Raw genomic sequence first — 922,746 nt, 5'->3', positions numbered from 1 at the left:
ACCTCACCAGTGCCGCCCGCTACGCCGAAGGGCATATCCCCGGCGCGCACTTTGTTGACCCCAAGCGCACCCAATTGGGCCAGGCGCCTGCTCCAGGCTTGCTGCCCAACAAGGTTGACCTGGAAAACCTCTTCGGTGCACTGGGCCACACCCCGGACGCGACCTACGTGGTCTACGACGACGAAGGCGGGGGCTGGGCCGGGCGCTTCATCTGGCTGCTCGACGTGATCGGCCACCAGAAATACCACTACCTGGACGGCGGCCTGCTGGCCTGGCTGGCAGAAAAACATCCTGTGTCCACCGATGTGCCTGCGCCCGTCGGCGGCCCGGTCAGCCTCACGCTGCACGACGGCCCCACCGCCACCCGCGAATACCTGCAAAGCCGCCTGGGCGCGGCCGACCTGGGAATCTGGGATGCGCGGGGTCCGCTGGAGTATTGCGGTGAAAAGGTACTCGCCGCCAAAGGTGGGCACATTCCCGGCGCCGTGAATTTCGAATGGACCGCCGGCATGGACCAGGCGCGCAACCTGCGTATCCGCCGCGACATGCCGCAGATCCTCCAAGACCTGGGGCTGACCAAAGACAAAGAAATCATCACCCATTGCCAGACTCACCACCGCTCTGGCTTCACCTACCTGGTGGCCAAGGCGCTCGGTTATCCGCGAGTCAAAGGTTATGCCGGTTCCTGGGGCGAATGGGGCAACCACCCCGACACCCCCGTCGAGATTTAAGGTTTAAGGACAGTTATGAAAAAGCAGTTGTTTATCCTCAGCCAGTACTTGCTGCCGCACCACTTGCTGTCGCGCCTGGCCGGCTGCATTGCCGAGTGCCGCGTGCGCTGGTTCAAGAACGCCTTCACCACCTGGTTCGCCAAGCGTTATCAAGTGGACATGTCCCAGGCTCTGGTTGAAGACGTGACCGCCTATGAGCACTTCAACGCCTTCTTCACGCGAGCCCTCAAGGACGGCGCTCGCCCGCTGGATCAAACCCCAGGCGCAGTCTTGAGCCCAGCCGATGGCGCGGTCAGCCAGCTCGGTCCGATCGAGCATGGTCGGGTGTTCCAGGCCAAAGGCCACAGCTTCAGCGTGCTGGAATTGCTCGGCGGCGATGCAGCCGTAGCAGCGCCGTTCATGGGCGGCGACTTCGCCACCATCTACCTGTCGCCCAAGGACTACCATCGCGTGCACATGCCGCTGGCCGGCACCCTGCGCGAGATGGTCTACGTGCCCGGCCGGATCTTCTCGGTGAACCAGACCACCGCCGAAAACGTGCCGGAACTGTTTGCGCGTAACGAGCGGGTTGTCTGCCTGTTCGACACCGAGCGCGGCCCGATGGCTGTGGTGTTGGTGGGCGCGATGATTGTGGCGTCGATCGAAACCGTGTGGGCCGGTCTGGTAACGCCGCCCAAGCGTGAACTGAAGACTTTCCGTTATGACGAAGCGGCGCGTGCGCCGATTCATCTGGAGAAAGGTGCGGAACTGGGCCGCTTCAAGCTGGGTTCGACGGCGATCGTGCTGTTCGGGCCGGACCAGGTGAAGTGGGCTGAAGAACTGGTGGCGGGTTCGCCAGTGCAGATGGGCCAAGGCATCGCTCTACCTAAAGCCTGATCCCCAGCAGATTTTAAGCTGTAGCCCAATTAATGTGGGAGCTGGCTTGCCTGCGATGACCCTAGGTATCTACACATTTTTGTAGTGAGCGGGCTTGTCCCGCGCTGGGCCGCGGCGGCCCCAAACCAGGCGAATTGGGTTTTTCTGAAACTGCGCGGTGTCTTTATTGGGGCGGCTTCGCCACCCAGCGCGGGACAAGCCCGCTCACTACAGGGAGATTTCTCAGCCTTTGAACGTTGTGTAGATACCTATGCTGCGATGACGGTGGTGAATCCAACACCGCTATCGCAGGCAAGCCAGCTCCCACAGTTGATCCCATTCCTGCAGTGGTATCGGGGTTTAGAGCTGCCCGTCGCGGTCGCGCAAGCCCAGCAGATACAACACACCATCAAGCCCCAACGTCGAAATCGCCTGCTTGGCCGACTGCTTCACCAACGGCTTGGCGCGGAACGCAACGCCCAGCCCGGCAATCGCCAGCATCGGCAAGTCATTGGCGCCGTCGCCGACCGCAATGGTCTGTTCCAGACGCAAACCTTCCTTGTGCGCCAGCTCCTTGAGCAAATCCGCCTTGCGCTGTGCGTCGACAATTGGCTCCACGGCCACGCCGGTGACCTTGCCGTCCACCACTTCCAGCTCGTTGGCGAATACATAGTCGATGCCCAGCTTGGCTTGCAACTGCTTGGCGAAATAGGTGAAGCCACCGGACAGGATCGCGGTCTTGTAGCCCAGGCGCTTGAGCTCGGCGAACAAGGTTTCGGCGCCTTCGGTCAGGCGCAGCGACGCGCCGATGGAGTCCAGCACGCTCACGTCCAGACCTTTAAGCAGCGCCAGGCGCTCTTTAAAGCTCGCACGGAAATCCAATTCGCCGGCCATGGCACGCTCGGTAATCGCCGAAACCTGCTCGCCTACACCTGCGGCCTTGGCCAATTCGTCGATGACTTCGGCTTCGATCAGCGTCGAATCCATATCGAACACCGCCAGGCGGCGGTTGCGGCGGAAGAGCGAGTCTTCCTGGAAGGCAATATCGACGTTCAGCTCCTGGGCCACGCTGAGAAACTCGGCGCGCAGGGCTTGCGGATCGGCCGGTTCACCGCGCACGGAAAACTCGATGCAGCCCTTGCCCTTGTCGGCTGGCGTGTCCAGCGGCATGCGACCCGACAGACGGTCAATGTGGTCGATATTCAAGCCATACTGCGCGGTGATCGAACTGACGCGCTGCAACTGTTCGGCGGTGACCTTGCGGGTCAGCAGCGTCACGATGTGGCGTTTCTTGCCCTGGCCGGCGACCCATTGCTGGTAATCGGTTTCGGACACCGGCGTGAAACGCACCTGCTGGTCCAGTTTGTACGCCGTAAACAGGATGTCCTTGAGCACCGAAGACGCCTGTTCAGTGCTTGGGATCTCTACCAGAATGCCGAACGACAGCGTGTCGTGAATCACCGCCTGGCCGATGTCGAGAATGTTTACACCACCCTGGGCCAGAACACCGGTAATGGCTGCGGTGAGACCCGGTCGGTCAACACCCGTGATGTTTATCAGGACAATTTCGCGCAAGGCGCACCCCCAGGCTGGAAAAAAACCGCATTCTACCCATTTTCAGTGACCATCGGGCACAGCCAGCGCTTTGCCGGTCTTGGGCCTGTCGCTATACTGCGCGTCAACTTCACGGACCAAGAGCCGAGCTCAAGTGAACCGGCCTACGCCAGTAAAAACCGACAACTTCTTCCTGCTGATCTTCCGGGCGCTGCGCCACCGCCGTGTACCGATCGCATTACGCATTGCCAGCCATAACGTGATCCTGGTCGCCCTGGCTCTGGTGATCTACGCCTGCGTGATGGGTTTGCAGTTCAAGCAGGCCATGCACGAACAAGCCGACGCCCTGGGTGAAAGCTTGACCACCCAGACCGCCACTTCGGCGACCGAGCTGCTGGTGTCCAACGACATCCTCAGCCTTAACGTGCTGCTCAACAACCTGACCAAGAACCCGCTGGTGGCCCACGCCGCTATCTATAGTGTGGACAACCGGATCATGGCCGAAGCCGGCCAGCGCCCGAAAAACGGCCTGCTGGGCGAAGCCGAAGGCTTGTACCAGAGCAATATCACGTTTCAGGATGTGAAGGCCGGCCAACTGCGCATCAGCCTGGATATGCAGCAATTCCAGCAGCCGATGACCATCAGCCTGCAAAGCATGGGCATTCTCAGCGCGATTCTGCTGGCATTGGCCCTGGCCTTGAGTTTGCGCCTGGGCCGCCATATTTCCACGCCTTTGATGCAACTGCGCATTTGGCTACGGGATATCGACGAACACACCCCGGCCACCGACCGCCAGGATGAAATCGGCGACCTCGCCCGCCAACTGCACGCCAGCTTCGCACCGGAGCCGGTGGTGCACGAAGCCGAGCCCGAGCCTGAGTTCGACGACACCGACTACGACGACGAACCCGAATTTGAGGTGCAAGAAGCACCGGTGGCGGGCTTGAAGCCGGCTACCCGCAAGGCGTTCATCGCCGAAGAAGACGAACTGGACGACGAAGATCCGTTCGCCGATCTGCGCGATACCTCGGCCGGCACCCCGGCAGTCGCCCCCAAGCCGGTCCCGGTGAAAAACGCTGAACCCCAGTACAGCGCCGTACTCGCGGTGCAACTCGGCGCCCAGGACCAACTGCGTCGCCTGCCCCGCGCGCGCCTGACCGAGTTGCTGGAACGCTATCGTGACTGCCTGGACCAGGCCGCTTCGCTGTACCAGAGTGAACTGCACACCCTGAACGATGGCAGCACACTGATGTTGTTCCACAGCGAAGACAGCGGTGAAGACTACCTGACCAATGCGATCTGCTGTGGCGAGTTGCTGCGCGCCCTGGGCCATGAATTGCAGATCGAAGTGGCCGACAGCGGCATCACCCTGCAATTGCAGCTGGGCCTGACGGTAGGCGACGATCTGTTTGGCATGAGCCAGATCGACCTGTTGCTGACCGAGATCGCCCAGGATGCGTTGGCCCTGTCCCAACACAGCCGCAACCTGCTGTTGGTGGAGCGCAAGATCAGCGAAGACACGCTGATCCGCCAGCGCGCACGTATCCGCCCGATTGCCAGCCCAGAGGGCGCCAGTTGCGTGGAGCGCTTGATGGAGCCGTACCCGTCGATGCTGGAGCGCCAGTTGGCGCGGATGCACGAGACCCGCGCCAAGCCCTGATAGATGATGCATGACCCTGTGGGAGCGGGCTTGCCCGCGATGGCGCCGGCTCAGTCAATGATGTGTCGACTGATACACCGCAATCGCGGGTAAGCCCGCTCCCACAGGGGATCTTCAGTGTCCTTCAAATTGCGTACAAACAAAAAGGCCCGCTGAGTCAGCGGGCCTTTTGTTTGCGTGCCGTTCAGATCAGAACCTGAACACTTCCATATCCGTGCGGATCGGCGTCGCCATCGGCATCTTTGGCTTCTGCGGCTCGGTCGGCTTGGCCTGCACCGGGGCGCTTTGCTTGCGTGGTGCTTCGGCAATCGGCGGTTGGTTGGCCAATGGCTTGAGGGCCACCGACAACTGTTGCGCCAGGTGCTGCAACAACACGCCCTGGGCCTGGACCTGGGACGCGGTGGTGCCGGCGTGCTCTTCCTGCAGGTGCACGATGCGGTTATCGCGCACCTGGCCACGACGGTCGATCAAGCGCCACTGCGCATCGAGGATCGCCGGTTGCGACTTACCCGAATCGAGCCGGGTGATGGTCAACAACACCTGCACATCCGGGGTAAAGCCGGTGGGTGCGGGTGCGAGCACTACGCGCTGGCTGTCCAGATGACCCGCCACCTGGCGCAACATCAACTGGTTGATGTCCGAGGACAAGCTGCCCGCCCAACGACCATCGGTGGAACCTTGCAGGCTGCCGTCGTTCTGACGTTGCAGCAGGGTTTCGCGTTGCAGGTAGTCGGCTACGACCACCGGGCCCAGCAAGACCGCCATGCCAGCGGTCTGAGCGGGTTGAGCCGGACTTCCGCTGTCCAGCTGGTACAGCGACACCGGTTGATGCGTGCTGCAACCCGCCAGCCCCAAAAGGCCAGCGAGCATGAAAATAAAAGGAAGGCGTGGAGCAGTCATCATCCCATCCAGGTGGCTGCCACAAGGCAAACCACAATGTAATACTTAAAAACAACCTAAACACGCTCGGCCACGCCGGCGCTGGAAAGGCCATATCATCCGTGAATATGCGCCATGACTCCAGCGCCAAAGCGTCGATCTACGCGTTAAATCGTAGATCGAGGGCTCTAAAACGCTTAAGCGGGCGTTTCGACCAACAAAGCATCCACCCGCTGGAAGCCCCGAGGCAGTTTGTTACCGCGTCGACCACGCTCGCCCTTGTAGTGTTCAAGGTCGTCAGGGCGCAATGACAACGTGCGCTTGCCGGCCTGGAGCACCAGGGTAGAACCTTCCGGGATCACCGCAATGTCGGTCACGTACTCTTCGCGACTGGCCACGCGCTCCCCTGGAATACCGATAATCTTGTTGCCCTTGCCTTTGCCCAACTGCGGCAGATCGCTGATCTTGAACACCAGCAAGCGCCCTTCGGTGGTCACCGACGCCAGCCAGTTGCTCTCACGGTCGTCCACCGGCCGCGGCAGGATCACCTTGGCGTTGTTCGGCAGGCTCAGCAGCGCTTTGCCCGCCTTGTTCTTGGCCTGCAGGTCTTCACCCTTGACCACGAAACCGTAACCCGCGTCGGAAGCGATCACATACAGCGCGTCGTCGTCCGGCAGCAGCACACACTCGAAATTCGCACCCGGCGGCGGTGTAAGGCGCCCCGTCAACGGCTCGCCCTGCCCCCGTGCGGACGGCAAGGTGTGGGCCGGTACCGAATAACTGCGCCCGGTGGAATCGATAAACACCGCAAACTGGTTGGAACGCCCGGCCGCGGCGGTCTTGAACCCGTCGCCAGCCTTGTACGACAACCCGGTTGCATCAATATCATGCCCTTTGGCGGAGCGAACCCAACCCTTTTCCGACAAAACGACGGTAATTTTCTCATTTGGCAGCAGCTCTGTTTCTGTCAGAGCTTTCGCTTCGGCACGCTGGACGATCGGCGAACGGCGGTCGTCGCCATAGGTTTCAGCGTCCTTGATCAGCTCAGTGCGTACGAGCTTCTTCAGCTTGGCTTCGCTGCCCAGCAGGGCTTGCAGCTTGGCTTGTTCCTTGAGCAGCGCGTCCTGTTCGTCGCGCAGCTTCATTTCTTCCAGACGCGCCAACTGGCGCAAGCGGGTGTCCAGGATGTAGTCAGCCTGGATCTCGCTCAGCTCGAAACGCGCGATCAGCTCGGCTTTGGGGTGCTCCGCGGTGCGGATGATATGGATCACTTCATCCAGGTTGAGGTAGGCAATCAGCAAGCCGTCCAACAGGTGCAGGCGGCGCTCGACCTTATCCAGACGGAATTGCAGGCGGCGGCGCACGGTGTTCACCCGGAACTCCAGCCACTCCACCAGCAGGTTGCGCAGGTTTTTCAGCTGCGGCTTGCCGTCCAGGCCGATGATATTAATGTTGACCCGGTAGCTGGACTCCAGCTCGGTGCTGGCAAACAGGTGCTGCATCAGCACTTCGTGGTCGACCCGGCTGTTGGTCGGGATAATCACGATGCGGCATGGGTTTTCGTGGTCGGACTCATCACGCAGGTCGGCCACTTGCGGCAATTTCGACGGCTTGGCCTGCATCAGCGCAGCGATCTGCTCCAGCACCTTGGCGCCGGACACCTGGTGCGGCAGCGCCGTGACGATAATGTCGCCATCCTCGATGTGGTACACGGCGCGCATGCGCACCGAGCCCTTGCCGGTTTCGTACATCTTCAGCAGATCGGCGCGCGGCGTGATGATTTCCGCTTCGGTCGGGTAATCCGGGCCCTGGATATGCTCGCAGAGCTGCTCGACCGTGGCTTTGGGCTCATCCAGCAAACGCACACAGGCCGTGGCGACTTCGCGCAGGTTGTGCGGCGGCACGTCGGTGGCCATGCCGACCGCAATGCCCGTGGTGCCGTTAAGCAGGATATTCGGCAAACGTGCCGGCAACACCAGCGGCTCGTCGAGAGTGCCGTCGAAGTTCGGCCCCCAGTCCGCCGTGCCCTGCCCCAGCTCACTCAGCAGTACTTCGGAGTAACGCGACAGGCGCGCCTCGGTGTATCGCATGGCGGCGAAGGACTTGGGATCATCCGGCGCACCCCAGTTACCCTGGCCGTCGACCAGTGTGTAGCGATAGCTGAACGGCTGGGCCATCAGCACCATGGCTTCGTAGCACGCCGAGTCACCGTGGGGGTGGAACTTGCCGAGCACGTCACCGACGGTACGCGCCGACTTCTTGTGCTTGGAATCGGCATCCAGGCCCAACTCACTCATGGCGTAGATGATGCGCCGTTGCACGGGCTTCAGGCCGTCGCCGATATGCGGCAAGGCACGGTCCATGATCACGTACATGGAGTAGTTGAGGTAGGCATTTTCGGTGAAGTCAGCCAGCGACCGGCGCTCTACGCCGTCTAAGCTGTCTGCGAGGATGTCACTCATGCGGGCCTCATCATGGTCGGGTAAGGCGCAGCGGAATTGCCGCCGCACCGGGTCAAGTCAAAAAAACAGGGGCTCATGGGCGGGCGCTCCAACCACCGGCAGGGGCGGCGAAACGATAGACCATGGGGCGCTTTTCACCATCGGCACGCGGGCCGAAATTGTTATCGATGCCCAGCCAGGCGCCTTCCACGTCCACCACCAGGGCTTCAGCCAGGCCGTAGGGCTGGGGGTAACGTCGCTCGGGCGTCAGGGTTTCGTCGGCAAACGACCAGCACAACTCGACACTGGCCGTGACGGGATCGCGTCGGCAAATCTGAAACGCATTGCGCTCCAGGGTAAACAGCTTGCCGTCGAACAGCGCCAGGTCGGCGAAATCCTTGGACACGGCCTTGCCATCGGTGAACTTGGCCGGCTGCACTTGCCGGCCCGCCTCGCTCATCAGCACGCAGGGCCCATCACAGTTCCACAGGCCCTGCACAGGCCTGATCGAAATCAGCCCGCGCCGCTCACGCTCGGCTGCCAGCCAGATCCGATCGCCCTCGGGGTTGATCGCCAACCCTTCAAACAACGCGTTGAAGTGCAGCAACATGCCGCTGGCCCGCGCCTCTTGCACCATTGCCGGAGCAATGTTCAACCACTGCGGCGCGCCAGCCGGCGGCACTTGCAGCACCGCGGCATGGGCTTCACTGACGATGTAGCGGTTGCCGGCGGCATCGCAGGTGATGCCTTCAAAATCCAGGTCGCCGCCGCGAATGAACGAGGCAGCCTTGGTGCGCGAACGCAGCCCCCACGGCAGCCCGGATTCGGGTACCGGCGGCACGTCGATCTCGACCGCCTCGGCCTGCCAGGTCGGCGCGCGTGTGTCCAGGCGGTAGATCTGGTCATCATCGCGGTCGGAAACCGTCCACAACGCGTTACCGCACACCGCCAGGCCCGACAGGTTACCGCCGCGCATGCCGTCCACCGGGTGCTCGGACATCAGCTTGAGCTCAGCCACGGGCGCGGCAGCCACCTGGGTGGCCGTCAGCCCGCACAACATCAGGATCGCCAGGGCGAAACCTGTGCGCATCAGCCCAGTACCTCGGCCAGGTTGCCTTTGGACTCCAACCAGGACTTGCGATCCGGCGCACGTTTCTTCGCCAGCAGCATGTCCATCATTTCCGAGGTGGCGGCGTAGTCTTCCAGGGTCAACTGCACCAGGCGCCGAGTGTTCGGGTCCATGGTGGTTTCGCGCAGTTGCGGCGGGTTCATTTCACCCAAACCCTTGAATCGCGTGACCTGTGGCTTGCCGCGCTTCTTCTCGGCCACCAGGCGGTCGAGGATGCCATCGCGCTCGGCTTCGTCCAGGGCGTAGAAAATCTCCTTGCCCAGGTCGATTCGGTACAGCGGCGGCATGGCGACGTAGACGTGACCGGCGTCCACCAACGGACGGAAGTGCTGGACAAACAGCGCACACAGCAGCGTGGCGATGTGCAGGCCGTCGGAGTCGGCGTCGGCGAGGATGCAGATCTTGCCGTAGCGCAACTGGCTCATGTCCGCCGCGCCGGGGTCGACGCCGATGGCCACGGCGATATTGTGCACTTCCTGGCTGGCGAGGACTTCACTGCCATCGACTTCCCAGGTGTTGAGGATCTTGCCGCGCAACGGCAGGATCGCTTGGAACTCCTTGTCCCGAGCCTGTTTGGCTGACCCGCCCGCGGAGTCACCTTCGACCAGGAACAGTTCGGAACGCATCGGGTCCTGCCCGGCGCAGTCAGCCAGCTTGCCGGGCAGTGCCGGGCCCTGAGTAATGCGCTTGCGCTCAACCTTCTTGCTGGCCTTCAAACGACGGCCGGCGTTGTTGATCGCCAACTCGGCCAGGGCCAGGCCCAGCTCGGGATGCTCGTTGAGCCACAGGCTGAAGGCGTCCTTGACCACGCCGGAGACGAATGCCGCCGCTTCGCGGGACGACAGGCGCTCTTTGGTCTGGCCGGAGAATTGCGGCTCCTGCATCTTCATCGACAGCACGAACGCAATGCGCTCCCACACGTCTTCCGGCGCCAGCTTGACGCCACGCGGCAGCAGGCTGCGGTATTCGCAGAATTCGCGCATGGCATCCAGCAAACCCTGGCGCAAACCATTGACGTGGGTGCCGCCCTGGGCCGTTGGGATCAGGTTGACGTAGCTTTCCTGCACGCTGTCGCCGCCTTCGGGCAACCACAGCAGCGCCCAGTCGACGGCTTCTTTGTTACCGGCCAGGCTGCCGCAGAACGGCTCGTTGGGCAGGCGTTCGAAGTCGCTGACGGAATCTTCCAGGTAGGAGCGCAAGCCGTCTTCGTAATGCCACTCGACCTTCTCGCCGGTGCCTTTGTCTTCAAAGGTCACCAACAGGCCCGGGCACAGCACGGCCTTGGCCTTGAGCACATGCTTGAGGCGGCTGATGGAGAATTTCGGCGAATCGAAGTATTTGGGGTCCGGCGCGAAATACACGCTGGTGCCGGTGTTGCGCTTGCCAACGGTGCCGATCACCTGCAGGTCGGTGGCTTTGTAGCCATCGGCGAAGGTCATCTCGTACTCGTTGCCGTCGCGCTTGACCTTGACCCGGACATGGTTCGACAGGGCGTTGACCACCGAAATACCCACACCGTGCAAACCGCCGGAGAACTGGTAGTTCTTGTTGGAGAACTTGCCGCCGGCGTGCAGCTTGGTGAGGATCAGCTCAACGCCCGATACGCCTTCTTCAGGATGGATGTCCACCGGCATGCCGCGTCCGTCGTCGGACACTTCAAGGGAATGGTCCGCATGAAGAATGACATGCACCGATTTGGCGTGCCCGGCCAAGGCTTCGTCGACGCTGTTGTCGATGACTTCCTGGGCAAGGTGGTTCGGCCGACTGGTGTCGGTGTACATGCCGGGGCGTTTGCGCACCGGGTCGAGGCCCGAGAGGACTTCGATGGCGTCGGCGTTATAAGAGCTAGCGCTGGGAGTGGCCATGGTGTCTCGTCGTGAGTCGTTCGATTAAAAAGTAACCTGCGATGTTTACAGTGCTGCAAAATCGAAGGATTGGTACTGATCTGCGCCAAAACCGGCAAAGCTCAACAACGCCGGCAGTTGGCGGGCAAAACCCTGGTAACCATGGTCGCCACCGGCCTGGATGCGCAAGGCACAGGCCCGGTAGTACTGCTGGGCGAGGCGATAATCCAGGGTTTCATCCCCGGTCTGCAACCACACCTGATAACGCGCGGCATCCTGGGGCGCCGGCACTTCCAGCTCGGCCAGCGCCGTGACGTGGTCGTGGGTCAGTTCCCAGGTTTCATCGGTGTAGAGGTTCTTCTGGGTGCCCAGGTAACCGTCGAACATCCGATGGGGGCTGACCGCCGGGTTCACCAGCAGCGCCTTGAGGCCATGGCGCTCGGCAAGGTGGGTTGCATAGTAGCCGCCGAGTGAGCTGCCGACCAGCAGTGGCCGACCCAGTTCTGCAATGGCCTCCTCGAGTTGAGGAATCGCCTGACGGGGATGGTGATGCAACGCCGGTACACGCAGTTGGTCGGACAAGCCGAGGTTGTCCATTACGCTGATCAGCTGGCTGGCCTTGTTGGACGCCGGCGCGCTGTTGAAACCGTGGATATACAGGATCGAAGCCGACATGCCGGGCTCTCCGTGACGCTGCCAAAGGGGCGCAGTTTACAGGGATCGGGGGCCTGTGTGAGTTCCCCGGACCACCAGACACTGAATAACTTGTGTGGGAGCTGGCTTGCCTGCGATGGCGGTGTTTCAGTCACACAGGTGTTAACTGACATACCGCCATCGCAGGCAAGCCAGCTCCCACCTTTTTTAATAGCCGCTGCTGCCGTAATCCGGCGTAAACACGAAGTCCTGCACCCGCTCCACACCCGTCTCCAACCGCCCGTCGGCATGTAACCGCAGCCAGCGATAACCCGGCGCCTGCCCGCTGACCATGAAATCCTCGCTGCCCGGCGCGAACTGGATGCAGGTGGATGGCGACGCCAGCAGGCGCACGCCGTTGCGTTCGCGGTCGATCTCCTGGTGCACGTGCCCCCAGAGCACCGCCTGCACCTGCGGGAAACGGTCAAGCACGGCAAACAAAGCGTCGGGGTTACGCAGGCCGATGGGCTCCATCCAGGCACAACCGATGGACACCGGATGGTGGTGCAAACACACCAGGTGGTGACGGTTCGGCGCTTCACTCAAAGCCTGGACGAGCAATTGCAATTGCTGGTCTTGCAGGTAACCCGGCACGGAACCGGGAACGGCGGAGTCCAGCAGGGTGACGCGCCAGTGGCCGATATCGACCACCGGCTCCAGCAGATCACTGTGCGCGGCGGCCTGGGCCATAATAGGCGGCTCGTCATGATTACCCGGAATCCAGCGTGTCGGAGCACCCAGCGGCGCAGTCATGTCGCGAAATTGCCGGTACGACTCAAGCGTGCCGTCCTGGGACAGATCACCCGTGGCCAGTATCAGGTCGATCCACGGCTGCTGCGCGCACACCAACTCAATCACCCGCTGCAGGCTTTCGCGGGTGTTCATGCCCAGCAGCGCGCCATCGGCCTCGGCAAACAAATGGCTGTCGGACAGTTGCACCAGCAATACCGGTGCATCGGGGCTCACGGCGGATACGCTCGGCAAGGCGCTCTCCCAAGGCAATCACAGGAATGGACGTTTGGCGTGATTATGCTGGGGCAGGACACAAAGAGGAAACCCGGGAACCCGACGCAGTTCACATCTACCGAACAGCTTCGAACTCGTGACCCAGGGCCAGGCAGTGGCTCAACCATTCGCCGAGGAACACATTGAGCTGTGCTTTCTCATCGGGCTGGTGCATGAACACGTTGGGGTAAGGATAGATGCTGCGAAAGCGTCGTGCATGTTCGGCGCTGATCACTTCGGCCATTCGCGCGTCGTGGTACACCTGCACTTCCAGTTGCGGCACCGGCAGCCAGGGCAGGCTGTGCTCCTGGCGCACACGCAAGGTGGTGGTGTACGGGCAGTTGACGATGACTTCCAGCGCCAGCACGCCGAGCATCTGGTCGCCATGGGTCACACCGATGCGCCGCGCCTCGGGGGCGTGACGCATGTCGGGCAGCAGGCGCATCAATCGCGCATAGTTGGCCTCACAGGCCGCTTGCAGCCCGATCAGGTCAACTCGATAACGTTCCCGTGCCTTTACTGCCATAACCCCCTCACTTCCGCGCGATTAAGCGCAAGCCATTGCAGGGCGATGATGCTGGCTGCGTTGGAAATCTTGCCGTCACGCACCGCTTGCAGGGCATCCTCGAACGCCCAGACGGTGACGCGGATATCTTCAGCTTCTTCTTCCAATCCATGGACGCCACCCACGCCGGCGCTGTCGCAACGGCCCAGGTACAAGTGCACGTATTCGGTACTGCCGCCGGGCGACGGGAAATACTTGGTGATCGGCCACAGCGCGGAGAATGTCAGCCCAGCTTCCTCTTCGGCTTCGCGGTGTGCAACCTCCTCGGGTTGCTCGTCCTTGTCGATCAGGCCGGCGACCATTTCGATCAGCCAGGGATTGTCAGCACGGCCCATGGCGCCCACGCGAAACTGTTCGTTCAACACCACTTCATCGCGCTGCGGATCGTAGGGCAGCACGCATACGGCATCATGACGTACAAAGACTTCGCGGTTGATCACCCGGCTCATGCCACCATCGAATTTTTCGTGGCGCAGTTGCACGCGATCCAGCTTGTAGAAGCCCGTATAGGCATTGTCGCGCTGCACAATTTCGATCTTGCCCGGCGTCGATTTTGCAAAGTCCGTCATATCCTGTCCTCGTTGAGCCTGCGCATTTCGCGCCATCCTAACGCGCTCATGCCCGTTAATGCAGCCTCTTTCCGGTTGCCGGGATAGACGGCGGACCTCAAACTCACTCTAATGAGCTTAGTGGCGAACTGACTGCCTTGCCGGTAGTCGAAGCTGCACAATTTCGCTCTCATCGTTAGACGAAGGACATCCATGTCGCTGTTAAAAATTGCCTCCGTGGCCTGCATCGCCTTGACCCTCGGTGCCTGCCAAAGCCTGTTCCAACCCAGCTGGCGCACACCGCTGGAAGCCACCCGCGATGCCACCGAGCAAAGCAAGCCGGGCTGTGCCAGCGCCGATTGCCCGCTGGTGAATATCGACACCGTGCACTTTGCCAAGGAACCCAAGCTGGACGCCTTGATCGAACAGCGCCTGCTGGAAATGACCCAGACCGCCCCGAGCGACCCGCTGCCGACCAGCCTTGCGAGCTACGGCGAGCAGTTCCTGCGCACCGCCGCGCCGCGTAACAGCATGTACTTGCAGGCCAAGGTACGCGAGCAGCATGACGGCTTGGTGATCATCGAACTGTCCAGTTACCTCGACCAGGGCGCCACCCACGGCGAACCGGGCCGCGCGTTCATCAACTATTCTCGCCAGCAGCAAAAAGCCTTGTCGCTGACCGACATGCTCTTGCCCGGCAAGGAAGACGCGTTCTGGAAAGCCGCCCAGGTGGCCCACAACAGCTGGCTGATCAGCACCCGCCTGAGCCTGGAGCCGGAATTCGTGAAAACCTACCCCTTCCAGAAAACCCCGAACGTGGCGCTGACCTACGGCGCAGTGATCCTCAAGTACCCCACCAGCACCATCGCGCCGTACGCCCTGGGCCATGTCGAATTGCAGATTCCCTACTCGCGCCTCGACGGCATCCTCAAGCCTGAGCTGGTGCCGGCGCGCCGCTGAAGACACGCCCGAGAATGAACTGCAGCAGCCCTGCCAGCACCAGTGCCGGCAGGGTTGCGCCGACATCCGGATACAAATTGGCCAACAGGTGATAGGTCGCGATGCCGCCCAGCCAGGCCAACAAGGCCGGCCAGCGCAGGTTGGCGACCACGCCCTGGCCACGGCGGCGCAGAATGAAGTGATCCACCAGTACCACGCCAAACAGCGGCGCAAACACCGAGCCGATCAACAACAGGAAGTTCTGGTACTGGGCCAACGGCGCAAAGCAGGCGATCAGGGTGCAGATCACGCCGATCGCCAATGCCAGGTGCTCGACCTTCAAGCGCAACAAAATTCCGCTGGAGACTGCCGCCGAGTGAATATCGGCAAAAGCGTTTTCCGACTCGTCCAGCAAAATCAATAGCAGCGGAATCCCCAGGCCAGCGCCGGCCAACGCCAGCAGCAGCGCGTTCACTTCACCACTCGGCGCGAACGCCAGGGTGTAGGCCACGCCCAGGCTCATCAGCCAGAAATTACCGATAAAGAACCCGAGCGCGGTGCCGCCGAACACGCTCTTGGCACGTTTGCCGAAGCGCGAGTAGTCCGCGATCAGCGGCAGCCACGAGAGCGGCATGGCGATGGCGATGTCAAAACCCACCGCAAACGGCATCGAACCGTCACCGGCCTGGGCCCAGAGTGCGGCAAGGTCTGCCTTGGCGAACAGGTTCCAGGTGAGCCACAGGCAGGCGGCGAGCAGCAGCCAGATACCCCATTTGCGCAGGATCTGGCGCACGAAGGTCAGTGGGCCGCTGACGGCAAGCAGGGTCGCCAGGCCGCCGAAGAACAGGGTCCACAGCAATGGGCTGGTCAGCAGGCTGCCGTCGCCGAACACCCGCGTGCCCAACAGGCTGGCGGCGTCGCGCATCACGATGATCTCGAATGAGCCCCAGCCGATCAATTGCAGCAGGTTCAACAACGCCGGCAGGCTCGCGCCTTTGGCGCCAAGGCTGAGCTTGAGGGCGGCCATGGCCGAAAGGCCGGTGTCGCTGCCGACCACGCCGACGGCGGCCAGCAGCAGTACGCCGACCAGGGTGCCGAGGAAGATTGCCAGCAATGAGCCGGACAGGCCCAGGCCGGGTGCGAGCAAAGCACCGGTTTGCAGGACCATCAGGCCGATGCCGAGTGAGAACCACAGGGAAAACAGATCGCGGGCGCCGAAGACGCGTTTGTCAGCAGGCACCGCGATATCAGGGGAATAAGTGCTGGGTTGAATGCTCAAGGGGGATATCTCTGAGGAACACGTGTTGTTGGGTAGATTGCTTTCGCGAGCAAGCCCGCTCCCACACTTGAAATGCATTTCAAATGTGGGAGCGGGCTTGCTCGCGAAGGGGCCGGTACAGGCGCCTGCAATCCCGGATCAAACTTTCTTGTACAACTGGCTCCCTTCCTGCTTGAACCGCTCCGCCTGCTCCGCCAGGCCCTTGGCCACGTCCACGTCCACTGCGTCAATCCGCTGGTTGGCCGCGTACTCGCGCACTTCCTGGGTAATCTTCATCGAGCAGAACTTCGGCCCGCACATCGAGCAGAAATGCGCGACCTTCGCTGAGTCCTTCGGCAAGGTTTCGTCGTGATACGAGCGCGCTGTGTCCGGGTCCAGGCCGAGGTTGAACTGGTCTTCCCAGCGGAACTCGAAACGCGCCTTGCTCAAGGCGTTGTCGCGGATCTGCGCGCCGGGATGGCCTTTGGCAAGGTCGGCGGCGTGCGCGGCGATCTTGTAGGTGATGATCCCGGTCTTAACGTCATCCTTATTCGGCAAGCCCAGATGTTCCTTGGGCGTGACATAGCACAACATCGCGCAACCGAACCAGCCGATCATCGCCGCGCCAATGCCGGAGGTGATGTGGTCGTAGCCCGGTGCAATGTCGGTGGTCAGCGGGCCAAGGGTGTAGAACGGCGCTTCGTCGCAGCATTCGAGCTGCTTGTCCATGTTTTCCTTGATCAACTGCATCGGCACGTGGCCGGGGCCTTCGATCATGGTTTGCACGTCGTGCTTCCAGGCGATCTTGGTCAGTTCGCCGAGGGTTTCCAGCTCGCCGAACTGTGCGGCGTCGTTGGCGTCGGCAATCGAACCCGGGCGCAGGCCATCGCCGAGGGAGAAGCTGACGTCGTAGGCCTTCATGATTTCGCAGATTTCGTCGAAATGCGTGTAGGTGAAGTTCTCTTTGTGGTGCGCCAGGCACCATTTGGCCATGATCGAGCCGCCACGGGACACGATGCCGGTTACACGCTTGGCGGTCAGCGGCACATAGCGCAGCAGCACGCCGGCGTGGATGGTGAAGTAGTCGACGCCCTGCTCGGCCTGTTCGATCAGGGTGTCACGGAACAATTCCCAGGTGAGGTCTTCGGCGGCGCCGCCGACTTTTTCCAGGGCCTGGTAGATCGGCACGGTGCCGATCGGCACGGGCGAGTTGCGGATGATCCATTCACGGGTTTCGTGAATGTGCTTGCCGGTGGACAGGTCCATCACCGTGTCCGAGCCCCAGCGAATGCCCCAGGTGAGTTTCGCCACTTCTTCTTCGATGGACGAACCCAGGGCGCTGTTGCCGATATTGCCGTTGATCTTCACCAGGAAGTTACGGCCGATGATCATCGGTTCCAGTTCGGTATGGTTGATGTTGGCCGGGATGATCGCGCGGCCACGGGCGATTTCTTCGCGCACGAATTCAGGGGTGATGATTTTCGGCACGCTGGCGCCGAAGCTGTGGCCTGCGTGTTGCTGGTCGAGCAGGCCGCTGGCGCGGGCTTCTTCAAGCTTCATGTTTTCGCGGATGGCGACGTATTCCATCTCGGCGGTGATGATGCCTTTGCGTGCGTAGTGCATCTGCGTGACGTTGGCACCGGCCTTGGCGCGGCGCGGGTTCTTCACGTGGGCAAAGCGCAGCGCGGTCAGTTCGGCGTCGCTCAGACGCTGTTGGCCGAAGTGCGAACTGAGGCCCGGCAGACGCTCGGTGTCGCCACGGGACTCGATCCACGGCGAGCGCACATCGCCCAGGCCTTTGCGCACATCGATGATTACGTTGGGGTCGGTGTACGGGCCGGAGGTGTCGTAGACCACCACGGGGGCGTTGATTTCACCGCCGAAATCGGTGGGCGTCACGTCCAGGCTGACTTCACGCATCGGCACGCGGATGTCCGGGCGAGTGCCCTGCACATAGATTTTCTGCGAACGGGTGAAGGGCTGCACGGAGCCTGCGTCGACCTTGGCCGATTCACTCAGGTGCACGGTGTTTTTCAGTTTTGTATTTTTTAGTTCTGTGCTCATCACGGGCTCTCCAACTATCCAGGCGGTGGATTTTTGTCGGAGCGAACCTGGGACGGATGGACGCACTGGAACCAGTGCTGTGCTCGGTGCACGAGGGCTGTTCGATGGTCGAACAGCATCCCGGACGAAGCACAAGAGGACTCGCCGGGTGACGAGAAATCTTGTTCCCTACGCAGGCGCTAACCTGATCAGGTTCAACGGGATCCGGTATTTACCGATCTCAGCCTTCCAACAAGGCACCCCGACAAGAACGTGGCCAGTCTAGACCATGGCACGGGCAAATTGCCAATAGCGGTGCATTCAGCGTGATGAATGGCTCTTTTGCAGATTGTTGTGCGGTGATCGCGCCACTACACTCGGGGACTGCTTCAAGGCTTGACGCCACACAGGGCCAGCTTTAGCCTTGGGATATAAATTACACCCGTAATATTCCAACTCATTATATTCATCAAGGGAACGCCTCATGCTGCGCAAACTCTCACTGGCGCTTGCCGTGTCTTGTGCGACCAATGGAATGGTCTGGGCAGCAGAAGCGCCCTTGTCCGCGAAAACTGACCTGGTCAGCGTCTACCAGGAAGCCGTGGATAACAATGCCGACCTGGCCGCCGCCCGGGCCCAGTATGGCGCGCAAAAAGAAGTGGTGCCCCAGGCCCGTGCCGGGCTGCTGCCAAACCTGTCGGGCGGTGCCGATATCAATAACGTGCGCACCCAGATCGACACGCCGGCAGCGACCGCCAACCGTGATGCCCACTCCTGGCGCGCGACCTTGAGCCAGCCGCTGTTCCGCGCCGACCGCTGGTTCCAGTTGCAGGCGGCCGAAGCCACCAGCGAGCAGGCCGCGCTGCAACTGTCGGCCACCGAACAGAACCTAATCCTGCAAAGCGCCGAAAGCTACTTCGCCGTGCTGCGCGCCCAGGACAACCTGGCCTCGACCAAGGCCGAAGAGAATGCCTTCAAGCGCCAACTGGACCAATCCAACGAGCGCTTCGACGTGGGCCTGTCGGACAAGACCGACGTGCTGCAATCCCAGGCCAGCTACGACACCGCCCGCGCCAACCGGATTCTGGCGCAGCGTCAGGTGGAAGACGCGTTCGAGGCGCTGATCACCCTGACCAACCGCCAGTACAACTCGATCCAGGGCATCGTGCACACGCTGCCCGTATTACCGCCATTGCCGAACGACGCCAAGGCCTGGGTTGAAACCGCCGGGCGCCAGAACCTCAACCTGCTCGCCAGCAACTACGCGGTCACCGCCGCCGAAGAAACCCTCAGGCAGCGCAAGGCCGGGCATGCGCCGACCCTGGACGCCGTGGCGCAGTACGAAAAAGGTGACAACGACGCCCTTGGCTTCAGCAACCCGAATGCCTTCGGCACGCCTTATCGGGGTGACGTGGAACAACGCACCATCGGCTTGCGCCTGAGCATCCCGATCTACAGCGGCGGGCTGACCAGCTCGCAGGTGCGTGAATCGTACTCGCGCCTGGGCCAGACCGAGCAGCAACGCGAAGGCCTGCGTCGCCAGGTGGTGGAAAACACGCGCAACCTGCACCGCGCGGTGAACACCGATGTGGAGCAGGTACAGGCTCGCCGTCAGTCGATCATCTCCAACCAGAGCGCGGTGGAGGCCACGGAAATCGGCTATCAGGTGGGTACGCGCAATATCGTCGACGTACTCGACTCACAGCGCCAGCTCTATGCGTCGGTGCGCAACTACAACAACAGCCGCTACGACTACATCCTCGACAACCTGCGCCTGAAGCAGGCGGCCGGCACCTTGAACCCGGGGGATTTGCAGGACCTGGCGCGTTACCTCAAGGCCGACTACAACCCGGACCGCGACTTCCTGCCGCCGGACTTGGCCAAGGCTGCCGCCGAGCAATTGAAGGCGCGGCCGAATAACTGAGTTCACCACAACTAATGTGGGAGCTGGCTTGCCTGCGATAGCATCACCTCGGTGCATCTGATGTACCGAGGTGCCTGCATCGCAGGCAAGCCAGCTCCCACATTTGATGTGTTAGTCAGTGGTTGAGGAGTTTGTCCAAACTATCCAGCAAGCGCTTCAACGCCCCCTGATTGGCCTGCATCACCTTCAGCCCCGCCTGCGCCATCCGGCGTGCATCCTGCGGCAGTTCGAACAACTGGCGCACGGCTTCGGCCAGCCCCTCGGCGTCATCGATCTGTCGCAACGCCCCGGCATCGCGCATCATCGCGGTGATCTCAAGGAAGTTGAACACATGCGGCCCCATGATCACCGGCAGGGCCAACGCCGCCGGCTCCAACGGGTTATGCCCACCCGTCGCGACCAGGCTGCCGCCGACAAAGGCGCTGTCGGCCAAGGCATAGAGAAACAACAACTCGCCCATGGTATCGCCGAGCAACACAGTGGCTTGCGCGGTGACGGGCTCGCCGCTGGAACGACGCACCGTGGCAAAGCCTTGCTGTTGGCACAGTTCGAACATCGGGCCGAAGCGCTCCTGATGGCGCGGCACCAGGATCAGCAGCGCGTTGGGATAGCTTTCGAGCAATTGGCGATGGGCCGCCAGCACCACTTCATCTTCGCCTTCGTGGGTGCTGGCGGCGATCCAGACCGGCCGCTCGCTGGCGCCCCACTGCGCACGCAACGCGGCGGCACGCATGGGCAGCTGAGGGTCGATGGTCAGGTCGAACTTGATCGAACCGGTGACCTCGACGGTTTCCGGCCGAGCCCCCAGGCTCAGGAAACGCTGGGCCTCGGTTTGCGTCTGTACGGCGAACAGGCCCATCTGCGCCAGCATCGGCGCGGTCAGCTTGGCGAAACGTGCGTAACCCTTGGCGGAGCGCGCCGACAATCGCGCATTGGCCAGCGCCACGGGAATCCCGCGCTGGGCGCAGGCGTGGATATGGTTGGGCCACAGCTCGGTCTCCATGATCACCGCCAGTTTCGGCTGCACGCGATCAAGGAAACACCTGGCCGCGCACGGTAAGTCATAGGGCAGATAGCAGTGCTGAATGCGCGATTCATGGGCGAACAAGGCCTGGATGCGCTCCGAACCGGTGGGCGTCATGCAGGTCACGGTAATTGGCAACTGCGGATAGCGCTCCAGCAGCGCGCGCACCATCGGCGCCGCAGCGATGCTTTCGCCCACGGACACCGCATGCACCCAGATTCCGCCTGGCTGCATCGGCGGCAAGCCATAGGAGAAGCGCTCGCCGATACGCTTGGCATAGGCCGGCGCCTTGCGCGCGCGCAACAACAGACGTAAAGCCACCAAGGGCAGCGCCAGGTAAAACAGACAGCTGTAGAGAGTTCTATTCATGGCGGCGGAGTTTATCGGCTTTTTCAGTCGATCGCCTGCAAGCACTCGGCAAATCGCTTGGCCAGGAACCGTGCGGCGGGCCCCAGGTGCTCGTCGCGCCGCCAGACCAGCTCGACCACAAGCGCCGGCGGCGTCCACTCACTGTGCAATTCGACCATCTGTTGCTGGTAGGTCGGGTACTGCACGATATGACGGGGCAGCCAGGCCCAGCCCAGGCCGCTCATCAGCCATTCGGCCAACACGTAGAAGCTGTCGGCGCGCCATACCAGCGGGCTGGCCGCTTCACTGCCGGGGTAGACACTGGTCTGGGTCGACATCAGCAACTGGCGAAACTGCGCCAGGTGCTGGCACGTCACGTAGGTTTCCTTGGCCAGCGGATGATTCACGCCGCATACCGTGACCATCTCCACGCTGCCGACTACCCGGCGTTCGAGGGCTTCGGGAATCTGGTCGTGATAGAACAACAGGCCCAGGTCAGCCTTGCGCTCCACCAGCTTGCGCGCCACATCGCCCTGGGCGGCGCTGGATAATTGCACTTCCAGCAGCGGGTATCGCACCGCCAGCGCCTCAAGGCTATCGAGTACCGGCTGGAACAGCATCGCTTCGTCCTGGGCCAGGCGCAGGCAAGCCTCCTCGCCGCGCGTCAGCGACAACGCCCGACCATTGAGCCGCTCACACTGGCGCAGCACTTCGCGTGCTTCTTCCAGCAACACGCTCCCGGCCTCTGTCAGCCGAGGCTGGCGGCCGCTGCTGCGCTGGAACAGGCTCACGCCCAGGTCTGCCTCCAGCAGGGCAATCGCATTGCTGACCGCCGATTGGGCCTTGCGCTGTTGGCGCGCCACCGCCGAAAACGAGCGCTGCTCGGCCACGCTGACAAACAGACGCATCTGTTCCAGATCCCACTGAACGCTCATGGTGCAACCCATCTCTAATTCGGATAGGTAATGACTTTACCGCATCTGAAAGAACTCTAGAATGCAGGCCTTATCTGACTGCTTTTACCCCGAGGATTGATCCATGAACGCCGCCTACTGCTACCTGGCCATCGCCATTTGCTCGGAAGTGATTGCCACCGTTTCCATGAAAGCCATCAAGGGCTGGAGCACGCCGATCCCTTTGTTGCTGGTGATTGTCGGCTACGGCATCGCGTTCTGGATGCTGACGCTGGTGGTGCGCACCGTGCCGGTCGGCGTGGCTTACGCCGTGTGGGCCGGGATGGGCATTGTGATGGTGAGCATCGCGGCGCTGTTTATCTATGGGCAGAAGCTGGATGTTCCGGCGATGCTGGGCATGGGCTTGATTGTGCTGGGCGTGGTGGTGATTCAGTTGTTCTCGAAAACCGCCGGGCACTGACCACCCGTCAACAGGCTGTATACTGCGCCTCTTGTCTTGAACGTTGAGGTCGCCAATGCCATCCGTTATTTCCACCGACGTTCTGATTGTCGGCGCCGGGGTTGCCGGCCTCTGGCTGAATGCGCGCCTGCGCCGCCAGGGGTTCTCCACGGTGCTGGTGGAAAGCGCCAGCCTGGGCGGCGGGCAAAGCGTGAAATCCCAGGGCATCATTCACGGCGGCGCGAAATACGCCCTGCACGGCGCGCTGACCGGCGCCTCCGAAGCCATCGCCGATATGCCGCGCCGCTGGCGTGAAGCGCTGGCGGGCCACGGCGAGCTGGATCTGTCGGGCGTACGTTTGTTGTCCGAGGCCCATTACCTGTGGTCGCCCGGCACCCTCGCCGGCAACCTCACCAGCTTCTTCGCCAGCAAGGCCGTGCGCGGCCGTGTCGATCAGGTCAAGGGCGATGACCTGCCTGCGGCGCTGCAAGACCGCCGCTTCAAGGGCAAGGTCTATCGCCTGGCGGAACTGGTCGTCGATGTGCCAAGCCTGATCGAACGCCTGGCGCAACTGGCCGGTGACGGCCTGCTCGCCGGGCAGCAGATCGAACCGCTGCGCGAGGGCGACGCGTTGGTGGGCTTGAGGGTGGACGGCCGCGAGATCCGCGCCCAGCGCATCGTGTTGAGTGCCGGCGCAGGCACGGCTGATCTGCTGAACGCGTTGGGCCTGAGCCAGCCGGCCATGCAAAAGCGCCCACTGCACATGATCCTCGCCAAAGGCCCCGGCCTGAAGCCGTTGTATGCCCACTGCCTGGGCGGCGGCACCAAGCCGCGCATCACCGTCACCACCCACCCGGCGGCCGATGGCAACTGGGTCTGGTACATGGGCGGCGACATCGCCGAAGCCGATGGCGTGGCGCGCACGCCGGAAGAACAGATCGCTACGGCCCAGAAAGAGCTCGCGCAATTGCTGCCGTGGATCGACATGAGCCAGACCCAATGGGCCACCTTGCGCGTGGACCGCGCCGAGCCCCTGCAATCGGGCCTCAGCCGCCCCGATAACGCGTTTATCGCCGAGCAGGGCCGCCTGTTGGTGGGTTGGCCGACCAAACTGGCGCTGGCGCCGGATTTCGCAGATCGGGTAATCAACAGCCTGGAACGTGACGGTATCCGCCCAAGCGCCAGCGGGCCACTGCCGGACTTGCCAAAACCCGCACTCGGCGTACCTGTCTGGGAGCAACTGTTGCCATGAGCCTGCCCACCCTGCACGACCTGCATCGCGATTTGGGCAGCACCGGCCTGCGCGTTTCGCCACTGGGCCTGGGCACTGTCAAGCTGGGCCGCGACCAAGGGGTGAAATACCCCAGCGGTTTCCAGATTCCCGGTGACGACGAGGCCCGCATGCTGCTGCGCCAGGCCCGCGAACTGGGCATCAACCTGATCGATACCGCGCCGGCCTATGGCATGAGCGAGGAGCGCCTGGGGCCACTGCTGCGCGACCAGCGCAAGGATTGGGTGATTGTCAGCAAGGTCGGTGAAGAATTCGAGAACGGCGTGTCCAGCCACGACTTCAGCGCCGCACACACCCGGCTGTCGATCGAACGCAGCTTGAAACGACTTGAAACTGATTTTATCGACTTGGTGCTGGTGCACTCCGACGGCAACGACTTGCATATCCTTGACGACTGCGAGGTCTACCAGACCCTGGCCGAGTTGAAACAGGAAGGCAAGATCCGCGGCTTCGGCTTTTCCGGCAAGACCGTCGAAGGCGGGCTGAAGGCCCTGGAACAAGGCGACTGCGCGATGGTTACCTACAATTTGAACGAACAGACCGAGAAAGCCGTCATTGATTATGCGGCGGCGCATGGCAAGGGCATCCTGGTGAAAAAGGCCCTGGCCAGCGGCCACGTTTGCCTTGAGCCGGGAGTGGATCCAATTCAGGCCAGTTTCATCTTGTTGTTTGCGCAAACGGGCGTCGCCAGTGCTATTGTCGGGACCATTAATCCGCTGCACTTGGCCCATAACGTGGCGACCGCTGCCAAGGTCATCCGTCAACTCTGATGCCGCCGACGCGGCCGACCCCGTCGCAAAAAGGAGCCGACATGCCGCGAACGCTCATAAGAAAGAACCCCAGCAACTTCAAGACACTGCCGCTGCACGTTGAAGCCACCCCCGAAGGCCTGAGTTACCAGAGCGTCGGCATGCCGCTCAACTTCGCCCAGACCCTGCAACGGCGCAAGCCGGTGGACGTGGCGGATCCCGAGCGTTTCGCCCTGGAATTGGCCAACCTCGGGGTGTCGGTACGACTGACCCTGCATTGGCAGAACCGTGATTATTGGGTGCTGGTCCGCCAACGCCGCCAGGACCGTGGCGATGTGGTGCTCAAGCTGATCTCCGGCTACGTGCCTGCCCATGAACTGAACCTGCCGCTGCACACCGCCATCCAGGAAATCGCCGAAGAATGCCTGCTGGAAACGCCGGAAGGCTGGCTCAGCGGGCGCTTCAACGACACTTGGCTACCGGCGCCCTACTCCGCTGCGCTGCATTACCGCGAAGCGCTGCCCTTTCGCCTGAGCCCCTTGTCGGGTGCGGCCCGCCCGGTGCGGTGCGCCACCACGCAGCTGATTGAACGCCCGCGCGCCTACGTGCACCTGCCCACTGCCTCGTTGCAATTGATCTACGACCTGCGCCTGGAAGTGCCCAAGGAAGCCAAATCCTTGAGCCTGTTTCATGTGGACGAGCGCCTGGAAGGCGATGAATTGGTCGCGCGCCTGGACCGCCAGCGCCCGGACCTGTACCTGATGCCGCTCAAAGACGGCCAACCCGTGGCCGAGCTGTACACCGTCAAGAAAGACCAGCTGTACCCGGCGAGCACACGGGGTTTGTACCTGGCGGAAAGCTTCGCCCAGCAGGACGGCTGGCTGGTGCGGGAGGAGCGGATTCGCTGGAAGGACTGGCTGCGCCAGCAAGGTTTGGCAGTGCCTGAGAAAGAATCGAAACTCAAGCGCCTGGCCCAGCGGGTGCTGCGCAAGATCGTGCCGAAGAAGAAAGCCAAGGCCTGACCTGAATCTGATGGCGAAGCTGGGTTATGTGGGAGCTGGCTTGCCTGCGATGCAGACACCTCACTGTATCAGGCACACCGAGGTGATTTTATCGCAGGCAAGCCAGCTCCCACAGTCGACCGCTTCAGCCGTTAAGCAAGCGTTCCAGACCGACTTTCAACGGGGTAGGCTCGGGCAGCGTAAAGCTGGCAAGCAACCGCTGGTTGTTCGCCCGCGAATGCCGGATATCCCCGGAGCGCGCGGGTCCGTAGGTCACCGCCGGCAAGGTGCCGACTATTTCTTCCAAAGCCTGCAGCACTTGCTTAAGCGTGGTGGTGCGGTTCCAGCCCACATTGATTGCGCCCAATGGCGCCGCTGGCGCTTCAATTGCCTGCACCAACACATCCACCAGGTCTTGCACGTACATGAAATCACGGGTTTGCTCGCCATCGCCAAACACGGCAATCGGCACGCCCTGCTGCGCGCGCTCGCTGAAGATACTGATCACGCCGGAGTACGGCGATGACGGGTCCTGGCGCGGCCCGAAGATGTTGAAGAAGCGGAAGATCACCGGCTCCAGGCCATGCTGGCGACGGTAGAAGTCGAAGTAGTATTCACCCGCCAGCTTGTCGGACGCATAAGGCGTCAACGGAGCCTTGGTCGTCTCTTCGTCAATCGAAGCCCCTTCGCCGTTGTTGCCGTATACCGCAGCGCTGGAGGCAAACACCACGCGCTTGACGCCGGCCTTGCGCATCGCTTCGCAGACATTCAAGGTGCCGACGAAATTGCTCTGGTGCGTGCCGACCGGATCATCCACCGAGGCCTGCACCGAAGCTACCGCCGCCAGGTGCACCACTGCCGTGGCACCGACAGCGGCGCTCGCAACCAATGCCGCATCGGCCACATCACCTTCCAGCAGCTCGAGGCGCGGATTGTCCAGCGCCAGGTTGCTGCGCTTGCCGGTGGACAGGTTATCCAGCACCCGCACCCCGTAGCCCTTGGCGAGCAGCGCATCGACCAGATGCGAGCCGATAAAGCCCGCGCCGCCAGTGACCAGCACCCATTTACTCATGGTTGCGGATCTTCTCGACAATGGCGGTAGTCGAGCTGTTCTCGACCAGACCCAGGACCTTGACCTTGCCGCCGTAGGCGCTGACGATGTCGGCGCCGACGACTTGGTCGACGGAATAATCGCCCCCCTTGACCAGCACGTCCGGCTTGACCTGGGCCAGCAGGTTTTCCGGGGTGGCTTCAGGGAAGCTGATCACCCAGTCCACTGCGCCCAGGCCCGCCAGCACCGCCATGCGCCGGTCGACACTGTTGATGGGGCGGCCGGGGCCTTTCAGGCGGCTGACCGAAGCGTCGTCGTTGACCGCCACGATCAGGCGATCGCCTTGGGCGCTCGCCTGCTCCAGGTACGTCACATGACCGGCGTGCAGGATGTCGAAACAGCCATTGGTGAACACAATGCTTTCACCATGGGCGCGGGCATCGTCAATCGCCAGCAGCAATTGCTCGATGGTCAGCACGCCGCGCTCCGAGCCTTCGGAGCGCTGGATCGCACGGCGCAACTCGGGCGCGCTGATGGCCGCGGTACCCAGCTTGCCAACCACGATGCCCGCCGCCAGGTTGGCCAGGGCCACGGCGTGGGGCAGTTCTTCGCCGGCCGCAATCGAAGCGGCCAGGGTGGAAATCACGGTGTCACCGGCACCGGTGACGTCGAACACTTCGCGCGCACGTGCCGGCAAGTGCATCGCCGGATGGCCAGGGCGCAGCAGGGTCATGCCGTGCTCGCCACGGGTCACCAGCAAGGCGCCGAGGTCGAGGTCAGCCATCAGCGCGGCGCCCTTGGTCACCAGGTCGTGCTCGTCGACGCAACCGCCGACGATGGCTTCGAACTCGCTGAGGTTCGGCGTGATCAGGCTGGCGCCACGATAAATCGAGAAGTCCTTGCCCTTGGGATCGGCCAACACCGGAATGTTGCGAGCCTTGGCGGCCTGGATCAGCATCTGGTGATTCTTCAAGGCGCCTTTGCCGTAGTCGGACAGCACCAGCACCTTGATGCCTTCGAGCAACTCGTCGACCTGGCCGCTCAGGGCCAGGGCGTCGGTGGCGAAGGGTTCTTCGAAATCGATACGCAGCAATTGCTGGTGACGGCTCATGACCCGCAGCTTGACGATGGTCGGCTGGTGGGCAATGCGCTGGAACAGCGCGCGCACGCCGGCACCGCGCAGGCTGTTGGCCAGGCTGTCGGCGGCTTCGTCGTCGCCGGTCACGCCGACCAGGGAGGCCGGGGCGCCGAGCGCGGCAATATTGAGGGCAACGTTGGCAGCGCCACCTGGACGGTCTTCGATTTGCTCGACCTTGACTACCGGTACCGGCGCCTCAGGGGAAATCCGTGAGGTACCACCATGCCAGTAACGGTCGAGCATGACATCGCCGACCACCAAGACAGGGGCTTGATCGAATCGCGGCATGGACAACTTCATGGAGCAACCCACATACAAAATGAACAGGGGCGCGATATTAGCACAGGGTGAGCGCCGCCTAGTTCGAGAGCTTTACCCGGGATGCATCAGCCAGGAAATCTGCTCATTTTTTGAACACCGGGGCGCATTGCGCGCCCCGGCACATCAGGTGATGTTGGCCGTTACCGGCTCATCCAGGCCCATGGCGTGCAGGCGCGAGTAATAGCCGCCCATGGCCAGCAGCTCCAGATGTGTACCACGCTCGACAATTTCACCGTGGTCCATCACCAGAATCATGTCGGCTTTCTCGATGGTCGACAGTCGGTGCGCGATCACCAGAGTGGTGCGGCCCTTCATGACTTTGTCCAGCGCGGCCTGGATGTGACGTTCGGACTCGGTGTCGAGCGCCGAAGTCGCTTCATCCAGGATCAGCAGCGGGGCATTCTTCAGCAGTGCACGGGCGATGGCCAAGCGCTGACGCTGGCCGCCGGACAGCAGCACGCCGTTTTCACCGACTTCAGTGTCCAGGCCATGCGGCAGCTCGGCGATGAAGTCCATGGCGTAGGCATCGGTGGCGGCTTTTTCGATGTCTGCGCGCGGGGCATCCGCCAGGTCGCCGTAGGCGATGTTGTTGGCCACGGTGTCGTTGAACAGCGTGACGTGCTGGGTGACCTGGGCCACATGCCGGCGCAGGTTGCGCAGGCGGTAGTCTTCGATCTCCACTTCGTCGAGCAGGATGTCGCCGGTTTCATGATGGTAGAAACGCGGGATCAGGCTGGCCAGCGTGGACTTGCCGCTGCCTGAGCGCCCGACCAGGGCGATCATCTGCCCAGGCTCGGCCGTGAAGCTGATGTTCTTCAGCACTTCGCGCTCGGTACCCGGGTAAGTGAAGCTCAGGTTGCGCACATCCAGGCGACCGCTGACGCGATCACGCTCCACGGTGCCGCTGTCGACTTCCGGCTCTTCGTCAAGCTGTTCGAAGATGCTCTCGGCACCGGCGACGCCTTTCTGGATCGTCGAGCTGACTTCCGACAACTGGCGGATCGGCTTGGGCAACAAGCCCGCAGCGGTGATGTAGGCCACCAGGTCGCCCGCCGTGGCATCGCCGCGCAGCAGCAGCACCAGGAACATCAGCGTAGCCATGGCGGTGTAGATCACCAGTTGCAGCATGGGCGTGTAGACCGCGCCGGTCTTGTTCATGCGCAGCTGCTTGTCGGTGTTGCTCTGGCTGGCGGCGGCGAAACGGCGTTCCTCATAGCTTTCGCCGCCGAAGCTGCGTACCACACGGTAACCCTGGATAGTCTCCGAGGCTACGTGGGTGACGTCGCCCATTGCCACCTGGATCTTCTTGCTCTGCTTGCGGAATTTCTTGCTGGTGCTGCCAACCATCACGGCGATCAGCGGCAGGATGGCCAGCATCACCAGGGTCAGCTTCCAGTTCATCCACAGCAGGTAGCCGAACAGGAACACCACCGTCAGGCCTTCGCGGATCACGACCTTGATCGCATCCGTAGCGGCGCCGGTGACCATGGTCACGTTGAAGGTGATACGGGAAATCAGGTGGCCGGAATTGTGCGTGTCGAAATAACGGTTGGGCAGTACCAGCAGTTTGTTGAACAACTGGACGCGCAGGTCATGCACCAGGCCCAGGGAAACCTTGGCCAGGTAGTAGTTGCCCAGGAACGAGCCGAGGCCCTGCCACGCGGCGATCAGGATGATCAGCAGCGGCACGGCCATCAGCAGTTTCAGGTCTTTGAACAACGGTATGTTGGGCAGGAACACCACGTCGGGGTTGCTCAAGCCATCCACGAAGTACTTGAGGATCCCGGCGAGCATCGGCTGGGTGGAAGCAAAGATCACGAAGCCCAAGATACTCAGCATGAACATGCCGATGTACGGTTTCACATAGCCCAGCAGCCTGAAATAAATTTTCAGGCTGGATTCCTGGTCCGCTTTGGGCGGTGCGTCACTCATGTGTCGAGCTCACTGATTGGGTAGGACGCGAACTTTATCACATGCGCCGGGGTTGACCCGAGCCCAGACCAAGACACTGGCCAACGCAATCGGCAGCCACGAGATAAACCACTCGGCCCGAGGGGTACCCGTGAGGCTGGCCGCATCGAACTGCATGGCCAGGAACGAAAACACCCACATGCCGATGACGCCCTTGCCATAGAGCGTGTCGCGCGCCTTCCAGGCTTGCCATAACACGCCGAACCACAGCCCGCACCACAGCAGCAGGCCGGGCAGGCCCAGTTCGATGGCGACGTGGGAGAACAGATTGTGCGCGTGATCGAAATAAATGTTGTCGGCGAACACCTTGTAATCCCCACCCAGGCCCAACCCGGCCCACGGGCGCTCGGAAATCATCTGGACGGCCGCCATGAAGATTTGCGGCCGGTACGAGACACCCCGGGACATCACCAGTGACTGCATGGCGAAGAACACCGCCAGCGCGGCAATCACCGCTCCGATCGCGATCACTGCGGTCCGTCGGTCGCGGCACCAGGCTGGCATTGCGACGACGGTCAGTAGCAAGGCCAGTGCGGCACCGCGACTTTGGCTCAGTACTACGAAGAGCCCGAGCAGTACGATGGACACCCCCCATGCTGCTTGCATCCAGCGCCCACGCGGCAGCCAGTGCAGCAGCCAGACGGCGGCCAGGCCGATCACATAGGCGCCAAGGATCGGATGGGACAACTGCCCCAAGCCCTCGAGGCGTGCGTACCAGGCGTTATGCTCAAGGCCATAGAACTTGACGATCGCCACCAGCGAAGACAGGGCCAGGCCGAAACCGCCCCACTGCATCACACGAATGACTTGCTCGGTGCGGCCGCAGGCGAACACCGGGAAAAACAGCAGGAACACGCCGATATACAGCAGGCGCTTGGCCTCGCGCGACGGGTCTTCGGCATTGGTCCACAGCAGGCTGATGGCGCCCCAGATGGACAGCGCCGCCACCATCGAACAGATCCAGCGCTGCTCACGCCAGACTTCCTTGAGGCGCTCACGGGCAGACCAGGCATACGCCATGGCCGGCAACCATAGAAACAGGGTCAAGCCTTGCTGATAAATTTTATTGGTCGGCGCGAAGGCAATCGCCAGCAAAAACCAAAGCAACCCGACATTCATCCATACCTGCGCCCAACGACTTGCTTGCATCACCCGCTCCTGAATAGGTCCAGCCTGCCAAACCGGCATGGTTAAAACCCAAAACTTTCGGCATTATTACCGACTACTGTGCCCGCGACTCCCCACAAGGCTTTCCGACGATGCAATGTTCCAGGCTTCCCGAAGCCGATTTAAACGCGATGATTGAAGGTGCCCGAATCCTCGAAAAGGACAGCTATGGCCCCAAAGTCTACCTGCTGGCCGACGGGAATATCCTCAAACTGTTTCGCCGCAAGCGCCTGTTTTCGTCGGCGCTGTTTCGCCCCTACTCCAAGCGCTTCATCGACAACGTGGCGCAGCTGCAACAGCGCGGCATCCCCACCTTGACCGTTCTTGCGTTCTTTCAACTGGCTGCGCCCGGTATGACCGCGGTGTTGTATCGCCCGCTGCCGGGCGAAACGCTGCGCCAGATTTCCAACAAAGAGGGCTTTGACTGGCAATCGAACCTCAGCCCGCTGGTCGCGCTGATCCGCCGCCTGCATGGCGCGGGAATTTACTTCCGCTCCCTGCACCTGGGCAATATCGTTGTCACACCTGATAACGAAATGGGACTGATTGATGTGGCGGACATGCGCTTTTTGCGCGCACCGCTTAATCCAGAACTCGCGAGACGCAACCTGCAGCATTTCGCACGTTATATTGCGCGCGAGAAGCTGAACGAACGCTTTCCAATGCAAGCACTGGAGCAAGCGCTGCTAGCGACATGAAAACAGGCGCTGGGAGGTTTCACTGAAATCCTTCCAGGCTTGCTCGGGTGCCAATGCGCGTGACTGGGCCTCAAGCACGCCCTCGGCAGACGTGGCGAACGCACGCTCCATCAGGCGACCCCAAGCCTGCGCATCATCGGAGGGGGCGTACCAGCCGGCGTCCGCCAACTGCTCGCGGAACACGGCCAATTCGCTGGTCAGCACCGGAACCCCGGCCATTACCGCCTCTTGCAGGATCAACCCCAAGCCTTCTTGCGTCGACGGAATGGCCACCCAATCAAAGGCCCGATAAAGCGTCGCCGCGTCCGGCAGATGGCCTGGCAGCGAGACCTTGTCCTGCAAGCCCATCTGCGCGATACATGCCTCAAGCGCCGGCCGCGCATCTCCTTCGCCGATAATGACCAGCCGCGCGTCCGGATGCACCGCCGATACACCGGAAAACGCGTCCAGCAGACAACCAAAGCCCTTACCGCCGACCAATCGGCCTACCGCACCGAGCACCGGCGAGGCTTCCAGTGGCAGCCCCAGGCGAGACCGCGCCTGCGCCCGCGATAGCGCGGCGGCGCGAAACGCCACCGGATCAAACGCACTGCGCAGCACCGTCACGGGCCGTTGCAGGAAACGCTCGATCGTGTGAGCCAGGGTTTGCGACACGGCCACCAGGGTCAGTTGCGCCGCGGGAAGCTGCGCAAACAACTTCTGGTCCGCGCGGCGCATGCGCGTGGCGCCATGAAACACAACCACGGCGCGTACGTGTGGCAAATCCTTGAGCACCGGCAACATCACCCGGGCCACGCCTACCCCGTCGAGCAATACAACCTCAAGATCGTCAGGCAACGCTTTCTGGAAACGCGCGCGCATCCAGGGCATCAACAGCTTCCAAAGATGCCTGCCCTTGAGCCGGGCGGAAGAGAGGTTCCACTCCACTGCCGGTTCGCTCTCGTGCGAGCGGCCCTGAAGCAACCAGGTCGTGATCGGCGCACGGCAAACGGCGTGGGAAAGAATCTGTTGATGAACCTTCTGCACTGAGGCGAATGCAGAACCACCGGCCCACATGATGTTGAGGATACTCATCTAAAAAATGACCTTTTGCGGCGTTGTGTGGTGGCTTGTCGTATTTACTTAATGGATCAGCCAACCGATACCGACACCCAGTACCAGCATGGCCGCCAGCTTGATCCGCTCTCGCCGCTTGCGCCGCGCCTTGGTCAAGCGCTCTTCCGCCGTCGCCACATGCAAACCGAAACCGGTATGCAAAACCGCATCGCCTTCCAGAGTCACGGCCGCCAGGTTCAGCTGCGCGTAACGCTTGGATAGCCCCTTCTCCCCTTCGAACCCGGCATAGGGCGCGCACAAGCGATATTCCTTGATGCGTCGCAACCCGGGGTTCAGCGAAAAACCCTGCCACTCAGGCTTGTCGGACAGCAGGGGATAACACGGCACCCCGCCAATCACTTCGCGCGGCCCCAAATGGATATAGGGGCTATGCACCTGCAAGTCGTAAACGAAGTTGCGCAGCCACACCTGCAAAATTTCGGGCCGCTGCTCCAATACCGTCTTGGAGTCTTCGACAAAACCCGGTCGATAAAACGCCCAGTCATCCTCGCAATGGAATATATAGGGGGTCTTGACCGACTCGTAAGCCAAATCGATGGACGCCAACTGCCCAAGCTTCGGGCGGTTGATCAGGAAGGTGCAATGACTGCGCCAGTGCTCGGGAACCGCATGGCTTACGGCGTCGTCGCCGGAGTCTTCGGTAATGAAGACTTCACGTATCGCCGCCGTATTGAACAGATCGAAGCTCTCGAGCGTGCGTTTCAACAAATCGAAGCGACCGCAACTGGTCACCACGAGTGTTACGTCGCTTTGATCGGAGAATTGCATTCATGTCTCGATAAGATCACATAGCTATCATTTGATAGCCATTTAGCCGATATCAAACGCCCAGCTTCAGGCGCAACCTTTCCAGCACACTCAAGGGAGCACGAGGCCGCAGCGGCGCCTCAAGGGCTTCGACAATACGCTGGCCGATACGCGCAAAGCGGTACTGGCTGACCGCCAGCGACTGCCCACGACGTGCAATATCTGCCGCCAGTTGCGGGTCGGACCGTAGCACGGCGAGTTTTTCCTGCAACTGCGGGATGTCCTTGTAGAACACCACATTGACCATATCTTCGAACCTCAGGGCCGCGTTTTCCTCGGCCCCTTGATCAAACGCCAGCAATACACAGCCACAGGCCATGGCTTCGAAGTTCTTGATCATGTACTCGCCCATGCCCACATCGGCACTGACGAAAAAACGAATCCGGTTGAGGGTCGCGCAATATTCCTCACCGGATTTGGTGCGCGTCACCACCAAAGGTTCAACCCGTGCCAGCTCATCGAGCAATGCCTTGCGACCACTATAGGCCACGCTGTTGGTACTGCCGACAAACGCCAGTTCGATATCCCGCTCACGGTCCTGGGACTGCAACAGTGCCTGGTCGTAGCCTTTGGGCACAAATACCGCATCAAAGCCTTCGGCGCGCAGGCGTTCGGTCACCATGAAGCCCGAGCTGATCACCCGCACCCACGGCAGCCGACGGTAATGAGCACTGAACTTGCCGGTGTATTTGCAGGGAATGTAGTTCTGATAAGCGTCGTGTTCGAGGATCACCAGGTTCGGGAGGGTGCGGATGAACCCGACCTGGCGGATCTCCTGCTTGAAGCGCAGGAAAAACACAATGCGGTCGTAACGGGTCACGTCGACTTCACGTCGGAAGTAAGCGCGCAGGTTGCGCTGCTCATCGCTGCTCAGCCAGCGAATATCACAGTCGCAATGCTCGGCCACCCCCTCGTACAAACGATCCAGGATGGCGCGCTGTTCTTTCTGGACCAGAAACAAGACTTTCATTACATTCCCTTTTTCACAAACGCCAGAACAACTCATGCCGTCGTACGGCCTTGCGGAAAAACTCGTTATCACCATAAGGCGACCGCGCACGCCCCGCCAACATTCGCTGCAGCCAACGCCGTACACGGCGCTTGAACGGCGCCGCCGGCTGCAGGTCATGCATCATGCCCAGGGCCATGGCCTTGTCGCGCTGCTGCGCCAAGGTCAGGGCAAGGCTGCACGGGAGCAGTTCTTCAGTGGCGTCGAACAGCGGCGGCAACGCAATGCCGGCACCGGCGTCGCCCATGGGCCAGCGGTCGTTGTCGTGAAGATGGTTGGCGTAGCCCAGTACGGTGGTCGGCTGCCACTCCAGGCCTTGCAAGGCTTGCAGCACCGCGTGGTGCGCACAGAGATGATCAGGGTGCGGGTCCAGCACCGGATGCGGCAGCACGATCACTTCCGGGCGCGCCATCAACAGCACGTGGCGCAGATCGGCCAGCAAATTGTTCCAGGTAGGCAGGCCGTCGCTGTCCGCCGGTAACGGGAACGGATTGAACTGGCGAAAGGGCCGAACGTCCGTCAGCTCTGCCTCACGGGAGGCAAACGGCAGGTCCGGCGCGGCCTGCATCGCCTGCAATTGCAGGCAGAAGTAGCCCAGTTGCACGCAATGGGCCTGCGGCACGCCGGCCCATTGCGGCACGGCGATGCTGTCCCAGGCACGCAGGCGGCCCTTGATGCGCGAAGCCTCGACCGCATCCAGGCCCATCCGCTCATAATGTTCGGCTTCGATCTCCCCTGCGGTCAGGGTGACGATCCAGGGTTTTTCAGCCTGGCTGTACAGGCCGAAGGCGGCCAATTCGGCGTCGTCGGCATGCGGGGCGATGACCATCACCCGTTGTGCGCTGTAATCCGGATGGGTCCAGGCCCACAGGCGAGGTGAGCCGAGCAATCGGCAATGCCGCCCGCGCAGACGCAATTCTCCCGCCGCCAACGCCGGCGCCAGGCCGCTGAGGTTCAGGTAGCGAACGCCGTTGACCCCGCGCTCAAAGGTTTGCCGGTCGTCTGCCAACTCAACGCCAGGGTCGAGAAAACGCCCCAACCACGTGCTCTTGACCTTGATCGCCAGCACCAGTGTCGCGCCTACCTCCAGCGTCACCGGCTGATCGAGCAGCAAGCGGTCACCGTCAAGATGCACACCTGTCAGCTCGGCATCCGCCGAGAAACGGTACTGGTAATCCTCGTTGGGCGCATAGAACAGGTGGTCGGCAAACCAGGCTTCATGAGCGATCCACGCCAATACGGCCAACAGCAACGGCAACCACCAGGCGACCAGGATGCCGACCAACACCAGCAGCAACACGCCGACCATCAACGCCGTGCGCTTGTTGCGCCGGTGACGCCTGAGTAATTGCTGCTTGCGGGTCATACGCTGAATACCTGCACGGGGTTGCACCAACGGTCCTTGTATTCGCGGTCGGCGCGGCCAAAGGAAAAACGCAGTGGCTTGCCAACTTCGCGTGCCTGCTCCCAGGCGCTTTGGGTGTTGATAAAACTCAGCACGCTGCCTGGGCTGAAGGCGCGAGTTTCGGGGTCAACCCCCCCGTTGACGTACTCCACGCTGATCCACTGCGGCGACTCGACCCGGTACACCAACTGGATGGCGATGGGCGCGTCGTTGAGAAAAATCACCGAACCGATCAACCACTCACGCAGCAGTTCGATCACGTCGGCCATGCGCTCGGCGCCCGTGGCGGTGAAGCCCCAGCGGCGCAGGAACAAGTCGCAGTAGATGGACGCCAACTCAACGCTGGAAAACTCACCGACAGGCCGCACCAGGCCGCCCGCCTCTTCCAGCAAACGCAATTCGCGGCGCTGGTTGTAGCGAAATTTCTTCGACAGTTCTTCGGGGGTACGCGCCATGGCCAACTGCTCGGCCTGAAGCTTCAGGCCACTGAAACGGCCCTCGTTCAATGCCGACAGGTAGCGCGCACGCTGGCGCAACGGCGCCTGCGCATCGGCGGCGGCCGGCAGGATCAGCTCGGCATTGCCGAGGTCGAACAGGCCTTTCTTGCCACTTCGCTTGAGCACATCCTTGGACAGCGCCAAGTCGCGCCCCCAGGTGGCGATGCACGCCTTGAGTTCACCGGCCTGCTCCCAGGCCAGGTAACGCACCGGAATCTGCGCCAGGCCGGCCAGGCGCTCGATCACCTGCGGATGCGTCGCGACGCTGCCGCCAAAACGTTGCCAGGCCTCGCTGTAGGTGGGCGCATCGACGACGGACCAGCCGCGCTCGCGCCAGCCTTGGAATCGATTGAGCATCAAGCCCTCGCGGTCAGTTCAATGACAGGCGGCAACTGCCAGAAAGCAGCGCGCACCGCCTGATCCGAGAATCGTGCATGCAGGCGCTCCAGCATCAACTCGGCACATTGGCGTCGCTGCTGCGGGTCCATCGCGGCCAGGTGTTCCAGCCCTTGGGCCAGGTGCTCGGCGTCGCCCAGGGGAAACAGGATGCCCACGCCTTCGACCACTTCCCGCGCGCCGCCACAGGCGGTGGCGAGCAAGGCGACGCCGGCCGCCATGGCTTCGAGCAGCACCATGCCGAAGGGCTCGTGGTCGGAGCTCAATGCAAACACATCAAACGCACGAAAATAGCGGCGCGCATCCGGCACCTGGCCGAGGAACAGCACCTTGTCGGCAATCCCCAGCTCGCGGGCCAGTGCCTTCAGGTCCCGCTCCAGGCGCCCGGTGCCGAGGATCGCCAAACGGCTTTCAGTCGGCAACTGCTTCAATGCCAGGGCGAAACCCTTGAGCAGCGTGGCCTGGTCCTTGTCCGGGTGCAGGCGGCCGACATTGCCGACCACCCATTCATCCGGCGATAGCCCGAGGGCGTCGCGCGCCTCTTCCCTGCAAACCTGCCGCGCCTGCAGGGCTTGGACATCGATGCGGTTGTACAAGGTCTGGATACGCGCCTGCGGCCATTTCGGCAGGCAGCGCCGGATGTCATCCCGCACGGCGTCGGACACCGCGAGCAAGCTCAGGCGCTTTCTGAAAATCGAGGCAAACAGCCGACGGCCGCGGCGCTGGTAGTCGCCAAAGGCGTGATGCACCCCAATCACCTGCAACCGCGTGGCGAGCAGCGCGATGTAGATCGGCTTGGCGCGGTGTGCGATGCAGAAACTGAAATGGCGCGAGGCGGCGATCTTGCGCATCTCGGCGATGGCACCCAGCTTGAGGCCACGAATGGCCTTCGAGCTGAACTCCATGAACAACACTTCGTCACTGGCGCAACCGGCCGCCACCTCGGGGTCGGCGACTCCGGTGAGGAACACCGTGGTCACCTTGTAGCCCGAGCCTGCGAACAAGCTGGCGTACTGCCTTGCGCAATCCAGGAACGGCCCGTCATAGCCGTGGCAGAACTGCAGGACGTGGCGGTCAGCCGAGCGCGTCATAAGGGTCCACGCCGTCTTTGACGACCAGGATGTCTTCCATGATCAGGTACTGCAGGTCGGAGCCGAAGAACATGTTCAACGCGTCGGTCGGCGAGCAGATCATCGCTTCGCCACGGCGGTTGAGCGAGGTGTTCAGGGCCACGCCGTTGCCGGTGAGCACTTCGAGTTCTTTCATCATGTCGTAGTAGCGCGGGTTGTATTCGCGCTTGAGCACCTGGGCGCGGGAGGTACCGTCTTCATGCACCACTTCCGGCACGCGGGTCTTCCACTCTTCGGACACTTCGAAGGTGAAGGTCATGAACGGCGCCGGGTGATCGACCTTGATCATCTGCGGGGCGACGGTATCGAGCATCGACGGGCAGAAAGGCCTCCAGCGCTCGCGGAACTTGATCTGGTGGTTGATGCGGTCCGCCACGCCGGTCGCACTTGGGCAACCGATGATCGAACGACCGCCCAGGGCACGCGGGCCAAACTCCATGCGGCCCTGGAACCAGGCCACCGGGTTGCCGTCGACCATGATTTTGGCGATGCGCTGGGGCATGTTTTCGATCTTGCGCCAGTTCGGCTTGCTCTCATGCTTGGCGCAGGCGGCGATCACGTCTTCGTTGCTGTAGGACGGGCCGAGGTAGACGTGCTCCATCTTCTCGACCGGCACTCCACGGGCGTGGGACACGTAGGCCGCCGCACCGACCGCGGTACCGGCATCGCCGGACGCCGGCTGCACGAACAGCTCCTTGACGTCGTCACGGGCAATGATCTTCTGGTTCAGCTTCACGTTCAGCGCGCAGCCGCCGGCGAAGGCCAGCTTGCCGGTGTCCTTGAGGATGTCGCCCAGGTAGTGGTCGATCATCTGCAGGGCCAACTTTTCGAACAGCGCCTGCATGCTGGCGGCGTAGTGGATGTACGGCTCGTCGGCGATGTCGCCTTCGCGCTTGGGCCCCAGCCACTCGATCAGTTTGGGCGAGAAGTAGAAACCCTTGCCCTTCTCCTTATAACGGCGCAGGCCGATCACGTTGGCGTAGTCGGTGTTGATCACCAACTCGCCGTTCTCGAAAGAGGCCAGGCGTGAGAAATCGTACTTGCTGGCATCGCCATACGGCGCCATGCCCATGACCTTGAACTCGCCGTCGAGCATCTCGAAACCGAGGAACTCGGTGATCGCGCCATACAGGCCGCCGAGGGAGTCCGGATCGTAGAATTCCTTGATTTTGTGGATCTTGCCGTTTTCGCCGTAGCCGAAGAACGTGGTGGCGTACTCACCTTTACCGTCGATACCGAGGATCGCGGTTTTCTCCTGGAAGCCGGAGCAGTGGTAGGCACTGGAGGCATGGGCCAGGTGGTGTTCAACCGGTTCGATCTTGATTTTCTTCGGATCGAAACCCAGTTGCTCCAGGCACCAGACGATCTTGTTGCGATAACGCTTGTAGCGACGGTTGCCCATCAGGATCGCGTCGAGGGCGCGGTCCGGGGCGTACCAGTAACGCTTGGCGTAGTGCCAGCGCGCCTCGCCGAACAGGCTGATCGGCGCGAAAGGGATAGCGACCACGTCAACGTCGGAAGGCTTGATGCCGGCCTGCTCCAGGCAGAATTTCGCCGATTCGTAGGGCATGCGGTTCTTTGCATGTTTGTCGCGTACGAAGCGCTCTTCTTCGGCGGCCGCGATCAGCTTGCCGTCGATATACAAGGCTGCGGAAGGATCATGGCTAAGGGCGCCGGACAGGCCAAGAATCGTCAATGCCACAGGGGTCTAGCCTCTTTTAGTCTGCATGCAGGCGGGTTACGCCTGAAAAAAGTGTGCTTCCCACCTGGGCAGGAAACAGCTAAAGGGCGGGATTATAGCTTAAAAGCAGGGAGGACCTGTTAGCGGCAAGTGGCAAGATGCGTTGGCCTGGTCAGCGGTAGATTCTGATGTTGCCGTCTTCGATTTGCCGATAGACCGTGTAGGGCAGCACCATCGTGTCCAACACGCCCGATGCGGCGATATCAGCCAGCGCAAGGGGGATGAGCACACCCGTGGGGTCGGGTGTGGCGTGCAGCAGGCAAAAATCGAACGCTAGGCCGCTGTAGATACGCGGAATGGCTTCGCAGTAGGTTTTTTGCTTGCGCAGTTCACGGGTGGCGGCGATGTCTTCGCGAAACACCGTATTGAGCGTGCCGCAGCCGCTGGCAGCCAACGAAACAATGCCCAGTACTGCAAGTGTTCTTATTGTCATGGCGAGTCTCCGATCAATCGTTCGCCACGCTAGCATCCGCCCGTCGTCGGTTCAGCTTCGGTACGCCGACAGGGCGCGTAAGAAGCTTCCGAGAATGGCAAAGATTCGCCGAACCATTAAACTTGCGTCCTTTTGCGCGTTTATTCCCCATTGCGCCATGGATGCCGGCTAACTCATGAATACCCTCACGCGCTGCACCCTGTTGCTTCCCGGCCTGCTGCTGAGTAATGCCGCTATGGCTGATGACGCACCGCTGGTCCTCGACCCCAGCGTGGTCACCGGCTCGCGCAGCGCCAGCCCGACCTTCGACCTGCCCTACTCGGTCGACGGCATCAGCCGCGAGCAGATCAGTGAGGGTCAATTGGGCATCAACGCTTCCGAAGTCCTGTCCCGTGTACCCGGGCTGGTGGTGCAGAACCGCCAGAACTATGCTCAGGACCTGCAGATTTCTTCCCGTGGCTTCGGTGCCCGCTCGGCCTTCGGCGTGCGCGGCATCAAATTGATCGCCGACGGCATCCCCGCCAGCACGCCCGACGGCCAGGGCCAGGCGGCCACCTTCAACCTCGACACCGCCGAGCGCATCGAAGTGTTGCGCGGCCCGGCCGCCACGCTGTATGGCAGCAATGCCGGCGGGGTGATCCAGATGTTCTCCCGCGACGGCGAAGGCCCGCCGCGCATCGGCGCCGAAACCCTGGTGGGCAGCGACGGTTTGAACAAGCACCACCTGACCGCCGAGGGCGCAGCGAATGGCACAGGCTTCGTACTCGACGCCTCACGCATAGACACCAACGGCTACCGCGACCACAGCAGCGCGCGCCGCGACCAGACCTTCGCCAAGCTCAACGTCCAGCCGGATGACGACAGCAAGCTGGCGCTGATCTACAGTAGCCTGGAGCAAAACGGCACGCAGGACCCGCTGGGACAGACCTGGGCGGCGTACAAGGCCGACCCACGCTCGGTGAGTGCAAATGCGCTGGCCTACAACACGCGCAAAAGCATCGATCATCAGCAAGTGGGCATGAACTACGAGCGCTACATCGGCGATGCGACGTTGCAGGTGAATGCGTACACGGGGCGGCGAAGTGTGATCCAGTATCTGTCGATACCCAAAGGCACACCCGCAAACGAACGTGGCGGCGGCGTGGTGCAATTCGACCGCAAGTTCTACGGCGCCAGCGTGCGCTGGATGCATCCCGTAGACAGCGCACCGGGCGAGCTGACGATCATCACCGGCCTGGACTTCGACCAGAGCGAAGACAGTCGCCACGGCTACCAGAACTACAGCGGCAACAGCCTTGGCGTAAAAGGCCAACTACGCCGTGATGAAATTGACACCGCGCGCAGCTTCGACCCTTACATCCAGGCCAACTGGGGCTTGGACCGCTGGACGCTGCAAGCCGGCATTCGCCACAGCACCATGGAGTTGGAGGTGGACGATCAATTCATCAGCAACGGCGACTCAAGCGGCAACAAAACCTATCAGAAAAACACCCCTTCAATGAGCGTGATGTATGCCTTCACGCCGCAGCTACATGGTTATTTCAGCGCCGGCAAAGGCTTCGAAACACCGACCCAGGCCGAACTGGCCTATGCGCCGGGCAGTGTCGAAGGGTTCAACTTTGGCCTGAAGCCCTCGCAGAGCACTCAGTACGAGTTGGGACTGAAGGCACAGCTCGACAACACGCGAATCAACGCCGCCGTTTTCCAGATCACCACTGAGGACGAATTGGTGGTCTATCAAGCCCTGGCCGGCCGCACCAGCTACCAAAACGCCGGCCGCACCCTGCGCCGCGGCTTCGAACTGGGCATTGAGAGCCAGCTCAGCGAACACTGGACCTCCAACCTCGCCTACACCCGCCTGCAAGCCACCTACGACAGTGACTTTGTCAGCGGCGGTGCAACCACCGTCGACAAGGGCAACTACTTGCCCGGCGTGCCGCAAACCACCGTGTTCGCCGAACTGAACTGGAAACCCCGCGACTGGGTCAGCACCGCCATCGAAGGCATTTACCGCAGCAAGGTCTACGTCGAGGACACCAACAACCAGCACGCCGCACCGGCCTACAGCGTGTTCAACTGGCGTGCGCGCTTCGAGCAGAACGTCGAGCACTGGACCTTTCACCAGACCTTGCGCCTGGACAACCTGCTGGATCGCCAGTACGTCGGCTCGGTCATCGTCGGCGACGGCAACAGCCGCTATTACGAAGCAGCGCCAGGGCGCTCCTGGTATGCGGGCGCAGGCGCGCAGTACGCATTCTGATCAGCGCGGCCGGCAAAAAACCTGATGCGGGCGGTCGAAAGGCCTGATCAAACTTCCAGTCTGCAAGGAACGCACATGAAACACACCGCATTGGGCATGCCCGTGGCAGCCAAGCCTCTGCGTCATCTTATGGAGAAGCGCGACTTGGGCTCTTCCAGCTTGCGCACTGACGTGTTCATCGAGCCCGGCGCTGCCAACGGTCCGCTTAAAATCCGCCGCGCCACCCACAGCTACCAGGCCACCAGCACGGTCATGTACCTGCAGGACTACGGGTATTTCTTTACCACCCAGGACGTCATCCAAGGCGAATACAAAACCCGTACGACGCTGGTCAACGCGCAATAGCCTCGACTAATAGCGCTCCAGCAGGCGCCGACTGGCAAAGCTGAAGGTCAACACGGCAAAGATCAGCACGCCGGTCGCCACCTGCTGCCAGTAGAAATTCCAGCCAATCAGCAGCAGCCCATTGGCGATGACGTTGATGAACAGCACGCCCAGCAGGGTCCCGGGAATATTCGCCCGGCCCTGTCGACTCAGCGTAGTACCGATGAAGACCGCGCCAATTGCGTTGAGCAAGAACGCATTGCCGGACAGCGGCACGTACGCGCTGACTGTCGAGCCGAGCAGCACGCCCGCCACACCGCAGGCCAGCGCGGTCGCCAGGGCAACCACGGTGACAATGCGTCGCACCGACAACCCTGAGTAATACGCCAGCAGCGGCTGGGTGCCCTGAGCCAGCAGTTCTCGGCCCAAGCGTCCGCGCGCGAGCGCCAGCCCGTAGAACAGCCCCAGCCCCAAGACAATCAGCAACGGCGTGAGGCCCGTGAGTTCAGGCTTCAAGCCTTGGACGATATAGATTGGCTGGCCGCCATCCGAAAGCAATTGCTGGGCGCTGGTGCCGATAAACAACGTGCCCAGGGTGGCAAGGAACGGGCTGATGCGCAGCCCGGCGATAAGGCCTGCATTCACCACGCCCACCAGTAGCGCCGCGATCAGCGCGCCTGTCGCAGCGAACGCCCAACCATGACCCGCATTGAGCAGCACCACAAAGCCGAAACTGGCGAAATCCAGCGACGTGCCCACCGACAGGTCGATACCGCCGGCCGCCACGGCGTACGTCATGCCGATGGCGACAATCGCCAGCAGCACAAAGTTATTCAGCAACAGGCTTTGCAGGTTGCCGACACTGAGAAAGCCCGGCGCCTGCAGCGCAAACACCACGACGATCAGCGTGAACACCAGTGGCAATGTCAGCGGCAATAATGCGCGCGCGCTCATGCCGTCGCCCCCCGATTCAATGCGCTGGACGCCGCGACGATCAGCAGGATCAAAACGCCCTGCACGCCGTTGACCCAAAAGCTCGAAACGTTAAGCAATTGAAAGCCATTGATCAAAAACCCGATCAACAGCGCCGCCAGCAAGGTGCCCGGAATGCTCGCCACCAGGCGCCGGGAAAACACCACACCGAGAAAGGCAATCGCCACCACCGACAACAGCATATCGCCTGAACCCGTGGTGCTGCCGCTGAAAAAAGCCGCCGAACACAGCGCGGCCACGGCGGCAGACAGCCCCGACAGTAGATAGCTCGACAACACATAGCGGGGCACACGAATGCCCGCCGCCTCGGCAGCCTGGGGGTACTCTCCGACCGCATGCAAGCGCAACCCGTATGGCGAATGCTGGATCAGCAAGGTCAGCAGCCCCGCCATCACCAGCAGCACCCATGCCAGGGCCGGCACGCCCAACCAGGTCCCGCCGCTGAGCAGATCCAGCAACGGCGAGTCAGTGGAGACCACTGTGTTTTCGGTCAGCACCAGTTCCAACCCGGCCAGCACGTTCATGCTCGCCAGGGTCGCCAACAACGGCGGCAAACGCAGCACCACCACGGCCAGCCCATTGAGCAGGCCGACCCCCAGGCCGCATGCCAGGGTCAGCAACAGCGATACCCACAGCTCCAGGCCGGCATTGTTGAGGCGGCTGAACACCGCCGCACACAACCCCAGGTTGGCCGCCAACGACAGATCGAGCCCACCGGCGACGACATTCGAACCACCGCCGATAATCACGCAGGTCAACCCAAAAGCCAGCACCCCCAGGATCGCCGACTGGCTGAACACATTGGCCAGGTTGCCCAGCGACAAGAAGTTCGGCGCCGCCACGGCGAACCCCAACAGGATCGCCAGAAATACGCCCACCGACCCACGCCGCAGCAGTGCTTCAAGCATGTTCAACCTCCCGCACCGACGTAGCGGCCGCCGGTACTGCCCCGGTGGCACACGCCAGCAACTGATCGCTGTCAGCCTCGCCAGCCCGAAACTCACCGGCGATTTCACCGCGATGCAGCACCAGGATTCGATCGCTGATGCCCAGCAGCTCAGGCAGATCCGAAGACAGCACCAACACCGCAGCGCCCTGCTCCACCAGGCGCCCGATCACGCGATAGATCTCGACCTTGGCCCCCACATCCACACCCACGCAGGGTTCATCGAGCAGGTACACAGCCGAACGGCGACTGAGCCACTTGCCCAAGGCGACTTTCTGCTGGTTGCCGCCGCTGAGTTGGCTGACCGCCGCCTGCGGACCAGGCGTCTTGATCGCCAGCTCATCGATCAGCCGCACGCTTTCCGCCCGCTCCCTGGCGCGACTCAACAGGCCCCAGCGAGTGAACCTGCCAAGGCTCGCCAGCGTGAGGTTTTCCAACACCGACAACAGCGGCGAAATCCCCTGGCTGCGCCGCTCTTCCGGCACCAGGGCAACCCCTGCGGCAACCGCCTGGCCCGGCGAATGCAGGCGCAGCAAACGCCCGTTCAGATGAATGCTGCCGCTGTCGGCCTGCTCGACGCCGAACAGGGTCTTGAGCAACTCCTTGGCGCCCGAACCCACCAATCCGGTGAGACCGACAATTTCACCGCGCCGCACGTGCAGGTCGATCTGCCGATAGCGCCGCGCCAGGCTCAACCGGCGCACTTGCAGCAAAGGCCCGCCCAGCTCGACCTTGGCCTTGGGGTACATGTCTTGCACTTCGCGATTGACCATCAGCCGCGCAATGTCAGCACTGGAGGTATGGCGTGGCTGCACCACCGCCACGTCCCGACCATTGCGCAACACGGTGACCTCATCGCACAGGCTGTCGATTTCCTGCAGGTAATGGGAGATGTACAGAATCGACAAACCTTGGTCGCGCAGGCGCTTGACGATGCGCAGCAACTGGTCGACTTCACGCTTGACCAACGCCACGCTGGGTTCGTCGAATACCAGAATCCTGGGCTGGCGGATCAAGGCCCGCGTGATCTGCAGCACCTGGCGCTCGGCGCTGTTCAATTCGCCGACCAGCGCGCCGGCCGGCAGCTGCAGGTCAAAGTACTCCCCCAGCAAACGCTGCGCCTCGCGCTGCTGCCGACGCCGGTCCACAAACGGACCTCGGCGTAATTCATGACCAAAAAACAGCGCCTCACCCACGGTAAAACTCGCCGGCAACAGGCGCTCCTGGTGGATGAACTGCACCCCCAATGCGTCGACCTGGCGCGGTGACAAGGCGCCATACGTTTGACCGCCGATACTCACTTGCCCGGCGTCCGCCTTGTGGATGCCGGCCAGCACCTTGATCAAGGTCGACTTACCGGCGCCGTTCTCGCCCACCAACCCATGGATGGTGCCACGCTCGACCTTGAGGCTCGCATCATTCAGCGCCAACGTGGCGCCAAAGCGCTTGTGCAGGTTCTGCAAGTGCAACGCCGTCATCAGTCACCCCGCAGTTGCTGGACCTGCGCCAGGTTGCCGGCGGTGGTCAGCAATGTGGCCACATGGGTTTCCCTGGGCAAGTCACGTTGCCCAGCCAAATAGCGCGCAACGTTCTGCACGGCGGTCTTGCCGATCAGTGCCGGCTGTTGCGCCACGACTGCACCGACCGGTGAGTTCGCCTGGCCGACCAGGGCCAGCACTTCAGGGGTGCCGTCAACGCCATAGGTCTTGATTTCGGTGCGTTTGGCATCGATCAATGCCTTGCTCGCGCCCAATTGCGGAATGTCCCACGCCGACCAGATCGCAGAGACGCTGCCCGCCGGGTATTTGTTGAGCAGTGCCGAGACCTGGGAGTAAGCGTCCTGCACGGTATTGGGGATCACGTCGCGCAGCTCGGGCTGGATGATTTCCAGCTGTGGGTAATCCTTGAGCGCCAGCTTCAACTGGTCATAACGGATCGCGCACACCGGCACGCCATAGAAACCGTTGAACACCAGGATCTTGCCCTTGCCGCCGGCATCCTTGATCAACTGATCGGCCAATGCCTTGCCGGTGGCGACGTTATCCGAGGTGGTGTTGTTGAGGCTGTATTGCGACGGGGCATCGATGGTGAACAACGGAATGCCGGCTTTGCTGATGCGCTTGAGCCAGGGGTCGATCACGCTGAGGGTGCCAAGGGTCTGGATCACCGCATCGGGCTTCTGGGTGACCACGGTTTGCAGCTGGGTGACCAGGTTCTTGTCATTGCGTCCGGCATCAAGCGTGATGGGTGTACCGCCCAGGCGCTTGATCTCATCGACCTGGGCCTGAAACGCCTTGATGTCGAAATAATGACTGGTACCGGTCATGCTCACAGCGATACGTTTGCCGGCCAGGGACGGCACGGCATCATCGCCGTCGGCGGCGTGGGCTGTGCCGCCCAGCAACAGAGCGCCGAGGCAGATCAAACGGGAAAGCGTGAAAAGGCTGGAAGGCATACAGGGCTCCTGAGCCACCGGTGAAAGGGTTCACCCAGTGGCAATGCAGCGCTCATGCCAGTTTTTTTATCCAGTTAAATCAGCAAGATGCAAACCACTGACGAAAACAGACTGTCGTTCCCAAGCACAACTGCCCAATCACTGTTGCCCACGCAACACTGTAGTGAGCGGGCTTGCCCCGCGCTGGGTGGCGAAGCCGCCCCAATAAAGACACCGCCGAGTTCCGCCCAGAACCGAGTAGCCTGGTTCAGGGGCCGCTTCGCGGCCCAGCGCGGGGCAAGCCCGCTCACTACATAATGTGCACGCCGGCAAGATTCAGGCGATCTGTCGGGGCAGGCGCTGATCGATCAGTTGGTACAACGCGCTGCTTTCAGGCCAGTTGCGCATGAACCGCGCCCGATCCTTGGCAAACGCCGGGGCGAAGCTGGCATCGGAGCTGTGCTGGCGCATGGCGTCGAGGTCGATCAGCGACCAGCGATCCTTGTCCCAGAACAGGTTGTGCCCCTTGAGATCACCATGACTGATGCGTTCGCGGATCAGTTCGGCAAACAAATGATCCAGGGCCAGCAGTTCGTTTTCCGGCGCGTCACCCTTGTCGACAAAGGGCGCGAAGCGCTCGATGATGTCCGGCCCGGTGATGAGTTCGGTCACCAAGTAGGCGCGGCCGCGTAGCCAGAAAAAGCGCTTTTCCAGCACCGCCAGCGGCTTGGGCGTGGCGATGCCAAGGAAACTCAGGCGATTGCCTTCGCGCCAGGAATGCCAGGCGCGGCTCGGACGCCAGAAGCGCTTGAGCCAATGGGCGATCCCCTTGATGTTGTAGCGTTTGAGCACCAATGAGCGCCCTGCCACTTCGGCCTTGGCCACCGTGGCGGCCCCACCGGTCTTGAACAGATGGCCCTGCTCGAGCAACGCATCAGCCTGATCAAGCACCGGCAGCATCGCGGCTTCTTCCTCGCGACGGATGGAACGCAGCGCAAACGGCCCGCGCTGCACGCTGAACAGGGTGCATTCACGGCCGACCTTGTTGAGAAAATCCTTCAGGCGCCAAGCACTGACTTTGCGCACCTGTTTTTCCAACGCTTGCAGCGGCAAGGCGTGTTCGCCGTTGCCGAGCAGGTAGTACACCAGCAACTCTTCGGTAAACGCTTCGAGGTTCTTCGGCAACTGGGCGAAAAACACTCCGAGGTTTTCCAATACGCGGTTGCGTGACAGGGGCTTGCCCGCCTCTTCCACACGAATCCCGGCGCCATCGATCAGGTACAGTTTGCCGTCCTGACGCAGCAGGTTGTCCAGGTGCAGGTCCTCCTGCCACAAGCCTTTGGTGTGCATCTGGGCGATCGCGCCCAGCGCTTGGGCGAGCACCGCCGTTTGCTCATCGGCCAGCGGCGGCAGGTTTTCGACGGCATGCCAGGCATCGGCCAGGCTTTCGGCGCCTTCGATAAATTCGAACAGCAGCCAGCCGCCCTCGCCTTCCTGCAAGCCATCGGCCAACAGCAACGGCGTGGTCAGGCCTTGCTCGGCGAGCAGCCGAACACCGCTGAGTTCACGCTGAAAATGTCGCGCAGCCTTGCCGCCTACCAGCAACTTGGCCAGCACCGGACGCCCGCGCCACACCGCTGCGCCCACGTAGCGCTCGCCCGGCAGTACGCGCAGCAGGCTCAGCAGTTGCAATTGACCCGGGCCCGCCGCATCGGCCAGCTCAAGGGTCAGGGGCAGATCCGGAGTGCGACCGGCGGTTTTCAGCTCAGACAAACGCATCAACGGTTCTCCTTGTGGCTACGACGGGCGTTCAGGCGCTGGAACCAGGTGTCGACCAGCGTACCGTCCGCAGGCTGCTGCAGATACGCCGCCAAGAGTTGGCGCACCTGCGCATCGGACCATTGGGGCGCGCGACGCAACAACGGCTCCAGATCCTTGACCCGATCCCGCCAGCCGAACAGCAGCGGGCGAGTTTTTTCCAGGTCGATCAACTGCGCGGCATAACCGTCGCCGGTCGCCTGCAGGAAAATATGCTTGGGGTAAAAACAGCCATGCACTTGGCCGACGCTGTGCAGCCGTTGCGCAAGTTGACCGCAGGCCAGCAGGATCGCACGGTGCTGGGCATCGCTCAGCGAAGGCCATTGCTCCAACAGCGAATCCAGGTCGTTCCAGCCGTCCAGCGCGCGCGTCAGCAGCATCGCGCGGTGTTCACCCGCGACTTTGCGCTTGCCGTAGAACGCCGCTTGCAACGCCGGGACACCGAGTTTGCGATAACGGCTGATGTTGCGAAATTCGCGGGAGAAGCTCGGCTCGCCAAAAGGACGGTGCAGGCTGCGCGTCAGGTAATTGCTCTGGCGCTTGAGGTAGTAACCGTGGCCGTCCAGCTCCAGGCGAAACACGCTGCTCCAGCCGCCGCGACTGGTATTGGGCTCATCCACCGCATCCAGTTGCTTGGCCCACAGGGCGTCGAACGTCGCCAGGCCGTTGCGCTCCAGCAGCGCACGGTCTTCAGACGCCAGGAAATCATCACTCATTCACGTCCCTCGAAAAACTTCACCACATGGCGAATACGCTGTTTGTCTGCGGCACTGAGGTGCCGGCGCTGACGGTACTGCATGTAGAAACGCAGGCGCTGGGTGGCGGACAAGTGATACTTGGCCACCTTGTCCAGGCAGGCCAGGTCTTTGGTGATGCGGTACTTGAGCCAGAAACCGCGCCAGAAATCGCCATTGGGGCAATCGATCAGGTACAGCGTCGCCTGATCGTCGATCAGCAGGTTGCGCCACTTCAAGTCGTTATGGGTAAAGCGATGATCGTGCATCGTGCGGGTATATTCGGCGAGCTGGCGGCTCACCGCATTGACCCACTTGGGGTCGCGCAGGCGTGCATCGTGACGCTCGGCCAGCACCGAAAGGTCCTCTGTTCTGGGCAATTCGCGGGTGATCATGGCGCCACGGTCGTAGGCCAGGCCCTTGCGCTCCAGGCCCCAGGCAACCACATCAGCCGTGGGAATGCCCCACTTGGCAAACCGCTTGAGGTTCTGCCATTCGGACTTGACCCGCGGCTTGCCCAGGTAACGCCGCAAGCCCTTGCCGGCGCCGACGTAGCGCTTGACGTAGTAATTGACCCCGCCGCGCTCCACGCGGATCACTTCCGACAGCGGGTCGCGGGTCAGCCGCTCGCCTTGCAGGGCGAACACCGCTTCAAGGCTGCCAAAATCATCCGCCAGGTTCGCGTACGCAGGTTCCAGGATCCAACCCGCCATCAGATCGCATCCCCGTAGCGTTGCTTGCGCGCATAGAGCTTGTCGGCCTTGCGTTGCATCAGGCTCAACGACGCCGACTGCTCGGCCAGGATCTGACGCAGCGGCTGGCGGAAGTAGCCCTTGAGAAAGCGCAGTTTGTCGCGACGGGTCACGCCGATATCCAGCGCCGAGTAATACAGCGCCGACAGGTCCTTGTCGCGCCAGCGCAGCGGCAAACGGGCGCGCAACTGGGCACGGTGCAAGTCAATCACCGACAGCTTGATGTCGCTGGCGTTGATGGGCTTGGCGATGTCCAGCAGGAAGTGGCACAGGTAGCAATCGCGGTGGTTCACGCCACCTCGGTGCATGTCGCCGACCATACGCGCCAACTCCGCGGTGAGCGCATGGCGCAGCGCGGGCGCAGGCGGTTCGGCCGCCCAGTTGACGGTCAGGTCTTCCAGGCTGATGGTCGGCGCCAGTTCTTCGGTGATGATGAACGAGTGCTGGTCCGCCGGGTTGCTGCCCTTTTCGCCGAAGGCCACGCCGGTCATGGTGGGCACGCCCAGTTCCTGCAAGCGGTGGATGGCATCCCACTCCAGGCCGGCACCCAGCACCGGCAACTTGGCGGTGACCAGGTTCTTGAAGATTTCCGCCCAACCGATGCCGCGGTGGATTTTCACGAAATACGGGCGGCCATCGACCTCGGTGCGCAATGTGCGACGCGCCGCCAGCTCACGGAATACCTGGCCTTGCAGTTTCTCGACTTCGGCAAAGGCATCAAGCCCGGCCCATAACGTCTTGAACGGTTCGGCAAGAATCAACTTCATCGTTTTGGCTCCGCCAGAATCACATCCGCCGCGTGCTGCGGCATGCTGTAGAGGTCGGCCGTCTCGGCGAAGGCCAACCCATTGCGGCTCCAGGCCGCGCGCTGTGCAGTGTCGGTGAGCATATTCGCCAGGTACGCGTTGAGCTGCGTTTGTTCGAACGGCTCATCCAGCACCAGGCCACTGTCGGCCTCGGCAATGTAATGGGCATAACCACACACGGCCGAGACCAGCACCGGCAAACCGGCCACCAGGGCCTCGAGCAATACGGTACCGGTGTTTTCGTTATACGCCGGGTGGATCAACAGGTCGGCGCCCAACAGGAAACGCGGGATATCGCTGCGGCCCTTAAGGAACTGCACGTTATCCCCCAGGCCCAGCGTGGCGCTTTGCAATTGGAATACCTTGGGGTCGTCCTGGCCGATTACAAACAGGCGTGTGCGTTTCTTGAGTTCCGCCGGTAATGCCGCCACGGCTTTCAGGCTGCGGTCGACGCCTTTGGTCTTGAAGCCGGAGCCGATTTGCACCAGCAGCAGGTCGTCATCGCCGAGGTTGAATTCCTTGCGGAAACCCTGGCGAATCTCGGCCGCATTCGGCGGCGCGCGACGGTCCTGGGCAATGCCTGGCGGGAGCAGGTGAAAGCGTTGCAGCGGTGTGTCGTAGTGCTTGATGAACAACGGCTGCTGCACTTGGGAGATCATCAGGATTTCGGTCTTGGCGTCCTTGGCGAACACCGCGCGCTCGTACTCGGCAAAGTGGCGATAGCGGCCAAAGCTTTTGTACAGCGAGTGGCGCAGGTTCTGGGCCTTGTCTTCAAAGCAACCGTCGGCGGCGTAGTACACGTCCAGGCCGGGCATTTTGTTGAAGCCGATCAGGCGGTCCACCGGGCGCTTGGCCAGGTCGGCTTGCATCCAGGCGCTGAGTTTCTCGTTGCGCCGGTGGTTGAAGAACGCCTTGACCGGCGCCACCAGCACTTCGAAGCCGGGCGGGATGTCGCCTTCCCAGATCAGCGTATAGACACGAATCCGGTGACCGCGCTGCTGGCACTCCAGGGCGATGCGCATGAAGTCACGCTGCAGGCCACCGAAGGGAAAGTATTTGTACAACACAAAAGCCAGTTGCATCAGTGCAGCTCCTCAGCCAGTAACAACGTGCTCAGTCGGCTTGCCACACGCTCAGGGTTCAGGCGCGTGAAGCACAGGGGCGACTCGCGCTTGACGTCGAACCGACGCAGGTCGTCGGCCGTCGGTTGATAGGTACAGTGTTTTTGCAGACACGGCGCGCAAGGCCAGTCGCTGGCCAGGTGGATCTGGCCCTTGCCGTAGGCGCCGGTGAGGCCGGGGTTGGTGGGGCCGAACAGGGAAATGGTCGGCACGTCCAGCGCCGCGGCCAAGTGGCCAAGACCGGTATCCACCGCCACGCAGGCGCGGGCGCCGGCCAATACACGGGCGACACCGGCCAGGTTCAGCTTGGGCAGCACTTCGGCATGCGGCAGGCCTTGGGCCAGGCGTTCGGCGCGGGCTTTTTCGTCGGCATTGCCCCACGGCAGTTTCACCTCCACGCCCAGGCGTCCCATGCGTTCGGCCAGCTCGCGCCAGTAGGCTTCGGGCCAATGTTTGGTGTCCCAGGTGGTGCCGTGCAGCAGCAGCACGAAGGGCTTTTTCGGCGGCAGGCCCAGCAGCTTGTCGACGCTCAGGCCGTAGTCGCCCAGGCCTTTGGGCAAGTCATAACCCAGCGCCACGGCGAACAATTGGCGCAAGCGCTCCACCGCATGCTGCCCGCGCGCCACGGCCAGGCGCCGCGAGTAGAAACGCGCGGCGATCGGTTCACGCGCCGACTGTTTGTCAAAACCGGCGACGGGGGCACGCACGTAACGGGTCAGCCAGGCGCTTTTGAGCAGGCCCTGGGCATCGATCACCAAGTCGTATTTGGTCGACTGGATGCGCTGCTTGAAGCGTCGCCACTCGCCGCTCTTGAGGGTTTGCCAGAGGTTTTTGCGCCAGCGCCGGATCGCCACCGGGATCACCTTGTCCACCGCCGGGTGCCAGGTGGGAATTTCGGCGAAGCCCTCTTCCACCACCCAGTCGAATTGAATGCCGGGGATCGCCCGGGCCGCGTCGGTCAGTGCCGGCAAGGCATGGATCACGTCGCCCAGGGATGAGGTCTTGATTACCAGGACGCGCAAACTAACGGACCTCGACCACAGAGCCCTGCAACCGCTGCAAGGCTTCGTTCACCGGCTGCGGCAACAACTGGCGCATGCAGTTGTAGTGACCGAACCGGCAGGTGCGATCGAAACACGGGCTGCAATCCAGGCCCAGGCGCACCACTTCGACCTGATCGGCCAATGGCGGCGTGAACCCAGGCGACGTCGAGCCATATACGGCAACCAATGGGCGGTTCAGCGCGGCGGCGACATGCATCAGGCCGGAGTCGTTGGACACCACCGAATCGGCACAGGACAGCAGGTCGATGGCCTCGGCGAGCGAGGTGTCGCCGCTGAGGTTGACCGCTTCTTCGCGCAGGCCGGGAATCAGGCGCTGGCGAATCTCTTCACCCACCGGATGGTCTTTTTTCGAACCAAACAACCACACCTGCCAGCCTTCGCGGATTCTGGCCTCGGCCACCAGGGCGTAGTGCTCCGCCGGCCAACGTTTGGACTCGCCAAACTCAGCCCCCGGGCACAGCGCCAGCACCGGACGATCCAGCGCCAGGCCAAACTTGGCCAGCGCGGCGTCGCGGCTGACCGGGTCGATCCGCAGGCTCGGGCGCGGATATGGCTTGGGCAACTCGGCGCCCGGCTCATAGGCCAGGGCCATGAAGCGCTCGATCATCAGTGGGTAACGGCTTTTGTCCAGCGTGCGCACGTCATTGAGCAGCACGTAGCGGAACTCGCCACGCCAGCCGGTGCGCTTGGGGATGCCGGCAAAATACGGCACCAGCGCCGACTTGAGGGAATTGGGCAACAGGATCGCCTGGTCGTACTGGCCGGCCAGGGATTTGCCGATGCGCCGGCGGGTCGCCAGCTCGAGGGCACCGTGGCCGAGCGGGAAGCTCAAGGCCTGGCGAACTTCGGGCATGCGCTCAAGGATCGGTCGGCTCCACTCGGGGGCGAGCACGTCGATCTGGCAATCCGGATAGCGCATGCGCAGGCACTGAAACAGTGTCTGCGCCATTACCATGTCACCGACCCAACTGGGCCCAACGATCAGAATATTCATGTAGTTTCCACAAACGATACGGGGAGGCTTATGCCTCCCCGCCTCGATGATTACTGTAGGTCGCGGTTGGCCCGGTAACAGCTTTGTGCGGGAGCGGGCTTGTGTGGGAGCCGGGCTTGCCCGCGATGCAGACGCCTCGGAGTATCTGTCATACCGAGGTGATGCAATCGCAGGCAAGCCAGCTCCCACACAAGCCCGCTCCCACATTTAATCGCGTTTCAATTTAAACCCAGTTCCTTCCAGATGCGCATCACCTGCCGCCGTTCATCGGCAAACTGATCCCCTGTCACCGTACCCGCCTCGTTCTGCAAGGCCTGGCGGTGCGCGGCGGACCGATAGGCCTTGTACACCTCGCGCAGCAGATGGGCATCGGCGGCAGGCATCAAGCCCACCTGCTCCAGGCCTTCCAGGATGCGGATATTGTCGGTGTAGCGCAGCAGCGATGGATGTTGCGCAGACCACGCCAAAGCCGCGTATTGCACCATAAATTCAATATCGACGATACCTCCGGCGTCCTGCTTGAGGTCGAACGCCGCCGTGGCTTCGAAGGCATTGGCGCCGGTGCCGGCCGCCGTGGCCTTGGTCCCCAGGTTGTCACGCATCTTGGCGCGCATCTCGCTGACCTCCTGGCGCAGCTTCGCCAGGGCCCGTTGCCGCCCCAGCACTTTGGCGCGGACGTGCTCAAACGCCCGGCCCACATCCTGGCTGCCCACCAGCACCCGGGCACGGACCAGGGCCTGATGTTCCCAGGTCCAGGCTTCATTGTGCTGATAGCGATCGAACGCGCCGAGCGAACTGACCAACAGCCCGGAGGCGCCGGAAGGTCGCAGGCGCATGTCGACTTCGTACAACTGACCCGAGTTGGTCTGGGTGGTCAGCAGGTGAATGATGCGCTGGCCCAGACGGGTGAAGAACTGCGCGCCGTCAATCGGCTTGGCGCCATCGGTTTCGGCCTGTGGGTCGCCGTCGTGGATAAATACCAGGTCCAGGTCCGAACCATGCCCCAGTTCGATCCCGCCGACTTTTCCGTAGCCGACAATGATGAACCCGGGATCACACAGGGTGCCGTCCAACCGTTGCGGCGCGCCATGCCGCGCAACGGTCTGGCGCCAGGCCAGGGCCAGCACTTGTTCGAGAATGGCTTCGGCAAGCCAGGTGAGGTAGTCGCTGACTTTCATCAGCGCCAGGCTGCCGGCGATTTCCGAAGCCGCCACGCGCAGGCGGTGGGCCAGCTTGAAATGACGCAAGGCTTCCATTTGCTGCTCGAGGTCGTCCTCGGGGATGCGCGTGAGGCGTTCGCGCAGCTCCGCCGCCAGCTCAGGCGCCAAGGGTGGCTTGAACAGACGACCTTCGTTGAGCAGCTCGTCGAGCAACAGCGGAAAGCGCGTGATCTGCTCGGCGATCCACGGGCTGGCGGCGCATAGGGTTAAAAGCCGGCGCAGAGCATCAGGGTTTTCCGTGAGCAGTACCAGGTAGGCGGACCGCCGGGCGACGGCTTCCACCAGCGGCAGCACGCGTTCCAGCACCAGATCGGGGTTGGCGTGTTCGACCGCCTGGGCGAGCAGACGCGGGATAAATGCGTCCAGGCGTTCGCGTCCCAGGCGCTGCATGGCACGCAGTTGCGGGCTGTTGCGCAGGCCGGCCAACGCCTTGAGGGCCTTAGTTGCGTCGGTGAACCCCCCTTCGGCCAGTTGGCGGCAGGCCGCCTCGTCATCCTGGGATTCTTCCCACAGCGGCAACCACTCACCGCCCACGACCAGTTCGCTTTCTTCGCCTTCTTCTTCATCCGGATCGGCGATCACCTGGCGGAAATGCCAGTCGACCCGGCCGCGCCAGTGCATCAGCCGTTCGTGGAACGCGGCCCAGTCGGCGAACCCGAGCATAAAGGCAATGCGCGCCTGGTCTTCCGGACTGTCCGGGAGCATTTGCGTCTGGCGGTCGGCAATCGCCTGGATCGCGTGCTCGGTGTAGCGCAGGAATTCATAACCGTTGCGCAGTTCGGCAATCACCGCCGGCGGCAGGTAGCCCTGGCCTTCCAGGGTGCCGAGCACCTTAAGCAGCGGCCGCTGCTGCAGGCTCAGGTCGCGGCCGCCGTGGATCAACTGGAACGCCTGGGCGATAAATTCCACTTCGCGGATGCCGCCCGAGCCCAGCTTGATATTGTCGGCCATGCCCTTGCGCCGCACTTCCTGCTGGATCAACTGCTTCATGGTGCGCAGCGCTTCGATGGCAGAGAAGTCCAGGTAACGGCGGTAGACGAACGGTCGCAGCATGTCGAGCAACTGCGCACCCGCCACTTGGTCGCCCGCCACCACGCGCGCCTTGATCATGGCGTAGCGTTCCCAGTCACGGCCCTGGTCCTGGTAATACTGCTCCAGCGCGTTGAAGCTGAGCACCAGCGCACCGGCCGAACCGTAGGGGCGCAGGCGCATGTCGACGCGGAACACGAAGCCGTCGACGGTCATCGGGTCAAGAGCCTTGATCAGTTTTTGACCAAGCCGGATAAAAAACTCCTGGTTGTCCAGGGACCGTTTCACGCCGACCGTCTCGCCGCCTTCGGGGTAAGCGAAGATCAGGTCGATATCCGACGACAGGTTCAGCTCCACCGCACCGAGCTTGCCCATGCCGAGGATCACCATGTGCTGCGCCTCGCCGCTGCGCCGGCCGGTAGGCGTGCCGAACTGCACGCAGTGGCGCTGGTACAGCCACTGGTAGGCCTGGTCGATGCTGGCATCGGCCATGTCGGACAGATCGCGGCAGGTTTGCACCAGGTCTGCCTGACGGGTCAGGTCGCGCCAGATAATCCGCACTTGCTGGCGGGTACGCTGGCGACGCAACACACGACCCAGTTCATCTTCTGTTTCGGCTTGTTGCACGGCGCCAGCCACCTGCCCGCACAGCTCGCCGGGTGCGAAGCCACGATCAAGCTCGCCCCGGGCCACCAGCTCAAGCAACATCAAAGGGTCACGAAGGCTCTGTTCAATGACGAAATCACTGGCGGCGCACACGCGGGCAAACTCGGCCCACCGTTGCGACGTCCACTTAGAAAGTCCATTATCTTCTTCCAGCGCGGCCACGGCGTCACGAAATGACTGCTCGGCCCGCTGGGCTTTTGGCAAGAGAATGGCTGGCAGTTCGGCCAGTGTTGGCAGGCTCATGGTCTATCCTTGATCGGCGCGTAAATGGCGTGTTGCTGTGCACGTGTTAACGGCGCTACAGGCAAGACTGTCGAACAAAGGTTATAAATAGCTGAAAAATCATGGTTGTTGGCAGTGAACATTAAACATCTACCTTTTCTTGTTCGCAAAAGATCAACAATAACGATTATGCTCACCAGCCAGACCGAGCCATACGCTCAGTCTTGTGTAGTTTTACTACTCGTATATACATTCGAAAGGCTGAAATGGCCGACGATTTGTAGTAAAACTACAGGACGCCGAAGCAACCTTCGGCCATCCAAGAATTTATGTCGTCTGCCCACAAGGCCAGTCGCAAACTTCAGGCAACCGATTCTGGTAGCCTTTCCGCCCTGGAGCAAGCCATGCAAGACCTCGATCCCGTCGAAACCCAGGAATGGCTGGACGCCCTGGAATCGGTTCTCGACAAAGAAGGCGAAGACCGTGCTCACTACCTGATGACCCGTATGGGCGAACTCGCGACCCGCAGCGGCTCGCAACTGCCCTACGCCATCACTACGCCATACCGCAACACCATCCCCGTTACCCACGAAGCACGCATGCCTGGCGACCTGTTCATGGAACGCCGCATTCGCTCGCTGGTACGCTGGAACGCCATGGCGATGGTAATGCGCACGAACTTGAAAGATTCTGACCTGGGCGGTCACATCTCCAGCTTCGCTTCCAGCGCAACCCTGTATGACATCGGTTTCAACTACTTCTTCCAGGCCCCGACCGACGAACACGGCGGCGACCTGATCTACTTCCAGGGCCACACCTCGCCAGGCGTCTACGCCCGTGCGTTCATGGAAGGCCGCATCACCGAAGACCAGATGAACAACTTCCGCCAGGAAGTCGACGGGGGCGGCCTGTCGTCTTACCCGCACCCTTGGCTGATGCCGGACTTCTGGCAGTTCCCGACCGTTTCCATGGGTCTGGGTCCAATTCAAGCGATCTATCAGGCACGCTTCATGAAGTACCTGGAGGCCCGCGGTTTCATCCCGGAAGGCAAGCAGAAAGTCTGGTGTTTCCTGGGCGACGGCGAGTGTGACGAGCCGGAATCCCTGGGCGCCATCTCCCTGGCCGGCCGCGAGAAACTGGACAACCTGATCTTCGTCATCAACTGCAACCTGCAGCGCCTCGACGGCCCGGTTCGCGGCAACGGCAAGATCATCCAGGAACTCGAAGGCGTGTTCCGTGGCGCTCACTGGAACGTGACCAAGGTCATCTGGGGCCGCTTCTGGGACCCACTGCTGGCCAAGGACGTCGACGGTATCCTGCAACGTCGCATGGACGAAGTCATCGACGGCGAATACCAGAACTACAAGGCCAAAGACGGCGCGTTCGTGCGTGAACACTTCTTCAACACGCCTGAACTCAAGGCGATGGTTGCCGACCTGTCCGACGACGAGATCTGGAAGCTCAACCGTGGCGGCCACGACCCGTACAAGGTCTACGCGGCATACCACGAAGCGGTCAACCACAAGGAACAACCGACTGTCATCCTGGCCAAGACCATCAAAGGTTATGGCACCGGTGCCGGCGAAGCGAAAAACACCGCGCACAACACCAAGAAAGTCGATGTCGACAGTTTGAAGTTGTTCCGCGACCGCTTCGACATCCCGGTCAAGGACGAAGAGCTGGAAAACCTGCCGTTCTTCAAGCCTGAGCCGAACAGCGCCGAGGCCCGTTACCTGGCCGAGCGCCGTAATGCACTGGGCGGTTTCGTGCCACAGCGCCGCGCCAAGAGCGTGAGCATTCCGACCCCGCCGCTCGATACCCTCAAGGCTATCCTGGACGGCTCCGGCGACCGTGAAATCTCCACCACCATGGCCTTCGTGCGGATCCTCGCGCAGCTGGTCAAGGACAAGGAAATCGGTTCGCGCATCGTGCCGATCATCCCGGACGAAGCCCGTACCTTCGGTATGGAAGGCATGTTCCGTCAGTTGGGCATCTACTCCTCCGTCGGTCAGCTCTACGACCCGGTCGATAAAGACCAGGTGATGTTCTACAAGGAAGACAAGAAGGGCCAGATCCTCGAAGAAGGCATCAACGAAGCGGGCGCCATGAGCTCCTTCATCGCTGCCGGTACGTCGTACTCCAGCCACAACCAGCCGATGCTGCCGTTCTACATCTTCTACTCGATGTTCGGTTTCCAGCGCATTGGCGACTTGGCATGGGCAGCAGGCGACAGCCGTACCCGTGGCTTCCTGATCGGCGGTACCGCCGGTCGCACCACGCTGAACGGCGAAGGCCTGCAACACGAAGACGGTCACAGCCACATCCTGGCCGCCACCATCCCGAACTGCCGCACCTTTGATCCAACCTACGGCTACGAGCTGGCGGTGATCATCCAGGACGGCATGAAGAAGATGACCGAAGAGCAGCAGGACGTTTTCTACTACATCACCGTGATGAACGAGTCCTACCAGCAGCCAGCCATGCCGGCCGGCGTGGAAGAAGGCATCATCAAGGGCATGTACCTGCTCGAAGAAGACACCAAGGAAGCGGCGCACCACGTACAGCTGATGGGCTCCGGCACCATCCTGCGTGAAGTGCGTGAAGCGGCGAAGATCCTGCGCGACGAGTTCAACGTCGGCGCCGACGTGTGGAGCGTCACCAGCTTCAACGAACTGCGTCGTGACGGCCTGGCCGTTGAGCGCAACAACCGCCTGCACCCAGGCCAGAAGCCACAACTGAGCTACGTCGAAGAGTGCCTGAACGGCCGTAAAGGTCCGGTCATTGCCTCCACCGACTACATGAAGCTGTTTGCTGAACAAATTCGCCAGTGGGTCCCGTCCAAGGAATTCAAAGTCCTGGGCACCGACGGTTTCGGCCGCAGTGACAGCCGCAAGAAGCTGCGTCACTTCTTTGAAGTCGACCGTCACTTCGTGGTGTTGGCAGCCCTGGAAGCCTTGGCTGACCGTGGTGAGATCGAACCCAAGGTGGTGGCCGATGCCATCGTCAAGTTCGGGATCAACCCGGAAAAACGCAACCCACTGGACTGCTGAGGAGACTTTTTGTGAGCGAACTCATTCGCGTACCTGACATCGGCAGCGGTGAAGGTGAAGTAATCGAGCTGTTTGTGAAGGTCGGCGACACCGTCGAAGCCGACCAGAGCATCCTGACCCTGGAATCGGACAAGGCGAGCATGGAAATCCCTGCTCCCAAGGCCGGCGTGGTCAAAAGCCTGAAAGTAAAGCTGGGCGACCGCCTGAAAGAAGGCGACGAACTGCTTGAGCTGGAAATCGAAGGTGCCGCCGATGCGGCACCCAAGGCGGCTCCCGCTGCCACTGAAGCGCCAGCGCCGGCGCCGGCGGCTGAAAAGCCTGCCGCTGCTGCCGAGGCTCCTGCAGCCCCGGCCGCCGCACCGGCCGCCGCCACCGTCCAGGACATTCACGTCCCAGACATCGGCTCGTCGGGCAAGGCCAAGATCATCGAGTTGCTGGTCAAGGTCGGCGACACCGTCGAAGCCGACCAGTCGCTGATTACCCTGGAGTCCGACAAGGCCTCCATGGAAATCCCATCGCCGGCTGCCGGCGTGGTGGAGAGCATCGCGGTCAAGCTGGAAGACGAAGTCGGCACCGGTGACTTCATCCTCAAGCTGAAAGTACAAGGCGCTGCACCAGCCGCCGCTCCAGCACCGGCCGCGGCGCCTGCCGCCAAGGCTGAAGCTGCTCCGGCCGCTGCCGCCCCTGCACCTGCCGCAAAAACCGAGGCCGCTGCGGCCCCTGCCGCTGCCGCCCCTGCGCCAAGCGGTGCCAAGGTTCACGCAGGTCCTGCAGTGCGCCAGCTGGCCCGTGAATTCGGCGTCGAGCTCAACGCTGTGTCGGCCACCGGCCCGCACGGTCGCGTGCTGAAGGAAGACGTGCAGGTCTACGTCAAGGCCATGATGCAGAAGGCCAAGGAAGCACCGGCCGGCGGCGCGGCTACCGGTGGTTCGGGCATTCCGCCGATCCCGGTCGTAGACTTCAGCCGCTTCGGCGAAACCGAAGAAGTGCCGATGACCCGCCTGATGCAAATCGGCGCGTCGAGCCTGCACCGCAGCTGGCTGAACATTCCGCACGTGACCCAGTTCGACCAGGCCGACATTACCGACCTGGAAGCTTTCCGCGTTGCGCAGAAAGCCGTGGCCGAGAAGGCCGGCGTGAAACTGACCGTGCTGCCACTGCTGCTCAAGGCCTGTGCGCACCTGCTCAAGGAACTGCCGGACTTCAACAGTTCGCTGGCGCCGAGCGGCAAGGCGATCATTCGCAAGAAATACGTACACATCGGCTTTGCCGTCGACACCCCGGATGGCCTGCTGGTACCGGTCATCAAGAACGTCGACCAGAAAAGCCTGCTGCAACTGGCTGCCGAAGCGGCTGCACTGGCTGCCAAAGCCCGTGACAAAAAGCTCACCGCAGACGATATGCAAGGTGCGTGCTTCACCATCTCCAGCCTCGGCCACATTGGCGGCACTGGCTTCACGCCAATCGTCAACGCGCCGGAAGTGGCGATACTGGGTGTGTCCAAGGCCACTATCCAGCCGGTGTGGGACGGTAAAGCGTTCCAACCGAAGCTGATGCTGCCGCTGTCGTTGTCCTACGACCACCGTGTGATCAACGGTGCCGCTGCCGCGCGCTTCACCCAGCGCCTGAGCCAGCTGCTGAACGACATCCGCACCATCCTGCTGTAAGCACCAACAGGCCTCCTTTTGACCGGGGAGGCCTGGTTGCACCGATTTCCGAGCGCCACGCTCGTACCTCAACCCGGCCACTTGGCCGGGCTTTTTTTGTCTGTTTTCGTGGACAAAGCTGGACACACAAGACAGGTTTGTACACCTTCCATCATCTCGACTATAGAAATCCCTTCCGCAGCCGATACCCCCCTTATAGCACTTAGCCTTCATCCTCTCTTGTCAGCCCGCGCCGCATGATGCAACCTTGCCGCAGGCAACAGAAAAGAGGGCGTGAGCCCGGCGCAGTGCGCGTAATTTCAAGTGAGTCTCCCCCATGAAAAGCCAACCCGATGTCGCCCGAATGGCGGCCGAGGTAGTGACGCAGTTACCGGTGCCTTCGCGCCTCGGTATGCTGCGTTTCGAGCGGCTTAATGAGGCAAGCTGGGCCCTGCTTTACCTCGACCCCAATTGCGAGCGCCAATTCGGCCTGCCGGCGGTCGAGCTGTGCGCCCTGCTCGGTACGCCCTACGCCAGCCTGATGGAACCCCAGGCGCGCCATCAACTGCACGACACCATCCAGCAGCAACTGACCCTGAGCCCTCACTACCTGGTGCGCTATACCCTGCACACCAGCGACGGCCCGCTGAGCCTGCTGGAAATGGGCGAAGCCTACAAACAACACAATCGCCACCTGTTGCGCGGCTACCTGATGGTGGTCGATGGCCTGTTCAGCGAGATCCCCGCCGCCGCGCCTACCGAAGAGCTGGAAAACCAGAACAGTCGCCTGCAAATCGCCCTGGAACTCAACCAGCGTGCGCAGCAGGAACAACTGCAGCACCTGGAGCGGGTGCGCGCCCAGCAGGAGCTGATCCTGCTGCTGGCCCGCCAGCGCTACACCATCAACAATTCGCTGCAGGAAGCCGCCGAGCTGATCACCCGTAGCGCCTGCGATGTCTACCAGATCGACTGCGCGAGCATCTGGAACCTTGAGGATCAGCGCCTGGTGCCAATCTCGGCCTATCACCGCGACGATCAGCAGCACCACCTGCCCGAGCCGATTGACGCCAGCTGCTTCCCCGATTACCTGGAAGCCTTGCACACCAGCCGAGCCATCGACGCCACCAACGCCTTGCGCGACCCGCGCACGCGCGAAATGGCCGAGAACAAAGACGTCCACGCCATGCTCGACGCGAGCATCCGTGTCGACGGCCAGGTCGTCGGCGTCCTGTGCCTGGAGCAAAGCGGCAGCACACGTGCCTGGCAGGCCGACGAAATTGCCTTTGCCGGCGAGCTGGCCGATCAGTTCGCACAGGTCATCAACAACCACAACCGGCGTACCGCCACCAGCGCCTTGCACCTGTTCCAGCGTGCCGTGGAACAAAGTGCCAACGCCTTTCTGCTGGTCAACTGCGACGGCGTGGTGGAGTACGTCAACCCGAGCTTTACCGCCATCACCCAGTACAGCGCCGAAGAAGTTCACGGTCACCGTCTGGCACAGCTGCCGGCCTTGGAGAACCTCAGCGAGCTGCTGTTCGACGCGCCTTCGGCACTGGCCAAAAGCAACAGCTGGCAAGGTGAGTTCAAGAGTCGGCGCAAAAACCTGGAACCCTACTGGGGCCAGTTGTCGATTTCCAAGGTGTATGGCGACAACCGCGAGCTGACGCACTACATCGGCATCTACGAAGACATCACCCAGGCCAAGCTGGCCCAACAGCGCATTGAGCGACTGGCCTACACCGACAACCTGACCAACCTGGGCAACCGACCGGCGTTCATCCGCAACCTCGATGAGCGCTTTGCCCGTGACAGTGACAGCCCTATCAGCTTGTTACTGGTGGACATCGACAACTTCAAGCGCATCAACGACAGCCTTGGCCACCAGACCGGCGACAAGCTGCTGATCAGCCTGGCCCGCCGCCTGCGTAACAGCCTGAGCACCGGGGGCAGCCTGGCGCGGTTTGCCAGTAACGAATTCGCGGTATTGCTCGATGACACCGACCTGGAAAGCGGCCAACAGGTGGCCAGCCAGTTGCTGGCGACCCTCGACAAACCGATGTTCGTCGACAACCAATTGATCAGCGTCACCGGCTCCGTGGGCCTGGCCTGCGCGCCATTGCATGGCCGCGACCCGCAGACCCTGATGCGTAACGCCGGCCTGGCCTTGCACAAGGCCAAGGCCAACGGCAAACACCAGGTACAGGTGTTCACCGAGGCGCTGAACGCCGAGGCCAGCTACAAGCTGTTCGTCGAGAACAACCTGCGCCGCGCCCTCACCCAGAACGAACTGGACGTGTTCTACCAGCCCAAGCTGTGCCTGCGCAGCGGCCGCCTGCTGGGCATGGAAGCACTGCTGCGCTGGAACCACCCGGAAAAGGGCATGATCCGCCCCGACCAGTTCATCAGCGTGGCTGAAGAAACCGGCCTGATCATCCCCATCGGCAAATGGATCGCGCGCCAGGCCTGCCGCATGAGCAAGCAACTGAGCGCCGGCGGCATGGGCAACTTGCAGGTGGCGATCAACCTGTCACCCAAGCAGTTCTCCGACCCGGACCTGGTGGCCTCGATTGCCACCATCCTCAAGGAAGAACAACTGCCCGCCAATCTGCTGGAGCTGGAGCTGACCGAAGGCTTGCTGCTGGAAGCCACCGAGGACACACGCCTGCAACTGGATCAACTGAAGAGCTTTGGCCTGACCCTGGCGATGGATGACTTCGGCACCGGTTACTCGTCGCTGAGCTATTTGAAAAAATTCCCCATCGACATCATCAAGATCGATCGCAGCTTCATCCACGAAATCCCGGACAACCAGGACGACATGGAAATCACCTCTGCCGTGATTGCCATGGCCCACAACCTCAAGCTCAAGGTCGTGGCCGAAGGCATCGAGACCGCCGAGCAACTGGCCTTCCTGCGCCGGCACCGTTGCGACGTGGGCCAGGGTTATCTGTTCGACCGGCCGATCCCCGGCGCAGAGCTGCTCGAGAAGCTTAAACGCTACCCGCGCGGGCCAATCGCCTGACAGCGCGGCAACACTCGGGCACACTGGCGGTCGGATTCCATACCTAACTCAACTCTGACTGGGAGGACTGATCATGGTCTTGCGCTCGGAAATTCTGGTGAACAAAAACGTGCTGCCTACTCAAGAACAAGCGTTGCCTGGCCGTGAAACCCCGATGGCATTGCCAGAGACTCACTTCGTCAACGGTAACCCGCTGCTCGGCCCTTTTACCGACGATGTCGGCTTCGCCATCTTCGGCCTGGGTTGCTTCTGGGGCGCGGAACGCAAGTTCTGGGAACGCGACGGCGTGGTCAGCACCGTGGTGGGTTATGCCGGCGGCTACACGCCGAACCCGACCTATGAAGAAGTCTGCTCGGGCCTGACCGGCCATAGCGAAGTGGTGCTGGTGGTGTATGACCAGGCCAAGGTGAAATACGAAGATTTGTTGAAGATGTTCTGGGAACTGCACAACCCGACCCAGGGCATGCGCCAGGGCAACGATATTGGCAGCCAGTACCGCTCGGTGATCTACGCGACCACGCCGGAGCAACTGGTAGCCGCCAGGGCCAGTGCCGACGCTTATCAGCAAGAACTGACCAAAGCCGGCCTGGGCGAGATCACCACTGAAATCGACGAAGCGCCGACGGTGTACTTCGCCGAGACATATCACCAGCAGTACCTGGCGAAGAATCCACAGGGCTACTGCGGGATCGGCGGAACAGGCGTGACCTGCCCGATCTGAAGGCCAGCACAATTCAACATGTGGGAGCGGGCTTGTGTGGGAGCTGGGCTTGCCCGCGATGCAGGCACCTCGGTGTATCAGTCACACCTCGGTGATGCTATCGCAGGCAAGCCAGCTCCCACATCTGGTTCTGTGCTTGGCTTGAGAGTTGACTACTCAGCGATCAACCAATCCATCTGCCACCCACCCTGGGTTTGCCCCAGTTTCTTGGACAGCCACGGCAACAGCTCGCGCAATTCCTCTTCCAGGCCCCACGGCGGGTTGGCGATCGCCAGGCCCGAGCCGGTCAGGGTGTTGGGCGTGTCCAGCGGGTGTACCAGCAATTCCACACGCAGCAACTTCGGCGCGCCGGTGCCGGCCAGGTCCTGGTAGAAACGGCGCAACAGGCGCTGATCCTTTACCGGGTACCAGATGGCCGCGACGGTCTGGCGCATCCGGCTGACCGCCTCTTTGAGGGACGCCGCACAGCGTTGCATTTCGTCGAGCTTCTCGAACGGTGGGTCGATCAGCATCAGCGCGCGCTTTTCCGGCACCGGCAGCAAGGCGCGCGGCACATGCCAGCCTTCGCCCAGGTGCACTTTGACGCGACGGTCGCCTTTCATGTTGTCCTTGAGCAGCACGCCGTCTTCCGGATGCTTTTCATTGAGCAGCACACGGTCCTGCGGGCGGGTAAGGCGTCGCGCCAACTCCGGCGAGCCGGGGTAGTAGCGCAACTCACCCTCCGGGTTCATCTCATGCAGCACACGCATGTAATCGGCGGTCAGCGGCGGTAGGTCGCTTTGCCCCCATAGCCGCGCGATGCCTTCCAGGTATTCACCGGTGCGGTTGGCCTGGTCGCCCTGCAGATCATACAGGCCGATGCCGGCGTGGGTGTCCAGGTAGGCGAACGGCTGCTCCTTGCGCGACATCAAGGCGATGAGACGGGTCAAGGTCAGGTGTTTGAAGACATCGGCGTGGTTGCCGGCGTGAAAGGCGTGACGATAATTCATGGTTGCTCCTGCGCAGGAGGCGAAGTTTACCTTCTACACGAGCAAAGGTGCATGGCGGCGTGCCGGGCGGTGTTTATGTGGATCCACCCAGCTCTGAAGCCAGGTAGTCGGCCAACGCCTGATGGCCGATCTCGCGGCTACGCACGAAGTAGGCGATCTTGTGCCGCAAGGTCGCCGACGTGAACGCCGTATACAGATCGGGGCGCTGCTCTTCGAGCCATTGCAGCAGGTTACCGACAAGGGTCTGTGGCGATTGCTCGGCCAGGTGCTCGAGTAACGCTGCAGGCACGCGCCACCATGGGCTTGCCTTGGCGGCGGTGAACGGGCCAGTCGCAACGGTCAACGTCTGGCCGTTGATCACATAACGCTGGAACACCGGCAACACCTCGCCCATGTCATCCCCCAACCGCCGGAGGATCGGCAGCATCTGGGCGCCGTCCCAGAAACGCAAAAACACTTCCTGGCCATCGGGCAAAATCACCTTGGTCAGGCTTTGCAGGTGTGCGACCACCACCTCCAACGGGCTGGTAGACATGCCCAGCCAACCCCAGTCCGTTGCTTCAGTGGAGGCGGCCCATTCCAGGAAAGGGCTGCCCGGCTCGACGATGCCCACATAGGGCATCACCTCATCCCATGTCGCATAAGACGTGCCGGCCCAGACAGGCTGCGGCGCGGCTGCGGCGGCAAGTGCCCGCCAAGCCTGCAAGGGCTTGGCGTCGCTGGCGGCGCCCAGTACCGCGAAGATCTGTTCACCAGGCATAGGTTGATGCATCGGCATAAGGCTCCTTCAAGGTTGGATCGCATGGCTGTGCCGGGGAAGATCGCACTGGCCGCTCCTGCAGCGCTCACACTCTTCGCAAAACGGTGCGCTGCGCTTCAGGCTGGCGACTTGCACGCGGCTCAGCGGTGCAGCAAGCACGGCCAGTAACGTCGTCTTCGCTCCAGGAAGCAACGGCGCGGACGCGGCAACGGGCGAGCTACCGAGCTGGATGGGCACACTGCTGAAAATACCGCCCGCAGACACTGTGATCGACTGCCCGCCGGCCTGAATCGTGACCGTCGCCCCCGCATCGATGACGACGCTTTGCCCTGCCCCAATCCGGATAGCTTGCCCGGCGCGCACGTGCTGCGAGCCGCCGACCGCAAGGTGATCGTCCTGCTTGAGATCAATCAGGCGATTGCCATGGGTGATGCGCTGTTCTTCGCCTTGCAGTTCGTGGTGCGATTCACCGCCCACTGTCACGCGGTGGTCATGCAGCACATGCTGCGTCCAATCCCGCTGGGCACGCAGGTAGATTTCCTCGGCGCCCTTGCGATCTTCGATGCGCAGTTCGTTGTAACCGCCACCACCGGGGCTGCTCTGGCTGCGCAAGATGCTGCGGGTCTTGTCCGCCGGAAGATCAAGGGGCACCTGTGTGGCGGCGTTGGCCAGGCAGCCCATTACCAGCGGCATGTCCATGTCGCCATTGACGAACCCCACCAGCACTTCCATGCCAACCCGTGGGATCAATACCGCACCATAGCGATCATGCGCCCAGGCACTGGCAACCCGCAGCCAACAGCTGGAATGTTCGTCATGTTGCCCAGTGCGATCCCACGCCAACTGCACTTTGACCCGGCCATATTCATCACAATGGATTTCGCTGTCGGCGGGGCCGGTGACCACTGCGTTCTGATAGCCGGCAATGGTCGGCCGAGGTTGCTCGGCCAAGGCAGGACGAAAGATCACATCCCAGGGCGTAGCGGTAAATTCGTTGCGATACCCCTGGCGAAAATCCCCGCCCGCCACGTCGGTGACAAGCTCTTCCAGCACCTGGGGCTGCTTGCCCTCATGGGTCACCTGCGTCACCAGCCACAGATCGTTCCAGTTTTCGCGTGGGTGACCGGCCAGTTTGAGGAATCGGCCGCTGGCCAAAGCAGGCTCATCCCCGTTGCCATGCGCGACGCGATAGTCACTGCGGCGACGCTCCAGGCCACGCTGCGCAAGGTATTTGCCATGGGCGCGATCGCTGAAGCGGCCGGGGTAATCCTGCACGTCGAGCTTGGGAAGCTGCTCGCCGGAGACCGCACTTTCCAGCGACAGGCGCGGTTTGCAAAAATCGTAATCGCGCAGGTTCAGCGCCGTGGTGCGGGCTTGCACCTGCACCGCAAACCGCTTGATCGCCGGGGTTTGCGCCACCATCCCGGAGCCTGGGGTATAGGGAGTCGGCTGATCCGCCTGGGCAAAGACCGTCTGGTCATCGCCGAATACCAGCCCATGCCCTTGGGCCGAATGCTGAAAGTGATAATGAATGCCCAGTTCTGCGCAAAGTCGCTGGATGAACGCCAGGTCCGTCTCGCCAAACTGCACGCAGTATTCACGCTCGGGGTAAGTGCCGCTCAGCCGGAACTCGAAGCGATCACTGTGAATGCCCTGCCCTTCCAGCACCTGCGCGATAATCTGCGGCACCGTCTGGTGTTGAAAGATTCGCTGGTGGCTGCTGTGCGCCAGATACGCCAGCTGCGGCACCAGGCTGATCTGATAGCGCGTCAGCCGCCGCCCGGAATCGCCCTGCGCTACCCGATAGACCAGACCATGGACGCCATGGCCGCGATCATCAAACCCAAGGTAGACCGGGCGATGCAGCAGGCTTTCCAGATCCAGGTCGGGCCGCTCGGCGACCAGCTCCAGATCAAAACGGTAGGGCTGACTGATGGATTCAATACCCGTGAACTCGAACACCTTGAGTTCACTGGGCTCCCCGTCAAGGGTCAGGGTAAAGGCACTTTGATTGGCAGGAGCGAACATCCGGTGTTTCTCTGCGAGGGTGGGTGGCAGATTCTGCATCAGCGTTGCGCCCTGCCGAGCACGCCTGCGGAAAAACAGTAAAGCCCTACAGGCACACGTCCGACTTTTCTTCAGACCGGCGCAAAGCACACACGCAAAAAAGGCCCGAAATCCGTAGGACGCGAGCCTTTTTTCAATTCGTGGGGCGCTTAACGCCCGCCGAATTACTTATTAAGGTTGTAGTCTTTTTCTGCCGCATCAAAGCGCTCGACCATACCCGCCGTCGGTGCGCCCATCTTGCTCACGAAGTAGATCGCCAGGCTGGCGAAGATGAAGCCTGGGATGATCTCGTACAAGCCCAACAGCTCGAAGTGTTTCCACACGATCACCGTGATCGCGCCGACCAGGATGCCGGCCAGCGCGCCGTTGCGGGTCATGTGTTTCCAGATCACCGAGATCAGCACCACAGGGCCGAACGCGGCGCCGAAACCGGCCCAGGCGTAGCTCACCAGGCCCAGTACGCGGTTTTCCGGGTTGGCGGCCATGGCGATGGCGATCAGGGCGACCAGTAGCACCATCAGGCGACCGACCCACACCAGCTCGAGCTGGGAGGCGTTTTTGCGCAGGAAGGTCTTGTAGAAGTCTTCGGTCAGCGCGCTGGAGCACACCAGCAGTTGGCAACTCAGGGTGCTCATGACGGCGGCAAGAATGGCCGACAGCAAGATGCCGGCAATCCATGGGTTGAACAGGATTTTTGCCAGTTCGATAAACACGCGCTCAGGGTTTTCGGTCACTGCACCGGCCACTTCAGGATGCGCCGAGAAGTAGGCGATACCAAAGAAGCCCACCGCCACGGTGCCGCCCAGGCACAGGATCATCCAGGTCATGGAGATGCGACGCGCCTTGGCGATCGACTTCACCGAATCGGCGGCCATGAAACGCGCGAGGATGTGCGGCTGGCCGAAGTAACCCAGGCCCCAGCCCATCAGTGAGATGATGCCGATGAAGGTGGTGTTCTTAAGCATGTCGAAGTTGGTCGGGTCCTTGGCTTCAATGGCCAGGAAGGTGGTGTCGACGCCACCGGTGGCCAGCAGCACGATGATCGGCGTGAGGATAAGCGCGAAGATCATCAGCGTGGCTTGTACGGTGTCTGTCCAGCTCACCGCCAGGAAACCACCCACGAAGGTGTAGGCAATGGTCGCTGCGGCACCGGCCCACAATGCCGTCTCGTAGGACATGCCGAAGGTGCTTTCGAACAGGCGGGCGCCGGCAACGATGCCGGAAGCGCAGTAGATGGTGAAGAACACCAGGATCACGACAGCGGAGATGATCCGCAGCAGGCCGCTTTTATCTTCGAAACGGCTGGAGAAGTAATCCGGCAGCGTCAGTGCGTCACCGTTGTGCTCGGTCTGTACCCGCAGGCGACCGGCGACGAACAGCCAGTTGAGGTAGGCACCGACGATCAGGCCGATGGCAATCCAGCTTTCCGACAAACCGGACATGTAGATCGCGCCGGGCAGGCCCATCAGCAACCAGCCACTCATATCGGAAGCGCCCGCCGACAAGGCTGTCACCACGCTACCGAGGCTGCGACCGCCCAGGATGTAATCGGAAAGGTTGTTGGTGGAGCGATAGGCCATGAAGCCGATCAGCACCATTGCTGCGATGTAGATCACGAACGTGATCAGGGTTGGATTACTAACGCTCATAAGAGTGACGCCCTGGCTTTGTTTTTATGTAGCGGCGGTGTGTCAGACGGCCACCTACTGCAAGTAGGAAGACGTAGCTGCATGCCGCGCATTTATGACTGACGTTTCCCCAGGAAAGCCGCCAGCCGATGAACCGGCTCGTCGAGCGGTTGCACCTTGGGCGCGAATGCTATTCAACAAAGCAAATAAGGTGCAACCAGTTTCGTGAGAATAAGTTGCACCTTGTTGTAAAACACGGAAAACGCCCCGTTTTTGCTCCTTTTCGGAGCAAGAACAGCTAAGGTCAGAAGCAAATGCACCAAGCGGAAGCGGAATCGACCTACGATGTATTTTTTTCCCGATCACGGTCGAAAAATTCCTGAAGAAAATGGGTTGCACCCGGTTGCACCTCTGCATGCGCAAAGCTAATCTTGGCGCCAGCTGATGCCACTCGGTAGTGGCACCCATGAGGATAACAAAATGGCTACGACCACCCTTGGGGTCAAACTTGACGACCCGACCCGCGAGCGCCTCAAGGCCGCCGCGACCTCCATTGATCGCACGCCGCACTGGCTGATCAAACAAGCGATCTTCAATTACCTGGAGAAACTGGAGGGTGGTGCAACCCTGACCGAACTCAATGGCCTGAGCAGCAATAGCGCTGACGACGCTGGCGAAGTCCAGACCGACCACGCCCACCAGTGCTTCCTCGAATTTGCCGAAAGTATCCTGCCGCAGTCCGTCTTGCGCGCCTCGATCACCGCCGCTTACCGCCGCCCCGAACCGGAAGTGGTGCCGATGCTGATCGAGCAGGCGCGCCTGCCGGCAGCGATGGCCGAAGCCACCAACAAGCTGGCGGCTTCGATAGCCGAAAAACTGCGTAACCAGAAGAGTGCCGGCGGCCGTGCCGGTATCGTTCAGGGCCTGCTGCAGGAATTTTCCTTGTCGTCCCAGGAAGGCGTGGCGCTGATGTGCCTGGCCGAAGCGCTGTTGCGCATCCCGGACAAAGGCACCCGCGACGCGCTGATCCGCGACAAGATCAGCACCGGCAACTGGCACCCGCACCTGGGCAACAGCCCGTCGCTGTTCGTCAACGCCGCCACCTGGGGCCTGCTGCTGACCGGCAAACTGGTCGCCACGCACAACGAAGCAGGCTTGACCTCGTCCCTGAGCCGCATCATCGGCAAAAGCGGCGAGCCGATGATCCGCAAGGGCGTCGACATGGCCATGCGCCTGATGGGCGAGCAGTTCGTCACCGGCGAAACCATCGCCGAAGCCCTGGCCAATGCGAGCAAGTTCGAAGCCAAGGGTTTCCGCTATTCCTACGACATGCTCGGGGAAGCGGCGCTGACTGAACACGATGCGCAGAAGTACCTGGCTTCGTACGAACAGGCCATTCACTCGATCGGCAAAGCCTCCCACGGCCGTGGGATCTATGAAGGCCCGGGTATCTCCATCAAGCTGTCGGCATTGCACCCGCGTTACAGCCGTGCGCAGTACGAGCGGGTAATGGATGAGTTGTATCCGCGCCTGTTGTCGCTGACCCTGCTGGCCAAGCACTACGACATTGGCCTGAACATCGACGCCGAAGAAGCCGACCGCCTGGAGCTGTCGCTGGACCTGCTCGAACGCCTGTGCTTCGAGCCGCAACTGACCGGCTGGAACGGTATCGGTTTCGTGATCCAGGCCTACCAGAAGCGTTGCCCGTATGTGATCGACTACGTGATCGACCTGGCACGCCGCAGCCGCCATCGCCTGATGATCCGCCTGGTGAAAGGCGCGTACTGGGACAGCGAAATCAAGCGCGCCCAAGTCGAAGGCCTGGAAGGCTACCCGGTGTATACCCGCAAGGTGTACACCGACGTTTCCTACATCGCTTGTGCACGCAAACTGCTGTCGGTGCCGGAAGCCATCTATCCGCAGTTCGCCACGCACAACGCCCACACGCTGTCAGCCATCTACCATATCGCCGGTCAAAACTATTACCCCGGCCAGTACGAATTCCAGTGCCTGCACGGCATGGGCGAACCGCTGTACGAGCAGGTTGTCGGCAAGGTTTCCGAGGGCAAGCTGAACCGTCCGTGCCGTGTGTACGCGCCGGTCGGCACCCACGAAACATTGCTGGCTTACCTGGTGCGTCGCCTGCTGGAAAACGGCGCGAACACCTCGTTCGTCAACCGCATCGCCGACCACACCATCTCGATTCAGGAGTTGGTGGCCGACCCAGTGGCCAACATCGAACAAATGGCCACGCAGGAAGGCGGCTTCGGCCTGCCGCACCCGCGTATTCCATTGCCGCGTGACCTATATGGCAGCGACCGCGCCAACTCGGCCGGTATCGACCTGGCCAACGAACACCGCCTGGCGTCGCTGTCCTGCGCCCTGCTGGCGACCGCGCACACCGACTGGAAGGCTGCACCGATGCTCGGTTGCGCCTCCAGCAATGAAACGGCGGCACCGGTACTGAACCCGTCCGATTTGCGTGATGTGGTCGGCCATGTGCAGGAAGCCACGGTCGAAGACGTCGACAACGCCATTCAATGCGCCATCAACGCTGGCCCGATCTGGCAGGCCACCCCGCCGGCCGAGCGCGCCGCGATCCTGGAGCGCGCCGCGGACCTGATGGAAGGCGAGATTCAGCCGCTGATGGGCCTGCTGGCTCGCGAGGCCGGCAAGACCTTCGCCAACGCCATCGCCGAAGTGCGCGAGGCTGTGGACTTCCTGCGCTACTACGCGGTTCAGGCTCGCAACGATTTCACCAATGACGCCCACCGCCCGCTGGGCCCGGTGGTGTGCATCAGCCCGTGGAACTTCCCGCTGGCGATTTTCAGCGGCCAAGTTGCCGCCGCGCTGGCCGCCGGTAACCCGGTACTGGCCAAGCCTGCCGAGCAGACCCCGCTGGTCGCCGCGCAAGCCGTGCGCATCCTGCTCGAAGCCGGCATTCCGGAAGGCGTGCTGCAATTGCTGCCGGGCCAGGGCGAAAGCGTCGGCGCGCGCCTGGTGGGTGATGAACGCGTCAAGGGCGTGATGTTCACCGGTTCCACCGAAGTGGCGCGCCTGCTGCAGCGCAATGTCGCCGGCCGCCTGGATGCTCAGGGCCGTCCGATCCCGCTGATCGCCGAAACCGGCGGCCAGAACGCGATGATCGTCGACTCCTCGGCGCTGACCGAACAAGTGGTCATCGACGTGGTGTCCTCGGCCTTCGACAGCGCCGGCCAGCGTTGCTCGGCGTTGCGCGTACTGTGCCTGCAGGAAGATTCCGCTGACCGCGTGATCGAAATGCTCAAGGGCGCCATGGCGGAATGCCGCCTGGGCAACCCCGAGCGCCTGTCGGTGGACATCGGCCCGGTAATCGACGCCGAAGCCAAAGCGGGCATCGAGAAGCACATTCAGGCCATGCGCGACAAAGGCCGCGCTGTTTATCAAGTGGCTATCGCTGATGGCGAAGAGATCAAGCGCGGCACCTTCGTGATGCCAACCCTGATCGAACTGGAAAGCTTCGACGAACTGCAACGCGAGATCTTTGGCCCGGTGCTGCACGTGGTGCGTTACAAGCGCAAGGAGATCGACCAGTTGATCGGCCAGATCAACGCGTCCGGCTACGGCCTGACCCTGGGCGTGCATACCCGCATCGACGAGACCATCGCCAAGGTGATCGACAATGTCAACGCCGGTAACGTCTATGTGAACCGCAACATTGTCGGTGCCGTGGTCGGCGTACAACCGTTCGGCGGCGAAGGCCTGTCGGGTACTGGCCCGAAAGCCGGTGGCCCGCTGTACTTGTACCGCCTGCTGTCGACTCGTCCTACCGATGCGATCGAGCAATCCTTCGTACGCGGCGACGCATTGGCCGCACCGGATGTGCGCCTGCGCGACGCCATGAGCCAACCGCTGACCGCCCTCAAAGCCTGGGCCGACAGCAATCAGTTCAGCGAACTGAGCGCCCTGTGCAGCCAGTTCGCCGCACAGTCCCAAAGCGGTATCACCCGCCAACTGGCCGGCCCGACCGGCGAGCGCAACAGCTACGCCATCCTGCCCCGCGAGCACGTGCTGTGCCTGGCGGAAGTGGAAGGTGATCTGCTGTCGCAACTGGCGGCGGTACTGGCGGTGGGCGGTTCGGCGGTATGGCCGGAAACCGAGCCGACCAAGGCCTTGTTCACACGCCTGCCGAAGGACATTCAGGCGAAGATCAAGCGCGTGGCCGACTGGACCAAGGACGAGGTGGTGTTCGACGCAGTCCTGCATCACGGTGATTCCGACCAACTGCGTGCGGTGTGCCAGCAAGTGGCCCAGCGTGGCGGCGCGATTGTCGGAGTGCATGGTTTGTCGCAGGGCGAGACGGCGATTGCGCTGGAGCGCCTGGTGATCGAGCGTGCGTTGAGCGTTAACACCGCTGCGGCGGGTGGCAACGCCAGCCTGATGACCATCGGTTAACTGACAAAACGCGGTAAACCCTGTGGGAGCTGGCTTGCCTGCGATAGCGGTGGGTCAGCGACAGAGATGTCGACTGACACGGCCTCATCGCAGCATGGGTATCTACACAACTTTCAGTTGACCAATCTCCCTGTGGGAGCTGTCGAGCTTTAGCGAGGCTGCGAAAGCGGTGGGTCAGGCGAAAAAAATGCCAGCAGTGCCGCCGCCTTCGCAGCCTCGCTGGGGCTCGACAGCTCCCACATTTTTGAACCGAGTTCAACATGAATACCGGTCGGCTCTAAGGCCGCCGCGCTTTGTTTTTGATCTTGATCTGGGGCGCCCCGTCAACCACGCTGGCCGTAATTCGATATTGATTTGGGGGGGTAAACCGGCAGGACGCCGGTTTAGCCGCCCCGCGCCATGGATGGCGCGTGGCGGCGCCCCCCCCCAAATCAATGTCGGATTACGGGCATGCCGAGCCTAGGCGAGGCACCGAGTGGTGGGGCGAAGCGTTTTGGGTTACTTTTTGCGCTCTTCAAAAAGTGACCCGCCGTAAGGGCGGAACCCTAAGCCGCCGTTACCGCAGCAACGGATATGTACTCGGTCAAACCCAAAAAAACGGTCGGCCCGAAGGCCGCCAAGCAAGCTCCTCGCCACACACCGTTGAAAGTTGTGTAGATACCCATGCCTATCGCAGGCAAGCCAGCTCCCACATGGACCGTGTTCGTTCTGCCTCTCCATCACCCAAATCAATCTTGCTATCCACTCCCCATTTGCGCACTTAGACTCGGCCCTATTCCCACATAGGTAAGCCGCCATGTCCGAGACGCTGCTCAGTTCCCGCAATCTGGCTTTCGAGCTGTACGAAGTCCTCGATGCCGAGGGCCTGACCCAGCGCGAGCGGTTTGCCGAACACAATCGCGAAACCTTCGATGCCGCCATCAGCACAGCGCGGAATATCGCCGAGAAGTACTTTGCGCCTCACAACCGCAAGAACGACGAAAACGAGCCGCGCTTTGAGGATGGCCAGGCCATCCTGATTCCCGAAGTGAAACCGGCCGTGGATGCCTTCCTCGAGGCCGGCTTCCTCAACGCAGCCCGTAGCTTTGAAGCCGGCGGCATGCAACTGCCGACGCTGCTGTCCCAAGCCTGCTTTGCCCACTTTCAATCCGCCAATGCCGCCTCCACGTCCTACCCGTTCCTGACCATGGGCGCCGCCAACCTCATTGAAAGTTTCGGCACAGAGGAGCAGAAACAACGCTTCCTGCAGCCGATGATCGACGGCCGCTTCTTCGGCACCATGGCCCTGACCGAACCCCATGCCGGCTCCTCGCTGTCGGATATTCGTACCCGCGCAGAGCCTGCGGCTGACGGCAGCTATCGACTCAAGGGCAACAAAATCTTTATCTCCGGCGGCGACCACCCGCTGTCGGAAAACATCGTGCACATGGTGCTGGCCAAGCTGCCGGATGCGCCGGCTGGGGTGAAGGGCATTTCGCTGTTTATCGTGCCCAAGTTCCTGGTCAATGACGATGGCAGCCTGGGCGACCGCAACGACGTGTTGCTGGCAGGCCTGTTCCACAAGATGGGCTGGCGCGGGACTACCTCCACCGCGCTCAATTTTGGCGATAACGGCCACTGCGTCGGCTACCTGGTGGGCAAGCCGCACCAGGGGTTGAGCTGCATGTTCCAGATGATGAACGAGGCGCGCATCGGCGTGGGGATGGGCGCGGTGATGCTCGGTTACGCCGGTTACCTTTACTCGCTGGCGTACGCCCGCGAACGCCCGCAAGGCCGCTTGCCCGACAGCAAAGACCCTGCAACGGCGCCGGTCTCGATCATCCAGCACGCTGACATCAAGCGCATGCTGCTGACGCAAAAAGCCTACGTCGAAGGCGCCTTCGACCTAGGCCTCTACGCCGCGCGGCTGTTCGACGACACCACCACGTTGCCCACCGAGGACGAGCGCAAGAACGCCCACGAACTGCTGGACCTGCTGACGCCCATCGTCAAATCCTGGCCGTCGGAGTTCTGCCTCAAGGCCAACGAACTGGCGATCCAGATTCTCGGCGGCCACGGCTATACCCGTGAATACCCGGTAGAGCAGTATTACCGCGATAACCGCTTGAACCCGATTCATGAAGGCACCCACGGCATCCAGTCCCTGGATTTGTTGGGGCGCAAACTGGGGCAGAACGGTGGTGCGGGCTTGAAGCAATTAATCAGACTGATGGCCGAAACCGGTGCCCGTGCGCAGACACACCCAAGCCTCACCCTGCTAAGGGAGCCGCTGGAACAGTTGGTCAACCGTCTGCAAAGCGTGACTATCGGCCTGCTGACGGACCTCGCCCAAGGCAAGGTCAACAGCAGCCTGGCGAATTCGGCGCTGTACCTGAAGGTGTTCGGGCACACGGTGATTGGCTGGCGCTGGCTGGAACAGGCGATCCGCGCCGAAGAAGGGCTGGCCGGCGGCAACGCGGCGGATGTGGCCTTCTATAAAGGCAAGCTCCAGGCCGCCCGGTACTTCCTGACCTGGGAAGTCCCGAGCTGCCATCATGAACTGGCCATTCTCGAAGCACGCGATGATACGTGCCTCGGTATGCAGGACGAGTGGTTCTAAGCCCTCAGGGCTGGCCAATCGCCTTGGAGATGACATCGACCGTGGCGCTGACTTGCTCTTGGTAACGGTCGAGTTCCTGCTGATGAGCCTGTTGCATTTCGATCTGCTCGGCGCACAGGTTCAGCGCCGCCAGCACCAGTAATTTGTCACCGATCAGGGTCGGGTACTTTTTCTTGGTGGTGGCAAGCGACGCCTTGAGCATTGTCACGGCGTGCATCAGGGTCTTGTCTTCCCCGGCCGGTGCCTTGATCGAGTAATCCTCCCCGAGAATCGAAACGACCTTTATCCCTTCGCTCATGCGCTGACAGGACCTGCACTTACGCGCTCAACCAGCGCCTGGATACGGGCGGCGGTGGCGCCGTGCTTTTCTTCCTGCTCCATCAGGTTCAGTTGCAGGCTGTCGTTCTCATCCTTGACGCGGGCCAGTTCTGCCTTGAGGGATTCGTTGGTGCCCAGTAGATCCTGGTTTTGCTGTACCAGATCGCTGACCAGTTGTTCCAGTTGGCTGAGAGATGCTTCTAACATTTTGATTTCTCGGGCTTTTCAAAGGGCGGTGACGATAAAGAAAATTCACCTCGGATGCCAGGGTTATCCCCGGCGCGCAGCCCGATTTTTAAGGGCCGGGCCGCACTTTCGAGCCTTAGTGACTGCATTTACCCGATCTGGTTCCTGAATCGGCCAGACCCCTCGTCAGATGCGACAAAAACGCACACCTCCCTTTAGACTTTAGTCGCAGGTCCGATAGAGAGGGACACCCTGTTTCATGGCCGCACGGATCGCGCTTCCCCTCAGGATTTCCCGCATGTCGCTTCGTAATATGAATATCGCTCCGAGGGCCTTCCTTGGCTTCGCGTTTATCGGCGCGTTGATGTTGTTTCTCGGCGTGTTCGCCCTGAACCAGATGAGCAAGATCCGTGCTGCCACCGAAGACATCACCCTGTCCAGTGTGCCGAGCATCCGCGCGCTTGATGAGTTCACCCAGCTGACCCTGCGCCTGCGGGTGCTGTCGTACCGCCTGCTGACCAACCGTGAGCCGCTGGTCCAGGAAAAAACCCTGGAAGCCTTTGAACTGCGCAACCAACAGATTCGTACCGCCCAAGGCATCTACGAAAAACTGATCGAGAGCCACGAAGAACGCTCGGCCTACGACGAATACGTGCGCCTGCTCGGCCAGTACCACCAGATCGAAGAGCGCATGAAGAGCCTGTCACGGGCCAACCAGGTGGACGAGCTGCGCAGCCTGCTCAACACCGAATTGCTCAGCAACTCCGAACAAGTCAACGCCGTGCTCACACGCCTGCTGGACATCAATAACGAGATGGCCCTGGCCACCAACAAGGAAGCCGAGGACCAATACGACATGGCCTTCAACATGGTCGTGAGCCTTTTGGTGATCGCCACGCTGCTGACCCTGCTGTTCGCCTGGCTGCTGACCCGCAGCATTACCTTGCCGATTTCCCAGGCACTGGAAGCTGCCGAAGAAGTGGCCGAAGGCAACCTGACGCGCCCGATCAAGGTCGACGGCAACGACGAAGCCGGGCGCCTGCTGGCCGCCATGGCCAAGATGCAGGACAAATTGCGTGACACCCTGCAGCGGATTGCCGGCTCGGCCACCCAGTTGGCGTCCGCGGCTGAAGAGCTCAACGCCGTCACCGACGAAAGCGCGCGTGGCCTGACCCAGCAAAACAACGAGATCGAACAAGCTGCCACGGCCGTCAACGAGATGACCAGTGCCGTCGAAGAAGTTGCACGTAATGCGGTCAGCACCTCTGAAGCCTCGCGCAACGCCACCACGTCCGCCGGTGATGGCCGCGACTTGGTGCAGGAGACCGTCAGCGCCATCGAACGCATGAGCGGCGACGTACAGGCTACCGCCACGCTGATTGGCGACCTGGCCAACGAGTCGCGCGATATCGGCAAGGTGCTGGACGTGATTCGCGGCCTGGCCGACCAGACTAACCTGCTGGCCCTGAACGCCGCGATCGAAGCGGCACGCGCCGGTGAAGCCGGCCGCGGCTTCGCCGTGGTCGCCGACGAAGTGCGGGCTCTGGCTCATCGCACCCAGCAGTCGACCAGCGAGATCGAGCGGATGATCGGCAGCATCCAGGCCGGGACCGAACATGCGGTGGATTCGATGCGCAACAGCACTGAACGCGCGGAATCGACGCTGAATATCGCCAAAGGCGCGGGGATGTCGCTGGACACGATCAATACGGCGATCGTCGAGATCAACGAGCGCAACCTGGTAATTGCCAGCGCGGCGGAAGAGCAGGCTCAGGTCGCGCGGGAAGTGGACCGCAACCTGGTGAATATCCGCGACCTGTCGGTGCAATCGGCCACTGGCGCCAGCCAGACCAGCGCGGCGAGCAGTGAACTGTCGCGCCTGGCGGTGGATTTGAATGGGATGGTCGGTCGCTTCCGCCTTTGAAATAAAGCCTGCCAAACCGACGCCGGCCCCCTGTGGGAGCTGGCTTGCCTGCGATGGCATCACCTCGGTCCACCTGGAAAACCGAGGTGATGCCATCGCAGGCAAGCCAGCTCCCACACAAGCCCGCTGCCACATTTAGTTATGCGCGAATCAGAAAAAGCTTTTTGACAGCGCAGCAATTCAACAGGTTAGAATCGCTGGCACGCAGACTGCATGGTCAGTTTGCGCCCCGTCTTGTTTGCCCATGGAGTACTGCCTTTGAATGCGACGACCATCAACAGCCTGTTCTTGATCGGCGCGTTGCTGGTGAGTGCGAGCATTCTGGTGAGTTCTCTTTCGTCCCGCTTAGGCATTCCGATTCTGGTGATCATCCTGGCCGTGGGCATGATCGCCGGCGTCGATGGCGGCGGCATCATCTTCGACAACTACCCGACCGCCTACCTGGTGGGCAACCTCGCCCTGGCGGTGATCCTGCTCGACGGCGGGTTGCGCACACGGGTGGCCAGTTTCCGCGTAGCGCTGTGGCCGGCGTTGTCGCTGGCCACGGTCGGGGTGCTGATCACCACCGGCCTCACTGGCATGGCCGCGGCCTGGCTGTTTGACCTCAATATCATCCAAGGCTTATTGATCGGCGCGATTGTCGGCTCGACGGACGCCGCGGCGGTGTTTTCGCTGCTCGGCGGCAAGGGCCTGAACGAACGGGTCTCCGCCAGCCTGGAAATCGAGTCCGGCAGCAACGACCCGATGGCGGTGTTTCTCACGGTCACCCTGATCGACATGCTCGCCAGCGGCGAGACCGGCCTGCACTGGAGCCTGCTGACCCATCTGATCCGCGAATTCGGCATCGGCGGTATCGTCGGCCTCGGCGGCGGCTGGCTGATGCTGCAGATGGTCAACCGGATCAACCTGGCGAACGGCCTGTACCCGATCCTGGTGATCGCCGGCGGCCTGTTCGTCTTCGCCCTGACCAACGCCCTGCACGGCAGCGGCTTCCTCGCCGTGTACCTGTGCGGCCTGGTGATCGGCAACCGCCCGGTGCGCAGCCGCCATGGCATCTTGCACATGCTCGACGGCATGGCCTGGCTGGCACAGATCGGCATGTTCCTGGTGCTGGGCCTGCTGGTCACGCCCCATGACTTGCTGCCGATCGCCCTGCCGGCCCTGGGCCTGGCGCTGTGGATGATCCTGTTCGCGCGGCCGCTGTCGGTGATGGTCGGCCTGCTGCCGTTCAAGGCGTTCCATGACCGCGAAAAGGCTTTTATCGCCTGGGTCGGCCTGCGCGGCGCGGTCCCGATCATCCTCGCGGTGTTCCCGCTGATGGCTGGCCTGCCCCACGCGCAGCTGTACTTCAACCTGGCGTTCTTTATCGTGCTGGTCTCGCTGCTGGTGCAGGGCACCAGCCTGCCGTGGGTGGCCAAGCTGCTCAAAGTCACCGTGCCGCCGGACCCGGCGCCGATCTCGCGCGCCGCCCTCGAAGTACACGTCACCAGTGAATGGGAGCTGTTCGTCTACCGCCTGGGCGCTGAAAAATGGTGCATCGGCGCCGCGCTGCGCGAGCTGAAAATGCCTGAGGGCACGCGGATCGCCGCCCTGTTCCGTGGCCAGCAACTGCTCCATCCGTCGGGTAGTACGGTGCTGGAAGTCGGTGATCTGCTCTGCGTGATCGGCCATGAACACAACCTGCCGGCCCTGGGTAAACTCTTCAGCCAGGCGCCGCAACGCGGTCTGGACCTGCGCTTCTTCGGCGACTTCGTGCTGGAAGGCGACGCCCAGCTGGGCGCGGTTTCCGCCCTGTATGGCCTCAAGCTCGATGGCATCGACCCGGACATGCCGCTGAGCAGTTTCATCACCCAGAAAGTCGGCGGCGCCCCTATCGTCGGCGACCAGGTGGAATGGAACAACACCATCTGGACCGTCGCGGTCATGGACGGGAACAAGATCGGCAAAGTCGGCGTCAGATTCCCCGAAGGAAGTCGCCCGGGCCCCGGACTCTTCCTCTAAACTGCGGGGCAACGATGCCCCGATTCTTCACCTTGCAAGACCGGTCTCTATGCCAACCCTGCGCACTTTTCTCGCCACTGCCCTGCTGGGCCTGACCCTTTGCATCGGCACCGTTCACGCCGCCGACCCGCCCAGCGCCGACGCCATCCAGCAAACCCTGGACAAGCTGCCCGACCGCAAGCTGCCCGACGCGGACATGAAGGCGCTGCAGGCCATCCTGCAACAGACCCTGACCTATCTGGGCAATAAGCAAGACTACGAACAGCGCCTGACCGACCTCAAGCGCCAACTGGAAGACGCCCCGCGCCAGACCACCGAAAACCAGCGCGAGTTGGTGCGGCTCAAGGCAACCAAAGTCATTCCGGTCGCCCAACGCTACGCCACCCTGCCAGTGCCGCAGCTCGAGCAACTGCTGGTGCAGCGCTCCACCCAGCAAGGCGACCTGCAAAAGGCACTGGCCGAAGCCAACAGCCTGACCATCGCCGCGCAGACTCGCCCCGAGCGCGCCCAGACCGAAATCAGCAGCAGCCAGACGCGCATCCTGCAGATCAACTCGACGCTCAAGGCTGGCAAGGACAATGGCAAAACCCTCAGCGTTGACCAACGCAACCAACTGAACGCCGAACTCGCGGCCCTGAACGCGCTGATACCGCTACGCCGCCAGGAACTGGCCGGCAACAGCCAACTGCAAGACCTCGGCAATAGCCAGCACGACCTGATCCAGGAAAAAACCGCGCGTCTGGAGCAAGAGATCCAGGACCTGCAAACCCTGATCAACCAGAAGCGCCTGGCCCAGTCCCAGCAGACCGTGACCCAGCAGTCCATCGAAGCGCAGAAAGCCGGGGGCAGCAGCCTGCTGGCCACGGAAAGCGCGGAAAACCTCAAGCTGTCCGATTACCTGCTCAAAAGCACCGACCGCCTCAACGACCTGACCCAGAAAAACCTGCAGACCAAGCAGCAACTGGACACCGTGACCCAGAGCGATTCGGCCCTGGACGAGCAAATCAACGTGCTCAAGGGCAGCCTGTTGCTGTCCAAGATCCTCTACAAACAGAAGCAGGCCTTGCCGCGCCTGACAGTGGACCGCGACCTGGCGGACGACATCGCCAACATTCGCCTGTACCAGTTCGAGGTCAACCAGCAGCGCGAGCTGATCAGCTCCCCCAGCGCCTATGTGGATAACCTGCTGGCAAACCAGGCGCCGGAAGACGTCACCCCGCAACTGCGCCGCACCTTGCTCGAACTTGCGATCACCCGCAGCGACTTGCTGGAGCGCCTGAGCCGTGAGCTGAGTGCGCTGCTTAACGAATCCATCACCTTGCAACTGAACCAGAAACAATTGCTCAGCACCGCCACGACCCTGCGCGCGACGCTGGATGAGCAGATGTTCTGGATCCCCAGTAACAAGCCGCTGGACACCGAGTGGCTGGAAACGGTCCCGGCGCACCTGAGCAAGCAGATCACCACCCTGCCCTGGGCCTCAAGCGTCAGCGAACTGTATGACGGCCTGACCCAGCGCCCGCTGCTGTTCCTGCCGCTGTTGCTGTTGATCGGCGCCCTGCTGTGGCGGCGCAAAGCCCTGTACCAGCGCTTGAACAAGGTCCACTTGGACATTGGCCATTTCAAGCGCGACAGCCAATGGCATACACCGCAGGCCATCCTGATCAATATCCTGCTGGCGATGCCGGTATCCCTGGCCTTGGCACTGTGCGGCTATGCACTGCAGATCGACGCCCGTGGGCAGAACGCCAACCTGGGCGCCGCCCTGTTGCAGATCGCCCAGGCCTGGCTGGTGTTCTACACCGCTTACCGCATCCTGGCGCCGGGTGGCGTGGCGGAGTTGCATTTCCGCTGGGAAAAACCCCAGGTCGAATTCCTGCAAGGCTGGGTGCGCAAGCTGGGGTTGGTCGTACTGGCCCTGGTGGCGGTAGTGGCCATCGCCGAGCATCAGCCGGCGGCACTGGCCGACGATGTGCTGGGGATTGGCGTTGTACTCACGTGCTACGCGCTGATGGCCTGGCTGCTGGGTCGTCTGCTGCTCAACAGCCCGACCCACGAAAAAGCCTCGCTGTTTCGCAAGGCGATAGGCCTGCTGTTTACTGCGCTGCCGATCGCGTTGTTTATCGCAGTGCTGTTTGGTTATTACTACACCGCGCTCAAGCTCAGCGACAGGCTGATCAACACGTTGTATCTGCTGATGTTCTGGCTGGTTATCGAAGCCACCTTCGTGCGCTGGCTGAGCGTCGCCGCGCGGCGCCTGGCCTATGCCCGGGCACTGGCCAAGCGCCAGGCCGCCAAGGAAGCCGGCGAAGGCGAAGCGGTGGTCGAAGAACCGACCCTGGACATCGAAAAGATCAACGAACAATCCTTGCGCCTGATCCGCCTGGCCTTGCTCGGCGGCTTCATCGCGGCGCTGTACTGGGTGTGGTCCGACCTGATCTCGGTATTTTCCTACCTGGATAACGTCACCCTGTACGAATACACCAGCGGTACCGGTGCAAACGTCAGCATGGTGCCGATCAGCATCGGCGATTTCCTCGGTGCGCTGATCATCATCGGCATTACCTTCGCGCTGGCGCGCAACCTGCCGGGCCTGCTCGAAGTGTTGGTGCTGTCCAAGCTGGAGCTGGCCCAGGGCAGCGCCTACGCAACCACCACGTTGCTGTCCTATGTGATCGCCGGCGTCGGCTTTGTCTCGACCCTGTCCACCCTCGGCGTGAGCTGGGACAAGTTGCAATGGCTGGTGGCGGCGCTGTCGGTGGGCCTGGGCTTCGGCATGCAGGAGATCTTCGCCAACTTTATCTCCGGCATCATGATCCTGTTCGAACGCCCGGTGCGTATCGGCGACACCATCACCATCGGCAACCTGTCGGGTACCGTGAGCAAGATCCGCATCCGTGCCACCACGATCACCGATTTTGATCGCAAGGACATCATCGTCCCGAACAAGACGTTCATTACCGGGCAACTGATCAACTGGTCGCTGACCGACACGGTCACCCGGGTCACCCTCAAGTTGGGCGTGGACTATGGCTCCGATCTGGATCTGGTGAAGGAATTGCTGCTCAAGGCTGCCAGGGAAAACCCTCGGGTATTGAAGGAACCCGAGCCACTGGTGTATTTCCTCAACTTCGGCGAAAGCACCCTCGACCACGAACTGCGCATGCACGTGCGCGACCTGGGCGACCGTAACCCGGTGCTGGACGAGGTCAACCGCTACATCAACCGTGAGTTCAAGAAGCAGCACATCAATATCTCGTTCCGACAGATGGAGGTGTACCTCAAGAACATGCACGGCCAGGAGTACAAGCTGGTGCCGGTGGAAGACGAGCGCAAGACCATCGTCGCCGCGCCCGCGCCCGAACAGGACGCGCCAGAGCCGCCTGCCGGTAAAGTCGAAGATGCGCCGGAACCCCCACCGAGCAAACTCGACTAACGCACTTACCCCCAGCAAAACGGCTGGGGGCATCCCGCTGGAGGTGGCCGGTGAAAGCCCTCGACGAACTGATTTTCGACAACCGCTTCGCCCGTTTGGGTGACGCGTTCTCAACCCACGTACTGCCAGAACCCCTCGACAATCCGCGCCTGGTGGTTGCCAGCAACGCCGCCATGGCGTTGCTCGACCTTGACCCGGCCGTGGCCGAAACACCGCTGTTTGCCGAAATATTCGGTGGCCACAAGCTGTGGGCCGAGGCAGAACCACGGGCGATGGTCTATTCCGGCCATCAATTCGGCGGCTACAACCCGCAATTGGGCGACGGCCGTGGGTTGTTGCTGGGTGAGGTGTATAACCAGGCCGGCGAACACTGGGACCTGCACCTCAAGGGCGCCGGGCAGACGCCTTATTCACGCATGGGCGATGGCCGCGCGGTGCTGCGCTCTTCGATCCGCGAATTTCTGGCCTCAGAAGCACTGCATGCGCTGGGCATCCCCAGCAGCCGCGCGTTGTGCGTCATCGGCTCCGACACCCCGGTGTGGCGCGAGAAGCAGGAACGCGGCGCAATGGTGTTGCGCATGGCCCACAGCCATATTCGCTTCGGGCATTTCGAGTATTTCTACTACACCAAGAAACCCGAGCAGCAGAAGGCGCTGGCTGAACACGTGCTTTCACTGCACTACCCCGAGTGCCAGGAACAGCCCGAGCCCTACCTGGCGATGTTCCGCGCAATCGTGGAGCGCAATGCCGAACTGATCGCCAAATGGCAGGCGTATGGCTTTTGCCACGGCGTGATGAACACCGACAACATGTCGATCCTGGGCATCACCTTCGACTTCGGGCCGTTTGCGTTTCTGGATGACTTTGACGCGCACTTCATCTGCAACCACTCGGACCATGAAGGGCGTTACTCCTTCAGCAACCAGGTGCCGATCGGGCAGTGGAACCTCAGCGCGCTGGCGCAGGCGCTGACGCCGTTTATCAGCGTTGAGGCCCTGACGGAAGCGCTGGGCCTGTACCTGCCGCTGTATCAGGCGAATTATCTGGATTTGATGCGCCGACGACTGGGGTTGACCAGCGCCGAGGACGACGACCAGAAGCTGGTGGAGCGGCTGTTGAAGCTGATGCAGAACAGCGGCGTGGATTACACATTGTTCTTCCGCCGCCTGGGGGATGAACCGGCGGCACTGGCAGTAGCGAAGCTGCGCGATGATTTTGTCGACCTGGCAGGCTTTGATACCTGGGCCGAGCTGTACAAGGCCCGCGTTGAACGGGACGGGGATTACAGCGAGGAACAGCGCAGTGAGCGGATGCACGCGGTGAACCCGCTGTATATCTTGCGCAACTACTTGGCGCAGAACGCCATCACTGCGGCTGAATCAGGGGATTACAGCGAAGTGCGGCGGCTGCATCAGGTGCTGAGCAAACCGTTCGAGGAACAAGCGGGGATGGAGCAATACGCGCAACGGCCGCCGGATTGGGGCAAGCATTTGGAGATTAGTTGTTCGTCGTAAGCCTCAGATAAAGGTCTCTACCGAAACGCCGAAGCGTTCAGCCAGCCACCGAATTTGCCGTATATTGAGTTGGCGCTTTCCGCTCAAAACCTCAGAGACGACCGATTGGGCACCAACGCCCGGCAGGTCGCTCTGAGTGAGATTATGTTCACGCATCATGTAGCGCAGCACATCGACACCACTGGCCACGGGCATGGGGCGATGCTCATGATCGTAGGCTTCGATCCAGTCACTGATAATGTCCACCAGGCTCATCAGCGGACTGTCCTCATCTTCACCCATCAGGCTTAACAACTCATCCAAACCACACACGAGAGCATCGTAGTCAGCCTCGTTCTCTGGCTTGCGCAGCACTGGCGAAACGAATTGCCAGTGTTCGGCAGCGACTCGCATAAGCGCGCTCATCTGATTTTTTCCTTCCATTTGTCTTTCTCATAATCGCGGTGGTCAAGCAGGTGCTTGATATAAACGCGCTGTGCCCGATACTCCACGTTAGCAATCAACCTCAGTTTATTGCCTCCGATATCGAATACGTGGAACTCCCCGACCTTATCCGTTGCGGGAAACATGGTTTTCATTGCGGCGAAGTCTTTGGGGTAGTTTCGCTTCATTACGCGATACCACTGGTCCAACGCTGTTGCCGAACGCGGCCACTTTTCCTTTGCTTCCCAGATCCTTTTCTCGCTGATCACTCGCATGCAACATCCTTATCGCATCTTGCTATGAAGGTTAAACCCGAATTCGAACTATCGCAATTTGCTATAGTCGTTAACAGACCGATGGCGCAAAACAAAACAAGCTCCAACAGCTTAGACAGACGACCTCGCTCCACCACAAGCCAAACTGTGAGGGGACGAGTCATGTCCGCCAAGCCTTGATAAACAGTAGGCCTGGCTCCAAATACACTCTATCTGAAACACCCCAGGAGTCCTCAATGTCCGGATCGCTCGTCATCCCCTGCCCACATTGCAACGGCCTCAACCGCATCCCCGGTGAACGGCTGGGTGACGCGCCCAAGTGTGGGCGCTGTAAACAAGCGGTTTTACTGAATAAGCCTTTTGAATTGAAACAGGGCGACTACGCCAGCCAGATCAAGGGCGACCTGCCGTTGCTGGTGGATGTGTGGGCCGATTGGTGCGGGCCGTGCAAATCGTTCGCGCCGGTGTTTGAGCAGGCGGCCGGGCAATTGGAAGGCAAGTGCCGGTTGGCCAAGCTGGACAGCGAGGCCAACCAGCCGTTGTCGGCGCAGTTGGGGATTCGCTCGATTCCCAGTTTGATTCTGTTCAAGAATGGCCGGGAAGTGGCGCGCCAGAGCGGGGCGTTTCCGCTGCCGCAGTTGATGAGTTGGTTGCGTGGCCAGGGTGTGTAACTCGGTCAAAATGTGGGAGCTGGCTTGCCTGCGATGCAGACACCTCGGTGTATCAGGCACACCGAGTTGATGCCATCGCAGGCAAGCCAGCTCCCACATTGATTGCATTTCAGATTGAGGTCAGGGGGGCTTCACGGTCCATCATCTGGCCGACCAGCAATACGCCGAGTTCGCTCAATTGGTGGATGGCCAAGGCCACGTCGCGGTGCTCGCCGGTGAGGTCGTTGGACAGGTTGAGTAGCAAGGTACGGACGGAAGAGAAGGTTTCGTAGCTGTTGAGGGCGAGGGTTTCGGTGGGGAGGTTGGGCGCAACAGTGAAAAGACTAATAGACATGCATTTGTTCTCTGATAGGGCTATCACCTTTTCGCTACTAAACGAAGGGTGGCAGCTGTACACAGGTTAGTAGACCGGAGAACAAAGCAAAGACCGGCGCACCCGGAGGTGCCCTGCGTACAGCCACCATAAGATAGGCAAGAAAACGCCATGCTTTGGAGCGGTGCACATGCTTTGGTCGGTAGGGCTACTAAACCCGACCACTGAACATTCAGCGGCCCGAGAACCTTAAGAGAAGCCCATCCAGACGCACAAGCCGGGCGATTCTGGCTTAGCTGTAGGCAACGTTACAAGGCACAAGGCTTATTGCCAGACCCGTCCTACAGCCTCTGTGGGACAAATCCATCTGCCAAAATGCAGAACAACCTGTGGGAGCTGGCTTGCCTGCGATGGCATCCACTCGGTGCGCCTGATACACCGAGGTGTCTGCATCGCAGGCAAGCCAGCTCCCACACTGGACTGCATTTCACATTCAGGTTTGTGGTGCCTGGCAGATCACGCGTTTTCCAGCAGGTTATGCAATTCCACAAACTGTTGCGTCAACTTATGCCGTGGGTCCAGATGAATCAGCGGTTTGTTCTCCTGATGCGACTCGCGCATGCGCACGGAGCTGGCCAGGTACACCGGCAATACCGGCAAGCCTTCGGCAATCAACTCATCAAGCATTTGCTGCGGCAAACTGGCCCGCGCCTGGAACTGGTTGACCACGATGCCTTCGACTTCCAGGCCTTCGTTGTGGTCTTCCTTGAGTTCTTCGATTTCAGCCAGCAGCCCATAGAGCGCCTGGCGCGAGAAGCTGTCGCAATCGAAAGGGATCAGCACACGATCAGCGGCAATCAGCGCCGAAACCGCATAAAAATTCAGCGCTGGCGGGGTATCCAGATAAATCCGATCGTAATCTTCGCTCAATTCATCCAGCAGTTTTCGCAGCTTGTTGATCTTGTGCTTGGCCTCGAGCTTGGGCTGCAGGTCCGCCAGCTCGGCGGTTGCGGTGATCACATGCAGGTTGTCGAACGGCGTTTCGTAGATATCCACCTTGTTCTTCTTGGAAAACGGCCCGGAAGACAGGGTCTGCTTGAAAAAATCCGCGATCCCCATGGGAATATCGTCGCCGGTCAGCCCGGTGAGGTACTGGGTTGAGTTGGCTTGTGCATCGAGGTCCACCAATAGGGTTCGATAGCCTTCGCTGGCGCTGACTGCCGCCAGGTTGCAGGCGATGCTGGACTTGCCGACGCCGCCTTTCTGATTGAACACCACACGCCGCATGGAAAAACCTCCGTGTATCAATGAATGTCCGAGTGTAGAGGGCAAAAGCGACTGTTAGCTACCTCGTTCGTCCATGCATTACAGCATCACGGAACCATTGACGACCTGAGTGTCATACGCAGCCTACAAGGTAAAAAGAACGGTCCGACACCCCATCCAGCGCGACGCAGAGGACAATCTGTAAATTCTTCCGACTATTTTGTAATCGGCCGTGCACAATTCATTACCAATGTTTGCTAGAACCCCACGGCACCGGGATAATGCGCGCCATTCGGCTATCGTTCCCTGTCCCTGTATCGGGGGCCAACGGCTGCACATGGAAGCCCGCAGGGGCGGGATACCTTCTCAGTGATCACTTTCAACATCGCGCAATGGCGCGCCTGGGCCCCAGGGCTCGATAGCGTGGACGACTGGCATGCATGGTGCCACGCCCCGGTGTTGCTGCCCGTAAGCCAGGCATGCCCCGACGTGTCTTTCCTGCCGGCCATGCAGCGCCGCCGCCTGAGCCGCCTGGCGCGCATGGCGTTCAGCGTAGGCTGGCCGCTGGCCGAGGGCCTTGAGAGCCTGCCTCTGGTGTTTGTGTCCCGGCACGGCGAAACCCCGCGCACCCTCGACATCCTCAGCGATCTGGCCAACAACCAGCCGCTCTCGCCGACCCAGTTCAGCCTGTCGGTGCACAACGCGGTGATTGGTTTGTGGTCGATCCTGCGCAATGAAACCAGCGAGATGACCGCCCTCGCGGCTGCTGGCGATGGACTGGAACACGGCATGCTTGAAGCCGCCGCGCTGCTTAGCGAAGGCGCCAAGGCGGTACTGCTGGTGATCACCGAAGAACAGGCACCCGATGCTTACGCCAGCTGGATCGTTGATGTGCCGTTCCCCTACGCTGTCGGCCTGCTGCTGACACCCGGCGACGAGTGGCAACTGGAACTAACCGGCGGTGCGGTCCAACTCACCCAAACACAGTGGCCTCACGCCCTGAATCTGCTGCGCGCCCTGCTCACCGAACAGGCCGCCTGCCAACATGCCTGGAAGAACCGCGTATGGAACTGGCAACGCAAGTCGTGACTGATAAACCACGGGATGCCTATTACTGGCGCCTGTTCGCCACTGCCGCCAGTTTCACGCTGTTCGGCGTCGGCGGGTTGTGCCTGCGCCTGCTGGTATTTCCGCTGCTCGGTTGCCTGCCGGGCAGTGCCGCAAAACACCAGCGCCGAGCCCGCCATACCATCAGTAAACTGTTCTGGTTCTTTATCCGCCTGATGCAGCGTGCCGGCGTGTTGACCTTCAGTGTCGAAGGCGCCGAAAAACTCGGCCGTCCCGGCCAGATGATCGTCGCCAACCACCCCTCGCTGATCGACGTGGTGTTCCTGATCGGCCTGATGCGCCAAACCAACTGCGTGGTCAAGCAGAGCCTGTTTCAAAACCCGTTCACCCGAGGCCCGGTACGGGATGCCGGCTACATCAGCAATGACGGCAGCGCAGACATGCTCGACGCCGCCGCCGACGCCCTGCGCGCGGGCCAGACCCTGATCATCTTTCCCGAAGGCACCCGCACCACGCCCGGCGCCGCTCCTGCCTTTCATCGCGGTGCCGCCGCCATTGCGCTGCGGGGTGCGACAATCATCACCCCCGTAGTGATCAAGGTCAGCCCCACCACGTTGACCAAGGCCGAACCCTGGTATCGCATTCCCAAACGCCGCTTTCACTTCAGTTTGCGCGTAGGTGCCGATATAGAACCACAGGCGTTCGCAACACTGGGCCCCGCGCCCCAAGCCTCACGCAAGCTCAACGATTACCTGCACCACTTTTTTATTAAGGAGCTCGCCGAAGATGAGCGACCAACACCGCCTTGAGCACGACATAAAGGCGCTGATCATCGAGGCCCTGGGCCTGGAAGACATCAGCGTCGACGACATCGGCAGCGAGCAAACCCTGTTCGGCGAAGGCCTGGGCCTGGATTCGGTCGACGCCCTGGAATTGGGCCTGGCGATCCAGAAAAAGTACGGCGTCAAGATCGATGCCGACGCCAAGGACACCCGCAATCACTTCACCAACGTGGCCAGCCTTGCGGCATTCGTCACAGCCAGACAGGCAGCTTGAGACCGGACCATGCAAACTCGTGACGATATTTTCAACACCCTGCGCGATGCTCTGGTGGAACTGTTTGAACTGGAGCCTGCCCGCGTCACCCTTGACGCCAACCTGTACCAGGACCTGGAAATCGACAGCATCGACGCCGTGGACTTGATCGACCATATCAAGCGCCAGACCGGCAAGAAGATCGCCGCCGAAGAATTCAAGGCGGTGCGTACCGTGAACGACGTGGTTGAGGCGGTGTACCGTCTGGTCCAACCGGCCGCATGAGCCGGCTGATTGCCCTTGGCCTGTTGCTGGCGGGGCTGCTGTACCCCTTTGCGGTGTATTTCGGCACCGAGCACTTTGCGCCGTGGCAATTCGGCCTGCTGTTGGGCGGCCTGTGGCTGTTACGGGCGCTGATCGGTGCGCGACGCCCCGGCACCCGCTGGATGGCAGGGGCGGTGATTGTGTTCTGCCTGGCGCTGGCCTGGTTCGACAGCCCGCACCTGCTGCGTTGGTACCCGAGCCTGGTCAGCGCATTCATGTTGTTGTTGTTTGGCTTGAGCCTCAGGTATGGCCCGCCGATGGTCGAGCGCCTGGCGCGCATGGCCGACCCCGTATTGCCGCCCCACGCTGTGCTGTATACCCGCCAGGTAACCGTGGTGTGGAGCGCGTTTTTTCTGTGTAATGGCCTGCTCGCCGCCGCCCTCACCCTGTGGGCGCCGCTGAGCTGGTGGACGTTGTACAACGGCTTGATCGCTTACGGGTTGATGGGGTTGTTGTTTGCCGTGGAATGGCTGGTACGACAAAGGGTTCGAGGCCGCGTATGAATGGGTTGAAACTTGAGCACTTGCTGCTTGAGCCGCTGCAACAGCGTTGGGTGACCACCGAACCTGAAATGAGCCACGCACAGCTGTGGGAGCACGCACTGAGCCTGGCGGCGGGGCTGCAGGCGCGGGGCATCCGGCACCTGGCCGTGCACCTGGAAGATGCAGGCCTGCTGGCGATTGCCCTGCTGGGCGCCTGGCGGGCCGGGGTCAGTGTGCTGCTGCCCGCCGATTTGCAACCGCAGACCCGCCAACGCTGGGACACTGTGGTCGATGCCTGGCTGACCGCAGCGGCCGACCTGGACGCGCTGTATCAAGCGCCATTGAGCGCTGCCGTGCTGGACCTGGATGCCTGCCAACTGAGCCTGTGCACCTCCGGTTCCAGTGGCGAACCCAAGCGCATCGACAAGACCCTGCGCCAGTTGGCCAACGAAGTCGAGGCCCTGGAGGCGCTGTGGGGCGCGGACCTTGAAAACGCCTGCATCATTGGCAGCGTCGCCACCCAGCATATCTACGGCTTGCTGTTCCGAGTGCTATGGCCGCTGTGCGCCGGTCGTACGTTTGTGCGCAAACAACTGGCCTTCCCCGAGGATTTGCAGCGCGCCAGCCGCGAGCACGCACACTTTGCCTGGGTCGCCAGCCCGGCGCTGCTCAAGCGCATGGGCGATAACCTCGATTGGCCCGCACTGAGCCAAGTGTCCCGGGTGTTTTCGTCCGGCGGCGCGTTGCCCGTGGAAGCCGCCGGCAGCCTGTACGACCGGTTGCAGCAATGGCCGACCGAGATCCTCGGCAGCTCGGAAACCGGTGGCATCGCCTGGCGTCAAGGCGCGCAGCCCTGGCAGCCGTTCGCCGATGTGCAACTGAGCCAGGACGCCGACGGCGCCCTGCGCATCGCTTCGCCCTACCTGCCCGCCGGGCATATCGAACACACCGCCGACGCCGCGCGTATCCATGCCGATGGCCGTTTCGAGCTGCTGGGCCGCCTGGATCGGATCGTCAAGCTGGAAGAAAAACGCATTTCCCTGCCCATGCTGGAAAACGCATTGATGGCCCACCCATGGGTCGCGGAAACCCGCCTGGGCGTGGTCCAGGAAAACCGCGCCTCCCTCGGCGCCCTGGTGGTGTTGAGCGCCGAAGGCTTGCATGCCCTGCGCAATCAGGGCCGGCGCATGCTCACCCAGAACCTGCGCCAACACTTGAGCCAACATTGCGAAGCCCTGGCGTTGCCGCGTCGCTGGCGTTTGCTGCGGCAACTGCCGCTGAACAGCCAGGGCAAGCTGCCCCAGGCCGACGTCGAGGCGCTGCTGCTGGCCCCGAGGCCGAAAGCGCCCGAAGTACTGGAACAAGCCGAAGCCGACGGCGAATGGACCTTGCAACTGAGCGTACCGCCGGACCTCGCCTACTTCAGCGGACACTTCCCGGTCACGCCGGTGCTGCCGGGCGTGGTGCAGGTGGAATGGGCGTTCAATCTGGGCCAACACCTGCTGGATTTGCCGGCGACGTTCGCCGGCATGGAAGTGCTCAAGTTCCAGCAATTGGTGCGCCCCGGTGACCACATCGAATTGCACCTGCGCTTTGACCCGGAGCGCAGCAAGTTGTATTTCGCCTATCGCAACGGGGTCGCAGCCTGCTCAAGCGGCCGGATAGTGCTGGAGAGTGTCAATGCGTAAGCCAGGTGAGCGCTTCGCGCTCAATCGCAGGCAAGCCAGCTCCCACACTGGACCTGCGCCAGCCACAAGTCTTATGTGCACAGCCGTTCAAATGTGGGAGCTGGCTTGCCTGCGATGCAGTCGACGCGGTGTATCAGGAGCCCTCCTCCATGCATAACCCCTGCGCCCTGATCCCGGTCTACAACCACGAAGCCGCCGTACCCGCCGTGGTCCGCCGCCTGTTGAGCAATGGCCTGCCCTGCCTGCTGGTCGACGACGGCAGCAGCCCGGCCTGCGCAGCGGTATTGGCGCAACTGGCGACGCTCGACAACGTTACCCTGCTGACCCTGCCCAACAACCAGGGCAAAGGCGGCGCGGTGATGGCCGGTTTCCGCGAAGCTGCACGCCTGGGCTACACCCATACCCTGCAAGTGGACGCCGACGGCCAGCACGACCTGCGCGAAGTCGAAACCTTCCTCGACCTCTCGCGCCGGCATCCCGATGCGGTGATCTGCGGCTACCCCGAATACGACGACAGCGTGCCCAAAGGCCGCCTGTACGCGCGCTACCTGACCCACGTGTGGGTGTGGATCAACACCCTGTCGCTGCAGATTCGCGACTCGATGTGCGGCTTTCGCGTGTACCCGCTGACGCCGGTGCTGTCGCTGATGGACTCGGCCTACATCGGCACGCGCATGGATTTCGACTCCGACATCCTGGTGCGCCTGGCCTGGCGCAACCAGCCGATGCGCTGGTTGCCGACCCAGGTGCACTACCCGGCCGACGGCCTGTCGCACTTTCGCCTGTTTCACGACAACGTGCGCATCTCGGCGATGCACACCCGCTTGTTCTTCGGCATGCTGGTGCGTGCGCCGATGATCCTGTGGCGACGGTGGCAGGCATGAGCGACAGCACCAAACATTGGGCCGACCGCGAGGAACGCGGCAGCTACCGGCTGATGAAACTCACCGCATTCGCCGCCAGGGTCCTCGGCCGCCGTGTGTTGAGCCCGGTGCTGTACGGCATTGTGTTGTACTTTTTCCTGTTCGGCCGCACCGCGCGCCAAAGCGCCTGGCAGTACCAACAGCGCCTGGCCGACTGGAGCGGGCGTGAGCACTTGCGCCCCACCCACCGCAAAGTCTTTGGCCAGTTCATGGCCTTTGCCGACTCGCTGCTCGACAAGCTCGACGTATGGAACGGCAAGCTGCGCCTGGAACAGATCGAGATCAACGACCCGGCGCAGTTGCGCGGGCAACTGCGTGGCGCACGCGGGCAGATGCTGGTGGGCGCGCATCTGGGCAACCTGGAAGTGTGCCGCGCGCTCGCCGAAATCGGTGAACAAGTCACCATGAACGTGCTGGTGCACACCAAGCATGCTGAACAATTCAACCGCCTGCTGGGCGAAGCCGGGGCGACCCACTTGCGCCTGATCCAAGTCAGCGAACTGGACCCGGCCACCATGCTGCTGCTCAGCCAGCGCCTGGACGATGGCGAGTGGCTGGCGATTGCCGGCGACCGCGTACCGCTGCACGGCGGGCGCACGGTGCGCGTAGACTTCCTCGGCCATGCCGCCGCTTTCCCGCAAGGTCCGTGGCTGCTGGCCGGCCTGCTCAAATGCCCGGTGAACCTGCTGATGTGCCTCAAGCACAAGCAGCGCTATCGCCTGAGCATTGAGCCTTTCGCCGAATTGATCGAATGGAAACGCAGCACCCGCGAGCAGGTCATCGCCCTGTGGACCGCGCGCTACGCCGCACGCCTGGGCCAGTTTTGCCTGGAAGCGCCCCAACAGTGGTTCAACTTTTACCCTTTCTGGAAGACCGATGACGACGCATCTTGAGCCGGTAACCTTTGGCGAACGCGCATTGCGCATCGAAGACGTGCTGGCGTTGGCCAACCGTCAGGCGCCGACCCAATTGCAGGGCGATGCCGCTTATCGCCAGCGCATCGCCAAGGGCGCACAGTTTCTCGATTCGCTGCTGGACAAGGAAGGCGTGATCTATGGCGTGACCACCGGTTATGGCGACTCCTGCGTGGTTGCCGTGCCATTGCAGCACGTCGAGGCCTTGCCGCGTCATCTGTACACCTTTCACGGGTGCGGCCTGGGCAAGTTGCTCGACGCCCAAGCCACCCGAGCAGTGCTGGCCGCGCGTTTGCAGTCGCTGTGCCACGGCGTTTCCGGGGTGCGTGTGGAGTTGCTCGAGCGCCTGCACGCGTTCCTCGAACACGACCTATTGCCGCTGATCCCCGAAGAAGGTTCGGTAGGCGCCAGCGGTGATCTGACGCCGCTGTCCTACGTGGCCGCAACGCTCTCCGGCGAGCGCGAAGTAATGTTCCGTGGCGAACGCCGCCAGGCCGCCGAGGTACACCGCGAACTGGGCTGGGCGCCGCTGGTGCTGCGCCCCAAGGAAGCCCTGGCGCTGATGAATGGCACCGCCGTGATGACCGGCCTGGCCTGCCTGGCTTTCGCCCGCGCCGACTACCTGCTGCAACTGGCCACGCGCATCACCGCGTTGAACGTGGTGGCGCTGCAAGGCAACCCGGAACATTTCGACGAGCGCCTGTTCGCCGCCAAGCCGCACCCGGGGCAGATGCAAGTCGCCGCGTGGCTGCGCAAGGACCTGGCGATCGACGCGCCGACCGCGCCGCTGCATCGCCTGCAGGACCGTTACTCGCTGCGTTGCGCGCCCCATGTGCTCGGCGTGCTGGCCGACAGCCTGAACTGGCTGCGCGCCTTCATTGAGATCGAACTGAACAGCGCCAACGACAACCCGATCATCGACGCCGAAGAAGAACGCGTGCTGCACGGCGGGCACTTCTACGGCGGGCACATCGCCTTCGCCATGGACAGCCTCAAGACCCTGGTGGCCAACGTCGCCGACCTGCTCGACCGCCAGCTCGCACTGCTGGTGGATGTGCGCTACAACCACGGCTTGCCGAGCAACCTGTCCGGCGCCCCGGCCGACCGCGCGATGATCAACCATGGCTTCAAGGCCGTGCAGATCGGCACCAGCGCCTGGACCGCCGAGGCGCTGAAAAACACCATGCCGGCCAGCGTGTTCTCGCGCTCCACCGAGTGCCATAACCAGGACAAGGTCAGCATGGGCACCATCGCTGCCCGCGATGCGATCCGCGTGCTGGAACTGACCGAACAAGTCGCCGCGGCGACCTTGCTTGCCGCCAACCAGGGCGTGTGGCTGCGCGCCCAGGCCGAGGATGCGCGGCCATTGCCGCCAGCGCTGGCGGCGATGCACGAAGCGCTCGCCAAAGACTTCCCGCCGGTCATCGAAGACCGCGCCCTGGAAGGCGAGCTGCGCCTGTGCCTGCAACGCATCGCCGAGCAACACTGGAGGCTGCATGCGTAGCCAGGGCGTGCTGCATTGCGACACTGAAATCCTCGTGCCGTTTTTTGACGTCGACACCATGAACGTCGTCTGGCACGGGCATTACGTGAAATACCTGGAAGTGGCGCGTTGCGCGCTGCTGGACAAGCTCGACCACAACTACACAGCGATGCTCGAGTCCGGCTATGCCTGGCCGGTGATCGACATGCAGCTGCGCTACGTGCGCGGCGCGGTGTTTGGCCAGACCATCAACGTACGCGCCAGCCTGGTGGAGTGGGAGAACCGCTTGAAGGTCAATTACCTGATTACCGACCTGGCCAGCGGCGAGCGCCTGACCCGCGCCAGCACCGTGCAAGTCGCGGTGGAAGTCGCGACCCGCGAGATGCAACTCGCTTCCCCCAAAATATTCACAGACGCCGTAGAGAGAGCCCTGAAATGAGATCCCCTGTGGGAGCGGGCTTGCTCGCGAAGGTCGTCAACGATATCGCTGGGTACCTGACACGCTGCGGCGCCCTCAGGTTCTTCGCGGGCAAGCCCGCTCCCACATTAGTCGCGTTTATCCTGTTGTTAAGCATTCCAGGCCTGGCACACGCCTTCGACCTGCAGCAACTCAGCGACCAACTCGCCAAACCCACCGTCATCCACGGCAGCTTCACCCAGGAAAAACACCTGCGCGCCCTGCCCCAGCCCCTCGTCAGCAAAGGCACCTTCGTCCTGGCCAAGGACCACGGCCTGCTATGGCTGCTCAAAACCCCGCTGCAACAGGACTACCGCATCAGCGCCCAGGGCATCGCCCGGCGTGATGCCAACGGCTGGCAACTGTTGCCGAACAAAAGCGCCGGCGCCGAACAGAACCGCCTGTTCCTCGCCGTGCTCCAGGGCGACAGCAGCGGCTTGCAACGTGACTTCGACCTGCAACTGCAAGGCGAGGCCAAACAGTGGACATTGACCCTGGTGCCGCGCTCGCTGCTGCTCAAGCAAGTCTTCACCCAGATCAATATCGACGGTGGCGAGCTGGTGCAGAGAATCCAATTGCTGGAAACCCAGGGCGACAGCACCGTACTGCGCATGCAGGACAGCACGGCGAGCCAACCCTTGACTGACTCGGAGCAACACGACTTTGCCCAGTGAGCGCCTGCTGCCGCGCCTGTTCCTGATCCTGCTGGTCGCCATGCTGGCCCTGGCCGGCTGGCAGTGGCGTCACGGCGCGCCGTTGTCGGCCAACCTGATGGAACTGGTGCCGGGCAGCACGCCGGATGCGCTGGAACAGCAAGCCGAACAACGCATGCAAGAACCGCTGAACCGCGAAGTGCTGGTGCTGGTCGGGCATGCCGACCGCCAGCAAGCCGTGGCCGTGGCCCAACAATTGGGCGAGCGCTGGCAGGCCAGCGGGTTGTTTGAAAGGGTGCAGTGGAACCTGCAGGCCGACTTGCCGGCACTGCGCGAGCAATTGCTGCGCGGACGCCTGGCCATGCTCTCGGCCAAGGACCGCGAGCAGCTGATCGAACAGCCTGATGCGTTTATCCAACAGCGCGTACAGGCGCTGTTCGACCCCTTTACCGGTTTCAGCCTGGTACCCAGCCAGGACGACTGGCTGGGCCTGACCGGGCGCATCCAGAACAGCCAGCCGCAGCGCGGCGCCGTCCAGCTGGATATCGGCAGCGGCGCGCTGATCGCCGATGCCGACGGCAAAAGCTGGGTGTTGCTGCGCGCGCGCACCACCGGCAATGCCTTCGATATGACATTGCCGCTGCAGGTGGCGGATCTGCTCCAGGCCAGCCGCGAAGAGGCCGCAGAACACGGCGCCCAGTTGCTCGCCGCCAGCGGCTTGCTCTACGCGGCCAATGGTCAGCAGCAGGCCACCCGGGAAATCACCTGGGTCGGCGGCGGCGCGACCGTCGGTATCCTGCTGCTGCTGTTGCTCGCGTTCCGTCGATGGCGCGTGCTGCTGGCCTTTGTGCCGGTGCTGGTGGGCATGCTGTTTGGCGCGGTGGCCTGTGTTGCGCTGTTTGACCATATGCATGTGATGACGCTGGTGCTGGGTTCCAGCCTGATCGGCGTGGCGGTGGACTACCCGCTGCATTACCTGTCGAAAAGTTGGAGCCTGCGCCCATGGCGCAGTTGGCCGGCGTTGCGCCTGACGCTGCCTGGCTTGAGCCTGAGCCTGGCGACCAGCTGCATCGGGTATCTGGCGCTGGCCTGGACGCCGTTCCCGGCGTTGACGCAAATCGCGGTGTTCTCTGCCGCGGGTTTGGTCGGCGCCTACTTGTGCGCCGTGTGCCTGCTGCCGGCACTGCTCAAAGGCGTAGAGCTGCGCCCGGCGCAATGGCCGTTGCGCATCGCCGAATGGATGTGGCGCGCGCGCGTATCGCTGCTCAAGCGCGTGCCGAGCCCGGTATTGCTGGGGGCGCTGCTGCTGTTTTGCGCAGGTGGCTTATGGCACTTGAACAGCAAAAACGATATTCGCCAGTGGATCGGCGCGCCGCCGCAATTGCTGCAGGAAGCCCAGGCCGTGGCGCGCATTACCGGGTTCCAGCCCACCAGCCAGTTCTTCCTGGTGCGCGCAGACACTCAGCAACAGTTGCTGGAGCGCCAGGCTGCGTTGGCGCAGCGCCTGGACCCACTGGTGCACAGGGACAAACTCAAGGGCTACCTGGCGCTCAATCAACTGGTCAGCCTGCCCGCCGAGCAGCAACAGCTGCGCGATGCCCTGGACCAACTGCCGCAACACTGGCAGCCGCTGCTTGACCTGGGCGTGCCTGCCGACGCGCTGCACGCCGAAGTTGCCCGGTTGCAGGCTCTGCCCATCGAAGACATCGACGCCGCGCTCATAGGCCCGCTGGCCGAACCTTGGCGCACCCTGTGGCTTGGCCCGATCGAAGGTGGCGTGGCGGCAATGGTCAGCCTGCAGGGCTTGAACGACCCGGCGCTGCTGCGGGTGCAAGCATTGGACTTACCGGGTGTGCAGTTGGTGGACCGCCTGGGCGACTTGAACCGGGTGTTCGCCGACACACAAATCAGCGCCGCCGAATTGAAACTGATGTCCTGTGTACTGATCGTACTGCTGCTGATCCTGCCGTTTGGCTTTGGTGGGGCCTTGCGCATCGTCGCCCTGCCGCTGCTGGCGGCGCTGTGCAGCCTGGCCAGCCTCGGCTGGCTGGGCCAGCCGCTGACACTGTTCAGCCTGTTCGGCTTGCTGTTGGTCACGGCTATCAGCGTCGATTATGCGATCCTGATGCGCGAGCAAATCGGCGGCCCCGCGGTCAGCCTGTTGGGAACCCTGCTGGCGGCGCTGACGACTTGGTTATCGTTTGGCCTGCTGGCGGTGTCCAGCACGCCGGCGGTGAGTAATTTCGGCTTATCGGTCAGCCTGGGCCTGGCATTCAGCTTTATGCTGGCGCCCTGGGCCGGACAACAGAAACACGCCTTATGAATGTGATTATCGCCAGAACGGCAAGGAGCCCTCGTGCCCACAGTTGAAATGGAACGTCGCCAGGTGGTGGTGATCGGTGCCGGTCCATCCGGGGCCATCGCCGCCGCGCTGCTCAAGCGCAAAGGGCATGATGTATTGATCATCGAGCGCCAGCATTTCCCACGGTTCTCGATTGGCGAAAGCCTGCTGTCCCACTGCATCGACTTTATCGAAGAAGCCGGCATGCTCGAGGCCGTGCAGGCCGCAGGTTTCCAACTGAAGACCGGTGCCGCGTTCGCTTGGGGCGAGCGCTACAGCGCGTTTGATTTCGGCGACACCTTCAGCAACGGCAAGCCCACCACCTTCCAGGTGCAGCGTGGCGAGTTCGACAAGTTGCTGGCCGATCAGGCCGCGCTGCAGGGCGTGGAGATTCGCTACGGCGAAACCATCGTCGGCGTGGATTTCAAGGGCGAGTGCCGCTACCTGCACGTTCGCCGCGAGAACGGCAGCGAGTACCACCTCAAGGCCACGTTCGTGCTCGACGCCAGCGGCTATGGCCGTGTGCTGCCGCGCCTGCTGGACCTGGACATGCCGTCGGACTTCCCGGTGCGCCAGGCCGTGTTCACCCACGTTGAAGACCGGATCGAACACCCAGGCTTCGACCGCACCAAAATTCTGGTCACGACTCACCCGACCCAGCGCGATATCTGGTTCTGGACCATCCCGTTCAGCAACGGCCGCTGCTCGGTCGGCGTGGTCGCGGCCAAGGCGCATTTCGAAGGCCGTGACACTGACCTTGACGCTTGCCTGCGCGGCTTTATCGACGAGACCCCGAGCCTCTCCGGCGTACTGAACAACGCCGTGTGGGATACGCCGGCGCGGAGCATCGGCGGCTACGCGGCCAATGTCAAAACCCTGCACGGCCCGGGTTTTGCACTGCTGGGCAACGCCGCGGAATTTCTCGACCCGGTGTTCTCGTCCGGCGTGACCATTGCCATGCGCTCGGCGAGCATGGCGGCCGGTGTGTTGCATCGTCAGCTCAAAGGCGAAACCGTGGACTGGCAAACCGAGTTCGCCGAACCCTTGAAGCGCGGCGTCGAAACCTTCCGCTGCTACGTCGAGGGCTGGTACGCCGGGACCTTCCAGGATGTGATTTTCCACCCGGGCAGCTCGCCGGAGATTCGGCGGATGATCAGCGCGATCCTTGCCGGGTACGCCTGGGATGAGCGCAACCCGTTCGTGAGCGAGCCCAAGCGACGGTTGCGGATGTTGTCGGAAATCTGTGCGAGTGAGCCGGTATGAGCAGTGCGCCGCTGGAAAAGACCTGTTTGAGCAGCAACTATGTCGAAGAAACCCGGTTCGGCTTCTGGTTCCTGCGCAGCCACACCTGGCAGCACCGCGTGTTGCGTGTGGCGATCAACGACTTGCGCAGCCTGTTTACCGAGTCGCCGCCACCGGCGCCGGTACTGCTGGACGCCGGTTGTGGCCAGGGCAAATCCTTCAAGCTGTTGCACCAGGTGTTCGCGCCTGGGCGGCTGATCGGCCTGGACGCCGACCTTCACAGCCTCGAGTTAAGCCGTGAAGAAGCCGCGCGCCAGGGCCTGGCCGTCGAGTTGATCGGCAGCGACTGCGCCACGTTGCAAGTGCCGGACGCCAGCGTCGATATCCTGTTCTGTCACCAGACCTTCCACCATCTGGTTGAACAGCATCGCGCACTCAACGAGTTCTACCGTGTGCTCAAGCCGGGCGGTTACTTGCTGTTTGCCGAGTCCACCGAAGCCTATATCGATACCTGGGTGATCCGTTGGCTGTTCCGCCACCCGATGCAGGTGCAGAAAAGCGCCGAGCAATACCTGCAAATGATCCGCGAGCAGGGCTTTGAATTCGGCCCGCAGAACGTCTCGTACCCGTATCTGTGGTGGAGCCGCTCCAGCGACTTCGGCCTGTTGGAACGCTGGGGCCTGCGCAAGGCGCCGCCGGTGGGCCAGCGCGAAGAGACCCTGGTCAACTGCGTGGCACGCAAACCCTTGGCGAGTGCCGCGCCATGATGCGCATGCTGTTGATCGGCTGCCTGTTGCTGCTCAGCGCCTGCGCCAGCCAGCCACCGCTGCCTGGGAAGCCCCCAGCCCTGGCGTTGCCGTTGCAACTGCACGTGCAACGCCTGGCCGACGGCCAGAGCCAGGACTGGTTGCTGGTGATCCAGCGCGAAGGCGGCGGCATTCGCTGGTCGATGATGGACCCGCTGGGCATCCCCCAGGCCCGGCAAAAACTGATCGATGGCCAGTGGCAGGCCGATGGCCTGCTGCCGCCCAACCCCCAGGCGCGCGAGCTGTTTGCCGCGTTGCTGTTTGCGTTGACCTCGGCCGATGACGTGCGCGCGCTGTACCCCAGCGCTCAGGCGAGGGACTTGACGCGCACCCTGCCGGGCCATTGGCAGATCGTGTATCAGTCTTCCGAAGTCTTCAGCGTGAACATGACCGGGCAGCCGTTGAGCTACCGCGTCACGCCGCTCGGAGCTGGCCGATGACCGCCTACCTCAACGCCCTGGGCATCATCTGCGCCCTTGGCCGTGGCCAGGCTGAAGTCAGCCGCCGCCTGTTTGCCGGTGACTGCTCGGGCATGCGCGTCGAGAGCGGCTGGGTGCCGGAGCGCGAGTTGCCGGTCGCCGGCGTGCGCGGCGAACTGGCGAGCATCCCCGCGCAATTGGGCCAGCAAAGCAGCCGCAATAACCAATTGTTGCTGGAAGCGGCGCTGCAGATCGAGGGCCAGATCCGCCGGGCAATCCAGACCCATGGCGCCTCACGGGTCGGCGTCGTGCTCGGTACCAGCACGTCGGGCATCGACGAAGCCAGTCGCGGGATGGCCCAGTACCTGCGAGAAAACCGGTTCCCGGGCGACTACGACTACCAGCAGCAGGAACTCAGCGCCCCAGCCAACTTCCTGGCTGACTGGCTGCAGCTGAGCGGCCCGGCCTATGTGATTTCCACCGCCTGCACCTCCAGCGCCCGCGCACTGATGAGCGCCCAGCGCCTGTTGGACCTGGGCCTGTGCGATGCGGTGATTTGCGGCGGTGTCGATAGCCTGTGCAAGCTCACGCTCAACGGCTTCAGCGCGTTGGAAGCCGTGTCGAACCAGCGCTGCAACCCGTTTTCGGTGAACCGCAACGGCATCAACATCGGTGAGGCGGCAGTGCTGTTCCTGATGAGCAAGGAACCCGCAGCCATCGCCCTGCTGGGCAGCGGCGCCAGCTGCGATGCGTACCATATCTCCGCGCCTGAACCCACCGGCAAAGGCGCGTTGCAGTCGATGCGCAAGGCACTTGCCAGTGCCAAACTGCTGCCCGAGGCGATCGGTTACCTGAACCTGCACGGCACCGCCACCCAGCATAACGACGCCATGGAAAGCCTGGCCGTCGCCAGCCTGTTCCCCGAGGGCGTTGTTTGCTCGTCGACCAAACCCATGAGCGGCCATACCCTGGGCGCAGCCGGCGCACTGGAGGCGGCATTCTGCTGGTTGAGCCTGGTTCACAACCGCGTGCCGCCGCATGTCTGGGACGGCCGGGCCGACCCGCTGCTGCCTGCCTTGCAGTGGGCACAGGCTGGAGCCGGCCTGGAAAAACGCTGCCTGATGAGCAACTCGTTTGCCTTCGGTGGCAACAATGTCAGCCTGATTATCGCAGAGGCCCCATGATCAATTGGCCACTCGCCGAACTGCTGCCCCATGCCGGCGACATGATCCTGATCGACCAGGTGCTGTCGTTTGACGAAGAGCAGATTCACACCCGTACCACCGTCCAGCACGGCGGCCTGTTCAATCGCGCGGACGGCAGCTTGCCCGCCTGGGTCGGCATCGAATTGATGGCGCAAAGCGTCGCCGCCTATGCCGGCTGCCGCGCGCGCCAGAAAGGCGAAGCTGTGGAACTGGGCTTTCTGCTCGGCACACGTAAGTTCGAGTGCAACGTGGAACACTTTCCCGCCGGCGCCGAACTGACGATCCACGGCCTGCGCTCCCTGGAAGACGACAACGGCATGGGTGTGTTCGAATGCCACCTGACCGGCGACGGTATCCAGGCCAGCGCCCGCTTGAATGTATTTCGACCGCCCCAGGCGGCCAACTATTTAGCTGAATCGAAGGACGAACGTCATGACTGAATCCGTACTGGTCACAGGCTCCAGCCGTGGCATCGGCCGCGCCATTGCGCTGCGCCTGGCCCAGGCCGGGCATGACATCGTGCTGCACTGCCGCAGTGGCCATGCCGAAGCCTGCGCGGTGCAGGCCGAGGTTCAAGCGCTGGGCCGCCAGGCGCGGGTGCTGCAATTCGACGTGGCGGATCGCGCCCTTTGCAGGCAAATCCTTGAGGCCGATGTGGAGCAACATGGCGCCTATTACGGCGTGGTGCTCAACGCCGGGCTGACCCGTGACGGCGCCTTCCCGGCCTTGTCCGAAGACGACTGGGACGTGGTGATGCGCACCAATCTCGACGGTTTCTACAACGTGCTGCACCCGGTGATGATGCCGATGATTCGCCGGCGCGCGGCCGGGCGTATCGTATGCATCACCTCGGTTTCCGGGTTGATCGGCAATCGCGGCCAGGTCAACTACAGCGCCTCGAAAGCCGGCCTGATCGGCGCGGCCAAGGCCCTGGCCATCGAGCTGGGCAAGCGCAAGATCACCGTCAACTGCGTCGCCCCCGGCCTGATCGACACCGCCATGCTGGATGAAAACGTGCCGGTCGACGAGTTAATGAAAATGATCCCGGCACAACGCATGGGCACGCCCGAAGAAGTGGCCGGCGCGGTGAACTTCCTGATGTCGGCCGAGGCGGGCTATATCACGCGCCAAGTCCTGGCGGTGAATGGGGGGTTGTGCTGATGAAACGCGTCGTCGTCACCGGCATGGCCGGCATGACCTCCCTGGGCGGTGACTGGGACACCATTTCGGCCAACTTTCGCGCCAACCGCAGTGGCATCCGGCGCATGGACGAGTGGGACCGCTTCACCGAATTGAACACGCGCCTGGCCGGGCCGATCGACGACTTTGTCGTGCCCGCCCATTGGACGCGCAAGCAACTGCGCAGCATGGGCCGCGTCTCGCGCCTGGCGGTATGGGCGGCGGAACAGGCGTTGCAGGACGCCGGTCTGCTCGGCGACGAATCGATCAAGGATGGACGCATGGGCGTGGCCTGTGGCTCGTCCACCGGCAGCACCGACGAGATCAAGGCGTTCGGCAACATGTTGCTCAATTCAGTGGCCGAGGGGCTGAACGCCAACTCCTATGTGCGCATGATGCCGCACACCACGGCGGCGAATATCAGCATCTTTTTCGGCCTCACCGGGCGGCTGATCCCCACGTCCAGCGCCTGCACCAGCGGTAGCCAGGGCATCGGCTATGCCTATGAAGCGATCAAGTTCGGCCGCCTGCCGTTGATGCTGGCCGGTGGCGCCGAAGAGCTGTGCCCTACCGAAGCCATGGTGTTCGACGCGCTGTACGCCACCAGCCTGAAGAACGATGCCCCGCAAACCAGCCCACGCCCCTATGACAGCGGGCGCGATGGCCTGGTGATCGGCGAAGGCGGCGGCATGCTGGTGCTCGAAGAACTGGAACACGCCCTGGCGCGCGGTGCGCATATCCACGCCGAGCTGGTCGGCTTCGGCAGCAACGCCGACGGCCAGCACACCACACGTCCGGAACAGAAAACCATGCGCCGCGCGATGGAGTTGGCCTTGGAAGATGCCGGGCTAGAGCCTTCCTCGATCGGCTACGTGAATGGTCATGGCACCGCCACTGACCAGGGCGATATCGCCGAAACGCTGGCCACCAGCAGCCTGTTCGGCAGCCGCATGCCCATCAGTTCGCAAAAGAGCTTTCTGGGCCATACCTTGGGCGCGTGCGGCGCGCTGGAGTCGTGGTTCAGCATCGAGATGATGAACCGCAACCAGTACGTGCATACCTTCAACCTGGATTCGGTCGATCCGCAATGCGGCGAACTGGATTACCTGCAAGGTGAGTTTCGCGAGATGCACCACGATTACGTGATGAACAATAACTTTGCCTTTGGCGGCGTCAACACCTCGCTGATCTTCCGCCGCTGGTCCTGACTTTTTTAATCGATTGGAGAATACGGAATGTCTTCCTTGCTACGCGCGACCCTGATCACCCTGGCCCTGCTGACGACAGCCGGCTGCACCAGCAAACCGATCCTCAATACCCAGCACGACCTGCCGGCCAACGCCCAGGTCAGTGAAGAAAAAATGAAAACGGTGATCGTCAACGCCCTGCAAAAACGCGAATGGACGGTACAACGCCTGAGCCCGCACCTGGTGCAGGCCGAGATTACCGTGCGTAATCAGTACTACGCGGCCATCGACATCCGCTACACCCGCAACAGCTACACCATCACCTACCGCGACAGCCGACAGCTGGGCTACAAGGACGGCAAGATCCATCGCAACTACAACCGCTGGGTGAACAACCTGGACAGCGACATCATGGCGGGCTTGCGCAGCAATGGTGTGAGTGGCGAGGCGGGGTCGGCGGCGCAGTTGTTTGAGCAGACCGGGACTACCAAGTAGAACTGAGGCACTCAGGCTTCAGAAACGACAAAGGGCGCCTCTCGGCGCCCTCTTCACAAACAGGTTGGCTTGTCATCGCCTCGTCCTGCCTGGCTCTGCGATGGCTGGTTGCCCAGGATCCTCAGAGTCTCACAAGCCCCTTTCGGGAACTTGGGCAGTATGCCTGAAAACAGCTTAACGGCAACCCGTGGCAAAATGCCGTTCATCCCTCAATGCAGCCCCAGCGCACTGCGCACCGCCGCCTTTATTGCTAAGAATTGATCATAGGTGAGTTCAGCGATTTTGTAAGTTCGTTTGCCGTGACGATCTTTGCTTTTGATCCGGTCGAGCCTGCCCAGGCTGACAGTCGCCACAATGTCACATTTTGCCCAGCAGACAGGGCTTGCTCCTTGAAGATGACTATCGAGCTGCAAGTGGTGCTCCAAGACCGTCTGCGGCGCAGTGGTGCTCAGTGGCACAACCGTCACCAGCAACTTATTGGTTCGGTGCTTGCGTACCACGATTACCGGTCGGATCTTTATGATTTCCGGGGCCTCATAGCCTCGAAAATCACACATCAACACGCTGCCCTCCTTGGGCTGATAGAGAAGTGCCATCCATATCACTCGCTTGAGAAAAAGCGATTCTGCGTAACTTTTCGGCGAATAACTAAGCCGGTTGCGTTACCTGATATGTGTCCGCGCTACAGCACTGCCTTACGCGTCAACAACTCCACAAACGCCTTCGCCATCGGCGTCTGCGCGCCCTTGCGTTGCACCAGCCACACCGCCGTCACCGCCTCGGGGTCGAGCAACGTGCGATACACCACGCCATCGATCCGTATGCGTTGGTATGACGCCGGCAACACCGACACGCCCAATCCCGCCGCCACCAGACCGATGATGGTCATCGCCTCCCCCGCCTCCTGGGCGATGTGGGGGCTGAAGCCGGCGTCACGGCACAGGCTGAGCAACTGCGCATACAGACCGCTGCCGTAGGCGCGCGGGAAAAACACGAACGGCTCCTGCGCCAGTTGCGCCAGGTGCACGCCCCGCTCGCTGCCCTCTGCCAGTGGGTGGTCGGCATTCAACACGGCCACCAGCGGCTCGCGCATCAGCTCGACCACGCTCAGCGAGTCCGGCAACGGCAGCGGTCGCATCAGCCCCACCTGGATCGACTCATCCACCAGCGACTCGGCCACTTCTGTGCTGCTCATCTCCTGCAGATTGAGGTGCACCGCCGGGAACGCTTGGCGAAACGCGAAGATCGCCTGGGGAATGCTGGAATTGAACGGCGCCGACGAGGTGAAGCCGATCTTCAATTCACCCAGCTCGCCCAACTGCGCACGACGCGCCACATCCGCCGCCTTGTCGACCTGTGCCAGCACCAATCGTGCCTCGTGCAGGAATAATCGGCCCGCTTCACTCAGCTCGACCCGGCGATTGGTCCGCTCGAATAACCGCGCGCCCACTTGCTGTTCCAGCGCCTGGATCTGCTGGCTCAGCGGCGGCTGCGAGATGCCCAGCACCTGCGCGGCGCGGCCAAAATGCAGTTCTTCGGCAACGGCGATGAAGTACCGCAAGTGACGCAATTCCATGCACACCTCATTAGGTCGTTAAAGCTATCAAACAGGTCGAACAATATATTGGAAAGAATCATTAGCCAGCTATATTCTTTTTCCATTGCCGCTCCTGGCACGCTCGTGCGCCCCGAGGTCCCCGTGAAAGCTGCTGTCGCTCCACTCGCTCAAGAACGCCCTTCCACCGCCCTGGATGAAGGGGTGGCCCAACTCAATGATGCGTACATCGAAAAAGGCACGCCGATGTTCATGCGTACGGTGCTGGCGTTGTTCTGCGGCGGTTTTGCCACCTTCGCCTTGCTGTATTGCGTGCAACCGATGATGCCGGCGCTGTCCCATGAGTTTTCCATCAATGCCGCGCAGAGCAGCCTGATCCTGTCTGTGGCTACCGCGATGCTGGCATTCGGCTTGCTGATCACCGGGCCGATCTCCGACCGACTGGGACGCAAGCCGGTGATGGTCTGCGCACTGTTCTGCGCGGCACTGGCGACCATTGCCAGCGGCTTGATGCCGAGCTGGGAAGGCATCCTGCTGATGCGCGCGCTGGTGGGCCTGTCACTGAGCGGCCTGGCCGCCGTAGCCATGACCTACCTGAGCGAAGAGATCCACCCGCAGCACATCGGCCTGGCCATGGGCCTGTACATCGGTGGCAACGCGATTGGCGGCATGAGTGGACGGCTGATCATCGGCGTGTTGATCGACTTCGTCAGTTGGCACACCGCAATGCTGATCATCGGCGCCCTGGCACTGATCGCCGCCATGGTATTCTGGAAAATCCTGCCCGAATCGCGCAACTTCCGCGCCACCAGCCTCAAGCCACGCAGCCTGATGGATGGCTTCGTCATGCACTTCAAGGACGCCGGCCTGCCGTGGTTGTTCCTCGAAGCCTTTCTGCTGATGGGTGCGTTCGTGACCCTGTTCAACTACATCGGTTACCGCCTGCTGGCAGACCCTTATGACCTCAGCCAGGCTGTGGTTGGCCTACTGTCGCTGGTGTACCTCTCGGGCATCTACAGCTCGGCGAAAATCGGCTCGCTGGCCGACCGCCTGGGCCGCCGCCGCGTGCTCTGGGCCACGATCGTGCTGATGCTCGCCGGCATGGCCATGACCCTGTTCACCCCACTCTGGCTGGTGGTGCCAGGCATGCTGGTCTTCACCTTCGGCTTCTTCGGCGCCCACTCGGTGGCCAGCAGCTGGATCGGCCGCCGCGCGGTGAAAGCCAAGGGGCAGGCATCGTCGCTGTACCTGTTCAGCTACTACGCAGGATCGAGCATTGCCGGGACGGCGGGCGGGTTCTTCTGGCACTTCGGCGGATGGAACGGGATTGGCGCGTTTATCGTGGCGTTGTTGATTGGCGCGTTGCTGGTGGCATTGAGGTTGGCGAAGTTGCCGCCGTTGGGGCGAACAGCGACCTGATGCGGGCTCAAAAAAAAACCGCTTTAAGTTACTGACCGTAGGCGTCGGGTTGTAGGGCATCACCAGCGACGCCTCGCGCTCGGCATCGGCGGATGAATAAGCGAACGAGAACTGCGAACCCTTTGACAGTTCGCCTGAATGTCCATGGGGGGGTGACGACGTTGAGTAATTTGACTCTACTCATCATGCTCCACCAGATCGGCCAGGGACTTGAGATCGATGCGTTTATCGACAACGTCCAGGGCCATTCCCAGCGCAGAAATTACCCGGAACACCGTGTACATCGCGACGTTTTCACCTGCTTCAAGATCCATTATGGTCTTGCGGTTGCACTTGGCCCGCTCCGCCAGTTGCGCCTGGCTATAGCCTTTGGCGCGACGCAGCTGTCGTATTCTGTCACCCAACTCGGGCGGATTGGCCAGCAACATAATGTCACCCATAACGGACTTTAATGACTAGCGACGTCAGTATGTCCGTAATAACGGACATTGCAAGCGCGTTATTTCTGCTGTATCAAAAAATACCCGGCACAAACCGGGCATTTTCTATTGCGCGCCGATCACTCGTGATACTGCGCCGACAATTCGTGCACCGCACGCAGGAACGCGCCAGCATGCTCCGGGTTCACTTCCGGGGTGATGCCATGGCCAAGGTTGAACACGTGCCCGGTGCCCTTGCCGTAGCTGGCGAGGATGCGCCCGACTTCGGTGCGGATCGCTTCCGGCTTGGCGTACAGCACGGTCGGGTCCATGTTGCCCTGCAGCGCAACGCGGTTGCCGACGCGCTGGCGGGCTTCGCCGATGTCGCAGGTCCAGTCCAGGCCCAGTGCGTCAGCACCGGCGTCGGCGATGCTTTCCAGCCACAGGCCGCCGCCCTTGGTGAACATGATCACCGGGACCTTGCGGCCTTCGTGTTCACGGATCAGGCCGCTGACGATCTTGCGCATGTAGGCCAGGGAGAATTCCTGGTACGCCGCCGCCGAGAGGTTGCCGCCCCAGGTGTCGAAGATCTGCACGGCTTGCGCGCCGGCCATGATCTGGCCGTTGAGGTACGAGGTGACCGACTGCGCCAGCTTGTCGAGCAGCAGGTGCATGGCGTGCGGGTTGTCGTAGAGCATGGCCTTGGTCTTGCGGAAGTCTTTCGACGAGCCGCCTTCGACCATGTAGGTGGCCAGGGTCCAGGGGCTGCCGGAGAAGCCGATCAGCGGCACGCGGCCGTTGAGTTCACGGCGGATGGTGCTCACGGCGTCCATCACATAACCGAGGTCTTTGTGCGGATCGGGAATCGGCAGGGCCTCGATATCGGCCAGGGTGCTGACGACTTTCCTGAAGCGCGGGCCTTCGCCGGTTTCGAAGTACAGGCCTTGGCCCATGGCGTCAGGGATGGTGAGGATGTCGGAGAAGAGGATGGCCGCATCCAGTTGCGGGTAGCGGTCCAGCGGTTGCATCGTGACTTCGCAGGCGAACGCAGGATTCATGCACAGGCTCATGAAGTCGCCGGCGTGGGCGCGGCTGGCGCGGTATTCCGGCAGGTAGCGACCAGCCTGGCGCATCATCCACACAGGGGTGACGTCCACGGGTTGCTTGAGCAGGGCACGCAGGAAACGGTCGTTCTTGAGGGCAGTCATGTCGGCATCCGCAAAAAAAGTGCGGGCATTTTCTCAGAGCGCGACGCAAAAGGCACGGAGTGAGCCGTGCCTTTTGTCTATCGGGTCAATTTGTCGCAAGGGCTGGTCTCACAAACCTCAATGTGGAATGAGGTTTATGTGGGAGCTGGCTTGCCTGCGATGGCGGTGGTCCAGTCGATACATCCATTTGACTGTTACACCGCTATCGCAGGCAAGCCAGCTCCCACAGTTGACCGTATTTCAAATCAGACTTGCAGGTAATCCAGGATCCCTTCAGCGGCGTTGCGCCCTTCGAAGATCGCCGTTACCACCAGGTCCGAGCCGCGCACCATATCGCCACCCGCGAAGATTTTCGGGTTGCTGGTCTGGTGCTTGTACTGACCTTGTTCCGGGGCCACGACGCGGCCCTGGCTGTCGGTCTGGATCTCGAATTGTTCGAACCACGGCGCCGGGCTTGGACGGAAGCCGAAGGCGATGACCACGGCGTCGGCCGGGATGATCTCTTCGGAACCCGGGATCGGCTCGGGGCTGCGACGGCCGCGGGCGTCCGGTTCGCCTAGACGGGTCTCGACCACCTTCACGCCTTCGACACGGTCTTCGCCGACGATGGCGATCGGCTGGCGGTTGTAGAGGAATTTCACGCCCTCTTCCTTGGCGTTCTTCACCTCTTTGCGCGAGCCGGGCATGTTGGCTTCGTCACGACGGTACGCACAGGTCACCGACTTGGCGCCCTGGCGGATCGACGTGCGGTTGCAGTCCATCGCGGTGTCGCCACCGCCGAGCACTACGACCTTCTTGCCTTTCATGTCGACGAAATCTTCCGGCGACTTTTCAAAGCCCAGGTTGCGGTTGACGTTGGCGATCAGGAAATCCAACGCGTCGTATACACCCGGCAGGTCCTCGCCGGCAAAGCCGCCCTTCATGTAGGTGTAGGTGCCCATGCCCATGAACACGGCGTCGTATTCGGCGAGCAGTTGCTCCATGGTGACGTCCTTGCCGATCTCGGTGTTCAGGCGGAACTCGATGCCCATGCCGGTGAACACTTCGCGGCGGTTGCTCAGGACGGTTTTTTCCAGCTTGAACTCAGGAATACCGAAGGTCAGCAGGCCACCGATTTCCGGGTTCTTGTCGAACACCACCGGGGTCACGCCGCCGCGCACCAGCACGTCGGCACAGCCCAGGCCGGCAGGGCCCGCGCCGATGATGGCGACACGCTTGCCGGTCGGCTTGACCTTGGACATGTCCGGGCGCCAGCCCATGGCGAACGCGGTGTCGGTGATGTATTTCTCGACCGAACCGATGGTCACCGCGCCGAAGCCGTCGTTAAGGGTGCACGCACCCTCGCACAGACGATCCTGCGGACACACCCGGCCGCAGACTTCCGGCAGGGTGTTGGTCTGGTGCGACAGTTCGGCGGCGGCGAGGATGTTGCCCTCGGCCACCAGCTTGAGCCAGTTGGGAATGAAGTTGTGCACAGGGCACTTCCATTCGCAATACGGGTTACCGCACCCCAGGCAGCGGTGGGCCTGATCGGCCGAGTGCTGGGGTTTGAAGGGTTCGTAGATTTCCACGAACTCTTTCTTGCGTTGACGCAACAGTTTCTTCTTCGGATCTTTGCGCCCGACATCGATGAACTGGAAGTCGTTATTCAGACGTTCAGCCATGTTAAAACCTCATCAAACTCTTCAGGCGCATATCACTGCGGGTTGGCACGGATGCTGGAAAGCAACGATTTCAGGTTGGCAGCCTTGGGCTTGACCAGCCAGAAACGACGCAGGTAATCGTCCAGGTTTTCGGCGAGGTTACGCCCCCATTCGCTGCCGGTTTCCTCGACGTATTCGTCCAGCACATGCTGCAAGTGGTTGCGGTAGGATTCCATGGCTTCGCCGCTGATCCGCTGGATCTCGACCAACTCGTGGTTGACCTTGTCGACGAAGGTGTTGTCCTGGTCGAGCACGTAGGCGAAACCGCCGGTCATGCCCGAGCCGAAGTTGTAACCGGTCTTGCCCAGTACCGCGACAAAACCACCGGTCATGTACTCGCAGCAGTGATCGCCGGTGCCTTCCACCACGGTGTGGGCACCGGAGTTACGCACGGCGAAGCGCTCACCGGCAGTGCCGGCGGCGAACAGCTTGCCGCCGGTGGCGCCGTACAAGCAGGTGTTGCCGATGATGGCGCTTTCCTGGGATTTGTAGACGCTGCCGGCAGGCGGAACGATCACCAGCTTGCCACCGGTCATGCCTTTGCCCACGTAGTCGTTGGCGTCGCCTTCGAGGTACATGTGCAGGCCGCCGGCGTTCCACACGCCAAAGCTCTGGCCTGCGGTGCCTTTGAAGCGGAAAGTGATCGGCGCTTTCGCCATGCCCTGGTTGCCGTGCTTGCGCGCGATTTCGCCAGAGACGCGGGCGCCGATGGAACGGTCGCAGTTGCAGATATCCAGGGCGAATTCGCCACCGCTGGCGTCGTTGATCGACGAGCCGGCCATGTCGACCATCTTCTCGGCCAGCAAGCCTTTGTCGAACGGCGGGTTGCGGTCCACCTGGCAGAACTGCGGCTTGTCGGCCGGGATGTGATCGCTGCCCAACAGTGGCGTCAGGTCCAGGTGTTGCTGCTTGGCGGTCTGGCCTTCGAGGATTTCCAGCAGATCGGTACGCCCGATCAGCTCTTCCAACGAACGCACACCCAACCTGGCCAGCCACTCACGGGTCTCTTCGGCGACGTAGGTGAAGAAATTCACCACCATGTCGACGGTGCCGATGTAGTGATCCTTACGGAGCTTTTCGTTCTGGGTGGCGACGCCGGTGGCGCAGTTGTTCAGGTGGCAGATGCGCAGGTATTTGCAGCCCAGGGCGATCATCGGCGCGGTGCCGAAGCCGAAGCTTTCGGCGCCGAGGATCGCGGCCTTGATCACGTCGAGGCCGGTTTTCAGGCCGCCGTCGGTCTGCACGCGGACCTTGCCGCGCAGGTCGTTGCCGCGCAGGGTCTGGTGCGTTTCGGCCAGGCCCAGTTCCCACGGTGCGCCGGCGTACTTGATCGAGGTCAGCGGCGAAGCGCCGGTACCGCCGTCGTAGCCGGAAATGGTGATCAGGTCGGCATAAGCCTTGGCCACACCGGCGGCGATGGTGCCCACGCCGGCTTCCGCCACCAGTTTCACCGAGACCAGAGCCTGCGGGTTGACTTGCTTGAGGTCGAAAATCAGCTGCGACAAGTCTTCGATCGAATAAATGTCGTGGTGCGGCGGCGGCGAAATCAGGGTCACGCCCGGCACCGCGTAACGCAGCTTGGCGATCAGGCCGTTGACCTTGCCGCCTGGCAGCTGGCCGCCTTCGCCGGGCTTGGCGCCCTGGGCCACCTTGATCTGCAGCACTTCGGCATTGACCAGGTATTCCGGCGTCACACCGAAACGGCCGGTGGCAACCTGCTTGATCTTCGAGCTCTTGAGCGTGCCGTAGCGCGCCGGGTCTTCGCCGCCTTCGCCGGAGTTGGAACGCGCACCGAGGCGGTTCATGGCTTCGGCGAGGGCTTCGTGCGCCTCTGGCGACAAGGCACCCAGGGAAATACCGGCGGAGTCAAAGCGCTTGAGGATCGATTCCAGCGGCTCGATTTCGCTGATGGCCAGTGGCGTGTCCAGGGTTTTCACCTTGAACAGGTCACGGATCATCGACACCGGGCGGTTATCCACCAACGCGGTGTAGACCTTGAACTTGGCATAGTCGCCTTGCTGCACGGCGGCTTGCAGGGTGCTGACCACGTCCGGGTTGTAGGCGTGATATTCGCCACCGTGCACAAACTTGAGCAGGCCGCCTTGCTGGATCGGCTTGCGCGCGCTCCAGGCTTCGGCCGCCAGGGCTTTCTGTTCGGCTTCGATGTCGACGAAACGCGCACCCTTGATACGGCTCGGCACGCCACGAAAGCTCAAATCGCAGACTTCTTCGGACAGGCCGATGGCTTCGAACAATTGAGCGCCGCGGTACGACGTAACCGTGGAGATGCCCATCTTCGACAGGATCTTGAGCAAGCCCTTGGTGATGCCCTTGCGGTAGTTCTTGAACACCTCGTAGAGGTCGCCCAGCACTTCACCGGTGCGGATCAGGTCGCCCAGCACTTCGTAGGCCAGGAACGGGTAGACCGCCGAGGCGCCGAAACCGATCAGCACCGCGAAGTGGTGCGGATCGCGGGCCGTGGCGGTTTCCACGAGGATGTTGGAATCGCAGCGCAGGCCTTTTTCGGTCAGGCGGTGGTGCACCGCGCCGGTGGCCAGCGAGGCGTGGATCGGCAACTTGCCCGGGGCAATGTGGCGGTCGGTCAGCACGATCTGGGTACGGCCGGCGCGCACGGCTTCTTCGGCCTGGTCGGCGACGTTGCGCACGGCGGCTTCCAGGCCGAGGCTCTCGTCGTAGTTCAGGTCGATGATCTGCCGCTCGAAACCTGGGCGTTCCAGGGTCATCAACGAACGCCACTTGGCCGGAGAAATGACCGGCGAGCTGAGGATTACGCGCGAAGCATGCTCCGGCGATTCCTGGAAAATGTTGCGCTCGGCACCGAGGCACACTTCCAGCGACATCACGATGGCTTCGCGCAGCGGGTCGATCGGTGGGTTGGTCACCTGGGCGAACTGCTGGCGGAAATAGTCGTACGGCGTGCGCACGCGCTGGGACAGCACGGCCATCGGCGTATCGTCGCCCATGGAGCCGACCGCCTCGTAGCCTTGCTCGCCGAGCGGACGCAGCACCTGGTCGCGCTCTTCGAACGTGACTTGGTACATCTTCATGTACTGCTTGAGCTGGTCGACGTCGTAGAAAGCCGAACCGTGGTCGTTGTCTTCCATGGTCGCCTGGATGCGCAGGGCGTTCTTGCGCAGCCATTGCTTGTACGGGTGACGCGACTTCAGGCGGTTGTCGATGGCGTCGGTGTCGAGGATCTGCCCGGTTTCGGTGTCCACGGCGAGGATCTGCCCAGGGCCCACACGGCCTTTGGCGATGACGTCTTCAGGCTGGTAGTTCCACACACCGATTTCCGACGCGAGGGTGATGAAACCGTTGGTGGTGGTGACCCAGCGCGCCGGGCGCAGACCGTTACGGTCGAGCAGGCAGACGGCGTAGCGACCGTCGGTCATGACCACGCCAGCCGGGCCGTCCCACGGTTCCATGTGCATCGAGTTGTACTCGTAGAACGCACGCAGATCCGGGTCCATGGTTTCGACGTTTTGCCACGCTGGCGGAATGATCATGCGCACGCCACGGAACAGGTCGATACCGCCGGTGACCATCAACTCGAGCATGTTGTCCATGCTTGAGGAGTCGGAGCCTACGCGGTTAACCAGCGGGCCGAGCTCTTCGAGGTCCATCAGGTCGTTGGCGAACTTGGTGCGACGGGCCACGGCCCAGTTGCGGTTGCCGGTGATGGTGTTGATCTCGCCGTTGTGGGCAAGGAAGCGGAACGGCTGGGCCAATGGCCATTTCGGCAGGGTGTTGGTGGAGAAGCGCTGGTGGAACACGCAGATTGCGGTCTGCAGGCGCTCATCGCTCAAGTCCGGATAGAAGGCGGTGAGGTCCGCCGGCATCATCAGGCCTTTGTAAATGATCGTCTTGTGGGAAAAGCTGCAGATGTAGTGTTCGGTGTCGGCGGCATTGGACACCGACGAACGACGACGGGAGGTGAACAGCTTGATCGCCATGTCCTGATCGCTCAGGCCGTCGCCAGCGATGAACACCTGTTCGATCTGCGGCAGGCGCTCCAGGGCCAGGCGGCCGAGCACACTGGTGTCGATCGGCACTTTGCGCCAGCCGACGAGTTGCAGGCCGGCGGCGACGATCTCGCGGTTCATGTGCTCGCGAGCGGCCTCGGCTTTTACCGGGTCCTGGTTGAAAAACACCATGCCCACGGCGTACTGCTTGGGCAGGTCAACCGCAAAGTGCTCTTTGGCGACAGCGCGCAGGAACTGGTCGGGCTTTTGAATCAGCAAGCCGCAACCGTCACCGGTCTTGCCGTCGGCGTTGATCCCACCGCGGTGGGTCATGCAGGTCAGGGCCTCGATGGCCGTTTGCAAAAGGGTATGACTGGGCTCGCCCTGCATGTGGGCTATCAGGCCGAAACCACAGTTATCCTTGAATTCATCGGGTTGGTACAGACCTGCTTTCATAGACACTTTCTCACCAGGCTGCCTCTTATATCGAGGCAAATTTCTTTTCAATTCAACCGGTTACCTTCCACGCCGAACGTACGCCGGCTTAGCGGGGGCAAAAGGGAGGTCATTGTACACACCGACACAGACGCTCACAAATTTAGCGACGAAATGTCGCAAATCTATGTCGCATTTATGAAAGGTTTAAAGCGATATGCTGTGCTAGTCAAAACTTTTTTAATTCTGACCGCTACGACTCAAAAGCTACTTTGACGCAGACACCGCAAGGCGCGCGGCTTCCAGGAAGCTGCACGCACTTGCGGTTTGTATTTTGAGGTGCCGGGAGGGCGGCCTGGGTAAGGCCGCCGGATCTTCAGCGAGTTGTTGCGAGTTCTTGTTGAACGCTGGCAACAGTGCGAGGCCAAGGTTTACCAGCCTGAACCTTCGCTGGCAAGGCCTTGATGGCGGAATCGGCTGCCGCGCGGCTGGGGAAGTTGCCGTAGGTGATCACGTAGAGAGGCTTGCCGTTGAGCACTTTCTTGAAATATCGGTACTCGCCGCCCTGCTCTTTCACGAACGCCTGAGCATTGGCTTCAGAGCTGGTGCCAAGGATCTGCACCACGAAGTTACCGGTTGGCTGGCTGGCATACCAGCTGCTACCGGCAGCGCCGGCCTTGGCAACGGTGGCGGCGGGTTTTTCAGCAGGCTTGGCGGCCGGAGCTGGCGCTGGCTTTGCCACGGGTGCAGCAGGCTTGGCAGTGGCGACCGTCGGAGCCGGAGTCGGAGTCGGCTTGACGACTGGCGCAACGGGTGCTGCTGGCGTACCGGCAGGGACGCCGGCAGGTGGCGCGGTGGTGGTCACGGTCGGCGGTGTAGCGCTGGAGCCTTCCACCGGCACGCCGTCGTCACCTTCGGAAATACCACCGGCCTCTTCGGCGAGCGGGCCGCGCATCACAGGCTGGCCGACCATCGGCAGATTGGTCGGTTGGCCGGAATTGGCGAATTCGACGTTTGGCGTGGGCTTGCCCAGTGGTAACTGCGCCTGTTCGGTTGGCGCGCCAGCGGTGGTCGGCGCCTTGCTGCGGCCGGGGATCAACCAGGCAGCGGCGACAGCCACCACCACGACGGCGGAAATGGCCAATACGTGTTTCTTAGGCATGGTGAACCCTATCTTTGGACGCTTGACCGCGGTGCGGCTGGCAATCATGGCTTCGATCATGGCATCGCGGGCAACCTGATTGATATTGCCAGGCCAGCCGCCTGCGCTTTCGTGAATATCAGAGATCTGTTGAGCGGAGAAAAGTTCGATACCCGCCCCTGCGCCTTCCAGGCGTTGAGCCAGGTATTCGCGGGTTTCTTCCTCCTCGTACGGCTGCAACTCAATGACATGGAACAACTCCTGGTCACCGCTGATCTGCTCCAGATCGGCGATCAACGATGACTCGCCAAACAGGAACACATGCGGACGGCCTTCCGGGGTGCCTGCCGCCAGCGCCAGCAGCGCTTCGAGGGCAGACTCGTCGAGCTGCTCGGCGTCATCCACCAGCAGGTAGACTTCCTGGCCGGTCAGGCCCAGTTGCACAACCTGCTTGAGGATCGCATTCGGCTCGGCAGTGGCCACGTCCAGCGCCTGTGCAACCTGGCGCAACACGCCCGCCGCATCACCGGCACCACGGGCCGACACCACCACGCTCTGTACCGACTGCTTGTTGGTACTGGCCACCAGAGCCTGGCGCAGCAGGGTCTTGCCGCTGCCCAACGGCCCGGTCACGACCAGCAGCAACTGGCTGTAGCGCGCAAGGTGGTGCAACTGGCCGAGCACCGGCTTGCGCTGGGCCGGGAAAAATTTGAAGCCAGGCACCCGTGGAGCAAAAGGGTCATGGCTTAACTGGTAATGGCCGAGGAACGCCTCGTCGGCATGCAAACTAGTCATCGGGTCTTGTTAACCTTTAAGCTGGGCCAGGGCGCGGTAATCCGCTCCCAGCGTGGCCTGTAAAATCTCTTTCGGATAATCGTCGGTCACTACCGCTTCGCCCATTTGGCGCAGCAGCACCAGTCGCAGTCGACCGTCGATCACTTTCTTGTCTATCGCCATATGTTCGAGGAAGTCCGACTCAGTCATCGCCTCCGGCGGGATGACCGGCAATCCGGCGCGCTGAAACAGGCGGATGCCGCGATCCCGCTCCTGGGCGCTGATCCAGCCCAGGCGCTGGGACATCTCCAGTGCCATCACCGTGCCAGCCGCTACGGCCTCTCCATGCAACCACACACCATAGCCCATATGGGTTTCGATCGCATGGCCGAAGGTGTGGCCCAGGTTCAACGTAGCCCGCACGCCGGACTCCCGCTCGTCGGCATTCACCACCAGCGCCTTGGCGGCGCAGGAGCGCGAAATCGCTTCAGTGAGTGCCACCTGGTCGAGATTGCGCAGCGCATCCACATGCTCTTCGAGCCAGGCCAGGAACGGCTCGTCGCAGATCAGCCCGTACTTGATGACCTCGGCCAGGCCCGCCGACAACTCACGCGGCGGCAGGGTGTTGAGGGTCGCGGTGTCGATCAGCACGGCTTGAGGCTGGTAGAACGCACCGACCATGTTCTTGCCCAGCGGGTGATTGATACCGGTCTTGCCGCCCACCGACGAATCAACCTGGGACAGCAAGGTGGTCGGCACCTGGATAAAGTCCACGCCGCGCTGGTAGCAGGCGGCTGCGAAGCCGGCCATGTCGCCGATCACACCGCCGCCAAGGGCGATCACGGTGGTGCGACGGTCATGGCGCGCGGTCAGCAGGCCATCAAAGATCAGTTGCAGGGTTTCCCAGTTCTTGTGGGCTTCGCCGTCCGGGAGGATCACAGAGATCACCGAGTAGGCCGCCAGGCTGCGGCTCAGACGCTCGAGATACAGCGGCGCGACCGTTTCATTGGAGATGATCGCCACTTGCCGACCGGCAATATGTGGGGCAAGCAACTCTGGCTGGTCCAGCAGGCCTTCGCCAATATGGATCGGGTAGCTGCGCTCGCCTAGATCGACCTTAAGTGTCTGCATGTGTCCCCGCGTTAGATGTATTGACGACCGGTAACGTCGGTTCCGACGCTGCCTGATGGCTCTACGCCACACCCCTTAGGGTGAAAGCGCGCCGCCGAGAATAGCGCATTTCGGGCCTGGCTTTAACGGGGTTGCAGCCGTTGCAGGCGCTCAAGAATGTCGAGAACCACCATCCGAGGTGGCCGCTCATCGGTTTCCACCACCAGATCGGCGATTTCCCGATACAGCGGATCACGCAGCGCAAGCAGATCCCGCAAGGTTTTCTCCGGGTTGGCCGTGCGCAGCAACGGACGATTGCGATCGCGGGCGGTGCGGCCTACCTGCTGCTCGACCGACGCATGCAGGTAGACTACGCGACCACCGGCATGCAGCGCGCGCCGATTCTCGTCACGCATCACTGCGCCACCGCCCGTGGCCAATACCACGCCATCGCAGCCGCACAGTTCAGCGATCATCGCCTGCTCGCGGTCACGAAAGCCCAGCTCGCCTTCCTTATCGAAGATCCATGGGATATTGGCACCCGTGCGCAATTCAATTTCCTTGTCGGAATCTTTGAATGGCAGGCGCAGCTCTTTGGCCAGCAAACGGCCGATGGTGCTTTTTCCAGCCCCCATCGGTCCTACAAGAATCAAATTTCGCACAGAATCAACGACTCACAGCAATCGCCTGGTTATTCATAATACGCGGAGTCAGGAATACCAGCAGCTCGGATTTTTTCTCCGCCAGCACATCGCGCCGGAAAAGGCGGCCAAGATACGGCACATCGCCTAAAAATGGCACTTTATCTACCACTTTGCTTTGGGTATTGGAGAAAACGCCACCGATGACGATGGTCTCGCCGTCCTTGACCAAGACCTTGGCGTTGACCTCGTTTTTCTTGATCGGCGGCACATCGTTGAGCTTGTTCAGGTAGTCGGGCTCATCCTTGGTAACCTTGACCTCCATGATCACGCGGTCGTCTGGTGTGATTTGCGGGGTCACCTCCAGGGACAAGGAGGCCTCCTTGAATGACACCGAGGTGGCGCCACTGGAGCTGGATTCCTGATAGGGAATCTCGGTGCCCTTGAGGATGCGCGCGGTTTCCTTGTCGGAAGTGACCACCTTGGGTTGCGAGACGATTTCACCGTTGCCGGTTTTTTCCATGGCGGTGAGTTCCAGGTCCAACAGCAGGTTGTCGGTGATGAAGGCGATGCCCAGCCCTGAGGTGCCGGTCAGCGAGCCCAGGTCGACAAAGGGTGAACTGGGTGGGCTCTGCGGCGGTTCAGCGCCCTCAGGCGTGGGCTTGGCGATGCCGCCCGCGCCCCAGTTGCCGCGGTTGAGCCGCCCACCCCAGCGGGCGCCCAGACTTTTGTCGTAATCCACATTGGCCTCGACGATCCGCGCCTCGATCATCACCTGGCGCACCGGAATATCCAGTTGTGCCACGATCCGACGCAGCTCCTCCAGCCGTTCCCCGGTCTGGTAGGCGATGATGTTGTTGGTGCGATCATCGACCGCCACCGAGCCGCGCTCATCGGTCACGCCTTCAAGGCCCGTGACCGACTGGAACAACTTGGCCAGGTCGGCCGCCTTGGCGTAATTGACTTGCAACAGCTCCCGACGCAGCGGCGCCAGTTCGGCCATTTGCTTGCGCGACTCCAGCGTCAGCAGCTCGCGCGCGGCCAGTTCCTCGGCAGGCGCTACCAGCAGCACGCCAGCCTTCAGGCGTTTATCCAGGCCTTTGGCCTGCAGCACAAGGTCCAGCGCCTGGTCCCAGGGCACGTCCTTGAGGCGCAGGGTGATCGAACCCTGCACATCGTCGCTCGCAACCAGGTTGAGGCCCGCCACATCGGCAATTTGCTGCAACGCAGCGCGCAGTTCGATGCTCTGGAAGTTGAGGTTGAGCTTGTCGCCTGTGTAGGCGTTTAACGTGGCGTTACCGGGGGGTGGCAACTGGATCAGATCCACGCGGTTGGGCACAGCAACAGCCATCGGTGCCATGAACGCTATCCATAGCGCCACACCGAAGGACGAAAAAGTCCTTTTCATTGTTTGATTCCGTTATGAGTTGACGTTTAACACCAGTGTGCGCGGACGTTCCCGCCACGCGCCCTGGCCATCGGGAAACAGCTCCACCAGTTCTATGGAGCGCTCATGGATGGCGGTGACGCGGCCATGGTCCGGCCCCAGGTAATCACCGATGGCCAGGCGATGCACCTTGGAGGATGCACGCAGCAAGGCGAACGCCTGCAGCCCGCGGGACAACGTGCCGACCATTTCGAACTGGTCCACTGCAAGGCGTTCCAGGATTCCCCGGGGCCGGGTGAGGTCCGGCGCACCGGCAGGCCGCCCCGGCAAGTGGTCGACCTGAACCGCAAGCAGTTGGAAGGGATCACGCAGCCCGGATGAGTCGTAGACAAAAGGCTGCCCTTGCGCGACCTGTCCGCCCCGCCCTCCCGCCTGCGCATGCCAATAGGTCTTGGCCAGCAGGTCAAGGCGCAACAGCTTGCCATCACGCCGCAGGGCGACATCATGCACGGTAGCGATTCGCGACAGACCGCCCAGGCTACTCAGGAACATGGCCAGATCGTGATAACCCCCCGTGACGCCAACCTGCACAGGCTGCTCGTAAAAGAACAGCCGAGGCTGCGCATCCAACGGGGTGACGCTCTCAACCAGCAATCCATTGGCGAGTGCCAGGCGCGAGATGTCTTCCAGCAAGCCTGGCATTTCGGACTTGCCCGGCAACGTATGCAAAAGCGCGTCAGCCTCCGCCTGCATAAGCTCAAGCTGACGGGTGCGCTTCTCCAGGCTGGCGGCCTGGGGGGCCTTGTGAGCGATTTGCTGCTGCAGAGCCACTTCCTGCGCCTGGACGTGTTGTAACCGCTGCCGCGACGGGCCCAGGTAAGCAAGGTCACCCACCACGAACACTAGGCCAGCCAGCGCGCAGCCCAACAGGGCCTTGCCGGGCAGTGGCCATTGTGCAGCGTTGTAAGTGAGCGCGGAAAAGTTGAGCCTTGGAAGCAGGCTCATGGTTGAGCCTCGGAAGCCTCTCCCTGACGCACCATCAACTGGAACTCATTATTGCCGCGCGCGCCTTCCGTCCGAACGTGCTGCAATCGTGTGGAATGAGGGCCTTGCGCGGCTTCCAGGCGGCGCATCAACTGAGCGATATCCTGGCTGGATTCAGCGCTGCCGCTGATACTTACCGTGTCGCCCTTCGCGACCACTTCGTGCAGGTGTACGCCGTCGGGGACCGCGCGTGCCAGCTGATCCAACAGTTGCGCACCGGACGAACGGGCATCGTGCAGGTCTTGCACGCCTTTCATGCGTTGCGCCAATTGCTGGCTTTGCTCCTGCAAGTCGTCGATGGTCCTGATGCGTGAGTCAAGGCCGCTGACGTCTTTGCCCAGATGATCATTGCGGGCCACCTGCCGGTCAATGGCCTGGTCGATCACCTGGTCCGCCAGCCACACAGCCGCGAGTGCCGCGCTGACGAATGCCAGCAAACACACCAGCAGGTACTTGCGCCGCCGCTCTGCCAGCGCCTGGCGCCAAGGCAATAGGTTGATTCGTGTCTTCAAGCGAAACTCCTCAGGGCCAGCCCGCAAGCAATTCCCATCCCTTGGGCATCCACGGCCCATTGTGCACCATCGACTCGATGGCTCGGCGTGAAGCTGGCGAAATCCTGACCGCAAGCGCGCGCCAATGCAAACGCTTCGACATCAACCACCTTCGGCACCAGCCCGGCCAGGGCCAGAACCGCCTCGCGGGCCTCCACCTGTTCTTTCAGGCACGCGGCGAGCAGTACCTCGACACGGCCTGGGTCGAGTGCCGCCGGCCCGCGCACTTGAAAGTCGAGGGCCACTTCATCGAGCGGATACGGAACGTATTGGTCTGCCTCCACCTGGATCATCCAGGCCATCTCTTCGTCAGTGAGACCCGCCTCCATCTCGATCATCCGCGTGATCACCGAGGGCCCGGCCACGGCAGCGGCAGCGCCACGGACCGATGTCGAAAACCGCTCCAAGGCACTGCGTAGCGTACGCCCAACGCTTTCGAGATCAAGGAATGTGCCGTCGACCACTGCGCGGCTGGGCAACGCCTGGGTGACATAACCCTGGATGTTATAACCAGAGCCTGAACGGCCCAGCTCGACGAGCCGGATAATCGTGTCATTGATGTCGACGCCCAGCAGGGTGTCGGCTTTTCGGGTGAAAAATCCCTTTCCCATAAAACTCCCTAAAACTTTGTCGGTCATACCGCCTGATTGCCGCTGCGTGCCATGCATTCGGTCGACTTGTTGAGCAGGCGCCCATGACGCCCGAAGTTGAAAAATGCTTTAATGCCCAGCGCTTTTTCCCGCTTTTAATCTGCAGCTCGGGTCGATCCATCGTTTGCCATGCACGCCCCGACGCCTAACCCATTCTTTTCTCTGGAAATCCAAAAGCCTTGATTCGTCTGCTGAAGTTTTTCGGGTACTCCATTGTCGCCATCGTTTGCGGGCTGCTGCTCGTGTTCAGCGGGGCCTACCTCTACCTTAGTCCGGGTTTGCCCTCCGTAGAGGCCCTTAGAAGTATCCAGTTGCAGATTCCTTTGCGGGTCTACAGCAGCGATGAAAAACTGATCGCGGAGTTCGGCGAAATGCGCCGCACACCGATCCGTTTTGCCGACATTCCACCCAATTTCATCAGCGCCCTGCTCTCGGCCGAAGACGATAATTTTGCCAACCACTATGGCGTCGATCCCAGCAGCCTGGTGCGTGCGGCCACACAATTGGTAAAAAGCGGACACATTCAATCCGGCGGCAGCACCATCACCATGCAGGTGGCGAAGAACTTCTTTCTCACCAGCGAGCGCAGTTTTTCACGCAAGGCCACCGAGATCCTCCTGGCGCTGCAGATCGAACGCCAGTTGACCAAGGACGAAATCCTCGAGCTGTACGTCAACAAGATCTACCTGGGCAACCGCGCCTACGGGATCGAAGCGGCGTCACAGGTCTACTATGGCAAGTCCATTCGCGACGCCAGCCTGGCGCAAATGGCCATGATTGCCGGCCTGCCCAAGGCCCCTTCACGCTTCAACCCGCTGGCCAACCCGGCACGCAGCAAAGAACGCCGCGACTGGATCCTGGGGCGCATGTACAAGCTGGGCAAGATCGACCAGGCCGCTTACGAAAGCGCCGTTGCCGAACCGCTGAACGCCAGCTACCACGTACCGACGCCGGAAGTGAACGCCCCCTACATCGCTGAAATGGCGCGCGCCGAGATGGTCGGCCGCTACGGCAGCGAGGCGTACACCGAGGGCTTTCGTGTCACCACCACCGTGCCCAGCGACCTGCAGGAAATCGCCAACGAGGCGGTGCATTCCGGCCTGATCACTTACGACCAGCGCCACGGCTACCGCGGCCCTGAATCGCGCCTGCCGGGCAAGACCCTGAGCGCCTGGACCACCGAGCTGGGCAAGCAACGCACGATCAGCGGCCTGGAGCCGGCCATCGTCACCCAGGTTCAGAAAGACGGCCTGCAGGTGCTGACCCGCACCGGTGAAGCCCATGTGGCGTGGGACAGCATGAAATGGGCACGCCCGTTCCTGAACACCAACAGCATGGGCCCGATGCCCAAGCAGCCATCGGACGTGGCGCAGGTGGGTGACTTGGTCCGCGTGCAACGCCAGAAGGATGACAGCCTCAAATTCAGCCAGGTACCGTTGGCTCAGGGCGCCCTGGTGTCCCTGGACCCGCAGAACGGTGCCATTCGCGCGTTGGTCGGCGGTTTCGCGTTCGAGCAAAGCAACTACAACCGTGCCATCCAGGCCAAGCGCCAGCCCGGGTCGAGCTTCAAGCCGTTCATTTACAGCGCCGCGCTGGATAACGGCTACACCGCCGCCAGCCTGGTCAACGATGCACCGATCGTGTTTGTCGACGAGTACCTGGACAAGGTCTGGCGTCCGAAGAACGACACCAATACCTTCCTCGGCCCGATCCGCATCCGCGAGGCGCTGTACAAGTCGCGCAACCTGGTGTCGATCCGCCTGCTGCAGGCGATGGGCGTGGGCAAGACCATCGATTACATGACGCGCTTTGGCTTCGCCAAGTCGGACCTGCCGCCAAACCTGTCCCTGGCGCTGGGCACCGCGACACTCACGCCGATGGAAATCGCCACCGGCTGGAGCACCTTTGCCAACGGCGGCTACAAGATCGCGCCGTACCTGATCGACAAGATCGAAAGCCGCAACGGCGACACCCTGTTCACCGCCAACCCGCCACGCGTGCCGGGTGACGTGGTCAACGGTGTGGCGGCAACCGACGGCCTGGCGGCACCGAGCAATGGCGGCATCACCATCGAGCCAAACCCGGGCGCTGCGCCGGCCGCCAACGCTGCCGCTACTGAATCACAGACGCCCGCCGTGGCCGAGCGCATCGTGGATGGCCGTACCACCTACATCCTCAACAGCATCCTTGAAGACGTGATCAAGAAGGGCACCGGTCGCCGCGCTATGGCCCTTGGCCGCGCGGATATCGCCGGCAAGACCGGTACCACCAACGAATCCAAGGATGCCTGGTTCTCTGGCTACAACGCCGACTATGTGACAACCGTATGGACCGGCTACGACCAACCGGAAAGCCTGGGCCGCCGCGAATTTGGTGGCACCGTCGCGCTGCCGATCTGGATGAGCTACATGGGCGCTGCCTTGAAGGACAAACCACTGCACACCCAACCGGAGCCGGAAGGCATCCTCAGCCTGCGCATCGACCCGATCAGTGGCCGCGCGGCCTCGCCCAGCACGCCGAATGCGTACTTCGAGCTGTTCAAGAGCGAAGACACACCGCCGTCGGTCAACGAGTTGGGCAATGGTGTTGCGCCGGGCAGCCCGCTGCCGGCGGATGAGGCGGCGCCGATCGACCTGTTCTGACGCAATCTGGGTCCCAACACAGACCCCATGTGGGAGCGGGCTTGCTCGCGAATGCGGGATATCAGTCAATAAATCTGGTGACTGTCCCACCGCATTCGCGAGCAAGCCCGCTCCCACATTTTGATCTTCACAAGCCCTGAATTAACAGCCAACAAAAAGCCCCGACTCGCGAGAGCCGGGGCTTTTTTGTGGGTGCGCTACGCAGGCTTAGCCGTTGAACACATCATCCACGCTTTGCAGCGGGTAGTTCTTCGGATACGGCAGGGTGGCCACGCCCGTCTCGATGGCGGCTTTGGCCACGGCATCGGAGATCAGGGTGATCAGGCGCTTATCCATCGGCTTGGGAATGATGTACTCACGACCAAATTCCAGCTTGGCACCACCGTAGGCATCGCACACGTCCTGTGGCACCGGCAGCTTGGCCAGTTCACGCAGGGCGTTGGCGGCCGCTACTTTCATCTCTTCGTTGATGCGCTTGGCGCGAACGTCCAGGGCGCCACGGAAGATGAACGGGAAGCCCAGCACATTGTTGACCTGGTTCGGGTAGTCCGAACGGCCAGTGGCCATGATCACGTCGTTGCGCGTGGCGTGCGCCAGTTCCGGCGAGATCTCCGGGTCCGGGTTGGAGCAGGCGAACACGATCGGGTTGGCCGCCATGGACTTGAGGCCTTCGGCGCTCAGCAGGTTCGGGCCGGACAGGCCGACGAACACGTCCGCACCGTCAAGTGCATCAGCCAGGGTGCGCTTGGACGACGGGTGGGCAAACATCGCCTTGTACTGGTTCAAGTCGGTACGCTCGGACTGGATCACGCCCTTGCTGTCGACCATGTAGATGTTTTCCAGCTTCGCGCCCATGCTCACGATCAGCTTCATGCAGGAGATGGCCGCGGCGCCAGCGCCCAGGCAGACGATCTTGGCGTCAGCCAGGGTCTTGCCGGCGATTTCCAGGGCGTTGATCATGCCGGCCGCGGTAACGATCGCGGTGCCGTGCTGGTCATCGTGGAATACCGGAATGTCGCACTGTTCGATCAGGGCCTTTTCGATCTCGAAGCACTCAGGTGCCTTGATGTCTTCCAGGTTGATGCCACCGAAGGTGATGGAAATGCGTTTGACCGTGTCGATGAAGGCCTGCGGGCTTTCGGAGTCGACTTCGATGTCGAAAACGTCGATGCCGGCGAAGCGCTTGAACAGCACGCCTTTACCTTCCATGACCGGCTTGGAGGCCAATGGACCGAGGTTACCCAGGCCCAGGATCGCGGTGCCATCGGAAATCACTGCAACCAGGTTGCCTTTGCCGGTGTACTTGTACGCCAGTTCGGGGTCGCGGGCGATTTCACGTACGGGCTCGGCAACACCAGGGCTGTAGGCCAGCGACAGGTCGCGGGCGGTGGCAGTGGCCTTGGTGAGCTCTACACTCAGCTTTCCTGGACGAGGATGGGCATGATATTCGAGAGCGGCAGTTTTCAAATCAGACATATCGGCATTCCGCTTTTACTGTTGGTCGACGGACCGCCGAGGATACGCGTGTCGCAAAGTCCCTACAAGACTGGGCAGTCACAGGTGTCAAGGCCCCAAAGAGCCGTACTTTGGTCTAAGGCCACGGGATACAAGGGCTCAACTGTTCACAATCAAATAAAAAAATGTCTACAATTTTTTATCAATCAGTCGATTTGAGCATGCCGGGGTCGGTCAACGGCAGCAACCAACGCGCCTGATCGCTTTTCCGGCCGCCACGCCGGGCGCGGTCCTGCACCCAGCCGCGTGCTTCGATTGTCTTGCCTGGCAGACCATTGAGCAGTGCGGAGTCGAATTGGCGGACGAGGTCGGGCGCAATGCGTAATACCAGTGCGCCCTGCAGTTGGATCCAGATGCCACCTCGGTTGCGTTCGATCTTGCTCACACGGCCGCTGACCAGGGCGAAGCCGGACTGGTTGAGTTGCGCCGCGTCCTGCACCGGGGATTGCCGCCAGAGGCCCAACCGTGCGTGCCGGGCGCTGTTTTCAGCGGCCTGCTGGCAGGCGACGAGGTCGACATTGGGCGCGACGCCCACCTGATAACCAAGGCCTTCAGCGAGCAGTTGCGCTTCGAGGTTTTCACCGTTGGCAGCGTAAAGGTGGGCCAGCGTGCGGCCGTAGCGGTCCTTGCTCTCGCGCCCAGGCACCAGGCCGACGCGACCATCGCTGGCATCCACCAATACCTGCAGACGCTGGCGGGCAGCGATGGCGTAGGGCTCGTCAGGACGGCCTCGCTTGCCGGTCTCCGGGGCGTTGAGGCCGATCATCCGCACACCGCGGCCATCCTTCAGGCGCAGCGTGTCGCCATCCACCACGCGCTGAACCTCGACGCGGGCCACGGACGCCGGCGCCGGGCAAAACACCTCGGCGTGGGCGGTCGCCAGCCAAATCCCAGGCATAAAAAAGGCGCCCGCAAGGGACGCCTTTTTCAACAGCTGGCAAAAGCCCATAAGGCTTTTGAGCCTTACTCTGCTGGAGTAGCAGCAGGCTTCTTGCCGAAAGCACCAAAGCGATCTGCGAAGCGCTGTACACGGCCGCCGGTGTCCAGAGTTTTCTGCTTACCGGTGTAGAACGGGTGGCACTCGTTGCATACGTCAGTACCCAGTGGCTTGCACAGGTTCGAACGGGTTTCGAACTTGTTGCCGCAGCTGCAGGTGACTTCGATGGTTTCGTACGCTGGATGGATATCGGCTTTCATGGCACTTCCTCGGGCTAGCGTGCCGCCACTCGACACTATTGTCGAATACCGCACGTAATTAGGCCGCGGATTCTACCAGACCTTTTTAAACGCGCAAGCGGCGGGGACGGCCCAAGACCTCCTTTCATCAGAAAATCTTGGCACACCATAGTTCCTGTGGGAGCGGGCTTGCCCGCGATGGCGGTGGGCCATCAACCTCTCTGGCGACTGATGCGCCGCCATCGCGCGCAAGCCCGGCTCCCACAGGAACTGCGCCGTATCCCGACAGCGTCATTCCCACACCACAGACAGGACACCCCCACCGCCGGTCTGCTAGGCTCGCGCCCCTGCACCACCGCCTGCCTTTATAGATGAGACTTCGTGTGCCCGACGCCATTTTGCGCCTAGCCCTGCCCTCGCCCCTGCGCCGCCTGTTCGACTACCGGGCCCCGGCCGGCGTGCTGCGCGCGCAGTTGCAGCCCGGCATGCGCGTGCGCGTGCCGTTCGGGCGCAGGGAAATGATCGGCATCCTGGTGGAAGTCGCCGACCATAGCGAAGTGCCCGCGGACAAACTCAAGCCCGCCCTGGCCATGCTCGATGCCACCCCGCCGCTGCCGCCCGCACTGTTCAAGCTGTGCCTGTGGACCGCGCAGTATTACCAGCACAGCCTGGGCGATACCTTGAGCTGGGCACTGCCGGTGCTGTTGCGCCAGGGCGAGCTGGCCGAGGCACGCCAGGAGCGCTTCTGGTCGACGGTGCCCGGCGCACGCCTCGACGACCCGCGCATCGCCCGTGCGCCGCGCCAGCGTGAAGCCCTGGCGACCTTGGCCCAACACCCGCACGGCGTGGCGCATCAGCTCTTGAGCAAGCTGATGCTGAGCAAAGACAGCCTTGACCTGCTGCTGGCCAAGGGCCTGGTGCAGGTGGAAATCCGCAAGCACGCCCCCGACCCACGCCACGAACATTGGCTGGCCCAGCCGGAATTGCCGCTGAACCCCGAACAACGCGCCGCCTATGAGGCGATTCGCGCCGGCTTCGACAGTTTCCACGCCTTCCTGCTGGCTGGCGTCACCGGCAGCGGCAAGACCGAAGTCTATTTGCAATTGATCCGCGAAACCCTGCAGGCCGGCAAACAAGCCCTGGTGCTGATCCCCGAGATCAACCTGGGCCCGCAAACCCTGGCGCGTTTCGAACAACGCTTCAACGCGCGCATCGCGTTGGTGCACTCGGCGGTCAACGACCGCGAACGCCTGGAATCCTGGCTGGCCGCGCGCGATGGCGAGGCCGACATTATTATCGGCACCCGCTCGGCACTGTTCACGCCGATGAAAAACCCCGGGCTGATCATCATCGACGAGGAGCACGACGGGTCCTACAAGCAACAGGAAGGCCTGCGCTACCACGCCCGCGACCTGGCGCTGGTGCGCGCACGCCAGGAAGACATTCCGATTGTGCTGGGCTCGGCCACGCCGTCCCTTGAGAGCTTGCACAACGCCTACACCGGCCGCTACGGCCTGCTGCGCCTCAACGAACGCGCTGGCGGCGCCAAGCAGCCACGCTTCCTGCGTCTGGACGTCAAGAGCCGCCCGCTGGACAGCGGTATTTCCGGCCCGATGCAGCAAGCCATCGGCCAGACCCTTGCCGCCGGCCAACAGGTCCTGGTGTTCCTCAACCGCAGGGGCTTTGCGCCGACCCTGCTGTGCCACGACTGCGGCTGGATGTCCGAGTGCGAGCGCTGTGACGCGCGCATGACCGTGCATCAGCGCCACGGCGAGCTGCGCTGCCATCACTGCGGCCATGTGGAGCGGGTACCACGCCACTGCCCGCAGTGCGGCAAAGTTGACCTGCGACCGGTCGGCGCAGGGACCGAACGCGCCGAAGAGCGCCTGGGCATTCTGTTCCCGGACTTCCCGGTGCTGCGGGTCGACCGCGACAGCACCTCGCGCAAGGACGCGATGAACCAGTTGTTCGCCACCATCCAGAAAGGCCAGCCGTGCATCTTGATCGGCACGCAGATGCTTGCCAAAGGGCATCACTTCCCACGAGTAACCCTGGTGTCGATCCTGGATGCCGACGGCGGGCTGTTCTCCGGGGACTTCCGCGCCAGCGAACGCATGGCGCAACTGATCGTGCAGGTCGCCGGCCGCGCGGGCCGCGCCGAGGAGCCAGGCAGAGTGATTATCCAGACGCACCTGGCCGACCACCCGCTGCTGATCCAGCTGACAGAGCAAGGCTACTTTGCCTTCGCCGAGCAGGCCCTGAGCGAACGCCGCGCCGCCGGCCTGCCGCCTTTTTCCCACCTGGCGCTGCTGCGCGCCGAAGCCCACAAACCAGGCCAGGCCGAAGGTTTCCTGGATGACGCGTGCAGCGCCGCCGAACGTTTGCTTGGCGAACTGGGTCTGACCGGCATCGAACTGCTAGGCCCGGTGCCCGCGCCTATGGAACGCCGCGCCGGGCGTTATCGTGCCCAGCTACTCTTGCAAGCCACCTCCCGCGCGCCGTTGCATCGGCTATTAAGCAGCTGGTTACTTGCTCTGGAGCAAATGCCCGGCGGCCGCCAGGTGCGATGGTCGCTGGATGTGGATCCGGTGGATTTGTACTGATAGATGGACCTATCGCAGGCAAGCCAGCTCCCACATTTGAAATGTGAACACCGTTAAATGTGGGAGCGGGCTTGCCCGCGATGGGGCCCACAGGTCCGCCACCCGCTCTGAACGGTTGGCAAGCCCGCCCTCGCCACGGATAATGCCCAGTTTTTCCACCTGCGCATCGCGCGCCGCCGCTTGCGGTCGAAAGAGAACACCATGAAAGACACCATTCGCCAGCTGATCCAACAAGCCATCACCCAACTCGTCAACGAAGGTGTGTTGCCTGAAGGCCTGTCGCCGGCGATCCAGGTGGAGAACACCCGCGACAAGACCCACGGCGACTTCGCCAGCAACATTGCGATGATGCTGTCCAAGCCCGCCGGTATGAAGCCGCGCGACCTGGCGGAGAAGATCATTGCCGCGCTGCCTGCCGACGAGAGTGTCACCAAAGCCGAAATCGCCGGTCCTGGCTTCATCAATTTCTTCCAGAACACCCAGGCCCTGGCCACTCGGCTCGACGCAGCCCTGGCTGACGCTCACGTGGGCGCGCGCAAAGCCGGCCCGACCCAGCGCACCGTGGTCGACCTGTCGGCCCCTAACCTGGCCAAGGAGATGCATGTCGGCCACCTGCGCTCGACCATCATCGGCGACGGCGTGGCCCGGGTCCTCGAGTTCCTGGGTGATGAAGTCATCCGTCAGAACCATGTCGGCGACTGGGGCACCCAGTTCGGCATGCTGATGGCCTACCTGCAGGAAAACCCGATCACCAGTGACGAACTGTCGGACCTGGAAAACTTCTACCGCGCGGCCAAGAAGCGCTTTGACGAATCCGCGGAATTCGCCGACCGCGCCCGTGGGCTGGTGGTCAAGCTGCAAGCCGGTGATGCCGAGTGCCTGGCCTTGTGGACCAAGTTCAAGGACATCTCGCTGTCGCACTGCCAGAAGATCTACGAGCTGCTCAACGTCAAGCTGACCATGGCCGACGTGATGGGCGAAAGCGCCTACAACGATGACCTGGTCAACGTGGTCAACGACTTGAAGGCCGCGGGCATGTTGGTCGAGAGCAACGGCGCGCAGTGTGTGTTCCTCGACGAATTCAAGAATGCCGAAGGCGAGCCGCTGCCGGTGATTATCGTCAAGGCCGATGGCGGCTACCTCTACGCCACCACCGACCTGGCCGCCGTACGCTATCGCAGCGGCACGCTCAAGGCCGACCGCGCCCTGTACTTCGTCGACCAGCGCCAGGCCCTGCACTTTCAGCAGGTGTTCGCGGTGGCGCGCAAGGCCGGCTTTGTCACCCACCCGATGCAGATGGAACACATGGGTTTCGGCACCATGAACGGCGCCGACGGCCGTCCGTTCAAGACCCGCGACGGCGGCACCGTGAAGCTGATCGACCTGCTGACCGAAGCCCAGGAACGTGCCTACAACCTGGTGAAGGAAAAGAACCCGGAGCTGGCCGAGGCCGACCTGCGCAACATCGCCCGTGTGGTGGGCATTGGCGCGGTGAAGTACGCCGACCTGTCCAAGCACCGCACCAGCGACTACAGCTTCAACTTCGAGCTGATGCTCAACTTTGAAGGCAACACCGCGCCCTACCTGCTGTACGCCTACACCCGTGTGGCGGGCGTGTTCCGCAAGCTGGGCAAGGATTTCAGCGAAGTCGAAGGCCGGATCGTGCTGCAGGCACCGCACGAACAGGAACTGGCCGCGAAACTGGCTCAATTCGGCGAAGTATTGAACAGCGTCGGCGAAAAAGGCACGCCGCACATTCTGTGCACCTACCTCTACGAAGTCGCGGGGCTGTTTTCCAGCTTCTACGAGAACTGCCCGATCCTGACTGCCGACGACGAAGCCCAAAAGCAGAGCCGCCTGCGCCTCGCCGCGCTGGCTGGACGCACCCTCAAGCAAGGCCTGGAACTGTTGGGCCTGGAAACCCTGGAGCGCATGTAAGTTGGCCGCCAAGAAAAAACCTGCACCCAAGCGCGGCGCCAGCCGCTACCAGGCCCCGGCGAAGAAACCGATCCCCGGCTGGTTGTGGATGGCAATCGGCCTCACGGTCGGCGCGTTTATCGTCTTCCTGATGAAGCTGGACCCCGGCCAGGGCGACGACGTCAAACGCGTCAAACAGGAACAACAGAAGGCCACGAAAATAGCCGAAGCCAACAAGACTGCGCCGAGCCCGACCGCCCCCGTGAAGCCTAAGTACGACTTCTACACGCTGCTGCCGGAATCGGAAGTGATCGTGCCGCCCGACGCCGTGCCGGAGAAAACCCTGCCGACGCCACAAGTGCCGACCACCCCGGTTACCCCGGCGGAAGCGGCGAAAATCGATACGGCGCGCGCCCAGGCTGCACTGGCCGGGATCACGCCGCCGCCGGCTCCGCCAGTGGCCGAGACCAAGGCCGCGCCGGTGACCAAGTTCTTCCTGCAAGCGGGCTCGTTTCCGAAACAGGCGGACGCGGATCGCGTGCGCGCGCAGATCATTCTGCTCGGCCAGACGGTGACGGTGGAGTCCGGCACGGTGAAAGACGCGACCTGGTATCGCGTGCTGGTGGGGCCGTTCAGCAACCGTGAACAGCTGACCGTGGCGCAGAAGCAATTGGCTGGCGCGGGCTTTAGCAACCTGTTGTTACAACAGCGCCAGAGCCGCTGATTCTGAAAACGCAGCGGTCCAAAATGTGGGAGCGGGCTTGCTCGCGAATGCGGTAGATCAGTCACTATTTCCGGCGACTGACATACCGCTTTCGCGAGCAAGCCCGCTCCCACATTTGATTTTCATCGATCTGAAGATCGAGTCCGACATATAAACGCCACTCGTCCGCCCCAACGCCCTACGGTTGAAATCCCCCCCACTACCCCCATATCAGTTTCCATCAGGGCATTTTCGCCCCGCTGCGTGGAGACTCTCCCCTTGACCACCATCGTTTCAGTACGTCGCCACGGCAAAGTTGTCATGGGCGGCGACGGCCAGGTTTCCCTGGGCAATACCGTGATGAAAGGCAACGCCAAGAAAGTGCGTCGCCTGTACCACGGCCAGGTTCTTGCGGGCTTTGCCGGCGCTACCGCCGACGCCTTCACCCTGTTCGAGCGCTTCGAAGGCCAGCTCGAAAAACACCAGGGCCACCTGGTGCGCGCCGCCGTCGAACTCGCCAAGGAATGGCGCACCGACCGCTCCCTCAGCCGCCTGGAAGCCATGTTGGCCGTCGCCAACAAAGACGCGTCCCTGATCATCACCGGCAACGGCGATGTGGTTGAGCCTGAACATGGCCTGATCGCCATGGGTTCCGGCGGTGGCTATGCCCAAGCGGCGGCCAGCGCACTGTTGAAAAAAACCGACCTGTCGGCCCGCGAAATCGTCGAGACCGCCCTGGGCATCGCCGGTGATATCTGCGTGTTCACCAACCACAACCAGACCATTGAGGAGCAGGACCTCGCCGAGTAAGCCGTAGGCTTATTCCGCTTGAGGCCGCCAAACACTATGTCCATGACTCCCCGTGAAATCGTCCATGAACTCAACCGCCATATCATCGGCCAGGACGATGCCAAGCGCGCCGTCGCCATCGCGCTGCGTAACCGCTGGCGCCGGATGCAACTGCCCGAGGAACTGCGCGTTGAAGTAACGCCCAAGAACATCTTGATGATCGGCCCGACCGGCGTCGGTAAAACCGAGATCGCCCGCCGCCTGGCCAAATTGGCCAATGCGCCTTTCATCAAGGTTGAAGCCACCAAGTTCACCGAAGTGGGCTACGTGGGCCGCGACGTCGAGTCGATCATCCGCGACCTGGCCGACGCCGCCCTGAAAATGCTGCGCGAACAGGAAGTGACCAAGGTCAGCCACCGCGCCGAAGATGCCGCCGAAGAGCGCATCCTCGACGCCCTGCTGCCACCGGCACGCATGGGTTTCAACGAAGACGCCGCACCGTCGTCCGATTCCAACACCCGTCAGCTGTTCCGCAAGCGCCTGCGTGAAGGCCAGCTGGATGACAAGGAAATCGAGATCGAAGTCGCCGAAGTCTCCGGGGTCGACATCTCCGCGCCGCCGGGCATGGAAGAAATGACCAGCCAGTTGCAAAACCTGTTCGCCAACATGGGCAAGGGCAAGAAGAAAAGCCGCAAGCTCAAGGTCAAGGACGCGCTCAAACTGGTGCGCGACGAAGAAGCCGGGCGCCTGGTCAACGAGGAAGAGCTCAAGGCCAAGGCGCTGGAAGCCGTCGAGCAGCACGGTATCGTGTTTATCGATGAGATCGACAAAGTGGCCAAGCGCGGCAACTCCGGCGGCGTCGATGTGTCCCGCGAAGGGGTGCAGCGCGACCTGCTGCCGCTGATCGAAGGCTGCACCGTGAACACCAAGCTGGGCATGGTCAAGACCGACCACATCCTGTTTATCGCCTCCGGCGCCTTCCACCTGAGCAAACCAAGCGACCTGGTGCCCGAACTGCAAGGCCGCCTGCCGATTCGCGTGGAACTCAAGGCGCTGACCCCGGGCGACTTCGAACGCATTCTCAGCGAACCGCACGCGTCGCTCACCGAGCAGTACCGTGAGCTGCTGAAAACCGAAGGCCTGGGGATCGAATTCCAGGCCGATGGCATCAAGCGCCTGGCGGAGATTGCGTGGCAGGTCAACGAGAAAACCGAGAACATCGGTGCGCGTCGCCTGCACACTTTGCTTGAGCGTTTGCTTGAGGAAGTGTCCTTCAGCGCCGGCGACATGGCCGGGTTGCAGAATGGCGAGGCGATCAAGATTGATGCGGAGTACGTCAACAGCCACCTGGGCGAATTGGCGCAGAACGAAGATCTGTCGCGTTATATCCTGTAAGCCTAAACGCAAAACCGCTTTGCTTTACTGTGGGAGCGGGCTTGCTCGCGAAAGCGGTGTATCAGTACTAGATGTACTGACTGACACTGCGCTTTCGCGAGCAAGCCCGCTCCCACATTTTTGAGCCGGTTTCTTCAGGATTATTACCAATGTCGAAATTTCCCACTGCTGTAAACCTGCATAAAACCTCCAACACCCTCGGCCTTACCTACGGCCCCGATGAAACCTACCAATTGCCCGCCGAATTCCTGCGGGTGCACTCGCCTTCCGCCGAGGTCCAGGGCCACGGCAAACCCATCCTCCAATTCGGCAAGCTCAACGTCCGGTTGACCAAGATCGAACCGGCCGGCCAGTACGCACTGAAACTGACCTTCGACGACGGGCATGACAGCGGACTGTTCACCTGGGATTACCTCTACCAGTTGGCCGTGCGTCAGGACGCGCTGTGGGCCGACTACCTCGCCGAACTCAAAGCCGCCGGCAAAACCCGCGATCCGAGTGAATCGGTCGTGCGGCTGATGCTCTAGCCCAGGCGTCTTGCTCTTTAGAGGGCATTTTCTAATTTCATCTGCTTGAATGCCCTGTCGCGTGACCAATGATGGGTCCGCTTGCGGAAAAAATTAAACTCGGGTAACCAATGGAGCTGGCAAGTTCCCTGCATTTGACGATGTGGTATCAACGGTCACCCGAGTCGCAGTACCTGGCGTGTGTTGTGGATCGCAATCTGGATGCAGCGCCACCGCCGGTACTCGTCTTTCGGACAATGGAGCGTCGTAGATGAGTAACAAGAATAACGATGACTTGAAACGCCAGGCCTCGGAAAACACCCTGGGGCTCAACCCGATCATCGCGTTACGCAAAAAGGACTTGCTCGCCTCGGCGAAGATGGTGCTGACCCAAGCCATCAAGCAACCGTTGCACAGCGTCAAGCACGTCGCGCATTTTGGCGTGGAACTCAAGAACGTGATGTTCGGCAAGTCGCAGCTGGTGCCCGAAAGCGACGACCGTCGTTTCCATGACCCTGCCTGGAGCCAGAACCCGCTCTACAAACGTTATTTGCAGACTTACCTGGCGTGGCGCAAGGAACTGCACGACTGGATCGGCGACAGCAACCTGTCCGAACAGGACATCAGCCGCGGCCATTTCGTGATCAACCTGATGACCGAAGCCATGGCCCCCACCAACAGCGCGGCCAACCCGGCGGCGGTCAAGCGCTTCTTTGAAACCGGCGGCAAAAGCCTGCTCGATGGCCTGTCCCACCTGGCCAAGGACATGGTGCACAACGGCGGCATGCCGAGCCAGGTCAACATGGGTGCCTTTGAAGTGGGCAAGAGCCTGGGCACCACCGAAGGCGCGGTGGTGTTTCGCAACGACGTGCTGGAGCTGATCCAGTACAAGCCGATCACCGAACAGGTGCACGAGCGTCCGCTGCTGGTGGTGCCGCCGCAGATCAACAAATTCTATGTATTCGACCTGAGCCCGGAAAAGAGCCTGGCGCGCTTCTGCCTGCGCAATAATCAGCAAACCTTTATCGTCAGTTGGCGCAACCCGACCAAGGCCCAGCGCGAGTGGGGCCTGTCGACCTATATCGAGGCGCTCAAGGAGGCGGTCGATGTGGTCACGGCGATTACCGGCAGCAAGGACATCAACATGCTCGGCGCCTGCTCCGGTGGCATCACCTGCACCGCGCTGCTCGGTCACTATGCGGCGCTGGGGGAGAAGAAGGTCAACGCCCTGACGCTGCTGGTAAGTGTGCTGGACACCACGCTGGACACCCAGGTGGCGCTGTTCGTCGATGAGCAGACCCTGGAAGCCGCCAAGCGCCATTCCTACCAGGCCGGCGTGCTGGAAGGCCGCGACATGGCCAAGGTGTTCGCCTGGATGCGCCCCAATGACCTGATCTGGAACTATTGGGTCAACAACTACCTGCTGGGCAACGAACCACCCGTATTCGACATCCTGTTCTGGAACAACGACACCACGCGCCTGCCGGCGGCCTTCCACGGCGACCTGATCGAACTGTTCAAGAACAACCCGCTGGTGCGCGCCAACGCCCTGGAGGTGTGCGGCACGCCCATCGACCTCAAGCAAATCACCGCCGATATTTACGCCCTGGCCGGCACCAACGACCACATCACACCGTGGCAGTCCTGCTACAAGTCGGCGCAACTGTTCGGCGGCAAGGTTGAGTTCGTGTTGTCCAGCAGCGGGCACATCCAGAGCATCCTCAACCCGCCGGGCAACCCCAAGGCGCGGTATCAGACCAGCGACAGCCTGGCGGGCAAACCCCTTGAGTGGCAGGAGAATGCAACCAAGCACACCGATTCGTGGTGGCTGCATTGGCAGGTATGGCAGGCGGAGCGGGCGGGAAAATTGAAGAAGGCGCCGGTGAGTTTGGGTAATAAAACCTATGCCGCCGCCGAAGCCGCGCCGGGTACTTATGTTCACGAACGCTAACCCACACACATTTTTGTGATTGAAATGAGATCCAAATGTGGGAGCGGGCTTGCTCGCGAATACGGTGTGTCAGGCAACACATCTGGTACTGACACACCGCATTCGCGAGCAAGCCCGCTCCCACATTCAGACCGCATTCCGGCTGTAACACTTCACAGGGCTTGAGCATGCCGCAACCGTTCATCTTCCGAACCATCGACCTGGATGGCCAAGCCATCCGCACGGCGGTGCGCCCGGGCAAGCCACACTTGACGCCGCTGCTGATCTTCAACGGCATCGGCGCCAACCTTGAGCTGGTGTTTCCGTTCGTCCAGGCGCTGGACCCGGACCTGGAAGTGATCGCCTTCGATGTGCCCGGCGTGGGCGGTTCGTCGACGCCCAATCGGCCGTACCGATTTCCCGGCTTGGCCAAGCTCACCGCGCGCATGCTCGATTACCTCGACTACGGCCAGGTGAATGCGGTGGGCGTGTCCTGGGGCGGGGCGCTGGCGCAGCAATTTGCCTACGACTACCCGGAGCGTTGCAAAAAATTGATCCTGGCGGCCACGGCGGCGGGTGCGGTGATGGTGCCGGGCAAACCCAAGGTGTTATGGCTGATGGCCAGCCCACGCCGTTACATCCAGCCGTCCCACGTGGTGCGCATCGCGCCGATGATTTACGGCGGCTCGTTCCGCCGCGATGCGAAACTGGCCGCCGAGCATGCGAGCAAAGTGCGCTCGGCCGGCAAGCTGGGCTATTACTGGCAACTGTTCGCGGGGCTGGGCTGGACCAGCATCCACTGGCTGCACAAGATCCGCCAACCCACCCTGGTGCTGGCGGGCGACGACGACCCGCTGATCCCGCTGATCAACATGCGCATGCTCGCCTGGCGCATTCCCAACGCGCAACTGCACATCATTGATGACGGCCACCTGTTCCTGATCACTCGAGCCGAAGCCGTGGCGCCGATCATAATGAAATTCCTCGAAGAGGAACGCATGCGCGCGGTGATTCATCCGCGACCGGCGGTGTAAGGACCACACCACCGCGCAACTTGCCAGGAACCGACTATGGTTCTGGATTGGCGTGCCTGTTTGATGGCTTGACGAAGGAGTGTTGGCTCATGCGAGAAAGACCCATGACGGACCCGGCACCCACCCCTGCTGCGTTCATCAATGCGCAAAATGCGATCACCGGGCTGCGCGGTCGCGACCTGCTGTCGACGCTGCGCAGCGTAGCCGCCCATGGCTTGCGCAACCCGCTGCATACGGCTCGTCATGCCTTGGCGCTGAGCGGTCAACTGGGCCGCGTGCTGCTGGGTGAAACCGTGCACAAGCCCAACCCCCATGACAGCCGCTTCACCGACCCCACCTGGGCCCTCAACCCGCTGTACCGACGCAGCCTGCAGGCGTACTTGAGCTGGCAGAAGCAGACGCGCCACTGGATCGACGACAGCACCCTGAGCGCCGATGATCGAGCGCGTGCGCACTTCGCTTTCTCGCTGCTCAATGATGCGGTTTCGCCCTCCAACACCCTGCTCAACCCACTGGCCATCAAGGAGCTGCTCAACTCCGGCGGGCACAGCGTGGTGCGCGGCGCGAGCCACCTGCTCGAAGACGTGCTGCACAACAATGGCCTGCCGCGCCAGGTGAGCAAGCATGCGTTCGAGGTGGGCAAGACGGTCGCCACCACGTCCGGCTCGGTGGTCTTTCGCAATGAGCTGCTGGAGCTGATCCAGTACAAGCCCATGAGTGAAAAACAGTACGCCAAACCGCTGCTGATCGTGCCGCCGCAAATCAACAAGTACTACATTTTCGACCTGAGCCCGGCCAACAGCTTTGTGCAGTACGCGTTGAAAAACGGCCTGCAGACGTTCATGGTCAGCTGGCGCAACCCGGATGTGCGCCATCGCGAATGGGGCCTATCCACCTACGTTGCCGCGCTGGAAGAGGCGCTCAACGTGTGCCGGGCGATTACCAAGGCGCGCGACGTCAACCTGATGGGCGCCTGTGCCGGTGGCCTGACCATCGCCGCGCTGCAAGGCCACCTGCAAGCCAAGCGCCAGTTGCGCCGCGTCTCCAGCGCGAGCTACCTGGTGAGCCTGCTGGACAGCCAGATCGACAGCCCCGCCACGCTGTTCGCCGACGAGCAAACCCTGGAAGCCGCCAAGCGCCGTTCCTATCAGCAAGGCGTGCTGGACGGACGTGACATGGCCAAGGTGTTTGCCTGGATGCGCCCCAATGATTTGATCTGGAACTATTGGATCAACAATTACTTGCTGGGCAAGGAGCCGCCGGCCTTCGACATCCTGTACTGGAACAACGACAACACGCGCCTGCCCGCCGCGCTGCACGGCGACCTGCTGGACTTCTTCAAGCACAACCCGCTCAGCCGCCCCGGTGGACTGCAAGTGTGCGGCACCCCCATCGATCTGCGGAAGGTCACCGTGGACAGCTTCAGCGTGGGCGGCATCAACGACCACATCACCCCGTGGGACGCGGTGTACCGCTCCACCCAGTTGTTGGGCGGCGATCGACGCTTCGTGCTGTCCAACAGCGGGCACATCCAGAGCATTCTCAACCCGCCGGGCAACCCCAAGGCCAACTACGTCGAGAACCCCAAGCTGAGCAGCGACCCCCGGGCCTGGTACTACGACGCCAACCACGTCGAAGGCAGCTGGTGGCCGCAGTGGCTGACATGGATCCAGCAACGCTCGGGCGTACAACGAGAAACCCTCACCGCCCTGGGCAACCAGAACTACCCACCGATGGAAGCGGCGCCAGGCACCTATGTGCGCGTGCGTTGAGTTCACCCGACACCGTTAAGAAGGCTGGATGAAGACCCGCGACCGTATCCTTGAATGTGCCTTGCAATTGTTCAACCAGAAGGGCGAACCCAATGTCTCGACCATGGAGGTGGCCAATGAAATGGGGATCAGCCCCGGCAACCTCTACTACCATTTTCATGGCAAGGAACCGCTGGTACTCGGTCTGTTCGAACGCTTTCAAGCTGAACTGGCACCGCTGCTCGACCCACCGGCAGATGCGCAATTAAAGCCCGAGGACTACTGGCTGTTCCTGCACCTGATCGTCGAGCGTATGGCCCATTACCGCTTCCTGTTCCAGGACCTGTCGAACCTCGCCGGGCGCCTGCCGAAGCTGGCCAAGGGCATTCGCAACCTGCTCACGTCGCTCAAGCGCACCCTGGCGGCTTTGCTGGCGCGTATGAAGGCGACGGAACAGTTGGTCAGCGATACACAGGCGCTCGGTCAACTGGTGGAACAGATCACCATGACGCTGCTGTTTTCCCTGGACTACCAGCGCATTCTCGACCGCAAGGGCGAGGTGCAAGTGGTGGTCTATCAGGTAATGATGCTGGTCGCGCCGCACCTCCTGTCGCCAGCGAGATTGGCGACCGAGCGCTTGGCCCTGAAATACCTGGATGACACGGACTGAACATGTAGCCCGCGCTCACACAAAAAAATGCCCGACCTTTGCAGGCCGGGCATTTTTTGTGTCCTGGGGGAAATCAGGACTGACTGGATGGCGTCGGGGTTGCCGGCGTTGCAGTCGGGGTCACAGCGGGGGCCGGTGCGGACACTGAGTTGGCTGTGGAGGCGGGAGACGCAGCAGGAGCAGGCTTGGCGGCGGCCGATTTTTTCGCTACCGCTGGCTTCTTCACGGCGGCTGGTTTTGCCGCTGGCTTGGCTGCAGCCGGCTTGGCAGCCGGTTTCGCGGCGGTCGGCTTGGCTGCGGGCTTTGCAGCTGCGGTTTTAGCGGCTGGTTTAGCGGCGGCCTTGGCGGCAGGTTTCGCGGCAGGCTTGGCAGCCGCTTTAGCGGCTACTGGTTTTGCAGCCGGCTTGGCGGCTGCGGTTTTCGCCGCAGGCTTCGCGGCAGGTTTTGCAGCCACCTTGGCTGGAGCCTTGGCCGCAGGTTTTGCGACCGCTTTTACCAGGGGCTTGGCTGCAGCTTTCGCCGCGGGTTTGGCCGCTGCGGTTTTAGCCACTGGCTTGGCGGCAGGTTTGGCAGCGACCGCTTTAACGGGAGCCACTTTAGCGCCGGTCAGTTTTTCGATTTGCTTGGTCAGGGTATCGACCTTGCTGTGCAACGTCTTCAGTTCTGCCTTGCTAGGCACGCCCAGTCGCGAAATGGCACTGTTGAGACGCTTGTCGAACGTTTCTTCCAACTTGCCCCACGTGTCAGAAATGCTCGACTTGGCGGAACCGGCAGTTACCTTGGCCGCTTCAACTTTTTTACCCACTGTGGTCTTGGTCAACTTCTCGGCCTTCTCGCCGTCCTTGACCAACGTCTCGAAGTATTTGCCACCGTCACTGCTAACCTTCGAGTACACGCCTAAACCAGCAAGCCAGATCTTACGGGAATATTTTTCAACTTCCCCGACCCACGAGCTGCCTTCTTTCTGAGTAGTCTTTTTAACAGCCATCCGGATGTCTCCTTAGTGTTTACGCGCGACACGTTCTAGCAATGTCGTCAGCTCTTCGAGCTTAGCAGAGAGTGTCTCAACGTCATGTCTAGATGCAATGCCGATTCGATTCAACGCACTTGCAACACGAGTATCAAAAGCTTTTTCAACTTTATCCAGCTGAACTTCTACCAGACCTTTGAGGCTTGAGACATTACTCTTTACTTGGTCCATCTGACTGTTGGCCGCCTCAAGTTGTTCAACTGCAACTTTTTTGCCTTTGCTTTCAACACGTTGACCGACTTTAACCCGCTCTTTGAAGTACTCGCCGCCCTCACTTCCGACCTTGGCGTAGGCACCAAGTCCTGCCAGCCAGATCCTGCGGGCGTAGGATTTAACGTCGCTTGGGGCAGCGCTCTGGGCGTCGATTTTTTTCTTCAGAATAACGTTGGCCATGGTTCGCCTCACACAGAATAGGGGGGGAGGAACGGCCCACAGGAGTTGAGGGCTTGGGCACAACGTAGGAGGAATAATTAGAATCGGCACCCTAACAACAGGTTGATCAAGCCAGCGCCTTGTCCAGGGCTTTCTCGATTTCGGATTTGAGGGTGCCACTCATGGCCGACATCAACAGGCCCAGTTGCACATCGATGCGCAACGAATCATCGGCGACTAACACAGTGCCCTTAACCCCCGAACGCTTCAGGTTCAAGGTATCACCGGACCACGACGACTCCAGGCCATAGCGTTCCTGAAGTTTGCTTGCCAACTGTTCGGCCTTTGCCCGTGCGGCTTCTTTACCCAGGTGATGTGTGCGCTCAACGGTAATACGGGCCATTGCCATGACTCCTGTTTATAGCCAGTGGTAAAACCTTCCGTGCGGCAAAAGGTCTCTGTGATGACCTATCTTACCTGCAGCCTTGCCAAGACAAAGCAGGCCTTGGGGATTATCATGTGCCGCATTCTCTTTTGGTGACAGCGATATGACTGATCAGCGCAAAGGCAGCGATGCCGAACCCACCACTCACTTCGGCTTCAAGAACGTACCGGAAAGCCAAAAAGCGGAAAAAGTCGCTGAGGTGTTCCACTCCGTAGCCGCCAAGTACGACCTGATGAACGACGTGCTGTCGGGCGGCATGCACCGCCTGTGGAAGCGCTTCACCATCGAGCTGTCCGGCGTGCGCACCGGTAACCGCGTGCTGGACATCGCCGGCGGCACGGGCGACCTGGCGGCCAAGTTCTCCAAGCTCGTGGGCCCGACCGGCCAGGTGGTATTGGCGGACATCAACGGTTCGATGCTCAAGGTTGGCCGCGACCGCCTGCTGGATAAGGGCGTGGCCGGCAATATCGAATTCGTCCAGGCCGACGCGGAAAAACTGCCGTTCCCCGACAACCATTTCGACTGCGTGACCATCGCCTTCGGCCTGCGCAACGTGACCCACAAGGAAGACGCGATCCGCTCGATGCTGCGCGTGCTCAAACCGGGCGGCCGCCTGTTGGTGCTGGAGTTCTCAAAGCCCACTAATGCGCTGATGTCCAAGGTCTACGACACCTACTCGTTCGCCTTCATGCCGTTGATGGGCAAGCTGATCACCAATGACGCCGAAAGCTATCGCTACCTGGCCGAATCGATCCGCATGCACCCCGACCAGGAAACCCTCAAGTCGATGATGGTAGAGGCCGGTTTCGACCGTGTGACCTACCACAACATGACCTCGGGTATCGTCGCCCTGCACCGCGGCATCAAGCCCTGATGTTGCTCAAAGGGCTTCTGGCAAGCGCGGAACACGGCCTCAACCGTGTGCTGCGCCTGGACAGCACCGCCCTGGCGCGGCTGGCGCATCTGAACGGCAAAATCATTGCCGTTGACTGCCGCAGCCCCGCGTTGCAGCTGTTTATCCTGCCCAGCGATGAAGGCCTGACGCTGGCGACCCAATGGGCCGCCGACGCCGACTGCACCCTGCGTGCGCCGGCCTCGAGCCTGGTGCACCTGGCCTTGAGCCGCAACAAAACCGCGATCCTGCACAGCGCCGAAGTGGAGCTGGAGGGCGACAGCGCGGTGCTGATGGACCTGGCGGCGGTGCTGCAAGACCTGGAACTGGATTGGGAGTACGAGCTGTCGCGCTGGATCGGCCCGGTGGCCACCCAGCTGCTCAGCGGGCACCTGCGCAGTCGGTCGCGCTGGTACCAGCAAGGGTTCGCCAGCCTCAGCCAGAACCTCGCCGAATACCTGAGCGAAGAATCGCGCACCCTGGTCGGAGAGCGGGAAGCGCAAGCGCGCTTTCGTGAACTCGACAAGGCCAAAATCGACCTGGAACGCCTTGAGGCCCGCTTCGAGCGCCTGAACCGTTCCCTTGATCCAAGCGATAACGCATGAAGCTGCTCGCCGTCCGCCGTTTGTTTCGTATCCAGCGCGTCGTAATCCGCTACCGCCTCGATGACTTGCTGTTCGCCCTGCCCCTGCCGTGGTTCCTGCTGGCGGTACGCTATGTGCTGCCGTGGCGCTGGCTGCCGCGCAAAAAGCTCGAGCTGAGCCGTGGCGCGCGCCTGCGCCTGGCCTTGCAGGATCTGGGGCCGATCTTCATCAAGTTCGGGCAGATCCTCTCGACCCGCCGCGATCTATTGCCCGAAGACATCGCCGACGAGCTGATGCTGCTGCAGGATCGCGTGCCGCCGTTCGATTCCCAGCAATCGATGAAACTTATCGAAGCGCAGCTGGGCAAGAAGATCAGCGAAGTGTTCAGCCGTTTCGACGTCGAACCGCTGGCCTCGGCCTCGGTCGCACAGGTGCACGCGGCGCAGCTCAAGACCGGCGAAGAAGTGGTGGTGAAGGTGATTCGCCCAGGCCTCAAACCGATAATCGGCCAGGACCTGGCGTGGCTGTTCATCCTGGCCCGCGCCGCCGAGCGGTTCTCGGCGGATGCGCGCCTGCTGCACCCGGTGGACGTGGTCGCCGACTACGAAAAAACCATCTACGACGAACTCGACCTGCTGCGCGAAGCCGCCAACGCCAGCCAGCTCAAGCGTAACTTCGAAGGCTCGCAACTGCTGTACGTGCCGCAAGTCTATTGGGACTGGTGCCGTCCGAAAGTGCTGGTGATGGAGCGCATCTACGGCGTGCAGGTCACTGACCTGGCGACTCTCGCCGACCAGCGCACCGACATGAAGATGCTCGCCGAGCGTGGCGTGGAGATCTTCTTCACCCAGGTGTTCCGTGACAGCTTCTTCCACGCCGACATGCACCCGGGCAACATCTTCGTCAGCACCGTCAACCCGTGGAGCCCGCAGTACATTGCGATCGACTGCGGCATCGTCGGCAGCCTGACCCCGGAAGACCAGGACTACTTGGCGCGCAACCTGTTCGCCTTCTTCAAGCGAGACTATCGCCGCGTGGCGCAGTTGCACATCGATTCAGGCTGGGTGCCGGCGGAAACCAAGCTCAACGAATTCGAAGCGGCGATCCGCACCGTGTGCGAGCCGATCTTTGAAAAACCGTTAAAGGATATTTCCTTCGGCCAGGTGCTGATGCGCCTGTTCCAGACCGCACGACGCTTCAACATGGAAGTGCAGCCGCAGTTGGTGCTGTTGCAAAAAACCCTGTTGAACATCGAGGGCCTGGGTCGCCAGTTGTACCCGGACCTCGACCTCTGGAGCACCGCCCAACCGTTCCTGGAACGTTGGATGCGTGAACGGATGAGCCCGAAAACCATGCTGGGCAACCTGCACAGCCAGATGGAACAACTGCCGCACTTGGCCAGCATGACCCGCGACCTGCTGGAACGTATGTCCCAGCCCCACGCCAAGGACCCCGAGCCACCGTGGCGCAAGCGCAAGGACGACTGGTTCCTGCGCCTGCTGGGCGCCGCGCACCTGGTGGGCGGCGTGATGCTGGCCCTCGGCGGCCCGCTGAACCAACTGGGTCACTGGCCGGCGGGCGTCATGGTTGCCGTGGGTGTTTATCTGATCGTGCGCCGATAGCCAATCCGGTTATACACTGTCGCAAATTGCCGGAGCCGAACATGAAAGACTGGCTGGACGAGATCAAATGGGACAGTGACGGCCTGGTGCCGGCCATTGCCCAGGACTACAAGACCGGGCGCGTGCTGATGATGGCCTGGATGAACCGCGAGGCCCTGAGCCTCACCGCCACTGAGCAGCGCGCCATTTACTGGTCACGTTCGCGTGGCAAACTGTGGCGCAAGGGCGAAGAGTCCGGGCATGTGCAGACCCTGCACGAAATGCGCCTGGACTGCGACGCCGACGTGGTGATCCTGATGGTCGAACAGATCGGCGGTATCGCTTGCCACACCGGCCGTCACAGCTGCTTCTATCGTGTGTTCGAGAACGGCGAATGGAAGGTTGTGGAGCCGGTGCTCAAAGACCCGCACGCCATCTATTCGGCAGGACACTGACATGAGCGATACCCTGAACCGCGTGGCCCAGGTGCTGGAAGACCGCAAAGGCGCGGACGCCGACAGCTCCTACGTCGCCAGCCTGTACCACAAGGGTTTGAACAAGATCCTGGAAAAACTCGGCGAAGAATCCGTCGAGACCATCATCGCCGCCAAGGACGCGCAAATCAGCGGAGACTGCAGCGATGTAATCTACGAAACCGCCGACCTGTGGTTCCACAGCCTGGTCATGCTCGCCCAGCTGGGGCAGCATCCGCAGGCCGTGCTCGATGAACTGGACCGTCGCTTCGGCTTGTCCGGGCATGCCGAGAAGGCATCACGCCCGTCCGCTTGAATAACTAAGACTCGAGGATTTGCAGCATGGGCATTTTTGACTGGAAACACTGGATCGTCATTCTGGTAGTGGTCGTACTGGTGTTCGGCACCAAGAAACTCAAGAATCTGGGCACTGACGTCGGCGAGTCGATCAAGGGCTTTCGCAAAGCCATGAATGACGACGAAAAGCCGGCTGACCCGGCCGCCAATCCAGTGCCGCCCGCACAGCCGGTGCACCCGCAGGCCGCCCAGCCGATCACCGAGCGTCGGACCTTCGACGTGCAGGCTGAGAAAGTCCAAGAGCCGACCCGCAAAGACTCGTGAGCACTGACTAATGTTTGGTATCAGCTTCTCTGAACTGCTGCTCGTCGGCCTCGTGGCCCTGCTGGTATTGGGGCCCGAACGCCTGCCCGGTGCCGCGCGCACGGCCGGCCTGTGGATCGGGCGCCTGAAACGCAGTTTCAATGCGATCAAACAGGAAGTTGAACGGGAAATCGGCGCCGACGAAATTCGCCGGCAGCTGCACAACGAGCATATTTTGTCGTTGGAACAGGAAACGCGGAAGATTCTTTCACCGGTGCAGGAGCCTGCCAAACCGGTTGAGCCCGTGGCCGAGCAACGTATCGCCCCTGCGCCCATCGCCGACGCGAAGCCCGCCGCACCCGCCCCCACCGAGCCTGCGCCGACGCCCGTTGCGTCGCCCGCGCCCCATGACCCCACATTGCCGCCGCGAGCCCCATGAGCGCTGATAAACCGGAAAACGACCAGCATATGCCGCTGGTCTCGCACCTCACCGAGTTGCGTACCCGCCTGCTGCGTTGCGTAGCGGCCATCTTCATCATCTTTGCCGGGTTGTTCGCCTTTACCCAGCAGATCTACACCTTCGTCTCGACGCCGCTGCGCCAGTACCTGCCGGCGGGTGCGACGATGATCGCCACCGATGTGTCGTCGCCGTTCCTCACCCCGTTGAAACTGACCATGATGGTCTCGCTGTTCCTGGCGATCCCGGTGATCCTGCACCAGATCTGGGGCTTTATCGCGCCGGGCCTGTACAAGCACGAGAAGCGCATCGCGGTGCCGCTGCTGGTGTCGAGCATCCTGCTGTTCTATACCGGCATGGCGTTCGCCTACTTCCTGGTGTTCCCGCTGATCTTCAAGTTCTTCGCCGCCGCCACCCCGGCCGGCGTGGAAATGATGACCGACATCACCAGCTACCTCGACTTCGTGATGACGCTGTTCTTCGCCTTTGGCGTGGCCTTCGAAATCCCGGTGGCCGTGGTGCTGCTGGTGTGGATCGGCGTGGTCAACGTGGCATACCTGAAGAAGATCCGCCCGTACGTGATCATCGGCTGCTTCGTGGTCGGCATGATCCTCACGCCGCCGGACATCTTCTCCCAGACGCTGCTGGCCGTGCCGATGTGGATGCTGTTCGAGATCGGCATCCTGTTCAGCGGCCTGATCAGCAAGCGTGGCGACCACCCGGATGATCAACCCGCCGACGACGACCAGCCGCCAGCGACACAGCCGTGAACCTGCTGCTGCTTGAAGAGGCCGATTTCATCGCGGCCGACCGCGTAGTGCTGCGTGATCGGCGCCTGGTGCATATGCAGGAAGTACACCGCGCCGCCGTAGGCGACAGCCTGCGCGTCGGTCGTATCGGCGGACTGATGGGCAATGCCCAACTGCTGCGCCTGGAGGCCGGTGAAGCCGAGCTGCAAGTCAACTTCGACCAGCCACCGCCGGCCAAACTGCCGCTGACCCTGCTGCTGGCCCTGCCGCGCCCGAAAATGCTGCGCCGGGTGTTGCAGACCGTGGCCGCCATGGGCGTGCCCAAGGTGGTGCTGGTGAACAGCTACCGCGTCGAAAAGAGCTTCTGGCAAACGCCGTTCCTGGAACCGGCGGCGATTCGCGAGCAATTGATTCTGGGCCTGGAGCAGGCGCGGGATACGGTGCTGCCCGAGGTCATCATCGAAAAACGCTTCAAGCCGTTCGTCGAAGACCGGCTGCCGGCGATGACCGAAGGCACCTTGGGGCTCATCGGCCACCCCGGCGATTACCCGGCCTGCCCGCGCGGGTTGGACGAGCCGGTCACCCTGGCGATCGGCCCGGAAGGCGGCTGGATTCCCTACGAAGTGGACCTGTTGGCCAAGGCCGGCCTGCAACCGGTACAACTCGGCGCACGTATCCTGCGGGTCGAAACCGCCGTCACCGCCCTGCTCGCCCGCCTTTTCTAACCCAATCTGAAAAACGACGATCTTGTAGTGAGCGGGCTTGTCCCGCGCTGGGTGGCGAAGCCGCCCCCATAAAGACCCCCGCCGAGTGCCAGAGAAACCAAGTCGCCTGGTTTGGGGCGGCTTCGCCACCCAGCGCGGGGCAAGCCCGCTCACTACGGGGATGTGTAGACTCTCGCAGGACAAGCATGTCGCTACAGAATGCCAGCCACGTGCCGATAACCCTTGAATAAGTCCAAGCCTTGTTCCAGGGGAGTTTGCAGCATGTATCGTTGGTTAGCCGAAAAGCTGGGGAATGTCAGCGTCAAAACCAAGCTGGGCGTGGGCTTTGGCCTGGTGTTGCTGCTCACGCTGATGATCACCTTCACCGGCTGGACCGGACTCTCCGGCGTGATCAGTCGGGGGGACAAGCTGGGGTATATCGCCAGCCTCAACGACCTGAGCAAGGACTTGAGCATCGCGCGTCTGGATTTCGAAATGCGCCGTGGCGAACAGGGTCCGTCAGCGGTCAATGAGTACCTCGGCAAGCTGGACAGCGGCCTGAAGACAGCCCGCACGCTGATTGAGCAACCCGCCGATATTGCCTTGGTCGACGATCAACTGGCCGCGGTCGACCAGTACAAGCGCGCGTTCGACGCCATGGTCCAGGCCGGGGCCAACCGAGAAAACGCCCGTAGCAAGTTGGGCGATACCGCCGACAACGCGGTGCAAAAAGTGGGCGAAGTCGAAAAGTCCCTGCTGCAGGGCGACAGCGTCAGCCAATTCAACAGCGTTGTCGATTTGAGCAAACTGATCCAGCAAGCCCGGTTCCAGGTGCGTGGTTATACCTACAGCGGCAAGGTCGAGGCCGAGCAGCCCGCGTTGGATGCCATCGATAACGCCCTTAAGAAAATCACCGGCCTCAACGGCCAACTTCCTGAACAGTATTCGACCAACCTGCAACAGGCCAGCGTGTCGCTGCAAGCCTATCGCGCGGCGGTCAGCCAATACCGCGACTCTCAGGTGGCCAGCGCCGCAGCGCTGAAGATCATGGGCACCCAAGGCGACATACTGCTGGACCGCAGTAACCAGCTGACCCTCTCGCAAACCGTGGTGCGTGATGCGGATGCTGCGAACGCCAGGCAACTGTTGCTGCTGGCTACCGTACTGGCGCTGATTTTCGGCCTGGTTGCCGCCTGGATCATCACTCGCCAGATCATCGTCCCGCTGGCGCAGACCCTCAACGTGGCCGAACGAGTTGCCTCGGGTGACCTGAGCCACAACCTGATCTCCGAGCGCCAGGACGAACTGGGCCAGTTGCAACGCGCCATGCAAAACATGACCGTCGGCCTGCGTGAGCTGATCGGCGGTATCAGCGAAGGCGTTACTCAGATCGCCAGCGCCGCCGAGCAATTGTCGGCCGTCACTGAGCAGACCAGCGCCGGGGTCAACAGCCAGAAGATCGAGACTGACCAAGTCGCTACCGCCATGAACGAAATGGCCGCCACCGTGCAGGAAGTGGCGCGCAACGCCGAGGAAGCCTCCGAAGCCGCCGTGGCTGCCGACCAGCAGGCTCGCGAGGGCGACAAGGTGGTCGGCGAAGCCATCGCCCAGATCGAGCGCCTGGCCACCGAAGTGGGCAACTCCACGGTTGCCATGGGCGACCTCAAGCGCGAAAGCGACAAGATCGGCAGCGTGCTCGACGTGATCAAGTCCGTGGCCCAGCAAACCAACCTGCTGGCCCTCAACGCCGCCATCGAAGCCGCGCGTGCCGGTGAAGCCGGGCGTGGTTTCGCGGTAGTGGCCGATGAAGTGCGCAGCCTGGCCCAGCGTACGCAGAAGTCCACCGAAGAGATCGAAGAGCTGATCGTCGGCCTGCAAAGCGGCACCCAGCAGGTCGCAACCATCATGGACAACAGCCGCGGCCTGACCGACAGCAGCGTCGAGCTGACTCGCCGTGCCGGCAGCGCCTTGGCGAACATCACCCGTACGGTCTCGACCATCCAGGCGATGAACTCGCAGATCGCCACCGCCGCCGAGCAGCAAAGCGCGGTGGCCGAAGAGATCAACCGCAGCGTGCTGAACGTGCGCGATGTGTCGGAGCAAACCTCGGCGGCCAGTGAAGAAACCGCCGCCTCCAGCGCCGAGCTGGCGCGCCTGGGCGTCTACCTGCAGACCCTGGTCGGGCGCTTCCGTATCTGACCGCTCCTACGCGGCGGCCACTCGAGGCCGCCGCAACTTGTGAAATTTCCTACGTAGTTATCAGCCCGCCATCACTCCGAATCGATTTAGCGTTGGTCGACACGCTTTTTTCAGATCTGGAGGTTCACCATGTTTCCTCGGCTGACCCGCTTGCTGGCCAACGCCAGCGTCCGTATCAAACTCGCCTTGGGCTTCGGCCAGGTGCTGGTCCTCAGTCTCATCATTGCCATGACTGGCTGGCAGGCCCTGAGCGAGGTGCTTTTCCGCTCAAGCAACCTGTCGGTCCTCGGCCAACTGGCGACGGTCGCAGAGGCCATGCGCGCCGACCGCATCGTGTACCGAACCCTGACGGACACCGCCAGCCTGGGCAAGATGACCCGGCAGATCGAAACCATCGGCCGGCATCTCGGTTATCTGGCGACCCACCTCAAGGACCCAGGCGACCTGCAGCGTATTCAAGCGGCAGAACGGCTTGTCGAGGATTTCAAAGCGGCGCTCGTCGAGTTGCCGCCATTGATCGAACGGCGTGACAGCATTCGCCCCCCGCTCCAGGCAAGCGCGCTGCAGGCCAGTGACAGCCTCGCACAACTGGCCAGCGAACTGCCTGACCAGCAAGACGAGCAGGCGTTGGACGCCATCGAAAGCCTGCGCCAAGCCATGGAGCAAGCCGAGGATAAGGCCCAAAGCCCCGCCTGGGGTGCCGAGTCGTTGCAAGCCTATGCCGAAGCGGTCGGCAATGCCCTCGACGCACTGGACGTCGCTCAGGCCGCCGTGACAAACCTGCCCGCCGACTCAACCCTGCTCAAAACCGACCTGGCGAACTATCGCACGCAACTGATCGCGCTCAAGCAAGCCCAACTCAACACCGAAACCGCACAGAATCGGTTTGAACAGCAGCTCAATCAGTTGCTCGAACACAACGAAGCCGTAAGCGAGAGCCAGACCCTAAAACGCGACAAGCAAGCAAGCCACACTCGAACGCTGCTGATCAGCGTCACGCTGGCAGCCCTGTTACTCGGCACGCTGGCTGCCTGGTGGATCGCCCGGCAGATCGCCGTGCCGCTGCGCCAAGTGCTGGCATCCGCCAACCGCATCGCGCAGGGCGATCTGAGCCACGAGATCCAGGTGGAACGTGGCGATGAGTTGGGCCAACTGCAGCAAACCATCGGCGACATGACCCGCAACCTGCGCCGGCTGATCAGCGGCATCGGTGACAGCGCCCGGCAGATCGCCAGCGCCGCCACACAGCTCTCGAGCGTGACCGAGCAGACTCGCGCGGGCATCAGTAACCAGAAGGATGAAACCGACCAGGTCGCGACCGCGATGAACGAAATGCTCGCCACCGCCCAGGAGGTCGCGCGGCATGCAGAAGAAGCCTCAAAAGCGGCAGATGAGGCCGACCAACAAGCCACCGCCGGCGACAAGGTCGTCGGGCAAGCCGTGGAGCAGATAGGTCATCTGGCCCACGAAATGGCGCGCGCCAGCCAGGCCATGATTGCCTTGCAGCGCGAGAGCCAGAAGATCGGCGGCGTGCTGGACGTAATCAAATCGGTGTCGCAACAGACCAACCTGCTGGCCCTTAATGCCGCCATTGAAGCCGCCCGTGCAGGGCCCGCAGGCGAAGGGTTTGCCGTGGTCGCCGATGAAGTGCGCAGTCTCGCCCGGCGCACCCAGGAATCGGCGGAAGAAATCGAGGGACTGATCAGCGGGCTCCACACCGGCACCCAGCAGGTGGCGGATATCATGGACGGCAGCCGCGCATTGACCGACTACAGCGTCGACCTGAGCCGCGATGTGGGCGATGCATTGGCAGCGATTATTCTCAGGGTCTCGGTCATCCAGGAAATGAACCCGCAGATCGCCGCGGCCGCCGAGCAACAATGTGCCGTGGCCGAGGAAATCAATCGCAGCGTCATGAAGGTGCGGGATGTGTCGCAAATGACCGCGACCGCCAGTGAGGAAACCGCGGCCGCCAGCGTTCAGTTGACGAAGTTGAGCCTGGACCTGCAGACCTTGGTCGGCAAGTTCCGCTTATAGGACCTGACGCAGAAAGGCCTGGGCCCGCGGGTCTTTCGGCGCCTCGAAGAACGCGGCCGGCGCCGCATCCTCAAGCAATTTGCCATGGTCGAAGAACAGCACGCGGTCGGCCACTTCACGGGCAAAGCCCATTTCGTGGGTGACGCAGACCATGGTCATGCCTTCCAGGGCCAGGGTCTTCATCACGTCCAGCACCTCGCCGACCATTTCCGGGTCCAGCGCCGAGGTGGGCTCGTCAAACAGCATCACCTTGGGCTCCATCGCCAAGGCACGGGCAATCGCGACACGCTGCTGCTGGCCGCCGGACAGGCGTGATGGAAATTCGTTGGCCTTCTGCGCAATGCCGACCTTCTCCAGCAGCGCCAGGGCCTTGGCTTCGCGCTCCTGCTTGCCGCGCTTGCGGACGACCTTTTGCGCCAGGCACAGGTTTTCCAGCACGGTCATGTGGGGGAACAGGTTGAAATGCTGGAACACCATGCCGACTTCACGGCGATAAGCGTTGACGTCGGTTTTCGGGTCAGCCAGTTGCAGGCCGTCGATGCTCACCGAGCCTGAGTCGAATTCCTCCAGGCCATTGAGGCAGCGCAGGAACGTGGACTTGCCGGAGCCGGAAGGGCCGATCACTACCAGTACCTCACCCTTGGCCACCTGGGTGGTGACGTGGTCGACCGCGCGGACCACATGGCCACGGGTATCGAAGACTTTTACCAGATCGCGGACTTCAATCACTTTGCGCGAGCCTCCGCTCAAGCCGGCTGGCCATTTTCGACAGCGGCAGGTTGATCAGCAGGTACAGGCCTGCCACACAGAACAGGATCTCAAACGGCGAAAAGGAGGTGGTGATCACTTCGCGGCCGCTTTTGAGCAGTTCGGTGATCGCAATCACCGAAACCAGCGAGGTGTCTTTCACCAGGCTGATGAATTGCCCGGCCAGCGGCGGCAGCACGCGCTTGAACGCCTGCGGCAATACCACATGGCGCATCGACTGGCTGGCGCTCAGGCCCAGGGACCGAGCGGCTTCGTTCTGGCCACGGGTGATGGACTGCACGCCGGCGCGCACGATTTCCGCCACATACGCGCCGGTGAACAGCGACAGCGCGGCGATCCCGGCGAACTCCCGGGACAGGTTGAGTACCGTGCCGATGAAGAAATAGAAAATGAATATCTGCACCAACAGCGGCGTGCCGCGCACCAGTTCGACGTAGATGGTCGACAGGTCGCGCAGGGTCGGGTTGCTGGACAACCGGCACAGGCCGGTCGCCAAGCCGATCGCCAGGCCAAGGATGCCAGACACTACCGACAGCCACAGCGTGGTCCACAAGCCCCACATCAGTGGGCCCAGCGCCCAATGGCGGTTGACGCCGATCACATCGCCCTCGGCCACGTCATCGCCGCGTGCCACTTGCAGGCTGTTGTCGGCGACCGTCACCGTTTGCTCGGCGCCCGCGTCGTTGCGCAGGGTGACTTCGGCGCTATCGCCTTTGCGCACCAGCTCAATCACGGTAGAGATATCCGCCGCCCGCTGGGCCTCTTCAGCCTGATAGGCGAAATATTGCGGGACGCGGTTCCAGCGCCACTCATAGGACATCAACGACGTGGCGTAATACAAGGCGCCCGCCAGGCCGACCAGCACGACCACGGTCAGCAGGTGCCAGGGCCATTGGGCTTTTTTCTGTTTCATTTACTCAGTATCCAAAAGAGTCGGGCGCGCGCCTCCGTGTAGTGAGCGGGCTTGCCCCGCGCTGGGTGGCGAAGCCGCCCCTAAATCCCGGCCCCGCAGTGCTTCAGAGAGACCGAGGCGTAAGGTTTTGGGGCGGCTTCGCCACCCAGCGCGGGGCAAGCCCGCTCACTACAAGCCAGCCTTTATTCCATATCCTTGAGCCACTCGGAGCTCTTGAACCACTTGTCATGGATACGATCGTAGGTGCCGTCGTTCTTGATCTGGTGCAGGAAGTTGTTGATGAAGTTGATGCTGTCGTAGTCGCCTTTCTTCAGGCCGAACGCCAATGGCTCGAAGGTGAAGGGCTCTTCCAGGAACACCAGCTTGCCGTTGCCGACTTTCTTCTCGGCCACCACGTTGTACGGCGCGTCGTACACAAAGGCATCGGCCTTGCCGTTGACCACGTCCAGCACGCCTTCCTGTTCGTTGTCGTAGCCGTGGTACTTGGCTTTGGAGATCAGCTTCTTGGCGACCATCTCACCGGTGGTGCCAAGCTTGGAGGTGAGGCGGTATTTCTCGTCGTTCAGGTCTTTGTAGGACTTGATGGTGCCTTCCAGTTCCTTGCGAATCAGCAGGGTCTGGCCGACCACGATGAAGGGTTCGCTGAAGTTCAGGCGCAGGTTGCGCTCCTGGGTCAGGGTCATGCCGCTGCCGATCATGTCGAACTTGCCCGTCAGGAAGGCCGGGATGATGCCGTCGTAGCCGGTGGACACCAGCTCCAGCTTGACGCCCATGGACTTGGCCATGGCCTTGAGGATGTCGACTTCAAAGCCGATGATTTCACCGCGCTTGTCGGTCATTTCGAACGGCATGTAGGTCGGGTCCATGCCGACCTTGAGCGTGCCGCGCTTGACCGCATCATCGATCGCACCGGCCTGGGCCGCGTTGGCTGCGACCAGCGCGGTGACGCCAAGCAGCAGCATCGAAAGATACTTTTTCATCATCAAGTCCCCTGAACGATTCTTGTAAGGTCGGCGCGCAAAAGGGCTGCACCATTTCGGGGTGGGATCCTAACCCACTCGCCTCTCGCCACAAAGGTTTCACGGCTATTTGTTATCAGTGTATGTCGGAAAAGCCCCACGACGGTGCGCCAGAGTGCAGGCGTAGACAGGTGCGCCAAAAACGGCGGCAACGGTTTGATGTGTAAGCAGTTATGACTCTCAATCGATTTCCGTCATCCAGGCAGTGTCCTTGAACCACTTGTCGTGCAGGTGATCGTAGGTTCCGTCCTGGGCAACCTGGTTGAGGAAATGGTTGATCCAGTTGAGGCTGTCGAAATCACCTTTCTTCACGCCGAAGGCCAGCGGCTCAAAGGTGAAGGGTTGCTCAAGCGCCAGCAGCGCGCTGTTTTCCGGGCGACTCAAGGCAATCAGGTTATAGGGCGCGTCATGAATAAAGGCATCGGCCTGGCCCAGCACCACTTGGCGCACGCCCTCCTCCGGCGTCGCAAACGTGCTGAGCCGGGCCGCCCCCAGAAACCGTCGCGCCGCTGACTCACCGGTGGTGCCTTCGGTGGTAGCGATCCGGTAGCTGGCGTCGTCCAGGTCTTCGACACTGGAGACCTTGCCCGCCAGGCGCGGGTGCAGCAACACCGACTGGCCGACCACGATGAACGAATCGCTGAAGTTCAGCTTGAGGTTGCGCTCTTGGGTGACGGTCATGCCGCTGCCGATCAGGTCGAAATTTTTCGCCAGCAACCCCGCCACCAATTCGGGGTAAGGCACCGCGACCAGCTCCAGCTCCACCCCCAGCGCTTGGCTCATGACCTTGAGCAGGTCGATTTCGAAGCCGATGATATGCCCCTGTTTATCCGTCATCTCGAAAGGCACGTAGGTGGGCGTGGTACCGACTTTGAGCACGCCACGCCGAACGGCGTCGTCAATCGCGCCCGCCTGCGCGAGGCCCAAGTGAATCAACGCGACAGCGCTTATCAACAGCGCCGAACAAAAGCCCTTGCTCATGAATATCCCCGTGGCCAAGTCAAATTCGGGGCGATGCTAACTCAGCCGCAGGCACAGCAATACACCTCGGGCAAGGGTCTTTTGTATCGAAATAACAAGAGGTTAGCGCGGCGCGGAAAGCGCGGGAGACGCTGTAGGACTGCCGCTTCGAACACCCCCGAGGTGAGCCCTCGGGGGTGTCTGAATCAGGCCGGTTGGGCCAGGGCCAATTGCGGCTGCAGTGGCAGCAACGGCGCGTGCGGGTCAGCCTTGATCGAGTCGCGCCAGGCGGCAAGCCACTCGGGGTGACCTTCGCTCCAGACCTGCTCGTGCAGGCGGGCCAGGGCGACCGGATCGCTGAGCAAGGCCACGCGCTCTGCATTGTTGAGGCCGGCAGGGCCGACTTTCAACGCATGGCGCACGCGCTCGGCACGCAGGTACTCGATCGGCTCGGCTTTGCCGTGACGCGAGGTTGCCAGGGCACAGGCCAGGGCGTTCTGCTGCGGGTCGACCACCGCACGCACAAAGCCGTCATGCAGCGCGTGCCAGCGGTTTTCGTGGGTGTACTTGTCGGTGGACAGCAACGCCTGCGGCGGATTGTATTCCTCAGGGATGAGGAACAGGCTCTCGTCACGGGACTTCAGGCCCAGGTTCACGCGGCTGGAAATCACCGACACCGGGATCGACAGCATCAGCGAGCCGACGATCGGCACCAGCCACCACAGGAAGCTCGGGTTCAACCACACCACCAGCAGCGCCCACAGGAAGCCAAGCAGAGTCTGGGTGCCGTGACGCTTGAAGGCTTCGCCCCAGGTTGTCGAGTCGTCGTCACGCTTGGGCGAGTTCCAGGTAGCGGCCCAGCCAAGAAACGCAGCGAGCACGAAGCGGGTGTGGAAAATCATCCGCACCGGCGCCAGCAGCATGGAGAACAGCATCTCTAGCAGCATCGACATCGTCACCTTGAACTTGCCGCCGAACTCTTTCGCGCCCTTGGCCCAGATCAGGATGATGCTCAACAGCTTCGGCAAGAACAGCAACACGATGGTGGTGGAGAACAGCGCCACCGCCTTGTCCGGATGCCATTGCGGCCACAGCGGGTACAACTGGCGCGGGGCCATGAAGTACTGCGGCTCCATCAGCGTGTTCACCGCCAGCAAGGCCGTGGACAGCACCAGGAACAGGAACCACAAGGGTGCCGACAGGTAAGACATCACGCCGGTCAGGAACACCGCGCGGTGCACCGGGTGCATGCCCTTGACCAGGAACAGGCGGAAGTTCATCAGGTTGCCGTGGCACCAGCGACGGTCACGCTTGAGTTCGTCCAGCAGGTTCGGCGGCAGTTCTTCGTAGCTGCCCGGCAGGTCGTAGGCAATCCACACGCCCCAGCCGGCGCGGCGCATCAGCGCGGCTTCAACGAAGTCGTGGGACAGGATGGAGCCGGCGAACGCGCCCTTACCCGGCAATGGCGCCAGGGCGCAGTGCTCGATAAACGGCTTCATGCGGATGATCGCGTTGTGACCCCAGTAGTGGGATTCACCCAACTGCCAGAAGTGCAGGCCGGCGGTGAACAGCGGGCCGTATACGCGCGTGGCGAACTGCTGCATGCGCGCATACAGGGTGTCCATGCCCGACGCACGTGGCGCGGTCTGGATAATCCCGGCGTCCGGCGTGGCTTCCATCAGGCGCACCAGGCTGGTCAGGCACTCGCCGCTCATGACGCTATCGGCGTCGAGCACGACCATGTATTTATAATCACCGCCCCAACGACGGCAGAAGTCGTCGAGGTTGCCGCTCTTGCGCTTTACGCGACGGCGGCGACGGCGATAAAAGATCTTGCCGAAACCACCGGCTTCACGGCACACGTCGAGCCAGGCTTGCTGTTCGGCGATGCAGATGTCGGCGTCATTACTGTCGCTGAGCACGAAGAAGTCGAAGCGATCCAGGTCACCGGTCGCGGCCACCGACTCGAACGTGGCGCGCAGACCGGCGAATACCCGAGGCACGTCTTCGTTACAGATCGGCATCACCAGCGCGGTGCGGGCGTCTTTCGGAATCGGCTCGTCGCCGGCACTTTTACCGGAAATCCGGTATTTATCGTGACCGGTGAGCAACTCCAGAAAGCCCATCAACGCGGTCCAGAAACCCGCCGACACCCAGCAGAACAGGATCCCGAACATGATCAGGATGCTGGTTTGCAGGGCGTAGGGCAGTACCTGGGTCGCGGTTTGCAGCAGCGTCTGGTTACGGATCTCGTCGAAGTCGACCAGCGACCAGCCCTGGTACGGCATGATGCCTTTCATGTACCAGCCGGCCACGATGGTCTGGCCCAGCATCAGCACCAGCAGAATGTAGCGGCGGATCGAACCGACGGTGCGCCAGCGCGCAGCCGGCAACACCCGTTCATCCTTCGGCGGTTTCGGCGGGTTGCTGCGCCCGGTAAGACGGCGCCAGCCGCGCACCAGGATATTGGTGCGCCACGGCTCCGGTACCACGCGGGTACGCCGAATCGGCGGCGTGGCCTTGAGGCACACACGGCCACTGGCGTCGAGCGCCAGCATTTCGGCGTCTTGCAGTTCTTCGGCGGTGTTGAGGGTCAAGCGGCGGCCCACCGAGGCCTGGGCAGCATCGGCAGGTGCGTCGAATGCCTTCGACGACAAGCGCTCGTGCAATTCGCTGAAGGATGAGCAGCCCGCCAGTTCGGCGCGCTGCTTAGCGGTCATCGGAAGATGCGCCAGATACTCGGACAGAGTCTCGGGCGTTACTTGAGAGTTACTCATCGGCAGGCAACTGATAGCTCCAGGTCTCGGTCAGGACTTGTTCGGTCTTGATCGGCTCCGGCGTGGCTGGGACAGCTTCTGGCTGCTTGGCTTCCTTGTCCTTGGCGTCTTTCTTGACCTGTTTCTCGTGCTGCTTGGCCAGGACTTTGTCGGCCTTGAGCACATGGGTCGAGACAGCTTCAGGCTCAGGCTGCGGAATATCCTGCACCAGCGCCGCACGCATCTCGGTCGGCTTGCCTGCGTCCTTGATTTTCATGCGCAGGGTCAGGCGCCAGCCTTTGGTGTGTTCGTTGTAACGCACGCTGTTTTCAACGAGTTCAGCATTGTCACCGACACTCACCTGGCTGCGCACCGGGGCGTCCGGCAGCAGTTTTTTCAGGGAAGGGCCTTCGAAGTCCACCAGGTACGCAACGCTGCCATCCGGCTGACGGATCAGGTTGGACTGCTTGACGTCACCCGTGGAGCGCAGGGTCTGTTTGACCCAGGCACTGTCCGGCGAATGGAACGCTGCGTCATCCAGGGTCCAGTGCAGGCGATAGGCTACGTCCAGTGGCTGGCCGACTTCCGGCAGTTTTTCCGGGCTCCAGAAGGCAACGATGTTGTCGTTGGTTTCATCGGCGGTCGGGATTTCGACGAGGTCGACGGAACCCTTGCCCCAATCGCCTTCAGGCTCGATCCAGGCGCTTGGGCGTTTGTCGTAGTTGTCGTCCAGGTCTTCGTAGTGGCTGAAGTTGCGGCCACGTTGCAGCAGGCCGAAACCACGCGGGTTCTCGACGGTGAAGTTGCTGACCGACAGGTGTTTAGGATTGTTCAGTGGGCGCCAGATCCACTCGCCGTTGCCGGCATGGATCGACAAGCCACTGGAGTCGTGCAGTTCGCGACGGTAGTTGAGGACCTTGGACGGCTGGTTGGCGCCGAACAGGAACATGCTGGTCAGCGGGGCAACGCCCAGCTTGCTGACCTTGTCGCGCAGGAACATCTGGGATTTCACATCGACGACCGTGTCGGTGCCCGGACGCAGGATCAGGCGATACGCACCGGTAGCGCGCGGCGAATCCAACAGGGCAAAGATCACCAGGTGCTTGTCACCCGGCTTTGGACGTTCGATCCAGAACTCGGTGAACCGCGGGAATTCTTCGCCGGACGGCAGCGCGGTATCGATCGCCATGCCACGGGCGGACAGGCCATAGACCTGGTCTTTGCCCACGACGCGGAAATAGCTGGCGCCGAGCATGGTCATGATTTCGTCTTGCTTGTCGCCCTTGTTGATCGGGAACAGCACACGGAAACCGGCATAACCCAGCTGTTCGGTGGCTTTGGGATCAAACTTCACGTCGCCAAAATCGAAACGCGACGGGTCGTATTTGATTTCCTGGACGCTGTCGGCGGTCACTTCGTTGATTTTCACCGGCGTATCGAAATGCATACCCTGGTGATAGAAGGACAGCTTGAACGGCGTGTTCTGATCGGCCCACTCGGCTTTTTCGTTGCGGAAACGAATCTTCTGGTAGTCCGCGAACTTCATTTCGCGGAATTCGTTCGGCAGATTGCTGCGCGGAGCTTCGTATTTCTGCCCGGCCAGCTCTTTTGCCTTGGCCGACACATCATCCAGACTGAATGCCCACAGTTGACCCGCGCCGAACAGGCAAAACAGGGCAGAGCCCGTCACCAGTGCGTTTCGTAACCGTTTGGCAGACAATTTTGGTGCATTACAGGGACTAACAATCACGAGCAACCCTCGCCGAAAACAGATCAAAAAACCAACGGCCAGCTATCTATATGCCAGGTTGGCGAGCATTGTTCCGACTCTTGTGGGGCAAAATGATTCCCCATCGGTCGTCGGACAAGTCTCTACCTAAGTCAAAAAAGGACCAAACAACGCTGATCACCGTAGCGCGCGATTATCTAGTAGCCCGCGAAACAACGCATCAGGGTTAACGAAGTATTTGTAGCGAAACCCTGCGTTTTTAGGCATTTAAAGTCGTTTTCAATACATTCACGTCTGTAGGAGGAAGGTGACAGGCCCGTCATTGACCAAATGCACCTGCATGTCGGCGCCAAAACGCCCCGACGCCACCTTCCCATGCAATTGTTGCGCTTGTAACAGCAAGTGATCAAAAAGCGCCGCTCCCAAGGCCGGCGGAGCCGCCGTGGAGAAGCTCGGCCGCAGCCCGCTCCTGGTGTCTGCCGCCAGGGTGAACTGCGATACCAGCAACAAACCGCCGTCAACGTCCTTTAATGACAGGTTCATCTTGCCTTCGCCGTCGCTGAACACCCTGTAGTTCAACAGCTTGTGCAACAGTTTATCGGCGCTCTCGGGCGTATCTGAAGGTTCGACGGCCACCAGCACCAGCAATCCCTGGTCGACCGCCCCGACGATTTCGCCCGCCACCTCGACACGGGCGCCTCGCACCCGTTGCAGCAGGCCCTTCATGCTTCTTCTGGCGGCAGGTCGAGCAAGCGCCGCGCCATCTGGCTAGTCGCACGCACCAGGGCATCGGTGATGCCGGGTTCGGACGCGGCATGGCCGGCTTCGCGAATCACCTGCAGCTCGCTGTTGGGCCAGGCCTGGTGCAATTCCCAGGCGTTGTCCAGCGGGCAGATCATGTCGTAGCGCCCATGAATGATGACGCCAGGCAGATGGGCGATCTTGTGCATGTCGCGAATCAGCTGGTTGGGCTCCAGGAAAGAGTTGTTGGTGAAGTAGTGGCACTCGATCCGCGCGATGGACAGGGCACGTTGCGGCTCGGAAAACCGCTCCACGTGCTGCGGGCTCGGGCACAGGCCGAGCATGCGCCCTTCCCAGCCCGACCAGGCCTTGGCCGCGTGCATCTGGGCGATCTGGTCGTTGCCGGTGAGGCGCTTGTGGTAGGCCGCGATCATGTCGTGGCGCTCCTCGACAGGGATCGGCGCGATGTAGTCCTGCCAGTAATCCGGGAACAGGCGGCTCGCGCCGGACTGGTAGAACCATTCGATATCCTGCGGGCGTGCCAGGAAAATGCCGCGCACGATCAGGCCGTGCACACGCTCCGGATGGGTTTGCGCGTAGGCCAGGGCCAGGGTCGAGCCCCAGGAGCCGCCGAACAGCACCCATTTTTCGATGCCCAGCTGCTCGCGGATGCGCTCAAGGTCGGCGACCAGGTCCCAGGTCGTGTTGTTTTCCAGGCTGGCGCGCGGAGTGGAGCGCCCGCAGCCACGCTGGTCGAACGTGACGATACGGTACAGGTTGGGGTCGAAATAGCAGCGGCTCTGGGCATCACAACCGGAGCCAGGACCACCATGGATGAATACGACGGGCAAGCCTTCGGGGGAGCCACTTTCATCGACGTACAGCGTGTGGGTGTCATCGACTGCCAGATCATGCCGGGCGTAGGGTTTGATCTGCGGGTACCAAGTCTGCATTGCGCGCTCCGTAGGGGGTCGGGTTCATCCCTGGGGGGACGTCTTTTATTCTGCCGTTTGGCACTATAAACCCGAATTGTGCAATGAGCATGTTCTTGAACGCTTAGACCTGTGTCAGCGCTTCGCTCATCAGGTACGCCAACAGGTCATCGTAGAGCCGATCCACCTCGGGCACCTGGCGCCGAGCCCGCAGGCAGCCGTGGACCAGGCCCTTGCCGGGATGCAGCACGGTGGCCACGCCGGCTGCTTGCAGCTGTTCGGCGTAGCGCATGCCTTCGTCGCGCAGCGGGTCGAACTGGGCCACGGCGATGAAGGCCTTGGGCAAGCCGCCGAAATCTTCGGCCAGCAATGGCATGGCGTAAGGCGACCGCTTGCCGCTATCCGCCAGGTACAGCGCCAGGTAAGCATCGGCGTCGGCGCTGCTGAGCAACGGCGCGTCCCTGCAGTCGCGCCGCGACGGCAAGTCGCAGGGGCCGCCCAACGCGGGATAAATCAAGACCTGGGCCCGAGGCAGCGGTTGCCCGTCGTCCCGCAAGCCCAGGCACAACGCCGCCGCCAGATTGCCGCCCGCGCTGTCGCCCGCCACCACCAGGCGCTGCAAGTCGATGGCATGCAGCCCATGCCCGGCCTGGATGGCCTGCCAAACGACGCGACAATCCTGATAGGCGGCCGGGAACCGGTGCTCGGGCGCCAGCCGGTAATCGATGGCGATGACCAGCACCTGCAAGGCACTGGCCAGCTCGAAACAGATGAAGTCGTGGGAGTCCAGGCCGCCAACAACCCAGCCACCGCCGTGTATATAGAGGAGGCATGGCCAGCCCTCCGTCGGGGCGGGGCCGTCGGGGAGATAACTACGCACATCCACGCCGGCAACTGAAAAGTCCGACACGCGCACGTCCCCAGGCACGGGCGGGGTGAACGCCTGGCACATGCGGTTGTAGTTCTGGCGCAGGCCGGCCGGCGAGGCGTCATCGCTGGTGAAGGACTCGGTTTGGGCGACGAAGGCGGCAAGTTGCGCAGAAATCGGGTACATGCACGAATCTCCTGAGCGCTGGGATTCAATGTGGGAGCTGGCTTGCCTGCGATAGCGGCCTTTCAGCCAAATGTCCGGTGACTGGCCCACCGCCATCGCGGGCAAGCCCGGTTCCCACAGGTGTCCGGTGTTGTTCTGACTGGAGTGTTCGACTCAGAGTTCGAGGCTGGCCAGTACGGCCGCCAAGCCATCCTCGCCGTTGAACGCCGTTACGCCTTTGAGCCAACGCTGCAAATCCTCCGGATGATCGCGCAGCCATTGCCTGGCCACATCCTGGGGCGATTCACGCTCCATGATCGGTACCATCAACTGGCTTTCCTGGGCGGCGGTGAAGGTGAGGTTTTCAAGCAAGCGGTTGGCATTGGGGCAGCGCTGCGCAAAGTCCGGCGCCGTGACGGTGGACACGGTGGCCCGGCCTTCGTCGGGGCCGAACACGCCTTCACTGCCGGTAAGGTAGGCCATTTTCATATTGATGTTCATCGGGTGCGGGGTCCAGCCAACGAACACCACGAACGCCTTGCGGTTCACCGCCCGCTGCACGGCGGCCAGCATCCCCGCTTCACCCGAGGCAACCAACTTGAAGCCGCCAAGGCCGAAGCGGTTGGTGTCGATCATGTTCTGGATATCGGTGTTGGCGCCGCTGCCAGGCTCGATGCCATAGAGCTTGCCGCCCAATTTGTCCTTGAAGCGGGCAATGTCGGCGAAGGTCTTCAGGCCCGCATCGGCCACGTACTGCGGAACGGCCAGGGTGGCCTGGGCGTCGGCGAGGCTGGGGGTGTCGAGCACCTTGACCTGCCTGGCGGCCAGGAATGGCGCGATGTTGTTGTCCATCGCCGGTTTCCAGTAGCCGAGGAAGATATCCAGGCGCTTGTCGCGGATGCCGGCAAAGATGATTTGCTGCACGGCGCTGGTCTGTTTGCTGTTGTAGCCCAGGCCATTGAGCAGCACGTCGGCCATGCCGGACGTGGCGACTACGTCAGTCCAGCTGACCACACCCATGCGGATGTTCTTGCAGGAAGCCGGCTCGGCGGCCATGGCATGCGCACTGAGCAGTGCGGCGCCGGTGAGGGTCAACAACAGTTTTTTCATGGGCGGGCTCACTCGGCTGTTTTTAGTTCACAACCTTACCCAGTGAGGCCTTGGGCAACACGACCTGTGGCGACCGGCAGTTGCACTGCGGCGACAGTGAGGCCGTCTTCGCGAGCAAGCCCGCTCCCACATTTGACCGCATTCTCATGGTTGAACGCGGTCAATGTGGGAGCGGGCTTGCTCGCGAAAGCTCTTGCAGCAGCACCAAAGACTACCGGTAGTGCTTCCGGCCCCAGGCTAACAACCCCTCCAGCAGTTGCTTCAACACCACCCGCGTCGGCTCGGCCAGATCCGGGCGATAGCGAAATGGCTCAACCTCTTCCATGTATGTGCTCTGGCACAACTCCAGCTGCACCGCGTGGATATCCTGCGCTGGATCACCATAGTGCCGGGTGATGTGGCCGCCCTTGAAGCGCCCGTTCAGCACATGGGTGTACTGCGGATGCGCGGCGCAGATGAATTCCAACTGGCTGGCCAGTTCAGGATCACACGCCGCACCATCAAAGGTACCGAGGTTGAAGTCCGGCAGCTTGCCGTCGAACAGGTGCGGGATTACCGAGCGGATCGAGTGCGCATCGAACAGCAACGCATAGCCGAACTCGGCCTTGAGGCGAGCGAGCTCGTCCTGCAGCGTGCGGTGATACGGGCCCCAGATCTTTTGCAGGTAACTGGCGCGCTCGGTCTCGCTCGGGGTCTGCCCCTCACGGAACAACGGCACGCCGTCGAACAGCGTCTGCGGGTACAGGCCGGTGGTGGCCCCCGCGTAGAGCGGCTTGTTATCGGACGGCCGGTTCAGGTCGATGACGAACCGCGAGTACTCCGCCGCCAGGGTGCTGGCGCCCAGCCCTTCGGCAAATTCATACAACGTGGGGATGTGCCAGTCGGTGTCCGGCAGGCTTTGCGCCTCGGCGATCAACCCGGCCTCGACCGCAGGCGTGAGGCGCAGGCCGGCGTGGGGCATGCTGATCAGCAGCGGCACACGGCCTTGTTTGAAGTTCAGAACCTTATCCACAACGGTCTCCTTGTTCACAGGCAGTTTAAACAGTGACGTCGACGCCATGACGCACGACGCGTTTATCCAGCTCGCCACCCAGCCAGTAGGCCAGGTCGGCGGGACGATCAATCTGCCAGGCGACAAAATCGGCGACCTTGCCTACCTCCAGCGAACCATGGGTATCGCCCATGCCCAGCGCGGTGGCCGCATGTTGCGTGGCGCCGGCCAGGGCCTCTTCCGGGGTCATACGGAACAGGGTGCAGGCCATGTTGAGCATCAGGCGCACCGACAGGGCCGGCGAGGTGCCAGGGTTGAGGTCGCTGGCGATGGCAATCTTCACCCCGTGCTTGCGCAAGGCATCCATCGGCGGCAACTGGGTTTCGCGCAGGAAGTAGAACGCGCCCGGCAGCAATACCGCGACGGTGCCGGCGGCTGCCATGGCGATGGCGTCTTCTTCGGTCATGAATTCCAGGTGATCCGCCGACAACGCGTGGTAGCGCGCGGCCAGGCTGGAGCCGTGCAGCGACGAAAGTTGCTCGGCGTGCAGCTTCACCGGCAGGCCCAGTTGCCGGGCCACGTTGAACACGCGCTCCACCTGCTCGGTGGAAAACGCCAGGTATTCGCAGAACGCATCCACCGCATCCACCAGGCCTTCCGCCGCAAGTGCGGGTAGCATCTCGGCGCAAATGTGGTCGATGTAGTCGTCGGCGCGGTCCTTGTACTCCGGCGGCAACGCGTGGGCCGCCAGGCACGTGGCGCGCACGCTGACCGGCAGCGCTTCGCCCAGACGCCGCGCCACCCGCAGCATCTTGCGCTCATTGACCAGGTCCAGGCCGTAGCCGGACTTGATCTCCACGGTAGTAACACCGTCGCGCAACAGGCTGCGCAAGCGTTTTTCAGCACTGACGAACAGCTCATCTTCAGTCGCGGCTCGGGTTGCACGCACGGTGCTGGCGATACCGCCGCCCTTGGCCGCGATCTCGGCATAGCTCACGCCTTGGAGACGCTGCTCGAATTCGCCGCTGCGATTACCGCCAAACACCGTGTGCGTGTGGCAGTCGATCAGCCCGGGCGTGACCCACGCGCCTTGCAAGTCATGCACTTGGGCGTAATCCGCCGCGGGTGCCTGGCTGCGGGGGCCGATCCACTCAATGAGCGAACCGGCAGTCACCATAGCGGCATCCTCGATGATCGAGTAGTTGCCCTGGGCCATGGTTGCGACGTGGCAGTGTTGCCAAAGGGTTTTCATCAACGCCTCCCAAAATTATCGATGAGACAAAGCCGAGTCGTAATGGACCTTGGCCCCTTGCCCGGCAGCGGGTTTGACCCACAGCAGATAGGCGACGACCAGCAGCACGATCCACACGGCACCGACCATCAACGCGGCCTGGGTATCCGGGAAATAACCCAGCACGCCAAACACGAACAGCATGAATACAATGGCGGCGGCAGGCGCATAGGGCCAGAACGGCACCGGGAATTTCAGCTCGGCCACCTGCTCCCTGGTCATGGAGCGGCGCATGGCAACCTGGGTAAACAGGATCATCAGCCACACCCACACCGTGGCGAAGGTGGCAATCGAGGCGATCAGCAGGAATACGTTTTCCGGGATCAGGTAGTTGAGCACCACGCCGCCCAGCAACGCCGCGCCCATCACCAGCACGGTCATCCACGGCACGCCATGCTTGGACAGCTGCGCAAAGCCCTTGGGCGCCTGCCCCTGCTGGGCCAGGCCGTACATCATGCGGCCGGCGCCGAAGATGTCGCTGTTGATGGCCGAGACCGCCGCCGAGATCACCACGATATTGAGAATGGTCGCCGCCGAACCGATGCCCAGGTTGCTGAAGATCTGTACGAACGGGCTGCCCTGGCTGCCGATCTGCGGCCACGGGTAGATAGCCATCAGCACAAACAGGGTCAGCACATAGAACAACAGGATGCGCAGCGGCACCGCGTTGATCGCCTTGGGGATCACGCGTTGCGGGTCCTTGGCTTCACCGGCGGTGATGCCGATGATCTCGATACCGCCAAATGCGAACATCACCACCGCAAACGAGGCGATCAGGCCGCCGATGCCGTTGGGCATGAAGCCGCCGTGGGCCCACAGGTTGCTCAGGCCACTGGCTTGGGTGTCACCCGCCGAATGAATGCCGAACAGCATGATGCCGAAGCCACCGAGGATCATCGCCACAATCGCGCCGACCTTGAGCAGCGACAGCCAGAACTCCATTTCGCCGAACACTTTGACGTTGCACAGGTTCAGGCCGCCGATCAGAAACACGATGCCGAGCACCCAGACCCAGCGCGCGACCTCGGGGAACCAGAAGCCCATGTAGATGCCGAAGGCGGTGACGTCCGCCAGGCAGACGATGATCATTTCAAAGGCGTAGGTCCAGCCGAGGATAAACCCCGCCATGGGCCCCAAGTAAGTACTGGCGTACTGGCCAAAGGAGCCGGCCACCGGGTTGTGCACGGCCATCTCGCCGAGGGCGCGCATGACCATGAACACCGCCGCGCCGCCGATCAGGTAGGCCAGCAGCACGGCGGGGCCGGCCATCTGGATGGCGGAGGCGGAGCCGTAGAACAGCCCGGTACCGATCGCGGAACCGAGGGCCATGAAGCGAATATGTCGGGCGCTCAGGCCGCGTTTCAAACCCTTTTCTTGCTGGTGCATTTCTCTTCCCTAGTTATTTTTATCCCGAGAAAATCTGAATCTGCAGAAGATCAAATGTGGGAACTGGCTTGCCTGCGATGGCGGTGTATCAGTCACACATGTTTCAACTGACAGATAGCTATCGCAGGCAAGCCAGCTCCCACAGGGGTTACAGGCTTGGCAACAACTTGGCCGGCACCAGTTCATTCAGGCAGCGGCTGGCGAGCAGTTCGCTGGCGGCGATGATGTCCGGGGCGAAGAAGCGGTCCTTGTCGTAGAACGCCACTTTGCCGCGCAGGATGCCGCGTGCCTTTTCAAGGGTGGGCGAGGTTTTCAGGCCGTCGCGCAGGTCCAGGCCCTGGCAGGCCGACAGCCATTCAACCGCCAGAACGCCACGGGTGTTCTCGGCCATTTCCCACAAGCGCTTGCCGGCCGCCGGGGCCATGGACACATGGTCTTCCTGGTTGGCCGACGTCGGCAGGCTATCCACGCTATGGGGATGGGCCAACGCCTTGTTCTCGCTGGCCAATGCGGCGGCGGTCACCTGGGCAATCATGAAACCGGAGTTGACCCCGCCATTGCCGACCAGGAACGGCGGCAGCTGCGACATGTGCTTGTCCATCATCAGCGAGATACGCCGCTCGCTCAGCGAACCGATCTCAGCGATCGCCAGCGCCATGTTATCGGCGGCCATGGCCACCGGTTCGGCGTGGAAGTTGCCGCCGGAGATCACATCACCTTCGGCCGCGAATACCAGTGGGTTGTCCGACACGGCGTTGGCTTCCACCACCAGCACCTCGGCGGCCTGGCGGAACTGGGTCAGGCAGGCGCCCATGACTTGGGGCTGGCAGCGCAAGGAGTAAGGGTCCTGCACCTTGTCGCAGTTCTGGTGCGACTGGGAGACCTGGCTGCTTTCGCCCAGCAGCTCGCGATAGGCCGCTGCAGAATCGATCTGCCCGCGCTGGCCGCGAGCGGCATGGATACGCGCATCGAACGGCGAGCGCGAACCCAGCACGGCTTCGACGGTGAGGCCGCCGCAGACCAGGGCGCCCGCGAACAAATCTTCGCCTTCAAACAGGCCACGCAAGGCATAGGCCGTGGACACCTGGGTGCCGTTGAGCAGCGCCAGGCCTTCCTTGGCGGCGAGGGTCAGCGGCGTGAGGCCGGCGACTTTCAGCGCTGCGGTCGCCTCCAGCCACTCGCCTTTGTAGCGCGCCTTGCCTTCGCCCAGCAGCACCAGGGACATGTGCGCCAACGGCGCCAGGTCGCCGGAGGCACCGACTGATCCCTTCAACGGAATGTGCGGGTACACCTCGGCGTTGATCAGCGCGATCAGCGCGTCGATCACCTGGCGGCGGATCCCGGAGAAACCACGGCTCAGGCTGTTGACCTTGAGCACCATGACCAGGCGCACCAGCGCGTCGCTGATCGGCTCACCGACGCCGGCGGCATGGGACAGCACCAGCGAACGCTGCAGGTTTTCCAGGTCTTCGCTGGCGATGCGGGTCGAGGCCAGCAGGCCGAACCCGGTGTTGATGCCGTAGGCGGTGCGGTTCTCGGCGAGAATCTGTTCCACGCAGGCAACACTGGCGTCGATCTGCGCCGTGGCGCTGTCATCCAGGCTGAGGGTTACCGGCTGCTGGTAGATGGCTCGCAGTTGGGCAAGGCTCAGTTGGCCTGGAATCAGGTTTAGCGCAGTCACATTCGTTCTCCTTGTGAATTGTTCTTGTGAATACTTCTTTTGAGTAAATCAGTGCTCAGTGCACAGTCGGCAATGCGGTGTTGTTGATCACGCCGGCGGCGCTGGCAATATCCGGCGCCAGCCAGCGGTCCTGTTCGTAAGCAGGGACCACTTCACGTAGCAAGCGCCAGGCGCGATCGGTGCCGGCGCCGAAGCGCTGGCCCTTGAGGAACTCGAACGCCTGGGCCGCCAGCAAGTACTCGATGGCGAGGATCTGCGTCACGTTGGCCAGCAGTTGGTGCAGCTTGAGCGCGGCATTGGTGCCCATGCTCAGGTGGTCTTCCTGCAGGCCCGAGGTGACGAAGTTGTCGAGCACCGCCGGTTGCGCCAACTGGCGGTTCTGCGCGCACAGGGACGCGGCGACGTACTGCAAGATCATCATCCCGGAGTTGACCCCAGGGTTGCTGACCAGGAACGCCGGCAAACCGCTGACGTGCGGGTTGATCAAACGGTCGAGGCGACGTTCGGCCACCGAGCCGATTTCGGCCATGGCAATCGCCAGCATATCCGCCGCCAGCGCCACGGACTGCCCGTGGGGGTTGGCCTGGGACACGACGCGGTAATGCTCCGGCGTGCCGAGCAGCAACGGGTTGTCGGTGGCACTGTTGAGTTCGGTCTCGATCTGGCGGGTCGCGTGTTCAACCTGATCGCGGGCCGCGCCGTGAATCTGCGGGATCGAGCGCAGGCTCAGGGCGTCCTGGGTGCGGATGCCTTTGCTGCTGGCGATCACTTCGCTGCCATCGAGCAAGGCGCGCAGATTGACACCCACTTGTTGCATGCCCGGGTGCGGCTTGAGCGCGATGATCTCTGCATCGAAGGCATCGATCTGACCGCGCAGGGCTTCGAAACTCATGGCGCCGATCACGTCAGCCCATTGCAGCAGGTGATGCGCGTCAGCCAGGGCCAGGCAGCTCAGGCCGGTCATGCACGGCGTGCCGTTGACCAGGCACAGGCCGTCCTTGGCGGCCAGGATCACCGGCTGCAAACCTTCAGCTGCCAATGCTTCTTGCGCTGTCACCACCTGGCCGCGATAGCTGACGTCGCCGACGCCAAGCAGCGCCACGCCGACATGGGCCATATGGGTCAGGTAACCCACCGACCCCTGGGACGGCACGTGCGGCGTGATGCCGTGATTGAGCAGCGCCAGCAGCGCGTGCACCACCTGCGGATGCAGGCCGGACTTGCCGTGGCTGTAGTTGATGATGGCGGCGCAGATGATTGCGCGGGTCTGCTCGTCAGTGAGCAGCGGCCCGACACCGCAGGCATGGCTGAGCAGGGTATTGCGCGACAGTTGGCTGAGTTGCTCGCCTTCGAGCGACACGTCGCACAGCGCGCCCAGGCCGGTGTTCACGCCATAGGCGCGCTCGCCGCTGGTGACGATGCGTTGCACGATGGCCTGGGCATTGTCGATGCGCGCCCAGGCCTGGCCCGAGAGCTCGAGCAATGCACCGTGGCGGGCGACGGCGACCACATCCTGCCAGCGTAGCGGGGTGTCGGCGATGATGATTGTTGGTGCCTGGGGCATCTTCATACCTTCTTCAATTTTCTTGCAGCTTTGCCGGCCTCTTCGCAGGCAAGCCAGCTCCCACATTTGATCGGGTTCACACAGCTCAAATGTGGGAGCCGGCTTGCCCGCGATGGCGCCAGCCGGTTCACCACGAAAACCGGGTTACACCACCGCCGCCCGCCGCTGGACGAACCGATCCACATACTCATCCGCCGGCGAATGCAGAATCTCGCGCGGCGTGCCGACCTGGATCAGCTTGCCGTCCTTGAGGATCGCAATGCGGTTGCCGATGCGCACCGCCTCGTCGAGGTCATGGGTGATGAACACGATGGTCTTGTGCAGGGTCTTTTGCAGCTCCAGCAACTGGTCCTGCATCTCGGCGCGAATCAGCGGGTCGAGGGCGCTGAAGGCTTCGTCCATCAGGATGATGTCGGTATCCGCCGCCAACGCGCGGGCCAGGCCGACGCGCTGGCGCATGCCGCCGGAGAGCTGGTGCGGGTACTTGTTTTCGTAGCCCTTGAGGCCCACGGTTTCGATCCAGTGCTGGGCGCGCTCGGCGCAGACCTGCCTGGTCTCGCCACGCACCTTGAGGCCGTAGGCGACGTTGTCGAGCACGCTCTTGTGGGGCAGCAGGCCGAAGCTTTGGAACACCATGCTGATCTTGTGCCGACGGAATTGGCGCAGGGCTTCCATGTCCAGTTGCAGGATATCTTCGCCGTCCACCAGGATCGCGCCACTGGTGGGATCGATCAGCCGGTTGAAGTGGCGCACCAGGGTCGACTTGCCCGAACCCGACAAGCCCATGATCACGAAGATCTCTCCGGTGGCGATACTCAGCGACAGGTCGTTGACGCCGACCACGCAACCGGTCTCGGCCAGTACCTGGTCCTTGCTCTTGCCCTGGCCGATCAGGGCCAGCGCATCCTTGGCGCGATTGCCGAAGATCTTGAAGACGTTCTTGACTTCGATTTTGCTGACAGTAGTCATTTGTTCGCCTCATGCCGTGGACGACCATAGGCCTGGGTAATGCGGTCGATGACCACGGCGAGAATCACGATCGCCAGCCCGGCTTCGAGGCCGCGGCCGACGTTGAGGGTCTGGATGCCGACGAGTACATCTTCGCCCAGGCCACGCGCGCCGATCATCGAGGCGATCACCACCATCGACAGCGCCATCATGGTGGTCTGGTTGATGCCGGCCATGATGCTTGGCAGCGCCAGCGGCAGTTGCACGCCGAACAGTTGTTGCCAGCGGTTGGCACCAAAGGCGTTGATGGCTTCCATGACTTCGCCGTCGACCTGGCGAATCCCCAGGTCGGTGAGGCGGATCAGCGGCGGCGCGGCGTAGATCACCGTGGCGAAGATCGCCGGGACCTTGCCCAGGCCGAACAGCATCAGCACCGGGATCAGGTACACGAAACTGGGCATGGTTTGCATGATGTCGAGCAGCGGCATCAGCACCGAACGCAGGCGGTTGCTGCGTGCCGACAGGATGCCCAGCGGAATGCCGATCAACACCGAGATCACCGTGGCCACCAGCATCAAGGCCAGGGTTTGCATCAGTTTGTCCCACAGGCCGACCGCGCCGACCAGGAACAGCAGACCGACGATCACCGCCGTGGTCACCACCTTGCGCGTGGCGTGCCAGGCGACGGCGCCGACGATGGCCAGCATCAGCCACCAGGGCGCTGCGCGCAGCAGGCCCTCCAGGTTGACGATGGCCCATAGCAGGGTGTCGGAGATGTGCCGGAACACATCGCCGTAATTGGTGACCAGCGAGTCCACCCAACCGTTGACCCAGTCGGCGATGGAAAACGTAAAACTCTCAGGAAACATAGCGTGCTCTCGATCCAGTGGGGTGCGGCCAGTCGCACGGCCACCCCTGAGGGTAGCCGGGCGCACTCGACCTACAAGGCCGCGTCGATTTTCCTGGCGGCGTCTTCACTGACCCAGGCGTGCCAGACTTCAGGATGTTCCTTGAGGAAGATCTTCGCCAGTTTCGGCGATTCGATGCGCTCCTTGGCCATGCGCCCCAGGTTCTGGTTGAGCAGGTCAATCGGCAGGTTGACCTTTTCCAGCACGGCCACCAGTTCCGGGGCCTGCTCGTGGAAGGTCTTGGACAGGCCGACCTTGATGCTCACGGTTTTATCCACGCCGGGTTTTTCTTCCAGCTTGACCAGGTCGACCTGGCCCATCAGCGGCGTGGGCGACCAGTAGTAGAACAGGATCGGCTCGCCGCGCTTGTAGCTCGACAGCACCGCCGCATCCAGCGCCGGGCCGGTGCCTGGGCGGAAATTGGTGTAAGTGCTTTCCAGACCGTAGCTTTTGAGCATTTCGCTGTTATCCAGCTCGCAGGTCCAGCCGGCCGGGCAGTTATAGAAGCGGCCCTTGGACGGCTCCTCCTGGTCCTTGAACACCGAAGCGTACTTGGCCAGGTCGGCGATATTTTTCAGGCCTGGGGCCTTGGCTTCCAACTTGCGCTTGGCGTCGCCTTCGATCACATAGCGCGGTACGTACCAGCCCTCGATAGCACCGACGACCGGGGCGCCGACGCCGACGACCTTGCCGGCCTTCTCGGCCTTGTTCCAGACTTCACTGCGACCGACCCATTCTTCGGCAAACACTTGGATGTCGTTACTGCTCAGGGCGTTTTCCATGGTGATGGAATTGCCTGGCAGGCTGTCGGTTTTGCAGTCGTAGCCTTTTTCCAGCACGGTCTGCAGGATGTCGGTGAGCAACATGCCGCTTTCCCAGTTCAGCCCGGCGAACTTCACCGGCTTGCCGGATTCGCACCAACCGGCCGCCTGGGCGCCCGCAGAGGCCAGCAAGCCTGTGGCGAACAGTGTGGCCATCAGGGTCTTAGTCATTTTCATTGTTGTGACGCTCCCAATCTTGAAATGGATTACGGCAGTCAGTAGGCATCCTGCCCTGTCCACGTCCCATCAGGCTTGTGCAAACAGCCCGGACTTAGTGGGTGTAGCGCCCTGCTCTGGCGGCAGGATCAGGTGATCGGGTACCGCGCTGTGCCATTTTTTCGCGCACAGGTAATACACGGCGGCGGGAAGCACCAGGCCGATGATCCAAGAGATATCCACGTCACCCAGCGCGGCCACCAGGGGGCCTGTGTAGAACTTGGTGGAGATGAACGGCAACTGCACCAGCACACCGAAGACGTACACGCCGATACCCAGCAGGTTCCAGCGGCCATAGCGACCGTTCGGGTCGGCCAGCGCCGGCACGTCATAGCGTTCACGGGTAATGCAGTAGTAGTCCACCAGGTTGATCGCGCTCCAGGGCGTGAAGAACGCCAGCAGGAACAGGATGAACGACTTGAACGCACCGAGGAACGAGTGCTGGCCGAGCAACGCGATCAGGGTCGCCGTACCGACGATGGCCAGCACGAACACCAGGCGCTGCAACCGTGTGACCTCCAACCGTCCGCGAAAGCCGCTGATGATGGTCGCGATGCACATGAAGCTGCCGTAGGAGTTCAGCGTCGAGATGGTGACCTTGCCGAACGCAATGCTGAAATACAGCAGCGCAGCGGTTGCCCCCGTGCCACTCAAGCCAACGATGTAAGCCACTTCATGACCGGCGAATTGGCCGTTGGACATGGCCGCGGCAAACACGCCGAGCACCATCGCCACCTGCGCGCCAATGACCGAACCTGCCCCCGCGGCCAGGAAGGTTTTCACCGAAGACGTAGCGCTCGGCAAGTAGCGTGAATAGTCCGCCACGTAAGGGCCGAAGGCGATTTGCCAGGAGGCCGCGAGCGATACCGCCAGCAGAAAGCTGCTCCAACTGAAGTGGCGGATTTGCAGAAGTGCGCCAACGTCGGTCTGGCTGATCAGACGGCTGAACAGATAAACAAAGGCAATCACGCCAATGATGCTGGCGACACGACCAATGAAATGGATCACCCGGTAACCGAGCACCGTGACCAGCACAATGACGCTGGCGAAAATCAGGATACCGACGCTGTCGCTGACCCCGAACAGCTGGCCCAGCGCCTGGCCGGACAGCACCGTGCCGGTGGCGGTGAAACCGAGATACATCAAGCACACCAGCACGATCGGGATGGCCGCGCCATACACACCAAACTGTACGCGGCTGGAGATCATCTGCGGCAGGCCAAGCTTGGGCCCTTGCGCCGCATGCAACGCCATGACCCCGCCGCCGATCAGTTGGCCGATCAACAGACCGATCAACGACCAGAACACATCACCGCCCAGCACCACGGCCAGGGCCCCGGTGACAATCGCGGTGATCTGCAGGTTGGCCCCCATCCATAGGGTGAACTGGCTCAAGAGACGACCGTGTCTTTCCGCTTCCGGGATGTAGTCGATCGAACGCCTTTCGATCAACGGGGTGGTGTCGTTTGCAGCCATGTGTGTTCAACCTCTGGTGGATTGTTTTCTGGTTCACAGCAGATCAAATGTGGGTTATTTGATCATCGGGAGATTGAGGCCCTGCTCCTTGGCGCAATCGATCGCGATCTGGTAACCAGCATCCGCATGACGCATCACGCCGGTGGCCGGATCGTTGTGCAGCACACGGGCAATCCGCTCGGCCGCCTCGTCCGTACCGTCGCAGACAATCACCATGCCCGAGTGCTGCGAGAAGCCCATGCCCACGCCGCCGCCGTGGTGCAGCGAAACCCAGGTCGCGCCGCTGGCGGTGTTGAGCAAGGCGTTGAGCAGCGGCCAGTCGGACACGGCGTCGGAGCCGTCCTGCATGGCTTCGGTTTCGCGGTTGGGGCTGGCGACCGAGCCGGAGTCGAGGTGGTCGCGGCCGATGACCACCGGTGCCGACAATTCGCCGTTGCGCACCATTTCGTTGAACGCCAGGCCCAGCTTGGCGCGCTGGCCCAGGCCAACCCAGCAGATCCGCGCCGGCAGGCCCTGGAAGCTGATGCGCTCGCGGGCCATGTCCAACCAATTGTGCAGGTGGGCGTCGTCCGGGATCAGCTCTTTGACTTTGGCGTCGGTCTTGTAGATGTCTTGCGGGTCGCCGGACAGCGCCGCCCAACGGAACGGGCCGATGCCACGGCAGAACAAGGGGCGGATGTAGGCCGGTACGAAGCCCGGGAAGTCGAAGGCGTTCTGCACGCCTTCTTCCTGGGCCATCTGGCGGATGTTGTTGCCGTAGTCGAAGGTCGGGATGCCTTGCTTCTGGAAGTCCAGCATGGCTTGGACGTGCACCGCCATCGATTGCTTGGCGGCCTTGATCACGGCCGCCGGTTCAGTCTTGGCGCGGGCGCGGTACTCGTCCCAGGTCCAGCCGGCCGGCAGGTAGCCGTTGAGGGGGTCGTGGGCGCTGGTCTGGTCGGTGACCATGTCCGGGCGCACGCCGCGCTTGACCAGTTCCGGCAGGATTTCAGCCGCGTTACCCAATAGGGCGATGGAGATGGCCTTGCCTTCCTGGGTGTACTTGGCGATGCGCGCCAGGGCGTCGTCGAGGTCGGTGGCTTGCTCGTCGACATAGCGGCTGTTCAAACGGAAATCGATGCTGACCTGCTGGCATTCGATGTTCAGCGAGCATGCGCCGGCCAGGGTCGCGGCCAATGGCTGTGCGCCGCCCATGCCGCCCAAGCCGGCGGTCAACACCCAGCGGCCTGTGAGGTTGCTGTCGTAATGTTGGCGGCCGGCCTCGACGAAGGTTTCATAGGTGCCTTGGACGATGCCCTGGCTGCCGATGTAGATCCAGCTGCCGGCGGTCATCTGGCCGTACATGGCCAGGCCCTTGGCATCCAGTTCGTTGAAGTGTTCCCAACTGGCCCAGTGCGGTACCAGGTTGGAGTTGGCGATCAGCACACGCGGGGCGTTGCTGTGGGTCTTGAACACGCCGACCGGTTTGCCGGATTGCACCAGCAGGGTTTCGTCCTCGTTCAGGTTGGTTAGGCTCTCGACGATCTGGTCGTAGCACTCCCAGTTGCGCGCGGCCCGGCCGATACCGCCGTAAACCACCAGTTCTTTGGGGTTCTCGGCCACTTGCGGGTCGAGGTTGTTCATCAGCATGCGCAGCGGCGCTTCGGTCAGCCAGCTTTTGGCGGTGAGCTTGTTACCGTGGGCCGCGCGGATTTCGACATCACGGTATTTAGTAGGCTTGGTCACAACAAAAACTCCTCGATCAATGCGCATGCTTGGGTGCGAAGACGACTCTTACGCACACACCTTTACTTGTACATACAAGCATATGCAATCAAGCGGCCAACTTTCTGCGTGCGCGAGTGGGATTTTTTTGGAAAATGCGTGGGGGCCTTGAAAGTCAGGGCTTTGAGGCTTGATGAAATTTCTTGTGGAGGAGTTTCGCTGGAGGGGAGGCTTGTCACATCAGCGCGGTTTTGCGCCACGCTGGGGCGTTCGGTAACAAAGTGGTGCGCCGCCTGGAAACAGACCTTACAAACACTACAAACCAATGTGGGAGCTGGCTTGCCTGCGATGGCGGTGTGTCAGTACCAGATGAGCTGACTGACACATCGCTATCGCAGCGGTGCGACGATTCGACAAGCCAGCTCCCACAGGTTTTAACCGCGTGCGGTCAGTTCGATGATGCAGCAGCGGCCGCTGACGGAGATATCGAGCAAGCCGGTGTTATCGTCAATTTGCAGGCAATCATGATGCCCCAACGTCTGGTCCAACACCGTCACCTCATCCGCCACACTGAACACCAGCACCGTCTGCGCCGTGCTGAAAAAACGCTGTACACCATCCACCCACTGCAAGCGCGCGTGGTATCGCTGTGGCGAATAGATCAGGTTGAAGTCGCGGATCGGCCCGGTGATCAGGCGGCAGGACACTTGGCTGTCACCCTTGAACGCAAAGGGCTGCAGCGGTAACAAGCCGCGCTGCTCTTCGCCATCCACGGTCAGGACCATGCCCGCGCCCTTGATCACGGTGATGACGCGCTGGTAACCGGCGAAGGTGGAGAAACCGCCCGACTCGGCGATGTCGGCGATCGACAGACGCCAGCCAAAGCCCTCAAGGCCCTCGCCGGCATCCCGAGCGATTTCTTCGGTACTGCCGCCGCCGTTTTTCCACGGCATGCGCACGTAGTCGGTGGCGCGCCGGATGTTTACCGTGCTCATTTACTGAACCGTCCTTCCAGGCTGTGACGGGAACCGGGGTGGATCAAACGCGCGGCGGTCACCGGCTGGCGGCCCGACCAGGTGCGGCGGCGGATCAACAGGCACGGCTCGCTGGGTTCGATCTGCAGCAGCTTGCACTCCGCCGCATCGGCAAGAATGGCTTCGACCACGTGCTCGCCTTCGGTCAGCGGTGCAACCTGGTTCAAATAGGCGTAAGGCGTTTGCTGGGTGAAATCCTGTTGCAGGTATTCCGGGGCGACCAGGGCGTTGACGAAACGGTCTTCGATTTGTACGGGGATATCGTTTTCGAAGTGCACGATCAACGAATGAAACACGCGCCCGCCTTCGCGCATTTCCAGGGCGACGGCGCGCTCGGAGCCGGCAGCCTCCTCGCACAGGTGGATGACCTGGCAGGTGTGGCGATGGCCGCGCGAGGCGATCTCATCGGCAATGTTATGCACTTCGAACAACGCCGACTGGCTCTTGGGCTCGGCGACAAAAGTACCGACGCCCTGCATGCGCACCAGCAAACCTTCGGCAGTGAGCTCGCGCAGGGCACGGTTGATGGTCATGCGGCTGAAACCGAGCTGGCTGACCAGTTCGCTCTCCGACGGGACGCGGTAATGGGGCGGCCAGTTGCCGCTCAGGATCTGCTGGCTGATCATCTGTTTGACGCGGGCATACAAGGGCGCCGGACTTTCGTCCATGTGGGCAGCCAGTGGAGACTTGGCGGGCGGAGTCGGCACAGGGAATCCTTGCAGGAGAAAAGATGCATAGATTGCCGGAGTTTACCGAGCAGGCAAACGTCTGTATATGTATATACAAATAAACACACGACCGGAGTGTTCTGATCATGTCCGCTTTTTTCGCCGAACGCGCACTGCTGCCTAGTGGATGGGCCAATGATGTACGCCTTGAGGTCAGTGCCGAAGGCGTGCTGACAAAGGTCGAGGCCAACGCCAGCTCTGATGCCGCCGAACGGCTGAGAGGCCCGGTGCTGGCGGGCATGCCGAACCTGCATTCCCATGCATTCCAGCGCGCCATGGCGGGATTGGCCGAAGTGGCCGGCAACCCCAATGACAGCTTCTGGACATGGCGCGACTTGATGTACCGCATGGTCGGCCAGATCAGCCCCGAGCAGCTGCAGGTCATCGCGCGTCAGCTGTACATCGAGATGCTCAAGGCCGGCTACACCTCGGTGGCCGAGTTCCACTACGTTCATCACGATGTCAGCGGCCAGGCGTATGCCGATCGCACCGAGCTGTCGCGGCAAATCAGCCAGGCGGCGGCCAGCAGCGGCATCGGTCTGACATTGCTGCCGGTGCTCTATACCCACTCGGGGTTTGGTGGCCAGGCGCCGAATGAAGGCCAGCGGCGGTTCATCAACAGCACTGAGCATTACCTGGACCTGCAAGCGCAGCTGAAGCCGATCCTCGCTGCACAGCCGGCTCAACAGTTGGGTCTGTGCTTCCACTCGTTGCGCGCGGTCACGCCCGAGCAGATCAATCATGTGCTGGCCGCCAGCGATAAAGCCTGCCCGGTGCATATCCACATTGCCGAGCAGCAGAAAGAAGTCGACGACTGCCTGGCCTGGAGCGGCAAGCGCCCGCTGCAATGGCTCTATGACAATGTCGACGTGGATGAACGCTGGTGCCTGGTGCATGCCACTCACGCCGATGCGGACGAAGTCACGCGTATGGCCAGGAGCCGTGCGATTGCCGGCTTGTGCCTGACCACCGAGGCCAATTTGGGTGACGGGATTTTCCCGGCGGTGGATTTTCTCGCACAGGGCGGACGCATGGGCATCGGGTCCGACAGCCATGTGTCATTGAGTGTGGTGGAAGAATTGCGCTGGCTCGAATATGGCCAGCGCCTGCGCGATCAACGGCGCAATCGTCTGTATCGCAATGATCAGCCGATGATTGGCCGTACGCTGTTTGATGCGGCGCTGGAGGGCGGAGCCCAGGCGTTAGGGCAGCCGGTGGGTCGATTGGAAGTGGGTAAACGTGCAGATTGGATTGTGCTGGACGGCAACGATCCGTACCTGGCGACGGCAACGGAAGACGGGATTCTCAACCGTTGGCTGTTTGCCGGCGGTGATCGGCAAGTACGTGATGTGCTGGTAAACGGCAAGTGGGTGGTGCGGGATGGGCGGCATGCCGGCGAGGAGGAAAGCAGCCGGGCGTTTACGCAGGTGTTGAAGGATTTATTGGGTTAAACAGACAACACATAACAACTGTGGGAGCTGGCTTGCCTGCGATAGCGGTGTATCAGTAACACATGTACTGATTGACACACCGCAATCGCAGGCAAGCCAGCTCCCACATTGGATCGGGGGCGTTCCTGGACTATTGCGAAGTCTTCGCCATCTGTTTGTCCGACGTACGCCAGATCAATCGTGTGGTGTCATAGCCCTGCTGCCGCGCCCTGCTCAGCAGGTCTTCGCGGGTGTCGGCGCTCACCGTCGGCGTGCGTGACAAGATCCACATGTAGCGTCGGCTCGGGCTGCCGACAATCGCGGTCTTGTAGTCATCGCTGACATACAGCACCCAATAATCGCCCTTGGCGACGCCCGGCAGCAACGCGGTAAACCAGTTGTTGAATTCCACCCAGAGCTTGTCGGTCTTGCCCGGCACTTGCGGCGTGGCGGTGCCCTTGGCTTCTTCCCACTGCCACTCAGTCGTCAGGCAACGGTTGAACACCGACATATCGCCATCGGGCAACAGGGTGTAGCGGGCTTCGGACTGCGCGCAGTTGCGCTGAAAGTACATCGGCAATCGTGCCAACTCATACCAGGTGCCCTGGTAACGCTTGAGGTTGACGTTGTTCGCGGTCTTGGGTTGCAGATCATCGCCAGAATGGCTGGCGCAGCCCGCCAAAAACAGGCTGGCGCAAAGGAACAAAACAAAACGCATCATTCTTCTTCTCCCGCAGGCTCTCGCCCCGGTTTACTTCAGGCCTTGCCCGGAAAACATCAGAACCTTGTCACCGGCATATTGAACGCTGATAAAGCTGTTTTTATCGCCCCAGGTGCAGCTGGACATGCCCAGTGCGCCGGAACAATCGGTCGGCTGGCCCAGCAGCGACTCCACCTCGGCCTTGGGCATCCCGGCCGACAGCTTTGCGTAATTCTCTTGATTGACCTTGCTGCAGGCGGCCAACAGCACGCAGAAAGTCAGCAGGGCAAGACGGCGTAACGACATGGAAAAACTCCTGGAGGGACGAAGCAGCATGGGTATCTGCCAGAAGCTTAGAAGGGAAAAGAGGTGTCTGGTTCCCGACGAGGGGTGGTATTTATTTTTTCCGTGAACGGGCCCTTTAAGCTGAGTTTTTGAACGAAAAAATATCAGCCTTTCATCAGACACGTTCTACACGAGACTGAATTAGGACTAAAATCAGACCCATCGTCGAACGAGGACAATCGCATGAAATTCTCATCCCAGATAAAACCGATCAGCTACCTGAAAAGTCATACCGCCGAGATCGTTAAAACGCTCACTGAAAGCCGCGAGCCACTGGTTATAACCCAAAATGGCGAAGCGAAGCTGGTGGTGATGGACGTGAAGAGTTTTGAAGAACAGGCAGAAACCATGGCCTTGTTAAAGCTATTGGCCTTGGGCAACAGGCAAATCGAATTGGGACAGTTTGAGGATATGGAGGACGTGTTCGCCGAATTGGACAAGGACGACGCCCAATGACGTTCAAGGTTGTGATTCTCCAATCGGCAAAAAACGGCCTTAAAGATATCAGGTCGTACCTGACCCGACAGTTCTCGGCATCGGCTTGGCAGCAGTCCTATGACGCATTGAAACAAACAATACGCCGTCTCGAAACCCAACCCTATGCAGGTTCGATACCGGAAGAAATCGAGAAGCTGAATCTCAGTCAATACCGACAGGTTATTAGTGGGATGAATCGGATCATCTACGAAATCCGAGACCAGATCATTTACGTTCACATCATCGCCGACACTCGAAAAAACCTGCAGGCGCTGCTGCTAAGGAATCTCGTCCAATAAAAAGCCCCGAAACGCATAGAGCATTTCGGGGCTATTTTGTTACCGCAGGATTTACGCCTTGTGGTAACCCGTCACACGCTCAACTTCTTCCTTGGAACCCAGGAACACCGCCACACGCTGGTGCAGGCCTTCAGGCTGAATGTCGAGGATACGCTGGTGGCCATCGGTGGACGCGCCACCCGCTTGCTCAACCAGGAAGGACATCGGGTTGGCTTCGTACATCAGGCGCAGCTTGCCCGGCTTGGAGGGCTCGCGGCTGTCGCGTGGGTACATGAACAAGCCACCACGGGTCAGGATGCGGTGCACGTCGGCCACCATCGCGGCGACCCAGCGCATGTTGAAGTTTTTCTTCAACGGGCCTTCTTCGCCGGCCATCAACTCGCCCACGTAGCGGGTGACGGGTTCTTCCCAGTGGCGCTGGTTGGACATGTTGATCGCGAATTCCTGGGTGGACGCAGGAATGGTGATGTCTTCGTGGGTCAACACGAAGCTGCCCATTTCACGGTCCAGGGTGAAGCCCTTGACGCCGTCGCCCAGGGTCAGCACCAGCATGGTCTGCGGGCCGTAGATCGCGTAGCCGGCAGCGACCTGCTCGGTGCCTGGCTGCAAAAAGGCCTTTTCGTTGAGGGCTTCGTTCTGGCTCAAGTATTCGTTGGGGCAACGCAGTACCGAGAAGATGGTGCCGACCGGGGCGTTGATGTCGATGTTGGACGAACCGTCCAGCGGGTCAAATACCAGCAGGTATGCGCCTTTGGGGTATTTGCCCGGGATCTGGTAGGCATTGTCCATTTCTTCGGACGCCATGCCGGCCAGGTGACCGCCCCATTCGTTGGCTTCGAGCAGGATCTCGTTGGAGATCACGTCGAGCTTCTTCTGCACTTCGCCCTGCACGTTTTCGGTGCCCATGCTGCCCAGGACACCACCCAGTGCGCCTTTGGACACGGCGTGGCTGATTTCCTTACAGGCACGCGCCACCACTTCGATAAGGAAGCGCAGATCGGCAGGCGTGTTGTTGCTGCGGGTCTGCTCGATCAAATAGCGACTCAAGGTAACGCGGGACATGTAAGGCTCCGGACAATGGGGGGCGTGAAAACCCGCGCAGTTTAGCGCGAGTCTGGGCGTATTTCCTCCTATCAGAGGATTTAAACCCAATAGAGTTCATGGACTTTATTCAACCTGCCGCCGGCGGCTTGCGCAGCAGACTGTAGGCCATCGCGCCCAGCGCGGCCACGCCCAGCAATAACACGGCCCAGAGGCCGAGTTTTTTCCAGTTCGTCCCGGCATCGGCGGCGATTGATACCGCAGGCGCCGTCACCGCGACTTCGCCGGCTATCCTGGCCTGCCCCAGTGTCGTGAGGCGTTCGGTGCTGTAGTCCGGGATCAGAGTCGAAAGCGCAAGGTTCGCCGCCTTGGCCGACGCATTACCCAGCGCCAGCGTAAACGGCGGTTCACCCCGGGCCAGGAACACCAACTGCGTGGCGCGTACCGCAAAACGCAACGCCGGCGCGTCAACGCCCAGGCCACCGCCGCGCTCATCCACTGCCAACTTGAGTTCGCTGACCGTCTGGCCCGGCAGCTGCAATTCATCCTGCACCACGTCCCGGCCATCCTGGGTCAGGCGATACAGCAACCCATTGCTCAAGGGCTGCCACGCCTGCTTGCTGTCCCGGCGCCCTGCCAACGTCACGGGCGCCAAGGTGTTGGGCTGGTTCAACTCGATGCGCAGCCGCTCGATACTCAGCCCCGTGGGCAACTGCCAACTGTATTCCCCGGCCTTGAGCCGAGTGCCCGCCAAGGGTTGCGACCACACCAACGGCATCGGCAGGCTGCTGCTGGTGGCGCTCACCAGCTTGGCCGAAGTCAGCAGCGGCGCCGCCTGGCCTTGCCAGACGAGGCGCAGGTAACGCGCCGATTGCCCAGGCAGGTTCACGTCATGCTGCTCAACCCGCTCGTCGGCAAACGACAAGCGCGCCACTTGCCCATCGCCCCAGGATTGCCAGTGCTGCAAGTCGTCGCTGGCTTCGATACTGAAGCGCTGGAAGCCATCTCGCTCGCGGCTCCAGTCCAGACTCAATTGCTGCAACGGCGCCTTGATCGCGCTGGCGTCCAGCACCCAGCCGCGCAGGACCTGTGTGCCGGCCTTCGCGGCCGTGCCCGGCTTGATTTCCACTAGGGTGCCTTCGCGGGTGGTTTTCATCACCACGCCGGGCAAAGCTTGCCGGGTGTCGGCGGCGTACAGCGGGAACCACTTCACGTCGGTGACGTTGCGGCTTTCGGTGCGCTGCGACGACTGGCGCGACAGCGCATACGCCTGGGGTTCCCCGGCAGCGTTGAAGACACGCACATCGCTCAAGTCGGCCTGACGCGCATTCAGTTGCACGTCCAACGGCAATTCCAGGCGATACCACGGGCCGTTGCCGCTGATGCTCAGTGGCACCTGGCTGGCGAAATCCGCCGGGCCTTCCTGGGCCCACGCCGACCACGCCGCACACAGGCCCAACACGGCCACACTCAACTTACCGATCAAGAGGCTGCTCCTTCAGTTTCCAGCACAGGTTCGGCACGCTTGGGCGGCAGCGGCGCGAAATAGCCCACCACCAGCAACAAGCCGCCGACGCCAATAAACGACACGATCCGCGCCAGGCCGCCACGATTGCTCAGTTCGACAAAGAACAACTTGGCCACCACCACCGCAATCAGCGCCGCGCCGATCAACCACACCTCGCGACGATGGCGCAGGTGGCCGCCGATCATCAGGCCCAAGGCAATCAAGGTCCATATGATCGACAGGCCGGCTTGCACCAGCATCGATTCGAGCAACGCGTCCAGCTCAAACGGCACGCCGCCCCAATGGTGCGCGGTGCGCATCACCAGCGCGGTGAAGAACGCAAACAGTGAAAGCCCCGCCACGCCTTGGGCAAGCAACTCGGCCCGTGGCCCGCGTTGCGGCGCCACGCTGCGCGACCACACGTACACCCCAAGCAACGCGAACAACAGGCCCAGGTCCAGTGGATTAAGCAATGGCACATAGGGCAACGGGTCGGCCGTGCCATCGCTGAAGCTGTTCGCCGCCCAGAACCAACCGAGCATCAGCACGGCCAATGGCAGTGCCGCGAGCACGCGATATTCGCGCGGATACGCCGACACCGGCCACGGCCAGTGGCGCGGCGCGGCGGCCAGTACCAGGTAGAGACTTGGCAGGATTGCCCAGCCCAACCAGCGCCAGGCGTTGTATTCGGCCGAGAAACGCAGCAGCCCGTAGCGCAATTCCAGCGCCAGCAGGCCGATCAATATCCAGCAGCCCAGCACATGGGCGATGCCCAGCGCCCTGCCCGGCACCACCATTGCCAAGCGCCGCAGCGAGACAAAATGCACCACGAACACGGCTGGCCACGCCAGCCAGCCGTAGTGCGCCGCCGGGTGATAATAGGTGTGCGCCGAGACCAGCAGCACCAAGCCCGCCGCTGGCATCAGCAAGGTGCAGAGCATGCCCAGCGATACCCAGCGCAGTCGTGCCGCCAACAGTGTCCAGACCGCCACGCTGGCGGCCGCGATGCCGAGCAGGAAGGCGCCGTGCAGTTCGCCGGGAACGAAACGCAGCACTTCGCCGGCCAGCGCCATCGTCCACCAGGCCGCGCCCCACACCAGCAGCAGGTCGGACAGGCGTTGCAGCTTCAACACGGCAAACACGGGCACCTGGGGTTCACGCTGCAAGCGCCAGGCACCGATCAATGCGGCCAGGCCCAGCACCATCGGCGTCCAGAAACCACTGTGGGCCAACGGGCGCAAGCCTTCGCCGGTCAACGGCCCGAGCAACTCCGGCATCGCCAGCAGGAATGAACCGCCGCCGATCAGTTGCAGCAGCAAGCCGAACACAAAGCTGACGCGCTGTTGCAGATAAAGGCTGAGCCAGATGATCAACAAACCGCTGGCCGCCCACACACCGCTGGCGCTTTGCCATGGCAGCACGAACAGCACAGCGAGATTGATCAGGACGAGGCCCGCGAGCAGCACCACCGACAAGCCGCGCAACAGGCGCACATCGCCGCGCACCTGGTCGTCGCGCGCCGCCATCAGCATGCCGCCGATCAAGGCCAGGCCGATCAGCGAGGCCGTGAGCAAGCCACTCCAGCCTGCATTGAACACGGCCGTCCCGTCGCCGCCCTGCAGGCGCAGCAGGAACAACGCACCGCCCAGCAACTGCACACCAAACGCCGTGAACAGGAAGGTACGCGAACCAATGCGCAGGCCGACGAACAGCGTCGCCAGGCCCGCGAGCGCCCAACTGACCGCCGTGCCCTGGGTATCGAGCAGCATGGGGGCAAGCAGGTACAAAAAGCTCAGGCCAAGGCTCGCCAATACCGGCAGGCCTTTGCGCTCCGACGCCGTCGCCTGTTCAGGGGACGCCTTGCGCAACTGATCAAAGCTGAACAGCAACGCCGCGCCCAGCATCAGCGCACCCAATGGCGCTCCATCGAGCAAAGTGTGCTCGCCGAGGCGCAGCTCGCTGAGAAACGCCAGCGCCGAGCCCACTTGCAGCAACACGCCGAAGGCCCGCGCCAGTGGCCGCTGTTGACGCAGGCCCAGCCAGAAAATCCCGGCGCCTTCCACCGCCCACGCCGCCGCGGTCCAGCGCGCATCGAGGCCCAGGGGAATCGCCAGGCTGGCAAAGATCACGCCCAGGGCCAGGCAGGTCTCGGCCAGCAGCAAGGCACGCCCGCCACTGAGCAACCGCGCCAGGCCCATGTAGATAATGCCCAGGCCCAACGCACTGAACGCGGCGGCGAACTCCAGGTGCTGCACTAATGCGAACTGCAAGCCGAAGCCCACCAGCGGCGGGCCGAACAGCATACTGCCGTCGACGTAATCGCCTTTGGCCGCCGACCAGCGCAGCAACGCATCGCGCCCCTCGGGGGCGTCGCCCATCTCCAGCAATTTGCGCCGGGCGAACAACAGGCCGATCGCCAGGTACATCAGGAAGAACAGGATCAGGAATGGCTCGGTGCTCCACAGCAGTTCCGGCGCGTAGGAGCGCATGCCCCAGGCGAAGCCGATGCCGAAAGTGCCGACAAAACCGATCAGGTTGAGCAATCGCCAGGCCTTGAACCAGGCGATGGCGAGGATGCCGGTATTGAGCAGGGCGAAATAACTGAACAGCGCCACATGGTTGCCGGCGCCGGTGGACGTCAGAATCGGCGCGGCAAAACCGCCCAGCGCCGCTGCGCAAGCCAACCCCAGCGCGTCCTGGGTAATCGCCAGGATCGCCGAAAACACGGTGACCGCCACCAGCAGGCCCAGGGCCGCACTCGGGTCGATCAGCGGATGCAAGCGCATCGCGGCGAATACCGTCAGGTACAACACCGCAATGCCGGTGCCTTGCAGCATCAAACCGTAGTTGCTATTGCGCAGCCGCAACCACCAGCCCAGGCCCAGCAGGGCGAGGGCGGCTGCGGCTACGCCGGCGTAACGCACCTCGATCGGCACCACCATGCCTTCGGTGGCGTAGCGCAGCAGGAAGGCCAGGCCAAGGAACAACAGCACCACGCCGACACGCAGCACCGTGTTGCCGCCGAACAGCCAACTGCGCGCGCCGCTGATGGCACGTTCAATCAGGTTGGGACCGCGCGGGATGGCAGGTTCTTGCGGCGGGTGGGGAGTTGGAGCAGGTGTCCAGACGTCGTCCGGTAACGGCTGGCTCGGTTCGGCGACCATCGCGACAGGCGCCAATGCGGCGGGCAGCTCCCAGACAAGGTCGGGCGCCTCAGCGACAGGTGCGGGTTCAGGGGTACGTTCAGGGATGGGTGCTTCGACAATGACGTTGCTCGACGGCGCGGGCACCTCCAGTTGTCGCAGACGCTCGCCCAGCGCGATCAGGGCCTTCTGGGTGGTTTCCAACGCAACCGCCTGCTGATCCGCCTGGGCCGACAGCTTGGCCAGGCGGATTGCCTGGCCGATGCCGAGCCCCAACAGCGCACCGATACCCGCATCGCTGAACGACTCGTCGAGCGTCCAGCCGAGCACCAGGCCCAGCAGCATGAAAATCCATTGCATGGTCGATATTCCCTGAGCAGCCCGAGGCGGGCAAACCGGGGCCTAGTATATCGACGCGCAACTAATGTGGGAGCGGGCTTGCCCGCGAATGCGGTGTGCCAGTCGACATATTTGTTAACTGACATACCGTATTCGCGAGCAAGCCCGCTCCCACAGGGGGTATTGCAGTGTTTTAGTCGAGGGCTTTCCAGATCTCGGTAGCGTATTCGCGAATCGTCCGGTCCGAACTGAACCAGCCCATCCGCGCCGTATTCAGCACCGCCGAGCGCCACCAGGCCTTGGAGTCATGCCAATGCGCTTCGACCTTGGCCTGGGCGTCCCAGTACGAATCGAAGTCGGCACACACCAGGAACCGGTCGTAGTCGATCAGCCCGTCGATCAGCCCCACATAGCGACCCGGATCATCCGGCGAGAACACCCCGCCACGGATCGCTTGCAGCACATCGTTGAGGCGATGCGACGCCGCGATATCCGGCCCGGCACTGAACTCGCCGGCGTGTTTGCGCGCCTCCACCTGCTGCGCGCTGAGGCCGAAGATAAACATGTGCTCGGCGCCGACACGCTCGTGCATTTCCACGTTGGCGCCGTCCATGGTACCGATGGTCAGCGCGCCGTTGAGGCCGAATTTCATGTTGCTGGTGCCCGACGCTTCAAAGCCGGCGGTGGAGATCTGCTCCGACAAGTCCGCCGCCGGAATGATGCTTTCCGCCAGGCTGACGTTGTAGTTGGGCAGGAACACCACCTTGAGCAAGCCGCGCACGGTCGGGTCGTTGTTGACGGTGCGCGCGATATCGTTGGTCAACTTGATGATCAGCTTGGCCTGGTGATAACTCGCCGCCGCCTTGCCGGCGAAGATCTTCACGCGCGGCACCCAGTCGACCTCAGGCTCGGCACGGATCGCCTGGTACAGCGCCACGGTGTGCAGCAGGTTGAGCAACTGGCGCTTGTATTCGTGGATCCGCTTGACCTGTACGTCGAACATCGCCGCCGGGTTCACCGAAATGCCCAGGCGCTCGTGGATGATCTCGGCCAGCGCGCGCTTGCTGTGCAGGCGTTGATCGGCGAAAGCTTTGCGGAACGTCTGCTTCTCGGCAAAGGTTTCCAGCTCGCCCAGGCGGGTTTCCATGGTGTCGAGAATGTCCGGGCCCAAAGCCTCCACCAGCATCGACGTGAGTTTGGGGTTAGCCTGATACAACCAGCGGCGGAAGGTGATGCCGTTGGTTTTGTTGTTGATGCGCTCCGGGTACAGCTTGTGCAGTTCGGAGAACACCGTGCTGCGCATCAGCTGGGTGTGCAGGCCGGACACGCCGTTGACGCTGTGGGAACCGAGGAACGCCAGGTTGCCCATGCGCACGCGACGGCCATTGTCTTCTTCGATCAGCGATACCGCGCGCAGTACGTCGAAATCGTGCACGCCCTTGGCGCGCAGCGAGTCGATGTGCTGGGCGTTGATCAGGTAAATGATCTGCATGTGGCGCGGCAGCATGCGCTCCATCAGCCCGACCGGCCAGGTTTCCAGGGCTTCGGGCAACAGGGTGTGGTTGGTGTAGGAAAGCGTTTCGACGGTGACGTCCCAGGCGGCTTCCCATGGAATGTCGTGCAGGTCAACCAATTGACGCATCAGCTCGGCCACCGCGATGGACGGGTGGGTGTCGTTGAGCTGGATCGCCGCGTGTTCGCCCAGGCTCAGCACCGAGCCGTGCATGTTCTTGTGGCGGCGCAGCAGGTCTTGCAGGGAGGCCGCGACGAAGAAGTATTCCTGGCGCAGGCGCAGTTCCTGCCCCGCTTCCGTGCTATCAGCCGGGTACAGCACGCGCGAGATGCTCTCGGCGCGCGCCACTTCGGCGACGGCGCCCAGGTGATCACCGGCGTTGAAGCGTTCCAGGTGCAGGTCTTCGACCGCCCGTGCGCGCCACAGGCGCAAGGTATTGACGCTGGCGCCACGCCAGCCGACCACCGGGGTGTCGTAAGCGACGGCACGTACCGTTTCGCTGGGCGTCCACACCTGGATCAGCTTGCCGGAAGCGTCCGGCAGGGTTTCGACGCTGCCGCCAAAGCCGATCGGGTAAATCACTTCGGCCCGCTCGAACTCCCACGGGTTGCCGAAATCCAGCCAGCGTTCGGTCTGCTCCTGTTGCCAGCCATCGACAATCGCCTGGCGGAACAAGCCGTGCTCATACCGAATGCCGTAGCCGTGACCGGCAATGCCCAGTGTCGACATGCTTTCCATAAAGCATGCCGCCAGGCGGCCCAGGCCACCGTTGCCAAGTGCCGCATCGGGCTCCAGCAGGCGGATGCGCTCAAGGTCCACACCCAGCTCGGACAACGCGTCGCGCGCGATCTCGAGCACGCCGAGATTGCTCAGGCTGTCATAGAGCAAGCGGCCAATGAGGAATTCCAGGGAAAGGTAATAAACCCGTTTCTGGCCTTTGCGGTAAATGCGCCGCGTGTGGTCCATCCAGTGGTCGACCATCTGGTCGCGGGCGGCCAGGGCAATGGCTTCAAACCAGTCGTGGTCGAAGGCGTGATCCGGGTCCTTGCCCACCGCATAGGTGAGTTTGGTCAAGACGGCATCGCGGAACGCGGCTACCTCTGCTTCTCGTGCAAGTGGTTCCTGAGACATCAAGTGCGACCTCGGGCGAGATAGAAGGAGTTGCTAGAGCCTAGACGCTCTGACACACGGCGTAGGCGCTGGTTCGTCAGTTTTTTAACTCATTCACTGTTGAAAGGATTAGATGCAGGGGTCGTGCCCGATCTTCGGCCGAAGATAAAATCTTGAAAATATTGTTCAAAAAATCACCAATCCCGGTATGATCGCGCGCCCGGATACAGCCCCACCTTTTTGGAACCCTGATGAAGCCTCAATTGATCGCCGCCGCGGAACTCGACCGTCTCGAGACCTGGCAGAAATATTCCGCCCACATGTGCGGCGGCTGCGTGTCCAGCTGCTGCACGCTGCCGGTCGAAGTGAAGATCAAGGACCTGATCCGCATTGGCATCGTCGACGAGTTCGAGCGCGGCGACCCGCCGAAAAACATCGCCAAGCGCTTGCAGAAGGAAGGCATCGTCGAGCGCTTCAATTCCAAGTCCGAAATTTTTACCCTGCAGCGCATGAGCAACAACGATTGCTTGTACCTGGATCGCAAGACGCGCTTCTGCACCATTTACGACAAGCGCCCGGATACGTGCCGCAATCACCCAAAAATCGGGCCGCGCCCGGGGTACTGTGCGTATAAGCCCAAGGAAGTGGTGCGCGAGACTAAGTTCAAGACGCTCGATAAGTTCTGATCCCCTGTAGTGAGCGGGCTTGCCCCGCGCTGGGTGGCGAAGCCGCCCCAAAATCTGATACCTCGTTTTAACTGGAGAAACTCTGTGCCTGGGTTGGGGCGGCTTCGCCACCCAGCGCGGGACAAGCCCGCTCACTACAAGAGCCCGCTCTGCACACAAACTGCAGGCATAAAAAAACGCCCCCGGCCTTTCGACCGGGGGCGTTTTTCATTCAGCCTGAGTTAACTCAGTTCTTGGCTTTCTTGGCAGCGCGGGTACGCTCGCCTTCGTCAAGAATCTTTTTACGCAGACGAATGGACTTCGGCGTCACTTCGCACAATTCATCGTCCTGGATGAATTCCAGGGCCTGTTCCAGGGTGAACTTCACCGGTGGAACCAGAGCGATGGTTTCGTCTTTGCCCGAAGCACGCATGTTGTCGAGCTTCTTGCCTTTGGTTGGGTTGACGCCCATGTCGTTGTCACGGCTGTTCAAGCCAACGATCTGACCGTTGTAGATCTCTTGACCGTGCTCAACGAACAGCTTGCCACGCGCCTGGAGGGTTTCCAGGGAGTAGGTCAGTGCCTTGCCGGTTTCAACCGAGACCAGAACACCGTTCTGACGGCCGGACATGTCGCCGGACTTCATGGTGTCGTAGCGATCAAAGATCGAGGTCAGGATGCCAGCACCGTTGGTCAGGGTCAGGAACTGGTTACGGAAACCGATCAGACCACGAGCAGGGATGTTGTATTCCAGACGTACACGGCCTTTGCCATCCGGCACCATGTTGGTCAGGTCGCCGCGACGCAGGCCCATCTCTTCCATGACCTTGCCCTGCGATTCTTCCGGGGTGTCGATGGTCACGTCTTCAAACGGTTCCTGCTTCACGCCGTCAACCTGACGGATGATCACTTCCGGACGACCAACGCCCATTTCGAAGCCTTCGCGACGCATGGTTTCGATCAGTACCGAGAGGTGCAGCTCACCACGGCCGGAGACCTTGAACTTGTCGGCCGAGTCGCCTTCTTCAACGCGCAGGGCAACGTTGTACAGCAGCTCTTTGTCCAGACGCTCCTTGATGTTACGGGAGGTCACGAACTTGCCTTCTTTACCGCAGAAAGGCGAGTCGTTTACCTGGAAGGTCATGGAAACGGTTGGCTCGTCGACGGTCAGAGGCTTCATCGCCTCGACGGTGTCCGGCTGGCACAGGGTGTCGGAGATGAACAGCGAGTCCATACCGCTCACGCACACGATGTCGCCGGCGAAAGCTTCTTCAACGTCGATACGGTGCAGACCGTGGTGACCCATCAGCTTCAGGATACGACCGTTACGCTTCTTGCCGTCGGCGCCGATAGCGACAACCGGGGTGTTCGGCTTGACGCTGCCGCGAGCGATACGGCCAACGCCGATAACACCCAGGAAGCTGTTGTAGTCCAGTGCCGAGATTTGCATCTGGAACGGGCCTTCACGGTCAACCTTCGGAGGTGGAACGTGGTCAACGATCGCCTGGTACAGCGGGGTCATGTCTTCGGCCATGGCGGTGTGTTCCAGACCGGCAATGCCGTTCAGGGCCGAGGCGTAGATCACTTGGAAATCGAGCTGCTCTTCAGTGGCACCGAGGTTGTCGAACAGGTCGAAGATCTGGTCCAGAACCCAGTCCGGACGCGCGCCTGGACGGTCAACCTTGTTGATGCACACGATCGGACGCAGGCCGGCTTCGAAAGCCTTCTTGGTCACGAAACGGGTTTGCGGCATAGGGCCGTCTTGAGCGTCAACCAGCAGCAGAACGGAGTCAACCATCGACATCACGCGTTCTACTTCGCCGCCGAAGTCGGCGTGGCCCGGGGTATCCACGATGTTGATGTGGTAGCCGTTCCAGTTGATAGCGGTGTTTTTTGCCAGGATGGTAATACCGCGCTCTTTTTCCTGGTCGTTGGAGTCCATCACGCGCTCGTCGTTGAGCTCGTTGCGCTCCAGGGTGCCGGATTGACGCAGGAGTTTGTCTACCAGGGTGGTTTTACCATGGTCAACGTGAGCAATGATGGCGATGTTACGTAGATTTTCGATCACTTGTGTATCTCGATCAGAGGATTCGGTGTGCTGACAGGTCGTGGCAGCGATTAACAGTAGAGTCAGGCCTTGCCGTTACAGCTTGACGGCAGAGTCGGGGGGCCGGTGACGCAGGCCACAGGCAAACAGCCCCGGGCTCTTAGCTCGGTCGATAAACGCGCACATTGGCATGCCCCTCACTGAGCAAATGGTGGGCATGCAGGCGACTCATCACGCCTTTGTCGCAATACAGCAGGTACTGACGGCTGTCATCCAGTTCCTTGAAACGCGCGTTCAATGCATAGAACGGCAGCGTTTGTACGTCGATGCCAGGAATTGCCAGCGGCTCATCTTCAGCGGCATCCGGGTGGCGGATGTCGATGATGATCTGGCCGGCCAGGGCTTCGCTGACTTCTTCGATCTGTACATCCTGGCCCAGCTCGTCGATGACACGATCGATCGGGACCAGCTTGGCGTTCTCGAGCGCACGCTCCAGAATCGCCATGTCAAACTGTTGTTCTTCATACTCCACGCGGTTGCGCTTGGCGTGGGTCTTGGGGTTCACCGAGATGACCCCGCAGTACTCAGGCATATGCTTGGCAAAGTCGGCGGTGCCGATTTCTTCTGCCAGGTCGATGATGTCCTGCTTGTGGCTGGCGATAAGCGGGCGCAGCACCAGCTTCTCGGTCACGCAATCGATCAGCGACAGGTTCGGCAGCGTCTGGCTGGACACCTGGGAGATCGCTTCACCGGTCACCAGCGCGTCGATCTGCAGTTGGTCGGCGATCCGGGAAGCGGCGCGCAACATCATACGCTTCAATACCACGCCCATATGACTGTTATCGACTTTGCCGAGAATTTCGCCCAGCACTTCTTCGAACGGTACGCTTACAAATAGCACGCGTTGGGAGCTGCCGTACTTCTTCCAGATAAAGTGCGCTACTTCCATCACGCCCAATTCGTGTGCACGCCCGCCCAGGTTAAAGAAGCAGAAGTGGCTCATCAGGCCGCGCCGCATGATCTGGTAGGCCGCGACCGTGGAATCGAAACCGCCGGACATCAAGACCAGCGTCTGTTCCAAGGCGCCCAGCGGGTAGCCGCCGATGCTGTTGTGCTGGCTGTGGATCACAAACAACCGTTGGTCGCGAATTTCCATGCGCACTTCAATTTGCGGTGCTTTCAAGGAAATTCCGGCGGCGCCGCACTCGCGACGCAGCTTGCTGCCAACGTATTTCTCCACATCCATGGAGCTGAACGGGTGCTTGCCGGCGCGCTTGCAGCGCACCGAAAAAATCTTGCCTTCCAGGCTGTCGCCGAAGTGCAATTTGCATTTTTCGGTGATGTCGTCGAAGTCGCCCAGCGCGTACTCGTCCACCTGCAGGAAATGCGCGATGCCCGGCATGCAGCTCAGGCGCTCGGTCATGTCCTTCAAGGCTTTGGCGTCGGTCAGGCGGGTTTCCAGCTCGAGGTTGTCCCACACGCCATTCACCACCACAGCCGGGTCCAGATCGCGGAGCACGGCACGGATGTTCTTGGCCAACTGACGGATGAAACGCATCCGTACCGGTCGGCTCTTGATGGTGATTTCGGGGAAGACTTTAACGATTAATTTCATGGAAACAGCGCGTGCCGGACCTGCCGAAAAAGGGGGGCGCGGATTATAGCGGAAATCGCTCAAGGTTTAACCAGTTAATATGCATAGCAGTTGCTGCGCACTAAAGCAGTGCATTTGCAGGTAACCTCGCCACATTGCGGTGCGCTATTTTTTGGCTTTTGTCGCAATGCACCTTTATAGGGTCGCTTTTGGAGCACAAAACCCATGTTGGCGCACTGGCATGCAATTTGCTCTCTTGTGAGGCAGGTTGCCATGGCGGACTATCCGCGCCGGCATCACCCACATTCTAAGGGCTAACTCCACTACCCAGCCCGAAGCCACCCGGAGGACACTATGTCGAAGTCGGTTCAACTCATCAAAGATCATGACGTCAAATGGATTGATCTGCGCTTCACGGACACCAAAGGCACTCAGCACCACGTGACCATGCCGGCTCGCGATGCGCTGGATGATGCGTTCTTCGAAGAAGGCAAAATGTTCGACGGTTCCTCCATTGCCGGCTGGAAAGGCATCGAAGCTTCCGACATGATCCTGATGCCGGACGACAGCACTGCCGTGCTGGACCCGTTCACCGAAGAGCCGACCCTGATCCTGGTCTGCGACGTTATCGAACCGTCGACCATGCAAGGCTACGACCGCGACCCACGTGCGATCGCCAAGCGTGCCGAGGAATACCTGAAGTCGACCGGTATCGGCGACACCGTATTCGTAGGCCCTGAGCCTGAGTTCTTCATCTTCGACCAAGTGAAATTCAAGTCCGATATCTCCGGCTCCATGTTCAAGATCTACTCTGAACAAGGTTCGTGGATGTCCGACCAGGACGTGGAAGGCGGCAACCATGGCCACCGTCCAGGCATCAAGGGCGGCTACTTCCCGGTTCCGCCATTCGACCACGACCACGAAATCCGTACCTCCATGTGCAACGCCATGGAAGACATGGGCCTGGTCATCGAAGTGCATCACCACGAAGTGGCGACTGCCGGCCAGAACGAAATCGGTGTGAAGTTCAACACCCTGGTCGCCAAGGCTGACGAAGTCCAGACCCTGAAGTACTGCGTACACAACACTGCCGTTGCCTACGGCCGTACCGCGACCTTCATGCCTAAGCCTTTGTACGGCGATAACGGTTCGGGGATGCACGTTCACCTGTCCATCGCCAAAGAAGGCAAGAACACCTTCGCTGGCGAAGGTTATGCCGGCCTGTCCGACACCGCCCTGTACTTCATCGGCGGCATCATCAAGCACGGTAAGGCCCTGAACGGCTTCACCAACCCGTCGACCAACTCCTACAAGCGTCTGGTCCCGGGTTTCGAAGCGCCGGTAATGCTGGCCTACTCGGCACGCAACCGTTCCGCCTCGATCCGTATTCCTTACGTGTCCAGCCCGCGCGCGCGCCGTATCGAAGCGCGCTTCCCGGACCCGGCTGCCAACCCGTACCTGGCCTTCGCGGCCCTGGTCATGGCTGGCCTGGACGGTATCCAGAACAAGATCCACCCTGGCGACGCCGCCGACAAAAACTTGTACGACCTGCCGCCTGAAGAGGCCAAAGAGATCCCACAAGTGTGCGGCAGCCTGAAAGAAGCCCTGGAAGAGCTGGACAAGGGCCGTGCGTTCCTGACCAAAGGCGGCGTGTTCAGCGACGACTTCATCGACGCTTACATCGAGCTCAAGAGCGCAGAAGAAATCAAGGTTCGCACCTTCGTACACCCACTGGAATACGAGCTGTACTACAGCTGCTGATCCGGTAGCGCTGCTTAACGTGGCGTGATGCAAAAAGACCTCCTTCGGGAGGTCTTTTTTTGCCTGCGGATTGTCAGATGGCCGCTTGGCGGTCGAGCATACGGCTGACCATCTGCGTGCCCAAGGCGCTCAGTTGGTGAATGGCCAGCGCGACATCGCGGTGCTTGCCGTCCAGGTCCTCGGACAGGTCCAGCAACAAGGTGCTGACCGAGGAGAAGGTTTCGAAACTGTTGATCATCAGCGCTTCGTCATCGATATCGGCGGCGATGGTGAAGATGGAGGGGGGTGGATTTGGGGTTGGTTTGAACATGTCTTAACTTCCTCGAATGAGGCCGCCATCGACTCGCTACTAAACGATTGGGTGGCAGCTGTGCGCAGGTTAGTAGACCGGGGAAGTTAAGCAAAAACCGGCGCACCCGAAGATGCCCTGCACACAGCCGCCATAAAAAGCGGCGCGGTACGCGCTTAACTTGATCCTCAGGCTACTAAACCTGATCGCTGATGAGCAGCGACCGAGCAACCTTAGAGACGACAAGCCAGCCGTACAAGCCGGCGGATTCTGGCGCACCTGTAGGCAGGCGCGCAAGTTAAGGTAGCCTCTGACTGACACACTGCCCAATCTGCAAACCCAATCAAAAATGTGGGAGCTGGCTTGCCTGCGATGGCATCAGCTGGGTATACCTGATGTACCGAGTTGCCCGCATCGCAGGCAAGCCAGCTCCCACAGGAGATCCGCTTTGAAACATCGACTTGTGTTCGCCTTGTTATTTTGCAGCGCCAGTGCGAGCGCTGCGCCGCCCACCCTTGAGCCTCTGCTCAACAGCATCGCCGAGCGCCTGGAGATCGCCGACCAAGTTGCCCTGAGCAAATGGGACAGCCACAAGCCCGTAGAGGACAAGAAGCGCGAGCAGGAGGTGATCGCCAGTGTCGTTGCCCAGGCACCGAGCTACAAACTGGACCCCGCCGCCGCCGAGCAGTTTTTCTCGGCGCAGATCGAAGCGAACAAACTGGTGCAGTACACCCATCTATCCGACTGGCAGTTCCAGGGCAAGGCGCCGGACGATCCACGGCCGGACCTGGTGAAGCAGATTCGTCCGCAACTGGACCAACTGCAAAAAAGGCTGCTGCAGCAACTGGCGGACTTCACCCCGCAGCGTACCGACCCGCAGTGTCCCCAGTGGCTGGCCGAAGCGGTGCATGAACCACTCAATGACCCGCTACGGCAGTTGGCGATGATCCGCGCCACGGCCGAGCTGTGCATCTTCAAAGGCTAAATCTGCAAACCCGATCAAACACTGTGGGAGCTGGCTTGCCTGCGATAGCGGCTTTGAATGTGCCGCCGCTATCGCAGGCAAGCCAGCTCCCACACTGACCGCAACCTTCCTGGCGATTCAATGCAATTCTTGCTTCCTGAACGCCTCCCACAAAAAAGCACTATATTGGTGCGCAAGCCTGCACCCTTCCCACCGACTCACACCATTTTGGTTCGAAACTTCCCGCCAAGGCTGGCAGAACGCCACAGTTTCGCGCTTAAAACCCCTATTTCAGCGCCTTTGCGCTTCTTTTCGGAGCCTTGGTTTGGTTTTTGCATTTTCCTTGTATCAGCGTGTGCCTCAAGCCCGCGCCTTGCTCCAAAAGAGGTCCTGATGACCATCAGCGATGCACTGCACCGTTTGTTACTCGACAACCTGACCACCGCGACCATCCTGCTCAACGACGACCTGCGTCTTGAGTACATGAACCCGGCGGCGGAGATGCTCCTGGCCATCAGCGGCCAGCGCAGCCATGGGCAGTTCATCAGCGAATTGTTCACCGAGTCGGCCGAGGCCTTGAGTTCCTTGCGCCAGGCCGTGGAGCAGGCCCATCCGTTCACCAAGCGCGAAGCGATGCTCACCGCCCTCACCGGCCAGACGCTGACGGTCGACTACGCCGTGACCCCGATCCTGAGCAACGGCGCGACCCTGCTGCTGCTCGAAGTCCACCCCCGCGACCGCCTGCTGCGCATCACCAAGGAAGAGGCGCAGCTGTCCAAGCAGGAAACCAGCAAGATGCTGGTGCGCGGCCTGGCCCATGAGATCAAGAACCCGCTGGGCGGTATTCGTGGCGCGGCGCAACTGCTGGCCCGCGAGCTGCCGGAAGAGCACCTCAAGGACTACACCAACGTCATCATCGAAGAGGCCGACCGCCTGCGTAACCTGGTGGACCGCATGCTCGGTTCCAACAAGCTGCCGTCCCTGGCGATGACCAACGTGCACGAAGTGCTGGAGCGCGTCTGCCAACTGGTCGAGGCTGAAAGCCAGGGCTGCATCACCCTGGTGCGCGATTACGACCCAAGCATTCCCGACGTGTTGATCGACCGCGAGCAGATGATCCAGGCGGTGCTCAATATCGTGCGCAACGCCATGCAGGCCATCAGCAGCCAGAACGAGTTGCGCCTGGGCCGCATCAGCCTGCGCACCCGCGCCCTGCGCCAGTTCACCATCGGCCATGTGCGCCATCGCCTGGTGACTAAGGTCGAGATCATCGACAACGGCCCCGGCATTCCCGCTGAACTGCAGGAAACCATTTTCTTTCCCATGGTCAGCGGCCGCCCGGATGGTACCGGGCTGGGCCTGGCCATTACCCAGAACATCATCAGCCAGCATCAGGGCCTGATCGAATGTGAGAGCCATCCCGGCCACACCACGTTCTCGATCTTCCTGCCATTGGAACAAGGAGCCCCCTCGACATGAGCCGTAGTGAAACTGTCTGGATCGTTGACGACGACCGTTCTATCCGCTGGGTCCTGGAGAAAGCCTTGCAACAGGAAGGCATGATCACCCAGAGCTTCGACAGCGCCGACGGCGTGATGAGCCGCCTGGCGCGCCAGCAGCCCGACGTGATCATCTCCGACATCCGCATGCCCGGCGCAAGCGGCCTGGACCTTTTGGCGCGGATTCGCGAGCAGCATCCGCGCCTGCCGGTGATCATCATGACCGCGCATTCGGACCTGGACAGCGCCGTGGCGTCCTATCAGGGCGGCGCGTTTGAATACCTGCCCAAGCCGTTCGACGTGGACGAAGCGGTGGCGCTGGTCAAGCGCGCCAACCAGCACGCCCAGGAACAGCAGAACCAGCAAGCCCCGCCCGCCCTGACCCGCACCCCGGAAATCATTGGCGAAGCGCCGGCGATGCAGGAAGTGTTTCGCGCCATCGGGCGTTTGAGCCATTCCAACATCACGGTGCTGATCAACGGCGAGTCAGGCACGGGTAAAGAACTGGTCGCTCACGCGCTGCACCGTCACAGCCCGCGGGCTGCTTCGCCGTTCATTGCGCTGAACATGGCGGCTATCCCCAAGGACCTGATGGAGTCAGAGCTGTTCGGCCATGAGAAAGGCGCGTTCACCGGCGCGGCCAACCTGCGTCGCGGGCGCTTTGAACAGGCCGACGGCGGCACGCTGTTCCTCGATGAAATCGGCGACATGCCGGCCGATACCCAGACCCGCCTGCTGCGGGTACTGGCGGACGGTGAGTTCTACCGCGTGGGCGGGCATACGCCGGTCAAGGTCGACGTGCGCATCATCGCGGCGACCCACCAGAACCTGGAAACCCTGGTACATGCGGGCAAGTTCCGTGAAGACCTGTTCCACCGCCTCAACGTGATCCGCATCCATATCCCGCGCATGTCGGACCGCCGCGAAGACATCCCGACCCTCGCCCGTCACTTCCTCAGCCGTGCCGCCCTGGAGCTGGCCGTGGAGCCGAAGTTGCTGAAAAGCGAGACCGAGGAATACCTGAAGAACCTGCCGTGGCCGGGTAACGTGCGCCAGCTGGAGAACACCTGCCGCTGGATCACGGTGATGGCGTCCGGGCGCGAAGTGCACATCAGCGACCTGCCGCCGGAGCTGTTGAGCCTGCCGCAGGACTCCGCACCGGTGACCAACTGGGAGCAGGCGCTGCGCCAATGGGCCGACCAGGCCCTGGCACGCGGCCAGTCGAGCCTTTTGGACAGCGCCGTGCCGGCTTTTGAGCGAATCATGATCGAGACGGCCCTCAAGCACACCGCCGGCCGCCGCCGCGATGCCGCCGTGTTGCTGGGTTGGGGGCGTAATACCCTGACGCGCAAGATCAAGGAGTTGGGGATGAAGGTTGATGGTGTGGATGATGATGAGGGGGATGAGGGCTGATCCCCAATTTTCCTTATCCACTGAAGATCCAATGTGGGAGCGGGCTTGCTCGCGAATGCGGAGTGTCAGTCACTGATATGTGACTGATCCACCGCATTCGCGAGCAAGCCCGCTCCCACATTTGGATCTCCACACGATTTCGGGACCGTGCACTGCTTCAATGCACCATGAACCGGCATTGGGCACGGGTCCAAGGCCTGAAACCTGAGCTTCGCCAAGAAAAATCTTAAAGCCAAAACCACCAAAGCCCCGTATTCCGGGGCTTTGCGCTATCTGTAGGCTTTTTTCACCACGATCCAACAACTCTGGCACGCACCCTGCAATAACCCTGATACAACCCAGTTTCGGGGACCTTGGTACAGGCAGGCCGAGAATCCCCTCTTTAACACCGAAGCCTTAAGGCTTCACCCCGTTTTGGGAGCCCTGGTACAGGCAGGCCGGGAACTCCCTCTTTTATTGCTCCTGGAGATGGACCTCCAACCGCCAGCGGTCATCGACCGCCTCCCCACTCCACACCCCACGCAACGGCCGAGCCGCCACCAGGTTCAGCAGCAGGCCAGCATCGGTCTTGCGCACGCGCCAGTTCACGTCCTTTGCGTTGACCTTGAGTTGCCCGCTGGCGGCCTGGCCTTGCGCGTCGAACAGCAGCGCCACGGTGCCGTCGATGTGCTCGCCGTGAAGCTTTGGCTCGCTGTTGAACCACACCACCACGCCGTCCGCTGCGGTTTCGACCTGTTGCAGCTCGACCGGGTCCGGGGTGGTCAGGCGGCCGATCATCAGGCCGACCATGAGGCCGACAATCGCCAATGAACCCATGACCCTCGGCAATAGCTTCGGTCTCGGGTCTTCTTCAGGGGTAGAATGCAGCGCATCTTTGCCTTCGGAGCCGTGCATGTTTCACGTCATCCTTTTTCAACCAGAAATTCCGCCGAACACCGGCAACGTTATCAGGCTGTGCGCCAACAGTGGCTGCCACCTGCATTTGATCGAACCGTTGGGCTTCGACATGGACGACAAGCGCCTGCGCCGAGCCGGGCTGGACTACCACGAGTACGCCACGCTCAAGCGCCATGCGGACCTGGCCAGTTGCCTGGAAAGCCTGGGGCACCCGCGCTTGTTCGCGTTCACCACGAAGGGTTCGCGGCCATTCCATGATGCCAGCTTTGCCGAGGGTGACGCGTTTCTGTTTGGCCCGGAAAGTCGCGGCCTGCCGGCCGAGGTGCTTGATGCATTGCCTGATGGTCATCGCCTGCGTTTGCCGATGCGCGAGGGCTGCCGCAGTTTGAACCTGTCCAACACTGTGGCCGTTGCCGTGTATGAAGGCTGGCGCCAACTCGGCTTCAAGTAATACACATAACAAATGTGGGAGGGGCCTTGTGTGGGAGCTGGCTTGCCTGCGATGCAAGCACCTCGGTGTGTCAGTCACACCACGGTGATGCTATCGCAGGCAAGCCAGCTCCCACACAAGCCCGCTCCCACATTTTGGGTCGGTGTCGTTCAAACAATCATTGAACGGTCGACGAACCTTCACCTTGCATACGCTGCAGCTCTTGCGCATACAGGGCATCGAAGTTCACCGGAGCCAGCATCAGCGCCGGGAACGAGCCACGGGTGACCAGGCTGTCCAGGGTCTCGCGGGCGTACGGGAACAGGATGTTCGGGCAGAACGCACCCAGGGTGTGGCTCATGGACGCTTCGTCCAGGCCCTGGATCAGGAAGATACCGGCCTGTTGCACTTCAGCGATGAAGGCCACTTCTTCGCCGTTTTTGACGGTGACCGACAGGGTCAGCACGACTTCGTGGAAGTCGCCTTCCAGGGCTTTCTGGCGGGTGTTCAGGTCCAGCGCAACGCTCGGGGTCCATTCCTGACGGAAGATGGCCGGACTTTTCGGCGCTTCGAACGACAGGTCACGCACGTAGATGCGTTGCAACGAGAATTGTGGGCCTTGGGCTTCTGCGGCTTCGGTGTTCTGTTGGTCAGTCATCTCAGATCCTTGATCTTGGGGTCTTTTAAGGGGTGGGCGTCAGGCGAGCAGCGCATCGAGCTTACCGGCGCGCTCCAAAGCAAACAGGTCATCGCAGCCACCAATATGCCTGTCGCCGATCCAGATTTGCGGGACCGATGTACGGCCGGCTTTCTGGGCCATTTCGGCGCGCACCTGAGGCTTGCCATCGACCTTGATTTCTTCGAAGGCGACCTTCTTGCTCTGGAGCAACTGCTTGGCTCGAATGCAATAAGGGCAATAATCGCTGGAATACACGACAACCTGACTCATATCACTTCACCAAAGGCAGGTTATCGGCGCGCCAGCTGCTGATACCACCGGACAGCTTGGCGGCGGTGAAGCCGGTCTTGAGCATTTCGCGGGCGTGAGTGCCGGCGTGCTGGCCCTGGGCGTCGACCAGGATGATGGTCTTGGCCTTGTGCTTTTCCAGCTCGGCCAGGCGCGCGATCAGCTTGTCCTGCGGAATGTTCAGCGCACCGACGATATGGCCGGTGGCGAAATCCTTGGCCGGACGGATGTCGACGACAACGGCCTCATCCTTGTTGACCAGCGCGGTCAGCTCCGCCGTGCTCAGGCTGCGGCCACCACGGCTCATTTCATGAGCGATCAGCAGCGCGAGCAGGATGACGAAGGCACCCACAAGCAGGTAGTGGGCAGTGGCAAATGCAATCAGGTGATCAACCATCAAGGAGGTTCCAGGGCGTTAAAATGGCGGTAAGTATACACAGCCGCCAGGGGGGGCCAACCCCCGTAAAGCGGTGACGTGGTCGGAACTTCGCTTTAAACTGCCACTCCCTTTTCAATTGTCTTCCTTTATTACCGCCGCGAGAGGATCTATGACTACCACGCCTAAACCTTTGGTCCTGATAATTCTCGATGGCTTCGGACACAGTGAAAGCCACCACGACAACGCGGTATACGCGGCGCGCAAGCCCGTGCTGGACCGCCTGACCGCCAGCGTTCCCAACGGCCTGATCTCCGGCTCCGGCATGGATGTGGGCCTGCCGGACGGCCAGATGGGCAACTCGGAAGTCGGCCACATGAATCTGGGCGCCGGACGAGTGGTCTATCAAGACTTCACTCGCGTGACCAAAGCGATCCGCGATGGCGAGTTCTTCGAGAACCCGACCATCTGCGCGGCGGTAGATAAAGCAGTGGCGGCCGGCAAAGCCGTGCACTTCATGGGCCTGTTGTCGGCCGGCGGCGTGCACAGCCATCAGGACCATCTGGTAGCCATGGCCGAACTGGCCTTCAAGCGCGGCGCCGACAAGATCTACCTGCACGCCTTCCTCGACGGCCGCGACACCCCGCCGAAAAGCGCGCAATCGTCCATCGAACTGCTCGACGCCACCTTCGCCGCCCTGGGCAAGGGCCGCATCGCCAGCATCGTGGGGCGTTACTTCGCCATGGACCGCGACAATCGCTGGGACCGCGTAGCCCAGGCCTACAACCTGATCGTCGACGGCCAGGCCGAATTCAACGCCGCCACCGCCCAGGAGGGCCTGGAAGCCGCTTACGCCCGTGGCGAGAGCGACGAGTTCGTCAAAGCCACCACCATCGGCGAGCCGGTGAAGGTCGAAGACGGCGACGCCGTGGTGTTCATGAACTTCCGCGCCGACCGTGCCCGCGAGCTGAGCCGTGTGTTCGTGGAAGACGGCTTCAAAGAATTCGAACGTGCGCGCCAGCCGAAGGTGCAGTACGTCGGCCTGACCCAGTACGCCGCCAGCATTCCGGCCCCGGCCGCGTTTGCAGCCGGCAGCCTGGACAACGTGCTGGGCGACTACCTGGCGAAAAACGGCAAGACCCAACTGCGCATCGCCGAAACCGAGAAATACGCCCACGTGACCTTCTTCTTCTCCGGCGGGCGCGAAGAGCCGTTCCCGGGCGAAGAGCGCATCCTGATCCCGTCGCCGAAAGTCGCCACCTACGATTTGCAACCGGAAATGAGCGCGCCGGAAGTCACCGACAAGATCGTCGACGCCATCGAGCACCAGCGCTTCGACGTCATCGTGGTCAACTACGCCAACGGCGACATGGTCGGCCACAGCGGCAACCTGGAAGCCGCGACCAAGGCAGTGGAATGCCTGGACCTGTGCGTCGGCCGTATCGTTGAAGCCCTGGAAAAAGTTGGCGGCGAAGCGTTGATCACTGCTGACCACGGTAACTGCGAGCAAATGTCCGACGAATCCACCGGCCAGGCCCACACCGCCCACACCACCGAACCGGTGCCGTTCATCTACGTCGGCAAGCGTGATTTCAAGGTGCGCGAAGGCGGCGTGCTGGCGGATGTGGCGCCGACGATGCTGATGTTGATGGGGTTGGAGAAGCCGCAGGAGATGACCGGTACTTCGATTCTGGTCTGAAACAGTTCGGGGGTTGCTCAAAGCGAGTAGCCCGTCAATAATGAACGTGAGCGCGAAACCAGTTGCCTCCAGCGGCGATAACTGGCGTAGGAACCCCGTTGATGGCTGGACATCAGCGTAGGGTAAGACCTCCACACCCCTGCTTGAGGGTGTATATATGAATATCAAGCGCTCTAATTTAGGGCCGTTCGAGAGAACTGCCCTTTTCTTTGCCTGTTATAAAAAGTTGATAGCGTTTGTAAAGTAGCTCCCCATGGCGATGCTTACTATAGGGCAAAAGGTAAAACTATTGCGGTTCCGCATAGCATAGTGGAATTTGAGAGTTGGTGTTATAAATGGGGCGGTCTAGCTCTTGTTGAGCGAAGTGTGTGGCTGAGATACGACTCGAATGACTGATAAGGGGGCATCAGATGGTTTTTGTTAACCGTCGGAGTTCAGACGCGCTCACTGCATGAAAATGGCCGCGTATAATTTCATTTAGCTGGAGCTCTGACATATTTAATATTTGGGTGGCCTCCACAGTTGTTAAGTTCTTTTCGCTAATTTTTCTAATTAGCATTTCAACTAGGTGTGCTTTGTTGAGCATTCGCTTCGGCGAGGCTATACCTAGGTCTGAGTAAATGTTCGCACCGTATTTAGACATATCTAATGCTCCCGAGCAGCTAAAGGTTGTTGATGGCCTAATGCTGCTAATGATAGCATCAGGTCATGGTCATATCTTGATGCTACGATACGATGAAAGCTAGTGATGGGTAGCGCCCACCGCATTATTGCAAGGTAGTGGGGCTGTTGGTTTTTCTACCGAGCATTTTGTTTTTTGCTCAAGGACGATTTAGGTCAAGGTGCCATGCCAGAAAAAAATCGAGTTGAGGACGGCAGTAACCGAAAATTTCATACCTTTACCGTAGATGCGGCACTGTTACGAGAGTTAGGTGAGCGGCTTGTTGGAAAGCCATATGTAGCCCTAGCTGAGCTTGTGAAAAATAGCTATGACGCTGACGCGACCCAAGTTACCGTTACCTTTGAAAGAGATAGTATAACAGTAAGCGATAATGGCGCTGGTATGAGCCGTCCGGAATTTATCGCCTATTGGTTACGTGTTGGCACGACTCATAAACAAAACCAGAAGTTAACTGAACGTTCTCGTCAGGTTACTGGATCAAAAGGAGTGGGACGACTCTCCGTCCAATTTCTTGGCGACGAGTTAGAGATAATTTCTAAAGGTGTTGATGATACGTCGGCGTTTCGAGCTAACGTTAATTGGGGCGAAGCACGAGAGGCGAATGATCTTGTTAAGGCTGGTGCATATATTTCTCCTAGTCGTAGCACTACTAAGATTGATGGTCGTTATGAGCACGGGACATCGGTTAAGATCATAGGGCTAAAGCATCAATGGCTAGTCGAAGATCTTACGGATTTGGCTGGCGAGCTTTGGTTTTTAAAGCCGCCTGTTGAGTTGATGGGCGATGACAGTGATGATGTTTTTGATATACAGGTAAAAGGGCTTACTTCGCAAGCAAAGAAAGCATTCGATAGCCAAATGGACAGGGCGCTAGAGAACTGGATTGCCATTATTGAAGGAAAATTGAGTGCAGGTAAGTCGAGTGGTAAAAATGAAGTAGTCGTCAAATTTAAAAATGGTGATGAATACAATGCCAGCTTTCCTCCAGTTAACAGGCTTCTTGATGAAGTAGATTTCAAAATTTATGTGTTTAAGCTTTCGGGTAAGCAGGCCGGAGGTATTAATGTTCATGAAGCCAGGGATTACTTTAGAAAGTTTGGAGGGATACATATTTATGACAACAACTTTAGACTCCCTTTTTATGGTGGTGATGAGCAAGATTGGTTAGGTCTTGAAATAGACCATTCCCATCGACTCAATAAGTCAAAGCTGTTACCAGCAAATCTTCAAGTTCGTAGCGGCCTCAATGACCTACCTACGAACGGGCGAATTTTTGGTGCTGTAAAAATATCTACATCGCATGAAAGAACTACGGCAACACCGATTGAATTGAACAAGGGTGCCTACTTAAATGTGCAAGTCACACGTGATAGGCTCATTGATAATGATGCTTTTGAAGAACTGCAGCATAGCGTCAGATGGGCAATTGACTTTTACGCTATGCGTTCATTTGAACGTAGAAATATAGAAAAAGCTTCCGCTCGCTTAGATGTGCCGAGGACTGAAGAGAAGGTTTCTGAAATAAGAAATCAGTTATTTCAACTCTCAATGAAGCTCCCTGATAAGTTGAGTGCTGAGGTTGAAGCGGTTTCTCTTAAGTTCAAGGAGTTGGAGGACTTAGAAGAGCAGCGTAGTTCTGCGATCAATGAGGAACGTATACTTCTTGCAGCTTTGGCTACCTCCGGAATGGCCGCTCTTGCGATGGAGCATGAGCTTCACAAGGAGCTTACTGTCCTTTCTGATATGCGTAAGCAGCTAACGGACAAAAATAAAATATTAGATATGCCTAAACTTATTAGCTCTTTGGATAATTGGGCAGAGAGAACGGCCAAGGCTCGGAAGCTATTCTCACCGCTCATGCATGAGTACGATAGGGAAAAGCGTAACAAATATAATGTCGGGAAGGTGCTAAACCGCGTAGTTGTTAATTCCGAAGCATTGTTGCGGCAAGTAAGCGTTGAGTACGAGTTTCCTAAAACTATGATACTGCCCGCAGCGACGCTAGCAGCCTGGAACGCGGTTTTTCAGAATGTTTTGATAAACGCTGTAAATGCGATGATTGGCTCCAATAAGCGGCTGATTTTCGCTTATGGAGAAACTAAGGGTAATAAATCATCGGTAATTATCGCGGATACGGGTGTAGGTGTTCGCTTATCAGACAGCGCGGATTTGTTTAAACCCTTTATAAGGCGATTAGAGATTCCTGAGGAGCGTAAAGCTTTAGGTTTGGGGGGAATGGGGATCGGTCTTACAATCGTAAAGATGGTCGCAGACTCTTTAGACTGCACAGTTTCTTTCGTAGCCCCTCCAGTGGGATTTAAGACGGCGTTCAAACTAGAATGGAATCATGATGAGCAAGATTAATATATTGGTACTTGACGATGAGTACGAAAGAGCCTGTGGTTGGAAGTCCGAGCTCTCTAAGTTTGTTGATGCCAATATAACGGTATTCGAAAAAGGAGAGGTGTCCGAGTTTATCACGGAGTTACACCGCTCAAGACTAGCCTCAAGGGCAGGTGAGTACTCCCCTGCATTAGGGTATGAGGGTTACCACCTTCTCATAGTGGACTATGATTTGCTCGGCTTGGATGAGAAAGCGTCTGCGGCATGGTCAACAGGTGCCGAGATAGCGTATACGGCGCGATTAATGTCTACAATAGGTCCCATCGTTGTAGTAAACCAGTATGGTACGTGCAATTTCGACCTTACTATGAAGCGTACAGCATCGTCCTATGCCGACTACGATGTTGGTAGTATACAAATTACTGATCAAGGTCTTTGGAAGTCTTCAGGTTTCGCAGGATTTAGGCCTTGGCATTGGCCAAACTTGCTCGCGGAAGTAGCCCGCATTGAAGCTTTCAGAGCGTTCATTCAGCAGAATCTTGATGAGCCTGTGATGAAGACTCTTGGCTTTGAGTTGCAGGATACTGAAGCGCCTAACTATTTAGCTTATGATATCGCAGGCGTTCTCGGTGTTAAGTCTGGCGGTGCTCGATCATTCCGTGACATCGCATTGAAGAGCGTTGGGTTAAGCGTATTTAATATTTTAGATAAAGACAGGCCCATTGTTGAGTACATGCCAGTAGAGCAGCTCGCGAGGGTTGCATGTGCGATAATATCTCATTGGTTGGAAAAAATTGTTTTGCCTAACCAACAAGCTGTTGCTGATTTGCCTCATATAGTGAGCAGATTCCCTTGGCTTCTTACTAATCCTACGGATCCAGATGCTTGGGAAAAATTGTCAACCTTAGAATATGTTAAGGTTGTAAATCCTGAGCTTGTAAAACATGCAGTTAATAATGCATTCATGTACTCCAGGCCTGCTTTTTGGATTGAGCACATAAAAGACGCTTTTCCTGTACCTGATGACTTTGATATATCTAAAGTGCCTGACTTGGTTTTTTGTGAGGACTCTTCAAGGTTTCTTGAGAGAGATAAGGCATCTAGCTATCCAAGTGACCTCATTGGCTACGACAACGAACGTTGGGTAGAAGGTGAGCTTCAATGTCGCGGCAATGGTGTTAGCTACGAGCCTCAAGCATATCTACTGATGTAGTTGCGAGTTTTTAATATGGATGATAAACAAGCTGACGCATTAGCTGTACTCTTGAGTAACGGGCATGCAACCCATTTCAAGACGTTGAATAGCCAGACGAAGTTAAAAAAGTTTTCTCTGTTCAAAGAGACACGAGTATTGGCCTCACGCGGGACAATTTCATTTTTTGATGGCTCGCAACAAGCTTTAAGGAGTCAGCTTAAAGCGTTTATACTGACACCCAAGAAAGATGGTTGTACATCATATATTATCGTAGATATTGATTCACGATGCGGCTGGCTTAAGTTAATGAGATTTGTAGGAAATAAGCATTCAGAGCTCAACGCTGAGACGATATGCTTGCTTCTATCGGGTGTAGGTAACGATGTAAATAGCTTTGGTTTCCGCTTCGAGCATCCGGAGCGGTTCCCGGGGAACAAGCACGGTTTTTTTCACGTGCAACCTATCATATCTAATAGCTCTGATTCACCATTCCCAGGGTGCATAAATTGGTTGCCTGTTCATTTTCCAACATTTTATATGTTTGCCAGCTCCGCTTTTGAGCTCACGATTTTCTCAATCCACTCATTAGCAGGCTGGGAAGTATTAAGTGAGTTTCAGAGGAAAAGCCGAGATGGGAATGGGGTTTTAAAGCATCTTATCAGAGTAGGCGAAGGCGCTCGTATTCCCTACCCTTTTGAGGTTGCTGTACAGGCTTAGGAAGTAGCGCTTCATATACGGAAATATAAGAAGCGCGGTTTCTAATAGATATTTAATGCCACGTTTTTTTCGGCAGTATGCGTGACACATTTCTGATGATATATCGCTCTCACTTCTAAGGTAGACAATCTAGAAGTCTCACGTACCTAGAGGCTCGTGCTAGGCATGCTGCGGCATCTATTGATGCAAGTCGTATACTAGCGGACAGCTATTGAGCATTGAGTTCGGGATTCTTGATTAGGGTGTAAATCTGAAGAGTGAGAGTGGGCGCCCTTGAATGAGTCGTTTGAGCGCGCCGTACGTTTAATCACAAATGATTTGACTAAATCATCTGCGATACATTTTCGACACATGAAAATTTTTTGATACAACTCTTAAAGCAACTAAAGCTATTGAACGATAATATTCCGATCATTTATGAGTGAGCGATTATTACCTAAGCTTAAATACGCCTGACAGTCAGTAGGAGATGGAAATGTATCATCCACGGACCCGTGATTTTGTAAACTGGGAGCGATTTTTAGAAAGCAAAGAAAATAAACCCACTTTCACATTGGATTTTCATATTGACGCCGGTTTCAGTTTTACTAATGCGGTAGCTTTTAGGAAGATGAATGTTAAAAATGAGCCTGTTACTCTTGACGAGTTGGAGATCCCCACTTTAAATTTGAATTTTAGTCGCCTACACATAAAAGGAGGTGTGCTGGTAAATTCAATTTCTATAGAAAGTTGCGCACCTTCAGGGTATGACAAGACAGAAAAATACTTCGTTTCCGTTTGCTTTGTTTTGAAAAAAATTGGCTATGCAAAAATAGAAAGTGACATAGCAAAAAAGATTGACAAAAATGGACAAATAGATCCCGCAACACATATGAGGGTTTATCTGTCGTCACTAATTTTGCAGAAGGCAACGATACTAAGAGACGAGATTTTATCTTTCATAGAGTTTTCAGGTTTTCTTGCGAGACAGATTCCTTCAACGTTGAATTTATATTTACTTCAAAACGGCTATTACTCTAGGATTACCCAAGTGGGAGGGGGGCAGGAAACAGCGGGGCATAACCCTATTCATCCGCTGGCGGTAAAGGCCAAAGAAATAGTTGCAGCGTATGAGCATTCACTGACAATTCCTGAGAATCTGAGAAAGCACTTTGGTAAAGGCGTTCACTATAAATTTCTAGGCTTCTACGACGAAAGCTTTTTGTGTTTTTATAAAATTATTGAATCAAGATTTAGATCTGATAGCTTTTGTAAAATCCTAGCTCTCGACTTATTTAATATGACGGATGGGAAGTTAATTTCAACTTTAAAAAATTCCAATCCAAAAGCAATGATGCTGTTACTTTATCAAAAGCTAATAAAAACTGAAGATGATGGAAGCGATCTTACGGAACTACAGAAGAATGAGCTTATGAACAATTTGATTGATATTACTGAGGCGAGAAACAAAATAGCACATACTGCTGATCACTCGGCCGAAAGCAGCCGCTTGTTAGATTTTACGATTCGTTTGTCCAGGTACATGATTGCCAGCCTTGCGCAAGAAGAAGCTTCTGCTTCCACGCCGAAGCAATAGCTGACAGTGAAATGGGCTTTTATACCTTTAACGATATTCTTGCATGTGAATATTAAGGCTGTGCCCGATTACTTCGCCCAGTATGACGGGTACGGCGTTACCGATCATTCTTCCTACAGCTTTAAAATTTATTTTTTCGGCCGGTAGGAATTCATAATCATCTGGAAATGACTGTAGGGTTGCAGCCTCTCTTAAGGATATAGCTCTATTCTGCTCAGGATGCCCAAACCGTCCATTTCCGAATCCATAACATAAAGTCGTCATTGTAGGGCTGGGCTCAGACCATTTCATACGTCCATATACACTGGCATATGTTTTTCCACTTTCTTTTTTGTGACAGTTGGCTCTCAAAGACTCTGGCCAGTCTCTCCAAGTCCCGCCCTGCGTTGACAGCATTATGCGGGCCATATTGGTAGGGGATAACTTAGCTGCTCGGTGAAGTGGGTCTGATGAGTGGTGTTCCCCGGCGTGGAGTTTTGCATATTTCTTCAGCACCTGCTCAACAGTCACGTGAATATTATGCGTTTTGGGCATTAAACTGATTGGTCCGAACTTTGAAGCCAATAAAACATGGCGTTGTCTTTTTTGAGGCAAGCCGTAGTCGGCACAAGCAACACGCCCCTCCCACACATGATATTTTTGGGCTTTTAGTGAGGCAACAAAATCATGATAGACTTCATGTTTAGTAACGTCAGGAACATTTTCCATCGTTACAAGTTCTGGCTTAACACCTTTTATAAGGCGCTGGAATGCGTATAGCAAAGGCCATTTTCTATCTAGGCTTGCATCTTTTCCCTGATTGTATGTAGAGAAGGGCTGGCACGGCGCGCAACCAGCAAGGAGTTTTATACTTCCTTTTTGATACCAGTTTTTTACTTCTTCAACAGTTACTTCTTGAACGTCCTTATTGATAAAGCTCGCATGATTATTGACCGTATATGCGTGTTCGCAATTAGCGTCATTGTCATAGCCAGCGCGTACATGAATGTTAGCTTTACGCAAGCCCGCTGTTAAGCCTCCCGCGCCGCAAAAAAGGTCAACTGCATCAATCATTAAAAGTCTCCTAGATTTCGACAGTTTACCTTGTTTTGAGGGGCGGATCGAGGGATGAGCAGCCGGATATTTGGGCGACAGCTGTTGACATAGCTACCTAAGCTTGACATTACCTGCCTGGATATTCACCACCACCAGCATCTACGGCTTGGTTTCATAAGCACCGATGAACGCCAGCCGAGCCGTCGCTATAGGCGACACGCCAGATTTCCAGAGGCCCTGTCAACGTATCCAGCGCGAATTTTACGTATCGCTCTCTGGCATCTTGCCGCTTTTCAACGATGTGCCGCAGCGTCATGCGCTGGATCAACACCCTGCCCATAGGTGAATCTATACATACCTGAGGGCATGCCGAATCGGTAATCCCCAAGTTTGAAGCTACGATATCGACCGCATCGGTAATGTCCTTGCCCGCCAACACCTCCTCGAGTGCGCAAGAACGTAGAGCCCGATCAAGGCTACGCAGGTCGGGCAATCCGTAATCGAGCCAGGTTTGCTGGCCTTTTGACTCATGAATACCGGACATTGCCGATCGCGCCAACTGCCTGATTTGAGGGCTCGTGAGTCTATTCTCAGCAGCAAAAACCAGTGCAGGTCGAGCGTTTCAAAGCGTTTCTTCGATAGTATTTAACCTTCAAACCGCCCAATTAAATCGCCCTGAACGGCTTTTTATGACGAACGCCTCAAAGCAGTTGGCTTTGAGGCGTTTTTTTTGCAGCGTGGGCCGGGCATACTAGACCGTCCCTTTCCCTGGTGTCGCCCGCCTCTATGCTTCGCGCCTTGATTACCCTTGCTCTTGTCTGCCTGCTCCAACCGGCGTTTGCCGATGAGCGCGCACAAACCCAACAACAGTTGGACGCTACGCGTCAGGACATTGCCGAGCTGAAGAAGCTGCTGGGCAAGCTCCAGGAAGAAAAGTCCGGGGTGCAGAAAGATCTGCGCGGCACGGAAACCGAAATGGGCAAGCTGGAGAAGCAGGTCCAGGAGCTGCAAAAAGAACTAAAGAAGAGCGAGTCGGAACTGGAGCGACTCGACGCTGAGAAAAAAAAACTCCAGAGCGCACGCGTTGAACAGCAACGCTTGATCGCGATCCAGGCCCGCGCCGCCTACCAGAACGGCCGCCAGGAATACCTCAAGCTGCTGCTCAACCAGCAAAACCCCGAGAAATTCGCGCGCACCCTGACCTACTACGACTACTTGAGCAAGGCGCGCCTGGAGCAGCTTAAAAGCTTCAACGAGACCCTGCGCCAGCTGGTCAACGTCGAGCAGGAAATCGCCAACCAGCAGTCGCAGTTGCAGGACCAGAAAAGCGCCCTCGACACCCAGCGCAACGAATTGGACAAAGTGCGCAAGGAGCGCCAGCTGGCCCTGGCCAAGCTCAATGACGACGTAAAGGCCCGCGACGCCAAGCTGCAGGCCCGCGAGCAGGACCAGGCCGACTTGGCCAAAGTACTCAAGACCATCGAGGAAACCCTGGCGCGCCAGGCACGTGAGGCGGAGGAAGCGCGGCAGAAAGCGCTGATCGCCCAGCAGGAAGCCGAAAAAAAGCGCCAGCGTGAGGCCGAACTGGCAGCCACCTCGGACGCACCGGCACCGCGCAAACCGGCGCATGCAACCCCTGGCCCACTGGTTTCCAGTGCTGGTGAGTCGTTCGGCGGCCCTTTTGCTTCAGCACGCGGCAAACTTCCGTGGCCGGTTGATGGTCGATTACTGGCACGCTTTGGTGAAACCCGTGGCGATGACACCCGCGCCAAGTGGGATGGCGTGATGATCAGCGCCTCCGCCGGCAGCCAGGTGCATGCCGTTCACGGTGGACGCGTGGTGTTTGCCGATTGGCTGCGCGGCGCCGGTTTGCTGGTGATTCTCGACCACGGGAATGGCTATTTGAGCCTTTATGGCCACAATCAGACATTACTCAAGTCGGCAGGTGATGTTGTAAAAGCCGGTGAGTCCATCTCCACTGTCGGTAACAGTGGTGGCCAGGACACCCCGGCGCTGTACTTCGCTATTCGTCAGCAGGGTCGCCCGAGCGATCCCGCACAATGGTGCCGTTCCCAAGGATAGGATCGCATCTACATTAGGAGTTCGTTCGACATGCTGCATTTGTCCCGCCTCACTTCGCTGGCCCTGACGATCGCCCTGGTGATCGGCGCGCCCCTGGCTTTCGCCGATCAGGCCGCCCCGGCTGCACCCGCCGCCACGGCCGCGACCTCTGCCGCGACCACTAGGGCGCCGTTGCCGCTGGACGAGCTGCGCACCTTTGCCGAGGTCATGGACCGGATCAAGGCAGCCTATGTCGAACCCGTGGACGACAAGACCCTGCTGGAAAATGCCATCAAGGGCATGCTCAGCAACCTCGACCCGCACTCCGCCTACCTGGGCCCGGAAGATTTCGCCGAGCTGCAGGAAAGCACCAGCGGTGAATTCGGTGGCCTGGGCATCGAGGTCGGCTCCGAAGACGGCAACATCAAGGTAGTGTCGCCGATCGACGACACGCCAGCGTCCAAGGCCGGTATCCAGGCCGGTGACTTTATCGTCAAGATCAACGGCCAGCCGACCCGTGGCCAGACCATGACCGAAGCCGTCGACAAGATGCGCGGCAAGATCGGGCAGAAGATCACCCTGACCCTGGTGCGCGACGGCGGCAACCCGTTCGACGTGACGCTGACCCGCGCGACCATCGTGGTCAAGAGCGTGAAGAGCCAGTTGCTGGAGGCGGGCTACGGTTACATCCGTATCACCCAGTTCCAGGTCAAGACCGGTGATGAAGTGGCCAAGGCCCTGGCCAAGCTGCGCAAGGACAACGGCAAGAAGCTCAACGGCATCGTGCTCGACCTGCGCAACAACCCGGGCGGCGTGCTGCAGTCGGCGGTGGAAGTGGTCGACCACTTCATCACCAAGGGTCTTATTGTCTACACCAAGGGTCGCATCGCCAATTCCGAGCTGCGCTTCTCCGCCACCGGCAACGACCTTAGCGAGAACGTGCCACTGGCGGTGCTGATCAACGGCGGCAGCGCCTCGGCTTCGGAGATCGTCGCCGGCGCCCTGCAAGACCAGAAACGCGGCGTGCTGATGGGCACCAACAGCTTCGGCAAAGGCTCGGTGCAAACCGTGCTGCCGCTGAACAACGAGCGTGCATTGAAGATCACCACGGCCTTGTACTACACGCCGAACGGCCGATCGATCCAGGCCCAAGGCATCGTGCCCGACATTGAGGTGCGCAAGGCCAAGATCACCAACGAGATCGACAGCGAGTATTACAAAGAGGCGGACTTGCAAGGTCACCTGGGTAATGGCAATGGCGGCGCCGACCAACCGACAGACAGCGGTAAGAAAGCCAAGCCGATGCCCCAGGACGATGACTACCAACTGGCCCAGGCGCTGAGCCTGCTCAAGGGCCTGAGCATCACGCGCAGCCGTTGATATGCGCGTTGCCCTGATCATCGCCTTGCTGTGCAGCCTGGCCGGCGTCGCCCATGCGACCCCGGCCGGCGAGCCGCAAAAAGCCTACCTCACCCTGATCATCGACGACCTCGGGCAAAACCTGCCCCGGGATCGTCGCGTGCTGGCTCTCCCCGGGCCGGTGACCACGGCGATCATGCCCGACACGCCCCACGCCGCCGAGTTTGCCCGCGAAGCGCACAAGGCCGGCAAAATCGTGATCCTGCACATGCCCATGGACCCGGCCACCGGCCCGTTCGCCTGGCACCCCGAACTTTCCATCGAAGAACTCGGCAAGCGCCTCGACGCCGCATTCCAGGCCGTACCCTTCACCGCCGGCATCAACAACCACATGGGCAGCCGCATGACCGCGCAACCGCAGGCCATGGCCTGGTTGATGAGCGAGCTGCAACGACGCAACAAGTTTTTTGTCGACAGCCGCACCAGCGCGCAGACTGTCGCGGCGGCCGAGGCACAGAGGATTGGTCTGGCCCATGTCTCGCGGGATGTGTTCCTCGATGACGAACGCACCGAAGCGGCGATCACCACCCAACTGCAAACCGCAATCAAGCTGGCCCACAAACAGGGCTCCGCGGTGATGATCGGCCACCCCTACCCGCAAACCCTCGCGGTCCTGGAGCGCGAGTTGCCCAAACTCAAGGCCCAGGGCGTCGAGTGGATCGATATCCGGTTGATGATCAGTGTGCGCAGCAACCAGGCGATGGCAGGCCACGGCAAAAACGGCACCTACCTTCCTGCGCGTAAATAGATACAGCCAGGCCATGCGTTCACTGCTCGACAGTTGATGCTCCAATCAACTGGAGCGACTTCCATGAAACCTCTGCAATTCAACGACCTGCTCATCAGCTTTACCAGCGAGTTCCTGCCGCTGTGGAACGACAAGGGAACCCACGCGCACAAGGCCGTCGGCTTCTGGCGGCCGAGCACAACGTCCGATGTACTCAGCCCGTTTTACGCCTTGGGTGATATTGCGGTCGGTCACTATCGCAATATCAATCAAAGCAGGATCGTCGCCGTCGTGAGCGACGCGAACAAGGCCGACGGCACGGCGCTGCGTCCGCCCGTTGACTATCATCTGGTGTGGCACGATGAAGGGACTGGGGCGCATGCCAACTTTTCCATCTGGCGCCCGCTTGCCCCGCAAGGCTACGTCACGATGGGGCTGGTGTGTGGCGTCGGCTACGACAAACCCTCGCGCCATGCCGTGCGCTGTGTGCGAGAAGACCTGATCGTGACGGCGCAAGTGGGCGAGCTGATCTGGAACGACAAAGGCAGCGGTTCGGCCAACGATTTAAGCCTCTGGTCGGTCACGCCGCCCGATGCGCCCGCCGGTGAAGCTTACCTGGCGCCCGGTACCTTCCTTGGCCATGACAGTTATGCCAAGCCAGGCACCGAGACCTACTCGCTACGCCTGGCGCTGACCGCGCAACTGAGCGACCTGCCGCCACCTCCCGCACTCACCGGGCATGAAAGCCCATCCTCTGACAATGAAGACGCCGCCACGCTGCAAGTCTGCGAGCTGCCGTGGTTCTGTGTAAAAGACCCCGAACTGAGCGCAGTCGAACAGCTTCAGGCGTCGCCCACCTATCGACTCGAACGCACGGACCGTCATCGCCTCGCCGGTTTCGGACACAACACCGGGTCGACCCCTCAGCCGTTCATGTGGACGGCCGACAAGGGCGAACTGGGCGGTAACGCCAGGGCCTTGGCATTCAACACCAGCGTCGACTTGAGCAAAGAGTGGCCTGCGCATCCACAGGCGTTTGAGATGATTTTTTCGGCGCAGCTGGGTCGTGAATTCACGCACACCCAACGCTCCGCGAAAGGCTGGAGTCATTCCTCGCCCCTGGAAATTATCACGTATGTCCCGCCGAGGAAGGCCGTCGCTGCTTACCTGTTGCACAGTGAATACTGCCTGCTGCGTCAGGATGGCAGCCAGGTTTCAGCGACCGTCAGCTACGCCAATGGCGATCACGTTTATATGAGCGAGTCTCCCGACGCCGAGCCGCTGCCGGATGAGGCAATTGCAACGGTAGAAGCCCCTCAAGCGGAGCCGGATCTAGAGGTAACGGGCCATGATTTGATCGACAACACCCTCATCCCGTAACTGATCGAGGGCCGCTTGCAGCCTGGCCACCACGTCATCCGGCACCTCTTTGTTCAGCGCCAGATAAAGCTGGGCGCTGTTAAAGCGCAACACCGTCCTGAGTTGGGTCACCCCGACCTGGCGGGCCAGGTAACGGCCCGCCGGATCACCGGTGGCCCACAGGTCTATCTGGCCGTCCACCAGCTTTTGCGCGTTGTCCTGATCGCGCAGCGCAACGATCGGGTTGAGCCCCTGTTTCTCCAGGGTCTGGGCAATGGCATCACCTCTGTAGGCGCCGATCCTGTAGCGCCGGGCGTGCTCAAGATCGGCCAACTGGATCTTGCTGTCGGCCTTGGCCAGCAACACCCAATCATCCGGGCCCAGGGGGCCGACCCATTTGAACAGCGCTTCGCGATCAGGCAGGCGCGCCATCACGAACACACCGTAGCCAGGTTTTTCCAAGGCGAGTTTGTAGATTCGCTCCCAAGGGAAACGCAGGGTCAGGTTGTAGGAGATGCCGGCACGCTTGAAGGTCTCGCGCACGATGTCTGCGGCGATGCCTTCGATGTTCTCGTCCTTGGCGAAGTTCTTGCCGTTTTTCGCCATGTTGTAAGGCGGAAAGTTTTCCGTCAGCAGCACCAGGGAGGCGCCGGACGATCCATCGGCGTGGGCCGGGGCTGTCAAAAGGAGGGACGTACTGGCGAGGGCGAGCAGCAGGTGCTTGAACATGAAAGTTACCGGGATCCATGGCAAGCGCAGAGAGTGCCGCGCACTTGCCATGCTGTCCAGCCCCTTCAGCGCACGACGATACCGCGCGCCGCCATGTACGCCTTGGCCTCGGGAACCGTGTATTCGCCGAAGTGAAAAATACTCGCCGCCAGCACCGCACTGGCGTGGCCTTCGATCACGCCGTCGGCCAAGTGTTGCAGGTTGCCGACACCCCCGGACGCAATCACCGGAATGCCCAGCGCATCACTGATGGCACGGGTTACGCCCAGGTCGAAGCCGTTTTTCATGCCGTCCTGGTCCATGCTGGTCAGCAGGATTTCACCGGCGCCCAGGCCTTCCATCTTCATCGCCCACTCTACCGCGTCCAGGCCGGTCGGCTTGCGCCCGCCGTGGGTGAAGATCTCCCAGCGTGGGGTTTCGCCGGGGCCGGAAACTTTCTTGGCGTCGATGGCGACCACGATGCATTGCGAGCCGAAGTGCTGCGCGGCTTCACCGACGAACTCCGGGTTGAACACCGCCGCCGTGTTGATCGAGACCTTATCCGCGCCGGCATTGAGCAGGTTGCGGATGTCTTGCACGGTGCGTACGCCACCGCCCACGGTCAGCGGGATGAACACCTGGCTGGCCATGCGCTCGACGGTATGCAAGGTAGTGTCGCGGCCGTCGACGCTGGCGGTGATGTCGAGAAAGGTAATCTCGTCGGCGCCCTGCTCGTCGTAGCGACGGGCGATTTCCACCGGGTCGCCGGCGTCACGGATGTTCTCGAACTTGACGCCCTTGACCACGCGACCGTTGTCGACGTCCAGGCAAGGGATGATGCGTTTGGCCAGCGCCATGGTCAGTCCTCAGCCGTTGTAGGCATCGCAGTAAGCCTGGGCTTCGGCGACGTCCAGGGTACCTTCGTAGATCGCGCGGCCGGTGATGGCGCCGATGATGCCGGGGGCCTTGGCGTCCAGCAGCGACTTGATGTCGCCCAGGTTGTGAATGCCGCCGGAAGCGATCACCGGAATCTTCGTCGCAGCGGCCAGCGCGGCGGTGAACGGCACATTGCAGCCCTGCATCATGCCGTCTTTGGCGATGTCGGTATAAACGATGGCGGACACCCCGTCCGCTTCGAACTGCTTGGCCAGGTCAATCACCTGCACGGTGCTGATCTCGGCCCAGCCGTCGGTGGCGACGAAGCCGTCCTTGGCATCCAGGCCGACGATCACTTTGCCTGGGAACGCACGGCAGGCTTGGGCAACGAAGGCTGGGTCTTTCACGGCCTTGGTGCCGATGATCACGTAGCTCACACCCGCTTTGACGTAGTGTTCGATGGTTTCCAGGGAACGGATACCGCCGCCGATCTGGATCGGCAGGTTCGGGTAGCGCTTGGCGATGGCGGTAACGACTTCGCCATTGACCGGCTGGCCTTCGAAAGCGCCGTTCAAGTCCACCAGATGCAGACGACGGCAGCCCCCTTCCACCCATTTGGCAGCCATGCTCACCGGGTCGTCGGAGAACACGGTGGAATCTTCCATGCGGCCTTGGCGCAGACGGACGCAGGCGCCGTCCTTGAGATCGATAGCGGGGATAATCAGCATCTGGCAAACCTTATTCGATATTCAGCAATGCTTGGGAAATCAGGGTTTCTCAAGCGACCACAGGTCGCTTTCGATGCTTTCGAACCTTTCTTTGAGGAGCGTCTGCGTATCGAAAATCGCCCTGTTGTAATAGTGCGGCGCCACTTCGGTGGTGAACAGCTCGAGAATCTCGGCGACCTCGAACGAGCCCAGCTTGAGCTCGAAGCGGTCTTCCATGAACAGCTTGATCTTGTGGGTGGCCTCACGCTCCTGGTCGGGCGTGAGGTTCAAGATCGGCGGCTTCGTTTTCTTGGCCATTACCAACGACCGTCCCACGCGGCGAAGTTCTGCAGCAATTGCAGGCCATGGGTATGGCTCTTCTCCGGGTGGAACTGCACCGCAAACCGCGAACCGTCAGCCAAGGCCGCGGCGAAGTCGACGCCGTAGTGACCGCCACCCACCACCTGGTCCGGTAGACCTGCGGCGATGTAGTAGCTGTGCACAAAATAGAAACGCGCCATGTCCGGCACTTCGTGCCACAGCGGGTGATCCACGCGCTGGCTCACTTCGTTCCAGCCCATGTGCGGGACTTTCAAGTGGGCGCCGTCTTCATGCAGGTCCTTGCCGAAGAACTTCACTTGGCCGGGGAACAGGCCGATGCAGTCAACGCCGTCGTTCTCTTCACTGCTGTCGAGCAAGGCTTGCATGCCCACGCAGATGCCGAGGAACGGGCGGTCCTGGCTGACTTCGCGCACCAGGCTGTCAAAGCCCAGGCGGCGGATCTCGGCCATGCAGTCGCGAATCGCGCCCACGCCGGGAAACACGACCCGGTCGGCTTCGCGAATCACGTTGGCATCGCTGGTGATCAGCACCTTGCCGGCACCTACGTGCTCGAGGGCCTTGGCCACCGAGTGCAGGTTACCCATGCCGTAATCGATAACCGCGACCGTCTGCATTACAGGACGCCCTTGGTCGACGGCATTTGCCCGGCCATGCGGTCGTCCAGCTCGACGGCCATGCGCAGCGCGCGGCCGAATGCCTTGAACACGGTTTCGATCTGGTGGTGGGTGTTGGTGCCGCGCAGGTTGTCGATGTGCAGGCTGACCAGTGCGTGGTTGACGAACCCTTGGAAGAATTCCTGGAACAGGTCGACATCGAAGCCGCCCACGGTGGCGCGGGTGTAGGGCACGTGCATCTGCAGGCCCGGGCGGCCGGAGAAGTCGATGACTACGCGCGACAGCGCTTCGTCCAGCGGCACATAGGCGTGGCCGTAGCGACGGATACCTTTTTTGTCGCCGATGGCCTTGGCAAAGGCCTGGCCGAGGGTGATGCCTACGTCTTCCACCGTGTGGTGGTCGTCGATATGCAGGTCGCCCTTGCTGACGATATCCAGGTCGATCAGCCCGTGACGGGCGATCTGGTCCAGCATGTGCTCAAGAAAAGGTACACCGATATCGAATCGGGCCTTTCCGGTGCCATCCAGGTTGATCGAGGCTTTGATCTGGGTTTCCAGAGTGTCGCGCTCGACGGACGCCATACGTTCGACCATCACCAGCTCCGCAAATCATTGGGCGAAAAAGGCAGCCATTATAGGGGCGCGGGCGCTAAACAGAAACATCGGAGGGGATAAGACTGATGGAGTGTCGGAGATAGACATGTGCATACAAGCCAAAGCCAGCTTACAGCGCATGGGAGCCGGGCTTGCCCGCGATGGCATCACCTCGGTGTGTCTGAATGACCGAGGTGCCTGCATCGCAGCATAGGTATCTACACATTTGTAGTGAGCGGGCTTGTCCCGCGCTGGGTGACGAAGCCGCCCTAATACAGTCACCACCGGTTTACAGAAAAACCGAGTTGCCTGGTTTGGGGCGGCTTCGCCACCCAGCGCGGGACAAGCCCGCTCACTACAGGGAGATTTGTCAGCCTTTGAAAATTGTGTAGATACCTATGTGCATCGCAGGCAAGCCAGCTCCCACAGGAAGCGGGCCCACCAGCGTCTTGCGGTGTTTAGTGGAACAACACCGCCGTCTTCTGCAGGGTCACCCACACACCCCACGCCAACGGAATACCCACCACCAGCCAGGCTGCGATCGCCAACGGCACGGTGCCGGAGGCTGCTTTCCACTCCAGGGAAGTGGTCGCATCCGCACCTTTGTCATGGCCCAGCGCCTGTTCGGCGGCAAGTTCCGCGTCGGTCATGAAGTACTTGTCGGCCACTGGGCGAACCAGCAGGTTGCAGATGAAACCCAGCACCAGCAAACCGGCGAGGATATACAACGTGATGTCGTAGGCGGCAGCGCGTTCAACGCCGATGCTCAGCTGATATTCACGCAGGTAGTTCACCAGCACCGGGCCCAATACGCCCGCGGCAGCCCAAGCCGTCAGCAAGCGACCATGGATCGCGCCGACCATCTGCGTACCGAACAGATCCGCCAGGTAGGCCGGAACGGTCGCAAACCCACCGCCGTACATCGACAGGATGATGCAGAACGCCGCCACGAACAGCGCGACGTTACCCAGGTGGCCCAGGTTCGGGATCAGCGCGTACAGGGCAAAGCCCAGGGCGAAGAACACGAAGTAGGTGTTTTTACGGCCCAGGTAGTCGGAGAACGACGCCCAGAAGAAGCGGCCACCGATGTTGAACAAACTCAACAGACCGGTGAAACCTGCCGCGATGGCCGCGATGGACGCTAATTGCCCCGCGTCCAGCTGGCCGAACGGCACGTCCACGCCCAGCAGCTTGCCGCCAAACACTTCCTGCAGCAGTGGCGAAGCCATGCCGAGGATGCCGATGCCAGCGGATACGTTCAGGCACAGCACCAGCCACACCAGGCGGAACTGCGGGGTTTTCCACGCTACGTTCACGTGCACGTGACGGTGGGTGATCATCGCATTGCTGGCTTTTTTCGCCGGCGCGGTCCAGCCCTCAGGCTTCCAGCCGGTCGGTGGAACGCGATAGGACAGCGCGCCGCCGATCATGAACACGAAGTAGATCGCGGCCATCACCAGGAAGCTCTGCCAGACGCCCACGCTGGTCGGCGACGCAAAGTGCCCCATCAGCGCTGCGGCCAGGGGTGCACCGACCATCGCGCCGCCGCCGAAGCCCATGATCGCCATGCCGGTGGCCATGCCGCGCTTGTCCGGGAACCACTTGATCAGGGTCGACACGGGCGAGATATAACCCAGGCCCAGGCCGATACCGCCGATGACCCCGGAGCCGATCCACATCAACCAGATCTGGTGGGTATAGATACCCAGCGACGAGATCAGCAGGCCGCCGCACCAGCACAGCGCCGACACAACGCCGGCCTTGCGTGGCCCGGCATGTTCCAGCCAGCCGCCCCAGATCGCCGCCGAGCAGCCCAGGAAGATGAAAAACAGGGTGTAGATCCAGCCCAGCATGGAGATGGGCCAGTCGCATTGGGACGAGAAGACCTGGGCGATAAAGCTCATGTCCGGCGCGCACGCGACCGGTTTGGTGATGCCCAGCGCCTTGGACAGCGGCAGCCAGAACACCGAGAAACCGTAGGCCATGCCGATGCACAAGTGGATCGCCAGGGCGGCCGGTGGAACCAGCCAGCGGTTGAAGCCGGGCTTGGCGATAATGCGCTCCTTGGACAGGAACGCAGGCTTTACGGCAGTTGAAGCTGCCGCAGTGCTAGTGCTCATTGGTGTTTCCCCCAGTTGTTAGTATGTGTCCGTCAGGCGCGCTCTCCCTCGGCCTTGCACGCAAAGCGTGGCCGTTTTTGTTGAGTGAAGCTCCATTTACGCGCGACGATACGTCGCAGAAGGCGAACGAACGGGGCGAAGATTAGCATCAGTGAGTGACAGAAAAACCAAAATGACATCATCTTTTTGCGATTTTTGTTTTTCTGGCGCCAGAATCCCGTGCCCCTGCCTGCGGATACAATGTAACGATCGGTGAACTGACGCAGGCCGTCGGGCGTTATACTCTGCGGCTGAATTTTCAAATCGACATACAAGGACTCGCCCATGAAAGCGTTCGGCAAAATCCTGGGTCTGGTACTCCTCGGGCTGTTGCTGATCATTGTGGCTCTAGGCTTTGCCCTGACCCATCTCTTCGATCCCAACGATTACAAAGACGAGATTCGCCAGATTGCCCGCGACAAGGCCCACATCGAGCTGACGCTCAACGGCGATATCGGCTGGAGCCTGTTCCCCTGGCTCGGCCTTGAACTGCACGACGCCAGCGTGGCAACCCTGACCAACCCGACTCAACCTTTCGCTGACTTGCAGATGCTCGGCCTGTCGGTGCGCGTGCTGCCGCTGCTGCGCCGCGAAGTGCAGATGAGCGATGTGCGTGTCGAGGGCCTGAACCTGCGCCTCAACCGCGACAAGCAAGGCCATGGCAACTGGGAAGACATCGGCAAGAACGCCCCGGTGGCGGGCGCTGACACCCCTGCCCCGTCAGCACCTGCGCCCGAGGCCAAACCGGAGAAGCCGACCCAGCCGATCCGCCTGGACATCGACAGCCTGACGGTCAACAACGCCCGCATCGAATACAACGATGAGCAGACCGGCAAGCAGTTCAGCGCCGAGAGTATCCAGCTCAGTACCGGCGCCGTGCATGAAGGTGCCAGCATTCCGGTGAAACTCACCGCTTTCTTCGGCAGCAACCAGCCGGTGATGCGGGTCAAGACCGAGCTCAACGGCAACCTGCGCATCCAGCGTGCGCTCAAGCGCTACCAGCTTGAAGACCTGAAAGTCACCGGCGAAGCCACAGGCGAGCCGCTGCAAGGCAAGACCGTGACCTTTTCGACCCAGGGCCAACTCCTCGTCGACCAGGCGGCCAACATCGCCGAATGGACCAACATGAAGCTGTCGGCCAACCAACTGCGCGCCCTGGGCGAGCTGAAGGTCAACGACCTGGACAAGACCCCGCAACTGAGCGGCGCCCTGTCCATCGCCCAGTTCGACCTGGCCAAGTTCCTCGACAGTGTCGGCCACCCGTTGCCGCCGATGGCCGAGGGCAGCCTGAGCAAGGTCGAACTGGTCAGCCGCCTCAAGGGCACACCGAGCAGCGTGGCGCTGGAAGACCTGAACCTGAAACTCGACGGCAGCACCTTCACCGGTCGCGTGGCCGTCGACGATTTCGCCAAGCAATCGCTGCGCGTTCAGCTCAAGGCCGACACCTTCAACGCCGACAATTACCTGCCGGCAAAGTCTGAATCCGCCAAAGGCGCGACCGCCGCCCGCCAGGCCGAAGTGCAGAACAGCGAAGCCGGGGCCATGGCTGCCGGCGGCACCACACCGCTGCCCGACGCCCCCACCAAAGGCGCCTGGAGCACCGACAAGTTGCTGCCGCTGACCCGCCTGCGCACGCTGGATGTGGATGCCGACCTCGCGTTCGGCCAACTGACCCTGAGCCAACTGCCGATCCAGAACGCGGCGCTCAAGGCTTCCGGCATCGATGGCCAGCTCAAGCTCGACACCCTCAGCGGCGGCCTCTACAACGGCACGTTCCAGGCCAACGGCAGCCTTGACGTGCGCCAGGATATTCCGCTGCTGGCGCTGCAAAGCCGCATCAAGCAAGTGCCGATCGAACGCATCCTGCAAGCCCAGGGGCAGAACCCTCCGGTAAAAGGCCAGGTCACCCTCGACAGCAACCTCACGGGCCGCGGCAATAGCCAGAAAGCGCTGATCGACAGCCTCAACGGCACCGCCAGTTTCGTGATCAATAATGGTGTATTGCTCAACGCCAACCTTGAACAGCAACTGTGCACCGGCATCGCCCTGCTCAACCGCAAGACCCTGGCCAACGAGCCACGGGCCAAGGACACCCCCTTCCAGGAACTCAAGGGCAACCTGACCTTGCGTAACGGCGTGGCCAGCAACCCGGACCTGAAAGTGCGCATTCCGGGCCTCGCGGTCAACGGCAACGGTGACATCGACTTGCGTGTACTGGGCATGGACTATCGCGTCGGCATCATCGTCGAAGGCGACCAGCGCGAAGTGCCGGACCCGGCCTGTGAAGTAGGCTCCAATTTCCAGGGCATCGAAGTACCGCTGCGCTGCCGTGGCCCGCTGGAACTGGGCGCCAAGGCGTGCCGCCTGGACAAGGACGGCCTGGGCCAGGTCGCGATCAAGGCTGCCGGCAACCGCCTCAACGAGAAGCTGGAAGAGAAACTCGACAAGGTCAATCCGAAGCTCAAAGACGCACTGAAAGGCCTGTTCAACCGATGAGAAACGAGCAATTTTCAGAGGCGGTGCTTACCTGGTACGACCGCCACGGTCGCCATGACCTGCCCTGGCAACAGGGCATCACGCCTTACCGGGTGTGGGTCTCGGAAATCATGCTGCAACAGACTCAGGTGAGCACCGTGCTCAATTACTTCGACCGGTTCATGGCCTCGCTGCCGACGGTCGAAGCCCTGGCCGCCGCGCCGGAAGATGAAGTGCTGCATTTGTGGACCGGCCTGGGTTACTACACCCGGGCGCGCAACCTGCAAAAGACCGCCAAGATTATCGTGGCCGAGTACGGCGGCGAGTTTCCCAAGGATGTCGAGAAACTCACCGAGCTGCCCGGCATAGGCCTGTCCACCGCCGGTGCGATCGCCAGCCTGAGCATGGGTCTGCGCGCGCCGATCCTCGACGGCAACGTCAAGCGCGTACTGGCCCGCTTTACCGCGCAGGAGGGCTACCCGGGCGAACCCAAGGTGGCCAAGCAGCTGTGGGCCACCGCGGAACGCTTCACGCCCCATGATCGCGTCAACGCCTACACCCAGGCGATGATGGACATGGGCGCCACCCTCTGCACCCGCAGCAAACCCAGCTGCCTGCTGTGCCCGCTGGGAAAAGGCTGCGAAGCCCACATGCTCGGCCTGGAGACGCGCTACCCGATCCCCAAGCCACGCAAGACCATCCCACAGAAGCGCACGCTGATGCCGCTGCTGGCCAATGCCGAAGGCGCGATTCTGCTTTATCGCCGCCCTTCGACGGGCCTGTGGGGCGGTTTGTGGAGCTTGCCGGAACTGGACGACCTGACAGACCTCGAACACTTGGCCCACCAGCACGCGCTGGCACTGGGCAAGCAACAGGAACTGCCGGGGCTGATCCACACCTTCAGCCACTTTCAGTTGGCCATCGAACCCTGGTTGGTCCAGGTCGAGGAATCCGCCCATCACGTGGCCGAGGCCGACTGGCTCTGGTATAACCTCGCCACCCCGCCGCGCCTGGGCCTTGCCGCCCCGGTCAAGAAACTGCTCAAGCGCGCGGCCGACGTATTGAATGCAGGAGTGTCGTCATGACCCGCACCGTAATGTGCCGCAAGTACAAAGAAGAACTGTCCGGATTGGAAAAAGCGCCGTTTCCGGGCGCCAAAGGCCAGGACATTTACGACAATGTCTCCGCCAAGGCGTGGGGCGACTGGCAAAAACACCAGACCCTGCTGATCAACGAAAAACGCCTGAACATGATGAACGCCGAAGACCGCAAATACCTGCAGGGCGAGATGGACAAGTTCTTTTCCGGCGAAGATTACGCCAAGGCCGACGGCTACGTGCCGCCTGCTCAATAATTGAGCAAAAACCAGGATCGGCACGTAAGCGACGGTAATAATTAAATATTTTTTGAAAACTTGCTTGACGACCCCCTGAAAAACCCGTTTAATGCGCCCCGTTGCCCAGATAGCTCAGTCGGTAGAGCAGGGGATTGAAAATCCCCGTGTCGGCGGTTCGATTCCGTCTCTGGGCACCACTAATACCGAAACCCCTGATTCCGCAAGGTCTCAGGGGTTTTTTCGTTTCCGACCTCCAAGTGGCGATCACCGCCTTCGAATCGATCCGCGCTACCCGCTAACCGGCGCTACGGCCGATAAAGCGGGAATACTTCCATCAGCGGCGGTATCTCCTGGCCTATCACTGCTGCGCTGTCAGAGGGGTTGCTCGGCTCGGGAATATTCCTGGCGAAGTGAAAGATGATGGTCTGGCCGGTGGCGCCCTCCTTAAAGACTGAATGCAGTTTCATTTGAGATGCTTTTGACTTATCTGAACGGCTATTTTGAGATAGTGTAGGCCCTGAATAGTCCCTCAATGCCCAATTTACGGGCATTAGAGCACCCTCTATTTGAGATAATCAAAAAATCGCTTAGAGATATTTTTCGACATGGCCGAGTTCTTTCACCACGATCTGGAGCTTTTGAACCCCTCATTCGACTCGGGCCTGGTTGATATCCTGAGCGAGCTGGAACACCTGCGCCGCCTTCAGCTAGGCGGCGATACGCCACCGGCTGTTTTCCTCCAGCTAAAAGAGCTTTTTCATACACTGGAAAGCCTGGGCTCCGCTCGTATTGAAGGCAACCATACAACGCTTGCCGACTACATCGAAAGCAAGGTTGACGGAACAGCAGAGGGGTCTGATCAGTTGCGAGAAATCGCGAATATCGAAAAAGCCATGGACTACGTTGAAAGCATCGTACAGCCAGGCGAGGACCTCACCGAATTTGCCATTCGAGAGCTTCACTCCATCACCGTTCAAGGCCTTCAACGCGAGGGTGACCGTACGCCAGGGGCTTATCGCGAGTCGGGCGTGCGTATTGCGCAGTCAGTCCACCTGCCGCCTGATGCAGTGATGGTGCCGGCCTACATGCAGGAGCTGGTCGCCTTTGTGAACAAACAAGATGCGCCTAAATATGATTTGATGAAGGTCGCCCTGGCCCATCATCGATTCGGTTGGATCCATCCATTCGGCAACGGCAACGGTCGTGTGGTACGCCTTCTAACCTATGCCCTGCTGATGAAATACGGCTTCAATGTCAGTACAGGGGGCCGGGTACTCAACCCCACGGCAGTGTTCTGCATTGATCGTGAAAAATATTATGCAATGCTTTCCACTGCTGATACGGGCACCAAAGAAGGCCTTGAAGCCTGGTGCACGTATGTCCTCGCAGGCATCAGGGATGAACTGGAAAAAGTGAACCGGCTTACCGACTACGACTACTTGACCAGGCATATCCTCGTCCCGACCGTCTCATTGGCGAGGGAGCGCGAATGGATAACACCCCTGGAAGAGAAAATCCTGACGACGGTTATTCACCTGAAAGTAGTCAAATCAAGCGATATCGCCGACGTCCTGCCAAAGCTGTCCGCACCACAGAGAACCTACCAGATCAAAAAACTGGTCGATCAAGGCATGCTGCTTCCCATCAGTACAGGTGCGCGGCAATACACGATTGGATTCTCAAACAACTACCTGATCAGAGGCGTGATCAAGTCACTGCGCGACGAGGGCTTTATCCCTGAGCAACTGGATAAGCCCTACCTATGACGAGAGCGTTCCACTGACATACCGCTCTGACTTCATGTCGAGAGCGCTCGATCAGTTCAGCAAAAACACTCTCAATGGATTGTCGTTCAACCGCCCCTCAAAGCGTGGAGTCAGTTGCTCAAGGGGTGTCTCCTTCAGCAATTTCGTATCCTTGCGCGCCACAATGACCCACGACGGACGCGGCAACGAATTCAAACGCTCAACCTCTGCAGTGCCGACAAACACCGGTTGCTCATCATGATCCAGGTTCATCATGTAGCGCACCGCCCAGGTATCCCGGCCCAGATCGACAAACACCAACGGCCCAGGCGTGGCGGCACGCAGCGCTTCCACCTGGCCGACAAACTGCCGCGTATCGAACTGTAAATCCTTGGCCGGCTCCACCACAGCCACCAGCAGTAACCATTGCGCCAACAAGCCGATCAGGCTGAGCCATACCAACCGCGCCTCCCGACGCCAGGCGAACAGCGCCGCCACTTGCAACACCAGCAGCACGCCCATCAGCAACGGCAGCGAAACGTCCGGCCAGTAACCATGCTTCTGCCACCCATGCCGGCAGACCAGCAGCGCCACCGCACACAACGCCGGCAGCGCAGCGACAAGCACTTCGTAGCAACGGCGCACGCCCTTGAACCAGCCTTGCGCCTGGAGCAGCCCATAGGCCGCGACAGCCGCGAACATCGGCACCATCGGCAAGATGTAGTAGGCGCGCTTGAAGCGCGGCACCGACAGCCCGAGCAAAATCATCAAGCCGCACGCACCGAGGCGCGTCAGCAATTGCACATCGCCCTCGAACCGCTCGAACCAGCGATGACGTAGCGCAACCATCGTGGCCAGGGCCAATGGCACCACAGGAAAGTAGCGGTACAAACTCAACTGGAAATAGAAATAGAACGGCTCGCCGGTTTCATCGAGGCGCCCGCCCACCTGCATCTTGAACACTTCATCGGCAAATGCAGCACCTCCACTGATACGCGCCAGTTTCACCAGCAGCCACCAGCACGCGGCCAGCAACACCAGGCCGATGATGCCGTGAGTCAACACTTGCTTGAGCCGCTCTCCAGGTTTGCCCAGCGCCCAATACACGCACACCACCCCGCAGACCTCGATCAACCCCAATGGCCCGCGTATCGCAAAGCCCAAGACAAACAACGGGAACACCGCAAGCTGCCTCAAGCGCCCGCCGCTGTGCAGCAGGTAAAAACTGCCCACGCAGAGCAACGCCACCATCTGGTCCAGGCACACCGAGCGGGACTTTTCCAACAACTGGGTGGTGAGCAAGGTCAGCAGCACGGTGAGCAACGCCCATTGGCGATTTGCGGGAACCAGCAAGCGATAGATCAGGGCAACCACCCCCGCGGAGGCCAGGGCGGTGGGCAGCACATTCGCCAGGTGATTGGGAGCGACGAACAGCCGGGCAAATACGTAACTCAGAAACGTCGCGGTGCCCGGGTAGTCGGCGTAGGGCTGGCCGTAAGTGGTAGGAAAAAAGCTCGGGCCATGGCGAAACATTTCTTGCAGGAACAGCGCCCAGCGCCCGTCAAACCCTTCGGGTTGCTGATTCCAGATCCCCAATGTGAACAGCAACAGGGCAAACAGGAAAATCCCTAGGGATTCCAGGCGAAAACGGTTGCGGTGATCCATCGGTTGACCTGTCAGGTAAGGGACGCCGGCTTATGGTGCCGACCGCCCTGCTGAATGGCGCCTGAACGGAACTGAAGATTCCCGGGTTCAGCGACCTGCAGGCCATATCCACTTCGGGATCAACCGAACGTAAAACAACTCGCCCACCAGCTCGACCAGGGTTTGCAGGATCACCGCCGTGGCCGCCAACCCACGCACATCCTCGGGCAGCGCCAACGCCAGAGGCAGCACCACCAGCGAATTGCGTGTCGACGCGCTGAACGTCACCGCCCGCGCCGTGACCGCCGGGAGCGCGAACAACCGCGAGGCCAGCGCCCCCATCAGCGGCGCCAGCAACAGAAAGCCGATGTACACCGGGATCACCGGCAGCAGCAGGTTGATATCCCGCACAACCGAAGTGACTTGCGAGCCAATTACCACAAACAACACCAGCGCCATCGCCGGCACCGGCAGCCAGGCCCAGGCATCATTCCAAACACTGACGAGCGATGACCGCCGCGCCATGGAAGTCGTGACCACCGCCAGGATCATCGGTATCACGATCAACAAAAGGAACGCCTCGACAAAAGGCCCTGCCGCCACCACCCCCTCGGATTGCGCACCGAGCATAACGCTCAGATAGACCGGCAACAGCGCCAACTGCAGCAGCAATAGCACGGGCGTCGCCGCCAACATCAACCGCGAATCCCCCTTGCCGATATGGGTAAACACCACCACGTAGTCGATGCACGGGGTCAGCAATACCAGCAACGCCCCCACCAGCAAAGCCGAGCGCCCCATCAGGCTTTGGGTCAGCGCCCAAACCAGCAGCGGCACTAGGATAAAGTTGGCCAGCAACAATGCCGATAGGAAGCGTTTGTTGCTCAGGCTCTGGCGCAGATCCAGAAAAGGGATTTGCAGGAACATCGCGTACATCAATACCGCGATGGCGGGCGTGATCAGTGTGCTGAGGTTGTGCGCAGAGAAAGGCGCGAGCAGGCCCAAGGCGGCAGCCAGGACGACGGCGCAGAAGTAGATGGGAATTTGGTTGTGCTCAAGAGTATCGCGGGTCATAAAGACGCCTTGGTAGATCGCAAGGGGCGAGCCTATGTATCTATTGGCGCGAGGTCGAGTGGAACGGTATGAGCGTATCCGAGGGATATTCCTGGCGTGCATGTAGCACAGCCAGGATCTCGACCTGCTCGATCACGCGATAGACCACTAAGTAGTTTGGATGAACAACCATTTCCCGAGTACCACACAAACGGCCCTGCCTGAATCCGTATGGCATTGAAGACAAATTTTCAGTCGCCGAGACAATAGTACGGTGCAGAGAAGCAGCAGAAACGGGGTTGTACTGCTCGATGTAGTCAATAATTTCGGTCAGGGCGCTGATAGCCTCAGGTCGCCATTTAACGAGCAGCACGACGAGCTTCACGCCTCTCTTCTAGCATTCTCTCGACTTCGGCCATGGCTTCATCATGCGGAATACTGGGCCTTGGATCATCAATTGAAGCCTGCACCTTGGCGCGAAACCAACGGTCGTAGCTGGCAGCCTGCTCTTCTGTTTCAAACTCTGAAACGATGGGAGAAAGGGGGATGCTCATAGAGACCTCCGTAATAGGTGCCTGCCAGTCTAATCTGTCCATGGTTCGCTGTCGTTTCTCTCGGATGTATGGCGCCGGAGATTAGATCTTCAGTTGAAGCCGCTACAAGTACTGGCAAATTAGCGAAGTGTTACCAAGAAAAACATACGGTGCAGACTCAATAATGATGAATCGCGGTAACGCTTGGCGAATGGGCTCCTGCACAGATTCCCTTGGGATTTCCCCCAACCTGCGCTTCAATACCCCACCCAGATCCAGAACCCAGGACCTCAAGCCCATGGCTTCGCCGAACAAGCAGCAAAAACGCGCCCACCGGGCAAAGGCCAAGGCCAAGCAGAACCGTATCCAGCGCGCCGTGGCGGCCAAACCGGATGCGTTTGCCGGCGATGACAGCCGCATTGACCTTGAGTCAGTGGATTTGACCGAGCTGTTCGTGGAGATGCGCAGCGCAGGCGAGATCAGCCAGCAGGCCCTGTGCGCCGTGTTTCTGGCTCACCCGTTGCTGGCGCTGGTGCTGGAGCAGGAAGGCGAAGAGGAAGCCACCGACTTCATCCTGGCGGCGTTGATCGAGTATCGGCAGTGGGCCACGGATACCGATGATGAGGCCGCTGCGCTGGCGTGGATCGAATCGCCGGAGTTTCAGGCCGACTATGTGGCGGCCTCTCAGGCATTGGCGCTTTCTCAGGACTGACACAAAAACAAACTGTGGGAGCCGGGCTTGCCCGCGATGGCGGCGTGTCAGGCGAAAAAGATATCGACTGTCAGTCCGCCATCGCGGGCAAGTCGAATCGTCGCACCGCCGCTCCCACAGAGTTCAGCATTCCGTCAGTTCAGTACCGCAGCCCCCACCCTCTGGGCCTTGCGCCGACTGGAGACAAACAACCCCGCCAGCACCACCAGCAAGCTCAGTACCCCAGTCGCAATAATCTCGACCCGGTGCGCTTCCTGGAACAGCATGATGGTCAACGTCCCCACGATGAACACCATCACCGCGAAGGTCAGGCCAGGGAACAGCCACATCTTGAAGACGATCTTCTCGCCCGCCGCCGCCCGCTTCTGGCGCATGCGCAGTTGCGACACCGCGATGACCAGGTACACGAGCAACGCGATAGCGCCGGAGCTGGCCAGCAGGAATTCGAACACCGCCGCCGGCGCCACGTAGTTGGCAAACACCGCCAGGAATGCTGCGCCGGTAGACAGCAACACCGCCCAGTAAGGCGTGCCGCTCTTGTTGGTGCGCTTGGCCAGGGCCGGTGCGTCACCGCGACGGCCCAGGGAGAACAGCATGCGCGATGCGGTGTACAGCGCCGAGTTCAGGCAACTGGTCACGGCAACCAATACCACCAGGTCGACGATCAGCTTGGCATTCGGGATGCCCATGCGTTCCAGCACGGTCTGGTAGGAGCCTACGGCCGCCAGGGTCGGATCGTTCCACGGCACCAGGGACACCACGATGAAGATCGACAGCAGGTAGAACAAACCAATCCGCCAAATCACCGAGTTAGTGGCCTTGGTGATCTGCTGGCCAGGGTTCTTCGATTCGGCGGCGGCGATGGTGACGATCTCGGTGCCCATGAACGAGAACATGGTGGTCAGGATCGCAGCCAATACCGCGCCCATGCCATTGGGCATGAAGCCTTGTGTATCGAACAGGTGCGAAACGCCGCTGACCTGACTGGTCGGCAGGAAGCCGAAAATCGCGGCCAGGCCGAGGATCACGAACCCCACAATCGCCACGACTTTGATCAGCGCAAACCAGAACTCGAACTCGCCATAGTTCTTCACGCTGAACAGGTTGGTCGCCGTCAGCAGCAACGTGATGATCAGGGTAAAGGCCCAGATGGCCACATCCGGGAACCAGGCATGCAAGATGGTCGCGGCGGCGTTGGCTTCCAACGGGATCACCAGGACCCAGAACCACCAGTACAACCAACCAATGGTGAAACCGGCCCAGTGACCGATCGCGCGGTCGGCGTAGGTGGAGAACGAACCGGTGTCCGGCGATGCCACCGCCATTTCGGCCAGCATGCGCATCACCAATACCACCAGCGTGCCCGCAGCGGCATACGCCAGCAGCACGGCCGGGCCAGCGGCAGCAATCGCGTGGCCGGAGCCGACGAACAAACCGGCACCGATAACGCCGGCAATCGACAGCATGGTGACGTGACGCGGTTTGAGCCCTTGTTCGAGGTCATTGGAGCTTTGCGTACTACTCATTGACACACCTTTACGAGGATTTGCGAAAACGGTTCGCCCGGCCTGGGAGCTTTCTCGTGAAAAGAAACCAACAGGGCGTTCTTTATTTTTTACGCAAGATTTGCGCCAAAATGTTACAAAGCCGCGCTGAATGCGGTCTGTAGGACGTTTCGGCATTCCTCGCAACTCGTTGATAATAATGGCATTCCGCTATAGCGTTACCGTGCTCCCCACTTTTACGCCGAATCAACGCACCATAAACACACACAAAAAGTACGTGACGCCTCATAAAAGGGCTGATAAGCGCCGTTTGCCCGGTTAACCCTTCCAACACCCGACCAAAGCTGGCACCATCGCGCCCTTTTTACGCGAAGCCTGCGGTTCTCCAGGTTCAAACGGTTGTTCGGTTGTTGATGGCGCGACACGCTGCTGTGCCGATGCGACACCCCACCGCACACCCCCTGTTTACCGCCGGCCACGCTGTTGGCTGCCATCCGGACGCTATGCTAGCTTGGCGCCTCGCCAGGAAGGCGGACCAACAGCGACGATCGCAACGAACACAATGAGGACCGCACATGGCCGAGGCCACGCCCGCGCTTGAAATCCGCAACTTGCATAAACGCTATGGTGAGCTGGAGGTACTCAAAGGTATCTCGCTGACCGCTCGCGACGGCGACGTGATCTCGATCCTGGGTTCCTCCGGTTCCGGCAAGTCCACCTTTTTGCGCTGCATCAACCTGCTGGAAAACCCGCATCAGGGCCAGATCCTGGTGGCCGGCGAAGAACTCAAGCTCAAGGCCGCGAAAAACGGCGAGCTGATGGCCGCCGACGGCAAGCAGATCAACCGCCTGCGCAGCGAAATCGGTTTTGTGTTTCAAAACTTTAACCTGTGGCCGCACATGAGCATCCTCGACAACATCATCGAGGCGCCGCGCCGGGTGCTCGGCCAGAGTAAAGCCGAAGCCATCGAAGTGGCCGAAGCCCTGCTGGCCAAGGTCGGCATCGGCGACAAGCGCCACGCTTACCCCGCGCAATTGTCCGGCGGCCAGCAACAACGGGCGGCCATCGCGCGCACCCTGGCGATGCAGCCCAAGGTCATCCTGTTCGACGAGCCAACTTCGGCACTTGACCCCGAAATGGTCCAGGAAGTACTTAATGTGATCCGCGCACTGGCCGAAGAAGGCCGCACCATGCTGCTGGTCACCCATGAAATGGGCTTTGCCCGTCAGGTGTCCAGTGAAGTGGTGTTCCTGCACCAAGGCCTGGTCGAAGAGCAAGGATCGCCACAGCAGGTGTTTGAAAACCCGCTTTCGGCGCGCTGCAAACAATTCATGTCCAGCAACCGCTAACGGAGCAACATGCATGCAGAACTATAAAAAATTCCTTCTGGCCGCGGCCGTCTCGATGGCGTTCAGCGCCACGGCCATGGCAGAAACACTGAAAATGGGGATTGAAGCGGCCTACCCGCCCTTCAACAATAAAGATGCCAGCGGCAATGTGGTCGGCTTCGACAAAGACATCGGCGACGCCCTGTGCGCCAAGATGAAAGTCGAGAAGTGCGAAGTGTACGTATCCGACTGGGACGGCATCATCCCGGCCCTGAACGCCAAGAAGTTCGACTTTCTGGTGTCCTCGCTGTCGATTACCGACGAGCGCAAGCAGGCCGTCGACTTCACCGACCCGTACTACTCCAACAAGCTTCAGTTCATCGCGCCTAAAGCCACTGCCGACTTCAAACCCGACGCGGATTACCTGAAGGGCAAAGTCATCGGTGCACAACGCGCGACGTTGGCCGGCACTTACCTGGAAGACAAGCTGCCAGACACCGAAGCCAAGCTGTACGACACCCAGGAAAACGCCTACCTCGACCTGACTTCCGGTCGCCTCGACGGCATCCTGGCCGACAAGTACGTGCAGTACGAATGGCTCAAGAGCAAAGACGGTTCGGCCTACGAGTTCAAGGGCGACCCGGTTGTAGAAAGCGACAAGATCGGTATCGCCGTACGCAAGGGCGACCCATTGCGCGAGCGCCTGAACAAAGCCCTGGCAGAGATCAAGGCAGACGGCACCTACAAGAAGATCAACGACAAGTACTTCCCGTTCAGCATCGAATGATCTGAACGGCATGCCCGGCGCGCTCACTGGGGCGCGTCGGCTTTTTGCACTGCCTGCCGCGATATGAAACCACCATGAATTTCGACCTCTACGGATTCGGCCCCGCGCTTGCCGCTGGCGCGCTGATGACCGTCAAACTCGCGCTCACAGCCTTGTGCCTGGGGCTGGTGCTCGGCCTGGCCGGCGCCTTGGCCAAGACGTCGCCGTACAAGCCTTTGCAATGGCTTGGCGGTGCTTACTCGACGATTGTTCGCGGCATTCCCGAATTGCTGTGGGTGCTGCTGATTTACTTCGGCACCGTCAACCTGATGCGCGCCCTCGGTGAGTTCTTCGGCAACCCCGACCTTTCCCTCAGCGCCTTCGCCGCCGGGGTGATCGCCCTGGGCCTGTGCTTTGGTGCCTACGCCACGGAAGTGTTTCGTGGTGCGATCCTCGCCATTCCCAAGGGCCACCGCGAAGCCGGTGTGGCGCTGGGGCTGTCGAAGGCGCGGATTTTTACCCGTTTGATCATGCCGCAAATGTGGCGCATCGCCCTACCGGGCCTGGGCAACCTGTTCATGATCCTGATGAAGGACACCGCGCTGGTGTCGGTGATCGGCCTGGAAGAAATCATGCGCCACGCGCAGATCGGCGTGACCGTGACCAAGCAGCCGTTCACCTTCTTCATGGTCGCCGCGTTCATGTACCTGGGCCTCACGGTACTGGCGATGACCGGCATGCACTTTCTGGAAAAACGCGCCGCCCGCGGCTTTGCAAGGAGCACCCAATGAGCGGCGACTACAGTTGGCTGGCGCATTTCGACCTGGGCCTGAACTGGGCCGTGATCATCAAATGGCTGCCCAAACTGGCCCAGGGCGCGACGTTGACCCTGGAGCTGGTGGCCATTGCAGTGATCGCCGGTTTGCTGCTGGCGATTCCCCTGGGCATCGCCCGTTCGTCGCGCCGCTGGTACGTCAGCGCCTTGCCCTACGCTTACATTTTCTTCTTCCGTGGCACGCCGCTGCTGGTGCAGTTGTTCCTGGTGTATTACGGGCTCGCGCAATTCGATGCCGTACGCGAGAGCGTGCTGTGGCCGTACCTGCGCAATCCGTTCTGGTGCGCAACCGCCACCATGACCCTGCACACTGCCGCCTATATCGCCGAAATCCTGCGCGGCGCGATCCAGGCCATTCCACCCGGCGAGATCGAAGCGGCGCGAGCCCTGGGCATGTCCAAGCCCAAGACGCTGTTCTACATCATCCTGCCGCGCGCCTCGCGCATCGGCCTGCCGGCGTACAGCAACGAAGTGATCCTGATGCTCAAGGCCAGCGCCCTGGCCAGTACCGTGACCCTGCTGGAACTGACCGGCATGGCGCGCACGATCATCGCGCGCACCTACTTGCCCGTGGAGATTTTCTTCGCCGCCGGCCTGTTCTACCTGTTGATGGCCTACATCCTGGTACGCGGCTTCAAACTGCTGGAACGCTGGCTGCGTGTCGATGAATGCCAGGGACGTTGAGGCACGCTTCAAGGCGCTGGATGCGTTCCTGATCGAGCACCAAGGGCTGTGGAAACCACGACCCTTTACGCATCGGCATCTGCCCTGGGAAACCGAGCATCCCGACCTTGCCGCCTGGCTGCGCCAACGTTCGTTGGCCGATGCCGAAACCAGCCACAACCGACCGCATGACCTGCCGGCGCCCGCCCCTTTTTCACAACTCGCCGGGCAAGCCAGACAACTCAGCGCTGTGGATAAATTGCCGACGCAGCCGCTGGCACCCGCGCGACCTCGCCTGAACGTCGATGTGCCCGGCCGCAAATGGCAGCAGATCGAAGCCTTCGGCGCCGCGCTGCAGTTTGCGCAAACGCCCACGCACTGGCTGGACTGGTGCGCCGGCAAGGGCCACCTGGGTCGCCGCCTGCTGCAAGCCGGCCAAGCGCTGACCTGCCTGGAACATGACCCCGCGCTAATCGCCGCAGGCCAAGCCTTGAGCGAACACCACGGCCTGCCTGCCACCCATCGCCTGCAAGACGTGATGGCCGACGTGGCCCTGGCCGCCGAACACACGCCCGTAGCGCTGCATGCCTGTGGCGACCTGCACGTGCGCCTGCTGCAACTGGCCAGCGCGGTTGGCTGCAAACAGTTAGCGCTGGCGCCCTGCTGCTATAACCGCATCGGCGCCGACACTTACCAACCGCTGTCCAGTGCTGGCCGCGCATCGCACTTGCTGTTGTCGATTGATGACCTCGGCCTGCCGCTGAGCGAAACCGTCACCGCCGGCAAACGGTTGCGCCTGCAACGGGACATCTCCATGGCCAGGCGCCTGGGGTTCGACCACCTGCAACGCGAACTGCGCGGCCTCGACGAGTACCTGCCCACGCCGTCCCTGCCCGCCAGTTGGCTTAGCATGCCCTTCGCCGACTACTGCCGTGAACTGGCGAACCTCAAGGGTTTATCCACAGGCGAGCAGAATTGGTCAACGCTGGAGGCATACGGCTGGCAGCGCCTGGCCGAGGTCAGGAATCTGGAATTGGTGCGTGGTCTGTTTCGGCGCCCGCTGGAGGTGTGGCTGGTGCTGGATCGGGCGTTGTTTCTGGGCGAAAGCGGCTACAGGGTTGAAGTGGGCCGCTTCTGCGATCGCGCACTGACGCCGCGCAACTTGATGGTGCTTGCCGAGCGCGATTAAGGGGCAAAATTGTCGCACCGCAGCCTGTGGATAACTCTGTTGATGGAATCTTTACGGAACCTGAAGCCACGTGCATTCCAAGCCAAAAGCCATGCTGGTCATTTTTTGTTCACAAAATAAAAGGCACGTAAAACAGACAGTTGCATCGTGATGAGAACAGCTCCACAAAATGGTTGTTTCGTGGCATCTCCATCCAACCGATTGTGCATAAGCATTTGGCGATAGGCGTTTAAACCGCGCCTTGGAAGCGTTTTCCCAGAGCTTTGACGACCCGGCTCAAGTCGTGGATATCGTCCACCGCCAGGCTGACCGTCCGCACGTCCAGCGGGTCTGCAGCGCAAGCCTGGGCTTCGCTGATGGCCGTGTCGCCATGCACTTGCAGCGGGACGGTTCCCAGACGCTGCTTGAACGCTTCGACCATGTCCAGTTGGATAGCATTGTTCTCATCCAAATGGTTGATCACAAATTGCACAGCAGGTGCGCGCTCGCGCTCAAGGTAGGGCGCCAGCAGGCTGTCCAGTTGATCCAGCGTGGCCAGTGAGGCGGCATCGGCCCGCGCAATAACCAGCACCCCGTCGGCCAGGTTCAACGCCTGATGGAAGTAGACGTTATTACCGGCAGGTGTATCGATGATCACCGTTTGGTGCTCACCCAGGCGCAATCCTGCCAATTGTTGCGCCAGCCAATCCGGCTCGCGCTTGAGCCAGCCTTGCAGGGTCTCCTGCTGCTGGGTATCGGTATCACCGAACGGAATCACCTGGGCCCCGGCGAACCCCGCCTGCCGACACTGCGCCCACTGCGTATTCTGCAAGCTCGCGCAGCCAATGCCGGGCACGCTCGAATCGAGTCCGAGGTGATGACACAAAGCGTTCTGCGGGTCCAGATCCAGGGCCAGCACCGACTCGCCTTGGCGCTGCATACCGCTGCTCAACGCTGTAACCAGGGAACTGCGCCCCACACCGCCATTGACCGATACCAGCGCCACGACTTTAGCGCGCGTTGCACCACCGCCGACCGGCTGGGATTGTTCATCGGTGTCCGCGCCTGGAGAGGGGATCACAGCGCCATCATTTACCGGAATACTGCCGAAGAAATGCAGCCGCGCATCCAGCCCACAGGCATCTCGAGTGACACGCTTGCCGAACAACGCAAGCAGTTCGTCAGTAAGGCTCATGATCCAGACTCCAACACGACGCAGCATAAAGACGTGAAGGGTCGGCAAGGGAAAGGCTTGCCGCAGGTCTTTTGGGTTTTTTCTGGCGTCTCTGTGCCCGCATTTTGTGACAGCGAAAACAAAGTGTCATTAATTTGATGGAGTTACCGCTGCCTTTTTAGACAGGCGGAAAACAGTCAAATTAATGACTCAACCTAATGCCATCAGGATGGCGCTTCGAGCCTGTAAACCGGGCACTCATAGTCGCCTTGGCAATCGCTACCCGGTCGGTCGCCACGCTCATGTAATGCAGCGTGTCCGGGTCCACCAGGAAGGTAATTCCTTTTGCTGGAGTGGCAGCGCAGATTGCCTTGAACACGCCGTGTAGACGGCGGCCTGGCAGAGTGTAAATCCTACCGCGTGGCGAGGAAAAACGGACCAATGCGAAAAAACCTCGGCTTCTGCAAAAATAGTCAGAATTCAGGGGTTTACAGAAGCTTGCCAATCGCTATAATCGTCGCCCTAACACGCCGGTATAGCTCAGTTGGTAGAGCAACTGACTTGTAATCAGTAGGTCCCGGGTTCGACTCCTGGTGCCGGCACCATACAAAACAAAGCCCTCGCAGAAATGTGAGGGCTTTGTTGTTTCTGGGATATTCATGTCCCAACTGCCCTCCTGGCTTGGTTCCCTCAGCCTGTCCGCACCTGCAAAACCTGAGCAGTTGCCGATTCTGCGCCAGAGATTCAATTTTTAAGCTTTATGCTAAATTATGAACTGGCAATAATTATGGCGTATCCATAAAAAGGGGTAATTGCATGAGCAGCATATTTCAGCGCCCTGAATTGGCTGAAACAATGGCGAACCAGCTCCTCAATCCGGGCGTGCTCGATGAGGGTCTGCGTTCGGGCCTTTTTTTATCTGGCCTGCGCCGTACAGGTAAAACAACATTTCTGAGAAACGACCTTATCCCAGCCCTGGAAGCAGCAGGTGCGCTGGTGATCTACGTCGACTTATGGAGTGACACACTGGCCAACCCGGCGACGCTCGTGCACAACGCCATACACAAAACGTTGAAAGACCTCCAGACACCGGGCTCCTCGGTGCTGGAAGTACTCAAGCGCGTCAGCAATGTCGACATCGGCGCAGCGGGATTCAAGTTCGGCTTCAAACTCGACAGTATTGGCACCAGCGACGGCCCGACCTTGGCGCAAGCGCTGACCGAAGTCGTGGACCAAGCCAAGACCAACCTCGTACTGATCATCGACGAAGTGCAACATGCCATTTCCTCCGACGATGGCAACCAATTGCTCCTGGCCCTGAAAGCCGCCCGTGATGCGATCAACCCGCGCCCAGCAACACCGGGCCACTTTTTGTTTATTGGAACCGGCTCTCACAGAGCGCAAGTCAGCGAACTGACCGCTAAACGCAACCAGGCATTCTCTGGCGCCACATCGGCGGCCTATCCGTTGCTGAACGGTGACTACGTCAAGTTCCTGCTCAACCGGCTTGCCATGACCGTGAAAAAGGAAAAACTCCCCTCCCTCGAAGCGGCCATTGAAGCCTTTACCACACTGGGGAACAGACCCGAGGAAATGTTGAAAGCGTTGCGACAACTCCTTCAGCAGGAAGGCGATCCCGACCTATTCCTCCCCGTCATCGCCAGCACCTTACGCTCTGCGGCGGCGAGCATTGAACTTGAAAAGGTCGAGCAGATGGGCAGCCTGGCACAGGCGATTTTCAACAAAATTGCTTCTACTGAAGGCGATGCTCGCGGAATTTTCTCCACCGACGCGGCGGCGGAGTATTCAAAATCAGTAGGGAGAGAAGTGCGGGTTGAGGAGATTCAACCGGTGGTGATTGCGCTAGTCGCAGAGAACATCATCATGCGACGCGGGCATGGGATTTATGCGATTACGGATCAGTTTGTTCAAGAGATTTGGCTGGAAGAGCGGGCGTTGATTGAGGGGAGTTAGGGTGCAGGAACATAAATAAATCTGCCCTGCTTTCCCGCAAGGTAGAACTGACATGGATATCTCAATCGCACAGAGCATCAAGCTCGCCATCGTGTCGGCAACCGGGCTGTCAAAAGACGCGTTGCATATCTATGTGGGCATGGCGGTCTATTTAACGTTGATCGTCGGCATCCCACGGTTCAGGCCATACCTTGGCTGGCTGGTTGTTTTCATCATTGCGTGCGCTGGCGAGTGGGTAGATCGGCTAGAATCCAGAAATCGCAGGCGTAAATTGCCTGCAGGTTTTTGTAGCTGTATTCAGGTCTGTCGCTCTTAACCTTAGCCATCAAATTTGAAAGATACTTCACGCCATCATCTGACAGGCCATTGGTAAGGTAGCTACGGTACAAACCAGCCAGCTTCCCGTAAGACATGCCCGAATAATTGACCAGCTTTTCAGTACGAAGCAGCAGATAGCTTTCGGCTTTAAGCCTGTCGTCAATATCAATGTGGCTAGCGGGCGGCCCATTTGACGAGCCGGTTTTACCCGTCGAGCCTCCACCAGCGCTCACCGCTTCAGGATCCAAAGCCGCCATGGTCAAGTCAGGAACTTTATCTTTGCTGTTGATAGCTTTTTTCTGGGCACAAACAGGCCCGACGAATAGTTCGTTACCAGCCTCATCAACCAAAACCCGAGCCTTGCCAGAGGTCAGCGGCCTAGGACACACGTCACATTTTTCACCGCTATAAAAATCAATCCTCACCAGCGTGTACTGCATAGGAATTCCCTTTCGTCTAATTAAATTTCGCCGTTGTACGCCACTCCCTGTCTTGCGAGGCGGAAGCAAACAAGGAGAAATATTCATGTCCGTGCACCTATCGGAATCAGCTATTTGCTGACGGCTGGGTACTACTGCTTCTGGAGAGTTATTCGGTCAGCTAGGGATCCGCACAACTATCCAGCTTACGTCATCATCAGCGCAAGGTGCTGCGACTGGCTCGGCATCAAGTAGCTGGGCTTGGTTCGCATCGCTCAAATCAGCCCAGAAGCCGTCGGTTGCAAAGACTAACGTTTCCCCTCCGAAGATTTCCTTGGTAAATATCTCTGGGTCCGGTTTTCGTCTTACTTTGAAACTCCTGCTTATTTGGTGTCGACCTAGGTCCATTGCCAGTTGTCTGTGTTCGCGATCTCGCCTCCAGTTAGCAAGGCAGTGAGGCGCTGTGAGCCAACCGATGGGCCCGTCGGACATTACAACTCCAGCGCAGCAGTCGCCCTCATAAGCAATTGTCATAAATCCGCAGGTAACAACTGCGACTAGGTAACTAGCAGATCCCGTGAGGTCCCTTGCGAAGACTGAGGTGTGCGTATCGTGCAGGACGTCCCTGAGCAACGATTCGACCTGTTCACAGCACGAATCAGAACAACCATTGCCGACTCTCGCTTGATAGCCAATGAATATCTGGTCAATCAATGCTTGTGCCAATCGCGCGCTGCCTGGCTTGGACGTGCCATCGACTATAATGAAGATACCGCGAACCCCATCAAATAAAGCGCCTACACAATCGCTATTCTCTTCTCTGGCCTGCCCCTTCACAGAGTTGGCTGAGTAGATCATTTGACGCTGCTCAATTGTTTCAGACGCTCATAAATCAGCTTACCTCGACCAGGGTTCGCGCTCACCGAGTGAGAACTTTCTATGACGTATTCGAACGAGGTAAGGGTAAGGATTCCGGCGATGCCATCCGCGATATACGTCCGTAGTTCTTGATCAGCCTGCTCAACCTCATCTAGGAGGCTCGCCCTACCGTCTACGATAAGAACGATATCCTCGACATCTTTATGGAAAGCATCGCCCTCCCCGCGACCTTTGAATGCCTCAAGCTTTGTAGCGACAAAATACGTCGGCTTGAAAATTTTTATCGCGATCCCGCTGGGGAGTGTGATGATGTCTGCGTTCGCTAGACCATCCACGAACCAGCGGTTCTCATAACCGAGCACCTCCTTGACCGACGGCATTACGTCCACAATGACATCGTTGAATTTGAACCTACAAGTTACATCACTGTGCTCGGCTGTAATCTTGAAGCCCTGAGCAGCCAAACGCTCTGTAAGTTTCTGCCAGTCTGCAATACCGCCAAGCTCGATAACAAGATCAACATCATCTGTGCTGCGAATGTCGTCCAGAACAATGTCGTCCGTGCAAAGAAGCCATGTCGTCGAGCCACCCACGAAAGCGACTTCCTTTAGAAGCTCTTCGCCCAAGCCTTCCGCTACGGCGCTCAACATCCCATAGTTGTGATCGGATGCAACGCTCATAGGCCCATTCCTTCCTTCAGAAGTTTAATTGCAACACTGGTTTCGCGTGGCCCACCCAGCCTGATGGAGTCAGCGAGCGCTAAAAAGTGGTAGAGAGTACGATCGAGCTTTACCGCTTCAGCAACTGTTTTGTAGAGCGGCTCTACAGATTGTCCTCGCTCAGAACCCTGAGGATCCGGCCACACGTGAATGGTGCTACCACCGCTTTTCAGGTGCTTGGAAAGCACCGGTGATGCAAAACCAGTTGGGATCCCTCTTACCAGCGCTCCAGGCTTGACGGGGAAGAAATATTTGAGCGCATGCTCGGTGATTTTTAACAGTGCCAAGCGATTTACCTTGGGCAGGGCAGTCTCATAGTCATTCGTCAGCAACCCTGACTCTCGGCATCGGACCATTGAGTTTGAGATCTCGCTTTTGCTGATACCTAACGAGGCCGATAACGCTCTCAGGGTGTACCGGTCTGCCCAATTCTCTAGCGCCCCATCAGGAGCGACCACATCATCGATTTCCCACCCCTCCCATTCGAATGATTCCGCATCAACAATGCCCCTGATAGTGGCGGAGATGTCGCGCCACAGCTCAGGAGGCCGGGGATTCGGGGTTATCCCATCCTTATGAATAAAGTTTTTCGGAAGCAGATCGATCTGAGACAGGCCTCCCCAAGCTATTGTCTGAGTGCTCGACGGCGACATTTCCTCCTGCGCATGAAGGCTAGCCATCTTAAACATCAATAAAATATCTTGACTCTTCATACCCATAGAATCTCTAGCCGTCCACATTCCATAAAACGTGGACAACTATTGCGCGCAGCTTGCGAAGAAGTCAACTGTGAATGCAGCTATGCTAGGGCGGGTCTGTTCATCAGTGGTAGGCCCCCCATGAGCATGGGTATCTACACAACATTCGGTGTTGCACTGCCTGGGACGAGGAAGCGTGCTCTCGTAGCGGCATGCATAGTTGATCGAATCCTATCGGTGTAAATCAATCAAATGCGGGAGCTGTCGAGCCCCGGCGAGGCTGCGAAGGCCGCGGTACTGTCAGCATGTTTGTCGCATGACACACCGCTTTCGCACCCACAGAGAGACTTGTCAGCTTCGGTACCTAGCCACCATGGGCCTGACCCTCTTTGCGCCCCTAGACCACCAAACCCAACGACGGCCTGCCTTCCAAGACAAAGGGACACTTCTCTTAGAAACGAACGAAACAGCCTTAACCAAACAGCATCCTTTGCCAATGATCCTCACCCACAATGGCAATCGAAGCCCCCGCCTCACGTAGCTCCACCGCCTTCATGATTTTCGTTCCATAGGTACTGTGTCGCCACTGCTCATTACCCACGCTGCCAACCACTAAGTAATGCACCTTTTTACTCACGCCACCACCAATCAAGCCACCACGTTCCTCGACCAACGCCTGACAATCCTTGCGAGGCCCAAAGGCCATGACCCCCGTAAACACAAACATCCGGCCATCCCACACCAGATCAGGAACTGGAAGATTGAAGGGGAGGTCCGTAGGAGCGACCGCAACAGCACCACCATCTTTCGGTTTTTCAATACTCATTCCAGAAAAACCACGCAGAATATCAAGCAGTTCCAGGGACTCGTCCTTATCCAGAGCATCGTCCTGAAGCATGCGCGCCAACCGCGAATACAGCAGATTGATCACCGGATCGTTCAGATGCGTGAGATTGCTCTCTAGCCATTGCTTTAGAAAAACCGCCTCCGCGATATTCACTACACCGTCCGCAATAATCCCTGCGGCCAACCCCACCAAGGCATCGGCGGCACGTCGATCTATGCGGGCACGATGGAAAAATTTGCTGCTCTCGAACTCGTTGTGTAGGTCCATTACAGGTTTCCTTGAGGGAGTGTTGGCCTGATACAGCAGCGTTACCGGGTTAGAAATACTGCATCAACCCTAGCACTAGTAAGGGAATACACTTTTTTTGATTAAAAAATAAATCCGTCCCGTTTTTCATTTTCAATTAAGTACCGAAAATCGTGACCTAACCCAGTTTTTCCCAAGCCTGATCACTCTGCGCCTAGGAAAATCCTGGAATTTTCAACGTTAGCCGAATGCCAGCAACTGCGCGCTCTGTATCCCTAACTGGCAGATTGATCCAGCCAACAATTTGATTGGAATTAGGGCGGACCTCCTGAGCCCCTGAACCTAACCTCTGTTGTTTGATAATCTCTATGTTTTACTGATGGACTGAGGGTTGTAGCTCGAGGCTACAGGCTTCACCTGAGACGTAGAGGCTGAAGGCGGTGATAGACACTAGTCTGGTGGCGAAGCTAAGGGCTGAGAATGCAAGATTGGTTGCCTTGCTGGATGCTCATGGCATCGAATGGCGCCCGCCTGCTGAGCCAGTCAAGATAGCGATTGTCCAAGCAGAACAATCACAGCAACTTGATACTGATGGAAAGCTTGCCCTATTCCGAAGCTTGTTTCGTGGTAGGACGGACGTTTATCCCATCCGCTGGGAAAGCAAGGCAGGCAAATCAGGATACGCACCCGCTTGCGCAAACGAATGGAGGCCTGGCGTTTGTGAGAAGCCCCGAATTAAATGTGGCGACTGCGGTAACCGCCAGCTGCTTCCGCTGACCGATGAGGTGGTCTATCGCCATCTGGCGGGCGAAGTGGCCGTTGGTATCTACCCCCTACTCTCTGATGACACTTGTTATTTTTTGGCAGTCGACTTCGATGAGGCCGAATGGCGTGATGATTCCAAAGCTTTTGTGCAGTCATGCCATGAACTGAACGTCCCGGTGGCGCTGGAAATATCGCGCTCAGGCCAAGGGGCTCATGGCTGGATTTTCTTTGAGCGTAATGTTCCTGCCTGCGATGCGCGCCGCCTCGGTGCTGCAATCATCAGTCATGCCTGTGAGCGCACCCGCCAGTTGGCGCTCAGCTCCTATGATCGACTGTTTCCAAACCAGGACTATATGCCCAAAGGCGGCTTTGGAAATCTCATCGCGCTCCCTTTGCAAAAGCGGGCCAGGGCCCAAAACAATAGCGTTTTTGTAGACGACTCGCTTGAGCCTCATCCTGATCAATGGGCCTTCCTGGCATCGATTCAGCGCATGAGTCCAGAAGATATCCAGCCCGTTATTATCCAGGCGATGGGTAATCGGGACCCTCTAGGGGTCGCCTATGTCGATGACGAAGGTGATGCAGAACCTTGGAAAGATCGTGAATCGAGATCACGTAAATTGACATGCCCGTTGCCTGCTGCTGTCAACATCACGCTGGCTAACTTAATTTACTTTGAAAAGTCGGAATTGCCACAGCCATTGGCAAACCAGCTTGTCCGGCTCGCTGCCTTTCAAAATCCTGAGTTCTACAAAGCTCAGGCCATGCGCATGTCAGTGTGGAACAAGCCAAGGATTATCGGCTGTGCCCAGAACTTCCCCAAACATATCGCGTTACCACGTGGCTGTTTGGATGCTTCGCTGGAGCTTTTAGAGGAAAACGGGGTTGCCTCTATTCTTAAAGACGAACGCTTCGCGGGCGACCCCATCGACGTGAGCTTTCTCGGGACCCTGCGTTCTGACCAAGAGGCTGCTGTCAGCGCAATGCTAAGTCATGACACCGGTATCCTCTGCGCACCGACAGCTTTCGGTAAAACGGTGAGTGCTGCTGCATTGATTGCCGCACGTGGCATTAACACGTTGGTGCTTGTGCATCGGACGGAACTATTAAGGCAGTGGCAAGAGCGCTTGCAGGCGTTCTTGGGAGTCGGGAACGGTGTCGTTGGTACTTTTGGAGGCGGAAAAGCGAAGCTTACAGGCATCATCGACATTGCCGTCATGCAGTCGTTATCGCGAAAAGGCGAGATCAGCGATCAGGTAAAAAATTACGGCCAGATCATCGTTGATGAGTGTCATCACCTATCAGCAGTGTCATTCGGGGCACTACTGAGGAGTGCTACCGCGCGGTACGTACTGGGACTCACAGCAACCCCAGTGCGCCGAGATGGGCAGCAGCCCATTATTTTCATGCAGTGCGGACCGATCCGACATACTGCTGCTCGACCAGCGAGTGCGCCCCATGACCTCTCTGTCGTGCCTCGATTGCTGCCCAAACCTATAGTGGTCCCCGATGGCTTTGGGATTCAGGACGTTTTTCGGCGTCTAGCCGACGACTCTGAGCGGACAGCCAAAATCGTCTCGGAGATTGAGCTGGCGTACAACGAGGGTAGAAAAATTCTAGTGTTAACGGAGCGGACGGAACATGTGGATGCCCTTGAATTAGAATTGAAGCAGCGCGTGCATAACCTTTTCACGCTTCATGGGCGAGTGCCTAAGAAACAGCAGATTTCCCGTATGCATGCGCTTGAGTCGCTTCCCCCTGATGCTCCACGAGTGCTGTTGGCAACAGGAAAACTAGTAGGTGAAGGCTTCGATCATCCGCCGTTGGACACGCTGGTGCTGGCAATGCCCATCTCATGGAAGGGAATCCTTCAGCAATATGCAGGTAGGTTGCATCGATCACATGCCGATAAGGCCGACGTGCGAGTGATCGACTTCGTTGACGCGGGTAATGTCGCGCTGATGAGAATGTGGGATAAGCGCCAGGCGGGTTACAAAGCGATGGGCTACCGCATGGCTGATTCCATGGCCACCATGGACCTACTCTAACTCTAATGTGGTTTACAGTTGACACATCAATGGCCCAACTCTCATAGACATGACCGGTCACTGTGGGGGTGAACTCTGGCCCTTCGCCGTCAGTCACATTGAGCAAGATCCTCAGGCGTACGAGGACCTGGTAGAATCGCACAGGTCTTTGAGTATTAATCAGCTAATTCATAGCTTATTAGATCGTTCGACTCCTGGTGCCGCACCATACAAAACGAAGCCCTCGCAGAAAGTGAGGGCTTTGTTGTTTCTGGATTAATACAACCAGCCGCTCGCCTGTAAATCCTTCCCCTTCCCCAAACCGACAAACCGCTATTGACCGGCCAGCGGCCGAAGCCTAACGTCTGCATACCGTGTACACAGCGTATACAGAAAGTATGGAGCATACGTTATGGCAGCCTCTCCCGTTCTGTCTTTCCGAGTAAAGCCTGAGCTTGCCAGCGAGTTGGATCAGTTGGCACACGCGACCGACCGGGATCGTCAATACCACCTGCAGCGGGCTTTGAGCCGCTATGTGGCTGATGAGTCCTGGCATTTCAAGGCCGTGCAGGAAGGCATCAGGGATGCTGAAGCCGGCAATGTGACTGATCTGGATGCCGTAAAGGCTAAGTGGGTAAAACGTGCCGAAGATCGCGTTAAGCAGCAAGGCGGAAAGTGACCTGGATGGAATTTACGAGCATTACGATGGACTGGCAGGACCCGAATTAGGGGAAGCAGCTGTCTTCCACATTCTTGGCTGCCTGGAGATGTTGGAACGTTTTCCTAATGCAGGGAAAGTGTCTGCAAGCCCCGACTGCCGGGAGCTGGTCATCACCACATACCCCTATCGCGCGACGTACAGCTTGCAAGGTGACCGCGTGATGGTCTTCCGTATTCTTCATCGACATTCGGAGCGTCGTGAGGATTGGTGATCGTTGATACGCAGAAGCTTCCATGTAGCCCACCTACCGATTACAAGTCAGTAGGTCTGGACTCATCGAAAATCGCCGTCTAACCCCGTCCAGCAGCCACAAAAAAAGGCACTTGCCGCCAACCGACAAGTGCCTTTTTTTACACGTCAAAAACCCCAATCAACGCGACAACATAAACGTCTCGTACTCCAAATCCTCCAGCGCCGTCGACAAGCGCGCCAGCCCCAGCAATACGCACACCAACAACGACAACGTAAACCCATACCCAAAGAAGCTAGGCCCCAGGTGCATGCTGAGCAACGTCAGCCCGGCGTTGAGCACGGCAAACAACACGCACAGTTCCAACACCACACGGCGCTTGTCGAGGTAGAAAAACACGTTGAGCAGGGCCATGAACACGACCTGGATGCTCACGCCGATCAAGTCGATGTAGAACAGCGGCAGGTAGTAGCTGGAGATGCCCAGCCAGTCCAGCAGGCGGGGTGCGAAGAGGAACAGCAGCACCACGGTGAGGCCCTGGACTTTGCAAATTTCGAGCAGGCCCTGTCGGATGGACAGGGTCATTTCGGTTTTCAGCGAGCCGATGTGCTGCAGGGTTTCGCCATCGCGGATGGCGCGGAAGAGGCGGTCGTACCATTCGGCGAAGTCGGTTTCGATGCGCACCAGGAACACGGCCATGCCGGGGATGATCGCGAGGTAGGCGATGAAGATCGGCATGTCGTACAGAATCGACGCGCGCAGCGGGCCGATGACGCTGTTGGAGGTGGCCGGGTTGAACCAGAACAGGATTTTGTCGACCCAGATGCCGAAGTTGTAGAAGAACCCGGTGACCAGCAGGCTCAGGAACACGTTGCGACGGTCGAGGAAGTCAAACGCGATGAGCTTCTCGGCGCGGTATTCGCGCAGGATGTCGTAGAGGTACAGGAACAGCAGCGTGCTGTGCCCGATCAGCAGCGCCAGCAGCAGGCCGGGCATGTGCAGGAAGCTCAAGAGGTAGGCGCTGGCGACCATCAGCGAGTAGCCCACCAGCATCACCAGGAGGATGCGGTTATATTTTTTCATCCCCGACAGGAAGATGATCACCAGCCACAGGTTGCACAGCACCACGAAGTTGGAGAGCACCAGCACGCGGTAGATCAGTGGCTGATCGAACAGCACCGCGAGCAGGATGATCCCCAGCACGCCGGCGCCAATGGTGACCAGCAGCAATATGCCCAACAGGTTGGGCAGGATCTGCTCGTAGTTGCGCTGGAACAGCTGGTCGGACACGAAGCGGGTGAAGAACAGTTGCAGGCCGCCCGTCAGGATCAACGAGCTGGCCATCAGGTACGTCACCGTCACCAGGAACTGCCCGACCAGTGAATTGGGCAGCATCAAGCCGAGGCTGATGATACCCACCAGCATCACGCTGATGATCGACAGCACCCACGGCCCGGAGCTGATCAACCCGGCATAGACGTACGCATGCAGGGTGGCGGTGTACGAGTCGCGCGACAGGATCTTGCGCAGTTCAAAGCCAATACCGGCCATTTAGCTGTTCTCCATGGCTGCCTGGTACAGGTCGCGGTAGCGCTGCAGCATCAAGGCTTCGGTGTAATAACGGTTGACCCGCGCCAGGCCGGCAGCCTGTGCGGCCTGCCAGCGTGGCGGGCTGCGCAGCAGTTCGAGGATGGCGGTGGAGGTGGCCTGTGGGTCGGCAATCGCGACGACTTTGCCGGCGATGCCGAGGTCACGGTCTTCGGCGCTGCCGCCCTCGATCAGCTCGCGGCACGAGCCGACGTCACTGCTGACCACCGGCGTGCCGGCGGCCCAGGCTTCGAGGATCACCAGCGGTTGCGCCTCGCTGATCGAGGTCAGCACCATCAGGCCGAGTTGCGGCAGGATGTCCTGGATGCGCTGGAAGCCGAGGAAGTGCACCTTGCCTTCCAGGCCCAGACTGGCCATCAGGCTGCGGCATTCGCTGACGTACTCCGGGTCTTCTTCTTCCGGACCGATAATCCAGCCTTCGACTTCAGGCATGGCGCTGATCACGCCGCGCATGGCCCGCAGGAAGGTTTTCACGTCCTTGATCGGCACCACACGCCCGATCAGGCCCACGCGCGGGGCAATGCCGGGCGCGCGGGACTCCAGAACACGGTTCCACTGCGACAGGTCGATGCCGTTGGCAATCAGCTGCGTGCGCGCAGGGTCGGCGCCGTCCTTGATCTGGCGCTGACGGTTGCCGTCATACAAGGCGATGATGTTATCGGCGCTGTTATACGCCAACTGGCCGATGCGCTCGAAGTAGCGCACCCACAAGGTACGGATGTAACCCGAGCCGCCGTCGAGGCTGCGGTTCAGCGCCTGGCCGGAGCTTTCGGCGATCCACGAGGCCTGGGCCAGGTCGATCTTGCGTTCCTTGGTGTAGATACCGTGTTCGCTGAGCAGGTAGGCGCAGTTCCAGCGTTGCTTGAGAATGCAGCCCAGGAGCCCGGCGTAACCGGTGGAAATCGAATGCAGCACCCGCGCCCGCGGCATCTTGCGCGAGGCCTCGGCCAGCATCAGCAAGGGCGACTGCAGCGAGCGCAGGGTCCAGAAATAGTTGACGAAGGACGGGTCGGCGCAATGCTGGCGATAGCCTTCGCTGAGCGTCTCCCAACTGGCGCGGCTGCGCAGTACATCGTCGAGGGTCATGTCGCCATTGGCGATGCAGTTGAGCAGCTTCTCACCCAGCGCACGCTCAGGCGGGTCAGGGTGATGCAGGAAGCGATACAGGTCGGCCAACTGCTGTGGGTTGGCTTCGCGCGGCGTACCGTGCAGGTTCGTGGGATGGGTCGCATCCTCAAGGAACATCTCTTCGATGTGCAGCACGTTGGCCGGCACATCGTAACGGCGTTTTGCATACGCCGAGCGCTGGCCGCCGATGAACATCACCGAAAAGGTCAGCTGCGGCAAACCGAGGATCATCTGGTGGATCCAGCTCGACACGCCGCCGCGCACGTAAGGCCAGGTGCCTTCCAGCAGCAGGCAGATGTCTGCAATGGGTGCCTCTTGCTTTTGAATCATTCCCAGCTCCTCACCAACTCAGCGAACGGTGGCCGCTGGCGGGTTTTCTCGGGAAGGCTGGCGAGCAACCCGGGGATTTCTTGATAACGACCGGCTTCGAACGCCAGTTCCGCGCGAAACGGCAAGACCTGGGCCGAGCCCATGCCGTTTTCTTCGGCCAGGCGCAGCAGCACTTCGGCGCGCTCGTTCTCGCCGCGCTCCAGTGCGATGCGGCCGGCCAGCAAGAACAGTTCGCCGCCCTCGCCCGCCGCCAGGCCCTTCTCGGCGTGTTCGCTGGCTTGATCGAGTACGTGGTCCAGCACGCTGCCTTGGGCCAAGCCCAGGTAGGCCAGCTCCCAGTACCAGCGCGCGAGCATGCTGTGGACAGGGCCGGCGGTGCGCGTACTGACATTCACCAGTTGCTCAAGGGCCATCTGGATATGCAGGTTGATGTCGCTTTCCTGCTTATCGAGCATTGAATAGGCGAGCAGGCGTACGTCGTCGCTGGGATCGGCGAGCGCCAGCTTGAGGATCGGCACCGCTTCCTTGCCCGGCATGCGCCGCGTGGCCAGCAAGGCGGCCAGGCGCTGATCCGGGTCCGGCGCGTGGCGCAGCACATCCTGCAGGCCGCCGTCGGCGAAGATCGGCTTGTGCAGTTGCAACTGCGCGCGGTACGGCAAGCCCGGAATGCCCACGGCCTGCCAGGCCTGTTTATCGCGTTTGCGCGGCAAGTACAGCGCCGGGAAAATCGCCATCACCACGCCCAGGGTGCCAATGACCGGCACGAAAAACGCCAGGCTAAAGATGAACAGCGGGCTCCAGGGCAACGGCTTGCGGTAGCGCTCAGGCAGCAACAGCCACACCGCCGCGCACAGCATCAGGCAGGCGAGCCCGTGGCTGAAGGAGAAGACCAGCAATTGGTGCAATTGGGGCGCATCGAGCCACAAACTGGCCCAACTGCCCGCCTCTAACAACAAGGCTCCGCTAAACAGCCACTTGCTGATCATTCAAGCCACACTCGTTGTAAAGGAAGTTACGCAGCCCGTTGCGATCACAGCCAGGCTCCAGGTTGAAAGGCATGACCCGAACGCCCAGGCTGTCGAAGTCGCTGTCGATGCCGAAATGCTCATGCAACAACAGGCTGATGCGTGCCAGGTAACCTTCGGTGCCTTGCGGGCCGGTCAACGGCAACAGCACCAGAAGCACCTGGTGGTCGCGGTTGTTGCGCGCCGGCAGGTGCAGGTCCAGGCCGCGCTGGCTGCGCTCCATCAGGCGCGTCAGCTCGTCGTTGGTGCGCGTCATTTCGAACGCGAACAGCCCGGCCGGCAAGGTGTGCTGCTCGACATCCACCAGCGAGCGCTTGAGTTGCAGGGTGAACTGCTGCGCGTCGGCGTCGGCCAGTTGCAGCACGTGCGGGTCGCGGCGCAGCAGGTCGGCGATGTGGCCGGCGAGCAGCGACAGCAGGCTCAAGGTGCGGTCCTGGAACGCGAAGAATGGCATCTGCCGCACCGCCAGGATCGCCAACAGGCGGCCTTCGGCGTCGATCAGCGGCATGCACGCCTGCAGCGAGGAAAACTGCGCCGAGTTGCCCGAATCGATCAGTTCCTGACGCACGCTGACCAGTTCGCCGCGCTCAAGGCACAGCTTGATCAGGTCATCTTCAGGGTCCAGCGGGCCCATCACGCCAATCATGGCCAAGGCGTGCGGCACTACATTTTTTTCGCTTTCGTCGACGCGGTACAGCCCGGCCACGCGTAGCGCGCCGTACTGGCCAAGCATCGCCACGATCGGTTCGGCCAGCGCGCTCAGCGCATCGCCTTCGACCGGCATGCCGCGCAGTTTTTCACGCAGGCCCAGCAAGGAGCTGCGCAGGCTTTGGTCACTGCCGGCCACGCGCTGTTCGAGCAGGTCATGGGAGACCCGCAGGATTTGATGGGCGCGGGTGAACTCATCGAGACGATACTGACGGTATTCGTTGGCCATCTGCAGGCGTTCCAGGCGACGCACCCACAGGTCACGCACCTCACCGACCAGCATTCCGCACACCAGCACACCGACGATAAACGACGGTTCGATCTGGCTGTAACCCTCATGCCCGCTGCTGCGCAGGGCAAACAACACCGCCACCAGTACTACCGCACTGAGCAGGCCGCGGACAAAACCGTAACGCACACCCAACAGCAGCGGCGCCAGGATCGGCCACGGGAAACCCGCGTGCATCTGCATCGGGTCTTCAGGCGTCAGCCAGAAGCCGAGGCCGACCGCCAGGCCCGTCACCAGTAACGTTTCCAGCCAAGACACCGGCCCGCTGGCGCGAGGCGCCAGGCTGTAATCCATGTGGGGAGAATTCATTGCGATCACTCGAACCGAAGGGCGCCAACAAGGTTGTCGATTACCTTTTGAGCGTTACCCGCCAGGCTTTCACGGGACCAGCCGGCGCGAGCGCCGCTTTTGCTCCACAGCACGCGACCGCTGCTGGCTTCCAGCACGCGCAGGCTGATGCCCACCGCTGGCTCGCCGTCCAGGCCGTTCTTGTACTGCCACTCTTCCACGCTGCCCGCGACCACGTAATCGAGCTTCTGCTCACGGGCCCAATCGAGGGCACCGGCCAGGCGCTCATTGTCATCCATCAAGGCTTGTTCGCCCTGGGTGCTGACCGGGTAAACCCGTGGCTGCAGGCCGTGGCTGCTGAGCACACTGAGCAGGATCTGCTCGCTGCGCTCACCGGCTTGCGGGGTCTGGGAATAGTTGACCATCGGCACGATGCCCCACTGCGCAGTGCGCGGCAGGTTCGGGCTGGTTTCACTGGTGAAGCTGGAGCAGCCGGCAACGAACAGTACTGTCAGCGCCAGGCTCAGGTTACGAATTACTTGCATAGGTTTTCTCCCGTAGAGATTCTGTAATCAGCGCCCGAAACGCACGCCGTAGCTCATACCCAGTGTTCCGCCGGATTTGCCATCCCCGCCTTGTGGCGCAGATTGGTAACCGACGGTCAGGGCCAGTTCGTCGTCACCCAGCACTTCGAAGCCGATGCCGGTGTTCATGCCGTAGTTGAACGTCTGGTCTGTCCACTGCCAGCCGGCTGTCACATCCACCAGCCAGGTGTATTGCGGCTTGGTGCGCACCAGCGCCCCAGGGATGCCGCGACGCCAGGTGGTGCCGACGTAGAGTTGGCCGTAGCGGCTTTGCAGCAGCTCGGCGCCGGTAACAGTTTCTACATCGAGCGGATCCGGCAGACCGGTATCAGGGTCTATCGACTGAGGCGTGACCTTGATGGCCCCGCCATTGCGGCTCGACAGATAATCCAGGTCCCGGTCCTTCACGCTGTTCTTCTGGTAATCCACACCGCTACGCACCGTCCAGTTAGGCCCGGCGAATTCCAGCGTGTGGTTAAGCTCCATCTTCAACGCATGCCCGGTGCCCAGCGAATCGCCGGCACGGGTCGAGAACGAACGCTGCGCCACTTCCCAGCTCAACTGGTCCCGTGCGGTCAGGCCGTGACGCCCGCCAACCCAGGCCCGGTCCTGCTGACCGAACGCGCGCATCAAGCCGCTGTCGTCGCTCTTGCGATGCCAGTCCAGGCCGGTTTCCAGCTGATGGCTGTTGCCCAACTGCCACATGCGCGACAGGCCCAGGCCGTTGCGGTCGTCGTCCTTGCGCTGGCTGGTGTCGGCGAACAGCTTCCAACTGCCGTTTTCCACCGAACGAACCAGGGTCAGGGCGGCGTTGCTCTCGTCACCGATCCGCGATGAGATAACGTCATCGCCCTGGTATTTACCGTGCTCCATCTCAAGGTCGGCGTACCACTTGTCACCGATGTTATGCGCGATTTGCAGGCGCGGCGCATCAAACGAGAGGCCACCGAAATCCTGTTTCTGGTACGACAACAGCGCGCCTTGCGGGGTGCTTTCGTGAATTTCCACGGCCTGGCGGCGCAGTTGCTCGCGCACCGATTCCGGCTGGTCGTCACCCAATGCGCTCAGGCTGGTTTCCAGCGCTTCGTTGTCGCGCCCCAGACGGCTGAGGGCCTGCGAACGTTGCGCCGGGTTCAGGTCGCTGCTGGCCAGCAAGGTTTCAACCTGGGCCTTGTTACGGCTGCGCAGGGCTTCCTGGATCTGCTCGTAGCGGTCGACCTTGAGGCCTTGGCTGCGCGCCCATTCCAGCCATTGGTCTTTCTGCGATTCCTGGTTGGTCGCATCCAGCCGCGCCAGCAAGCGTTCGAACCACATCTGTTTCATCGACGGCGAACCGTCCTTCCACTTCAACAGTTCCTGCTGCGCCTTGCGGGGCGAGTAGCTGCTGGACATCAAGCGCAACCAGATCCCGTAACGCTGCGACGAAGGCTGCAAGCCGTCGGCCTCAGGATTGCGCAGCAGCTTCAGGCGCAGGCGTTGCGCGGCGTCCTGGTAGCCGGCGGTGTCCAGCGCATCGGCGTAGGCGGCCTGCACCAGCCAGTCGTTCGGGGTGAGCTTGAGGTACATGCGGTACCAGGCCAACGCCTCGGTATCGCGACTCAACAACTGACTGGCGCTGGCGAACGGCAGCCAGAGCAGGCGGTCTTCACGCGCATAAGCGCGCCATTTGGCCAGCAGGGGCTTGAGTTTCTCGGTATTGCCCTGGTCGACATACATCCAGATCATGCGTTCGCGGAACAGGTTGTCATCGGGGAAGCGCGACAGGCCCAGCAGGTACAAACGCTCGGCTTCGGCGCTGTCGCCCTGCTCGATCGCCAGTGCGCCACGTACCGCCAGGACCTGGGCTTGCTCGTAGGCATCCGGGAACTGCTTGGCGTCGTCCAGCAAGTCGGTCACCAAGTCCCATTTTTGTAATTCCTGGGCGAGCTGCAGCGCCTCGACCAAACGCTGCGGGTCTTGGGCGCGGCGCCAGCTGGCGACCATCAAGGCCAACGCCCGTTCCGGGTCGCGGTTGCGGTACAGGGAAATCAACTGGCTTTCATCGCCGCTGACCAGCTTGCCGTTGATGGCCAACAGTCGCTCCAGCGAAACACGCAGGTCTTCGTCACGCTCCAGGTCCCAGGCCAGGCTAGCGCGGGCGTGCCAATACTCGGCATCCTTGATCGACGGGTCGTCCTCTTTCACGACGTCCCAGGCGGCCTGTTCGTTAAACAGCTTCATTTCGGTGCCGACCCAGTCCACGCGCTCGGCCGAGGTCAGCGTGAAGCGTTTGGCGTAGTCGTTGTACACCTTGCTTCTGGCGGCGAACTGCCCGGTGTTGTCCAGGTTCTGCAGCAAGCGTGTCCAGGCCAGGCGGTGCCCCGGGTATTTGCGCAGATAGGTGCGCAACCAGGCTTCGGCCTCGGCGGGCGTGCCGCGCGATTCGTGGCCGTAGACCAAGGCGTCCAGCTCGATGTCGGTGAGCGCGCGCTGCTGCATGATCTCGGCGAGCAACGGGATCGAACGGTCGAAATCAAACAGCTGGCTGGCCAGGCGCCAGGCGTGTTCGCGGGTTTTCGGGTCTTCCTTGAGCTTAAGCAGGCGAATCCAATAACCGACGGCCGCTGCGTTATCGCCGCGCCATTCACCCAGGAGCGCCATTTGCTCGAGCAACACGGGGTCATCCGGGTAGTCGACCGTCAATTGCTGACCGGTTTCCCACGCGCCCGCCAGGTCATTGATGGCCAGGCGCACGTGGAATTCTTTCAGGGCAATTTTCGGGTTGTCCGGCTGCACCTCGCGCCACTGCTTGAGCACGCGCTGCGCCAGGTCGAAACGCTTGGTCGCCACGGCCACGTCGACGCCCTGCTCCAGCCACGCCACATCGGCCGAGGCGTTGGTGAGCTGGGGCAATTCGTCGGACAGCACCTGCGCGGCCTGTTCGTCGTGGCCCGCCGACAGCAAGCTGTTGAATGCCAGTTGTGCATAATCACGGCGTTCAAGCGGTTGCTGGGCGTCGCGTCGCAGTTGCAGGTAAATGTCTGCGGCATGCTGCGGTTGGCTGGCGGCCATGTACCACTGCGCGGCTGACTTGAGCGCTTCGGCACGTTGCGCCGGATCGCGCGCGGCGATCTCTTCATACACGTTGGCCGCGAACTCAGGCGCCTGCAGCGTCAACGCGCGCTTGGCCAGGTTTTGCAACTGCGGCATCGGCAACTTGCGGTAGTCGAAGCTGCCCAGGCGCTCGACCAGAGCCCGTTGCGCGATCAAGTCGTTGCTGCTGTCGGCGACCAGAGCGTCCAGTTCCAGGCGGTAGTAAGCCTGGGTTTCCGGCTGCGGCTTGGGCCAGGCCTCCAAGTGCTGACGCGCCTTGGTGTAGTCACCCAGGCGAATCAACAGGTCGACCAGTTGCAGGCGCAAGTGATCGTCGTCCGGGTGCGCCGTCAGCAGCAGCTCGGCATAGTTGGCCGATACCGCGTCAGGCTGGCGGCCGTCGGGCTGGAAGACTTCTTCACGCTGGAAGGTCGCCCACAACAGGCCACCGACAGCCACCGCCACCACCGCCAATGCCCAGGGATTGAGCAGGCGGGTGTTTTTAGTTGCAGAGGAGCTGACCATTACTCACCTGCTTCATAGGTAATTGAAAAGTCCACAGGCCGGCCGAAGCCTTGCCTGCAAATCGTTGTCCATCCACTTCCACGCGGCAGGCACTGGCCGAACGCACGGAAAAGGTCAGGTCAAACTGACCGGCAAAGGCAAAACTCACGCGTCGCTCATCCAGGTAACGCCAGTCCAGCAGAGGCACATTGGCTTCCTCCAGCGCAGGTCTAGGGTCTCGATCCGGGCGCAGCACCAGCAAGGCGTTGTCGCTGCTCAGGGCCACGTAGCGCCCTTGCGGCAAATCGCGCACGCCGGCGATGCCCTGCGATTGCAGCAGGTCCGGCCAACCCATCTGCGCATCCAGGCGCACGGTACGCAGCGCGTCCATGCCGCGGATCTGCCAGGCGCCATCGGCGGTGCGGGCCAGGCTCGCCTGGTACAGGCCATGCAGACGGTCGAGGTAGTCGCTCATCCACAACGACATCGGCTGTTGCTCACGCATGTAGCCGTAGATCTCGTGCATGGCCTTGATCGATGCCTGCTTGGTGCTGGAATAGAAGTGGTAATAAAGGTGCAGGCCACGCAGACGGCGCGGGCTGTCAGTGAGTTCGAAGGTCTCGATCAACTCGCGGAAGCCGTAGTACGGGCCCTTCCACAGGTTGGTGTAGAGGTTCTCGTTGATGATCGGCGCGTAGTATTGCAAGCCGCCTGGCGTCGGGCGCAGCAGTGGGTTGAGGCCGGTCAGCGAAGGATTGGCGTTGGTCATGATGGTTTCGGCGCCGTTGACGTTTTTCAGGCCGGCGTCGTAGGCCAACTTGATGGTGTCGGACGAAGGCAGCGCGTCACCGGGCCAGAACACCAGCTTCACCGGCTTTTGCGGGGTGGTCAGGTTCTGGTTGATGTAGTCGCGCGAGCCGAAGATTTCGCGGCGAAAATCGATTTTGTCGTAGCCCGGCACCTTCATGTTCATGCCGTATTCCGGGCTGAAGTTTTCGCGCTTCTTGGCTTTGTCCGGCTGCATGAAAAACGGGTGGCTGAAGGTGTGCGTGGCGACTTCAACTTTCGGGTTGGCGAAGATTTCGCGCGCAATCGGCTCCAGCTCACGGGCCAGGAAAGGGAACGCGCCGCGCGGCGAAATCTCGGCTTCGATGATCGACACCGAAGTCAGGAACGGGTTGGGCTTGATGTAGTCATCCAGCGTGTGACGCCCGGCGTAAGGCGTGCCGCGCACTTCAGCGCGGGAAGGGAAACCGTCGCCGTCGATGTGCACGGTGGCGATGCGGCGGCCGTTTTCGGTGGTGGCGTCCGGGCGCGGCTGGCTTGGCAGGTGCAGGCTGGCCTGCAAAAAAGCAAAGGGATCAAGGATCCAGCGGCTGCGCTCGTTGTTGCTTTCCAGCAGATAAGGGGCGAGTGCCAGGCCGCCCCACTTGCCCACGACCACCGGGGTGAACACGTCACCGTTGGCGCCGGTCAGCGACAGCGCGGCAGTCGGGCCGTTGGGCATGACCGACACGGCGGTGAGGTCACGCGAACGCGGCACCACCGGCGCTTCGAATGCGCCTACCAGGGCTTTGTCCTGGTGAGTGACGCTCACCACCTGTGTGGCCGGCGGTGCATCGCGCTTGAGGCCCAGGCGTTTGAGCAGCAACTTGTCTTCAATCGGCAGGCCGCTGAAAAACGCGACGGGCACTTGTTCGTCCAGGCGCGCATTGATGAAGCGATTGAACGCGGCAGGGTCCTGCGGCGGGCCGCTGGTCATCCAGGTCACAACGCCGGCGTACAGGCCGCCGAAGCTGTAGCGCGGAAGGTTGCTGTCAGCCGGGAAGTAGTCGACGCGATAGCCCAGGTATTCCAGCAAGCCGCCAAGTTCGGTATGGCCGGCGGCATCTTCCAGCGCGCCTTCGCGCGGGTCGAAAAGCAGCGCGATACGGCGTGGCTGGACTTCGATGCTGCTGATGCCCATGGTGTTCAGATCAGGCGTGCTGATATACGGAATGAAGCCTTCGTCGCGCAGACGCTTGGCCAGCTTGCGCGCTTCTTCGCGGCGCTCGGGCGGCAGGTAATCGATCGCTACCAGCGGGATGCCTTTGGCACGTAGCGGTTGCAGATGGGTTTCAAGCCACTGGCGATCGGACTCCGAGACCGGGCGATAACGCTTGGCGGAGGCGTCCCAGCCTGCGTGAATCGACTCGACCGCCACGGCGGCGGCGACACCGTCCAACTCAGGCAAGACTTCGAAACCGCGATTGAAGAACAGCTTCAATTTTGGCTGACGCTTGTGCAAGTCACGCAGCAAATTGGCCAGGCCTACGCGCTGGGCTTCCTGCTGGGCTTGGGGCAGCAGCTGGAAACTGTCGAGGGTGTCGAGGAACACGCCGCCATAACCCTGGGCTTCCAGGTCTTTGGCGCGTGCGAACAAGTGCTCGCGCCAGGCTTGAGTGGTGAGGTCCATGACCTGGCTGTTCCAGGCATCGTTACGCACCGGGGACACCGCTTTGCTCAAGCCGGCTTTGGCGAGCTCGGCTTTGTTACCGTCAAATTCGCCCACCGACAGATAGGCAAAGGGCTCGCTGCCCAGCGTACGCAGGGTTTTGACGTCGGCAGGCGTCATGTGGCCAGGCTCGACCACCGCCCAGTCAAACTGCGCCAACTCCGCCAGGGGTGGTTGGTCGGCGTACCAAAAGGCCACGCTGGCCGGCTGCGGCAACGTCGCGGCCTGCACCGTGGACCCGCCAACGAACAACGCAAAAGCGGCCAGCAGCCGCTCGGCTATTGCACGGACACGCGTCCCGCGAAAAACGATTTCCATAATGCACTCTTGAAATGACTGAAACTGAGACGGCGCTAAGGTCGAACCGGGAGACCGACGGGTTACAAGCTGCGAAGTAGCTGCGCCAACCCCTGGCCCACGGAGGTCGGCGTCGAGAGTTCAAAGCGTTGCAGCAGACGCGTGTTGTCAGCGCGGGAATGACGAATATCACCCTGGCGCTGCGCCTGATGCGTCACCGTCAGCGCAGTGCCGGTGGCGCCACCCAGTTCGCTGATCAGGTCGTTCAAGCTGGTCGCGCGGCTGAAGCCGACATTGACCGCACCCGGAGTAGCCTCGGGGGTTTGCACGGCCTGCACGAGAATGCTCACCAGGTCCTGCACATAGACGAAATCGCGGGTCTGCCCACCGTCACCGAATACCGTGATCGGTTGCTTGGCGATTGCCCGCTGGCTAAATATGCTGATCACGCCCGAGTACGGAGAGGACGGGTCCTGGCGTGGGCCAAAGATGTTGAAGAAGCGGAAGATTACCGGCTCAAGGCCGTGCTCGCGACGGTAGAAGTCCAGGTAATACTCACTGGCCAGCTTGTCGCACGCATAAGGCGTCAGGGGCGACTTGGGGGTGTCTTCTTCAATGGCCGTGCCTTCGCCGTTGTTGCCGTAAACAGCAGCGCTGGAAGCGAATACCACGCGCTTCACACCGTTCTTGAGCATGGCCTGGCAAACAGTGAGCGTGCCGACAAAATTGCTCTGGTGGGTCGCAACCGGGTCATCCACCGACGCCTGCACCGATGCCACTGCCGCCAGGTGAACCACCGCGCCACAACCCAGCATGGCCTGCTCGACCACCGCTTTGTCGGCGACATCACCCACGACCACATCCAGATTCGGGTTGCCGATCGGCAAGTTGCCCATCTTGCCGGTCGACAGGTTATCCAGCACACGAATGCTGTATCCCTCGCCCAGCAAGGCATCTACCAGATGCGAGCCGATAAAGCCTGCACCACCGGTAACCAAAACTCGCCTAACATCCATGAAGTTTCTTCCTGACGACTCAAGCGGAGGTTTCATGTAGTGAGTCCGCTAACGGTGGCACGATTAAGTCCCTGCACAGACTGGAGAATTCCTGAATCCGTGTGGTCAATGATGTCAGTTTAGTGGCTTGAAGCCATCAAAACGCCGCCGATCATGTTAGATTCGGGAGAGACTGTCAACGTATTGTCTTTTATGCCGCCAGACGGTAAGCGACTGGAAATTATCGCCATTTAATTGACTTTAATACCCGAAACCCGCGTTGTGAACGGACCCCCATGAACGCCCTGAAACTGATCTTCCTTTTAGTAGTTTCCCCGCTGCTGTTGGCCGCCCTAGGCGGGTGGGAGTACCAGCGCGCGCAAGAGACGACCACACGAATGGTCGACTACGCCGCCAACGTGGCCATTGCAAAACGCCAGTTGCAGACGCTGGTAGCGCAAGACCCCGCTGCCCTCATCACTATCCACGCCGAAAAAATCAGCGTGCAGTTGGCCCTCACTCGCCTGGCCAAGATTGAAGCCGACCTGCCCACCATTCACCTTATAAACCGTGCATTGCAAGCGCTGGCGCCGTGGGTGACAGGCCTGGGGCTGTTGGCAGCGTTCATCGGCACGTCGGCATTGCTCGGCACGCATTGGGCTGGCCGGCGCGCGCAGCAGTCGCGGGAAAGGTTGTTGCACGCATTCACCCTTGGCAGCCGTTTATTACCCTACGTGTTGGTAAGTCATGGGGCGGCGATGGCCGCCGCCGTGGCGCTGGCGCTGAGTTATGAAGGCCTGGCGCTGTGGCACATCGGCCGGCTGGGCAGCGGAGAAATCAAGCTGATGGCGGTGTTGGGGGTCATCGCGGCGTTTTGCGTGTATTCGATCTGGCTGCTGCTCAAGCAACTGCGGCGCATGTTGACCCTGTTCAAGCCCGAACCTGTTGAGATGTTCGGTGTGGTGGTCACGCCCAAGCAGGCGCCGGTCTTGTGGGGTCGTGTAACCGAACTGGCTGGCAACCTCGGTGCGTTGCCACCGGACCATATCGTGGTGAGCCTGGCCGAAGGTTTTTACGTAACCTCAAGCGAGGCCCTTGTGCTGCCTGTCCAAATACCGCTACGTGGCCGCACGCTGCATTTGCCCCTGCTGCACCTGGGGCTGCTGAGCCAAGACGAGGTTGGCGCGGTGATCGGCCATGAACTGGCGCACTTCGCGGGGCAAGACACCGATTACAGCCTGCGCTTCTTACCGATCTACGATGGGGTCAATCGCAGCCTGGAGGCGCTGCTGGAAACCATGGCCGCCAGCGATTTTATCCAGGGCCGACTGATGCGCCCCTCGTTCATGTTCGGTATGTTTTTCATGCAGCGCTTTGATCACGCGGTGAACCGTTGGAGCCGTGAGCGCGAGCTGTTGGCGGATGCCGCAGGGGCTCGGCTGGTGGGAAATGCAGCGGCGGCTTCGGCGTTGTTGCGGGTGTCGGTCTTGCAACCGCACGTTGAAGACGCATTGATAGCGCACTGCGAAGACGCCCGTGATGTCGAGCTTATCGACGCCGTCCTCATCGCGCTGCAAACCCGGGATCTACAATTGCCGGCGCAGGCGCTGGAGTTCCAGCAACCTCACCCGACCGATTCTCATCCATCCAACGGCGAACGCCTGCAAGCGCTTAATGTACCGCTGGAGGCCGCTCGGCATAGCGCTACTCGCGCCGTGGACGCCAGAGCCGCGAGCCAGCACATCGACGCTTGTTTCAGCGCACCGCAGGCGGTTCGGGAACAGCTCTCCCACGCGCTGATCGAGCTGGCCGTATCGGAGAACGCCGAGCAGGCCCGACTGCTGGAAGCCATGGCCGCGGGTGCGCAGGGCGAGCATGCATTGCACGAAGGCGGCCAATGGCGAGGCGTGCTGATGGCAGCCATGGGCGTGCCATTCGTGCTGCTGGGGATCTGGGCGATGAGCCGGCCCTGGTTCGCTCCCGAACGTTTGAAAGGCACGCCTTGGTCTGCCCTTGGCGCGGGGGCGGCTATCGGCAGTATCGCGCTGATTTTTATCTGGCTGGGCGTGCGCCGCTTCAAGCGCGCACCGCAGACGGCGTTGCGCCTGACGCCGGAGCATTTTGTGTTCGCCAACCTGGATCAGCCGTTGCCGATCGAGCACATCGCCGACGTCTCGCTGCAGTTCATGCAGGGCATTTGGATCACGGTGGAGCTGGCGCCGCAAGCGCCGTTGCCGCAGGTGCGCAAGACCGCCTTTGGCGTGCCGTGCGCGCGGGTCAACAAGAAGAAACGCCAGGTGCTGCTGCAGATGGCGCAGCTGTGCATCAATGACAAAAAAATCCAACCCTACGAAGGTTTGATGCTGATGACCGAATACGTGAACGCGTCCCTCGCCCGCGAGATCCTGCAGGAACAAAAGAGCTGATAACCACGCATAAAAAAACCCCGAACAGTCGGGGTTTTTTATCGCCTGGCATCAGGCGCGACCTGCGATCAATCAGAAAACGTTGATCGGGTAGTCGGCGAACAGACGGATTTCGTTACCGCCGACGTTGTACTGGTCAGCATTGTTGGACACGCGCAGCCACGAGGCACGGGCACGCAGGCTCAGGTCTTTGGCCGGACCGCTCTGGACCACGTACTTGAACTGGTTCCAGATTTCACGCTCGGTGCCATCGCCACGGTTGGTACCGTCGTCGATGTTGGTACCGCGCACGTAGGCCACGTTGTAGGTCAGGCCCGGTACGCCGAAGGTGGCGAAATCGATGCCGTAGCCAAGTTGCCACGAACGCTCGTCCTTGCCGTTGAAGTCGGACCAGTAGGAGTTGGCCAACAGGATGGTGTTGCCACCGTCGCCAATGCCGCCATCGTTGCGGTAGCCGCCGTACAGGTAGCCGGTGTCACCGGTGCTGCGCTGGTGGGCGACGGTGAAGCTGTGCGGGCCAACGGCCCACGTGGCGCCCAGGCTCCAGATTTTGTTGTCGCGCGCGTCTTCGTCTTTCTGGTTTTCCAGGGCGAAGCGCTTGTCCAACTTGGTTTTGTAGCCGTTGAAGTCAAACGTCAGCGACTGCTTCTCCGGCAGGGCCAGCACGTAGTTGACGTTGACGTATTGCTTCTTCAGCACGTCCTCCATGTCGGAGGCGTACAAGGCCGCCGACAGGCTCTCAGTGAACTTGTAGCTGCCGCCGATGTAGTCGATGCTTTTCAGGCCACCGCTGTCGGTGCCTTCCATGCTCTTGCGCGCTTGTTTGGTGAAGTGACCGGCGTCCAGTTGCAGACCGGCGATCTCTTTGGAAACGATCGACGTACCGGTGTAGGTTTCCGACAACAGGCGGGAGTTGTCGTACTGCAACACAGGCACGGCCGGGAACTGATCACCGTACTTGAGCACCGTGTTGGAAACACGGAATTTCACGGCCGCGCCGCCTTTGGCGAGATCGTGTGGTGCCGAGCCAGGGTTGTTGGGAGTGCCGTTGCCCTGCTTGAAGAAGTCGATACCGCCCGCACCGGCGCGACCTTTACCGCCGTCCAGACGGATAGCGTATTGGCCGATCACGTCCACACCCACGCCCACGGTGCCTTGGGTAAAACCGGACTCGAACTTGCCGATGAAGCCCTGGCCCCATTCGGCTTTGTCTTGCTTGCCGTTCTTGTAGTCACGACTGATATAGGCGTTACGTGCAGCGACGTTCAGGTGACTGTCTTCGACAAAACCCTTGGACTGGTCCTGGTCGTTTGCCATGGCTGTCGATGCGCTCAAAATCCCCAGAGCGATCAGACTCATCCGTTGCTTCAACATTTTTTTGTATTCCTTATTTCTGGTTGAGTACGCGCTGTGACACCAGGCCCCGTGTCGCTTTTCTGGTGTCGACTGGTTCCGGAATAAAAAAGGCCCGCGGACGACTTAACAGGCCGCGAGCCTTTTTTATTGGATGAGTCATGGCGTTAGCCACAGGCGTTGGGAGCAATCCTAGTCGCGCGTTGAACTATGTGTCAATTTCGTGAATCGTCTGTATTTAGGCGAAATAAGTCTAAGGAACGGCTTATAGCGGTTCTGAAAGCGACAATAAACCGCAGCAAAAACCGCACGCAACACATCTAGTAACATATTTCAGACTTGATACGTTTGGTAATAGATAACGCACGCAAATGCAAAGCATTACTATTCGCGCGCGTTTTCCCTCCCTATCAATTCGGACACATTCATTCATGCCTGCCCTTCGCCTGACGCCCATCCACCTTGGGCTTTGCGTTCTGCTGTCTGCCGGTTTTGCCTATGGCGCCACGACGTTGCCCGAAACGTCGATCAGCGCCGAAGCTGACGAAGACGACCCGCGCGTCAAGGAAACCACCACGGCCACCCGCACCGCTACACCTGTGCGCTATGTGCCCCAGGCCATCGACTCAGTGAAGACCGAAAGCCTGCGCGCCTACGGCACCAATGACCTGGGCCAGGCGTTGAGCGGCATTCCGAACGTAAGCAGCGGCGCCGACACGCGCTTCGACAGTTTGCGCATCCGCGGTTTCGACGCGAGCAACGACTTCTACCTTGATGGCATTCGCGACGACAGCCAGTACATTCGCGACCTGCACAACATCGAGCGCATTGAAGTGCTCAAGGGGCCGGCAGCAGTGCTCTACGGGCGAGGCGGCCAGGGCGGGATCGTCAACCGCGTGAGCAAACTGCCGGCCGCCGATCGCAAGTCCAGCATCGAAGCCCAGGGCGGCAGCAACGATTTGCGCAGTCTGTATGCCGACCTCAGCACCGACCCCAGCGATGACATCAGCCTGCGCCTGAACATGGGCAACCAGGACAACAATAGCTTCCGTGATGGCGTCAGCGGCAATCGCCAACTGTTTGCACCGTCCATGAGCTGGCAGCTCACGCCGGACCTGAACTGGCTGGTGCAATACGAATACAGCCGCTACAACCGCACGCCGGACCGCGGTATTCCCGGCGTCAACGGCCGCCCGGCCGATGTGAGCCGCACCACCACCTATGGCGACAGCCGCGATTACATCGACGACAAAACCCAGTCGCTGCGCTCCAAGCTGGCCTACGAACTCAACGACAACTGGCAACTGCGCCAAACCCTGGGCGTGTTCAAGCTGGACAGCGATTTCGACAACACCTACCTCACCGGCTACACACCGGCGACCAACCGCGTCACGCGTCAGCGCTGGCAGCAGGACCTGACCACCCTCAATATTTTCAATAACGTCGAGCTGGAAGGTGGCTTCAGCACCTTCGGCCTGGAACACCGCCTGCTCACCGGTCTTGAGCTGGGCAGTCAGCGCCGCGACCCGAAGTTGTACACCGCGACCGCCGTCAACCGTGGCGGCCAGGCCGTGCCGAGCCTTGACCTCAACCAACCCAACCGCCACCTCAGCCACACAGGGCGGATGAGTGTCTCGAGCGATAACCACACCGAAGTCGAAAGCCGCGCGCTTTATGTGCAGGACCAATTGCGCCTGAACGATCAGTGGCAAGTGCTCGCCGGCCTGCGTTACGACCGCTTTGAGGTCGACACCAAGAACAAGCTGCTCGACACCCGGCAGGCCGTCAAAAGCCACAGCACCAGCCCGCGCGTTGGTCTGGTATGGACGCCGCTGGAGCATCATTCATTCTATGCATCGTGGAGCAAGACCTTTTCCCCGGCCGGTGGCGGCTTGATCGGCATCACCCCGAACGCCGCCGGCAGCGTCAACGACCTGAGCCCCGAGCTGACCAAACAGAAAGAAATCGGGGTCAAGAGCGACTGGTTGGACGACCGCCTGAGTACCACCCTGGCGGTGTACGAACTGGAGCTCTATAACCGTCGCACCAGCGACCCGCTGGACCGCACCATCACCCTGCTCAGCGGCCTGCAGCGCTCACGCGGCATAGAGCTGACCGCCACCGGCAAGATCATCGGCAATTGGTATGTACGCGGTGGTGTAGGTCTGCAGGATGCCAAGGTTGAGAAAGACAACAACGGCTTCGAAGGCAAACGCGTCAGCGACGTGGCCAAGCGCAACGCCAGCCTGTTCATCACCTGGAAACCGGAGATGGGCTGGTACGCCGAAACCGGTTTGACCCTGGTGGGTGATCGTTATGCCGACAGCCTCAGCACCGTGGTGCTGCCGGGCTATGGCCGTTGGGATGCGCTGGCCGGGTTCCGCCAGAAAGAATGGAGCGTCAGCGCGGCGTTGAACAATATCGCGGATAAAACCTACTACGCGTCGGCGACCAGTGTGGCGCAGATACAGCCGGGAGAGCCGCGCAGTGTGGTGATGACAGGTACGTACAGCTTCTAACCGGCTACCTGCGACAGCTGTAGTGAGCGGGCTTGTCCCGCGCCGGGGGGCGAAGCCGCCCTAAACCAGTCACCGCGTTTCCATCTGAAAAACGGTGGAACTTATTGGGGCGGCTTCGCCGCCCGGCGCGGGGCAAGCCCGCTCACTACAAGTCGTGTAGATAGTGATGTTGTTCTTTTTAGTTCTTCAACAGGTCGCACAACGCGTGCACTTCGTCCTCACTGAACAACCCCACCGGGTAACGTTCGGTCATCACGCTGCGCAAGTCCGGGTGCTGCCGGAGTTGTCGCGAGCCATTTTCCTTCAACCAGAGCGCCAGCGCATGGATCTCGTCGCCGTTGACCCGCAAGGGGTGGAACGTGCGCGTGTATATCGGGTTGATATTGGCATTCATTTCAGCGCTCTCTCCTACTGCGTGAGCGGCTAACTTACTCAAGGTTTATGACAGAACCGCGCAGTCATCATCCCCGGGCCACTGTGCCAACACCGATACAAGAGCTATGCCAATGTCTTGCCTTCCTAGGCCTGCGCGCACAAAAAAGCCCGCGGCCTTGCTGGGCTGCGGGCTGGCTGCGGGCTTACTGTCAAAGGTGAAACCAGGTGACACCCGGCTACTGTCACGACGCTGTTACAACCGCACTCAGTTTTTGTGCGGCGCCGGCTGCTGCTGGGTCAGACAGTGGATATTACCGCCGCCCAGTAACAGTTCGCGGCCTGGCACCATGACCACTTCGTGCTGCGGGAACAGGTCCTGCAGGATCGCCTTGGCCTGGCTGTCCAGCGGGTCGTCGAAGCTCGGCGCGATGATGCCGCCGTTGACGATCAAGAAGTTGACGTAGGAGCCCGCCAACCGCACGGTAGGATTGCGTTCCTGAGTGCCGTCAACCGGGTCGACACCGGCGCACTCCTCTTCGGTGGCATACAGCGGCCCCGGAATCGGCATTTTATGCACTATGAACGAGCGGCCCTGGGCGTCGGTGCTGCTTTGCAGTACGTCCATGGCGGCGTGGCAGCGCGCGTAGTTAGGGTCTTGCGGATCGTCGGTCCAGGCCAGCAGGACTTCGCCAGGGCGCACGTAGCAACAGAAGTTATCCACATGGCCGTCGGTTTCATCATTGAACAGGCCGTCCGGCAACCAGATGATCTTGTCCACCGCCAGGTTGGCGCTCAGCACCGCTTCAATCGCGGCGCGGTCCAGGTGCGGGTTGCGATTGCGGTTCAGCAGGCACTCTTCGGTGGTGATCAGGGTGCCTTCGCCATCGACGTGTATTGAACCGCCTTCCAACACAAAGCCTTCGGTGCGATAGCGCTGGGCGCGTTCGATTTCGAGGATCTTGCCGCCCACTTGCGCGTCGCGGTTCCACGGCGAATACAGGCCACCGTCAAAACCGCCCCAGGCGTTGAAGTCCCAATTTACGCCACGGACCTCGCCGCTGTCGTTGATCACGAAAGTCGGGCCGGTGTCGCGCACCCAGGCGTCGTCGCTGGACATTTCCACCACGCGGATGTTCGGCACATCCAGGCGCGCGCGAGCATTTTCGTACTGGCCCGCGGATACGGCGACGGTCACCGGTTCGAAACGTGCGATGGCCTTGGCCACCGCCACATGGGCGGCCTGTGCCGGCTTGCCGCCCAGGCGCCAGTTGTCGGGGCGCTCGGGCCAGATCATCCAGGTTTGCGTCTGTGGCGCCCATTCGGCAGGCATGTGGAAGCCATCGGCGCGAGGGGTGCTGTGCAGGGTGGTCATGGCGTTAAAGCTCCGACGGGGTATGGCCGACTTTATAACGGATAAAAATCGGCTTTAAAAGCATAATAAGATCGTAGGTGCCGATTACTACGTAAAATACTCGATACTAATCGGCAAGCTACCGTTGTTCATCCAGCGCCTTCGACAGCATATCGACGAAGAAATCCACGCTGCGTCTGGACGTGACCATCGGCGGCTTGATCTTGAGGATGTTCAAATAATCACCCGTGGGTTGCATGAAAATCCCCAGCTCCCGCAGGCGATCGCACAGCAAGGTGGTTTCTTCGGTGGCCGGTTCCAGGGTTTGCCGGTCGCGAACCAACTCCAGGCCCAGGTAAAAACCGGAACCATGCACGGCACCCACCAGCGGATGACGGTCGATCAGGGCTTGCAACCTGGCCTTGAAATGCCCGCCAACCACCTGGGCGTTTTCCCACAGCTTTTCTTCTTCCATGACATCCAGCACCGCCATGCCGATCCGGCAACTCACCGGACTGCCTCCCGACGATGAAAAGAAATACCCCTCAGCCTCCAGCGCTTCGGCGATTTCACGCCGGGTGATCACTGCGCCCAGCGGTTGCCCGTTGCCCATGCCCTTGGCCATGGTGATGATATCGGGCACCACGCCCTGCTCTTCGAAGCCCCAGAAGAAATTCCCCATGCGGCCATATCCCACCTGCACTTCGTCGGCGATGCACACGCCGCCGCGGGCGCGCACAAGCGCATACACCTGCTGCAAATAGCCCGGCGGCAACGAGATCCCACCGGCGTTGCCGTACACCGGCTCGCAAATGAAGCCCGCCAGTTGGCGTTTGCTCGCGGCAATTTTCGCCAGGTTGTGTTCCACGCTTCGTACGTAATCAGGCGCACTGTCCTGACCACGGAATTCGCCTCGATAGGTATTGGGCGCCGTTACCGGGTGCACCCAGTCCGGGCGACTGCTCAATGCCTGGGGGTTGTCGGCAATTGAGGTGGACACCGCATCCGCGGCCACCGACCAGCCGTGGTACGCCTCCAGCACACTGAGCATGTCGCGCCCGCCGCTGTAGGCCCAGGCCAGGCGGATCGCCAAGTCATTGGCTTCGGTGCCGCTGTTGACCAGGAACACTCGGTCCATGCCCTGCGGCGCCAGCGCCAGCAGACGCTCGGAAAATTCGGCAATCGCGGCGTAATGGAAACGCGAGTTGGTGTTGAGCAGCGACCACTGCCTCGCCGCCTCGGACGCCATGCGCGGGTGACCATGACCCAGTACCGCCACGTTGTTGAGCATGTCCAGGTACGAGCGACCCTGCATGTCGATCAGGTGGTTGCGCCAGCCGCGCTCGATGCGCGGTGGGTCGACGTAATAGTGCTTTTGCGAACGCGCGAAACTGGCGTCGCGGCGGGCCAGCAGCGCCTTGGGGTCCAACTCGGGTTCAGCGTTGCAGGCCAGCCCCAGGAGCGCTGCCGGCGAGGGGCACAGCGCCTGCCATGCCTGGGCTCGCGAAGGCGTGCAGAACAGCGGTGCCGGCAGGTCGGTTCGGCACAGTTGCACCGTCAGCGGGCCTTCGACCGTAGCGATCACCTGGTGCTTGAGCACGGCGGCGCCTGGCTGCAGCAGCGAATTGACGCCCCACAACCGCACGTCGGCATCGCTGCCGTGCAGACGCAGTTCGCCATCCACGCCCGGCCGTACGATGCCCGCAAATGGCGCTTCGACGGCTGTCCCCAACGGCACATGCAGCTCGACATGCAGCGGGAAGGTTTCTGGGTCAGCGCAGCTGTCAGGCCGGGTCCGCGATAACCGGTACTGTCCGTAGCGACTGGCCGCCAGGCCATGCACCGCAGCGGCCTCCTGCAACAAACGCTGGTCGATACCCGGTTGCTCCCAGTTACCCGCCTCGAAATGCGGGCTGAGCACACCCAGATCGATCAGCGCGAACTCACGGCCCACCAGCCCCGGCATCAATGGCGCGAAACCTTGACCGGCCAGCGTTGCCAGCGTTTGTCCGACGCTGCCTAGAATGGCCGCCTCCATCAACTCGAACGGCACTGACGTCGCTACATGGAAAATTTCCCACTCATGCTCGGCGTTTTTCAGCAGGTAGCTGTTATCCGGGTCCAGGCGTTGCTGCTGCTCGCTGCTCAACACCAGCACCGCTGCACGGGCGACGATCAGTGGCCACAACGCCTGCAACTCTTCGTGCTGCAACGGCGTCACCGCGTGACAGGCCTGGATCGCGGGCAAGATGGCAAACGGATCGCCCTCGGCATGGTGCAGCAACGCGGCGCAGGTCACCGACAGATCGGCAATGCGCCAGGTGTGCACCAGGTCGCCAAAGTCGATCACGCCCTGAAGTTGCCAGTGACGCTGCGCATCGCGCTGCCACACCACGTTGTCATCGGTGATGTCCATGTGCACCGCCTGCCACGGCAGGCGTTCGGCCAGGGGGCGAATACGCTGTTCGACCTGTTCGGCCACGTGTTCCAACGCCTGGCGATGGGGCAGGTTTTCCAGGTTTGCCAGCAGATGGGTAATCAGCTCGTGCGCATGGCGCGGGTCCCATTGCAGGGTGCGCTCAAGGCCCGGATGCTCGAACCGCGCCAGCGCCTGGCTCATCCGCCCGCACAGGTCGCCAAACCCTGCGATCACCTCGCGGCTCAAGTGAGGCAAATGGGTCAACGGCTGACCATCGATGTAGTCCAGCAGCCGCACGTGCAGGGTTTGACCCTTGACGGTCAGTGTCAGTAACTCCTCACCGGTCAAGGCCTTGATGACCCGTGGCACGCGCACATCCGCTTGGGCCTGCAAGGCATTGAGCGCCGCATGTTGGGCCTGCAATTCGACGGCGGCGTAGTCACCCCGGCAGATTTTCAGGACAAAGCGCCCGCGCGGACTGTCGACTCTGTAATTGAGGTCTTGCTGGCTGCCCAACGATTGCAAGGGGCCAGCGAGGCCGTAATGCTGCTCAAGCAACTGGGCCGCCTGATCGGGACCCAATTGCGGGCAGGGTAGACTGGCGCGATGGATCAGGGTGGCGAGCAACATGGACGGTGGCCTCGGTTTTTTTAGAGGTGTATATCGCCATTATTCAGGGGATTTACGCAACCCCCTGGCATACCGCGCTTGCGCGGCTGCGTCGCACAACTCAAGCTATGCCCCACTCGCTTGATCTTCGTCTTAGGAAAAGGCCCTCCGACATGCGCATTCTCATCACCGGTGGTGCCGGTTTTATCGGCTCTGCCCTGATCCGTCACCTGATTCAACACACCGAGCACGAGGTGCTCAACCTGGACAAGCTCACTTATGCGGGCAACCTGGAATCGCTGGCCAGCATCGCGGCCAACAGCCGTTATGAGTTCGTCCAGGCCGATATCATCGACCAGGCTACCGTCAGCGCCGTGCTGGCGCGCTTCGAGCCTCAGGCAATCATGCACCTGGCAGCAGAGTCCCATGTCGACCGCTCGATTGACGGTCCGTCGGATTTCATCCAGACCAATATCGTCGGCACCTACAGCCTGCTGGAAGCCGCCCGGGCTTATTGGCAAAAGCTGGCAGAACCCGCCAAGAGCGCCTTCCGCTTCCATCACATATCGACTGACGAAGTGTATGGCGACTTGCATGGCGTGGACGACCTGTTCACTGAAACCACGCCATACGCGCCCAGCTCACCCTATTCAGCCAGCAAGGCTGCGTCCGACCATTTGGTGCGCGCATGGCAGCGCACATACGGCTTGCCGGTATTGCTGACCAACTGTTCAAACAATTACGGGCCGTTTCACTTCCCCGAGAAGTTGATTCCGCTGGTGATCCTGAACGCTCTCGCGGGCAAGCCGTTACCGGTCTATGGTGATGGTTTGCAAGTCCGTGACTGGCTGTTCGTGGAAGACCATGCCCGCGCACTGCTTAAAGTTGTAACCGAGGGCGTCGTCGGCGAAACCTATAATATCGGCGGCCACAATGAGCAGAAAAACATCGACGTCGTACGTGGTATCTGCGGCCTGCTGGAAGAATTGGCACCACAACGTCCGTCCGGTGTCGAAAAATTTACCGACCTGATCACCTTCGTCAAGGATCGGCCGGGGCATGATCAGCGCTATGCGATCGACGCCAGCAAGATTGAACGTGAGCTAGGCTGGGTTCCTGAAGAAACCTTCGAAACCGGGCTGCGCAAGACCGTGCAGTGGTACCTCGATAACCTGGAATGGTGCCGCAGGGTCCAGGACGGCAGCTATCAAGGTGAACGATTGGGCAACACCGACATGAAGGATCTGATTGCATGAAAGGAATCGTATTGGCGGGCGGCTCAGGCACCCGTTTGCACCCCATTACCCTGGGCGTGTCCAAGCAACTGCTGCCGGTGTATGACAAGCCGATGATCTATTACCCGATTTCGGTGCTGATGCTGGCGGGGATCAAGGACATTCTGGTCATTTCCACCCCGGTGGATTTGCCGCAGTACCGCAACCTGCTCGGAGATGGCAGCCAGTTTGGCGTCCGATTCAGCTATGCGCAGCAGCCGTCTCCGGATGGCCTGGCCCAAGCCTTCATAATTGGTGAGGAATTTATCGGCGAGGATCCAGTGTGTCTGATCCTGGGTGATAACGTTTTTCATGGTCAGTACTTTGGCGACCAACTGCGTGCGGCTGCGAAACGCCCGTCCGGCGCGACGGTATTCGGTTACTGGGTCAAGGACCCGGAGCGTTTTGGCGTGATCGACTTCGACAAGGATGGCCGGGCCCTCTCCATTGAAGAGAAGCCTCTCAAGCCGAAGTCACCGTATGCAGTAACCGGTTTGTACTTCTACGACAACGATGTGATCGAAATCGCCAAAGCAGTCAAACCTTCGCCCCGAGGCGAGCTGGAAATTACAGACATTAACAACGCCTATCTCAAGCGCGGCGATCTGCATGTGGAGCGGTTCGGCCGGGGCTTCGCCTGGCTCGATACAGGCACCCACGACAGCTTGCTGGAAGCCTCGCTGTATGTGCAAACCATCGAACATCGCCAAGGCCTGAAAGTGGCGTGCCTGGAGGAAATTGCCTACCAGAGCCGCTGGATTGATCGTGAACAATTGCTAGAGCGCGCAAGATATTTTGGCAAGACCGGCTATGGTCAATACTTGCTCACCCTCGCAGGGGATAATCCATATGAATGTATCCGCCACTGAGTTGCCCGGTGTATTGATCATCGAGCCGAAGGTTTTTGGCGATGAACGCGGTTTTTTCTATGAGAGTTTCAATGCCCGGGACTTTGCCAAAGCCACCGGGCTGCAACAGCAATTTGTGCAGGACAATCATTCACGCTCGCAACAGGGCGTGTTGAGAGGCCTGCATTATCAAGTCGAGCACGCCCAGGGCAAGCTGGTGCGTGTTACCGCGGGTGAAGTGCTGGATGTGGCCGTCGACATCCGTCGCAGCTCACCGGCATTTGGCAAATGGGCCGGAGTGCGGCTGTCGGCGGATAATAGTCGCCAGCTGTGGATCCCCCCTGGGTTCGCCCACGGTTTTGTAGTGCTTAGCGAGTACGCCGAGTTTCTCTACAAAACGACCGATTACTACACACCCGCTGCCGAACGCTGTATTTGCTGGGACGATCCAGAGCTCAATATCGATTGGCAGCTCAACGGTCCCCCGACCTTATCCGCCAGGGATCAACACGGTAAAAACCTCAGAGACGCGGATCTGTTTCCATGACGGCACAGTTGAAAATCCTCATCACCGGCCAACACGGCCAACTCTCCCGTGAACTGCAACAACGCCTCCAAGGCCTGGGCGAACTCATCGTGCTGGGCCGTGACCGACTCGACCTGGCCGACCCCGAGCAGATCCGCCGGCAAATCCGCGCGCACCGCCCCGACCTGATCATCAACGCTGCCGCTCATACTGCTGTCGATCAAGCCGAAAGCGAGCCTGACCTGGCGTTTGCGATCAATGCCATTGGCCCCGGCGTGCTCGCCGAAGAAGCCAAGGCCCTGGGTATCCCGCTGATCCATTACTCTACCGACTACGTGTTCGACGGCAGCAAGCCGGCGCCCTACACCGAAGCCGATGCGCCGAACCCGCTGGGCGTTTATGGCCAGAGCAAACTGGCGGGCGAGCAGGCGATTGCGGCCGTGGGCGGCAAGTACTTGATCCTGCGCACCAGTTGGGTCTACGCGAGCCACGGCAAGAACTTCCTGCTGACCATGCAACGTCTGCTGCAGGAAAAGCCGCAGATACGCATCGTCGCCGACCAGATCGGCGCGCCGACCTGGGCCGGCAGTATCGCTGACAGCACCCGTGCGTTGATCGAGCGCTGGCGCGCCGGTGAGCCGGGGGCATGGGGTATCTATCACCTGACCGCCCAGGGCGAAACCTCGTGGTTCGGTTTTGCCACGGCCATCGGCGAGCAACTGCGCGAGCAGGGCAAAGCCTGCGCCGAATTGGAGCCGATCCCCTCCAGCGCCTACCCGACGCCCGCCCAGCGCCCACTGAACTCGCGCCTCGATTGCAGCCGCCTGCAGCAGCAATGGCACGTCAGCCAGCCGCAGTGGCAAGACGCATTGCGCGAGTGTCTTGCCGGGCAGCACTAGGCATAATGCGCCTGTACCCACAGGCGCCCGACTCCCATGACTCCACCCCTCCCGCGTAGACCCCGCTGGCGCAGCCTCGCCCTGTTGGCGTTGTGCCTGGCACCGCTGTTGTGGCCGCTGGAGCACCTGGCCGAGCGCTATTACCGCAGCGAACTGGCCGGGCAGAACCGCCAGACCCTCGACCTGTACGTCGCCAACCTGCTCGGCACCCTGCACCGCTATGAAGTGTTGCCGCAAATCCTCGGCGACTTGCCGGCCCTGCGCACCGCACTGGACGCGCCCCAGGTCAGCACCAACCTGGTCAACGCCAACCTGCTGCTCAAGGACGTCGCCGCCCAGGCCGGGGTTGAGGTGATGTACCTGATGGACACCCACGGCAAGACCCTCGCCGCCTCCAATTGGGATAAACAAGACAGCTTCGTCGGGCGCAACTTCTCGTTCCGGCCCTATTTCAGCGAAGCCATGGCCGGGCGCCTGGGGCGGTTTTTCGGGTTGGGTACCACCTCGGCCAAACGCGGCTACTTCTTCGCCGCCGCCGTGCGCGATGGCGATACCATCATCGGCGTGCTGGTGGTGAAGGTCGACCTGGACCACACCGAAAGCCTGTGGGGCAACACCCCGGAACAACTGCTGGTCACCGACCATAACGGCGTGGTGATTCTCACCTCGCGCCCGCAATGGCGATTCCGCGCCACCCGGCCGCTGACCGCCGAAGAGCGCCGCGCCATCATCGCCATCCAGCCCTACCCGACCCGCGACCCGCAGCCACTGAGCCTGAGCAGCAGCGCCTGGCTGCGCCAATCCACCGCCATCGCCGAGACCGGCTGGAACGTGGAGATTCTTGCGCCGCGCTCGCTGATCAACCGTCCGGTGCGCACCGTGGTGGCGGTGGGCGGCGCCACTCTGCTGGTGTTGATGCTGTTGCTGGGCTTGATGATGCAACGCCGCCGTCATTACCTGGACCGTATCGCCTTCGAAGCCAAGGCGCGCCGCGAGCTGGAAGCGCGGGTGATCGAGCGGACCAGTGACCTGGAAGGCCTCAACCGCCGCCTGAAACAGGAAGTATTGGAACGCGAGCACGCCCAGCAGGAGCTGGTACGCGCCCAGGACGACCTGGTGCAGGCGGGCAAATTGTCGGCACTGGGCACCATGTCGGCGAGTATCAGCCACGAACTCAACCAGCCGCTGGCGGCGATTCGCAGTTATGCGGAAAACGCTGAAATTTTACTCGACCACGAGCGCACCAGCGATGCTCGAGGCAATCTCAAGCTGATCAGCGAACTGACCGGGCGCATGGCCTCGATCATCGCCCACCTGCGCGCCTTCGCTCGCCGCGATCGGCATGCGCCGGAGAGCGTGGCCCTGCAACCGGCGCTGGACGATGCCCTGGCGTTGCTGGCCAAGCGGCGCCGGGCAATGGAGGTGGAGCTGATCCGCGATTTGCCCGAGGCCACCTTGTGGGTACAGGCTGGGGAAACGCGCTTGCGCCAGGTACTGGGCAACCTGCTGGCCAACGCCCTCGACGCGCTGACCGAAAAAGGCCCGCCGCGTAAACTCTGGCTGAGTGCCCAAACCACCGAACAGGGCGTCAACCTGTACATTCGCGACAACGGCCCGGGCTTTTGCATGGAAGCCCTGGGCCGCGCCAGCGAGCCGTTTTACACCACTAAGACCCGCACCCAGGGCCTGGGGTTGGGGCTGGCGATCTGTGACACCCTGATGCGCGCGTTTGGCGGCGAATTGCTGTTTGCCAACCACAAGGAAGGCGGCGCGCTATTAACCTTGAAATTGCGTGCCGGCTCGCCGGGCGTCAGTCTGCAACCGTCCGAGGACCGCAGTGTATGAGTATCGATAACCAGATTCAGGTGGTGTTGATCGACGACGATCCACACTTGCGTCAGGCCCTGTGCCAGACCCTGGACCTGGCCGGGCTGAAAGTCCTTACCCTGGGCGAAGCCGCCGGCCTGACCGCGCGTCTGTCGCGGGATTGGCCTGGGGTGGTGGTCAGCGACATCCGCATGCCCGGCATGGACGGGCTGGAGCTGCTGGCCGAACTGCACGGCCAGGACCCGGACCTGCCGGTGCTGTTGATCACCGGCCATGGCGACGTGCCGCTGGCGGTACAGGCCATGCGCGCCGGCGCCTATGATTTCCTGGAAAAACCTTTCGCCAGCGACGCCCTGCTCGACAGCGTGCGCCGCGCCCTGGCCCTGCGCCGCCTGGTGCTGGACAACCGCAGCCTGCGCCTGGCGCTCAGCGATCGCCAGCAATTGAGCACACGCCTGGTGGGCCACTCGCCGCAGATGCTGCGCCTGCGCGAACAGATCGGCGCGCTGGCCGCCACCCGCGCCGATGTGCTGATCCTCGGCGAAACCGGTGCCGGCAAAGAAGTCGTCGCTCGTGCCCTGCATGATTTGTCGAGCCGGCGCAGCGGGCCGTTCGTGGCGATCAACGCCGGGGCGTTGGCCGAGTCCGTGGTCGAAAGCGAGCTGTTCGGGCATGAGCCGGGCGCGTTTACCGGCGCGCAGAAACGCCGTATCGGCAAGTTCGAGTTCGCCAACGGCGGCACGTTGTTCCTTGATGAAATCGAAAGCATGAGCCTGGATGTACAGGTCAAGCTCTTGCGCCTGCTGCAGGAGCGGGTGGTCGAGCGCCTGGGCGGCAATCAGTTGATTCCGCTGGATATCCGCATTATCGCTGCGACCAAGGAAGACTTGCGCCAGGCCGCCGACCAGGGCCGCTTCCGCGCCGACTTGTATTACCGCCTCAACGTCGCACCGTTGCGCATTCCACCGCTGCGCGAGCGCGGCGAAGATGCGTTGATGCTGTTCCAGCACTTCGCCGATGAGGCCAGCAGCCGCCACGGCCTGCCGCTGCATGAACTGCAACCTGGCCAGCGCGCGTTGCTGCTGCGCCACAGCTGGCCGGGCAATGTGCGTGAATTGCAGAACGCAGCCGAACGCTTCGCCCTGGGCCTGGAGCTGGCCTTGGACGCTACCCCGGACAATCCTTCGGCCGGTGTGCTGACCTCCACGCAGGGCGGTCTGAGCGAACAGGTCGAGCAGTTCGAAAAGAGCCTGATCGCCGCCGAGTTGACCCGCCCGCACAGTTCCATGCGCAGCCTGGCCGAAGCCTTGGGCGTACCGCGCAAGACGCTGCATGACAAACTGCGCAAGCATGGCCTGAACTTCGCCAACCAAAGCGGCGATGACGAATGACCGCTCCCACCCGCCAAGAGGCCGCCATGAGCCGCGACAGCCGTTACCTGGAATCCATCCTGCACCACGACATCCCCCTCACCCGAGAAATGGGCCTCAAGGTGCTCGACTGGCACCACGGCCAATTGCAGCTGCACCTGCCCTTGCAAGCCAATATCAACCACAAGAGCACCATGTTCGGCGGCAGCCTGTATTGCGGCGCGGTGCTGGCGGGTTGGGGCTGGCTGCATTTGCAGTTGCGCGAAGAGGGGATTGAAGACGGGCATATTGTGATCCAGGAGGGGCAGATCAGTTATCCGCTGCCGGTGACGCGGGATGCCACGGCCATTTGCGCGGCGCCCGAGGAAAAGCTGTGGAAGCGCTTTTTGGCGACCTACAAGCGCTATGGCCGAGCACGGCTGGTGTTGGCAACGTGGATAGTGAATGAGGGCAGTGAGGAGAAGGCCGTGGCCTTCAGCGGCCAATACGTCCTGCACCGCTAGCAACCACCACACAAAACTAAATGTGGGAGCTGGCTTGCCTGCGATAGCGGAGTATCAGTCACTGAGACTGTGACTGTCAGACCGCTATCGCAGGCAAGCCAGCTCCCACATGAGGTTTATGTTGGACTCAGGAACGCGCCAGGCTCAGCAACCTTTCACGCCACACCGCCTTCGCCGGCAACGCCAAAAAGAACGGATTCAACAACGATTCCCGCGCCGGGTAGCTGAACGGCTCGCCGCTCAACTCCAGCACTTCGCCGCCCGCGCCTTCCAGCACGCCCTGGGCGGCTGCCGTGTCCCATTGTGAAGTCGGCGCCAGACGCGGATAACAATCGGCACTGCCCTCGGCCAACAGGCAGAACTTCAAGGAACTGCCAATATTGGCCAGCTTCAACGCGCCCAGACCCTCGCTCAACCCATCGAGCAAACGCTCCTGCTCCGGGCTGGTATGCCGACGACTGGCCACCACGGTAAATGACTCGCCAGCGGCCGGCGCTTCGCGCACTTGAATCTGCTTGGGCGCTTCATTCACATCGGAGCGCCAGGCACCCAGACCCGCGCCACCGAAGTAGCAGCGGCCACTGGTAGGCATCGAGACCACGCCGAACACCACGCGGCCCTGCTCGATCAGGGCGATGTTGACGGTAAATTCTTCGCTGCCGGCGATAAATTCCTTGGTGCCATCCAGCGGGTCCACCAACCACCAGCGTTGCCAGCCGGCGCGCACGCTCTGGTCGATGTCGGCATCCTCCTCGGACAACACCGCAATGCTCGGATCCAGCGCGGTCAAGCCCGCCAGGATCAGATGATGAGCCGCCAGGTCAGCCGCTGTTACCGGCGAATCGTCCGCCTTGGAGGTCACGGCCACGTCGGCTCGCCAGTACGGCATTATCACTTCGCCGGCCTGGCGTGCCAGCTCAATCACAGGGGCTATAAACGGGTGGCCCAGAAACAGTTCGCTCATGCGCTAAACGCTCCTCGCTGGATCAACAGGTCTCGTACCAGGTACAGCGCGGCCAGGGCGCGGCCTTCGCTGAATTGCGCGTTTTGCGCGAGCATCGACAGCTCACGCAGGTTCACCCGCTCCACACGCATCGGCTCAGGCTCATCGCCTTCAAGGCGTTCTTCATAGAGGTCGGTGGCCAATACCACCTGGATTTTCTGACTCATGTAGCCAGGCGACAGCGAGAGCTCAGTGAGGTGCTCCAACTGCCGCGCGCCGTAGCCGGCCTCTTCCTTGAGTTCGCGGTTCGCCGCCGCCAGCACGTCCTCGCCAGGTTCGATCAGGCCCTTGGGCAAGGACACTTCATATTCGTCGGTCCCGCCGCAGTACTCTTCCACCAGCAACGCATGGTCCGTATCGATCATCGCCACGATCATCACCGCGCCATAGCCGGCACCGCGGCCCACCAGGCGCTCGTAGGTCCGTTCAACGCCATTGGAAAAGCGCAATTGCACTTCCTCCACGCGGAACAAACGGCTACTGGCGACTATTTCGCGAGCGAGGACGGTGGGTTTCTGGCGCATAAGCGGCTCCTTGGCGTGATCGGGTTACTATACCGTGGCTTTTCCGATTGTCTGTGTCGGATATCTTTACTTACATGAGAACACCCCATGCCCTCTTTGCCCTGGCACGCCATCGATACCGTCCTGCTGGACATGGACGGCACCCTGCTCGACCTGCATTACGACAACCACTTCTGGATGGAGCACCTGCCCCAGCGTTACGCCGAGCTGCACGGGGTAAGCCGCGCCATGGCCGAGATGGAGTTGCAACCGCTGTTCGAGCGTAACGCCGGACAGTTGCAATGGTATTGCCTGGATTTCTGGAGCACGGAACTGAACATCCCGGTGCGCGAACTCAAGCTGGAGACCGCCCACCTGATCGCCCTGCGCCCCGACGCCGATACGTTTCTGGCGGCGGTCAAAAAGGCCGGCAAGCGCGTGATCCTGATCACCAATGCTCATCGTGATTCGCTGTCATTGAAGCTGGAACGCATTGAATTGGCGCCGTATTTCGAACGATTGATCAGCTCCCATGATTACGGCTTCGCCAAGGAAAACCCGCAGTTCTGGGATGCCCTGCAAGCCGACATCGGCTTCGATCCGGCGCGCAGCCTGTTTATCGACGACACCTTGCCGATCCTGCGCAGTGCACGGGATTTTGGCGTGGGGCATTTGCTGGCGGTGAAAGAGCCGGATAGTAAGAAAGGGCCCAAGGACACAGCTGAATTCGCAGCGGTTGGTGATTACCGAGATCTCATTGTCGGACTCTAACCCAATGTGGGAGCGGGCTTGCTCGCGAAAGCAGTGTGTCAGTCAATATATTGGGTGACTGGTCCACCGCTTTCCCGAGCAAGCCCGCTCCCACATTTAGGCCTTCGTATTACTTGGGAATACGCAGCGTCTGGCCTGGATAGATCTTGTCCGGATGGGACAACAGCGGCTTGTTCGCCTCGAAAATCTTGTTATACAGATTGGCGTTACCGTACACCGAGAGAGAAATAGCACTCAGCGTGTCGCCCTTTTTCACCACTACAAAAGTCGCAGCCTCCACAGCCGGCCCCGTTACAGTGATCTGGTCATCCACACTGGCCACACCGGCGATATTGCCCAGCGCCAGCAGAATCTTCTCTTTCTCCTCTTGCGTGGCGACTTCACCGGTCACGGTGACCTTGTCGCCCTCCACCGTGGTCTGCACATTCGGATTACCCAGACCCACTTTGGCCACGTGTTCCTTCAACTGCTCACTGGCGTTCGCATTACCCGGCGTCAGCAGGTCGATCAATTTCTCGCCGGCTTCCTTAACAAAGCTTAAAAGACTCATGGTGCGCTCTCCTTGGTATGTGAGTTCCTGATGCCAAAGACTAGACCAGTCCTGTGGACTTGGGTTCCGGCCCGGGCAAAGACGCAAACGCGCTAGAATCCCCCCGCCATTGGAATAAGCCCTGGAGCGAAGATGGACATCAAACAGCTGAAATTCCTCATCGCCCTCGACGAAACCCGTCACTTCGGCCAGGCGGCGGCGCGTTGTCATATCACCCAGCCGACGTTATCCATGCGCCTGCGCAGCCTTGAAGAAGAGTTGGATTTGCCGCTGGTCAATCGCGGCCAGCGCTTTGAAGGCTTTACCGCGCCCGGCGAACGGGTGCTGGCGTGGGCGCGTACGGTGCTGGCGGCCTATGACGGCTTGCAGGCCGAGGCGGCGGCGTGTCGTGGCAATCTGGTAGGGACGTTGCGCCTGGGTGTGGTGCCGCTGTCGAGTTTCGATCCTTTGGCGCTGATGCAGCAGCTGCATAAAGAGCACCCCAGCCTGCGCTTCGAGCTGTCGGCCCTCAGCTCCGAGCAGATTCTGGAGCAACTGGCGAGCAATCGACTGGACCTGGGCGTGTCCTATCTGGAGCGCCTGGACAACGAGCGCTTCGACTCGCTGGCCCTGGGCGAAACGCGCATGGGCTTGCTCTACGACCAGCGCTTCTTCAGCTTCGGTGATACGCCGCTGAGCTGGGAAGCGTTGATTGAACTGCCTCTGGGCATGCTCACCAGCGGCATGCACTTTCGCCAATCCATCGACCATAACTTCCACAGCCGCGGCCTCCACCCGCAGCCGCTGCTGCAGACCGATGCCGTCCATCAGTTATTACAAGCCGTGCATGGCGGACTTTGCTGCGCGGTGATGCCGCTGGACGGCGGGCTGGATGCGCTCACCGAGCACTTGCGTCTGCAGCCGATTGAAAACGCCCAGACCCTCGCGCGCCTGGGGCTGATCATGCGTCGCAGCGCGCCGCGCTCAGCGTTGGCGGAAGCGTGTTTTGCGCTGTATCAGAAATCGCAAACTGCGCCTTGATCGACGTCATCTATCGGTAGATCAGTACTGGCGATTAGACGCGACGCTTTGTCGCGCCTAGTCTAAACACTGATCAATCCGTCGGTAGTATTGCCCCATGAACGCCAAGCGCCCAACCTGCGCGGCGCCCGCTGTTGAAACGCCTGCGCCCGCCGCCAGCCAGAGCTACCACTATTGCAGTCTCGATCACGCAGAATCTGCCAGCACAGCCTTGGCGGAAGAAGTGGCGTTGGCGATTGCCTATAACGACATCAGCCAGGCGGTGATGTTGGTGACGCCGACGGATCTTGAAGATTTTATTGTCGGTTTCAGCCTCGGCAGCGGAATTATTGCCGACGTCAGCGACATCTATGACCTCAAGCTCAGTGGCTCGGGCTCTGCCCAGTATGCCCAGGTGCAGATTTCCAGCCGTGCGTTCTGGAGCCTTAAGCAGCAACGCCGCCAACTGGCCGGCACCAGCGGTTGCGGCCTGTGCGGCGTCGAAGCGGTGGAGCAAGCGTTGCCAGACCTTGAGGTATTGCCCGGCGCTCCGTTGCCTCCGGCGCAATGGCTGGACGGCCTACGCCAGCGCATCAGCGCGTTCCAACCGCTGGGCCAGCACAGCGGCGCCGTGCACGCGGCCGTCTTTATGAACGGTCAGGGGGAGTTATTACTGGGCCGCGAAGACATCGGCCGGCACAACGCCCTGGATAAATTGATCGGCGCACTGATCCGCCAACAGATTCCCACCGAAGGCGGCCTGGCGATTGTCACCAGTCGTTGCAGCCTCGAATTGATCCAGAAAGTCCTGCGTGCGGGCATCCAGACCCTGGTCAGCCTGTCGTCGCCCACCGGCCTGGCCCTGCAATGGGCGCGCCGGCACAACCTCAATCTCATCCACCTGCCGCAGAAAAGTGCGCCGCGGGTCTACAGCCCTGCGATGGAGAACCAGCCGTGAGCAATCATCATCAAGCCGACCAAACCCCGACCCCGCGCTACAAGCCGTATAAAGGCCCGGCAGGCGGCTGGGGCGCGCTGATCAGCGTGGCGCACGCCTGGCTGACCAGCGACAACGCGCTGAAAAACCTGCGCATGATGCTCAAGACCAACCAGAACGGCGGCTTCGACTGCCCCGGCTGCGCCTGGGGCGACTCGCCGGAAAGCGGCATGGTCAAGTTCTGCGAAAACGGCGCGAAGGCCGTAAACTGGGAAGCCACCAAGCGCCGTGTGGATGCCGCGTTCTTCGCCAAACACAGCGTCACCGCCTTGATCGAACAGAGCGACTATTGGCTGGAATACCAGGGCCGCCTGACCGAGCCGATGCGCTACGACGCGCAAACCGACCGCTACACGCCCATCAGCTGGGAAGCGGCGTTCGACCTGATCGGCAAGCACCTCAACGCCCTGCCCAGCCCGGACATGGCCGAGTTCTACACCTCGGGTCGCGCCAGCAACGAAGCGGCGTACCTGTATCAGCTGTTCGTGCGCGCCTTCGGCACCAACAATTTCCCGGACTGCTCGAACATGTGCCACGAGGCCAGCGGCGTCGCCCTCGCGCAAAGCGTGGGCGTCGGTAAAGGCACCGTGACCTTTGATGACTTCGAACATGCCGACGCGATTTTCGTCTGGGGCCAGAACCCCGGCACTAACCACCCGCGCATGCTCGAACCGCTGCGCGAAGCGGTTAAACGCGGCGCCCAGGTGGTGTGCATCAACCCGCTGAAAGAGCGCGGCCTGGAACGCTTCCAGCATCCGCAGCATCCGCTTGAAATGCTCACCAACGGTGACAAGCCGACCAACACTGCGTACTTCCGCCCGGCATTGGGTGGCGACATGGCCATCCTGCGTGGCATGGCCAAGTTCCTGCTGCTGTGGGAACGCCAGGCCCAGGCCGAAGGCACAGAGGCCGTGTTCGACCACGACTTCCTCAATGAACACACCGTCAACGTCCTCGACTATCTGGGCCAGATCGACGACACCTCGTGGGATGAAATCGTCGCGCAGTCCGGCCTGAGCCTGGTCGAAATCGAGCAGGCGGCGCGCATGTACGCCAAAGGTAAGAACGTGATCATGTGCTGGGCGATGGGCATCACCCAGCATCGTCACTCGGTGCCGACCATCCAGGAAATCGCCAACCTGATGCTGCTGCGCGGCAACATCGGCCGCCCGGGCGCCGGCCTGTGCCCGGTGCGTGGCCACAGTAACGTGCAGGGCGACCGCACCATGGGCATCAACGAACGCCCACCGGTGGCCTTCCTCGACGCCCTGGAGCGTCGCTTCCAGTTCCAGGTGCCGCGCACCAACGGCCACAACGTGGTGGAAGCGATTCACGCCATGCTCGACGGCCGCTCCAAGGTGTTTATCGGCCTGGGTGGCAACTTCGCCCAAGCCACGCCGGACAGCACGCGCACCTTCGAAGCGCTGCGCAACTGCGACCTGACGGTGCAGATCAGCACCAAGCTCAACCGCAGCCACCTGATGCACGGCAAAGACGCGCTGATCCTGCCGTGCCTGGGCCGTACCGACATCGACATCCAGGCCGACGGCCCGCAAGCGGTGACGGTGGAAGACTCGTTCAGCATGGTCCACGGTTCCAACGGCCAACTGCAGCCACTGTCGAAGCTGATGAAATCGGAGCCTGCGATTGTGGCCGGCATCGCCGCCGCCACCCTGGGCAGCAAACCGGTGGATTGGAACTGGCTGGTGGCCGATTACGGGCGCATTCGCGAGCTGATCGCCGACACCATTCCAGGCTTCAAGGACTTCAACGAGAAGATCAAAAACCCGGGCGGTTTCTACCTGGGCAACTCCGCGGGTGCGCGCCGCTGGAACACGCCATCGGGCCGCGCCAACTTCCGCCCGAACATCCTGCCCAAGGATCTGATCCACGAACGCACCCACGCCACGGGCCGCGTGCCGGACTTGATCATGCAATCGATGCGTTCCCACGATCAGTACAACACCACCATTTATGGCCTGGACGACCGCTACCGTGGGGTCAAGGGCCAACGTGACGTGCTGTTCGTCAACGAAGCCGACATCATTCGCCTGGGCTTCAAGCCGGGGCAGAAGGCCGATATCGTGTCGCTGTGGGAGGACGGTCGTGAGCGCCGGGTGAAGGGCTTCACCTTGCTGGCGTTTGATATTCCGGCGGGGCAGGCGGCGGCTTATTACCCGGAAGTGAACCCACTGGTGCCGCTGGAAAGCACGGGAGATGGCAGCCATACGCCGACGTCGAAGTTCGTGGCGATTCGCCTGGAAGCGGCAAGTGACAATGGCTTGATCATGGCCCGCTCGGCCTGACGGAAATCCGGGCACAAAAAAGGCCGCTTTTGCATAAAAGCGGCCGTTCCGAAGTAGATAGAGACTGGCGAAATCGACTTAAGTTCCTCAACTAAAACAGTAAGTTAGCGAATTGTGTACAAGTCGTGCTACTGGTCGGATTTCTATTGTCACAATCTGCGCCCAGCCTCAGGATCGCGCCGTCATCCCTTGAGGTTTCCCTTAATGAAGTTCTCCTCGATTCTCTTGTTGTCCCTTGGCCTGGTCAGTGGCGCAGCCATGGCCGGTGGCACCACCGAAGCCGGTGTAGGCGGCGCATTGGGCGGGGTTCTGGGCTCGGTTGTCGGCCAGCAGATCGGCGGCAACACCGGCTCGGCTATCGGCGCGGCCCTGGGCGGCGCGGGCGGCAGTGCGGTGGGTGCGGACAAACGTAGCCGCGGCGAAGCCGCCATTGGCGGCGCATTGGGCGCAGCGGGCGGCAACGTGGTAGGCCGCAGCATGGGCGGCAACACCGGCAGCCTGATCGGCGCAGCCGCCGGCGGTGGCGCAGGTGGTGCGCTGGGCAACTATATGGGCAACAAGAGCGATGACGATGATCGCCGTTATCGTGGCCGCGATAACCGTCGCTATGACCGCGATGATCACCGTGGGCGCGGGCACGCCTATGGGCACCGCAAGAACAAGCATCACTACCGTCACCGGTAAGCTCTGAGGACCACCACATCTCCCTGTGGGAGCGGGCTTGTGTGGGAGCGGGCTTGCTCGCGAATACGATGGTTCAGTCAATACAGCTGGTGACTGAAACACCGCTTTCGCGAGCAAGCCCGCTCCCACATTTGGTTATGCGATGTTTGCGAGACCGAGTCACACCACCAACCGCTGCAACGCCTCGCGCAACACCCCTGGAATCGTCACCGGCTGGTTCGTTGCCCTGTTCACAAACACATGCACAAAGCGCCCCGCCGCACAGGCCTCTTCCTCGCCGGCCTTGAACACCGCCAATTCATACTGCACTGAACTGTTGCCCAACTTGCCCACCCGCAAGCCGATTTCGATGCGCTCGGGAAACGCGATCGACGCGAAATAATCACACGCCGAACTCACCACAAACCCCACCACTTCACCGTCATGAATATCCAACCCACCCTGTTCGATCAGGTAGGTATTCACTGCCGTGTCGAAAAAGCTGTAGTAGGTCACGTTGTTCACATGGCCGTACACGTCGTTATCGTGCCAGCGCGTGATGATCGGCTGGAAGTGAGGGTAGTCGGCACGTTGTGGCACTGAGTCAGGCATGGGCACCTCGGGTGAAAGTGGGTTTACAGATCATTCAAATGGGCCTCGGCCCAGTCGCGCACCTCGGCGTAGGGGTAGTCTTCCAGTGCAGCGAAACCGGGAATGCCCCGCGCCTTCAATTTGGTGAACAACGGCACGCTGATACCACCCAGAAACCGCGTCAAGCGTTCGGCGCCGGGCAACTCACCGTTGTGCTCATGATGCCTGTGGATAAAATCACCGCACAGCCCCATGAAGTTTTTATCCACAAGCGGCGGCAAGCTTGGCGGCGGCGGCAAGTGCGCTACATGCCCATGGCACACCGAGCAGTGCCCGCAACGCTGCGGCGCGTTTGCATCGCCAAAATACGCTGCAAGACGTTGCCCAAGGCAGCGCTCAGTGGCGAACAAATCGAGCATGGCGTGAATGCGCGCCACCTCCGTCACCTCGTGTTGCTTGAAGCCTGTGTATAACTCGACGCTCAATACCTGCGCATCGAAATCGGTGTTCAGCAGGCTGTAGACCTCGGTCATCTGCTTGCTTTCCAGCTCGATCAGGCCCTGCTCCTGGAAGTAATCCAGCGCCTTTACCACCCGGTTGCGCTCGGCATTGTGCTGCTGATACAGCGCGTCGAAATCCACCGTTGCCCAGGTTTTTGCGCGTTTGCACACCTGGATGATCGCCGCGACAAATTGCTGCCGCTCGCCGGAGAAACGGGCGAGCAAGGCCTCGGGTTCAACAAGGTACTTGAAGCGGTATTCGGCATAAAACGCGTAGCGCGGCGCGATCACGCCCTTGAGCTCCAACTGCACCAGCAGCGTCTTCAACGGCAGCTCGCGAATGTTGCTGTGGTCCGACAACGACCTGAGCAAAAACTCCCACTGGCCCTTACTGCGTGCTGCCTGCAGTTCTTCCAGCACACGGCGAATGCCTTCCTGTTCCGGCGTGTCGCCGTATACGAAGTTTTCCAGCACATTGAGGCTGTCGCGGTTGGCCAACACCAGACAGTCGGACGGCTGCCCATCACGCCCCGCACGACCGATTTCCTGGCTGTAGTTTTCGATGGATTTGGGCAGGTCGAAGTGCACCACATTGCGGATATCACTTTTATCGATGCCCATGCCAAACGCGATGGTGGCGACGATGCAACTGGAGCGCCCACCCATGAAGCGTTGCTGGATACCCTCGCGTTTATCGTGTGGCAGCCCGGCGTGATAGGCCTCGGCCTGGATGCCATTGCGGTTCAGGTGTTCGGCAATCTGCTCGGCGGTTTTCTGCAGGGTGACGTAGACGATGCTGGGCTGGTTGGCCCGCTCGTTCATCCATTGCACCAGGCGCCGGCGCTTGTCCACACCGCTGACCGGCTCGACCAACAGGTTCAGGTTGGGCCGGTAGAAGCCCGTGGTGACGACATCGTCCGGCGCAATGGCGAACTTCGCCTGCATGTCGGCAATCACCTTGGGCGTCGCCGTAGCCGTCAACAGCAACGCTTGCGGGATATTGAACTGGCGTTGGTAGTCCGGCAGCTTCAGGTAGTCCGGACGGAAGTTGTGGCCCCACTCGGAAATACAGTGTGCCTCGTCCACCACCAGCAACGAGATCTGCACGCTTTGGAGGAAGTTGCGAAAGCGCTCGTTCTTCAAGCGCTCCACCGAAATCATCAGGATCTTCAGCTCACCGGAGCGAGCGCGCGCCATCACGTCGTTGGCGTCCTCGCGGCTTTGGGCCGAATCGATACTGCCCGCCGAAATACCATGACGCTGCAAAAAGCCAAGCTGGTCCTGCATCAACGCCAGCAGCGGCGACACCACCAGCGTCAGGTGCGGCAACAAAACTGCCGAAAGCTGGTAACACAGGGACTTGCCCGACCCGGTCGGAAAAATCGCCGCCGCCGAACGACCGGCCAGTACGGCGCTGACCGTTTCTTCCTGGCCCAAACGAAACTGTGGATAACCAAAGACCTGCTGGAGGGTGTCGTGCATAGGCTGTCACTCCATTGACCGCTGAGTTGGCTCAAAAACATAGCCCGCAAATCTCAGCGAATCGAGAAAGGTCGCATGAAAAAAAGAGACAGGATGATACACAGACTGGGGGATGGCCCAGGGCCGAAGTAGGAATATTCCAAAGCAATAGCAGGAAGACCACAGATCCAAATGTGGGAGCGGGCTTGCTCGCGAAGGCGGTGTGTCAGCTATAAATCCGCCAACTGACACACCGCTTTCGCGAGCAAGCCCGCTCCCACAGGTTGGAGTTCCATCCATGCAGGATCAGCGGTTCTGCACCCGCTCGATCGCCGTGTCGTACACCGGATTAGCCTTCTGTTCCTTGGCCAACTGGTAATGACGCAACGCATCGGCAAACTGCCCCGCCGCTTCGTAGATACGCGCGATGTTGTAGTAGGCGCCAGCCCGTACGGTCGCGGCGTTCGCGCCGGTTGCCAGGGCGATGGCCTTGCGGTTGGCCCAGATCGACTCGGCAGTATTGCCAGCCTTCTGATACGCCAAGCCCAGATTGCCGTAGGCCTTGCCGAAGCCATTGTCCAGCTCGATGGCCTGGCGGAACAGGTCGATGGCCTGGTCAAGGTTCCCCGCTTGGTAGGCCGCTTCGCCTTGAACGTTCAGACGTTTCGCATCGGTTTGGGCCGAAGAGCTGACCGCGACAGCCGTCACCGCAACACTGTCATCCAGTAACGGTTTGACTTCATTGAGCACATTCGCAGCATCCACCGTCACGCCGTTGAAGGTGTTGATGTCCTGGAAGTCGCCACTGCCGGTCATGCGGAACACGGTCCACAGGTTACCGCTGCGGTTTTTCGGCACGTAGTAAGTGCGCACCAGGGACTGGCCCATGTACACGAACACCTTGGCTTCGCTGTTGGACAGTTGGCGCGAACCTGGATTGTCACCGTTGCTGTAGTCATGCACGGCGTAGACGTAGCTTTCGCCGTAGTGCTTCTTCTGCAGGGTGATGGTTTCCGGGCCGTAGCTGTCGGTGTCATCCACGTCCAGCTCGGCGTCGTCGCCCTTTTGATTTTCGAAGTAGATGTTGTTGCCGGGAAAAATCATATGGGAGTCGAGGTCGTCCGGGGTTTTGCCCCAGCTCAGCACCACGCGCAGGCCGTCGAGGTTTTCCATCACCGGGCTGATGGCGTAGGTCATGCCTTTGCACGGGCACTTCACCACCAGATTGGAGTAGCCGGGCTTCTTGATGATCAGCAGGCTGGTGGCATCATCAGCGGCTTCGCTGGTGAGCGTCACCTGGCCTTGGGCATTGGTGCGGCCCACTACGTTCTGTGCGCCGTTACGTTGCAACAGCACTTCGGCGTCGGCGATTTTCTGGTCCTTGACTACCGCGCTGAGCACCTCAATCGGCAATTGCTCGGCCTGGACCGAAAAAGCCACCGCACACAAAGACATCGCCGAAGCAACACGCAGCAAACCCATGCTCAACTCCCTTTAAGTAACGGGCGGAATCGCCCTACAAGATTTTGCGGTGAAACATACGCTGAATTCGGAGCGCTGGCGGATTTTTTATAAGAAATGTGACGTGGTTATAGCGAACACTGACTGCACGATGAAACCAGCCTTTGTCTTGGAGAACTGCGCCGTGGAAGAGATGACGTTTAAGCAGAAACAGGCTTACTACAAGCAGATCCAACGCTCCAACTATCTCGCCAGCTTGCGTCTGGCAGGCTTCGACACCAAACCGTCCGATGTCGACAATGCGCTGCCAACCAGAGCCACGGTCCTTGCCAGGTACCTGCCTTGCGAACTCGACACCTCCATCAGTGCACGGCCTGAACCTCAGGATGGGTGACGCAGAGCGTCACGGGATGCATTCCCACGCAGAAGTGTGGGAACGATCAGACGCTATGAACGGTTAAACCATCTGTTTATTGCCCGGAAACACACTCACTTCTAAGGTTCGTTCCGTCGCTGCCAAATCAGCGACCGGGTTTGGTCACCCGAAAAACAGCAGAGACAAACGTGCCAACTCGTTTGGCGTATTTCTTTGAATCTGTACTGGAACTCTGCCATGACAAAGCCTAACTTCCCTACCAATCGCTATCGCCTTCTGCGCACCAACTTCACCGACAGCCACCCACTTGTCATCGACACCGAAGCCAAAGCCGAAGACATCCAGTCCGCCGCCCATCAACGCATCCGCGCAGCCACGGACCTGCTCGAAACTTTCTCCTGCCTGACCTTCGAACACGCCGACCTCAAAGACATTTCCCACATTATCAATGCCCTGTACCTGCTGGTTCAGGACGGCTGTGATTTGCTGGAAGCCGCACAACACGTACAGCTGCAACCGGCGACCCACCATCCAACACAAACTGGCCAGACATACAGCTAACCCTGTGGGAGCTGGCTTGCCTGCGATAGCGGAGCATTAGGCGACATCTTCATACCTGATCCACCGTCATCGCGGGCAAGCCCGACCTACCACAATTGACTAGCTCTTACTGACTAATCACCGCCGAGCCATAAATACCGGAAGCTGCTGTAGGAAACAGCCAAACGCCGCGCCATCCCATTCCCAAACTGATCCAAACACCCGCTCAACCCTCTATAGACGTTACCCGCAGCTGACTGAAAATAGCACCCTCTCAACTGTCTCGGCGAAAACCCGTGAAGATCGAAAGGACTCAACACATCGGCCATTATGGCGTCACCTTTATGGTGATTCGGCTTGTCGTTCTACCTGCCAATCGACAAACGTTGGCAAACCTCTGCCTTTTAGAAGCGGGTAGAAGCGCAAACGAAGTCCGCTATCGATTACTGGATCTCTACGAAAAAATGCTTGCTGGTAACTTGCCATGCACGGTGACTGTCGTGATCGCCAAGCCGCTGACCCGGCAACAGGCGGATTTGCTCAATGAGCGTGGGATAATCATCGCTTTATTATTAGCGGGCGCTTTCAGCGCGCCAATTCGCCCGTTTTCAAAACCAGCAGCAAACGTCGTTGCCACCTCGGTGGGTTTGACCACCAAAAGCATCATTCGCAGCTATCACGCTGGCGACGTGATTATTGGAATTGAAGGTCAGGTTGAGGGCGGGATAGGCCCCCAACGGTCAATGTCCGCCTTGGTCGTCCCATTCCTAGGAGGCTGACTCAATGATTGAATACCTCCAATGGATCATTTTTATCGTGTTGAACTTTGCTCTCGACAATAAAGTTAAATCTCAAAACGTCAGGAAGTATCTAGGCCTATCCACATTGGCTGGAGGGTTGATTTGTGCAATATGGCTCCCTTACTGGATAAACGAAATCAAACTGCCTAGCCTGCCAATAGGTGCCATTTTGATCGGCTCGGGTTTGTATTTCGACCGCAACCGTCACAACCGAGTCAGATCCACGCATCCACTGCTCATTGCTCCCACACTGAACCTGGCTCCTTACTTCCCTGACGATCCCGTCATGCTCCATCTCCTTCAGCTTTTGCATGAGAATGTCGGCCTGCCCAAGCACTCTACCGTCACCCTCAATACCTCAATCAACCATGATCTGGGTTGCAGCAGTGTCGAAGCCAAGCAACTGATCACAGCGCTTAGGCAAGATTTGGGCATGAAACTGGGCGACTACCAAAATGGCCGCTACTTCAAACGACCCGGCTTCGACGCCTATTTGCACTACGTAGACAGAGGCAGCGAAGGCAAAACCCCACTCACCATCGGCATGCTCTACCAAGCTATCAAGGCCAAACGCTGGGACACCCTCGCTCTCGAAGCCAAGAGATGTCAGAAGCCATGAATCTCTGCGTTCAAATAGTCGCCTTTACGGGGGTGTACGTTGTGCTGCACTACCAGATCAATAACCCGAAGCTCAGAAAGTGCTTCGCGATCAACTTCCTCGCCACAGGCCTTATCCTGACGTTCCTACTACCCTACGTAGCAATAATTCTGAGAATGCCCTTCCTACCCGTCTTCGTATTCTTGATAGGCTTGGCGCTCTTGATCACCCGAAACAAATATCGCCTCCAACGCAACCATGCCCCTCCCCCACTCCTGCGTGCCCCCACCATGAACCTCGCCCCCAACTTCCCCGAAGACCCCGTCATGCAGCAACTCCTGCAACTGCTGCACGAAGAAATCGGCCTGCCGAAACACAAGACCATTCGCCTGCAAACCTCAATCAACTTCGACCTGGGCTGCGATGGCAGTGAGGCCAAGCAACTGATGGAAGCACTGGAGCAGGAATTCGCGCTCGACCTGGGCGACTTCGACACTTATCGTTACTTCAACCCGCCGGTGTTTGATGTGTTTCTCAAACGCAGGGCCAAGGGGCGCGGCGAGAAGGTGCCATTGACCATCGGCATGCTCTACCTGGCGATCAAGACGCACAGTTGGGATACGCAGACGCTGGAAAACCTCAGCTGAGCGAATACAGTTTTCGAACTCACTGAAGGCCAAATGTGGGAGCGGGCTTGCTCGCGAAAGCGGTGCATCAGCCAACCTTTTTGGCGACTGACACTCCGCCTTCGCGAGCAAGCCCGCTCCCACATTTTGAAGCTGCGCTAACCTGGCCAGCCGCGTACACAATAAGGACTGAACATGGACGTAACAATGGGCCTGCTGGCCGCGCTGCTCTGGGGCGGCACGGACTTTCTGGTGGGCCTCAACGCCCGCGCCGTGGGCGTTAAACGCGCGGTTTATTTCGGCCAGGCGCTCGGCTTCCTGATCATGACCCTGCTGCTGGTCATCCTCCCCAGCTTTCTGTTCAAATCCCTCGACGCGCCGCTGAGCGTCTGGCTGCTGGGCATCGCTGCCGCCCTGCTCACCGTCTCCGGCGCCCTAGCCCTGTCCAAGGCCTTCGCCCTCGGCAAAGCCGCCATTGTCGCGCCGCTGGTAACGTCCTACGGCGTGGTCACCACATTGCTGTCCTGGGCCAGCGGCGAACACATCAGTTTGACCCAGCTGGGCTGCATCGCCCTATGCGTGATTGGCGTGATCCTCTCCAGCCTCCACAAGGACAACGGCGAACCTCACAACAACCCACGCCTTTCCATCACCTACGCCATGCTCGCCTCGCTGCTTTATGGCACCAGCTTCTGGCTGCAAGGCCGCTACACCCTGCCGGCGCTGGGGCCGATCACCATGTTGTGGCTGGGTTACCTGGTGGGCCTGTGCGTGCTGGTGGTGATGGTGTTGAAGATCAAGGACGGCCTGAAGATCCCGCCGCTGAAAAACTGCACGACATTGACCGGCGCGAGCTTGATGAACCTGGGCGGGTTTTCGGCCTTTTCGTGGGGGGCGATGACAGGGTCGGTGGCGGTGGTGACGGTGATCAGTACGTTGTCAGGTGGGATTGCGGCGATCCTGGGGTTTGTGTTTTTCAAGGAACGCTTGTCGGCGGTGCAGGTGCTGGGGGTTGTGCTGGTACTGGTCGGCGCCGTGGTTCTACACATCGCGCATTAAGCTGCTGCGCACAAAAAAGCCGCCTCAAGAGGCGGCTTTTTCACAACGATCGGTTCTTACAACTTAGGACCCGCAGCCTTGATCGCCTCACTCACTTCAAACTTCTTGAAGTTCTCGATGAACAACCCGGCCAGCGCCTTCGCCGCTTCATCGTAGGCAGCCTTGTCGGCCCAGGTATTACGTGGGTTCAACAGACCCGTCTCAACGCCCGGCACAGCCAACGGCACGTCCAGATTGATGGTATCAAGGTGCTCGGTCTCGGCACCGATCAACGCGCCGCTCTGGATCGCTGCAATGACGCCGCGAGTGGTCGGGATGTTGAAGCGTTTGCCGACGCCGTAGCCGCCGCCGGTCCAGCCGGTGTTGACCAGGTAGACCTTGGAGCCGAAGCCGCGGATGCGCTTGATCAGCAGCTCAGCGTATTCACCGGCCGGGCGCGGAAAGAACGGTGCGCCGAAGCAGGTGGAGAAGGTCGACTTGATGCCGCCGCCGGAACCCATTTCGGTCGAGCCCACCAGTGCGGTGTAGCCGGACAGGAAGTGGTAGGCCGCTTGCTCTTCGCTGAGGATCGACACGGGCGGCAGTACGCCGGTCAGGTCGCAGGTCAGGAAGATCACCGCGTTTGGCTCGCCGCCCAGGTTCTTCTCGGAACGCTTGGCAACGTGTTCCAGCGGGTAGGCGGCGCGGCTGTTCTGGGTCAGGCTGACATTGGTGTAGTCGGCGTGCCCGGCCTCGTCAATGACGACGTTTTCCAGCACGGCGCCGTGCTTGATGGCTTTCCAGATGACCGGTTCGTTCTTCTCGGACAGGTCGATGCACTTGGCATAGCAACCGCCTTCGATGTTGAACACCACGCCTTCACCCCAACCGTGCTCATCGTCACCGATCAGGTAACGGCTTTCGTCGGCGGACAGGGTGGTTTTACCGGTGCCCGACAGGCCGAAGAACAAGGTCACGTCGCCAGCTTCGCCGATGTTGGCGGCGCAGTGCATCGGCAGTACGTCGGAGGCCGGCAGCAGGAAGTTCTGCACCGAGAACATGGCTTTTTTCATCTCACCGGCGTAACGCATGCCGGCGATCAGCACTTTTTTCTGGGCGAAGTTGAGGATCACGCAACCGTCGGAGTTGGTGCCGTCACGTTCTGGCACGCATTCGAAGTTGGCCACGTTGAGCACTTGCCACTCTTCACGACCGGCCGGGTTGTACTGGGCCGGGTTGATGAACAGGCAGCGACCGAACAGGTTCTGCCAAGCGGTCTGGGTGGTCATTTTCACGGCCAGGTAGTGGTCTTCGGAAGCCCCTACGTGAACGTGGGAAACGAAGTGCTCTTGCGCGTTGTTGAAGGCTTCTACGCGGCTCCACAGGGCATCGAACTTGTCGGCCGGGAACTTGCGGTTGATCGGGCCCCAGGCGATTGCGTCCTGGGTAGTCGGCTCTTCGACGATGAAGCGGTCGACCGGCGAGCGGCCGGTGCGGTGACCGGTTTCTACGACCAGCGCGCCAGTATCGGCAAGCACGCCTTCACCGCGCTGCAGGGCTTCTTTGACCAGATCGTCAACACTCAGATCGGTGTATACGGCGTTATTGGCTTGCGTCATGAGGTTCCCCGTCGGCCTGTGGCCGAGTTGCTCCAAACGTTTTGTAGTAGAAAGTTGCGCACTACTACCGCGAAAAAAGTGGGCCGGATTATGCCAGAAAAGCCCAAAAAGAGTAGGGCCCTCCCGTCAGAACGCCTCTAATCCGGCATTTGGCAGGTGATTTACCTGTGCTTAAACGTTTTAGTGGCGGGTGTCGGAAGGGGTGTCGATGCCTGCGCCGGCGAACAATTGGGCTACATCGGCCGCATCGAACAGGTAGCGCTGGTTGCAGAACTGGCAGTCGATCTCGATGTGACCGCCATGTTCCACGACTAATTCCTGCGCATCTTCCAGGCCCAGGCTGACCAGGGCATTGGCGGAACGCTCGCGCGAGCAGCTGCAATTGAAGCGCAGCCCCTGTTCGTCGAACAGGCGCACGGCTTCTTCGTGATACAGCCGATGCAGGATGGTTTCGTTGTCCAGGCCCAGCAGTTCTTCGGCAGTCAGGGTACCGGCCAGGGCGGTCAGCTTGCGCCAGCTGTCGGTGCGCTCATCGTCGTCCTTGATGCGGTCAGCCGGCAATTGCTGCAACAGCAGGCCGCGGGCGCGCTTGCCGTCGGCGTTTAGCCAGAACTTGGTGCCGACTTGCTGGGACATCACGAAATAGTTGGTGAAGCAGTCCGACAGGGTGTCGCCGTCGAGGTCGACGATGCCCTGGTAGCGCTGGCCTTCCGTCGGGTCGACCGTGATTGCCAGCACACCGTCGGCCATCAGGTCGGACAACGTTGCGTCAGGCGCGATCCGCTCGGCGTCGTAGCGGGCCAGGCCGCGGATTTCACGCTCGCTGGAGCACTCGATCATCAGCATCGGCACAGGGCCTTCGGACCGCGCCTGCAGGATCAGCAAACCGTCGAATTTCATCGTGCCTACCAGCAACGCAGCCGCCGCCATCAACTCACCGAGCAGTTGCGCGACCGGCTCCGGATAGGCGTGCTTGGCGAGGACTTCGGCATAGCTGCGCTCCAGGGAGACGAGTTCGCCGCGGGCGTCGTTCTCGTCGAAAATGAAGCGTTGGGTGAAGTCGGTATCCGGTAGATCAGTCATAGGTCTGGGTATCTGAATTGATGACAAAATGATTACAAGGTTTATAGAATTAAACGCTTTAGCACCTTTTTGGTGCGGTTTTATAAAGCAGTGGAGACAGTTTATGAACAATCCGGGTTTGTTCCAAGCCAAGTGGAACCTCGGGGGGTGGGCCTTTTGCAATCTACTCGCTATAGGGCTGCTGTGTTTTTGGCTGTGGCCCACGGGCCAGATGCTCTGTGTGATTTTCGACGAGTGGCTGTTTCATCTGCTCAATGACCCGCTGGCGAGCAACTCCACATGGCTGCATGTGTGGGCTGTGGCCAGTTTGCGACCGTTTGACGCGGTGGTCGGTGTGATTCTGCTGACGCTGCTAATTCGTGGCGACTGGGTATTCAAGGCCGTTCAAACACGTCAGGCGCTATTAGGTTTTGTCGGCATTCTGTTGCTGTTGCTGTTTATCCGCATGCTGTTTTCCAAACTTGCGGCGCACATGGGCTGGCAACACAGTAGCCCTTCGATGATGATCAGTGGCGCGGTGCAGATGAGCGACTTTTTTCCAGGGCTGGAGAAAACCTGGGAATTGAAGGACCGTTCGAGCCAGAGCTTTCCTGGCGATCACGCGTCGGTATTGCTGATCTGGGGTATGTTCATGTCGGCGTTCGCCAAACGCATCGGCCAGGTGCTGGTGATCTGGGGGCTGGCACTGTTGTTCATGATGCCGCGCTTGGTGGCTGGGGCTCACTGGGGGCAGGACGATTATATCGGCGGTGTGTTGCTGGCGCTGTTGGCGCTGGGGTGGGGGTATTACACGCCGTTTGCGGCGAAGGTGTCGGGTGGGTTGTTGCGGGTGACGGCGCCGGTGTTTGGGTTGCTGGGGAAGTTGCCGGTGGTTGGGCGATTAAGTGTCATGCGCTCTGCCGCTTAACGCCCGCAGACCCGGGTGGGAGCTGGCTTGCCTGCGATAGCGGTGGCAGGCTCACCACCTGTACTGCCTGGCCTGCCGTCATCGCAGGCAAGCCAGCTCCCACAATGGATCGTTTTGGTACTGGCGATTGGTGGCAATCACTCATCATTGCCACTGCCGCGAAACTTGAACAAATCGCGGCGTTGTTTCTTGCTCGGCTTGCCATCGGTGGTCATGCCCGTGGCGCCCGCTTTGCGCATGGCCGCCGCGTTTTCGCGCTTGGCGATACTGGCCTCGGTCTCTGTATAGAGCGCCTGCGCTTCGGGTGCGCCACGACGAACGATGGAAAGCGCCTGAACCACAATGGTCTTTTCATCAAAGCCTGTACGAATCTGAAACTCGTCCCCCACACGTGGCTCTTTGCCTGGCTTGCAGCGCTCGCCGCGATGATGCACCTTGCCACTCTCGATCGCGGCCTTCGCCAGGGCACGGGTTTTATAAAAGCGCGCCGCCCACAGCCATTTGTCCAGACGGACCTTTTCTTCCTCTTGCTGCTTTTGAGCCACTTGAATTCCTCGCTCTGAAAAATGTCGCAACTTTACCGTTGGAGCCCTTCGACGCATAAACCCCAAGGCTCACCTAAGATACGCCAGGTAGCACCCTGTTTTTTCGCGAGGATATGCTGTGACCGATTTTCCCGTTTCACTCACCTCGCCTGGCCAGCGTTGCGTGGGTTGCCAGCAAAGCGAGCCCCTGGGCTTCGATTTTGCCTTCGCGTACCAGCCTATCGTAGACCTTCGGGATCAGTCGATCTTTGCCAATGAAGCCTTGGTGCGCGGCGTCGCCGGCGAAGGTGCAATGTCGGTGCTGCAGCAGGTCAATTCAAGCAATCGCTACCGCTTCGACCAGCGCTGTCGCACTCAAGCGATCGCCGGCGCCGCGGCTCTTGGGATGCAAACCCACCTGTCGATCAACTTCATGCCCAATGCGGTGTACCGCCCGGAGCTGTGTATCCGCAGCACCCTGGAAGCGGCGCGTGCCCATAACTTTCCGCTGGACCGGCTGATTTTCGAGACGCTCGAAACCGAGCATGTAGATAACTATCGCCATTTGACGAATATTCTGCGTGAATACCGCCAATTCGGCTTCAAGACCGCCATCGACGACTTCGGCGCGGGCTATTCGGGGCTGAACCTGCTGGCCGATTTCCAACCTGACTTGATCAAGCTCGACATGGCGCTGATCCGCGATGTCGATCAGGATCGTGTCCGTCAGGTCATCGTTCGAGGGATTGTCACAATCTGTGAGCAGTTGGGGGTTACTGTCATCGCCGAGGGCATCGAAAGTGCCGGCGAGCGCGACTTCCTGTCCGACTGCGGAATATTTCTGATGCAGGGTTATTGGTTCGCCAAACCTGCCTTCAAAGCCCTGGCCGAAGTGACACCAACGGCTTGGGCGAACTGACCGGTTATCTATATTGAAGACATTTGACCATTTGACCGTCGTGGGTCTGCGTGAGTGGGTGGCACTTCCCGACTTGGGAGTGGCAGGCCTGCGCGCGAAGATCGACACGGGTGCCAGCACCTCAAGCCTGCACGCCACCGACATCGAGCCCTTTGAGCGCAACGGCGAGAAGTGGGTGCGCTTCACCGCGCACCTGGGCAGCGTCGTGCAGCTGCGTCACCGCCGCTGCGAAGCGCCGCTGGTGACGATGAAAACCATCAAGAGCTCCAACGGCCATGCGCAAGTGCGCTATGTCATCAGCACCACGCTGGCCTTGGGCGACCGGGTATGGCGGGTGGAGTTCACCCTGGCCTGCCGCAAGGCCATGCGTTACCGCCTGTTGCTGGGTTCCAAGGCGTTGATTGACGGCCAGTTGGTGGTCAATCCCGGCATCAAGTACGTTCAAGACAAGCCGGTGTTCCCGGTCTCTACCCTTTCTGCCCCAGGTGCTGCATGAAGATTGCTGTGCTGTCGCGAAACCCGCGTCTGTATTCCACCCGCCGCCTGGTTGAGGCCGGCACTGAACGTGGCCACGAAATGGTGGTGATCGACACGTTGCGTGCCTATATGAACATTGCCAGCCACAAGCCGCAGATCCACTACCGGGGCAAGCCGCTGGAAGGGTTTGACGCGGTGATCCCGCGTATCGGCGCTTCGGTGACATTTTATGGCTGCGCGGTGTTGCGCCAGTTTGAAATGATGGGGGTATTCCCACTCAATGAGTCGGTGGCGATTGCCCGCTCACGGGACAAGCTGCGCTCGCTGCAGTTGCTGTCGCGCCGAGGTATCGGCCTGCCGGTGACCGGCTTCGCCCACTCTCCCGATGACATCCCCGACCTGATCGAGATGGTCAACGGCGCGCCGCTGGTGATCAAGGTGCTGGAAGGCACCCAGGGCATCGGCGTGGTGCTGTGTGAAACCGCGACGGCCGCGGAATCGGTGATCGAGGCGTTCATGGGCCTCAAGCAGAACATCATGGTGCAGGAATACATCAAGGAAGCCGGCGGTGCGGATATCCGTTGCTTCGTGGTGGGCGACAAGGTGATCGCCGCGATGAAGCGCCAGGCCAAGCCAGGGGAGTTCCGCTCCAACCTGCACCGCGGCGGCAGTGCCAGCTTGATCAAGATCACCCCGGAAGAACGCATGACCGCGCTGCGGGCGGCCAAGGTAATGGGCCTGGCCGTGGCGGGTGTGGATATCCTGCGTTCCAATCACGGGCCGCTGGTGATGGAAGTGAATTCGTCGCCGGGTTTGGAGGGGATTGAAACCACCACCGGAAAGGATGTGGCGGGGATCATCATTCAGCATCTGGAGAAAAATGGCGGGCCGAATATGACGCGGACCAAGGGCAAGGGCTGAATACCCGCTGTCAAACACCGCTGAACACGTGTGGGAGCCGGCTTGCCTGCGATAGCGGTGGCTCAGTCAACAATAATGTTGAATGTGGCGCCCTCATCGCAGGCAAGCCAGCGCCCACAGTTGCATCGCTGGCGTTTGTCAGACCGCGTCTCTAGGCAACATCAAGCCCAGCGGCAACCTCACCCGCGCTTCCAGGCCACCTTCCTCGCGGTTGCGTAGCTCGACATTGCCGCCATGCATCGACGCAATCCGCCGCACGATGGCCAGGCCCAGGCCAGTTCCTTTGCCTCCCCGGGCACGGTCGCCACGGGTAAAGGGGTTGAAGATGCCTTCCAGCTCGTCCGGATCTATGCCCGCCCCCCGGTCCATCACGCTCAGCACCACATAGGGCGCGGCACTGTCGCCGGACACATACGCCGCCACTTCCACATCGGAGCCTGCGTGATGCAAGGCGTTGCCGATCAGGTTGTTCAACAGGCGCTTCATCGACACCCGACGCAACGCAAACGGTCGAATCGGTTCCAGGCGCATGCGCACCTGCTCCCCATTCTGGTTGTAGGGCGCCACCACTTCACGCACCAGGTCCGTCAGGTCGACCTCTTCCACCACTTCATCACGGCCATCGCGGATGAATGCCAGGAACTGGTCGAGGATAGCGTCCATGTCCTCGATGTCGCGGACCATGTCATCGGTGAGGTCGGTATGGTTGCCCATCAACTCCAGGGACAAGCGCAGTCGCGTCAAGGGCGTACGCAAGTCGTGGGAGACTCCCGCCAGCATCAGCTCGCGCTCGCGGCCGGCCTGTTCGACATCCTCCGCCATCTGGTTGAACGCGCCGTACACCTCGGTCATCTCGCTGGGCGTATCGCTGACCGGCAGGCGCACGCTGCGGCCCTGGCCCAATTGGCGGGCGGCAAAGACCAGGCGTTTAAGCGGCTGGTTGAGCTGGCGCACGAAAATCCAGGCAGAAGCCGTGGAGAGCAAGCCGATGGCCAGGAACCAGCCCAGCACGTTCCAGATCTTCTGCCCACGCAACGGATGGGGATACAGCGGCACCTTGATCCAGGCGTCGCCCAGGCTCGGCGCCCTCACCCACAACGCAGGCGAAACATGCATGCGCAAGCGCACTTCGGTGTCCTCTCCGAGCTCTGCCTGCATCTGACGCTGGTAGATCTCGCTGTAGGGCCAGTGCTGCTCGCCTTCAGGCACTCCGGCGCCGTCGACCCGAATCAGGGTTGATGCCTTCGCCACCTTCTCACGATTTTCCTCGTCTACGGCCCAGTAGGCACGCAGCGTCAGGGCGACACCATGGCTGTACTGTCGGTCCACCAGCACGTCTTCGTTCATCAGCAGATAAACCAGCGTGAGTGCCTTGGAAAACAGAACGACGATCAGCACCAGCCAAAGGGTGCGAGAGAAGAAACTTTGTGGGAACCACAACGGGGTTTTCATGAGGACAGCTAGATACCTTGAGAAACGAGCGGCGCTCGCAGAATTGCAGAGGCCGGACATCCCGTCGACCCTCATGGAGTCAGACGCCGGGATGCCCACCGTGCAAATCACCGGTCAACTGGTTTTATTGCCATCCGGCACGAACACATAACCCACGCCCCATACGGTCTGGATGTACCGCGGCTTGGACGGGTCAGGCTCGATCATCCGACGCAGACGGGAGATCTGCACGTCGATGGAGCGCTCCAGGGCGTCCCATTCCCGGCCACGTGCCAGGTTCATCAGCTTGTCGCGCGTCAGCGGCTGGCGCGCGTTCATCACCAGGGCCTTGAGCACGGCGAATTCGCCGGTGGTCAACATGTGCACTTCATCGCCACGTTTGAGCTCACGGGTCGCCAGCGACAGTTCGTAATCACCAAAGGTGACGCTTTCGTCTTCGCTGCCCGGTGCGCCCGGCACCGGCGCCGCCTGGCGGCGCAACACCGCCTTGACCCGCGCCATCAACTCATCAGGGTTGAACGGCTTGGCCAGGTAGTCGTCCGCGCCCAGTTCAAGACCCTTGATGCGGCTCAGCTCATCGCCCTTGGCGGTCAGCATGATGATTGGAATCTGGTTGTTTGCGCCGCGCAGCCGTTTGCACGCGGTGAGGCCGTCTTCGCCGGGCAGCATCAGGTCGAGGACGACCAGGTTGAAGACTTCACGCCCCAGCAGGCGGTCCATCTGCTCGGTGTTCGGCACCGCACGGGCACGGTAGCCTTTGGAGTTGAAGAAACGCTCCAGCAGGCTGCTCAGCCCCGGATCGTCATCAACGATGAGAATTTTTTCGCCTTCAGCAGTTTGTGCAGTGCTGCTCATTGGATGCTCCTCTTATCTCGGCGCGCATTATGGCCTAGCTGCCGTTATACGCACCGTGTGCATTGTTAGCAGATTTTTCCTCTACTGCCAGCGAACCCGCGCCCCACAACCGTTGGCGCAATCACCCCCCAAGCGCGGAACGCTGGTTATAATGCGGCGCCGTCGTGCTGGGCAACGTCAGATCGTTACCGTTTAATGCCACGGCTTTTTTCACCCACGTGTCGTGATTTTTTCAATTTCGAGGGTCAATAGGCTGCCTCTTGACCCAGGCAGCGGCGCCAGTCGGGCCGCTCAACCAGTCTCCCAAGGCCTTGTTCCCCGGGCCTGCGAGCTGCTTTTCAGAATTTCAGGTGGTTTTATGGACAGCATCAACAGCCGCATCGCCGAGGAACTCGGCGTACGCCCACAACAGGTCGAAGCGGCCGTCGCTCTACTGGATGAAGGCTCCACGGTGCCCTTCATCGCCCGTTACCGTAAAGAAGTGACCGGCAGCCTCGACGATATCCAACTGCGTCACCTGGAAGAGCGCCTGCGCTACCTGCGAGAACTCGACGAACGGCGTATCAGCATACTCGCCAGCATCGAGGAACAGGGCAAGTTGACCCCACAACTCGAGCGCGACATCAAGCTCGCCGACACCAAGACCCGTCTCGAAGACCTGTACCTGCCGTATAAGCAGAAGCGTCGCACCAAGGGCCAGATCGCCCTGGAAGCCGGCCTGGGCGAACTGGCGGACGGCCTGTTCAACGACCCGTCGCTGACGCCGGAAACCGAAGCCGCACGTTTCATCGACAGCGAAAAAGGCGTCGCCGACGTCAAGGCCGCCCTCGAAGGCGCCAAGTACATCCTCATGGAGCGCTTCGCCGAAGACGCGAGCCTGCTGGAAAAACTGCGCACGTACCTCAAGCAGGAAGCCATCCTCAGCGCCCGCGTCATTGCGGGCAAAGAGGAAGAAGGCGCCAAGTTCCGCGATTACTTCGAACACGACGAGCCGCTCAAGAGCATGCCATCCCACCGTGCACTCGCCATTTTCCGTGGCCGCAACGAAGGCATCCTCAGCTCCGCACTGAAGGTCGGCGATGAGTTGCCGGGCACCATGCACCCGTGCGAAGGCATGATCGGTCAACAATTCGGCATCCAGAATCAGAACCGTCCCGCGGACAAGTGGCTCAGTGAAGTCGTGCGCTGGACCTGGAAGGTCAAGCTGTACACCCACCTGGAAACCGACCTGCTCGGCGAGTTGCGTGACAGCGCCGAAACCGAGGCGATCAACGTCTTCGCCCACAACCTGCACGACCTGCTGCTGGCCGCTCCGGCCGGCCCGCGCGCCACCCTCGGCCTCGACCCGGGCCTGCGCACCGGCTGCAAGGTCGCCGTGGTCGACGCCACCGGCAAGCTGCTCGACCACGCCACGGTGTATCCGCACGTGCCGCACAACAAATGGGACCAGACACTGGCGATTCTTGCGGCCCTGTGCGCCAAGCATTCGGTGGACCTGATCGCCATCGGTAACGGCACCGCCAGCCGTGAGACGGACAAGCTGGCCGCCGAACTGATCAAGAAATACCCTGCCATGAAAATGACCAAAGTCATGGTCTCCGAGGCTGGCGCTTCGGTGTATTCGGCATCGGAACTGGCGTCCAAGGAGTTCCCGGACCTCGACGTGTCGATCCGTGGCGCCGTCTCCATCGCCCGCCGCCTGCAGGATCCGTTGGCCGAGCTGGTGAAGATCGACCCTAAATCCATTGGTGTCGGCCAGTACCAGCACGACGTGTCGCAGCTGAAACTGGCGCGCGGCCTGGATGCGGTGGTGGAAGACTGCGTAAACGCCGTGGGCGTGGACGTGAACACCGCCTCCGTGGCGCTGCTGGCGCGCATTTCGGGCCTCAATGCCACCCTGGCGCAGAATATCGTGACTCACCGTGACGAAAACGGCGCCTTCAAAACCCGTGCCTCGCTGAAAAAAGTCGCACGCCTGGGTGAAAAAACCTTTGAACAGGCCGCTGGTTTCCTACGCGTAATGAATGGCGACAACCCGCTGGATTCCTCTGCGGTGCACCCGGAAGCCTACCGGCTGGTGCAACGCATCGCCGCCGAAACCGACCGCGATATCCGCTCGCTGATCGGTGACGCCGCGTTCCTCAAACGCCTGGACCCAAAGAAGTACACCGACGAAACCTTCGGTGTGCCGACCATCACCGACATCCTGCAAGAGCTGGAAAAACCTGGCCGCGACCCGCGCCCCGAGTTCAAGACCGCCGAGTTCCAGGACGGCGTCGAAGACCTCAAGGACCTGCAGTTGGGCATGATCCTGGAAGGTGTGGTGACCAACGTAACCAACTTCGGTGCCTTCGTGGACATCGGCGTGCATCAGGACGGCTTGGTGCACATCTCCGCGCTGTCGGAGAAATTCATCAAGGATCCGCGCGAAGCGGTGAAAGCCGGTGACGTGGTCAAAGTCAAGGTCATGGAAGTCGACATCCCGCGCAAACGCGTGGGTTTGTCGATGCGCATGAGCGACACGCCCGGCGAGAAAATCGACGGAGCCCGTGGCGCGCGTCCTGGCTCCGCACCTCGCCCGTCGCAGAACCGCTCCGAAAACGGTGCGCCGCGCAAGGAGACCGCCACGGCAGCGCCGAGCAACAACGCCATGGCCTCGCTGTTCGCCAACGCCAAGCAGTTGAAGAAGCGCTGATGCAGATCCCGGCCGGCTTGACCCAGAGCGCGTTCAGCGAACTGATCGGCTGCCGTCTGCAACGCCTTGAGGAAGGCGTTGCCGAGGTGGCCCTGACCCTGGAGCCGCACCTGCGCAACCGCGCGGGCAAGCTCCATGGTGGGGCGATCTTCAGCCTGGTGGACATTACGATGGGGCTGGCGTGTTCCAGCACCCACGGTTTCGACCAGCAGAGCGCGACCATCGAGTGCAAGATCAACTATATCCGCGCGGTGGAAGACGGCGACGTGCTGTGCACCAGCCGGGTGGTCCATGCCGGTCGACGCACATTGGTGGTCGAGGCGGATGTGCATCAGGGCGAAAGACTTGTCGCAAAAGCACAGGGCACCTTCGCTGTCCTATAGCTCCCCACCCCCGACTTGAGGTAATTTCGGCGCTGCGATAGTAGCGTCGGAATTTTCTCGCTGCGCTGTAGCCAAATTCATGGAGTGAAGCCGGCATTTTCAGAACGGGTCCCATCGACTCTAAACCAGGCGATCACGCCAGTTTTAACTTCACCCTTGTAGACCGTCCTGCCCACCCCCATATTGGGGCGACTGACGCGTGAAGGAATCCAACTTGAGCGAACTTCTCAACCGCCGCCTGGCCCTGCTCGGCAAGCGCGAACACCTCTCCCTGCTAGAGCAGTGCTTGCACGGCATCGAGCGTGAATGCCTGCGCGTCACCAGCGAGGGTCGCCTGGCGCAAACGCCGCACCCCGAAGCCCTGGGCGCCGCGTTGACCAACGAATTGATCACCACCGACTACTCGGAATCGCTGCTGGAGTTCATCACCCCGGCCCTGCCCAACCCGGCCGATACCCTGAGCAGCCTGGACAAGATCCACCGCTTTGCCTACACCAAGCTCGGCAGCGAATACCTGTGGAGCCCCTCGATGCCGTGCCCGTTGCCGGCCGAGGAAGATATTCCAATTGCCTACTACGGCACCTCCAATATCGGCCAGCTCAAGTACGTGTACCGCAAGGGCCTGGCCCTGCGTTACGGCAAAACCATGCAGTGCATCGCGGGCATCCACTACAACTTTTCCCTGCCGGAACAGTTGTGGCCGTTGCTCAAGGAGGCTGAGGGGTTTGTCGGCACCGACCGCGACTACCAATCCAACGCCTATATCGCGCTGATCCGCAATTTCCGTCGCTACAGCTGGCTGCTGATGTACCTGTTCGGCGCGTCCCCTGCCCTGGACGCCGGCTTCCTGCGCGGTCGTTCGCACCAGCTGGAAGTGCTCGACGCCGATACCCTGTACCTGCCGTATGCCACGAGCCTGCGCATGAGCGACCTGGGTTACCAGAGCAACGCCCAGGCCGGCCTCACGCCGTGCTACAACGACCTGGTCAGCTACACCGACAGCCTGCGCGAAGCGGTCGCAACGCCCTACGCGCCGTACGTCGAAATCGGCACGCACAAGGACGGTGAGTGGGTTCAGCTCAACACCAACATCCTGCAGATCGAAAACGAGTACTACTCCAACATCCGTCCCAAGCGCGTGACCTACACCGGCGAGCGGCCGATCCAGGCGCTGATGGCCCGTGGCATCCAGTACATCGAAGTGCGCTGCCTGGACATCAACCCGTTCCTGCCGCTGGGCATCGACCTGCCGGAATCGCGCTTTCTCGATGCGTTCCTGCTGTATTGCGCGCTGAACGACAGCCCGTTGTTCGCCAATAACGAGTGTGGCAACGCCACGTCCAATTTCCTTAGCGTGGTCAAGGAAGGTCGCCGTCCAGGCCTGCAATTGCAGCGCAACGGCCAAGCCGTGGACATGAAAGAGTGGGCTGCCGAGCTGTTGGAGAAGATCGCACCCTTGGCTGCCTTGCTCGATGAGAGCCATGGCATCACCGAGCATAGCCAGGCGCTGGACGCTCAGTTGGCCAAGATCCAGGACCCGTCCCTGACACCGTCGGCCCAGGTGCTGGCGGCAATGGCCGAGCGTAAAGAGAGCTTTGCGCAGTTCTCCCTGCACCAGAGTGAAGTGCACGCCGAGTACTTCCGCAAGGAACCATTGCCGGCCGAAGAGCAGGCACGCTTTGAAGAACTGGCGCGTACGTCGCTGGCGCAACAGGCGGAGCTGGAGCAGAACGAAGTGGGCGATTTCGATGTGTTTGTCGGGTCGTACCAGGCCAGTATTCTCGCCATCAGCAACTAAAGCCGTACACCGCCTTTTGGGGGAGCTGGCTTGTGTGGGAGCTGGCTTGCCTGCGATGCAAACGACTCGGTGTATCGGTGATACCCGGTGATGCCATCGCAGCATAGGTATCTACACAACTTTCAAAGGCTGAAAAATCTCCTTGTAGTGAGCGGGCTTGTCCCGCGCTGGGTGGCGAAGCCGCCCCAATAAATACTCCGCAGAGTTCCAGATGAATCCAAGTCGCCTGGTTTGGGGGCGCTCGCAGCCCAGCGCGGGGCAAGCCCGCTCACTACAGAAATGTATAGATACCTATGGCCATTGCAGGCAAGCCAGCTCCCACATTGTTCTCTTCATCCCCAAAGATTGATTTGCGCCGTCTCCTACTAAGCTAATTCGAAAAAGTTATTTATTTTCGGATTCTTAGATCATTTAGTCTCCTCTGACGCCGACCCTCGGCCGCCTGATTGAGGAGCTTCCCCTTGAAACTGCTGATCCCTCTGCGTCTTTTGGCCGCATTGTCCCTGGCCGGTGCCAGCCTGTTTGCCCAGGCGGCGAATGTGACCATCGCTTACCAGACCACCGTGGACCCGGCCAAAGTCGCCCAGGCCGACGGCGCGTATGAAAAAGCCACCAACGCCAAAATCGACTGGCGCAAGTTCGACAATGGCGCCGACATCATTGCGGCCATCGCGTCCGGCGACGTGCAGATCGGCTACCTCGGTTCCAGCCCGCTGACCGCTGCGATCACGCGCAAAGTGCCGGTGGAAACCTTCCTCATCGCCACCCAGATCGGCGGCGCCGAAGCCTTGGTGACGCGCAACGGTTCGGGGATCAATAGCCCGCAGGACCTGATCGGCAAGAAAGTCGCCGTCCCGTTCGTGTCTACCGGCCATTACAGCCTGCTCGCCGCGTTGAAACACTGGAACATCGACCCGTCCAAAGTAACCATCCTCAACCTCGCCCCACCGGCGATCATCGCTGCCTGGAAGCGTGGTGATATCGACGCCACTTACGTGTGGGACCCTGCCCTGGGCGTGGCCAAGGAAAACGGCAAGGTGCTGATCACCTCCGGCGAGCTGGCCAAGTTCGGGGCGCCGACCTTCGATGCGTGGATCGTGCGTAAGGATTTTGCCCAGAAGCACCCGGAAATCGTCACGGCTTTCGCCCAAGTCACCCTGGATGCCTACGCCACCTACCGCAAAGACCCACACGCCTGGCTTGCCGACAAGACCAACGTCGACAAACTGGTGAAGCTCTCCGGCGCCAAGGCCAGCGACATCCCCTTGCTGCTGCAAGGCAACGTCTACCCGCTGGCCGCAGACCAGATAACCCTGCTGGGCGCGCCCACCACCAAGGCCGTGACCGACACCGCTGCGTTCCTCAAGGAGCAAGGCAAGGTCGACGCCGTGCTGCCGGACTACGCCCCTTACGTCAGCGCCCAATTCATTACCCATTGATTCAGGAGTTCATGGCGATGGCCTTGCTACAGCTGGAGCGCATCAGCGCACAGTGCCCAGGCGCCACAGCACCGGTACTGTCGGACATTTCACTGGACCTGGGACCCCGGCAATTGCTGGTGGCCCTCGGCCCGTCCGGCAGTGGCAAGACGTCGCTGCTCAACCTGATTGCCGGCTTTGTCGAACCCAGCGCGGGGCACATCAGCCTTGACGGTGTACCGGTCAAGGGCCCGAGCGCCGAACGCGGCGTGGTGTTCCAGGACGACGCCCTGCTGCCCTGGCAGGATGTGCTGGCCAACGTCGGCTTCGGCCTTGAGCTGGCAGGCATGCCCAAGGCGCAACGTGAAGTGCGCGCCCGGGAAATGCTCGCGCTGGTGGACCTGGCCGGTTTCGACAGCCGCCGCGTCTGGCAACTCTCCGGTGGCCAGAAGCAGCGTGTCGGCCTGGCTCGTGCGCTAGCCGCCGACCCTCGCGTATTGCTGATGGATGAACCCTTCGGCGCCCTCGACGCCTTCACTCGCGAACAGATGCAGGAACTGCTGCTGCAAGTCTGGCGGCGCACGGCCAAACCGGTGTTCCTGATTACCCACGACATTGAAGAAGCCGTGTTCCTTGCCACCGATCTGATCCTGCTGGCACCCAACCCCGGCCAGATCGTCGAGCGCCTGCGCCTGGACTTCGGCCAACGCTACGCCGCCGGTGAATCGGCGCGGGCGATCAAGTCCGATCCGCGCTTTATCGAAACCCGCGAACACGTGTTGGGCAAAGTGTTCTCCCAACGTCAGGTGTCCGCATGAGCAGCTACGAACTCCCCGCCACCGCCACCCAGCCGGTGACGCACGCGGTTATCCCGCTGCGTCGCAACCTGAGCACACGTTGGATCAGCCTGTTGACGCTGGTCGCACTGCTGGCGATATGGTGGGCTGTGACCGCTACCGGCCTGATCGAACCGCTGTTCCTGCCACCGCCATCGGCCGTGCTGCAAAAAGGCTGGCTGCTGGCGACCACCGGCTACATGGATTCAACCCTGTGGCAGCACTTGGGCGCGAGCCTCAGCCGTATCGGCTTGGGACTGGGCTTCGCGGTAGTGACCGCCGTGCCGGTGGGCATTGCCATCGGCTCCAACCGTATCGCACGCGGCGTTCTCGACCCGCTGATCGAGTTCTACCGACCGATCCCGCCGCTGGCCTATCTGCCGTTGATCGTGATCTGGTGCGGTATCGGTGAGCTGTCCAAGGTGCTGTTGATTTACCTGGCGATCTTCGCCCCGATCGCCATCGCCACCGCGACCGGCGTGCATACGGTCGACCCGGCCAAATTGCGCGCAGCGCAGTCGTTGGGCGCCACCCGCGCGCAGCTGATTCGCCATGTGATCCTGCCAAGCGCCTTGCCCGACATCCTGACCGGCGTGCGCATCGGGCTGGGCGTGGGTTGGTCCACCCTGGTCGCCGCCGAACTGATCGCGGCCACCAGCGGCCTGGGCTTCATGGTGCAGTCGGCGGCGCAGTTCCTGGTCACCGATGTGGTGGTACTTGGCATCCTGGTTATCGCCCTGATCGCCTTCGCCATGGAAATGGGCCTGCGTGCCCTGCAGCGCAAACTGGTGCCATGGCATGGCCAGGCCCATTAAGTGAGAACCGCATGAACAGCCTGACCGTTACGCCATTAAGCATTGCCTTGGGCGCCCAGATCAGCGGCGTCGACATCACCCAGCCGCTGAACCTCGAAGACCGCGACGCCATCGAACAGGCGCTGCTCAGGCTCTCGGTGCTGTTCTTGCGCGACCAGCCGATCAACCCGCGGCAACAGGCGCGGTTTGCGGCGAACTTCGGTGACCTGCACATTCACCCGATCTACCCCAACGTGCCGGAACAGCCCGAAGTGCTGATCCTCGACACCGCCGTCACCGACGTGCGCGACAACGCCGTGTGGCACACCGACGTGACCTTCCTGCCCACCCCGGCGCTCGGTGCGGTCCTCAGCGCCAAGCTGCTGCCGGCGTTTGGTGGCGATACGCTGTGGGCCAGCGGGATCGCGGCGTATGAAGCGCTGTCCGAGCCGTTCAAGCGATTGCTCGACGGACTGACCGCTACCCATGACTTCATCAAATCCTTCCCGCTGGAGCGCTTCGGCACCAGCGCCCAAGACTTGGCGCGCTGGGAACAGGCCCGCCAGAAGAACCCACCGCTGTCACACCCGGTAGTGCGCACGCATCCTGTAAGCGGGCGTAAATCGTTGTTTGTCAGTGATGGCTTCACCACCCGGATCAACGAACTGGAACCGGCGGAAAGCGAGGCGATTCTCAAGCTGTTGTTCGCCCACGCGACCCGCCCGGAGTCCACCATTCGCTGGCGCTGGCAGGAAAATGATGTGGCGTTCTGGGATAACCGCGTGACCCAGCATTATGCGGTAGATGATTACCGGCCGCAGCGGAGGGTGATGCATCGGGCGACGATTTTGGGGGATGTGCCGTTTTGAAGTTGGGAGAAGTAGAGCTGGCTTTCAAACTCAGCAAACTACTATCTTTCTGATCAACTTCAGGAGGATGAACCTATGAAACGAAAATCCAGATTGAACTTGCGCCTATCTGCTTCCACAGCCCGTAATAACAATGGATTTGGAAGCAAAATCCGGACACGGCTTGCAGATGCAGGTTGTATCGAGCTTGAGTTACCTGAGAGAAAGCAGCCAGTGCGAACTGTTGAGTTGGATGACCAAGTAACTGCTGATACAGGATCGCCTTAATAGGCCCGAGATATCCGTGACAACGGAAACTAAATGTGGGAGCGAGCTTGCTCGCGAATGCGGTGTATCAGCCAATAAATACGTGGCTGAAGGACCGCATTCGCGAGCAAGCCCGCTCCCACAATTTGACCGAGGTGTGTCAGCTTACTCAGCCGTTGATGGCTTTTCCCACAAGTTGATCCCGCCTTCCTGCGCAAACCGATCGATCTCCGCCAGTTCTTCCGCGCTGAAGCTCAAGTTCTTCAACGCACCGACGTTCTCGATAATCTGCTCCGGCCGGCTCGCGCCGATCAGCGCGCTGGTCACCCGAGGATCACGCAGGGTCCAGGCCAGGGCGAGCTGCGCGAGGCTCTGGCCACGGCGCTGGGCGATTTCATTCAGGGCACGCACGTGGGCGATGTTGGTTTCGGACAGGTGCTTGGCCTGCAACGAACCGCCACCTGGACGATTCACACGCGCATCAGCCGGCACGCCATTGAGGTATTTGTCGGTCAGCAGCCCTTGGGCCAGCGGTGTGAAAGCAATCACCCCGGCGCCGAGTTCTTCAGTGGTGTCGAGCAGGTCTTTTTCCACCCAGCGGTTGAGCAGGTTGTAGGCCGGCTGGTGGATCAGCAACGGCACCTTCCACTCCTTGAGCAGCGCTGCCATTTCACGGGTTTTCACGCCAGAGTAAGACGAAATGCCGATGTACAACGCCTTGCCCTGTTGCACGGCGGTGGCCAGGGCGCTGGCGGTTTCTTCCAGTGGGGTGTCGGCGTCAAAACGGTGGGAATAGAAGATATCCACATAGTCGACGCCCAGGCGTTGCAGGCTCTGGTCGAGGCTCGCCAGTACATATTTGCGCGAGCCGCCGCCCTGGCCGTAAGGGCCGGGCCACATGTCCCAACCGGCCTTGCTGGAGATGATCAGTTCGTCGCGGTAGTGCTTGAAGTCTTCGCGCAGCAAACGGCCAAAATTGATTTCGGCGCTGCCGTAGGGCGGGCCGTAGTTGTTGGCCAGGTCGAAGTGGTTGATGCCCAGATCGAACGCGGTGCGCAACAGCGCGCGCTGGGTCTCGATCGGCGTGCTGTCGCCAAAGTTGTGCCACAGGCCCAGGGACAGTGCCGGCAGCACCAGCCCACTGCGGCCTACGCGGCGATACGGGATAGATTCATAGCGGTTTTCGGCAGCAATGTAAGTCATCGAATCCTCTCTTGGACGTAGGCAAATAAGGGCAGGAATAAGGTTATTTCCTGGCCTTTTAACCAGCACAATCGCTTAAGTCTACCTGTCTGTTTTACAGCAATTTCCTGCCACATTAATGGGCTTAACGAGCATTTTCGAAAATTTCAGCCAGCCAGTCGACGAACACCCGCACCCTCGGTGACGTATGCCGGTTGTGCGGGTACAGCACCGACACAGGCATCAGCGGTGGCGGGGTGTCGGTGAGAATTTCATGCATCACGCCCCGCTCGATCAGCTCAGCCATGCGGTAGTGCGGGCACTGGATAATCCCCAACCCAGCCATGGCGCTGGCGGAATAGATCTCGGCGCCAAACACCGATAACGCCCCCTCGATGCTCACTTCCTGCAACTGGCCGTCGACCATGAATTCGAACGGAAACAGCTTGGCCGTGGTGCGCGAAACGTAGTTCACCGCACGGTGCCCGCCCAACTCGGCCAGGCCCTTCGGCTCACCGTATTTACGCAGATACGCAGGACTTGCGCAGGTGACTTGGCGCAGGGTCGCCACGCGCCGACCGATTAACGCCGAGTCCGTCAGGGTGCCAGCACGCAATACGCAATCGACGCCCTCGGCGATCAGGTCGACAAAGCGATCGGCTTCGCTGATGGACAGCTCGATCTGCGGGTAGCGCTCCATGAACTGCGGCAGCGCCGGAATCACAAAATACTTGGCCAGGGTTCCGTGCAGGTCCACGCGTAAGCGGCCTTGAGGCGCTACGGACCGAAAGGCCAGTTCCGCCTCTTCCAGTTCCGCCAGCAATTGCACGCAACGTGGGTAATAGGCTTCGCCATCCAGCGTTGGGCGCACCCGGCGGGTACTGCGTTCGAGCAGGCGCGTACCCAGCCAGGCTTCGAATTGGTTGAGGGTGTGGGTCAGGGTCGCGCGCGGCAAATTCAAGTCGTCGGCCGCAAGCGTGAAGCTTGAGCGCTCGTAGATACGCACAAACACCCTCATCGCTTTGACTTGGTCCACACGGCACTCCCCGATGCTGATTGTTGGCGATTATTGAACAGTCAAGGCAACTCTCACGCATTTATCGGCCAGCGTAAACATGTGAATGTGCTTTCCACCCCTTTTCACGGAATCCGAAACATGACAACTCAGGTTGCAATCATCACCGGCGCCTCCCGTGGTATCGGCGCGGTGGTCGCCAAACAACTGGCCGCCGACGGTTACGCCGTGGCCATCAACTATGCCAGCAGCGCCACCGAAGCCTCCAGGCTGGTGGTCGAACTGCGTCAAGCGGGCCACCAGGCCATAGCGATTCAGGGCGACGTGTCCAAGGCCGCCGATATCAAGCGCCTGTTCGACGAAACCGAAGCGCACTTGGGCAAGGTCGACGTGCTGATCAACAACGCCGGCATCCTCAAGATGCTGCCCCTGGCCCAGCACAGCGACGAGCTCTACAACCAGAACTTCGACATCCACACCCGTGGCACTTTCAACGCCCTGCGCGAAGCCGCCACCCGACTGAATGAAGGCGGGCGCATCGTCAATTTTTCCAGCAGTACGGTCGGCCTTAACTTCCAAGGCTACGCGGTGTACATCGCCAGCAAGGCCGCCGTGGAATCCCTGACCCAGGTGTTCGCCAAGGAAATGCGCGGCCGCCGCATCACCGTCAACGCCGTCGCGCCGGGGCCGGTCGCCACTGAACTGTTCCTGCACGGCAAGAGCGAAGAGCAGGTGCAGGGCCTGGCCAAGATGGCGCCGCTGGAACGCCTTGGCCAGCCGCAAGACATTGCCCGTGTGGTGTCGTTTTTGGTGAGCCCGGCCGGTGGCTGGGTGAATGGGCAAATACTGCGGGCCAATGGCGGCCTCGTTTAATTGATACCTGATCATCGAAGGAGTCGCATTCATGAACCAACAATCCCGCGCTACCCACCCTCGCAGCCAATCCAAGTGGATGTTTACCCTGGTTACCGCCATCGCTGCCGTTACGGCCGCCGTGGCGGCAGGCACCAGCGATCTGTTGACGTTGCCGGTGTGGGCAATGTTCGTCGGCTGGGTTGCGTTCTTCAGCCGTGGCCTGACCCTGCGCGACGGCCTGATCAACCTCGGCTGTGTGCTGCTGGGTATTGTCTTTGGCATGTTGGCCGTCCAGAGCATTGCCGCCTTGAGCCCCGCGCTTGGCATGTGGGCGCTGCCGACCATGGTATTCATTGTGGCAATGGTCGTGGTCTCGCTACGCGCCGTGCCCGTGATGAACAACCTCGTCAGCTATTTCCTCGGCCTGATCACCTACTTCGCCGCTCACCTTGAGCCATCGCTGGAAAGCTTTGCGCAATTAGGCGGTGCCAGCAGCCTCGGCGCTTTTGCGGGCGGGTTCTCACACGCCGTACAGCAACGCTTCATACGCAACGCCCAAACCCACCCTTGAGGCAGCTGCGATTTGCTCAAGCCCATCACTCTTGAAACGCAGAGGCTCAACATGACGTTGCTCATCCCCGCCCTCGCCCCACTTTACCGCTTCGCCGAGCCCCTGGCCTACGCACTGCTGCGCGCAGGCTTCGGTGTCATCATGCTGACCCATGGCCTGCCCAAGTTGCTGGGCAATGCCCACGGTTCGATGGCAGATCCGATGGCTGCGTCGATCTACCTGATCGAAAACCGACTGCACCTTCCGCAGCCAGACCTGATCGGCCTGCTGGTGGCCTTGCTCGAAGCGGTCGGTGGGTTGCTGCTGATCCTGGGCCTGGGCACGCGGCTGGTCGCAGCAATGATGGCGGTGCAAATGCTGACCATCGCCTATTTGCTGGGCCCGACCTGGCCGTGGATCGACCGCGGCATCGAGTATCCGGTGCTCATGGCACTGTTATCGGCGTACCTGGCGTTTCGTGGCGCGGGCCGCTATGCCCTGGACAACGCTCTGGGCAAGGAACTCTGAACAGGCACGCCACACCAGCGACCGCTGCCAGCCAGTCTCTGGTGTCGCACCCCATGGCTCCCGGCCTCAGCGAACCAAATGCAGGAACTGCAAATGCCGCTCGTACTGGTCAAGGATGTCGTTGATGATCTGCTCCTTGGTGTAGCCCACCAGGTCGTAGTCCTGGCTGCCTTCGCTCAAGTGCACTTCCGCCCGGTAGTAGCGACGGTTGTTGATTTCCTTGGAGCCCATGCCGCCCCGTGCAAACGACGGCGTGAAGTAACCGCGCATCTGCACCTGGTAGATGAAGGGATGCTCTTCGCCGTGGCCGATTTCCAGGCTGACGCTGTCGTTGGACGGGTCGGGCTGGGTGACCACACTCAAGCCCTTCTCGACGAACACCGCCGTCACTTCTTCGATCGCCGGGCGCACCGTCGACTCAAGGAAGCGGTACACCTCATCGCGCGACGGAAAATGCACCGCCTGGCTCAAGCGCTGACGCCAGCCGCCGCGCCCTTTGCGTGAAGCCGAGATCGGCGCCAGCGAATGCAATTGGGCGATCTGCTTCTGGGATTCGAGGTAGAAGGCTTTGTGCAGTCCCCACATCATCAGCAACAGAATCATCGAGAACGGCAACGACGTCAGCACCACCGCCGATTTGAGCGAATCGATACTGCCGGCGAACAACAGGGCACTGGTGACCAGCGCCGTCATCGCGCCCCAGAACACGCGCAGCCATTTCGGACCGTCTTCGTCGGCGTTGCCACCCTTGGACGACAAGGTCGACAGCACCACCGTGCCGGAGTCGGCCGAGGTGACGAAGAACACAAAGCTGATAAACACCGTGACCGCGATGACGGTCTTGCTCCACGGGTAGGTTTCCAGCAACAGGTAGAGGCTCATCGACGGGTCATCGATGGCCGACTGACCGAGCGCGCTCATGCCGTGGTTGAGCACCTGGTCGATGGCGCTGTTGCCGAAGATCGACATCCACGCCAGGGTGAAACCCAACGGGATCAGCAGCACGCCGAACACAAATTCGCGGATGGTCCGGCCACGGGAAATACGTGCAATGAACAGGCCCACGAACGGCGACCATGCAATCCACCAAGCCCAGTAGAACACCGTCCAACCACCCAGCCAGTCGCTGGGTTTGTCGTAGGCGTACACGTCGAAACTCTTGGTCGGCAACGCGCCCAGGTAGTCGCCGATGTTCTGGATCAGGGTGTTGAGCAAGTGCTGGGTGGGCCCGGCGAACAAGACGAACAGCAGCAGCGCGCAGGCCAGCAGCATGTTGATGTCGGACATCACCCGCACACCCTTGTCGACGCCGGCCACGGCGACCAGGATCGCGGCGCCCATCATCAGGGTGATCAAACCGACCTGGATCCACTGGGTATGCGCAATGCCAAACAGGTAGTCGAGACCGGCATTGAGGTGCAGCACGCCAAAGCCCATGTCGGCGCCGAGGCCGAACACCGTGGCGATAATGCCAAAGCCATCCACCGCGTAACCGATGGGGCCGTTGATGCGCTTGCCGATCAGCGGGTACAGCGCCGAACGCAGCGCCAGCGGCAGGTTGTGCCGGTAGGCGAAGTACGCCAGGGCCATGCCCACGAACGCAAACACCCCCCAGCCGTGCAAGCCCCAGTGCAGAAACAGGATCTGCATGGCCTGGCGCGCGGCATCGGCGTTCATCGGCGCGCCCTGGGGCGGTTGCACCAGGTGCGTCAGCGGCTCGGACACGCAGAAGAAGAACAGCGTGATGCTGATGCCCGCAGCGAACAACATGCCCGCCCAGGACAGGTAGCTGAATTCGGGCTCGTCGTGGTCGGCACCGAGTTTTATCTTGCCGTAGCCCGATAGCGCGGTGACCACCACGAAGACCAGATACAGCGTCATCGCCAGCATGTAGTACCAGCCGACCGTATTGGCCGCCCAGTTTTGCGCGGCCAGCAGCCAGGCGCCGGCCTGTTGCGGGATAGCGATGACCGTGATGCCGAAGAGCAGGATGAAGGTGGCGGCAAAGTAGAACACCGGTGCATTCATGCGCACCAGGCCGCTGGATGGGGTGGACGATGCACTCATGAGCGATGCACCCCGGGAGTATGAGATGTGGCTGTAAATAACGGACTCAGCAAAGGTAAGCCTCCTGTTGTGAGCGGGCAGCGAACCACCGGGTTTAACTTGAACGAGCATTCAATTTAAACATGGACAGGCGCTTGGGGACTAATCGCAGGGCTGAGTGGTAGACAATTCCTACACTAGCTCAAGGATTGGTATGACGGACGGGTATGACAAATCGTTCAGTACCCACGCCGAGGAAAGATCAGACCGAGCCAAGCAATATGCGCCGCCTCCGCACCCGCCAACCCAACACACTCGAATGACCCTGATACCTTCGAAGGTCATTCCACTATGCCTGCAACCCCCACAAGCCGCCCAGTGGCGGTCACCGAACCCCAACCGATTCATTTGGACTTCATCAAACAGCAACTGCCTGGCTGGCTGCTCGATACGTCCCCGCAACGCTGGACCGCACTGGCGCAGCACCAGCCCGATATCACCCAATCCCATCGCAACGCACCGGCTCCCGCGCAGCGTCTGCCGCTCAAGAAAGCGCTGAGCAGCCATTGGTCAGCGCAAAATGCCGTGGATAAAAAGCTCGCGGAACTGACCGACATCAAAGCCTTTGCTGAGCCGCTGCTCAAAGAAGCCCTAAGTGATTACGGCCCGATTGACCTGCAGCAGACGTCCATACGCCTGTATGCGCCAGCCAGATTACCTTGGTGGGCCATCCATCAGCAGCCCGGCGTCAGCACCCGAACGACAACGCTGCTGGAAGCGGCGCTGCATAACTTCTCGGCCTCGGAAACCTTCGTCGACTTCGCGTTTTTGTCGCAGGAGGACGCCCAGGGGCAGCGCGACACGATCACACTGACCCACCGCTCGACCGGGAAGGCATTGACCGCCGACGCCTTCAAAGCGGTGTGTCGAAAGCTGGATATCGGCGCCAAATACCAACAGCACCTCAAAACGCAACTTGGGTTTGATGACGCTACGCTCGCCAGCGAACTGCGATTTCGCATCATCGATAACCTCCAAGCCGGCCTCAACAGCGCAGCGCATATCGCGCTTGTCAAAAACGACATCTCGCAAGACACCTACACCTTCATCCAGGACCTGCTCCAAAGAGACGGCCCCCTGCGCCTGGGTGGGCAAAGCGTTGACCTGTACACCTTGGACCTGTTGGACACGCGCTTGACCGGCATTCTGGTGATCGCACCGCCACGCACAGATACACGTATCGGCACAATCGTGGTGCACGTTCCCGATGATCCCGCTCACCCACTCAAGGAGTACGCTTCATCTCGGGAATTCATTAAAGAGCTGACCGGCCAGCTACGTGAGCGCACGCCTGCGGCTGACTCTTCGAGCATCAGTTATCAACAGTTTTTCAGCCAGTTCGTGGCCCATGAACAACGCGGCCGTTTTTTCTACGAACTCAATAATCTGCTGGCGACCGTTCGCTGGCACGCGCGCGAGAGCGGTGACAGCCGACCACACTGGCGCCCGGATCCGGTGGAGGCGCCAAACCTGCGGTTTCGCACCCAGCTCATGCGCGATGACACACAAAACCGTATCAGCGAACCGCTGCAGAATAATCTCTGGCACTACCTCTACCGGGCCAAGCTGAACAAAATCGTCAACGACGCCAGGGAAATCGCCATCTCCACCGCTTACGCCGACCGCATGGCCCGCTGGGCATGGTGGGATAACCTGGAAAAAATGCTCTCGGACCTCTTTAACGCCGCGCTTCAGGTGATCACCCCACTTGTGCCGTTCCTGGGCGAGTTGATGCTGGCCTATACCGCCTACCAGATGCTCGACGACGTGTTCGAAGGGATCGTCGACTGGGCCGAGGGGCTCCAGCGAGAAGGCTGGGAGCACATGATCTCGGTCGCAGACAACGTAATGCAACTTTCGCTGTTCCATGCAGGCGCCAAGATCGGCAAGATTGCCAAGGTGAAAATATCGCCCTTTGTCGATAGCCTTCTACCGGTGCAAATGCCTACCGGCGAAACACGCTTGTGGAACCCTGACCTGACGCCCTACCAGTATCGCAACATGCACCTGCCGAGCGATGTGGTACCTGACGAAAACGGCCTGTATCACCATCAGGGCAAACGGATCGCCCAAGTGGAAAACAGTCGTTATGAAGTCCTGCAGGACCCCATTACTGAAACGTACCACCTCACTAACCCCAAGCGCGCCAGCGCCTATCGGCCACCCGTAGCGCTTAACGGCAGCGGCGCCTGTGTGTTTGAAGGTGAGCAGCCGCGTGCCTGGAACAACACGCGCCTGCTCAGGCGCCTGGGCCCGCAGACCCACGGCCTGAGTGCGGGCGAACTGGAGCAGGTCCGTCTTATCAGCGGCGTCGACTTCGGCGCGCTGCGCCATATGTATGTCAACAATGAACCCACCCCGCCGTTGCTGGCCGACACCCTCAAGCGCTTTAATAATGAGCGGCAGGTCGGCCTGAGCGTGGATAACATCCGCGAGGGTCGGGCACTGGACCCGTCCGCCGACTGGTTCGAACAAATGGTCACCGAGCTTGAAGGCTGGCCCCGTGACAAAGCCCTGCTGGTGTACCCGCACGCTGATTTGTCAGGGTTGCCGCGCCGCTATGGCGATGCGGCAGCGCAAGGCCAAAACGCCCTGTCCGTCAGTATCGCCGAGGTGATGTCAGGCAAGTTGCCGGAAAAAGTCGTGGCGTTCCTCGATGAGCAACAACTCACTGACTTGCTCGGCGAGGAAGTCCCCGAGGCGCAACGGGCACAAGCACTGCGCGAGCAACTGGCCACTTATGTCGAGGCCCAGGGTGAAACCCTCGCCCAGGACCTCTATGCCCGCCAGGAAACCAGCAGCGACCCGCATATCCAATTGCTTCGCAACCAATACCCCGAGTTGCCACTGAGCATTGCCCAGCGCCTGGTCAGCCATACCCGTCGCCGCCATCTGCGTGTAATGGAGGACCACAACCGGCTGCCGCTGGACATCAAAAACCAGGCGCGCGAGCTGGATTTCGAAACCCGCAGTTCACGCATGTTCGAGCAGATCCTTCAAGCCGATGCACCAACGGCGCAGACCGAAAACCTGGTACTCAACACCCTCAGGATTCACTCCGACGCCGTTGCGAACCTGCGCATTCAAATCCGTGAAAGAACCACTACCGGCGCGCTGCGAAGCCAGGTTGGCGCCGAGGACGCTGAACACGTTCGTATCCTGGTGCGCAACCGAAAAGGCCAGTACCGGGTTTTCGATGAACGCGACAAATTGATCCACGGTGCCACTGACTTTTACAGCGCGGTGTTCCAGGCCATGACCGCCGACAAACGCTTTATCGACGGTGATCACCTAAGGTCTTGGCTGGTCAAGACCACCACTTCACCTGCCGATCGGCGGCTGACGCTGACCGAGCCGCCGATCCGCGCACGGGCGGATCGCGAGACGATCACCTTGCTCGGGGGTGGCAACTCCAGCACGATGCGCGGCGTCGAGGTGCAGGCCAGGCCCGTAACAGTGCAGGGGCGGATCAAGCATTGGCTACCGCAGATGTCCGAACAAGGGGTAAAGCAGCTGGCCCAACTTGCAGAAAGCGCTGAAGGCCTGGCTAAACTGGAGCAATTGGAAAACGAGGGGAAAGCCCTTGAAACTGCGTTGGACGCTTATATCCAGTCCCCTACCCAGGGGCCGGCGGGCAGCCGATTGGAAGCCGTCACTCGACGCTCTAGAACCCAGTTTGCCTCGCAACTGAAAGATGCCTGGCGCGAGGGCTACACGCAATTGCATGACCCGAACGCCCCACAAGACAGGCTGGTCACACTGGACCTCAGCGAAAACCCGTGGCCCGATGATGTCCCATTGCTGCCGGACGATCTAAAACTGGTCAAACGCCTCATACTCAACGACTGTAATTTCTCGACGAACCACGCCGAATTCCTGCGGCATTTTCCCGACCTGGTCGTGTTGGACCTGTCGGATAACAGCCTGGACCGGCTGCCTGCGGCCATCGCGCAGATGCGCTCGCTGACCGCGCTCGACCTGAGCAAAAACCAGATTGCCCTGGACGCCAATAGCGTCGCGCAGTTGCGCAATTTGACGTCTCTACGAGGCTTGTACCTTTCCAATAATCCGCTGGGCCAAGTGCCGGATGTCAGCAGGATGCCCAACTTGATGGAGCTTGACCTCTCCCGCACCGGCATCAGCGAATGGCCGACCGGCTTGTTCGCGCAGGATCGAGACGCGCTTTTTCTGCTGCAGCTTCAGGGCAACCCTATTACCACGATCCCGGATGTCGCCATTGGTGAAGACGAGTCTTTCACGATCGCCACGACTCGGCTGGATTATTCGACCCTGAGCGCCGAAGCCAAAACCCTTTGGGAAGAGCATAGACGCTCCGTCGGGTATGACCCTCATCGCACCTACGAGCCTCAGGGCGACTACAGCTTCTGGGTCGACGAATTGGATGATTACAACAAGCTCAAATTCGAATCTATCTGGGACGACCTGGAAGAGGAGCACGGCTCACAAGGCTTTTTCGAGGTCCTCAAGAAGCTGGAACCACCCGAGTTTTTTGAAGACCCGGAAGATGAGCTGCGCTACGCACACAACACCCCCACTCTGACCTCTCAAGTGCGGTACATGCTGTCGAGCATGCACGACGACCCCGCGCTGCGCGAGACGCTGTTCCGAATGTCGAGCTTTCCAGGATTATGCCCGGATGCAGGCAGCCAGATTTTCACCGAAATGGGGGTCTTGGTTGAAGCGCGTGGGGTCGAGCTCTACAGTAAAACGCCCGCCGAGCGCGAAGAAGGGCTCGTCAAGCTAGCCAGGGGCAGCGCCAGGCTCAAATTGTTGAACCACGTCATTCGCGCGGACATTGCCGACCGCCTAAAACCTCTCGACCAAGGCGGGCAAGGTTTGCGACTGACCAGTGAGGTGGTCGAGGGCGAACCCGGTACTGTCGACGAGGTGGGCGTCTACCTGGCCTACCAGACGCGCCTGGCCCGACAGCTCGAGTTGCCCTGGATCAGCGACAACATGGTGTATCGCAACACCGCCAATGTGCCAGAAACCAGTATCACTAATGCGCTCACGGCCGTGCAGACACTGAGTGAAGGCGACGGGCTGGTAGACCGGATGCTGAAGGAACCCTACTGGGAAACCTTCCTCAAGGAGCACTACGCGCAGGATTACGCGGCGAACGAAGAAAACATCGGGCAGCAGCTGGCGCTTTTCGACGACCTGGACAGCCAGCAAAAAGCATTTGCCCAAGCCCTGGACCTCAATGAAGCGCAAAAAGCCGAAAAGCGTCAAGCGTTGAGCCGCATCGTGGAGCAGTTGCAGATAGAGGACCGGGTGGTCCCCGATCAAGTCATGTCCGACACGCTGTACGAACAGGTCTACAACGACCTGGCCGCGCGGCGCAACGAATGGTTGCGCGAACAAACCCGCCTTTCATTGGGCAGGCTTGATGACTGAAACGGGCAGGGAAAGCGGCAAGTTTTAAGCTTCAAGCGGCAAGCAAGAGTCGCTCGGCGGTTACTTGTAGCTGGAAGCTTGAAGCCTGCCGCTATGCCTGCCTATAGTCGCCCTGTACTCATCAACCGTGCGTAGCCATGATCAAACAACAGCTCGACCGTTTTAACCGCCTGGACCTGCTGGGCGGGGCCACTGCCCTGGAAAAACTCGAGCGGCTGTCGGCCTGGTTGGGCAGGGACGTCTACGTCAAGCGTGACGACACCACGCCGCTGGCAATGGGCGGCAACAAGCTGCGCAAACTCGAATACCTCGCCGCCGATGCCATCGTCCAGGGCGCGGACACCCTGGTGACCGCCGGCGCGATCCAGTCCAATCACGTGCGCCAGACCGCCGCGCTGGCGGCCAAGCTCGGCCTGGGCTGCGTCGCCCTGCTGGAAAACCCCACCGGCACTGAAGACCCCAACTACCTGGGCAACGGCAACCGCCTGCTGCTGGATCTGTTCGACGCCAAGGTGGAATTGGTCGAGAACCTGGACAACGTCGACGACCAACTCAATGCCCTCGCCGACCGCCTGCGCAGCAACGGCAAGAAGCCGTACCTGGTTCCTATCGGCGGCTCCAACGCCCTTGGCGCCCTGGGCTACGTCCGCGCCGGGCTGGAACTGGCGGGGCAGGTCGAAGCCAGCGGCCTCGAGTTTGCCGCCGTGGTGCTGGCGTCCGGCAGTGCGGGAACCCACAGTGGCCTCGCCCTGGCCTTGAGCGAAGCGCTGCCGGCCCTGCCCGTGATCGGCGTGACCGTCTCGCGCACCGACGAAGCCCAGCGCCCGAAAGTACAAGGCCTGGCCGAGCGCACCGCCGAGTTGCTGGGTGTGCCGTTGCCCGAAGCGTTCAAGGTGATCCTGTGGGACGAATATTTCGGCCCACGCTACGGCGAACCGAACGCCGGCACCCTTTCGGCGGTCAAGCTATTAGCTAGCCTGGAAGGCCTGCTGCTGGACCCGGTCTACACGGGCAAGGCCATGGCCGGCTTGCTGGACGGCATCGGGCGTAACCGGTTTGAAGACGGGCCGATCATATTCCTGCATACCGGTGGCGCGCCGGCGTTGTTTGCCTATGACTCAATGTTCAACTGAATAACTACGGAGTCAAGAATGTGGGAGCTGGCTTGCCTGCTATCGCAGGCGAGCCAGCTCCCACATAAAAATGAACACATATTCGAAAATAGAATATAAATTTATATTTATATTATTTTCAAGTCTTAAAATCCGGCTTTATAGTCGCGCCGTAGGCGAAGACGCGCTACGCGCTTTAAGGCAGGATACGACTACCGCGTCACCTGCTTCGCTCAACACAAAAAAACACAGGGGCTGTTCATGACTATTTCTGTATTTCGTCGCACATTGCTGGTCGGCACACTGGGCTTGGCACTCGGCGCTGGCCTGATGGGCCAGGCAACCGCCGGTGAGCAACTGGGCAACATCAAGAAAGCGGGCGAGATCAAGATCGGCCTGGAAGGCACCTACCCGCCGTTCAGTTTCGTCGATGAAAGCGGCAAGCTCACAGGCTTCGAAGTGGAGCTGTCCGAAGCACTGGCCAAGGAACTGGGGGTCAAGGTCAAGCTGCAAGCCACGCCATGGGACGGCATCCTGGCCGCCCTCGAATCCAAACGCCTGGACGCGGTGGTCAACCAGGTCACGATCTCCGAAGAGCGCAAGAAAAAGTACGACTTCTCCAAGCCTTACACCGTCTCCGGTATTCAAGCGCTGGTGCTGAAAAAGAATGTCGACAGCATCAAGACCGCCGACGACCTGGCCGGCAAGAAAGTCGGGGTGGGCCTGGGCACCAACTACGAACAATGGCTCAAGAACAACCAGCCTAAAGCCATCATCAAGACTTACAACGACGACCCGACCAAGTTCCAGGACCTGCGCATCGGCCGCATCGACGCCATCCTGATCGACCGTTTGGCCGCGCTGGAATACGCCAAGAAAGCGCCTGACACCGCCGCCGCGGGCGATGCGTTCTCCCGTCAGGAATCCGGTATCGCCCTTCGCAAAGGCGAACCTGAACTGCTCGATGCGGTGAACAAGGCCCTGGACAAACTGCGCGCCGACGGCACCCTGAAGAAGCTGTCCGAGAAGTACTTCAACGCTGACGTCACTCAATAATGGAAGCAGGCTTCCAACTCGCGCTGGACTCCGCGCCCTTTCTGCTCAAGGGCGCGTATTACACGGTGATCCTCAGCCTGGGCGGGATGTTTTTCGGCTTGCTGCTGGGCTTCGGCCTGGCCTTGATGCGTTTGTCGCGCTTTAAGCTGGTGAATTGGCTCGCCCGAGTCTACGTGTCGTTCTTTCGCGGCACGCCCTTGCTGGTACAGCTGTTTCTGATCTATTACGGCTTGCCGCAGGTGGGCATCGAGCTGGATCCGATTCCGGCGGCCATGATCGGCTTTTCGCTGAACATGGCCGCCTATGCCTGTGAAATCCTGCGCGCCGCCATCGGTTCGATTGAGCGCGGCCAGTGGGAAGCAGCAGCCAGTATCGGCATGACCCGCGCGCAGACTCTGCGCCGGGCCATTCTGCCGCAGGCGATGCGCACGGCGTTGCCGCCGCTGGGCAACAGCTTTATCTCGCTGGTCAAGGACACCGCCCTGGCCGCCACCATCCAGGTGCCGGAGCTGTTCCGCCAGGCACAATTGGTGTCTGCGCGGACCTTCGAAATCTTCACCATGTACCTGTCCGCTGCCCTGATCTACTGGATCCTGGCGAGCATCCTGGCGCATTTGCAAAATCGTCTGGAAGACCGGGTCAACCGGCATGACCTGGAGTCTTGACGCATGATCGTGGTTGAAAAACTGACCAAACAATTCAAGGACCAGGTGGTGCTCAACGGCATCGACCTTGAGGTCAAGGCAGGCGAAGTCGTGGCCATCATCGGCCCCAGCGGTTCCGGCAAGACCACCTTCCTGCGCTGCCTGAACTTCCTCGAACAACCCACCAGCGGCCGCATCAAGGTCGGTGATATCGAGATCGACACCAGCAAGCCCGCCAACCAACAGCAAAGCCTGGTGCGACGCCTGCGCCAGCACGTGGGGTTTGTGTTCCAGAGCTTCAACCTGTTCCCCCACCGCACCGCGTTGGAGAACGTCATCGAAGGCCCCACCGTGGTCAAGAAGATGCCGCGCGACGCCGCTGTTGCCCTGGGGCGCAAGTTGCTCGCCAGGGTGGGCCTGGAAGGCAAGGAAGACGCCTACCCACGGCGCCTGTCCGGCGGCCAGCAACAACGCGTGGCGATTGCACGTGCATTGGCCATGGAGCCGGAAGTGATCCTGTTCGACGAGCCCACCTCGGCGCTCGATCCGGAACTGGTGGGTGAAGTGCTGGCGACCATCCGCAGCCTCGCCGAAGAAAACCGCACCATGGTGATCGTCACCCACGAAATGAGCTTTGCGCGGGACGTTGCCAACCGGGTGATCTTCTTCGACAAGGGCGTGATCGTGGAACAAGGCGAAGCCAAGGCGCTGTTTGCCAACCCCAAGGAAGAACGCACGAGGCAGTTCCTGAGCAAATTCCTCGCCCACTGAGGCCCTGTGTGGGAGCTGGCTTGCCTGCGATAGCCCTGGATATCCACACATCTTTGTAGTGAGCGGGCTTGTCCCGCGCTGGGTGGCGAAGCCGCCCCAAACCAGGCGACCTGGTTCTACCTGGAGATCGGCGGTGCCTTTAGTGGGGCCGCTGCGCAGCCCAGCGCGGGGCAAGCCCGCTCACTACAGGGAACGTTGTCATTCTTCGGAAGGTGTGTAGATAGGGATGCTGCGCTAGCAACGTTGCGGCGCAAGCAACCAAACCCCCACACAAACGCCTTCCTACAGGAAGTCCTCGCTCCAGTCTGTAAAACATCCCTGCGCATGCGCCTGAAAATCCCCGCGTCAGTCAGACCCTTCTGAATATCGCCAAACCGGCCGTTTAGCCCTTTGCCTCCATTGACGCTCCCCGGCCAACCCTCTTATCTAGCGTCCAGAGGATTGGATCCTATCCCGGCTACTCACTGAATCGTTCATTTCGGTCCCCGCGCGCACCCGCGCCAAAGGTCCGGAACGATTGCTGCTGGCTGCATCAAGGAGATTATTTATGACGCGCCCCCTGCTCACCGCCCCGACGCTGCCCCAGGCCATTGGCAATGGCATCAACGCACTGGCCGCCACACACTTGCAGGTCGACATCGCGCCCTATCCCGGCATGGATGAAGGCGACCTGATCGAGCTTTTCTGGAACAACTGTTTTGCCGCTTCCCGCCGGGTGACCGCATGCAAGGTCGGCGCGTTTACCCACCTGCGGGTGCCGGAAAGCTTCGTGCTGGATGGCGCGACCCAGGTGCATTACCAAGTCATGCAAGTCGGTCACGCCCCGGCCCGCTCAGCCGATACGCAAGTGCAGGTAAAAACCCTCTACCCGGGCGGCGAGCCTTCGCCCCTCTATTGCGACGAAAACCAGAACCTCGCTCCCGTGGGCCTGCCGGACACTATCCGCCGCTACGGCGTAAACGCCAGCCAGGTGCGGCGCGGTATTCCCCTCACCATCGAGCTCTACCTGAACATGACCCGCGGCGATGCAATTACCCTGCGCTGGGGCGATGTGCGCCTGGATCTGCCAAAGGTCCAGGCCGAGGACGTCGGCCGGGCGATGCACGTGTGGGTGCCTTCGACGGTGATCATCGAAGCCGGCGACGACTGCCGGCTGGAGGTGACGTACTGCATTCTGGACCGCGTCGGCAACAATTCCCGCTGGGCACCCGCCCGTACCTTGCGCATCGCCGCCCAAGCACAGAGCCCTGCGGCGGGGACTGCGCTGGTCTACCAGCCGCGCCCATCAGGATCACCTTGCGAACCTGGGTGACAGACCTTCTATGCATATTCCTAAAAGTTAGTTTATTTAAGTATTTAACACGCTTAGGGTATATGCACCGGACCACCGGACGTCTCTGAATCTTCTGTTTCCATTTCATTGAACGCGAGGTCGGTATGGTCAGGATTACCCCGGTGCACAACGCCAGGGCATTAGGTGCAGCCAAGGAGCGGCGCTGATGTCTAACTTGGCTCTAACACCCCCCCAACATGAACGGGATGTAGCCCCCCTGCTGTTGCCGGCCGCCGTGCTGCGCAACGATGCAGAGGCGCTGGACGCTGCCCATGAGCTGGCCCAGGCCGCGCGCCTGCAAGCCGCCAAGCGCGACAGGCAACGCGAGTTGCCGTGGGCGCAGGTCGAGCAGTTCACCCGCAGTGGGCTGGGCAGCATCTCGATTCCCCGCGAATACGGTGGCCCGCAGGTATCTTTCGTGACCCTGGCCGACGTGTTCGCCATCATCAGCGCGGCAGACCCGGCTCTCGGGCAGATCCCGCAGAACCACTTCGGCATCCTGCAAATGTTGCAGGGCGCGGCCACCGAGCGCCAGAAAAAGCAGCTGTTCCAGAGCGTGCTCGACGGCTGGCGCATCAGCAATGGCGGCCCGGAACGCGGCACGCGCAACACCCTGGAGCTCAAGGCGCGCATCACCGCCCAGGGCGACGGTTATGTCATCAGCGGCCAGAAGTTCTACTCCACCGGCGCCTTGTTTGCCCATTGGGTGGCGGTCAAGGCCCTGAACGACGACGGCAGGCAGGTCATGGCGTTCGTACGCCGTGGCACCGAAGGGCTGCGCATCGTTGACGATTGGTCGGGCTTCGGCCAACGCACCACCGCCAGCGGCACGGTGCTGCTGGACCGGGTGGCGGTAGACGCCGAACTGGTCGTCGACAACTGGCGCATCGGCGAAAGCCCGACCATCCAGGGCGCTGTCTCGCAACTGATTCAGGCGGCGATCGACGCCGGCATCGCGCGCGGCGCACTTGAGGACACCATCGCCTTTGTGCGTGAACGTTCGCGCCCCTGGATCGACGCCAAGGTCGAGCGGGCCAGTGATGACCTGTATGTGATCGCCGACATCGGCAAGCTCATGATCGAACTGCACGCCGCGCAAGCCCTGCTGCGCAAGGCCGGTCAAGTGCTCGACCAGGTCAGCGCCGCGCCGATCACAGCGCAGTCCGCCGCGCGTGCCTCGATCGCCGTGGCCGAGGCCAAGGTATTGACCACCGAAGTGGCGCTGCTGGCCAGCGAAAAGCTCCTGGAACTGGCCGGCAGCCGCGCGACGCTTGCCGAGTTCAACCTCGACCGGCATTGGCGCAACGCGCGCGTGCACACCCTGCACGACCCTGTGCGCTGGAAGTACCACGCCGTGGGCGCCTATCGCTTGAACGGCACGTTGCCGGCTCGCCATTCCTGGATCTGACCGGCAGGACACGTCCAAACGCTTCTGGAGAAACACCCATGCCCTTTTCTCACCCCGTCGCGGTCATCACCAGCGACGAACAAGCCCTGATTGTCGCCAGCGACCTGGCCGAAGACTTTCGCCGCGACAGCCCCCAGCGCGACCGCGAGCGCCGCTTGCCGCTACCCGAGCTGGACGCGTTCTCGCGCTCCGGCCTGTGGGGCATCAGCGTGCCGAAGGCCTATGGTGGCGCTGGCGTGTCCAACGTCACACTGGCCAAGGTCATTGCGCTGATCGCCCAGGCCGACGCGTCCCTGGGCCAGATTCCACAGAACCATTTCTATGCCCTTGAAGTGCTGCGCGTGAACGCCAGCCCGGCGCAGCAAGAGCGCCTCTACGCCGAAGTTCTGGCCGGCCAGCGCTTCGGCAACGCCCTGGCGGAACTGGGCACCAAGACCGCACATGACCGCGTGACGTCCCTCACCCGCGACGGTGACGGCTGGCGTATCAATGGCCGCAAGTTCTACTCGACCGGCGCGCTCTACGCCCAACGCATCCCCACTTCAGTGGTGGATGAACACGGCGTACAGCACTTGGCCTTTGTCCCGCGCGACAGCCAAGGCCTGACGGTCATCGACGACTGGAGCGGCTTCGGCCAGCGCACCACCGGCAGTGGTTCGGTGGTATTCGACAACGTGTGGATCGCCACGCAAGACGTGATTCCGTTCCAGAGCGCCTTCGAACGTCCGACCACCGTCGGCCCGCTGGCGCAGATTCTTCACGCCGCCATCGACACCGGTATCGCCCGCGCCGCGTTTGAAGATGCGCTGCACTTCGTGCGCACCAGGACCCGACCGTGGATCGATGCCGGCAGCGACAAGGCCACTGAAGACCCGCTTACCCTGAAAAGCTTCGGCCACCTGAGCATCCGCCTGCACGCCGCCGAAGCCTTGCTTGAGCGCGCCGGTGTTTTTCTCGACCGTGCCCAGGCCGACAGCAACGCTGAAACCGTTGCGGCAGCGTCCATCGCCGTGGCTGAAGCGCGCGCCTTGAGCACCGAAATCTCCTTGGCCGCCGGCAGCACCCTGTTCGAACTGGCCGGCAGCCAGGCGACGCTGGCCGAGCATGGTCTGGACCGCCACTGGCGCAACGCCCGCGTGCATACGCTGCACGACCCGGTGCGGTGGAAGTATCACGCGGTGGGCAATTACTACCTCAACGATGCAAACCCGCCGCTGCGGGGGACGATCTGATGAGCAAAAAGAAAATCCTGCTCAATGCCTTCAACATGAACTGCATCGGGCATATAAACCACGGCCTGTGGACTCATCCACGGGACACCTCCACCCAATACAAAACCCTCGAGTATTGGACCGACTTGGCGCAAACCCTTGAACGCGGGCTGTTCGACGGGCTGTTCATTGCCGACATCGTCGGCGTGTATGACGTTTATCAAGACTCCATCGACGTACCGCTCAAAGAGTCGATCCAATTGCCGGTCAACGACCCGTTGCTGCTGGTCTCGGCCATGGCCGCCGTGACCCGGCACCTCGGCTTCGGCCTTACCGCCAACCTCACCTATGAGCCGCCGTATCTGTTCGCCCGGCGCATGTCCACGCTGGACCATCTGAGCCGTGGCCGGGTGGGTTGGAACATCGTCACCGGCTACCTCGACAGCGCCGCCAAGGCCATGGGCCTTACCGAACAGGTCGAGCATGACCGCCGCTACGACCAGGCCGATGAATACCTGCAGGTGCTCTACAAACTCTGGGAAGGCAGCTGGGAAGACGACGCGGTGCTCAACGATCCGCAGGCGCGGGTCTACGCGCAGCCGGGCAAGGTGCACAAGGTCGAGCACCGTGGCGAGTTCTACCAGGTGGAGGGTTATCACCTGTGCGAACCGTCGCCGCAGCGTACGCCGGTGCTGTTCCAGGCCGGCAGTTCGGAGCGTGGCCTGCTGTTTGCCGGACGCCACGCCGAGTGCGTGTTTATCAGCGGGCAGAACAAGGCCGCAACCCGGGTGCAAGTGGACAAGGTGCGCGCCAGCGCGGTCGAGGTCGGGCGCAATCCGGATGACATCAAGGTGTTCATGGGCCTCAACGTGATCGTTGGCGCCACCGCAGAACTGGCCTGGGCCAAGCATGCCGAATACCTGAGTTACGCCAGCGCGGAAGCCGGCGTGGCGCATTTCTCGGCGTCCACGGCAATCGATTTTGCCCAGTACGAACTGGACGAACCGATCCAGTACGTGAAAAGCAACGCCATCCAGTCGGCCACCAGAAACCTGCAGAACAACGATTGGACCCGGCGCAAATTGCTGGAGCAGCACGCCCTGGGCGGGCGCTACATCACCCTGGTCGGCTCGCCCGAGCAGGTGGCCGATGAGCTGGAGTCGTGGATCAGTGAGACCGGGCTGGATGGTTTCAACCTGACGCGCATCGTGACGCCGGAAAGTTATGTGGATTTCATTGACCTGGTGGTGCCGGAGTTGCAGAGGCGTGGGTCGTACAAGACTGAATATGAACAGGGAACGTTGCGAGAAAAAGTCTTTCATGGCTCCGCTCGCCTGCCCGAACAACACACCGGCTCTACCTATCGACACTAATTCCAAATGTGGGAGCTGGCTTGCCTGCGATAGCGGTCTGTCAGAAACATTTGTATTGCTGACCCACCGCCATCGCAGGCAAGCCAGCTCCCACAGTTGACCTCATTGTTCTTGCCGACACCTTATGACTGGAAAATTTCCCATGAAAAAAACACTGCTCACTCACCCAGTCAAAGCACTGGCCCTGGCCTTCGGGTTGTTCAGCTCGGCGATATTCGCCGCCGATGCACCGCTCAAGGTCGGCACCACCGCCGCCTTCGCCATCCCTTTGGAAGCCGCCGTGGAAGAGGCTGGCAAACAAGGCCTGAAGGTCGAACTGGTGGAGTTCTCCGACTGGATCGCGCCCAACGTCAGCTTGGCCGCCGGTGATATCGACGTGAACTACTTCCAGCACATCCCGTTCCTGGAAAACGCCAAGGCCGCCGCCGGCTTTGACCTGGTGCCGTATGCGCCAGGCATCATCAACAACGTCGGCCTGTATTCCAAGCGGTACAAGCGCCTCGACGACCTGCCCCAGGGCGCCAGCGTGGCGATTGCCAACGACCCGATCAACAGCGGCCGCGGCCTGCAATTGCTGGCCAAGGCCGGGCTGATCACGCTCAAGCCGGGCGTGGGCTACAAGGCCACCGAAGAAGACATCGTCAGCAACCCGAAAAAGATCAAGATCCTGCAGGTCGAGGCCGTGCAGCTGGTGCGCGCCTATGACGACGCCGACCTGGTGCAGGGCTACCCGGCGTATATCCGCCTGTCCAAGACCTTCGACGCCGAGTCGGCGCTGCTGTTCGACGGCCTCGACCACCCCGAATACGTGATTCAGTTCGTGATCCAGCCGAAAAGCAAAACCGACCCACGGGTGATCAAGTTCGTCGATATCTACCAGCACTCGCCCGTGGTGCGCGCCGCGCTGGATAAATCCCTCGGCACGCTCTACCAAGTCGGCTGGGAAGCTAAACAATGAGCGCCACCAATGCCCAACTGCGCGACCTGGGTTCACCGCCCAGGGACGCCGCCCAGACCGAACTGCACCCGGCGTTGAACCGCGCCCATGTGCGTTTTATCAACCTGGGCAAGACCTACGACGGCCGCGTGCACGCCCTGCAAGGCATCGACCTGGCGATCCAGCGCGGCGAAGTGTTCGGCATCATCGGTCGCAGCGGCGCCGGCAAGTCGTCGCTGATCCGCACCATCAATCGCCTGGAACAACCCAGCAGCGGCCGGGTACTCATCGATCAGGCGGACATCGGCAAGTACGACGAGGACCACTTGGTGGCGCTGCGGCGGCGCATCGGCATGATCTTCCAACACTTCAACCTGATGTCGGCCAAGACCGTGTGGCAGAACGTCGAACTGCCGCTCAAGGTCGCCGGCGTGCCCAAGCCGCAGCGTGAACAAAAGGTGCGTGAACTGCTGGAACTGGTCGGGCTGCAGGACAAGCACAAGGCCTACCCGGCGCAGCTTTCCGGCGGCCAGAAACAACGCGTGGGCATCGCGCGTTCGCTGGTGCACAACCCACAGATTCTGCTGTGCGACGAGGCCACTTCGGCGCTGGACCCGGAGACCACGCAGTCGATCCTCGGCCTGCTGCGCGAGATCAACAAACGCCTGGGCCTGACCATCGTACTGATCACCCATGAGATGGCAGTGATCCGCGAAATCTGCGACCGCGTGGTGGTGCTGGAGCACGGGCGCATTGTCGAGCAGGGCCCGGTATGGCAGGTGTTCGGCAACCCACAGCACGAGGTCAGCAAAACCCTGCTGGCACCGCTGCAACACGGGCTGCCGGATGAGCTGCAAAGCCGGTTGCAGGCTGAACCTCTGTCGCCCGAGGCGGCCTTGGTGTTGCGTTTGCAGTTCACGGGCAGCGATACCGATGAACCGGACCTCGCGGCACTGTTCAGCGCGCTCGGCGGGCGCGTGCGCTTGCTGCAAGGCGGCGTGGAACGCATCCAGGGGCATGCCTTGGGGCAACTGCTGCTGGCGGTGAGTGGCTCGCCCCACGGCGCCGAAGAACTGCGCAGCCGTGCCGGCAACTGGGCACAACAGGTGGAGGTGCTGGGCTATGTGGTTTGATCGTTTAGTGCAGGGCGCCATCGACACCTTGCTGATGGTCGGCGTGTCGTCGCTGATCGCGTTGCTGGTGGGCATACCGCTGGCGGTGTTCCTGGTCACCAGCGACAAGGGCGGCATTTACCAGGCACCGGCGTTGAACCGCGTGCTGGGCGCCTTCGTCAATCTGTTCCGCTCGATTCCGTTCCTGATCCTGATGGTGGCGTTGATCCCTTTTACCCGGCTGATCGTTGGCACGACGTATGGCGTATGGGCCGCCGTGGTGCCGCTGACCATTGCCGCCACGCCGTTTTTTGCGCGCATCGCCGAAGTGAGCCTGCGCGAAGTCGACCACGGCCTGATCGAAGCCGCGCAGGCCATGGGCTGCCGGCGCTGGCACATCGTCTGGCATGTGCTGTTGCCCGAAGCGCTGCCGGGGATTGTCGGCGGATTCACCATCACGTTAGTGACCATGATCAATTCGTCCGCCATGGCCGGGGCGATTGGCGCGGGCGGCTTGGGCGACATTGCCTACCGCTACGGCTACCAGCGCTTTGATACGCAGATCATGCTCACGGTAATCGTGCTGCTGGTGCTGCTGGTCGCGGTGATTCAGTTGGGGGGTGATCGGTTGGCGCGGGTGCTCAACAAGCGGTGAGGTATAGTCGGGCCATCGAAGCATCCAGGTATTCAGCATCATGCCCCTCAAACCCGACGACCTCGACCAGATCACGTCCACCACCCTCGGCCATTACAACAAGGTGGCCGAGGACTTCCGTGAAGGCACTCGCGATCACGATGTGAGCCAGAACATCGACGCACTGTTGCGGCATATCCAAGGCAACGCGCCGTTTACGGTGCTGGATTTCGGCTGCGGGCCGGGGCGGGATTTACAGACATTCACGCGCAGGGGGCATATCGCCGTGGGCCTCGATGGTTCGGAGCGGTTTGCGCAGATGGCGCGCGAAGACAGTGGTTGTGAGGTGTTGCAGCAGGACTTCCTCAAGCTGGATCTGCCCGCCGAGCGCTTTGACGGCATCTTCGCCAATGCGGTGCTGTTTCATATTCCCAAACAGGAACTGCCGCGCGTGCTCAAGCAGCTCAATAAGGCGTTGAAGCCTGGCGGCGTATTGTTCAGTTCCAATCCGCGCGGGGACAACCAGGAAGGCTGGAATGGGCCGAGGTATGGCTCGTATCACGACCTCGCGGCGTGGCAGGCGCTGTTGACGGAGGCTGGGTTTGTAGAACTGGAGCATTACTATCGGCCGGCGGGGCTGCCTCGTGAACAGCAGCCCTGGTTGGCCAGTGTGTGGCGCAAAACCTGAGGCCGCCATCGCAGGCAAGCCTGCTCCCACCTGGAATGCATTCCTCTGTGGGAGCCGGGCTTACCCGCGATAGTGCGTCACAAGCACGGCTGGCTTATGAGGCCTGTTCTTTTTTCGGCTCGCGTATCTTGTACCAGGCCACATACAGCGCCGGCAAAAACAGCAGCGTCAGCAAGGTGGCGATGATGATCCCGCCGATCATCGCGTACGCCATCGGCCCCCAGAACACTTCCCGCGCAATCGGGATCATGCCCAGGCTCGCCGCCGCCGCCGTCAACAGGATCGGCCGGCGCCGATGCTCGGTGGCCTCCACCACCGCATCCCACGGCGTATAGCCGGCCAGCTCGTATTCATGAATCTGCGTTACCAGGATTACCGAGTTGCGGATGATGATGCCAATCAGCGCCAGGATCCCGAGGATCGCCACAAAGCCCATGGGCGTGCCCGTGGGAATCAGCGCCAGCACCACGCCGATCAGGCCCAGCGGCGCGACGCTCGCGACCAGGAACATCTTCTGCACGCTGTGCAGCTGAATCATCAGGAAGGTCGCCATCAGAAACAGCATCAACGGCACCACGCTGGCAATTGGGCCCTGGGCCTTGCCGCTTTCTTCCACGGTGCCGCCGGTGGCGACCTTGTAGCCCACCGGCAAGCCGGCGCTGAATTTATCGATCTCAGGCTTGAGTTGCTTGACCAAGTCCGTCGGCTGCATCTCATCGCGCACCGCCGCCTTGATGGTGATGGTCGGCTTGCGGTCACGGCGCCATACCAGCGGCTGTTCCAGCTCGTAACGCACGGTGGCAAAGGCCAGCAGCGGAATCGAGGTGCCGTTGGGCGTGACGATCTGCAGGTTCTGCAAGGTTTCCGGCGTGCCGCGTTCGGCGTCTTCGGCACGGCCGACCACGTTGATCAGGTAGATATCATCGTTCACCTGGGTCACCGAGGCGCCGCTGACCACGCTATTGAGCAACTGCGCCACGTCTTCCGACGACAGCCCCAGTTGCCGCGCCTTGTCCTGGGCGATGTCGATGCGCAGCACTTTGCCCGGCTCGTTCCAGTCGTAGATGATCTCGCCCAGGTGAGTATTCTTATCCAGCAGGGTCGCCAGTTCGATGGCGTGTTTGCGCACCTGATCGGTGTCTTTGCCCGACACGCGATACTGAATCGGCCTGCCCACTGGCGGGCCCATCTCCAGCGGCTGCACGAAGCTGCCGATGCCGACGAAGTCATCGCGCAAGCGCTTTTGCAGGCGTGTGATCAACTCGCCGCGCTCTTCCAGACCTTTGCTCACAATTACCAACTGTGCGTAATAAGGGTTTTCCAGCTGCTGGTCGAGAGGCAGGTAGAAACGGATCGCGCCCTGGCCGATATAGGTGCTCCAGCGCGCAATGTCCGGGTCGTCCTTGATGATCGCTTCCAGGCGGTCGACGGCCTTGCGCGTCTCGTTGATCGAGGCGTTTTGCGGCAGGTTCAGGTCGACCAGGATTTCCGGGCGATCCGACGACGGGAAGAACTGGTTCTGCACAAACTGCATGGAGAACACCGAGGCGACGAACAGCGCCACGGTGATGCCGATTGCCCACCAACGGTTGCGCATGGCCCAGAGCATGCCGCCGTTGAACGCGCGGCCGATCCGCCCTGGCTCGGCATTGTGGGGTTTCACCTTGGCGCTGAGGATATGCACGCCGATCACCGGGGCAAACAGCACCGCCACTACCCACGACACCAGCATCGCCACGGCAATCACCGCAAACAGCGTGAAGGTGTACTCGCCCGCCGAACTGGCGTTGAGGCCTATCGGCACGAAACCTGCGACCGTCACCAACGTACCGGTAAGCATTGGGAATGCCGTCGAGGTGTAAGCGTAGGTCGCCGCCTGCTCCTTGGTTTCGCCTTTTTCCAGGCGCGTGATCATCATCTCGACGGTGATCATCGCGTCGTCCACCAGCAGGCCGAGGGCGATAATCAACGCGCCCAAAGAGACGCGCTGCATGGTGATGCCGCTGTATTCCATGAACACGAACACCAGCGCCAGCACCAGCGGAATCGAGCACGCCACCACCAGCCCCGCGCGCATGCCGAGGCTGATAAAGCTCACCACCAGCACGATGATGACCGCTTCGAACAGCGCGCTGGTAAAGCCGCCGACGGCCTCTTCCACCACTTCCGCCTGGTCGGAAACCTTGTGCACGCCGACGCCCACGGGCAGGTCGGCGGTCAGCTCGTCCATGCGTCCGTGCAGCGCCTTGCCGAACGACTGGATATTGCCGCCCTTCTGCATGGCGATGGCCAGGCCGATCGCCGGTTTGCCGTTGAAACGAAACATCGGCCGCGCCGGGTCGACGTAGCCGCGGGTGATTTCAGCGATGTCCGCCAAGCGATAAAAACGGTCGTTGAGCCGCAGGTTGACGTTAGCCAGGTCCTTTTCCGAGGCGAACTGCCCGGAGGTACGCACCGAAATCCGCTCCGGCCCGGCCTCAATCACCCCGGCCGGGGTCACCGCGTTCTGCGATTGCAGGCTTTGCACCACCTGGCGCTGGTCAACCCCCAGCGCCGCCAGTTTGCGCGTGGAGAAATTCAGGTAAATCACTTCGTCCTGCTGGCCGATCATCTCGACCTTGCCCAACCCCGGCACCGAACGGATCTCGGCGCGCACCTGCTCCACGTAGTCGCGTAACTGGCGCATCGACAGGCCGTCGCCGGTAAACGCATACACCGAGCCGAACACATCACCGAACTCATCGTTGAACGAAGGGCCCTGCAACCCCTGGGGGAAGCTGCCGCGGATATCGTCGATCTTCTTGCGCACCTGGTACCAGATCTCCGGGATGGCCTTGGCGCTGGTGGTGTCCTTGAGGAACACGAACACCGTGGACTCGCCCGGCCGGGTGTAGCTTTTCACGTAGTCGAGGGAGTCGAGTTCTTCGAGTTTTTTCTCGATGCGGTCGGTGACCTGCTTGAGGGTCTCTTCCTGGGTCGCACCCGGCCAGCGGGTCTGGATCACCATGGTCTTGATGGTGAACGAAGGGTCTTCCTCGCGCCCCAGGTTCATGTAGGAAAATACGCCCATCAACAGCGCGACGAACATCAGGTACCAGACGAAGGACTGATGCTTGAGGGCCCAGTCGGATAAGTTGAAGCTGCCTTTCATCGCGGGCTGTCCTCGTCGATTTTGACTTTTTGCCCTGGCTTCAGGCTGTTCACGCCGGCGGTGACGATGCGCTCGCCGGGCTTGACGCCGCCGTTGATCAGGGCGCTGTCGGCGTCACGGCTGAGCACGGTGATATCGCGCGGTTGCACGGTCTGGTTCTGGGTATCGAGCAGCCAGATGCGGGTCTTGCCGTCGACTTCCTGCAAGGCGCTCAGGGGCAGTTCGATGCGTGGCGCGATGGCCGTGCTCAAGGTCACGCTGATCGCCGTGCCGAGGCGCAATGCCGGCGGTGTTTCGGTCAGGCTCAGGCGTGCGCGCCGGGTGCGCGTGGCGCTTTGCGCCTGGGGTTCGATCTCGCGCACGATGGCGGTGGTCCGCACGCTCGGATCGAGTTGTGCGGCGACCAGAAACACCCCATCCGGCGGCAGGCGCTCGGCCAGGCCGGCGGGCAGGTCGATCACGGCTTCCTTGATGTCCGGGCGCGCCAGGGTCACCACTTGCTGGCCGGCAGTGACTACCTGGCCGGCCTCGGCGTTCCAGGCGGTGACGATGCCTGCGTGGTCGGTGCGCAGTTCGGCGTAGTTGAGCTGGTCTTTGGCCTGGTTGACCGAGGCCTTGGCCTGGTCGAGGGTCGCCTGGGTGGTTTTCAGGTCGGTCTGGGCCACGTCCAATTGAGCCTGGGCGCCGACGCCACGGTTGAACAGCTCCTGCTGGCGACGCGCATTGGCCTGTGCGTTGATGAACTGTGCCTGCACCCGCGCGAGGTCGCCCTGGGCCGCGCGCAGTTGGTTCTGCTGGTCGGTGGGGTCAAGGACGGCGAGCAAGGCGCCTTTCTCGACTTCGGCGCCTACGTCCACCGCGCGGCGAGCGATACGGCCAGGCACGCGAAAGCCCAGGTTGCTTTCATAGCGCGCCTGGATAGTACCGGCGAAACGACCGAGGCTTTGCTGGTCTTCAGCCTTCACTTCCATGGACAGCACCGGGCGCACGGGCTCGGGTGGCGGCTCTTGCTTGGAACAGGCGACCAGCAACAGGCTGGCGCCGAGCAGCAGCATCAGGTGCTTCATGGCTGGGCTCCTGGCTGGGCGATCTCGACAGTCATGCCGGGGTGCAGCAATTGCCCGCCGGCCACCACGACTTTTTCGCCGCCTTTGAGGCCGTCGCTAATGATGACTTTGCCGGTGAGGTAACGCGCCACGGTGACTTTATGCAGCTGCGCGTTGCCGTCGCCGTCGACCAGCCATACCGCGGGCTCGCTGAGTTCTTTGGTCAACGCAGCCCACGGCAGTTCGATACTGGCCTTGGCCGGGCCATTGGCGGTGGCGCTCACCACCGAGCCCAGTTCCATGCCCTTGGGCAGCGCCTGCAGGGCGATTTTCACCTGCACGGTGCCGGTATTGGCGGCCACGGCGGGGGTGACTTCACGGACCTTGCCCACGGCCTTGATGCTCGGGTTTTCCAACAAACTGACGGTGATTGGCGCGTCCGGCGGCGGCTCCACCAGCAGCGACTCATACACATTGAACACGGCATCGCGCTCGCCATCGCGGGCCAGGCTGAAGATCGGCACCGTGGCCTGCACCACCTGGCCGACCTCGGCCTGACGCGCGGTAATCACGCCAGGCGCATCGGCGACCAGCGCGGTATAGCCCAGTTGTTCACGGGCATTGGCCAGTTGGGCCTGGGCCGCCGCCAGGGCGCTCTGGCTGCTGCGCAGCGCGGCCTGGGCGGAATCGTATTCGCTGCGGCTGGTGTAGCCCTTGGGCAAGAGTTTTTCCTGGCGAACGAAGGCGGCGGCGGTCTGTTTGACCCGTGCCTGCTCGGCCACGACCTGGGCCTGGGCGGAGTCGACGTTGGTCTGCAGATCCTTAGGATCGAGCTTGGCCAGGACTTGCCTGGCGCTCACGCGATCGCCGACATCCACCATGCGCTGGATGATCTTGCCGCCGACACGAAAGGACAGGTCCGTCTGCACCCGCGCCTGGATATCGCCCGTGAGGGTCACCGCCGCCGCGAAGTCCGCCGGCTGCACGGTCTGTACAAACACCCGTGAATGCGCCTTGGGTTCAGCCTTTTCCTCGCCACAGCCGCTCAGCAGCGTCAGTAGGCCAAGACCAAAAATACAGGTGGAAATACGACCGCCCATGCAGGCTCCTTTTGCGTGATGCCGACTTGCCAGTGTGCATGCGACTGTGAGCTTAGTTCAGGGTTCCTTATCTGCATGGATGAGTGGGCAGGCGGCGCCTGTGATGGCCTCTTCGCGAGCAAGCCCGCTCCCACATTCGCCCGCATTCCAAAGGTGGAACTCGGTCGAATGTGGGAGCTGGCTTGCCTGCGATAGCGGTGGATCAGCCAGAACGTTGTTAGCTGGCAGACCGCTATCGCAGGCAAGCCAGCTCCCACAGTGTTGGCCGTGTTCCAGATTGCAGGCATAAAAAAACGCCGACGCTGTAGTAGCCGTCGGCGTTTAAACCTTGAAGGGGGTTTTGGCTTACATCAGAACGCCGGCAACACCGCGCCGTTGTACTTCTTCTCGATGAAGGCTTTGACTTCCGGGCTGGTCAGGGCCTTGGCCAACTTCTGGATCGCATCGCTGTCCTTGTTGTCCGGGCGTGCGACCAGGAAGTTCACGTACGGCGACTTGGCGTCTTCGATGATCAGCGCGTCCTTGGCCGGGTTGAGGCCGGCTTCCAACGCATAGTTTGTATTGATCATGTCCAGATCAACCTGGTCGAGCACGCGTGGCAGCAGGGCGGATTCCAGCTCTTTGAATTTCAGGTTTTTCGGGTTGCTGGCGATGTCTTTCGGCGTAGACAGGGCATTGGTCGGGTCTTTCAGGGTGATCACACCGGCTTTCTGCAGCAGCAACAGGGCACGGCCGCTGTTGGAGCCTTCGTTCGGGATGGCAACGGTGGCGCCGTCCTTGAGTTCGGAAATATGCTTGATCTTTTTCGAGTAGCCACCGAACGGCTCGACGTGCACGCCGATCACGGTGACCAGGTTGGTGCCCTTGCCCTTGTTGAAGTTTTCCAGGTACGGCAGGGTCTGGAAGTAGTTGGCGTCCAGGCGTTTCTCAGCGACTTGCACGTTCGGCTGTACGTAGTCGGTGAAGACTTTGATCTGCAAGTCCACGCCTTCTTTGGCCAGGGTCGGCTTGATCAGCTCAAGGATCTCGGCATGCGGCACCGGGGTGGCGGCCACCACCAGTTTTTCATTGGCCTGGGCGAAGCCAGCTGTCAGGGCAGCCGCCAGTGCGGTAAACAACAGAACCTTTTTCATGCAATGTCCTTCTAACGACCGTTTTCTTTGTGAGGTGCCAGCGAAGTGCTATCGCGGCGTAGAACGGACAATACCTAGATTTTTTATTCCCGAACAATATCTTTTATTCACTTTCATATTCCATTTTGCTCATGCAGGAATTTTCTTAACCTTTCCTGCTCGGCAGGACTGGCGCTCGCGAAAATCCGCCGCACCTGTTCCATCGGCGAACCGGCGACGGGCAGGTTCAGATGCTCGGGCAAAATCTCATCGCCGCTGCTCACCAGCAATGCAAAGTGAATGACGTTTTCCAGCTCGCGGGTATTGCCGGGCCAGCTGTGGTGTTCCAACACGCGCTGGGCGGCATCGCTGATCAACGGTACCGGAAGGTCCAGGCGCTGGCTGTAAATGCCAAGAAAGTACTCGGCCAGAGACAGGATATCGCCGACCCGCTCGCGCAGCGCGGGCAGGTCCAATTGGCCTTCGCTCAAGTAATGAAACAGGCGCTGATGAAATTTGCCCGCCGCCACCGCCTGCGCCAAGTCGATGCTGGTGGCCGCCACCAGGCGCACGTCCACGGGGCTTGGCTGTTGGGCGCCAACGCGGGTGACCTCGTGATTCTCCAGGGCCGCAAGCAATTTGACCTGGATCGGCAGCGGCAAGTCGCCGATTTCATCCAGGTATAACGTGCCGCCATTGGCTGAACCGAACCAGCCGGCTCGGCTGCTCGCCGCGCCGCTATGGCTACCGGCGGCATAACCGAACAATTCCGCATCGGCGTAAGTGGGGCTGATCGCGCCGCAGTTGACCGAGACAAACAACCCAGCGCGGTCGCTGCCACGGTGAATATGCCGCGCCAGCAACTCCTTGCCGCTGCCCGTCTCGCCGCGAATCAACACGGGCAAGGCGCGCGGCGCGAGGCTTTCCAGTTCTTCGCGCAGTTGCCGTGAACGCGGATCAACAAACACCAACGCCTTGGCGCGGATACTGAGCGGGCTTTTTTCGGCATCGGGGAAGGTCAGCAAAGGCTGGCCGTAGGTTTCATGCAGGTTCATGGCAGACTCCCGCCCCCGTTCCACTCAGGGACAGGGCGTTGAAAAATGTTACGCGGTGCGCCGGGCGTGATGCTCAAGGCGGCTTTGCAGGCGATACAGGTAGGCGAAACCCTGCTCCCAACGCTGGTGGCCGGACTTCACATTGATATGGCCGGCACCGGACAAAATACCGGCCTCGGCGCCCCAGTTACGGGCCAGCTCCACCGCCCTATGGGCGCTGATGGCACTGTCGTTGTCGGAACTGACCACTTGGCTGGGAAACGGCAACAGGTCGGTGGGAATAGGTGCGAAGTTTCGCAACGCCGGTGCACACGCGGGGCGTTCGACGTCGGCCGGGGCCACCAGCAACGCACCGCGCACCTGCCGCAGAGACTGCACCGGGGCGGTGGCCGCCCAATGCGCCACCGTGATGCAGCCCAGGCTATGGGCAATCAGGATCACCGGCGTGCTGTCGGCCGCGATGGCCTCGGCAAGCGCGGCGACCCAGTCTTCGCGACGCGGCGTAACCCAGTCGGCCTGCTCCACGCGGGCGCTGTTGGGCAGGCTGTGCTGCCAATGGCTTTGCCAATGATCTTCGGGCGATCCTTGCCAGCCCGGCACGATCAGGTAACGAATCGACTCGCTGTGCATGGGTGTGCCCTCCTGCAGCGTTTAGCGTTGCTGGACAGTATAGGGACGAGAGATATGTTCGGTAAGGAATAAGAAGCTATTTGTTAATAACCAAAAAATTCCGTATTTCTGCTGAAAATCGCTGACGCACAGCGAACGTAAAAATAGGTAAGGAGGGTCAATGAACCCTCCTTTTTTTGCTCCTGAATTAACACGACGCGCGCTACATAACAGAACGACTAATTCATGCCTCAAGGTTGCGTGAGTATATAAGGCCCCTCCACCGCGCCCCCATCACCGTCAAGCGAGAGGCTAAGACTCTTGCAGCTCCAGTCCACGGGTAGACCGGACCAATGACTTTTGCCATCACGATAGTTATACACAGTGAATGAAATATAGTCGCGACTAATCGGCCCCTGTATTTGGTAAGTTACACCCGCCTCTTGTAAGGTGCCGACATTTGAAGGCCCCTGTACAGGTGCAGTTCCTGTTCCTTGCTGTGGTTGAACGACCGCACCTACTGTCAATGTTACTGGCAATCCTCGTACGATCCCGCTGTAAGCACCTTTGACTTCACCAGTAATAGGATTTCCCAACGAATCGAGGCTGTCTGCCATCTTCTGAAAGCTGACGTTCCTCATAATGCCCTTGTCCAGCAACGTCCCTTGGACGTTACTGAAATCAGAAGAAAACGTTAAGTCACCCATTACGACTTCGCCACCTGCTATCCCGTACGTAGGGTTGGCCGGTACAGTTCCCGTAAATTTAAAGCTAACGCCATTGAGGCTGCCGTTGGTAAAGTTAAAAGCTTGTGCGGCGCCATCACCGTTTCTCATAAAATTTCCTGAACAGGATTGGCCAGAACTTTGGCTAATAGTTAAGGTATCAAACCCAGAGCTTCGATAGTAACCAATAGGCGACGACATTTTATAACTCCATTCAAGTTATTAAAAAATTCGCAGCTCATGCTACGAACGCCACCCAACCTTAACCCTGGAAATAAAGCAACGGTACTGTCATAAGTAACAGGTGAACTTAACCATTCGAAATAAAACAGCTTCTCTATAGTAAAAATCTCACGCTTTTTTCTGAAAAAAGGCTGCAGTTTTTGATGCTTTTCAGGCATAAAAATAATCAGCAAATGCATCGCTCAGGCTGGGCTGCTTGCGGGCATGGTTAGATTTAATTTCAAAATACCTGTGGTGCTCCCATACTCACCCCCTTCATTTAGCCACTGGAAATCCGCTGCATGCCGCTTAACCCTTCATCCATCGGCAAATTTGTAGGCTGGGCCCTGCTGGTGGTGCTCGGCCTGAACCTGAGGCCGATCCTCAGCTCGATCAGCCCATTGCTCGGCGAGATTCGCCAGGCCACCGGCCTGAGTTTCCAGAGCAGCGCCCTGCTTACCAGCCTGCCGGTGGTGTGCATGGGCCTGGTGGCGCTGGTGGGTGTGCGCGTTGAAGCAAAGCTGGGTGAGCGACGCGGCATCGCCTTGGGCCTGATGATGATTCTGCTGGCGTGCCTGGCCCGTTGGTTGATGGGCCAGGGCTCGGCGCTGCTGGTCACGGCCTTGCTCGGCGGTGCCGGCGTGGCGCTGATCCAGGCGTTGGTGCCGGCGATGATCAAGCGCGAGTTTCATTACCGCGTGCCGGTGGCGATGGGGGTGTACTCCGCGTCGTTGATGGCCGGCGGCGGGTTGGCGGCATTGCTCAGCCCGGTGGTGGCCAGCCATTTCCAGCACTGGCAGGCCGGGCTCGGCGTGTGGTTGTTGCCAGCGCTGGCGGCGTTGCTGTTGTGGGCCTGGTTGCCGCTGGGCGCTGCGAAAAACCCACAAGTAGCCCCGGCATTCCAGGGCCTGCGCAATCGTCGCGCCTGGCTGCTGGCGCTGTATTTCGGCTTGGTGAACTGCGGTTACATGAGCCTGGTGGCGTGGCTGCCCGCCTACTATCAGCAACTGGGCTGGGACGTATTGCCCAGCGGAACACTGCTGGCCTTCATGACGATCTTCCAGGTGATCGCGGCGCTATTGATGCCGGTGCTGGCGCAACGCGGGGTCGACCGTCGACCCCTGCTGTGGGTCAGCCTGCTGGCCCAGACCTTTGGCTACCTCGGCCTGTTGATTGCACCGTTGCAGTTTCCCCATGTGTGGGTGGCGCTGTGCGGTTTCGGCCTGGGGGCGTGTTTCGCCCTCAGCCTGTTGCTGACCCTGGACCATCACCGCGACCCGCGACAAGCCGGTCAACTGGCGGCGTTCGTACAGGGCGTGGGCTTTTTGATCAACGCGGTTTCGCCTTGGCTGACCGGCTGGCTGCGCGAAGTCACCGGCAGCTTTGTCAGCGCCTGGGCCGTGCTCACGGTAACGGTCGTGGCGATGCTGCTGGTGACGCGGGTGTTCAGCCCGGCCACCTACCGCAGCGGGCTGGAAGTCGCAGCGCCCGGTCACGCCTAAGGTACGCGGGGAGTCCAGCAGGCTTTTGGCGAATATCGCGGTTTAAACAAACAATCAGATTTTAAAATCTTACGCTGATTAAAAAACCCACTACTAGACATTCCACATCGACCAAGAAATTTAACGAAGATATAATAAATCCTTAATTATATTTTCATCTCGCTCAAGTTCACCGACAATCAAATAAATGACCGCTTCGACAATATAAACATCCAAACAGTGGCACTAGAGCTAAGCTATGACGCCATTATTGAACTCGCAAACTCCACTACCTTTTCTGCAATTGCAATTGCCGCAGACAACCCTCCTACCTTAGTATCAAAAGCCGGTGAGCTGGCCTGTGCGACGGGAATTCCGTGTCGTAAGCGGAGGTTATCTACACAGCCATTGCATCGCCAACTTCTTTTCAGAAAAAGACAAGATACTCCCCCAATATTTTGACCAGAATGAGGCAGGTGTTTGATGATGGACTGTATTTTTTGCAGCATTGCCCGCGGTACCGCCCCCTCTCATCTTTTGTGGGAGGACCAGTCCCACATGGCCTTTCTCTCCATATTCCCCAACACCCCAGGCTTCAGTGTCGTCATCCCTAAAATCCATCACGGCAGCTATGCGTTTGCCCAGTCGAATACAGTGCTTTGCGACCTAGTGGTCGCGGCCAAAAAGACTGCGCTGCTTCTGGACAACGCGCTCACAGGTGTTGCCAGAACGGGCATGATTCTGGAGGGCTATGGCGTGGATCATCTGCACGCCAAGTTGTTCCCGATGCATGGGACAGGGGAGGACAGCACTTTCAAAAAAATCAGCTCAACATTGGACAAATATTTTGAGCATTACGAAGGCTATCTTTCTTCCCATGACGCGGCCAGGGCAGACGATAGAGCGCTGGCTGAATTGGCGGCTCATATCAGATCTTTCGCCAGGCAACCAACCTCCACATTTGATCTCCATACCCACGTACGAAGCGCCCTCCTTCGCCTCGACTAAGCCTTGGCGGTACGCGGTTCGTGAGCGCGCATCGGTTCACGCCGCACAAACCGATTGGCCCTGGCAAAGGTGCCGATATCATTGAAACGCACGCCCATCTCGGCCATGACGTTGTGCGCCACCTTGGCGGTCATCTGACGGATATAGAAAGGCTCCTTCACCACAAAATGGTGGATGCCATGGGTGCTGCCGAAATTGAAGCAGAACGCTTGCAGCGGCCACATCCACCAGGGGTTCAGCACTTGAGTCTGCTGGATCACATTGCCCGGTTCCACATCGCCGTAGTAGTGCATGTTGGAGCTGACGAAGTGCAGGCAAAACGTGCGCAGCACGTTGGGGCCGATGATCACCACGGCGGCGATGTCGATCACCTGCATCATCTGCAAAGTGCCCGCTGACCATTCGATAGGCGCGCCCAGCAGGCTGGCGATGCCGTTGGCGGCGTGAAAGCCGAGGAACACATACCACGCGCCCCAATGCAGCAGCGCCAGCGGTGCGTAGACCAGCAACACACGCTTGAGGATGCTGAACCTGTGCCGCCAGGTCTTGGCGCGCAACAGGCGAATCAGGGCCGACATCATGTTATCGCCCACCATCAGCAACCGTGGGATGCCCCAGGGCTCGCCGTTGGTGATCGCGCGTTCCTCCATATCGGCCTCGGTGCCGGAGACCTTGTGATGGTTGAGGTGCAGGTGCCGACGAATCCACGGGTTGATCGTGCTCGGCCGCGCCAGCCACACCAGGCCCATCATCAGGTTGTGCACCAGGCGCTGCTTGCGAAAATACATGCTGTGGATCAAGTCGTGTTCCAGCTCATGGGTCAGTGAGGCGAAGAACGCATTGAGCAGCAGGCACGCCCACCAAGCCATATGGCCCGTGACGTAGAGCGCCGCCGAACCGAGCATGCCCACCAGCGCAAACGCCAGGATCCCTGCTCCCAGCGCATCCTGATGCAGCAGCCAGGGATGTTGCCGGCGCAGTCGCACGCCCTCGGCCAGCACCACTTCACGGATATGCGCCGCGCGCTGTTGTGCATTCATCCGCTGGGGACTTGCAGAAGTACCGTCCATGCTTCCATCCTCTGGTCTGTTGATGCTCACATCCTGCCCCAAGCGATCAGGCAGGATGCTAGCCCCGCACGCCAACCTGTTGACCGCAAGCGCCAATCGCCATGACCGAACCCACCTCCCTCGCCAGCTGGACCCGCGCCCTGCGCAAGCAGCTTGACGCCCTGGGCCTCGACAGTGCCGCGCTGTGCGTGCAGGCCGGGCTCGACCCGCAGCGCATGGACGACCCCAACGCGCGTTATCCGCTGTCGGCCACCACGCGCCTGTGGGCATTGGCGGTGCAGGCCAGCGGCGACCCGGCCATCGGCTTGCGGGTGTCGCGGTTTGTCAGCCCCACCACGTTTCATGCGTTGGGGTATGCCTTGGTCGCCAGTGGCAGCTTGCGCGAAGTGTTCGAACGTATCGTGCGTTATCACCAGGTGGTCAGCGATGCCCTGGCCCTGGAGCTGAGCCTTGAAGGTGAGCGTTACCGCTTTCGCCTGTTGCAGCCGCCGGGCAGCCCGGCACCGGCATTTGAAGCCATCGATGCGTTCGCGGCGATTTATGTGCGCACCTGCCGCAACCGACTGGGGCGCGACTACGCGCCGCTGGCGGTGTACCTGCGACGGCCGCAGCCGGCCGATCCCCAGCCGTGGCACAGGGTGTTTCGCGCACCGGTATTCTTCGGCGCCGAAGAGGACCGATTGGAGTTCGCCGCCCAGGATTTCGACAGCCACCTGGACGATGCCAACCCCGAACTGGCCGAGCACAACGAAACGGTGCTCAAGCGCACCCTCGCCCAGCTGCAACCGCTGACCTGGGAGCGCAAGGTGCGCGCGGCCATCGAGGCGCAACTGCCGGAGGGTGAGCCAGGCGCCGAGCGCATCGCCCAGGCCTTGCACCTGAGCCTGCGCAGCTTGCAGCGGCATCTCGCTGATGAAGGGTGCCGGTTTGATGCGTTGCTCAATGAATGCCGGGAGAACCTGGCGTTGCTGCATTTGCGCGATCCGCAGTGCTCATTGGCCGAGGTCAGTCATCTATTGGGGTTTGCCGACACCAGCAGCTTCAACCGGGCGTTCAAGCGTTGGACGGGGATGACGCCGGGGCAGTTCAGGGATGGGTTGCGGTAGACAGGTTTGTAGTGCCTGTGAGGGCCTCATCGCGGGCAAGCCCGGCTCCCACAGGGGAACGCATTTCGAAATGTGGGAGCTGGCTTGCCTGCGACGCCGCCGGCCCAGGCACTGCCTATTCGGACCAATCAACGCCCGCGATCACGGCGTAGTAATTTCTTCACCCGCGCCACCAACGCCTTGGCCTCAAACGGCTTGAGCAAGTAATCATCCTCATGCAACTCCAGCCCGCGCAGGCGATCCTCAATCCCATCCGGCGTGGTCAGGAACAGCACCGGCGTCTGGCCCTTCTGCCGAATCGCCTGCTGCAGCTTCCAGGCATTGAGCCCCGGCAACATCACGTCCAGGATCACCAAGTCGTATTCGGTGCTTTCCACAAAGCGCTGGGCGGCCATGCCGTTGGCCGCGACCTCCACGGCAAAGCCCGCCTCGCTCAGGCCCTGAGCCATGCGTTGCGCCAGTTGCGGCTGGTCTTCCACTAACAACACCTGCATGCCTACCTCTTGGGTTCATTACAAACCTGTCATCAAATTGTTCGGCTTTTGACCCTGTCCGCTGGCTAAGGTGGCGGCCTGCTTTCTGGAGCCGTTCCCATGTACCGCACTGCCTTGTTCTTGAGTATCGCCATCAGCGCCAGCGCCGTGGCAGCACCCTCATTGCCGCGTCACGCCGACCTCGATCTGGCCACCGCCCGCCAACTGGCGGACGCCAGTCTGGCGCACTGCACAGCGGCAATCACCGTACTGGATCGTGGCGCCAACCTGTTGCTCAGCCTGCGGGCCGACGGCGTTGGCCCGCACAACAGCATCGCCAGCCAGCGCAAGGCGTATACCGCGCTGTCGTCGAAAACTCCGACCCGGCTGTTTGCCGAGCGTGCGCGCAACAACCCCGAGGCCGCCAACCTTAACAGCTTGCCCGAGTTGCTGTTGCTCGGCGGCGGCGTGCCGCTGTTTGCCGGCACCGAATTGGTGGGCGCGCTGGGCATCGCCGGGGCCGGTGGCGCCGAGCAGGACGAAGCGTGCGCGGTCAACGCGGCCAATCAACTTGGCTTGAATATCACCCCTTGAGGAAACATCCATGAAAACCTTGAACATGACCCTTGCCGCCCTCAGCCTGAGCGGCCTGAGCAGCTTGGCGCTGGCGGACGGCAACCCGCTGAGCGTGCATGTGCTGAACCTGGAAAACGGCCTGCCGTCTGCCGGTGTCAGCGTCACCCTGGAGCAGCACGTAGGCGATCACTGGCAGTCGCTGTCCAACGGCGTCACCAACCAGCAAGGACGCATCGCCGAACTCTTCCCGGCCAACCAGGCCATGCAACCCGGCGAGTATCGCGTGGTATTCAAGACCGGCGATTACTACAAAAAAGCCAATCGCGAGACGTTCTTCCCCGAAGTGCCGGTGATCTTCCAGGTCAAGCAGGCCGACCAGCATTACCACATTCCGCTGCTGCTCAGCCCTTATGGCTTTTCCACCTATCGCGGCTCGTAGTTCACAGGCCTGCGGCCTGCCGCAGGCCCTTTAAATCCAGCACCTCAATCGCAGCGTAACTCAGGCCGATGATGCCCTGTTGCTCCAGCGCCTTGAGCAGACTGTTGGTGGTCTGGCGCGACAGGCCCAGCATTGCAGCCAGGTCTTCCTGGGGCAGTTGCAGCGTGCGGCGCGCCGGGTCTATTTCGCCGTAGCCTTCGGCGATCATCAGCAGCCGATGGGCCAGGCGCGCCGACGCGGGCATCAGGCTCATCTGCTCGATGTTGATCAACGACAGGCGCAATTTGTGGCTCATCAACAGGGCCACGTCGCGCCAATACAGCGGCTGCTTGGCGAGGATGTCGAGCATCGACGCCTGCGGTACCTGCAACAATGTGCACGGCCCCGTGGCCAGGGCGTCGTGGGTGCGCGGCAGGTTATCAAACAGGCAGATCTCGCCGAACCAGTAAGGCGTTTCCACCAGGCTCAAGACCGCCTCCTTACCCTGGGCATTCACCGCGCTGATCCGCACTGCGCCTTCCAGTACCGCATACAGCCCACAAGGCGGATCGCCGCGCTTGAACAGCGACTGCCCCGCCGTCAGCGAGCGCAACCGCGCAGCCGCCAGCAGGCTACGCTGTAGATCGACAGGCAGATGGCTGAACCAGTGCCCGCTGGCCAGGCGGGCGTGCCATTTCTCTGCATCCATGAGAACTCCAAAGATTGTCGCCCAGCCGACAGTTCGCCAAGGGCTGACAGGGCATGATCAAACATCCTACAGGAGGAATAACAATGAAAAGCCTCGTCGACCACCTCAGTCAATACGCCGCCTACCACCGCGACCCGCGCAATATCGCCAGCCACTTTATCGGCATTCCGCTGATCGTGGTCGCGGTCGCCGTGCTGCTGTCGCGCCCCGAATGGGCGGTGGGTGGCCTGTGGATTTCACCGGCCGTGATTGTCGCGCTGTTGTCGGCGTGGTTTTACCTGCGCCTGGAGCTGGCGCTAGGCGTGCTGATGACGCTGTTGATGGGGTTGTCGGTATGGGCCGGGCATGTGCTCGCGGCGCAGAGCACGCTGGTGTGGCTGGGTAGTGGCGTCGGGATGTTTGTGGTGGGCTGGGTGATTCAGTTTGTGGGGCATTACTACGAAGGCAAGAAGCCGGCGTTTGTCGATGATGTGTCGGGGCTGATCGTGGGGCCGTTGTTTGTGGTGGCGGAGTTGGCGTTTTTGCTGGGGTTGCGGCAGGGGCTCAAGCAGCAGATCGAGCAGCGCTCCGGGCCGGTCACGGTGCGTAGCAAAAACGCCACGGTTAGGGGCTAACAAAGATCCAATGTGGGAGCCGGGCTTGCCCGCGATAGCCTCACCTCGGTGTATCAGGGGTACCGAGGTGATGCCATCGCAGGCAAGCCAGCTCCCACACAAGTCCGCTCCCACATTAGGTGTTGCAGTGTGATTAGGCTTTTTGCCAGACCTTGGGCTTGAAGAACAGCGTCTCGCCACGGGCCAGGCCGGTCAGGCTGTCGTGGTCCTTCACCACTTCAGCTTCGATCAGCTCGGGCTGGCCTTCGACCTTCAGTGTCACCCGCGTGGTTGCGCCCAATGGGCGAATATCGCGTACTTCAGCGGCATGGTGATCCTCCAGTTCATGCCGCGACAGCGACACTTCATGCGGGCGAAACAGCAGGTGTTTGTCTTCACCCAAATGCAGACGGTTGGAGTCGCCCAGGAAGTGGTAGACGAAATCGCTGGCCGGGTTTTCGTAGACTTCGCCCGGTGAGCCGATCTGCTCGATCACGCCCTTGTTCATCACCACGATGCGGTCGGCGACCTCCATGGCCTCTTCCTGGTCGTGGGTCACGAATACCGAGGTCAGGTTGATGTCTTCGTGCAGGCGCGCCAGCCAGCGGCGCAGCTCTTTACGCACCTTGGCATCGAGGGCACCGAACGGCTCGTCCAGCAGCAGCACTTTGGGCTCTACCGCCAGGGCGCGGGCCAGGGCGATACGCTGGCGCTGACCACCGGAGAGTTGTTCCGGGTAGCGGTCCGACAGCCAATCCAACTGCACCATATTCAGCAGCTCATGCACCTTGACCGCGATCTGGCTTTCGCTCGGGCGCTGGTTTTTAGGCTTCATGCGCAGGCCGAACGCCACGTTGTCGAACACGCTCATGTGGCGGAACAACGCATAGTGCTGGAACACAAACCCGACGTTGCGATCACGTACATCATGGCCGGAGACGTCTTCGCCGTGGAACACGATGCTGCCGTCATCCGGGGTTTCGAGACCTGCGATGATGCGCAGCAAGGTGGTCTTGCCGCAGCCGGACGGGCCCAGCAACGCCACCAGCTCGCCACTCTGGATGTCCAGATTGATGCTGTTCAGGGCCTTGAAGGCGTTGAAGTTCTTGCTGACATTACGGACTTCGATCGACATGACTTATTCCTCACCGGCGCTGTTGCGCAGGCGGTTGATACGGTTCTCGCTCCACTGCTTGAGCAGCAGGATGAAGAGCGCCAGGATCAGCAACAGGCTGGCCACCGCAAACGCGGCAACGTGGTTGTATTCGTTGTAGAGAATCTCGACATGCAACGGCAGGGTGTTGGTGACGCCGCGAATGTGGCCGGACACCACCGACACCGCGCCGAACTCACCCATGGCCCGCGCGGTACACAGCACCACGCCGTAGATCAGGCCCCACTTGATATTCGGCACGGTGACATGCCAGAACATCTGCCAGCCATTGGCGCCCAGCAGGCGCGCGGCCTCTTCTTCCTGCGTGCCCTGCTCCTGCATCAGCGGGATCAGTTCACGGGCCACGAACGGCACCGTCACGAAGATGGTCGCCAGCACGATACCGGGCAAGGCGAACACGATCTGGATGTCGTGGTCCTGCAACCACGGGCCGAAGAAGCCCTGGGCGCCGAACATCAGCACATAGACCAGGCCGGCGATCACCGGCGACACCGAGAACGGCAGGTCGATCAGCGTCACCAGGATGCTTTTGCCACGGAACGAGTACTTGCTCACGCACCAGGCCGCGCTGACGCCGAACACCACGTTGAGCGGCACCGAAATCGCCACGGCGATCACCGTGAGCTTCAGCGCCGACAACGCGTCGGGTTCAAGGATCGCGGTAAAGAACGCGCCGAGGCCGTTTTTCAGGCCTTGGGTCACCACGATCAGCAGCGGCAACAGCAGAAACAGGACGAACACCAGCCAGCCAAGGCCGATCAGGATACGTCGCGACACAGCGCTGCCACGGCGGGCGGCGTTGGCCGAGGACGCGGCGGAAATAGACGATTGGGACATGTTCCGCGCCTCCTTATGGACGTTCGATGCGCCGCTGCAGCAAATTGATCAGCAGCAGCAAAACAAAGGAAACCACCAGCATCAGCACGCCGATGGACGTGGCGCCGCGATAGTCGTATTGGTCGAGCTTGACCATGATCAGCAGCGGCAGGATCTCGGTTTTCATCGGCATGTTGCCGGCGATAAAAATCACCGAACCGTACTCACCCACACCACGGGCAAACGCCAGGGCGAAACCGGTCAACCAGGCCGGCAGCAACGCCGGCACAAGAATGTGGCGGAACACCTGCAATGGCTTGGCGCCCAGGCAGGCGGCGGCTTCTTCAACTTCCCGGGGGATGTCGGCCAGCACCGGCTGCACCGTGCGCACCACGAACGGCAACGTGACAAAGGTCAACGCCAGGGTGATACCCAAGGGGGTGTAGGCGATCTTGAAGCCCAGGTCGGCGGCGAACTGGCCGACAAAGCCGTTCGGCGCGTACAAGGCGGTCAGCGCGATACCCGCCACGGCGGTGGGCAGGGCGAACGGCAGGTCGATCATCGCGTCGATGATCTTGCGGCCGGGGAAGGTGTAGCGCACCAGCACCCAGGCCAGCAGCGTGCCGATCACGCCGTTGATCAGCGCGGCGTACAACGCGGTGCTGAAGCTCAGCTTCAATGCCGCCAGCACACGCGGTGCGGAAATAATGGCCCAGAACTGATCCCAGGTGAGTTGGGCGGCGTGCACAAACATCGCCGCCAGCGGGATGAGTACGATCAGGCTGAGGTACACGACGGTGTAGCCCAGCGTCAGCCCGAAGCCGGGTATGACGGGGGAGGTACGACGCGACATAAGAGTCCTTGGTTAAAAGGTAAACACCACTGCACGTTTCTGTGGACACTGGCTTGTGTGGGAGCCGGGCTTGCCCGCGATGCAGGCACCTCGGTGTATCAGCCACACCTCGGTGATGCCATCGCAGGCAAGCCAGCTCCCACAGAAAAGCGGATCCCTACAGATACTTTGGCTTACTGCGCCGTGTAGATCTGGTCGAACACGCCACCGTCGTTAAAGAATTTCGGTTGGGCAGTTTTCCAGCCGCCGAAGTCTTTGTCGATAGTCACCAGGTCCAGTTTCGGGAACTGCTGGGCGTATTTGGCGGCGACTTTCTCATCGCGTGGGCGGTAGAAGTTTTTCGCCGCAATTTCCTGGCCGGCCGGGCTGTACAGGTGCTTGAGGTATTCGGTGGCGATTTCGGTGTTGCCCTTTTTCTCGGCGTTCTTGTCGACCACGGCCACTGGCGGCTCCGCGAGGATCGACAGCGAAGGCACGACGATATCGAACTTATCGGCGCCGCCGTCTTCTTTCAGGGCCAGGAAGGCTTCGTTTTCCCAGGCCAGCAACACGTCGCCCTGGCCGTTGTTGACGAAGGTGATGGTTGAACCGCGGGCGCCGGTGTCCAGCACCGGCACGTGCTTGAACAGCTCCTTGACGTATTCCTGGGCCTTGGCTTCGCTGCCACCGGCTTTCAGGCCGTAGGCCCAGGCGGCGAGGAAGTTCCAGCGCGCGCCACCGGAGGTTTTCGGGTTCGGCGTGATCACCGACACGTCTTGCTTGATCAGGTCGCCCCAATCCTTGATGCCTTTGGGGTTGCCCTTGCGCACCAGGAACACGATGGTCGAGGTGTACGGGGTGCTGGCGTTTGGCAGGCGGGTCTGCCAATTTTCCGGGAGCGTCTTGCCCAGCTTGGCAATTTCGTCGATGTCACCGGCCAGGGCCAAGGTGACCACATCGGCGCGCAGGCCATCGATCACCGCACGGCCCTGCTTGCCCGAACCACCGTGGGATTGCTGGATCTTGACGGTGTCGCCGGGGTGGGACTGTTTCCAGAACGTGGTGAACTCAGCGTTGTAGTCCTGGTACAGCTCACGGGTAGGGTCATACGAGACGTTGAGCAACTCGTAGTCCTTGGCAACCGCGGAACCTGCAAACACGGCGCTGGCCAGGGCGGCCAGGGCGTAACGGCGAATCGACGACATAGAAGCTCCTGAAATTCTGGGGTGTTGGCCGCCCTTGTAGGAGCGAGCTTGCTCGCGAAAAACCTGAGGCCGACGCGAGTTACCTGATAGCGCTGCGTCATCGTTAAAGATTTTCGCGAGCAAGCTCGCTCCTACAGGGGCTTATTCTTATAGTTGTTGCTTAGGCGGGCTTGTTACCCGGGTTCTGCAGACGGAATTTTTCTTTGCGTTCAATCTGTACGACTTGTGCGTTGTGCACCGTGATTTCCACCGCGCCAAACCGCAGATCGCGCAGCGCGCTCTGGATCTCGCGCAGAATGGCTGCTTCGTCCTGGCCGTCAACGCTACGTAGAGATGCGCTCATGGTCTCGCTCCTGAAATGAAGATGCCTGCACAGTGGTGGCACTGCTTGCGGCGTGAGGGCGATAGTAGATAAGCGCGGATATTCTTAAAAATACTATTTAAGAATGTTTATATAACCAAAAATAATTTTCTGTTGGGGCGCGGGGTTAGGTGCAGGTTTTGGAGCCGAGTACTGAGTGAGCTTGATGCAAATCCAACTGTGGGAGCTGGCTTGCCCGCGATAGCGGTGTGTCAGTCACCGAATGCAGCAACCGTCTACACATCTTTGTAGTAAGCGGGCTTGTCCCGCGCTGGGCTGCGAAGCAGCCCCAAACCAGGCGACCGGATTCTACCTGAAGCTCGGCGATGCCTTTATTGGGGCGGCTTCGCCACCCAGCGCGGGACAAGCCCGCTCACTACAGATGCTCACATGCCCCAGAAAAGTTGTGTCGAGACCTATGCCTATCGCAGGTTGAGGCATTTCAAATCCGGATGGTTGGCGCCTTCATCCAATCCATCTCCTCTGCGGGCACCGGCCGCCCATACCAATAGCCCTGGCCCATATCGCACTGCTGGTCGAGCAGAAACCGCGCCTGCTCCACCTGCTCGATCCCCTCGGCATGTACCTGCATGCCCATGCTTTTCGCCAGGGCGATCACCACGCGCACGATCGCTGCGTCATCGTCGTCCCACGGCAGCCCGGCGACAAAACCCTGGTCGATCTTGAGTTTCTGTACCGGCAGGCGCTTGAGGCGCAGCAATGAGGAATAGCCGGTGCCGAAGTCGTCGATGGCCAGGCGCAGGCCCAGTTCGCGCAGGCGGTGCATTTGCTCCAGCGCGACCTCCGGGTCTTGCATCACGGCGCTTTCAGTGACCTCCAGTTCCAGAAACGCCGGGTCCAGGCCGGTTTCATGCAGCACTTGGGCGACCTGCGCATACAGCTCGCGCCGCGCAAACAGGCGGCTGGACACGTTGACGGCGATGAACCTCAAGGGCGCACCCTGGGACAACCACTGGCACATCTGCCGGCAGGCCTGGTTCATGACCCAGGCATCGATCTCGGCGATCAACCCGGTGCGCTCGGCAATGGGGATGAACTCCACCGGGGGCACCAGGCCTCGCTCCGGGTGCTGCCAGCGCACCAACGCCTCGGCGCCGATCAAGCGGCCGCCGTGCAGTTCATGCACCGGTTGGTAATAGACACAGAGCTCCTGCCGCTCAAGGGCGCGGCGCAATTCGCTGGCGATTTCCACACGGTTCTGCGCGTGAGCGGTGAGTTCTTCGGTGTACAACGCATAGCCTTCGCGGCCGGCGCTCTTGGCCTTGAACAGCGCGGAGTCGGCATTGCGCAGCAGTTGTTCGGCGCTCAGGGCGTCGTTGGGGAAGAGGCTGATACCGATACTGGCACTGATAAACAGCTGGTGGCCGTCAAAAATGAACGGCTGTTTCATCGTCTCCAGCAGGCGTTGCGCCAGCCCGCCAGCCTGGGCCACCTGTGGACAACTCTCCGCCAGCACCGCGAACTCATCACCGCCCAGGCGCGCCAGGGTCACACCCGGGCCGAGCAACGCCGTGAGCCGTTCACCCACCCGTTTGAGCAACTGGTCACCGACGTTGTGGCCAAGGCTGTCGTTGATGATCTTGAAGTGGTCCAGGTCCAGCAACAGCAGGGCGCAACCGCGCTTGTGCAGTTGCGCCGAGGCCAGCGCCTGCTCGGCGCGGTCGGTGAACAGCAGGCGGTTGGGCAGGCCGGTCAGCGGGTCGTGGTGCGCAAGGTGGGCCAGTTCGTGCTCGGAGTCCTTGATGGCGCTGATGTCGGAAAACACCGCGACGTAATGCGAGACGCGGCCTTGGTCATCAAAAATTCCCCGGATGGTTTGCCACTGTGGATAAATCTCCCCGCTTTTGCGTCGGTTCCAGATTTCGCCGCTCCATTCGCCGGTGCGCGCCAGACTCTGGAACATTTCCTGGTAAAAATTCGACGAATGGCGCCCGGACTTGAACAGGCTCGGCTGCTGGCCCATGACGTCTTCGCGCTGGTAACCGGTGATCGCCATGAACGCCCGATTAACGTGGACAATCAGGCCTCGCGCGTCGGTCACCAGCACGCCTTCACGGGTGCAATCGAACACTGCAGCGGCCTGGCGCAGGCGCTCGCGGTTTTCCTTCAGGGGTTGCAGCAATTGGCTGGCCCGGGCAAATCGGGCGCACAGCAAGGAAATCGCCACGGCACTGAGGGCCACCCACACATAGTCGCGCACCTGCAGCCAATCATTCAGCTCACTCGGGTTATCGAGAAACTCGATCAATAACCGGGGCGTCAGGCTTATCCACAGCACGGAAACCAGCAGGTAAACCAGCCCCGCACGCAGGGCTCCTCGGTATGAAAACAGCATATGGTCAGTAATCCTTACCAGAAAACAGAATCGCCCTACAAAGGCTGCGGATTATAGAATAAGAAACATCCAGTCACTTCTATCTGAAAGGTCGGCTGGTTTTCTCTGTAGGCTTAGTGATAATGCGTGAGCTGTTCTTTTCTTTATCTGAGGGCCATACAGCCTATGTGGTACAACGGTTTTCTTGACCTGTCAGCCTGGCAACTGGTGGCGGTCACTCTGTTGATGACCCACGTGACCATCATTGCGGTCACGGTTTATCTGCATCGTTATTCAGCCCATCGCTCCCTGGAGCTCAATGCCGGCCTGAAACACTTCTTCCGCTTCTGGCTGTGGTTGACCACGGCGCAGAACACCCGCGAGTGGACCGCCATCCACCGCAAGCACCACGCCAAGTGCGAAACCGTCAATGACCCGCACAGCCCGGTCATCAAAGGCCTGTCCACCGTGCTGCGCAAAGGCGCCGAGCTGTACCGCACCGAGGCCGAAAACCCCGAGACCCTGCGCATCTACGGCAAGAACTGCCCGGACGACTGGCTCGAGCGCAAGCTCTACACCCCCTATCCGCTGCTGGGCGTGGCGATCATGGGCGTGATCGACCTGCTGTTGTTCGGCACCATCGGCATCACGATCTGGGCGATCCAGATGATGTGGATTCCGTTCTGGGCCGCCGGTGTGATCAATGGCCTGGGCCATGCCGTGGGCTATCGCAACTTCGAATGCCGTGACGCGGCGACCAACCTGGTGCCGTGGGGCATTATCGTGGGTGGCGAAGAGCTGCATAACAACCATCACACCTACCCCAACTCCGCCAAGCTGTCGGTGAAGAAGTGGGAGTTCGACCTGGGCTGGGCATGGATCAAGGTATTCAGCTTCCTGCGCCTGGCCAAGGTGCAACGCGTCGCACCCATCGCCCACCGCGTGGAAGGCAAGGGCCACCTGGACATGGACACCGCGATGGCGATCCTCAACAACCGCTTCCAGATCATGGCCCAGTACCGCAAGCTGGTCATCGGCCCGTTGGTCAAGCAGGAGCTGGAAAAGGTCGATCACTCGGTGCGCCACCAGTTCCACCGCGCCAAGCGCCTGCTGTCGCGGGAAACCAGCTTGCTGGACGACCGCCATCACCTGCGCATCCAGAGCATGCTCGAACACAGCCAGGCCCTGAAGGTGATCTACGAAAAGCGCCTGGCGCTGCAGCAGATCTGGCTGAAGACCAGTTCAAATGGCCACGATATGCTCGCAGCCATCAAAGAATGGGTGCATGAAGCCGAGGCCAGCGGCATCCAGTCCCTGCGGGATTTTGCCCATCAATTGAAGACCTATTCGCTGCGTCCTGTGGCCGTTTGACCGCCCGGTGGGAGGGCTTTCCCTCCCACCCACCAGCTTTCTGACGTCATTTCTCGGTCACCGGCAATCGATCCTATTGACGGAACTTCACTGCAATTCGCCTCTCTCAATGAACACTTCGCCATCATGGTGGCCCCTTGTTGTGACCGCTGCTCCACCTTGCGGCGCGCCCAGAGAGAGTTGTGCCGATGGTTCACGAAAAGCCCTATTTGCCTGATTCACCCGTCGCTGAACAGCCGCGTCCGGCTGCGGCTTCAACCCTGCTGGCGCTGGTGCATGCACAGGGTGAGGTCGAGCGCTTGAGTGAACGCGAACAGTTGCTGAGTTCGCTGCTGGTCAGCGTGAATGCGGTGCTGTGGGCCATCGACTGGGAGACCCGCCGCGTGCTCTATGTGAGCCCCGCGTATGAGCGGATATTCGGACGCTCCGCTGGGCTGCTGCTTGCCGACTATCGCGAATGGCGCAACAGCATCCACCCCGAAGACCTCGATTACGCCGAACACAGCCTGGCCCGCGTGCTGGAAAAGGGCACCGTGGAAGACCGCGAGTACCGCATCATCACCGCTGACGGGCAGATCCGCTGGCTGAGCGACAAGTGTTACATCAACCAGCAGGCCGAGCCCGGCGAACCGCTGGTGGTGGTGGGCATGGCCGAAGACATCACCGAAAAGAAACAAATGGAGCTGGAACTGCACCGTCTGGCCACCACCGACGTGCTGACCCAGACCAGCAACCGCCGGCACTTCTTCGAATGTGCCAACCAGGCCTTCGACAGCGCCTGCGCCCAAGGCGCACCGCTGGCCTTCCTGCTGCTGGACATCGATGACTTCAAGGACGTCAACGACACCTACGGCCACCTCGAAGGCGACCAGGTATTGCGGCGTATCGCCGAGAGCGGTCGCAGCGTGTTGCGCCGTGGCGACCTGTTTGGACGCATCGGCGGCGAAGAGTTTGCAGCCGTGCTACCCGGTTGCACACCGGAAATGGCCGTACAGGTCGCCGAGCGGCTGGGCAAGGAGATCCAGGCGCTGAGCTTCAGTTATGCGGGCCAGGCGTTCAGCGTGACCATCAGCCAGGGCCTTGCCAGCCTCACCGAACAAGACTCGACGCTGGACAGCCTGTTCGCCCGCGCCGACGCCGCCATGTACGAGGCCAAGCGCCTGGGCAAGAACCGCGTGGTGGCGGGCTGAGATCGAACACTTTCAGTGGCTACACCAGAGATCCAATGTGGGAGCGGGCTTGCTCGCGAAGGCGGAGTGTCAGTCACAGATGTTTTAACTGACCCACCGCTTTCGCGAGCAAGCCCGCTCCCACATTTAGATCTCTGTCGCCCTCCAGGCCTTGCGCTTCTTACCACCGGCGCAAAAAAACCCGCCGAACAGACTGTGTGAAAACACGCTGAAGGCGGCCTAAGCAAACGCCCCGACTTGTTCGGGGCGTTTGCTTTTGTGCAGGTAACAGGCGAAAAAAGGCTTTTCAGCCCATCAACTCCATCATTCGACGTACACCCAGCGCATTGATCGCTCTTTTGAGGTTGTAGGCGCTCACTGCCAAGGCCATTTCCGCTCTTGCCCCCTCGCACTGTCGCAGCAGGAAGCGGCCGTTTCCAAACAGCCATTGCTTAAGGTTGCCGAAGGGGTGCTCAACGATTGACCTTCGGCTCACCATCATTTCGGGATTTGCCTGCATGCGCTGCTCCATTCGCTCGAAGGCTTCTTCATGGGCGTGGCGTGAGACGTATCGGCGCTGAGCGTCGGTGCATTGCCCTTTCAGTGGACAGTTGCTGCAGTCGCTGATAGCCGCATGGTAAATGCGCTCACCTTTATTCAGCTGTTTGAGCGTCAGCAGTTTGCCAGCAGGGCATCGGTACTGATCCTGCTGCGCATCGTAAGTAAAATCTTCTCGCTCGAAGAGTTCCTTCTCCTTGCTACGGGGGTTAACTGCTCGGTTGGGCGATACATACGCCGTAATGCCCGCCTCTTCACACGCCTGGAACTGCTTGCCATTGGAGTAGCCCGCATCGGCGGTCACGCTCAGTTCGCTCTGCTGCAACTGTTCTTTGGCAGCCTTGGCCATGGGCTCAAGTTGCTGCGTATCGTTGCCGTCTTGTGTCACGTCGTGATGCAGGATCAAGCAGTGTTCAGCGTCCACGGCGGTTTGTACGTTATAAGCCACCCGCGGGCCTTTGGGCGTGCGCATCATTCGGGCATCGCTTTCGCCGGTGTTGAACTGCTCGATCCCCATCGACTTCATCAGCGCCTGGCAGGTCAGGTTGTTCAGTTGCCGGGCTTCAAGTTGCTCCAGCGCTGTCTTGATGGCGCTACGGTCAATGGTTTCACCCGCTTCGGCTTTATCGGCCTCATCCAGTTCGGCCAGATATTGGACGATGCGCTTATCCAGCTTTTCCTGCTGGCGCTTAAGCTGTTTCACGTTCAGATGGCGCCGCGAAGAGGCTACCGCCTGAAATTTACTGCCATCAATGGCAACCAGGTCGCCAGTAATCAAACCGACCGTACGGCAGAACTGAACGAAGACCCGACACGTTGCACTGAACGCTTGTTTGTTGTCCTTGCGAAAGTCGGCAATGGTCTTGAAATCGGGTTTGAGGCGGTTGAGTAACCACATGACTTCGATGTTGCGCTGGCACTCGGCTTCGAGACGACGAGAGGAGCGGATACGCTGGAAATAGCCGTACAGATAGAGCTTGAGCTGATCTGCCGGATCGTAAGAGGGGCGGCCTGTGCTTTTGGGTACCGCCTTGTCGAACCCCAAGCGTATGAGATCGAGCTTGGCAACGAAGGCATCAATCACGCGAACGAGGTGATCCTCAGGGATTAAATCTTCCAGCGAAACCGGAAAAAGGCTGGTCTGATCGCGCGCTTGACCCTGGATGTAAGCCATAACAAAAATGCCCCGTATCTTTCGATACGGGGCATTCTCTTAAACCGCGACGCAGATTGCCAGGTTTTCACACAGTCTGCGAAGCGGGTTTTTTGTCGATCAAGCCAGCCTGCGCTTACAGCTCGGAGAAGCACTCTTCAATGATCGCCAAGCCTTTGTCCAACTGCTCGTCCGGCGAGGTCAGCGGCACCAGTACGCGCAGCACGTTGCCGTAGGTACCGCAGGACAACAGGATCAGCCCCTTGTCACGCGCCTTGGCCACCACCGAGGCGACCGCAGCCGCGTTTGGTTTGTGGCTGTCGCCGTCTTCAAACAGCTCGACCGCAATCATCGCGCCCAAGGCACGCACTTCACCGATCACCGGGTACTTGGCCTGGATCGCCTTGAGGCCGGTGACCAGACGCTCGCCCACCGCCTTGCAGCGGTCCAGCAGGTGCTCTTCTTCAAACACCTCCATCACCGCCAGCGCGGCCGCGCAAGCGATCGGGCTACCGGCGTAGGTGCCGCCCAGGCCGCCTGGGGCGATGGCGTCCATGTATTCGGCCTTGCCGCACACGCCGGCCAACGGGAAACCGCCGGCGATGGATTTGGCGAAGGTGGTCAGGTCGGCGGCAACGCCCATCTGTTCCATGGCGAAGAAGGTACCGGTACGGCCGGCACCGGTTTGCACTTCGTCGGCGATCAGCAGGATGCCGTGCTTGTCGCACAGCTCGCGCAGGCGCTTCATGAAGGACTTGGGCGCAACGTAGAAACCGCCCTCGCCCTGCACCGGCTCGATGATGATCGCGGCGATATCACGCGGCTCGGCATCGTTCTTGAAGATGCGCTCGATGCTGGCGATGGCATCGTCATCGCTCACGCCGTGCAGTTCATTCGGGAACAACGCACGGAACACGCCGCCAGGCATCAAACCCATGCCGGCCGAATACGGCACGACTTTACCGGTGAGGCCCAGGGTCATCATGGTGCGACCATGGTAGGCGCCGGTGAATGCGATCACGCCGGCACGGCCGGTGGCGGCACGGGCGATCTTCACCGCGTTTTCCACGGCTTCGGAACCGGTGGTGACCAACAGGGTTTTCTTGGCGAAATCACCTGGAACCTTGGCGTTGATTTTTTCGCACAGTTCCACGTAGGGCTCGTAGGCCAGGACCTGGAAGCAGGTGTGGGTCAGCTTGTTCAGCTGTTCGGTCACGGCGGCGATGATTTTAGGGTGCACGTGGCCGGTGTTCAGCACGGCGATACCGCCGGCGAAGTCGATGAACTCGCGACCTTCAACGTCGGTCACGGTGGCGTTCTTCGCAGATTCGGCGAAGATCGGGTGAATCTGGCCAACCCCGCGCGGTACAGCGGCTTCGCGGCGTTTCATCAGGGAAGCGTTGGTCTTGCTCATAAAGTCCTCATTCGCCGCTCATCGGGCGGCGTGGCTCAAGGATAGGTGGCGGGGAGGCAACTGCGGCAGCATGCGATGATCGACTGCCACAGCTTTCCCGGCCACTGCGAATAACGGGGTCAAACACGCAAAGGGTCAGCGCTCTCGTGCCCTCTGCGTTTACTGCATTCCCTTACCGAGCTTAGATGCCCAGGCAGAGGTATTTGATTTCCAGGTAATCCTCGATCCCGTACTTGGAACCCTCACGGCCCAGGCCCGACGCCTTGATGCCGCCGAACGGCGCCACTTCGTTGGAGATCAACCCGGTGTTGACGCCGACCATGCCGTATTCCAGGGCTTCAGCCACACGAAATACACGGCCCAGGTCGCGCGCATAGAAGTAGGAAGCCAGGCCGAACTCGGTGTCGTTGGCCATCGCGATCACTTCGGCTTCATCTTTGAAACGGAACAGCGGCGCCAGCGGGCCGAAGGTTTCTTCCTTGGCCACGGCGGCGTCTTTCGACACGTTGGTGAGGATGGTCGGCTCGAAGAAGTTACCTTCCATCGCCTTGCCACCGGCCAGCAGCGTCGCACCTTTGCTCAAGGCGTCAGCGATATGCTCCTGGACCTTGGCCACGGCCTTTTCGTCGATCAGCGGGCCGGTGGTGGTGCCTTCTTCCAGACCGTTGCCGATCTTAAGCTTGGCCACGGCCGACTTGAGTTTTTCCGCGAACGCGTCGTACACCGAGTCCTGGATGTACAGGCGGTTGGCGCAGACGCACGTCTGGCCGTTGTTACGGTATTTGGAAATGATCGCGCCTTCGACGGCCTTATCCAGGTCCGCGTCGTCGAACACGATGAACGGCGCGTTACCGCCCAGCTCCAGGGAAACCTTCTTGATGTCCTTGGCGCATTCGGCCATCAACTGGCGACCGATTTCAGTCGAGCCGGTGAACGACAACTTACGCACGATCGGGTTGCTGGTCAGCTCGCCGCCAATGTCGCCAGCGCTGCCGGTGACCACGCTCAACACGCCTTTAGGGATGCCGGCACGGTGCGCCAGCTCAACCAGCGCCAGGGCCGAGAACGGCGTTTGCGACGCCGGCTTGATCACCATGGTGCAACCGGCGGCCAGGGCCGGGCCGGCCTTGCGGGTGATCATCGCCGCCGGGAAGTTCCACGGCGTAATCGCTGCGGTCACGCCGATCGGCTGCTTGATCACGATCAGACGCTTGTCGGGCTGGTGGCCGGGAATCACGTCGCCATAGATGCGCTTGGCTTCTTCGGCGAACCACTCGATAAAGGAAGCGGCATAGACGATTTCGCCCTTGGCTTCAGCCAGCGGCTTGCCTTGCTCGAGGGTCATCAGGCGACCGAGGTCATCCTGGTTCTCGATCAACAGCTCGAACCAACGGCGCAGCTTATTGGCGCGCTCCTTGGCGGTGAGCGCACGCCAGGCCGGCAACGCCTTGTCGGCGGCCTCGATGGCGCGGCGAGTTTCCGCAGCGCCCATCTTCGGCACGGTACCGAGAATCTCGCCCGTGGCAGGGTTGTTGACCTTGATGGTTTGACCGTTGTCCGCATCGACCCAAGCGCCATCAATAAAGGCTTGCTGGCGGAACAACTGGGTATCTTTGAGCTGCATGTCGGCTTTCCTTAACAGCACCGCGCGCACGCGGAGCGAATTAGAGTTGTTGAAAGGCGCCTTGTGGGCTGCCGTCAGGGAAATCGGCCTCAACGCGCCACAGTGAATAGATAGCGCACGAGAGGCAGAGCGTTTGAAATCTCAAACGAATCCTAGGATCAATGGGGGTACAGGGCAATAGCCTGTTCGAAAAAAAGAACGAAAGCAGCGCGTTTGCCTGAACTTTCTGATCAGCGTAGTTGGCCTTGGTTTCAGCGCACTGATCGGTGGTGCCTGGGTCAGGGCCTCCGGGCGGCGGATTCCTACGCGCAAAGGCCCGAAGACCGGCATGGACGCCCAAGGTCGACATGGGTATGATGTCGCCCGCACAAGCATCCGTAGCTCAGCTGGATAGAGTACTGCCCTCCGAAGGCAGGGGTCGTGGGTTCGAATCCCGCCGGGTGCACCAGATAGCAATCTCGGGCTGTCTCAGACAGTCTACGAAGCACCCCAAGAAGCCCGCCCCGCGCGGGCTTTCTTGTTTCTGGCTATTCACCTCTGCTATTGATGTAGCAGAAGGAGAAGTAAGCATCTCTGATCAACACCATTTCTCGCTATGGGCGCCCCAGAAAGAGGGGTTCGGGATGAGTGAATATCGAACCCCTCCAAAATCCGGTGTTCCACGTGTACAAATGGATAGAAGGCCGCGTCCCAATAGGCCTGCTGCACAGCAATAGGCGAGGTGTGATTCCAGAATCCGGCGAGCCTAAATACACATAAAGATGCAACGCAGGCCAATTGCCATCCGCAAAACGCCGCCGTATGCTGAAGACAGTCGCTACGCCGTCTTTTCCGGAACCTCTTATTTTAACGTTTGGAATGGATAAAAAAACTTCGCTGAAAAACTACTAAGGAGAGTGTATTGGGCTTTTTTACCGAAGGAGAAGCAAATCAGCTGAGGATCACAAATATGATCCTTCATGTAGTAGGCGGCGATGAGTTCACGGCTGAGCCAGTCAGGCAGGTCGAGCATGAAGAGTTTTTTATCGCTCGAATATTCGACACCGATGCCGACGCTATCTACAGTTTTCGAGAGACCTCACCTACTAAAGCTCAGTTAGAGAAGATCGCTATAGGAGTTGAGACATTCGAAAGAGGTACACAGAGCCTATCTGCGACCTTTTCGCGTTGGCACGCAAACAGTAGCCGCGATGGGGCCCTATTCATATTCGAACTATCCGGCGACGATAAAAACACTAAGCTTTACAGTATGATCAAATACGACTACAGCGAAGCAATAGAACAAGCGACTCCAGAAGAAGGTGGTTTACTTCGCCGCATTGTTCATGCCTTTGTTGCCGACAAAAAAGCAATTCAGAAATCATCATTAATTAGAGTAGTAAACGGTATAGCAGACACATTAGTTTCGGCTCGTGACCGAATGAAAAAAGCTCCCGAAATAGTTGACTATTTCGCCAACTTCCTGGACGTAGAAAGAACCATGTCCGACCAAGAGCTTAACCTCAAAGTTGTGACTTTATTGCGAGAAACTTTATCCTTGTTCAAGGACGATCTACCAACAACAATCCCAGCAGCATTCTCTATAGCGAAAAATGCATTAGCGCAACGTCGAGAAATTAACGAAGAAGCAATTATCGATGCGGTTTTATTCGCAGCTGGGAGCCCTGATGACGAGCGAGTAATTACAAAAATACAAAATGCGACGCGTAGAAAAATTCGCTCAGCGAAAATAGAAAACTTAGTATTTCCAGCTAATCAATTAATTCTGGGTCGCCCCCCAATGCGCAGAATTCGTACCACTGAAGGTGTAACTGTCCTATATCCTGACGACGCAGGTATGACCGTAACACGCTCACCCAAAGCGAATGGTGGCGAGTTAATTAGCATTGACACCAAGTCTGTCACGGAAGATAAACTTGTCTCTGATAACTCTCGCTGAACAGCTGGATACACTAGCTGCTCAATCCAAAACTCATATCAATGAGGACAATGAGTTAGTTGTCGCCTCAAATTTGAGCGCAGCTCCGGCGCTGAATATTTTAAATCTTTGCCAAAACCTTGGATGGGATTGCTTAGTTTACGATGAGGAAAACTCTCAAACTGATAAAATAAATATAATTGAGACATTCGAGCCCTTCAAAGCGATTATAAGAAAGCCGGAAACTATCGGAAACTATCTGGACATCCTAACATTCTCAGGCTTTTCGGACTATTTAGAGAAAGGGAATGAGGCTACATGCTGGCGAATTGCGGGAATAAAAAAACCGCTAATCACTCAAGCGCGCACATATACAAACTGGTCGTTTTCTGATGCCGCTACAGTTTCGCCTAAAACAAAATCACCTCGTACGCTTGTAAAAAACTCCGGGACCTATCAGAACTTACCTGCTGATATTCGGCCGTGGTTAGTTATAGATATACACCAAATAGATTTCAAAGATCCATTCCATAAGTTTTGGTGCATGAAAGCATTTGACGCTCTTATTCCATCGCTAGCAAGTGAGGTAGATTCAGAAAGCTCTACAATAATATTCAAAGGGCCGCCAAAGCTTGTTCTTCTTTCATCTAACACCACTGCAAAACTTATTGACCACTTCGGAGAAAGCTCGTTCTTAGACCTCCAAGCGGGTGCGATGTGGGCATATGAGAACAGTAGAGAAGCTGAACTCAAACACAACCTTTTGTCGATGGAGATAGCACGCTCGGGCCGTGAAAGCGGCCAAGCAATAGAATATTTTAAAGCGAATTTCTCAACCGCTCTTGAAAGTGCCAAAATTGCTTATCAAATGTCGCTATCAGAGCTAGGAAAAGACACGCTTAAATCGCTTGGCGAGCTGCGCAAGGCAATTACTGAGGAAACGGCAAAAGCAACTGATGCTACTAGGCAAACTATCACATCCGTTTCTGGAGCGTTAACGGTATGTATAGGTTTAATAGCTGCACGACTCACCGCTCACATCAACCCTTGGTTCATCAGCGCAGTGACGTTAGTAGCTATTACTTATATCGGAATGATTGTTTACTCTGGTTGGAGCTTTATTAGTTTACAACGAGAACTCCGAAAGGATTGGCAGCCCAAGCTTTACAGGTTTCTTCCGCAGAGCGAATACCGAAAGATGGTCAGTATTCCTGCCGAAAAAGCAGAATCCGTTTTTAAATGGTCAGCATCAATTGGCACTATCGCTGTAATATTTTTGGGCATCGGAATTTCAGTTTTTAGCTTCATTACTGAACCAAAAATAGTGCCTTTAGAAATAATTCGTACGAATGAGCCAACGACCATTAAGAATCATACCTTGACCATCAAAGAGGAAACTGAGCAGCTAAGAAGTCACCCATTAGTTCAGCGCAATATTGAACCTAACAAGATCTGGTTTACACCTCTGAAACTGCCAACCAAAACTATACCCGTGCCCTCCCGCAATGATTTGGCGCCATCCTCTCCTGATTAAGCAATGAATATATTGAATATATTGTCGTAATAAAATATCCACCCACCGTATCTATTTGACATCACCCAAGACACTTCCGAGTACACTCCAATGAAAATTTTAAAAAACTTTAACCCCATTAAAGACTTTAACTTGGAGGAGCTTAACAACCCTGACTTCAAAGAAGATTCGGTGAGAGAAGAAATCATACTACCTATAATTAAGTCGCTAGGATATTCATCAAGCCGCCCCAATAAAATATTACGCAGCAAAGCACTAGCTCACCCTTTTGTCTCAGTGGGAAGCGCAAGAAAGAAAATAACCTGCATACCTGATTACTTATTCGAAGTTAATGAAAAATACTCTTGGGTACTAGAGGCAAAAGCTCCGGGTGAAAATATTGTTTCGGGGGCGCATGTTGAGCAAGCATACTCCTACGCGATCCACAGTGAAATTCGTGTACCTTTATTTGCTTTATGCAATGGGCATGAATTCATCCTATTTCACATTAGCAGAGAGGAGCCATTACTACATTTTCCCATGCAACAACTTTCACAATATTTCGAGAGCCTAAAAACAAAGTTAGCCCCAGAAAATGTATTAACTGCTGAGTTCAAACTAGCGAAGGACCTCGGCCTCCACTTAAAAAGACTTGGCTTCCATAAAGCCGAACGCCTTATATTCCAAAATATACCTATAAGCTTTATTGCCCAGCTTGATAATGACTTATTTACTACCGGCACCAGCACGCAGCTTGCTAGCGGTGATAATTACATACTGACATTGGATTTCGATTTGAGGGCGTTCGAGCAGTTGAATGGAAAAATCCCAGAAGAATCTATGCAAATTCTTCGCCAAAGAACAGCAGCCGGGAGAGCCATAATTAATTTTATAAATGGGTCATGCCTAGTCGATGTTGATTGTCGCGTAGGAGAAGACCTACAAGAAAACAAAGATGAGATCTTTTTACCATTCATCGTCAACAATTTTATTTAATCATTCAGAACAAAATCTAAAACTAGAACCCCAGGAATACATTATCAATAAAAAGATAAAACCAGAGATCTAGTAGTAACTATGTAATTTAAATATCTCAGCTCCATGAGAACCGTGTTGGCGATTAAGACTTTGCAGTCGAGAACAGCCATCAGATCGTCGCGATCCAGGAAGCGCAGAAAGTGTTTCGGCTTGATATATCTGTCGTTTCAATACTGCTAGTTGGCTATCTCCTTTTTAACTAAATCAGTTAACCGTTGGCTCGTAAGCTTTTTCAGACTCAGGCTTTGGGCCTCCCGCAATGGTTCGACCAATTGCGTTCAAGCTGGCACAAACTCGCGCTAAAAAACGGTTGCAACGAGAAGCTGTGGCAAACCATTCGGTATCTGCAAAGCTGCAATTGCGCTAGCTAAATCATCCTTAGACGGGAGATGAGCATCACCGAACCGTAAACCATACGCGATATGAAACGGCAATACCGTCACAGCCTTAAAATTAGTCAGACCATTCGAGCCGAATGAAATCTTCTATCTGCTTCGTTCGTTTTTTTATCATGGCCTCTGACCAATTATTTCTTTCTTCAATAGATAAACCTACTTCCATCGTTGCCCTAAGCCCACAGGAAAGGTATGTCTTAAACTTTTCCTTCGCCGGACGCTTGTTCAGCGACGAGTTTATACCCGGCGGAAGCATCGTAAGGTTTCCTAACTGATGAACATAACTCGCACCAGAGCTTTGCGGATGTATGTGCTCAATGGAGCTTGAAGGCTCAGCTTGCCATATTTTATTCCAAGCAGTGGCGTTGATTTTCTCACCGGCCTCCTTTGCAAGATGTTCGTCATACCTGTAAAGCAAATAACGTAGCTGTTCACCCCAATTATTATAGGAATCAGTCCAGTCCACCGACTTTAGAACATCTTTTATTGAAAAGTTCTGAGATATACTATCAAGTCTTTCTTGAACCTCATCCGAGGACAAACAGCTACGATATATATCGTAGCCCAACCTGACATAATCCCCTACTTTATGGCGCGTATCCGCACCTCCGAGTTCAAAAATGCGAAAGGTTACACGCTCCCACTTTTCTAGAAGCAATTGTTCTTCTTTGGATTTGAATGCTCGGAGGATAATGGCAGATGCTACAAATCGAGCATGCGAAATCCGCGTTACCGCTCGTAACCTATTATTGCGAGACAGCTTTAGATTTGCCAGTACCACTGCTTCAAGTTCATGCCCTACTACTGCGATACTTTTGAGACTGGTACCGGCTTTTCGAGTAAGCTCAGCCGTCGCATCTTGCTCACTGATGATCCGATTTGGCCTAGTATCTACAGCCCAAGTACCTGCGAACCTCAGAGCCTCATCACCGATTTTTGATTCGTTGCCCAACGCTTGGTAAATATTTTTCCAGATCATCTTCATTTCATCAGACGCTTCACCTCTGGTTTTCTCATCCTCCACGTGCTCGAAAATCAAAGCCATCAACTGGCTTTTAAGCTTATCGATCCACTTCACATCTAACCCACGACTATTCAAGACCTCAAATACTCTATAAACAGTCGCTTGATCTTGAATTTCATGATATATCACAGAAAGTTTGTTTCTCACTGTGGATATCAAGCTCACTATTGAACCTTCTGAATTTTTCCAGTCCTGCACAAAGCGCTCGCACTCTTGAGCTGCCTTCACTAAATTAGTATCAGCAACGGTAGGATTCTTCGGCTCAGAGACAAGCCCGCTCCGGATGTAATTGGTAAACACCTTGCTACTATCGTGATTAGTTTGTAGCAAGATCAGGGAGTGTTCATCACCTTTAACCAGAAGCTTGGCCAAGTCCTTTTTAATATCTGCTTCGCTTGTAATACTTGAATCGAGGCTTTTTTCAAGCGCTTTAAAAAGTATTATAAGTGTGGTGGTACGCTGCTGACCGTCTACAAGTTCTACTGCACGAAACTCATCCGCATTAATCTCTCTCGTTTCTTTCGCTAATGCAACGAGAGTTGCCATAAAATGTTCCCGACCAGAGCGATAAGCCTCTCTAATATCATTGAATAAATCGGCTCGCTGTCGGGACTGCCATGAATAAGCTCGCTGATACTCCGGAATTCTAAAAAGCCTTCCTTCAAGCAGCTTTGAGACTTTCAAGTGAAGAGGGTTCAGCTGCATAATGTATTTCCCTTTTATTCAATACTTGTAACATCGACTCGATTCACTCGAATCCGGTTAGACGTATATTCGATCCATGGCAAAACACCATCACCTCGGATTGTCAAACTAACTCCGACAGGAAAATTTCGCAACTGTCTTTCCTTCATTCATGTAGGTTCGGCTAATCCGTCGCGCTTGCGTTCAGATCTCACAATTGCAGGTCGGCGAAAAGTCCCTGTGGGAATGGTAGAACGCCTCAGCGTTTTGCAAGTGCCGTACGGCGCAAGAGCCCTCGCAGCAAAATGTGGCGATGGTTCGTCATAAGTGAGGAAAAAATAATCGGGCCACTTATGTGGCTGATCCATCAGAGGAGTGGTAGTGGTGACCACACCTTTACACCGGCTGTGGGTCTATCATGATGGGTTACCGTTCGTCGGGGATCGAGCAACGAACCTCGACGGCTTTTCCAGCCAGCGTGAAACGAGCCAAAAAACGACCCAGCAGCAAGCGCCGTGTATCCCCTGTATCCCTTAAAGCGCACAGAAGACAAAACCCTTTAAATACGGGAACTTTAACTCCAGGCCCAAACAACTCCGTGGCAACAGATACATAGAAAGAGCCCCAGGCCAAAAGACCTGGGGCTCTTTTGTGGGTGGCGGATGCCCCCACCCCCTCACCTCAAACCCGAGCCGGCGACACAATAATCTTCACGTTATGTTCCTTGTTCTTCACCAACTCCTCAAACCCCTGCCCCACGATCTGCTCCAACTGAATCCGCCCCGTCACCAGCGGCGTGATATCCAGCCGCCCATCGGCAATAAACGCGATCACATCCGCGAACTCACCGTTATAGGCCAGCGCGCCCAGCACCTGTTTCTCCGTAGCCACCAATTCGAAAAAGTTGAATTCGCTGGGCTCTTCGAAGATGCCCACCAATACGCATTTGCCGGCCTTGCGGATCAGGTCGATGGCGAGTTTGGCGGTGTGTTTGTTGCCGATGCATTCGAAGCTGACGTCTGCACCGAGGCCGGCGGTGAGGCGGCGCACTTCGGTGAGGGCGTCGCATTGGTTGGGGTCGAGTACGTGGGTGGCGCCGACCTCAAGGGCCTTGGCCTTGCGTGCGCTGGACATTTCGAGGGCGATGACTTGCGCGGCGCCCGCGGCCTTGGCGCACATGATGGTGCACAGGCCGATGGTGCCGGCGCCGACCACCACGACGTTTTGCCCGAGCAGGCTGCCGGCTTTCTTCACGGCGTGCATGCCCACCGCGAGGGGTTCGATGAGGGCGCCGGCTTCGGCCGGGAAGTTTGACGGCAGTTTGTACAGCAGGTTGGCCGGTACGTTGACCAGCTCGGCGAAGGCGCCGTTGTTCATCAGGCCGGTGAAGGCCAGGTTTTCGCAAATGTTGTACAGGCCGTGGGTGCAGTAGTAGCAGGTGCCGCAATGCTGGCAGGCATCGGCCGCTACCGGTTCGCCGACGCTGAAGCCTTGCACGCCGGCGCCGAGTTCGACGATCTCGCCGCAAAATTCATGACCGAGGATGCACTGGCCTTTGATGCCGGTGAGCGGGTGGGGGGCGTCAACCGGGATGAACACCGGGCCGGCCACGTATTCATGCAGATCGGACCCGCAGATGCCGCACCACTGCACGCGGATCTGCACCCAACCTGCGGGTGGCGACACCGGCAGCGGGACGTCTTCGACGCGGATATCGTTACGGCCGTGCCAGACGGCGGCACGCATGCTGCCTTGTGGATTGATCGGGAGGGTCATGGCGAAATCTCCTTGAGCGGTGGGTACGGGCGCCGGGGGCGTCGGTACGGTTGCGCGATGTCCGGGCCCAATCGCTGGGCGGGATATCGGGCAGCACTTTTTATTATTGGGTCGCCAGTCGGGCTGGCTGTCAGTGCTGGAGCAAGGCCGGTGCCAGGTTGGCCATAACACCCGGACACGCCTTTTTTAGAGCGCTGCGGTCAACGCCGGGAGGTGCCCGGTATTGCGCGCCCGTGAGACGCACGGTGCCGGGCCGTAGGAGATCGCGACGAGACCGTGAGACGTTGCGTCTCACGGCCTGTCACGACAGGGGTCTTCAACGACCGGCGTTATCGCTGTTGCAACGCTTCGAGGCGCGCGGGTAAATCTTCGTCGGGAAAGCGTTTGTGCAAGGCCAGCAGTTTTTCATCCGCGGCCTTGTTTTGACCCGCCTCACGCAACCGCAGGATCTCCTGCAGTCCTTCATCCAATGAAGGCAATGCAACCGGCGCGCGCTTGCTCAGTTTTGCGGTGGATTGAGCCTCCATCGCGCCGGCAATTTCGGCCTGGGCCGGTGCCCGTTCAGCTTTAGGCGCGGCGGCGATTCGGGCCATCGGCGCGGGGGCCGCTTGCGGGGCCGGTCGGGCGGCGTCTTCGTGCAGGGCGGAGAAGGTTGCGGTGGAAATTTCGGCTTGCGGCACGGGCTCGCGCATCACCACGCCGACCATCAGCGCCAGGCCGGCCACGGTGGCGAATGCCATTTGCCAGCGCGGGCGTTGGCAGGCTTGCAGCCAACGTTGCCACAGGTTCGGTTGCGGCGCGGGCGCTTCGCGGCGGGCGGTGGCGAGGATGAAGGCGTCGAGGGACGCGGGTGGTTCGCCGGTGCTGTGTTGACGGTAATGCTGGAGCAGCAGGTCGTCGGGGTCGGGAGTGTTTCGGGAGTCAGTCATGCGGGTATCTCCTCGGCCAGCAGGCGGCGCAGTTTCTGCTGGGCGTAACGCAGGCGGCTTTTTACGGTTTCCAGCGGGGCGTTGGTGAGGGCGGCGATCTGCGGCACCTCGAGGTCGCCGTGCAGGCGCAGCAGGAAGACTTCGCGCTGGTCTTCGGGCAAGCCTTGCAACGCGGCGTCGAGGCGCGCCTGGTCGCGGCTCAGGCTCAGTTGCTGCTCGGGGCCGGCGCTGTCGTCGGCCTGGGCGTGCAGTTGCTCGTCGTAGCTGTCGTGCAGCGGGGTGTGAATGCCGTGCTTGCGCCAGTGGTCGATGAGGCGGTTGCGGGCAATCTGGAACAGCCATGTACGAAAACTCGCCCGGCCTTGTGGCTGGGTGTTGCTGCGGATCAGGCTGAGCCAGGTGTCCTGGTAGATTTCATCGGCCAGTTCGGCTTTGTTGCTTAAGGACACGAGGAAGCGGTGCAGGCCCTGGCGATGGCGCGCGTACAGGGTTTCGAACGCGGCGGCGTCGCCGGTGCGGTAGCGGGCCAGCAGGGATTCGTCGCTGGGTGGGTCGTCGGGTACGGCCATGTGGGGGGCGGACTCCTTTCGTAAGGTTGACGCTGTTCGGGTGGGAGCTGGCTTGCCTGCGATGGCGGTGGGCCTGGGGCATGGATAGTGCCTGAGATACCGCTATCGCAGGCAAGCCAGCTCCCACAGGAACCAGCGTCTCCTTTGGATCGTTTGTGTGTTCGGGATTAGTGCTTGAGGCTTTGGGCCAGTTCTACCATTTGCACGAATTCGTTGCGCAGGCCGAAGGGGTCATCGCCTCGGGCCGAGCGGGCCAGTGTTGCGATGTCTTGCAGGCTCATGGTGCCAGTGTAGCGGCCATCGCCCTTAAGCTGTTGGGCGAAGGCGGCCACGGCAGCTGCAAAACGCAGGTCATCGCTGGGCGTGCTCGAAGCGTTACCGATGGGTCGCTCGATCAACTGGCTGTTACCGCCCGCCGCAGGCTTGTAGCGCACCCGCAGCATCGCCAGTTCGGCGGATTTATCCTCGGCTGTTGGCGCGGCGGCGTAGCGCAATGGCTCCAGCCAGCCCTTCTCGCCCTTCGGGGCAATTTCGTACAGCGCGGTGACTGTATGCCCTGCGCCGATTTCACCTGCGTCGACCTTGTCGTTGTTGAAATCCTCACGCTTCAGGGCACGGTTTTCATAGCCGAGCAGGCGATATTCGCTGACACGCGCCGGGTTGAATTCCACCTGCAACTTCACATCCCGAGCGACTATCGCCAAGGTCGAGCTGAGTTGGTCGACCAGCACCTTACGCGCCTCGCGCAGGTTGTCGATGTAGGCATAGTTACCGTCGCCGGCATCGGCCAGTTGTTCCATCAGGTGTTCGTTGTAGTTATTCACACCGAAACCCAAGGTGGTCAGGGAGACGCCGCTTTTGCGCTGCCGAGCGGCCATTTGCTTGAGGCTGTCGAAGTCGCTGATGCCGACGTTGAAGTCACCGTCGGTGGCCAGCAGGATGCGGTTGATGCCGTTGTCGATAAAGCCTTCGCGGGCCATCTGGTAGGCCAGTTCGATGCCCGATGCGCCCGCCGTGGAGCCGCCGGCGGTGAGTTGGTCGATGGCGTTGCGGATCTTGGCCTTGTCGCGGCCCGAGGTGGGCCGGAGCACCACACGGGATTCCCCGGCGTAGACCACCAGTGAAACGCGGTCTTGATCGCGCAGTTGATCCACCAGCAATTTCAGGGTGCTTTGCACCAGCGGCAAGCCTTCGCGACGGTCCATGGAACCGGACACGTCGACCAGGAACACCAGATTGGCCGGCGCCAGTTCTGCTACGGCACGGTCGGACGCCTTGATGCCGATGCGCAGCAATTGTGTGTGCGGGTTCCACGGCGTGGCGGCGACTTCGGTGGTGACGCCAAAGGGTGAGCCGTCGGTGGGCAGCGCGTAGTTGTAGGGGAAGTAGTTGACCATTTCCTCCAATCGCACAGCGCCTTCGGGCGGCAGGCTGCCTTGGTTGAGGAAACGTCGTACGTTGGCGTAGCTGCCGGTGTCGACGTCGACGCTGAAGGTGGAGACCGGGGTTTCGGCCACGCGGTGCACCGGGTTGTCCGGCAGGTTGGCGTATTGCTCGCGGGGTTCGCTGAGGTAACCCAGGTTGGCCGTCTCACGCATCAGCATGGGCGCAGGCATTGCCATCTTTTTGACCGCCGCGCCTTGGACTTGCACGCGTTGCAGTTCGCCGACGGGCTCAGCCGGCTTGGCCAGTTCAGGAGATGAAGACAGCCCGCAGCCGGCCAGCGTTACCAGCAGGGTAACGGCGAAGCCCTGGGCAGCAGGACGCAGGAAGAGCAGAGGACGGGACATGGGCTGAACCTCGTGAATGAATGATCCGTTCACAAGGTCAGACGCAGGGTGTGGAGGGTTCGGGTTAAACCTGATTCAGATAACACCACCCATCTACTGTGGGAGCAGGCTTTGTGTGGGAGCTGGCTTGCCTGCGATGCAAGCGCCTCGGTTTTTCAGTTAGACCGAGGTGATGCTATCGCAGGCAAGCCAGCTCCCACATGGGCCGGTGCCCACAGTGGATGGGTGTGGTGTTTTCAGAACCTGGGATCAGTCCGTGCCGTACTTGGGGTTACGCGGCCCGTACAAAATCCCCGCGCGTTGCCCCGGCGACAACAACCGCGCGCTGGTGATGCCAGCAATCGGGTGCGCCGCATCGGTGGAGCTGTTGATCACTTGCTTGACCGCCGCGGTGATCAGCATGCCCACCAGGCCGCCGCCGTTGTTGTTGCCTTCCTCGCTGGAAGCCCGCGCCGAGCCGGTCCACAGGGTGGTGCCGGTGCGCAGGTCGACCAGTTTGGCCGAGGCGGTCACGGCGGTGTCACTGGTGATCAGCATGTACTTGGTGCCGTATTCGCTGACGGTGATGTACAACGCCGCGTCCGCACCGAAGATGTCATGCAGCTTGGCCGGCGGCACGCCCTGGATATCGTTGGCGGTGGTGAGGCCGTTCTGGCGGAAGGTTTCGTCCACCAGGGCAATCGGCAACACGTAGTAGCCGGCTTCGGCCAACGGGTAGGTCACTTGCGAGACCAGGCTGTAAGACGCCTGCACTTCCGGCGACTCGTTGATCGGCGGCAGCACCAGGATCGACTTGGGCCGCGCCTGTTTGTACGCCGTGTAATCAATCGTCTTGGGTGCCGCGCAACCGCCGAGCAAGGCCAGGGCCAGCAAGGCGCCAGTGAGTTTTAGCAGGCTCATTTAGTGGCGACTCCGGTCTTGGCGTTTTTCAGCAGAAAGTCCATATAGGCGGCGGACTCAGGGAACAGTGCCTTCTCAGTGCGGAACTCCTGCACCATCTGGTCATCCTTGCCCATGCTCAGGTACAGCATGCCCAGGTGGGCGTGGTAACCCGGCGGGGCCTTGCGGCCGCTGGCGTTGATCTTCTGCAGGTCGCGTTCCAATGCCTCGACCTGCGCTTCCTTGGGCTCGCCCTTGAAGTACTCGTAAACCTGCGGCTGGTAGCTTTCCCATTGATACAGGGGCTGGGGCGCCGTCTGGCACCCGGTGACTACCGCGATTGCTGTCAGCATCAGCGCCAACTTCACTGCCTTGCTCATCCGTGTACTGCTCCTTGAGGTGCTGCTGATCAGTTGCGCGGGTTCCAGGCGCCGACGTTGATGCCGTCGACGAGGCGGTTGATGGCTTCGCGCATGGCCAGGTCGAGGACCTTGCCATTGAGGGTGGAGTCGTAGCTGGCAGTGCCGCCGAAGCCGACCACTTCACGGTTGGACAGCGCGTACTCACCGGCACCTTGGGTGGAATACACCACTTCGGAGGTGTTGATGTTGACGATATTCAGCGCGACTTTGGCGTAGGCCACTTGGGTCTTGCCACGGCCGAGGATGCCGAACAACTGGCGGTCGCCGGTTTCTTTGCGGCCGAACTCGGTCACATCGCCGGTCACCACGTAGTCAGCGCCCTTGAGCTTCTGCGCGGTGCCTTTGATTTTGGCTTCCTGGGAAATTTCGCCCATGTTGTCGCGGTCCAGCACGCTGAAGCGGTTGGTCTGCTGCAGGTGGGTGATGAGGATGGTCTTGGCCTGGCCACCGAGGCGGTCGACGCCGTCGGAGAAAATGCCGCGCATGTAGCTGGAGCGGTTGTCGAACTTGCCCACGGCAATCGGTACGCGCACACCGGAGTAGGCCACGTTGGCGCTGGCGACTTGCTCCACCGGCATCGCGCGGTTGCTCTCGGTGGCGCAACCGGCCACGGTCAGCAGCGCTGCGGCGGTGAGGCCGGACAGCAGGATTTTGGACAGTATGTTCACAGGGTGCTCCAGGGGTGATAAATCGGTAGTAGGCAGCATTAGCGAGACGGAATGTTGCGCAGGTCATCAACGATGTCGCGGCTCAACACACCGGTATAAAAACGCTCGACGCTGGAGTTGCCGGAGTTGGTGAGGATGCCGCCCATGGTTTTCCATTGTTGCGCTTCACCCATCACACCGCCAGGTACGAGGTTGTTACGCGTCTTTGCGAAATGCAGCACCTCGGCGCCGCCCTTCTTGACCTTGACCTGATAGCTGAAGTCAACAGCGGCCAGGATGGTGTTGTCATCAACGATCAACGTGGCGAGGCCGCCTTTGGAGTCCGGGATGTGGCGCGTGTAGACGATGCTTATATCCAGCAAGTAATCGGCCTTGTCCTTGCTGGTGGCGTAGCGCTTGGCCTTGAGCAGGCGGTCGACCAGGTCGACGCCCAATTGCTGGCGCACCTTGTCATCGGGCAAGAAACGTTCGTTTTTGCCTACCACCTCGACGTCAAAGGTGTCGAGCCAGTAAGTAGCGGTCTTTGGAATCGTGACCGGTGCCGGCGAGATGTAGTAATCCGGCTTGGAGGCGCAGCCCGCCAGTAGGCAGACCGCAAGGAAGGCGGCAAAAACGCGCATATGTGAATTCGTCCCTGAAAGCATCGAGCCTTAAGCAATCGCGGCATTTTACGGAGTTGAAAAACGTTCTCAAGCTGTTTTGACGCCGGGGCAGCGTCGTTTTATTGGCGACGCCACCTAGGGAGTGGGTGGTTTCTCCTAAGCGCTTGCCCGGCAAGCCAAAACACTGAAGGCCATGCACGCCTAAATAAACATCTGCCCTCAAGTTGTGCTGGTGCAGGTCGAGACAGTAACTTGGCTTGTTCACTTATAGGGATATTGCATGTTTAACACTTTGCTTCGAGCTACCGCCTTGCTCGCCGCGCTGTCGATGACCGGCTGCGTGTCCTACACCGTCACCGGCCCTATCGCCGCCCCGCTCCACCAGGTGTCTGTCAGCAGCCCGCGCAGTGCGCAAATCGCCGATGTGACGGTGAGCGCCGCCGACGTCAACGAGGCCAACAAGACGGCCATCAGCCAGTCGCTCACGGCCCAGATCAACCAATACGTGCGCAGCGCAGGCTACTTCAAGCAAGTCACCGAATACCCGGTGCGCCTGGGCGAGCAGGACGTCACCCTCAAATTCAACATGACCTCCCTCAAGGGCCACCGCGCGCCGCACCCGGCATACGTACCCGGCGCGCTGCTGACGCTGACCATTTGGATCTGGGTCAACGGCCCGATCTACGTCGACAGCTTCGACGTGGCCGGCGACTTGGTGATCGTCGACCGCAACGGCAAGGAACTGGCCAAGGCCAGGGACTCGATCACGTTCGAACACAACGTGGGCCTGTACAGCGGCCAATATTGGGCGCCTTCGATGGGCGGCCAACAGCTGACCAAACTGGTCGGGCAACTGCTCGACACCGCCACCGCCAACCTGGCCAAACCGTAATTCTCAAGGAGCACTGCATGAAAGGATTGATCAAACACAGCCTGGTACTTGCCGCCGTCTTGCTGACCGGTTGCGTGTCTTACTCGCAGCACGAACTGCCGGCCGTACAACCCTGGCCGCCGACCGCCAACGCGCCCGCGCAGAAGCCCACGGTGTACGTGCGCACCACCGCGCAGAACCACGTCAACGGCGGCCCGGGCAACGCGGCAGTCGGCGCCCCGGTGGTGTTGTGGGAAAAAACCGTGGCCGACTCGTATCGTGCGTCCAACCGTTTTTCGCGGGTGAGCACCGACAAGGTCGACTCGGACCTCTACGTGGACGCCACGCTGCACAACAACGAAGAGTACAGCCCGGTGTCGGCGTTCATCACCGGCTTCACGTTGTTCGTGATCCCGACCACGGCGAAAAATATCTTCACGCTGGAAACGGTGTTCAAGGACAAGGACGGCAAGGAACTCGGCCGCGTCAAGAAGAGCGAATCGGTGCGCACCTGGGTGCATTTGGTGCTGATCGTGGGCATCCCGTTCCAGGCGGATACGAAGGAAGTGGTCGAGGCGCTGACGCGCAGCACGCTGGATGAGGCGGTGCAGCGCAAGTTGCTGTAAAGGCTCTGTCACGGTCAGTGCAGCACCACAGAATCAAGGGTGGGAGCTGCCTTGCCTGCGATGGCGGTGGGTCAGCCGACTGGGTTATCGACTGACACTCCGCCATCGCGGGCAAGCCCGCTCCCACATTGATCGGTTGTGGCAGGCAGAATTGTTACAGCCTGGACGGACGCCTTGCATGGTTTTGGATGGGGGGCTTATAGTCCGGCCGTCGTCCAATACGGCGACCGGGTTTGGCGACCCGACAACAGAATGCAAAAGCAATCCGCTTATATGCAGGTGTTTTTGCACCCGCAAAGCCGCATCTTTTATGGCGGCTGTGCGCGGGAGACCTTAGGGTCTGCCGGTTTATTCTGTTGCCGGTTCGCCAACCTGCGTACAGCTGCCACCCATTCGTTTGGCGACGACTGAGTGATGGCTTCAACCATTAAACAGAGTGCCAATTATGAACCGCTACATGCCCCTAACCGGCCACGACTGCACCATCCCCGCCCTGCTCATCGACACCCAGGCGCCCCTCGACGTCCTCCACGACGCCGCCGTGCACCGCATCCAGGCCGTCACCCAACTGCTGGAAAACCTGGCCTTCCGCGAACAACTCAGCAGCGATGCCGTAGTGCTTTCAGACTTCGCCCATTTGCTGGCCATTCCGCTACGCGATGGGTGTGATTTGCTGGATGTCATCAGTCGCAGGCTTAATGCCGATCCGTCCTGAGTGAAAATCGGGCGGCCTTAGTGTCGCCCGCTTTGTGCGTGAGCAGTTCAAACTAAACAAATCCGTTCTCTTTACCTTCTATCTTTTAAAATACAATACTTGGAAATACTTTACGAAAAAATAAAGGGCACAGATTTATTTAATAGGCTTTTTACCTCGATCTCGAACTATAAATCCGCCCCATTTCGCCGAATGTTTATCCCGCAGGAACCGCATTGATATCAAACTCACCTTGTTCGTCAATTTCAGCGTCTGCTCTCAACACCTCAAAATCGCAGCCCCCTAAATTCAAATGGACATTTGTTGCATACAATCCGCTTGAGGAGGGTCTTATAAATTCGACCTGAAGAGAATAATCTCCTTCAGGCAGCTCTAGAGGAACCGTACTCGAAATACTACCAATCTCAATATTTCTATCTCTCACCGCGAAGGGAACTTTAAAGGCTCGAACCACGTCTGCGCTTATAATGGGCACTTGTTCGTTAATAAAAAATCTAATTATGATCGCCTTCGTCAATCAAAGCTCTAAAAGAGACACTCCCTAACCTCCACGAAAATCCTTGCGCATAACTACGATCACTCCAATCATTATACGGCTGATCAAGCGAACTCACAAACACGCAAAATTGCGAACAAGACAAATATATACTTTCTCTAAACCTAGCCATTAGTCCACCACCTTAATTCTGACCTTGTCACCATCGGGCAGTCCGCAGAATAAAGGGAACAGATTTATTTAGTAGGCTTTTTACTGCCATCTCGAATTAAAATAAATCCGCCACCCTTTTCTTCTCTTTGCACCAACTCAACTTTTTCCTTTGATATGATTTCGCCACGGCACGAGCAGTCCCTCCAGCAAGACTCGATCAATAACACCATCATCAATGGCGCCAACAAAAGTCGTACCCAATTGAAATTCAAAAGAAATATTTTCTTTTTCAGATAACTTTTTTACAGCGCAGACTATTTCTTCTACTTCATATAGATTTTTCGAATCCATATCAACAGAGAGTATATTCGGTTGCAGCGCTGAATAAATTTCCAACATTCCACCCACCACTTCCGCGCCCCCTTCGTCTATCGCGTCAATAAAGATTGGCGGGGCAGTACTCCATATTCTTGACGCAGCGACCTCATTAACAAGCTGCTGAACATTAGATCTAATAGACTGATCTAAGTCTTGAGCCACGTAGAAAATCAACTTTTGCTTCTCATGTTCTAGCGGTACGGAATGCATTATTCAGCTCCTTTTTTTGGTGGGTATGCCGAGAGAGCCGACCCTGGACCGCCAGGATTAGAACAAAAGTGGACAGATTTATTTAATAGCTCCCAGCGCAAATTTAAATAACCCCCCCTTTTTCGCGTCATTTAACGCAGCACACCTGATCATCAGAAAGATAATAAAGTCCCTCCAGCTTTCCGCAAATGGAAGGAAGACCAAAAACCGGTTCTGAGGCATAAGAAATAGGCAGCTCGGATCTAATCGAATCGGCAAACTCCGAACTTTCCCACGCTGGAGTTACTATACCGCTCCAAAAACTTACGGCGCCTCCCTTATCAGACAATACAACAGGCTTTAAGTATTCAATTGCGGCATTAGAGCCCCAATACAAATAACCGCGATACACAGCGCCACTTTCACCAAAAAAACCAGCTCTAACGACAATATGAAAGTCTGAGCACGCTTCCTGTTCGGCGAGGGGGCGTACAGTTAATTCATCCTCCACAGTGTCGTCCATAGGAAAGAACCAAACGCTACAACTATCAAGATCATCAATCGTTAGCTCATCTACTTGTTTGTCCGACATAACTCACCCTCCTTATTTGATTAAATGCTGTACCGATTTAAAAAGCTCAGGACGTCCAATATCTCCATACGCTTTTTGCAACCCAGTACTGATCTGATCTGGAGTATAACTAGCAGCTTTACCTCCTACCATTGGAGGCAGATATTTACTTATAGCTTTATGCATGGCATCCGGGTTCAGCTTACCAGTATGCGAGTATTGAGTGATCAATGTTGCGGGGTGATCCATCATGTCATTTTTTTAGTACCCCAACATCTTTCCTAGATACTGAGGAAGCGTGTGGTGAGCTTGGAAGCCTTTATTTATACCCTGAAGCTCGAGTTTCATTCGGGACGAGTTTCATTCGGGACAGATTTATTTAACTCAGGCCTTTAAATAAATCTGTCCCCTTTCCTTTATGAACCGCAGCGCTGCCCGCCCGGCAACGCCTACTCGAAGGCTTATGGAAAAGTGGTCCCAATGCGCGCGCAGTCATTCGAGAACCAAATGCCGGTGACCTTGCCCACCACGTCCTCCACCGCGAGCTGGCCCATGAAACGGCTGTCGTTGCTGTTGTTGCGATTGTCGCCCAGTAAAAAGACATGACCCGGCTCGACCTTGACCGGCGCCATTGCCTGCGATTGCGGCCCTTGCACCCGGTCGGCCGGTGCGTGAAACAGCCCGAGGTTTTCACCGTTATGGACCAGCTCACCGTTCACGATGGCTAACGTATCCCCCGCAACACCCGCCACTCGTTTGACCGCTTCGGTGCCGTTCCAGCGATACACCACCATATCCCCCACCTGCGGTGCGCCGGCTTGCAGGTCGGCGATGATGTAGTCGCCAATGGACAGCGTCGGAACCATCGAGCCCGAAGGAATGTAATAGTTCTTGAAGCCCAGCAACGGCACCCGAAAAACATCCAGCATCAGCACCAGGACCAGCACCCCGCCGACGTAGAGAGCATGAACACGTTTACGCGGCACATTGGGCGGGCCGCTGTAGCGACGGGCCAACACGGCGGACACGATGGCGGAGGTCAGCTTGACCGTGATGACAAACGCGAAGAAGGCATACAGCCCAAGGGGCGTAGTGATCCACCCCAAGGCGCCCATCAACACGACCCCGCCGAGCAACAACGCGGCGACCCGCATGCCCCACTGGAGGCGGCCCACATACACCAGGCCCCAGCCGGGGATGAGGCAAGCCATCAGGAAGGCCTGAAGGGAGAGTTTTGCGGGTTTCATCAAAGGTCCTTTATCCGGCGAACGCCTACTTAAGCTCCTGCACCAGATAACGCCCAGAAATCTGCGTGATCCCGGTGAGCGCCCGGCGCAAGGCCTCGGGGTCTGTGCGGTAGGTGAGTGGCGTGTAGCCGTAGACATTCTGGCCATTGAACGGCGTGACCGCCTCGCTGGTGCGCCAGATCATTTCATCGCCGCGATTCATCTGCGCCAGCACGTTGAGGGTGGGGTAAATCACACTGCTGAACCCCTGAGTCAGGCGAAAGCCCCACTCGGCCACGGTCAGCTGGATCTGCGCATCGGCGGGCTCGTCGTCACCGACCACCTTGAGCGTTGAAGTCTTGCCCAACGCATCGATAAAGCCCTGCTTGAGCAACACGCCTACATCGATTTTTTCCGCCTCCATCACCGTCAAAATCGCCACAGGCGTCGGCATCTCGGCCAACTGCCCAACCTTCATGCCGGCCGCGAACCCCGCGCCGCTCAACGCCGCGGTGCCGACCTTGGAGGCACCGCTGGCCATGCCGACGCCCGCACCAAGCCCAGCCCCAAGGGCCGCGCCCCAGGCCTGTTCACGGCCGAAGTACACCATGTTCTTTTCCCACTTCACGGGCAGGACTTTGACGGTCTTGATCTGCGCGCGGTTTTCGGGCGTCAGGGGGTGGCTGACGCAACCGCCGAGGATGAGGGTGGTGAGGAGGATGAAGAGGAAGTTTTTCACATCAGTCCTTTAATGTTTGCAGTTGAACAGCAATTGCCGGCAGAGCCTCGGCCCGGCCGGCACCCAAGGTGTTAACTCATTTGCTTTCTTTGGCAATGGTACCCAAAGACGCATCCTTGACCAGATAGCGGCCTTCCAGATCGCTCAGCACTTTGAGACTGTTGCGCGCCACGGCGAAACCCATTTCGACTTCCTGCTTGAGGTAAACCACCTCACCGGCCTTGACGTCGATTGGCATGTCCGCCCAGTTTTCAGCCTTGGAGCTGATCACGTGCTTGCCCGGCGTCACGAAAAAATAGATGTACTGGTTACCGCGGTTGTAACCCATCTCCGAGTTGGCTTCCTTGTCATCCAGGAACACGTTGAACCGCACCATCATCCCGACGTTGCTAGGACGAACGACGTACACCAGGCCTTTATCGGCCACGGCAGCCTTGGGCAACGAATAGCTCGCCACGTCAGCCTGCATCTTCTCCACCGACGGCGTCGAAGAACAGCCAAACAGCGTGGCAAGGGACAGAACAACAGCGGCTTTGCAGAACAACTTGATCATGTATTTCTTCCTTGTGGGTAGCGGTACAGCGGTTTTGAAAACACCGGCGAAGGCCGGTTCGGATGTTTTGATGCATCTGGCCATCGCCAGTGTCTCGGCAATGGATCGTATTACATGAGGCATTGTGCCTCTACTCTGATGCCTTGCGCGGTTTTGGGTGCGGGGCTTATAGTCCGGCGGTCGCTCAAAACGCGACCGGGTTTGGCGACCCGAAGAACGAGCCCTCAATAATCAATAGAGAGCTTAATGATGAACCGATACATGCCCCTAACCGGCCACGACTGCACCGTCCCCGCCCTGCTCATCGACACCCAGGCGCCCCTCGACGTCCTTCACGACGCCGCCGTGCACCGCATTCAGGTCGTCACCCAACTGCTGGAAAACCTGGCCTTCCGCGAACAACTCAGCAGCGATGCCGTAGTGCTTTCAGACTTCGCCCATTTGCTGGCTATACCGCTGCGGGATGGGTGTGATTTGCTGGATGTTATCAGTCGTAGGCTTAATGCTGATCCGAACTGAGTGAAAAACGGGCGGCCGTAGTGTCGCCCGCTTTGTGCGTGAGCAGTACAACCAAATAAATCAACTAAATAAATCCGTCCCATTTATCCTTAAGGTATGACGATAAAGGTACCAGCACCACTCGATTCGCAGATACGGCTGCGAGGTTCTGCCTTATCTGAGCGTTGAAGCAACTGACCACTGGGCCAGAAGGCCCTCTCCCGGACACAATCGCTCGTAAATACTTCACCGCAACCGTCAACAAGGGCGCTTTACTCAAGGCCGTCCTAAGATGAACTCGTCGAGACTTGTCTACCGGACGGTTACCGTGCAACGCCAGTTGGAAGCGGCACAATAAGCTGCGACAACCTCGCGAATCTGGCCTTCTACTCCCGACCCCCACAAGGATTAACCAACTGCAGTACCTTCGTCCTTGTCGCATAGGGAATGGTAGTGTTAGCAATATAACCCCCGCCATAATTGTACCGCCCGGTGTTCTCCACGAAGTTACCTTGGGGGCCGACGAAGGTTTTTTTACCCTGCGTCATTGCATCCAGCATGAGTTTCTTCTTCAGTAAGTCCGGTTTTGCGTCGGGGGTAATCGGCCATATTTGCAGGGCGTAGTCTTTGGTAAACATGTAGAAGTTCGGCGCTGTGTCGACGGATGCCTGTGCGTGGGCGCACATGACTTCGCTTGCCCGGGGCTGCAAGACCGGCCTGTAGTGCTTATTGCTGTAACTGGCAAGAATCAGCTTTGTGCGGGTCTGCACGGCCAGTGCATCCTGCAACTGACAGGGGGTTATGTCACCGTAGGGGTGGGCGCACCACGCCACCTGGGTCACCGTGACAACATCTTCTGGATTCACCGCTAGGTCTTTCTGAATGGCCGCACGATCTTCGGGTTTTTCGTAGGGAATGCCAGCGCACCCGGCGAGTAACGCGGGCGGGAGCAAGACGGCTAAGAGCAGGCGCATTTGGGACGTCCTTGCGAGAAAGATATTTGGAGCGCAGCAGGATAGCCAGGCATGATTAGCCGGGCAAGCGCAGCTTAACTATCCAGCGTTTACTTTCGACGCCAGATTTCTGGTTCATATTTTTCCCCCCAGTGATTAAATCGCAATATCGATTCAAGACTAAGTCCGATCCGTATCAGTAACGGACCTTGAAGGTTGGCAAATCCACCGGTTGTGAATCACGCCGGTCGTAGAGTTGGGTGATGCTCGCACGAACATCATCAGCCAAATCGGCGTTCTCGTTTCTGTGTTTCCCGGGATTCCGTGAAGAACCTTAAATTTGAGTGCACCCCATGTCTTGGCTTTGTGGGGCTTGGTAGGTGATTTGGCCGGACGGATACGCTGGACCTGCGCAACCTCAAGACTACGCCGGGGCTTGAAGCACTGAGCTGCAAGACGCCAAGTATGGCCGTCAAGGAGTTGTGGATCTCCTTGCTGGCCCACAACCTGATACGGATGCTCATGGCGCAATCAGCTCTGTTGGCCGACTGTCTGCCTCGCAAGCTGAGCTTCAAACATAGCCTTCAGCTGTGCCTTGCGTTGAGGCAGTACGGGGTTCAGGAGCAAGGAAATCAGACGCTGATCTGCTTGAGCTGATTGCCCAGAAACGTGCTGGAAGGCGTCCTGGCAGGATTGAGCCGCGCGCCATAAAACGAAGACCCAAGCGTTATTCCATGCTGATGAAAACACGTCGATCAGCCAGGGCCGAGGTCAGGAAGAATGGTCGCACGAAGAAGGTTAAGTAAGTGCCATTCAAATCCGTCCCGAATGGCACTTACTTAACAAGTAACCCACTGATCCTGCTTAAAAAATTGAAAGAGGCTGGCCTTGGTCTACGGTGATAGTTGCGAACACACACCAATAGAACAACGGCAAAAGGGGACCGGCAAAAGGGGACAGATTTATTTAATAGCTTACCGATCAACGCTACACCTAAATAAATCCGTCCTCTTTATCCTTGCAGAAAGGATGCAAGAAGGCGGCAAAAAGGGTGCAGATCGGGTGCAAAAACACCGGCGCTAGGCCGGTGTCAGATCACATCTAGGCTTCTACAATTAACAAGAGACATTCAAACCGCAAGCAGAGATAAAATCACGTATCGGTATATCAAGAAAGCTACTCTCTCCAGCGGAAAGAACATCTTGCAATGTGACGATGCCTTTTTCAAAGTCCAAAGAAACGTCAAAGCAATTAAACTCGAACTCCCTGAGCAGAACGCTCTTTGAGCACATCCGCTCATCAAAGGCATCTTTCAAAATAGAGCGAACGCTGTCGTCCAACTCTTGGGCGACAAATCGTTCTATTAGTGTGCCGCCACTGCTCATAACCATTCCTAACTAGTACGGGAATGCAGTCTGAATCACACCATCCCGAACATTTATTTTGATTGTCGATGTTGGAGCGCCTGAGACGTTTGTTCCAATCACCTTACCTGCGTTGTACTCAATAACGTGCCCACCTGGGCCATTAGGAGTTACCTTGCCATATTTCAGTGCGTTATCAACATAACTAGAGACATCTTTAACGGAATAATGGGGACAGATTTATTTAATACGCTTGCCCCAGTACAAATTTAAATAAATCTGTCCCCTTTTCGTCCCTTTCTCCGCTTTTCTCCATTTTGAGCTCTGTCAATCCATAATCCTAAGCTCTGAGATCAAATCTAAAAATTCAGTTTCTGTCAGCTCAAACTCTTCCCCTTCTTCCATTGCCATCAATGAGAGAAGTATTCGATCCATCGGAGGAGTGATCTCTAATCCATGACGCTGATAAATTTCAAACGCAAATTTAGAAATCTTAAACACGTCGAACCCTGCGGATAATTTTTTTTCAAGATCATTAGCAAGATCATTTTGTGTGTACATTATTTCCAACTCTTCAATTCTGCACCTGTAGGCGGATAATGCTGCGCACTCACAGGTTGCCCATTAATGCTCTTAGGATGCACCCGAATTACGTTCCCTGCATGATCATAGCTTTCCATCCACTGCCTAGTGGCGCCAGTTGCAGGGTTATACTCAGTTGCGAAAGAAGCGCCCCGTGTAGCACCCTCTGTTCGAGCGGGCACTTCCTGCGTGTAGTACCGAATTCGGCCATCCGGCAAAGTCTTCGTGATAGCCGCATTTTCCTGAGCTTTCTGCAGCCCTGAAAGCTTGCCTCTCAAAGCAGCTTGGGCGTTAACGCTAGCGGCCTCGCTTGAGATTACCGTTGTTTCCTTGGCTACTCCAACCTCAGCGCCAATAACTTTCCCAGCAACCTTACCTGCACCTCCCAACCCACCGCCGAACACCATGCCAAGCATTTCGGCATGATCACCCTTCATGGTCTGCTGGACGGCGAGGCGCGTGTCGTCCTGATTTGTATTTTGGAAACCACGAACGATAGACTGTTCTGCCTTGGTTAGCCCGCCGCTCTGATCATATTTGTCCAGCGCCGCATTGCCTGCCTCCACGTCCAGACGCTGTGCACTACAACTCGTAGGGTCATCACACTTCAACAGCGTGATGCCAGTTTTTTTATCACTGATTTCTGCGTACCTAGCAGCCACATCGTTACGGCAGGAGGAAGGGCTGGCTGCCCCACGGCATCCTTTCAAGTCCTTAACCAGATCATCAACTTCGTGGTGATTCAGATAGTTATATGCCGTGGCATTTTTCGCAATTTCAGCTCCTTTCTGTACGTCGCCGTCAGTTGCACCAGCAGCCGCGATTCCCACCAATTGCGAAGCAGCTAACAACAGTGCTGGATCGCCATTTACCACTTTCGCTAATGAGGTTACCAATGCTTCGTTAGCTCCCGCAGCGAGAGCGCCCGTAGCGAAACTGCCCCCGCCAGCTTCACTTAAAAGCCCACCGACCAGAGCGTGCAGAGCGATTTTTTGAGGCCCCGAGTCGGACCATTCTTGGCCTTTCGAGTAATCGCCTACCGCGTTAAAGGCGACTGCTTGCAATGTGCTCTGCAACTGCGAGCGCATGGAACTGCCGAGATTGTCTCCAAAACTACCTCCTTGAATAGCAGTGCCTAAACTTGCTTGGGCAACGCCTTGCGCTCCCGAATAGGCGGCAAACTTACCAATGCCAGAGGCGGAACTGAGGTCAAAGCCCTTTGTAATGTGATTGACGTTGTCGCCCGTTACGCCGAACGCCGGATCAAGCACTCCAGCGGTAAAACCTGCGGCTAGTGCCCCAGTCGCGTACCCCTTCAGGGCTTTACTTGACGTAATGTCTTGAAAAGTCGCACCGATATTCCCGCCGTTATTGATGAAGCTGACGGTGCTCCCACTGGCAACTGAAGTTAACGCAGCGGTCGCCATGACGTTGCCCCAACCAGCTGCCGCAGTCCCTACAGCCGTACCGGCCGAAACCATTGCAGAACTGCCTGCTGCGGCCATTGCCGTACCAGACCCAGCACCGGCACCCGCGGCGGCGCCTACCGCGCCGCTTGCGGCCCCAGCCGTCAAAACTGTCACGATGATGATGATCGCCAGCATGGCTCCCTGGCCTAAGCTGGAATGGCTGTACTTGAACGAATCATGCAGTTCCTGCACCTGCCGCCAATCCACATCCCCACGCTTCTCGGCTTCTTTCAACCAAGCCAACTGTGGGTCTGCTTTGACCATCACATCAATCGTCTGCCTAACCGTATTCTGATCGATCTGTTTGATATCAATCTTCAGCCCGTTGACGGCCTTGATCGCCAACTCCCCCTGCGCCACCAGTTCACTTTGGCGCAGCGTCTCGTCGGTATTCCCCTTGCCCTTGGCGCTGGTCCACGCCAAGTCACTCTTACTCTTCTCGTGGCTTTCTTGATGCAGGTCTTTGACCGCCTCGAACGTCACCGCGCCGCCACTGGTGATCGCCAGGTCCTTGCCGCTGTTTAGCTTGGCTCGCTGATACAACTGATCGCCGCCGCTGATAAGCGACAGATCACCACCAGTCTTGATCTCAGTCCCCACATTCGTAACGCGGGTCACCTCATCACGCTTGGTCTTCTTCGCGCCCCAGCCGCCGTTCTCCTTCATGTCATACAAGGTATGCGTGCTGTTCTGCGCCGCCAGCAGGTTCAACTTATCCCCGCTATACAGATAAGCCTCATTCCCCGCGCTGATCTTGCTCGCCACGATCGTGGTGTCACGCCCGGCCTGGCTGGTGAAATCCCCACCCGCCGTCAGCACGCTTGCCACTTGGGTGGCCTGCTCGTCCGCTGTCTTGATGCGTTTCTTGCCGTCCTTTTCCTTGCCCTCGACGTTATGCACATCGCTGACCGACGCCACGTTGAAGTCACGCCCGGCGTCGACGTTGAAGTCTTTGCCGGCGGTGGCATTGCTGCCGATGATGTTGACGTCTTGCCCGGCCTTCATGTTCAGGTTGCCGCCCGCCGTGACGGTGGCGGCGCGGTTTTTGACGTCGGTGGTGATGCTCGATTTTTCGCCGCCGTCGCTGAAGGCGTGTTTTACGCTGGTGTCGCTGACAGGCAGGATGCTGATGTCGCGGCCGGCGGTTAAGGTGACGTCGGTGCCGCCTGCCAAGGCGCCTCGGGTGATGAGGTCGCGGCCAGCGTTCATGGCCAGGTTTTCGCGAGCGACGATGAGGCTGGAGCCATTGTCGGTGAGGGTGCGCATGCCGGCGCCGTCACGCACTTGAATGGCGGTGTTGTCGTTGGTGATGTCACCTCGAACCGCCGTCAAGCTCACTTGCTTGCCGCGGATTTCGCCGGCCATGGCGTTGCGGATGCTGTCCTGGGCCAGCAGGCTCAGGTTGTTGCCGGCTTCGGCCAGGCCGCCGGTGTAGATACTGCCGCTGCTGACGGCGGAGAGGTTGTTGCTGGCGCGCAGGGTGCCGACGTTGATCAGGTCGCCGCCGGTGAACAGGTTGAGGTCGCGGCCCTGGATCAGGCTGTTGCCGCGCACGTTGCGCGAGTCGGCCTGGGCCAGGTAGAGCACCGGCACGAGGACGGTCTGGCCGTCGACCACGCGGTTTTCCATCCACACGATGTCGTGGGTCAGGGCGCCGACTTGCTGGCTGGTGAGGGTCACGCCGACGCTCAGGCGCAGGGCGTCTTTGCTGGCAAGGGCGTTGTCCATCAGGTAGCGGAACTGGTCGGCGTCGCTGGTCAGGCCGCCGGCGAGGAAGCGTTGGCCGGTTTGCGCGAGGACGGCGTCGCGGATCAGGCGGGTCTCATACTGGCCATCACCGAGGCGGCGCCAGGCGTTATCGCTGGTGAAGCCGAGTTTGCCGAGCATGTAGTCGGAGCTGAAGAAGCCGGTGAGGCTGGCAAATTCCGGGTTGGTTTCGATCAGGTAGTGGCTGGTCGGGTCGGCGTTTTTGACGAACAGGCCGTACTCGCCCTTGGGCAGCTGGAAGTTGGGCGCGGTGGTGGGGTCGACCGGGGCGAAGGCGGTGCCGGTGTAGTCCACGGGCACGAAGCCGCCGCCAGGTGCAACGCCAGCCACGGGCAACACGCTGCCGGGCGCCTGGGCGCTCGGGTCGTTGGCGTGTTTGCTCAGGTTGATGTTGATGCCGCCGACGGGGATGCCGGTCTGGTCGTCGCCGAGGGTGCCGGTCAACTGGGCCAGGGTGTTGTTGTGCAGCGTGCCGTTTTGCAGGGTGCGGGTGACGTTGAGATTGACCGTGCCGCCGGCTTGCAGGGTGGCGTTGTAGCCGGGGCCTCCGTTGTCGGTCCAGGTGGTGACATCGCTTAAGTAGGCAAAAGGCGCGCTATTGGGTGAGCGGTTTTTCAGCTCTTCGAAGCGGGCCTTGTCGAAATGCCCAGCCGCCGTGGCCGCATTGAACGCGGGAACGTCGACATGTTGCATGCGTTCAAACAAATCGTCGGAAACCTCACCTGGCGTGCCGATGACAATCTTGCGCTGCCCGGTGCGCGTACCAGCGCCCTGGTTCAGCAGGTCACCGGCGGTGATACTCAGGTCGCCATTGGCAGCCATCAGGCTGTAGCGGTTCTGCACATTGTCGCCTTGCAGCAGCATGTTTTTGCCAGCCACCAGGCGCGCGCCTACCGAATCCTTGATCGCCGTCTCGAGGTACGTCTCGTAGATGGTGATCTCACCCTTCTCCCAGTTGTCTTTCTCGCCGCAGTGCTGGCCACAGATCCAACTCAAGCTGCCTGTGGTCAGCGTCTGCCCGAGTTCGAACTCATCTTTGGCGTTTTCGATAAAGCCTGCATTGATGCCGATCGAACCTTCGCTTTCCACGGTGCCGGAGCGGTTGCTGAACAGCACGGCACGCCCGCCATCCCGTGCGGCGAAGCTCAAGTTGCCCTTGCTGTAGACATCGCCATAGAGGTTGCTGAAGCCATTGCTGCGCACGGTCATGTCGCCGCCGCTGAACAGCAGCGAATCGGCGGCGTTGGTGATGCCATTCACGGCGGTCAGGTTCACCGCGCCCTGAGCGCCCAGGGTGCCACGGTTATTGATCTGCGCCGCCGCGATATCCAGCTGTTGACGTGCGGTGAGGAAACCGAGGTTGTCCAGGGTGCCGCCCAGGCTCAGACGGGTGTTGGTGCCCGCCAGGCGGCCGCCGTTCTGGCTGAGGTTATTGGCGGTCACGGTAAGTGTTTGCAGCGCCGACACGCGGCCGCTGTTGGTCATGTCGCCGGTGGTGATGCTCAGGTCACCGTCGCTGAGCAGTTCGCCGCCGTTGTCGAGGCTGGCCACGTCGAGGATCAAACCCTTGCCGCTGGCCATGCGGTCGCCGGCCTTGAGGCTCAGGCCCTGGGCGCTCTTGTAGGTGAGGACTTCGTTGAGTTGCACACGGCCCAGGCCATCGACTTTGCCGAAGGCCCAGTCGGCGGTGCCCATGCCGTTGATGGTGCCCTGGCTGCCGGTGAGGCTGGCGGTATTGATGCGGAACAGGCCGCTGCCGGCGTGCTGCAACAGGCCGGCCTGGTTGTTCAGGCTGGCGGCGTCGAGGCTGAAGCCTTGGCTGCCGAACTCCAGGGTACCGTTCTGGTTATTGACGGCGCCGCTGAGGTTGAGGCTGCTGCTGGCACCGCCCAGGGCGCGCAGTTGCCCGTTGGCGCTGTTATCCAGGTTGCCGCCATCGAGGGTCAGGCCCTGATTGGCTTCGATCAGGCCGCCCTGGTTGGTGAGGGTGTCGCGTGAGGTGAGGGTGAGCAGGTTGCCGCTGATCTGGCCGCCCGCGCTGTTGTCGAGGGTGGCGCCGCTGACGGTGACTTGTTCTTTGCCGAACAGCTTGCCGCCGCGGTTGGCGAGGGCTTCGACGGTCAGTTTGAGGTTGCCCGCCAGGCTCGCCATCAGACCGTCGCTGCCGTTGTCGACCTTGTCAGCGGTGACGGTCAGGTTGTCGCCCTGCAAGGTGCCGCCCTGGTTATCGAGGCTGCCGGTGGTCAACTGGGTGAGGGCGCCGCCGCTGAGGATCAAGCCCTTGCGGTTGCTCAGGTCCTGGCCCCGGTAGCTCAAGCCGCCGGTGCCGGCCAGCAGTTGGCCGCCATCGTTGTTGTTCAGGTGCTGGGCCGCGATATCCAGGCGTAGGCCGCGCAGTGTGCCGCCAGCGTTGTTGAGGGTGGTGAGGGTCTTGACCAGGACGCTTCGCTCGCCGGCATCGATCACGCCGCCGACGTTGGTCAGCAGGTCGCTGACGTTGAGGGTGACGTCGCCGCCATCGCTGACCAATGCGCCCTTGGCGCTGTTGTTGAAGTTCTGCGCCGTCACGTCGACCGTTTGGCCAAGCAGAATGCCGGCGCTGTTGTCGAGGCGCTCACCGCGCAGTTGCAGCAGGCCTTCGCTCTGGATGCGGCCCTGGGCATTGAGCAACTGGCCCGGGCCCTTGAGCAGCAGGCTCACGCCCTGGACGCCACCGGCCAGCAGGCCGGCATTACGGTTGTCGAGACCGGAGGCGCGCACGTCGAGCTGGTCGCCCACTACGCGCCCGGCGCGGTTGTCGATATTGCCGCCAGCGGCGTCAAGCAACAGTTGCTTGCCGACGATCACGCCGCTCTGGTTATCCAGGCTCGCGGCGTGCAGTTCGATATTGCCCTGCCCCGCCTGCAAACGGCCCTGTGCGTTATTGAGCTGTTGCGCAGTCACAAGGGTGAGCTTGCCGGTGTCGGCGCTCAACACACCGCCTGCGTTACTGCTGAGGCTGCCGGCGTTGAGGTTCAGGTCCGTGCTGGCCTGGGCGAACCCTTGGCTGTTGTTGAAGGCGTTGGTGACGTTGAGCGTGAGCGCGCCGGCGTCGGCCTGGATCAGGCCCTTGAGGCTGTTATCCAGCGAGGCGGCGTTCACCGTGGTAGCGCCGGCGACCACTACGCCGTTCTGGTTGTTGAGACTGCCCGCGTTCACGGTCAGGTTGTTGGCGATGATTTGCCCGCCGCTGTTGTTCAGGTCGGCACTGGTAAGCACCAGGCTGCCGCCGGCCATTTCGATGCGGCCTTGGCGGTTATCCAGCGAAGCGCTATTGAGGCTTGCGGCCTGGCCGTCACCAAAACGAATCAGCCCGCCGAGGTTGACGATGGCCGGCGAGTTGATCGCCAGGCTCTGCTCGCCGAACAGGCGTGCGCTGGCCCCTTGGTTGGTCAGCTTGGCGCTGCTGACGTCGACGCTCTTGGCCTGGATGATCGCGCCTTGGTTGGTCAGTGCTTGCGCGGCGGTGATCGCCAGGGCGCGGCTGGCCAGCAGGTTGCCCGTGGTGGTGACGGTTTGCGCATTCACCACCAGGTCGCCGGTGGTGTTGCGGCTGTTGTCGGGCGCGACGCCGGCTTCGATGATGCCGGGGTTGGTCACGCTGGACGCGTTGATTTCGATGCGCTGGCCGGCAGCAACACTCTTCTGGTTGATCAGGGCCTGGGCGCTGGTGAGCTGCACGTTGCCGGTGGCGTAGACCTTGTCGGTCAAGTCGACGTTTTGCGCGGTGACCTTGACGTTACCGGTGGCTGCCGCCTGGGCCATGCTCAGGCGCCCATTGGCATCGAGCTGGATATCGCCGCCACTGGCGGCCAGCGTGCCGTCGAGCTTCACGCCCACGCCGGCCTCGGTGCCCACCAATTTGATCGCACCGGCGTACATGCCGCCCAGGGCCGACGAGTCGATCGCCAGCTCCGGCTTGGCGCTGCCATCGTCGGCGCGCGCGGTGGCGGCCAGCGTTTGTGCATCCACGTCATTGCGACCGGCAATCACGGTGAGCTGGCGCGCGTTGATCTGCGCGTTGATCTTGGCCGAGCGGGTGATGATCTCGAAGCGGTCGACGTCGCTGGCGTTCAGGCCCTGACCGTCGATGGTCACGGCGCCGCCGTCGACCTGATAGCTCTTGAGTTGGCCGGCCGCGTCCAGCACCGGTTTGCCGGTGGTGAGGGTGACGTTGGGCGTATTGATAAAGCCGCAGCCGCTGCAGGTGATGCCGTACGGGTTGGCGACGATGACCTTGGCCGACTGCCCCGCCACTTCGGTGTAACCGCGCAACTGGCTGGGGTTGGCGCCGGTAACTTCGTTGAGGATGACGCTGGCCGCGCCGCCCTTGAGGTTGGGGTTGCCGACGATGTAGCCGCCCAGCTGGGTTTGGGTCACGGCGCCGTTGGCGTTGTTGAGGATTACGCCGTTGGGGCCGACGTTGTAGTCCGAGAACTGGTTATGGGACAAGCCCGCGCCGTTGGGCGTGGCAATGTTCACCACGGGCACGCCATTGCCCGCCGCGCCCACGGTGGTGCCCGGCGCGCTGACCACGATGCCTTCGGCCTGGGCCAGCAGTGGCTGCCAGAACAACGCGTTGACCAGAATCAACGCCAGGCCGCGCTTGGGCAGGCCGAGGAACGAATCCCGACGCTTCAACACAGCGGAAGGTTGGCGGACCAGGAAGGCAAATTGGCGAACATCCATTTTCAGATTCTCGTTACGGCGCAGCGTTGAATTACAGGAAGAAATCCATGCGCAAGTAGACCGGCGCTTCGCGCTCGGTCAACACGCTGGGTCTTTCTAACGAATGGGCAAAGGTCACGCTGGTGCTGACATGTTTGCCACGGGCGAACAGCTCCAGGGAGTTGCTGGACACTCGGCCATGGACGTTGCCGTTGTAGCGATCGTTGCTGATCACACCCTGGTCGTAGCCGACGCTGGCGCCGTATTCGGCGAACGCCGGGCGCATCCAGTCGAGCGTCACCGGGCGGGCCCAGCGCACTTCGTTGCGCCAGTAGCCGCCGCTGTCGCCGGTCAGTTGCTGGTCCTTGAACCCACGCACCGAGGCCGAGCCACCCAGGCTCATGCGCTGGGGGCTGAACAGGACGTCTTCACTGCGTTGGCCGGTCGCCAGGCTGCTGAAGCTGAACGACTCGCCCCACAGGCTGAACGGCTGCAGGTAGCTGACGGTGGCGGTGTATTTGCGGTAGCGCGAATTGGGCTGCCGACGACCCAGCGCGTCACGCTCGTCCTGGGATTGGGCGTCGAGCAAGCCAATGCCGTTTTGCATGCCCAGGTCGAGGTTGATGAAGGCATTGCCGATGCGCCGACCGTGGTTGATGCCCAGTTGCAGTTCGCTGAGGCGGTTACTGCTCGGCGCGGTGCGCACGTCGAGCACGTAGTTGTTGGTGCGCAGGTGCGCCAGGCCGACGTTGACCGAGGTCTTGCTCACGTCGTCGCGGTGAATCACCCGCTCGGCGCGCAGCTGGTGGTTCTCGTTGTCGCCATTGAGCTTGAATTTAGTGCTGTCGGTTTGGCCGTACGTGCGGTAGTCGCTCTCGCTGTAGGTGTAGCTGAAGTTCCACCAACCCCACGGCACGTTGTAGTAAAGCATGCTGTTTTTCGAGGTTTTCTGGTGATCGCTGACGGCGTCGTGGCCGCCGCGCAGCATCAGTTGGTCGCCCAGCCCCAGCGGGCTGTCCCATTCCAGGCCCGCGCCCCATTGCTGTTCGCCGGTGCTTTTCTGGCCGTCGTTGTTGCGCGAGAGGCTGGCGCGCCAGGGTTTTTGCGGGGCGTTCTTGACCCGTACTTCACTGCCGCCGATCTGGGTGCCGGGGGTCAGTTCCATTTGCGCCTGCTTGGAGGGCAGGCGGTTGAGCTGGTCCACCAATTGTTCGATCTCGCGCAGGTTGAGCGCTTCGCCGACCTTGCCGGGAAAGGCCATGGCCAGTTCGCGGTCGGTTACGGTGCTGCCTTCGGCACGTTTCAGGGCTTCGAGCTTGCCTTCGACCACCAGTACTTGCAGGTGGCCGGTCGAGAGGTCTTGCTGCGGCAAATAGGCACGGCTGGTGACGCGGCCTTTGGCGAGGTAATGGTCGGTGATGACCTTGAGCAGTTCGTTGAGCTGCGCCACGCCCAGGCACTGGCCGATATAGGGCTTGAGCAGCTGCGCGCGGTCGGCGGCGGACAGGCTGTCGGCGCCCTTGAGTTCGATGTCCTTGATCGGGAAGCAACGGGTGTCCGCAGGCGTGGCCGGGGCCTCGGGCTTGGCCTGTTTGCCGGGCAAGTCCTGAAGCTCCTGCAGGCGCCGCTGCTGTTCTTCAAGCAGGCGGTTCTGGCGGTCGCGAATCAGGTCCTGATCGCCGGGCGTAGGGGCGGCCGTTGCGCTGTTCAGGCCCACGTAAGCGAGCAGGATGGTGCACAGCAGGTACCGAGTCCGTGGCAATAACAAAGACATGTTCGTTCCATCGAAAAATCAAGGGCGAGGAAGCTAACATCGAACTTGAGCCAACTCAAAAAACAGAGTTAGCGCGTCGCCCGCGTTAATCGCCTACATAACCCGTTGATAACTAACAACTAACTATAATCAAACAGACGCACGGGCTGTCAGTGGAAGGATTATTCCGACAAGCGGCGGTGCTGTTGATCGCTATTCATCGTAGAACTTAAAGATGCCACTATTTAGCCATCAAGCTCTAGACGAGTTAAGTTAGTACCGAAAAAGGCAGAAAAGTTCGTGGGCGTTTGTGATTGGGTTCCCATTTTTCGGCATTAAACGAGATCATTCCCACATTGCATGGGAACGATCTCCAAACCTGCCGCGTTAGCTGGCGTCTTTGTTCTGCGCGTTGCCCGGCACCAGGGTGAGCCCCGGTTTTTCCACATCGCGCGAGACATGGGACGTCACTTGCGCCACACCGCCTTCGTCATCGTTGTGGATCACCAGCACACCCGGTCGGCGCAACTGCTCAAGGTCACCGTCAGCAAGGCTGAAGCTCTCACTCAGGTTTTTGTCGGTGAGCGCCTTGGCCTCGGCGCGGCGCTGGGCAAACTTGCGACCGCGACGTTGCTGGTAGCGCGCCCAGCTGATCAAGATGGCGGCGTTGAACACGGCGATCCACAGGTAGATCTGCAGCGTGTTGAGGGCGGCAAAAATTGGCGCATCGAAGCGAGGGCCGCCATGGGTTTGCAGCATTGAATTGATGCCACGCGCCAGCAACCAGATCAGGCCGGACCAGGCCATCAGGGTCAGCAGCACATCGATGATCCACATCACGGAGCGTTGGCGGGTTCTGACCAGTTTCATGATCGCGCCTCCTCATTGAGCGGTTTGATTCCGCGATCCGGGCTGACCCAGCGTGCGCGTTTCTGGTGTTGGTTGAACAACACCTTGGGAAAACTGACCAGGGTGGTAAACAGGCTCACCAGCCAGAACACCATCGGGTACCACACGGTCCAGAACAGGGTTTTCCACAGGTCCTTCTCGTAGCGGCGGTCGATCAGGATGCTGACCGCAAACTGCAGCAGGCAGACCATCGCCAATACCAGCCCGGTAAAGGCCGGCGGCATCAGCGAGTCGACGGCAATCGCTTGGGGCAGCGGGACAAATTTGCCCACGCCCCAGAAGATCACCGACAACATGAAGGTAAAGGCCCAGCCGGTGGACAGGCAGTATTCGAACAAGAGCGGCCACAGGTAGCGATGACGCCACTGCCAGATCCCGCGGATATTCTTGAACAGCACTTCGGCGCCGCCCTGGGCCCAGCGCAAACGCTGGCGCCACAGGCCTGCGACGGTTTCGGGCATGAGGATCCAGCACAGGGCGCGCGGCTCGTAGAAGATGCTCCAGTGATCGAGTTGCAGCTTCCAACTGACATCGATGTCTTCGGTGATCATGTCGGTGCTCCAGTAGTCGATGCGGTCCAGCGCCTTTTTACGGAACGCCACCACCACACCGGACACTGTGAAGATTCGACCGATTACCCGCTGAGTGCGCTTGATCAAGCCAATGATCGACGAGAACTCGCCGACCTGCACCCGGCCGATCAGGGTCGAGCGCGTGCGGATGCGTGGGTTGCCGGTGACGGCGCCCAGGCGCGGGTTGTCGAGCATCGGCGCGACCATATAGGCCGCGGCGTTTTTATCCAGCAGCGCATCACCGTCAATGCACACCAGGTATTCGCTGCGCGCGGCCACGGCGCCCATGCGCAAGGCCACCGCCTTGCCCTGGTTCTGCGCCAGGTGCAGCACGCGCAAGCGCGGATGCTGCAAGGCCAGGGCATCGAGGACGGCCGCCGTATTATCGGAGGAACCGTCGTTGACCGCGATCACTTCGATGTTCGGGTACACCTGGGCCAGCGCGGCTTCCATGGTGTCGGCGACGTTATCCCCTTCGTTGTAGCAAGGGATGATGATCGAGATCAGCGGGTTGCCGGCCAGGGTCGGCGCCGGTGTGTCTTCTTCCCAGGGCCAGTGGCGCTCCCAGTGCAGCCAGAAGTACAAGCCGCCCGCGATCCACAATCCCGACATGAACAGCGGGTAGAAGAAGACGAAGTCCATCAGGAACTGCCCGGTGACCAGGAAGATCAGGCCCAGGGGCACGCCCAATACCAGTGCCAGCACGCATATAGCCAGAATTCTGTCGAACATGGTCAAGGGTTCCATTGGTTGGAAAGGGCCGGACGCACAGTCTTCAAGTCCGGGGAGTTTTCCAGGAAGTTGTCCGGGTAATAACCAAAACTCGTGACCCCCTGGCGCTTGAGCACGCTCATCCACTCAGCCAACTGCTCACCGCTGATATCGGGCGCGGCCTGGGTGCGCCAGTCTTTGGCTTGCAGCTCGAACACGGTGCGCTCCAGCGCGCCGGGGCGCCGCTTGACCGTGGCCACGAGCTTTTCCAGCCAGGCGTTGGAGTTGGCCAATGTCTGGCCCTCCATCAACGGCATGGCCATCGGCGCGGTCCAGTCGTAGGTCTGGAGGAAATCGTCAAGGTTCTGCGCGAACCAGGCTTCGCTGCCGGGGTTGAGCATCGGCTCGGCGAAGAGATTGCGTGCCGTCAGTATCTGCGGGCCACGGATGGCGCGGAACTTGGCGGTCAACTCGTTGGTGAAGTCGATCAGGTAGCGGCTCTTGAAGCGGGTCCAGCGCTGCATCACGGCAGGGTCGGCACGCAGGGCAGCGATGTTGTCCGGCAGGCCCTGGGCGGCGTAGGCCTTGAGTGCGCCAGGGCTGGTGTCTTCAAAGTCGCTCAGCTTGGCATCGTCGTGGTACAGCACGCCGTCGACGCCGCTGTTGCCGGAACTTGCCAGGTCCTGGTAAATCTCGCCGATGATCTTGCGCACTTTCGGATCGAACGGCGACAGGCGCTTGTAATCATCCGGATCGGTGCCCACCTTGCCGGTTTTCGGGTCCCAGCGTGTCACGCGCGGCAACTTGGGGTCAAGGTCGAAACTCAGTACCGGCATCCAGGCGAACACGCTGGCACGGCCACGCGTATGCAACTGCCAGGCGACCCGGTTGAACAGGTCGGCGCGCATCGGCAGGTGACGGTTGGGGAAGTACAGCGAACGCACCAGGCCGTCACCCGTGGGGTCGGCGTAGGCTTGCAGGAATACCGTCGGCGAGCCCATATCCAACACACGCTGTACCAGCACGTCGAGGTTGCGCGCCTGTTGCGCCGGGTCGGGGTCGTAGACGTGGTCCAGGTCCACATGCAGCACGCGCATCGGCGCCTTGGCCTGCACCGAAACGATGCTGCTGGCGAAGTGCTCGCCGTCCGGATCGGAGGCCACCAGAAAGCGCGGGCTGTTCATCAACTTGTTCGAGTCGTCGAGGCCGTCGTCCAGCGTCAGCGCCATCTCGTAACCCTGCTCGCCTACCACCGCGAGCGAGGTGCCATCGGCGGCGCCATAGGGCCATACCCACACCCTGGGCGCCTTGCCGGTAACGGCGCGAATCTTGTTCGAGATAGCGACCACGTCAGCCCGCATGCGCGCCTGGAACTGTGCCTCGGTTTCATAGCTATTGGTTGCCGGATCGAAGCGGCGAGTGGTGGCGGCCGGCTCCAGGTTGCCCTGGGGGTTGGCCAGGATGCCCTTGTGATTGGCGTCGGTGTGGGCGGCGATTTCCACCAGGCCGGAGCGCGACACCTCGCGGATCTGCTGCCAGGTCAGGAAGTCGCCCCGAGCCCGTGGCGTGCCGGCGAAGTCCACCGGCTGGTTCAGCGGCGTATCGATCCAGGAGCCGACCGGCGCGAGCACTGCCGGCCAGTTGTAAGCGCGCAGAATCGGCATCACGCGGGTGTAGAAGCTGGAATAGCCGTCGTCGAAACTGAGCATGACGGCCTTGGGCGGCAAGGCCGGCCCACCCCGGCGAGCGGCGAGGATCTGGTCCACGCTGACCGCCTGGTAGCCGTTCTCGCGCAGCCAGGCCAACTGCTCGATCAAACGCTCGGTGCGCACCGCCACCACCGCCTGATCGGGATCGGTGTCATTGACGTCGTGGTAGGCAATGCCCAGGAAATGGTTTTTCGGCCACGGCGCTTCGTTGGCCTGTGTCGGGCGCTCGGCGGGTGGCGTGAATGGCGCGGGTTGCTGGGCGCAGGCGCTGGCCAGCAATACGCCCAGGACCAGCAGACAACGGCTGAGGAGGGTCATGATCAGGCTCTTTTAAAAACGGTAAGTGAGGTCGACGAGCAGGCGCAGATCGCGTTCGCGATCGCCGTCATACGTTCGGCTGACCAGGCTCAGGTTGGCGCCGGCTTCCAGTACGTCGTTCCAGCGAATGCGCTGGCCGTAACCAATCAAGCCGACACCGCCGCTGGAGTAATCCTGTTGGCGATAAGTGCCCGCGCCGACCTGGAACTGCTGACTCCACTGGGTCTCGTAACGGTGATAAAGCACATGGTTGACGTTGACGGTGGGCATCACGCCGAAGTCCGACTTCGGGTTGAAGTACAGCGTGTCTTCCTTGCTGTTGCGGCTGGCGCTGACTTCCAGGCCCAGTTCCACTTGCACCTTGGGCGAGCTGTAGATGCCTTCGCGACCGGCGAGCAAGGCTTCGAGGCGATCGTTGCCATCGCTGAAATGCGACGGGCTGACGGTCAGTTTCCATTCGCGACTTTCATTCGCGCGCCAGCGGATGAAACCGCTGCCGCCATTGGCCGTGACGTCGGTATTGAGCGCCCGCAACGGCGTGGTCGCCGTGAGGTAGTCGAGGCTGCCGCCGTATTGCCAGTGGTCGTTGATGTCGCGGGCAACCGCTACCCGCGCGCCTTGCTTGGAGCCAAAGCCATAGGAGTGGTTGGAAACTTCGGCTTCGAGGGTCATGTCACGGGTACGCCGCTCCACGCCCACGCGCTGCCAACGGTGGTGGCCGGTGCCTTCGGTAAAGTCGGCGGTGCCGTAGCCGGCTCCGGTGAACAGGCGCCAGTCTTCGTCGATGGGCGGCGTGTAGATCACGGTCTCGATGCCCCAGTCGCGACTGCCCCTGATCGCGCCGGCGTCTGCGTTATTGCTGCCACCGTAGCTTTTACCCGTGTAGGCCTCGACGCGGACTTCGGCCATGTCGTGCACTTTGCGCAGGCGATCGAGGCGCTGGACCTGGCGGTTTTCCGGGGCGCGGGCGACCACGTCATCGGCAAGCAGGTCGAGCTGGCGCCACTCCTGCAGGTCCAGCGCGGTGAAGCCCTGGGACATTTCCACGCCGATGTCGCGCGGGCTCTGGTTTTCGGTTTCCTTGAGTGATTCTTCGGCGCGTCTTGGCCATTCGCGGGCACGGTACATCTCGGCCTGCGCCAAACGCACGCCGATGTTGCCTGGGGCTTTATTGCCCAAGGCTTCCAGGCGCTCTTCGCTGGTCTGCAGGTCATCGCCATAGGTGCCGGCCTGGGCCGCCAATTGCTGCGCGTCCGCCCACTCGTCGTTAGGGTCGCCCATGGGCAGGCCCTTGAGTTCAAGCCGCGGTTTCTCGCTGCTGGCCAGGTTGTCGGCGACCGCGCGCGCCTCGGCCACCTGGTCGTTTTCCAGCAAGGCGTAGAACAACGCGGAACTGTCTTTGACATGATCGCCCGGGTCGGCATCCGCCGCGGTCACCGCCTGGCGATATAGCGGGGCGGCCTTTTCCGGCAAGCGCTGGTCCAGGTAAGCGGCCGCGACCCAACGCACAGCGTAGGTCGGCAATTGCACGCCTTCGGCCTTGAGGGCTTCGTACTCGCGGATCACCTCAGCGGTGCGCGCCCGCGCCTTGAGCGCGCCGAGGCGGTCGATGCGCCAGATCATCACGTCGCCCTGAGCGCTGGCGTCGGGGGTCCAGCGGGCGAGCAGTCTGTCGTAGTCCGCGAGCGCACGGTCGGCAATCACGAAGCGTTCTTTCTCGGTACGCGTGGCGAATTCGGCCATGCGCACACGCTCCGCGGCCAGGTCGCCTTCGAGGCGACGCTGCGTGACCGCATCGATCAGGCCCGGGCGTTGGGCGGACAGGCGCAAGGCGGCTTCCGGCAGGCGGGCCTTTTGCAGGGCAACGAGGTATTCGCGGGCGACTTCGGGCTTGTCGCCGGCGCGGATAAAGGCCTGGTCGAATTCAAACAGGGCGTCGTAGTACGAACCCGCGCGGGTCAGTGCATAGCCCAGCGCCATGCGCCGGTTCGGGTCATCGGGCTTGGCCGCCACCAGCGCGCGGGTGCGCTGCACGGCTTCAGTGGCTTTGCCTGAATCGGCTTGGGTAAGGGCCAGGCCCAGTTGCAGGTCGAGATTGTTCGGTTCACGCAGCAGCGCCTTGCGGTAGACCGTCTCGGCCTGCGCCCACTTTTTTTGGTCACGGTAGGCACGCGCGACGGTGGCCAGCGCCTGGGCGTTCACATTGCGGTTCTGGCCCTGCGCCTCGTACACCTTCAGCACTTCGGCATCCTGGCCGGCCCAGCCGGCGATCACCAGGTGGTCGCTGATCTGGCCTGGCGTCTGGCGTTCGGCAGGCAATTGGCGCAATTGAGTAAGGGCGGGCGTGAAGTTGCCGTTGCGCGCCTGGATGATCAGGGCGTCATAGGCCGGGTCGGCCATCGCAAAGGTGGGCATCAGCAGTTGGCTGCACAAGGCTGCTCCGATGAGCAGTCGCAACCGGCCTGATGCACTGAGTGGTGGGTTTGGCAACATATCGTCGGCTTCCTTACAAGGAAAGCTGTAACGATGGGTGAGCCTGAGCGGTGCGCATCAGGGTGTCGGCGTCTCGGGACCCGACCTAGCTTTCCTGGGGGAACTATCCCTTAGCGGAGATAGGGGGAGGGAGATTCAGAACAATTGTTCAGAATTGCTCAAGGTTGCACGGCAATGCGTGTAGCGGCACAAAAACCAATGTGGAAGCTGGCTTGCCTGCGATAGCGTCAGGTCAGCCAGCATCTCTGTTGCTGAACCACCGCTACACAGCATGGGTATCTACACATCTTTGTAGTGAGCGGGCTTGGCGAATCGTCGCACCGCCCGCGCTGGGTGGCGAAGCCGCCCCAATAAAGACACCGCGCAGTTTCAGGCAAACCCAATTCGTCTGGTTTGGGGCCGCTTCGCGGCCCAGCGCGGGGCAAGCCCGCTCACTACAGGGAGATTTTTCAGCCTTTAAAAATTGTGTAGATAGCTATGGCTATCGCAGGCCAGCCAGCTCCCACAGTTTGGTTGCATTTCAATCGGGCCGCTTTGCGCGGCCCCGAGGGCTTATTGAGCGCCGCTCACCGAGCCGACCTTGGACATCACGAAGCCAATGAATTGCTCAACGGTCATCTTCTGGCCATTGAAAGTCACTTCATTGTTGGCGTAATGCAGCTTGGATACCACGTCGCTGCCCACCAGGGTCGCCAGTTGCGTGCCAACGGCCATGCCGCTGACCATGTCGCTGGCCATCTGGGATTGCTGCTCGATGGCTTTAGGGTCTGTCACACCGCCCACCTGCGCCTGCAAGGCGGCAACGTCGGCGATCATCGGCTTGGACAGGGTCAGGTTGGCGTCCAGCAGCGCAACGATCTGCTTGCCCAGTTCAACCGGCGGCAGTTCCATGGAGGCCGGCTTGGCCAGGTCCAGCACCAGGTTGAATTTGCTCTCCCCGTGGGTGGTTTTCAGCGACAGGTTTTCCAGCGCCAGGTGCGGCTTGGCGGCCAGCAACTGGTTGACGTTGGCTTCGGCCAGGGCTTGCTCGGCCTCGGTCAGTTGCAACTCCGGCACTGGCTGGCCGGCGGCGGCGGCGGCTTGCACCGGCTGCATCTTGTCCTGATACAGCTTGGTCAGCAACAGGCTCGATGGCACATCGATGTTCTTCAGGCTCAGGGCCATGGCGGCGGAGCCGACGGGTTTGCCCTGGTAACCGATCTCGTCGATCTTGTAGTCGACGCGGCCGGCCATGATGTTGTCGTTGACTTCGCTGCTGTCTTTCTGCTCGAAGCCCTTGAGGGTCAGTACGGCTTTCTGCGGGCCGAAGGTCAGCTTGGTATCGGTCAGTTCGATGGTGTTCTGGCCGGTGTAAAAGCCAAAGGTGGATTTCTCCAGGTTGCTGGCCACGGTCAGGCCGGCGAACTCGGCGTCGAATGGCGCGCCATTGGCATCAACCACCGCCAGCTTGAGGCTATTGATGTAGCCATCCACCTTGACCTTCTTGCCTTCGGCGGTGCTGTCGAAGTCCAGGTTCAGGCCGGAGAAGCTCACCGAGGACGTCGGGTCCTTGAAGTCCAGGGGCAGCAATTCGAGGTTACCGCTCACCGAACGGCTGTAGCCGATATTGGCCACGCCTTTGAGTGGCGACTTGTCTTTGGCGGCGGCGAACCATTTCTCGGTGGTGGCGTTCTTTTCCAGCTCATAGTGGCTGGTGGCCATGACTGGCAGCCATTTGAGCGAGACCAGGCGCGAGAATGGCAGCGGGCCGTGTTCGATATGGTCGACAATCAGCAGCTCGGGGTTCGGGTTCTGCTCGCCGAAAAACGAGCCCTGGCCCGTGAGGCGATAATGCGCGGTGCTGCTGAACAGGCCACGGTCCAGGGACACCAGCTCCAGGGCAACAGTGCCGTCGACGCCGGCCATGGAACGTTGCAGTTCCTTGTTGGCGTCCTGCACCGCCGTCTGCAGCACCGGCTCCAACTGCTTGCCGGTATACCAGGCACCGCCTGCACTGACGACGCCCACGGCGACAACGAAACCCAAAAGAACAACGGCTGGCTTATTCATGAAGTGACCTGATCGAATCCTGTGAGAAGTGGGCTGTCTTCCTTGAACCCTGAAGGGGTTCTTGTAGGAGCGAGCTTGCTCGCGAAGAACTCAAAGGCGCCGCGTTTATCCAGGATGCACGCGTTATCGTTGACGTTTTTCGCGAGCAAGCTCGCTCCTACAGTAATGGCCAGCGTTCGCCGAAGTGAACAGCATTGAGCCGAAAACGGGGGAAGATTAGCACTGGCGGCCGCGAACGGCCCAGCTTTTCAGAGGGATCGGTTCAGCAGTAGTTCAGGAGTACTCCAGCTCAATTTCATCGAGCTGGTGGTCGAAGCTCTTCAGGCGCGCGGTCCAGGTGTAGACCAGCACCTCAAACTCGCGGTGTATCACCGCATTGGCGGGGGTGTCGGCCTTGGGGTCGCAGAAGTCCAGCTGGTAGCGCTCGCGGGCCATCTGGGTGGCCACGTCGGACAAATCCCGCGCGTTATTCAGCCAGTGCCTACCTTCGGCGACTTGCCGGTCGAGGGCCACGCACTGTTTTTTCAGGACTTCGAGGCTTTTTTCCAGCGGCGTGCCGGTGAGGTCACCCATGACTTCCTGGAAGGTGCGCCCCGGCTGCCAATAGCTGCCCCAGAAATAGCGGTCGAACACAGTCTCGACCCGACGCAGCGCGACCTTGGTGTCCCAGATCGCCACGCGGGTCTTGCCTTGCTCGAGGAGCTTTTTCTTGACCCGTTGGTTCTGGTAGGAGGCCCAGGCCACTACGCCGATGGACAGGGTGCCGATGACCAGGCAGGCGCTGTCGAGAAACACCATGGCCTTGTCGAGTTGATGGGCGAGCATGACGCCGTAGAAATAAGCGGCCGATAACAACACCAGTGCGAACAGCACGCACCAGAACGCGGGAGCATAAGGGTTTTTCATTTCGCGATTCCCCATGAGCAACGCAAGCGATATCAGGCGAAGCGCCCTGAAACACGGGGGCGCTCCACCTGACAAAGCATAGCTACCTGCTCAGGGTTTGCCGGGTTGTGAGGCTTGCGTTCGTCCGCTTTCCCAGCCGCCGCCCAGGGCCAGGAACAGATTGATCTGGCTCATGGCAACCTGGGTGTTGGCGGCGGCCAGTTGCGCGCGCACATCCGTGTAGGTGCGGGTGGCTTGCAAGTCGGCCAGGAACGAGGCGCGGCCGGCCTGGAAGAAGCGATGGGTCTGGGCCGCCGCTTCCTTGGCCGACTCGCCGGCGTCGCTGAGGGCGTCGCGACGTTGCAGTTGCGCAGTGTATTGCGCAAGGCCCGTCTGGGTTTCACGGATGGCGTTGAGCACCACGCCGTCAAAATGCGCCAGGGCGCCCTGGGTTGCGGCCTCGGCTTCGTGAATGCGCGCTCGGGCGCCGTTGGTCGGCACCGTCCAGCTGATCATCGGGCCAAAGCCCCAGCGGTTGGTTGCAGGCTGCCCGAGGTTATCGAGCAGGCCCACAGTGCCCACCGTGGCGCCGATGCTGATGTCCGGGTACAGCGCGCCGGTAGCCACGCCGATACGCGCGGTGGCCGCGGCGAGTTGGCGTTCGGCCTGGCGCACATCGGGACGGCGCTTGAGCAGCGTCGCGCCGTCGCCCACTGGCAACAGTTGCGCGATGTGGGGCAGTTCGGCGCAGGTGCCGGTGCCCGCCGGCAGCTGGTCCACCGGCTTGGCCAGCAGCATCGACAAGCGAAACAGCCCGGCCTGGCGTTGCGCTTCGTAGCGCGGCATGTCGGCGCGCAGGGATTTGTATTGGGTTTGCGAGCGCGTCACCTGGGTTTCATCGCCGCGCCCGGCGTCGCGCAGGCGTTGGGTCAGTTTTGTGCTCTGCGCTTGCAGCTCAAGGGATTCGTTGGCGATCGCCAGCTCTTCGTTCGCCGCGCACACCTGGGTGTAGGAACGCACAACGTCGGCCACCAGAGTGATGCGCGCGATATCGGCGGCGGCTTGTGCGGCATCGGCGCTGGCCTGGGCGCTTTCGATGCCACGTTGCAAGGTGCCGAACAGATCGAACTGGTAGGACGTGGTAATACCAACGCTACCGATGTTGCCCACCGGGACTTTGTCGGCCAGCAAAAAGGCTTCGCCGGACTCTTGCAGGCGCTGGGCCTCAGCCTTCGCGCCGAGGCTCCAGCCGCCGGCGGATTCAGCTTGTTGGGTCTGATAACGCGCACGCTGCAAGTTCGCAGCCGCCACGCGCAGGTCTGTGTTGGACGCCATCGCCTGGCGCACCAGCTCATCCAGGCGCGGGTCCTTGTACAACTTCCACCAATCAGTCGGCACCGGCGCCGACACCACGTTGTCGCCCTCGCCCGCGATCTGCCCTTGCAGGTCGCCCCGATTGACGGCGGCCTTATCCGGCAGTTGGTAATCCGGGCCCACCACTTGGCAGGCCGACAGCAGCAAACCCAGCGCGGCGCTTGCCAGCAGCGGCTTCATGGCGTGCCTCCGTCTTTAACCTTATCGCCGATGATCGAGACGGTCGCGGTTCGCCCGGCGATCATGCGGAAGTCCGGTGGCACGTCGTCAAACGCGATGCGCACCGGGATCCGCTGGGCCAGGCGCACCCAGCTGAAGGCTGGGTTGACGTTGGGCAACAGGTTGGAGCCGCTGCTGCGGTCGCGGTCTTCGATGCCGGCGACGATGCTCTGCACATGGCCGCGCAGGCGGGCGTTGTCGCCGATCACGCGGATGTCCACGTCCATGCCGACATGGATGCCGTCGAGCTTGGTCTCTTCGAAGTAGCCGTCGATATGGAACGAGTTGCTGTCCACCACCGACAACACCGGACGCCCGGCGGTGACGAATTCCTGGGTGCGCGGCGCCCGGTCGTTGACGTAGCCGTCCACGGGGCTGCGGATTACCGAGCGGTCGAGGTTGAGCTGGGCCGAATCCACCGTTACCTGGGCCTCGGCCAGGGCCGATTGGGCACGGGCGACGCGCGACTGGCTTTCTTCCAACTGCTCGCTGGGCACCAGGTTGCCCAGACCACGGTTACGCTTGTACTCGCGCTGGGCCTGGGCCAGGGTTTCCTGGCGGTCGGCCACGGCGGCCTGGGCCTGGCGCAGGGCCAGCTTGAAACGGTCCTGGTCGACGGCGAACAGCACCTGGCCTTTGGTCACCAACTGGTTGTCGCGTACGTCGACGCGCTGGATCAGCCCGGACACGTCCGGGGCGATCTGCACGATGTCGGCGCGGATGTGGCCGTCACGGGTCCAGGGCGCAAACATGTAGTACATGACCATGCGCCACACAACGACGACCGCAAACGTCACGATCAACAGCGTGAGGACCACACGGCCGATGGTCAAAAAAGGTTTTTTCATGTCATCAGGTATCGACTGAGTGAGTCCACCGCGCCCAGCAACAGCGCGTAGAGCCCCACATTGAACAATGCCCGGTGCCAGACCAGGCGATAGAAGTGGACCCGGGTCAACAGCCCGTGCACCACCAGGAACAACACGTACGTAATGCCCATCAGCACCAGCAACGTGGGCAGGAACACCCCACTGATATCCAGATCACCGATCATAAAGGCGCTCCATCAGGCAGCGGCGCTTGCAGCTCGGCGCCGCCAATGAATTCCACGCCCGGCAACAGCGCCAGGCGCAAACCGGCCAGCGCGTGCAGCAAGTGCAGGCGGGTATCGTCTTCGTCTTGCAGGCCTTGCCCGTTGAGGGCGCGACGCGTGCGGTCCAGGGTCATCAGCAGACCACTCGGCGCTGGCAGGCGTTCACCAGCCTTGAGGCAGGCCTTGAAATAGCCGCCCACGCCTTCCACCACCTGGTTGAGCAGCACCCGTGGCACACCGAGGACGCGTGGCGAATAGGCCAACAGGTCGAGCAGGTTCAGCGCCACGCGCAAATCGCGCAGGGCGGTGCCGGTGTCCTGGTTGATCAGCGCCAGGCGCGGCAGGTGCTGCATCAGGCGGTCGAGCATTTGCGCGGCCATGTGCCGGTGTTCGGCCAAGGTCGCCGGTTCCGTAAGGCTGACGATGTCGCGCCAGCTGAAGCGGGTCAGGCGCTTGGCCGCCAGCTCGGCGCCGAAAGGCCGCGCGATCAGCGTCCACACAAAGGCGAACAGCAGGCCCACGGGACCGGCCAGGTTGACGTTGGCGAAGTTGAGGAAGTCGGCGTCATAGGCGCCCTGGATGCTGATGAATGACGAGGTGTTCACCAGGGTCAGCAACATGCCCAGGTAAAAGCGCGGCTGCACGGTAAGCGTGCCGATGCAGATAAACGGCACGGCAAACGCCAGCACCAGCATCGGGAAGTCATGCAGGTTGGGCAGCACCAGGAACAGATAGAGGCTGGCGAACAGCACCGACATGGCGGTCCAGAAAAAGAACCGGTAGATCTGCGGCGCCGGGTCGTCCATCGAGGCGAAGAAACTGCAGGCCACGGCGGCGAGGATCACCGCACTGCCGCCGTCGGTCCAGCCCAGCAAAATCCACAGCACCGAGGCGACGATGATCGCGGTGACGGTGGAAAATGCCGAGTAGAACATCAGGCCACGGTCGAGGAACGGCGTGAGCCGGCCCAGGCGCCAGTGGCGATAGACAGCCCGCCAGGTGTCCTGGCTTTCGCACTGGATGGCGGCTTGCAGGCTGCGGCAGTCCTGCCACAGGTCGATCCATTCAGCCAACCGGTAAAGGGCGTTGGAGAAGAGCAGCGTGTGGCGCTCGTCCAGCGCTTCGCCCTGGGGTTGGGCGGCGTCGATCTTGTCGCGCAGCACGCGCCAGCGTTCAAGGGGGGCGTTTTCTGTAGTGCTTTCCAGCCAGGCACTGGCGGCTTCCAGCAGCGGCGTGAGCTGATCGAGAAACTCCGGTGCACGGTGCTCGATGGCGTAGACCGCGTCGTCCAGAGCGTCGATCACCGGCAGCAGGTGGATCATCCGCCCGCGCAGCTCCTTGGTATTACGCACCGTCTGCGGTCGGGCGCCCTCGTGAGGGAGCTGGCCGATCATCAGTTCGAGGGTGTTGAAGGTGGCGACCATGCCGCCGCGCAGCGTGCTGATCTCTTCAGGCTCCACCGTGCGCGAGAGGAAGCGCTGGCTGTAAACCTGGGCGTCGGCAAACCACTTGGCCACCGAGCCATCGAACACCGGCATCAGCCGGCGCGGCCAGAACATCGCGCCCACCACCGCCGCCACGGCGATGCCGAGGAAGATCTCTTCGGTACGCGCCTCGGCCACGTCCCACACCGCCAGCGGGTTATCCACCACCGGCAGGGCGATCAACGGCAAGGTGTAGCCAGCGAGCATCAGCGCGTAATTGTTGGCGGTGCGCAGGTGCATCGACAGAAACAACAGCGTGCCCGTCCACAACGCAATCACCACCACCAGCATGTACGGCGACTGCACAAACATCGGCACGAAAATCACCGCCGCCGCCGCGCCCATGAAGGTGCCGATGGCGCGGTACAACGCTTTGGAACTGGTAGGGCCGACAAACGGACTGGAGACGATATACACCGTGGCCATCGCCCAGTACGGACGCGGCATTTGCATGAGCATGGCGATGTACAGGGCAATCATCGACGCGGCGAACGTACGGACCCCGTAGAACCAGTCTTTGGCAGGCGGCATGCCGGTGAAGAAACCATTCACGGCGTCGCCGCCTCGAAGGCGCGCAACACACGCAGCGCGGCCTGCAGATCATCGGGCGCGATATTCGCCAGGACGTCCTTGCGCAGGCGCACCAGTTGCGCTTCCACCGCCTGTACCAGCTCGCGGCCGCGCTCGGTAAGGCTTAATGACTTGGCGCGACGATCATGGATGTCTTCGGTGCGGCACACGTAGCCGTCGGAACACAACCGGTCAAGCAGACGCACCAGCGACGGGCTTTCCATCCCTGAGGCCTGGGCGACTTTTACCTGGTGCACGCCGTCGCCCAAGCGGCCGATCATCAACAACGGCACGGCGCAGGCTTCGGAGATGCCATAGCTCACCAGCGTGCTCTGGCAGATTTTGCGCCAGTTACGGGCGCCCACCACCATGCTGCTGCTGAGGGTCATCTGGAGTTGTTCGAGGGAATGAGGCACTGGATCGTTCGCATACAGTTAGTTTGCTAACTATCAATATGATGGAGTGATCCAAATGCGTCAAGTTTTGAAACAATTTAGCGGATGGGTGGTGGGAGGTGTGTTAAGTAAAGCGCATTTGAGTGCGGATGCTGAATTTTCAGCGATAGCCGCAACACCACAGAATCCAGTGTGGGAGCGGGCTTGCTCGCGAATGCAGTGTGTCAGTCACTGCATTCGTTGACTGAATCACCGCATTCGCGAGCAAGCCCGCTCCCACATTTAGATCTGCATTGATTTCAGGTTTGCTGCTCGGTCTGACCATCCAGGCGAAGCTTAAAGCGTCAGCATTTTCTGCTCCATCGCCACACGCTCCAGACTTTTAGAATCTCCGACGCGCCGATCAATCCAGCCATTAGCAGCACGCTGTAATGCGGGAAGATTCGAGCGCCTATTAACAGGAGTGAAACGGATGGAATAACGAGCACAAGCCGTAAAGGCGTTTGAAAAACGACAAGCCACCGGACTGAATTTTTTTGAAGAAAAAACATCGCACACGATGCGAATAGTGATACGTGTAAAACTAACGCGAACACAAAAAAATACAGTTGCACGGCACTGTGCTCCTGCAAAACCTCTGAAGCGCTTATCAAGTCATTCAAATACGGAATTCTATTATTTAAAAAACTATTGGATGAGTACCAAGCGAGATAGATCGCATCCATGGCCCCCCACAACAGCCAAATTCTGCGACGGCTCATTTTGCACCGCCCTTTATCTCATACGCCTCATCTGGCGTTACCGGCTGCCAATGCCAGGATTTCCCCCCAACCTGCCACTTGTCCTCTCCTTCCAAAAACCGTTGTGGCGTATGCCGGAGCTCACCATATCGGCGTATGACAGAGTCAGCGATGCGGTGCTCTTCGAAATCATTCAGTGGCACCCATTGCTGAATAAGTGTTCTGGTCGTGTTTGCTAAATCTTTGCCGTCAGAGCCAAATACTCGGCCTTGATCACCCATGGAGCCTAATCGGTTGGCGGCTATAATTGCGGTGTTTTTCACTCCATCATAATCAATGCTAAAAAATGCCCATTTGCCCGGCCCTACCACTTCCTCTCTATCACGCTGCCCGGAAGAAAATCCTACTGGGATACATCGCCTGGCTTTCACGTCATTTAAAGCACCTACCCGCTCTGAGATAAGCAACCACTCTCCTTTTTTAATTTTTTCAAGTATCCCACTTCGTTCATTCCACGCTACACACGAACTCAAACGTACACCACACTCACGGATGAGTTCAGCCAAACCAGGCAAATTGGAAGTATAGGAAAGATGAGACTCAACAATTGACGCCGCAAAAAAAGGACTTACAAGCTCAATCGTCGAGGGGTCAAGACTCTGTAATTTTCCGCGTGGAATCAGCTTTTGCATGTCGTATCACTTATCAACAGGAGGTAATCCTTTGATAAGAAAAGACGTCTGCGCCAGCTATCGTCCGTTTCCCCTAAAGAAATAGGACGTTTCCGATATTTTCCACGGAATATCGGAATTGCCCTCTTACTCCCCCATCAACCTCAGGGTCTCTTCCTCAATAAACTCAAACACCTCCTCCGGCACGCTGTACTGGAACTGCTTGCGCCGATGCTTCGACACCTTGCCCTCGTTATCCAGGCACATCATCACCAGCTTCGACAGATCACTGCCGCGCACGTCAAAGCGCTGGTTTACCGCCTTGATCACCCGGTCATAGCGGTCGAGAAATTCGGTCTCTTCGCGCAGCTCCACTTCCAGCGCGCGGCGGGCCATTTGCAGGGTGAATTCGACGCAGTGGGTGGCGTTCCAGTAGCGGTAGATCGAGGGGTGGCCGATGAAGTCGAACGCCATGTGGTCGGCGTCCAGCCAGGTAATGTTCCAGAATTCTCGCGTTGGTTGGGAGAAGGTTTTCAAGGCTTGCAGGTAAGCTTGTTCTTCATGCTTCATGGCGACCGAAACCGGCAACAACAGGCCGTTTTCCAGTGCGCCGTGATGACATAAAGTCTGGTGGATCAGGAAGCGCGACAGGCGACCATTCCCCTCCATGAATGGGTGCAGGAACACGAAGCCGAATACCGATCATCGAAATCCGAGTGACAGGCTTTGATCATCGCAACACGCACAGGCGCGATGGCTTTCAGCCCGAGCGATTGGTGAAGATGGGCATAACCAACCAGAGACATCGCGGAGCCTCAAAGAAATTCACATACGCGATTAAAAGCCCAGATTTTTTCAACGCTCATAAGTTTTTTTCAATTTCCCCCACTTTTGTTAATTTTTTTGCACCCCTGGCCACTCAATGCAAATACCGCCAACCGTGCCCAACTCTGCGGCCTCAACGCTTTTTCGCGCGATCATAAACATCGCTCCGCTCACGCTTGCCTACCGCAACAACCGAAACCACGACTCGCGCATCAATAACCTGATAAACCAAGCGGTACCCAGAGGCCTTCAGTTTGATTTGTAACAGTCGGGCATCCCATGCAGGGCGTCCGGGGGGACGCGGGGTAGCGTAAGACGCTCCACCAGTTTCTTTTTTAACTGCTCGCGTACAGTGTGCCCAAGCTTGTCCACTCCTTGCGAGCGGATGGCAGGAATTCGAGCTTATAGGTCATCCAGATTTACCGGTACAGGCGTCTCATGGCTGCGCGAGCGGACAAGTTCCGCCAATTCCAAATCATCCAGACGTTCCATCATCGCTTCAAATACGTGGGCAGGCACCATATAGCCCATCACACGATTGTGATTGAGCACGGCAACCGGCCCACCATGGGCGCCATTCATCTTCAAACCCCTCGCCCGCCCCGCAACATCAAATTCAACTCATCCACCACCACCGCCCAATCCGCATCGTCCAAAATCTCCTCGCGCAAAAACGCCCTCTGGCTGTCTGTCCAGAAGAACGCATCCGCCAGTTTCAATTCCGGCTTGAGCGGCGAGTGAACCGTCACGAATTTCTCGATGCTCACCGGGTCATCCGGTAGCCCAAGCTGTTTGAACAATGACGGCAGACTATGCATGGGCGATTCCATAATGGGCTCCTGAGCGAAAAGAATTATTCCAGTCTAGCGGCAGCCCTCGGGTTGCGCCGACGCAACATTGCACAACACAAACAATCGCGCCCTGGCGCCGCCGCCCTCCTGGCGACTGAGTTCGCGCCAGCCCTGCGGCAATGGGGCGAATTCATCTGGCGCCTCGACGCTGCTGATCAGCCACACGCGGCGGGTGTCGGCGGGCAGCGCCGACAGGTGGTCGAGGTAGATGCGGCCGCCGTCCTGGTCCACCAGGGTGCCGAAGCCATAGGCGTTGGGCCGGGTTGGCGTGCCGTCGGGTTTGGGCGGGGTATACAGCTGCAATTGAGCGTCGGTCTGGTCGTAATACACGTAGCTCAAGTACCACATCATGTCGCTGAGGACGATGCGGTCGCCTTCCTGGTAATTGCGGTTGACGAACTCCACCGGCACATTGAATTGGTCATGCTCATCCACTGCAAAATTGTTTTTCAACCCGACCAGTTCCACGCCAACGAACAGCACAAACAGCGCTGCCCCCAGCAGAGAAAAGCGCGAAGGCAGGCGGTCGATGGCGATCGCCACGAGGATCGGCAAGCCCAAGGCGTACACCGTCAGGTAACGCTCGATAAACACAGGGGAAATAAAAGATACCCCGTACACCGACAACAGCGGCAACAGGAAAAACAGCGCCAACAGGCTGGCCGGACGGTGGCGGTCGCGGTCGCGCCAAGCGGCAGTCAGGACAACAGCCACCAGCAGCAATGGAAACAGCCAGAATAACGGTGCCCAGAACCCAATGCCTTCATCCTGCAGCATGAACTGCCAGATCATCGACGGCAGCGAGAACAGGTTGACCGGCTCTTCCCAGCCGATGTCGCCACCCACCTTGAGCTGTTCGACGTGCTGCACCAGGTCCAGCAGGTTCGGTAGCCACGGCAGGAACAACAGCACAATCGTGACGTTGGCCACCCACCATGCCGGGCGCGTGATCAGGCGCGTGATCAGGCGCCTGTCAGGCGCCGTCGTACGGCCCAGCACACCCAGGTAGCTCCAATGCACCAGCACGCACAGCGCGGTGAAGTAATGGGTATAGAAACCAGCGCTCATCAACACGACATATGCCGCCAGATAACGTGTGCGCTCGGGTTGTCGCACCCAGTACACCAGCGCCAGCGTGGCGCCCAGCAACCACACGGCCAGCAGTGAATACATGCGCACTTCCTGGCTGTAGCGCACCGCCGTCGGCAGCAGCGCCAGCAGGATCCCCGCCAGCACCGCCGCACGCCGGGTGGACAGTTGCCGCGTCAGCCAGACGCCCAGCCCCACGGCAATCACGCCGGGAATGGCGCTCATGCCGCGAATCGACCAGAGACTGTCGCCGAACAGCTCGATCCAGCCGCGCAGCAGGAAAAAGTACAGCGGAGGGTGCACGTCGTGCGCCGCGTGGAACCACAGATCGGCCAACGCGTATTCGCTGAGCAACAGGCTGGAGCCTTCGTCACCCCAGATGGCCGCTGCCGTCAGGTTGTAAAAACGCAGGGCGATAGCCAGTGCCAGGATCGGTACCCACCAGAGGCGGCTGATCCAGCCGGCACCTTCCCAAGTGAGGCGGTTGAGTGCGGGTAATGTCCCAGCCTTTTCGTTTCGCTCTAGCACAGACCGACGCACCTTGATTCCCCAACCCTTGAATGCCTGAATGCAAACATCGCCACTCTAGGGCAAAAGCCCTTGATTCGCCTTCATAGACCGACAATTCGACAATTTGTGCAGGGCTTCTCCGAAGCGGCGGTAGGAACACGCTATTATTGCGCCCCTCCACGGACTCAGGCTCAAGGACTCGTCATGCGCATCGGTTTTCTGTCACCCCTGGCACTGGCACTGCTCGCAGGAATTTCCCAACACGCCCAGGCCAGTTCCGATGACTCGTGCTACCCCGATTGGCGGGTCGCGCGTGACAGTCTCGACTCATGCAGCAACCAACCCTTCCTCAGCCCTGGCAACGACAGCCGCGTGAACCTGCGCCTGTTGCTGGCGGACAAACATGCGGCGCCCCTGACGCCCAATGCCTTGAGCGAAGACGACCTGGCCCAGGGCTTTGGCCCGGTGCCCTTCCCGGTCTATCGCCTGGCACCTGTGCGCGCGACTGACGATGAACCCGACAGCGCGCCGGATGATTCGCGCACCGCTGAACTCGACACGTTGCTCCAACCCTTGGGCATCAAGCGCGACGACCACAAAACCGCAGGCGAAGCGTTCCTCAATGGTGAGGGCAGCCGCTGCCGCAGCAACGATGATGACAGCGCCACTGCGTTTATCAGCCAGGTGATCAAGGCCGATATACCGGCGGCCGAACGCGAGTTGCTGGTCAAGGCGCGCTTGAAGCTGCTTACCGCCTGCTCTTGGGAGGGCCAAGTGGCGGACGCCCAGCAGATCCAGTCCAGCGAAGGCCAACGGTTGCGCACTTACCTGCAAGCCGCCGCCGACTTCTACAGCGGTCGCTTTGGTTACGCCGAACGCGGCTTTGCCGCCGCCAGCACGAGCGAACTGCCTTGGCTGCAGCAGACTGCGCTGTACATGACCGCGCGCACCTCCTTGAACCAGGCCCAGGCTGAAGCCTTCGACGAGTACGGCATGCCGCGCCTGGAACAGGTGGACAAGGCGGTGCTGAGCGATGCCGAACAGGGCTTTCTCACTTACCTGAAACAGTATCCACAAGGCGATTACGTGGCCTCCGCGCGCGGCCTGTTGCGCCGCGTGTATTGGCTGGCCGGTGACCAGACTCAACTCGCCGAGGCCTACGCCTGGGCGATGACCCAGGCGAGCGAGGCGCAGCGCAATGTGTCGGTGGATGAACTGGTGGAGGAAGCCGACCTCAAGCTGTTGATGGTCAATCATGAGACGGTCACCACGCCAATGCTCCAGTTCGTCAGCGACTTGATGGTGATGCGCGGTGGCAACCAACCCGCCCTTTCCCGCGCCGACTTGGAGAAGCAAAAAGCCGCGTTCGCCGGCGCGCCGGAACTGTACGACTACCTGCTGGCGACGCATGCGTTGTATACCGAACATCAGCCGGACGCCGCGTTGAAACACTTGCCGCAGAGCGTGCCGGCGAGCCTGGACTATTTCGCCTTCAGCCAACAGACCCTGCGCGCCCTGGCCCTGGAAGCCAAGCAAGACTGGAAAGGTGCCGAAGCGCTCTGGCTGCAACTGCTGCCACTGGCCAAGCTGGCGCTGCAACGCGACCAGTTGGAACTGGCCCTGGCCATGAACTATGAGCGCAGCGGCCAACTGGCCAAGGTCTTCGCCGTCGACTCACCGATCAGCGCCAAGCAGGTGCGCTATATACTGCTGCGCAACGTGGCGGGCCCCGAGCTGCTGCGCCAGCAAATCGCCCAGGCGAGCGACCCGATGGAGCGCCAGACCGCGCAGTTCGTGCTGCTCTACAAAGACCTGTTGCGCGGCCAGTTCGCCACCTTCGCCGAAGACCTCAAGCCATTGCCGGCCCAAGCCCCGGACGACAAGCTCGGCACCAGCCTGGGCTACGTCTACAGCGCCAGCCAGACGTTGAAGCTGTTCCAGTGGAACGGCGACAAGGCCGAATCCGGCTATGCCTGCCCAAGCATCGCGCAAATCGCCGCAACCTTGCAGGGCGATGCCAAAAACCCACAGGGCCTCAATTGCATGGGCGAGTTCATCCTGCGCAACGGCCTGGACGGCATGCCGTTGGAACAGGCGCGCGCTGCCGGCAGCCTGGGCAGCAGCGCGTCGGACTTCAAGGGTGAGACGTTCTCGCGCCTGGACGGCTACAAACAGGTGATCGGTAACGCCAAGGCGCCGAAGAATGACAGGGCCTACGCGCTGTTTCGCGCCATCAACTGCTATGCACCTTCCGGCTACAACAGCTGCGGCGGCCAGGACGTCGCGCCGGCGGTGCGCAAAGCCTGGTTCCGTCAGCTCAAAAGCAGCCACGCCGACACCCAGTGGGGCAAATCGCTGCAGTACTACTGGTGAAGCACCTGTGGCTTGGCTTGCTGTTGCTGGCAAGCCCGGCCTTCGGCGCCGTCGACGCCCGTGACTATGACGCCTTCTGGCTGTGGAGTGGCGTCACGCCCCAGCCGGTGCTCAAGCAGGCGAAGACCTTGTACATCCTTCAAGGCCAGATCAACTCCACCCGCCGCGCCCCGCAGCGTGGCGTGCAGATGATCGCCCAAGGCATCAGCGTGCCGCGCCTGACCCAGGGCGACATCTGGATCGTCTACCGCGCCCACACCCTGCACTGGCCTGAGCAGGTCTACCGCCAATTGTTCGGCCAGGTGCAACGCTGGCGCGACGCGGGCAACCCGGTGGTCGGCATTCAGATCGATTTCGACGCCCGCACCCAGTACCTGCACGAATACACCGGCTTCCTTCGCGACCTGCGCCAGCGCCTTCCCAGCGACCTGCGCCTGAGCATCACCGGCTTGATGGACTGGAGCAGCAACGCCGACCCGGCCGCCATCGCCCAACTCAAGGGCGTGGTGGATGAAGTGGTGGTGCAGACCTATCAGGGGCGCCACAGCATCCCGGATTACGCGGCGTATCTGCCACGGATGAATCGGTTGGGGTTGCCGTTCAAGATCGGTTTGATTCAGGGCGGGGCGTGGGAGGCACCGGCGTATTTGCACGGGAGTGAGTGGTTTCAGGGGTATGTAGTGTTTTTGCAAAACCCTTGAAACGCGGGCCTCTTATCCGGCGCCCCAGACCCCACCCGTAACGAGCAACCCCCATCCCAGTAGCCCACCCGCAATTCCAAGCCAATTGGCGCGCGTCAGGCGTGCGTTTCCCTCTCCCTCGGGATCCCGTTCCAAATGATTGATCGCACATTGCAGCTGCAACGCCAGCGCCACCTGCAACACGGCGATGCAGGCGACAACAGCCAGTGCGGCAAAGGGCGACAATAGCCACAGCACGGTGAACGGCAAGCACCCTCCCAGGAAGATTACCGTCGCCAGGCAACGCGGCCACCAGAGATACGTGGATTCACCCTGCTCCAGTTCGCGCATCACGCTGAGGATCAGCGAACAGAAGTAGCACGCCGGAAACATCACCCGAACCCAGGGCCACAACCTCTTGCCGCTGGCTTGCTGATACAGCGTCCAATGCCGGTGGAGCCAGTAGACGAAATATCCGCCCAGCGTCAGCAGCACCATGACGAGGAATTTGCGCGGGGCGACCACCAGAAAAAGCGGTTCGCGAGCCGGCATCCAGCTCAAGAGGGAGCGCGGTGTGGCATAGGGATTTTCTGCGACAGACATAGGCAAGATCTCGCGAGGGTCAGCAGAAAGCTAACGCTCGCGAGACGTTTAAGGTTCCCGCCTGACTCAATCAGGACGCATCCTACAACCGGCTGCCTACCCGCCGTAGGTCAGGCTCGACACCACCGTGCGCCCTTCGCCGTAGCGATCCAGATCAGCGTCCAGCGGTTTGCAGTGGATACACCGATTCCCACCCTCCTCCAAGCGCCTTATACAACCCAACCATCGCCAGGGACACGCCCGTTGAGCTTTCCACCCACTGTTCCTGCGTGGCCAGCAGCGCGCTTTGTACGGTGAGCACGTTAACGAAATCCACCACGCCTTCCACGTACTGCTGCTGCGCGGTGCGCAGGGCAATCCGGTTCTGGCGCACGGCTTCGGCGAGGCTGTCGCGGCGCAGTTGACTGGCGTTGTAGCGGGTCAGCTGGTCGTCGATTTCATGCCAGGCACGCAGCACGGTTTGCTGGTACGCCAGCGCCGCTTCCTGTTGCTGGGCTTCACGCAGCTTCAACATGCCCTGCAGTCGTCCACCGTGGAACAGCGGCAAGCTGAACTGCGGGCCGAAAGCAAAGGCGCGTGAGCCCCAGGAACCGAGATCCGAGAGTTGCATGGCCTGGGAGCCAAGATTGCCCGACAGGGTAATGCGCGGGTAGAAGTCACCTTTGGCCACGCCAATGTTCGCAGTGGCGGCGTGCAGCCGGGCTTCGGCCTGGCGGATATCCGGGCGGCGCTCGGCCAGTTCCGAGGGCAGGCCGATGGCAACCTGGCGCTGGGTTTGCGGCACGGCGGCGTCCTTGGACAACTGCGCATGCAAGGCCTGGGGCGGCTCGCCCATCAACAGGCTGAGGGCGTTGATCAACTGATCCTGGCGTTGCTGCAGGTCCGGCAGGCGCGCTTCGATGGCGGCGACCTGGGCGGCCGCTTCAGCAACATCCAGATCCGTCGCCACGCCGTCCGCCAGGCGCAGTTGCGAAAGTTTGAGGCTATGGCGGGCGACGTCGAGGTTTTGCTCGGTGACGGCGCGAGTGTTCTGTACGCCGCGCAGTTGGATGTAGTCCTGGGCGGTCTCGGCCAAGACTGACAGCAGCACCGCGCGGCGGTCGTTCTCGGCGACGTGCAGGGTGGCGTCGGCGGCTTCGGTTTCGCGTTTGACGCGGCCCCAGAAGTCCAGCTCCCAGGATGCCGAGAAGCCCGTGTCCCACTGGGTGAACGCCGAACGGCCGCTTTCACCGGACGGATCGTTCAAGCCTTTGCCGCTGTTGCGCTTGCGCTGGTAGGTCCCCGTGGCGTCGACATCGGGGTAGCGCTCGGCGGTGGTTACCTGGCGTACGGCGCGGCTCTGTTCCAGGCGGGCGCCGGCCAGTTTCAAGTCGAGGTTATCGGTGAGCGCGCGACGTGTGAGGGCCGAGAGTTGTTCGTCGTGGAACACGTCCCACCAGCGCTCCTGCAACGGGTCGCTGACGGCGCGGCTGGCCGCCTGGCGCCCCTGGGGTTGGCTCCATTGCGTCAGTTGTGGGCTGTCGGTTTTGTGAAAATCCGGGCCTACGGTGCAGGCGCTCAGGCTGATGAGGCTCAAGGTGAGCCAGGCCATCTGTTTCATTGCTGGGCCACCTCACGCGGCTGCGCGATCGGCTGGGTGTCGACGCTGGCTTCCACCGACATGCCGACCCGCAGGCGCTCGGTCAGCGGCTGGTTGGGTTCGAGGACGATTTTTACCGGAATGCGCTGCACGACCTTGGTGAAGTTGCCGGTGGCGTTATCCGGTTTGATCGAAGCGAAGGTTACCCCGGTGGCGGGCGCCAGGCTTTCCAGATGCCCGTGGAGCAGCTCACCGTCCAGACTGTCGACGCGCACCTGCACAGACTGGCCGGCATGCATATGGGAGAGCTGGGTTTCCTGGAAGTTGGCCACCACGTAGGCCTGTTCCAGCGGCACTACGGCGAGGATCTTGCTGCCCGGCGTCACATAGGCGCCGACCCGCACCGCACGCTCGCCGACCATGCCGTCCACCGGGGCGACGATGCGCGTGTACGACAGCTGATAGCTGGCCAGCTCCAGCGCGGCCTGGGCGCGCTTGAGCCCACCTTCGGCGGCATCGCGCTGGGCGGTGAGGATCTCCACTTGCTTGCGTTCGGCCGCCAGCACCGCCGTGGCATTGGCCAGGCGCGCGGTGGCCTGGTCGATGCGGGTCTTGGCTTGCTGGGCGTTCTGCACGGTGCCCGCGCCCACACCGGCGAGGTGGTTGTAGCGGTTCAGTTCGTGTTCGGCGAAGGCCACTTCGGCACGATCCGCCGCGACAGTAGCCTGCGCCTGGGCGATCACCGAGCTTTGGCGTTCAAGGGTGGCGGCAGCGTTTTTCAGCTGGGCCTGGGCAACCAGGGTATCGGCGTCAGCCGCTTGAGCGGCGGCACGGAAATCGCGGTCGTCGATCAGCGCCAGCAACTGGCCGGCCTTGACGCGCTGGTTGTCCTCCACCAGCACGTCCTTGATGAAGCCCGCCACGCGTGGCGCCACCAGGGTAAAGTCAGCGGCGACGAACGCGTCGTTGGTGGTCTGGCGCTTGCTGCCCAGCAGACCCGGCGCGGCCAGGTACACGATTACCCCAACCGCCAGTACGGCGATAACGGAGACGGCAATTTTGTCTTTGCGTTTCATGAACAGTCCTTTCAATCAAGTCGGTGCGCGAGGCGGGAAGATCCGCGTGGGCATCCAGAAAATCAGCAGGATCAACGCCGCCGCGACGGCGGCCATGACGTAGTAGAGATCCGAAGAAGTCAGCACCACGGCCTGCTCGTGCAGACGGTGCGCCAAGCCCGGCGCGGCGCCGTCGGCCAGGGGCGAGTTGCCCAGGCGGTCCACCAACATGGTCGAGTGGAAGTGCAGGCGTTGGGTGGTCAAGGTATCGAGCAGGCCCGTGGCGATCACGGCGGCCAAGCCCTTGACGGTGTTGAACCAGGCCGAGGCGAACGGGCCGTCCATTGGCTGGATGCTGCCGGTGGACAGCATCAGCAGCGGCAGCACGGCCATCGGTTGCCCCAGAATCTGCAGCAGGTACAGTCCGTAGAAATCGTCGCGAATCCACGCCGAGGTCAACTGCGAACTGCCCACGCAACACAGCACCAGCATGCCCAGCCCGATCCCCAGCACCCAGCGGCAATCGACCCAGCGCAGGTTGCACAGCGCTGCCACCAGCGGCAGCGCGATCAACTGCGGCAGCGCCATCAGCAACATCACTGGCGCGGTTTGCAGCGGCCGATAACCCTGCACCTGAGCCAGAAAACTGGACGGGATGATGATCACCGAAGTCAGCACCATCAGCACGCCCGCCAGCACAATCAAGGCAAACGAGAGGTTGCGCAGGCCGAGCATCTGCAGCTTGAAAAACGGCATCGGATGCGACCATTCATTGAGCATGAACAGCACCAGCAACGCGCTGCCGCCCAACAGCAGACAGGTGATCAGCCCCGATTCGAACCAGTCCAGGCGATTGCCTTGCAGGATGCCGATCACCAGCATGCAGATCGCCGGAAAGCCCAGCAGCAGGCCGCGCCAGTTGAACTGCTTGAAGCGCTCCAGGCGCAGCGGGTCCTGCGGCACCCCGTAGGCCACGGCGGCCATCGCCAGCAGACACGGCGCGACGATTTGCCAGAACGCCCACTGCCAGCCGACATATTCTGTCCACAGCGCCGCCAACGGCGTGCCCAGGCTTGGGCCGAAGGTGGCGGTGAGTGCATAGCCGGCCAGGCCGTAAAGCTTGACGCTGGCCGGCAGGAAACGCAACGCGACGGTCATCAGCATCGGCGGCAACGCGCCACCGGCCAGGCCTTGCACGGTGCGCAACACCAGCAGGCTTTCATAGTTCGGCGCGAACGGGCAGAGAATGCCAAGCAGCGTGAACAGGCCGATGGCGCACAGGGTGAAGCGGCGCAGGGAGAACGTCACCGAACACCAGGGCGCGAAGGCCATGGCGGACACCGAGGTGGCGGTGTAGGCCGCAACCAGCCAGGTGCCTTCATCAAAACCGATGGACAGCGCACCGCGAATATCCGCGAGCGCGACCTTGGTGACCATCTCGTTGAGGCCCGAAACCAGCACTGCCAACAACACGCCAACCAGGCCGATGATGATGCGCGGGCCGAAGACGGGAGGCGTGATGGCGACGGGCTTGGCTGCGGCCTCAAGGGCGGGAGCAGCGAGGGAAGTCATGAACAGGTCACTCGGAATGATCAATACCCGAGCAGTTTAATCAGGTACATCCATGCCAAAAAGTTACTTGTCGGCAGGTTATAAGTGCGCCAGACGCAATTCTAAAATCCAGTACTGATTCCTGTGGAAGCTGGCTTGCCTGCGATGGCGGACTGTCTGATACAGATTGGTTATTTGGCCCACCGCTGTCGCAGCACGGGTATCTACACAGCTTTCAAAGGCTGAAAATCTCCCTGTAGTGAGCGGGCTTGTCCCGCGCTGGGTGGCGAAGCCGCCCCAATAAAGACACCGCGCAGTTTCAGATAAACGCAATTCGCCTGGTTTGGGGCCGCTTCAGCCCAGCGCGGGACAAGCCCGCTCACTACAAAAGTGTGTAGATGCCCAGTGCGATGGCGGACTGTCTGATACAGATTGGTTATTTGGCCCACCGCTATCGCAGGCAAGCCAGCTCCCACATAGACCGTATTTTCACTTTAAGCCGGTTGCGCTTCCAGCCAAGTGGCGTGGCAACTCTCGCGCATGGTTTCCCGCAGCCATCTATGGGCGGGGTCTTTGTCGAAACGCGGATGCCAGGATTGGGCCAATACCAGCGTCGGCAAGGAGATCGGCAAAGCAAACGCGCGCAACGGCAATTTGAGGCGGTTGGCGCTCAGGAGCGCTTCCTTGGGCACCGGCAGGAGCAGGTCGGAATCGGGCAGCATGAACATCGCGCCGTGAAAGCCTGGGGCGATCAGCGCCACGCGGCGCTCCAGGCCCTGGGCGTTCAGCGCGGTGTCGATCGGCCCGCGCGCAATGCCGCGCCGCGAGATGCTGATGTGGGAATAGCTGGCGAAACGAGCGGCGGTGATTTCTTCGTCGAACAGCGGATGGTCTTCCCGCGCCAGGCCGACGAAGGTGGTGGAAAACAGATTCTGCACCTTCACCTCGGGGCTTGCCGGCATAGTGTTGCTCACCCGCAAATCCAGTCGCCCTTCACGCAGGGCTTCATCGTCGGTGTCGCCTTCGGGCACGAAGCACAGCTCGCACAACGGCGCCATGCGCTCCATGGTGTCGAACAGGCGACCGCCATACACGCCGATAAAAAAGTCATTGGCGCGCACGCTGAAGCGGCGACGCAACGTGCTCAGGTCCACTTGATCCGCCGAGCGAAACAGCAACGCTGCCTGCTCCACCACGTTGCGCACCTGGCCCTGCAACTGCAGCGCCTTGGGCGTCGGCACCAGGCCGCGACCGGCGCGCACCAGGATCGGATCGCCCACGGCTTCGCGAATGCGCGTTAGGGTGCGGCTCATGGCCGCCGGGCTAAGGTTCATGCGGCGCGCCGCGCCGACCACGCTGCCCTCATCCAGCAAGGCGTCGAGGGCGACCAGCAGGTTCATGTCCGGTAGTTGCATGCCAGGCACTCGTGTTCAGTGGGGAGTGAACTCGGCGCAATCGTAGCGTATTCAGCGCTGCATGCCCCAGCGTTTCACGGTCAGCCGCTCGAACGTGTCAAACACCAGGTTCTCCACCAGCAGGCCGATCAGGATCACCACGGCCAACCCGGCGAACACTTTGTCGGTGTACAGCTCGTTGCGGTTCTGGAAAATGTACCACCCCAGGCCACCCTTGCCGCTGGTGGCGCCGAACACCAGCTCGGCGGCGATCAGTGTGCGCCAGGCAAAGGCCCAGCCGATTTTGAGGCCGGCGAGGATCGACGGCAGCGCCGCCGGAATCAGGATGAACAGCACGAAACGCATGCCCTTGAGGCCATAGTTGCGGCCAGCCATGCGCAGGGTTTCGGACACGCCGAGGAACCCCGAATAGGTATTGAGCGCCAATGCCCAGAGCACCGAATGCACCAGCACGAAGATCAGGCTGTTCTGCCCCAGGCCAAACCACAACAGCGCCAGCGGCAACAGCGCGATGGCCGGCAGGGGGTTGAACATCGAGGTCAGGGTGCTGAGCAGGTCGCGGCCCAATTGCGTCGACACCGCCAGGGTGGTCAGGGCAAACGCCAGCACGATGCCGATCAGGTAGCCCTTGATCAGCACGACCAGCGAAATGCTCACCTTGCTCAACAGTTCGCCGCTGAGTAAGCCGTCGTAAAGGGCGTGAGCGGTCTGGAGAAAACTGGGCAGCAACAAGTCATTGTTCTGGTAGCGCGCGATGGCTTCCCAGAGGATCGCGAGCACGATCAGGATCAGGCCCTTGCGCAGCCAGCCTTGTTGCCACAGGCGCTGGCGCAGCGGGAGCGCGCGTTCCACGGGAACGCTGAGCAGCGGCTCGAGGGTGATTTCGTATTCCTGGCGCATGAGTCGGCCCTTCAATAAGCGATGCGGATGTCGGCAAAACCCAACTCACGTTCGGCCTGGGGTGCTTCATCGAACAACAGGCGGTGAATCCGCCGCGCCGACGCCTGGAACGCCACGCCGCCGAGGCTGTGCAGGTCGTATTGATGGCTGTGGATTTCCGCGCGCACCCGTCCGGGATGGGGCGACAACAGCAGGATACGATTGCCCACCACCAGCGCCTCTTCGATGGAGTGGGTGACGAACAACAGGGTAAAACGCACCTCTTCCCAGAGCAGCAGCAGTTCTTCCTGCATCTTGCGCCGGGTCAGCGCGTCGAGAGCGGCGAAGGGTTCGTCCATCAGCAGGATTTTCGGCTGCATGGCCAACGCGCGGGCAATCGCCACACGGGCTTTCATGCCGCCGGAAAGCGTGTGCGGGTAGGCGTCGGCGAAAGCGCTGAGGCCGACTTTGTCGAGGTAATGCAGCGCGCGTTCTTCGGCATCAACACGCTTTAAGGTCTTCGAGGCCAACAGCGGAAACATCACGTTCTGTTTGACGGTTTTCCACGGCGGCAACTGGTCGAATTCCTGGAACACTACGATGCGGTCCGGGCCCGGTTGCTCAACCTTCTGCCCCAACAGACGGATCTCGCCTTCACACGGCTTGATAAACCCGGCGATGGATTTGAGCAAGGTGGATTTGCCGCAGCCCGATGGGCCGAGCAGTACGTAGCGGTCGGCCGGGTCGATCTCGAAACTCACCTGGTGCGTGGCCCGCACCACGCGCTCGGGGGTGCGGTACTCCAGGCTGACGTTATCCACCGCCAGCAACGGCGCGGCGGTGTGCAGGTTGCTGGCCGTGTGGCCTTGCAAGGGTGCGTTCATGTCAACTTCCTTGCAGGGGCTTGGCGTCCTGGAAGAAGTAGTCCTTCCAGGATTCAGGTTTGTGCTTGATGGCGCCAACGCGGTGGAGGAACTCCGCCAGCGGGTAGGTGTTTTTTGGCGTGATGCTGAATTCGAACTGCGGGTTGTCGATGATTTTCAGCAGTTCGGCGCGGTCGATCCTGGCCTTGGTCACGCGGATATACGTGTCGGCCGCAGCGCCCTTGTCGTTTTGGACGAACTGCGCCGCTTCGGTCAACGCGTCGACGAATGCGGCGTAGGTCTTAGGGTTGTCGTTGCGGAACTTCTCGGTGGCGAACAGCACCGTCGGAGAGTTGGGGCCGAGCAGATCGTAGGTGTTGAGCACCACGTGCACGTTCGGGTTGCTCAGCGCCTGATCCTGGAATGGCGGGTTGGAAAAGTGCCCGGTCAGCTCGGTGCCGCCGGCGATCAGGGCGGCAGTGGCATCCGGATGCGGGACGGCAATGGTGTACTTGTCGAGGCGATTGAATGCGGCGTCGCCCCACTGCTTGGCCGCGGCGTATTGCAGAAAGCGCGATTGCACAGACACGCCCACCGCCGGTACCGCGATGCGATCGTTCTCGGTGAAATCGGCGATGGTCTTGACCTTGGGATTGTTGCTCACCAGGTAGTACGGGAAGTTGCCCAGTGATGCCACGGCCTTGACGTTCTGCTTGCCATAAGTGCGGTCCCAGATGGTCAACAGCGGCCCGACGCCGGCACCGGCGATGTCGATGGAACCTGAAAGCAATGCGTCATTGACGGCTGCGCCGCCGGACAGCTGGGTCCAGTCGACCTTGATGTCAATGCCCGCCTGCTTGCCGTACTTCTCGATCAGGTGCTGGTCGCGCACGACATTGAGGAGCAGGTAGACGATGCCGAACTGTTCGGCGATGCGAATCTCGCCTTCTGCCTGCGCGGCCGCTGGCGCAACAAGGCTGCCGGCCAGCAGGCTCAGACCCAGGCCGACGGTCGCGGCCAGCCGTGCAAATGGGATTTTCCTGGACATGGTCATGCTCCGAATCAGAAAGGCGCGTCGCCCTGGATGGTGGTGCGGTACAGCTTGCGGCGCAGATGGCTCGGGCAGCCGGCAGCCAGGTGGATCAGCGAGCGGTTGTCCCAGAACACCAGGTCGTGGGGCTGCCAGTGGTGGCGGTAGAGGTTGTGTGGCAGCACGCTGTGGGCGTAGAGCTGGGCCAATAGATCGCGGCTTTCGTCTTCCGGCAGGCCGACGATGCGGGTGGTGAAGCCCTCACTGACAAACAGCGCCTTGCGGCCGCTTTCCGGGTGGGTGCGCACGATGGGATGCACCACTTCAGCGACCTGGGCAAGCTGCTCGGGGGTCAACGTGGGCCGCCAGTTGCCTTCGAATTTGGTTTCGCTGTAACGCGCGGTGTAGGAATGTGCGGCGCTGCGGCCCTCAACAGCTTTGCGCAGGTGCTCGGGCAGTTGGTCCCAGGCTTTGTGCATATCGGCAAACAAGGTATCGCCGCCTTCGCTGGGCAGTTCCTGGGCGTGCAGCATCGAGCCCAGGCTTGGTAGCTCTTTATAGGACAGGTCCGAATGCCAGAACTTGCCCGCATCACCCAGCCCAATGGATTGACCATTTTCAATGATGTTGGAAACGATCAGGATTTCCGGATGGTGGGCCAACAGAAACTGTTTGAGCACGTGGATCTGCAGCACGCCGAAGCGGCGGCTGAAGGCAATCTGTTGCTCGGGGGTGATGCGTTGGTCTCGGAACACCACGACGTGATGCTCCAGATGCGCACGGTGAATGCGTGCGAAATCCTCGTCGTTGACCGGTTGCGACAAATCCAGGCCAATAATTTCTGCGCCGACACCGCCGGGCAATGGATGAATATCAAAGGCTTGGGTAATGGCGGTCGCTGTTGGAGCAGTAGAGGTGGCGGACATGAGGTCACTCCCGGTCAGACAGGAAGTTGACTTTATAGATATAAGAACGGCAATTTAAATACCGTTAACGAATAACGATAGACGGGAAATGTTCTGGCGTAACTCCCCGCCGCTGGACGTCCAGGGCTGATACTGCGCCCGCCAAGTATTGGGGTGTTGTCGCAACGACTCGCTCGACAGCAGGCAAGTTGAACGTGGCTGCGTAAGACTTGATAAAGCCCGGCTGTGGGTGCTCGGAATGCCATGTTGATGCGCTTACAAGCCGAAACTGTGCGAGTTTGACAAGCTTATGGGCAGCCTCTAGTGTGCATTGGATCCAATTAGCCACCCCACCATTCTAATAAGGAGCGTAGCGTAACCGCGATGCATAAGCCGACCCCTTTGAACAGCATCAAGATCAGCGGACCTATTCCCGCGCATCTCGCTCGCTCCGTGATTGAAGAAACCTTGCGCAACGCCATCCTGGATGGTCGGTTGCCCTGCGGTACCGCCATGCGCCAACAGGAGTTGGCCAGCTTGTTCGGGGTCAGTCGGATGCCGGTGCGTGAAGCCTTGCGTCAGCTGGAAGCCCAGTCACTGCTGCATGTGGTAACGCACAAGGGTGCCGTCGTTGCACCCCTGATCGAGGATAACTCGGCCGAAACCTATGAACTGCGGATGCTGCTGGAATCTGAAGCGCTGCGCCTGTCGATACCTTTACTGACCGAGGCGGATATCGTCGAGGCGGACGCCATCATCGACGCTCTGGAGCAGGAAAAAAACTACAGCGAGATTGGTCGTCTCAACCGGCTGTTCCACATGGCGCTGTATGGCAAGGCCCCGAACCAGCGGCTGCTCAAATTGGTGGAGCACGGTTTGAACGAGGAAGAACGTTTCCTGCGTTACAACCTTGAAGCCATGGGCCTGGGTGAGACATCCCAGGAAGACCACCGCGAACTGCTGAACCTGGTGGCACAGAAGAAAACCGCGCAAAGCATCCTGACGCTGCGTAATCACTTGATGCGGGGCATGGAGGTAATCACGGCGTACCTCAGTGGGTTGGACGTCGGCGACAATAAACGCATGCAATAAGACACGCAGCTCTGCTAGTTGCGGGGCGGCCTGGCTAATTACCAGCACCCCGCGCGGGGAAACTTCCCACGGCCAATAAATAAACTAACTTACAGCTCATATTATTTAGAAAAACTTCTAACACATTTGTATGCTCGCCAAAGTGTTTAACCCGCTTATTATTGTTCACTCCTGAACCAGGCACTTCACTCGACGCTGCAGTCGTTTCAGGGATCGCCCCTGCGCGCCAGCGGCTGGTAGACACCTACTTACTTCTTGCCGACAAACACTTATCGCTGTCTTCACAGCAGACGCAACAACTTATAGGCACCAACCATGCATCAACTGTTACTTGAAACAGCAAAACTGCATTTATGCAGTCATCCGTTATTCCCAGAAATAACTTCCCTGCGCAAGTTACAACTTTTTATGGAGAGCCATGTATTTGCCGTCTGGGATTTCATGACCCTGGCCAAACGCCTGCAACGGGACCTGACCTGCACTCGTCTGCCTTGGCTGCCACCTGCCGACCCGCAGGCAGCACGCCTGATCAACGAGCTCGTGCTGGCTGAGGAATCAGACCTGCATCCGGAGCAGGGCTATTGCAGCCACTTCGAATTGTACCTGGAGGCCATGTCTGAAGTGGGCGCCAGTACCTTGCCTATCAACCGCTTTGTGGCGCTACAACGCCAAGGCGTGGAAGCAACTGCCGCCTTACGCGAGATCGAGGTGCTTCCCGGCGTGGCCCGCTTCGTCAACAGCACCTTGCACCTTGCGCTAAACGCGCCGACCCATTGTGTGGCGGCGGCCTTCCTGCACAGTCGCGAGCATGTCATCCCGGCGATGTTCACGCGCCTCCTGGACGCCGACGAACGGGTCCGTCGCCAGGCGCCAACCTTGTGTGCCTACCTCAAGCGGCACATAGAATTGGACGCCCAGGATCATGGGCCAGCAGCCGAACAGCTTCTGCAGCGCCTCGCCAGCGCAGACCCGGCGTACCCGCAAGAGGCCAACGATGCCGCCCTCTCTGCTGTGCAAGGGCGTATCAGGTTCTGGGATGAGGTTCGAACCTCGCTGCAAGCGGTGCACCCATGAACGCCGCCGACTACCAAACCATTGCCAATGACTGGGAGCGCCGCGCAACCGTCCGCACACGTCCTCGTCGCTTGCTGGAGGACGATGACAAGCTGATCTACCCGTTGTGTCGCCAGCCCTTGGTGCTCTGTGGAACATTCCTCGAACACTGTCCGCAGTGGCGCGACTTCGTGCTGGTGCAAAGCTTCTACAAATTCATCAATGACGTGGTGATATTCGAGACCGAGATCGTCGACAAGACCGCGCGCAGCATTGCCAAGAATCAGTTCTTGGTACCCTTCCCGCTTGCCTGCCGCATTGACGCGATGACCGTCGTCGTGGACGAGGACTACCACGCACTGGTTGCGCTGGATTTGCTGCAGCAAACCGTCGACATGACCGGCATACAACCGTTGGAACCGCCGCGGGAAATCGAACTGAGCCGTGCGCTGCCGGCGGCACAGGCACAGGCGCCAGAACGCTTGCGGGATGCGATCGCGCTGATTGGCGTGGCCATCGCCGAAAACACGGTGACCCACGATGTGGCTGCATTTTCCAAGGACACCAGCGTCAAGGCGTCCATCCGTGGCTTGATGGCCGACCACCTGTTTGATGAAGGCCGCCATGCACAGTTCTGGACACGGCTCGTACGTTTGTACTGGCAAGCCGCGAGCCGCGACGACCGCGATAGCATTGCCAGGGTGCTGCCCATTTTCCTGGCTCAGTACCTGACGAACGATCTGCAAAAAAGCTTCGACCAGCACTTGATCGAACACCTCGACATCAGTGCCAGCCTGCGCAATGCATTACGCGATGAAGTCGCGGCGCTGGCCTTTCCCATCACCCGGCAGCACCCATTGATGGGCAATATCCTCAGCTTCCTGCAACACAGCGGCTTGCTGCAAACGCCCAGCGTGGCGCAAGCGCTGGACGATTACCTGCCAGTGTCCCGGAGGGCGACATGCGGCGACTGACCATCGGATTTGACGGCGCCAGCAGCGCCTTGGGCGCCATCAGGCAGGAGCTGGAACAGTATGGACATGCCTCGGATGACGAGGGCATCGACCTGTGGATCGATGACGGTAACCAAGGAGCTCTGGATCACATCGGTCCCATTCCACGATTAAGCCTGCGCCTGGGTGTTGGCCCGGTAACCGACTGTGGGCTGCCCGCGCTGCAACTGCGTGCGTATGGGCCTGGGCGGCAGTTATTAGCAGTACTGGATATCGCCGACGAGCGCAGTGGCAATGGCCAACGCCTGTGCCGGCAGGTCACGCATGCGCTGGTGGAATGGGTCGCACTGCACGTCAGCGGATTCTCACGGGATCCTGAATATTTCTGCATGAGCGCCGCCGCCAATGAATGGCCCGAGCAGGGTTTGGGCGAGCTTGACGCGCTGGCGTTCGTGCATCGCTTCAACCGCACTGCAAACCCTGCTGTCATGCAGGAAGCCCAGGCACCCGTGATAGAACGCTTGCAGGCCAGCTTCCAGACCTTCGCCGACCGACCGGCGCTGAACATTGCCGGCAACCAAGTGCTTTATCGCCAATTGCAGCTTCACGCCATGGCGATCCAGCAGCGGCTGCAACCGTTGCTGGAGACTGCGCAGACACCAACGGTGGTCGGCGTATGCCTGGAAAAATCGACCGAGTTGTACGCCAGTATTCTTGCAGTGCTGGGCTGCGCAGCGGTGTATCTGCCGCTAGCCCCGGACCACCCTCCTCAGCGTCATCGGGTCATGCTTGAACACGCAGATGCGCGGGTATTGCTTGACGCCGGTCAGCATTCCTTGCGCGAGCGTTTCATTGCCCTGGATGTTCGCAGCGCTGATCCGCGCGGCGCCGACGTGACACGCCCACTGATGCGCCACCGCCCCGCAGCTGATGCACCCTGCATGACGCTCTACACCTCGGGTACCACCGGCCAACCCAAAGGGGTGTTGCTGAGCCAGGCTAACCTGGCACATTTTGCGGCCTGGTTCAGGTCCTGTATGGACATGGATGAACAGAGCCGCGTCCTGCAATTTTCACCGTTGAGCTTTGACTCGTCGCTGGTCGACATTTTTCCCGCACTGATAGCCGGCGCGGAATTGATCATCCCTGATGCAGCGCAACGACAAGACCCTCGGCAACTGCTCGGCCTGCTCCACCGGCAGCGCGTCACCCATGCGTTTCTACCGCCGGCCCTGCTGAGCATTCTGCCACCAGGACAACCGCTGGGCCTGAAGCACCTGCTGACCGGCGGTGATGTCTGCGAGCCCCATGTAATCGAACGCTTGGCAAAGCAGTGCCCCTTTCACAACCTCTATGGGCCCACGGAGGCCACGGTATTGGTCACCCATCGGACCCTGAGTCCCGGCGATAGCAACCGCAACCTCGGCCACCCCATCGCCAACAGCCAAGTGCTGATTCTCGATGACGACTTGCAGCCGGTGGACGAAGAGGTGATGGGTGAGGTTTATATCGTCGGGCCGGGGGTGAGCCTTGGGTATGTGAACGCTCCACGACAGGCCACCCCTGCGTTCGTGGAACTGGCCCTGCCAGGCGGCCAGTTCCTGCGGGCATACCGCAGTGGCGACCTGGCAAAGTGGACCGCCGACGGGATCGTACTGGGGGGGCGGCGTGATGATCAGGTGAAGATCCGAGGGTTTCGGGTTGAGCCTCAGGAAATTGAACAGCGCTTGCGTGAAAGTCGATTGTATCGCCAGGTGGCGGTGGTGATCGACCGAGAACGCAGGATTCGCGGCTATGTCGCCCAACCTGAACCGGGGGCCACCCTGGCAGCCCTGCAGCAACACGCGCGGCAGTGGCTGCCGGCCTATATGAGGCCCGGACTCTGGGATGTTTTGCCCTGCATGCCGTGTTCCAGCAACGGCAAAATCGATCGCGGGGCGTTGATGGCACTGCCGCTCTCGCCTATCGCGCAGGCTGACTGCTGCGCTGCACAAACGCCGCTTCACGTCCGGTTAACCCGTTTGTGGAGCGAAGTGCTGGCGCTGCCCGTAGCAAAAATATCCATCGATGAAAGCTTCTTCGATCTCGGCGGCCATTCGATTTTGCTATCTACCCTTTTGCTGCGTGTTCGCGAGCAATTCGGCCGAAGTTTCGCGCTAAGCCACTTCATTGAGGCGCCGACAATTCGCACCCTGGCGACCTTGGTGGAAGACGGCGAACGGCCCGATACGCGCTTCAGCCAGGCCGCTTGTGATGCTCAAAGAGAGTGGGTGTACGAGACGCTGCCGAATGAGCGCGCAGGCGATACGCACAGGGTGATCGTGACGGGAGCCAACAGTTTTATCGGCGTCCATATCGTCGAGGCGTTGCTCATCGGTGGCGCGACCCAGGTGGCATGTCTGGTACGTGCCAAACCCGGGCACTCGGCGATGGCGCGCTTTACCCAGGCGCTGCGCGAGTATCGCCTGGAGCATCTGGACCTGGGCAGGGTGCAGGTATTCACCGCCGATATCAGCCTGCCTCGCTTGGGTTTGGCCAGCGATGTTTATGACACGCTTGCCAAAGACTTTGGCGTGCTGATCCACAACGCAGCGCAGGTCAATCACGTGATGGACTACGCGTCACTGGCCAGGGACAACGTCGACCCCCTGCTCGAATGCCTGCGCCTGTGTGAGACACACTGCAAGAAGGTCTTCAACTTCATCTCGACGCTGTCCGCAGCAAGCAGCCTCGACACCCAGGGCTATGTTCTCGAAGCACACGCCGCAACCACGCTGCCGCTGTACATCAAGAATGGCTACAACCTGTCCAAGTGGGTCGCTGAACGGCAATTGGGACGTGCGGTGGAACACGGGGCCTGGGTGAACATCCTTCGCCCGGGCAATGTCAGCTTCAACAGCGTGACGGGCGTCTGCCAGCCTCAGAAAAATCGTCTGATGCTGATGCTCAAAGGATCATTGCAACTGGGTCTGCTGCCGCGACTGGCATTGAACTTCGACCTGATGCCGGTGGACTTTCTGGCTCGTTTCATCGCGTTCCACTGTGTCCGCTTTCAAGCCGACAGCAGTGTGTTCAACCTGCACAACCCACAACCTTTGAGCTGGGCCCGCTATCTGGATGCGTTCAGCCGAGCCGGTCACCGCTTCAGGCGGGTGAGCATCGCGCGGTGGCAACAGGCGCTACGAACGGTCAGCCGGGACAACGCTCTGTTTGGCGTGCTTGGTTTCTATCTCGGTCGCCTGGACGAAGATATCGGCGACACGTCGAGGATTCGCCACGAAAACGCGTGGCAGGGGGTCCGGCAGATGGGCGCACATTATCCTGAAAAAGATCCGCCGCTGTTGAGCAAAGGTTGCGACTACCTCAAGACCATTGGCTTTCTTTGAACGCCTCAGGACAACTTCATGAAACCGCTGCAACCCGATACGTTAATTCGAAACCCGAACGGCCTGCCGATAGTGGCGTCTGTCGTGGTCGACTGCCATGCCACGCGCCTGTGGAGCATGGTGGGTCAATTCGCAGGCTTCGATGTGTTCATTCCCGACCTGACGCACATCGACATGACCGGCACAGGTGTGGGTGCCTTGCGTACGAAGTTTTTCCGCGATGGCAACTGCGTCGTGGAGCAACTCAATAGCCGGGACGAGCAAGCCATGCACATGACCTGGACCACGATCTATAACACGCTGGGCGTGGCCAGGTTATGGGCCGCGATCCAGGTGCAATCGATTGGAGCGCAGTGCTCCAAAGTGACATGGACGATTATCGCGGAACCCACAGATGACGCAAACGCAGGGTTTAGACGGTTTGTGCAGGGCTTCGCCGATAGCGCCTTGGACAATGTCCGCCGCATGCTTGGCTGAGCGGCAGGAGCAAAGTGACTCGCTCCTGCCGCTCAGCGGGTCAGATTTTGAAACTATCGACCAGTTGCTTCAATCGATTGGCCTGTTGAGACAGCGCGTCGCAATCTTTCAGTGTTTCGTTAAGATTGGCTACGCCTTGCTGGTTCAGCAGGTTTATCTGGTTGATATCCACGTTGAGGGTTTCCACCACGGCGGTCTGTTCTTCAGTCGCTGCCGCGACGGACTGGTTCATGCCGTCGATCTCCACGATCCGCTGTGTCACGCTGACCAATCGCTCACCGGCCTGGTTTGCGACCTCTACGCTTTCTTCGCTGGAGGCCTGGCTGGCATTCATGGTGGTGACCGCTTCACGCGAGCCCACTTGCAGCGAAGTGATCATTTTGTGGATCTCTTCTGCCGACTCCTGGGTGCGGTGAGCCAGGTTGCGCACCTCGTCGGCGACCACCGCAAAACCGCGACCGGCCTCACCAGCGCGTGCCGCTTCGATGGCCGCATTGAGCGCCAGCAGGTTGGTTTGCTGGGAGATGCCTTTGATCACATCAAGAATGTGACCGATGTTGTCGGTGCTGGCGTTCAGGGTTTCGATCTGGGTGCAGGACAGGCTGATCTTCTGCGACAGCGCCGACATCGCGAGGATGGTCTGCTCGACCACTTTGCGCCCATCGTCGGCCTGCTCACTGGCACCGCTGGCGTGCTGTGAAGCATCGGCAGCGTTACGAGCGATCTCTTGGGTGGCGGCGCCCAGCTCGTTGATCGCTGCAGCCACACTGTTGGTGCGCGCGCTCTGCTCGTCCGAACCAATGATAGAAGCATTCGACGAGGCCATCACACGTTGGGACAAGTCATGCACCTGGCGGGTAGCCGAGGACACCTCTGAAATCGAAGCGTGGATGCGCTCCACGAATTGGTTGAACGCGCTACCAACCTCACCGAACTCGTCCCTGCTGGTGACAGCCAGGCGGCGGGTCAGGTCACCCTCGCCCTGAGCAATATCCTGCATGGCCACGCCCATGGTGGTGAGGGGCCGCAGTAGCACTTGAATCAGCAAGCTCAGGAGTACAGCGATCGCGACTACGGCGATCAGCATGGCGATCAGTGCTGAAGTACGGAACTTGCCCAGCGGCGCGTAAGCTTTGTCCTTATCAATTGACAGACCGATGTACCAATCTGCGCCAGGCAAGCCACTGATAGGGGTGAATGAAAGAATGCGGTCCTGGCCATTCAGAACGACGTCTTGATTGAGCCTCTCGATTTTTAACTGACTGCCAGGGTAAATGTCCTTGAGGTTTTTCATCACCTGGTCTTCCTCAGGACTGACGATGACCTGGCCGTCGCCGCTGACCAGGAACGCATGGCCAATACCGCCGAAGTCCACCGAGTTGATGATCTTGACCAAGGTCTGCAGGCTCAGGTCACCGCCGACTACGCCGAGCAGTTCCCCGTTCTTTTTCACCGGCATTGCGATGGTCACGATCTGCCCACCCACTGCGGCCATGTACGGAGGCGTAAGCATGGGCTTGTCTGCAGCTACTGCTTGCTTGTACCAGGGACGCTGACGTGGGTCATAACCATCGGGCATCTTTGCGTCCGGACGTTGCGTGAACACACCGTTGGTCTGGCCCACATAAGTGAACTGAAAGTTCGAGGTGAACGCGGATTGATCAACCAAGCCCGGTAGATCAGCGCCATTGCCTTGGTGGGCGATGTTTTGGGTGAGACTTTCGAGCACCAATATTCGGCCACTGAGCCAGTTCTGGACGCTGCTGGCGGTGAGCTCGCCGGATTGCTGGATGGACGACTCCAGGTTCTGCTTGATGGTGCTGCGCTGCAGATAATCGTTGTAAAGGGTAAACAACGCGAAGGCTAGAACCACGACGCCTGACGCGGCTAACAAGATTTTATGGCTGAACTTGAGATTCATATCATCGACTTCTTTTTGCCAAAGGGGGTGAGCGTGCCGAGTGGAACATTCCGTGTAAGGTTTTTAGGCAGCTTCTCTGGCCGCTCTAATTCGGTGCACGCATGGCTCTTCAGGCTTTCGGCCAAACTTTGGCAAAACTTAGGGGTTTGTGGGACATATGATGTTTTTACGCAGTAAACCGACCGGTGGTTGTCTTACCAGAACCGGCTTAGCGGGGCAAATACCTTGTGTGGCGCATTTCGCTACAACGGGTTCACAGCAAGGTCACAACAAAGGTGGGGACGCGTCACTGGAGGTTTCGCCGATCTAAACGACAAAACCCCTATCTGCGTTAGCAGACAGGGGTTCTGAAATTTAATCTTGACGATGACCTACTCTCACATGGGGAAACCCCACACTACCATCGGCGATGCATCGTTTCACTACTGAGTTCGGGATGGGATCAGGTGGTTCCAATGCTCTATGGTCGTCAAGAAATTCTGTTTACCAGACCGTCGTTTAAATAACAGGCCGGCGAAAATTCATGGACTTCTACATAAACAAAACCCCTGTTTGCGCTAGCAAACAGGGGTTTTGGAATTTAATCTTGACGATGACCTACTCTCACATGGGGAAACCCCACACTACCATCGGCGATGCATCGTTTCACTGCTGAGTTCGGGATGGGATCAGGTGGTTCCAATGCTCTATGGTCGTCAAGAAATTCGGGTACTGAGTCGTGGCCAGATGGCCTCGCTTCAGCAAATTGGGTATGTGACAGCTTTCGGTGTTTTGTGAGCGTCGAACTTTCGGTTCATCTCGTCTTCACACACCGCAATCTGATGCTCGTTAGAGTCGTCAAATTGCTTGGGTGTTATATGGTCAAGCCTCACGGGCAATTAGTATTGGTTAGCTCAACGCCTCACAGCGCTTACACACCCAACCTATCAACGTCGTAGTCTTCGACGGCCCTTCAGGGAACTCAAGGTTCCAGTGAGATCTCATCTTGAGGCTAGTTTCCCGCTTAGATGCTTTCAGCGGTTATCTATTCCGAACATAGCTACCCGGCAATGCCACTGGCGTGACAACCGGAACACCAGAGGTTCGTCCACTCCGGTCCTCTCGTACTAGGAGCAGCCCCTCTCAAATCTCAAACGTCCACGGCAGATAGGGACCGAACTGTCTCACGACGTTCTAAACCCAGCTCGCGTACCACTTTAAATGGCGAACAGCCATACCCTTGGGACCGGCTTCAGCCCCAGGATGTGATGAGCCGACATCGAGGTGCCAAACACCGCCGTCGATATGAACTCTTGGGCGGTATCAGCCTGTTATCCCCGGAGTACCTTTTATCCGTTGAGCGATGGCCCTTCCATACAGAACCACCGGATCACTAAGACCTACTTTCGTACCTGCTCGACGTGTCTGTCTCGCAGTCAAGCGCGCTTTTGCCTTTATACTCTACGACCGATTTCCGACCGGTCTGAGCGCACCTTCGTACTCCTCCGTTACTCTTTAGGAGGAGACCGCCCCAGTCAAACTACCCACCATACACTGTCCTCGATCCGGATAACGGACCTGAGTTAGAACCTCAAAGTTGCCAGGGTGGTATTTCAAGGTTGGCTCCACGCGAACTGGCGTCCACGCTTCAAAGCCTCCCACCTATCCTACACAAGCAAATTCAAAGTCCAGTGCAAAGCTATAGTAAAGGTTCACGGGGTCTTTCCGTCTAGCCGCGGATACACTGCATCTTCACAGCGATTTCAATTTCACTGAGTCTCGGGTGGAGACAGCGCCGCCATCGTTACGCCATTCGTGCAGGTCGGAACTTACCCGACAAGGAATTTCGCTACCTTAGGACCGTTATAGTTACGGCCGCCGTTTACCGGGGCTTCGATCAAGAGCTTCGCGTTAGCTAACCCCATCAATTAACCTTCCGGCACCGGGCAGGCGTCACACCCTATACGTCCACTTTCGTGTTTGCAGAGTGCTGTGTTTTTAATAAACAGTCGCAGCGGCCTGGTATCTTCGACCGGCATGAGCTTACGGAGCAAGTCCTTCACCCTCACCGGCGCACCTTCTCCCGAAGTTACGGTGCCATTTTGCCTAGTTCCTTCACCCGAGTTCTCTCAAGCGCCTTGGTATTCTCTACCCAACCACCTGTGTCGGTTTGGGGTACGGTTCCTGGTTACCTGAAGCTTAGAAGCTTTTCTTGGAAGCATGGCATCAACCACTTCGTCGTCTAAAAGACGACTCGTCATCAGCTCTCGGCCTTAAGATCCCGGATTTACCTAAGATCTCAGCCTACCACCTTAAACTTGGACAACCAACGCCAAGCTGGCCTAGCCTTCTCCGTCCCTCCATCGCAATAACCAGAAGTACAGGAATATTAACCTGTTTTCCATCGACTACGCTTTTCAGCCTCGCCTTAGGGACCGACTAACCCTGCGTCGATTAACGTTGCGCAGGAAACCTTGGTCTTTCGGCGTGGGTGTTTTTCACACCCATTGTCGTTACTCATGTCAGCATTCGCACTTCTGATACCTCCAGCAAGCTTCTCAACTCACCTTCACAGGCTTACAGAACGCTCCTCTACCGCATCACTTGCGTGATACCCGTAGCTTCGGTGTATGGTTTGAGCCCCGTTACATCTTCCGCGCAGGCCGACTCGACTAGTGAGCTATTACGCTTTCTTTAAAGGGTGGCTGCTTCTAAGCCAACCTCCTAGCTGTCTAAGCCTTCCCACATCGTTTCCCACTTAACCATAACTTTGGGACCTTAGCTGACGGTCTGGGTTGTTTCCCTTTTCACGACGGACGTTAGCACCCGCCGTGTGTCTCCCATGCTCGGCACTTGTAGGTATTCGGAGTTTGCATCGGTTTGGTAAGTCGGGATGACCCCCTAGCCGAAACAGTGCTCTACCCCCTACAGTGATACATGAGGCGCTACCTAAATAGCTTTCGAGGAGAACCAGCTATCTCCGAGCTTGATTAGCCTTTCACTCCGATCCACAGGTCATCCGCTAACTTTTCAACGGTAGTCGGTTCGGTCCTCCAGTTAGTGTTACCCAACCTTCAACCTGCCCATGGATAGATCGCCCGGTTTCGGGTCTATTCCCAGCGACTAGACGCCCTATTAAGACTCGCTTTCGCTACGCCTCCCCTATTCGGTTAAGCTCGCCACTGAAAATAAGTCGCTGACCCATTATACAAAAGGTACGCAGTCACCCAACAAAGTGGGCTCCCACTGCTTGTACGCATACGGTTTCAGGATCTATTTCACTCCCCTCTCCGGGGTTCTTTTCGCCTTTCCCTCACGGTACTAGTTCACTATCGGTCAGTCAGTAGTATTTAGCCTTGGAGGATGGTCCCCCCATATTCAGACAAAGTTTCTCGTGCTCCGTCCTACTCGATTTCATGACTAAGAGATTTTCGCGTACAGGGCTATCACCCACTATGGCCGCACTTTCCAGAGCGTTCCGCTAATCTCAAAGCCACTTAAGGGCTAGTCCCCGTTCGCTCGCCACTACTAAGGGAATCTCGGTTGATTTCTTTTCCTCAGGGTACTTAGATGTTTCAGTTCCCCTGGTTCGCTCCATACACCTATGTATTCAGTGTAAGGTAACCATCTTATGATGGCTGGGTTCCCCCATTCAGACATCTCCGGATCAAAGTCTGTTTGCCGACTCCCCGAAGCTTTTCGCAGGCTACCACGTCTTTCATCGCCTCTGACTGCCAAGGCATCCACCGTATGCGCTTCTTCACTTGACCATATAACCCCAAGCAATCTGGTTATACTGTGAAGACAACATTCGCCGAAAATTCGAATTTCTCGTTAAGAGAACTCACAAATTTTACCTTAGCCTGATCCGTTACCAGTGAAAGTAACGTTCAGTCTATCTTTCTATCACATACCCAAATTTTTAAAGAACGATCTAATCAAAGACTAGAAATCAATATTCACTTCAGAATATTCATTTCTAAACTCTAACAGCAGAAGCAGTTAATGGTGGAGCCAAACGGGATCGAACCGTTGACCTCCTGCGTGCAAGGCAGGCGCTCTCCCAGCTGAGCTATGGCCCCATAACAAAATTGGTGGGTCTGGGCAGATTCGAACTGCCGACCTCACCCTTATCAGGGGTGCGCTCTAACCAACTGAGCTACAGACCCAATTTCGAGCGCAACTGATTAGCTTTGAGCTATCAGCTTGGAGCTTAAAGCTGCTTCTATCGTCTTCTTCAATGAATCAAGCAATTCGTGTGGGAACTTATGGAGCAGCTGATGTCGTCGATTAAGGAGGTGATCCAGCCGCAGGTTCCCCTACGGCTACCTTGTTACGACTTCACCCCAGTCATGAATCACACCGTGGTAACCGTCCTCCCGAAGGTTAGACTAGCTACTTCTGGTGCAACCCACTCCCATGGTGTGACGGGCGGTGTGTACAAGGCCCGGGAACGTATTCACCGCGACATTCTGATTCGCGATTACTAGCGATTCCGACTTCACGCAGTCGAGTTGCAGACTGCGATCCGGACTACGATCGGTTTTGTGGGATTAGCTCCACCTCGCGGCTTGGCAACCCTCTGTACCGACCATTGTAGCACGTGTGTAGCCCAGGCCGTAAGGGCCATGATGACTTGACGTCATCCCCACCTTCCTCCGGTTTGTCACCGGCAGTCTCCTTAGAGTGCCCACCATGACGTGCTGGTAACTAAGGACAAGGGTTGCGCTCGTTACGGGACTTAACCCAACATCTCACGACACGAGCTGACGACAGCCATGCAGCACCTGTCTCAATGTTCCCGAAGGCACCAATCCATCTCTGGAAAGTTCATTGGATGTCAAGGCCTGGTAAGGTTCTTCGCGTTGCTTCGAATTAAACCACATGCTCCACCGCTTGTGCGGGCCCCCGTCAATTCATTTGAGTTTTAACCTTGCGGCCGTACTCCCCAGGCGGTCAACTTAATGCGTTAGCTGCGCCACTAAGAGCTCAAGGCTCCCAACGGCTAGTTGACATCGTTTACGGCGTGGACTACCAGGGTATCTAATCCTGTTTGCTCCCCACGCTTTCGCACCTCAGTGTCAGTGTTGGTCCAGGTGGTCGCCTTCGCCACTGGTGTTCCTTCCTATATCTACGCATTTCACCGCTACACAGGAAATTCCACCACCCTCTACCACACTCTAGTCAGTCAGTTTTGAATGCAGTTCCCAGGTTGAGCCCGGGGATTTCACATCCAACTTAACAAACCACCTACGCGCGCTTTACGCCCAGTAATTCCGATTAACGCTTGCACCCTCTGTATTACCGCGGCTGCTGGCACAGAGTTAGCCGGTGCTTATTCTGTCGGTAACGTCAAAATTGCAGAGTATTAATCTACAACCCTTCCTCCCAACTTAAAGTGCTTTACAATCCGAAGACCTTCTTCACACACGCGGCATGGCTGGATCAGGCTTTCGCCCATTGTCCAATATTCCCCACTGCTGCCTCCCGTAGGAGTCTGGACCGTGTCTCAGTTCCAGTGTGACTGATCATCCTCTCAGACCAGTTACGGATCGTTGCCTTGGTGAGCCATTACCTCACCAACTAGCTAATCCGACCTAGGCTCATCTGATAGCGCAAGGCCCGAAGGTCCCCTGCTTTCTCCCGTAGGACGTATGCGGTATTAGCGTCCGTTTCCGAACGTTATCCCCCACTACCAGGCAGATTCCTAGGCATTACTCACCCGTCCGCCGCTCTCAAGAGAAGCAAGCTTCTCTCTACCGCTCGACTTGCATGTGTTAGGCCTGCCGCCAGCGTTCAATCTGAGCCATGATCAAACTCTTCAGTTCAAACATCTTTGGGTTTTTAAGAAACCCTAAACTTGGCTCAGCAATCGTTGGTTACATCTTTGATTTCTCGCGGAGTAACTTGTGATGCTGATAATCTTGTTGACTATCAGTCTGACCCCACAAGCACCCACACGAATTGCTTGATTCAGTTGTTAAAGAGCGGTTGGTTAAGATCTTTCACCTCAACCGAGGCGCGCATTCTACAGCAGCCTCATTTGCTGTCAAGTGATTATTTTCAGAAGTTTTCGAAGAATTCTTCAACAACTTCAACCACTTGCGCTTCCGATCTCTCGTTAGCGGGAGGCGAATTCTACAGCGTTACGCGCTGCTGTCAACACCTCTTTTTCTCCGCTTTCGACCGAGAAGATCGAAACGTTAATAGAGCCAAACAACACCGCTCTACCAACTCCTTCCAGGCTTCGATGAACTGAAGCATGCCGCTGTCGAATCTCGCATAACTCTTTGTTTACCAAGGAGTTTTCCGTTTCGACTGCGCCGGAAGTGGGGCGAATTATAGACTTCCAGGATCTGGCGTCAACCCTTAATTTTGCTTTCTCTATCAACTAGTTGGAATTGATTAAAAAACCACCAACACGCCATTGAAACGCCGTCTATATAGAAGAGAACACTCAGATAACCCCCAACGCCCTCAAAGACGCCACGTTAATTGACCCCAACCCCAGCACTTCCTGCAGCACTTGAGCCGTATGCTCCCCCAATAGGGGAGGAGCACTGCGGTATTCCACCGGCGTCTTGGATAACCGTATAGGACTGGCCACTTGCGGCACCATTCCCGCCAGCGGATGCGGCAGCGCCATCGCCAACCCGCGCGCCTTGACCTGAGGATCGGCAAACACCTGCGACAGGTCGTTGATAGGCCCACAAGGCACGCCGACCCGCTCCAGCTGCGACACCCACTCAGCGGTGGTCTTGAAGACCGTAGCCTGGCGAATCAATGGAATCAGCGCCGCCCGATTCGCCACCCGCACCTTATTAGTAGAGAAGCGCGGATCATCCGCCCACTGTGGCTGCCCAGCCACTTCAGCGAACTTGCGGAACTGGCTGTCATTACCCACCGTCAGGATGAAGTCACCATCGGCAGTAGGAAAATCCTGATAAGGCACGATATTCGGATGAGCATTCCCCAGGCGCTTCGGCGAATCCCCCGTCGTCAGGTAATTCATCGCCTGGTTCGCCAGGCAGGCCACCTGCACATCCAGCAACGCCATATCGATATGCTGCCCACCGCCGTCATGGTCCCGATGAGCCAGTGCCGCGAGTATTGCCACGGTCGAATAGAGCCCTGTAAGAATATCAGTCAGCGCCACGCCAACCTTTACCGGCCCAGCGCCGTCGTTACCCTCGGGCCGGCCGGTCAGACTCATAAGGCCGCCCAGCCCCTGAATCATGAAGTCATAACCCGCACGTGCCGCATAGGGCCCCGTCTGACCGAAGCCTGTAATCGAGCAGTAAATCAGCTCCGGATTAATCTCCTTGAGCGACTCATAGTCCAGCCCATACGCCGCAAGACCACCCACCTTGAAATTCTCGATCAGAATGTCCGACTTGGCCGCCAAGTCGCGCACCAGTGCCTGCCCTTCCGGCCGCGTGAAGTCGATAGTCACCGACTGCTTGTTACGATTGGCCGAGAGGTAATACGCCGCCTCACTGGTGTTTTCGCCATAGGCATCCTTAAGGAAGGGCGGCCCCCATGCGCGCGTATCATCACCACTCCCCGGACGTTCAACCTTGATCACCTCAGCCCCGAGGTCCGCGAGAATCTGCCCGGACCAGGGGCCCGCAAGTACTCGCGATAAATCCAGTACCCGCAGATGCGAAAGCGCGCCCATGCCGTGCTCCTATTAATAGAACGCCTGAAGACCGGTTTGCGCACGCCCAAGGATCAGGGCATGCACGTCATGCGTACCTTCGTAGGTATTCACCACCTCCAGGTTGACCAGGTGACGCGCCACACCGAACTCGTCGGAAATACCGTTGCCGCCCAACATGTCGCGCGCCATGCGTGCGATATCCAGGGACTTGCCACACGAGTTGCGCTTCATGATCGAGGTGATCTCAACCGCCGCAGTCCCTTCGTCTTTCATGCGCCCCAGACGCAGGCAGCCTTGCAGTGCCAGGGTGATCTCGGTCTGCATGTCGGCCAGCTTCTTCTGGATCAGCTGAGTCGCCGCCAGCGGACGGCCGAACTGCTGGCGGTCAAGGGTGTACTGGCGAGCGGTATGCCAGCAGAACTCAGCGGCACCCAACGCTCCCCACGAAATACCATAACGCGCAGAGTTGAGGCAGGTGAAAGGCCCCTTCAAACCACGCACGTCCGGGAAAATGTTCTCTTCGGGCACGAATACGTTATCCATGACGATCTCGCCAGTAATGGAGGCGCGCAGCCCGACCTTGCCGTGAATCGCCGGCGCGCTGAGACCTTTCCAGCCTTTCTCCAGGACAAAGCCACGGATATCGCCAGCATCGTCCTTGCCCCATACCACGAACACATCCGCGATCGGGCTATTGGTGATCCACATCTTCGCGCCTGTCAGGCTGTAGCCACCCTCGACTTTGCGAGCACGGGTAATCATCGCCCCCGGGTCGGAACCATGATTGGGCTCGGTCAGGCCGAAACACCCGATCCATTCACCAGATGCCAGCTTCGGCAGGTACTTCTGTTTCTGCGCCTCAGTGCCAAACTCGTTGATCGGCACCATGACCAGTGACGATTGCACGCTCATCATCGAGCGATAGCCGGAATCGACACGCTCCACTTCGCGCGCAATCAGCCCATAGCTGACGTAGTTCAAGCCGCTGCCACCGTACTGCTCGGGAATCATTGCACCGAGTAAACCGGTCTCGCCCATCTCACGAAAAATGGCGGGGTCAGTCTGTTCATGGCGAAAGGCTTCGAGCACACGCGGCGCCAGCTTGTCCCGGGCAAATTGCTCAGCGCTGTCGCGCACCATGCGTTCTTCTTCGGTGAGCTGTTGATCCAGCAGCAGTGGGTCAATCCAGTTGAAGCTTGCCTTGCCAGCCATGAATAAGTCCTCGCGGAAAAAATCGGAAGTCGTGAAAGCAGCCTAGGCCCGTCAGTCGCAGAGGGCAAACGAGGTTTGCGCATAGGGTTGTGCTAATTTCTCACTTCGTAACGTCCAAAAAGGGCGCACAGGCGCTTTATAAGTGAGGACACGGTATATGCGTAGAAAAATTCCCAGTACCACCGCCCTCGTCAGTTTTGAAGCCGCAGCCCGCCACGAGAGCTTTACAAAGGCCGCGCATGAGCTTTCGATCACTCAAGGCGCCATCTGTCGACAGATCGCCAGCCTTGAAGAGTTTTTAAGTGTCGAGCTGTTTCGGCGCTCAAGGCGCGGGGTGAAGCTGACGGAAGCGGGGCTGTCCTACAGCCGTCGCGTCGCCACGCAACTGGACGCGGTGGAGCGCGACACGCTGTCCGTCATGGGACAGCAAGGCGCCAACACCATCGAATTGGCCGTGGTCCCCACGTTCGGCACTCAGTGGTTAATACCTCGCCTCAAGGATTTCCAGCGCCAACATCCGCAAGTCACCGTCAACCTGACCAACCGCACACGCCCGTTTCTGTTTGCCGACACGGAGTTCGACGCAGCGATCTACTTCGGCGATGCCGATTGGTCCGGCACCGAATCACACCGGCTGATGGGAGAGAACCCCGTGCCCGTATGCAGCCCTCGGCTCTTGGGCAGCGCAACCCAGTTCAGCCCTCGACAGATCGCAGAGCTGCCCCTGCTGCAGCAGACCACTCGACCTTACGCGTGGCGCCAATGGTTCAATGCCCAACAGCTGACCGTACCTCGCGACATGACAGGACCGCGTTACGAGCTATTCTCGATGTTGTCCCAGGCAGCGATGCATGACATGGGGATTGCGCTGATCCCCCCATTCTTCATCCAGCGCGAACTGGAGGAGCATCAATTGGTGATCGCGTGCACTGAGCCACTGACCAGCGCCAAGGCTTACTACCTGATGATTCCCGACAAGAAAGTCGAATCAGTCTCGCTGCAGGCATTCAGGGACTGGCTGATCGATCAGTCACAGCGCTACAGCACCAATATTCCTGGGCTCTAACCAAGCTTATGACTTTGTAGTCAGTTAATTGAGAATCCTACAGATGTACGTATATGTCGCATTTGAACAGACTGTATCTGTCGTTCATTAAAATAGCTCAAGGCCATGCACCACATGGCTTTGAGCGACTATTACGAGCCAATGAGCGACCATTCATGGCGACCATGGGAAACTGCTAAAAAAACACAATAAAGCCTGTAAGCGACTGTATTTAAATCAGTTATCCCGACCAATTGCGACAATCAGTCACATGATGACTTGTAGTTAATTTTTCGTCACGCGTCATAATCCCTTGAAGGCCGTAAAGTTCGCCTGCAAAATGCCGCGCCCCGCTGTCATTTCAGCGGGATCGTGCTGATCGGCCGCCCCAGCTGCGCCACTTGTGGCGCACTGGCCTTTTTACAAAAAGATCAAAAGCAAAAAGATCATGCAGGAGATTTGACGTGCACATTGGTGTTCCTCTCGAAACCCAGACCGGTGAAACGCGGGTGGCTGCCACCCCGGAAACCATCAAGAAGCTGATCGGCCAGGGCCACAAGGTCACTGTACAAAGCGGAGCCGGCATCCAGGCCAGCATCGTCGACAGTGCCTATGAAACGGCAGGCGCGACCCTTGGCAGCGCCAACGATGCGTTTGGCGCCGAGCTTGTTCTCAAGGTGGTTGCCCCCAGCGACAGCGAACTTGCGCTGATCAAAAGCGGCACCGTATTGGTGGGCATGCTCAATCCGTTCAGCAACGAAACCATTGCCAAACTCGCTGAGCGCGGTATTACCGCCTTCGCCCTCGAGGCTGCACCGCGCACTTCGCGGGCTCAGAGCCTCGATGTGCTGTCTTCCCAAGCCAACATCGCCGGCTATAAGGCCGTGCTGCTCGCCGCTCATCACTATCCGCGCTTCATGCCGATGCTGATGACCGCCGCAGGCACCGTCAAAGCGGCGCGCGTGCTGATCCTCGGCGCCGGTGTCGCAGGCCTGCAGGCCATCGCCACAGCGAAACGCCTGGGTGCGGTAATCGAAGCGTCTGACGTACGCCCGGCGGTCAAGGAGCAGATCGAATCCCTCGGCGCCAAGTTTGTCGACGTGCCTTACGAGACCGACGAAGAACGTGAATGCGCCGTCGGTGTCGGTGGCTACGCCCGCCCAATGCCGACCAGCTGGATGCAGCGCCAGGCGCTGGCCGTGCACGAACGTGCCAGGCAAGCCGATATCGTCATCACCACCGCGCTGATTCCTGGCCGCAGGGCACCCACCCTGCTGAGCGCCGAGACCGTCGCACAGATGAAGCCGGGCTCGGTGGTCATCGACCTTGCCGCAGCACAAGGCGGCAACTGCCCGCTGACCGTCGCCGATCAAGTGGTAGTGCAGAACGGCGTGATCATTTGCGGCCCGACCAACCTGGCCGGGGCCGTAGCCGCCGATGCTTCTGCTTTATACGCACGCAACCTGCTGGACTTCCTGAAGCTGGTCTTCAACAAGGATGGGCAGTTTGAAATCAACCTCGAAGACGACATCGTCGCCGCGTGCCTGATGTGCCGCGACGGCCAAGTCATCCGCAAAAACGCCTAAGCAGGGATTCAGACGATGGAAGAGCTTATCTCCCCCGGTATCTACAACCTGATCATCTTTGTGCTGGCGATTTATGTCGGTTACCACGTGGTCTGGAACGTCACCCCCGCGCTGCACACGCCGTTGATGGCGGTCACCAACGCGATTTCGGCGATCGTCATCGTCGGCGCCATGTTGGCCGCGGCCCTCACCGTGACTCCGTTGGGCAAAACCATGGGCACCCTGGCCGTGGCACTGGCAGCGGTCAACGTGTTCGGCGGCTTCCTGGTCACCCGCAGGATGCTTGAGATGTTCAAGAAGAAAGCGCCCAAAGCTAAAGAAGAGGTGCAGAAATAATGAGTATGAATCTGGTCACGACGCTGTATCTGATTGCGTCGATCTGCTTCATCCAAGCCCTCAAGGGGCTTTCACACCCGACCACTTCACGGCGCGGCAACCTGTTCGGCATGCTTGGCATGGCCCTGGCGGTGCTCACCACCGTGGGTCTGATCTATAAGCTCGGCGCCGAGCTTGCAACTGCCGGTATCGGCTACGTGATCACTGGCCTGCTGGTCGGCGGCACCGCTGGCTCGATCATGGCCAAGCGCGTAGAAATGACCAAGATGCCGGAGCTGGTAGCGTTCATGCACAGCATGATCGGCCTGGCCGCGGTGTTCATCGCAATTGCCGCGGTGGTCGAGCCGCAATCCCTGGGCATCGTCAAACACTTGGGCGACGCGATTCCTGCGGGTAACCGGCTGGAGCTGTTCCTTGGTGCAGCCATCGGCGCCATCACCTTCTCCGGTTCGGTGATCGCGTTCGGCAAACTGTCGGGCAAGTACAAGTTCCGCCTTTTCCAGGGCGCACCGGTACAGTTCAGTGGTCAACACAAGATCAACCTGGTGCTGGGGCTGGCCACGTTGGGCCTGGGCCTGGCGTTCATGTTCACCGGCAACCTTACTGCCTTCGCGCTGATGCTGGCCCTGGCCTTTGTACTGGGCGTATTGATCATCATCCCAATCGGCGGCGCCGACATGCCGGTGGTGGTGTCGATGCTCAACAGCTACTCCGGCTGGGCGGCGGCGGGTATCGGCTTCTCGCTGAACAACTCGATGCTGATCATCGCCGGTTCCCTGGTGGGTTCGAGCGGCGCGATCCTGTCGTACATCATGTGCAAGGCGATGAACCGCTCGTTCTTTAATGTGCTGCTCGGCGGTTTCGGCAACACACCGGACGCCAGCGCCGCTGCAGGCTCCAAGGAAGCACGCCCGGTTAAGTCCGGCTCGGCAGACGACGCGACCTTCCTGCTGACCAACGCCGACACCGTTATCATCGTCCCGGGCTACGGCCTGGCAGTCGCTCGAGCGCAACACGCACTCAAAGAGCTGACGGAAAAACTGACTCACCGCGGCGTTACCGTGAAGTACGCGATCCATCCGGTGGCGGGCCGTATGCCTGGTCACATGAACGTACTGCTCGCCGAGGCCGAAGTGCCTTATGACCAAGTGTTCGAGATGGAAGACATCAACTCCGAGTTCGGTCAGGCCGACGTGGTGCTGGTGCTGGGCGCCAACGACGTGGTCAACCCGGCCGCCAAGAACGATCCGAACTCGCCGATTGCCGGCATGCCGATCCTCGAAGCGTTCAAGGCCAAGACCATCATCGTCAACAAGCGCTCGATGGCCAGCGGTTATGCCGGCCTGGATAACGAGCTGTTCTACCTGGACAAGACCATGATGGTCTTCGGTGACGCCAAGAAGGTCATCGAGGATATGGTCAAAGCCGTCGAGTAACACTGCTTCAGCGCAATACTCGAAACCCCGGCCTGCTATAGGCTGGGGTTTTTTATGACTGTATGAAACCCGACCAAAGGCTCTAAATCGCCGCCTGGCATTCGACCATGGTAGCGGGCCGAAATCTTTTGAAATCACTAAACTGCGCACCTTGCTTCCGTAGCCCGAGATAACAATCCATGTACCGTGATCGTATCCGCTTGCCTTCGTTGTTGAACAAGGTCATGAGCGCGGCAGACGCCGCCGCACTGATCGAGGACGGCATGACCGTCGGCATGAGCGGCTTCACCCGTGCCGGTGAAGCCAAGGCCGTCCCCCACGCCCTGGCCGAACGCGCCAAGACTTCCCCGCTGAAAATCACCCTGATGACCGGCGCCAGCCTGGGTAATGACCTGGACAAGCAACTCACCGAGGCAGGCGTACTGTCGCGACGCATGCCGTTTCAAGTTGACAGCACCCTGCGCAAAGCCATCAATGCCGGCGAAGTGATGTTTATCGACCAGCACTTATCGGAAACCGTCGAGCAACTGCGCAACAATCAGCTCAAGCTGCCGGATATCGCCGTGATTGAAGCGGTCGCGATCACCGAGCTTGGCCACATCGTTCCCACCACTTCCGTCGGCAACTCCGCCAGCTTCGCGATTTTTGCCAAGCAGGTGATCGTCGAGATCAACCTGGCGCACAACCCGAACCTGGAAGGGTTGCACGACATCTATATCCCGACCTACCGGCCGACGCGCACGCCGATCCCGCTGGTGAAGGTCGACGACCGTATCGGTAGCACCGCGATCCCGATCCCGCCGGAAAAGATCGTTGCCATCGTTATCACCAACCAGGCCGATTCCGCCTCCACCGTGACGCCGCCCGACAGCGACACCCAAGGCATCGCCAATCACCTGATCAACTTCCTCAAGCAGGAAGTCGACGCCGGGCGCATGACCAACAAGCTCGGCCCGTTGCAGGCCGGCATCGGCAACATCGCCAACGCGGTCATGTGCGGGTTGATCGAATCACCGTTCGAAGACCTGACCATGTATTCGGAAGTGTTGCAGGACTCGACCTTTGATCTGATCGATGCGGGCAAGCTGACCTTCGCGTCGGGCAGCTCGATCACCTTGTCGGAACGCCGTAACGCCGACGTATTCGGCAATCTGCAACACTATAAAGACAAGCTGGTGCTGCGCCCGCAGGAGATCTCCAACCACCCGGAAGTGGTGCGGCGCCTGGGCATCATCGCCATCAACACCGCGCTGGAGTTCGACATCTACGGCAACGTCAACTCCACCCATATCTGCGGCACGCGGATGATGAACGGGATTGGCGGCTCCGGGGACTTCGCGCGCAACGCGCACCTGGCGATCTTCGTCACCAAATCGATTGCCAAGGGCGGTGCGATTTCCAGTGTTGTCCCTATGGTCAGCCACGTGGACCACACCGAGCATGACGTCGACATCCTGGTCACAGAGATAGGCTTGGCCGACCTGCGCGGCTTGGCACCAAGAGAGCGCGCCCGGGTGATCATCGACAACTGCGTGCATCCGGCCTACCGCGATGCGCTGAACAGTTACTTCAATGCCGCCTGCGCTATCGGCGGCCACACTCCGCACATCCTGCGGGAAGCACTGAGCTGGCACATTAACTTGGAAGAAACCGGGCATATGCTCAAAGCGTGAGTGACACAGATCCGAGCTGATGCGCATACAGATTCATCAGCTCGCTTCTTAATCCGCACTTCCTGAAAAAACTGTACTGCTGTACCGGTCTTTTCCTACCGAAACTTCTTACATGCCACGCCAAAATTACCTATTTCGCACTGTTTCAGTGCAGACAGGTACAGTTGCCCCATTTCCGAACAGTACAGCACCCTTAAACAGTTAACTGCCCTCTCACAATACAAGTGAACTGTATCTAGAGAGTCTTGCGCGGGGAGAGGATCATTGGCATCAGTTAAACCACTACCTAATCCCGCCACAAGCGGAAGGATGTCATCATGGAACGTACACTCAGTTCCGATCTGTTCTCTGAAAAAGCTGTCAGCAACCAATCCGCCATGCCTTTGCGCGTTCTCGCCAACCTGATGTTGTGGCAGCGCCGCATTTCCAGCCGCCACCAACTGGCTCGCCTGGACTCGCGTCTGCTGGCTGATGCCGGTATCAGCGAAGCTCAACGCTACGAAGAGCTGAGCAAGCCGTTCTGGCGCTAACTTAGCGCTCGCTGGCCCTGACCTGTCGGGTCCACTGCCAGCACCCAGATTTGTCAGACAAAGCCCGCCCCGGGAAACCGGTGGCGGGCTTTGTTGTTCATACCAGGCCCTCTAAACAGAGACAGGCCCAACATGAGTACAGTTTTTAATTTCATATAATTAACAGGTACAGTTTTACACCGCTATAAACGCTACCAGAACAGATAAGCGGCAGATTAATATCTGACTCATCACGTGGCGAACGTCGCCGAGCCGGCGTCTGACCTTTGATGAAAGCCATGCTCTCGACAGGGCCGGCCCTGCGCCACCTCGTCTATCTACCCTCCAAAGGAGTCATCCCATGTCCCGCTTTCGCTTACTGAGTGCTGCCGCCCTGTTGACCCTGGCCGCCAGCGCCAACGCCACCAGCTTTATCGTGACCACCGATTCCATCGTCGGCGCGCTGAAAGCCACTTCCGACGCTAGCTCGGACGCCACTTCGTCCCTGCGCGACAGCAAGGTCGTACGCGCCGCCCGCGACGACGCCGCCAGCTTTGTGGCAAGCGAAGGTGCCATCTGTGGCGTGAAACTGGAAAGCGCCCTGGCCCAGATCCGTCAGCAAGCACCGCAACTCAATACCGCGACTGACGCACAGCTGGCCCAGGCCATCCTGGCTATCTGACGGCAGGACCGATGCCTGGGCACTGGCTCTCGCCCGGGCATTACGCTAGCCTTGACGCTCGCTTTCAGTTATCGAGTCCCATGGCTTTTTCATATCGCCTTTTAATAGTGCCTGTGTTGCTTTGCACCACCTGGTCGCCCTTGGTTTCGGCCTTTGACTTGATCACCCAGGGCACCGTCGCGAGCGCGTACGCCACCAGTAAGGTGACTTCCGCGCCCTTCGACAGAAAAGTGATAATGGCCGCCCAGGACGATGCTGCCGCGTTTATTGCCACTGACGGCCAATGGCGGGGCGCACGGCTGGAGTCAGCGCTGGATTATCTGCGCCGCAGCCAGCCAAAACTTAACGTCAGCGACCTTGAACTGGCGCAAGCAATTCTCGTCCAATAACCATCTTTGATTTCATCTTTTGTAACTGGAGTTATTCCATGCGTAGCCCGCTGATCGCCGCCACCCTTGGCCTGCTGTTGTTGGCCGACGTCGCCCAGGCGCAAACCCTCGTGGCCACCAGTAACATCATTGTTCGCGCTTCTGGCCGCACCATTGATTTCACCTCGGACACCACCACCTCCATCCGTGACTCCAAGGTCGTACGCGAAGCTCACGATGACGCCGCCAGTTTCGTTGCCACCAATGGCGATATCCGTGGCGCGCGGTTGGAAGCTGCCTTCGACACCCTGCGCACACGCCTGCCGGAAGCCCGCGGCGCCAGTGACCAGACGCTCGCAGAAGCCATCCTCGCACTGTGAGGCGAATCGCCGCCTGGCTCCTGGCCGGGGCTGTGCTGCTGTGTGCCGGCGCGGCCCAGGCCAGCCTGCAACTGCGGCTCAAGACCGAAGGTTTGAGCCCGGCTGAACAGCGGGCCAGCCAGGCGTTGCTCGACGAAGCGCTGCGCTCGTTGCCGCCGCGCTTCATCGAGCAATTGGACCGCCGCATCGATGTCGGCTGGACCGACAAGATGCCCGGGAACGCCTATGGGCAAGCTTCACTGGTGTCCGAACTGGACCTCAACCGCAACCTGCTGGCCAGCCTGACCGATGGCAGCGCAGCCACCCAGAAAACCAATCGCCCCCACGGCACCGTGCGCCGGGAAATGCTTGCCACCGTGCTGCATGAACTGACGCACATCTACGACCGTGCGCGCCTGTGGTCCAAGGAAGACCGCACGCTGATCAATCGTTGCAGCCGCCAGAACAACCTCACCGGCTTGATCGGCCTGCCTGATCAATGCCGTGGCCAGAACGGCCGACGCTTTACCCTCAGCGATGACCCACGCCTGCTTGACCTCGCCGGCTGGCCGCAATATGTGGGTCGTCGCGGCGAAAGGGAGCAGAACAACCATCAGGTCGCCCGTAGCCCGGACATTTACGAAACCACCAGCCCGCTCGAGTTCGTGGCGGTCAACATGGAGTACTTCCTGCTTGACCCAAGCTACGCCTGCCGCCGTCCAGCGCTATTTCGTTATTACAAGGAACACTTCGGCTGGGCGCCGCCGGAACAAGACACTTGCGCCAACACCTACGCGTTCTTGAACGCTGGCAACGATTTCGCCAAGACCCCGCTGGGCCAGGTCGACCCGGAGCGCGTCTACGAAATCGACTACCTGTTGGCCGAAGCCAACCAGAACCTGGTCAGCCGCTGGGGCCACAGCATGTTGCGCCTGGTGATCTGCGCGCCGGGCCGGCCGCGCGGGCCGGATTGCCGGCTGGATCTGGACCAGCACCTGGTGTTGTCCTACCGCGCTTTCGTCGGTGATGTACAGCTGTCGAGCTGGGATGGCCTGGTCGGCAAATACCCGTCGCGGTTATTTGTGCTGCCGCTGGCACAAGTGATCGACGAGTACACCAAGACTGAGCTGCGCGGCCTGGCCTCCGTACCGTTGAAATTGACCCGCCAGGAAATCAACGCCACAGTCGAGCATGCTGCCGAAATGCACTGGAGCTACGACGGCAACTACTTCTTTATCTCCAACAACTGCGCAGTGGAGAGCCTGAAACTGTTACGCAGCGGCAGCGCCAATCCGCAACTGACCGGGTTGGATAACATCACCCCCAACGGTTTGCTTGAGGTTCTAAGCGCCCGCGGCCTGGCCGACACCAGCGTACTGGACGACAAACGCAGGGCATTGCGCCTGGGTTATCACTTCGACTCCTTCCGCGAACGCTACCAGGCCATGTTCGATGTACTGCGCAAATACCTGCCGATCAAGCAGACCCAGGTCGAAGACTGGCTGTCTCTCAGCGCTAAGGAGCGGCGCCAGTGGTTCGGCCAGGCGGACCTGCGTACCAGCGCCGCGCTGTTACTGCTTGAGCAGGCGAGCTTTCGCAAACAGTTGATGCTGGCCCAGGACGAGGTCAAGCAACGCTACCTCGGCGCTCGCGAGCTGAAAAACGGCGGCATGGAGAAAGCCAACGCCACGCTGCAGCAGATCCTCGCCAACAGCGGCTTCCTTAGCCGCCCCGCCGAACTGCTGGGCAGCGGTGGCTACGGCCTGCCGCAACCGTCGGAAGCCAAACGCCTGGAATCGGAAAGCGCCGAGCGCCAGAAGCAGTTGCAATCGCTGACCGGCGAGCTGGATAAAGAGGTCAGGGCGCTGCTGGATCCTTCCCGCGCCGCCGAGATTGCTGCCTGCGAAGCCAACCTCAAGCAGATCGGCGAACACCTGCGCACACTGCACAAAGCCGCCGGCGGCCTCGAGCTGCCCTGAAAACCTACTGCCAAACACAGTCTAAATGTGGGAGCTGGCTTGCCTGCGATAGCCTCACCTCGGTTCAACTGAATGACTGAGGTGTCTGCATCACAGGCAAGCCAGCTCCCACATTGGATCTGTGCAAATTTGAAGCGCGAGTGTCTGCCCTTCATCAGCTGTTTTGCCAGCGAAAGCTGGCTGAAAGCTTATCCGTCTAGGATCACCTCCAACTGCCGGCAACAGACCGGCTGTACACAACAACAATGGTGATTCCCGATGTCCGTCCGTACCCGCCTGTTTGCCCCGACTCCCCCCGTACGCCTCGTGCCTTTCGTTCTGCGCTGACCCGCCCGGTTCGCCATTCCCTAGCCGCGCTACGCCTGGAGTATTCCTATGCTGACTTTCCTTGGCTTTGCCATGGTCATCACGTTCATGTTCCTGATCATGACCAAGCGCCTGTCCGCGCTGATCGCCCTGATCATCGTGCCGATCCTGTTTGCCTTGTTCGGCGGTTTCGCGCCGAAGATCGGCCCGATGATGCTCGAAGGCATCACCAAGCTCGCGCCGACCGGCGTAATGCTGATGTTCGCCATCCTCTATTTTGCCCTGATGATCGACTCCGGCCTGTTCGACCCGGCCGTGCGCAAGATCCTCAAGATGGTCAAGGGCGACCCGCTCAAGGTTTCCGTCGGTACTGCGGTGCTGGCGCTGGTGGTGTCACTCGACGGTGACGGCGCCACCACCTACATGATCTGCGTAGCCGCGATGTTGCCGCTGTACCAGCGCATCGGCATGAGCCCACGGATCATGGCCGGCTTGATCATCCTCGCCGGGGGCGTGATGAACATGACCCCCTGGGGCGGCCCGACGGCCCGTGCCGCCAGTGCGTTGCATGTGGACCCGTCGGACATTTTCGTGCCGATGATCCCCGCAATGGCCGCCGGCGTCGTGGCGATCCTGGCGATCGCCTACATGTACGGCAAACGCGAACGTGCCCGTCTGGGTGAATTGCACCTGATCGGCGATGAAGTCGACCACAGTGAAATCAGCGTGTCGCAATTCCCGGACGCCCGTCGTCCGAAGCTGATCTGGTTCAACGGCGCGCTGACGCTGGCCCTGATGTGCACACTGATTGCCGGCCTGTTGCCGCTGCCGGTGCTGTTCATGGTGGCGTTCAGCATCGCGATGATCGTCAACTACCCCTGCCTGCAACAGCAGAAAGACCGCGTCGCCGCCCACGCCGGCAGCGTCCTGGCGGTGGTGGGACTGATCTTCGCCGCCGGTATTTTCACCGGTATCCTGTCCGGTACCGGCATGGTCGACGCGATGTCCAAGAGCCTGCTGGCGGTCATTCCGGAAGCGATGGGCCCTTACCTGGCGGTGATCACCGCGCTGGTGAGCATGCCGTTCACCTTCTTCATGTCCAACGACGCGTTCTACTATGGCGTACTGCCGGTACTCGCCGAAGCAGCGAGCCACTACGGCATCACCGCCGTGGAAATGGCCCGTGCCTCCATCGTTGGCCAGCCTGTGCACTTGCTCAGTCCGCTGGTTCCCTCGACGTACCTGCTGGTGGCCCTGGCCGGCATCGAATTTGGCGATCACCAGCGCTTCACCCTGAAGTGGGCAGTGCTGGTTTGCCTGTGCATAATGGTCGCCGCATTGCTGATGGGGATTTTTCCGCTGTTCAGCACTCTATAATCGTACCTACTCACTCACCGCGCGGCGCTGCAGCTTGCGCGGTTAACACTTGCTCAAAGGAATACACATGGAATGGCTGACCAATCCGGAAATCTGGATTGCCTTCTTCACCCTGACGGCCCTCGAGATCGTCCTGGGTATCGATAACATCATCATGATTTCGATCCTGGTCAGCCGCATGCCCAAGCACATGCAGGCGCGCACCCGGATCTTCGGCCTGGCGCTGGCCATGGTCACGCGCATCCTGTTGCTGCTCTCGATCACGTGGGTCATGCAATTGACCAACGATCTGTTCGTGGTCTTCGGCGAGGGCATCTCGGGGCGTGACCTGATCCTGTTCTTCGGTGGCCTGTTCCTGCTGTGGAAAAGCTCCCAGGAGATGTACCACGCGCTGGAAGGTGAGGACGAAACCCACGACGAGCCGAAGGGCGCCGGTGGCAAGTTCATCTACACCATCATCCAGATCGCGATCATCGACATCGTGTTCTCCCTGGACTCGGTGATCACTGCGGTCGGCATGGTCTCCCATGTGCCGGTCATGGTCGCTGCAATCATCGTGGCAGTACTGGTGATGATGCTGGCCGCTGGCAAGATCAGCGAATTCATCGACAAGCACCCTTCGCTGAAAATGCTCGCGCTGTCGTTCCTGCTGGTCGTGGGTACCGTGCTGATTGCCGAATCCTTCGACGTGCACGTGCCAAAAGGCTACGTTTACTTCGCCATGGCGTTCTCGCTGGCGGTCGAGGCGGTGAACATCAAGATGCGCACCGCTATCGCGAAAAAAAGGAAACAGCAGGATCCAGTGAAACTGCGCAAGGACGTTCCGGGTCAATAAGCTGATCCGCTGCTGAAAAAGGGGCGTTCGCGCCCCTTTTTTCATATCCGCAGAAACCGCTTCATGACAGTTTTGTTTCAAGCCCCACTTTAGCTATGCGATGCTGGCGCAGAGCCTATTCGCCAACTACAGCTTAAGTACAAGACGTAGAGCGGCACGCGGCACTTTTTACTGCTCCTGCTGGAGCGCACCCACACGGGGGGCCGAGCATGCTGACCTTGCTCAATCTGCTTTCCGCCGTGACCCTGCTGATCTGGGGCACGCACATCGTCCGTACCGGCATCCTGCGGGTCTACGGTTCCAACTTGCGCCAAGTCATCGGGCAGAACATGTCCAAGCGCTGGCTGGCGTTTATTGCCGGCATCCTGGTGACAGCCATGGTGCAGAGCAGCAACGCTACGGCGATGCTGGTGACGTCTTTTGTCGGCCAGGGCTTGATGGGGCTGATGCCCGCCCTGGCAACCATGCTCGGAGCCGACGTCGGTACGGCATTGATGGCGCGGGTGCTGACGTTTGACCTGTCCTGGCTGTCGCCGCTGCTGATTTTCCTCGGTGTCATTTTCTTCCTGTCGCGCAAACAGACACGGGCAGGGCAGTTGGGTCGGGTGGCGATCGGCCTCGGACTGATCATCCTCGCGCTGCAACTGATCGTCGAAGCCGCCGGGCCCATCACCCATGCCCAAGGCGTGAAAGTGCTGTTTGCCTCACTGACCGGCGACATCTTGCTCGACGCCTTAGTCGGCGCCTTGTTCGCGATGATTTCCTACTCCAGCCTGGCCGCCGTCCTGTTGACGGCCACCCTTGCCGGCGCCGGCGTCATCGGCCTGCACGTGGCCATCGGACTGGTGATCGGCGCCAACATCGGCAGCGGCGTGCTGGCTTTCCTCAGCACCAACATGCAAAACGCCGCCGGGCGCCAAGTGGCCCTGGGTAGCCTGCTGTACAAATTGATCGGCCTGTTGCTGATCATTCCAGTGCTCGACCCGCTGGTGCTGTGGATGGACGATCTGGACTACAGTGCCCAAGGCATGGTCATCACCTTCCACCTGCTCTACAACGTCAGCCGCTGCCTGATTCTGCTGCCCACAATCGGCCCGATGTCGCGCCTGTGCGCCTGGCTGCTGCCCGAGCGTGAAGAGCTCAACGGCAAGGCCAAGCCACGCCACCTGGACCCGACCGCACTCACCACACCCAGCCTGGCCCTGGCCAATGCCGCTCGCGAGACCCTGCGCCTGGGCGATCTGATCGACAACATGCTCACCGCCATGCAGGAAGTACTGCGCGGCAAACAAACCACCATCACCCAGGAAATGCGCAGCCTCAGCGACGATGTCGAAGCGCTGTACAGCGCGATCAAGCTGTACCTGGCGCAAATGCCCCGTGAAGACCTCAGTGAACAGGACAGTCGCCGCTGGGCCGAGATTATCGAGCTGTCGATCAACCTCAAGCTCGCCGGCGACCTGATCGAACGCATGCTGCGCAAAGTCCAGCAGCAAAAAACCTCACAGCGTCGGCAGTTTTCCGAAGTCGGCCTGGAAGAACTCAGCGGCCTGCACAGCCAGTTGATCGCCAACCTGCGTCTGGGCCTGTCGGTATTCCTCAGTGCCGACCCGCACAGCGCTCGCCAATTGCTGCGGGAGAAGCGCCGCTTCCGCGCCCAGGAACGCCGCCTGGCCCATGCTCACGTCAGTCGCCTGCAGCGCAAGATCGTACAGAGCCTGGAGACCAGTTCCCTGCACTTGGAGCTGATTGCCGACATGAAACGCCTGAACTCGTTGTTTTGCAGCAGTGCCTATGTGGTGCTGGAAACGTCCGACACCGGCGCGCTGTCCGCCGAAGATATCGTCGACATCACGCATTCGCCCTGAACGTACGGTGGCCCGTGAAGTCAGTTAAAGCTGACCTCACTCGCCAGGAAGCTTGTTATGCGTCGCCTGTTATTTGCGTGCCTGCTCATGGGCGCCGCCAACGCCTTTGCCTTTGACCGCCTGCAAGTCGAGGGCTACACCTTGCCCAACGGCCTGCAATTGCTGCTCAAGCCGGGCACCGAGCGCGGGCATGTGGCGATCCGACTGGTGGTGGGCGTAGGCCTGGATGATTTCGGCTGCGAAGATAAAGAGCTGCCGCACCTGCTGGAGCACTTGCTGTTCAGCGGCATCGACGGCGGCGGCGAAGGCGAACTCGAGGACCGCATGCAAGCCTTGGGCGGCGAATGGAACGCCTACACCAGCAATGCCGACACCACCTTTGTGATTGAGGCGCCGGCGCAGAACCAGCGCAAGGTGCTCGACCTGCTCCTGGCGATCATCACCCGTACCGAACTGACCGACGCCAACATCAACGCCGCCAAGCGCGTCGTCGAACGTGAGGACGGCGGCCATTATTCCCACCTGCAACGCCTGTTGGACCGTCAGGACCTGGGCCACACCGCCAGTAATCAACTGGCCGTCGAGCTCGGGCTCAAGTGCGCCGAACGCGCCGGGGTCGATCACCTGACGCGAGGCCAGTTGGAGGCCCTGCACAAAAACTGGTATGCCCCCAACAACATGACGCTGATCATCGTTGGCGACCTCGACAAACTGCTGCCGGCCTACCTGGAACGCACCTATGGCCAACTCGATCCGGTCGAGCCGAGCGAGCATCCGGCGCTGCCGCAGATCCAGCACGCCGCTGCCGGCCACCGCGAACTGATCCATGGCTGGGTCGGCAACAGCGCCAAATTGCACTGGCTGTTTCCCGAGCCGGTACTGGCTGACGGGCATGACGAAACCTACGACCTGCTCAAGGACTACCTCGACTGGGCGCTGTATCGCCAACTGCGCCTCAAGCATGGGTTGTCCTACGGCCCCTGGAGCGAGCGTGAAGTGCTCGGTGGCATCGGCTTCCTCAGCCTGAATGCCGACCTTGAGCGCGAAAACCTCGCCGAAGCCGAACAGGTGCTCCAAGACCTCAAGGCGCAGTTGCTCAAGGATGGCCTCGACCCGGCGGTATTCGCGCGCCTGCAACAAGCCGCCATCGCACGACAGGCCTGGGCCGTGCAGGGCAACAGCGCCTTGGCCGACTATTACTGGAGCGCATCCGGCGATTACACCAACGGTCACTTCAGCGACCCGGTCAAACGCATCAAGGCCGTGAGCCTGGAGCAGACCAACCGCGCCATGCGCCAGGTGTTCCAGCAACCCGGCTACTGGCGCATCGAAAAACCACTGCTGAGCTACGATGCGCTCAGTTGGATCGGCGCCGGCGTGCTTGGGCTGATCGTCATTGCGCTGATCGGGTTGCGGGGTTATCGCAAACGGATCGCGTAATGAGGCACCGGACACTGAGCCAAGACGTTATTCTGTCTGGGATTTCTCCTACCAAAGACTGCGAACCGCCGAATGCAAACCCTGACCCGCTTGATCACCCGCATTCTCGAACTGATGAAGCGCTACCCAGGAGTGATAGCGCTCGGCGGCTTCATCTCAGGCGTGGGCAGTTTCATCCTGGTGGATCGCCAGCAGGGCATGGCCAGTTGGATCGCGGTGATCATGCTGGTGAGCTGGCTGTGGCTGATGCTGGAAAACAGCTTTACCCAGCTGTTCACCAAGCTCTTCAAGCGCGAAATCCCTGAACCGCTGTTGCGCTACGCGACCCAGATGATCCACCAGGAAAGTCTGTTTTTTGTGCTGCCATTCTTTTTCATCACCACCGCATGGAACAGCGGCCAGTCGATTTTCACCGGCCTGCTCGGGGCAGCTGCCCTGGTGTCGATCATCGATCCGCTGTACTACAAATGGCTGGCGCCCAAACGCTCGCTGTTCCTCGCGCTGCACACCTTCACCCTGTTCGCCGCGCTGCTCACTGCGCTGCCGATCATCCTGCACCTGACCACCGCCGAGAGTTACAAGCTGGCGCTCGGCGTGGCGATGGCATTGTCGATTCCAAGCCTGGCCGTGAGCCTGCCGCTGCGCAGCCTCAAAGGCTGGGCAATGCTGCTGGGGGTCACGGCCGCCATCGGCTGCGCCGGCTGGTTCCTGCGCAGTTGGGTGCCGCCGGCCACCTTGTGGATGACCGAAGTGGCGATCAGCACTCAACTGCAGGACCGCACGCCCGGCGACCACCTCAAGGAAGTCACCGCCGCCCAACTGCGCAGCGGCGGGCTGTACGCCTATACCGCGATCAACGCCCCGCGCGGCCTGGATGAGCGGATCTACCACGTGTGGAAGTTCAACGGCAAAGAGGTCGACCGTATCGCCTTGGACATCCACGGCGGGCGCAAGGAGGGCTACCGCGCCTGGACCCACAAACAGAATTTCCCGGCCGACGCAGTGGGACGCTGGCAGGTGCGCGTGCTGACCGAAGACGGGCAAGTGATCGGCGTGCTGCGCTTCAAAGTGACGGACACAGCACAAACGGACAATCCAAAATAGCCAGGATCGTGCTATTACGTAGCAATTGTGGATAGCCAAACAAGCTCGGAGCTTATGACCACCAGCACGACGGCCGGCGCCGCCCATCTCGATACGTCCACCACCCCGCCACAGCTGCGGATTACGGGGGACTGGACGCTTGCCCACTATGCCAGCCTGAAGAAGCTGTCGGACAAGCTCGACGGCCAGTACGACGCCGGCGCGCGCATCGACCTCAACGGCCTCGGCGCCCTGGATACCGCTGGCGCTTCGCTGCTGGTGGAGTTGCTGGGGCCGACCCGCATCGAGCAATCGGCCGAACAGACCGACTGCAGTCTGTCTGCCGCTGACCGCGCATTACTCAAGACCGTCTACCGCTCCCTGAATGACTTTTGCGTGCCGGAAAAAGCACCGGAAGAAGCCACCGGCATTCAGGTGCTGGCGCGCATCGGCCGGGCGGTGGACACCGTGTGGCAGGACAGCAAGCAACTGCTGGGCTTTATCGGCCTGATCATCGAAACGTTCGCTCGCGGCCTGTTGCGGCCCAAGCGTTGGCGTATCACGCCGATGGTTGCGCATATCGAACAGACCGGCCTCGACGCCGCGCCCATCGTGGCCCTGCTCACCTTTCTAGTGGGTGCGGTAGTCGCGTTTCTCGGTGCCACGGTGCTTGAAAGCTTCGGCGCCACCATTTTCACCGTGGACCTGGTGGCGTTCTCGTTCCTGCGCGAATTCGGCGTGCTGCTCACCGCTATCCTGATGGCCGGCCGCACCGCCAGTGCCTTTACCGCACAGATCGGTTCGATGAAGGCCAACGAAGAAATCGACGCCATCCGCACGCTGGGCCTGGACCCGATGGAGTTGCTGGTACTGCCCCGCGTACTCGCGCTGTTGGTGGCACTGCCGATGCTGACCTTCCTGGCGATGCTCTCGGGGATCATCGGCGGCGGCGTGGTGTGCGCCGTGGCCCTGGATATTTCGCCGGCGATGTTTCTGTCACTGCTGCACTCGGACATCGGCGTGCAGCACTTCGTGGTGGGCATGATCAAGGCGCCGATCTTCGCCTTCCTGATCGCGGCCATCGGCTGCCTGGAAGGCTTCAAGGTCAGCGGCAGCGCCGAGTCGGTTGGGGCTCACACCACCTCCAGCGTGGTGCAATCGATCTTTGTGGTGATCGTGCTGGATGCGGTGGCCGCGCTGTTCTTCATGGAGATGGGCTGGTGAGTCGCCTGCACCGAGCGCCCACTGAGGCGGTGATTGAAGTGCGAGGGCTGTGCAATCGCTTTGGCAGCCAAAGCGTGCACGAGGACCTCGACCTGGATGTGTACAAGGGCGAGATCCTGGCCGTGGTCGGCGGTTCCGGCAGCGGCAAGTCGGTGCTGCTGCGCAGCATTGTCGGCCTGCGCCGGCCCAGTGAAGGCGAAGTGCGGGTGTTCGGCAAGAACCTGCCAGACCTCGCGGAACATGAGCGCTCGCTGGTTGAACGACGCTTCGGCGTGCTGTTCCAGAAGGGCGCGCTGTTCTCCTCGCTGACCGTGACCGAGAATGTCGCGCTGCCGTTGATCGAACACGCCGGCCTCAGCCGCCGCGACGCCGAGCACCTGGCCGCGGTCAAGCTGGCCCTGGCCGGGTTGCCGCTGTCGGCGGCCGACAAATACCCGGCCTCGCTGTCCGGCGGCATGATCAAGCGCGCCGCCTTGGCCCGTGCCCTGGCCCTGGACCCGGACATACTGTTCCTCGACGAACCTACCGCCGGCCTCGATCCGATTGGCGCGGCGCAGTTCGACCAATTGATCCTGACCCTGCGCGATGCGCTGGGCCTGAGTGTGTTTCTGGTCACTCACGACCTTGACACGCTGTACACCATCACCGATCGCGTGGCGGTGCTGGCGCAGAAGAAAGTCCTGGTGGCTGGCGCCATTGACATCGTCTCGGAAACGGACGACGCGTGGATTCACGAATACTTCCACGGCCCCCGTGGCCGCGCGGCATTGGATGCCGCTCAATCGCTCAACGAGGTATGACATGGAAACCCGAGCCCATCATGTGATGATCGGTCTGTTCAGCGTGATCGTGGTGGTCGGCGCGATGCTGTTCGGCCTATGGCTGGCCAAGTCCAGCGTCGACAGCGCCTTCCAGGACTACGAAGTGATCTTCAACGAGGCGGTCAGCGGGCTGTCCCAGGGCAGCGCCGTGCAGTACAGCGGGATCAAGGTGGGCGACGTCACCAGCCTGCGCCTGGACCCCAAGGACCCGCGCCGCGTATTGGCCCGCATCCGCCTGGCCGGCCAGACGCCGATCAAGGAAGACACCCAGGCCAAACTGGCACTGACCGGCATCACCGGCACCTCGATCATCCAGCTCAGCGGCGGTACACCACAGAGCGCGGAGCTCAAGGGCAAGGACGGCAACTTGCCGCAGATCATTGCCTCGCCTTCGCCCATCGCGCGCCTGCTGAACAACAGCAACGACCTGATGACCAGCATCAACCTGCTGCTGCACAACGCCAACGCCATGTTCTCGGCACAGAATGTGGAGCGCATCAGCAAGACCCTGGACCATCTTGAGCAAACCACGGGGGCGATTGCCGACCAACGCGGTGATATCAAGGTGGTGATGCAACAGCTGATGCAGGTGAGCAAGCAGGCCAGCGCGGCTCTGGAACAGACCACCGTGCTGATGCGCAACGCCAATGGCTTGCTCAACGACCAGGGCAAACAGGCCTTCGGCAGCGCCGAGCAGGCCATGAAATCCCTTGAACGCAGCACAGCCACTATCAACACGTTGCTGACCGACAACAAAAGCTCGGTGAACAGCGGCTTGCAAGGCCTCAACGAACTGGCGCCGGCGGTGCGCGAACTGCGCGAAACCCTCGGCTCGCTGCGCGCCATCTCCCGCCGCCTGGAAGCCAACCCCAGCGGTTACCTGCTGGGCAGTGACAAGAACAAGGAGTTCACGCCATGAAGCGTGCTTACCCGATGATTGCCGTCGCGACGCTGGGGTTGCTCAGTGCGTGCTCGATCCTGCCCAAGGCCGACCCGTCGGATGTATACCGTTTGGCCGCGTCACCGACCGCGACCCAAGGCACACCCGTGGCCTGGTCGTTGCGCGTGACCAAGCCGCAGGCCAGCGAGTTTCTCGACAGCCCGCGCATTGCCGTGGTGCCCAACGGTAATCTGATCAGCAGCTACGCCAACGCGCGCTGGAGCGACCCGTCACCGGTGCTGTTGCGCAATCGGCTGTTGGATGGCTTCCAGCGCGACGGGCGAGTGACGTTGTTGAGCACCGATGACACCAACCTGCAGTCCGACTATGAACTGGGCGGGCAATTGCAGGCGTTCCAGAGTGAATACCACGGCGGTGCGGTGGAGGTGGTGATTCGCCTGGACGCGCGACTGGTGCGCGGCAGTGATCAGCGAATTGTCGCCAGCCGGCGGTTTGAGGTGAGGCAACCGGTGGGGGATACCAAGGTGCCGGCGGTCGTCGCCGGGTTCGGGCAGGCGGGAGATCAGTTGGACAGGCAGGTGGTGGATTGGGTGGTGGCGCAGGGTAATAGCGCTGCGAAACGCTGAGGGCCTCTTCGCAGGCAAGCCAGCTCCCACAGTTGACTGCATTTCGTCAGGATGAACGCGGTCGAATGTGGGAGCTGGCTTGCCTGCGATAGCGATTGCAGGCTCAGCCAAAGAACCAGTAGCACACCGCAATCGCCGCCACGACACCGGCAAACTCCGCCAGCAACGCACAGCCCACCGCATGCCTGGCCCGCTGGATGCCCACCGAACCAAAGTACACCGCCAACACATAAAAGGTGGTTTCAGTACTGCCCTGGATCGTCGCCGCGACCAACGCCGGGAAACTGTCCACGCCTTGGGTCTGCATGGTCTCGATCAACATCGCCCGCGCGGCACTGCCTGAGAACGGCTTGACCATCGCGGTCGGCAAGGCGTCGACAAAGCGCGTGTCCATGCCGGTCCAGGCGACCAGGTGACGAATGCCTTCGAGGCCGAACTCCAGCGCCCCGGAGGCGCGCAACACGCCCACGGCACACAGCATCGCGACCAAGTAGGGCAGCAGGTTCCTGGCGACATCAAAGCCTTCCTTGGCGCCTTCGACAAACGCCTCGTACACCTTGACCTTGCGCAACGCACCGATCACCAGAAACAGCATGATCAAGCCGAACAGCGTGAGGTTGCCCAGGATCGACGACAAACCTGCCAGGGCCGTGGCGGACAGCGTCGCCAGCAGTGCCATGAAGCCGCCGAGTATCAACGCGCCGGGAACCAGGTACGCCAGCACCACGGGATCCCACAGCCGCAGGCGCTGCATCGCCGCCACCGAGAGCAGGCCCACCAGGGTCGAAGCGCTGGTCGCCAGCAGGATCGGCAGGAACACCAGGGTTGGATCGGGAGCGCCTTGCTGCGCGCGGTACATGAAGATCGTCACCGGCAACAGTGTCAGCGACGACGCGTTGAGCACCAGGAACAGGATCTGCGCATTGGTGGCAGTGTTGGGAATGGGGTTGAGTTCCTGCAGCGCCTTCATGGCTTTGAGCCCGATGGGCGTCGCGGCATTGTCCAGGCCCAGGCCGTTAGCGGCGAAGTTGAGCGTGATCAAACCAATGGCCGGGTGGCCAGCGGGCACCTCCGGCATCAGGCGGCGAAACAGCGGGCCCAAGGCCTTGGCCAGCCAATCGACGATCCCGGCTTTTTCGGCGATGCGCAGAAAACCCAGCCATAAGGTGAGGGTGCCGAACAGCAGCACCATGACTTCCACCGACAACTTGGCCATGGCGAATATGCTTTCCACCATCGCCGCGAATATGCCGGCGTTACCGCCGACCAGCCATTGCGCCAGTGCCGACACCATTGCCACGACAAAGAAGCCAAGCCACAGGCCATTGAGCATCAGTTGAATCCCCCGAAGAATGGGGCGAATGATAGCGGGGCTGGCAGAAACGACAAACCCCGGAATTATCCGGGGTTTGTTTCAGCGCGATTGCGCTGTCAGCTGCGGGTGGCTTGGGCGGCCGGTGAGGCCTCCTTGCTGCGCCAGTGCGGCAGGGAATTCCAGTAGCGCTCGCCCTTGGCGTCGTCGTACATGCCTTCCCAGCGGGAGATGACCAATACGGCCAGGGCGTTGCCGATCACGTTCAGCGCAGTACGCGCCATGTCCATGATGCGGTCGACACCGGCGATGAATGCCAGGCCTTCCAGCGGAATGCCCACGCTGCCCAGGGTCGCCAGCAGCACCACGAAGGACACGCCCGGTACGCCGGCGATGCCTTTGGAGGTGACCATCAGGGTCAGTACCAGCATCAACTGCTGGCCGATCGACAGGTCGATGCCATACAGCTGGGCGATGAAGATTGCCGCGATGCTCTGGTACAGGGTCGAACCGTCGAGGTTGAAGGAATAACCGGTCGGTACCACGAAGCTGCAGATCGCCTTCGGCGCGCCGTAGGCTTCCATCTTCTCGATCACGCGCGGCAGCACGGTCTCGGAGCTGGCGGTGGAGTAAGCCAGTACCAGTTCATCCTTGAAGATGCGCATCAGCCTGATCACCGAGAAGCCGAACAGACGGGCGATCAGGCCAAGGACCACAAATGCGAAGAACAGGATGGCGACGTAAACCAGAATCACCAGCTTGGCCAGCGGCAGCAACGATGCAAAGCCAAAGTTGGCGACGGTCACGGCGATCAGTGCGAAGACGCCGATCGGGGCGTACTTCATGATCATGTGGGTGACTTTGAACATGCTCTCGGACACGCCCTGGAACATGGTTACCAGCGGCTCGCGCAACTCAGGCTTGAGGCTCGACAAGCCAAGGCCGAACAACACAGAGAAAAAGATGATCGGCAGCATTTCGCCACGGGCAACGGCGGCGAAGATGTTCGAAGGGATCAGGTTGAGGATGGTTTCGATGAACGCATGCTCATGCTGCACTTCGGCAGCGGTGGCGGTGTACTTGGAGATATCGACCGTACCCAGGGTACTCATGTCGATGCCGGCGCCCGGATGGAACAGGTTCGCCAGCAGCAGGCCGACCACGATGGCGATGGTGGTGACGATCTCGAAGTAAAGGATGGTTTTGACGCCGATGCGCCCGAGCTTCTTCGCGTCACCAACACCGGCAATGCCGACGATCAGCGAGGAAATCACAATCGGGATCACGATCATTTTGATCAGGCGGATAAAGATATCGCCCGCTGGCTGCAACACATTGCTGATCCACCAGGCCTTTTCAGCGCTGAAATGGTTGAGCACTGCACCGATTGCAATCCCCAGTACCAAACCGATGAGGATCTGCCAGGCGAGGCTTAGCTTTGCCTTCTTCATGTCATTACCCTTACTTCAAGTGAACTCAAGGCAAATGCGCCAGCTGCAACGCCCGAGGGCGAAAAGGTGTGTGCATCTGCGTCCATGGAAGGTCACCGCAGCGTGGCCGAAATGGCTTACTGGCAGGCGAAAAAAGCCGCAACTATTCCCATGCAAGGGAGCGCCGTCTAATGCCGTAAACGCCTACCCTATGCCGAATCGGCATGGCCTTTTCTCATAATAACTGTCCGAACGGTCAGCTCAAATGTGACATTTTGTCCGACAAACATGCCGTGAAGCTGCCAAACCCGGCTCGCTCAGAGAATCAGGACGTCTAGCGGCGGTTGGCTAAAAAACCAGAAGATTGAGTCGCTTAGTGTCAGAAACGTCCGATGACCGTCGGCAAATTTTATCGATAGATGGTCAGCCCGAAATACCAAGTAATGGTTGGGCACGAGCAGAAGGGAATTTGCAGCTAAGGCAGGCATAAGGAAAGCAGATTTAAAATAGCGGCATAAGCCCGCCGCAGGTTCAGCAAGCCAGGAACTTGTGAACCTGCGTCGCAGCTTTTCGCCTGACCCGGCCCTTGCGCAGGCACTCCCTGTACCCGTAGGTCACGCCGATCCCGTTTGATCAGAGCAACCCGGCCCCCTGGTCATGCACCGCCCTTGGCGGGTGGTGCAAACAGAAAGAAGCGAAGGGGCTTCTTTCTATGGACGCTGGTTCCGCAAACGGCAGATGCGCCGGACGGAACCTAGTACCAATTCGGATCTTTCTTCAACTGCTCCATCAGCAGCTTTTGCATGCCTTCATCCGGTTTGCCGATAAATCGGTAATCCGCGTGCCGTGTGGGTGACTTGTCCGCCGGCAAGCCGGCCGGGACTTGCACCAACATGGCGTAGGCATCTTCCTTGTCGAGGCTGAAAGCAACGATCAGGCGCTTGTTCAGGCAGGTGTCTGCGGTTTCGCAGAGCGGCCCGACCAGATACTTGTCGCCATCTTCTTGCACTGCGTTCATCTGCTCGGCCGTGCCCGACAGGTTCATCACCCATTCCGGCAGGCGTTCTTCTTTCTTCACCACGCTTTGCCAGGTCTCGCGGTATTGCGGGTCCGCGCTGAGCAATTCGTTGGCTCGCGATTGGCCGTCGTTGGCAGCCATCGCCAAGCCGCTGCCGCCCATAAGCAGGGCGGCAGTAATGGCTTTGAAGGACAAAGTGGTCATTTTCAGCCTCGGCCGCGACGACCAAAGAAGAACGAAGCGATGAACATCACCAGGAAGACCACGAACAGAATTTTTGCGATACCCGTGGCTGTGCCGGCGATGCCACCGAAGCCCAGGACTGCAGCCACAATGGCGATGATCAGAAATGTGATTGCCCAACTCAACATGGTGATTCTCCTTAAGCTTCTATAGAGGTAACAGCGTTAGTGCCGTGCAGCCGCTCAACCTGAGCGGCCTGTGGTGCCTAGAACACCCAACGCTCCTGGGATGGCAGTTCACTCAGGGAAGACTCCTGGTCAACCATCCGCAGTTGCGGGGCTGTTGCATCGGCAGCAACACTGCCAACGGAACGGAAATGGGTCTGGGTCATGGCCGGACGTTCAAACTGGGGAACCTGCTGCTGACTCTGCTGCCAATGCTGCATCTGCTGGCCACCAATCAACGTGACCATCAGGGCCAGGCTGGCAAACAGACCTTGCTGCAAGCGCAGTGGCGATACACGCAGTTGGTTCAGGCTTTGGCGAGTCATGCTGCTGTTCTCCCGCATCTTGTTTATCGTTGAGGGAGATGTTGCAGAGCGCATGCCAGTTTTATTGCTAAATAAAACTTAATAAAATCAAATGGTTATACATTACCAATCGACCGAACACCCAGCATCCTGCACGATGCCCGCTTGAAAGCCGTGCGAAATGCACGACTGCCAGCAGTCGGATCAGCGACCGAAAGACACGGGGTGCTTCGTTGGCGAAGCCGGACGACATGCAAACGCCATCAGCCAAGGCTGCGTAAAGAGGTGCTGCAGATACCTGTACGACGTTCTTTTTTTTCAATCAGAATGAACCATGCAACTTGCCCGATTATTCCGGGACTAAACACCATCATTAATAGAGTTAAGGAGCGCGGGACAGATGGAATCAGCCAAGGAACTTCAAGGCCGCATTCTTTTAGTGGATGACGAATCCGCGATCCTCCGCACCTTCCGTTATTGCCTGGAAGATGAGGGCTACACCGTAGCCACTGCGAACAGCGCAGCCCAGGCCGATGCCTTGATGCAGCGCCAAGTGTTCGACCTGTGCTTCCTCGACCTTCGCCTGGGCGAAGACAATGGCCTGGATGTGCTGGCCCAGATGCGGATCCAGGCGCCGTGGATGCGGGTGGTGATCGTCACCGCGCATTCAGCGGTCGACACTGCCGTTGATGCGATCCAAGCGGGTGCTGCCGACTATCTGGTAAAACCTTGCAGCCCGGATCAATTGCGCCTGGCGACTGCCAAGCAGCTGGAAGTGCGCCAACTCTCTGCGCGCCTCGAAGCCCTTGAAGGCGCGGTGCGCCAACCCAAGGATGGCCTCGACTCCCACAGCCCGTCGATGATGGTGGTGCTGGAAACCGCGCGCCAGGTCGCCGGGACGGACGCCAACATCCTGATCCTCGGCGAGTCCGGTACCGGTAAAGGTGAGCTGGCTCGGGCCATTCACGGCTGGAGCAAGCGCTCGAAGAAATCCTGCGTGACCATTAACTGCCCGTCGCTCACCGCAGAGCTGATGGAAAGTGAGCTGTTCGGCCACAGCCGTGGTGCATTTACCGGCGCCAGTGAAAGCACCTTGGGCCGAGTTAACCAGGCGGACGGCGGCACGCTGTTTCTCGACGAGATCGGCGACTTTCCGCTCACGTTGCAGCCCAAGTTGCTGCGCTTTATCCAGGACAAGGAATACGAGCGCGTGGGTGACCCGGTCACTCGCCGGGCCGATGTACGCATCCTGGCGGCGACCAACCTGAACTTGGAGGACATGGTGCGCGACGGGCGATTCCGCGAGGACTTGCTGTATCGCCTGAACGTGATCACCTTGCACCTGCCACCGCTGCGCGAACGCAGTGAAGACATCCTGACCTTGGCTGACCGCTTCCTGGCGCGCTTCGTCAAGGAATACGCGCGTCCGGCGCGCGGCTTCAGTGATGAAGCACGCGAAGCGCTGCTCAACTACCGTTGGCCGGGCAATATCCGCGAGCTACGCAACGTGGTGGAGCGCGCCAGCATCATTTGCCCGCAGGAAAAGGTAGAAATCAGCCACCTCGGGATGGCCGAGCAACCGACCAACAACGCGCCACGCATCGGTGCGGCGCTGAGTCTGGACGAGCTGGAGAAAGCCCATATCGGCGCGGTGCTGGCTACCAGTGACACCCTTGATCAGGCAGCCCGCACGTTGGGCATCGATGCGTCGACCCTGTACCGCAAACGCAAACAGTACAACCTGTGAGCTGTACCCTATGAAGCTAGCGATGAAACTGCGCACTCGGTTGTTCCTGAGTATCTCAGCGCTGATCACCGTTGCCCTGTTGGGTCTGATCCTGGGCTTGGTCAGCGTCATGCAAATGGCCAAGACCCAGGAGTCTCTGATCCGCAGTAATTTCGTCACGCTGGAGCTCGGGCTGAAACTGCGCCAGAGCCTCGGTGACCAGTTGATTCTGATGCTTGTAGAACGCCCCAATCCAAAAGCGCTGGAGGCTTCCAAGCGGCAATACTTCGACTTGCTGGACCAGGGCATCGCCCACGAGCGGGAGGACGGCAGGACCAGCGGATTCAGCCGCGCGCGCGTCGACTATCTGAACTTCCTGAAAGCGTTTGAAGAATCCCAGCCTGCCTCGTTGGTCAGCGGCAATAACGAGCGTCTCACCCAAACGTTCAACGTATTACGCAACGGCTTGATCGCCGAGCATAAACGAGCCCTGGAAACCATCAATACGAGTGAGCACAAGTCTCAGGCCCGCGCTTTACTGATCGCCGGGCTGTTGGGCTTGGTGGGAATCGCGGTGCTGATCATTGGCTTTGTCACCGCCCATGGCATCGCTCGACGTTTCGGCGGCCCGATCGAAGCGCTGGCCAAGGCGGCTGACAAGATCGGCCAAGGTGATTTCGAAGTGACGCTGCCGATTTCGTCGGCAGCGGAGATGAACCAACTGACACGCCGCTTCGGCATCATGGCCGAGGCGTTGCGCCAGCATCAGGCGACCAACGTCGATGAGCTGCTGGCCGGCCAACAGCGCCTGCAAGCCGTGCTCGACAGCATCGACGATGGCCTGCTGATGATTGACCGCCAAGGCCGTCTCGAGCACCTCAACCCGGTGGCCCAGCGCCAGTTGGGCTGGGACGAGGGGCGTCTCGGCCAGGGTCTTGGCGAGGCGCTGGCGCGCCCGGAACTGGATGAGCAACTGCAACTGGTCCTGCGTGGCGGCAACCTGGAGAGGGCGCCGGACGATCTTGAGGTGGAAGTCGAAGGCGAACTGCGCCTGCTGACCTACAGCCTGACGCCGGTGAGCCATACCCAAGGGCACATCCTCGGTGCGGTGATGGTGCTGCATGACGTCACCGAACAGCGCGCCTTCGAGCGAGTGCGCAGCGAGTTCGTATTACGCGCCTCCCATGAGCTACGTACGCCCGTCACTGGCATGCACATGGCGTTCGGGCTGTTCCGCGAACGCGCCAAGTTCCCTGCAGAGTCCCGTGAAGCGGACCTGCTGGATACGGTCAACGAAGAAATGCAGCGCTTGATGCAGTTGATCAACGACCTGCTCAACTTCTCGCGCTACCAGAACGGCCTGCAGAAACTCACGCTGGGGCCGTGCGACGTGACCGACCTGCTGGAGCATGCACGCGCACGTTTCGCCGAACCGGCCAACGCGCAAAACATCGAACTGCTGGTAGAAGCTCAACCCGACTTGCCCCGGCTATATGCGGACCAGGCACAGTTGGAGCGGGTACTCGACAACCTGTTGGGCAACGCCATGCGCCACACCGCTGCGGGCGGGCAGATTCGCCTGCAAGCGCGCCGCCATGGCGAGCGGGTGATTGTCAGCGTTGAGGATAACGGCGAAGGCATCGCCTATGGGCAGCAGGGGCGGATCTTCGAACCGTTCGTGCAGGTGGGCCGCAAGAAGGGCGGCGCCGGCCTGGGCCTGGCGCTGTGCAAGGAGATTGTGCAACTCCACGGTGGCCGCATGGGCGTGTATTCGCGGCCGGGCCAGGGCACTCAGTTCTATATGGCGTTGCCGCTCTAACGCCGGTTCAACGCACGCAGGATCGCGGCACTTTCCGCATCGGGCGTACCATCAAACAGCGACGGCCGGAAATGCATCTGGAACGCTGCAATCACATGACGCGTGGCCACGTCCAACTCGCCGGTCTGGGGCGTCTGATAGCCCAAGCGCGCCAATTCTTCCTGGAACCAGGTGATGCTCGGCAGCTCGCTGGCATATTGCACCTGGAAACGAGCAACCGCTTGGGCATCCGGCCAAACGCCCAGCCCTTCAGCGGCAAGGCGCTTCCACGGGAACAAGGGGCCTGGGTCGAGCTTGCGCAGCGGCGCGATATCACTGTGGCCAATGATGTTCTTCGGGTCGATGCCGTTGCGCTGGCTGATGTCCTTGAGCAATACCACCAGGGATTTCACCTGCGCTTCAGAATACGGATACCACAGGCGGCCAGTCGGCGTGTCCTTGTAGCCGGGGTTCACGATCTCGATACCGATGGAGCTGGAGTTGAGCCAGGTGCGGCCCGTCCACTCGCTTTCGCCGGCGTGCCAGGCGCGCTGGCTCTCGTCCACCAACTTATAGATAGTGGCGCCGGCGTCGTCGCCGATCAGGTAATGGCTGCTGACCTGCCCGTGGGTGAGCAAGGCCAGGGAGCGTTCAAGGTCGGCCGAGGTGTAATGGACGATCACGAACTGCACACGGTTATCGTGATTCACCGACGGATGATGGGTGTCCAGGCGCGGCCCGCTGGCGCAGCCTGCAAGCAGAAGAAACACAAAGGCGACATACAAGGATTTCATGGCGGAAGACATTACGCTAAGACGATAATGCAACAGTGTAACGTAACGACCGTGAACGAGCGGGCAAATTGCACAAAGGAACGCCTCTCAAGCGGCTTGCACCTGATTGCGCCCCGCGGCCTTGGCCCGGTACAACGCCGCATCCGCACGCTTGAGCGCCAGATCACTGCGCTCGCCCGGCTCCAACTGCGCCACGCCCATGGACACGGTGATCGTCACTGGCTCGCCCTTGAAGTGAAACGGGCACGCTTCAATGGCTGCGCGCAACGCCTCACCCGCCGCCAGCGCCTGCGTCAAGGACGAGTCAGGCATGAGCAGTACAAACTCTTCACCGCCAAAGCGCGCAATGAAGTCGCTGGGGCGCAGGCGTTTGTGCAACACGTTGGCGATGATCTTCAGCACTTTGTCACCCGCCAGATGACCGTAGCCATCGTTGATGCGCTTGAAATGATCCAGGTCCAACATCGCCAGCGATAGGTTGTTACCACGCTGGTGCCAGGTATTGACCTCCTGATCGAGGCGCTCGCTCCAGGCTGCGCGGTTCGGCAGCCCGGTGAGCGGATCGATCAGGGCCTTCTGGCGTTGCACCTCCAAGTGATCGCGGTAGCCCTGGGCTTCCTGTTCCATATTGGCAACGCGCTCGGCCAGACCCTTCAAGCGCGCCGCCGTTTCCTGCTCGCGTTGGTCGCGCTGCTGCTGATGCTCATCCATGGTGCCCAGCAGGCCTTCCAGGTGGCTTTCCAGTACGTGCTTGAGGCTGTCCAGGTCGGCGGCTTCCTGCACGCTGCTTTGCAGGCCGTCGACTTGTTCGCGGATTTGCGTGTCCAGCTCCCGAGCCGCGGAACGGCTATCGGCATGACCATCGCTGGCGACCTGCAGATGCCCCTGGAACGCTTCGAGACGCTCGTTAAGCTGCTTGAGGTAAGCCTCGAACTCATGCTGGCCGCTGTCGGTGATCGCCAGCATCAAGACGGCCAGGTCGTCGAGGATGGGCAGCAGCTCGTACCAGTTCAGCCCGTGGGCAAGGCGCTCACGCATGGCTTCGGCCTGGGGTCGATGGCGCTCAGGCAACCCCAGTTCGTCCAGCAGGCCGAGCAGGGTGTCTTCGATGTGCTTGGCCACGGAGCTGTAGGACGGCTCCGGCGAGTCGGGTAAGGAATAGGGACCGTCCGATTGCAATTCATCAGGGTCCGGCTCCTCGGCATCCAGCACAGGTGGGAGCGACAGGCTGCCAATGACCGTCTCATTCAGTACTTCGACTGGCACTTCAGGCGTTTCAGGCGTTTCAATAAAGGCGGCGAGGGCACTTTCCGGTGCTGGCTCTTGTGCCGCAGGTTCAGGTTCGACATGCGCCAGTGGCGCATCAACAGGCGCTGCCTGCGCCGGGGCTTCATAGACAAAGGTTTCACTGGCGCTTTCGGCAGGTCTTGCGGGCGAAGCTGGCTCGGCTGCCGGGGCTACCACTTCAGGCTGCGGCGCAAAGGCGCGCAAGGCTTGCGTCAGCTCTTGCGACTGCTCGGGCGGTGCAGCCTCGGCGTCCGGTGCGGCGGCAGGCTTGGCCACAAGCGCTTGTGGTACCGGGCCGGGCGCAGGCTCATTGGTCACCGCCTCATTCGAGACTTCCTTGGTACCAAACAGACGCTGCAAGAGCCCCGGACCTGGGCGCGTGGTTTCGCCGTCCGGCTCCAGGTTGTCCAGCGCCTGGCCCTGCAAGCCGCTCAATTCGCTGAGCAACAAGGGCATCTCGCGCGCCTGGCCGACACGCCCGTCCAACTGCTTGGCGAAGGTCTTCAGCGGTCGGGCGACCTCGCGGGGTAATGGCAGCTTTTGCAGCTGTGTAACCAGGGACGTCAGCGCGGTACTCATCTGGTCGATGCGAGTCTCGCGGCGCTGTTCCGAATCCAGCACGGCCTTTTCCAGGCGCGGCAGCAAAGCGGCGAGGGCGGCGTCCATATCATCCGTGCGCACGACATCACGCATTTCCTTCATGCATTGGTCTACCGCCAGGTCGGTGCCTTCAGCAGCCAGCGTGCTGCGCACCAGCCCGCGACGCAGCAGGTCGAGGCGGGCGGCCCAGCGGCGTTCGAGCTTTTCTTGCTGCTCGATGCTTTTAAGGTATTTCTCTTTCCAGCGCTGGGCGTCGTCGCTCATGCAAGAGGTCCGCCGGTGCCTGGGCTCAACGCGGGCAATGCATCAGCCGTGAGCGAACCCGGCAGACGAATCTCTACAGCGACCGGCAGGTGGTCGGAGATGGGCTGCGCCAGCACCTGCACACTCTCGAGGGTGAGGGTAGGGCTGAGCAGGATATGGTCAAGACAGCGTTGCGGGCGCCAGCTTGGGAACGTGGCTTCGGCTTGCGGCGCCAACAGCCCGAGGTCGCGCAACGGAGAATTGAGCAACAGGTCGCTGGCGTGGGTGTTCATGTCGCCCATCAGCACCTGGTGTTTGTAATTGCCAATCAGCTCGCGGATGTAGGCCAGTTGCATCGTGCGGGTGCGTGCACCCAACGCCAGATGCATCATCACCACTACCAGGGCCTCCGGGCCTTCGCCAAACCGCACGAGGATCGCACCCCGCCCCTTGGGGCCAGGCAGCGGATGGTCTTCGATAGCGGAGGGTTTCAAGCGGCTGAGCACGCCATTGCTGTGCTGGGCCAGGCGCCCGAGGTTGCGATTGAGTTGTTGGTACCAATACGGGAAGGCGCCCAGCTGAGCCAGATGCTCCACCTGGTTGATGTAACCGGAGCGCATGCTGCCGCCGTCGGCTTCCTGCAGCGCGACAAGGTCAAAGTCGTGCAACAGGTTGCCGATTTTTTGCAGGTTGCCGGCACGCCCATTGTGGGGCAGCAAATGCTGCCAGCCACGGGTGAGGTAGTGCCGATACTTCTCGGTACTGATGCCTACCTGAATATTGAAGCTCAGCAGGCGCAGGCGGCTGTCCGGCGGCAGGCCTGTGGTTTCCAGGTGATGCTCGTTGACCTGCGGATCATGCAGGCCAACCACACGTTCGGTACCCCAGCGTCGCATGACAGGCCCCTTACTTGGCTGCGCGCTCTTTGGCGATCAACTGGTCAGCAACATTGAGGGTCGCCTCGGGGCCACCGGTAGTGCCCAGGTCGAAACGGTACTTGCCGTTGACGATCATGGTCGGTACGCCTTGCACGCCATACTTCTGCGCCAGTTCCTTGGCCTGCTTGATCTGGCCCTGGATTGCGAAGGAGTTGAAGGTGGCCAGGAATTTTTCCTTGTCCACGCCCTGGGTGGCGACGAAGTCAGCCATCTCGTCCGGCTTGGTCAGGCGCTTGCCTTCTTTCTGGATCGCGTTGAATACGGCGTTGTGCACCTTGTGCTCTACGCCCATGGCTTCCAGGGTCAGGAACAATTGGCCGTGGGCATCCCACGGGCCACCGAACATGGCCGGGATACGTTTGAAGTTCACATCCTTGGGCAGTTTCTCAACCCATGGGTTGATCGTCGGCTCAAAGGCGTAGCAATGCGGGCAGCCGTACCAGAACAGCTCCACCACTTCGATCTTGCCAGGCACCGAAACCGGAACCGGGTTGGCCAATTCAACGTAGGTTTTACCGGCTTCAAGCGGCACGTCGGCAGCTTGTGCGGTCATGCCGAAGAGGCTGGCAGTGACGAGAGCGGCGCTGAGGATCAGATTACGCATGCTTTACTCCTGGACAAATAAAGTCGCCTCACGCGACCTTTTGTTGTGACAGGTCTACGCGGGCATGAGTTCGTTAGTGTAACGGCACCGGCCACAAAAAAGGGCGGCCCGGGCCACCCTTTTTATGCTTGCATCACTGGATTAATCGAGTGTTAACGTCGCGCCCACCTCAGTGCAGACCCTGGATGTAGCTGGAGACGGCTGCGATGTCTTCATCACTGAGCTTGCGGGCGATCGTGCGCATGATCATCGCATCGCCATCGTTGGCTCGCCCGGCCTCTTCCTTACGGAAATCGGTCAACTGCTTGGCGATGTAGGTGGCGTGCTGGCCACTCAGGTGGGGGAAGCCCGCGGCGGCGATACCGGCGCCGTTTGGCGAATGGCAACCGGTGCAGGCAGGCAGGCCTTTTTCCAGGTCGCCGCCGCGGAACAGTTTCTCTCCGCGAGCCACAAGTTTCGGATCGGCAGCTCCCACGCTGCCTTTCTGGCTGGCGAAGTACGCCGCGATATCCGCCATGTCCTGATCGTTGGTGTTGGTCAGCAAGCCCGTCATTTCCAGGACTGTACGCTTGCCGCTTTTGATATCCTGCATCTGCTTGGTCAGGTAACGCTCGCCCTGGCCGGCCAGTTTGGGGAAGTTCGGTGCCGGACTGTTACCATCCGGCCCATGGCAGGCACCACATACGGCGGCCTTCGCTTGACCGGCAGTGGCGTCACCTTTCAGGGGGCCCTCTGCAGCGACGCCAGCGCCTGTGATGCCCAAGGTCAACAGCAGACTCACGATCAGTTTGTTCATCAGCTAATCCAACTACGGCTAAGGGGTTTAAGAGTTATCTACCGGGTTTACTCACCACCCACTCAACGATGGCCTGGTAATCCTCAGTACTGCAGTCCTTGCACAAACCACGCGGCGGCATTGCCTTGAAACCCTGGGGCAACCACTTGATCATGTGTCGATCAATTCAGGGCTTGAGAGCGTTTTGCGTTCTAATGCGCAATAAAGGTCTTTCGCTCCCGTGAACCTCATCCTTCGCTGGGACAAAGCACACACAAAATCTGCGGCATTATATACTGGCGCTACTGAAACGGAAACGACACCGCTTGCCGCACCCTTTCTCGGCACCGCCCACATCGGAAAACTCATGCAACTCAAGAATCCCATCCTCGGCCTGTGCCAACAGTCCACGTTCATGCTCAGCGCCGCCAAAGTTGACCAATGCCCCGATGACGAAGGCTTTGAAGTCGCCTTTGCCGGTCGTTCCAATGCCGGTAAGTCCAGCGCACTGAACACCCTGACTCACGCCAGCCTGGCCCGCACCTCGAAAACACCGGGTCGCACACAGCTCCTCAACTTCTTCAAGCTAGACGATGATCGGCGTCTGGTCGACCTGCCGGGCTACGGTTATGCAAAAGTACCTATCCCGCTGAAGCTGCATTGGCAGCGTCACCTGGAGGCTTACCTGGGTGGTCGGGAGAGCTTGAAGGGTCTGATCCTGATGATGGACATCCGCCATCCGATGACCGACTTCGACCTGCTGATGCTCGACTGGGCCGTCGCCAGCGGCATGCCGATGCATATCCTGCTGACCAAGGCCGACAAGCTGACCTACGGTGCCGCAAAGAACACCCTGCTCAAAGTACAGTCTGAAATTCGTAAAGGCTGGGGCGACGCGATCACCATCCAGCTGTTCTCGGCGCCAAAACGCATGGGCCTGGAAGACGCATACACCGTGCTGGCCGGCTGGATGGAACTGGCGGACAAAGGCGCGGAACTCGCGGAATAACTTTTCTGCGGGCAAAAAAAACCCCGGACTTCTTATGGGGAGAGGAAGTTCCGGGGTTCAAATTCCAAACCGCTAGGGCGGGGTCTGGATATCTGCCAACACTTAACACAACATAGGAGCATTGAAGGGCTTCACCACCCATTCAGTAACTCTGAGTAGCAGTTCACAGGTTAAGTTCCGGCAGGTTCAAAAACTATTGTAAATAACTGACAGACTGATCCTGCACCAACCCACCCCTGCCACCCCGCGACGAGGTGGCAGAGCACCTGTAATCAGTGTGCCTCGTCCCAGTTATTACCCACGCCCACCTCCACCAGCAGCGGCACGTCCAACTGGGCAGCGGCGCTCATGTGCTCGCGAATCTTCGCGCTGACGTCGGCCACCAGGTCCTCACGCACCTCCAGCACCAGTTCATCGTGCACCTGCAGGATAACCCTGGCATCCAGGCCCGACTCGGTGAGCCAGTCATCCACCAGCACCATGGCTTTCTTGATGATGTCCGCCGCCGTGCCCTGCATCGGCGCATTGATCGCGGTACGTTCCGCGGCCGCGCGCTCCTGCGGCTTGTTGGAGTGGATATCGGGCAGGTAAAGCCTGCGCCCGAAGAAAGTTTCGACATAGCCCTGATCGGAAGCCTGGGCGCGGGTGCGCTCCATGTACTCGCGAACCCCGGGATAGCGGGCAAAGTACACATCGATGTAAGCCTTGGCCGTCTTGGTGTCGACGCCGATGTCCTTGCCCAGCTTCTGTGCGCCCATCCCATAGATCAGACCGAAGTTGATCGCCTTGGCGCTGCGGCGCTGATCAGAGGTGACTTCGCCCAATTCGACCTTGAATACCTCGGCAGCCGTGGCGGTGTGCACATCGAGGTCGTGGCGGAACGCGTTCATCAGCCCTTCGTCCTTGGACAGGTGCGCCATGATCCGCAACTCGATCTGCGAGTAGTCCGCCGCCAACAGCTTGTAACCCTTGGGCGCGATGAACGCTTGGCGGATCCGCCGCCCTTCGGCGGTGCGCACGGGGATGTTCTGCAGGTTCGGGTCACTGGACGACAAACGCCCCGTTGCCGCCACCGCCTGGTGATAGGACGTATGAACCCGCCCGGTACGCGGGTTGATCTGTTCCGGCAGGCGGTCGGTGTAGGTACTTTTGAGCTTACTCATGCTGCGGTACTGCATCAGCACCTTGGGCAGCGGATAGTCATCTTCGGCCAGCTTGGCCAGCACTTCTTCGGCGGTCGACGCCTGGCCCTTGCCGGTTTTTTTCAACACGGGCATGCCAAGCTTTTCGTACAGAATCGCGCCGAGCTGCTTGGGCGAACCCAGGTTGAACGCCTCGCCGGCGATCTCGAACGCCTGGCGCTCGAGTTCGACCATCTTGTTGCCCAGCTCGATGCTCTGGATACCCAACAGCTCCTTGTCGACCAGCGCCCCCTGGCGCTCGATGCGTGCCAGCACCGGCACCAACGGGATCTCGATGTCCGTCAGCACACTGGCCAGGCTCGGAAAGGCCGCCAGTTGCGCGTGCAATGCCTGATGCAGGCGCAAGGTGACATCGGCATCTTCCGCTGCATAAGGCCCGGCCTGCTCCAGTGCGATCTGGTCGAAGGTCAGCTGCTTGGCGCCCTTGCCGGCGATGTCCTGGAAAGTGACGGTGTCATAGTCGAGGTATTTCTTGGCCAGGCTGTCCATGTCATGCCGGGTTGCGGTGGCGTTCAGTACATAAGACTCAAGCATGGTGTCGAAGGCGATGCCACGCAGGGTAATGCCCTGAGCCGGGTCGCCACCGATGGCGCAGTTGGCCAGGATGTTCATGTCGAACTTGGCATGTTGGCCAACCTTGAGCTTGGTCGGGTCTTCCAGCAGCGGCTTAAGGGCCAGCAACACCGTGTCGCGGTCCAACTGCTCCGGTGCACCGACGTAGGCATGGGCCAGCGGAACGTAGGCCGCTTCATGGGGCTGCACGGCGAAGGAAACCCCGACCAACTGCGCCTTCTGGGCGTCGATCCCGGTGGTCTCGGTGTCGAAGGCAAACAATGTAGCGTCGTTGAGCTTCTTCAGCCAAAGGTCAAACGTGGGTTGGTCGAGGATGGTGGTGTAGACAGTTTCCACAGCAACCGTCGCGACAGCCTCAACGACCGTTTCTGCCGCAGGCGCAACGGTCGGCGGCGTCTTGAGCTCGATACGCTTGGCATCGCGCTGGATCTCATCGAACCAGCTCTTGAATTCCAGCAGGGTGTAAAGCTCCAGGAGCTTCTCGCGGTCCGGCTCGATCAGGTGCAAGTCGTCCAGGCCAACATCGAGCGGCACGTCGATCTTGATCGTTGCCAACTGATAGGAAAGGAACGCCATCTCCTTGTGTTCCTCAAGCTTGGCCGGCAACGTCTTGGCGCCGCGAATAGGCAGGGTCGGCACAATATCGAGCTGCTCGTAGAGCTCTTTGAGGCCGCCATTGACACCGACCAACAAGCCGGACGCGGTTTTCGGGCCGATGCCAGGAACACCCGGAATGTTGTCGGACGAATCGCCCATCAACGCCAGATAGTCAATGATCTGCTCCGGAGCGACGCCGAATTTCTCCTTTACGCCCTCCACGTCCATTGCGCTACCGGTCATGGTGTTGACCAAGGTAATGTGCCCGTCCACCAGCTGCGCCATGTCCTTGTCACCGGTGGAAATCACCACCGGACGGTCGGCGGCCGCACTGCTGCGGGCCAGTGTGCCGATCACGTCATCGGCCTCCACGCCTTCGACGCACAACAGCGGGAAGCCCAGCGCGATCACGCTCTGGTGCAGGGGCTCGATCTGCAGGCGCATGTCATCGGGCATGCTTGGGCGGTTGGCCTTGTATTCGGCGTACATGTCATCGCGAAAGGTCCCACCCTTGGCGTCGAACACCACCGCGAACGGGCTGTCCGGGTATTGCTTGCGCAGGCTCTTGAGCATGTTCAACACACCCTTGACCGCACCGGTGGGCAGGCCTTTGGAGGTGGTCAGCGGTGGCAGCGCATGGAAGGCGCGGTACAGATAAGAAGAACCGTCCACCAGGACGAGGGGTGCGTGGCTCATGAGCAGAATCAACCTTTTCGGCGGGTCAGGCGCTAGAATAGCCGGACCAATGACGACAAAGGGATAAGGTTATCATGCGTACATTCAATCGCCTGCTGTTGACCGGCTTGATTGCACTCGCTCCGATGGCTGCCATGGCGGCAGACGATGCGCCTGGGGGTGATCCGGAAGTGACCATTCGCACGGAAGGCGACAAGACCATCCAGGAGTACCGCCAGAACGGGTTCCTGTACGCAATCAAGGTCACCCCGAAGGGTGCGCCACCGTATTTCCTGGTCCGCGCGGACGGAACCGACGCGAACTTCATCCGCTCTGACCAGCCGGATATGCTGATTCCGTCATGGAAGATCTTCGAATGGAAATGATTTCTTAACTTCAATTGGCGCCGCACACAGCGGCGCCCGTACTGGCAGTTTTAACCATGTCTGTGTTCACCCCCCTGGCTCGGCCCGAGCTGGAAACCTTTCTCGCCCCTTACGGGCTCGGCCGCCTGCTCGACTTCCAGGGGATTGCCGCCGGTAGCGAAAACACCAATTTTTTTATCAGCCTGGAGCAGGGCGAGTTCGTCCTGACCTTGGTTGAACGCGGCCCGGTCGCCGAGATGCCGTTCTTCATCGAGCTGCTCGACGTGCTCCACGACGCCGACCTGCCGGTGCCTTACGCCCTGCGCACCACTGACGGCGTGGCCCTGCGCACGCTTGCAGGCAAACCGGCATTGCTGCAACCGCGCCTGGCCGGCAAGCACATCAAGGACGCCAACGCCCAGCACTGCGCTCAAGTGGGCGACCTGCTGGGCCATCTGCACCTGGCGACACAAGGCGACAAGGTGCTGGAACGCAAGACCGATCGCGGCCTGGACTGGATGCTCAGCGAAGGTGCGCAACTGATTTCGCACTTGAACGATGCACAGCAGCGCCTGCTGCAGGCGGCATTGACAGAGATCGAAGCACACAAGGCCGACATCCTCGCCCTGCCGCGCGCCAACGTTCACGCCGACCTGTTCCGCGACAACGCGATGTTCGAAGGCACGCACCTCACTGGCCTGATCGATTTCTACAACGCGTGCTCCGGCCCGATGCTGTACGACGTAGCGATCGCGTTGAATGACTGGTGTTCGGATGCGCAGGGCGTGATTGACGGGCCACGCGCCCGCGCATTGCTGGGCGCTTATGCGGGCTTGCGGCGCTTCACCGCCAAGGAAGCCGAGCTGTGGCCAACCATGCTGCGCGTGGCGTGTGTGCGGTTCTGGCTGTCACGCCTGATCGCGGCCGAGTCATTTGCCGGGCAGGACGTATTGATCCACGACCCAGCAGAGTTCGAGCACCGGCTGGTGCAGCGTCAGCAGGTCACGGTTCAACTGCCGTTCGCCCTCTAGAACTCACCTCGATCAACCTACAGAAGCACAGGGCAACTTGTAGTGAGCGGGCTTGCCCCGCGCTGGGTGGCGAAGCCGCCCCAAACCAGGCGACCAAGTTTCATCTGGAGTTTGGCGGTGTCTGTATTAGGGCGGCTTCGCCACCCAGCGCGGGGCAAGCCCGCTCACTACAAATGATCGCAGGCAAGCCAGCTCCCACAGTGGTTATGCGTTGGCGGTTAGAGGGACTCCAGGCACCCGGCCAAATTGTTACCCAAATTCTCCAGTACCTGTTCGTAGCCTTGGGCCGTGGCCGGTGTGTAGCCGCCCAACGCGTCCAGCTCCGCCAACTTCACCGGCAAACCGGCCACCAGCGTCTCAGCCAAACGCGGCCGCAGCGGCGGTTCGCTGAACACGCAGGTCTTGCCCACTTCCTGCAATCGCGTGCGCATCGCCGCCACATGCTGGGCGCCAGGCTGCACTTCAGCGGCAACGCTGAACACGCCTGCATGCTTCAAACCGTAAGCGTCTTCGAAGTAATCGAAGGCTTCGTGGAACACGAAGTAAGGTTTGCCCTCGACGACCGCCAGGCGCTTCTTCAGGCGAGCATCCAGGGCATCCAGGCGCTCATCGAACGCCTTCGCATTGCTCTGGTAACGCGCGGCATTGGTCGGGTCGGCCGCAGCCAGATCAGCCGCCATCCGCGCGGCAATCACGCGTGCGTTCACCGTCGACAGCCACAAATGCGCGTCGACGCTGCCAGGGCGGTGATCGTGGTCATGTTCATCGGCATCATCAGCGTGCGAGTGGGCATCTTCGCCGAAACGACGCAGCTTCATACCCGCAAGGTCCTGTACCGCTACCGTCGTCGCCGTACGACCTTTGAGCACGCGCGGCAGGAAGGTCTCCATATCCGGCCCGATCCAGTACAGCAGGTCCACCGACTGCACGCGCCGTACGTCGGATGGACGCAGCGCGTAATTATGCGGCGATGCACCCGGAGGCAGCAGCACCTCAGGCACCGCAACACCGTCCTGCACAGCAGCGGCAATCAGCTGTAGGGGCTTGATGCTGGTGAGCACCTTGACCTCGGCCTGAGCAACCCCAGTTACGAACAAACTGGTGACAAATACGACAAAAACGGGAAAAAGTCGGGACACGATGACCACTCGATGGCGTAGGAACGGGTAACATAATAACGTCTCTATCAAATATCTGTCGCCGCTCATGCCTAAAACACCGCTTGCCAGCCGTCCCCATGACCATTCTCACTGCGTGCATACCGCGCTGTCGGAGGCCGACACCCTCTGCGCGCAGAAGGGCTTGCGCCTGACGGCCTTGCGTCGCCGTGTGCTGGAACTGGTGTGGCAAAGCCACAAGCCGCTGGGTGCCTACGACATTCTGGGCGTGCTGAGCGAACAGGACGGCCGTCGCGCTGCACCGCCGACCGTGTACCGCGCGCTGGACTTCCTGCTGGAAAACGGCCTGGTGCACCGCATCGCCTCGCTCAACGCTTTCGTTGGCTGCAACCATCCGGAACATGCGCACCAGGGCCAGTTCCTGATCTGCCGCGAGTGTCACGCTGCCATCGAGCTTGAACAGAAAATCATCAGCGACGCCATCATCCAGAGCGCTGCGGATGTCGGCTTCACGGTCGAAGGGCAAACGGTCGAAGTGGTCGGCCTGTGCTCGGGCTGCCAGGGGGCTTGATGAGCAACGCTTTAATCCGCCTGGAACAGGTCGGGGTCACGTTTGCCGGGCAAACTGTGCTGGATAACATCGCACTGAGCGTAGAGCCTGGGCAGATCGTCACCCTGATCGGCCCCAACGGCGCCGGCAAAACCACCTTGGTGCGCGCCGTGCTCGGCCTGCTCAAGCCCGACACCGGCAGCGTGTGGCGCAAACCCAAGCTGCGCGTGGGGTATATGCCGCAGAAGCTGCATGTCGACCCGACGCTGCCCCTGTCCGTATTGCGCTTCCTGCGCCTGGTGCCGGGTGTGGACCGCGCCCGCGCCCAGGCTGCCCTCAAGGAAGTCGGTGCCGAACAGGTCATCGACAGCCCGGTGCAAAGCATCTCCGGCGGCGAGATGCAGCGCGTGCTGCTGGCCCGCGCCCTGTTGCGCGAGCCGGAACTGCTGGTGCTGGATGAACCCGTGCAAGGCGTCGACGTGGCTGGCCAGGCCGAGCTGTACAGCCTGATCACTCGCCTGCGCGATCGCCATGGCTGCGGCGTGCTGATGGTGTCCCACGATTTGCACCTGGTGATGAGCACCACCGACCAGGTCGTGTGCCTCAACCGCCACGTCTGCTGCTCGGGGCATCCCGAACAAGTCAGCGGCGACCCGGCGTTCGTCGAGCTGTTCGGCAAGAACGCCCAGAGCCTGGCGATTTATCACCACCATCACGACCACGCCCATGATCTGCATGGCGCCGTTGTCGATGACGCGTCTACCCCCCACGTTCATGGAGATGGCTGCAAGCATGGCTGATTTTCTGCTTTACGCCCTGCTGGCAGGCTTGGCTTTGGCGTTGGTGGCGGGTCCATTGGGCTCGTTCGTGGTCTGGCGGCGCATGGCCTATTTTGGCGACACCTTGTCCCACGCCGCGCTGCTGGGCGTGGCCATGGGCTTCTTGCTGGATGTGAGCCCGGCCATCGCCGTGACCGTGGGCTGCCTGCTCCTGGCGGTGCTGCTGGTGACCCTGCAACAACGCCAACCGTTGGCCTCCGATACTTTGCTGGGCATCCTGGCGCCGAGCACCCTGTCCCTGGGCCTGGTGGTGCTGAGCTTCATGCACGAAGTGCGCATCGACCTGATGGCCTACCTGTTCGGCGATCTGCTTGCGATCAGCCCGACCGATCTGGCCTGGATCCTCGGCGGCGCTGCGGTGGTGCTGGTGTTGCTAGTCGCCCTCTGGCGCCCGCTGCTGGCAATCACCGTGCACGAAGAACTGGCCAGAGTGGAAGGCTTGCCCGTACCGAGCCTGCGCATGGCCCTGATGTTGCTGATCGCCGTGGTGATTGCTGTCGCGATGAAGATTGTCGGCGTATTGTTGATCACGTCGCTGCTGATCATCCCGGCCGCCGCCGCCCAGCGCCACGCCCGTTCGCCGGAGCAAATGGCGATCGGCGCCAGCCTGCTGGGGATGCTTGCGGTGTGCGGGGGCTTGGCGTTGTCCTGGTTCAAGGACACCCCGGCCGGCCCATCCATCGTGGTCACGGCCGCCGCCCTGTTTTTGCTGAGTTTTGTCCTGCCCCGTCGAGGGGTGTAGACTTGCTCGCTTTTTGCGCAAATAGAGAGTCGCAGGAATGAAGCTGTTCACCTCCCGTTATCTGCTCCTTGCCGCATTTTCCCTGCTGCTGGGCGCCTGTCAAAGCACACCGCCCGTCGCGCCAGAGGCTGCGGACCCGCGTGCCGCGGCCATCGCGCAGCTGGAGCAAAACCTGGCCAGCAGTGAACTGGCCACCGCCGAAGACCAGCTTGCCGTGTTGCAGGCCCAGTCGCCCAAAGACCCGACGCTGGAAAACTACCAGCGGCAGTTGGCGGAAGCCTATCTGCAGCGCAGCCAGATCGTGCTGCAAAAGGGGGATGTCAACGCCGCCGCAACGGCCTTGAGCCGCGCCCGCGCCTTGATGCCCAAAGCACCGGCGCTGACCGGCGGCGTCAACAGCGCCATTACCCATGCCCGCAAAGTCGAGCTGGATAACGCCGAGCAAGCCTTGAAGGCCGCCGAAGCCAAGCCCGCCGCCAAGGTCATCGACCCGGCAGCCCCCAGCACCACCATGGCGTTGAACCTCACCGACATCCAGGCGCTACGTCACCAACTGGATGCAATCGCCACCGATGTGGTGAATTACCAGTGCGACGTGAGCATCCAGGCGCCGCGCACCGAGGATTACCCGTGGCTGGCCACGTTGCTGACCAAACGGGTGAAGCGGATTGATTCGGGGTATGAGCTGAAGATCCACCGGCAGATCTTGAAACATATTCCGGCGCAGGTTGTGCTGATTCCGCGTAAGGCAAACTAAAAGCATCGCGGGCAAGCCCGCTCCCACACTTGAATGTATTCACAATTCAAATGTGGGAGCGGGCTTGTCGAGTCGTCGCACCGCCGCGATAGCACTCTAACAAGCAACAGATGACTTAAGCCGGAATCGCCTTGGCCTTCGGCTCACGCTCCCAGACCCGATGCTGGGCAATCGCCGCGAAGAACGCCTTGAACGCCTTGGCATCGGCCGCCACGATCAACCCCGCATCCGCCTCCAGCTTCAGCAGATCCAGCAATGGCTTCACGTCACTGCCCACCGCTATCGCCTTCAGGTGCTTGTACGCTTCCAGCACGTAATGCAACGCCACACCGTCAGCGCTCAGCGCGTCCACCGAGGCTTTGCCGCCTGGGATAAACACCGCGTCGAAAGCAATGGACGGCATGCCTTCCATCGACGCATCCACCGGCAGCGTCTTGCCGTCCGCCGTGGTGACAGGTGCCGAGGTCGGCCCGAGCAATTTGGCGTGCGCACCTTCTGCCTCCAGGGCTTTTTTCATGGCATCAATCGCCGCGCCATCCACGCCGTTGGCGGCCAGGATCGCCACTTTACGTGTCTTGATGTCACCCGAGAGCAGATTCACCTGGCTCAAGGCCGGCGATATTTTCAACGAGGTTTCACGCACAGGCACCGTGCCTTTGGTCGGCGCGGGCAAGCCCAGGTTCTGCGCAACGCGCTTGGCCAGCTCCAGGTCGATATTGGCCAGGATCTCATTCACCTGGCGCGCACGAATGTGCTCGCGCTCGACCTTGCCCAACTCAAAGCTGTAGGCGGCGATGATGTGCTCTTTCTCGTGATGGCTCATGCTGTTGAAAAACAGCGTGGCCTGGGAGAAATGGTCACCGAACGATTCACTGCGCTCGCGCACCTTGTTCGCATCGATCCGCTCGTAGTAGGTCTCAAAACCACCGTCGGTCGGGCCCGCAGGCGTTTCCTTCGGCCAGCCGCCGTCAATGGAGTTCGGCTCGTAAGCGGCGCGACCCTTGTCGATCACGGTCCGATGCTGGGCATCACGCTGGTTGTTGTGGTTCGGTGCAACCGGACGATTGATCGGAATCTCGTGGAAGTTCGGGCCACCGAGACGGCTGATCTGTGTATCGGTGTAGGAAAACAGACGGCCTTGCAGCAGCGGGTCGTTGGTGAAGTCGATACCCGGCACGATATGGCCTGGGCAGAACGCAACCTGCTCGACTTCGGCAAAGAAGTTGTCCGGGTTGCGGTTCAGCACCATCTTGCCCAGCGGGGTGATCGGCACCAGTTCTTCAGGGATGATCTTGGTCGGGTCGAGCAGGTCGAAATCGAACTTATGTTCGTCTTCTTCCGCGACAATTTGCACGCCCAATTCCCACTCAGGGTAATCGCCGCTCTCGATCGCTTCCCACAGGTCGCGACGGTGGTAGTCGGTGTCTTTACCGGCCAGCTTTTGCGCTTCGTCCCACACCAGCGAGCAAGTGCCGACTTTCGGCCGCCAGTGAAATTTCACAAAGCTCGATTTGCCTTCGGTGTTGATCAGACGGAAGGTGTGCACGCCAAAGCCCTGCATGGCGCGCAGGCTTTTTGGAATGGCGCGGTCGGACATCGCCCAGACGACCATGTGAGCCGACTCCGGCACCAGCGAGACAAAGTCCCAGAACGTATCGTGCGCCGATCCGCCGGTAGGGATCTCGTTGTGCGGTTCAGGCTTGACGGCGTGCACGAAGTCAGGAAATTTGATCGCGTCCTGAATGAAGAACACCGGCATGTTGTTGCCCACCAGGTCGAAGTTGCCTTCTTCGGTGAAGAACTTCACCGCAAAGCCACGCACGTCACGCACCGTATCGCCCGAGCCGCGTGGGCCCTGCACGGTGGAGAAACGCGCAAACACCGGGGTTTTATGCTCCGGGATGCGCAGGAAGGCGGCTTTGGAAAGCGCCGAGTGATCTTCATAGGTCTGAAAGTAACCATGGGCGCCAGTACCGCGCGCATGCACGATGCGCTCCGGGATGCGTTCATGGTCAAAATGCGTGATCTTTTCACGCATGATGAAGTCTTCCAGCAACGACGGGCCGCGGGAGCCGACTTTCAGGGTGTTCTGGTTATCGGAAATCTTTACGCCTTGGTTGGTACGCAGGGCCTGGCCGGTCGCGTCGGAGCGGAATTCGTCCAGGGCCTGCAGCTTGGCGTTGGTGTTGCCACGGTCCAGGGTTTCGGTGCCCGCGAGTTCACTCTTCGGCGGGGTTCCTGGCTTCTCGGTACTCATCAGGTAAAACTCCTTGGTTTTAAATGGCCAGAGCGGTCCCCGGCTCGTTTGAGCAAACCCCCAGGCACGGCACCTGGAAAACGAGTTGCTTAAGTAGTGACTGATGAGGTTTTGGGCCGTTCCTTTTTTATGACCTTTGATCGCGTTATTGCCAAATCGCTGGATGATTGCGAAATAAATGCTAAGAAACGCTAGTCGGACAGGCTAAAATGCGCGCCCGGCTAACCGCTGATCCCTTTTCAATGCGCCCCACAAGGTTCGCTACGTGATCGAGTTTCAAAACGTCCATAAAACCTACCGCGTCGCCGGTAAGGATATTCCCGCCCTGCACCCCACCAGCCTGCGCGTCAAAAACGGCCAGGTATTTGGCCTGATCGGCCACTCGGGTGCGGGTAAAAGCACGCTGCTGCGCCTGATCAACCGCCTCGAAGAACCGAGCGGCGGCCAGATCACGGTGGATGGCGAAGAAGTCACTGCCCTGGACGCCAACGGCCTGCGCCGTTTTCGCCAGCAGGTCGGGATGATCTTCCAGCACTTCAACCTGCTGGCCTCCAAGACCGTCGCCGACAACGTGGCGCTGCCACTGACCCTGGCCGGCGAATTGTCGCGCAAGGACATCGACCTGCGCGTCGCCGAGTTGCTCGCCCGCGTCGGCCTGTCGGACCACGCCAGGAAGTACCCGGCGCAGTTGTCCGGTGGCCAGAAGCAGCGCGTCGGCATCGCCCGCGCCCTGGCGACCAAGCCCAAGATCCTGCTGTGCGACGAAGCCACCAGCGCGCTCGACCCGCAGACCACCGCCTCGGTGCTGCAACTGCTGGCCGAGATCAACCGCGAACTCAAGCTGACCATCGTGCTGATCACTCATGAAATGGACGTGATCCGCCGCGTCTGCGACCAGGTGGCGGTGATGGACGCCGGCGTGATCGTCGAGCAAGGCTCGGTGGCCGATGTGTTCCTGCACCCTAAGCACCCGACCACCAAACGCTTCGTACAAGAAGCCGAGCAGGTCGATGAAGGCGAGCAACGCGATGACTTCGCCCACGTCCCAGGCCGTATCGTGCGCCTGACCTTTCAGGGCGAAGCGACCTACGCACCGTTGCTGGGTACCGTCGCCCGCGAAACAGGGGTGGACTACAGCATCCTCGCCGGTCGTATCGACCGCATCAAAGACATCCCCTACGGGCAACTGACGCTCGCCGTCACGGGTGGCGACATGGAAGCCGCCTTCGCGCGCTTCACCGCCGCTGACGTCCACATGGAGGTCCTGCGCTAATGGAAGTCCTGTTGAGTTTCTTCGCCAATATCGACTGGTCCGAAATCTGGCTCGCCACTGGCGACACCATGACCATGCTGTTCGGCTCGCTGTTCTTCACCGTGGTGCTGGGCCTGCCGCTGGGTGTGCTGCTGTTCCTGACCAGCCCGCGCCAGTTGTTCGAGCAGAAGGGTCTGTACGCACTGCTGTCGCTGATCGTGAATATCCTGCGCTCGCTGCCGTTCATCATCCTGTTGATCGTGATGATCCCGTTCACCGTCCTGATCACTGGCACTTCGCTGGGCGTGGCAGGTGCGATTCCACCATTGGTCGTCGGTGCCACGCCATTCTTCGCACGCCTGGTGGAAACCGCCCTGCGCGAAGTGGACCGCGGCATCATCGAGGCCACCCAATCCATGGGCGCCACCACCCGCCAGATCATCACCAACGCCCTGTTGCCCGAAGCCCGCCCCGGCATTTTCGCGGCGATTACGGTGACGGCGATTACACTGGTGTCCTACACGGCGATGGCCGGCGTGGTCGGTGCCGGCGGCCTGGGTGACCTGGCGATCCGTTTCGGTTACCAGCGTTTCCAGACCGATGTGATGGTGGTCACCGTGGTGATGCTGCTGATTCTGGTGCAAATTCTGCAAACCGTCGGCGACAAGCTGGTGGTGCACTTTTCTCGAAAATAACGGCCATTGCCGACCGTGCGTCGGCACATGCCCGAACAAGGAGCTTGCTGGATGAAAAAACTACTGGTTGCTTTCGCCGCCGTTGCCGCGTTCTCCGCCCACGCCGAGACCCTCACGGTCGCCGCCTCGCCGGTGCCGCACGCGCAAATCCTGGAGTTCGTGAAGCCGGCCCTCGCCAAAGAAGGCGTGGACTTGCAGGTCAAAGTCTTCACCGACTACGTGCAGCCAAACGTGCAGGTCGCTGAAAAACGCCTGGACGCCAACTTCTTCCAGCACCAGCCGTACCTGGATGAATTCAACAAGGCCAAGGGCACTCACCTGGTGAGCGTCGGCGCCGTGCACCTGGAGCCCCTGGGCGCCTACTCCAGCAAGTACAAGAAGCTGGACGAGCTGCCGGACGGCGCCAACGTCGTAATCCCGAACGACGCCACCAACGGCGGCCGCGCCCTGTTGCTGCTGGCCAAGAACGGCCTGATCACCCTGAAGGACCCGACCGACATCCTGTCGACCATCAAGGACATCACCGGTAACACCAAGAACCTGAAATTCCGCGAACTGGAAGCCGCCACGTTGCCGCGCGTGCTGACCCAGGTCGACCTGGCACTGATCAACACCAACTACGCGCTGGAAGCCAAGCTGGACCCGTCCAAGGATGCATTGGTCATCGAAGGCAACGACTCGCCTTACGTGAACATCCTGGTCACCCGCGAAGACAACAAGGATTCGGATGCAGTGAAGAAGCTGGTTGCAGCGCTGCACACGCCTGAAGTGAAAGCCTTCATCCTCGAGAAGTACAAAGGCGCAATCCTGCCGGCGTTCTGATCGGTCTAGACCTCCAAAACACTGAAGAACAAAAAATGTGGGAGCTGGCTTGCCTGCGATAGCATCACCGAGGTGTGACTGACACACCGAGGTGCTTGCATCGCAGGCAAGCCAGCTCCCACATTTGCTTTGTGTGTTGCCTGAGAGATCAGACCGACACACTTAACCGCAGCTTGCCACGCAGCGCAGGTATGACCTCATGAGTCAGCCACTGACGCAGGCAACGGTTCTCCGGGTAGTAGTGATAGATGAGCATCGCATAGACGCCAGACTCGCTGATCATCAAGGTCGGTGCGCAATGACCGTGAGTGATCAGGGCCAGGGTGTGTTGCTGATCAGGATCGAGTTTTCGCAGTAACGCCGGGTTGAGGTGCAGGCCCATCAGGTGACCGATGTCAGAGGCACTGAACCACGGTTGGCCATCGATCAGCACGGCGTGCAGTTGGTGATGGTGACGGGTGAATACTTCGGCGGTGGTAGGCGGATCAGGGGTAAGTACTTGCATGGTCTGGCTCCTAACGTATCAAAGGACCGCCAAGCATTACTTCCACGTAATGGGTGGCGGTTGTACGCAGGTGTGGAAGACCGGGACGTTAGGCACCCGGCGCACTCGAAAGCGCCCCGCGCACAACCACCATAAAACGCAGACAAGAAAAAAAGCGCCTGACACTTGGTGGCGCTTTGTGCGCCTAACGATATAAGGGCTTCCACACCCTGTCACTGAATTTGCAGCGACAGGGCAAAGACTAGCCACCCCAAGAGCGCCCAACAAGTTCATGTAGGGCGCGACATCTTGCAGGAAATATCCGACGACGCCATGTTCAACCCTTGCACAAAAACACTGTGGGAGCTGGCTTGCCTGCGATGGCGGTGGGTCAGCCAGCCTATCAGGTACTGGTCCACCGCTATCGCAGGCAAGCCAGCTCCCACAGGTGATGTGTGTTGTTGGCAGGGATGGTGATCGGCTTACTTACGCTGTAGCAACCCCGGCAATTGCGCCACCAGCTTCTGGCTGTTCAGCGGCGCACGAATAAACCCGCGCTGCGTCCCATCGGGCCCGATCAGCGCGAGGTTGCCGCTATGGTCGACGGTGTAGTTCGGCTTGCTGGTATCGGCGGGAATGAACGGGATGCTCACGGCATTCGAGACTTTCTGTACATCCTCCACATTCGTGCCGGTGAGGCCCTGGAACTGCGGGTCGAAGTAGCCCAGGTACTGCTTGAGCTGGGTCGGCGTATCGCGGTTCGGGTCGACGCTCACCAGGACCACCTGCAACTTATCCACAACGTCCTTGGGCAACTCGCTCTTGATCTGGCGCAGTTGGGCGAGGGTGGTGGGGCAGATGTCCGGGCAGAAGGTGTAGCCGAAGAACAGCAGGCTCCACTTGCCTTTCAATTCGTTGACGAGCACCGGCTGGCCGCTCTGGTCTGTCATGGTCACCGGCGGCAATTGACGGCTTTGCGGCAGCAGGATGATGCCGGCGTCGATCAACGCGGTCGGGTCGCCCTGGCCCTTGCCCGAGAGCACTTTGTTAACGGTCAGGCCCATGATCAATGCCACCAGGGCCACCAGGATGAAGACAGTCTTTTGAGTTCGAGTCATAGGTTCAACAGTAGGTAGTGGTCTACGAGCAGGGCGATAAACAGCAGGAACAGGTACCCGATAGAGTACTTGAAGGTGTTGATCGCCGCGTGCGGCCGAGCGCCACGGTACAACACCCAGGCCCATTGCAGAAAGCGCCCGCCCAATACCAGCGCGCACGCAAGGTAGAGCAGGCCGCTCATATGGATCACATAAGGCATCAGGCTCACCGCCAGCAGGGCGAAGGTGTAGAGCAGGATGTGCACCTTGGTGTAATGCTCGCCATGGGTGACTGGCAGCATCGGGATGTTTGCCTTGGCGTATTCCTCCTTGCGGTGAATGGCCAGCGCCCAGAAATGCGGCGGGGTCCAGGCGAAGATGATCAGCACCAGCAGCAAGGGTTCGGCGCTGACATGGCCGGTGACCGCAACCCAACCCAACAAAGGCGGAGCGCCGCCGGCCAGCCCGCCGATGACAATATTCTGCGGCGTCGCGCGCTTTAAAAAGCCGGTGTAGATCACCGCGTAGCCCAGCAACGAAGCCAGGGTCAGCCATGCCGCCAGCGCATTGGTGAACGCCAGCAACAGCGCCAACCCTGCAACAGCCAGAAACAATGCAAACGCCAACGCCGCCAGTGGTGACACACGCCCCTCTGCCATTGGCCGCTTATGGGTGCGCGCCATTACCGCGTCAATCCGCCGATCCACCACATGGTTGACCGCCGCCGCGCCGCCCGCACACAGGGCAATCCCCAGGTTGCCGAACACCAGCACCGTCCACGGCACGCCGGCACGGGTCGCCAGAAACATCCCCACCAATGAAGTGATGAGCATCAGCACCACCACCTTGGGCTTGGTCAGCTCCAGGTAGTCACGCCAGATCGCCTGGCCGTGTCGCGCGCCGATCAGGGTCGCCATGGCATCTCTCCTTTAAGGGTCATCAGGCCCGACACCGGCTTGCGCGGGATAAATCGCCAAGCGAATGGCAGCGGCTTGCGCACCCGGACCAGGCTGGTGCGCGCGTGATAATTGACCAGCACCAGGGTCAGCAACAGCGCCGCGCCCCCGGCGTTATGCCCGACCGCCACCGGCAGCGGCAGGCCGAAATACACATTGCTCACACCCAGGCAGACTTGCGCGGCCAGGGCCATCAGCAGCAAACCCGCCAACCGCGTCATGCCGACCGCACGCAGTTGCCAGGCCAGGCCGAGCAGCACCAGGCTGACGATCACAGCGCCAACGCGGTGGGTCAGGTGGATGGCGGTGCGCGCTTCGCTGTCCAATTGCCCACCCAGGTAGTTGGGGCCGATGTGCTGGGTGAGATGAAAGCCGTTGGCGAAATCCGCAGCCGGCCACCAATCACCATGACACGTCGGCAAATCAACACAGGCCACCGCCGCGTAGTTGGCGCTGACCCAACCACCGAGCGCAATCTGCGCGATCACCAGCACCAGCCCGGCGGTGGCCCAATATTGCAGGCGCTTGGGCACGATCAATGCGGGCAGTACGCCGGACAGGCGCAACGTCAGCAAAAACAGCAGGCTCAAGGTGGCAAAGCCGCCTAGCAGATGGCCGGTCACCACCTGCGGCCACAGCTTCAACGTCACCGTCCACATGCCAAACGCCGCCTGGGCAACCACCACCGCCAGCACGAACAGCGGCAGTTTCACCGGCTGGCCCGGATCACGCCGATGGTGCCACGAACGCGCCGCCAGCAGCGCAATCAGCAACCCCAGCGTGCCAGCGAAGTAACGATGGATCATCTCGCTCCAACCCTTGGCCGCTTCCACCGGCGCTTCGGGAAAATGCAGCTCGGCATGCGCCAACTGGGCTTCGCTTTGCGGCACGCTGATAAAGCCATAGCAGCCGGGCCAGTCCGGGCAGCCCAGCCCCGCGTGGGTCAGACGGGTATAGGCACCGAGCAGCACGACGACCAGCGCCAGCAAGGTGGCAAACAACGCGAGGCGAAATCCGGGTTTGGCCATGACGATGCCCCTATCCGATGTTCGACAGTTTCAGCAGATGGCGCAGGTCGTTGAGCAAGTCCTTGCCCTTGACCGTGGCGTCGTAGCGCAACACCAGGTTGCCGTGGGGATCGACGATCCACAGCTGTGCATCACCCGGCGCACTGGCGTTTTTGGTGAATGTCGACAGGTCCAGCGGGTAGCGCTGCAGTTGCGGGTACTCGGCCTTGAGCTTGGCGTCGTAATCGCTGCTGACGGGCTGCGCGCTGGCCAAGGCATGGCTGGCGCGGGAAGCGTCGCGCCCCAGGCCGATCTGCAATTGGCGCGCGAGATACACCAGTTGCCGGCAATCGGCGGCGCAGGCGGCGGGTGCCGTCACCAGCAATTGCCAACGCTGTTCGTCGGCCTGCACGCCAATGTCGCCGCGAGTCTGGCCGTTGCCGATCAGGTCACCATGGTAGCTGCGGCCGTCCGGAACCCAGAACTGCAGCTTGTACATGAAGGTCGCCAGCGCCATTGGGCCGATGACCATCAGCAGGATCAGGATCAACTGCCAACGGCCTTTGCGCCGATCAGGCAGTTCAGACGTGTTGGGTGGACTCATGGCCGCTCCCATGGGGCTTCTCCTTTTTGTTGTGCCATCCGAGATAGAGATAAAGCGCCAGCAGGGCCAGCGACATGGCGAACCACTGCACGGCATACGCCAGGTGTTTTTCCGGCCCCATGGCCACGATGGGCCACGTGGTTTCGTAGGTGCCGGGGCCTGCTTCGGCCCGCAGTTCATAGGCGAAACCGTTGCGACCCAGCTCAGCCCACAACGCGGCGGGGTGCAGCGCGGTCAGCAGGCGTGGCCATTGCGCGCCCGCCGGGTCGGCATGCAGCTGAAAGGTTTCGCCGGGGGCGACGTACACCCAGGCCTGCAGATTCAACGGCTGTTCAGGGGTGCTGAAGACCGGCGGCGTGCGCCGGTCCGGCCAGGGCAGCCAGCCGCGATTGAGCAACAGCCACAGGCCGCTGGCCTGGTCGTGAAAGGGTTGCAGCAGTTCAACGCCGGCCTTGCCGTCGCGCATCCGGTTATCGAGCAGCACGCTGTGCTCGGCGTCGAACTGGCCGCGCAACTGCACGCGGCGAAACGCCGGGTCAGTGATGTCATTGAGTTGCGCACTGCTGACCGGATCAGCCGCGCGCCGCTCGGTATAACTGTCCACCAGCCGCTGTTTTTCATGGCCGCGAGACAATTGCCAGAACCCCAGGCCCACCATCAGCGGCAGCAACACCAGCACGACCAGCGTGGGTGCGACCCCGGGACGAAAGCATTTCATGGCGCTGGCTATACTTGTTTTCATTGCCCGCCCATTCCCCTTCATTGCCCATCAAAGCCGGGAGCCTGACCATGCTCAAAGCAGCCATTGCCCTGATGCTGATCGCGACTGTCGTGAGCCTGTTCAGTGGCTTGTTCTTCCTGGTCAAGGACGAGGGCCACTCCAACCGCCTCGTCACGGCCTTGACCGTACGTGTCGTGCTGGCCGTGATGACCCTGGCCTTGATCACCTGGGGCTTTTTCAGCGGCCAACTGGTTTCTCATGCACCGTGGTGAGGCACCTCACAGCACATAAACGAAGAAAAACAGCCCGATCCACACCACATCCACAAAGTGCCAATACCAACTGGCCGCCTCGAAACCGAACTGGTGCTCGGCATCGAAGTGGCCCTTGAGGATGCGCATCAGCATCACGAACAAAATGATCGTGCCGATGGTGACGTGGGCGCCGTGAAAACCAGTGAGCATGAAGAAGGTGGCACCGTAGACACCCGAGCCGAGGGTGAGCCCGAGCTCCTTGTAAGCGTGGATATATTCCTCGGCCTGGAACCCGAGGAACGCTACGCCCAACAGCACAGTGATCGCCAACCACAGCTTCAGCGCGCCGCGATGGCCTTTGCGCAAGGCATGGTGGGCGATAGTGATGGTCACGCTGGAGCTCACCAGCAAAATGGTGTTGACCAGCGGCAGGCCCCACGGGCTGATCGTGCCCTTGGGTGCCGGATAGAGTTTGGGATCGGGATTGTTCAGCAACGGCCAGGCGAACTCGAAGTTCGGCCAGAGCATGTGCGCGATGCCCTTGGGTCCTTCACCGGCCAACGCTGGAGCGGACAGGTGGCGTACGTAAAACAGCGCCCCAAAGAACGCAATAAAGAACATCACTTCGGAAAAGATGAACCAGCTCATGCCCCAGCGGAACGAGCGGTCCATCTGCGAGCTGTACAAACCGGCGCGGCTTTCCTTGATCACCGCACCAAACCAGCCAAACATCATGTACGCCAGCAGCAGGCCACCGACGAAAAAGATCCAGGGGCCGTGGGATTCCGGGCGTAACGCCTTCAAGTCGTTAAACCACAGGCCCAGGCCATACACGCTGATCAACAGGCCAAACGTGGCAATTATCGGCCATTTGCTTTGCGCTGGTACGTAGTACGTATCATGAGTCGACATGTATTCGCTCTCCTGATTGAGCGGGCAAACAGTAGCTAGCCCCCGGTGCGAACCGCCACGGGCGGTTGGCGCGCAGTGATGTCAAACAGCGTGTACGCCAGGGTCAGATGCTTCACATCCTTGGGCATGTCGCGGTCGACAATGAAGCGCACCGGCATTTCGATGCGCTCGCCTGGTTGCAGCACTTGCTGGGTGAAACAAAAGCACTCAGTCTTATGGAAATACATCGCCGCTTCGGCCGGAGAAATGCTCGGCACTGCCTGAGCGGTCATGGCCTTGTCGGTGGGGTTGAACGCCACGAACAGCATCTCGGTGACCGCGCCGGGATTGACCACCACTTCATCTGCCTTGGCATGAAACTCCCAGACCATGTCGATGGCGTTGGTGGACAGGAACTGCACGCGCACCTGGCGCGACGGGTCCACCACCTGGGAGCCTTCGTATTGCCCGGCCGTCTTGCCGTTAATGCCGAACGCCTTGCACATCACGTCGTAGATCGGCACCAGGGCGAAGCCGAAGGCGAACATCGCCAGCACCAGGATCAGCAGGCGGGTGACCAGGCGCTTGAGGGGTACGGAGTCAGCCATGGCGCAGCGCTCGCTTTTGACTTTCTGTGGGAGCTGGCTTGCCTGCGATGAGGCCCTGGCAGCCGATAGAGTCGGCGCCTGATACACCGCTATCGCAGGCAAGCCAGCTCCCACAGGGGGTTTGCGGCGTCAGGTTCATTTAACCTCCGGCGGCGTAGTGAAGGTGTGGTACGGCGCCGGCGAGGGCACGCTCCACTCCAGGCCTTCGGCGCCATCCCACGGCTTGGCCGGTGCCGGCGTACCACCGCGGATGCACTTGATCACGATAAACAGGAAGAAAATCTGCGTAGCGCCAAACATGAAGGCGCCAATCGAGGAGACCATGTTGAAGTCGGCGAACTGCAGGTTGTAGTCCGGCACCCGGCGCGGCATGCCCGCCAGCCCGACGAAGTGCATCGGGAAAAAAGCCATGTTCATGCCCACGAAAGACAGCCAGAAGTGCAGCTTGCCCAGGGTTTCGTCGTACATGTGCCCGGTCCATTTCGGCAGCCAGTAGTAGGCCGACGCGAAGATGCCGAAAATAGCGCCGGGCACCAGTACGTAATGGAAGTGCGCCACCACAAAGTAGGTGTCGTGGTACTGGAAGTCCGCCGGGGCAATCGCCAGCATCAGCCCGGAGAAGCCGCCGATGGTGAACAGGATCACGAACGCCACGGCAAACAGCATCGGCGTCTCGAAGGTCAGCGAGCCTTGCCACATGGTGCTGACCCAGTTGAACACCTTCACCCCGGTCGGCACGGCGATCAGCAGCGTGGCGTACATGAAGAACAGCTCACCCACCAACGGAATACCCACCACGAACATGTGGTGCGCCCACACGATGAACGACAGAAACGCGATGCTCGCCGTGGCGTAGACCATTGAGGTGTAGCCAAACAGCGGCTTGCGCGAAAACGTCGGGATGATCGAACTGACGGCGCCAAAGGCCGGCAGGATCATGATGTACACCTCGGGGTGGCCGAAGAACCAGAACACATGCTGGAACAGCACCGGGTCGCCACCGCCGGACGCACTGAAAAAGCTGGTGCCGAAGTGGATATCCATCAGCATCATGGTCACGCAACCCGCCAGTACCGGCATCACCGCGATCAGCAAAAACGCGGTGATCAGCCAGGTCCAGACGAACAGCGGCATTTTCATCAACGTCATGCCCGGCGCGCGCAGGTTGAGGATGGTGGCGACCACGTTGATCGCGCCCATGATCGAACTGATGCCCATCAGGTGAATGGCAAAGATAAAGAACGTCACGCTTTCCGGCGCGTAGGTGGTGGAAAGCGGCGCGTAGAACGTCCAGCCGAAATTCGGCCCGCCGCCAGGGCTGAACAGCGTCGAGACCAACAGAAGGAAGGCCGCCGGCAGCAACCAGAAGCTGAAGTTGTTCATGCGCGGCAGGGCCATGTCCGGCGCGCCGATCATCAGCGGGATCATCCAGTTGGCCAGGCCGACGAAAGCCGGCATCACCGCGCCGAACACCATGATCAGGCCGTGCATGGTGGTCATCTGGTTGAAGAACGCCGGCTCCACGATCTGCAGGCCCGGCTGGAACAGTTCGGCACGGATCACCATGGCAAACGAACCGCCGAGCAGGAACATGGCGAAGGCGAACCACAAGTACATTGTGCCGATGTCTTTGTGGTTGGTGGTCAGCACCCAGCGCATCAAGCCCTTTGCGGGGCCGTGGGCATGGTCGGCATGACCATGGTCATCGATCACAGCGCTCATGGCCGTTCTCCTGCAAGCGGGTGGGCGGGGCGGGTCGAGGTAAACACCATGAAGAGGGTCATTGGCTTTGCGCCTGCTTGATGGCCAGCACGTCTTTTGGCGTGACCATGTCGCCTGTGTTATTGCCCCAGGCGTTACGCTCGTAGGTCACCACGGCGGCGATATCCACTTCCGAGAGCTGCTTGCCGAAGGCTGCCATCGCAGTGCCAGGCTTGCCGTTGTAGACGATGTTCAGGTGTTCGGCCGTGGGCCCGGTGGCGATTTTCGAGCCCTTGAGCGCCGGGAACATCGGCGGCAGGCCCTGGCCTTCGGCCTGGTGACAGGCCACACAGGTGGTGTGGTAGACCTTGTCGCCACGCGCCACCAGTTCTTCAAGCGTCCAGTCCTTGGAGGTCAGCTCCTTGAGCTTGGCGGCCTCTTGCTTGCGCTCGCCGAGCCAGGTGTCGTAGTCGGCCCTGGACTTGACCTCGACCACGATGGGCATGAAGCCGTGGTCCTTGCCGCACAGTTCGGCGCACTGGCCGCGGTAGATGCCGGGCTTCTCGACCCGGGTCCAGGCCTCGTTGACGAAGCCGGGAATGGCGTCGCGCTTGACCGCAAACGCCGGCACCCACCACGAGTGAATGACGTCGGCGGCCGTCACCAGAAAGCGCACCTTGGCCCCCACCGGCAACACCAGCGGCTGGTCAACTTCCAGCAGGTAGTGTTCACCCTTGGTCGCCTGGTTACGGATCTGTTCGGCGGGCGTGGCCAGGTTGCTGAAGAACTCCACGTCCTGGCCCAGGTATTTGTAATGCCATTTCCATTGGTAGCCGGTGACCTGGATATCGATATCCGATTCACTGCTGTCGTAAATATTGATCAGGGTCTTGGTCGCGGGAATGGCCATCGCGACCAGGATCAGCAAGGGCACCACGGTCCAGAGGATCTCCACGGTGGTGCTCTCGTGGAACTTGGCCGCGACCTGGCCGGTGGAGCGGCGGTGAACGATCATCGACCAGAACATCGCGCCAAACACGATGACGCCGATCACCACACAGATCCAGAAAATGGTCATGTGCAGGTCGAACACTGCGTGACTGACTTCGGTCGCCCCTGGCGCCATATTCGTTGTCCAGGCGGCATGTGCCTGGCCGAATACCGACGACAACAGGAGGCCCATCCAAACGTGTGGATGTCGCATCATTGCGGGTTCCCCTTATCGTTCTTGTTATCCCGCCGGTTTGCACCTGCGTCGAAGGGAGCGGCTTCCATACTGCTTACAACCGCTTAGCCTTGCCTGCTTATGCAGTCTGGCGTCATCAGTTAATCGCCTACAAATCCGAGTATAGACAGGCTCTGCAACCCCGCAATGTGTAGGGGCAAATGAACCGGAAATGATCGGCCTGGACCAATAAAACCGGGAGCGGAATCGTTTATTCGGCAAACGATGGCATTTCGATATAACGACTGTGCATAACCATGAAATAATTATGACAAATGCGTCTGAGGCCCTCGTATAAACGAGCTACCTTAACTTCTCCCTTTTCCTACACCTGTAATCAATGGAGCCTTCATGAACACCGCCGCATTGCGCGAGCAGATTTCCCGTGCCCATCAACACGAAACCAGCACGGGCCAGCTTGCCCAGCAACTGGAAAAACAATTGCCGCACCTGCATTCGGCCATTTCCCTGGCTGACGGTGATCGCAACATGGTCATGACCCGCTTTGTTACCGCCTACATCGACCTCGTTCCGGATTTGCTGGACGCCGCCAACGACGTGGCCCGCCAAGCCGGTATCGAAAGCCAGATCAAGCCGGTGCTGAAGATCGCCGAGCATTTCTTCCTGCAACCGCCCGCCATCCTGGCCGGCCATGAAGGGCTCGACGGCCTGCTGGACGAGGCCTATCTGGCGCACCGCTTGGTGGAAGAGGTCAACGATCTGTATATCAAGCACTTCGGCCAGCCTTTGATTCCGGCGGACACCACGGTAGCCAATGTCATTGCCCATCGACTGATCGGCGAAGCCTTCGCCAACCAGTTGGATGAAGCCGTGCACCACGCGGTGGATGAAATGCTCAACGAAGAGAGCTTTGCGCTGGAGTCGGTCGAGGTCTATCGCGAAAAGCTGAAGAGCCCGCACACCGAAGCCGCCTGGAAGCGCTGGCCGTGCCTGTCGCGGCAGTTGGGGGTTGAGTTGGCGTTGGATCAGCCTGCCTGATTGTTTGGGGATACACAAAACCCATGTGGGAGCGGGCTTGCTCGCGAAAGCAGAGTGTCAGTCGATGTATTCGGCGACTGGCACACTGCATTCGCGAGCAAGCCCGCTCCCACATTTTTGATTCGGTTTCGTCAGCTTACAGAGGCCGCTGAACCTACCCCAGTCGTCATGCGAATCCGCCCTTCCAGCCGGCGCTTCAAGCCTCGCGCCTCGATCACCAGCTTGGAGCCTTTGGCCGCATTGGCACGCCCCCATTCTTCCAGCAGTTCCAGGCAAGAATGGTCGATATAGCTCAGATTATTCAGGGGCACGTGCAATGTCGTCCCTGCCGGCACCGTCGCCAATACCTGGGTCAACGCCGGCACTTTCAGGAAGGTCGCCGCCCCCGTCAGGCGCAACTCCATCTCAGCCTCCTGCGGCAAGTCGATCAGGCTGACTTTGAGCCTCGATGCCTTGAACGCCAACTTGACCAATGTCAGCCCGAAGCCCACCAGCACGCCGGTCAGCAGGTCGGTGAGGATGATCGCCAGCGCCGTGGCGGCGTAGGTAAACATCGGCATCCGCCCATAGCGTCCCAGCGCCTTGAACGCCTTGATGTCCACCAGCTTGATCCCGGTGTACACCAACACACCGGCCAGGCTCGCCACCGGAATACTTTGCAGCACACTCGACAGCAGCAGCACGAACGCCAGCAACCACAGGCCGTGGAACATCGCCGACAAGCGCGTGGTGGCACCAGCCTGCACGTTGGCCGAGCTGCGCACGATCACGCCGGTCATCGGCAAAGCGCCGACCAGCCCGCAAAGCATGTTGCCTACACCTTGAGCGGATAATTCCTTGTCGAAATCAGAACGCTGACCGCTGTGCATGCGATCGACCGCCGCGGCGGACAGCAGGGTCTCGGCACTCGCGATAAACGCCACGGCGAACGCGGCGATCAACAGTTGCGGATCGGCGAGGTTCAGCAAGTCGCTGGGACGCAGCCAATCAATGGCATCGGCGAGGTTTTCCGGGACTTCCACCCGCTTGACCTGCAACGCCAGCACCAGGCTGACCACGGTGGTCAGGCCCACGCCCAACAAGGCACCCGGTACAAAGCGCAGACCTTGCGGACGAAACTTATCCCAAACGTACATCACCAGCATCGTCGACAAACCGAGCAGTCCCGCCTGCCAGCCCAGGCCACCGCCCAGGGCCGGGATCGCGCCAGCCACCGCAGCCGGGAAACCTGCCAGGTTATCCAGCCCGGAAGGTTTGGGCGCGCCGTCGAGCATCACGTGGATCTGCGACAGCACAATCAGCACGCCAATCCCCGCCAGCATGCCGTACACCACCGCCGGCGCCGTGACGCGGAACCAGCAACCCAGGCGCAAACGCCCGGCAACCAGTTGCAGGAAACCCGCCAGCAACAGAATCGGCCCAAGCATCAGCATGCCGTGCTGGCGCACCAACTCAAAGACCAACACCGCCAGGCCCGCCGCCGGACCGCTGACCTGCAACGGCGAACCCGCCAGCCAACCTACCACCAGGCCACCGATGATGCCGGTGATCAGCCCCTTGGCCGGCGGCATGCCGGAGGCGATCGCGATACCCATGCACAGGGGCAGGGCGACCAGAAAAACAACCACGGAAGCCAGCAGCTCCCGTGGCAATACAGCTTTCAATTGAGCAGCACGCATGATGGCTCTCCCGAGGCATTTGCCGGGCGCGGTAAAGCCTGGCTGCGTCCATGGCAGCCACCGTTTTACCCGGCAGGGAAGTGTTTTAGAAGCGCGCTTTAGGCGTCGCGCAAGGGATTGGCCCGTCGCCGCCCAGCGGTCGGAATGCCGACTGGTCCGCGTCAAAAGCTCTGATTTCGCTGGTTTCGATGTTGTAGATCCAGCCATGGATGAACAACTGACCATTGGCCATGCGTGACGCCACGGAAGGGTGGGTACGCAAGTGTTGCAACTGGGCGATAACGTTTTCTTCGGTCAGCACCTTCATGCTCTCGCCTTCGCTTGCGCAGTCGCAGTTGTCGTGCACCATGGTCTTGGCGACCTCGGCATGCCGCAGCCAGGCCTTGACCGTCGGCATTTTCTCCAGGCTGTCGGGGTTGAGTACCGCGCGCATCGCGCCGCAATCGGAGTGGCCGCAGACAATGATGTGCTGTACGCCCAAGGCGAGCACCGCATACTCGATGGCGGTGGAAACACCACCGTTCATCTGGCCGTACGGCGGTACTACGTTACCGACGTTACGCGTCACGAACAGGTCGCCCGGGGAGCTTTGAGTGATCAGCTCGGGGACGATGCGCGAGTCGGCGCAGGTAATGAACATCGCCCGTGGGCTCTGGGCCGTGGCGAGTTTCTTGAAGAGTTCTTCCTGCTGCGGGAAGACGTCATGATGGAAATGCAAAAAACCGTCAACGATGTGCTTAAGCGCTGCATCGGCGGTTTCCGCCACCTGAGGGGTCGAAGCCGACGCAGCCAACGGCTGTTTATCCTGGTCACTCATGATTCATCCTCTTGATTAATGCAGGGGGAGTGTTCAGGGCAATTCGACGCCTGGTCAGTGCAATATTTGTAAATGCCAAAAACCGGGGCGCCGACTCATCAGTCACTCGCTGAACAAGGTAACCACCGAAACTTAACTCAAACTGAATGAACCGCTCTAGAACGCGGGTTTCAGTGATGTCAAAACGCGACTATTCCTACAGGAACTTCGCATTTCAGCTTTTCAGTCTACAACAAAGCCATCTGCCTGCCCGGTGGGCAAAACGCCGTGCAATCGAGATTGAAGCCTTCCCGCCGGTTCAGCCCCAGGCGCTTGATCGCCTTGCTGAACCGCTGGGCCAGCAGATCCGCAAATGGCCCTTCGCCACGCATGCGCACGCCGAAGCGGCTGTCGTAGACCTCACCACCGCGCACCTGGCGTACCAGGCTCATCACATGGGCCGCCCGCTGCGGGTAATGCGCCGCCAGCCACTCCTCGAACAGCGGCGCCACCTCCAGCGGCAGGCGCAGCATCATGTACGCCGCGCTTTGCGCGCCGGCGGCATGGGCTTCGGTCAGCAGGCTCTCCAGCTCACTGTCGTTGATCATCGGGATCATCGGCGAGCACAGCACACCCACCGGGATACCCGCCTCGCGCATCACCCGAATGGCCCGCAGCCGCGCCCTGGGCGCCGCCGCGCGGGGTTCCAGGATGCGTTTGAGTTCATCGTCCAGGCTGGTGAGGCTGATCATCACGGCCACCAGCCGCTGGCGCGCCAGCTCGCTCAGCAGGTCGAGATCGCGCAGGATCAGCGAGCCCTTGGTGACAATGGTCACCGGGTGCCGGTAGCGCAGCAGCACTTCGAGGGTCTCCCGGGTAATTTTGTATTCGCGCTCGATTGGCTGATAGGGATCGGTGTTGGAGCCCAGGTTGATCGGGGCGCACACATAGCCGGGCTTCGACAGTTGTTGCTCCAGTACCTCGGCGGCATTGGTTTTGGCGATCAGCCTGGTTTCGAAATCGAGCCCTGGCGACATGTCCCAATAGGCATGGCTGGGCCGCGCATAGCAGTAGATGCAGCCATGTTCACAACCCCGGTAGGGGTTGATCGAGCGATCGAACGGCAAATCCGGCGAGTTGTTACGGGTGATGATGGTCTTGGCCGTTTCGATACGCACCTCGGTGCCCTGGGTCGGCGGCACTTCCTGGTACCAGCCGTCATCCTCGGCCACGCTGACCGTGGGCGCAAAGCGGTTGTGCAGGTTGGTGGCCGTGCCCCGGCCACGGGGCGGCAGCGGAGTAGACATGAAAACGCCTCGATACTGTTTTTATATACAGTAACGAGGCGCAAGGTTTCTGACCAGTGCCGTTTGGCGGTCAGGCACGCATCAATGCTTTTGCGTGACCTGGCCCAGGTCGTCGCCGGAGGTGGTGTGCATATCGTTGTCGCGCAGGTCCTTCACCTCGCCGGCGGTCACCGGCGCGCCCTGGTTGCCCCAACTGCCCCTGATGAAACTGACGACATCCGCCACTTCCTGGTCCGACAGACGCCAGGCAAACGCCGGCATGGTGAAGGTCGACGGCGCCGCATGGGTAGCCGGCAGCGTGCCGCCGTTCAGCACGATGTTGATCAGCGACGTGGCGCCCGCCGTCTGCAGCACCGGGTTGCCCGCCAGCGCCGGGAACACGCGCGTGTAGCCATGGCCGTCGGTACGATGGCAAGCCGCGCAGTTATCGATATACACCGAGGCTCCGCGCTGGCGGTCATCGCCTTTCCACAAGGCGTCTGCGACCTGCCTGTCGTACTGGTGCGGCTGGTCCTTGGGGTCTACCGCCGGCAGGCTCTTGAGGTAACGGGCGATAGCTGTCAGGTCGTTTTCCGACAGGTACTGCATGCTGTGGACCACAACGTCGCTCATGCCGCCAAACACCGCACTGCGATCACTGCGCCCGGTCTTGAGAAATTGCACCAACTGTTCCTCGCTCCAACCGCCGAGGCCGTCCTTGTGGTCGCCGCGCAGGCTCTTGGCAATCCAGCCTTCCAGCGGCGCGCTGCCGGACAGGAACGTGTTGCCGTCCGTGGCGCTCAGGGCTTTTTCCTGCATGGTCAGGGCCCGTGGCGTATGGCACGCGCCGCAGTGGCCAAGGCCTTCGACCAGGTAGGCCCCGCGGCTGATCACCGGGTCGGCATTGGCGGGCGCCTGGTAGTCCGCCACCTCGGGCGCGAACATCCAGCGCCACGCCGCCAAGGGCCAGCGCATGCTCAGGGGCCATGGAATATCGCTGTCCTTGTTTTCCTGGGCGACCGGCTCAACACCTTTCATGAAATACGCATACAACGCCTGCATGTCGCTTTGGCTGACACGCGCGTAAGACGGGTAGGGCATCGCCGGGTAAAGCGTACTGCCGCTCTTGGCGACGCCATGGCGCACGGCCTTGTCGAAGTCTTCGAAGCTGTAGTCGCCCAGGCCCGTCTTGTCCGGGGTGATGTTGGTGGAGTAGATCACACCGATGGGGGTTTCCATCGGCAGGCCGCCGGCGAAGGGTTTGCCGCCCTTGGCCGTGTGGCAGGCCACGCAGTCACCGGCGCGAGCCAGGTATTCGCCCTGCTTGACCAGGTCGGTTTCAGCGGCGCTCACCGAACAACTGCTGAGCCACGCCAGGGAGGCCGCGAAGGTCGCGATAACACGTACTTTCATGGTCATCGCTCCTTATGCCTGAACCAGTGGGCCGGGGTTTTTCAGGTACTGCTCACGAATCGCCCGCGCCGACCAATAGGTCAGTGCCGCTACCAGGCCGGTCGGGTTGTAGCCCAAGCCTTGTGGGAAAGCGGACGCGCCTGGAACAAACACGTTGTGCACATCCCAGCATTGCAGGTAGCGGTTCAATGCACTGGTTTTCGGGTCGGTGCCCATGATCGCGCCGCCGTTGAGGTGGGTGGTCTGGTAAGACGCGGTGTTGAAATGCTCACCGACCTTCTTGCCGAGCAAGGCGATGGCCTTGGGGCTCATCGCTTCGGCGACCTTGCTCATTTTCTCGACCATGAAGCGGTTCATCTTGATGTCGTTTTCCTGCCAGTCGAACGTCATCCGCAGCAACGGCAGGCCGTAGGCATCACGATAAACCGGGTCCAGATCCAGGTAGTTGCCTCGGTAGGATTGATGGGCACCGTGGGCGTCCATCGACACCTGGTGGGTGTAGTAATCGGCGGTGGCGCGCTTCCAGGCGCTGCCCCAGGCTGGCGTGCCCGGCGGGTTGGACGTACCGGCAATCGGCCGGCTGCCGGCCTGGTTGACCCACATCGGCGAGCCGCCCACAAAGCCATGGGGGCCATGGTCGAAGTTGTCGGCGTTGAAGTCATCGATGGCCACGCCATTGCCGCCCGCACCGATGAAGTTGTTGGTGTGGGTGTCTTTGTCGAAGAACGCCTTAATGGTGGCCATGTTCTGGTAGGCGAAATTTCTGCCCACCACACCCTCATTGGTGATCGGGTCGTAGGGCTTGCCGATTCCGGACAACAGCATCAGCCGCACATTATGGAACTGGAACGCGCCGAGGATGACCAGGTCCGCCGGCTGTTCGCATTCGCGCCCCTGGGCGTCGATATAGGTCACGCCGGTGGCCTTGCTCCCGGTGCTGTCGAGGTTAACCTTGAGCACGTGGGAATTGGCCCGCAGCTCGAAGTTCGGCACCTGGCGCAACGCCGGAAGGATGTTCACATTCGGCGAAGCCTTGGAGTACATGTAGCACACGTAGCCGCTGCAGAAACCGCAGAAGTTGCACGGGCCCATCTGCGCACCGTAGGGGTTGGTGTAGGGGCCCGAGGTATTGGCGGAGGGCAGGTTGTAGGGTTTGTAACCGACCTCGGCCGCCGCTTTCTGGAACAGCTGTGCGGAGACGGTGTTTTTCTGCGAGGCCAGCGGAAACGGGTTGGAGCGATCCGGCGCATAGGGGTTGCCGCCACGGCCTTCGCCGACCAACTGGCCTTTTACGGTCCAGGCTTGGCCGGAGGTGCCGAAGACTTTTTCCGCGTAGTCGAAAAACGGCTCCAGTTCTTCATAACTGACACCGAAGTCCTGGATGGTCATGTCTTTGGGTATGAAGTGTTTGCCGTAGCGCTCTTCGTAGTGGCTGCGCATGCGCAACTCAATCGGATCGACACGAAAATGCACGCCTGACCAGTGCAAACCTGCACCGCCGACGCCATTGCCTGGCAAAAACGCGCCCAGCTGGCGGTTCGGCAGTGCGACATCATTCACGCTGTGGCGAATGGTCACGGTTTCCTTGGAAATGTCCTGGAAGAGCTTTTTACGCACACTGTAGGTCAATTCGTCGATGACCTGGGGATAGCTGCCGTCCGGGTACGTGTCCTGCATCGGGCCACGTTCCAGCGCCAGCACGTTGAGGCCCGCTTCCGTCAGCTCCTTGGCCATGATCGCGCCGGTCCAGCCGAAACCTACAATCACCGCGTCTACTTTCTTCATGATGGTCGCCACGTTTATGCCCTCTCGCCGCGCATGGAAACAGCCGGGAACGGGTAAGGCTCGTTACGTTCCACCCAGTCCATGAAGTCGGCGCGGGCGCCGGGGAAGCCGATCATGGTCCAGCCGACCATGCCCTTGTTGCCGCCGTGGATCGGATCGCAGAAGAACCCTTCCTTGGTGTTTTGCAGCAGCAGGTTGAAAAACATCTTTGGCGGCACGGCATTGAAATGTGCGCCCAGCTCACCACCGCCCGCCTCCAGGCGACGCAGCATGTCGTCTCGGGTAGCGCTGTCTTGCGCGGCAAAAGCTTTACCGTTGAATGCTTTCGACCATGCATCCGTCGCGGCAATGCCCAGGCGATAAATGTCCTTGGGTACCAATTTGCTCTGCCAGCCCATTTCCGGCGGTGCATCGGCGTTGAACGGGCCTTGCATGAACCACAGGGCGCCGCTGGCGTACGGCGTGTTCATCTGGCGGTCGATGTATTGCGGCGCACCCGCTTCCAGGGCACTTGGGCCTTGGGCATCTGCGGGGATCAAGCGCTCGACGGCGGCGTTGATGAACGCCCATTCCTCGGCCGTGAAGTAAGTCGGCTCATAAGCTGTGTCGCTCACGTCAGGCTTGGCTGGCGCGGCCTGGGCCTCAGGCGTCGCCATCAGCATCGAGCCACCCAGGCCCGTGCTGGCAACCGTGACCACCGGGATCAAGGTCAAGGATTTGCGCAGAAAGTCACGCCGGGGGTTGTCTTGATCTTGATCAGACATGGTGGCACCTCATCATGTGGTCACGGATTTACCAGCGGCTTCTAGTGAGCGGCTTGGGTTTTTGCAATCAATAGATACAAATGATAGCAGGCTAACGATGAGGGGGAGCGATTCAGCGACCTAAGTCGAATAAAGGCGGGCAAAAAAAGTGGGAGCTGGCTTGCCTGCGATGCTGGCGCCTCGGTTCTTCAGTCAGACCGAGGTGACGCTATCGCAGCATAGGTATCTGCACAATTTTCAAAGGCTGAAAAATCTCCCTGTAGTGAGCGGGCTTGTCCCGCGCTGGGTGGCGAAGCCGCCCCAATAAAGGCATCGCCGAACTAGAGGTAGAACCCGGCCGCCTGATCTGGGGCCGCTTCAGCCCAGCGCGGGGCAAGCCCGCTCACTACAAAGATGTGTAGATACCTATGGCTATCGCAGGCAAGCCGGAAGACTTTAGTCTTTTTTCAGCTTGGGGTTCGGGAAGAACTGCACGGCCTGAATTTTTGGGTCCGCCGGCGCTTTGAGCGCCGAGGTGTTGACCCGCGTACCCAACTCCTTGGGCACCGACAGGCCCTGGTCATTGAGCGTGTCGGTATAACCGCAGGCCACGCATTCACGGTGCGGCACGTTGTCTTCGGTCCACATCTTGAGCTTGTCCGGCTCGCTGCACGCCGGGCACACCGCCCCGGCGATAAATTGCTTTTTGGTGATCACAGGCCCTTCACTCATGCTGCCGCGTCCTCACTCAGGCCGCTGTGGCGCAAGAGTGCGTCAATCGACGGCGCACGTCCGCGGAAGTCGACGAACAGCACCATCGGCGCCTGGGAACCGCCACGCGCCAGGATGGCTTCGCGGAATGCACGGCCGGTCTCGGCGTTGAGCACGCCGTCTTCTTCAAACTTGGAAAAGGCATCCGCCGACAGCACTTCGGCCCATTTGTAGCTGTAGTAACCGGCCGCATAACCACCGGCGAAGATGTGTGCAAAGCTATTGGGGAAGCGGTTGTAGGCCGGCGGACGCATCACCGAGACTTCGTCGCGCACGCCTTCGAGCACTTGCGCCACGCTGCGGCCGTCGCCGTGGGTGGCGTGCAGTTCAAAGTCGAACAGCGAGAATTCCAGCTGGCGCACCATCATCAGGCCGGATTGGAAGTTCTTCGCCGCGAGCATTTTTTCCAGCAGGTCCTGGGGCAGCGGCTCACCGGTTTCATAGTGGCCGGAGATCAGCGCCAGGCCTTCAGGCTCCCAGCACCAGTTCTCCATGAACTGGCTCGGCAATTCCACCGCATCCCAGGCCACGCCGTTGATGCCGGACACGCCGGCGTGTTCGACACGGGTCAGCAGGTGGTGCAGGCCGTGACCAAATTCGTGGAACAGCGTCGTCACTTCATCGTGGGTCAGCAGGGCAGGCTTGCCGCTGTCGGCCGGGGTGAAGTTGCACACCAGGTTGGCCACAGGGCTTTGCAGCACGCCGTCAACGGTGCGGCGACGGTCGCGGGCGCCGTCCATCCAGGCACCGCCACGCTTGTTGGCGCGGGCGTACAGGTCGAAGAAGAAGCGGCCGACGTGCTGGCCGTTTTCCTTGATTTCAAACAGTCGAACGTCCGGATGCCAGGTGTCGAAGCCTTTCTGCTCGGCGATCTCGATGCCGTACAGCCGCTGTACGATGGCGAACAGGCCGCCCAGCACTTTATCGATCGGGAAGTAGGCGCGCAGGGCTTCCTGGGACACGCTGTAGCGCTGTTCACGGAGTTTTTCGCCGTAGAAACCGCTGTCCCAGCTCTGCAGGTCGGCGCAGCCTTGTTCGGCGGCATAAGCCTTGAGCTGTTGCAGGTCCTGGGCGGCAAACGGCTTGCTGCGCTTGGCCAGGTCACGCAGGAAACTGAGCACCTGGTCGCTGGACTCGGCCATCTTGGTCGCCAGGCTCAGCTCGGAGAAGGATGCATAACCCAGCAATTGAGCCAGCTCCTGACGCAGGTCGAGGATCTGTTCCATCACCGGGCCGTTGTCGTTCTGACCGGCATTCGGGCCTTGGTCCGACGCACGGGTGCAGTAGGCCGCGTAGATTTCTTCACGCAGGGCGCGATCCTGAGCGTAGGTCATTACCGCGTAGTAGCTGGGGAATTCCAGGGTGATCAACCAGCCTTCGAGGCCCTTGGCCTGGGCGGCGGCGGCCATTTGCACCTTGGCCGAGTCGGTCAGGCCGGCGAGGGTAGCCTCATCGGTGACGTGCTTGGTCCATGCCTGGGTCGCATCCAGCAACTGGTTGGAGAACTTGCTGCCCAATTCAGACAATTTGCTCTGCACTTGGGCGTAGCGCTTTTGCTGCTCAGGCGGCAGATCGATACCCGACAAACGGAAGTCACGCAGGGCGTGTTCCAGGATGGTTTTTTGCGCCACGTCGAAACCGGCGGCTTCCGGGCTGTTGGCCAAGGCTTCGAACGCCTCGAACAGGGCGCGGTTCTGGCCCATTTCGGTGGAGTAGGCGCTCAACGCCGGCAAACACGCCTCATAGGCCTCGCGAAGCTCGGCGCTGTTGCACACGGCGTTGAGGTGGCTGACCGGGCTCCAGGCGGCGCCCAGGCGATCATTGAGTTCGTCCATCGCCAGCACCAGCCCGGCCCATGTCGGGTTTTTACCCTGGCTTTGCAGGATGCCTTCGATGGCGACACGGTTATCGGCGAGGATCTGTTCGATGGCCGGCTGGACGTGCTCGGCATGGATCGCCGAGAACGGCGGCAGGTCGTAGGACTGCAGAAGAGGGTTGTTCGCGCTCACGGTTGGCACCTTGGCTGAAGAAACTGATAAGACAAAGATGGGGCCATCTTAATTACAATCAACACCCACCGCAGCTATCAGCAGAAGAGAGAGAGGCTATCGTGACCCTTCGCACCTATCAGAACCACACGCCAACCCTGGGCGCCGGGGCTTTTGTCGATATTTCGGCGGTGGTGATCGGCGATGTCGAAATCGGCACCGACAGCTCGGTCTGGCCGCTGACCGTGATTCGCGGCGACATGCACCGCATCCGCATCGGTGCGCGCACCAGCGTGCAGGATGGTTGCGTATTGCACATCACCCACGCCGGGCCGTTCAATCCGGGTGGTTTTGCGCTGCTGATCGGCGATGACGTGACCATCGCCCACAAGGTCATGCTGCATGGCTGCACCGTGGGCAACCGCATCCTGATCGGCATGGGCAGCATTGTCATGGACGGCGCGGTGGTCGAAGACGACGTGATCATCGGTGCCGGCAGCCTGGTGCCGCCGGGCAAGACACTGGAAAGCGGCTTCTTGTATGTGGGCAGCCCGGTCAAACAGGTCCGCGCGTTGACGGACAAGGAACGCGCCTTTTTTACCTACAGCGCCGCTAACTACGTGAAGCTCAAGGACCTGCACCTGGCTGAAGGATTCGACCAATGACCCTGCACCACCACACCGTCCTGTTCGACTTGGACGGCACCCTCACCGACCCACGCGAAGGCATCACCCGCTCGATCCAGTACGCCCTCGCCAAATTGGGCATCGACGAGCCGGACCTGTGCAAACTCGAACACTTCATCGGCCCGCCCTTGCTGCAAGCCTTTATGCAGTTCTATGGCTTCGATGAAGCCAAAGCGTGGGAGGCGGTGAATTTCTATCGCGAGCGTTTCAAGGTCACGGGCCTGTATGAAAACCGCGTGTTCGACGGTGTAATGCCGCTGCTCGAAGACTTGAGCAGCCAAGGCCGCCAGCTCTATGTTGCCACCTCGAAGCCTTGGGTGTTCGCACGTGAAATTGCCCGACACTTCGATTTCGCCAAGCACTTCAAGGTGATCTACGGCAGTGAGCTGGACGGCACGCGCACCAACAAGGTCGAGCTGATCGCCCACCTGATGAGGGAGGAAGGCCTGGACCCGGCCGCCACCTTGATGATCGGCGACCGCAAGCATGACCTGATCGGCGCGCGCAGCAATGGGCTGGATTCGGTGGCCGTGGGGTATGGCTTTGGTAGTTTCGAGGAACTGAATGCAGAGGCGCCGACCTGGCACTTCGAGACGTTGGCGCAGATGCATCAGGGGTTTTTGCACGAGTCTTGAGATCGCCATCGCAGGCAAGCCAGCTCCCACATCGGTCTTTGTACACCGGTTAAAATGTGGGAGCTGGCTTGCCTGCGATGAGGCCCTAACGGCCACCACCTTCCAACTGTGTCAGCGCTGCTTTACGCTGCACCGCCGACAACCCGCCCATCTTCTCCACCGCCGCATAGAACCTCACCCAATCCCCATCCTCCTGCCGAAACAGCGCCGCAAACGCCGGCACCCACCGGTCATACAGCCCAAACGGCAACAACCGCGCATTGTTCATCGGTTGGTTGATCCAGGCGTCATAGCGCTTGTCACCACCCCACTGACTGTCGCGCAGTTGCCGGTACTCGCTGCGCAACCGCTCGAATTGCGCCGCCTTGGCTTGGCGCATCGCATCGGTTGCCAACGGTTGGGCGTAGAGCGTTTCCAAGCGCTGGCGGGTATCCAGGACCAACTGGATAAACTGGTCGCGCTGCTTCGACACCGACAGGCTCTGCGGCGCCAAGCCTCGCGCGGCACGCCATTGGCGAGTGCCTTCCTGCTCGACAAAGCTGGCAAACGACTCGTTGAACTCGGTGTCGTCCTTCACGTAGAAACGCTGGTGCGCCAGTTCATGGAAGATCAGCGTGGCCAGGCGCTCGTCCCCCCAGTGCATCATCGAATTCATGATCGGGTCGTTGAACCACCCCAAGGTGGAATACGCCTCGACGCCGCCTATCGACACGTCCATGCCCTGCTGCTTCAGCACTGCCGCCTCGCCGCGCGCCGCGCCTTGGTTGTAATAACCGCGATAGGCCACACACCCGGCGATGGGAAAGCAATGGGTTTGCGGTGACAGGGAAAATTCCTGCGTGGCGAAGACATTCCAGACCACATAAGGCCGGCCGATATCGGCATACAACCTGTAACTTTGGTTGTCGGGAAGATGCAGGTGCTCACTGGCGAACGTGCGCGCTTTTTGCGATTGCATCAGATGCTCGCGCAATAGCGGTGGGCGGGAAGGGTCGGCAATGACCTGCGCCACCGGCTCGCGGGCGCGCAGCAATTGCAGCTGACCGCTGGCCAATTGGCCGTAATAACTGACGCTGGAGCAGCCGCTGAGCAGTACAACCATCAACCCTGGAAGAAAACGCCTGACCATGTCGCGACCGCTCCTGGGTAATTTGCCCGCCAGACTATCGCGCCTGGACGGAATTTTTCCATGCCGCGCGGTGTTTATACTGATAGGGAGTCTGCTGCGGTTGGCGTCAGGCTCGTCTCTTTTGCCCAACGTTGAGTGCCTGCCATGCGCCAGCTATTGCTTCCCGTCGTTGCCCTGTTCCTCAGTGCCTGCACCACAACCCCCGTACCGCCGAGGGATCCGCAACAGGCCTGGGTCGATTTCACCACCCCGACGCCGGGGGCGAAGATGGTGATGGCGCAGCGTCTGGATGGAAAAAACCTCGACGACGGGCGTTATTTCCAGATGCCGCCCGGCCCTCATGAACTGATGGTGCGCTTTGACTTCGAAGTGCCTGCCGGCGGCGGTTTGGGCGGGCTCAGCCAGACGATGTACCGCACCTGCTTCATGACCCTGGCGTACGACCATTTCCAGGCCGGCCAGCGCTATGTGCTGGAAGGCCGCTCGCTGGCCTTCACACCCAATATCCGGTTATACGATTCGGCGCGTCAGTTATTGGCGCAAGAGCGCAGCGTCAACTGCATCTGATCAGTCGTTGTTTTTCTGGTAGATGATGCGCTTGGTACCGTTTTCGCACGAGCCGACAATCATCGCGCTGTCGTGGTTCTTGGCTTCTTCGGCGGTGATGATTTCCAGGGTGTAGGAAGGAATCGCCTTGGCCTGGATGTTGACTTCAATTTCCTTGCGAAGCTCTTCGCAGTCTTTTGGAGCGGCCACGGCCGACGTGGCCAATACACCGCAGATGACCGCCAAAGCAAAACGTTTCATGTGTGTAGCTCCCTGAATGCATTGCGCACGGGTGTGCGTCTAGGCTGCATAGGCTATAGGACCACATCCATGAAACACGAGTTCTGATTTAACGCATAACTAATGTGGGAGCTGGCTTGCCTGCGATGCAGGCACCTCGGTGTATCAGTCACACCTTGATGATGCTATCGCAGGCAAGCCAGCTCCCACACAAGCCAGGTCCCACCTGAAACCCTGTGTCAGCTAACCAGGGTGGCATCCAGGGTGATGGTTGCATTCAGCACTTTGGACACCGGGCACCCTTCCTTGGCCTTTTTGCTCAGCTCATCGAACTGCGCCTGGCTCGCGCCTGGAATCTTGGCCTTGAGGATCAGCTTCACGGCAGTGATGGCAAAGCCGCCTTCCACTTGGTCCAGGGTCACCTCGGCCTGGGTGTCGATGCTGTCAGCCTTGAGCCCGGCATCACCGAGAATCATGGAAAACGCCATGGAGAAACAACCGGCGTGGGCCGCTCCGATCAGTTCTTCCGGGTTGGTGCCCTTACCGCCTTCGAAACGGGCCTTGAAGCCGTAGGGCGCTTCACGCAGCACGCCGGTTTCGGTGGAGATGGAACCCACACCAGTCTTCAGATCGCCTTCCCAATGCGCGGATGCTTTTTTAACGATACTCATAGCGGTCTCCTCAAACGATGGTTTGCGTCAGTTAAGGCTCTGAGGATAGTAGTCCAGGCAAAGTTCATCTAGTCGGAGAAACCCAGTGCTTTAGTAGGAATTTTCTGTTCCCGCTATTGAATCTCGGGTATATGCCCTCATTGCATAGAACATGCACATGAAGCGGCAGGTTTTGGTTCATCTAAGAAGCCTGCGCCCCCATTGGAGAAGCAGGCTTATGAAATCGCTGTCCGACGTAAAATTCTCGACCCTTGACCTCGTTCCCGTGCGCGCCAACGGCAGCGCGGCGCAATCGCTGCGCAATTCCCTGGACCTGGCCCAGCATGTGGAAAAATTCGGCTATCACCGTTTCTGGGTGGCTGAACACCACAACATGGACGGCATCGCCAGCTCGGCCACCTCAGTGCTGCTGGGTTACCTGGCCGGTGGCACCTCGACGATCCGCGTCGGTTCCGGCGGCGTGATGCTGCCCAACCACGCGCCGCTGGTGATCGCCGAACAATTCGGCACCCTGGAAAGCCTCTACCCCGGCCGCATCGACCTGGGCCTGGGCCGCGCGCCCGGTTCCGACCAGATGACCGCCCGCGCCCTGCGCCGTGAGCGCTCAGGCAGTGCCGACGACTTCCCGGAAGACGTTGCCGAGCTGATGGCGTACCTGGGCCCACGCACGCCTGATCAACGGGTCATTGCGGTTCCCGGCACCGGCACCAACGTGCCCGTCTGGCTGCTGGGCTCCAGCTTGTTCAGCGCCCAGCTGGCAGGTGAACGCGGCTTGCCTTACGCCTTCGCCTCGCATTTCGCACCCCGCTTGATGCATGAGGCGATTCGCGTCTACCGCAACCACTTCAAGCCTTCAGCCGTGCTGGACAAGCCCTACGTCATGCTCGGCATTCCGTTGGTGGCGGCGGACACCGACGAGCAGGCCGACTACCTGGCCACCTCGGTGTACCAACGCATCCTCGCGCTGATGCGCGGCCAGAGCCTGGTGCAGCGCCCACCGGTGGCCAGCATGGATGGCCTGTGGCTGCCCCATGAAAAAGACGCGGTCGGCAGTTTCCTCGGCCTGGCCATGGTCGGCGGCCCGGCGAAGATTCGCGCCAAGCTGGAAGTACTGATCGAGCAGACAGGCGCAGACGAGCTGATTTTCACCAGCGACCTGTACGAACATGCTGACCGGATTCATTCCTACGAGCTACTGGCGCAGGTGATGAAGGGCTGAACCCGAGGCGAAAAAAAACCGACGCACGCGCGTCGGTTTTTTATATCTGCAACACGGGTCAACCGCGCTTGTAGACGATTTCCTTGGTGCCGCCTTCGCAGCTGCCGACCACGTCGCCGTCCGCCGCTGCGCCTTTGTCCACCACCTCCAGCGAATAACCCGAGGCGCCCTTGGCGTCGATTTTCGCTGCGATTTCACTTTTGAGCTCTTCACAAGGCTTACCCGCCGCCAGGGCTGTGCCTGCAATGCTCAACAAACCTACTGCCAACAAGAACTTCTTCATCCGTTACTTCCTTGCGCTGATCGAATAGAACGCGCCGACGCTGTCGCATCGGCTCCCCAACGGTGTAGCGCAGGTTATGGCAATCGGCCAGTCAGCAAAGTTCAACTCAGCGGATCAACTGCTGGCAATTCGGAATCCCACCTTGAGCGTGACCTGATAGTGGGCAACCTTGCCGTCTTCGATATGCCCACGGGTTTCAGTCACTTCAAACCATTCCAGGTGCTTGAGGCTCTTGCTGGCTTCAGCCAGGGCATTCTGGATCGCATCTTCGATTGTGGTGGTGGACGAGCCCACCAGTTCGACTTTCTTGTAGGTGTGATGATCGGTCATGGTTTTTCTCCTTAAGGGACGTTTATGGAGCCTAGCAGTCAATCTTCGTACTGCTTCAGGCGGCCGTTGCGCCTGGAAAGTTCAGATTTACTGCACTTTCTGAGACGGACGCAGTCGGTATCTACACACGCCACTCAATCACGTCAGGAGAGTCCAAATGGCCAACACTTCTTTACGCAAAGCGTCACTGGAAAGCATGGAAGCCGAGATTTCGAGCCTGCTCAAGTCCCTTGAGAGCCTCAAGGACGATGCGTCCGACGAGTCGCGCAAGACGCTGAAGGCCTTGAAAAGTAATGCCGAGAATGCCCTCAAGCACTCCCGCCATCTGATCAGCGATGCCTACGAAGAAAGCAAAGTCAAACTTCGTGAAACCAGTGTTGCAACACGCGACTACGCACAAGAGCACCCATGGACTACAGCCGGTGTGGCTGTAGGCGCACTGGGGCTGCTGGCGGCTTACCTGCTGTGCAAACGCGGTGACTGATTTTTTACCCTCTATAGGGGCTGGCGCAACAGCTCAGCCTTGAGCCACTGCGCCAGATGCCCGGCGCGCCCATCCGCGGCGCGCTTGGGCAGCCACAACGCCAGGTGCGCCGGGGTTTCGCTGAACCCCCACGGCGCCACCAGGCGACCTGCCCGCACGTCCTCGGCGACCAGCGGCTGCGGCGCAATCGCCACGCCCAGTCCGGCCACCGCCGCCTCTAGCAAATAATACAAATGCTCAAACCCCTGGCCGTGTTTCAACGCGCCTGGCGCGATCCCGTGTTGCTGCGCCCAGCTGGGCCAAGCCTGCGGGCGCGATGTGGTGTGCAGCAACGCTTCACTGCACAACGCGGCGGCAGGCGCCTGGCGCAAACGCTCATAGCCGGCAAAGCGCGGGCTCATCACCGGGCCGATACGTTCGCTGGCCAGCTCGAACACTTGCATGTCCGCCGGCCATGGCGGCTCGGCGAACAGCAGCAGGGCATCGAGACCCGGCCGCCGGGGGTCAAGGTCACCGTCACCCGCCGAAAGGTGCAGGCGCAGGTCCGGCAGGTCCGCATTCAAGCGACCCAGGCGCGGAATCAACCAGCGCGCCAACAAACTGCCCGAGCAGCCGAGTACGAAGGGCGCGTCGGCGCTGGCCTGGGTCAGTTCTGCACACACATCCCTTAATCGCTCAAACGCCTCGGCGCTGACATCGCGTAAACGGATACCGGAATCTGTGAGTTTAAGGCCGCGTCCATCCTTGATAAAAAGGCTGACACCCACGTGTGCTTCCAACACCTTCAACTGGCGGCTGACGGCGCCGTGAGTGACGTGCAATTGCTCGGCTGCCTGGCTGACGCTGTTGAGCCGCGCGGTGGCTTCAAACGCGCGCAGCGCATTAAGGGGTGGAAGGTCTCGGCTCATCTGTGAGTTTTCCTGACAGGTTACGGCGATCTTATCGGTTTTCAGCGTAGAGCGTGAGGGGTAGAGTGGCCCTCATTGTTGCTCACCGCCAATTTCCTGGAGCGTCCCATGACTCAGTCCCAGACCGATCTACGCAACGGCCCCGACACCAACGGCCTGTTCGGTGCGTTCGGCGGCCGCTACGTCGCTGAAACCCTGATGCCGTTGATCCTCGAGCTGGCCCGCGAATACGAAGCGGCCAAGATCGATCCGGCATTCAATAAGGAATTGGCCTACTTCCAGCGCGATTACGTCGGCCGCCCAAGCCCGCTGTACTTCGCCGAGCGCCTGACCGAGTTCTGCGGCGGTGCCAAGATCTACCTCAAGCGCGAAGAGCTGAACCACACCGGCGCGCACAAGATCAACAACTGTATCGGCCAAATCCTGCTGGCGCGGCGCATGGGCAAGAAACGCATCATCGCCGAGACCGGCGCCGGCATGCACGGTGTGGCCACCGCCACCGTCGCTGCGCGTTTCGGCCTGCAATGCGTGATCTACATGGGCACAACCGACATCGAGCGCCAGCAGGCCAACGTGTTCCGCATGAAGCTGCTGGGCGCGCAAGTGATCCCGGTAGTGGCCGGCACCGGCACCCTTAAGGACGCGATGAACGAAGCCCTGCGTGACTGGGTTACCAACGTCGACGACACCTTCTACCTGATCGGCACCGTGGCCGGCCCACACCCTTACCCGGCGATGGTGCGCGACTTCCAGGCCGTGATCGGCAAGGAAACCCGCGACCAGATGCAAGCCCAGGAGGGCCGCCTGCCCGACAGCCTGGTTGCGTGCATCGGCGGCGGCTCCAATGCTATGGGCTTGTTCCACCCGTTCCTGGATGACAAAAGCGTGGAGATCATCGGCGTTGAAGCCGCCGGCCACGGCATCGAAACCGGCAAGCACGCCGCCAGCCTCAACGGCGGCGTACCGGGCGTACTGCACGGCAATCGCACCTTCCTGTTGCAGGACGATGACGGCCAGATCATCGATGCCCATTCGATTTCCGCCGGCCTCGACTATCCCGGCATCGGCCCGGAACACGCTTGGTTGCATGACATCGGCCGCGTCCAGTACACCTCGGTCACCGACGACGAAGCCCTTGATGCGTTCCACAAATGCTGCCGCCTGGAAGGGATTATTCCTGCACTGGAAAGCGCCCACGCCCTGGCCGAAGTGTTCAAGCGCGCACCGAGCCTGCCCAAGGATCACTTGATGGTGATCAACCTCTCCGGCCGAGGCGACAAAGACATGCAGACCGTCATGCACCATATGGAACAGTCTGCGCAGGAGAAACACTGATGAGCCGCCTGCAAACCCGCTTCGCGCAGCTTAAAGAACAAAACCGCGCCGCTCTGGTGACCTTCGTCACCGCCGGCGACCCTGGCTATGACACCTCATTGGCAATCCTCAAAGGCTTGCCGGCCGCCGGCGCCGATGTGATCGAGCTCGGCATGCCCTTTACCGATCCAATGGCCGACGGCCCGGCGATTCAGCTGGCCAACATCCGCGCACTGGAGGCCAAGCAGAACCTGGCGAAAACCCTGCAGATGGTTCGCGAGTTCCGCAAGGACAACAACGACACCCCGCTGGTGCTGATGGGCTACTTCAACCCGATCCACAAATACGGCGTGCCGCAGTTCATCGCCGACGCCAAGGAGGCCGGCGTCGACGGCCTGATCGTGGTCGACATGCCGCCCGAGCATAACGGCGAACTGTGCGACCCGGCCCAAGCCGCCGGCATCGACTTTATCCGCCTGACCACGCCGACGACCGATGATGTGCGCCTGCCGACCGTGCTCAACGGCAGCTCCGGCTTTGTGTATTACGTGTCTGTAGCGGGCGTGACCGGTGCCGGCGCGGCCACCCTGGAACACGTCGAAGAGGCCGTGACCCGCCTGCGTCGCCATACCGACCTGCCGATCAGCATCGGCTTCGGTATCCGCACACCGGAGCAAGCCGCCGCGATCGCGCGTTTGGCTGATGGCGTGGTGGTGGGTTCCGCGCTGATCGATCACATCGCCAGCGCCAGCAGCGACCAGCAGGCGATCGATGGCGTATTGAGCCATTGCGCGGCGCTGTCGGAAGGCGTGCGTAACGCTCGTCGGTAAGCGCGCCTGTCTGGATTCTTGCGCTAGGCTTGTGGGGTGACATGCCGTCACCCCACCAGCACTTCATGCCTATTGCCGTCTAACCGCCTCTGCAAGCCCCCGCAGTTCTTGCCTCTCGGTCGTTAAGTTAGCTGCATCAGAAGTCATCCTTGGCTCCCAGGAGTACATCATGGCATTTGATCTCATTACCGCTTCAGACCCCCGTCATTCGACCTTGCAGAAAGGCTTCAACCTGCGCTGGCCGTTGGGCAATGTTCAGGGCCAGTCTTCGCCCGCAGGCGCCGACCGGATCTACCTCTGTCAAAACGTCCAAGACATTATCGACGCCGCCGAAGATGCGCTGGCGCAGAAGGATGGCCGGATAACCGTACGCAGCGGCGGTCACTGCTATGAAGGTTTCGTCTCAAACAAGATGCCCAATAGCACCGAGACGCTGTCGATTCTGGATATCAGCCAACTCAACCAGGTGGTGTACGACGTCAGCGGTCAAATTGCCTCGGAGCTGGTGCCAAACTCACCTCTTCGCTACAGCTTTCGCCTGGGCGCGGGCGGTCAGAACTGGGATGCCTACGTGGCACTGTACAAATTGGCCAACAAAAGCCTGCCCGGTGGTTCGTGTTACTCGGTCGGGCTGGGCGGTCATATTTGCGGAGGCGCCTACGGGTTGCTGTCACGCAAGGATGGCCTGGTGTGTGACTGGCTGAGCGGCGTCGATATGCTGGTACCCAACGCCCAAGGTAACGGTTTGATCCCTGTGCATGTAGCCCGCAACAGCCCCAATCTGGATGACCTGGATCTGTTCGCCGCGTGTTGCGGAGCAGGCGGCGGACAGTTCGGTATTATCACCGGCTATTACTTCGACACTTTGCCCGACGCCCCAACCGAGGTGCTGTGGCTGGTGATGGAGTGGGACTGGTCGCAGTTGAACAAGCTTGCCCTCGACAAGCTGCTGACGGCCTATCAGGATTGGTTTGCCCGCAACCAGGCCAATCGCAACACCTGGGGCCTGGCCACCAAACTGGAGATGCGCCACCAGAACACCGGCAACGTTACCCTGAGCGTCCATTATGTGGACAAGGATGGCGGGCTACAGGACCGGGCAGCCTTTGATGACTTCGTAACAACCATGCTGACCGCAATCGGCATCCCCGCCGCCGAATGCCTCAGCCAGTCACCTGCGATCCACCTGCCACGCAGCAACCCGGCCGGGCGTATGATCAGTTCATTGTCATCAGCCTTGGCGGCCACGCGTCAAATGGATTGGCTGCATTGCCAGCAAACCCTCAACGGTTCGGGGGCAAACCAATGTGGCCGGTATAAGTCGGCTTACCAGAAGGGCGGGTTTACCAAAAAGGTGCTGCAGGCGATCTGGGACACGCTGACGTTGGGTGATCCCAATGGATATCTGACTCAGAGCCTGATCCAGATCCAGTCCTTCGGCGGCCAGATCAATGCGGCCAGCCCGACGGTACTCGCGCAATCATCGGTCTCGCAGCGTTCGTCGTACCTGAAATGGCAGCCGCAATGCTATTGGTCCGGTAAAAGCACCGCTACGGACCAAGCCCACGCGGACTGGATCCGGGGGCTGTTTTGCGCAGCCTTCGCCAATGACGGTGGCGTTCCGGTCAACAATGAGTTTGAGGGCTGCTACATCAACTACCCCGACTGGGATATGTTGTTTTATGGCGGCATTCCAGGCCAGGGGCTCAACCCGCAGTGGTACAAGATCTTCTTCCCTAACCTTATGATCGAAAGCCGCCTGCGGCGTACCAAAAAACGCTGGGACCCGCAGAATATGTTCCGTAACGAAATGTCGGTGCCCTAAGCCGAACGTGACGGGCGACCGCAAGGTCGCCCGTACTACTTACAACTCGATCCGCTCGACCTTGCCCACCAGCAATATGTAGGACAGTGCCCCCAGCAACGCCAGCACCGCGATATAGGTAATCGCCGGCGCAAACGAATCGCCACTGGCCAAGAAGCCAATCACGATCGGCGTGGCTATCGCCGACAGATTGCCGATGAAGTTGAACACCCCACCGGTCAGGCCCAGCAGCCGCGCCGGTGCCAGGGTCGACACCAGCGACCAGGTGATCGACGCCAAGCCGTTACCAAAGAACGCCAGCGCCAGGAACGCGATCACCCAGGCCGTCGAGTCCACGTAGTTGGCGCCGATGATCGCCGTGGAAATCAGCAAGCCGCCAATGATCGGCAACTTGCGCGCAAACCCCACCGACGCGCCGCGACGAATCAGCCAATCGGAAAAGATCCCCGAGCACAGCACGCCGACGAACGCCGCCAGGAACGGCAGCGACGCCAGCAGGCCGGACTTGATGAAGTCCATGCCGCGATATTTCACCAGGTAGGTTGGGAACCAGGTCAGGAAAAACCACAGCGTGGAGTTCAGGCAGAACTGCCCCAGGTAGATGCCCCAGAGTTTGCGTTTGCTCAACACGATGCCCAGGTCGACCCAACTGAACGGCGCCTTGGTGGTTTTTTCCTGCATGTCCACCAGGCCACCGCCTTCGCGGATCAGCTCGATTTCAGCCGCGTTGGCGCCTTTGAAATCCTTGGGTTCGCGATACACCGCATACCAGATCAGCGCCCACACAATTCCCACGCCGCCGGTGGCGACAAACACCATGTGCCAGCCAAACGCGTGTTGCAGCCAGGCCAAAACCGGCGTGAGAAACGCCAGGCCGACAAACTGCCCCGAGGTGTACACACCAATCGCCGTGGCGCGCTCGCGCTCGGGAAACCAGGTAGTGACCACGCGGCTGTTGATCGGATACGCCGGGGCTTCCAACGCACCCACCGCCATGCGCAGCACGAACAGCGCGATAAAGCTGGCGGCGAAGCCGAGCATCACGGTGGCGATGGACCACAGCAACAGCGCAGCGGTGTAGAGAATGCGCGGCGGTACGCGGTCCACCAGCCAGCCACCGGGGATCTGCATGGCGGCGTAGGTCCAGCCGAAGGCCGAGAAGATCAGCCCGACGTGCACCGGGTCGATGCCCAGGTCGCTGGTCAGCGCCGGGGCGGCAATCGACAGGTTGCTGCGGTCGAGGTAGTTGATCACCACGGTGATGAACAGCAGCACCATGATGAAAAAACGCTTTCGGGTAGGCGTGACTAAAGGAGCCTGCCCGGTGAGGGATTCAGGGTGCATGGGGGTGCCTCTTTTTATGTTTGTTGAGGACAGATCTTACTGACGGAACGCGGTCAATGTGGGAGCTGGCTTGCCTGCGAAAGCGGTGGGTCAGCTTGCATCTCTGGCACTGATGCACCGCTTTCGCAGGCAAGCCAGCTCCCACATTTGATCCGGTTTCGTCAGAAGGAAATCACCACTCGGCAAAGCTGCCGTCGGCGTGGCGCCAGATCGGGTTGCGCCAGCGATGGCCGATGGCCGCGCGCTCGATCACGTATTCCTCGTTGATCTCGATACCCAGGCCCGGTCCGTTGGGGATCTTCACAAAGCCCTGGTCATAGTCGAACACGCCCGGGTCGCGCACGTAATCGAGCAGATCGTTGCTCTCGTTGTAATGAATGCCCAAGCTTTGCTCCTGTATAAACGCGTTGTAGCACACCGCATCCAGCTGCAGGCAGGCCGCCAGGGCAATCGGGCCCAGCGGGCAGTGCAAGGCCAGCGCCACGTCGTAGGCTTCGGCCATGTTGGCGATCTTGCGGGTTTCGGTGATGCCGCCGGCGTGGGAAGCATCCGGCTGGATGATGTCGACGTAGCCTTCGCTGAGCACGCGCTTGAAGTCCCAGCGCGAAAACAGACGCTCGCCCAAGGCAATCGGCGTGCTGGTCAGCGGCGCCAGTTCCTTGAGCGCTTCGTAGTTCTCGCTCAGCACCGGCTCTTCGATAAACATCAGTTTGTACGGGTCCAGCTCTTTCATCAGCACCTTGGCCATGGGCTTGTGCACGCGGCCATGGAAGTCGACGCCGATGCCGACGTTCGGGCCGACCGCATCACGCACCGCGGCGACGTTGGCCAGGGCCAGGTCGACTTTTTCGAAGCTGTCGACGAACTGCAATTCTTCGGTGCCGTTCATTTTCACCGCGGTAAACCCACGAGCCACGGCTTCCTGGGCGGCGCGGGCGGTATCGGCCGGGCGGTCGCCACCAATCCACGAGTACACGCGGATCTTGTCACGCACCTGACCGCCAAGCAGATCGCTGACCGACACACCGAGGGCCTTGCCCTTGATGTCCCACAACGCCTGGTCGATACCGGCGAGGGCGCTCATGTGCACGGCACCGCCACGGTAGAAGCCGCCGCGATAGAGCACGGTCCAGATGTCTTCGATATTGCGTGGGTCTTTGCCGATCAGGTAGTCGGACAATTCTTCGACGGCAGCCGCTACGGTGTGGGCGCGGCCTTCCACCACGGGTTCACCCCAGCCGGTCACGCCCTGGTCGGTTTCGACCTTCAGGAAGCACCAGCGCGGCGGGACGATAAAGGTCGTCAGTTTGGTGATTTTCATCTGTTATCTCTCTTATAGATGCGGCGCCTGTGGGCGCAGAACTTATAGTCAGCTCAAGGCTTTCCAGGCGGCGACATAAGCATGGGCGCGGCTCGCTACCTGATCCACGGTCATACCCGGTTTGAACAACCCGGAACCCAGCCCGAAGCCTTTGGCGCCGGCGTCGATAAACACTTGCATGTTGTCCGGGGTGATGCCACCCACCGGCAGCAGCAAAGTGCCTGCCGGCAATACCGCCAACCACGCCTTGATCACCGATGGGCCCATTTGCTCGGCGGGGAACAGTTTCAACACGTCGGCGCCTTCGGCCAGCGCGGCGAAGGCTTCGGTAGGCGTAGCCACGCCCGGCGACAAGTACAGGCCTGCGGCTTTCGCGGCGCGCAAGACCTTGGCGTCGCTATGCGGCATCACGATCACTTGGCCGCCGGCCGCTTTGACCTGCTCAACCTGCTCAGGCAGCAACACCGTACCTGCACCGATCAGGCAATCGGCGGGCAGGCTGTCGCGCAGGGTGCGGATGCTGGTATAGGGATCGGGCGAATTGAGCGGGACTTCGATCACACGAAACCCAGCCTGGTAGAGCACCTGGCCGACGGCCTGGGCTTCGTCCGGGCGGATGCCGCGCAGAATGGCGATCAAACCGTTTTGCGCGAGTGCTTGCTTGAGCATGTCAGGCCTCCGTTACAGGTTGAATGAGCCCGGCCGCTTCGGCCAGTTGCCACAGGCCGCGTTCGCTGGCTTCCTGCGCCAGGCTGACGTGGGCAAAGCCGCAGAGGGCGAGGGCGCGTTGATAGCGGGCGCAAAGGGCAGCGGCGCCGACCAGGATGATCTGCTTGTGCCGTGCACTGTCCGGCAACCCCGCCAGTTCATGGCCGAGGAGCAAGCCTGAGAGGTAATCAGGCTGCTGGTCGGGAGCGAGTTCGGCGGTGAGGCCAAGGGTGCGCGCGCTGAACAGGGTCGACAGCACGCCGCGCTGGCCGTCTTTGGAAAGCGCCACTTGCACGCCTCGGTCAAAGGCTTCGGCCTGGAATTGTTCGCATGGTTGCTGGGTGCGCCCGAGGATGCTGTGCTTGCTCAGCACCGCGAACACCTCGCCGGTCATGAAGGTATCGAAGTGGGTAATGCAGCCTTCGACCACTTCGACCCATTTGGAATGGCTGCCGGGCAGGCCGATCAGTACGTCGCTGCCGAGCCCCTGCAGCACGCCCAGTACCTGGGTTTCTTCGCCGCGCATCACGTTGGGCAAGCCCCTCTTTTCGATCACGCCCGGCACGATATGCACGTCGATCCCGCGCAAGCTGCGCACGCGGTGCAAGGCCTGGCTGAGGCTGGCGACATCGACCGGCGTGTTGCGGTAAGCCGCCTCGCTCCAACCCTGGGCGCTGCCGACCATGCCACAGGCGATCACTGCAAGGTTTGGTTCGGCGTCAAGCCAGTCGCCACATGCCGCATCGAACGCCAATTCGAAGCCATCGCTGCAACGTACACCGGCAATGTCTCGAGGCTCGCTGGGCAAATGCATGATGCCCCAGGCCAGCGAGCGCTGTTCCAGCACTACGCCTGCGGGGCCGAGTCTATAAGCACGAAGGGAACTGGTTCCCCAATCGAGCGCGATCAATTGCGCCTGCATCGCTTCACCTGAAATGAGTGGGTGCTGAAAAAAGCAGATGGGCGAATATAAACCTATGACTGGCCGTATCTCAATATATAAATAACTATCTCATATAATGGGACAAATTGAGATCAATCCTACGATATTTCCGGCTTTAACTGGGCAGTAGCTCAGGCGCTATCTGATACAGAGGCTTAAAAATTCGACAGGTCCAGTTCGCGCATGGCGCCCATCCAGATCGCATAGTCGGTATGGTCCTTGAGGTCATCCCCGGTATCGGGATGCAGGAACACCACCAGGCCATTGCGGTGCAGCGCCAGCCACGGCAGGACTACGCCGATGTATTCGGGGTCGAACGCCAATTGGCAGCTCCAGTCCGGATGCGGGCCCACGGGCCGTTCGTGCACATGCCCCATGCGCAGCGGAAAAAGCTTGGCGGCGTCTTCGCACAGGGTGCGCGCCTGTTCGAGGGTGCTGGCGTCAAAGTAGATGTGAGCGTGATAGCCCTTGATACGCTGCATGACGGACTCCGGATCCCTTAGGCGCCAAATCCTAGACCGCAATGGACGGCAGGGCCAGCCCGGTCAGCGACTGCGCGCTGCTGGCCTGCTCGGCCACCAGCCAGTCGACAAACCGCTCGACCAACTGCCCGCGGCGTTTGCGCTGAGGCTGCACCACGTAATAGCCAAAGCGCGAGATCACCGTGTCGCGGATCGGCCGACACAGCCAATTCTGTTCCAGCAGGTTATCCACCAGATGGCGCCAACCGATGGCCACGCCCTGGCCGGCAATCGCGGCCTGGATCAGTAGGGTGTAATTGTCGAAGCGCAGTTGGCCGGGCGTGGGTGCGGTGGTGATGCCCAGTTCGCTAAACACGCCGCTCCAGTCGAACCAATGGCTGTTGTTCTCCTGACGCAGGTGCAGCAGAGGGCAATCGTGCAAATTTTGCACAGTCAGCGGCGCGGCCTGGTTTTTCAGCCACTGCGGGCTACACACCGGGAACACTTCCTCATTGAACAGCCACAGGCTATCGCCCTGCTTGAAGCGACCATCGCCAAACAGCACCGCCACATCGATGTCGCTGCGCAGGGTGGCGTGGTTGCGCTCGCTGGTCACCAGGCTCACATCCACCTGGGGATTGGCTTGGTGAAAGCGATGCAAGCGCGGCATCAGCCAGTACGCAGCAAAGGCGAAGTCAGTGGCCACTTGCAGCACTTCATGCTGGTCCTGCTGGCTGATCACGCTCAGGCCTGAGTTGATCGCCTGCAAACCGCCTTGCACATGTTCAAACAGCAGAGCCCCGGCGTCGGTCAGCTCGATGCCCCGGTAGATGCGATCAAACAGGCGGATCGCCAGTTGTTCTTCCAGCCGCTTGATCTGCTGGCTGACCGCCGGCTGGGTGGTGCCCAGCTCCATCGCGGCGGCCGTGAAGCTGCGATGGCGCGCTGCGGCTTCGAACGCACGCAACAAATCGAGGGACAGGTCACCGAGGGCTTCATACATTAGCTGGGCTTATCCTAGACATTGCTTTGCATGGGCTTTACCCCATTTTCCATGGGCTGCATGCTCATTCGCATAAACACCGCCTATGGAATGCCGAGAACCCATGAAGCGCAAGAACATTCTTTTCATCATGGCCGATCAAATGGCCGCGCCGATGCTGCCGTTCTACGGATCTTCCCCCATCAAGCTGCCGAATCTGAGTCGCCTCGCCGCCCAAGGCGTGGTCTTCGACGCGGCCTATTGCAACAGTCCCTTGTGCGCACCGTCGCGCTTCACACTGGTGAGCGGGCAGTTGCCGAGCAAGATCGGGGCCTACGACAACGCAGCGGATTTCCCCGCCGATGTGCCGACCTACGCCCATTACCTGCGCCGCCTCGGCTATCGCACCGCGCTGTCAGGCAAGATGCACTTCTGCGGCCCCGACCAATTACACGGTTACGAAGAACGCCTGACCAGCGACATCTACCCCGCCGACTACGGCTGGGCGGTGAACTGGGACGAGCCGGACGTGCGCCCCACCTGGTACCACAACATGTCTTCGGTGCTGCAAGCTGGCCCGTGTGTGCGCACCAACCAGCTGGATTTCGACGAAGAAGTGGTGTTCAAGGCCCAGCAGTACTTGTTCGACCATATCCGTGAGGACGGCGACCAGCCGTTCTGCCTGACCGTGTCGATGACCCATCCTCACGACCCGTACACCATTCCCAAGCCGTTCTGGGATCTGTACGACGACGCCGACATCCCGTTGCCTACTACCCCGGCACAGAGCGACCTCGACCCTCATTCCCAGCGCCTGCTCAAGGTCTACGACCTGTGGGACAAGCCGCTGCCTGTGGATAAGATCCGCGATGCGCGCCGCGCCTACTTTGGCGCGTGCAGCTACATCGACAGCAATGTCGGCAAACTGCTGCAGACCCTGGAAGACACCGGCCTGGCCGACGACACCATCATCATCTTCTCCGGCGACCATGGCGACATGCTCGGCGAGCGCGGCCTCTGGTACAAAATGCACTGGTTTGAAATGGCCGCCCGCGTGCCGCTGCTGGTCAGTGCGCCAGGGCAGTTCGCTGCGGGCCGCGTGTCCAAGGCCGTGTCCACCGCCGACCTGCTGCCCACCCTGGTGGAACTGGCCGGGGGCGAGTTGGACCCACGCTTGCCATTGGACGGCCGCTCGCTGGTCCCGCACTTGCAAGGGCATGGTGGGCACGACGAGGTCTTTGGCGAATACATGGCTGAAGGCACTATCAGCCCGCTGATGATGATTCGCCGTGGCGCCTACAAATTCATCTACAGCGAAGACGACCCTTGTCTATTGTTCGATGTACATAACGATCCACGGGAGCAGGAAGAACTCAGCCAGTCACCGCTGCATCAGGCGCTGTTCGCCGACTTCCTGAACGAGGCGCGGGCCAAATGGGACATCCCGGCGATCCATCAACAGGTACTCGCCAGCCAACGCCGCCGTCGCCTGGTGTTTGAAGCACTGACCCAGGGCAAGCTCAAGAGCTGGGATCACCAGCCACTGGTGGACGCCAGTCAGCAATACATGCGCAACCATATCGACCTCGACGACCTGGAGCGCAAGGCACGTTATCCACAACCCTGCCAAAACCAATAAACAGATTGAGGGAAGGCCATGCAAAAGTTGACTGTGATGCTGAGTATGTTGGCGCTTGGGAGCGCCAATGTGTACGCGGACACCAGCTGCGAAACCGTGAAGATGGCCGATCCCGGCTGGAGTGACATCGCCGCGACCAATGCCATCACCGGCTTTCTGCTGACGGGCATGGGCTACAAGGCCAAGGTCGACACCCTCGCGGTGCCGATCACCTTTGGCGGGCTCAAGGACGGCCAGGTGGACGTGTTCATGGGCAACTGGATGCCGGCGCAGCAAGGCTTCTATGACAAGTTCGTGGCCAATGGCGATGTGGTGCAACTGGCGAAAAACCTCGAGGGCACCGAGTTCACCCTCGCCGTGCCGGACTATGTGTGGGACGCCGGGGTGCATGACTTTGCCGACTTGAACACGTTTGCCGACAAGTTCGACAAGAAGATCTACGGCATCGGTTCCGGCGCACCGGCGAATATCTCGTTGCAAGAGATCATCAAGAAGAACGACTTCGACCTCGGCCAGTGGAAGCTGATCGAGTCCAGCGAACAGGCGATGCTCGCCGAAGTATCGCGGGCGGTTAAGAAGCAGAAATTCGTGACCTTCCTCGGCTGGACCCCGCATCCGATGAATGTGCAGTTGAAAATGCATTACCTCAAGGGCGGCGAGAAGTACTTTGGCGACACCGGCAGCGTGTATACGCTGACCCGAAAAGGTTATGCACAGGCCTGCCCGAACGTGGGGAAACTGCTGACCAACCTGAGTTTTACCCAGGAGATGGAGAACAGCATCATGGCGGATGTGGCCAACAACAAGGTCAGCAATGCGCAAGCGGCGAAGGCGTGGATCAAGGCGAACCCGGCGGTGTTGGACAAGTGGCTTGATGGCGTGAAAACCGTGGATGGCCAGGATGCGCTGGCAGCGGTCAAAGCCAAACTCTAAAGCCCAACACCAATCCCTGTGGGAGCTGGCTTGTGTGGGAGCTGGCTTGCCTGCGATTCAGGCACCTCGGTATTGCAGGTACACTGCGGTGATTCGATCGCAGGCAAGCCAGCTCCCACAAGGGCCAGTGTGTACTGATAATCTGAGCCAACCTTTCCAGCCGAGTTTTTCATGCCCCGGCCCAACCGCCAATCACTCTTCCCCTTCCTCGCCTGGCTCCCGCGCCAAACCCGCGCCAGCGTCGGCCGGGACGCGATGGTCGGCCTCAGCGGCGCCGTGCTCGCCCTGCCGCAGTCGATTGCCTACGCGCTGATCGCCGGCCTCCCGCCCGAATACGGCCTGTACGCCGCAATCATCCCGGTGCTGATCGCCTGCCTTTGGGGATCATCCTGGCACTTGATCGGCGGCCCAACGGCGGCGATTTCCATTGTGCTTTACGCCAGTGTCAGTCCGCTGGCTGTGCCGGGCTCACAGGACTACATCACCCTGATCCTGCTGCTCACCTTCCTCGCCGGGGTTTTCCAATGGTTGCTGGGCATGTTGCGCTTTGGCGCGCTGGTGAATTTTGTCTCCCATTCGGTAGTGCTCGGTTTCACCCTGGGTGCCGCCGTGGTCATTGCCCTGGGGCAGTTGCCCAACCTGCTGGGGTTGGATTTGCCCAGCCAGGCCACGGCGATCAATAGCCTGCTGGCGCTTGTGGAGCACCGTGGCGAATGGGATCGCGCCTCCCTCGCTCTTGGGCTAGGCACGTTGCTGTCAGGCGCGCTGCTCAAATATTGGCTACCACGCTGGCCGACGCTGTTGATTGCACTCACGCTGGGCAGCCTGATGGTTTGGCTGTGGCCGGCGATGTTCGGGCACGTGGCGTTGGTCAGTTCGTTTGTTGGCCAGTTGCCGCCGTTCAGCCCGTTGCCGATGGACCTGGACACCATCCTGCGCCTGCTGCCCAGCGCCGTGGCGGTGGGCATGCTGGGGCTGGTCACCAGCTTGTCGATTGCCCGCTCGCTGTCCGCCCGTTCGCAACAACTGCTCGACGCCAACCAGGAAGTCCGCGCGCAGGGCTTATCCAACATCGTCGGCGGATTTTTCTCCGGGTATCTGTCAGCCGGTTCCTTTACTCGCTCGGGCCTGAGCTATGAGGCAGGTGCTTGTTCGCCGTTGGCCGGCGTGTTTTCTGCGCTCTGGGTGGCAGTGTTCGCGCTGTTCGGCGCGACGTTGATCGCCCATATCCCGATCCCGAGCATGGCCGCGAGCATCCTGCTGATTTGCTGGGGCCTGGTGGACCATCGCGGCATACGCGCGCTGTTCCGCGTGAGCCGCGCCGAGTTTGTGGTGATGTGCCTGACCTGCCTCGCAACTTTGCTGCTGGAGTTGCAAACGGCAATTTATGCGGGGGTGCTGGCGTCGCTGTTTTTCTACCTCAAGCGCACCTCGCAGCCACGGGTACAACAGTGGCGGGACGGGGAGGAGGATGTGCTGCGGGTCGGCGGGTCGATCTTTTTCGGCGCCAGCCATTATCTGCAAGTGCGCCTGCAAAGCTTGCAGGGCGAGCGGGTAGTGATCGAGGCGCAGCAGATCAACTTTATCGACTATTCGGGGGTGGAGATGCTGCACCAGGAGGCGCGCAGGTTACGTAGGTTGGGGCGCAGCCTGACGCTGCGCCGGGCGCGGCCGCAAGTGGTTGACGAGCTGAAAAAACTGGAAGGTCCGGAAAACTGCCCCATCCATTTCGAGGACTGAACGCGGTTAAAACTGTGGGAGCTGGCTTGCCTGCGATAGCGGTGTTTCAGACAGACCGCTATCGCAGGCAAGCCAGCTCCCACATTGGGCCGTGCCCACATTAAGTTGGGTTAAGCCAACTGCCGGCGCAGCTCGGCCAACACCGGCGCCGAATCCGGGCGTACACCGCGCCACAGAAAGAACGCTTCCGCCGCCTGCTCCACCAGCATCCCCAACCCATCCATCGACACGGCTGCGCCTTGTTCGGTGGCCCAGCGGCAGAATGCAGTCGGTTCCTTGGCGTACATCATGTCGTAGCAAAACGTCCTGCCCGGCTCGATCAGGCTGCCGGCGATCGGCGGTACATCGCCTGACAGGCTCGCCGACGTGGCGTTGATGATCACGTCCACGGGCTCACGCAACCAATCGAACCCACTGGCCGCCACGGGGCCCAGATCGTCAAACAACTCGGCGAGCAATTCAGCCTTTTCCACGGTGCGGTTGGCAATGATCAACGACGCCGGCTGCTCGGCCAGCAAAGGTTCCAACGCCCCGCGTACCGCACCACCGGCACCCAGCACCAGGATGCGTTTGCCCTGCAGGCTCAACCCGGCGTTGACCCTGAGGTCGCGCACCAGGCCGGCGCCATCGGTGTTGTCGCCAAGCAGGCTGCCGTCGGCAAGCTTGCTCAAGGTATTCACCGCGCCGGCGCGCTGGGCGCGTTCGGTCAAGGTGTCTGCCAAGCGGTAGGCGTCTTCCTTGAACGGCACGGTGACGTTGGCACCACGGCCCTGCTGGAAAAACTCACGGGCACAGCCGGTAAAATCGTCCAGCGGCGCGAGCAAGGTGCTGTAGTCCAATAGCTCGCCGGTCTGCTCAGCAAACAGGCGATGGATCAGCGGCGATTTACTGTGGCCAACGGGATTGCCGAAGACGACATAGCGATCCATCAGACAGCCGCCTTGGGCACGGCAAGACCGAGCCAATCGCGGTCTTGAAGAAAGTAGTCAGTGAGGCGAGCTTCTTCGCTGCCGGCCTCGGCCTTCCAGTCGTAGCTCCAGCGCACTTGCGGCGGCAGCGACATCAGGATTGACTCGGTACGCCCGCCCGATTGCAGGCCGAACAGCGTGCCACGGTCGTAGACCAGGTTGAATTCAACGTAGCGGCCCCGGCGAAATTCCTGGAATTGGCGCTGCTGCTCGGTGTAGGCCATGGCCTTGCGGCGCTGCACGATCGGCAGGTAGGCGTCGATGTAAGCGTCGCCGATGGCGCGGATGAACGCGAAGCAGGTGTCGAAGCCCCACTCATTCAAATCATCGAAGAACAGGCCGCCGATACCGCGGGGCTCGTTGCGATGCTTGATGTGGAAGTAGGTGTCACACCACGCCTTGTAGCGCGCGTACACGTCGGGGCCAAACGGCGCGCAGGCCTGCTCGGCCACGCGGTGCCAGTGAATGCAGTCTTCTTCGTTGCCGTAGTAAGGCGTGAGGTCAAAGCCGCCGCCGAACCACCACACCGGTTCTTCGCCTTCTTTTTCGGCGATAAAAAACCGCACGTTGGCGTGGGACGTCGGCACATGAGGGTTGTGCGGGTGGATAACCAGCGACACGCCCAAGGCTTCAAACCCGCGGCCGGCCAGTTCAGGCCGATGCGCACTGGCGGACGGTGGGAGACCGCTGCCAAAGACATGGGAAAAGTTAACGCCGCCTTTCTCGATCACCGAACCGTTTTCGATCACACGGGTACGACCGCCGCCGCCGGCAGGCCGGACCCAGGCGTCTTCAATGAAGCGAGTGTCCGTCTCGAAGGTTTCCAGGGCGCTGCAAATACGGTCTTGCAGGTCGAGCAGGTAGGCCTTTACGGCCTCGGTGCGGGTAGTCATGGCATCACCTTGAATCGGGCAAAGCTACGCGAGGCCGTTGGGCGTCGGCGGCAAATGGGCGCACAGGATACCACTGCATCCGACTGCGCCGCAGTTGACGAAGATCAAGGTTAGGAGTCCGATAGGACGCTACAGGAATTCGACCTCAGGAGAAGTGCAGATGGCCAAACGTATCCAGTTCAGCGCCCATGGCGGCCCCGAAGTGCTTGAGTATGTGGATTACACGCCGGCGGAGCCGGGCCCGCAGCAGGTTCGAGTGCGTAACGAGGCGATCGGCCTGAATTTCATCGACACCTATTTGCGCAGTGGCTTGTATGCACCGCCGTCCCTGCCATCGGGGCTGGGTGCCGAAGGCGCTGGTGTGGTTGACGCCGTCGGCAGCGAAGTCAGCCAATTCAAGGTCGGCGACCGGGTTGCCTACGGCAGTGGCCCGCTGGGTGCCTACAGCCAGTTGCACGTGCTGCCCGCCGCCAACCTGGTGCACCTGCCGGACGAGATCAGCTTCGAACAAGCCGCCGGCGCCATGCTCAAGGGCCTGACCGTGCAGTACCTGCTGCGCCAGACCTATGAACTCAAAGGCGGCGAAACCATCCTGTTCCACGCCGCGGCCGGTGGCGTGGGTTCCCTGGCCTGCCAATGGGCCAAGGCATTGGGCGTCAAGCTGATCGGTACCGTGAGTTCGCCGGAAAAGGCTGCCCTGGCCAAGTCCCTCGGTGCCTGGGAAACCATCGACTACAGCAAGGAAAACGTCGCACAGCGCGTGCTGGAATTGACCGACGGCAAAAAGGTGCCGGTGGTGTATGACGGCGTCGGTAAAGACACTTGGCCAGCGTCGCTGGACAGCGTGGCGCCGCGCGGGCTGCTGGTGAGCTTCGGCAACGCGTCGGGCGCGGTGGACGGGGTGAACCTGGGAATCCTCGCGGCCAAGGGCTCGCTGTACGTCACCCGGCCGACTCTGGCGACTTATGCCAACAACGCGCAGAACTTGCAGGCAATGGCCGATGACTTGTTCTCGATGATCAAGAGCGGCAAGGTACGCATTGATATCAACCAGCGGTATTCGTTGGCGGAGGCGGCGAAGGCACAGACGGAGTTGTCGGGGCGGCGTACGACCGGGTCGACCATTCTGTTGCCTTGAGGGCCTCATCGCGGGCAAGCCCGCTCCCACACTTGACCGAGTTGTCATGACGGACATCGATCAAATGTGGGAGCCGGGCTTGCCCGCGATGGCCGCGACGCGGTCTCAGGAAGGCCGCACCACCTCGCCTGTCACCAAATCTCGGATCAGGCTGGGGTTCTTGCGCCCACCCAGGGCGCCACCCAACACCCGATCCACCTGGCCACGGAAATACTGCTCCACGCGAATCCGCGTTCGCGCGGCCGGGCGCCCCTGTGGGTTGGCCGACGTGGAAATCAACGGCCCCACCAGCGAGCACAAGTCACGTACCAGCGGATGGTCCGTCACTCGCAGCGCCACGGTGTCATGCACGCCCGTCACCCATTCCGGCAATAGATCCTGATGGGGGACGAGCCAGGTATTCGGCCCTGGCCAAGTGCTGGCCATGCGGTCGATCCAATCCTGTGGGAAGTCTTCGAACAGAAAGTCGAACTGGCGGATGTTGTCCGCCACCAGGATCAAGCCCTTGTCCACCGAGCGGTTCTTGATCGCGAGCAAACGGTCCACCGCGGCCTCGTTCCATGGGTCGCAGCCCAAGCCCCAAACCGCCTCGGTTGGATAGGCAATCACCGCGCCTGCGCGAATTTCTCGTGCGGTTTCCAGCACACGCCACCGGTTGACCATGGTTGATTCTCCAGATTAAAGCTCTGCGCAGTTTACCGATCTTCTTTACAAAACCTAGCAGCGCGCAAGCCAGCGCCCACTTTCGCAGATGACCTGGCCCTCCAGTTCAAGCTCGGTGAGCGTCGCCAGCACCTGCGACAATGGCCACCCGCTGGCAATCGCCAGGGCTTCACTGGTATGGGGCGCTGCGTGCAGCAGCGCCACCAACGGATGGGTAACAGGCATCGGCGCCGGACGAGACAGCGCTTGCCAGCCACGCAAGCCTTCCAGGATGTGCTCGATGGTCTCTACCAATACCGCGCCGTCGCGGATCAACTGGTGGCAGCCCTTGGCGCCGGGATGATGGATGGAACCTGGGATGGCATACACCTCACGCCCTTGCTCCGCCGCCAGTTTCGCAGTGATCAGCGAACCACTGGCCATGCTGGCCTCCACCACCAGTACGCCAAGGGACAAACCACTGATGATCCGGTTGCGCCTGGGGAAGTTGCCGGCCTGGGGCGGCGCGTCCAGCGGAAACTCGGAAACCACGGCGCTGCCTTGGTCGATCATCGCCTCCGCCAGCCGTCTGTGGCGTTGTGGATAAAAATTTTCGAGCCCGGTGCCGAGTACGCCGACCGTCTGGCCACCTACGTCCAATGCCGCTTGGTGCGCTGCGCCGTCGATGCCTAACGCCAGGCCACTGGTGATGACGAAACCGGCGCTCGCCAAACTGCGGGAAAAGGCTGCCGCCGTGTCCATGCCGGGACGCGATGCACGGCGGCTGCCGACCATCGCCAACTGCGGTTTTTCCAGGATCGAAGGGTCGCCCGCGACGAATAACAGCGGTGGCGCATCATCAATCTGGGCGAGCAGTGCGGGGTACTCCGGCTGGTCCCACATCAGCAATTGCTGGGCCGGGCGCTCCAGCCAGGCCAATGCCGCACTGGCGCCGTCGCGCACTTCAATACTGCGCCGGGCATCGGCGCTGGTGGCGGGCAACCCAAGCGAACGCCACGCGCTGGCTGGCGCGCTGATGGCTTTGGACGCAGAACCGAATGCTTCGATCAGTAAGCGAAAACGCTTCGGACCCAGCTCCGGCAGCCGGTGCAAGCGCAGCCGGGCTTCCAGTTCGCACGGGGATATTAGGTGGCTCTTTATCGGGGGCATATGATCATCCTTGACCGCAACAAGCTGTGGATAACTCTGTTGGTAACTTATTTAGCAGGCTATTTATTCCGGGTGACGGGCCGTCTCGAAACGGTCGGCCACGGCCAGCGGGCGCGAGGCCTTAAGGACCAGGCCGTAACTGAGCTTTTCGTAGGTGCGAAACACCAGCAGGGTGCCCGCGCGTTCGTCGGGCAGTTTCGTGGCTGCGCCGGTGAGGCCATCGCGCACCGTGGCGCCGGTCTTGATCACACTTAGCAGTTGACCTTCCACCAAACCGTCCCGGCGGCCCTTGTTCAGGGTCACGGCATCCAGCACACCGATCTGGGTCACGCCCTTCGGGACATCGATGATGTGCCCATCGACGAACGGCGCCGCTGGCGGCACCGCAAGGCTTGCCGAGTCGACGGCAGACTGCGCGCGTAAAAGGCGGTCACCGGGACGCACCTCTTGGGTCATCCGCTGTACGGCCAGGGTCGTGAGGTCGCCGGCGGTGATAAAGCGGGCAGTGCCGATGTCGTCGGCATTGATGCCCAGCAGCTCCTGGGTCTGAGGATCGGTGTAGGCCTTGCCTCGTCGGAATATTCCGTAATCGGGTTGGGAAGGGTCCAAGTCACCCCTGGCATACACCCGCTCGCCATGGGCGCCGAGTACTCGCCCGGCATCGGCGGCGACGATGTACGGCGCGTTATCCAGGTCCTGGGGTGAGTCGAGAATGCGGTTATGCAGTAAAAAGCGCTGGATAGCCTGTTGCGTCGGCTGATCCAGGCGCTGGACGGGCTGGGGCAGCAGGGCCGTGGCGAACGGGGCCCACAACAGCAAGACGAGTAGCGATTTCCTCATGGGGTCAATCTCCTTTATTATGTGCGTTCGCGTGAAATGCCTTGGCCTTTGCGGCCTTCAAGGGTTTCACACCGGTCGTGTGGGTCCATCCCAACGCCGATTTGCCTCTACCTCACATGTGCAGCAATTACGCTTATGGCTATTTTGAACATCCTCGAATTTCCCGACTCGCGCCTGCGCACGATCGCCAAGCCGGTGGCCGTAGTGGACGACAAGGTTCGTCAGTTGGTCGATGACATGTTTGAAACAATGTATGAAGCCCCGGGCATCGGCCTCGCCGCGACCCAGGTCAACGTGCATCAGCGCATCGTGGTCATGGACCTGTCGGAAGATCGCAGCGAACCGCGGGTATTCATCAATCCTGAGTTCGAACCCCTGACCGACGAGATGGGCGAATACCAGGAAGGCTGCCTCTCCGTGCCCGAGTTCTACGAGAACGTCGAACGCCCGCTGCGCGTGAAGATCAAGGCCCTGGACCGCGACGGCAAGCCGTTCGAGCAGATTGCCGAAGGCCTGCTGGCGGTGTGCATCCAGCATGAATGCGACCACCTCAACGGCAAGCTGTTTGTCGATTACCTGTCCACGCTCAAGCGCGACCGGATCAAGAAGAAGCTGGAAAAAAAGCATCGCCAGCAAGCTTGATGCCCTTCTTCCAAAGGCTTGCCGCGGCAAGCCTTTTTCTTTTGTGACTGTTTTTAACCGAGACCTCCCATGACCGAGCCACTGCGCATAGTTTTTGCCGGCACTCCCGAATTTGCCGCCGAACATCTGAAGGCTTTGCTTGCCAGCCCTTATGACATCGTCGCGGTGTACACCCAGCCGGATCGCCCGGCCGGTCGCGGGCAAAAACTGATGCCGAGCCCGGTCAAGCAACTGGCGCTGGAACACAACATTCCCGTGCTGCAACCGCCGACCTTGCGCAACCCCGACGCCCAGGCTGAACTCACCGCGCTGAAACCGGACCTGCTGGTGGTGGTGGCCTACGGCTTGATCCTGCCGCAAGCGGTGCTGGATATTCCGCGCCTGGGTTGCATCAACAGCCATGCTTCGCTGCTGCCACGCTGGCGCGGTGCGGCGCCCATCCAGCGCGCCGTCGAAGCGGGCGACCGAGAAAGCGGCGTAACGGTGATGCGCATGGAAGCGGGCCTGGACACCGGCCAGATGCTGCTCAAAGTCACCACCCCGGTTACCGCCGCAGACACCGGTGGCAGCCTGCACGACCGCCTTGCCGAGCTGGGCCCTCCCGCCGTGCTCCAGGCCATCGCCGGGCTCGCCGCCGGCACCCTGGAAGGCGAAGTGCAGGACGACAGCCTGGCCACCTACGCCCACAAGCTGAACAAAGACGAAGCGCGCATCGACTGGCGCCGCCCGGCCGTGGAGCTGGAACGCCTGGTCCGTGCCTTCAACCCATGGCCAATCTGCCACAGCACCCTCAACGGCGAAGCCTTGAAAGTGCTGGCCGCGACCCTGGCCGACGGCAAAGGCACTCCGGGTGAAATCATTGGCGCCAGCAAGGACGGCCTATTGGTCGCTTGCGGCGAACAGGCGCTGTGCCTGACCCGCGTGCAATTGCCCGGTGGCAAGGCGCTTAACTTCAGCGATTTGTTCAACAGCCGTCGTGAGAAATTTGCCCTGGGCACGGTCCTTGGCGTGGTGGCCCCATGAACCCACGTCTGGCCGCCGCCAAGGCGCTCGCCGCCGTGCTCAACGGCAAGGCTTCGCTGAACAGTTCCCTGCCCACGCAACTGGATAAGGTCGAGGACCGCGATCGCGGGTTCACCCAGGACCTGGCCTTTGGCACCGCCCGCTGGCAGCCACGGTTGTCAGCGCTGGCGGCCAAGTTGCTGCAGAAGCCGTTCAAGGCGGCCGATGCCGATGTCGAGGCGTTGCTGCTGGTGGGTCTTTATCAGTTGCTCTATACCCGCGTGCCCGCTCACGCCGCTATCGGCGAGACCGTCGGTTGCGCCGACAAGCTGAAAAAGCCCTGGGCCAAAGCGCTGCTCAACGCCGTACTGCGCCGCGCCCAGCGCGAAAGCGAAGGGCTGCTGGCCGAGCTGGAACATGACCCGGTGGTGCGCACTGCTCACCCGCGCTGGCTGCAAAAGTCCTTGAAGGCGTTCTGGCCAGAGCAATGGGAAGCCATTTGCGCGGCCAACAATGCGCACCCGCCGATGATCCTGCGGGTCAACCGCCGCCATCACCGTCGTGACGCCTACTTGCAATTGCTCGCCGACGCCGGCATCAACGCCACGCCCTGCGTGTACAGCATCGACGGCATCGTGCTTGAAGTGGCCACTGACGTGCGCAGCCTGCCGGGCTTTGCCGAGGGTTGGATCAGCGTGCAGGACGAAGCCGCGCAACTGGCGGCCGACCTGCTCGATCTTGCGCCCGGCCAACGTGTGCTCGACGCCTGCTGCGCGCCGGGCGGTAAGACCTGCCACATCCTGGAAGTCGAAAAAGACCTGGCCGGTGTCGTCGCTGTCGATCTGGAAGCCAAGCGCCTGGTGCGCGTGCGGGAAAACCTCGCACGCCTGGGCCTGAGCGCCGAGCTGATCGCCGCCGACGGGCGCGACACCGCCGCCTGGTGGGACGGCAAACCGTTCCAGCGCATCCTGCTCGACGCGCCATGCTCGGCCACTGGAGTGATCCGTCGCCACCCGGACATCAAGCTTACCCGCCAACCCGACGACATCGCTGCCCTGGCCGCACTGCAAGGCGAGCTGCTCGATGCGCTGTGGCCGACCCTGGAAGTCGGCGGCATCCTGCTCTACGCCACGTGCTCCACCTTGCCGACGGAAAACACCGAGGTGATCAAGGCCTTCCTCGCCCGCACCAGCGGCGCCCGGGAGCTGGACCTCGCCACTACCGCCGGCATCAAGCAGCCCCACGGTCGCCAGTTGCTGGCGCAAGAAGGCGGACACGATGGCTTCTACTACGCCAAACTGATCAAGATCGCCGCCGTGCGCGGCTGAACAGGTTTAAGGGAGTGACCGGATGAAAATCATCATCCTTGGAGCAGGGCAGGTCGGTGGCACATTGGCCGAACATCTGGCCAGCGAAGCCAACGACATCACCGTGGTCGATACCGATGCCGAACGCCTGCGCAACCTTGGCGACCGTCTCGACATCCGCACCGTACAAGGCCGCGCCTCGTTCCCGACGGTACTGCGCCAGGCCGGTGCCGACGACGCCGACATGCTGGTGGCCGTGACCAACAGCGACGAAACCAACATGGTCGCCTGCCAGGTCGCCCACACCCTGTTCCACACCCCGACCAAAATCGCGCGGGTGCGCGAAGCGGCCTACCTGACCCGCGCCGGGCTATTCGACAACGACGCGATTCCGGTGGACGTACTGATCAGCCCGGAACAAGTGGTGACTCACTACATCAAGCGCCTGATCGAAATCCCGGGCGCCTTGCAGGTTATCGACTTTGCCGGCGGCAAGGCGCAACTGGTCGCGGTGAAGGCCTATTACGGCGGCCCGCTGGTCGGCCAGCAACTGCGGCAGTTGCGCGAGCACATGCCCAATGTGGAAACCCGCGTGGCGGCGATTTTCCGGCGTGACCGTCCGATCCTGCCTCAGGGCGATACGGTGATCGAGGCCGACGACGAAGTGTTTTTCATCGCCGCCAAGGCGAATATTCGTGCGGTCATGAGCGAAATGCGCCGCCTCGACGAAACCTACAAGCGCATCGTCATCGCGGGCGGCGGGCAGATCGGCGAGCGTTTGGCCGAGGCCATCGAGAGCCGCTACCAGGTGAAGATCATCGAGATGAGCCCGACACGCTGCCGACATTTGTCCGACACCCTGGACAGCACCGTCGTACTGCAAGGCAGCGCCTCGGACCGCGACCTGCTGATGGAAGAAAACATCGCCGACGCCGATATCTTCCTGGCGCTGACCAACGATGACGAAGCCAACATCATGTCTTCCTTGCTGGCCAAGCGGCTGGGGGCGAAGAAAGTGATGACCATCATCAATAACCCGGCTTATGTCGACCTGATCCAAGGCGGCGATATCGACATCGCCATCAGCCCGCAGCTGGCGACCATTGGCACCTTGCTGGCCCACGTGCGCCGTGGTGATATCGTCAGCGTGCACTCCCTGCGCCGGGGCGCGGCGGAAGCCATCGAGGCGATCGCCCACGGTGACTCGAAGTCGAGCAAGGTGATCGGCAAGGCCATCCGCGATATCGGCTTGCCGCCGGGCACCACCATTGGCGCGATCATTCGTGATGAAGAGGTGATCATTGCCCACGACGACACGGTGATCGCCACAGGTGACCATGTGATCCTGTTCCTGGTGGATAAAAAACATATCCGCGATGTGGAGAAGTTGTTCCACGTGGGCTTGAGCTTTTTCTGATCAAACGGAGTGACCGGCATGCTCGAATCCCTGGAAAAGATGCTCGCAAAGGGCGTGGATAACGCATTGCTGCGTTTTGGTTTGGGCAAGGGCTATCTGGACGTGAAGGACTACGCCAGGGCGGCGGAGCATTTGCACAAGTGTGTCGAGTTCGACCCGATGTATTCGGCGGCGTGGAAGTTGCTGGGCAAGGCGCAACTTGGATTGGGTGATCAGCCAGCAGCGCGCCATACGTGGGAGAGGGGCATCGAAGCCGCCCAGGCCCATGGCGACAAACAGGCTGAAAAAGAGATGACTGTGTTCCTGAAAAAACTCGACCGCCAAGCCTGAGGTGATCCCCTGTGGGAGCTGGCTTGCCTGCGATGCAGCCACCTTGGTGTTTCAGAGACACCGAGGTGATGCTATCGCAGGCAAGCCAGCTCCCACATTCGATCTCCATTGGGCTGGAGGTCAGCGGTGAATCAGTACCACCGCTCTTCACCCGGCGGGCGTTTCTTGAAGCGCTTCATGCTCCACATGTACTGGCTCGGGTAGGCGCCGACATAACGTTCCACCACCTTGCTCATCGCCGCGCACGACGTGGCGGTGTCGGTGCTGTACATGTCTTCCGGCGCCGCTTCCAGGATCACTTTGTAACCCGAACCGTCCGGCAGCCGCAGGGCATGCAGGAACACGCCAACGGCCTTGTGGCCCGCGAGCATGTTCGGCACGAACTTGCTGGTCAGCGCCTGGGTGGCGAAGAACGGCACGAAGATGCCGGCGGATTCGGCCGGCTCCGGGTCCGCCGGAATCCCTACTTGGCCACCCTTGCGCACTTCCTTGATCACACTGAGGATGCCTTCCTTGGTCGACGCCGCCACGCGGTTACCCAGCTGTACGCGCTGCTTGCGCAGCAATTCATCCACCGCCTTGAGCTTGGGCGGGCGGTAGAAAATGATCGGTTTGCACTGGCTGCAATAGAAGTGGTTCAACACCTCCCAGTTGCCCAGGTGGCTGGTGATCCCGACCACGCCTTTGCCTGACGCCAGGGCCTGGTGCAACACTTCAAGGCCTTCGACTTCGCGCACCAGATCGATCGAGCGCTGGGCCGGCCAGATCCAGGCGCAGGCGCTTTCGGTCAACGACTTGCCAATGTCCATCAGGCTGCGGCCGACCAACGCTTCGCGCTCGGCGGGGTCCATGTCGGGGAAACACTTGGAGAGGTTGATCCGCACCGTGTCGCGGGAGCGGTTGGGGGTTTTCCACATGATCCAGCCGATCGCCGTGCCGACCGCCTGGACAGCGCGCCAGGGCAGCAGGGCAAATAACCGGAGAGCGCCTACCAGCAAGGCGCCTTTAAACTTTTCCACAGGTCACTCCTGATCGTGTGTGGTGCGCAAGGCCGGCATTCTAACCGGCGTTGACCAGATCCGCGTAACGGTCGCAGTCCTGAGTGTGGTCCATGACCATGCCCGAGGCCTGCATGAAGGCATAGCAAATGGTCGGCCCGACAAAGGTGAAACCGGCTTTTTTCAGCGCGCGACTCATGGCTTCGGCTTCGGGCGTAATGGCCGGCACTTCGCTGCGGTCCTTGAAATGATTGACCTTGGGCTTGCCTCCGACGAACGACCAGAGCAAACCCACCGGGTCCTCCAGCGCCAGCCAGGCGGCGGCGTTGCGCCGGGTCGCGTTGAGCTTCAGACGATTGCGCACGATGCCCGGGTCCAGCATCAACGCGTCAATCTCGTTATCGCTCAACCGCGCCAGGCGCTGTGCATCAAAGCCGAACAGGACCTTTCGATAATGCTCGCGCTTGCGTAAAACGGTGATCCAGGAAAGGCCCGCCTGGAACCCTTCGAGCAAAAGCAACTCGAACAAGCCCTGCGCATCGCGCAGCGGCGTTCCCCACTCCTGATCGTGATAAGCCATGTACAGCGGATCTTCAGAACACCAAAAGCAGCGTGGCATAAGGCTCCAGGGGATGGTGGCGCGGCCGAATCGGGTATACTCCCGCTCTTTAAATCGCAGCCCAAGTAACAGGTGAATTTCGTGAGCCAGCCTACGCCAGCCGTGCGTACCTTCCAAGACTTGATCCTCGCCCTCCAGCAATACTGGGCCGAGCAAGGTTGTGTGGTACTTCAGCCCTACGATATGGAAGTAGGCGCCGGCACTTTCCACACCGCTACCTTCCTGCGGGCCATCGGCCCGGAAACCTGGAACGCCGCTTATGTGCAGCCCAGTCGTCGCCCGACTGACGGCCGCTACGGCGAGAACCCGAACCGTCTGCAGCACTACTACCAGTTCCAGGTAGTCCTGAAGCCGAACCCGGACAACTTCCAGGAACTGTACCTGGGCTCGCTCAAGCATGTGGGCCTGGACCCGCTGGTGCACGACATCCGTTTCGTCGAAGACAATTGGGAATCGCCAACCCTGGGCGCCTGGGGCCTGGGCTGGGAAGTCTGGCTCAATGGCATGGAAGTGACCCAATTCACGTACTTCCAGCAAGCGGGCGGCATCGAGTGCTACCCGGTGACCGGCGAAATCACCTACGGCCTCGAGCGCCTGGCCATGTACCTGCAGGGCGTGGACTCGGTCTACGACCTGGTGTGGGCTGACGGCCCGTTCGGCAAAGTCACCTACGGCGACGTGTTCCACCAGAACGAAGTGGAACAGTCCACCTACAACTTCGAACACGCCAACGTCGACAAACTGTTCGAACTGTTCGACTTCTATGAGAGCGAAGCCAAGCGTCTGATCGAACTTGACCAGCCGCTGCCGTTGCCAAGCTATGAAATGGTGTTGAAGGCGTCCCACACCTTCAACCTGCTGGATGCGCGCCGTGCCATCTCGGTCACCGCGCGCCAGCAATACATTCTGCGTGTACGCACCCTGGCGCGCTCCGTCGCCCAAGCCTACTTGCTGGCGCGTGCCAAGCTGGGCTTCCCGATGGCAACCCCGGACCTGCGTGATGAAGTACTGGCCAAGCTGGAGGCTGCACAATGAGTGCTCAAGATTTTTTGGTTGAACTGGGCACCGAAGAGCTGCCACCCAAGGCACTCAACACCCTGGCCGATGCGTTCCTGGCCGGCATCGAAAAGGGCCTGCACAGTGCCGGCCTGAAGTTCGAAGCGAAGAAAGTCTACGCCGCGCCGCGCCGCCTGGCCGTGCTGCTGACCGCGCTGGAAACCCAGCAGCCGGACCGCAGCATCAACCTCGACGGCCCGCCGCGCCAGGCCGCATTCGACGCCGAAGGCAACCCGACCCAGGCTGCCCTCGGCTTTGCCAAAAAGTGCGGCGTTGAGCTGAGCGAAATTGACCAGAGCGGCCCGAAACTGCGTTTCAGCCAGGTCATCACCGGCAAGCCGACCGCCAGCCTGTTGCCAACCATTGTCGAAGATTCCCTCAACGACCTGCCGATTCCCAAGCGCATGCGCTGGGGCGCGCGCAAGGAAGAGTTCGTACGCCCAACCCAATGGCTGGTGATGCTGCTCGGTGACCAGGTTATCGACTGCACCATCCTGGCCCAGAAGGCTGGCCGTGACTCCCGTGGTCACCGCTTCCATCACCCGCACGCGGTGCGCATCACTTCGCCGGCCAACTATGCCGCCGACCTGCGCGCCGCTTACGTGCTGGCTGACGCCAATGAGCGTCGCGAGCTGATCAGCAAGCGCACCGAGGAGCTGGCCCGCCTCCAGGAAGGCACCGCCATCGTGCCGCCAAGCCTGCTCGACGAAGTGACCGCGCTGGTTGAATGGCCGGTGCCGCTGGTGTGCGCCTTCGAAGAGCGATTCCTCGACGTGCCGCAAGAAGCGCTGATCACCACCATGCAGGACAACCAGAAATACTTCTGCTTGCTGGACGCCGACGGCAAGTTGCTGCCGCGTTTCATCACGGTGGCCAACATCGACAGCAAAGACCCGCAGCAGATCGTCGCCGGTAACGAGAAAGTCGTGCGCCCGCGCCTGACCGATGCGGAGTTTTTCTTCAAGCAAGACAAGAAGCAGAAGCTCGAAGAGTTCAACCTGCGCCTGCAGAACGTGGTGTTCCAGGAAAAACTCGGCAGCGTCTACGACAAGGCCGTACGTGTTTCCAAACTGGCTGCCTACATTGCGCCACGCATTGGCGGTGATGCCGCCCTGGCTGCGCGTGCAGGTTTGCTGTCCAAGTGCGACCTGGCCACCGAGATGGTCGGCGAATTCCCGGAGATGCAAGGCGTTGCCGGCTACTACTACGCCCTCAACGATGGCGAACCGAACGACGTAGCCCTGGCGCTGAACGAGCAGTACATGCCGCGCGGTGCAGGTGCCGAACTGCCGACCACCCTGACCGGTGCCGCCGTGGCCATCGCCGACAAGCTGGATACCCTCGTGGGGATCTTCGGCATCGGGATGTTGCCAACCGGCAGCAAAGATCCGTACGCCCTGCGCCGTGCGGCCCTGGGTGTGCTACGTATCCTGATCGACAAGAAGCTGGACCTCGACCTGACCCAGGCCGTGGTGTTCGCGGTCGGCCAGTTCGGTGCCAAGGTCAAGCAAGCGGGCCTGGCCGAGCAAGTGCTGGAGTTCGTATTCGACCGCCTGCGTGCGCGTTACGAAGACGAAGGCGTGGACGTTTCGGTGTACCTGTCGGTACGTGCCCTGCAGCCGGGTTCGGCGTTGGACTTCGACCAGCGCGTACAAGCGGTGCAGGCCTTCCGCCAATTGCCGGAAGCCGACGCACTGGCCGCCGTGAACAAGCGCGTATCGAACCTGCTGAGCAAGGCCGAAGGCCTGGGCAACGCAGACGTCGATCCAGGCCTGTTTGCCGATGCCAAGGAGTTCTCGCTGAACTCGGCCATCGCCAAAGCTGAAAACGCGGTGAAGCCGCTGATCGCCGAACGCAACTACGCCGAAGCATTGGCGCGCCTGGCCACCCTGCGCGAGCCGGTGGATGCGTTCTTCGAAGCCGTGATGATCAATGCCGACGATGCCGGCGTGCGTAGAAACCGCTACGCCATGCTCGCGCGCCTGCGTGGCTTGTTCGTCAATATCGCTGACATATCGACGCTGAGCTGAGCATGCTGAAACTGCTGATTCTCGATCGGGACGGGGTGATCAATTACGACTCCGACGCTTACATCAAGTCGATGGCGGAATGGATTCCGTTGCCCGGTTCGATCGAGGCCATCGCGCAGTTGAGCAAGGCGGGCTGGACGGTGGCCATCGCCACCAACCAGTCCGGCATCGCCCGTGGCTACTACGACATCGCAACCCTGGACGCCATGCACGCGCGCATGCGCACGTTGGTGGCCGAGCAGGGCGGTGAAGTCGGGCTGGTGGTGTATTGCCCTCACGGGCCGGATGACGGCTGCGATTGCCGCAAACCCAAGCCAGGCATGCTGAAAATCATTGCAGAACATTACAAGGTGCCCTTGGCTGGGATATGGTTCGTCGGGGACAGCCTCGGTGACCTGGAGGCGGCCAAAGCCGTCGACTGTCAGCCAGTTTTGGTTAAGACCGGGAAAGGCGAAAAGACCCAGGTGAAAAACCTGCCGGTAGGCACCTTGATTTTTGACGATCTGGCGGCTGTTGCCGCAGAACTTATCAACAACTAGCCGCCCTCGACTTCCTGACCAAGGATTGTTCGGGAGTGCGCTTTTAACAGGCGGGCCTTGTCCCGCAACGGTAAATGCCGCCATGTCGATTTTGCAGGCCATCAGAACCTTTTTCTTTTACCTGCTGCTGGGCACCAGTTCCTTTCTCTGGTGCACCCTGAGCTTTTTTATTGCGCCGTTCCTGCCGTTCAAGGCGCGCTATCGCTTTATCAACGTCTATTGGTGCCGCTGCGCGTTGTGGCTGTCCAAGGTATTCCTGGGTATTCGCTTCGAGATCAAGGGCGCGGAAAACGTCCCGAAGCAACCCTGCGTCATTCTGTCGAACCACCAGAGCACCTGGGAGACGTTCTTTTTGTCGGCGTACTTCTCGCCGTTGAGCCAGGTGCTCAAGCGTGAGTTGCTGTACGTGCCGTTCTTCGGCTGGGCCATGGCGATGTTGCGTCCGATCGCCATCGACCGTGATAACCCCAAGGCAGCGCTCAAGCACGTCGCCAAGAAGGGCGACGAGCTGCTCAAGGACGGCGTTTGGGTGCTGATCTTCCCCGAGGGCACGCGGGTTCCTTACGGCACGGTGGGCAAGTTCTCACGCGGCGGTACCGCCCTGGCAGTCAACGCCAACTTGCCGGTGCTGCCGATTGCCCACAATGCCGGCAAGTTCTGGCCAAAGACCGGCTGGGCGAAACGCGCGGGTACCATCACAGTGGTGATTGGCGAACCCATGTACGCCGAAGGGGAAGGACCCCGCGCAATTGCAGCGCTGAATGACCGTGCCCAGGCATGGAATCAAGCGCAGCAGCGGGCCATGGGTTCGTTGCCGCCGGAGCCGGTCGTGGTCGACACGCCGGTGATTTGAGGATCTGTGGATAACCTGTGCACGGTATGTTGGCGAATCGCCTTTTTTGCTGCATAAGAAGCTGATTTACATACATATTTCCAGAGGTCATAAAATTACGAAAAAGGTGCATAAGTTTTTTACGGGATGACAAAAACCGGTCCTTGCGACCGGTTTTTCATGCACAGCACAAACGTCGGTTTTTCACTCTTCCAGTACGGGCAGCTGCAGGCTGAAGGTGGTGCCTTTACCCACCACGCTCGCGCAACCGATGCGGCCACCGTGACGCTCTATCACGGCCTTGACCATGCTCAGCCCCAATCCCAAACCTTCACTGCCTTGAGCTGAATCGAAGCGACGGTATTGACTGAACAGTTCCGGCAGGTCCGCCGCGGCAATCCCCGGCCCCTGGTCACTGATACGACATTCCAGCCAACCCTGCGCCGTGCTGTGCCTCAACCTGACGGTCGTCCCTGAAGACGAATACTTGATGGCGTTCTCCAGCACATTGAATAGCGCCCGGGTGAGCAGTGACTGATCGGCCGACACCATGCCCTCGTCGGCTTCATCCAAATCATGAACCAGATGAATCCCCTTGAGCTGGGCGAGCACTGCCACTTGGTCGAAGGCGTCCATCACCAACATGGCGAACAAGGTCGGCTGGAACTGATAACCGTCGGCCTCCGCCTTCGCCAACTGGACGAACGATTCGGTGAGGCCCAGGGCACGCCGCACTTGCTGCTCGATTTGAGCGAATACCGGGGAATCGCCGTCATGCACGTCCAGCAGGGCCAGGATTGCCGAGTGCGGCGCCCGCAGGTCATGGGAGAGAAACCGCAACATCGTCTCGCGATGTTGCTGGGCTTCGCGCTCTTTACTTAGATCCGTCAGGCTCAGCAGCCAGCCGAGCGCGACGTCGCCTTCGGCTGGCAACAAGGGCGCCAACTCCATGCGCAGACTGCGCTTGTGGATATCCCGGAACTCGACCAGCTCCAGCACCGAGAGGGCAGGGCGCACGCCGTTGTGCAGCGGCGGGTAGCCCAAATCTGCCAGTTGCTCCAGCAGGTTTTCGTTGACCAGGACGTTGCCGAACACTTCCCGCGCAATACGATTGGCCAGCAGGATATTGCCCCTGGGGTCGGTGATCAGCGTCGCGACCGGCAGGCACTCCAGGCCGTCGGCCATGAAGCGGCGGGTATCGCGCGTGCGGCTGACCGCTTGCTCCAAGGCAAATATACGCGCCTGCAACACATCGCCCTTGCTGGCAGGTGCGCGGCGGCGCTCGGGCAGGACCTTGGGCTCGTTATCCAGGCGCGCCAGCTCCCAGCCGAAATAGGCGAGGATCACACTGAGGCGACGCCAGTTCCAGATCAGGTAACTGAGCAGCAGACCGATCAGGCAGGCCGCAGGCGACCACCAGTGGCCCAGGCGTAACAGCGCCAACGAACCGAGCAACGCGGCAGCCATGCAGCCCAGCGTCATCCACAGCGCATAACGAGGGCGGTAGAGCAGCAGGCCCAGCAGCAATGCGACCAGTGAAGTCGCCATCAGCGCCGCAAGCCAGCCCGGCAGATCAACAATGCTGCGCCCTTGCAGCAAGCCATTGAGCACGTTGGCCTGGATCTCCACACCCGCAGTGGTGCCGGCTTTGGAGGAGAGCGGCGTGACAAACCGATCGCCCATCCCGGAAGCCGTCGACCCGACTAAAATCAGGCGGCCGCGTAGCTGCGCGCGGGGGACCTCGCCGCGCAGTACGCTGACGTAAGACACACTCGGGAAATGGGTATGCGGCGCGATAAACGGGATACGAATAGCGTGCTCTCGATGCCAGTGCTGGGCAGTTGATTGCAGGGGCTCGCCTGGCATTTGGGATAACTCGCCGCTCATCTCGTAGGCCAGCCAGGCCAGTTGCGCCGCCGTCGCATCGGGCGGGCCTTCGCGCAGATACAGGCTGCGAACCACGCCGTCATTGTCCGCTTCCACGTTGATATGGCCCACGCCTTTGGCGCATTTGAGCAACGGCATCATCTGCGCGGCGGGTTGGCTGTAGTCCGCAGCGCCTTCTCGCACCAATGGCATCAGCACATTGCCCGCGTTGCAGACCGCTTCGGCCAAGCGTTTGTCATTGGCGGCGTCGCCAGGCTCACTGAAGATGACATCGAACAGAATGCTTGCCGGTTGCCCAGCGCTCAGGCGGTCTATCAGGTCAGCGTGCAGGCTACGCGGCCACGGCCACTGGCCAAGTTTTTTCAGGCTCGGATCGTCAATGGTCACCAACAGGATACGTGGATCCACCGGCAACGGGGTGAGACGGCGCAGGCTGTCATACAACGGATTGTTCAGGGCCAGGCCAGGGCTCAACGACAGGTACGCAGTGATGGGCAGTAACAGTAGACCGATCCACAGCCACTCCCGCACCAGGCCGTGGAACAGACGTTGGGCATGAGTGGGTTGACGTTTCTCGGCCTTGCCCCAAAGCATCATCGGTCAGCGCGCCTGGGCAACGGGTGGATGATAGAAGATGTCATAGACCCCGGTTTCTCCCTCAAGGCCGTTCTCGTCGTATGCCGACAAGCGTACGTGATAGAACGAGGCTTTGAGCCCAGTGAAGCTCATTTTCGGCGCGCTGGAAAAGTTTTCCTGCTTGATATCCATAAAGGCTTTATCGGCCGCGACCTGCGCACGGTATCGCCGCGCGCCGGGCAAAGGCCGCAGGTACAAATTCCAGATGGGCGCATCGCCTTGTTGGCCGTCCTGCCCCACAAGTTTCGGCGCTGCAAGCAACGTCACGGGTTTCAGGTCGCCCTGTTTCTTGAAGAGCAGACCTTGCCGGGCGTCAACCTTGACCTCACTTGCGGCTGGCTTGGCCTTCATCCCGCGATTAACGGCTACCTGACCGTCGAGCACTTCAAGCACCGATTGCTCAGCGTCGTTGCGCACTCGAAAGTGCGTGCCCCTTACGCCCAGCACCCCAACCGGCGTCACGATCTGGAAGCGGTCATGGTCACTGACGCGCTTGATCACGTAAGCCTCGACTTGGCCCTGTTCGATTACAACTTGGGGAATCGACAGCGTCTTCTCCATCTGCAATCGCACCTGGGAGCTGGAAGGCAACACCACCCGGGATCCATCACCCAGTAACAGGCTGACAAACGCGGACGCCGAGGTCTTTACGCCTTCGTGTTCATCGATGGTCATGCCATCGCGCAAGGAAGTTACGGTGCCCTTTCTATCGATTTTCCACGCTTCTCCGGTGAGATGCTGGACCACCGCAGGCAAAGGCTGCGCCCTGCACGAGGAGTCGGCATCGATATAGGGTGAGCGGACGTTGGCGGCAGCACCCGCAGCGCCGGCCACCATGATCAACAACAAGGGGAGGGCGCGGCACAAGCAGTTGCGGGAAAGAGTCATGGTGCTCATCAAGGTTGGGAAGAGGACATCTGGTATCAGCACGCGAGAGTTTACGGCAGCGCATGCGTCGTTTGATCCTTTTCCTTAGGGCCGGGAGCCGGTATCTTTCCCACATCGCTATCGAGCATTTTCAGTGGGTTAACCGCTCATTATTCTCAGCGTAACGAGAGATCCAAGGGGCCGACGGATCTGAGCACAATTCTTCAGATTCAACAGCTGGCATCTGCGCAGTGCGTGCCCATAACGAAACCGGCGACGGCTGCCGTACTCTTCAAAAAGGAAGGACCCACCCATGCGTGTCGCAATACTGGATGACGAACCCGCGGAACTGCGCCGGGTGGAACAGACACTGCGACAAATCCCCAGCACCGCCGAACAGCCCTGGACCCTGCATTGCTTCGAGCGCGGCGAAGACCTGCTGCGCCAACTGCGCCGGGAAACCTTCGACCTGTTGATACTCGACTGGCAACTGCCCGATATCACTGGCATCGCCCTGCTGCGCTGGACCCGCGAACATATGGAGTCTCCCCCCGCCGTCATCATGCTCACCAGCCGTGACGCCGAGAGCGATATTGTCACGGCACTCAACAGCGGTGCCGACGATTACGTTAGCAAGCCCTTTCGTCCTAACGAATTGAAAGCACGGGTCACGGCGGTCCTGCGTCGACATGGCCTGCAGAAGTCAGCTACTCAGGAAGTACAGAGCTTCAATGACCTGACCTTTGACGATGCTGAACTGACCGTCACCCGTGCAGGTAAACCGATCAATCTCACCGAGCGTGAATACCGCCTGGCCAGCTGCTTGTTTGCCAACCTGGCTCGGCCGCTGTCCCGCGAATATCTTTACGAGCGGTTCTGGACCCACGAAGAAATGGTCTCGTCACGCCCGCTGGATACGCATATTTACCGGCTGCGCAACAAGCTGGGGCTGACTGCGGATCGAGGTTGGCAGTTGTTGACGATCTATGGGTATGGGTATCGGTTGGAGAGCGTGGCGACCGCGTCTCAAGGCTGAAAAAGCTGATGTTCCACGTGGAGCATTTTAAAGAGCGCTGATTTTCTCAATAAAAAAGGCCAACGCTAAGCGTTGGCCTTTTTCATTTACCGCGTTCTATCTGGATCAGAAGTCCAGGTTAGAAACCGCCAGGGCGTTGCTCTCGATGAAGTCACGGCGAGGTTCGACCGCATCACCCATGAGGGTGTTGAAGATCTGGTCTGCGCCAATGGCGTCTTCGATGGTCACGCGCAGCATGCGACGTTGGGCTGGGTCCATGGTGGTTTCCCACAACTGATCCGGGTTCATCTCACCCAGACCTTTGTATCGCTGGATGGTATGACGCTTGGTGCTTTCCGCCATCAACCAGTCAAGGGCTTCCTTGAACTCCTTGACCTGCTTCTTGCGCTCGCCACGCTGGATATAAGCGCCGTCGTCCAGCAGGGTGCTTAGCTGAGCGCCCAGGGTAACCACAGTCTTGTAGTCATTGCTGCCAAAGAAGTCGCGGTTGAAGGTAACGTAGTTCGACAGGCCGTGGGAGATGAGTTCGACCTCAGGCAGCCACACGTTACGTTCACGGTCTTCGCGCAAGCTGGCTTTGTAGACCAGGCCGGATTTTTCCGAAGTGCGCAGGCGAACTTCGTATTGCGCCAACCAATTCTGCATATGGGCATGATCGCCCAGCTGTTCGAGGCTGACAGACGGCAGGTAGATGAAGTGCTCGGTCAGCTCCTGAGGGTACAGGCGCGACAGGCGCTTCAGCGTTTTCATGACCATGCGGAAATCGTTAACCAAACGCTCCAACGCTTCACCGGAAATACCCGGGGCTTCGTCGTTCAAGTGCAGGCTGGCATCTTCCAGGGCCGACTGCGTCATGTACTCTTCCATGGCGTCGTCGTCTTTGATGTATTGCTCTTGCTTGCCCTTTTTCACTTTGTACAACGGCGGCTGGGCGATGTAGATGTAGCCACGCTCGATCAACTCCGGCAACTGACGGAAGAAGAACGTCAGCAGCAGCGTACGGATGTGCGAACCGTCGACGTCAGCATCGGTCATGATGATGATGTTGTGGTAGCGCAGTTTGTCGATGTTGTACTCATCACGGCCAATACCGCAGCCCAGCGCCGTGATCAAGGTGCCGACTTCCTGGGAGGAAATCATCTTGTCGAAGCGCGCCTTCTCGACGTTGAGGATCTTGCCCTTCAACGGCAGGATGGCCTGGGTGCGACGGTTACGACCCTGCTTGGCGGAACCGCCAGCAGAGTCACCTTCCACCAAGTACAGTTCGGAGAGGGCAGGGTCCTTCTCCTGGCAGTCAGCCAGTTTGCCGGGCAGGCCGGCGATATCCAGCGCGCCTTTACGGCGAGTCATCTCACGGGCTTTACGCGCTGCTTCACGGGCTCGTGCGGCGTCGATCATCTTGCCGACGACCAGCTTGGCTTCGTTCGGGTTTTCCAGCAGGAAGTCGGAGAAGTACTTGCCCATCTCCTGTTCCACTGCGGTCTTCACTTCGGAAGATACCAGCTTGTCTTTGGTCTGGGAGCTGAACTTCGGATCCGGTACTTTTACCGAGATGATCGCCGTGAGGCCTTCGCGCGCGTCGTCACCGGTAGTGGCGACCTTATGCTTCTTGGCCAAGCCTTCGGCTTCGATATAGGTATTCAGGTTACGCGTCAGTGCAGAACGGAAACCCACCAAGTGGGTGCCGCCGTCGCGCTGTGGAATGTTGTTGGTGAAGCACAACAGGTTCTCGTTGAAGCTGTCGTTCCACTGCAGGGCGATTTCCACGCCAATGCCGTCTTCACGCTGGATGTTGAAGTGGAACACCTGGTTGACCGCAGTCTTGTTGGTGTTCAGGTACTCAACGAATGCACGCAAGCCACCTTCGTATTTGAACAGCTCTTCCTTGCCGCTGCGCTCATCCTTGAGGACGATACCGACACCGGAGTTGAGGAACGAGAGTTCACGAATACGCTTGGCCAGGATGTCCCAGCTGAAGTGGATATTCTTGAAGGTTTGATCGGACGGCTTGAAGTGGATCTGCGTACCGGTGGTTTCACTGTCGCCGACGATCTTCATCGGTTCCTGTGGAACGCCGTGGACGTAGGTCTGCTCCCAGATTTTGCCGCTACGGCGAACAGTCAGGATCAGCTCTTCGGAGAGCGCGTTCACTACCGACACACCTACGCCATGCAAACCACCGGAAACTTTGTAGGAGTTATCGTCGAACTTACCGCCAGCGTGAAGCACGGTCATGATGACCTCTGCCGCCGACACGCCTTCTTCTTTGTGTACGTCTACCGGAATACCGCGACCGTTGTCGCGTACGGTAATCGACTCATCCGGATGGATGATGATGCTGATATCGTCGCAGTGACCGGCCAGGGCTTCGTCGATGGAGTTGTCGACCACCTCGAACACCATGTGGTGCAGACCGCTACCGTCATCAGTGTCGCCAATGTACATACCGGGACGTTTGCGTACGGCATCCAAACCTTTCAGCACTTTAATGCTGGTCGAGTCGTACGTGTTTTCTTCGCTCATGCCTTCACTCCCGATGGTCGTGGGTCTGGGTGATACGGCCTTGTTCCACGTGGAACAAAGCGACTGGCGTTTCCGTCTGCCAGCCTTCCCTCAATAATTCGTGGTCTACACAGGTGATGAACACCTGGCAGCGTAATTCTTCCAACAAGCGGCATAGCGCGCGGCGATGTTGCTCGTCGAGTTCGGACGGCAGGTCATCCACCAGATAAATACATTGTCCGCGCCGGGCCTGGCTAACCAAGTGGCCCTGGGCGATCCGCAGTGCACACACCACCAACTTCTGCTGGCCACGGGACAAGATGTCCGCAGCATTATGAGCGCCTAACCTAAGGCGCAAATCAGCTCGTTGGGGACCTGCCTGGGTATGGCCGATTTGCTGATCCCGCTGCAAGGACGTCGCGAGCACTGCGCTGAGCTCGCGCTCTTTGTCCCAACCACGGTAATAACTCAGCGTCAGCCCCTCAAGCTCCAACAACTCGCTCAAGGTCTGCTCAAAGACTGGTTTCAAGGCTTTGATATAGGCACGGCGGTACTCATCTATTTCATCGCTGGCCAGGCACAGTTCACGGTCCCAGGCCGCCTGCGAAGCGGCGTCAAGTGTACCATGCCGCAGCCATGAGTTCCGCTGCCGCAGGGCCTTCTGCAGGCGCTGCCAAGTGGCCATGAACCGTGGTTCCACGTGGAACACGCCCCAATCGAGAAATTGCCTGCGGATTTTCGGTGCGCCTTCCAGCAGACGAAAGCTGTCGGGGTTGATCAACTGCAGTGGCAAGATTTCCGCCAACTGCGCTGCACTGCGAGCATTTTGCCCGTCAATGCGAATTTGGAACTCTCCGCCGCGATCGCGTGAGATCCCCAGGCTACTGTGACCGCCTTCCGCGAGTTCGACTTGGCCGAACACCGTACACGCCAATTGCTCGTACTGGATAACCGGTAACAAGCGAGCACTTCGAAAGGAACGGGCAAGCCCCAGCAGGTTGATGGCTTCCAGCACGCTGGTTTTGCCACTGCCGTTGGCGCCGTAGAGGATATTGATGCGAGGGGAGGGAGAGAAGGTCACCGGGTGCAGATTGCGCACCGCGGTGACCGAGACACGACTAAGGGACATCTAGCTTCTGCTGAGCATGATTACAGGCGCATCGGCATAACAACGTAAGCCGAGTCGTCGTTGTCGGATTCCTGCACCAGGGCGCTGCTGTTGGAGTCCGACAGAATCAGGCGAACCTGTTCGGTGGTCATCACACCCAGCACATCCAGCAAGTAGCTCACGTTGAAGCCGATTTCCAGAGAGCCGCCGTTGTAGTCGACGCCCACTTCTTCTTCTGCCTCTTCCTGCTCCGGGTTGTTGGCCTGGATTTTCAGCTGCCCGTTGGCCAGTTGCAGACGGATACCACGGTACTTTTCGTTGGACAGAATCGCGGTACGGCTGAACGCTTCACGCAGCGCCTGACGATCACCGACCACCAGCTTGTCTCCACCCTTGGGCAGTACACGCTCGTAATCCGGGAACTTACCGTCGACCAACTTCGAGGTGAAGGTGAACTCACCGGTAGTCGCGCGAATATGATGCTGACCCAACACGATGCTGACGTTGCCTTCCGGCTCAGTGAGCAGGCGCGCCAGTTCGAGAATACCCTTGCGCGGCACGATCACCTGGTGACGGTCCGGCTGGCCGATATCGGCGCGCATCGAGCACATGGCCAGACGGTGACCGTCGGTGGCCACGGCGCGGATAATGCCTTCCGAAACTTCCAGCAGCATGCCGTTGAGGTAGTAACGCACGTCCTGCTGCGCCATGGCAAAGCTGGTGCGCTCGATCAAACGACGCAGCTTGCTCTGCTCCAGGCTGCACGTCAGCGAACCCGGGCCTTCTTCCACCGTAGGGAAATCGTTGGCCGGCAAAGTAGACAGGGTAAAGCGGCTGCGACCAGCCTTGACCACCAACTTCGCCTCATCAACCTTGATGTCGATCAGCGCATCGTTCGGCAGACTTTTGCAGATGTCCATCAGCTTGCGTGCCGGCACGGTGATCTCGCCAGGTTCGGCGGGCTCTTCCAATTGCACACGGCCAACCAGCTCGACTTCCAGGTCGGTACCCGTCAGGGACAACTGCTGGCCTTCTACCACCAGCAGTACGTTAGAGAGCACCGGCAAGGTCTGTCGGCGCTCGACGACGCCTGCGACCAGTTGCAGGGGTTTCAACAGGGCTTCGCGTTGAATGGTGAAATGCATGGTCTAGTCCCTTGCCTTAATAAGCTGCGCTGGTGTCATCACGTTGTCAGTGTACGCAGCAGGTTCTTGTAGTCCTCGCGAATATCCGCGTCGGATTCCTTAAGTTCATTGATCTTGCGGCAGGCGTGCAAAACCGTGGTGTGATCGCGACCGCCGAACACATCGCCGATTTCCGGCAGGCTGTGGTTGGTCAGCTCCTTGGAGAGCGCCATGGCTACCTGACGGGGACGTGCCACCGAGCGCGAACGGCGCTTGGACAGCAGGTCGGAAATCTTGATCTTGTAGTACTCGGCCACGGTGCGCTGGATGTTGTCCACGCTCACCAGTTTGTCCTGCAGCGCCAGCAGGTCTTTCAGGGACTCGCGAATCAACTCGATGGTGATGTCGCGGCCCATGAAGTGCGAGTGCGCAATGACCCGCTTGAGCGCCCCCTCCAGCTCACGCACGTTGGAGCGAATGCGTTGAGCGATGAAGAAAGCAGCATCGTGGGGCAGATCGACTTTGGCCTGGTCGGCTTTTTTCATCAGGATCGCAACGCGGGTCTCGAGTTCCGGTGGCTCTACCGCAACGGTCAGGCCCCAGCCAAAGCGCGACTTCAAGCGTTCTTCCAGGCCTTCGATTTCCTTCGGGTAGCGGTCACTGGTCAAGATGACCTGTTGGCCGCCTTCGAGCAGGGCGTTGAAGGTGTGGAAAAACTCTTCCTGCGAACGTTCCTTGCGGGCGAAGAACTGGATGTCATCGATGAGCAACGCGTCAACCGAGCGGTAGAACCGTTTGAACTCGTTGATGGCATTGAGCTGCAGGGCCTTGACCATGTCAGCCACGAAACGCTCCGAGTGCAGGTACACCACCTTGGCATTCGGGTTCTTCTTTAACAGATGGTTGCCCACCGCGTGCATCAAGTGGGTCTTACCCAAGCCTACGCCACCATAAAGGAAGAGCGGGTTGTAACCGTGCTTGGGGTTATCGGCGACCTGCCAGGCGGCTGCGCGAGCCAACTGGTTGGATTTACCTTCGACGAAGTTCTCGAACGTAAACGTGCGGTTCAGGTAGCTGGTGTGCTTGAGAGCGCCTTCGACCTGCACGGTGCGCTGTTCAGCGCGAACCGGCGCTTGCTGGGAGGCGGCGCCTGCCATGGGGTCGAAGCTGTCGCGAGACGGCTCTTCATGTTGCGGCGCGTTTTTTTGCGCCGAGGATTTCGAAGGCGCGGGCGCGGCGGCAGTCGCAGTGGCGACCGGTGCCGCCTGGGCCTGCGAGGCCGCGGCGGCCAACGGCGCGTTAGGCGCAGCGCGAGGCGCGGAGCTACGTTTGCTGCCTATTAATAAGGAGAGCACGGGGGCGAGACCGTTGCCGTGCTCATCGAGCAATTCGAGAACGCGGCTCAGGTACTTCTCGTTGACCCAGTCGAGAACAAAACGATTGGGTGCGTAGACACGCAACTCGTCGCCTTCGGCTTCGACCTGTAGTGGACGGATCCAGGTGTTGAATTGCTGGGCAGGCAGCTCATCGCGCAAAAGCTCCACGCACTGCTGCCAAAGTTCCACTGACACGGATATCCCCTAAGTTGAAAGCCGGTGAGGCAAAAACAGCCGCCATTGTAGCGGCGCGCCGTCCACTTATCCACATGTAGCTTGATCACAGGCCAGCCAAAATCAACCTCTTGACGGTAATAAAGTCGACCGGTGGTCTGTGCATAAGCTCTGTGGATAAGCGCCCCTGAGGTCGTTGTACAAGTGGGGGCGAAAGTCTGTTGATAACCAGGCTGTGGATAACATGCCCTTTCACACACAGCTTATCCGACAGCGCAGCACAGGCAGAGCACCGTTTCTCCCCCGTGTTGTCATTCTCTGTACAGCACGTGAAACAAGGGCTGAAACGGGTTATCCACAGAAGATCGCCTGCCTAGCTTTTATAAGCTTTACAGAAAAGCTTTAAATAACTTCCTTCTCTATTTTTATATCTATGCCAGAGCCCGAGAAAGCCTGGCGCACAAAAAAGGTCAAATGGCTCGTGGAGAAGTAATTGAAGGAAAAGCTGGTTGGAAATTGACCTAGAGGCTTGCTTTCTCTAGAATCGCCGGTCTCTTAAAACGGGGGCCATTCCGGCCCGTTGTGGACGAACCAGGTAACAACGCCATGAAACGTACTTTCCAACCAAGCACCATCAAACGCGCCCGTACTCACGGCTTCCGTGCTCGCATGGCTACCAAGAACGGCCGTGCTGTCCTGTCGCGTCGCCGCGCCAAAGGTCGTGCGCGTCTGGCAGTTTGATAATCCGGTACTGGTGGTGAGTCAGGACTTCAGTCGGGAAAAGCGTCTGCTAACCCCCCGGCATTTCAAGGCAGTCTTTGACTCCCCCACCGGCAAGGTTCCGGGGAAAAATCTCCTGCTCCTTGCGCGTAACAACGATCTTGATCACCCCCGTCTCGGGTTGGTGATCGGCAAGAAGAGCGTAAAGCTCTCCGTTGAGCGCAATCGCCTCAAGCGTCTGATGCGCGAATCGTTTCGCCTCCACCAGGACACTCTGGTTGGTTGGGATATTGTTATCGTCGCGCGCAAAGGCTTGGGTGATGTAGAAAACCCCGAATTGATTCAGCATTTCGGCAAGCTCTGGAAACGTCTGGCGCGTACCAACAAACCAGCTCCAGCGGCCAGCACCGAAACTGTAGGGGTAGACAGCACTGATGCGTAAACTGGCACTCGTTCCGATCCAGTTTTATCGCTATGCCATCAGTCCCCTGATGGCCAGCCACTGTCGTTTCTACCCCAGTTGTTCCTGCTACGCGTTGGAGGCCATAGAAAATCATGGCGTTCTGCGCGGTGGCTGGCTGACCTTTCGTCGTTTAGGTCGCTGTCATCCGTGGAATCCCGGTGGTTATGACCCGGTTCCACCTATCCCTACCTCCCGTTCTTCTTCGATGGCCGAGTAATCATGGATATTAAACGCACGATCCTGATCGTCGCCCTGGCAATCGTGGCTTATGTTCTGGTTCTTCAGTGGAACCAGGATTACGGCCAGGCTGCCTTGCCGACTCAGAATGTTGCTACCAATCAGGCTGCGCCGGCTATTCCGGACGCCCCGCTGGGTAACAATGCGTCCGCGAGTGCCGATGTTCCCAGCGCGAATGGCGAGACACGCGCTCCGTTAGAAACGCCAGTGGTCACCAATAAAGACCTCATCCACGTTAAAACGGATGTGCTCGACCTGGCTATCGACCCACAAGGTGGTGATATCGCGCAGTTGAAACTGCCGCTGTATCCACGTCGCCAAGACCATCCGGATGTGCCGTTCCAGCTGTTCGACAACGGTGGTGAACGCACCTATCTGGCGCAGAGCGGCCTGACCGGCACCAATGGTCCGGATGCACGTGCTGCCGGTCGTCCGGTTTATTCGACCGAACAGAAGAGTTATCAACTGGCTGATGGCCAGAACCAGCTGAACGTCGACCTGAAATTCAGCCTCGACGGCGTCAACTACATCAAGCGCTTCAGCTTCACCCGAGGTTTGTACGACCTGAAGGTCACTTACCTGATCGACAACGAAAGCGACAAACCGTGGAGCGGCAACCTGTTTGCCCAGCTCAAGCGTGACGCCAGCTCCGATCCTTCTTCCAGCACAGCCACCGGCACCGCGACTTACCTGGGCGCAGCCCTGTGGACAAGTAACGAGCCGTACAAAAAAGTGTCGATGAAAGATATCGACAAGGGCTCGCTGAAAGAAACCGTTCAAGGTGGTTGGGTCGCCTGGTTGCAACACTACTTCGTGACCGCCTGGATCCCGAACAAGGGTGAAGCCAATCTGGTTCAAACCCGCAAGGACAGCCAAGGCAATTACATCATTGGCTTTACTGGCCCGGCGTTGACCGTCGCACCAGGCGCCAAGGCAGAAACCAGCGCTACCCTGTACGCCGGCCCGAAAAGCCAAGCCGTGTTGAAAGAGTTGTCCCCAGGTCTTGAACTGACTGTGGATTACGGCTTCCTGTGGTTCATTGCCCAACCGATCTTCTGGCTCTTGCAACATATCCACAGCATCGTCGGTAACTGGGGCTTCTCGATCATCTTCCTGACCATGCTGATCAAGGGGATCTTCTTCCCACTGTCGGCGGCCAGCTACAAGTCGATGGCGCGCATGCGTGCCGTGGCCCCGAAACTGGCGGCGTTGAAAGAGCAACATGGCGATGACCGGCAGAAAATGTCCCAGGCCATGATGGAGCTGTACAAGAAAGAGAAGATCAACCCGCTGGGTGGTTGCTTGCCGATTCTTGTACAGATGCCGGTGTTCCTGTCGTTGTACTGGGTGCTCCTGGAAAGCGTGGAAATGCGCCAGGCACCGTTCATGCTGTGGATAACCGACCTGTCGATCAAAGACCCGTTCTTTATCCTGCCGATCATCATGGGCGCGACCATGTTCATCCAGCAGCGTCTTAACCCGACTCCGCCGGACCCGATGCAGGCCAAGGTAATGAAAATGATGCCAATCATCTTCACCTTCTTCTTCCTGTGGTTCCCAGCGGGCCTGGTACTGTACTGGGTGGTCAACAACGTGTTGTCGATCTCTCAACAGTGGTACATCACACGTAAGATCGAAGCGGCTACCGCAAAAGCCGCAGCGTAATTTACTCTGTGGGTAACCACTCAAGACGCCCCCTAGTGGGGCGTTTTGCTTTCCGTCACTTTTATTCTGGACCCTGCTGATGAGCGCTCCTCGTGAAACCATCGCTGCTGTCGCCACCGCTCAAGGTCGCGGCGGTGTCGGTATCGTTCGAATTTCCGGACCGCTCGCGGGCGTGGCAGCAAAAGCCATCAGTGGGCGTGAGTTGAAGCCGCGCTACGCCCATTACGGGCAGTTCCTGGATGCTGACCACAGCGTACTGGACGAAGGCCTGGCTATTTATTTTCCAGGGCCGAACTCGTTTACGGGCGAAGATGTCCTGGAATTGCAGGGACATGGCGGCCCTGTTGTGCTGGATATGCTGCTGCAGCGCTGTCTGCAATTGGGCTGCCGCTTGGCGCGGCCAGGGGAATTCAGCGAGCGTGCGTTCTTGAACGACAAGCTCGACCTGGCCCAGGCCGAGGCTATTGCCGACTTGATTGAAGCCAGTTCTGCACAGGCCGCACGTAATGCGCTGCGTTCGCTGCAGGGCGCGTTCTCACTGCGTGTGCATAACTTGACCGAGCAATTGATCAGCCTGCGCATTTACGTCGAGGCAGCGATAGACTTCCCTGAGGAAGAAATCGATTTTCTTGCCGACGGCCATGTCCTGACAATGCTGGATAAGGTGCGCGATGAGTTATCCACAGTTCTTCGCGAGGCCGGCCAGGGTGCGTTGCTGCGCGACGGTATGACGGTCGTGATCGCAGGCCGGCCCAATGCAGGCAAATCCAGCTTGCTCAATGCGCTGGCTGGGCGTGAAGCCGCCATCGTCACCGAGATTGCCGGTACCACCCGGGATATATTGCGCGAACATATCCACATCGATGGCATGCCCCTGCACGTGGTCGACACCGCCGGTTTGCGCGATACCGAAGACCAGGTGGAGAAAATCGGCGTGGAACGCGCGCTCAAAGCCATCGGCGAAGCAGATCGTGTGTTGCTGGTAGTGGATGCTACGGCGCCCGAAGCTGTGGATCCTTTTGCCCTATGGCCGGAATTCCTGGAACAACGGCCGGACCCGGCCAAAGTCACCTTGATCCGCAATAAGGCTGACCTGACAGGCGAAGCCATTGCCATGCAAACCAGTGCGGATGGCCACGTCACCCTCAGCTTGAGCGCCAAGTCGGCGGGAAATGGCCTGGAATTGCTGCGCGAGCACCTCAAGGCTTGCATGGGCTACGAGCAGACGTCTGAAAGCAGCTTCAGTGCTCGCCGCAGGCACCTGGAGGCGCTGCGCCATGCGAGCGCAGCGTTGGAGCACGGCCGGGCGCAATTGACCCTGGCGGGGGCAGGGGAGCTGCTGGCTGAGGATCTACGTCAGGCGCAGCAGCTGTTGGGCGAGATCACTGGTGCATTCAGCTCCGATGATTTGCTGGGGCGCATCTTCTCCAGCTTCTGCATCGGCAAGTAGGCCGGTTATCCACAGCACTCACCAGTTGTAGGACACCGTACCGAGCAGGGTACGGCTATCCCCCCAATAGCATCGCCCTGCGTCGTTGCAGCCAGACACGTATTCCTTGTCGAAAAGGTTCTTGGCATTCAGGTCGACCGACCAGTGTTTGTCGATCTGATAGCCGACGGCCGCATCCACCAAAGTGACGCTTCCTGCGTCCAACTTCCCGTAGAGCGTCGGTGCGGTGTAAGAAAAAGTACTGTCGAAGTAACGCACGCCGCCGCCCACGGACAAACCTTTGAGTTGGCCGTCGAGGAAACGGTACTTGCCCCACACTGAAGCCTGGTTGCGTGGCACGCCGGTCATCTGGCGCCCCTCGACCAGCGATGCAGCCGAGTCCTTGGTGATCCGTGCATCAGTGTAGGTGTAGGCCGCCGTCAGGTTCAGGTTGGGCGTGATGTTGCTGTTTACCTCGACTTCCACCCCCTTGGCCCGGCTTTCTCCCACTTGGCGATAGCTATTGGTGGTGGCATCGAGATAGGTGTCGTCTCTCTTGCGCAAGTCATACACCGACACGGTCATCGCTGTATCCCAGCCGATCGGCTCGTACTTCACGCCCACTTCATATTGGCTACTGGTAATCGGCTTTAACGGTGCACCAGCGTTGGAGATCTGCTGCACCGGGACAAACGCGGTGGAATAGCTGACATACGGCGTGAGGCCGTTGTCGAACTGGTACATCAACCCGCCCTGATAAGTGAATTTTCGGTCTTCGGAACCGGTATTGCCGGCCTTGTTCACCTTGTCGCGAAAATCGCTGTCGACCCAGTCCTGACGACCGCCGAGCAAAAACAGCCAGTGGTCATATTTGCTCTGGATCTGTGCATAAACGCCTTTCATCTGCTGTTCGAGCAGGGTGTTTTGCACTGCGATTGGCGTAAGCGGGTCACGCAGGTACACAGGGTTATACACATTGATGGTGCCGGCGGAGCCGGCGTCCCAGTCCTGACTGAAAGAGGTCCGGTCATAACTGGCGCCGAACAGCAGGGTATTGTCCAGCCCGCCGACCTGGAACTTGCCTTCCAGCTGGTTATCCAGAGAGTAGACCATCGATTTGTTATAGCGGTCGTAGGCGGTCATGTTCAGTTGAGTCCCGAAGCCGCGATTATTCAGGGCCCCAGGCCAGGTCTCATGGCGGTTGATGCGCGACTGCATGTAGCGAGAATTCTGGCGGAACTGCCAATCGTCGTTAAAGCTGTGGCTGAATTCGTAGCCGGTGCTCCAAGACTCGCGTTCGAAGGTGTTCCAGTCCGGATCGCCCAGCATGGTGTGCTTGGAGAGCTTGCCGTTTGGATTCGCAAGCAAGGTGCCTGCTGCCGGTAAGCCAAGTTCCAGGTTGGTGTGGTCCTTCTGGTAGTTGGCCAACAGGGTGAGGGTGTTGTAGTCATCGAAGTTCAGGGTCAGGGAAGGGGCGATGTACAGACGATCGTCCGGAACATGGTCGGTTTGCGTGTCCGACTTGCGACCGAGCATCACCACCCGCCCCAGGATGTTGTCGCTGTCGTTGAGTGGACCCGAGATATCCACACCCACCTGGCGCCGGTTGTTAGAACCATAACCGAGTTGAACCTCGCCCTGCGGCGTGGCGGTAGGGTGTTTGCTCACCAGGTTTACCAGACCGCCTGGCGCGTTTTCACCGTAAAGCAGGGAGGAGGGCCCACGGAAGATCTCGACCCGTTCCAGGCCATAGGGCTCGCTGGTCGTGTCATACCGATTGCCTTGTACACGCAGGCCATCACGCAGCAGGCCGTAGCCGTAATCCGTGGCATTGAAACCGCGAATGAAAAACAGATCACCCGCAAGGCCGTCGCCGGCGGCAAACGGCGGCGCGAAGATACCCGGCACATAACCCAATACTTCAGTCAGTGTCTGAGACTTCTGGTCTTTGATGCGCTGGCCGGTGACTACCGAAACCGAGCGGGGCGTTTCTGACAAAGGCGTACTGGTTTTTGTGCCAATCCGGCTGTTCTGCGCCTTGTAGCCGACATCCCCGGCAATCTCCTGATTGAAACCGCCCTGTTGATAAGTGCTTACGGTGGTAGGCGCGAGTGTGAGCTCGCCCGCAGGAACGGCCTGCAGGACGTAGCTGCCGGGCGCCTGGACCACAGCCTGCAACCCGGAGTTTTGCAGCAGCAGTGCAAAACCCTGGTCCACCGAATAATCACCTTCCACCCCTGGCGTGTTCAAACTCACGGTTTGTTGGGGAGAGAAAGACAGAATCACGTTTGCCTTCGCGGCGAACTGGCTCAACGCCCTATCCAGCGGACCGGCAGCGATGGCGTAGTGCTGCACAGCGCTCGCAGCCATGGCATCGGTCGTGAGTACCGTACCGGCGGTGGCCGCCGTACCGAGCAGCAAGCTGCAGGTGATGCCGTGACAGGAAAGGCGTTGGCGGAATGTGTTGGGAAGGCGCATAGGTGGGTTAGCCCTGAAGGTTGGGTCGTAATTACCTGGAGGGCCGTGCCAGGCAAAAAAAAGATAACCCCCTTGTGGATATTTTTGCGTTCAGCCGGTGTGCTTCACCGAAACCCAATACCGGGTGAAATACTTCACTTGAATCGGCAACGTGGCCTGCAGGTTGGCGAGTACCGCATCGGAAGAGTCCAGGCGCAAGGTCCCGGAAACACGCAGGCGTGCCGAGGCGGAGTCGCATTGCAGTACGCCTGGGCGATAGCGTGCAAGCTCACTGATCACATCCCCGAGCCGAGCGTCCAGCACGATCAACTGGCCATCGGTCCAGGCAGCCTGGGATGTGCGATACGCCTGGTTCGGTCCTACATCGTGGCGATCAAAGTCCGCGCTTTCACCGGCGCCCAGCAGCCGGACGTGGTTGGGCCGGTCCCTCGGCTCCACACTCACCCGGTCCTCCAGAACGCCGACGCGGGTGGCATCCTGCAACTGGCGTAAGGTAAACCGGGTGCCCAATGCCTGGACTCGACCTTGTCGTGTCTCGACATAAAAGGGGAGTTGCCCACCCGACTTACCAGTGTGGATAAGTACTTCACCTTCACGCAGACGGATCAAGCGCTGGCGTCCGTCGAACACCACGTCAATCGCCGTGTTGGTATTGAGGTCAATCCGCGTACCGTCGGCCAATTCGATACGTCTGCGTTCGCCTACGGAGGTCTTGTAGTCGGCCCAGATATTCCCAAGTGACGTGTGTTGTTGAGCAGTCCAACCCAGATACCCGGTACCGCCCAGCACCAGCATCCACTTCAGTACCTGTCGCCGTTGCTGCGTGGCCGATAACGCCCGGCGCGATAAATCCGGTGGCAGGGCCCCAAGATTCCGCTGCAATTGGTCCATCTGGTTCCATGCCGCCTCGTGGGAAGGGTCACCATCAAGCCACTGCTGCCAGGCCTGGCGTTCGGCGGCTGAGGGGGCTTGGGATTGAAACTGCACGTACCAACTGGCAGCCGCCTCGAAGGTCTTGCGATCGGGAATAGCCATTACAGGCTGGCCATGGTCAGTGCGCACTCAGTCAGTGCGCGAATCATGTGCTTCTTCACCGTGGTCAGCGAAACCTGCAATTGATCGGCGATCTGTTGATAAGTCAGCCCCTCCAACTGCGACAGCATGAAGATTCGCCGGGCTCGCTCACCAAGCCCGCACAAGGCTTTATCCACAGCCACCAGCGTCTCGATAATGATGGCTTTGTCTTCTTCACTGATGGCGGTGGCTTCAGGGCGTTCGGCCAAGGTCTGTATGTATGCCCGCTCGATGGCACGTCGACGGTAACGGTCAATCACCAGGCCCCTGGCAATCGTCGCCAGATAATCCCTTGGCTCGATGATCTGCGCCGCATGCCGCCCACCCAGAATCCGCACGAACGTATCGTGCGCCACATCGGCCGCATCGCAGGCGTTATGCAGCTTTCCTTTGAGCCACCCATGCAACCAGGAATGGTGTTGCTCGTAGATATACCGGACCGCAGCTGTGTGTGAAGGAGGGGACATAAGGGCTGACAAGGCGGGTTAATGATAATGGCTATTATTAACTGCGCCGGCCTTTTCTCACAATAGATCTCTTTTTGCCGCAGACACCGCCGAGTTTTTCGCTTCGGTCGGCCGCGTGGTGGGCGAAATCGGCTCAGGTTCGGTGATTTGGGTGGATTAAGCCCTGTGAATAACCACCCCTGTGCCCAGTTGATAACAGGGCCTGAAACCTGAGTAAAAACCCCTCTGTGGATAACCACCTGTTTAATCAACAGGCTTAAAGCACTTATCCAAGGGCCTCATCGGCACATGACCACAGACTTTTGAATCGCTGTACACGTTGTATTTAGAGTCCTGTAGAGATCTATCCACAGAAAAGGTGCTCAGTAGAAATAAACATAAAAACAAAGATTTAATAAATTTCTCTCTTTTAATTTCTATTGTCTGTGATTCATCCACAGCTGGTTAAATTTTGTGCAAAGGGTTCTTTAGGGAGGGCTAAGTCCCTATACTTGCCGCCATTGCTCAAAAACTCTTTCAACAGACAATTCCTGATTACCTACATAAGCAGGCACGAGGTGCGTGGTGGATTTCCCTTCCCGTTTTGAAGTGATCGTCATCGGCGGCGGTCATGCCGGTACCGAGGCAGCACTGGCGTCAGCACGCATGGGTGTAAAAACCCTGTTGCTGACGCATAACGTGGAAACCCTTGGTGCAATGAGTTGCAACCCCGCCATTGGTGGCATCGGCAAAAGCCACTTGGTCAAGGAAATCGACGCCCTGGGCGGCGTCATGGCCATGGCTACCGACAAAGGTGGTATCCAATTTCGCGTGCTCAACAGCCGTAAAGGCCCGGCCGTACGTGCTACGCGGGCACAGGCTGACCGCATCTTGTACAAGGCGGCAGTACGCGAAACCCTGGAGAACCAGCCAAACCTGTGGATATTTCAACAAGCTGCCGATGACCTGATCGTCGAGCAGGACCAGGTACGCGGCGTTGTCACGCAGATGGGCCTGCGGTTCCACGCAGAATCCGTGGTGTTGACCACCGGTACGTTCCTTGGCGGACTTATCCACATCGGTATGCAGAACTATTCCGGTGGCCGCGCTGGTGATCCACCGTCGATTGCCCTGGCAAAACGCTTGCGTGAACTGCCCCTGCGCGTGGGCCGCTTGAAAACCGGGACTCCGCCGCGTATCGACGGGCGTTCCGTGGATTTCTCGGTGATGACAGAACAGGCCGGCGACACGCCAATACCGGTCATGTCGTTCATGGGGTCCAAAGCGCAGCACCCGAAACAGGTCAGTTGCTGGATTACCCATACCAACGCGCGCACTCACGAAATCATCGCAGCGAACCTCGACCGTTCACCGATGTATTCCGGGGTGATCGAAGGCATCGGCCCGCGTTATTGCCCGTCGATCGAAGACAAGATCCACCGCTTTGCCGACAAGGAAAGCCACCAGGTCTTCATCGAGCCCGAAGGGCTGACCACCCACGAGCTGTACCCGAACGGGATTTCCACTTCCCTGCCGTTCGACGTGCAGATCCAGATCGTGCAATCGATTCGCGGCATGGAAAACGCACACATCGTGCGTCCGGGCTACGCCATCGAATACGATTACTTCGATCCGCGTGACTTGAAATACAGCCTTGAAACCAAAGTGATCGGCGGGCTGTTCTTTGCCGGGCAAATCAACGGCACCACCGGTTACGAAGAAGCCGGCGCCCAAGGTTTGCTGGCCGGTACCAACGCCGCACTGCGTGCGCAGGGCAAAGACAGCTGGTGCCCGCGTCGCGACGAGGCGTATATCGGCGTATTGGTCGACGATCTGATTACCCTGGGCACTCAGGAACCGTACCGGATGTTCACGTCCCGTGCCGAATATCGCCTGATCCTGCGCGAAGACAACGCCGACTTGCGCCTGACGGAAAAAGGCCGCGAGCTTGGCCTGGTCGATGACGCGCGATGGGAAGCCTTCTGCAAAAAACGCGAAAGCATTGCATTGGAAGAACAGCGCCTGAGAAGTACCTGGGTTCGCCCGGGAACCGAGCAGGGCGATGCGATCGCCGAAAAATTCGGCACGCCGCTGACCCACGAATATAACTTGCTGAACCTGCTGTCCCGTCCGGAAATCGATTACGCCGGCCTGGTCGAAGTGACGGGCCACGGCGCTGAAGACCCACAAGTCGCCGAGCAGGTCGAGATCAAGACCAAATACGCCGGATACATTGACCGCCAGCAGGACGAAATCGCCCGCCTGCGCGCCAGTGAAGACACCAAGCTGCCTGTAGATATCGACTACACCGGTATTTCCGGGCTGTCGAAAGAGATTCAAAGCAAGCTGGGGATAACCCGGCCGGAAACCCTGGGCCAGGCGTCACGTATCCCTGGCGTCACCCCGGCAGCCATTTCGCTGCTGATGATCCATTTGAAAAAACGCGGCGCGGGCCGTCAGTTGGAGCAAAGCGCTTGAGTTCGTTGGACACCTCGCAACACGCCGAAGAGTTATCCACAGGGGCGCGCCAGCTGGGCGTTGAACTGACCGATGCCCAGCAGCAACTGCTGCTGGGTTACCTGGCCCTGTTGATCAAATGGAACAAAGCCTACAACCTGACGGCGGTGCGTGATCCGGACGAAATGGTTTCCCGCCACTTGCTCGACAGCCTGAGCGTCATGCCGTTTATCGAAAACGGCCGCTGGTTGGACGTCGGCAGCGGCGGCGGCATGCCCGGCATACCCTTGGCCATCCTGTTTCCCGAGTCGCAAGTGACTTGCCTGGACAGCAATGGCAAGAAAACCCGCTTCCTGACCCAGGTCAAACTCGAACTCAAGCTGGACAACCTGCAGGTTATCCACAGTCGCGTTGAAACTTTCACGCCTGAACAGCCTTTCAGTGGAATCGTTTCCCGGGCGTTCAGCAGCATGGAGAACTTCAGCAATTGGACTCGACACCTGGGCGACCGCGACACCCGCTGGCTGGCAATGAAGGGCGTCCATCCAAGCGATGAGCTGTTAGCATTGCCGCCGGACTTCCACCTCGATAGCGAACACGCCTTGGCCGTACCCGGTTGCCAAGGCCAACGCCATCTGCTGATACTGCGCCGCACGGCATGATTGGGAACACAAGCAAGAATGGCTAAGGTATTCGCGATAGCGAACCAGAAGGGTGGCGTGGGCAAAACCACCACCTGCATCAACCTCGCAGCATCCCTTGTCGCGACCAAGCGTCGGGTGCTGCTGATCGATCTCGATCCACAGGGCAACGCCACCATGGGTAGCGGTGTGGATAAACACGGCCTGGAAAATTCGGTCTACGACTTGCTGATTGGCGAGTGCGACCTGGGCCAGGCCATGCATTTCTCCGAGCACGGCGGTTATCAACTGCTGCCGGCCAACCGCGATCTGACCGCGGCGGAAGTGGTGCTGCTGGAAATGCAGATGAAAGAAAGCCGTCTGCGCAGCGCCTTGGCGCCGATCCGCGACAACTACGATTACATTTTGATCGACTGCCCGCCATCGCTGTCGATGCTGACGCTCAACGCCCTGGTGGCCGCCGATGGGGTGATCATTCCCATGCAGTGCGAGTACTTCGCCTTGGAAGGCTTGAGCGATCTTGTGGATAACATTAAGCGTATCGCCGAGCTGCTCAACCCGAACCTGCAGATCGAAGGCCTGCTGCGGACCATGTACGATCCGCGCCTGAGCCTGATGAACGATGTGTCGGCGCAGCTCAAGGAGCACTTCGGCGATCAGCTCTACGACACGGTGATTCCACGTAACATCCGCTTGGCCGAAGCGCCCAGCTACGGCATGCCCGCGCTGGCGTACGACAAGACATCGCGCGGTGCCATCGCCTACCTGGCGCTGGCCGGCGAGATGGTCCGTCGTCAACGCCGCAATTCACGCACCCCAGCAGCCCAGCCAACTTAAGGAATCCCCATGGCCGTCAAGAAACGAGGTCTCGGACGTGGACTGGATGCACTGTTGAGTGGTCCGACCGTCACATCGCTTGAAGAACAAGCGGTGCAGGCCGACGAACGCGAGCTGCAACACTTGCCGTTGGACCTGATCCAGCGCGGCAAATACCAGCCCCGCCGGGACATGGACCCCCAGGCGCTGGAAGAACTGGCCAATTCGATCAAGGCCCAGGGCGTGATGCAGCCGATCGTAGTGCGCCCCATCGGTGACGGCCGCTTTGAAATCATCGCCGGCGAACGCCGCTGGCGCGCGAGCCAGCAGGCCGGCAAGGAGACCATCCCGGCCATGGTGCGCGATGTGCCGGATGAAACCGCCATCGCCATGGCACTGATCGAGAATATCCAGCGCGAAGACCTCAACCCGGTCGAAGAAGCGATCGCCTTGCAGCGTTTGCAGCAGGAGTTCCAGCTGACTCAGCAACAGGTGGCCGACGCTGTGGGTAAGTCCCGCGTGACGGTATCGAACCTGCTGCGCCTGATCGCGCTGCCGGAAGTCATCAAGACCATGCTGTCCCATGGCGACCTGGAGATGGGCCACGCTCGAGCCTTGCTCGGTTTACCGGAAAATCAACAGGTTGAGGGGGCGCGACACGTTGTCGCACGAGGTTTGACCGTTCGTCAGACAGAGGCCTTGGTTCGCCAGTGGCTAAGCGGTAAACCGGCTCCGGTCGAAGCTGCCAAACCTGATCCGGATATCGCCCGTCTCGAGCAGCGCCTGGCCGAGCGCCTGGGCTCCGCGGTGCAAATTCGCCACGGCAAGAAAGGCAAAGGGCAATTGGTCATCGGATATAACTCCCTCGATGAGCTTCAGGGCGTCCTTGCCCACATCCGCTGAAACATTTGCTTATGTAGCGCGTGATCGGAAATCACTACCCGGCAGTTGAATAGGGGCTGAACCGCCCCTATACTCTGCGCGCATTTTGTCGGCACAAATTATGCCAAGTTATTGATTTCCGGCAGCCGACCATTGAGGAGCAAGAGTGATGGAAACCCGCACGCCAAACACGTTGCCGTTCCATCGCTTGGCCGTTTTCCCGGTATTGCTGGCTCAGTTTGTCATCTTGCTGATCGCCGCTTTGGCGCTTTGGTACGGGCATGGAGTCGTAGCCGGGTATTCAGGACTTTGCGGAGGCCTGATAGCCTTGCTGCCCAATATGTATTTTGCTCACAGGGCCTTTCGGTTTTCCGGCGCCCGAGCAGCCCAAGCTATCGTCCGGTCTTTTTATGCCGGCGAGGCGGGCAAACTGATTTTGACGGCAGTGCTGTTTGCATTGACCTTTGCAGGTGTGAAGCCATTGGCGCCGCTGGCTGTATTCGGCGTCTTCGTGTTGACCCAACTGGTCAGCTGGTTCGCTCCCCTGCTGATGAAAACAAGACTTTCGAAACCTTAGGGCGTTTGAGGCAACCATGGCAGAAACAACCGCTTCGGGCTATATCCAGCACCACTTGCAGAACCTGACCTTCGGTCAGCTTCCCAACGGCGGCTGGGGCTTTGCCCACACCGCAGCAGAAGCCAAGGAAATGGGTTTCTGGGCTTTCCACCTGGACACTCTGGGTTGGTCGGTCGCATTGGGTCTGATCTTCGTCCTGATTTTCCGCATGGCGGCAAAGAAGGCGACTTCCGGTCAGCCAGGTGCGTTGCAGAACTTCGTTGAAGTACTGGTCGAATTCGTCGATGGCAGCGTGAAAGACAGCTTCCATGGCCGTAGCCCGGTGATCGCACCGCTGGCGCTGACCATCTTCGTCTGGGTGTTCCTGATGAACGCCGTCGACCTGATCCCGGTCGACTGGATTCCTCAACTGGCCATCCTGATCTCCGGCGACGCGCACATTCCATTCCGTGCCGTGTCGACCACTGACCCGAACGCGACTCTGGGCATGGCCCTGTCGGTGTTTGCGCTGATCATTTTCTACAGCATCAAGGTCAAGGGCATCGGCGGTTTCATCGGCGAACTGACCCTGCACCCGTTCGGCAGCAAGAACATCTTCGTTCAAGCCCTGCTGATCCCGGTGAACTTCCTGCTGGAATTCGTGACCCTGGTCGCCAAGCCGATTTCCCTGGCCCTGCGACTGTTCGGCAACATGTATGCCGGCGAACTGGTGTTCATTCTGATCGCTGTGATGTTCGGCAGCGGCCTGCTCTGGCTTAGCGGCCTGGGCATTGTTCTGCAGTGGGCGTGGGCTGTGTTCCACATCCTGATCATCACCCTGCAGGCCTTTATCTTCATGATGCTGACCATCGTTTACCTGTCGATGGCGCACGAAGAGAACCATTAAGACCAGTCTCGACTAGTCTGATGTCCTTCCCGGTGAAACGGGAAGGTGGGCCCTACCGGGCTATGAAACGATTTGTTTTACCGCTTTAAAATCTAAAAAACCTAAACCATACGACGTAAAAGTCGGGAGGAAAGATGGAAACTGTAGTTGGTCTAACCGCTATCGCTGTTGCACTGTTGATCGGCCTGGGCGCCCTGGGTACTGCCATTGGTTTCGGCCTGCTGGGCGGCAAGTTCCTGGAAGGCGCAGCGCGTCAGCCAGAAATGGTCCCAATGCTGCAAGTTAAAATGTTCATCGTCGCCGGCCTGCTCGACGCCGTGACCATGATCGGCGTTGGTATCGCTTTGTTCTTCACCTTCGCGAACCCCTTCGTTGGTCAACTCGCTGGCTGATCACTCGAATTTTCGAGTTGATTGGGGTGATGGACAACGAATGAGCGAGGTGTTGGCGTGAACATTAATGCAACCCTGATTGGCCAATCCGTTGCGTTCTTCATTTTTGTAGTGTTTTGCATGAAGTTCGTGTGGCCTCCGGTCATCGCGGCTTTGCACGAACGTCAGAAGAAGATCGCGGATGGTTTGGACGCTGCCAGCCGTGCAGCTCGCGACCTGGAGTTGGCCCAAGAAAAAGTGGGTCTTCAACTGCGCGATGCTAAAGCACAGGCAGCTGAAATCATTGAGCAAGCCAAGAAGCGCGGTAACCAGATCGTCGAAGAGGCTGTTGAAAAAGCCCGCGTCGAAGCTGACCGTGTGAAGGCTTCGGCTCATGCCGAGATCGAACAGGAACTGAACGGCGTCAAAGACGCGCTGCGTGCCCAATTGGGTGCTCTGGCGGTCGGCGGTGCCGAGAAGATCCTCGGTGCCACAATCGATCAAAACGCGCACGCGGAGCTGGTTAACAAACTGGCTGCTGAAATTTAAGCGAGGGCGATCATGGCAGAACTGACCACGTTGGCCCGACCTTACGCTAAGGCAGCCTTCGAGCACGCCCAGGCCCACCAGCAGCTGGCCTCTTGGTCAGCCATGCTCGGCCTGGCTGCAGCAGTGTCGCAAGACGACACCATGCAGAGCGTGCTCAAGGCCCCGCGCCTGACGAGCGCAGACAAGGCCGCCACTTTTATTGAAGTGTGCGGCGACAAGTTTGATGTGAAGGTGCAGAACTTCATCAATGTCGTTGCCGAAAACGACCGTCTCCCGCTACTGCCGGAGATTGCCGCTCTGTTCGACCTGTACAAGGCCGAAGCAGAGAAATCGGTAGACGTTGAAGTGACCAGTGCCTTTGCATTGAACCAAGAACAGCAAGACAAACTCGCCAAGGTTCTCAGTGCACGACTCAATCGGGAAGTGCGCCTGCAAGCTACGGAGGACGCATCCCTGATTGGTGGTGTCGTTATCCGCGCCGGCGACCTGGTTATCGATGGCTCGATTCGCGGCAAAATCGCGAAACTTGCCGAAGCATTGAAATCTTGAGTTTGAAGGGGCAGCAGAGCAATGCAGCAACTCAATCCTTCCGAAATAAGTGAAATTATCAAGGGCCGCATCGACAAGCTCGATGTGACCTCCCAAGCCCGTAACGAAGGCACTGTCGTCAGCGTATCTGACGGCATCGTGCGGATTCACGGTCTGGCCGACGTCATGTACGGCGAGATGATCGAGTTTCCGGGCGGCGTCTACGGTATGGCCCTCAACCTGGAGCAAGACTCCGTAGGTGCCGTTGTATTGGGCGCATACACCAGTCTGGCTGAAGGCATGAGCGCCAAGTGCACAGGCCGCATCCTGGAGGTTCCGGTTGGTAAGGAACTGCTGGGTCGCGTAGTCGACGCACTGGGTAACCCTGTTGACGGTAAAGGTCCACTGGGCAACACCGAGACCGACGCGGTCGAGAAAGTTGCTCCAGGCGTGATCTGGCGTAAGTCGGTAGACCAGCCTGTACAGACTGGCTACAAGGCTGTCGATGCCATGATCCCGGTCGGCCGTGGCCAGCGTGAGCTGATCATCGGTGACCGTCAGATCGGTAAAACCGCTCTGGCGATCGACGCGATCATCAACCAGAAGAACAGCGGCATTTTCTGCGTCTACGTCGCCATTGGTCAGAAGCAATCGACCATCGCCAACGTGGTTCGCAAGCTGGAAGAAAACGGCGCCCTGGCCAACACGATCATCGTGGCTGCCAGTGCATCGGAATCTCCTGCGCTGCAATTCCTGGCACCGTACTCCGGTTGCACCATGGGTGAATTCTTCCGCGACCGCGGTGAAGACGCGCTGATCGTTTATGACGATCTGTCCAAGCAAGCAGTGGCTTACCGCCAGATTTCCCTGCTGCTGCGCCGTCCACCAGGCCGTGAAGCTTACCCAGGCGACGTGTTCTATCTCCACTCCCGTCTGCTGGAGCGCGCATCCCGCGTTTCCGAAGAGTACGTAGAGAAGTTCACCAACGGCGCAGTGACCGGCAAAACCGGTTCCCTGACCGCACTGCCGATCATCGAAACCCAGGCTGGCGACGTTTCCGCGTTCGTTCCGACCAACGTGATTTCCATCACCGACGGTCAGATCTTCCTGGAATCGGCCATGTTCAACTCCGGGATCCGTCCTGCTGTGAACGCCGGTGTTTCGGTATCCCGTGTGGGTGGTGCCGCTCAGACCAAGATCATCAAGAAGCTCTCCGGTGGTATCCGTACCGCTCTGGCTCAGTACCGTGAACTGGCGGCATTTGCCCAGTTCGCGTCTGACCTGGACGAAGCGACCCGTAAGCAACTTGAGCATGGTCAGCGCGTTACCGAGCTGATGAAGCAGAAGCAATACGCCCCAATGTCGATCGCTGACATGGCGTTGTCGCTGTATGCCGCTGAGCGTGGGTTCCTGACCGACGTTGAAATCGCCAAGGTCGGCAGCTTTGAACAAGCGCTGATTGCTTACTTCAACCGCGATCACGCCGAATTGATGGCGAAGATCAACGTGAAGGGTGACTTCAATGACGATATCGACGCTGGCATGAAAGCCGGTATCGAGAAGTTCAAGGCCACCCAAACCTGGTAAGCCGCAGCGGGAGCCGCAAGGCTCCCGCTTGCTAACCTGATAGGTGTTACATGGCAGGCGCAAAAGAGATTCGCAGTAAGATTGCGAGCATCAAAAGCACGCAAAAAATTACCAGCGCCATGGAAAAAGTGGCGGTCAGCAAAATGCGCAAGGCACAAATGCGCATGGCTGCTAGCCGTCCTTATGCGGAACGTATCCGCCAGGTAATTGGGCATCTGGCCAACGCCAACCCGGAATACCGCCACCCCTTCATGATCGAGCGCGCCGTCAAGCGCGTGGGTTATGTGGTAGTGAGCAGTGACCGTGGTTTGTGCGGTGGCCTGAATACCAACCTGTTCAAGGCCCTGGTCAAGGACATGGCGGTAAACCGCGAAAACGGCGTCGAGATCGATCTGTGTGTTGTAGGTAGCAAGGGTGCGGCCTTTTTCCGCAACTTCGGCGGTAACGTCGTTGCAGCTATCAGCCACCTGGGTGAAGAGCCGTCGATCAATGATTTGATCGGCAGTGTGAAGGTGATGCTGGATGCGTATCTGGAAGGCCGTATTGACCGCCTCTCTGTGGTATCCAACAAGTTCATCAACACCATGACCCAGCAGCCAACCGTGGAGCAATTGATTCCACTGGTGGCGACTCCGGATCAGGAACTCAAGCACCACTGGGACTACCTCTACGAACCAGACGCCAAAGAGCTGCTTGACGGCTTGATGGTGCGCTACGTGGAGTCGCAGGTGTACCAGGCGGTGGTCGAGAACAACGCAGCTGAACAAGCGGCGCGGATGATCGCGATGAAAAACGCTACCGATAACGCCGGTGATCTGATCAGCGATTTGCAGCTGATCTACAACAAGGCGCGTCAGGCTGCGATCACCCAAGAGATCTCGGAAATCGTCGGCGGCGCTGCCGCGGTTTAACGGTTCAAATATTCAGAGGATCCAGCTATGAGTAGCGGACGTATCGTTCAAATCATCGGCGCCGTTATCGACGTGGAATTCCCACGCGACAGCGTACCGAGCATCTACAACGCGCTGAAAGTACAAGGCGCGGACACTACTCTGGAAGTTCAGCAGCAGCTGGGCGACGGCGTAGTTCGTACCATTGCGATGGGTTCCACCGAAGGCTTGAAGCGCGGTCTGGACGTTATCGACTCTGGCGCAGCCATCTCCGTACCGGTCGGTAAAGCGACCCTGGGCCGGATCATGGACGTACTGGGCAACCCGATTGACGAAGCCGGTCCGATCGACACCGAAGAGCGTTGGGGCATTCACCGTCCAGCACCTTCGTTCGCCGAACAAGCGGGCGGCAACGACCTGCTGGAAACCGGCATCAAGGTTATCGACCTGGTTTGCCCGTTCGCCAAAGGCGGTAAAGTCGGTCTGTTCGGTGGTGCCGGTGTCGGCAAGACCGTAAACATGATGGAACTGATCCGTAACATCGCCATCGAGCACAGCGGTTATTCCGTGTTCGCCGGTGTGGGTGAGCGTACCCGTGAGGGTAACGACTTCTACCACGAGATGAAGGACTCCAACGTTCTGGACAAAGTGGCACTGGTCTACGGTCAGATGAACGAGCCGCCGGGCAACCGTCTGCGCGTGGCACTGACCGGCCTGACCATGGCCGAGAAGTTCCGTGACGAAGGTAACGACGTTCTGCTGTTCGTCGACAACATCTATCGTTACACCCTGGCCGGTACTGAAGTATCCGCACTGCTGGGCCGTATGCCTTCGGCAGTAGGTTACCAGCCGACCCTGGCTGAAGAGATGGGCGTTCTGCAAGAACGTATCACTTCGACCAAGGAAGGTTCGATCACGTCGATCCAAGCGGTATACGTACCTGCGGATGACTTGACCGACCCGTCGCCAGCCACCACCTTCGCCCACTTGGACGCCACCGTCGTACTGTCCCGTGACATCGCTTCCCTGGGTATCTACCCAGCGGTCGATCCACTCGACTCGACTTCGCGCCAGCTGGACCCGAACGTGATCGGCCAGGAGCACTACGACACCGCTCGCGGCGTTCAGTACGTGCTGCAGCGTTACAAAGAACTGAAGGACATCATTGCGATCCTGGGTATGGACGAGCTGTCGGAAGCCGACAAGCAGTTGGTAAACCGTGCTCGTAAGATCCAGCGTTTCTTGTCGCAGCCGTTCTTCGTGGCTGAAGTCTTCACCGGTGCCTCGGGTAAATACGTTTCCCTGAAAGACACCATTGCTGGCTTCAAAGGCATCCTCAACGGTGACTACGACCACCTGCCAGAACAAGCGTTCTACATGGTCGGCGGCATCGAAGAAGCGATCGAGAAAGCCAAGAAACTGTAATCCTGGCGCCCGGAAACGGGCGCTCATCAGGTTGAGGCAATCAGATGGCTATGACAGTCCATTGCGATATCGTCAGCGCGGAAGGGGAAATCTTCTCCGGTCTGGTCGAGTTTGTAACAGCGCACGGCGACTTGGGTGATCTTGGTATCGCCATGGGTCACGCCCCGCTGATTACCAGCTTGAAGCCAGGTCCGATCACTCTGACCAAGCAAGGCGGGGAACGTGAGGTGTTTTACATCTCCGGTGGTTTCCTCGAGGTTCAGCCGAACATGGTCAAGGTACTTGCCGACACCGTGCAACGTGCTGGCGACCTGGATGAAGCCTCTGCTCAGGAAGCCGTAAAGGCTGCCGAGAAGGCGCTGAACGAAAAAGGCGCAGACTTCGACTACAGCGCTGCTGCAGTCCGTCTGGCCGAAGCCGCAGCCCAGCTGCGGACGCTCCAGCAGATCCGCAAGAAGTAAACGGCGATGCCGTCATGCTTAATGCGCGATTGATTAAAAAGGGTAGCCTCGGCTACCCTTTTTCTTTTTTTGCAAAACACTTCTCTGGTCTGAAGCCGGACCGCCCAGGATTGGTAGCCATTCATGTCTCTTGAAATCGTAATTCTCGCCGCAGGCCAGGGCACCCGCATGCGTTCAGCCCTGCCCAAGGTGCTGCACCCGGTTGCCGGCAACTCCATGCTGGGTCACGTTATCCACAGCGCCCGCCAACTCGACCCACAACGCATCCATGTGGTGATCGGCCACGGTGCCGATGCGGTGCGTGAGCGCCTGGCCGCTGACGACCTGAATTTCGTTTTGCAGGACAAACAACTCGGTACCGGCCATGCCACCGCACAGGCCGTGCCGTTCATTACCGCCGACACCGTGCTGATCCTCTACGGCGACGTGCCGCTGATCGAAGTAGAGACCCTGCAACGCCTGCTCAAGCACGTGGTGCCTGGCCAGATGGGCCTGCTCACCGTTGAACTGGATGACCCCACCGGCTACGGACGTATCGTGCGTAACGCCGACGGCAAGGTCGCAGCCATTGTTGAGCACAAGGATGCAAGCGAAGCCCAGCGCGCCATCACCGAAGGCAACACCGGGATTCTGGCGGTGCCGGCCAGTAAGCTCGCTGATTGGATGAGCCGCCTGTCCAACAACAACGCCCAGGGCGAGTACTACCTCACTGACGTCATCGAGATGGCTGTCAGCGATGGCCTGTTGGTCGCCACTGAGCAACCTCACGACCCGATGGAAGTGCAGGGCGCCAATGACCGCAAGCAGCTCGCGGAACTTGAACGCCATTACCAACTGCGCGAAGGTCGCCGCCTGATGGCCCAGGGCGTGACCTTGCGTGACCCGACCCGCTTCGATGTGCGCGGCGAAGTCACCGTCGGCCGCGACGTGCTGATCGACATCAACGTGATCCTCGAAGGTCGCGTGATCATCGAAGACGACGTGGTGATTGGCCCTAACTGCGTGATCAAGGACAGCACGTTGCGAAAAGGTGTGGTGGTGAAAGCCAACAGCCACATCGATGGCGCCGTGATGGGCGAGGGCAGTGATGCCGGCCCGTTCGCGCGGTTGCGTCCGGGGAGCGTGCTAGGGGCCAAGGCGCACGTGGGCAATTTTGTTGAAATGAAAAACGCCAGGCTGGGCGACGAGGCCAAGGTCGGCCACCTGACCTACCTCGGCGATGCGACTGTGGGTGCGCGTACCAACATTGGCGCCGGCACCATCACGTGCAATTACGATGGCGCGAATAAGCACCACACCACCATTGGTGCAGACGTGTTCATCGGTTCCAATAATTCGCTCGTGGCTCCGGTTACCCTCGACGATGGCGCCAGCACCGCAGCAGGCTCTACCATCAACCAGCATGTGGATAAGTCACAACTGGCTGTCGCCCGCGCCCGCCAACGCAACATCGACGGCTGGAAGCGCCCGGTCAAAATCAAGAAAACCTGAGTTATCCACAATTCAGTTGGCTAATGCTATCTCCTGTGGGAGCTGGCTTGCCTGCGATAGCGGTCGAACATCAACCTTGATGTCGCCTGACACTCCGCTATCGCAGGCAAGCCAGCTCCCACATTTGTTTGGTATTGACCTAAAAATTTAACACGCCCCGCTTGACGATCTTTCGACAATAGGTTTTGATTGCCTTCGTTATCTTTCGAAACGAAACTTATCACCGCCATGTCGAAACGAAATACACCCCAACGGCGCCACAACATTCTGACTTTGCTCAATGAACAGGGTGAAGTCAGCGTGGACGAGTTGGCCAAGCGTTTCGAAACATCGGAAGTGACGATCCGCAAGGATCTGGCCGCCCTTGAAAGCAACGGCCTGCTGCTGCGTCGCTACGGTGGCGCGATCACCATGCCCCAGGAACTGGTGGGCGATGCCGCCCAACCCATCTCCGCCTACAAGCGTGCAATCGCCCGTGCTGCCGTGACGCGCCTGCGCGAACACGCCCGCATCATCATCGACAGCGGCAGCACCACCGCCGCCATGATCCCCGAGCTGGGCCACCAACCTGGGCTGGTGGTGATGACCAACTCCCTGAACGTCGCCCGTGCGTTGAGCGAACTGGAACATGAGCCGGTGCTGTTGATGACCGGCGGCACCTGGGACCCGCATTCGGACTCGTTCCAGGGCCAGGTCGCCGAGCAGGTACTGCGCTCCTATGACTTTGATCAACTGTTCATCGGCGCCGACGGCATCGACCTGCAGCGCGGTACCACCACCTTCAACGAACTGCTGGGGCTCAGCCGAGTCATGGCCGAGGTCGCCCGTGAGGTGGTGGTGATGGTCGAATCCGACAAGATCGGCCGCAAGATTCCCAACCTGGAACTGCCCTGGAGCAGCGTCCATACCCTTATCACCGATGATCGCCTGCCGCTTGAGGCCCGCGACCAGATCCAAGCCCGCGGCATTACGCTGATATGCGCGGCAATCATCTAGGAGAAATACCATGTGTGGCATCGTAGGCGCAGTCGCTGAACGCAACATCACCCCCATCCTGCTCGAAGGCCTCAAGCGCTTGGAATACCGTGGCTACGACAGCGCCGGCGTGGCTGTCTTCAGCAATGCCGGCAAGCTCGAGCGCATGCGCCGTCCGGGCAAAGTCAGCGAGTTGGAACAAGCCCTGGCCGGTGAACCACTGGTAGGTCGTCTCGGTATCGCCCACACCCGCTGGGCCACCCACGGTGCGCCGTGCGAACGCAACGCCCACCCGCATTTCTCCGGCGACCTGGCCGTGGTGCACAACGGCATCATCGAAAACCACGAAGCCCTGCGTGAGCAACTCAAGGGCCTGGGCTACGTCTTCACGTCGGACACCGACACTGAAGTCATCGCGCACTTGCTCAACCACAAACTCAAAGACCACAGCGACTTGACCACCGCGCTCAAGGCCACGGTCAAGGAACTGCACGGCGCCTACGGTCTGGCCGTGGTCAGCGCCAGCCAGCCTGACCGTGTGGTTGCCGCCCGCAGTGGCAGCCCGTTGGTGATTGGCCTGGGCCTGGGTGAAAACTTCCTCGCTTCCGATCAGCTGGCCTTGCGCCAGGTCACCGACCGCTTCATGTACTTGGAAGAAGGCGATATTGCCGACATCCGCCGTGAAAGCGTGGCGATCTGGGACGTGAACGGCAACTCCGTCGAGCGCGAAGCCGTGCAATACCGCGACGGTGCCGAGGCCGCCGACAAGGGCGAGTTCCGCCACTTCATGCTCAAGGAAATCCACGAGCAGCCTTCCGTTGTGCAGCGCACCCTGGAAGGCCGCTTGAGCCAGAATCAAGTCTTGGTCAACGCCTTTGGCCCGCAAGCCGCCGAACTGTTCGCCAAAGTGCGCAACGTGCAGATCGTCGCCTGCGGCACCAGCTACCACGCCGGCATGGTCGCCCGTTATTGGCTGGAAGAACTGGCCGGCATCCCGTGCCAGGTCGAAGTCGCCAGCGAGTTCCGCTACCGCAAAGTGGTGGTGCAACCCGACACCCTGTTTGTGACCATCTCGCAGTCCGGCGAAACCGCCGACACCCTGGCCGCCCTGCGCAATGCCAAAGAGCTGGGTTTCCTGGCCAGCCTGGCGATCTGCAACGTCAGCATCAGCTCCCTGGTGCGTGAATCTGACCTGACCCTGCTGACCCAGGCCGGTCGCGAGATCGGCGTGGCGTCCACCAAGGCGTTCACTACCCAGCTGGTTGGCCTGCTGTTGCTCACCTTGTCTCTGGGCCAGGTTCGCGGCACGCTGGCCGAAGGCGTCGAAGCGACCCTGGTCGAAGAACTGCGCAGGCTGCCAGCCCGTCTGGGTGAAGCCCTGGCCATGGACAGCGTCGTAGAAAAAGTCGCCGAACTGTTCGCCGACAAAAACCACACCCTGTTCCTCGGCCGTGGCGCGCAATACCCGGTTGCGATGGAAGGCTCGCTGAAGCTCAAGGAAATCTCGTACATCCACGCCGAAGCCTACCCGGCCGGCGAGCTCAAGCACGGCCCATTGGCCCTGGTGGATGACGACATGCCGGTGGTGACTGTAGCGCCGAACAACGAACTGTTGGAGAAGCTCAAGTCCAACCTGCAGGAAGTCCGCGCCCGTGGCGGCCAACTGGTGGTGTTTGCTGACGAAAAAGCCGGCATGACCAACGGTGAAGGCACCCACGTCATCAACATGCCGCACATCCACGACACCCTGTCACCGATCCTCTACACCATCCCGCTGCAGTTGCTGTCGTACTACGTGGCAGTGCTCAAGGGCACCGACGTCGATCAGCCGCGCAACTTGGCTAAGTCGGTGACGGTGGAGTAAACGCGCCGCATCCTGGAGGCCCGCCGGGTCTCCAGGAACGGTTCAACGCAAGGAAGCGCCCAATGCAATCTCCCTCCTTCCAGATCAGCGAACGATTGAACAACCGCCGGTTTGCGGTCGCAAACAATACTCAGGGTCTCTCCGGTGCGGGCACGGTGTTCCATTATCAAATCGATGGCGATGCCATCACCAGTACCTACCAAGGCGGTCGGATTCGCTTGGGTACGCAAGTCGGTCGTGTGACGGGTCCCGATAATATCGAGCTGCTTTTTCAATGCCTGACGCAAGACGGTGAGCTGCTCGCAGGCTGGTCGCGGGGCGTGGTAGGCCTTGATCAAGCCGGACGAATCACGCTCAGCTTTGTATGGGGTTGGACGTTGGGTGCATCCGGAGGTGGGGAATCCAGTTATGTTGAGATTGCCGCCTGATATTCACGGCACAAACTCCACCTTCAACCCCCGACTCGCACTGCGCCCCTGGTCATCACTGACCCGCAACCGATACTCCCCCGATTTCCCCGGCCGCCAGTTCAGCGTGCTTTGCGGCGGGCCCTGGCCGATCAAGGTTTGATCGGCAAACCAGTACAGCGTCGTCGCATCGCTGGCCGCATTGGCATTCAGCGGGATGCTTTCCTGTGGCTGGGAGAGGCGCAGTTGGTAGCTCACCTGGGTCAGCGGCGAACGGATCTGGGGTGCTTCGCTCTGGTCGCTGATGCGGTTTGGCTGGCAGTTTTTCATCACGTTGGGCGGCGTGCGTCGGGGCAGGCCGGCGGCGCGGTAGAGGCGTTGCACGTCGCTGGGCCAGAATTCGAAAACTTCTTCGCGGGTGTACTGTGGGTCGAACGGCGGACACGCAGCCTTGCCGGTGCGAGTATCGATGAGCACCGGGCGGTGCAGGTTGGAGACGCGAATCGGCGAAACGCCGGGGATATACCAAGTCTTGCGGGTTTGCGGGCACCAGCGGTTGGGCAACTCGCCGGAGGCGGCGCAGACGTCGATGCGCACCAGGCCGGCGGGTGGCTTATCCGGCTTGATTACCACGTTGGGCAAGGCCAGGGGCAGGGCGTCGGCGATGCGGAAGAACAATGGCGCGGCGGTCTTGGCGCCGATAAATGCCGGGTTCGGCCGGCCATCGAAATTGCCTACCCACACCACCAGCACGTACGGACCGACCAGGCCGGCGCTCCAGGCATCGTGGAATCCCCAGGAGGTGCCGGTTTTCCAGGCGGTACGCCAGTGGCGGCCAGGCAGGCCATCCGGGCGCGGGTTGCGGCGCAACATGTCACGCACCATGAACGCGGCCTGGGGCGTCAGCAGTTGGGCGCCGGTGGTTTGGGGCTGTTCCTGCAAATAGCGCAAGGGTCGCAGATGCCCGTCGCCGGCGAGCATCACATACAGCCGCGCCAGTTCTTCCGGGGTCATCTCGCCGCCACCGAGGGCCAAGGCCAGGCCATAGTGGCTTTCATCGCGCAGGCCTTTGATGCCGGCGCGTTGCAGAAGCCCATACAAGGAAGGCGATTTGAGTTGGCTGGCCAACCATACCGCCGGGATGTTGCGACTACGGATCAGCGCATCCCGCGCTGTCAGCGGCCCGACGAAACTGCCGTCGAAATTTTCCGGCTGGAAGTAGCCGAAGTTACTTGGCAGGTCCTTGAGGATACTCATGGGGTGGATCACCCCTTGGTCCAGTGCCAGCCCGTACAGGAAGGGCTTGAGCGTCGATCCCGGAGAACGCCTCGACAGCACGCCGTTGACCTGACCGTGAATGCCTGTGGATAAGTAATCTGCCGAACCCACCAGCGCTTTGACGCTCTGGTCGCGGCTGTCCACCAGAATCGCCGTGGCGTTTTCCACACCTGTGCTGCGCCGCTCGGCGATGAAACCGCTGATCAAGCGCTCAAGCAATTGCTGCAACGGCAGGTTAAGCGTGCTGTTCAACTCGTTGCCCACCTGGGATGCCAGCAACTGCTCGCTCAGGTGCGGCGCCAGGAACGGGATCTGCTGGCGGTTGCGTGCTTCCAGGGGCAAGTCCAGCAAACTGTCGTTACGCGGGTCCTGTGGATAAGTCTCGCGCCAGTCAGCCATCAACCGCAGCCGTGCATGTTGCAGCGACGGCCCGAAGCGCGCGCGCCGTCCCGGCTGTTGCGGAATCACCGCCAACGCCAGCGCCTCGGACAACGACACCTGTGCCGCCGACTTGCCGAAGTAGATGCGGCTGGCCGCTTCGGCACCTTCGATGTTGCCGCCCATGGGCGCCAGGTTCAGGTAGGCCTCAAGGATGTCGTGCTTGCTGTAACGCGCCTCCAGCCACAGCGCCAACGCCATCTGCTGCAACTTGCCCGGCACTTGGCGGGTATTCAAATCCCACAAGCGCCGCGCCAATTGCATGCTCAAGGTCGAGCCGCCCTGGCGCAAGCCACCGCTGTAGGTGGCCATGGCCGCGCGCAGCAACGCCGGAGGATTGATCCCAGGATGCCAGTAGAAATTGCGGTCTTCCTTGAGCAGCAAAGCTTCGACCAATGACGGCGACATGCGCTCGAGGGGCAGCCACAGGCGGTATTGGCCGTCAGCCGCCAATGTCATGCGCAGCAGCGAGCCGTCGTCGGCCAACACCACCCGTGACGAGGTCACCGCCTGTTCCAGCGGGGCATGAGGCCAAAGCCTCAGCCCCACTAGTACCGCTGCCGCTGCGAACAACGGCGTGAGGCGTTTAAGGCTTGGTAATTTCAAGCTGGCCTACTTTGCCGCGCCCTTGCAGGGTGGTTTCGTACATGCCTTCGGCGTAGGCCGGTGGCGTATTGAAGGTCCCCGCGTTGGTAGCCCGTACGCGGTAGACGAACGTGCCTGCATCACGCAGCGCGGTGCCGTACAACACCACCCGATCATCACGAACGTCCACGTAGTCCGGCTGCCAGTCGCTCAGCTCGGTTTCGCCGATGGGCGCTTGCCAGGCGTGTTCTTCCTGGCCGTCCTCTTCCACATAGTCCGATTCTTCGCCCTCGCTCTCCTCGCTGCTGGCGGCTTCCGGCTCCGGCGGCAAGTTATACACAGGCTCGACGCCACCCGGCAGCAGGTCGACCACGGCCACTTGCTGCACCTGGTCGCGGTCGGTGGCACGCAGTCGCAGGCGCACCAGGAACTCGTCACCCACGGCCACTGTTTTTACCGGCTCGCCTTTGAGGTCGAGGTATTCGTGGATGATTTCCAGGCCATTGTTGATCGGCTTGAGCTTGGCGCCCTTGTCGAAACCGGCTTCGCTGAGCATGTAGAACGCGGCCGGGCCGTCGGATTTTTCCATGACCAGCTTTTGCGTGTTGCCTGGCACGGCAGCGCGCGGTGGCTGACCGGCCATCTCCAGTAAATGCTGCTGCTTGTCACCCAGCCAGGCGGTCGCCTTGAGGGTCATGTCGCTTTGCGCACGCTGGCCGTAGTTGTCCAGGGCGCGCAGCAGCAGGGCCGCGGACAGCGAGTTGTAACGCTGCTCGTTGAGGCGCTTGCCGAGTTTATCCAGCAGCGCGGCGGGCACGTCGTCCAGCAACTCGGGGAAGTGGCGCGCCAGCAGGTGAAGGTGTTCGGCATCATGCACCAGCGGGTCGTAGTACAGCCCGTCGCTGTCCCACTTATCCACAAGGGCGCGCCATGGGATTTTGCGGAACAGCGTATCGGCCTGGCGATCCTGCTTGAGCAGTTTGTAGCTGGCCGCCAGGTAGGCAGCGCCGAGGTCGTTCTGCCAGGTGTCCTTGAAGTAGCGCTCGTAGCGCTCGCGGATATCGCTCAGCGCGCCACTCACCAGAATTCCCTGACGGCTCAGCAGGTAACTGGCGTAGGCACGGTTGCGCAATTCCGACAGGCCTTCGCTAGGACCGTTGGCCAGGTCTGTCAGATAGGCATTGGAGCGCACCAGCAGGTCTTCCGGTACCGGCAGCCCGCGTTCCTTGGCTTCGATCAGGAAGTCGGTGGCGTACAGGCTGGCGTACGGCGCCACGTCCGGGTTGGCCGCCCACAATCCAAAGCCGCCGGCCTGGTTCTGGCGTTGGCGCAGCATGCGCACGGCGCTGCCGAAGGCTTGTTCGGCTTCAGGTGCGTTGCCGCCCCAGATCAAGGCCGGCATGGCTTTGGACACCAACTGCTCGGTGCAGGCGTAGCCGTAGTCATCCAGGTAATGCTTGAGGCCGTTGGCCCACACCAGCGGCGAGGCCGCTACGCCCAGTTGAACGTCGCGCAACTGGCCGAACAGCTCGCGGGTGGGCTTCAGTTCTTTGCTGGCGCTGTCGAAGCGGCCCAGGCTCAAGGCCACGCGGTGTTCGCTCAGCGGGCGGATCGAGGTGGTTTCCGCCACCTGGATACGTTTGCCGTTGGGCAGCACCGCGACAAACCGCAGGTCCGCCGAACCGAGGGTGTCGCCGACCTTGATCTTGAACTCGGCGGTGCCTTCCTTGCGCGGTTGCAGCGACAGGGTGCTGCCCTTGTCGCCCTGCACCTTGAGGCCATCGCTGGTTTGCAGTTCAAACTTCACGTCTGCCGCTGCGTCGAGGTTGCTGAATACCCCGGCGCTGACATTGAACACGTCCCCAGGCGCTACAAAGGCTGGCACGTTTGGCGTGATCACGATCGGCCCGCGCACCTCGGTATTGGCTTCGCTGACTCCGACGCTGTCGCTGTCCACCGCGACTGCAAACAGATGCAGCTTGCCATTGAAGCTGTCCGGAACCTGGTAATGCAGCACGGTTTCGCCAGCCGGCAAGTCCACCAATCCAGACCACCACGCCACCGGAGGCTGATGTTTACGTTTGAACGGATTCAGGTGATTGGCCAGGGCGCCGTCCGTATCGCCACCGGGCGCTGCGCCACTGAGCAGGCGGCTGAATTCCGGCAGGATCAGGTCGAGAATCTGACTGGTGCCGACCTCCAGCGCACGCTTCTGGAAGAAAAAGCCCAGTGGGTCCGGCGTCTGGTAGCGCGCCACTTGCAGGATGCCTTCGTCCACTGCATACACCACGGCGCGGCCCGGGCGGTCGGCGGTGACCTTGATGTCGAGCATTTGCCCAGGCTCGATTTTCGCCGGGCCCTCGACTTTCAGCGCCATGCGCCGCGCATCCAGGTTGATGCTGAACGGCACCACGCCGTAGGACAGCGGGCTCATGTACACCTCGGACGAGCCCATATCGCGCACAAACTGCACGTTGACGTAGGCATTGCCTTCAAGCCCGGCAGGAACACGGATATGTTGCACGCTGTTGGTGCTGTCGGCCTTGAACCACTGCTGGGTATACACCTTGTCGCGTTCGATGGTGATCAAGCCGGCACCGGTATAGGGCGCGCGGATGCTGATGGCGATCTCATCACCGGTGGCGTAGCTGCGTTTATCCAGGCGCAGTTGCAGCTCGGCGTTGCGTTCCAGGGAGCGCGACGTGTTGCCACGGCCGGCCACGCTGTAGTCGATCTGGTTGAGCAGGTTACCGTTGGCGTCCTTCAGTTGCAGGGTGAAATCCCCCGGCGTGCCAGTGTTCAGGGTCTGCTTGGCGCCTTCCTTGGTCATCACCAAAGGTGAAGCCGGCTGGCTGATGTTCTTGATGCGCGACTCGTATTTGTAGGTGCCATTGGATTGCTTGACCAATACCGACACGTAACGGTGTTCCACCACTTCGCTGGTCAGGCCGTCCACCGCCAGCGGCGTCAGGTCTGGCGCGACGGCCAGCCATTGCACTTGGCGTGGCGCGTCCTTGGCGACGTACGACAGCGAATCCTGACTTTTCACACCGATCAGGTAGGGCGCGGACGACACCAGCAGCGCACTTTGCGCTGCCACATTGCGCCCGCCTTCGGCCTCGAACACCTGGGTCATCACCTGCAGGCGATACGTGCTGTTGGCGAAGCGTTGCAGGTTGAGGTCGAGCACGGCCTGGCCGTTGTCGTCCACGGCGGTTTCGGCCAGGTCTTCGGTGCTGGCGTCTTCCAGGGCGTCGTTGAGGCGGAAGCGGTAATCGGGATAGCGGTCAAACGCCGCGAGCGTGGGGCTCAGGGACATTTTGGCAGTCACGCGGCGGCCCGACGCCGGAGCGCCGAACAGGTGCATGGCGGTGACTTTGGCCACGACCTGGTTCGGTGGTATCCAGCCTTGCACGGGCGTGTCGTGCAGGCTCAGGCTGACCTTCATGCGGTCCGGTTCGAAGTCGCGGACCTTGAAGCTCACGCTGCCCAAGTCGGTGCGGGTCTGCTTCTGGCCAATCAACTGCAAGGTCGCGGTGTAGTCCCCGGCGGGGGCGACTTCGCTGCTGGGGAAGTCAAAGGTTTCAAAACCGCTGGCGGACAGTTTCAACGGCTGGCGAATCACTTCCAGGCCCCGCGGATCGGTGATTTGCAGTTCCACCGGCAGGCCTTGCAGCGCGCCTTTCCAGTTGCCGCTGCGCACGATCATGCCCAGGTGCGCGGTTTCGCCGGGCCGGTACAGGCCACGGTCGGTGAACAGGTAAGCGCTGAGGCGATCAATCGCACCGTCTTCCTCCAGGCCGCCGACGTCGAAACGCGACAAATCCAGCTGCTGTGACTGACGGGCGATAGGCAGGAAGGACTGGTCATTGCCGCGAGTGACTACATACATCAGCGGCGTTTTCTCACGGCGCAATTCATCCAGCTTGGCGAAATGCGCGTGGCCTTCGCCGTCGGTGTGGCCGCTGGCGACGGGCAAACCGTTGCGGCCGATGATGTCGACTTGCGCATCGGACACCGGCGACCCATTGCCGATGGACTGCACATACACGTCATGGCTGCCATCACTGGAGCGTTTGGCGATGATGCCAAGGTCGGTCACTACGATAAAACGCAGGTCGCTGGTGCTGGTGCGCTCGTATTCGAACGTGCGCTCGGCGGGGTCATCCTGCGGGCTGAGCTTGAGCACAAAAATGCCGCGACGGCCGCCGTTGGCGGTCAGGTAGTGGCTGAGGTCGACGTTGTCGTAGACGGTTTTCGCCGGGTCATTGGAGGACAGCGCAATGTCGAGCGACTGGCGCTCGACCATGCGATCGAAGTATTCGTTGCCGAAGTTCGGCCGGGCAAAGCTGCCGCTGCTCTGGTCCACCAGATGTTGCAACTGGTTAGGCAACAGGCGCGCGATTTCCACATGGGCGCCGGGTACGCCTCGGGCCATGAAGCCCAGGCGTTTTTCACCGGTGAGGCTGAGCAAGGCGCCGTCGGACAGGAACTGCAAGGTGCGCGGGTACGCGGGCATGCTGATCAGCGACGCCGTCGGATTCTTCGCCAGATAGCCGCCGATGGCTTCCAGGTTGGCGGGCACGCGCACATACACGGCGCGGCCGGCCGGAGCCTTGAATTTGAAGGCATGCAGGGTGTTCAACGGTTCGACGCTGGGCACATGGGCCAGGTTGAGCTTGGTGCTGCGGGCGAGCAGGGCGTCGTCGATATCGTTGCTGCTGTAAGGACGCGTGTCGTCCTGGGCTTTTTCCGGCAACAGCCAGGCCTGAACCTTACCGGCGATGGTGTCATCGGCCACGGCGCTGGAGCTGCTGAACATCAGCACCGGCTCCGGCTCGCTGCGCTCGTTGTCCACGAAGCTCACTTCGGCCGCGGTAAAGGTCAGCCGATAGCGGCCAGGCACGGTGACTTCCGCCACCAGCGCCGCGTTAGTGGCGTTGCCGCCGTCGCGCGCCTTGATGCCTTCGTCGAGCTTGGCGCTCACGGGCGTGCTTTCCAACGGCGTGGCCAGGGCGGCGGAGCGCACATAAGCGTTGAGTTTTTTCTCGTCGAACGTAATTTCCGGGCCGTTGGGCAACCGGGCGTCGCGGTAGGCCAGGCCTTTGCCCAGGGTAACCGTTACCCGTTTGCGCAGGGTGTCTTCATCCACCGGGTGGGTAAAACGGAAGGTTGCCACCAGCTGTTTCAGCGTCGGGTTGGACGGGTCCTGGTACAGCTCGTTTTGCGCCAGGGTGGCACGGAATGGTTGAGTGGAAAACTGCGTGCTGTATTGGTCCAGCAGCACGCCGTCCGCCAGCAGGTCGCGCTTGGCCAGATCGAGGGTGAAATGGGCGTCGATGGGCCAGTCTTTTTCAGGTACGAACTGCAAGGTGCGGTCGTCGGACCAGCGCCAGGTGCCGGCGACGCTCGGTTTGAGCGTAATGCCCTCGGTAACCGGCTTGCCGATGGCCGCCAGCGGGGCCACGGATTCGCCAAAACGCACCTGCAAGTTATCCACAACCGGGGTTTGTTGGGTGTAATCGGTGAGATTCGGTTTGTGCAGCGAGTAACTCGCGGTATGCGGCTGCGGCAGGTTGGAATACCAGTGCCAGCCGTAGAACCCCGCGGCGGTGAGCAACACCAGGCCGAGTACGCCGGCACTGGTCTGGCGCGGATAGGCGCGAGCCTTCGTGCCCAGGTTCCCCACCCCACGTCCGATTGCACGCAGCCAGAACGGCGGATGCCATTGGCCAAGGACGGCTCCCACCACACTGGATAACGCGCCGAAAATACGGCGGCTGAGCGCTTTGAACGAATCGAACATGGTGGGCATCCCTGGCTAAGTGCGGCGTATCTTACACGCGTCTTTGCTCCAAAAGATGACGACAATCCGCCGTACCGCTAGGCGTGTTGCACAAAAGTGAGGCGCACCGCAAAACCGATCAAAAGACTGCCGAACAACCACTGCTGCATACGCTGTGCAGAGCGGTTGCGCGCCAGCCATTGGCCGAGGCGCGCACCGGCCAGGGCGTAGCAACAGTCGAAGACGAAACCGACCGCCACCAGCATCGCGCCCAGCAACGCAAACTGCGCCGCCACCGGGCCGGCTTGCGGGTTGATGAATTGCGGCAGCAGTACCGAACAGAACAGCAGGGCCTTGGGGTTTAGCAGATTGGTCAACAGGCCACGCTGCAGGGCTTCACGCCAGGCATGAACCGGCGTAGCTGAAGTTGTGGCGTCGAGGGGCAGCAGCCCGTTCGCCCGCAGGCATTGCACGCCCAACCACAACAAATAGGCCGCGCCACCCAGGCGCACTGCGTCAAAGGTCCAGGGCGCCACCTTGAACAAGGTCGCCAGCCCCATGCCCGCCAGCGCCACATGGCACGCCCGAGCGATCCCCAGGCCAAGCGCCGTGGTCAGTGCCAAGGCCTTGCCCTGGCGCGCGCCGGTTTGCAGCAACAGAATCATGTCCGGCCCGGGCAATAGGAAAGCCACTGCAAGAGCCGCCAGAAATAACCAGAGTTGCGCCATGTTTCACCCCCTTGTGTGTCGCCCAATTCTAGGGCCGGAGGGCGGGGCAGGTGCTTGCGTAGTCAGCCGGAAAAGCGTCTAGTCTTGGCACTATCTGCCACAGGTGAGCTTAACGGCCATTCACTTATGCCAAATCTCAAACTTGATGCGTTTGACCGCAAGATTCTCGAAGCCCTGCAACGCGATGGGCGCTTGAGCAATGTGCAACTGGCCGACGAGATCGGGCTGTCCGCTTCACCCTGCCTGCGACGCGTGCGTCTGCTGGAAGAGGCCGGCGTGATCCGAGGCTACCAGGCCACGCTTGACCGCGATGAAGTGGGCCTGGGGATGATGGTATTTGTAGGGGTCAAGGTGGAGCGGCATAACGACACCGAGGCTAACGCTTTTCGTGAGGCGGTCACGGCGTTGCCGGAGGTGATTTCGGCGTTTTTGGTGTCGGGGGAATCGGACTTTCTGTTGCAAGTGGTGGTGCCGGATTTGCGCGGGTATGAGCGGTTTGTCACCGGCAGCTTGTTGAAGCTGCCGGGGGTGAGGGACATCCGCAGCAACTTCGCGATCCAGACCGTAAAACCCCCAGGGTCTTTGCCCCTGAGACATTTGCCAGGATAGAGCGCTTGTAGTGAGCGGGCTTGCCCCGCGCTGGGTGGCGAAGCCGCCCCAATCGGACCGCTGCGGTGTGTCAGGTACAACCGGGTCGACTGGTTTGGGGCGGCTTCGCCACCCAGCGCGGGGCAAGCCCGCTCACTACAAGGTTACGGTGGAGTCATGCAGTCCAGTGAACGGTCCACCATGACCTTGGCCATTTCCATCAAGTAGCCGGCGGCTTTAGGTGAATCACTTAGCCCTTCGGCACAGTGGAGCAGGTCTGAGGCGTAGGCCAGGGCGTCTTCCAGGCTTAGGTCGGGATGGGTGGTGAAAAAGTGGTGGGGCGGGTTGGACTTTACTTTGGTCATCTCATTAACTCCAAGTAGTCCAATGTACATTCGAGCGACTAAACCCGGTCACTGAATTGGCAGTGACGAACGCAGACTAGCCATCGAAAAGGCGGGGCACAAGCGGCTGGGATTCTCTAGGAAATGTCCTGCGAAGGAAAGGGACGCAGGGCGTAGGAGACGTAGTTTCGGACTTTGCCCGTCATCCCCAAGCGGCGCTTCAACTACGCACGAATGCCAACAGCAGAGCGTAATCATTGGCATCAGCAGCGCGAAGCGCCTGGATGTAGCGTTGGCGAACTTCGGTCGCGGTCACCAGGTTACTGCGCCCCCAGGAGAAGGGCGCAAGACCACATTGCCTCAGCAGGCAATCAGTCATGAGGCGAGCATGTCTGCCGTTGCCATTTGGGAAGGCGTGTAGCCAAACAAGTCGATGATGAAAGCGCACCGCAACCTCTTCTGCCGGGAAGACGTTGTGCTCCAGCCAATAAGCCATGTTGTCGAGTAACTGACGCAAGTTGACGGCAATCTGCGTCCAGTCACAGCCAATATTTTATCTGATTTGCGGAACGTGCCGGCCCATTTCCATGTGTCGTCGAACATTTTCGTGTGCAGCTCACGGCAGAAATGATCGTTCAGCACATCCAGCTTTTTCTGCCGGGCTATCCAACGTGAGGCTTTTAGGATGTTTTGCGCCTCCCACTCATCCAATTCGCCCTGGGTGGCGATGTGCCTCGGTTTCAGGCCAGCGACTTCGTCGGGGTCGAGAGGGGTTTGGCCGGGTTTAAGTTCCAGTTCTATTGCCATAGGCGTTTCCACGAACCGTCGAGCAGTTCTTTACGGCGTTCATCAATCTGACGTTCGATGAACGCATCGGAAGGCCGTTGATCTTCGAGGCTCATGGAATGTGTGACGCCTAGGATTTCTTGCTTGGCCATCAGTTCGGCGCGGTCTTGTATGACTTCATGCAGAGGCTTTTTGGGGACCAGGCCGTAGACGAGTTCACAGTCCAGTGCTGCCGCTAGCTTTCTCAGCTGTGCGAGCGATATCCGATCTTCGGCCTCGGAGCGTTCGGATTTGGTCAGGGTCACTGAAGAGACGCCTGCAATTTCGGCCTGAGCTCTTAATGAGCGACCTAGGGATTCTCTGATAGACCGCAGCCAACCGCCTTGCGGAACGGGGGTGCCTTTAACGGCATTGAAAGGTTCGATAGCGCGTTCTACTTGAGAAAGGCGCAGCTTGTAGAGATTGGAAGTAACCATGATAAAAGACCTTTGTAAGCTCGTAGGCTATCAATATGGAAATAGATATTAGCCTATAGGCATACAAAAAATACAATAAATAAGCCTATAAGCTAACAATATATACCGTCTTGTTAGCCGATAGGCTTATAAATCAATTCAATTTGTTAGCTTTAAAAAATTCAAGTCCACCAGTACCGCACCAGATGAAAGAAAATCGGCGCCGCAAAACACACCGAATCCAGCCGATCCAGCATCCCACCGTGGCCTTCGATCATGTGCCCCCAGTCCTTCACACCGCGATCGCGTTTGATCGCCGACATCACGATCCCGCCGGCGAACCCCAGCAGGTTGATCAGCAGCGCAATCAGGAATGACTGCCACGGGTTGAACGGCGTGGTCCACCACAGCGCCGCGCCGATCAGGGATGAGAGCAGAATCCCGCCGACAAACCCTTCCACCGTCTTGGACGGTGACAGGTTGGGCGCGATCTTATGCTTGCCGAACAGCTTGCCGCACACGTACTGCAGCACGTCCGACAGCTGCACCACGATCACCAGGTAGGCAATCAGCAGCAGGTTGCGGCCCTCATAACCGGGGATGTCCAATGTCAGCAACGCCGGGACGAAGGACACACAGAACACGGCGATCATCAGGCCCCATTGCACCTTCGAGGCGCGTTCCAGGAAGTGCGTACTGTCGCCGCCCAGGGAGGCAAGGATCGGCAGCAGCAGGAACACGTACACCGGGATGAAGATCGAAAACAGCCCGTACCAGTCCGAGTAAATCAGCAGGTATTGCAGCGGCAGCGCCAGGTAGAACGCGGCGACCAGCGCCGGGTAGTCGCTGCGGCGGGTGGGCGTGAGGGTGAGGAATTCGCGCAGGGCGTAGAACGACACCGCGTAGAACAACAGGATCACCGCGCCGGTGCCCAGCCAGAAGGCGATGCCGATCACCACCACCATCACCCACCAGGCGTTGATGCGTGCGTTGAGGTTGTCGATCACCGCATTTTGCGTGCCGCGTGTGCGCAGCTTGAGAATCAGGCCGATCAGCGAGGCGAGCACCAGGATCGCGCCGATACCGCCAAACAACATCAGGGTTTGGCTATCCATGTCAGAAATGCTCCGGAGCGAGGGCGAGCAGGGCGTCGCGGGTGCGGGCGAGAAAGGCGGCCTTGTCTTCGCCGTCTTCCAGGTGCAGCGGCGCGCCGAAGCTGGTGGTGCACAACAGTGGCAGTGGCAGTACGCGGCCTTTGGGCATGACCCGGTTGAGGTTGGCGATCCACACCGGGACCAGTTCGGCCTGTGGGTAACTTTTCGCCAAGTGATACAGACCGCTTTTGAATGGCAGCAGGCCGTCTTCCAGATTGCGCGTACCTTCGGGGAAGATGATCAGCGAGTCGCCGCCTTCCAGCGCGTTGAGCATGGGCTGCAACGGGTTATCCACAGGGTCCTTGCGTTCACGGTCAATCAACACGCCGTTGAACACCCGGTTGATGATGTAGCGACGCAAGACGCTTTTGTTCCAGTAGTCGCTGCCGGCCACCGGGCGCGTGAATTTGCGCAGGTTTTGCGGCAAGGAGGCCCACAACAGGACAAAGTCGCCATGGCTGCTGTGGTTGGCGAAGTAGATGCGTTGCACCGGCACTGGCGCGCAACCCAACCACAGGCTGCGGGCGCCGGTGACGGTGCGGGCCATGGAGGTAATCAGCGTGGCGACCACGGGTTCGAACATGGGGGTTCCTTATCCGGCGAAAGGCAGCCAGGGGCTGGCGAGAATGACGCCCAGGGTCAGCAGCGCTTGCGCGCCCAGCAGCCAGGCTTGTTTGCGCAGCAATTTAAGCGCGCCGCGACGGCGCTCGGTCCAGGGCCGGCCGGCACGCTTGGGCGATTGCAGGCCAAGGGTTTGCAGGGCCTGGTCGAGGTCCGCCGTGCGGTCAATATCGCGGGCCAGCAGGGCGAACAGGTCGGCATCGAAAGCCACGCGCAGCGCCCAATACTTTTGCAACAGCCCGAGGATAATCATCCACAGGCTGAGCAGCAGGCAGATCGGCGCAATGCTGGCCGTCAGCAGTTGCGCCAGGCCAAACCCGACACCGACCAGCGTCAGGCCTGTGGATAACTGATCCAGCGAACGGCCACGGCGCAGCAGGCTGGCAACGACCTGCAGTTCCATATCAGCGGGCATGGGGCAAACCCTCCAAGGCTTCACGGTGTGCGGGGTGCAGGACCACATCGGCCCGCGCTGTACGAATGATAGCCAGCGCATCCTCTATCGTCGCGGCGCGTGCGGTGTGCAACAGCCAGGCGGCGACGGCGGTGGCGCTACGTGAATAACCGAGAGCACAGCACACCAACAGCGGGCCATTGCAGCGCAGGCGCTCGATGGCTTGTGCGGCCTGCAGGCATTCGGCGGGTGTCGGGGCGATCAAGTCCAGCACCGAGATGGATTGATAGGCGCGGCCCTGTGGATTAATCGGCAATTCGGCGCACAAATCGACGATGGCCTTGAAGGGTTCCTGCTCGCTTGCCGCAGGAACGCGCCCAAGCCAGACGTTATCCACAATCAGGTCGGGCTGTGGATGCTTGCGGGTCCACAGGCGCGAATTGATCCACGCGGCTGCCAGATAGGGCGCATACAGCCAGCGCGCAGCGGGCGTCAACCGACCATCGGCGCGCTTCTGAAAGCCCGTCGCTCCAAGCACGAGATAATTGGCCATGATCAAACCCAGGGAAACCGCCGGCCAAAGTATCCACAACCCACTGCCGCCTATGGCAAAGGCAAGGATCGCCAGTGCCAATGCGCCCAGGCCGTAACGCAGGCCCAGCCGCCAGCGCTTGGGATCCTGCGTCAGCCGGGCATTCAACAGCGGGCTCGGGTGCTCCACCGGCCATAGCCACACGCAAATCCAACCCGCGAGAGCGCCTGTGGGTAAGTCGATAAAGTGATGTTGATAAGTGGTCAGCACCGAAATACCGATCAACGCGAACCAGCCATGCACCAGCCAGCGCCACACACTCTGGGCATGACGCTGATACATGACCCACAGGATCACCAGCAGTGCGATATGCAGCGAGGGCGCCTGGTTGAACGGCTTGTCGAACCCAGCCAGTACCGCGAACAGCCAGCCGAACACGCCATCGAGCTCCGGCCGCTCGAAGGTAAAGCGCAGCGGCCAGATCAGGAAGCAGCTCACCGCAATCACCTGCGCACTCAGCAGGCGCAACGCGTGTTGTTTCAACTCATGCCGGGTGCTGGGCAACAGCAGGGAGAACCCGTAGAGCAGGTCGATGGACCAGTAGGGCACGATGGTCCAGGCCCAGAACGGCATATGGGTTTCCCAGCCGAACACCAGCGTACCGACGTCACTGCGCTGGCTGGTGACCCAGGTTGCAAAGCCGTAGGTGCTGAAAAACAGCGGCGCCAACAGCAGCAGCCACAGCAACGCGGGTTTGAATAAACCGGGTTCGCGCATGCTCAGATCTTCTGCGCCAGGGACACGGTAAAGATGCCCCACTCATCCACACGCTGGGTGATCTTGCGAAAGCCCGCGGCCTCGACCAGTTGGTCCATTTCCGCCTGGCTGCGCCGGCGCATCACCCAGGCCTGGCCCTGGCGGTGGCTGGTCAACGCGCGGGCAATCAGCTCCAGTTGCGGGTGCCACGGTTGGCCGGTGTAGACCAGGTAACCGCCGGGCTCCACCGCTTCGGCCAGCCCGGCCAGCGAACCGCCGACCATGGCGTTATCGGCAAACAATTCATACAACCCGGACACCACCGCCAGGGTGGGCTTGGGCTCCAGCGCCGCCAGATCCAGGCGGTCGAACGCATCACCTTTGACGAACTGCGCGATATCCCCCAGGCCTTTTTCGCGGATCAATGCGCCACCGTCGCGCACGTTGATGTCGCTGTAGTCGCGCAGCAGGATCGATTCCGGCAGCGGCGAAACGCCCTGCAAGGCTTCGAGGATGTAGCGGCCGTGGCCAGCGGCGATATCCACGATGCGCACGGCGCGATCATCAGCGCGCAACTTGGCCATGGCCAGGCGCAGCAGCTCCTCGACGTTCAGCTTGCGCTGGCGAATGCCGCGCCAGCCGATGGAGTTGAGGTAGTTGGTGTCGATCATCCGGCCCAGCCCGCCCTTGCCGGTGGGTTGGTTGCGGTACACGTAGTCCAGGGTGCTGCCGGAGTCGAAGCCGGTGTCGAAGCCCAGCTTTACGCCTTCCGACAGGTTTTTGCCCAGGCCCATGCTGGCGCGGGTCATGCGCCAGTACAGGTCGCGCAGGGAGTTGCGCGGCAGCGGCGCGGCAAGGGCTTCGGATTCGGCGCAGGTGGCACCCAATTTGTCGGCATCGAGCAACGAGGCGCGGTCCAGCGGGTATTCGAAGTTCTGCAGGATAAAGCGCCTGGCGCTGTTCACAGCCGTGGCGCGGTCGCGTTCGCCCAGGGTGTCATGGAAAAAACCGGGGAGGATATGCAGCTCTTTTTTCAGGCTGCCCAGGCGGTCGAAAAATTGCTGCTGGGGTTTGCGGTGCACCACGAAGTCGGAGCCGGAGACCAGCAGTTGAGTCGGCACCTGGATCGCCTGGGCGTCGGCGACCACTCGGTCGGCGGCTTCGTACAGACCGAGTAGTACATTCACCGAAATAGCCTTGGTGATCAGCGGGTCAGTGTCGTAGGACGCCACGCGTTCCGGGTCGTGGCTGAGAAACTTGGCCTTGACGTAACTGTTGACGAAAAAGTTGCCGCGAAACCTGCGCATCAGCGCCAGCCCCGGCCGGGCGAACGGTACGTAGAGCTTCACCTTGAACGCCGGCGAGGCGAGCACCAGCGCGCGGATCCTGGGCGCGTAATCATGCACCCACGTCGCGGCAATCACCGCGCCGACGCTTTGGGCGATGACCGCGAGGTTCTCTTCCTCTATGCCATATGCGGCGCCGATGTGATTGCAGAAGGTCTGCACATCGCGCGCGCTGGTGGCGAAGCTCGGGCTGTCACCGCGCTCGCCGGGGGACTGGCCGTGGCCGCGTGCATCCCAGGCGAAGAAGTCGAATTGCGGCAGGTTCAGCTCATTCACCAGATGGGCGATACGCCCCGAATGCTCATGGCCGCGATGGAACAGCACAATTGCCTTGCGCACCTGGCCATCCGCAGGCGCGGTGGCCGGCCAGTGCCGGTAGAAAAGCTCAACGCCATCATGGGTACCGAAGGTGTGCTCTTGCTGTGCGCGCATCGCAAAATCCTTATGCAGAAGGGGAAGGTTCTGGTTGTTCTTTGAGGCCTTGGCGTACGCGGTTGACCAGGGTGTAGGCGAGCAGGGCGGCGACCAGCCACATCACCGCGTCGACCCAAGCCGCGCCGAGCCAGCCCAGCGCCACGCCGGTGGCCAGCACTCCCAATACAAATGCCCGATCGCTCTTGCCCATCGGTCCGTCATAGCGGCGCGACGCGCCCACCATCGGCCCCAACACGCCGGCGTATTCGCTGAACACCGCCAGCAGCGCCACCAGCAGCACCGGCGCCAGGCTCACGCCGGGGATCAGCGCGAAGGGCAGGATCAACGCGCTGTCGGCGATCACGTCGCACAGTTCATTGAGGTAGGCACCGAGGCGCGACTGCTGGCCGAATTCCCGGGCGAGCATGCCGTCGATGGCGTTGAGGGCCATGCGCAGGATCATCCACAGCGGGATCAGCGCAAACAGCCACAGGTGTTGGGCAAAGCTGGCAATCAGCAGGCCGACCAGCAGCGAAACCACGCCGGCCAGCACGGTGATCTGGTTGGCGGTGGTGCCGTTGTCATAGAGGCGCTGCACGAGTGGGCGCAGCAGGTTTTGAAAACGCGGCTTGAGCTGATAGATCGAAATCATGAGGCGTAACGCATCCTTGTCCGTGGACCCGCGAAAAAGTGTCTGGAGTGTGCCGATTAATCGCAGCCTGCACCAGTGATGGCGCGTGTTTATGGGGGTTTAGTCACGGTCTGGAGCTCAATGATGTACCCCTGTGGGAGCGGACTTATGTGGGAGCTGGCTCGCCTGCGATAGCATCACCTCGGTGCAACTGATGGACCGAGGTGTCTGCATCGCAGGCAAGCCAGCTCCCACAAGGGTTTTGGGTTGATTCGAAAGCGGTGTTTAACGAACAAAAATTTCACGCTGCGTGTTATATCGTAACGAATTATGTACGAAGCGGACGTTGAGTGGATGCAAGTGGATCTGGAAGCTGACGGCGCTTCGGTGGAAGGCCTCCCGCGTTTTCAACAGGGTATGTTTCATGCCCGTCGCCTGCGTCAGGCCGGTATTGGCCTGACGGGTTTGGCCGTCGCCGGTTGGGTACTGGCGCTGTTTGTCGCGCTGTTTGCGCCGCTGTCGATCTGGCCGGTGGTGTTGATCAACTGTGCGTCGGCGTTGCTGCTGCTGGTGGCCGGGTTGCAATCGGCGTGGTGGGTGGCCGATTGGCGCGCGCAGGCGTTGGAAGAGCACGCCGTTGACGCGCCGGTTGAAGGAACGGGCTGGTACGCGCGCTTTGTTGCACGCTTCGTCAGTCAGATTGGCACGCCGGTGTTATGGCTATGCGGCTGGTCGCTGCTGGCGCTGGTCAGCGTTATTGAATTCTGGAACCTGGCGCTGCCCGCCGCACCGGTCGGGCAATCGGCAAGCATCGGTGCCGCGCTGGCGTTGGCACTGGCGTTTGGCCTGTTGGTGTTTGAACGTCGGCTGGCTCAGGAAACCGTCGCGCAGTGGCCTGAAGCCTCGCAGCTGGCGCAACTGAGCCGGGTGGCGATTATCTGCCTGCTGATCAGTGCGATTTGCCTGCTGTTTGCCGGGGCTGAGTCCGTCTGGCCGTTACGGTTGGCGGTGTTGATCGGCCTGCTGCCGGCGCTGGTCTCGCTGGAGTTTCTATTCAGGACTGTGTTGTCACTGTTCAGCCCCCGTCAGCCCCGCCTCGAACCACGCCTGATGGCCCACAGTTTCATCGCGGGCTTGCTGCGCTGGCCGCCCCAACCCTTGCTCGCGTTGCAACACGAATTGCATAACCGCTTCGGCATCGACCTGCGCCAGATCTGGGCGTTTACCTACATGCGCAGGGCGTTTTTCCCGGTGTTGCTTGTAGTGCTGGCGGTAGGCTGGGCACTCACCGGCGTGCACGAAGTGCCCCTGCAAGGCCGCGGGATTTATGAGCGCTTCGGTAAACCGGTGCAGGTTTTCGGCCCTGGCTTGCATGCCGGGTTGCCCTGGCCGCTGGGCCGCGTGATCAGCGTCGAAAACGGCGTGGTGCACGAGCTGGCCACCAGCGTCAGCGAAGCCGCCACGCCAGAACTGGCGCCCGCTGAAGGGCCGGCCCCGCTGATCGCCAATCGGTTATGGGACGCCAGTCATGTGAACGACAAATCCCAGGTGATCGCCAGCAGCAGCGGCGACAAGCAGAGCTTCCAGATCGTTAATATGGACGTGCGTTTCGTCTACCGCATCGGCCTCACCGACCAGGCTGCGCTCGCCGCCACCTATAACAGCGCGGATGTACCGAAGCTGATTCGCAGCACCGCCAGCCGCATCCTGGTGCATGACTTTGCCTCGCGCACCCTCGATGAATTGCTCGGCGAGCAACGCACCCTGCTGGCCGCCGAAATCGGCCGCGCCGTGCAGGCGGACCTGCGAAAACTCGACAGCGGCGTGGAAATCCTCGCCACCGTCGTCGAGGCGATCCACCCGCCGGCCGGCGCCGCCAATGCGTATCACGGCGTGCAAGCCGCGCAGATTGGCGCCCAGGCCCTGATCTCCCGCGAGCGCGGCGCCGCCAGCGAGCAAACCAACCAGGCGCTGCTGCTGGCCAGCACCGCCCGCGACCAGGCCCAGGCCACCGCCCGTGAAGTGAACGCGGGCGCCCAAGCCGCCGGCCTGCGATTTGCCGCCGAACAAAGGGCCTACGCCACGGCTGGCCAGGCGTTCGTGCTCGAACACTACCTCGGCCAACTCAGCCTGGGCCTGGCCCACGCCAAGCTGCTTATTCTGGATCACCGCCTGGGCGCCGATGGCGCGCCGACGATCGATCTGCGTTCTTTTACCTTACCGGCCGACCCTTCGGCGCCGCGTAAAGCCGTTCAATAAGGAGTCTGTCTGTTGAGCGTTCATTCCCATGATCATCATCACGGCCATCACCATCATCACCACGGCGATGACCAGGCGGCAGGCCCGTTCCCCTGGCGGCGCATGGCCTGGGCGTTGTTGCTGGTGCTGTTTGCGGTAGCCGCCGCCAGCCTGGTGCAGGTGCGTTCCGGCGAGGCCACCGTGATTACCCGCTTCGGCAACCCGTCGCGCGTGCTGCTGGAGCCGGGCCTGGGCTGGCGCTGGCCGGCGCCGTTCGAAGCGGCGATTCCAGTGGACCTGCGCCTGCGCACCACGTCCAGCGGTTTGCAGGACGTGGGCACCCGCGATGGCCTGCGGATTATCGTGCAGGCCTATGTGGCGTGGCAGGTGCAGGGCGATGCCGACAATGTGCAGCGCTTCATGCGCGCGGTGCAGAACCAGCCGGATGAAGCGGCGCGGCAGATTCGCACCTTTGTCGGTTCGGCGCTGGAAACCACGGCGGCGAGCTTCGACCTGTCCAGCCTGATCAACACCGACGCCAACCAGGTGCGCATTGCCGATTTTGAAGCGCAATTGCGCCAACAGATTGATCAACAATTGCTCACCACGTATGGCGTGCGTGTGGCCCAAGTGGGGATCGAGCGGCTGACGTTGCCGTCGGTGACCCTCACCGCCACGGTCGACCGCATGCGCGCCGAACGTGAAACCATCGCCACCGAACGCACTGCGGTGGGCAAGCGCGAGGCGGCGCAGATCCGTTCCGCCGCCGAGCGCGATGCGCGCATTGTGCAAGCCGATGCCACGGTGAAAGCCGCCGATATCGAAGCGCAATCGCGGGTTGAAGCAGCGCAGATTTACGGGCGTGCCTACGCGGGCAATCCGCAGTTGTATAACCTGCTGCGGTCCCTCGACACCTTGGGCACGGTGGTCACGCCGGGTACCAGGATCATCCTGCGCACCGACGCCGCACCGTTCCGCGCATTGGTGGACGGGCCGAAGGACGTCCAGCCATGACCGAGCGTGACAGCCCCGACAGCCCGTGGATCCAGGCCGGGCGCCTGACGTTCATGGCCTTGTACGCGGTGACGGTGCTGGCGGCGTTGGCCTGGGCGTTTTCCAATGTGCGCCAGATCGACCCGCAGAACCGCGCCGTGGTGCTGCACTTCGGCGCCCTCGACCGTATCCAGAATGCCGGGCTGTTGCTGGCCTGGCCGCAGCCGTTCGAACAGGTGGTGCTGTTGCCCGCCGCCGACCGAGTGATCGAACGTCGGGTGGAGAACCTGCTGCGCTCCGACGCGGCGATCCAGGCCGACCGCGTGGCCAGCTTCGCCACGCCGTTAAGTGATGCGCTGGCCGGTTCCGGTTACCTGCTGACCGGCGACGCTGGCGTGGTGCAGCTGGATGTGCGGGTGTTCTACAAAGTCACCGAGCCTTACGCCTTTGTGTTGCAGGGCGCGCATGTACTGCCGGCCCTGGACCGCTTGGTGACCCGCAGCGCCGTGGCCCTGACGGCGGCGCGCGATCTGGACACGATTCTGGTGGCGCGCCCCGAGCTGATCGGCACCGACAACGGCGCCGCCGAACGCCGTGAGCGGCTGCGCGGTGACTTGGTGCAAGGCATCAATAAACGCCTCGCGGAACTGGCGTCCACGGGCTTGGGGTTGGGCATCGCCGTCACCCGCGTCGACGTGCAATCGAGCCTGCCGGGCCCGGCGGTGAATGCCTTCAATGCGGTCCTCACCGCCAGCCAGCAAGCCGATAAGGCGGTGGCCAACGCGCGTACCGACGCTGAAAAGCTGACCCAGAATGCGGCCCAACAGGCCGATCGCCTGGTGCAAGTGGCGCACGCCCAGGCCAGCGAACGCCTGGCCAATGCCCAGGCGCAAACCGCGACCGTCGCCAGCCTGGCCCAGGTGAAAGACCCGGGCCTGCTGCTGCGCCTGTACCGCGAGCGCCTGCCGAAGATTCTCGGCCAGGCCGGTTCCGTGACCACGGTCGATCCGAAAGACGACGCCCGCTTGATCATCCAGGGAGCCGAACAATGAGCGCACCCATGCTGACCTCTGCCGAGCAGCGCAGCGCCGCGCGGCAATTGACCCTGGCCATGCTGGCTTTGGGCTTGCTGGTACTGGGTCTGGTGTGGCGCGGGTTCGCGCCGGACCAGACGGGTGTGAGCCAACTGCTGCTGGGCGTGGCGTCCCTGCTGGTGGCCGTGCCGGTGATGCGTTCGGCCTGGTACAGCCTGCGGTTTCCCAGCCTGCATGGCATCACCGACCAACTCATCGCCCTGGCCATGCTCGGCGCCTGGGCCACCGGCGATCTGCTGACGGCGGCGTTGTTGCCGATCATCATGATCTTCGGCCACGTGCTGGAAGAGCGCAGCGTGATCGGCTCCCAGGAGGCGATCCATGCCCTGGGCAAACTGACCCGCAGCCATGCGCGCCGGGTGCAGGCTGACGGCAGCATCGTGGAAGTGGACAACGGCACGCTGAACACCGGTGATGTGGTAGAAGTGCGTGCGGGCGACCGGGTGCCGGCCGATGGTGTAGTGCTGTCGGGCCAGGCGAGCCTGGATACGGCGCCGATTACCGGTGAGTCGGTGCCGTTGGAAGCCAGCGTCGGCGTGCAGGTGTTTGGCGGCGCGATCAACCTCGACGGTGTGTTACGCCTTGAGGTGACCCGCACCGGCAATGAATCCACTTTGGGCAAAGTCATTGCGTTGATGCAGAACGCCGAGCGTTCCAAGCCGCCGATCACGCGGCTGCTGGAACGCTATGCCGGCAGCTATATGGTGCTGGTGTTGTTGCTGGCGGCGGTCACCTGGTTTGTGACCCAGGACGCCCAGGCGATGCTCGCCGTGCTGGTGGCGGCATGCCCGTGTGCGTTGGTGTTGTCGGCGCCGGCCACGGCGATTGCCGGTATCGCGGTGGCGGCGCGGCACGGGATTCTGATTCGCAGCTCGGCGTTTCTGGAGGAGTTGGCGGACCTGACCTCATTGGTGGTCGACAAGACCGGCACCCTGACCTTTGGCACCCTGCGCCTGCAATCCATCGACACCGCTGTGCCGGATCGGCAAATCGTCTTGAACCTGGCAGCCAGCCTGGGCTCGGCCAGCAGCCATCCGGTCAGCCGGGCGTTGGCGGTGCTGGCGCCGCAGGAACACAGGCTGGCGCTGAGCGATATCCGCGAGCGCCAGGGCCTTGGGGTGGTGGCGCAAACCGATCAGGGCGAAGCGGCGCTGGGCCGGCCAGAATTATTCGAGCAATTGGGCATCGTCACCACGGCTGTGCCGACTCACGATGGCCCCATCGCCGGGCTGGCGCTGAACGGGCAATTCCTGGCCTGGCTGCTGCTGGCCGATAGCGTCAAGCCGGAAGCCCGCCAAGCCTTGCAAGAGCTGCGTGACCTGGGCCTGGGCCGCCAACTGCTGCTGACCGGCGACCGTCAAAGTGTGGCCGATAGCCTTGCGCTGGAGGTGGGCATCAGTGACGTCGAAGCCCAGGCGTTGCCAGAGGACAAGCTCAACCGCGTGTTGGGCGAGATCGGCAGCGGCTTCCGTCCGATGGTGGTGGGCGACGGCATCAACGATTCCCTGGCGCTCAAGGCCGGAGTGGTCGGCGTAGCCATGGGCGCGGGCGGGGCGGATATCGCCCTGGCGTCGGCGGACGTGGTGCTGATCGGCAGCGACCTGCGACGCCTGGGTACGTGCGTGCGCTTGAGCCGCCAGTGCCGGCAGACGTTGCAGGTCAACGTGATCATCGGCCTGGGTTGGACCTTGGCCATTGTGGTGTTTGCGGCTTTTGGCTGGCTCGGAGCGGCAGGCGCCATGATTGCGGCCGTGCTGCATAACCTCAGTACCTTGCTGGTACTGGGGAATGCCGGGCGTTTGCTGCGCTTCCAGGAGCCACTGTTGAAGCTTGAAGATTGATTTTCAGATTTTTTGGAGAGGGCTGTAACGCCCGTGGGGCACCTCACTCTAGTGGTGTGTCGAGACTGAGCAATCCGTTCAGGCCGACCTACCTACTTATCGATGAGGACTACACAATGAATATCAAGAACGCCGTTTCCGGTGCTGCCTTGGCTATCGCTGCCGCCACGATGTTTGCCGGTGTCGCCACCCAGGCACAGGCCGCCGACGCTACCGTTCATTGCTACGGTGTGACTTCCTGCAAAGGCATGAACGACTGCAAGACCGCTGAAAACGCCTGCAAGGGCCAGGCTGTCTGCAAGGGCCACGGTTTCAAGGCCATGACCAAGGCGGCCTGCGACGCTGCCGGCGGCAAAGTCGGCGAGTAATCGCAAACCCGGGTGCACCGCAGCGGGTCTCAAAGCCGCTGCGGACACTTTTCAGGAGTCCTTGATGGCCACGTCTCTTCCCTTCCTGGGTTACGGCCTGGGTTTACGCAACGAATACTACGAACAGATTCTTGAGCAATTACCGCCCGTGGATTGGTTCGAGGTGATCTCCGAGAATTATCTGGTGCAGGGCGGCAAGGCCTTGTACTACCTGGATGCGATCGCCGAGCGCTACCCCCTTGTGATGCACGGTGTGTCCCTGTCCATCGGCGGCCCCCACGCCCTCGATACCGATTACCTGAAGCAGATCAAGCAGCTCGCCGAGCGTATCCAGCCCGCGTGGATCTCCGATCACCTGTGCTGGAGCCGCGGCAGTGCCCATCAGTTGCATGACCTGCTGCCGCTGCCTTACACCGAAGAAAGCCTCTACCACGTGGCCGCCCGCGTGCGACACGTGCAGGACGTGTTGCAACGCCCGCTGGTGCTGGAAAACGTCTCCAGTTATGTGCGCGCCAAGGCGGACGAATTCACCGAGTGGGAATTCCTCAATGCCTTGGCTCACCTGTCGGGATGCGAGCTGTTGCTGGACGTCAATAACGTGTATGTCAGCTCGCGTAACCATGGCTTCGACGCGTGGACCTTTATCCGCAACCTGCCGCCCGGCAGCATCCGCCAGCTGCATCTGGCAGGGCATATGGATTATGGCGACTACGTGGTCGATACCCATGATCATCCTGTCTGTGATCCGGTGTGGGCGCTCTATCAACAGACGCTTGAGCATCTTGGGCCGGTGTCGACGCTGCTGGAGCTCGACGATCATTTCCCGCCTTTCGAGGCGTTGCTCACCGAGTTGAACAAGGCCCGCCAATTGGGCGCGACGGCCCTGGCCAGGAGACAGTCATGCGCCTGACCGATTGGCAGTTGGCCTTTGAACAACACCTGCTGGCCGAAACGCCGACCGCCAGCGGTGGCTTCGCCGCCACCCTGCTGGGCGGCCCGACGCTGGACGTGGGCACAGGCCTGGCGATCTACCACAATGCTTATCTCTCGCGGCTGCAGGAAGTTTTGCGGCATGACTTCAGCGCGGTTCTTTACTGGCTGGGCGATGATGAATTCGCTGCGCTGACCGAGGCCTACGTGCGCCGTTACCCATCGGCCCATTACAGCCTGCGCTGGCTGGGCGAGCGTTTTCCCGCGTTTATCCTGGAGCACCTGGTGGCGGCGCAAAGTGCGCCGCTGGCGGAACTGGCGCGGTTGGAGTGGGCGTTTACCCTGGCGTTTGATGCGCAGCAGGGAGAACCACTCACGCTCGACGACATGGTGTTGTTGTCTCCCCAAGCTTGGCCGATGTTGCAGGTGAGGCTGGCGCCGTCGGTACAGCGGGTGCCCTGCCATTTCAACAGCGTTGCGATCTGGCGTGCCAGCAAGGACGAGTTCGAATTCCCTGGGAGCCAGGCCTTGGACTCGGCGCAGACTTGCCTGGTATGGCGCCATCAGCGTGTGTGCCATTACCGCAGCCTGGAGCCCGCCGAAGCCAGCGCTCTGGTGGGGATGGCGACCACCGGCTGGAACTTCGCCGAACTGTGCGCCGAGTTGGCAGTCACTTACGCAGAGGGTGCGCCATTGCAGGCGGTCACGTGGCTGAAACAGTGGATCCACGAAGGCCTGCTCGAGCGCCGCGCTGCATAGAAAGACGCTATCAATCGATAGCCTCCTACTTTGTCTGCGGATGGTCTACCCTCATTTCAGACGTCTGAAACAAGGGGGGGACTACTCATGCTCGCGCAACTTCCACCGGCCTTACAGAATCTTCAGCTACCGCTGCGTCTTCGACTCTGGGACGGCCATGAATTCAACTTGGGCCCCGAGCCCAGTGTGACCATCGTGGTGAAGGACCCCACGGTCGTGACCAGGCTGACCCATCCAACGCTCGACTCACTGGGCGAAGCCTTCGTCGAGGGCAAGCTGGAGCTGGAAGGCTCTATCTCCGAAGTCATCCGCGTATGTGATGAATTGAGCCACGCCTTGGTCGAAGACGACGAGGGTAGCCGCCCGGTACGCTCGCTCCACGACAAGGCCACCGACGCAGCGGCCATTTCCTATCACTACGACCTGTCCAACGAGTTCTATCAGCTGTGGCTGGACCAGGACATGGCGTACTCCTGCGGTTATTTCGAAACCGGCAGCGAATCCATCGACCAGGCGCAACAAGACAAATTCCGCCACCTGTGCCGCAAGTTGCGGTTGCAGCCGGGCGAGTATTTGCTCGACGTCGGCTGTGGCTGGGGCGGGTTGGCGCGTTTTGCCGCGCGGGAATTCGGGGTGAAGGTGTTCGGCATCACCCTGAGCAAGGAACAGTTGGCACTGGCCCGGGAACGGGTGAAAGCCGAAGGCCTGGAAGACCAGGTGGACCTGCAGTTGCTCGACTACCGCGACCTGCCGCAAGACGGCCGATTCGACAAAGTGGTCAGCGTGGGCATGTTCGAGCACGTCGGCCACGCCAACCTGGCGCAGTACTGCCGGACGCTGTTCGGCGCGGTACGCGAAGGCGGCCTGGTGATGAACCATGGCATTACCGCCAAGCACACCGATGGCCGCCCTGTAGGCCGCGGCGCCGGTGAGTTCATCGAGCGTTATGTGTTCCCCAACGGCGAACTGCCGCACCTGGCGATGATGACGGCCGAAATCAGCGAAGTCGGGCTGGAAGTGGTCGACGTTGAAAGCCTGCGCCTGCACTACGCGCGCACCCTGGACCATTGGAGCGAGCGCCTGGAAGACAACCTGGAAGCGGCAGCGAAAATGGTGCCTGAACAAGCGTTGCGTATCTGGCGGCTGTACCTGGCCGGGTGCGCCTATGCGTTTGCGCGTGGCTGGATCAACCTGCACCAGATTCTGGCGGTGAAACCCCATGCCGATGGCAGCCATGAACTGCCGTGGACGCGGGAGGATATCTATCGCTGATCTCATAACGCAGGAGACATAAATGTGGGAGCTGGCTTGCCTGCGATGGCGGTGTGTCAGAACCGGATGAGTTGACTGATACACCGCCATCGCAGGCAAGCCAGCTCCCACAGTCAGTTACCCATTGTCTATCACAGAATCGGTGAAATAAGCCGCGCCACCCGCATGCCCAGTTGTTGAAGGCGGCGGGTTTCGCGGCTTTCTTTATGGCTGACTTCATGGGCGTGCGCGAAGTCGTCCAGCAGCATCTGCTCCACTTCTTTGGCGAAGGCGGCGTCGACCGTCAACAACATCACTTCGAAATTCAGGCGGAACGAACGGTTGTCCATGTTCGCACTGCCGATGGCGCTGATTTCGCTGTCTACCAGCACCACTTTCTGATGCAAAAAGCCCGGCGTATAGCGGAACACCCGCACGCCAGCCCGCACCGCTTCGATGGCGTAAAGGCTGGAGGCGGCATAGACGATGCGGTGATCCGGGCGTGACGGCAGCAGCAGGCGCACGTCGACACCGCGCAAGACTGCCAGGCGCAGGGCGGCGAATACGGCTTCGTCGGGGATGAAATACGGGCTGGTGATCCATACGCGTTCGGTCGCCGCATGGATGGCTTCGACGAAAAACAGCGAGCACGTTTCATACGGGTCGGCAGGGCCGCTGGCGAGCAACTGGCAGAGCACGCCGTCCTCGGGGTAAGCGTCCGGCAGGATCAGCGGCGGCAACTCGCGCGCGGCCCAGAACCAGTCTTCGGCAAACGACTCCTGCAAGCACGCCACCACAGGGCCTGCGACCCGCACGTGGGTATCGCGCCATGGCGCCAGTGGCGGCTTTTTGCCCAGGTATTCATCGCCGACATTATGCCCGCCGACAAACCCGGTGATGCCGTCCACCACCACGATCTTGCGGTGGTTGCGGAAGTTGACCTGGAAGCGATTGAGCCAGCCACTGCGGGTGGCAAATGCCTTGATATGCACGCCGGCTTCACGCAACGACTGCACGTAGCGATGGGGCAGGGCGTGGCTGCCAATGCGGTCGTACAGCACGTAGATGGCGACGCCTTGGGCGGCTTTTTCCTTCAACAGGGCGTGCAGTTGCCGGCCGAGTTCATCGTCATGAATGATAAAAAACTGGAAGAGTACGGCGGTTCTGGCGCTGCGAATGGCGTCGAAGATTGCGCTGAAGGTCGCTTCGCCATTGATCAACAGGCGCACTTCATTGTTCGCCAGGCACGGCATGCGTCCCAGTTTGGGCATGGCGCGCAGGGAGGCGTAGGCGTTGGAGTTTCGCGCGGCGAGCGCTTCCTCGACCCACGGGCGCCAGTTCAATGCGGTGATCGCTTTGTGCATCTCCTGGTTGGCCTGGCGACGCGCCTGGATATAAGCGTCGAACGTGCTGCGGCCGAAAATCAGGTAGGGGATCAGCGTGAGGTAAGGCATGAACATCAGTGACAAGGCCCACGCGATCGAGCCTTGGGCGGTCCTGACGGTCAGCACCGCATGAATCGCGGCGAGGGTCCCCAGAAAGTGCAGCGTGGCGATGAAGTAGGCGAGCAGGTGCGGGCCAAAGAAATCCATGGACGACGGTACTCCAGGCAATCCAGTGCTTAACAGACCATGTCTGGTGAGGAATGTCGCTATTTTATTTGCCGTGCAACACTGGCACCTTTGCAGCGTCTAACGCCAACAATTACCCCAGGAGTTACCCGATGAATGCTCGCTTGCTGTCTTTAGCCATGGTTATTGGGTTGTCGCTGCCGGTGGCGGCGCAGGCGCAGATGCTGGCGCCGGGTTTGTGGGAATTGACCAGCAGCAATATGAAAGTCGATAACCAAGACCTGCCGGACCTGTCGCTGATCCTCGGTCAGCTCAAGCAACAGATGACCCCCGAACAGCGCGCCATGCTCGAAAAGCAAGGCATCACCATGGCCGGTAAAGGCGTGCAGGTGTGCCTCACCCCGGCGCAGGTCGCTTCGGATTCGATCCCCTTGACTGACCCGCAATCGGGCTGCAAGCAGGAAGTGACCGACAAGACCGGCAATCAGTGGAAATTCCGCTTCAGTTGCCCCAAAGCCCAGGGCACCGGCGTCGCTACGTTCCAGAGCCAAAAAGAATTCACCACCACCGTCAACGGCACCTTCAATGCCACCGGCATCCAGCAGAAGGGCAGCCTGGACACCCATGCCCAATGGCTGGGCAACAACTGCGGTACGGTCAAGCCGCGCGCTTAACGCAAGAAATGCAGCGCCAAGCCCTGGCAACTGTCGACCACCTGGCCGTTGTGCCAAGCCAGGTGGCCGGAGACCAGCGTGGTGCTGACGCTGTGGCGAAAGCTGCGCTCAGCGAAAGGCGTCCAGCCGCAGCGGGCGAGGATCGGTTGGCTGCTGACCGGTTTGCCTGCGGGCTCTGCTTTGATCAACACCAGGTCGGCCCAATAACCTTCGCGTAGATAACCCCGATCCGGGATGGCGAACAGGTCGGCCACCCGGTGACTGGTTTTCGCCACCAGGGTGGTCAATGGCAGCAGCCCGTCGGCGACTAGTTCCAGCAACGCTGGCAGGGCGTGTTGCACCAGGGGCAAACCCGAGGGCGCTTCACGATAACCCTTCTGTTTTTGCGCCCAGGTATGCGGCGCATGGTCCGTGCCAATCACATCCAGACGATTACCCAGCAAGGCCAGGCGCAGTGCGTCGCGGTCGGCGCGGGTCTTGATCGCCGGGTTGCATTTGATCTGATGGCCGAGGCGGTGATAGTCGCGGTCATCAAACAGCAAGTGGTGCACGCAGACTTCCGCGGTGATGCGTTTTTGCGCCAACGGCTTGTCCTCGAACAGGCTCAATTCGCGCGCGCTGGTCAGGTGCAGCACGTGCAGGCGTGTGCCATGGCGCTTGGCCAATTCCACCGCAAGGGACGACGAGCGATAGCACGCTTCGGCATCGCGGATCAGTGGGTGCGCAACGGCGGGAATCTGCTCACCGAAGCGCTCGCGCAGGCGCAGTTCGTTGGCCTGGATGCTCGGCGTGTGTTCGCAGTGGGCCAACAGAATGGTGGGGACCTGGGCGAACAGGCGTTCCAGGATGCGTGGATCGTCCACCAGCATGTTGCCGGTCGAGGCGCCCATGAACACTTTGACCCCGGCCACCTCCCGCGGGTCGAGCGCGGCGACGGTGTCGAGGTTGTCGTTGCTCACGCCGAAGTGAAAGCCATAGTTGGCCACCGAGTGCAGGGCGGCGCGGCGTTTTTTGCCGGCCAGGGCTTCCAGGGTCAGGGTGGCCGGTTGGGTGTTGGGCATGTCCATGAAACTGGTGATGCCACCGGCCACCGCCGCGCGCGATTCGCTGTAGAAGCTGCCTTTGTCCGGCGCGCCAGGGTCGCGAAAGTGCACTTGGTCGTCGATCATGCCCGGCAGCAGCCATTGGCCCTGGGCGTCGATAGCGACGGGCGCAGTGCAGCCTTCGATGCTGCCGGCGATCTTCTCGATGCGACCGTTGGCGATCAGTACATCGGCGTCGAATTCCTGGCCTTCATTCACCAGGCGGGCGTTGCGGATCAGCAGGCGGCTCATGGTTCAGAACTCGTTTTGCAGGGCTTTGTAGCCGCGGACCAGATCGACGTTGGTGCGTGCCACGTCTTCAGAAAACTCCGAGGCGCTGACGCTCACGGGTGGGAATTGCGACAGGTCGGTGTTGGGCCCGATGCGGGTGGTGGAGGGCACATAGAACGCGGTGGGTAAATCGCGCCCGTCGACCACCGAGTTATGGCGCACTACGCAGCCGTCGCCCACCACGCAGTTGAACAGCACGCTGTTGAAGCCGATAAACACGCGGTCGCCGACGCTGCACGGCCCATGGACAATGGAACGGTGGGCGATGGAGGTGAACTCTCCGATCGTCACCGCTGCGCCGGATTTGGAGTGAATGACCACGCCGTCCTGGATGTTGGAGTTGGCACCGATGGTAATCGGGTCCATGGCGCCGCTGGCATCGACTTCGTCGGCGCGGATCACCGCGTACGGGCCGACGAAAACATTCTCGCCGATGATCACCTTGCCGCAGATGATTGCGGTCTTGTCGACGTAGGCCGATTCGGCAATGACCGGCAGATCGCCGGAGGGGTTCTTGCGGATCATGGCTTGGCCAACGCGGCGCACAAGGTATTGATGTTGTATTCGAACAACCCGATAAAAGTGCTGGCCGGGCCTTCTGCGGCGAGGGCGTCCGAGTAGAGCGTGCCGCCGATCTGCGCGCCGCTTTCGTCAGCGATCTGCTTGAGCAGGCGCGAGTCCTTGATGTTTTCCATGAACACGGCTTTGACTTTGTCTTTGCGGATCTGCGTGATCAGCTCGGCCACTTCGGCGGCGGACGGCTCACGTTCGGTGGACAGGCCTTGGGGCGCCAGAAACTCGATGCCATAGGCCTGGCCCAGGTAACCAAAGGCGTCATGGGAGGTGACGATGCGGCGATTGCCGGGTGGCAATGCAGCGAACTTGGCCTTGGCTTCGGCGAGCAGGCGGTAGATCTGTTTCAGGTAGGTCTGGCTGTTGCGCTGGTAGTCGGCGGTATTGGCCGGGTCGGCCGCGATCAACGCCTTGGTGATGTTGTTCACGTAGATTTGCGCGTTGGCCAGGTTGTGCCAGGCGTGCGGGTCGGCAATGGTCTCGCCGTCTTCATCCATGGTGTGGGAGATCACGCCTTTGCTGGCGGTGATCACGGTGGCTTTGGTTTCGGTGCTGGCCACCAGGCGATCCAGCCAGGGCTCGAAACCCAGGCCATTCTTGATGATCACGTTGGCCTTGAGCAGCGCTTTGGCGTCGTCCGGCGTTGGCTCGTAGGTATGGGCGTCGGCATCGGGGCCGACCATGTTGCTGATCTGGATGTGATCGCCGCCGATCTGATGAGTGATGTCATCGAGAATACTGAAGCTGGTGACCACCTGGAGCTTGTCTGCGGCCTGAGCCGTCGATAACGACAGGACGAGACTGAACAGCACGAATAGAGCGCGCATCGGGAAACACCTCATTGGGATGTAAGCAAGGGCGGGCGGCGCAGCAAGCCATGCACCGGACCGAAGACCACGGACAGCAGATACCCGGCGCCAGCTACCAGCACGATGGCCGGGCCGCTGGGCAACGAGTAATAGAACGACAGCAACAAACCCAGCCATACCGACAGGCATCCCAGCACCGCCGATACCGCGATCAACACCGGCAGGCGCCGGCTCCAGAAACGTGAAGCGATGGCCGGCAGCATCATCAGCCCCACCACCATCAAGGCGCCGATCGCTTGGAAGCCGATCACCAGGTTCAGCACCACCAGCGTCAGGAACAGCCCATGGGCCAAGGGGCCGAGTCGGCTGACGGTTCGCAGGAACAGGGGGTCGAGTGTGTCCAGTAGCAGCGGTTTGTAGATCGCGGCCATGACGATCAGGCTGAACCCGCATACCCAGAGCATGCCGGTGAGGGTGGTTTCGTCCACGGCCAGGGCGGAGCCGAACAACAGATGCAGCAGGTCCAGGCGTTTGCCGGCGATGCCGAGGATCAGCACGCCAGCGGCGAGGGAGATGGGGTAAATGGCCGCCAGGCTGGCGTCTTCGCGCAGTCCGGTGCGACGGGTGATCCAGGCCGACAGGCCGGCCATGCTCAGCCCCGCGCCCAGGCCGCCAATGGTCAGCGCGGGCAAACTCAGGCCGGCGAACCAGAACCCCAGGGCGGCGCCGGGCAGGATGCCGTGGGCCACGGCGTCACCGATCAGGCTCATGCGCCGCAGGATCAGAAACACTCCCAGCGGCGCGGTACTGCAGGCGAGTACCAGGCCGCCGATCAACGCGCGGCGCATGAAGACGAAGTCGAGGAAGGGCATCCACAGCTGGGCGGCGACGTGCATCAGGCTACCTGCATTTGAGGTTGCGGGCGGATCAGCGCTTTGCTCGGGCCGAATACGCAGCCGGTGCTTTTGATCTGCACCACCTGCTGCGTGTGGTGGCGCACGGACGCGAGGTCATGGCAGACAACGACTACTGTGCGGCCTTGCGCGTGCCAGGCGTGAATGTGTTGCCAGCACAGCGCCTGGCCTTCTTCGTCGAGGGCGGCGTGAGGCTCGTCGAGCAGCAGCACCGGTGTTTCGGCCAGACTCATACGGGCGAGCAGGGCGCGTTGCAATTGGCCACCGGACAACGCCATCAATGGGCGCTGTTCCAGACCGACGAGGCACCAGTCTGCCAGGACCGCATCAAGTCGCTGGGCGCGTTGCTGCGGGCTGAGTTGAGTGCCCCAAAAACCGGCGGCAACCAACGCTTGCAGGCTGATGGGGAACTGGCGGTCCAAGTGTTGCTGCTGCGGCAGGAACGACAGTCCGCCGCGCCGTGGAACATCGACGCTGACGTTGCCGGCCAGGGGCTTTTGCAGGCCGGCGATGACCTTGAGCAGGCTACTTTTGCCCGTGCCGTTGGCGCCGATAACGCCGGTGAGGCTGCCTTTTTCCAGCTTGAGATCAATCGGCGGTGTCAGCGGTTGGCCGGGGGCGCCCCAGCGCAAAGCGGTGCAGGTGATCATGCAGGGTCTCTCGTCCAGCGGCTTTCAGCCACGGCATCGTGCGCGTGCAGGCTTTCGGCGTGGATCACTTTCAGGTGGAAGGCTTTGATGGCATCCGAGCGTTTCAAGGCGAGGTGGAGGCGGCGGGCGGCGTCTTCGCAGAACATCAGGTTCTGACCGTTGGCCAGAGCGAAGGCTTGTTCGTCCGCGCGTTTGACGGCGGTTTGGACGGCGGTGCCAAGGGCGGCTTCGACGTTATCGATCAATTCTGTAAGCGGCAGTTGCTCGCCCTGAAGTTGAACATGCAGCCGCGCGCTGCTGCGCTGGCTGTGGGGCGTGGCGACGATGCCGCCAGCGCTGCCGAGCCAAGTCAACACCTCTTCATGCTGCAACGGCGTGTTGGCGAAATCATCGATAAATTGCTGCTGAATCAATTGCCTGGCAAGGGCAGCGGAGCAGGGGCAGGTTGAAGAGTAGGTAACGTCAATTTTTAGTTCCACGTGGAACATCTGGTTTTCCAGCCGCGCCTCGACACTCACCGGGTAGCTTTTCCAGCCGGCCAGCGGGCTGACCAGCGCCGCACGTTTGAGCAGCAGGTCGGTGTGAATCCGCAGGTACGCGTTATTAGATAAACCTTCATGACTGTCGAGAAAACGCTGCAGTACATTACGCAGAAGTGCAGGCGTAAGCGGCTGTTGGTCGAGCATCTCCAGCGCCAGGTACAGGCGTGACATATGAATGCCACGGGCGGTGCCATCGTCCAGGCTCACGCCGGCATCGGCGGTGGCAGCCAGGCGCTGGCCGTCAATCAGGATCGGCAGGGCGATGCCGCACATGCCAACCCAATCCAGTGGCAAGGCTTGGCGTGAAGCCTGCGCGGCGATATCCGGCAGAGTCAGCGCATTCATAGGCAGGTCCATCGTTGGTAATAATTGGACATGTTATAGTATAACAATACGATCGACGATGAATATTCTGTCCAGCCTTTTTTCAGTCATGTCGAGTAGGGAAGCTCCTTCACTTGCGGTATTTGTCATGCACAGACGTCAGCTTCTTAACCTGCTCTTGGCCAGCCCTCTGTTCACCTTGCCTTTCGCGGCGTCAGCCACGCAGATTCGCAACGCTCGCCTGTGGCGCTCGGACGATAAGCTGCGACTGGTGTTCGACCTCAGCGGGCCGGTGCAATACAAGACCTTTACCCTGAGCGCGCCGGAGCGCCTGATCATCGACTTGAGTGGTGCCGGGCTCAGTGGTGATTTCTCGCAGTTGGCGTTGACGAACAGCGGCATCACTTCGATCCGTTCGGGGCATTTTGGCAAAGGCGATACACGCATTGTGCTGGACCTGGCCGCGCCGATGCAGCTCAACAGCTTTCTACTGCCGCCTCAGGATGGCCAAGGCCATCGCCTGGTGCTGGACCTGACCAGCGCCACCCAGGCGCCTCGTCAAATCGCGGCCCAACCGGCGCCCTTGGTGGATAAAGCGCGCCCCAAGCGCGACATTATTGTGGTGGTCGACCCCGGCCACGGCGGCAAGGACCCCGGAGCCGTTGGCTCCAAGGGCCAGCGCGAGAAAGACGTGGTGTTGTCCATCGCCCAACTGTTGGCCAAACGCTTGAAGCGCGAGAAGGGCTTTGACGTGAAGTTGGTGCGCAACGATGACTTCTTCGTCCCCCTGCGCAAGCGGGTAGAAATTGCCCACAAACACAATGCCGATATGTTCATCTCGGTGCATGCGGATGCCGCACCGCGCATCACCGCTTCTGGCGCTTCGGTGTATGCCTTGTCCGAAGGCGGCGCGACGTCCGCCACCGCGCGGTTTATGGCGCAACGGGAAAACGGCGCGGATTTGCTGGGTGCCACCAGTCTGCTCAATTTGAAGGACAAGGACCCGATGCTGGCCGGCGTCATTCTGGACATGTCGATGAACGCCACCATCGCCTCCAGCCTGCAACTGGGCAGCTCGATCCTCGGCAGCCTCGAAGGTATTACCAGCCTGCATCAGAAGCGCGTGGAACAGGCCGGGTTTGCGGTGCTCAAGTCACCTGATGTGCCATCAATCCTGGTGGAAACCGGGTTTATCTCCAATGCACGAGACAGCGCACGCCTGGTGACCGCGCGTCATCAACAGGCGGTTGCCGACGGCCTGTTCGAAGGCCTGAAAAAGTATTTCCAGAAGAACCCACCGATGAACAGCTACCTGGCGTGGGTGCAGGAACAGAAGAACGCCCAGGTCTAACAGCCGGTCACGCGGCTGCAGGTGAACTTGGCGCTGGCGCCACCCGAACTGGAAAAACGGTTGAGGGTGGTCCAGCCCACGCGCCGTGTGTAGCCGACCCACGCCTCACCATCCGACGCCAGCCCGGTGAAGAACGTCAGCTGCCCGTAGCGGCTGTTGGTTTGGGCCCAATAGCGGTTGCCGATCAATTCGTACCCGCGCAAATACGTGGTGTTGCCCACCGTCGCCACGCTGTAGGCATTACCCAACGGATCAACGCAGGCCAGCAGGTTAGCGCTGCGTGTGCACTTTGCCAGCAGGCTGGGTGCCTGGGCGCAGGCAGTGCCTGCGGTTGCCAATAGGAGTAGGGCGCACACCAGGTATTTCATGGGGTTACTCGACGCCGGGAGGGTTCGCAAGCATTGCGCCCTTTGTCGTGACGAACAAGAGGGTTGGCTAATTTGTGTCGTTATACTATAACATAAACACACAGCCTGGCCCGACCGGCGACCTGATGAGAATGACCTGATGCCCAACCGTCTCCCCGTTACTGTGTTATCCGGCTTTCTCGGCGCCGGTAAAAGCACGTTGCTCAACTACATCCTGCGCAACCGCGAAAACCTTCGAGTCGCGGTGATCGTCAACGACATGAGCGAAATCAACATCGACGGCAGCGAAGTCCAGCGCGATGTCACTCTCAACCGTGCCGAAGAAAAGCTGGTGGAGATGAGCAACGGCTGCATCTGCTGCACCTTGCGCGAGGACTTGCTGGAAGAAGTCGCAAAGCTCGCCAAGGAAGGCCGCTTCGATTACCTGCTGATCGAGTCCACCGGCATTTCCGAACCCTTGCCGGTGGCTGAAACGTTCACCTTTCGTGATGAAAACGAACAAAGCCTGGCCGATATCGCACGCCTGGACACCATGGTCACCGTGGTCGACGGCATGAACTTTTTGCTCGACTACCAGGCTGCAGAAAGCCTGGCCTCACGCGGCGAAACCCTCGGCGAAGAAGACGAGCGCTCTATCACCGACCTGTTGATCGAGCAGATCGAATTCGCGGATGTGATCCTCATCAGCAAGATTGACCTGATCAGCAGCCGCGAACGCGAAGAGCTGACCGCGATCCTTGAGCGGCTGAATGCCCAGGCGGAAATTATCCCGATGGTCATGGGCGAAGTGCCGCTGGACAAGATCCTCAACACCGGGCGTTTCGACTTCGAACGCGCCGCTCAGGCCCCGGGCTGGTTGCAGGAATTGCGCGGTGAGCATGTGCCGGAAACCGAGGAATACGGCATTGCTTCCACCGCTTACCGCGCTCGCCGTCCCTTTCACCCCCAGCGTTTTTTCGATTTCATTGACCGGCCTTGGGTCAACGGCAAACTGCTGCGCTCCAAGGGCTTTTTCTGGCTGGCCAGCAAGCACCAGGACGCCGGCAGTTGGTCCCAGGCCGGAGGCTTGATGCGCCATGGGTTTGCCGGGCGCTGGTGGCGCTTTGTACCGAAAAGCCAGTGGCCCCAGGACGAGGAAAGCGTCGCGGCGATCATGGGCAATTGGCAACTGAGCACCGGCGACTGCCGCCAGGAACTGGTGTTTATCGGGCAGAATATCGACTTTGCGCAAATGCGCGCCGAGCTGGATGCCTGCTTGCTCAACGATGAAGAAATGGCTCAGGGCGTCGAAGGCTGGCGGCTGCTGGCCGATCCCTTTGGCCCTTGGTTTGAAGAGGCAGCCTGATGTTGGCCCCGGTGATTGCCCTGCGCCCCGTGATTCGCCAGACGCGTGGGGAAACCCCGCTGGCGCTGTCCGACATCCTTGAAGACGGCGTCAACCTGGCGGTGTGGCAGCGCCAATTACCACTGCATATCGCTGAGTTTGGCGCCTTGCTGGTGGCGCTCAATGAGCCGTTGGCCGATTCCATGGTCATAGAACTCAATAGTGAGGACGCCGTACCCAACTTGCAGGGGTTGGCGTGCAATTGCCGCGATCTTGAAGGCTATGATGGTTTTGTCGCTGATGTGTCGTGGCTGGTCAGCGCGTTCGCCTGTCTGTTGGGTGCCAAGCGTATCGGCGTGCGCCTGCGGTTGCTGGATAAGGCCATGTGCCCGCGTTTTCACGTTGACCATGTGCCGGTGCGGCTGATCACCACCTATGCCGGAATCGGCAGCCAATGGTTGCGTGAAGGCGTCATGGACCGTCGCACGCTCGGTCAGCCGGACGCCGAGCCCACCGACCGTATCGAGCAGATCCAGTGCGGCGAAGTCGCCCTGCTCAAAGGCACCAAATGGCACGGTAACGAAGGCCACGGTTTGATTCACCGTTCGCCAGCCCTCAAGGCTGATGAGCGCCGCTTGATCCTGACACTGGATTGGCTCGCATAACCGCGTAGGATCAAAGGCTCTACACGGCCTGAATGACGCCCCCATGCTGCAGAACATTCCCACCCACGTGATCGCCGGCCCCTTGGGCGCCGGCAAGACCAGCCTCATCAAGCACCTGCTCGCCCAACGTCCTGCGCACGAGCGCTGGGCCGTGCTGATCAACGAGTTCGGACAGATCGGCCTGGACGCCGCCTTGCTCACCCAAGATGACGACGGCATTGCCTTGGGCGAAGTCGCTGGAGGCTGCTTGTGCTGTGTGAATGGCGCACCGTTCCAGGTGGGACTTGGACGGTTGTTGCGTAAGGCCAAGCCCGACCGGCTGTTTATCGAACCGTCGGGCCTGGGTCATCCGGCGCAGTTGCTCAGGCAATTGCGAGAAGCGCCGTGGCAGACAGTGCTGGCCGTGCAACCTTGCGTGATGGTGCTGGATGCGCAAGCCCTGGCAGCAGGCAAACCTTTACCGCAAGCCCAACAGCAAGCGCTGGCAAGTGCAGGTCTGTTGGTATTGAACAAGGATGAAGCGCTGGACGCCGCACAGCGCCAGGCCGTCGAACGGCAATTACCCGATTGTCCGCTTTACTGGACGCGCCAGGCGCAGTTGCCGCTTGAGCAATTGCCTGGCCTGAACGCTCAGGCTCGCACCGCTGTGGATAACTTCGCCGTGCCCGAAGGACTCGCGCCAATGCCGGCGATCTGGAGCAATTCGTCTCTGCCTATTTGCCTGAGCCAGGCTCAGGAAGGCGGCTGGAGTATCGGCTGGCGCTGGCACCCGAGCCAGCAATTCGACGCACGGCGTCTGCATCAGTGGCTCGCAAGCCTTGACTGGCGCCGCGCCAAGCTGGTTATCCACAACCCCGAAGGCTGGATCAGCGCCAACGCTGTGGATAACGACGTGCCCATCTGGCAGCCCAGCGAATGGCGCCGCGATTCACGTATCGAATTGATCTTCAGCAACCCACAGGACGTGGACGCCTTGCAGACCGCACTGGCCGCCTGCCGTTACTGACGGTTCTTGGTGCCGTGGTCCTGGCGCCACTGGCTCAGCTCGATCACTTCGGCGCTGGGCAGCGGCGTCTTGATCTCGAAAGGGTAGGGCGCCAGTTCGATTTGCGCACTGTGGGCGCCGAACTGGGTGATGGTCCCCGGATGGCGGGCTTCGCCGGTCACGGTGAACTCGAAGTTGTAGATGCGCGCCAGCCGCCGCCGACCATTGGCGTCCTTCACAAAGCCGATGCGCTTGAGCGCCACTGCGCCGTCCAGCAGTTCGATGTCGAGCTTGGCGCAGTGCTGCTTGACCCGCTCCAGCGCCCGCTCGCGCAGGCCGTGGTTGTGCCACACCCAGGCGGCGCCGGTCGCCAGCAGCATCAACACGAACATGTTTCCCAGGGTCAGCATGCGAAAAGACTCCAACAAAGTGAGAGCAGCTTAACTGTGTCGCCGGTCTGTCGTACAGGCTGCGTTTAGTCGCATACTGCGCGGCCAGAATTTCAACGGCTTTACGGAAATCTCCCGCATGAAACGCACACCTCATCTGCTTGCGATCCAATCTCATGTGGTTTTTGGCCACGCCGGAAACAGCGCCGCCGTGTTCCCCATGCAGCGGGTCGGGGTGAACGTCTGGCCGTTGAACACGGTGCAGTTCTCCAACCACACTCAGTATGGCCAATGGGCAGGCGAAGTGTTGGCGCCGCAGCAGATTCCGGCGCTGGTGGAAGGCATTGCGGCAATCGGCGAGCTGGGCAACTGCGACGCCGTGCTGTCCGGCTACCTGGGCAGTGCGGCCCAGGGCCGGGCGATCCTGACCGGCGTAGCGCGCATCAAGGCGATCAACCCCAAGGCCCTGTACGTGTGCGACCCGGTGATGGGCCATCCGGAAAAAGGCTGCATCGTGCCCCAGGAAGTCAGCGATTTCCTGCTGGATGAAGCCGTGGCCATGGCCGATTTCCTGTGCCCTAACCAATTGGAACTGGACAGTTTTGCCGGGCGCAAGCCGCAATCGCTATTCGACTGCCTGGCCATGGCCAAGGCTTTGCTGGCGCGCGGCCCAAAGGCCGTACTGGTTAAACATCTGGACTACCCCGGCAAGCTGCCGGACGGTTTCGAGATGCTGCTGGTGACAGCCGAAGGCAGCTGGCACCTGCGCCGGCCGCTGTTGGCGTTCCCGCGTCAGCCGGTGGGCGTGGGCGATTTGACGTCGGGCCTGTTCCTGGCACGCGTGCTGTTGGGCGATAGCCTGCTGGCCGCCTTTGAGTTCGCCGCCGCAGCGGTGCATGAAGTACTGCTGGAAACCCAGGCCTGCGCCAGTTACGAGCTGGAGCTGGTGCGCGCCCAGGACCGCATCGCCCATCCTCGCGTACGGTTCGAGGCCACGCCGATCGGTCTGTAACGACACAGACCAAAAATGTGGGAGCAGCTTGTGTGGGAGCTGGCTTGCCTGCGATAGCATCACTACGGTGTAACTGACATACCGAGGTGCTTGCATCGCAGGCAAGCCAGCTCCCACAGTTGATCGGGTTTACACACAGGGATTGTCAGCGTTTTAGCCCTTGATTTCCTGGTAGCGCTTCTCCAGCTCCTGGCGGATCTGCCGGCGCTGCTGGGCCTGCACGAAGCGGCGCTTGTCTTCGCTGTTGTGCGGTTGCAGCGGCGGAACGGGCGCCGGTTTGCGCTGGTCGTCCACCGCCACCATGGTGAAAAAGCAGCTGTTGGTATGGCGCACCGAGCGCTCGCGGATGTTCTCGGTCACCACCTTGATGCCCACCTCCATCGAGGTGTTGCCGGTGTAGTTGACCGATGCGAGGAACGTCACCAGTTCGCCGACATGGATCGGCTCGCGGAAAATCACCTGGTCCACCGACAACGTGACGACATAGCGGCCGGCATAACGGCTCGCGCAGGCGTAGGCCACTTCGTCGAGGTACTTGAGCAGCGTGCCGCCATGGACATTGCCGGAGAAGTTGGCCATATCTGGGGTCATCAATACCGTCATCGACAGCTGGGCGTTTCCGGGTTCCATAGCACACTCACGGGTTCTAGGCATTGGTTGGGGGAGGCACCTCTGTGGGTGCTGGAATCTTTGCAGCGCCATCCCTAACGGGACGCCGCTGGGCAGCTTGCCGTCACGCTTCTACCGATCTGTTTCCATATATTGCACCGGCTTTCTGTCGGAAGTCGCGGTGTTAACCTTCAAAAGCCCATCTCAGGGCATTTCTTACGATCAAGGCAGACTTTTCCTTCCGAACTTAGCGAAATTTCAGCAGCGCGAGCGGAAGTGGGAAAAGCGCCGGTACCCTCAAGGAGCCCCTCGCCATGCACGCCATCAGCTTTATCCAGGACTTGGCCGTGATCATGCTGGTGGCTGGGGTGGTCACCGTGCTGTTCCACCGGCTGAAGCAGCCGGTCGTGCTGGGCTACATCGTCGCCGGCTTTATCATCGGCCCGCACACCCCGCCGTTCGGTCTGATCCACGACGAAGACACCATCAAGACCCTCGCTGAGCTGGGGGTGATTTTCCTGATGTTCTGCCTGGGCCTGGAGTTCAGCCTGCGCAAGTTATTCAAGGTAGGCGCCACTGCGTTTATCGCGGCCTTCCTGGAAATCATCCTGATGATCTGGATCGGTTATGAGATCGGCCAGTGGTTTGACTGGAACACCATGGACTCGCTGTTCCTCGGCGCGATCCTGGCGATTTCCTCCACCACGATCATCGTCAAGGCGCTCAATGACCTGAAGATGAAAGACCAGCGCTTCGCCCAGCTGATTTTTGGCGTGCTGATCGTGGAGGACATCCTCGGTATCGGCATTATCGCCTTGCTGTCGAGCATTGCGGTCAGCGGCACGGTCAGTTCCGGCGAGGTGTTTTCCACGGTCGGCAAGCTTTCGCTGTTCATGATCGTCGCGTTGGTCATCGGCATTTTGCTGGTGCCGCGTCTACTGGCCTACGTGGCCAAGTTTGAAAGTAACGAAATGCTGCTGATCACCGTGCTGGGCCTGTGTTTCGGGTTCTGTCTGCTGGTGGTCAAGCTGGAATACAGCATGGTGCTGGGCGCGTTCCTGATCGGTGCGATCATGGCCGAATCCAAGCAGTTGATTAAGATCGAACGCTTGATCGAGCCGGTGCGCGACATGTTCAGCGCCATTTTCTTTGTGGCGATTGGCTTGATGATCGACCCCCAGATCCTGCTGCAATACGCCTGGCCGATTGCAGTGATCACCGTGGCCGTGGTGCTGGGCAAAATGCTGTCCTGCGGCCTGGGCGCTTTTATCGCCGGCAACGATGGCCGTACCTCACTGCGCGTGGGCATGGGGCTGTCACAGATTGGTGAGTTTTCCTTCATCATCGCGGCGCTGGGGATGACGTTGCAGGTGACCAGTGATTTCCTCTATCCCGTCGCTGTGGCGGTCTCGGCGATTACCACACTGCTCACGCCGTACCTGATTCGTGGCGCGGACCCGCTGTCATTGAAGATCGCCGCGGTAATGCCCAAGCGCATGAGCCGGGTGTTCGGCCTGTATGGCGAGTGGCTGCGCAGCATTCAGCCCCAGGGCGAAGGCGCGATGCTGGCGTCGATGATCCGCAAAATCATCCTGCAAGTGGGGGTGAACCTGGCGCTGGTAGTGGCGATCTTCTTTGCCGGTAGTTATTTCGCAGCACGCATTGGTGGATATCTGGAAAGCTGGATCAGCGACCCCAGCTGGCAGAAGGCGTTGATCTGGGGTGGGGCGTTGTTGGTTTCGCTGCCGTTTTTGATCGCGGCGTATCGCAAGCTCAAGGCGCTGTCGATGCTGCTGGCGGAGATGAGCGTTAAACCGGAAATGGCCGGGCGGCATACCCAGCGTGTGCGTCGGGTGATTTCCGAACTGATCCCGATTCTTTCGCTGCTGTTGATCTTTGTGCTATTGGCAGCCTTGTCGGCCAGCATTCTGCCGACCAACAAGTTGCTGGTGCTGGTCGCGGTGGTCGCGGCGGCGGTGGCGGCCGTGCTCTGGCGGTGGTTCATCCGCGTGCATACGCGGATGCAGGTCGCCTTGCTGGAGACACTGGATAACCACAAGGATACGCCGGAGCACTGACGGGCAGTGGGGGGCTGCGTTGCAGCCCAGCCCAGCGCGAGCAAGCTCGCTCACTACAACCTGCGCGATCAGCTTTCGAGCCAGACGTCCCGCGCCCAGTGCCACACCGATTCCCAGGTTTCTTCGGTAACGAGTTCTTCTTCGCCGGACCACAGCACCACGGTGCCGTCTTCTTCGACGCAGTAGTAGTCGTCGCCGTCCTGGCAGATCGGGATCATGCTGCGATCAACACCGGCATCCCAAGCGTTGGCGGCCACGTCGGGCAGGTAGGTGTGGGATTGCGGGTCGGTGACGGTCACCGGCTCCAGGCTGCCGTACACCACGTCGCTGACGGTCAGCAGGAATTCACGAAAGACAAACGGGATGTCGATGAACAGTTGTTCCTCGATTTCCACCAGTTGGTCTTCGTCAGGCAGTTCCAGCGGAACCGGGACCGGTTCGTTGGCTTCACGCAATTGTTCGATGATTTCTTCCACGGCCGGGATCCTCTTGCTAGATGGCGCGGTTCACAGGGGCGTTTTATACAGTAGCTCGCTATAAGTGCAACCGTGAAATAGAAAACCCCGGACAGGTCCGGGGTTTTTTGTAACTGCTTGCTCAAGCGCGCAGGGATCAGCCGTTCTGGCGGATACCGGCGACCAGCCAAGGCTGGTTGTCGCCTTGTGGACGTTCCATGTTCCAGCTTTCGCTGAACACTTCGCCCTGGTCAAAGCGCGAGGTCTTCGACACACCGCTGAACGTCAGGGTGGCGATGGTCTTGTCGGCGCGATCATCCACACCATCGAGCTGCACGCGCAGGTCATCGATATAGGTCGACTGGAAAGCATCGCCCAGGTCGGCGCGTTCGCGCTTGAGGAACTCCAGCAGTTGCGGGGTCACGAACTCGGCGATCTTGTCCATTTCATTGGCGTCCCAGTGCTGCTGCAGCGACTGGAAGTGGCTGCGGGCCGCTTCGATGAAACGCTCTTCGTTGAACCAGGCCGGCGCGTTGATCACCGGACGGGCGGCAGCAGGTGCCGCCGAACCGCCGAAGATCGAACCCATGGCTGGTTTCTGCTCGAACACTTCACGCTGCATCGGCGCGCCGGCTGGAGCCAGGTGCTCCTGCTGTTTGCGGCGACGGGCGGCGATAAAGCGGAAGATCACGAAGGCGATGACGGCAAGGATCAGGATGTCGAAGATCTGCATGCCCTGGAAGCCGCCGCCCATGAACATGGAAGCAAGCAGGCCGCCGGCGGCGATACCGGCCAGAGGGCCCAGCCAGCGCGAAGCACCGCCGGCCTTGGCAGCAGCACCGGCAGCACCGGCAGCACCGGCTGCGCCTGCGGTAGCCGCAGCACCGCCGGCACCGGCGGAGGGAGCCATTTGGCTGGTCTGGTGAGTCGGTGCCGCACCTGAACTTTTGCCGCCACCGAAGCGTTTGGCGTTGGCGTCGATGCTCATCGTCAGGCCGATGCACAACGCCATGGCGATGCTAAGAAAACGTTTCATAAAGGGAATTCCCATTTGTGGATTGCACGCGCGCCATGTTGCACAGGTGTAGTGAAAGTGGCTAGCGACATAATGTTTCGGGCTTTTGCGTAGGACTGATTCAGAGTGGTCTGTAGGACTTATTACACATATTGGCCCGCGCTCGTTAAAAACAAGGGCGGACCAATAACCTTCATGTAACGCCAGGTTTCCTCGACACAAACGATCAGGTCAGATTGCTTCGAGCTTCGCGTAACCCATCATCAGCCACTTGCTGCCTTCGGAGAAATTCACCTGCACCCGTGCCTGTGCGCCGGCGCCTTCGAAGTTGAGGATCACGCCTTCGCCGAACACCGAATGCCGGACCTGCTGCCCAAGGCTGAACTGGGTTTCCGGAATTTCAGAACCGGCAAACATGCTGCTGGAGTTCTGTTGCTGGCCACCCCCGAATGGACGGCTGACGCTGTTGGACAGGCGCACTTCCTGGATCAGGCCTTTCGGCACTTCCCGTACGAAGCGCGACACCTTGTTGTAGGTCTCGCTGCCGTACAGGCGTCGGGTTTCAGCGTAGGTCATCACCAGGTTCTGCATGGCGCGGGTAATGCCGACGTAGGCCAGGCGGCGTTCTTCCTCAAGACGGCCGGGTTCTTCCAGGCTCATCTTGTGGGGGAACAAGCCTTCTTCCATACCTACTAGGAACACATACGGGAATTCCAGGCCCTTGGCGCTGTGCAAGGTCATCAGTTGGATGCTGTCTTCATGTTCGTCAGCCTGGGCGTCTCCGGCCTCCAGCGAAGCATGGCCAAGGAAGGCGGCGAGCGGTGTGAGGTCCTCTTCGTTCTCGGTGTTTTCGAACGCGCGGGCGGCGCTCACCAATTCCTCAAGGTTTTCTACCCGGGCCTGGCCTTTCTCGCCTTTTTCCGCTTCATGGTAGGCGATCAGCCCGGACTGTTCGATCACGGTCTGGGTCATCAGGTGCAGCGGCATTTCGGCGCACTTGGCCGCCAGGTTCTCGATCAGCTCGACAAACACACCCAGCGCACCCGCCGCGCGGCCGGTCAGGCCTTTGTTGGCGATCAGCAGGCGCATGGCTTCCCACATCGACACATGGGCGTGGCGCGCGTGGTCGCGGATCGCTTCGACGGTCTTCTCGCCGATGCCGCGGGCGGGGATGTTGATCACCCGCTCCAGCGCGGCATCGTTGCCGCGGCCTTCCAGCAAGCGCAGGTAGGCCATGGCGTTCTTGATTTCCGCGCGCTCGAAGAAGCGCTGGCCGCCATAGATGCGGTAAGGGATGCGCTCGCGCAACAAGGCTTCTTCCAGTACCCGCGACTGGGCATTGGAACGGTACAGAATCGCGATGTCGCTACGCGCCAAGCCGGTCTTCAGCGCGCTTTCGATGGTTTCCACCACGTAGCGCGCTTCATCATGCTCGTTGAACGCGGCATACAGGTTGATCGCCTCACCTTCACCGCCGTCGGTCCACAATTCTTTGCCCAGGCGCCCGGTGTTGTTGGCGATCAGGGCGTTGGCGGCCTTGAGGATGCCGGCGGTGGAGCGGTAGTTCTGCTCGAGGCGGATGGTGACCGCGTCCGGGAAGTCTTCGGAATACTGGTAGATGTTCTCGATTTTCGCCCCGCGCCAGCCGTAGATCGACTGGTCGTCGTCGCCCACCACCATCAGGCTATCGCCTCCCTTGGCCAGCAGGCGCAACCAGGCGTACTGCACGGCGTTGGTGTCCTGGAACTCGTCCACCAGAATGTGCCGGAAGCGCTTCTGGTAATGGGCCAGCAAGCCAGGGTTGTCGCGCCACAGATCGAGGGCGCGCAGCAGCAGTTCCGAGAAGTCGATGACCCCGGCGCGCGCGCAGGCGGCCTCGTAGGCTTCATAAATGCTGCGCATGGTGGCCAGGAACAGGTCGCCGCTGGCCTGGATATGTTGAGGGCGCAGGCCTTCGTCTTTTTGGCCGTTGATAAACCATTGCGCCTGGCGCGCCGGCCAACGTTGCTCGTCCAGGCCCAGCTCGCGGATCACCCGCTTGACCAGGCGTTGCTGGTCATCGCTGTCGAGGATCTGGAAGGACTGCACCAGGCCCGCTTCCTGCCAGTGCGCTCGCAACAGGCGGTGCGCCAGGCCGTGGAAGGTACCCACCCACATGCCGGCCGGGCTGATGCCCATCAACTGCTCGATGCGGTGGCGCATCTCGGCGGCGGCCTTGTTGGTGAAGGTCACCGACAGGATGGAATGCGGGGACGCGTTTTCGACCTGGATCAACCAGGCGATACGGTGCACCAGCACTCGGGTTTTACCGGAGCCAGCACCGGCCAGGACCAATTGACGGCCAACGGGGGCCGCTACGGCCTGGCGTTGGGCATCGTTGAGGGAGTTCAGCAAAAGGGAGAGATCATCGCGCATCGGCGCATTCTATGGCCCACGGGGGAGTGGGGCAAACACCAATGCCGGGTAGCCGACCGAAAACAGGCGGGGTGATGACCGGTCGGTCAACGGCCACGGCCCCCGCAGTGTCTCGCTCAAGCCGTCTGGCCCCGGAGTTTGCGGGTCGTGACCGCGCAATTTTATGACGTGGAGCAGTTTGGCCCAAGCGCTTGCTTGTGTATGCTCCGTCGACGTTTCGGGCTCACCATTAATAAGAACACTGCCTATGACCCTCAGCACCGATCTGCTCGGCCACTCGACGGCGCCCGCGCAGGTTCTTCGCAAACACTACGCCACCGAGATGGCGGTCGAGCGCACGCGCTTGCTGTATCAGGGCTCGCTGCTGCCGACCCTGTTGATGCTGGTCAATGGCCTGGTTTGCGCCTGGCTGCTCTGGAATCCCAAGCAATACCTGCTGGACAGCATGTGGCTGGTCTGGCTGCTGGCCCTGGTGGCGATGCGCGTGATCCAGGTGGCGGCGTTCGATTCGGCCATGCCCAGCCGCCAGGCCCAGCCGGTGTGGCGACGCATGTTCATGCTCGGCTCGGCGGCCAGCGGCTTGACCCTGGCCACCGCCGCCATTGCCCTGGTGCCGGTGGACAGCTTCGTGCAACAGGCCTGGGTGTTCGGCCTGATTGGCGCGGCGACGCTGTCGGCCAGCGTCGCCTACGCCGTGAGCCTGCCGGCGTTCCTGTCTTTCGCCGTGCCGTGCCTGGTGCCGGCCATCATCTACCTGTTCTGGAGTGGCGACCCGCAGCAACGCGGCTGGGGCGTTTTAGGGCTGATCCTGCTCGCGTCCCTGAGCCTGGTAGCGTGGCAGGTCAATCGCCTGATCCAGCGCGGCCTGCTGCGCCGTTTCCAGAACCAGGCATTGATCGAGCATCTGCAGCAGGCGCAGCAGCGCAGCGAGCAGCTCAACCAGGAGCTGGTGCGCGAAGTCGAGCAGCGCCGCCACGTCGAACAGGAACTGCGCGAAGCCCAGATCGGCCTGCAGAACCGCGTGGCGCAGCGCAGCCAGGAGTTGGACGCCGCCAGCCTGGCGTTGAATAAAAGCGAAGCGCGCCTGGCCATGGCACTGCAGGCCAGTGAGTTGGGGCTGTGGGACTGGAACCTGCAAACCGACGAAGTCCATCACACCCAGCTCAAGGAGTTGTTTGGCCTGGAACCGGAATACGTCACGGCGATGCTCGGACACCTCAAGCCGCGCCTGCACCCCGACGACCTGCCGCTGCTCAAGCGCGCCTTGGTGGAGCACTTGAAGGGTCGCAGCGAGGACTATCAGGTCGAATACCGCGTGCGCCATGGCGATGGGCACTGGGTGTGGATCGAAGACCGTGGCCGCGCCGTGGAGCGCGCGCCCAGCGGGCGGGTCACGCGGATGCTGGGTACTCGCCGTGACATCAGCGCCAGCAAGGCCCTGGAGGAACAACAGCGTTTGGCGTCGACCGTATTTGAAGCGGCCAGCGAAGGCATTGTGATCCTTGACCCGAGCTACAAACTGATCGCGGTCAACCAGGCCTTCAGCCGTGTCACCGGTTTTGAAATCGACGACATGCTCGGGCGCAACGTGGTGGAGCTGCCCAGCAGCCGTGATGCCCGCCGCCACTTCCCGGTGATCCGCCAGGCCTTGCTCAGCCACGGTACCTGGCAGGGCGAGTTGGTGGAGACGCGCAAGAACGGCGAACTCTACCCGCAATGGCTGCAATTGAATGTAGTGCGCGATATTCGCGGAAAAGTCAGCCATATCGTGGGCTTCTTCGCCGATCTTTCGGCGCGGCGTGAATCCGAAGAGCGCATGCGCTACCTCACCCATTATGACGAGCTGACCGGGCTGGCCAACCGCTCCTTGTTCCGCGAACGGCTGCGCGAGGCCCACCAGCGTGTACGCCAGGGCGGGCGCAGCTTGGCGTTGCTGCATATCAACCTGGACCGCTTCAAACTGCTCAATGACAGCCTGGGCCACGAAGTTGCCGACCAGTTGCTGCAGAAAATGGCGCGGCGCTTGATCAATGCCCTGCCCGAGGCCGACACCATTGCACGCCTGTCCGGGGACGAATTCGCCGTGCTGTTCGACGCCTACGGCAACCTGTCGAGCCTGGCGCGGGTGGCGACGCGGTTGCTGGCCAAACTGCGTGTGCCGGTGACGGTAGAAGGGCATGAACTGGTGGTCAGTGCATCGATGGGCGTCAGCCTGTTGCCGGACAATGCGCGCGAAATTTCCGCGCTGGTCAGCCAATCGAACATGGCCATGCAGCACGCCAAACACCTGGGCGGCAACAATTTCCAGTTCTACACCGACAGTCTGCAAGCCAGCACCCTGGAGCGCTTGCAGCTGGAAAACCACCTGCGCAAGGCCATTGAAGAGCGCCAGCTCACGGTGTTCTATCAACCCAAATTGTGCCTGGCCACCGGCAAGTTGAACGCGGCTGAGGCTTTGATCCGCTGGGAGCATCCGCAGTGGGGCATGGTGCCGCCGGGGGACTTTATCGGCCTGGCCGAAGAGACCGGCCTGATCGTGCCACTGGGCGAGTTCGTGCTGCGCGAGGCCTGCCGCCAAGCCTGTGAATGGCAGCGCCAGGGGTTGGCGCCGATCCGGGTGTCGGTGAACCTGTCGGTGCATCAGTTGCGCCAGGGCAAGTTGGTCAGCCTGGTGCGTCAGGTGCTCGAAGAAACCGGGCTGGACCCGCAATACCTGGAGTTGGAGCTGACCGAAAGCCAATTGCTCGATAGCGTCGAGCACATCATCGCCACTTTCCAGCAACTGCGCGACTTGGGCGTGAAGCTGGCCATCGACGATTTTGGCACCGGTTATTCGTCCCTCAGCTACCTCAAGCGCATCCCCGTGGACTACGTGAAGATCGACCAGACCTTCATTCGCGGGCTTGGCCAGGGCCGTGAAGATGCCGCCATCACCCGAGCCATCATCGCCATGGCTCACGGCCTGGCGCTTAAGGTGGTGGCTGAAGGGGTGGAGGATCAGCAGCAGCTGGACTTCCTGCGTGCGGAGCGCTGCGACGAAGTGCAAGGCTATTTGATCAGCCGGCCGATAGAGGCGCAGGCGCTGGCAGATTTGTTACGGGAAAATGCAGATTTTCCTTAGTGATGGCGACACCGCCCCTGTGGCTACATGTGCGTCGCCCGCAGAGACAAAGGGGGAAAAGGGCGATTTAGTGACGCGCCGAACGGGCAAAACGGCAATTCTTGTAGTATAACTACAAAATTGCTACATCCTTGGCCCTGCCCATAACAAGAGTCCTGCCCTTTGAACTTGTTGCAACATATCGCCCAGTCGCGCCACCTGTTACGCAAATCGGAACTCAAGGTTGCCGATCACGTGCTGCTTGACCCTGCGGCTGTGATGCACAGTTCCATGGCCGACCTGGCCCATAGCGTAGGCATCAGCGAGCCGACCATCGTGCGCTTCTGCCGCGCTATCGGGTGCTCCGGATTCCAGGACTTGAAGCTCAAGCTGGCCCAAAGCCTGGCCGCCGGTGCCAGCTTCGGGCAATTCGCGATCCACGAAGACGACTCCGTCGCCGACTACAGCCTGAAAATCTTCGACACCACCCTGCACACCCTGATGGAAGTGCGCGAGAAGCTCGACCCGGTGGCATTGCAAAAGGCCGTGACGGCCATGTCCCAGGCCCAGCGTGTCGAGTTCTATGGTTTTGGTGCCTCCGGTGCCGTTGCCGCCGACGCCCAGCACAAATTCTTCCGGCTGCTGCTCACCGCAGCGGCCTACAGCGACCCGCACATGCAGGCCATGTCGGCGGTGACCTTGAAGCCCACCGACGTCGCCATTTGCATTTCGCAGTCGGGACGCTCCAAAGACCTGCTGATCACCGCCAACCTGGTGCGTGAGAGCGGCGCTTCGTTGATTACCCTATGCCCGAGCCAGACGCCGTTGGCGGAACTGTCCACCGTCAACCTGGCGATCGACGTGCACGAAGACACCGAGATCTACACGCCGCTGACCTCGCGTATTGCGCACCTGGTGGTCATCGACGTGCTGGCAATGGGCGTGGCCATGGCGCGCGGGCCGAGCCTGGTCAACCACCTCAAGAGCGTCAAACGCAGCTTGCGCAGCCTGCGGTTGTCGCCCAAGTCCGTCAAAGCCCTGGACGACTGATCCAACGCCACACTCGGTCCGTAGTGAGCGGGCTTGCCCCGCGCTGGGCTGCGGCCCCAAACCAGGCGACCGGATTCTACCTGAAGCTCGGCGATGCCTTTATTGGGGCGGCTTCGCCACCCAGCGCGGGGCAAGCCCGCTCACTACAGACCGCTATCGCAGGCAAGCCAGCTCCCACATGGATGTGTGTCAATTTCTCAAGATTCATCATCCTGTAACCCCCGCGCCGCCAAATCGTCATCCCCCTGGACCATCCTGAGCTCCCCGCACTCGCATTGGGAGACTCCAAATGGCCCGGCCCTACGAAGACAGCAACAGCACCGTAAAGACCCGTCGTCAGCAGGAAGACCAACGCCGCATGGCGTTCCGTCGCGCAATCGAAGACCGTTGCGAGGAGCGCCAACTGCTCCAGAGCATCAGTGACTACCCGGAACTGCATTGGCAGGCACCCGCGGCTGCCCAGCGAAGCGCTCAGCCAGGGCGCTGATCTGTACGCGTTCGCTGCGAATAAAGCCCAGGAACGCATGGGCCACCGGTGACAGGCGCTTGGCCTTGGCCTGCACCAGGCACCAACTGCGGTACAGCGGCAGCTCTTCCACCGGCAGCTCCTTGAGCCCGCCGGTGGCCAACTCCATGTTGACCGCATGCCGCGTCAACAGGGCCACACCCAGCCCTGCGCAGACGCATTCACGTTGCGCTTCGGCCGAAGCCACTTCCACCGTCTGGGTGAAGTGCACCCGTTTCTCCTTGAAATACTCCTCGCACGCCAGCCGCGTACCGGAACCCGGTTCGCGCGCCAGCAGTGTGTAAGGCTCCAGGTCCTGCAGGCGCAGCGGGCCTTGCAGGCTCAAGGGGTGGTCGGGTGGCGCGACGGCGACAATCGGGTTATTGAGGAACGGCAGGAATTCCAGCCCCATGTCCTGAGGCACCATGGACATGATCACCAGGTCGTCACGGTTGTCCGAAAGCCGGCGGATCACCTGGGCGCGGTTCACCACCGTGAGGTGCAACTGCACGTCCGGATGCTGGCGCTTGAATGCGGCGAACAGGTGCGGCACGAAGTACTTGGCGCTGGATTCAATCGCCAGTTTCAACTGGCCTTGCAGCGAGCCCTGCATGTCCGAAAGCTGCATGTCGAGGTTTTCCAGGCGCCCGAAAATATCCCGACTGGCCCGTTGCAAGGCCTCGGCGGCCTCGGTCATGTAGAGTTTTTTGCCGACATAATCGAACAACGGCTGGCCGATCAGTTCTTCGAGCTGACGAATTTGCAGGCTGACGGCCGGTTGCGTGAGGGACATTTCCTCGGCGGCGCGGCTGTACGAGCGCAAATCACACACTTCATGAAAGATCTGCAGCTGACGCAATGTCAGTCGCATCAATGACTTACGCATATATCAACCCCTCTCGTCCCAAACCGCCCGGCCAACTATAAGTCTTTACTTATGCACGACCCAATAATTATTGATTTTTGTTAATCCCTCTGCGGGCTTAGTGTGTGTCTTGCGACTGTCATGAAACATTTGGTCACGCGCCGACCCGGCTCCAGCGGGTCGAAGACGCAGCAATCGGCTCAAGGGAATTTCCAAGTGATAAAAAAGATCCTGATCGCCAACCGTGGTGAAATTGCCGTACGAATCGTGCGCGCCTGCGCCGAGATGGGCATTCGCTCGGTCGCGGTCTACTCCGACGCCGACCGCCACGCGTTGCACGTCAAACGTGCCGACGAAGCCCACAGCATTGGTGCCGAGCCACTGGCCGGTTATCTGAACCCGCGCAAGCTGGTGAACCTGGCCGTGGAAACCGGGTGTGATGCGCTGCACCCAGGCTACGGCTTCCTGTCGGAAAACGCGGAACTTGCGGACATCTGCGCCGAACGCGGGATCAAGTTCATTGGCCCGTCCGCTGAAGTGATCCGCCGCATGGGCGACAAGACCGAAGCGCGCCGCAGCATGATCAAGGCCGGTGTTCCGGTCACGCCAGGCACCGAGGGCAACGTCGCCGACATCGCCGAAGCCCTGACCGAAGGCGACCGCATAGGTTACCCGGTGATGCTCAAAGCCACTTCCGGCGGTGGCGGTCGCGGTATCCGTCGTTGCAACAGCCGTGAAGAACTTGAACAAGCCTTCCCTCGGGTGATTTCCGAAGCCACCAAGGCCTTCGGTTCGGCGGAGGTGTTCCTGGAAAAATGCATCGTCAATCCCAAGCACATCGAAGCGCAGATCCTCGGTGACAGCTTTGGCAACGTGGTGCACCTGTTCGAGCGCGATTGCTCGATCCAGCGCCGCAACCAGAAGCTCATCGAAATCGCCCCGAGCCCCCAGCTCACCCCTGAACAGCGCGCCTACATCGGCGACCTGTCGGTGCGCGCGGCCAAGGCCGTGGGCTACGAGAACGCCGGCACCGTGGAGTTCCTGCTCGCCGAGGGCGAGGTGTACTTCATGGAGATGAACACCCGCGTGCAGGTGGAACACACCATCACTGAAGAAATCACCGGGATCGATATCGTACGTGAGCAGATCCGCATCGCTTCGGGCCTGCCGCTGTCGGTGAAACAGGAAGACATCCAGCACCGCGGTTTCGCGTTGCAGTTCCGTATCAACGCCGAAGACCCGAAGAACAACTTCCTGCCCAGTTTCGGCAAGATCACCCGTTACTACGCACCCGGCGGCCCTGGTGTGCGGACCGACACGGCGATCTATACCGGCTACACCATCCCGCCGTTCTACGACTCCATGTGCCTGAAACTGGTGGTGTGGGCGTTGACCTGGGAAGAGGCCATGGACCGCGGCCTGCGTGCCCTGGACGACATGCGCCTGCAAGGCGTGAAGACCACCGCCGCCTATTACCAGGAAATCCTGCGCAACCCGGAATTCCGCAGCGGCCAATTTAATACAAGCTTCGTTGAAAGCCACCCTGAGCTGACCAACTACTCGATCAAGCGCAAACCCGAAGAGCTGGCCCTGGCCATCGCCGCCGCCATCGCCGCCCACGCAGGCCTGTGAGGAATACAACAATGTCCAAGAAGATTTTCGTAACCGACACCATCCTGCGCGACGCTCACCAATCGCTGCTCGCGACCCGCATGCGCACCGACGACATGCTGCCGATCTGCGACAAGCTCGACAAAGTGGGCTACTGGTCCCTTGAAGTCTGGGGCGGCGCGACCTTCGATGCCTGCGTACGTTTCCTGAAAGAAGACCCGTGGGAGCGCCTGCGCCAACTGCGCGCCGCGTTGCCCAACACGCGCCTGCAAATGTTGCTGCGCGGCCAGAACCTGCTGGGCTACCGCCATTACAGCGACGATGTGGTCAAAGCCTTCGTCGCCAAGGCCGCTGTGAATGGCATCGACGTATTCCGCATTTTCGACGCCATGAACGACGTGCGTAACCTGCGTGTTGCCATCGAAGCGGTGAAAGCCGCGGGCAAACACGCCCAGGGCACCATCGCCTACACCACCAGCCCGGTGCACACGGTCGAAGCGTTTGTGGCCCAAGCCAAGCAGCTGGAGTCCATGGGCTGCGACTCGATCGCGATCAAGGACATGGCCGGCCTATTAACACCGTACGCCACCGGCGAACTGGTCAAGGCACTCAAAGCCGAGCAGAACCTGCCGATCTTTATCCACTCCCACGACACCGCTGGCCTGGCCGCGATGTGCCAACTCAAGGCCATCGAAAACGGTGCCGACCACATCGACACCGCCATCTCCAGCTTCGCCTGGGGCACCAGCCACCCGGGGACGGAGTCGATGGTTGCCGCGCTCAAAGGCAGCGAATTCGACACCGGCCTCAGCCTAGAACTGCTGCAGGAGATCGGCCTGTACTTCTACGCGGTGCGTAAGAAGTATCACCAGTTCGAGAGCGAATTCACCGCCGTCGACACCCGCGTGCAGGTCAACCAGGTGCCGGGCGGGATGATTTCCAACCTGGCCAACCAGCTCAAAGAGCAGGGCGCGCTCAACCGCATGAGCGAAGTGCTGGCCGAAATCCCGCGTGTGCGTGAAGACCTTGGCTTCCCACCGCTGGTGACGCCGACGTCGCAGATCGTCGGTACCCAGGCGTTCTTCAACGTGCTGGCCGGTGAGCGCTACAAGACCATCACCAACGAAGTGAAACTCTACCTGCAAGGTGGCTACGGCAAGGCGCCGGGCACCGTTAACGAGAAGTTGCGTCGCCAGGCCATCGGCAGCGAAGAGGTCATCGACGTGCGCCCGGCCGATTTGCTCAAGCCGGAAATGACCAAGCTGCGCGGTGAAATCGGCGCGTTGGCCAAGTCCGAAGAAGACGTGCTGACCTATGCCATGTTCCCGGACATCGGCCGCAAGTTCCTCGAAGAACGCGACGCCGGCACCCTGGCGCCGGAAGTGCTGCTGCCGATTCCAGAAGCTGGCGGCGTGGCGCGCGCCAGTGGCGAAGGCGTACCGACCGAGTTCGTCATTGACGTGCACGGCGAAAGCTACCGCGTGGACATCACCGGCGTCGGCGTGAAAGCCGAAGGCAAGCGCCACTTCTACTTGTCCATCGACGGCATGCCGGAAGAAGTGGTGTTCGAACCGCTCAACGAGTTTGTCAGCGGCGGCAGCAGCAAGCGCAAGCAGGCCACCGAGCCGGGTCACGTCAGCACGGCCATGCCGGGCAATATCGTCGACGTGCTGGTCAAGGAAGGTGACGTGGTCAAGGCCGGTCAGGCCGTGCTGATCACCGAAGCCATGAAGATGGAAACCGAAGTGCAGGCAGCCATTGCCGGCAAGGTGACCGCTGTTCATGTGGCCAAGGGCGACCGGGTGAATCCGGGTGAAATCCTGATTGAAATCGAAGGCTGATACAGCCTTCGATACCAGCGTTTAATCCTCGGGGGGGCAGGTGCTCCCCTTTTTTTTCGCCTGATCAAACCTACGGGAGAGCAAACGCACGCGTATTTTTATTATTTGTAATATTCAAAATAGATATAAAGGCCTGTCATTTATTACAGGTGTGTGGGGGAGTGTAGAAAACTATTATTCCCAATGTGAAATAAAAAACTCACATAGGGAGTACCAAAGATGAATATGTCGTTTTCTGGAAAAGTTGAAATATTATGTGTCGCGATTTCAGCCTTGGCTACAAGCGCAAGCGCTGTTGCCGTCGCCTCAAACGATCCTTTGTGCTATTACAATCCTCCAATGTATAAGGATGGCTTATATATTCGAGAGAAGCCAATTCATATTGATGTTCAACGATCTAACCCGATACCCGCAGGTGGCCAATTCACCATGGATTTAACTAGGTCAAAGGTACCCAGCGGGCAGATGAGCACTCCCGCTCCCGTTATGCATGCGGATTTCATACAAATTTCTTCAACGGCCCATACTTTCACATACACAGTTCCAGATAGATCGGCTGATTTCAGTGGGAGCGTAAGAATAATTGACACTTACTGTGGATTTTCGCAACGTATCAATCTCACTCTTCCGGTCAGAAAATAAAGTTTATGTCTCAGAGTCAGTCGCACGAAATGTTATCGTGCGACTGATGCTAGGGCAGTAATTTTGCTGCTTTGGTTTCTATCGCAATGCTGTGTATGGGTAAATTATAGGCCTTGCTCGACTGTTATCGGGTGGGGGAACTTTTATTAAATAGAACTTTGTGGTGTTAGTCTTGGTAGTTTATTTTTACAGGTTTTGTATTCGGGTTGTGTGGTTCTTTTTTGCCCCGGATTTCGTCAAAAATGCATCCGCCATTGTGCCATCAGGCCTTGGTTGCTGCTGTGAGTGCCGTTCTCGGCGCTATAACCCAGGCCAACGGTGTGATTGGCCGAAAGTGTCAGATCCAGCCCGGCCTGCAGGTTGAGGCTGTTGCGGTCAAGCGACGCGCCCTGGATGGTGAACCCCTCGATGCCGCCCTGGCGAAAGGACTGGCGCACTTGGCTGTCGATATCGCCATACAGGTGTTTCCAGCTCGTGCTCAGGTGGGGCGTGAGGGTCATCCGGTTGTCGAACCGAAACGGTTTGGCCAGGCGCAGGCCAACGGTGCTGCTCAGGTTTTGCTGGGTTTGCGCATCGACGTTCAGCGCGCCAGGCCCGCCTTGCTCCTTGAAGCTGTCACGGCTGTAGCGTTGGTAGCCAAGCCCGGCAAAGGGCTCGATGCTGATGTCGGCATCGCCCAGTTGGTAACCCGCCTCGCCGAAGACAGTCTGGCTGTTGGCGTCGTGGCGGCCCTTGAACGCATCCTTGTAACCCAGGATGTCGACCTTGCGTTGAGTCTGGCCGGCATGGCTGCTGTAGATCGCCCCCAGACGCAAAGCCAGCGGGCCGTCCTGACGCACGGCGTAACCGCCCAGGTGCCAGCTGTCCAGGTCGGCGCGAAAGCGTTGCGCATCCAGGCGGCTGCTGGATTTTGCACCCAGCACACCGACTCGCCAGGCGTGATCAACTGCCCAATCGGCGCCCAACAGCACGCCTTGGTTGGCCGTATCCACGCCGGCAGTACCGCCCTGACTGTCGAGGCCGCCTTCGCTGCCGAGGTTTTTTACCCAAAAGTGGCCGTCGGTGTCGGTGGGCAATTCGCGCAGCGTCGAAAGCACTCGGTTGCCGAGTTGCTGGGTGGTGCTCTGGGTAGCCGCCGCGAGGCTCGCGTTCTGGCTGCCGGCCAGTTGCTCAAGGGCCGCACCGAACGCGCCCGGCTTTTGCGCGAGTTCAGCGTTGAATTTTTCAAGGGCCTTGATCTGTTCCGAACTCAACTTGCCCGACTGCAACAGGCGAGTCAGCGCGGGATCCAGCACTTTCGCCACCTGCCGGCCGTTGTGGGTGGTGGCTTGCCCGAGCAAATAGCCGTCGAGGGCTGGGTTTTTCACTTCGGGAATATCGTAGTACTCAAAAGGCAGCGCGTCGTAGGGCTGATACCAGTACGGCGTGTACTCGATATCCCCACGCGCGTGTGCATGTTGAAGGCTGGCGGCGGCTAAAAGGCCGATGGCAAATACGATTCTGCTGGGGGTAATGGGCATGAATTCCCGACCTCTTGTGGATGAGGGCGGGAATTTAACGAGGTGAGGCGGGGATAACTGTCAGGCCGTAGACTTCCGATTTGCGGGAGTTGTCTCTATATCGAGGCTTGATGGACGTTTATGCATTTTATTGCGTAAAAAAACGACCATACGGCGCTCATGTGCATTTTAATGCAGTCATGAGGGTGCTTAACGGCTTTATCTGCACTATATTGCGTTAACTCATCTCTTGTATGTCGCGTAAACGCATTAAATTGCAGGTGCACTCATGCTCAAGCTGACCCTACAACTCTTCACCGAAGGAAAATGGCAGGACGCCATGCTGCTGACCTTTGATACCCCGCAAGAGGGCTTCGAAAGTCGCTGCAGCTTTGGTTATGACCAACGCTATCTGGTGGACCACCTCGATGACCTCGCCACGCCTTTTGTAAAATCCGTGAGTGTCAGGTTTCCTTTGCTGTGGGAGGCGTGCCGAACGCAGGGTGCCCCGGCTTTTCTTCATGACATCGCACCGGCAGGGGCCGCCAAGCGTTTTCTGCTGGCACATCTTGGTCAGGACAAACCGGACGACATCAGCGCAGACCTTTTCTTACTCATGCGCAGCACACCTGCGCCTATCGGTCATATGCGCATCAAAGAGTCGGTTGCCGCGATGGACAGTCGCCCACCCATGGGCTTTACGCGTCAGGAGGTCATCCAGCGCGATAATCGTTTTCTCGAATACGCCTATGAGCAGGGGGCGGCCATCGGTGGCGCCACGGGTGCCGGGGGCGAAGCACCGAAGCTGCTGCTGACCGAAAACCAGCAAGGCCTGCTGTTCCCGGATGCCGTGCTCGATGACGAACACGTCCGGCAGCACTGGTTCGTGAAGTTCGCTCGCAACAAAGGCACGCAGCTTGACCAGGACATTCTGCGCAGCGAATACCACTACTACCAGGCCCTGCAGACACTGGGCATCGACACGGTCGCGGCGCAAGGACTGGCTTTGGAAGAGGCCAGCAAGCCGAGCCTGTGGATGCAGCGTTTTGACAGGCACGTTGGCCGCGAAGGCGTCGAGCGTTATGCCGTGGAATCCATCTACTCAATGGCTGGCGTGACTGTCCCTGGAAGTGCCATGGGGCATCGTGCGGTTATCGAGCAGTTGGTGAGGTTATGGCAGGAGGCAGGACAAGCACCTGACGTGCCGGCGCTGGTCGCGGAGTACCTCAAGCGTGACCTGTTGAACAAGGTCCTGGGCAACTCGGACAACCACGGGCGCAATACCTCGATTATTCGTCAAACCAACGCCTTGCGCCTGGCCCCGATCTACGACCTGGCGCCCATGGTGATGGATGACGAAGGCATCACCCGCACCACGAAGTGGCCCAGGGAACTTGAACGTGCGGGCGAAGTGGACTGGCGCGGCGTATGTGATTTGCTGAGCGATCTGGTCGACAGTCAGGCCCTCTACGAAGGGCTCAGGGACGCCGCGCAGCAGCTTTCAGCGTTACCCGACATCCTCAGCACCAGCGGCTTGCCTGCCGTGACGATGAATCACCCCGGCATAGCATTGAAAAACCTGCCGCAACGCCTGAAAGACTGGGGATTGAAATGAGCCTGACCCTTGAAGAGCGCACCCAACTGATCGACAGCATCCAGGCCGCATTGGCCGACGGCACGCTGGATATCGCCGCCGCGGTGCGGCGTCTGCGCACCGAGGTCACCGGCCTCCAACAAATCCAGTTCGCCAGGATGTGCAAAATTTCCGTGCGCACCCTGGTGCATATCGAACATGGCGAGGGCAATCAGACCTTGAAGTCGCTCAATGCCGTGTTCAAACCGTTCGGCATGCAAATGGGCGTCGTCAAGCTGCGCCGCTGAACTCAACTGCGACGCACATAGCCTTTGCCGTAATGCCGCTCCATGCGCGCCTGGATCAGCTCAAGGCCCAACGACATCACCCAGTAAATGATCGCCGCCGTGGTCAGCATTTCAATATAGCGGTAGCTGGAACGGCCATAGGACTGGGCCAGGAACATCACTTCCCATACGCCCATCACCGAGATCAGCGACGAATCCTTGAGCATCGAGATGAACTGGTTGGTGGCCGGCGGGATGATGGTGCGCATCGCCTGGGGCAGGGTGACGTGCCAGAAGATCGCGCTGTCGCGCATGCCCAAGGCAAGTGCGGCTTCGCGCTGGCCTTGGGCGACGCCAAGGATGCCGGCGCGGAAGATTTCGCTCAGGTAGGCGCCGTAGTTCAGCGAGAGCGCGATGATTCCGGCGACGATGGCGCCCGGTACCAGACCCAGTTGGGGCAGGCCGAGGTAGATCAGCAGGATCTGGATCAGCAGCGGCGTGCCGCGAAAGAACGACGCGTAGAAACTCGCAATGCCGAAAGCCACTGCGCTTCTCGACAGACGGCCCAGTGCCGTGACAAACCCCAGCACCGAAGAAATCCCGATCGAACACAGGCACAAAAACAGCGTCAGCGCCGCGCCTTGCAGGAAACCGTTCGGCGCCAGGTGCAAGCCCATCAGGTTGGGCAGCTTGTCGAGAATGATCGAGAACTTCAGGTCAAAGCTCAGGAAGAAACTGGCGAACAGGCACAACAGCGCGGCCCAGGTCAGGTACAGCCGGGTGCGAAAACCGAAGAGCCGCTGCCATCGCGACTCACTGACCGGCGGTTTGGGCGGTGTGGGGAATGCAGTCATTGGCTGATGTCGGCGCCGATCCATTTTTGCGACAGCTTGCTCAGGGTGCCGTCCTGTTTCAACTCGGCGAAGACCTCACGCACCTTGCTGTCCCACTGCGGGTCGCCTTTTTCGATGGCCACTGAATTGGGTTCCGAATACAGCGGCTCGCCGGCCAGCTTGAAGCGCTTGTCCTGTGTCAGGCGCGGTTGGGCGGTGACCAAGTTGGTAAGGATCGCATCCAAGCGCACGCCGGCGCCCAGGCCCAGATCCTGGAACGCCACGTTGTCGGTGTCGTAGGGGGCGATCTGCACGTCTTCGAACGGGTACTGCAACTGGGTGTCTTCAGCGCCTTCGATCACCAGGTTTTTGTTCAGGTAGCTTTCATAACTGGAGGCGCTGGTGAGGCCGACTTTCTTGCCGCTCAGGTCCTTGGCGCCGTGGATGCGATCGTCCTTGGCGTTGACCACGATCACTGCCGGCGAGGCGTAGTATTCCACCGGGAAATCGAACACTTCGGCGCGGGCCTTGCTCGGGGTCATGGAGCAGATGCAGATGTCATAGCGACCGCTCCAGCGGCCGGCCGCGATCACGTCCCAGGAAGGGGTTTCCAGGCGCAGCTTCACACCCAGTTTCTGCGCCACCGCCTTGGCCACATCCACGTCGAAACCATCGAGCTGGTTCTGGTCGTTCAGAAACGAGAACGGCGGGTAGCTTTCCATCAGCACGCCGACCAGCTCTTTGCGCTTCTCGACCCGGTCCAGCGTGGCACCGCCGAAGGCTTGTGTCGAAGCAGCCAGGATCGTCAGGCCCAGGGCCAGCAGCGGTTTAAGTTTCACGGGAGACACCTTTGAAAAAAGAGTTGTTATAAACAGAATTCAACGTATTAAATAGTTATAAGAACGACTCTCATAGTGAGTTATTTTCATAAGCTTATGAGTAAAAAGCATATGGCCACAGCAACAGTGATTCTCGACGGCGGCATGGGCCGTGAACTGCAACGTCGCGGTGCGCCGTTTCGGCAGCCCGAATGGTCGGCATTGGCCTTGAGCGAAGCGCCGCAAGCGGTGGAAGCGGTGCATGCGGCGTATATCGACAGCGGTGCCAATGTCATCACCAGCAACAGCTACGCGGTGGTGCCTTTCCATATCGGCGAAGAACGCTTCGCTGCGCAAGGCCAGGCGTTGGCGGCGCTGGCTGGCGAATTGGCGCGGCGGGCAGTGGACGCATCCGGCAAGGCGGTACGTGTGGCGGGCTCACTGCCGCCGTTGTTTGGTTCGTATCGGCCCGATCTGTTCCAGCCACAGCGCGTCAGCGAATTGTTGACCCCGCTGGTGGTAGGCCTGGCGCCGTTCGTCGACCTGTGGCTGGCCGAAACCCAGAGTTCGATTGCCGAAGCGCGTGCGATCCACGCGGGGTTACCACAGGACGGCAAGCCGTTCTGGCTGTCGTTTACCCTCAAGGACGAAGACACCGACGACGTACCGCGCCTGCGCTCCGGCGAACCGGTTGCGCAAGCGGCCGAAGCGGCGGCGCAGTTGGGCGTGCAGGTGCTGCTGTTCAACTGCAGCCAGCCGGAAGTGATCGGTGATGCCATTGATGCCGCGCGCCAGACGTTCGAGCGTCTTGGCGTACAGATTGCCGTGGGTGCCTACGCCAACGCCTTCCCGCCGCAGCCTGAGGAAGCCACGGCCAACGATGGCCTGGACCCCTTGCGTGAGGATCTGGACCCGCCGGGTTACTTGCATTGGGCGGCGGACTGGCAGGCGCGCGGCGCCAGCCACCTGGGTGGATGCTGTGGGATCGGGCCGGAGCATATTGCGGTGTTGGCCCAGAAACTGAGGTAGTTGACCCACACCGATCTAAATGTGGGAGCTGGCTTGCCTGCGATGCAGACAAATCGGTGTACCTGATGTATCGAGTTGATGCCATCGCAGGCAAGCCAGCTCCCACAGAAGATTTGTGGTGTTTTAGAGGATCAGGCCCGGCACTCGGCCAGGGTCTTCAACTGGCCCGCTGCCGTCTGGTTTGCCTGCGACAACCATTGCTCAAACCCCGCTCCAATCGCTGGCCATTCGCCGTCGATGATCGAATACCACGCCGTATCCCGGTTCTGTCCCTTCACCACCATGTGCTGGCGGAAAACCCCCTCAAAACTGAACCCCAACCGCTCGGCCGCATACCGGGAACGGGCGTTGCCGTTGTTGCACTTCCACTCCAGCCGGCGATAGCCCTGGTCGAACGCATACTTGGCCAGCAGGTACACCGCCTCGGTGCTTTTGGGCGAGCGCTGCATGGGCGCGCCGAAGGTGACGTGGCCGATCTCGATACGGCCCTGGGCCGGGACGATGGACATCAGGCTGAGGATGCCTTGCACGTCGCCGCTGGCGCGGTCGATCACGGTGAAGAAGTACGGGTCGCTATGGGCGGCGTGGTTGTTCAGCCATGCGTCGAACGCGGCGCGCTCGGCAAATGGCCCGTAAGGCAAGTAGTCCCACAGCTTGGGATCGGCGCCAGGACCTTCGAGGGCTTGCCACAGGCCATCGGCGTGGCGCGCGGGGTCGAGTTTTTCCAGGCGGATAAAGCGCCCTTCGAGCTGTTCAACGGTCGGCGCCGGGGCGCCTTTCCAGTTGGCCGGGGAAGTGGGCATGCTGCGCTCCTTAGAGACCTTTGCGAAATTGGATGAAGCCTGGGCGTTCGGCGATGCGTTCATAGAGTTGAATCGCGGTGGCGTTGGTTTCGTGGGTCAGCCAGTGCACCTTGCAGCAACCATCGGCCTTGGCGGTGGTGTAGACGAATTCGATCAATTTTCGCCCAACGCCCGTGCCGCGCTGGGACGCATCCACCAACAGATCCTGCAGGTAGCAGGAGTTCTCGATGCTCCAATTGGAGCGGTGGTAAATGAAATTGACCATGCCCACCGCCTTGCCGTCCTGCCAGGCCAGCGCCGAATGGGTTGGCTCACCGGTGTCGATCAGGCGCTGCCAGGTGCTTTGGCTCACGGCGTTCGGCAACTCGGTGTTGTAGAACTTCAGGTACGCCCGCCACAGCGGCAACCAGGCGGCATGGTCGTTGGCGGTGACTGGGCGGATCTCGATCTGGCTCATTCTGAAGCTCCTGGGGGAATAAGGCGCGCGAGGGTTTGGTCGCGCATATCGGTGCTGGCGGCCAAGCCGTCGCGTACGCCGGCGATATCGGCCGGGCTGCGGTTCTGGCTGAGTTTGCGCTTGCCGAGCAGGCGCTCGATCGGCAGGGCGAAGCCGACGATGGCCTTGAGCATGCCTTCAATGTAGTCCGCCGGTGCGTCGCTGACTTTCCACGGTTGCGCACGCTTGCCTTCATGGCGGTTGGTGAGTGCGGTGACCACGCCGAGCAACCGCTCGGCGTCGCTGAATACCTCAGCCTTGCCGTAGGCGTGCACGGCGATGTAGTTCCAGGTCGGCACCACTTTGCCGTGCTCGGCCTTGGCCGGGTAGAACGCCGGGCTGATGTAAGCCTCGGCACCGGCAAAGATCACCAGGGCCTCGCTGCCGTTTTGCAGGTCTTGCCACTGTGGGTTGGCCTTGGCCAAATGCCCGTAAAGTGTCCCGTTAGGGCCTTCATCGGGGTTGAGCAACAACGGTAGATGGCTCGCTTGCAAGCCTTGCTCGCCCAAGGTGACCAACTGCGCCAGGCGAGTGTGCTGGATCAGTTGCTGCAATTGGGGCAAATCATCGAGGGCAAAAGCGCGTGGTGTGTACATGGAAATAGTCCTTGGCGAATGCCTGCATCCTAGGCAGGCTAATGGCCCGTTGTAAGAGCCACCTGACTCCAATTCGATAGGTCCAATATGTCAGCTGTGTCACCGCCACTTTCATTCAACCCCGCTGGTATCGAGCTGGATCGCCGTCAGGGCCTGACGCGCCAGCTGTATGACGCCCTGCGTCAGCGAGTGCTGGATGGGCGGCTGGTGGGCGGCACACGCTTGCCCGCGAGCCGCGACCTGGCGGCGACGCTGTCGATCTCGCGCAACAGCGTCGTACGCGCCTACGATCAGCTGTACGCGGAAGGTTTTATCGAAAGTCGGGTAGGTGATGGCACCTACGTAGCCAAGCTACCCGCTGCGAAAAAACTATCCACAAAAGTATCCACAGGGTTTTCAACAGGCTTATCCCCAGGCTTATCCACAAATTGGCTGGATTTTCCGGTCAAATCGCCAGCCGAAGTTATCCACAACCCGGCGTTGAGCCGCCTGGAAAATAACCATTTGCCTGCACCGCCACCCGGACCACCACGGGCATTTCGGGTAGGGGTACCGGCGTTTGACCTCTTTCCCTTTGAGGTATGGGCCAAGCTGAATGGGGCTTTCTGGCGTAAACCCGACCTGGCAAAGCTCTGTTACGGCGACCCGGCGGGAGATGATCGCTTGCGTGGCCTGATCGCCGCCTACCTGCGCAGCTCGCGGGGCATGCAGTGTTCGGCTGAGCAAATTGTGATCACCAGTGGCGCGCAGCAGGCGATCAGCCTTTGTGCACAGCTGTTGGTGGCGCCCGGCGAGGGCGTGGCGGTGGAAAATCCCGGCTACCGCGCCGCAGGCCATGCGTTCGCGCTGGCGGGCGGACGATTGCACGGTGTGCCGGTGGACGCCGAGGGCATTGATTGCCACGTGCTCAATAGCCTGCAGGAATGCCGGCTGGCCTATGTCACGCCTTCGCACCAGTACCCGTTGGGCGTGGTGATGAGCCTGGCGCGGCGCCTGGAATTGCTGGCCTGGGCCGAGCGCACGCAGGGTTGGATCATCGAGGACGATTACGACGGAGAGTACCGCTACAGCGGCGCGCCCCTGTCGCCGCTGGCCGCGCTGGACCGTAACGGGCGAGTGCTCTACGTCGGTACCTTTGGCAAGGTGGCTTTTCCGGCGTTGCGCCTGGGCTATCTGGTGCTGCCGCCGGGGCTGGTGGATGCCTTCGCACGGCGCCGCGCGGTCGACATGCGCCACTCCGAGGTGAGTACCCAGGCGGTGATGGCCGAGTTTATGGCCACCGGGCATTTCCAGCGGCATATTCGCCGCATGCGCCGTGCCGCCTTGAGCCGGCGCAATGCGCTGCTGGCCGGTTGGCCAAGCGGGCTTGAAGGCGTAGGCCAATTGCCGCGGGTTGCGGCGGGGCTGCACCTGACCGTGCGCGTCAGCAGCCTGGCCCGCGAGCAGCAATTGCTGGCGCAGGCTCACGCGGCGGATGTCGAGATTAACGGCTTGAGCAGCTACTGGCTGGCGCATTCGACCACGCCGTCGGATCAGCGTGCCGGTTTGGTGCTGGGTTTTGCCGCCGTGCCCGAGGCCGGGATCGCCCAGGCGCTGGCGCGTTTGCGTCATGCCTGGCGGGAGTGATGGGTGCCAATGATCTGGGGCGAGGAGGATGGCGATAGACAGCGCCCCGCTTATTGAGTGCTTCGCTCAGTGCCGCGGCTGGACCCGGGCTGTTCGAAGAACAATTGTTTGGCCTGCGCCAGGCTGATCTGGCTTCGAAGGAACGCGACCTGCTGTTCGTAGTTCAAGCCTTTCGGGGTCTCGGCTGCCGCGCCCAATCGATGCTCGGCGACGGTTTTTAAACGCGCCGACAGATACGCCTTGGGCGGCGTCCATTGGGTGCTGTAATGAAAGTGGGCGTACCAGAGCACCTCACCGGTTTGCTGGTCGGCGATGGTGTACTCGTCGAGATAATCCGGCTTGTCGCTTTTCAGGCGGCGCCGATTGAGGGTTTTCTTGAGGATGATCAGGTTGCGATTTTTCATCCACTCGATGCCGGCGGCGGTGGGCGGGTGCTGTTTGAGCGCGCTCAAGACCTGCTGGCCGCTGCGCTCGTACACGTCCTTGATGGCCTGGCTCAGGGCTGTGCGGATTTCGCTGGCCGCGGGCGTGTCGGATTCGTTGCTGTGGGTCAGCGCGTCTTCGATGGCGGTGCTGGCCTGTTCCAGCCTTCTGGCCTGCCGGTGGTACAGCAGCTCCAGGCCGAAGGGCGTGCGATCCGCCTTTGCGGCGACGGTCCGGGCGCGCTCGTAGAACGCGGGCAGTTCGTTCAGCAAGACCTGACCGGCGTCGATGCTGGCCTGCAGATCCGGGGTCGAAGTGCTCGGCGGCGGGGTTTTTAGCCGCTCCACCCAGACCCCCTTGGGCTTTTCGTGAAAGGTGGCGATCACTTGACGGGTCAGCGGAGAGCGGATTTCCACCAGCCAGGTCTGCTTGGCCACATCCGCCAGGCGTGGTTCACCGATCAATTGGCCGTGGTAGCGCGTCTTGATGAATTTGCGTTGCGGGCTGGGCGGGGTCGGGGGTGGAGTCGGGCGTTGCCTGAGGATGTCGCGTTCGGTGCTGAGCAGGCCCAGTTGGGCAATGGCGCGCCGCCTGTACTCGCTCAACTGGTCGCGCAGCTCCTTGAGTTGCGACGCGATGGCCAGTTCGGAAAACTCTGCGGGGAAGTCCTGCAGACGCTCGTCGAGCAACTGGAATTGCTCCACCAGGCTGCTCAAGGTGTCGATGCGCTCGTCCAGGCGCGATTCGCTCTGTTCGCGTAAGGTATCGCGCAGGCACTGGATGGCAATCTGCGCGGTGTCGATGATCCGCCCGATGCCCTTCCAGGCTTCGGGAGCACTGGTCAGCGTCTCTTCGGGCAGGCACAGGTCGCGTGCTATCTCGATCTGCAACGCCTTGAGGTCGTCGCTGCTGTAGGCCGGTAATGCGCTTTTGGTAGTGCACGTCAGGCGAGCGCCGTCCTTGCCAAGCGTGGCCAGCTCATCGAAGCGGGTCTGCATGTATTCCAGGTGCTTGATCATCTGCGTATTCAGGGCGGCCAGTTGCCGGGCGTTGTCGACATTGCGCGCCTGCGGCGCCTCGTCGAGGTGTTCGAGTTGATTGAGCGCGGTGCGCAGCCTGGGAGTGAACTCGACCAGCGTCTGTTGAAGAGCCGCCTTGGTCAGTTCGGTTTGCACCTTGAGGTAAGCCAGGGCTTTTTGCGGATAGTCCGGTGTGGGCGCATGCACGCTCAGTGTCTTGAGCTTCTGTAAGGCGTCCTCATAACTTGAGCGCTGTTCGCTCAGGGTCTGCAGGTAACTTTGCCGGCGTGCCTGGGCTGATGTGGAAGGGCCCGTTTCCATGGCCTGTTGCGCTTGCTGCAATTGTTGCTGGGCGGTTTTCTTGCCTTCTTCGAACTCGCTCAGTTGTTTGCGCAGTTCCTGCGCACGTTTTTGCGCCACCTCCCGAGCTTTTTTCTCGAGAATCTTGGGCCCGCCGCCGCGCAGGTGCAGGCGCGCATCAACGAACCATTGGCCTTGGCGATTGTGCAGCAGCGGCGGACCTGTGCGTTCCGGCTGGGCGGCATCGACGATCAGCACCGTGCCGTTCTCGTCCACCTGCACCTGGAACCAGCGCTCGCCCACCGGCGCGTAATATTGCTTGCCGCTGCGATAGAGGTGCTGATGGGTGCCTTCGGCAGTGATGGCATCGCCGAGATTGTCCGGTTTGGATACCTTGAAGCGGTCCAGCACCACCCCCAGTCGCGTCGGCGCGCGATTGATCGCGCCGCTGATATGCAGGGGTTGTACGTGGTCGATGGGCAGCTTGTCGCTGGTGAGGGTGGCGGCCTGGGTGACGCTGGGTTTGGGAGGGGGCACAGGCTCGGGCGCGAACCCCGGTTTGCTCGTTTTGGCCTTGTCGGCCTGGCGCGGTGGCGCTGTACGTATTGCGCTGTGCAACGCGATGGCCATGCCGAGGTTGAGCAACAGGTCGGTGAGGGCGGCGCTGGATGATTGTTGGTCGTTGTTTTGTTGGGCGTCGGCCACTTGCTGCAAGTCGTCCATGATTTGCCAGACCCAGGCGGCGGCGCCCACGGTACGTCCGAGGAACGGCAGCGCTGCGTTGAAAATCATCCAGCCCGCGCGCTTGAAGGTCGCCCAACGGGCTTCGGCATTCGACACTGATTGCCGGTCCGCCAGTTTCACCAATGCTTTTGCATTTGCCTGGAACAGGCTGGCCGCCACGTCACCTTCCATGACCGCGCTACTCAGGCCCAATGGCCCGCTCAGTATCAGCAATTTGCTCGGGTCCACCAAGAAGTCAGCCACCAACCAGGGCGAGGGCAAGCTGCCGGGGAACACGTAGCGCTCGTAGTCCCCGCGTACCCCATCGGGCAGCCACGCCAGCACCGAGTCGCGCAGGCTGTCGGATTGCTGGATGGCGTACAGCAGGTTGGCGGGCGAAGGGTGCTGGGTCAGCGGCTGGTCGAGCAGCGGCCGGTACAACAGGCAAGGCCCGGCTGCCATGTCCTGTGGGCCGATCACGAACATGTTGTCGACGACGTCCGGCGTAGCGTCCAAGCGCCGCGTGGGGACAAAACCCAGGCGACGGATAACGATGGATTTACCCTCCACCTGGCGGTCGGTGGCCTCGGCCTGCAACGCCGCCACCACGTAGCGATAGCCACGTTCATCGATGCCGGCCTGTTGGCGGATTTTGTATTGCAGCGCCAGCAAGGGCAGTTGGATGCGCAAATGTTCAATATACAAGCCCTGGCGGCGTGACGACTCGGTGGGATCATCCAGCAGCTTTTGCTTGATCAACGCCGGATAGCTGGCGCCGATATCCACGCGAGTGACCAGCGCTTCCAGGTAGTCGATGGTCAGCCAGTCGGGCAGCTTCTGCGTGGTGTGTCCGGTGAGGGTCTTGATGCCCAGGGGCAGGGCGATGAGGTTCTGCAAGGCCAGTTCAGTCAGGCTGAACAGCGTCGTGTCCAGCTTGCCCGGCACGGCGAAGACACCCCACAACACGGGGCTTTGCACCTTGATCTGCAGGTTGCCAAGCATCACATCGGTGGCGTCCGGGTGCTCCTTGAGCATTTCGGCGGTCAGGCGTTCAAGGGCGAACTGCTGGATGGGCGCAATCCCGTCCTGATAGGACGCGCGCTGAGTTCGGTTATGTAATGCCGCCAGGTCTTTCAGATGACGTGAATAGGCGTTCAAGTCGGTAACGGCGGCCTGGCTCAGCCAGTCGGGCAGGGCGTGACGGTACCACTGTAAGTCGGGACCATTGCCCTTGGCCTGGCGGTTCGGCGGACCGGCCAGCGCGGCGTGATCGTCGTCAGTGCCGCGCAGCTCGGAATAATTCAAGGTGGCGATGGCTACTGTCTGGATGCTGATCATGAGGCAGGCCAGGTAATCGAAGAAACTGCCCTCAGGCTCCACCAGGCGCCATTGGAGCTTTTCGCGTGGCGCCAGCAGCGCCAGGTCGCTGCCCAACTGTTCAAGACTCGCGTACTTGCTGTAGCCCCGCAGCACCCAGTAGGCAAGGATCACCTCCTGCCCAGCTTGTTTGCCGATCAGCACGCTGATCACATTATCGAGGCTGTGGTGGACCTTGCCCTGCTCATCGATCCGGTCAATGTCGATCACGTAAGCGCGAGTCGCATAGGGGTCGGCGACGGTTCGCTCAGCCAGGTCCGGTGCCTTGAACAACTGGCGCGCCATCCGGCAATCCTCGGTGGTCCAGCCCTTGACCTCCTGCACATTCCAGAAGTCGCGCAACACATTGGATAAGGCCAGCCAACGTGGGCTGCTGTCGTCGTCGATCTGGTTCAAGTAGTCCAGCTGGATTTGCTGGTAACCGCGCAGCATCACTGGGGCCAGGGCGTTGAGCATGCCGGCGATATCAAGGACGCTCACCGGCAAGTGCACAGGCGGTTCGCTGATCGGCAGTTGGGTGAGAAAGTGTTCTCCTTCGATATACAGCGCCGGTATCGCCAGCAACGCCTGATCTTCGAGGATATCGGTGAGCGCCTGATAGGTGGGCGGGTGAGCGACCACTTGGTCGTTGACGACCTCCCAACGGGGCGTGCCGAGCATCGCAATATTCGGGTCGATATCCAGCTGGGGGTAATGCGCCTTCAATTGCTCGCGCAACAGCACGGCGGCGGCCTCGCGAAACGCGGGGCCGGTGTACATCTGGGTGAGCAGGGCCAAGGCAAGGCTGCGGCGTGCGGCGCTTTTGGGAACGGCGATGGTAGCGGTCATAGACAATCCTGACGGGCAAAAAATGGCAACGACCCGAAGGCCCGAGTTGCCATGCTAGAAAATGCGTCGTCAGCAAAGGCGGTGATTATGTACGGGCGCTCACCCCAGCTCGCCGCACAGGTTGGTTTCTACCAGTTGGCGAACGTGCTGAATATCCAGCCCGGCACCCAGCAACGCGTTGAGCTTGCCGAACGCCGCTTCGCGGGTCATGCCGCCACCGGACAGCACGCCCACGCCACGCAACCGGCTGCCGGCTTCGTAGACATCCAGCTCCACGCCGCCTTCATGGCATTGGGTGATCGCGACGACGACAATCCCTTGTGCCTGAGCGCGCGCCAGGCTGGCGAGAAATTCGGGGTTATCGCTTGGGCCGGTGCCGCTGCCGAAGCATTCCAGGACCAGTGCCTGGATGCCGCTGTCGATCGTGGCGTCCAATTGGGCCGCGCCGATGCCTGGCACCAGCGGCAACACCGCGACGTTGGCCAGGGTTTTGGGCTGGCGGTAGTCCAGGGCTGCCGGGAGCGTGCCCACCTGGGCGACACCGCCGTTGCGCTGCAGGGCCGCAAAGGGATGGCGGCCGAAACTGCGAATTTTCGCGCAGCGGGTCGGCGCCATCAGCGCGCCGTGGAAGTACAGTTGCACACCCGGCGCCAGGCCCTTGCCCAACGCTTGCAGCGCGCCGCTGACGTTTTCCCAGGCATCGCTGTCGGGTACGCCGGCAGGCAACATCGAACCGGTAAACACCACCGGCGCCGGCAGGCCCAGCAGTTGGAAACTCATGGCCGCCGCGCTGTAGGCCAGGGTGTCGGTGCCATGCAGGATCAGTACGCCGTCACAGCCTTGGCCCACCGCTTCAATCACCGCCGTGCGCAGGCGCTGCCAATAGGCCGGAGTCATGTTGGCGCTGTCGATCAGCGGGGCCATTTCCTGGAAGCGCCACACCGGTACTGGCTGGCTGGCCAGCTGTTCGCGCATGCGCGCCTCGAAACCGGACGCGGGGGCCAGGCCGTTGGCGCTGGCCTGCATGCCGATGGTGCCACCGGTGTAGAGCACCATGACGTTATTAGCTGACTGCATCGAAGAATCTCCTGAACGAAAAACGCCGCACGGCCCCGAGCATGCCCAAGGTCGTGCGGCGTGTCATCTACTGCGCTTAGCGTTGCACTTGAGCATTCAGCTCAGCCGCGGGAGCCGCTTGCGGTTTGACCGGATTGGCCGGCCAGGCCTGGCGGTCCAAGTCCAGGTCAGGGAACTGGCTGGAGTCGAACACTGGGGTCTTGATGCCCGCCGCACGCTGGTTGTCATAGTCGTTCAGGATGCGCATGGCGATCTTGAACAGGAACGCCAGGGCGAACAGGTTGACGAACGCCAGCAGGGTCATGGTGATGTCGGCGAAGGCGAACACGGTGCCGAGGTTCTCGATCGAACCCCAGAAGATCAGCACCAGCACCAATGCGCGGTAGCCCATCAGCACCTTGCGGTTGTTGCCGACCAGGAAGCGCAGGTTGCTCTCGCCCAAGTAGTAGTTGTACATGATCGACGTGAACACGAATAACGCCAGGGCCACCGAGATGAACATGCGGCCCCAGTCGCCGACCACCGCAGCCAGGGAATTCTGGGTCAGGGCAATACCGTCGCCTTCAAAGCCAGGCGTGTAGAAACCGGAGAGCAGAATCAGCAAGGCGGTGCAGGTGCAGATCACGAAGGTATCGAGGAACACGCTGAATGCCTGTACCACGCCTTGGGCAATCGGATGTTCCACCGACGCCACGGCGGCCACGTTGGGCGCACTGCCCAAACCGGCTTCGTTGGCGAACACGCCGCGTTTCACGCCCATGATGATCGCGCTGCCCACCAGGCCGCCGAAGGCTTGGTCAAGGCCGAAGGCGCTCTTGACGATGGTCGCGAGCATGGCCGGTACGTGGTCGAATTGCAGCACGATCACGTAGAGGGTCACGGCGATATAGACCAGGGTCTTGACCGGCACCAGCAGGTCGGCGATCGAGGCGATGCGCTTGATTCCACCGATGAACACCAGGCCCAGCAGCACCGCCAGCGCCAGGCCAGTGTAGGTGGTGTCCAGGCCAAAGGCGTTGTTCAGCGAGTGGGTCACGGCGTGGGCTTGCAGGCCGTTAAAGGCGAAGCCGAAGGTCACCAGCAGCAGGAACGCCATGACCATGCCCAGCCAGCGTTTATGCAAGCCGTGCTGGATGTAATAGGCCGGGCCGCCACGGTAGGTGCCTTCGGCGTCGGTGCGCTTGTACAGCTGGCCGAGGGAGCATTCGATAAAGCTCGACGACATGCCCACCAGCGCGGTGACCCACATCCAGAACACGGCGCCCGGGCCACCCAGGGTCACGGCAATGCCGACACCGGCAATGTTACCGGCACCGACGCGGCCGGCCAGGCTGAGCATCAGCGCCTGGAACGAACTGAGCTGGCCGGCGCTGCTTTTCAAGCTGTCGCGGAACACTGAAAACATGTGGAAGAAGTGACGCAACTGTACGAAACGCGAGCGAATCGTGAAATAACCGCCGAGCCCGACAATGAGCACGATCAGTACTTTCCCTGAGAGGAAGTCGTTGATGACTTCGAGCATGGAGTGTTCCTCGCTGATTTTTCTAATGGCAAACGCAGGAGGGTTCGACGCCATCGCATCGCACCAGGCAGTGCGCGACAGTTCGACCCCAATCCTTTTGCGGGTTGTTATTCATGCGGTTTCGCGTTGTATCCGGGCCTCGTTACCGACGACCGCGCACGCGAAGAGGGGCGGCACTATACCTAGGCGAGCGTCATCCGTCTGCCCGGGCTGATTAAAGGTTTCACCAAAGTCCTTATGGCTACACCCGTTGACTGTGGGAGCCGGGCTTGCCCGCGATGGCGGTGGGTCAGGCAACAGTGATGCCGGCTGATCCACCTCATCGCGGGCAAGCCTGGCTCCCACAGGGTATTGCGGTGTTCGGTGGAGCGTATTTCCAAGTTAAAAAAAAGGGCCTGAAGAAACGAGCCTTCAGGCCCTCAAAAGGTGAGAGGTGTCTAGTCCCTCAGCCTGGTGAGCGGTGCAACAAACGCTTAGGCCTTCAACGGGACCAAGCGTGGGGCAATCATGTTTTCGGGGCGCAGGATGTCGTCGAGCATGGCGTCGTCGAGCAAGCCTTCTTCGCGCACCAGTTCCAGTACGCCGCGGCCGCTTTCAAGGGCGATCCGCGCGATGCGGGTGGCGTTTTCATAGCCGATGTACGGGTTCAGCGCGGTCACCAGGCCGATGGAATGCTCCACCAGCTCACGGCAGCGCGCCTCGTTGGCGGTGATGCCGACGATGCAGTGCTCGCGCAGCATGTCCATGGCGCGTTGCAGCAGGCGGATCGAGTCGAAGATCTTGAAGGCGATCAGTGGCTCCATCACGTTCAGTTGCAGTTGGCCGCCTTCGGCCGCCATGGTCAGGGCCAGGTCGTTACCGATGACTTGGAACGCTACCTGGTTCACGGCTTCCGGGATCACCGGGTTGACCTTGCCGGGCATGATCGAGCTGCCTGGCTGACGCGCCGGCAGGTTGATCTCGTTGATCCCGGTGCGTGGGCCGCTGGACAGCAGGCGCAAGTCGTTGCAGATCTTCGACAGCTTCACCGCGGTGCGCTTGAGCATGCCGGAGAACAGCACGAACGCGCCCATGTCGGAGGTGGCTTCGATCAGGTCGGCCGCCGGTACCAGCGGCTGGCCGCTGATGGTGGCCAGGCGTTGCACGGCCAGGGCCTGGTAGCGCGGGTCGGCGTTGATGCCGGTGCCGATGGCGGTGCCGCCCAGGTTCACTTCGGTGAGCAGCTCCGGCGCGAGGGTTTTCAGACGTGCCAGGTCTTCGCCCAGGGTGGTGGCGAAGGCGCGGAATTCCTGGCCGAGGGTCATCGGCACGGCGTCTTGCAGTTGGGTGCGGCCCATTTTCAGCACATGGCCGAACTCGACGCCTTTGGCGGCGAACGCCTGGATCAGGCTGTCGAGGCTGGCGAGCAGCGCGTCATGGCCCAGCAGCAGACCCAGACGGATCGCGGTCGGGTAGGCGTCGTTGGTCGACTGCGCCATGTTCACGTCGTTGTTGGGGTGCAGGTACTGGTATTCGCCCTTCTGGTGGCCCATGGCCTCCAGCGCGATATTGGCGATGACTTCGTTGGCATTCATGTTGGTTGAAGTGCCGGCGCCGCCTTGAATCATGTCCACCACGAACTCTTCGTGGAAATCGCCGCGGATCAGGCGGGCACAGGCTTCGCTGATAGCTGCGTGCTTGGCTTCGCTGAGCTGGCCCAGTTCGCGGTTGGCGTCAGCCGCCGCTTGCTTGACCATTGCCAGGCCGACCACCAATTTCGGGTAATGCGAAATCGGAACACCCGAGAGGCGGAAGTTGTTCACCGCTCGCAGGGTCTGGATGCCGTAATACGCTTGGGCAGGTACTTCGAGTACGCCAAGCAGGTCTTTTTCTGTGCGGAAAGATGCAGCGGAGGACATGACGGAAATCATCTCGATAAGGACCCGGAACTGGCCGGAACGCTGCGAATGCTAGGCGTGTGAAAGTTTTTGGGCCAATGCTGTTAAACACTGGCCTATGCACAAACGGCATAATGCAGGTGTGACCCAGCTATGATGGCGGGCGTGTGTGCCAAAATGGTGCGTACCCGTGGGAGGACGTGATGAACCTTGAGAGCAAATGGCTGGAAGACTTCAGCGCCCTGGCGGCCACCCGTAGTTTTTCCCAGGCGGCGGAGCGGCGCTTTGTCACCCAGCCGGCGTTCAGCCGACGCATCCGCAGCCTCGAAGCCGCGTTGGGCCTGACCTTGGTCAACCGCTCGCGCACACCGGTGGAATTGACCGCAGCGGGGCAATTGTTCCTGGTCACTGCACGCACCGTGGTCGAACAGCTCGGTGAAGTGCTGCGCCATTTGCATCATCTGGAAGGCGGGCAGGGCGAGGTCATGCAAGTGGCGGCGGCCCACTCCTTGGCGCTGGGCTTCTTCCCCCGTTGGATTGCACAACTGCGCAACGAAGGTTTGAACATTGCCACGCGGCTGGTCGCCACCAACGTGGGCGACGCGGTGCACGCCTTGCGCGAAGGCGGCTGCGACCTGATGCTGGCGTTCTACGACCCGGATGCGGCCATGCAGATGGACGCCGAGATCTTCCCGTCACTGCACCTGGGTAACACTGAAATGCTCCCGGTGTGCGCGGCCGACGCCGAGGGCAGGCCGTTGTTCGACCTGGAAGGCGAGGGCAGCGTGCCGTTGCTGGCCTACAGCGCGGGCGCGTTCCTGGGCCGCTCGGTCAACCTGTTGCTGCGCCAACGTGCACTGCGCTTTACCACCGTGTATGAAACCGCCATGGCCGACAGCCTCAAGAGCATGGCCCTGGAAGGGCTGGGCATCGCCTGGGTGCCGCAGTTGAGCGTGCGAGCTGAACTGGCTCGCGGCGAGCTGGTGGTGTGCGGCGGGCCGCAATGGCATGTGCCGCTGGAGATTCGCCTGTATCGCTGTGCATTGGTGCGCAAGGCGAATGTGCGGTTGTTGTGGCGCAAGCTGGAAGGTGGCGCGGCGCAAGGCACTTGAAAACGATGAAGATCGAATGTGGGAGCTGGCTTGCCTGCGATTGCGGTGTATCAGACGACATTTCAGTCACTGGCCCACTGCTATCGCAGGCAAGCCAGCTCCCACAGGGTTCGGGGTGTTTTCGCTGACCTGTAAGTCAATAAAACCGTCGCTTTGGCCGGCAAGACAGATGGTCATCCCAGGGGCTGTTTATCTGAATTATTACGGTATACTGCGCGGCCTTCGGCCGGTCCAATCGGCCAAAATTCGTACAACAAGCCACGCTGGATTTCCCGCGTGGCTTGTTGTTTTTTGACGCGCCTGCGGGCGCCCAGAGAGAAGAGGCACGACGATGAGTGCATTGGTTGGCGTGATCATGGGCTCCAAGTCCGATTGGTCCACCCTTAGCCACACCGCCGATATGCTGGAAAAACTCGGCATTCCGTATGAAGTGAAGGTGGTCTCCGCCCACCGCACCCCGGACTTGCTGTTCCAGTATGCCGATGAAGCAGAATCCCGTGGCATCGAGGTGATCATCGCCGGTGCCGGCGGTGCGGCGCACCTGCCGGGCATGTGTGCGGCCAAGACCCACCTGCCGGTGCTCGGCGTGCCAGTGCAGTCGGCAATGCTCTCGGGCGTGGATTCGCTGTTGTCCATCGTGCAGATGCCGGCCGGTATTCCGGTGGCGACGCTGGCGATCGGCAAGGCCGGCGCGATCAACGCAGCCCTGCTGTCCGCCAGCATCTTGGGCGCCAAGCACCCGCAGTTCCACGCGGTGCTGAAGAAATTCCGTGCCGAGCAGACAGACAGCGTGCTGGACAATCCAGACCCACGAATCGCCTGAGGTTATTGATTGATGAAAATCGGTGTAATCGGTGGCGGCCAATTGGGCCGCATGCTGGCCCTGGCGGGTACCCCGCTGGGGATGAATTTCGCTTTCCTGGACCCGGCGCCGGACGCTTGTGCGGCGGCCCTGGGTGAACACTTGCGCGCCGACTACAGCGACCTGGACCACCTGCGCCAGCTGGCCGATGAAGTCGACCTGGTGACCTTCGAGTTCGAAAGCGTCCCGGCCGAAACCGTGGCCTTCCTGTCGCAGTTCGTGCCGGTGTACCCGAGCGCCGAAGCCCTGCGCATCGCTCGCGACCGCTGGTTCGAAAAAAGCCTGTTCAAAGACCTGGGCATTCCGACCCCGGCCTTCGCCGACATCCAGTCCCAGGCGGACCTGGACGCCGCCGTCGCCAGCATCGGCCTGCCGGCCGTGCTCAAGACCCGCACTCTGGGTTACGACGGCAAGGGCCAGAAAGTGCTGCGCAGCGAAGCGGATGTGGCCGGCACCTTTGCCGAGCTGGGCAGCGTTCCTTGCCTGCTGGAAGGTTTCGTGACGTTCACCGGCGAGGTGTCGTTGATCGCCGTGCGCGCCCGTGATGGCGAGATCCGTTTCTACCCGCTGGTGCACAACACCCACGTCAACGGCATCCTCAAGCTGTCCGTGGCCAGCAGCGATCACCCGCTGCAGGCATTGGCCCAAGACTATTCCAGCCGCGTGCTCAAGCAGCTGGACTATGTTGGGGTGATGGCGTTCGAGTTCTTTGAAGTCGACGGCGGCCTCAAGGCCAACGAAATCGCACCGCGCGTGCACAACTCCGGGCACTGGACCACCGAAGGCGCCGAGTGCAGCCAGTTCGAGAACCACCTGCGGGCGGTCGCCGGCCTGCCGCTGGGCTCCACGGCCAAGATCGGCGAGAGCGCCATGCTCAACTTCATCGGCTCGGTGCCGCCGGTGGAGCGGGTCATCGCGATCGAGGACTGCCATCTGCATCACTACGGCAAGGCCTTCAAGGCCGGGCGCAAGGTCGGTCACGCCAACCTGCGCTGCAAGGACCGTGCGACGCTGCAGGCACAGATCCTCAAGGTCGAGGCGTTGCTCGCCGAGCAATAAGCCTCGGATCGACGGGAACCATTGGTTGCCGACGTCTCTCTGATTGCAGGATGGCAAAGCCTGACTAGGCTTTGCCATGACTCACATTCAATCAGAGGGAAATGCCATGGGTATCATCGGAACCATCTTCATCGGCTTGATCGTCGGTCTGCTCGCGCGGTTCCTCAAGCCAGGCGACGACAGCATGGGCTGGATCATGACCATCCTGCTGGGTATCGCCGGCTCCCTGGCCGCGACCTACGGTGGTCAGGCGCTGGGTATCTACCAGGCGGGCCAAGGCGCGGGCTTCCTCGGTGCCTTGGTAGGCGCCATCGTGCTGCTGGTGATCTACGGCCTGATCAAAAGAAAATAAGCCGACAAAGTCCTCTGCGCTGCGCAGGCGCAGAGGGCTAGAATGCTCGGCACCTGTACTTGCCGAGCTTCTTCATGCGCCGTCTTCTATTGACTCTCCTCTTGCTGGGCCCAGGCCTGGCGCACGCCGGCCAATTGCCGGAAACCGACTGGCTCGACCTGATGCCGTTGTCGGATCAAAAAGCCCTCGAAGCCATGCCCGAGATCGATCACAACTCCCCCGAAGCCCAAGGCACTTTTACCGATAAAGGTGGCTTGAAGCAGAGCAAGGGGTTGCCGGCGGTGATGTATTCCACCAAGACCGTGGCGGCCATGAACGGCAAGAACATCCGCATTGGCGGCTATCCTGTCCCGCTGGAAACGGACGCCAAGGGGCGCAGCACCTTGTTTTTCCTCGTACCGTATCCGGGCGCCTGTATCCATGTGCCGCCTCCGCCGCCAAACCAATTGGTGCTGGTGCGCTATCCCAAGGGGTTGAAGCTGGATGATATCTACACGCCGTTGTGGGTTACGGGGACGTTGAAGGTGGAGAAGGTCAACAATGACCTGGCCGATGCGGCCTATGCGCTGGATGCGGGGAAGGTGCGGGTCGTAAAGGAATCCGATCTCTAAGCCGCAACACCGGCCAATGTGGCTGGCTTGCCTGCGATAGCATCACCTCGGTGCAACTGACGCACCGAGTCGCCTGTATCGCAGCGGTGCGGCGGTCCGACAAGCCAGCTCCCACATTTTGATCGGCGTCTACAGGGCAATACCGCTGATGCTTACACCCAGGGTATGGCTTTCGCCGGGTGCCAGGCTGACCACATCATCCAGCACATTCGCCGTCTCGATGCACAGCATGCCCTGCCAGCCATCATCGGCCATGTCATCGAACGCCTTGGCGCGCTCGGTCCAGGGATTCCAGATCACGGTCGACTTGGAACCCTCGGCCGTAAGTTGAATGCGGCGTTGCCAGTCTTTGTCGACAATAGCCAGCTGGGCTGGGGTGTCGAGATAAATGCGGTCAGTCTCGGCGGTGAAGTGCAGCAGGCCGGACTGCTGCTTCTGCGTCCAGCCATCGGCCGTATCGATATACGTCGCCCCGTCCAGGCCTTCGACCTGCACGTTGCGCACATCGCTCACGGCGAAGTAGGTGTGCAGCGCCTGACTGAAAGTGACAGTGTCAGTGTCTTGGTTATGGCTGGTCAGCCGGATACGCAACTGGTCGTCCAGCAACAGGCTGAGCTTCAGGCCTACCTTGTGGGGCCAGCCGGGGAACCTGCCTGCGGGCACCGGCAATACCAGGTCGACGCGCAATGCTTCGCCTTCAAATTCGGTTGCTGCCAACTCCCAGAGTGCCGTGCGCGCAAAACCATGAGCGCCGGTCGGCTGATCGCTCTGGCGCATTGCCTTGACGCTCTGCGGGTTGCGGTCAAACACCCCAAACCACGGCCAGCACACTGGCACACCGGTACGAATGCCTTTGCCCTGCTTGAATACCGCTTCAGGGTTTGGCCAGATCAGCGGCTGCTCGCCGACGCGCCCGTAGCTGAAAATGTGCGCGCCCTGTTGCGCCACCATCAGTTCGGCGCCGTTGTGGCGGATGCGCCAGCAGTCCAGCTCGTCGATTTTCAGGCTTTCAACATGGGGCGTAGGCATGGCAACACTCTTCTATGGCAGGCAATGGGGCAATTGACCGTCAAAACCCGGCGATGTTTAACGAGCACGGTTCAACGTGCGCGCGAAGGTACCGAACGGGTGCGCCCGCTGCCGTCGATGGCGACAAATACGAACACCGCCTCGGTAACCTTGCGCCATTCGCTGGACAGCGGGTCGTCGCTCCACACTTCGACCATCATCTGGATCGAGCTGCGGCCGATTTCCAGGGCCTGGGTGTAGAAGGAAAGCTGCGCGCCCACGGCGACCGGCACCAGGAATGCCATGCGATCAATGGCCACGGTGGCTACGCGCCCACCCGCAACCTTGCTGGCCATGGCGGTACCGGCCAGGTCCATCTGCGCGACCAGCCAGCCGCCGAAAATATCACCAAAACCGTTGGTTTCACGCGGGAGCGCGGTGATTTGCAGGGCGAGATCGCCTTGCGGGATAGGATCTTCTTGTTCGAGTTCGATCATGCCGAGGGCCTCTGACCCGTAACGCTTCATGGGTATTTCAAGTGGATAGCCGTCTTCGAAAAAAACGTTTCAGCACCAACATACACCGCGTGATGCGTTTCTCGTAAGGCGTACTAAAGGGAAACTCTGCCAAATCGGCTGGATGGCACCCAACGACGTTTTGGCACAGCAGCCCGTCAAGACTGCGGGTCTTGCGCTTGCAAGGGCCGAGTATATCGAGACCCTGGCGCCACGACGACCTCTGGGCGCTCATTTGGTCGGCAATTGGCGGCTGTACGGGGGCTTTTTGCCGCAACTGTGCTTCTGATGTGCTTTTCCGGGCGATTTGCTATCTTGCCGAACCCGTTCCGGCCCGGCCAACACCTCGGGCTTGCCGTTCTGACTAATAAGAGAAGCCTTGCCATGTCCTCCGTGCCCGCAAGCAGTGCGCAACCTTCGCGCCCGCTGACCCGCAACGACTACAAAACCCTGTCGCTGTCTGCCTTGGGCGGGGCGCTGGAGTTCTACGATTTCATCATCTTTGTGTTTTTCGCCACGGTGGTCGGAAAACTGTTTTTCCCTGTGGACATGCCCGAATGGCTGCGCATGATGCAGACCTTCGGCATCTTCGCCGCCGGCTACCTGGCGCGCCCTTTGGGCGGCATTATCATGGCGCACTTCGGCGACCTGCTGGGCCGCAAGAAAATGTTCACCCTGAGCATCTTCATGATGGCCGTGCCGACCCTGATCATGGGCCTGCTGCCAACCTACGCACAAATCGGCCTGTGGGCGCCGGTCCTGCTGCTGCTGATGCGCATCATCCAAGGTGCGGCGATTGGCGGTGAGGTGCCAGGTGCCTGGGTGTTTGTGTCCGAACACGTGCCGCCGCGCCATATCGGCTACGCCTGCGGCACCCTGACCAGCGGTCTCACCGCCGGCATCCTGCTGGGTTCGCTGGTTGCCACTGCGATCAACACGCTTTATAGCCCGGAGCAGGTGTCGGATTACGCCTGGCGCATCCCGTTCCTGCTCGGCGGCGTGTTCGGCCTGCTGTCGGTGTACTTGCGCCGCTGGCTGCACGAAACGCCGATCTTCGCCGAGATGCAGCAACGCAAGGCCCTGGCCGCCGAGTTACCGTTGCGCGCCGTCCTGCGCGACCACCGTGGTGCCATCGTCTTGTCGATGCTGCTGACTTGGCTGCTGTCGGCCGGCGTGGTGGTGGTCATCCTGATGACCCCGACCGTGCTGCAGACCATTTATCACTTCAGCCCGACCGTTGCGCTGCAGGCCAACAGCCTGGCCATCGTCACCCTGAGCCTGGGCTGCATCGCCTCCGGAGCCCTGGCCGATCGCTTCGGCGCCGGCCGTGTGCTCATCTGCGGTTGTGCGCTGTTGCTGGCAACTTCCTGGACGCTGTATCACAGCCTGATGGCCCACCCGGACTGGCTGTTCCCGCTATACGCCCTGACCGGCTTGTTTGTAGGCGTCATTGGGGTGGTGCCCTACGTGATGGTCAAGGCGTTCCCGCCCGTAGTGCGTTTCAGTGGCTTGTCGTTCTCCTACAACGTGGCCTACGCCGTGTTCGGCGGGCTGACGCCGCTGGCGGTATCGCTGCTGATGAAGGAAAGCCCGATGGGCCCGTCCTACTACGTGGCCGCCCTGTGTGTGATGGGGATGGTGGTGGGTGGGTATCTGTGGAAGCGTTCACGTTAGGTCTTGACGACATGATCGCTCCCACGCGCAAGCGCGGGAACGATCCGGTTTCCTTCTCCCGCCGATAGTGGCCTTTCATCCAACTGTCACATTCCAGACATAGAGTAGTCACACGGCCTGCCGATACTTGGCCCCGATCCAATTATCCCTATCTGCTAGGAGCAAGGCATGAAACTGAAACGTTTGATGGCGGCAATGACGTTTGTCGCTGCTGGCGTCGCGACCGCCAACGCGGTGGCTGCTGGCGTTGACCCGGCGATCCCGGCTTACGTCAAGACCACTGGTGTGTCGGGCAACTTGTCCAGCGTTGGTTCCGATACCCTGGCAAACCTGATGACTCTGTGGGCCGAGGGTTACAAAAAGGAATACCCGAACGTCAACATCCAGATCCAAGCGGCCGGCTCTGCCACCGCGCCTCCTGCGCTGACCGAAGGCACCTCCAACCTGGGCCCGATGAGCCGCAAGATGAAGGACACCGAACTGGCTGCCTTCGAGCAGAAGTACGGCTACAAACCAACCGCTATCCCGGTTGCCGTGGATGCCCTGGCTGTATTTGTACACAAGGACAACCCCATCCAGCACCTGACCATGGAGCAGGTCGACGCGATCTTCTCGTCGACGCGTCTGTGCGGCGCCAAAGCCGACGTGAAAACCTGGGGTGATCTGGGTGTGACCGGCGACCTGGCCAACAAGCCGGTGCAACTGTTCGGTCGTAACTCGGTGTCCGGCACTTATGGCTACTTCAAGGAAGAGGCCCTGTGCAAAGGTGACTACAAGCCAAACGTGAACGAACAACCCGGCTCGGCTTCGGTCGTGCAGTCGATCAGCTCGTCGCTGAACGGCATCGGTTACTCGGGCATCGGTTACAAGACCGCCAGCGTGAAAACCGTGGCCCTGGCCAAGAAAGGCAGCACTGACTATATCGAAGACAGCGAAGAAAACGCCCTGAACGGCAAATACCCGCTGTCGCGCTTCCTCTACGTTTACGTCAACAAGGCTCCGAACAAGCCTTTGGCCCCGCTGGAAGCCGAGTTCGTGAAGCTGGTCCTGTCCAAACAGGGCCAGGAAGTTGTAGTCAAAGACGGCTACATCCCGCTGCCCGCCAAAGTCGCCGCCAAGGCCCTGGCTGAGCTGGGTCTGAAAGAAGGCAACTAAGCCTGTAATACCCTGTGTAGGAGCAGGCTTTTGTGTGGGAGCGGGCTTGCCCGCGATGCTGGCGACGCGGTTCAAGGTTGAAATCGTGTTGATGCCATCGCGGGCAAGCGCGCTCCCACATTAGCTCAACTACACCCCTTTTTTATCCGCTGCCAGCTTTGCTTCGCGGCGGATTTGGTGCGTCACCACATTGTCATCTTTCTGTCATACAGGACCGCTAGGGTGTGCGCATGAATGATCTGGCCAATTCCACCATGACGACGACTTCTCCCCCCAAGCGCATTGATTTCAATACGCCTGAGCTGCAACGCAAGCGCCGCATTCGCGCGCTCAAGGATCGCCTGACCCGTTGGTACGTGCTGGTCGGCGGTCTCGCCGTCCTCGGCGCCATTACCCTGATCTTCTTTTTTCTGGCCTATGTCGTCGCGCCCTTGTTCCAAGGGGCTTCATTGACCAAGGAAGACGCCCTGACCCCGGCCTGGATCCAGGACGCCGGCAAGCCGCTGATGATTTCCCTCGAAGAACAGAACCAAGTCGCCATGCGGGTTTCCGACAAGGGTCAGGCGCTGTTCTTCAACGTGGAAACCGGCGCCGAGCTCAAGCGTGTCGACCTGCCACTGCCGGCCGGTGTCAGCGTGGCCTCCATTGGTGAAGACCAGCCCGGCAGCCCGCTGGTGATCCTCGGGTTGTCCAATGGCCAGTCCATGGTGTTCCGCCACACCTATAAAGTGTCCTATCCCGACGGCAAGAAAACCATCAGCCCGGCCATCGAATACCCTTATGGCGAAACCCCGATCGTCCTGGATGACGCTGGCCGCCCGCTGCAACATGTGGCGCTCAACGCCACGGATACCACCTTGGTGATTGCAGGTTCGGCCGGCTCGTACTTGAACGTGCTGTCCCTGAGCCGCGAAGAAAACATGATGACCGGCGAAGTCACCAGCGAGCAGAAGCGTATCGAGCTGCCGCAAATGACCGAACCGGTGAAGGCGATCTTCATCGACCCGCGCCAACAATGGCTGTACGTGATCAACGGCCGCGCCCTTGCCGACGTCTTCAGCCTGCGCGACAAAAGCCTCAACGGTCGCTACAAACTGCTGGACGATGCCAACGCTGAAATCACTGCCAGCACCCAGCTGGTGGGCGGTATTTCGCTGATCATCGGCAACTCCAAGGGCGGCCTGGCCCAATGGTTCATGGCCCGCGACCCGGATGGCGAGCAACGCTTCAAGCAGATCCGAACCTTCCAGATGGGCACTGCGCCGATTGTGGAAATCACCGCCGAAGAGCGCCGCAAAGGCTTCGCCGCCCTCGACGCCTCCGGCCAGTTCGGCGTGTTCCACAGCACCGCGCACCGCACCTTGCTGGTCGACCCGGTTGTCGACGGCCAGGGCGTGTTCGGTCTATCGCCACGCGCGAATCGCGTCATCGTGGAAGCCGGCGGCAAGCTGCAACCGCTGCTGCTGGACAACCCGCACCCGGAAGTGTCCTGGAGCGCGTTGTGGAGCAAGGTCTGGTACGAGAACTACGACGAACCTAAATACGTCTGGCAGTCGACCGCCGCCAACACCGACTTCGAACCCAAGATGAGCCTGGCCCCGCTGACCTTCGGTACCTTGAAGGCCGCGTTCTACGCCATGCTGCTGGCCGCGCCATTGGCGGTTGCCGCCGCGATCTACACCGCTTACTTCATGGCCCCGAGCCTGCGCCGCAAGGTCAAGCCGGTGATCGAGCTGATGGAAGCCATGCCGACCGTGATCCTCGGCTTCTTCGCCGGCCTGTTCCTGGCGCCGTATGTGGAAGGCCATCTACCGGGGATTTTCAGCCTGTTGATGCTGTTGCCGATTGGCATCCTGGTCGCCGGTTTTGTTTTCAGCCGCCTGCCTGAGTCGATCCGCCTGCGGGTGCCCGATGGCTGGGAAAGCGCGATCCTGATCCCGGTGATCCTGTTTGTCGGTTGGCTCTCGCTGTACATGAGCCCCTACCTGGAAACCTGGTTCTTCGGCGGCGACATGCGCATGTGGATCTCCCACGACCTGGGCATCACCTACGACCAGCGCAACGCCCTGGTGGTCGGTCTGGCCATGGGGTTTGCGGTAATCCCGAACATTTACTCCATCGCCGAAGACGCCGTGTTCAGCGTGCCGCGCGGCCTGACCCTGGGCTCGCTTGCCCTGGGCGCCACGCCGTGGCAGACCATGACGCGCGTGGTGATCCTGACCGCCAGCCCGGGCATCTTCTCGGCGCTGATGATCGGCATGGGCCGCGCTGTCGGCGAGACCATGATCGTGCTGATGGCCACCGGTAACACGCCGGTGATGGAGATGAACCTGTTCGAAGGCCTGCGCACGCTGGCGGCCAACGTCGCGGTGGAAATGCCCGAGTCGGAAGTCGGCGGCAGTCACTACCGCGTGCTGTTCCTCTCGGCGCTGGTGCTGCTGTTGTTCACCTTCATCATGAACACCCTCGCCGAGCTGATCCGTCAGCGTCTGCGCAAGAAATACTCGTCGCTTTAAGAAAGGTAGAAGTCTGTGAAACAGAACTCCCTGAATGGATGGTTCAAGAGCGGCGCCCCCGGCGTCTGGATCAGCGGTGGCGCGGTGTCCATCGCGGTCATCATGACCATCGGTTTGCTGGCTGTGATTGCGGTGCGCGGTTTGGGCCACTTCTGGCCGGCCGACCTGATCCAGGCCAACTACAACGTACCGGGCCAGGCCAACCATATCGTCATCGGCGAAGTGGTGCAGAAAGAACAAGTGCCGCGCGAGCGCCTGAAAAGCGCCGGCCTGCCGGTGCCTGACGCGGGCCCGGAATTCATGACCCGCGAGCTGATCAAAGTCGGCAACCGTGACCTGAACGGCAACGATTTCACCTGGATCGTCGGCGAGTGGTTGAAGGATCAGACCACGCCGAAAAACCTGATGACCATCGAGCGGCGCGAGTGGGGCAACTTCTACGGCACGCTGGTCAACGTCAAGCAGGATGGCAAGGTCATCGCCGAAGGCGAAGCCGCGTGGCCCGAGCTGCAAGCCCGTGTCGAGCGCGTGAACGCGCTGGCCGCCCAGCTCAAGACCCTTGAAAAATCCGACATCGGCGCGATCAACGCCGGCCTGGAACGCATCCGCCTGCACGGCCGCAAACTGGAGCTGGAGGGCAAGCTTGACGCCACCGCCCAGGCCGACATGGACGCTGACCGCGCCGAGCTGAACGCCCGCTACCAGGACATCGAAGCGCGCCTGGCCGACCTGCACGCCCAGTTCAACCGCGACGCGCTGACCGCCCGCGACGGCAACGGCAAGGAAGTGGAAATCGGCATCGGCAAAGTGGTGCATGCCTACCAGCCGAACGCCATGGGCACGATGACCAAGATCGGCTTCTACTTCAGCAAGGTCTGGGAATTCCTCAGCGATGACCCACGGGAAGCCAACACCGAAGGCGGGATTTTCCCGGCCATCTTCGGCACCGTGATGATGACCCTGATCATGGCGATGATCGTGACCCCGTTCGGCGTGCTGGCGGCCGTGTACCTGCGTGAGTACGCCAAGCAGAACACCCTGACCCGCATCATCCGCATCGCCGTGAACAACCTGGCAGGTGTACCAGCCATCGTCTACGGCGTGTTCGGCCTGGGTTTCTTCGTGTATGTATTGGGTGGCTCGGTCGACCGCCTGTTCTTCGCCGAAGCCCTGCCGGCCCCGACCTTCGGCACGCCGGGCCTGTTGTGGGCCTCGCTGACCCTGGCGCTGCTGGCGGTGCCGGTGGTGATCGTGGCCACCGAAGAGGGCCTGGCGCGGATTCCGCGCACCGTGCGTGAAGGCTCCCTGGCGCTCGGCGCGACCAAAGCGGAAACGCTGTGGAAGATCGTGCTGCCAATGGCCAGCCCGGCGATGATGACCGGCATGATCCTCGCCGTGGCCCGCGCCGCCGGTGAGGTGGCGCCGCTGATGCTGGTCGGTGTGGTGAAACTCGCGCCGTCGCTGCCGCTGGACGGCAACTACCCGTACCTGCACCTGGACCAGAAGATCATGCACTTGGGCTTCCATATTTATGACGTCGGCTTCCAAAGCCCCAACGTCGAAGCCGCACGGCCACTGGTGTACGCCACTGCGCTGCTGCTGGTGATGGTGATTGCCACGCTCAATTTGTCGGCGGTGTGGATCCGTAACCATCTGCGCGAGAAGTACAAGGCGTTGGACAGTTAATTGAAGTGAGCGCGGATTAAAGGTGGGAGCGGGCTTGCTCGCGAATACGGTGTGTCATTCAGCACACCTGGCGACTGAAACGACGCCTTCGCGAGCAAGCCCGCTCCCACACAAATTGGTAGCACAGGGAGCATCCCATGCAACACGAAAACCAGCCCCACGGCATCAACATGTCTGCCCTGGGTCGCGACAAGCAGAGCCTGAGCCTGGCCCAGGAAACCGTGGCCATCGAAGTGCCGGGCCTGAGCCTCTACTACGGCGACAAGCAGGCATTGTTCGACGTCAGCATGAACATCCCCAAGCAACGTGTAACGGCCTTCATCGGCCCGTCCGGCTGCGGCAAGTCCACGCTGCTGCGCACCTTCAACCGCATGAACGACCTGGTGGACGGTTGCCGCGTGGACGGTGCCATCAACCTCTACGGCACCAACATCTACCGCAAGGGCGAGGACGTGGCCGAGCTGCGTCGCCGCGTGGGCATGGTGTTCCAGAAACCCAACCCGTTTCCCAAGACCATCTACGAAAACGTGGTCTACGGCCTGCGTATCCAGGGCATCAACAAAAAGCGCATCCTGGATGAAGCCGTCGAGTGGGCCTTGAAGGGCGCGGCGCTGTGGGACGAGGTCAAGGACCGCCTGCACGAATCGGCGCTCGGGCTGTCCGGCGGCCAGCAGCAGCGCCTGGTGATCGCGCGCACCATCGCCGTGGAACCGGAAGTGTTGCTGCTCGATGAACCCTGCTCGGCACTTGACCCGATTTCGACGCTGAAAGTCGAAGAGCTGATCTACGAGCTCAAGTCCAAGTTCACCATCGTCATCGTGACCCACAACATGCAACAGGCGGCGCGGGTGTCCGACTACACCGCGTTCATGTACATGGGCAAGCTGGTGGAGTTCGGCGACACCGACACCCTGTTCACCAATCCGGCGAAGAAGCAGACCGAAGACTACATCACCGGTCGCTACGGCTAGGAAGCCGTGGTTCTGATTGCATTGACGCTGCGGTTCTCCGCACCCTACCGGACGCTCCAAGGACGCCAACATGATTAGCAAAGAAGGCCTTACCCACCACATCTCCGCGCAGTTCAACGCCGAGCTTGAGGAAGTGCGCAGCCACCTCCTGGCGATGGGCGGTCTGGTGGAAAAGCAAGTCAATGACGCGGTGACCGCGCTGATCGAGGCCGACTCGGGCCTGGCCCAGCAGGTACGTGAGATCGACGACCAAATCAACCAGATGGAACGCAACATCGACGAAGAATGCCTGCGCATTCTTGCCCGTCGCCAACCGGCGGCGTCCGACCTGCGGTTGATCATCAGCATCTCCAAGTCCGTGATTGACCTGGAGCGCATCGGTGACGAAGCCACCAAGATCGCCCGCCGCGCCATCCAGCTGTGCGAGGAAGGCGAAGCGCCACGCGGCTACGTGGAAGTACGGCATATCGGCGACCAGGTGCGCAACATGGTGCGCGATGCCCTCGACGCGTTTGCGCGCTTCGACGCCGAACTCGCGCTGTCGGTGGCCCAGTACGACAAAGTCATCGACCGCGAATACAAGACCGCCCTGCGTGAGCTGGCCACCTACATGATGGAAGACCCGCGCTCTATCTCGCGGGTCTTGAGCATTATTTGGGTGCTGCGCTCGTTGGAGCGTATCGGCGACCATGCGCGCAATATCTCGGAACTGGTGATCTACCTGGTGCGCGGAACCGACGTACGGCACATGGGCCTCAAGCGCATGAAGGCCGAAGTTGAAGGTTCAGTCGATCAAATACCTAATGTTCCGGGCGAAACTGACGATAAGTAAGGTTGCCCGAGAAATTAACGCCCGGCCTTTGGCCGGGCGTTTTTGTTTGTGGCGGATGAATTTTGCACGGCAGGCACAATAAGTTCTGCTGTGATTACCGAGTTTTGGCAAAATGCCATTAGTCAGGCGTGTTGCGTGCCGAAGTGTTAATAGGATGAAGGGTCGATGAGTAAAGTCAGTGTATTGGTGGTGGATGACGCCTCGTTTATCCGCGATCTGGTGAAGAAGTGCCTGCGCAACTACTTCCCGGGGGTCAAGCTTGAAGATGCGGTGAACGGCAAAAAGGCCCAGGCCATCCTGATGCGCGAGACCTTCGACCTGGTGCTGTGCGACTGGGAAATGCCGGAGATGTCAGGCCTTGAACTGCTGACCTGGTGCCGCGAGCAACCGCACCTCAAGGCCATGCCTTTCGTGATGGTGACCAGCCGTGGCGACAAGGAAAACGTAGTCCAGGCCATCCAGGCCGGCGTTTCCGGCTACGTCAGCAAACCGTTCACCAACGAGCAGTTGCTGAGCAAGGTCAAGCAGGCCCTGCACAAGATCGGCCGCCTCGACGCGCTGGTTGCCAGCGCACCGACCAAAATGAACTCGGCCTTCGGCAACGACTCCCTGAGCGCCCTGACCGGCGGCAAGCCCGAAGCGGTCAAGTCGGCGCCTGTGGCGGCGGCTGCACCCGCGCCGAGTCGAGGCCTGCTCAATAGCCCGTCGCTTCAGGCGCCTGCCGCTGCGTCTCCGGCCGGCGGTCGGGGCCAAGGCCAACTGCGCCTGTCCAGTGGCACCCAGCAATGCGTGATCAAAGCACTGAGCATCAAGGAAGCACTGCTAGTGGTGCGCCGCGGCGAGATCCTGCCCCAGGTGCTGGAAAGCGCCGTGCTCGACCTGGAGCAAGGCGACAACGCCGAAGTGGCCCGTCTCAACGGCTACCTGCACGCCATCGTCGCCTTCGAACCCAAGCCCGACAGCGACTGGCTGCAACTGACCTTCCGGTTTATCGACCAGGACGCGCAGAAGCTTGACTACATCTCCCGCCTGATCGCACGCGGCACCGCGCAGAAGCATTTTGTGCCGGGTGCGTGATTCTCTGGGTAACTGGGAATCTACCGGCTGTCAGATTTCGGTACCTGGTTTGATTTATATCTGTTTCGATATAGCCTCTCGATAACGCCGCAGCGTTATCGAGCCTTTGCTATGCCTTGAAACAAACCGCCAGGACCCTTGGCCGAATCATCGATTACGCTTTTTCTTTCCAGCAAAGGAGAAGCCAATGCCGAGGCACAAGGATGTGGTGTTTCTAGGAAGTTCACTCAAGGACCTTAAAGCGTTCCCCCTGGATGCCAGAAGGGCCGCGGGTTTCCAGTTGGATTTATTGCAGCAGGGCGAGCAGCCCTTTGATTGCAAGCCGATGAAGACCATTGGAAGGGGCGTCAGTGAGATCCGGATAGTTGAGGAATCGGGAGCGTTTCGAGTGTTCTATGTAGTCAACCGGCCTGAAGCGGTTTATGTGCTGCATGCGTTGCGCAAGACCACACAGAAAACCGAAATGCGGGACATCGAGCTGGCTCGTTCCAGACTGCAGGAGTTAGGTTAAACCCATGACAAACCAAAAGTTACATACCGAACGTTTCAACTGTGTGTGGGATGCCTTGGAAGACACACCCCAAGAAGCGGCCAATATGCGGTTGCGCTCAAAGTTGTTGCTGGAGCTTTGCAGCACTATTCGCAGTTGGGAGCTTTCACAAACAGAGGCGGCGCAAAGACTGGGTATCAGCCAACCTCGCCTCAATGACGTGCTCAACGGCAAGATCGACAAATTTTCCTTGGATGCCTTGGTCAATCTGTCGGCCGCCGCCCATATGAATGTCGATATCTGTTTTTCAGCATCGCCAGCCTGACCCACACACCATTGTCATGATCCCTTGCTAACCTGCCGCTCAGTCGTCCCGGCAGGTTCACGCCATGCTCATGCGCTTTTTGCTGTGCTGCGGGTTGGCCACGGTCGCCCCGTCGGCCCAGGCCATGACCCTCTACAAATCCACCGACGCCAACGGCCTGGTATTTTTCAGCGACCGGCAGACCCCCGGTGCCCAGGCATTCGTGATCCAGGAGCGCAGGGCCGAGCGAGCGAAGCCTCCCGTGCGCCCGTTGCCTGAACGCCGTTATCCACAGCAAGCCTACCGCTATCCGTTGCCCTGGCGTGGCGGCCCGTTCCGCCTGAGCCAAGGTCCCAATGGCAGCTTCAGCCATACCGACGCCAAGAGCCGCTATGCGATGGACATTGCCATGCCCGAAGGCACGCCGATCATTGCGGCACGCAGCGGTGTGGTGGTCAGGACCGAAAACGGGCAGGTTGGGCGGGGCAGTGATGCGTCGGGGAATTTCGTCAGGGTGCGTCACGACGACGGCACCGAGGGCGTGTACCTGCACCTCAAACAAGGTTCGGTGAGTGTCCGGGCAGGGCAGCGCGTGGCGATGGGAAGCCCGCTGGCGTTGTCGGGCAATACCGGCAACAGCAGCGGGCCGCACCTGCACTTTGTGGTGCAGCAGAGCACCGAGGCCGGGCTGGTGTCGATCCCTTACGAGTTCAACCAGCCGGTCGGCACATTGCCCAATTTTGCATTGGGCAATTGACGGTCAGTCCAGCAGCAGGACCTTGGCCAGCACGATCTTCGGCCCTTTCATTTTCTTGATGATGATGCGCAAGCCTTCAACTTCCAGCACCTCTTCCTCTTCCGGCACCCGCTTGAGGGTGTCGTAGATCAGCCCGGCCAGGGTTTCGGCTTCGATGTGGTCCAGGTCGACACCCAGCAGGCGCTCCACCTTGAACAGCGGCGTATCGCCACGCACCAGCAGCTTGCCCGGCTGATAGGCCAGGATGCCGCGCTCGGCCTTGCGGTGTTCGTCCTGAATGTCGCCCACCAGCACTTCCAGCACGTCTTCCATGGTGAGGTAGCCGATGATCTTGCCGTCGGCCTCTTCCACCAGGGCGAAGTGCGCGCCGCCTTTGCGGAACTGTTCCAGCAACTGCGACAACGGCATATGCCGCGACACGCGTTCCAGCGGGCGGGTCAATTCGGCCAGGTTGAACGACTCGGGAATGTGGTCCAGGGCCGCCAGCTCCAGCAGCAGGTCCTTGATGTGCAACAGGCCCACGAACTCATTGCGCACCGCGTCGTACACCGGGTAACGGCTGAATTTGTGACGGCGGAACAGCGCGAGGATTTCCTTGAGCGGGGCGTTGAAATCCAGGGTGACCAGATCTTCCCGGGAATTGGCCCAGTCCACCACTTCCAGCTCGCCCATCTCCACAGCGGAGGCCAGTACGCGCATGCCTTGGTCGCTGGGGTCCTGGCCGCGGCTGGAGTGCAGGATCAGCTTGAGCTCTTCGCGGCTGTAATGGTGTTCGTGATGCGGGCCAGGCTCGCCCTGGCCGGCGATGCGCAGGATAGCGTTGGCGCTGGCATTGAGCAGGTAAATCGCCGGGTACATGGCCCAGTAGAACAGGTACAGCGGCACCGCCGTCCACAGCGACAGCAACTCGGGCTTGCGGATCGCCCAGGACTTGGGCGCCAGCTCACCGACCACAATGTGCAGGTAGGAAATCACGAAGAAGGCGGCGAAGAACGACACGCCCTTGATCACTTCCGGCGACTCGACGCCCATCGCGCCCAGCAGCGGTTCGAGGATGTGTGCGAACGCCGGTTCGCCGACCCAGCCCAGGCCCAGGGAAGCCAGGGTGATACCCAGCTGGCAGGCCGACAGGTAGGCGTCGAGCTGGCTGTGTACGGTGCGCAGGATCTGCCCGCGCCAGCCGTTGGTGTGGGCGATGGCCTCGACCCGAGTCGAGCGCAGTTTGACCATGGCGAACTCCGCCGCAACGAAGAAACCGTTGAGCAGTACCAGGACCAGTGCAAAAAGAATCATGCCGAAGTCGGCGAAGAGCGTAGCGAGGGTGATGCCAGGGGAAGGGTCCATGATGGGGTTTTGCAGGTTCCGTATATTCAATAAGGGGTGGCGAGTGTGCCTGGAAGGCAGGCGCAAGTCGGCCAATGTAGCGGCTGACGGGGCGCTTGCCTAGTGCCTGCTGCCGGGCGGGGCATTGATCGTGGTGTCACCGAACCGGTGTGGGAGCTGGCTTGCCTGCGATGGCGTCTTGTCAGGCGACATCTCCAGCGGCTTTGCCGGCGCTATCGCAGCATAGGTATCTACACAACTTTCAAAGGCTGAAAAATCTGTAGTGAGCGGGCTTGCCCCGCGCTGGGGGGCGAAGCCGCCCCAAACCAGGCCACCTGGTTCCGTCTCGCGGTGGCTTTATTTGGGGCCGCCTCGCAGCCCAGCGCGGGGCAAGCCCGCTCACTACAAAAATGTGTAGATACCTATGGCTATCGCAGGCAAGCCAGCTCCCACATGAGAGCGTCGTCACTGCAATCTATTCGTCCTTCTCGATTACCCGCGAACGGCTTACCTGTGCTGGCGGAAAATGACAGGTAAACGTACTGCCATGCCCCAGCACGCTGCTGATTTCCAGGCGTGCACGGTGGCGCAACAGCACATGCTTGACGATCGCAAGGCCCAGCCCGGTGCCGCCGGTGTTGGAGTTGCGGCTGGAGTCGACACGGTAGAACCGTTCGGTCAGGCGCGGCAGATGCTTGGCATCGATGCCGATGCCGGAGTCCTGCACGCTCAAATGTGCGCCCTGTTCGTCGGCCCACCAGCGGATTCGGATATTGCCTTTGTCCTGGGTGTATTTCACGGCGTTGAACACCAGGTTGGAAAACGCGCTGCGCAACTCGCCTTCGCTGCCTTTGAGCAGTACGGCCGGGTCGGCTTCCAGGGTGATCTGTTGCTCGCGCTGGCCGGACAAGGCCTGGGCATCGTTCTTGATGGTCTGCAGCAGGCTCTGCACGGCCACCGGATGGTTGTCCGACGGATAGTCGGTCGCCTCCAGCTTGGCCAGCAGCAACAGGTCATTGAGCAGCGTTTGCATGCGTGAACCTTGCTGCTGCATCTGCTGCAGGGCCCGGCTCCAGCGCGGATTGATCTCGTCGACGTTATCCAGCAGCGTTTCCAGGTAACCGCAGATCACCGTCAGCGGTGTGCGCAGCTCATGGGAGACGTTGGCGACGAAGTCTTTGCGCATCTGTTCCAACTGATGGATGCGGGTGACGTCGCGCACCAGCATCAAGTGTTCATTATTGCCGTAGCGCGTCAGGTACAGCTGGATGCGCACGCGGTCATTGGTGGGCGAGGGGATTTCCAAGGCTTCTTCGTAGTTATCCTGCTCGAAGTATTCCTTGAAACGCGGGTGGCGCACCAGGTTGGTCACCGGCTGGCCGCTGTCCTGGGGCGTCTTGAGGCCCAGCAGGGTCTCGGCGGCGCGGTTCCACCATTCCAGGTTGCCGTCGCTGTCGAGCATGATCACCGCGTCCTTGAGCGCGGCGGTGGACTCCTGCACTCGGTCGATCACCGCTTGCAGGCGTCCGCGCACCCGTTGGTCGCGGCGTTGCAGGTGGTAGATGCTGTCGAACACTTCGCCCCACAGGCCATAGCCGTCGGGCGGCGCTTCGTCGGGTTTGTGTTGGCGCAGCCATTCATGCAGGCGCAGCAATTGCTTGAGGGTCCAACCCAGGTACAACCCTATGCCGACCGCCAGGCTCCAGCCGTAATAACCGCTGACCAGGCCCACCAACAGGCAGCCGGTGATCAGCAAAAGCATGTGGCGGATCAGGGTGCCGTGCCAGTTTTGATTCACTTGAACATGCGTCCTTGTCAGCTGTTAAGTCAGGCGCTTACGTGCAAAAACCGGCTGGCTCAGCCTTTGGTGGAAAACCGATAACCGGTGCCGCGCACGGTTTGTACCAGATTCTCATAGGCCTCGCCCAAGGCTTTGCGCAGGCGGCGGATATGCACGTCCACGGTACGTTCTTCCACATACACATTGCCGCCCCACACCTGGTCGAGCAACTGGCCACGGGTGTAGGCGCGTTCCTGGTGGGTCATGAAGAATTGCAGCAAGCGATATTCGGTAGGTCCCATCTCGGCGGGTGTGCCGTCGATGGTCACGCGGTGGCTGATCGGGTCCAGCAGCAGGCCGCCGACTTCGATGGGCGCTTCGCCATCGGTCGGGCCGGCGCGGCGCAACACAGCCTTCAGACGAGCGACCAGTTCCCGTGGGGAAAAAGGCTTGGTGATGTAGTCGTCGGCGCCGACTTCCAGGCCCTGGATCTTGTTGTCCTCTTCGCCCTTGGCGGTGAGCATGATGATTGGGATGTCCCCGGTCAGCTCGTCACGCTTGAGGCGGCGGGCCAGCTCGATGCCGGAGGTGCCGGGCAGCATCCAGTCCAGCAGGATCAGGTCGGGCTTGCGGTCGACGATGATGGCATGGGCCTGCTGGGAGTTCTCCGCCTCCAGGCAGTCGTAGCCGGCCATTTCCAACGCAACGGCGATCATCTCGCGGATGGGCGCTTCGTCGTCAACAATCAGAATGCTCCTGCCAACCATGCTCAAAAATCCTCTTGTCATTTAACTGTCTTGCGCCGCATTAGATAACGGAATTATTGCAGTCGTGTGACAGTAATTTAGTCGTTAGAGCATTCTGCGCCTCTCTGGACTACGCTAGGGGTCCGAATCCTGACAAGCACAAAAGGAAGGTTCCGATGACTCACAGCACGATTTCCTGGAAAGCCCTGCTGGTAACGGCGGCGTTGACGCTGCCGGGCCTGGCGTTCGCGGCGGAGCCGGCGATGACCAAAGGCGGGATGCTGGTCGACCACAAGGGCATGACCCTCTACACCTTCGACAAGGATGCCGATGGCAAGTCAGTGTGCAAGGACCAGTGCGCGACCAACTGGCCGCCGCTGAAGGCTGAGTCCACCGACACCTCGACAGGCAAGTGGACGGTGATCACCCGCGATGACCAGACCAGCCAATGGGCCTATGACGGTAAGCCGGTCTATACCTACAAGGATGACAAGAAGGCTGGTGACAAGACAGGCGATGGCAAAGGTGGCGCGTGGCATGTGATCAAGCCTTGATCTTGCGGCGCTGCTGAAATCATCGCGGGCAAGCCCGCTCCCACATGTGCAACGCATGTCTGTGTGGGAGCGGGCTTGCCCGCGATGGCGCCGGTCCTGGTCAACGCACCGCGTAATCCACCACAATCCCCACAAAAATCGCCAACCCGGCCCAGTGGTTGTGCAAAAACGCCTTGAAGCACTTCATGCGGTCCCTGTCGCGGGTGTACCAGAACTCCCAGGCAAAGCAGCCCGCCGCCGCCAGCAATCCCAGGTGGAACCAACCCCCCAGCTCGAATCGCGCACCTGCCAGTAACAGGCACGCCAGCGCCAGGCCTTGCAGAGTGAGAATGATCACCCGGTCGGCATCGCCAAACAGAATGGCGGTGGATTTCACCCCAATCTTCAAATCATCGTCACGGTCAGTCATCGCGTAATACGTGTCGTAGCCCACCGTCCACAGCAGGTTGGCGATATACAACAGCCATGCGGCGGCGGGCAGGCTGCCGGTCTCGGCGGTGAATGCCATCGGCATGCCCCACGAAAACGCCGCCCCCAGCACCACCTGCGGGTAATAGGTGTAGCGCTTCATGAACGGATAGCTTGCCGCCAGGGCCAAACCGCCAAGGGAGAGAAGGATGGTGGTGGCATTGGTCAGCAGCACCAGCAGAAAACTGATACCCATCAGCACCGCAAAAAACACCAGCGCTTCCTTCGAGCTGATTTTGCCGCTCACCAACGGGCGCTGCTCGGTACGCTTCACATGGCCGTCGACCTTGCGATCGGCCCAGTCATTGATCACGCATCCGCCGGCGCGGGTCAGCACCACGCCCAGTACGAACACCGCGATATTGATCAAGGATGGCGAGCCTTTGCCCGCGATCCACAGCGCCCACAACGTTGGCCAAAGCAGCAGGTAGATGCCGATGGGCTTGTCCATGCGGGTCAACTGAATGAAATCCCAGGCCCTGGGGTTCAGGCGGTTCAGGGATTTGAGCAGACGCTGGTACATCAACAGTTCTCCGGGTGAGCGTGCAGCGCGTGCCAGAAGCTTGGCAAAAAGACCTCGGCAACCAGCACGCTCAGGGGGCCGCGATCGAAACGTGAGCGGCGCGCCCACAGGCCGTCGACCTGATCGGCCTGGGGCAACCATTGCCGTGGGTAATGGCACACCTCGATGGCCTGGCGCGTGAATGCCTGGTCGCAGAACAGCAATTCGCCCAGCGAGCGGCTGCCCAACTCATCCATATGCAAGCCGTCGCCCTGCAACGCGCTGCGCGCCGCCACACTGCGGGCAAACACCCAAGGCTGGCCGTGCCCACGCAAATACACCTCGCGCACCCAGCCGATACTGGCCGGCGCCAAGGCCAGGGCGGCGCATTCATCATCGCGCAACGGCTGCCAGCCCTCCAACAGCGGCGTCACGCTGAAGCCGTCGTTGGACAGCCGCGTCAGTCGCCGCGTCAGCGAGTCTTCGTTGAACAGCCAATTGAGGGTCAAGGGCGCGGACGCAGGGGCCAGAAGGCTCTGGGGCAGCCATTGGCAAGCATCGGGAAGGACGATTGAGTGCGGCACGGTGAGTCAATATTGGCGGCAAAAGAGGCGCCGAGCTTACCATGGCGTTCTGAGTTTTTGCCGGGCTGAACCCGCCGCTTGCGTCGATCGTGCTTGCATCTGCCGGCCCCGATCAGTACAAAACGCCCTGAGCCGTACGGCAATGCGGGTCTATCGACCGTCGGCCAAGACGCCTGGAATCTGAGGAAGCAAGTAATGAAGAAGTGGCAATGTGTAGTCTGCGGCCTAATCTATGACGAAAAAGACGGCTGGCCGGATGACGGAATCGCACCGGGCACCCTGTGGCAGGATGTACCGGAAGACTGGCTGTGCCCGGACTGCGGCGTGGGCAAAATGGATTTCGAAATGATCGAAATCGGCTGACTTTCGGTTTCAGACACGTACTACAAGGAGAAAGGAATGAACGCACCTGTCGTGATCATCGGCACAGGATTGGCCGGCTACAACGTGGCCCGGGAGTTTCGCAAGCTCGACAGCGAGACCCCCTTGCTGCTGATCACCGCGGATGACGGGCGCTCCTACTCCAAGCCCATGCTCTCCACCGGTTTTGGCAAGAACAAGGAAGCCGATGGCCTGAGCATGGCCGAACCGGGCGCCATGGCCGAGCAACTCAAGGCCCAAGTGCGCACCCACACCCGTGTCAGCGGCATCGACCCTGGCCACAAACGCCTGTGGATCGGCGAGGAAGCCGTGGCCTACCGCGACCTGATCCTGGCCTGGGGCGCAGAAACCGTGCGTGTACCGGTCGAAGGCGATGCGGCTGAACTGATTTTTCCGATCAACGACCTTGAAGACTACGCACGCTTCCGTGCCGCCGCCGCCGGCAAACGTCGTGTGCTGTTGCTCGGTGCCGGTTTGATCGGCTGCGAATTCGCCAACGACCTGATCCTGGGCGGCTATGAGATTGATCTGGTGGCGCCGTGCGAGCAAGTCATGCCGACCCTGCTGCACCCGGCGGCGGCCGCAGCGGTGCAGGCCGGGTTGGAAGGCCTCGGCGCGCGTTTTCACCTGGGCCCGGTGCTCAATCGCCTGCAGCGCACGGCGAACGGCCTGGAAGCTCATCTATCGGATGGTGAAGTGATCCATTGCGACCTGGTGGTCTCGGCTATCGGCCTGCGCCCGCGTGTCGACCTGGCCGCTGCCGCCGGCCTGCAGATCAACCGCGGGATCATGGTTGACCGCCACCTCAAGACCTCCCACGCCAACATCTACGCCCTGGGCGACTGTGCCGAGGTTGACGGCTTGAACCTGCTGTACGTCATGCCGCTGATGACCTGTGCCCGCGCTCTGGCCCAAACCCTGGCGGGCAATGCCACCGCCGTCAGCTACGGCCCCATGCCGGTTACCGTCAAGACGCCGGTCTGCCCGCTGGTGGTTTCGCCCCCGCCACGCGGCACCGAAGGGGTTTGGAGCGTCGAGGGCGAGGGCGCCGATATTAAAGCCCTGTGCCGCGACAGCAGCGGCCGCTTACTGGGCTATGCATTGACCGGCACTGCGGTGATGGAAAAACTGGCGCTCAATAAGGAACTTCCACCGTTGTTGGCGTAAATACTGGCCGTTCTGTCGGAATAAGCACATTTTTCACCCTAGAAAGGTCGCCGTGAGGCTGGCGCGGCGTTCGGCGGCATGCCATCCTCAGTGCCGTCTGCCGCAGAGTAGAGCCTGCGGCGCTTTGGGCGCCGCTCCGTCAGAGAGCGGCACGGACATAACAACAAAAAACCGTCAAAGAGGCTTCACTTATGCGTAAACCAGAACTCGCAGCCGCCATCGCTGAAAAAGCGGACCTTACCAAAGAGCAGGCCAACCGCGTGCTCAACGCTGTTCTCGAAGAAATCACCGGCGCCCTGCACCGCAAGGACAGCGTCACCCTGGTCGGCTTCGGCACCTTCCTGCAGCGCCACCGCGGCGCCCGCACCGGCAAGAACCCGCAAACCGGTGAGCCGGTGAAGATCAAGGCGAGCAATACCGTCGCGTTCAAGCCGGGTAAATCGCTGAAAGATACTGTTAACGCGTGATGGCGTTACCGTCTCGTAGGGGGCGGGGTGGTGAAGAAATGGGCACGCCGACTGGGTTGGGTGCCCATTTTTTGTGGGGGCCTTGGCCTGTTTGGGATTTCACGTCCGATGTCATCACGTAAATTGGATGAGGCAACAGCCATCCCTATCTCCTTCCTTCATTTTTCTGACTCAGAAGGAATCAGCACTCCGGATATATCGATACTCTGCTGTTGTCCGGCAGGACTTCGTAAATGGTGAGTGTGCCGTCCGAGTTCTGTACTTCGTAAACTCTACTGGTGAAATTTTCTCGCCATATATTTTCAGTGATTGAAGTTATTTTGTTAGCGTCGTATTTGTAAGAAGTTTCGAAATACTCGCCGGTGTTGAGCAAGCTATAGTGCGCTGTCGTATGGCCGCTTTCGAGTGTGCTTATTGCAACTGAATCAAGGTTGGCGTCAGAGCTTCCTTCTAAAGCGCTGCCGAAATTCAATTCTATAATAGTGTCTGGTGTGTTTAGAAAAAATCGTCTGTAGACGATCCATTGATTTTTTAGTTTCACATATTTCGCGTATTGTATTTCGCCTATTATTTTTTCATGGTTATCTAAAAAGTAGCACTGCTTATTGTTATCGGGGGTAGCATTTTTTTTTAGTAAACGGCCGGGGGTGCATCCTTGCAGCTCGCACACGTAGGGCGCTGGATTATATGCGGGCATGATGCCCATGCCCCACTGTTTCTTGATATGCGTGCTTTCTGTGTGTGATATGAGTTCGGTATATTTTCCTTTGTATTCGTTAAGTACTGAAAGCAAAAATTCTTTCATGAAAGTTTTCCTATTTTGTCAGTGGGAAAGTTTTTCCACCGCCGAGCTCTAAGTTGAGTGTTTTTAGTCCTTGTTCAAAATCGGTCCTTGTTTTTGCGCCTTTGAGTGTCTCCCACACATGTTTTTTATATGCATTCCCATGTACGCCTTCTCCTGCATGGGCTGTGGCTTTGGTATTTGGCAGGCGAGATTTTGAATTGACGGGTAGCCATATGCCATTTTCTTTTTGGTTTATATCAATACCGAGCCTGTCCATGCGCCTTCTCAGGAAGCGCATGCGTATATCTTTTGAGTTGGACATTACAATGTGATGTGCTCGATAGTCCTTGCTTGGAGCCTTGCCCAGCCGTCCGCCAAGTTTTTTTGCGTCACTTGAGCAGCTTAGCCCAAGCGGATCCAGCCACGTGAATGGGTTGGGTGTGTATTGATAGAGATTGAATCCGCCCAGCAAACCAATCGGATCCGGCGTAGTAAACCGCCCCACATCCGGATCATAAAACCTGAACGTGTTGAAATGCAGCCCCGTCTCCCGATCCAGATACTGCCCCTGGAACCGCAGGTTCTGCTCTTCAATGTAATAAGGCTCGCGCACTTCCTCCAGCGTATTGCCCCACACCCGGTAGGTCGCCTGCCAGACGCTGTGGCCGTCGTCTTCGGTGAGCTGTTCCGGCAGGCCGTTCAGGTCATTGTGGTAATAACGAATTTTTTGCAGCGGCCCAGTGCCATCGACCCGCGCCAGAGGTTCGTAGCTTTCATCTTCGTAAACATAAAGACTGGTCTGGCTATGTTTATGCTCCTGCAGCAACCGCAAACCATCCCAGGTAAATCGCGTTTCCCCCAGCGGATACCCATCGCTGCCATGCTCGGTTTTTTCAATCCGGCGCCCCAGCGGGTCATACGCCATTCTGACCACGCTGCCGTTGTCATTGCGCACTTCAACCAATCGGCTTTCAGCGTCATACGCAAACCGCTGCACACCCCGCTTGGCGCTGCGCTTTTCAATCATTCGTCCAAACGCGTCATAGCGATAACGCTTGTCCTGATACGTCAGCAGCTTGTTATGCACCACCAACCCGGCACCCGCCTGCGGGCCGTCGAGCAGGTTGGCGGCGGCGTCGTAGGCGAAGGTTTCGCGCTGACCGTGCAGGCTGTCCTGGCTGGCGATGATGCGGCCGGTGGCGTCGTAGTGCAGCAGTTGACGGTGCTGCGCGGCGGGTTGCTGGTCGAGTTTGCCGATCAGGTTGTCGGCGGGGTCATACTCGAACTGTTTTTGCGCGGCTGCGGGCATCAACGATGGTTGACTGGCAAGGCGGCGTTGGCGCGAGCGCAGGCGGCCGCTGCGGTCGTATTCGCTGCGGGTGCTGAGCTGGCCTTGGGTGCGCAGCACTTCGCGGTGCAGGCGATCGCGTTCGAAGTCGCTGATCACCTGGCCGTCGAGGTTGATCTGGTGCAGGTGGCCGCTGCCGTAGTACAGGCGGTTGAGCCAGCGGCCGTCGGGCAGTTGGGTCTGGATCAGGTTGCCGAGTTCGTCGTAGTGGTGTTGCAGCGTGCCAGCCGCACTCTGCTCGCCAAGCAACTGGCCGAGAGCGTCGTAGGCGAAGCCCAGGGCCTGGGTATTGCCTTGCAGATCGGTGAAAGTCACCGCCGTGAGCTGGTCCACGGCATCGTAGCTGTACTCGGTGCGGCCATCGTCGGTGGTTTTTGCAACCAGTCGGCCGACGGCATCGCGTTCCAGTCGATGAACAATGGGGGCGGGTGGCGCCTCGGGGACTACTGCCAAGCCATTGCCGAAAGGCGCCGCAATGGCGGTTACCGTGGTTATGTTGTCCAGCGGGTCGTAGTCGTAGCGCTTGGCGCTGCCGTCCAGGTCCTGCTGCTCGGCCAGGCGGTCGGCGGCATCCCAGGCAAACCGATAGCGCTCACCGTTCTCGTTGATCAGTGCTTGCAGGCGTCCGTAGCTGTCGTAGCCGAACTGCACCTGCCGGCCATGGGCGTCGGTGCGCTGGCTGACCTGGCCGCGACGGTTGTGCTGGTAGAGCGTGGTGTGCCCGGCCGGGTCGGTATACCCCAACAGTTGACCGCTGATGTCGCGCTGGTACTGCTCGATACGGCCATCCGGCAATTGAGTGCTTAGCAAGCGCCCCTGGGCGTCGTAGCTGAATTGCGTGCGCTCACCCAGCGCATCGGTGATGACTTGCAGATAGCCGCGTTCGTCGTAGCTGAAGCGCGTCGGGTAACCCGAGCAGTCGATATGCTCGACCAGTTGCCCGAATGGGTTCCAGCGCAGCTTTTTGCTTTTAGCGGTGGCATCGATGATTTCCACGACCTGGCCGTGGGCGTCATAACGGTAGCGAGTGACATAGCCCAGTGGATCGGTTTCGGCGATGCAGTTGCCACGTGGGTCGTAGCGATACTGCCAACTGTTGTCGGCAGCGTCGGTTTCCACCAGCGGCAATGCCCAGTGTTCCAGCCACAAGGTCGAATCGCTGCGGCCCAGTGGGTCGGTTTCGCCGATCAGGTTGCCGGATTCGTCGTAGCTGTATTCGTAACGCCCACCCTGCGGGTCGGTGGCGCTGAGCAATTGGCGCTCATCGTTCCATTCGAACAGCCAGGCCTGGCCGAGGTTGTCGCTGTAGCGAGTGATCTGGTGCTGCGTGTTCCAGTGTCGCGTGCTGACGCGTTGCAACCCGTCGGTAATGCGGGTGAGGCCTGCGCTCAAGTCGTAGTCGAACTGGTAAGCGTCGCCCTCATCGGTCCAGTGCCGGACAACCCTCCATTCCAGGCCTTCAACCAAGGCCCACTCATAGAAACATCGCAACCCGGTCGGCAGCTGATGTTCCACCATGCGCCGACCGCTGTCGTAGCTGAAGCGCCGCTGCACCTGGCCTGTGGCATCGCGTACCTGCGCCAGGCTGCCGGCGGCGTCGTAGCCATAACTGACGAGTACTTCGCGGCGGTGATCGGGATACAGGCGCTCGATCTGGACCACCTGTGCGCGGTCGCGAATCAGCTCAACCTGCACCAGGTCGAAGGTATCTCTCAGCCGTACCAGGCGTCCGGCCTCGTCATAGTCGATAAAGATGCGGTTGTCGTTGCGGTCACCGAGTTGCACCAGGCGTAACAACGATGCATCGCTCGGCGAGGGTTCGAACAAACGGTACAGCCCGTCATCGCTCTCAATCAGCAACTGCCCATTGAGGTGCCGCCGCACGGCGAGCCCTTCACCGGCGCTGAACACCGCGCCGCCCAAGGGAATCGAGCCCATGTCGATAGGGCGCCCCTGCTCGTCGGTGTAGACCAGCGTCTCGCCACCGTCGGGATGAGGTCGGACTTCGACGCAGACCTCATACGGCACGCTCCAGCCCGCGCCAAACAGACTGCCGGTGCGATCGTCACGGCTGTTATAGAAACGTTGCCAGTCAATCGGCAAGATGCCGGGCAACACGAAGTCCAGCTCATCGACATCGCCCAGTACCTTTGCGCCCGTCGCTGCATGCACAGGGTTCGACGAGCCCATTGCCGCGTTGGCCATCGCCCCCATCGCACTGCTGACGGCCATCGAAGTGGCGCCGCCGATGAGCATGCACGGCAACTTGCTGAAGAACTTGCCCTTGCCGCCCTTGAGCATCAACAACGCCGTCACCGCCAGTCCCACCCCCGGGGTCTTGCCGCTGCGAATCTCGCGCACCACCACCGAGCCGCCGCCAACGGTCACGTTGGGTGAAATCAACCCGGACGACACCACAGTCGCATCACAAGTGCTGCGATCACCGCTGCGCACCGCCGGTTGGCCGTTGATCGTAACCTTGTCCGAACCTTCGGCCAGAAACTGCGGCGGCATCGGCGGGTGCTTCATGCACACCACCAGGTCCAGGGGCTTGGGCACGGCGCCGGGCGCCGGTGTCGCGACGGTCGGGCGCCACATCTGCGAGAAGAAACTCTCGGCCATGTCCAAATAGCTGGCTTCGGGCGCCGGTGCAGGCTCTTCCAGCTCGGTACCGGCCGGCGCGACATGTGAGCTGATCGCCCCGGCGGCGCGGGCAGCGGGGATGTTGTTGGTGAGGGTGTCGGTGGAACCGGTGAGAATATTGGCCTGCACCGTGGGCGGGAACAGGGCATTGCTGAAGCTATCGCATAACTTCGTCAGGCCTTTGTCCGCCCCGGTCTTGCTCATGGCCAGGCCGACAATCGTGCCCACCACCGCGCCCAGCAGGAAGCAGCCGAGCCCGCCGGTGGCGACGGTAATGCCGGTGGCCGCGACCACGGCAGCGGTCGCCACCGCCGTGATCGCGATATTGGCCGCCACTTCCAGCACACCGCCGAGGATGTCGGCCATCATCGACGTGTGGGAGAGCGCATCGCCCATGCGGGCTGCCCAAAGTGCGTCAGACACGCGTTCTGCTCAACGTCATAGCATTCCCTTGAGACGTTCGATTATCAGGCAGTCAGCCATACAGGTGTATTTACGGCATGCTCATCAAAGCGGTTCTCAGCCGTCTGATCAAACGTGGGTCCTCAAGACAGTCGATAGGACGGACGTTGTCGAGCGCAGGCACTTTGCGTTCAATCCACCAAAGCCCTTCCTTGAGGCCGCGCCTGCCACGCAGCACGACGGCCAAGTCCAGATCACCACCCAACGCCTGCGCCAGGGTACGGGCGTCTTCGTCAAGGTAGTCTTCTTTATAGAGCTTTACCGTACTTTGCCAATCGGCATCACCGGGGTATTCATCTTCAAGTGGCATACTCAGAATCCTGCAAATGATATTAAGTTGCTGCCGGTCGGGTTTCGCGCGGAGGGGGCAAGAATCCCATCATAACCATTGGCTTTTGCCCAGTTGCCGATCTGATGAGTCTCGGTGTATTTGTTTCCGGTAATGCTTTTGAGTGAGACGCCTAATTGTTTGCGCACGTCGGCGCGGGTCAAGTCCAGCACATTGTTTAACTGCACCTTTTTACTGACCAGCACTCGCGAGGACAAGTCGACACCCCAATGGGTGACTTCGCCCAGTGCGGTCTTTCGCGAGTTGGCGCCATACACGCCGCCCAGTCCCTTGGCTGTGTAACGATGCCGGGAGTCCACATTCCACTTGTGCGCCTGCCAGGTCGTTCCGATACGGCCCGGTTCCTCGAACCGATACACCGTGCGGTTGACTTTGCGGCCCTTGGGCGGGCTCGAGCATTTCATCAGGCCCAGCGGGTCGATCCAGCTCAGCGGGTTGGGCGCATATTGATAGAGGTTCAGGCCACCGGCCAAGCCTATAGGGTCTGGCGTGGTGAAGCGGCCGATGTCCGGGTCGTAGAAGCGCAGGGTGTTGTAGTGCAGTCCGGTCTCCCGGTCCAGATACTGCCCCTGAAAACGCAGGTTCTGCTCTTCGATGTAGTAGGGCTCGCGAACCTCCTCGACGGTATTGCCCCAGACCTCGTAACGCGCGTTCCACACCGTATGGCCATCGCTTTCCGACAGTTGCTCGGGCAAGCCATTAAGGTCGTTGTGGTAGTAGCGGATCTTTTGCTGATCGCCAATGCCGTCCACTCGGGCCAGAGGCTCGTAGCCCTCATCGGTATAGATATAGAGGCTGGTTCGTTGATCCTGGTGCTCTTGCAACAACTGCATGGCATCCCAGGTAAAGCGCGTCTGGCTCTGTTGGCGGCCCTTGGAGTCGTAGGTGGTTTTGGCGATACGTCGACCCAGAGGGTCGTAGGTCATCCTGATTACCGACCCATCGTCGTTGCGCACCTCGGCCAGCCGCTGTTCGGCGTCATAGTGGAACTGTTGGAAGCCGCGCCGAGTGCTGCGTTTTTCGACCATCCGGCCAAAACCGTCGTAGCGGTAGCGCTTGTCCTGATAGGTTCGTACAAGGTTGCCCGCCACATGTCCCGGTCCGTCCACCAGATTGGCGGCAGGGTCGTAGGCGAAGGACTCACGTTGCCCTTGCACGCTGTCCTGGCTGGCAAGGATGCGTCCGGTGGCATCGTAGTGCAGCAGTTGGCGCTGTGCCGCCTCGGGCAGACTGTCAACGCGCTCGACCAACTGGTCGCTGGCGTCATAGCCGAAACGCGTCTGCGTTGTCGGTATCAGCATCGATTGGTCCTGCTGGCGACGCTGGCGCGCGCGCAGGCGACCGCTGCGGTCATATTCACTGCGGGTGCTGACACGTCCCTGGGTACGCAGGACTTCTCGGTGCAACCGGTCACGTTCGAAATCACTGACAACCCGCCCATCCAGATTGATCTGGTGCAGATGGCCGCTGCCGTAGCGCAGGCGGTTGAGCCAACGCCCATCGGGGAGCAGGGTCTGGATCAGGTTGCCCGACTCGTCGTAGCGATGCGCCAGGCTGCCGGAGGTACTCTGTTCAAGAATCAACTGGCCAAGGGCGTCGTAACCAAAGCCCAGGGTTTGCTGTTCACCATCATGCGCGGTGAAAGTGATGGCCGTGACTTGATCCAGTGCGTCGTATCGGTATTCGGTTCGTCCATCCAGCGTGTTCTTGGCGACCAATCGACCTGCGGCATCCCGCTCCAGGTCATGAACAAGGGGCGCCTCGGTGTCCGGCGCTGCGGACGTCTGCACCTGGGTGACGTTGTCCAACGAATCGTAGGCGTAGCTTTTGAGGCTGCCGTCCAGGCGGTATTCCTGGGTCAACCGGTCGGCGGCGTCCCAATCGAATCGATAGCGCTCGCCGTTCTCGTTGATCAGACTCTGCAGGCGACCATAGGCATCATGGTTCAACTCCACGCGGCGGCCGTGGGCATCGATACGCAGACGCAAGTGGCCGCTGAGCGTGTGCTGGAAGCAGGTGGTGTGGCCAGCGGGGTCGCTGTAGCCAATCACCTGGCCGCTGGCGTCGCGTTGGTACTCTTCGCTGCGCCCGTCAGGCAATTGCTTGCGGATAAGCCTGCCCTGGTCGTCGTAACTGAAAACGGTGCGCTCGCCGAGCGCATCGGTGCTGGCCAGCAGCAGGCCGCGCGTGCAGTAGCTCAGGCGGGTGCTAAGACCCGAGCAGTCGGTGTGTTCGCTCAGTTGGCCCAGCGGCGTCCAGCGCAGGGTCTTGCGCTTGCCATTGGCGTCAATAATCGCCACGACCTGCCCGTGTGCATCATGATGGTAGGCCGTGACGTGTCCGACCGGGTTGGTTTCGCTGATGCAATTGCCCCGCGCGTCATAGCGGTATCGCCAGGTGTTACCAGCGGCATCGGTTTCCGCCAGCGGCAGTGCCCAATGTTCCAGCCATAGGGTCGATTCGCTGCGCCCCAATGGATCGAGCGTTTCGCTCAGATTGCCGGCTTCGTCATAGCTGAGCTGGTATTGGCCGCCATTGGGATCTGTGGCACCCAGCAGTTGGCTTTCATCATTCCACTGGAAGGCCCAGGTACGTCCCAGCACATCGGTGGCTTCGAGGATCTGGTGCTGCCGATCCCAGCGGCGAGTGCTTACTCGCCCCAGGCCGTCGGTGATGCGCGTAATGCCGGCGTCCAGCTCATAGTGGTACTGGTAGGTGTCGCCCGCGTCGGTCCAATGCCGCACCACGCGCCATTCACGATCATCCACCAGCGCCCATTGATAACAACAGCGCAAACCTGTGGGTAATTGGTGCTCGACCATGCGCCGCCACGCGTCATAGCCGAAGCGGCGCTTGACCTGCCCGTCGGATTGGCGCACGGACGCCAGGTCCCCCTGGCTGTCATAGCTGTAATGCATCAGCACTTCGCGCTGCTCGTCGGGGTACAGCCGCTCGATCTGGCTGATGCGGCGCTGCCAGGTGGCGTCGTAGGTCAGCTCGACTTTGACCAGGTCAAAGGTGTCCCGCAGATGCCGTAACCGGCCGCTGCCGTCATAGTCCAGGTAAATCCGGTTGTCGTTGCGGTCACCCAATTGGCTCAGGCGAAGCAGTGAGGCGTCCTGTGGCGTGGGCTCGAACAACCGATACAGGCCGTCGGCACTTTCGATCAACAATTGGCCGCTCAGGTGGCGTCTGACACTGAGGCCTTCGCCGGCACTGAATACCGCGCCACCCAAGGGGACAGACCCCATGTCGAGGCGCCGTCCCTGCTCGTCGATATAGCGCAGCTGCTCACCGCCATCGGGATGCGGCAGCAGTTCCACGCAGACCTCGTAGGATACGCTCCAGCCGGCGCCGAACAGGCCATCGCGACGCTCGTCGCGGCTGTTGTAGAAGCGCTGCCAGTCGATCGGCATGATGCCGGGCAGGGCAAAATCCAGCTCTTCAGGGCCACCGAGAACCTTGGCGCCGGTACTGGCATGCACCGGGTTGGACGAGCCCATCGCCGCGTTGGCCAAGGCGCCCATCGCCTGGCTGACCACGAAGGAATTGACCCCCGCCAGCAGCATGCAAGGCAGGTTGCTGAGGAACTTGCCCTTGCCGCCTTTGAGCATCATAAGGGCGGTGACAGCCAGGCCAACGCCGGGTGTTTTCCCGCTGCGAATTTCGCGCACCACCACTGAGCCACCGCCGATGGTGACGTTTGGCGAGATCAGCCCCGAAGACACAACCGTTGCGTCGCACGTGCTACGGTCGCCGCTACGTACGGCGGGCTGGCCGTTGACCGTGACTTTTTCCGAACCCTCGGCCAGAAACTGCGGCGGCATCGGCGGATGCTTCATGCACGCCACCAGGTCCAGCGGCTTGGGAACGGCGCCGGACGCTGGCGTGGCAACGGTGGGGCGCCACATCTGCGAGAAGAACCCTTTGGCCATATCCAGGTAGGTGGGCTCTTCGCTGGGTTCCGCCTCGGGCTCTTCGGCTTCGGTGCCCGAGGGGGCAACATGCGACGGCACGGCACCGGCCGCTCGCGCGGCCGGCGTTGAATTGATCAGGGTGTTCGTGGACCCGCTGGTGATCGTCGCCATGACCGAGGGGGGGAACAGCGCATTGCCGATACCCTCGCACATGGCGCTCAAGCCTTTATCAGCCCCGGTCTTGCTCATGGCCACACCCACAATCACACCGACCACGGCGCCCAGCACGCACGCGCCAAGCCCACCGGTGGCGACCGTTATGCCGGTGGCAGCCACGACCGCCGCGGTTGCAAGCGCGGTAATCGCCACATTGGCTGCGACCTCCAGCACACCGCCGAGGATATCGGCCATGACGCTAGTATGAGACAACCCGTCGCCCAGGCGTGCCGCCCAGAGCGCGTCAGACATCGCAGGTGCTCATCACTGTGGCGCGTCGAACGACAAAGACTGCTTGATCAACGCCCAATGCGCCGCCTCGGCATCCCCAAGCTTGTCCGCCTTCACATAACTCAACGCCAGCATCTTGCGCGTACCCGGAATCACCAGCGCAAGCTGATACTGGAACACCTTGTCATTGCCCTTGTTGAACTGGCTGCGCAACTCGATGCCTTCGACTTCCTGCGCCGCGCCCAAACGCACATCCACACCGGGTTGATAACGCAAATCCTGGACCTGTTTCTCCAGGCGCTGGAGCTGGTCATTGAAGTTGCTGTGCAGGGTTTCACCCTCGGCGAGCAGGCTGCGGCTGACGATCAGGGACGTGCCCAGCTCGGGGAACTTGAGGATGTTGATCGTGGCGTCCTGCAGCTCGCCGGCAGGCAATTGAAACTGGAATTCGTTGATTCGATACGTCATGGCAAACAGGTCTCGTCAGGAGCTTTTAGGCGTGGGGAACGCAGCTTTGATATTGGCGTCGATGCTGGCTTTCACGCCCTGGCCATCAGGTGTGGCGCCAGCGCCGCCACCGTTGTTCAGGTGCAGTACACCGCCGGTATTGAACTCGGCATCACCGCTGGCATAGAAACTGATCTGCACGCCGGTGAGGTTGATCTGACCGCTGGCGTTCAGCTCCAGAATGCTTTCGCCGCAGACCAGGCGCAGGTTCTCGCCCACTTCAATCACGTAGCTCTGGCTGATGCTGTCGGTCTTGCGCTGGCCCACCGAAAGAATGTCTTCCTGCTTGACGATGCGCAGGCGGTTGTTGCCAATCGTCACCGTCTCGTTGTGCCCAATGCTCTTGTTGCGGTCATGCCCCACCGAATGGCTCTCATCCACCTCGACCACGATGTCCTGATTACGCTCGGCATGGATATACAACTGCTCCGACCCCTTCTTGTCCTCCATGCGGATTTCATTGAAGTTGGCCGGCGTGCCGCCCTTGCTCGAGCGGCTCTTCATGCCGCTCTGGGTGGCGTTTTCCGGCAGGTCGTAAGGCACCGTCTGCTCGGCGTTGTAGACCCGCCCGGTGATGATCGGCCGGTCGGGGTCACCTTCCAGAAAGCTCACAATCACTTCCTGGCCGATCCGCGGGATCTGCATCGAGCCCCAGTTCTTGCCGGCCCAGGATTGCGACACGCGGATCCAGCAGGAGCTGTTCTCGTTGGATTGATCGTGGCGGTCCCAGTAGAAGTGCACCTTTACGCGGCCGTACTGGTCGGTCCAGATTTCTTCGCCTTTGGGGCCAACCACCAGGGCCGTCTGCGGGCCTTTGACAATGGGCCGATGCGTGTTGGCCAGCGGGCGGAAGCTCTGCTGGGCGTCGATGCAGGTCAGGCTGCTTTCGAACTGCGCCGACCCCGAACCGCCGCCGCTTTCCAGGCTTTCCTGGACGATGTAGTAGCGGGAGCCGACGATCAGGTACTCGCGGTTCTGGTCCTGGCGGCTGAAGCCGGTGAGGCTGAACAGGTGGCCCGATCCCAGGCCCCGTGCATTGCCGGCGAACTCGATCTGTTCGTGCAGGGTTTGCAGGGCTTCGATGCGGGTGCGCGCGTAGTGTTCGCCGTCCTCGCTTTGCACGTAGGTGCCGGGGTAGTCGTACAGCGGATAGTCGCCGGCGGTGTGCGGGCGCGGCATGGCCGAGCGCACGTCGATGCTGGCGCTGGGGCGCTGGAAGTCGTAGTCGTTGAGCTCCAGCGAGCCCGGCTGCACTTCCTGCGCCAGGTGCCAGTTGTGCATGTGGTCGCGTTCGCGCTGCTGCTCGTCCTTGGGGTAATACGGGATCGACGCGTAGCCCGGCACCGTGGTGTGGGCGCCATAGGCGTCGGCCAGTACCAGCACATGGCGGTCCTGCTCATGGCGGAAGAAGTAGTAGATGCCTTCCTGTTCCATCAGGCGGCTGACGAAATCGAAACTGGTCTCGCGGTACTGCACGCAGTATTCCCACTCGCGGTACGGGCGGCTCAGCGCGTCCTCGAAGTCGGAAAAACCCAGGTCGCGGAACACCTGCTTGATGATCTGCGGGATGCTCAGGTTCTGGAAAATCCTGCAGTCCGAGGTGCGGCTCAGCAGCCACAACCAGGGGCGCAGCGTCACCTGGTAACTGGCGAACTGGCCCTGGTCGATGTTCTGGCTGCAGCGCGCGACGATGCCGTGAAAGTGCCGTTCACCGCCGTCCGCCAGTTGCAGGCCCACGCTCATGGGCTTGCCGAGCAACTGGTTGAGGTCGATGTTGGCGTCCAGGGACGTCAGTTGCAGCTCGTAATTGAACAGCCGCCCCAGCTCTTCACCGCCGCCCATTTCATTGAGCAACAGCACATCCGGCCCGAGGGGGCTGGTGATCTTGGCCAGGCGTGAGGCTTGGTTGAATAGCATCGGTTGTCCCGTAAATGTCGTCATCACTGACGGACCGGATCAACTGTGGGAGCTGGCTTGTGTGGGAGCTGGCTTGCCTGCGATAGCATCACCTCGGTGTGCCTGACACACCGAGGTGCCTGCATCGCGGGCAAGCCCGGCTCCCACACTGACCGCATTCCAACAGTCGTTATTCGGCGTCGCTGAAGTCGTAGTGCAATTCATTATCCCGGCTGCTGATCCGCACCCCCGCCAGCGCCTTGCCTTCCAACATGCGCGTGAGGAATTCACGGCTCATGTCCGGCAGCAGGCTGTTGGTGAGGATGGTGTCGATCATGCGCCCGCCGCTTTCGGTTTCGGTGCAACGCGAGACGATGAGGTCGACCACCGCGTCGTCGTAGTCGAAGGCCACCTTGTGGGTATTCTCCACGCGCTTCTTGATGCGGTTCAGTTGCAGGCGGGTGATCGCCTTGAGCATCTCGTCGCTCAGCGGATAGTACGGAATGGTCACCAGACGGCCGAGCAGCGCCGGCGGGAAGATCTCCAGCAGCGGCTGGCGCAGGGCCTTGGCGATTGCTTCCGGCTCGGGGATGTTCGCGGGGTCTTTGCAGACCTGGGAAATCAGCTCGGTACCGGCGTTGGTTGTCAGCAGGATCAGGGTGTTTTTGAAGTCGATCACCCGGCCTTCGCCGTCTTCCATCACGCCCTTGTCGAACACCTGGAAGAAGATCTCATGCACGTCCGGGTGGGCTTTTTCCACCTCGTCGAGCAGCACCACGCTGTAGGGTTTGCGCCGTACCGCTTCGGTCAGCACGCCGCCTTCGCCGTAGCCGATATAACCCGGTGGCGCGCCCTTGAGCGTGGACACGGTGTGGGCTTCCTGGAACTCGCTCATGTTGATGGTGATCACGTTCTGCTCGCCGCCGTACATGGCTTCGGCCAGGGCCAGGGCGGTTTCGGTCTTGCCCACGCCTGAGGTGCCGGCCAGCATGAACACGCCAATCGGCTTGCTCGGGTTATCGAGGCCGGCGCGGGAGGTCTGAATGCGCTTGGCGATCATCTGCAGGGCGTGGTCCTGCCCGATGATGCGTTTTTTCAGGTGCTGGTCGAGGTTGAGTACGGTTTCCAGTTCGTTGCGCGCCATGCGGCCGACCGGGATGCCGGTCCAATCGGCGACCACCGAGGCCACGGCCTGGTAATCCACGGTGGGCAGGATCAGCGGGGTTTCGCCTTGCAGGGCCGTCAGGCGTTGCTGCAGGTCGACCAGTTGGGCGCGCAATTCATCGCTGCCACTGTCCACCACGCCGGCTTTTTCACGCAAGGTCGCACGGGTGGCGAGCAACTCATCCACCAAGGTTTTCTCTTCGGCCCAGCGGCTTTCCAGCGTGGCCAGACGCTCGCGCTCAGCGCTCAACAGCGCCTCGGTGTTGGTTTGACGCGCGCCAATCGCAATGCCGATGGCGTGTTCGCGGGCGATGATCTGCAGCTCGGTTTCCAGTGCTTCGATACGACGGCGGCTGTCGTCCACTTCGGCCGGCACCGCGTGCAGGCTGATGGCGACGCGGGCGCAGGCGGTGTCCAGCAGGCTGACGGATTTGTCCGGCAACTGGCGCGCTGGAATGTAGCGGTGGGACAGCTTCACCGAGGCCTCCAGGGCTTCGTCGAGAATCTGCACCTGGTGGTGTTTTTCCATGGTCGACGCCACGCCGCGCATCATCAGCAGCGCCTTGTCTTCCGACGGCTCGGCAACCTGCACCACCTGGAAGCGGCGGGTCAGCGCCGGGTCTTTTTCGATGTGCTTCTTGTACTCGGCCCAGGTGGTGGCGGCCACGGTGCGCAAGGTGCCACGGGCGAGGGCGGGTTTGAGCAGGTTGGCCGCATCGCCCGTGCCGGCGGCACCGCCGGCACCCACCAGGGTGTGGGCTTCGTCGATAAACAGGATGATCGGCTTGGGCGAGGCCTGTACGTCTTCAATGACCTGACGCAGGCGTTGTTCGAACTCGCCCTTCATGCTGGCGCCGGCTTGCAGCAGGCCCACATCGAGGCTGCGTAATTCCACGTCCTTGAGCGCCGGCGGTACGTCTCCGGCGACGATGCGCAGGGCGAAACCTTCGACGACGGCGGTCTTGCCCACGCCGGCTTCACCGGTGAGGATCGGGTTGTTCTGGCGACGACGCATGAGGATGTCCACCAGTTGGCGGATCTCTTCGTCACGGCCCACGATCGGGTCGAGCTTGCCGCTGCGGGCTTGCTCGGTCAGGTCGACGGTAAAACGCTTGAGCGCTTCCTGCTTGCCCATCGCACTCGGCGCCATCGCACCGCTGGCTTCACCCGGCACCGCACCGGCATTGAAACCGTCGCTGGCGCTCAGGGCGTTTTCCGGCGAGTCGCCGACGTATTCGTCAAACCGTTCGCTCAGGGCTTCGGCCTTGATCTTGTCGAACTCCGAAGACAGGCCCAGCAGCGCATGGCGCAGGCTCGGCGTCTTCAAGATACCGAGCACCAGGTAGCCGGTGCGCACCTGGCTTTCGCCGAACATCAGGCTGCCGTACACCCAGCCGCGCTCCACGGCTTCTTCGACGTGGGAGGACAGGTCGGTGATCGAGGTCGAGCCGCGCGGCAGGCGGTCCAGGGCTTCGGTCAGGTCGCGGGCCAGGCGCGCCGGCTCAAGGTTGAACTGCCGGATCAGGCGGTGCAGGTCCGAATCCTGCAGTTGCAGCAACTGGTGAAACCAGTGAGCCAGTTCCACATACGGGTTGCCCCGTAGTTTGCAGAACACGGTGGCGGCTTCGATGGCCTTGTAGGCCACGCTGTTGAGTTTGCCGAACAGTGCGGCGCGACTGATTTCACCCATGCTCTGGATTCCTTGAGGTGGTGGCTTGATCGGCGTAGTGCCGGGCCAGGATTAGGTCGTTGGCGTCATGCGCAGGTTGGCCGAGCCAGGTGTTGAAGCCCAGGCGGAACTGGCCGTTGAGTTGCAGCGCCGGGACTTCGGGTTGTTGCAGAACCAGGTTCAGGTCCCAGTCCAATTCATGGCCCAGGTACTCGGCCACCCACGCCACCAGTTCGTTGAACGGCTGGTGACCGGGCAGCATGCCCATGTAGTCATCCAGCTTGAGCGGGCCCAGGCGGATGCGGAATTTGTGCTGGCGGTCCCACACGAAACTGCCCAGGCAAAAGTCCATGCCCAGGCGGCTGGCGCTCACGCCGACGCGGCTGCGCTCGGGCAGCTCCAGCCATTGGCCGACGTACTCTTCGATCTGCACCGGCAGGCCGAAGTACTCGCTTAGAATGGCCTTCAAGCCGTCCGGGTAGCGGGTTTGCGCCGACAGGTGGCCGCTGTAATGCAGCTTCGCCGTGTCCGGGATGAGCCCCTGATTCAGCAGGCTCGGCATCCCGCGGCCACTCAAGGCCGCGAGGCGCGCGGACCAGTAGTCATCGTCCGGGCGGTCATGGCTGACCGTCGGCCGCGCTTCGGCCCAGGCCCGGTAGAACAGGCTGAGCAGGCGATGGTGGAACACGTCCAGGAACTGCTTGCTGGTGCTGTCGGCATGGTTGCGCTGGCGCTCGCGCACGTACTCGGTGATATGCAGCGGTAGCGGGCCATTGGGGCCGCCAAGACCAAAAAAGAACTGCTCCAGCCGCGCCGGCTTGCCGTCGCCGCCGGCGTCGACCGAGGCCAGGGTGGCCGGCGCGAAGGTGCATTCGGCCTGCTGGCCCAGGCGCAGCGGGTCATCCGCCAGGCGCAGGGAATGGCCCAGGCGCGGCAGTTGCGGCGCTTCGCACTCGATACGCCGCAGCGCCTGGAAGAAATCGTATTCCCAGGGCTCCTGGTGCATCGCATCCAGGGTACTCACAGGGTCGGACGCCGTCCGGGCTTGGCTTTCCATCGCTTGATCTCGCCGCGTTCGGTGGTACGGATCACCGTCTCGGTAAAACTGTTGATCGACACGTAGCGTGCCAGGAAGCGTTCCAGAACGGCACCGAGCAGGAACACGCCGGTGCCGCGAAACGCGTTTTCATCGAATTCCAGGGTGATCTCCAGCCCGCGTCCAAACACGATTGGGCCAGGCATCGGCAGGCGTCGTGTCACGGCTTTGCTGCTGACCTCGCGCAGGCCTTCGATCTGCAATTGCAGGGCGGCGTCGTTGCTGTCGCCGTACAGGCGCAGCAGTTCGCGCAAGGCGCCGGCGCCCTGGCCCTGTTCGCTCAGCGAGAGGTAATTGAGCGAGAGCTGGCTGATCAGGCGCCAGGCCTTGGCGTCATGGGCATGGCTGGGGCGCGGGCGGCTTGGGCCTGCCACACAACGCACGGCCAATACCGGCGCGCTGTCGGCCAGGGTGAAGTCGGTCTTGCCATTGCCCACGGTCATGAACAACGGCAAGTCGCGGTTGGTGCACAGCGCGGTCACGCCGAGTTGGCGCAGGTCATGGCGGTACGGTGCTTGCGCGCTGTCCACCAGGCTGACAAAGGTCTCGCTGCCCACATAAGTCGAGCGCGGCCCGTTGCGGCGCTGGTCGCTGGACAGCACGCGCGGTTCGCGGCGCACGGTGTAATAGGCGCGGTCGCGACCGTAGCGCGACGGATCGCGCACCGCATAAAACGGCAAAAACGGCTGTTCCGGCCCGGTGCCGTGGCCAGTGAGGCCGGTCAGGGAGTGGATCTCGAAATCCATCGGCCGCGTGCGATCGGCGATTACGTGGTGTTCGTTGACCCGGTCGGACAAATGGATACGGTCCACGCGCTTTGGAAACAGGTTGATGGCCGGGGTGCAGAACGGCAGGAACTGCGACGCGCCGACACTGCCTTCCAGGCTCGGTTCGTGGCGGTCGAACAGCACGATCAACTCCAGCTCCTGGCCGTCGCAGCGTTTGACCGCGCGGCTCAGCTCGGCGAACTCGACGAACAGGAAGCGGTGGGGCAGGGCGAAGTATTCCTGCAACAGCCGATAGCCCTGGAACGCACGCGCGACTATCGGCATGGCCGCATCCGCATCGTCGAAACCGCGTGAGCGCAGCGCGTCCGGTGGCAGGCGCTCAACCCAATCACCGCCTGGCTTGCGCGCGAACACCGCGCAGGCATTGCCCAGCAATTGTTCGTAGAGGCGAAACGGTTGCTCGTCTGCGCCGCTGAGGTACAGCGGCAGGTTGTCCAGGTCGAGACTGTTGAACGGCAGTTCGGCGCCGGTGCGCAGGGTCAGGCGCAGGCCGGCCTTGGCTTTCGGCTCGCTGGCGGCCAGCCGGCCGAGAACGGCGGCGGGGTTGCCGAAGTACTCGGCGCTGCTGACTTGCAACGGCCATAACGTCACCGGGTGCGCGGTGCGGTACTCGCAGCACGTCTGGGTTTCACGGCCCAATGCAGCACGCAAGACGGTGTCGCGGGGCAGGGGGAAGCCGCTGCTCAGGGAGCCTTCGTCCGGATCGGTCTGCAACTGCACCACGGTCATCGACGGGGTTGGCGCCAGGTAGTGCGGGTAGGCGATTTCCAGCAGATTATGGGTGAAGGTCGGGTACTCGGCGTCGAGCTTGAGCTGCACGCGGGCGGTGAGGTAGGCAAAGCCTTCAAGCAAACGTTCGACGTACGGGTCGGCGCAGTCCATGCCGGACAGGGTCAGCCGACTGGCGATCTTCGGGTATTCCTTGGCGAACTCGGCGGCGCTTTCGCGCACATGGTGCAGTTCCTGGTTGTACAGTTCCAGCAGGCGCGGGTTCATGGGCGTCTCCGCTGGTCGGCATTCACCACGCGTACGTGGCCCGATTCCAGGTCCAGGTCGGTTTGCAGCAGCAGGCGCAACGGCACCGGTTGCGCCCACAGGTCGCCTTCAATCTCGAAACTCAGGGCGTTGTGGTTCATCTCGCCTTGGCCGACACGGGCCTTGACCCGCAGGGTATGGCGCAGGATGCGCGGTTCGAAGGTGGCGATAGCCTGGTAGATCAAGGCTTCAAGCGCCTTGATATCCACGCTGGAAACGCTGTTGCCCGCCAGCGCCGGCAGGCCATAGTTGACCACCGAGGTGCCGGCCGGGGTGTGCAACGTCGCATCGGCATCGAGCAAGGACGTGGTGTTGAGCAGCCACGCCAGGTCGCGCAGGACCGAGGCTTTCAATTGGGTCAGGGACAGCACGCGTTTGTCGGCGCTTTCCTTGGGATTGGTTGGATCGTCGTCGGTCAACCGGTCCAGCAGGGACGGTTGCAGACGGTCGCGGGAAGCGATTTCAGTTACCACCAAAGCAGCTCCACGGACGGGTTGCGAGAAAAACAAAGTGCTGCATTTGAGACCTGGTGCCGTGGCGCGCGGCCACGGCACCAAGGGTTATCAGCGCTTGGTGTTGGAGCGGATGTTCCAGCCAAACTTGATCGGGCCGCCGTCTTTGGTGCCGTCGGCTTTCTGCGGCTGGTAGTCGACCATCACTTGGGCGAAGTTGAGGGTGACGTTCTCGGTCAGGCGGTCATCGGTGCCCGAACCGCCGGTGCTCAGCGAGGTCACCAGCACTTCTTCCAGGTTGATCACCATGTACTCGACCTGGCTCTCGCCACCGGCCTTGCGTACGGTGAGCTTGACCTTGTCGATGTGCTTGCCGCTGGCGCAGTGCATCATCAGGTTCGGCGAAGCCTTGTCGACGTACTTGGTCAGCGACAAGTCCTGGATATTCACCTTGCCCGCGCCGCCGCCGCCGCCCACATGCATGTTGCCGGACTGGGCCATGCCCCAGCTCCAGTTCAGCACGTCGATTTCGTCCTTGTGGGCTTTGTCCATGGACTCGCCCTTGATGTCGCCGATCTTGATGAAAATATCAACAGCCATGATTTCTCCCTGTGTGGACTCAGCCACGATATTTGTTTAAGCCCAATGGGCAATGCTTTTCTGTGGGAGCTGGCTTGCCTGCGATGGCATCACCGCTGCCTGGCTGGCAAACCGAGGTGCCTGCATCGCGGGCAAGCCCGGCTCCCACAGAAGAGCGGGTTCAACCGTACTTATGCGCCTTTGGCGGAAGGCAATTTCGATACCAGGCGCAGCGACACCGTCAGCCCTTCAAGCTGGTAGTGCGGGCGCAGGTAGAACTTGGAGTTGTAGTAACCCGGGTTGCCTTCCACTTCTTCCACGATCACTTCGGCAGCCGCCAACGGATGCTGGGCCTTGGTGGTTTCGGTGGAGTGCGCAGGGTCGCCGTCGACGTAGTTGAGGATCCAGTCCTGCAACCAGCGCTGCATCTCGTCCTTCTCTTTGAAGGAGCCGATCTTGTCGCGCACGATGCACTTCAAGTAGTGCGCGAAACGGCAGGTGGCGAACAGGTACGGCAGGCGCGCGGCCAGGTTGGCGTTGGCGGTGGCGTCCGGGTCGTCGTATTCGGCCGGCTTCTGCAGCGACTGCGCGCCAATGAACGCGGCGAAGTCGGTGTTTTTCTTGTGCAGCAGCGGCATGAAACCGTTCTTCGCCAGTTCCGCTTCACGGCGGTCGCTGATGGCGATTTCGGTCGGGCACTTCATGTCCACGCCACCGTCATCGGTAGGGAACGTGTGCGCCGGCAGGTTTTCCACTTCGCCGCCGGACTCGATGCCACGGATGCGCGAGCACCAGCCGTAGTGCTTGAACGAGCGGTTGATGTTCACCGCCATCGCGTACGCGGCGTTGGCCCAGGTGTACTTGGAGCTGTCGGCGCCGTCGGTGTTTTCTTCGAAGGCGAAGGCTTCCACCGGATCGGTCTTGGCGCCGTACGGCAGGCGCGCCAGGAAGCGCGGCATGGTCAGGCCGATGTAACGCGCGTCTTCCGATTCACGCAGCGAGCGCCAGCCGGCGTATTCGGGGGTGGTGAAGATCTTGGTCAGGTCGCGCGGGTTCGACAGCTCTTGCCATGAGCCCATGCCCATCACGGTCGGCGAGGCTGCGGCGATGAACGGGGAGTGCATGGCCGCGCAGACTTTGGACAGCTCGCCCAGCAGTTCCACGTCGGGTGGCGACTGGTCGAAGTAGTAGTCGCCTACCAGGCAGCCGTAAGGTTCGCCGCCGAACTGGCCGTATTCTTCTTCGTACATCTTTTTGAAGATCGGGCTCTGGTCCCACGCGGTGCCCTTGAATTTCTTCAGGGTCTTGTGCAGTTCCGGCTTGGCGATGTTGAGCACGCGGATCTTGAGTTGCTCATCACTCTCGGTGTTATTGACCAGGTAATGCAGGCCACGCCAGGCGCTTTCCAACTGCTGGAAATCCGGGTGGTGGATGATCTGGTTGACCTGGGCGGTCAGTTTGGCGTCGATGGCGGCGATGATCGATTCGATCGACTTGATCGCGTCATTGGACACCAGGTCGGTCTGTGCCAGGGCCTGTTCGGCCAAGGTGCGCACAGCGGTTTCCACGGCTTCGCGGGCACGCTCGGTCTTGGGTTTGAATTCTTGCATCAACAGCGAGGCGAACTCACTGGTTTCTTCGGTGGCGCCCAGGTTCAGCGCGCCTTCGCGTACGGTATTGTCGGTCATGATTACTGGTCCCCTGCAGGCTTGGGCGCGCTGGCAAGTGCCTGAAGCAGTGCCGGGTCCTTGATTGCCTTCATGATGATTTCTTCAGCGCCGGTCTTGCCGTCCATGTAGGTCAGCAGGTTGGCCAGCTGTGTACGGGCTTCGAGCAACTGGTTCAGCGAGTCGACCTTGCGGGCCACGGCGGCCGGGCTGAAGTCGTCCATGCTTTCGAAGGTGATGTCCAGGCTCAGGTTGCCTTCGCCTGTCAGCTCGTTGGGCACGTGGAACGCCACGCGCGGCTGCATGGCCTTGAGGCGCGAGTCGAAGTTGTCGACGTCCACTTCAAGGAACTTGCGGTCGGCCACCGGCGCCAACGGCTCGGCAGGCTTGCCGGCGAGGTCGGCCATCACGCCCATCACGAAGGGCAGCTGGACCTTTTTCTCGGCGCCGTAAAGCTCGACGTCGTACTCGATCTGCACTCGAGGCGCGCGGTTGCGCGCGATGAATTTCTGAGAACTTTGCTTCGCCACGTTGCTGCTCCTGGTCGCTTAGCGACGGTGTTGTTACTGCACAGTCGGGCGGCTTACTCGCCGTCCGGGCCGCGCAGGTTTTCAAATTGGGACATGCCATCGGGAATCAGATTGCGCACGATGGCCGCGAAGTCGGCGTGCACCAGATTTTTCGCCCGGTTCAACAACACCGGCAGCGGGCTCGAGGGCTCGTGCCGGGTGTAGTACGCAAGGATCTTGTCGAGGCTGCGCAACACGTCATCGCGGCTGGCGATATCACCGGCCGGGCGTGGTGCTGCGGGAGCGGCGGTGGCGAAATCGGCCGAGGGGGCACGGTCGTCACTGACCGCCTCGGGTTCGCCGCTGCTGTCGCTGCCCGGCACCGCCTGATTTAGGATGTGCAGCGCCTGCTTGAGCGGTTGCTTCAAGGCCGTGAGGTCCACGCCCTGGGCGGAACCGACCTGCTCGTTGACCTGTTGTTCGATGGCTTCGCACGCTGCACGCGCTGCACTCAAGGCGTCGCGTGTGGCTTGCAGTTGCTCGGGGTCGCTGTCGAGGAACGCGGCGTTGAGTTGCTGGGCGCCGAGTTGTTCATCGGGGAAGCTCAGCAGGCCACTGGCGTTGAGTGCCGCGCGCAGGCTGACGGGGCCAAAGGTGCGCGAGCGCGTGAGGATACTTTCGCGCAGCAGGCGAATGTTCGTGTCGCAGGTCATGCCGGTAAGGGCATTGATGCGCACGGTAGGGTCGTTATCGTCGTCGGCATCCAGGCGCGGGTGCAGGTCGGCCCAGTAATCGCGCAACAACGCGTTGATCAACCCCAGGGCCTCGGCCAGGCCGGCCACGCCCTGGAGGGCGAGGGCGCTTTGCAGCAGGAAATGGGTGATGCGCAGGTCTTTGCTGCGCGACAGCAAGTCGAGGCTTTGCTGCTGAATGCTGCGCCACTCCGGCGGTTCGGCGGGCAGGATCGAGTCGCCCATGCTGCGCTCGGGCTGGCCCTTGGCATCACGTTCCAATTGCAGAAATTGCGCGTCATATTCCATGTCTTCACCACAGGGCGAAGTCGCGGAAACGGCGGTGAGCAGCAACGGCACATCCACTGAAATCGATCTCCCTATCGGCCCGTTAGATGGCGGGCGGTTCATGCATTAGTTGCGCGAGGAACTTTGCATGTTTTCTTGGTCATATAAACAACGCGCCACTAATGTGCCATCATTGGAATGCAAGAAGTTGTGCATTTTTGGTGTAGTACTTATGCCTTGTCAAGGTAAGCTATTCGCCCTGTGTGACAGATGTGCGGTGCTTAACAACCTGTGCGACTGATGGGTCGAACGGCGCACCGGCACGGGATTTTTGTCATAGAGGCCAGTTAAGATCAGCGATCACGCTGGGCATTGGCAGGTTTAGACGGTCGAAACTCGGCCGATGGGGATATCCCGGGAAGCGCTGTCCCGGGAATCGACCGCGCGCGAAGTATCAGCAAGGAGGCAAGATGTCGCTGTGTTTGACTATCACTAGTTATCACAAGATTACCCCTGGGCAGTGCGCCGAAAAGTCCATGAGCCAGGGCTCGATGGCTATCGGCCGCAGCTCGGATAATGACTGGGTACTGCCAGACCCAGAGCGCCTGGTCTCCTCGCAACATTGCGTTATTCAATACAAAGACGGCCGTTATTACCTGACCGATAACAGTACTAACGGTGTGGAGTTGGTCAAGGCCGGTGTTCGTATGCGGCGGGGCAACAGCGAGCCGTTGCAGGACGGTGAGTTGATCCGTATCGGCGATTACGAGATTCAGGCGCGTATCGATTTCAACGTGCAGGCCGTCGACAGCCAGCCGTTTGCCGGCGAATCACCCAACAGCTTTGAAGCGTTGATGGGCGCCGTGGTGAACACGCCCACGCCCGTGCCGGCGATCGCGCCGCAGTTCCAGAGCGCGTCCTCGATGGATACGCTGCCGGACCTGTTTGATTTTCTCAGTCCCACCGCCGTGCCGCCGTCGACCGTGCCGGACCACGTGCCTAGCGAGCAGCACGACTTCCGCCCGCCAACGCCGGTTACCGTGCCGGTGGAACAGGCGCCTGTGACGTCAGGCGCGGTGATCCCCGAGGATTGGGACCTGTTTGGCGACGCGCCTGCACCTGTGATCAGCGCACCTGTATCACCCCCACAACCGCCGCCGCCTGCACCAGTCATCCAGCCGCCACCCGTGGTCGAGCCCGTGCTTCCCGTGGCGGACAACCAGCAACCCGACCTCCTGCAAGCCTTCCTGCGCGGCGCTGGCCTCGACCAACTGCGCCTGGACAAGGCTCAGGCGCAGGCTCAGATGGAGAGCATCGGCCGTAGCTACCGCCTGATGGTCGAAGGCCTGATCGACGTGTTGCGAGCCCGCGCCAGCCTCAAGGGCGAGTTCCGCATGCAGCAGACGATGATCCAGCCCGCCGAAAACAATCCGTTGAAATTCGCGCCGAATGCCGATGAAGCACTGCTGCTTTTGCTGCGCCATGGCAACCAGGCGTTTATGGCGCCGGACCTTGCCGTACGCGACAGCTTCGACGACCTGCGTGCGCACCAGTTGGCGGTGATGGCCGGCGTGGAGGCGGCGATCAAACACCTGCTCGGTCGCTTCGAGCCGGCGCAATTGGAAGAGCGCATGGGCAAACCCGGCGGGTTGTCGAGCCTTTTCAACGGCTCGCGCCAGGCCCAGTACTGGCAGCAGTTCACCGAGCTCTATAGCAATATTTCCCGCGAGGCCCAGGAAGATTTCCAGGACCTGTTCGGCCGCGAATTCAGCCGGGCCTACGAAGAACACAGCGCCCGACAGCGTCGGTAACCGCGCCGCAACACATGGATTAACGGATAGCCAAGTACGTCATTGAGGACGCAGGATGATTCCCAGGTTTTTACTCGCAGTTGCCACACTGCTTCTGCTGACGGCGTGTGCCAAAGACGCCGCCAAACCCGAAGCGCCTGCCGAAGCAGAAGCTGAAGCAGACACGGCTGCCGTCGAGCTGCACTTCCACGCGATCAGCGGGCTTAACCCCGGTGCCGATGGCCAGGCCGCGCCGGTGCGGGTGCGCATCTTCGAGCTGAAGAACGCCGCCACGTTCGCCCGTTCCGACTATTTCGCCCTGGCGGACCGCGCGCAATCGACCCTCGGCCTGGACCTGCTGGACCAGGACGAAGTGGTGGTGCAGCCCGGCGCGCAACTAAGCATTCAGCGCGACCTCGACCCGTCCACCCGTCAGATCGGGCTATTGGTCGGTTATCGCGAGTTGGACCGCGCGCAATGGCGCACGGTCATCAACGTGCCCGCGCGCCAATACACCGAATACCAGATCAGCCTCGATGTGCGTGCCGTGCGCGCCGACGTCGTGGCCTCCCCATCCAGCCCTGCCCAATAAGAAGCAATCGGAGCTCCCATGTCCTGGAATAATCGCGTGGTCTGGTCGGAAGGCATGTTCATCGGAACGCAGCACTTCCAGCAGCATGACCGTTACCTGGAAAACCTGATCGACGCCCGCAGCCGCCCGCTGTGCGCAGGCGCCTGGGGTTTTTCCGAGTTGCTGATCGACCAGGGCCTGCTGGCCCAGGGCAAGCTGGCAATCGTCTCGGCACGCGGCCTGTTGCCCGACGGCACGCCATTCAATATTCCCCAGGATGACCTGGCGCCGAGCCCGCTGAATATCGACGACAACCTGCGCGACGGCCTGGTGTACCTGGCCCTGCCGCTCAAGCGCGCTGGCGCCCGCGATACCGTGGAAGAAGGCGAAGCCCTGGAAGCCGCGCGTTACGTGAGCCAGGTACGCGAAGTGCGTGACGATAACGCGCCGTTCGAAAACCGCGCGCCCGTGGCCGTTGGTTCACGTGCCCTGCGCTTGCTGACCGCCCAGGATGGCATCAGCGACTACGCCGCCGTGGGCCTGGTGCGCATCAAGGAAAAACGTGCCGACCGCGCGCTGGTGCTCGACGACACTTACATTCCGCCCGTACTCGACGTGGCCGCGAGCAAGCCGCTGACCGCGTTTCGCAGTGAATTGCTCGGCCTGCTGCACCAGCGCGGCGAGGCCCTGGCTGGCCGCGTGGTTGCGTCGGGCGCCGGCGGTGCGTCGGAGATTGCCGACTTCATGCTGCTGCAACTGGTCAACCGGGCCCAACCACTGGTCCAGCATTTGAGCCAACTGAGCCCGTTGCACCCCGAGCGCTTCTACAGCGAACTGGTCAGCCTGGCCGGCGAGTTCTCGACCTTTTCGACCTCGGGCCGCCGCCCTCAGGAATACCCGCAGTACCAGCACGACGACCTGGCCCTGAGCTTCGCCCCGGTGATGACGGCATTGCGCGAAGCGCTGTCGATGCTGATCGACAGCAAGGCCACGCCGATCCCGATTGTCGAGAAAGCCTACGGCGTCCATGTGGCGATGCTGGCCGACAAGACCTTGCTCGACAGCGCCAGCTTCATCCTGGTGGTGCGTGCCGATGTGCCCGGCGAAACCCTGCGCGCGCGTTTCGGCCAGCAGAGCAAAGTCGGTTCGGTGGAACACATCCGCGACCTGGTCAACCTGCAACTGCCGGGCATCAGCCTGTTGCCGTTGCCGGTGGCGCCACGCCAACTGCCGTATCACGCGGGCTCGACCTATTACGAGCTGGACCGTGGCAGCGAGGCCTGGCAACAGCTGAGCAATTCCGGCGGTTTCGCTTTTCACATCGCCGGGCAGTTCCCGGGCTTGAACCTGGCCTTCTGGGCGATCCGAGGATAATCCGCGATGCACCCCAACGATGATGACCGCACCCAGTTCATGCCGCGTCCGGGTGGCCGGGCGCCGGAACCTGCGCGCGCCGAACCTGCGCCTTTGGCGATGCCGGCCGCGCCGATGCTCACCGGCAAGGGCCAGGGCCTGAACCCGCTGGAAAGCGCCGCCGGTCCGCTGCTCGCCTTGCTGACGCGTCTGCGCAGCACCATCGCTCACCCGGCGCCGGCCAGCCTGCGTGCGCAGTTGCTGGCCTACCTGCGCCAGTTCGAAGAGCGCGCCGAAGCCGCCGGCGTCGCCCGCAACGAAGTGCTGCTGGCGCGCTACGCGCTGTGTACGGCGCTGGATGAGGCGGTGCTGAGCACGCCGTGGGGCAGCACCAGTGATTGGGGTAAGCAAAGCCTGCTGATCACCGTGCACAACGAAGCCTGGGGCGGCGAAAAGGTCTTCCAGTTGCTCGACCACTGCCTGCAAAGCCCACGCGAACGCCTGTACCTGCTGGAGCTGTTGTACTTGTGCATGTGCCTGGGTTTCGAAGGCCGCTATCGCGTGATGAACGACGGTCGTAGCCAGCTGGAAGCCCTGCGCGAACGCACCGCCGCGGCCATTCGCAGCGCCCGTGGGGAGCATGAGCGCGAGCTGTCGCCGCACTGGCGCGGCGTGACCGTGGCGCGTGATCGCCTGGCGCAATTCATGCCGCCGTGGATCGCCGTGGCCATCGGCCTGGCGCTGCTGTTGGCGCTGCTGTTTGTCTTGCGCCTGTTGCTGGCGGCTGACGCCGAGCCGGTATTCAAGAATATCCATGCGCTGGGGGAAATCCCGGTGCAGGCCATCGACCGTCCGGTGGCGCAGCCCAAAGTCATTGAGCGGCCGCGCCTGGCGGGCTTCCTCGCTGAGGAAATCAAGGCCGGCCGCGTCGCCGTGGAAGATAAGGTCGATCGCTCGGTGGTGACCATTCGTGGCGATGAACTGTTCGCCTCCGCCAGCGCCAGCATCGTCGACGATTATCAGCCACTGATGCTGCGCATTGCCGACGCTATCCGCAAGGTCAAGGGCCAGGTGCGTGTCACCGGTCACAGCGATAACCGCCCGATTGCCACGCTGCGCTTTCCGTCCAACTGGGCCTTGTCCGAAGCACGGGCCAAGTCGGTGCTGGAGATTCTGGCGGCCAAGACCGGCCAGGCCGATCGCTTCAGTGCCGAGGGCCGCAGCGACACCGAGCCGTTGGCGACCAACGCAACAGCCGAAGGCCGTGCCCGCAATCGTCGGGTTGAAATCACCGTATTGGCGGAGGGCGTCGAGTGAAGGCGTTGTTCAGTTTCATGATTCGCTGGGTGATCCCCGTGCTGGGCCTGATTGCCCTGAGCCTGATCATCTGGTTTGTCGGGCCGTTGCTCGATGTGCTGGTGCCGGAAGGACGCCGTTGGGCGCTGATCATCCTGGTGTTTGCGCTGTGGATCGCCTACCGGGTGTTTCGCATCGTCCAGGCGCAGCGTCAGGCCGCCGAGGTGATGCGCAGCCTGGCCGCCGAAACCCCGGCCGACCCGAACAGCGTCGCCACGGCCGAAGAACTCACCACCCTGCGCCAGCGCATGGACGAGGCCCTGGCGCTGCTGAAAAAGGCCAAGCTGGGTGGCGATGAGCGCCGCAACCTCTACGAGCTGCCGTGGTACGTGATCATTGGCCCACCGGGGTCGGGCAAGACCACGGCGCTGGTCAACTCGGGGCTGCATTTCCCGCTCGCCGCACAATTGGGCGCAGGCGCCGTGCGTGGCGTCGGCGGTACGCGCAACTGCGACTGGTGGTTTACCGATCAAGCCGTATTGCTCGACACCGCAGGCCGCTACACCACCCAGGACAGCAACTCCACGGTGGATAAAGCCGCGTGGCTGGGTTTCCTCGACCTGCTGAAAAAGCAGCGCTCGCGCCGGCCCATCGACGGTGCATTCATTGCCATCAGCCTCTCGGACTTGCTGCTCGGCACCGACGCCGAGCGCGCCGCCCACGCAGCGGCGATCCGCCTGCGCATCCAGGAGCTGTACACCCAACTGGGCGTGCGCTTCCCGATCTACCTGATGCTGACCAAGCTCGACCTGGTGCCGGGCTTCATGGAGTTCTTCGACAACCTGAGCAAGGAAGAGCGTGCCCAGGTGTGGGGCATGACCTTTGCCCTGGACGACGGCAAAAACAGCGACAGCCCGCTGGCGCACCTGCAAAGCGAATTCGCCGGCCTGGAGCAGCGCCTTAACGAACGGCTGGTGGAACGCCTGCAACAGGAACGCGACCCGGCGCGGCGTGACCTGATCTACGGCTTCCCGCAGCAGTTCGGTGCATTGAAGGATTGCCTGCAAAGCTTTCTTGAAGGCGTGTTCAAACCCAATGCCTTTGAAGAGCGCGTGTTGCTGCGCGGCGTGTACTTCACCAGCGGCACCCAGGAAGGCAGCCCGATCGACCGCCTGATCGGCGCCATGGCCCAGAGCATGAACCTGGACCGCCAGCACCTGGCGCGCCAGAGCGGCACCGGGCGCAGCTACTTCATCGAAAAACTGTTCACCGCCGTGGCGTTTGCCGAACGTGGATTGGTAGGCGTGAACCCCAAGGTCGAACGGCGCCGCAAATGGATCGCGCGCGGTGTGCTGGCTGCCACCGTGGCATTGGTCGTGGTGGTCAGCGGTCTGTGGTGGGTGAGTTACCGCGCCAACCAGGCGTATATCGCGCAGGTCGACCAGAAGGTTGCGCCGCTGGGCCAGGCGGTGCAGAACCTGAGCCCGGCGCAGCGCGAAGTGCTCGCGGTGCTGCCGTTGCTCAACGCGGTGAAGAACCTGGCGGGCGATTCGCCAAGCTGGTCCGAAGGCCTCGGCCTGTATCAGGGCGACATGCTTGAAGCCGAGTCCGCCAGCGTCTATCGCAAGCTGTTGATTGCCGTGTTCGCGCCACGCCTGGTGACGCGCATCGAAGAACAACTGCACGGCGGCGGCAATTCCGACTTCCTCTATGAAGGCCTCAAGGCCTACTTGATGCTCGCCGACCCCGAGCATTACGACCCGGACTTCATCAAGGCCTGGATCGCCCTCGACTGGGACCGCAACCTGCCGCGCGACCTGCCGGCCGATCAGCGCCAGGCGTTGGCCGGGCACTTGCAGGCCCTGTTCGAACGCCATCCGCCGAGTGCGCGCCTCGACCCGCGCCTGATCGACGATCTGCGCCGCCAACTGCAACAACTGCCGGTGGCGCAGCGCGTCTACGACCGGGTCAAACGCCAGAAGCTGCCCGAAGGCATTCCGGACTTTCGCATCAACGAAGCCGCCGGCCGTGATGCGGCGCTGGTGTTCAGCCGCAAGAGCGGCAAGCCGCTGGGCGAGCCGCTGAGTGGCTTCTTCACCGCCAAGGGCTATCGCCAGGCGTTCCTGCTGAGCAGCTTGAACCAGACCGGCACCCTCGCTGAAGAGCAATGGGTGCTCGGCCAGGAGCAGGCCGACCAGCAGAACGTAGTCAGCCTGGCCGCCGATGTGCGCCGCCTGTATTTCCAGGATTACCAGCGCCAGTGGGATGCCTTGCTGGCGGACATCGACTTTGTGCCGATCACCAGCGTGGCCCAGGCGGCCGATGTGCTGCGGGTGATTTCCGGACCCTCCTCGCCGCTGAAAAAACTGCTGGTGGCAGTGGCCAGGGAAACCGACCTGCAAGCTGAAGAGCGCCAACTGGTCGCCAAAGGCGTGCCGGTGGAAGGCGGCGTCGACAAACTCAAGGAGCGCCTCGGCAGCCTGCTCGGCCAGGAACAACCGAGCACCAGTGCACCTGCCGCCACGGATGACCCGGTGACGGCGCACTTTGCCGAACTCAACAGCATTGTCAGCAAGAATGAAGGCGAACCGGCGGCCATCGACGGCCTGCTCACCGACATGAACGCGCTGTATGTGCAGGTCAGCGCCATGGTCGGCGCCAGCGGTGATGCCTTGCTTGGCGAGGCGAAGAACCAGGCGGCGGCTGCGGCGACGCGGGTCAGCCTGAATGCCGAACGCCAGCCGCCGCTGGTGCAGGGCCTGGTCAAGTCAGTGGTCAACTCCACCACCAACAGCATGATGGGCGGGGTACGCAACCAGTTGAACGCGGCCTGGGTCAGCGAAGTGGTCAACGTGTATCGCCAGTCTCTGGCCGGGCGTTACCCAATGTCGCCGGGCAGCGCGCGGGATGCGACCCTGGATGACTTCGGTCAGTTCTTCGGCGTCGGCGGGGTGATGGATAACTACTTCCGCAAGTACCTGCAGCCCTACGTGGATACTTCGGCGCAGACCTGGCGCTGGCAACCGGGCGCTGCGCAGAAGCTGGGGATTGCACCGGGTGTGCTGCAAACCTTCCAGCGTGCCGCGACGATTCGTGACGCGTTCTTCAGGTCGGGGGGCACCCAGCCCATCGTGCGTTTCGAACTCAAGCCCGTCTCGATGGACCCGACCATCACCCAGTTCCTGCTCGACCTGGACGGCCAGCAATTGAGCTACGACCACGGCCCAAGCCGCCCGGTGGCGATGCAATGGCCGAACCCCGGCAGCATTGGCGTGGTGCGCATTTCGATCATGCCGCCGTCGGCCAGCGGCCGCTCCGGCGTAACCTTGGACGGGCCGTGGGCCTGGTTCCGCCTGCTGGAACAATCGGACCTCACCGCCGGTAATTCGCCGGACCGCTTCAACCTGCGCCTGCGCGTCGATGGTGCGAGCATCGCCTACGAGCTGCGCGCCAACAGCGCCTTCAACCCGTTCAAGAGCCGCGTGCTCAGCGGCTTCAGCCTGCCGGAGCGGCTATGACGACGCTGGGTTTCTACGGCAAGTTGGCCAGTCGCGGGGATTTCGTCAGCCGTGCCTTGCCCCAGAGTTTTGTCGGCCCGTGGGACAGCTGGCTGGCGGCGGGGCTGCTCGCCAGCCAGAGCAGCCTGGGCGGCGAGTGGCTCAACGTGTACCTGGTCAGCCCGTTGTGGCGCTTCGTGCTGGCGCCGGGCGTGTGCGGGCCGGACGCGGCGGCGGGCGTGGTGATGCCGAGCATCGACCGGGTCGGACGCTACTTCCCGCTGGCGGTGGTGGCGTTGCTCGATCACGACACCAACCCGGCGTCCCTGGTGGGCGGGCCGGATACGTGGTTTGAACAGGCCGAAGCGTTGTTGCTCAGCACGCTGGATGCCGGCGCGACCTTCGAACGGTTCAATGACGGCCTCGACGACCTTGGTTTGCCGGCCACTGAACCGCGTGCGGTGGACAGCCGCTTCGCCGGCCTGCAGCGGGTCGCCGCCGCCGTGCCACATCAGCGCCTGGCCGCGCTCGCCGAACAGGCCTGCGAAGGCGCGAGCCTGTGGTGGGGCCGTGGTTCGCAACGTATTTCCCCCGGTTTATTGCGGTGTCAGGGCCTGCCTGCCGCCGGCGATTTTGCGCAGTTTTTGCTCGGACAAGAAGGTGTGGTGTAGATGGGGGCGACGTACAAATCCGCGAGCAAAAGCCATGTGGGCATGGTGCGCCAGGTGAATGAAGACGCTTGCCTGGACCTGCCGGAGAACCGCCTGTGGGTGGTGGCCGACGGCATGGGCGGGCACGCCGCGGGCGACTACGTGAGCAGCCTGATCGTCGACAGCCTGCGCAGTGTGCCGGTGGGGCGCTCCCTGGAGGAATATTCGGCGGCGTTGCGCAATGACCTGATCCGCATCAACGCCGCCGTGCGCGAAGAAACCGCCAACCGTGGCGTGACCATGATGGGCAGTACCGTGGTGGTGCTGGCCGCCCGTGGCTTGCGCGGTGTGTGCCTATGGGCCGGCGACAGTCGCTTGTACCGCCTGCGCGACGGCGTGCTGGAGGGCCTTTCGCGCGATCACAGCTACGTGCAAGACCTGCAAGACAGCGGCCTGCTCAGCGAAGCCGACGCCCGCACCCATCCGCGCGCCAATATCGTCACCCGCGCCGTCGGCGTGGAGGCCCAGCTTGAAGTGGCGGTGCTCGACCTGCTGATCGCCCCCGGTGACAGTTACTTGCTGTGCAGCGACGGCCTGAACAAGACCGTCGAAGACCATGAGATCCGCGAAGTCCTCAGCCACGACGCGCCGGATGAAATCGTGCGCAGCCTGGTGCACCTGGGGCTGAACCGGGGCGCGCCGGACAACATCACCGCCATCGTCGTGAAGGTATCGTCATGAACATCGTCATCCCTGGTTATGACATCGAAGGCGAGATCGGCGAAGGCGCCATGGCCAGCGTGTACCTGGCGACCCAGCGTTCGCTGGAGCGCAAGGTGGCGCTCAAGGTCATGGCGGCGGCACTGGCTGCAGACCCGACCTTCTGCGAGCGCTTCCTGCGCGAGGGCAAGACCCTGGCGCGCCTGTCGCATCCGCACACGGTGACCATCCATGACATCGGCAACGTCGGTGAGCTGTACTACATGGCCATGGAATACCTGCCCAATGGCACGCTCAAGGAGCGCATCGCCGCCGGCCTGACGCCGGAGCAGGGCGTAACGCTGATCCGCCAGATTGCTTCGGCGCTGGGCTATGCCCACGCTCAGGGTCTGGTGCACCGCGATGTGAAGCCGGCGAACATTCTGTTCCGCGCCGATGGCACGGCGGTGCTGTCGGACTTCGGCATCGCCAAGTCACTGGACGACCGCACCCAATTCACCCAGGCCGGGTTCGCCGTGGGCACGCCGAGCTATATGAGCCCGGAACAGGCGCGCGGCCAGGAGATCGACGGCCGCGCGGACTTGTATGCGCTGGGCGTGGTGCTCTACGAGATTCTGGTCGGCGAGTTGCCTTACCGCGGCACCGATGCACTCTCGACGGCGCTCGCGCACCTGACTGAGCCGTTGCCGGAGTTGCCGGTGCACCACGGCCGCTACCAGGAGGTGCTGCGCAAGTTGCTGGCCAAGGACCCGGCGGAGCGTTTCGCGGATGCGACGGCGTTGTTGCGGGCCCTGGATAATCTGCCGGCGGAGTCGCCCGAGGCCACGCTGGTGCGACCGCTGCCGATTCCGATGAGTTTCGATTTGGCCGGCATCACTCCGGAATCCATCGAGATACCCACCGACAAACCCCAGGCAGTGCGCCAGCCGGTGGTGACGCCAACGCAACACCATGCGGTGTCCGAACAGCGCCGTGGGCCGGTGTTGGCGTTGGCCGCTGTTGCGGTGGCGGTGGCGTTGGCCATTGGTGGCGCCAGTTACTGGTGGTTGAGCGGCAGCGATCAGCCGGCCAAACCGCCCGCTGCGCTGCTGCCGAAGGTGACGCCACCACCGGCTGCGGTCGCTGACGTGGATGGCGGTCAGCGTCCGCTGTTGATGGCGGGCAAGAAGACCTTGTTCCAGCGTGTCCTCAGCAAGCCGGGGGCGAAGCTGTCGACTGATGCGGGCGGCGCACCCGGCAAGGCCCTGCCGGCGTTTTCGGTGCTCTACGTTTACCAGCGCAAAGACGTCGACGGCAGCCCGTGGGTGCGCGTCGGTGCCGCCACCGACGGGCGCAGCGACGGTTGGCTGCCGGCGGCCCAGGTCAGCGACTGGAAGCAGAGCCTGGTGCTGAAATTCACCGAACGCTCGGGCCGGGCGCCGGTGATGTTCCTGCGCCAATCCAGTGAAGTGGAAAAACTGCTGGCCGATCCTTCGGCGGCCAAAAGTGTGCTGGCCAAGGCGCAGAAAAACAGCGACGACAATAGCCAGATCCTCGCCCTGGAACCGACCGCCAGCGCCGTGCCGCAGAACCAGTTCTACCTGCTGCCGATCTTCGATGCCAAAGAGAGCTTCGACGAGAACGGCCAGCCGGTGCAGTTGCTCAATGTGGCTTCCATCGATCCGGGCAGCAGCGCCGCCAAACCGTCTACGCCGGTGATCAACGCGAATGCCGATGCCTTCCGCACGGCTGTGGTATTGGTGGTCGATACCACCGTGTCGATGCAGCCCTACATCGACCAGATCCGCGACGTGGTGCATGAACTGCAAACCCGCATCGGCGAGCGCGGCGAGTTGGACAGCGTCAGCTTCGGCATGGTGGGTTTTCGCAACAGCATCAAGAAAACCCCAGGCCTGGAATACGTGGCCAAGACCCTGATCACCCTCGACCAGGGCCGCGATCCGCAACGCTTCCTCGACATGGCGCGCCAGGTCAAAGCGTCCAGCGTGTCGAGCCATTCGTTCAACGAAGACGCGTTCGCCGGGGTGATGCAAGCGGTGAACGGCATGGATTGGTCGGGTTACGGCGGGCGTATCATCCTGCTGGTCACCGATGCCGGCGCACTGCGCAAGAATGACCCGTTCGCCACGACCCAAATGAACGAAGCCGAAGTGCGCCAGGCCGCGCTGGGCAAGCAGATCAAGATCTACGCGCTGCACTTGCGCACCGACGCCGGCAAGAAAACCCACGCCGGGGCCGAGAGCCAGTACCGCATCCTTACCGCCGACGCCAACCCGCAGATCGGCGACCTCTACACCCCGGTGCCGGGTGGCGATGTGCGCAAGTTGGGTGAGCGCGTGGATGAGGTCGGCACGGTGTTCGCCAACCTCGTGCATCAAGTGCGCAGCAATACGCCGCAGCCGGTGCCGTTGCTGAGCGGTGCGCCTAGCCTTGCGGATAAATCCGCAGCGGTCGGTTATGCCATGCACATGGATTTCCTCGGTCGCAAGGGCGCAAGCCAGGCGCCGCAACTGGTCAGCGCCTGGACCGCCGACCGCGACCTGACCAACCCGGCGCTGCCGGCGTTCCAGGTGTGCGTCATGCTGACCAAATTGCAGCTCAACGACCTGCAGCAGTCGCTGAAACTGATCGTCGATGCCGCGCGCAAGACCCAGACGTCACCCAAGGATTTTTTCCAGGAAATCGCCAGCGCTTCGGCCTACATGAGCCGCGACCCGCAAGCCCTGCGCAAGGGCGGCAACCTGGCCGACGGCGGCATTCTTGGCGAATACCTGGAAGGCCTGCCGTATCGCAGCAAGTCGCTGAACATGACCCAGGATTTGTGGTTGTCGTTGAGCGTGGCCGAGCAGGAAGACTTCATCGACGAGCTGGATTCGAAGATCCGCCTCTATGAAACCTTCCACAATGACCTGGCCAACTGGGTTCGTTTCGGCGATGCCGAACCGGGCGATGCGTTGTACCGCGTGCCGTTGTCGACGCTGCCGTGATGTTGAACCTGAGCGCGGTGCACAAGAACCGGGGCGTCGGTAGCCAGCGCTACAGCCTGGTAATCCCGGCGCTGGCGCTGCGCGCGGGTGAACAAGTGGCGATTGTCGGGCCGAGCGGCTGTGGCAAGAGCACCTTGCTGGACCTGTTGGCGCTGGTATTGGCGCCGGATCAGGTCGGGCAATTTGAATTCAACCGGCAGGACATCGCCGGGCTGTGGCGGGCGGACAAGCAATCCACCTTGGCCGCGCTGCGCAGCGAGCATTTGGGCTATGTGCTGCAAACCGGTGGCCTGCTGGGCTTTCTTGATGTGCGCGGCAATATCGCCTTGTCCCGGCAACTGCTGGGCTTGAAGGACGACGGCAGCGTGGCGCGCCTGGCCGAGCAATTGGAGATCGGCGATCAGTTGGCCAAGAAACCGGCTGCGCTTTCCGTGGGCCAACGCCAGCGTGTCAGCTGTGCTCGCGCGTTGGCCCATGCGCCGCAACTGGTGTTGGCGGACGAACCGACGGCGTCCCTCGACCCCTTGAACGCCGAGCGCGTGATGCACGCCCTGCTGGCCCAGGCCGGTAAACACCGTGCGGCCTGTGTGATCGCCACCCATGACGAGCCGCTTGCCCGCGCCAGTGGCTTGCAGGTGCGGCGCATCAGTTGCCGTCGCGACACCGACGGCGGCGTCACCGCCACCCTCGGGGAGGCGTGCTGATGCGCATCGGTCTGGTGGCGTCGCTGGCCTGGCAGGACTATCGCAACGATGCCTGGCTGTCCGCCTGTTCGGTGCTGGCACTGGTCGCGGTCATCGCGCCTTTGCTGGTGTTATTCGGCCTGAAATTTGGACTGGTTAGCAGTTTGACCGAACGTTTGCAGACCGATCCCGCCACCCGTGAAATTATTCCGCTGGGCGGTGGTCGATTCAGCAGCGCGTTTATCACGCAACTTGGCCAGCGCGCCGATGTGGCGTTTGCCATACCGCGTACGCGGCAGATTGCGGCGACGGCGCAGGTGGGCACGTTGGCCCTGGAGATGCTGCCGACGGCGTCGGGCGACCCCTTGCTCGCCGGGCTACCGGTGCCAAGGGGCCTGGACCAGATCGTGTTGAGCCACACCGCGGCCGAGAAGCTGGCGGCGCGGCCTGGGGATTGGCTGGAAAGCAGTTTTGCGCGGCAAGTGGCGGGGCGCGTGGAGGCCCAGCGCACGCGGGTACAAGTGCTGGCGGTACTGCCGTTGGAAGCCTTTGCCCGCGACGGTTTGTTTGCCGACTTGCGGCTGCTTGAAGCCGTTGAAGATTACCGCGATGGCCGTACAGTGCCGACGTTGGGGTGGACCGGCGATGAAGTGGGTGTGAGCGAGCAGCGTGTGTATCCGGCGTTTCGCCTGTATGCGCGCAGCCTCACCGACGTGGAGTCGCTGCGCGTGTTTTTCGCCGGACAGAATCTGCTGGTGTCGACCCAGGCGCAGACCATCGCGCAGGTGCAGTCTTTGAGCCGCAATCTGTCGATTGTGTTTTGGGTGATCTGTGGGCTGGCGTTGGCGGGGGCATTCGCGGCTATCTTTGCTGGCGCGCTGGCTGCGGTGGCGCGCAAGCGGCGAGAATTGTCGGTGTTGCGCCTGTTGGGGTTTTCCACCGGTGGGCTGTTGTTGTTTGTGGTGCTTCAGGCGCTCTATAGCGCAGGCTTTGCCGCCGTGCTCAGCGCCGGTCTGCATGGCCTGGCCGAGGCGGGCTTGAATAAATTATTCGTGCAGGTGCCGGGCGAACACGCCAGCCGCCTGCTGGCGCATCATTACGGCCTGGGCCTGGTTGCAGTCCTCGGCGTCAGCGCCGTGGCGGCGGCCTGTGGCGGTTGGCGAGTGGCGCGTATCCAGGCTTCTGAAGGAATCAGAGATGTATAAGTTACTAGGCGCCGCCGTGGCGCTGACCCTGGCTTCGCTGGCCTGGGCCGATGAGGCCAGCGACAAGCTGGACAACCCCAAGCCGTTGCCGGACGACGTCAGCCTGCCGCTGCCGTGCGAAGGCAATATGGTGTTCCGCTACGCCTACGTGTTGGCCCAAGGCACCCTGGACGACCGCGAGATCAGTCTCGGCTACCCGTTTTCTGAAGGCGAGGCGGGCTACCAGCAGTCGTTTATTTCCGGTTACCGCCGCGATTTCATCAACGGCCAGTTCACCCTCAAGGACTTGCCCAAGGAGTGGAATAAAGTCATCGCGCCCTTGATGCCCAAGACCGATGCCAAGACCCCGCTCAAGCCGATGCTGTATTTCATCGGCAAGTACGAAGTGACCGCGCGCCAATACGCCCAAGTGATGGCCCAGGCGCAGTCCCTGGCCAGTGGCGAACCTGCGCCCGCATGCGATGCGCCCACCGGCATGGCCGGGCGCTTGCCCAAGGTCAAGCTGTCGCGCTTTGAAGCCGAGCGTTTCTCGGCGGTATACAGCGCCTGGTTGATGAAATACCACCGCGAGCTGTTGCCCGTGAGCGGGCGCGGCGCTTCGGCGGACGACGGCGGCCTGGGCTTTGTGCGCCTGCCTACCGAAGTGGAGTGGGAGTTCGCCGCGCGCGGTGGCCAGGCCGTGAGCCGCCAGGACCTGGAAGGACGCCTGTTCCCGCGCCGCGTCGAAGGCAGCGAAAGCGACGGCCCGCTCGGCGATTACGCGGTGTTCAACCAGGTTGCCGGCGGCACCGGCCAGGCCGCGCGCCTGATGCCCATCGGCACCAAATTGCCCAACCCGATCGGTCTGTTCGATGTGATCGGCAACGCAGCGGAAATGGTCCAGGAGTCGTTCCAACTGGTGCACGCCGGGCGCCGCCAAGGCACGTATGGCGGCTTTGTGGTCAAGGGCGGCAATTACCTGGAAGGCGAGGGTACGTTGTTCACCGGCATGCGCCGCGAATACCCGTTGTTCGCCGCCGACGGCACCGAGCAAAGCAACGAGACCACGGGTTTTCGCGTGGCGATCGGCGCGCTGTCGGCACCGCGCTCGCGCTACAAGGAGCTGTTCGCCCAATGGCAGAAAGAGGGGCGCCTGGCGTCGTTGACCGACGCCATCGACGACGCCCAGGACCCGACCAAGCGCCTGGACAGCATCATTGCCGCCAGCGTCGACCCCAAGCTGCAAGCCGAGCTGGGGCTGGTCAACGAGGAGCTCAAGCGCAACGTCTCGCTGATCGCCCAACAACGCGAAGAAGCGGCGGGCAACCTGATTCAATCGGCCGCGCTGGTTGCTGAAACCATCAGCAACTACAACATCCGCCTGGCCAACCTGCAGAAGAGTCGCCAGCAGGCCCTGGATAGCAAAGACACGGCCAGCGCCCAGCTGTTTGAGATGGCTATCGCCAATGGTCGCAGCGCCCTCGATGGCGCGGTGGCGATCTACATCGACAACCTGGCCACCGGCACGCGCTACACCGATGCGGTGATCCAGGCGCAGTTTCAACGGATCAAGGAAGAGTTGGATCGCAAGCCAGTGCTCGGCAAGAGCCTGGTGACGCGCGCAACACTGTTCGTTCGCCATGTCGGCAACTACCGCAAGCAACAGCGGGCCGACCCGGCAACGATCTTGAAGGAATTGCTCGCAGCGAGCGGTCAGCGGTCTTGATCGTTGGCTGTATGGCGAGCTTGGAAGGGACTCAGGCGGCGGTTGCCGTGCTGGGCAAGTCAAACTTAAACGAGAACACAACCTATGCTTTTTTCCCGTAAGGCGGTTTCCAAGCGTCACTTGCTGCTGATCGCGGCCGGCTTCAGCACGGTGCTGACCGGTTGCGCCACGTCGCCGGCCTCCAAGGTCGCGTCGAGCACCAAGGTCGAGTACTACCCCAACTGCTACGAGCCGGTGCAGCACCTGCGCGCGACCGATTCGAACATGACCAAGTCGGTCGTCACCGGTGCAGCCATCGGCGCGGCCGGCGGTGCCCTGCTGGGCGCGCTGACCGGCGACAAGGAAAAGCGTGGCCGTAACGCGGCCATCGGTGCCGCCGGCGGCGCCCTCGCAGGCGGCGCAGCGGGTTACTACACCGAGCGTCAGAAGCAGATCGCCGACGACAACCAGCGCATTGCTTCCTATGCCGCCGATGTGAACAAAAGCGCCTCCGACATCGACCGCAGCACCGCGTACGCCAAGGCGTCGCAACAGTGCTATCAGAGTGCGTTCACCAAGCTTGTTACCGATCGTAAGGCCAAGACCGTCAACGACACCGAGGGCCGCAAGCGCCTGGCGGAAATCGTTGCGGGTCTGAAGGAATCCAACGACCTGATCGTTGCGGTGAACGGCAAGGCCAGCGAAGACCTGAACAACTACACCCAGGCTTATGAGAAAGACCTGCAGCAAGTGGGCGTGCAGCGTAATGATGTCGTGACCGTTGCGACCGCTGACACCACGCCTGTTGTCGCGCCGACCAAAGGTAAGAAGCCGGTCAAGGTTGCTAAAAAGCCACCTCTGCCAGTCGTACCGAAAGAAGCGGTCGCCACCGAGAAAACCCTTCAGACGGCAACGGCCAAGCAGGCTGAAAGCAAGCAGGTCGCCAATGCCGGCAAGGCGCAAATGGAAGGCGCTTGCCGCGACCCTAACCTGGTTGACTGGGCGCCAGTGCCTTGCCCAACACCCGCTTAACTAACATGCTGCTATAAGCGTCAAACGCCAGCCGATCTTCCGCTAATGCGCAAGATCGGTGGCGTTCCTCTTGCAAATCGTTAAACTGCTGCGGCCACTCAATAATTACACCGAGGCCGTGTGCATGAAATTTCGTCTTCTGCTGTGGGTGCTGGGCCTGATGATGGGCAAAGCCAGCCGCACCAATCCTGCCTTTCAGCAGCAACTGGGTGACAAAGACCTGGCCTTCCAGCTGCAGACCCTTGACGGCAAGGTCGCCCGCCACTTCATCGTCAAAAACCAGCGCATCACCAGCCGCTCGGGTGTTCACCCCGCGCCGGCGTTTGCTATTGCCTTCAAGGATGCCGCCTACGGCTTCGCCACGCTGCAGGCGAAGAACAAACAGTTGGCGTTCATGACGGGCATTCAGGACAAGTCGATCCAGATCAAGGGCAACCCGGCGTTGGTGATCTGGTTTCAGGGGTTGACCAAGTATTTGAGGCCGAAGAAAAAGAAGTAGGGCTTCAGTCAGACCGAGGTGACTTCATCGCAGGCAAGCCAGCTCCCACAGTTGATTGCATTCCAAGGTTGGAACTCGGTCACCTGTGGGAGCTGGCTTGCCTGCGATAGCGGTCTGACAGTTGGCGGATTTCTCCCTGGCTGAACCGTGAACAAATCCACTGCCTTCGCATCAACCAGAAAGATCCTACCCTCTCTGCGAGTTGCAGCCCAAAGCCCATCGCGCTAACCTCCCTCGCGTCGCTGCTCATCAGCGACCGGGCCTGGAAACCCGATGCTTAAGGACGCTACAGCGTCGTCAAACAACCAACAGGCGCTTTTTTTATGCCTGATGTTTGTGCTTTTTGGCGGCTGTGCGTGGGAGACCTTCGGGTCTGCCGGGTTCCTTTTGCCTCGGTTTCCAGCCCGCGTACAGCTGCCACCTTTCGCCTGGAAACGTTCGGGGCAGCTCTTTTTGTTCATGCAAAGGGAGTTAGTTATGCCTTACGAAAAACCTTTTACCCCCACCTCAACAAAAACCATTGGCGCCGCCACCTTCGCAGACTGTGGCGAGAACAAAAGCCATTTGAAGCTGTTCCGAGTCAACGCTGGCGTCCCGCTTCGGGAAGCTGTCGAACACGCCGCGCATGTGCTTGGCCTGGCGCAGATGCTCTCGCTTGAGGCTGCCATGGATCCCCGGGCGGAGAGGTTCGCGTTCGCCGCGCATTATCTGTGTGAAATGGGCAAAGCGATTCTTGATGATCTGCTTCTGGTGGTAGAGCCAGGTAAACCAGCTGCGCAGTAAACAGTCAGACCGAGTTGAATTCATCGCAGGCAAGCCAGCTCCCACAGGTGACGGTGTTCCAACTTTGGAATGCGTTCAATTGTGGGAGCTGGCTTGCCTGCGATAGCGGTCTGACAGGCGACGGATTCAGCCCTGGCTGAACTGCGAAGCCAGCTCCCGCAACAACACCTCGGCATCCAACACCTTGCCCACCACTTCTTCAGCCTTGTCACGGCTCAACCCCAACCGCTCAAGCAGCGCATCCGGAATCGCCTCGTCCGGCCCGGAGCCGATGCCGCGGCTGCGCAACAGGCGCACGGCCAGACACACCAGGTTCGGGTACTCGGCATATTGGCCGTCATAAGTCGGGTCGTGCTGGAAGCGCAGGGCGGTGGACAGTTCGTCCGGCATGTCCCAGTAGCGCATCAGCCAGGCGCCGATCTGCTCGCGGCTGATGCCCAGCAAGTGTTGCTCGACATAGCTGTGGCACAGGTGCGGGTTGACCTCCAGGTGCCGGCAGATCAACGAGAAGTGCGGCGGGAACACATGGGCCAGCAGCAGATAGCCGAAGTTGTGCAGCAGGCCGGCCAGGTAGGTCAGGCCGGCTTCCGGGCGCTGGGCGCGGGGCATGGCGCGGGTCAGGCCTTCGATCACGGCGGCGGTGTAGATGGACTGGTGCCAGTACGGCGTGGCCTGGTGCGGGTGGTCCTTGGGCAGGCTCAGGGTCTTGCCCAAGGCCAGGCCCAGCGCCAGGTTGATCACCAGGTCAAACCCCAGCACGCGCACGATCGCGTCTTCCACCGAGCGGATCTTGCCCGGCGACGCGTAGTACGGCGACGCCGCCCAGCTCACGACCTGTGCGGCCAGCGCGGGGTCGGTTTCCACCACGCTGGTGATGTCATCGATGGTGGCGTTGGGGTCGACACGCAGCTTGATGATCTTTTGCGCGGTGTCCGCCAGCGGTGGGATCTCGATCGTCGCTTCCAGGCGCTGTTGGATACGGCGCGCGGTGAACGCCTGCATCGCCTGGGTGATTTCCTCGCGGTCATCGTTCGGACGGTCGAGGTTGGGGCGAATGTTGCTCAGCGGCTCGCCAAAATGCGCGGCGCTGGCCTTGGTGAGCATGGTCTTGAAGGCATCGCTGGGGATGTCCAGCAGCAACCCGGCTTCGCCCGAGTGCACCAGCAGGTTCGGCTCGTCGAGCAGGCTGCCTTCGTACAGGCACGGCGAACTGGTGAGGGGCGGCAGGCCCGGCAACAGGCTCAGGTCATGCTTGTCCAGCATGCGCCTGACGCGCTCCGGCGACACGGCCGTGAGGCGGCGACCGGTGAGTTCGGTGAGGCGGTTGAGGTCGAGCAGCTGGCTTTGCGGGAATAGCACCATCAGCGCACCCACCGCGTCTTCCAGCAGCACCGCCTGGATCTTTCGCGCAGGATTCAGGCCCGGTAGATCGGCAACTTCCGTGTAGGGGACGGCGAGTTTTGCGAGCAGAGCCCGAATGACCGGCGGGGCGGTCAGTGGGGCTGTGGCGAGGGCGACTTCTGACATGGCCTGATCCAATTTCGTACAGTCGTCGAAGTATAACCAGCTTGACACACCTGTAGGTCGGTTAAGTGAGCCAAGGTCACACTTGACCGTATTGCTGCCCGTGCCTGAGCCAGCGATCCAGCAACGGGCTGACATGTTCCGGCCAGCGTTCCATCAACGCTTGCGCCGCATCGCGCACGGCGGGGAGTAAATCGGCGTCGCGCATCAGGTCGGCCACCTTGAATTGCAGCAGGCCAGTCTGGCGGGTGCCGAGCATTTCGCCGGGGCCGCGCAGTTCGAGGTCTTTTTCGGCGATGACGAAACCGTCGTTGGTTTCACGCATGATGCCCAGGCGCTGACGGCCGATCTGTGACAGCGGCGGGTGGTAGAGCAGCACGCAATGGCTGGCCGCGCTGCCCCGGCCGACACGACCGCGCAGCTGGTGCAACTGCGCCAGGCCCAGGCGCTCGGGGTTCTCGATGATCATCAGGCTGGCGTTAGGCACGTCCACCCCGACTTCGATCACCGTGGTGGCCACCAGCAATTGCAAGTTGCCTGCCTTGAACTCGGCCATGACCGCCGCCTTTTCCGCAGGCTTCATGCGACCGTGGATCAGCCCGACTTTGAGTTCACCGAGGGCGCTGGTGAGGTCTTCAAAGGTGGTTTCGGCCGCCTGGCAGGTCAGTTCTTCGGACTCCTCGATCAGCGTGCACACCCAATACGCCTGGCGACCTTCGGCACAGGCGCCGCGCACGCGCTCGATCACCTCGACACGCCGGGTGTCGGTGACCAGCACGGTATTGACCGGCGTACGGCCGGGCGGCAGCTCGTCGAGGATCGAGGTGTCGAGGTCGGCGTAGGCACTCATCGCCAGGGTCCGTGGGATCGGCGTGGCCGTCATGATCAGTTGATGCGGGTTCATGCGCCCGCCGACGCCTTTCTGGCGCAGGGCCAGGCGCTGTTGCACGCCGAAGCGGTGCTGTTCGTCGATGATCACCAGGGCGAGGTTTTTGAACTGCACTTCGTCCTGAAACAGCGCGTGGGTGCCCACCACCATCGGTGCGCCGCCGGCGATCTGTTCCAGCGCCGCCGCGCGCACCTTGCCCTTGAGCTTGCCGGCCAGCCACGCCACTTCCAGGCCCAGCGGTTCGAGCCAGCGTTTGAAGGTGATGAAGTGCTGCTCGGCAAGGATCTCGGTGGGCGCCATCAGCGCCACCTGGTAACCGGCTTCCAAGGCCTGCAGGGCGGCGAGGGCGGCAACCACGGTTTTGCCTGCGCCGACGTCGCCCTGGATAAGCCGCAGCATCGGTTCGTTCTGGCTGAGGTCGTAGGCGATTTCATTGCCGACACGCTGCTGGGCGCCGGTGGGCGCAAAGCCGAGGTTGGCCAGGTATTGCGCAGGCAAGCGCGTGGCCTTGGGCATCGCCGGCGCACGCAGGGAGCGCATGCTTTCGCGCAGGCGTTGCTGGGACAGTTGGTGGGTCAGCAGTTCTTCAAAGGCCAGGCGATGCTGGGCCCAGTGATGACCCAGTGCCAGTTCGTCGACATCGGCATCGGCCGGCGGGTGATGCAGGTAGCGAATCGCATCGTCCAGCGGCGCCAATTGATAGTCGCGGGCCAGCTCCAGCGGCAGCCAGTCGGGCAGGCTTTTCGGGCCGAGCAGGGCCAGGGTCTGCATGCACAGTTGGCGCAGGCGTTGCTGGGTCAGGCCTTCGGTTAGCGGGTAGATCGGTGTGAGTGTGGTGTCGACCGGCGGCGGCTCATCGCCAGTGATGGCGCGGTATTCCGGGTGGTAGATCTCCAGGCCTGATGCGCCGGGCCGCGCTTCGCCGTAACAGCGCACGCGGGTGCCACGCTTGAGGCCTTCCTTCTGCGCGTTGCTGAAGTGGTAAAAGCGCAGGCTCAGGCCGCCAGTGCCGTCCTGCAGGCGCACCACCAGGCTGCGGCGCTTGCCCATCACCACGTCGGCGCCACTGACGGTGCCTTCGACCACCGCGTCCTGCCCTGGGCGCAACTGGCCGATGGGCACCACGCGGGTTCGATCCTGGTAGCGCAGGGGCAGGTGGAACAATACGTCCTGGAGGTTCTCCAACCCGACCTTGGCCAGTTTCTCGGCCATGGCTTCACCGACACCCTTGAGTGCCGTTACCGACACCTGCGACAGCTCAGTCATACCGTGGCTCAGCTCGCAGCAGTCGGCTTGGCCACCGAGCACAGCCGGATCGAGTCGGCGAGGATCTCAATCGCTTTGGGCCGTGGGAAGCTGGCGCGCCAGGCGATTGCCACGGTGCGAAATGGCACCGGTGGCGTCAGTGGGCGCACTTCGATCACACCAGGGGCGTAGTGATGGCTGTCCACAGCCGACAACGGCAGGATCGAAATGCCCAGGCCGGACGCGACCATGTGACGAATGGTTTCCAGGGAGCTGGACTCCACGGTGGTGTGTTTGGCGCCGTCGTTGCCCTTGGTCAGGGTCGGGCAGGCTTCCAGCACCTGGTCGCGGAAGCAGTGGCCTTCGCCGAGCAGCAGCAGGCTCTTGTCGTTGAGCAGGCCGGCGTCGATGGTGGCTTTTTGCGTCCAGGGGTGGGAAGCGGGCATCAGTACGTAGAACGGCTCGTCATAGAGCGGCAGGGTCAATACGTCTGCCTCATTGAACGGCAGGGCGATGATGATCGCGTCCAGCTCGCCGTTGCGCAGTTTGTCGCGCAGCACGTGGGTGAAGTTTTCTTCGATATACAGCGGCATCTGCGGCGCGACGCGGTGCAGTTGCGGGATCAAGTGCGGGAACAGGTACGGCCCGACGGTATAGATGGCGCCGACTTTCAGCGGTGCTGTCAGCTGGTTCTTACCGGCCTGGGCCAGTTCGCGAATGCTTTGCGCTTGCTCCAGCACCTTCTGGGCCTGGGCCACGATGCCTTCGCCCACCGGGGTCAGGCGCACAGCACTCTTGCTGCGCTCGAAAATCAGCACACCGAGTTCGTCTTCAAGTTTCTTCACGCCCACCGACAGCGTCGGCTGACTGACGTGGCAACGCTCGGCCGCGTGGCCGAAGTGCTGCTCTTGGGCGAGGGTAACGATGTAGCGTAATTCTGTAAGAGTCATAGCGGGCGTCCATGAGGTTGCGGGCCAAGCATACCGGCTGCAATCGATAGACGCACGTTATCAGAAGTTGGGTGGGGATTGAGTAGGGAATGCCAGGGATTTTGCTGAGAAGGATTTTTGGAGGGAATGAAAATTAAATGTGGGAGCGGCGGTGCGACGATTCGACTTGCTCGCGAATGCGGAATGTCAGTGAATACATCCATCACTGATACACCGCATTCGCGAGCAAGCCCGCTCCCACATAAGCCCGCGCTGCCCTTTCGCTAGCGGCGGCGCTTTTCGATGTTGTACACGAACGGTGCAACGATCTCGATGCTGCCACCTTTGAGCATGTCGGCCGGAGGCTTGGGCAGCGGCTGGGCACGACGGATCATGTCCAGTGTGGCGCGGTCCAGATCGGCGTTGCCGGAGCGGCCCACCAACTCGTAGGACAGCACGTTGCCGTCAGCGTCGACCACGAACTTCAGGCGGTTCAGGCCTTCCTTGCCACGGGCCTGGGCACCTGGCGGGTACTTCTTGTACTTCTGCAGGTGCGCCAGCAGCGTGCCTTCCCAGGACGCCTTGGCGGCGATCTGTTGCGGCGACGGGCCAGGAACGGGCTGGGCCGATTTTTCAGCGGGCGCCTGGGTCGGTGGCGTTTCGCTCGGCGGGTCCTCGGAAGGTTTCTCCTTGGGCGGCTCGATCTTTTTTTCTACAGGTTTGGGCGGCTGCGGTTTGGGCTTGGGCTTGACCGGCTTGGGCACTTGGATAGTCGGCTTGGGCGCCTCGGCCAATTTCGGCAGGGGCAGTTCTTCGACCGGTGCAGGCGGTTGCGGCGGCGTCACGACCTTGGGCGGTGCCGGCGGCGGCGGTGCTGGCATCGGCGCCAGGTCGATGACCATGGCAGCCGGTGGCAACTGCACCGTGCGCGGCGCCGACCAATGAAGCGCGATAGCGATCGCGACGGCATGCACGCCCAGTACGACGGCGAGGCTGGTGCCATAACGCGTCAGTTTGTGGCGCGTCGTGATCATTTCTTGGCTGCCGTCTCAAGTCCGACCAGGCCTACCTTGAGGTAGCCGGCTGCCCGCAGGGCATCCATCACGCTCATCAGGTCGCCGTAGTCCACGCCCTTGTCGGCCTGGAAGAAGATTGTCGTGTCTTTCTTGCCTTGGGTCTTGGCGTCGAGCACCGGGCCCAGGGTTTCAGTCTTGACTTCTTCTTCGCCCAGGAACAGGCGTTGGTCCGCCTTGACGCTGAGGAAGATCGGTTTCTCCGGCCGCGGCGCCGGCTTGGCGCTGGATGCGGGCAGGTCGACCTTGATATCCACGGTCGCCAGCGGTGCCGCCACCATGAAAATGATCAGCAGCACCAGCATCACATCGATAAACGGCGTGACGTTGATTTCGTGGTTCTCGACGAGTTCGTCGTCGCCTTGATTCAAATGCAGGCCCATGGCCGATTACCCCACTTTCACCATGTGCGGTTGCGAGCTGCGCTCGGTAGGCAGGTGATCGAGGTCGCGGCTGACCAGCAGCAGGACTTCTGCCGACGCGTCCGATACCTGGGCCTTGTAGCCGGCGATCGAACGGGCGAAGACGTTGTAGATCACCACCGCAGGAATCGCGGCAACCAGGCCCAGCGCTGTTGCCAGCAGGGCTTCGGCGATGCCTGGGGCAACGACGGCGAGGTTGGTGGTCTGGGTTTTGGCGATGCCGATGAAGCTGTTCATGATGCCCCACACGGTGCCGAACAGGCCGACGAACGGTGCGGTGGAACCAATGGTCGCCAGCACCCCGGTGCCGCTGCTCATGTTACGGCCGCAGGCCGCCACCAGGCGCTCCAGGCGGAAAGCAACACGTTCCTTGATGCCTTCTTTTTCGCGGGCATTGGCCGAGAGGCGCATTTCTTCCAGCGCGTCGTGCACCAGGGTGTTGGCCAGGGTGCCTTTCTTGGTCGCGCTTTCGCTCGCTTCCTTGAGGGTGGTGGCTTTTTTCAGGTGGACGATTTCGTTGCGCAGACGACGTTTGGCGCCCAGCAGCTCAAAGCCCTTGGCGATCCAGATGGTCCAGGTGATGATCGAGGCGATGGCCAGGCCGATCATGACGGCTTTTACCACCACGTCAGCGTTCTGATACATGCCCCATGGCGACAGGTCATGGGCCATGCCCAGGGTGTTGTCTTCTTCGAGCACCACGCCAGTGTCATCGGCGGCGGCAGGCGCAGCCGGGTCGGTTGCGGCCGGAGCGGCGGCGGGCGCGGCAGGGGTGGCTGCATTCTGCTCGGCGGCGGCCGGAGCGGCGGGTGCCGTGGCGTCCGCGAAGGCGGCGGTCGGTGCCAGCAGAACGCTGAACAGCAGCGCAGCAATCGCACGCCAGGCGCGTGATGGGCTGTGAAGCTTGGTTGGCGAAGCGGGGTTTGTCATACGTGTCATGCTGGCCGGACCTGAGTAAAAAAATGAGTGATTGTCCTTCCAGACGCTGGGGGTCGAGGACAAATGGGCGGTTATTATTGCAAGTAATTCTTGTTAACTAAAGTAATACAGTAACTTTATTTGTGCTTTTTATGGCCGCCGGTCTGCTGTGACCGCTAATCTAGACCTTTCAGTACGGAGTTTTGTGATGTCAGCGCCTTCTGTTGTGATTGCCGGTTGTGGCGATGTAGGTAGTCGGCTGGCTAGCCAATTGCTCGTCTCTGGATGGGAGGTTCATGGCCTGCGGCGTGATATTTCGCGGTTGCCCGCCGGGGTGATCGGCATTGCCGGCGACCTGTTCAGCAAGGCCTGCCCCGACACTTGGCCCATCGGCGGGGTGGATTACCTGGTGTACTGCGCCGCTGCGACAGACCACGACGAGGCCGGCTATCGCGCGGCTTACGTCCAAGGACTGAAGCATGTGCTGGAATGGTTGGGCGACTATGGCCAGGAGCCCAAACACCTGTTGTTTGTGTCCAGCAGCAGCGTCTACGGGCAGCAGAATGGTGAATGGGTCGATGAAACGTCGCCGACTCAGGCGAAGGGTTATTCCGGGCAGGTGATGCTGGAGGCCGAGCAAGTGGCACTCACTAGCGGCATCCCGGCCAGCATCGTGCGCCTGACCGGTATTTATGGGCCGGGCCGCGAATGGCTGCTCACTCAAGTGCGCCAAGGCTACCGTGTAGCAGTCGATCCACCTTTATATGGCAACCGGATTCATGCGGACGACGCAGCGGGCTTGCTGGCCTTTTTGTTGCGGCATTTGGAAAAGGGCGGTTCGCTGGAACAAGTCTACATCGGCGTCGACGATGCGCCCGCGCCGCTGGCTGAAGTGGTGGCGTGGTTGCGTGAGTACCTGGGCGTGACGCAGTGGTCCGAAGACGCCAGTGTGAGGCGTGCGGGCAGTAAACAGTGCAGTAATGCGCGTATCAAGGCGCTGGGCTGGACACCGACCTATCCGACGTATCGCGAAGGCTATGCAGCCATTCTCAAAGGCTGAAACGCGGTTAAAACTGTGGGAGCGGGCTTGCTCGCGAATGCGGTGGATCAGTCAATATATCTTGTGACTGGCACTCCGCATTCGCGAGCAAGCCCGCTCCCACATTTAGATTTGTGTTCGGCTGATTATTGCTTTTCAAGCAGCCATTGCCGAGGTCCCGGTGTAAACGAAGGCACCTCATCCGTCTGCGCCGTATTGATCGCCTGGAAGATCTCCAGCTGCTTGCCCTTGCGCGAAAAAATCCAAGGGTTGCCCTGGCCATTCAGTTGCAGCCAGATGCTGTCATAGCCGCCGCTCATGGAAGCGCAATCGCCCGCCAGGCATAGGGAGTACCGATCAACCTTGGGTAGGCCGACCACCTTGCCGTCAGCCTGGAACTGCACGATGGCGCCGTTGCCGAAGCCGTCGGTAATCTTCCAGTCGCCGCCCATGTAAGCCGCATACAGCGCCCGCTCGAAGTTGGCACCCAATGGCGCGCCTTCCGGGGCCGGGTCTTTGGAACGGGCAAACAGCTGCTCCGGCTCGTTGTCGTTGGCCACTTGCAGCAGTTGTTTGCCTTTGCGCTTGAGTTCGGTAGCGGAGCTGCCGTAGAAATCCACGCTCCAGGCGCCGGATTTTTCACCCAGCAACTTGCCTTCCGCTACTTCAAAGCCGTTGTAGTAGCGCGCCTGCGAGGCCTTGGTATTGACCTCCCATTCGAGGTTCGGGCCATAACTCTGCAGGGCTTCGCGCAAAGGGCCGCCCTTGGCTGCCGCATCGATGGCGACCTGGTTGATCCAGGTGCCGCTCACATCCCGGTCGGCAGGGTTGCTGGCGCAGCCGCCGAGCAACAGGGCGAGCATGGATGAGGCTACAAGCGCTTTGCGCATCATGAAATCCTTTTAAAACGAAGTCGGCGCAGCCTATGAGGGCTGCGCCGGGTGTTTTACTCGATCACCAGAATCGCGTCCATCTCAACCTGTGCGCCCTTTGGCAGGGCAGCAACGCCGATGGCGGCGCGGGCCGGGTACGGCTGTTCGAAGTACTTGCCCATGATCTCGTTGACCTTGGCGAAGTGGCTCAGGTCGGTGAGGAAGATGTTCAGCTTGACGATGTCTTTGAACGAACCGCCGGCGGCCTCGGCCACCGACTTGAGGTTTTCGAAGACCTGGACGGTCTGTGCTTCAAAGCCTTCAACCAGTTCCATGGTCTTTGGGTCCAGCGGGATCTGGCCGGACATGTAGACGGTGTTGCCCGCCTTGATCGCCTGGGAGTACGTGCCGATGGCGGCCGGGGCTTTGTCGCTGGTGATGACGGTCTTGGTCATGTAGGACTCCTTGTAAGAGATGATGACGTATTTGAAGGGCTATGCCCGCATGCGGGTAATGCGGATCACACCGGTCAAGGCGCGCAGTTTCTTGATCACGCGGGCCAGGTGCACGCGGTCGTGCACACTGACCACCAGTTGGACCACGCTGATGCGACCATCGCGCTCGTCCATGCTGATTTTCTCGATATTGCCGTCGGCCGCGTTGACGCTGCTGGCGAGCAGGGCGATCAGGCCGCGCTGGTGCTCCAGCTCCACTCGCAGCTCGACGTTGAATTCGCCGGTGACATCCTTGGCCCATGAAAGCTGGATGCATTTTTCCGGGTTGTGACGGATTTCGGTGATGTTGCGGCAGTTGTCCAGGTGCACGACCATGCCCTTGCCGGCGGACAGGTGGCCGACAATCGGGTCGCCCGGAATTGGCGTGCAACATTTGGCGTAGCTGAGCACCAGGCCCTCGGTACCGCGGATTGCCAGCGGGCCCTCCGGGCTGGGTAACTGTTCGCCTTCGCCCAACAGGCGGCGCGCGACCACGTAGGCCATGCGGTTGCCCAGGCCGATGTCTTCCAGCAGGTCTTCGATGGTTTCCTGGCGGTACTCGTGGAGCATCGCTTGCACGCGCTCTGTAGGAATCTTGTCCAGGGCACTGTCGAAACCATTGAGCACCTTGTTCAGCAAGCGTTCGCCGAGGCTGATGGACTCGGAGCGGCGCTGCAATTTCAGGGCGTGACGGATGTGCGTACGGGCCTTGCCGGTGACCACGAAGTTGAGCCAGGCCGGGTTCGGGCGTGCGCCCGGAGCGCTGACGATCTCGACCGTGGAGCCGCTCTGCAGCGGTTCGGACAGCGGCGCGAGACGACGATTGATCCGACACGCAATGCAGCTGTTGCCCACGTCTGTATGCACCGCGTAGGCAAAGTCAACCGCCGTGGAGCCTTTGGGCAGCTCCATGATCCGGCCCTTGGGCGTGAACACGTAGACCTCATCCGGGAACAGGTCGATCTTCACGCTTTCGATGAATTCGAGTGAGTTGCCCGCACGTTGCTGCATTTCCAGCACGCCTTTGACCCACTGGCGGGCGCGGGCATGGGTGCCCTTGGGCTGCTCGTCGCCGCTGGATTTGTACAGCCAATGGGCGGCGATGCCATTGTTGGCCATCTCTTCCATTTCCTGGGTGCGGATCTGAATCTCGATCGGCACGCCATGCATACCGAACAGCGTGGTATGCAACGACTGATAGCCGTTGGCCTTGGGAATGGCGATGTAATCCTTGAAGCGCCCAGGCAAGGGTTTGTACAAATTATGTACAGCGCCGAGCACGCGGTAGCAGGTGTCGACCTTGTCGACGATGATCCGGAACGCGTACACGTCCATGATCTCGTTGAAGGCCCGACGCTTGCCGCGCATCTTCTTATAGATGCCGTAGATGTGCTTCTGCCGGCCGCTGACTTCGCCCTCGATTTCGTCGATCGCCAGGCAATGGCTCAGCGACTCCTCGATTTTGTTGACGATTTCCTTGCGGTTGCCCCGGGCGCGCTTGACCGCCTGGTAGATACGCGCCGAACGCATCGGGTGCATGGCTTTGAAGCCGAGGTCTTCGAATTCGATTCGAATAGCGTGCATGCCCAGCCGGTTGGCGATGGGCGCGTAGATTTCCAGGGTTTCCTTGGCGATGCGCCGGCGTTTTTCGCCGGAGAGCACTTCCAGCGTGCGCATGTTGTGCAGCCGGTCGGCGAGCTTGACCAGGATCACGCGAATATCGCGCGCCATGGCCATGGCCATTTTCTGGAAGTTCTCCGCCTGGGCTTCGGCCTTGGTCTCGAAGTTCATCTGGGTCAGTTTGCTGACCCCGTCGACCAGTTCGGCCACGGTTTCGCCAAATTGCGCGCTGAGCGCTTCCTTGGCGATGCCGGTGTCTTCGATCACGTCATGCAGCATCGCGGCCATCAGGCTTTGATGGTCCATGTGCATGTCGGCCAGAATGTTTGCCACCGCAAGAGGATGGGTGACATACGCCTCGCCGCTGCGGCGGCGTTGGCCGTCGTGGGCTTGTTCGGCGTAGAAATACGCTCGGCGGACCAGGTTGACCTGGTCTGGGCCGAGGTAGGCCGATAAGCGATCGGCGAGGGCGTCTATGCTCGGCAAAGGATGAACTCCTGCCGTTGGCTGTGACCCCGCGCCGTGCTACGTCGACCAGGCATAGGCTTAGACGGCCTCGTTGGACTCGTCCTCGAACGCTGCAAACAGCGGTTCGTCTTCAACGATTTCAGCGTTGGCGATGAACTCGTAGCTCATCAGGCCTTCGGCGATTTCACGCAGGGCCACAACGGTAGGCTTGTCGTTTTCCCACTGGACCAGGGGCTCTTTGCCGCCAGTGGCCAGTTGACGGGCACGCTTGGTAGAGAGCATGACCAGCTCAAAGCGGTTATCCACGTGTTCTAGGCAGTCTTCAACGGTTACGCGGGCCATGGTATTCCTCGGAGCGAATGCAAGATGCGCGCTGCCCGGTTGGGCGAGCGGACTGAGCAGTTTAAAAAAACACCAGCGTTAAGGGAAGCGCTGATTTTGCGCAGGCCCTCGCAAAAGCGCTGCAAGTGCCAATGTAAAGCGCTTGCAGCGGTTTTGGGAAGAGCCAATCAGCCGAGCAGTTCGGCCAATAATTTGCCGAAACGCTGTTGCTGGCGCTTTTGCTGAAGCTGGTTGGCGCGGAAAATCGCCTTCAAATCATCCAGTGCGTGGGCAAAGTCGTCATTGATGATCAGGTAGTCGTAGTCGACGTAGTGGCTCATTTCGCTGACGGCTTCACGCATGCGACCTTCGATGATCTCGTCGCTGTCCTGGCCGCGGTTGGTCAGGCGCTGGTGCAAGGCTTCAAGCGAGGGCGGCAGGATGAAGATCGAGCGCGCCTTGGGCATCAATTGGCGCACTTGCTCGGCGCCCTGCCAGTCGATTTCCAGGATCAGGTCGTGGCCTTCATCCAGGGTTTGCTGCAGGTGGCTTTGCGAGGTGCCATAGAGGTTGCCGAACACTTCGGCGCGCTCAAGGAAGTCGCCGTGCTCGATCATCTTGACGAACTCGGTGCGCTCCACGAAATGGTAATGCACGCCGTCCACCTCACCCGGCCGCATGGCGCGGGTGGTGTGGGAGACCGAGATGCGGATCTGCTCGTCAGCGTCGGTCAGTGCCTTGACCAGGCTGCTCTTGCCCGCGCCCGAAGGGGCGGAAATGATGTAAAGGGTGCCGGTGCTGTGGGTCATGAGGTTGCCTTACTCAATATTCTGTACTTGTTCGCGCATCTGCTCGATCAACACTTTGAGGTTGACCGCCGCCGTGGTGCTGCGCGGATCGAACGCTTTGGAGCCGAGTGTATTGGCTTCGCGGTTGAGTTCCTGCATCAGGAAGTCCAGGCGCCGACCGGCGGCACCGCCCGATTTGAGCACGCGGCGCACTTCAAGGATGTGCGTGCTCAGGCGGTCGAGCTCTTCGGCGACGTCGCTCTTCTGTGCCAGCAACACCATTTCCTGCTCCAGGCGTGTGGGGTCGAGGTCGGCTTTCATGTCGGTGAAGCGGTCGAGCACCTTCTGGCGCTGGGTGGCGAGCATCTGCGGCACCAGCTGGCGCAGGATGACCACGTCTTCTTCAATGGACGTCAGGCGTTCGCTGATCAAGCGCGCCAGCTCGGCGCCTTCGCGCTCGCGGCCGGCCTTGAGCTCCTTCAAGCCCTGGTTGAACAAGGCGAGGGCTTGCGCGTTGAGGGCCTGCGGGTCGATGGCATCGGCCACCAGTACGCCGGGCCAGGCCAGCACTTCCAGCGGATTGAGCGCGGCCGGCTGCTTGATCAGGCCGGCAATGGTCTCGGCGGCGGCGACCAGTTGCGCCGCGCGCTCGCGATCGACTTGCAGTGGCTTGCCGGTGGTTTCTTCGGTAAAGCGCAGGGTGCATTCCAGTTTGCCCCGGGAGATGCCCTGGCGCAGCGCTTCCCGCACGGCGCCTTCGAGGTCGCGGAACGACTCCGGCAGGCGCAGATGCGGCTCCAGGTAGCGGCTGTTGACCGAGCGCAATTCCCAGCTCAGGGTGCCTTGTACGCCGGCTTTTTCGACGCGGGCAAAGGCGGTCATGCTGTGCACCATGGAGGTACCTCGCGTTGCAGTCCCGTTAATCACGGGCTGATGGTTAAGAAGGCGCGCGATTGTAGCGCAGTGAGGCGGGCACGCCCAAACGCGAGCATTCGTAACCGAATTTTTTAGCAGTGCCCGGAATCGGCCCACGGCTCTATAATGCTCGGCAGTTTTTCGTCCTCAGTACAGGTGTCTCCCTATGAAACGTCCAAGTGGTCGCGCTGCCGATCAGCTCCGCTCGATCCGCATCACCCGCAACTACACCAAACACGCCGAGGGGTCTGTACTGGTCGAGTTTGGCGATACCAAGGTGATCTGCACCGTCAGCGTCGAAAATGGCGTACCGCGCTTCCTTAAAGGCCAGGGCCAGGGTTGGCTGACCGCCGAGTACGGCATGCTGCCGCGCGCCACCGGCGAACGTAACCAGCGCGAAGCCAGCCGTGGCAAGCAAGGCGGCCGCACCCTGGAAATCCAGCGCCTGATCGGTCGCTCCCTGCGCGCGGCGCTGGACATGTCCAAGCTGGGCGACGTAACCCTGTATGTCGACTGCGACGTGATCCAGGCCGACGGCGGCACCCGCACCGCGTCGATCACAGGCGCCATGGTGGCCCTGGTCGACGCGCTCAAGGTGATCAAGAAGCGCGGCGGCCTCAAGGGCGGTGACCCGCTCAAGCAAATGATTGCCGCCGTCTCGGTGGGCATGTATCAGGGCGAGCCCGTGCTGGACCTGGACTACCTGGAAGACTCGGCCGCCGAGACCGACCTGAACGTGGTCATGACCAGCACCGGTGGCTTCATCGAAGTGCAGGGCACCGCCGAAGGCGCGCCGTTCCAGCCGGCCGACTTGAACGCCATGCTCGCCCTGGCCCAGAAGGGCATGACCGAAATCTTCGAACTGCAGAACGCCGCGTTGGCTGACTGAGCCCGACCCAAGGAGAAACGCCATGAATGACAGTCAGATACCGGTGCCTACGCCTTCCTACGAAGTGCGCCAGGGGGCGATGTTGTGCCATCTGGCGGCGTTCCTGGGCTTTGTATTCCCCTTCGGCAGTGTCGTGGGGCCGTTGATCCTGTGGCAGATGAAGAAGGAAAAGGATGCGTTCATCGACGATCAGGGCAAAGAGGCGTTGAATTTCCAGATCACCGTGGCCATCGCCTGGATCGTTTGCATCGTGCTGGCCTTCGCGGTGATCGGGTTTTTCCTGATGTTTGCCCTGGCGATCGCCACGGTGGTGCTGACAATCATTGGTAGCATCAAGGCCAACAAGGGCATCGCCTATCGCTATCCCTTGACCTGGCGTGTGATCAAGTAACGGGCGCCCACAAAAAAACCGACAGCGATGTCGGTTTTTTTGTGCCTGAGAAAAAACCTCAGATGGTCAATGTCCAGTCGTAGTCCACGATCAGCGGCGCGTGTTGCGAGAAGCGCGGCTGGCGCGGCAGGCGTGCGCTGCGGACGAACCGGCGCAGACCAGGGGTCAGCAACTGGTAGTCGAAACGCCAGCCCAGGTTGAGCATCTCCGCCTGTTCGTTGTCCGGCCACCAGCTGTACTGGTCGCCTTCACGGCTGACTTCGCGCAGGGCATCCACATAACCCATGTTGCCGACAATCTCGTCCATCCAGGCCCGTTCAGGCGCCAGGAAGCCCGGGGATTGCTGGCTGTCGCGCCAGTTCTTGATATCCAGCTTCTGTTGCGCCACGTACAGCGAGCCACAATAAATGTACTCGCGACGTTTGCGCCGCTGTTTATCCAGGTAACGGGCGAAATCGTCCATTAGCTTGAACTTCTGGTTCAAGTCTTCATCGCCGTTCTGCCCCGAAGGGAGCAGCAAGGTCGCGATGCTGACCTTATCGAAATCGGCTTGCAGGTAGCGCCCGTAGCGGTCGGCTGTCTCGAAGCCGAGGCCGCTGATGACCGCCTTGGGTTGCAACCGCGAATACAAAGCCACGCCACCTTGGGCGGGTACTTCGGCATCGCAGGCATAAAGGAAGTAGCCATCCAGTTGGAAGGCTGGGTCGTCCAGTTCAAAGGCGGAGGCGCGGGTATCCTGCAGGCAGATGACGTCGGCATTCTGGGCTTGCAGCCAACTGAGCAAACCACGCTCGACTGCAGCCTGAATACCATTAACGTTCACACTGATGATCCGCATAAATGGCCCCAAAAATCGCGTGCGTGTATGATACACGCCGTCTACCTAATTAGCTAAATCCGTGGTATCTGAGGCTTTTTTCATGCAGGCGTATCAACGCGATTTCATTCGTTTCGCCATCGATCGCGGGGTTTTGCGCTTCGGTGAGTTCACCCTCAAGTCCGGGCGCACCAGCCCGTACTTCTTCAATGCGGGCTTGTTCAACTCGGGTTCGGCCCTGGCTCAGCTGGGTCGTTTCTACGCGGCCGCCATTGTTGAAAGCGGTATTGCCTTCGATGTCTTGTTCGGCCCGGCCTACAAGGGCATTCCTTTGGCCGCCGCGACTGCCGTGGCCCTGGCTGAACACCACGGGAAAGACCTGCCGTGGTGCTTCAACCGTAAAGAAGCCAAGGCCCATGGCGAAGGCGGTAGCCTGGTCGGCGCGCCGCTTACTGGCGACGTGCTGATCATCGACGACGTGATCACCGCTGGTACCGCTATCCGCGAAGTGATGCAAATCATCGCCTCGCAGGAGGGTGCCAAGGCCACCGGCGTGCTGATCGCCCTGAATCGCCAGGAACGCGGCAACGGTGAGTTGTCGGCAATCCAGGAAGTGGAGCGCGATTTCGGCATTCCGGTGGTGAGCATTGTCTCGCTGAACCAGGTGCTGCAGTTCCTGGAAGATGATTCACAGCTCAAGCAGCATCTGCCGGCTGTGCGTGCATACCGGGAGCAGTTCGGCGTCTGATACAACAACTCTTGCAGGAGTGGGCTTGTGTGGGAGCGGGCTTGCTCGCGAAGGCTGCCATTCAGTGCTATATGCGCTAACTGACACTCCGCTTTCGCGAGCAAGCCCGCTCCCACAGGGGATCTCCACTTTTCTGAAAAAATCAGCGTACACAAAAAAAAGCCCCGCTCAATCTCATTGAGCGGGGCTTTTTGATTGCAGCAGTTAAGGACGCTTGCGGTTACTGATCAGCGTGCCCATGCCGGTATCCGTGAAGATTTCCAGCAGTACCGCGTTCGGTACCCGGCCATCGATGATCAGCGAGCTGCCGACGCCGCCTTGCACCGCTTCGAGCGCGCAACGGATCTTCGGCAGCATGCCGCCGTAGATGGTGCCGTCGGCGATCAGCTCGTCCACCTGTTGGGTGGTCAAGCCCGTCAGCACTTGGCCTTCCTTGTCCATCAGGCCGGCAATGTTGGTCAGCAGCATCAGCTTTTCAGCTTTCAGCGCCTCGGCCACTTTGCCCGCCACCAGGTCGGCGTTGATGTTGTAGGACTCGCCGTTGGCGCCCACGCCGATCGGCGCGATTACCGGAATGAAGTCGCCCTTGACCAGCAGGTTCAGCAGGTCGGTGTTGATGCCGATCACTTCGCCCACTTGGCCGATGTCGATGATTTCCGGCTGGGTCATTTCCGGCGTCTGGCGGGTCACGGTCATTTTTTTCGCGCGGATCAGCTCCGCGTCTTTACCGGTCAAGCCGATGGCGCTGCCGCCGTGGCGGTTGATCAGGTTGACGATGTCCTTGTTGACCTGACCGCCGAGGACCATCTCCACCACGTCCATGGTCTGCGCGTCGGTGACGCGCATGCCATCGATGAAGTGACTCTCGATCGACAATCGCTTGAGCAAGTCGCCGATTTGCGGGCCGCCGCCATGCACGACGACCGGGTTGATGCCCACGGCTTTCATCATCACGATGTCGCGTGCGAAGCCGGTTTTCAGCTCCTCGCTTTCCATGGCATTGCCGCCGTACTTGATCACCAGCGTCTTGCCGACATAGCGTCGAATGTAAGGCAACGCTTCGGACAGGACCTTGGCGGTGTTGGCAGCGGCTTCGCGTTCGAGGGTCATTCAGGGCTCCGGTAGAAAATCAGAACGGTAATTGGAGATCAGGGGCAACACGTTTCAACTGGGCGTGGAACACGTCCTTGATGCGCTGCAACTCAGCCTCGGTATCCGCCTCGAAACGCAGGACCAGCACCGGTGTGGTGTTGGACGCGCGAACCAGGCCCCAGCCTTTGGCGTAATCGACTCGCACACCATCAATGGAGGTCAGCTCGGCGCCTTCGCCCCATTGCGCATCGTGCAGTGCGTCAATGATGCTGAATTTGCTCTCTTCGGTCACATGGATATTGATCTCTGGCGTGGAAATATCGTTCGGGAAGGTCTGGAACAGCTCCTCGCACGTCGATTTTTCCTTACTGAGGATCTCCAGCAGGCGCGCGGCGCTGTAGATACCGTCATCAAAGCCGAACCAGCGCTCCTTGAAGAACACGTGGCCGCTCATTTCGCCGGCCAACAGGGCGCCGGTTTCCTTCATTTTCTTTTTGATCAACGAATGACCGGTCTTCCACATCAGCGGGCGACCGCCATACTCCTTGATCAGCGGCGTCAGGCGGCGGGTGCATTTCACGTCGAAGATGATCTCGGCGTTAGGATTGCGCGCCACCACGTCCCGGGCGAACAGCATCAATAAGCGGTCCGGGAACACGATCTCGCCGGTCTCGGTCACCACACCCACACGGTCGCCGTCGCCGTCGAAGGCCAGGCCGACGTCAGCCCCGGTTTCCTTGACCTTGGCGATCAGGTCCACCAGGTTTTCGGGCTTGCCCGGATCCGGGTGGTGGTTGGGGAAGTTGCCGTCGACATCGCAGAACAAGGGGATCACTTCGCAGTTCAGGGCCTCAAGCAACTGCGGGGCGATTACGCCGGCCGCGCCGTTGCCGCAATCCACCACCACCTTGAGGCGGCGCGCGAGTTTGACGTCGCGGGTGATTTCGTCAGAGTAGCGCTGCAGGATGTCGACTTTGGTGACGGTGCCCTGGCCGCTGGTCAGGTCGTTGGTTTTGAGGCGCGTGTGCAGGGCCTGGATCTGTTCATTGGCGAGGGTGTCGCCCGCGATGACGATCTTGAAGCCGTTGTAGTCCGACGGGTTATGGCTACCGGTGAGCATCACCCCGGATTTGCCAGCCAGTACGTTGGCGGCGTAGTACAGCGCCGGAGTAGGCACCAGGCCCACGTCGCTGACGTGGCAGCCGCTGTCGGCCAGGCCCTGGATCAGTTGTTCTACCAGCTCGGGGCCGGACAGGCGACCGTCACGGCCGACCGAGACGTTGGGCTCGCCCTGGGCCAAACTTTGGGAGCCGATGGCGCGGCCAATCCAGTAGGCGGTTTCGGCGGTCAGCGTCTTGGGCACCACGCCACGAATGTCATAGGCGCGAAAGATGCTGTCGGGGAATGTCGGGGCTACTCGGGCTGCGGTACTCATCGCGGGGGGAAACTCCATCTGAAGGGGGCAAGGCTGGCCTTAATGACTGACCGGCAGGCTCAAACTGAAGGGTATGACGGTGTTTTCGGCAGAGAGTTCGTGGTGCAAAAATGCCATCGGCGCACCGGCCTTGTCTCGATGGTCACGTAACGCATTGATTTTTATAAAAAATTTCCACCGATAAAATCCACGCATTCTTCGTCCTGAAGCGCCTGGGACTTGGCGTCTGGCCGGGCTACGTTGCCCGGCCTGACTCAGCTTAGTCAGCGGCTGCCGGAATGCCCGAAACCGCCGGCGCCGCGTTGGGTTTCATCGAATGCCTGCACCAGCTCGAACTGCGCCTGTACCACCGGCACCAGCACCAACTGTGCGATGCGCTCACCCACGGCGATCTTGAACGTGGTCTGGCCACGGTTCCAGCACGACACCATCAGCTCGCCCTGGTAGTCCGAGTCGATCAGGCCCACCAGGTTGCCCAGCACGATGCCGTGCTTATGGCCCAGGCCGGAGCGCGGCAAAATCAGCGCGGCGAGGCCAGGGTCGCCCACGTAGATCGACAGGCCGGTCGGAATCAGCAGGGTCTGGCCCGGTTCAAGGACGGTGTCGGCCTTGAGCATGGCGCGCAGGTCGAGGCCGGCGGAGCCTGGAGTGGCGTAGGCGGGCAGCGGGAATTCGGTACCGATGCGGGGGTCGAGGATCTTGGCTTGCAAAGCGTGCATGGAGATTAAACCTGGTTCAGCCGTTGGGCGATAAAAGAGATCAGTTGGCGGGCAATTTTGCCTTTGCTGGTCTGGGCAAAAAGGGTGGCATGCAGCTCGCGGTCAATCACGCTGCAGGCATTTTCCTCGCTGTTGAAGCCGATGCTTGGGTTGGCGACATCATTGGCAACGATCAGATCGAGGTTTTTGTCTTTCAATTTGCGTGCCGCGTAGTCCAGCAAATGCTCGGTCTCGGCAGCGAAACCGACACTGAACGGGCGGTCCGGACGCGTGGCGATGGTGGCCAGGATGTCCGGGTTGCGCACCATTTGCAGGAGCAGACCGTCACCGCTTGTAGGGTCTTTCTTGAGTTTGTGTGGGGCGACAACTTCCGGGCGGTAATCCGCAACCGCTGCCGAGGCGATAAACAGGTCGCACGGAATAGCCGCCTCGCAGGCCGCCAGCATGTCGCGGGCGCTGACTACGTCGATTCGCGTGACCCGATCCGGGGTCGGCAAATGCACCGGGCCGGTGATCAGAGTGACGCGTGCGCCTGCCTCGACCGCCGCTTCGGCCAGCGCAAAACCCATTTTCCCTGAGCTATGGTTGGTGATGTAGCGCACCGGGTCGATGTTCTCCTGGGTCGGGCCCGCCGTGATCAGCACGTGCTTGCCGGTCAGGGCCAGGTGCTGGAAGCATTCGGCGGCGCACAGCGCCAGGTCGGTGGCTTCGAGCATGCGGCCCATGCCGACATCGCCGCAGGCCTGGCTGCCGGACGCCGGGCCGAACACCTTCAGGCCACGGTTTTGCAGCAGTTGCGTGTTGGCCTGGGTGGCCGGGTCGCGCCACATGGCCTGGTTCATGGCCGGGGCAATGGCGACGGTGGCGTCGGTGGCGAGTACCAGGGTGGTCAGCAGGTCATCGGCGATCCCCTGGGCCAGGCGCGCGATCAGGTCGGCGGTGGCCGGGGCGATCAGCACCAGGTCGGCCCATTTGGCCAGCTCGATATGGCCCATGGCGGCTTCGGCTGCCGGGTCCAGCAGGTCCAGGTGAACCGGGTGCCCGGACAGGGCCTGCATGGTCAGTGGCGTGATGAACTCACTGCCGCCGCGAGTCATGACCACGCGCACCTCGGCGCCGTGGTCAAGGAGCCTGCGGACCAGCTCTGCGCTCTTGTAGGCGGCAATGCCGCCGCCGACGCCGAGAACGATGCGTTTGCGATACAGACGCTGCATTGGTTTGCCTTTCCAGTTCAGTGATGCCGGTTCAGTGACGCCTGCGATGCCCCCTCCCCAGGGGAAATCACATGCAAAAAAGAGGGCCTACGATAACACAGCGTCCGCGAGGCAACAGCGCTGCACGTGGCGCATAGGGAGAGGGAGTCAGGATGAGTATTCGCGATTGGCCGGTGGCAGAGCGGCCGCGAGAGAAACTGTTGGAATGGGGCGCGGCGAGCCTGTCGGATGCCGAGTTGCTGGCGATCTTCCTGCGTACAGGGGTTTCTGGCAGAAGCGCGGTGGACCTGGCGCGCCACCTGTTGGCGCAATTTGGCGGTTTACGCCCGCTGCTGGAGGCCAGCCAGACCCTGTTCAGCCAGCAGTTGGGGCTGGGGCCGGCGAAGTTTGCCCAGTTGCAGGCGGTGCTGGAAATGTCCCGGCGCCATATGGCCGAACGCCTGCGCACCGATTCGGTGTTGGAAAGCCCGGTGGCCGTGCGCGATTACCTAAAGGCACTGCTGCGCCATGAGCCCCATGAGATCTTCGGTTGCCTGTTTCTTGATTCAAAGCATCGGGTGCTGGGTTTCGAGGCGTTGTCCCAAGGCACCATCGACGCCGCCGTGGTCTACCCCCGGCAGGTGGTCAAGCGTGCCCTGGCGTATAACGCGGCGGCGTTGATCCTGTGCCACAACCATCCTTCCGGCAGCGCCGAGCCCAGTGCAGCTGATCGAAAATTGACCAAGGTCCTGCAGAAGGCCCTGGAAGTGGTGGATGTGCGGGTGCTGGATCACATCATCGTTGGGGATGGCGACCCGTTGTCGATGGCGGAATATGGCTGGATGTAGGCCCGCCCCGAGGGGCGGGCCTGGTGCTCAGGGCTTGACGCTGACCTTCGAAAAATCCTGGCGCCCGAACGGGCTCACCTGATAGCCCTGGACACTCTTGCGCGCCAGGGCAAACGCCGTCGGGTGCGCCAACGGCAGCCACAGCGCCTGCTGCTGGATCTGTGCCTGGGCCTGTTGATACAGCTTGCTGCGCACCCCTTGCTCGCTGGTGGTCTTGCCGGCGCTGATCAGCTTGTCCAGCGCCGGATCGCAGTAGCGCGCAAAGTTGGTGCCGGACTTCACCGCCGCGCAGGAGAACTGCGGGGTGAGGAAGTTATCCGGGTCGCCGTTATCGCCGGCCCAGCCCATGAACAGCAGATCATGTTCGCCGGCTTTGGCACGACGGATCAGCTCGCCCCATTCGATCACCCGGATTTCGGCCTGGATGCCGACTTTGGCCAGGTCCGCCTGCAGCAGTTGTGCGCCCAGGTTCGGGTTGGGGTTGAGCAGGCTACCGGTGGGACGGGTCCAGATAGTGGTCTTGAAACCGTCCTTGAGGCCGGCGCGTTGCAGCAATGCCTTGGCCTTGGCGAGGTCCTGTGGATAACCCGGCAGGTCCCTGGCGTAGCTCCAAGTGTTGGGCGGGAACGGTCCGTTGGCCGCTTCGGCAGTCCCTTCAAATACGGCCTTGAGGTAGCTGGCCTTGTCGAAGGCCAGGTTGATCGCCTGGCGCACTTCGGGCTTGTCCAGGGGCGGGTGCTGGCTGTTGATGGCCACGAAGGCCGTCATGAACGCGGCGGTTTTTTCGACCTTGAGCGCCGGGTCCTTTTCGGCCGCGCCCACATCCAGCGGCTTGGGCGACAGGGCGATCTGGCATTCGTTGCGGTGCAACTTCTGCAGGCGCACGTTGGCATCCGGCGTGATGGCGAAGATCAAGTTATCCACCGCCGGTTTGCCGGCGAAATAGTCCGGGTTGGCTTTGTAGCGCACCACGGCATCTTTCTGGAAACGACTGAAAATGAACGGCCCGGTGCCGATCGGCTGGCTGTTGAGCTTCTCCGGCGTGCCGGCCTTGAGCAGTTTATCGGCGTATTCCGCCGGATAGATCGAGGCAAAGCCCATGCTCAGGGCGGCGAGGAAGGTAGAGTCGGCGTGATCCAGGGTGAAGCGCACGGTCAGCGGGTCGAGGGCGTCGATCTTCTTGACCAGGGTGGGCAACTGCAGGGACTGGGCGTGTGGGAAGCCGCTCTGGGCGATCTTGTGCCACGGGTTGGCAGGGTCGAGCATGCGCTCGAAGCTGAAGCGCACGTCTTCGGCGGTCAGGGCACGGCTTGGCGTGAAGTATTCGGTGCGATGAAACTTCACGCCCGGGTGCAGCTTGAAGGTATAGGTCAGGCCATCCGGCGAGACTTCCCAGCTGTCGGCCAGGCTTGGCACCAGCTTGCCGCTGGCTGCGTCATAGTCCACCAGGCGGTTCATCAGCACATCGGCGGAGGCGTTGGTGGTGGTCAGCGAGTTGTATTGCACCACATCGAACCCTTCCGGGCTGGCCTCGGTGCAAACGCTCAGGTTGGTGGCCGCGAGCGCCGCCGGAGCGATAAATAGAGGGGCAAGCAAGAGCGGTAGGGCAGCGAGGCGCATGTTCGGTTTCCTGTGCAGATCGAAGGCCCATCTGCGAGTGCAGTCTGGAAAAGTCCTACCGTAGTGGTCTGATTGCTAAATGACTAGTCCATTTTTGCCTGTGCTTTTGCCCCAAATGCTGTTTTGATGGCGCCTCAGCGCGTTTCGTCGAGTTCTTCACGGTGCACGCCGGCGCTGTAAATCATTCTGTGCGACGAGCGGTCGGCTGGGGCAGCGGCCCCTCCTGGCAACGGTTCAAGTATGTTTTGCGCGGATTTACGCCGGTAAAAACACACGGGCTGTTGTTGCACCTGGGTCTTTCTGGTATAAAGCAGCGCTCTTTTCTAGGGGCCCGGTTCCTTCGCTTGTAGGTGTAGCCGGTAAGACCCTAAAGAAACGCGGCGCCTGGCGCCAAATGACTGAGAGATTAAGCGGCCAACCCATGCCGGGTTGGGCATGTGGTTTTAGAGGGCTGAGGCATGTCGAGAGTCTGTCAAGTTACCGGTAAGGGTCCGGTGACTGGGAATAACATTTCCCACGCAAATAACAAAACCCGTCGTCGTTTCCTGCCGAACCTGCAGCATCACCGCTTCTGGGTTGAAGAAGAGAAACGTTTTGTTCGCCTGCGTGTATCTGCCAAAGGCATGCGTATTATCGACAAGCGTGGCATCACTGTCGTGCTGGCCGAAATTCGTGCCGCTGGCAAGATCTAAGGAGCTCTATCATGCGTGAATTGATTCGAATGATCTCTAGCGCCGGTACTGGTCACTTCTACACTACCGACAAGAACAAGCGTACTACCCCGGACAAGCTCGAAAAGAAAATGTTCGACCCGCGCGTTCGCAAGCACGTGATCTACAAAGAAGGCAAAATCAAGTAATTGATTTTCTTCCTTGTGAAAAAAAGCCCGGATCTCACGATCCGGGCTTTTTTTTGCCTGGTGGTAACCCCGCCCCGGACGCTCTGCGTCCCGCTGCAACCTCAAGCTTTCTGTTCAAACACCACGTAGATCTTGCGGCACGGTTCCAGCACTTCCCAAGTGCCACTGAAGCCGGCGGGGATCACGAAGCGGTCACCGGCGCGCAAGGTCTTGGCATTGCCATCGGCATCGCGCAGCACGGACACGCCTTGCACAATCTCGCAGTATTCGTGCTCGGTGTAATTGACCTTCCATTGCCCGACCTCACCTTCCCAGACACCCGCGTTCATCTGGCCGCAGGGGCTGTTGTAGTGGTTGTAGACGGTCTGCTCCGGGTCGCCCTTGAGGATTTTTTCGGCGTCAGGGCGGTAGCGTTCGGGGGCGGTGTTGGCTTGGCTGAAGTCGACGATATCCTGGATGCTCATGTGCGTGTCCCGTCTGGCCTGCGGTTGGAGAGCCCAAAGTCTATGTTTATTAAAATGAACATCGCAAGGGCGTTTACCCGTGTAATGTCAAATATATTGAAACATCCCCGGCCGCTGGTTTAGGGTGGCAGCTGCCTTGAGCCGAACAACTGGCTGGCGGGGCAAGCATTCTTTGAGGCTGCCGGGGGACATCGCCCGGCCCTCGTATTCAATAAGAGGAGGACACTCGCATGACCACCCTGACCCGTGCCGACTGGGAGCAACGCGCCAAGGACCTGAAGATCGAAGGCCGCGCCTACATCAATGGCGAGTACACCGCCGCCGTTTCCGGTGACACTTTCGAATGCATCAGCCCGGTCGATGGCCGCCTGCTGGCCACTGTTGCCAGCTGTGACGCCGACGACGCCCAGCGCGCCGTGGAAAACGCCCGCGCCACCTTCAATTCCGGCGTCTGGTCGCGCCTGGCGCCAGCCAAGCGCAAATCCGCCATGCTCCGTTTCGCCGCGTTGCTCAAGGCCAATGCCGAAGAGCTGGCGTTGCTCGAAACCCTGGACATGGGCAAGCCGATCAGCGACTCCCTGAACATCGATGTACCCGGCGCGGCGAATGCCCTGAGCTGGAGCGGCGAGGCCATCGACAAGATCTACGACGAAGTTGCCGCGACCCCGCATGACCAGCTTGGTCTGGTGACGCGCGAGCCTGTTGGTGTTGTCGGCGCTATCGTGCCGTGGAACTTCCCACTGATGATGGCCTGCTGGAAGCTGGGGCCTGCGCTGTCGACTGGTAACTCGGTGATCCTCAAGCCGTCCGAAAAATCCCCGCTGACGGCCATCCGCATCGCGGGCCTGGCGGTTGAAGCCGGTATTCCAAAAGGCGTGTTCAACGTGCTGCCGGGCTACGGTCACACCGTGGGCAATGCGCTGGCGCTGCACATGGACGTCGACACCCTGGTGTTCACCGGTTCGACAAAGATCGCCAAGCAGCTGTTGATCCGCTCCGGCGAGTCGAACATGAAGCGCGTGTGGCTGGAAGCCGGTGGCAAGAGCCCGAATATCGTGTTTGCCGATGCGCCGGACCTGCAAGCCGCCGCCGAATCCGCCGCCGGTGCCATCGCCTTCAACCAGGGCGAAGTCTGCACCGCCGGTTCGCGCCTGCTTGTGGAGCGCTCCATCAAAGACACCTTTCTGCCGCTGGTGATCGAGGCCCTGAAGGGTTGGAAACCTGGCAACCCGCTGGACCCTGCCACCAACGTGGGCGCGCTGGTGGACACCCAGCAGATGAACACCGTGCTCTCGTACATCGAAGCCGGCCATGCCGATGGCGCCAAGTTGGTCGCCGGTGGCAAGCGCACCCTGGAAGAAACCGGTGGCACCTATGTCGAGCCAACGATTTTCGACGGCGTGACCAACGCGATGAAAATCGCCCAGGAAGAAATCTTTGGCCCGGTCCTGTCGGTGATCACCTTCGACAGCGCCGAAGAGGCGATCAAGATCGCCAACGACACGGTCTACGGCCTGGCCGCAGCGGTGTGGACCGCCGATATCTCCAAGGCGCACCTGACCGCCAAGGCGCTGCGTGCCGGCAGCGTGTGGGTCAACCAGTACGATGGCGGCGACATGACCGCGCCGTTTGGCGGCTTCAAGCAGTCGGGTAACGGCCGCGACAAGTCGCTGCATGCGTTCGACAAGTACACCGAACTCAAGGCGACCTGGATCAAACTCTAAGTAGCACCGCAGTTCAAATGTGGGAGCGGGCTTGTGTGGGAGCTGGCTTGCCTGCGATAGCATCACCGAGGTGTGGCTGACACACCGAGGCGTCTGCATCGCGGGCAAGCCCGGCTCCCGCACAAGCCCGCTCCCATACTGTTTTGCGTGACCTTCAAAATTATCCACAGGAGCGTGGAAATGCGTTGGGCGACTTATTTCGCCGTGCTGGCCTCGGTGCTCAGCGTCGGGCTGGCCCTGGGCGTCAGCATGCCGCTGGTGTCCCTGCGCCTTGAAAGCTGGGGCTATGGCAGTTTCGCCATCGGGGTGATGGCGGCGATGCCGGCCTTTGGCGTACTGCTCGGCGCAAAGGTGTCCAGTCGCATGGCGTCATGGCTCGGCACCGCCAATCTCATGCGCCTGTGCCTCTGGGCTGGCGCGGTGTCCATCGGCTTGCTGGCCATCCTGCCCAACTACCCGGTGTGGCTGGTGCTGCGGCTGATGATCGGGGTGATCCTGACCATCGTGTTTATCCTCGGCGAAAGCTGGATCAACCAGTTGGTGGTGGAGCAGTGGCGTGGCCGGCTGGTGGCGCTGTATGGCTGCAGTTATGCCTTGAGCCAACTCTCGGGCCCCTTGCTGCTGGGCTTGATCGGCACCGACCATGACTACGGGTTCTGGGTCGGCGTCGGCCTGTTGGTGGTCGCGCCCTTGCTGTTGCTGGGCCGTACCGGCGCGCCGACCGCCGAGTCCTTCAGCGTGACCTTTGCCGACCTGTGGCGCTTCTGCCTGAGCCTGCCGGCCATCGCCTGGGCGGTGGCCTTGTTTGCCGCATTTGAGGCGATGATTCTGACGTTGTTGCCGGTGTATTGCCTGCAACAAGGCTTCACCGCTGAGGTCGCCTTGGCGATGGTCAGCACCGTGGTGGTGGGCGACGCGCTGCTGCAACTGCCGATTGGCGCGCTGGCCGACTACCTGCCGCGGCGCACGCTATTCCTGAGTTGCGCGGTGCTGCTGCTGGTGTCGAGCCTGGCCGTCCCGTTGTTGCTGCATACACCGCTGATCTGGCCAGTATGGGTGGTGTTCGGTGCCAGTGCCGGTGGGCTGTTCACGCTGTCGTTGATCCTGATTGGCGAGCGTTACCGCGACGATGCGCTGGTGCGCGCCAATGCTCACGTAGCGCAGCTGTGGGGTATCGGTTGCCTGATCGGCCCGCTGGTGGCCGGTGCTGGCAGCCAGTGGATCAGCGGGCATGCGTTGCCACTGCTGATGGCGGCCGGTGCGTTGGGGTTGGTGCTGCTGTTGTTGCGCCAGGGGGCATTCGGCGTTGCACAGCCGGCCTAATCTTGAAATACGGTCAAAATGTGGGAGCTGGCTTGCCTGCGATAGCGGTGGCTCAGCCAGCTCACCCGTTGCCTGACACTGCGCTATCGCGGGCAAGCCCGGCTCCCACAGTGACCTCTTTTGGCTTTAGAGCATGCGTTCCAGCCCGACAGAGGTAGCAAACCAGGCGTTGAACCTGCGCCACCAACTGCCCGGCTCGTGGGTCAGGGTGTGCAATTGACCGTTATCTTCGGTCACCCACACCACTTGCCCGTCCTGCAATTTCGCTTCATAGCTCAACGCTGGCGCCATGCCTTGCAGCGCCAGGTTGCGCACGTGCTCCGCCAACTCGGGGCTGTCCACCAGCACGCCGACCTCGGTGTTCCACAGCACTGAACGTGGGTCGAAGTTGAAGGAGCCGATAAATGATTTCGTGCGATCGAAGATCATCGCCTTGCTGTGCAGGCTGGAATCCGAGCCACGGAACGAGCCGCGTCGAAACAGGTGCGGCCCGCTGCCTGCGCTGGGGTCACCCGGCTGGCGACGCAGCTCGTAGAGTTTGACCCCGTGTTCCAGCAATGCCTTGCGATAGGGTGCATAACCACCGTGCACCGCCGGTACGTCAGTGGCTTCCAGGGAGTTGGTCAGCAGGCTGACCGACACGCCAGCATCGGCGCGGCCGGTCAGGTACACCAGCCCCGGTTGCCCCGGCACGAAATACGCCGAGATCATCATCAACTCATGCGTGACCCCGTCCAGTTCCGGCGCCAGTTGCGTGGTGAGCAACAACCGAGGGTCCGGGTCGGCCTTGGCCAGCACTTTGCTCGGTGCGTCCCACAGTGCCTGGTTCCACGCCCAGATCAGCTCCCGGCGCCAGGTGTCCATGCGCGGTTGGGTCTGGTAGGTGCGCAAGCGGTTGTACAGCGCGTGGTTTTGCTGGCGCGACTCGGCCAGGGAGGCTTCCAGGCGCACGCGCGCAGCGGCCAGGTCGACTCTGGACGGCGTAACGGAGACGAAATCAGCAATCGGCTTGCTCAGCGCGCTGTTCCAGTACTGGTCGAAACTGTGCCCCAGTTGCTCGGCCACCGGCCCCACGCTGAGCATGTCGATATCGGTGAAGTTCAGGTTGGGCTCGGCATCGAAATATTCGTCCCCCAGGTTGCGTCCGCCGACGATGGCCACGCTGTTGTCCGCCAGCCACAGCTTGTTGTGCATGCGCCGGTGTTGCAGCGACAGGTCGAACAGGCGGCCCATGGCCCGCGTCACGCCGGTACTGCGCCCCAGGTGCAGGGGGTTGAACAGGCGGATCTCGATGCTGGGATGGGTCGCGAGGGTGGCGATGACCTGGTCGAGGCCGTCGCTGGTGGTGTCGTCCAGCAGGATGCGCACGCGAACGCCACGGTCGGCCGCCTTGAGCAGTTCGTCCACCAGCATGCGGGTGCTGATGCCGTCATGCACGATGTAGTACTGCAGGTCGAGGCTGGTCTGGGCGTTGCGGATCAACTCGGCGCGGGCCATGAACGCCTCGCTGCTGTTGGGCAGCAGGCGGAAACCCGAGCGGCCCTGGTAAGGCGCGGCCTGGGCCTGGATCGAGCGGCCGAACGACGATTGCGCAGCGGGCAGGGCGTCACTGGGGATTCGCGGCGCGCTCACCGTGGCGCAGCCGCCCAGGGCCAGGGCTCCCAACAGGAAAAACGGAAATAGCCGTTGAATCATCAAGGGAGTCGCTTCCAGATCAGGGCGTTGTCGGTATATGACGGCCATTTCCCTGGAAAGGTCAGTCGACCGCTTCGGCCAGCATTTTGCTGGCGGCCGCACCGACCTTGCGCACGGCTTCTTCGATTTGAGCGGTTGGCTTGGCGGCGTAGTTCATGCGCAGGCAGTTGCGGTATTTGCCCGACGCGGAAAAGATGCTACCCACCGCGATCTGTACGCCTTGCTCCACCAGCATCCGGTTGAGCTTGAGGGTATCGAAACCCTCGGCGAGTTCTATCCACAGCATGAAACTGCCCTGGGGGCGGCTGGCGCGGGTGCCCGCAGGGAAATAACGGCTGACCCAATCGAGCATCAGGTCGCGATTGCGTTGGTATTGGCTGCGCATCCGGCGCAAATGGGGCTCGAAATGCCCGCCCTTGAGGAACTCGGCGATCGCGATTTGTGGCTGCGTGGCGGTGCAACCGGTGCTGATGTACTTCATGTGCAGCACCCGTTCCAGGTATCGGCCGGGCGCGACCCAACCGATGCGCAGGCCGGGGGCCAGGGTTTTCGAGAAGGAACTGCACAACAAGACACGGCCGTCTTCGTCGAAGGACTTGATGGTACGCGGGCGCGGGTAGCTGTAGGCCAGTTCGCCGTACACATCGTCTTCAATGATCGCCACATCAAAACGCTGAGCCAGGGTCAGCAACGCGCGTTTGCGCGCTTCCGGCATGATGTAGCCCAGCGGGTTGTTGCAGTTGGGCGTCAGCTGGATGACTTTGATCGGCCACTGCTCCAGGGCCAATTCCAGGGCTTCAAGGCTGATGCCGGTGATCGGGTCGGTGGGGATTTCCAGGGCTTTCATGCCCAGGCCCTTGAGGGTCTGCATCGCGCCGTGGAAGCTCGGTGAGTCCACCGCGACGATATCGCCGGGTTCACAGATAGCGTGAATGCTGGCCGACAGCGCCTCATGGCATCCGGTGGTGATCACAATATCCTCGGCGGTCAGCTGGCAGCCGGAATCCAATGACAGCCGCGCAATTTGCTCACGCAAGTCCATACAGCCGAGGATGTTGTCGTAATACAGGCCGGGCAAGTCCTGGCGGCGACTCACCCGCGCCAGGCTGCGCAGCAGGGGCTTGAGGGTGGGCGACAATACATCCGGCATGCCGCGACCCAGCTGTATGACATCTTTGCGCGGGACCGCGCGGATCAACTCCAGCACCTGGTCCCACTGGGAAATCTCCACCGGCCGTTGGGCCGGGCGGCCAACCTCAGGCAGCGCGGGCAGCTCGCGACCGACCGGTACGAAGTAGCCGGATTTCGGCTTGGGCATCGCCAACCCATTGTCTTCCAGCAAACGGTAGGCCTGCTGCACGGTGCTCAGGCTGACCCCGTGCTCCACGCTCAAGGCCCGTACAGAAGGCAAGCGATCACCGGGGCGGTAGAAGCCCTGTTCGATACGCGTGCCCAGTAATTCGGCGAGGTTCACATAGAGGGTCATGGCGGTCGCTCCCTGGTGACCAGTACAAATAAGCGCAAAATACAGGATTCAGCCGCTCATAGGCAGGGTCTGTATGGTTTTAATAAAGTTTGGTTGAATCTGTAATGGTTTTTACCACGCACCCATGCTGGTCTCTCATGGCAAATACGGCAAATGAGGGGCAATACACATGAACGGAATGAGCGATGTGCGGCTGGCGTTACACAGCCAGGAGTTGGAGGCCGGACAGGAACGGGCGACGGCGCCGCGCCATAACAGTTGCTGGCGTGTGTTCTGGCAGCGTCGTCACACGCGCAAGGCCTTGCTGCACCTGAGCCGCGAGCAACTTCGCGACGTCGGGCTGAGCGCTGAACAGGCACGCCAGGAAGGCTTGAAACCTTTCTGGCGCAGCTGACTTAGACCAGCTCCTTGAGGCGGTGCCAGAGCATTCCCAGGGCCAGCAGCGGCGAGCGCAGGTGCTTGCCACCGGGGAAGGTCATGTGCGGCACCTGGGCGAACAGGTCAAAGCGGCCCTGTTGCTGGCCGCTGATCGCTTCGGCCAACAGCTTGCCCGCCAGATGCGTGGCGTTAAGCCCGTGGCCGGCGTAGGCCTGGGCGTAATACACGTTGGGTTGGTCGGCCAGTCGGCCAATCTGCGGCAGGCGGTTCGCCCCGATCCCGATCATGCCGCCCCATTGGTAATCGATCTTCACTTCGGCCAATTGCGGGAACACGCGCAGCATCTTCGGGCGCATATAGGCGCCGATGTCCTGGGGGTCACGGCCGGAGTAGTGGCAAGCACCGCCGAACAGCAGGCGGCAGTCGGCGGACAGTCGGAAGTAGTCTACCGTGACACGTTGGTCACACACCGCCATGTTCTGCGGCAACAGGCTGGCAGCCTGGGCTTGGTTCAACGGCTCGGTGGCGATGATGTAACTGCCGGCGGGCAGCACTTTGCCACTCAAGTGAGGGTTGAGGCCATTGAGGTAGGCATTGCACGCCAGTACCAGGGTCTTGGCGCGCACGTTGCCTTGGGCAGTGTGCACGTTGACTTCAGCGCCGTAGTCGATGCGCGTGACTTCGGACTGTTCGAACAGCTTCACGCCCAGTTGCTGCGCCGCGGCGGCTTCACCCAGGGCCAGGTTCAGCGGGTGCAAGTGGCCGGAGCCCATGTCGATCATGCCGCCTACATAACGCTCGGAACCGATCACGCTGCCCATTTCGCTGGCGTGCAGCAGGCGTACTGCATGTCGGTAACCCAGGCTGCGCAGTTCTTCAGCGTCTTCGGCCAAACCCTGCAGGTCACGCGGTTTGTTGGCGAGGTCGCAGTAGCCCCAAGTCAAGTCGCAGGGGATGCGGAAGCGCTCGACGCGCTCACGCACAATTTCCACGGCTTCCAGGCCCATCAGCTTCATCTGGCGTACGCCGTCGGTGCCGATCACATTGGCGAACTGGTCCAGGCCGTGACCGACGCCGCGAATCAATTGGCCGCCATTCCGTCCGCTCGCGCCCCAGGCGATCTTGCGCGCTTCGAGCAACACCACGCTGAAACCGCGTTCGGCCAGCTCCAGTGCCGTATTGAGCCCGGAAAAGCCCCCGCCAACCACGCACACGTCGGCCGTCACTTCTCCCGTAAGCGCCGGGTAGTCGGGCTGCGGCAGGCTGCTTGCGGCGTAGTAGGAAGCGGTGTGCTGGGCGCTGGCGGTCATGGGGCATGCCTGTTTGGAAAATTTGACGCAGGATACAACGGTCGGACGAAGCTGTCTGCGCAGCTCATTTTGCGGCAGAATCCACGGCTATTCACCGTTCGGTATGTATTTCGATGAGTTGCAACAGTCAGAAAATCAGCGCGCTGCGTCGGCAGATACCGTCGTTCGAATGCGTCCCCGGTTGCCACGATTGCTGTGGGCCGGTGACCACTTCGCCCGAGGAGATGTCACGCCTGCCACGTAAGACCGCCGCCGAGCAGGACGCGGCCATGGATGAGTTGAACTGCGTGCACCTGGGGCCCAATGGTTGCACGGTTTACGACGAAAGGCCGCTGATCTGCCGGCTGTTCGGCACTACCAAGACGTTGCCGTGCCCGAACGGCCGCAGGCCTGTTGAGCTGATTCATCCGCGGGTGGAAAAGCAGATTCATGAGTACATGGCGAGTACGCGGCAAGTGCTGGTTTGAAGGATGCGTGCGGTTAAAAATGTGGGATCTGGCTTGCCTGCGATAGCGGTATGTCAGGTAAACAGGTGCTGACTGATCCACCGCTATCGCAGGCAAGCCAGCTCCCACATTGAGCGTGTTGTGTCAGTCAATCCGGGATCGGCAGGTTCAGGCTCTCCTTCACCTCTTCCATCACGATATAGCTCTTGGATTCGCGCACATGGGGAAGTTTGAGCAGGATATCGCCGAGCAGTTTGCGATAAGACGCCATCTCTGAAATCCGCGCTTTCACCAGGTAGTCGAAGTCCCCCGACACCAGGTGGCACTCCAGCACATGGGGCAGCTTCAACACGGCGCGGCGGAACTCCTCAAAGGTGTCGCCGGACTTGTAATCGAGGCTGATCTCGACAAATACCAGCAAGCTGCCCTTTAAATGCTGGGGGTTGAGCCGCGCGTTGTAGCCCATGATGATCCCCTCACGCTCCAGCCGGCGCACGCGCTCGGTGCACGGCGTGGTCGACAGGCCGACCTTTTCCCCCAGCTCCGTGAATGAAATACGCCCATCGGTCTGCAGGATGCGCAGGATATTGCGGTCGATCTTGTCCAGCTCCCGTTTGGACTGGGTGTTGGTACGCATAGGGGATACGCCTCTGTGAAAAGGGTTTTTGCCGAGAATTGTCGCCAAATATAGGCACTTATATAGTGAATTGCACTGGCTATAGTTTTTTACACTGCGCTCATCATTGCTCGAATAACACACGTCAGCGGCCTTGCCCGCGATGAGGATATAAAATGCGCGTTCTGGTCTTGGGTAGCGGCGTCATTGGTGTGACCAGTGCCTACTATTTGGCGCGGGCCGGCTTTGAAGTGGTCGTGGTCGACCGTCAGCCCGCCGCTGCGATGGAAACCAGTTTCGCCAACGCCGGCCAGGTGTCCCCTGGGTACGCGTCGCCATGGGCCGCTCCGGGCGTGCCGCTCAAGGCGGTCAAATGGCTGTTGCAGCGCCACGCACCGCTGGCGATCAAGGCCACCGCCGATATCGATCAATACCTGTGGATGGCGCAGATGCTGCGCAACTGCACCGCCAGCCGTTATGCGGTGAACAAGGAGCGCATGGTGCGTCTGTCTGAGTACAGCCGCGATTGCCTTGATGAACTGCGCGCCGAGACCGGCATCGCCTACGAAGGCCGTAGCCTTGGGACTACCCAACTGTTCCGCACCCAGGCCCAGCTTGACGGCGCGGCCAAGGACATTGCCGTATTGAAGGAGTCCGGCGTGCCGTTCGAACTGCTCGATCGCGCCGGCATCGCCCGCGTCGAGCCGGCCCTGGCCAGTGTCACCGATATCCTCGCCGGTGCCCTGCGCCTGCCAAATGACCAGACGGGCGACTGCCAGATGTTCACCACCCGCCTGGCCGACATGTGCAAGCAATTGGGTGTGCAATTCCGTTTCGAGCAGGACATCCAGCGCCTCGATTACGCCGGCGACCGCATCAACGGCGTCTGGGTCGATGGCGCGCTGGAAACCGCCGACCGCTACGTGCTGGCCCTCGGCAGCTACTCGCCGAAACTGCTCAAGCCGCTGGGGATCAAGGCGCCGGTCTACCCGCTCAAGGGTTACTCGCTGACCGTGCCGATCACCAACCCGGCGATGGCACCGACTTCGACCATTCTGGACGAGACCTACAAGGTCGCGATCACCCGTTTCGACAACCGCATCCGCGTCGGCGGCATGGCTGAAATAGCCGGTTTTGACCTGTCGCTCAACCCGCGCCGGCGCGAAACCCTGGAGATGATCGTCAACGACCTTTATCCTCAGGGCGGTGATCTGACCGAAGCCACGTTCTGGACCGGCTTGCGCCCGACCACACCCGACGGCACGCCGATTGTCGGTGCCACCCCGTTCAAGAACCTGTTCCTGAACACCGGCCACGGTACCCTCGGCTGGACCATGGCCTGTGGTTCCGGCCGTTTGCTGGCCGATCTGATGGCGAAAAAAACGCCGCAGATCAGTGCCGCCGGCCTCGATATTTCCCGTTATGGCAACCACCAGGAGTCCGCAAAACATGTCAATCCAGCGCCAGCTCACCAATGAGCGCATGAGCCAGATCGTTGTCCACAGCGGTACCGTGTACCTGGCCGGGCAGGTCGGCGACGACATGAATGCCGGCATTGAACAGCAGACCCGGGAAACCTTGGCCAATATCGAGCGCCTGCTGGACCTGGCCGGTACCGACAAGACCAGGCTGCTGTCGGTGACGATCTACCTGAAAGACATCGATGCCGATTTTGCCGGCATGAACCGCGTGTGGGACGAGTGGCTGCCCAAGGGTGTCGCCCCGGCTCGCGCCACGGTTGAAGCCAAACTGTGCGAACCGCAAATTCTGGTAGAGCTGTCCGTCGTGGCGGCCCTGCCTTAACCCTTAACAAAGATCCCTTTCCCGGCGCTGGCGCAATCTGTCAGTGCCGGTTTTTTCACTCTGCCGCCTAGAAGCCCGCCGCCATGCGCCCAGCCCGTGCCCTGATCGACCTCCAGGCCCTGCGCCACAACTACCAACTGGCTCGCGAAGTCGCGGGGGCCAAGGCCCTTGCCGTGATCAAGGCCGATGCCTACGGCCATGGCGCCGTGCCCGTGGCCCAGGCGCTGGAGGCCCAGGCCGATGGGTTTGCCGTGGCCTGCATCGAGGAAGCCTTGGAGCTGCGCGCCGCGGGCATCCGTGCGCCGGTGTTGCTGCTGGAAGGTTTTTTCGAAGCTGACGAGCTGCCGCTGATCATCGAGCATGACTTATGGTGCGTGGTGCATTCGTTGTGGCAACTGGAGGCCATCGAACAGGCGAGGCTGGGCAAACCGCTGACCATCTGGCTCAAGCTCGACTCGGGCATGCACCGCGTTGGCCTGCACCCCAAGGATTACCACGAGGCTTACCAGCGCCTGCTGGCCAGCGCAAAAGTGGCCAAGATTGTGTTGATGAGCCACTTTGCCCGCGCCGATGAACTCGACTGCGGGCGCAGTGATGAACAGGTGGCGGTATTTGAAGCGGCGCGCCAAGGCTTGTCGGCCGAGGTCAGCCTGCGCAATTCGCCGTCGGTGATGGGCTGGCCGAAGGTGTCCAGTGATTGGGTGCGCCCTGGCATCATGCTCTACGGCGCCACGCCGTTCGGCGAAGAACAGGCGGTGGCATCGCGTCTGCAGCCGGTGATGACCCTGGAATCCAAGGTTATCTGCGTACGTGAACTGCCGGCCGGCGAGCCGGTGGGCTACGGCGCCAAGTTCATTACGCCAAAACCGATGCGCATCGGTGTGGTGGCCATGGGTTATGCCGACGGCTACCCGCGCCATGCACCGACGGGCACGCCGGTGCTGGTGGCCGGGCAACGCAGCCAGTTGCTGGGGCGCGTGTCCATGGACATGCTGTGCATCGACCTGACCGACGTGCCGCAGGCCGGGCTCGGTTCCACGGTGGAACTGTGGGGCAAACAGATCCTTGCCAGTGACGTCGCGGTATGCGCCGAGACCATTCCCTACCAGCTGTTCTGCAACCTGCGCCGCGTGCCAAGGCTCTATTGCGGCGCTTGAGCGCCAGGCACGAACGCCTCTGCCCGGGATTTAGGCCCAAGTGTTGTAAATACTGAACGCTGTCGCCATGATAACGCTCAATTACAACAAAGCCTGAATCCTAGGAGGCACCTGCATTGGACGTCGGCGAACGACTGCAATCCATCCGTAAACTGAAAGGTCTTTCCCAGCGGGAGCTCGCCAAGCGCGCGGGTGTCACCAACAGCACCATTTCGATGATCGAAAAAAACAGCGTCAGTCCCTCGATCAGCTCCTTGCGCAAGGTGCTGGGCGGCATCCCCATGTCGATGGTCGAGTTTTTTTCCGAGGAGATCCTCCAGGAAATACCGACCCAGATCGTCTATAAAGCCAATGAGCTGATCGATATCTCCGACGGCGCCGTCACCATGAAACTGGTGGGCCGGGCGCATCCTAGCCGGGCGATTGCGTTTCTCAACGAAATCTACCCGCCGGGTGCCGATACGGGCGAAGAAATGCTCACCCACGAAGGCGAGGAAACCGGGATTCTGGTGGAGGGCCGTCTGGAGTTGGTGGTCGGTCTCGAAACTTTTGTGCTCGAAGCGGGCGATAGCTACTACTTTGAAAGTACCAAGCCCCATCGTTTTCGCAATCCGTTCGACGTGCCGGCGCGACTAATCAGCGCAGCCACCCCCGCGAACTTTTAACAAAAGAGGCGTCCTGCCAGCGTTGCAGAGACACCCGTGCAGTATCCGCGAGACTGAATCTCCCTTTATTTAATAGGGTTGTTTCGGCCAGGCGGGCTAACCGTTATACTTTCGCCGCCTGCGAAACCGTGGCCGCAGGCGTGAATAGCCACCATGAGGGTGAACGCGTGAACCTAATTATGAAAATGCTGGCCGCACCAGCAACCGTACTGGCCCTATGGGCTGTCAGCGCTCAAGCTGCGACCACTGATGACATTGCCAAGCGCCTGGAGCCTGTGGGCCAGGTTTGCGTCCAAGGCCAGGAATGCAAGGGGATGGAAGTCGCAGTGGCGGCGGGCGGTGGCGGGGGAGCCAAGACCCCGGACGAAGTGATCGCCAAGCACTGCAACGCCTGCCATGGTACTGGCCTGCTGAACGCCCCGAAAATCGGCGATACCGCGGCCTGGAAAGAGCGCGCCGACCATCAGGGTGGCCTCGATGGCATTCTGGCCAAGGCCATCACGGGCATCAACGCCATGCCGCCCAAGGGCACATGTGCGGATTGCTCGGATGAAGAGCTCAAGGGCGCAATCCAGAAGATGTCGGGTCTGAAATAAACCGGTCTTCGTAAAAAAGCCGCTGATCAGCGGCTTTTTTGTGGGCCTAATTTGTGTTTCCAGGCTGTTCTTTGCAGCAAAGACCCGCCACGCTCTGTCCAAGCCCCAATCATGGAATGTTCAGGAGGGTCGGATGGTGCAGTTGTGTTCAATCGAGCAAGCAGTTGAAGACGTACTGGCGCGCCTGCCGGCGCATATCCACATGGGCATGCCGCTTGGCCTGGGCAAGCCCAATCTGTTTGCCAACGCCCTGTACCGCCGTGTCGCCAAGTTGCCCGAACGGTCGTTGACGATCTATACCGCGTTGAGCCTGGGCCGACCCACACTGGGCGACGGCTTGCAGAAACGCTTTCTTGAACCCTTTATCGAGCGGGTGTTTGGCGATTATCCCGAACTGGATTTCCTCGCCGACCTGCAGAAAGACCGTCTCCCGAAAAACATCCACGTGCAGCAGTTCTTCATGCAGCCGGGCAGCTTGCTCCACAGCGAGTCGGCCCAGCAGGATTACGTCAGCAGCAACTACAGCCACGCTGCCCGCGACATCAACGCTGCAGGGCTGAACCTGGTGGCGCAACTGGTGGCGAGCAGCACCGACCATCCCGACCGCCTGAGCTTGAGCTGCAACCCGGACATCACCCTTGATCTGCTGCCGATGATCGCCAAACGCCGTGACGCCGGGGAAACCGTGCTGATCGTCGGCCAAGTCCACAGCGATTTGCCCTACATGCCTGGGGATGCCGAGTTGGGCATGGATGCCTTCGATTACCTGATCGACGAAAAAGACAGCACCACGCTGTTCTCCACGCCGAATATGCCGGTGGGTTTCCAGGATCACTTTATCGGCCTGCATGCCAGCACCCTGGTGCGCGACGGCGGCACCTTGCAGATCGGCATTGGCTCCATGGGCGATGCGCTGACCGCCGCGCTATTGGCGCGCCAGGCCGACAACGAAGCCTATCGATTGCTGCTGACCGACCTCGACGTGTACCAATGGGCGCCCCTGATCAGCCGTGAAGGCGGGGTCGATCCCTTCGCCCGCGGCCTTTACGGCTGCAGCGAGATGTTCGTCAACGGTCTGTTGGTGCTGGCGGACGCGGGGATTATCCGCCGCAAAGTCTACCCTGACGTGGCAACCCAGGAGCGGGCCAACGCCGGCACCCTCGACGACGCGGCGCAGCCTGACGGCATTTCGATCCACGGCGGTTTCTTTCTCGGCCCGCGCAGTTTTTACCAGCGCTTGCAGGAAATGACCCACGCCAAGCGTCTCGAATTCAACATGACCTGCATCAGCTACATCAACGAGCTCTACGGCCAGGAAGAACTCAAGCGCCTGCAACGCCTGGATGCGCGGTTTATCAACAGCGCGATCATGGTGACGCTGCTCGGCGCAGGCGTGGCTGACCAGCTTGAAGAGGGTCGAGTGCTCAGCGGTGTGGGCGGGCAATATAACTTCGTTGCCCAGGGCCATGCACTGGAAGGCGCGCGGTCGATCCTGATCCTGCGCAGCTGGCGTGAGTCGGCGGGGGAGGTCAGTTCCAATATCGTCTGGGAGTATGGTCACTGCACGATTCCCCGGCACCTGCGGGATATTGTCATCACCGAATACGGAATCGCCGATCTGCGTGGCCAGACGGATGCCAAGGTGATCGAAGCGTTGCTCAACATCACCGATTCACGCTTCCAGCATGATTTGATCGAGCAGGCGCAGAAGGCCGGCAAGTTGCCCAAGGACTTTCAACTGGATCCGCGCTTTGCCGACAACACGCCCGAGCGGTTGCAGGCTATTCAAGCGCGCCATCGTCGGTTGTTTACGGAGTATCCGCTGGGCAGTGATTTCACGGATGAGGAGCGGGACCTGTTGCGCGCGCTGAACTGGCTCAAGAGCAAGTTCAAGCTGACGGAGATTCTGGAGCTGGGCAAGGCCGCGCTGGACGCGCCGGAGCCGGAGGCATTTCCTGAGCATTTGAAGCGGATGCAGTTGGATAAGCCGCAGGGTTTGAAAGAGGAGCTGTATCAGCGCCTATTGCTGGCGGGTTTACAGGCAACCGCGCACTAACAGACACCACAAAACCAAATGTGGGAGCGGGCTTGCTCGCGAATGCAGTCTGTCAGTCAATGATGTATTGACTGACACTGCGCATTCGCGAGCAAGCCCGCTCCCACATGTTTAACCGTGTTCGCACCAGATACGTGCGAGGTCGCGATTAATCGATAAAGGTGATTACACCACCCGCCAGCGATTTAACCCGCGCCAGCGACTCAACCCGATAACCCTGCGCATCCAGCTCCGCGCGGCCACCCTGGAACGACTTTTCGATCACGATCCCCAAGCCCGCGACCGTCGCGCCCGCCTGCTTGATGATCGAAATCAATGCCTGGGACGCCTTGCCGTTGGCCAGAAAGTCATCAATTACCAACACGCGGTCGCTGCTGGTCAGGTGGCGCGGGGAAATCGCCACGGTGCTTTCGACCTTCTTGGTGAAGGAATACACCGTCGCCGACAGCAGGTTTTCGGTCAGGGTGAGGGATTGCTGCTTGCGCGCGAAGATCACCGGCACGCCAAGGTTCAGGCCCGTCATGATCGCCGGTGCAATGCCCGAGGCCTCGATGGTGACGATCTTGGTGATGCCCGAATCCTTGAACAGCGCGGCGAATTCGTCGCCGATCAGCTTCATCAGCGCCGGATCGATCTGGTGGTTCAAAAAGGCGTCGACCTTGAGTACTTGATCTGAAAGCACGATGCCTTCTTCGCGAATTTTCTTATGCAGTGCTTCCACGGAAAGCTTCCTCTAATGGCGGGTGTGCGCCGAAAGTCGATTAAAAAGTAGTCGATTCTAGCGCTTTAACATCGCGCGTATATCCGCCAGGGCGGTGTTGCCGCGAACGGCCTTCACTTCGGTGGGCGTGTCGTCATTGCCTTCCCACGCCAGATCGTCCGGCGGTAGCTCATCGAGGAACCGGCTGGGGGCACAGTCGATGATTTCGCCGTATTGCTTGCGCTTGGCGGCAAAGGTGAAGGCCAGGGTCTGACGCGCGCGGGTAATGCCCACGTAGGCCAGGCGCCGTTCTTCTTCGATGGTGTCGGCCTCGATGCTGGAACGGTGCGGAAGGATTTCCTCTTCCATGCCCATGATGAACACATAGGGAAATTCCAGGCCCTTGGAGGCATGCAAGGTCATCATCTGCACGCCCTCTGCGCCGTCTTCCTCTTCTTGCTGGCGCTCGAGCATGTCGCGCAGCACCAGTTTGCCGATGGCGTCTTCGACGGTCATTTCGCCGTCTTCGTCTTTTTCCAGGGTGTTTTTCAGTGCTTCGATCAGGAACCAGACGTTGCCCATGCGGTAATCCGCGGCCTTGTCGCTGGAACTGTTGGTGCGCAGCCAGTTCTCGTAGTCGATGTCCATGACCATGCTGCGCAGGGCGCTGATCGGGTCTTCGCCGGCGCATTGCTCGCGCACCTTGTCCATGAAGCGCTTGAAGCGCGACAGGCGATCGGTGAAGCGCGTGTCGAGGTGCTCGCCCAGGCCGATTTCATCGGTGGCGGCGTACATCGAGATCTTGCGTTCGGTGGCGTAATTGCCGAGCTTTTCCAGGGTCGTGGAGCCGATTTCCCGGCGGGGCACGTTGATCACGCGCAGGAAGGCGTTGTCGTCGTCCGGGTTCACGATCAGGCGGAAGTAGGCCATCAGGTCCTTGACTTCCTGGCGTCCGAAAAAGCTGTTGCCGCCGGACAGGCGATACGGAATCTGGTGATGCTGCAGTTTCAGCTCGATCAGCTTGGCCTGGTAGTTGCCGCGGTACAGGATGGCGAAATCGCTGTAAGGCCGGTCGGTGCGCAGGTGCAGGCTGAGGATTTCCACGGCCACGCGCTCGGCTTCGGCGTCTTCGTTGCGGCAGCGGATCACGCGGATCTCATCGCCGTGGCCCATCTCGCTCCACAGTTGCTTTTCGAACTCGTGGGGGTTGTTGGAGATCAGCACGTTGGCGCAGCGCAGGATGCGGCTGGTGGAGCGGTAGTTCTGCTCCAGCATCACCACTTTCAAGGACGGGAAATCGACCTTGAGCAGCATCAGGTTTTCCGGGCGGGCGCCGCGCCAGGCGTAGATCGACTGGTCATCGTCGCCCACCACGGTGAACTGGTTGCGTGTGCCGATCAGCAGCTTCACCAGCAAATACTGGCTGGCGTTGGTGTCCTGGTATTCGTCCACCAGCAGGTAGCGCACCTTGTTCTGCCATTTCTCAAGGATGTCGGCGTGTTCCTGGAACAGCTTGACCGGCTGCAGGATCAGGTCGTCGAAGTCCACCGCGTTGAACGCTTTGAGCGTGCGCTGATAGTGGGTGTAGACGATGGCGGCGGTCTGCTCCTTGGGGTTGCGTGCGTTTTCCAGGGCCTGGGCGGGCAGGACCAGGTCGTTTTTCCAGGCGCCGATCATGTTCTTGATCTCGTCCACGCCGTCGTCGCCTGCGTATTCCTTCTGCATGATGTCGGTCATCAGGGCCTTGACGTCGGTCTCGTCGAAGATCGAGAAGCCCGGCTTGTAGCCCAGCCGCGCATGTTCCTTGCGGATGATGTTCAGGCCCAGGTTGTGGAAGGTGCACACGGTGAGGCCACGGCCTTCGCCACCTTTGAGCAGGGTGCCGACACGCTCTTTCATCTCACGCGCGGCCTTGTTGGTAAAGGTCATGGCGACGATGTACTGGGCGCGGATGCCGCAGTTCTGGATCAGGTGCGCGATCTTGCGGGTGATCACGCTGGTCTTGCCGGAGCCTGCACCGGCGAGCACCAATAGAGGGCCGCCGACGTAGTTCACGGCTTCTTGCTGCCGGGGATTGAGTCGGGACATACGGAATTCAGGGAGTCGTTATTCAAAAGGGCGGGCATTTTAACAGGCTGGCAGGATTCTGCTCTGTCAGAACGACAGTGTGACGTACCACTCGATCTAAATTTGCCGGTTTTGTTACTTTGCCGCAGGATGTGGGGGTTATGTGAGACTAATCTTTACAGTTCGCGTATTTGGTAACCCCTATCATTGGTGATTATCGGGCCGCAGGTCATAATGCCCGCCGCCATCGAAATCTTGCAGAGTCTAGGGAGCTAGCTTGTCTACGCCTGTCGAACCCTTGCGTTTGCTGCTGCTGGCCGATGAGCCCGCGTGGGCAGCGTTGTTGCGCGAGTGCCTGGCGCCGATGGGCGATGGGGCTGTGCTGATCAGTGCGCCAAATTGGGCATCCGTGAGTCGTCTGTTCGATGACGACCAGAGCGCCGTGCTATTGACCACGCCCAGTCTGCAACCCGGCCCTGGCCGTTGCAGCTTGCCGTGCGTGTTGCTGCTGGAGCAGGAACCGCGGGTAGCCCCCCTTGGTGTCAGCGATTGGCTGGTCCGTGATGGATTGGACGCCGACACACTGCGCCGCTGCCTGCGCCATGTGCGCGAGCGTGGGCTGCTGGAAAATACCCTGCAGCGCCTGGCCGAACAGGACCCGCTCACCGGCATCGCCAACCGCCAGGGCTTCCAGACCCTGCTGACCGCGCGGTTGGCCGAGAATGAAGGGCGCGGCCTGGCCCTGGGTCACCTGGACCTCGACAACTTTCGCCATGCCAACGATGCGCTTGGCCACCAGGCCGGCGACCGGTTGATCCTGCAAGTGGTCTCGCGGCTCAAGAGCCAGCTCGAAGCCGGGGACCAACTGGCGCGCCTGGGCAGCGACGAATTCGCCCTGTTGATCGACACCCGCCGTGCGCCCCAGCGTGCCGAGTGGATGGCCGAGCGCATCACCGAAGTCATGGCCGAACCCTACTGGGTGGATGGCGAAAGCCTGCTGATCGGTTGCAGCCTGGGCGTGGCACATGCCCGTGCCCGTGCGGGCGCCGACCCGTTGATGTGGCACGCCCATATCGCCATGCAACAAGCCAAAAGCACCCAGGGCTGCACCTTTCATATCTTCAACGAACGTATCAACCGCAACGCGCGCAGCCTCGCCGACCTGGAAAGCGAGCTGCGCCGCGCCTTGCGTCGTGATGAGCTGGAGCTGCATTACCAGCCACGGCTTGACCTGGACGACGGGCATATCGTCGGCCTGGAAGCCCTGGTGCGCTGGCGCCATGGCGAGCGTGGCCTGCTGCCGCCGAGCGAATTCGTGCCCTTGGCCGAGCAAAGCGGCCTGATCGTCCCTTTGGGTTATTGGGTCATTTCCCGCGCTCTTCGCGACATGCAGGACCTGCGCGAACGTGGCCTGCCGCCGTTGCACATGGCGGTCAACCTGTCGTTCCGACAGTTTCAGGACAGTCAGTTGCTCTCGACCCTCAGCCGGCTGATTGCCGAGCGGGGCGTGGAGGCGCAATGGCTGGAGTTCGAACTCACCGAAACCGCCGTGATGCGCCGCAGCGACCTGGTCAAGCAGACCATGGACGCCCTCGGCCGCCTCGGTGTGCGGTTTTCCCTGGATGATTTCGGCACCGGTTTCTCCTCGTTCGTGCACCTCAACAGCCTGCCGATTGCCTTGTTGAAGATCGACAAGAGCTTTGTCGGCGGCATGGAAGAGCGCGAAGAGAACCGCAAGTTGGTGCATGCCATGATCAACCTGGCCCACAACCTCAACCTGGAAGTGGTTGCCGAAGGTGTGGAAACTCCCGAGCAGCTTGCGTTGTTGCGCTTGTTCGGGTGTGACCAGGCCCAGGGTTATTTGATCAGCAAGCCACTGCCGTTGCCGGAATTGGTCGATTACCTGACGTTCGCGAAGGGCCAGCAGGCGCTGCTGGGCTAAGTTGCAAATGCTGTTAAATGTGGGAGCGGGCTTGCTCGCGAATGCGGTATGCCAGTCACCGAATTTATTGACTGATTCACCGCATTCGCGAGCAAGCCCGCTCCCACACTGACCCTCTGCGACCTCTAGTGCGGCTGCATGGCCTGAACTTCAGTTTGAACCTCAGGCTCGCGCCGAATCATCCGCTTCATCTTCGCCTCAAACGCCCAGGTCAGGCTGACCGCCGCACATGCCAGGCCCAGGGCCAAGCCCCACCAGACGCCGGTCGGCCCCCAACCCAGGGTAAAGGCCATCAACCAGGCCGACGGTGCGCCAATCAACCAATAGCAGCCCGCACCGATCAGGAAGGTGGTCTTGGCGTCCTTGAGCCCGCGAATGCCACCCATGGCGATGGTTTGCACGCCGTCGAACAGCTCGAACCAGGCGGCCACGGCGAGCAGGCTGACGGCCAGGACGATCACGTCGTGGAACGCCGGGTCGTTGTGGTCGATGAGCAGTCCTATCAGCGGATCGGAATAAAGCCACAGCACGGCGGCAAATCCCAACATCACCGCTGCACCAAAACCGATACCGACGCGCCCGGCCATGCGCGCATGCAGCAGCTGCCCGGCACCGTAATGCTGGCCGATGCGCATGGTTACCGCGTAGGACATCCCCGCCGGCACCATGAAGGCCACCGAAACGATCTGCAGCGCGATCTGATGCGCCGCCAACTGCGTGCTGCCCATGGTGCCCATGCACAACGCTGCGAAGGCAAACAGGCCGACTTCCACCGCGTAGGTGCCGCCAATCGGCAGGCCCAGGCGCCACAGCTCGCGCAGGTACCGGGTGTCCAGGCGCAGCAAACCGGCGCTCAGTGGGTAAGCGGCGTAGCTGCGGTTGCTGCGGATGTACCACATCAGCGCCAGTGCCATGCCGTTGGCGACGATGGCGGTGACCAGGCCGATGCCCATCAGGCCGAGTTTGGGCAGACCGAACATGCCCTCGATCAGCGCATGGTTGAGCAGGTAGTTGAGCACCGTACCGCCGAGGCTGATCACCATCACGGGCGTGGCTTTGCCAATGGCGCTGGTGAAGCCGCGCAGGGCCATGAAACTCAAGTAGCCGGGCAGGGCGAACGGCAATATCGTCAGGAATTGCCCAGCCGAGTGCACGTTGGTTTCGGTTTGGCCAAACATCAGCAGCAGCGGCTCGAGGTTCCACAGCAGCAGGCCGGCCGCCAAGGCCATCAGCCAAGCCAGCCACAGCCCGGCCTGAGTCAGGCGAGTGGCGCCTTCGATATCACCCGCGCCGTGACGAATGGCAACCAGCGTGCCCACGGCGGCAATCACACCAATGCAGAAAATCGACACGAACGAATAGCTCGCCGCGCCCAGGCCACCACCGGCCAAGGCTTCGGGGCTCAGGCGGGCCATCATCAGGGTGTCGGTCAGCACCATCAGCATGTGCGCCAACTGTGAGGCAATCAACGGCCCTGACAGCCGCAGAATAGCCCAGAGTTCGGTACGTGCCGGATGCTGCATGATCATCACGCTCGAAAAGTCGGAGGGTTAAGGAAAGGGTTGATTCTCGGCGCTCCCAGCCCATTGCACAAAGGGATAAATGCGATCGTTCGCATGATTAAAACTCATGCTAGGGTGCGGCATTGTTCTGTGCGAGGTTTCCATATGTCGCGTCGTCTTCCTCCGCTTTATGCCTTGCGGGCCTTCGAAGCCGCTTCTCGGCACAACTCCTTTACCCGCGCGGCGCAGGAGCTGTCCATTACGCAAAGTGCAGTGAGCCGACATGTCCGCACGCTGGAGGAGCACTTCGCTTGCCGCCTGTTCCAGCGCAATGGTCGAACCTTGCAGCTCACTGAAGCGGCGCGCCTGTTGTTGCCGGGCGTGCGCGAAGGCTTCGCCGCACTGGAGCGTGCCTGCCATACCCTGAACGCAGAAGATGACATCCTGCGCATGAAGGCGCCGTCGACCCTGACCATGCGCTGGTTGCTGGCGCGGCTCAGTCGCTTCCGGGCCTTGCAGCCGGGCAATGAGGTGCAATTGACCAGCGCCTGGATGAACATTGACGAAGTGGACTTCAACCAGGAGCCCTTCGATTGCGCGGTGCTGCTGAGCTTCGGCCATTTTCCGGCGGACTGGGAGGCGTGTTATCTGTTCCCGGAATTGCTGATTCCCGTGGGCGCGCCGAACCTGCTGGAGGATGGCCCATGGGACGCGGCCCGCCTGGCCACTGCCGAATTGTTGCACCCCACGCCCGACCGTCGCGATTGGCGCAGTTGGCTGGAGCGCATGGGGCTGTCGTCCCAGGTGTCGCTCAAGGGTGGCCAGGTCTTCGATACCCTCGAACTCGGCATGATCGCCGCCGCCCGAGGCTACGGCGTGTCCATGGGGGACTTGCTGATGGTGGCCGAAGACGTGGCCCAGGGCCGGCTTAGCCTGCCATGGCCAACCGCCGTGGCCAGTGGCGAGAGCTACTACCTGGTCTGGCCGAAGACCCGCCCTGGCGGCGAGCGCTTGCGGCGGCTGGCGGAGTTTCTGCAGGCGGAAGTCGACGCCATGGACTTGCCCTATGTTGAACGGCTCAATCAAGGGCAAACAGGACCCTGATGCAATCGTTTGCGAGATATCCCTGTGACGCGCTCAAGTATTGCCTTTGCCTGCCGAAGAAGGTGTGTTGGAACAGTCGTGCACCAACGATTCCTCACTAGATAATTGCCGAGTAGCGATGAGATCAGGATGATCCTGGCCTCGGCCAGGAGCTGTCATGTCTCAACCTCGCGCTCGGATCGCCTCTCAACTCGGGATCGCGCTTGCCGTGATCCTGGCTGTCGCCATTGGTGGCAGCACCGTTTTTGCCCTGCGTTCGCTGGACGCCGCCAACCTCGCTACCCGTGAGGAACACTTGGCCAGCGAGGCGCGACTGCTCGCTGACCAGCTCAATACGTTCCACAGCACGCTGCGTGAGAGCACCGAGCGTCTGACGGGGCTTTTCGAGAAGCGCTTCAGCGCCGGCTTGAGCGTGCGGGCGGACCAGCAAGTCGCCGTCGCCGGTGTACAGACGCCGAGCCTGTACCTGGGCAGCGAGGTCCTCAATAACAACTTCGACAAGGTCGACGAGTTCAAGCAGATGTCCGGTGGCGTGGCCACGGTCTTTGTGCGCAGCGGTGACGACTTCATTCGCGTCAGCACCTCCCTGACCAAGCAGGACGGCAACCGCGCCATCGGCACTGTGCTCGATCGCAATGGGCCGGCGTATCCGCGTGTTTCCAGCGGGCAGACCTACATCGGTCGTGCGGTGCTGTTTGACCGCTCCTACATGACTCAATACAGCCCGGTGCGCGACGCCAGCGGCAAAGTGATTGCGGTGCTGTTCATCGGCTTCGACTACACCGACGCTCAGAACACGCAGTTTGAAAACCTCAAGCGTTTCAGGATCGGCCAGACGGGTTCTCTCGCGTTGCTGGATGAACAAAAACGCTGGCTGGTGCCGCCAGCCGGCGTGCAAACGCCTGACCAGGCGGTCCCGGTGATGCTGGACCTGGCCAAGACCCCGGGCGTGGGCCGCTTCTGGGCTGACAAAAGCGAAGATTTCTATAGCGTTTCGGTCCCTTTCGAAGGCGGGCCCTGGGCCGTGGTAGCCAGCATGCCCAAGGCCGAGATTCGTTCGGTGACCTGGGATGTCGGCATTCGCCTGGTGATCGGCAGCGTGCTCGCAATGCTGTTGGCGGTCGGCGCCACGGTGTGGTTGCTGCGCAGCAAGCTGGCACCGTTGAGCGATCTGGTGCGCCAGGCCGAAGCCTTGGGCGCGGGTGACTTGAGCGCACGCTTGAACGTGTCCAGCCATGACGAAATCGGCCAACTGGCGCGCAGCTTCAACCAGATGGGTGAAGCGTTGTCGACCATGGTCTCGCACATTCGCACGGCGGCCGAACAGGTCAATAGCCGCGCCCAGGCGTTGTCCGGCTTGTCCGGCGGCGCCTATGAAGGCATGGAGCAGCAGTCCGGCGAAATCACCAGCATGGCGGGCGCGGTGGAAGAGTTCAGCGCTACCTCGCTGAACATTGCCGACAACATGGGCGCCACCGAGCGTCTGGCCCAGGAAAACGCCCAGCAAACCCGCATCGGGCGTAACTCGATGCAAGAGGCCTCGTCGTCCCTGGAACACATCGCCGCCGCCCTGAACAGCACCGCTACGGTGATCAACACCCTGGGCCAACGCTCTCAGGAAATCGGCGGTATCGTCGGGGTGATCACCTCGATTGCCGAACAGACCAACTTGCTGGCACTCAACGCCGCCATTGAAGCCGCACGGGCGGGTGAACAAGGACGTGGTTTTGCCGTAGTCGCCGACGAAGTGCGCAACCTGGCCTCGCGCACGCGCCAAGCCACCGATGAAATTTCCGGGATGATCCAGAGCATCCAGCAGGAAACCGGCAACGCCATCAGCACCATGGAGCAGGGCAATGTGTTGATGCAGGAAGGCCTGTCGCGCAACGCCGATGTCGCTTCGGCGCTGGCGCGCATCGACGAGCAAAGCCGCTCGGCCGGCGAGCAGTTCGCCGCGATCACCACCGCCACCCAGGAGCAGAGCAGCACCGCGACCTTGCTCAGCAGCAACCTGCAGAGCATTGCGCTGGCCAACAGCGAACAGCGTGAGGTGGTGTCGAACCTGGCGATTACGGCGAAGGAGCTGGAAACTCTGGCAGCGGGCTTGCGGCATGAAGTAGACCGCTTCCGCTGAAGTCTGAGCCGGGAGACACCGCAGCTGTGTGTGGATTTGTGTGGGAGCCGGGCTTGCCCGCGATGCAGGCACCTCGGTTCCCCATACACACCGATGTGATGCTATCGCAGGCAAGCCAGCTCCCACACAAATCGTCCCGCCTATGGCTCAAGTGATCGCCGCCGGGCGGTATTGCAAAGCCTCCTTGAGATGGTCCCGGGTGATGGCGTCCACGTGATCCAGATCCGCCAGGGTACGTGCCACCTTGAGCAGGCGATGGGCCGCGCGCAACGACAACGTCAGTCGCTCGCAGGCACTCTCCAGCCAGCCTTCATCCACCTTTGCCAGCTTGCAGTGCTTGCGCAGCCCGGGCAGATCAAGGAAGGCATTCGCACAACCCTGACGCCGCTCCTGGCGTTCCCGGGCCTTGGCCACCTCTGCTGCGGCCTTTGCGGTGTTATCGCCAGCCTGTTGGGCTGGATTCAACGCAGTGGCTTCCCGTGCAACGGTCAGGTGCAGGTCGATACGATCCATCAACGGCCCGGACAGCTTGTTGCGATAGCGCTGAATCTGCTCCGGTGTACAGCGACAACGTCCGCTCGGTTCGCCCAGGTAGCCGCAAGGGCAGGGGTTCATGGCGGCCACCAGTTGGAAGCGTGCCGGAAAGCTCACGCGATCACGGGCACGGGAAATCACGATATGCCCCGACTCCAAAGGTTCGCGCAACACCTCCAGCACCTTGCGGTCGAACTCCGGCAATTCATCCAGAAACAGTACGCCGTGATGGGCCAGGGTAATTTCCCCTGGTTGCGGCTTTGATCCGCCGCCCACCAGCGCAGGTCCGGATGCCGAGTGATGTGGCTGGCGAAACGGCCGGTGCGGCCAATGGCTCAGCGGCGCGAGACTGACCACTGACTGTATCGCGGCGACTTCCAGGGCTTCCTGCTCACTCAACGGTGGCAGCAGGCCGGGCAGGCGGCTGGCGAGCAAGGTCTTGCCGGTGCCGGGCGGGCCGCTGAACAACAGGTTGTGCGCCCCCGCCGCAGCGATCAGTAATGCGCGCTTGGCCGCCAACTGGCCCTGGACCTCATTCAGATCGGGGTAAGGTTTATTCAGGTACAGCAAGCCATCGGACTTGTAGGGCTCAATCGGCACATGCCCGTTCAGGTGCGCAACGACCTGCAGCAAGTGATCCACGGCAATCACCTTCAACCCCGACGCCAGGCACGCTTCCTCGGCATTCGCCCGAGGCACTATCACGGTGCGCCCGGCCTTGCGCGCCGCCAGCGCGGCAGGCAGCACACCTTTGACCGCCCGCACCTCGCCGGACAGCGCCAACTCACCCAGGCATTCCACCTCATCAAGCATCAACGCCGGCACCTGGACGCTGGCCGCCAGGATCCCCAGGGCAATCGCCAAATCAAAACGCCCGCCGTCCTTGGGCAGGTCGGCGGGCGCGAGGTTGAGCGTGATGCGGCGGGCCGGATATTGCAGGGCTGAATTGAGGATGGCACTGCGCACGCGGTCCTTGCTTTCCTTGACCGCCGTTTCCGGCAGGCCCACGAGTGTCAGGGACGGCAAACCATTGGCCATATGCACTTCGACGGTGACGGCGGGGGCTTCGACGCCGATCTGGGCGCGGCTATGGACGATGGCGAGGGACATGCTCGTTCCTTTGAAATGGGAGGCCGCTTCCTGCGGTTTTTCAAGGGTAGACGAGGTAGAGGAAAGCGAGGCGGGGGAGGTTTTACAGAACGTATCCGTGAGGGTGCGCAGGACCCGTGTGGGAGCTGGCTTGCCTGCGATAGCGGTGAGTCTGTGATGGGTTTTATCAGCTGACCCACCGCTATCGCAGGCAAGCCAGCTCCCACATTGAGCGCGTTTATTCAGGGGTGGTGGGTGTGAGTTTGGCTTCCAGCTCGGCGACTTTTGCCTCCAGGCTCTCCAACCGCGCACGGGTGCGCGCAAGCACTACCATCTGGCTATCAAACTCTTCCCGGCTCACCAGGTCGAGTTTGCTGAAGCCGCTTTGCAGCAGCGCCTTGAACTGGCTTTCGATTTCATTGCGGGGCAGTTGGGTTTCACCGCTGAACAAGCGAGAGGCGTGGCCGCTCAGGGCGTCGAGGAAATCTTTTGGCGCGAGCATGGGAAATATTCCGGAATAACTGTTGGCGGGCAGTGTATCACGCAGCGCCTATAGTCTTTTCCAGGGCGGCGAGCGCACGGTTTTCGCGCAGTACGCCGGGCGCTTGCGCACCGTTTCAGTGCGCATTGGCGCCCACGGAAAGCCCCGAGGGTGGGCATCAGTGGGCAAAGGACTGATTTCAGTGGCTTTTACGGAGCTGGCAAGGTTTCTGCTTAGACGATCATGACCCATGCACTGATGCAGTCGCTGTGACGAATGCAGTGCGCCGACGGATCAGGGGTACAGGTTTCGTCACCAGTGGTTCGCTGGCGTCGCAAAGGCAAATGCCGAGGCGACGATGCGTTACAAAGCCAGGCACTGCGCTTAGACTTGAGACGGGTTTGTTTTCCTGGGGCAAGTCCACCAATTCGGGAGAGAGTTTTCATGAAGCTAGTCACTGCCATCATCAAGCCGTTCAAGTTGGACGATGTACGCGAGTCGTTGTCCGAGATCGGCGTGCAGGGCATTACCGTTACTGAGGTCAAGGGCTTCGGTCGGCAGAAGGGTCATACCGAGCTGTATCGCGGCGCGGAATACGTGGTCGATTTCCTGCCGAAGGTGAAGATTGATGTCGCCATTGACGACAAGGATCTTGACCGGGTTATCGAGGCGATAACCAAGGCCGCCAACACCGGCAAGATCGGTGACGGCAAGATCTTCGTGGTCAATCTGGAACAGGCTATTCGCATCCGTACCGGCGAAACCGATACCGACGCAATCTAAGCCGCCAAACCCCAACGCCCCAGGAGAAAACAATATGACTCTGCGTAAATTCGCAGGGCTCGGAGCCCTGTTGTCCATCGTAATGCCAAGCCTGGCCATGGCGGCAGACGAAGTGGCTGCTCCAGTCCTCAATTCCGGCGACACTGCGTGGATGCTGACCGCCACCGCTCTGGTGCTGTTCATGACCATCCCCGGCCTGGCGCTTTTCTACGGCGGCATGGTTCGTTCCAAGAATATTCTGTCGGTGATGATGCAATGTTTTGCCATCACCGGCCTGATCAGCATCCTGTGGGTTGTCTACGGCTATAGCATCGCGTTCGATACCACCGGTATGGAACAGGGTGTGGTCAACTTCAATTCCTTCTTCGGCGGCATGGGCAAGGCGTTCCTGGCGGGCGTTACCCCGGCCAGCATCACCGGGCCTGCGGCGCTGTTCCCGGAAGCGGTGTTCATCACCTTCCAGATGACCTTCGCCATCATCACTCCGGCACTCATTGTCGGTGCGTTCGCCGAACGCATGAAGTTTTCCGCGATGCTGATCTTCATGGCTATCTGGTTCACCCTGGTCTATGCGCCAATCGCGCACATGGTATGGAGCGGTAACGGCGGCCTGATGTGGGACTGGGGTGTGCTGGACTTCGCCGGTGGCACCGTGGTGCACATCAACGCCGGTGTGGCTGGCCTGGTAGCGTGCATCGTGCTCGGCAAGCGTAAAGGCTTCCCGACCACCCCGATGGCGCCGCACAACCTCGGTTACACCCTGATCGGTGCAGCCATGCTGTGGATCGGCTGGTTCGGCTTCAACGCCGGTTCCGCCGCCGCGGCCAACGGCACTGCCGGCATGGCGATGCTCGTCACTCAGATTGCGACCGCTGCCGCAGCGCTGGGCTGGATGTTCGCCGAGTGGCTCACCCACGGTAAGCCAAGCGCATTGGGCATTGCCTCGGGCGTAGTGGCCGGCCTGGTTGCAGTCACTCCGGCTGCTGGCACCGTGGGCCCGATGGGTGCGCTGGTGATCGGCCTGGTCGCCGGTGTGATCTGCTTCTTCTGCGCGACCAGCCTCAAGCGCAAGCTGGGCTACGATGACTCCCTGGACGCATTCGGCGTGCACGGTATCGGCGGTATCGTCGGTGCGATCCTCACCGGTGTGTTCGCAGCGCCTGCATTGGGCGGCTTCGGCACCGTGACGGACGTCGCCGCACAAGTCTGGATCCAGTGCAAAGGCGTGGGCTTCACTGTGCTTTACACAGCGATCGTGACTTACGTCATCCTCAAGGTGCTGGACATGGTCATGGGCCTGCGGGTAACCGAAGAGGAAGAGGCTGTTGGCCTCGACCTGGCGCAACACAACGAGCGCGGCTACAACTTGTAAGTACGCGAAAAAAAATGCCCGGCTTGCCGGGCATTTTTTTGCCTGGCGTTTGTCAGTCATAACAATCTGTGCCGGTTTTATGCTGCATTTGTGGTGGGATACACACGACACTTTCAAGCGTGCCAATGTCTTACAGGCATGTGGGCGTATTCGGCACTTTGTTTTTTCCCAGAGCGCGCTAGAATGCGCGCCGATGGGCGGAGAACTGTATGTGGCAACAGACCCTGATTACCCTGCGGGCCAAGCCTCGGGGCTTTCACCTGGTAACCGATGAGTTGCTGGCCGGCTTGCCTGAATTAAAGGCGTGTCGCGTCGGTCTGTTGCATCTGTGGCTGCAGCACACCTCGGCCTCGTTGACGGTCAACGAGAATGCCGACCCGGCGGTTCGCCGTGACTTCGAGCGTTTTTTCAACTCGCTGGTGCCGCAAGGGCGTGCAGGGTTTGAACACAACGACGAAGGTCCGGATGATCTGCCGGCGCACTTCAAGGCCAGTCTCCTGGGCTGCCAGCTGAGTTTGCCGGTCAAGGCCGGCCGCTTGGCGATGGGCACCTGGCAAGGTGTTTATCTGGGCGAGCACCGCGATCATGGCGGTGCCCGTAAAGTCCTCGCCACCTTGCACGGTGATGGGGCATAAGCCACTGGTTATCTGGTGGATGTTGATTTTTTTCCGGCGGCCTCGACAGAGGTGGAAGCTGGGCTATAACTAATCTGCTTTTCGCAAGTCATGAGGTAGAACATGAGCGACGATGATCTGGAAAACGACGACCTTGAAGTAGGTGACGAAGAGGACACTGAAGAAAGTCTTGAAGTGGCGGCTGATGACGTTGCTGAAGACCTTGATGACAGTGCTGGCGATGATGCCGCTCCCAAAGCCAAAGGCAAGGCCAAAGCTGCTGTTTCGGTAGACGAACTGCCCAGCGTTGAGGCCAAGAACAAAGAGCGCGATGCCCTGGCCCGTGCGATGGAAGAGTTCCTCGCCAAAGGCGGCAAAGTGGTCGAAGTCGAGCCCAATGTGGTTGCCGATCCTCCGAAGAAGCCGGACAACAAGTACGGCAGCCGACCTATTTAAGGTCTGCCTCGCGCTTGCCGAAAAGGCCCGCCGTCGCTGCGGGCTTTTTCATGCCTGGTGCATAACTGCAAGCCTGCCACAATTCCTGTGGGAGCTGGCTTGCCTGCGATAGCGGTGGGCCAGACAACACAGGGCTAGCAGATACTCCGCAATCGCAGGCAAGCCAGCTCCCACATGGGTTCAGCGCTGATTCCAGCTACTCAGCAACGGCGGCAACTCAGTAAGGCTGCGAACCTGCGCATCTGGGGCTCTATCCCCTTCCCACACCTTGCCCGTCGGGTTGAACCACACCGCCCGCAGCCCGGCCTGCTGCGCTCCGGCAATGTCATCTCCCGGATGGTCGCCCACATGCACCGCAGCACCGGCGTCCACCCCACCGCGTTGCAACGCCTCCTGAAACAAGCGCGCATCCGGCTTGGCGATGCCGATATCTTCGGCACGCAGGGCAAAGTGGAAATAGTCCGCCAGGCCCACGCGCTGCACATCGGCATTGCCGTTGGTGATCACCCCCAGCAAAAAGTCCTGGCGCAGGGCTTTCAACATTGGCTCGGCTTCAGGAAATACAGTGAGTTGATGCCGCGCATGAATGAACGCCTCGTAGCACACATCCGCCATCTGCGTGGCTTCAGGCTGTGGATAACCGGCCTCTTCAAACGCATGCATCAACACCCGGTGACGCAGCAGGCTGATGCGGTGCTTCAGCTCGGGATGACGCTCCAGCACCTGCTGACGCAAGCTGGCGAAATGTTCGAGGGGCAGGTCGCCCACCTTGGTGGCGTGGACCGCCAGCCATTCGCGCATCGACGCTTCGGCGCTGATGATGACGGGTACGTTGTCCCAGAGCGTGTCGTCTAGGTCGAAGGTGATCAGCTTGATACTCATGAGTCGCCGCCCTTGATGCGTTTGGCCCGTGGATGGGCGCTGTCGTACACCGTTGCCAGGTGTTGAAAGTCCAGGTGGGTGTAGATTTGTGTGGTCTTGATATCGGAGTGGCCGAGCAACTCCTGCACCGCGCGCAAGTCCTGGGACGATTCCAGCAGGTGGCTGGCAAACGAGTGTCGCAGCATGTGCGGGTGCAGGTTCTGCCCCAATTCGCGCTCGCCGGCTGCCTTGACGCGCACCTGAATCGCCCGGGGCCCCAGGCGCCGGCCTTGCTGGCTGACAAATACCGCGTCATCCGCCGGGTTAGTCAGCAGTCGCAGCGGTAGCCAACGCTGCAAGGCTTCCTGCGCCTTGCGGCCAACTGGCAGGACGCGGGTCTTGCTGCCTTTGCCGAGCACTTGCACCAGGCCGTCCGCCAGGTCCAGTTGATCCAGGTTCAGGCCGGTCAGCTCCGACAGGCGCAAGCCCGAAGAATAGAACAGCTCCAGGATCGCCTGGTCGCGATGGGCCAGGAAGTCATCCTCGACGGCGCCATCCAGCAATTGCAGGGCGCGGTCGGTGTCCAGGGTCTTGGGCAGGCGCCGCTCGCCCTTGGGCGGCGACAGGCCATTGGCCGGGTCGTGGTCGCACAGGCCTTCACGGTTCAGGTAGTGATAGAGCCCACGTACCGCCGAGAGCAGGCGCGACAGGCTGCGCGAAGACTGGCCCGCCTGGTGCAGGCGCGCGACCAGGCTGCGCAGGCTCTGGATATCCAGGGCCTTCCAGCTGCTGATCTGGTGTTTCTCGCAGAACGCCATGACCTTGTTCAAGTCCCGGCGGTAGGCTTCCAGGGTATGGGGCGACACCTGGCGCTCGTTGCGCAGGTGAGCGCAGTAAGCGTCCAGTTGCCGCTCCATGGCTAGCGCACCGCGCGCAGGGCAGTGGTGAAGCGCGGCAATACGCGACCAAGTACTTCGGCGATATAGGTGAGGAACAACGTGCCCACCGAACTCTTGTAGTGCGCGGGATCGCGGCTGGCGATGGCCAGGACGCCATGCAGGCCCTGATGGCTGAGGGCGACCACGGCGGTGGAGCCGATCTGTTGGCGCTGTTCGGCACCAAACAGGAAGTCCAGTTCATGCTCACGCAGGGTGCCGCTGATGGTCTTGCCCTCGGACAGCAAGCCGCCGATCGCAGTCTGCGCGTCGCTGCCGCTGACCCAGCGACCCACCGGCATCGGGTTGTCGCTGAACAGGATCAGGCTGACAAAGGGCACCTGGAAATCCTGGCGCAGGCTGTCTTCCACGGCAATCACCGTTTCTTCCAGGCTGCTGGCGTCCATCAGGGTGAGGATCAGGCGGCGGGTCTTGTCGAACAGGCGGTCGTTGTCGCGGGCGACATCCATCAGGTGCGAGAGCTTGTGGCGCATCTCGATATTGCGCTCACGCAGGATCTTCATCTGCCGCTCCACCAGCGACACGGTATCGCCGCGCTGGTGAGGAATGCGCAGGGCCGCCAGCAGTTCTTCATGGTCGACGAAGAAGTCCGGATTAGCCTCGAGGTACGCCGCGACGGCAGCGGCCTCCAGGCTATCGCTCGGGTTGGCGTGTGCGGGTACTTGAGGCTTATCGGTCATTGGCTTGACTCACTCATAGACGGACCTGTCCTTCGTATACGCGCGAGGCCGGTCCAGTCATCATCACTGGGTGGCCAGGGCCTGCCCACTCGATGGACAAGCGTCCGCCGGGCAGGTCGATCAGCAGCGGCGAATCCATCCAGCCCTGGCTGATCGCGGCCACGGCAGCGGCGCACGCACCGGTACCGCAGGCCTGGGTTTCGCCGGCGCCGCGTTCCCACACGCGCAATTGCGCGCGGGAACGGTCGATCACCTGCAGGAACCCTACGTTGACCCGCGCCGGAAAGCGCGGGTGGTGTTCGATCTTCGGCCCCAGTTCATGCACGGGCGCATGGTTGATGTCATGGACCCGCAGCACGGCGTGGGGGTTGCCCATGGACACGGCGGCGATATCCACGGTGTTGCCGTCCACGTCCAGCGCATAACTGAGGGCCTGCTCGGGCGCCTGGAACGGAATGTCCGCCGGCACAAGGCGTGGCGCGCCCATGTTGACGCTGATCTGGCCGTCACTGCGGATGTCCAGTTCGATCACGCCGCCCTTGGTCTCGACGCGAATCTGCCGTTTGGCGGTCAGACGCTTGTCCAGCACGAAGCGTGCGAAGCAGCGCGCACCGTTGCCGCACTGTTCCACTTCGGAACCGTCGGAGTTGAAAATCCGGTAACGGAAATCCACCTCCGGGTTGGTCGGCGCTTCCACCAGCAGCAATTGGTCGAAACCGATGCCGGTATGACGGTCGCCCCACTGTTTAGCGTGTTTGGGCAGGATGTGCGCGTGCTGGCTGACCAGGTCGAGGACCATGAAATCATTGCCCAGCCCGTGCATCTTGGTAAAACGCAGCAGCATGGCTTACTCCGGCAGCAGGCTTTCGCCAGCATACAACTCGGCTACCGTCTCGCGGCGACGCACTTCAATCGCTTGATCACCGTCCACCAGCACCTCGGCGGCACGCCCGCGGGTGTTGTAGTTGGAACTCATGACAAACCCGTAGGCACCGGCCGAATGTACGGCCAGCAGGTCGCCCTCTTCCAGGGCCAACTGACGCTCCTTGGCCAGGAAGTCGCCGGTCTCGCAGATCGGTCCGACGATGTCATAAGTGCGCGCTTCGCTGTCGCGAGGCGTCACGGCGGTGACATTCATCCAGGCCTGGTACAGCGCCGGGCGGATCAGGTCGTTCATCGCCGCATCGACGATGGCGAAATCCTTGTATTCGGTGTGCTTGAGGTACTCGACCTGGGTCAGCAGCACGCCGGCATTGGCGACGATATAACGGCCCGGCTCGAACATCAGCGCCAGGCCTCGGCCTTCGGTACGCTCGCGCACGGCCCGGATGTAATCGGCGATCAGCGGCGGCTCTTCGTCGCGATACTGCACGCCCACACCGCCACCCAGGTCGATGTGCTGCAGGTAGATGCCGCACTCGCCGAGGCGGTCGGTCAGCGCCAGCAGGCGGTCGAGCGCATCGAGGAAGGGCGGCAGGCTGGTCAGTTGCGAGCCGATATGGCAGTCGACGCCCAATACTTCCAGGTTCGGCAACTGCGCGGCGCGGATGTACACGTCCTCGGCGTCGGCAATGGCGATGCCGAACTTGTTCTCTTTGAGACCGGTGGAAATGTACGGGTGGGTGCCAGCATCGACGTCCGGGTTGACGCGCAGCGAGATCGGCGCGCGAACGCCCATCTCGGCGGCGACGATTTGCAGGCGCTCCAGCTCGTCAGTGGATTCGACGTTGAAGCAATGTACGCCCACTTCGAGGGCGCGGCGCATGTCATCGCGGCTCTTGCCGACGCCGGAGAAAACGATCTTGTCAGCCTTGCCGCCGGCAGCCAGTACACGTTCCAGCTCGCCACGGGATACGATGTCGAAACCGGCGCCCAGGCGCGCCAGGACATTGAGTACACCCAGGTTGGAGTTGGCCTTGACCGCGTAGCACACCAGGTGCGGCACGCCGTCCAAGGGGTCGGTGAAGGAGCGGTATTGGGCTTCGATATGTGCACGGGAATACACATAGGTCGGGGTCCCAAAGCGCTCGGCAATCGCGGACAACGCCACGCCTTCCGCGAACAGCTCGCCGTCCCGGTAGTTAAAAGCGTCCATGGAGTTCCCTTATTCGTAGGTATCGTGCTTATGCGCTTTTGACGGCTTTTGCGACGATTGCGCCTGCTCATTCGGGTCTTTACTGTCATCGGGCAGGTACAACGGGCCTTTTTGACCACAGGCACTAACGAGGCAAGCGACCGCGACGAGCGCAGCAAGGGAAGAGATCAGGCGCTTCATGGCGAAATCCTTGAATATGCATTAATTGCGCCCGAGTATACCGACCACCCGCCGGCTTGCCTATGCGCTGGAATACCCGTCCGGCGGGGGTTTGCCGAGATAACCGAGAAGCGGACTACGCTGGTTGAGGATATTTCACACCGTCAATCGTGTTGGAATCGGTATCCTTTGCAATCGGCGGGGCTCGCCCGTATCGTGCGGCGCTTGAGCAAAACCAGACACTTTTGAGGTTGCCACAATGAGTTTGACCGAAGCCCGTTTTCACGACCTGGTGGATGCGACCCAGCAGGCGCTGGAAGATATTTTCGACGAGAGTGGCCTGGACGTGGACCTGGAAAACTCGGCGGGCGTGCTGACCGTCAAGTTCGAGAGCGGCCAGCAACTGATCTTCAGTCGCCAGGAGCCATTGCGTCAGCTGTGGCTGGCGGCGCGCTCCGGTGGTGTTCACTTCGATTACGACGAAGAAAGCGGCAAATGGCAGTGCGACAAGAGTGAAGAGCTGCTGGGCGAGATGCTCGCTCGTCTGGTCCAGGAATATACCGGCGCCGAGCTGGACTTTGATGAGTTGGGCCAGGACGAGAACTGATCGTGACCCAGCCTGCACCGGTACGCCCGCCCAAGCCGCTGTTCAGTAACGTCAGCCCGGCGGTGCCGTCACCTTGTATCAGTTTGTGTCGTCTGGACGAGCAGAAAGTCTGCCTCGGCTGCTTCCGCCATGTGGAAGATATCCGCGAATGGCGCTCTGCCGACGATGAGAGGCGCCGCGTGATCTGTGCCGAAGCCGAGCAGCGCCGGGCCCACGCCTGAGAGTCGTCTTGTTTATTTGTGACGCTGTGGTAGTGTCCGGGTACGCCTCAACTCATCGAGGCCCGTGAGAACCCCGCCTTTTCCTGGCGGGGTTTTGCTTTTTTGTGCAGAAAAAAGGAGTCTGCCTGAATCATGACCACCGCACCGTCCATCATCCTCACCCGTCTTGACGTGCAGCGTCTGGAGCAATTGATCGACCGCTTGGGCGACGAGTTTCCCGGCGTCGAAGCGTTGCAACACGAACTCGACCGCGCCGAAGAAGTGGTTGGCCACGATGAAGTGCCTGCAAGTGTCGTGACCATGAACTCCAGCGTGCATTGCCGCGAGCAAGGCAGCGGCAAGGATTACCACCTGACCCTGGTCTATCCGAAAGACGCAAACGCCGATGAGGGCAAGATCTCGATCCTGGCCCCGGTGGGCAGCGCCTTGCTCGGCCTGCAAGTGGGCCAGCATATCGACTGGCCGGCACCCGGCGGCAAGACCCTCAAGCTGGAACTGCTCAGCGTCGAAGGCCAACCTAAGGATGGCGGCGCGTTCCCTCTTTAAATCGATATTGTAGTGAGCGGGCTTGCCCGCGCTGGGCTGCGCAGCGGCCCCAAACCAGGCGACTCGGTTCTATCTGGAACTCGACAGTGTCTTTATTGGGGCGGCTTCGCCACCCAGCGCGGGGCAAGCCCGCTCACTACACATGTGTAAATACACATGCTCTCTATATCTGGCTCAGCGCCTCGTTGAGCGACAGCTCCAGTTCGGCCTTGTAACGCAGGTACAGGTTACTCGGGCTTTGCACATCGCCGATCAGCCCAGACAGGTCCAGATCGGTGATGTAGCAGCGGTACCGTTCGATTTCCCGGCGTTGCCCGACGATTTCCCGGGCGACCACTGCAAACAGTTGGTCGCCAAATTCCAGTTCGGAAAATTCGCGCTGATCGCAATACAGGGTAATGCCGACCTGGCCAGGCGCTGCCTTGGCGATAATCGCCTGCACGTCATAAAAAGGTTTGTTCGCCGGGTCCATCGGCACCGGTCGCGGTTCGATGCTGCGAGCGCGGCCGCTGCCCGAGGGCAGCAGCTGGTAAAACAGCGTCTGCACCGCGCCCAACGGTTGTTGCGGGTCCAGCGGCGACAGCGCCTCCCGGCGATAGATGATCGATTGCAGAAAGCGCTGCACCGGCGCCAACAGGCCCTGCTCATCATGGAATGGCAGGCGTTGCTGCCAGAGCGCGTTGAATTCATCCAACACATACAACTCGGCGAAACCTTCGTTGACCCGGTAGAACACCTGCACGCAATCGGCCAAGCCCATTGGCAGCAGCAACGCCAGGTCGTGATCCTCCAGCGCCATGGCATCCAGATGCAGCGGGCTGTAGCGGGCGAGTTCTTCGCTGAGGTAGGCGATCAGTGCATCCTGGGTCGGCAGTGACACATGGGTGGCCTGGCCCGGCATCAACTCCATCACGTGATAGTGCTGTTGCACCTGCAATAGATAGCGATGGTTGGACTGACCCAGCAGCAGGTTCTGCGCCGTGTCGAAGATTTCTTCCACGCGCTGCGCGATGAACGGCGCACGGTTGTGACAGAAGCAGCGCACCCGCAGTCTTGGCAAGTGATCCGGCGGCAACTGGTTGAGGTAATCGCGCAGGCAGTCGAGCAAGGCGTGGGGGCCGTCGTAGCGGCTGACCATCACCTCGTTCCAACTGTTGAGCGTGACCTGGTCCAAGGTCAACACCAGGTTGTCGCGCACGCCGGCATAACTCAGGGAGTCGGTGCGCTCGGTGGTCATCAGGATATTCAGGTCGCGGTGATGCTTGAGCGGGTCGACGCCAACGTTGATCAGCAGCAACACTTCTTCGGGCACTGCCGAGCGCAGCAGGCGCTCTTCATCAACGCTGGCCAGGGGCAGGGCGATGGCCTGTTGCAGGCTGCCCAGCAGGTTGAACAGCTCGAATTCGGTCATGTCGCTGGTGCCGGGGTGCAGCGCCAGCCGCGTGCTGCTGTCGATCACGCCGTTGCGATGGCACCAGGTGAGCATTTCCAGCAGGTCGCGGCTGCGCTTGATCGGCGCAAAATGCTCCCATTCCAGGGCGGTGAGGTTGCCGTTGTACAGGCCCCAGTGGTGCTGGCCCGGTTCCTTGCGGTTGGGCGACTGCACCAGCGTCAGGGTGTCTTCGGCCAAATCCGGGGCGATGCCGGGGTTGATGAACTCGACTTTGCCGGCCTTGCGTTCAAAGGCGGCGTACAGGCGCCGGCCCAGCACGTTGAGGTCGCGCTTGTTGATCAGGCTCACGGTCTGCTCGGTGCGCGCGAACTGAGTCAGGAAGCGATAACTGTAATTGAGCTCGTTGACCAGTGCCCTGCGCTCGGACGCGACCTGGCGCACTTTCCATTGGCTGCGGCTGTCAAGCAGTGCCAGTTGGCGCTGGTTCCAGCCCCATTCATGGGCCAGACGCTCCAGTAACAGCCGTTGCCAACTGGTGGTGCGCTGGCCGGCGCTGAGCTTGCGGTTGACCTTCAGGTACAGCGCGCGCCGCACCAGCTCCAGACGCTCGGGCTCGTTGCGGGCCTTGAGGTATTCCTCGATGCGGCGGTACACCACGATGTACGGGTCCAGCTCGTCCAGGTCCATCTGGTTGGCGAATACCGCCCGCTTGAAGCGCAGGCTCAGGCACTGCACATTCGGGTGTTCGCTGGCGTAGACCTCGGTCAGCAGCAGTTTGAGCACCGACTTGTAGGGCGACTCGATGCCCTTGAACAGTTGCCACAGCCCGGCGCCGATAAATTCGCCGGGGGGGATGTGCGCCAGGTGACCAAGGTCGAGGGTTTCATCGCCGCGGATAAAGCGCTTGCTGATCAGCGTGTGGGTGAACTCGGCATAGCGGGTTTCTTCATACACCGGCACCAGCCACCAGATCGGCGTACGCCCGGCCAACCAGATCGCGGTGCGGTAGAACTCGTCCAGCAGCAGGTAATGCTGGGTGGTGCCGCAGTCATCCGAACTGAGTTGGGTGTCGCGCTCGCCGAGCACGAAGCGTGTCGGCTCGATGAGGAAGAAGTGCGCCTCGGCGCCCATGCTCAGGGCCCAGGCTTCCAGCAACTGGCATTTCTTGCGCAGCTCGGCCAGTTCATTCTCGCTCAGGTCGGCGGCGTGGCAGACCCACACGTCCATATCGCTCTGGTCGGCCTGGGCCAGCGTGCCCAGGCTGCCCATCAGGAACAGGCCGTGGATAGGTGTTGGCGGGTTGCCGTGGCGTGGCTTGTAGGAGAACGAGCGGGTCAGACGCTGTGCTTCGGACAGGGCTTGGGGGTCAGGTTCGTAATTCGACAGGCCTGCTGGCGTACTGCCAGATACATAACCGGGCAGCAGCGGATGGTTGACGTGGAAGAACAGCGGCAGCAGGGTCAGCACGCTTTGCTGGCGCGGCGTCAGCCCCTCGATCGCCCGGGCCATGCGCCCTTCGTTGAGGGCCATGAAACGCGCGCGCAATTGGGCCAGCACCTTGCGGTCGATGCCTTCGTCCAGGTCGGGGCGGATTTCATGGGTGCGGGTCATGTCGAACTCGGCGGCTCGCAGGGCCCGACGTGGGCGGCCATGTAGGAGTTTACAGCCAGTAGCGTAGGAGGTTTAGCGGGAAATGGAATTAGACGTCAGAATTTTCACTCTGGCACGGCAACGCCCTCGGAATCCGCACAGGGCGGACTCCATGGGCGTATCAGGTGTCAGGCGGCTTCTTTGGTCGAGGCGGTGGTCAAGATAGTCAGCAGGGTTTGGGCTTGCTCTGCAGCGTCCCGGCCAAGGCTGGTCAGGTAGCCTCCGTCCGGCTGGTCGATCAAACCTTTCGCGTGGAGGCGTTTGGCAGCGGCGATAGCAGTGGGCGCGGCGGTCTGGTGGACTTTCAGACCCTCCTTGGTGCTGTCCAGGGGGAAGAGTACGAGGATTTCCAGTTCGGCAACCAACTCAGGGGTATACGACATAAGGACTCCAGACGTTCTAAATTTATTAGAGGCTAGCAGGCCATAAGGTGAACGCACTTTGCCGAACTGTCCAGCATGTTGCAGCGCGGCTGGACTATTCCTTTTCGGGCGGCAGCTCCGGCAGCGCTCGCAGCGCGGTTTCATACCATTGGGTATCAAACGCGCGGTCCTCATCCAGCATTGCGTCGATCTCGAAGGCCAGCACGTGGGCCATCAGATTCAATATCTCTTCTTGCTCGTAGCCCACCAGCGTCAGCTTGTTGAACGTGGCCTTGGCCGCCGGCGGGTTGTCGCTTTCGATCTGGTTCTCGATGGCCTGGACCAGCGTGCTTTCGGTGAATTCTTCTTCGTCGTTGTCGATATCGGTTGGCTCGCTCATGGCAGGCTCCTCAAGGAAAAGGGCATCAGTCTACCGCCATTCAGGCAGGTGATGCTGCTGGTCAGGACGCGCCAGGGCATCTATAACGCTTGCAGCCAACCCCACACATGGCCTGGAGGCTTTGCGATGCTCAAGCTCTACGGATTTTCGGTCAGCAACTACTACAACATGGTGAAACTGGCGCTCCTGGAGAAAGGACTGCCGTTCGAAGAGGTGCCTTTTTATGCAGGGCAGACGCCCGAAGCGCTGGCCGTGAGCCCGCGTGGCAAGGTGCCGGTGCTGGGCGTCAAGCAGGGGTTCATCAACGAAACCAGTGTGATCCTTGAGTATATCGAGCAGACCCAGGATGGGCCTGCGCTGCTACCCGCCGAGCCGTTCCAGCGTGCTCAGGTGTTGGCGTTGTGCAGGGAAATAGAGCTCTACATCGAGTTGCCTGCGCGTGCGTGTTTCGCCGAAGCGTTTTTCGGCATGACGGTGCCGGAGGCGATCAAGGAAAAATCCAGGGCGGAGCTGCTGCTGGGGATCGGTTCGCTGGGAAGGCACGGCAAGTTCGCGCCTTACGTGGCGGGCGACAGCTTCACCCTTGCCGATCTGTATTTCATGTACAGCATGAACCTGGCCTGTGGTGTCGGCGAGAAGCTGTTTGGGCTGGATCTGCTGGCTGAGTTGCCGAAGGCCAAGGCGTTGCTGGGACGTCTGAATGAAATGCCCAACGCACAGAAGGTGGAGGCGGACAGGCTGGCGGCGATGCCGGGTTTTATGGCAAAGATTGCCGCCAGGAAATAGGATTTGGGTGTCTGTGATGACGCCTTCGCGAGCAAGCCCGCTCCCACATTTTGAAATGCATTCCAAATGTGGGAGCGGGCTTGCTCGCGAAGCTTTTAGCGGCTGGCGAGCAGCGCCTGGCCACGCATAGCAGCGGCCTTCACCTGCGCCGGCGCAGTGCCGCCGATGTGGTTACGGGCGTTCACCGAACCTTCCAGGGTCAGCACGGCAAATACATCCTGTTCGATCTGGTCGCTGAACCTGCGCAGTTCCTCCAGACTCATTTCCGCCAGGTCCTTGCCGGTGTCTACGCCATACTTCACGGCATGGCCGACGATTTCGTGGCAGTCGCGGAACGGCAGGCCACGGCGCACGAGATAGTCCGCCAGGTCGGTCGCGGTGGAGAACCCACGCAGTGCCGCTTCACGCATGATCGCGTGTTTGGGTTTGATCGCGGGAATCATGTCGGCAAACGCACGCAGCGAGTCGCGCAGGGTGTCGGCGGCGTCGAACAGCGGCTCCTTGTCTTCCTGGTTGTCCTTGTTGTAGGCCAGCGGCTGGCCTTTCATCAGGGTCAGCAGGCCCATCAGCGCGCCGAATACACGGCCGCTCTTGCCACGTACCAGTTCAGGCACGTCGGGGTTTTTCTTCTGCGGCATGATCGAGCTGCCGGTGCAGAAACGGTCCGGCAAGTCGATGAACTGGAACTGCGCGCTGGTCCACAGCACCAACTCCTCGGAGAAGCGCGACAGGTGCATCATCGCGATACTGGCGGCGGCGCAGAATTCAATGGCGAAGTCACGATCCGACACACCGTCCAGAGAGTTGCCGCCGACGGCGTCAAAGCCCAGCAGTTGCGCGGTGTATTCGCGGTCGATCGGGTAGGTGGTGCCGGCCAGCGCGGCGCTGCCGAGCGGCATGCGGTTGGCGCGCTTGCGGCAGTCCACCAGGCGCTCGTAGTCGCGGCTGAGCATCTCGAACCAGGCCAGCAAATGGTGACCGAATGTCACAGGCTGCGCGGTCTGCAAATGAGTGAAGCCTGGCATGATGGTGTCCGCTTCACGCTCGGCCTGTTCCAGCAGGCCTTTTTGCAGGCGGGTGATTTCGGCCAGGATCAGGTCGATTTCGTCACGCAGCCACAGGCGGATATCGGTCGCCACCTGGTCGTTGCGGCTACGGCCGGTGTGCAGCTTCTTGCCGGTCACACCGATGCGGTCGGTGAGGCGGGCTTCGATGTTCATGTGCACGTCTTCCAGGTCGACGCGCCAGTCGAACGTGCCGGCTTCGATCTCGCCACGGATAGTGGTCAGGCCGTCGATGATGCTGTCGCGCTCGGCGTCGGTCAGCACGCCGACCTTGGCCAGCATCGTCGCGTGGGCGATGGAGCCCATGATGTCATGGCGGTACAGGCGCTGGTCGAAGGTGACGGAGGCGGTGAAGCGGGCGACGAAGGCGTCGACGGGTTCACTGAAGCGGCCGCCCCAGGACTGGTTGGTCTTGTCGGTGCTCATGGATTCGCTCGTGATGTGCTTATAAGAGACAGGGAAGTGTGCCGTCGATAATAACAGGGTTGCCTGGGAAGGCGGCGCTGTGGGTTGTCGGCATTTTATTTGCGCAAAGGATGGCTAAGTGCCTTGCCGCCGGACGCGTCCAGGACGAGACTGGGCGCGGGTGCTTATTGAAACCTTATTTGTCGATTGAGCAATGTCGTCTCAGCGAGCGTCTACAGTTGGACTGACCGTGTTTGAATGCACCAAAGTCAGGTGGTGCGGTCAGAGCCCAGACTATCCATTGAAAAGGGGGGGATTCGGATTGTGTATCAGCAAACCCTACGACGATGCCCGAAGACAGCAGGTCTTGGGCGCTATTGAACAGGTCCGGGTAAACATGGGTGCCACTCTCAGGGCACTTTTTGCCGCTCGCGCCAGTCTTAGCGTGGATCGCTGTGACGCAAGTCACCGCACCTGTCTACGCTATCCTTGTGCGAGACTCACGCAGGAATCCAGCGCTATATGAATGTCCTGATCGTTGATGACGAACCCCAAGCCCGCGAGCGACTGAGTCGTTCAGTCAGTGAAATCGAGGGTTATACCGTATTGGAGCCAAGCGCCACCACGGGCGAAGAGGCGTTGACGCTGATCGACAGCCTCAAGCCGGATGTGGTGTTGCTTGATATCCGTATGCCTGGTCTTGATGGCTTGCAAGTTGCCGCCCGACTGAGCGAGCGAGAGTCGCCGCCGGCCGTGGTCTTTTGTGCCGCGACTGACGAGTTTCCCGCGCAGACGCTGGAAGCCAGCGGTGTCAGTTTCCTCACCAAGCCGGTGGCTGGCGATGCCTTGCTCAAGGCCTTGAAAAAAGCCGAGCGCCCAACCCGCGTCCAGCTCGCCGCCCTGACTCAGCCCGCCGCCCAAAGTGGTAATGGGCCGCGCAGCCATATCAGCGCGCGCACACGCAAAGGCATTGAATTGATCCCCCTGGGAGAGGTGGTCTATTTTATCGCTGATCACAAGTATGTGACCCTGCGCCACCAAGGCGGTGAGGTGCTGCTCGATGAGCCGCTCAAGGCGCTTGAGGATGAGTTCGGCGACCGCTTCGTGCGCATCCATCGCAACGCGCTGGTGGCCCGCGAGCGAATCGAGCGCCTGCAGCGCACGCCCCTGGGGCACTTTCAGTTATTTCTTAAAGGTCTCAACGGCGACGCGTTGATCGTCAGCCGGCGGCATGTCGCCGGTGTGCGCAAGATGATGCAGCAGCTTTAGCCCAAGGGTTGTGGCGAGGCCTGCATTCTATATCCCGGTGCGACGTGGCCAGGGAGGCCTCGCACTTGCTGATTCAAATCAAAGCGTATTTGCCTGAGCTGTTATTATCTGCCGTATCTATTCAGTACGGATTGCTCCATGTCCTCTCGCGAAATCCGCATCGCCACCCGTAAAAGCGCCCTTGCCTTGTGGCAGGCCGAATACGTCAAAGCACGCCTGGAGCTGGCTCACCCTGGCCTCAAGGTGTCACTGGTGCCCATGGTCAGTCGCGGCGATAAGCTGCTCGACTCGCCACTGTCGAAGATCGGCGGCAAAGGTTTGTTCGTCAAGGAACTGGAAACCGCGCTGCTGGAAAACCAAGCCGACATCGCCGTGCATTCGATGAAAGACGTGCCCATGGACTTCCCCGAAGGCCTGGGCCTGTTTTGTATCTGCGAGCGCGAAGACCCGCGTGATGCTTTCGTTTCCAACACGTACGCGTCCCTGAATGAATTGCCTGTGGGCAGCATCGTCGGTACGTCCAGCCTGCGCCGTCAGGCGCAATTGCTGACACGTCGACCGGACCTGCAGATCCGCTTCCTGCGCGGCAACGTCAACACCCGCCTGGCAAAGCTGGACGCCGGTGAATATGACGCGATCATCCTCGCGGCGGCCGGCCTGATCCGCCTGGGCTTCGAAGACCGTATCACCTCGGCCCTCAGCGTCGAGGACAGCTTGCCAGCGGGTGGCCAGGGCGCCGTTGGCATCGAATGCCGTACCGCCGACAGCGAAATCCATGCCCTGCTCAAGCCGCTGGATCACCACGACACCGAAGTGCGCGTCACGGCCGAGCGTGCCCTGAACAAGCACCTCAACGGTGGCTGTCAGGTGCCGATCGCCTGCTACGCCGTGCTCGAAGGTGAAAACCTGTGGTTACGTGGCCTGGTAGGCGACCCCGACGGCGGCACGCTGTTGACCGCCGAGGTGCGTGGCCCACAGCGTGACGCCACGGCGCTGGGTGTCCAGGTGGCTGAAGAGCTACTGGAAAAGGGCGCCGGTGCCATTCTGCAAAAAGTCTACGGCGAGGCGGGTCCGCAGTGACGCAATGGCGTGTGCTGCTGACGCGGCCTGCCGAGGAATCGGCCGCCCTGGCGGCGTCGTTGTCCGAAGCTGGCATCTTCAGCAGCAGCTTGCCGTTGCTGGATATCGAGCCACTGCCCGTTACAGCTCAACAGCAGGCAGTCTTTGATGACCTGGGCCGCTACTGTGCGGTCATCGTCGTCAGCAAGCCTGCCGCGCGCCTGGCCGTGCAACAGCTTGATCGAGCATGGCCGCAGTTGCGATGGTTCAGCGTGGGCGCAGCCACCGCGCACGTACTGGCCCAGCACGGCCTGGATGTTAAGTATCCCCCTACTGGCGACGACAGCGAGGCCTTGCTTCAATTGCCTGCACTGCGCGAGGCTATCGCAGGCGCCGATCCCCGGGTGCTGATCCTGCGCGGCGAGGGCGGCCGCGAGCTGCTGGCGGAGCGTTTGCGCGAGAGAGGTGCTAGTGTCGACTACCTGGAGCTGTATCGTCGGTTCCTGCCGGCCTACGACGCCGGGGTACTGATGCGACGCATCCAGTTGGAACGCTTGAACGGCCTGGTGGTCAGCAGTGGGCAAGGTTTTTTACACTTGCGAGCTCTGGCCGCAGCCGATTGGCCACAAGTGGCACAGCTGCCGTTGTTCGTACCGAGCCCGCGAGTCCAGGAGATGGCGCGGGCCGCCGGCGCAGAAAAAGTTATGGATTGTCGCGGTGCGAGTGCCGCGGCTTTGTTAGTGGCGATACGGAGCTATACCGTTCCCACTCTCTGATACGCAAAGGACGGATACGTGAGCGAAACAGCCTTGCCTAAAGATGAAGCTCAACCCGCACCTGATGCGCAGGTTGCACCGGCCCCCGCGCCGCGCCGTGGCAATGGCCTGGCAATCGTTGCCCTGCTGCTGGGCGCCGCTGGCGTTGCCGCCGGCGGTTGGGGGATCTGGCAGGTCCGTGCCCTGCAAGCCAGCAGCCAGCAGCAGTTGGGCCAGGTGCAGACCCTCGATGAGCAATCCCAGTCCCTCAAGCAAAGCCAGCAACAACTGGCTGCGCGGCTGGCGCAGTTGCCGGCAGCGGATGAGCTGGAGGAACGTCGTCGCCTGGTGGCCCAGTTACAGGGTGATCAGCAGCGCCTCAGTCAGCGCCTGGAAACCGTGCTGGGTTCCAGCCGCAAGGACTGGCGCTTGGCCGAGGCCGAACACCTGATTCGCCTGGCGAGCCTGCGCCTGTCGGCCTTGCAAGATATCAACAGCGCCCAGGCGCTGGTCCAGGGTGCCGACGAGATTCTTCGCGAACAGAGCGATCCGGGCGCCTACGCTGCCCGCGAGCAATTGGCCAAGAGCCTCGTCGCGCTGCGCAGTACCGAGCAACCTGACCGCACCGGGCTGTATCTGCAGTTGGCGGCCTTGCGCGATCAGGTTGTGCAATTGGCAGCCATCGCCCCGGAGTATCAACTGACCGAGCCCGCTTCCCAGGGGCGCTCGACCACCGACACGGAGAGCCGCTGGAGCCAGTGGTGGGAGCAGATTTCCCGGTATTTCCGCATCGACTTCAACCCGGACGACAACATTCGCCCGCTGCTGGCCGGTCAAGGCCTGAACCAGGTGCGCCTGGCTTTGAGCCTGGCCCTGGAGCAAGCGCAATGGGCGGCGCTCAACGGCGAGTCGGCGGTGTATAGCCGCTCACTCGGCGAGGCGCGCAGCGTGTTGCAGGACAACTTCAACCAGGACAACCCGCAAAGCAAGGCGATGCTGGCGCGTATCGCCGAGCTTGAGCCCAAGGCGGTGTCGGTGGTGACGCCGGACCTGGCCGCGAGCCTGGCCGCCGTGCAGGCCTACCTTGAGCGCCGTCATCTGTCTGCCGACGAAGCCAAGGCGGCAGCGACGCCGGCGGCCACGTCGGCGAAGCAGGAGTAGAGCCGATGAAACGTTTCTATGTGATCCTGGTGCTGGCGGTTGCCATCGCGCTGGCGCTGGCTGTGGGCATTTCGAAACACACCGGCTACGTGCTGATTACCTACCCCCATGTGTTGCATTACGAGTCGAGCCTGTGGGCGACCTTGGTGGCGGTGGTGGCCATCGGTTTGGCGATCTACCTGATTCGAGTGCTGTTGAGCCTGGTCACCACCTCCGGTGGCGTGGTCAACCCGTGGTCGCGGCGCAACCGCAGCCGCCGCGTGCAGATCGCTATCGAGCAAGGTCAGATGGACCTCGCCGAGGGCCGCTGGGCCAGCGCTGAACGCCACCTGCACCGTGCCGCCGAAGCCGAGCGCCAGCCACTGCTGTACTACCTCGGCGCGGCCCGTGCCGCGAATGAACAGGGGCGTTACGAAGAGTCCGATGGTTTGCTGGAGCGCGCCCTTGAGCGTCAGCCCCAGGCGGAGCTTGCGGTTGCCTTGAGCCACGCGCAACTGCAGTTGGACCGCGGCGATACAGACGGTGCATTGACCACGCTGCAGGCCATGCACGAGCGTCATCCCAATAACGCCCAGCTCTTGCGTCAATTGCAGCGTCTGCACCAGCAGCGGGGCGATTGGACGTCGGTGATCCGCCTTTTGCCGCAATTACGTAAGGATAAAGTGCTGCCGGCCAGCGAACTGGCCGAGCTTGAGCGCCGCGCCTGGGGTGAAAACCTGAGCCTGGCGGCCCGGCGCGAAGAGGAGGGTGAAGCCGGTTTGCAGTCCCTTGAGCGGGCCTGGCAGCAACTGACTTCTGCCCAGCGGCAGGAGCCGCAACTGGTTCTGGCCTACGCCGAACAACTGCGTCAACTGGGTGCCGATGCGAAGGCCGAGGAAGCGCTGCGTGGCGCTATTAAACGCGGCTACGACAGCCACCTGATCCGGCTGTACGGCCTGCTGCGTGGCAGTGACCCGGCCCGGCAATTGAAGTTTGCCGAAGGCTGGCTCAAGGACCATCCAAGTGATGCCAGCCTGCTGCTGACGCTGGGCCGCCTGTGCCTGCAAAACAGCCTGTGGGGCAAGGCGCGGGATTACCTGGAAAGTAGCCTTCAAGTGCAACGCAATCCCGAGGCCTGTGCCGAGCTGGCGCGTTTGTTGGCCCAACTGGGGGACGCTGAGCGCAGTAACCAGCTGTTCCAGGAAGGGCTGGGATTGCTGGATAACCGTCTGCTGGCGTCGCCGTTGCCTGTTCCGGCTCGCGTTTGATGTAGGCAAATTGGCCAGGGTCGGCTCAGATATTATCTGGCAGCCGACCCCGCATAAGGCCGACAAGGCCGGGAGTTGAGCGTTTGTAGGCAAGGTCCGACGCTCAATTTTCCCAGGTCCTCCATCTTTTGGCGGAAAGTCCGTACCTTCTCGCGGAATTGTCTGCTCTGGCACGTATTGAAAGGGGTCAGGCCTTTCCTCTACCGTAGCGACCTATCTTTCGCGATGCGGATAAAGCATGTCTTTGGCCCCTTCACGCTCCTTGTTTTTTCTTGCGTTCCTGGCGGGTGCGCTGACATTGGCCGCGTCCTTTTACCTCGAGTTCGGCGTGTCATTGCGTCCGTGTTTCCTCTGCCAGGTGCAGCGGGGATTCCTGGCCGCTTTCACCGTGATCAACTTGGTCGCCGCCCTCCATGACCCCAAACGTGGGGCTCTGCACTTTTACGGGCTGACGAGCATCGGCTTCGCATTGCTCGGTGCCCTGACGGCCGTGCGCCAGGTGCTGCTACAAAATGCCGCGCCGGACCAGGCCGCCGATTGCTGGCCAAGCCTGCATTACATGATCGAAAACCTGTCGTTCTGGCAGGCCTTGCAACTGACCGTCAAAGGCACCGTCGATTGCGTGGAAACCAACTGGACGCTGTTTGAGCTGAGCCTTCCCGAGTGGAGCCTGCTGTTCTTTGTCGGGATGCTGGTAGTGGGCGTGATGCAGTTTTCACGGCTGTGTGTGCGCCAGCGTTCGCGTCCGACGAGGCAGTGAGCCCGTGCGCGGTTTCAAGGCCGGGATTAAACACTTGTATGAACTTTCTGTCCTGCGTACCTTGAAGCCATAGGCATGCGGGCATAATCTGGCCCGCACGCGTTATTGAAACCATTTGTCAGATGCGGCCCTGTCCGGCTGCGGCTTTACCTTGAAGTGTTGCGCGGGCACCAGGCGGCAGCGCCCCTATAGGGAAGAGAGATCACCATGCTGGAAAGTTGTCAGAATGCTCAGGAACGCTGGGGTGGGGTGCACAAGCTGATCGATAGCTGGCTGAAGGCGCGTCACGAACTGGTTCGGGCCTTTGATGCGCTCGGCGCCAAACCCGAGGCACTGGCTGAGAACCGCGAGCCGTTACAGGATTTCTGCAGTGTATTGGTTGACTACGTGTCCGCCGGTCATTTCGGCGTCTACGAGCAACTGACCAAGGAGGCACAAGCCTTCGACGATCAGCGTGGCTTGGAATTGGCCGAGACGATTTATCCGCGTCTCGATGTCATCACCGAGAAGCTGCTGGCGTTCACCGACCTGTGTGATGCGGGGAAATGTGTTGCAGAAAAATTCAAGGAGTTGGGCGCATTGCTGCACGAGCGTTTCGAGCTGGAAGACTGCTTGATCGAAGTGCTGCATAACGCTCACAAGGAAGAGTCCGCGACTCAGGCTTAATCCTCGACAGCGTTAGAAAAAACGGTGCGCATGGCGCGCCGTTTTTTTATGGGTCAGTGTCGGATGCCAAGCAGTTCGATCTCAAATACCAGTGGTGTATAGGGCGGGATCAACTCGCCGGCACCGTCGGCGCTATACGCCTGGGCCGATGGAATCACCAGGCGCCATTTCGCACCGACCGGCATCTGTTGCAATGCACTGCTCCACCCATTGATCACGCTGTCCAAGCGAAACCATTGGGGCTGCGTGCTCTGGTCGAATACCGTCCCATCGGGCAGCCGGCCCACATATTTCACTTGAACCTGGTCGCTGGCCTTCGGTTTTTCACCGGTGCCGGGCGTAAGCTCGTTGAGCAGGATGCCATCCGCCAATTCGCGCACACCCTTCGCGGCTTTTTCTTTGCTCAGGAACAGCCGTTCGGCCAAGAGTGCTTTTTCGCTTTCAGGAACCTGCGTGTCGGCTTCGTTTTGTGCTTCGTGTTGGGCAAGAATCTGCTCGATGCGCGCGTTGTCCAACGCCAGCGGTTTGCCTTGATAGGCTTGCTTGAGGCCATCGATCAAGGCCTGGATCTGCAGGTCGGGGACTTCCTGGCGCAGGCGTTCACCGAGGCTGGCACCCAGGCTGTAGGCAAGGTCGTGCTGGTGCTGATCACGGTTCTTTGCAGGCGATTGATCACTGGCATTGGCCGCTGAAATCGCCAAGCCAAGTATAAGAAAGACGTAACGCGACATGGGTGTGCTCCCGCCGAAAGTGGGACGGATTATGCCAGCGTGAATGGGTAAAAAGTGCCGCGTATTTTCGTTATATCCATAAGAATTTTCGCCGGCTGCAACGCAAGCCAAACGATACTGTCAACATGCCCTAGCGGCGGTAAGAGCAGAGGGCTAGTATGAGCCGCACCCACGTCAGCCAGGAGGTAAACCATGTCGGCCAAACAGAAGCCTGTTAATACCCCGTTGCACTTACTCCAACAACTTTCGGGCAGCTTGCTCGAACATCTGGAAAGCGCTTGTTCCCAAGCCTTGGCCGATGCAGAAAAACTGCTCGCCAAGCTGGAAAAACAACGCGGTAAAGCGCAAGAAAAGCTGCACAAATCCCGCACCAAGCTGCAAGACGCCGCCACCGCCGGCAAGGCCAAGGCTCAAGCCAAAGCCAAGGATGCTGTCAAAGAGCTTGAGGACCTGCTGGACGCCCTCAAGGATCGCCAGGCTGAAACCCGCGCCTACATTTCCCAACTCAAGAAAGATGCCCAGGAAAGCCTGAAATTGGCCCAGGGCGTTGGCCGTGTGAAGGAAGCCGTATCTAAAGCATTGAGCGCTCGTACGCCTGCCAAAGTAGCGGCAAAACCTGTCGCCAAACCAGTAGCCAAATCCGCTGCCAAAACAACGGCTGCCGCGAAACCAGCCGCCAAGCCAACTGCTAAAACCGTTGCTGCGAAACCAGCCGCCAAGCCAGCTGCTAAAACTGCCGCTGTGAAACCAGCCGCCAAGCCAGCCGCTAAAACTGCTGCTGCGAAACCAGCCGCCAAGCCAGCTGCTAAAACTGCTGCTGTGAAACCAGCCGCCAAGCCAGTTGCTAAAACTGCTGCTGCGAAACCAGCCGCCAAGCCAGCTGCTAAAACTGCTGCTGCGAAACCAGCCGCCAAGCCAGCTGCTAAAACTGCTGCTGCGAAACCGGCCGCCAAGCCAGCTGCTAAAACTGCTGCTGCGAAACCGGCCGCCAAGCCAGTTGCTAAAACTGCTGCTGCGAAACCGGCCGCCAAGCCAGTTGCTAAAACTGCTGCTGCGAAACCGGCCGCCAAGCCAGTTGTTAAAACTGCCGCTGCGAAACCGGCCGCCAAGCCAACCGCCAAACCTGCTGCTGCCAAACCAGCCGCAGTAAAGCCATCGGCTGCCAAGCCCGCCACGCCCGCTGTCGCTGCGGTAGCGTCCACCGCGCCAACTGCACCGACCGGCAGCACACCTGCACCGGCAGCGCCAAGCGCCACCCCAAGCAGCGCCTCTTAAGCGCTGGTGACCACGACGCGCAGCGCTTGCAGCACGTCGTGGTCAAGGTTGGCGGCATCCTCAGCCGCCAGTCCTTCCAACCACGGTTGCTGAGTTATTGCGTCATCCGTCGGCCATAGCTGCGCCAGTGCCTCCAGGCGCGTCAGCAGTTGTCGTTCGGCATCCAGCTCCAGGGCCTTGACCCGCTCGCGCAACCCCGCCAAATTCTTATCGTGCTGCGCCGTTTCGCGCCATTGCCTGCGCACCTGTCGTAATGGCTCGATTACTTGGGTTTGCCAAGGTCCGGCGATCTGTTTCAGCGCCTGTATGCGCTCGGCGGTCGCGGCAACAGCGCGTTGCTCCAACCACGCACCACAGAGCAACAGGCACACATCCGCACCTTGCTCCTGCAAACGCAGGCAAGCCGCTTCGACGCCCGGGCGGGCATAAGTCGAAAGGGAAAAGCTCCACAGGTCAGCGCACATATTCACACCCAAGCCAGCGGGCAACGAAGCTGGTAGACTCCGCCGCCATTATGATCCGACTTCAAAGCCTAACATTACAGCGTGGCCCGCAACGTCTTCTCGAAGACGCCGAGCTGACCCTGCACGCCGGTCACAAAGCCGGTCTGATCGGTGCCAATGGCGCCGGCAAATCCACGTTGTTCGCCCTGTTGCTCGGTGAGCTGACCCCAGACTCCGGGGATTGCCTGCTGCCAGCCGACTGGCGCATCGCCCATATGCGCCAGGAAATCGACACCCTGGACCGCATCGCGATCGACTACGTGCTCGATGGCGACCTGCGCCTGCGCCAGGTACAGCACGACCTGGCCGAGGCCGAGAAAGCCCAGGATGGCGCCGCCCAGGCACGCCTGCATTCGGAACTCGACAGCGCCGACGGTTACACCGCCGACGCCCGCGCCCGCAAGATGCTGGCCGGCCTTGGCTTTACCAACGAACAGATGGACCGCCCGGTTGCCGACTTCTCCGGCGGCTGGCGCATGCGCCTGAACCTGGCCCAGGCGCTGATGTGCCCTTCGGACCTGCTGCTGCTCGACGAACCGACCAACCACTTGGACCTCGATGCGATCCTGTGGCTGGAAGAGTTCCTCAAGAACTACCAGGGCACCTTGCTGCTGATTTCCCACGATCGGGACTTCCTCGACGCCGTGGTCGACAACATCGCCCACGTTGAACAGAAGAAAATCACCCTCTACCGGGGCGGCTACACCGCGTTCGAACGTGCCCGTGCCGAGCGCCTGGCCCAGCAGCAGCAAGCGTTCGAGAAGCAACAGGCGCAGCGTGCGCACATGGAAAGCTACATTGCCCGGTTCAAGGCCCAGGCCACCAAGGCCCGGCAGGCGCAGAGCCGAATCAAGGCCCTGGAGCGCATGGAAGAGCTCTCGGCGGCCCACGTCGATTCGCCGTTCGACTTTGTTTTTCGCGAGTCGGTGAAGATCTCCAGCCCGTTGCTGGATCTTTCTGACGCACGCCTGGGTTATGGCGATAAAACCATCCTCGAAAAAGTGAAGCTGCAGCTCACGCCGGGCGCGCGCATCGGTTTGCTCGGGCCTAACGGCGCGGGCAAATCGACGCTGATCAAGAACCTCTCGGGCGAGCTGCAACCTTTGGCCGGCCGGCTGATGCGCGGCGAAAACCTGGTGGTGGGCTACTTCGCCCAGCATCAGTTGGACTCGCTCGACGCCAAGGCCAGCCCGTTGTTGCACCTGCAGCGTCTGGCGCCAACCGAACGCGAGCAGACCCTGCGCGACTTTCTCGGTGGTTTCGACTTCCGTGGCGCGCGAATCGACGAGCCGGTGCTGAATTTCTCCGGCGGCGAAAAAGCCCGCCTGGCCCTGGCGTTGATCGCCTGGGACCGCCCGAACCTGCTGCTGCTCGATGAACCGACCAACCACCTGGACCTGGAAATGCGCCTGGCGCTGACCATGGCCCTGCAGGAATTCAGCGGTGCGGTACTGGTGGTGTCTCACGACCGCCACTTGCTCAAGAGCACCACCGACAATTTCCTGTTGGTGGCGGACGGTAAAGTCGAAGAGTTCGACGGCGACCTGGATGACTACGCGCGTTGGCTGACGGATTACCGCCTACGCAACGCGCCGGTCAGCAACACCCCCGTCAACCCGGACAAGACCGACAAGAAAGCCCAGCGTCAAGCCGCCGCTGCACTGCGTCAGCAGTTGGCACCGCACAAGCGTGAAGCGGACAAGCTGGAAGCCGAGTTGGGCAAGGTGCATGAGCGCCTGGCCAGTATCGAAGCCAGCCTGGGTGACAGCGCCGTCTACGAAGCCGCCCGCAAGGACGAATTGCGCGACTTGCTGGCTGAGCAAGCCAAGCTCAAGGTGCGCGAAGGGCAATTGGAGGAAACCTGGATGGAGGCCCTCGAACTGCTCGAATCCTTGCAAGCGGAGCTGGAGGCGCTGTCTTGATGGAAGCGTTGCAGTTGGCGTTACCGGCGCAGTGGGTCGAACCCGTATGGATCGGCGTGCAAATCCTGTTGATCCTGCTGGCCGGTTACCTCGCCCAACGTTTTGTCGGCAAAGGCCTGACTCGCCTGGGTGAGCGCTATCCGTTCCCCCCGCAGCTGCTGATGCCGCTGCGCGGTGGTCTGCGCTGGTTGATCATGGGCAGTGCGCTGATCTTCGTCCTGGGACGGCTGGGCGTTTCCGCGACGGTACTGTGGACGGCATTGTCGGGGTTCGTGGCGGTCGCCGCCGTGGCGTTTTTCGCCATGTGGTCGGTGCTGTCGAACTTGTTGTGCGCCATCCTGATCTTTACGGTCGGGCCGTTTCGCCTCGGTGACATCGTCGAGCTGGTGGACACTGTCGATAAGCCAGGTGTGAAGGGGCGGGTCGTGGCGATCAACCTCCTTTACACCACGCTGGTCGAAGTGGCGGAAGCCGGCACTGACAGTGCGATGGTACAGGTGCCCAACAGCCTGTTTTTTCAGCGCTCGGTGCGACGTTGGCCAGGTACCCACGTGTTTCCGGGCGATCGTTAGTAATCAGATCGCATAAAAATTTATAGCCACCTCGCGGCCGGCGGAGTTAGCTTAAGGCCACAACAGCTAACTCCCCCTGAGGTGTGTTATGGCACTCGACACGTGGCTGGCCTTTTTCCTGGCCAGTTGGATCATCTCCCTTTCCCCTGGCGCCGGCGCCATCGCCTCGATGTCCAGCGGCCTGCAATACGGTTTCCTGCGCGGCTACTGGAATGCCATCGGCCTGCAGCTGGGCCTGGCCATGCAGATTGCCGTCGTCGCTTTCGGCTTGGGTGCAATCCTGGCGACGTCGTCCACCGCGTTCTATGCGATCAAGTGGTTTGGCGTAGCGTATCTGATGTATCTGGCCATCAAGCAATGGCGCGCCTTGCCCATGGATATGACCGACGACGCGGCCGTGCGCCCGATTGGCAAGCCGATCGCCATGATGTTCCGAGGTTTTCTGGTCAACGCCAGTAACCCCAAGGCGCTGGTGTTCATGCTGGCGGTGTTGCCGCAGTTCGTGAACCCGCAGGCGCCGTTGCTGAGCCAGTACCTGATCATCGGTGCGACGATGATCAGCGTCGACATGGTGGTGATGGCGGGGTATACGGGGCTGGCGTCGAAGGTGTTGCGCCTGTTGCGTACGCCTAAGCAGCAGAAACGCATGAACCGGACGTTTGCCGGGTTGTTCGTGGGGGCGGCGGGTTTTCTCGCCAGCTTGCATCGCGCGACGGCTTGATCTGACTAAACCGAATCAAACATGTGGGAGCGGGCTTGCTCGCGAATGCAGTGGATCAGTCAATCGCTCGGGTGACTGTCACTCTGCATTCGCGAGTAAGCCCGCTCCCACAGTTGTTTTGTCGTGTCCGAGAACAACGAATCACTTACGCCTTGAGTCAAACCCCTTTAGGTTTGACAATGTGTTACTTCGTATTTCCATTTGAGATTCGTTCATGACTGCCCCTTCCCGTTTTCTCGCCTGGCTGCTGCTGCCGGCGTTGATGTCGTGCAGCTTCAACCTGTTCGCCGCGACTGCGGAGGGCGCGCAACAAGCCTTGCATCTGCTGGATTACATTGGCGCTGACTATCCGCAGACGGTGGAGGCGGGCAAGGTTATCGATGAATCCGAATACCGCGAACAGCTGGAGTTTCTCGGGGTGTTGCAGGGCTTGGTGGCAGAACTGCCACAGCGCCCGGAACGCGCGGCCTTGACCAAAGGTGTCGATGAACTGTCAGCGGCTGTAACTGCGCATCAGGACGGCGCGGCGGTCGCTCGCCAAGCCCGTCGACTGGGTGCCCAACTGGCAGTGGCCTATGAGGTCAGCCAGGCCCCGGCGATCACGCCTGATCCAACGCGCGGCGCCCCGCTCTACGCCCAGCATTGCTCGGTTTGCCACGGCGCATCGGGCGCGGGTGACGGCCCGGCCAGCGTTGGCATGACGCCGCCACCCGCCAACCTGCGCGACGCCGGGCGCCTGGACCGTCTGAGCCTCTACGCGATCTACAACACCCTTGGCCTCGGCGTTGAAGGCACCGATATGCCGTCCTTCGCCGACCAGTTGGACGACCGTCAGCGCTGGGACCTGGCCACCTATATCGCCAGCTTCACCGCCGACCCGGCGGCCGCCCACAGCGAGCAGCCGTTCAATCTCGCCGACCTGGCCCGCCAAACGCCTGATGAAGTGCTGGCCGCAAGTGGCCCGGCCGCCGCAGCGACGTTCCGCGCCCAGCGTGCGCAACCGCCCCAGGTCAAGCGCGGCCCGGCGCAGTTGCTCGACTACACTGCCACTACGCTGGACAAGAGCCTGGCTGCATTCCAGAAGGGTGATCACGAGCAGGCCTACGACTTGTCGGTGGCCGCGTACCTGGAAGGTTTCGAACTGGTGGAAAGCTCCCTGGATAACGTCGACGCCAACGTGCGCAAGGACACCGAGAAGGCGCTGATGGCTTATCGGCAGTCATTGCAGGACGGTTTGCCGGTGGAGCAGGTGCAACAACGCCTCGACGTGGCCAAGGGCAAGCTCAGCGAATCTGCCGGCTTGTTGGGCAGTGACGGCCTGAGCTGGTCGCTGAGCTACATCTCCGGGTTGTTGATCCTGCTGCGCGAAGGCCTGGAAGCGATTCTGGTGTTGGCCGCAATCCTCGCGTTCCTGCGTAACACCGGCCAGCAGTCGGCGGTACGCAGCGTCAACGTAGGGTGGAGCCTGGCGCTGTTGGCTGGCTTGGCAACTTGGGCGTTGGCCGCGTATGTGATTGATGTAAGCGGCGCCCAGCGTGAATTGCTTGAGGGCTGCACGGCGCTGTTCGCCAGCGTGATGGTGCTGTGGCTTGGCGTATGGATGCACGACCGACGCCACGCAGCTGCCTGGCAGGATTACATCAAGAGCAGCCTGGTGGGCGGCGGCGGGCGTTTCGGCTTTGCGATGCTGGCATTCTTCTCGGTCTATCGTGAGCTGTTTGAGGTGATCCTGTTCTATGAAACGCTGTGGCTGCAAGCCGGCCCTGCCGGGCACAACGCGGTACTGGCGGGTGGCGCCACGGCGTTGGTGCTGCTGGTGGGCCTGGCGTGGGTGATCCTGCGCGGTTCGGCGAAGCTGCCATTGGCGCTATTCTTCGGGATCAACGCGGCGCTGCTGTGCGCGCTGTCGGTGGTCTTTGCCGGGCATGGTGTGAAGGCGTTGCAGGAAGCCGGCATCTTCGGCACGCGGCCGGTGGCGTTCTTTGACTTCGACTGGCTGGGCATCCACGCCGATGCGTACTCCTTGGGTGCGCAAGCGGTGGCGATCCTGGCAATTGTGGTGCTGTATGGCCGTAGTCGGCTGGCCGAGAAACGGCGCATTGCCGCCTGAGTATGGGGAGTCTTGCAGAGGTGGGATTGAACATGCGCGTGTGGATCGATGCAGACGCCTGCCCTCGGGCGGCCAAGGACCAAGTGGTGAAATTCGCTCTTACGCGCCAGTTCGAAGTGGTGCTGGTGGCCGGGCAAAGCCAGATCAAGCCGAGTTTTGCCTGTGTGAAGCTGATCGTGGTGCCCAGCGGTCCGGATGCGGCCGATGATTACCTGGTGGAGCACGCAGTGCCCGGTGAGTTGGTGATCTGCAGCGATGTGCCCTTGGCCGACCGGTTGGTGAAAAAGGGCGTCACGGCGCTTGACCCGCGCGGCAAGGAGTTCAGCCCGGCGAACATGAGTGAGCGGCTGGCGGTGCGTAACCTGTTCACTGACCTGCGTGAGCAAGGCCAGATGGGCGGTGGGCCACCGCCCCATGGTGAGAAGGACAAACAGGCGTTTGCCAATGCCCTGGACCGGATCCTCACCCGGTTGATGAAGGTGGGTTAATCGTTCTCGTGGGTCAACTCCAGCACCCGGTCCACCAGTTTGTTGATCCCCGAAGCGACCTCGCTGATGTTCTTGCCGAGCATATAGGCCGGTGTGCTCACGAGTTTGCGTGCCTTGTCTTCGACGATATCCTCCACCGTGCACTCCTGATGGGTCGCACCCATCTTGTCCAGCGCGGCGGCGGTGTCGGCGCAGTTGCCGATGGTGCAGGTCACGCCCGGGCCATAGATCTTCGCCGCCAGGGCCGGTGAGATGCAGATCAGCCCCACGGGCTTGCCCGCTTCGGCGAAGGCTTCGGCCAGCGCCAGGACCTGTGGGTTGACGCTGCAGCCCGCGCCCTCAACGGCGAAGTTCGACAGGTTCTTGGCCGCGCCAAACCCGCCCGGCACGATCAGCGCATCGAATTGCGTGACGTCGGCTTCAGCGATGTCCTGAACCGCGCCTCGGGCGATCCGTGCCGACTCCACCAGTACATTGCGCGACTCGGACATTTCTTCGCCGGTGAGGTGGTTGATCACGTGCAATTGCGCGATGTCCGGGGCAAAGCATTGGACCTGAGCGCCGCGCTGGTCCAGGCGCAGCAGGGTGATCACGCTTTCGTGGATCTCTGCGCCGTCGTACACGCCACAGCCGGAAAGGATCACTGCAATCTTTTTGCTCATGGGCATTTCTCCTGGAGTCTTGGCGTTAAATGTCTACTAATTTGTCACCTGTTGCCAATGGGAAGTCGCGTCACCACACCTAGTCTTGATGTAACAAAAATAGACCGGACCAGTCACACACTCAGGTGTTTATCCGATGCCGGGCACGATATGAACAGGCGCACACCCTGCACACAACGCTCTCTACATGGATCGCAACTATGGCGGGGTGTTCACTCTTTGGGACCTGCTGTTCGGCACCCAACAGGAAGAGGACGACGGTGGGACAAGCTGGGAACCTGGCTCATACGCACCGGCTGGCTTGCGGCGGACGTGAAAGCGAAGCGCCTATTGGCCAACCATGACTTGCGCCGGCTGCGCAAATTCGACGTCGCGCTGGCTGTGCGCCAACAAGGCTACATCGCCATGGGATGGCTGGGCTTGCTGAGCTACAGCCTGCTGAGTGTAATCGGCCTCTATTACTGCACGGGCCGATTATTCGACCGGCGTCTTAGGCGCTTCGACCCGTGCAGGCTCTGCGGCAAGCCTGGCCTTTTCGTCGGCACAGGCCTGGCGAGCGATACGGGCGTTCTTGAAACGGCGGCGCAGCCACAAGCCCAATCCAAGCAAGAGCAACGCACCCAGGACCCACAGCTCATACTTCTTGACGCTGCCGAGCATGCCTTCCAGCACCGCGCCGAAGTGATAAGCCGCTGCGCCCAGCGCGGCGGCCCAGATCGCCGCACCAATGCCGTTAAGGATCAGGTAACGCAACGGTGGGTAACCGGAAAGACCAATCGCCACCGGCATGACCGTGCGCAGCCCGTAGACGAAACGGAAGCTCAGCACCCAGATATCCGGGTGCTTGCGTATATGCTCCAGCGCCTTGTCGCCCATCAACTGCCAGCGCGGCTTGCGCGCCAACAGCTTGCGGCCGTGCTTGCGGCCCATGTAATACCAAAGCTGATCGCCGGCATAGCTGCCGAAAAAGGCAACGACCACCACCAGGTTGATATCCATGTATCCACGGAACGCCAGGAAGCCTGCGAGAACCAGAATGGTCTCGCCTTCAAAGAAGGTGCCCAGGAAAAGGGCAAAGTAGCCGAAGTCATGCAGAAATTGTTGAAGCATGGTCTGGGTGCTGGCGAAATGAACGCGCAGCCTACGCCTTCACGAAGATTCATGAAAGTATCGAGATGTGTCACGAAGTGAACAATTCCTACGCAGAAGGCGAATGCGGCTACAGGTCGCATCCTTAAGCACAACTGTCATACCTTCGTCATAATGGCCGCTTATAACTGCAACGCTCGCCCGTATGCCCGGGCTCAGGAGTCTGTCGTGAGCTTTACCCCTGCCAACCGGCTGTTCCCCGCCACCCGCCTGCGTCGCAACCGTCGTGATGATTTTTCTCGCCGCCTGGTACGTGAAAATGTACTGACGGTGAACGATCTGATCCTGCCGGTCTTTGTGCTGGACGGTGAAAATTGTCGGGAAGCGGTGGCTTCGATGCCCGGCGTGGAACGCTTGAGCATTGATCTGCTGCTCGAAGAAGCGGCCGGGTGGGTTGAATTGGGGATTCCGGCATTGGCGTTGTTTCCGGTCACGCCGCCTGAACTCAAGTCCCTGGACGCCGCGCAGGCCTGGAACCCGCAAGGGATCGCCCAGCGTGCCACGCGTGCCCTGCGCGAGCGGTTCCCACAGTTGGGCGTGATCACCGACGTGGCGTTGGACCCTTTCACCACCCACGGCCAGGATGGCATTGTGGGCGAGGGCGGCTATGTTCAAAACGACATCACCGTCGATGCGCTGGTCAAGCAAGCCTTGTCCCATGCGGACGCCGGCGCCCAGGTGGTTGCACCGTCGGACATGATGGACGGCCGCATCCAGGCGATCCGCGAGGCCCTGGAGCTGGCCGGCCACGTCAATGTGCGGATCATGGCCTACTCGGCCAAGTACGCCAGCGCGTATTACGGCCCGTTTCGCGACGCGGTGGGCTCGGCCCTCAACCTGGGCAAGGCCGACAAGGCTTCGTACCAGATGGACCCGGCCAACAGCGATGAAGCCCTGCACGAAGTGGCGGCCGACCTGGCCGAAGGCGCCGACATGGTCATGGTCAAGCCGGGGATGCCGTACCTGGACATCCTTTATCGGGTCAAAGATGAATTCAAGGTGCCGACCTTTGTGTATCAGGTCAGCGGCGAATACGCGATGCACATGGCTGCAATACAGAACGGATGGCTGAGTGAAGGGGTGATCCTTGAATCCCTGACAGCCTTTAAACGCGCCGGGGCTGATGGCATCCTGACCTATTTCGCCGCCCGCGCCGCCCAATTGCTTAGAGAGCAACACTAGCCCTCACAGGAACATTCGATGAATACCGAAGGACTCACAGAAGTTGCCGTAAAAGACGCTCACCCGGTGGTGGAACAAGCCACCGAGACTCCGCCGGAGCATGAGCCCGCCGCGCCCGCCGTGGTGGTCGAACCGCCTGTGCCGGCCCCGGTGGTTGCCGTGACCAACCTGGATGACAGCAGCCTGTACATCCACCGCGAGCTGTCGCAACTGCAATTCAACATCCGCGTGCTGGAGCAGGCGCTGGATGAGTCTTATCCGTTGCTGGAACGGCTCAAGTTCCTGCTGATTTTCTCCAGCAACCTGGACGAGTTCTTCGAGATCCGCGTCGCCGGCCTGAAGAAACAGATCACCTTCGCCCGAGAACAAGCCGGCGCCGACGGCCTGCAGCCGCACCAGGCCCTGGCGCGCATCAGCGAGTTGATGCACGGCCATGTGGACCGCCAATACGCGATCCTCAACGACATCCTGTTGCCGGAACTTGAGAAACATCAGGTCCGCTTCATCCGTCGCCGTCACTGGACCACCAAGATCAAGACGTGGGTGCGCCGTTATTTCCGTGACGAGATTTCTCCGATCATTACCCCGATCGGCCTCGACCCGACGCACCCGTTCCCGTTGCTGGTCAACAAGAGCCTCAACTTCATCGTCGAGCTCGAAGGTATCGACGCCTTCGGTCGCGACTCGGGCCTGGCAATCATTCCCGCGCCGCGCCTGTTGCCACGGATCATCAAGGTACCCGAAGAGGTAGGGGGCGCTGGCGATAACTATGTATTCCTGTCGTCGATGATCCACGCACACGCCGATGACCTGTTCCAGGGCATGAAGGTTAAGGGCTGCTACCAGTTCCGCCTGACCCGTAACGCTGACCTGGCGCTGGACTCCGAAGACGTCGAAGACTTGGCCCGTGCCCTGCGCGGCGAACTGTTTTCGCGGCGCTACGGTGATGCGGTGCGCCTGGAGGTCGCCGACACCTGTCCTAAACACCTGTCGGACTACCTGCTCAAGCAGTTCAACCTGGCCGAATCCGAGCTGTACCAGGTCAATGGTCCGGTGAACCTGACACGCCTGTTCAGCATCACCGGCCTGGACAGCCACCCGGAACTGCAATACACGCCTTTCACCCCACAGATCCCGAAATTGCTGCAAAACAGCGAGAACATTTTCAGTGTGGTGAGCAAGCAGGACATCCTGCTGCTGCACCCGTTCGAGTCCTTCACCCCGGTGGTCGACCTGCTGCGCCAGGCCGCCAAGGACCCTCATGTACTGGCCGTGCGCCAGACCCTGTACCGTTCCGGCGCCAACTCGGAAATCGTCGATGCATTGGTGGACGCTGCACGCAACGGCAAGGAAGTCACTGCGGTGATCGAATTGCGTGCACGGTTCGACGAAGAGTCCAACCTGCAACTGGCCAGCCGCCTGCAAGCGGCCGGTGCGGTGGTGATCTACGGCGTGGTCGGCTTCAAGACCCACGCCAAGATGATGCTGATCCTGCGCCGCGAAGCCGGTGAGATCGTGCGTTACGCGCACTTGGGCACCGGCAACTACCACGCCGGCAACGCGAAGCTCTACACCGACTACAGCCTTCTGACGTCCGACGACGCGCTGTGCGAAGACGTCGGCAAGTTGTTCAGCCAGTTGATCGGTATGGGCAAGACCTTGCGCATGAAGAAGCTGTTGCACGCGCCGTTCACGCTCAAGAAGGGCATGCTCGACATGATTGCCCGCGAGACCCAGTTTGCCCTTGAAGGCAAGCCGGCGCACATCATCGCCAAGTTCAACTCGCTGACCGATCCGAAGATCATCCGCGCGCTGTACAAGGCCAGCCAGTCCGGCGTGCGGATCGACCTGGTGGTGCGTGGCATGTGCTGCCTGCGTCCGGGCATTGTCGGGGTGTCGCACAACATTCATGTGCGCTCGATCATCGGTCGCTTTTTGGAGCACACGCGGGTGTTCTATTTCCTCAACGGCGGCGAGGAGCAGATGTTCCTCTCCAGTGCCGACTGGATGGAGCGCAACCTCGATAAGCGCGTCGAGACGTGCTTCCCGGTAGAAGGCAAGAAGCTGATCATGCGGGTCAAGAAGGAGCTGGAAAGCTACCTCACCGACAACACCCACAGCTGGAGCTTGCAATCGGACGGCCGCTATATCCGCAACACGCCGACCGGCAACCAGAACCCGCGCAGTGCGCAGGCGACGCTGTTGGAGAAGCTGGGTAGCCCGATTCTGACGGTGAATTAACACCCTGCACAACCCAATGTGGGAGCTGGCTTGTGTGGGAGCCGGGCTTGCCCGCGATGCAGGCATCTCGGTGTGTCAGTCACACCGAGGTGATGCTATCGCAGGCAAGCCAGCTCCCACACAAGCCAGCTCCCACATTTGTTTGCGGTGTTCTCTAGTGCAGGTTCAGGCTGAACCCCACCCGCGTCAGCCATTCCGCTTCTTGGGCAAAGTCCGCCTGGGTCAGCTGGTTCTCGTCCAGCCAGCCTTTCGGGAACACCACGTCCAGGCTGTCGCCGTCGGCGCGCAGGGCTACCTGGGGCATTTCCTGCGTACCGCGGATATGGTGGAACAGGATTGCAAAGCGCAGCAGCACGCACAGGCGAATCAGCTTGATGCCGTCGTCGCCGAATTCCGCGAATTTATCCTTGGGGATGTTACGGCGATGGCCGCGCACCAGCAGGGCGAGCATCTGCTGGTCTTCCCGGGAGAAGCCCGCCAGGTCCGAGTGCTCGATCAGGTACGCGCCGTGCTTGTGGTAATGGTAGTGGGCGATGTCCAGGCCCACTTCATGCACCTTGGCGGCCCAGCCCAGCAGTTCGCGCCAGACACCGTCTTCCAGGTCCCAGTCCTGGGCCACCTGGTCGAAGGCATGCAGGGCTTTGCGCTCCACGCGAGCGGCTTGTTCCTGGTCGACGTGATAACGCTCCATCAGCGAGGTCAGCGTGCGCTCGCGCACGTCTTCGTGATGATGACGGCCCAGCAGGTCGTAGAGCACGCCTTCGCGCAGTGCGCCGTCACAGTGGTCCATGCGTTGCAGCTCAAGGGCGTCAAAGATCGCTTCTAGAATCGCCAGGCCGGCCGGGAAGATGGCGCGACGGTCCGGCTTGATGCCGTCGAAGTCGATTTTCTCGGCATCTCCCAACTTGAACAGCTTGCGCTTGAGCCACGCCAGGCCTTCGGCATTCACCTCGCCGGTGCCATGGCCGCCAGCTTTCAAGGCCAGGCCGATGGCGCGGATGGTGCCGGACGAGCCGATGGCTTCATCCCAGGCCAGACGGTGCAGGGCGTGTTCGATGCTCATGATCTCCAGTCGCGCTGCCGTGTAAGCCTGGGCGTAGCGCGCCGGGGTGATTTTGCCATCCTTGAAATAGCGTTGGGTGTAGCTGACGCAACCCATCTGCAGGCTTTCGCGCAGCAGCGGCTCGAAGCGCTGACCAATGATGAATTCGGTACTGCCACCGCCGATGTCGGCGACCAGGCGCTTGCCGGGGGTATCGGCCAGGGTATGGGACACGCCGAGGTAGATCAGTCGTGCTTCTTCACGGCCGGAGATCACTTCTACCGGGTGCCCAAGGATTTCCTCGGCGCGGCGGATGAATTCGCCACGGTTACGGGCTTCGCGCAGCGCGTTGGTGCCGACGATTCGCACGGCGCCCAGGGGCATGCCGTTGATCAACTGGGCAAACCGCTTGAGGCAATCGAGCCCGCGCTGCATGGACTCTTCGTTGAGCTGACGCTCGTCGTCGATGCCTGCGGCCAGTTGCACTTTTTCGCCGAGCCGCTCGAGGATGCGGATTTCGCCGTTCTGGGCCTTGGCCACGACCATGTGAAAGCTGTTGGAGCCCAGGTCGATGGCGGCGATCAGGGACAGATTCTTGGCTTGGGATTGCGGCATGGTAAGGGGGTCTCGGTCGATAACCCAGCCATCGTGCCACGATCGACCTGTGGTGCCAACGCGTACTGCTTGGGTAATTGGCCTGGGGGGCGTTGTGAGGAATTTCTGTGGGGAATGTCAGACGGGCTTCCAAGTCTCCTGCCAATGGTGTTCCGTATTTGTAGGCGTTATTAACCTCCCAATGTAGTTGTGCCTTTTGTGACGTTGCTTACAAGGAAGTAGTTAATAGTCTTGTTGGTTTCGTGTTTAAGCCTACCCAATGATTAGGCTTGGCTCGCTTATCGTTTTTACGGCTCCTACAATTACTGGCGTGTTCTCTGATTCTTTAATCCGGTGCCCAACCGGCAGACTGTCACTCGGCGATTTTGCCGTGGTGTTATTTATGTATGGCCGAATGTTCAAGGTGAATGATTGAAAAGTCATCGGATCCCCGTCCATCGTAGAGACACCTGCCTCTTTCAGATAACAGGTTAAACATGAAGAAAAACATGCTGGGTTTGACAATAGGAACTCTTTGTTTGGTTGCGAGTATCGGCGCTCATGCAACAACGGCTGCCGAGCTGATTGTGCGTGGCACTATCAAGCCGGTGGCTTGCAACCTGACCCTTGGGGGTGGTGGCATCGTCGATTACCAGATAATCAACCCCGCAAGCTTGTCCGCGACGCAGTTCAACCCTTTGGCCGCAAAACTTGTCAGCTTGACCGTCAGTTGCGGCCAAGCACCAGCGAAGTTCGGTCTGAAGTTGAGCGATATGCAAGCGGATAGCAAGGTGGTAGGGGTCCTCGGTGCCGGTTTCACCGAGGCGCAAAACTTCGGCTTGGGCATTGATAACCACAAGCGTACCGGTGGCTATTCCGTCACCCTGAAGAATCTGCGCTCGTCCAACGGGGCACTCAGCCCTCTCATGCGTGTGGGCACCGCAGGTTCCTGGCAGCGCAGCGACGGTAAAATTGCTCAAAATCCCAGTCAGTATTCGTGGGGCAGTGGAAACAGCGTGGTACCCGCCTCCATCACCCTGCTCAATGGCACGCTTGAAGTGAAAGCCGTGATCAACCGCACCCAGGATCTGGATCTGACCAGCGACGTAACGCTGGATGGTCGCGCCAGGCTGGAATTGAGTTACATCTGATTCCGCCATTAACGGCCGGCATTAACGTAAGGGCAATTACACGTCTCTTTTAATGCCGGCCGCTTTTACGTGGGCATTTATTAATTGTTGGCCTTGTGGCGGTGGGTAAAATCGGTGAATGGTCTATCAACAATAGTAATGTCGTTGCTGCGGTTTATAAGTGTGTGTCTTTGCTTGTGTGGTAACGCACTCGCCGACGGGATGCAGCCTGAAACAACCGTTGTGATTCTGAATGAAGAAGACGGCGAGGCAACACTCAATATTAAAAATACCGACCCTGGCCCGGCGTTGCTTCATTCGGCCATCGAAAACATACCGGAGGATCAGGAACCGTTATTGATCGTCACGCCGCCTATTACTCGGGTCGAAGCAGGCGACACGCAACTTGTTCGTTTCATCAGTATCGCGAAGGCTCCTCTCAAGACCCAGCGCCTGAAACGAGTCTCCTTTGAAGGCATCCCCCAGGCCCGCACGCCCGGCGGTGCGACCATTGGTATCACCTTGCGGCAGAACCTGCCCTTGATCCTGCATCCCAAAGGGCTGCCCAAACATGACGCGCCCTGGCAGTTGCTCACATGGAAGCGTGAAGGTGACAGGTTAAGGGTTCACAACGACAGCGCCTACGTCGTGCGTATGTCGTTGGAAGTGCAACTGCATCCGCAGGCTCAGGTAGGAACGTTGCCGCGCACTTACATCCTGCCGGGTGAAGTGCTGACGGTCGCGGCGGCCGGTTCAATGGCGAGCGTGGTTGCGGTGGAGTTTCAGCCGGCCACGGTCTACGGGTTCACGGTGGGCAGCTACCGCGCGTCCGTTGTGGCTGGCGCGGATTGACTGACTTATGAAAAAGATCAGGCATCCAGGTTGCGCGGCCAAACGTGCGCCGAGTAATGGCTTCCAGGCGCGTTCCAGGTTCCTGATGGGGCTTGCAACGCTGTGGGGCTTGCCAGGCTCCAGCGCAGCCGTGGGCCTGGGAGAAGGTTTCGACCTGGCCGCTCTGACGTCCCTCGGGATTGATCCGCAGGTGTCCGAGTACTTTCGCAGCGCGGCGCGCTTTCGCGAAGGCGTGCACGTGGTCGGGCTACGGGTCAATGGCACGCCGCTGGGGTTGGTTGATGCACGTTTCGATTATCAGGGCCAACTGTGTTTCACCCCGGCGCTACTGGCCAAGGCCGGTCTGGTCACGCCGTCCAGGGTGCTGCGCGAAGGCATCAACCCCGACCAGACCTGCCATGACTTCGTTGGGCAATACCCGGCGACCCTGGTACGGCTGCGGCCCAGCAGTGATGAGGTGACGCTGGTGGTGCCGACCCAGTCGCTGCGTACGCCGGAGTGGGAGGCCGGAAGTTTTTCCCAGGGCGGCGCGGCGGCTATCTTCAATTACACCGTGTTGGGTCAAGACACCCACTCGCGAAGTGGGCCCAGTCGCTTTGTGTCGGCGTACACAGAGGCAGGATTCAACCTGGGCAATTGGATTGTTCGCAGCCGCCAGTTTTATATTTCCGACAATGGCCGGGCGCGAACCGAGCAGGTGGATGCCTACGCCCAGCGTGACATTGCGGCGTTGCAGTCGACCTTCCAGGCGGGGCTGATCTCCAGTAACAACCCAATATTTGGGGGCGTACAACTGGCCGGCTTGCAGTTCTCCCCGGATGGTCAGCAACGCGGGGGAGCGGGCAACAGCGAGGTGGTGGTAGAAGGGCTGGCTCAGAGCCAGTCACGGGTTGAAGTCCGTCAGTCGGGCGCGTTGATCCATTCCACGTTGGTACCGGAAGGTCCGTTCAGGCTGAGCGGTCTACCGTTGCTGAACAGCACCAGCGACCTGGATGTGAGCGTGATTGATGTGCGCGGTGCAAAGCGCAGTTTCGTGGTGCCCGCTGCGTCTTTTCGCGGCGGGGCTCCGGTCACGCCGGGTTATTACTTTTCTCTTGGCAAGGTACGCCAGACATCCATCGATAGCCGGGAAGGGGACTCGCCCGTGGTCGTCATGGGTAGCGGAACCTGGGGGCTGGGCCAGCGCTCGTCGCTGGGCTTCGGTTTGCTCAGCACCGACGAGTACCGGTCGGCAGGCGGCACCCTGAGCAGCGTGTTTTTCCACCAGGTAACGGTGGGCGCGCGCCATAACCTGTCCCGCGAAGAGTTGGACGGGGTCGGGGGTTCGCGTAGCACGCTGTCTCTGGGCAGCCCCCTGTTCGCCAACCTCGAGATGAACCTGAGCGCCTCGACACAGAGCAGAGGCTACCGCGAAGTGCTGGACGCAGGACAGGCGTCACGGGGGTACGACCTTGATGCGCGTTTCAAGCGCCAGTACACGGCAGGAATGACCTGGACGGACCCCTTCATGGGGGGCTTTTCCCTCAGTTTCACCCGCAGCTCGCAGTTTGACGGACGGTCCACCGATCACCTGTTTGCGTCATGGAACAAATCGTTCAATGGCGTGGATGTTGCGCTGATCGCCGACGCACAGGTCGGTGGGGCCAGGCCTCGACGCCCGGACCGGATGGCGGGTGGTCGCCGCGATGAAAAGCTGGACGAGGACACCTCCCTCAGACTGCAGGTCACCCTGCCCCTGGGCGGCGATCGCCGCGTGAGTACCTACGTCAGTCGCCGAGGCGATCGCCTCGCCGCCGGCACGGCCCTAAGCGAGCGGGTCAACGACTATGTGGACTATGAAGTCGGTGTTGATCGAGACGTGAACGAGCGGGAACAGCGCGTGCGCGGTCGCTTAGACCTGTTACCGCTGTATACCCGCGTCAGCCTGGGCGTCACCCGTGATCCCTCGAGCACTCACTATTCCGGTCAGTTGCAAGGCGGCATCGTGGCCCATGAGCACGGGGTGACGTTCTCGCCTTATGCGGTGCAGGACACCTTTGGCATTGTCTCGGTGGGTGATATCGGTGCGGCTAAAATTTCCACGCCCCAAGGACCGGTATGGACCGACTTCAGCGGCCAGGCGGTGATTCCAGGGCTGCAGGCCTACGGCAACAACCATGTGCAGGTACAGACCCAGTCACTGCCCAGACGCGTTGATCTGAAGAATGGCACCAAGGTGCTCGCCGCTGGCCGTGGTTCGGTCAACATCCTCGATTTTGATGTGGTGAAAGTTCGTCGCCTGTTGCTTGAAGCCCAGGACGAACAGGGTCGCCCCTTGCCTCAAGGCGCCGCGGTGTTTGGCGACAGCAACAACTTTGTGACCAGTGTGGTAGGCGACGGCATGATTTTCCTCAGCAACATCGATGGGCCGCAAACCCTGAGGGTTTCATTGCCGGACTCGGCGTCCTGCCTGCTCCACATCAACCCTGAGCAAGAGCCTGACGATGACCAACTTTACGAAACCGCGCCGGTGGTATGCCGTGCCCGCTAAGCGGATGAACGGCCACCCTGCCGGCGGCCTATGCCTGTTGTGGGGCGTCCTGATGGCAACCCAGGCGCTTGCTGATGACTGCCGGATGACCCTGAGCGAGCCGAGGGTCGACTACGGGGTGATTCGTCCCACGCATGCGTCATTCGGGAGGGATGCAATGCGGCTCGATACGCAACGTACGCTGCACTTGAGTGTGCTTTGCGCTAATCCCGTCGCGATGGCGCTGCGCTTCAGTGGCGTACCCGCCGATGCACAAGGCTTTCAGTTTGGCCGGCAAGGGCGTTTCACCTTGAGCCTGAAACAGGCACAGGTGGATGGTCGGCCGGTCGCCTGGCAGCCCGACGAAACCGCTGGCGGGCGGCTGCTACCCGGTCGTGTGTTGTATGCGAGCGCAGCCGGTGCGCCGATGACGGGGCGTCGGTTGACCGCCCAGTTGGAGATCGAGGTTCAACTGCCGGCCGACGCCCTTGCGGTGCGCCGGGAGACGCTGCTGGAAGGACGCGGCCAGTTCGAACTGATCAGTCCGGCTGCTCCGTAGAGCCAATGAAGTTGGCCAGTTCGGCAGTTTGCGGGTGCGCAAACAGGTGCTTGGGGTCGCCCACTTCATGCACCTTGCCCTGGTGCATGAACACTAGCTTGTCGCCGACTTCCCGGGCAAAGCGCATTTCATGGGTCACCATGATCAGCGTCATGCCGTCCTTGGCCAATTGGCGCACCACGCTGAGCACTTCATTGACCAACTCCGGATCGAGGGCCGAAGTGATTTCATCGCACAGCAGCACCTTGGGTGACATTGCCAGGGCACGGGCGATTGCCACGCGTTGTTGCTGGCCGCCGGACAGGCGATCGGGAAAGGCGTCGAACTTTTCCCCCAGTCCGACGCGTTCCAGCATTTGCCTGGCCAACCGGGCCGCCTTGGCCTTGGGTACCTTTTGTACCACCTGCGGCGCAAGCATGACATTTTCGCCCACGGTCAAATGGGGAAACAGGTTGAACTGCTGGAACACCATGCCGACCTTCTGCCGCAGGCTGCGCAGGTCGGCGCGGGCGGCGTCGAGGTACTCGCCATCGACTTCGATCACGCCGTCGTTGATGGATTCCAGGCCGTTAAGGGTGCGCAGCAAGGTGGATTTGCCCGAGCCGCTGCGGCCGATGATCGCCACCACCTGGCCTTCTTCAACCGTCAGGTCGATGCCCTTGAGCACGTGGTGATCGCCGTAATACTTATGCAGGGCGGAAATTCTAAGCAGAGGCATGCAGTCTCCTTTCCAGGTAGCGCGCACTGAGGGACAGGGGGTAGCAGAGCAAAAAGTAACCAAGCGCCACCAGGCCATAGACCATGAAGGGCTCGAACGTGGCATTGGCGAGCATGCCGCCGGTCTTGGTCAGCTCGGTGAAGCCGATGATTGAGGTCACGGCGGTGCCTTTGACCACCTGCACCGAAAACCCCACGGTCGGCGCCACGGCAATCCGCAGGGCCTGGGGCAGGATCACGTAGCGCAGTTGTTCAAGCGGGTTCAGCGCCAGGCTGGCGGAGGCTTCCCATTGCCCGTGGGCGATGGAGTCAACGCAGCCGCGCCAGATTTCAGCGAGGTAGGCGCTGGTAAACAGAGTCAGGGCGATCGCCGCTGCCAGCCAGGGTGAAATATCCACACCCAGCAGAGCAACGCCGAAGAACACCAGAAATAACTGCATCAGCAGGGGCGTGCCCTGGAACAGTTCGATATAGGTGCGCGCAACATTGCGCGGGAAGGCCTTGCTACTGATGCGCAAGACCATCACCAGCAAACCGATCAGGCCCCCGCCGACAAACGCCACCAGCGACAGCAGCAGCGTCCATTGCAGGCCAGTGAGCAGGTTGCGAACAATGTCCCAGAACGAGAAATCACTCATTGGCTGTTCCTCATTACAAACCGCCGGCCGATCCAGTTGAGCAACTGGCGGATCATCAGCGCCATGCACAGGTACACCAGGGTAGTCAGGGCATAGGTCTCGAATGCACGGAAATTGCGTGACTGAATAAAGTTGGCGGCAAAGCTCAGCTCTTCGGTGGCGATCTGCGAACACACCGCTGAACCGAGCATCACGATGATGATCTGGCTGCTCAGCGCCGGCCACACCTTGCCCAGCGCCGGCAGCAGCACCACGTGACGGAACGCTTCGAAGCGGGTCATCGCCAGCGCGGCGGCGGCTTCCAGTTGCCCTTTGGGGATAGCCTGGATGCCGGCGCGGATGATCTCGGTGGAATAGGCGCCCAGGTTGATCACCATCGCCAGTACGGCGGCTTGCCACTCGGTGATCTTCAGCCCCAGGGACGGCAGGCCGAAAAAGATGAAAAACAATTGCACCAGGAACGGTGTGTTACGGATCAACTCGACATACACACCGAAGAGCCAGGCGAACGGCTGGATCTTCCACGCCCGCACCACGGCGCCGACGGTACCCAGGGCCACGCCGAGGATCGCGCCGATGGCCGTCAGCTCAAGGGTGAACAGCGCGCCGCGCAACAGCAGGTCGGTATTGGCCAACACCGGCACAAAGTCAAATTGATACGCCATGGGTCAGTTCCGCCGCTTCAGAGGTCTGCGGGCAGCGGCTCTTTGAGCCATTGCATCGCATTCTTTTCCAGGCTGCCGTCGGCCTTGGCCGCGACCAGGATCTGGTTGACCTTCTCCAGCAACGCCGGCTCGTTCTTGTTCACGCCCACGTACACCGGTGAGTCCTTGAGCTTCACTTTCAGCGCCGGCACGCGTTTCGGGTTGCGTTCGCTGATCGCCACCATCACCACGTTACCGCTGGCGATCAGGTCGACCTGGCCGGCCAGGTAGGCGGCGATGGTCGAGTTGTTGTCTTCGAAGCGTTTGATGGTGGCTTCCTTGGGCGCCACGGCGGTCAGCTCGATGTCTTCGATGGCGCCACGGGTCACGCTGATGGTCTTGCCCTTGAGGTCGTCTAGGGTGGCGATGGCCGCGTCAGGCGGTCCGAACACGGCCAGGTAGAACGGCGCATACGCCTTGGAGAAGTTAATGACCTTTTCCCGCTCGGGGTTCTTGCCCAGGCTGGAGATCACCAGGTCGACCTTGCCGGTGGTGAGGAACGGGATGCGGTTGGTGCTGTTGACCGGGGTCAGTTCCAGCTTGACCTTGAGTTGGTCGGCCAGCAGCCTGGCGGTGTCGATGTCCAGGCCGCGCGGCTTCATGTCGGGGCCGACCGAGCCGAACGGCGGAAAATCCTGGGGCACGGCGACCTTGAGCGTGCCACGCGCGACGATGTCGTCCAGACCATTGGCCTGGGCGGGTGCCTGGCTCAGCATCAGGCTTGCAAATAGGGCAGTGAGCAGGGCGCTGTAGCGCTTGGTCATGGCGACTCTCCGAGAAGGGCGAAGGAATTTTCTGGATTTGCTCAGTGCACAGCCCATGCCACCCTCTTCGGAATGCGCTGCGGTGCAGGGATTTATTGAGTTGCGGTGGTCTTACTGGTCTGAACAGTGAGCGGTTTTTTCGCACCCTTTTCGAGCGCTGGTAAAAACCAGCGAGCCCCTTTGGGGCGTGGCTTGCCGGCGATCGTGAATAGCTTTACAACTAGCGGCTCAGCTGACTGGAACCCTGAGTTTTCTATGAATTCCATAGCCCAAGCCGTACCGGAAGCGGCCTTGCAGGCCATCCGCAAACTGATCAAGGAGCAAGGCTTCGGGCCGGGCGATGCATTGCCGTCCCAGCGCGATCTGGCGGTGCAGTTAGGCGTGAGCCGGGCGTCGTTGCGCGAAGCATTGTCGTCCCTGAGTGCGCTGGGCGTGGTCAGTGTGCAGCCCGGCAAAGGCGTGTTCGTGCAGGCCGGCGAGGAATCGCCGGGGTTTGCCTGGCCGTTTGCGGCGCGGGCCACGCCGCTGGATATCTTCCAGTTGCGTTATGCCCTCGAAGGCTTCGCGGCGGGGTTGGCGGCGGTGACGCTGAGCATCAATGAACTGGACCGCCTGGAAGATAACGTCGAGGCCATGCGCAAAATGCTCAAGGCCGGCGACTTCGAAGCAGCGGCGCAGCTGGACTTTGAATTCCACCAGCGCATCCTGCTGGCCAGCGGCAACCAGGCCATGGTCAGTATCCTGAGCGCGAGTGCCGAGCTGTTTCTGGAGAGCCAGAAACTACCGTTCATCCGGCCGGAACGGGCCATGGAGACCTGGCAGGAGCATCGCAGAATCCTGCGCGCCCTGGCCCGGCGCGCGAGTGCGACGGCGCAGAAAACCATGCAGGAACATGTACGTAATGCAGCGTTGCGTACGGGTATCGCTTTTGTGACTCCCGTGTCGCCTTGACCCGGGCCATACCCAAACTCATGCACTGCCATAGCAAGACTCAATCAGCGGCTGCTTCCTGAACGGGGGAAGGGCGGCTATGATGGGTCACGTTTTTTTTGCTTACAATCCGGAGACATCCATGAGCAACGATCTTATCAAGCACGTCACCGACGCGACCTTTGAGGCCGAAGTACTCAAGGCTCAGGGCCCGGTGCTGGTTGACTACTGGGCTGAATGGTGTGGCCCTTGCAAAATGATCGCTCCAGTCCTGGACGACATTGCAACCACTTACGAAGGCAAGCTGACCATTGCCAAGCTGAACATCGACGACAATCAGGAAACCCCTGCCAAGCACGGCGTGCGTGGTATCCCGACCCTGATGCTGTTCAAGAACGGCAACGTCGAAGCCACCAAAGTTGGCGCGCTGTCGAAGTCCCAGCTGCAAGCTTTCCTCGACGCCAACATCTAAGCGTCGTGAAAAAGGCCCCGCAAATCGCGGGGCTTTTTCGTTAAACAGGGCTAGACGCTCCGAAACTCAGGTGGTACATTCGGCCCCGCACTGGTTTCTCCACTGCCCCCTGCAAGCCGTCGCCGACGCATTCCTTTTCGATAGTACGCGATCATGTCGCCTTCTCTGCGGCGCGGCCTCATTAAGCCAAAAGCTTAATTTCCCCCCTCCATAAATGATTACGTCATTCCTATATGAATCTGACTGAACTCAAGCAAAAGCCGATTACCGACCTGCTCCAACTGGCCGAAGAAATGGGCATAGAAAATATGGCCCGTTCGCGCAAGCAGGACGTGATTTTCTCCCTGCTCAAGAAGCACGCGAAAAGCGGCGAGGAAATCTCCGGTGATGGCGTGCTGGAGATTCTCCAGGACGGCTTCGGCTTCCTCCGCTCCGCAGACGCCTCCTATCTTGCCGGCCCAGACGATATCTACGTCTCGCCGAGCCAGATCCGTCGCTTCAACTTGCGCACCGGTGACACCATCGTTGGCAAGATCCGTCCACCGAAGGAAGGCGAGCGTTATTTCGCCCTGCTCAAGGTCGACACGATCAACTTCGATCGTCCCGAGAACGCGAAAAACAAGATTCTCTTCGAGAACCTGACGCCGCTGTTCCCGACGGTGCGCATGAAAATGGAAGCCGGCAACGGCTCCACCGAAGACTTGACCGGTCGTGTGATCGACCTGTGCGCCCCGATCGGCAAGGGCCAGCGTGGCCTGATCGTCGCACCGCCGAAGGCCGGTAAAACGATCATGCTGCAGAACATTGCAGCGAACATCGCACGTAACAATCCGGAAGTTCACCTGATCGTGCTGTTGATCGATGAGCGCCCGGAAGAAGTGACCGAAATGCAACGCACCGTGCGTGGCGAAGTGGTTGCATCGACGTTCGATGAGCCGCCAACCCGCCACGTGCAGGTTGCCGAAATGGTGATCGAGAAGGCCAAGCGCCTGGTCGAACACAAGAAGGACGTGGTGATCCTGCTCGACTCCATCACCCGTCTGGCGCGTGCCTACAACACCGTGATCCCGAGCTCCGGCAAGGTCTTGACCGGTGGTGTCGATGCCCACGCCCTGGAGAAACCGAAGCGTTTCTTCGGCGCCGCGCGCAACATCGAAGAAGGCGGCTCGCTGACCATCATCGCCACCGCGCTGGTTGAAACCGGCTCGAAGATGGACGAAGTGATCTACGAAGAGTTCAAGGGTACCGGCAACATGGAACTGCCCCTGGACCGTCGCATCGCGGAAAAGCGCGTGTTCCCGGCAATCAACATCAACCGTTCCGGCACCCGCCGCGAAGAGTTGCTGACTGCCGACGACGAACTGCAGCGTATGTGGATCCTGCGCAAGCTGCTGCACCCGATGGACGAAGTTGCGGCCATCGAGTTCCTGATCGACAAGCTGAAAACCACGAAGACCAACGACGAGTTCTTCTTGTCGATGAAGCGTAAGTAATACGACGTTTCAGGTCCGGAAGAATGGCGCCCTCAGGGGCGCCATTTTTTTTGCGTCGGTTTTTTAAACATTCTCTGTACCCAAATGCACCGCGATAGGCTGCCAGCTGCGGTCATAGCAGGTAGGATGTACGTCTATTTTACGGGTGGCATGGTTAATGAAATTCAAGGATCTTCGGGATTTCGTGCAGCAACTTGAGCAGCGCGGAGAGTTGAAACGTATCCAGATGCCGATCTCACCGGTGCTGGAAATGACTGAGATTTGCGACCGCACCCTGCGCAGCAAGGGCCCGGCGTTGCTGTTCGAGAAACCGACTGGCTTTGATATCCCGGTGCTCGGCAACTTGTTCGGGACACCCGAGCGCGTGGCCTTTGGCATGGGCGCCGAGTCGGTCAGCGAGCTGCGCGAGATCGGCAAGCTGCTGGCCTTCCTCAAGGAGCCAGAACCGCCCAAGGGGCTCAAGGATGCCTGGTCGAAACTGCCGATCTTTCGCAAGATTATTGCCATGGCCCCCAAGGTGGTTAAGGACGCGGCGTGCCAGGAAGTGGTCATCGAAGGTGATGATGTCGACCTCGCCATGCTGCCGGTGCAGACCTGTTGGCCCGGCGACGTTGGCCCGCTGATCACCTGGGGCTTGACCGTCACCAAGGGCCCGAACAAGGACCGCCAGAACCTCGGTATCTACCGTCAGCAAGTGATCGGCCGCAACAAGGTGATCATGCGCTGGCTGAGCCACCGTGGCGGCGCCCTGGACTACCGCGAGTGGTGCGAAAAACACCCCGGCAAACCGTTCCCGGTTTCTGTGGCCCTGGGCGCCGACCCGGCCACCATCCTCGGCGCTGTCACGCCAGTGCCGGACAGCCTCTCCGAATACGCCTTCGCGGGTCTGCTGCGCGGTAACCGCACCGAGTTGGTGAAGTGCCGTGGCAACGACCTGCAAGTGCCGGCCACCGCCGAAATCATCCTGGAAGGTGTGATTCATCCCGGCGAAATGGCGGATGAAGGCCCGTACGGCGACCACACCGGCTACTACAACGAAGTCGACAGCTTCCCGGTGTTCACCGTCGAGCGCATCACCCATCGGATCAAGCCGATTTATCACAGCACCTACACCGGCCGGCCGCCGGATGAGCCGGCCATCCTGGGCGTGGCGCTCAACGAAGTGTTCGTGCCGATCCTGCAGAAGCAGTTTCCTGAAATCACCGACTTCTACCTGCCGCCGGAAGGCTGCTCGTACCGCATGGCCATCGTGACCATGAAGAAGTCGTACCCGGGCCATGCCAAGCGGGTAATGCTCGGTGTGTGGTCGTTTTTGCGACAGTTCATGTACACCAAGTTCGTTATTGTCACCGACGATGACATCAATGCCCGCGACTGGAACGACGTGATCTGGGCCATCACCACCCGCATGGACCCCAAGCGCGACACGGTGATGATCGACAATACACCGATCGACTACCTCGACTTCGCCTCGCCGGTGTCGGGCCTGGGGTCGAAAATGGGCCTGGATGCCACCCACAAATGGCCGGGTGAAACCACCCGCGAGTGGGGTCGAGTGATCGTCAAGGATGAAGCGGTCACCGCCCGTGTCGATGCGATCTGGAAAGAACTGGGAATAGATTGATGCGTGTAACCCTGCAACCTTCCGGCGCCGTGCTGGAGCTGGTCCCCGGCGAGCGAATCCTCGAAGGCGCGCGCCGCCTGGGCTACGAATGCCCCCAGGCCTGTCGCAACGGCGTATGCCACGTGTGCGCCGCGCTGCTGGTGGAGGGGCGGGTGCGGCAAGGTGGTGAAGTGCGCGACCACGGCGAGTTCTACACCTGCATCGCAGAGCCGCTGGAAGACTGCATTGTGTTGTGGGATGGCGTGCTGGCGCCTGGAGAGTTGCCGTTGCGCAAGTTGTCGTGCCAATTGAGTGAATGTGTGGACGTCGGCGGTGATGTGTGGCGCGTGCGCCTGCTGGCTCCGGCCGGTAAAGCGGTGCGGTACCACGCCGGGCAATACCTGATGATCGAGCGCGAAAGCGGCGAGAAATCGGCATTCTCCCTGGCGTCGGCACCTCACGCCGGGCGCGAGTTGGAGCTGCACGTACTGGCCCGCGAAGACAGCGCGCGCACCTTGCTGGAGCAACTGCAGCGAAACCGGATGGCCCGCGTCGAGCTGCCGTTCGGCGACACCCACCTGGCCGAGCTGCCGGATGGGCCGTTGGTGCTGATCGCCGCCGGTACGGGCATGGCGCAGATGCACAGCCTGATCGAACATTGCCGCGCCACCGGCTTCAAGCACCCGGTGCACCTGTACTGGGGCGTGCGTCGCCCGGACGATTTCTACCGGATCGAACACTGGGACCAGTGGCGGCAACTGCCCAACTTGTTCCTGCACAAAATCGTCAGCGATGTGTGCGGCTGGGAAGGGCGCTGCGGGTTGTTGCATGAAGCGGTGTGCGAAGACATCGCTGACCTCAAATCGGTGCATGTCTATGCCAGCGGTTCGCCGGCCATGATCTACGGCACGCTGGATGCCCTGGTCGACGCCGGTATGGATGCGCACCAGATGCGTGCGGATGTGTTCGCCTACGCCCCCAGGCCCTGAAGCTTTGCACTGACTGACTGTGGGAGCTGGCTTGCCTGCGATAGCGGTGGGCTAGTCGACGAATGTTGCACTGACCCACCGCTATCGCAGGCAAGCCAGCTCCCACACGGGCATGGGCTTATTCGCTTACGGTATTTAGCCATTCAGCCAAATGTCCTTAAGCTATATCTGAAATGGCCAGCTTATTGCTGCTGGTTTGACTACGATAAAGTTTGCTTACACGGGTAACACAGGAGGCGCACCGCTTTTCGCCATGACCGCCATTGAAACCGATCTTCTGCAATTGGCTTACCCTCCGCGCCTCGATCTGGGGCCGCAACTCACTCACGAACAATTGATGAGTTCGATGCAAGCCACCATGGCTCTGCATAAGGGTGGGCCGGTCTGGCTATTTGCGTACGGTTCACTGATCTGGCGCCCCGAATGCTCCTCGACCGAGCGGGTGCGGGCGCGGGTTCATGGTTATCACCGCGGCCTTTACCTTTGGTCCCACGAGCATCGGGGGACGCCGGAAATCCCGGGTTTGGTCTTCGGCCTGGATCGCGGTGGCTCGTGCAGCGGGTTTGCCTACCGTTTGCCTGAAGACCAGCTGGAAGCGTCGCTCTACGCTTTGTGGCAGCGCGAAATGCCGTATCCGTCCTACCGACCGCACTGGCTCAGTTGTCGTCTGGAAGATGGCACTACGGTGCAGGCGTTGGGGTTTGTGTTGGAGCGACACCTGCCCAGCTACGCCGGCAACTTGCCCGATATCGTGCTGAACCATGTGTTGCAAAGCGCTTGTGGGCGTTACGGCACTACCCGCGATTATGTCGAGCAGACCGTCAACGCCCTGCGCAGCCACGCCATGCCAGATAAAAACCTGGAGGCGCGGCTCAAGCGTTGTGCGAAGGATTGCGCAGCGATTAACGCGCCGAGCTGACGCTGTTGGTGTGCCACAGCGTTGGGATCAGGAAAGCGATTGCCAGTACGCACGCACCAATCAGCAGCACAAATCCGCCGTCCCAGCCGAAATGGTCCACGGTGTAGCCCATGGCCGCGCTGGCTGCCACAGAGCCGCCCAGGTAACCGAACAGACCGGTGAAGCCCGCGGCAGTGCCGGCAGCTTTCTTCGGTGCCAATTCCAGTGCCTGCAGGCCGATCAGCATCACCGGGCCGTAGATCAGGAAGCCGATGGAAACCAGCGCGATCATGTCGACCATCGGGTTGCCCGGCGGGTTGAGCCAGTACACCAGCGTCGCCACGGTCACCAGGGCCATGAACACAATGCCGGTCAGGCCACGGTTGCCACGAAAGATCTTGTCCGACATCCAGCCGCACAGCAGCGTGCCGGGGATACCCGCCCATTCATAGAAGAAGTAAGCCCAGGACGACTTGTCGACCGTGAAGTGCTTGGCTTCTTTCAGGTAGGTCGGTGCCCAGTCCAGCACGCCGTAGCGCAGCAGGTAGACGAACACGTTGGCGAAAGCGATGTACCACAGCATTTTGTTGCGCAGCACGTACTTGACGAAAATTTCCTTGGCGCTGAATTCGTCTTCGTGGCTGTCGTCGTAGCCTTCCGGGTAATCGTTCTTGTACTTCTCGATGGGCGGCAGGCCGACCGATTGCGGGGTGTCGCGCATAGTGATGAAGGCAAAGGCCGCCACTGCCAGCGCCACCGTGGCCGGCACGTAGAACGCTGCATGCCAGTCGTTGAACCAAGCCATGCCCAAAAGGAACAGCGGGCCGATCAGGCCGCCGCCAACGTTATGCGCCACGTTCCACACCGACACCACGCCGCCGCGTTCTTTCTGCGACCACCAGTGCACCATGGTCCGCCCACTTGGCGGCCAGCCCATGCCTTGGGCCCAGCCGTTGATGAACAGCAAAATGAACATCATGGTCACGCTGGACGTCGCCCAAGGCGCGAAACCGAAAATGAACATCACCCCGGCGGACACCAGCAGGCCGAAGGGCAGGAAGTAGCGTGGGTTGGAGCGGTCGGACACCAGGCCCATGAGGAACTTGGACAAGCCGTAGGCAATCGCGATGGCCGACATCGCCAGGCCCAGTTCGCCGCGGGTGTACCCCTCGTCGATGAGGTAGGGCATGGCCAGGGAAAAGTTCTTGCGCAGCAGGTAGTACCCGGCATAGCCGAAGAAGATGCCGGCGAAGATCTGCCAGCGCAGACGCCGGTAGGTGCTGTCTATTTTTTCTTCAGGCAGGGGCGCCTGGTGGGCGGCAGGACGAAAGAAAGCAAACATTCAAGAGCTCCAGATTTCTTGTTTTGACTGCGGATGCGAATGTTACAGTTTCGTTACCGAAAATAGCATCGCCTCCTATCTGCAAACACAGGAAATGAGAGCAATTGCATGTTCTTTTACGAACATGTCGCGGATAGATAAATAGTGGTCGTGATTGAAGCTCGGGATCGCTGAAGATCGAATGTGGGAGCTGGCTTGCCTGCGATAGCGGTGGGTCAGCCAACACACATTTCGCTGATAGACCGCTATCGCAGGCAAGCCAGCTCCCACACTGACCGTATTTCACATCAATTAGCGGATTTGGACGACGACTTTGCCCACCGCTTTGCGTTGTCCCAGATCATTGATCGCCTGGGCCGCCTGCTCCAGGGGATACACCTGCGACACCAACGGCTTGAGCTTGCCGTCGGCATACCAGCCAAACAGCTGCTGAAAATTCGCCGCATTATCCTGCGGCTGGCGCTGGGCGAACGATCCCCAGAACACCCCAACCACCGCCGCGCCCTTGAGCAGTGCCAGGTTCACCGGCAGCTCGGGAATGCGCCCGCTGGCAAACCCCACCACCAGCAGACGGCCGTTCCAGCCGATGGCGCGGATGGCCTGGTCAAACAGGTCGCCGCCTACCGGGTCGTAGATCACATCGGCACCGTTGCCGTCGGTGAGGCGCTTGATCTCGTCTTTCAGGCTGGCTTCGCTGTAATTGATCAGCTCATCCGCGCCGGCGGCCTTGGCCACGGCGAGCTTTTCGGCACTGCTGGCGGCGGCAATTACCCGCGCGCCCATGGCTTTACCGATTTCCACTGCGGCCAGGCCCACGCCACCGGAGGCGCCGAGTACTAGCAGGGTTTCGCCCGGTTGCAGCTTGGCCCGCTGTTTCAGCGCGTGCATGGAGGTGCCGTAGGTCATGCTGAACGCGGCAGCGGTATTGAAGTCCATGCTCGGCGGGATCGGCAGCACGTTGTAGCCCGGCACCGCCACCTGCTCGGCAAAGCTGCCCCAGCCGGTCAGCGCCATAACCCGGTCGCCGACTTTCAGGTGGCTGACCTTCTCCCCGACTTCACTGATCACACCTGCCGCTTCGCCACCCGGTGAAAACGGGAAGGGCGGCTTGAACTGGTACTTGCCCTCGATGATCAGGGTGTCCGGGAAGTTGACCCCAGCGGCATGCACGTCCAGCAGGATTTCGTTCTTCTTGATCGTAGGGCTCACGATCTCTTCCAGCACCAGGGTTTCGGCGGGGCCGAAGGCTTTGCACAGCACAGCTTTCATCGGACTATTCCTTTTGGCGTCGTGGCCGATAAGTGTAGGAGGGTGCGCTCGTGGGTCAACGAGCATGCCCAGGCCTGATAAGTCGCCATAAGCTTGTACTCAGCCTTGCTAGCGTTATGCTACCTGGCAACCGAATGTGAGGAATGAACTGTGAAAGCGTGGATCCTGTTGATGCTGGCCCTGACCTTGCCGATGGCGGCCCAGGCCGAAGAAGCCAAAGAGGGCGAGGCGCCGAAGGTCAGCTATATCAGCCTGAGCCCGCCGTTCGTGGGTAACTACGGGCTCGATGGCACGGCAAAACTCAAGGTGTTCAAGGCCGACATCGCTCTGCGCGTGACTGGCACCGAAGCGGCTGCCGCGGTCAAGGCCAACGACGCGTTGATCCGTAACCAATTGGTGGCGTTGTTTACCCAGCAGACCACCGACGCAATGAGCACGGTCGAAGGCAAAGAGAAGCTGCGCCAGGAAGCCCTGAAGCAGACTCAGCAAGTCATGAATGACGAGACCGGCAAGCCTGTGGTGGAAGATCTGCTGTTCAACAACCTGATCATTCAGTAACCGGCGTCGTCGCTCCCCAGATCCTCAGCAAGGCCGCGGTAAAGTCGGGTTCAAGTACGCGGTTACCATGGCCACTGAGGTGGTTGGAATCAAAAAACAGCGGTTTGCCGTTTGCATCGTAGGCTGAACAGATCGGACCAGGGCACAGCAGCAGCAACGGGTCCCAGGTGTGCAAGGCCTGATAGCGCGCCTGCAACTGCTCCAGCAACAGCATTTGTGGCGCACGGAGCCGCTCAAGCTGGTCACGCGCCATGGTCAGGCCGGGCGCGCACACCGGGTTCATGCGGTTGAACCAGTCCGAGCAGCGGTTGGGCGCGCTCTTGAACAGAGGTTTTGGCGCATCGATAAGAATGTTGAGCCTTGCCGCCTGCAAGCGGCTCAACAGCGTGTCGGCGGCGATTCGCGCCGCTTCGATGTTCTCGGCCGTCAGTTCGCCCAGCGCCTGGTCGACCATGGCCGCCTCGCCTTCGCGCCACTCGCGTCCGGCCAGTTCGGGCATGCGCAGCGAGGCAAGGAAAACCACGTCACCCGGCTTGGCGCGGGCTTCGATCTGCTTGAATTGGGCTTCCCGTGTCGCTGCGCAGCGTGCAGGGTCGGGGCCGATAAGGCTGACGACGCTGCAACCGCCTTGTTCGTATTCAATCACCTTGATCCCCAGCTTGAGCTCGATCGATTTGAGCAGGGTGCGGTAGGCCGCCGTATGGGAGTCGCCGATGACGAACAGTTGCCTGTCCTTCAGGCGCGGGTCGTCGACGGTATCGAAATCTTCCTGGGGATAATGTTTGTAGGCATACCAGGTGTAGCTGTCGCGGGTCTGGCTGAGCGACAGCACGGAGGAATTGGCCGACACCCACTGCGCGCCCAGCCACATCAGGCCGGCAATGCCCAGGCTGCTCACCAACGTGAGCCAGGCATGGCGCTGCACAACCGATTTGCCGCTGCGGATCGGCGTTTCTACCCAATGGTAGGAAGCCGCGGCGAGCAGACCCACCAACACGGGGTAGAGCAGTTGCACCGCCAGCAGCTCGAGCCCGACGGTCCAGCGCAGGAGCACGATGACCGGCCAGTGCCACAGGTACAACGAGTAGGACAATCGACCGATGTAGGTGGCCAGCGGGTGTTGCAGCGCGCGCTGCAATAGGCCCGGGGCGCTGTCGGCACGCAATACAATCCCGGCGATCATCAACAGCGAGCCTGCCACGGTGACGATTGCCCACGGAAAGGGGAACTGCCTGGGGTTGGCGAACAGAAAGCCGGTCAGTACCAGGCCGAGGCCGACTGCGAGCATGGCCGGTGCCAGGCGATTGAGCCGGGGCGTTGCATTGCGCGTGCCGAGGGCTTGAAACAGGATCGCCCCGGCGGCCAGCTCCCAGAAGCGCCCAGGCAGCAGATAGAACGCCGACAGCGGCGCTGCGTTTACCTGATAGACGCCGATAATCAGCGAAGCAATGGCCAACAACGGCAGCACCGTCCACATGAGTACCGACTTTTGTCGGCAGCGCAGCCACATAAAAAACAGGGCGGGGAATAGCACATAGAACTGTTCTTCGACGCCAAGAGACCAGGTATGCAGGTAAGGATTGAGTTCCGCGCTGGGGGAGAAGTAGGTGTCGGTGTTCCAGGCCAGCACTATATTGCTCAGGCCAAAGAATGCTGCCAGGCCCGTGCGATTGATCAGCTCGCTGAGCCAGAACTGCGGCATGAACATCGCCGACAGCACAAAGCTCACACACAGCACGGTCAGCAGCGCCGGCATGATGCGCAGCAGGCGACGCCGGTAGAAGTCCGCGAGGTAGCAGCCGAAGGCCAGATCGCGACGCTCCCACAATGACAGGCTGATCACATACCCGGAAATCACGAAGAACATGTCTACGCCGGTGAAACCACCGGGCAGCAGGCTGAACGCGTCCAGGTGGAACACGATGACGCTGAGCACCGCCATCGCACGCATGCCGTCGATGGCAGGTTGGTAAGTGCTGGTGAGCCGGGGCACGCGAGCTTCCCTCCGACGGGCAAAACCCGGATTCTGCCAAAGCTCGCCCCAGGCGGCGACTGACCGTTCGGACAGGTGTGCTTCCAGGTGTTTCCCTGGCAGGTCAACGCAGCGCCAGCACCGCTGCCCATTGTTCAGGGGTGACCGGCATCACCGACAACCGACTGCCTTTTTGCACCAGGGACAACTCGGCGAGGGCGGTCTGCTGCTTCAGGTAGCCCAGGCCCAGCACCTTTGCAAAGGTCTGGACATGGGCGACGTGGATTGCGCTCCATGGATTTTTTTCCGGGCTGGCCTTGGCATCGAAGTAGTGGCTTTCTGGTTCCAGCGCGGTGGGATCCGGATAGGCCGCCTGGATGATTTTGCCGATGCCGGCGATGCCTGGCTCGGGGCAGCTGGAGTGGTAGAAGAAAAACTCGTCCCCCACCGTCATGGCCCGAAGAAAGTTGCGCGCCTGATAGTTGCGCACCCCGTCCCAGCGGGCTTCGCCAAGCTTTTCCAGGTTGTTGATAGAGAGCTCGTCGGGCTCGGATTTCATCAGCCAGTAGGCCATTTTCGGGCTCCTGAAAAAGGCAGTGGGCAAGTTGTCGGGCAATATGATGACAAACCGACAGTCGGTTGGCGCCAAGGTTTGCGTGTTGGTTCGCGTTACCGCAGAATGCCCGCTTTTAAAGCTTGACGCAGCTGCAACGGACTACATTGGAACGTTGTTGTCATCGTGTACGAGATGCCTGAAGGGGGGCAATCGATGCAACGTAAACCGGATTTACTATGGATTTTGGTTATTTTGTTTGGTCTGGGCGTCGTGACCACCGGCTATGCGCAAAGCTTGTGGTCCAATAAGACCGATGCGCCTGTTGAACTGTCACCCGTACAACAGCAATTCAAGCGCTGACACAGCTTCAAGGCGCCGCTGATTCCAGTGGCGTCTCTGCGATATACCACTGCTTATCCGTGACGGTGCCAGCCAGCGGCACATCCCAACTTGCCTGCACCAATCGATCGACTTTCTGGCATTCATGGGCCAGGCCCAGCAGTGTCGGCTTGCGCCAGCTCCGGCGCCGCGCCAGGTAAGCCAGGCTGCGATCGTAAAACCCGCCGCCCATGCCCAGCCGTCCGCCGGCCTCATCGAACCCCACCAACGGCAGCAGCACCAGGTCGAGCGCCCACACCTTGCGTTGGCGGCTGATATTCACCCGAGGCTCCAGGATGCGAAAACGGTTGGGCAGCAGCTTCTCCCCAGGCCTCACGCGTTGGAATACCATCTTGGTCCGTGGCCAGGCGCTGAGTACCGGCAGGTAGGTGGCCTTGCCACGACGCTGGGCGGCACGCAGCAGCAGGCGCGGATCGATTTCACCGTCCGTCGGCAGATACAGGGAAATATGTTTGGCCCGGCGAAACAGCGGGTGCTGTGCCAGTTGCCGATACAGGCCTTGGGCGGCCTTGCGCTGCTCGCTCGGCGTGAGGGCGCGGCGGGCGTTGCGCAACATGCGTCGAAGTTGCGGACGGGAAAGCGGCGCAGGTTCGGTCATGGTTTGGGCTCATAAAACAATGCCAGTCCGAGGACTGGCATTGAGTTTGGGAATTCAGGCTCCCCGACAGAACCGCTGTCGACTTAGCCCTTGAACCCGAAAGTTCAAGGTGGAAGAAGCAGTAGGCTTTAAGGCTTTCCGTCTAGCGGACATGCACACCAGCCCAACGTGCAACTTCCAGGGTAGTGCGAATCGGCTCCGGGACATCGCCGACTGGCAAGCACGCCAGGGAGTGAGGCGAGTATACCTTAAACAGTCGCGGCAATCAGCCCTTGGGTGCGTCCGAATCACTGGAAAGCACCAGATCAACCCGCTCGAGCAGGTCACGCACTTGCTCACGCGTCGAGCCGCTGGCCTGCACGTCAGGGCGTTCCTGCTTATGCAGAAGGTCGTGAGTAATATTCAGTGCGGCCATCACGGCGATGCGATCGGCCCCGATCACTTTGCCGCTGCTGCGGATTTCACGCATCTTGCCATCCAGGTAGCGGGCGGCGCTCACCAGGTTGCTGCGCTCTTCCTGGGGGCAGATGATCGAATACTCTTTATCGAGGATCTGCACGGTGACGCTATTGCTTGAACTCATGAGTCTTGCTCCAGGGCCTTCAGGCGCGAAATCATCGATTCGACCTTACGCCGGGCGATTTCGTTTTTTTCAATGAGGTGAGCGCGTTCCTCGCGCCAGGTCTTTTCCTGAGCTAATAGGAGTCCGTTTTGACTCTTTAGTTGCTCGACCCGGGTAATTAGCAATTCGAGTCTGGCCATCAGCGCTTGCAGGTCGGTGTCTTCCATTGGGTTCCACTGGATTTGTCTGATGAATGGCAACTGCAGGATAAACGATCTGACGCCCTTGATAGTCTTGGTACGTCTGCCGGTGCTAGGATACAGCGCTCCATTCTAGACATTGCGCCGTCTGGCGCCTAGCTCACCATGCCTATTCAGAACTCCCCGTACGACGCTTTTTCCAAACTGCTGAGCACCAGCGGCCACCCCTGCTCGCCTGCCGAACTGCACGGCGTGTTGCTGGGCCGCAGCTGCACCGGCGTTGGCTTTGATGCCGACAATTGGCTGGCCGACGTGGCCGAGCTGCTGGAGACCGAACCCACCGAAAACGTGCGTAATGCACTGATAGGCCTGCAGGAAATGGTCAAAGGCGAGCTGACCGGCGACGATGTCACCGTGGTCCTGCTGCTGCCCACCGACGACGCCCCTCTCACCGAGCGCGCCGCGGCCCTGGGCCAGTGGTGCCAAGGCTTCCTCCATGGCTTTGGCGTCAACGCCGGCGGCCTGGAGCTGAGCACCGACGCCAAGGAAGTGTTGCAGGACCTGGCCGCCATCTCCCAAGTGCAAGATGCCCTGGAAGAATCCGAAGACGGCGAAGGCGACTACATGGAAGTGATGGAGTACCTGCGCGTCGCGCCGTTGCTGCTGTTCACCGAGACCAGGAAGTCCGCCGAACCTGCTGCGCCCAAGCCGTCGCTGCACTGAAAAAGGAAGCCCGTCTGCCCATGATCCATATCCCCAGAGCGGAATACACGCGGCGCCGCAAGGCGCTGATGGCGCAGATGGTACCCAACAGCATCGCGATCCTGCCGGCCGCTGCTGTGGCGATCCGCAACCGTGATGTCGAGCATGTGTACCGCCAGGACAGCGATTTCCAGTACCTGAGCGGGTTCCCGGAACCTGCGGCGGTGATCGTGCTGATGCCCGGTCGCCAGCACGGCGAGTACGTGCTGTTCTGCCGCGAGCGCAACGCCGAACGCGAACTGTGGGACGGCCTGCGCGCCGGCACCGAAGGCGCGATCCGCGACTTTGGCGCTGACGATGCCTTCCCCATCACCGATATCGACGACATCCTGCCCGGCTTGATCGAAGGCCGTGACCGGGTGTATTCGGCCATGGGCAGCAACGCGGAATTCGATCGACACCTGATGGAGTGGATCAACGTGATCCGCTCCAAAGCGCACCTTGGCGCGCAGCCGCCCAACGAATTCGTTGCCCTGGATCATCTGCTCCACGACATGCGCCTGTATAAATCGGCGGCCGAGCTGAAAGTGATGCGCGAGGCGGCGCGGATCTCCTGCGCGGCCCACGTAAAGGCGATGCAGGCCAGCCGCGCCGGTTTGCACGAGTTCAGCCTGGAAGCCGAGCTGGATTACGAGTTCCGTAAAGGCGGCGCTAAAATGCCGGCCTATGGCTCCATCGTTGCCGCCGGGCGCAACAGCTGCATCCTGCATTACCAGCGCAATGACGCGCTGCTCAAGGACGGGGACCTGGTGCTGATCGACGCCGGTTGCGAAATAGACTGTTACGCCAGCGACATCACCCGCACCTGGCCGGTGAATGGCAAGTTTTCACCCGAACAGAAGGCGATCTACGAGATTGTGCTGGCTTCTCAGGAAGCCGCCTTCGCCCAGATCGGCCCTGACAAGCATTGGAACCAGGCCCATGAGGCGACCGTGCAAGTCATCACCGCCGGCTTGGTGAGACTTGGGCTGCTGCAAGGTGACGTCGACGAGCTGATCGCCAGCGAAGCCTATAAAACCTTCTACATGCACCGCGCCGGCCACTGGCTTGGCATGGATGTGCATGATGTGGGCGAGTACAAAGTGGGCGGTGAATGGCGTGTGCTGGAGGTCGGCATGGCATTGACCGTGGAGCCGGGTATCTACATCTCGCCGGACAACCTGAACGTGGCAAAGAAATGGCGTGGCATTGGCGTACGCATCGAGGACGACGTGGTGGTGACCAAGCAAGGCTGTGAAATCCTGACCCGCGGCGTGCCCAAGACCGTCGCCGAGATCGAAGCACTGATGGCGGCTGCCCGATGAGCCGAGTCAACCTGGCGATTATCGGTGGCGGCCTGGTGGGCGCCAGCCTGGCGCTGGCGTTGCAGGCCGGGGCCAAGGCGCGGGGCTGGAAGATCATGCTGATCGAGCCCTTCGCGCCGGGTGACAGCTACCAGCCTAGCTATGATGCGCGTTCTTCGGCGCTGTCCTTTGGTGCCCGGCAGATCTATCAGCGCCTGGGCCTGTGGCAGGATATTTCCCGCCGCGCCGAGCCGATCAAGCAGATCCATGTGTCCGACCGCGGGCGTTTCTCTACCGCGCGTCTGTCAGCCATGGAGGAGGGTGTGCCGGCCCTCGGTTATGTGGTTGAAAACGCCTGGCTGGGCCAATGCCTCTGGCAAGGTCTGGACAGGGACGTGGTCAGTTGGCGCTGCCCGGCGGAAGTCACGCGCATGGAGCCGCTGCCGGATGGCTATCGCCTGACGCTCAACGATGAAACCGTACTGGACTGCGACCTCGCGGTGCTGGCCGACGGCGGCCGCTCCGGCCTGCGCGAACAACTGGGCATCGGTGTAAAGACCCGCCCGTATAACCAGAGCGCATTGATCGCCAACATCACCCCCAGCGAAGCCCATAACGGTGAAGCGTTCGAGCGTTTCACCGATCAGGGCCCGATGGCGCTGCTGCCGCTGCCGGACAACCGCTGCGCGCTGGTGTGGACACGCATCGGCATGGACGCCCAGCGCCTGGCCAACCTGGATGAACGTAGCTTCTTGAAGCAATTGCAGGACGTGTTCGGTTACCGCCTGGGCACCCTGAAGCAAGTCGGCGCCCGCCACTTGTACCCGCTGACCTTGGTGGAAGCCGAGGAGCAAGTGCGCTCGCACCTGGCGATCCTGGGCAATGCGGCCCACAGCCTGCATCCGATTGCCGGGCAGGGCTTCAATTTGTCCCTGCGCGATGCGAATGCCTTGGCCGAAGCCTTGCTGGCCGGGCCGACGGTGCCCGGCGACCTGGCGACCTTGCAGGCCTATAGGGAGCGCCAGCACATGGACCAAAAACTGACCGTGGGGTTTTCCGACCAAGTCACGCGCCTGTTCGGCAGTGCGCAACCGCTGGTAGCGATGGGCCGCAACATGGGCCTGCTGGGCCTGGACCTGTTGCCGCCGGCCAAACGCTGGTTCGCTCGTCAGGCCATGGGCCTGGGTACGCGTTCCGATGCGTAAGTGGCTGATCGAGCGCCTGGGCAAGGCGCGGTTGTTGCGTTGGATCATGACCCTCTATCCGCCATACCTGGGCGCCGGGGTCAGCGTGCAGCACATGAGCGCCGACTTTCGCCACGTCAAGGTGCGCATGGGCCTGGGCTGGTACAACCGCAACTATGTCGGCACGCAGTTCGGTGGCAGCCTGTATTCAATGGTCGACCCGTTCTACATGCTGATGCTGATGGAGAACCTGGGCCGCGACTACATCGTGTGGGACAAGGCGGCGAGTATCGACTTCATCTCGCCGGGCAAGGGCCCGGTGTTCGCCGAATTTTTCATCGACGAGGCCTTGCTCGATGAGGTGCGTCGGCAGACCGAAGGGGGCGAGAAATATTTGCCTCATCTCAAGGTCCAGATCCATGACGGCTCCGGCACCCTGGTGGCGCGGGTCGACAAAACCCTTTACGTGCGGCGCAAGCCGCCAGTGAGACAGGCTTAAAAGCATGGACATGCGCGCAGATGTGCTGATTGTCGGGGCCGGAATGGTCGGAAGCGCCCTGGCGCTGGCGTTGCAGGGCAGTGGCCTGCAAGTGCTGCTGCTCGACGGCAGCCCGCTGAGTGTCGCGCCGTACGACCGCGATGGCGCCTTTGAGCCACGGGTGAGCGCGTTGTCGGCCGCCAGCCAGCGCATCCTCGAGCGCCTGGGCGTGTGGGACGGCATCGTGTCGCGCCGCGCCAGCCCATACGGCCAGATGCAGGTGTGGGACGGCAGCGGCACCGGGCAGATCCACTTTTCGGCGGCCAGCGTGCACGCCGAAGTGCTGGGGCACATCGTCGAGAATCGCGTGGTTCAGGACGCCTTGCTTGAGCGCTTGCACGATTGCGATCTGGGACTTCTAGCCGACGCACGCCTGGAGCAGATGCGCCGTTCCGGCGATGAATGGTTGCTGACCCTGGCCGATGGCCGCAGGTTGCGCGCACCGCTGGTGGTGGCCGCCGATGGCGCCAACTCCGCCGTGCGCCGCCTGACCGGCACCGCGACCCGCGAATGGGATTACCTGCATAACGCCATTGTCACCAGCGTACGTACCAGCCAGCCGCACCAACGCACGGCATGGCAGCGGTTTACCGACACCGGCCCGCTGGCCTTTTTGCCGCTGGTGCGGGACGGGCAGGAAGATTGGTGCTCGATTGTCTGGTCGACCACCCCCGCCGAATCCGAACGCCTGATGGCGCTGCAGGACGAAAACTTCTGCCGCGAACTGGAGCGCGCCTTCGAAGGGCGGCTCGGTACGGTGCTGAGCGCCGACCCTCGCGTCTGTGTACCGTTGCGCCAGCGTCACGCCAAACGCTACGTGGCCGAAGGCCTGGCGTTGATCGGCGACGCGGCTCACGTCATCCATCCCTTGGCGGGGCAGGGCGTGAACCTGGGGTTCCTCGATGCTGCTGTGCTGGCCGAAGTGTTATTGGCCGCGACCGAGCGCGGCGAGCGCCTGGCGGATGTGAAAGTGCTGAGCCGCTACGAACGCCGACGCATGCCGCACAACCTGGCGTTGATGGCGGCGATGGAAGGTTTCGAGCGGCTGTTCCAGGCCGACCCATTGCCGCTGCGCTGGTTGCGCAATGCCGGCCTGAAGCTGGTCGACCAGATACCCGAAGCCAAGGCGGTGTTCGTGCGCCAGGCGCTGGGCCTGACCGGCGACCTCCCCGAACTCGCCAAACCCTGAATTTGAAACCTGATCCCTGTGGGAGCCGGGCTTGCCCGCGATGAGCATAGGTATCTACACAACTTTCAAAGGCTGACAAATCTCCTTGTAGTGAGCGGGCTTGTCCCGCGCTGGGTGGCGAAGCCGCCCCAATAAAGACACCGCGCAGTTTCAGATAAGCGCAATTCGCCTGGTTTGGGGCCGCTTCGCCACCCAGCACGGGACAAGCCCGCTCACTACAAAAATGTGTAGATACCTATGCCGCGATGAGGGCATAAGCGCGAAACGCAAATCCCGGCTATGCAACATCTGGTAACGCCTCCAGCAAGCGTTACCAAATGTGAGTCCCTATCATTTGCGCTCACTTTGCAAATGAGAGACCGCACCCATGTTGGCACCCAAGCGCCTCCTGACTGCCCTGGCAATTACCCTGATCGGCAGCACGACCGTGCAGGCCGCCGACGAAGTGGTGGTCTACTCCTCGCGCATCGACGAACTGATCAAGCCGGTATTTGACGCCTACACCCAAAAGACCGGCGTGCAGGTGAAGTTCATCACTGACAAGGAAGCCCCGCTGATGCAGCGCATCAAGGCCGAGGGCGAAAACGCCACCGCCGACCTGCTGCTCACCGTTGACGCCGGCAACCTCTGGCAGGCCGAGCAAATGGGTATCCTGCAGCCGTTCACCTCCGCGGTCATTGACAAGAACATCCCCCTGCAATATCGCTCCTCACAGCATGCCTGGACCGGCTTGAGCCTGCGCGCGCGGACCATCGCCTATTCCACCGACCGGGTAAAGCCGGGGGATCTCACGACTTACGAAGCCCTGGCCGACAAGCAGTGGGAAGGCCGCCTGTGCCTGCGCACGGCGAAGAAGGTCTACAACCAGTCGCTGACCGCGACCCTGATCGAAACCCATGGCGCGGCCAAGACCGAAGAAATCGTCAAAGGCTGGGTCAACAACCTGTCCACCGACGTGTTCTCGGATGACGTGGCCGTGCTTGAAGCCATCAACGCAGGCCAGTGTGACGTGGGCATCGTTAACACCTACTACTACGGGCGCCTGCACAAGCAGAAGCCGGATCTGGCGGTAAAGCTGTTCTGGCCGAACCAGGGCGACCGTGGCGTGCACGTGAACCTGTCGGGCATCGGCCTGACCAAGCACGCGCCGCATCCGGAAGCGGCCAAGGCGCTGGTGGAATGGATGACCACCCCGCAGGCACAGAAAATCTTTGCCGATGTGAACCAGGAATTCCCGGCCAACCCGGCCGTAGCGCCATCGGCGGAAGTGGCGAGCTGGGGCAAGTTCGTGGCGGACACCTTGCCGGTGGAAGTGGCGGGCAAGCGCCAGGCTGAGGCGATTCGCTTGATGGATCGTGCGGGCTGGAACTGAGTACAATCTCCAAGACACCGCAGGGCTAAATGTGGGAGCGGGCTTGCTCGCGAAGGCGTCGGGTCAGTCAATACATCTGTGACTGACACACCGCTTTCGCGAGCAAGCCCGCTCCCACATTGGTTAGCGACGGCTTCAAAATCCTTATTTTTCTGAGAGCTTCTCCTTGGCCCACCCCGCCCAACGCCGCTGGTACCTGCCGGTCTTCACCGTCGCTGCCCTGGTGCTGCTGCCGCTGAGCGTGCTATTGCTGTCCTGGCAAACCATCGATGCGCAAATCTGGTCCCACCTGTGGGAAACCCAGATGCCGCGCCTGCTGGGCAACACCCTGACCCTGGTGTTAGGCGTCGGTGCCGGCGTGACCTTGCTGGGCGTCAGCCTGGCCTGGCTGACCAGCCTCTGCGAATTCCCCGGCCGGCGCTGGCTGGATTGGGCGTTAATGTTGCCGTTCGCGATTCCAGCCTACGTGCTGGCCTTTGTGTTTGTCGGCCTGCTGGACTTCGCAGGGCCCGTACAAACCTTGTTGCGTGAATGGTTCGGCACCGGCTTGAGGCTGCCCCGCGTGCGCTCCACCAGCGGCGTGATCATCGTCTTGGTGCTGGTGTTCTATCCCTACGTTTATCTATTGGCGCGCACGGCGTTCCTGGCCCAGGGCAAAGGCCTGATGGAAGCGGCACGGGTGCTGGGACAATCGCCATGGCGGGCGTTCTGGCACGTGGCCTTGCCCATGGCGCGGCCGGCGATTGGTGCCGGGGTGGCCTTGGCATTGATGGAGACCTTGGCGGATTTCGGTGCGGTCTCGGTGTTCAACTTCGATACCTTTACCACCGCCATTTACAAGACCTGGTACGGCTTCTTCAGTCTGTCCAGCGCAGCCCAGTTGGCCAGCTTGCTGCTGCTGGTGGTGATGCTGGTGTTGTATGGCGAGCGACGCGCCCGGGGCGCTAGCCGACCGAGCAATGAACGGCCGCGTGGCAAAGCGCTGTACCACCTGCGCGGGTTCAAGGCGGCAGCGGCCAGCGGCTGGTGTGGGTTGGTATTCGCCTGTGCCTTCGTCATTCCGGTACTGCAACTGGTTGCCTGGTTCTGGCAGCGCGGCCGCTTCGACCTGGATGAGCGTTATTCCGGCCTGATCGTCCACACGCTCTACCTTGGCGGCATCGCAGCCTTGATCACCGTCAGCGTCGCGCTGGTACTGGCCTTCTCCAATCGCCTGGCGCCGACACGGGCGATCCGCTCCGGCATCAGCCTGGCCAACGTCGGTTACGCCTTGCCGGGCTCGGTGCTCGCCGTGTCAATCATGCTGGCCTTCAGCTATTTGGACCGTGAACTGGTCGTGCCGCTGTCGGGCTGGCTCGGCGGTGCGGGCAAGCCCTTGCTGCTGGGCAGCCTGTCGGCGTTGGTGCTGGCGTACCTGGTGCGGTTTCTTGCGGTGGCCTACGGGCCGTTGGAGAACAGCCTGGCACGCATTCGTCCATCCTTGCCGGAAGCTGCGCGCAGTCTCGGCGTCAGCGGTCCACGACTGTTTTGCAAAGTGTATCTGCCGTTGCTGCTGCCTGGGACCTTGAGCGCAGCACTGCTGGTGTTTGTCGATGTGCTCAAGGAAATGCCCGCCACCTTGCTGATGCGCCCGTTCGGTTGGGACACGCTGGCGGTGCGGATCTTTGAAATGACCAGCGAAGGCGAGTGGGCAAGGGCTTCTTTGCCGGCATTGACCCTGGTGTTGGTGGGCCTGTTGCCGGTGATCGGGCTGATCCGACGCTCCGCCAGGCAAATCGGTTAGGTGCCAGTCCTACGGCTTGCGGCTACAATGCGCGGCATTCGGTGTGGTCCGTCGTTCGGATCGAGTCGCTGGGCGTAGCTGCGGGCCTTGTTATTCAGGCGTTTGGCACGAACGGCATGCTGCGCACCTTCGCCACGCCCGGAAGGAGAAACCCATGGGACAGCGTACGCCTCTGTATGACCTGCATCTCGCCCTCGGCGCGAAAATGGTCGATTTTGGCGGTTGGGATATGCCTCTGCACTACGGCTCGCAAGTTGAAGAGCACCATCAGGTGCGACGCGACTGCGGGGTGTTTGATGTATCCCATATGACCGTGATCGATGTCACCGGCCCCCAGGCCAAGGAATGGCTACAGCGCCTGCTGGCCAATGATGTCGAGCGCCTGCAAGACTGCGGCCGTGCGCTGTACAGCGCAATGCTCAACGAGAAGGGCGGCGTAGTGGACGACATGATCGTCTACCGCACCGAGGCCGCTTATCGCCTGGTGGTCAATGCGGCCACCCGCGACCAGGACATGGCCTGGATGCATGCGCAATTGGGCACCTACCAGGTGCAATTGCATGAACGGTCCGAGTTGGCCATGTTGGCCATTCAAGGCCCCCATGCCCGGCAAAAAATTGCCGAGCTGGTCACCCAGTCCCGTGGCACCCTGATTCACCAGCTCAAACCCTTCGAAGGCCACGCCGATGGCGATTGGTTTATCGCGCGCACGGGTTACACCGGCGAAGATGGCCTGGAGATTGTCTTGCCGGCCGAACAGGCGCCGGGTTTCTTCAACGACCTGGTGGGTGCCGGTATTTCCCCCATCGGCCTCGGCGCCCGCGATACCCTGCGCTTGGAAGCGGGCATGAACCTGTACGGCCAGGATATCCACCAGGAGGTGTCGCCCCTGGCCTCGAACATGGCCTGGAGCATCGCCTGGGAGCCTGCCGAACGTGATTTCATTGGGCGCGCTGCGCTGGAAGCGGAAAAAACAGCGGGCGTGCAATTCAAACTGGTCGGGCTGGTGCTGGAAGAACGCGGGGTTTTACGCGCTCACCAAGTGGTTCGTATCGCCAATATTGGCGAAGGGGAGATCACCAGTGGTAGTTTCTCTCCTACGCTGAGCAAATCGATTGCCCTGGCGCGTGTACCGACGGCAACCGCCGACCGGGCCGAAGTGGAAATCCGCGGCAAGTGGTACCCGGTTCGAGTGGTCAAACCGACCTTCGTGCGCCATGGAAAAACCTTGATCTAACCTTCCGGCAGGCCGATGGCCGCTGACACTTTTTCTTGAGGACACAGACTATGAGCGATATCCCTGCCGACCTGCGTTTTGCCGAAAGCCACGAATGGGCCCGTCTGGAAGCCGACGGCACTGTGACCGTCGGAATTTCCGACCACGCTCAGGAAGCCTTGGGCGATGTGGTATTTGTTGAGCTGGCCGAAGTCGGCGCCACGTTCGAGGCTCAAGGCCAGGCTGGCGTAGTTGAGTCGGTTAAGGCCGCTTCGGATATTTACTCGCCGGTAGCTGGCGAAGTGATTGCCGTCAACGAGGAGCTCAGTGGTAGCCCTGAGTTGCTGAACTCGGACCCGTACGGTGCGTGGATCTTCAAGCTCAAGCCAAGCAACGCGGCTGAACTGGACAAGCTGCTGGATGCTGCTGGTTACAAAGCCGCTATCGGCGAGTAAACGCACCTAGCTGGAGCAGCACAAACCAGTGTGGGAGCTGGCTTGCCTGCGATGCAGACGCCTCGGTGTATCAGTGATACCCAGATGATGCAATCGCAGGCAAGCCAGCTCCCACATTGACTGCGGTGAGCCGGATTTTTCAGCTTACCTTCAAGACGGCTTTGACCGCCGCTACCGACCGCTCCACATCCGCCTCTGTCATCGCCGTAAACATCGGCAACGATACGATCAAACGCCCGACCCTCTCCGCCACCGGGAACATCCCCTCCTTGAATCCTTGCGCCCGATAAAGGCTGAGCAGGTGAATCGGCGGGTAGTGATAGCCAATGCCGACGCCGTGGGCCTGCATCTGCTCCATGAACGTGGCGCGGGCCGGTAGGCCGTCCTGACGCTCCGGCAGCACCAGTTGGAACAGGTGCCAGTTGCTGTTTTCGAAGTCGGCCGGCGGCAGTTGTGCGCCGTATTTTTCTTCGAAATCGCGGCCAAAACACTTGAAGTAGTGCTGCGCCAGGCCCCGGCGGTGAGCGGTGATCGTTTCGATATGGGCAAATTGCCCGAGGCCGATGGCCGCAGCGATGTCGGTCATGTTGAACTTGCCGCCCAGCACGTCCACGTCCAGGCCGTCGAAGCCGGTGCGGGTAACCCCCTGCAAGCGGTACTTTTCTGCCAGCCGGGCTTCTTCGGCATTGTTCAGCACCAGGCAACCGCCCTCGGACGAGGTGATGTTCTTGTTGGCCTGGAAACTGAACGATACAAAATCTCCCGTGGCGCCAATCCGTTCGCCATCCCAGCTGGAGCCCAGCGCCTGGGCGGCGTCCTCGATAATGCGCAGGTTGTACTTGTTGGCCAGCGCATACAGCATCGGCATGTCCACGGGCAGGCCGGCCAGGTACACCGGGATGATCGCCTTGGTGCGCGGCGTAATCGCGGCTTCCAGCTGGGCCAGGTCGATATTGCGAGTGACCGGGTCAATATCGGCAAATACCGGCGTGGCGCCCACTTCAAGGATCACATTGGCCGTGGCAACCCAGGAAATCGGCGTGGTGATGACTTCATCGCCCGGCCCGATGCCGGCAATGCGCAAGGCAATCTCCATGGTGCAGGTGCCCGAATTGAACGTGCGCACCGGCCGGCCACCAAAGTATTGCGACAACTGTGCCTCGAAGGCCTGCACCTTCGGCCCGCTGGTGATCCAGCCCGAGCGCAACACATCGCCAACCGCCGAGATAGTCGCTTCATCGATGGTGGGTTTGGAAAACGGCAGGAAGGGCTGTTGGCTCATGACGACGGAAGCATCCATTTCGAGTGGGCGATAAGTGAACGAAGTATCACTGCCGGCATGGTTGCACGGCGTGACTGAATATAGCCTGTCGCCTGTGAATGAATCGTCACCGTTCGGGCAAAATAGCCTTGGCTTCAATGCGTGCGACGCCCACGCCGGTCATACCGTGAGCCAACAACGGTGGGCTGATCGGGATGTCCTTTGTAGCCATCGAGCATCAAACGTTGGCTCTGCGCTTGCTGGCTGTTGACGTTAGTATTGAAGGGGGGCGAGTATAATTTGGAGGTCGAGTTGTTCGGCATCGTGTATTTCCCCTCCTGACGCCAGCCGTAGTCAAAAGCATAGACTGCCGCGAAAGGGGCGACGGATGACTTGACGTTGTCCGGGGCGTCCACCCATTCCGTCGCTTGAGGGCTGGTCAGCAGCGAACTGGAGAGGTCTTGGCGAGCCTTGTTGAATTTGGCTGAGTCGTACCAGTTTTCTGCCTGGGTGTAGGAAGACGCGAGCGCAGAGAGCACCAACGCGTAGACAATTTTTTGCATAAACAGTGATTCGCTTATGTGAAAGGAACCCCTAGCTTGTTGCCTGGCAAAATTAGGATCGATAGGATCTCTCGGCATCCATTTGGGAAAGTTCAAAGGCTTAGATAGTATCTCGCGACGAAGATTGTACGAATTGAAGGCAAAAAAATGCCGCTTGCAAAAGCGGCATTTTTCGTGGGCCCAGTGCTATTCAGTGACTGCGTTTTTCGCCAGGATGGCGTTGGCCAGTTCCATGTCCGTGGCCTGCAGGCCAGGGTTGTCGGCGCGCACTTTCTGCATCGCAGCTTCAAGGTACGGGCCACGGATGCCGCCATCGCTGGCGACAAAGCTGCCGGCGTCGTCTTGTGCGGCGACCACCAGCTTGTGGTCCTTGAAGGTCAGGTACGTCGAGCCAGTGGTGGCGCCCGACGAGATGACATTGCGCCAGAAACTGTCGGCCATGGCTGAGCCGACAGGGAGGGAAAGCACAGCAAGGGTTGCGACAGCATATTTGAGACGCATGATGGGTGACTCCGGGTGGGTTATCTGTACTTTATGATTGTAGATAGCTCAGGCGAGTTCCATCACTGACTAAACAGTTTCAACCTTTAACACGACGCCTTCCTGGCTAATCACCCGTACTTGAGCCCCTACGGGGCTGTCCGGGCCGGTCACCATCCACACACCATCGCCGACCTTGACCTTACCCCGGCCGTCCACAATCGCCTGATGCACCACGAACGTTCGGCCGATAAGTTCCGAGCCCCGCTCGTTCAGCCCCGGCTGGTCACTGGCCTTGGCGCTGCTGCGCTGGCGCTTCCACCAATACACCGCTGTGACGATCGACAACACGGCAAACAGCAGTAATTGCCACTCCAGCCCCAGGGGCGGTACCAGAAACTTGATCACGCCCACGGCCGCCGCTGCGATACCCATCCACAGCAGGTAGCCACCGGCGCCGAATACTTCCAGTATCAGCAGTACCGTGCCCAGCGCGAGCCAATCCCAAAACGAAAGATGCTGCAGGAAATCCCACATGGCGCTGGCCTCAGCCTTTCTTGTTGTCGAACGTTGCCTTGACAATCTCGCCGATACCGCCGACAGCACCGATCACCTGGCTGGCCTCCAGCGGCATCAGGATGACCTTGCTGTTGTTGGCCGATGCCAGCTTGCCCAGGGCGTCGATGTATTTTTGCGCGACGAAGTAGTTGATGGCCTGCACGTTACCGGTGGCGATCGCTTCGGAAACCACTTGGGTCGCTCGAGCCTCGGCTTCAGCCTGACGCTCGCGGGCTTCAGACTCCAGGAACGCCGCTTGGCGCCCACCTTCGGCCTCAAGAATCTGTGCTTGCTTCTTGCCTTCAGCGGTCAGGATCGCCGACGCCCGCAGGCCCTCGGCCTCCAGGATCTGCGCACGTTTGATCCGCTCGGCTTTCATCTGGCCGGACATGGCGGCCATCAGGTCGGCGGGCGGGCTGATGTCCTTGATCTCGATGCGGGTGATCTTGATACCCCAAGGCGCGGTGGCTTCGTCCACGGTCCTCAGCAGCTTTTCGTTGATACCGTCACGTTGGCTGAGCATGGCATCCAGCTCCATGGAACCGAGCACGGTACGGATATTAGTTTGCAGCAGATTGCGGATGGCATGCTCGAGGTTGTTGACCTCGTAGGCGGCCTGGGCCGTATTGACTACCTGGAAGAAGCACACGGCATCGATCTGCACGGTGGCGTTGTCGGCGGTGATGACTTCCTGGGGCGGGATATCCAGCACGCTTTCCATCACGTTGATCTTTCGACCGATACGGTCCATGACCGGAATGATGATGTTCAGGCCGGGCTTGAGGGTATTGGTGTAACGACCGAAGCGCTCGACCGTCCATTGGTAGCCCTGTGGGACGACCTTGAAACCCATGAAGAGGATGGCGATGGCCAAGCCCACGAAAAGAAGCAGTACGGTTCCGATCTGCATAGCGATTCCCTATCTGAAAGTGTCAGTGAAACGATGTTCGACCGATTGTAACGGCGTTGCCACCGATAAGAACGTTTTCACCGAGTAACAAATAAAGGATTTGTTACTGAATCCCCAGGGGTCACCCGCAACACTTCCGCCATCGTGGTCAGCCCGGCTTCTACTTTTTGCACCCCGGCCACGCGCAGGCTGCACATGCCTTGAGCCACCGCCGCCTGGCGCAGGGCCTGCACGTCGGCGCCGGGCGTGATCAGCGCTTTGAGCGCTTCGTTCAACACCATGATTTCGTAAACCCCGGCTCGCCCCCGATAACCACTGTTTCGGCATTCAACGCACCCGACAGCTTCATGGGCCTCACCCCGCGCGCGCTTGCAGTGCGGGCACAGCACCCGCACCAACCGCTGCGCCATGACGCCCAGTAACGTGGCCTTGATTAAATAATCAGCAATGCCCAGCTCCTGCAAGCGGCTGATGGCGCTGGGTGCATCGTTGGTGTGCAGGGTCGACAGCACCAGGTGCCCGGTCAATGCAGCCTGAATCGCCATTTCGGCGGTCTCCTGGTCGCGGATCTCGCCGATCATGATGATGTCCGGGTCCTGGCGCAGCAGGGCGCGGATGCCGCTGGCAAAGTTCAGGTCGATGTTGTGCTGCACCTGCATCTGGTTGAATGCCGGCTCGACCATCTCGATCGGGTCTTCCACCGTGCACAGGTTGACCTCCCTGGTCGCCAGTTGCCTGAGCGTGGTGTAGAGCGTGCTGGTCTTGCCGGAGCCGGTCGGGCCGGTGACCAGGATGATGCCGTTGGCCTGGCCTGTCATGGCGTGCCAACGTTGTTGGTCGTCAACGGACAGGCCCAACTGGTCAAAGCCCTTGAGCAGCACCTGCGGGTCGAAAATCCGCATCACCAGTTTTTCGCCGAATGCAGTGGGCAAGGTGGAAAGGCGCAGCTCAACCTCCGCTCCCGCCGGGCTTTTGGTCTTGACCCGGCCATCCTGGGGCCTGCGTTTTTCCGCGACGTTCATGCGGCCCAGGCTTTTCAGGCGGCTGACCACTGCCATCGTGACCTGGGGCGGAAACTGATAGACGTCATGCAGCAGCCCGTCGATGCGAAAGCGCACACGGCCCTGTTCCCGGCACGGCTCAATGTGGATGTCACTGGCGCGCTGGGCGAAGGCGTATTGCAACAACCAGTCGACGATATTGACGATATGCGCGTCGTTGGCATCCGGCTCCTGGTCGCTGGCGCCGAGGTTGAGCAATTCGGCATTGCCAGGCGCCGCGACCTTTTGATCGGCACCGCTGACGCACTTTGCCAGTCGGTAAAACTCGCCGATACAGCGGTTTATGTCCTGGGGGTTGGCGACCACGCGCTTGATCGAGCGCTTGAGCACCTGCGCCAACCCGGCCTCCCAACAGGTGATGTGGGGCTGGGCGCTGGCGACGGTGACGGTGTGTGCATCCACCGCCACCGCCAGGATGGCGTGGCGTTGGGCGAATGCGTGGGACATCAACGGCACCACCGTTGCTACGTCGATCTTTAAAGGGTCGATACGCAGGTAGGGTTGCCCGGCCTGCCGGGCCAGCCATTCGGTCAGGGTTTCCAGGTCGGGCCCAAGGGCCGCGATGCGTTCCAGGGGATGCTGCGTGTTGCTGGCCGGCAGCGCCGACAAGCGCTGCGCGAGCTCGGGGGTAATGAGTTTCCCGTCGACCAGGGCCGGTAGCAGCTGATGCAGTTCCAATTGTTGACCAACGGGCATGAACGTTTTCCTGGAGGCTGTGGGCGTAAACCCAGGCTAGCCAACCCCTGAATATCCACCTCCGAGGGTGTATTGCAGGTTTTTACCGAGCAAGCGCCAACGCTGCTGGAGGCCCTGCGCAATCAGCTGGTCGCAGGTCCAACGCGCACACGCTGATCAGGTTTCGAATCTTTTCAGCGATCACCTGAGCACGGTGCCAGCTCAGGCCGTCCATCACGATGTCGATGTTCAGCAGGTCTGCTTCCCGATTCACCCTGACCTGCCGGTGTAGTGCTGGCAGGTCCAGCTTGTTGTGGCGAGCGGGCTTGTCCCGCGTTGGGCTGCGAAGCAGCCCCAGTAAGCAGAATGCGGTGTATCAGACATTCCGCAGAGGCTGGTTTTGGGGCTGCTACGCAGCCCAACGCGGGGCAAGCCCGCTCGCCACAGGTACAGTGTTCACTCTTAACTGACTTGCCCGCGATAGCGTGCTTACAGACGCAACAAGGTCTTCCAGGCACGGTTCTGATACACCGCGATCGCCTGGTGCATCCGCGCATCCAGCGACTCATCTGTGATGGGCTGGTTGGCCAGTTGCACCAACTTGTTCAGCTCGCCATACAAGCGGTCCAGTTCCGGAATGTCGACCACATGACGCGCGTGGTGCAGCCAAGCCTGGACGCGTTCGATGCGCGGCAGTTGCTCGGCCAAGTCTTCCGGTTGTTGCTGGTAGCGCGGCAGTTGCAGGGCGACAGCATCGTCGGCCAGCAGGCGCGGCAGCCAATTGGTGATTTGTGCAGCGCCCTGGCGGTTGCCGCGCACAGTGCGCTCGGCGGTCCAGGCACGGGCCAGCAGCCAGCGCGACGCGTTCAGCGAGAACAGGCCCCAGCGCACGTCGTCCAGCTCTTCGACAAACTGTTCCGGCGCGGCTTTGCGAATGTCTTCGTCGTCGTCACCGGCTTGTACCAGCGGGCGCCAGTCTTCGAGCAGGGCATCGAGGGCGCTGCGCAATTCGCTGGTGGATTGGCGCGGTGCGGCCTGGCCGAGGCTGCCGATCAGGGCGCGCAGCTCGCCGAGGGTGTCGACCCAGTCTTGCAGCAGGCGCCAGTGACCATTGAAACGGTATTGCTCGGCCAGGCGCTGGCTGCTGCCCAGCAGGTGCCACATGATCGCAGCGAAGGCGTCGTCCAGCGGCATCTCGGCGTGGATCTGCGGCGCCGGAAGGCTCAGCGAGTAGCTATCGGCGTCATACAGGCGATAGCCGCGCTCGGCCTTGCTGATATCGCAGGGCATCAGCGCCAGGGTCGCGGCCAGCTCGGCGGCCAGTTCCAGCAAGGCAGCCGGCTCGCCTTCGCGCAGTTCCAGTTCCAGCTCGCAGATTTCTTCTTTCTGCTTGCCGACCACCACGTGGCCCAGGTCCAGGGCGGCTTCGATCACGACCTTGGCCTTGCCACGGCCCCAAGCGATTTCGGCGCGTTCGCGCACAAAGTCGGTGGTGAAAATCGGCTTGAGAGTCTTTTTGTCCAGCTCGGCCAGTTGCTCGGGCCAGCATTCGCCGTCGAGTTTCTTCACATCGAGCTTGGCTTTGGGCAGTTCCCAGTTGTATTCGTTGCGTTCCGACAAGCCGGCGACGCTCTGGCCACGGGTCTTGAGGGTCTGGATGATATCGTCACCGTCCTTGCGCAGGCGCAGGGCGACTTTGGCCTGGGCCAGGTCGCGCTCGGGGGTGTCGAAATACTGGTTCATCAACTCACGGCGTTCCCAGCCACTTTTGTTGCGTTTTTTCAGTAGCGGGTGCTCACGCAGCGCGGCGAGTGTTTCGCGGCTGACGCGCAGCTTTATTTCGGTTTCTTTATGCATGGCCGGAAAATCCAGGATCGGGAGCGCAGCCGGGGAAAAGTGTGGCTGCCAAGGTCGTGCAGTGTACAGGACTGAGCCCGGCAACGCGCCGCAACGGTTTATTGTGGCGTGCAGATGGTTCTATAGTGGGCCTCATCCGGGAACTAGAGAGACCGCGCATGCCGTTACCGTCTATGCAAGAGCAGTTCGCCGCACTGATTGCCGCACCGTCGGTCAGTTGCACCCAAGCGTCTCTCGACCAGAGCAACCGCCCTGTCATCGATTTGCTCGCCGGTTGGTTGGGGGACCTGGGGTTCGCCATCGACATCCAGCAGGTCAGCCCCGGCAAGTTCAACCTGCTCGCCAGCTTCGGCAGTGGGCCCGGTGGGCTGGTGCTGGCCGGTCATAGCGATACCGTCCCCTACGACGCCGCACTGTGGAAGACTGATCCGCTCAAGCTGACGGAAGTCGACGGCCGCTGGGTAGGGCTGGGCAGCTGCGACATGAAGGGTTTTTTCGCATTGGCCATTGAAGCCGTGCTGCCGCTGCTGGACCAACCGTTCAAGCAGCCGCTGCTGATTCTCGCGACCTGCGATGAAGAAAGCTCCATGGCCGGCGCCCGCGCTTTGGCTGACGCTGGGCGCCCGCTGGGTCGCGCTGCTGTCATTGGCGAGCCGACCGGACTCAAGCCGATCCGCCTGCATAAAGGCATAATGATGGAGCGCATCGACATCCTCGGCCAGAGTGGCCATTCGTCGGATCCGCGCCTGGGCCACAGTGCCCTCGAAGCCATGCACGATGCCATCGGCGAACTGCGCGGCCTGCGCCTGGCCTGGCAGCGCGAGTACCGCAACCCGCAATTCAGCGTGCCACAGCCGACGCTCAATTTCGGCTGCATCCATGGTGGCGACAATCCCAACCGCATCTGCGGCCAGTGCTCCCTTGAGTTCGACCTGCGCCCCTTGCCGGGCATGGACCCCGAGGTGCTGCGCGCGGCCATCCGGCAGAAGCTCGTGCCCTTGGCCGAACGCCATCAGGTCAAGATTGACTACGCGCCGTTGTTCCCCGAAGTGCCGCCGTTCGAGCAAGCCGAAGATGCCGAGCTGGTGCGGGTGGCGGAACATTTGACCGGCCATCGTGCCGAAGCAGTAGCGTTCGGCACCGAAGCGCCTTATCTTCAGCGCCTTGGGTGTGAAACCCTGGTATTCGGCCCTGGCGACATTGCCTGCGCGCACCAGCCTGGCGAGTACCTCGAAATGTCACGCTTGACGCCTACAGTGCGTCTATTGCGGGAACTGATCGAACATTACTGCCTGAAACCTGCATAAATTAACCCCTGCCTGTTCGTACATAGAAGGAGAGTGAGCGTGTCGCCAAGCCTGTTCCGACGATAACCATCAGCCCGCCGTGCGCTTTCACGATTCATCCTTTTTCGGCTGCTTTTTATTACAGGCCCAGGTTCTATGCCCGACTACGTTAATTGGCTTCGTCACGCGTCCCCTTACATCAACGCCCACCGCGACTGCACCTTCGTCGTCATGCTGCCCGGCGACGGCGTGGAACACCCCAACTTCGGCAACATCGTCCACGACCTGGTGCTGCTCCACAGCCTCGGCGTGCGGCTGGTGCTGGTGCACGGTTCGCGCCCACAGATCGAAGTGCGCCTTGAGGCGCGTGGCCTCACCCCGACTTACCACGAAGGCATGCGCATCACCGATGCGGCGACGCTGGAGTGTGTGATCGACGCGGTCGGCCACTTGCGCGTCGCCATTGAGGCGCGCCTGTCGATGGACATGGCGTCGTCGCCGATGCAGGGCTCGCGCCTGCGGGTGACCAGCGGCAACTTCGTGACCGCACGGCCCATCGGCGTATTGGACGGAGTGGACTACCACCACACCGGCGAAGTGCGCCGGGTAGACCGTAAAGGCATCAACCGCCTGCTGGACGAGCGTTCCATCGTTTTGCTGTCACCGCTGGGCTACTCGCCCACGGGTGAAATCTTCAACCTGGCCTGCGAAGACGTCGCCACGCGCGCGGCCATCGACCTGGGCGCCGACAAATTGCTGCTGTTCGGCGCTGATCTTGGCCTGATCGACGAAAACGGTCGCCTGGTGCGCGAACTGCGCCCGCAACAAGTACCGGCACACCTGCAACGCCTGGGCAGCAATTATCAGGCTGAATTGCTCGACGCCGCCGCGCAGGCTTGCCGCGGTGGAGTAGGGCGCAGTCATATCGTCAGCTACGCCGAAGACGGCGCCTTGCTCACCGAGCTGTTTACCCGTGACGGCGGCGGCACGCTGGTGGCTCAGGAACAGTTCGAATTGGTGCGCGAAGCGGCGATCGAGGACGTGGGCGGCTTGCTCGACCTGATCAGCCCGCTGGAAGAGCAGGGCATCCTGGTGCGCCGCTCGCGAGAGGTGCTGGAGCGCGAGATCGAGCAATTCAGCGTGGTGGAGCGCGAAGGCATGATCATCGCGTGTGCGGCGCTGTATCAGATCGCCGATTCGGACGCGGGTGAGCTGGCGTGCCTGGCGGTGAACCCGGAATACCGGCACGGCGCCCGTGGCGACGTGTTGCTCGAACGTATCCAGACCCGTGCGCGGGCGCAGGGTTTGAAGACCTTGTTCGTGCTTACCACCCGCACCGCCCACTGGTTCCGGGAGCGCGGTTTTGAGCCGAGCAGTGTGGATCGCCTGCCATCGGCGCGGGCGTCGCTGTACAACTACCAGCGTAACTCGAAAATTTTCGAAAAGGCCCTCTAAGCCAAGCCCAGAGCTGGCTTGTGTGGGAGCTGGCTTGCCTCGGTTCAGCGTAAAAACCGAGGCGTCTGCATCGCAGGCAAGCCAGCTCCCACAGTGGATCGCTGCGCAGTCAAGCACTCAGCTGTTTCCAATCGCCTTCGCCGCGACGCCTTCAAGCGATCATGTGCTGGCGGTGCGTCAATGTGGCTGCCGTTATGCAGGATCAACCCTACAGAAGTATTGATCTGGGCCGATACGGTGAGCAGAACGAGGGGTAGATTCGGTTAGCCGCTACTGAAAACGGCCCCTTAGACATCAAAAGAAAGAATTAGTGACACAAAAACTGTAACAAATTGACGAGAGGATGTGCCATTGGCCATGATGGCGTCGCCTTTTTGATCGTGAGTGCCGTATGCAGCGGTACGCGCACCTGAACGATCTAAAATGGCCAACAAATACCCTTGAGGAAGTCGCTCATGAAGCGGTTGGTCTACCCTGACCTGTCCGTCTCGCGAGATCGCTTATTCCTGAATGGTATGAAAAAGAATGAAACAATTCTTTTTGGGTGTATGAAAAACTCATTACCCTGCAGGGACCAAATCAACTGTGGTTAGACGAAGGTAGTAGACACACAAGGTTACGATTGACTTGGCAGTCACTATCTGGCGCTAATCGCGCATCTGTGGATCGAGGGCGTCAGACCCGAGACCAAAGAAATACAAAAATTAGAAACGAGAGGAGCGGTACATGAATAAGTCCACCTTGGCTTTGGCTGTAGCTTTGGGCGCAATCGCCCAGCAAGCAGGCGCTGCCGGTTTTATCGAAGATAGCAAGGCAACACTGGGGCTGCGTAACTTCTACATCAACACCGATAACCGTGATGGCGCTCCTACTTCGAGCAGCCGTAGCAAGAACGCCGAATGGGGCCAAGGCTTCGACCTGCGTTTCATCTCGGGTTACACCCAGGGCACCGTTCAGTTCGGTGTGGACGCAATCGGCTTGTACGGTGTGCGTCTGGATTCCAGCCGTGCAGAACACGGTAACTACAGCGGCACCGCTTCTGGCGGCACCATGTTCCCAAGCGATGGCAACAAAGCCGTCCACGACTTCGCCAGCCTGGGCGTCACCGGCAAGGTGAAGATCTCGCAGACCGAACTGAAACTGGGCACTTTGCAGCCTAAGTTGCCAGTTATCGTCACCAACGATGGTCGTCTGCTGCCGCAAACCTTCCAAGGTGGCCAGATCACTACAAACGATATCAAGGATTTGACTCTGGTTGCCGGTCAGGTCGAGCACGCCAAGGGCCGTAACTCCAGTAACAACGAAGGCTTGTCGCTGGGCGGCGCCAATGGTAGCTCCAACTACCGCACAGGCTCGTTCGTAAACAAGTTTTACTACGCAGGCGGTGACTACAAAATCACCAAGGACCTGACTGCCCAGTACTACTACGGCAATCTGGAAGACTTCTACAAGCAACACTTCCTGGGGTTGACCCACAACTGGTCGATCGGTCCGGGCGTGCTGAAGTCTGATCTGCGCTACTTCAACAGTTCCGACGACGGTCTCAACGGTAACACGCCTGCTTACTACACCAACGGTAACTACAACGGCTTCAACGCTGGCAAGGGCAAAGTCGACAATAACCTGTACAGCGGTCTCTTCCTGTACACCGTTGCAGGTCACACCTTTGGTGGTGGTTACCAAGTCAGCAATGGCAGCAGCGACTTCCCATGGTTGAACCAGGGTGACGGTTCGTCGGCTTACCTGACTACCGACATGCAGATCCAGAAGTTCGCCCGTGCCGGCGAGCGTACTTGGCAAGCTCGCTACGCTTATGACTTCGCCAAGGTTGGCGTACCTGGCCTGACTGCTGGTGTCGTCTACCTCAAAGGTAGCGACATCGATACCATCGCCAACAATGCCGGGCGTGCCGAAACCACCGGCCAATCCGAGTGGGAACGTGACATCACCGTTGCCTACGTGATCCCGGAAGGCCCGCTGAAAAACCTGGGCGTTGCCTGGAAAAATGCTATGTGGCGCACCGACCTGGCGAATACTCGTTCCCAGGACGAAAACCGCCTGATCGTCAGCTACTCGCTGCCACTGTTCTAGTAGCATGAAGCTGTTGTAAGCCATAAAACCCTGCCCGGCGTCACGCCGGGCAGGGTGTCTTGCTTTTCAAGTCGGGCTCAACCCCCGCAAGCCCTTCCTGAACCCCTCTGTTTGCAGCGTCTCAAGGCCTTCTCAAACCTTGAAACCGATGTTGCTCCTCGCCTGTATCCGCGTCCAATGAACAGATTTTTAATATTCCTTTATCGTCTGGATAAAGCGATATTCATTCTTTTTAAATAATCCACACTTCATGCACAGTGGCCTCCATAAGCACTCACCAGGAGCCACACCATGAGCCTAAGACTGGGCGATATCGCCCCCGACTTCGAACAGGATTCCAGCGCCGGCAAGATTCGTTTCCACGAATGGCTGGGCGATAGCTGGGGTGTGTTGTTTTCCCACCCGGCGGACTTCACCCCGGTGTGCACTACTGAGCTTGGCTTCACCGCCAAGCTCAAGGACGAGTTCGCCAAGCGTGGCGTCAAGGCCATCGCGCTGTCAGTCGACCCCGTGGACTCGCACCACAAGTGGATCGAAGACATCAACGAAACCCAGCATACCGTGGTCAACTTCCCGATCCTGGCAGACGCCGACCGCAAGGTGTCCGACCTGTACGACCTGATCCACCCGAACGCCAGTGACACCCTCACCGTACGCTCCCTGTTCGTGATCGACCCGAACAAAAAGATCCGGCTGACCATCACCTATCCGGCCAGCACCGGCCGCAACTTCCACGAGATCCTGCGGGTGATCGACTCGTTGCAGTTGACCGACAACCACAAGGTCGCCACCCCCGCCAACTGGCAGGACGGCGATGAGGTAGTGATCGTGCCATCGCTCAAGGACGAGGAAGAGATCAAGCGACGCTTTCCGAAGGGGTATCGCGCCGTGAAGCCGTACCTGCGCCTCACCCCCCAACCTAATCATTGACACAGAACCCCCTGTGGGAGCGGGCTTGCTCGCGAATGCGGTGGGTCAGTCGATACAGGTGTGACTGACACCCCGCATTCGCGAGCAAGCCCGCTCCCACAGGTTTAACCGCATTTCAAAACTCACATAGCAGGGGTTTTCAGGCCGTTCCGACGGCCTTTTTTTTCGCCCGCTGGTTCATAAAACACATATGTATTTAAAGAATAACTAAATGAATAAATAAGATTTATAGATATATAAATCTGCTGATATGGTCTGTTCCATCTTGGCGCCATCGCCACACAGCGAACCGCCGACACCCGCTCAAGGAATTCCTGCATGTTGGTCGTAACACTTGGAGGCAGTCCCAGTCAGCGTTCCCGCTCCGGGGTGCTGTTGGATAAAACCCGTCAGTGGTTGCAAGACAAAGGCGTAGAAGTGGTGAGTTACCAGATACGCGACTTTCCAGCTGAAGACCTGCTGCACGCGCGCTTCGACAGCCCCAAGGTCGTCGACCTGCTGCAACAGGTGGCGAACGCCGACGGCCTGGTGATCGCCACGCCGGTGTACAAGGCTTCGTTTTCCGGCGCACTGAAGACCGTGCTCGACCTGCTGCCCGAACGCGCGCTGGCCCACAAGATCGTGTTGCCGATGGCGACCGGCGGCAGCATCGCCCACATGCTGGCGGTGGACTACGCCTTGAAGCCGGTGCTGTCGGCGCTGAAAGCCCAGGAGTTGCTCCACGGTATTTTTGCCGAAGACAGCCAGATCGCCTATGGCGAAGGCAGTGTCCAAGCGCAGTTGGTCCCGGTGCTCGAGCAGCGTTTGCACGAGGCATTGGAAACGCTCTACAGCGCCATGGCCCGCCGCCCGCAACCGCTGGACCCGAATGCGTTGAATGACCGTTTATTGACTGCTCGCTGGAGCATTTAAGTCTTACCCGAAACCTGGAAAAACCCTCACCTTACTCAGCCGCCAACGGCCAAGCAGGTGCAGCCAAAACCCTCATCGCATTTTTGGAGAGAGCGCCATGCGCACTGTCATCTTGCGTCGTGGTCTGGTCGCACTGTTTGCTGCGGCTGTGTCCTTCGGCGTCATTGTTCAAGCTCAAGCGGCCGAGACCTTGCGTATCGGTTATCAGAAGTACGGCACGCTGGTGCTGCTCAAGGCCAAGGGCACCCTGGAAAAACGCCTGGCCGCCCAGGGCGTGAACGTGCAATGGACCGAGTTTCCTGGCGGCCCGCAATTGCTCGAAGGCCTGAACGTCGGATCCATCGACTTTGGCGTGACCGGCGAAACGCCGCCGGTCTTCGCCCAGGCGGCCGGTGCCGACCTGCTCTACGTCGCCTACGAGCCACCCGCGCCCACCAGCGAGGCGATCCTGGTGCCCAAGGATTCGCCGATCAAGTCCGTGGCCGAGCTCAAGGGCAAGAAAGTCGTGCTCAACAAAGGCTCCAACGTCCACTACCTGCTGGTGCGTGCGCTGGAAGACGCCGGCCTCAAATACACCGATGTGCACACCGTGTTCCTGCCGCCCGCCGATGCGCGTGCCGCGTTCGAGCGTGGCAGCGTTGACGCCTGGGTGATCTGGGACCCGTACCAGGCTGCCGCCGAGAAACAACTGCAAGCGCGCACCCTGCGCGATGGCACGGGCATCGCCGATAACCATCAGTTCTACCTGGCAACCAAGCCCTATGCAGAGCAGCACCCTGAAATCATCGCGGCGCTGGTGGAAGAAGTGCGCGCCGTGGGCGAATGGGCCAAGGCCAACCCTGAACAAGTCACCGCGCAGGTAGCGCCACTGCTGGGGCTGCCCGCCGATGTCACCTTGACCTCAATGAAGCGCCAAGGCTTCGGTGCGGTGTTCCTGACTCCGGAAGTGGTCGCGGCCCAGCAGAAAATCGCCGACACCTTCTACCAACTCAAATTGATCCCCAAGCCCTTGAACATCAAGGACGTGATCTGGACACCGCCCGCCGCTGCCGTGGCTAAAGCGCCGTAATCCGACTTTTTCAGGAGACAACTCCATGAGCCTCAATATTTTCTGGTTCCTGCCTACTCACGGCGACGGCCATTACCTCGGCACCGCCGAAGGCGCTCGCGCCGTCGATCACGGTTACCTGCAGCAAGTGGCCCAGGCTGCCGACCGCCTGGGCTTCGGCGGGGTGCTGATCCCCACCGGGCGCTCCTGCGAAGACTCGTGGCTGGTCGCGGCGTCGCTGATCCCGGTGACCCAGCGTTTGAAATTCCTCGTCGCGCTGCGCCCCGGGATCATTTCCCCGACGGTGGCCGCGCGCCAGGCCGCGACCCTGGACCGGTTGTCCGGCGGCCGTGCGCTGTTCAACCTGGTCACTGGCGGCGACCCGGAAGAGCTGGCCGGCGACGGTTTGTTCCTCAACCATGAAGAGCGCTACCAGGCCTCGGTGGAGTTCACCCGCATCTGGCGCCGCGTGCTCGAAGGCGAAACCGTGGACTACGACGGCGAGCACATCAGCGTCAAAGGCGCCAAGCTGCTCTACCCGCCGATCCAGCAGCCTCGTCCGCCGCTGTACTTCGGCGGTTCTTCCGAAGCGGCGCAGGACCTGGCGGCCGAGCAGGTTGAGATGGTGCTGACGTGGGGCGAGCCACCGGCCGCCGTCGCGGAAAAAATCGCCCAGGTACGGGCCAAGGCCGCGAAGCTTGGGCGCACCGTGCGCTTCGGTATTCGCCTGCATGTGATCGTGCGCGAAACCAACGCCGAAGCCTGGCAGGCCGCCGACAAACTGATTTCCCATGTGGACGATGAGACCATCGCCCGCGCCCAGGCCTCGCTGTCGCGCTTTGACTCGGTGGGCCAGCAACGCATGGCTGCCTTGCATGGTGGCAGTCGCGACAACCTCGAAGTCAGCCCCAACCTGTGGGCCGGTGTCGGCCTGGTACGCGGCGGTGCCGGTACCGCGCTGGTAGGCGATGGCCCAACCGTAGCGGCACGGGTCAATGAGTACGCGGCGTTGGGCATCGACACGTTTATTTTTTCCGGTTATCCACACCTGGAAGAGTCGTATCGAGTCGCCGAGCTGCTGTTTCCCCACCTGAATGTCGAACGTCCCGAGCTGCCAAAAGGCGCCGGATATGTGAGCCCGTTCGGTGAGATGGTGGCCAACGATATTCTTCCCAAAGCTGCGTCGCAGAGCTGAGGCAGCGCCATGAATATTGAAAAACTAAGCCACCGTGTGGCGCCCTGGGTTCTGCCGATTCTGCTGCTGGCGGTGTGGCAGCTGTCGGTGTCGGCGGGCTGGTTGTCGACACGCATCCTGCCGGCGCCCAGCGCGGTGATCGAAGCGGGCGTCAACCTGATAGCCAGCGGTGAGATCTGGATGCACCTGGCCATCAGTGGCTGGCGTGCGGGCCTGGGTTTTGTGATCGGCGGCAGCATTGGCCTGGCCCTGGGTTTTGTCACCGGCCTGTCAACGTGGGGCGAACGCCTGCTGGACAGCTCGGTGCAGATGATCCGTAACGTGCCGCACCTGGCGCTGATTCCCTTGGTGATCCTGTGGTTCGGCATTGACGAGACGGCGAAGATTTTCCTGGTCGCGCTCGGCACGCTGTTCCCGATTTACCTGAATACCTACCACGGCATCCGCAACGTCGACCCGGCGCTGGTGGAAATGTCGCGCAGTTATGGCTTGTCCGGCTTCAGCCTGTTCTGGCAGGTGATCCTGCCGGGCGCGCTGCCGTCGATCCTGGTAGGTGTGCGGTTTGCGCTGGGCTTCATGTGGCTGACGCTGATCGTGGCGGAAACCATCTCGGCCAGCTCGGGCATCGGTTACCTGGCGATGAACGCGCGTGAATTCCTGCAAACCGACGTGGTGGTGCTGGCCATCGTGATGTACGCCATCCTCGGCAAGCTCGCCGACCTGGCGGCTCGCGGCCTGGAACGGGTGTGGCTGCGCTGGCATCCGGCTTATCAGGGCAACAAAGGAGGCGCGGCATGACAGCTCAACAACCCCCGCGCCTGCTCAAGGGCATTCCCCTGGCGGTACGCAAACTGCGCAAGGCCTTTGGCGCGCGCGAAGTGCTCAAGGACATCGACCTGCACATTCCTGCCGGTCAGTTCGTGGCGGTGGTCGGTCGCAGCGGCTGCGGCAAAAGTACTTTGCTGCGCCTGCTGGCCGGCCTGGACAAAGCCAGCGGCGGTGAGCTGTTGGCCGGTTCCGCGCCACTGGCCGAGGCGATCGCGGATACGCGGTTGATGTTCCAGGAGGCGCGCCTGCTGCCGTGGAAAAAGATCATCGATAACGTCGGCCTGGGCCTTAAAGACAACTGGCGGCCTAAAGCCCTGCAAGCCCTGGAAGCGGTCGGCCTGGCCGAGCGGGCCAATGAATGGCCGGCGGCGCTGTCCGGTGGGCAGAAGCAACGCGTGGCCCTGGCGCGTGCGTTGATCCACCAACCGCGCCTGCTGTTGCTCGATGAGCCGTTGGGCGCGCTGGATGCCCTGACCCGTATCGAGATGCAGCAACTGATCGAAAACCTCTGGCGCAAGCACGGCTTCACCGTGTTGCTGGTGACCCACGACGTCAGCGAAGCGGTGGCCATTGCCGATCGGGTGATCCTGATCGAAGACGGCGAAGTCGGCCTCGACCTGATCGTCGACCTGCCACGTCCACGGGCCCGCGGCTCGCACCGCCTGGCCGCGCTGGAAGCCGAAGTGCTCAACCGTGTGCTGTCTTTACCCGGCACGCCGCCGGAACCTGAACCTGTTTCACCGCTGCCGACGCAATTGCGTTGGGCTCAATAACTCACACAGGAAAAACACCATGACCATCAAAGCCATCAACGTACGCAACCAGTTCAAGGGCACCATCAAGGAAATCGTCGAAGGCGACGTGCTGTCGGAAATCGACGTGCAGACCGCGTCCGGCATCGTCACGTCCGTGATCACGACCCGCTCGGTCAGGGAGCTGGAACTGGTGATTGGCAGTGAGGTGATTGCGTTTGTGAAGTCCACCGAGGTGTCGATTGCCAAGTTGTGATTGGCGTTGCCCTTGAGGCCCTCATCGGGGGCAAGGCCTGGTGAAACTCGAAAGGTTGAAAAATCTCCCTGTAGTGAGCGGGCTTGCCCCGCGCTGGGCTGCGAAGCCGCCCCAAACCAGGCGGCTCGGTTCCATCTGGAACTCGGCGGTGTCTTTATTGGGGCTCGCAGCCCAGCGCGGGGCAAGCCCGCTCACTACAAAGATGTGTAGATACCTATGCTGCGAAGAGGCCAGTCCAGCCAGTACAAAACTCAGCGCTTAGGCAAATACGCCGGCAAATAAAGCCCCACATACGCATCAAACACCCGCATCCCTTCCTCCGCCATGCGCGGCGTGATCAGGCCATGCTGATGCACCGAGCGCGCATAGACACGGTCGCTCAATTCCAGCGCCAAGGCAAACACATCCACATCGCTCGGTAGCGTTGGCACTTCGAAGTGGCGGTTGAACACCTCCAGCATCAAATCCCCCAACTCCAGGTCATGCTGGCGGTCGGCCTGGGTCACCTCGGTGAGCCCGTGCTGGGCCAGGATCAACTGGCGCGCGGCGGCGTCCTGGTCGTAGATGACGAGCATGCGCTGCTCGACGATGCAGGACAGGTCGCGCCAGTGCTTGAGTGATTCATGATCGATGGGCGCCTGGATCGCGGCGCGGAAAGCGGCGTGTACGTCGGCGGTCAATGCTTCCAGGAGCGCCGGTACGCTGGCGAAAAAGTGATACACCGACGAGGGCGGAATCTGCGCCCGCTCGGCCACGCTGTAGATCGACAAACTCGCCACGCCTTCGGTGGCCAGCAAGGTGCGGGCCGCGTCGAGTATCGCGTCGATCCGCGCCTGGCTGCGGGCGCGGGGTTTGCGAGGGGCGGCGGGGCGGGTGGTCATGGAAGTCTCCTACAAGGCAGCGGGCATTGTATGAGCAGGAATCTGTGTTGTCTGCCAGGACGCCATCGCAGGCAAGCCAGCTCCCACATTGGATGTGTGAATGCATTCAAGTGTGGGAGCTGGCTTGCCTGCGATGAAGCCACTGCGGTCTACCGGAAGAAACCCATAAAAAAACGCCGCTGACCCAAGTCAGCGGCGTTCCTCTACTGCAGCAACCGCTTACACGGTATGCAGGTACCAGTTGTACTCAAGGTCGGAGATGGAGTGTTCGAACTCCTCCAGCTCACTTTCCTTACAGGCCACAAAGATATCGATGTATTTAGGATCGATGTACTTGGCCATCACTTCGCTGTCGTCCAGCTCACGCAGTGCATCACGCAGGTTGTTCGGCAGGCTTTGTTCGTTCTGCTCGTAGCTGTTGCCTTCCACCGGTGCGCCAGGTTCGATCTTGTTGGTCAGACCGTGGTGCACGCCTGCCAGGACCGAGGCCATCAGCAGGTAAGGGTTGGCATCGGCGCCGGCCACGCGGTGTTCGATACGTACGGCATCGGACGAGCCGGTCGGTACGCGAATCGCCACGGTGCGGTTGTCCAGGCCCCAGCACGGCGAGTTCGGCACGTAGAACTGTGCGCCGAAACGCCGGTAGGAGTTCACGTTGGGGCACAGGAACGCCATCTGGGCGGGCAGGGTCTCGAGCACACCGCCGATCGCGTGACGCAATGCGGCGTTCTGCTCGGGATCCTCGCTGGCAAAGATGTTCTTGCCGTCCTTGTCCAGAATGGAGATGTGTACGTGCAAACCGTTGCCTGCCTGGCCCGGGTAAGGCTTGGCCATGAAGGTGGTGTCCATCTCATGGTCGTAGGCGATGTTCTTGATCAGGCGCTTGAGCAGTACGGCGTAGTCGCAGGCCTTGATCGGGTCGGCCACGTGGTGCAGGTTCACTTCGAACTGCGCCGGGGCACTTTCCTTGACGATGGCGTCGGCCGGGATGCCTTGCTCCTTGGCACCTTCCAGAATGTCCTGGAGGCAGTCGACGTATTCGTCGAGGTCGTCGATCAGGTAGACCTGTGTCGAGTGAGGGCGTTTGCCCGAGATCGGCGAGCGCGGCGGTTGAGGGCGGCCGTTCACGTTTTCCTGGTCGATCAGGTAGAACTCGAGCTCGAAGGCAGCGCAGATGGTCAGGCCCATGTCGTCAAACTTGCTGACGACCTGGCGGAGCACTTCGCGCGGATCGGCGAAGAACGGTTCACCTTCCAGTTCGTGCATGGTCATCAGCAGTTGCGCGGTCGGGCGCTTTTGCCAGGGCTCATTGCACAGGGTGTCGGGGATTGGATAACAGATTCGGTCAGCATCACCGATGTCCAGGCCCAGGCCGGTGCTTTCCACCGTAGAGCCGTTGATATCCAGGGCAAATAAAGAGGCAGGCAGGTTAATGCCCTTCTCGTAAACCTTGTGGAGGCTGGTGCGTTCGATGCGCTTGCCGCGCACCACACCATTCATATCCGCAATTAGAAGGTCTACGTACAGAACCTCAGGATGATCCTTAAGGAACGCGTTCGCTTCGTTAAGCTGAACGGCACGCGGGGGTACCGACATGATGCAACACCTTTGTTGTTAAAAATATCAATCATTGATCTTTTCTGGTTTCAGTCAACCCGAACGGCATGCCGAAGTCAAGCAAGGGCTTTTTTGCCCTAAAAAAGCGCCATGAAGGCTCTTTTGGGGCTTTTTGGGGCGGTTTTTTGGGTTTGAAGGGCTTGGGACTCGCAGGCTTGAGCGGCCCGTGTTGTATTTTTTACGGGGGTGTTGTGTAAAAAAATGAACAAGGCTAAGCTCGATTCAAACCCATAACAGCAATAATACCGGGGTGCTTCATGTGTCTCCTGCCGCCATTTGGCGTCTTGGCCTGCTCCAGGCGGGCTGTGTCACCCGTTCAACCTTCCCGTGTAAATACCCGCGCACCGGCCAATATTCTTGACGCCCGGGCCGACCTCTTTTTTGCCTCCTCATTCTCCCCCGAACCGCTTGTGCCTGCCACGCTGCTCAAGATTACGCACAACTTTGGCGTGAGGAATGCAACGTTGCAGCAAATGGCAGGTAAGCTCCTACCCTGAACGAAAAACGACGCGGATGCTGCGTCAACCAACGCCTGGCCTTTAACGGATGCCAGGAAACCCAGCCCAGAGGCATTTATGAGTAACAACCTCGACCAGCTCACCGATTGGTTGAAAGACCACAAGATCACAGAAGTCGAATGCATGATTGGCGACCTCACCGGTATCACCCGTGGCAAGATCTCGCCGACCAACAAGTTCATCGCCGAAAAAGGCATGCGCCTGCCCGAGAGCGTTCTGTTGCAGACCGTGACCGGCGACTATGTCGAAGACGACATCTATTACGAATTGCTCGACCCGGCGGACATCGACATGATCTGCCGCCCCGACCAGAACGCAGTCTTCCTGGTGCCCTGGGCCATCGAACCGACCGCCCAGGTGATCCACGACACCTACGACAAGCAAGGCAACCCGATCGAGCTGTCGCCGCGCAACGTGCTCAAGAAAGTCCTCAAGCTCTACGCCGACCGCGGCTGGCAGCCCATCGTGGCGCCGGAGATGGAGTTCTACCTGACCAAGCGCTGCGAAGACCCGGACTTCCCGCTGCAACCGCCGATTGGCCGTTCCGGGCGCCCGGAGACCGGTCGCCAATCCTTCTCTATAGAAGCGGCCAACGAATTCGACCCTTTGTTCGAAGACGTCTACGACTGGTGCGAACTGCAGGAGCTGGACCTCGACACTCTGATTCATGAAGACGGCACCGCGCAGATGGAAATCAACTTCCGTCACGGCGATGCCCTGTCCTTGGCCGACCAGATCCTGGTGTTCAAGCGCACCATGCGTGAAGCCGCGCTCAAGCACAACGTGGCCGCCACCTTCATGGCCAAGCCCATGACCGGCGAGCCTGGCAGCGCGATGCACCTGCACCAGAGCATCATCGACATCACCACCGGCAAGAACGTCTTCTCCAACGAAGACGGGAGCATGAGCCAGCTGTTTCTCAACCACATTGGCGGCCTGCAGAAATTCATTCCCGAATTGCTGCCGTTGTTTGCCCCCAACGTGAACTCGTTCCGCCGCTTCCTGCCCGACACCTCGGCGCCGGTGAACGTGGAGTGGGGCGAAGAAAACCGCACTGTCGGCCTGCGCGTACCGGATGCCGGCCCGCAGAACCGCCGGGTGGAAAACCGCCTGCCGGGCGCCGACGCCAACCCGTACCTGGCGATTGCCGCCAGCCTGCTGTGCGGCTACATCGGTATGGTCGAAGGCCATAATCCGAGCGCGCCGGTGGTGGGCCGTGGTTACGAGCGCCGCAACCTGCGCCTGCCGTTGACCATCGAAGACGCTCTGGAGCGCATGGAAAACAGCAAGACCATCGAGAAATACCTGGGTCAGAAGTTCATCACAGGCTACGTCGCGGTCAAGCGGGCCGAGCATGAAAACTTCAAGCGCGTGATCAGTTCGTGGGAGCGGGAATTCCTGCTCTTCGCCGTCTGATGCGCCGGGCGCGCTGTGGGAACAGCGCGCCCTTCACTGAAAAGTCTAGGAGATTGGTATGTCCAGCAACAACCCGCAAACCCGTGAATGGCAAGCCTTGAGCAGCGATCACCACCTGGCGCCGTTCAGCGACTTCAAGCAATTGAAGGAGAAAGGTCCACGCATCATTACCAAAGCCCACGGCGTTTACCTGTGGGACAGCGAAGGCAACAAGATCCTCGACGGCATGGCCGGCCTGTGGTGCGTGGCGATCGGTTACGGTCGCGATGAACTGGCTGACGCCGCCGCCAAGCAGATGAAAGAACTGCCGTACTACAACCTGTTCTTCCAGACCGCTCACCCGCCGGTGCTGGAACTGGCCAAGGCCATTGCAGGCATCGCGCCTGCCGGCATGAACCATGTGTTTTTCACCGGTTCCGGCTCCGAAGGCAACGACACCATGTTGCGCATGGTCCGCCACTATTGGGCGATCAAGGGCCAGCCCAACAAGAAAACCATCATCAGCCGCAAGAATGGCTACCACGGCTCCACCGTGGCCGGCGCCAGCCTGGGCGGCATGACCTACATGCATGAACAGGGCGACCTGCCGATCCCGGGCATCTGCCACATCGCCCAGCCGTACTGGTTTGGCGAAGGCGGTGACATGAGCCCCGACGAGTTCGGCATCTGGGCGGCCAACCAGTTGGAAGAAAAGATCCTGGAACTGGGCGTGGACAGCGTCGGTGCCTTTATTGCCGAGCCGATTCAGGGCGCCGGTGGCGTGATCGTTCCGCCTGCGACCTACTGGCCGCGCATCAAGGAAATCCTCGCCAAGTACGACATCCTGTTTGTCGCCGATGAAGTGATCTGCGGTTTCGGCCGCACCGGTGAGTGGTTCGGTAGCGATTTCTACGACCTCAAGCCCCACATGATGACCATCGCCAAGGGCCTGACCTCGGGTTACATCCCCATGGGCGGCCTGATCGTGCGCGATGAAGTGGTGGCCGTACTGAACGAAGGCGGTGATTTCAACCACGGCTTCACCTACTCCGGCCACCCGGTGGCCGCTGCGGTGGCGCTGGAAAACATCCGCATCATGCGCGACGAAAAGATCGTCAGCCGCGTTCGCGACGAAACGGCACCGTATTTGCAGAAGCGTCTGAGGGAACTGGCGGATCATCCGCTGGTGGGCGAAGTGCGCGGCGTAGGCATGCTTGGGGCGATCGAGCTGGTGCAGGACAGAGCCACGCGCAAGCGTTATGAAGGCAAAGGCGTGGGTATGATTTGCCGCAATTTCTGCTTCAATAACGGCCTGATCATGCGCGCGGTAGGCGACACCATGATCATTTCGCCGCCACTGGTGATCAGCAAGACCGAAATCGACGAGTTGGTGACCAAGGCGCGTACATGCCTGGACCTGACCTTGGCGGCATTGCAGGGCTAAGTGCTAGTCTGCGCCTGCGGCAAATAACGCAGGCTGTGGCTAATAAAGAAAAAATTGGAGCATCACGAAATGAAGGCATCAGGTTTGAAGAACGCCGGCAAGACCCTCCTCGCCTTGTCCCTGATGGGCGCAATGGCGGGCGCGGTGCAGGCAGACAATAAAGTACTGCACGTCTACAACTGGTCCGACTACATCGCACCGGACACCATCGCCAACTTTGAAAAAGAGTCGGGCATCAAGGTGGTGTACGACGTTTTCGACAGCAACGAAACCCTGGAAGCCAAGCTGCTGGCAGGCAAGTCCGGCTACGACATCGTCGTGCCGTCGAACAACTTCCTGGCCAAGCAGATCAAGGCCGGCGTCTATCAAGAGCTGGACAAGTCCAAGCTGTCCAACTACGACAACCTGAACAAATCCCTGCTCAAAGCCGTGTCGGTCAGCGACCCTGACAACAAGCATGCCTTCCCGTACATGTGGGGTTCGATCGGCATCGGCTACAACCCGGAGAAGGTCAAAGCCGCGCTGGGCGTGGACAAGATCGATTCGTGGGACGTGTTGCTCAAGCCTGAGAACATCGCCAAGCTCAAGAGCTGCGGCGTAAGCTTCCTCGATTCGCCCACCGAAATGCTGCCGATCGCCTTGCATTACCTCGGCCTGCCGACCGACAGCCAGAAAAAAGACGACTTGAAGCAAGCCGAGGCGTTGTTCCTCAAGATCCGTCCTTCGATCGGCTATTTCCACTCGTCCAAGTACATCTCCGACCTGGCCAACGGCAACATCTGCGTAGCCGTGGGTTACTCGGGGGACATCCAGCAGGCCAAGTCCCGCGCGGCCGAAGCCGGCGGCAAGGTCAAAGTTGCCTATGACATTCCGAAGGAAGGCGCCGGTAGCTTCTTCGACATGGTCGCCATCCCTAAAGATGCCGAAAACGTCGACGCCGCCTACGCGTTCATGAACTACCTGCTCAAGCCGGAAGTGATGGCTAAAATCACCGACAGCGTGCGTTTCCCGAACGGTAACGAGAAGGCTACCGCGCTGGTCGACAAAGACATCACCAGCGATCCGGGTATCTACCCGCCAGCGGATGTGCAGGCCAAGCTCTACGCCATTGCGGATTTGCCGGCTGCAACCCAGCGTGAAATGACACGCAGCTGGACCAAGATCAAATCAGGTAAATAACACCAGGAACCTGTAGGGGCGAGCTTGTGTGGGAGCGGGCTTGCTCGCGAAGGCGGTGTGTCAGCCAGCCTATGTATCGACTGATACGCCGCCTTCGCGAGCAAGCCCGCTCCCACATAAACCACCTTCTGCAAATTAAATGACAGAAAGTTTTGCCGGATCGGTTTATCGAGGGTAAGTTGCGCGCCGGTTTTGTTGCCGGGCAACAACTTTAAGGCCCAACTATTTAAGAGGACCTCCACTTGCCAATTTCTTTATTTCGCAAAGCCTTGCTGGTGGGTGCAGGTCTCACGCTGGCTGTCAGCGTGCAGGCCGCACCCACGGTGCATATTTATAACTGGTCGGACTACATCGGTACCGACACCCTGGTCAACTTCGAAAAAGCCAGCGGCATCAAGCCCGTGTATGACGTCTTCGACTCCAACGAAACCCTGGAGGGCAAGCTGCTGGCCGGGCGCACCGGCTACGACGTGGTCGTGCCGTCCAACCACTTCCTCGGCAAGCAGATCAAGGCCGGGGCGTTCCAGAAGCTCGACAAGTCATTGCTGACGAACTACGCGAACCTCGACCCGGCGTTGCTCAAGCGCCTGGAAAAGAACGACCCGGGCAACCAGTACGCCGTCCCGTACCTGTGGGGCACCAACGGCATCGGCTACAACGTCGATAAAGTGAAGGAAGTGCTGGGCGTCGACCATATCGATTCCTGGGCCGTGCTGTTCGAGCCGGAAAACATGAAGAAGCTGGCCTCGTGCGGCGTATCGTTCATGGACTCGGCGGATGAAATGCTGCCGGCGGTGCTCAACTACATGGGCCTCGATCCCAACAGCAGCGACCCGGAAGACTACAAGAAGGCCGAAGCCAAGCTGCTCAAAGTGCGTCCTTACGTGACCTACTTCCATTCTTCCAAGTACATCTCGGACCTGGCCAACGGCAACATTTGCGTAGCGGCAGGTTTCTCCGGCGATGTGTTCCAGGCCAAGGCCCGGGCAAGCGAGGCGGGCAAAGGCGTGAACATTGCCTACGTGATTCCCAAGGAAGGCGGCAACCTGTGGTTTGACGTGCTGGCCATCCCCAAGGATGCGACCAACGTCAAGGAGGCCCACGCGTTCATCAACTATTTGCTGCAACCTGAGGTGATCGCCCAGGTCAGTGATTACGTCGGTTACGCCAACCCCAACCCTGGTGCGGACAAACTGATGGAGCAATCGATACGCACCGACGAAGCGGTTTACCCACCGCAGGCGGTGCTCGACAGGACATTCGTCAACTTCGAGTTGCCCCCCAAGGTGCAGCGTTTAATGACCCGCAGCTGGACCAAGGTCAAGACGGGCAAGTAAGGCTCAAACTATCCAAGTTCGCTCACCTGGGGCGGACTGCAAATTTGTTGGGAGTTTCGTAAATGGCAGTTGCCTCCGGCGCCTATAAGAAAGCCCTCGAGGGCGACCAGACACCGAAAAAGGTGCTGGTCAAAATCGACCGGGTCACGAAGAAGTTCGACGAGACGATTGCCGTGGACGATGTGTCCCTGGAAATCAAGAAAGGCGAGATCTTCGCCTTGCTCGGCGGTTCGGGTTCGGGCAAGTCCACCTTGTTGCGTATGCTCGCAGGCTTCGAGCGCCCGACCGAAGGTCGCATCTACCTCGACGGTGTGGACATCACCGACATGCCGCCCTACGAGCGGCCGATCAACATGATGTTCCAGTCCTACGCCTTGTTCCCGCACATGACCGTGGCGCAGAACATCGCGTTCGGCCTGCAGCAGGACAAGATCCCCAAGGCCGAGGTCGACGCCCGTGTGGCCGAGATGCTCAAGCTGGTGCAGATGAGCCAGTACGCCAAGCGCAAGCCGCACCAGTTGTCCGGCGGCCAGCGCCAGCGTGTGGCCTTGGCTCGCTCCCTGGCCAAGCGCCCGAAACTGCTGCTGCTCGATGAGCCGATGGGCGCCCTCGACAAGAAACTGCGTTCACAGATGCAGCTCGAGCTGGTTGAGATCATCGAACGCGTCGGCGTGACCTGCGTGATGGTGACCCACGACCAGGAAGAGGCCATGACCATGGCCGAGCGCATCGCGATCATGCACCTGGGCTGGATCGCGCAGATCGGCAGCCCGATCGACATCTACGAAACCCCTACCAGCCGCCTGGTGTGCGAGTTCATCGGCAACGTCAACATCTTCGACACCCAAGTGGTGGATGACGCCGAAGGCCATGCGGTGCTCAAGTGCCCGGACCTGGACCGCGACATCTACGTCGGCTACGGCATCGCCACCGCGGTGGAAGACAAGTCGGTAACCTACGCCATCCGCCCGGAAAAGCTGCTGGTGACCACCGAAATGCCGACCTGCGAGCACAACTGGTCCAGCGGCAAGGTGCATGACATCGCCTACCTGGGCGGCCACTCGGTGTTCTACGTGCAACTGCCGAGCGGCAAGCTGGTGCAGTCCTTCGTGGCCAACGCCGAGCGCCGTGGCCAGCGTCCGACCTGGGGCGATCAGGTCTACGTGTGGTGGGAAGACGACAGCGGCGTGGTACTTCGCTCATGAACATGAAAAAGTTCAAGCGGCGCTTGGATCGCATCGTCCCCACCGGCAAGCAGGTGGTCATCGGGATTCCGTTCCTGTGGCTGTTCCTGTTTTTCGCACTGCCGTTTTTCATCGTGCTGAAAATCAGCTTTGCCGAAGCCGACGTGGCGATTCCGCCCTACACCGAGATCTACACCTACGTTGAGCAAAAGCTGCAGTTGGTGCTGAACCTGGCCAACTACCAATTGCTGGCCGGCGACGACCTGTATATCTCCGCGTACCTGGGCTCGCTGAAGATGGCGTTCTTCAGCACGCTGTTGTGCCTGCTGATCGGCTATCCGATGGCCTACGCCATTGCCACTGCGCGCAAAGAGATGCAGACCGTGCTGGTGCTGCTGATCATGATGCCGACCTGGACCGCGATCCTGATCCGCGTGTATGCGTGGATGGGCATTCTGAGTAACAACGGTCTGCTCAATGGCTTCCTGATGTCCATGGGGCTGATCAACGAACCGCTGCAGATCCTCAACACCAACATCGCGGTGTATATCGGTGTGGTCTATTCGTACCTGCCGTTCATGATCCTGCCGCTGTACGCCAACCTGGTGAAGCACGACCAGAGCCTGCTGGAGGCCGCGTCCGATCTGGGCTCAAGCACCTTCAACAGCTTCTGGAAAATCACCGTGCCGCTGTCCAAGAACGGCATCATCGCCGGCTGCATGCTGGTCTTCATCCCGGTAGTGGGCGAATTCGTGATCCCGGAACTGCTCGGCGGCCCGGAAACCCTCATGATTGGTAAAGTGCTGTGGCAGGAATTCTTCAATAACCGTGACTGGCCGGTGGCGTCCGCCCTGGCGGTGGTGATGCTGGCGATCCTGATCGTGCCGATCATCCTGTTCAACCGCAGCCAGGCCAAAGAGCTGGAGGGCAAGATATGAAGCGCTTTCGTTTCTCCAGCTTCATGCTGGTCGTGGGGTTGTTGTTCATCTACCTGCCGATGCTGATCCTGGTGATCTACTCGTTCAACGAGTCCAAGCTGGTGACGGTGTGGGGCGGTTGGTCGATCAAGTGGTACGTGGGCCTGCTGGACAACACCCAGTTGATGGGCTCGGTGGCGCGCTCGCTGGAAATCGCCTGCTACACGGCGGTGGCTGCGGTGGCGCTGGGTACGCTGGCAGCATTCGTGTTGACGCGCATCAGCCAGTTCAAGGGCCGTACCTTGTTCGGCGGCCTGGTGACGGCGCCGTTGGTGATGCCGGAAGTGATCACCGGTCTGTCGCTGTTGCTGCTGTTCGTGGCCATGGCGCAGATGATCGGTTGGCCCCAGGAGCGTGGCATCGTCACCATCTGGATCGCCCACACGACGTTCTGTGCGGCGTATGTGGCGGTGGTGGTGTCGGCGCGCCTGCGTGAGCTGGACCTGTCGATCGAAGAAGCGGCGATGGACCTGGGCGCGCGGCCGTGGAAGGTGTTCTTCCTGATCACCATCCCGATGATCGCGCCGTCGTTGGCGGCGGGCGGCATGATGTCGTTCGCGCTGTCCCTGGACGACCTGGTACTGGCGAGCTTCGTCTCGGGGCCGGGCTCGACGACGTTGCCGATGGAAGTGTTCTCGGCGGTGCGTCTTGGGGTCAAACCCGAGATCAACGCCGTGGCCAGCCTGATCCTGTTGGCGGTGTCGTTGGTGACCTTCCTGGTGTGGTTCTTCAGCCGCCGTGCCGAGGAACACCGCAAGAAGGCCATCCAGCAAGCGATCGAAGAAGCGGCGGCCGACGGTTGGCAGCAGCCGGACAAGCGCCGCGCGCCTGCGCCTGTCTAACAGCCGAAGCAGGGTCAAAATGTGGGAGCTGGCTTGCCTGCGATAGCCTCGCCTCGGTATAGCTGATGGACCGAGGCGTCTGCATCGCAGGCAAGCCAGCTCCCACAGGGGTTTTGCATTTCAAGTCAACTATGCAGCCCACGGCGACTTACGAATCACCTCGACAAAGTTCATCGGCTTGAACCCCGGCTCCTGATCCACCAGCACATCGGTCTTCACGTTGCCAAACGTGGTCTGCGGGCGATGGCGCAAACCGTCGGCAAACGCACAGATGATGCACTCCTTGAACCCTTCACCGCGTGGGTGCGCATGCACCACGGCTTCGCGCTGCAGGGTGCTGAACGCGGCATAGTCCATGCCCAGCACATCCATCTCCACACCAGCCGTCACCAGCGCCACGGTCGGCCGCAGATGCTGCGGCACGCCTGGCGTGGTGTGCAGTGCAATGGACAGCCACACTTGCTCGATATCGTCATCGCTCAGCCCGTAAGGCTTGAGGAACGCAGCGGCCGCGTTGGCGCCGTCGACTTCAAACCGCTGGTCGTCGCTGCGGTGGCCTTCAACCAGGCCCAGGTCATGGAACATCGCGCCGACATACAGCAGCTCCGGGTTATAGGCCAGCTGCTTGCGCTCACCGCTCATCGCGCCGAACAGAAATACCCGGCGGGAGTGGTGATAGAGCAGGTCGGACTCGACGTCACGGATGTATTCGGTGGTGGCCCGGGCCAAGGCGCTATCGGGGATCTGGATGCCGGCGATGGTGGTGCGCATGGTGGTTCTCCTCTGGAAAGGTTCCAGTCTGGTCGCGTGTCCGTGAGGCAGCCACCTTGGCGGGGGAGCGATGTCGGCCAATGTGCCTTCACATCGCGCCAAGGGTGTACCCGGTCAAATGTGGGAGCTGGCTTGCCTGCGATAGCATCTACTCGGTATACCTGATGGACCGGGGCGTCTGCATCGCAGGCAAGCCAGCTCCCACAGGGATTTGTGTTTATCCAGTTAGATAAGGTGTGTCGTGCATGGGCAAAACCGTCGCCATCCTGATCTTCCCCGGCGTCCAGTCATTGGATGTGACCGGCCCCATGGACGTGTTCTGCGAGGCCAACCGTTTTCTGCCGGCGCAGGACCACTACCGGCTGGAGGTCATCGGTGTTGGCCACGGCACCCTGGCCGCCTCCAACGGCCTGTCATTGCAGGCCCACCGGCATTACAGCGAAGCCCTGCAGGCCTACGACCTGCTGCTGGTCGCCGGCGGCCCGCAACTCCCCTTCGAAGACTTCGGCGCGCCGTTCGATGATTGGCTGCGTGGCGCCACCGCCCGCGCCCGACGCTTCGGCTCGATCTGCAACGGCGCCTTCATGCTGGCCCGCGCCGGGTTGCTGGGTGGCAAAACCGTCACCACCCATTGGAACGATGCCGCTGAGCTGGCGCGCCTGTGCCCCACAGCCCACGTCGAAGCCGACCGCCTCTATGTGCAGGACGGTAACCTCTACACCTCGGCCGGGGTGACGGCGGGTATCGATTTGTCGTTGTATTTGCTGGCCCAGGACCACGGCCCGGAAGTCGCCCTGAGCGTGGCCAAGCGGCTGGTGGTGTTCACCCAGCGTGCGGGCGGGCAATCGCAGTTCAGCCCGTTCCTGACGCCGCACGCTGAAGTAACGTCAGCGGTAGCGCAGGTGCAGCTTTACGTACTGGCGAACCTGACGGGGGATTTGACCATCGCCGACCTGGCCAAGGCGGCCACTATGAGTGCGCGCAATTTCTCCCGGGTGTTTGCCCGTGAGGCGCGGATAACGCCCGCGGAGTTTGTCGAGCGCGCGCGGGTGGACGCGGCGCGGGTGATGCTTGAAAGCAGCCCCGCACCGCTCAAGACCGTGGCCTATCGATGCGGGTTTCGTGATGCCCAGCACATGCGCAGTGTGTTCAACCGCCGGCTGGGCGTGACGCCGCAACAGTTCCGGCTTAACTTTGCGGCGCCGGTTTGAGCGTGTCGTAGGCTTCCAGCGCGCGCAGCGAGTAGATGTACGCCGCGCCGGCATTCAGCGAGATCGCGGTGGCCAGCGTGGCGGCGACTTCCTCGCGGGTGGCGCCGGCCTTGATCGCGGCGTCGGCATGCACGCCAATGCAACCGTCGCAGCGCGTGGTGATGGCCACGGCGATGGAAATCAGCTCGCGGGTCTTGGCGTCGAGTACATTGTTTTCCTCGGCAGCTTCGCCCAGCGCCATGTACGCTTTGACCATCTTCGGGTTGCTCTTGCCCAGCGTGCCAAAGGCTTTCTTCACGGTAGGCAGCAAGTCGGACCAGTTATTGAACATTGCGGTAACTCCTGAACGGGTGGGTGGTGTAAAGCTAGTCTGTTCCGTTCGAACGCGGCGTTATTGTTCAATCCGCTCATCTTTTTGACCGATGCTCGCAAATGAACTCGATCGACACCCTTATCGCATTGGCCAACCTGCGCGGCAGCCTGGATTTGCGCTGCCAGTTCCAGGGCGAGTGGGCCCTGGACCACGCCCCGGAAAACCTGGGCGTAGCGCCTTATCACATCGTGCTCAGCGGTACCTGCCGTGCCGAGTTGTCGGGCGGGCAGCACGTGACCCTGGAGGAGGGCGATATCCTGTTGATGCCTGGCGGCGCCACTCACCTGTTGCGCAGCCAGGGCGCGCGGATCAAGCCGATGCAACCCAAGGTGATCGAAGGCGGCGTGCTTACGGTGCACCGATTGGGGGGCGACCGGCCGGACCTGGACATGCTCTGCGGCAGCTTCCATTACAACCGCCAGTCACTGTTGTTCGGCGCGTTACCGCAATACCTCGTGGTGTCCAGCCGGCAATGGCAGGCCGACGGGCAGCTTGCGGCCTTGATCGCCTTGTTGCGCAGTGAAGCGGACGGCCAGCAGCTGGGCGCGCGTGCCTTTATCGACGCGTTGTCGTCAGCGCTGTTCACCCTGATCCTGCGCGCCTGGCTGACCCTGCAGGCGCCGGTCGCCGGCACCTTTGCCCTGCTCGCCGACAAGCGCCTGAGCAAGAGCTGGCAGGCGATGCTGAGCGATCCTGGGCATGCGTGGACCATCGACAGCCTGGCCGCTGCCGCAACCATGTCGCGCGCCACGTTCATGCGTGCATTCGTCAAAGTGGCCGGCGTGTCACCCTGGGTGTTGCTGACCCAGTTGCGCATGGAGCGCGCATTCAACCTGCTGCGCCAGTCGCGCCTGAGTCTGCTGGATATCGCCGCCCGAGTGGGCTACCAGTCCCAGGCGGCGTTCAGCAAAAAGTTCAAGGAGACCTACGGCGAGGCGCCGGGGCGGTTGCGGGCAAAGTAGCCGCCTCGGTTTAGCTTCAATGTGGGAGCAGGCTTGTGTGGGAGCTGGCTTGCCTGCGATAGCATCACCTCGGTTTAACTGGAAAACCGAGGCGTTTGCATCGCAGGCAAGCCAGCTCCCACATTGATTGCGGTCATCTGGCAGGTAGCAGCTTGAGCGTACCGCGCGTATTCGCCGTCACTTCCTCATCGCTAAAGTGCGCCTGTTCGTAGCCGCCTTCGATGTAGGTTTGCGCCTGGTCGCCGTAGTGCCGGTCAAACGGCACACCGCTTTGACCCACCGGGTTGATGGTCAGTGCGTGGGCCGCATCGGCGAAGTCGATCAGGCGGCGGGTGGATGGTCCATAGGTGACGGGCCACGGCGCCGGGCCGATGTTGGTCGACTGGTTGTTCGGCACTTCGTGGCTGCCCGGCGCCGGGAACGGGCCGACATTGACGATCAGGTCCAGCGGCTTCTGCGAGCCCAGTGGGTGGCCGTGGGTCAGGGTGTGCGCCTTGCCCCATTGCCATTGGCTCGGGTCATCGCCGAAGGTGGCCTTCAGATGCGCGAGGCTGTTGTCCCAGGCGAGCTTGACGGTGTCGGCGCGCTTGCCGTCCCACCACGGCGAATCCGGCGTGGCGGCCAGGCGTGGCAGGGCGGCGTCGATCACGCGGGTGCTGAGCAGGGTCTTGAACATGGCGTCGCCGAGCTTCGGGCGCAAGGCCGCGTCAGCCAGGTTGAACAGGAACTGGTTGAACAGCGTGGCGCTGGTGGAATCCAGCGGGTAGTCGCCTTGCCAGGCGGCCAGTTGCTCCACCTGTTTCAACTGCGCCGGGTCCTTGACCACCTCGCGCAGCACCGGCAACAGCGGCGCCAGCAGGCGCGGGCCAAAGGCGGTGGTGGTGCCCAGCTGCAAGGCCTGGCTGTTGTCGACATCCCATTTCACACGGTTATCGCTCAGTTGCAGGTTCAATTGCTGGCCACGGTCGGCCAAATTGTAATAGCCGGGGATCTCCATGCCACTCGGCGAAACCGGCTGGGCATTGGCCGAGACCACATAACCGCGCGCCGGGTTCTCTTCCTGCGGGTTCGCGCTGAACGGGTAGAAACCCAGTTTGTCAGCCTGGGCGGTGCTGCCGTCGAGGATAAAACCAGGGTGGGTTCCAGCCGGGCGAATCGGCAACTGCGCCGCCGCCCACCAGCCGATATCGCCCTTGGCATTGGCCCACACGATATTCAGGCCCGGCGCGGACACCTTCGATGCCGCCGCGCGTGCCTTGGCCAGGGTATCGGCGCGGTTGAGCTGGTAGAAGCCTTCGAGGATCGGGTTCTGGGTGTCGAGGAACGCCCACCACATGGCGATCGGCGTCTTGCCGGCGTTTTCGCCGAGCACGTCATTGATGATCGGACCATGGGGGGATTGGCGTAGCGTCAAGGTCACCGGCGCCTGGCCCTTCACCGCAATCTGCTGTTCTGTGCGGGTCATGTCCACCCATTGGTCGTGATACCAGACCTGGTTAGGGTTGTCCGGGTTGACCTTCTCGGCGATCAAGTCGAGGTCATCGTTCTGGAACATGGTCAGGCTCCAGCCGAAATCCAGGTTGTGCCCCAGGAACGCCACCGGTATCAGCGCGTTGTGATAGCCGTACAACTCGAAACCCGGCGCCGACAACTGCGCCTCGTACCATACCGACGGCACCGAAAAACGAATGTGCGGATCACCGGCCAGCAACGGCTTGCCGCTCTTGGTGCGGTTACCGCTGATGGCCCAGGCGTTGCTGCCTTCGAACTGCGGCAAGCCGTTGTCGGCCAGGGCCTGTTCGCTCAGGGCGGCGATGGCGCCCAGGGCCTGCCAGTCGTTGGCGGCGAGGTTGAGGGCGCCTTGGGGCTGCCAGTCCAGGTCGAAGATTTCCAGGTAATCGCTACCCAATTGATCGCGTACGTAAGTCAGCAGAGGCTCGGTGCGAAACGCGGCCGCAAAGCTGTAGGCCATATACCCGGCGACGCTGATGCTGTCCTCGGCGGTAAACGGCCGCTTGGGGATGCCCAGTACGTCGAACTCCATCGGGCTGGCGTGGTTGTCCTGATACTGGTTGATCCCGTCCAGGTAGGCTTGCAGGGCCTTCCAGTGGGCCGACGTATGATCGAGCTGCGCCACATAGGTATCGGCGCGCTCGCGAATGCGCAGGCTGCGAAACAGCTTGTCGGTCTCCAGCACCTTGGGGCCCAGCACCTCGGCCAGCTCGCCACGGGCCAGGCGCCGCATGATCTCCATCTGGAACAGCCGGTCCTGGGCGTGCACATAGCCCAGGGCGCGATACAGGTCGGTTTCGTTCTCGGCACGAATGTGCGGCACGCCGCGGTCGTCGTAACGCACGGTGACCGGGCCCTGCAGGTTAGCCAGCGTCACCGTGCCCTGGCGCATAGGCTGCTTGCTGTACACGTACCAGCCGGCGCCAAGCGCGATCAGTACTACCAGAACCGCGAGAACCCGTAAGACGCGCTTCATGAACATTCCTTACCAAGAGTTGGAGTTGCCAGCTACGGGCCTTTTGGCCACGAACAATAGCAGCCCACCGCCAGGGTGTGCGTGGCATTCACCGCGCGTCCCGCTTCAAGAGCCTTCAAGATCGGTTCGATAAAGCTGTTGCTGGCATTGCACGTGAGGCCTTCGCTGTAGGGCCCGAAATACGCCAGCTTGCCGCTGCGATCCCAGATCCCCACGGCCGGGCTGGCCGGCACCTGGTCGGCCCCGGGCAGGGCGTTGAGGATTTTCATCTTGCGCAGGTTGACGGGCAGTTGGCCGTGGCTGCCGGGTTTTTGCAGGGCGTAGAACTCGACGCCTTCAGGCGCGTATTGCTCGATCAACTCGCCCAGGTGCTGTTGGTTGCCAACGTTGCAGGGGCAGGCCGGGTCCCAGAAGTGCACCAGGCGGATCGGGCCCGGCCCCGCGAGCTCGGCCGGCAGCCTCAACGGGTCACCGGAAAAGACCGCCGTGTGATCGCTGAAGGCGCGCAGGTAGCGGCCCTGGAACCAGTCATAGGCCACCCACAGCACGCCAGCGCAGAGAACCAGGATCAGGCTGGCGAACAAGGCGGTGCGGTGGGGCTGTCGCATTCAGATGTATCCTCGAAGGTCGCGTAGCTTGCCATGCTTGCCCTGACAGATGAATATCGCAGCTCGAAATTCATCTTTGCCGTCATTCTGGAACCCTTTATGCCTGTCACCTTTGACCCCGATCATCTGCGCGAAAGCCTGCGGCCCCTGGTGGATGCGCAACCGCTTTCGGCCGAGGCGCGGGTCTACCAGCGTTTTTATGGGCTGGATCTGGCTGCGCGCACCGTGCCGGTGGTGAGCCGGCTGGGGCGTTTCGAGGTGGATGGCTTTGAGGTGGTCGCCCAGGTGTGGTGGCCGCCAGTGCCGGTGGCCACGATGTTCCTGTTTCACGGCTTCTATGACCACATGGGGTTATATCGCCATGTGGTGGACTGGGCGCTGGACCAGGGTTTCGTGGTGATCGCCTGTGACCTGCCTGGCCATGGCCTGTCCAGCGGCCCGCGCGCCAGCATCGATGAGTTTTCGGTGTATCAGAACGTGGTGCGGGCCCTGTTCAGCCAGGCCGACGCACTGCAACTGCCGCAGCCCTGGCACTTGTTCGGGCAAAGCACCGGCGGCGCGGTGGTGGTGGATCACTTGCTCAACCATGGCGCCGACAGCCCGGCCCAGGGCAAGACCTTCCTGCTATCGCCGTTGGTGCGGCCACGTGCCTGGGGCTGGTCGCAACTCAGCTATTACCTGCTGCGGCCGTTTGTCAACGGCATTGCGCGACGGTTCAGCGAGAACACCCATGATCCCGCGTTCAAACCCTTCCTTGAGGCCGACCCGCTGCAGCCGCGCCAACTGCCGACCGCCTGGGTGGGCGCATTGGCGCGCTGGATCAAACGCATCGAAGCCGCGCCGCGCAGCCCAAGGCGGCCAGTGATAGTGCAGGGTGAGGAAGACATGACGGTGGACTGGCAGCACAACCTGCAGGTGCTGCGCAGCAAGTTCGACCAGCCCGAGGTGTTGATGCTGGCGCGTGGCAGGCATCATTTGGCGAATGAGATTGCGGAGATTCGCGAGGAGTATTTCCGCTATTTGACGGATCATCTGAAGTAACACAACCCAACTGTGGGAGCTGGCTTGCCTGCGATAGCGGTGTGTCAGCCACCACCGCTATCGCAGGCAAGCCAGCTCCCACAGGTTACGGTGCCAGGCTGGAGGTACTCTGACCAACAGCCAATCCCGCACGAATGGCCGCCAGCGCCGCCTGGTAATACGCCTTGCCCTCCTGCGACTCGGCAAAGGTCGCGAATTCTTCCAGCTCCGGGTCAGACAAATCCCGATAGACATACAACAGGGTGTTGTTCAGGTCCTTGTCGATCTGCTGCATCAACCGCTCACGCTGGCCGTTCAACATGCCCTGTGCCTGACCGCCGCCCAACAAGCCGGGGATCATCTGGCTCAGGCTGTCGGCCGCCACACCGGCAATCGCCAGGCTGACTTCGGCGCCGGCTTCACGGGCCGGCAGTGCCTGGGCCAGGTGGCCGATGATCAGGCTGCGGGTGGCGTCGGCTTCGATTTTCGGCAGGCCTTGGGCGTTTTTCGCCAGTTGGTCGCGGCGGGTGGCCTGCAACTCAGCGGCCACAATCTTGCGGCCCAGGGGCGATTGAAAAAATCCCAGGGCGGGTTTGGGATCCACCAGGTGCTTGCGCAATTGCGCTTCGGCACGCTGGTCCATGGCCTGGGCGGCAAAACGTTTATTGCTGTTGTCCACCAGCGCCTGGTACACCGCCGGCGGCAGGCTGTTGCGGTAGCGCTGCTGGGCGGCACTGAGGGCGTCATTGAAATGCGCACGTTGTTCGGCCCAGCCGGCGACCTTGTACAACTGGTCATGGCCGTCTGCCCAAGCGGGCAAAGCGCAGAACATCAGCAAGGAAAAAAACAAACGACGCATATGGACTCCTGTCAGTCGGCCACTATTGTCCGTGTCGGGCGTAGGATTTGTCGAGAAGTCCTATCAGTCACCTGACTAAAGTGTATTCAGACGCTCGGCGGCTCTGTCGGATTCACAGGCGTATGGATACTATGCGCGCCATGCAAATACCCCTCGATCACCCCTTGCTGCAACGCGTTGTCGACGACCTGGCCGAAAAGGGCTGGTCCCGGCAGGACGGCTTCCTGCCCCAGGCTCTGACCCTGGAACTGGCGGCTGAGTGCCGTAAACGTGCGGCCGAGGGTGAACTGGCCCCGGCGGCGGTTGGGCGCGGCCCGGCCCAGGAAATCCGCGAGGGCATTCGCGGTGACCATATCCAGTGGCTGGAAGAGGGCGATGCGGCGGTCTGCGATCGTTACATGGCGATCATGGACAGCCTGCGCCTGGCGATGAACCGCGGCCTGTTCCTCGGCCTGGAAGATTTCGAAAGCCACTTTGCGATGTACCCGCCGGGAGCGTTTTACCTCAAGCACCTGGACCGCTTCCGCGACGATGACCGGCGCATGGTCTCGGCGGTGATCTACTTGAACGACGCCTGGCTGCCCGAGCATGGCGGCCAGTTGCGCATGTACCTCAAGGGCGGCGTCGAATACGACGTGGTGCCCAGCGGCGGTTGCCTGGTGGTGTTCCTCTCCGGCGAAGTGCCTCACGAGGTCATGCCCGCCACGCGCGAACGCCTGTCCCTCACTGGCTGGTTTCGCCGGCGGGGCAACGAGCCGTTTTGAGCCCGCCCAGCTCTGTGAAGCCATACAGGTCAAATGTGGGAGCAGGCAAGCCTGCGATGGCGCATCGGTATCTACACATTTGTAGTGAGCGGGCTTGTCCCGCGCGGGGCTGCGGCCCCAAACCAGGCGAATTGGGTTTGTCTGAAACTGCGCGGTGTCTTTATTGGGGCGGCTTCGCCACCCAGCGCGGGACAAGCCCGCTCACTACAGGGAAATTTGTCAGCCTTTGAACGTTGTGTAGATACCTATGGCGATCGCAGGCAAGCCAGCTCCCACAATGAATCTACTGTGCCTTGACTACTGGTGTGTCGCCGTCCAACCACTTCTGCGCCAGTGCCTTCAATCGCCCATCATCCTTCACCCGCTTCAGCGCCCCATCCAAACTTACCTTGAACGCTGGATTACCCTTCTGAAACGGTATCGCCAGCTCAGGCTTCTCGTTGTAAGGCGCACTGAAATCGAAACGATCCTGCAGCGCGGCAGTCATAGCGATATGGTTGATGGCCACATCGTACTTGCCGGTTTCTACCCCCGGCAGCAGGTCGGTGTCATCGGTGGTGATAAACGAGGGGCGTACGTCCATCTCCTCTGCCAGTTGCTCGCCAAGCTCCACTTCGAAGCCGGTGAGTTTGTCGCCTTCCTTGAAGTTGAACGGCGGTGTATTGGCTTCAACGGCAATGCGCAGTTCGCCACGGTCATTGACGTCGTCGATCAGTTCGGCATGAGCCAATGGGCTCAGAAGAGGAAGCAGCAGTAACAGGCCAGGCGAAAAGCGCATGGTCACTCCTAGAAAATTCAGATGTGCGAGGCGCCGTTCAGCATCGCTTTGCTATGGTGTCGAGTGCCTTGGACAGCAATTTGTCACGAAGTTGTCATCCCCCTACAGATTTCACAGAAAAACTGGAGAAGCGAATGAAAGCCCTTTTGTCACGTGCAACCCTGGCCAGCGTGTTGCTGGGCGCCTCGATGTTGGCCAATGCCGCTGATGTTCCTCGTACGCCTGCCCCCAAAGGGGCCGAGGTGTTTATCGTCTCGCCCAAAGATGGCGCTACCGTCGACAAAACCTTCACCGTCAAGTTTGGCGTCAAGGGTCTGGACCTGGAGCCAATCGACAAGCAGGTACCGGGCGCCGGCCACCATCACCTGCTGGTGGACCAGGACGTGAAGGCGCTTAAGGCAGACGAAGCCATCCCGGCCACCGCCACTTCGATTCACTTCGGCAAGGCGCAAACCGAAACCGAACTGACCCTGAGCCCAGGCAAGCACACCTTGCAACTGGTGGCTGGCGATAACGTGCATCGCCAATTCGAGCCCACTGTCGCCTCGAAAGTCATCACGGTTAACGTCAAGTAAGCGTTGTTCAGACAAAAAAATGGGAGGCCCCTGCGGGTCTCCCATTTTTTGTGCGGCATTGCAGCGTTAGAACAACACGCGGCTACGAATCGTGCCGTTGATGTGCTGCAGCTTCTCTTGCGCCAGGTCCGAGTACTCGGCATCGACGTCGATGACCACGTAGCCGACCTTCTCGTTGGTCTGCAGGAACTGACCGGAGATGTTGATGCCGTTTTCCGCGAAGACCTTGTTGATCTCCATCATCACGCCAGGAATGTTCTGGTGGATGTGCAGCAGACGGTGCTTGCCAGGGTGAGCCGGCAGGGCCACTTCCGGGAAGTTGACGGACGAGACCGACGTACCGTTGTCACTGTACTTGACCAGCTTCTCGGACACTTCCAGACCGATGTTGGCCTGCGCCTCGGCGGTGGAGCCGCCGATGTGCGGGGTCAGGATCACGTTGTCCAGGCCACGCAGCGGGCTTTCGAAGATGTCGTCGTTGGAGCGTGGCTCCACGGGGAACACGTCGATGGCGGCGCCGATCAGGTGTTTATCCTTGATCGCGTCGGCCAGAGCGTCCAACTCGACAACGGTGCCGCGCGCTGCGTTGATCAGGATCCCGCCTTTCTTGATGGCGCGGATTTCCTTCTCGCCGATCATCCACTGGGTTTCAGCGGTTTCCGGAACGTGCAGGGTGACAATGTCGGACATGCCCAGCAGCTCGGTCAGGCTCGACACTTGCGTGGCGTTGCCCAATGGCAGCTTGGTCAGGGTGTCGTAGAAGAACACCTGCATCCCCAAGCCTTCGGCAAGAACGGAAAGCTGCGTGCCGATGGAGCCGTACCCGACGATGCCCAGTTTCTTGCCGCGGATTTCGAAAGAATTGGCTGCGCTCTTGATCCAGCCGCCACGGTGGCAGGAAGCGTTCTTCTCGGGGATACCGCGCAACAGCAGGATGGCCTCGGCCAGCACCAGTTCCGCAACGGAGCGGGTGTTGGAGTACGGTGCGTTGAACACCGCGATGCCGCGCTCGCGCGCTGCGTTGAGGTCGACCTGGTTGGTGCCGATGCAGAAACAGCCAACCGCCACGAGCTTCTTGGCGTGGTCGAAGATCTCTTCGGTCAGCTGAGTGCGGGAGCGAATGCCGATAAAGTGCGCGTCGGCGATCTTTTCCTTGAGCTGGGCTTCCGGCAGAGAACTGGTGATGTACTCAATGCTGGTGTACCCGGCGGCTTTCAGAACGTCGAGAGCCGAAGGGTGGACGCCTTCCAGAAGAAGGAACTTGATCTTGCTCTTATCGAGAGAAGTCTTGCTCATCTGCGTAAACCTGTATCCCGGAGAAAATTGGCAGGGAGTCGAGCAGCGCAAGCTGACCCGGACGGCAGGAAAGCCGTCACCGCAGAAACGCCTTTGGGCTCTGTCCTGCGGGGGCGGTATGCTAGCATACGCGCCCCGCTAAACACCTATTCCTGCGACGTGAAGCGTTCTCAGGATGACCATGAATTGTTCGAGAGTTCTGTCGATGACCCATCCTGCCCTGATTGATGAGCTAAAGACCCTGGTTGAGCCCGGCAAAGTGCTGACCGACGCCGACTCTCTGGAGACTTATGGCAAGGATTGGACCAAGCACTTCGCACCCGCGCCCACGGCCATCGTTTTTCCCAAGACCATCGAACAGGTACAGGCCATCGTGCGTTGGGCCAATGAGCGCAAGGTGGCGCTGGTGCCTTCCGGCGGGCGTACCGGCCTGTCGGCAGCCGCCGTGGCGGCGAATGGCGAAGTGGTGGTGTCGTTCGACTACATGAACCAGATCCTCGACGTGAACCTCACCGACCGCACCGCCGTGTGCCAGCCGGGCGTGGTCACCAAGCAATTGCAGAACGTCGCCGAAGAAAACGGCCTGTATTACCCGGTGGATTTTGCATCGTCCGGGTCCAGTCAGATTGGCGGCAATATCGGCACCAATGCCGGCGGCATCAAGGTGATTCGCTACGGCATGACCCGCAACTGGGTGGCCGGCATGAAAGTCGTCACCGGCAAGGGCGACGTGCTGGAACTGAACCGCGACCTGATCAAGAACGCGACCGGCTACGACATGCGTCAGCTGTTCATCGGCGCGGAAGGCACCCTGGGTTTCGTGGTTGAAGCCACCATGCGCCTGGACCGCGCGCCGAAAAATCTCACCGCCATGGTGTTGGGTACCACCGACTTCGACTCGATCATGCCGGTATTGCACGCGTTCCAGAGCAAGCTTGACCTGACCGCCTTCGAGTTCTTTTCGGACAAGGCCTTGGCCAAAGTCCTCGGCCGTGGCGACGTGCCAGCGCCGTTCGAAACCGAGTGCCCGTTCTATGCGCTGCTGGAATTCGAAGCCACCACTGAAGAAGTCGCTAACCACGCGCTGGAAACCTTCGAGCACTGCGTCGAGCAGGGCTGGGTGTTGGACGGCGTGATGAGCCAGAGCGAAACCCAGCTGCACAACCTGTGGAAGCTGCGCGAGTACATCTCCGAGACCATTTCCCACTGGACGCCGTACAAAAACGACATTTCGGTGACTGTTTCCAACGTGCCAGCGTTCTTGCAGGAAATTGATGCGATTGTCGGCGAATACTACCCGGACTTTGAAATCGTCTGGTTCGGCCACATCGGCGACGGCAACTTGCACCTGAACATCCTCAAGCCGGAAAACCTGAGCAAGGACGAGTTCTTCGCCAAGTGCGCCACCGTGAACAAATGGGTATTTGAAACCGTCGAGAAGTACAACGGTTCGATCTCCGCCGAACACGGTGTGGGCATGACCAAGCGCGATTACCTGACCTACAGCCGTTCGCCGGTTGAAATCGAATACATGAAAGCAGTGAAAGCCGTGTTCGACCCCAACGGGATCATGAACCCTGGCAAGATCTTCGCTGTTTAACCGCCCTGAAGGAGTCGTTTCATGAGCTACCAGCACAAGTACGTCGACGGCACCAACATCCACTTTCCGGTAGGCAAAGTCGTCTGTATCGGGCGTAACTACGCCGAACACGCCAAGGAATTGGACAACCCGGTACCCACCGAGCCGTTGCTGTTCATCAAGCCGGGCAGCTGCGTGGTGCCGTTGGAAGGCGGTTTCAGCATCCCGACCGAGCGCGGTTCGGTGCATTACGAAGCGGAGATTGCGGTACTGATCGGCAAGCCCTTGTCGACCACGCCCAGCCGTGAAGAAGTGTTGGACGCCATCTCCGGCTTCGCTCCGGCCCTGGACCTGACCTTGCGCGACAAGCAGGCCGAGCTCAAGGCCAAGGGCCTGCCATGGGAAATCGCCAAGTCCTTCGATGGCGCGGCGGTGATTGCACCGTTTGTGGTCAGCAGTACCTTTGCGGACGTGACCGACATCGGCATTCGCCTGAGCATCAATGGCGAAGTGCGCCAGAACGGCAACAGCTCGCAAATGCTCAACCCGATCATCCCGATGATCCAGCACATGGCCGGCTGCTTCTCGCTGCAAGCGGGCGATGTGATCCTCACCGGCACCCCGGCTGGCGTGGGTCCGCTGAATGTGGGCGATAAGCTGGTGCTGGAGTTGTCGGGTGTGAATCGCTTCGAAAGCAGCGTTCGCTGACAACTGGCGAAACGCGGTCAAACATGTGGGGGCTTGTGTGGGAGCCGGGCTTGCCCGCGATGCAGGCACTGAGGTGTGTCAGTCACATCTCGGTGATGCTATCGCAGGCAAGCCAGCTCCCACCTGTGATTGTGTGAGCCGCAAATCCAAGGTTTTGCATTTTTTTCACACGCCGTCCGGATAATCCTTGGCCGTGTGCTCCCCCCTAATGCTGACTTTTCCGGAAAAAGCGCCCAATGGCCGTGCCTCTGCCCTCCGCCACACCCAAGCCGCGTTCTCGTTTTGCCCTGCGCTGGTACTCCTGGCTGCTGCTTGCCGGCGTGATCGTGTATGGCGTCGCCTGGATCATGCACTGGGATGATCGCGGTGTGCTGTGGGTGCTTGAAGGCTTCGAAACTTCCGCCGAGCGCCAGGAAAGCGTGTGGCTGCCGGACTACCATGCGGTCATCGATGGCAAGCTTTTGCCGGGGATGGAGAAGGATGAAGCGTCCGACATCGCTTACAACCCTCAGACCAACACCCTGTTTTCAGTGATGGGCAAGAACCCGTTCCTCGTCGAGTTGACCCTGCAAGGCGAGGTGTTGCGCAAGATGCCGCTCAACGGCTGGGAAAACCCCGAAGGCGTGACGGTGATGGAAAACGGCCTGATCGCCGTGGTCGACGAGCGCCAGCACAGCCTGACCATCGTCAAGGTCGACGCCACCACCCAGCAATTGAACAAGGCTGACTTCCCCGTGTATGACCTGGGCCCGTCCAAGAACCAGAACAAAGCCTTTGAAGCCATCACCTGGGACAAGCGCAACCAGCAGTTGGTGTTGGGCGAAGAGCGCCCGCCGGCCCTGTTTACCTGGAAAAGCGACGGCAGCCAGACGCTGGCCGGCACCAAGCAAAAGCGAGCCAGCTCAGAACTGGACATGCGTAACCTCTCCGCCCTGGCTGTCGACCCACGTACCGGCCACCTGCTGATGCTGTCGGCCGACTCTCATCTGTTGCTGGAGCTGGACGAGAAGGGCGAGCAAGTCAGCTTCATGACCTTGCTGGGTGGGTTCAATGGCCTCAAAAACACCATTCCACGGGCCGAAGGTGTGACCATGGACGAGAACGGCACGCTGTACATGGTCAGTGAGCCCAATCTGTTCTATCGTTTTGAAAGGCAGAAATAACAGATAATTTACGTCGGATATTTCTCTTTGAGCGGCATTCGCCAGACATCAGGGTGCGTTTAAGTTTAAATTCAGATAGGCGTGATATTCATTCGCCACCTTGAAATTGAGCCCGCCCAATGCGACGACTAGCCCGCCCCAAACCTATCTTCTTCTTTCTTGCGCTGATCGCCCTGATCAGCGCCGGGGCCGTTGCGCAGCACTTTCGCCTGTTCGAGCGCGCCTGGTTCAACTGGCAAGCGTGGCGCCAGCCGGCGAATGAGCGCTCCATTGGCCTTGCGGACTACCGCGTGGCCATCGAGGCCCAGGTTATCGAGGGTCTCAATGACGATGTTTCGGCCCTGACCTACGACCCGGTGCGCAAAAGCCTGTTTACCGTCACCAATAAAAATGCCGAGCTGATCGAACTGTCCCTGGAGGGCAAGATCCTGCGGCGCATCCCTTTGGTGGGGTTTGGCGATGCCGAAGCGGTGGAATTTATCAGCGACAACATCTATGTCATCAGCGATGAGCGCCAGCAGCGCCTGATCAAGGTGCACGTGGACGACGACACGCAATTTCTCGATGCCGCCGATGCGGAGCAAATGACCTTGGGCCTGCATGTTGGCGGCAATAAAGGCTTTGAAGGCCTGGCCTATGACTCGGTGGGCAAGCGCCTGTTCGTGGCCAAGGAGCGCGACCCGATGCTGATCTACGAGGTCCACGGCTTCCCCCATTTCAAGCCGGAAAAAACCTACTCGGTGCATGTGATCAACAACCCCAAGCGTGACGCCGGGCTGTTTGTGCGTGACCTGTCGAGCCTGCAATACGATGAACGCAGCGGCCATTTGCTGGCGCTGTCGGATGAGTCGTTCCTGGTATTGGAACTGGATATCGACGGTCGCCCGCTGAGCAGCCTGTCACTGCTGAACGGGCGCCACGGCCTGAAAAAGCGCGTGCCCCAGGCGGAAGGGATCGCGATGGACGATGACGGTAATTTGTACCTGACCAGCGAGCCGAACTTGTTCTACGTCTTCAAGAAGCCGGATTCCTGAGCACAGTGCTCAACCCCTGTGGGAGCTGGCTTGCCTGTAGCGGCTGTAGTGAGCGGGCTTGCCCCGCGCTGGGTGGCGAAGCCGCCCCAAACCAGGCGACTCGGTTTTGCGCGTAACTCGGCGGTAACTGTATTAGGGCGGCTTCGCCACCCAGCGCGGGGCAAGCCCGCTCACTACAAGGTTGTGAATATCTACGGTGACGATGGCATCAGGCCTTGAGGGTTTTGACGCCTTCGGAGGTGCCCAGCAGCAACACATCCGCAGGGCGCGCGGCGAACAGGCCGTTGGTGACCACGCCCACGATCGCGTTGATCTGCGTCTCAAGCCGCACCGGATCGGTGATCTGCATGTTGAACACGTCGAGGATGATGTTGCCGTTGTCGGTCAACACGCCTTCGCGGTACACCGGGTCGCCGCCCAGTTTCACCAGCTCGCGGGCCACGTGGCTGCGGGCCATCGGGATCACTTCCACCGGCAGCGGGAACGCGCCGAGTACCGGCACCAGCTTGCTGGCGTCGGCGATGCAGATAAAGGTCTTGGCCACGGCCGCGACGATCTTCTCGCGGGTCAGGGCCGCGCCGCCGCCCTTGATCAGGTTCAGGTGCTCGTCGCTTTCATCGGCGCCGTCGACGTAGAACTCCAGGTCGCTCACGGTGTTGAGCTCGTACACCGGAATGCCATGGCCCTTGAGGCGCGCGGCGGTGGCTTCGGAGCTGGCCACGGCGCCGTCGAACGCGCCCTTGTGCCGGGCCAGCGCATCGATGAAGCAGTTGGCGGTGGAGCCGGTGCCGACACCGACGATGCTCTTGTCGTCGAGTTTGGGAAGGATTAAATCGACAGCGGCCTGGGCCACTGCCTGTTTGAGTTGATCCTGGGTCATGCGGGCTCCGGAACGGGCGGGGACTAAAGGGGGGCGCGAGTATAACCCAACAAAACCTCGGGATTCGTGTGGTCGCCCGGCCAAACGCTGGGTTAGACTCCTTGGCCCTGTCCAACCCGCCCAAGTGAACCTGCGCCGATGCTTGAACACTACGTCAAAAAGATCCTCACCTCGCGCGTTTACGACGTTGCCGTAGAAACTCCGTTGCAGACCGCCCGCCAGCTTTCCGAGCGGCTGGGCAACAAGGTCTGGCTCAAACGTGAAGACTTGCAGCCGGTGTTCTCGTTCAAGATTCGCGGCGCCTACAACAAGCTGACCCAACTGACCGGTGAAGAGCGTGCGCGCGGCGTGGTCACGGCGTCGGCGGGTAACCACGCCCAGGGCCTGGCCCTGGCGGCCAAGGTGCTGGGGGTCAAGGCCACCATCGTGATGCCCAAGACCACCCCGGAGATCAAGGTTGAAGGCGTGCGCTCCCGTGGCGGTAAAGTGGTGCTGCATGGCGATTCCTTCCCGGAAGCCTTGGCCTATTCGCTGAAGCTGGTTGACGAAAAAGGCTACGTCTACATTCACCCCTACGATGATCCACACACCATTGCCGGGCAGGGCACCGTGGCGATGGAAATCCTGCGCCAGCACCCAGGGCCGCTGGACGCGATCTTCGTACCGGTGGGCGGCGGCGGGCTGATCGCCGGTATCGCGGCGTATGTGAAATACCTGCGCCCGGAGATCAAGATCATCGGCGTCGAGCCGGACGATTCCAACTGCCTGCAAGCCGCGATGGCGGCGGGCGAGCGCGTGGTGTTGTCGACCGTGGGCATCTTTGCCGATGGCGTGGCCGTAGCGCAGATCGGCAAGCACACGTTCGACATCTGCAAGGACTATGTCGATGAAGTGATCACCGTCAGCACCGATGAAATCTGTGCAGCGATCAAGGACATCTACGACGACACCCGTTCCATCACCGAGCCGGCAGGGGCATTGGGCGTGGCCGGGATCAAGAAATACGTCGAGACCCGTGGCGTCACCGGGCAGACCCTGGTGGCCATCGACTCAGGTGCCAACGTCAACTTCGACCGCCTGCGCCATGTGGCCGAGCGCGCCGAGCTGGGTGAAGGGCGCGAAGCCATCATCGCCGTCACCATCCCCGAGAAACCCGGCAGCTTCAAGGCCTTCTGCGAGGCCGTGGGCAAGCGCCAGATCACCGAATTCAACTACCGCTACCACACCGGCAGCGAGGCGCACATTTTCGTCGGCGTGCAGACGCACCCGGAAAACGACCCCCGCAGCGCATTGATCGCCAGCCTTACCAGCCAAGGCTTCCCGGTGCTGGACCTGACTGAAAATGAACTGGCCAAGTTGCACATCCGTCATATGGTCGGCGGGCACGCGGCCAAGGTCAGCGATGAAGTGGTGTTTCGCTTCGAATTCCCGGAGCGCCCGGGTGCCTTGTTCAACTTTCTTAACAAATTAGGCGGGCGCTGGAACATCTCGATGTTCCACTATCGCAACCACGGCGCAGCCGATGGCCGTGTAGTCGCCGGCCTGCAAGTGCCGGCGCACGAGCGTCACCTGGTACCGGCCGCGCTGGAAGCGATTGGCTACCCGTACTGGGATGAGAGCGATAACCCGGCCTACACCCTGTTTCTCGGCTGAGCGGCTACGCTGGTTGGGAAGGCCTTTAAGGAAAGATGACTCATGGAAACCCTGTCCACCCTGAAAGTTATCCACGTCGCGGCCACCGTGTTGTTGCTGCTCAGTGGCTTTGGCCTGGCGTTGCTGGCCTGGCGCAAACGCAGCACCGGCGCGGCGGTGACCGTGCAGCGGCCGTGGGCCTTCATCTGGCTATTGATGGGCGTTTGCCTGGTCAGCATGCCGTTCACTGGCTGGTGGCTGGTGCACCTTGTCGGCTGGCCGTTGGGGCAGACCTGGATCCTGGGGTCCAGCCTCCTCTACAGCGTGGCGGCGCTGGCGTGGTTCTGGCTGGTGGCGCGGCTCAATCGGCTGCGCAAGGGCGAGGGCGGCAGCCTGAATTTCACCCTCGCACTGGCGGTGATCAGCCTGGTGGGTTTTGTGGCGATTGCCGGGTTGATGGGCGCCAAACCGGTCTAAAGGAGCTACATGAATATTCTTCTGGTGGGCGCCACTGGGTTTATCGGGCGCCACCTGCTGCGGGCCCTGCAGCAAGCGGGGCACTGCGTGGTTGCAACCTGTCGCGAGCCTCGAAGCCAGGATTGGCCCGGAGTGCAGTGGCGCTCGCTGGATCTGGGCCGGCTGGCTGCCGATACTGAAGCGTTCAACTTTCCTGAATCCGTTGATTTATTGATCAATGCAGCCGGTCTGCTGAGCGTGGACGCGGCCGAGTTGAGCCGGGTTCAGGATCAGGGCGCTTGCGCGTTGTTTGATCTGGCGGCGCGGCGTGGCGTGCGGGTGCTGCAGATATCGGCCTTGGGCGCCTCAACGCAGGCCGACGTGCCTTTTCTTGCCAGTAAAGGCGTAGCTGACGATTACCTGCTCGGCCTGAACATCGATTCAGTGGTGCTGCGCCCTTCCTTGGTTGTGGGTGAGGGCGGAGCGAGCAGCGCCTGGCTCGCCGCGCTTTCCCCCTGGCCGCTGATCCCGCTGCTGAACCTCAAGGCCCACCTGCAGCCGGTGCATATCGATGACGTGGTCGGTGCCGTGCTGGCGCTGCTGCGGCGCTGGCCTACCGAATCGATGGTATTGCCCTTGGTCGGGCCTGAACCGATGCGGCTGAGCCAGGTCATCGATCATTTGCGCGCCGCCCAAGGCTGGAGGCCGGGTCGATACGTGCAAGCCCCGTTGCTGAAATTGAGCGGTTGGATGGGCGACCGCCTGGGTTGGCGCGCGCTCAACAGACAAAGTATCACCCTGGCGCAACAGGACAATGTGGCCGACCCCGAGGTGCTGGCTTCGGTCTGCGGTTATTCGGCGGCGCCGCTGTCTTCGCGTTTGCAGGGCTGGCCGACAGCGGCCGTGAGCAGCCAGCTCACGATCCGGCCCCTGATGCTGGCGGTGCTGGTGCTGATCTGGCTGGGCACCGCAGCCGTGTGCCTGGGGCCGGGATACGACTGGGGCGTGCGCATCATGGCGCAGGCAGGCGTGCACGGCATCTGGGCGACGCTGGCGGTGATCGGCGGGTCGCTGTGCGATGGCCTGTTGGGCTTGGGGTTGCTGGTCCGCCGCTGGCGGCGCCGAACACTGATGTTGCAACTGTTGCTGATGGCCGGATACACCGTGCTCATCAGCCTGATTCTGCCCCACTATTGGTTTGACCCTTATGCCGCCGTCGCCAAGAACCTGGTGTTGATGGTGGCCACCTTATGGCTATTTTGGACTGAGCCCCGTCAATGAGCGCTTACCTGCTGTTGAAAACCCTGCATATCCTTTCTTCCACCGTCTTGTTCGGCCTTGGCGCCGGTTCGGCTTACTACGCGTTACGCGCCTGGCGCACCGGGAAGGTCGAAGTCATCGCTGTGACCTTCAAGCACCTGGTGTTCGCCGACTGGGCGTTTACCGCGACCACGGCGGTGTTCCAGCCGCTGAGCGGCATCGGCTTGATGCACCTGGCGGGGTGGTCTTTGCAGCAGAGCTGGTTGCAGTGGACGTTCGCCCTGTATGTGCTGGCGGGGATCTGCTGGCTGCCGGTGGTGTGGTTGCAGATTCGTGTGCACAAGATGGCGGAGCAGGCGTTGCGCGAGGGGACGGCGATGCCGCTCAAGGCCGCGACCTATATGCGTTGGTGGTTTGGCCTGGGGTGGCCGGCGTTTTTGGCGTTCATGGTGATTTTCTATTTGATGGTGGCCAAGCCCATGTAAGGCTTGAGACCGAGGTGACTGCATCGCAGGCAAGCCAGCTCCCACATTTGATCCGGTTTTTTCAGGGCAACTCGGTCAACTGTGGGAGCGGGCTTGCCCGCGATAGCGCCATCAGCTACGCAGCGTAATCACCGGCCAACCCCGCTTCTCGGCCTCAGCCCGCAGATTCGGATCCGGATCCACCGCCACCGGATGAGTCACCTGCTCCAGCAACGGCAGGTCATTCATCGAGTCGCTATAGAAATAACTGTCTTCCAAGCTGAAGCCGGTTTCTTCCAGCCAACGGTTCAACCGCGTCACCTTGCCCTCACGAAAGCACGGCACATCGGTGCTGCGCCCGGTATAGCGGCCGTTTTCCATCTCGCACTCGGTGGCGATCAGGGTGTCTACGCCCAGGCGTGCGGCAATTGGCGCGGTGACGAAACGGTTGGTGGCGGTGATGATCACCAGCTTGTCACCGGCGGCGCGGTGCTTGGCCAGCAGTTCTACGGCCCGCGGCAACATGATCGGCTCGATGCAATCGCGCATATAGTCGTTGTGCCACTCATCGAGCTGGGCCATCTCGGTGCGGCCGAGGATTTCCAGGCAAAAGTTAAGGTAGGCGGCGTTATCCAGCTTGCCGGCGAGGTAATCCTGGTAGAACTCATCGTTGCGGGCTTTATAGGCCACCGGGTCGAGAATCCCGCGTTCGCACAGGTAATCGCCCCAGGCGTGGTCGCTGTCACCGCCCAGAAGGGTGTTGTCCAAGTCGAATAAAGCCAGGCGCATTGCAGTTACTCGCTGAAAAGTCTGTAAAAAGGCGTCCAGAATACGGTCTTTTCACAAGAGTGCACATAAGGTAAGAAGCCTCGTTGCCGCTGGAACAACCTTTGTGGAACAATGCGGCGACATGCGTTTGCGAGGTTGTTGCCGTGATCGACCCCGATGGTTTCCGTCCTAATGTCGGGATTATTCTTACGAATGATGCCGGACAGGTGCTATGGGCTCGCCGAATCAACCAAGATGCCTGGCAGTTTCCTCAAGGCGGAATCAACCCCGACGAAACCCCTGAAGACGCCTTGTACCGTGAGTTGAATGAAGAAGTCGGCCTTGAGCGTGAAGATGTACAGATTCTGGCCTGTACCCGTGGCTGGTTGCGTTATCGTTTGCCGCAACGCCTGGTGCGTACCCACAGCCAACCGCTGTGCATCGGCCAGAAGCAGAAATGGTTTCTCCTGCGCCTGATCTCCAACGAGCAGCGGGTGCGGATGGATTTGACCGGTAAACCGGAGTTCGATGGCTGGCGCTGGGTCAGCTATTGGTATCCGTTGGGCCAGGTGGTGACATTCAAGCGCGAGGTTTATCGTCGCGCGCTCAAAGAGCTTGCCCCGCGCCTTTTAGCGCGCGACTGACGACGGAGTTCGACCCCGAGCCATGCTCAATACGCTGCGCAAGATCGTCCAGGAAGTTAACTCCGCCAAGGATCTCAAGGCGGCGTTGGGGATTATTGTGTTGCGCGTCAAGGAAGCCATGGGCAGCCAGGTCTGCTCGGTTTACCTGCTGGACCCCGAGACCAACCGTTTTGTGCTGATGGCCACCGAGGGCCTGAACAAGCGCTCCATCGGCAAGGTCAGCATGGCGCCCAATGAAGGTCTGGTGGGCCTGGTGGGGACGCGTGAAGAACCCCTGAACCTTGAACACGCCGCCGACCACCCGCGTTACCGTTACTTTGCCGAAACCGGCGAAGAGCGCTACGCCTCGTTTCTCGGCGCGCCGATCATTCATCACCGTCGCGTTGTCGGCGTGTTGGTCATCCAGCAAAAAGAGCGGCGCCAGTTCGACGAAGGTGAAGAAGCCTTCCTGGTGACCATGAGCGCGCAATTGGCCGGGGTTATTGCCCACGCCGAAGCGACCGGCTCGATCCGTGGCCTGGGCCGCGAGGGCAAGGGCATCCAGGAAGCCAAGTTCGTGGGCGTGCCGGGTTCGCCGGGCGCTGCGGTCGGTACGGCGGTGGTCATGTTGCCGCCGGCGGACCTGGATGTGGTGCCGGACAAGACCGTCAAAGACATCGACGCCGAAATCAAACTGTTCAAGACCGCCCTGGAAGGCGTGCGCGCCGATATGCGCAACCTGTCGACCAAACTGGCGACCCAGTTGCGCCCCGAAGAGCGCGCGCTGTTCGACGTGTATCAGATGATGCTCGACGACGCGTCCCTGGGTAACGAAGTAAAGACCGTGATCAAGACCGGCCAGTGGGCCCAGGGCGCGCTGCGCCAGGTGGTGACCGATCACGTCAACCGTTTCGAATTGATGGACGACGCCTACCTGCGCGAGCGCGCCTCGGACGTGCGCGACCTCGGTCGCCGTCTGCTGGCCTATCTGCAGGAAGACCGCACCACCAACCTGGTCTACCCCGCCAACACCATCCTGATCAGTGAAGAACTGACCGCCACCATGCTCGGCGAAGTGCCGGAAGGCAAACTGGTGGGCCTGGTGTCGGTACTCGGCTCGGGCAACTCCCACGTCGCGATCCTGGCCCGTGCCATGGGCATTCCGACAGTGATGGGCCTGGTGGACCTGCCGTATTCCAAGGTCGATGGCATCGACATGATCGTCGACGGCCATCGTGGCGAAGTCTTCACCAACCCCAGCGAGCTGCTGCGCAAGCAATACGCCGAAGTGGTGGAGGAAGAGAAGCAGTTGGCGCTGGGCCTTGATTCCTTGCGCGAGCTGCCGTGTGTGACCACCGATGGCCACCGTGTACCGCTGCTGGTCAATACCGGCCTGCTCGCCGATGTGGCCCGTGCGCAACAGCGCGGCGCCGAAGGGGTGGGGCTGTACCGCACCGAAGTGCCGTTCATGATCAACCAGCGCTTCCCGAGCGAGAAGGAGCAGCTGGCGATTTATCGCGAGCAACTGCAAGCCTTCCACCCGCTGCCGGTGACCATGCGCAGCCTCGACATCGGCGGCGACAAGTCACTGTCGTATTTCCCGATCAAGGAAGACAACCCCTTCCTCGGCTGGCGCGGTATTCGCGTCACCCTCGACCACCCGGAAATCTTCCTGGTGCAGACCCGCGCCATGCTCAAGGCCAGCGAAGGCCTGAACAACCTGCGCATCCTGTTGCCGATGATCTCCGGCACCCATGAGCTGGAAGAGGCGCTGCACCTGATCCACCGTGCCTGGGGCGAAGTGCGCGACGAAGGCGCCGACGTACCGATGCCGCCGATTGGCGTGATGATCGAAATCCCGGCGGCGGTGTACCAGGCCAAGGAGCTGGCGCGGCAGGTGGACTTCCTGTCGGTGGGCTCCAACGATTTAACCCAATACCTGCTGGCCGTGGACCGCAACAACCCCCGGGTGGCGGACCTCTACGACTACCTGCACCCGGCGGTGCTGCAAGCCCTGCAACACGTAGTGCGCGACGCCCATGCCGAAGGCAAGCCGGTAAGCATCTGCGGTGAAATGGCCGGCGACCCGGCGGCGGCGGTGCTGTTGATGGCGATGGGCTTTGACAGCCTGTCGATGAACGCCACCAACTTGCCAAAGGTGAAGTGGATGTTGCGCCAGGTTGAACTGAGCATGGCCAAGGATCTGCTGGCGGAGCTGATGACCATCGACAACCCGCAGGTTATCCACAGCTCGTTGCAATTGGCGCTGAAGAACTTGGGGCTGACGCGGATGATCAATCCGGCCTCGGCGAAAACCCTCTAGACCGCGTCGCGGCCATCGCAGGCAAGCCAGCTCCCACAGGGGAATGCATTCCAAATGTGGGAGCTGGCTTGCCTGCGATGGCGGCAGTCCAGGCGCCATTAAATCCTCAGCTCTACCTCGCCCAACCTACCACCCTGCGGCCCAAAACTGCGTTCCACCATCCGCCGCGTCCCGTCGGCATTCACAATCAATACCGTACTTGCCCGCGTCCCGTAACTCGGGCTGGCAATAAACACGCTCGACAGCAGGCTTTCAGTCGCCAACCCCACGCCGGTATCTGGCAACTGGCCAAACGCTGCCGTCTGCGGATCACTCAAAATCGCCAGCAACGCCTCAGGTTGTGGATCTTCCAGCACTTCGCTCAACGCCGCCTTGGCCTTGAGCAGCTTGGGCCACGGCGTATCAAGGCCAGCGTTGGATAACCCGTAAACGCCGGGCTCCAACCGCGTGGGCTCGGTCTGATTGGCGTTGTAGTGCCACAGCTCGTCCCGCGTGCCCACCAGCAGGTTAAACCCGGCATACTCAATCGAACGGCCGTTAACATCGGCCAGATAGTCGTCAATCGGCATCGAACCGTTGAGAAACCGCGCCACCAACTCACCGCGCGACTTACGTGCCGGCGGTTGGTGCGGGTCGCGGATGTTGGTCAAGGCGGCGAAGCGTCCGTCGGCATTGACCCCCAGCCAGGTGCCGCCTGCCTCCTGGTCGCGGCCGGCGTAAACGTGCGGCGCATCCGGCCACTGGGCCAGCGGCAGGCTGGGGCGGGCGTAGAACTCATCGCGGTTGGCCGCGACGATCAGTGGCTGGGCGTGGCCCGGCCGCCAGGCGAAAACAATCAGGCACATCAGGCGATTCCCCTTTGTGTTTTTGCCACTCTACCCACTCGGGCAAGGGCGTTCCATCGTATCCAGTTGGGTCGCATGCCTTCCATCCGTTAACATGCCGGACTTGGTCGGGGGGGCTCCCATGGAATTTTTGCTGTATTTGCTGCTTGGCGCCTGCGCAGGCGTGCTCGCCGGGCTGTTTGGCGTGGGCGGCGGGATCATCATCGTGCCGGTGCTGGTGTTCAGCTTCACCTTGCAGGGCTTCGACCCGCAGGTGCTGACCCACCTGGCCGTCGGCACTTCGCTTGCGACGATCATCTTTACCTCGGTGAATGCCGTGCGTGAGCATCATCGGCGTGGCGCGGTACGTTGGCCGATCTTTGCGTGGATGACCGTGGGTATCCTGATCGGCGCAGGCTTTGGCGCGCTGACCGCCGAAGCGATTTCCGGCCCTCACCTGCAAAAAATCATCGGTGTGTTTGCCTTGCTGGTAGCCGTGCAGCTGGCGCTGGATTTCAAGCCCAAGGCCAGCCGGACGGTGCCGGGCAAGCTCGGTCTTGGCCTGGCGGGCACAGTCATCGGCTGGGCCTCGGCGATTTTTGGCATCGGCGGCGGCTCGCTGACGGTGCCGTTTCTGACCTGGCGCGGCGTGCCGATGCAGCAGGCGGTAGCCACCTCATCCGCGTGCGGGCTTCCGATTGCGGTGGCCAGCGCGGCAAGTTTCATGATTCTGGGCTGGCATGACCCGCTGCTGCCCGCTCATAGTCTAGGGTTCGTGTATTTGCCGGCGCTGCTGGGCATTGCCCTGACCAGCATGGTGTTTGCCCGCTTCGGCGCACGCCTGGCGCACCGGCTGTCGCCGCGCTTGCTCAAGCGGTTGTTCGCCGGGCTGCTGTTCTGTGTCGGCATCACCTTTTTGATTTGATGGCAGTTGCTGTAACGCAGACTTAATCGCGCCCGGGCATGGTCCGGTCGCTATAACGGAATGATTTAACGAGGAGTCGCAATGCTGCCTTACCCGCAGATCGACCCGGTGGCCTTGGCCATCGGTCCGCTGAAAATCCATTGGTACGGGCTGATGTACCTGGTCGGCATCGGCGGTGCCTGGTTCCTGGCCTCTCGGCGCCTGAACCGTTTCGACCCGACCTGGACCAAAGAGAAGCTCTCCGACCTGATTTTCTGGCTGTCGATGGGCGTGATTGTCGGCGGGCGGCTGGGGTATGTGCTGTTCTACGATCTTTCCGCCTATATCGCCAACCCGACACTGATCTTCGAAGTATGGAAGGGCGGCATGGCCTTCCATGGCGGCTTTATCGGCGTAATGATCGCCGCCTGGTGGTTCGGCCGACGCAATGGCAAGTCGTTCTTCCAGTTGATGGACTTCATCGCACCGATGGTGCCTATCGGCCTGGGCGCCGGGCGTATCGGCAACTTCATCAATGCCGAATTGTGGGGCAAGCCGACCGACGTGCCATGGGCCATGGTCTTCCCGCCGTTCAGCGACCCGGCGCAACTGCCGCGCCACCCGTCGCAGCTCTATCAGTTCGCGTTGGAAGGCGTGGCACTGTTCCTTATCCTGTATCTCTTTTCGCGCAAGCCACGGCCCACCATGGCGGTGTCGGGGATGTTCGCGTTGTTCTACGGGATCTTCCGCTTTGTCGTCGAGTTCGTGCGCGTGCCGGATGCACAGTTGGGCTACCTGGCATGGGGCTGGCTGACCATGGGGCAGGTGCTCAGTATCCCGATGATCCTGGCCGGACTGGGCATGCTGTGGTGGGCGTACAATCGCCCGCAACCGATCAAGAACGCCGCGCTTTAAATTCGAATGCCGAGGTTTTTTCTCCAAAGCCTCGGCTTCAACGATACGGGTACACACATGAAGCAATACCTCGAACTCCTGAACGACGTCGTGACCAACGGACTCACCAAGGGCGATCGCACCGGCACCGGCACCAAGGCCGTGTTCGCCCGTCAGTATCGGCATAACCTGGCCGACGGCTTCCCGCTGCTGACCACCAAGAAGCTTCACTTCAAAAGCATCGCCAACGAGCTGATCTGGATGTTGAGCGGCAACACCAACATCAAGTGGCTCAACGAAAACGGCGTAAAGATCTGGGACGAATGGGCCACCGAAGACGGCGACCTGGGCCCGGTGTACGGCGAGCAGTGGACCGCCTGGCCGACCAAGGACGGCGGCACGATCAACCAGATCGATTACATGGTGCACACGCTCAAGACCAACCCCAACAGCCGCCGCATCCTGTTCCACGGCTGGAACGTCGAGTACCTGCCGGACGAAACCAGGAGCCCGCAGGAAAACGCGCGCAACGGCAAGCAGGCCCTGCCGCCGTGCCACCTGCTGTACCAGGCGTTCGTGCATGACGGTCACCTGTCGATGCAGCTGTACATTCGCAGTTCCGATGTGTTCCTCGGCCTGCCGTACAACACCGCCGCGCTGGCATTGCTCACCCACATGCTGGCCCAGCAATGCGACCTGATCCCGCATGAGATCATCGTTACCACTGGCGACACCCACGCTTACAGCAACCATATGGAACAGATCCGCACGCAACTGGCGCGTACGCCGAAGAAGCTGCCGGAACTGGTGATCAAGCGTAAACCTGCGTCGATCTATGACTATAAGTTCGAAGACTTCGAAATCGTGGGCTACGACGCCGATCCAAGCATCAAGGCTGACGTGGCGATCTAAAGCCTGACTCGGTTAAAACTGTGGGAGCTGGCTTGCCTGCGATGGCGGTCTGTCAGGCGACTATTTTTTGGATCTGGCCAGAGCAACAGCAAGCAGTTGTGTAGTGAGCGGGCTTGCCCCGCGCTGGGTGGCGAAGCGGCCCCAATAAAGCCACCCCAGAGTCCAGCTAGAACCAGGTCGCCTGGTTTGGGGCGGCTTCGCCACCCAGCGCGGGGCAAGCCCGCTCACTACAGAGATTTTTCAACCTTTGAAAGATGTGTAGATACCTATGCTGCGATAGCGGTGTATCAGCACCTGATATGTGACTGACACACCGCTATCGCAGGCAAGCCAGCTCCCACATTGGACTGCATTTCACGCCGGATCAGTGGCCGTGGCTTCGGCCGACATGTGACGGCTCAGCCTCGCTGGCCTGCACACTCCCACTGACCTCCAGACGCTGCAGAATCGCGCAATGATCCCCACCACCACAGCGCTGACGCAGATCCAGCAAT

General features: G+C 60.7%; 805 protein-coding genes, 5 tRNA genes, 4 rRNA genes, 1 other RNA gene, 11 pseudogenes and 1 riboswitch (2 of these 827 only partly in view). Of the genes and pseudogenes, 408 read left to right on the top strand and 418 right to left on the bottom strand.

The genetic code is table 11. The features are described from left to right. Both KVG91_RS15815 and asd read left to right on the top strand, forming a co-directional pair. A protein-coding gene (locus tag KVG91_RS15815; RefSeq protein WP_169376982.1) for a rhodanese-like domain-containing protein crosses the window boundary here: on the top strand, positions 1-731 show its 3' portion. It extends 85 nt beyond the left edge of the window; only the last 731 of its 816 coding nucleotides appear in the window; its start codon lies beyond the left edge, outside the window; the stop codon is at positions 729-731. Between the two features lie 15 nt (positions 732-746). Beyond that, positions 747-1,607, top strand: coding sequence for an archaetidylserine decarboxylase (gene asd, locus KVG91_RS15810; protein ID WP_003171334.1), 861 nt, complete (start codon positions 747-749; stop codon positions 1,605-1,607). Positions 1,608-1,946: 339 nt separating this feature from the next. Here the strand turns inward: asd and serB are convergent, their stop codons facing one another. Beyond that, entirely contained in the window at positions 1,947-3,161 is a 1,215-nt protein-coding gene (gene serB, locus KVG91_RS15805) for a phosphoserine phosphatase SerB (protein ID WP_169377288.1), read from the bottom strand. A 133-nt stretch (positions 3,162-3,294) separates the two neighbouring features. On the opposite strand from serB, the gene KVG91_RS15800 reads away from it, so the two are divergent. Continuing rightward, the gene (locus KVG91_RS15800) at positions 3,295-4,800 is read left to right on the top strand and encodes an AhpA/YtjB family protein (protein ID WP_169377287.1); all 1,506 of its coding nucleotides are present in this window, start codon (positions 3,295-3,297) and stop codon (positions 4,798-4,800) included. Between the two features lie 189 nt (positions 4,801-4,989). Here KVG91_RS15800 and KVG91_RS15795 read toward each other — a convergent pair whose 3' ends face one another. The 8 genes from KVG91_RS15795 to KVG91_RS15760 form a co-directional block, all read right to left on the bottom strand. Continuing rightward, positions 4,990-5,700, bottom strand: a complete 711-nt coding sequence (locus tag KVG91_RS15795) for a PqiC family protein (RefSeq protein WP_169377286.1) — start codon at positions 5,698-5,700, stop codon at positions 4,990-4,992. Between the two features lie 176 nt (positions 5,701-5,876). After that, entirely contained in the window at positions 5,877-8,141 is a 2,265-nt protein-coding gene (parC, locus tag KVG91_RS15790; protein WP_076951845.1) for a DNA topoisomerase IV subunit A, read from the bottom strand. Between the two features lie 73 nt (positions 8,142-8,214). After that, the gene (locus tag KVG91_RS15785) at positions 8,215-9,210 is read right to left on the bottom strand and encodes an esterase-like activity of phytase family protein (RefSeq protein WP_169377285.1); all 996 of its coding nucleotides are present in this window, start codon (positions 9,208-9,210) and stop codon (positions 8,215-8,217) included. Next, positions 9,210-11,114, bottom strand: a complete 1,905-nt coding sequence (gene parE / locus KVG91_RS15780) for a DNA topoisomerase IV subunit B (protein ID WP_169377284.1) — start codon at positions 11,112-11,114, stop codon at positions 9,210-9,212. Before parE ends, KVG91_RS15785 begins: the two co-directional genes overlap by 1 nt. A 45-nt stretch (positions 11,115-11,159) precedes the next feature. After that, complete coding sequence (locus KVG91_RS15775; protein ID WP_169377283.1) at positions 11,160-11,768, bottom strand: YqiA/YcfP family alpha/beta fold hydrolase; 609 nt, start codon at positions 11,766-11,768, stop codon at positions 11,160-11,162. Between the two features lie 186 nt (positions 11,769-11,954). Continuing rightward, a complete protein-coding gene (gene cpdA / locus KVG91_RS15770; protein ID WP_169377282.1) occupies positions 11,955-12,770 on the bottom strand; it encodes a 3',5'-cyclic-AMP phosphodiesterase in 816 nt (271 codons plus the stop codon). A 97-nt stretch (positions 12,771-12,867) separates the two neighbouring features. Next, positions 12,868-13,317: a DUF1249 domain-containing protein gene (locus KVG91_RS15765; RefSeq protein ID WP_012721893.1), complete on the bottom strand. Its 450-nt coding sequence runs from the start codon at positions 13,315-13,317 to the stop codon at positions 12,868-12,870. Then, complete coding sequence (locus KVG91_RS15760; protein ID WP_169377281.1) at positions 13,308-13,925, bottom strand: NUDIX domain-containing protein; 618 nt, start codon at positions 13,923-13,925, stop codon at positions 13,308-13,310. The genes KVG91_RS15765 and KVG91_RS15760 overlap by 10 nt, the downstream gene beginning before the upstream one ends. A gap of 192 nt (positions 13,926-14,117) precedes the next feature. Here KVG91_RS15760 and KVG91_RS15755 point away from each other — a divergent pair, with 192 nt between their 5' ends. Beyond that, complete coding sequence (locus KVG91_RS15755) at positions 14,118-14,864, top strand: RsiV family protein (RefSeq protein ID WP_169377280.1); 747 nt, start codon at positions 14,118-14,120, stop codon at positions 14,862-14,864. Here KVG91_RS15755 and cytX read toward each other — a convergent pair. Beyond that, positions 14,833-16,122, bottom strand: coding sequence for a putative hydroxymethylpyrimidine transporter CytX (gene cytX / locus KVG91_RS15750; protein WP_169377279.1), 1,290 nt, complete (start codon positions 16,120-16,122; stop codon positions 14,833-14,835). The genes KVG91_RS15755 and cytX overlap by 32 nt on opposite strands. A 138-nt stretch (positions 16,123-16,260) precedes the next feature. Continuing rightward, positions 16,261-18,165, bottom strand: a complete 1,905-nt coding sequence (gene thiC / locus KVG91_RS15745; protein ID WP_169377278.1) for a phosphomethylpyrimidine synthase ThiC — start codon at positions 18,163-18,165, stop codon at positions 16,261-16,263. Positions 18,166-18,313: 148 nt separating this feature from the next. Then, positions 18,314-18,419: riboswitch (TPP riboswitch) on the bottom strand. Positions 18,420-18,628: 209 nt separating this feature from the next. Here thiC and KVG91_RS15740 point away from each other — a divergent pair. Next, on the top strand, positions 18,629-20,068 hold the full coding sequence (locus tag KVG91_RS15740; RefSeq protein WP_169377277.1) for a TolC family outer membrane protein: 1,440 nt from the start codon (positions 18,629-18,631) through the stop codon (positions 20,066-20,068). 115 nt (positions 20,069-20,183) lie between these two features. Here the strand turns inward: KVG91_RS15740 and waaA are convergent, their stop codons facing one another. Together waaA and KVG91_RS15730 are read right to left on the bottom strand one after the other, a co-directional pair. After that, positions 20,184-21,461 (bottom strand): lipid IV(A) 3-deoxy-D-manno-octulosonic acid transferase, encoded by a 1,278-nt coding sequence (gene waaA, locus KVG91_RS15735; protein WP_169377276.1) that lies wholly within the window; start codon positions 21,459-21,461, stop codon positions 20,184-20,186. A gap of 23 nt (positions 21,462-21,484) precedes the next feature. After that, positions 21,485-22,375: a LysR family transcriptional regulator gene (locus tag KVG91_RS15730; RefSeq protein ID WP_169377275.1), complete on the bottom strand. Its 891-nt coding sequence runs from the start codon at positions 22,373-22,375 to the stop codon at positions 21,485-21,487. 103 nt (positions 22,376-22,478) lie between these two features. Here KVG91_RS15730 and KVG91_RS15725 point away from each other — a divergent pair, with 103 nt between their 5' ends. From KVG91_RS15725 to KVG91_RS15710, 4 genes are read left to right on the top strand one after another with little or no spacing between them, the layout of a single operon-like run. Further along, entirely contained in the window at positions 22,479-22,814 is a 336-nt protein-coding gene (locus KVG91_RS15725) for a DMT family transporter (RefSeq protein ID WP_076951831.1), read from the top strand. A gap of 55 nt (positions 22,815-22,869) precedes the next feature. Beyond that, positions 22,870-24,045 carry an NAD(P)/FAD-dependent oxidoreductase gene (locus KVG91_RS15720; protein WP_169377274.1) on the top strand — a complete coding sequence of 392 codons (1,176 nt, stop codon included), beginning with the start codon at positions 22,870-22,872 and terminating at the stop codon, positions 24,043-24,045. Further along, positions 24,042-24,854, top strand: coding sequence for an aldo/keto reductase (locus tag KVG91_RS15715; RefSeq protein ID WP_169377273.1), 813 nt, complete (start codon positions 24,042-24,044; stop codon positions 24,852-24,854). The genes KVG91_RS15720 and KVG91_RS15715 overlap by 4 nt, the downstream gene beginning before the upstream one ends. Before the next feature lie 41 nt (positions 24,855-24,895). After that, a complete protein-coding gene (locus tag KVG91_RS15710; RefSeq protein WP_169377272.1) occupies positions 24,896-25,855 on the top strand; it encodes a metal ABC transporter ATPase in 960 nt (319 codons plus the stop codon). Positions 25,856-25,979: 124 nt separating this feature from the next. Here KVG91_RS15710 and KVG91_RS15705 read toward each other — a convergent pair whose 3' ends face one another. The 4 genes from KVG91_RS15705 to KVG91_RS15690 all read right to left on the bottom strand — a co-directional run bounded on the left by KVG91_RS15705 (position 25,980) and on the right by KVG91_RS15690 (position 31,464). After that, complete coding sequence (locus KVG91_RS15705) at positions 25,980-26,906, bottom strand: NAD-dependent epimerase/dehydratase family protein (protein WP_169377271.1); 927 nt, start codon at positions 26,904-26,906, stop codon at positions 25,980-25,982. Continuing rightward, a complete protein-coding gene (gene hldE / locus KVG91_RS15700) occupies positions 26,899-28,323 on the bottom strand; it encodes a bifunctional D-glycero-beta-D-manno-heptose-7-phosphate kinase/D-glycero-beta-D-manno-heptose 1-phosphate adenylyltransferase HldE (protein WP_169377270.1) in 1,425 nt (474 codons plus the stop codon). Before hldE ends, KVG91_RS15705 begins: the two co-directional genes overlap by 8 nt. Positions 28,324-28,467: 144 nt before the next feature. After that, positions 28,468-30,276: a lipid A export permease/ATP-binding protein MsbA gene (gene msbA / locus KVG91_RS15695; RefSeq protein WP_169377269.1), complete on the bottom strand. Its 1,809-nt coding sequence runs from the start codon at positions 30,274-30,276 to the stop codon at positions 28,468-28,470. Between the two features lie 9 nt (positions 30,277-30,285). Next, entirely contained in the window at positions 30,286-31,464 is a 1,179-nt protein-coding gene (locus tag KVG91_RS15690; protein WP_169377268.1) for an O-antigen ligase family protein, read from the bottom strand. 149 nt (positions 31,465-31,613) lie between these two features. Here KVG91_RS15690 and KVG91_RS15685 point away from each other — a divergent pair, with 149 nt between their 5' ends. Further along, complete coding sequence (locus KVG91_RS15685) at positions 31,614-32,180, top strand: BUD32 family EKC/KEOPS complex subunit (RefSeq protein WP_225926976.1); 567 nt, start codon at positions 31,614-31,616, stop codon at positions 32,178-32,180. On the opposite strand, the gene KVG91_RS15680 is transcribed toward KVG91_RS15685, so the two are convergent. From KVG91_RS15680 to KVG91_RS15645, 8 genes are all read right to left on the bottom strand, one after another. Next, the gene (locus KVG91_RS15680) at positions 32,169-33,254 is read right to left on the bottom strand and encodes a glycosyltransferase (RefSeq protein ID WP_169377266.1); all 1,086 of its coding nucleotides are present in this window, start codon (positions 33,252-33,254) and stop codon (positions 32,169-32,171) included. The two genes, KVG91_RS15685 and KVG91_RS15680, sit on opposite strands and share 12 nt — an antisense overlap. Positions 33,255-33,302: 48 nt before the next feature. Continuing rightward, complete coding sequence (locus KVG91_RS15675) at positions 33,303-34,064, bottom strand: glycosyltransferase family 2 protein (RefSeq protein WP_169377265.1); 762 nt, start codon at positions 34,062-34,064, stop codon at positions 33,303-33,305. Between the two features lie 52 nt (positions 34,065-34,116). Beyond that, positions 34,117-35,073, bottom strand: a complete 957-nt coding sequence (locus KVG91_RS15670) for a glycosyltransferase family protein (protein WP_169377264.1) — start codon at positions 35,071-35,073, stop codon at positions 34,117-34,119. 13 nt (positions 35,074-35,086) lie between these two features. Further along, positions 35,087-36,478, bottom strand: a complete 1,392-nt coding sequence (locus KVG91_RS15665; RefSeq protein ID WP_169377263.1) for a PIG-L deacetylase family protein — start codon at positions 36,476-36,478, stop codon at positions 35,087-35,089. After that, the gene (locus tag KVG91_RS15660) at positions 36,475-37,371 is read right to left on the bottom strand and encodes an antimicrobial resistance protein Mig-14 (RefSeq protein WP_169377262.1); all 897 of its coding nucleotides are present in this window, start codon (positions 37,369-37,371) and stop codon (positions 36,475-36,477) included. The genes KVG91_RS15665 and KVG91_RS15660 overlap by 4 nt, the downstream gene beginning before the upstream one ends. Next, positions 37,371-38,501: a glycosyltransferase gene (locus KVG91_RS15655; RefSeq protein WP_217894899.1), complete on the bottom strand. Its 1,131-nt coding sequence runs from the start codon at positions 38,499-38,501 to the stop codon at positions 37,371-37,373. Before KVG91_RS15655 ends, KVG91_RS15660 begins: the two co-directional genes overlap by 1 nt. Further along, positions 38,485-40,242: a carbamoyltransferase family protein gene (locus KVG91_RS15650; protein ID WP_169378373.1), complete on the bottom strand. Its 1,758-nt coding sequence runs from the start codon at positions 40,240-40,242 to the stop codon at positions 38,485-38,487. Before KVG91_RS15650 ends, KVG91_RS15655 begins: the two co-directional genes overlap by 17 nt. Before the next feature lie 151 nt (positions 40,243-40,393). Beyond that, positions 40,394-40,714, bottom strand: coding sequence for a YceK/YidQ family lipoprotein (locus KVG91_RS15645; protein WP_169378374.1), 321 nt, complete (start codon positions 40,712-40,714; stop codon positions 40,394-40,396). 175 nt (positions 40,715-40,889) lie between these two features. On the opposite strand from KVG91_RS15645, the gene KVG91_RS15640 reads away from it, so the two are divergent. Both KVG91_RS15640 and KVG91_RS15635 read left to right on the top strand, forming a co-directional pair. Then, complete coding sequence (locus KVG91_RS15640) at positions 40,890-42,974, top strand: TonB-dependent receptor family protein (RefSeq protein ID WP_217894898.1); 2,085 nt, start codon at positions 40,890-40,892, stop codon at positions 42,972-42,974. A gap of 75 nt (positions 42,975-43,049) precedes the next feature. Next, a complete protein-coding gene (locus tag KVG91_RS15635) occupies positions 43,050-43,319 on the top strand; it encodes a hypothetical protein (protein ID WP_178115176.1) in 270 nt (89 codons plus the stop codon). Between the two features lie 6 nt (positions 43,320-43,325). Here KVG91_RS15635 and KVG91_RS15630 read toward each other — a convergent pair whose 3' ends face one another. From KVG91_RS15630 to glnE, 12 genes are all read right to left on the bottom strand, one after another. Then, positions 43,326-44,252, bottom strand: a complete 927-nt coding sequence (locus KVG91_RS15630; protein WP_169377140.1) for an ABC transporter permease — start codon at positions 44,250-44,252, stop codon at positions 43,326-43,328. After that, a complete protein-coding gene (locus KVG91_RS15625) occupies positions 44,249-45,199 on the bottom strand; it encodes an ABC transporter permease (RefSeq protein ID WP_169377141.1) in 951 nt (316 codons plus the stop codon). Before KVG91_RS15625 ends, KVG91_RS15630 begins: the two co-directional genes overlap by 4 nt. Beyond that, complete coding sequence (locus KVG91_RS15620; protein ID WP_169377142.1) at positions 45,192-46,715, bottom strand: sugar ABC transporter ATP-binding protein; 1,524 nt, start codon at positions 46,713-46,715, stop codon at positions 45,192-45,194. The genes KVG91_RS15625 and KVG91_RS15620 overlap by 8 nt, the downstream gene beginning before the upstream one ends. After that, the gene (locus KVG91_RS15615) at positions 46,715-47,692 is read right to left on the bottom strand and encodes a sugar ABC transporter substrate-binding protein (RefSeq protein ID WP_169377143.1); all 978 of its coding nucleotides are present in this window, start codon (positions 47,690-47,692) and stop codon (positions 46,715-46,717) included. Before KVG91_RS15615 ends, KVG91_RS15620 begins: the two co-directional genes overlap by 1 nt. A 315-nt stretch (positions 47,693-48,007) precedes the next feature. Beyond that, a complete protein-coding gene (locus KVG91_RS15610) occupies positions 48,008-49,450 on the bottom strand; it encodes a lipopolysaccharide kinase InaA family protein (protein ID WP_169377144.1) in 1,443 nt (480 codons plus the stop codon). After that, positions 49,450-50,205 (bottom strand): lipopolysaccharide kinase InaA family protein, encoded by a 756-nt coding sequence (locus KVG91_RS15605; protein WP_169377145.1) that lies wholly within the window; start codon positions 50,203-50,205, stop codon positions 49,450-49,452. Before KVG91_RS15605 ends, KVG91_RS15610 begins: the two co-directional genes overlap by 1 nt. Next, a complete protein-coding gene (locus KVG91_RS15600; protein WP_169377146.1) occupies positions 50,202-50,936 on the bottom strand; it encodes a lipopolysaccharide kinase InaA family protein in 735 nt (244 codons plus the stop codon). Before KVG91_RS15600 ends, KVG91_RS15605 begins: the two co-directional genes overlap by 4 nt. Further along, positions 50,936-51,742, bottom strand: coding sequence for a lipopolysaccharide core heptose(I) kinase RfaP (rfaP, locus tag KVG91_RS15595; protein WP_169377147.1), 807 nt, complete (start codon positions 51,740-51,742; stop codon positions 50,936-50,938). The genes KVG91_RS15600 and rfaP overlap by 1 nt, the downstream gene beginning before the upstream one ends. Continuing rightward, positions 51,739-52,863: a glycosyltransferase family 4 protein gene (locus tag KVG91_RS15590; protein WP_169377148.1), complete on the bottom strand. Its 1,125-nt coding sequence runs from the start codon at positions 52,861-52,863 to the stop codon at positions 51,739-51,741. Before KVG91_RS15590 ends, rfaP begins: the two co-directional genes overlap by 4 nt. After that, complete coding sequence (gene waaC / locus KVG91_RS15585; protein WP_169377149.1) at positions 52,863-53,924, bottom strand: lipopolysaccharide heptosyltransferase I; 1,062 nt, start codon at positions 53,922-53,924, stop codon at positions 52,863-52,865. Before waaC ends, KVG91_RS15590 begins: the two co-directional genes overlap by 1 nt. Position 53,925: 1 nt before the next feature. Further along, entirely contained in the window at positions 53,926-54,960 is a 1,035-nt protein-coding gene (gene waaF / locus KVG91_RS15580; RefSeq protein ID WP_169377150.1) for a lipopolysaccharide heptosyltransferase II, read from the bottom strand. A gap of 218 nt (positions 54,961-55,178) precedes the next feature. Beyond that, the gene (glnE, locus tag KVG91_RS15575; RefSeq protein ID WP_217894897.1) at positions 55,179-58,118 is read right to left on the bottom strand and encodes a bifunctional [glutamate--ammonia ligase]-adenylyl-L-tyrosine phosphorylase/[glutamate--ammonia-ligase] adenylyltransferase; all 2,940 of its coding nucleotides are present in this window, start codon (positions 58,116-58,118) and stop codon (positions 55,179-55,181) included. A 383-nt stretch (positions 58,119-58,501) separates the two neighbouring features. Here glnE and aceE point away from each other — a divergent pair, with 383 nt between their 5' ends. The 4 genes from aceE (at position 58,502) to msrA (ending at position 66,536) form a co-directional block, all read left to right on the top strand. Further along, on the top strand, positions 58,502-61,147 hold the full coding sequence (gene aceE / locus KVG91_RS15570) for a pyruvate dehydrogenase (acetyl-transferring), homodimeric type (RefSeq protein ID WP_169376324.1): 2,646 nt from the start codon (positions 58,502-58,504) through the stop codon (positions 61,145-61,147). Between the two features lie 11 nt (positions 61,148-61,158). Then, positions 61,159-62,814, top strand: coding sequence for a dihydrolipoyllysine-residue acetyltransferase (aceF, locus tag KVG91_RS15565; protein ID WP_169376325.1), 1,656 nt, complete (start codon positions 61,159-61,161; stop codon positions 62,812-62,814). A 316-nt stretch (positions 62,815-63,130) separates the two neighbouring features. Further along, complete coding sequence (locus tag KVG91_RS15560) at positions 63,131-65,815, top strand: putative bifunctional diguanylate cyclase/phosphodiesterase (RefSeq protein WP_169376326.1); 2,685 nt, start codon at positions 63,131-63,133, stop codon at positions 65,813-65,815. A 73-nt stretch (positions 65,816-65,888) separates the two neighbouring features. Beyond that, positions 65,889-66,536 (top strand): peptide-methionine (S)-S-oxide reductase MsrA, encoded by a 648-nt coding sequence (msrA, locus tag KVG91_RS15555; protein WP_169376327.1) that lies wholly within the window; start codon positions 65,889-65,891, stop codon positions 66,534-66,536. Between the two features lie 152 nt (positions 66,537-66,688). On the opposite strand, the gene KVG91_RS15550 is transcribed toward msrA, so the two are convergent. The 4 genes from KVG91_RS15550 to putP all read right to left on the bottom strand — a co-directional run bounded on the left by KVG91_RS15550 (position 66,689) and on the right by putP (position 72,001). Beyond that, on the bottom strand, positions 66,689-67,525 hold the full coding sequence (locus KVG91_RS15550) for a 23S rRNA (adenine(2030)-N(6))-methyltransferase RlmJ (protein WP_169376328.1): 837 nt from the start codon (positions 67,523-67,525) through the stop codon (positions 66,689-66,691). A gap of 73 nt (positions 67,526-67,598) precedes the next feature. Then, positions 67,599-68,297, bottom strand: coding sequence for a DUF4123 domain-containing protein (locus KVG91_RS15545; RefSeq protein ID WP_169376329.1), 699 nt, complete (start codon positions 68,295-68,297; stop codon positions 67,599-67,601). A 15-nt stretch (positions 68,298-68,312) separates the two neighbouring features. Then, positions 68,313-70,313 carry a type VI secretion system Vgr family protein gene (locus tag KVG91_RS15540; RefSeq protein WP_169376330.1) on the bottom strand — a complete coding sequence of 667 codons (2,001 nt, stop codon included), beginning with the start codon at positions 70,311-70,313 and terminating at the stop codon, positions 68,313-68,315. A gap of 203 nt (positions 70,314-70,516) precedes the next feature. Next, entirely contained in the window at positions 70,517-72,001 is a 1,485-nt protein-coding gene (gene putP, locus KVG91_RS15535) for a sodium/proline symporter PutP (protein ID WP_169376331.1), read from the bottom strand. Between the two features lie 459 nt (positions 72,002-72,460). Between putP and putA the strand changes: the two genes are divergently transcribed. Next, entirely contained in the window at positions 72,461-76,414 is a 3,954-nt protein-coding gene (gene putA, locus KVG91_RS15530) for a trifunctional transcriptional regulator/proline dehydrogenase/L-glutamate gamma-semialdehyde dehydrogenase (protein WP_169376332.1), read from the top strand. Positions 76,415-77,210: 796 nt separating this feature from the next. Next, positions 77,211-79,013 (top strand): acyl-CoA dehydrogenase, encoded by a 1,803-nt coding sequence (locus KVG91_RS15525; RefSeq protein WP_169374421.1) that lies wholly within the window; start codon positions 77,211-77,213, stop codon positions 79,011-79,013. Between the two features lie 4 nt (positions 79,014-79,017). Here KVG91_RS15525 and KVG91_RS15520 read toward each other — a convergent pair whose 3' ends face one another. Beyond that, positions 79,018-79,311, bottom strand: a complete 294-nt coding sequence (locus KVG91_RS15520) for a cell division protein ZapA (protein WP_076951787.1) — start codon at positions 79,309-79,311, stop codon at positions 79,018-79,020. Continuing rightward, positions 79,308-79,538 (bottom strand): hypothetical protein, encoded by a 231-nt coding sequence (locus KVG91_RS15515; RefSeq protein WP_169374420.1) that lies wholly within the window; start codon positions 79,536-79,538, stop codon positions 79,308-79,310. Before KVG91_RS15515 ends, KVG91_RS15520 begins: the two co-directional genes overlap by 4 nt. 238 nt (positions 79,539-79,776) lie before the next feature. Here KVG91_RS15515 and KVG91_RS28010 point away from each other — a divergent pair. The 5 genes and pseudogenes from KVG91_RS28010 to selO all read left to right on the top strand — a co-directional run. Then, positions 79,777-80,586 (top strand): annotated as a pseudogene (locus KVG91_RS28010) (MCP four helix bundle domain-containing protein); the annotation flags it as partial. Beyond that, positions 80,569-81,441: a methyl-accepting chemotaxis protein gene (locus KVG91_RS28005; RefSeq protein WP_370694346.1), complete on the top strand. Its 873-nt coding sequence runs from the start codon at positions 80,569-80,571 to the stop codon at positions 81,439-81,441. The pseudogene KVG91_RS28010 and the gene KVG91_RS28005, both read left to right, overlap by 18 nt. Positions 81,442-81,699: 258 nt before the next feature. Continuing rightward, positions 81,700-83,442 carry a potassium/proton antiporter gene (locus KVG91_RS15505; protein ID WP_169375950.1) on the top strand — a complete coding sequence of 581 codons (1,743 nt, stop codon included), beginning with the start codon at positions 81,700-81,702 and terminating at the stop codon, positions 83,440-83,442. 49 nt (positions 83,443-83,491) lie between these two features. After that, complete coding sequence (gene mscK / locus KVG91_RS15500; RefSeq protein WP_169375949.1) at positions 83,492-86,878, top strand: mechanosensitive channel MscK; 3,387 nt, start codon at positions 83,492-83,494, stop codon at positions 86,876-86,878. 50 nt (positions 86,879-86,928) lie between these two features. Beyond that, positions 86,929-88,392, top strand: coding sequence for a protein adenylyltransferase SelO (gene selO, locus KVG91_RS15495; RefSeq protein WP_169375948.1), 1,464 nt, complete (start codon positions 86,929-86,931; stop codon positions 88,390-88,392). 3 nt (positions 88,393-88,395) lie between these two features. Here the strand turns inward: selO and KVG91_RS15490 are convergent, their stop codons facing one another. After that, positions 88,396-88,797, bottom strand: coding sequence for a helix-turn-helix domain-containing protein (locus tag KVG91_RS15490; RefSeq protein WP_169375947.1), 402 nt, complete (start codon positions 88,795-88,797; stop codon positions 88,396-88,398). Beyond that, positions 88,794-89,090, bottom strand: coding sequence for a type II toxin-antitoxin system HigB family toxin (locus KVG91_RS15485; protein ID WP_169375946.1), 297 nt, complete (start codon positions 89,088-89,090; stop codon positions 88,794-88,796). Before KVG91_RS15485 ends, KVG91_RS15490 begins: the two co-directional genes overlap by 4 nt. Before the next feature lie 236 nt (positions 89,091-89,326). Here KVG91_RS15485 and trxC point away from each other — a divergent pair, with 236 nt between their 5' ends. Next, positions 89,327-89,761, top strand: a complete 435-nt coding sequence (trxC, locus tag KVG91_RS15480; protein WP_169375945.1) for a thioredoxin TrxC — start codon at positions 89,327-89,329, stop codon at positions 89,759-89,761. A 109-nt stretch (positions 89,762-89,870) separates the two neighbouring features. On the opposite strand, the gene KVG91_RS15475 is transcribed toward trxC, so the two are convergent. Further along, positions 89,871-90,095 (bottom strand): DUF6124 family protein, encoded by a 225-nt coding sequence (locus tag KVG91_RS15475; RefSeq protein WP_169375944.1) that lies wholly within the window; start codon positions 90,093-90,095, stop codon positions 89,871-89,873. A 495-nt stretch (positions 90,096-90,590) separates the two neighbouring features. After that, positions 90,591-91,361 (bottom strand): ParA family protein, encoded by a 771-nt coding sequence (locus KVG91_RS15470; protein ID WP_065875701.1) that lies wholly within the window; start codon positions 91,359-91,361, stop codon positions 90,591-90,593. Between the two features lie 348 nt (positions 91,362-91,709). Between KVG91_RS15470 and KVG91_RS15465 the strand changes: the two genes are divergently transcribed. The 20 genes from KVG91_RS15465 to KVG91_RS15370 all read left to right on the top strand — a co-directional run bounded on the left by KVG91_RS15465 (position 91,710) and on the right by KVG91_RS15370 (position 109,241). After that, positions 91,710-92,429: a beta-ketoacyl synthase chain length factor gene (locus tag KVG91_RS15465; protein ID WP_169375943.1), complete on the top strand. Its 720-nt coding sequence runs from the start codon at positions 91,710-91,712 to the stop codon at positions 92,427-92,429. Then, entirely contained in the window at positions 92,405-93,217 is an 813-nt protein-coding gene (locus KVG91_RS15460) for a lysophospholipid acyltransferase family protein (protein ID WP_169375942.1), read from the top strand. The genes KVG91_RS15465 and KVG91_RS15460 overlap by 25 nt, the downstream gene beginning before the upstream one ends. Next, positions 93,195-93,464, top strand: coding sequence for a phosphopantetheine-binding protein (locus KVG91_RS15455; protein ID WP_169375941.1), 270 nt, complete (start codon positions 93,195-93,197; stop codon positions 93,462-93,464). The genes KVG91_RS15460 and KVG91_RS15455 overlap by 23 nt, the downstream gene beginning before the upstream one ends. A 9-nt stretch (positions 93,465-93,473) precedes the next feature. Then, on the top strand, positions 93,474-93,728 hold the full coding sequence (locus KVG91_RS15450; protein ID WP_005784088.1) for an acyl carrier protein: 255 nt from the start codon (positions 93,474-93,476) through the stop codon (positions 93,726-93,728). Then, positions 93,725-94,270, top strand: coding sequence for a COG4648 family protein (locus tag KVG91_RS15445; protein WP_169375940.1), 546 nt, complete (start codon positions 93,725-93,727; stop codon positions 94,268-94,270). Before KVG91_RS15450 ends, KVG91_RS15445 begins: the two co-directional genes overlap by 4 nt. Beyond that, a complete protein-coding gene (locus KVG91_RS15440) occupies positions 94,267-95,937 on the top strand; it encodes an acyl-CoA synthetase family protein (protein ID WP_169375939.1) in 1,671 nt (556 codons plus the stop codon). Before KVG91_RS15445 ends, KVG91_RS15440 begins: the two co-directional genes overlap by 4 nt. Positions 95,938-96,086: 149 nt before the next feature. Continuing rightward, positions 96,087-96,821 (top strand): glycosyltransferase family 2 protein, encoded by a 735-nt coding sequence (locus tag KVG91_RS15435; protein ID WP_169375938.1) that lies wholly within the window; start codon positions 96,087-96,089, stop codon positions 96,819-96,821. Next, positions 96,818-97,753 carry an LpxL/LpxP family acyltransferase gene (locus tag KVG91_RS15430; protein ID WP_169375937.1) on the top strand — a complete coding sequence of 312 codons (936 nt, stop codon included), beginning with the start codon at positions 96,818-96,820 and terminating at the stop codon, positions 97,751-97,753. Before KVG91_RS15435 ends, KVG91_RS15430 begins: the two co-directional genes overlap by 4 nt. Continuing rightward, complete coding sequence (locus tag KVG91_RS15425) at positions 97,737-99,278, top strand: HAL/PAL/TAL family ammonia-lyase (protein ID WP_169375936.1); 1,542 nt, start codon at positions 97,737-97,739, stop codon at positions 99,276-99,278. The genes KVG91_RS15430 and KVG91_RS15425 overlap by 17 nt, the downstream gene beginning before the upstream one ends. Further along, a complete protein-coding gene (locus KVG91_RS15420; protein ID WP_169375935.1) occupies positions 99,271-99,696 on the top strand; it encodes an acyl-CoA thioesterase in 426 nt (141 codons plus the stop codon). Before KVG91_RS15425 ends, KVG91_RS15420 begins: the two co-directional genes overlap by 8 nt. Continuing rightward, the gene (locus KVG91_RS15415; RefSeq protein WP_169375934.1) at positions 99,693-100,388 is read left to right on the top strand and encodes an outer membrane lipoprotein carrier protein LolA; all 696 of its coding nucleotides are present in this window, start codon (positions 99,693-99,695) and stop codon (positions 100,386-100,388) included. The genes KVG91_RS15420 and KVG91_RS15415 overlap by 4 nt, the downstream gene beginning before the upstream one ends. Continuing rightward, positions 100,378-102,690: an MMPL family transporter gene (locus KVG91_RS15410; protein WP_169375933.1), complete on the top strand. Its 2,313-nt coding sequence runs from the start codon at positions 100,378-100,380 to the stop codon at positions 102,688-102,690. Before KVG91_RS15415 ends, KVG91_RS15410 begins: the two co-directional genes overlap by 11 nt. Before the next feature lie 33 nt (positions 102,691-102,723). Continuing rightward, positions 102,724-103,971, top strand: a complete 1,248-nt coding sequence (locus KVG91_RS15405) for an NAD(P)/FAD-dependent oxidoreductase (RefSeq protein ID WP_169375932.1) — start codon at positions 102,724-102,726, stop codon at positions 103,969-103,971. Further along, on the top strand, positions 103,968-104,717 hold the full coding sequence (locus tag KVG91_RS15400) for a class I SAM-dependent methyltransferase (RefSeq protein WP_169375931.1): 750 nt from the start codon (positions 103,968-103,970) through the stop codon (positions 104,715-104,717). Before KVG91_RS15405 ends, KVG91_RS15400 begins: the two co-directional genes overlap by 4 nt. Beyond that, positions 104,714-105,196 (top strand): hypothetical protein, encoded by a 483-nt coding sequence (locus KVG91_RS15395; RefSeq protein WP_169375930.1) that lies wholly within the window; start codon positions 104,714-104,716, stop codon positions 105,194-105,196. The genes KVG91_RS15400 and KVG91_RS15395 overlap by 4 nt, the downstream gene beginning before the upstream one ends. Next, positions 105,193-106,359, top strand: a complete 1,167-nt coding sequence (locus tag KVG91_RS15390) for a beta-ketoacyl-[acyl-carrier-protein] synthase family protein (protein ID WP_169375929.1) — start codon at positions 105,193-105,195, stop codon at positions 106,357-106,359. Before KVG91_RS15395 ends, KVG91_RS15390 begins: the two co-directional genes overlap by 4 nt. Further along, a complete protein-coding gene (locus KVG91_RS15385; RefSeq protein WP_169375928.1) occupies positions 106,356-106,820 on the top strand; it encodes a hotdog family protein in 465 nt (154 codons plus the stop codon). Before KVG91_RS15390 ends, KVG91_RS15385 begins: the two co-directional genes overlap by 4 nt. After that, on the top strand, positions 106,813-107,541 hold the full coding sequence (fabG, locus tag KVG91_RS15380) for a 3-oxoacyl-ACP reductase FabG (protein WP_169375927.1): 729 nt from the start codon (positions 106,813-106,815) through the stop codon (positions 107,539-107,541). Before KVG91_RS15385 ends, fabG begins: the two co-directional genes overlap by 8 nt. Then, positions 107,541-108,767 (top strand): beta-ketoacyl-ACP synthase, encoded by a 1,227-nt coding sequence (locus tag KVG91_RS15375; RefSeq protein WP_169375926.1) that lies wholly within the window; start codon positions 107,541-107,543, stop codon positions 108,765-108,767. The genes fabG and KVG91_RS15375 overlap by 1 nt, the downstream gene beginning before the upstream one ends. Before the next feature lie 27 nt (positions 108,768-108,794). Then, complete coding sequence (locus tag KVG91_RS15370) at positions 108,795-109,241, top strand: hypothetical protein (RefSeq protein ID WP_169375925.1); 447 nt, start codon at positions 108,795-108,797, stop codon at positions 109,239-109,241. 209 nt (positions 109,242-109,450) lie between these two features. Here the strand turns inward: KVG91_RS15370 and KVG91_RS15365 are convergent, their stop codons facing one another. Both KVG91_RS15365 and KVG91_RS15360 read right to left on the bottom strand, forming a co-directional pair. Beyond that, positions 109,451-109,837, bottom strand: coding sequence for a type II toxin-antitoxin system PemK/MazF family toxin (locus KVG91_RS15365; protein WP_169375924.1), 387 nt, complete (start codon positions 109,835-109,837; stop codon positions 109,451-109,453). A gap of 86 nt (positions 109,838-109,923) precedes the next feature. Beyond that, the gene (locus KVG91_RS15360) at positions 109,924-110,817 is read right to left on the bottom strand and encodes a LysR family transcriptional regulator (RefSeq protein ID WP_169375923.1); all 894 of its coding nucleotides are present in this window, start codon (positions 110,815-110,817) and stop codon (positions 109,924-109,926) included. Positions 110,818-110,988: 171 nt separating this feature from the next. Here KVG91_RS15360 and KVG91_RS15355 point away from each other — a divergent pair, with 171 nt between their 5' ends. Continuing rightward, positions 110,989-112,215 (top strand): MFS transporter, encoded by a 1,227-nt coding sequence (locus KVG91_RS15355; protein ID WP_178115083.1) that lies wholly within the window; start codon positions 110,989-110,991, stop codon positions 112,213-112,215. 176 nt (positions 112,216-112,391) lie between these two features. Here KVG91_RS15355 and KVG91_RS15350 read toward each other — a convergent pair whose 3' ends face one another. The 11 genes and pseudogenes from KVG91_RS15350 to pilM form a co-directional block, all read right to left on the bottom strand. Next, positions 112,392-112,643: a helix-turn-helix transcriptional regulator gene (locus tag KVG91_RS15350; protein ID WP_169375921.1), complete on the bottom strand. Its 252-nt coding sequence runs from the start codon at positions 112,641-112,643 to the stop codon at positions 112,392-112,394. A gap of 131 nt (positions 112,644-112,774) precedes the next feature. After that, positions 112,775-113,842, bottom strand: a complete 1,068-nt coding sequence (hemE, locus tag KVG91_RS15345) for a uroporphyrinogen decarboxylase (protein WP_169375920.1) — start codon at positions 113,840-113,842, stop codon at positions 112,775-112,777. A 245-nt stretch (positions 113,843-114,087) separates the two neighbouring features. After that, a complete protein-coding gene (locus KVG91_RS15340; RefSeq protein WP_027605000.1) occupies positions 114,088-115,506 on the bottom strand; it encodes an FAD-dependent oxidoreductase in 1,419 nt (472 codons plus the stop codon). 32 nt (positions 115,507-115,538) lie between these two features. Then, positions 115,539-119,984: a glutamate synthase large subunit gene (gltB, locus tag KVG91_RS15335; protein WP_169375919.1), complete on the bottom strand. Its 4,446-nt coding sequence runs from the start codon at positions 119,982-119,984 to the stop codon at positions 115,539-115,541. A 355-nt stretch (positions 119,985-120,339) separates the two neighbouring features. Beyond that, positions 120,340-121,899, bottom strand: a complete 1,560-nt coding sequence (locus tag KVG91_RS15330; protein WP_169375918.1) for an SPOR domain-containing protein — start codon at positions 121,897-121,899, stop codon at positions 120,340-120,342. Between the two features lie 9 nt (positions 121,900-121,908). Next, positions 121,909-123,009, bottom strand: coding sequence for a 3-dehydroquinate synthase (gene aroB, locus KVG91_RS15325; RefSeq protein WP_169375917.1), 1,101 nt, complete (start codon positions 123,007-123,009; stop codon positions 121,909-121,911). A 122-nt stretch (positions 123,010-123,131) separates the two neighbouring features. Further along, positions 123,132-123,650, bottom strand: a complete 519-nt coding sequence (gene aroK, locus KVG91_RS15320) for a shikimate kinase AroK (RefSeq protein WP_076951749.1) — start codon at positions 123,648-123,650, stop codon at positions 123,132-123,134. A gap of 4 nt (positions 123,651-123,654) precedes the next feature. Next, positions 123,655-124,911 (bottom strand): annotated as a pseudogene (locus KVG91_RS15315) (type IV pilus secretin PilQ); the annotation flags it as partial. A 138-nt stretch (positions 124,912-125,049) separates the two neighbouring features. Further along, the gene (locus tag KVG91_RS15310) at positions 125,050-126,021 is read right to left on the bottom strand and encodes a pilus assembly protein PilP (RefSeq protein ID WP_169375916.1); all 972 of its coding nucleotides are present in this window, start codon (positions 126,019-126,021) and stop codon (positions 125,050-125,052) included. Then, entirely contained in the window at positions 126,018-126,572 is a 555-nt protein-coding gene (locus KVG91_RS15305; RefSeq protein ID WP_169375915.1) for a PilN domain-containing protein, read from the bottom strand. The genes KVG91_RS15310 and KVG91_RS15305 overlap by 4 nt, the downstream gene beginning before the upstream one ends. After that, on the bottom strand, positions 126,569-127,222 hold the full coding sequence (pilM, locus tag KVG91_RS15300; RefSeq protein ID WP_169375954.1) for a type IV pilus assembly protein PilM: 654 nt from the start codon (positions 127,220-127,222) through the stop codon (positions 126,569-126,571). The genes KVG91_RS15305 and pilM overlap by 4 nt, the downstream gene beginning before the upstream one ends. A 221-nt stretch (positions 127,223-127,443) precedes the next feature. Here pilM and KVG91_RS15295 point away from each other — a divergent pair, with 221 nt between their 5' ends. Continuing rightward, positions 127,444-129,903, top strand: a complete 2,460-nt coding sequence (locus KVG91_RS15295) for a penicillin-binding protein 1A (protein ID WP_404822408.1) — start codon at positions 127,444-127,446, stop codon at positions 129,901-129,903. A gap of 207 nt (positions 129,904-130,110) precedes the next feature. On the opposite strand, the gene KVG91_RS15290 is transcribed toward KVG91_RS15295, so the two are convergent. The 3 genes from KVG91_RS15290 to rpmE all read right to left on the bottom strand — a co-directional run bounded on the left by KVG91_RS15290 (position 130,111) and on the right by rpmE (position 132,615). Then, positions 130,111-131,379 carry a malic enzyme-like NAD(P)-binding protein gene (locus KVG91_RS15290; RefSeq protein ID WP_049710409.1) on the bottom strand — a complete coding sequence of 423 codons (1,269 nt, stop codon included), beginning with the start codon at positions 131,377-131,379 and terminating at the stop codon, positions 130,111-130,113. Between the two features lie 181 nt (positions 131,380-131,560). Continuing rightward, the gene (locus KVG91_RS15285) at positions 131,561-132,367 is read right to left on the bottom strand and encodes a thermonuclease family protein (protein ID WP_169375913.1); all 807 of its coding nucleotides are present in this window, start codon (positions 132,365-132,367) and stop codon (positions 131,561-131,563) included. A 14-nt stretch (positions 132,368-132,381) separates the two neighbouring features. Beyond that, complete coding sequence (gene rpmE / locus KVG91_RS15280) at positions 132,382-132,615, bottom strand: 50S ribosomal protein L31 (RefSeq protein ID WP_005784030.1); 234 nt, start codon at positions 132,613-132,615, stop codon at positions 132,382-132,384. 362 nt (positions 132,616-132,977) lie between these two features. Between rpmE and KVG91_RS15275 the strand changes: the two genes are divergently transcribed. The 10 genes from KVG91_RS15275 to KVG91_RS15230 all read left to right on the top strand — a co-directional run bounded on the left by KVG91_RS15275 (position 132,978) and on the right by KVG91_RS15230 (position 145,892). After that, positions 132,978-135,197 carry a primosomal protein N' gene (locus KVG91_RS15275; protein ID WP_169375912.1) on the top strand — a complete coding sequence of 740 codons (2,220 nt, stop codon included), beginning with the start codon at positions 132,978-132,980 and terminating at the stop codon, positions 135,195-135,197. A 201-nt stretch (positions 135,198-135,398) separates the two neighbouring features. Further along, positions 135,399-137,135, top strand: coding sequence for an arginine--tRNA ligase (gene argS / locus KVG91_RS15270; RefSeq protein WP_169375911.1), 1,737 nt, complete (start codon positions 135,399-135,401; stop codon positions 137,133-137,135). Between the two features lies 1 nt (position 137,136). Beyond that, a complete protein-coding gene (locus KVG91_RS15265; RefSeq protein ID WP_169375910.1) occupies positions 137,137-137,838 on the top strand; it encodes an SPOR domain-containing protein in 702 nt (233 codons plus the stop codon). Positions 137,839-138,096: 258 nt separating this feature from the next. Continuing rightward, positions 138,097-138,627: an ATP-dependent protease subunit HslV gene (gene hslV / locus KVG91_RS15260; protein WP_003171209.1), complete on the top strand. Its 531-nt coding sequence runs from the start codon at positions 138,097-138,099 to the stop codon at positions 138,625-138,627. Between the two features lie 36 nt (positions 138,628-138,663). Further along, positions 138,664-140,001: an ATP-dependent protease ATPase subunit HslU gene (gene hslU / locus KVG91_RS15255; RefSeq protein ID WP_169375909.1), complete on the top strand. Its 1,338-nt coding sequence runs from the start codon at positions 138,664-138,666 to the stop codon at positions 139,999-140,001. A gap of 149 nt (positions 140,002-140,150) precedes the next feature. Then, complete coding sequence (locus KVG91_RS15250; RefSeq protein ID WP_169375908.1) at positions 140,151-140,528, top strand: gamma-butyrobetaine hydroxylase-like domain-containing protein; 378 nt, start codon at positions 140,151-140,153, stop codon at positions 140,526-140,528. 250 nt (positions 140,529-140,778) lie between these two features. Further along, positions 140,779-142,458 (top strand): class II poly(R)-hydroxyalkanoic acid synthase, encoded by a 1,680-nt coding sequence (gene phaC / locus KVG91_RS15245; RefSeq protein WP_169375907.1) that lies wholly within the window; start codon positions 140,779-140,781, stop codon positions 142,456-142,458. A 167-nt stretch (positions 142,459-142,625) separates the two neighbouring features. Beyond that, positions 142,626-143,471 (top strand): poly(3-hydroxyalkanoate) depolymerase, encoded by an 846-nt coding sequence (phaZ, locus tag KVG91_RS15240; protein WP_169375906.1) that lies wholly within the window; start codon positions 142,626-142,628, stop codon positions 143,469-143,471. Positions 143,472-143,560: 89 nt separating this feature from the next. Then, a complete protein-coding gene (gene phaC / locus KVG91_RS15235; protein WP_169375905.1) occupies positions 143,561-145,243 on the top strand; it encodes a class II poly(R)-hydroxyalkanoic acid synthase in 1,683 nt (560 codons plus the stop codon). Between the two features lie 28 nt (positions 145,244-145,271). Further along, positions 145,272-145,892 carry a TetR/AcrR family transcriptional regulator gene (locus KVG91_RS15230; protein ID WP_169375904.1) on the top strand — a complete coding sequence of 207 codons (621 nt, stop codon included), beginning with the start codon at positions 145,272-145,274 and terminating at the stop codon, positions 145,890-145,892. 73 nt (positions 145,893-145,965) lie between these two features. Here KVG91_RS15230 and KVG91_RS15225 read toward each other — a convergent pair whose 3' ends face one another. The 3 genes from KVG91_RS15225 to KVG91_RS15215 all read right to left on the bottom strand — a co-directional run bounded on the left by KVG91_RS15225 (position 145,966) and on the right by KVG91_RS15215 (position 147,697). Continuing rightward, positions 145,966-146,880 carry a phasin family protein gene (locus KVG91_RS15225; RefSeq protein WP_169375903.1) on the bottom strand — a complete coding sequence of 305 codons (915 nt, stop codon included), beginning with the start codon at positions 146,878-146,880 and terminating at the stop codon, positions 145,966-145,968. Positions 146,881-146,892: 12 nt separating this feature from the next. Further along, positions 146,893-147,315 (bottom strand): phasin family protein, encoded by a 423-nt coding sequence (locus KVG91_RS15220; protein ID WP_169375902.1) that lies wholly within the window; start codon positions 147,313-147,315, stop codon positions 146,893-146,895. Positions 147,316-147,421: 106 nt separating this feature from the next. Next, positions 147,422-147,697, bottom strand: coding sequence for a polyhydroxyalkanoic acid system family protein (locus KVG91_RS15215; protein WP_169375901.1), 276 nt, complete (start codon positions 147,695-147,697; stop codon positions 147,422-147,424). Positions 147,698-147,842: 145 nt separating this feature from the next. Between KVG91_RS15215 and ubiE the strand changes: the two genes are divergently transcribed. The 12 genes and pseudogenes from ubiE (at position 147,843) to KVG91_RS15160 (ending at position 158,035) form a co-directional block, all read left to right on the top strand. Further along, on the top strand, positions 147,843-148,613 hold the full coding sequence (gene ubiE / locus KVG91_RS15210; RefSeq protein ID WP_003171186.1) for a bifunctional demethylmenaquinone methyltransferase/2-methoxy-6-polyprenyl-1,4-benzoquinol methylase UbiE: 771 nt from the start codon (positions 147,843-147,845) through the stop codon (positions 148,611-148,613). Beyond that, positions 148,613-149,236, top strand: coding sequence for a ubiquinone biosynthesis accessory factor UbiJ (locus KVG91_RS15205; protein ID WP_169375900.1), 624 nt, complete (start codon positions 148,613-148,615; stop codon positions 149,234-149,236). Before ubiE ends, KVG91_RS15205 begins: the two co-directional genes overlap by 1 nt. Continuing rightward, positions 149,233-150,837 carry a ubiquinone biosynthesis regulatory protein kinase UbiB gene (ubiB, locus tag KVG91_RS15200; RefSeq protein ID WP_169375899.1) on the top strand — a complete coding sequence of 535 codons (1,605 nt, stop codon included), beginning with the start codon at positions 149,233-149,235 and terminating at the stop codon, positions 150,835-150,837. Before KVG91_RS15205 ends, ubiB begins: the two co-directional genes overlap by 4 nt. 41 nt (positions 150,838-150,878) lie before the next feature. Further along, the gene (hisI, locus tag KVG91_RS15195; RefSeq protein ID WP_034117325.1) at positions 150,879-151,271 is read left to right on the top strand and encodes a phosphoribosyl-AMP cyclohydrolase; all 393 of its coding nucleotides are present in this window, start codon (positions 150,879-150,881) and stop codon (positions 151,269-151,271) included. A 1-nt stretch (position 151,272) separates the two neighbouring features. Beyond that, a complete protein-coding gene (locus tag KVG91_RS15190) occupies positions 151,273-151,605 on the top strand; it encodes a phosphoribosyl-ATP diphosphatase (RefSeq protein ID WP_003209299.1) in 333 nt (110 codons plus the stop codon). Positions 151,606-151,631: 26 nt separating this feature from the next. Next, positions 151,632-151,910, top strand: coding sequence for a twin-arginine translocase TatA/TatE family subunit (locus KVG91_RS15185; RefSeq protein WP_169375898.1), 279 nt, complete (start codon positions 151,632-151,634; stop codon positions 151,908-151,910). 10 nt (positions 151,911-151,920) lie between these two features. Then, positions 151,921-152,328, top strand: a complete 408-nt coding sequence (gene tatB / locus KVG91_RS15180) for a Sec-independent protein translocase protein TatB (RefSeq protein WP_169375897.1) — start codon at positions 151,921-151,923, stop codon at positions 152,326-152,328. Beyond that, positions 152,325-153,116, top strand: coding sequence for a twin-arginine translocase subunit TatC (tatC, locus tag KVG91_RS15175; protein WP_169375896.1), 792 nt, complete (start codon positions 152,325-152,327; stop codon positions 153,114-153,116). The genes tatB and tatC overlap by 4 nt, the downstream gene beginning before the upstream one ends. Further along, positions 153,113-153,820 carry a 16S rRNA (uracil(1498)-N(3))-methyltransferase gene (locus KVG91_RS15170; protein ID WP_169375895.1) on the top strand — a complete coding sequence of 236 codons (708 nt, stop codon included), beginning with the start codon at positions 153,113-153,115 and terminating at the stop codon, positions 153,818-153,820. The genes tatC and KVG91_RS15170 overlap by 4 nt, the downstream gene beginning before the upstream one ends. Before the next feature lie 261 nt (positions 153,821-154,081). Continuing rightward, positions 154,082-155,140: pseudogene (locus KVG91_RS28000) on the top strand (methyl-accepting chemotaxis protein); the annotation flags it as partial. Next, positions 155,126-155,998 carry a methyl-accepting chemotaxis protein gene (locus tag KVG91_RS27995; RefSeq protein ID WP_404822407.1) on the top strand — a complete coding sequence of 291 codons (873 nt, stop codon included), beginning with the start codon at positions 155,126-155,128 and terminating at the stop codon, positions 155,996-155,998. The pseudogene KVG91_RS28000 and the gene KVG91_RS27995, both read left to right, overlap by 15 nt. A gap of 129 nt (positions 155,999-156,127) precedes the next feature. Next, positions 156,128-158,035 (top strand): methyl-accepting chemotaxis protein, encoded by a 1,908-nt coding sequence (locus tag KVG91_RS15160; RefSeq protein WP_169375893.1) that lies wholly within the window; start codon positions 156,128-156,130, stop codon positions 158,033-158,035. On the opposite strand, the gene KVG91_RS15155 is transcribed toward KVG91_RS15160, so the two are convergent. From KVG91_RS15155 to hutC, 22 genes are all read right to left on the bottom strand, one after another. Continuing rightward, on the bottom strand, positions 158,030-158,764 hold the full coding sequence (locus tag KVG91_RS15155) for an amino acid ABC transporter ATP-binding protein (protein WP_169375892.1): 735 nt from the start codon (positions 158,762-158,764) through the stop codon (positions 158,030-158,032). The genes KVG91_RS15160 and KVG91_RS15155 overlap by 6 nt on opposite strands. Then, the gene (locus KVG91_RS15150) at positions 158,757-159,716 is read right to left on the bottom strand and encodes an amino acid ABC transporter permease (protein WP_169375891.1); all 960 of its coding nucleotides are present in this window, start codon (positions 159,714-159,716) and stop codon (positions 158,757-158,759) included. The genes KVG91_RS15155 and KVG91_RS15150 overlap by 8 nt, the downstream gene beginning before the upstream one ends. A 182-nt stretch (positions 159,717-159,898) precedes the next feature. Next, the gene (locus tag KVG91_RS15145; protein ID WP_041160821.1) at positions 159,899-160,696 is read right to left on the bottom strand and encodes a transporter substrate-binding domain-containing protein; all 798 of its coding nucleotides are present in this window, start codon (positions 160,694-160,696) and stop codon (positions 159,899-159,901) included. A gap of 219 nt (positions 160,697-160,915) precedes the next feature. Continuing rightward, positions 160,916-161,716, bottom strand: a complete 801-nt coding sequence (locus KVG91_RS15140) for a transporter substrate-binding domain-containing protein (protein ID WP_169375890.1) — start codon at positions 161,714-161,716, stop codon at positions 160,916-160,918. Between the two features lie 185 nt (positions 161,717-161,901). After that, entirely contained in the window at positions 161,902-164,472 is a 2,571-nt protein-coding gene (mdoH, locus tag KVG91_RS15135; protein ID WP_169375889.1) for a glucans biosynthesis glucosyltransferase MdoH, read from the bottom strand. Continuing rightward, positions 164,465-166,201, bottom strand: a complete 1,737-nt coding sequence (locus KVG91_RS15130) for a glucan biosynthesis protein G (protein WP_217894896.1) — start codon at positions 166,199-166,201, stop codon at positions 164,465-164,467. Before KVG91_RS15130 ends, mdoH begins: the two co-directional genes overlap by 8 nt. A gap of 267 nt (positions 166,202-166,468) precedes the next feature. Beyond that, the gene (dtd, locus tag KVG91_RS15125) at positions 166,469-166,906 is read right to left on the bottom strand and encodes a D-aminoacyl-tRNA deacylase (RefSeq protein ID WP_169375887.1); all 438 of its coding nucleotides are present in this window, start codon (positions 166,904-166,906) and stop codon (positions 166,469-166,471) included. After that, complete coding sequence (gene pip, locus KVG91_RS15120) at positions 166,903-167,874, bottom strand: prolyl aminopeptidase (RefSeq protein ID WP_169375886.1); 972 nt, start codon at positions 167,872-167,874, stop codon at positions 166,903-166,905. Before pip ends, dtd begins: the two co-directional genes overlap by 4 nt. 103 nt (positions 167,875-167,977) lie before the next feature. Then, the gene (locus KVG91_RS15115; protein ID WP_169375885.1) at positions 167,978-168,907 is read right to left on the bottom strand and encodes an alpha/beta hydrolase; all 930 of its coding nucleotides are present in this window, start codon (positions 168,905-168,907) and stop codon (positions 167,978-167,980) included. Positions 168,908-169,060: 153 nt separating this feature from the next. Next, the gene (choX, locus tag KVG91_RS15110; protein WP_169375884.1) at positions 169,061-169,996 is read right to left on the bottom strand and encodes a choline ABC transporter substrate-binding protein; all 936 of its coding nucleotides are present in this window, start codon (positions 169,994-169,996) and stop codon (positions 169,061-169,063) included. Positions 169,997-170,207: 211 nt separating this feature from the next. Beyond that, positions 170,208-171,008, bottom strand: coding sequence for an N-formylglutamate deformylase (gene hutG, locus KVG91_RS15105; RefSeq protein ID WP_169375883.1), 801 nt, complete (start codon positions 171,006-171,008; stop codon positions 170,208-170,210). Between the two features lie 25 nt (positions 171,009-171,033). Next, on the bottom strand, positions 171,034-172,239 hold the full coding sequence (gene hutI / locus KVG91_RS15100; RefSeq protein ID WP_169375882.1) for an imidazolonepropionase: 1,206 nt from the start codon (positions 172,237-172,239) through the stop codon (positions 171,034-171,036). Positions 172,240-172,254: 15 nt separating this feature from the next. Further along, positions 172,255-173,664 carry an amino acid permease gene (locus tag KVG91_RS15095; RefSeq protein ID WP_169375881.1) on the bottom strand — a complete coding sequence of 470 codons (1,410 nt, stop codon included), beginning with the start codon at positions 173,662-173,664 and terminating at the stop codon, positions 172,255-172,257. A 148-nt stretch (positions 173,665-173,812) separates the two neighbouring features. Next, a complete protein-coding gene (gene hutH, locus KVG91_RS15090; RefSeq protein WP_169375880.1) occupies positions 173,813-175,345 on the bottom strand; it encodes a histidine ammonia-lyase in 1,533 nt (510 codons plus the stop codon). 55 nt (positions 175,346-175,400) lie between these two features. Next, positions 175,401-176,909 (bottom strand): histidine ammonia-lyase, encoded by a 1,509-nt coding sequence (hutH, locus tag KVG91_RS15085; RefSeq protein WP_169375953.1) that lies wholly within the window; start codon positions 176,907-176,909, stop codon positions 175,401-175,403. A gap of 144 nt (positions 176,910-177,053) precedes the next feature. Then, entirely contained in the window at positions 177,054-177,878 is an 825-nt protein-coding gene (locus tag KVG91_RS15080; RefSeq protein ID WP_169375879.1) for a quaternary amine ABC transporter ATP-binding protein, read from the bottom strand. Next, the gene (locus tag KVG91_RS15075; protein WP_076951684.1) at positions 177,875-178,726 is read right to left on the bottom strand and encodes an ABC transporter permease; all 852 of its coding nucleotides are present in this window, start codon (positions 178,724-178,726) and stop codon (positions 177,875-177,877) included. Before KVG91_RS15075 ends, KVG91_RS15080 begins: the two co-directional genes overlap by 4 nt. A gap of 71 nt (positions 178,727-178,797) precedes the next feature. Beyond that, complete coding sequence (locus KVG91_RS15070; protein ID WP_169375878.1) at positions 178,798-179,763, bottom strand: ABC transporter substrate-binding protein; 966 nt, start codon at positions 179,761-179,763, stop codon at positions 178,798-178,800. A 69-nt stretch (positions 179,764-179,832) separates the two neighbouring features. Continuing rightward, positions 179,833-181,278 (bottom strand): purine-cytosine permease family protein, encoded by a 1,446-nt coding sequence (locus tag KVG91_RS15065; protein ID WP_169375877.1) that lies wholly within the window; start codon positions 181,276-181,278, stop codon positions 179,833-179,835. Positions 181,279-181,332: 54 nt separating this feature from the next. Continuing rightward, entirely contained in the window at positions 181,333-183,003 is a 1,671-nt protein-coding gene (hutU, locus tag KVG91_RS15060; RefSeq protein ID WP_169375876.1) for a urocanate hydratase, read from the bottom strand. Between the two features lie 413 nt (positions 183,004-183,416). Next, positions 183,417-183,977: a HutD/Ves family protein gene (locus KVG91_RS15055; protein WP_169375875.1), complete on the bottom strand. Its 561-nt coding sequence runs from the start codon at positions 183,975-183,977 to the stop codon at positions 183,417-183,419. Further along, positions 183,974-184,684 carry a histidine utilization repressor gene (gene hutC / locus KVG91_RS15050; RefSeq protein ID WP_178115073.1) on the bottom strand — a complete coding sequence of 237 codons (711 nt, stop codon included), beginning with the start codon at positions 184,682-184,684 and terminating at the stop codon, positions 183,974-183,976. Before hutC ends, KVG91_RS15055 begins: the two co-directional genes overlap by 4 nt. A 146-nt stretch (positions 184,685-184,830) precedes the next feature. Here hutC and KVG91_RS15045 point away from each other — a divergent pair, with 146 nt between their 5' ends. Next, complete coding sequence (locus KVG91_RS15045; protein ID WP_169375873.1) at positions 184,831-186,195, top strand: formimidoylglutamate deiminase; 1,365 nt, start codon at positions 184,831-184,833, stop codon at positions 186,193-186,195. 130 nt (positions 186,196-186,325) lie between these two features. Here KVG91_RS15045 and KVG91_RS15040 read toward each other — a convergent pair whose 3' ends face one another. Both KVG91_RS15040 and KVG91_RS15035 read right to left on the bottom strand, forming a co-directional pair. Further along, positions 186,326-186,895, bottom strand: coding sequence for a lipocalin family protein (locus tag KVG91_RS15040; protein ID WP_169375872.1), 570 nt, complete (start codon positions 186,893-186,895; stop codon positions 186,326-186,328). Between the two features lie 30 nt (positions 186,896-186,925). Then, positions 186,926-187,180: a lipoprotein gene (locus tag KVG91_RS15035; RefSeq protein WP_049710452.1), complete on the bottom strand. Its 255-nt coding sequence runs from the start codon at positions 187,178-187,180 to the stop codon at positions 186,926-186,928. A gap of 222 nt (positions 187,181-187,402) precedes the next feature. Between KVG91_RS15035 and KVG91_RS15030 the strand changes: the two genes are divergently transcribed. Both KVG91_RS15030 and KVG91_RS15025 read left to right on the top strand, forming a co-directional pair. After that, complete coding sequence (locus tag KVG91_RS15030; protein ID WP_124356643.1) at positions 187,403-187,675, top strand: type II toxin-antitoxin system Phd/YefM family antitoxin; 273 nt, start codon at positions 187,403-187,405, stop codon at positions 187,673-187,675. Continuing rightward, entirely contained in the window at positions 187,672-187,995 is a 324-nt protein-coding gene (locus KVG91_RS15025) for a type II toxin-antitoxin system RelE/ParE family toxin (protein ID WP_169375871.1), read from the top strand. Before KVG91_RS15030 ends, KVG91_RS15025 begins: the two co-directional genes overlap by 4 nt. Positions 187,996-188,046: 51 nt before the next feature. On the opposite strand, the gene KVG91_RS15020 is transcribed toward KVG91_RS15025, so the two are convergent. The 4 genes from KVG91_RS15020 to KVG91_RS15005 all read right to left on the bottom strand — a co-directional run bounded on the left by KVG91_RS15020 (position 188,047) and on the right by KVG91_RS15005 (position 196,669). Beyond that, on the bottom strand, positions 188,047-189,057 hold the full coding sequence (locus KVG91_RS15020; protein ID WP_003217989.1) for a class 1 fructose-bisphosphatase: 1,011 nt from the start codon (positions 189,055-189,057) through the stop codon (positions 188,047-188,049). A gap of 109 nt (positions 189,058-189,166) precedes the next feature. Further along, positions 189,167-190,519: a DUF3999 domain-containing protein gene (locus KVG91_RS15015; RefSeq protein ID WP_169375952.1), complete on the bottom strand. Its 1,353-nt coding sequence runs from the start codon at positions 190,517-190,519 to the stop codon at positions 189,167-189,169. Beyond that, on the bottom strand, positions 190,519-194,046 hold the full coding sequence (locus KVG91_RS15010) for a DUF2339 domain-containing protein (protein WP_169375870.1): 3,528 nt from the start codon (positions 194,044-194,046) through the stop codon (positions 190,519-190,521). The genes KVG91_RS15015 and KVG91_RS15010 overlap by 1 nt, the downstream gene beginning before the upstream one ends. A 172-nt stretch (positions 194,047-194,218) precedes the next feature. Next, positions 194,219-196,669 (bottom strand): glycogen/starch/alpha-glucan phosphorylase, encoded by a 2,451-nt coding sequence (locus tag KVG91_RS15005; RefSeq protein WP_169375869.1) that lies wholly within the window; start codon positions 196,667-196,669, stop codon positions 194,219-194,221. Positions 196,670-196,899: 230 nt separating this feature from the next. Here KVG91_RS15005 and KVG91_RS15000 point away from each other — a divergent pair, with 230 nt between their 5' ends. Further along, on the top strand, positions 196,900-197,334 hold the full coding sequence (locus KVG91_RS15000; RefSeq protein ID WP_017529542.1) for a YkgJ family cysteine cluster protein: 435 nt from the start codon (positions 196,900-196,902) through the stop codon (positions 197,332-197,334). Between the two features lie 226 nt (positions 197,335-197,560). Here the strand turns inward: KVG91_RS15000 and typA are convergent, their stop codons facing one another. Continuing rightward, entirely contained in the window at positions 197,561-199,381 is a 1,821-nt protein-coding gene (gene typA, locus KVG91_RS14995; RefSeq protein WP_064450260.1) for a translational GTPase TypA, read from the bottom strand. Positions 199,382-199,520: 139 nt separating this feature from the next. Beyond that, a complete protein-coding gene (gene thiI / locus KVG91_RS14990; protein WP_169375868.1) occupies positions 199,521-200,975 on the bottom strand; it encodes a tRNA uracil 4-sulfurtransferase ThiI in 1,455 nt (484 codons plus the stop codon). Between the two features lie 333 nt (positions 200,976-201,308). On the opposite strand from thiI, the gene glnA reads away from it, so the two are divergent. Beyond that, entirely contained in the window at positions 201,309-202,715 is a 1,407-nt protein-coding gene (gene glnA, locus KVG91_RS14985; protein WP_169375867.1) for a type I glutamate--ammonia ligase, read from the top strand. Between the two features lie 73 nt (positions 202,716-202,788). Here the strand turns inward: glnA and KVG91_RS14980 are convergent, their stop codons facing one another. Then, positions 202,789-203,025, bottom strand: a complete 237-nt coding sequence (locus KVG91_RS14980; protein ID WP_169375866.1) for a DUF6124 family protein — start codon at positions 203,023-203,025, stop codon at positions 202,789-202,791. A gap of 427 nt (positions 203,026-203,452) precedes the next feature. On the opposite strand from KVG91_RS14980, the gene KVG91_RS14975 reads away from it, so the two are divergent. From KVG91_RS14975 to ntrC, 3 genes are all read left to right on the top strand, one after another. Continuing rightward, positions 203,453-203,989: a chorismate mutase gene (locus KVG91_RS14975; protein ID WP_178115071.1), complete on the top strand. Its 537-nt coding sequence runs from the start codon at positions 203,453-203,455 to the stop codon at positions 203,987-203,989. 372 nt (positions 203,990-204,361) lie between these two features. Further along, positions 204,362-205,447: a nitrogen regulation protein NR(II) gene (gene glnL / locus KVG91_RS14970; RefSeq protein ID WP_056860661.1), complete on the top strand. Its 1,086-nt coding sequence runs from the start codon at positions 204,362-204,364 to the stop codon at positions 205,445-205,447. Then, positions 205,444-206,880, top strand: coding sequence for a nitrogen regulation protein NR(I) (gene ntrC / locus KVG91_RS14965; protein WP_169375865.1), 1,437 nt, complete (start codon positions 205,444-205,446; stop codon positions 206,878-206,880). Before glnL ends, ntrC begins: the two co-directional genes overlap by 4 nt. Positions 206,881-207,333: 453 nt before the next feature. Here the strand turns inward: ntrC and KVG91_RS14960 are convergent, their stop codons facing one another. Beyond that, positions 207,334-207,774 carry a hypothetical protein gene (locus KVG91_RS14960; protein WP_169375864.1) on the bottom strand — a complete coding sequence of 147 codons (441 nt, stop codon included), beginning with the start codon at positions 207,772-207,774 and terminating at the stop codon, positions 207,334-207,336. Between KVG91_RS14960 and KVG91_RS14955 the strand changes: the two genes are divergently transcribed. Further along, on the top strand, positions 207,773-208,228 hold the full coding sequence (locus KVG91_RS14955) for a tRNA (cytidine(34)-2'-O)-methyltransferase (protein WP_003171120.1): 456 nt from the start codon (positions 207,773-207,775) through the stop codon (positions 208,226-208,228). The genes KVG91_RS14960 and KVG91_RS14955 overlap by 2 nt on opposite strands. Positions 208,229-208,385: 157 nt before the next feature. Here the strand turns inward: KVG91_RS14955 and secB are convergent, their stop codons facing one another. The 3 genes from secB to KVG91_RS14940 are packed head-to-tail and all read right to left on the bottom strand — an operon-like array spanning position 208,386 to position 209,571. Continuing rightward, positions 208,386-208,865 carry a protein-export chaperone SecB gene (gene secB, locus KVG91_RS14950; RefSeq protein ID WP_169375863.1) on the bottom strand — a complete coding sequence of 160 codons (480 nt, stop codon included), beginning with the start codon at positions 208,863-208,865 and terminating at the stop codon, positions 208,386-208,388. A 39-nt stretch (positions 208,866-208,904) separates the two neighbouring features. Further along, a complete protein-coding gene (gene grxC, locus KVG91_RS14945; RefSeq protein WP_169375862.1) occupies positions 208,905-209,156 on the bottom strand; it encodes a glutaredoxin 3 in 252 nt (83 codons plus the stop codon). A gap of 1 nt (position 209,157) precedes the next feature. Further along, entirely contained in the window at positions 209,158-209,571 is a 414-nt protein-coding gene (locus tag KVG91_RS14940; RefSeq protein WP_076951659.1) for a rhodanese-like domain-containing protein, read from the bottom strand. Between the two features lie 151 nt (positions 209,572-209,722). On the opposite strand from KVG91_RS14940, the gene gpmI reads away from it, so the two are divergent. Further along, positions 209,723-211,249: a 2,3-bisphosphoglycerate-independent phosphoglycerate mutase gene (gene gpmI, locus KVG91_RS14935; protein WP_169375861.1), complete on the top strand. Its 1,527-nt coding sequence runs from the start codon at positions 209,723-209,725 to the stop codon at positions 211,247-211,249. 406 nt (positions 211,250-211,655) lie between these two features. Here the strand turns inward: gpmI and KVG91_RS27990 are convergent, their stop codons facing one another. Beyond that, positions 211,656-211,892 (bottom strand): XRE family transcriptional regulator, encoded by a 237-nt coding sequence (locus KVG91_RS27990; protein WP_169375860.1) that lies wholly within the window; start codon positions 211,890-211,892, stop codon positions 211,656-211,658. A gap of 174 nt (positions 211,893-212,066) precedes the next feature. On the opposite strand from KVG91_RS27990, the gene KVG91_RS14925 reads away from it, so the two are divergent. From KVG91_RS14925 to KVG91_RS14910, 4 genes are all read left to right on the top strand, one after another. Then, positions 212,067-214,295: an ATP-binding protein gene (locus tag KVG91_RS14925; RefSeq protein ID WP_169375859.1), complete on the top strand. Its 2,229-nt coding sequence runs from the start codon at positions 212,067-212,069 to the stop codon at positions 214,293-214,295. Further along, entirely contained in the window at positions 214,282-215,487 is a 1,206-nt protein-coding gene (locus tag KVG91_RS14920) for a hypothetical protein (RefSeq protein ID WP_169375858.1), read from the top strand. The genes KVG91_RS14925 and KVG91_RS14920 overlap by 14 nt, the downstream gene beginning before the upstream one ends. A 15-nt stretch (positions 215,488-215,502) precedes the next feature. Next, entirely contained in the window at positions 215,503-216,186 is a 684-nt protein-coding gene (locus KVG91_RS14915) for a hypothetical protein (protein ID WP_169375857.1), read from the top strand. Between the two features lie 475 nt (positions 216,187-216,661). Next, positions 216,662-217,762 (top strand): hypothetical protein, encoded by a 1,101-nt coding sequence (locus tag KVG91_RS14910; protein ID WP_169375856.1) that lies wholly within the window; start codon positions 216,662-216,664, stop codon positions 217,760-217,762. Positions 217,763-217,789: 27 nt separating this feature from the next. Here the strand turns inward: KVG91_RS14910 and KVG91_RS14905 are convergent, their stop codons facing one another. Together KVG91_RS14905 and KVG91_RS14900 are read right to left on the bottom strand one after the other, a co-directional pair. Beyond that, positions 217,790-218,815, bottom strand: coding sequence for a DNA cytosine methyltransferase (locus KVG91_RS14905; RefSeq protein ID WP_169375855.1), 1,026 nt, complete (start codon positions 218,813-218,815; stop codon positions 217,790-217,792). A 154-nt stretch (positions 218,816-218,969) separates the two neighbouring features. After that, positions 218,970-219,341: a hypothetical protein gene (locus KVG91_RS14900; RefSeq protein ID WP_225926974.1), complete on the bottom strand. Its 372-nt coding sequence runs from the start codon at positions 219,339-219,341 to the stop codon at positions 218,970-218,972. A 242-nt stretch (positions 219,342-219,583) separates the two neighbouring features. Here KVG91_RS14900 and KVG91_RS14895 point away from each other — a divergent pair, with 242 nt between their 5' ends. The 4 genes from KVG91_RS14895 (at position 219,584) to KVG91_RS14880 (ending at position 224,384) form a co-directional block, all read left to right on the top strand. Then, entirely contained in the window at positions 219,584-220,879 is a 1,296-nt protein-coding gene (locus KVG91_RS14895) for a murein hydrolase activator EnvC family protein (protein WP_169375854.1), read from the top strand. 30 nt (positions 220,880-220,909) lie between these two features. Then, a complete protein-coding gene (locus KVG91_RS14890; RefSeq protein ID WP_169375853.1) occupies positions 220,910-222,238 on the top strand; it encodes a S41 family peptidase in 1,329 nt (442 codons plus the stop codon). Position 222,239: 1 nt separating this feature from the next. Next, positions 222,240-223,025, top strand: a complete 786-nt coding sequence (locus KVG91_RS14885; protein WP_169375852.1) for a divergent polysaccharide deacetylase family protein — start codon at positions 222,240-222,242, stop codon at positions 223,023-223,025. Positions 223,026-223,088: 63 nt separating this feature from the next. Further along, positions 223,089-224,384 (top strand): Vps62-related protein, encoded by a 1,296-nt coding sequence (locus KVG91_RS14880; protein ID WP_169375851.1) that lies wholly within the window; start codon positions 223,089-223,091, stop codon positions 224,382-224,384. Here the strand turns inward: KVG91_RS14880 and KVG91_RS14875 are convergent. The 8 genes from KVG91_RS14875 to KVG91_RS14840 form a co-directional block, all read right to left on the bottom strand. Beyond that, on the bottom strand, positions 224,337-225,092 hold the full coding sequence (locus KVG91_RS14875) for a substrate-binding periplasmic protein (protein ID WP_169375850.1): 756 nt from the start codon (positions 225,090-225,092) through the stop codon (positions 224,337-224,339). The two genes, KVG91_RS14880 and KVG91_RS14875, sit on opposite strands and share 48 nt — an antisense overlap. A 65-nt stretch (positions 225,093-225,157) precedes the next feature. Beyond that, positions 225,158-225,928: an imidazole glycerol phosphate synthase subunit HisF gene (hisF, locus tag KVG91_RS14870; RefSeq protein ID WP_003171107.1), complete on the bottom strand. Its 771-nt coding sequence runs from the start codon at positions 225,926-225,928 to the stop codon at positions 225,158-225,160. A 9-nt stretch (positions 225,929-225,937) separates the two neighbouring features. Then, positions 225,938-226,675 carry a 1-(5-phosphoribosyl)-5-[(5-phosphoribosylamino)methylideneamino]imidazole-4-carboxamide isomerase gene (gene hisA / locus KVG91_RS14865; protein WP_057025453.1) on the bottom strand — a complete coding sequence of 246 codons (738 nt, stop codon included), beginning with the start codon at positions 226,673-226,675 and terminating at the stop codon, positions 225,938-225,940. Between the two features lie 39 nt (positions 226,676-226,714). Then, a complete protein-coding gene (locus tag KVG91_RS14860) occupies positions 226,715-226,972 on the bottom strand; it encodes a DUF2164 domain-containing protein (RefSeq protein WP_169375849.1) in 258 nt (85 codons plus the stop codon). Beyond that, positions 226,972-227,610: an imidazole glycerol phosphate synthase subunit HisH gene (gene hisH, locus KVG91_RS14855; protein WP_169375848.1), complete on the bottom strand. Its 639-nt coding sequence runs from the start codon at positions 227,608-227,610 to the stop codon at positions 226,972-226,974. Before hisH ends, KVG91_RS14860 begins: the two co-directional genes overlap by 1 nt. Then, the gene (gene hisB, locus KVG91_RS14850) at positions 227,610-228,203 is read right to left on the bottom strand and encodes an imidazoleglycerol-phosphate dehydratase HisB (protein WP_003237513.1); all 594 of its coding nucleotides are present in this window, start codon (positions 228,201-228,203) and stop codon (positions 227,610-227,612) included. Before hisB ends, hisH begins: the two co-directional genes overlap by 1 nt. A gap of 458 nt (positions 228,204-228,661) precedes the next feature. Further along, the gene (locus KVG91_RS14845) at positions 228,662-230,323 is read right to left on the bottom strand and encodes an OFA family MFS transporter (RefSeq protein WP_169377239.1); all 1,662 of its coding nucleotides are present in this window, start codon (positions 230,321-230,323) and stop codon (positions 228,662-228,664) included. 32 nt (positions 230,324-230,355) lie between these two features. Next, entirely contained in the window at positions 230,356-230,649 is a 294-nt protein-coding gene (locus tag KVG91_RS14840; protein WP_169377238.1) for a hypothetical protein, read from the bottom strand. On the opposite strand from KVG91_RS14840, the gene KVG91_RS14835 reads away from it, so the two are divergent. From KVG91_RS14835 to KVG91_RS14820, 4 genes are all read left to right on the top strand, one after another. Further along, positions 230,648-232,858, top strand: a complete 2,211-nt coding sequence (locus tag KVG91_RS14835) for an AsmA family protein (RefSeq protein WP_169377237.1) — start codon at positions 230,648-230,650, stop codon at positions 232,856-232,858. The two genes, KVG91_RS14840 and KVG91_RS14835, sit on opposite strands and share 2 nt — an antisense overlap. Continuing rightward, positions 232,855-233,922 (top strand): A/G-specific adenine glycosylase, encoded by a 1,068-nt coding sequence (gene mutY / locus KVG91_RS14830; RefSeq protein WP_217894895.1) that lies wholly within the window; start codon positions 232,855-232,857, stop codon positions 233,920-233,922. Before KVG91_RS14835 ends, mutY begins: the two co-directional genes overlap by 4 nt. Then, a complete protein-coding gene (locus KVG91_RS14825; RefSeq protein WP_076951645.1) occupies positions 233,919-234,191 on the top strand; it encodes an oxidative damage protection protein in 273 nt (90 codons plus the stop codon). Before mutY ends, KVG91_RS14825 begins: the two co-directional genes overlap by 4 nt. A 103-nt stretch (positions 234,192-234,294) precedes the next feature. Further along, a tRNA-Phe gene (locus tag KVG91_RS14820) sits at positions 234,295-234,370 on the top strand. Between the two features lie 108 nt (positions 234,371-234,478). Here KVG91_RS14820 and KVG91_RS14815 read toward each other — a convergent pair. Then, on the bottom strand, positions 234,479-234,640 hold the full coding sequence (locus tag KVG91_RS14815; RefSeq protein WP_169377056.1) for a hypothetical protein: 162 nt from the start codon (positions 234,638-234,640) through the stop codon (positions 234,479-234,481). A 138-nt stretch (positions 234,641-234,778) separates the two neighbouring features. On the opposite strand from KVG91_RS14815, the gene KVG91_RS14810 reads away from it, so the two are divergent. Continuing rightward, a complete protein-coding gene (locus tag KVG91_RS14810; protein WP_169377055.1) occupies positions 234,779-235,939 on the top strand; it encodes a Fic family protein in 1,161 nt (386 codons plus the stop codon). A gap of 51 nt (positions 235,940-235,990) precedes the next feature. Here the strand turns inward: KVG91_RS14810 and KVG91_RS14805 are convergent, their stop codons facing one another. The 4 genes from KVG91_RS14805 to relB form a co-directional block, all read right to left on the bottom strand. After that, a complete protein-coding gene (locus KVG91_RS14805; protein WP_169377054.1) occupies positions 235,991-237,583 on the bottom strand; it encodes a hypothetical protein in 1,593 nt (530 codons plus the stop codon). A gap of 87 nt (positions 237,584-237,670) precedes the next feature. Further along, positions 237,671-238,636 carry an arsenic resistance protein gene (locus KVG91_RS14800; RefSeq protein ID WP_169377053.1) on the bottom strand — a complete coding sequence of 322 codons (966 nt, stop codon included), beginning with the start codon at positions 238,634-238,636 and terminating at the stop codon, positions 237,671-237,673. 40 nt (positions 238,637-238,676) lie between these two features. Beyond that, positions 238,677-238,985, bottom strand: a complete 309-nt coding sequence (locus KVG91_RS14795) for a type II toxin-antitoxin system RelE/ParE family toxin (protein WP_169377061.1) — start codon at positions 238,983-238,985, stop codon at positions 238,677-238,679. Beyond that, a complete protein-coding gene (gene relB / locus KVG91_RS14790) occupies positions 238,975-239,169 on the bottom strand; it encodes a type II toxin-antitoxin system RelB family antitoxin (RefSeq protein ID WP_049710479.1) in 195 nt (64 codons plus the stop codon). The genes KVG91_RS14795 and relB overlap by 11 nt, the downstream gene beginning before the upstream one ends. A 277-nt stretch (positions 239,170-239,446) precedes the next feature. Between relB and KVG91_RS14785 the strand changes: the two genes are divergently transcribed. Continuing rightward, positions 239,447-239,860 (top strand): hypothetical protein, encoded by a 414-nt coding sequence (locus KVG91_RS14785; protein ID WP_169377052.1) that lies wholly within the window; start codon positions 239,447-239,449, stop codon positions 239,858-239,860. Between the two features lie 134 nt (positions 239,861-239,994). Here the strand turns inward: KVG91_RS14785 and gabP are convergent, their stop codons facing one another. Beyond that, entirely contained in the window at positions 239,995-241,386 is a 1,392-nt protein-coding gene (gabP, locus tag KVG91_RS14780) for a GABA permease (protein ID WP_169377051.1), read from the bottom strand. 554 nt (positions 241,387-241,940) lie between these two features. Here gabP and KVG91_RS14775 point away from each other — a divergent pair. The 5 genes from KVG91_RS14775 to KVG91_RS14755 all read left to right on the top strand — a co-directional run bounded on the left by KVG91_RS14775 (position 241,941) and on the right by KVG91_RS14755 (position 246,146). Beyond that, positions 241,941-242,714 carry an ABC transporter ATP-binding protein gene (locus KVG91_RS14775; RefSeq protein ID WP_025859203.1) on the top strand — a complete coding sequence of 258 codons (774 nt, stop codon included), beginning with the start codon at positions 241,941-241,943 and terminating at the stop codon, positions 242,712-242,714. Positions 242,715-242,727: 13 nt separating this feature from the next. Next, positions 242,728-243,480 carry an ABC transporter substrate-binding protein gene (locus tag KVG91_RS14770; RefSeq protein WP_169377050.1) on the top strand — a complete coding sequence of 251 codons (753 nt, stop codon included), beginning with the start codon at positions 242,728-242,730 and terminating at the stop codon, positions 243,478-243,480. Positions 243,481-243,554: 74 nt separating this feature from the next. After that, positions 243,555-244,250, top strand: coding sequence for an ABC transporter permease (locus KVG91_RS14765; protein ID WP_169377049.1), 696 nt, complete (start codon positions 243,555-243,557; stop codon positions 244,248-244,250). A gap of 38 nt (positions 244,251-244,288) precedes the next feature. Next, complete coding sequence (locus tag KVG91_RS14760; RefSeq protein WP_169377060.1) at positions 244,289-244,978, top strand: ABC transporter permease; 690 nt, start codon at positions 244,289-244,291, stop codon at positions 244,976-244,978. Then, positions 244,959-246,146: a methyltransferase gene (locus KVG91_RS14755; RefSeq protein WP_169377048.1), complete on the top strand. Its 1,188-nt coding sequence runs from the start codon at positions 244,959-244,961 to the stop codon at positions 246,144-246,146. Before KVG91_RS14760 ends, KVG91_RS14755 begins: the two co-directional genes overlap by 20 nt. 229 nt (positions 246,147-246,375) lie before the next feature. Here KVG91_RS14755 and bcsQ read toward each other — a convergent pair whose 3' ends face one another. Further along, a complete protein-coding gene (gene bcsQ, locus KVG91_RS14750; RefSeq protein WP_169377047.1) occupies positions 246,376-247,320 on the bottom strand; it encodes a cellulose biosynthesis protein BcsQ in 945 nt (314 codons plus the stop codon). 508 nt (positions 247,321-247,828) lie between these two features. Here bcsQ and KVG91_RS14745 point away from each other — a divergent pair. Together KVG91_RS14745 and KVG91_RS14740 are read left to right on the top strand one after the other, a co-directional pair. Then, positions 247,829-247,904, top strand: a tRNA-Thr gene (locus tag KVG91_RS14745). 211 nt (positions 247,905-248,115) lie between these two features. After that, positions 248,116-249,273 carry an AAA family ATPase gene (locus tag KVG91_RS14740; RefSeq protein ID WP_169377046.1) on the top strand — a complete coding sequence of 386 codons (1,158 nt, stop codon included), beginning with the start codon at positions 248,116-248,118 and terminating at the stop codon, positions 249,271-249,273. 212 nt (positions 249,274-249,485) lie between these two features. Here KVG91_RS14740 and KVG91_RS14735 read toward each other — a convergent pair whose 3' ends face one another. From KVG91_RS14735 to KVG91_RS14720, 4 genes are all read right to left on the bottom strand, one after another. Next, positions 249,486-250,031 carry a hypothetical protein gene (locus KVG91_RS14735; RefSeq protein ID WP_169377045.1) on the bottom strand — a complete coding sequence of 182 codons (546 nt, stop codon included), beginning with the start codon at positions 250,029-250,031 and terminating at the stop codon, positions 249,486-249,488. Positions 250,032-250,864: 833 nt separating this feature from the next. Then, on the bottom strand, positions 250,865-251,569 hold the full coding sequence (locus KVG91_RS14730) for a hypothetical protein (RefSeq protein WP_169377044.1): 705 nt from the start codon (positions 251,567-251,569) through the stop codon (positions 250,865-250,867). Next, on the bottom strand, positions 251,566-252,348 hold the full coding sequence (locus KVG91_RS14725) for a MarR family transcriptional regulator (protein WP_178115168.1): 783 nt from the start codon (positions 252,346-252,348) through the stop codon (positions 251,566-251,568). The genes KVG91_RS14730 and KVG91_RS14725 overlap by 4 nt, the downstream gene beginning before the upstream one ends. A 430-nt stretch (positions 252,349-252,778) precedes the next feature. After that, the gene (locus KVG91_RS14720) at positions 252,779-253,420 is read right to left on the bottom strand and encodes a BRCT domain-containing protein (protein WP_169377042.1); all 642 of its coding nucleotides are present in this window, start codon (positions 253,418-253,420) and stop codon (positions 252,779-252,781) included. A 419-nt stretch (positions 253,421-253,839) separates the two neighbouring features. Here KVG91_RS14720 and KVG91_RS14715 point away from each other — a divergent pair, with 419 nt between their 5' ends. The 3 genes from KVG91_RS14715 (at position 253,840) to KVG91_RS14705 (ending at position 257,123) form a co-directional block, all read left to right on the top strand. After that, positions 253,840-256,212: a TOTE conflict system archaeo-eukaryotic primase domain-containing protein gene (locus tag KVG91_RS14715; protein ID WP_169377041.1), complete on the top strand. Its 2,373-nt coding sequence runs from the start codon at positions 253,840-253,842 to the stop codon at positions 256,210-256,212. A gap of 391 nt (positions 256,213-256,603) precedes the next feature. Further along, positions 256,604-256,870, top strand: a complete 267-nt coding sequence (locus KVG91_RS14710) for a CopG family ribbon-helix-helix protein (RefSeq protein WP_169377040.1) — start codon at positions 256,604-256,606, stop codon at positions 256,868-256,870. Further along, a complete protein-coding gene (locus KVG91_RS14705) occupies positions 256,833-257,123 on the top strand; it encodes a type II toxin-antitoxin system RelE/ParE family toxin (protein WP_169377039.1) in 291 nt (96 codons plus the stop codon). Before KVG91_RS14710 ends, KVG91_RS14705 begins: the two co-directional genes overlap by 38 nt. A gap of 159 nt (positions 257,124-257,282) precedes the next feature. Here KVG91_RS14705 and pelG read toward each other — a convergent pair whose 3' ends face one another. The 8 genes from pelG to KVG91_RS14665 all read right to left on the bottom strand — a co-directional run bounded on the left by pelG (position 257,283) and on the right by KVG91_RS14665 (position 270,445). Beyond that, a complete protein-coding gene (pelG, locus tag KVG91_RS14700) occupies positions 257,283-258,653 on the bottom strand; it encodes an exopolysaccharide Pel transporter PelG (protein ID WP_169377038.1) in 1,371 nt (456 codons plus the stop codon). Next, positions 258,654-260,168 carry a GT4 family glycosyltransferase PelF gene (gene pelF / locus KVG91_RS14695; RefSeq protein ID WP_169377037.1) on the bottom strand — a complete coding sequence of 505 codons (1,515 nt, stop codon included), beginning with the start codon at positions 260,166-260,168 and terminating at the stop codon, positions 258,654-258,656. Next, positions 260,165-261,154 carry a HEAT repeat domain-containing protein gene (locus KVG91_RS14690; RefSeq protein WP_169377036.1) on the bottom strand — a complete coding sequence of 330 codons (990 nt, stop codon included), beginning with the start codon at positions 261,152-261,154 and terminating at the stop codon, positions 260,165-260,167. Before KVG91_RS14690 ends, pelF begins: the two co-directional genes overlap by 4 nt. Next, positions 261,132-262,499, bottom strand: coding sequence for a PelD GGDEF domain-containing protein (locus tag KVG91_RS14685; protein WP_225926973.1), 1,368 nt, complete (start codon positions 262,497-262,499; stop codon positions 261,132-261,134). The genes KVG91_RS14690 and KVG91_RS14685 overlap by 23 nt, the downstream gene beginning before the upstream one ends. Positions 262,500-262,504: 5 nt before the next feature. Continuing rightward, positions 262,505-263,023: a penicillin-binding protein activator LpoB gene (locus tag KVG91_RS14680; protein ID WP_169377035.1), complete on the bottom strand. Its 519-nt coding sequence runs from the start codon at positions 263,021-263,023 to the stop codon at positions 262,505-262,507. 27 nt (positions 263,024-263,050) lie between these two features. Further along, positions 263,051-266,659, bottom strand: coding sequence for a tetratricopeptide repeat protein (locus KVG91_RS14675; protein ID WP_217894894.1), 3,609 nt, complete (start codon positions 266,657-266,659; stop codon positions 263,051-263,053). Further along, complete coding sequence (locus KVG91_RS14670) at positions 266,637-269,450, bottom strand: bifunctional glycoside hydrolase 114/ polysaccharide deacetylase family protein (RefSeq protein ID WP_169378965.1); 2,814 nt, start codon at positions 269,448-269,450, stop codon at positions 266,637-266,639. The genes KVG91_RS14675 and KVG91_RS14670 overlap by 23 nt, the downstream gene beginning before the upstream one ends. 62 nt (positions 269,451-269,512) lie before the next feature. Next, positions 269,513-270,445: an NAD-dependent epimerase/dehydratase family protein gene (locus KVG91_RS14665; RefSeq protein WP_169378966.1), complete on the bottom strand. Its 933-nt coding sequence runs from the start codon at positions 270,443-270,445 to the stop codon at positions 269,513-269,515. A gap of 275 nt (positions 270,446-270,720) precedes the next feature. On the opposite strand from KVG91_RS14665, the gene KVG91_RS14660 reads away from it, so the two are divergent. After that, positions 270,721-272,850, top strand: coding sequence for a M48 family metalloprotease (locus tag KVG91_RS14660; protein ID WP_169378967.1), 2,130 nt, complete (start codon positions 270,721-270,723; stop codon positions 272,848-272,850). Between the two features lie 72 nt (positions 272,851-272,922). On the opposite strand, the gene KVG91_RS14655 is transcribed toward KVG91_RS14660, so the two are convergent. Continuing rightward, a complete protein-coding gene (locus tag KVG91_RS14655) occupies positions 272,923-274,224 on the bottom strand; it encodes an OprD family porin (RefSeq protein WP_169378968.1) in 1,302 nt (433 codons plus the stop codon). 410 nt (positions 274,225-274,634) lie between these two features. Between KVG91_RS14655 and KVG91_RS14650 the strand changes: the two genes are divergently transcribed. Continuing rightward, positions 274,635-276,722: a TonB-dependent receptor gene (locus KVG91_RS14650; protein WP_169378969.1), complete on the top strand. Its 2,088-nt coding sequence runs from the start codon at positions 274,635-274,637 to the stop codon at positions 276,720-276,722. Positions 276,723-276,900: 178 nt separating this feature from the next. Here the strand turns inward: KVG91_RS14650 and KVG91_RS14645 are convergent, their stop codons facing one another. The 3 genes from KVG91_RS14645 to KVG91_RS14635 form a co-directional block, all read right to left on the bottom strand. Beyond that, on the bottom strand, positions 276,901-277,116 hold the full coding sequence (locus KVG91_RS14645; protein WP_169378970.1) for a hypothetical protein: 216 nt from the start codon (positions 277,114-277,116) through the stop codon (positions 276,901-276,903). 246 nt (positions 277,117-277,362) lie between these two features. After that, entirely contained in the window at positions 277,363-278,469 is a 1,107-nt protein-coding gene (gene aguA / locus KVG91_RS14640) for an agmatine deiminase (RefSeq protein ID WP_169378971.1), read from the bottom strand. 118 nt (positions 278,470-278,587) lie between these two features. Next, a complete protein-coding gene (locus tag KVG91_RS14635; RefSeq protein WP_169378972.1) occupies positions 278,588-281,497 on the bottom strand; it encodes an aminotransferase in 2,910 nt (969 codons plus the stop codon). A 152-nt stretch (positions 281,498-281,649) separates the two neighbouring features. Here KVG91_RS14635 and rfbB point away from each other — a divergent pair, with 152 nt between their 5' ends. The 7 genes from rfbB to KVG91_RS14600 are packed head-to-tail and all read left to right on the top strand — an operon-like array spanning position 281,650 to position 288,723. Beyond that, positions 281,650-282,732: a dTDP-glucose 4,6-dehydratase gene (rfbB, locus tag KVG91_RS14630; RefSeq protein ID WP_169379039.1), complete on the top strand. Its 1,083-nt coding sequence runs from the start codon at positions 281,650-281,652 to the stop codon at positions 282,730-282,732. Continuing rightward, positions 282,729-283,619 carry a glucose-1-phosphate thymidylyltransferase RfbA gene (gene rfbA / locus KVG91_RS14625; protein ID WP_169378973.1) on the top strand — a complete coding sequence of 297 codons (891 nt, stop codon included), beginning with the start codon at positions 282,729-282,731 and terminating at the stop codon, positions 283,617-283,619. The genes rfbB and rfbA overlap by 4 nt, the downstream gene beginning before the upstream one ends. Next, positions 283,600-284,145, top strand: coding sequence for a dTDP-4-dehydrorhamnose 3,5-epimerase (gene rfbC / locus KVG91_RS14620; RefSeq protein ID WP_169378974.1), 546 nt, complete (start codon positions 283,600-283,602; stop codon positions 284,143-284,145). Before rfbA ends, rfbC begins: the two co-directional genes overlap by 20 nt. Beyond that, entirely contained in the window at positions 284,142-285,023 is an 882-nt protein-coding gene (gene rfbD, locus KVG91_RS14615) for a dTDP-4-dehydrorhamnose reductase (RefSeq protein WP_169378975.1), read from the top strand. The genes rfbC and rfbD overlap by 4 nt, the downstream gene beginning before the upstream one ends. Positions 285,024-285,059: 36 nt before the next feature. Beyond that, positions 285,060-286,868 (top strand): sensor histidine kinase, encoded by a 1,809-nt coding sequence (locus KVG91_RS14610; RefSeq protein WP_169378976.1) that lies wholly within the window; start codon positions 285,060-285,062, stop codon positions 286,866-286,868. Beyond that, positions 286,865-288,241 (top strand): sigma-54-dependent transcriptional regulator, encoded by a 1,377-nt coding sequence (locus KVG91_RS14605; RefSeq protein WP_169378977.1) that lies wholly within the window; start codon positions 286,865-286,867, stop codon positions 288,239-288,241. The genes KVG91_RS14610 and KVG91_RS14605 overlap by 4 nt, the downstream gene beginning before the upstream one ends. A gap of 26 nt (positions 288,242-288,267) precedes the next feature. Continuing rightward, positions 288,268-288,723, top strand: coding sequence for a YiiD C-terminal domain-containing protein (locus tag KVG91_RS14600; protein WP_169379040.1), 456 nt, complete (start codon positions 288,268-288,270; stop codon positions 288,721-288,723). 127 nt (positions 288,724-288,850) lie between these two features. Here KVG91_RS14600 and cysQ read toward each other — a convergent pair whose 3' ends face one another. Both cysQ and nudE read right to left on the bottom strand, forming a co-directional pair. Beyond that, a complete protein-coding gene (gene cysQ / locus KVG91_RS14595) occupies positions 288,851-289,687 on the bottom strand; it encodes a 3'(2'),5'-bisphosphate nucleotidase CysQ (RefSeq protein WP_169378978.1) in 837 nt (278 codons plus the stop codon). After that, on the bottom strand, positions 289,684-290,250 hold the full coding sequence (nudE, locus tag KVG91_RS14590) for an ADP compounds hydrolase NudE (RefSeq protein WP_169378979.1): 567 nt from the start codon (positions 290,248-290,250) through the stop codon (positions 289,684-289,686). Before nudE ends, cysQ begins: the two co-directional genes overlap by 4 nt. 87 nt (positions 290,251-290,337) lie before the next feature. On the opposite strand from nudE, the gene yrfG reads away from it, so the two are divergent. Further along, complete coding sequence (yrfG, locus tag KVG91_RS14585; protein WP_169378980.1) at positions 290,338-291,000, top strand: GMP/IMP nucleotidase; 663 nt, start codon at positions 290,338-290,340, stop codon at positions 290,998-291,000. A 109-nt stretch (positions 291,001-291,109) separates the two neighbouring features. Here yrfG and lysM read toward each other — a convergent pair whose 3' ends face one another. Then, positions 291,110-291,550 (bottom strand): peptidoglycan-binding protein LysM, encoded by a 441-nt coding sequence (lysM, locus tag KVG91_RS14580; protein WP_169378981.1) that lies wholly within the window; start codon positions 291,548-291,550, stop codon positions 291,110-291,112. A gap of 132 nt (positions 291,551-291,682) precedes the next feature. Here lysM and KVG91_RS14575 point away from each other — a divergent pair, with 132 nt between their 5' ends. The 4 genes from KVG91_RS14575 to KVG91_RS14560 all read left to right on the top strand — a co-directional run bounded on the left by KVG91_RS14575 (position 291,683) and on the right by KVG91_RS14560 (position 296,536). Further along, entirely contained in the window at positions 291,683-292,570 is an 888-nt protein-coding gene (locus KVG91_RS14575; RefSeq protein WP_169378982.1) for a LysR family transcriptional regulator, read from the top strand. A 97-nt stretch (positions 292,571-292,667) separates the two neighbouring features. Next, complete coding sequence (gene fdhD, locus KVG91_RS14570) at positions 292,668-293,507, top strand: formate dehydrogenase accessory sulfurtransferase FdhD (RefSeq protein ID WP_169378983.1); 840 nt, start codon at positions 292,668-292,670, stop codon at positions 293,505-293,507. Beyond that, a complete protein-coding gene (locus KVG91_RS14565) occupies positions 293,504-295,852 on the top strand; it encodes an FdhF/YdeP family oxidoreductase (RefSeq protein ID WP_169378984.1) in 2,349 nt (782 codons plus the stop codon). Before fdhD ends, KVG91_RS14565 begins: the two co-directional genes overlap by 4 nt. 204 nt (positions 295,853-296,056) lie before the next feature. Further along, the gene (locus tag KVG91_RS14560) at positions 296,057-296,536 is read left to right on the top strand and encodes a glycine zipper domain-containing protein (RefSeq protein ID WP_012721700.1); all 480 of its coding nucleotides are present in this window, start codon (positions 296,057-296,059) and stop codon (positions 296,534-296,536) included. A gap of 159 nt (positions 296,537-296,695) precedes the next feature. On the opposite strand, the gene KVG91_RS14555 is transcribed toward KVG91_RS14560, so the two are convergent. The 3 genes from KVG91_RS14555 to KVG91_RS14545 all read right to left on the bottom strand — a co-directional run bounded on the left by KVG91_RS14555 (position 296,696) and on the right by KVG91_RS14545 (position 300,549). Next, entirely contained in the window at positions 296,696-297,127 is a 432-nt protein-coding gene (locus KVG91_RS14555; RefSeq protein WP_169378985.1) for an acyl-CoA thioesterase, read from the bottom strand. A 23-nt stretch (positions 297,128-297,150) separates the two neighbouring features. Beyond that, complete coding sequence (locus KVG91_RS14550) at positions 297,151-299,088, bottom strand: RecQ family ATP-dependent DNA helicase (RefSeq protein WP_169378986.1); 1,938 nt, start codon at positions 299,086-299,088, stop codon at positions 297,151-297,153. 285 nt (positions 299,089-299,373) lie between these two features. Next, positions 299,374-300,549, bottom strand: a complete 1,176-nt coding sequence (locus KVG91_RS14545) for a tetratricopeptide repeat protein (protein ID WP_169378987.1) — start codon at positions 300,547-300,549, stop codon at positions 299,374-299,376. A gap of 49 nt (positions 300,550-300,598) precedes the next feature. Between KVG91_RS14545 and KVG91_RS27985 the strand changes: the two genes are divergently transcribed. The 6 genes from KVG91_RS27985 (at position 300,599) to KVG91_RS14515 (ending at position 304,527) form a co-directional block, all read left to right on the top strand. Then, a complete protein-coding gene (locus KVG91_RS27985) occupies positions 300,599-300,922 on the top strand; it encodes a YhfG family protein (RefSeq protein WP_404822391.1) in 324 nt (107 codons plus the stop codon). 219 nt (positions 300,923-301,141) lie between these two features. Beyond that, a complete protein-coding gene (locus tag KVG91_RS14535; RefSeq protein ID WP_169378988.1) occupies positions 301,142-301,465 on the top strand; it encodes a hypothetical protein in 324 nt (107 codons plus the stop codon). 275 nt (positions 301,466-301,740) lie between these two features. Further along, entirely contained in the window at positions 301,741-302,223 is a 483-nt protein-coding gene (locus tag KVG91_RS14530; protein ID WP_169378989.1) for a hypothetical protein, read from the top strand. A 4-nt stretch (positions 302,224-302,227) separates the two neighbouring features. Continuing rightward, positions 302,228-302,863: a DUF1493 family protein gene (locus KVG91_RS14525; protein ID WP_169378990.1), complete on the top strand. Its 636-nt coding sequence runs from the start codon at positions 302,228-302,230 to the stop codon at positions 302,861-302,863. A gap of 269 nt (positions 302,864-303,132) precedes the next feature. Beyond that, positions 303,133-303,489: a DUF1493 family protein gene (locus KVG91_RS14520; RefSeq protein ID WP_169378991.1), complete on the top strand. Its 357-nt coding sequence runs from the start codon at positions 303,133-303,135 to the stop codon at positions 303,487-303,489. Between the two features lie 174 nt (positions 303,490-303,663). Beyond that, entirely contained in the window at positions 303,664-304,527 is an 864-nt protein-coding gene (locus KVG91_RS14515; protein WP_225926972.1) for a DMT family transporter, read from the top strand. A gap of 56 nt (positions 304,528-304,583) precedes the next feature. On the opposite strand, the gene KVG91_RS14510 is transcribed toward KVG91_RS14515, so the two are convergent. Next, complete coding sequence (locus KVG91_RS14510) at positions 304,584-306,125, bottom strand: phosphoenolpyruvate carboxykinase (protein WP_169378992.1); 1,542 nt, start codon at positions 306,123-306,125, stop codon at positions 304,584-304,586. A 180-nt stretch (positions 306,126-306,305) separates the two neighbouring features. Beyond that, positions 306,306-307,208 carry an Hsp33 family molecular chaperone HslO gene (gene hslO / locus KVG91_RS14505; protein ID WP_169378993.1) on the bottom strand — a complete coding sequence of 301 codons (903 nt, stop codon included), beginning with the start codon at positions 307,206-307,208 and terminating at the stop codon, positions 306,306-306,308. Between the two features lie 103 nt (positions 307,209-307,311). Between hslO and KVG91_RS14500 the strand changes: the two genes are divergently transcribed. Then, positions 307,312-308,115 (top strand): phosphatase PAP2 family protein, encoded by an 804-nt coding sequence (locus tag KVG91_RS14500; RefSeq protein WP_169379043.1) that lies wholly within the window; start codon positions 307,312-307,314, stop codon positions 308,113-308,115. A gap of 137 nt (positions 308,116-308,252) precedes the next feature. On the opposite strand, the gene KVG91_RS14495 is transcribed toward KVG91_RS14500, so the two are convergent. Beyond that, entirely contained in the window at positions 308,253-308,660 is a 408-nt protein-coding gene (locus KVG91_RS14495) for an RNA-binding S4 domain-containing protein (RefSeq protein WP_169379044.1), read from the bottom strand. Between the two features lie 118 nt (positions 308,661-308,778). On the opposite strand from KVG91_RS14495, the gene rimA reads away from it, so the two are divergent. From rimA to rimK, 3 genes are read left to right on the top strand one after another with little or no spacing between them, the layout of a single operon-like run. Next, complete coding sequence (gene rimA / locus KVG91_RS14490) at positions 308,779-309,558, top strand: S6 modification regulatory phosphodiesterase RimA (RefSeq protein ID WP_169378994.1); 780 nt, start codon at positions 308,779-308,781, stop codon at positions 309,556-309,558. Positions 309,559-309,571: 13 nt separating this feature from the next. Further along, the gene (rimB, locus tag KVG91_RS14485; RefSeq protein ID WP_169378995.1) at positions 309,572-310,054 is read left to right on the top strand and encodes a retropepsin-like aspartic endopeptidase RimB; all 483 of its coding nucleotides are present in this window, start codon (positions 309,572-309,574) and stop codon (positions 310,052-310,054) included. Next, the gene (gene rimK / locus KVG91_RS14480) at positions 310,051-310,956 is read left to right on the top strand and encodes a 30S ribosomal protein S6--L-glutamate ligase (protein WP_003171022.1); all 906 of its coding nucleotides are present in this window, start codon (positions 310,051-310,053) and stop codon (positions 310,954-310,956) included. Before rimB ends, rimK begins: the two co-directional genes overlap by 4 nt. Positions 310,957-311,094: 138 nt before the next feature. On the opposite strand, the gene KVG91_RS14475 is transcribed toward rimK, so the two are convergent. Both KVG91_RS14475 and ompR read right to left on the bottom strand, forming a co-directional pair. Continuing rightward, positions 311,095-312,408, bottom strand: coding sequence for an ATP-binding protein (locus KVG91_RS14475; RefSeq protein ID WP_169378996.1), 1,314 nt, complete (start codon positions 312,406-312,408; stop codon positions 311,095-311,097). A gap of 114 nt (positions 312,409-312,522) precedes the next feature. After that, the gene (ompR, locus tag KVG91_RS14470) at positions 312,523-313,263 is read right to left on the bottom strand and encodes an osmolarity response regulator transcription factor OmpR (RefSeq protein WP_010214095.1); all 741 of its coding nucleotides are present in this window, start codon (positions 313,261-313,263) and stop codon (positions 312,523-312,525) included. A 358-nt stretch (positions 313,264-313,621) separates the two neighbouring features. Between ompR and KVG91_RS14465 the strand changes: the two genes are divergently transcribed. The 7 genes from KVG91_RS14465 to tauD all read left to right on the top strand — a co-directional run bounded on the left by KVG91_RS14465 (position 313,622) and on the right by tauD (position 322,056). Next, complete coding sequence (locus tag KVG91_RS14465) at positions 313,622-315,958, top strand: Tex family protein (protein WP_169378997.1); 2,337 nt, start codon at positions 313,622-313,624, stop codon at positions 315,956-315,958. Further along, positions 315,958-316,341, top strand: a complete 384-nt coding sequence (locus KVG91_RS14460) for a PaaI family thioesterase (RefSeq protein ID WP_169378998.1) — start codon at positions 315,958-315,960, stop codon at positions 316,339-316,341. Before KVG91_RS14465 ends, KVG91_RS14460 begins: the two co-directional genes overlap by 1 nt. 214 nt (positions 316,342-316,555) lie before the next feature. After that, positions 316,556-318,139, top strand: a complete 1,584-nt coding sequence (gene gshA, locus KVG91_RS14455) for a glutamate--cysteine ligase (RefSeq protein WP_169378999.1) — start codon at positions 316,556-316,558, stop codon at positions 318,137-318,139. 461 nt (positions 318,140-318,600) lie between these two features. Beyond that, on the top strand, positions 318,601-319,578 hold the full coding sequence (gene tauA, locus KVG91_RS14450) for a taurine ABC transporter substrate-binding protein (protein ID WP_169379000.1): 978 nt from the start codon (positions 318,601-318,603) through the stop codon (positions 319,576-319,578). Positions 319,579-319,595: 17 nt separating this feature from the next. Then, on the top strand, positions 319,596-320,375 hold the full coding sequence (gene tauB, locus KVG91_RS14445) for a taurine ABC transporter ATP-binding subunit (RefSeq protein ID WP_169379001.1): 780 nt from the start codon (positions 319,596-319,598) through the stop codon (positions 320,373-320,375). Beyond that, positions 320,372-321,208, top strand: coding sequence for a taurine ABC transporter permease TauC (gene tauC / locus KVG91_RS14440; RefSeq protein WP_169379002.1), 837 nt, complete (start codon positions 320,372-320,374; stop codon positions 321,206-321,208). Before tauB ends, tauC begins: the two co-directional genes overlap by 4 nt. Before the next feature lie 11 nt (positions 321,209-321,219). Continuing rightward, positions 321,220-322,056, top strand: coding sequence for a taurine dioxygenase (gene tauD / locus KVG91_RS14435; RefSeq protein ID WP_169379003.1), 837 nt, complete (start codon positions 321,220-321,222; stop codon positions 322,054-322,056). Positions 322,057-322,467: 411 nt separating this feature from the next. Here the strand turns inward: tauD and mgrA are convergent, their stop codons facing one another. After that, complete coding sequence (gene mgrA / locus KVG91_RS14430) at positions 322,468-323,505, bottom strand: L-glyceraldehyde 3-phosphate reductase (protein WP_169379004.1); 1,038 nt, start codon at positions 323,503-323,505, stop codon at positions 322,468-322,470. Positions 323,506-323,629: 124 nt separating this feature from the next. Continuing rightward, on the bottom strand, positions 323,630-324,520 hold the full coding sequence (locus KVG91_RS14425; protein WP_169379005.1) for a LysR family transcriptional regulator: 891 nt from the start codon (positions 324,518-324,520) through the stop codon (positions 323,630-323,632). A 120-nt stretch (positions 324,521-324,640) separates the two neighbouring features. Between KVG91_RS14425 and KVG91_RS14420 the strand changes: the two genes are divergently transcribed. Genes KVG91_RS14420 through KVG91_RS14410 form a run of 3 tightly spaced genes read left to right on the top strand, consistent with a single transcriptional unit; the run spans position 324,641 to position 326,432 of the window. Next, entirely contained in the window at positions 324,641-325,372 is a 732-nt protein-coding gene (locus tag KVG91_RS14420) for an SDR family oxidoreductase (RefSeq protein WP_169379006.1), read from the top strand. A gap of 31 nt (positions 325,373-325,403) precedes the next feature. After that, a complete protein-coding gene (locus tag KVG91_RS14415; protein WP_169379007.1) occupies positions 325,404-325,925 on the top strand; it encodes a DUF1097 domain-containing protein in 522 nt (173 codons plus the stop codon). Positions 325,926-325,976: 51 nt separating this feature from the next. Further along, complete coding sequence (locus tag KVG91_RS14410; protein WP_169379008.1) at positions 325,977-326,432, top strand: DoxX family protein; 456 nt, start codon at positions 325,977-325,979, stop codon at positions 326,430-326,432. A gap of 66 nt (positions 326,433-326,498) precedes the next feature. Here the strand turns inward: KVG91_RS14410 and betT are convergent, their stop codons facing one another. Beyond that, positions 326,499-328,460: a choline transporter BetT gene (gene betT, locus KVG91_RS14405; RefSeq protein ID WP_169379045.1), complete on the bottom strand. Its 1,962-nt coding sequence runs from the start codon at positions 328,458-328,460 to the stop codon at positions 326,499-326,501. 369 nt (positions 328,461-328,829) lie between these two features. Here betT and KVG91_RS14400 point away from each other — a divergent pair, with 369 nt between their 5' ends. From KVG91_RS14400 to KVG91_RS14340, 13 genes are all read left to right on the top strand, one after another. Then, on the top strand, positions 328,830-333,956 hold the full coding sequence (locus KVG91_RS14400; RefSeq protein ID WP_169379009.1) for a dermonecrotic toxin domain-containing protein: 5,127 nt from the start codon (positions 328,830-328,832) through the stop codon (positions 333,954-333,956). Between the two features lie 137 nt (positions 333,957-334,093). After that, positions 334,094-335,089, top strand: coding sequence for a D-cysteine desulfhydrase (locus KVG91_RS14395; protein ID WP_169379010.1), 996 nt, complete (start codon positions 334,094-334,096; stop codon positions 335,087-335,089). A 240-nt stretch (positions 335,090-335,329) separates the two neighbouring features. Continuing rightward, positions 335,330-336,124, top strand: coding sequence for a cystine ABC transporter substrate-binding protein (tcyJ, locus tag KVG91_RS14390; protein ID WP_169379011.1), 795 nt, complete (start codon positions 335,330-335,332; stop codon positions 336,122-336,124). Beyond that, entirely contained in the window at positions 336,124-336,789 is a 666-nt protein-coding gene (tcyL, locus tag KVG91_RS14385; protein ID WP_135291140.1) for a cystine ABC transporter permease, read from the top strand. The genes tcyJ and tcyL overlap by 1 nt, the downstream gene beginning before the upstream one ends. A 3-nt stretch (positions 336,790-336,792) precedes the next feature. Then, entirely contained in the window at positions 336,793-337,539 is a 747-nt protein-coding gene (gene tcyN, locus KVG91_RS14380; protein WP_169379012.1) for an L-cystine ABC transporter ATP-binding protein TcyN, read from the top strand. A 547-nt stretch (positions 337,540-338,086) separates the two neighbouring features. Then, on the top strand, positions 338,087-338,851 hold the full coding sequence (locus KVG91_RS14375; protein WP_169379013.1) for a hypothetical protein: 765 nt from the start codon (positions 338,087-338,089) through the stop codon (positions 338,849-338,851). Positions 338,852-339,038: 187 nt separating this feature from the next. Then, the gene (locus tag KVG91_RS14370) at positions 339,039-340,280 is read left to right on the top strand and encodes an SfnB family sulfur acquisition oxidoreductase (protein WP_169379014.1); all 1,242 of its coding nucleotides are present in this window, start codon (positions 339,039-339,041) and stop codon (positions 340,278-340,280) included. Positions 340,281-340,318: 38 nt separating this feature from the next. Continuing rightward, positions 340,319-341,512 (top strand): SfnB family sulfur acquisition oxidoreductase, encoded by a 1,194-nt coding sequence (locus KVG91_RS14365; RefSeq protein WP_169379015.1) that lies wholly within the window; start codon positions 340,319-340,321, stop codon positions 341,510-341,512. After that, the gene (locus KVG91_RS14360; RefSeq protein WP_169379016.1) at positions 341,512-342,864 is read left to right on the top strand and encodes an LLM class flavin-dependent oxidoreductase; all 1,353 of its coding nucleotides are present in this window, start codon (positions 341,512-341,514) and stop codon (positions 342,862-342,864) included. Before KVG91_RS14365 ends, KVG91_RS14360 begins: the two co-directional genes overlap by 1 nt. A 142-nt stretch (positions 342,865-343,006) precedes the next feature. After that, positions 343,007-343,822, top strand: a complete 816-nt coding sequence (locus KVG91_RS14355; RefSeq protein ID WP_169379017.1) for a MetQ/NlpA family ABC transporter substrate-binding protein — start codon at positions 343,007-343,009, stop codon at positions 343,820-343,822. Beyond that, entirely contained in the window at positions 343,819-344,934 is a 1,116-nt protein-coding gene (locus KVG91_RS14350) for a methionine ABC transporter ATP-binding protein (RefSeq protein WP_169379018.1), read from the top strand. Before KVG91_RS14355 ends, KVG91_RS14350 begins: the two co-directional genes overlap by 4 nt. Continuing rightward, the gene (locus KVG91_RS14345; RefSeq protein WP_169379019.1) at positions 344,924-345,568 is read left to right on the top strand and encodes a methionine ABC transporter permease; all 645 of its coding nucleotides are present in this window, start codon (positions 344,924-344,926) and stop codon (positions 345,566-345,568) included. Before KVG91_RS14350 ends, KVG91_RS14345 begins: the two co-directional genes overlap by 11 nt. Before the next feature lie 40 nt (positions 345,569-345,608). Further along, a complete protein-coding gene (locus KVG91_RS14340) occupies positions 345,609-346,235 on the top strand; it encodes a class I SAM-dependent methyltransferase (RefSeq protein WP_169379020.1) in 627 nt (208 codons plus the stop codon). A gap of 94 nt (positions 346,236-346,329) precedes the next feature. Here the strand turns inward: KVG91_RS14340 and KVG91_RS14335 are convergent, their stop codons facing one another. The 7 genes from KVG91_RS14335 to KVG91_RS14305 all read right to left on the bottom strand — a co-directional run bounded on the left by KVG91_RS14335 (position 346,330) and on the right by KVG91_RS14305 (position 355,234). Further along, a complete protein-coding gene (locus KVG91_RS14335; protein WP_169379021.1) occupies positions 346,330-349,386 on the bottom strand; it encodes an efflux RND transporter permease subunit in 3,057 nt (1,018 codons plus the stop codon). Continuing rightward, positions 349,383-350,453, bottom strand: coding sequence for an efflux RND transporter periplasmic adaptor subunit (locus KVG91_RS14330; RefSeq protein WP_169379022.1), 1,071 nt, complete (start codon positions 350,451-350,453; stop codon positions 349,383-349,385). Before KVG91_RS14330 ends, KVG91_RS14335 begins: the two co-directional genes overlap by 4 nt. After that, positions 350,450-351,532 carry an efflux RND transporter periplasmic adaptor subunit gene (locus tag KVG91_RS14325; protein WP_169379023.1) on the bottom strand — a complete coding sequence of 361 codons (1,083 nt, stop codon included), beginning with the start codon at positions 351,530-351,532 and terminating at the stop codon, positions 350,450-350,452. Before KVG91_RS14325 ends, KVG91_RS14330 begins: the two co-directional genes overlap by 4 nt. A 350-nt stretch (positions 351,533-351,882) precedes the next feature. Further along, a complete protein-coding gene (locus KVG91_RS14320) occupies positions 351,883-352,665 on the bottom strand; it encodes a MetQ/NlpA family ABC transporter substrate-binding protein (protein ID WP_169379024.1) in 783 nt (260 codons plus the stop codon). A gap of 113 nt (positions 352,666-352,778) precedes the next feature. Then, positions 352,779-353,699, bottom strand: a complete 921-nt coding sequence (locus KVG91_RS14315; protein ID WP_169379025.1) for a sigma 54-interacting transcriptional regulator — start codon at positions 353,697-353,699, stop codon at positions 352,779-352,781. Between the two features lie 48 nt (positions 353,700-353,747). Beyond that, the gene (locus KVG91_RS14310) at positions 353,748-354,329 is read right to left on the bottom strand and encodes an alpha/beta hydrolase (RefSeq protein ID WP_169379026.1); all 582 of its coding nucleotides are present in this window, start codon (positions 354,327-354,329) and stop codon (positions 353,748-353,750) included. A 230-nt stretch (positions 354,330-354,559) separates the two neighbouring features. Further along, positions 354,560-355,234: a hypothetical protein gene (locus KVG91_RS14305; RefSeq protein WP_169379027.1), complete on the bottom strand. Its 675-nt coding sequence runs from the start codon at positions 355,232-355,234 to the stop codon at positions 354,560-354,562. 323 nt (positions 355,235-355,557) lie between these two features. Here KVG91_RS14305 and KVG91_RS14300 point away from each other — a divergent pair, with 323 nt between their 5' ends. Both KVG91_RS14300 and KVG91_RS14295 read left to right on the top strand, forming a co-directional pair. Next, positions 355,558-356,757 (top strand): CynX/NimT family MFS transporter, encoded by a 1,200-nt coding sequence (locus KVG91_RS14300; RefSeq protein WP_169379028.1) that lies wholly within the window; start codon positions 355,558-355,560, stop codon positions 356,755-356,757. Between the two features lie 465 nt (positions 356,758-357,222). Further along, complete coding sequence (locus KVG91_RS14295) at positions 357,223-357,744, top strand: HIT family protein (RefSeq protein WP_169379046.1); 522 nt, start codon at positions 357,223-357,225, stop codon at positions 357,742-357,744. On the opposite strand, the gene KVG91_RS14290 is transcribed toward KVG91_RS14295, so the two are convergent. Then, entirely contained in the window at positions 357,741-358,814 is a 1,074-nt protein-coding gene (locus KVG91_RS14290) for a fatty acid desaturase (RefSeq protein ID WP_169379029.1), read from the bottom strand. The genes KVG91_RS14295 and KVG91_RS14290 overlap by 4 nt on opposite strands. A 101-nt stretch (positions 358,815-358,915) precedes the next feature. Between KVG91_RS14290 and KVG91_RS14285 the strand changes: the two genes are divergently transcribed. Further along, entirely contained in the window at positions 358,916-359,920 is a 1,005-nt protein-coding gene (locus KVG91_RS14285) for an AraC family transcriptional regulator (protein WP_169379030.1), read from the top strand. A gap of 128 nt (positions 359,921-360,048) precedes the next feature. On the opposite strand, the gene KVG91_RS14280 is transcribed toward KVG91_RS14285, so the two are convergent. Next, positions 360,049-360,414: a response regulator gene (locus tag KVG91_RS14280; RefSeq protein ID WP_169379031.1), complete on the bottom strand. Its 366-nt coding sequence runs from the start codon at positions 360,412-360,414 to the stop codon at positions 360,049-360,051. A 99-nt stretch (positions 360,415-360,513) separates the two neighbouring features. Between KVG91_RS14280 and KVG91_RS14275 the strand changes: the two genes are divergently transcribed. Further along, a complete protein-coding gene (locus KVG91_RS14275) occupies positions 360,514-360,987 on the top strand; it encodes a GlcG/HbpS family heme-binding protein (RefSeq protein ID WP_169379032.1) in 474 nt (157 codons plus the stop codon). Between the two features lie 10 nt (positions 360,988-360,997). Then, complete coding sequence (gene uraH / locus KVG91_RS14270; RefSeq protein WP_169379033.1) at positions 360,998-361,408, top strand: hydroxyisourate hydrolase; 411 nt, start codon at positions 360,998-361,000, stop codon at positions 361,406-361,408. Between the two features lies 1 nt (position 361,409). Here uraH and KVG91_RS14265 read toward each other — a convergent pair whose 3' ends face one another. Continuing rightward, the gene (locus KVG91_RS14265) at positions 361,410-362,096 is read right to left on the bottom strand and encodes a Crp/Fnr family transcriptional regulator (RefSeq protein ID WP_169379034.1); all 687 of its coding nucleotides are present in this window, start codon (positions 362,094-362,096) and stop codon (positions 361,410-361,412) included. Positions 362,097-362,179: 83 nt separating this feature from the next. Here KVG91_RS14265 and KVG91_RS14260 point away from each other — a divergent pair, with 83 nt between their 5' ends. Then, positions 362,180-362,710 carry an Mpo1 family 2-hydroxy fatty acid dioxygenase gene (locus KVG91_RS14260; protein ID WP_169379035.1) on the top strand — a complete coding sequence of 177 codons (531 nt, stop codon included), beginning with the start codon at positions 362,180-362,182 and terminating at the stop codon, positions 362,708-362,710. 133 nt (positions 362,711-362,843) lie between these two features. Here the strand turns inward: KVG91_RS14260 and KVG91_RS14255 are convergent, their stop codons facing one another. The 6 genes from KVG91_RS14255 to dibA form a co-directional block, all read right to left on the bottom strand. Continuing rightward, the gene (locus KVG91_RS14255; RefSeq protein ID WP_076951536.1) at positions 362,844-363,824 is read right to left on the bottom strand and encodes a sulfate/molybdate ABC transporter ATP-binding protein; all 981 of its coding nucleotides are present in this window, start codon (positions 363,822-363,824) and stop codon (positions 362,844-362,846) included. A 3-nt stretch (positions 363,825-363,827) separates the two neighbouring features. Continuing rightward, on the bottom strand, positions 363,828-364,700 hold the full coding sequence (gene cysW, locus KVG91_RS14250; protein WP_169379036.1) for a sulfate ABC transporter permease subunit CysW: 873 nt from the start codon (positions 364,698-364,700) through the stop codon (positions 363,828-363,830). A 13-nt stretch (positions 364,701-364,713) separates the two neighbouring features. Beyond that, the gene (cysT, locus tag KVG91_RS14245; RefSeq protein WP_169379037.1) at positions 364,714-365,532 is read right to left on the bottom strand and encodes a sulfate ABC transporter permease subunit CysT; all 819 of its coding nucleotides are present in this window, start codon (positions 365,530-365,532) and stop codon (positions 364,714-364,716) included. A 173-nt stretch (positions 365,533-365,705) separates the two neighbouring features. After that, positions 365,706-366,716, bottom strand: coding sequence for a sulfate ABC transporter substrate-binding protein (locus KVG91_RS14240; RefSeq protein ID WP_169379038.1), 1,011 nt, complete (start codon positions 366,714-366,716; stop codon positions 365,706-365,708). Between the two features lie 160 nt (positions 366,717-366,876). Continuing rightward, entirely contained in the window at positions 366,877-367,059 is a 183-nt protein-coding gene (gene oscA / locus KVG91_RS14235) for a sulfur starvation response protein OscA (RefSeq protein WP_010565387.1), read from the bottom strand. Positions 367,060-367,519: 460 nt separating this feature from the next. Next, positions 367,520-369,433: a phosphodiesterase DibA gene (gene dibA, locus KVG91_RS14230; protein WP_169376129.1), complete on the bottom strand. Its 1,914-nt coding sequence runs from the start codon at positions 369,431-369,433 to the stop codon at positions 367,520-367,522. A 165-nt stretch (positions 369,434-369,598) separates the two neighbouring features. Here dibA and desA point away from each other — a divergent pair, with 165 nt between their 5' ends. Together desA and KVG91_RS14220 are read left to right on the top strand one after the other, a co-directional pair. After that, on the top strand, positions 369,599-370,783 hold the full coding sequence (gene desA / locus KVG91_RS14225; protein WP_169376128.1) for a delta-9 fatty acid desaturase DesA: 1,185 nt from the start codon (positions 369,599-369,601) through the stop codon (positions 370,781-370,783). 188 nt (positions 370,784-370,971) lie between these two features. After that, positions 370,972-371,973 (top strand): sensor domain-containing diguanylate cyclase, encoded by a 1,002-nt coding sequence (locus KVG91_RS14220; RefSeq protein ID WP_169376127.1) that lies wholly within the window; start codon positions 370,972-370,974, stop codon positions 371,971-371,973. Positions 371,974-372,259: 286 nt separating this feature from the next. On the opposite strand, the gene KVG91_RS14215 is transcribed toward KVG91_RS14220, so the two are convergent. The 3 genes from KVG91_RS14215 to gabD form a co-directional block, all read right to left on the bottom strand. Continuing rightward, positions 372,260-373,684 carry an IS1182 family transposase gene (locus KVG91_RS14215; RefSeq protein ID WP_217894893.1) on the bottom strand — a complete coding sequence of 475 codons (1,425 nt, stop codon included), beginning with the start codon at positions 373,682-373,684 and terminating at the stop codon, positions 372,260-372,262. Positions 373,685-373,799: 115 nt separating this feature from the next. Then, positions 373,800-375,077 carry a 4-aminobutyrate--2-oxoglutarate transaminase gene (gene gabT / locus KVG91_RS14210; RefSeq protein WP_012721619.1) on the bottom strand — a complete coding sequence of 426 codons (1,278 nt, stop codon included), beginning with the start codon at positions 375,075-375,077 and terminating at the stop codon, positions 373,800-373,802. Positions 375,078-375,258: 181 nt separating this feature from the next. Further along, on the bottom strand, positions 375,259-376,701 hold the full coding sequence (gene gabD, locus KVG91_RS14205) for an NADP-dependent succinate-semialdehyde dehydrogenase (protein ID WP_169375464.1): 1,443 nt from the start codon (positions 376,699-376,701) through the stop codon (positions 375,259-375,261). A gap of 371 nt (positions 376,702-377,072) precedes the next feature. Here gabD and KVG91_RS14200 point away from each other — a divergent pair. From KVG91_RS14200 to KVG91_RS14185, 4 genes are all read left to right on the top strand, one after another. Further along, positions 377,073-377,149, top strand: a tRNA-Arg gene (locus tag KVG91_RS14200). A 453-nt stretch (positions 377,150-377,602) separates the two neighbouring features. After that, positions 377,603-378,640 (top strand): hypothetical protein, encoded by a 1,038-nt coding sequence (locus tag KVG91_RS14195; protein ID WP_169375463.1) that lies wholly within the window; start codon positions 377,603-377,605, stop codon positions 378,638-378,640. Beyond that, the gene (locus KVG91_RS14190) at positions 378,618-380,153 is read left to right on the top strand and encodes a hypothetical protein (RefSeq protein WP_169375462.1); all 1,536 of its coding nucleotides are present in this window, start codon (positions 378,618-378,620) and stop codon (positions 380,151-380,153) included. The genes KVG91_RS14195 and KVG91_RS14190 overlap by 23 nt, the downstream gene beginning before the upstream one ends. A gap of 90 nt (positions 380,154-380,243) precedes the next feature. Next, positions 380,244-381,128, top strand: a complete 885-nt coding sequence (locus tag KVG91_RS14185) for a type I restriction enzyme HsdR N-terminal domain-containing protein (RefSeq protein WP_169375461.1) — start codon at positions 380,244-380,246, stop codon at positions 381,126-381,128. 495 nt (positions 381,129-381,623) lie between these two features. On the opposite strand, the gene KVG91_RS14180 is transcribed toward KVG91_RS14185, so the two are convergent. The 9 genes from KVG91_RS14180 to KVG91_RS14140 form a co-directional block, all read right to left on the bottom strand. Beyond that, complete coding sequence (locus KVG91_RS14180; RefSeq protein WP_169375460.1) at positions 381,624-383,294, bottom strand: DUF262 domain-containing protein; 1,671 nt, start codon at positions 383,292-383,294, stop codon at positions 381,624-381,626. 660 nt (positions 383,295-383,954) lie between these two features. Continuing rightward, on the bottom strand, positions 383,955-385,019 hold the full coding sequence (locus KVG91_RS14175; protein WP_225927010.1) for a 2,3-butanediol dehydrogenase: 1,065 nt from the start codon (positions 385,017-385,019) through the stop codon (positions 383,955-383,957). A gap of 359 nt (positions 385,020-385,378) precedes the next feature. Next, the gene (locus tag KVG91_RS14170) at positions 385,379-385,978 is read right to left on the bottom strand and encodes a hypothetical protein (protein ID WP_169375458.1); all 600 of its coding nucleotides are present in this window, start codon (positions 385,976-385,978) and stop codon (positions 385,379-385,381) included. Further along, a complete protein-coding gene (locus KVG91_RS14165; RefSeq protein WP_169375457.1) occupies positions 385,975-386,547 on the bottom strand; it encodes an RNA polymerase sigma factor in 573 nt (190 codons plus the stop codon). The genes KVG91_RS14170 and KVG91_RS14165 overlap by 4 nt, the downstream gene beginning before the upstream one ends. Before the next feature lie 167 nt (positions 386,548-386,714). Next, positions 386,715-388,337 (bottom strand): vWA domain-containing protein, encoded by a 1,623-nt coding sequence (locus KVG91_RS14160; RefSeq protein WP_169375456.1) that lies wholly within the window; start codon positions 388,335-388,337, stop codon positions 386,715-386,717. A 249-nt stretch (positions 388,338-388,586) separates the two neighbouring features. Further along, positions 388,587-389,237 carry a DUF799 domain-containing protein gene (locus tag KVG91_RS14155; protein ID WP_169375455.1) on the bottom strand — a complete coding sequence of 217 codons (651 nt, stop codon included), beginning with the start codon at positions 389,235-389,237 and terminating at the stop codon, positions 388,587-388,589. Then, the gene (locus tag KVG91_RS14150; protein ID WP_076951519.1) at positions 389,234-389,596 is read right to left on the bottom strand and encodes a DUF4810 domain-containing protein; all 363 of its coding nucleotides are present in this window, start codon (positions 389,594-389,596) and stop codon (positions 389,234-389,236) included. The genes KVG91_RS14155 and KVG91_RS14150 overlap by 4 nt, the downstream gene beginning before the upstream one ends. Positions 389,597-389,625: 29 nt before the next feature. Continuing rightward, a complete protein-coding gene (locus KVG91_RS14145) occupies positions 389,626-390,345 on the bottom strand; it encodes a CsgG/HfaB family protein (RefSeq protein ID WP_225926971.1) in 720 nt (239 codons plus the stop codon). Continuing rightward, positions 390,345-390,926, bottom strand: coding sequence for a hypothetical protein (locus tag KVG91_RS14140; RefSeq protein WP_169375453.1), 582 nt, complete (start codon positions 390,924-390,926; stop codon positions 390,345-390,347). The genes KVG91_RS14145 and KVG91_RS14140 overlap by 1 nt, the downstream gene beginning before the upstream one ends. Positions 390,927-391,188: 262 nt before the next feature. Between KVG91_RS14140 and KVG91_RS14135 the strand changes: the two genes are divergently transcribed. The 3 genes from KVG91_RS14135 to KVG91_RS14125 all read left to right on the top strand — a co-directional run bounded on the left by KVG91_RS14135 (position 391,189) and on the right by KVG91_RS14125 (position 393,120). Beyond that, positions 391,189-391,800, top strand: coding sequence for a hypothetical protein (locus KVG91_RS14135; RefSeq protein ID WP_169375452.1), 612 nt, complete (start codon positions 391,189-391,191; stop codon positions 391,798-391,800). Between the two features lie 17 nt (positions 391,801-391,817). Continuing rightward, positions 391,818-392,405 carry a hypothetical protein gene (locus KVG91_RS14130; protein WP_169375451.1) on the top strand — a complete coding sequence of 196 codons (588 nt, stop codon included), beginning with the start codon at positions 391,818-391,820 and terminating at the stop codon, positions 392,403-392,405. Between the two features lie 457 nt (positions 392,406-392,862). Continuing rightward, positions 392,863-393,120 (top strand): hypothetical protein, encoded by a 258-nt coding sequence (locus KVG91_RS14125; RefSeq protein ID WP_217894892.1) that lies wholly within the window; start codon positions 392,863-392,865, stop codon positions 393,118-393,120. A 196-nt stretch (positions 393,121-393,316) separates the two neighbouring features. Here the strand turns inward: KVG91_RS14125 and comJ (KVG91_RS14120) are convergent, their stop codons facing one another. The 8 genes from comJ (KVG91_RS14120) to KVG91_RS14090 form a co-directional block, all read right to left on the bottom strand. Beyond that, on the bottom strand, positions 393,317-393,637 hold the full coding sequence (gene comJ / locus KVG91_RS14120; RefSeq protein ID WP_256664825.1) for a competence protein ComJ: 321 nt from the start codon (positions 393,635-393,637) through the stop codon (positions 393,317-393,319). Then, entirely contained in the window at positions 393,615-393,788 is a 174-nt protein-coding gene (gene comJ / locus KVG91_RS27815; protein WP_256664826.1) for a competence protein ComJ, read from the bottom strand. Before comJ (KVG91_RS27815) ends, comJ (KVG91_RS14120) begins: the two co-directional genes overlap by 23 nt. Before the next feature lie 137 nt (positions 393,789-393,925). Next, complete coding sequence (locus tag KVG91_RS14115) at positions 393,926-394,357, bottom strand: hypothetical protein (RefSeq protein WP_169376045.1); 432 nt, start codon at positions 394,355-394,357, stop codon at positions 393,926-393,928. 127 nt (positions 394,358-394,484) lie between these two features. After that, on the bottom strand, positions 394,485-394,928 hold the full coding sequence (locus tag KVG91_RS14110; RefSeq protein ID WP_169376046.1) for a hypothetical protein: 444 nt from the start codon (positions 394,926-394,928) through the stop codon (positions 394,485-394,487). A gap of 12 nt (positions 394,929-394,940) precedes the next feature. Further along, entirely contained in the window at positions 394,941-395,159 is a 219-nt protein-coding gene (locus KVG91_RS14105; RefSeq protein WP_169376047.1) for a hypothetical protein, read from the bottom strand. 209 nt (positions 395,160-395,368) lie between these two features. Further along, positions 395,369-396,154 (bottom strand): signal peptidase I, encoded by a 786-nt coding sequence (lepB, locus tag KVG91_RS14100; RefSeq protein WP_169376048.1) that lies wholly within the window; start codon positions 396,152-396,154, stop codon positions 395,369-395,371. Positions 396,155-396,179: 25 nt separating this feature from the next. Then, positions 396,180-396,872, bottom strand: a complete 693-nt coding sequence (locus tag KVG91_RS14095; RefSeq protein ID WP_169376049.1) for a hypothetical protein — start codon at positions 396,870-396,872, stop codon at positions 396,180-396,182. Between the two features lie 76 nt (positions 396,873-396,948). Beyond that, entirely contained in the window at positions 396,949-397,341 is a 393-nt protein-coding gene (locus KVG91_RS14090; protein ID WP_178115092.1) for a DUF2846 domain-containing protein, read from the bottom strand. 345 nt (positions 397,342-397,686) lie between these two features. On the opposite strand from KVG91_RS14090, the gene KVG91_RS14085 reads away from it, so the two are divergent. Next, positions 397,687-397,944, top strand: a complete 258-nt coding sequence (locus KVG91_RS14085; protein ID WP_217894891.1) for a hypothetical protein — start codon at positions 397,687-397,689, stop codon at positions 397,942-397,944. Between the two features lie 365 nt (positions 397,945-398,309). Here KVG91_RS14085 and KVG91_RS14080 read toward each other — a convergent pair whose 3' ends face one another. Beyond that, entirely contained in the window at positions 398,310-398,897 is a 588-nt protein-coding gene (locus KVG91_RS14080) for a hypothetical protein (protein ID WP_169376126.1), read from the bottom strand. 381 nt (positions 398,898-399,278) lie between these two features. On the opposite strand from KVG91_RS14080, the pseudogene KVG91_RS14075 reads away from it, so the two are divergent. Further along, positions 399,279-399,682: pseudogene (locus KVG91_RS14075) on the top strand (IS4 family transposase); the annotation flags it as partial. 309 nt (positions 399,683-399,991) lie between these two features. Here KVG91_RS14075 and KVG91_RS14070 read toward each other — a convergent pair. From KVG91_RS14070 to KVG91_RS13970, 21 genes and pseudogenes are all read right to left on the bottom strand, one after another. After that, complete coding sequence (locus KVG91_RS14070) at positions 399,992-400,261, bottom strand: hypothetical protein (protein ID WP_054916221.1); 270 nt, start codon at positions 400,259-400,261, stop codon at positions 399,992-399,994. 306 nt (positions 400,262-400,567) lie between these two features. Continuing rightward, the gene (locus KVG91_RS14065) at positions 400,568-400,801 is read right to left on the bottom strand and encodes a hypothetical protein (RefSeq protein ID WP_046070338.1); all 234 of its coding nucleotides are present in this window, start codon (positions 400,799-400,801) and stop codon (positions 400,568-400,570) included. Then, positions 400,801-408,786 (bottom strand): two-partner secretion domain-containing protein, encoded by a 7,986-nt coding sequence (locus tag KVG91_RS14060; RefSeq protein ID WP_225926970.1) that lies wholly within the window; start codon positions 408,784-408,786, stop codon positions 400,801-400,803. The genes KVG91_RS14065 and KVG91_RS14060 overlap by 1 nt, the downstream gene beginning before the upstream one ends. Positions 408,787-408,817: 31 nt before the next feature. After that, positions 408,818-410,539 (bottom strand): ShlB/FhaC/HecB family hemolysin secretion/activation protein, encoded by a 1,722-nt coding sequence (locus tag KVG91_RS14055; RefSeq protein ID WP_169376125.1) that lies wholly within the window; start codon positions 410,537-410,539, stop codon positions 408,818-408,820. A gap of 366 nt (positions 410,540-410,905) precedes the next feature. Next, the gene (gene pgaD, locus KVG91_RS14050) at positions 410,906-411,388 is read right to left on the bottom strand and encodes a poly-beta-1,6-N-acetyl-D-glucosamine biosynthesis protein PgaD (RefSeq protein WP_169376124.1); all 483 of its coding nucleotides are present in this window, start codon (positions 411,386-411,388) and stop codon (positions 410,906-410,908) included. Then, positions 411,385-412,731: a poly-beta-1,6-N-acetyl-D-glucosamine synthase gene (gene pgaC, locus KVG91_RS14045; protein ID WP_169376123.1), complete on the bottom strand. Its 1,347-nt coding sequence runs from the start codon at positions 412,729-412,731 to the stop codon at positions 411,385-411,387. Before pgaC ends, pgaD begins: the two co-directional genes overlap by 4 nt. A gap of 2 nt (positions 412,732-412,733) precedes the next feature. Further along, entirely contained in the window at positions 412,734-414,737 is a 2,004-nt protein-coding gene (gene pgaB, locus KVG91_RS14040) for a poly-beta-1,6-N-acetyl-D-glucosamine N-deacetylase PgaB (protein ID WP_169376122.1), read from the bottom strand. A gap of 12 nt (positions 414,738-414,749) precedes the next feature. Next, complete coding sequence (gene pgaA, locus KVG91_RS14035; RefSeq protein WP_169376121.1) at positions 414,750-417,230, bottom strand: poly-beta-1,6 N-acetyl-D-glucosamine export porin PgaA; 2,481 nt, start codon at positions 417,228-417,230, stop codon at positions 414,750-414,752. A gap of 552 nt (positions 417,231-417,782) precedes the next feature. Beyond that, positions 417,783-419,279, bottom strand: coding sequence for a YdgA family protein (locus KVG91_RS14030; protein WP_169374563.1), 1,497 nt, complete (start codon positions 419,277-419,279; stop codon positions 417,783-417,785). A 273-nt stretch (positions 419,280-419,552) separates the two neighbouring features. After that, positions 419,553-420,185, bottom strand: coding sequence for an NADH:ubiquinone oxidoreductase subunit N (locus KVG91_RS14025; RefSeq protein WP_169374564.1), 633 nt, complete (start codon positions 420,183-420,185; stop codon positions 419,553-419,555). Between the two features lie 90 nt (positions 420,186-420,275). After that, positions 420,276-421,718, bottom strand: coding sequence for an efflux transporter outer membrane subunit (locus tag KVG91_RS14020; protein WP_169374565.1), 1,443 nt, complete (start codon positions 421,716-421,718; stop codon positions 420,276-420,278). Then, positions 421,715-422,605, bottom strand: a complete 891-nt coding sequence (locus KVG91_RS14015) for an efflux RND transporter periplasmic adaptor subunit (RefSeq protein ID WP_169374566.1) — start codon at positions 422,603-422,605, stop codon at positions 421,715-421,717. The genes KVG91_RS14020 and KVG91_RS14015 overlap by 4 nt, the downstream gene beginning before the upstream one ends. Further along, positions 422,602-422,811 (bottom strand): DUF1656 domain-containing protein, encoded by a 210-nt coding sequence (locus tag KVG91_RS14010; RefSeq protein WP_012721577.1) that lies wholly within the window; start codon positions 422,809-422,811, stop codon positions 422,602-422,604. The genes KVG91_RS14015 and KVG91_RS14010 overlap by 4 nt, the downstream gene beginning before the upstream one ends. Beyond that, complete coding sequence (locus tag KVG91_RS14005; protein WP_169374567.1) at positions 422,808-424,886, bottom strand: FUSC family protein; 2,079 nt, start codon at positions 424,884-424,886, stop codon at positions 422,808-422,810. Before KVG91_RS14005 ends, KVG91_RS14010 begins: the two co-directional genes overlap by 4 nt. Then, the gene (locus KVG91_RS14000; protein ID WP_169374568.1) at positions 424,883-425,293 is read right to left on the bottom strand and encodes a MarR family winged helix-turn-helix transcriptional regulator; all 411 of its coding nucleotides are present in this window, start codon (positions 425,291-425,293) and stop codon (positions 424,883-424,885) included. The genes KVG91_RS14005 and KVG91_RS14000 overlap by 4 nt, the downstream gene beginning before the upstream one ends. A gap of 763 nt (positions 425,294-426,056) precedes the next feature. Further along, complete coding sequence (locus tag KVG91_RS13995; protein ID WP_169374569.1) at positions 426,057-426,731, bottom strand: hypothetical protein; 675 nt, start codon at positions 426,729-426,731, stop codon at positions 426,057-426,059. A 126-nt stretch (positions 426,732-426,857) separates the two neighbouring features. After that, positions 426,858-427,406 (bottom strand): annotated as a pseudogene (locus KVG91_RS13990) (Fic family protein); the annotation flags it as partial. A 262-nt stretch (positions 427,407-427,668) separates the two neighbouring features. Continuing rightward, positions 427,669-427,948, bottom strand: a pseudogene (locus tag KVG91_RS13985) (type II toxin-antitoxin system RelE family toxin). Then, positions 427,938-428,117 carry a type II toxin-antitoxin system Phd/YefM family antitoxin gene (locus tag KVG91_RS13980; RefSeq protein ID WP_404822388.1) on the bottom strand — a complete coding sequence of 60 codons (180 nt, stop codon included), beginning with the start codon at positions 428,115-428,117 and terminating at the stop codon, positions 427,938-427,940. Before KVG91_RS13980 ends, KVG91_RS13985 begins: the two are co-directional and overlap by 11 nt. A 2-nt stretch (positions 428,118-428,119) precedes the next feature. Then, complete coding sequence (locus KVG91_RS13975; protein WP_169374570.1) at positions 428,120-428,365, bottom strand: DUF2789 domain-containing protein; 246 nt, start codon at positions 428,363-428,365, stop codon at positions 428,120-428,122. A 33-nt stretch (positions 428,366-428,398) separates the two neighbouring features. Beyond that, positions 428,399-430,015: a glycosyltransferase family 39 protein gene (locus tag KVG91_RS13970; protein WP_169374571.1), complete on the bottom strand. Its 1,617-nt coding sequence runs from the start codon at positions 430,013-430,015 to the stop codon at positions 428,399-428,401. A gap of 174 nt (positions 430,016-430,189) precedes the next feature. Between KVG91_RS13970 and KVG91_RS13965 the strand changes: the two genes are divergently transcribed. Further along, positions 430,190-432,358, top strand: a complete 2,169-nt coding sequence (locus tag KVG91_RS13965; RefSeq protein ID WP_169374572.1) for a tol-pal system YbgF family protein — start codon at positions 430,190-430,192, stop codon at positions 432,356-432,358. Then, positions 432,355-433,059, top strand: a complete 705-nt coding sequence (locus tag KVG91_RS13960) for a DUF3142 domain-containing protein (RefSeq protein ID WP_169374573.1) — start codon at positions 432,355-432,357, stop codon at positions 433,057-433,059. The genes KVG91_RS13965 and KVG91_RS13960 overlap by 4 nt, the downstream gene beginning before the upstream one ends. A 12-nt stretch (positions 433,060-433,071) precedes the next feature. Here KVG91_RS13960 and KVG91_RS13955 read toward each other — a convergent pair whose 3' ends face one another. The 9 genes from KVG91_RS13955 to KVG91_RS13915 form a co-directional block, all read right to left on the bottom strand. Continuing rightward, on the bottom strand, positions 433,072-433,641 hold the full coding sequence (locus KVG91_RS13955; protein WP_169374574.1) for a hypothetical protein: 570 nt from the start codon (positions 433,639-433,641) through the stop codon (positions 433,072-433,074). A 154-nt stretch (positions 433,642-433,795) separates the two neighbouring features. Beyond that, entirely contained in the window at positions 433,796-435,241 is a 1,446-nt protein-coding gene (locus KVG91_RS13950; RefSeq protein ID WP_169374575.1) for an efflux transporter outer membrane subunit, read from the bottom strand. Then, positions 435,238-436,296: an HlyD family secretion protein gene (locus tag KVG91_RS13945; RefSeq protein ID WP_169374576.1), complete on the bottom strand. Its 1,059-nt coding sequence runs from the start codon at positions 436,294-436,296 to the stop codon at positions 435,238-435,240. Before KVG91_RS13945 ends, KVG91_RS13950 begins: the two co-directional genes overlap by 4 nt. A gap of 15 nt (positions 436,297-436,311) precedes the next feature. Beyond that, a complete protein-coding gene (locus tag KVG91_RS13940; protein WP_169374577.1) occupies positions 436,312-437,847 on the bottom strand; it encodes an MFS transporter in 1,536 nt (511 codons plus the stop codon). A 473-nt stretch (positions 437,848-438,320) separates the two neighbouring features. Continuing rightward, positions 438,321-439,241 carry a LysR family transcriptional regulator gene (locus tag KVG91_RS13935; protein WP_169375109.1) on the bottom strand — a complete coding sequence of 307 codons (921 nt, stop codon included), beginning with the start codon at positions 439,239-439,241 and terminating at the stop codon, positions 438,321-438,323. Positions 439,242-439,292: 51 nt separating this feature from the next. After that, positions 439,293-440,141 (bottom strand): ABC transporter permease, encoded by an 849-nt coding sequence (locus tag KVG91_RS13930; RefSeq protein ID WP_169375110.1) that lies wholly within the window; start codon positions 440,139-440,141, stop codon positions 439,293-439,295. Positions 440,142-440,152: 11 nt separating this feature from the next. After that, complete coding sequence (locus KVG91_RS13925) at positions 440,153-441,004, bottom strand: ABC transporter ATP-binding protein (RefSeq protein WP_169375112.1); 852 nt, start codon at positions 441,002-441,004, stop codon at positions 440,153-440,155. Position 441,005: 1 nt separating this feature from the next. Beyond that, entirely contained in the window at positions 441,006-442,031 is a 1,026-nt protein-coding gene (locus KVG91_RS13920; protein WP_169375113.1) for an ABC transporter substrate-binding protein, read from the bottom strand. Between the two features lie 14 nt (positions 442,032-442,045). Beyond that, entirely contained in the window at positions 442,046-442,939 is an 894-nt protein-coding gene (locus tag KVG91_RS13915; RefSeq protein WP_169375115.1) for a TauD/TfdA dioxygenase family protein, read from the bottom strand. A gap of 363 nt (positions 442,940-443,302) precedes the next feature. On the opposite strand from KVG91_RS13915, the gene KVG91_RS13910 reads away from it, so the two are divergent. The 5 genes from KVG91_RS13910 to KVG91_RS13890 all read left to right on the top strand — a co-directional run bounded on the left by KVG91_RS13910 (position 443,303) and on the right by KVG91_RS13890 (position 449,879). Beyond that, positions 443,303-444,010 (top strand): GntR family transcriptional regulator, encoded by a 708-nt coding sequence (locus KVG91_RS13910; protein ID WP_169375116.1) that lies wholly within the window; start codon positions 443,303-443,305, stop codon positions 444,008-444,010. Between the two features lie 315 nt (positions 444,011-444,325). Next, complete coding sequence (locus tag KVG91_RS13905) at positions 444,326-445,084, top strand: DUF3050 domain-containing protein (RefSeq protein ID WP_169375118.1); 759 nt, start codon at positions 444,326-444,328, stop codon at positions 445,082-445,084. Further along, positions 445,081-446,037 carry a diiron oxygenase gene (locus KVG91_RS13900; protein ID WP_169375120.1) on the top strand — a complete coding sequence of 319 codons (957 nt, stop codon included), beginning with the start codon at positions 445,081-445,083 and terminating at the stop codon, positions 446,035-446,037. The genes KVG91_RS13905 and KVG91_RS13900 overlap by 4 nt, the downstream gene beginning before the upstream one ends. Next, on the top strand, positions 446,025-449,402 hold the full coding sequence (locus KVG91_RS13895) for an amino acid adenylation domain-containing protein (RefSeq protein WP_169375122.1): 3,378 nt from the start codon (positions 446,025-446,027) through the stop codon (positions 449,400-449,402). Before KVG91_RS13900 ends, KVG91_RS13895 begins: the two co-directional genes overlap by 13 nt. 18 nt (positions 449,403-449,420) lie before the next feature. Next, the gene (locus tag KVG91_RS13890; RefSeq protein ID WP_169375124.1) at positions 449,421-449,879 is read left to right on the top strand and encodes an SRPBCC family protein; all 459 of its coding nucleotides are present in this window, start codon (positions 449,421-449,423) and stop codon (positions 449,877-449,879) included. Between the two features lie 40 nt (positions 449,880-449,919). Here KVG91_RS13890 and KVG91_RS13885 read toward each other — a convergent pair whose 3' ends face one another. The 9 genes from KVG91_RS13885 to KVG91_RS13845 all read right to left on the bottom strand — a co-directional run bounded on the left by KVG91_RS13885 (position 449,920) and on the right by KVG91_RS13845 (position 460,651). Next, positions 449,920-451,800: a methyl-accepting chemotaxis protein gene (locus tag KVG91_RS13885; protein WP_169375125.1), complete on the bottom strand. Its 1,881-nt coding sequence runs from the start codon at positions 451,798-451,800 to the stop codon at positions 449,920-449,922. A 358-nt stretch (positions 451,801-452,158) separates the two neighbouring features. Then, a 5S ribosomal RNA gene (gene rrf / locus KVG91_RS13880) occupies positions 452,159-452,274 on the bottom strand. A 110-nt stretch (positions 452,275-452,384) separates the two neighbouring features. Then, positions 452,385-452,500, bottom strand: a 5S ribosomal RNA gene (rrf, locus tag KVG91_RS13875). A gap of 157 nt (positions 452,501-452,657) precedes the next feature. Continuing rightward, a 23S ribosomal RNA gene (locus tag KVG91_RS13870) occupies positions 452,658-455,549 on the bottom strand. Positions 455,550-455,785: 236 nt separating this feature from the next. Next, positions 455,786-455,861 (bottom strand) — tRNA-Ala (locus KVG91_RS13865). A gap of 10 nt (positions 455,862-455,871) precedes the next feature. After that, positions 455,872-455,948, bottom strand: a tRNA-Ile gene (locus KVG91_RS13860). 122 nt (positions 455,949-456,070) lie between these two features. Then, positions 456,071-457,607, bottom strand: a 16S ribosomal RNA gene (locus KVG91_RS13855). The 16S, 23S and 5S rRNA genes sit together here with 2 tRNA genes alongside, the layout of an rRNA operon. Before the next feature lie 629 nt (positions 457,608-458,236). Then, on the bottom strand, positions 458,237-459,457 hold the full coding sequence (locus KVG91_RS13850; RefSeq protein WP_169377771.1) for a CaiB/BaiF CoA transferase family protein: 1,221 nt from the start codon (positions 459,455-459,457) through the stop codon (positions 458,237-458,239). Between the two features lie 12 nt (positions 459,458-459,469). Continuing rightward, positions 459,470-460,651, bottom strand: a complete 1,182-nt coding sequence (locus KVG91_RS13845) for an acyl-CoA dehydrogenase (RefSeq protein ID WP_169377770.1) — start codon at positions 460,649-460,651, stop codon at positions 459,470-459,472. A 157-nt stretch (positions 460,652-460,808) separates the two neighbouring features. Here KVG91_RS13845 and KVG91_RS13840 point away from each other — a divergent pair, with 157 nt between their 5' ends. From KVG91_RS13840 to KVG91_RS13750, 19 genes are all read left to right on the top strand, one after another. Next, on the top strand, positions 460,809-461,717 hold the full coding sequence (locus tag KVG91_RS13840) for a LysR family transcriptional regulator (RefSeq protein WP_169377769.1): 909 nt from the start codon (positions 460,809-460,811) through the stop codon (positions 461,715-461,717). 443 nt (positions 461,718-462,160) lie between these two features. After that, positions 462,161-463,282: a Re/Si-specific NAD(P)(+) transhydrogenase subunit alpha gene (locus tag KVG91_RS13835; protein ID WP_169377768.1), complete on the top strand. Its 1,122-nt coding sequence runs from the start codon at positions 462,161-462,163 to the stop codon at positions 463,280-463,282. A gap of 15 nt (positions 463,283-463,297) precedes the next feature. Then, on the top strand, positions 463,298-463,618 hold the full coding sequence (locus KVG91_RS13830) for an NAD(P) transhydrogenase subunit alpha (RefSeq protein ID WP_003233786.1): 321 nt from the start codon (positions 463,298-463,300) through the stop codon (positions 463,616-463,618). Further along, the gene (locus KVG91_RS13825; RefSeq protein WP_169377767.1) at positions 463,618-465,054 is read left to right on the top strand and encodes an NAD(P)(+) transhydrogenase (Re/Si-specific) subunit beta; all 1,437 of its coding nucleotides are present in this window, start codon (positions 463,618-463,620) and stop codon (positions 465,052-465,054) included. Before KVG91_RS13830 ends, KVG91_RS13825 begins: the two co-directional genes overlap by 1 nt. A gap of 179 nt (positions 465,055-465,233) precedes the next feature. Next, positions 465,234-466,727 carry an acetyl-CoA hydrolase/transferase family protein gene (locus KVG91_RS13820; RefSeq protein ID WP_169377766.1) on the top strand — a complete coding sequence of 498 codons (1,494 nt, stop codon included), beginning with the start codon at positions 465,234-465,236 and terminating at the stop codon, positions 466,725-466,727. Between the two features lie 317 nt (positions 466,728-467,044). Continuing rightward, positions 467,045-467,257 carry a DUF1127 domain-containing protein gene (locus tag KVG91_RS13815; RefSeq protein ID WP_076952254.1) on the top strand — a complete coding sequence of 71 codons (213 nt, stop codon included), beginning with the start codon at positions 467,045-467,047 and terminating at the stop codon, positions 467,255-467,257. A 340-nt stretch (positions 467,258-467,597) separates the two neighbouring features. Further along, positions 467,598-467,918 (top strand): DUF2388 domain-containing protein, encoded by a 321-nt coding sequence (locus tag KVG91_RS13810; RefSeq protein WP_169377765.1) that lies wholly within the window; start codon positions 467,598-467,600, stop codon positions 467,916-467,918. 80 nt (positions 467,919-467,998) lie between these two features. Then, positions 467,999-468,307, top strand: coding sequence for a DUF2388 domain-containing protein (locus tag KVG91_RS13805; protein ID WP_169377764.1), 309 nt, complete (start codon positions 467,999-468,001; stop codon positions 468,305-468,307). 38 nt (positions 468,308-468,345) lie between these two features. Then, positions 468,346-468,666, top strand: a complete 321-nt coding sequence (locus KVG91_RS13800; RefSeq protein ID WP_169377763.1) for a DUF2388 domain-containing protein — start codon at positions 468,346-468,348, stop codon at positions 468,664-468,666. Continuing rightward, a complete protein-coding gene (locus tag KVG91_RS13795; protein WP_169377762.1) occupies positions 468,663-470,624 on the top strand; it encodes a DUF7844 domain-containing protein in 1,962 nt (653 codons plus the stop codon). The genes KVG91_RS13800 and KVG91_RS13795 overlap by 4 nt, the downstream gene beginning before the upstream one ends. Before the next feature lie 375 nt (positions 470,625-470,999). Continuing rightward, positions 471,000-472,307: a CitMHS family transporter gene (locus tag KVG91_RS13790; protein WP_076952249.1), complete on the top strand. Its 1,308-nt coding sequence runs from the start codon at positions 471,000-471,002 to the stop codon at positions 472,305-472,307. A gap of 67 nt (positions 472,308-472,374) precedes the next feature. Continuing rightward, on the top strand, positions 472,375-473,142 hold the full coding sequence (locus KVG91_RS13785; protein ID WP_169377761.1) for a TerC family protein: 768 nt from the start codon (positions 472,375-472,377) through the stop codon (positions 473,140-473,142). A gap of 209 nt (positions 473,143-473,351) precedes the next feature. After that, the gene (locus KVG91_RS13780; RefSeq protein ID WP_169377760.1) at positions 473,352-475,010 is read left to right on the top strand and encodes a Na/Pi cotransporter family protein; all 1,659 of its coding nucleotides are present in this window, start codon (positions 473,352-473,354) and stop codon (positions 475,008-475,010) included. A 57-nt stretch (positions 475,011-475,067) separates the two neighbouring features. After that, positions 475,068-476,450: a M16 family metallopeptidase gene (locus tag KVG91_RS13775; RefSeq protein ID WP_169377759.1), complete on the top strand. Its 1,383-nt coding sequence runs from the start codon at positions 475,068-475,070 to the stop codon at positions 476,448-476,450. Between the two features lie 72 nt (positions 476,451-476,522). Further along, the gene (locus KVG91_RS13770) at positions 476,523-477,554 is read left to right on the top strand and encodes a DUF5924 family protein (RefSeq protein WP_169377758.1); all 1,032 of its coding nucleotides are present in this window, start codon (positions 476,523-476,525) and stop codon (positions 477,552-477,554) included. A 54-nt stretch (positions 477,555-477,608) separates the two neighbouring features. Further along, positions 477,609-478,757, top strand: coding sequence for an ABC transporter permease (locus KVG91_RS13765; protein ID WP_169377757.1), 1,149 nt, complete (start codon positions 477,609-477,611; stop codon positions 478,755-478,757). Continuing rightward, positions 478,754-479,557 (top strand): ABC transporter ATP-binding protein, encoded by an 804-nt coding sequence (locus KVG91_RS13760; protein ID WP_404822387.1) that lies wholly within the window; start codon positions 478,754-478,756, stop codon positions 479,555-479,557. The genes KVG91_RS13765 and KVG91_RS13760 overlap by 4 nt, the downstream gene beginning before the upstream one ends. Position 479,558: 1 nt before the next feature. Beyond that, the gene (locus KVG91_RS13755; RefSeq protein WP_169377756.1) at positions 479,559-480,497 is read left to right on the top strand and encodes an MlaD family protein; all 939 of its coding nucleotides are present in this window, start codon (positions 479,559-479,561) and stop codon (positions 480,495-480,497) included. After that, complete coding sequence (locus KVG91_RS13750; RefSeq protein WP_169377755.1) at positions 480,494-481,105, top strand: ABC-type transport auxiliary lipoprotein family protein; 612 nt, start codon at positions 480,494-480,496, stop codon at positions 481,103-481,105. The genes KVG91_RS13755 and KVG91_RS13750 overlap by 4 nt, the downstream gene beginning before the upstream one ends. Positions 481,106-481,208: 103 nt before the next feature. Here the strand turns inward: KVG91_RS13750 and KVG91_RS13745 are convergent, their stop codons facing one another. The 5 genes from KVG91_RS13745 to KVG91_RS13725 all read right to left on the bottom strand — a co-directional run bounded on the left by KVG91_RS13745 (position 481,209) and on the right by KVG91_RS13725 (position 485,598). Continuing rightward, complete coding sequence (locus KVG91_RS13745; RefSeq protein ID WP_169377754.1) at positions 481,209-482,438, bottom strand: nucleoside recognition domain-containing protein; 1,230 nt, start codon at positions 482,436-482,438, stop codon at positions 481,209-481,211. A gap of 98 nt (positions 482,439-482,536) precedes the next feature. Then, entirely contained in the window at positions 482,537-483,868 is a 1,332-nt protein-coding gene (gltP, locus tag KVG91_RS13740; protein WP_169377753.1) for a glutamate/aspartate:proton symporter GltP, read from the bottom strand. Between the two features lie 733 nt (positions 483,869-484,601). Then, entirely contained in the window at positions 484,602-485,069 is a 468-nt protein-coding gene (locus KVG91_RS13735; RefSeq protein ID WP_169377752.1) for an inhibitor of vertebrate lysozyme family protein, read from the bottom strand. A 2-nt stretch (positions 485,070-485,071) separates the two neighbouring features. Beyond that, on the bottom strand, positions 485,072-485,236 hold the full coding sequence (locus KVG91_RS13730; RefSeq protein ID WP_003170804.1) for a DUF1328 domain-containing protein: 165 nt from the start codon (positions 485,234-485,236) through the stop codon (positions 485,072-485,074). 77 nt (positions 485,237-485,313) lie between these two features. Further along, complete coding sequence (locus KVG91_RS13725) at positions 485,314-485,598, bottom strand: hypothetical protein (protein ID WP_169377751.1); 285 nt, start codon at positions 485,596-485,598, stop codon at positions 485,314-485,316. Positions 485,599-485,977: 379 nt separating this feature from the next. Between KVG91_RS13725 and algB the strand changes: the two genes are divergently transcribed. After that, the gene (gene algB / locus KVG91_RS13720; RefSeq protein WP_169377750.1) at positions 485,978-487,324 is read left to right on the top strand and encodes a sigma-54-dependent response regulator transcription factor AlgB; all 1,347 of its coding nucleotides are present in this window, start codon (positions 485,978-485,980) and stop codon (positions 487,322-487,324) included. Positions 487,325-487,334: 10 nt separating this feature from the next. Then, positions 487,335-489,122: an ATP-binding protein gene (locus KVG91_RS13715; protein ID WP_169377749.1), complete on the top strand. Its 1,788-nt coding sequence runs from the start codon at positions 487,335-487,337 to the stop codon at positions 489,120-489,122. Here KVG91_RS13715 and KVG91_RS13710 read toward each other — a convergent pair. The 6 genes and pseudogenes from KVG91_RS13710 to KVG91_RS27580 all read right to left on the bottom strand — a co-directional run. Next, positions 489,119-489,895 carry an N-acetylmuramoyl-L-alanine amidase gene (locus tag KVG91_RS13710; RefSeq protein WP_169377748.1) on the bottom strand — a complete coding sequence of 259 codons (777 nt, stop codon included), beginning with the start codon at positions 489,893-489,895 and terminating at the stop codon, positions 489,119-489,121. The genes KVG91_RS13715 and KVG91_RS13710 overlap by 4 nt on opposite strands. 87 nt (positions 489,896-489,982) lie before the next feature. Beyond that, positions 489,983-492,046: a GGDEF domain-containing protein gene (locus KVG91_RS13705; protein WP_169377747.1), complete on the bottom strand. Its 2,064-nt coding sequence runs from the start codon at positions 492,044-492,046 to the stop codon at positions 489,983-489,985. After that, complete coding sequence (locus KVG91_RS13700; RefSeq protein ID WP_169377746.1) at positions 492,043-492,921, bottom strand: endonuclease/exonuclease/phosphatase family protein; 879 nt, start codon at positions 492,919-492,921, stop codon at positions 492,043-492,045. Before KVG91_RS13700 ends, KVG91_RS13705 begins: the two co-directional genes overlap by 4 nt. Before the next feature lie 10 nt (positions 492,922-492,931). Continuing rightward, the gene (gene dsbA, locus KVG91_RS13695) at positions 492,932-493,567 is read right to left on the bottom strand and encodes a thiol:disulfide interchange protein DsbA (RefSeq protein ID WP_169377745.1); all 636 of its coding nucleotides are present in this window, start codon (positions 493,565-493,567) and stop codon (positions 492,932-492,934) included. A 169-nt stretch (positions 493,568-493,736) separates the two neighbouring features. Continuing rightward, on the bottom strand, positions 493,737-494,363 hold the full coding sequence (locus KVG91_RS13690) for a c-type cytochrome (protein WP_169377744.1): 627 nt from the start codon (positions 494,361-494,363) through the stop codon (positions 493,737-493,739). Positions 494,364-494,397: 34 nt separating this feature from the next. Then, positions 494,398-494,502: pseudogene (locus tag KVG91_RS27580) on the bottom strand (c-type cytochrome); the annotation flags it as partial. A gap of 207 nt (positions 494,503-494,709) precedes the next feature. Here KVG91_RS27580 and yihA point away from each other — a divergent pair. Beyond that, positions 494,710-495,351, top strand: a complete 642-nt coding sequence (gene yihA, locus KVG91_RS13685; protein ID WP_076952232.1) for a ribosome biogenesis GTP-binding protein YihA/YsxC — start codon at positions 494,710-494,712, stop codon at positions 495,349-495,351. 272 nt (positions 495,352-495,623) lie between these two features. On the opposite strand, the gene polA is transcribed toward yihA, so the two are convergent. Continuing rightward, positions 495,624-498,419, bottom strand: a complete 2,796-nt coding sequence (gene polA / locus KVG91_RS13680; protein WP_169377743.1) for a DNA polymerase I — start codon at positions 498,417-498,419, stop codon at positions 495,624-495,626. 74 nt (positions 498,420-498,493) lie between these two features. Here polA and KVG91_RS13675 point away from each other — a divergent pair, with 74 nt between their 5' ends. Together KVG91_RS13675 and KVG91_RS13670 are read left to right on the top strand one after the other, a co-directional pair. After that, positions 498,494-498,784, top strand: a complete 291-nt coding sequence (locus tag KVG91_RS13675) for a DUF2782 domain-containing protein (RefSeq protein ID WP_012721523.1) — start codon at positions 498,494-498,496, stop codon at positions 498,782-498,784. Positions 498,785-498,840: 56 nt separating this feature from the next. After that, positions 498,841-499,794: a homoserine kinase gene (locus KVG91_RS13670; protein ID WP_169377742.1), complete on the top strand. Its 954-nt coding sequence runs from the start codon at positions 498,841-498,843 to the stop codon at positions 499,792-499,794. A gap of 218 nt (positions 499,795-500,012) precedes the next feature. Here the strand turns inward: KVG91_RS13670 and KVG91_RS13665 are convergent, their stop codons facing one another. Continuing rightward, the gene (locus KVG91_RS13665) at positions 500,013-500,942 is read right to left on the bottom strand and encodes a zinc ABC transporter substrate-binding protein (protein WP_169377741.1); all 930 of its coding nucleotides are present in this window, start codon (positions 500,940-500,942) and stop codon (positions 500,013-500,015) included. A gap of 58 nt (positions 500,943-501,000) precedes the next feature. Here KVG91_RS13665 and zur point away from each other — a divergent pair, with 58 nt between their 5' ends. From zur to KVG91_RS13645, 4 genes are read left to right on the top strand one after another with little or no spacing between them, the layout of a single operon-like run. After that, positions 501,001-501,483, top strand: a complete 483-nt coding sequence (gene zur / locus KVG91_RS13660; RefSeq protein WP_169377740.1) for a zinc uptake transcriptional repressor Zur — start codon at positions 501,001-501,003, stop codon at positions 501,481-501,483. Beyond that, the gene (gene znuC / locus KVG91_RS13655) at positions 501,483-502,262 is read left to right on the top strand and encodes a zinc ABC transporter ATP-binding protein ZnuC (RefSeq protein WP_169377739.1); all 780 of its coding nucleotides are present in this window, start codon (positions 501,483-501,485) and stop codon (positions 502,260-502,262) included. The genes zur and znuC overlap by 1 nt, the downstream gene beginning before the upstream one ends. Further along, on the top strand, positions 502,255-503,043 hold the full coding sequence (znuB, locus tag KVG91_RS13650; RefSeq protein WP_169377738.1) for a zinc ABC transporter permease subunit ZnuB: 789 nt from the start codon (positions 502,255-502,257) through the stop codon (positions 503,041-503,043). The genes znuC and znuB overlap by 8 nt, the downstream gene beginning before the upstream one ends. 37 nt (positions 503,044-503,080) lie before the next feature. Beyond that, a complete protein-coding gene (locus KVG91_RS13645) occupies positions 503,081-503,800 on the top strand; it encodes a PA5502 family lipoprotein (protein ID WP_169377737.1) in 720 nt (239 codons plus the stop codon). Positions 503,801-503,915: 115 nt separating this feature from the next. Here KVG91_RS13645 and katE read toward each other — a convergent pair whose 3' ends face one another. Further along, positions 503,916-506,057, bottom strand: coding sequence for a catalase HPII (gene katE, locus KVG91_RS13640; protein ID WP_169377736.1), 2,142 nt, complete (start codon positions 506,055-506,057; stop codon positions 503,916-503,918). A 265-nt stretch (positions 506,058-506,322) separates the two neighbouring features. Here katE and KVG91_RS13635 point away from each other — a divergent pair, with 265 nt between their 5' ends. The 3 genes from KVG91_RS13635 to KVG91_RS13625 are packed head-to-tail and all read left to right on the top strand — an operon-like array spanning position 506,323 to position 508,826. Continuing rightward, the gene (locus KVG91_RS13635) at positions 506,323-507,330 is read left to right on the top strand and encodes a methionine ABC transporter ATP-binding protein (RefSeq protein ID WP_169377735.1); all 1,008 of its coding nucleotides are present in this window, start codon (positions 506,323-506,325) and stop codon (positions 507,328-507,330) included. Further along, positions 507,330-508,004 carry a methionine ABC transporter permease gene (locus KVG91_RS13630; protein WP_169377734.1) on the top strand — a complete coding sequence of 225 codons (675 nt, stop codon included), beginning with the start codon at positions 507,330-507,332 and terminating at the stop codon, positions 508,002-508,004. Before KVG91_RS13635 ends, KVG91_RS13630 begins: the two co-directional genes overlap by 1 nt. Positions 508,005-508,055: 51 nt before the next feature. Next, positions 508,056-508,826 carry a MetQ/NlpA family ABC transporter substrate-binding protein gene (locus KVG91_RS13625; RefSeq protein ID WP_169377733.1) on the top strand — a complete coding sequence of 257 codons (771 nt, stop codon included), beginning with the start codon at positions 508,056-508,058 and terminating at the stop codon, positions 508,824-508,826. A 148-nt stretch (positions 508,827-508,974) separates the two neighbouring features. On the opposite strand, the gene KVG91_RS13620 is transcribed toward KVG91_RS13625, so the two are convergent. From KVG91_RS13620 to KVG91_RS13595, 6 genes are all read right to left on the bottom strand, one after another. Continuing rightward, the gene (locus KVG91_RS13620) at positions 508,975-509,331 is read right to left on the bottom strand and encodes a BRO-N domain-containing protein (protein ID WP_169377732.1); all 357 of its coding nucleotides are present in this window, start codon (positions 509,329-509,331) and stop codon (positions 508,975-508,977) included. A gap of 461 nt (positions 509,332-509,792) precedes the next feature. Beyond that, positions 509,793-510,428, bottom strand: coding sequence for an SCO family protein (locus KVG91_RS13615; RefSeq protein ID WP_169377731.1), 636 nt, complete (start codon positions 510,426-510,428; stop codon positions 509,793-509,795). Further along, positions 510,425-511,324, bottom strand: coding sequence for a heme o synthase (cyoE, locus tag KVG91_RS13610; protein WP_169377730.1), 900 nt, complete (start codon positions 511,322-511,324; stop codon positions 510,425-510,427). Before cyoE ends, KVG91_RS13615 begins: the two co-directional genes overlap by 4 nt. Further along, positions 511,312-512,391, bottom strand: a complete 1,080-nt coding sequence (locus KVG91_RS13605; protein ID WP_169377729.1) for a COX15/CtaA family protein — start codon at positions 512,389-512,391, stop codon at positions 511,312-511,314. Before KVG91_RS13605 ends, cyoE begins: the two co-directional genes overlap by 13 nt. 10 nt (positions 512,392-512,401) lie before the next feature. Next, on the bottom strand, positions 512,402-512,986 hold the full coding sequence (locus KVG91_RS13600) for a hypothetical protein (protein ID WP_169377728.1): 585 nt from the start codon (positions 512,984-512,986) through the stop codon (positions 512,402-512,404). After that, entirely contained in the window at positions 512,952-513,716 is a 765-nt protein-coding gene (locus tag KVG91_RS13595) for an SURF1 family protein (protein ID WP_169377727.1), read from the bottom strand. Before KVG91_RS13595 ends, KVG91_RS13600 begins: the two co-directional genes overlap by 35 nt. 47 nt (positions 513,717-513,763) lie before the next feature. On the opposite strand from KVG91_RS13595, the gene KVG91_RS13590 reads away from it, so the two are divergent. Beyond that, positions 513,764-513,967, top strand: a complete 204-nt coding sequence (locus KVG91_RS13590; RefSeq protein ID WP_029290319.1) for a twin transmembrane helix small protein — start codon at positions 513,764-513,766, stop codon at positions 513,965-513,967. A 6-nt stretch (positions 513,968-513,973) separates the two neighbouring features. Here KVG91_RS13590 and KVG91_RS13585 read toward each other — a convergent pair whose 3' ends face one another. From KVG91_RS13585 to coxB, 4 genes are all read right to left on the bottom strand, one after another. Continuing rightward, positions 513,974-514,861 carry a cytochrome c oxidase subunit 3 gene (locus KVG91_RS13585; RefSeq protein ID WP_169377726.1) on the bottom strand — a complete coding sequence of 296 codons (888 nt, stop codon included), beginning with the start codon at positions 514,859-514,861 and terminating at the stop codon, positions 513,974-513,976. A 35-nt stretch (positions 514,862-514,896) separates the two neighbouring features. Next, on the bottom strand, positions 514,897-515,448 hold the full coding sequence (locus KVG91_RS13580) for a cytochrome c oxidase assembly protein (protein ID WP_169377725.1): 552 nt from the start codon (positions 515,446-515,448) through the stop codon (positions 514,897-514,899). Between the two features lie 135 nt (positions 515,449-515,583). After that, a complete protein-coding gene (ctaD, locus tag KVG91_RS13575; protein WP_076952212.1) occupies positions 515,584-517,170 on the bottom strand; it encodes a cytochrome c oxidase subunit I in 1,587 nt (528 codons plus the stop codon). Between the two features lie 58 nt (positions 517,171-517,228). After that, positions 517,229-518,356: a cytochrome c oxidase subunit II gene (gene coxB, locus KVG91_RS13570; RefSeq protein ID WP_169377255.1), complete on the bottom strand. Its 1,128-nt coding sequence runs from the start codon at positions 518,354-518,356 to the stop codon at positions 517,229-517,231. A gap of 369 nt (positions 518,357-518,725) precedes the next feature. Here coxB and KVG91_RS13565 point away from each other — a divergent pair, with 369 nt between their 5' ends. Next, the gene (locus tag KVG91_RS13565; RefSeq protein WP_169377256.1) at positions 518,726-519,373 is read left to right on the top strand and encodes a hypothetical protein; all 648 of its coding nucleotides are present in this window, start codon (positions 518,726-518,728) and stop codon (positions 519,371-519,373) included. 131 nt (positions 519,374-519,504) lie between these two features. On the opposite strand, the gene KVG91_RS13560 is transcribed toward KVG91_RS13565, so the two are convergent. From KVG91_RS13560 to prlC, 8 genes are all read right to left on the bottom strand, one after another. Beyond that, entirely contained in the window at positions 519,505-521,052 is a 1,548-nt protein-coding gene (locus KVG91_RS13560) for a SulP family inorganic anion transporter (protein ID WP_169377257.1), read from the bottom strand. 85 nt (positions 521,053-521,137) lie between these two features. Next, positions 521,138-521,869, bottom strand: coding sequence for a carbonic anhydrase (locus KVG91_RS13555; protein ID WP_076952208.1), 732 nt, complete (start codon positions 521,867-521,869; stop codon positions 521,138-521,140). 227 nt (positions 521,870-522,096) lie between these two features. Continuing rightward, positions 522,097-523,155, bottom strand: coding sequence for a PA0069 family radical SAM protein (locus KVG91_RS13550; protein ID WP_169377258.1), 1,059 nt, complete (start codon positions 523,153-523,155; stop codon positions 522,097-522,099). 81 nt (positions 523,156-523,236) lie between these two features. Further along, positions 523,237-524,547 carry a cytochrome c gene (locus tag KVG91_RS13545; protein ID WP_169377259.1) on the bottom strand — a complete coding sequence of 437 codons (1,311 nt, stop codon included), beginning with the start codon at positions 524,545-524,547 and terminating at the stop codon, positions 523,237-523,239. Positions 524,548-524,559: 12 nt separating this feature from the next. Further along, positions 524,560-526,344, bottom strand: a complete 1,785-nt coding sequence (locus KVG91_RS13540) for a GMC family oxidoreductase (protein WP_169377260.1) — start codon at positions 526,342-526,344, stop codon at positions 524,560-524,562. A 2-nt stretch (positions 526,345-526,346) separates the two neighbouring features. Next, on the bottom strand, positions 526,347-527,096 hold the full coding sequence (locus KVG91_RS13535) for a gluconate 2-dehydrogenase subunit 3 family protein (protein ID WP_169377261.1): 750 nt from the start codon (positions 527,094-527,096) through the stop codon (positions 526,347-526,349). Between the two features lie 435 nt (positions 527,097-527,531). Then, on the bottom strand, positions 527,532-527,807 hold the full coding sequence (locus KVG91_RS13530; protein ID WP_065880359.1) for a YheV family putative zinc ribbon protein: 276 nt from the start codon (positions 527,805-527,807) through the stop codon (positions 527,532-527,534). Then, the gene (prlC, locus tag KVG91_RS13525; RefSeq protein ID WP_169375224.1) at positions 527,804-529,855 is read right to left on the bottom strand and encodes an oligopeptidase A; all 2,052 of its coding nucleotides are present in this window, start codon (positions 529,853-529,855) and stop codon (positions 527,804-527,806) included. Before prlC ends, KVG91_RS13530 begins: the two co-directional genes overlap by 4 nt. Before the next feature lie 101 nt (positions 529,856-529,956). Between prlC and KVG91_RS13520 the strand changes: the two genes are divergently transcribed. Both KVG91_RS13520 and KVG91_RS13515 read left to right on the top strand, forming a co-directional pair. Further along, a complete protein-coding gene (locus KVG91_RS13520) occupies positions 529,957-530,499 on the top strand; it encodes a gamma carbonic anhydrase family protein (protein WP_169375225.1) in 543 nt (180 codons plus the stop codon). Then, a complete protein-coding gene (locus tag KVG91_RS13515) occupies positions 530,496-531,155 on the top strand; it encodes an HAD family hydrolase (RefSeq protein WP_169375226.1) in 660 nt (219 codons plus the stop codon). Before KVG91_RS13520 ends, KVG91_RS13515 begins: the two co-directional genes overlap by 4 nt. A gap of 85 nt (positions 531,156-531,240) precedes the next feature. On the opposite strand, the gene KVG91_RS13510 is transcribed toward KVG91_RS13515, so the two are convergent. Continuing rightward, positions 531,241-532,284, bottom strand: a complete 1,044-nt coding sequence (locus KVG91_RS13510) for an aminopeptidase (RefSeq protein ID WP_169375227.1) — start codon at positions 532,282-532,284, stop codon at positions 531,241-531,243. A 144-nt stretch (positions 532,285-532,428) separates the two neighbouring features. On the opposite strand from KVG91_RS13510, the gene KVG91_RS13505 reads away from it, so the two are divergent. After that, the gene (locus tag KVG91_RS13505; protein WP_169375228.1) at positions 532,429-532,851 is read left to right on the top strand and encodes a PA0061/PA0062 family lipoprotein; all 423 of its coding nucleotides are present in this window, start codon (positions 532,429-532,431) and stop codon (positions 532,849-532,851) included. Here the strand turns inward: KVG91_RS13505 and KVG91_RS13500 are convergent, their stop codons facing one another. Both KVG91_RS13500 and KVG91_RS13495 read right to left on the bottom strand, forming a co-directional pair. Continuing rightward, positions 532,852-533,091, bottom strand: a complete 240-nt coding sequence (locus KVG91_RS13500; RefSeq protein WP_057725723.1) for a DUF1161 domain-containing protein — start codon at positions 533,089-533,091, stop codon at positions 532,852-532,854. It abuts the gene before it with no gap. A 218-nt stretch (positions 533,092-533,309) separates the two neighbouring features. Beyond that, on the bottom strand, positions 533,310-533,741 hold the full coding sequence (locus KVG91_RS13495; RefSeq protein ID WP_169375229.1) for an OsmC family protein: 432 nt from the start codon (positions 533,739-533,741) through the stop codon (positions 533,310-533,312). A gap of 217 nt (positions 533,742-533,958) precedes the next feature. On the opposite strand from KVG91_RS13495, the gene KVG91_RS13490 reads away from it, so the two are divergent. After that, complete coding sequence (locus KVG91_RS13490) at positions 533,959-534,960, top strand: LLM class flavin-dependent oxidoreductase (protein ID WP_169375230.1); 1,002 nt, start codon at positions 533,959-533,961, stop codon at positions 534,958-534,960. Between the two features lie 58 nt (positions 534,961-535,018). Here KVG91_RS13490 and KVG91_RS13485 read toward each other — a convergent pair whose 3' ends face one another. Beyond that, the gene (locus KVG91_RS13485; protein ID WP_076952196.1) at positions 535,019-535,243 is read right to left on the bottom strand and encodes a DUF1161 domain-containing protein; all 225 of its coding nucleotides are present in this window, start codon (positions 535,241-535,243) and stop codon (positions 535,019-535,021) included. 114 nt (positions 535,244-535,357) lie between these two features. Then, positions 535,358-535,573, bottom strand: a complete 216-nt coding sequence (locus KVG91_RS13480; protein WP_076952195.1) for a dodecin — start codon at positions 535,571-535,573, stop codon at positions 535,358-535,360. Positions 535,574-535,730: 157 nt separating this feature from the next. Between KVG91_RS13480 and KVG91_RS13475 the strand changes: the two genes are divergently transcribed. Beyond that, positions 535,731-536,057: a DUF883 family protein gene (locus tag KVG91_RS13475; RefSeq protein WP_169375231.1), complete on the top strand. Its 327-nt coding sequence runs from the start codon at positions 535,731-535,733 to the stop codon at positions 536,055-536,057. Positions 536,058-536,068: 11 nt separating this feature from the next. Here KVG91_RS13475 and KVG91_RS13470 read toward each other — a convergent pair whose 3' ends face one another. Next, positions 536,069-536,965, bottom strand: coding sequence for a LysR family transcriptional regulator (locus tag KVG91_RS13470; protein WP_169375232.1), 897 nt, complete (start codon positions 536,963-536,965; stop codon positions 536,069-536,071). A gap of 108 nt (positions 536,966-537,073) precedes the next feature. On the opposite strand from KVG91_RS13470, the gene trpB reads away from it, so the two are divergent. From trpB to KVG91_RS13455, 3 genes are all read left to right on the top strand, one after another. Next, positions 537,074-538,300 (top strand): tryptophan synthase subunit beta, encoded by a 1,227-nt coding sequence (gene trpB / locus KVG91_RS13465; RefSeq protein ID WP_169375233.1) that lies wholly within the window; start codon positions 537,074-537,076, stop codon positions 538,298-538,300. Next, the gene (gene trpA, locus KVG91_RS13460) at positions 538,300-539,109 is read left to right on the top strand and encodes a tryptophan synthase subunit alpha (protein WP_169375234.1); all 810 of its coding nucleotides are present in this window, start codon (positions 538,300-538,302) and stop codon (positions 539,107-539,109) included. Before trpB ends, trpA begins: the two co-directional genes overlap by 1 nt. Positions 539,110-539,278: 169 nt before the next feature. Beyond that, entirely contained in the window at positions 539,279-540,934 is a 1,656-nt protein-coding gene (locus KVG91_RS13455) for an FAD-dependent oxidoreductase (RefSeq protein ID WP_169375235.1), read from the top strand. Positions 540,935-540,973: 39 nt separating this feature from the next. On the opposite strand, the gene KVG91_RS13450 is transcribed toward KVG91_RS13455, so the two are convergent. The 6 genes from KVG91_RS13450 to KVG91_RS13425 all read right to left on the bottom strand — a co-directional run bounded on the left by KVG91_RS13450 (position 540,974) and on the right by KVG91_RS13425 (position 546,714). Further along, the gene (locus KVG91_RS13450) at positions 540,974-542,278 is read right to left on the bottom strand and encodes an MFS transporter (protein ID WP_169375236.1); all 1,305 of its coding nucleotides are present in this window, start codon (positions 542,276-542,278) and stop codon (positions 540,974-540,976) included. Positions 542,279-542,450: 172 nt separating this feature from the next. Continuing rightward, complete coding sequence (gene dgoD, locus KVG91_RS13445) at positions 542,451-543,599, bottom strand: galactonate dehydratase (RefSeq protein WP_025854361.1); 1,149 nt, start codon at positions 543,597-543,599, stop codon at positions 542,451-542,453. A 48-nt stretch (positions 543,600-543,647) separates the two neighbouring features. Beyond that, entirely contained in the window at positions 543,648-544,268 is a 621-nt protein-coding gene (locus KVG91_RS13440; RefSeq protein ID WP_169375237.1) for a 2-dehydro-3-deoxy-6-phosphogalactonate aldolase, read from the bottom strand. 1 nt (position 544,269) lies between these two features. After that, on the bottom strand, positions 544,270-545,229 hold the full coding sequence (locus KVG91_RS13435) for a 2-dehydro-3-deoxygalactonokinase (RefSeq protein WP_169375238.1): 960 nt from the start codon (positions 545,227-545,229) through the stop codon (positions 544,270-544,272). Between the two features lie 176 nt (positions 545,230-545,405). Beyond that, entirely contained in the window at positions 545,406-545,732 is a 327-nt protein-coding gene (locus KVG91_RS13430; protein ID WP_169375239.1) for a DOPA 4,5-dioxygenase family protein, read from the bottom strand. 31 nt (positions 545,733-545,763) lie between these two features. Next, positions 545,764-546,714 carry a choline sulfate utilization transcriptional regulator gene (locus KVG91_RS13425; protein WP_169375240.1) on the bottom strand — a complete coding sequence of 317 codons (951 nt, stop codon included), beginning with the start codon at positions 546,712-546,714 and terminating at the stop codon, positions 545,764-545,766. Between the two features lie 103 nt (positions 546,715-546,817). Between KVG91_RS13425 and betC the strand changes: the two genes are divergently transcribed. From betC to KVG91_RS13410, 3 genes are all read left to right on the top strand, one after another. Beyond that, the gene (betC, locus tag KVG91_RS13420) at positions 546,818-548,332 is read left to right on the top strand and encodes a choline-sulfatase (RefSeq protein WP_169375241.1); all 1,515 of its coding nucleotides are present in this window, start codon (positions 546,818-546,820) and stop codon (positions 548,330-548,332) included. Positions 548,333-548,350: 18 nt separating this feature from the next. Next, positions 548,351-549,265, top strand: a complete 915-nt coding sequence (gene choX, locus KVG91_RS13415; RefSeq protein ID WP_169375242.1) for a choline ABC transporter substrate-binding protein — start codon at positions 548,351-548,353, stop codon at positions 549,263-549,265. 171 nt (positions 549,266-549,436) lie between these two features. Then, positions 549,437-551,005, top strand: a complete 1,569-nt coding sequence (locus KVG91_RS13410) for a SulP family inorganic anion transporter (protein ID WP_169375243.1) — start codon at positions 549,437-549,439, stop codon at positions 551,003-551,005. 110 nt (positions 551,006-551,115) lie between these two features. On the opposite strand, the gene aroE is transcribed toward KVG91_RS13410, so the two are convergent. After that, positions 551,116-551,934, bottom strand: coding sequence for a shikimate dehydrogenase (aroE, locus tag KVG91_RS13405; protein ID WP_169375244.1), 819 nt, complete (start codon positions 551,932-551,934; stop codon positions 551,116-551,118). Beyond that, positions 551,934-552,866, bottom strand: coding sequence for an oxygen-dependent coproporphyrinogen oxidase (gene hemF, locus KVG91_RS13400; protein ID WP_169375245.1), 933 nt, complete (start codon positions 552,864-552,866; stop codon positions 551,934-551,936). The genes aroE and hemF overlap by 1 nt, the downstream gene beginning before the upstream one ends. Positions 552,867-553,026: 160 nt before the next feature. Here hemF and KVG91_RS13395 point away from each other — a divergent pair, with 160 nt between their 5' ends. Beyond that, entirely contained in the window at positions 553,027-554,004 is a 978-nt protein-coding gene (locus KVG91_RS13395; protein ID WP_169375246.1) for an NADPH:quinone reductase, read from the top strand. Positions 554,005-554,109: 105 nt separating this feature from the next. Here KVG91_RS13395 and KVG91_RS13390 read toward each other — a convergent pair whose 3' ends face one another. From KVG91_RS13390 to KVG91_RS13380, 3 genes are all read right to left on the bottom strand, one after another. Beyond that, positions 554,110-554,667, bottom strand: coding sequence for an L-threonylcarbamoyladenylate synthase (locus tag KVG91_RS13390; protein ID WP_169375247.1), 558 nt, complete (start codon positions 554,665-554,667; stop codon positions 554,110-554,112). A gap of 54 nt (positions 554,668-554,721) precedes the next feature. Further along, complete coding sequence (gene dprA, locus KVG91_RS13385) at positions 554,722-555,816, bottom strand: DNA-processing protein DprA (RefSeq protein ID WP_169375248.1); 1,095 nt, start codon at positions 555,814-555,816, stop codon at positions 554,722-554,724. Between the two features lie 63 nt (positions 555,817-555,879). Then, the gene (locus KVG91_RS13380) at positions 555,880-556,656 is read right to left on the bottom strand and encodes a peptidoglycan-binding protein (RefSeq protein WP_169375249.1); all 777 of its coding nucleotides are present in this window, start codon (positions 556,654-556,656) and stop codon (positions 555,880-555,882) included. Between the two features lie 135 nt (positions 556,657-556,791). Here KVG91_RS13380 and def point away from each other — a divergent pair, with 135 nt between their 5' ends. From def to KVG91_RS13355, 5 genes are all read left to right on the top strand, one after another. Then, positions 556,792-557,298 carry a peptide deformylase gene (gene def / locus KVG91_RS13375; protein WP_169375250.1) on the top strand — a complete coding sequence of 169 codons (507 nt, stop codon included), beginning with the start codon at positions 556,792-556,794 and terminating at the stop codon, positions 557,296-557,298. Positions 557,299-557,367: 69 nt separating this feature from the next. Continuing rightward, on the top strand, positions 557,368-558,321 hold the full coding sequence (fmt, locus tag KVG91_RS13370; protein WP_169375251.1) for a methionyl-tRNA formyltransferase: 954 nt from the start codon (positions 557,368-557,370) through the stop codon (positions 558,319-558,321). Further along, positions 558,318-559,628: a 16S rRNA (cytosine(967)-C(5))-methyltransferase RsmB gene (rsmB, locus tag KVG91_RS13365; protein ID WP_169375252.1), complete on the top strand. Its 1,311-nt coding sequence runs from the start codon at positions 558,318-558,320 to the stop codon at positions 559,626-559,628. The genes fmt and rsmB overlap by 4 nt, the downstream gene beginning before the upstream one ends. A 22-nt stretch (positions 559,629-559,650) precedes the next feature. After that, positions 559,651-561,024: a Trk system potassium transporter TrkA gene (gene trkA / locus KVG91_RS13360; RefSeq protein ID WP_169375253.1), complete on the top strand. Its 1,374-nt coding sequence runs from the start codon at positions 559,651-559,653 to the stop codon at positions 561,022-561,024. Positions 561,025-561,042: 18 nt separating this feature from the next. Beyond that, positions 561,043-561,354 carry a hypothetical protein gene (locus KVG91_RS13355; RefSeq protein WP_169375254.1) on the top strand — a complete coding sequence of 104 codons (312 nt, stop codon included), beginning with the start codon at positions 561,043-561,045 and terminating at the stop codon, positions 561,352-561,354. A 131-nt stretch (positions 561,355-561,485) separates the two neighbouring features. Here KVG91_RS13355 and KVG91_RS13350 read toward each other — a convergent pair whose 3' ends face one another. After that, positions 561,486-562,373, bottom strand: coding sequence for a lysophospholipid acyltransferase (locus tag KVG91_RS13350; RefSeq protein WP_169375255.1), 888 nt, complete (start codon positions 562,371-562,373; stop codon positions 561,486-561,488). 40 nt (positions 562,374-562,413) lie between these two features. Beyond that, the gene (locus KVG91_RS13345) at positions 562,414-562,971 is read right to left on the bottom strand and encodes a DNA-3-methyladenine glycosylase I (protein ID WP_169375256.1); all 558 of its coding nucleotides are present in this window, start codon (positions 562,969-562,971) and stop codon (positions 562,414-562,416) included. A gap of 81 nt (positions 562,972-563,052) precedes the next feature. Between KVG91_RS13345 and glyQ the strand changes: the two genes are divergently transcribed. From glyQ to KVG91_RS13325, 4 genes are all read left to right on the top strand, one after another. Next, on the top strand, positions 563,053-564,006 hold the full coding sequence (gene glyQ / locus KVG91_RS13340) for a glycine--tRNA ligase subunit alpha (RefSeq protein ID WP_003187265.1): 954 nt from the start codon (positions 563,053-563,055) through the stop codon (positions 564,004-564,006). Beyond that, positions 564,003-566,057 carry a glycine--tRNA ligase subunit beta gene (gene glyS, locus KVG91_RS13335; protein WP_169375257.1) on the top strand — a complete coding sequence of 685 codons (2,055 nt, stop codon included), beginning with the start codon at positions 564,003-564,005 and terminating at the stop codon, positions 566,055-566,057. Before glyQ ends, glyS begins: the two co-directional genes overlap by 4 nt. Positions 566,058-566,059: 2 nt before the next feature. Then, positions 566,060-566,596 (top strand): D-glycero-beta-D-manno-heptose 1,7-bisphosphate 7-phosphatase, encoded by a 537-nt coding sequence (gmhB, locus tag KVG91_RS13330; protein ID WP_169375258.1) that lies wholly within the window; start codon positions 566,060-566,062, stop codon positions 566,594-566,596. Positions 566,597-566,678: 82 nt separating this feature from the next. Next, entirely contained in the window at positions 566,679-567,449 is a 771-nt protein-coding gene (locus KVG91_RS13325) for a lysophospholipid acyltransferase family protein (protein ID WP_169375259.1), read from the top strand. Positions 567,450-567,632: 183 nt separating this feature from the next. Here KVG91_RS13325 and KVG91_RS13320 read toward each other — a convergent pair whose 3' ends face one another. Next, a complete protein-coding gene (locus tag KVG91_RS13320; protein ID WP_169375260.1) occupies positions 567,633-569,912 on the bottom strand; it encodes a CHASE2 domain-containing protein in 2,280 nt (759 codons plus the stop codon). 3 nt (positions 569,913-569,915) lie between these two features. Further along, entirely contained in the window at positions 569,916-570,848 is a 933-nt protein-coding gene (locus KVG91_RS13315) for a FecR family protein (RefSeq protein ID WP_169375261.1), read from the bottom strand. A 283-nt stretch (positions 570,849-571,131) separates the two neighbouring features. Here KVG91_RS13315 and KVG91_RS13310 point away from each other — a divergent pair, with 283 nt between their 5' ends. Continuing rightward, entirely contained in the window at positions 571,132-571,854 is a 723-nt protein-coding gene (locus KVG91_RS13310; RefSeq protein WP_169375262.1) for a response regulator transcription factor, read from the top strand. 105 nt (positions 571,855-571,959) lie between these two features. Here KVG91_RS13310 and gyrB read toward each other — a convergent pair whose 3' ends face one another. Genes gyrB through dnaA form a run of 4 tightly spaced genes read right to left on the bottom strand, consistent with a single transcriptional unit; the run spans position 571,960 to position 578,159 of the window. Next, on the bottom strand, positions 571,960-574,377 hold the full coding sequence (gene gyrB / locus KVG91_RS13305; RefSeq protein WP_169375263.1) for a DNA topoisomerase (ATP-hydrolyzing) subunit B: 2,418 nt from the start codon (positions 574,375-574,377) through the stop codon (positions 571,960-571,962). Between the two features lie 4 nt (positions 574,378-574,381). Continuing rightward, complete coding sequence (recF, locus tag KVG91_RS13300; protein WP_169375264.1) at positions 574,382-575,485, bottom strand: DNA replication/repair protein RecF; 1,104 nt, start codon at positions 575,483-575,485, stop codon at positions 574,382-574,384. A 20-nt stretch (positions 575,486-575,505) separates the two neighbouring features. Further along, a complete protein-coding gene (gene dnaN / locus KVG91_RS13295) occupies positions 575,506-576,609 on the bottom strand; it encodes a DNA polymerase III subunit beta (RefSeq protein ID WP_169375265.1) in 1,104 nt (367 codons plus the stop codon). A 38-nt stretch (positions 576,610-576,647) separates the two neighbouring features. Beyond that, positions 576,648-578,159: a chromosomal replication initiator protein DnaA gene (gene dnaA / locus KVG91_RS13290; RefSeq protein ID WP_169375266.1), complete on the bottom strand. Its 1,512-nt coding sequence runs from the start codon at positions 578,157-578,159 to the stop codon at positions 576,648-576,650. Between the two features lie 585 nt (positions 578,160-578,744). Here dnaA and rpmH point away from each other — a divergent pair. The 5 genes from rpmH (at position 578,745) to mnmE (ending at position 582,673) form a co-directional block, all read left to right on the top strand. Continuing rightward, on the top strand, positions 578,745-578,879 hold the full coding sequence (gene rpmH / locus KVG91_RS13285) for a 50S ribosomal protein L34 (protein WP_003213577.1): 135 nt from the start codon (positions 578,745-578,747) through the stop codon (positions 578,877-578,879). Positions 578,880-578,895: 16 nt separating this feature from the next. Beyond that, complete coding sequence (rnpA, locus tag KVG91_RS13280; protein ID WP_197678492.1) at positions 578,896-579,300, top strand: ribonuclease P protein component; 405 nt, start codon at positions 578,896-578,898, stop codon at positions 579,298-579,300. Continuing rightward, positions 579,293-579,538: a membrane protein insertion efficiency factor YidD gene (gene yidD, locus KVG91_RS13275; protein ID WP_048402126.1), complete on the top strand. Its 246-nt coding sequence runs from the start codon at positions 579,293-579,295 to the stop codon at positions 579,536-579,538. Before rnpA ends, yidD begins: the two co-directional genes overlap by 8 nt. Before the next feature lie 2 nt (positions 579,539-579,540). Continuing rightward, positions 579,541-581,223, top strand: coding sequence for a membrane protein insertase YidC (gene yidC / locus KVG91_RS13270; RefSeq protein ID WP_169375267.1), 1,683 nt, complete (start codon positions 579,541-579,543; stop codon positions 581,221-581,223). 79 nt (positions 581,224-581,302) lie between these two features. Beyond that, positions 581,303-582,673: a tRNA uridine-5-carboxymethylaminomethyl(34) synthesis GTPase MnmE gene (mnmE, locus tag KVG91_RS13265; protein WP_169375268.1), complete on the top strand. Its 1,371-nt coding sequence runs from the start codon at positions 581,303-581,305 to the stop codon at positions 582,671-582,673. An 18-nt stretch (positions 582,674-582,691) separates the two neighbouring features. Here the strand turns inward: mnmE and KVG91_RS13260 are convergent, their stop codons facing one another. From KVG91_RS13260 to KVG91_RS13250, 3 genes are all read right to left on the bottom strand, one after another. Next, on the bottom strand, positions 582,692-585,130 hold the full coding sequence (locus KVG91_RS13260) for a TonB-dependent siderophore receptor (RefSeq protein ID WP_169375269.1): 2,439 nt from the start codon (positions 585,128-585,130) through the stop codon (positions 582,692-582,694). Between the two features lie 90 nt (positions 585,131-585,220). Further along, positions 585,221-586,165 (bottom strand): FecR domain-containing protein, encoded by a 945-nt coding sequence (locus KVG91_RS13255; RefSeq protein ID WP_169375270.1) that lies wholly within the window; start codon positions 586,163-586,165, stop codon positions 585,221-585,223. Further along, the gene (locus KVG91_RS13250) at positions 586,165-586,671 is read right to left on the bottom strand and encodes a sigma-70 family RNA polymerase sigma factor (RefSeq protein WP_169375271.1); all 507 of its coding nucleotides are present in this window, start codon (positions 586,669-586,671) and stop codon (positions 586,165-586,167) included. Before KVG91_RS13250 ends, KVG91_RS13255 begins: the two co-directional genes overlap by 1 nt. 564 nt (positions 586,672-587,235) lie before the next feature. Between KVG91_RS13250 and mnmG the strand changes: the two genes are divergently transcribed. The 17 genes from mnmG (at position 587,236) to KVG91_RS13165 (ending at position 603,478) form a co-directional block, all read left to right on the top strand. Continuing rightward, positions 587,236-589,128, top strand: a complete 1,893-nt coding sequence (gene mnmG / locus KVG91_RS13245; protein WP_169375272.1) for a tRNA uridine-5-carboxymethylaminomethyl(34) synthesis enzyme MnmG — start codon at positions 587,236-587,238, stop codon at positions 589,126-589,128. Beyond that, entirely contained in the window at positions 589,125-589,769 is a 645-nt protein-coding gene (gene rsmG, locus KVG91_RS13240; RefSeq protein WP_169375273.1) for a 16S rRNA (guanine(527)-N(7))-methyltransferase RsmG, read from the top strand. Before mnmG ends, rsmG begins: the two co-directional genes overlap by 4 nt. An 18-nt stretch (positions 589,770-589,787) precedes the next feature. After that, a complete protein-coding gene (locus tag KVG91_RS13235; protein WP_169375274.1) occupies positions 589,788-590,585 on the top strand; it encodes a ParA family protein in 798 nt (265 codons plus the stop codon). A 9-nt stretch (positions 590,586-590,594) separates the two neighbouring features. Next, positions 590,595-591,467 carry a ParB/RepB/Spo0J family partition protein gene (locus KVG91_RS13230; protein WP_076952155.1) on the top strand — a complete coding sequence of 291 codons (873 nt, stop codon included), beginning with the start codon at positions 590,595-590,597 and terminating at the stop codon, positions 591,465-591,467. 148 nt (positions 591,468-591,615) lie between these two features. After that, positions 591,616-592,023 carry a F0F1 ATP synthase subunit I gene (locus KVG91_RS13225; protein ID WP_003177069.1) on the top strand — a complete coding sequence of 136 codons (408 nt, stop codon included), beginning with the start codon at positions 591,616-591,618 and terminating at the stop codon, positions 592,021-592,023. 16 nt (positions 592,024-592,039) lie between these two features. Further along, positions 592,040-592,909, top strand: a complete 870-nt coding sequence (atpB, locus tag KVG91_RS13220) for a F0F1 ATP synthase subunit A (RefSeq protein ID WP_057725770.1) — start codon at positions 592,040-592,042, stop codon at positions 592,907-592,909. A 134-nt stretch (positions 592,910-593,043) separates the two neighbouring features. Continuing rightward, positions 593,044-593,301, top strand: coding sequence for a F0F1 ATP synthase subunit C (gene atpE, locus KVG91_RS13215; protein ID WP_002555987.1), 258 nt, complete (start codon positions 593,044-593,046; stop codon positions 593,299-593,301). A 57-nt stretch (positions 593,302-593,358) separates the two neighbouring features. Then, the gene (locus tag KVG91_RS13210) at positions 593,359-593,829 is read left to right on the top strand and encodes a F0F1 ATP synthase subunit B (protein WP_169375275.1); all 471 of its coding nucleotides are present in this window, start codon (positions 593,359-593,361) and stop codon (positions 593,827-593,829) included. A 12-nt stretch (positions 593,830-593,841) separates the two neighbouring features. After that, entirely contained in the window at positions 593,842-594,378 is a 537-nt protein-coding gene (locus KVG91_RS13205) for a F0F1 ATP synthase subunit delta (protein ID WP_169375276.1), read from the top strand. Between the two features lie 21 nt (positions 594,379-594,399). Beyond that, positions 594,400-595,944, top strand: a complete 1,545-nt coding sequence (atpA, locus tag KVG91_RS13200; RefSeq protein ID WP_003177064.1) for a F0F1 ATP synthase subunit alpha — start codon at positions 594,400-594,402, stop codon at positions 595,942-595,944. 50 nt (positions 595,945-595,994) lie between these two features. Continuing rightward, complete coding sequence (atpG, locus tag KVG91_RS13195) at positions 595,995-596,855, top strand: F0F1 ATP synthase subunit gamma (protein ID WP_003195829.1); 861 nt, start codon at positions 595,995-595,997, stop codon at positions 596,853-596,855. A gap of 27 nt (positions 596,856-596,882) precedes the next feature. Further along, on the top strand, positions 596,883-598,259 hold the full coding sequence (atpD, locus tag KVG91_RS13190; protein WP_057725772.1) for a F0F1 ATP synthase subunit beta: 1,377 nt from the start codon (positions 596,883-596,885) through the stop codon (positions 598,257-598,259). A 44-nt stretch (positions 598,260-598,303) separates the two neighbouring features. Beyond that, positions 598,304-598,720 carry a F0F1 ATP synthase subunit epsilon gene (locus tag KVG91_RS13185; RefSeq protein ID WP_003195825.1) on the top strand — a complete coding sequence of 139 codons (417 nt, stop codon included), beginning with the start codon at positions 598,304-598,306 and terminating at the stop codon, positions 598,718-598,720. A 123-nt stretch (positions 598,721-598,843) separates the two neighbouring features. After that, complete coding sequence (glmU, locus tag KVG91_RS13180) at positions 598,844-600,211, top strand: bifunctional UDP-N-acetylglucosamine diphosphorylase/glucosamine-1-phosphate N-acetyltransferase GlmU (RefSeq protein ID WP_169375277.1); 1,368 nt, start codon at positions 598,844-598,846, stop codon at positions 600,209-600,211. 228 nt (positions 600,212-600,439) lie between these two features. Beyond that, positions 600,440-601,207, top strand: a complete 768-nt coding sequence (locus KVG91_RS13175) for a DeoR/GlpR family DNA-binding transcription regulator (protein ID WP_076952153.1) — start codon at positions 600,440-600,442, stop codon at positions 601,205-601,207. Between the two features lie 10 nt (positions 601,208-601,217). Beyond that, positions 601,218-603,050 (top strand): glutamine--fructose-6-phosphate transaminase (isomerizing), encoded by a 1,833-nt coding sequence (glmS, locus tag KVG91_RS13170; protein WP_169375278.1) that lies wholly within the window; start codon positions 601,218-601,220, stop codon positions 603,048-603,050. 62 nt (positions 603,051-603,112) lie between these two features. Next, positions 603,113-603,478 (top strand): hypothetical protein, encoded by a 366-nt coding sequence (locus KVG91_RS13165; protein ID WP_169375279.1) that lies wholly within the window; start codon positions 603,113-603,115, stop codon positions 603,476-603,478. Positions 603,479-603,481: 3 nt separating this feature from the next. Here the strand turns inward: KVG91_RS13165 and pbpC are convergent, their stop codons facing one another. From pbpC to KVG91_RS13150, 3 genes are all read right to left on the bottom strand, one after another. Then, positions 603,482-605,779 (bottom strand): penicillin-binding protein 1C, encoded by a 2,298-nt coding sequence (gene pbpC / locus KVG91_RS13160; RefSeq protein WP_169375280.1) that lies wholly within the window; start codon positions 605,777-605,779, stop codon positions 603,482-603,484. Continuing rightward, on the bottom strand, positions 605,760-611,564 hold the full coding sequence (locus KVG91_RS13155; protein WP_169375281.1) for an alpha-2-macroglobulin: 5,805 nt from the start codon (positions 611,562-611,564) through the stop codon (positions 605,760-605,762). Before KVG91_RS13155 ends, pbpC begins: the two co-directional genes overlap by 20 nt. A 77-nt stretch (positions 611,565-611,641) precedes the next feature. Next, positions 611,642-612,271, bottom strand: a complete 630-nt coding sequence (locus KVG91_RS13150) for a LysE family translocator (protein WP_169375282.1) — start codon at positions 612,269-612,271, stop codon at positions 611,642-611,644. 126 nt (positions 612,272-612,397) lie between these two features. On the opposite strand from KVG91_RS13150, the gene KVG91_RS13145 reads away from it, so the two are divergent. Then, positions 612,398-612,880, top strand: a complete 483-nt coding sequence (locus KVG91_RS13145; RefSeq protein WP_169375283.1) for an Lrp/AsnC family transcriptional regulator — start codon at positions 612,398-612,400, stop codon at positions 612,878-612,880. A 143-nt stretch (positions 612,881-613,023) separates the two neighbouring features. Here the strand turns inward: KVG91_RS13145 and KVG91_RS13140 are convergent, their stop codons facing one another. The 9 genes from KVG91_RS13140 to KVG91_RS13100 all read right to left on the bottom strand — a co-directional run bounded on the left by KVG91_RS13140 (position 613,024) and on the right by KVG91_RS13100 (position 620,313). Next, positions 613,024-613,224, bottom strand: coding sequence for a DUF3077 domain-containing protein (locus tag KVG91_RS13140; protein WP_169375284.1), 201 nt, complete (start codon positions 613,222-613,224; stop codon positions 613,024-613,026). Positions 613,225-613,423: 199 nt separating this feature from the next. Next, positions 613,424-613,699, bottom strand: coding sequence for a mobile mystery protein B (locus tag KVG91_RS27575; protein WP_256664820.1), 276 nt, complete (start codon positions 613,697-613,699; stop codon positions 613,424-613,426). Between the two features lie 301 nt (positions 613,700-614,000). Further along, entirely contained in the window at positions 614,001-614,465 is a 465-nt protein-coding gene (locus tag KVG91_RS13130) for a helix-turn-helix domain-containing protein (protein WP_169375285.1), read from the bottom strand. Between the two features lie 161 nt (positions 614,466-614,626). Then, a complete protein-coding gene (locus KVG91_RS13125) occupies positions 614,627-615,559 on the bottom strand; it encodes a phosphatidate cytidylyltransferase (protein ID WP_076952145.1) in 933 nt (310 codons plus the stop codon). 1 nt (position 615,560) lies between these two features. Beyond that, positions 615,561-616,181 carry a lysophospholipid acyltransferase family protein gene (locus tag KVG91_RS13120; RefSeq protein ID WP_169375286.1) on the bottom strand — a complete coding sequence of 207 codons (621 nt, stop codon included), beginning with the start codon at positions 616,179-616,181 and terminating at the stop codon, positions 615,561-615,563. 9 nt (positions 616,182-616,190) lie between these two features. After that, positions 616,191-616,634, bottom strand: a complete 444-nt coding sequence (locus tag KVG91_RS13115) for a hypothetical protein (protein WP_169375287.1) — start codon at positions 616,632-616,634, stop codon at positions 616,191-616,193. Then, entirely contained in the window at positions 616,624-617,922 is a 1,299-nt protein-coding gene (locus KVG91_RS13110) for a phosphatase PAP2/dual specificity phosphatase family protein (protein WP_169375288.1), read from the bottom strand. Before KVG91_RS13110 ends, KVG91_RS13115 begins: the two co-directional genes overlap by 11 nt. Before the next feature lie 2 nt (positions 617,923-617,924). Continuing rightward, complete coding sequence (locus tag KVG91_RS13105; RefSeq protein WP_169375289.1) at positions 617,925-619,679, bottom strand: bifunctional alpha/beta hydrolase/class I SAM-dependent methyltransferase; 1,755 nt, start codon at positions 619,677-619,679, stop codon at positions 617,925-617,927. 10 nt (positions 619,680-619,689) lie between these two features. Continuing rightward, the gene (locus KVG91_RS13100) at positions 619,690-620,313 is read right to left on the bottom strand and encodes a CDP-alcohol phosphatidyltransferase family protein (RefSeq protein ID WP_169375290.1); all 624 of its coding nucleotides are present in this window, start codon (positions 620,311-620,313) and stop codon (positions 619,690-619,692) included. Positions 620,314-620,646: 333 nt separating this feature from the next. Between KVG91_RS13100 and hflK (KVG91_RS13095) the strand changes: the two genes are divergently transcribed. The 8 genes from hflK (KVG91_RS13095) (at position 620,647) to cfaB (ending at position 629,787) form a co-directional block, all read left to right on the top strand. Continuing rightward, entirely contained in the window at positions 620,647-622,551 is a 1,905-nt protein-coding gene (gene hflK / locus KVG91_RS13095) for a protease modulator HflK (RefSeq protein ID WP_169375291.1), read from the top strand. A 12-nt stretch (positions 622,552-622,563) separates the two neighbouring features. Further along, entirely contained in the window at positions 622,564-623,544 is a 981-nt protein-coding gene (hflC, locus tag KVG91_RS13090; protein WP_169375292.1) for a protease modulator HflC, read from the top strand. Next, a complete protein-coding gene (gene hflK, locus KVG91_RS13085; protein ID WP_169375293.1) occupies positions 623,541-624,575 on the top strand; it encodes a protease modulator HflK in 1,035 nt (344 codons plus the stop codon). The genes hflC and hflK (KVG91_RS13085) overlap by 4 nt, the downstream gene beginning before the upstream one ends. After that, positions 624,572-626,458 (top strand): cation-translocating P-type ATPase, encoded by a 1,887-nt coding sequence (locus tag KVG91_RS13080; protein WP_169375294.1) that lies wholly within the window; start codon positions 624,572-624,574, stop codon positions 626,456-626,458. Before hflK (KVG91_RS13085) ends, KVG91_RS13080 begins: the two co-directional genes overlap by 4 nt. Positions 626,459-626,574: 116 nt before the next feature. Continuing rightward, positions 626,575-626,826 (top strand): BufA2 family periplasmic bufferin-type metallophore, encoded by a 252-nt coding sequence (gene bufA2, locus KVG91_RS13075; RefSeq protein ID WP_071490868.1) that lies wholly within the window; start codon positions 626,575-626,577, stop codon positions 626,824-626,826. Between the two features lie 64 nt (positions 626,827-626,890). Continuing rightward, a complete protein-coding gene (bufB, locus tag KVG91_RS13070; protein WP_169375295.1) occupies positions 626,891-627,736 on the top strand; it encodes an MNIO family bufferin maturase in 846 nt (281 codons plus the stop codon). Continuing rightward, positions 627,727-628,515 carry an HvfC/BufC N-terminal domain-containing protein gene (locus tag KVG91_RS13065; RefSeq protein WP_169375296.1) on the top strand — a complete coding sequence of 263 codons (789 nt, stop codon included), beginning with the start codon at positions 627,727-627,729 and terminating at the stop codon, positions 628,513-628,515. Before bufB ends, KVG91_RS13065 begins: the two co-directional genes overlap by 10 nt. 87 nt (positions 628,516-628,602) lie before the next feature. After that, complete coding sequence (cfaB, locus tag KVG91_RS13060; protein WP_169375297.1) at positions 628,603-629,787, top strand: C17 cyclopropane fatty acid synthase CfaB; 1,185 nt, start codon at positions 628,603-628,605, stop codon at positions 629,785-629,787. 131 nt (positions 629,788-629,918) lie between these two features. On the opposite strand, the gene cls is transcribed toward cfaB, so the two are convergent. Next, positions 629,919-631,358 carry a cardiolipin synthase gene (gene cls, locus KVG91_RS13055; protein WP_169375298.1) on the bottom strand — a complete coding sequence of 480 codons (1,440 nt, stop codon included), beginning with the start codon at positions 631,356-631,358 and terminating at the stop codon, positions 629,919-629,921. 131 nt (positions 631,359-631,489) lie between these two features. Here cls and KVG91_RS13050 point away from each other — a divergent pair, with 131 nt between their 5' ends. Then, complete coding sequence (locus tag KVG91_RS13050) at positions 631,490-632,011, top strand: DUF3617 domain-containing protein (protein ID WP_169375299.1); 522 nt, start codon at positions 631,490-631,492, stop codon at positions 632,009-632,011. Here the strand turns inward: KVG91_RS13050 and KVG91_RS13045 are convergent. The 6 genes from KVG91_RS13045 to folE2 are packed head-to-tail and all read right to left on the bottom strand — an operon-like array spanning position 632,008 to position 637,217. Next, positions 632,008-633,345, bottom strand: a complete 1,338-nt coding sequence (locus KVG91_RS13045) for a dihydroorotase (protein WP_169375300.1) — start codon at positions 633,343-633,345, stop codon at positions 632,008-632,010. The two genes, KVG91_RS13050 and KVG91_RS13045, sit on opposite strands and share 4 nt — an antisense overlap. Before the next feature lie 3 nt (positions 633,346-633,348). After that, a complete protein-coding gene (locus KVG91_RS13040) occupies positions 633,349-633,909 on the bottom strand; it encodes a gamma carbonic anhydrase family protein (RefSeq protein ID WP_169375301.1) in 561 nt (186 codons plus the stop codon). Further along, entirely contained in the window at positions 633,906-634,784 is an 879-nt protein-coding gene (locus tag KVG91_RS13035; RefSeq protein ID WP_169375302.1) for a metal ABC transporter substrate-binding protein, read from the bottom strand. The genes KVG91_RS13040 and KVG91_RS13035 overlap by 4 nt, the downstream gene beginning before the upstream one ends. Before the next feature lie 11 nt (positions 634,785-634,795). Then, the gene (locus tag KVG91_RS13030) at positions 634,796-635,662 is read right to left on the bottom strand and encodes a metal ABC transporter permease (protein WP_169375303.1); all 867 of its coding nucleotides are present in this window, start codon (positions 635,660-635,662) and stop codon (positions 634,796-634,798) included. Beyond that, positions 635,662-636,330, bottom strand: a complete 669-nt coding sequence (locus tag KVG91_RS13025) for a metal ABC transporter ATP-binding protein (RefSeq protein ID WP_169375304.1) — start codon at positions 636,328-636,330, stop codon at positions 635,662-635,664. The genes KVG91_RS13030 and KVG91_RS13025 overlap by 1 nt, the downstream gene beginning before the upstream one ends. Then, a complete protein-coding gene (gene folE2, locus KVG91_RS13020) occupies positions 636,327-637,217 on the bottom strand; it encodes a GTP cyclohydrolase FolE2 (RefSeq protein ID WP_169375305.1) in 891 nt (296 codons plus the stop codon). The genes KVG91_RS13025 and folE2 overlap by 4 nt, the downstream gene beginning before the upstream one ends. Before the next feature lie 127 nt (positions 637,218-637,344). Here folE2 and KVG91_RS13015 point away from each other — a divergent pair, with 127 nt between their 5' ends. Then, a complete protein-coding gene (locus KVG91_RS13015; protein WP_169375306.1) occupies positions 637,345-638,547 on the top strand; it encodes an N-acetylmuramoyl-L-alanine amidase in 1,203 nt (400 codons plus the stop codon). On the opposite strand, the gene KVG91_RS13010 is transcribed toward KVG91_RS13015, so the two are convergent. Next, positions 638,544-638,915 (bottom strand): glutamine synthetase, encoded by a 372-nt coding sequence (locus KVG91_RS13010; protein WP_169375307.1) that lies wholly within the window; start codon positions 638,913-638,915, stop codon positions 638,544-638,546. The genes KVG91_RS13015 and KVG91_RS13010 overlap by 4 nt on opposite strands. A 139-nt stretch (positions 638,916-639,054) precedes the next feature. On the opposite strand from KVG91_RS13010, the gene zigA reads away from it, so the two are divergent. Genes zigA through KVG91_RS12995 form a run of 3 tightly spaced genes read left to right on the top strand, consistent with a single transcriptional unit; the run spans position 639,055 to position 641,910 of the window. Continuing rightward, positions 639,055-640,260 (top strand): zinc metallochaperone GTPase ZigA, encoded by a 1,206-nt coding sequence (zigA, locus tag KVG91_RS13005; RefSeq protein WP_169375308.1) that lies wholly within the window; start codon positions 639,055-639,057, stop codon positions 640,258-640,260. Continuing rightward, the gene (locus tag KVG91_RS13000) at positions 640,260-640,904 is read left to right on the top strand and encodes a DUF1826 domain-containing protein (RefSeq protein WP_169375309.1); all 645 of its coding nucleotides are present in this window, start codon (positions 640,260-640,262) and stop codon (positions 640,902-640,904) included. Before zigA ends, KVG91_RS13000 begins: the two co-directional genes overlap by 1 nt. 43 nt (positions 640,905-640,947) lie before the next feature. After that, complete coding sequence (locus tag KVG91_RS12995; RefSeq protein ID WP_169375310.1) at positions 640,948-641,910, top strand: CobW family GTP-binding protein; 963 nt, start codon at positions 640,948-640,950, stop codon at positions 641,908-641,910. Here the strand turns inward: KVG91_RS12995 and KVG91_RS12990 are convergent. After that, the gene (locus KVG91_RS12990; protein WP_169375311.1) at positions 641,904-642,299 is read right to left on the bottom strand and encodes a DUF3301 domain-containing protein; all 396 of its coding nucleotides are present in this window, start codon (positions 642,297-642,299) and stop codon (positions 641,904-641,906) included. The two genes, KVG91_RS12995 and KVG91_RS12990, sit on opposite strands and share 7 nt — an antisense overlap. Positions 642,300-642,417: 118 nt before the next feature. Between KVG91_RS12990 and pdxY the strand changes: the two genes are divergently transcribed. Beyond that, positions 642,418-643,290, top strand: coding sequence for a pyridoxal kinase PdxY (pdxY, locus tag KVG91_RS12985; RefSeq protein WP_169375312.1), 873 nt, complete (start codon positions 642,418-642,420; stop codon positions 643,288-643,290). 153 nt (positions 643,291-643,443) lie between these two features. On the opposite strand, the gene KVG91_RS12980 is transcribed toward pdxY, so the two are convergent. Next, positions 643,444-643,920 (bottom strand): acyl-CoA thioesterase, encoded by a 477-nt coding sequence (locus KVG91_RS12980; RefSeq protein WP_010207626.1) that lies wholly within the window; start codon positions 643,918-643,920, stop codon positions 643,444-643,446. A gap of 293 nt (positions 643,921-644,213) precedes the next feature. Here KVG91_RS12980 and KVG91_RS12975 point away from each other — a divergent pair, with 293 nt between their 5' ends. Further along, positions 644,214-645,977, top strand: a complete 1,764-nt coding sequence (locus KVG91_RS12975; protein ID WP_169375313.1) for a cation:proton antiporter — start codon at positions 644,214-644,216, stop codon at positions 645,975-645,977. 68 nt (positions 645,978-646,045) lie between these two features. Here KVG91_RS12975 and KVG91_RS12970 read toward each other — a convergent pair whose 3' ends face one another. The 3 genes from KVG91_RS12970 to uvrD form a co-directional block, all read right to left on the bottom strand. Further along, a complete protein-coding gene (locus tag KVG91_RS12970; RefSeq protein WP_017739032.1) occupies positions 646,046-646,453 on the bottom strand; it encodes an SMI1/KNR4 family protein in 408 nt (135 codons plus the stop codon). Positions 646,454-646,589: 136 nt separating this feature from the next. Continuing rightward, positions 646,590-647,468 carry a Tim44 domain-containing protein gene (locus KVG91_RS12965; RefSeq protein ID WP_169375314.1) on the bottom strand — a complete coding sequence of 293 codons (879 nt, stop codon included), beginning with the start codon at positions 647,466-647,468 and terminating at the stop codon, positions 646,590-646,592. A 210-nt stretch (positions 647,469-647,678) separates the two neighbouring features. Continuing rightward, positions 647,679-649,862, bottom strand: a complete 2,184-nt coding sequence (gene uvrD / locus KVG91_RS12960) for a DNA helicase II (RefSeq protein WP_169375315.1) — start codon at positions 649,860-649,862, stop codon at positions 647,679-647,681. 247 nt (positions 649,863-650,109) lie between these two features. Between uvrD and KVG91_RS12955 the strand changes: the two genes are divergently transcribed. The 3 genes from KVG91_RS12955 to KVG91_RS27570 all read left to right on the top strand — a co-directional run bounded on the left by KVG91_RS12955 (position 650,110) and on the right by KVG91_RS27570 (position 654,499). Further along, the gene (locus KVG91_RS12955) at positions 650,110-652,983 is read left to right on the top strand and encodes an EAL domain-containing protein (protein ID WP_169375316.1); all 2,874 of its coding nucleotides are present in this window, start codon (positions 650,110-650,112) and stop codon (positions 652,981-652,983) included. 162 nt (positions 652,984-653,145) lie between these two features. Continuing rightward, positions 653,146-654,012, top strand: a complete 867-nt coding sequence (gene hexR / locus KVG91_RS12950; protein WP_003187110.1) for a transcriptional regulator HexR — start codon at positions 653,146-653,148, stop codon at positions 654,010-654,012. Positions 654,013-654,301: 289 nt separating this feature from the next. Continuing rightward, positions 654,302-654,499 carry a PA3496 family putative envelope integrity protein gene (locus tag KVG91_RS27570; RefSeq protein WP_076952108.1) on the top strand — a complete coding sequence of 66 codons (198 nt, stop codon included), beginning with the start codon at positions 654,302-654,304 and terminating at the stop codon, positions 654,497-654,499. Here KVG91_RS27570 and KVG91_RS12945 read toward each other — a convergent pair. Next, the gene (locus tag KVG91_RS12945) at positions 654,429-655,403 is read right to left on the bottom strand and encodes a LysR family transcriptional regulator (RefSeq protein ID WP_169376412.1); all 975 of its coding nucleotides are present in this window, start codon (positions 655,401-655,403) and stop codon (positions 654,429-654,431) included. The two genes, KVG91_RS27570 and KVG91_RS12945, sit on opposite strands and share 71 nt — an antisense overlap. 195 nt (positions 655,404-655,598) lie before the next feature. Between KVG91_RS12945 and KVG91_RS12940 the strand changes: the two genes are divergently transcribed. Next, positions 655,599-657,014, top strand: a complete 1,416-nt coding sequence (locus tag KVG91_RS12940; RefSeq protein ID WP_003213442.1) for an acetyl-CoA carboxylase biotin carboxylase subunit — start codon at positions 655,599-655,601, stop codon at positions 657,012-657,014. Positions 657,015-657,025: 11 nt separating this feature from the next. Continuing rightward, positions 657,026-658,834: a sodium-extruding oxaloacetate decarboxylase subunit alpha gene (oadA, locus tag KVG91_RS12935; RefSeq protein ID WP_169376411.1), complete on the top strand. Its 1,809-nt coding sequence runs from the start codon at positions 657,026-657,028 to the stop codon at positions 658,832-658,834. Between the two features lie 878 nt (positions 658,835-659,712). Here oadA and KVG91_RS12930 read toward each other — a convergent pair. Continuing rightward, positions 659,713-660,996: an autotransporter outer membrane beta-barrel domain-containing protein gene (locus tag KVG91_RS12930; protein ID WP_169376410.1), complete on the bottom strand. Its 1,284-nt coding sequence runs from the start codon at positions 660,994-660,996 to the stop codon at positions 659,713-659,715. A 268-nt stretch (positions 660,997-661,264) separates the two neighbouring features. Here KVG91_RS12930 and KVG91_RS12925 point away from each other — a divergent pair, with 268 nt between their 5' ends. Next, a complete protein-coding gene (locus KVG91_RS12925) occupies positions 661,265-662,590 on the top strand; it encodes a type II toxin-antitoxin system HipA family toxin (RefSeq protein ID WP_169376409.1) in 1,326 nt (441 codons plus the stop codon). Then, positions 662,587-662,856 (top strand): helix-turn-helix domain-containing protein, encoded by a 270-nt coding sequence (locus KVG91_RS12920; protein ID WP_169376408.1) that lies wholly within the window; start codon positions 662,587-662,589, stop codon positions 662,854-662,856. The genes KVG91_RS12925 and KVG91_RS12920 overlap by 4 nt, the downstream gene beginning before the upstream one ends. A 2-nt stretch (positions 662,857-662,858) precedes the next feature. Here KVG91_RS12920 and KVG91_RS12915 read toward each other — a convergent pair whose 3' ends face one another. Beyond that, positions 662,859-663,689 carry an amino acid ABC transporter permease gene (locus tag KVG91_RS12915; protein WP_169376407.1) on the bottom strand — a complete coding sequence of 277 codons (831 nt, stop codon included), beginning with the start codon at positions 663,687-663,689 and terminating at the stop codon, positions 662,859-662,861. Then, positions 663,686-664,507, bottom strand: coding sequence for an ABC transporter substrate-binding protein (locus KVG91_RS12910; RefSeq protein ID WP_169376406.1), 822 nt, complete (start codon positions 664,505-664,507; stop codon positions 663,686-663,688). The genes KVG91_RS12915 and KVG91_RS12910 overlap by 4 nt, the downstream gene beginning before the upstream one ends. A 111-nt stretch (positions 664,508-664,618) precedes the next feature. Here KVG91_RS12910 and KVG91_RS12905 point away from each other — a divergent pair, with 111 nt between their 5' ends. After that, positions 664,619-665,515 carry a homocysteine S-methyltransferase family protein gene (locus KVG91_RS12905; RefSeq protein ID WP_169376405.1) on the top strand — a complete coding sequence of 299 codons (897 nt, stop codon included), beginning with the start codon at positions 664,619-664,621 and terminating at the stop codon, positions 665,513-665,515. A 131-nt stretch (positions 665,516-665,646) separates the two neighbouring features. On the opposite strand, the gene KVG91_RS12900 is transcribed toward KVG91_RS12905, so the two are convergent. Genes KVG91_RS12900 through KVG91_RS12890 form a run of 3 tightly spaced genes read right to left on the bottom strand, consistent with a single transcriptional unit; the run spans position 665,647 to position 667,410 of the window. Next, complete coding sequence (locus KVG91_RS12900) at positions 665,647-666,318, bottom strand: GNAT family N-acetyltransferase (RefSeq protein WP_169376404.1); 672 nt, start codon at positions 666,316-666,318, stop codon at positions 665,647-665,649. A gap of 10 nt (positions 666,319-666,328) precedes the next feature. Then, positions 666,329-666,775 carry a GNAT family N-acetyltransferase gene (locus tag KVG91_RS12895; RefSeq protein WP_169376403.1) on the bottom strand — a complete coding sequence of 149 codons (447 nt, stop codon included), beginning with the start codon at positions 666,773-666,775 and terminating at the stop codon, positions 666,329-666,331. Then, positions 666,772-667,410: an FMN-binding negative transcriptional regulator gene (locus tag KVG91_RS12890; protein WP_169376402.1), complete on the bottom strand. Its 639-nt coding sequence runs from the start codon at positions 667,408-667,410 to the stop codon at positions 666,772-666,774. The genes KVG91_RS12895 and KVG91_RS12890 overlap by 4 nt, the downstream gene beginning before the upstream one ends. A gap of 87 nt (positions 667,411-667,497) precedes the next feature. On the opposite strand from KVG91_RS12890, the gene pdxR reads away from it, so the two are divergent. Continuing rightward, positions 667,498-669,036, top strand: coding sequence for a MocR-like pyridoxine biosynthesis transcription factor PdxR (gene pdxR, locus KVG91_RS12885; protein ID WP_169376401.1), 1,539 nt, complete (start codon positions 667,498-667,500; stop codon positions 669,034-669,036). 50 nt (positions 669,037-669,086) lie between these two features. Here the strand turns inward: pdxR and KVG91_RS12880 are convergent, their stop codons facing one another. The 4 genes from KVG91_RS12880 to aspA all read right to left on the bottom strand — a co-directional run bounded on the left by KVG91_RS12880 (position 669,087) and on the right by aspA (position 678,203). Beyond that, entirely contained in the window at positions 669,087-673,706 is a 4,620-nt protein-coding gene (locus tag KVG91_RS12880; RefSeq protein ID WP_169376400.1) for a hypothetical protein, read from the bottom strand. 99 nt (positions 673,707-673,805) lie between these two features. Beyond that, complete coding sequence (locus KVG91_RS12875) at positions 673,806-674,783, bottom strand: asparaginase (protein ID WP_169376399.1); 978 nt, start codon at positions 674,781-674,783, stop codon at positions 673,806-673,808. Between the two features lie 76 nt (positions 674,784-674,859). After that, complete coding sequence (locus tag KVG91_RS12870) at positions 674,860-676,305, bottom strand: alanine/glycine:cation symporter family protein (protein ID WP_169376398.1); 1,446 nt, start codon at positions 676,303-676,305, stop codon at positions 674,860-674,862. Between the two features lie 473 nt (positions 676,306-676,778). Beyond that, entirely contained in the window at positions 676,779-678,203 is a 1,425-nt protein-coding gene (gene aspA, locus KVG91_RS12865) for an aspartate ammonia-lyase (RefSeq protein WP_017739004.1), read from the bottom strand. 182 nt (positions 678,204-678,385) lie between these two features. Between aspA and KVG91_RS12860 the strand changes: the two genes are divergently transcribed. From KVG91_RS12860 to KVG91_RS12840, 5 genes are all read left to right on the top strand, one after another. After that, a complete protein-coding gene (locus KVG91_RS12860; RefSeq protein ID WP_169376397.1) occupies positions 678,386-679,294 on the top strand; it encodes a LysR substrate-binding domain-containing protein in 909 nt (302 codons plus the stop codon). 331 nt (positions 679,295-679,625) lie between these two features. Further along, positions 679,626-680,117, top strand: coding sequence for a 5-(carboxyamino)imidazole ribonucleotide mutase (gene purE, locus KVG91_RS12855; protein WP_003176980.1), 492 nt, complete (start codon positions 679,626-679,628; stop codon positions 680,115-680,117). A 12-nt stretch (positions 680,118-680,129) separates the two neighbouring features. After that, a complete protein-coding gene (locus KVG91_RS12850) occupies positions 680,130-681,215 on the top strand; it encodes a 5-(carboxyamino)imidazole ribonucleotide synthase (protein WP_169376396.1) in 1,086 nt (361 codons plus the stop codon). 106 nt (positions 681,216-681,321) lie between these two features. Continuing rightward, entirely contained in the window at positions 681,322-681,567 is a 246-nt protein-coding gene (locus KVG91_RS12845) for a GlsB/YeaQ/YmgE family stress response membrane protein (RefSeq protein WP_003231726.1), read from the top strand. A gap of 74 nt (positions 681,568-681,641) precedes the next feature. After that, entirely contained in the window at positions 681,642-682,178 is a 537-nt protein-coding gene (locus tag KVG91_RS12840; protein ID WP_169376395.1) for a DUF3299 domain-containing protein, read from the top strand. A gap of 129 nt (positions 682,179-682,307) precedes the next feature. Here the strand turns inward: KVG91_RS12840 and KVG91_RS12835 are convergent, their stop codons facing one another. Beyond that, positions 682,308-683,207: a D-hexose-6-phosphate mutarotase gene (locus tag KVG91_RS12835; protein ID WP_169376394.1), complete on the bottom strand. Its 900-nt coding sequence runs from the start codon at positions 683,205-683,207 to the stop codon at positions 682,308-682,310. Between the two features lie 71 nt (positions 683,208-683,278). Next, positions 683,279-683,683 (bottom strand): acyl-CoA thioesterase, encoded by a 405-nt coding sequence (locus KVG91_RS12830; protein WP_003176975.1) that lies wholly within the window; start codon positions 683,681-683,683, stop codon positions 683,279-683,281. Between the two features lie 402 nt (positions 683,684-684,085). Here KVG91_RS12830 and KVG91_RS12825 point away from each other — a divergent pair, with 402 nt between their 5' ends. The 10 genes from KVG91_RS12825 to KVG91_RS12780 all read left to right on the top strand — a co-directional run bounded on the left by KVG91_RS12825 (position 684,086) and on the right by KVG91_RS12780 (position 695,163). Further along, positions 684,086-685,375 carry an MFS transporter gene (locus KVG91_RS12825; RefSeq protein WP_169376393.1) on the top strand — a complete coding sequence of 430 codons (1,290 nt, stop codon included), beginning with the start codon at positions 684,086-684,088 and terminating at the stop codon, positions 685,373-685,375. Between the two features lie 168 nt (positions 685,376-685,543). Beyond that, positions 685,544-686,530: a phosphate ABC transporter substrate-binding protein PstS gene (locus tag KVG91_RS12820; protein WP_169376392.1), complete on the top strand. Its 987-nt coding sequence runs from the start codon at positions 685,544-685,546 to the stop codon at positions 686,528-686,530. Between the two features lie 482 nt (positions 686,531-687,012). Further along, positions 687,013-689,046 carry an ABC transporter permease subunit gene (locus KVG91_RS12815; protein WP_217894915.1) on the top strand — a complete coding sequence of 678 codons (2,034 nt, stop codon included), beginning with the start codon at positions 687,013-687,015 and terminating at the stop codon, positions 689,044-689,046. 15 nt (positions 689,047-689,061) lie between these two features. After that, positions 689,062-690,732, top strand: coding sequence for a phosphate ABC transporter permease PstA (gene pstA / locus KVG91_RS12810; protein ID WP_169376390.1), 1,671 nt, complete (start codon positions 689,062-689,064; stop codon positions 690,730-690,732). A 137-nt stretch (positions 690,733-690,869) separates the two neighbouring features. Next, positions 690,870-691,703: a phosphate ABC transporter ATP-binding protein PstB gene (gene pstB / locus KVG91_RS12805; RefSeq protein ID WP_076952082.1), complete on the top strand. Its 834-nt coding sequence runs from the start codon at positions 690,870-690,872 to the stop codon at positions 691,701-691,703. 70 nt (positions 691,704-691,773) lie between these two features. Then, positions 691,774-692,535, top strand: coding sequence for a phosphate signaling complex protein PhoU (gene phoU / locus KVG91_RS12800; RefSeq protein ID WP_076952081.1), 762 nt, complete (start codon positions 691,774-691,776; stop codon positions 692,533-692,535). Positions 692,536-692,700: 165 nt separating this feature from the next. Then, positions 692,701-693,612: a response regulator gene (locus KVG91_RS12795; RefSeq protein ID WP_169376389.1), complete on the top strand. Its 912-nt coding sequence runs from the start codon at positions 692,701-692,703 to the stop codon at positions 693,610-693,612. Positions 693,613-693,799: 187 nt separating this feature from the next. Further along, positions 693,800-694,123, top strand: coding sequence for a type II toxin-antitoxin system RelE/ParE family toxin (locus KVG91_RS12790; protein WP_169376388.1), 324 nt, complete (start codon positions 693,800-693,802; stop codon positions 694,121-694,123). Between the two features lie 4 nt (positions 694,124-694,127). After that, a complete protein-coding gene (locus KVG91_RS12785) occupies positions 694,128-694,427 on the top strand; it encodes a helix-turn-helix domain-containing protein (protein WP_169376387.1) in 300 nt (99 codons plus the stop codon). A 64-nt stretch (positions 694,428-694,491) separates the two neighbouring features. Next, complete coding sequence (locus KVG91_RS12780; protein ID WP_169376386.1) at positions 694,492-695,163, top strand: M23 family metallopeptidase; 672 nt, start codon at positions 694,492-694,494, stop codon at positions 695,161-695,163. A 3-nt stretch (positions 695,164-695,166) separates the two neighbouring features. Here KVG91_RS12780 and KVG91_RS12775 read toward each other — a convergent pair whose 3' ends face one another. The 3 genes from KVG91_RS12775 to phoB all read right to left on the bottom strand — a co-directional run bounded on the left by KVG91_RS12775 (position 695,167) and on the right by phoB (position 699,033). Next, a complete protein-coding gene (locus tag KVG91_RS12775; RefSeq protein WP_076952078.1) occupies positions 695,167-696,507 on the bottom strand; it encodes a hemolysin family protein in 1,341 nt (446 codons plus the stop codon). 454 nt (positions 696,508-696,961) lie between these two features. Beyond that, entirely contained in the window at positions 696,962-698,248 is a 1,287-nt protein-coding gene (gene phoR / locus KVG91_RS12770; protein ID WP_178115123.1) for a phosphate regulon sensor histidine kinase PhoR, read from the bottom strand. Positions 698,249-698,343: 95 nt separating this feature from the next. Next, positions 698,344-699,033: a phosphate regulon transcriptional regulator PhoB gene (gene phoB, locus KVG91_RS12765; protein WP_010207570.1), complete on the bottom strand. Its 690-nt coding sequence runs from the start codon at positions 699,031-699,033 to the stop codon at positions 698,344-698,346. Positions 699,034-699,188: 155 nt separating this feature from the next. Between phoB and KVG91_RS12760 the strand changes: the two genes are divergently transcribed. After that, positions 699,189-699,566: a COG4315 family predicted lipoprotein gene (locus KVG91_RS12760; protein ID WP_169376384.1), complete on the top strand. Its 378-nt coding sequence runs from the start codon at positions 699,189-699,191 to the stop codon at positions 699,564-699,566. 100 nt (positions 699,567-699,666) lie between these two features. On the opposite strand, the gene ubiA is transcribed toward KVG91_RS12760, so the two are convergent. Next, entirely contained in the window at positions 699,667-700,557 is an 891-nt protein-coding gene (gene ubiA, locus KVG91_RS12755; protein ID WP_169376383.1) for a 4-hydroxybenzoate octaprenyltransferase, read from the bottom strand. Continuing rightward, the gene (locus tag KVG91_RS12750) at positions 700,557-701,120 is read right to left on the bottom strand and encodes a chorismate--pyruvate lyase family protein (RefSeq protein ID WP_169376382.1); all 564 of its coding nucleotides are present in this window, start codon (positions 701,118-701,120) and stop codon (positions 700,557-700,559) included. The genes ubiA and KVG91_RS12750 overlap by 1 nt, the downstream gene beginning before the upstream one ends. Before the next feature lie 195 nt (positions 701,121-701,315). Here KVG91_RS12750 and KVG91_RS12745 point away from each other — a divergent pair, with 195 nt between their 5' ends. The 3 genes from KVG91_RS12745 to KVG91_RS12735 all read left to right on the top strand — a co-directional run bounded on the left by KVG91_RS12745 (position 701,316) and on the right by KVG91_RS12735 (position 703,135). Continuing rightward, complete coding sequence (locus KVG91_RS12745) at positions 701,316-701,483, top strand: rubredoxin (RefSeq protein ID WP_003213373.1); 168 nt, start codon at positions 701,316-701,318, stop codon at positions 701,481-701,483. Between the two features lie 36 nt (positions 701,484-701,519). Next, positions 701,520-702,668, top strand: coding sequence for an NAD(P)/FAD-dependent oxidoreductase (locus KVG91_RS12740; protein WP_169376381.1), 1,149 nt, complete (start codon positions 701,520-701,522; stop codon positions 702,666-702,668). 191 nt (positions 702,669-702,859) lie between these two features. Beyond that, on the top strand, positions 702,860-703,135 hold the full coding sequence (locus KVG91_RS12735) for an HU family DNA-binding protein (RefSeq protein ID WP_003176958.1): 276 nt from the start codon (positions 702,860-702,862) through the stop codon (positions 703,133-703,135). Between the two features lie 181 nt (positions 703,136-703,316). Here KVG91_RS12735 and KVG91_RS12730 read toward each other — a convergent pair whose 3' ends face one another. The 14 genes from KVG91_RS12730 to tssA form a co-directional block, all read right to left on the bottom strand. After that, the gene (locus KVG91_RS12730) at positions 703,317-703,940 is read right to left on the bottom strand and encodes a hypothetical protein (RefSeq protein WP_169376380.1); all 624 of its coding nucleotides are present in this window, start codon (positions 703,938-703,940) and stop codon (positions 703,317-703,319) included. Positions 703,941-703,950: 10 nt separating this feature from the next. Further along, positions 703,951-708,333 carry an RHS repeat-associated core domain-containing protein gene (locus tag KVG91_RS12725; protein ID WP_318840857.1) on the bottom strand — a complete coding sequence of 1,461 codons (4,383 nt, stop codon included), beginning with the start codon at positions 708,331-708,333 and terminating at the stop codon, positions 703,951-703,953. Between the two features lie 70 nt (positions 708,334-708,403). Then, entirely contained in the window at positions 708,404-708,682 is a 279-nt protein-coding gene (locus KVG91_RS12720; RefSeq protein ID WP_169376379.1) for a hypothetical protein, read from the bottom strand. Between the two features lie 2 nt (positions 708,683-708,684). Beyond that, positions 708,685-713,106, bottom strand: coding sequence for an RHS repeat-associated core domain-containing protein (locus KVG91_RS12715; RefSeq protein WP_169376378.1), 4,422 nt, complete (start codon positions 713,104-713,106; stop codon positions 708,685-708,687). Positions 713,107-713,118: 12 nt separating this feature from the next. Then, entirely contained in the window at positions 713,119-713,553 is a 435-nt protein-coding gene (locus KVG91_RS12710) for a DcrB-related protein (RefSeq protein ID WP_169376377.1), read from the bottom strand. 15 nt (positions 713,554-713,568) lie between these two features. Further along, positions 713,569-715,509: a type VI secretion system Vgr family protein gene (locus tag KVG91_RS12705; protein WP_169376376.1), complete on the bottom strand. Its 1,941-nt coding sequence runs from the start codon at positions 715,507-715,509 to the stop codon at positions 713,569-713,571. Positions 715,510-715,678: 169 nt separating this feature from the next. After that, positions 715,679-718,342 carry a type VI secretion system ATPase TssH gene (gene tssH, locus KVG91_RS12700; protein ID WP_169376375.1) on the bottom strand — a complete coding sequence of 888 codons (2,664 nt, stop codon included), beginning with the start codon at positions 718,340-718,342 and terminating at the stop codon, positions 715,679-715,681. Continuing rightward, complete coding sequence (gene tssG / locus KVG91_RS12695) at positions 718,335-719,378, bottom strand: type VI secretion system baseplate subunit TssG (RefSeq protein WP_169376374.1); 1,044 nt, start codon at positions 719,376-719,378, stop codon at positions 718,335-718,337. The genes tssH and tssG overlap by 8 nt, the downstream gene beginning before the upstream one ends. Next, positions 719,342-721,201, bottom strand: a complete 1,860-nt coding sequence (gene tssF / locus KVG91_RS12690; protein ID WP_169376373.1) for a type VI secretion system baseplate subunit TssF — start codon at positions 721,199-721,201, stop codon at positions 719,342-719,344. The genes tssG and tssF overlap by 37 nt, the downstream gene beginning before the upstream one ends. After that, a complete protein-coding gene (gene tssE, locus KVG91_RS12685) occupies positions 721,198-721,713 on the bottom strand; it encodes a type VI secretion system baseplate subunit TssE (protein WP_042945974.1) in 516 nt (171 codons plus the stop codon). Before tssE ends, tssF begins: the two co-directional genes overlap by 4 nt. Before the next feature lie 90 nt (positions 721,714-721,803). Beyond that, on the bottom strand, positions 721,804-722,292 hold the full coding sequence (locus tag KVG91_RS12680; RefSeq protein WP_034116443.1) for an Hcp family type VI secretion system effector: 489 nt from the start codon (positions 722,290-722,292) through the stop codon (positions 721,804-721,806). 170 nt (positions 722,293-722,462) lie between these two features. After that, complete coding sequence (gene tssC, locus KVG91_RS12675; RefSeq protein ID WP_076952065.1) at positions 722,463-723,959, bottom strand: type VI secretion system contractile sheath large subunit; 1,497 nt, start codon at positions 723,957-723,959, stop codon at positions 722,463-722,465. 2 nt (positions 723,960-723,961) lie between these two features. After that, the gene (tssB, locus tag KVG91_RS12670) at positions 723,962-724,468 is read right to left on the bottom strand and encodes a type VI secretion system contractile sheath small subunit (protein ID WP_010207547.1); all 507 of its coding nucleotides are present in this window, start codon (positions 724,466-724,468) and stop codon (positions 723,962-723,964) included. A 53-nt stretch (positions 724,469-724,521) separates the two neighbouring features. Continuing rightward, positions 724,522-725,544 carry a type VI secretion system protein TssA gene (gene tssA, locus KVG91_RS12665; RefSeq protein ID WP_169376372.1) on the bottom strand — a complete coding sequence of 341 codons (1,023 nt, stop codon included), beginning with the start codon at positions 725,542-725,544 and terminating at the stop codon, positions 724,522-724,524. A 392-nt stretch (positions 725,545-725,936) separates the two neighbouring features. Here tssA and tagH point away from each other — a divergent pair, with 392 nt between their 5' ends. From tagH to KVG91_RS12595, 14 genes are all read left to right on the top strand, one after another. Then, on the top strand, positions 725,937-727,277 hold the full coding sequence (tagH, locus tag KVG91_RS12660; RefSeq protein ID WP_169376371.1) for a type VI secretion system-associated FHA domain protein TagH: 1,341 nt from the start codon (positions 725,937-725,939) through the stop codon (positions 727,275-727,277). 55 nt (positions 727,278-727,332) lie between these two features. Further along, positions 727,333-727,848 carry a type VI secretion system lipoprotein TssJ gene (gene tssJ, locus KVG91_RS12655; RefSeq protein WP_076952062.1) on the top strand — a complete coding sequence of 172 codons (516 nt, stop codon included), beginning with the start codon at positions 727,333-727,335 and terminating at the stop codon, positions 727,846-727,848. Between the two features lie 18 nt (positions 727,849-727,866). Then, positions 727,867-729,201, top strand: a complete 1,335-nt coding sequence (gene tssK / locus KVG91_RS12650; protein WP_169376370.1) for a type VI secretion system baseplate subunit TssK — start codon at positions 727,867-727,869, stop codon at positions 729,199-729,201. Between the two features lie 6 nt (positions 729,202-729,207). Beyond that, complete coding sequence (locus tag KVG91_RS12645) at positions 729,208-730,497, top strand: DotU family type VI secretion system protein (protein WP_169376369.1); 1,290 nt, start codon at positions 729,208-729,210, stop codon at positions 730,495-730,497. Further along, positions 730,494-733,994 carry a type VI secretion system membrane subunit TssM gene (gene tssM, locus KVG91_RS12640; protein ID WP_169376368.1) on the top strand — a complete coding sequence of 1,167 codons (3,501 nt, stop codon included), beginning with the start codon at positions 730,494-730,496 and terminating at the stop codon, positions 733,992-733,994. The genes KVG91_RS12645 and tssM overlap by 4 nt, the downstream gene beginning before the upstream one ends. Continuing rightward, the gene (gene tagF, locus KVG91_RS12635; protein WP_169376367.1) at positions 733,991-734,644 is read left to right on the top strand and encodes a type VI secretion system-associated protein TagF; all 654 of its coding nucleotides are present in this window, start codon (positions 733,991-733,993) and stop codon (positions 734,642-734,644) included. The genes tssM and tagF overlap by 4 nt, the downstream gene beginning before the upstream one ends. Continuing rightward, positions 734,645-735,364, top strand: a complete 720-nt coding sequence (locus KVG91_RS12630; protein WP_169376366.1) for a PP2C family protein-serine/threonine phosphatase — start codon at positions 734,645-734,647, stop codon at positions 735,362-735,364. Then, the gene (locus KVG91_RS12625; RefSeq protein ID WP_169376365.1) at positions 735,361-738,330 is read left to right on the top strand and encodes a serine/threonine-protein kinase; all 2,970 of its coding nucleotides are present in this window, start codon (positions 735,361-735,363) and stop codon (positions 738,328-738,330) included. The genes KVG91_RS12630 and KVG91_RS12625 overlap by 4 nt, the downstream gene beginning before the upstream one ends. After that, a complete protein-coding gene (locus KVG91_RS12620; protein WP_169376414.1) occupies positions 738,330-739,034 on the top strand; it encodes an ABC transporter ATP-binding protein in 705 nt (234 codons plus the stop codon). Before KVG91_RS12625 ends, KVG91_RS12620 begins: the two co-directional genes overlap by 1 nt. Further along, on the top strand, positions 739,034-740,218 hold the full coding sequence (locus tag KVG91_RS12615; RefSeq protein ID WP_169376364.1) for an ABC transporter permease family protein: 1,185 nt from the start codon (positions 739,034-739,036) through the stop codon (positions 740,216-740,218). Before KVG91_RS12620 ends, KVG91_RS12615 begins: the two co-directional genes overlap by 1 nt. Continuing rightward, the gene (locus KVG91_RS12610; protein WP_169376363.1) at positions 740,211-741,923 is read left to right on the top strand and encodes a formylglycine-generating enzyme family protein; all 1,713 of its coding nucleotides are present in this window, start codon (positions 740,211-740,213) and stop codon (positions 741,921-741,923) included. Before KVG91_RS12615 ends, KVG91_RS12610 begins: the two co-directional genes overlap by 8 nt. A gap of 84 nt (positions 741,924-742,007) precedes the next feature. Beyond that, positions 742,008-742,934, top strand: a complete 927-nt coding sequence (gene tagQ / locus KVG91_RS12605) for a type VI secretion system-associated lipoprotein TagQ (protein WP_169376362.1) — start codon at positions 742,008-742,010, stop codon at positions 742,932-742,934. Positions 742,935-743,058: 124 nt separating this feature from the next. After that, a complete protein-coding gene (locus KVG91_RS12600) occupies positions 743,059-743,433 on the top strand; it encodes a helicase (RefSeq protein ID WP_169376361.1) in 375 nt (124 codons plus the stop codon). Between the two features lie 477 nt (positions 743,434-743,910). Next, positions 743,911-744,216, top strand: a complete 306-nt coding sequence (locus tag KVG91_RS12595; protein WP_169376413.1) for a DUF3077 domain-containing protein — start codon at positions 743,911-743,913, stop codon at positions 744,214-744,216. A 126-nt stretch (positions 744,217-744,342) separates the two neighbouring features. Here KVG91_RS12595 and KVG91_RS12590 read toward each other — a convergent pair whose 3' ends face one another. The 6 genes from KVG91_RS12590 to exbB form a co-directional block, all read right to left on the bottom strand. Continuing rightward, positions 744,343-745,743, bottom strand: a complete 1,401-nt coding sequence (locus tag KVG91_RS12590) for an aminoacyl-tRNA deacylase and HDOD domain-containing protein (protein ID WP_169376360.1) — start codon at positions 745,741-745,743, stop codon at positions 744,343-744,345. Between the two features lie 76 nt (positions 745,744-745,819). Beyond that, the gene (gene recG / locus KVG91_RS12585) at positions 745,820-747,895 is read right to left on the bottom strand and encodes an ATP-dependent DNA helicase RecG (protein WP_076952050.1); all 2,076 of its coding nucleotides are present in this window, start codon (positions 747,893-747,895) and stop codon (positions 745,820-745,822) included. An 8-nt stretch (positions 747,896-747,903) separates the two neighbouring features. Continuing rightward, positions 747,904-748,824, bottom strand: coding sequence for a hydrogen peroxide-inducible genes activator (locus tag KVG91_RS12580; protein ID WP_076952049.1), 921 nt, complete (start codon positions 748,822-748,824; stop codon positions 747,904-747,906). A 263-nt stretch (positions 748,825-749,087) separates the two neighbouring features. Further along, on the bottom strand, positions 749,088-749,837 hold the full coding sequence (locus KVG91_RS12575) for a TonB family protein (RefSeq protein ID WP_076952048.1): 750 nt from the start codon (positions 749,835-749,837) through the stop codon (positions 749,088-749,090). Continuing rightward, positions 749,834-750,259, bottom strand: coding sequence for a TonB system transport protein ExbD (exbD, locus tag KVG91_RS12570; RefSeq protein WP_017526806.1), 426 nt, complete (start codon positions 750,257-750,259; stop codon positions 749,834-749,836). The genes KVG91_RS12575 and exbD overlap by 4 nt, the downstream gene beginning before the upstream one ends. Before the next feature lie 6 nt (positions 750,260-750,265). Then, entirely contained in the window at positions 750,266-751,237 is a 972-nt protein-coding gene (gene exbB / locus KVG91_RS12565) for a tonB-system energizer ExbB (protein WP_169376359.1), read from the bottom strand. 187 nt (positions 751,238-751,424) lie between these two features. On the opposite strand from exbB, the gene KVG91_RS12560 reads away from it, so the two are divergent. Further along, complete coding sequence (locus tag KVG91_RS12560; RefSeq protein ID WP_169376358.1) at positions 751,425-752,276, top strand: SDR family oxidoreductase; 852 nt, start codon at positions 751,425-751,427, stop codon at positions 752,274-752,276. Between the two features lie 125 nt (positions 752,277-752,401). Here KVG91_RS12560 and KVG91_RS12555 read toward each other — a convergent pair whose 3' ends face one another. The 6 genes from KVG91_RS12555 to KVG91_RS12530 form a co-directional block, all read right to left on the bottom strand. Beyond that, positions 752,402-753,145 (bottom strand): hypothetical protein, encoded by a 744-nt coding sequence (locus tag KVG91_RS12555; protein ID WP_169376357.1) that lies wholly within the window; start codon positions 753,143-753,145, stop codon positions 752,402-752,404. 56 nt (positions 753,146-753,201) lie between these two features. Next, the gene (locus tag KVG91_RS12550; RefSeq protein ID WP_003176922.1) at positions 753,202-753,582 is read right to left on the bottom strand and encodes a RidA family protein; all 381 of its coding nucleotides are present in this window, start codon (positions 753,580-753,582) and stop codon (positions 753,202-753,204) included. A gap of 39 nt (positions 753,583-753,621) precedes the next feature. Then, positions 753,622-755,727 carry a bifunctional GTP diphosphokinase/guanosine-3',5'-bis pyrophosphate 3'-pyrophosphohydrolase gene (gene spoT, locus KVG91_RS12545; RefSeq protein WP_169376356.1) on the bottom strand — a complete coding sequence of 702 codons (2,106 nt, stop codon included), beginning with the start codon at positions 755,725-755,727 and terminating at the stop codon, positions 753,622-753,624. Positions 755,728-755,787: 60 nt separating this feature from the next. Beyond that, the gene (rpoZ, locus tag KVG91_RS12540) at positions 755,788-756,051 is read right to left on the bottom strand and encodes a DNA-directed RNA polymerase subunit omega (protein ID WP_003176920.1); all 264 of its coding nucleotides are present in this window, start codon (positions 756,049-756,051) and stop codon (positions 755,788-755,790) included. 167 nt (positions 756,052-756,218) lie between these two features. After that, complete coding sequence (gene gmk / locus KVG91_RS12535) at positions 756,219-756,839, bottom strand: guanylate kinase (protein ID WP_103734154.1); 621 nt, start codon at positions 756,837-756,839, stop codon at positions 756,219-756,221. Between the two features lie 9 nt (positions 756,840-756,848). Continuing rightward, on the bottom strand, positions 756,849-757,712 hold the full coding sequence (locus KVG91_RS12530) for a YicC/YloC family endoribonuclease (RefSeq protein WP_169376355.1): 864 nt from the start codon (positions 757,710-757,712) through the stop codon (positions 756,849-756,851). Positions 757,713-757,899: 187 nt separating this feature from the next. Between KVG91_RS12530 and rph the strand changes: the two genes are divergently transcribed. Both rph and KVG91_RS12520 read left to right on the top strand, forming a co-directional pair. Further along, the gene (rph, locus tag KVG91_RS12525) at positions 757,900-758,622 is read left to right on the top strand and encodes a ribonuclease PH (RefSeq protein ID WP_003213280.1); all 723 of its coding nucleotides are present in this window, start codon (positions 757,900-757,902) and stop codon (positions 758,620-758,622) included. A gap of 22 nt (positions 758,623-758,644) precedes the next feature. Then, entirely contained in the window at positions 758,645-759,013 is a 369-nt protein-coding gene (locus tag KVG91_RS12520; protein WP_169376354.1) for a DUF4870 domain-containing protein, read from the top strand. 58 nt (positions 759,014-759,071) lie between these two features. Here the strand turns inward: KVG91_RS12520 and KVG91_RS12515 are convergent, their stop codons facing one another. Further along, positions 759,072-759,851 carry an exodeoxyribonuclease III gene (locus KVG91_RS12515; RefSeq protein ID WP_003176915.1) on the bottom strand — a complete coding sequence of 260 codons (780 nt, stop codon included), beginning with the start codon at positions 759,849-759,851 and terminating at the stop codon, positions 759,072-759,074. Positions 759,852-759,933: 82 nt separating this feature from the next. Between KVG91_RS12515 and pyrE the strand changes: the two genes are divergently transcribed. Further along, on the top strand, positions 759,934-760,578 hold the full coding sequence (gene pyrE / locus KVG91_RS12510) for an orotate phosphoribosyltransferase (RefSeq protein ID WP_169376353.1): 645 nt from the start codon (positions 759,934-759,936) through the stop codon (positions 760,576-760,578). A 204-nt stretch (positions 760,579-760,782) separates the two neighbouring features. Here pyrE and argB read toward each other — a convergent pair whose 3' ends face one another. The 4 genes and pseudogenes from argB to coaBC form a co-directional block, all read right to left on the bottom strand. Next, positions 760,783-761,688, bottom strand: coding sequence for an acetylglutamate kinase (gene argB, locus KVG91_RS12505; protein ID WP_217894890.1), 906 nt, complete (start codon positions 761,686-761,688; stop codon positions 760,783-760,785). A gap of 19 nt (positions 761,689-761,707) precedes the next feature. Further along, positions 761,708-763,129: pseudogene (locus KVG91_RS12500) on the bottom strand (phosphomannomutase/phosphoglucomutase); the annotation flags it as partial. 239 nt (positions 763,130-763,368) lie between these two features. Further along, positions 763,369-763,824, bottom strand: coding sequence for a dUTP diphosphatase (gene dut / locus KVG91_RS12495; RefSeq protein WP_169374891.1), 456 nt, complete (start codon positions 763,822-763,824; stop codon positions 763,369-763,371). 5 nt (positions 763,825-763,829) lie between these two features. Further along, positions 763,830-765,038, bottom strand: a complete 1,209-nt coding sequence (gene coaBC, locus KVG91_RS12490; RefSeq protein WP_169374892.1) for a bifunctional phosphopantothenoylcysteine decarboxylase/phosphopantothenate--cysteine ligase CoaBC — start codon at positions 765,036-765,038, stop codon at positions 763,830-763,832. 152 nt (positions 765,039-765,190) lie between these two features. Here coaBC and radC point away from each other — a divergent pair, with 152 nt between their 5' ends. Next, positions 765,191-765,865: a RadC family protein gene (gene radC, locus KVG91_RS12485; RefSeq protein WP_076952036.1), complete on the top strand. Its 675-nt coding sequence runs from the start codon at positions 765,191-765,193 to the stop codon at positions 765,863-765,865. 27 nt (positions 765,866-765,892) lie between these two features. Here the strand turns inward: radC and KVG91_RS12480 are convergent, their stop codons facing one another. Then, a complete protein-coding gene (locus tag KVG91_RS12480) occupies positions 765,893-767,485 on the bottom strand; it encodes an ABC transporter substrate-binding protein (protein WP_169374893.1) in 1,593 nt (530 codons plus the stop codon). Positions 767,486-767,943: 458 nt separating this feature from the next. Between KVG91_RS12480 and rpmB the strand changes: the two genes are divergently transcribed. Together rpmB and rpmG are read left to right on the top strand one after the other, a co-directional pair. Then, on the top strand, positions 767,944-768,177 hold the full coding sequence (gene rpmB / locus KVG91_RS12475) for a 50S ribosomal protein L28 (protein WP_003176907.1): 234 nt from the start codon (positions 767,944-767,946) through the stop codon (positions 768,175-768,177). Between the two features lie 11 nt (positions 768,178-768,188). Further along, on the top strand, positions 768,189-768,344 hold the full coding sequence (gene rpmG / locus KVG91_RS12470; protein WP_003176906.1) for a 50S ribosomal protein L33: 156 nt from the start codon (positions 768,189-768,191) through the stop codon (positions 768,342-768,344). A gap of 101 nt (positions 768,345-768,445) precedes the next feature. Here the strand turns inward: rpmG and KVG91_RS12465 are convergent, their stop codons facing one another. Next, positions 768,446-768,808 carry a cupin domain-containing protein gene (locus KVG91_RS12465; protein WP_169374894.1) on the bottom strand — a complete coding sequence of 121 codons (363 nt, stop codon included), beginning with the start codon at positions 768,806-768,808 and terminating at the stop codon, positions 768,446-768,448. Between the two features lie 230 nt (positions 768,809-769,038). Between KVG91_RS12465 and KVG91_RS12460 the strand changes: the two genes are divergently transcribed. Together KVG91_RS12460 and KVG91_RS12455 are read left to right on the top strand one after the other, a co-directional pair. After that, on the top strand, positions 769,039-770,532 hold the full coding sequence (locus KVG91_RS12460; RefSeq protein WP_169374895.1) for an aldehyde dehydrogenase: 1,494 nt from the start codon (positions 769,039-769,041) through the stop codon (positions 770,530-770,532). A 180-nt stretch (positions 770,533-770,712) separates the two neighbouring features. Further along, positions 770,713-771,855, top strand: a complete 1,143-nt coding sequence (locus tag KVG91_RS12455; RefSeq protein ID WP_169374896.1) for an MFS transporter — start codon at positions 770,713-770,715, stop codon at positions 771,853-771,855. Between the two features lie 126 nt (positions 771,856-771,981). Here KVG91_RS12455 and KVG91_RS12450 read toward each other — a convergent pair whose 3' ends face one another. Together KVG91_RS12450 and KVG91_RS12445 are read right to left on the bottom strand one after the other, a co-directional pair. Further along, entirely contained in the window at positions 771,982-773,550 is a 1,569-nt protein-coding gene (locus KVG91_RS12450) for a phospholipase D family protein (RefSeq protein ID WP_169374897.1), read from the bottom strand. Between the two features lie 61 nt (positions 773,551-773,611). After that, entirely contained in the window at positions 773,612-775,036 is a 1,425-nt protein-coding gene (locus tag KVG91_RS12445; RefSeq protein ID WP_169374898.1) for an aminotransferase-like domain-containing protein, read from the bottom strand. 169 nt (positions 775,037-775,205) lie between these two features. On the opposite strand from KVG91_RS12445, the gene KVG91_RS12440 reads away from it, so the two are divergent. After that, positions 775,206-775,430, top strand: coding sequence for a DUF1127 domain-containing protein (locus tag KVG91_RS12440; RefSeq protein ID WP_169374899.1), 225 nt, complete (start codon positions 775,206-775,208; stop codon positions 775,428-775,430). A 1-nt stretch (position 775,431) separates the two neighbouring features. Here KVG91_RS12440 and KVG91_RS12435 read toward each other — a convergent pair whose 3' ends face one another. Continuing rightward, the gene (locus KVG91_RS12435) at positions 775,432-776,724 is read right to left on the bottom strand and encodes an NAD(P)/FAD-dependent oxidoreductase (protein ID WP_169374900.1); all 1,293 of its coding nucleotides are present in this window, start codon (positions 776,722-776,724) and stop codon (positions 775,432-775,434) included. A gap of 113 nt (positions 776,725-776,837) precedes the next feature. Here KVG91_RS12435 and KVG91_RS12430 point away from each other — a divergent pair, with 113 nt between their 5' ends. After that, positions 776,838-777,191: a YkgJ family cysteine cluster protein gene (locus KVG91_RS12430; protein ID WP_016975913.1), complete on the top strand. Its 354-nt coding sequence runs from the start codon at positions 776,838-776,840 to the stop codon at positions 777,189-777,191. A 127-nt stretch (positions 777,192-777,318) separates the two neighbouring features. Here the strand turns inward: KVG91_RS12430 and KVG91_RS12425 are convergent, their stop codons facing one another. Then, positions 777,319-777,807, bottom strand: a complete 489-nt coding sequence (locus KVG91_RS12425) for an Lrp/AsnC ligand binding domain-containing protein (RefSeq protein ID WP_169374901.1) — start codon at positions 777,805-777,807, stop codon at positions 777,319-777,321. A 155-nt stretch (positions 777,808-777,962) separates the two neighbouring features. Between KVG91_RS12425 and dadA the strand changes: the two genes are divergently transcribed. The 6 genes from dadA to KVG91_RS12395 all read left to right on the top strand — a co-directional run bounded on the left by dadA (position 777,963) and on the right by KVG91_RS12395 (position 784,063). Beyond that, complete coding sequence (dadA, locus tag KVG91_RS12420) at positions 777,963-779,264, top strand: D-amino acid dehydrogenase (RefSeq protein ID WP_169374902.1); 1,302 nt, start codon at positions 777,963-777,965, stop codon at positions 779,262-779,264. Beyond that, positions 779,236-779,589, top strand: coding sequence for a RidA family protein (locus KVG91_RS12415; protein ID WP_169374903.1), 354 nt, complete (start codon positions 779,236-779,238; stop codon positions 779,587-779,589). Before dadA ends, KVG91_RS12415 begins: the two co-directional genes overlap by 29 nt. Positions 779,590-779,672: 83 nt before the next feature. Continuing rightward, positions 779,673-780,746 (top strand): alanine racemase, encoded by a 1,074-nt coding sequence (gene alr, locus KVG91_RS12410; RefSeq protein ID WP_169374904.1) that lies wholly within the window; start codon positions 779,673-779,675, stop codon positions 780,744-780,746. A 116-nt stretch (positions 780,747-780,862) separates the two neighbouring features. Then, positions 780,863-781,411, top strand: a complete 549-nt coding sequence (locus KVG91_RS12405; protein WP_003176893.1) for a cupin domain-containing protein — start codon at positions 780,863-780,865, stop codon at positions 781,409-781,411. A 179-nt stretch (positions 781,412-781,590) separates the two neighbouring features. After that, positions 781,591-782,007 carry a c-type cytochrome gene (locus tag KVG91_RS12400; RefSeq protein WP_169374936.1) on the top strand — a complete coding sequence of 139 codons (417 nt, stop codon included), beginning with the start codon at positions 781,591-781,593 and terminating at the stop codon, positions 782,005-782,007. 133 nt (positions 782,008-782,140) lie between these two features. Further along, on the top strand, positions 782,141-784,063 hold the full coding sequence (locus KVG91_RS12395) for an acetyl-CoA hydrolase/transferase family protein (protein WP_169374905.1): 1,923 nt from the start codon (positions 782,141-782,143) through the stop codon (positions 784,061-784,063). A gap of 148 nt (positions 784,064-784,211) precedes the next feature. Here KVG91_RS12395 and KVG91_RS12390 read toward each other — a convergent pair whose 3' ends face one another. Both KVG91_RS12390 and rep read right to left on the bottom strand, forming a co-directional pair. Then, positions 784,212-784,784 (bottom strand): xanthine phosphoribosyltransferase, encoded by a 573-nt coding sequence (locus tag KVG91_RS12390; RefSeq protein WP_169374906.1) that lies wholly within the window; start codon positions 784,782-784,784, stop codon positions 784,212-784,214. A gap of 57 nt (positions 784,785-784,841) precedes the next feature. Next, complete coding sequence (gene rep / locus KVG91_RS12385) at positions 784,842-786,851, bottom strand: DNA helicase Rep (protein ID WP_169374907.1); 2,010 nt, start codon at positions 786,849-786,851, stop codon at positions 784,842-784,844. A gap of 256 nt (positions 786,852-787,107) precedes the next feature. On the opposite strand from rep, the gene KVG91_RS12380 reads away from it, so the two are divergent. Continuing rightward, entirely contained in the window at positions 787,108-788,772 is a 1,665-nt protein-coding gene (locus tag KVG91_RS12380; protein WP_169374908.1) for a putative bifunctional diguanylate cyclase/phosphodiesterase, read from the top strand. A 125-nt stretch (positions 788,773-788,897) separates the two neighbouring features. Here the strand turns inward: KVG91_RS12380 and KVG91_RS12375 are convergent, their stop codons facing one another. Then, positions 788,898-790,301 carry a NorM family multidrug efflux MATE transporter gene (locus KVG91_RS12375; protein WP_169374909.1) on the bottom strand — a complete coding sequence of 468 codons (1,404 nt, stop codon included), beginning with the start codon at positions 790,299-790,301 and terminating at the stop codon, positions 788,898-788,900. 138 nt (positions 790,302-790,439) lie between these two features. On the opposite strand from KVG91_RS12375, the gene KVG91_RS12370 reads away from it, so the two are divergent. Both KVG91_RS12370 and KVG91_RS12365 read left to right on the top strand, forming a co-directional pair. Continuing rightward, positions 790,440-791,378: a LysR substrate-binding domain-containing protein gene (locus KVG91_RS12370; protein ID WP_169374910.1), complete on the top strand. Its 939-nt coding sequence runs from the start codon at positions 790,440-790,442 to the stop codon at positions 791,376-791,378. A gap of 157 nt (positions 791,379-791,535) precedes the next feature. Continuing rightward, on the top strand, positions 791,536-793,512 hold the full coding sequence (locus KVG91_RS12365; RefSeq protein ID WP_169374911.1) for a methyl-accepting chemotaxis protein: 1,977 nt from the start codon (positions 791,536-791,538) through the stop codon (positions 793,510-793,512). A gap of 147 nt (positions 793,513-793,659) precedes the next feature. Here KVG91_RS12365 and KVG91_RS12360 read toward each other — a convergent pair whose 3' ends face one another. Both KVG91_RS12360 and KVG91_RS12355 read right to left on the bottom strand, forming a co-directional pair. Then, positions 793,660-795,156: a YifB family Mg chelatase-like AAA ATPase gene (locus KVG91_RS12360; protein WP_169374912.1), complete on the bottom strand. Its 1,497-nt coding sequence runs from the start codon at positions 795,154-795,156 to the stop codon at positions 793,660-793,662. Between the two features lie 217 nt (positions 795,157-795,373). Continuing rightward, complete coding sequence (locus tag KVG91_RS12355; protein WP_169374913.1) at positions 795,374-795,637, bottom strand: accessory factor UbiK family protein; 264 nt, start codon at positions 795,635-795,637, stop codon at positions 795,374-795,376. Between the two features lie 423 nt (positions 795,638-796,060). On the opposite strand from KVG91_RS12355, the gene glnK reads away from it, so the two are divergent. From glnK to sutA, 4 genes are all read left to right on the top strand, one after another. Next, the gene (glnK, locus tag KVG91_RS12350) at positions 796,061-796,399 is read left to right on the top strand and encodes a P-II family nitrogen regulator (RefSeq protein ID WP_002555808.1); all 339 of its coding nucleotides are present in this window, start codon (positions 796,061-796,063) and stop codon (positions 796,397-796,399) included. 34 nt (positions 796,400-796,433) lie between these two features. Beyond that, complete coding sequence (locus KVG91_RS12345; RefSeq protein WP_169374914.1) at positions 796,434-797,771, top strand: ammonium transporter; 1,338 nt, start codon at positions 796,434-796,436, stop codon at positions 797,769-797,771. Positions 797,772-797,980: 209 nt separating this feature from the next. Further along, positions 797,981-798,406, top strand: coding sequence for a secondary thiamine-phosphate synthase enzyme YjbQ (locus KVG91_RS12340; RefSeq protein WP_071485166.1), 426 nt, complete (start codon positions 797,981-797,983; stop codon positions 798,404-798,406). Between the two features lie 102 nt (positions 798,407-798,508). Continuing rightward, positions 798,509-798,841: a transcriptional regulator SutA gene (gene sutA, locus KVG91_RS12335; RefSeq protein ID WP_169374915.1), complete on the top strand. Its 333-nt coding sequence runs from the start codon at positions 798,509-798,511 to the stop codon at positions 798,839-798,841. A gap of 180 nt (positions 798,842-799,021) precedes the next feature. Here the strand turns inward: sutA and KVG91_RS12330 are convergent, their stop codons facing one another. From KVG91_RS12330 to lptM, 6 genes are read right to left on the bottom strand one after another with little or no spacing between them, the layout of a single operon-like run. After that, entirely contained in the window at positions 799,022-799,723 is a 702-nt protein-coding gene (locus KVG91_RS12330; RefSeq protein ID WP_169374916.1) for an HAD family hydrolase, read from the bottom strand. Beyond that, positions 799,720-800,619: a tyrosine recombinase XerC gene (xerC, locus tag KVG91_RS12325; RefSeq protein WP_169374917.1), complete on the bottom strand. Its 900-nt coding sequence runs from the start codon at positions 800,617-800,619 to the stop codon at positions 799,720-799,722. Before xerC ends, KVG91_RS12330 begins: the two co-directional genes overlap by 4 nt. Before the next feature lie 2 nt (positions 800,620-800,621). Continuing rightward, positions 800,622-801,338, bottom strand: coding sequence for a DUF484 family protein (locus KVG91_RS12320; RefSeq protein ID WP_169374918.1), 717 nt, complete (start codon positions 801,336-801,338; stop codon positions 800,622-800,624). Positions 801,339-801,351: 13 nt separating this feature from the next. Next, entirely contained in the window at positions 801,352-802,182 is an 831-nt protein-coding gene (gene dapF / locus KVG91_RS12315; RefSeq protein WP_169374919.1) for a diaminopimelate epimerase, read from the bottom strand. A 3-nt stretch (positions 802,183-802,185) separates the two neighbouring features. After that, positions 802,186-803,433 (bottom strand): diaminopimelate decarboxylase, encoded by a 1,248-nt coding sequence (gene lysA, locus KVG91_RS12310; RefSeq protein WP_169374920.1) that lies wholly within the window; start codon positions 803,431-803,433, stop codon positions 802,186-802,188. A gap of 9 nt (positions 803,434-803,442) precedes the next feature. Beyond that, the gene (gene lptM / locus KVG91_RS12305; protein WP_010207449.1) at positions 803,443-803,613 is read right to left on the bottom strand and encodes an LPS translocon maturation chaperone LptM; all 171 of its coding nucleotides are present in this window, start codon (positions 803,611-803,613) and stop codon (positions 803,443-803,445) included. A 238-nt stretch (positions 803,614-803,851) separates the two neighbouring features. On the opposite strand from lptM, the gene cyaY reads away from it, so the two are divergent. The 3 genes from cyaY to rnk all read left to right on the top strand — a co-directional run bounded on the left by cyaY (position 803,852) and on the right by rnk (position 804,966). Next, positions 803,852-804,199: an iron donor protein CyaY gene (gene cyaY / locus KVG91_RS12300; RefSeq protein ID WP_169374921.1), complete on the top strand. Its 348-nt coding sequence runs from the start codon at positions 803,852-803,854 to the stop codon at positions 804,197-804,199. A 2-nt stretch (positions 804,200-804,201) separates the two neighbouring features. Beyond that, positions 804,202-804,420, top strand: coding sequence for a DUF1289 domain-containing protein (locus tag KVG91_RS12295; RefSeq protein ID WP_169374922.1), 219 nt, complete (start codon positions 804,202-804,204; stop codon positions 804,418-804,420). Between the two features lie 132 nt (positions 804,421-804,552). Then, entirely contained in the window at positions 804,553-804,966 is a 414-nt protein-coding gene (gene rnk / locus KVG91_RS12290; protein WP_076952006.1) for a nucleoside diphosphate kinase regulator, read from the top strand. A 163-nt stretch (positions 804,967-805,129) separates the two neighbouring features. On the opposite strand, the gene KVG91_RS12285 is transcribed toward rnk, so the two are convergent. From KVG91_RS12285 to KVG91_RS12275, 3 genes are all read right to left on the bottom strand, one after another. Next, positions 805,130-807,970, bottom strand: a complete 2,841-nt coding sequence (locus KVG91_RS12285) for a class I adenylate cyclase (protein WP_169374923.1) — start codon at positions 807,968-807,970, stop codon at positions 805,130-805,132. 167 nt (positions 807,971-808,137) lie between these two features. After that, on the bottom strand, positions 808,138-808,392 hold the full coding sequence (locus KVG91_RS12280; protein WP_003195403.1) for a TIGR02647 family protein: 255 nt from the start codon (positions 808,390-808,392) through the stop codon (positions 808,138-808,140). Between the two features lie 94 nt (positions 808,393-808,486). After that, complete coding sequence (locus KVG91_RS12275; RefSeq protein ID WP_169374924.1) at positions 808,487-808,771, bottom strand: hypothetical protein; 285 nt, start codon at positions 808,769-808,771, stop codon at positions 808,487-808,489. A gap of 126 nt (positions 808,772-808,897) precedes the next feature. Between KVG91_RS12275 and KVG91_RS12270 the strand changes: the two genes are divergently transcribed. Further along, on the top strand, positions 808,898-809,557 hold the full coding sequence (locus KVG91_RS12270) for a glutathione S-transferase family protein (RefSeq protein ID WP_169374925.1): 660 nt from the start codon (positions 808,898-808,900) through the stop codon (positions 809,555-809,557). A gap of 95 nt (positions 809,558-809,652) precedes the next feature. Here the strand turns inward: KVG91_RS12270 and argH are convergent, their stop codons facing one another. Beyond that, positions 809,653-811,047: an argininosuccinate lyase gene (argH, locus tag KVG91_RS12265; protein ID WP_169374926.1), complete on the bottom strand. Its 1,395-nt coding sequence runs from the start codon at positions 811,045-811,047 to the stop codon at positions 809,653-809,655. Positions 811,048-811,548: 501 nt separating this feature from the next. Between argH and KVG91_RS12260 the strand changes: the two genes are divergently transcribed. The 7 genes from KVG91_RS12260 (at position 811,549) to rsd (ending at position 817,943) form a co-directional block, all read left to right on the top strand. Next, complete coding sequence (locus KVG91_RS12260) at positions 811,549-812,295, top strand: LytR/AlgR family response regulator transcription factor (protein WP_169374927.1); 747 nt, start codon at positions 811,549-811,551, stop codon at positions 812,293-812,295. A 138-nt stretch (positions 812,296-812,433) separates the two neighbouring features. Next, on the top strand, positions 812,434-813,375 hold the full coding sequence (gene hemC, locus KVG91_RS12255) for a hydroxymethylbilane synthase (RefSeq protein WP_169374928.1): 942 nt from the start codon (positions 812,434-812,436) through the stop codon (positions 813,373-813,375). Beyond that, the gene (locus KVG91_RS27565; RefSeq protein ID WP_169374929.1) at positions 813,372-814,130 is read left to right on the top strand and encodes a uroporphyrinogen-III synthase; all 759 of its coding nucleotides are present in this window, start codon (positions 813,372-813,374) and stop codon (positions 814,128-814,130) included. The genes hemC and KVG91_RS27565 overlap by 4 nt, the downstream gene beginning before the upstream one ends. 18 nt (positions 814,131-814,148) lie before the next feature. Continuing rightward, positions 814,149-815,270 (top strand): uroporphyrinogen-III C-methyltransferase, encoded by a 1,122-nt coding sequence (locus tag KVG91_RS27560; protein ID WP_169374930.1) that lies wholly within the window; start codon positions 814,149-814,151, stop codon positions 815,268-815,270. A 5-nt stretch (positions 815,271-815,275) separates the two neighbouring features. After that, a complete protein-coding gene (locus tag KVG91_RS12245) occupies positions 815,276-816,517 on the top strand; it encodes a heme biosynthesis protein HemY (RefSeq protein WP_169374931.1) in 1,242 nt (413 codons plus the stop codon). A gap of 238 nt (positions 816,518-816,755) precedes the next feature. Further along, positions 816,756-817,277 carry a disulfide bond formation protein B gene (locus tag KVG91_RS12240; protein ID WP_169374932.1) on the top strand — a complete coding sequence of 174 codons (522 nt, stop codon included), beginning with the start codon at positions 816,756-816,758 and terminating at the stop codon, positions 817,275-817,277. A 207-nt stretch (positions 817,278-817,484) separates the two neighbouring features. Beyond that, positions 817,485-817,943 (top strand): sigma D regulator, encoded by a 459-nt coding sequence (gene rsd, locus KVG91_RS12235; RefSeq protein ID WP_169374933.1) that lies wholly within the window; start codon positions 817,485-817,487, stop codon positions 817,941-817,943. A 53-nt stretch (positions 817,944-817,996) separates the two neighbouring features. Here rsd and KVG91_RS12230 read toward each other — a convergent pair whose 3' ends face one another. Beyond that, the gene (locus KVG91_RS12230; protein WP_169374934.1) at positions 817,997-818,674 is read right to left on the bottom strand and encodes an FKBP-type peptidyl-prolyl cis-trans isomerase; all 678 of its coding nucleotides are present in this window, start codon (positions 818,672-818,674) and stop codon (positions 817,997-817,999) included. Between the two features lie 192 nt (positions 818,675-818,866). Between KVG91_RS12230 and KVG91_RS12225 the strand changes: the two genes are divergently transcribed. Next, positions 818,867-819,949, top strand: coding sequence for an AlgP family protein (locus tag KVG91_RS12225; RefSeq protein ID WP_217894889.1), 1,083 nt, complete (start codon positions 818,867-818,869; stop codon positions 819,947-819,949). Here KVG91_RS12225 and KVG91_RS12220 read toward each other — a convergent pair. After that, positions 819,946-820,413, bottom strand: coding sequence for a TIGR02444 family protein (locus KVG91_RS12220; RefSeq protein WP_169377968.1), 468 nt, complete (start codon positions 820,411-820,413; stop codon positions 819,946-819,948). The two genes, KVG91_RS12225 and KVG91_RS12220, sit on opposite strands and share 4 nt — an antisense overlap. Positions 820,414-820,463: 50 nt before the next feature. On the opposite strand from KVG91_RS12220, the gene KVG91_RS12215 reads away from it, so the two are divergent. From KVG91_RS12215 to KVG91_RS12195, 5 genes are all read left to right on the top strand, one after another. Further along, on the top strand, positions 820,464-822,374 hold the full coding sequence (locus tag KVG91_RS12215; protein WP_169377967.1) for an ATP-binding cassette domain-containing protein: 1,911 nt from the start codon (positions 820,464-820,466) through the stop codon (positions 822,372-822,374). Continuing rightward, positions 822,374-822,946, top strand: a complete 573-nt coding sequence (locus KVG91_RS12210; protein ID WP_076951990.1) for a mechanosensitive ion channel family protein — start codon at positions 822,374-822,376, stop codon at positions 822,944-822,946. The genes KVG91_RS12215 and KVG91_RS12210 overlap by 1 nt, the downstream gene beginning before the upstream one ends. Before the next feature lie 88 nt (positions 822,947-823,034). After that, complete coding sequence (locus KVG91_RS12205; RefSeq protein ID WP_169377966.1) at positions 823,035-823,667, top strand: LysE family transporter; 633 nt, start codon at positions 823,035-823,037, stop codon at positions 823,665-823,667. A gap of 214 nt (positions 823,668-823,881) precedes the next feature. Continuing rightward, complete coding sequence (locus tag KVG91_RS12200; protein WP_169377965.1) at positions 823,882-825,777, top strand: FTR1 family protein; 1,896 nt, start codon at positions 823,882-823,884, stop codon at positions 825,775-825,777. Between the two features lie 32 nt (positions 825,778-825,809). Further along, positions 825,810-826,265, top strand: a complete 456-nt coding sequence (locus KVG91_RS12195; RefSeq protein WP_169377964.1) for a YaiI/YqxD family protein — start codon at positions 825,810-825,812, stop codon at positions 826,263-826,265. On the opposite strand, the gene elbB is transcribed toward KVG91_RS12195, so the two are convergent. Then, on the bottom strand, positions 826,262-826,927 hold the full coding sequence (gene elbB, locus KVG91_RS12190) for an isoprenoid biosynthesis glyoxalase ElbB (protein WP_169377963.1): 666 nt from the start codon (positions 826,925-826,927) through the stop codon (positions 826,262-826,264). The two genes, KVG91_RS12195 and elbB, sit on opposite strands and share 4 nt — an antisense overlap. 160 nt (positions 826,928-827,087) lie before the next feature. Here elbB and KVG91_RS27555 point away from each other — a divergent pair. Beyond that, positions 827,088-827,404: pseudogene (locus KVG91_RS27555) on the top strand (sterol desaturase family protein); the annotation flags it as partial. Here KVG91_RS27555 and KVG91_RS12185 read toward each other — a convergent pair. Next, entirely contained in the window at positions 827,402-828,037 is a 636-nt protein-coding gene (locus tag KVG91_RS12185; protein WP_169377962.1) for a DedA family protein, read from the bottom strand. The pseudogene KVG91_RS27555 and the gene KVG91_RS12185 sit on opposite strands and share 3 nt — an antisense overlap. Positions 828,038-828,244: 207 nt before the next feature. On the opposite strand from KVG91_RS12185, the gene hemB reads away from it, so the two are divergent. Further along, a complete protein-coding gene (gene hemB, locus KVG91_RS12180; RefSeq protein ID WP_169377961.1) occupies positions 828,245-829,258 on the top strand; it encodes a porphobilinogen synthase in 1,014 nt (337 codons plus the stop codon). 18 nt (positions 829,259-829,276) lie between these two features. Next, complete coding sequence (ppk1, locus tag KVG91_RS12175; RefSeq protein ID WP_169377960.1) at positions 829,277-831,499, top strand: polyphosphate kinase 1; 2,223 nt, start codon at positions 829,277-829,279, stop codon at positions 831,497-831,499. Between the two features lie 154 nt (positions 831,500-831,653). On the opposite strand, the gene ppx is transcribed toward ppk1, so the two are convergent. After that, positions 831,654-833,156: an exopolyphosphatase gene (ppx, locus tag KVG91_RS12170; protein WP_169377959.1), complete on the bottom strand. Its 1,503-nt coding sequence runs from the start codon at positions 833,154-833,156 to the stop codon at positions 831,654-831,656. A gap of 476 nt (positions 833,157-833,632) precedes the next feature. Here ppx and KVG91_RS12165 point away from each other — a divergent pair, with 476 nt between their 5' ends. The 4 genes from KVG91_RS12165 to KVG91_RS12150 all read left to right on the top strand — a co-directional run bounded on the left by KVG91_RS12165 (position 833,633) and on the right by KVG91_RS12150 (position 838,185). After that, positions 833,633-834,286, top strand: coding sequence for a DUF1120 domain-containing protein (locus KVG91_RS12165; RefSeq protein WP_169377958.1), 654 nt, complete (start codon positions 833,633-833,635; stop codon positions 834,284-834,286). Positions 834,287-834,424: 138 nt separating this feature from the next. After that, complete coding sequence (locus KVG91_RS12160; protein ID WP_169377957.1) at positions 834,425-835,117, top strand: fimbria/pilus chaperone family protein; 693 nt, start codon at positions 834,425-834,427, stop codon at positions 835,115-835,117. An 85-nt stretch (positions 835,118-835,202) separates the two neighbouring features. Continuing rightward, positions 835,203-837,647 carry a fimbria/pilus outer membrane usher protein gene (locus tag KVG91_RS12155; RefSeq protein WP_169377972.1) on the top strand — a complete coding sequence of 815 codons (2,445 nt, stop codon included), beginning with the start codon at positions 835,203-835,205 and terminating at the stop codon, positions 837,645-837,647. 4 nt (positions 837,648-837,651) lie between these two features. Next, positions 837,652-838,185, top strand: coding sequence for a DUF1120 domain-containing protein (locus KVG91_RS12150; protein ID WP_169377971.1), 534 nt, complete (start codon positions 837,652-837,654; stop codon positions 838,183-838,185). On the opposite strand, the gene KVG91_RS12145 is transcribed toward KVG91_RS12150, so the two are convergent. From KVG91_RS12145 to KVG91_RS12130, 4 genes are read right to left on the bottom strand one after another with little or no spacing between them, the layout of a single operon-like run. Continuing rightward, on the bottom strand, positions 838,166-838,903 hold the full coding sequence (locus KVG91_RS12145) for an amino acid ABC transporter ATP-binding protein (RefSeq protein ID WP_169377956.1): 738 nt from the start codon (positions 838,901-838,903) through the stop codon (positions 838,166-838,168). The genes KVG91_RS12150 and KVG91_RS12145 overlap by 20 nt on opposite strands. Then, a complete protein-coding gene (locus KVG91_RS12140; protein WP_076951977.1) occupies positions 838,890-839,540 on the bottom strand; it encodes an amino acid ABC transporter permease in 651 nt (216 codons plus the stop codon). The genes KVG91_RS12145 and KVG91_RS12140 overlap by 14 nt, the downstream gene beginning before the upstream one ends. Next, complete coding sequence (locus tag KVG91_RS12135) at positions 839,537-840,205, bottom strand: amino acid ABC transporter permease (protein WP_169377955.1); 669 nt, start codon at positions 840,203-840,205, stop codon at positions 839,537-839,539. The genes KVG91_RS12140 and KVG91_RS12135 overlap by 4 nt, the downstream gene beginning before the upstream one ends. A gap of 17 nt (positions 840,206-840,222) precedes the next feature. Continuing rightward, positions 840,223-841,008 carry a transporter substrate-binding domain-containing protein gene (locus KVG91_RS12130; protein ID WP_169377954.1) on the bottom strand — a complete coding sequence of 262 codons (786 nt, stop codon included), beginning with the start codon at positions 841,006-841,008 and terminating at the stop codon, positions 840,223-840,225. A gap of 255 nt (positions 841,009-841,263) precedes the next feature. Here KVG91_RS12130 and KVG91_RS12125 point away from each other — a divergent pair, with 255 nt between their 5' ends. From KVG91_RS12125 to KVG91_RS12100, 6 genes are all read left to right on the top strand, one after another. Next, positions 841,264-841,959, top strand: a complete 696-nt coding sequence (locus KVG91_RS12125; RefSeq protein ID WP_169377953.1) for a FadR/GntR family transcriptional regulator — start codon at positions 841,264-841,266, stop codon at positions 841,957-841,959. A 121-nt stretch (positions 841,960-842,080) separates the two neighbouring features. Next, the gene (trxA, locus tag KVG91_RS12120; RefSeq protein WP_003213989.1) at positions 842,081-842,410 is read left to right on the top strand and encodes a thioredoxin TrxA; all 330 of its coding nucleotides are present in this window, start codon (positions 842,081-842,083) and stop codon (positions 842,408-842,410) included. Between the two features lie 233 nt (positions 842,411-842,643). Beyond that, positions 842,644-843,903, top strand: coding sequence for a transcription termination factor Rho (rho, locus tag KVG91_RS12115; RefSeq protein WP_003176825.1), 1,260 nt, complete (start codon positions 842,644-842,646; stop codon positions 843,901-843,903). A 157-nt stretch (positions 843,904-844,060) separates the two neighbouring features. Then, complete coding sequence (gene ubiD / locus KVG91_RS12110) at positions 844,061-845,527, top strand: 4-hydroxy-3-polyprenylbenzoate decarboxylase (RefSeq protein ID WP_169377952.1); 1,467 nt, start codon at positions 844,061-844,063, stop codon at positions 845,525-845,527. After that, the gene (locus KVG91_RS12105) at positions 845,527-846,495 is read left to right on the top strand and encodes a CDP-6-deoxy-delta-3,4-glucoseen reductase (protein ID WP_169377951.1); all 969 of its coding nucleotides are present in this window, start codon (positions 845,527-845,529) and stop codon (positions 846,493-846,495) included. The genes ubiD and KVG91_RS12105 overlap by 1 nt, the downstream gene beginning before the upstream one ends. Positions 846,496-846,748: 253 nt before the next feature. Continuing rightward, the gene (locus tag KVG91_RS12100; RefSeq protein WP_169377950.1) at positions 846,749-847,414 is read left to right on the top strand and encodes a gamma-glutamylcyclotransferase; all 666 of its coding nucleotides are present in this window, start codon (positions 846,749-846,751) and stop codon (positions 847,412-847,414) included. On the opposite strand, the gene glpT is transcribed toward KVG91_RS12100, so the two are convergent. Together glpT and KVG91_RS12090 are read right to left on the bottom strand one after the other, a co-directional pair. Then, positions 847,398-848,735, bottom strand: coding sequence for a glycerol-3-phosphate transporter (glpT, locus tag KVG91_RS12095; protein WP_169377949.1), 1,338 nt, complete (start codon positions 848,733-848,735; stop codon positions 847,398-847,400). The genes KVG91_RS12100 and glpT overlap by 17 nt on opposite strands. Before the next feature lie 291 nt (positions 848,736-849,026). Continuing rightward, the gene (locus tag KVG91_RS12090; protein WP_169377948.1) at positions 849,027-850,004 is read right to left on the bottom strand and encodes an NADPH:quinone oxidoreductase family protein; all 978 of its coding nucleotides are present in this window, start codon (positions 850,002-850,004) and stop codon (positions 849,027-849,029) included. 150 nt (positions 850,005-850,154) lie between these two features. Between KVG91_RS12090 and KVG91_RS12085 the strand changes: the two genes are divergently transcribed. Then, on the top strand, positions 850,155-850,562 hold the full coding sequence (locus KVG91_RS12085) for a flagellar basal body-associated protein FliL (RefSeq protein WP_169377947.1): 408 nt from the start codon (positions 850,155-850,157) through the stop codon (positions 850,560-850,562). Here KVG91_RS12085 and KVG91_RS12080 read toward each other — a convergent pair. Beyond that, complete coding sequence (locus KVG91_RS12080; RefSeq protein ID WP_318840855.1) at positions 850,552-852,555, bottom strand: acyltransferase family protein; 2,004 nt, start codon at positions 852,553-852,555, stop codon at positions 850,552-850,554. The genes KVG91_RS12085 and KVG91_RS12080 overlap by 11 nt on opposite strands. A gap of 103 nt (positions 852,556-852,658) precedes the next feature. After that, entirely contained in the window at positions 852,659-853,108 is a 450-nt protein-coding gene (locus tag KVG91_RS12075) for an EVE domain-containing protein (protein ID WP_169377946.1), read from the bottom strand. A 195-nt stretch (positions 853,109-853,303) separates the two neighbouring features. Between KVG91_RS12075 and KVG91_RS12070 the strand changes: the two genes are divergently transcribed. Beyond that, positions 853,304-853,450, top strand: a complete 147-nt coding sequence (locus KVG91_RS12070) for a hypothetical protein (protein ID WP_015886446.1) — start codon at positions 853,304-853,306, stop codon at positions 853,448-853,450. Between the two features lie 7 nt (positions 853,451-853,457). On the opposite strand, the gene KVG91_RS12065 is transcribed toward KVG91_RS12070, so the two are convergent. The 4 genes from KVG91_RS12065 to KVG91_RS12050 all read right to left on the bottom strand — a co-directional run bounded on the left by KVG91_RS12065 (position 853,458) and on the right by KVG91_RS12050 (position 854,876). Beyond that, entirely contained in the window at positions 853,458-854,087 is a 630-nt protein-coding gene (locus KVG91_RS12065; RefSeq protein ID WP_169377945.1) for a 5-formyltetrahydrofolate cyclo-ligase, read from the bottom strand. Positions 854,088-854,143: 56 nt separating this feature from the next. Beyond that, a non-coding RNA gene (gene ssrS / locus KVG91_RS12060) (6S RNA) lies at positions 854,144-854,322 on the bottom strand. 30 nt (positions 854,323-854,352) lie between these two features. Then, on the bottom strand, positions 854,353-854,670 hold the full coding sequence (locus KVG91_RS12055; protein ID WP_010207385.1) for a cell division protein ZapA: 318 nt from the start codon (positions 854,668-854,670) through the stop codon (positions 854,353-854,355). Beyond that, a complete protein-coding gene (locus tag KVG91_RS12050) occupies positions 854,667-854,876 on the bottom strand; it encodes a TIGR02449 family protein (protein ID WP_007982902.1) in 210 nt (69 codons plus the stop codon). Before KVG91_RS12050 ends, KVG91_RS12055 begins: the two co-directional genes overlap by 4 nt. A gap of 138 nt (positions 854,877-855,014) precedes the next feature. On the opposite strand from KVG91_RS12050, the gene KVG91_RS12045 reads away from it, so the two are divergent. The 9 genes from KVG91_RS12045 to gcvH all read left to right on the top strand — a co-directional run bounded on the left by KVG91_RS12045 (position 855,015) and on the right by gcvH (position 864,631). Continuing rightward, positions 855,015-855,572 carry a YecA/YgfB family protein gene (locus KVG91_RS12045; RefSeq protein WP_076951965.1) on the top strand — a complete coding sequence of 186 codons (558 nt, stop codon included), beginning with the start codon at positions 855,015-855,017 and terminating at the stop codon, positions 855,570-855,572. A gap of 20 nt (positions 855,573-855,592) precedes the next feature. Beyond that, positions 855,593-856,915: a Xaa-Pro aminopeptidase gene (gene pepP, locus KVG91_RS12040; RefSeq protein WP_169377944.1), complete on the top strand. Its 1,323-nt coding sequence runs from the start codon at positions 855,593-855,595 to the stop codon at positions 856,913-856,915. Next, positions 856,912-858,099: a 2-octaprenyl-6-methoxyphenyl hydroxylase gene (gene ubiH / locus KVG91_RS12035; protein WP_169377943.1), complete on the top strand. Its 1,188-nt coding sequence runs from the start codon at positions 856,912-856,914 to the stop codon at positions 858,097-858,099. Before pepP ends, ubiH begins: the two co-directional genes overlap by 4 nt. Further along, complete coding sequence (locus KVG91_RS12030) at positions 858,092-858,577, top strand: DUF4442 domain-containing protein (RefSeq protein ID WP_169377942.1); 486 nt, start codon at positions 858,092-858,094, stop codon at positions 858,575-858,577. Before ubiH ends, KVG91_RS12030 begins: the two co-directional genes overlap by 8 nt. Before the next feature lie 10 nt (positions 858,578-858,587). Continuing rightward, positions 858,588-859,805 carry a 2-octaprenyl-3-methyl-6-methoxy-1,4-benzoquinol hydroxylase gene (locus tag KVG91_RS12025; protein WP_169377969.1) on the top strand — a complete coding sequence of 406 codons (1,218 nt, stop codon included), beginning with the start codon at positions 858,588-858,590 and terminating at the stop codon, positions 859,803-859,805. A 367-nt stretch (positions 859,806-860,172) separates the two neighbouring features. Then, positions 860,173-861,177, top strand: coding sequence for an extracellular solute-binding protein (locus KVG91_RS12020; RefSeq protein WP_169376975.1), 1,005 nt, complete (start codon positions 860,173-860,175; stop codon positions 861,175-861,177). A 166-nt stretch (positions 861,178-861,343) separates the two neighbouring features. Further along, positions 861,344-862,960: an ABC transporter permease gene (locus KVG91_RS12015; protein ID WP_169376974.1), complete on the top strand. Its 1,617-nt coding sequence runs from the start codon at positions 861,344-861,346 to the stop codon at positions 862,958-862,960. 154 nt (positions 862,961-863,114) lie between these two features. After that, positions 863,115-864,197, top strand: a complete 1,083-nt coding sequence (gcvT, locus tag KVG91_RS12010; protein WP_169376973.1) for a glycine cleavage system aminomethyltransferase GcvT — start codon at positions 863,115-863,117, stop codon at positions 864,195-864,197. A 50-nt stretch (positions 864,198-864,247) separates the two neighbouring features. Then, a complete protein-coding gene (gcvH, locus tag KVG91_RS12005; RefSeq protein ID WP_169376972.1) occupies positions 864,248-864,631 on the top strand; it encodes a glycine cleavage system protein GcvH in 384 nt (127 codons plus the stop codon). A gap of 139 nt (positions 864,632-864,770) precedes the next feature. Here the strand turns inward: gcvH and KVG91_RS12000 are convergent, their stop codons facing one another. The 8 genes and pseudogenes from KVG91_RS12000 to KVG91_RS11970 form a co-directional block, all read right to left on the bottom strand. Beyond that, entirely contained in the window at positions 864,771-865,913 is a 1,143-nt protein-coding gene (locus tag KVG91_RS12000; RefSeq protein ID WP_169376971.1) for a DegT/DnrJ/EryC1/StrS family aminotransferase, read from the bottom strand. Positions 865,914-866,047: 134 nt separating this feature from the next. Continuing rightward, the gene (locus KVG91_RS11995; protein ID WP_178115163.1) at positions 866,048-866,455 is read right to left on the bottom strand and encodes a hypothetical protein; all 408 of its coding nucleotides are present in this window, start codon (positions 866,453-866,455) and stop codon (positions 866,048-866,050) included. 186 nt (positions 866,456-866,641) lie between these two features. Further along, on the bottom strand, positions 866,642-866,956 hold the full coding sequence (locus KVG91_RS11990) for a DUF2388 domain-containing protein (protein WP_003176799.1): 315 nt from the start codon (positions 866,954-866,956) through the stop codon (positions 866,642-866,644). Positions 866,957-867,025: 69 nt separating this feature from the next. Continuing rightward, positions 867,026-867,472: an NfeD family protein gene (locus KVG91_RS11985; RefSeq protein ID WP_169376970.1), complete on the bottom strand. Its 447-nt coding sequence runs from the start codon at positions 867,470-867,472 to the stop codon at positions 867,026-867,028. Positions 867,473-867,482: 10 nt separating this feature from the next. Continuing rightward, positions 867,483-868,403 (bottom strand): SPFH domain-containing protein, encoded by a 921-nt coding sequence (locus KVG91_RS11980; protein ID WP_046381704.1) that lies wholly within the window; start codon positions 868,401-868,403, stop codon positions 867,483-867,485. A gap of 77 nt (positions 868,404-868,480) precedes the next feature. After that, positions 868,481-870,160, bottom strand: coding sequence for a GspE/PulE family protein (locus tag KVG91_RS11975; RefSeq protein WP_169376969.1), 1,680 nt, complete (start codon positions 870,158-870,160; stop codon positions 868,481-868,483). Positions 870,161-870,242: 82 nt separating this feature from the next. Next, positions 870,243-870,425 (bottom strand): annotated as a pseudogene (locus tag KVG91_RS27550) (hypothetical protein); the annotation flags it as partial. Positions 870,426-870,628: 203 nt separating this feature from the next. After that, positions 870,629-871,996, bottom strand: a complete 1,368-nt coding sequence (locus tag KVG91_RS11970; RefSeq protein WP_169376968.1) for a CYTH domain-containing protein — start codon at positions 871,994-871,996, stop codon at positions 870,629-870,631. 158 nt (positions 871,997-872,154) lie between these two features. Here KVG91_RS11970 and argE point away from each other — a divergent pair, with 158 nt between their 5' ends. The 10 genes from argE (at position 872,155) to KVG91_RS11920 (ending at position 882,749) form a co-directional block, all read left to right on the top strand. Further along, on the top strand, positions 872,155-873,303 hold the full coding sequence (gene argE, locus KVG91_RS11965; protein WP_169376967.1) for an acetylornithine deacetylase: 1,149 nt from the start codon (positions 872,155-872,157) through the stop codon (positions 873,301-873,303). 135 nt (positions 873,304-873,438) lie between these two features. Continuing rightward, complete coding sequence (gene argA / locus KVG91_RS11960) at positions 873,439-874,737, top strand: amino-acid N-acetyltransferase (RefSeq protein ID WP_169376966.1); 1,299 nt, start codon at positions 873,439-873,441, stop codon at positions 874,735-874,737. A gap of 726 nt (positions 874,738-875,463) precedes the next feature. Next, the gene (locus KVG91_RS11955; RefSeq protein WP_169376965.1) at positions 875,464-876,828 is read left to right on the top strand and encodes an OprD family porin; all 1,365 of its coding nucleotides are present in this window, start codon (positions 875,464-875,466) and stop codon (positions 876,826-876,828) included. A gap of 291 nt (positions 876,829-877,119) precedes the next feature. Then, entirely contained in the window at positions 877,120-877,758 is a 639-nt protein-coding gene (locus KVG91_RS11950) for a peroxiredoxin (RefSeq protein WP_169376964.1), read from the top strand. A 318-nt stretch (positions 877,759-878,076) separates the two neighbouring features. Next, positions 878,077-878,670, top strand: coding sequence for an NADPH-dependent FMN reductase (ssuE, locus tag KVG91_RS11945; RefSeq protein ID WP_169376963.1), 594 nt, complete (start codon positions 878,077-878,079; stop codon positions 878,668-878,670). A gap of 97 nt (positions 878,671-878,767) precedes the next feature. Continuing rightward, positions 878,768-879,739 (top strand): sulfonate ABC transporter substrate-binding protein, encoded by a 972-nt coding sequence (locus tag KVG91_RS11940; RefSeq protein WP_169376962.1) that lies wholly within the window; start codon positions 878,768-878,770, stop codon positions 879,737-879,739. A gap of 25 nt (positions 879,740-879,764) precedes the next feature. After that, entirely contained in the window at positions 879,765-880,913 is a 1,149-nt protein-coding gene (ssuD, locus tag KVG91_RS11935) for an FMNH2-dependent alkanesulfonate monooxygenase (RefSeq protein WP_169376961.1), read from the top strand. 9 nt (positions 880,914-880,922) lie between these two features. Beyond that, complete coding sequence (gene ssuC / locus KVG91_RS11930) at positions 880,923-881,711, top strand: aliphatic sulfonate ABC transporter permease SsuC (protein WP_169376960.1); 789 nt, start codon at positions 880,923-880,925, stop codon at positions 881,709-881,711. Continuing rightward, a complete protein-coding gene (ssuB, locus tag KVG91_RS11925) occupies positions 881,708-882,514 on the top strand; it encodes an aliphatic sulfonates ABC transporter ATP-binding protein (protein WP_169376959.1) in 807 nt (268 codons plus the stop codon). The genes ssuC and ssuB overlap by 4 nt, the downstream gene beginning before the upstream one ends. Positions 882,515-882,533: 19 nt before the next feature. Next, positions 882,534-882,749 carry a TOBE domain-containing protein gene (locus KVG91_RS11920; RefSeq protein WP_169376958.1) on the top strand — a complete coding sequence of 72 codons (216 nt, stop codon included), beginning with the start codon at positions 882,534-882,536 and terminating at the stop codon, positions 882,747-882,749. Between the two features lie 251 nt (positions 882,750-883,000). Here the strand turns inward: KVG91_RS11920 and KVG91_RS11915 are convergent, their stop codons facing one another. Then, positions 883,001-883,630: a TetR/AcrR family transcriptional regulator gene (locus KVG91_RS11915; protein WP_169376957.1), complete on the bottom strand. Its 630-nt coding sequence runs from the start codon at positions 883,628-883,630 to the stop codon at positions 883,001-883,003. Positions 883,631-883,849: 219 nt separating this feature from the next. Continuing rightward, positions 883,850-885,226 (bottom strand): glutamine synthetase family protein, encoded by a 1,377-nt coding sequence (locus KVG91_RS11910; protein WP_003176781.1) that lies wholly within the window; start codon positions 885,224-885,226, stop codon positions 883,850-883,852. Between the two features lie 596 nt (positions 885,227-885,822). Between KVG91_RS11910 and KVG91_RS11905 the strand changes: the two genes are divergently transcribed. The 7 genes from KVG91_RS11905 to KVG91_RS11875 all read left to right on the top strand — a co-directional run bounded on the left by KVG91_RS11905 (position 885,823) and on the right by KVG91_RS11875 (position 894,123). Beyond that, the gene (locus KVG91_RS11905) at positions 885,823-887,181 is read left to right on the top strand and encodes a glutamine synthetase family protein (protein ID WP_076951940.1); all 1,359 of its coding nucleotides are present in this window, start codon (positions 885,823-885,825) and stop codon (positions 887,179-887,181) included. Positions 887,182-887,239: 58 nt separating this feature from the next. Continuing rightward, positions 887,240-888,604 carry an aspartate aminotransferase family protein gene (locus KVG91_RS11900; protein ID WP_169376956.1) on the top strand — a complete coding sequence of 455 codons (1,365 nt, stop codon included), beginning with the start codon at positions 887,240-887,242 and terminating at the stop codon, positions 888,602-888,604. 84 nt (positions 888,605-888,688) lie between these two features. After that, the gene (locus KVG91_RS11895) at positions 888,689-889,783 is read left to right on the top strand and encodes a polyamine ABC transporter substrate-binding protein (RefSeq protein ID WP_169376976.1); all 1,095 of its coding nucleotides are present in this window, start codon (positions 888,689-888,691) and stop codon (positions 889,781-889,783) included. Positions 889,784-890,025: 242 nt separating this feature from the next. Beyond that, a complete protein-coding gene (locus tag KVG91_RS11890) occupies positions 890,026-891,120 on the top strand; it encodes a polyamine ABC transporter substrate-binding protein (protein WP_169376955.1) in 1,095 nt (364 codons plus the stop codon). 62 nt (positions 891,121-891,182) lie between these two features. Beyond that, complete coding sequence (locus KVG91_RS11885; protein WP_169376954.1) at positions 891,183-892,325, top strand: ABC transporter ATP-binding protein; 1,143 nt, start codon at positions 891,183-891,185, stop codon at positions 892,323-892,325. Then, positions 892,322-893,242 (top strand): ABC transporter permease subunit, encoded by a 921-nt coding sequence (locus KVG91_RS11880; protein ID WP_076951936.1) that lies wholly within the window; start codon positions 892,322-892,324, stop codon positions 893,240-893,242. Before KVG91_RS11885 ends, KVG91_RS11880 begins: the two co-directional genes overlap by 4 nt. Beyond that, positions 893,239-894,123, top strand: coding sequence for an ABC transporter permease subunit (locus KVG91_RS11875; RefSeq protein WP_057723417.1), 885 nt, complete (start codon positions 893,239-893,241; stop codon positions 894,121-894,123). Before KVG91_RS11880 ends, KVG91_RS11875 begins: the two co-directional genes overlap by 4 nt. A 129-nt stretch (positions 894,124-894,252) precedes the next feature. Here the strand turns inward: KVG91_RS11875 and KVG91_RS11870 are convergent, their stop codons facing one another. Continuing rightward, complete coding sequence (locus KVG91_RS11870) at positions 894,253-894,894, bottom strand: HD domain-containing protein (RefSeq protein ID WP_169376953.1); 642 nt, start codon at positions 894,892-894,894, stop codon at positions 894,253-894,255. 245 nt (positions 894,895-895,139) lie between these two features. Between KVG91_RS11870 and KVG91_RS11865 the strand changes: the two genes are divergently transcribed. Then, entirely contained in the window at positions 895,140-896,105 is a 966-nt protein-coding gene (locus tag KVG91_RS11865) for a GlxA family transcriptional regulator (protein WP_217894888.1), read from the top strand. Here KVG91_RS11865 and KVG91_RS11860 read toward each other — a convergent pair. Next, positions 896,083-896,436, bottom strand: coding sequence for a carboxymuconolactone decarboxylase family protein (locus KVG91_RS11860; RefSeq protein ID WP_028618364.1), 354 nt, complete (start codon positions 896,434-896,436; stop codon positions 896,083-896,085). The genes KVG91_RS11865 and KVG91_RS11860 overlap by 23 nt on opposite strands. 101 nt (positions 896,437-896,537) lie before the next feature. Here KVG91_RS11860 and KVG91_RS11855 point away from each other — a divergent pair, with 101 nt between their 5' ends. After that, positions 896,538-897,440, top strand: coding sequence for an AraC family transcriptional regulator (locus KVG91_RS11855; RefSeq protein WP_169376507.1), 903 nt, complete (start codon positions 896,538-896,540; stop codon positions 897,438-897,440). 133 nt (positions 897,441-897,573) lie between these two features. Here KVG91_RS11855 and KVG91_RS11850 read toward each other — a convergent pair whose 3' ends face one another. Then, the gene (locus KVG91_RS11850; RefSeq protein WP_169376506.1) at positions 897,574-899,928 is read right to left on the bottom strand and encodes a penicillin acylase family protein; all 2,355 of its coding nucleotides are present in this window, start codon (positions 899,926-899,928) and stop codon (positions 897,574-897,576) included. A 32-nt stretch (positions 899,929-899,960) separates the two neighbouring features. Continuing rightward, positions 899,961-900,536, bottom strand: coding sequence for a DUF6436 domain-containing protein (locus tag KVG91_RS11845; RefSeq protein WP_169376505.1), 576 nt, complete (start codon positions 900,534-900,536; stop codon positions 899,961-899,963). Between the two features lie 99 nt (positions 900,537-900,635). Between KVG91_RS11845 and KVG91_RS11840 the strand changes: the two genes are divergently transcribed. Then, positions 900,636-901,577 carry an alpha/beta hydrolase gene (locus tag KVG91_RS11840; RefSeq protein WP_169376504.1) on the top strand — a complete coding sequence of 314 codons (942 nt, stop codon included), beginning with the start codon at positions 900,636-900,638 and terminating at the stop codon, positions 901,575-901,577. An 85-nt stretch (positions 901,578-901,662) separates the two neighbouring features. On the opposite strand, the gene KVG91_RS11835 is transcribed toward KVG91_RS11840, so the two are convergent. Then, positions 901,663-902,415, bottom strand: coding sequence for a DUF2059 domain-containing protein (locus tag KVG91_RS11835; RefSeq protein WP_169376037.1), 753 nt, complete (start codon positions 902,413-902,415; stop codon positions 901,663-901,665). 131 nt (positions 902,416-902,546) lie between these two features. On the opposite strand from KVG91_RS11835, the gene KVG91_RS11830 reads away from it, so the two are divergent. Beyond that, positions 902,547-903,179, top strand: a complete 633-nt coding sequence (locus KVG91_RS11830) for a 2OG-Fe(II) oxygenase (protein WP_169376038.1) — start codon at positions 902,547-902,549, stop codon at positions 903,177-903,179. Positions 903,180-903,462: 283 nt separating this feature from the next. Here KVG91_RS11830 and KVG91_RS11825 read toward each other — a convergent pair whose 3' ends face one another. Beyond that, positions 903,463-903,957 (bottom strand): transporter substrate-binding domain-containing protein, encoded by a 495-nt coding sequence (locus KVG91_RS11825; protein WP_169376863.1) that lies wholly within the window; start codon positions 903,955-903,957, stop codon positions 903,463-903,465. 134 nt (positions 903,958-904,091) lie between these two features. Here KVG91_RS11825 and KVG91_RS11820 point away from each other — a divergent pair, with 134 nt between their 5' ends. Beyond that, on the top strand, positions 904,092-904,532 hold the full coding sequence (locus tag KVG91_RS11820) for a DUF4399 domain-containing protein (protein ID WP_076951926.1): 441 nt from the start codon (positions 904,092-904,094) through the stop codon (positions 904,530-904,532). A 66-nt stretch (positions 904,533-904,598) separates the two neighbouring features. Here KVG91_RS11820 and serA read toward each other — a convergent pair whose 3' ends face one another. Next, complete coding sequence (gene serA, locus KVG91_RS11815; protein ID WP_169376864.1) at positions 904,599-905,828, bottom strand: phosphoglycerate dehydrogenase; 1,230 nt, start codon at positions 905,826-905,828, stop codon at positions 904,599-904,601. 205 nt (positions 905,829-906,033) lie between these two features. On the opposite strand from serA, the gene KVG91_RS11810 reads away from it, so the two are divergent. From KVG91_RS11810 to KVG91_RS11795, 4 genes are all read left to right on the top strand, one after another. Then, the gene (locus KVG91_RS11810) at positions 906,034-907,428 is read left to right on the top strand and encodes an FAD-binding oxidoreductase (protein WP_169376865.1); all 1,395 of its coding nucleotides are present in this window, start codon (positions 906,034-906,036) and stop codon (positions 907,426-907,428) included. A gap of 21 nt (positions 907,429-907,449) precedes the next feature. Then, entirely contained in the window at positions 907,450-908,115 is a 666-nt protein-coding gene (locus tag KVG91_RS11805; RefSeq protein ID WP_169376866.1) for a fumarylacetoacetate hydrolase family protein, read from the top strand. Positions 908,116-908,351: 236 nt separating this feature from the next. Then, on the top strand, positions 908,352-909,278 hold the full coding sequence (locus KVG91_RS11800) for an SdiA-regulated domain-containing protein (protein WP_169376867.1): 927 nt from the start codon (positions 908,352-908,354) through the stop codon (positions 909,276-909,278). Positions 909,279-909,397: 119 nt separating this feature from the next. After that, entirely contained in the window at positions 909,398-910,312 is a 915-nt protein-coding gene (locus tag KVG91_RS11795) for an SdiA-regulated domain-containing protein (protein WP_169376868.1), read from the top strand. 208 nt (positions 910,313-910,520) lie between these two features. On the opposite strand, the gene rpiA is transcribed toward KVG91_RS11795, so the two are convergent. Further along, on the bottom strand, positions 910,521-911,192 hold the full coding sequence (rpiA, locus tag KVG91_RS11790; RefSeq protein ID WP_169376039.1) for a ribose-5-phosphate isomerase RpiA: 672 nt from the start codon (positions 911,190-911,192) through the stop codon (positions 910,521-910,523). Between the two features lie 129 nt (positions 911,193-911,321). Here rpiA and ilvA point away from each other — a divergent pair. The 4 genes and pseudogenes from ilvA to KVG91_RS11770 form a co-directional block, all read left to right on the top strand. Continuing rightward, a pseudogene (gene ilvA, locus KVG91_RS11785) lies at positions 911,322-912,845 on the top strand (threonine ammonia-lyase, biosynthetic); the annotation flags it as partial. A gap of 42 nt (positions 912,846-912,887) precedes the next feature. Next, on the top strand, positions 912,888-913,301 hold the full coding sequence (locus KVG91_RS11780; protein ID WP_169376041.1) for a DUF2269 family protein: 414 nt from the start codon (positions 912,888-912,890) through the stop codon (positions 913,299-913,301). 9 nt (positions 913,302-913,310) lie between these two features. Beyond that, the gene (locus tag KVG91_RS11775) at positions 913,311-914,561 is read left to right on the top strand and encodes an SDR family oxidoreductase (RefSeq protein ID WP_169376042.1); all 1,251 of its coding nucleotides are present in this window, start codon (positions 913,311-913,313) and stop codon (positions 914,559-914,561) included. Continuing rightward, a complete protein-coding gene (locus KVG91_RS11770) occupies positions 914,558-915,025 on the top strand; it encodes a DUF2269 family protein (protein WP_169376043.1) in 468 nt (155 codons plus the stop codon). The genes KVG91_RS11775 and KVG91_RS11770 overlap by 4 nt, the downstream gene beginning before the upstream one ends. 111 nt (positions 915,026-915,136) lie before the next feature. Here KVG91_RS11770 and KVG91_RS11765 read toward each other — a convergent pair whose 3' ends face one another. After that, complete coding sequence (locus KVG91_RS11765; RefSeq protein ID WP_076951915.1) at positions 915,137-915,793, bottom strand: histidinol-phosphatase; 657 nt, start codon at positions 915,791-915,793, stop codon at positions 915,137-915,139. Between the two features lie 143 nt (positions 915,794-915,936). On the opposite strand from KVG91_RS11765, the gene KVG91_RS11760 reads away from it, so the two are divergent. Together KVG91_RS11760 and ptsP are read left to right on the top strand one after the other, a co-directional pair. Then, positions 915,937-916,416 (top strand): RNA pyrophosphohydrolase, encoded by a 480-nt coding sequence (locus KVG91_RS11760; protein ID WP_003176750.1) that lies wholly within the window; start codon positions 915,937-915,939, stop codon positions 916,414-916,416. Between the two features lie 22 nt (positions 916,417-916,438). Continuing rightward, entirely contained in the window at positions 916,439-918,718 is a 2,280-nt protein-coding gene (gene ptsP, locus KVG91_RS11755) for a phosphoenolpyruvate--protein phosphotransferase (protein WP_169376044.1), read from the top strand. 98 nt (positions 918,719-918,816) lie between these two features. Here the strand turns inward: ptsP and KVG91_RS11750 are convergent, their stop codons facing one another. Further along, positions 918,817-919,563, bottom strand: a complete 747-nt coding sequence (locus KVG91_RS11750; protein WP_169376489.1) for an NRDE family protein — start codon at positions 919,561-919,563, stop codon at positions 918,817-918,819. Positions 919,564-919,684: 121 nt separating this feature from the next. Between KVG91_RS11750 and KVG91_RS11745 the strand changes: the two genes are divergently transcribed. From KVG91_RS11745 to KVG91_RS11735, 3 genes are all read left to right on the top strand, one after another. Next, positions 919,685-920,467, top strand: coding sequence for a sulfite exporter TauE/SafE family protein (locus KVG91_RS11745; protein WP_169376488.1), 783 nt, complete (start codon positions 919,685-919,687; stop codon positions 920,465-920,467). 81 nt (positions 920,468-920,548) lie between these two features. Further along, positions 920,549-921,361, top strand: coding sequence for a prolipoprotein diacylglyceryl transferase (lgt, locus tag KVG91_RS11740; protein ID WP_169376487.1), 813 nt, complete (start codon positions 920,549-920,551; stop codon positions 921,359-921,361). A gap of 57 nt (positions 921,362-921,418) precedes the next feature. Beyond that, on the top strand, positions 921,419-922,252 hold the full coding sequence (locus tag KVG91_RS11735) for a thymidylate synthase (protein WP_065924345.1): 834 nt from the start codon (positions 921,419-921,421) through the stop codon (positions 922,250-922,252). A 364-nt stretch (positions 922,253-922,616) separates the two neighbouring features. Here KVG91_RS11735 and cadR read toward each other — a convergent pair whose 3' ends face one another. Then, a protein-coding gene (gene cadR / locus KVG91_RS11730) for a Cd(II)/Pb(II)-responsive transcriptional regulator (RefSeq protein WP_169376116.1) crosses the window boundary here: on the bottom strand, positions 922,617-922,746 show its final stretch. The gene runs 311 nt beyond the window's last position; only the last 130 of its 441 coding nucleotides appear in the window; the start codon falls outside the window, past its right edge — the gene reads right to left on this strand; its stop codon occupies positions 922,617-922,619.

Source organism: Pseudomonas azadiae (genome assembly GCF_019145355.1).
Lineage (GTDB): Bacteria > Pseudomonadota > Gammaproteobacteria > Pseudomonadales > Pseudomonadaceae > Aquipseudomonas > Aquipseudomonas azadiae.
This window is presented reverse-complemented; position numbering and strand designations above follow the sequence as displayed.

Excerpts from the sequence above, each read along its gene's own strand:
- asd (WP_003171334.1), top strand. The coding sequence starts at position 747 with ATGAAAAAGCAGTTGTTTATCCTCAGCCAGTACTTGCTGCCGCACCAC.
- KVG91_RS15795 (WP_169377286.1), bottom strand. The coding sequence starts at position 5,700 with ATGACTGCTCCACGCCTTCCTTTTATTTTCATGCTCGCTGGCCTTTTG.
- parC (WP_076951845.1), bottom strand. The coding sequence starts at position 8,141 with ATGAGTGACATCCTCGCAGACAGCTTAGACGGCGTAGAGCGCCGGTCG.
- KVG91_RS15785 (WP_169377285.1), bottom strand. The coding sequence starts at position 9,210 with ATGCGCACAGGTTTCGCCCTGGCGATCCTGATGTTGTGCGGGCTGACG.
- parE (WP_169377284.1), bottom strand. The coding sequence starts at position 11,114 with ATGGCCACTCCCAGCGCTAGCTCTTATAACGCCGACGCCATCGAAGTC.
- KVG91_RS15775 (WP_169377283.1), bottom strand. The coding sequence starts at position 11,768 with ATGTCGGCTTCGATCCTGTATATCCACGGTTTCAACAGCGCGCCGGCG.
- KVG91_RS15765 (WP_012721893.1), bottom strand. The coding sequence starts at position 13,317 with ATGGCAGTAAAGGCACGGGAACGTTATCGAGTTGACCTGATCGGGCTG.
- KVG91_RS15760 (WP_169377281.1), bottom strand. The coding sequence starts at position 13,925 with ATGACGGACTTTGCAAAATCGACGCCGGGCAAGATCGAAATTGTGCAG.
- KVG91_RS15755 (WP_169377280.1), top strand. The coding sequence starts at position 14,118 with ATGTCGCTGTTAAAAATTGCCTCCGTGGCCTGCATCGCCTTGACCCTC.
- thiC (WP_169377278.1), bottom strand. The coding sequence starts at position 18,165 with ATGAGCACAGAACTAAAAAATACAAAACTGAAAAACACCGTGCACCTG.
- KVG91_RS15740 (WP_169377277.1), top strand. The coding sequence starts at position 18,629 with ATGCTGCGCAAACTCTCACTGGCGCTTGCCGTGTCTTGTGCGACCAAT.
- waaA (WP_169377276.1), bottom strand. The coding sequence starts at position 21,461 with ATGAATAGAACTCTCTACAGCTGTCTGTTTTACCTGGCGCTGCCCTTG.
- KVG91_RS15730 (WP_169377275.1), bottom strand. The coding sequence starts at position 22,375 with ATGAGCGTTCAGTGGGATCTGGAACAGATGCGTCTGTTTGTCAGCGTG.
- KVG91_RS15725 (WP_076951831.1), top strand. The coding sequence starts at position 22,479 with ATGAACGCCGCCTACTGCTACCTGGCCATCGCCATTTGCTCGGAAGTG.
- KVG91_RS15720 (WP_169377274.1), top strand. The coding sequence starts at position 22,870 with ATGCCATCCGTTATTTCCACCGACGTTCTGATTGTCGGCGCCGGGGTT.
- KVG91_RS15715 (WP_169377273.1), top strand. The coding sequence starts at position 24,042 with ATGAGCCTGCCCACCCTGCACGACCTGCATCGCGATTTGGGCAGCACC.
- KVG91_RS15710 (WP_169377272.1), top strand. The coding sequence starts at position 24,896 with ATGCCGCGAACGCTCATAAGAAAGAACCCCAGCAACTTCAAGACACTG.
- KVG91_RS15705 (WP_169377271.1), bottom strand. The coding sequence starts at position 26,906 with ATGAGTAAATGGGTGCTGGTCACTGGCGGCGCGGGCTTTATCGGCTCG.
- hldE (WP_169377270.1), bottom strand. The coding sequence starts at position 28,323 with ATGAAGTTGTCCATGCCGCGATTCGATCAAGCCCCTGTCTTGGTGGTC.
- msbA (WP_169377269.1), bottom strand. The coding sequence starts at position 30,276 with ATGAGTGACGCACCGCCCAAAGCGGACCAGGAATCCAGCCTGAAAATT.
- KVG91_RS15690 (WP_169377268.1), bottom strand. The coding sequence starts at position 31,464 with ATGCAAGCAAGTCGTTGGGCGCAGGTATGGATGAATGTCGGGTTGCTT.
- KVG91_RS15685 (WP_225926976.1), top strand. The coding sequence starts at position 31,614 with ATGATTGAAGGTGCCCGAATCCTCGAAAAGGACAGCTATGGCCCCAAA.
- KVG91_RS15680 (WP_169377266.1), bottom strand. The coding sequence starts at position 33,254 with ATGAGTATCCTCAACATCATGTGGGCCGGTGGTTCTGCATTCGCCTCA.
- KVG91_RS15675 (WP_169377265.1), bottom strand. The coding sequence starts at position 34,064 with ATGCAATTCTCCGATCAAAGCGACGTAACACTCGTGGTGACCAGTTGC.
- KVG91_RS15670 (WP_169377264.1), bottom strand. The coding sequence starts at position 35,073 with ATGAAAGTCTTGTTTCTGGTCCAGAAAGAACAGCGCGCCATCCTGGAT.
- KVG91_RS15665 (WP_169377263.1), bottom strand. The coding sequence starts at position 36,478 with ATGACCCGCAAGCAGCAATTACTCAGGCGTCACCGGCGCAACAAGCGC.
- KVG91_RS15660 (WP_169377262.1), bottom strand. The coding sequence starts at position 37,371 with ATGCTCAATCGATTCCAAGGCTGGCGCGAGCGCGGCTGGTCCGTCGTC.
- KVG91_RS15655 (WP_217894899.1), bottom strand. The coding sequence starts at position 38,501 with ATGACGCGCTCGGCTGACCGCCACGTCCTGCAGTTCTGCCACGGCTAT.
- KVG91_RS15645 (WP_169378374.1), bottom strand. The coding sequence starts at position 40,714 with ATGACAATAAGAACACTTGCAGTACTGGGCATTGTTTCGTTGGCTGCC.
- KVG91_RS15640 (WP_217894898.1), top strand. The coding sequence starts at position 40,890 with ATGAATACCCTCACGCGCTGCACCCTGTTGCTTCCCGGCCTGCTGCTG.
- KVG91_RS15635 (WP_178115176.1), top strand. The coding sequence starts at position 43,050 with ATGAAACACACCGCATTGGGCATGCCCGTGGCAGCCAAGCCTCTGCGT.
- KVG91_RS15630 (WP_169377140.1), bottom strand. The coding sequence starts at position 44,252 with ATGAGCGCGCGCGCATTATTGCCGCTGACATTGCCACTGGTGTTCACG.
- KVG91_RS15625 (WP_169377141.1), bottom strand. The coding sequence starts at position 45,199 with ATGCTTGAAGCACTGCTGCGGCGTGGGTCGGTGGGCGTATTTCTGGCG.
- KVG91_RS15620 (WP_169377142.1), bottom strand. The coding sequence starts at position 46,715 with ATGACGGCGTTGCACTTGCAGAACCTGCACAAGCGCTTTGGCGCCACG.
- KVG91_RS15615 (WP_169377143.1), bottom strand. The coding sequence starts at position 47,692 with ATGCCTTCCAGCCTTTTCACGCTTTCCCGTTTGATCTGCCTCGGCGCT.
- KVG91_RS15610 (WP_169377144.1), bottom strand. The coding sequence starts at position 49,450 with ATGCGTTTGTCTGAGCTGAAAACCGCCGGTCGCACTCCGGATCTGCCC.
- KVG91_RS15605 (WP_169377145.1), bottom strand. The coding sequence starts at position 50,205 with ATGAGTGATGATTTCCTGGCGTCTGAAGACCGTGCGCTGCTGGAGCGC.
- KVG91_RS15600 (WP_169377146.1), bottom strand. The coding sequence starts at position 50,936 with ATGGCGGGTTGGATCCTGGAACCTGCGTACGCGAACCTGGCGGATGAT.
- rfaP (WP_169377147.1), bottom strand. The coding sequence starts at position 51,742 with ATGAAGTTGATTCTTGCCGAACCGTTCAAGACGTTATGGGCCGGGCTT.
- KVG91_RS15590 (WP_169377148.1), bottom strand. The coding sequence starts at position 52,863 with ATGCAACTGGCTTTTGTGTTGTACAAATACTTTCCCTTCGGTGGCCTG.
- waaF (WP_169377150.1), bottom strand. The coding sequence starts at position 54,960 with ATGAATATTCTGATCGTTGGGCCCAGTTGGGTCGGTGACATGGTAATG.
- glnE (WP_217894897.1), bottom strand. The coding sequence starts at position 58,118 with ATGAGCCTGCCAACACTGGCCGAACTGCCAGCCATTCTCTTGCCAAAA.
- aceE (WP_169376324.1), top strand. The coding sequence starts at position 58,502 with ATGCAAGACCTCGATCCCGTCGAAACCCAGGAATGGCTGGACGCCCTG.
- KVG91_RS15560 (WP_169376326.1), top strand. The coding sequence starts at position 63,131 with ATGAAAAGCCAACCCGATGTCGCCCGAATGGCGGCCGAGGTAGTGACG.
- msrA (WP_169376327.1), top strand. The coding sequence starts at position 65,889 with ATGGTCTTGCGCTCGGAAATTCTGGTGAACAAAAACGTGCTGCCTACT.
- KVG91_RS15550 (WP_169376328.1), bottom strand. The coding sequence starts at position 67,525 with ATGAATTATCGTCACGCCTTTCACGCCGGCAACCACGCCGATGTCTTC.
- KVG91_RS15545 (WP_169376329.1), bottom strand. The coding sequence starts at position 68,297 with ATGCATCAACCTATGCCTGGTGAACAGATCTTCGCGGTACTGGGCGCC.
- KVG91_RS15540 (WP_169376330.1), bottom strand. The coding sequence starts at position 70,313 with ATGTTCGCTCCTGCCAATCAAAGTGCCTTTACCCTGACCCTTGACGGG.
- putP (WP_169376331.1), bottom strand. The coding sequence starts at position 72,001 with ATGAGCGTTAGTAATCCAACCCTGATCACGTTCGTGATCTACATCGCA.
- putA (WP_169376332.1), top strand. The coding sequence starts at position 72,461 with ATGGCTACGACCACCCTTGGGGTCAAACTTGACGACCCGACCCGCGAG.
- KVG91_RS15525 (WP_169374421.1), top strand. The coding sequence starts at position 77,211 with ATGTCCGAGACGCTGCTCAGTTCCCGCAATCTGGCTTTCGAGCTGTAC.
- KVG91_RS15520 (WP_076951787.1), bottom strand. The coding sequence starts at position 79,311 with ATGAGCGAAGGGATAAAGGTCGTTTCGATTCTCGGGGAGGATTACTCG.
- KVG91_RS15515 (WP_169374420.1), bottom strand. The coding sequence starts at position 79,538 with ATGTTAGAAGCATCTCTCAGCCAACTGGAACAACTGGTCAGCGATCTG.
- KVG91_RS28005 (WP_370694346.1), top strand. The coding sequence starts at position 80,569 with ATGGCCAAGATGCAGGACAAATTGCGTGACACCCTGCAGCGGATTGCC.
- mscK (WP_169375949.1), top strand. The coding sequence starts at position 83,492 with ATGCCAACCCTGCGCACTTTTCTCGCCACTGCCCTGCTGGGCCTGACC.
- KVG91_RS15490 (WP_169375947.1), bottom strand. The coding sequence starts at position 88,797 with ATGAGCGCGCTTATGCGAGTCGCTGCCGAACACTGGCAATTCGTTTCG.
- KVG91_RS15485 (WP_169375946.1), bottom strand. The coding sequence starts at position 89,090 with ATGCGAGTGATCAGCGAGAAAAGGATCTGGGAAGCAAAGGAAAAGTGG.
- trxC (WP_169375945.1), top strand. The coding sequence starts at position 89,327 with ATGTCCGGATCGCTCGTCATCCCCTGCCCACATTGCAACGGCCTCAAC.
- KVG91_RS15475 (WP_169375944.1), bottom strand. The coding sequence starts at position 90,095 with ATGTCTATTAGTCTTTTCACTGTTGCGCCCAACCTCCCCACCGAAACC.
- KVG91_RS15470 (WP_065875701.1), bottom strand. The coding sequence starts at position 91,361 with ATGCGGCGTGTGGTGTTCAATCAGAAAGGCGGCGTCGGCAAGTCCAGC.
- KVG91_RS15460 (WP_169375942.1), top strand. The coding sequence starts at position 92,405 with ATGGAACTGGCAACGCAAGTCGTGACTGATAAACCACGGGATGCCTAT.
- KVG91_RS15455 (WP_169375941.1), top strand. The coding sequence starts at position 93,195 with ATGAGCGACCAACACCGCCTTGAGCACGACATAAAGGCGCTGATCATC.
- KVG91_RS15450 (WP_005784088.1), top strand. The coding sequence starts at position 93,474 with ATGCAAACTCGTGACGATATTTTCAACACCCTGCGCGATGCTCTGGTG.
- KVG91_RS15445 (WP_169375940.1), top strand. The coding sequence starts at position 93,725 with ATGAGCCGGCTGATTGCCCTTGGCCTGTTGCTGGCGGGGCTGCTGTAC.
- KVG91_RS15440 (WP_169375939.1), top strand. The coding sequence starts at position 94,267 with ATGAATGGGTTGAAACTTGAGCACTTGCTGCTTGAGCCGCTGCAACAG.
- KVG91_RS15435 (WP_169375938.1), top strand. The coding sequence starts at position 96,087 with ATGCATAACCCCTGCGCCCTGATCCCGGTCTACAACCACGAAGCCGCC.
- KVG91_RS15430 (WP_169375937.1), top strand. The coding sequence starts at position 96,818 with ATGAGCGACAGCACCAAACATTGGGCCGACCGCGAGGAACGCGGCAGC.
- KVG91_RS15425 (WP_169375936.1), top strand. The coding sequence starts at position 97,737 with ATGACGACGCATCTTGAGCCGGTAACCTTTGGCGAACGCGCATTGCGC.
- KVG91_RS15420 (WP_169375935.1), top strand. The coding sequence starts at position 99,271 with ATGCGTAGCCAGGGCGTGCTGCATTGCGACACTGAAATCCTCGTGCCG.
- KVG91_RS15415 (WP_169375934.1), top strand. The coding sequence starts at position 99,693 with ATGAGATCCCCTGTGGGAGCGGGCTTGCTCGCGAAGGTCGTCAACGAT.
- KVG91_RS15400 (WP_169375931.1), top strand. The coding sequence starts at position 103,968 with ATGAGCAGTGCGCCGCTGGAAAAGACCTGTTTGAGCAGCAACTATGTC.
- KVG91_RS15395 (WP_169375930.1), top strand. The coding sequence starts at position 104,714 with ATGATGCGCATGCTGTTGATCGGCTGCCTGTTGCTGCTCAGCGCCTGC.
- KVG91_RS15390 (WP_169375929.1), top strand. The coding sequence starts at position 105,193 with ATGACCGCCTACCTCAACGCCCTGGGCATCATCTGCGCCCTTGGCCGT.
- KVG91_RS15385 (WP_169375928.1), top strand. The coding sequence starts at position 106,356 with ATGATCAATTGGCCACTCGCCGAACTGCTGCCCCATGCCGGCGACATG.
- fabG (WP_169375927.1), top strand. The coding sequence starts at position 106,813 with ATGACTGAATCCGTACTGGTCACAGGCTCCAGCCGTGGCATCGGCCGC.
- KVG91_RS15375 (WP_169375926.1), top strand. The coding sequence starts at position 107,541 with ATGAAACGCGTCGTCGTCACCGGCATGGCCGGCATGACCTCCCTGGGC.
- KVG91_RS15370 (WP_169375925.1), top strand. The coding sequence starts at position 108,795 with ATGTCTTCCTTGCTACGCGCGACCCTGATCACCCTGGCCCTGCTGACG.
- KVG91_RS15365 (WP_169375924.1), bottom strand. The coding sequence starts at position 109,837 with ATGGCACTTCTCTATCAGCCCAAGGAGGGCAGCGTGTTGATGTGTGAT.
- KVG91_RS15360 (WP_169375923.1), bottom strand. The coding sequence starts at position 110,817 with ATGGAATTGCGTCACTTGCGGTACTTCATCGCCGTTGCCGAAGAACTG.
- KVG91_RS15350 (WP_169375921.1), bottom strand. The coding sequence starts at position 112,643 with ATGTTGCTGGCCAATCCGCCCGAGTTGGGTGACAGAATACGACAGCTG.
- hemE (WP_169375920.1), bottom strand. The coding sequence starts at position 113,842 with ATGACTGCCCTCAAGAACGACCGTTTCCTGCGTGCCCTGCTCAAGCAA.
- KVG91_RS15340 (WP_027605000.1), bottom strand. The coding sequence starts at position 115,506 with ATGGCTGAACGTCTGAATAACGACTTCCAGTTCATCGATGTCGGGCGC.
- gltB (WP_169375919.1), bottom strand. The coding sequence starts at position 119,984 with ATGAAAGCAGGTCTGTACCAACCCGATGAATTCAAGGATAACTGTGGT.
- KVG91_RS15330 (WP_169375918.1), bottom strand. The coding sequence starts at position 121,899 with ATGACTAGTTTGCATGCCGACGAGGCGTTCCTCGGCCATTACCAGTTA.
- aroB (WP_169375917.1), bottom strand. The coding sequence starts at position 123,009 with ATGCAGACACTTAAGGTCGATCTAGGCGAGCGCAGCTACCCGATCCAT.
- KVG91_RS15310 (WP_169375916.1), bottom strand. The coding sequence starts at position 126,021 with ATGAGCCTGCTTCCAAGGCTCAACTTTTCCGCGCTCACTTACAACGCT.
- pilM (WP_169375954.1), bottom strand. The coding sequence starts at position 127,222 with ATGGGAAAGGGATTTTTCACCCGAAAAGCCGACACCCTGCTGGGCGTC.
- KVG91_RS15290 (WP_049710409.1), bottom strand. The coding sequence starts at position 131,379 with ATGTCTGATTTGAAAACTGCCGCTCTCGAATATCATGCCCATCCTCGT.
- KVG91_RS15285 (WP_169375913.1), bottom strand. The coding sequence starts at position 132,367 with ATGGGCTTTTGCCAGCTGTTGAAAAAGGCGTCCCTTGCGGGCGCCTTT.
- rpmE (WP_005784030.1), bottom strand. The coding sequence starts at position 132,615 with ATGAAAGCCGATATCCATCCAGCGTACGAAACCATCGAAGTCACCTGC.
- argS (WP_169375911.1), top strand. The coding sequence starts at position 135,399 with ATGAAAGACACCATTCGCCAGCTGATCCAACAAGCCATCACCCAACTC.
- hslU (WP_169375909.1), top strand. The coding sequence starts at position 138,664 with ATGTCCATGACTCCCCGTGAAATCGTCCATGAACTCAACCGCCATATC.
- KVG91_RS15250 (WP_169375908.1), top strand. The coding sequence starts at position 140,151 with ATGTCGAAATTTCCCACTGCTGTAAACCTGCATAAAACCTCCAACACC.
- phaC (WP_169375907.1), top strand. The coding sequence starts at position 140,779 with ATGAGTAACAAGAATAACGATGACTTGAAACGCCAGGCCTCGGAAAAC.
- phaZ (WP_169375906.1), top strand. The coding sequence starts at position 142,626 with ATGCCGCAACCGTTCATCTTCCGAACCATCGACCTGGATGGCCAAGCC.
- phaC (WP_169375905.1), top strand. The coding sequence starts at position 143,561 with ATGCGAGAAAGACCCATGACGGACCCGGCACCCACCCCTGCTGCGTTC.
- KVG91_RS15230 (WP_169375904.1), top strand. The coding sequence starts at position 145,272 with ATGAAGACCCGCGACCGTATCCTTGAATGTGCCTTGCAATTGTTCAAC.
- KVG91_RS15225 (WP_169375903.1), bottom strand. The coding sequence starts at position 146,880 with ATGGCTGTTAAAAAGACTACTCAGAAAGAAGGCAGCTCGTGGGTCGGG.
- KVG91_RS15220 (WP_169375902.1), bottom strand. The coding sequence starts at position 147,315 with ATGGCCAACGTTATTCTGAAGAAAAAAATCGACGCCCAGAGCGCTGCC.
- KVG91_RS15215 (WP_169375901.1), bottom strand. The coding sequence starts at position 147,697 with ATGGCCCGTATTACCGTTGAGCGCACACATCACCTGGGTAAAGAAGCC.
- ubiE (WP_003171186.1), top strand. The coding sequence starts at position 147,843 with ATGACTGATCAGCGCAAAGGCAGCGATGCCGAACCCACCACTCACTTC.
- KVG91_RS15205 (WP_169375900.1), top strand. The coding sequence starts at position 148,613 with ATGTTGCTCAAAGGGCTTCTGGCAAGCGCGGAACACGGCCTCAACCGT.
- ubiB (WP_169375899.1), top strand. The coding sequence starts at position 149,233 with ATGAAGCTGCTCGCCGTCCGCCGTTTGTTTCGTATCCAGCGCGTCGTA.
- hisI (WP_034117325.1), top strand. The coding sequence starts at position 150,879 with ATGAAAGACTGGCTGGACGAGATCAAATGGGACAGTGACGGCCTGGTG.
- KVG91_RS15190 (WP_003209299.1), top strand. The coding sequence starts at position 151,273 with ATGAGCGATACCCTGAACCGCGTGGCCCAGGTGCTGGAAGACCGCAAA.
- KVG91_RS15185 (WP_169375898.1), top strand. The coding sequence starts at position 151,632 with ATGGGCATTTTTGACTGGAAACACTGGATCGTCATTCTGGTAGTGGTC.
- tatB (WP_169375897.1), top strand. The coding sequence starts at position 151,921 with ATGTTTGGTATCAGCTTCTCTGAACTGCTGCTCGTCGGCCTCGTGGCC.
- tatC (WP_169375896.1), top strand. The coding sequence starts at position 152,325 with ATGAGCGCTGATAAACCGGAAAACGACCAGCATATGCCGCTGGTCTCG.
- KVG91_RS27995 (WP_404822407.1), top strand. The coding sequence starts at position 155,126 with ATGCAAAACATGACCGTCGGCCTGCGTGAGCTGATCGGCGGTATCAGC.
- KVG91_RS15160 (WP_169375893.1), top strand. The coding sequence starts at position 156,128 with ATGTTTCCTCGGCTGACCCGCTTGCTGGCCAACGCCAGCGTCCGTATC.
- KVG91_RS15150 (WP_169375891.1), bottom strand. The coding sequence starts at position 159,716 with ATGAAACAGAAAAAAGCCCAATGGCCCTGGCACCTGCTGACCGTGGTC.
- KVG91_RS15145 (WP_041160821.1), bottom strand. The coding sequence starts at position 160,696 with ATGAAAAAGTATCTTTCGATGCTGCTGCTTGGCGTCACCGCGCTGGTC.
- KVG91_RS15140 (WP_169375890.1), bottom strand. The coding sequence starts at position 161,716 with ATGAGCAAGGGCTTTTGTTCGGCGCTGTTGATAAGCGCTGTCGCGTTG.
- mdoH (WP_169375889.1), bottom strand. The coding sequence starts at position 164,472 with ATGAGTAACTCTCAAGTAACGCCCGAGACTCTGTCCGAGTATCTGGCG.
- dtd (WP_169375887.1), bottom strand. The coding sequence starts at position 166,906 with ATGAAGGGCCTGCTGCAACGGGTGCGAGGCGCCCGTGTCGAGGTGGCG.
- pip (WP_169375886.1), bottom strand. The coding sequence starts at position 167,874 with ATGCAGACTTGGTACCCGCAGATCAAACCCTACGCCCGGCATGATCTG.
- KVG91_RS15115 (WP_169375885.1), bottom strand. The coding sequence starts at position 168,907 with ATGTACCCGATTTCTGCGCAACTTGCCGCCTTCGTCGCCCAAACCGAG.
- choX (WP_169375884.1), bottom strand. The coding sequence starts at position 169,996 with ATGAAAAAACTGTTGTTGACCCTCACCGGCGCCGCACTGCTCAGTGCG.
- hutI (WP_169375882.1), bottom strand. The coding sequence starts at position 172,239 with ATGAAAACCCTTTGGCAACACTGCCACGTCGCAACCATGGCCCAGGGC.
- KVG91_RS15095 (WP_169375881.1), bottom strand. The coding sequence starts at position 173,664 with ATGCACCAGCAAGAAAAGGGTTTGAAACGCGGCCTGAGCGCCCGACAT.
- hutH (WP_169375953.1), bottom strand. The coding sequence starts at position 176,909 with ATGCCCCAGGCACCAACAATCATCATCGCCGACACCCCGCTACGCTGG.
- KVG91_RS15080 (WP_169375879.1), bottom strand. The coding sequence starts at position 177,878 with ATGACTACTGTCAGCAAAATCGAAGTCAAGAACGTCTTCAAGATCTTC.
- KVG91_RS15075 (WP_076951684.1), bottom strand. The coding sequence starts at position 178,726 with ATGTTTCCTGAGAGTTTTACGTTTTCCATCGCCGACTGGGTCAACGGT.
- KVG91_RS15070 (WP_169375878.1), bottom strand. The coding sequence starts at position 179,763 with ATGAAAATGACTAAGACCCTGATGGCCACACTGTTCGCCACAGGCTTG.
- KVG91_RS15065 (WP_169375877.1), bottom strand. The coding sequence starts at position 181,278 with ATGGCTGCAAACGACACCACCCCGTTGATCGAAAGGCGTTCGATCGAC.
- KVG91_RS15055 (WP_169375875.1), bottom strand. The coding sequence starts at position 183,977 with ATGAGCACGGTAAACATCCGGCGCGCCACCGACTACGTGCGCATGCCG.
- hutC (WP_178115073.1), bottom strand. The coding sequence starts at position 184,684 with ATGGACGAAAGTCCGGCGCCCTTGTATGCCCGCGTCAAACAGATGATC.
- KVG91_RS15045 (WP_169375873.1), top strand. The coding sequence starts at position 184,831 with ATGTCCGCTTTTTTCGCCGAACGCGCACTGCTGCCTAGTGGATGGGCC.
- KVG91_RS15040 (WP_169375872.1), bottom strand. The coding sequence starts at position 186,895 with ATGATGCGTTTTGTTTTGTTCCTTTGCGCCAGCCTGTTTTTGGCGGGC.
- KVG91_RS15035 (WP_049710452.1), bottom strand. The coding sequence starts at position 187,180 with ATGTCGTTACGCCGTCTTGCCCTGCTGACTTTCTGCGTGCTGTTGGCC.
- KVG91_RS15030 (WP_124356643.1), top strand. The coding sequence starts at position 187,403 with ATGAAATTCTCATCCCAGATAAAACCGATCAGCTACCTGAAAAGTCAT.
- KVG91_RS15025 (WP_169375871.1), top strand. The coding sequence starts at position 187,672 with ATGACGTTCAAGGTTGTGATTCTCCAATCGGCAAAAAACGGCCTTAAA.
- KVG91_RS15020 (WP_003217989.1), bottom strand. The coding sequence starts at position 189,057 with ATGTCCCGCGTTACCTTGAGTCGCTATTTGATCGAGCAGACCCGCAGC.
- KVG91_RS15010 (WP_169375870.1), bottom strand. The coding sequence starts at position 194,046 with ATGCAATGGATTTTCATGCTGCTGGGCCTGGTGCTCGGCTGGACGCTC.
- KVG91_RS15005 (WP_169375869.1), bottom strand. The coding sequence starts at position 196,669 with ATGTCTCAGGAACCACTTGCACGAGAAGCAGAGGTAGCCGCGTTCCGC.
- KVG91_RS15000 (WP_017529542.1), top strand. The coding sequence starts at position 196,900 with ATGAAGCCTCAATTGATCGCCGCCGCGGAACTCGACCGTCTCGAGACC.
- thiI (WP_169375868.1), bottom strand. The coding sequence starts at position 200,975 with ATGAAATTAATCGTTAAAGTCTTCCCCGAAATCACCATCAAGAGCCGA.
- glnA (WP_169375867.1), top strand. The coding sequence starts at position 201,309 with ATGTCGAAGTCGGTTCAACTCATCAAAGATCATGACGTCAAATGGATT.
- KVG91_RS14980 (WP_169375866.1), bottom strand. The coding sequence starts at position 203,025 with ATGTTCAAACCAACCCCAAATCCACCCCCCTCCATCTTCACCATCGCC.
- glnL (WP_056860661.1), top strand. The coding sequence starts at position 204,362 with ATGACCATCAGCGATGCACTGCACCGTTTGTTACTCGACAACCTGACC.
- ntrC (WP_169375865.1), top strand. The coding sequence starts at position 205,444 with ATGAGCCGTAGTGAAACTGTCTGGATCGTTGACGACGACCGTTCTATC.
- KVG91_RS14955 (WP_003171120.1), top strand. The coding sequence starts at position 207,773 with ATGTTTCACGTCATCCTTTTTCAACCAGAAATTCCGCCGAACACCGGC.
- KVG91_RS14960 (WP_169375864.1), bottom strand. The coding sequence starts at position 207,774 with ATGCACGGCTCCGAAGGCAAAGATGCGCTGCATTCTACCCCTGAAGAA.
- secB (WP_169375863.1), bottom strand. The coding sequence starts at position 208,865 with ATGACTGACCAACAGAACACCGAAGCCGCAGAAGCCCAAGGCCCACAA.
- grxC (WP_169375862.1), bottom strand. The coding sequence starts at position 209,156 with ATGAGTCAGGTTGTCGTGTATTCCAGCGATTATTGCCCTTATTGCATT.
- KVG91_RS14940 (WP_076951659.1), bottom strand. The coding sequence starts at position 209,571 with ATGGTTGATCACCTGATTGCATTTGCCACTGCCCACTACCTGCTTGTG.
- gpmI (WP_169375861.1), top strand. The coding sequence starts at position 209,723 with ATGACTACCACGCCTAAACCTTTGGTCCTGATAATTCTCGATGGCTTC.
- KVG91_RS27990 (WP_169375860.1), bottom strand. The coding sequence starts at position 211,892 with ATGTCTAAATACGGTGCGAACATTTACTCAGACCTAGGTATAGCCTCG.
- KVG91_RS14920 (WP_169375858.1), top strand. The coding sequence starts at position 214,282 with ATGAGCAAGATTAATATATTGGTACTTGACGATGAGTACGAAAGAGCC.
- KVG91_RS14915 (WP_169375857.1), top strand. The coding sequence starts at position 215,503 with ATGGATGATAAACAAGCTGACGCATTAGCTGTACTCTTGAGTAACGGG.
- KVG91_RS14910 (WP_169375856.1), top strand. The coding sequence starts at position 216,662 with ATGTATCATCCACGGACCCGTGATTTTGTAAACTGGGAGCGATTTTTA.
- KVG91_RS14905 (WP_169375855.1), bottom strand. The coding sequence starts at position 218,815 with ATGATTGATGCAGTTGACCTTTTTTGCGGCGCGGGAGGCTTAACAGCG.
- KVG91_RS14900 (WP_225926974.1), bottom strand. The coding sequence starts at position 219,341 with ATGTCCGGTATTCATGAGTCAAAAGGCCAGCAAACCTGGCTCGATTAC.
- KVG91_RS14895 (WP_169375854.1), top strand. The coding sequence starts at position 219,584 with ATGCTTCGCGCCTTGATTACCCTTGCTCTTGTCTGCCTGCTCCAACCG.
- KVG91_RS14890 (WP_169375853.1), top strand. The coding sequence starts at position 220,910 with ATGCTGCATTTGTCCCGCCTCACTTCGCTGGCCCTGACGATCGCCCTG.
- KVG91_RS14885 (WP_169375852.1), top strand. The coding sequence starts at position 222,240 with ATGCGCGTTGCCCTGATCATCGCCTTGCTGTGCAGCCTGGCCGGCGTC.
- KVG91_RS14880 (WP_169375851.1), top strand. The coding sequence starts at position 223,089 with ATGAAACCTCTGCAATTCAACGACCTGCTCATCAGCTTTACCAGCGAG.
- KVG91_RS14875 (WP_169375850.1), bottom strand. The coding sequence starts at position 225,092 with ATGTTCAAGCACCTGCTGCTCGCCCTCGCCAGTACGTCCCTCCTTTTG.
- hisF (WP_003171107.1), bottom strand. The coding sequence starts at position 225,928 with ATGGCGCTGGCCAAACGCATCATCCCTTGCCTGGACGTCGACAACGGT.
- hisA (WP_057025453.1), bottom strand. The coding sequence starts at position 226,675 with ATGCTGATTATCCCCGCTATCGATCTCAAGGACGGCGCCTGCGTCCGT.
- KVG91_RS14860 (WP_169375849.1), bottom strand. The coding sequence starts at position 226,972 with ATGGCCAAGAAAACGAAGCCGCCGATCTTGAACCTCACGCCCGACCAG.
- hisH (WP_169375848.1), bottom strand. The coding sequence starts at position 227,610 with ATGCAGACGGTCGCGGTTATCGATTACGGCATGGGTAACCTGCACTCG.
- hisB (WP_003237513.1), bottom strand. The coding sequence starts at position 228,203 with ATGGTCGAACGTATGGCGTCCGTCGAGCGCGACACTCTGGAAACCCAG.
- KVG91_RS14845 (WP_169377239.1), bottom strand. The coding sequence starts at position 230,323 with ATGAGCACTAGCACTGCGGCAGCTTCAACTGCCGTAAAGCCTGCGTTC.
- KVG91_RS14835 (WP_169377237.1), top strand. The coding sequence starts at position 230,648 with ATGAAAGCGTTCGGCAAAATCCTGGGTCTGGTACTCCTCGGGCTGTTG.
- KVG91_RS14840 (WP_169377238.1), bottom strand. The coding sequence starts at position 230,649 with ATGGGCGAGTCCTTGTATGTCGATTTGAAAATTCAGCCGCAGAGTATA.
- mutY (WP_217894895.1), top strand. The coding sequence starts at position 232,855 with ATGAGAAACGAGCAATTTTCAGAGGCGGTGCTTACCTGGTACGACCGC.
- KVG91_RS14825 (WP_076951645.1), top strand. The coding sequence starts at position 233,919 with ATGACCCGCACCGTAATGTGCCGCAAGTACAAAGAAGAACTGTCCGGA.
- KVG91_RS14815 (WP_169377056.1), bottom strand. The coding sequence starts at position 234,640 with ATGAAACTGCATTCAGTCTTTAAGGAGGGCGCCACCGGCCAGACCATC.
- KVG91_RS14810 (WP_169377055.1), top strand. The coding sequence starts at position 234,779 with ATGGCCGAGTTCTTTCACCACGATCTGGAGCTTTTGAACCCCTCATTC.
- KVG91_RS14805 (WP_169377054.1), bottom strand. The coding sequence starts at position 237,583 with ATGGATCACCGCAACCGTTTTCGCCTGGAATCCCTAGGGATTTTCCTG.
- KVG91_RS14800 (WP_169377053.1), bottom strand. The coding sequence starts at position 238,636 with ATGACCCGCGATACTCTTGAGCACAACCAAATTCCCATCTACTTCTGC.
- relB (WP_049710479.1), bottom strand. The coding sequence starts at position 239,169 with ATGAGCATCCCCCTTTCTCCCATCGTTTCAGAGTTTGAAACAGAAGAG.
- KVG91_RS14785 (WP_169377052.1), top strand. The coding sequence starts at position 239,447 with ATGGCTTCGCCGAACAAGCAGCAAAAACGCGCCCACCGGGCAAAGGCC.
- gabP (WP_169377051.1), bottom strand. The coding sequence starts at position 241,386 with ATGAGTAGTACGCAAAGCTCCAATGACCTCGAACAAGGGCTCAAACCG.
- KVG91_RS14775 (WP_025859203.1), top strand. The coding sequence starts at position 241,941 with ATGGCCGAGGCCACGCCCGCGCTTGAAATCCGCAACTTGCATAAACGC.
- KVG91_RS14770 (WP_169377050.1), top strand. The coding sequence starts at position 242,728 with ATGCAGAACTATAAAAAATTCCTTCTGGCCGCGGCCGTCTCGATGGCG.
- KVG91_RS14765 (WP_169377049.1), top strand. The coding sequence starts at position 243,555 with ATGAATTTCGACCTCTACGGATTCGGCCCCGCGCTTGCCGCTGGCGCG.
- KVG91_RS14755 (WP_169377048.1), top strand. The coding sequence starts at position 244,959 with ATGAATGCCAGGGACGTTGAGGCACGCTTCAAGGCGCTGGATGCGTTC.
- bcsQ (WP_169377047.1), bottom strand. The coding sequence starts at position 247,320 with ATGAGCCTTACTGACGAACTGCTTGCGTTGTTCGGCAAGCGTGTCACT.
- KVG91_RS14740 (WP_169377046.1), top strand. The coding sequence starts at position 248,116 with ATGAGCAGCATATTTCAGCGCCCTGAATTGGCTGAAACAATGGCGAAC.
- KVG91_RS14735 (WP_169377045.1), bottom strand. The coding sequence starts at position 250,031 with ATGCAGTACACGCTGGTGAGGATTGATTTTTATAGCGGTGAAAAATGT.
- KVG91_RS14730 (WP_169377044.1), bottom strand. The coding sequence starts at position 251,569 with ATGAGCGTTGCATCCGATCACAACTATGGGATGTTGAGCGCCGTAGCG.
- KVG91_RS14725 (WP_178115168.1), bottom strand. The coding sequence starts at position 252,348 with ATGTGGACGGCTAGAGATTCTATGGGTATGAAGAGTCAAGATATTTTA.
- KVG91_RS14720 (WP_169377042.1), bottom strand. The coding sequence starts at position 253,420 with ATGGACCTACACAACGAGTTCGAGAGCAGCAAATTTTTCCATCGTGCC.
- KVG91_RS14710 (WP_169377040.1), top strand. The coding sequence starts at position 256,604 with ATGGCAGCCTCTCCCGTTCTGTCTTTCCGAGTAAAGCCTGAGCTTGCC.
- pelG (WP_169377038.1), bottom strand. The coding sequence starts at position 258,653 with ATGGCCGGTATTGGCTTTGAACTGCGCAAGATCCTGTCGCGCGACTCG.
- pelF (WP_169377037.1), bottom strand. The coding sequence starts at position 260,168 with ATGATTCAAAAGCAAGAGGCACCCATTGCAGACATCTGCCTGCTGCTG.
- KVG91_RS14690 (WP_169377036.1), bottom strand. The coding sequence starts at position 261,154 with ATGATCAGCAAGTGGCTGTTTAGCGGAGCCTTGTTGTTAGAGGCGGGC.
- KVG91_RS14685 (WP_225926973.1), bottom strand. The coding sequence starts at position 262,499 with ATGAATTCTCCCCACATGGATTACAGCCTGGCGCCTCGCGCCAGCGGG.
- KVG91_RS14680 (WP_169377035.1), bottom strand. The coding sequence starts at position 263,023 with ATGCAAGTAATTCGTAACCTGAGCCTGGCGCTGACAGTACTGTTCGTT.
- KVG91_RS14675 (WP_217894894.1), bottom strand. The coding sequence starts at position 266,659 with ATGGTCAGCTCCTCTGCAACTAAAAACACCCGCCTGCTCAATCCCTGG.
- KVG91_RS14670 (WP_169378965.1), bottom strand. The coding sequence starts at position 269,450 with ATGGAAATCGTTTTTCGCGGGACGCGTGTCCGTGCAATAGCCGAGCGG.
- KVG91_RS14665 (WP_169378966.1), bottom strand. The coding sequence starts at position 270,445 with ATGGATGTTAGGCGAGTTTTGGTTACCGGTGGTGCAGGCTTTATCGGC.
- KVG91_RS14660 (WP_169378967.1), top strand. The coding sequence starts at position 270,721 with ATGAACGCCCTGAAACTGATCTTCCTTTTAGTAGTTTCCCCGCTGCTG.
- KVG91_RS14655 (WP_169378968.1), bottom strand. The coding sequence starts at position 274,224 with ATGTTGAAGCAACGGATGAGTCTGATCGCTCTGGGGATTTTGAGCGCA.
- KVG91_RS14650 (WP_169378969.1), top strand. The coding sequence starts at position 274,635 with ATGCCTGCCCTTCGCCTGACGCCCATCCACCTTGGGCTTTGCGTTCTG.
- KVG91_RS14645 (WP_169378970.1), bottom strand. The coding sequence starts at position 277,116 with ATGAATGCCAATATCAACCCGATATACACGCGCACGTTCCACCCCTTG.
- aguA (WP_169378971.1), bottom strand. The coding sequence starts at position 278,469 with ATGACCACCCTGCACAGCACCCCTCGCGCCGATGGCTTCCACATGCCT.
- KVG91_RS14635 (WP_169378972.1), bottom strand. The coding sequence starts at position 281,497 with ATGTTGCTCGCCACCCTGATCCATCGCGCCAGTCTACCCTGCCCGCAA.
- rfbB (WP_169379039.1), top strand. The coding sequence starts at position 281,650 with ATGCGCATTCTCATCACCGGTGGTGCCGGTTTTATCGGCTCTGCCCTG.
- rfbA (WP_169378973.1), top strand. The coding sequence starts at position 282,729 with ATGAAAGGAATCGTATTGGCGGGCGGCTCAGGCACCCGTTTGCACCCC.
- rfbC (WP_169378974.1), top strand. The coding sequence starts at position 283,600 with ATGAATGTATCCGCCACTGAGTTGCCCGGTGTATTGATCATCGAGCCG.
- rfbD (WP_169378975.1), top strand. The coding sequence starts at position 284,142 with ATGACGGCACAGTTGAAAATCCTCATCACCGGCCAACACGGCCAACTC.
- KVG91_RS14610 (WP_169378976.1), top strand. The coding sequence starts at position 285,060 with ATGACTCCACCCCTCCCGCGTAGACCCCGCTGGCGCAGCCTCGCCCTG.
- KVG91_RS14605 (WP_169378977.1), top strand. The coding sequence starts at position 286,865 with ATGAGTATCGATAACCAGATTCAGGTGGTGTTGATCGACGACGATCCA.
- KVG91_RS14600 (WP_169379040.1), top strand. The coding sequence starts at position 288,268 with ATGAGCCGCGACAGCCGTTACCTGGAATCCATCCTGCACCACGACATC.
- cysQ (WP_169378978.1), bottom strand. The coding sequence starts at position 289,687 with ATGAGCGAACTGTTTCTGGGCCACCCGTTTATAGCCCCTGTGATTGAG.
- nudE (WP_169378979.1), bottom strand. The coding sequence starts at position 290,250 with ATGCGCCAGAAACCCACCGTCCTCGCTCGCGAAATAGTCGCCAGTAGC.
- yrfG (WP_169378980.1), top strand. The coding sequence starts at position 290,338 with ATGCCCTCTTTGCCCTGGCACGCCATCGATACCGTCCTGCTGGACATG.
- lysM (WP_169378981.1), bottom strand. The coding sequence starts at position 291,550 with ATGAGTCTTTTAAGCTTTGTTAAGGAAGCCGGCGAGAAATTGATCGAC.
- KVG91_RS14575 (WP_169378982.1), top strand. The coding sequence starts at position 291,683 with ATGGACATCAAACAGCTGAAATTCCTCATCGCCCTCGACGAAACCCGT.
- fdhD (WP_169378983.1), top strand. The coding sequence starts at position 292,668 with ATGAACGCCAAGCGCCCAACCTGCGCGGCGCCCGCTGTTGAAACGCCT.
- KVG91_RS14560 (WP_012721700.1), top strand. The coding sequence starts at position 296,057 with ATGAAGTTCTCCTCGATTCTCTTGTTGTCCCTTGGCCTGGTCAGTGGC.
- KVG91_RS14555 (WP_169378985.1), bottom strand. The coding sequence starts at position 297,127 with ATGCCTGACTCAGTGCCACAACGTGCCGACTACCCTCACTTCCAGCCG.
- KVG91_RS14550 (WP_169378986.1), bottom strand. The coding sequence starts at position 299,088 with ATGCACGACACCCTCCAGCAGGTCTTTGGTTATCCACAGTTTCGTTTG.
- KVG91_RS14545 (WP_169378987.1), bottom strand. The coding sequence starts at position 300,549 with ATGGGTTTGCTGCGTGTTGCTTCGGCGATGTCTTTGTGTGCGGTGGCT.
- KVG91_RS14535 (WP_169378988.1), top strand. The coding sequence starts at position 301,142 with ATGACAAAGCCTAACTTCCCTACCAATCGCTATCGCCTTCTGCGCACC.
- KVG91_RS14525 (WP_169378990.1), top strand. The coding sequence starts at position 302,228 with ATGATTGAATACCTCCAATGGATCATTTTTATCGTGTTGAACTTTGCT.
- KVG91_RS14520 (WP_169378991.1), top strand. The coding sequence starts at position 303,133 with ATGAACCTCGCCCCCAACTTCCCCGAAGACCCCGTCATGCAGCAACTC.
- KVG91_RS14515 (WP_225926972.1), top strand. The coding sequence starts at position 303,664 with ATGGACGTAACAATGGGCCTGCTGGCCGCGCTGCTCTGGGGCGGCACG.
- KVG91_RS14510 (WP_169378992.1), bottom strand. The coding sequence starts at position 306,125 with ATGACGCAAGCCAATAACGCCGTATACACCGATCTGAGTGTTGACGAT.
- hslO (WP_169378993.1), bottom strand. The coding sequence starts at position 307,208 with ATGACTGATCTACCGGATACCGACTTCACCCAACGCTTCATTTTCGAC.
- KVG91_RS14500 (WP_169379043.1), top strand. The coding sequence starts at position 307,312 with ATGAACAATCCGGGTTTGTTCCAAGCCAAGTGGAACCTCGGGGGGTGG.
- rimK (WP_003171022.1), top strand. The coding sequence starts at position 310,051 with ATGAAGATTGCTGTGCTGTCGCGAAACCCGCGTCTGTATTCCACCCGC.
- KVG91_RS14475 (WP_169378996.1), bottom strand. The coding sequence starts at position 312,408 with ATGAAAACCCCGTTGTGGTTCCCACAAAGTTTCTTCTCTCGCACCCTT.
- ompR (WP_010214095.1), bottom strand. The coding sequence starts at position 313,263 with ATGAGCAGCACTGCACAAACTGCTGAAGGCGAAAAAATTCTCATCGTT.
- KVG91_RS14465 (WP_169378997.1), top strand. The coding sequence starts at position 313,622 with ATGGACAGCATCAACAGCCGCATCGCCGAGGAACTCGGCGTACGCCCA.
- KVG91_RS14460 (WP_169378998.1), top strand. The coding sequence starts at position 315,958 with ATGCAGATCCCGGCCGGCTTGACCCAGAGCGCGTTCAGCGAACTGATC.
- tauB (WP_169379001.1), top strand. The coding sequence starts at position 319,596 with ATGGCCTTGCTACAGCTGGAGCGCATCAGCGCACAGTGCCCAGGCGCC.
- tauC (WP_169379002.1), top strand. The coding sequence starts at position 320,372 with ATGAGCAGCTACGAACTCCCCGCCACCGCCACCCAGCCGGTGACGCAC.
- tauD (WP_169379003.1), top strand. The coding sequence starts at position 321,220 with ATGAACAGCCTGACCGTTACGCCATTAAGCATTGCCTTGGGCGCCCAG.
- mgrA (WP_169379004.1), bottom strand. The coding sequence starts at position 323,505 with ATGACTTACATTGCTGCCGAAAACCGCTATGAATCTATCCCGTATCGC.
- KVG91_RS14420 (WP_169379006.1), top strand. The coding sequence starts at position 324,641 with ATGACAACTCAGGTTGCAATCATCACCGGCGCCTCCCGTGGTATCGGC.
- KVG91_RS14415 (WP_169379007.1), top strand. The coding sequence starts at position 325,404 with ATGAACCAACAATCCCGCGCTACCCACCCTCGCAGCCAATCCAAGTGG.
- KVG91_RS14410 (WP_169379008.1), top strand. The coding sequence starts at position 325,977 with ATGACGTTGCTCATCCCCGCCCTCGCCCCACTTTACCGCTTCGCCGAG.
- betT (WP_169379045.1), bottom strand. The coding sequence starts at position 328,460 with ATGAATGCACCGGTGTTCTACTTTGCCGCCACCTTCATCCTGCTCTTC.
- KVG91_RS14400 (WP_169379009.1), top strand. The coding sequence starts at position 328,830 with ATGCCTGCAACCCCCACAAGCCGCCCAGTGGCGGTCACCGAACCCCAA.
- KVG91_RS14395 (WP_169379010.1), top strand. The coding sequence starts at position 334,094 with ATGATCAAACAACAGCTCGACCGTTTTAACCGCCTGGACCTGCTGGGC.
- tcyJ (WP_169379011.1), top strand. The coding sequence starts at position 335,330 with ATGACTATTTCTGTATTTCGTCGCACATTGCTGGTCGGCACACTGGGC.
- tcyL (WP_135291140.1), top strand. The coding sequence starts at position 336,124 with ATGGAAGCAGGCTTCCAACTCGCGCTGGACTCCGCGCCCTTTCTGCTC.
- tcyN (WP_169379012.1), top strand. The coding sequence starts at position 336,793 with ATGATCGTGGTTGAAAAACTGACCAAACAATTCAAGGACCAGGTGGTG.
- KVG91_RS14375 (WP_169379013.1), top strand. The coding sequence starts at position 338,087 with ATGACGCGCCCCCTGCTCACCGCCCCGACGCTGCCCCAGGCCATTGGC.
- KVG91_RS14370 (WP_169379014.1), top strand. The coding sequence starts at position 339,039 with ATGTCTAACTTGGCTCTAACACCCCCCCAACATGAACGGGATGTAGCC.
- KVG91_RS14365 (WP_169379015.1), top strand. The coding sequence starts at position 340,319 with ATGCCCTTTTCTCACCCCGTCGCGGTCATCACCAGCGACGAACAAGCC.
- KVG91_RS14360 (WP_169379016.1), top strand. The coding sequence starts at position 341,512 with ATGAGCAAAAAGAAAATCCTGCTCAATGCCTTCAACATGAACTGCATC.
- KVG91_RS14355 (WP_169379017.1), top strand. The coding sequence starts at position 343,007 with ATGAAAAAAACACTGCTCACTCACCCAGTCAAAGCACTGGCCCTGGCC.
- KVG91_RS14350 (WP_169379018.1), top strand. The coding sequence starts at position 343,819 with ATGAGCGCCACCAATGCCCAACTGCGCGACCTGGGTTCACCGCCCAGG.
- KVG91_RS14345 (WP_169379019.1), top strand. The coding sequence starts at position 344,924 with ATGTGGTTTGATCGTTTAGTGCAGGGCGCCATCGACACCTTGCTGATG.
- KVG91_RS14340 (WP_169379020.1), top strand. The coding sequence starts at position 345,609 with ATGCCCCTCAAACCCGACGACCTCGACCAGATCACGTCCACCACCCTC.
- KVG91_RS14335 (WP_169379021.1), bottom strand. The coding sequence starts at position 349,386 with ATGAAAGGCAGCTTCAACTTATCCGACTGGGCCCTCAAGCATCAGTCC.
- KVG91_RS14330 (WP_169379022.1), bottom strand. The coding sequence starts at position 350,453 with ATGAAGCACCTGATGCTGCTGCTCGGCGCCAGCCTGTTGCTGGTCGCC.
- KVG91_RS14325 (WP_169379023.1), bottom strand. The coding sequence starts at position 351,532 with ATGGGCGGTCGTATTTCCACCTGTATTTTTGGTCTTGGCCTACTGACG.
- KVG91_RS14320 (WP_169379024.1), bottom strand. The coding sequence starts at position 352,665 with ATGAAAAAGGTTCTGTTGTTTACCGCACTGGCGGCTGCCCTGACAGCT.
- KVG91_RS14315 (WP_169379025.1), bottom strand. The coding sequence starts at position 353,699 with ATGAACCTGCATGAAACCTACGGCCAGCCTTTGCTGACCTTCCCCGAT.
- KVG91_RS14310 (WP_169379026.1), bottom strand. The coding sequence starts at position 354,329 with ATGCACAGCGAGTCGATTCGTTACCTGATCGTGCCGGGCTGGCAAGGA.
- KVG91_RS14305 (WP_169379027.1), bottom strand. The coding sequence starts at position 355,234 with ATGTCGTCGCCTATTGGTTACTATCGAAGCTCTGGGTTTGATACCTTA.
- KVG91_RS14300 (WP_169379028.1), top strand. The coding sequence starts at position 355,558 with ATGCCGCTTAACCCTTCATCCATCGGCAAATTTGTAGGCTGGGCCCTG.
- KVG91_RS14295 (WP_169379046.1), top strand. The coding sequence starts at position 357,223 with ATGGACTGTATTTTTTGCAGCATTGCCCGCGGTACCGCCCCCTCTCAT.
- KVG91_RS14290 (WP_169379029.1), bottom strand. The coding sequence starts at position 358,814 with ATGGACGGTACTTCTGCAAGTCCCCAGCGGATGAATGCACAACAGCGC.
- KVG91_RS14285 (WP_169379030.1), top strand. The coding sequence starts at position 358,916 with ATGACCGAACCCACCTCCCTCGCCAGCTGGACCCGCGCCCTGCGCAAG.
- KVG91_RS14280 (WP_169379031.1), bottom strand. The coding sequence starts at position 360,414 with ATGCAGGTGTTGTTAGTGGAAGACCAGCCGCAACTGGCGCAACGCATG.
- KVG91_RS14275 (WP_169379032.1), top strand. The coding sequence starts at position 360,514 with ATGTACCGCACTGCCTTGTTCTTGAGTATCGCCATCAGCGCCAGCGCC.
- uraH (WP_169379033.1), top strand. The coding sequence starts at position 360,998 with ATGAAAACCTTGAACATGACCCTTGCCGCCCTCAGCCTGAGCGGCCTG.
- KVG91_RS14265 (WP_169379034.1), bottom strand. The coding sequence starts at position 362,096 with ATGGATGCAGAGAAATGGCACGCCCGCCTGGCCAGCGGGCACTGGTTC.
- KVG91_RS14260 (WP_169379035.1), top strand. The coding sequence starts at position 362,180 with ATGAAAAGCCTCGTCGACCACCTCAGTCAATACGCCGCCTACCACCGC.
- KVG91_RS14255 (WP_076951536.1), bottom strand. The coding sequence starts at position 363,824 with ATGTCGATCGAAGTCCGTAATGTCAGCAAGAACTTCAACGCCTTCAAG.
- cysW (WP_169379036.1), bottom strand. The coding sequence starts at position 364,700 with ATGTCCCAATCGTCTATTTCCGCCGCGTCCTCGGCCAACGCCGCCCGC.
- cysT (WP_169379037.1), bottom strand. The coding sequence starts at position 365,532 with ATGTCGCGTCGTACCTCCCCCGTCATACCCGGCTTCGGGCTGACGCTG.
- KVG91_RS14240 (WP_169379038.1), bottom strand. The coding sequence starts at position 366,716 with ATGTCGTCGATTCGCCGTTACGCCCTGGCCGCCCTGGCCAGCGCCGTG.
- oscA (WP_010565387.1), bottom strand. The coding sequence starts at position 367,059 with ATGAGCGCATCTCTACGTAGCGTTGACGGCCAGGACGAAGCAGCCATT.
- dibA (WP_169376129.1), bottom strand. The coding sequence starts at position 369,433 with ATGCTGTTTTCATACCGAGGAGCCCTGCGTGCGGGGCTGGTTTACCTG.
- desA (WP_169376128.1), top strand. The coding sequence starts at position 369,599 with ATGTGGTACAACGGTTTTCTTGACCTGTCAGCCTGGCAACTGGTGGCG.
- KVG91_RS14220 (WP_169376127.1), top strand. The coding sequence starts at position 370,972 with ATGGTTCACGAAAAGCCCTATTTGCCTGATTCACCCGTCGCTGAACAG.
- KVG91_RS14215 (WP_217894893.1), bottom strand. The coding sequence starts at position 373,684 with ATGGCTTACATCCAGGGTCAAGCGCGCGATCAGACCAGCCTTTTTCCG.
- gabT (WP_012721619.1), bottom strand. The coding sequence starts at position 375,077 with ATGAGCAAGACCAACGCTTCCCTGATGAAACGCCGCGAAGCCGCTGTA.
- gabD (WP_169375464.1), bottom strand. The coding sequence starts at position 376,701 with ATGCAGCTCAAAGATACCCAGTTGTTCCGCCAGCAAGCCTTTATTGAT.
- KVG91_RS14185 (WP_169375461.1), top strand. The coding sequence starts at position 380,244 with ATGAAAATTTTAAAAAACTTTAACCCCATTAAAGACTTTAACTTGGAG.
- KVG91_RS14180 (WP_169375460.1), bottom strand. The coding sequence starts at position 383,294 with ATGCAGCTGAACCCTCTTCACTTGAAAGTCTCAAAGCTGCTTGAAGGA.
- KVG91_RS14175 (WP_225927010.1), bottom strand. The coding sequence starts at position 385,019 with ATGCGTGCCGCCGTCTGGCACGGCCGTAACGATATCCGCGTCGAAGAC.
- KVG91_RS14170 (WP_169375458.1), bottom strand. The coding sequence starts at position 385,978 with ATGACTGACTCCCGAAACACTCCCGACCCCGACGACCTGCTGCTCCAG.
- KVG91_RS14165 (WP_169375457.1), bottom strand. The coding sequence starts at position 386,547 with ATGGCCGTACCCGACGACCCACCCAGCGACGAATCCCTGCTGGCCCGC.
- KVG91_RS14160 (WP_169375456.1), bottom strand. The coding sequence starts at position 388,337 with ATGTCCCGTCCTCTGCTCTTCCTGCGTCCTGCTGCCCAGGGCTTCGCC.
- KVG91_RS14155 (WP_169375455.1), bottom strand. The coding sequence starts at position 389,237 with ATGAGCCTGCTAAAACTCACTGGCGCCTTGCTGGCCCTGGCCTTGCTC.
- KVG91_RS14150 (WP_076951519.1), bottom strand. The coding sequence starts at position 389,596 with ATGAGCAAGGCAGTGAAGTTGGCGCTGATGCTGACAGCAATCGCGGTA.
- KVG91_RS14145 (WP_225926971.1), bottom strand. The coding sequence starts at position 390,345 with ATGCTGCCTACTACCGATTTATCACCCCTGGAGCACCCTGTGAACATA.
- KVG91_RS14140 (WP_169375453.1), bottom strand. The coding sequence starts at position 390,926 with ATGCGCGTTTTTGCCGCCTTCCTTGCGGTCTGCCTACTGGCGGGCTGC.
- KVG91_RS14135 (WP_169375452.1), top strand. The coding sequence starts at position 391,189 with ATGTTTAACACTTTGCTTCGAGCTACCGCCTTGCTCGCCGCGCTGTCG.
- KVG91_RS14130 (WP_169375451.1), top strand. The coding sequence starts at position 391,818 with ATGAAAGGATTGATCAAACACAGCCTGGTACTTGCCGCCGTCTTGCTG.
- KVG91_RS14125 (WP_217894892.1), top strand. The coding sequence starts at position 392,863 with ATGCCCCTAACCGGCCACGACTGCACCATCCCCGCCCTGCTCATCGAC.
- comJ (WP_256664826.1), bottom strand. The coding sequence starts at position 393,788 with ATGGCTAGGTTTAGAGAAAGTATATATTTGTCTTGTTCGCAATTTTGC.
- KVG91_RS14115 (WP_169376045.1), bottom strand. The coding sequence starts at position 394,357 with ATGCATTCCGTACCGCTAGAACATGAGAAGCAAAAGTTGATTTTCTAC.
- KVG91_RS14110 (WP_169376046.1), bottom strand. The coding sequence starts at position 394,928 with ATGTCGGACAAACAAGTAGATGAGCTAACGATTGATGATCTTGATAGT.
- KVG91_RS14105 (WP_169376047.1), bottom strand. The coding sequence starts at position 395,159 with ATGATGGATCACCCCGCAACATTGATCACTCAATACTCGCATACTGGT.
- lepB (WP_169376048.1), bottom strand. The coding sequence starts at position 396,154 with ATGAAACCCGCAAAACTCTCCCTTCAGGCCTTCCTGATGGCTTGCCTC.
- KVG91_RS14090 (WP_178115092.1), bottom strand. The coding sequence starts at position 397,341 with ATGCAGGCTGACGTGGCGAGCTATTCGTTGCCCAAGGCTGCCGTGGCC.
- KVG91_RS14085 (WP_217894891.1), top strand. The coding sequence starts at position 397,687 with ATGCCCCTAACCGGCCACGACTGCACCGTCCCCGCCCTGCTCATCGAC.
- KVG91_RS14080 (WP_169376126.1), bottom strand. The coding sequence starts at position 398,897 with ATGCGCCTGCTCTTAGCCGTCTTGCTCCCGCCCGCGTTACTCGCCGGG.
- KVG91_RS14070 (WP_054916221.1), bottom strand. The coding sequence starts at position 400,261 with ATGAGCAGTGGCGGCACACTAATAGAACGATTTGTCGCCCAAGAGTTG.
- KVG91_RS14065 (WP_046070338.1), bottom strand. The coding sequence starts at position 400,801 with ATGTACACACAAAATGATCTTGCTAATGATCTTGAAAAAAAATTATCC.
- KVG91_RS14060 (WP_225926970.1), bottom strand. The coding sequence starts at position 408,786 with ATGGATGTTCGCCAATTTGCCTTCCTGGTCCGCCAACCTTCCGCTGTG.
- KVG91_RS14055 (WP_169376125.1), bottom strand. The coding sequence starts at position 410,539 with ATGTCTTTGTTATTGCCACGGACTCGGTACCTGCTGTGCACCATCCTG.
- pgaD (WP_169376124.1), bottom strand. The coding sequence starts at position 411,388 with ATGAAACTGGTCAGAACCCGCCAACGCTCCGTGATGTGGATCATCGAT.
- pgaC (WP_169376123.1), bottom strand. The coding sequence starts at position 412,731 with ATGTTCGACAGAATTCTGGCTATATGCGTGCTGGCACTGGTATTGGGC.
- pgaB (WP_169376122.1), bottom strand. The coding sequence starts at position 414,737 with ATGACCCTCCTCAGCCGTTGTCTGCTGGTCCTGGGCGTATTGCTGGCC.
- pgaA (WP_169376121.1), bottom strand. The coding sequence starts at position 417,230 with ATGTTGCCAAACCCACCACTCAGTGCATCAGGCCGGTTGCGACTGCTC.
- KVG91_RS14030 (WP_169374563.1), bottom strand. The coding sequence starts at position 419,279 with ATGAATAAGCCAGCCGTTGTTCTTTTGGGTTTCGTTGTCGCCGTGGGC.
- KVG91_RS14025 (WP_169374564.1), bottom strand. The coding sequence starts at position 420,185 with ATGAAAAACCCTTATGCTCCCGCGTTCTGGTGCGTGCTGTTCGCACTG.
- KVG91_RS14020 (WP_169374565.1), bottom strand. The coding sequence starts at position 421,718 with ATGAAGCCGCTGCTGGCAAGCGCCGCGCTGGGTTTGCTGCTGTCGGCC.
- KVG91_RS14015 (WP_169374566.1), bottom strand. The coding sequence starts at position 422,605 with ATGAAAAAACCTTTTTTGACCATCGGCCGTGTGGTCCTCACGCTGTTG.
- KVG91_RS14010 (WP_012721577.1), bottom strand. The coding sequence starts at position 422,811 with ATGATCGGTGATCTGGATATCAGTGGGGTGTTCCTGCCCACGTTGCTG.
- KVG91_RS14000 (WP_169374568.1), bottom strand. The coding sequence starts at position 425,293 with ATGACCCTCAGCAGCAGCATGGTGGTGGGCGCCCGTAACTGGCGCAAA.
- KVG91_RS13995 (WP_169374569.1), bottom strand. The coding sequence starts at position 426,731 with ATGCAAAAGCTGATTCCACGCGGAAAATTACAGAGTCTTGACCCCTCG.
- KVG91_RS13980 (WP_404822388.1), bottom strand. The coding sequence starts at position 428,117 with ATGAATGGCGCCCATGGTGGGCCGGTTGCCGTGCTCAATCACAATCGT.
- KVG91_RS13975 (WP_169374570.1), bottom strand. The coding sequence starts at position 428,365 with ATGGAATCGCCCATGCATAGTCTGCCGTCATTGTTCAAACAGCTTGGG.
- KVG91_RS13965 (WP_169374572.1), top strand. The coding sequence starts at position 430,190 with ATGCGCATCGGTTTTCTGTCACCCCTGGCACTGGCACTGCTCGCAGGA.
- KVG91_RS13955 (WP_169374574.1), bottom strand. The coding sequence starts at position 433,641 with ATGTCTGTCGCAGAAAATCCCTATGCCACACCGCGCTCCCTCTTGAGC.
- KVG91_RS13950 (WP_169374575.1), bottom strand. The coding sequence starts at position 435,241 with ATGAAACAGATGGCCTGGCTCACCTTGAGCCTCATCAGCCTGAGCGCC.
- KVG91_RS13945 (WP_169374576.1), bottom strand. The coding sequence starts at position 436,296 with ATGAAACGCAAAGACAAAATTGCCGTCTCCGTTATCGCCGTACTGGCG.
- KVG91_RS13940 (WP_169374577.1), bottom strand. The coding sequence starts at position 437,847 with ATGACTTCCCTCGCTGCTCCCGCCCTTGAGGCCGCAGCCAAGCCCGTC.
- KVG91_RS13935 (WP_169375109.1), bottom strand. The coding sequence starts at position 439,241 with ATGCAACTACCGGACATGAACCTGCTGGTCGCCCTCGACGCCTTGCTG.
- KVG91_RS13930 (WP_169375110.1), bottom strand. The coding sequence starts at position 440,141 with ATGCGCCAGGAATACGAAATCACCCTCGAGCCGCTGCTCAGCGTTCCC.
- KVG91_RS13925 (WP_169375112.1), bottom strand. The coding sequence starts at position 441,004 with ATGAACGCACCCTTGCAAGGCCACACGGCCAGCAACCTGCACACCGCC.
- KVG91_RS13920 (WP_169375113.1), bottom strand. The coding sequence starts at position 442,031 with ATGTCCAGGAAAATCCCATTTGCACGGCTGGCCGCGACCGTCGGCCTG.
- KVG91_RS13915 (WP_169375115.1), bottom strand. The coding sequence starts at position 442,939 with ATGTCCGCCACCTCTACTGCTCCAACAGCGACCGCCATTACCCAAGCC.
- KVG91_RS13910 (WP_169375116.1), top strand. The coding sequence starts at position 443,303 with ATGCATAAGCCGACCCCTTTGAACAGCATCAAGATCAGCGGACCTATT.
- KVG91_RS13905 (WP_169375118.1), top strand. The coding sequence starts at position 444,326 with ATGCATCAACTGTTACTTGAAACAGCAAAACTGCATTTATGCAGTCAT.
- KVG91_RS13900 (WP_169375120.1), top strand. The coding sequence starts at position 445,081 with ATGAACGCCGCCGACTACCAAACCATTGCCAATGACTGGGAGCGCCGC.
- KVG91_RS13895 (WP_169375122.1), top strand. The coding sequence starts at position 446,025 with ATGCGGCGACTGACCATCGGATTTGACGGCGCCAGCAGCGCCTTGGGC.
- KVG91_RS13890 (WP_169375124.1), top strand. The coding sequence starts at position 449,421 with ATGAAACCGCTGCAACCCGATACGTTAATTCGAAACCCGAACGGCCTG.
- KVG91_RS13885 (WP_169375125.1), bottom strand. The coding sequence starts at position 451,800 with ATGAATCTCAAGTTCAGCCATAAAATCTTGTTAGCCGCGTCAGGCGTC.
- KVG91_RS13850 (WP_169377771.1), bottom strand. The coding sequence starts at position 459,457 with ATGGGCGCGCTTTCGCATCTGCGGGTACTGGATTTATCGCGAGTACTT.
- KVG91_RS13845 (WP_169377770.1), bottom strand. The coding sequence starts at position 460,651 with ATGGCTGGCAAGGCAAGCTTCAACTGGATTGACCCACTGCTGCTGGAT.
- KVG91_RS13840 (WP_169377769.1), top strand. The coding sequence starts at position 460,809 with ATGCGTAGAAAAATTCCCAGTACCACCGCCCTCGTCAGTTTTGAAGCC.
- KVG91_RS13830 (WP_003233786.1), top strand. The coding sequence starts at position 463,298 with ATGGAAGAGCTTATCTCCCCCGGTATCTACAACCTGATCATCTTTGTG.
- KVG91_RS13825 (WP_169377767.1), top strand. The coding sequence starts at position 463,618 with ATGAGTATGAATCTGGTCACGACGCTGTATCTGATTGCGTCGATCTGC.
- KVG91_RS13820 (WP_169377766.1), top strand. The coding sequence starts at position 465,234 with ATGTACCGTGATCGTATCCGCTTGCCTTCGTTGTTGAACAAGGTCATG.
- KVG91_RS13815 (WP_076952254.1), top strand. The coding sequence starts at position 467,045 with ATGGAACGTACACTCAGTTCCGATCTGTTCTCTGAAAAAGCTGTCAGC.
- KVG91_RS13810 (WP_169377765.1), top strand. The coding sequence starts at position 467,598 with ATGTCCCGCTTTCGCTTACTGAGTGCTGCCGCCCTGTTGACCCTGGCC.
- KVG91_RS13805 (WP_169377764.1), top strand. The coding sequence starts at position 467,999 with ATGGCTTTTTCATATCGCCTTTTAATAGTGCCTGTGTTGCTTTGCACC.
- KVG91_RS13800 (WP_169377763.1), top strand. The coding sequence starts at position 468,346 with ATGCGTAGCCCGCTGATCGCCGCCACCCTTGGCCTGCTGTTGTTGGCC.
- KVG91_RS13790 (WP_076952249.1), top strand. The coding sequence starts at position 471,000 with ATGCTGACTTTCCTTGGCTTTGCCATGGTCATCACGTTCATGTTCCTG.
- KVG91_RS13785 (WP_169377761.1), top strand. The coding sequence starts at position 472,375 with ATGGAATGGCTGACCAATCCGGAAATCTGGATTGCCTTCTTCACCCTG.
- KVG91_RS13780 (WP_169377760.1), top strand. The coding sequence starts at position 473,352 with ATGCTGACCTTGCTCAATCTGCTTTCCGCCGTGACCCTGCTGATCTGG.
- KVG91_RS13775 (WP_169377759.1), top strand. The coding sequence starts at position 475,068 with ATGCGTCGCCTGTTATTTGCGTGCCTGCTCATGGGCGCCGCCAACGCC.
- KVG91_RS13770 (WP_169377758.1), top strand. The coding sequence starts at position 476,523 with ATGCAAACCCTGACCCGCTTGATCACCCGCATTCTCGAACTGATGAAG.
- KVG91_RS13765 (WP_169377757.1), top strand. The coding sequence starts at position 477,609 with ATGACCACCAGCACGACGGCCGGCGCCGCCCATCTCGATACGTCCACC.
- KVG91_RS13755 (WP_169377756.1), top strand. The coding sequence starts at position 479,559 with ATGGAAACCCGAGCCCATCATGTGATGATCGGTCTGTTCAGCGTGATC.
- KVG91_RS13750 (WP_169377755.1), top strand. The coding sequence starts at position 480,494 with ATGAAGCGTGCTTACCCGATGATTGCCGTCGCGACGCTGGGGTTGCTC.
- KVG91_RS13745 (WP_169377754.1), bottom strand. The coding sequence starts at position 482,438 with ATGCTCAATGGCCTGTGGCTTGGCTTCTTTGTCGTGGCAATGGTGTCG.
- gltP (WP_169377753.1), bottom strand. The coding sequence starts at position 483,868 with ATGAAGAAGGCAAAGCTAAGCCTCGCCTGGCAGATCCTCATCGGTTTG.
- KVG91_RS13735 (WP_169377752.1), bottom strand. The coding sequence starts at position 485,069 with ATGACCACTTTGTCCTTCAAAGCCATTACTGCCGCCCTGCTTATGGGC.
- KVG91_RS13730 (WP_003170804.1), bottom strand. The coding sequence starts at position 485,236 with ATGTTGAGTTGGGCAATCACATTTCTGATCATCGCCATTGTGGCTGCA.
- KVG91_RS13725 (WP_169377751.1), bottom strand. The coding sequence starts at position 485,598 with ATGACTCGCCAAAGCCTGAACCAACTGCGTGTATCGCCACTGCGCTTG.
- algB (WP_169377750.1), top strand. The coding sequence starts at position 485,978 with ATGGAATCAGCCAAGGAACTTCAAGGCCGCATTCTTTTAGTGGATGAC.
- KVG91_RS13715 (WP_169377749.1), top strand. The coding sequence starts at position 487,335 with ATGAAGCTAGCGATGAAACTGCGCACTCGGTTGTTCCTGAGTATCTCA.
- KVG91_RS13710 (WP_169377748.1), bottom strand. The coding sequence starts at position 489,895 with ATGAAATCCTTGTATGTCGCCTTTGTGTTTCTTCTGCTTGCAGGCTGC.
- KVG91_RS13705 (WP_169377747.1), bottom strand. The coding sequence starts at position 492,046 with ATGAGCGACGACGCCCAGCGCTGGAAAGAGAAATACCTTAAAAGCATC.
- KVG91_RS13700 (WP_169377746.1), bottom strand. The coding sequence starts at position 492,921 with ATGCGACGCTGGGGTACCGAACGTGTGGTTGGCCTGCATGATCCGCAG.
- dsbA (WP_169377745.1), bottom strand. The coding sequence starts at position 493,567 with ATGCGTAATCTGATCCTCAGCGCCGCTCTCGTCACTGCCAGCCTCTTC.
- KVG91_RS13690 (WP_169377744.1), bottom strand. The coding sequence starts at position 494,363 with ATGAACAAACTGATCGTGAGTCTGCTGTTGACCTTGGGCATCACAGGC.
- yihA (WP_076952232.1), top strand. The coding sequence starts at position 494,710 with ATGCAACTCAAGAATCCCATCCTCGGCCTGTGCCAACAGTCCACGTTC.
- polA (WP_169377743.1), bottom strand. The coding sequence starts at position 498,419 with ATGAGCCACGCACCCCTCGTCCTGGTGGACGGTTCTTCTTATCTGTAC.
- KVG91_RS13675 (WP_012721523.1), top strand. The coding sequence starts at position 498,494 with ATGCGTACATTCAATCGCCTGCTGTTGACCGGCTTGATTGCACTCGCT.
- KVG91_RS13670 (WP_169377742.1), top strand. The coding sequence starts at position 498,841 with ATGTCTGTGTTCACCCCCCTGGCTCGGCCCGAGCTGGAAACCTTTCTC.
- zur (WP_169377740.1), top strand. The coding sequence starts at position 501,001 with ATGCCTAAAACACCGCTTGCCAGCCGTCCCCATGACCATTCTCACTGC.
- znuC (WP_169377739.1), top strand. The coding sequence starts at position 501,483 with ATGAGCAACGCTTTAATCCGCCTGGAACAGGTCGGGGTCACGTTTGCC.
- znuB (WP_169377738.1), top strand. The coding sequence starts at position 502,255 with ATGGCTGATTTTCTGCTTTACGCCCTGCTGGCAGGCTTGGCTTTGGCG.
- KVG91_RS13645 (WP_169377737.1), top strand. The coding sequence starts at position 503,081 with ATGAAGCTGTTCACCTCCCGTTATCTGCTCCTTGCCGCATTTTCCCTG.
- katE (WP_169377736.1), bottom strand. The coding sequence starts at position 506,057 with ATGAGTACCGAGAAGCCAGGAACCCCGCCGAAGAGTGAACTCGCGGGC.
- KVG91_RS13630 (WP_169377734.1), top strand. The coding sequence starts at position 507,330 with ATGGAAGTCCTGTTGAGTTTCTTCGCCAATATCGACTGGTCCGAAATC.
- KVG91_RS13625 (WP_169377733.1), top strand. The coding sequence starts at position 508,056 with ATGAAAAAACTACTGGTTGCTTTCGCCGCCGTTGCCGCGTTCTCCGCC.
- KVG91_RS13620 (WP_169377732.1), bottom strand. The coding sequence starts at position 509,331 with ATGCAAGTACTTACCCCTGATCCGCCTACCACCGCCGAAGTATTCACC.
- KVG91_RS13615 (WP_169377731.1), bottom strand. The coding sequence starts at position 510,428 with ATGACTCGAACTCAAAAGACTGTCTTCATCCTGGTGGCCCTGGTGGCA.
- cyoE (WP_169377730.1), bottom strand. The coding sequence starts at position 511,324 with ATGGCGACCCTGATCGGCGCGCGACACGGCCAGGCGATCTGGCGTGAC.
- KVG91_RS13605 (WP_169377729.1), bottom strand. The coding sequence starts at position 512,391 with ATGGCCAAACCCGGATTTCGCCTCGCGTTGTTTGCCACCTTGCTGGCG.
- KVG91_RS13600 (WP_169377728.1), bottom strand. The coding sequence starts at position 512,986 with ATGGGAGCGGCCATGAGTCCACCCAACACGTCTGAACTGCCTGATCGG.
- KVG91_RS13595 (WP_169377727.1), bottom strand. The coding sequence starts at position 513,716 with ATGAAAACAAGTATAGCCAGCGCCATGAAATGCTTTCGTCCCGGGGTC.
- KVG91_RS13590 (WP_029290319.1), top strand. The coding sequence starts at position 513,764 with ATGCTCAAAGCAGCCATTGCCCTGATGCTGATCGCGACTGTCGTGAGC.
- KVG91_RS13585 (WP_169377726.1), bottom strand. The coding sequence starts at position 514,861 with ATGTCGACTCATGATACGTACTACGTACCAGCGCAAAGCAAATGGCCG.
- KVG91_RS13580 (WP_169377725.1), bottom strand. The coding sequence starts at position 515,448 with ATGGCTGACTCCGTACCCCTCAAGCGCCTGGTCACCCGCCTGCTGATC.
- ctaD (WP_076952212.1), bottom strand. The coding sequence starts at position 517,170 with ATGAGCGCTGTGATCGATGACCATGGTCATGCCGACCATGCCCACGGC.
- coxB (WP_169377255.1), bottom strand. The coding sequence starts at position 518,356 with ATGATGCGACATCCACACGTTTGGATGGGCCTCCTGTTGTCGTCGGTA.
- KVG91_RS13565 (WP_169377256.1), top strand. The coding sequence starts at position 518,726 with ATGAACACCGCCGCATTGCGCGAGCAGATTTCCCGTGCCCATCAACAC.
- KVG91_RS13560 (WP_169377257.1), bottom strand. The coding sequence starts at position 521,052 with ATGCGTGCTGCTCAATTGAAAGCTGTATTGCCACGGGAGCTGCTGGCT.
- KVG91_RS13555 (WP_076952208.1), bottom strand. The coding sequence starts at position 521,869 with ATGAGTGACCAGGATAAACAGCCGTTGGCTGCGTCGGCTTCGACCCCT.
- KVG91_RS13550 (WP_169377258.1), bottom strand. The coding sequence starts at position 523,155 with ATGTCTACTCCGCTGCCGCCCCGTGGCCGGGGCACGGCCACCAACCTG.
- KVG91_RS13545 (WP_169377259.1), bottom strand. The coding sequence starts at position 524,547 with ATGAAAGTACGTGTTATCGCGACCTTCGCGGCCTCCCTGGCGTGGCTC.
- KVG91_RS13535 (WP_169377261.1), bottom strand. The coding sequence starts at position 527,096 with ATGTCTGATCAAGATCAAGACAACCCCCGGCGTGACTTTCTGCGCAAA.
- KVG91_RS13530 (WP_065880359.1), bottom strand. The coding sequence starts at position 527,807 with ATGAGTGAAGGGCCTGTGATCACCAAAAAGCAATTTATCGCCGGGGCG.
- KVG91_RS13515 (WP_169375226.1), top strand. The coding sequence starts at position 530,496 with ATGACCCTGCACCACCACACCGTCCTGTTCGACTTGGACGGCACCCTC.
- KVG91_RS13510 (WP_169375227.1), bottom strand. The coding sequence starts at position 532,284 with ATGGTCAGGCGTTTTCTTCCAGGGTTGATGGTTGTACTGCTCAGCGGC.
- KVG91_RS13505 (WP_169375228.1), top strand. The coding sequence starts at position 532,429 with ATGCGCCAGCTATTGCTTCCCGTCGTTGCCCTGTTCCTCAGTGCCTGC.
- KVG91_RS13500 (WP_057725723.1), bottom strand. The coding sequence starts at position 533,091 with ATGAAACGTTTTGCTTTGGCGGTCATCTGCGGTGTATTGGCCACGTCG.
- KVG91_RS13495 (WP_169375229.1), bottom strand. The coding sequence starts at position 533,741 with ATGAGTATCGTTAAAAAAGCATCCGCGCATTGGGAAGGCGATCTGAAG.
- KVG91_RS13490 (WP_169375230.1), top strand. The coding sequence starts at position 533,959 with ATGAAATCGCTGTCCGACGTAAAATTCTCGACCCTTGACCTCGTTCCC.
- KVG91_RS13485 (WP_076952196.1), bottom strand. The coding sequence starts at position 535,243 with ATGAAGAAGTTCTTGTTGGCAGTAGGTTTGTTGAGCATTGCAGGCACA.
- KVG91_RS13480 (WP_076952195.1), bottom strand. The coding sequence starts at position 535,573 with ATGACCGATCATCACACCTACAAGAAAGTCGAACTGGTGGGCTCGTCC.
- KVG91_RS13475 (WP_169375231.1), top strand. The coding sequence starts at position 535,731 with ATGGCCAACACTTCTTTACGCAAAGCGTCACTGGAAAGCATGGAAGCC.
- KVG91_RS13470 (WP_169375232.1), bottom strand. The coding sequence starts at position 536,965 with ATGAGCCGAGACCTTCCACCCCTTAATGCGCTGCGCGCGTTTGAAGCC.
- trpB (WP_169375233.1), top strand. The coding sequence starts at position 537,074 with ATGACTCAGTCCCAGACCGATCTACGCAACGGCCCCGACACCAACGGC.
- trpA (WP_169375234.1), top strand. The coding sequence starts at position 538,300 with ATGAGCCGCCTGCAAACCCGCTTCGCGCAGCTTAAAGAACAAAACCGC.
- KVG91_RS13455 (WP_169375235.1), top strand. The coding sequence starts at position 539,279 with ATGGCATTTGATCTCATTACCGCTTCAGACCCCCGTCATTCGACCTTG.
- KVG91_RS13450 (WP_169375236.1), bottom strand. The coding sequence starts at position 542,278 with ATGCACCCTGAATCCCTCACCGGGCAGGCTCCTTTAGTCACGCCTACC.
- dgoD (WP_025854361.1), bottom strand. The coding sequence starts at position 543,599 with ATGAAAATCACCAAACTGACGACCTTTATCGTCCCGCCGCGCTGGTGC.
- KVG91_RS13440 (WP_169375237.1), bottom strand. The coding sequence starts at position 544,268 with ATGCTCAAGCAAGCACTCGCGCAAAACGGTTTGATCGCCATTCTGCGC.
- KVG91_RS13435 (WP_169375238.1), bottom strand. The coding sequence starts at position 545,229 with ATGCAGGCGCAATTGATCGCGCTCGATTGGGGAACCAGTTCCCTTCGT.
- KVG91_RS13430 (WP_169375239.1), bottom strand. The coding sequence starts at position 545,732 with ATGCAGCGTATCAAGGGCTATCACGCTCACATCTACTTTGACGCCAGC.
- KVG91_RS13425 (WP_169375240.1), bottom strand. The coding sequence starts at position 546,714 with ATGTATGAAGCCCTCGGTGACCTGTCCCTCGATTTGTTGCGTGCGTTC.
- betC (WP_169375241.1), top strand. The coding sequence starts at position 546,818 with ATGAAGCGCAAGAACATTCTTTTCATCATGGCCGATCAAATGGCCGCG.
- choX (WP_169375242.1), top strand. The coding sequence starts at position 548,351 with ATGCAAAAGTTGACTGTGATGCTGAGTATGTTGGCGCTTGGGAGCGCC.
- KVG91_RS13410 (WP_169375243.1), top strand. The coding sequence starts at position 549,437 with ATGCCCCGGCCCAACCGCCAATCACTCTTCCCCTTCCTCGCCTGGCTC.
- aroE (WP_169375244.1), bottom strand. The coding sequence starts at position 551,934 with ATGGATCGCTATGTCGTCTTCGGCAATCCCGTTGGCCACAGTAAATCG.
- hemF (WP_169375245.1), bottom strand. The coding sequence starts at position 552,866 with ATGACTACCCGCACCGAGGCCGTAAAGGCCTACCTGCTCGACCTGCAA.
- KVG91_RS13395 (WP_169375246.1), top strand. The coding sequence starts at position 553,027 with ATGGCCAAACGTATCCAGTTCAGCGCCCATGGCGGCCCCGAAGTGCTT.
- KVG91_RS13390 (WP_169375247.1), bottom strand. The coding sequence starts at position 554,667 with ATGGTCAACCGGTGGCGTGTGCTGGAAACCGCACGAGAAATTCGCGCA.
- dprA (WP_169375248.1), bottom strand. The coding sequence starts at position 555,816 with ATGCCCCCGATAAAGAGCCACCTAATATCCCCGTGCGAACTGGAAGCC.
- KVG91_RS13380 (WP_169375249.1), bottom strand. The coding sequence starts at position 556,656 with ATGAGGAAATCGCTACTCGTCTTGCTGTTGTGGGCCCCGTTCGCCACG.
- def (WP_169375250.1), top strand. The coding sequence starts at position 556,792 with ATGGCTATTTTGAACATCCTCGAATTTCCCGACTCGCGCCTGCGCACG.
- fmt (WP_169375251.1), top strand. The coding sequence starts at position 557,368 with ATGACCGAGCCACTGCGCATAGTTTTTGCCGGCACTCCCGAATTTGCC.
- rsmB (WP_169375252.1), top strand. The coding sequence starts at position 558,318 with ATGAACCCACGTCTGGCCGCCGCCAAGGCGCTCGCCGCCGTGCTCAAC.
- trkA (WP_169375253.1), top strand. The coding sequence starts at position 559,651 with ATGAAAATCATCATCCTTGGAGCAGGGCAGGTCGGTGGCACATTGGCC.
- KVG91_RS13355 (WP_169375254.1), top strand. The coding sequence starts at position 561,043 with ATGCTCGAATCCCTGGAAAAGATGCTCGCAAAGGGCGTGGATAACGCA.
- KVG91_RS13345 (WP_169375256.1), bottom strand. The coding sequence starts at position 562,971 with ATGCCACGCTGCTTTTGGTGTTCTGAAGATCCGCTGTACATGGCTTAT.
- glyS (WP_169375257.1), top strand. The coding sequence starts at position 564,003 with ATGAGTGCTCAAGATTTTTTGGTTGAACTGGGCACCGAAGAGCTGCCA.
- gmhB (WP_169375258.1), top strand. The coding sequence starts at position 566,060 with ATGCTGAAACTGCTGATTCTCGATCGGGACGGGGTGATCAATTACGAC.
- KVG91_RS13325 (WP_169375259.1), top strand. The coding sequence starts at position 566,679 with ATGTCGATTTTGCAGGCCATCAGAACCTTTTTCTTTTACCTGCTGCTG.
- KVG91_RS13320 (WP_169375260.1), bottom strand. The coding sequence starts at position 569,912 with ATGATGCTTTGGGGCAAGGCCGAGAAACGTCAACCCACTCATGCCCAA.
- KVG91_RS13315 (WP_169375261.1), bottom strand. The coding sequence starts at position 570,848 with ATGAGCACCATGACTCTTTCCCGCAACTGCTTGTGCCGCGCCCTCCCC.
- KVG91_RS13310 (WP_169375262.1), top strand. The coding sequence starts at position 571,132 with ATGCGTGTCGCAATACTGGATGACGAACCCGCGGAACTGCGCCGGGTG.
- gyrB (WP_169375263.1), bottom strand. The coding sequence starts at position 574,377 with ATGAGCGAAGAAAACACGTACGACTCGACCAGCATTAAAGTGCTGAAA.
- recF (WP_169375264.1), bottom strand. The coding sequence starts at position 575,485 with ATGTCCCTTAGTCGTGTCTCGGTCACCGCGGTGCGCAATCTGCACCCG.
- dnaN (WP_169375265.1), bottom strand. The coding sequence starts at position 576,609 with ATGCATTTCACCATTCAACGCGAAGCCCTGTTGAAACCCCTGCAACTG.
- rpmH (WP_003213577.1), top strand. The coding sequence starts at position 578,745 with ATGAAACGTACTTTCCAACCAAGCACCATCAAACGCGCCCGTACTCAC.
- yidD (WP_048402126.1), top strand. The coding sequence starts at position 579,293 with ATGCGTAAACTGGCACTCGTTCCGATCCAGTTTTATCGCTATGCCATC.
- yidC (WP_169375267.1), top strand. The coding sequence starts at position 579,541 with ATGGATATTAAACGCACGATCCTGATCGTCGCCCTGGCAATCGTGGCT.
- mnmE (WP_169375268.1), top strand. The coding sequence starts at position 581,303 with ATGAGCGCTCCTCGTGAAACCATCGCTGCTGTCGCCACCGCTCAAGGT.
- KVG91_RS13260 (WP_169375269.1), bottom strand. The coding sequence starts at position 585,130 with ATGCGCCTTCCCAACACATTCCGCCAACGCCTTTCCTGTCACGGCATC.
- KVG91_RS13255 (WP_169375270.1), bottom strand. The coding sequence starts at position 586,165 with ATGGCTATTCCCGATCGCAAGACCTTCGAGGCGGCTGCCAGTTGGTAC.
- KVG91_RS13250 (WP_169375271.1), bottom strand. The coding sequence starts at position 586,671 with ATGTCCCCTCCTTCACACACAGCTGCGGTCCGGTATATCTACGAGCAA.
- KVG91_RS13235 (WP_169375274.1), top strand. The coding sequence starts at position 589,788 with ATGGCTAAGGTATTCGCGATAGCGAACCAGAAGGGTGGCGTGGGCAAA.
- KVG91_RS13230 (WP_076952155.1), top strand. The coding sequence starts at position 590,595 with ATGGCCGTCAAGAAACGAGGTCTCGGACGTGGACTGGATGCACTGTTG.
- KVG91_RS13225 (WP_003177069.1), top strand. The coding sequence starts at position 591,616 with ATGGAAACCCGCACGCCAAACACGTTGCCGTTCCATCGCTTGGCCGTT.
- atpB (WP_057725770.1), top strand. The coding sequence starts at position 592,040 with ATGGCAGAAACAACCGCTTCGGGCTATATCCAGCACCACTTGCAGAAC.
- atpE (WP_002555987.1), top strand. The coding sequence starts at position 593,044 with ATGGAAACTGTAGTTGGTCTAACCGCTATCGCTGTTGCACTGTTGATC.
- KVG91_RS13205 (WP_169375276.1), top strand. The coding sequence starts at position 593,842 with ATGGCAGAACTGACCACGTTGGCCCGACCTTACGCTAAGGCAGCCTTC.
- atpA (WP_003177064.1), top strand. The coding sequence starts at position 594,400 with ATGCAGCAACTCAATCCTTCCGAAATAAGTGAAATTATCAAGGGCCGC.
- atpG (WP_003195829.1), top strand. The coding sequence starts at position 595,995 with ATGGCAGGCGCAAAAGAGATTCGCAGTAAGATTGCGAGCATCAAAAGC.
- atpD (WP_057725772.1), top strand. The coding sequence starts at position 596,883 with ATGAGTAGCGGACGTATCGTTCAAATCATCGGCGCCGTTATCGACGTG.
- KVG91_RS13185 (WP_003195825.1), top strand. The coding sequence starts at position 598,304 with ATGGCTATGACAGTCCATTGCGATATCGTCAGCGCGGAAGGGGAAATC.
- glmU (WP_169375277.1), top strand. The coding sequence starts at position 598,844 with ATGTCTCTTGAAATCGTAATTCTCGCCGCAGGCCAGGGCACCCGCATG.
- KVG91_RS13175 (WP_076952153.1), top strand. The coding sequence starts at position 600,440 with ATGTCGAAACGAAATACACCCCAACGGCGCCACAACATTCTGACTTTG.
- glmS (WP_169375278.1), top strand. The coding sequence starts at position 601,218 with ATGTGTGGCATCGTAGGCGCAGTCGCTGAACGCAACATCACCCCCATC.
- KVG91_RS13165 (WP_169375279.1), top strand. The coding sequence starts at position 603,113 with ATGCAATCTCCCTCCTTCCAGATCAGCGAACGATTGAACAACCGCCGG.
- KVG91_RS13155 (WP_169375281.1), bottom strand. The coding sequence starts at position 611,564 with ATGTTCGATTCGTTCAAAGCGCTCAGCCGCCGTATTTTCGGCGCGTTA.
- KVG91_RS13150 (WP_169375282.1), bottom strand. The coding sequence starts at position 612,271 with ATGGCGCAACTCTGGTTATTTCTGGCGGCTCTTGCAGTGGCTTTCCTA.
- KVG91_RS13145 (WP_169375283.1), top strand. The coding sequence starts at position 612,398 with ATGCCAAATCTCAAACTTGATGCGTTTGACCGCAAGATTCTCGAAGCC.
- KVG91_RS13140 (WP_169375284.1), bottom strand. The coding sequence starts at position 613,224 with ATGACCAAAGTAAAGTCCAACCCGCCCCACCACTTTTTCACCACCCAT.
- KVG91_RS27575 (WP_256664820.1), bottom strand. The coding sequence starts at position 613,699 with ATGGCTTATTGGCTGGAGCACAACGTCTTCCCGGCAGAAGAGGTTGCG.
- KVG91_RS13130 (WP_169375285.1), bottom strand. The coding sequence starts at position 614,465 with ATGGTTACTTCCAATCTCTACAAGCTGCGCCTTTCTCAAGTAGAACGC.
- KVG91_RS13125 (WP_076952145.1), bottom strand. The coding sequence starts at position 615,559 with ATGGATAGCCAAACCCTGATGTTGTTTGGCGGTATCGGCGCGATCCTG.
- KVG91_RS13120 (WP_169375286.1), bottom strand. The coding sequence starts at position 616,181 with ATGTTCGAACCCGTGGTCGCCACGCTGATTACCTCCATGGCCCGCACC.
- KVG91_RS13115 (WP_169375287.1), bottom strand. The coding sequence starts at position 616,634 with ATGCCCGCTGATATGGAACTGCAGGTCGTTGCCAGCCTGCTGCGCCGT.
- KVG91_RS13110 (WP_169375288.1), bottom strand. The coding sequence starts at position 617,922 with ATGCGCGAACCCGGTTTATTCAAACCCGCGTTGCTGTGGCTGCTGCTG.
- KVG91_RS13105 (WP_169375289.1), bottom strand. The coding sequence starts at position 619,679 with ATGCGCGCACAGCAAGAGCACACCTTCGGTACCCATGATGGCGTTGAG.
- KVG91_RS13100 (WP_169375290.1), bottom strand. The coding sequence starts at position 620,313 with ATGATTTCGATCTATCAGCTCAAGCCGCGTTTTCAAAACCTGCTGCGC.
- hflK (WP_169375291.1), top strand. The coding sequence starts at position 620,647 with ATGCAAGTGGATCTGGAAGCTGACGGCGCTTCGGTGGAAGGCCTCCCG.
- hflK (WP_169375293.1), top strand. The coding sequence starts at position 623,541 with ATGACCGAGCGTGACAGCCCCGACAGCCCGTGGATCCAGGCCGGGCGC.
- KVG91_RS13080 (WP_169375294.1), top strand. The coding sequence starts at position 624,572 with ATGAGCGCACCCATGCTGACCTCTGCCGAGCAGCGCAGCGCCGCGCGG.
- bufA2 (WP_071490868.1), top strand. The coding sequence starts at position 626,575 with ATGAATATCAAGAACGCCGTTTCCGGTGCTGCCTTGGCTATCGCTGCC.
- bufB (WP_169375295.1), top strand. The coding sequence starts at position 626,891 with ATGGCCACGTCTCTTCCCTTCCTGGGTTACGGCCTGGGTTTACGCAAC.
- KVG91_RS13065 (WP_169375296.1), top strand. The coding sequence starts at position 627,727 with ATGCGCCTGACCGATTGGCAGTTGGCCTTTGAACAACACCTGCTGGCC.
- cfaB (WP_169375297.1), top strand. The coding sequence starts at position 628,603 with ATGCTCGCGCAACTTCCACCGGCCTTACAGAATCTTCAGCTACCGCTG.
- cls (WP_169375298.1), bottom strand. The coding sequence starts at position 631,358 with ATGGATTTCTTTGGCCCGCACCTGCTCGCCTACTTCATCGCCACGCTG.
- KVG91_RS13050 (WP_169375299.1), top strand. The coding sequence starts at position 631,490 with ATGAATGCTCGCTTGCTGTCTTTAGCCATGGTTATTGGGTTGTCGCTG.
- KVG91_RS13045 (WP_169375300.1), bottom strand. The coding sequence starts at position 633,345 with ATGAGCCGCCTGCTGATCCGCAACGCCCGCCTGGTGAATGAAGGCCAG.
- KVG91_RS13040 (WP_169375301.1), bottom strand. The coding sequence starts at position 633,909 with ATGATCCGCAAGAACCCCTCCGGCGATCTGCCGGTCATTGCCGAATCG.
- KVG91_RS13035 (WP_169375302.1), bottom strand. The coding sequence starts at position 634,784 with ATGCGCGCTCTATTCGTGCTGTTCAGTCTCGTCCTGTCGTTATCGACG.
- KVG91_RS13030 (WP_169375303.1), bottom strand. The coding sequence starts at position 635,662 with ATGCACGTCGCCGCCCAGCTGTGGATGCCCTTCCTCGACTTCGTCTTC.
- KVG91_RS13025 (WP_169375304.1), bottom strand. The coding sequence starts at position 636,330 with ATGATCACCTGCACCGCTTTGCGCTGGGGCGCCCCCGGCCAACCGCTG.
- folE2 (WP_169375305.1), bottom strand. The coding sequence starts at position 637,217 with ATGAATGCGCTGACTCTGCCGGATATCGCCGCGCAGGCTTCACGCCAA.
- KVG91_RS13015 (WP_169375306.1), top strand. The coding sequence starts at position 637,345 with ATGCACAGACGTCAGCTTCTTAACCTGCTCTTGGCCAGCCCTCTGTTC.
- KVG91_RS13010 (WP_169375307.1), bottom strand. The coding sequence starts at position 638,915 with ATGAAATACCTGGTGTGCGCCCTACTCCTATTGGCAACCGCAGGCACT.
- zigA (WP_169375308.1), top strand. The coding sequence starts at position 639,055 with ATGCCCAACCGTCTCCCCGTTACTGTGTTATCCGGCTTTCTCGGCGCC.
- KVG91_RS13000 (WP_169375309.1), top strand. The coding sequence starts at position 640,260 with ATGTTGGCCCCGGTGATTGCCCTGCGCCCCGTGATTCGCCAGACGCGT.
- KVG91_RS12995 (WP_169375310.1), top strand. The coding sequence starts at position 640,948 with ATGCTGCAGAACATTCCCACCCACGTGATCGCCGGCCCCTTGGGCGCC.
- KVG91_RS12990 (WP_169375311.1), bottom strand. The coding sequence starts at position 642,299 with ATGCTGACCCTGGGAAACATGTTCGTGTTGATGCTGCTGGCGACCGGC.
- pdxY (WP_169375312.1), top strand. The coding sequence starts at position 642,418 with ATGAAACGCACACCTCATCTGCTTGCGATCCAATCTCATGTGGTTTTT.
- KVG91_RS12980 (WP_010207626.1), bottom strand. The coding sequence starts at position 643,920 with ATGGAACCCGGAAACGCCCAGCTGTCGATGACGGTATTGATGACCCCA.
- KVG91_RS12975 (WP_169375313.1), top strand. The coding sequence starts at position 644,214 with ATGCACGCCATCAGCTTTATCCAGGACTTGGCCGTGATCATGCTGGTG.
- KVG91_RS12965 (WP_169375314.1), bottom strand. The coding sequence starts at position 647,468 with ATGAAACGTTTTCTTAGCATCGCCATGGCGTTGTGCATCGGCCTGACG.
- uvrD (WP_169375315.1), bottom strand. The coding sequence starts at position 649,862 with ATGCGCGATGATCTCTCCCTTTTGCTGAACTCCCTCAACGATGCCCAA.
- KVG91_RS12955 (WP_169375316.1), top strand. The coding sequence starts at position 650,110 with ATGACCCTCAGCACCGATCTGCTCGGCCACTCGACGGCGCCCGCGCAG.
- KVG91_RS27570 (WP_076952108.1), top strand. The coding sequence starts at position 654,302 with ATGGCCCGGCCCTACGAAGACAGCAACAGCACCGTAAAGACCCGTCGT.
- KVG91_RS12945 (WP_169376412.1), bottom strand. The coding sequence starts at position 655,403 with ATGCGTAAGTCATTGATGCGACTGACATTGCGTCAGCTGCAGATCTTT.
- oadA (WP_169376411.1), top strand. The coding sequence starts at position 657,026 with ATGTCCAAGAAGATTTTCGTAACCGACACCATCCTGCGCGACGCTCAC.
- KVG91_RS12930 (WP_169376410.1), bottom strand. The coding sequence starts at position 660,996 with ATGCCCATTACCCCCAGCAGAATCGTATTTGCCATCGGCCTTTTAGCC.
- KVG91_RS12925 (WP_169376409.1), top strand. The coding sequence starts at position 661,265 with ATGCTCAAGCTGACCCTACAACTCTTCACCGAAGGAAAATGGCAGGAC.
- KVG91_RS12920 (WP_169376408.1), top strand. The coding sequence starts at position 662,587 with ATGAGCCTGACCCTTGAAGAGCGCACCCAACTGATCGACAGCATCCAG.
- KVG91_RS12915 (WP_169376407.1), bottom strand. The coding sequence starts at position 663,689 with ATGACTGCATTCCCCACACCGCCCAAACCGCCGGTCAGTGAGTCGCGA.
- KVG91_RS12905 (WP_169376405.1), top strand. The coding sequence starts at position 664,619 with ATGGCCACAGCAACAGTGATTCTCGACGGCGGCATGGGCCGTGAACTG.
- KVG91_RS12900 (WP_169376404.1), bottom strand. The coding sequence starts at position 666,318 with ATGCCCACTTCCCCGGCCAACTGGAAAGGCGCCCCGGCGCCGACCGTT.
- KVG91_RS12895 (WP_169376403.1), bottom strand. The coding sequence starts at position 666,775 with ATGAGCCAGATCGAGATCCGCCCAGTCACCGCCAACGACCATGCCGCC.
- KVG91_RS12890 (WP_169376402.1), bottom strand. The coding sequence starts at position 667,410 with ATGTACACACCACGCGCTTTTGCCCTCGATGATTTGCCCCAATTGCAG.
- pdxR (WP_169376401.1), top strand. The coding sequence starts at position 667,498 with ATGTCAGCTGTGTCACCGCCACTTTCATTCAACCCCGCTGGTATCGAG.
- KVG91_RS12880 (WP_169376400.1), bottom strand. The coding sequence starts at position 673,706 with ATGACCGCTACCATCGCCGTTCCCAAAAGCGCCGCACGCCGCAGCCTT.
- KVG91_RS12875 (WP_169376399.1), bottom strand. The coding sequence starts at position 674,783 with ATGCAGTCAGCTAATAACGTCATGGTGCTCTACACCGGTGGCACCATC.
- KVG91_RS12870 (WP_169376398.1), bottom strand. The coding sequence starts at position 676,305 with ATGCTCGAAGTCATCAACGACTTCCTCTCAGGGAAAGTACTGATCGTG.
- aspA (WP_017739004.1), bottom strand. The coding sequence starts at position 678,203 with ATGTCCTCCGCTGCATCTTTCCGCACAGAAAAAGACCTGCTTGGCGTA.
- KVG91_RS12860 (WP_169376397.1), top strand. The coding sequence starts at position 678,386 with ATGAACCTTGAGAGCAAATGGCTGGAAGACTTCAGCGCCCTGGCGGCC.
- purE (WP_003176980.1), top strand. The coding sequence starts at position 679,626 with ATGAGTGCATTGGTTGGCGTGATCATGGGCTCCAAGTCCGATTGGTCC.
- KVG91_RS12850 (WP_169376396.1), top strand. The coding sequence starts at position 680,130 with ATGAAAATCGGTGTAATCGGTGGCGGCCAATTGGGCCGCATGCTGGCC.
- KVG91_RS12845 (WP_003231726.1), top strand. The coding sequence starts at position 681,322 with ATGGGTATCATCGGAACCATCTTCATCGGCTTGATCGTCGGTCTGCTC.
- KVG91_RS12840 (WP_169376395.1), top strand. The coding sequence starts at position 681,642 with ATGCGCCGTCTTCTATTGACTCTCCTCTTGCTGGGCCCAGGCCTGGCG.
- KVG91_RS12835 (WP_169376394.1), bottom strand. The coding sequence starts at position 683,207 with ATGCCTACGCCCCATGTTGAAAGCCTGAAAATCGACGAGCTGGACTGC.
- KVG91_RS12830 (WP_003176975.1), bottom strand. The coding sequence starts at position 683,683 with ATGATCGAACTCGAACAAGAAGATCCTATCCCGCAAGGCGATCTCGCC.
- KVG91_RS12825 (WP_169376393.1), top strand. The coding sequence starts at position 684,086 with ATGTCCTCCGTGCCCGCAAGCAGTGCGCAACCTTCGCGCCCGCTGACC.
- KVG91_RS12820 (WP_169376392.1), top strand. The coding sequence starts at position 685,544 with ATGAAACTGAAACGTTTGATGGCGGCAATGACGTTTGTCGCTGCTGGC.
- pstB (WP_076952082.1), top strand. The coding sequence starts at position 690,870 with ATGCAACACGAAAACCAGCCCCACGGCATCAACATGTCTGCCCTGGGT.
- phoU (WP_076952081.1), top strand. The coding sequence starts at position 691,774 with ATGATTAGCAAAGAAGGCCTTACCCACCACATCTCCGCGCAGTTCAAC.
- KVG91_RS12795 (WP_169376389.1), top strand. The coding sequence starts at position 692,701 with ATGAGTAAAGTCAGTGTATTGGTGGTGGATGACGCCTCGTTTATCCGC.
- KVG91_RS12790 (WP_169376388.1), top strand. The coding sequence starts at position 693,800 with ATGCCGAGGCACAAGGATGTGGTGTTTCTAGGAAGTTCACTCAAGGAC.
- KVG91_RS12785 (WP_169376387.1), top strand. The coding sequence starts at position 694,128 with ATGACAAACCAAAAGTTACATACCGAACGTTTCAACTGTGTGTGGGAT.
- KVG91_RS12780 (WP_169376386.1), top strand. The coding sequence starts at position 694,492 with ATGCTCATGCGCTTTTTGCTGTGCTGCGGGTTGGCCACGGTCGCCCCG.
- KVG91_RS12775 (WP_076952078.1), bottom strand. The coding sequence starts at position 696,507 with ATGGACCCTTCCCCTGGCATCACCCTCGCTACGCTCTTCGCCGACTTC.
- phoR (WP_178115123.1), bottom strand. The coding sequence starts at position 698,248 with ATGCTTTTGCTGATCACCGGCTGCCTGTTGGTGGGCCTGGTCAGCGGT.
- phoB (WP_010207570.1), bottom strand. The coding sequence starts at position 699,033 with ATGGTTGGCAGGAGCATTCTGATTGTTGACGACGAAGCGCCCATCCGC.
- KVG91_RS12760 (WP_169376384.1), top strand. The coding sequence starts at position 699,189 with ATGACTCACAGCACGATTTCCTGGAAAGCCCTGCTGGTAACGGCGGCG.
- ubiA (WP_169376383.1), bottom strand. The coding sequence starts at position 700,557 with ATGTACCAGCGTCTGCTCAAATCCCTGAACCGCCTGAACCCCAGGGCC.
- KVG91_RS12745 (WP_003213373.1), top strand. The coding sequence starts at position 701,316 with ATGAAGAAGTGGCAATGTGTAGTCTGCGGCCTAATCTATGACGAAAAA.
- KVG91_RS12740 (WP_169376381.1), top strand. The coding sequence starts at position 701,520 with ATGAACGCACCTGTCGTGATCATCGGCACAGGATTGGCCGGCTACAAC.
- KVG91_RS12735 (WP_003176958.1), top strand. The coding sequence starts at position 702,860 with ATGCGTAAACCAGAACTCGCAGCCGCCATCGCTGAAAAAGCGGACCTT.
- KVG91_RS12730 (WP_169376380.1), bottom strand. The coding sequence starts at position 703,940 with ATGAAAGAATTTTTGCTTTCAGTACTTAACGAATACAAAGGAAAATAT.
- KVG91_RS12720 (WP_169376379.1), bottom strand. The coding sequence starts at position 708,682 with ATGCCACTTGAAGATGAATACCCCGGTGATGCCGATTGGCAAAGTACG.
- KVG91_RS12715 (WP_169376378.1), bottom strand. The coding sequence starts at position 713,106 with ATGTCTGACGCGCTCTGGGCGGCACGCCTGGGCGACGGGTTGTCTCAT.
- KVG91_RS12710 (WP_169376377.1), bottom strand. The coding sequence starts at position 713,553 with ATGACGTATCGAATCAACGAATTCCAGTTTCAATTGCCTGCCGGCGAG.
- KVG91_RS12705 (WP_169376376.1), bottom strand. The coding sequence starts at position 715,509 with ATGCTATTCAACCAAGCCTCACGCCTGGCCAAGATCACCAGCCCCCTC.
- tssH (WP_169376375.1), bottom strand. The coding sequence starts at position 718,342 with ATGGGTGAAATCAGTCGCGCCGCACTGTTCGGCAAACTCAACAGCGTG.
- tssG (WP_169376374.1), bottom strand. The coding sequence starts at position 719,378 with ATGGAAAGCCAAGCCCGGACGGCGTCCGACCCTGTGAGTACCCTGGAT.
- tssF (WP_169376373.1), bottom strand. The coding sequence starts at position 721,201 with ATGAACCCGCGCCTGCTGGAACTGTACAACCAGGAACTGCACCATGTG.
- KVG91_RS12680 (WP_034116443.1), bottom strand. The coding sequence starts at position 722,292 with ATGGCTGTTGATATTTTCATCAAGATCGGCGACATCAAGGGCGAGTCC.
- tssC (WP_076952065.1), bottom strand. The coding sequence starts at position 723,959 with ATGACCGACAATACCGTACGCGAAGGCGCGCTGAACCTGGGCGCCACC.
- tagH (WP_169376371.1), top strand. The coding sequence starts at position 725,937 with ATGTCGCTGTGTTTGACTATCACTAGTTATCACAAGATTACCCCTGGG.
- tssJ (WP_076952062.1), top strand. The coding sequence starts at position 727,333 with ATGATTCCCAGGTTTTTACTCGCAGTTGCCACACTGCTTCTGCTGACG.
- tssK (WP_169376370.1), top strand. The coding sequence starts at position 727,867 with ATGTCCTGGAATAATCGCGTGGTCTGGTCGGAAGGCATGTTCATCGGA.
- KVG91_RS12645 (WP_169376369.1), top strand. The coding sequence starts at position 729,208 with ATGCACCCCAACGATGATGACCGCACCCAGTTCATGCCGCGTCCGGGT.
- tagF (WP_169376367.1), top strand. The coding sequence starts at position 733,991 with ATGACGACGCTGGGTTTCTACGGCAAGTTGGCCAGTCGCGGGGATTTC.
- KVG91_RS12630 (WP_169376366.1), top strand. The coding sequence starts at position 734,645 with ATGGGGGCGACGTACAAATCCGCGAGCAAAAGCCATGTGGGCATGGTG.
- KVG91_RS12625 (WP_169376365.1), top strand. The coding sequence starts at position 735,361 with ATGAACATCGTCATCCCTGGTTATGACATCGAAGGCGAGATCGGCGAA.
- KVG91_RS12620 (WP_169376414.1), top strand. The coding sequence starts at position 738,330 with ATGTTGAACCTGAGCGCGGTGCACAAGAACCGGGGCGTCGGTAGCCAG.
- KVG91_RS12615 (WP_169376364.1), top strand. The coding sequence starts at position 739,034 with ATGCGCATCGGTCTGGTGGCGTCGCTGGCCTGGCAGGACTATCGCAAC.
- KVG91_RS12610 (WP_169376363.1), top strand. The coding sequence starts at position 740,211 with ATGTATAAGTTACTAGGCGCCGCCGTGGCGCTGACCCTGGCTTCGCTG.
- tagQ (WP_169376362.1), top strand. The coding sequence starts at position 742,008 with ATGCTTTTTTCCCGTAAGGCGGTTTCCAAGCGTCACTTGCTGCTGATC.
- KVG91_RS12600 (WP_169376361.1), top strand. The coding sequence starts at position 743,059 with ATGAAATTTCGTCTTCTGCTGTGGGTGCTGGGCCTGATGATGGGCAAA.
- KVG91_RS12595 (WP_169376413.1), top strand. The coding sequence starts at position 743,911 with ATGCCTTACGAAAAACCTTTTACCCCCACCTCAACAAAAACCATTGGC.
- KVG91_RS12590 (WP_169376360.1), bottom strand. The coding sequence starts at position 745,743 with ATGTCAGAAGTCGCCCTCGCCACAGCCCCACTGACCGCCCCGCCGGTC.
- recG (WP_076952050.1), bottom strand. The coding sequence starts at position 747,895 with ATGACTGAGCTGTCGCAGGTGTCGGTAACGGCACTCAAGGGTGTCGGT.
- KVG91_RS12580 (WP_076952049.1), bottom strand. The coding sequence starts at position 748,824 with ATGACTCTTACAGAATTACGCTACATCGTTACCCTCGCCCAAGAGCAG.
- KVG91_RS12575 (WP_076952048.1), bottom strand. The coding sequence starts at position 749,837 with ATGATCACGACGCGCCACAAACTGACGCGTTATGGCACCAGCCTCGCC.
- exbD (WP_017526806.1), bottom strand. The coding sequence starts at position 750,259 with ATGGGCCTGCATTTGAATCAAGGCGACGACGAACTCGTCGAGAACCAC.
- exbB (WP_169376359.1), bottom strand. The coding sequence starts at position 751,237 with ATGACACGTATGACAAACCCCGCTTCGCCAACCAAGCTTCACAGCCCA.
- KVG91_RS12560 (WP_169376358.1), top strand. The coding sequence starts at position 751,425 with ATGTCAGCGCCTTCTGTTGTGATTGCCGGTTGTGGCGATGTAGGTAGT.
- KVG91_RS12555 (WP_169376357.1), bottom strand. The coding sequence starts at position 753,145 with ATGCGCAAAGCGCTTGTAGCCTCATCCATGCTCGCCCTGTTGCTCGGC.
- KVG91_RS12550 (WP_003176922.1), bottom strand. The coding sequence starts at position 753,582 with ATGACCAAGACCGTCATCACCAGCGACAAAGCCCCGGCCGCCATCGGC.
- rpoZ (WP_003176920.1), bottom strand. The coding sequence starts at position 756,051 with ATGGCCCGCGTAACCGTTGAAGACTGCCTAGAACACGTGGATAACCGC.
- gmk (WP_103734154.1), bottom strand. The coding sequence starts at position 756,839 with ATGACCCACAGCACCGGCACCCTTTACATCATTTCCGCCCCTTCGGGC.
- KVG91_RS12530 (WP_169376355.1), bottom strand. The coding sequence starts at position 757,712 with ATGGTGCACAGCATGACCGCCTTTGCCCGCGTCGAAAAAGCCGGCGTA.
- rph (WP_003213280.1), top strand. The coding sequence starts at position 757,900 with ATGAAACGTCCAAGTGGTCGCGCTGCCGATCAGCTCCGCTCGATCCGC.
- KVG91_RS12520 (WP_169376354.1), top strand. The coding sequence starts at position 758,645 with ATGAATGACAGTCAGATACCGGTGCCTACGCCTTCCTACGAAGTGCGC.
- KVG91_RS12515 (WP_003176915.1), bottom strand. The coding sequence starts at position 759,851 with ATGCGGATCATCAGTGTGAACGTTAATGGTATTCAGGCTGCAGTCGAG.
- pyrE (WP_169376353.1), top strand. The coding sequence starts at position 759,934 with ATGCAGGCGTATCAACGCGATTTCATTCGTTTCGCCATCGATCGCGGG.
- argB (WP_217894890.1), bottom strand. The coding sequence starts at position 761,688 with ATGACCCTCGAACGCGAAGCCGCTGCCAACACCGCCAAGGTCCTGTCC.
- dut (WP_169374891.1), bottom strand. The coding sequence starts at position 763,824 with ATGCACGCTTTGCAAGCCAAGATCCTCGACCCCCGCATCGGTACCGAA.
- coaBC (WP_169374892.1), bottom strand. The coding sequence starts at position 765,038 with ATGCAGCGTCTGTATCGCAAACGCATCGTTCTCGGCGTCGGCGGCGGC.
- radC (WP_076952036.1), top strand. The coding sequence starts at position 765,191 with ATGAGTATTCGCGATTGGCCGGTGGCAGAGCGGCCGCGAGAGAAACTG.
- KVG91_RS12480 (WP_169374893.1), bottom strand. The coding sequence starts at position 767,485 with ATGCGCCTCGCTGCCCTACCGCTCTTGCTTGCCCCTCTATTTATCGCT.
- rpmB (WP_003176907.1), top strand. The coding sequence starts at position 767,944 with ATGTCGAGAGTCTGTCAAGTTACCGGTAAGGGTCCGGTGACTGGGAAT.
- rpmG (WP_003176906.1), top strand. The coding sequence starts at position 768,189 with ATGCGTGAATTGATTCGAATGATCTCTAGCGCCGGTACTGGTCACTTC.
- KVG91_RS12465 (WP_169374894.1), bottom strand. The coding sequence starts at position 768,808 with ATGAGCATCCAGGATATCGTCGACTTCAGCCAAGCCAACACCGCCCCC.
- KVG91_RS12460 (WP_169374895.1), top strand. The coding sequence starts at position 769,039 with ATGACCACCCTGACCCGTGCCGACTGGGAGCAACGCGCCAAGGACCTG.
- KVG91_RS12455 (WP_169374896.1), top strand. The coding sequence starts at position 770,713 with ATGCGTTGGGCGACTTATTTCGCCGTGCTGGCCTCGGTGCTCAGCGTC.
- KVG91_RS12450 (WP_169374897.1), bottom strand. The coding sequence starts at position 773,550 with ATGATTCAACGGCTATTTCCGTTTTTCCTGTTGGGAGCCCTGGCCCTG.
- KVG91_RS12445 (WP_169374898.1), bottom strand. The coding sequence starts at position 775,036 with ATGACCCTCTATGTGAACCTCGCCGAATTACTGGGCACGCGTATCGAA.
- KVG91_RS12440 (WP_169374899.1), top strand. The coding sequence starts at position 775,206 with ATGAACGGAATGAGCGATGTGCGGCTGGCGTTACACAGCCAGGAGTTG.
- KVG91_RS12435 (WP_169374900.1), bottom strand. The coding sequence starts at position 776,724 with ATGACCGCCAGCGCCCAGCACACCGCTTCCTACTACGCCGCAAGCAGC.
- KVG91_RS12430 (WP_016975913.1), top strand. The coding sequence starts at position 776,838 with ATGAGTTGCAACAGTCAGAAAATCAGCGCGCTGCGTCGGCAGATACCG.
- KVG91_RS12425 (WP_169374901.1), bottom strand. The coding sequence starts at position 777,807 with ATGCGTACCAACACCCAGTCCAAACGGGAGCTGGACAAGATCGACCGC.
- dadA (WP_169374902.1), top strand. The coding sequence starts at position 777,963 with ATGCGCGTTCTGGTCTTGGGTAGCGGCGTCATTGGTGTGACCAGTGCC.
- KVG91_RS12415 (WP_169374903.1), top strand. The coding sequence starts at position 779,236 with ATGTCAATCCAGCGCCAGCTCACCAATGAGCGCATGAGCCAGATCGTT.
- alr (WP_169374904.1), top strand. The coding sequence starts at position 779,673 with ATGCGCCCAGCCCGTGCCCTGATCGACCTCCAGGCCCTGCGCCACAAC.
- KVG91_RS12400 (WP_169374936.1), top strand. The coding sequence starts at position 781,591 with ATGAAAATGCTGGCCGCACCAGCAACCGTACTGGCCCTATGGGCTGTC.
- KVG91_RS12395 (WP_169374905.1), top strand. The coding sequence starts at position 782,141 with ATGGTGCAGTTGTGTTCAATCGAGCAAGCAGTTGAAGACGTACTGGCG.
- rep (WP_169374907.1), bottom strand. The coding sequence starts at position 786,851 with ATGTCCCGACTCAATCCCCGGCAGCAAGAAGCCGTGAACTACGTCGGC.
- KVG91_RS12375 (WP_169374909.1), bottom strand. The coding sequence starts at position 790,301 with ATGATCATGCAGCATCCGGCACGTACCGAACTCTGGGCTATTCTGCGG.
- KVG91_RS12370 (WP_169374910.1), top strand. The coding sequence starts at position 790,440 with ATGTCGCGTCGTCTTCCTCCGCTTTATGCCTTGCGGGCCTTCGAAGCC.
- KVG91_RS12365 (WP_169374911.1), top strand. The coding sequence starts at position 791,536 with ATGTCTCAACCTCGCGCTCGGATCGCCTCTCAACTCGGGATCGCGCTT.
- KVG91_RS12360 (WP_169374912.1), bottom strand. The coding sequence starts at position 795,156 with ATGTCCCTCGCCATCGTCCATAGCCGCGCCCAGATCGGCGTCGAAGCC.
- KVG91_RS12355 (WP_169374913.1), bottom strand. The coding sequence starts at position 795,637 with ATGCTCGCGCCAAAAGATTTCCTCGACGCCCTGAGCGGCCACGCCTCT.
- glnK (WP_002555808.1), top strand. The coding sequence starts at position 796,061 with ATGAAGCTAGTCACTGCCATCATCAAGCCGTTCAAGTTGGACGATGTA.
- KVG91_RS12345 (WP_169374914.1), top strand. The coding sequence starts at position 796,434 with ATGACTCTGCGTAAATTCGCAGGGCTCGGAGCCCTGTTGTCCATCGTA.
- KVG91_RS12340 (WP_071485166.1), top strand. The coding sequence starts at position 797,981 with ATGTGGCAACAGACCCTGATTACCCTGCGGGCCAAGCCTCGGGGCTTT.
- sutA (WP_169374915.1), top strand. The coding sequence starts at position 798,509 with ATGAGCGACGATGATCTGGAAAACGACGACCTTGAAGTAGGTGACGAA.
- KVG91_RS12330 (WP_169374916.1), bottom strand. The coding sequence starts at position 799,723 with ATGAGTATCAAGCTGATCACCTTCGACCTAGACGACACGCTCTGGGAC.
- xerC (WP_169374917.1), bottom strand. The coding sequence starts at position 800,619 with ATGGAGCGGCAACTGGACGCTTACTGCGCTCACCTGCGCAACGAGCGC.
- KVG91_RS12320 (WP_169374918.1), bottom strand. The coding sequence starts at position 801,338 with ATGACCGATAAGCCTCAAGTACCCGCACACGCCAACCCGAGCGATAGC.
- dapF (WP_169374919.1), bottom strand. The coding sequence starts at position 802,182 with ATGCTGCTGCGTTTTACCAAGATGCACGGGCTGGGCAATGATTTCATG.
- lysA (WP_169374920.1), bottom strand. The coding sequence starts at position 803,433 with ATGGACGCTTTTAACTACCGGGACGGCGAGCTGTTCGCGGAAGGCGTG.
- lptM (WP_010207449.1), bottom strand. The coding sequence starts at position 803,613 with ATGAAGCGCCTGATCTCTTCCCTTGCTGCGCTCGTCGCGGTCGCTTGC.
- cyaY (WP_169374921.1), top strand. The coding sequence starts at position 803,852 with ATGAGTTTGACCGAAGCCCGTTTTCACGACCTGGTGGATGCGACCCAG.
- rnk (WP_076952006.1), top strand. The coding sequence starts at position 804,553 with ATGACCACCGCACCGTCCATCATCCTCACCCGTCTTGACGTGCAGCGT.
- KVG91_RS12285 (WP_169374923.1), bottom strand. The coding sequence starts at position 807,970 with ATGACCCGCACCCATGAAATCCGCCCCGACCTGGACGAAGGCATCGAC.
- KVG91_RS12280 (WP_003195403.1), bottom strand. The coding sequence starts at position 808,392 with ATGTCGTATACCCCTGAGTTGGTTGCCGAACTGGAAATCCTCGTACTC.
- KVG91_RS12275 (WP_169374924.1), bottom strand. The coding sequence starts at position 808,771 with ATGAGCGAGCCAACCGATATCGACAACGACGAAGAAGAATTCACCGAA.
- KVG91_RS12270 (WP_169374925.1), top strand. The coding sequence starts at position 808,898 with ATGCTCAAGCTCTACGGATTTTCGGTCAGCAACTACTACAACATGGTG.
- argH (WP_169374926.1), bottom strand. The coding sequence starts at position 811,047 with ATGAGCACCGACAAGACCAACCAGTCCTGGGGCGGCCGCTTCAGTGAA.
- KVG91_RS12260 (WP_169374927.1), top strand. The coding sequence starts at position 811,549 with ATGAATGTCCTGATCGTTGATGACGAACCCCAAGCCCGCGAGCGACTG.
- hemC (WP_169374928.1), top strand. The coding sequence starts at position 812,434 with ATGTCCTCTCGCGAAATCCGCATCGCCACCCGTAAAAGCGCCCTTGCC.
- KVG91_RS12245 (WP_169374931.1), top strand. The coding sequence starts at position 815,276 with ATGAAACGTTTCTATGTGATCCTGGTGCTGGCGGTTGCCATCGCGCTG.
- KVG91_RS12240 (WP_169374932.1), top strand. The coding sequence starts at position 816,756 with ATGTCTTTGGCCCCTTCACGCTCCTTGTTTTTTCTTGCGTTCCTGGCG.
- rsd (WP_169374933.1), top strand. The coding sequence starts at position 817,485 with ATGCTGGAAAGTTGTCAGAATGCTCAGGAACGCTGGGGTGGGGTGCAC.
- KVG91_RS12230 (WP_169374934.1), bottom strand. The coding sequence starts at position 818,674 with ATGTCGCGTTACGTCTTTCTTATACTTGGCTTGGCGATTTCAGCGGCC.
- KVG91_RS12225 (WP_217894889.1), top strand. The coding sequence starts at position 818,867 with ATGTCGGCCAAACAGAAGCCTGTTAATACCCCGTTGCACTTACTCCAA.
- KVG91_RS12220 (WP_169377968.1), bottom strand. The coding sequence starts at position 820,413 with ATGTGCGCTGACCTGTGGAGCTTTTCCCTTTCGACTTATGCCCGCCCG.
- KVG91_RS12215 (WP_169377967.1), top strand. The coding sequence starts at position 820,464 with ATGATCCGACTTCAAAGCCTAACATTACAGCGTGGCCCGCAACGTCTT.
- KVG91_RS12210 (WP_076951990.1), top strand. The coding sequence starts at position 822,374 with ATGGAAGCGTTGCAGTTGGCGTTACCGGCGCAGTGGGTCGAACCCGTA.
- KVG91_RS12205 (WP_169377966.1), top strand. The coding sequence starts at position 823,035 with ATGGCACTCGACACGTGGCTGGCCTTTTTCCTGGCCAGTTGGATCATC.
- KVG91_RS12200 (WP_169377965.1), top strand. The coding sequence starts at position 823,882 with ATGACTGCCCCTTCCCGTTTTCTCGCCTGGCTGCTGCTGCCGGCGTTG.
- KVG91_RS12195 (WP_169377964.1), top strand. The coding sequence starts at position 825,810 with ATGCGCGTGTGGATCGATGCAGACGCCTGCCCTCGGGCGGCCAAGGAC.
- elbB (WP_169377963.1), bottom strand. The coding sequence starts at position 826,927 with ATGAGCAAAAAGATTGCAGTGATCCTTTCCGGCTGTGGCGTGTACGAC.
- KVG91_RS12185 (WP_169377962.1), bottom strand. The coding sequence starts at position 828,037 with ATGCTTCAACAATTTCTGCATGACTTCGGCTACTTTGCCCTTTTCCTG.
- ppk1 (WP_169377960.1), top strand. The coding sequence starts at position 829,277 with ATGAATACCGAAGGACTCACAGAAGTTGCCGTAAAAGACGCTCACCCG.
- ppx (WP_169377959.1), bottom strand. The coding sequence starts at position 833,156 with ATGCCGCAATCCCAAGCCAAGAATCTGTCCCTGATCGCCGCCATCGAC.
- KVG91_RS12165 (WP_169377958.1), top strand. The coding sequence starts at position 833,633 with ATGAAGAAAAACATGCTGGGTTTGACAATAGGAACTCTTTGTTTGGTT.
- KVG91_RS12160 (WP_169377957.1), top strand. The coding sequence starts at position 834,425 with ATGTCGTTGCTGCGGTTTATAAGTGTGTGTCTTTGCTTGTGTGGTAAC.
- KVG91_RS12155 (WP_169377972.1), top strand. The coding sequence starts at position 835,203 with ATGGGGCTTGCAACGCTGTGGGGCTTGCCAGGCTCCAGCGCAGCCGTG.
- KVG91_RS12150 (WP_169377971.1), top strand. The coding sequence starts at position 837,652 with ATGAACGGCCACCCTGCCGGCGGCCTATGCCTGTTGTGGGGCGTCCTG.
- KVG91_RS12145 (WP_169377956.1), bottom strand. The coding sequence starts at position 838,903 with ATGCCTCTGCTTAGAATTTCCGCCCTGCATAAGTATTACGGCGATCAC.
- KVG91_RS12140 (WP_076951977.1), bottom strand. The coding sequence starts at position 839,540 with ATGAGTGATTTCTCGTTCTGGGACATTGTTCGCAACCTGCTCACTGGC.
- KVG91_RS12135 (WP_169377955.1), bottom strand. The coding sequence starts at position 840,205 with ATGGCGTATCAATTTGACTTTGTGCCGGTGTTGGCCAATACCGACCTG.
- KVG91_RS12130 (WP_169377954.1), bottom strand. The coding sequence starts at position 841,008 with ATGACCAAGCGCTACAGCGCCCTGCTCACTGCCCTATTTGCAAGCCTG.
- KVG91_RS12125 (WP_169377953.1), top strand. The coding sequence starts at position 841,264 with ATGAATTCCATAGCCCAAGCCGTACCGGAAGCGGCCTTGCAGGCCATC.
- trxA (WP_003213989.1), top strand. The coding sequence starts at position 842,081 with ATGAGCAACGATCTTATCAAGCACGTCACCGACGCGACCTTTGAGGCC.
- rho (WP_003176825.1), top strand. The coding sequence starts at position 842,644 with ATGAATCTGACTGAACTCAAGCAAAAGCCGATTACCGACCTGCTCCAA.
- ubiD (WP_169377952.1), top strand. The coding sequence starts at position 844,061 with ATGAAATTCAAGGATCTTCGGGATTTCGTGCAGCAACTTGAGCAGCGC.
- KVG91_RS12105 (WP_169377951.1), top strand. The coding sequence starts at position 845,527 with ATGCGTGTAACCCTGCAACCTTCCGGCGCCGTGCTGGAGCTGGTCCCC.
- KVG91_RS12100 (WP_169377950.1), top strand. The coding sequence starts at position 846,749 with ATGACCGCCATTGAAACCGATCTTCTGCAATTGGCTTACCCTCCGCGC.
- glpT (WP_169377949.1), bottom strand. The coding sequence starts at position 848,735 with ATGTTTGCTTTCTTTCGTCCTGCCGCCCACCAGGCGCCCCTGCCTGAA.
- KVG91_RS12090 (WP_169377948.1), bottom strand. The coding sequence starts at position 850,004 with ATGAAAGCTGTGCTGTGCAAAGCCTTCGGCCCCGCCGAAACCCTGGTG.
- KVG91_RS12075 (WP_169377946.1), bottom strand. The coding sequence starts at position 853,108 with ATGGCCTACTGGCTGATGAAATCCGAGCCCGACGAGCTCTCTATCAAC.
- KVG91_RS12070 (WP_015886446.1), top strand. The coding sequence starts at position 853,304 with ATGCAACGTAAACCGGATTTACTATGGATTTTGGTTATTTTGTTTGGT.
- KVG91_RS12065 (WP_169377945.1), bottom strand. The coding sequence starts at position 854,087 with ATGACCGAACCTGCGCCGCTTTCCCGTCCGCAACTTCGACGCATGTTG.
- KVG91_RS12055 (WP_010207385.1), bottom strand. The coding sequence starts at position 854,670 with ATGAGTTCAAGCAATAGCGTCACCGTGCAGATCCTCGATAAAGAGTAT.
- KVG91_RS12050 (WP_007982902.1), bottom strand. The coding sequence starts at position 854,876 with ATGGAAGACACCGACCTGCAAGCGCTGATGGCCAGACTCGAATTGCTA.
- KVG91_RS12045 (WP_076951965.1), top strand. The coding sequence starts at position 855,015 with ATGCCTATTCAGAACTCCCCGTACGACGCTTTTTCCAAACTGCTGAGC.
- pepP (WP_169377944.1), top strand. The coding sequence starts at position 855,593 with ATGATCCATATCCCCAGAGCGGAATACACGCGGCGCCGCAAGGCGCTG.
- ubiH (WP_169377943.1), top strand. The coding sequence starts at position 856,912 with ATGAGCCGAGTCAACCTGGCGATTATCGGTGGCGGCCTGGTGGGCGCC.
- KVG91_RS12030 (WP_169377942.1), top strand. The coding sequence starts at position 858,092 with ATGCGTAAGTGGCTGATCGAGCGCCTGGGCAAGGCGCGGTTGTTGCGT.
- KVG91_RS12025 (WP_169377969.1), top strand. The coding sequence starts at position 858,588 with ATGCGCGCAGATGTGCTGATTGTCGGGGCCGGAATGGTCGGAAGCGCC.
- KVG91_RS12020 (WP_169376975.1), top strand. The coding sequence starts at position 860,173 with ATGTTGGCACCCAAGCGCCTCCTGACTGCCCTGGCAATTACCCTGATC.
- gcvT (WP_169376973.1), top strand. The coding sequence starts at position 863,115 with ATGGGACAGCGTACGCCTCTGTATGACCTGCATCTCGCCCTCGGCGCG.
- gcvH (WP_169376972.1), top strand. The coding sequence starts at position 864,248 with ATGAGCGATATCCCTGCCGACCTGCGTTTTGCCGAAAGCCACGAATGG.
- KVG91_RS12000 (WP_169376971.1), bottom strand. The coding sequence starts at position 865,913 with ATGAGCCAACAGCCCTTCCTGCCGTTTTCCAAACCCACCATCGATGAA.
- KVG91_RS11995 (WP_178115163.1), bottom strand. The coding sequence starts at position 866,455 with ATGCAAAAAATTGTCTACGCGTTGGTGCTCTCTGCGCTCGCGTCTTCC.
- KVG91_RS11990 (WP_003176799.1), bottom strand. The coding sequence starts at position 866,956 with ATGCGTCTCAAATATGCTGTCGCAACCCTTGCTGTGCTTTCCCTCCCT.
- KVG91_RS11985 (WP_169376970.1), bottom strand. The coding sequence starts at position 867,472 with ATGTGGGATTTCCTGCAGCATCTTTCGTTTTGGGATTGGCTCGCGCTG.
- KVG91_RS11980 (WP_046381704.1), bottom strand. The coding sequence starts at position 868,403 with ATGCAGATCGGAACCGTACTGCTTCTTTTCGTGGGCTTGGCCATCGCC.
- KVG91_RS11975 (WP_169376969.1), bottom strand. The coding sequence starts at position 870,160 with ATGCCCGTTGGTCAACAATTGGAACTGCATCAGCTGCTACCGGCCCTG.
- KVG91_RS11970 (WP_169376968.1), bottom strand. The coding sequence starts at position 871,996 with ATGCATAAAGAAACCGAAATAAAGCTGCGCGTCAGCCGCGAAACACTC.
- argE (WP_169376967.1), top strand. The coding sequence starts at position 872,155 with ATGCCGTTACCGTCTATGCAAGAGCAGTTCGCCGCACTGATTGCCGCA.
- argA (WP_169376966.1), top strand. The coding sequence starts at position 873,439 with ATGCCCGACTACGTTAATTGGCTTCGTCACGCGTCCCCTTACATCAAC.
- KVG91_RS11955 (WP_169376965.1), top strand. The coding sequence starts at position 875,464 with ATGAATAAGTCCACCTTGGCTTTGGCTGTAGCTTTGGGCGCAATCGCC.
- KVG91_RS11950 (WP_169376964.1), top strand. The coding sequence starts at position 877,120 with ATGAGCCTAAGACTGGGCGATATCGCCCCCGACTTCGAACAGGATTCC.
- ssuE (WP_169376963.1), top strand. The coding sequence starts at position 878,077 with ATGTTGGTCGTAACACTTGGAGGCAGTCCCAGTCAGCGTTCCCGCTCC.
- KVG91_RS11940 (WP_169376962.1), top strand. The coding sequence starts at position 878,768 with ATGCGCACTGTCATCTTGCGTCGTGGTCTGGTCGCACTGTTTGCTGCG.
- ssuD (WP_169376961.1), top strand. The coding sequence starts at position 879,765 with ATGAGCCTCAATATTTTCTGGTTCCTGCCTACTCACGGCGACGGCCAT.
- ssuC (WP_169376960.1), top strand. The coding sequence starts at position 880,923 with ATGAATATTGAAAAACTAAGCCACCGTGTGGCGCCCTGGGTTCTGCCG.
- ssuB (WP_169376959.1), top strand. The coding sequence starts at position 881,708 with ATGACAGCTCAACAACCCCCGCGCCTGCTCAAGGGCATTCCCCTGGCG.
- KVG91_RS11920 (WP_169376958.1), top strand. The coding sequence starts at position 882,534 with ATGACCATCAAAGCCATCAACGTACGCAACCAGTTCAAGGGCACCATC.
- KVG91_RS11915 (WP_169376957.1), bottom strand. The coding sequence starts at position 883,630 with ATGACCACCCGCCCCGCCGCCCCTCGCAAACCCCGCGCCCGCAGCCAG.
- KVG91_RS11910 (WP_003176781.1), bottom strand. The coding sequence starts at position 885,226 with ATGTCGGTACCCCCGCGTGCCGTTCAGCTTAACGAAGCGAACGCGTTC.
- KVG91_RS11905 (WP_076951940.1), top strand. The coding sequence starts at position 885,823 with ATGAGTAACAACCTCGACCAGCTCACCGATTGGTTGAAAGACCACAAG.
- KVG91_RS11900 (WP_169376956.1), top strand. The coding sequence starts at position 887,240 with ATGTCCAGCAACAACCCGCAAACCCGTGAATGGCAAGCCTTGAGCAGC.
- KVG91_RS11885 (WP_169376954.1), top strand. The coding sequence starts at position 891,183 with ATGGCAGTTGCCTCCGGCGCCTATAAGAAAGCCCTCGAGGGCGACCAG.
- KVG91_RS11880 (WP_076951936.1), top strand. The coding sequence starts at position 892,322 with ATGAACATGAAAAAGTTCAAGCGGCGCTTGGATCGCATCGTCCCCACC.
- KVG91_RS11875 (WP_057723417.1), top strand. The coding sequence starts at position 893,239 with ATGAAGCGCTTTCGTTTCTCCAGCTTCATGCTGGTCGTGGGGTTGTTG.
- KVG91_RS11870 (WP_169376953.1), bottom strand. The coding sequence starts at position 894,894 with ATGCGCACCACCATCGCCGGCATCCAGATCCCCGATAGCGCCTTGGCC.
- KVG91_RS11865 (WP_217894888.1), top strand. The coding sequence starts at position 895,140 with ATGGGCAAAACCGTCGCCATCCTGATCTTCCCCGGCGTCCAGTCATTG.
- KVG91_RS11860 (WP_028618364.1), bottom strand. The coding sequence starts at position 896,436 with ATGTTCAATAACTGGTCCGACTTGCTGCCTACCGTGAAGAAAGCCTTT.
- KVG91_RS11855 (WP_169376507.1), top strand. The coding sequence starts at position 896,538 with ATGAACTCGATCGACACCCTTATCGCATTGGCCAACCTGCGCGGCAGC.
- KVG91_RS11850 (WP_169376506.1), bottom strand. The coding sequence starts at position 899,928 with ATGAAGCGCGTCTTACGGGTTCTCGCGGTTCTGGTAGTACTGATCGCG.
- KVG91_RS11845 (WP_169376505.1), bottom strand. The coding sequence starts at position 900,536 with ATGCGACAGCCCCACCGCACCGCCTTGTTCGCCAGCCTGATCCTGGTT.
- KVG91_RS11840 (WP_169376504.1), top strand. The coding sequence starts at position 900,636 with ATGCCTGTCACCTTTGACCCCGATCATCTGCGCGAAAGCCTGCGGCCC.
- KVG91_RS11835 (WP_169376037.1), bottom strand. The coding sequence starts at position 902,415 with ATGCGTCGTTTGTTTTTTTCCTTGCTGATGTTCTGCGCTTTGCCCGCT.
- KVG91_RS11830 (WP_169376038.1), top strand. The coding sequence starts at position 902,547 with ATGCGCGCCATGCAAATACCCCTCGATCACCCCTTGCTGCAACGCGTT.
- KVG91_RS11825 (WP_169376863.1), bottom strand. The coding sequence starts at position 903,957 with ATGCGCTTTTCGCCTGGCCTGTTACTGCTGCTTCCTCTTCTGAGCCCA.
- KVG91_RS11820 (WP_076951926.1), top strand. The coding sequence starts at position 904,092 with ATGAAAGCCCTTTTGTCACGTGCAACCCTGGCCAGCGTGTTGCTGGGC.
- serA (WP_169376864.1), bottom strand. The coding sequence starts at position 905,828 with ATGAGCAAGACTTCTCTCGATAAGAGCAAGATCAAGTTCCTTCTTCTG.
- KVG91_RS11810 (WP_169376865.1), top strand. The coding sequence starts at position 906,034 with ATGACCCATCCTGCCCTGATTGATGAGCTAAAGACCCTGGTTGAGCCC.
- KVG91_RS11805 (WP_169376866.1), top strand. The coding sequence starts at position 907,450 with ATGAGCTACCAGCACAAGTACGTCGACGGCACCAACATCCACTTTCCG.
- KVG91_RS11800 (WP_169376867.1), top strand. The coding sequence starts at position 908,352 with ATGGCCGTGCCTCTGCCCTCCGCCACACCCAAGCCGCGTTCTCGTTTT.
- KVG91_RS11795 (WP_169376868.1), top strand. The coding sequence starts at position 909,398 with ATGCGACGACTAGCCCGCCCCAAACCTATCTTCTTCTTTCTTGCGCTG.
- rpiA (WP_169376039.1), bottom strand. The coding sequence starts at position 911,192 with ATGACCCAGGATCAACTCAAACAGGCAGTGGCCCAGGCCGCTGTCGAT.
- KVG91_RS11780 (WP_169376041.1), top strand. The coding sequence starts at position 912,888 with ATGGAAACCCTGTCCACCCTGAAAGTTATCCACGTCGCGGCCACCGTG.
- KVG91_RS11775 (WP_169376042.1), top strand. The coding sequence starts at position 913,311 with ATGAATATTCTTCTGGTGGGCGCCACTGGGTTTATCGGGCGCCACCTG.
- KVG91_RS11770 (WP_169376043.1), top strand. The coding sequence starts at position 914,558 with ATGAGCGCTTACCTGCTGTTGAAAACCCTGCATATCCTTTCTTCCACC.
- KVG91_RS11765 (WP_076951915.1), bottom strand. The coding sequence starts at position 915,793 with ATGCGCCTGGCTTTATTCGACTTGGACAACACCCTTCTGGGCGGTGAC.
- ptsP (WP_169376044.1), top strand. The coding sequence starts at position 916,439 with ATGCTCAATACGCTGCGCAAGATCGTCCAGGAAGTTAACTCCGCCAAG.
- KVG91_RS11750 (WP_169376489.1), bottom strand. The coding sequence starts at position 919,563 with ATGTGCCTGATTGTTTTCGCCTGGCGGCCGGGCCACGCCCAGCCACTG.
- KVG91_RS11745 (WP_169376488.1), top strand. The coding sequence starts at position 919,685 with ATGGAATTTTTGCTGTATTTGCTGCTTGGCGCCTGCGCAGGCGTGCTC.
- lgt (WP_169376487.1), top strand. The coding sequence starts at position 920,549 with ATGCTGCCTTACCCGCAGATCGACCCGGTGGCCTTGGCCATCGGTCCG.
- KVG91_RS11735 (WP_065924345.1), top strand. The coding sequence starts at position 921,419 with ATGAAGCAATACCTCGAACTCCTGAACGACGTCGTGACCAACGGACTC.